Here is a 906,750-nt window from a genome sequence, read left to right on the forward strand (position 1 = left end):
CAGCTTCGCACCCACGTCATGCTCTCTTGGATCCCTGTTCTCAATACCAAAATGCCATGCCTTCGGACCTGTTACCTGCAAACTCATAGCCCTAAGCATGGCCGCCTCGATATGGGAGAGAGCCCCTGTTTCACGCCCCTTCCTTCCCCAGAAGAATCCATTGCTCACTGCGGCGCACAGGCACACTAAAATGTAATACCTGCGCGCAGGGTCATTCAGGACTTGGAGACTTGCGGCAAGCTCGGCAGAATCCTTTCCATCATATACTTCAGCTAGTAGATGATTAACGCTGTAGCCTTCAGCCTCACCTGCTAGCCAGTCCAACATTTCGCCTAAATCAAGCCGCCAGCGGAATACTGCTGCCGCCCCCTCCAGCATCGCAGGCCCCAACAAGAAATACGTCTTGGTCATGTCAGGCACGCCATCGGCTGTAAATTCTGATGTCGAAGCTACGATAAATGACTTTTTGTGCAGGCTAGCAAGCAACCTTTGTGCAGTTGACCTTCCAACTCCTGCAGCCTTTGCAAGCGCCACAACCCCCATGCCAGTTACAACGCATGCTTTAGATTTATCCAACCCAGCCGACGAAGGACCACTCTCCAAGAGAGTTAGCCAGAGTTGAGCGAACAAGCAGCGCTCAGGAACCGACAACACCTGAAAGCACCGCTCTTGGCCCTCCAGCACCTGCAGAACCCTATCCCCCTCCTGCCTGAATTTCATCTTGGGGCCGGCTCGATAGCTTTTAACCGATCGCCCACTGACAGACCGGGACTCTAGGAGAAATCCCATATCTACGAGCTTTTTCAAGCCGCTGCTGACACCTCCATCGCTATACCCAACAGCATCAGCCAACCCGCTCACCGTCCCTTGCCATACCTGCCCCCTTGAATCGATAAGGCCCTCCCGGTGCATCCAGCATGCTAGATAACGTGCCCTAGGCGGCACACCCCTCATACTGGAAAAAACGCCCGTCAGTGTGGAATCAAATGCTCTCAAAATGGCCTACTCCCATTTTTGGGCCCCATGCCTATCACCAGGTTGTCACGCGTGATAGCCTAGCGCAACAACAACCTAATAAGAATTATTTGCATTTATAAAATTATCTCCGAAGACAATACGCTTAGGCGCCCCACTGCCCCGCCATGAATCCATGAGGAAAGTAAAATGATCAAAGCAAAGGAAAAAAAATCTTGGATAGAGCGAGAAATAAAAAAAGATGAAAGCTTTCTTCAATGGCTAGCTGAAACACTTAATGTCAGAAACAATCCAGATCAAATAAAAGCACTAAAAGAAAAGCTAAGAAAACCTAATAACATCAACAAAGTTAGTGAAACCAATCTAAGGGGATTACTCGATCATTATGAAGACGAGCTTCTCAAAGGCATCTTAAGTTCTATAGAAGGGATAACCGAAGAGGAATTCAGAGTACTAAAAGGGCGTCAATCATCGCGCATATATCGTCAGAAAACCAAAGACAAAAAATTAACCACCGACATCTCATACGAAGCACTGCAGAAACTATCAGCAATCAAAGGAAAGTACTCACTAAAAGACACCATTGAAATAATGATTGAATATATATACGAAGGACAAACTTATAGACCCACAGAGGACCTCAGCAAAAGCAGAACCATACCTCTACTGGATACCATCCCAAACACATTGACAGCAAAACTAGGAGCATCCCTTGAATACATTCAAGCCCAGATATCAAATCAAGCTAAATTTGAAGCCTTAGAAAGGACGGCTATCACCCAGAGAAAAAGCATCGAGAGTCTGCGAGAAATAGTTGAATCTCTAAAAATTCAAATTTCGAACAAACTTGAAAACAAGCCCGCAAGCTAGAACGCAAGGCAAGCACCTGACCACCTCCATTAAGCTAGCCTGACGATCTATGCCCATAAGGAATGCACCGCCCATCAACAACAAGCGAGTGGCATGTTTAATCGGATATCCCTTAGCTAGGGAAAGTAGTCGCTCCAACTAAAAATTTTAGAATTAGGCTATTTTCGAGATCTAACTCAGGCTTGCAATGTTGTCGTCGATTCGCGCCTGAATCGTGCGCAAGGTGTCCCGGGTTATACCATTGGGGAACTGGCGCCTAGCACTCTCCGCAAAACCGCTGGCTACAGTGCAGATCCGCTCAATGATGTCGGCAGCGCTCTTCGCTGACAGATCCGCTTCTTCGACTGCAAGCTTGAGTAGATGCTTACGCGTGATGCGAAATGCCTCGCCCATTACGTCCATCTGGTGAAACCCACCTGGCCCTTCGCAGAAGGTCACGTCGTAAGCCGGAGCCAACTTCCATTGGCCGCTCGACGACATGAGATAAGCAAAATTCTTGGGATGATCGTCGCGATTGTTAAACACCACGTTAAACACGATCCGCTCGAAAGCGATTGCCTTCTCCCGCACGTCATTGCAGCAGAACTGGGTCGCCCGCAGGAAACTGGTGTAATCCAGCGTACCGGGTGCACGGAAGTCCGCGCCGGTAAAAGCAGCGAGGCTTTGCATGGGAACACGCATGCCCTCTTGCCGGTCGAATCTGCGGGTAGCAAAAGCGGCCTGCCCACTCGGTAACTCGAAGTATTCGGTATCCGGGGTGTCGATAGCGCAATCGCGCAGGCACTGCGCGTAAACGGCCTCGATGGCACATACCTCGGGATGCTCACCTGCCGCAGGAAACTTGACCAACCAGGCTTCCAGACCAGGTGCCGCCGCCGTACTGAAGCGGCCGTGCTCGGCATCGCGATAAAGCAAAGCCTTTGGCCGCGCGCCGTGTGGCGAGCCGCCCATCAGCAGCAGTTGCTGCAGGAACTCACCGCCCTCACCTTTGAGCACGTCTTGGACTTCCGCAGCCAGCTTCTCAAGGGCAATCTCTCCGGGCGATGCGGACAACTCCGGCGCCACAGGTTCAAACGACATTGCCCCCATGGCATGGGGACCGATGTAAGCCAGACGCTCCAAAGGACCAATGTGTGCTGGGTTGAGACCACGGCGCTTGAACAGACGATCCATCAGCAGCATGCCCCAACCGTCAGGCAACGAGTCATAGACCGGCCCCGGTAGCCATAACTGGTGATCGGGAAAGTCCCTACGCAGTCTTGGCCCCTTCAAGGGTAGGCGCAGGGCCGACAACTCCACCCCCCGCTCCAACGCCTCTTCGCTGTAATCAAAGGCAATCAGCGGGCGCCCGGTGAGCGCGGTCGAGGACACCAGCGAACCCCAGCACCAATGCTCCCCCCAGCCGTCGTAGTAGACGTCGACTCGCTTAGGCATTATCGGACTTCCTTTTGACGCGCTGACGCTGAGCGCCCTGCTCATAACGGAGAATGTCGTCCAGGCTGTCCAATCGCGGCATGAACAACTGCTCTAGCTCGTTAAGACGCCCCAATACCATGGCCACCCGAATCACGCTGTCGAATGCCACGCTGCGCCCCGCCTCTAGATTGGACAGAGTACCAACGCCGATACCAGCACGAGCAGCCACCTCGGCCTGCGTCATCTGCTGAGCCAGGCGCTCTTGGCGCAGACGTGTACAGAGCAGCTTGACAACTTCTTCCGGCTTGATAAGACCTAAATTCATCATCTTGAGTCTTAAACCATAGATTTGCATTTAACATCTAGAATTATAGAGTTAAATCGAGCCATGGTAGAGACACAACCTCAGAAAACCGAGACTTAACCCAAAAAACATCAGATAAAGCTCAAAAATCTGGATTTGTATTGTCAACCAAGCGCCTGCTGCTCGAGATATCACTCAAGCCGTAGCTCTAATGGAGTCATCGGCATCGCCTGCCGAGCTAGGTAGAGGCGTTATCTCCGGCAAGCAAGGGCTCCAGAGTGTTTGCCAGTGCATCGATTTCACTGATGATCAACTTTGACCTCAGCGGCAGCATGGTCTGAGGTATCAAGGTTTCAGGATCTCGCACATGACGAGGGGTGTAGCCCAGTAGGCCTGCATAGCTCGCCGCATTGCTACCCAAGCTTTCGTAGAATCGTTCGAACAACTCTTTATCCTTTTGCTTTGACAGCAGCCGGTATTGTGATTTGCAGAACGCACAGACCTGAATGTAAAACGGGATGAATAATGGCCCGGCCACATACTTTGCCTTTTCGAGCGCTGTAGTGAGGTGGCTGAGGGTCAGCAGGCTATCGCCTGCCTGCATCGCATCCTGGGCACGCACCCACTCATTGAGCCATGCGGGACCGTTCACGAACGTAAAATGCCGGCCCCCGTCGATGAATCGCCTGTGTTCGTTTTTGTAAATTAGCTCAAGGCTATTGGGAATCTCTGCCACAAGGTTTAGTGAGCCCGGTAAGGCCCTAATTCGGTTGAGCAGGGATTGATAGCGGTTGGGCGCCTGCTGGGCATAGACCTGCTGGCCAATGGGATAGTCGTTAAACAAAAGATCAAGCAAGTCACTGCTGGGTATTGAGTGGCCTAGCTCAGCTTGGTCACACATCAAGCGCCCCTGTGGCTCGAATGGCCCGCAATCCGCGATATGGGCGTTGAGGTTATGAGCGATCATGGCCGAAAAGGCGTGAATCGCGAATGCCTCTTCGTGGATGTGCTGCGGCAGGTGATGAACCAGTGGTCGAAGAGTCGGATAGAAAGTTTCCCACTTCATACGACTAGGCTTACGAAGTCGGTCTACCACCTGCTTGGACTGAGTATTGATCGGCTGGGAGGTGAACTCACGACTCCAGGCCCGCTCATCGAGCGGCCCCTCTTTCCGGAACTCGTGGTACTGATGAAGCTTATGCAGCGAAACGCCGGTGATTCGGCAAGCAGCATCGGCAAAGCCTCTCAGTGGCCATTGCTCATCCCTCTCGGCAGTTGGCCAGGCATCATCCGGCAACAACGCGCCGACTAGTGTCGCCGTCAGAGAGCGAAGATCATTGCTGAGAAAGAACTGATAGCTGTATGTCTGGCTCTCCGCGTTGCAAGCGTGCTCCCTGACAAACTCCCTGTAGTGCGAAAGCGCCGACACGTAAAAGCCAACAGCCAATTCAGATACGCCCCAACGGGAGTAGCGCTCAATGATCAGGGACTCAATGTATTGGCGTAACTCTACATATTCGTCGAGGGATTCAAAGTCGGTTTTGGACAGATGGTTGACATAGGCTTGGATCGTCCGGCTTTTCTTGACCTTCTGCTCATCACTTGGAGCAAGCTGAGCAGTCACAGCCACCAGGTCGCTGAGAGATCCATACTTGCCATCCTCCTTCTTGATCGCGTCGAAAGCTTGCCTCAGTGCGGCGCGCCGGTCTTTCTCTGTGGCAGCTACTTGAAAGGTTATGTCTTGGTTGTCGCTACTCCAAAGCCCAAGGCAGTCGCACACGACCTTGTGGAGGTAACCTAAAGTTGGCAGTTGATCTGTGGTTGGTAGCATCGCTATTTCCTTGAAGAGAAGTCGTCGCCATCCTAGGCAAGTGAAAGCCTCTCACTAAGTATCAAAATCGCGATAAGGGCAGACAGCGGGACGCGCAAGCTCATTCAAGTCTTATGCTCTCTCGCACTGGCGAGTCTGGGTACTTCAAGGTAAAGCGGATCGAGTGTCCACCTCTTGGCCGAGAGCTACCTATCACCAGCGTCTGCTTTCGGCCAAAGCAGAGATTACATGGGCTGGTAGTTGTGCATCTTGATGCTTCACCAGCATGGCCAGTGATCATAATTCATTCGTATTCTACGGGTGGTTCGATGGTCCCTACGTAGACCCGCTGCTGCTCGCCTCCTATAGCCAAGCACTCGAGTGCGCTGCCCTCTGGCACGTCGAACCAGTGACCTGCCGAGGCTAATTCTGCTGTCAGCAGGGGGGTGGCGGTATCAGCATGGGATTCATAGCCTTGCATAAGCATCTTACCCCCACGCCATTGCAAAACCGCCTACTGCCATCAGCGAGTGCCAGAGTCTCACCGACTCGTGCCGTGAGCGTACGGGCAGCCATTTCCCCCTAACGCGCAGTTCTAGGCGCCAGGCTCCTCCTTCGCGCAATACGCGAAATTCTCATACGGCTCCAGTCTCGACCGATGCCTACAGTGTCTCCTACTCGACCGCTCTTTTCATGTCCCAAGCTCTTCTAGCAGTCAGTCACCAAGGATCTGGTATAGCGCCGGGCCGCAGGCCGGTGACTCCTCTAGGCCATGCGGTACCGATCTAGAGGCAGAAGCGGATGAGTTGAACAGAACGTCCTATTCCGCGTAGCGGCGACTAATGGAGCTGGCAGATCGCCTCCATCTAATATGAATTAGCTCACAGTCCGCGTTACTATTTAGGTTCACCAAACTAGGACGTTCGTTCTGCTCAAGGCAGTCAGAGGGGTCAGGGATGAGCTTGAGGGCATGGCTGGCAGCGGCGTTGTTAAGCACCGCCCCTGTGTTGCACGCAGAAGTGCACACCTGCCGTGTGGTCGCGCTAAGTGATGGCGATACGTTCACCTGCCTAGACGTGTACAAAAGTCAGCACAAGATTCGCCTTGCCAATATCGATACCCCAGAAAAGGATCAGCCCTACGGGGCCAAATCGAAACAGGTCTTGAGCGCCCTTATCTTCGCCAAGCAGGTCAAGGTCGAATCGCAGGGCACTGACCGATATGGACGCACCATTGGCGTGGTCAGTGTCTCTGGCGTGAACGTCAACCGTGAAATGGTTGCGCGTGGCGCCGCCTGGGTTTATCCCCAATACAACCAAGACCACTCTTTACCCCGCGTAGAGCAGGAGGCTCAAGCGACTAAGCGCGGAGTCTGGGGATTGCCACAGGCGCAGATCATTGCGCCTTGGGAGTGGCGCAAATTGGGGCGGAGTCTCAATTCGGAATTTACCGCGCGGAAACAGCAGTCTGCGTTGACTCCGGCTACAGCCGCAGGCGGCGGTTGTAGCAAACGACTATGCGGGCAAATGAACAATTGCGCGGATGCCCTGTTTCATCTGCAGCAGTGCGGCGTCACCTCCCTAGACCGGGACGGCGATGGCGTGCCCTGTGAAAGTCTCTGCCGATAACAATGCGTCGCGCTGAAGCGCGCTTAGGAATTCCGTAATGAAGGCAATTGGAAAGCTGTTCTCGTGGTTGTTTGCCTCGCGCCAGTCGACGGATGCGGACGACCATCCCGACCTTGTTCCGTTGGTCTTTGAAGACCTTAAAAAGGAGCTGGATGTAGAGATAGAAGCCAGAAAGCTTGGTCGAGCGGGGTTGCCTGAGGCCGATGCGACCGCGTTGTCTTTCCCCGAGAGGAAGATCATTCAACGGCTTGAGGCAGTTCGCGCTAACTATAGCAAGTGGGCATTGACCCGGATTAACAGCATCCACGAGCGACTCAACTCATTTGATATCACCCAGTACGTGAATCGCGCCAAACAATATGCTGACGAATACGAGCGCCTTGCCAATAAGGAGATTTCTGACGCCGAGGTAGAGCTAGGCCGACGCCGTAATGCGGCAGCGCGCCAGCAGGATGATCTGGATACATTCTGTAAGGAAAATAAACTGAGTCGTGAGGCCCATTATCCACAGGGACTCGCTAAAGCCAGCCTGATTTTGGTCGGTCTGGGACTCATTGCGATTGAAGGCTTTGTGAACGCCTTCTTCTTCGCCCAAGGATTAGATAGTGGCTTAGTCGGTGGTTTTTTTCAGGCCCTAATCTTGGCGACTATTAACTTCACAGTACCGGCATTCTTAGGCCGTTTGTGGCTTCCCAACGTCAATCACCATCATCTAGGACGTCGCCTGATTGGCTACCTCGGCTGGCTATTTGTGATTGCGTTCATGATAGTTTCGGCACTTGCCATCGCGCATTACCGAGAGGCTATGGGCCAAGCTGTAGATGAAAATATCAATGCTGCAGCGCTATCCCTACAAACTCTGCAAGCAGCTCCATTTGGGCTAACAGAAATCTCATCCTGGCTGTTGTTCTGTATCAGCATTTTTTTTGCGCTGGTAGGGCTGGTCGATGGCTACAAGTTGGACGATCCCTACCCCGGATATGGTCGCCGACACCGCAAGACGCATGAGGCGATCAACGCATACCACGCTCTAGTTGATCAAGTGCGCGGGGAAATTTCCGGCCTTAAGGAAATGTTGCTGGAGTCTCTGGAGCATGATGTTGAGCGTGCCAAGGTGTGTGTGCTGGATTTCGGCAAGCTAGTGGAAGACAAAGCCTCGTGCGGGCATCGACTGAAATTGAACCTCAGCAAAGCCGAAAACATGCTGCAGGCGCTGATCGATGCTTTCCGCGATGAAAATAAAATGCATCGAAACGGAGTGCCTCGCCCTAGGTATTTCGATAGCCCGCCAGCGCTACAAAAAATAGAGCTCCCAATCTTTGACACCTCGACTGAGCTGGCCAAGCACAGAGAGCAAGAATCCCTTCTGAATGGGCTGTTGGCTGACGTGGAGCAAGTACGGGGATCTATCCAATCTGCCCATGAGAGCCGCTTTGACCAGCTCAAAGCTATCCACCAGCAGCTGTAGGAGTCGGGGATATGGCACATAAATCTCGGTATACCGCCAAGAACAAATACACCAATAAAAGTAGTAATGCGGGTGACTGGATAAAGATTGTAGGAGCGGCCGGGGTTATCTTGGCAGCTCTCGGTATAGGGGGGTATTACCTCTACAACCAGCCCAAGGGCCCGGATAGAGTTACGCTGTGTCCGGCAGAGGGCCCTCTCGGGCATGTGGTGGTATTGGTTGATAACACCGACCCCTACTCCTTCATTCAGCGTGAAGCGTTCAGTCAGGCGCTGCGAGCACTCAGTGACGAGGTTGTTCCCGAAGGATATTTGTTGTCGGTGTTTTCGTTGGGCGAAAGCTTCGAAAACAATGCCAAGCCGCTCTTCGAGCGCTGCAACCCAGGCACCAGCGCAGGTAAGTCAGAGATGACTGCAAACCTGAAACGGATTGATCTACGTTATCACGAGTCCTTTAAAGCGCCCATTGAAAAACTAGAAGACTCCCTGCTGTCAGATACCCCGGCGCAATACTCACCCATATTTGAGATGATCCAGCTCGCCTCGATAAATGGTTTTAGAACGCAAAACGTACGAGGCCCCCGCAAACTGATTATTTTCTCGGACATGCTACCGAATACGCCTGAATACTCGATGTTCAAGGGCATTCCAGACTATAACGATTTCTCTAAAACGCCTTATGGCGAGCGCAGCAAGACGGATCTATCTGGAGTAAAAGTGGAAATCCATTACTTAATAAAATACCCAAAGTTACAAACAATGAAACAGTTGAATTTTTGGGAGCTTTATTTTGAGGGTGCTGGCGCACGTTTAACCGGCGTCAACACGATGGAGGGCTAGATTATGGCCGTCAAACTCGACATCAAAAAACTATTTATAACAGCAGTCAGCATTAAGACTGCTCTGGCGGCTCTTAGTGTTGCTCTTGGCAGTCCGTATATTTGCGGCTTGATTTTGCCCTTGCTGGTAATGGTGCTTTATATTGGGCTTGGTATTTATAAGCGCGACGACAGTGTCTCCGACGAGAAGTTTGCAGACTCCTGCTACTATCTTGGCTTTATTTTTACTATTGCTTCGATCATTGCCTCGCTTTTTGATTTGCACAACATTGGATCAGGCTTGGGGGACGTAGCTGCTCGATTTGGCGCAGCAATGATTAGCACTTGTCTTGGTGTGATTGTTCGCGTGGTACTCGTGAGTTTCCGTCAAAACGCAGAGGACGCCTTAAAAAATGTTGAAGATAGCGTACTTACAGCTTCGCGGCGTTTGACGGATGAGTTTTCTCGCTCGTTTGACCAGCTAGTAGTTTTTCGTAGCGAAGCAGTCGAAGCGTCACGAATAGCCGTCGCTGGAGTGAAGGAGCAGATTGACTCGATGTCAGAGGCCCATCGCCAAGAGATCGAGACGTTCTTCAGTGCAATGACAGAACATAACAAAACCACAATTCTGGGTTTGATTCAGGATGTGCGAACTGCCTCAATGGGACTAAACCGTATTCTGGAGCAGTACCAAGAGCGGGCATCCGAAACCAGCGAAGGAATTGATAAAACCCTGCAAAGCTTTATTACGACGCTGATAGAGCGCCTAACGGCTGTTGAGTTCCCGCCAGATATTTTTTCTAGCCGTTTGGAGGCACCAATTGCGCAGCTGAATGGGACTACGGCAGATGCTAGCAATAGCGTGAAACTAGTCTCTGAGCACGTTAAAAGCGCAGCAAAGAGCGTTTCCACAACCGTGGATAAAATTAATACCAAAGCCGAATCTCTGAGTGAGGTGCTGTCGACGGCTCAAGCGTTGTCGGCGGAGCAGCAAGAGTTGCTGTTTGCCATTAAGCGCCAACAGCAGGCAGTAATCGATCAACTTCAAGCCTATCAAGAAGAAATGCTGAAGGGGTTTTCAGCGCAGCAGGAGTCTATGCTTGGTAAGTTGCACGAGCACGCGGATCTGATTGCGGACACCAATGGTGTGATGAGCAAATTGGTTGATCAGATCGGCGAAAATCGTGAAGTAGCCGAGGATTTCCATAAGGCATGGCTGGGAATGACGCAGGTTGCCAATGAAATGGCTGAAACCGTCAAAGGCTCAATGGAAAAGCTAACACCTGCTATTGTTTCGATTGAGGAAATGACAAAGCGATCAGTGCATGACTCTAGGTCTACCACCACGTCGGTTGAGTCACTTAGTAGTTTGATGGTGCAGCTGCTTGAGCTGAATAAGACTCAGCTAGATCGCGGCGCTTCAACTGCATATCAGCCGCAGAGCATTGCTGAATTAAATGAGCAAATGCAGGCACTTAATGCAAATCTTCAGCAGCTTATTGCGAACGGAGATAAATACTCTGCTCTCGATGCTGCTGTAGAGAATTCTATTGCAGCCGCCTCACAGGTCGTGATTCCGCTCAATGAACCTTCTACTCCTTTGTCGGCGAGTTGAGCATGAGACATGGCCGATAAAAACGACCAGATCTTTCAATTATCACTGACTGAAATTGCTTTCATTTTGGTCTTTATTCTGATGTTTCTACTAGGCTCTATGGTTGTTTGGGGACATCAAGAAAATCAACGACTTCTAGAACAGCTAAGATCATACGCAGAAATAGAGCAAAAGCAGGCTGATCTAGAGAAAGCCTCGCAACTCCTCGAGAATAAGCTGGTTAGCAAGAATATCAGCAACCCTAAAGAGGTGATTAAGAGCCTAGTGGACTCTGTGCGGAGTCAAGACGAGATCGTCAGATTAAAAAAGCAACTGGTTGACCAAGAAGCCAAAATCACCGCGCTGAGTGAGCTACAGAAAGCTATTGATGAATCGGCTAAAGGGCAAGGCGATGGAGCTTTGGCTCAGCAGCGCATTGAACAAGCGCTGGCCTTAGCCAAGGCGATCAAAGAGCAGCTTCAAGAAAAGCTCGAAAAGACAGATGAAAAAGCGCTATTTGAGGATCTAGACTACGTTGCCAAGGCTGCAAAGCAGCAGCTTGCTGACAAGGCAAAAATCGATGAGACCTTTACTGATGACCCGTTGTTTGCAGCCTTAGCAGGTGACGCCCCTGCACAGAAATTTGAAAGCCTTACCAAAGAGTATCGAGAAGTCGAGGCTCTTAAAAAGGAAGGATCTGATCCCGTTGTGGTTCGAAAAGAAAACACTGACTTAAAAGGTCAAATTCAGTTCTTGAAGAACAGGCTCGAAGCCAAAGGTGGACTAGATTACCCACCTTGCTGGGCAGATGAGCAGGGAAAGATACAGTATCTGTTTAGTGTCGAGCTTCATGAGCACGAGTTGAATGTAGCCCGTGCCTGGCCAGATAATCGGGAGGCTGATGCTCAAGCGTTACCCAATATCCAGTCGGTGATGGCGGTAGCGTCATCTGACTACCCAAGATTCCTAGATGCAGTCAAACCCATTTCAGATTTGAGTCGAAAATTAAACTGTCGTCACTATGTTCGCATTAGAAATCTGATCCCAGATGCAGTTACATCTGATCGTAGACGGCTCTCTATTGAAGATTATTTTTACAAAATAGAAGTTCGTCGCTGACCAAGTGTTATGACCTTGGTGAATCGTTCCGGCTTTCCTAGACACTTTCGAGCGGCTGCTTCTAGCCGGAACAGCCGCTGGTGACAGGCAGCTGCCGGTTTAGAAGTGCGATTCACGCCTAAAGTGCAAGTTTATAGTAGGCATAATTAATCTAATCTTTTCCGCACTACCTGCTGATGTTTAGAATTTCCCGTATAGCCGCCCGACCGAAGCTAATCGAATCAGCTTGAACGACACCCGAAAAATAGCACTTGTTGCCATGGAGAAACCCAGAACATCGCCCCCGATCGTCTCGAACAGCAAATCAGTGCAGAAATTAGCCGATATGATGAATTAACAGTGAATTAACAATGCGAGCCATAAGAAAATCTCAAAAATATATTTCCGGGGAAATATGAAATCGAAAGCAGATACTGCGGCAGCCAACATAGATAGAGCCATTGACAGCATATACGATGGAATTACAGCGACTCGCGAACTTGAGCAATTGAGGCTGCTATTCTCTCAGTCACTTGTATCAGTACTTCATCGCGAACTCACCGAGCTCCCTAATACTGATTCTGTAAAAGTAAGACTTGACTGGATCGATAAAAGACCATACGCAGACATGACTGCTTCGGCGGTAAAAGATTTTAATGGCAATATAATTACTCGCCCTGTGGAGCTGGGTGATGCTGCGATTTTTCTTATAGAAGCTTTTAGCTATAAAGGTCAAATTGTTAGCAGGCGAGGTAAGGGATTAATAATTCAAGCCAAGGTTGCTCCCAGCGCTTCAATGGCTAGGATTCCTGTTACAAGCCTGTCGAGTACCGATCCTGATAACTCGTCTAATAAAGAGTTCGCACTACTTTCGCAATGGCCTCGATTTGAACTGCATCTGGCAAATAATCGCCGTGGAAATTCTTTAGGTTTTTATGCGCTCAGCAACAAATCAAGCCCACCACCATATGGCTGGTACGCGGCCGCGCCGGGTGCCAATAGTTCGGGTTGGGATACTAACGGTCAATGGAGATCTAGATGGATGTGTGCTCCAGCCGTGGCAAATGCGAGCTGTGATGCAACATTGGGCGAGGTTCTTGTAGCTTTATTTAACGGCTCTGACATCAATGGACAGATGGTCGGAGAGGAGTGTTTGCCCGTGACTGGAGCTTATCACGCCATTTTTCGAGGCCAGTCTCGTCCGGCCCCTACGGATTGGGACAAGCTGTGTACAACCTTACTTGAACTCACTGGTCATACGCACCAAGTTGTTTCAGGGGCGCACGGTGTATTTGCGTCACTTCCGTATGTCCCATGGTTGGCCATGATGATCAGCAAAAATCCTGTTGCATCCTGGCTGCGCAGAGTTCTTCGTAAAAATTTGTTCCCAATTCTTATTATTGAGCGTGTTAGACCGGATTAAGCCGCAATAGGGCGGTTCAGCTTTCTTGGCGCACAGAGGGCTGCTTCTGGCCGGTTCCTGCCTAACGCGACAGGCTGATATCGGCTAGAAGCGGACTGATCGAACATTGCCTGATCTCACCTTTTTTAACGACTCAAGATTTCTAGGAAATCTGGGGCAATTAAGGTGAAGCCTCAATTATCTGAGCGATAGACCCGCCAATACTCTCTTGCTGCATCGATCAGCTTGCTCGCTTTCACCCTTCCCTCCCCCCCCTTGCCGCTTACTTCGACGAACCAATAGCAGTACGTGATGGCACGTGTGACAGCGACGTATGCCGTGCGCAGTGCCTCTTCGTCCTGAGCCGAATCATAAGGCCGGGCATCTCCCTTTGCCCCCATACGGGCTTGCCGCAAAATGTCATTCTTGTAGGGTGAACTCGTTTTGGTCTCGCAGTCCCCCAGCAAGAAAACGGCTTTTGCCTGCAGTCCCTTTGAGGCGTGATACGTCAGGAACATCAAGTCTTTCTCACGATCCTCCTCCTTTGAACGCGCAATCAAATCAGCGGTAGCGGCCTGCAGAACTTTCCGATATTTCCTAGTTCTATAAAGGATCAGAATGCTGTCTCCCTGCTCGTAATGCTTTCGCACTAAGTCAGCCAAGACCTCGGGTGTTACAGGAGGGCAGCTCAGCGCCGTGCCATTTGCTGACTGCTGCGGCCCCTCGATCAAGCCACCGCCCTCTACATGGTGCTTATTCAGATCCTTTCCCTGAGCGATAGCACATCCGTGACCCGCTGAGCTTTGCGCTCCTTTGACATTCCCTTTCCAATCCTCAGGATCGAAGGGGAAAACGCAGACGGGCTCGCGACGCCGAGTGACTTTTTCGTTAGCTGCAATTCCGCTTTTATTCTCGAAAAGAGCGGTTTTGGCGACCAGCGATTCAGCAGCATCGATGATCCATTGGTGGGAGCGGTAGTTCTCATTCATGATGACGCGAGTTGGATTCAGCGCCGTGAAATGTTTGTCGAAGTCGACAAAGAACTCTGGAGAACTCCCCCTCCAACCGTAGATACTTTGCCAATCGTCTCCAACCGCAATCAGGGATGGGGGTGATGGAACCCCACGTGTCTCAGGTCGCAGTTCTCGCCTGCCAATTTCAGCGAAGGTCGCTTTTACCCATGACATAGTGTTCGCACCGACATCTTGAAACTCGTCGATCAGAAGGGTTGTCATGGGTCGTAGGACACCGTCAGGCACATGCTGAAAGCTATCCTGATTCTGCTCGTTGAACAGAGCGAACATGGTATTGAATGTCATGATCGGCGGGCTCGTATCCTTCAGCAGCTGGTTGAAGCGACGCCAAAAGATCCCAAGGGCCTCGAAGAAAACTCTGTCCAGATCACGTTGGGGGAGCTGCATGTTTTTTACAGCATGCTCAACATCCAACCCAAGGTTCTCAATGAACGAAGCCGCAGAGTAAAAGGCTTCAAGAATATGGCTAGCGGATAACTCCCCCTTCACTTTGTAATCGAATACAGGGCAGGAGGTCATAGAGCTTTTGAGCTCTTCAATCGACTTACTTGCTTCGTGGTAGCTGTTCAGTAAGAGAACTGGTCGCGTGGAGTGGACTTGGAAGAGCAGCTGCTTTTTAGCCAGATCCTGCTGTAGCCAAGATTTGCGATTTTCGATCGCGAGGTCTTTCGGCTCACTCTCATCTAACCCGAGCAAGACGTAGGCGTCCAAGGCTTCAATGTATCCGTCAGCTCGAAGCTTCTGGGCGCCTAGCTGGATTACCTTCCCGGCGGGATCAATCCCATCTAACGGCCATTTCCCAGCAGCGCTCCAAAGCCCGGCCATCTTGACGCACAGTGCATCATCAAAGTATGCCTGACGAGCTGATTTGGCCAGCTGTGCAGCCACCTCGAGGGCCGTTGAGTCTAAGGGGCGGAGGGAAATGCTACGAATGTACAGGTTTAGGATCAACTTCTTGAAAACTGAATTTTCCCTGTAAAGATCCGAGTAAACTTGGCGTAGCAAACCAATCTGCCGAAGATTCAGTTTTAGCTGAATAACAGGCGTGTCTGGCTCTTCGAGATTCTCATCAAGATCATCCTCGCCCTCCCAGTTATCTCTAATTACCGGCACCCCAGCTTCGTGCGACTCAGACGCGGATAACTCCTCAACATTCAGCTCTTGGTGTTTGTTGTCTGTCTCTACCCGGTCTTTCAAAAACTCGAAAGGCTGGACACCTGTCAGCCCAGGAAGGCATCGGGCGAATGAAAGTATTCGAGAGTGAAACGTTCGAACGATCCGTTCCGACTGCTTCACCGAGACATCGTGGCCCCAAAGCAAGAAAACCTTACGAAGCTTTTCGGCAAAATCACGTTTCGACTCCCTTGTGAAAGTCACCACGGTAATGCTCGAAAACTGAATCCCAAGGTAGTGCCTGAGAACGACTAGGCGAAGCACCATAGTTGTCGACTTACCACTACCGGCACCTGCGATCACAGAGGTTGTGGGAGTACGAGACAGGATAAGCTTCCACTGGTCTTCAGATGGCTGCTCCTCCTTTGGTATGCGCGATGCGACATCAGCCTTGATTAAGGCTTCCATCTGCGCAGTGATCTCCAGGCGAGTATCACTAAAGAGAGTACTTGATGGTGCAGCACTGGCAGCGTTAGCTTTTTGGGCTACCTCGATTGTGGCGTGCCGGCGAGCCTCCCTTAGCCCCGCGTCATATCCGAGCGTGTAACCCCGTAGTAATGCGGAAGCTTGCTCAAATCCAACAGCGCCTAAAAGCCACTCAGTTACTTTTGCTACAGGATGACGATGCGCCCTTGCGGCGATGCTGCTCGGCCCCGTGGGTTTTCCGTTGCGATCAAACGAACTCAAAGCTTCCTACTTCCTAAATCGATGCTCTAGATTTCACTAGGAAACGCTCGATGTGAATGTGTTTAAAGCTGCGAACAAGCAGCTCTGTCGCACACCGAGTTTTTCAACAGAATCGCCGAAAACAGACATTACGTGAATAAGTTAAACATCAAGCCGTCACCGTGGACTGGCTCACCAGCCCCAACGCCAATGCCTTTGCTCCCCCCAAGTCCAGCTGCATCGTTGCATATGACTGCATGAGTAACGCTGGAGGAAGCACCCAATCCCATTTCTCTTGAACCATGTTCTGTACATCCGCCAGAACACTGGATTCATCAATACCATCCCACTCGGCAATCTCGCGCAGCTTGTTTTCAAGCGACGTCCGATCCCCCTCAACCTCAATGACCAACCCACTGTTCTCACTGGCTAGTCCGGTGTACGTCAGCAAGATAGCCAAGGCATCGTTCGTCCAATCGCCTTGCCAGGTGAAAAGGTAAGTCTTGCCTCCGCTTTCGGTCATGCTCGAATGTGCCAGCCCAAGGTCCGAGAAGGCACTACGCGCCTGAGCCAATAGTTCTTGTGCCGTAGCATCGAGATAGGGATAGACATCCGCCTCCAACAAGACGGTCTTCATCTCTTGCCGAACCCGATCATGCACACGGGCTCCAAGCCCGTCGAAAGATGGCGGAGCACCACCTGGATCGGATCTCACGACGATGACCTTGGCATCAGTGTCCACATTCGTGACCCGCCAGCGCCGTCCTGCAAAGATGATGCGCTGATCAACGGTTAGTGGCCTGGAGATGGGCAATGCTCCAAGTGGTTTGCCATCGCATACCAGGCGGAACTCTTCATTGCTGACAAATGCACTGTAGAAGTCGTAGTGGTTGATCATGCGTTCCCCCACCACGCCGGGCAGCAGGAGCCCTGATGTTTCCTGGGTTATCAAATCGCGCTCACCGAGGGCACGAAGCAAACTGAGGAAGCTGCCCTGCTCCACCCCAATGAACGGACCACTGCGAATCAAGGTGCTCCACAGCTCTGCAGCTGTAGCTCCACCCCGCTGGGCTATCACCGAGAGGCACTGCTGTACCAGTGTCGATAAATGGAGGCCCTGAACGCGTGGGGGCTCGAACCAGCCCTGCATCAACAACCTGATCATGGCAATGCTTTGCACCAAGCCCTGGCGGAGTCGATCCGACAATGGCGAGCCATCGTCTAGCTGACGCTCCTTGCAGTAACTTCGGAGAATGGCTGCTTCTCCCGGACGGCGTCCGGATCGACCCAAACGCTGACGCAAGCTGGCAACCGATGGTGGCGCTCCGATCTGCACCACCGTCTTGATACTGCCGATATCGACCCCAAGCTCTAGCGTGGTAGTACAAACTGCGGTGGCCGGCCGGTCACCGGCTTTCAGCGCTTTCTCGGTTTCCTCTCGAATGTCCTTCGCCAAGCTGCCGTGATGCGGCCAGAACTCGTTCGGTACACCATCCTGCTCGCAACGGCGCCGCAGATTGTCAGCGAACCACTCCACCTGAGTTCGACTGTTGGGGAAAATCAGGTTGTTGCTGCCCCGTAGTACCTGAAAGAGGTGCTCTGCGATGGCATGATCCGGAGAAAAGACTTCACCATCTTCAGACTGTATCGGGAGCGCCTGCTTGGACTCCACATACCCTCTGATCTGAACCTTGAGTATCTGGCCACTCCCCTTGGACTCGATCACCGACACATGATGGGGGGCATTGGGACGCAAGAAGGCAGCAGCCAGCGTCATGTCGCCCAGCGTGGCGGAAAGGCCAACCCTGGGCAGGGGGCGATCAATGATTGTTTCCACTCGATGCATGAGTGACTGCAGCTGCTTGCCTCGCTCACTACCAATAAAGGCATGGAGCTCATCCACAACCAAGTACCGCAGGTTTGCAAACAATCCCGCTAGACTGGTCCCCCTGTTGACGAAAAGAGCTTCGAGCGACTCCGGCGTTATCAGCAGAATGCCTTCCGGGGACTTGAGGAAGCGATGTTTGCGGCTCGCTGAGATATCCCCATGCCAAGCAATGACTGGAAGTTCAAGCTCATCGCAAAGTCTCGCCAAACGATCCCACTGGTCATTGATGAGAGCCTTTAACGGGCTGATGTAAAGCACCGCCCCTGGCGTTTCTGTGTCCTGCAGGAGGTTGGTAAGGATGGGGAGGAACGCGGCTTCGGTTTTCCCTGCAGCTGTAGCAGCCGCGATGATGACATCCTGATCCGCGCCCAAAAGCACAGGGATAGCGCGCTCCTGGGCATCGCGTAGAGAGGTCCAGCCTTCGGACCATATCCAGCGCTGGATTCGCGGCTCAAGGAGTGCGAACCCAGCCGACTCAGAGCTGGAAGGTGGCAAGCTCATCGTCCGTGTCTACTTGGGTATCGGCCTCACCACCTCGATCCGGTGCAATCTCTACTGCCCCCAGCAGGGTGCGCCAATCAGCGTCCGGATTCTGCTCCAGCACCGCTAGCAGGTTGATGAATGCGGTGATGGTCGTCCGCGGGGTCCTGAAGTAGGCCTCGCCCATCCGCTGGTTACAGTGGGCCATAAACAGCGGCAATGCTTCGTCGGGTAGCAAATAGCGCTCGCTCACACCTGCCGCGTATACATGACGCAGTTTCTGCAGCAGCACGTAGAAATCCTCAGGCGTCAGACTGGTGAGGCGTATGACAGGACCGGAAAGATCTACCAGCCCGGACTTAGCGAAGTTGTTTTCCGCCAAACGCGACTGCAGAGCCGGATAGCTGTAGAGGCCGCGGCGAGTATCCATGAGAAACTCGGGGGTACCACCCAACACAAAACCAAGCCCCTCAGCGGAACCCTGCAGGGAGTCATTGAGGATACGCAGAATCTGCTCGTAGTTAGCGTTGCGAGCCTGGGTGTTGGAGAGCTTGTACAGGTTCACCAGCTCATCGAGACATACCATCAATCCACTAAAGCCGGCCAACCGAACGAATCGCGCGAGCAGCTTGAGCTGATCGTAGACCGACGCATCGTCGACGATGGTCCGCACACCCAGTGCGGTGCGGGCATCTGTCTTGGTAGTGAACTCGCCGCGCAACCAGCGGATAGCATCCGCCTTGAGCTGCTCGTTGCCCTCTTCGAAGCCTTTGCAATAGGCCGCAATTACATCAGCAAAGTCATAGCCGTTGACCATCTCTGTCAGTTGCTCGAGATGCTCACGAATCACAGCCTCACTGTCTTTGCCGGACGCTTTGGCTTCCGTTTTGGCCTGTGCAATGAACTTCTCGACTATTCCTTGCAGAGCGCCGCCATCAGGCTTAGTCCGGGTGGACATATTCTTGGCCAATTCGGCATACAGAGAGCGAGCCTGGCCGCCAGTAGCATGGAGACGACGATCAGGGTTCAGATCGGCATGCATGGTGACGAGCTTGCGCTCCATCGCAATAGAGCGAACCAAGTTGAGGAAGAACGTCTTGCCTGCGCCATATTCACCGATCACTACGCGGAACGCGGAACCACTTTCCGCGAGGCGCTCCACATCACGGATGAGCGCTTCCAGCTCGCCGACACGCCCCACTTGAATCAGGTGCTGCCCTGCACGGGGAACGACGCCGGCGCGCAGGGACTGGATGACCGCATCGCGATCCTTGGCTCTGATGCTACTCATAGCGGTAGTTTGTCCATGATTTCAGGGTTGATTTCGAAGGGGTCTTCCCCCTCGGTGACTGGCATATCGAAATGCTCGAAGGCCATGTCGTTGATCTGCTCCAATGCTCCGTCGAGCATGAGCTCCATATCACTTGCAACCGCCTCCAACTCGTCGCGAGCCCACTCGGTACGGGACACGAGTACACGCAGGAAGGCTGAGTGATCGGCGTCCAATCCACAGATGGAGGAAGTATCCTTGACGGTCTCTTCGACAACGACCTCATCCGGCTCAACAGACTTGTCATCAACGAAAACCTGAGCCAGCAGCGCAGATACCTGCTCCGTTTCACGCTGCAACTGAGCGATGCGCTCTTGGTCCAGAACAAATCCACCAACGGGCTTGGACGGAGTTGCTCCGGGTATGGAAGGCGTTGTCTGCGATGAGCCAACGGGGCTACCACTGGCGGCCACATGAAGGTCGCTGTATAGCGATTGCGGATCCAGCTGCAGAGTCTTGTAGACGCGCTCCAGCAACTTCACCTCTGCGGGGCTAACCTCACCGTCGACCTGCGCCAAGTGAGCGAGAAAAGCCGCCACAACCCTCTTCGCTGGCTCGGCTAGGGGCTCCAGCTTCTTCTTCAGGCTTTGCAGAGTTGGTGCCTGGTTAAGCTGCAGACGCAGGTGGGCCTTCAGCCGTTTCCGATGGGCACCGCTCAGGTGACTCCAGGAGTCGATATGCTGGGATAGCAGCATAATCTCCTGCGGCGACGTGTCACCATCGGCCGCCGCCACAGCACAGGCAAGGTCCAACGTGACAGAGGCGGCGCTATACGCCGGCGAAGACCGCAAATCACCATCTTCAGCCTGGGCCGCAAAGAGCGCCACATTGTCCTCTGCCTTGGGTGTTCGACTGCCTGCCAGCACATCCGGCTCGATACCGATGTGTAATGACTCCAGCGCGCGGGCGAGCGTCAGAACCTTGTCTCGCGACAGGCTACCTGCACTCTGCAACCGCCCCGCCAGCTCGCCGAAACTCATGACCACCATGCCGTCGCCAATACGTTGCTTCAGCTCGTCGAGCGCTGTTCGAGCTGCTGGCGGCCACAGGTTTACAGGCAGCTGTAACAGCCCTTCTAGTGCATCAGGATTACTGGGGTTGCGACCGAGATAACGACTGTAGGGCTCCAACTGCACCGTGCATTCGTCAACCAACTGCTGCAGCTTCTTTCGAGCTGCGCTGGTCGCAGTGACATCAGGAATACCGGATAAGCCATCCAGCTCTTGGGGTGGTAGCCCCGCAGAAGCGGTGTTGTATTGAAGTCTCAGACGGGTCTTGTTCTGAGGGAGCACCATACCGGCGCCATAACGTTCCTCGTAGCGCATGCAGAACAACTGAGCGAACGCTTCTTTACAGCGGGTTACAGGTGTCCGCTTCCCGATGCTGTGATCAGACAGCACCCAGGCCAACGCCCAGTCAGCCGGCATTGGCTGCTTGTCAGCAGCCAACTGGCCCAGGCCAATCCGTAGCTCTATGGGCATTTCATAGCCATAAGACAACGGCATCGGCGGCGCCTTTTGATAACGGCGGGCAAGCACTTGACCTTGACGGAGGAAGTCTACGAAGCGACTGGCGTAGGTATTGAACGAATGATTCTCGTCGTAGATCGAGAGCAGTCTTTCGACCTCGGCAATGATGCTAGGTATCTCGGCGGCGGCAGCCTGATTCGTCTTCGCATCGACGAATGCCCTGCGCTCCAGGCCATAGAAGAACAGGAACACGTAGCCAATGTTGGCATGCGGAGCCTTCCGACCACTGGATAGCCATTGCAGATATGCGCGCCGAGCCTCTGGGGTGATGTTGTCGTAACTGGGCCAGTAGGAAGTGAGACGCTCAGCAATATCAACGATACCCCGTGCGACCTTCAGCTTCGGGTTGATCAGTGAGGGTTCCGAAGATCCATAGCGGCTGTTTCGATCTTCGCCGACATAGATCAAGCCACCAGAGATTTTCTCGCCGGCAACCTCAATGGATTCGCTAGCGGAAAGCCAGCGCACCTTGGCACTAGCCAGGTCCGCCGGCGCACTCGGAATTCGGTGGGAAGGCCGCTCAGCGACCTCCAGTGTTACGGTAAAGAAACCAGAGCTGTCCCGCTTTGCCGAAACCTGCTGGGGCGAAGCCGGGACTTGAGCCGATGCAGACGGCTCACCTAGGGGAAAAACCTCGTCCAAAGAGAACGTCAGCCCCGTGCTCGTGGGGGCATCAGAGGAGCTTGAAAGAGCGACCTCTCGACGGAGCGGCTGCTTAGTCGGTGGCGAAGATACGGCTGGTGATTTGTTGAAAGCCTTGATGATCAGCCACCCACCCAAACCAATAATGGCTACTCCCCCCAAGACAACCCACACACCCTTGGGAATGGAAGCAAGCAGCCCGATCACTATGGCGCCCAGAACCATCACTCCAGATACATCGGACTTGCTGCTGCGCCTACGCTTCCTTGCCATCGCCTCGACTCCCTCTAAAGCCATGCTGGCCGTTTGGCAGTATCGGTAATTCGAGTGCATCAGCCAATACCTAGGCGATAGATGCTCGTCACCAGCGTCCGCTTCCAGTTAGCCGCTCCTTACCCTAACCCGACGTCATCTCCTGCAGCAGATGAGCTGACACCCCCAACCCCTTTTCGACGTGTCACTTTCAGCGGTGGGGCAAAAAGTGGGGCAAAATTCAGAGATACTCAAAAACCATCAGGCATAAAAAAATCCAGTCACCGCTAAGTGACTGGATTTTCTAGGGTTTTTTGGTCGGGACGGAGTGATTCGAACACTCGACCCCTTGCACCCCATGCAAGTGCGCTACCGGGCTGCGCTACGCCCCGACGATGCTTCCGAGTTACCGGAAGCGGGGAGGACTTTACAATAAGCTGCTGAATTGTGGAAGTTTTTTTTACTGCCGCCGGCTTATTTGCGCAGCACCAGCAGGACATCCTCAAGCTCGGCAATCATCTGCCGGATCAGCTGCTTGTACTGGGTGGTGTCGTCCTTGGCTTCGTCGCCGGAGAGGCGCTGACGCGCCCCGCCGATGGTGAAACCCTGGTCGTACAGGAGTGCTCGGATCTGACGAATCATCAGCACATCTTGGCGCTGATAGTAGCGGCGGTTGCCGCGCCGCTTCACCGGATTGAGCTGGGGAAACTCCTGCTCCCAGTAACGCAAAACATGGGGCTTGACGGCACAGAGGTCGCTGACTTCGCCAATGGTGAAGTAGCGCTTGCCAGGAATAGGCGGTAGCTCGTCGTTATGACTTGGTTCCAGCATATGCCTCTACTCTGGCCTTCAATTTCTGGCCCGGACGAAAGGTGACAACACGGCGAGCCGTGATCGGGATTTCTTCGCCTGTCTTGGGATTGCGACCCGGGCGCTGGCGTTTGTCGCGCAGGTCGAAATTGCCGAAACCGGACAATTTGACCTGCTCGTTGTCTTCCAGCGCGTGGCGGATTTCCTCGAAAAACAGCTCCACCAACTCCTTGGCTTCCCGCTTATTCAGGCCAAGCTCTTCATACAGACGTTCCGCCATTTCAGCTTTCGTCAGAGCCCCCATACGCTACTTCCTTAACGTGGCGTTGAACCTTTCTTCCAGCGAGGTGAGGATGTTTTGCGTAGTTGTATTCACCTCATCGTCGTTAAGAGTGCGCGATGGATGTTGCCAGGTCAAGCCAACGGCAAGGCTTTTTCTATGCGGATCAATGCCTTTACCGTGATACACGTCAAACAGCCTGAGATCCGTCAGCCATTCGCCCGCCGCTTCGCGGATACACGCCAGTACAGCCTGGGCCGGCAGCTCGCGATCCGCCAGCAACGCCAGGTCGCGACGAACTTCCGGGAAGCGCGACAATTCGCTGAAAGCCGGCATCCGTCCGGCCACCAGTTCGGCCAGCACCAGCTCGAACAGGAATACCGGCTGATCCAGCCCCAGGGTCTTGGCCAGTTCCGGGTGCAGCGCACCGAGGAAGCCAACCAGGCGCCCTTCCCGCTCGATTCGCGCGGTCTGGCCCGGATGCAGAGCCGGATGTTCGCCAGCGGTGAAGCTGAAGGCATCGGCGGCACCGGCGTAGCCCAGCAGCGCCTCGACATCGGCTTTCACGTCATAGAAATCAACTGCCTCACGGCCATTGGCCCAGGCTTCCGGTAGGCGGCTGCCACAGATCACCCCGGCTAGCATCGGCTCCTGCTTCAAGCCCCCCAGCTGACCGACAAAGCGCAGGCCGCTCTCGAACAGGCGCACACGCGACTGCTGGCGATTGAGGTTGTGCTCCAGCGCCTTGACCAGGCCCGGCCACAGCGAGGAGCGCATGGCTGCCATGTCGGCAGAGATCGGATTGGCCAGCTGCAGCGGCGTAACGCCCGGACTGAACAACTCGAACAGTTTGGGATCGATGAAGCTGTAGGTGATCGCTTCCTGATAGCCACGCGCCACCAGCAGGCGACGCAGGGCCGGCAGTTCGGCACGCGCCTCGGCCTTGGCCTGCGGAGCCAGACGAGCCTGCGGGTAGCGTACCGGCAGACGGTTGTAACCGTACAGACGACCCAGCTCTTCGATCAGATCCACTTCCAGACTGATGTCGAAGCGATGGCTCGGCACGCTGACCTGCCACTGCCCGGCGCCCTGAGCGATCACGCCCAACCCCAGAGCAGTCAGCAGACGCTCGACTTCGGCGCCATCCATATCCATGCCGAGCATCTGACTGATGCGCTCGGCGCGCAGGGTGATCGGCGCCACCTGCGGCAGATCGGCAGCACTGGCAACTTCAACGATCGGGCCAGCTTCGCCACCGACGATCTCCAGCAGCAGCGCTGTGGCACGCTCCATGGCGTTGCGCGCCAGTTGCGAGTCCACGCCACGCTCGAAGCGGTGCGAGGAGTCGGTGTGCAGGCCATAGGAGCGAGCCTTGCCGGCCACCGAGATGGTGTCGAAGAAGGCACTTTCGAGGAACAGATCGCGGGTCTTGCCGCTCACGCCGCTGTGCTCCCCGCCCATTACGCCGGCGATGGCCAGGGCTCGGTTGTGGTCGGCGATCACCAGGGTGTCGGCACGCAGGCTGACTTCCTGGCCATCCAGCAGAACCAGCTTCTCGCCCTCTTCCGCCATGCGCACGCGGATGCCGCCATTGATCTCGGCGAGGTCGAAGGCGTGCATCGGCTGACCGAGCTCGAGCATCACGTAGTTGGTGATATCGACAGCGGCGTCGATGCTACGGATATCGGAGCGACGCAGGCGCTCGACCATCCACAGCGGGGTCGGTTTGGACAGGTCGACATTGCGAATGACGCGCCCCAGATAACGCGGGCAGGCCTTGGCAGCCAACACCTCGACCGGGCGCACTTCATCGTGCACGGCGACAACCGGGGCGATGGCTACCGGCGAGACCTGTGCGGCGTAAATGGCGCCGACTTCGCGAGCCAGGCCAGCCAGCGACAGGCAATCGCCACGGTTGGGGGTCAACCCCAGCTCGATGCTGGCGTCATCCAGGCCGAGGTAGTCTCGGATATTGGCGCCCAGCGGCGCATCGGCCGCCAACTCCATCAGACCGCTGTTGTCGTCACTGATCTGCAGCTCGGAAGCCGAGCAGAGCATGCCATTGGACTCGACGCCACGCAGCTTGGCCTTCTTGATCTTGAAGTCACCCGGCAGCTCAGCGCCGATCATGGCGAAGGGGATCTTGATCCCCGGGCGCGCATTCGGCGCACCGCAGACGACCTGGAAGGTCTCGGCACCATTGCTGACCTGGCACACGCGCAGCTTGTCGGCATCCGGATGCTGTTCGGCACTGAGGATTTCACCGATCACGATGCCGCTGAACTCGCCGGCAGCCGGGGTGACGCTGTCTACTTCGAGGCCGACCATGGACAGGCGGGCCACCAGCTCGTCACGCGAGACCGGCGGATTGACCCAGCTGCGCAGCCACTGTTCACTGAATTTCATACTGTCTGTTCTCCTGAACGCATTCGATACGGGTCATGTGGCCTAGCGGAATTGCGCCAGGAACCTCAGGTCGTTATCGAAGAACAGGCGCAAGTCATTGACGCCATAGCGCAGCATGGCCAGGCGCTCGACGCCCATGCCGAAAGCGAAGCCCTGGTATTTCTCCGGATCGATGCCGGACATACGCAGCACGTTCGGATGCACCATGCCGCAGCCCATGACCTCCAGCCAGCCGGTCTGCTTGCACACGCGGCAACCCTTGCCGGAGCACATCACGCACTGCATGTCGACTTCGGCCGACGGCTCGGTGAAGGGGAAGAAGGAGGGACGGAAACGCACGCCCAGCGGCTTCTCGAAGAACACCCGGAGGAATTCCTCGATGGTGCCCTTGAGGTCGGCAAAGCTGATGCCCTCGTCGACCAGCAAGCCTTCGACCTGGTGGAACATCGGCGAGTGGGTGATATCGGAGTCGCAACGATACACGCGGCCTGGGCAGACGATGCGAATCGGCGGCTGCTGCGACTCCATGGTGCGCACCTGTACCGGCGAGGTGTGGGTGCGCAGCAGCATGTTCGCATTGAAATAGAAGGTGTCGTGCATCGCCCGGGCCGGGTGGTGACCGGGAATGTTGAGCGCTTCGAAGTTGTGGTAGTCGTCTTCGACTTCCGGGCCCTCGGCGACGTTGTAGCCGATATGGGTGAAGAACTGCTCGACGCGCTCTAGAGTGCGGGTCACCGGATGCAGGCCACCGGAGGCCTGACCGCGGCCCGGCAGGGTCACGTCGATTTTTTCGGCGGCGAGCTTGGCGCTCAGCGCAGCCGATTCGAGGGAGTCCTTGCGGGTGTTCAGGGCTTCCTGCACGCGCTCCTTGGCGACGTTGATCAGGGCGCCGACTTTCGGACGCTCCTCGGCCGGCAGATCGCCCAGGGTCTTCATCACCTGGGTCAGCTCGCCTTTCTTGCCGAGATAGTGAACCCGGATCTGCTCCAGGGCATTGACGTCTTCAGTTTGTTGCACGGCCTCAAGCGCTTGCGAGACCAATGCATCCAGGTTTTCCATGTACGGACTCCAGATACAAAATAGGGGAAGAGCTTGAAGGCTCTTCCCCTATTGGTGACGTTGGCACCGGGCGAACCCGGTGATTGTCGGGGACTTAAGCCAGAACGGCCTTAGCTTTCTCGACAATCGCAGCAAACGCCGCTTTTTCGTTCACTGCCAGATCGGCCAGAACCTTGCGATCGATCTCGATGGCCGCTTTTTTCAGGCCAGCGATCAGACGGCTGTAGGACAGACCGTTGATACGAGCACCAGCATTGATACGAGCGATCCACAGAGCGCGGAACTGACGCTTGCGCTGACGGCGGTCACGGTAGGCGTATTGGCCTGCCTTGATCACAGCCTGCTTGGCAACGCGGAACACGCGCGAACGCGCGCCGTAGTAGCCTTTGGCGAGTTTCAGGATTTTCTTGTGACGGGCACGAGCGATAACGCCACGCTTAACACGAGCCATGAGTAATTACCTCTAAAGTATCTTGACCGAATTAACGAACGCGCAGCATGCGCTCGACTTTTGCTTTGTCCGACGGATGCATCAGCTCGCTACCGCGCAGTTGACGCTTACGCTTGGTGGACATTTTGGTCAGGATGTGGCTCTTGAAAGCGTGCTTGTGCTTGTAGCCACCAGCGGTCTTGAGGAAACGCTTGGCTGCACCGCTCTTGGTTTTCATTTTTGGCATGTTTAGTACTCCGCATTCATTAACAACTGATAACCATCAGGCCTGCCAGTGCCCGGGAGGTTATTTACGCTTCTTGGGAGCGATGACCATCATCAGCTGGCGTCCTTCCAGCTTGGGATGCTGCTCAACGGTGCCGAGTTCGGCGAGGTCGGCTTCGACCCGCTTCAACAGCTCCATGCCCAGTTCCTGGTGGGCCATCTCACGACCGCGGAATCGAAGCGATACCTTGGCCTTGTCCCCATCTTCAAGGAAACGTACCAGGTTGCGTAGCTTTACCTGGTAATCCCCTTCTTCCGTCCCTGGACGAAACTTGATTTCTTTGATCTGCTGCTGGTGCTGGTTCTTCTTCGCGATAGCAGCTTGCTTCTTCTTCTCGAACAGGTGCTTGCCGTAGTCCATGATCCGGCAAACCGGTGGTACCGCGTCCGCGGAGATTTCCACCAGATCCAGCTTTGCTTCGTCGGCAGCGCGCAGCGCTTCATCGATCGAAACCACGCCAATCTGCTGGCCGTCGGCACCAATCAGGCGAACTTCACGTGCGGTGATGTTCTCGTTGATCGGCGCCTTGGGAACGGCCCGCTTATCCTGTCTCATTTCACGCTTAATAATGATTACTCCGAATCTTGGCGACCACGCCGGGAAACCGCTTGCTTGAGCTGACCAGCGAACTGCTCGAGGGGCATGGAGCCCAGATCGACGCCTTCGCGGGTACGCACAGCAACGGATCGTGTCTCAACTTCCCTGTCGCCAATAACCAGGAGATAGGGAACCTTGAGCAAAGTATGCTCGCGGATTTTAAAGCCGATTTTTTCGTTTCTCAAGTCCGACTTGGCACGGAATCCGCTTTGATTAAGGGTTTTCTCCACTTCCAGAGCGAAATCGGCCTGCCTGTCGGTGATATTCATCACCACCGCCTGGGTCGGCGCCAGCCAGGCTGGGAACGCACCAGCGTAGTGCTCGATCAGCATGCCGACGAAGCGCTCGAAGGAGCCGAGGATCGCACGGTGCAGCATGACCGGGCGCTTGCGATTGTTATCTTCGGCGATATAGCTGGCATCCAGCCGCTCCGGCAGGTTCGGATCATACTGCAGGGTGCCGCACTGCCAGTTACGCCCCAGGCAATCCTTCAGGGTGAATTCGATCTTCGGACCGTAGAAAGCACCCTCGCCCGGCTGGTATTCCCACTCCAGGCCCGACTCGTTCAGCGCATCGGCCAAAGCAGTTTCGGCGCGATCCCACAGCTCGTCGGAACCTACGCGCTTGGCCGGACGAGTGGACAGTTTCATCGAGATATCGGAGAAACCGAAGTTGGCATACACCTGCAGGGTCAGCTTGATGAAATCGGCCGCCTCTTTCTTCACCTGATCTTCGGTGCAGAAAATATGCGCATCGTCCTGGGTAAAGCCGCGCACGCGCATGATGCCGTGCAGCGCGCCGGACGGCTCGTTGCGGTGGCAAGCACCGAACTCGGCCAGACGCAGCGGCAGGTCGCGGTAGGACTTCAGGCCCTGATTGAAGATCTGCACGTGGCACGGGCAGTTCATCGGCTTCACCGCGTAGTCGCGGTTTTCCGAGTTGGTGGTGAACATGTTCTCGGCGTAGTTCGACCAGTGCCCCGAGCGCTCCCAGAGCACGCGATCGACCACCTGCGGCGTGCGCACTTCGACGTAGCCGTGCTCGCGCTGCACCTGGCGCATGTACTGCTCCAGTACCTGGTACAGCGTCCAGCCGTTCGGATGCCAGAACACCATGCCCGGCGCTTCCTCCTGCAGATGGAACAGATCCAGCTGCTTGCCGATGCGACGGTGATCGCGCTTCTCGGCCTCCTCGATGCGCTGGATATAGGCCGCCAGCTGCTTCTTGTCCGCCCAGGCCGTGCCGTACACACGCTGCAGCTGCTCGTTTTTCGAGTCGCCGCGCCAGTAGGCACCGGAAATCTTGGTCAGCTTGAAGGACTTGAGGAAGCGCGTGTTCGGCACGTGCGGGCCGCGGCACATGTCGACATATTCTTCGTGGTAGTACAGGCCCATGGCCTGCTCATCCGGCATATCGTCGATCAGGCGCAGCTTGTAGTCTTCGCCACGCGCCTTGAACACCTCGATGACCTCGGCCCGCGGCGTCATCTTCTTGATGACGTCGTAGTCCTTGTCGATCAGCTCGGCCATGCGCTTTTCGATGGCCGCCATGTCTTCCGGCGTGAAAGGCCGACCGATGGCAATGTCGTAATAGAAGCCTTCTTCGATCACCGGCCCGATCACCATCTTGGCATCCGGGTACAACTGCTTGACCGCATGCCCCACCAGGTGCGCGCAGGAGTGACGGATGATCTCCAGCCCTTCTTCATCTTTCGGCGTAAGGATCTGCAGGGTCGCATCGCTCTCGATCAGGTCACAGGCATCCACCTGCTTGCCGTTGACCTTGCCGGCCACGGTGGCCTTGGCCAGCCCGGCGCCGATGGACTGAGCCACCTCAAGCACGGAAACGGGACGATCGAACGAACGCTGACTGCCGTCGGGAAGAGTAATGATGGGCATGGCGCCTCCTCTCCTAGTGGTGACCCCTACCAAAGGTCACGTGGGTTGGGATGAGCCAGGAAGCGATCCGGCGGTATGCCTGCCGAACAATGGCAGGAGCCTTGCGGGCCAACCGAAACCGAACCAGAGTCACTGGAGGTAAAGAGTTGGGATGCTTTCAGAAAGCCGCAGCCCTGACAAGCAGCCAATAAAAAAGGGGTCGTATCAACGACCCCTTTCGGATTTGGTAGGCACAATTGGACTCGAACCAACGACCCCCACCATGTCAAGGTGGCGAGGATCTACGCCTAACCAATTGATACAGAAGGGAAAAGGGGTAAATCTTCTGCATCAGGAAGCGGTCACTCTACCACAAAAGAATCAATAACTTAGCGCTGTATTTTCTTACAGCTTTTGTATCACTCAGTGGGCTCAACCCTCGCTTGATCAGATGGGAATTCGCCCCCTACAGCGCACACCGCTGCAGCCGCGATATACCTAAATCGCTTCCGCCCTGACTACCCCAAAGGGCTAGCGCGCCCTCTGCTTTGCCCTAAATTTCCCCCAACCTACTCGCCTAGCAACTGCTGATCGAAAAGTCTAACCATGGGGCAGACCTACCTGACGCGCTAGTGGGCAGCATTTTATGCTTCACCGCGGCACCGCCCTCAGGCTCGGAGGGCGCGCCGCCAGGCCGCTGGTGAGCATCCGGTCCAGCGCTGGAATGCATGAATGAAAGCGGCGGCCTCGGCATAGCCGAGCGCCTGGGCCACCTGTTCCACCGACTGCTGCGAGTCGGTGAGCAAGGCCCGGGCGCGAGCGAAGCGCGCTTCGTCGAGCAATTGGCGGAAGCTGCAGCCTGCCTCAGCCAGGCGATGACGTAGCGTGCGCTCGGCCATGCCCAGCGAGCGCGCCACCTGGGCGGAGGCAGGAAAACCCTGCTGAAAGAGAGCCAGATGATTACGTACCTGGGCCGATATATCGGTGTTTTCCGACTCAGCGGAGCGGCGCCTCAGCCACTCCTCGCACTGCCCCCGGTAATAGAGGTTGGCAGTAGGGTCAGCAGTGGGTAGCCGGGCCTGCAGCACCTCATTGCGCATCCAAATGCGCGCACGATCACTGCCGAACTGCAGCGGGCAGCCGTAGAAGGCGGAATAGGCACTCACATCGAGCGGCTTCGCATACGGGATCTCCACACGCGTGGCGAGCGCGCCCCTCCCCAGGGAGGACAACAAGTCGAGTATCAGCTTGTAGGTGCCGACCATTTCAACATCCACCAGGAAGCGTCTTCCCGGCTCAGGCAGCTCCAGCGGATCGAGGCACAACGCGCTCTCCCGCTCACCGGGAACAAAGCTTAACGGGCTAAATAGAAACGTCAGTTGCTGATAGCGCAGGCCATGCTGCACGGCGGCATAAACCGTCTCACTGGTCAGCAACAAGAAGCTGACAGGGCCATAACCGGCGAAGCCAAAAGCTTGCCCAAGACTCAGTCCCTGGCTTTCCTGCGGCAAACGCTGGGCAAGATCGCATAGCAGGCGCAGCGCCCTGCTACGTTCGATGCGGCCATCGGGAGCCAGTTGCGCTTCACTCAGGCCGTAGTCGGCAAGCAGAGTGGCCAGATCCAGATCCACGCCCAGGGTACGTAAGGCGTTGAACATATAGAGCAAGGCTAGTACGGGTTGAGTGGCCACAATCAGATTGCCGGAAAGATCAATTTCGCCTGCGACACTAGCATATCCACACAAAAAGTCAGCCCATTAAATTGGCGTCACATACAACAACAGTGGAGCTGCCCCAAATGAATGCCCGTAACGCCCATTCGACGCCCGCCCCTCTCGCCATCCCGTTGCAGGTCGAGGTCGCCATTATCGGCGCCGGTTTCGGCGGCCTGTGCACAGCCATTCAGCTGCTCGAACGAGGCGAAAAGAGCTTTGTGATACTGGAGAAAGCCGATGAAGTCGGCGGTACCTGGCGCGAGAACACCTACCCCGGCGCCGCCTGCGATGTGCAATCGCACCTGTACTCTTTCTCCTTCGCCGGCAAGGCGGACTGGAGCCAACGCTATGCGCCCTGGCACGAGATCCAGGACTACATCCTCGACGTCACCGAGCGCTATGGCCTGCGCCACTACATCCGCGGCGGCAGCGAGGTCTGCGCAGCCCGCTTCGACAACTCGACCGGACACTGGCATCTGACGACCACCCGGGGCAACGCAATCATTGCGCATCATGTGGTGCTGGCTTCAGGTCCGCTGCATGTCCCCTCTATTCCCTCACTGAAGGGGATAGAACGGTTCAAGGGCAAAGCTTTCCACTCGGCACAGTGGGATCATGACTACGACCTCAAGGGTAAGCGCGTGGTATCCATCGGCACCGGCGGCAGCGCTATCCAGTACTGCCCGGAGATCGCCCCCGACGTGGAGAAGCTGTATGTACTACAGCGCACTCCTGCCTGGATTATCCCCCGTGACACGCGCCAGTATCCGCAATGGCAAAAAACGCTGTTTGCCCGTTTTCCACTGCTGCGCAAGCTGCACCGCGCCCGCCTTTACTGGACCAACGAATCACGCGTATGGCCGATCTTCACCCCTTGGCTGGCGCGGCGCCTGCAAGCCCTCGCCGGCCTGTTCATCCGCCATCAGGTACGTGATCCGGAGCTGATCCGCCGCCTGACCCCGGATTACGTAATTGGCTGCAAACGCATTCTGATATCCAACAAGTGGTATCCGATGTTCAACCGGTCGAACGTAGAGCTAGTCGATGATGGCATCGCCGAGATCCGCGAGCACTCGGTGGTCACTCAGAGCGGTCGAGAGCTGCCTGCCGACTGCATCATTTACGGCACCGGCTTCCAGGTGGATCCACGCCTGTACATGAAGGACTTTCCGTGCAGCGGACTACCGGGGCACGAACTAATGAAGGATTGGAAGGATGGTTGCGAAGCCTACCTGGGCATCCATATTTCCGGTTATCCGAACTTGCACAAGTTGGTCGGCCCAAATACCGCGCTAGGGCATAACTCTGTCATTTTCATGATCGAGGCCCAAGTACGTTACATTCTCGACGCGATACATGCGGTTCGTGTCCGCGGTGCTGATTACGTGGACGTCAGGCCGGATGCCCAGCGTCATTTCAACGAACGTGTGCAGAACGCACTGAAGAGCACCGTATGGAACTCCGGATGCGTGAGCTGGTATCAGCAAGCCGATGGCAAGAATTTTTCCATGTGGCCCTGGTCCACCTGGCGCTACTGGCTCGCCACACGATGCCTACCGCTACAAGACTATAGATTCCAGCGATGCGCACCGATAAGTGCAGCAGCAAGCAGCGAGAAGGTGCAGAAGGAACCAGCCTGAGAGGCACTGCCCACAGGAAAGCATACGAAGGAGTCTCTACCAGACTCCTTCGTACTTTCAGCCCCCCATTTCTGGGTGGCCGCCGATACATCATCCACAGCCCCGTCCAGATGGCGCAGCTGACGACCGAAGCAATACATCGGGCATCCAGCAGAAACTACGAGCTTGATGCTTCAGCCGCTGACAAGAGAGTGCCACTCACTCCAAGCTCAGCCGCCATGAGACCTTTATAAGTTCGCGATTAGCAGCCTTGTACAAGCCGCGCGCTACCAACTCGCGCAAGGCCTCGTGGTCGCTAGCCGATGAGTAAAGGAAAACTTGCAACAAATTCACTTCGGCCATGAGCTCGCAACCACCACTGGGCAAGTCGACCTGCAAATGGGTCTCACTGAGTGGTGAAATACAGTATTTTTTCCACAGCCGGCACAACCTGTCGATCAACTGCACAGGATCTGCACACGCGATGTAGGCCTCACTGACGCTCATAGACTCCCTACGCTTTCAGGTGCGCTATAAAGCGCCGCACAGCCTCTCTGACAGCACAGTTGGTTTGATTTAATGCCGGAGAGGGGAAATGAATACTGATGCAGTCTTCCGGGACATACGCATCAGCCAGGTACGTTTTAGTGATTCAAAAAAAGCGCCCCTAAGAGCGCCAAAATGGGAGTAGACAAAGCAATCAGCGCAGCAAGAGACGCAACAGCCCCTGAGTCAGCCGCCCATAAGGTGGTTTGAGCAGGAAGCTACCGTTGAGACGCGCCTGATAGAAGATTGGCCGCATCTTGCTGAATGTTTGGAAACCTTCTTCCGCGTGGTAATGCCCCAGTCCGGAATTGCCGACCCCGCCAAATGGCAGGTTTTCCTGCAAAACGTGAAGCATCACGCTGTTGACTGTGACACCACCGGAAAGCGTTTGACGCAACACCTGCTGGACTCGCCCCGAGTCTTCATCGAATAGGTACAGCGCCAAGGGGCGCTCATGGGCATTGATGTAGTCCACGGCCTCTTCCAACCCCTGATAGGCAAGCACTGGCAGCAAGGGGCCGAAGATCTCCTCCTGCATGATCTGCATATCGGCACGCACATCAAATACCAAGTGGGGAGCCAGCTTACCGGCACGGCGGGCCTCCTCCGCATCGGCAAGAGCCACCACTCGCGCGCCCTTCTCACGGGCATCGGTCAACAGCGCCTCAACCCGCATCAACTGCCGCGCGTTGATCATGCAGCTGTAGTCCGGGTTAGCCCCCAGCGGCTGTGGATAGTTGCGGGCTACAGCAGCCTTGGCATGCTCGATGAAACTGGCCTCGCTACCTTCGGGCAGGAACAGGTAGTCCGGCGCTACGCAGGTCTGCCCGGAGTTCAGGCACTTGCCCCATAGAATTGTCTCCGCGGCGCGTTGCAAGGAATACCCCGGCGCCACCAGCGTCGGCGACTTACCGCCCAGCTCCAGGGTCACCGGCGTCAGGTTCTCGCTGCAATTACGCATAATCTGTCGGCCGACTGCCGGCGAGCCGGTGAATATCAGGTGGTCGAACGGCAGGCGCGAGAACTGATCATTGATTCCTGGCCCTGGCTGAATCACCGCTACCAGATCCTGATTGAAACGCTGGCCAAGCAAGCGAGCCAGCAGAGCCCCATAGCGGCTAGAGTCGCTGGCGATCTTGATCATGGCACGGTTGCCGGCAGCCAAGGCACCACACAGTGGCCCCAACGTCAGGTACAGCGGATAGTTCCAGGGGGCGGCAATACCAATCACCCCGAGCGGCTGGGCGAGCAACGCAGCACGCCCAGGCTGGAACCAGATACCAACACCACGACGCTGCGGCTTCATCCAGCGCTTCAGGCACTTGAGCGCGTGATTGATCTCACTGACCAAACCAAAGATGTCTAGCAGTTTGCTCTCGTGAACAGAGCGATGGCCGAAATCGGCAGAAATCGCTGCGGCGATCTCATCGGCGTTGTCCAATACCAGCGCCTTGAGGGCCAGCAGATTGGCACGGCGCACCTGATACGACGGATAGCGCTCAGCGGCGAAAGCCGCCCGTTGGCTGGCGAAGAGCTGGCGCATCTGCTCGACGGCCGGACCGACTTGCTCGATCGACATGAGAAAAACTCCGGGATTGCGGACGTGGCGCCAGTTTTTGCTATGGCCTGAGCGCCAACCCGCCTGTGATCAATTTCGGGCTGAGCTTGTCAACCCCAGTCAGGCGGCAGCGCTAGCTAACCGCCGCCGCTCTGGTACGTTTGAGGCATAGAACTACGAGGGGGAAACTGACACTTAGGTTGCAGCCACCCGCCCGTCCTGGATAGAAACCCCACCTTGTCCACGAAGCAGGCGCACGCCAAAGATCAACAACCACAACGGATAAAGCACCAGGAAAGACATCTCCATTATCTTCATCAGTTCATCGAGCGACTTAAAGAAGCCGAAGACAAGAAATAGGGTGAAAGATATACCGACAATTTTTAGAAGCAGCAGAGAGAACCAGCCCCACCCCGCTCTTTTGAGCTGCCCGCCGACAACCAGCCCCCAGAACAATACGACCAAACCCTCCGACCACCACAACCCGTACTGTACGGCATAAGCAATGGTGGTCCAGGTCACTTCCGCGGCCGCTTTTATCGAAGCATCGCCCTGCCCGTAGAGTTGCGCCAAGGGCGTAACGACCGCTTGCTGAGTCGCAGCCCCAATAATCCCGACTGTGGCATAGAAGCCAATGGCCAAAACAGCAATGCTGCCTAGAGCACCGGCCTCATTCCGGAAGACATGCCAGAGATAACCGCCAACAACCAAGGAGGGCAAATAGAAGCCGAAAATATCTGTCAGCATTGACCAGCGATAAAGCTCGCGGATTTCATCGGGAAGACTCAGCACTTTGGCGCCGGACAAGATCATACTGGTATCGTCGCCCGTCACCATCATTGAGAGCGTGATAGTCGTATAAGCAAAGATGGCTCCAAGAATGGCGGCGTATGCAGTAAAACGCGTCGCCCCCGATAATTTTTTTTGCATCCCAAACTCTCCACAGTTGCAGACCACCGTCAGCGGGCAGCCTCTTAGTTAAAATGACTCCGCCTCACTTGCTCTCTATTGCAAAGCTAGCGAGATAACTGGCAATCGCTTTACGCTCCTCTGCCGAGAGTGCACCGGCAATACTCTTCATTACGCCTGTAGGTTCGCTGCGCTTCCCAGCTGCAAAATTGTCCAACTGTGCAAGCAGATAATCGTATCCCTGCCCAGCAAGACGTGGAAAATTGCCTTGCCCCATTAGTTGTCCACCATGACACGAACGGCATGCCCCGTTTTCGACAAGCTTTTCACCCTTGTCGCGCAAGGAAGTGTCAGGACTGTAAGTGGAGTTATTGCCGGGATGCTGTTTGGCAAAATAATCGGCAAGCAATTTAATCTCGGCATCGCTCAGCGTAATTGCCAGGGGAGTCATGAACGGATTACTGCGCACTCCGCTAGCAAAATTATGGAGCTGAGTAGCTATATATGGCGCTGGCTGCCCCGCCAGGCTTGGGTACTTCTGGTTTTGTGACTTCCCTTGAAAACCATGGCAGCCAATACAAGCATCAGACAAACGCGGCCAGGAACCGCCATCGACTTCGGCAGCATGACTTGAGGCATCAAAGTACTTCTGCAAGAGATATAGATCTCGTAGCTCAGGTCCCCATATAACCAGCAGAACAGAAACACTGGCGACGAATCCCAGCAGGATGATTTTCTTCATGCAGACCTCCCGGCCAGACGCAAAGCGTTAAGAACCTGCAGAGCACTTTGCCTTCCCGAACGCACTGCACCATCCATATACCCAGCCCAGATTTCGGCGGTCTCTGTACCAGACCAGATCAGGTTGCCACAGGGAGGACGCAGAGCCTCACCGTGCTCACTCCAAAATCCTGGTGGAATTGCCGAAACACACGTAATAGTCCAGGGATCTGCTTGCCCCCAATCGTGATCATGGTAAGACAGCGGCGACAAAGCCTCCTCGCCGAGCGCTTGTGCATATATCTCGGTCTGCACCCGCTTAGCCTTATCCAGATCAGATGGCAGCGTTGCACTTCGTACGAAGGCATTTATGACACCGATTTCTCCATTCGGTGGGGAGTTATCGTAGGCCCATATAATCGGCCCACCAATTTGCGATAAATGGCCATTCAACCCTTTCTCCCGCCAGAACGGCCGAGAGTAGACCATTGCCGTTTTCCTCATCGGAGAATAGCCGGGCCAAGCGCGCTGAAGAGCCGCACGTTTTGCCGGCAGTTGCGGAGTGAATTCAATCTGCTGGCAGAGGGCGGGATGTATAGCCATGATGACTTTTCGTGCACGGACATCACCACTATCAGTCCTGATGGTCACGACGTCCTGATCCCAACCTTCAATTTGGCGAACCGGACTGGAAAGCTTGACCTTTTCGCCAAGTTGCTCTGCCATCTTGATGCTCAGAATCTGAGATCCCCCAACAATACGGGTGTCCTGAGCACTGTGCGCCATACCGTCGAGCTGCGAGTATTCGCAGTCAGCGGAGTTAATCATGGAGAGATAATGCAGCAGGCCCAACTTGGCTGGCATTACACCGCCGGATATTACAATCCCGCCCTCAAGACTCAGCCCCTTTTGTAAGTCTACGTTCTGCTTAGATAACCAGTCTCCCACAGACAGTTTGTCAAACTCGGCAGCCCGTGGGGATTTCCATGGCGCAGCGGATGGCACATCACGAGAGAGTTCGCTCAGTTGGGCCGCGAGAGTCTCGTCAGCACCGAGCGTGCCTTTCAGATCCGTGACCATCCGCCCTTCACCGCCAAGGAAAACTGACTCTCCCTGATAGTAAGAGGGAAAAGTTCCTACGCCCAACTCACGAGCAAGATCCGCAACAGCTGTCTGGCTAGACCCGATCCACTGCCCCCCAGCTTCTGATATATAGCCATTACCAAGATCATGGTTGAGAGTGCGCCCGCCAACGCGATCGCGAGCCTCTACAACCAGAAAAGATTCACAGCCTGCCTGGAGCAAACTGCAGGCGGCGGTCAATCCGGACAAACCTGCACCAACGATCACGACATCAAGAATATCTTCATCAACGCTGGCATTTGCCCACTTAGCGTTCAACCCAAGTCCACCGAGAGCTACCGATGCCCCAGCGAACTGAAGCAACCTCCTGCGCGGAAGATCGACAGAGGCTCCAGAGATACTTCTTTTCATAATTCTTCTCCTCGACTCGTTAGCCTCTGAAGTAAGTCTTGCTTCTAAAGAGCCGGAAGCAACTACTACCAATCTGAAGACCACTCATATTTCTGCTAAATACGAATTATCAAACTGACCAATTTCTCGCCTTGAAAAAGCGACCACATCTAGATTTGGCAACCCAAAAAGTTAAGCCTCTTAATAGGGAACACCGCAAACACCTAAAGAGGGCAGCCTAATTAAAAATACTCCAAACAAGAAATTATGGCTTGTCAGGTTATGCCAAATTCTTGGCATCTCATGCCAATAGACAAGATCAGTATCGAGCGCGCTGCCGGTACTTCAGAGGGGTGAGTTGTGTCCACCGACGGAAAGCACGGCTAAAAGAACTGGCCTCTGAATATCCGAGCAACAAGGCAATGTTGGTAAAGCTGTAATCAGATCGGGCGACATAGTCTTCAGCTAAAGAGCGGCGCACATCTTCAACTACCTGAGAAAAATCCAAACCCTGCTCAGAGAGACGGCGCTGCAAGGTACGCACCCCAATGCCCATACTACTGGCAACCAGCTCGATACTTACGCCGCCACTACCCAGTCCACTGGCAATATGTGCCGCCATTCGTCCAAGAATCTCCGACTCAGTGCGGAGCGACTTTTGCCGCTGCAAAAATGGCTCAAGCGCCTGAAACAATCGAATGTCGGCGGTTAAAACCGGCATATCCAAAAGATCACGCGCAAACACCAGTCGATTATCCGGCCTATTAAAATAAACCGGACACCCAAACAACTCCTGATAAACAGAACTCACACTGAGTCTATCGTGCCCAAACTCGACCCAAACAGGACTCAGAAAAGGGCACTTGGTCAGTTCACGCAAAATCGCCAGCGCAGCACTCAATGTATATTCGGCGTCTTGGCAGCAGTCAGTAACGAGCGGATCAACTACCTGGTAGATCAGTGTAATGGAGTCATTATCGATACTGACTTCGGCTCGCGTGCCTTGGGCAAGCACTGCATAGAAATGACTCAGGCAACGAAGTGCCAACTGCATTGATGGTGCGCTACGCGCGGCGTATCCATAGGCACCCCAGTCACTACTATGAGCCCGGATACCGGTTTGCAGACCAATGCTGGAGGAAACCTCACGACCAACCAACTCCCACAAAGCCATGTACTGGGACAGGGGGATCTCTGTATCAGGTGACGTCACAACCTCTTCACTAAGCCCCACAGCGGCCAGGTACGGCGCAAAAAGAGCAGCATTACGCACGAAGAGGTTTTCACAGAAAACTGTGTGACAACGGCCAGTCATAGTCGATGATCGCCCAAAATACTGTCGGAGTGGAGGCTCCGGCGCAGCACGTATAATTACTCTAGATGCATTGGAAAATTTTTCAAAAACCAGAAACATCACACCCTAATCACAGCTCAATATCCGGTCGCGCCAGACGCATCTACACTTGAAAGATATGCCGGCATGCCTTTGAAAGATGAGAGACGTAAAAGTTGAATACCCTCATACTGACAAAATAGGTGATACCCGCTAGAAAGGCCTATCACTCATTGCAGACTCCTGGGTGATAAATTGGGCCACCAGCTCTTCCGCAGCCGAGTACTCCTCACGCAGCGCAAGATCCATGATCTGAACCTGCAGGAGCTCTTGCCGAACCATGTAAGCATAAAAGTCATGCCCCTCAGCCGGCCCAATTTCTGAAAGACGGCGCAACCTCTCAACGTAAACAATCGTTCTCTGGCGCAAGCCTGACATAACTTTCGACATCATGAACTGCGGCAAACAACTTATGGCCTTGGCTTTAATCAGGATCCAAGACCTGTTCGGGAGCTGAACACCCAAAATCCCCGCAACACGCTCGTATTTTGGACGACTGAATTCTTCCAAACGATGGTAGGAGCTCCAATAAGTATGTAGCGGCCCCGCCTCAAAGCGCTCAGCCATATTGGCTGTAATAGCATGCATTGTGGCACGCCCATCTAACTCGTAAAACATCCCATCAAAGAATTCAGAACCTGGCATTTCCGAAGCAACCACATCGAACCGAAAAAATAATAAAAGCCACACACTCACCCATGAAAACCGCAGCCAACAACCAGCGCGCGCCATGATGCCTCCAACAATCTCACTGCACGGAGCACAAGAACAACAGATACGCCCCCACGCGCGCAAAAAGACAAGAAATCATTGACTGCCCAGCCACCAGCCGCGCAACAACCAAACTCAGTTCCTACGCAGAAAATGCTGCACAAGCATTTAGAACAAGCAGCAAGAGCAAAACAACCACCAACATTACTACCCGCACACCGCTCATGGCATATTCATCATTCAACTAATTAAGGCTGCAAAATAACGCAAAATATAGACACACCCACTTCGAACCGACAGTTGATCCGGCCTGTACCGCTCTCACCTGAGCCAAGACGCCGAACCAGAGGAGCGAAGAATGCAACGCGGCAGTGGAAGCTCTGCTACAACTGATTACTCGCGGAGTACTTAGCTCTTCACTGGCGATGCTCTGGATCAACTCGCGATTGATCCACGCACGGGCTATCAGCACCTGATAGCGACTTGCGAAAACCCTTTAGCGCCTCGCCCAAATCACTGCCTAAATTCCGCAAACGCTTTCCACCGAACACCAGCAGGACAACCAACAAGACGACCAGCCAGTGCTTTACATCAAACACTCCCATCACGAGCACCTCTTTTATTGCACTGCCAATTGATCGCTCCGCTCAGCCATGCTGACTGTAGAGGCCAGCTGCCAACGCATAAAGTGCGACATTTAATTAAAATAACATTCGTTATTTTTTTATGTAAAGGGCCAGCTCTTAGCACATCCGTTACCACTCGTCGTCGCAGAACCACTACCGGTACAGCAAGAGCCAACCATTAGTACGTGACGCGCTCATCCACCAAGCCCAGGAGTCATCCAGCAGCAACTTGAAACGACATAACATCTGGCCCGTTCACTTCCATACAATGCAAAACTCAATTGCACACTGGGTCATTCGGTAGTACAGCAAACTCCAACACGACTTAATTACTGTCTTCCCGCGATAAATCTGAAGCACGAATAGCGCTATCACAGCCAGTGGAGTCCTCTACCCAGCGGCGTTGTATGTAGGTCGCGGCCTTGCCTTTGTACCCATCACTGGCACAGGTATAGGCATAACTTTGCACATCCACCATGGATTGACGGCATGCATCATACGCGGCAAGATTTTGGCTTTTCTGATGATCATCAGGCCAACTATCTAGATCTCTTATAGCGTTTTCAGCCACTTCATATAGAAGACCTGTAGCATTTGCATCACTACAAATTTCAGCGACCTTAGTATGCAATGCATGAGCTCGCTTTATAATCGACTCAGCCTTTCTTACCGCCTCTACATTGGTGTACACATCACCAGCCTGTGCCCAGACAATCACCGGGCAAGCCAGCCCTACTATCAAATGTGAAATTTTCATCACTCAACATCCTCCTCCGTGGAATTAGACTTTGCACCGGAAAAGCCTGGATATTGCTCCACTGCCTGAAGCCAGATAGATATGGGCGTGCAAGATCAAGAGAGCTAGCCAGCTAAATGTTGAGCGGAATTGCGACTATCGACACTGCATACACCGGGAACAATTCGTCACGCTGCGCCACATTTAAACTTCGCTAACTCCACACCGATATGATCAAGACCGATGTGGCCGAATAAAAAAGGGCCTGGCGCCGACTAGCGACGAGGCCCAAAACGGGCAACAATCACAACTTTCTAGCCGCCCCGAATGCGGCCAAACCAGCCAACACTCAGCGAAGGCGCCAGCTACTTAGCTTCTTCTGGTATTACACCGCGTCGCGAAAACAGAACAGGACTGTCATTGCTGTTGATCAGGGCCGCCGTCAACGAAACACCCTGGGCCGACTGCTGCTCCTGGAAGCTCTGCCCGCCACTACGGCTTTGCACCATCAGCCCATCAAGGCCGACCGCCAGTACATGACGACCAGACACGGCCACGGCTGTGACCGAGCTCTTGCTCTCCAGCGGCAAACGGCGAAAGTCCTTACCGTCTGCCGAACCATGCAGTAGCGTGCCGCGCTGACCGCCAACCAACAGGCTCCCATCTGCCAGTACGGCGCCAGCCCAGAGGGTGCCTTCGTAGCCGGTATCCAGGTAATGCCAGCTTCGGCCCTGGTCGTCGGAGCGCAGCACCTGACCACGCTCGGCAGTGGCATACAGGCCGCCATGACGGTCGGCAAAAAGCCCCATCAGATTGAGATCGGCACGACTGGAGCCTGGAGGAGCTTCCAGTGTCCGCTCAACCCAGGTCGCACCACCATCGTCGGTGGTCAGGATCAATGACCAGAGGCCAACTGCAACCCCCTGCCGGGCATTGAAGAAATGCACCGCGAACAACGGCCTATCCTCTTCACTGGACAGACGCTGGATCTGCCAGGTGTCACCGCCATCAAGGCTGGCCAGGATCGCCCCCCAGTGTCCGACCGCCCACCCCTGCTTTCCATCGACGAAACTCACGCCAGTAAGCGGCGCGGAAAGCGGAACTGAGCGTGCCTGGCGGAAGCTTGCACCTTGATCGTCCGACAACAGCACTATGCCGTGGTCGCCAACCGCAACGATGCGTTTCTCTGCCCATGTAGCATCGAGCATGGTTGCCTGGGTGGCATTGCTCGCAGGTACTGCCGGCACCGGTTCCAAGGGATCAGCCTGCGGCGAGGTCAGTGGCAACAAGGTCGCCAGGGCGACCCCCATGACTGTGTTCAGGTATCGCATGCTTCTCTCCTCAATGCACCAGCGCGCCAATCATGCGCACCGGGCGCTTGCGCGGGAAAACCCGCTCCAGCCAGACAGCGAAGGCCGGTAGAACCGTCATGGCCATGACCATGTTGACCATGAACATAAACGCCAACAGCTTGCCCATGTCGGCCTGGAACTTGAGTTCGGAGAACGACCAGGTAGCCACGCCGATTGCCAGGGTGATGGCGGTGAAGATGGTCGCTACGCCAACCTCGAGCAGCGCGTGCTCGACCGCCTTGACGATCGGCTGACCGTTGGCCTGGTGCAGCTGCAGACGGTTGTAGATGTAGAAGGCGTAATCGACACCGATACCCACTGCCAGCACCATCACCGGCAGCGTGGCGATGGTCAGTCCGATCTGCAGCTCCTTCATGAACCAGTAGCCGATGAAGGTGCCGATAGTCAGCGGCAGGCAGCAGACCAACACAGCACGCAGGTCACGGTAGACAACGAACACCAGCAGGGCGATGGCGGCGTAGACATACAGCAGCATCGGCGTCTCGCTCTTCTCCACCTCCTCGTTGATCGCCGCCAAGACACCAGCGTTGCCCGAGGCGAGGCGCACTGAAATGCCCGGCATCGGGTATTCGCTGCGGAACGCCTTGGCAGCCGCGATCACCCGGTTGATGGTGGTCGCTTTGTGATCCCCCAGGTACAGGTGCACGGCAGTCATGCTGCAGTCGACGCGCATGATCCCGGAGATGCGGGCGACCTCGGTGGCCAGCGAGGCGTAGTTCATGGCATCGATGGGCACCGTGCTCATCTTCGGATTGCCCTCGTTATAGCCTTCGTTGAACTGGCGCATGGCGGTGGAGAACGAGGCCACCGACAGCACCCCGGGCACAGCCTGCATCGCCCAGACAAAGCGATCCTGGTACTGCCCCAAGGCGACGTTTTCGCAGGCTCCGGGCGGCACTTCGCCTGACGCGTCCGGGCTGACCTCGAAGACCACGCTGAGCCAGTCCAGGCCGATGTCGTAACTACTGGCAATGGACACCGCATCGCGGTTGAACCGCGCCTCCTCGCGCAGCTCAGGCGCACCAGCCTGTAGCGTGCCCACTACCCGGTCATGGCTCTGCCAGACCGCCACGCAGAACACCAGCGCGGCGATACCGAGCACCAGTAGCGCGTTGCGCCACTCGGCGAGCCGTGCCAGCCCATGCAACCAGCGCGCACGGCGCTCGCGGGAGACCTCCTCGGCGGCCGCATAGCTACCATCGACTCTCAGCATCGACGCCACCAGCGGCAGCATCACCAGATTGGTAATGATCTTGTAGGCCACCCCGAGCGAGGCGGTGATAGCCAGCTCGCGCACCATCGGAATCGGGATCAACAGCAGGGTGATGAAGGACACGAAGGCCGTTACCAGGGCCAGGGTTCCCGGAATCAGCAGACCACTGAAACTGGAGCGGGCCGCCTCCTCGACACTTTTGCCGCAAGCGATCTCCCGCACGATGTAGTTGATCTGCTGCACGCCGTGAGACACACCAATGGCGAACACCAGGAAGGGCACCAGCACGGCCAGCGGGTCGAGGCCGTAACCGAGCAGGCGCAGGCTGCCAAACTGCCAGATCAGCGAGGTCAGCGAGCAACCCAGCGCCAGCAGCGTGAAGCGCACGGAATGGCAGTACCAATAGACCGCCGCGGCGGTCAGCAGCAGCGCCAGCAGACAGAATTCCAGCACGGCCGAGGCGCCGTCGGCGATATCGCCGATCTGCTTGGCAAAGCCGATGATCTGGATCTCGAAATCGGTATCCTCGAACTGAGCACGGATCTGCTGCTCCAGGATTTTGTTGTAGGCCACGTAGTCCAGCTGCTGGCCATTTTCGTCAAGCTCGTTGAGCTCGGCGGTGATCATCGCGCTGCTCTGATCGCGCGCCACCAGGGTGCCGACAAAGCCGCCCTGGGCCGTGGAGTTGGCGATCTTGTCGATGATCTCCTGATCGAGACGATCAGGTGTCACCGTGCCAGGTATCAACGGATCCGCACGAAAGCCCTCCTCGGTGATCTCGTTGACGAAAGAGTTGGGCGTCCACAACGACTGCACACTGCTGCGCGAGACTCCGGGCAGGAAAATCACCGCCTGGGTCACGTCGTACAGCCGCTTGAGCCCGGTCACGCTCCAGATCGAGCCCTCACGCGCCTTGACCACTATGGTCAAGCGGTTTGCCCCGATCAGATCGTTACGGTAGGCCTGGAAGGTCTCGACATACTCATGACCGATCGGCAACTGCTTCTCGAAGCCAGCATCCATGCGCAGCTGCACGGCGAACCAGGCCATACCCAGGGTGAACAATACGAGCAGCGCCAGCACCAGCCGACGCTGACGGAACAGCCAGCCCTCCAGGCGTGGCAGCACGCCACGCCCCCCCTTGCCGGACTTGTTTACAACAGGAGTATTCACTACATGCCTCACATCGAGTGCGAAATCGCCAGGCCGACGTAATCACGATCACGCAGCGGTTGGTCGTAAGGGGTGTCAGCATCGTTGAACTTCGCGTAGTTCAAACTGACCTGCCAGTTGCCGGGGTTGCGCACAAGGTTCAGGTACAGGTTCATGGAGCTGGCATCCCGGGTATAGGTCGAATACATCGACGGCGTGCGCCCATTGCCCAGCGACTGCTGGTAATAGATACCCGGCGTAACGCTCCAACCCGGGATCAGAATGCTGTCATAGGTCAGACTGAAATCGAGGTGGATCCCCGAGGAGCTCGCATCGCCATGGGACTTGGCCGGAAGCTTCGACCAATCCTCAACCCAGCTGTTGCCCCCTGCGGAAATCAACTCACCGTCATAGCTGTCATGCAGCCCCGGATACTTCACCAGTACCAGTTCCGACATGAGGGTCGCGGTGCTGGCCCCAGTGAACTCGAGGAAATCCGCGGAGTTGGCATTGGTAAAGCTGTAGATGCCGGTCAGGTGCCACTGGAACTTCTTGGTGTCTTTCCAGCATTCCCCACCCTGCCCTGCACATGGGCCAGCGCCGAAAAATCCGGGCAAGGGGTTGAGCGGCACCGCCTCTTTGGGCCGGTAAGACAGCTCGGTGCCCACCGCCCAGTCGCCAACCGGCAGGTTGGCACTGATGCCGTAGAGCATGCGGTCTTCCGGGTAGACCCACTTGGGAGCCCAAGTGGCCTGGTTGTACTGCACTTGCGGCAGCTTGTCGTGATAGCGCATCACGTAGAAACCGTAGTTGACGTCGCTGTCTTCCGGCTGCCAGCGCACCGAGAGTCCCCACTGACCACTGTCACGGGCATCCTTGTCGTCGTAGCCGTACTCCTTCATACCCTCGCCGATCACGTTAAAGGTCGACCAGTAGCTACCCACTGGTGGCAGCTCGCTCTTGTTCCAGCCGAACTGGTAATAGGTCTCGACGTTGATGCCGTAGCCCAGCCCCGTGGCGACACTGAGCATCGGCGCCGGTAGCACAGCCTCCTTGAGCTGCACTCCCGGGCTCGACAGCGCCTGGAAATCGTAGGCGTTGGTGGCGTTGATGCCGCCCACCGCGAACAGGCTCTCACCCCAGTTGATAACCTGGTTGCCCAGGCGCGCCCGCACTCGCTGATCCCCCACATCGAAGGTCTTGCTCACCCACAGATCGAGCAGGCGCGTCTTGAACTTCAGTTCGTCACGCGCATCATCGGTCAGCCCATCGCTGCCGATATCCGAACCCGCGGCTTGCCAACCCTGCGTTTCCGCACCCAGCGTCCCGGTAGTGTGGGTGGCAGCAAAGTCACGCTTCCAGCTGCCACGCGCCATGAAGGTGAGATCCTCGGGAAACTTCAACACCAGCTCGTGCATACCCTTGAGGTAGTTGGTGAACAGGTCACCCTTGTCATAGTTCAGGTTGCCCTGGTCACCGATCCCGGAGACAGTCGCATCCAGGCATCCAGCCGGCGCGCCACCGCCAGTGGCACCGGCGTTGACCAGATCGCAGCCCTGAGACTGAGCGCGCACGCCCATGCCCCAACCAATGGTGGAATCGAACGAGCCCCGGACATTGTCCGTCTCGAAGGTGAAGCCCATGGCCAGAGGCGCAGCGCAGGCAATAGCCAGACCCGATGCTTTAGCAATTGTTCTTTTCATGTCGGCTCCTAGATTCGCCATTAGCGCTCGCTGATGGATCGCAGGTTGTCGGATGTATAGAAATCGCGCTTATGCCGCGGGTTACCAGCGCTCTCGGTCTGCCAGTGGAGATCCTTGCTAGCGCCGATGGTGGTCAAGTCGTAGAGGTAGCGGCCATCTGCCAGGTTGTACTGCACCAGAGCCTGCATATCGCAAGCACCGGTCTCGTACACAGGGATCGTGAAGCCCTCACGCACCTTCCAGACCTGCCCTTGCTTGTCGTAATCGACGGCCATCAGGGCGTTCCAGCTATCCTCGTCGATGTAGAAAAGCCGCTTCGGCGCCTGGTGACGCATCCCCTGACGGACATTGGCCTCAACGACCCACACGCGATGGAGCTCGTAGCGGCGCGACTCAGGTGCGAGCGAGCCCTCCTGAGCAACCTCTTCGACCTTGGCGGAGGTGTCGTAGGCGCCAAAAGCGTTGTAGGAGACAATCAACTCCTGCTTGCCGATCAGCTTCCAGTCGAAGCGATCCAGGGGCCCGAAGAAGACGTTCGCTTCATCGACGGTGTACTGGTTATCCAGGCCAATCTGCGGGGCGTCGTAGGAGTAGGCGGGCATGCGCCGTACACGCCGCTGACCAGGAAAATAATAGAAGGTGGCCGACTGCTCTCCGGCTGTGAGGGTTCCCACGGCAGCCTGCCCCGCCAGGGCAGCCGGCTCCAGGAAAGAAAAGTACGTGGCGTTTTCCAGCCGGCCTACGGAAGAGAACAGCGCACTTCCCTTCGCTCCCCAAGGGGTAAAGAAGGACAGGTCATTCGAGATGCGCAGCCAATCCCCGCCCCCCTTGCGCGGCGAGACCCCAGCGATGGTCTTGGGAATATCGATACCGACGCCGCGGTAGCGCATCTTCATGTTCAACATGACCTCGACGCCGGTGGTCGGCAGCGGAAACGGAACGCCTGGTACATAGGCATCCTGCAGGGCAAGACCACTGGCATCGAGGGTGGCGAAACCGACGTTTTTCTTGGTGTTCTCGGCAACGAAGTCCGGCACACCGCAGCTGCGGCGGGTGGGGTACACGTCCATGCGATAGCCCGGCACTTTCTTGAACAGCTCCAGCTGGCCCGGCGACAGCTTGCTCGCGTACTGCGCGACATTGTTGGCGTCGATACTGTAGAGCGACTTGTCGTCCTTGAACTTCCAGTGCTGGCCACGCACCTGGCCGTAGCTCCAACCCACGTCCTGCTGACCAGGCGGAGTCCAGGCCGGAATCACCCCATCGGCACTTGCAGCAACCTCACCTCCTAGCGGCGTCAGCTTCGTACCCAGCAACGCAACGTCCTGCTCTGCCGCCTGAACCGAACAAATTGCAGTCGATGCTGCAATGGCCACGAGCAGATGCCTGACCCCACAGCGGGTGGAAATGCCGGCTTCTGGGTACTCAATCACTTCATTCATAGGAGGATCCTCACGGGACTTGACCGGCGGCACGCTCATCCTGGAAGGACGAATCGGCTCATGCCACACCTTTTAATCAAATGACATGGTCAATTGACCAAGTCCAGTGAACAAAGCAAGCAATATGCCAACGACAGTTATCTAAATATTTTTCGTTAAATATCAGTTACTTATATGAAATAGCTTTTGGCCAACGAAGCGTGCGAACCGAGTAGTGCACCAACGTGTGTCAGCAGACCGCACTACTTTGTGAATTAACGAAACACTCGTTACGAAACTTTCAAGACTGCCGATTGACCTTAAAAGCGCCGCATGTTTTCCAGGGACACGAGACAGCTCAGGCTTCAGAGACGAGCCCATGACCTGGCAAACGAAAATCCGCTAGCATCCGCTGACATTGCCGCCGGATGGCAGTCAGCAATAGCACAGTAGGAATGGAGACTTAACTATGGCCAGAGTAGGCGCTGCACTGCGCAGGCAGGACTTCGTAGAAGCGACTGTGAAAGTGATTGCTGAACATGGGGTGGCCAACGCAACGACTCGACGTATTGCTGCTGCCGCTGGCTGCCCACTGGCCTCACTGCACTACGTCTTCCATACCAAGGACGACCTCTTCTATGCGGTCTATGAGTCGCTTTTCAGCCTGCCGCAGCAAGCTCTGGAGCATGTCCCCGCCGGCACTACCCCTGCTGAAACGGTTGCCGAGGTGCTGCGCCAATCCATCGCATGGTTCAGCGAGAACCCAGACCTGGCTCGGGCGCAATCTGAGCTGTTTTTCTGGACCATGCGCAACAACCCTGAGCTGGCAAGAAAGATCTACACGATGGCTATTGAAGTCACTGAACAGGCCGTAGAGCGGGCCGTCGGCTCATTGCTAGATAAGAATTTTTTGAACGCCACCAGCCGCCTGCTCATTCACCTGACAGATGGCTTACTCATCGCCTGGTCCGCCCATGAAGATTCGACACGACTGAAAGCAGAGACAGAAACAGCCTGCCGGGCATTAGTGCTGCTGTTAGAACACCACTAACCCAAGCGCGCCGATGCCCGCTTACTTGTGTTCCAGCCACACAGGCTCGAATACTGTGGGCTGACACCTGGCCCCTGCCTGATCAATAGCGGTGGGCAAGAGCTATTGCCCGCAGTCGCTCATTGGGAGAAGTGGTCTGGAGAAGGGATATATGCCACATCCAGCACAGTGCCGCCCTGCTCTGCTACCGGCGCGATCACGACGACTCAGTAATGCCTGAAAATCTCGCCAATGCTGGCTACCGGATGCCCGATGCGAGGGTCGACTGCAGGACTCACAGATGGATGCCTGAGAGTGACGATGGCGCTCAAGACCACAGCAAAGGTCAAACACACAAACACGAAGTGACGCATCGCAGCCCTCCTGCATGGGAGCTTTTTTGTTATTGATGCCCTCGAGTCTGGTCTTCGATACGCGCAAAAGCTTGGCATATCACGCCAAAAAATAACCATTTCACGCCCCGCGGCATGAGCAGTGCAAAGCAGCTGCTCTTCTGGCCACACAGGATGTAGATGGCGAAAAGACTGCTGGTCGCGTGCTTATAAGCCTGCACCATTTGCCCTAACGAAGATGCGCCCCAGACGGCTCGACGCCACGATCTGGTATCGTCAGACAGGTATCACCCAGCCCCCTTCGATCTCACCCGGGTCGAAGCACTACACCGTGCAACCGCGTCATCTTCTGGGTAGCGAAATGGCTTCTCTTGTCCGTGGTATTGCCCTGCTAGGGTTTGATGAGTTCGCGATCAGCCAGGGGCTCGAACCCCAAGCCATGCTGGCTGAAATCGGACTACCCAGCGACGCCGTAGATGGCTTGATCTCAGGCTCCGAGTTCGCTGCATTACTAGAGCTATGTGCGAGGCGCTCGTGCAACCCGTTGTTCGGGCTGCAGCTCGGCCTCTACCAGGGGCCACAGGCGCTGGGCAGCCTGCTTTATGTGATCAGAAGCACCAGCACATTGGGTCAGATCCTCGAGGCACTGACTCGTTGCTTCCACTTCCATAACAGCGGAGCGGATCTCCACCTGAAACGGCAAAGCGGAACCGCACGACTTTCCTACGATGTAACCGATGGTGACACCATCTCAGCAAGACAGACCGTGGAGCTGACCATGGGCATCTGCACGCGGCTGATCCAAGACCTGCTGGGGCATCCCTGGAAGCCTATCGAATTACAGCTGCGCCATCCGGCAGGTGAAACACCCAAGGCCTACAGAAATTTTCTCGGTATCACTCCGCACTTTGGCAGTCCTGCCAATGCATGGGTCTTCGCTGAGTCATTGCTGGAGTCCCCCCTGAGTGCCATAGATGAAGGGTTCCATGAGCTGGCCAAGGGGCATATTGCCGAGCTGGCCCAGATTACCTTGCCGGAACTGCCCCCTTATGTGAAAAAGCTGCTGCACAGGCAACTTCCCAATAGCCAGGTCACCATCGAGCAAATCGCCGAGCAGATGAGGATCAGCCCTCGAAGCCTGCAACGGTATCTGCAATTGGAAGGCACCAGCTTTCAAAAGCTGCTGGACGAGACACGCCACGCGATGGCCACTCGCTACCTACGCGATTCATCCGTTAGCCTGACACAGCTTTCCGAACTACTGGGCTATGCAGATCTCAGCGCCTTCTCCCGGGCCTTCTCCCGCTGGAACGGCATGAGCCCGCAAAAATGGAAACAACGCCAGCGGCAAGCGCTCACCACTCCAGTTCTAGGTGTAACGGCGCTTGCTTTCGAGACCGGGCAACCGGTACTACCCGATACAGCCAGTCGCGCGCGGCAACCTTAACGCAGCTCGTCGCCAAATCATCCAGATGCCAGACTGCCCAAATGCACCGAAGCCTGTCATTTACTCCTTTGGTCCGGGCCATCAGCCTCATCGGCTTCGATGAGTTCGCCACCCGCCAAGGCCTCAACCCGGTTGAAATGCTTCGACGCGCATCGATACCGCAAGAGATATTGCGAGGGCATGAAGGAGTCCTCTCCTACCGCAGATTCTGCGGCCTGCTCGAGCTTTGCGCTCGGCACTCCGGCAATCCCTTGTTTGGCCTGCACTATGGGCTCCAGCAAGGAGTCGCTGTCTTTGGCGAACTGTTCTATCTGATACGCAACGCCAAAACGGTCGGTGATGCCCTGGCCGAGCTGCGGGCAAGTTACTCGCTGTACTTCAACGATGCCGATATAGGGCTCGATATCGAAGATGGCCGAGCCTTCCTTAGCTACAGCCCAAACGAGCGCGACATACCCGGGCTGTGCCAGGCTGAGGAATCGGCATGCGCGGTTGGGCTGCAGTTGATGCGCACCCTTATCGGCAACAGCTGGCAACCCAGAGGAATCCGGCTTCGGCATCTCCCCCTCCAGGGTGAGTCGCACTACCGGCAGACCTTGGGCCTGCTCCCGACTTTCGATGCCCGCTGCTCTGCGATGGAGTTCGATTCGACCGATCTTTCACTGCCACTGAGCTCGGCAAATAAAACACTGTACCGCCTGATAGCCGAGCACATGAGCAAGATCGAACGCCTGAAGGCCGACGAGTTACCCAGCTACGTCAGGCAGTTGCTGCGTCATCTCCTGCCCTCTGGGCGTGCGACTACCGAGAAAATTGCCGACTGCCTGGCGATTCACCCACGCACGCTACAACACTGGCTGGCGCAGGAAGGCACGTCCTTCCAACGGCTTCTGGATGAAACCCGCCAGGAAATGGCGGGACAGTACCTCGAAAATCCATCGATCAGTACGGCACAGATGTCCGGGCTACTCGGTTATTCGACACCCAGCGGATTCAATCGCGCATTCAATCGATGGTTCGGAATAAGCCCCTTGGAATGGCAGGAAAGGCACGGCATCAAACGACAACCTCGCCTCCTGCGCATCAGGCGTTCTGGCATCCTGGATTGATACCCCGAAGACTTGAAAAGCTCTTTCTGGAACATGCCCGGCAAGACGTTCTGGGTAATTTCACAAAGCCAGTCGACGAGTTCGCAGCACCCACGGCGACTAGTCTTCGTTGTTATTCAGCAGGGGGGTTCCAGATCAGCAACTCAAGCGCTGCAGCGATTTGAATGCGGTGATCAGCAAGCTGCACCGGCAACAAATCCTGAGCACGCTCCAGTCAGCAACCAGCTCAAGAAAGGCGTATTCAGTCGCTAAGACCTGCCCTGGAGAGGGGCAACTATCTCAAGGCATAGCCAATCAGATCAGGCCATGGCACCTGGCCACTCGAACTGGATATTGACTTGGGAAACGGGCGACGATCAGAACCTGCGCCAATCGCCCGCCCGTCTACAAGCCATCCAGAATCAGGAGCTGCCTCACCCGGGACAGACCAGAATTGGCGATGTACGCTCCTGGCACTATTTGAGCTCAGGCGTCCCTTGTCGTAGAGGCCACCAGTGCAGAAAGCCGAACAGTATCGTCAGCAGCAGGCTCACCGCCAAGGATCCCGGGTAGCGACGCACATAGCGAAACACGATCGGCACCTCCAGCAGATGGATAGCAAGTAGAACGCCCGCCGCGTAGCACAGAGCTATTTCCGCGCCGAAAGGCAATGAGGTGAGAAGGCCGATTAACGCCAGCAGGTAGATGGCCAGACAGCATGCTTTCAGTAGCTTGTTCATCTTCTTAGCGCTCTTGTATTGATTCAAAATGTGGATGGCCAGGGCAGCATCTGCTACTCCCGGCATACACCTTTATTTTTCTGGATCGCATGACGCGCTCCTGCCGTCTGGCGCCCTGCCCTGTTTCAAGGAAACAGCATCGTCAGAAGGTATATTCCATACCCGCCCCCAGGTACCAGGAGCGCCCAGGTGCCGCCTCGTAGTAGCGAGCATTGCTATCGCCGACTTTCACCGAGCCGACGTACTGGCGATCCAGCAAGTTGTCTAGGCGTACAAGCTCGTGGAACAACCAGGAACCAGCACGCTGCTCGAAGCGCGTGCGCCAGTTGAATACCGCATAGCCGGGTGCAGGCTTGTCTTCGTTGCTGTCTTCGACGTAGACCTTGCTGCGATACTGCCCTTCGAAGCCCATGCTGATGTCATCCCTCGGCTTCCATACCAGCTCGCCAAATAGGCTGCTACCCGGCACACCCGGCAGGTAGTTGCCCTTCTCGATGGTGCTCCCGCCCACGACGAAAGCCTCATCGTAAGTGGCATCCAGACGCGTGTACGCAAGAGAGGCCTGCCAGTGCTCGCTCAGATCGCTTTGCACACCCAGCTCGAAGCCGCGGCGCAAAGTCTTGCCGGCATTCTGGTAGCTGGTACGACCGTCAGTAGAGCTGGCGACGACGATCTCGTCGTCGGTGCGAATCTCGAAAACTGCCGCATTGACCCGCGTGTCGCCGGCAACCTTGGCCTTCAAGCCGATCTCGTAATGTGTGCTGCTAGCAGGAGCGAGGCCGAAGTTGAAGCCCTCCACCAAACCAGGCGCGTAGGCCATCTCGGCCTGCGTGGGCGTTTCGAAACCCTTGCCGGCACTGACGTAGGCGTGCAGCGCTGGGGTAAAGGCGTACATGGCCGAGATGGATGGATTGTTCTGTTGGTACTTCTTCGTACCGCTGGAATCACCGTTGTCCAGGTAATGGTCATCCACCTCCATCTCCATGGTGCTATGACGCACGCCGGCATCGAGCGTCCAGTTCCCAAGCTCCCATCGCGCCTGCACGTAAGGGTCGAGACTAGTGGCAATATCATCTTCGCTGCGACGTAACTCACCCTTCACACCCAGCTCATTGCCACTGAAGTTCTGGTAACCGCGGCGGTCGTCGCGGCTGAGGTCATAATCGACGCCCGTGGTGACGGTCAGCTCACCAGGCACCCCCATCACCGGCTGGATCCAGCGCAGCGTGCCGCCATGGAATTCGCGATCGAAGTCCACCACCCCGCCTCCACGCTGCGAGTTGGAGGCAACACCTTTGGGAATCGACAGGTACTGAATCACACTGCGCTGGCCGGCATACAGATTGAGCTGCAGGGTGGCGTCGCCGAAGTAGCGCTCGTAGTTCATGCCGAACTGCTGGTGATCAATACTCTTGCGCGTGTTGTAGGTCTCCGCCGCTGATGCAACAGAGCGAGGATCATCCTTATAACCTGCCCAGGTTTGCCCCATCGGATCCTGGGTGTCGTTCTGTTCCAGGCTGCTGAAGATCAGCGCCATGCGGCTGTTATCGTCTGGCGTGAAGTTGAGCTTGGCGAAGGTCTGGTCGCGGCGTGCGGCGCTGTGGTCTCGGTAGCCGTCGGTGTCCATACGCGACGCATCCAGCAGGAAACCAGCCTGATCAGTACCGCCCTCGGCATAGAGATGGTTCTTGTTGAAGCCGTCACTGCCGAATGTGGTTGCGGAGCCTACCCTGGGCGAGCCGTAGCCATCGCGGGAGAACATCTGAATCACCCCACCGCTGTTACTGCCATAAAGGGTCGCAGCCGGACCACGCAGCACCTCGAAACGCTCAGCGACGTCGAGGTTGAGAGTCGCCGCCTGGCCCTGCCCATCCGGCGTACTGGCCGGGATACCATCGCTGAGCAGCTTTATTCCACGAATCCCGAACGCCGAGCGTGCACCGAACCCACGTGAAGAAATCTGCAAATCCTGAGCGTAGTTCTGGCGATTCTGCACCACCAGACCGGGTACACGCTGCAACGCTTCGGAGACATTGACACCGAGCTGACCGTCACTGATTTCCGGCTGCTGCACGACATCGACAGATGATGATGACGGAGCGGGTATGTAGCTCCCCGTTATCACCAGCGGGGGAAACTCTCGACCACTTTCAGATACATCATCAGCATGGGCCAGAGCCCCAGCCAGCATGCCGCAGGCCAGCTGCAATGACGTTATTGCTAGATCCCGTTTGAACATCTCAAACCTCAAGCTATACCTGCACCCACATCAGCTAGTGGCACAAGCTAAACACAGGGCAAAACCTGTCTAACCCATGCAGTAGAACAGATGGTTTGATTGGCGCTATATCGAAGGAAATATCGTTACTGGGTGTGCTTCTACAGGGGTACCCCGCAGCAGGTGAAGGGCGGGTAACGAGGCACTAACGCGTACCTCGCTACCAAGCCAACCACCAGACTACTGAGAAGTACTCCAGCGGGTTCCCTCAACGGGCCCCTTGCCTTCATGGGCATCCCAGGCCTGGTTTATCAGGTAGGCAAAAATTGCCTTGAGCTGCTCATCGGTAAAGTCGGCGAAAGCCGGCATGCCACCGCCACCTTTGGACAGCGCACCCTGGCGAACAACAGACTCGAAGAATTCGTAGCTGGGTGGCGGTGCGTAGATGAGGTTAGGCACACGACCACCCGCGGCGTTGCCAAAGTAGCCATGGCACTCCGTGCAGCCACTTGCCTCAAACAGCTTCTGGCCGAAGGCGGCTGCTTCTTCAGGTTGTCGCGGGGTCAGAGGAGCGGAGACTTTCTTGGGCTCGGCGAAGGTCGGATACTCTTTGCTTCCGCCAAGCTTGAATGCCAACAACCGCGGCGATGTTCTCGCCTTCGGAGCGGAAGCAAGATCCGACATCAGAGAACCGGTAGCTGCCGCAGTTCCTGTGCCGGTCGGAAGCAGAACATACTGTTCCCCATCAACCATGACCGTCGATGGCGCCGCACGTACTGCCCCACCAATGTCATGGCTCCACAGGGTTTTACCAGTCGCGTCATCGAGGACCAACATACGACCATCCCCGGTACCCTGAAATACCAGGCCGCCCGCGGTATGCAGCAAGCCGCCGTTCGTAGGCAGTGGCGTACGTGATGAACGCCACTTGACCGTATTTTCGCGCACATCCCACGCCACCGTCTCACCATAGCTTTCGCTTACTATTGGCTCGAATGACTGACCACCCAGCACGGACTCGGGGTCATCCCTGACGAGGGTCGGCTGTACCATGCTAGGAATGAAAACGGTTTGGCTTGCAGGGTCGAATGCCAATGCCTCCCAACCATGCGCACCTAAACCGCTTGGAAGCTGTATGTAGCTCTCGCCCGGGTGAAGCCAGTACTGCCCTTTCGGTTTGAAAATCGGTCGACCGTTGGCATCCAGGCCAGTGGCCCATTCCATAGGCGTATAGGCAGAGCCCGAGATGAACTTGCCGGTCTTCGCGTCCAATGCATAGGCGAACCCGTTCTTGGGCACACTAATGACGGATCTTTGCGATTTACCATCGACAGCAATATCGGCCACCATAATGCCCACGCTCGCGTCATAGTTCCAACCATCGTGCGGCGTTTGCTTAAAGTGCCATTTATATTCTCCAGTTGCGGCGTCCAATGCCACGATGGAGTTGGTGAACAGTTCATCACCCGCATCTTCACCGCGCTTGGATGGATCAAAGGGTGCGGGACCGCCTACGCCGATGTACAACTGCTTCAACTCGGGATCATAGGCCATCGCATCCCATACGCTTCCACATCCATGAGTTTTGGAATACCAATCTTTACCCCAGGTTTTGGCCGCATTCTCGTACAGCGCTGACTGCGGCTTCGAAGGGTCGTCCGGAACCGTATAAAAGCGCCAGCGGTGATCACCGGTTTTGGCATCAAAAGCATCTACATAACCACGAGTCATGCCTGTATCCAGACAGGCATTGCCGGTGAAGACCAGATCCCCCCCGACTCTCGGGGCAGCGGTAATGGCGTACATATCAACCGAGTCACAGGACTTGGCTTCCCACACTTTCTTCCCAGTCACTTGATCAACGGCGATCAACCGGCAGTCACCTGAGGCAATAATTACATTGCCCCCACTCAATGCGACGCCACGATTGAAGCGACGCCCCCAATAGCCCGCAAATGAGGAACCCTGTTGAGCATTGTCGTCCTTGAAGTTCCAAATCAACTTACCCGTCTTCACATCATTGGCAATGATCTGACCATTGGGTGCGCCTTGGAAAACAATGCCATTCTTGACCAACGGGTTACCAACCAGACCATCGCTAACAGGCAGATCCACCCACCAGGCAAGCCCCAAAGACCCGACATTCGTCTTATCAATGGTTTTAAGCTCAGATGCGTGCTGCATCTCGATCGAGTTACCGAGAAACTCCCAATCTGTGTTTGTTTTCTGTGCTGACAAGCCATCGCCATCACATCCAGCAATCGCAATACATAGCGATAACAGAATCTTTGTTTTCACACGACCTCCTCTTTCCTCTATCGCGTTGTCCAGATAAGACCCAGCCCAACCAGACACAAAAAAAACGCCCCGAAGGGCGATAAAAAGCAGGCACTTCTGCCTACCACGGAGTAAACCTATGCAACCTTGGACTCAACGCTGTTACGACTATTGGACAGCACCACCCAAAAGCCAACACCAAGAACGCTATAAGCATGGTGCAAAGTATTCTTCGGCAGAAATTAAAAACTCGACCTATACGCGCACGAGCAACCAGTCTTATAACCAAGGCGAACTATTTTTATAAAAACCGCTAGCGAACCGAAACAAGCACGTGCGCGGAAACGCTCTTTGCACGCTCCAGCGCAGCATAGGCGTAATACAACTGGATTGCGCCATAAGACCAAGTGATGAAAGCCCAGGTCATGAAAACCATATGAGTGTCATCGCCGGGAATAGGGAAGAAATCATAGGTGATTGCCACTGCCAGGCTGACTACGCCGCCTACTGCCGTAGCCATTGCGTGGAAGCTCTCTCCAGCGCGCGCCAGTCGCATGATGAAGTAGGCAAGATAAGTCGAGTAAGCCGTCCACATGATCACGTAGAAGTATGGACGCGGCTCGTCAAAGAAGTCCGCCAGGAACACGACGAAAGTACCAGCAAATGCAGCTGCGAACAGCATGATTTCCTTGAGAGCAGACGGCTTATAATTATGGGTAAGCGCCATCATGCCGAGAGTAGCAATAATCGGCATACCGAAACTACGCGAGAATGAATCAAGGAACATTGTAATGGAGTAATTAACCTCCCAGCCAGTCAACATATAAGAGGCAAAATTCGACGCCGAGAAAGCAACAACCCACCACTCCAAGCCGAGCAGGTAATTATTTTTCTTGATGAATTTCGCACCATAGATCCAGCCGCAAAGAGCCAAAGTAATACAGGTAACAAGTCCGAAAATATCTATGATTTCCACAATAGCAGCCTCTATCAAATACTGAATTTAGCGCTTCACTTCGCCACAGGAGCTAGGGCTGCAAGATATTCAGCCAGTGCCTTGCGATCATCCGCGGACAAAGTCGAGACAACGGCCGTCATTGCGCCTGAAGGATCCTTGCGTTCCCCCTTGGCGAAGGCATTCAGCTGGGCCAGCAGGTACTCGTGCCCCTGCCCGGCCAAACGGGGAAATTGATCGTGCCCCATCAGGCCTTCGCCGTGACAAGCTGCGCATGCTCCGCTCTTCACCAGTTGTTCGCCCTTCGCCTGGAGCGCGGTATCCGGCGTGAAGGTTACGTTTTCGACGGCAGATTGCCTGGCGAAGTACTCCGACAAGAACCGGATCTCAGTCTCGCTAAAGCTCATAGCCAGCGGCGCCATCGTTGCACTAGCACGCTCGCCACTGGCGAAACGTTTGAGCTGCGCCGCCACGTAGGGAGCGGGTTGCCCTGCCAGGTTCGGGTAGTTCTGATTGAGCGAGTGTCCTTGCTGACCATGGCAATGCACACAGACTTGGGTCAGGCGGGGCCACGGCCCCTCATCGGCATCCCTAGCCGCAGAACTCGTGTCCATGAAAGTCATCAGACGATAGAGATCCAAACCATCACGACCGTAAACAGCCAGCAACCCGGCAATCACGGTGACAGCACACAAGGCGATTATTTTCTTCATAGTTATCTCCTACACCCGGCGCAGGGCATTGAGCACCTGCAGAGCACTGTGGTGGCCTGAGCGCACGGCGCCGTCCATGTAACCAGCCCAGATATCCGCGGTTTCGGTACCGGACCAGAACAGGTTGCCGCACTGTGGACGCAGAGCCTCACCATGCTTGCTCCAGAAGCCTGGCGGGATTGCCGAGACGCAGGTAATCGTCCAGGGATCGGCAAACTTCCAATCGTGGTCGTGATATTTCAGAGGCTGGCGGGCTTCCTCCCCCAAGGCTCGGGCCAGGACATCCACAACGAGTTTTTTGGCTAATTCAGGATCCGAAGGCACATTGGCGTTGGAAACGAAGGCATTGATGATGCCGATCTCGCCATTGGGCGGCGAATTGTCATAGGCCCAACCAACGGCACCTTCCGACATCATGACTTGGCCATTCAGGCCTTTTTCCCGCCAGAACGGACGGGAATACACCACGGCCGCCTTGCGACCTGGAGAATGCGCAGGCCAGGCACGCTGCAACGCGGCGCGTGCGTCCGGCAGAGCCGGCTCGAACTGCACCTGGTTACACAGCGCCGGGTGAATGGCCATGATGACCTTACGCGCGCGAACCACACCCTGATCCGTGTGCAGGCTTACGATCTCGTCATTCCAATTGGAGATCTTGCGCACCGGGCATTGCAAGCGAACCTTGTCGCCCAACTGCTCGGCCATTTTGATACTGAGAATCTGTGAACCACCCACAAGACGAGTGCCTTGCGCGGCGTCCTTCATCGAATCGAGGGTTTCAAAATCGCAATTGGCCGAATTGATCATGGACAAGTAATGCAGGAGGCCCATTTTCTGTACGGGAACACCGCCACTGATCGACACAGTCGAGTCCCAGCCCAACTGGTTCTCCATCTTGACGTTTTGCTGGGCCAGCCAATCGCCGACCGAGAGCTTGTCCCACTCGGCAGCCCGTGGTGACTTCCACGGCTCCCCCGAGGGCACTTCGCGAGACATCACGCTCAACTTGTCAGCTACCGGCAAGTCGGTACCCATGCCACCGTGGAAGTCGATCTCGAGTCGCCCATCCCCGCCCAGAATGACTGAGCTTCCTTCGTAGTACGAAGGGAAAGTGCCGATCTCAAGCTGTCTGGCCAAGTCCGCCACTGCGGTTTGGCCAGGCCCAGTCCATTGGCCGCCAACTTCAGATACATACCCTTCGTATTGGAAGTTGAGCGTGCGCCCGCCAACTCGATCCCTTGCCTCAAGCACCACGAAGGACTCGAGGCCCCCCTGGCGCAGATCCCGGGCAGCGGTCAGCCCGGCCAGACCGCCGCCAATGATGGCCACGTCCAGGATGTCACCCGCATCACTGGCGGACGCGGCATGAGCCAGCCCCACTTTCAGACCCAAACCGCCTACAGCCACCGTGGCTCCGGCCAGTTTCAATAATTGCCTGCGTGTTGAATCCAGCTGGGTGTCGGAGGTGGGTTTCCTGGCCATGTGTGATACCTCTGTTAATTGTTCTTAACGATCGCTAACCAACAAGGACTTCGAGCGCCTGCACGCAAGTTCGACAACGCCACGCGGCGCTATCCGGTTAGCCCGCCGTGGCAGCTTTACGAGCTTTACGGTTCGTCCAGTCGTCATACTGCTTGACCGCCGCGAAAGTGGCCTTGAGGGCACACCACTGGAATGGCTCGGGCAACGTGGAAGGCGTCTTGTGCTGCAGCGCCGTGAAGAATGCGCTCTCAACGCCGCTGATTCGCTCGGCAAGCAGCTGCCCCATGAACGAATGGGTGGCGAGACCATGTCCCGAGCAACCGGACACATAGAGGATGTTTTGCTGCGCCCCGGTTGCGCCAACCACCGGCAGCGCGTCATATGCCACGCTGACGTATCCGCTCCAGCAGTGCTGGATGCCGAGGTCGTACAGAGAGGGATGGCGCTCACGCAGGGTCTGCACCAATGCGCCATAGGCGCCGTTATCCGGCACGTTGGGGGTCTTCGAGCCGTAGACGTAATTCAACTTCTTGACCGTCAACACCATGGTGTTGTGCGCCGTCAGACGGTGGCTTTCCATGGTCAGGTGCGGCGTGATGATCCCTTCCCGGCCGTGCCAGCCGAGCGATGCCAACTGCTTCGGGGACAGCGGCTGGGTTTCAATCGCCGAAACCCGTATCGGCGCAACCTTGTCACGCAGCAAGCCCAACTGAGGCGTATAGGCATTGGTCGCCAGCACCATGACCCGTGCGCTTGCGCTACCGCGAGCGGTCTTGCAGGTAATGGTCGGCCCTTCGCTGTAGGAGAGCAGCGGCGTTTTTTCGTATAGCTTGACCCCAGCCTGGATCGCTGCCCGGCGCAATCCGCTCACGTATTTGCCCGGATTCAGCGTGCCGCCGCGCTGCTCACTGCCGAACAGGAAGGCTGGCGGAATTCCACGGGCACGCATCTCGGCCTGGTCCACGAAGCGGGTTACTGAACCCAGCTCATGACCGAGCGCCATGCTGCGACGCAGCCACTTTTCCTGCGAGGGATGCACGACAGCTCGGATGATGCCAGAGGACTTGTAGTCGCAATCGATGCCCAACTCGAGCAGCCGTCGCTCCACATAGCACACCGCCTCGTCGTAGAAGCTGACGAACTTCCTCGCATGCTCATGACCAACACGCTTGGCGAAGAGCTCGAACTCGATGCCCATGCTGCCCAGCAGATAGCCGGCGTTACGCCCGCTGGATCCGAAGCCGCCGAACTCCTGCTCCAGGACAATGACTTTCGCACCGCGCGCGTTCAGCTCAAGCGCCGTGGACAGACCGGCAAAACCAGCCCCGACCACTATGACATCGGCGCTGTCATGACCTTCCAGTTGCGGTTGCAGATCGTCAGGCTGCTCTACCCAGCCACCGATACGACGAAAGCGCAACGATTCGAAATCGCTGCTGGCCACTTCACTTCTAGGGCTCATACACCGCACTCCTGGGCTGGGTTAGCTGTTGTTTCACTGCACTGTAACGCTGCGCTCAATTTTACGCAACACATGTTATTTAATCTGTCGTTACATAAATTATGCCGCCGCCACGCAGCCGTTTCCGCGGCAAATAGAACCCTTGGCTGGCCAGTCAGCGGCGTGAGAAAGGTGGAGGAAAATGCAGCAGGGATGGCAACTCAACCGACCAGGAAGCCCTGGTTCAGCTGAGCCGCAATGCACAAGATGAGCCCCAATGGAGCGCCGACGCGGCGGCCATCCCCTCGGGTGTTTTGTTCTAGATACTCGCAGGCTCGCGATAGTTGACTGGGGTACCCAACCAGCCAGCCCAGCGTTTTCGCCAATACAGGTTGTGGATCAGGACAACCTGCTCGCCAGGGCCGGCCACGCCTCCCAGCAGTTTTCCGTCAACGCTGTTGATCGGCATGATGCCGCCGGCGGTTGAGGTCAGGAAGGCTGCATCGGCCTCGCGCAACTGATCGACATGCACCCGCTCGACACGTGTCGGGATGCCGATCTCTTCGGCAAGTTCCAGGGCGGTTCTACGGGTGATCCCCTCCAGGCAGCCACTGTCCGGAGTAAACAGCGTACCGTCCTTGATGAAGAAGATATTGGCGCCGGGAGCCTCGGTCAGATAACCCTGCGCATCGCACAACACAGACCAGTCACAGCCATTCTGCATCGCCTCAACCAGGGACAGCTTCAAGTCCATCCAGTGGAAGTTCTTGGCTGTTGGATCCACTGCATTCGGGGGTATACGGATGTACTTCTGGCTGACCATCAGGTCGATGCCGCGCGAGCGCACCTCATCATTCGCGATGTAGGCATAGGGGACGACGAAAGCGTAGAAGCAGTTCTGGTAGGCACTGAGGTCGCCACGATTCGCTGGCGTCTGACCGCGTGTCACACACCACCAGATATAGGCCTCTCTGGTGCCGGCCAGCTTGACCAGGTTGGTCAGAACTTCCGCGGTCTGCTCCTTGCTGTAGGGGTTGCTCAGAAAGAACTTTCCACAGGCCTTTTCAAACCGCTCGAGGTGATCCTCAAGCCGGAAAATGAAACCCTTGCTGGCACTGACAACATCATAGGCAGCATCGGCATGGATAAAGCCCGTATCGGTAATCGGAATCGCCGCTTCGTCAATGCTGCAGTAGACGCCATTGATAAAAGCCGATCCGTGAGCGTACTTGGGATCGTGATCCAGCCGGGTATGGGCCGGGTCGTTATGCATAATCTGTTCAGCTTGAATAATTTCCACGGTAGCCCCTCGCGTGAAGTTAGGTGCGCCTTGCGCTATCGCGAACGGCCTGCGCGTCCGGACACGCACAAACCTCGCATTGGCCAGGCGATCTTCGATCTCAGTTAGTGCCCTGCTGGGGCTGTGCCGAACTCGGGCGCGAATGACTTGGTCGCGGCCGCGATGTCCTGATCGCCATAGCCCATTGATTGCGCGCGCTGCACTACCTTGCACACAGCGTCGAAAACCGGGGTGCGAGCACCGTACGCATGCATGGAGCCAGCGATGTACTCGAAGGCATCCACATGCACATCGAGTCGCGCCTGGTCACCCGCGAAATCCTGCTCCTCGAAACGGCGCACCGCGTCCTCAAGCGCATCGGCGACGAAGAAACGTGAAGCACTGGATAGGAGCCGAGCCATCTTCGGCAGGGACATACCAAAATGCTGACTCGCGCCTACAGACTCGTAGAAGGCGACCATCGCGGTAAATGAATACGCGTGGAGCATGCTTGCAAATGCCAGTGCTTCTTCCCAAGGCAGGAACAGCGCATGCCCGGAGAGCACTTCAAGCAATTCCTGATGCCGCTCGAAGGCTTCACGCTCGCAGGTATAGATGCAGTAGCTTTCGCGATGACCGACATTGCGTGGATAGGCCACGACCATCCCTTTGACGTAATGGCCACCAGCTGGCGTGACGAGCTCCTGAAGCGCCAGGTCATCCTCTTCCGAGCCCGTAGTGAAATTGACGATCGTGCAATTGGCGAGCGCATCAGCCACGCCATCCGCCCCGAGAGTCTGGCGTAAAGCGGGGCCGTCCAGCAGCACGCAAACTGCAACAGGGCTAGCCTCCAAGGCGGCCTCTGCAGACTCACAGAGGTGAGCCCCCTCGGCCACGAGCGCATCAGCCTTGCCAGGTGATCGATTCCAGATCGCCACGCGCTTGCCCTGCTTGAGAAAAGCTCGCGCCATTATCGTTCCCATGGCCCCAAGCCCCAGTACGGACACATCAAAGCCGGAGCGACGATCATCATTGCTGCCCAAAGTGCAATCCTCTTTGCTTGACCGCAATGCTGCGGTTGTGGGGTTTTATCTCTGCGTCACGACGCCATCGGCGTTGGAGCCCCCGATACCGAAAAAGCCATGTACTGATCGGGGGCAAGGCCGCAGCCTCAACACTCGGTGGAGATGGAAGCTGGATGGGAGCGCTTGCCCCAACGAACCCAGCTGGCCTTAGAAGCCTTTCCCGACCTCCGTGAATGAGGGCATATCCAGCAGGTCGCGCGGCTCGCGCATCTGACCACCGATTTCCACCCAGCCCAGAAACGTCTGGCTGGCACCCCAGCCGAGTAAACGCTGCATTTCCTCGGGCAGCTCGCGGACTCGATCAATCGGGATGGAGACAAGGTGATTCTCTTCCGAGCGCAGGATTGCCAGGTCGTACGACATGGAGACCCCCGTGCGCGGACGATCCGACTTGTTGGCGCCGCCACCGTGATAAACCGAGCCCAGCCACAGCAGCGCCGAGCCGGCGGTCATTTCTGCCGGGACGGTTTCCTCCTGAGTGGGCATACGTTCGTCGTCCCATGTGTGACTGCCAGGAATGACACGGGTGGCCCCGTTTTCCTCGGTGAAGTCGGTAACGGCCAACATGATTTGCAGCCGCGCTTCGCGACCGTACTGCGGATGGCGCCAGAGCGATGTGGCATCGTCGCGATGCAGGGGCTGCAAGCCCTGCCCCGGGCAAATCTGGATAGCCTGGGTAAAGCTGAGCTGAATATTCGGCGCCACCTCGACACGCTGACTCCCGCTCCAGACATGGGTCGGGGTTTGCAAGATCTGCTTTGCCGACTCGACAAACAGGGGATTCAGCGCGACTTCCACCGCCAGGTCACTGCGCCCGATCAGGCGGGCGACACGTCGAGTTTTGGTACCTGCGAAGTAGGCATCCTCACCATAAGGCGTTTCGTTCAGATAGCCATCGAGCTCCACTCTCAGAGCTTCTAGCGCCTGGCTTGAAAGAAAGTTGGAGATGATCACCCCGCCATCGCGCTGGATGACCTCAACCACTCGCTCGACTGGCTCGCTGCTGTCGAGTGTCGTCAGGTGTTTCGTGTTCATTTGCGTACCTCCTCGTGAGGCTTGAGCGCCCGCCTTGCCTGCCTGGCAGAGAACAAAACGCTGTGCCAGAATTGCATTCAATTGATTTGGTCAAATGACCATGTCAATCGATCAAATGCAACGCATGTGCCAAATCACAGGCGCCGCGCAGTGCCACAAAATTCCGGGCGTAGCAGCCTCTTCCGAGGCAAGGAGTGATACCTACACACCCACTTCTTGCACCATTTTGCTTCAGCAGGCCGCACCATTTTGAGAATTTACGAAACACTCGTTATTTTTTATTTGTACAAGCAGCTGAGTCATGTACGCGACGCCTCAGTACAAACCTCATCAAGCGATAGCACATGGGGTTCATGACGCATTCAGCGCCCATGCGGTAGCATCGACCACGACAAAAAACGAGCACGCTAGCAGGCGGTAATACCGCCAAAAGGAGGTTGCCTTATGGCCAGAATGGGCGCGGAACTGCGCAGACAGGACTTCATCGAAGCCACAGTCAAAGTGATTGCGGAGCATGGGGTAGCCAATGCCACTACGCGGCGGATCGCTGCAGCTGCGAACTCACCGCTGGCCTCACTGCACTACGTATTCCACACCAAGGACGAACTCTTCTACGCCGTCTATGAGTCGATGTTCAGCGTGCCCCAACAAGCACTGGAGCTTGAGCCGAGCGGCGCCACTGCCGCGGAAAACGCAGCGGATATGCTGCGTCAGATGGTCAAATGGTTCACCGCGCACCCCGAGCTGGCCACAGCACAGTCCGAGCTGTTCTTCTGGACCCTGCGCAACAAGCCGGAAATGGCCAGCAAGATCTACTCCATGGCCGGCGAGGTAACAGAGCGGGCAATCGAGCGCGTCACTGACTCACAACTGGACAGGGCCACACTGATCAGGGTTAGTCGCCTGATTCTCAACCTGGTCGATGGTCTGCTGCTTGGCTGGTCCGGTCATGGCGACCTGAAACGCTTAGAGACAGAGACGGAAACGGCCTGCCAAGCAGTGAAACTTCTGGTGGCCAGCAACTGAACACTGCTCCCATGAGCCTCGACATGGGTCGCTCCACTGCAACAATTGCGTATACAGCAAGGACTCTGGCTAACCGGCGATGAAACAGACTGCTCCCAGGCGCAACAAGCTCCGTCCGCCACAACTGCCAGCCATGGGCCTGGCACGGCCAGCCTTGTTGAAATGTCTTGGTGAGGCAGCCGACAAGGGCGTAATGCTCAGCCTGATCAGCGCACCGGTCGGCTACGGCAAGAGCAACCTGCTGGCCCAATACGCGTTCAGCCTGAATGATGCAGCCTTGCCCTGGGCCTGGTATCGCCTGGATGAGAGCGACAATCAGCCACTCAATCTGCTGGTGCAGTTGTGCCATGCGCTCGAACTGCCGTTGCCGTGCGCAACACCGAGCAGGGCCGAGGAAGCGAGCCTCTGGACAAGCATCGTCAACCACCTGGAGAGCCGCGAAGAGCGCTTCACCCTGATCCTCGATGACCTGCATCTGCTGCGCGCACGCGCGGCCTGCCACTACCTCGAGGAGCTACTTCACTACCCGCCGCAGCACCTTCACCTGCTGGCCTCGTGCGAAGGCGAACCCGCCGTTTCCCTCAGCCACCTGAACCGCAATCAGCGCCTGCAGATACTGGATGTACGCGACCTCGCCCTGGACAGCGGCGAAATCCGCGAACTGGCAAGCGCACGAGGGCAAAGCCTGAACAGCGACCTGGTGTATCTGCTGCGAGCCGACAGCGAAGGCTGGATCAGCGGAATTCTGCTGGGCCTTGGCAGCTATGCGGGCGCGCGCCTGACAGACTTCAACCCGACCGACGCACCGCAGTTCCTGGCACAGCACGCCTTCGAGCAGGTTGCCCGCTTCTTTCGCGAAGAGCTCCTGCAACGACTGCCGCCACCCTTGCTGAATTTCCTCACGCGCCTGTCGGTCGTCAGTGCATTCGATACCGACCTGGCCACCTACATTGGCGGACAGGACAACGCCGCCCAACTGATCCGGCAGCTGCAGCGCCAGGATCTGTTCATCCAGCAGCGCAAGGGCGAGCGCCTGGTGTTCCGTCTACACCCGTTGTTGCGCCGCACTCTTTACCAGTCATTCCAGCAGCATCCGCACCTGCTCAATCAGTTGCACCTGCAAGCCGCCGACTGGCTGCTCACCCAGCGCTGTTATGCCGAAGCCGTTTATCAACTAGGTCGTGCTCGAGACTTCAACCGCCTGCTCGCCACCCTGGAACAACACTGTTTCGACCTGCTGCGCGAGGGAGAAGTGAACCGTATCGTCGACTTCCTCGCCAAAGTGCCAGGGGAGAATGCCCCCGAGCATTTCACCCTGGCCGTTACCGAGGCGAGCACAGTGATAGTCACCAACGACATCAGCCATGCAAGCGCCTGCCTGCAACGACTGCAACGGCTGATACGTCGCCACGAAGTCCCCGAGCGGCGCCCGGAGCGCGTTCACCAGACCCTCGCCTTCCTGCGCAGCCGACTGGCCGCGCTGGGTGGCAATTTCAACCATGGCCTGCGCCTGGTTGATCGCGCCATCGAGCAATACCCCACCCCCAGTGCAGCCACCGCCGTGCTGCTGTTCAACCGGGCCCTCTGCCTGTTCTCCCTAGGGCACGCCCATCAGGCACGCTCTGCAGCGAACCAGGCCCTTGCTGAGCTGGAAACCCTGGGTTTCAGCGGCTACACCAACATGCTGCAACTGCTGCTAGGCCAGATCCAGCTGGCTCAGGGGGAAGTGGAGAAGGCCGGTGCGCGCTTCCTCGGCGTGGATCTGCCGCCCGGCACATCCGGCTCGTTCTATGACCTGTTCCAGCAACTGGGCCAGGGCATCGTCCAGCTGGAACAGAACCACCTGGAGCAAGCCGCACTGAGCCTGAGCCAGGCCGAAGCCATTGCGCTGGCCTTCCCGCACAGCGCCGGCCTGCCCTGGGTCATTCACTATCAGGCCTACCGGCTGTTGGCCCAGGGCAAACCAGCGCTGGCTCGATCGCGCTGGGACGAAGCCCGCCGGCTTGCCCGGCAGTTCAAGCTGTTCGCCCTGTACCGGCAGATAGGCGCTTACCGGGCCAGGCTGGCCGGCTGCGAACACGACCAGGACTTCATCCTCGCTTGGCTCAAGGAGTGGCACGGCTGCCGCCGCCTCTACGGCGTCGAGTTGATGCCCGAGGAGTGGATGGCCTACGCCTGGATCCAGCGCCATCTCGGCCAGCATGCCAGCGCGCGGCAGATCGCCGACAACCTGCACGAACTGGCCGAGGCCGAACACCTCCAGCGCCTGCGCCTCGACCTGTTCCTGCTCGACGCCACGCTGCACCGCGACAGCGGCCACCAGGACAAAGCACTAGGGAGTCTGGAGCAGGCCCTGCAACTGGCGGCACGCCACGGCTACGGACAACTGATGCAACTCGAAGGCCGCCAACTCGATGAACTGTTCCGTCAGTTGCTCAACCCTCAGACCCGTCGCCAGCTCGGCCTGGAGCAGCCGCTGCCACCGCCCGAGCACCTGGTACGACTGCTGCCCGGCCTGCGCCGTAGCGCCGACGTTGCCCAGCAGCTGCTAGCCGAACCGCTCACCCGCCGCGAGCAGGACGTACTGCGGCGCATGGCCCGTGGCCAAGGCAACCAACAGATCGCCGACAACCTGTACATCAGCCTGAGCACAGTGAAAACCCACATCAACAACCTGTTCCGCAAGCTCGATGCCGGCGACCGCGACAGTGCATTACAGGCCGCCCGAGCCCTGAAGCTGGTGGACTGACACGGGCTGTCATAAACGCCCCGCTCCACCCAGCTCAAGCCAAATTCCACCCTGATTTCCACCCTCGGTTCGACGCGTCGGTTCCAGGCCCTTTGCTACAACAGGCGCCTGCATTTTCAATCCGACGAGAACGCCATGACCGACAAGTTGCTCAACGAGCGCGAACTGAGCTTCCAGCTCTACGAAATGCTCGACACCGAAGCGCTGCTGCAACGCCCGCGCTATGCCGAGCACGACCGCGCCGTGTTCGACGCCACCCTGGACACCGCGCGCAGCATCGCCGCCGAATACCTCGCCCCGCATAACCATAAGGGCGACGCCAACGAGCCGACCTTCGACGGCGAAAAAGTCACCCTGATTCCCGAAACCAAGGCTGCCTGGGACGCTCTCGCCGCAGCCGGATTCCATGCCGCCCACCACGATGCCGAGGATGGCGGCCTGCAGCTGCCGGAAGTGGTACTGCGCGCCTGCATGGCTTATTTCAATGCCGCCAACATCGCCAGCGCCGGCTACTCCTTCCTGACCATCGGCGCAGCCAACCTGGTCAGAAGCTTCGCCAGCGACGCGCTGCGCCAGCGCTTCCTGGCGCCGATGCTCGATGGCCGCTACAGCGGCACCATGGCCCTCACCGAACCGGGCCAAGGCTCGGCGCTCGGCGATATCCGCACCACCGCGCGACCAGCCGGCGACGGCAGCTATCGGGTGTTCGGCCAGAAGATGTTCATCTCCGGTGGCGACCACGAGCTGACCGACAACATCGTGCACATGGTGCTAGCTCGTATTGATGGAGCGCCAGCCGGGGTCAAGGGTATCTCGCTGTTCCTGGTACCGAAATTCCTGGTCGACCAGGCCGGCAACCTGGGCCCGCGCAACGACGTGGCGCTGGCCGGCCTGCTGCACAAGATGGGCTACCGCAACACCACCTCCACCGTGCTCAGCTTCGGTGAAAAGGACGGTGCTGTCGGCTATCTGGTGGGCGAAGCCAACAAGGGCCTGTCCTACATGTTCCAGATGATGAACGAGGCACGCATCGGCGTGGCCCTGGGCGCATCGGCGCTGGCCTACCAGAGCTACATTCACGCCCTCGACTACGCCCGCGAGCGACCACAGGGCCGCTTGCCAGGCAGCAAGGATCCGCTGGCGCCCCAGGTGCGCATCGTCGAGCATGCCGACGTGCGCCGCATGCTGTTGCAGCAGAAGGTCTATGCCGAGGGCAGCCTGGCGCTGTGCCTGTACGCCAGCAGCCTGTTCGAGGACGCCCACACCGCGCCCGAGCAGAGCGCGCGCGAGGACGCCGCCGAGCTGCTCGACCTGCTGATTCCCATGGTCAAGTCCTACCCGTCGAAGTACGGCGTGATCGCCTCCGACCTCGGCATTCAGGTGCTCGGCGGCTCCGGCTATATCCGCGAGTACCCGCTGGAACAGTACTACCGCGACAACCGCCTGAACCCGATCCACGAAGGCACCGAAGGCATCCATGGCCTCGACCTGCTCGGCCGCAAGCTCAGCTACCACGACGGCAAGGGTTATCGGTTGTTCCTCACCGAGGCCCGCGTCAGTCTCGACCAGGCCTATGTCGATCGCATCTGTGCGCCACTGGCCACTTCCCTGGGCGACGCGCTGGGCATCCTCGAACGCGTCACGCCCGAGCTGCTGGCGCAGGTTACTGCCGACGCCAACCTCGGCCTCTCCAACGCCACCGCCTATCTCGATCTGTTCGGCCGTGTCGTGGTCGGCTGGATCTGGCTGCGCCAGGCGCTGGTCGCCAGCCGCGCCCTGAGCGCCGGCGCCACCGGCAGCGAGGCCGACTTCTACCAGGGCAAGTTGCACGCCGCGCGCTACTTCATGGATTGGGAACTGGCCACAGTGGAAAGCCAAGCGCGCCTGCTCGGCGCCGGCAACCGGCTGTGCCACGACATGCAGAACGCCTGGTTCTGACCTCTCCCCTTTACACGCTACAAGGATCTCCCAATGAGCGATCTGATTCATTACCGCCTCGAAGACGGCCTGGCCCTGATCGGCCTGGCCCGTGCGCCGGTCAACGCCCTCGGCCAGCCACTGCGCGCCGCCATCCTCGACGCCTGCGAGCGTGCCGCTGCTGACACCAGCGTGCAGGCCATCATCCTCCACGGCGAGCACGGCCTGTTCTGCGCCGGTGCCGACATCACCGAGTTCGGCACCGACGCCTCGTTCGCCACGCCGGATCTGCCCAGCCTACTGGTACGCCTGACCGAACTGGACAAGCCGCTGATCGCCACCATCGGCACACTCGCCCTCGGCGGCGGCCTGGAACTGGCCCTGGCCTGCGGCTACCGGATCGGCGAACCGAACGCTCGTCTCGGTCTGCCGGAGATCAACCTGGGCCTGCTGCCGGGTGCCGGCGGCACCCAGCGCCTGCCGCGCCTGATCGGTGTCGAGCCGGCACTGGGCATGATGATTTCCGGCCAGCCGATCCGCGCCGGGCGCGCCTTCGAACTCGGCCTTCTCGATCGCCTGGGCGCAAGCGCCGAAAGCCTGCTGGACGACGCACGCGCCTTCGCCCATGAGCTGCTGGCACTAAATGCCCCGGCACGTCGGGCAGACCGTTTCAACAATCCGGCCGCTAGTGTTACCAGCGACTTCTTCGCGAACTTCCGCGCCGCCAGCGAGCCACGCTGGAAGAGCCGCCTGGCACCGCGCCTGGTGCTCGCCGCGGTGGAGGCCGCCTGCACCATGCCGCTGAGCGAGGGTCTGGTCCGTGAGTGCGCGCTGTTCAAGGAGGCCGAGGCCTCTGCGCAGTCGGCTGCTTTGCGCCATGTGTTCTTCGCCGAACGCGAGGCAGGGCGGATTCCCGGCATCGGGGCGGACATTGCGTTGCGCAAGATAGACAAGGTTGCGGTGATCGGCGCTGGCACCATGGGTGGCGGCATTGCCATGAACTTCGTCAATGCCGGCATTCCTGTGGTTCTGCTGGAGCTCAAGGACGAGGCGCTGGATCGCGGCCTGGCGAACATCCGCAAGAACTACGAGATCAGTGTCAAGCGCGGCAAGCTCAGCGAAGCCCAGCTGGAGCAGCGCATGGCCCTGCTGCAAGGCACCTGCGACTACGCCGACCTGGCCGACGCCGATCTGGTGATCGAAGCGGTGTTCGAGAAGATGGAGATCAAGCAGCAGGTGTTCCGCACCCTCGATCAGGTGTGCAAGCCGGGCGCCATCCTGGCCAGTAACACCTCGTCGCTCGACGTCGACGCCATCGCGGCCACCGTCGCCCGGCCGCAGGACGTGATCGGCCTGCACTTCTTCAGCCCGGCCAACGTCATGCGCCTGCTCGAAGTGGTACGCGGCAAGGCCACCGCGCCGGACGTGCTGGCCACCACCATGAAGATCGCCAAGCGCATCGGCAAACTGCCGGTGATCTCCGGGGTGTGCTTCGGCTTCATCGGCAACCGCATGCTCGAGCCCTACTCTCGTGAGGCCCATCGTCTGGTACTGGAGGGTGCCACCCCCGCGCAGGTGGATCAGGTGCTCACCGGCCTTGACCTGAACATGGGTGTGTTCAGCATGCTGGATCTGGCCGGCATCGATGTGAACTTCCTGGTGCGCAACTCCAATCGCGCCGCCTTCGCCCATGACCCAAGCTACTGCCGCCTCGGCGACGAACTCTATGCCCTCGGCCGACACGGACAGAAAACCGGACGCGGCTTCTACCTCTACGAGGGCCGCAACCGCACGGACGATTACGAGGTGATTGCACTGGCAGAGCGCCTGGCTGGCGAGCTGCACGTCCCCCGGCGCCCCATCGACAATCGGGAGATCCATGACCGCTGCCTGTTCATGCTGATCAACGAAGGGATCCAGCTGCTCGACGAAGGTATCGCCCTGCGCGCCAGCGACATCGACCTGGTGTGGATCAACGGCTACGGCTTCCCCGCCCACCTCGGCGGCCCCCTGCATTACGCCGAGCGGCTTGGTCTGGACAAGGTGCTAGCAGGCATCCAGCACTACCGCCAGGCACTCGGCGCCTACGGTGAGATGTGGTTCCAGCCGGCACCGCTGCTGGAGCGCCTGGTGGCCGCCGGCCAGAGCCGCATCGAAAGAATCTGACCCCCTGGGCCCGAGCAACGGGCCCATCCATACAGGACACCCGCGTCATGAAAGAAGCCGTCATCCTCTCCACCGCCCGCACGCCGATCGGCAAGGCATTCCGCGGCGCCTTTAACAACCTCAAGTCGCCGAGTATGGCCAGTTTCGCCATCCGCGCCGCTGTCGAGCGCGCCGGCATCGAGGCCACCGAAATCGAAGATCTGGTGATGGGCACCGCAATGCCCAGCGGCACCGCCGGCTGGAACCTCGGTCGCATGGCTGCACTGGCCTCGGGCCTGCCATTGTCGGTCAGCGGCCAGACCATCGATCGCCAGTGTGCCTCCGGCCTAATGGCCATCGCCACCGCCGCCAAGCAAATCATGGTCGACGGCATGCAGGTCACCATCGGCGCCGGCCAGGAGCAAATCAGCCTGGTGCAAAATCCGCACATGGAATGGGCGATCGCCGAAGGCGACGAGCGGGTTATACAGAACGCCAAACACGCCTACATGCCCATGTTGCACACCGCCGAGCTGGTGGCCCAACGCTACGGCATCAGCCGCGAGGAGCAGGACGCCTATTCGCTGCGATCCCAGCAACGTACGGCAGCAGCCCAAGCTGCCGGCCTCTTCGACGGCGAGATAGTCCCCGTCACCACCAGAAAGCGAATAGTCGACAAGGCCACAGGTGCGGTCAGCTTCGAGCAAGTCACTCTACATCTGGACGAAGGCAACCGGGCGCAGACGATGCTCGAGGATCTGACCCGGCTCAAACCTGTGGTCGAGGGCGGCTGCATCACTGCGGGTAACGCTAGCCAGCTGTCCGATGGTGCCAGCGCTTGCGTGCTGATGGATGGCCGCTTGGCCGAGCAGCGTAACCTGGAACCGCTGGGCGCCTACCGTGGCATCGCCGTTGCCGGCCTGGCCCCGGAGGAAATGGGTATCGGCCCAGTACTCGCGGTGCCCAAACTGCTTAAGCAGCATGGCCTGAAAGTCGATGACATTGGCCTGTGGGAACTCAATGAAGCCTTCGCCTGCCAGGCGATCTACTGCCGCGACACGCTGGGCATCGATAACGACCGCTACAACGTCAACGGCGGTGCCATCGCCATCGGCCACCCCTATGGCATGAGTGGTGCGCGCATGGTCGGCCATGCCCTGCTGGAAGGTAAGCGCCGTGGCGTGAAGTATGTGGTGGTAACCATGTGTGTCGGTGGTGGCATGGGCGCCGCCGGCCTGTTCGAGGTGTTCTGATGGAATCCGACTTCGCTAAACAATTTTCTCTGGCCGGCCGTGTGGTGTTGATCACCGGCGCCTCCAGTGGCATTGGCGCGCACCTGGCACGAGTCGCAGCACTTGCCGGCGCTCGCGTGGTGCTGGCCGCACGCCGAGTAGAGCGACTCGAACAAGTTGCCAAGGAAATCCACTGGGAAGGTGGTCAGGCGTTCTCGGTGGCCCTCGACGTCACCGATAGGGCCAGTGTTGAGGCGGCCTTCGACGCGGCCGAGGCGCATTTCGGCGTGGTCGATGTGGTGCTCAACAATGCCGGTATCGGCAACGGCCAGCGCCCTCTTGAAATCACTGAGGACGATTGGCGCGCCATGCTTGCCACCAACCTGGATGGCGTCTGGCGCGTCGCCCAGGTGGCGGCCCAGCGCCTGGCCAAGGCAGGGCAAGGCGGCAGTATCGTCAACATCGCCTCGATTCTCGGCCTGCGGGTCGGCACCGGCTACAGCCACTACTGCACGGCCAAGGCCGGCGTGGTGCAACTGACCAAATCCCTGGCGCTGGAGCTTGCGCGCTACCAGATCCGGGTCAACGCCATTGCCCCCGGCTACTTCAAGACGGAGATGAACGACGCCTACTTCGACAGCGACAATGGCCAAGCCTATATCCGCGACGCCGTCCCCATGCGTCGACTGGGCCAGCTGCATGAGCTGGAGGGGCCCTTCCTGCTACTGGCCAGCAACGCTGGAGCCTATATGTCCGGTGCCGTTTTGGCCGTAGATGGCGGGCAACTGGTCGGCAGCCTCTGAGAGGCCACAGGTTCATGGGCCGGATAGCACCGGCCCATGCTTCCCCCTCATCCACGATAGCTCTCGAGCCCCTTGGCATGCGAGCCCACTCATTGCAGCCCCCGAGTAATGGGCCAGTGGATGTCTACAGCAGCTCGAATATGGGTGCCCCTGCCTCACCTGCGCCCTCCCCGCTGTAGCACACAACCGAAGCGAAGCTGCCGGGCAAGCGGGCCAGTCATCGAACCTCCCCTCCCGGCAACCTCAGGCATAGCTACCTCGAAATATTAAAATAACGATTGTTGCGCCAAATAAATGAGGCTGCTAGGCTCCATCCATCTCAGTGATATCTCCTGAGAAAGAGCACCCTTGCCAGGTTTTCTGCGCAAGGCGCACATGGGAAACGGGAGACCGTTTCACCAAGCTGCTTGATTGGAGACCATGCGGTGACTACCCAGAAGCTGAAACGGCAATCCATCAACCCGCCGCCGACCCAGTCGATCTACGACCATTTTCACTTTTCGCAGGCGACCCGCGTCGGCGACATGATCTGGGTTTCAGGCCAGGTTGGGATCGATGCCAGCATGAGCCCCGGCAAGGACATCGAGGAGCAGTCGCACCTCGCCTTCCAGGCCTTGAAGCATGTGATTGAGGAAGCGGGAGCGAGCCTCAGCGACGTCGTCGAGCTGATGACCTTCCACACCGAACTCCAAGGCGACATGCCGACCTTCGCCAAGGTCAAAGACCAGTACTTCCCCGATCGCTACCCCTCATGGACGGCAATCGGCATTGCTCAACTGGCACTCCCCGAATTACGCGTGGAGATCCGCGCAGTCGCGGTCGCAGGCTGTGGCGACAACTGACTTTGCGTGGCGTCCTGAGCCGATCCGCACATGCGACAACCGAGACTGAAGCGATGAACCTCACCAAAATCGCCGCCTAAAACCGGACACAGCAGCACACACGGCACCAACTCTCGCCACCCAGGCGAATTACTAACGGGAGTTTACGACGGATGCGCTCCTTGGCTTTTTTCCCTATGCTGGGTCGCGCCCCGACATGCTGCGACAACCGCCACTCCGATTGATTGACCCAACGAAACCATATATTGCCCATGCCGAAATCACGCCCCCTCCCCCCCTCCAGCCCTCAGAGTCACGGTAGTGAGAGCGAATCCGTCACCCGTCGTGGCCGCCCCGTAGGCGATCACGACGCCAAACGGGCCGAGCTGCTGGCAGCGGCGATCGCGGTGATCGCCCGGGAAGGCTATTCCGGGGCCTCGATGCGCAAGGTGGCGCAGCACGCCGGATGCACGACCGGAGCCGTGACTTACTATTTTGCCAACAAGGAAGAAATGGTCAGTGCCGTGGCCCAGAACCTGTTCGACAAGGTCGAAGCACTCCTGGAAATCAATCGCGATCAACTCGACATCAAATCGCTAATCCACCAGTGGCACCAATGGATCAGCCTCGTCGACCCGGACAGTTGGCTCTCCTGGCTGCAACTGCTCGCCCATGCTCGTCACGAGCCGGCCTTCGCCAGCGTCATCAAGGAGCGTTATACGCGCTTCCGCCAGGTCTCCATTTCGCTACTGGAGGAAGGCCAACGCCAGGGCAAGATCCGCGATGACATCCCCGCCGACTTGTTGACTGATCACGTCAGCGCCTTCAGTGACGGCTGGCTCATGATGCTGCCTATCGACCCCGAGCGTTTCAGCGCGGAGCGCGGGCAGGCCCTGCTCGACGCATTCATCATCATGATTTCTCCGCCCAAGACCAGCACCCGCTCATCCCGCGCCAAAGCCACCACTTGCTAAGCCTCCCCTGAGGGTACGTTGCGCCGGTCTGTATCCGCCGCAACGAGCCCTCTGTCCTCCACGCCCTGACTCCAAGCGGCGGATCATCAGTCACTTCACCTCAATCTGCTCAGCTCAAACCTCGAGCTCACAGCCGGACATGTCACGCCTGCAATAAGCGCGCGCCAATCTGCTTTGCATGAAATCGAAACTCCTGTATTTTACACAACAGTCGATATAATAAAAATCACAGCGATGTGACGGGGCAACTATGGGCTTGTGGATCAAGGTACTGCCGCAACCCGAGCAGTCATTTCGGGGAAGCTGCCGAGATCAAGGTCGCCCCCCTTTCATCCGGCCTCTCAACCAGCCACATCAACCGGTCTTGGTTCCGCCTTCTGCCGCGTTGCGGGCTCAGGCTCGTTAACAGCCTCACCAGCCAATGCGGATTGCTCAACCTGAGGTTGGCACAGCGCCTCATGGCAATGAACAGTCGACCTGACCTGGTCGCAGCGGGTGACAGAGAAGCAGGAGTGAGTATGTAACGCGACAGCTCCCATCAGCCCCCGAGCTGAGCGCAGCAACGCCCTATCTACTAACGCACCGGCAGACCTCTGCCGATCGCGACGGTGAGCTGAATGCCGGGATTGCCCGATTTACCCAGAAGCAGATCGGTCTCTCTCGCTCAATCCAGCAAAACACCGAGCGCTTACAGCAGGACACCCAGACCACCACTCAAGGCGCCGACGCAACGGCGCGATTGGGCGAACAGCTGGTCAACACCGGGAGCCACCTGCGCAGCGCCACCGCCCAGTTCCGCATCTGACCCTTCCCAACCACAAGAGCAGTAGAGCATGCAAAGCATCAGAGCACTCGGTCTCGCAGGTCTCATCGCGAGCACTCCGGCCATGGCCCTGGAACAAGGTGAATATCGACTCAATGGCTTCGGCACCGTCGGACTCACCCACCTGGGAGGCGAAGACCAAGGACGGAGCTTCGGCATCAGCGGGCAAACCACTGACGCCTGGCGCGGCGATCAGCTGTCCAAACTGGGTGGCCAGCTCCAGTATGGGCTCACCGACACACTGAGCCTGACCGTGCAAACCACCCTAAAACCGGAGCAGGATACCTGGAAGGGCAATCTGGAATGGGCCTACCTCTCCTGGGGCGCAACCGAAAGCCTGACGCTACGCGCAGGACGCCTGCGCTCGCCGATCTACATGTACTCGGAAACCCTCGATGTCGGCTTCACCCAGCCCTGGCTGCGCCTGCCGGACGAGGTCTACAGCCAGGTTCAACTGAGCAATTACGAGGGCGGTGACATCCTCTACAGCCTGCCAACACCTATCGGTGTCCTGGCTTTCCAGGCAGCAGGCGGGCAGGCGGTCAACCGCAATCTGTTCGCCCTGGATGAGCTGCATGACATCGACTACAAGAAGATCTTCGCCGCCAACGCCAGCCTGACAACCGACAATTTCGGCATGCTGCGCGTGGGTTACGCCGAGGCTGACATCGATACGAACCTTACCGCCTCGGTCATCGACCCAGTCGGCACGCCAACGAGTATCGACTTCCTCAACCTTCATCGACAGAAGGGCAAGTTCACCTCCATCGGTTATCAGTACGACAACGGCACCTGGGTATCCTCCGATGAGTGGACCCGCAACAACACCGAAGGCGACCAGCAAGGTAATGTCGATGCGTTCTATCTCATGGGCGGCCGCCGCTTTGGCGATGTACTGATCCACCTCACCTACGCCCAGCTCGACGAAGACAACGGCCGCCAGAGCTCCTGGACCTATGGAGTGAACTACAACCTGGCGCCGAACATCGTCCTCAAGAGCGAATACAAGCGGGTCGACACGCGTGGCAATGGCTATCGCGGTACGTTCGTGGAAAGCGCCCAGGAAACTTTCGATCACGCGGCCTTCGCAGCCAGCAACGGTGCGATGGGAGCTCCCTCGCGCAACTACGACGGCGACATCGTCAGCGTCGGCGTCAACTTCGTATTCTGAGGAGTCCCCACATGAAACTGCTCATCACCGCCATGATCACCACCGCCCTGGCAACGACCGCTCCCCTCGCCCACTCCGAGGTGGCCGTGATCATGGCTGCCAACGCCAGTGTCAGCCCATCCCAGTCTGAAGTGGCCAACATATTCCTGGGCAAGGACAACAGCCTCAAGAGCATCGATCAGAAAGGCTGGAACCCTACCAAGGAGAAGTTCTACAGAACGCTCACCAACAAGAGCGAGTCGCAACTCAAATCGTACTGGTCCGGATTGGTATTCACGGGCAAGGGCCAGCCACCGCAAAGCGTTGACGATGACGCCTCGGTGGTGGCGATGGTGGGTAGCGAGGCGAATCGTATTGGCTATGTCGATAAGGCCGCCGTCAACGACAAGGTGAAAGTACTCTTCACCCTGCCCTAACAGCCCGACATAGATGCATCCATTGGCGTCCCCCAATGGATGCATTGCCTGGGGAGGAAAATTCCTTGCGAAGCATCGCCCACTTTCGCCCATCGTGTGCGAGCGCGGTGAAAGCAGTGCAGGCAGGTATCAGGCGGTACGGAACTGGGCGACCAGATCCTGCAATGCACCACCCAGGCGTGCCAGCTCGACGCTGGAGTCTGCGGTCTGCTGGCTGGCGCTGGCGCTCTGTTCGCCGATATCACGCACCCGGATCACGCTTTCGCTAATACTCTCCGCCACCACGCTCTGCTGTTCAGCGGCAGCGGCGATCTGCTGATTCATCTGCTCGATGGTACTCACCGCCTGAGTGATGCGGGCCAGGGCGTCGCCCGCCAGGGCTGCCAGACCGACCGTGCGCTGGGTCAGGCTACGGCTGCTGTCCATCTGCGCCACCGCGCCCCTGGCCATGCGCTGCAAGCTGGCGATCAGGCCCTCGATTTCCTCGGTCGAGTCGTGGGTGCGCCGCGCCAGCGCCCGCACCTCGTCGGCCACCACGGCGAAACCGCGCCCCTGGTCGCCCGCGCGGGCGGCCTCGATGGCGGCATTCAGCGCCAGCAGATTGGTTTGCTCGGCAACGCTGCGGATCACTTCCAGCACGCTGGTGATGCGTTCGCTCTCATGGCTCAGCGCGGCGATCGCCTCGGCCGATTGCTCGACCTCCGCGGCCAGCTCGTCGATCTGGCTCACCGTCTGCTGCACGACCTGATTACCCTGCTGTGCCTCGTGATCGGCCTCTCTCGCAGCTTGCGAAGCCAGCTCAGCATTCTGCGCCACCTCTTGCACGGTGGCAGTCATCTGGTGCATCGCGGTGGCGGCCTGCTCGGTTTCCAGCTTCTGGATCTGTACCCCGGCACTGGTCTGCGCGGTGACCGCCGAAAGTTGCTCGGCCGCCGCAGCGATCTGTCCTACGCCGCCGCCGATGCGCCCCACCAGGGTTCGCAGGTTGCCGGTCATTTCCTGCATCGCCGCCATCAATTGGCCCAGCTCGTCACGTCGCTGCAGCGGCAGATCCTGGCTCAGGTCTCCCTCGGCAATACGCTGGGCAATAACGACGCTCTGGCGCAGGGGGCCGACTATCGAACGGGAGATCAGCACGGTGGCGAGCAGGCCGAAGATCACTGCGGCGGAGCCCATTGCGCCGAGCTGTATCAGGGCCCAGTCGCTGGCATCCGTCATGCGTTGCAGCTCCCTGAGTTGCGCTGACTCGGCCAGCTGCAGCACCGAATGCGCCCGCTCGATCATCACCTTCTCGCTGGCATGGCTCTGCTCACGGATCTGCCGATAGAAACCGAAGGATTCCTGGTATCGGGTCAAGGCCTGCAATGCCGTGGCGATCACGGCCTGCTGCTCATCGCTCAAACCGATCACCATGCTGTCGGCAACACTGCGCAGATCATCGCAGAGCAGGGACCACCGTTTCAGAGCCTCGGCCGAATCGTCGATGATGAACAGATTCTCCTCGCTGCGCAGATCGAACAAGGACTTGCTGAGGCTCGAGGCGGTCTCCGCTAGAGCAAGAGGGTCGTTGCCGACAAGACGCTCACTCTGCTGGAGCTGCTGGCGCACGCTGTCGTACATTTCCAGCTCGACCGTCTCGAACTGATCGCGAGCCTCGGCGGCAGCCTTACTCATGTCCTGTCGCGCAGCCCGCGCCTTGCCCTCCGACTCGACGTAACTGCCGAATTGTTTCAGGTATTCGCTCACCGCCTCCTGCATTTCCTGCACGTGCTGCTTCCCGGAGGGCGTGGCGTCCTGCGCCAGACGCGCTAGCAGCTCCTGCACCCGGAGCAGACTGGCACGCACTTGCCTGGCGCTGCCGGCACTCTGCTCGACAGCGAAACTGCGCTCCAGTTGCCGTGCCTGCAGAATCTCCTTATTCACCGCCGCCAACTGATCGACCTGGCGATGCCCCTGCAACACTGCCTGAACCGCCAGGAAGCCGCTGACGGTTACCGCAACGGTGAGCAATAACACCAGACCGAAACCACAAAACAGCTTCTTGCCTACGGAGAGGTCTACGAACATGCGGGTGGCGGCCTGCGCCATGCGGACAACTCCATTCTTGTTATTTGGATATGCCGAACCCTGCCGCCTCACGGGCGGCAGCTGATCGACCGCGCTACTGGCGCTCGGATGCTAGGGTCAAGCGGCTCAGCGATGCTTGGCCTTTCACGACAATATTTTGATATTCGGTGACAGCCGTGGCGCCCAGTACGCTGTACGCCAGGATGCACTCCCATCCAGAACGTCAGCGCCTACCGCTGCCGACTGAACAGCTGGGCGGCTCGACTGCATGGCATTGCCCCCCTACCTCCCTGGAGTGTTACCAGCGGGCATTCGGCTGGCTCACTGCATCCAGGCAGCGCTAAGGCGAACCATGCAACACGCTATGGGGCATCGCCTTTCTTCACCGCCAGGCAGGGTCGCCCGCCAAAGCACAGCAGACTGACTTCCGATGTGACGCCCTCTCCGCCCCGGAGCAGAGTCGCAAATTTACAAAACGATCATTTTAATAACGGTCGTTGCGTTAATTTATAAATCAGATTACAGTCCTGCGAAACAACAAAAGCTTCAGGAGCTCGCCTCATGAATGACGCAGTGACATCTCGCGCCCAAGCACGGCGATGCCCTCCGCATGAGCCTTCCCTGGGGCTCGCCCTGCTCTCGGTTCTACCTATCGGATACGCCGCCCATCAATGCTCTACACGCCGCAGCAAGAGGAAATCTCCTGCTGACCAGCCGCGTAATTTCCGCATTGCTTTCCTGCCGTCCCGACTCGGGACTCGCGGTGCCGGGCAGCGGATGAATGCGACAGTCCGTTGGCACAAGCGAACCGGATCCAGCGGAGTTTTCCGCCGCTACTTGCCCCTGCCAGGTACTACCCATGTGGCTTATCAGACGTCGTCACAAACCGGACTTCTCGCTCACTGAGCCGCCCCAACAATCGACTGCCCTACTTACTCCGTAAGCTTGGAGACCCCTATGAGCAACCAACATCACGACATCTTGATCATTGGCGCGGGCCTTTCGGGCATAGGTAGTGCCTGCCATTTTGCCGAGGAGTTTCCAGGGAAATCCCTGGCGATCCTGGAGCGCCGCGAGCGCATCGGTGGGACATGGGATCTCTTCCGCTATCCGGGAATACGCTCGGACTCGGACATGCTCAGCTTCAGCTACAAATTTCGTCTGTGGAACAAACCCAAAGTGCTGGCCGATGGTGCTGATATCCGTCAATACATCGAGGACACCGCAACGGAATATGGCATCACCAAGAAGATTCAATACGGCATCAAGATCATCAGCGCGGACTGGTCCAGCCAACAGCGGCTGTGGCACCTGACAGCCCTTCATGAGTCGAGCGGCGAAACCCGCCACTACAGCTGCAAATACCTGGTGTGCTGTACCGGTTATTACAACCATGACGATGGCTTCCTCCCCAAATTCCCTGGCGAAGAGAATTTCAAAGGCACCCGGATTCACCCGCAACACTGGCCTGAAAACCTGAACTATCAGGGCAAGCAAGTGGTTGTCATTGGTAGCGGCGCAACTGCGGCGACACTGATTCCGGCGATGGCAGACAGCGTCGCGCATATCACCATGCTGCAGCGCTCTCCTTCCTATATCTATTCACTGCCATCGGTCGACAAGGTGACTGCTGCCTTGTCCTATATCATGCCGGCCAGCTGGGCGAGCAGACTGGGCCGTAAGCGCAATATCCTGATGTATCGGGGCATCTATCTTGCTTGCCGGCGCTGGCCGAAGCTGATGCGCGCATTCCTCCTTTCCCATGTGCGCAGCAAGGTCGGCCCGGATGTCGACATGCGCCACTTCACGCCCAAGTACATGCCTTGGGACGAGCGACTCTGTGCCGTACCCAATGGCGACCTGTTCAAGTCCGTGCGCAGCGGCAAGGCCTCGGTTGAAACCGACCACATCGAGCGCTTTACCGAGAAGGGCATCCTGCTGAAGTCCGGCAAGGAGCTGCAGGCCGACATCATTGTCGCAGCCACCGGACTCAAGCTGCAGGTGCTGGGTGGCATGTCACTGTCCATCGACGGCAAGTCGTTTTCGGTCGGCGAGCAGATGACCTACAAGGGCGTTCTGATGGAAAACGTGCCCAACTTCGCCTGGATCTTTGGTTATACCAATATTTCCTGGACGCTGAAGTCCACCATTGCCGCCGAATATCTGTGCCGCCTGTTCAAGCACATGGAGAAACAGCGGCTTGAAGTTGTAACTCCATTCGACACTGAAGCTAACGCCACGAACGAAGGCATCCTGGGCTTGAACTCAGGCTATATCCAGCGTGACCAGCATCTGCTGCCGCGCCAGGGCAAAGCCTACCCCTGGAAAGTGCTCCACCATTACGGGCGTGACAAGAAGATCCTGCTGGAACACCCCATTGCAGACAGCCGCCTGGAGTTTCTCCCCGCCAGGCCAGACGCCTACAGAGCACAACCTTCGCAAGCCGCCGGTTGAATAACCGGCGCTCGCCACAGAACACACCACCAGGCCATTAACTGCCAGCCCCAGACAGGGCAAGCCTGGTATCAGCGCCCATGAAAATAAAAAACGAGAACACTATGCACGGCCAAATGATGACGCTGCCTCTAATCGTCTCTTCCTTGCTTGAGCATGCCGAGCGATATCACGGCGACACCGAGATCGTTTCCCGCACGGTCGAGGGCTCCCTGCACCGCTATACCTATGCCGAAGCGCACCAACGGGCGAGGAAAGCTGCCAATGCCCTGAACAAGCTCGGCGTGCAAGCGGGCGACCGCATTGGCACCCTGGCATGGAATGGTTATCGGCACTTCGAGTTGTACTACGCGATCTCTGGCATGGGAGCGATCACCCACACCATAAATCCGCGCCTGTTTCCGGAGCAGATCAGCTGGATAGTCAACGACGCCGAAGACTGCGTCGTGTGCTTTGACCTGAGCTTTGCCACTCTGGTCGAGTCCATCGCGGCGCACTGCCCAAGCGTCAAGCACTGGGTCGCCCTGACCGACCGTGCACACATGCCGTCCCTGAATATTGCCAACCTGCTGTGCTACGAGGATCTGCTGGACGAGGAGTCCGCATATTTCGACTGGCCACAGCTTGATGAGCACTCCGCGGCGGCCCTTTGCTACACCTCGGGCACCACGGGCAACCCCAAAGGCGTGCTCTACTCGCACCGCTCGACCCTGCTGCACGCCCTGTCCAGTGCGCTGCCGGACGCACTGGCGCTATCCAGCCGTGACGTGGTCGCGCCCGTGGTGCCAATGTTCCACGTCAACGCCTGGGGCCTTCCATACTCGGCGCCCCTGGCTGGCGCCAAACTGGTGTTTCCGGGGGCGGCCCTGGATGGCGAGAGCGTCTTCAACCTGTTCGAGAATGAGGGCGTCACCGTCTCTGCGGGCGTACCGACCGTATGGCTCAGCGTGCTGCAATACATGCAGAAGAAGGGCGCGGGGCTATCGAGCGTCAAACGCATGATTGTCGGTGGCGCAGCATGCCCCCCGGCCCTGATGAAGAGCTTCGAAAACGAGTTCGGCATCAAGATTCAGCACGCCTGGGGCATGACGGAAATGTCGCCGATCGGGACGATCAATGCGCTCAAGGCCTCGCAGCTCAAACTCGACGAAGAGAAGCGCTTCGCCATCGAGGTCAAGCAGGGGCGGCCGCCTTTTGGCATCGACCTGAAGATCGTCGACGACGAGGGTAATGCCCTGCCCCGCGACGGCAAGACCTCGGGCGCGCTGATGGTTCGTGGCCATTGGGTTCTCGACCAGTATTTCCGCCGCAGCGACAGCCCGCTGCTGGACGGCTGGTTCCCGACGGGCGATGTGGCAACCCTGGATCAGGACGGCTTCATGCAGATCACCGACCGCGCCAAGGACGTGATCAAGTCCGGCGGTGAGTGGATCAGCTCCATCGAGTTGGAAAACATCGCCATGGGCCATCCGGCAGTCGCCGAAGCAGCAGCCATCGGCATGGCCCATCCGAAGTGGGATGAGCGGCCTCTGCTGGTGGTGGTGAGAAAAGCGGATCAGAGCGTGAGTCGCGAAGAGATCCTTGCCCAATATCCCGGCAAGGTCGCCAAGTTCTGTATCCCTGATGACGTGGTGTTCATTGAGGCAATTCCACATACCGCTACCGGGAAGATCAGCAAGCTGCAATTGCGTGAGCAACTGCGCGGTTACCGCTGGCCTACCGCCGACCACTCCCCAGCTTGAGGTGGCACATGACTGCACACATGCGCGCGAACACATTCACTCACGTCATCCATCCACGCCGCGGACGCTTCACGATCGGCCTGCTCAATCTGCTGATGCGCCTCACTGTGAAGTCGACGCTTGGAGCGCGCATCGACATCCCGAAACTTCGTCAAAAATTCAGTCAGTTGAATCGTCAGGCCTCCCCTGCTCTTCTGGCCAGCGCACGACGAGAGAACGTGAACTGCGATGGTGTTGCCGCTCAGTGGCTATCGCCTGCAGATTACCGGCCTGAGCGGGTGCTGCTTTACATCCACGGCGGGGCATTCGTCGCCTACACGCCAGATGTATATGCCGCCATGGTGGCATCCTGGTGCCAGGCACTGAAAACCCGCGCATTAGTGGTGGATTATCGCCTGGCCCCGGAACACCCTTACCCACATGCGCTGGAAGAGTGCCTCGCCACCTACCGCTGGCTGCTGGCCCAGGGGTTCAACGCCAAAGACATCGTCATTGCCGGCGACTCCGCAGGCGGGAACCTGGTGATGGCGGCGTTGCAGCACATCAAGGCCGACAAGCAGCCGTTGCCGAGCTGCGCCGTTCTCCTCTCGCCGTTTCTAGATCTCACCCTCAGCGGCAAGAGCGCTTTGGGCAACGCATCCCACGATCCAATTTTTACGCTGCCTTTCGCCGTTGCCATTCGCGACTTCTACGCGCCAGCCGACACCTATTCGCAAGCGTCGGTATCGCCCCTGTTCGGCGATTTCTCCGGTCTGCCGCCACTGCTGTTCCAGGTGGGCAGCACGGAAATGCTTCTGGATGACGCTGTACGTGCCGCCACTAAGGCCAATGCTAGCGGCGTACCCGTACAGCTGGAGATATGGACGCAGCTTCCCCATGTCTTCCAACTGATCCCTACCCTGCCCCAGACCCAGGAAGCTGCGCAGCGTATACGGAGCTTCATCAATCAATACACGAAATGGGATGGCCAGTAGGCCAGCCCAGGCCCAATCCGATCCCCTGACCGGCTACCGCCCGCCCCCTATTCGAGACCTGCAAAGATGGAATTCGACTACATCATCGTTGGCGCCGGCTCTGCCGGCTGCGTCCTGGCCAACCGCTTGAGTGCCAACCCGGATAACCGTGTCTGCCTGCTGGAAGCCGGCCCGGAGGACACCTCGCCGCTTATCCATACCCCGATAGGCGTCGCCGCCATTGTGCCGACCCGCCACGTCAACTGGGCTTTCCACACCGTGCCACAGCCGGGATTGCATGGGCGCCTCGGCTATCAGCCTCGCGGCAAGGTGCTGGGCGGCAGCAGCTCGATCAACGGCATGATCTACATCCGCGGCCACCACGACGACTTCAATGACTGGCAGGCTCTGGGCAACGACGGCTGGTCCTTCGCCGACGTGCTGCCGTATTTCCGCAGAAGCGAGATGCACCACAGTGGCAGCAGTCAGTTCCATGGTGGAGATGGCGAGCTGTATGTAAGCCGCGCCCATCGTCACACCGCCACCGAGTCCTTTGTCGAGGCCGCGATGCAGGCGGGTCACAGCTACAACTCCGACTTCAACGGTGCCCAGCAGGAAGGTGTCGGCTACTACGACGTCACCATCCGCGATGGCCGCCGCTGGAGCACGGCCACGGCCTTCCTCAAACCGATTCGCGAGCGCAGCAACCTCACCGTGCTGACCGGCGCCCACGCGGAGCGTGTCATGCTCAACGGCAAGCAGGCCATCGGCGTGCAGGCCCTGATTAATGGCAGGCGCCAGCAACTGAAGGCACGCAAGGAAGTACTGCTGGCAGCAGGCGCCTTCGGTAGCCCGCACCTGCTGATGCTCTCCGGCATAGGCCCAGAAGCCGAGCTGAAACCCCAGGGCATCGCCGTGCAACACGAGCTGCCGGGTGTCGGCCAGAACCTCCAGGATCACCCGGATGCGGTGCTCTGTTACAAGAGCACGGACACCTCCCTGCTCGGTATATCGCTTGGCGGCAGCCTGAAGATGAGCAAAGCCCTGGTCGATTACCTGCGCCACCGGCGCGGCCCACTGGGCAGCAACTGTGCCGAGGCCGGTGGTTTCCTCAAGACCGACGCGAGCCTCGCACGCCCGGATATCCAGTTGCATTCGGTGATTGGCTGCGTCGATGACCATAACCGCAAACTGCACTGGGGCCATGGATTCAGCTGCCACGTCTGCGTGCTGAGGCCGAAGAGCATCGGCAGTGTCGGCCTGTCCTCCGCCGACCCAAGCGCGGCGCCCCGTATCGACCCAAACTTCCTGAGCCACGACGACGACGTGCAGACCCTGCTCAAGGGCTATCGCATGAGCCGCGAGATCATCGAGCAGGCGCCGATGGCGCGTTACGGCCTACGTGATATCTACAGCAAGGATCTGCACAGCGACGAGCAGTTGATCGACCTGCTGCGCAAACGTACTGACTCCATTTACCACCCAATCGGTACCTGCAAGATGGGGCAGGACGAAATGGCGGTGGTCGACAGTCAGCTGCGCGTGCATGGCATCGAGGGGCTACGCGTGATAGATGCCTCGATCATGCCGACCCTGGTCGGCGGCAATACCAACGCAGCATCCATCATGATCGCCGAACGCGGCGCCGAGTGGGTCGCCTCGGCCTGAGGCGAGAGAGGCCCAGGCTCTGGGAGCCTGGGCTTCAGCGTCGGCCGGCAAGAAGCTAGATCAGGATGAACTAGGCTGTTTGGGTAGCGTGTCCGTTGTCCACGTTAAATAGAGCAGAGCCCATGCCGAGCGCAGCCCTCAGCCATGCACAGCTCTCCAGGGATCGGGGCCGCGCCCTCATACAAACCCGCTCAGCTTGCCCCCTGCCGACACGCAGGAGCGCCAGTATCGTCGAGCTTATGACCGGTATTCGAAACCGATCTGCTCGCCCCACTTTCACAAAACCGATTTCAACGACGCCTACGCTCTGCCCAGGAGTGCGTGCGGCGCTCTGCATGACTCGTCCTTGAACGAGGAGATTTGATATGAGACCACTCAAGACTTCCCTGCTCTGCACTTGTGCCTTCACCCTGGTTCTGGCCCTCACGGGCTGCCAGGAGAAAACGCAATCGGCGGAGCCGCCACGCCCTGTCCGCACGCAGATCGCGAAACCAGCCGCCATCGACGAACAGGTAGCCCAGACCGGCGAAATCCAGGCGAATGTCGAGACCAATCTGGGCTTTCGCATAGGCGGTCGAGTCGCAACCCGCACCGCCGAGGTCGGCATGAGTGTCGTCAGGGGCCAGGTTCTGGCGACACTCGACCCGAACGACGTACAGAACGAGGTGCTGAGCGCCGAAGCTGAAGTAAAGAGCGCCGAGGCCACAGAGGGTTTGGCAAAATCAGAGCTTGAGCGGCAGCGCACTCTCTTTGGAAAACAGTTTGTCGCGCGCGCTCGGGTGGAAGAGGCCGAGGCCAGCTGGCGCGCCACGAACGCAAAGCTCAACGTTGCCCAAACGGCGTTACAGACTGCACGTAATAAGTTGACCTACACCGAGCTCCGCGCGCCTGACGATGCCATTGTCAGTGCAGTGTCAATCAATGCCGGGCAAGTCATCGATGCGGGCCAACCTGCGATCAAACTGTCCTCGACGCACGAACGCGACGCGATCTTCAATGTGTCCGAAAGGATCTACACCAGCGTGCCCTCCGACGTGCAAGTCGAAGTGGCGCTTGTGTCAGACCCTTCGATCAAGGTGACCGGCCCAATCCGTGACGCCAGTCCGACAGCAGACCCGGCAACCCGTACCTACCGCATCCGCATCGCCCTGCCTGACGCCCCGATCACCATGACGCTGGGCGCTACGGTAACGGGGCGCATCATCCTGCCCGGCAAGGCGCTGATCACCCTCCCTGCCTCGGCGTTGACCAGCGAGAACGGAAAACCCGCGGTTTTTGTGGTTCAACCGTCTACAAAGGAGCTCGTTCGTAAGTCGGTAACTGTCGCACGCTACACGGCAACACAGGCGCTGGTTGAGTCCGGCCTCGCCGACGGCGATGCCGTCGTAACGGCAGGAGTCAGCAAGCTCAGGCCCGGCCAGAAAGTCGCCTACGATGCGCCAGAGGTGGCCAAATGAGCGCGCAGGACAGCAAGGGCAGCTTCAACCTATCGGCGTGGTCCATCGCGCAAAAACCGCTGATCTTCTTTCTCATGCTAATCACGTTGATTGGCGGAACCATGAGTTACTCGAAACTCAGCCGCAATGAGGATCCGGCTTTCACCATCAAGACCATGGTGGTCGCCGCCCGCTGGCCAGGCGCAAACATCGACGACACAACCAAGCTCCTGACCGATCGCCTGGAGAAGAAGCTCGAGGAGATTCACTACCTCGACCGACTCGACAGCTACACGCGCCCAGGCGAGACCGTGATCATGGTCAACCTGCGCGACGATGCGCCAGCACGCATCGTCCCTGACGCCTGGTACCAGGTGCGCAAAAAGATGGCCGACATCAGCGCGACACTCCCCAGCGGAGTACAGGGCCCCTTCTTCGACGACGAGTTCGGCGATACCTATGGCCAGATCTACGGGTTCACCACCGAGGGCTTCTCGGATCGAGAGCTGCGTGACTACCTGGAAGGTGTTCGGGCGGAACTGCTACGCATCCCGAACATTGGCAAAGTACAACTCCTTGGCGCGCAAGAAGAGCAGATTGCCATCGAGTTCTCACCCAGCCTTCTCGCCGCCTACGGTCTCGACGAGGAGGCCGTACTGAGGGCCCTGAGCGCTCAGAACGCTGTCAGCCCTGCCGGAACGGTGCGCCTGACTGACGACAAGATCGCCCTGCGCGTGAGCGGTAGCTTTGTGTCTGAAGAAAGCCTGCGCAACATGACCCTGCGGGCAAACGACCGCTTCGTACCGCTGACCGAGCTCGCCACGGTTCAACGCACTCCGGCCGATCCGCCGGCCCCCCAGTTCCGAGTCAATGGCGAGAAAGCGCTCGGCCTCGCCATATCGATGGCCGCGGGCGGCAATCTGCTCGAATTTGGGCAGGCGGTGCGCGAGCGCATGGACGAGGTAAAGGCAGCGCTGCCCCACGGTATAGAGATGCTTCAGGTCGCTGACCAATCGACTGTGGTCAAGGGCGCCGTGAACGGCTTCCTGAAGGTGCTGGCCGAAGCAGTCGCGATCGTGCTCGCGGTGTCGTTCCTCTCGCTCGGCCTCAGAGCCGGGCTGGTCGTCAGCATCTCGATTCCCTTCGTCCTGGCGCTGACCTTTATCGGCATGGAGCTGAGCGGAATCGGCCTGCAGCGCATCTCGCTCGGCGCCCTGATCATCGCCCTCGGCCTGCTCGTCGATGACGCGATGATCACGGTCGAGGCCATGATCGGCAAACTCGAGGAGGGGTGGAGCCTCAAACGGGCAGCCAGCTTCGCCTACGACTCGACCGCCTTTCCGATGCTGACGGGTACGCTCGTCATGATCGCCGGATTCATTCCAGTCGGCTTCGCCGCCTCAAGCGCGGGGGAGTATTGCTACTCGATGTTCATGGTGGTGCTGATCTCGCTATCGGCATCCTGGGTAGTCGCGGTGCTGTTCTCGCCACTGCTCGGCACCCTGATCCTGCCGAAAGCGCTGCCGAACCACGGCCACAGTAACGGGCGGATCATGGCTGCTTACGGGCGGGCCCTGTCCTGGGCCCTGAGCCATCGGGCGCTCACCCTCACGGCGGCAGGCGCCGCCTTCGTGCTCTCGCTCGGAGCCTCGACCCATCTCGAACAGCAGTTCTTTCCGCCATCCGACCGCCCCGAACTTCTGGTGAGCCTGACGCTGCCACAGAATGCGTCGCTGGAGGCGACGGAGCGGGAAGCCTTGAAGCTCGAAAAAGTGCTGGCTGCCGATCCTGACGTTGAGCAGTTCTCTACCTACATCGGCTCCGGTGCGATCCGTTTCTATTTGCCGATGGAGGTACTGCTGCAGAACGACAACGTGACCCAAGTCGTTGTGCTCACCAAAGGCGTCAAACAGCGCGATGCGCTCCAGGCCAAGCTCGCCGCAACCTTCAAGACAGATTTCCCCGGCCTTATCGCCCGGGCAACGCCATTAGAGCTCGGCCCGCCGGTCGGCTGGCCACTCAAATATCGCGTCACCGGCCCCGATCAGACCAAGGTGCGCGATATTGCCGGGCAACTGGCCAACCTGCTTTCGGCCAACCCGGATACCAGCGAAGTACATTTGCTGTCGGGTGAGCCGCAACGCAGCGTCATTGTCGCGATCGATCAGACGCAAGCACAGGCACTGGGGCTTTCGTCCGAGGAAGTCGCAAGTGCCATGGCAGCCATTTTCTCTGGCACTACGGTCACCGCCGTGCGCGACCAGGATCGACTCGTGGATGTGGTTGTGCGAGCCAAGATCGCTGAACGCTCCGACCTCGCTACTCTTGCCAATCTGCAGATTCGTACCCCCCAAGGTCACACCATCCCGCTGACGCAGATCGCCAAACTCAGCTACGGGGTCGAAGACCCGATTGTCTGGCGCCGCCAGCGCCTCCCCCTTGTCACCGTCCAGGGCGATGTCCGCGAAGGCCTTGAGGCGGCAACCGTGGTACAGGTACTTGCACCCGTTGTCGCACAGTTCGCCGCCGACCTGCCCAAAGGCTACAAGGTGGAAACAGGCGGCGCAGTCGAAGAAGCGGCAAAGGGAAGCGCCTCGCTGTTCGCCGTGCTACCAGTGACCGCGTTGGTGATGTGTGTGCTGCTGATGGTGCAACTGCGCAGCTTCTCGCGGATGTTCCTCGCTCTCGCGATGGCCCCATTCGGCCTGATCGGTGTCGTGCTGGCGATGCTGCCCACCGGAACACCGATGGGCTTCGTGGCACAGCTCGGCGTCATCGCCCTGGTCGGCATGATCGTCCGCAATGCCATCATTCTGATCGAGGAAGTGGACATCAATGTCCGTGCGGGCCAGTCGCCACTCGAGGCCATCGTGCATGCATCGACACACAGGGCACGCCCTATCGTGCTGACAGCCTGCGCGGCAATCCTCGGCATGATCCCGATCGCACCGCAGATCTTCTGGGGACCTATGGCCTTCGCGGTGATTGGCGGTTTGGCCGTTGCAACCATAGTGACCCTGACTATCCTCCCCTGCGCCATATCCCTTCTATTGCAATGGGAAGGTCGCAAACAGAGGATGCTAGACCCAAACCACTCCGAACCAACTGGAGCCCATTAACTGGACGTGGACAAGCTATCCGGACGCAACTACTCACGAGACCGGGCACAAATAGCATGACCTGACCGGAATCCAAGAGCCAAGCCTGCTGACGGATGCTCAATATCCGTAAGCTGAATGAGTTGAGAGTGTTTGGTTCGCGCTAAGCGTCGACGCTAACCGGGTAAGGAGCTGGCAGAGATAGGCACTGCAGGTCGGATAAACGAGAGGGATACATTCAGCCTGCCCGGCAGCTCAACAGGGTTCAGTGCGTTTGCGCATCCGCCGCCCTGGTGGCCAGTCGAATTGATACCCCCATAACGCCTTTGGGGTGGAGAAACCGCCGCCAAGACTCGAAAGCATCGTGAACATCGTCCAGCCACGTCGTCGTTTCAAGGTTGAATACGCCTGCTGAAGATCTATTCCATACTCTGGGCAGGAAATAGCTCGGAACGCCGCTATGAACGGCCTTTACTATTCACCACTGCTGCTGAGTATCAACCTGATGGTCGCCAGTGCCGCAGGCTGTACAGCACTGTGGTACTACTCACGCCCATATCGCGGACCAGGGGTATGGACTTGCGGTGTGCTCACGCTTGTATGTGGACTTTTCCTAATACTTACTGGCGTTCCTCTCCTGGCTGCCATAGGCAATGCGCTGCAGATTGCCGGCGAAGCCATCGTGGTGATGGGGCTATTCCGCTTCCTGGATATACCTCCTCCTTGGTGGATAGTCCCAGCCAGCGCAGGCGCGGTCGGCACACTGATGTTCTGGCATTGGTGGGTTGCCCCCTTCAATACTGAACTGCTCATAGCCTTTTACTCAACGACTAGCGCCTTACTGTCTGGCCTTGGTAGCCGAATACTCTGGAAGGCCCCCGGAGAGCGGGAGCTCCGAGGGATTCGACGCTTCGTTTCAAGTACCAGTGCAATCTACTCTCTAGTTGCGGCTTGCAGCGGACTACTAGCCCTTCTCACCTTTCTTCGCGGTATTGAATACTCAGACGACTCACGCTCAGTGTCTTACCTATTGCCGATCAATTTTGGCGTTCCATTGTGGGTCATCACCCTCATTGGCTTGGCACTGCTGACAATGCGGCGCGCCTTACTCGACAGCCAGCATCACGCTTACACGGCCAAAATCAGCGCTCATCGATTTGAACGCCTTATGAGTGTCACAAATGGCGGCGTCCTGATTCTAAAAGACGGGCACGTGCTCGACGCTAATCCGAAATTAGAAGAACTATTTTCACGCCCACTCAAAGAGCTGCTCGGACAGCCGCTCACAGCGTTATTTGAGGAAGATGATGGACTCGCAAACCAGATGAAGGTGGCCAATAGTCATCCCCAAGACCGGCGGGCACTCCGTAGTGACGGTTCTCAGTTCGCTGCAGAACTCAGCGTGGCAGCTCTCGATGATGGCAGCCTGGTTGCAGAGATACGTGACATTAGCCTGCGCAAATCCTTAGAAGAAGAGCTACGCCTGCTAGCATTTCGCGACCCTCTCACCGGCACCTTGAACCGACGCGCCTTTACAGAACGTGCCGAAAGCGAGTTGCTGCGTAACCACCGCCAAAAGACTGCGTTATGCCTCGCCCTCTTTGATCTGGACTACTTCAAGAAAATCAACGACCGCTATGGTCATGCCATGGGCGATATCGTCTTGCAACGCTTCAGCAGCCGCTGCCAAGAACGCATCCGTCGTACCGATCTGCTTGCCCGCATTGGTGGTGAGGAGTTCGTTCTGCTGATGCCAGATACTGACCAGCAACAAGCCACTGCTTTGCTAGAGGAACTACGAAAGCTCTGGGCTGCTGAGTGCTTTGATAGCCCTCAGGGTGTTCTGCGATCGACTGTCAGCATTGGACTGATTCAGATAAACAGCCATGCACCTTTGGAACACTGGCTTCAGCATGCAGATATCGCGCTCTACCGAGCCAAAGGCGAGGGCCGGAATCGAACAGTTGTAGGCTGAGCATGCCTATGCCTGGGACGGTAGCCCTGAATCGACCATAGATTCGTAGACTCCTTCAAGCTGCTGTCTCTGGCCAGGAGCGGCCGCTTCTGGCCGACAGCGACCCGTCACCTACGTCCGCTTCCGGCCTATTTCGTTGAAAAACTCTCTCGACAATTTTCTCCGCCGAAAGTACGCAGCTGACGCTGAAATCTAACTCGTCGTTGTGGCTGAACTACCTTAGATTTCACGTAGCAACGCTCGATTTGAACGTTTTTCAGGCTCCGAACAAGCAGCTCCGTCGCACACCGAGTTTTTCAACAGAATCGGCCAAAAGCTGTCGCTCACTGACGACCACTTACGACCCAATCCAAACGCTCGTCTATTTAGGCTTCCAATGGCAGGAGCGAGTTGACGGAGAACCGCCTTTTTGTTCGAGCATCTGCTCCGAAGTGGACAGGTGATCGTATCAGGTTACGCGTCCACTACAGGTAAAAGCAGCTGCCTAAGACCTCGCCCATCTTATGCAACACGTCGATCACAACTTTCCGCAAAAATGCTTTATATAGAGAGGCATCGCGCCGACAGCCGGCGCCCGACCGCATAATCATAACAACTGCCAAGCGAACGGATATGTCCAAGTCCCTAGTCGAATTCAAACGCTTCTTGGCCATGTCGGCCGCGACTCTGTCCGAACACGAGAAAAAACTGGCCAACCTGATTTTGGGGAGGTTCGACGAAATCGCGGTGGTCGGAGCGGCCGGAGGCCGGCGCGGGAAAGTCTTGGCGAAACTGATCGTCGACGAAGGGGAGTCGGCGTCTCCTGTACTCAAAATCGCGGCTGACGAAGCGAACGCTAACGAGAGTGAGATCCTCCGGCTTACCAAAGTGGAGGTTGAGCATTTTCGGGGTTTTTCTGAGAAGCACACTTTCGAATTCAAAACACCTTACACGTTCGTCTACGGGCCGAACGGGACGGGAAAGTCGAGTCTCTGTGAGGCGCTCGAATACGGATTGCTCGCCTCGATCCACGAAGCGGATTCGAAGCGGATCCCCGTCTCGGACTACATCAGGAACGCCACATCGAGGAAGTCGGCGAAACCCGTCCTGTACGGAGACACCGTGAAGGAGAAAGGAATCCAAGTAAAAGCGGACCCCCGCAGTTTCGAATTCTGCTTCATCGAAAAGAACCGGATCGACGGATTTGCGCGAGTGGCGGCCAATACCCCTGCAGCCCAACAGGCGCGGCTAGCAGCGCTGTTCGGCTTGGAAGAGTTCAATACGTTCGCAACGCAGTTCAACGAGAACCTCGAGTCTTACCTGGACTTAGCGGGTAAGAAAGGGAAGGATCTCGCGGACCGGGCGAAGGGCATCGCCGGACACAAGGCAATCCTCGAAGGCCTCCCGGAAAAAGCCAAAGCCGCCGAAACGCGAGGCGCCGCCCTGCTCGCGAAATATCCGGAGTGCAAGGGCCTCGAGGAGATCAAGGCCGCCCTAATCGGTCCCGAAGGCAACGGCGGCAAGCAAAAGACGAATAACACCGAAATCGGCCGCCTGCAGAACCTTAAAACGGTCACTGATCCCGGGACGGACGGCATTCTAGCCGACGCTGACGGACTGCTCCGGCTCATCAAAGAGAAGGCGGAGTCGGAAGAGTTCCTCAACCAGTTCAAGGACCAGCTTTCTCTTCGAGACCTCTATGACGCGATCCTGGGGAACCGCGAAAGGTTCGAGAACAAATGTCCCGCGTGCGCCTCCGAACTCTACCGCGACGGTCAACTCGCTGTTCCGGTCGATCCGTACGGCAACGCGGAGGAAAAGCTGAAGCAATTCGACGCCGCCCTGAGGGTCGAAGGGCGGATCAAGGAAATCCGGGATGCCCTCAACCTCGGCTGGCGGGACCTGCTTTCGAAAATCGCCAAGCTTCCGACATCCGCTGCGGCTGTCGGGTTCGTCGGAGCGCACGAGGTAGGCTCGTTCAGCGCCGCGGCTTCCGAGGCCAAGGATGCGGCAAACATCGAGACCTTCCTCCGGGCCATACCGGCAAAGCGAGAGCTCCTTCAGGCGCTGAAGGACGCGACCGCCACCCATAACGAAAAGGTTGAACAATCCAAAGCCGCGATCAAGAAACTCGAGGAAGATAACCTTGTAATCTCTAAGGATCTCGAGGAAATCGTTGCTATCTCGACCCTCGTCGCTGCGAACGAGAAGAGCGCGTTGGAGGCAACGCAAGCTATCGAGAAGTTCAACCGGGAGAACGAGGAGCTCATCAGAGAGGTGGAAGCCGAGAAACCGGTAATCGCTAGAAACCTACGCTATAGCGTTGCTTACGCCTCGTTCCGCAAGAAGCTCCTGGCCTACAACGCCGAATTGCCCTTGGCCTTGGCCTCGGATCTCAACGAGAAGACCCTGAAGTTCTACAACGAGATCAACAAGAACGACCACCCTTCCGACAGGCTCAAGTCTCTGAAGTTGCCGACGGCCGCTGGGGAGAGGATAGAGATTGAGTTCGAGAGCGGGGACAAGTGCGACGCGCTCCAGATCCTAAGCGAAGGTCACATTCGGTGCCTCGGGCTCGCGATCCTGTTGGCGAAGATCACCAGAGACCGCCTCCCGTTCCTGATATTCGACGATGTGGTGAACTCGATCGACGATGAGCACCGGGGCGCGATTATCGACCTCATCTTGAATCCGGAAGAGGTCGGCAAGAGGCAACTCATCGTCACGACCCACGGCGAGGATTTCGTGAAGCGTCTCGAGAACGCCGTGCCGATGAAGAAGTACAAGGAAACGGTGACTCGAATCGACTTCCTCGTGCCGTTCGCCGCCAAGAAGATCGCCGTGAAGCTCGACTCGCCACGCCACTACCTCACGGTGGCGACCCGCAGCTACGAAGAAGGGCGTATACGCGACTCCCTGAGTTACATCCGGAAGGCCTTTGAAGAAGAACTCAACCGTCTCTGGAAGAAGATTGCTAATAAGAAGCTGTCGGCGCAGATAAGTGTCGGGATGAGGGGGCCGGGAGACCCAGATCTCATGAGCTTGGCGACGGGGCTCTATCAGTTCCTAAACAGGAAGGACGTGACGGCATTCCAGGAAACCGTGCCGCATCTGGACGAGATGCTTGGATACAGCGAGAAGCACAAAGTTGAGTGGAACCACCTGAACAAGGGAACCCATGAAGAGGATCGGGCAGAAGAGTTCGACGCCGTGATCGTTCGGCGCATGCTCGAGACCGTCGTCAAGCTAGACGATGCGATCGAGACTCCTCAGACCTGATGGTGGTCCTTCTGAATCCGGGCATGTATGTCGGGCGATTCGTACGGCGGTCGGGAACGTTGCCGTTCAGACTGCAAGTACGCTAAGTGCCCGAGAGCTGTCCGACAGCCCCCTTTCTTTTCGCTGAGATTGAAAGTTGGCTTCGGCCTAGAAGTCGAGGTGCTACAACCGGTTTTTCTGAACGGAGCAGACGCTTGAGCGTTCGCCGTGGGATCAGTCTGACTGACCGCTTTTGGCCGCTTTTGGCCGCTTTCTGCCGATTACAACAGGCAAGAACCGGCCGATCTCTGACAGTTGATCGCCCAAGCGTCAAAGCGGACAATCCTGTACAAGAATACAGTGATTGCTATCATGTCCACCGCGCTTCCTCCCGATCTCTATTACCTCAGTAACTTCCGCACCGCGCTCGCCTGGGTAGGCGAGCGTTATGCCGACTTGCTGACGGCGGAGGAGCTGACCTTTGTCAGCGATTTCGAGGCAGTGGAGTGGCGAGCACAGGCACTCTTGGTTCGCATGATCATGCGCCGTGGCTGCCACTTTCGCCTAAGCAAGCTCGACTACCCCGAGATCGGCGACTGCCAGGCTGCAGCCCTCCCCTTGCTTGAACGTGGCTGGGTCAGCGAGCAGGCGCCTCTCACTGTGCTGGAAATCGCCGACCTGTTGCGTAAGGACGAGCTGCTGGCCCATCTACCGCTGCAGGATCGGCGCTCGTCACAGAAGAAGACCGAGCTACTGGATCAATTGCTGTCTCAGGACTTGCCAGCCCAGCCATTCACAGCCTGGTGCCCGGCGCTGAATGATCGGCTGCTGAGCCTGCAGGTTGATGAGTTGTGCAACCGCCTACGTCTGATGTTCTTTGGCAATTTGGTTCAGGGCTGGTCCGAGTTCGTGCTGGCAGACCTAGGCATCTATCGCTATGAGTCGGTGACTATCAGCCCTGAGTCTCGCGGCTTTCGCTGTCGACAGGATCTAGAGGACTACCTACACCTGCGCGAACTGCGAATTCGCTTCGAGGAAGGTGAAGCGGTTGAGTCAGTTTTACCCCTCCTGCAGAGTTTCTCGTCTGACAATCCTTACCTGAGCAGTCGCCAATCAAAGCAGCTGTTCCACATTGCCCAGCACCTGGAGAAATGTGGGGAGCTGGAGCAGGCGCTGACCGTTTATCAGCGCAGCGAATACACCCAGGCCCGCTGGCGGCAGATTCGAGTGCTGGAACAACTGGGACGTGATGCTGATGCCCATGAACAAGCGCTGGCATTCAGTGCCATGCCAAAAAGTGACGAAGAGAGTCAGCGCCTTGAGCGCGCCCTGTCTCGCCTGCAGCGCAAGCTGGGCTTACCCGTGGCGAAACGACTTAAGGTCGTTGAAGCCTCACGCATCGAGCTGACCTTGCCCGTACCTGGGCATGGCAGCGTAGAAATCGCCGTACGCGATCATTTCAGTACGGAACAAGCTCCTGTGCACTACATGGAGAACACCCTACTGTGCAGTCTGTTCGGCTTGCTGTGCTGGGATGCCATTTTTGCGCCCGTGCCGGGGGCATTCTTCCATCCGTTCCACAGTGGCCCGGTGGATCTCTACAGTGTGGACTTTTATCCCCGCCGCCAGGCGCTCTTCGACGAGTGTCTGGCTCGCCTACAGCAGCCCGACTACCCACAATTGATCGTGGAGCGCTATCGGGAAAAGGTCGGCATCCAGTCGCCCTTCGTGTTCTGGACCGTGCTCGATGAACCGCTCCTGAAACTGGCGCTGCACTGCATTCCAGCGCAGCACCTGCAGGCCTGTTTTTCACGTCTGCTTCAGGATTTAAAAGCCAACCGAGCAGGTATGCCCGACCTGATCCAGTTTTACCCAGCCGAGCAGCGCTACCGGATGATCGAGGTGAAAGGCCCGGGCGACCGTCTGCAGGACAACCAGAAACGCTGGCTGGCGTTTGCCGCCGAGCATGGCATTCCGGTCGAGGTTTGTTACGTGAGCTGGGACGCGGCATGACGTACTCGGTCGCGGTACGCGCCCTCTGCGAGTTCACCGCCAAGGAGGGTGATCTCGATCTGCGTTTCACGCCCTCACCCACAGCTCAGGAAGGCATCGCTGGCCACCAGACCGTAGTAGGCCGGCGCGGTTCTGACTACTTCGCCGAACTCCCACTGAGCGGCAGCTACCCCGGACTATTGGTCAGTGGCCGCGCCGACGGTTACGACCCGGAGCGCAATCGTCTCGAGGAAATCAAAACCCACCGAGGCGATATCAGCCGCATCCCAGCCAACCACCGGGCTCTGCACTGGGCACAGGTGAAGGTCTATGGCTGGCTGCTCTGCCAGCAGTTGGATCTGCAGGAGGTGGAGCTGGCCGTCGTTTACTTCAACGTGCTCACCCACACCGAAAATGCCTTCATTGAAGTCACGAGCGCAGCCGATCTACAGAAGTTTTTCGAGCAACAGTGTCAGCGCTTTCTGGTCTGGGCGGAGCAGGAAGAAGCCCACCGCAAAGTCCGCGATACCTACCTGGATACGCTACGTTTCCCCTACCCCGATTTTCGCCGTGGGCAACGCCAGTTGGCCGAGGCGGTATACCGCAGCGCACGCGATGGCCATACCCTCATGGCTCAGGCCACCACCGGCATCGGTAAGACCTTGGGCACCCTCTTCCCTCAGCTCAAGGCCATGCCGGGCCAGAAACTGGATCGGCTGTTCTTTCTCACGGCCAAGACACCCGGTCGGCGTCTGGCGCTGGACGCCCTGCACAGCCTGCGCGAAGGAAATGACGCTACTCCGCTACGCGTGCTGGAGCATGTGGCCCGCGACAAAGCCTGCGAGCATCCCGACAAGAGCTGCCACGGCGAGTCCTGTCCGCTGGCCAAGGGCTTCTACAACCGCCTGCCTGCAGCCCGCGAGGCAACTCTGCGGCAGAGCTGGCTGCCCCAGGAGCAGGTGCGCGCCATTGCCCTCGCCCACCAGGTTTGTCCGTACTACCTGAGCCAAGAGCTGTGTCGCTGGGTCGACGTGGTGGTCTGCGATTACAACTACTACTTCGACATGGGCGCCCTGCTCTACGGCCTTGCTCAGGTGAACGAATGGCGCGTGGCCGTGCTGGTCGACGAAGCCCACAACCTGGTCGAACGCGCGCGGGGCATGTACACCGCCGAGCTCGATCAAGAAGAGTTTCATGAGCTGTGCCGGATCGCGCCCTCAGGCCTGCGCAGCGTACTGCAACGCGTCAGCCGGCACTGGGAGCAGCTCAATCAGGTGCAGCAGGTGGACTATCAGATCCATCCTGTCGTGCCAGACCTACTGGTGGCAGCGCTGCAGCGCGCCGTCAGCGCCATCACCGATCACCTGACCGACTACCCCAGCGGCCAGGATCGTCTGCTGCTGCAGTTCTATCTGAATGCCATGCTGTTCTGTCGCCTAAGCGAGGCCTACGGGCCGCACTCGCTGTTCGATGTCACCCGCCAGGACACCCAGGCCATTGGTGATCACACCACGCTGTGTCTGCGCAACATCGTGCCGGCACCCTTCCTCGCCAGCCGCTTCAGTGATGCCCACACCACCACCCTGTTCTCCGCAACGCTGCGCCCGGCAAAGTACTACCAGGACCTGCTGGGACTGCCCGAAGAAACCCAATGGATCGATGTGGAGTCGCCCTTCTCGGCCGACCAGTTGACCGTGCGCGTGGTGCGCAATCTGTCGACGCGCTACCAGCACCGGGAGTCCAGCCTTGCCCCGATCTGCCGGCTGATGGCCGAGCAATACCGCAGTGCTCCGGGCAACTACCTGGCCTTCTTCAGCAGCTATGCCTACTTGCAGCAGGTACGCGAGCTGTTCATGACGCTGTACCCGGCAATTCCGAGCAGCGTACAGACGCGCAGCATGAATGAAGGTGAGCGCCAGGCCTTTCTCGACAGTTTTACCATCCACTCCGAGGGCATCGGCTTTGCCGTGCTCGGTGGAGCCTTTGGCGAGGGGATCGACCTACCCGGCAAGCGTCTGATCGGCGCATTCATTGCCACCCTCGGCCTTCCGCAGATCAACGCGATCAACGAAGAAGTCAAAGCGCGCATGCAGCAGATGTTCGGTGAGGAGAATGGCTACGACTATGCCTATCTCTATCCCGGCATGCAGAAGGTGGTTCAGGCCGCAGGGCGAGTGATTCGCACCACATCCGATCACGGCGTGGTCTACCTGCTGGATGATCGCTTCGGACAGAGCAAGGTCAAAGAATTGCTACCGAGCTGGTGGTCGCCAAGTAGCTGTAAGGCAACATGACCATAAGTGGCTTCCAGCCGTTAGCGGTCATCGCTTAACCACCCGCAAGTATGGGCTGTGCGTGGACATGTCCAGCCAAGCCGCAGCCTCGCAACAGGGCGGTCGGCTCGGTCACTTGCCTGACCGTTCAATCTTGAACTCTTCGGAGCACAGCCTAACCCGGACAGTTCGCTTATTTTCCTAAGGGAGATTGGCGTCTAGAAAAGCGAACTGTCCCGAGCCCCCTCCATACCGACGGCAGCTTCTCGGCTTCGAATTGCATTTCTCAAAAAGGCTGGAGACTACAAAGGCCAGACCAATCTGGCCCCGTCCCAAGGGATCCAAGCCGAGGAATTTGCAATGCTGAAAACGCTACTCTCCAGCGCTAAAAACCTGCTTTGCCCAACACACAATCCTGGCTACCAAACCAAGGTCTATCTAACCGTGGGCAAGCCGATAATGCTCCACGACTCCTTAGACTTCGGCCCACTGGCTACTGCCAAAGAGATAGAGCTCCTTACAAAGTTTTGGCAGATCGAAGAGACACCTGATATCAATCTCGCAACCCTAAACTGGCAAGAGCCCGCTCTTTCATTCGACTCGCTCAGCGACATCGACTATGCGAGCAGCTCGCATGCTTAGAGCTTGGGCATTACGACGCCAAACTCATGGCCAACTCCATCACCGCTTGCCTCTTATCCTCAGGCAAGCGGTGGAACAGAACCAACAGACGCGCAGAGTCGTCCTCTTCCGCATAGAAATAGGCCTCAGGCAAATCCAAGACCGCGGCAATCTGCCTGACTACTGAAATGTTGGGCGCATGCTTTGCTGTTTCGTACTGGTTCATTCGTGCACTCGCCGACATCGGATCGAGCCCTGCAAGGATGCCCAATCGCTCTTGAGACAAGCCTGCGGCTCCACGTGCCTCCTTTAGCCGCTTCGCAAGAACTGACATCTGATAGCCCCAAAAGGCTAAGAGATTCTTAGATTTCGCTTGCTCATATACTAAGACTTCCTTAGCCTTCGATCTGCACGCCCCCCAACCACATCCCTGATAGCCAAAGCCGGATCGCCAAACCACGGCGGCCTGGAGGCTCGAAGTATCAAGGTGAACATGATGTACAGAGCAGCTTTCGCTGTAGGCCTTTCCCTCGTTCTAACAGGTTGCGGTCTGCTCCCTCGAACCGGGACACCATCAACTGCGCTTCAGGTTGCTGATGCGATGGGCGTACCGGCAGAGGATATGAGTCGAGAAGATTTCAATGCCCGCATAAAAGCTGGGAGTTCAAATCGGGACTCCGCTAAGAACAATCAAAACATCGATGCCGCCATGTACAGTCTGATTGCACGTGATCCGACGCTGTTTCTAATGTCTGGCTTTTTGCCAGCGGGTATAGCCAGCAATACGCACATTGCAGCTTGGGTACCCGAGACAATAGCTGTGGACGGCAAGGCGGCAGTCGTCGTAGCGGACAAGGCCTTTAGAAAAGCCAGTGCCGAGGTCTATGGCAACACCTCTCAAGACAAGGCACAGATCGAAGCAACGCCCACTAAATACATCATGGGAGTCGCCTATGGTGAAGGCAGCCCAGTGCACTCTGTGACACAGCTAGTTCAAATGGCTGCTGGGCACACACCCTCACTCGGCCCCGCGCCTACATTCATCACCGCTCAAGGAAAGGCTTATGGGCCATTGTTCTTGGGAGTTCATGGCCAAGCGAGTCATAACGAAGACCTAGAGAAAATCGAGCGTCTCTCTTCTCTGCTGCCTGATTGGTTCTACATATACAGTCCTGGGCTTGCCAAAGTTGCACCAGCAACTGAATCGCCCCGGCTTTCCTAGACACTCTCCAAGCTCTGGAAATAACGCTTTTCAAACTCCACTGGCGATAGCTGCATAGCGCTGCTGTGCCGGCGTTTGGGGTTATAAAACATCTCGATGTAATCGAACACATCACTGCGGGCTTCTTCGCGGGTGCCGTAGGTTTTTCGTCGGATGCGTTCCCGCTTCAGCAACTGGAAGAAGCTTTCCGCCACCGCGTTGTCGTGGCAGTTACCGCGTCGACTCATGCTGCTGATCAGGTTGTTGGCCTTGAGGAAGCTCTGCCAGTCCGAGCTGCTGAACTGGCTGCCCTGGTCGGAGTGAATCATCACTTCTTGCTTGGGCTTGCGCCGCCACACCGCCATCAACAGAGCATCGATGGCCAGGTCGCTGCACATCCGTGGCTTCATCGACCAGCCGATCACCTGGCGTGAAAACAGATCCAGCACCACCGCCAAATACAACCAACCCTCATAGGTGCGGATGTAGGTGATGTCGGTAACCCAGACCTTGTTCGGTTCACTGACGTTGAACTGCCGCTCCAGGCGATTGGGCGACGCCACCGTTGGCCGGCCGCCGTAATAGCCGGGGCGCCGACGATAGCCGGTCTGCGAGCGCAGCCCTTCTCCCCGCATCAGGCGAGCCACGCGGTGCCGGCCACAGGACTCTCCCAGCTCACGCAGGTCGTCGTGGATCTTGCGGTAGCCGTAGACGCCACCACTTTCCAGCCAGGCATGTTTGATCAATCCGAGCAGGCGCTGATCTTCCTTGGCGCGTACGGATTTCGGCTCGGCCAGCCAGGCGTAGTAACCGCTGGGATGCACCTTGAGGGTCTGGCAGAGACGCCGCACCGGGTAATCCACCGACAGCTTGCTAATGAAGGCGTACTTCAGCCGGACTCCTTGGCAAAGTACGCGGCGGCCTTTTTTAGGATGTCTCGCTCTTCGGTCACTCGCTTGAGTTCGGCGCGCAGACGACGCAGTTCGGCCTGCTGCTCGTCTTCCTGCTGCCGCTGTTCCTGGGGTTTGCCGTAGCGCTTGCTCCAGGCATACAGGCTATGCACCGACATGCCCAACCGCGCCGCTACCTCGGCAACAGGAAGGCCACGCTCGGTCACTTGCTTGACCGCTTCGATTTTGAATTCTTCGGGGTAACGCTGGTTGCTCATGGCACCTCCTGATGGGCCTCAATTATGAGGCTCGGAGGTCTCTAGGGAAGCGGGGCCTATTCAAACAGTTCTGAACAAAGGTAAGCATTTACCATTCATTGAGCCAAAATAAAACTGCATAGCGCTTAACCAAACCTAACAATTATTGAGAGTTATGACATGAGAAAAATAAAATTTATCCCCTTCGTAGGCGCTCTTTTACTCAGTGTGGCCGGATGTAATGAACATAGCCATTCTCTAACTGGAAAAGCATGCCTTGGTACAAACAACGACACCTTAGTAGAGTCACTAGGAGACCAGTGCCAAGCGGGAGATATGATTGGCACGAAACATCCAGCTTATTTTTGCGACTTCTCCTATGCAGTAGCTTTTAATCAGTACAACTCCGCATTCTGTGTTTTTTCTGGCGCTCAGGCAGAGGAGCGTATTCAGGACAGTAAATCTACATCACAAAGCAAATGACCCCGAACTAGCAGACAGCAACAAGAAGCCCATAAAAACCCAGAACACTATGCATTGAATTTATCTAAATTCGCTTCACAACTGGGGTGGCGTATAGCTATTTTCTTCACGAAAAAATTGGCTATAGGATCAGCGAGAAATCTGGACCTTTCATCATAGGACACCCCAAATATTCCGACTCACAGCACTAGCCCAGAGTCCATTACTCGTATGGACCTGAGCTGCAACAGCTGAGATCTGCCTTCAGGCAACGGTGGTCCACATGCAAGGAGGTGCCGGCTATAAAAGTCAACGTCGACATACATGCTGTGCTGAAAGACCTTTACCGCAGGTAAGTCAGGTGTACGGATGGTGTACGGATGGTGTACGGATGGTGTACCAACGAACACTTCGCGAGCGCCAGACGAAAAAAACCACGCGATAGATGCCCATCACAGTACGGAAGGTGTACGTAACTGCACCTTCCGTACACCTACTCGGCAGGCTCGCCTTCAACACCCAAGCAATCCTTGCCAACCCTCGGCTAGTTGTGCAATTGTTTCCTCACCAAGGTTGGCCATGAGCGCCGGCCTTATGTGAGCTGACACTCTCAGCACATTTCAAAAGCTTCGCTACGTTTTGGATGCTTCCAATCCGACGTGCGATACGCACCGCTACACACAGAGACGGCTTTGTTGGATTGGCTAGAAGCCTGACCAGCATGGGTTCTCAGCTCCACTACCCCCTGACACTACTGCTGACACTACGTCGGCGCTATCTGTCCCGAGTCGACTATGACGACACACTGCGTCCCATTGGGACATTTGCCTGACAGGCAAAATTGCATGCTGCACGTCGATAGTTGACCTCGAATACTGCACTGCGGTGGATCTCGTCATTCCACCAGCCTCTCCGCCGTCCAGATCGGATAAGCAGGGCTTCGTAGTGCGCTGCCGCCAGCCCTCTGTGGCGCCGCTCAGTCCTCATTTCAGCCAGTTGCGGGCATTGTCCCGTTAGCACTCAACACTTTTTGGCGGAGCCTGGCTGCCCATAAATCTCTGACTACAGCGAGACACGAATTTCGTGTGCGCTGCAAAAGCACGGGTAAAAATAATGGCGCGGCATGGAAAATATAATTCTAGAAACTTTGGCTACGGCAACAAATTGGGGTATGCAACGAAAAATGCATTGAGGACGTATTATGGAAATGGTCATTTTGCGACAGTCACAGCACACACAGAACGTAGCAGACTATTTTTAAACTGGGCTTACGCTGAGCACAAGATTGATGACACTCGAAATATCACTAATGCGATTTTTTACGAATATGCCGCATATCTAAAGCTCTTACTCGCAGAAGAGGAAATTTCGATTGATACAGCTACAAATAGAATATCTAGTGTAAATGTTGTCTTAGCGATCATGCGTGAGGACCAAAAAATCCGCATAGATAAGATATCTTGTGCCCTTGGGGAAAACCGCTGCTACATCCGCAGATCCATTCCAGACGGAATGGATTTATTGCAGGTCAAAGAACTGCACAACCAGCTTATAGCAGCAGGCTTTCCGCGCTCGGCGGCGATAATTATGTTGGCCCGCACAATCGGAATGCGTCTGAGAGAATGTATTTTGGCTGACACTCCGCGCCTTATTCGCGAGGCTACTAATGGCCAAATTAATGTCCAGGATGGCTGCAAAGGCGGCCGTTCTGGGGCGTTTGCAGCTCGCTGGATATCCGTTACCGACGAGATTCTTTACGCACTGAACTATGCGCGACAAGTTTCACCAGCTTTCAGCCGAAATCTTTTGGCAGAGAACGAAACCTACATCCAATTTCTACGACGAGAAGTCAACGCTAGCCGCCCCATAATAAAATTTTTCGGCATCAAGGGATATCACGAGCTACGCGCTGCTTTTGCGTGTGATCGATACACAGAGCTGGTTGGTTTACCTGCTCCAGTTTTTTCCCGTCCAGATACGACAGATAAGCCAGACCGAGAGAAAGTTCGGGCAGCACGACAAGTCATCAGCCGTGAGCTGGGACATGAGCGGCTGGAGGTCTCAAATGCTTACGTGGGGAGCGAGACTAGATGAGCATAAATATGGAGCTATTTCTGGGCGGGGTATTAAAAGGTGCCCACCATTCAAAAAAACGCCATCTGATGCAGGCAGATGCTATCCAATCTTCTATCGAGCAACGCTGGAAACGTGATCACCCAGAGCAGTGGCAAGTCAAACATCTCAGGTGGTTCCTGCAGGAACAAGCAAAAACCGCTTCACCAGAGACGAGCTACCGATATTGGTTAACCGTTCGACTCCTCATCGAGCGCCTAGATAAAGCCAACGATTGGCTCCCCCACCTCAAAGGCCCGTGGACTCAGAAGTACTAAATCGAAAAGCACCAGAACACAGGCCTTTCTTTTCATAGGGGAAGACTCTCAGAACGAAAAACAGCACCTCCGTGCTGACATAGCCAAATGAAGCCGCACCAGATCACAGAGCCTGAAATGGTACCGAACTCGCGACTCAACCGTTTGAACTCCCAGGATGATGATGAGGCTACTTAGTAGCTTCACCAACTGTAGGAACACAGACCATGGAAAATGATTGCTTCCCCCCAGCGTGCGAGCAGGATCTCATCGACAAGCTCCTCTTTCCCTTCATTAATCAGGGGCTGAGTCTGACCAAAGAAATGGAAATGACGGTTCGTCGCGTCAACAAAAAGGCAAAGAAGGCAAAGAAACAGCCACTTCTGCACGCCGAGCTCATCAACGAGGCCTCGGAGGTCAAAGCCCCGACAATCAAGCTGCTTGCAATGACCAACAAACCAGGGCCAGACGGGACTCAATCCCTGAGCCACTTTGAAACTACGGAGGATCTGCTTGAGCCAGGAAATTTTTTCTGCACTCCTGAGATGGTCATCAAGCTGGTCGGGAGCGACCTGCAAACGATCCAGCTATTGAACGCGGCATCCAAATTGACCCAAGCAGCCCAGCGCAAGCTCACAAAATCTTTCAACGAGTTGTAAGGGTTCGAAGAGAAGGCGGCCTTGGTGCCGCCTTTTTATATTGCTTTTTTCGCCACACGCGCGCGTCTAATGAAATATCCCGCCCGTAGCCGCATCAGCGGCTCCCTTGCATCCGTCAAAACGCCTATAGCGTGAGCTATTCCGATTACGGCATCTGCATTGAGGTACGCTGCACAAGCCTCTCCTCTCTGCTTGCACGCCAAACCGCTCTGAAAAGGTTCTTTTGGGTACAGCAAACCGCCCGCCGTTTTTTACGTAAAAGTTCCTTTCCAGATCATGCTGACCAACCTAGTAACCAGCCAACGCGGCGATCCCGCCTAGCGGTTTCGAGGCAATTTCTCAACGTGCCAGAGTGAGATATGCCGTTTCCACCCCGCATTGGCGTGGCGAACCCAGCTAGAGAAGGACATTTCGAAGGTCGGGAAAACTAGCGCCCCAACCCGCATGCAACCCCGACTGAAAGAGGCACGCCACATGCTGATCGGCAAGAATGTCCTTTTGGAGACGCTACCCCTCGGACTTAAAAGATCCTTCGCCTTGCACAGGGCTTGAAAAACCTTCGCACTCTCGACAAAAACACCCCGCCTAAACGCACCTACGCCTTCACCGCGCAGCCTGAAACCATGGGTTGCATTAACAGAAAAGCGTGCTCACCTGATGATCCCAATCAAGGAGATCCTCAATGAGTACCATGATGAACCTCAGTGAAGTTTACGCAGAGATCTGGAAGCGACTAGCCCACTGCACATTTTTCGTTTTAGTAGCCATTTCTGTGACAGCAATCAGACTGACCTCAATATCAAGTGAGTCAGGTCTAGGTAAGGATACCCTGCTGGAAATGGCAATTTGGCGCGTAGGACTGCTCCTGACCTTCCAGTCGGCTCCACTACTATGGGCTCGTTTTATCTATAAAAGCTACAAGAACAAGACCATATCCATTCCACCTTATCAAACAATGGCACTGCTAAGAATACCTCTAGCGATCTGGACAAGCGGATGTCTGATGACAGCTTTAGCGCTCTGGCCAATACTCGGATCTTAATCTCACCGCCATACACCTTTGCATTTTTTCAAAACAATAGAAACTGGACTCAACAACCAACACGGAGCCAGCCAATTAACACTCAAAGCCCACAGAAACTCGGCATCACTAAACAATACCCTGTAGATATCTGAGGAAAAACTTACTTCCGACCCCATATTTCAGAACTGCTAGATATTTATTATTTCAACCCCTCGATGCACCGCAGCATTTTCTATGGATTGCTGGACAAAACACAGCAACTGGCTCAATTGCCGATGACCACTGCCCTCTACCGCCAGCATAAATGGCTGTAAGTCAGCCCATTCAGAGAATGTGGCGAGAGCAATGAAACCAAGCCCACATTGATAGTGGCGTGCGATCCACGCACTAGCCCACAAAAAATAAGCTAACTCATAGGAAAATTAATATGTACCTGTTAGCCACCATTAGCCTGATAGCTTTCGCATTTTTTATTCTTGAATATAAAAACACCCATTTCAGAAGATTACACGCTCACCGTAACTGGCTCAGCCTCCCGATCGTCGACAAATACATTCAGAACAAACTTAACGGGCGTGATCGTCGACATGGTTTATCTTGCTGCTATTGTGGGTCTCACAGCATCGGCCAACTCGGCCTAGAGCATCGTCACGACCAGCGCCGAGTTCATATTTGCAAACAATGTAACTCCCTGCTTTATCGAACATATCGCTAATACATGCCGATGTAGGCCCCCTGCCACATCAAGAAACTGGGAATACGAGGTTTCCTGCTGGTAGCAGATCCACCCTGCCGCCGGCAGCCCCCTCTTGGGAAGGAAGTTTTGGCCCACCCTGGGAGTTACGACCCTCCAAAGGGAGCAGATACACCCCTTTTCTCTGTTTTTTCTCGCCAGCATGGCCCTATCTCCTAGCACAAGGCACAGACCATGTTGAGCGAAAGAACAGACGTCGACGGATCTAGTCCATCGCTGCCGAAACAACCTTTGCATTGCTGCTGAGGCTTTTCCAATGGCCAAGCTAATCACTGCAGTGACGATAAAAATGCCTCGCCTCATGGAGGCTAGTGAATACCGGAAGCTGCGCTATGCAGGCGGGAAACCCAGCCTGCAACAGCTAAAAAAGTGGATAAGGGAGGGCATCGTGATAGGCGAGGTCAAAGCGGGTGAATACTTTGTCGACCTAAATGCCGAGCTGGCCGGGACAACAGACCCGCTGCTGGCCAAGATGCTGGAGATTTGACAGATGGCCCCCCCTCGCCGGCGTGACAGCAAGAACCGGGATCTACCGGACAACCTATACCCCAACGGGAAGTACTGGCAGTACCGGAACCCCATCACTGGGAAGAAGACGAGCATCAACAAGTCGATGGCCGAAGCCATCAAGCTGGCACGGGCGGCCAACGCGAAACTCCTGCCGCTGATGGCCGACGATGGCGCCCTGCTGTCGATTTTGACGGGAGAGAAGGCACCGACGATCGAGCATGTGCTTGGTCGTTTCGAGAGCGAATGGCTCCCGACGAAGACTTACTCGGCGCGCTCACTGCAGGAGATCAAGTTCAAGCTGACCCGCTACAGAACAGACATGAGCAACCGCATGTTCGGCCAGCTCGACGTGCTGGAGATGGCGGAGTACCTGGATCAGTACAGCAACAACGCCTACACCAAGCACCGGGCGTTGTGGGTACAGATTTTTGCCTTCGCAGTCGCCAAGGGCTTGGCCGAGCGCAATTGCGCCGAGCTGACCCTGATCAAGGAAGAAGCAGAGAAAGTGCGCCAGCGGCACACCCTGGAAGGCGTGCAGCTGATCCTGGCGGCACCCACCACCCCTGAGTGGTTGTGCCGTGCCATTCGTCTGGCAATGCTCAGCCTGCAACGGCGAGAAGACCTGGTGACGTGGGAGCGCTCTGCAGTCGACATGGCTGCAAACACGATCCGCGTCAGCCCAGGGAAAACAGAAAACTACGACACCCCCATCCACCTGGAAATCGAGATGGGCCCAGACCTACGCGCAGTAGTTCAGGAGTGCATGGTCGATCCGATCGCCGGGCCCACCCTGCTTCGATATCGCCCGCGCGCGCGCCGGCGAGAGCAGATTGAGGCAAAGGCACACTGGTCAGCGATCACCGAGGACTACCTGTCGAAGCAGTTCCGGAAGGCACGCGACGAGGCCAAGGCCTATGATCACATCAAGGATCCGAAAGCCCGGCCAACGATGCACGAACTACGCGCACTGGGTGCCTGGCTCTATGAGCAACAGGGTTTTCCGACGGAATACGTCCAAGTGCTGATGGGCCACGCGACCGAAGAAATGACCGAGTACTACCAGGCCGGGCATGGTGATGTGCAGGTGAAATTCACCCGCGTTCAAGCAGGTCTGAAGCTGTAACCGGCAAATTCGTTTTCCCAAAATTTGCCCAAAGTTTTCCCAAACAAAAAAGGCGATCCTTTCGGATCGCCTTCTAAGCCCCGTGCAGGACGGGTTTGTTTGGTAGGCACAATTGGACTCGAACCAACGACCCCCACCATGTCAAGGTGGTGCTCTAACCAACTGAGCTATGTGCCTGCAATGGAGGCGCATTTTAGGGAGATTCGCCGGAGTGTCAACACCTTTTTTCGCTAAGCCTCTGAAAAAGTGGATTTTTTGCTGCACAGCGGAACGTTGAAAATTTTGCACAGAGGCTAGCCGGCGCATTTTGACTCGGGTAGCATCAGCTCATTCCGTAAAAAATAAAGAACATAGGTTCCAATATGACGCACACTCCCTACCCCCAGTCCTATTACGCAGCATCGGCCAATGCGGTGCCGCCGCGCCCTGAGCTGCAAGGCGAGAGCGAAACGGACGTCTGCATCATCGGTGCCGGCTACACCGGCCTGTCGACTGCGCTGTTCCTCCTGGAGAACGGCTTCAAGGTGACCATCGTCGAAGCTGCCAAGGTTGGCTTCGGCGCCTCCGGCCGCAACGGCGGCCAGATCGTCAACAGCTATAGCCGCGATATCGACGTGATCGAGCGCACCGTCGGCCCGAAACACGCCAAGCTGCTGGGCGACATGGCCTTCGAAGGCGGCCGCATCATCCGTGAGCGCATCGCCAAGTACGACATCAAGTGCGATCTGAAGGACGGTGGCGTATTTGCCGCCAACACCCCGAAGCACATGAAGCACCTGGAATCGCAGAAGAAGCTGTGGGAGCGCTACGGCCACACCCAGCTGGAACTGATGGACGCCAAGCGCATCCGTGAAGTGGTGGATACCGATGCCTATGTCGGCGGCATGCTCGACATGAGCGGCGGCCACATCCACCCGCTCAACCTGGCCCTCGGCGAAGCCGCGGCTGTTGAGTCCCTGGGCGGCATCATTCATGAGCAGAGCCCGGCCATTCGCGTCGAGCGCGGCGCCAACCCGGTGGTACACACCCCGAAAGGCCGCGTGAAGGCCAAGTTCGTGGTCGTTGCCGGCAACGCCTACCTGGGCAACCTGCTGCCGGAACTGGCCAGCAAGTCCATGCCGTGCGGCACCCAGGTGATCACCACTGAGCCGCTGTCCGACGAACTGGCCAAGAGCCTGCTGCCGCAGGACTACTGCGTCGAGGACTGCAACTACCTGCTCGACTACTACCGCCTGACCAGCGACAAGCGCCTGATCTTCGGCGGCGGCGTGGTCTACGGTGCCCGTGACCCGGCCAACATCGAAGCCATCATCCGTCCGAAGATGCTCAAGACCTTCCCGCAACTGAAAGACGTGAAGATCGACTTCGCCTGGACCGGCAACTTCCTGCTGACCCTGTCGCGCCTGCCGCAGGTCGGCCGCCTCGGCGACAACATCTACTACTCCCAGGGCTGCAGCGGCCATGGCGTGACCTACACCCACCTGGCCGGCAAGCTGCTGGCAGAAACCCTGCGCGGCCAGGCCGAGCGCTTCGACGCCTTCGCCAGCCTGCCGCACTACCCCTTCCCGGGTGGTCGCCTGTTCCAGGTACCGTTCAGCGCCATTGGCGCCTGGTACTACAGCCTGCGCGACAAGCTGGGCGTCTAAGCTCTGCTGCAATGAAAACGGCGCCCACGGGCGCCGTTTTTTATTGGCTGGTCAATCAGCTCGGTGCGCTGACGTACTTGGCCAGCCGCTCGTCCCGACTCATCACCTCCAGGGTCGCGGCCAGTACCTGCTCGCTATTGGCCTCGGCACTGGGGAAGATGGTCGCGAAGTGCTCATGGGTAACGGCGGCAAAATACTGCCGGTCATCCCCCTGAATCCCCAGCAGCGTGGCGTAGGCATCCAGCGCCTCGCCCTGCCCACTCGCCATGTCCTCGGCGATGCTGTCGAGCATGCCGTTCATGGCCAGCAGCGAACGCCCGCCGTAACCAAGCCGCACGCTCGAATCGCAGCCGTTGGTGCCCGAGGTCAGGCCGAAGGTGGCGTTGCCGAAGGTGCCGTTGGTGGTGGTGGCCAGCAGGTGCGGCACCAGGCCGCGCTGGCCCTCGAACAGCATGTTGCCCCAGCCGCAGCCGCCGCCACCGGCCTGGTCGGCCTGAGCGACGCCACTGGCCAGCAGCGGCAGAGAGGACAGCAGGGAAAGCATGATCACTTTACGCATGAGTGTTACTCCTGAAGTGTTTCCCGCAGAGGATCGAACACCAAGACGGCGCCACTACAGAAGCGGCATCAGCCCGAAAACCGACCGCCCTCCCGCTGCGCCAGCGCGCCAGACACCAACAGGTATAGCCACAAACTCCGCCTGCCGCCCGACCGGCCGCTCAATCGCTGGCCGGCAGCGGGTACAGCGCCTCGTCGAACTGCGCCAGGCGGGGAAACTGCAGCGCAGGTTCGTCCTCCAAGCGGCGCAGACGCGCCTGGTAATCCTGCAGGAACACCTGGCGCGCCTGGTCGTCGATGTAGGGCACGTGCCAGGCGACGAAGGGCTGCAGCACTTCCAGCCCGACATAGGCCAGCGTGCCGCGCAGAAGCGGTCGCAGCATGTCCTCCAGCGGCCCGTGGATCGCCCCCTCGCCAAACATGTGCTCGCGGCCGCCCAGGGTCAGGCTGAGCAGCGCCTTCTTGCCGCGCAGGCCGCCCTGGTCGTAGAAGCGCTTGCCGCCATAGCAGATGCCGGACACCAGCACCCGGTCGATCCAGCCCTTGAGCATGGCCGGCACGGAAAACCAGAACACCGGGAAGTTGAGGATCAGCAGGTCGGCCCACAGCAGCTTGTCCAGCTCCTGCTGAATGTCTGCCGCCAGGCTGTGGTTCTTCACCCCCTGGCGCTGCTCCAGGGCGTACACCAGGTAGTCGGGATTTTCCCGCGCGGAGAAATCCGCCGCGCTGGCCACCGGGTTCCACTGCATGGCATACAGGTCGCTGACCTGCACCCGATGCCCCTGCTGCTCCAGGGTCTGCTGCGCCTGGCGGGCCAGGGCGGCGCTGAAGGACTGGCTTTCCGGATGGGCATGCACGATCAACACGTTCATTGCTGGCTCTCCTGCCCGGCCCGCGGCGCCAGGCGAATCAGCGCATCCACCGCCACGCTGGTGCGCGGCCCCACCAGCAACGGATTGACGTCCAGCTCCAGCAGCTGCCCGGCGTTCTCGCAGGCGTAGTCGGCCACCGCACGAATGGCCGCCACCAGGGCATCCAGGTCGGCTGGCGGGCGGCCGCGAAAGCCCTGCAACAGGCCGACGCTACGCAGGCTCAGCAGCGCCGCGCGGATGGCCGCATCGGTGGTGGGCAGCAGCAGGCTGCGGCTGTCCTGGAGCAGCTCGACCAGCACCCCGCCGGCGCCGATCAGCAGGGCCAGGGCGAAACCGTTCTGCCGCTTGATGCCGACGATCAGCTCGGCCAGCGGCGCCGGCGCCATGGGCTCGAGCAATACCTGGGCGAAGGCGACGCCAGGTGCATAGGCGGCGATGGACGCCTCCATCTGCGCCAGGGCCAGCTGCAGCGCCTGCGGGTTGGCCAGGTTGAGCGCCACCGCGCCGGCCTCGGTCTTGTGCGGCAGCTGACTGCTGACCGCCTTGAGCACCAGCGGGTAGCCCACCCTGGCCGCCGCTTCGTCGGCAGCCGCCGGCGTGCTCAACTCGCCCGCCGGCACCGCCAGGCCGAAGGCGCGCAGCGCCTGCTTGGACTGCCACTCATCCAGCACCTCGCCCTCGCCGGCCAGAGCCTGCGGACACAGCGGCAGCAGCGCCGATTCGCCGCGTTCCAGCAGCGTCTGACGATTGCGCTGGTAGCGGGCAACCCGCCCCCAGGCTGCCAGGCCGTCCTCCACGCCCTGCAAGGCGGCAATGCCACGAGCGTGCAGGCGCTCGCGGGCGCTGGCCGGCAGCAGCTCGGGGAAAGCCGAGGTGACGAAACCGACCTTGCCATGGCGCTCCAGCGCCTCGCAGAACAGCTGCAGCAGCAGGTCGCACTCCTTGCGCTCGCCGGTGCTTTCGCCCGGATAGTCGAGCACCAGCACGGCGGCGTCGGCCGGCGTGCTCAGAGTGCTGTCGAGCATGCGCTGCAGGGCCGGGCCATCACCCCAGATGGCGGTGGTGAAATCCAGTGGATTGACCAGGTTGGCGTAGCTCGGCAGCACCTGGCTCAGCTCGGCGCGCGCCTGCGGCGCCAGGGCCGGCAGCTGCAGGTCATGGCGCTCGGCGTAGTCGGCCAGCAGGCCGGCATCGCCGCCGGAACAGGCCAGGGCGACCAGGCGATTGCCCGCCGGCAGGTTGCCGCAGGCGGCGGCCTTGAGGGTTTCGACAAAGCTCACCGGGCCGCTGACACGGATCACCCCGAGGCGCTCGAATAGTGCGTCGTACAGCGCATCGGAGCCGGCCAGCGAGCTGGTGTGGCTGAGGGCCAGTTGCGCGCCGATCTGCGACACCCCGGTTTTCAGGGCGATGATCGGAATGCCCTTGAGCAGCGCCTTGTGTGCGGCAGCGGCAAATCCGGGAACATTCTTCAGTCCTTCCAGGTGCAGGCCGATGGCAGTCACCCGCGGTTCGTCGAGCAGCACGTCCATCAGCTCGGCCACGCCGATCTGCGCCTGGTTGCCCAGCGAAGCCATGTAGGCGATGGGCAGCGAGCGGTCGCTCATGGACAGGTTGTAGGCGAAGTTGCCGCTCTGGGTCAGCACCGCCACGCCCTTCACCACCAACTGGCCGCCATGGGCCACCGGCCACAGGGCGGCACCGTGCAGGTAGTCGAGCAGGCCGTAGCAGTTGGGGCCGAGCACGGCCATCTCGCCCGCGGCGCGCAGCAACTGCTGCTGCAGCTCAGCGCCCGGCTCGCCCGTTTCGGCAAATCCGGAGGCATAGCAGATGGCGCCGCCGGCGCCCTTGGCCGCCAGTTGCGCCACGGTATCGAGGGTCAGTTCGCGGTTGGTGGCGACGAACACCGCATCCGGGCCGCAAGGCAGGTCGGCCACGCTGGCCACGCAAGGCACGCCTTCCAGCTCGGCATGTTGCGGGTTGACCAGCCACATCTGGCCCCGGTAGCCGCCCGCGGCGCAGCGCTTGAGGGCGCGGGCCATGCTGCGCCCGCCGACAAAGGCCAGGTGCCGCGGCGCCAGCAGGCGCTTGAGGTTGTCACGGTTCATGGCGGGCTCCTCAGCGCAGCAGCGGCCGCAGCAGTTCACGGGAAATGATGTGGCGCTGGATCTCCGAAGTGCCCTCCCAGATCCGCTCGATCCGCGCGTTGCGCCAGATACGCTCGACCGGCCCCTCGTCCATCAGGCCCATGCCGCCAAAGATCTGCACCGTCTCGTCGGCCACCTTGCCCAGCACTTCGCTGGCGAACAGCTTGGCCATGCCGGCCTCGCCGTCGCTCATGCTGCCCTGATCCATTTTCCAGGCGGTGTGCAGGGTCAGCAGCTCGGCGGCGCGAATCTGCGTGACCATGTCGGCCAGCTTGAACGAGATGCCCTGGTAGCTGCCGATGGCCGCACCGAACTGTTGGCGATCCGCCGCCCATTGCAGTGCCAGCTCCTGCGCGCGCTGGGCCTGGCCCACGCAGTTGGCCGCCACCATCACCCGCCCGGCGGTGAGCCAGGCGTTGGCCACTTCCCAGCCCTTGTCGACTTCGCCGAGGACTTTGGAAGCTGGTACACGGCAGTCGTCGAAGAACAGTTCGTAGGTGTGATAGCCCTTGTTGCTCACGCATTTCGGCCCGCGGCGCACGGTCATGCCCGGGGTGCCCTTGTCGACCAGGAAAGCGGTCACCGCGTTGCGCTTCTTGCCGTTGCGCTCGTAGCTGTCGGTCACCGCGAAGACGATGGCGAAGTCGGCGTGGCCGGCGTGGCTGATGAAGTGCTTGGCGCCATTGATCACGAAGTGCTCGCCGTCGCGCACGGCGCGGGTCTTGATCGCGTTGGCGTCGGAGCCGGCGCCCGGCTCGGTGAGGGCGAAGCAGTCGATCTTCTCGCCCTGGATGCACGGCAGCAGGTAGTCCTCGATCTGCCGGCCCTTGCAGGCCATGAGAATCTTCGATGGCCGTGCGACGAACACATGCAGGGCCCAGGAGACCTTGGCCAGCTCCCGCTCGACCAGGGCCTGGGACAGGTAATCGAGGCCGCCACCACCCACCTCCTCCGGCATGTTGAAGGCGTAGAAACCGGCGGCGATGGCCTTACCGCGGATCTCGGCGGCCAGTTCAGGGGACACTGCGTCGGCCCGATCCACCGCCTCCTCATGGGGCAGCAGTTCCCTCGCGACGAAGGCACGCACCGCCTCGACCAGCATTTCTTGTTCTTGCGTGAATTGGAAATTCATAACATCACCCGGCAGTTCAACGAGGTTGTTGGGGTTGGCGCGCTCTAGCACCCGACAAAGCGCGGGGCACGTCGTTCCTGGCTGGCACGCAGGGCCTCGGCAGCATCGGCGCTGCGCCCACACAGCAGCCCGGCGGCCAGCTCGGCCTGCAGCTGCTGCGGCAGGCTGTACCCGGCACCGTCGCGGATCAGCCGCTTGGTCTGCGCGTAGGCGAAGGTCGGCCCAGCGGCCAGGCGCTGCGCCAGCTCGGCGACGCGGGTCGGCAACTGCTCATCACCACAGACCTCACCGACCAGCCCGGCGGCCAAGGCCCGCTCGGCGCTCCACGGCTCATCGAGGAAGAGAAAGCGCTTGGCCTGCTCGGCTCCGATCAGGCGCGGCAGATGCCAGCTGGCGCCGGCATCCGGCGAGTAGGCCATGCCGGTGTAGCCGGCCTTGAAGCGCGCCGACTGCGCCGCCACGCGCAGGTCGCAGCACAGCGCCAGATCCAGGCCGGCACCGACGGCGCTGCCGTTGATCGCGGCGATGCTCGGCTTGTCCAGGCTGTACAGGCGTGCCATCAGACGGTGGGCGGCCTCCGTCCAGCCATAGCTCTCCAGCTCACCACGGGCCTCGGCCGCAGCCCACTCGGCCACATCGGCGCCGGCGCAGAAGCTGCGGCCAGTGCCGCTGAGCACCAGCACCCGCACCTCGGGGTCGTCGTTGAGCTGCTCGAACAGCACCAGCAAGTGCTGCAGCGTGGGGACATCCAGGGCATTGCGTTGCGCCTCGCGGTTGAGGGTGACGCGGGCAATACCGGCTTCTTTCAGGCAAAGCACAGCGTGCTGCGTGGTCATAGGCTGCCTCGGTGTTGAGCAAAGGGGAAAAACGGCGCGGTGAAGGGTGGGCGTCAGCCCTGGCGCAACCAGTCGATGAACTGGGCGAACAACTCCGCCTGGGAGCTGACCCCGAGCTTCAGATACAGGTTCTTGCGGTGCATGCGCACCGTCTCGGGCGAGATCGCCAGCTCATAGGCGGCGGACTTCACCGAGTGGCCACGCAGCACCATATGCGCCACTTCACGCTCGCGCTCGGTGAGCAGATCGCAACCGAAGTTGTTGAACGCCACCTGGATGCGCTGGCTGAGCTCGGCGTGCTTCTGCTCCGCCGGCTCGCCGGCGGCGCTGTGCTGCAGCCAGTGCTGGCCGAAGCGGGCAAGCACTTCGCGCACCATCGGCTGCATGGCGCGCAGCAGGTTGAGCTGCTCGGGCGCCAGGTTCTGCGCGCCCATGCCCTGGAACAGGCTGACGGAAATCTGGCTGCGACTGTCGAGGTTGACGATGTAGTAGCTGTCTTCCGCGCAGCCGGTCTCCAGGTAGTAGTTCTTGTAGTACTCGCTGCTGAAGAAGTCGTCCGGGGCGATTTCCGTCAGGTGGTAGAAACCCTCGGCCAGGCCGCTTTCCACAGCCAGGCAGAACGGGTCGAGCAGATAGCCGCCGGAGAAATAGCGGTTGATGATCCAGTCGCGGTACTGCTCGGGAATGCCTTGCTGATAGAGCAGCTGCGGCGGCTGATCCTGGCGCTCCAGACTGATCATCAGCGACTCCACCGACACCAGGTGGCCGAGGGCCTTGGCCAGATGCGCCAGCGCCTGCAGGCTCTCGGCCTGCACCAGGGCGTTCTGCAGTTCGGCATGCCACTGGCGCAACGCGCCCAGCGGCAACACAACCAGCGAGTCGTCGGCGTTATCCATGGCCCGCAGTCTATGCAGGCGCTCGGAGTGCCGTAAAGCCATGGCGACCATCATGCTCAATGCCCCAGGTACTGACCGCTGGCGATCAGTTCGTTGGCGACTTCCAGAATGCACTCGCGCAGGGTTTCGACGATTTCGTCGACCTGGGCGTGGGTGATGATCAGCGGCGGCGACATCACGTTGAGGTGCACGATGGGACGCACCAGCAGGCCCCTGGCCTGGGCCCGGGTATGGATCTTCTCGCCAATGTTGAGCGCCTCGGGGAACAGCGCCTTGGTGCGCTTGTCGGCGACGAATTCGACACAGGCCATCAGCTTCTTGCAGCGCACATCGCCTACCAACGGCAGGTCGCGCAGGCTGGCCAGGCGCTGCTCCAGGTAGCTGCCGACGTCGTTGACGTGGGCCAGCAGGTTTTCCCGCTCGATGATCTCGATGTTCTTCAGCGCTGCGGTGCAGCACACCGGGTGGCCGCTGTAGGTGAAGCCATGGGTGAAGCAGCGGCCCTTGCCCGGCTCGCCGATCACCTGCCAGATGCGCTCGGAGAAGATGCAGGCGCCCAGCGGCAGGTAGGCGGAGGTCAGGCCCTTGGCGGTGGTGATGATGTCCGGCTGCACGCCGAACAGTTCTTCGCTGGCGAAGAAGCTGCCCAGGCGACCAAAGGAGGTCACCACTTCGTCGGCGACGAACAGGATGTCGTAGTGCCGGCACAGTTCCCACATGCGCTTGAGGTAGCCCTCGGGCGGGATGATCACGCCGCCGGAACCCATGATCGGCTCGGCAAAGAAGGCCGCGACCTTGTCGGCGCCGATGCTGAGAATCTTGTCCTCGAATTCGGCGATCAGGTAGTCGACGAACTGCGCCTCGCTCATCCCCTCCGGCGCGCGGTAGGGGTTGGGGTTGGAGACGTGGTGGATCTTGTCATGGGCATAGTCGAACTCGGGCACGCGGTCGGCGGCCTTGTTGCCGATCGACATGGTCAGCTGGGTGGAGCCGTGGTAGCCGTTGTAGCGGGCGATGATGTGCTTCTTCTCCGGCTTGCCGCGGCAGTTCTGGTAGAACTGGATCAGGCGGTAGGCGGTGTCCACCGCAGTGGAGCCGCCGGTGGTGAGGAAGACGTGATCCAGATCGCCCGGCGCCAGGCTGGCGAGCTTCTGGCACAGCTCGATGGCAACGCTGTTGGCCATGTCGGAGAATGGGTTGGAATAGGCCAGCTGACGCACCTGGTCGGCAATCGCCAGGGCCATTTCCTCGCGCCCCAGGCCGATGTTGGTGCACCACATGCCGCCCACCGCATCGAGGAAGCGATTGCCCTGGGTGTCGTAGATATAGGCGCCATCGCCGGCCACGATATTCAGCGCACCCTGCTCGCGGTGCTCATCGAACACGTGGTAACCGTGCATGTAGTGCGCCTTGTCTGCAGCCACCAGATCCGCCTGCGCAAAACCATCGAAAAAAGCCTGAGTCGGGATAGCCATAACCGTTACCTGCACAACGAAAAGAGGGGTTGAAGAGTTGCTGCCAGCGCGTTACATGCCGGTCTTGATGGTGTTCCACACCCGCGTGATCGCCCGGCTTTCCTTGGCGCTGTGGGTCTTCTGGGCGAACAGGCGCTGACGCGTGGCGGCATCCGGGTAGATGGCCTGGTTGTCGCGCACATCGGCATTGAGCAAGGGCGTGGCCGCCGCATTGCTGTTGGCGTAGTGGATGTAGTTGGTGACGTCGGCCATCACCTGCGGCTGCAGCAGGTATTCGATGAACTTGTGGGCGTTGGCCACATGGGGGGCATCGGCCGGCAGGTAGAGGTTGTCGAACCAGATCAGCGAGCCCTCCTTGGGAATGAAGTAGGCCAGCTTGATGTTCAGCCCCGCCTCTTCGGCCCGCGCCTGGGCGGTGGCGTAGTCGCCGGACCAGGTCATGGCCATGCACACATCGCCGTTGGGCAGGCTGGTGAGGTAATTCACCGAGTCGAACTTGTGGATATAGGGGCGCACCTTGAGCAGCAGATCCTGCACCGCCTGCAGGTCGTCCGGCGCCGCACTGCGCGGGTCGCGGCCGAGGTATTGCAGGGCCAGCGGAATCACCTCGGTAGGCGCATCGACCAGGGTCACGCCGCAGTCGGCGAAGCGCGACACCACTTGCGGGTCGAAGATCATCGCCAGCGAACCGATGGGTGCATCCGGCATGCGCTCCTTGATCTTGTCGACGTTGTAGGTGATGCCGTTGCTGCCCCAGGTATAGGGCGCCGAGAAGGTCAGCTGCGGGTCATAGCCCTGCAGATTCTTGACTACTTCAGGGTCGAGATTGCCGAGGCTGGGCAGCTGCTTCTTGTCCAGCGGCTGGAACACCTTGGCGCTGATCATCGGCGGCACCAGCGAGGCGTTGAGCATCACCAGGTCGTAGCCGGAGCGCCCGGTCAGCAGCTTGGCCTGCACGGTCTCGTAGGAATCGAAGGTGTCGTAGATCACCTTGATACCGGTGGCCTTCTCGAAATCGGCCAGGGTGTTCTCGCCGATATAATCGGCCCAGTTGAACAGACGCAGGGTATTGGCCCCGTCCGCCACCGTTTCGGCATGCGCCGGGACGGCCAGAACGGCAACCAGGGAAGCAGGAGCCAACAACAGCCTAGAGACAACCGCCACTACGTTTCGCATAGTCATTCCACCTTGTGACTGACTGCTGCTCTGGATGAGCGAGTGGCTCCACTATTGAGGCAAAGGCCTGGCCAGGCCATACCCTGAATGGGTAGGTCACGAAACCCTCATACGGGTAGCAGGAAGCGGTAATGCAAGCCGCCGTCAGCGTGCCGACGAGCCGTCACCCCGGCGCATCCCCCGGTTTGCCTGGCCCGGCGCCGGCCAGAGCTGCTGCGGATAACGAAATGCAGCAGCTATTTCCTGCTCATTGCCGAGTTCAAATGCTACCCTTCCCGCCCCTTGTGCCCCGCCCGGCACCGCGACCGAGCAAGACCGTGAGCGCTCATGCTTGATTCCGAGCACTTTCAGAGAAAAGACCTTATGAACCCATCAGCCCAAGCCCCATCGACACCAGCGCTAACGCGCCGTTTCAGCGTCGCGCCGATGATGGATTGGACCGATCGCCACTGCCGCTACTTCCTGCGCCAGCTGTCCAGCCAGGCCCTGCTCTACACCGAGATGGTCACCACCGGTGCCCTGCTGCATGGCGACGCGCAGCGCTTCCTGCGCTATGACGAATGCGAACACCCGCTGGCCCTGCAGCTGGGCGGCAGCAATCCGGCCGATCTGGCCGCCTGTGCGAAGATGGCCGAAGAACACGGCTACGACGAGGTCAACCTCAACGTCGGCTGCCCCAGCGACCGGGTGCAGAACAATATGATCGGCGCCTGCCTGATGGGCCACCCGCAGCTGGTGGCCGATTGCGTCAAGGCCATGCAGGACGCGGTGAGCATTCCGGTCACGGTCAAGCACCGCATCGGCATCAATGGCCGCGACAGCTATGCCGAGCTCTGCGACTTCGTCGGCACCGTGCGCGAGGCCGGCTGCCGCAGCTTCACCGTGCATGCGCGCATCGCCATCCTGGAAGGCCTGTCGCCCAAGGAAAACCGCGAAATCCCGCCGCTGCGCTATGACGTGGCGGCCCAGCTCAAGCACGACTTCGCCGACCTGGAGATCATCCTCAACGGCGGCATCAAGACCCTGGAGGAATGCCAGCAGCATCTGCAGACCTTCGATGGCGTGATGCTCGGCCGCGAGGCCTACCACAACCCCTATCTGCTGGCGCAGGTCGACCAGTTGCTGTTCGGCCTCGAGCAGCCCGCCATCAGTCGCGCCGAAGCCCTGGCACGCCTGCGCCCGTATATCGAGCGGCACATTGCCGAGGGCGGCGCGATGCACCACATGACCCGCCATGTGCTGGGCCTGGCCCAGGGCTTCCCGGGGGCGCGACGCTTCCGCCAGCTGCTCTCGGTGGACATCCACAAGACCCGCGAGCCGCTGGTCCTGCTCGATCAGGCCGGCGAGCTGCTCAGCGGCCGCTAAAAGCCGGCAAATGCCCGCGCCAGGGCGTTGAGCGCCCTGCGCGGCTCGGGTAAGGTCATGGCATACGCAACGACAGGGCCTCGTCATGACCTCCAAGCTGGATCAGCTCAAGCAGTTCACCACCGTGGTCGCCGATACAGGCGACCTCGACGCCATCAGCCGCCTCAAGCCGGTGGACGCCACCACCAACCCCTCGCTGCTGCTCAAGGCCGCCGCGCTGCCGCGCTATAGCGAGCTGCTGGACGCCGCCGCCCGGGACGCCGCCAGCGACCTCGGCCTGGCCTGCGACCGTTTCGGCGTGGCCGTCGGCCAGGAAATCCTCAAGGTCATCCCCGGGCGCATCTCCACCGAGGTCGATGCCCGCCTGTCCTTCGACACCCAGGCCACCCTGCAGCGCGCCGAGCGCATCATCGGCCTGTATGAGCAGAGCGGCATCGGCCGCGAGCGCGTGCTGATCAAGATCGCCGCCACCTGGGAAGGCATCCGCGCCGCCGAACAGCTGGAGAAGGCCGGCATCCAGACCAACCTGACCCTGCTGTTCTCCTTCGCCCAGGCCGCCGCCTGCGCCGACGCCGGCGTGTTCCTCATCTCGCCTTTCGTCGGCCGTATCTACGACTGGTACAAGAAGGCCGAAGGCCGCGACTTCACGGGTGCCGAAGACCCCGGCGTGCAATCGGTGGCACGCATCTACCAGTACTACAAGGCCAACGGCTACCAGACCGTGGTGATGGGCGCCAGCTTCCGCAACACGGGGCAGATCGAGCAACTGGCCGGCTGCGACCGCCTGACCATCAGCCCCGAGCTGCTGCAGAAACTCGCCGAAGACCAGGGCGAGCTGCCACGCACCCTCAACCCGGGTGCCGGCGAACCGCGCCAGATCCTCGACGAAAGCCGCTTCCGCTGGGCCCTGAACGAGGACGCCATGGCCACCGAGAAACTGGCCGAGGGCATCCGCCTGTTCGCCCGCGACCAGGAAAAGCTCGAAGCCCTGCTCGCCGCCCGCCGCTGAAACGGGGCCACAAAAAAGGGGCGCTACCCTGGCAGGTAGCGCCCCTTTTTCATGCCCCGTGCAGCCTCAGCTGCGTTCCAGCGCACTCACCAGATCGTGGAAAGCCTCGCGATTGGACTCGTTGAGCCCCATCAGGATGCGATGTGCTTCCAGCACCTTGGCCTTGACCACCTCTTCCGACTGATCCTGCGAAGGCAGGTCACTCAGGCATTCCGGGCACGGAATCGGCCGATCGACGATGTTGAACACCTGATCGAAGCCCATGGACTGCAGCAAACGGGTGATGTCTTCATGGGTCGTGACCACCGTTGGCAACAGCCCGACTTTCTGCCGGGACAGGATGGACAGCTTGGCCAACAGGCCAAGCGTGGTGCTATCGATGCTGCGGGTTTCCGTCAGATCGATGACGATCGCCGAGAAATTCAGCGCCGTGAAGATTTTTTCGATTGTCGAGTCCAGGGCCGAACACAAGGTCAGGCGGACTTCGCCCACGAACTTCAGGACAAAAGTACCGTCCTGTTCGGCGAACTGGATTCTACCGGGGCTATTCCCAGGATTCATGCAAGGTTCCTGCTCAACACCAGCAAGGCGATATCATCCGGCATCTCGCCCAGATTGGCCAGTCCGAAGACCTTGCGCAGCCCATCGAGCGTGCCTCCCGCTGCGCTGACCAGCTGGGGCAGCGCGATCTCCTTGTCTTTGAGCGTGTCACCCGGCAAAAGATCCAGAATGCCATCGGACAGCAGGGTCAGGCTGAACGATTGCGGCAGCTCCATCACCACATCGCTGTAGGTCGCCTCGTCAAACAGGCCCACCGGCAGGCCGCGGCCTTCCAGGTAGCGCGCCTGCCCTTCGCTGTACAGAACCGGCAGCGGCAGATGGCCACCGATGCTGTAGGTCAGCTGCCCGCTCTGCTCGTCGATCACCCCGCCGAGCATGGTCACGTGCTTGCCCAGCTTGCAGTTGATCAGGCCGCGGTTGATGTGGCCGAGCACATCGGACGGTTTGAACTCCGGCAAGATGCCGTTGCGGCGCCACTCATAGAGCAGACGAGTGGTCATGAACTTGAGCAGCACGGTGACAAAGGCGGACGACGCGCCGTGGCCGGACACATCAGCCAGATAGAAGGCCACCCGCCGCTCATCGACGCGGAAGTAGTCGACGAAATCGCCGGAGAGATACAGGGATGGAATGATCTGGTGGGCGAACTGCAGCCCGTCCACCTGCCAGGGCGTCACCGGCAGCATGTTCATCTGCACCTGGCGCCCGGCGTTCTGGTCTTCCTGCAGCAGGTGCAGGCTGGCCTGCAGCTCGCGGTTGGCGGTTTCCAGCTTCTCGCGGTAGCGCAGATTTTCCAGGCGCAGGTGGGCGCGATCCAGGGCCCGGTGCACCGAATGCTCGAGCACGGCCAAGTCTTCCAGCGGCTTGATCAGGTAGTCGGCGGCACCCAGGCGCAAGGCCTCGACCGCATCGCTCATGACCCCGGCACCGGACACCACGATCACCGGCACATCGCTGCCCAGCACATTGATACGACGGATCAGCTCAAGGCCATCGACCTGCGGCATGCGCAGGTCGCAGATGACCACATCGGGGTGTTCATGCTCGAACACCTCCAGCCCCTGCAGGCCATTGCCGGCCTGTAGAACCTGGAAACCGCTGTCTTCGAGGTAGGCGGCGAGACTGGCTCGCACTACCTCATCATCATCGATAATCAGCAGCTTGGCGCTGGGATTGTGCATGGGATATCCAGGCAAACGACGCCGGAGATGGAATTGGGTAAGTGGGCGGGGCGCCAGGGAACACCTGTGCGCCATCGATTCACGGCGCAGACGGTACTCCCATCCGCCGGGCGATTCAAGCGCGTGCCGATTGTCGCCAGGCGCCTTTACACCTCAAAGAGACGGGGGTTATAACGACCGCGGGGAGCACCCATAAAACAAGAGGACAGGGTCCATGAGCCAAAGCGATCGTGCCTACAGCGAGAAACGTGACTTCATCCGCATGCGACTGGAAGCCCCGGTCACCCTGCACCATGATGGCCGCGCCATCCCCGCCACGTGCCTCGACCTGTCGAGCACCGGCATGCAACTGGAAGCCGAATGCCGCCTGCAGATGGGCGCCAAGGTCAAGGTGCATATCGCCTCCGACCACAATGCCCTCGCTGGCCTGGATGCCCAGGCCGAAGTCGTCCGCGTGCAGGATCTGGACAACGGCCGGCAGTCGCTCGGGCTGGCCATCCTGTCGATGAGCTGAAATATCTGCAGATACAAAAAAGGCGGCCATGGCCGCCTTTTTTCATGGCTGCCGCGACTAGAAGTCGTCGACCACCTCGCCGTCCTTCACGCGGAACTCGCGGTTCTGCAGGTAGGCGTTGCGGATGAAGATGTACTTGTCGCCACCGATCATCTTTTCCGCCGACAGCAGGCTGGCGCGGGTATCGACCACATTCACCGCGCGAGTCACGTTGCGGGTCGGTACATGGTCAATATAGGGGTACGGGCCGAGGAAGCTGTCCGGGATCTTCGCACCGGCATCGCGCACGCTGCTCGGGCCGAGGAACGGGATCACCAGGTACGGGCCGCTGTTCACACCCCAGGCGCCCAGGGTCTGGCCGAAGTCCTCGTCGCTGCGCTGCAGGCCCATCTGGCTGGCCACATCGAAGAAGCCGAGCAGGCCGAAGGTGGTGTTGAAGATCAGCCGGCTGGTGTCGACGCCGGCATCATGCACCTTGCCCTGCAGCAGGTTGTTGGCCAGGTTGCCGACTTCGCCGATATTGCCGAACACGTTGTGCACGCCATCCTCGAGGAACTGCGGCGTGATGGCCTGGTAACCCTTGGCAACCGGCTTCAGCGCATAGGTGTCGAGGGTGTCGTTAAAGCGGAATACCGGGCGGTTGAAGCCTTCCCAGGGATCTTCCTCGGCGGCGCTGGCTGCCAGCGGCAGCACGGCCAGAACGGCACAGGCGCAGAGGTGACCCAGACGATCGACCCAACGGGTAGCGATCTTGTGCATTTGCAGTCTCTCCTTGGCATCAGTAGTGTGGCGGCCCACGGCCAGCCCATCAGGCCGCGCAGTATAACTGCACGCCCTCTAACCAGCAGCATAGCGGACACCAGCATGTCGGATAAACGTCTGATCCACACCGCTCATATCTCGGTGCGCTGGGGCGACATGGACAACTACGGCCACGTCAACAACACCGTCTACCTGGAGTATGTGCAGGAGGCGCGCGTCGGCTGGTTCGCCAGCGTCGGCATCGACATCGACCACGCCGCCCAGGGCCCGGTGGTGCTGCAGACCCTGCACACCTACCTGAAGCCGGTGGTGCACCCGGCCACTGTGGTCATCGAGCTGTACGCCGGTGCCGTCGGGCGCAGCAGCCTGGTAGTCGAACACCGTCTGAGCACCCTGGAAGACCCGCACAGCTGCTATGGCGAAGGCTACTGCAAGCTGGTCTGGATCGACCACGCCAGCAACCAGTCGGTGCCCGTGCCGGACAGCGTGCGCGCCAGCCTCGGCGCCTGACGCCAAGGCGTCATCGAACCGTCACCGGTGTTGGTTAGCCTGGCCGTACCCCACGGCAAACGAGGCTGCCATGCCACCGGCTTTCACCGCCCTGCTGTTCGGCCTGACCGGCACCCTGGTCGACTTCGGCGCGCGCACCCGCCCCATCGCCCTGCAGCACAGCCGCCTGGCCGACTCGCTCGACAGCCATGACCCGCGCCTGCAGCCTGCCCTGCTGGCCGCCGCCGGTGAGCGCGCCGAACCCCTGCCGCAGGTTCTCGAGCTGCTCGCCCAGCTGCAGCAGCAGGCCTTGCCTTGCGCCTGGCTGGAGCAGCTGCCGGAGGCCGTCTGCCAGGAACTGGCACGGGTGCTGCCGGCCTGGGTGAACCCGCCCCGCACCAATGGCGCCCGCCCCTGGCCCGCGCCGGACAGCATCTGGCAGGCCCTCAGCGCCCTGCAGGTCGGGCAGCTGGATGGCTGCGTGCTGATTGCCAGCGACCCGCTGCTGCTCCAGGCCGGCCTCAACGCCGGCCTGTGGTGCATCGGCCTGGCCAGCTGCGGCACCCTCTGCGGCCTGGCCCAGGGCGACTGGCAGGCCCTGGCGGCGAACGAGCGCGAGCACCTGCGCGCCACCGCTACCCTGCAGCTCTACCGGCTTGGCGCCCACTCGGTGATCGATCACCCCGGCGAACTGCCCGCCTGCCTGGCCGACCTCGCCGCGCGCCGGCACAAGGGCGAAAAACCCTGATATCCAAAACTTGTCCTGGATCAGGCAGGCGCAAGCGCCGTGGATTAACCTTTAGCTAGAGGGAGCGAACCCGGGCGCCCTGCTCGGGTCAACTCTGCGGTAGCCAAGAAGGAGACGACCATGTCCGCACGCCTGCAGCAACACTTCCAGCAACTGCGCGAGGAGCTCGCCGACGACACCCCGCTGGACGCGGACGACCGTGCCGCACTGCTCGAACTGATGCAGGAGATCGACCTGAAGCTGGCCCGCGAGCTGGCCAGCGCCCCCGACGCCACTCTGGTCGATGGCGTCAACCTGGCCGTGGAGCGCTTCGAGAGCCAGCACCCGACGCTCACCGGCACCCTGCGCAATATCCTGCAGAGCCTGGCCAACATGGGCATCTGAGCCCCGCCAACGAAAAAGCCCGCTATTTAGCGGGCTTTTTCGTTACTGGCGTACCAGCCGGCGGTTGTCCGGGCTGATCGCCGCAGTACTGCGGTACGGGTTGATGTCCAGCCCGCCGCGGCGCACATAACGTGCATATACCGTCAGCGCCTCTGGCTGCAGCAGGCGCTGCAGGTCGAGGAACACCCGCTCCACGCATTGCTCGTGGAAGTCCTGGTGCTGGCGGAAGCTGACCACGTAGGCCAGCAGGCTGGCGGCATCCAGCCGCGGGCCACGGTATTCGACCACCAGGGTGCCCCAGTCCGGCTGGCCGGTAACCGGGCAATTGGACTTGAGCAGATGGCTGTAGAGGGTTTCCTCGACGACCTTGCCAGCCTCGCAGCGCAGCAGCTCCGGACGCGGATGAGCGTAGTCGCTGACGCTGATCTCCAGCTCGTCGACGCAGCGCCCGGCCAGCACGGCCACACCTTCGGCCGCCACCGCATCCAGGCTGCGCACCCGCACCGCCACCGGCGCGCCGGCACAGGCGGAGAGATCGCGCGTCAGCACCTGCTCCACCTCGGCCTGGCTGGCGTAGGCGCTCTGGTTCAGCGAGTTGAGGTAGAGCTTGAACGACTTGGACTCGATGATGTTCGGCGAGTCGGCCGGGATGGCGAACTCGCCGATGGCGACCACCGGCTTGCCGCTGGGGGTCAGCCAGGACAGCTCGTAGCAGTTCCAGTAGTCCACGCCCTGATAGGGCAAGCTGTCAGCCGTCAGCCCCAGCTCGGCCCACTTGGTAGTGCGGGAGATGGGGAACAGCAGCTCGGGAGCGTACTGGGAAACGTATTCGCTGGATTTGCCCAGCGGCGAGTGTTCGGCGGGATGCTGCATGCTGGCGGCCTGGAAAACGGAAAAACGGCGGGCAGTATACCCCGTAGGGCGGGTGAAACCCGCGAATGCCTGACGCGGGCTTCACCCGCCCTACAGCCAGAACCTCAAACCGACCACCCAGGCGCCCTCCTCGTCCTGCTCACCCGCCGCGCGCAGCCAGTCGCCGCTGCGCCCATAGGTCTTCTCCCAGACATAGCCGGCATAGGGCGAGAACTGCGGGCTGACCCGGTAATGCAGGCGCAGCCCGGCCTCCAGGGTGCTGCCACCGGCGCCGACGCCCAGGTCGCGGTCATCGTCCAGGGCCAGGTCGTACTCCAGTTTGGGCTCCAGCACCCAGCGCTGGGTCAGCAGCAGCTCGTACTCGGCCTCGACGCGCAGCGAGGCGTCGCCGCGTTCGCTGAGGAACAGGTTGGCGTCCAGCTCGATCCATTGCGGCGCCAGGCCCTTGAGGCCAAGCACCGCGTAACTGCGCGCCGGCCCCGGCTGGTCGTCGTGGCGCAGGCCGGCCTGCCAGTCGAAGAACTCGCTGGCCATGCGCCGATACAGCAGCTGGGTCTCGCTGGAATCGGTCGGCCCACCCTCGCCGCGCTCGCCGTTGCTCTTCAGCACCACTTTGTGCAGGTCATTACCGTAGGTCGCCTCCAGCTCCCAGGCCAGGGCCTGGTCGTCGCCGTCGAAGCGCTGCTCCAGATGGTCGACGGCCAGCTTGGCCACCGGCATGGCGTCCATATGCTGCTCCATGGCCAGCGCCGGAGTGGCGAATAGCAGGCCGAGGACGAGATGATTAGTGGTGCGCATGTTCGCTCTCCTTGGCGGCTGGCTGCGGCTCGTAGAACGGCTGGGTGCTGCCATCCGCTGCCTCCACCACGATCTTGCGGAACATGCCGCTGGCCATGTGGTAGATCAGGTGACAGTGGAAGGCCCACTCGCCCATGGCCTCCACCGGCACATCCACCTCCAGGCTCTGCCCGGGGGCGACGTTGACCACGTGCTTGAGCGGGTTGAAACGGCCGTTGCCCTTGTCCAGCTGCATCCACATGCCGTGCAGGTGCATGGGGTGGTTCATCATGGTCTGGTTGACGAAGCGAAAGCGCACCCGCTCGCCGTACTTGAGGCGGATCGGCTCGGCCGCGGAGTACTTCACGCCATCGAATGACCAGAAGTAGCGCTCCATGTTGCCGGTCAGCTTCAGCTCTATGGTGCGATCCGGCGCGCGGTAGCCGGCGGCCGGGCGCATGGCCTTGAGATCGCCGTAGACCAGCACGCGCCCGCCATCGACCGGCTCGGGCGCCACGCCGCTGCCAGCGGCGTAGTCCGGATTGCCCTGCGCGGTCATGGCCGCATGATCCATCCCGGCCATCTGCGAGTGATCCATGCCCGCCATGGAGGAATGATCCATGCCTGCCATCGCGCCATGCTCCATGCCGGCCATGTCGTGGCTCATACCCATATCACTCATGCTCAGCAGGCGCGGTGCGCGCAGCGGCGGCGCCTCGGCGCGCATGCCGTCACGCGGCGCCAGGGTGGCCAGGGCCTGGCCACGCCGATCCATGGATTCGGCGACCAGGGCGTAAGCCTTGTCTTCCTTGGGCTGGACTATCACGTCGTAGGTCTCGGCCACCGCCAGGCGCAGTTGATCGACCACCACCGGCTGCACATCGTTGCCATCGGCCTGCACCACGGTCAGCGGCAGGCCGGGGATGCGCAGATCGAAGTAGCTCATGCCCGCGCCGTTGATGATGCGCAGGCGCACCCGCTCGCCCGGCTTGAACAGCGCCGTCCAGTTCTGCTCGGCGTCGCGGCCGTTGACCAGGAAGCGGAAGCCGCCGACATCGGCGATATCGGTCTTGGCCATGCGCATGCTGCCCCAGGCCCAGCGATCCTTGAGCGTTGTGGACAGGCCATCGCGGGCCACATCGCCGAAGAAGTCGCCGAGGGTTTGCTGCTGATCGTTGTAGTAATCGGCCTGCTTCTTCAGGTTGGCCAGGGTGCGCTCGGGCTTCTCGTCCTGCCAGTCGAACAGCAACACGGTGTACTCGCGGTCGTAGCGATACGGCTCGCGGCCCTTGGGCTCGATGATCAGCGGGCCGTACAGGCCTTCCTGCTCCTGGAAGTCGGCGTGGGCGTGGTACCAGTAGGTGCCGGACTGCTTGACGGTGAAGCGGTAGGTGAAAGTCTCGCCCGGCTTGATGCCGGGGAAGCTGATACCCGGCACGCCGTCCTGGGTGTAGGGCAGGATGATGCCGTGCCAGTGCAGCGCGGTCATGCGGTCGAGCTTGTTGGTGACGGCGATCTCGACCTCCTCGCCCTCCTGGAAGCGCAGCTCCGGCGCCGGGCTCTGGCCGTTGATGGTCAGCGCCTGGCGCTTGCCGTCGCTGAAGCGCACCTCGCCCTCGTCGATCACCAGTTCGTAGCGCCCGGCCTGGGCGCTCAGGCTCACGCCCAGCAGCGCCCAGAGCAGCAATTGCCTCATGGCTGCACATCCAGCTTGCCGACCATGCCGGCCTGGTAATGCCCGGGGATGTTGCAGGCGAACTCCAGGCCGGTGGCCTTGGCGAACGTCCAGGTCAGCTCGGCACTCTTGCCGGCGGGAATCATCACCGTGTTGGGGTCGTCATGGGCCATCTTGCCGTGATCCATGCCGGCCATGCCCTGGCCCATGCTGGAGTGATCCATCGGCTTGATGCCGTCCTCACCGATCATGCCCATCTGCTGCATCATCAGCATGTGCTTCTGGTGCTCGGCGTGCATGGCCGCATCGCCCAGGCTGAACTCGTGCAGCAGGCTGCCCTGGTTGTTCAGCACGAAGCGCACCGTCTCGCCGGCCTTGACCTGCACCGAGCTAGGCTCGTAGTACATGTCGCCCAGAGTGATCTCGATAGTACGGTCGGCCTTGGCGGCCTCCGCCGGCTGGCCGAAGGCGAAGTGGCCGCCCTCGGCCAGGGCCGGCAGGCTGAAGGCGCAAAGCAGCGGCAGGAACAGACGTGCGGACATGGCGAAACTCCATCGGTAGGTTTGTCGCCACTCTAGGGAGCCGCCGCTGGCGCTAAGCTGACGCGAAGATTACATCTTTGTCAGCTTTGCCCATTCGCCCCGCCGCCTGGCGTATAAAGCCGACTGTCGATGCCATGAGTCCCGCGGCTGTGAGCCCCAAATGAAACTGCTGATCGTCGAAGACGAACCCAAGACCGGCCACTACCTGCGCCAGGGTCTGAGCGAAGCCGGCTTCAGCGTCGAGCTGGCCCAGGATGGCCTGAGCGGCGAGCAGCTGGCGCTGAGCGGCGAGCACGACCTGCTGATCCTCGATGTGATGCTGCCCGGCCGTGATGGCTGGCAGATCCTGCGCAGCGTGCGTGCCGCCGGCCTGGGCATGCCGGTGCTGTTTCTCACCGCCCGCGACGCCATCGAGGATCGCGTGCGCGGCCTGGAGGCCGGCGCCGACGATTACCTGGTCAAGCCGTTCGCCTTCACCGAGCTGCTGGCCCGCGTGCGCAGCCTGCTACGGCGTAGCAATGGCGCACCGCAGGACAGCACCCTGCAACTGGCCGATCTCAGCCTCGACCTGCTGCGCCGCCGCGCCGAGCGCGCCGGCCGGCGCATCGAACTGACCGCCAAGGAATTCGCCCTGCTCGAGCTGCTGCTGCGCCGCCAGGGCGAAGTGCTGCCCAAGTCGCTGATCGCCTCGCAGGTGTGGGACATGAATTTCGACAGCGACACCAACGTCATCGAAGTGGCCATCCGCCGCCTGCGCGCCAAGGTCGACGAAGGCTTCGCCCAGCCGCTGATCCACACCGTGCGCGGCATGGGCTACGTGCTGGAGGCGCGATGAGGCACCTGTCGCTGCAGAACCGCATCGCCCTGCTGTTCGCCCTCTGCGCGGCCACGGTAGCGCTGCTGGCCGGCCTGCTGTTCAGCCAGGCCAGCGAGGCGCACTTCGTCGAGCTGGATCGCCAGCAGATGGAAGGCAAGCTGAGCCTGTTCGCCGAACTGCTGCGCGGCGTCGAGAGCCCGGCACAACTGGAGGTGCAGCGCCCGCAACTGCTCCAGGAGCTGCAACGCCACCCGGAACTGGCGCTACGCCTGACCGGCCCGGATGGCCAGCAGTGGTTCGCCAGCCTGCCGCAACTGGCCAGCCTGCCCGCCAGCAGCGAGCCCCTGTACCGCTGGCAACACGGGCATGTCGACTACCGCGTGCTGAGCCAGCCCCTGGCCCATGGCGGCCAGCTCAGCCTGCTGCTCGACATCAGTCACCACCAGCATTTCCTGCAGCGCATGCAGCGCCTGATCTGGCTCTGCGTCGGTCTCTCCGCGCTAGCCACCGCCCTGCTCGGCGCCTGGGTGGCACGCAGCGGCCTGCAGCCGCTGCGGCAGATGACCGGCGTGATCCGGCAGACCTCCGCCAGCTCGCTGACCAGCCGCCTGCCGCAACAGGACATGCCCGCCGAACTGGCCGAGCTGGGCGAAGCCTTCAACGCCATGCTGACGCGTCTGGAAGATGCCTTTGCCCGCCTCTCGGCCTTTTCCGCCGACATTGCCCACGAGCTGCGCACGCCGCTATCCAACCTGCTGACCCAGACCCAGGTGATCCTCAGCCAGCCCAGGCCCCTGGAGGACTACCAGGAGGCCCTGCACTCAAACCTGGAGGAGCTGCAGCACCTGGCGCAGATGGTCGGTGACATGCTCCTGCTGGCCAAGGCCGACAACGGCCTGCTGCAGACCCGCCGCGAGCCGCTGCAACTGAACCACGAGCTGGCCACCCTGGCCGAGTACTTTGCCCCGCTGGCCGAGGAAGCGGCGGTGCATCTCCAGGTCAGCGGCGACGCCCGCCTGGTCGCCGACCGTGCCCTGCTACGGCGCGCCCTGAGCAACCTGCTCGACAACGCCCTGCGCTTCACCCCCGCGGGGGGAGAACTGCGCCTGCATGCAACGGCAACCGAGCACCGGGTCTATATCGAGGTGGCCAACCAGGGCCCGGCCATTACCGAGGAACAGCGCGAGCGCCTGTTCGACCGCTTCTACCGCGCCGACCCGGCACGCCGCGAAGGCGGTGCCGAGCACGCCGGACTGGGACTGGCCATCACCCGCTCCATCGTCCTGGCCCACGAGGGCAGTATTCGCTGCGAGTCGGCGGCGGGCTGGACGCGCTTTATCCTGGAGTTTCCGAGCTAGCCGGCTAAGGCGCCGCGCAAGCGGCCGTCAGCTGCAGCGGCGCACTGGGCAGGCTACCGCTGACATGGCTGGCGGTGCACTGCACCGGCGGCAAGGTACGCAGGAAATCGGGATCAGGCTGGGCCTGGATCACCCCCACCAGCGGCAGATCCACGTTGATGGTCTCGCGGGCTGCCAGGCGCAACGGGCTACCGTTGAGACTGCCAACCACCGCGTAGCTGTTGGGGTTGTGGATGCTGACCAGATGAATGGTGGATGAGGCACCGGCGAACAGATCCTCCAGCCGCGTGCCGCCCCAGTTGCGAGTGCCGCCCAGGCACTCATAGGCATTGGCGGCGATACGCCGGAAGTCTCTGGACACCACCTCGACGCGCGCATCCAGGTCGACCCGGCCGATAGCGCCGTCGACCCCGGCGCGCTGCCCTTCGGCATCGATCACGTCACCGCGAAAGGCAATGGCGCTGCTCTCGTTGATCACGAAACTACGCTCGCCACGGTGCAAGGTGATCTCGCTGGCATCGGCCAACGGCGGATCGGGTTCGGGAGTGATCTCGATACGCGCGTTGAGATTGGGTTCGCAGCCCTGATTGCTGGGCGAAGCACACTCGGCCTGCCGGCGACGCATGCCGGTAACCGCCGAACAGTTGTTGCAGAAGTTATCCAGGCAGATCGCGCCAGCCCCCGCCGCCGAACACCCGGCGCTGCTCTCACAGCGCTGCAACGTCGGGGTATTGCCATTGCCAAAGGCACAGAAGGCCGGGTTGCGTGGCCTGTGGGTGTCCCAGGCGATAGTCACCGTATCGCCGGCACAGGCCAGGCTGGGGGTGGCACTCAGGCTGCCACCCGGCATGGCGGCAATTACCGAGCGATCCAGGGTGCAAGCGGAAATGACGGAGAACGACAGAAGCAATGGAACCAGCCAGCGCGCGGTCATGACGGAGCCTCCCTGCAGACGATGCCTCCTTTAGGCATAGCCCCTGTCGCCACGCCGGCAAACCGGCGTGACCAACGGCGTAGCAGTCAGGCCCGCAGCTGCCCCGCCTGCAGCCCCTGCTCCTGCATCAGGTAGGCGGCAAAGGCGCTGGACAGCCGGTCGATCTCGGCAAAGGACAGATCGGCATGCAGGCCGTTGGGCAGCACCTGGGTGAAGGCTGGCGCAGCGGCGAAACGTTGCGCAGCTTCTCGGGCGCAATCCGCGAGGCTGGCTGACAACCACGCGGTGTCGATCCGGTAACCCTGCAGATGCGCTGGATAGTGCTGTTCCCAACGGCGGGTAGTCATCGCCATTCTCGTTGTCTTGTTATTGGCGGCTGCGAGCGGCAGGTGGCACCGCTCGCGCCGGCTTACAGCAGGACTTCGATATCCCCGGTGGGGAACGCCACGCAGGAATAGATCCAGCCGAAGTCGCGGTCGGACTTGCGCAGGTGCGCTTCCTGCGGATTGAACACCGGGCCGGATAGCAGCTTGACCCGGCACAGGCTGCATTCGCCCGAGCGGCAGGCGTTCTCGGCAAAATAGCCGTTGCGCTCCAGGGCGTTGAGCAAGGGTTCGCCGACGCGGCTGCGGAAGCTGCCACGGCCCTGCACGGTGATCTGCACTTCGTCTTCCAGGCTCACGCCCGCGGGCCAGCCATCCTGTTCGTGCGGCGCCTTGGGCGCACCGTTGGCCTCGACGCGGATGCGCCGGCGCACCACGCCCAGCTCGGTCAGCAGCGCCACGCAGCTGTCGTTGAACGGCGTCGGGCCGCAGATGTAGAACATCTGGTTGCCGATCTCGCCCAGCAGCTCCTGCAGCATGGCGCGGTTCAGGCGGCCGCTGCGACCGCTGTAGCCAGCCGGCGGACGCGAGATCACTTCGCTCAGGGTGAAGTTGGCATGCTGGCTGGCCAGCTCGCGCAGCTCGTCGGCGAAGATCACATCGTCGACATGGCTGTTCAGGTAGACCATGTGCAGGCGCTGCGGCAGCTGGCGATCAAGAATGTTCAGCAGAATGCTGCGCGCCGGCGCCGCGCCCGAGCCGCCGGCGAGGAACACCAGGTCGTCGCCGTGAAACAGCGGGTTGTGGTGGAAGGTGCCCATCGGCCCGGAACTGGTGAGGCGCTGCCCCACGGCCACCCGGTCGAGCAGATAGCTGGAGACGAAGCCGCCCTTGGCCCGCTTCACCGTCAGGTCGTAGTGCATGCGCTGCGAGGGCGAAGAGGACATGGCATAGGGCCGCGCCGTCTGTACGCCGTCGATGTCGACGAACAGGTTGATGTACTGCCCGGCCTGGAACGGCGGCAGCGCCTGGCCGTCGACCGCCACCAGGCGCAGGGTCTTGGTGCTCGGGGTGTCCTCGATGATCTCGGCGACCTGCAGTGCCAGGCGCTTGGGGTGCAGCTGCACCACGGTGCTGCCCACCTCGCCACGTACTTCATAGAAGTCGCTACCGCTCTGTTCCAGCGCCAGCTTGGCGGCGACAGCGTCGGAAAAGCCGGCAATCAGGTTCAACGCATTCTGCTCAGACATGCTCCACCTCTTTGGTCTTCAGTTGCTTGAGCACGGCGCGGGCGGTCGATTCGCCGGCCATGTAGGTCGGCTGGAAACCGCCCATGGATGTCCAGGAACCGGCCATGTACAGGCCCGGCACGGCGTCCAGGCGCTCACGCAGCAGCGCCGAGTCCTGCGCGCTCTGCTGGAAGCCGTAGATGGCGCCGCCCGGCGTGTTGAGGTAGCGCATCATGGTCAGCGGCGTGGCCACCTCGACCTCCTCGATGTGCTGGCGCACCTTGGGGTAGACCTTCTCGATCACCGCGATCAGCTTCTCGGCGAACTCGTACTTGGTCTGCGCATAGCGCTCCGGCGTCACCGACTTCCACACATCGCCGTACTGCAGGCAGACCAGTACCACCTGGCTCTTGCCCGCCGGCGCGGCGCTCGGGTCTTCCAGGTTGTAGCAGGTGAGCATGCCGCCCAGCGGCGGCTCGAAGCTGCCCATGCGCGCGTGGATCTGCTCCTCGTCGAGGGTCTCGTAGATGAAGCTGGAGGCGGTAGTCACCCCCAGTTCCTGCGGCGTGCAATCCAGGCCGAGGTAGATGACGAAGGCCGAGGTACCCATGCGCCGCGACTTGAAGTCCTGCTGGATCTTCAGCGGCGGCCGCTCGAGATCGAGCAGTTCGTTGAAGGTGATCAACGGGCTGGCGTTGGACACCACCGCGTCACAGCTGACCCGCTCGCCACCCTCCAGGCTGACGCCACAGACGCGCCCGTCCTCGGTGTGGATCTGCTCCACGCCGCAGTTGAAACGCACCTCGCCGCCCGCCTCGAGGAAGGACTCCACCAGCGCCGTCGACATGGCCTGGGAGCCGCCCTTGATGTGCCAGGGTTTGAACACCGCATAGGCGTAGAGCATGGTGGCCAGGTCGGCGAACGGCAGCATGCTCGGCGCCACCCCGAGGTAGAGCCAGTAGGTGGCGAGGATGTTCTTCAGCTTGGCGTCGCTGAAGAACTCGTCGAGCACCTCGCGGGCCGGGCGGAAGCCGTACTGCACGTAGTACGGACACAGCGACTTGAGCATGGCCTCGCTGTTGGCGCGCGAGGCCTGCGGCAGGGTCATGAAGCTTTCCAGGGTGACCTTCTCGCAGACCAGCATGAAGCGCTCGATGGCCTCGCTTTCGGCCGGATACATGTCCTGCAGCAGGCGGCGGATGCCCGACCAGCTGGCCGGCAGGGTGACGTCCAGCTCGCCGGGCACCACCAGGCGATACAGCGCGTGCTCCTGGATGAACTCGACCTTGTCCAGCACCCCCAGCTTGTCGAAGAACTTGCGCATCACGAACGGCTTGTCCTCGGTGCCCAGGCCGCTGAGCTGATGCAGCGCGACCTCGAACTCGAAGTTGCCGCGCACGAAGGACGTGGCGCAGCCACCCGGGATGTTGTGGCGCTCGACCAGCAGGGTGCGGCTACCGCCGCGCTGCAGTGCAGTCGCGGCGGTCAGCCCGGCGTTGCCGGCACCGATCACCACGGCGTCGTAATGGGTCATCACTCACCTCAAACTTATCAACGATAAGATCTGGTTAAAAAAATGCCTCAGAAGGTTTCCTGCAGCTCGATCAGGTCGGCGAACTGCGCCGGCGTCCCGCTCATCCGCGCGCCGACCGAGCGCAGGATGTCCTGGCCGCTGAGGATGGCGCTCTGCAGCAGCACGGTGTGTTGCAGGGATTCGTAGACACCGTGATCACGGCTGTAGAGCATCGCGCGCTTGATGCCGTTGATCGCCACCGGCGGGCGCTCGGCGATCTTGCGCGCGGCGGCAAACGCGCCGGCCAGCAGCTCCTCGGGCGTGGCGAAAACCTTGGCCAGCAGGCCCAGGCGGTAGGCTTCGGCGGCATCCAGGCTGTCACCGGTCAGCGCCAGGTAGCGCGCTACGCCGGCCGGAATCAGCCGCGGCAGGCGTTGCAGCACACCGAGGTCGGCCATCATGCCGACATTGGTTTCCTCGATGCGGAACTTGGCCGCCTCGCTGGCGAAGCACAGGTCGCAGGCGGCGATCAGGTCGAAGCCGCCGCCGATGCAGGCGCCCTGCACCGCCGCGATGACCGGGAAGCGCGCCCGCTCCAGGGCATTCAGCGCGCCCTGCATGCGCTCCAGGTTGACCTGCAGCACCTCGCGCTCTTCCGGGCTCTTGGCGTGGAATTCCTTGGCCGTGGAAAACATCTGCATGTCCAGACCGCCGCAGAACACCTTGCCTTGCGCCGAGATGACCATGGCCCGCACCTGGCCCGAACGGCTCAGCTGCTCGACCGCCTCCGGCAGTTCGCTCCAGAAGGCCCGTGTCAGGCTGTTGGCCTTGTCGGGACGGTTGAGTTGCAGGTGGGCGATACCGTTGTCGACGCTGACCGCGAAACACTCATAGGTTGAAGCCATGGAAGCACCTCATGGGTTGAATGTTAGCGATGCTAAGATCTTAATCTTAGCACCGTCAAGATATTTCCGAATGCTAAGATCGCAGCGCCCGACACCTACGCAATCAAGGCCCTCCCCCGCATGAGCAAGACACCCCAGCGCGCCCGCGATACCTACCACGTAGGCAACCTCGCCCCGCAACTGCTCGAGGCCGCGCGGCAAATGCTCGAGGAAGTGGGGCCGACCAAACTGTCGCTGCGCGCCGTGTCGGAACGGGTCGGGGTGAGTTCGACGGCCGCCTATCACCACTACGCCAACCGCGCCGAACTGGTCGGCCAGCTGGCAGCCCAGGGCTTTCGCGAGCTGGGTGTGGCACTGCGCAAGGAAGATCAGGGCAACGCCGGCCTGCAGAAGCTGCGGGATGCCAGCCTGGCCTACTTCAGCTTCGCCCGCGCCAACCCGGCGCTGTACCAGCTGATGTTCGGCCCGGAACTAGGCGGCAACGAGATGCCCCTGGAATACCGCGAAGCCCGCGACGAAGCCTTCGGCGAGCTCAGGCGCATCATCGCCGAGATACTCGGCCAGCCAATGGACAGCGCCGACGTCCGCCGCGCCGCATTGGCGGGCTGGTCCTACACCCACGGCCTGGCCTCGCTGGTGATTCACGGCGTACTGCAGTTCCCCGCCGGCACCAGCGACGCGCGCTTCGTCGACAACACCCTGCAAGGTTTCGCGCACCTGTTCGACGCCGGCGGCAGGGCCGGCGTCTGAGCCGCCAAGGCAGCACAACCCATCACCCTGCACTCTTTCCGCGCCGCCCGCCCACGCTAAGCCAGCAGAAGAGCGTGAGCCCGAATATCCGCGCTTGACATTAAACTTAACTTTAACGTTACGGTTTCTCTGCCCGGTTCGCCAAGCCCTCGCCTGGCGGCCGCACACGCAGGTTCTGTCGGCGAGAACCTCACCCTGACGCGGAGAACGAACAGACATGAAACACCGAAACAAGGCCGTACTGGCAGGCGTCTTCCTGAGTACCGTTGCGCTTTGCTCATGGGCTGCAGCAGCGCCCGCCCCCATGGCGACCACCAGCATCGCCGGCCATGAGGTGCCCGTGACGGCCGGCGGCCTGTACGACCGCTACCACTCCAACCCGCCGCTCAGCGTGATTGCCGCCGAAGCGCCGGACATCGACCTGTCATGGTTCAAGGAACTGAAGAAGACCAGGGTGGATATGGGCTTCGAGTCCTACTCGCCCAACTTCTACTACAGGAACAGCCGGGTCACGGCGGTGTTCACCGCGGATCTGGACAGGCTCAAGGCGCTGATGCCGGCCGAGGTGCTGCAGCAGGTGCAGCCGCTGCAGGTCTGGCCCGGCCGAGGCCTGGTCGCCCTCACCGCCTACTCCTACCACTACTGCGACAACGACAGTTACAACGAGATCGCCCTGTCGATCATCACCAGCAAGCCGGGCAGCTCCAACCTGGGGCCCATCAGCCTGGTGGGCCAGTCGCTGTCTCACGATTTCTGGGGCTACGTGCTCAAGCTCCCGGTCAACACGGAGCTCGCCCGGGTACGCGGCGTGGTCGGCTACAACCTGCCCAAGTGGCTGACCGCCATCAACTACCGGGAAACCGACAAGTCGGTGGTCTACGAGATCATCGACAGCCAGACCGGCAAGGTCGACGTCACCCTGGAGACGGAGAAACTGGACGATCTGTCCGACGAGGTCGAGCTGACCACCAACAGCTTCACCAACATCGCCCACAACGGCGAGCTGAGCTACGGCTACGCGGTTTCCCGCCAGCAGAGCCATGCCTCCAGCACCAGCGCGGAGTCGGTCAATCTCGGCCTGAGCGACGGCAGCCTGTCGACCTACATCAAGTCCCTGCAGCTGGGCCGGCTGATGAAGTACGAATACGTGCCGGAGTTCCAGAGCGCCCTGTACGCCCCGGCGCCCCTGCGCACGATCCTGGCCGCAGACTGAAGCGCGGCATGCAAGAGAGCCAGGGATCTGCGTCCTGGCGCTCTTGCATGATCGTTTACTTGACCTCCACCAGCCGGATCGCCCGCGATCCTTCCAGAGACAGGTGGATGACGCCGGCACGGCTGGGGAAATTCGGCGCATCGTCGTCGGTGTTTTCCATCACCGGGATGTCGATCAGGGTCTGCTCACCCGCCGGGTCGCTGACCAGCTTGGCCTCCAGCTTCTCGATCGCCCGCCAGCTGTCACCGCCGATGGGCACCACATCGAGCAGGCTGTAATGCTCCACTCCCTCCTCGTTGGCCTCCGGGGTGAAGGCTGCCAGGTACTGGCTGTAGTTGTTGCCCATGCCGAAGCCCTCGACGGTGAACACCGCCAGGGTCACCTGGCTTTCCTCGCCGGTATCCAGGGTCTGGGTCATGGTCGCCTCGGGGTAGCCAGTGGCATAGCTGTCCTTGAGCAGCGCCACCAGGTGCCCGACCTGCTCCTGCAGGGCCTTGGGAACAGGCGCCGATTCGGCGGCGTGGGTCAGGGTGCAGGCGAGAAGCAGGCTGGCGGGCAGCAGACGCAGTTTCATGACGGGGAATCCGGCTGTTGGAAGGATGGGACGGCCGCGGATGTTAGCGCCTGGCCAGGAAATTATTCTTGGCGTGGCGCACACAAGCGGCGCCTGGGCTGGTCGGCACGCGGTAACGATATCTGCCAGAGCTGCGGGCTGCTTATAGACGCCCGATCCTCATGTTCACCGGCCAGCTGATCGAGCGCCGCGTGGCAGGCTCGCCCCAGAGCTCGGCGACTTCTGTAGCGAAGCGCTGCAGCAGATCCTCGCGCCCGGCATCCCGGGCACTGCGCACCGCCGACCAGGTCGAGACGTAGCCGAGGAACTCGGCGAAATCCCACTCCAGCTGAATGGCCAGCGGCGGGCTCTCAAGCTCGGCGAAGGGAAAATCGAGGGTCGCGTAACCGCTGTCCACCAGCTTGCGCTCGGCCGGCCAGTAGGGGCCGATTTCGTGCCAGTAGAAGTGTGCGAAACGCGCGCCCAGCTCACCATCCAGGCGCAACACGCCATAGCTGATCAGCGCCAGGATCGCCTGCGGCACGGCCACCCGGCGCACTTCGCTGTAGAACCTGGGCAAGTCGAACCAGTGCGCCGCCTGCGCCGCCGTCACCAGGCTCGTACTATGGCTCGGCAGCGGCAGATCCTCTGCTGGCGCGCAGCGGTAGCTGACGTTCTCCTGCGGCACGCTGTGGGCAATCTGATCCGCACTGGGGTCGAAGCCCGCCACGGAGCTGAAATACCCGGCGAGCTGCTTGGTGAGCTGGCCGTTGCCACAGCCGACGTCGACCGCCAGCCTCCGGTCAGGCGCCACGGCAGCCAGATACGCGGCCAGCTCTGGCGGGTACTCCGGCCGAAACCGTGCGTAGGCCGAGCCCCCCTGCTCGAACCAGTTGCGGTTTGCTGCGGCAGTGTCAGTCATGGGTCGAGCCCTCCACTATCAGGCGCTGCTTGATGCGGCCCAGGCGCTGCGAACAGCCCTGCTGCGCGCGGGCCCTGGCCGTGTCTTCCAACACCCGCCGGAGCGGGTGGCCGATCTCTTCTTCCAGCTGTTCGATGCTTACAACGGTCGCGGCCCAGTGCGCATCCAGTCTGGCCACCAGCTTCTTGCCGACCGGCGTCAGCTGCATGACGGGCTGCCAACCGTGGTTCAGGAGCGAGACTGAGCGAGTGCGCCCCTGCCCTCTGGCTGCGTGGCCCTGCCTGAATAGGCCAGTTTCCCCAGAGCCCATCCCCGACAAAGTCGGCGGCCAATTGTTATCCGCCGATGCCGGAGCAAGGCAGATATACCTACACTGAGTCAGGTTCGTGATGTCTGCATGCTCACTGCGCAAACCATGAGTTCACTGGGCTCTGGCGGCAGCAAACGGGAACAATAGGCCTGGCGCTGCTATACAGTCGAGTTGAAGTACCTTCGTCATGCCCACACTCCAAACGCCAGGGATGTCTTAATGCCGGAGCTGGATCCCGAGTCGAATCTGATCCTGATCATCGACGATAGCCCCGATGCCATTCGCTTGTTGAACAGCATGCTCAAGGATCTGGGCAGGATCCTGTTCGCCACCAATGGCGAAGCAGGCATACAGCTGGCGCAGCGGGAGCAGCCGGCGTTGATCCTGCTGGATGTAGAAATGGCCGGCATGAATGGCTACGAGGTCTGTACGGCGCTCAAGACCGCCCCGACGACCCAGGATTGCGCCATCATCATTGTCACGGCCAATACCGGCATGGAGCATGAAATCGCGGCGCTGGAAGCCGGTGCCGTGGACTTCATCAGCAAGCCGTTCAACCCGCCTGTGGTGCGGGCACGCGTGCAGACCCACCTGCGTCTGCAACAGCACGCGGCGATGATGCGCCAGCTCGTCAATCGCGACGGTTTGACCGGGCTGTACAACCGCCGCTACCTCGATGAAGTGCTGGTGCAGGAGTTCGAGCGGCACCGCCGCCAGCACCTGCCCCTCGCGCTGGCGATCATCGACGTCGATCATTTCAAGGCCTACAACGATCACTACGGCCACCCCCAGGGTGACGCCTGCCTGCAGCGCGTGGCCAGGGCCATCAACACGGTTGCCCGGCGTCCCGGTGAACTGGTGGCGCGCTACGGTGGCGAAGAGTTCGCGGTCATTGTGCCGCACACCGACACGGCGGACGCCGAGAAATACGGCCAATGGCTCTGCGAGCTGATCCGGGAACTGCAGATTCCCCACCAGCACTCGGCCACGGCGCCCCAGGTCACCATCAGCGTCGGTCTGGTGTCGGTGGTACCGTCCGGCCAGGGCTCCGTGCAACAGTTGCTTGCGGCCGCCGACCAGGCGCTGTACCAGGCAAAATCGGACGGTCGCAACCGGGCCATCGTCAACCACTGGCCATGATTGCCAGGCAAGCCGCAAGGGGCTTTGCTCATGCGCTTTAACACGCTGCGCCCTACGACTCCCGCACACTGGCTGGCTACCTTCCTTGTCCTGGCCGGGATTTACTATGCGGCAGCCCGACTCGGGCTGTTGCTGGCCTTCGCCAACAGCAACGCCTCGCCGGTCTGGCCGCCATCGGGCATTGCCTTCGCGGCCCTGCTGCTGTTCGGCTATCGCATCTGGCCCGGCATCACCATCGGTGCCTTTGCCGCCAACCTGGCGGTGTTTGCGGCCAATCATGTCGCCACTGGCGGTACGTCGATCGCCATGTCGGCGAGCATTGCTATCGGCAACACCCTCGAAGCCATGGTCGGCTGTTACATGCTGCATGCCTGGGTGAAAGCCGACCGCTTCCTGCCGACCCCGCTATCGGTTGCCCAGTTTGTGCTGATCACCCTGCTGATGTGCACGGTCAGCGCCGGGATTGGCACCGCCAGCCTGATTCTCAGCGGTATCGCGCCAGAAGCCGCGCACACGGTCATTTTCACCACCTGGTGGCTGGGCGATGCCGCCGGCATCGTCATGCTGACGCCGTTTCTGGTCAGCTGGATCACCCGCCCCGATGCATCCGGGCCCGCACGCTCTATCGCCGAGATGGCCTTGTCGGGGCTGGCCCTGGCGCTGGTGCTGCTGACCCTGTTCGGCCAGCGCCTGCCCAGCGATGCCTGGAATCGGGCCCTGGTGTATCTGCTGTTCCCGGCCATCGCCTGGAGTGCCTATCGCTATGGCCTGCGCGCCGTAACCCTGGTCTTGCTGGTGGTCACCGGTAGCGCCGTCTGGAGCACGACACAAGGTTACGGCCCCTTTGCAACCGGCACCTTGAACGAGTCCCTGCTGACGCTGGAAATCTTTATCGCACTCGCCAGCATCACCGGCCTGGTACTGGCGACCGACCTTGCCGAGCGGGCGCAGGCCCTGCACAAGGCGCTGGGCAAGGTGCCGTTTCGTCAGGTTCGCCCGCAGTGGGGGGTGCTGCTGGTCAGCCTGGGGCTGACCGTGCTGGCCTGGCATTTTATCGCGTCGGGAGCACAGACCCAGGCGGCGGATCGGTTTGAGCATCTAGTACGCGACGTCAAGCAGCGCATCGACGAGCGCCTGAAAACCTATGAGCAGGTGCTGCGCAGCGGACAGGGGCTGTTTCGCGCCTCCACCCAGGTTCAACGGGAGGAATGGCGGGAGTTTGTCCAGGCCCAGGATACCGAGCAGACCTATCCGGGTATTCAGGGCATCGGTTTCGCCAAACACTTCAGCCATGGGCAGAAGGTCGAACTGGAGAGCAAGGTACGGCACGAAGGGTTTCCCGACTTTCAGATCTGGCCTGCCGGCGAGCGTGCGGAATACACCGCCGTCCTGTTCCTCGAGCCCTTCACCAGGCGCAACCTGCGGGCGTTTGGTTTCGACATGCTGACCGAACCTGTACGCCGAGCCGCCCTGAACCTGGCCAGAGATTCCGGCCGGCCGACCCTGTCGGGCAAGGTCAAGCTGGTGCAGGAGACAGAGAGCAACGTCCAGACCGGTGCCCTGCTGTATCTACCGATCTACCGCCATGGCGCGGCGCTCACCACGCCAGCAGAACGCAGCCAGGCGCTGGAAGGCTTTGTCTACAGCCCGCTCCGCATGAACGATTTCATGGCAGGTACGCTCGGGACGAAAACCGCGGAAATCGCCTTGCAGATCTTCGATGGCGACACGACTGGCGAGTCCGCCCTGATGTACTCCAGCGGCTCGTTGTCGCCCGAACAGCAGGCCGAGTACCCCAACCCGCTCATCCGGCAAACCACGATATCGCTGGCTGAGCATCAATGGACGCTCAGGCTCACCACGCTGCCGGCCTTCGAGGCCTCGGTAGACCGCCAGAAGTCGATCGTCGTGCTGGTTGGCGGCTCGCTGATCAGCCTCCTGCTGTTCTTTATCGTGCGCAACCTGACCACCCTGCGGGAGAACGCCAAAGAGCTTGCCAAGCAGTTGACCGTCGCCTTCACCGAATCGGAGATCCGTTTCGGCACGCTGGTCAATGCCGCCAGCGAGTTCGCCATCATCGCCACCGATGTCAGAGGCACCATCAAGATATTCAACACCGGCGCCGAGCAGATGCTGGGCTACCGCGCCGACGAACTGGTCGATCAGCTGACACCAGCCGTGCTGCATGTCGACGCAGAGGTAGAGGCACGGGGCGCGGAGTTGAGCCTGCTTCTCGACACCCCGGTGGCGGGATTCGACGTGATTGTCGCCATGGCCCGCCAGGGGCAGGCCGAAACGCACGAATGGAGTTATGTGCGCAAGGATGGCTCGCGGCTTCCCGTGCAGCTTACGGTGACCGCGGTACGCAACTCGGCCGGCGAGATCATGGGGTTCCTGTGCATCGCCAAAGACATCAGCAACGAGCAAGAGGCGGCGCAGCTGCTACGCAATGCCATGGAGCGTGCCGAAGAGGCCAGCCGGGCCAAAAGCGACTTCGTGGCCAGCATGAGCCACGAGATTCGCACCCCGATGAATGCGGTGCTGGGCCTCACCCAATTGCTGTCGAACACCCACCTGTCCGCCGAGCAGAACAAGTACCTGCAGATGCTGCGAGGGGCAGGCGAATCCCTGCTCGGCATCCTCAACGATGTACTGGATTTCTCCAAGCTGGAGGCAGGCCATCTGGCGATCACGCCAGCTCCGTTCCGCCTGGGCGAGGTGCTCAGTGCGCTGGCCACCGTGATGTCGGTCAATGCCGCCGAGAAAGACCTGGAACTGATCATCGGGGTCGAACCCGACGTCCCGGAGGCCTTTATCGGCGATGCCCAGCGGCTGCAGCAAGTACTGGTCAACCTGGTGGGCAACGCCATCAAGTTCACCGAGCACGGCGAAGTTGCCCTGCTTGTGCAGCAACTGAGCGCCGATGCAGAGACCGCCTGCCTGCGCTTTCGGATACGCGATAGCGGCATCGGCATCACCGCCGAGCAGCAGGCCCGGCTGTTCACCCCCTTTACCCAGGCCGACAGCTCCATCGCCCGCCGCTTTGGCGGCACGGGGCTGGGTTTGACGATTTGCAAGCGCCTGGTATCCATGATGGGCGGCTCCATCGAGGTACAGAGCACGCCAGGCGCCGGCAGCGAGTTCCGCGTTGAGCTGCCGCTTCCGCTCGCCCGGCAGCCAAGCCAGGCTGTCGAAGCATTCAGCCTGGAGAACCGGCGCATTCTGGTGGTCGATGACAACCCAACCAGTCTCGAGTACCTGAGCAAGACCATCGCCAGCTGGCAGGCCCGGGTCGATGGCGTCGCATCGGGCCAGGAAGCACTGCAGCTGGCGCGTGCGCAGGCCCTGCGTGGCGAGTTCTTCGATCTGCTCATCGCCGATTGGCAGATGCCTGAAATGGATGGCTTGCGCACCCTGCAGGCAATCCGTGCACTGGCCCCGACCCAGCCTCCTCCACCCAGCATCATCATGGTCAGCGCCTTTCACCGCAGCGCACTCATGCAAACCACGGCGGCGGCAGAGATCGAGGCGGTGCTGCTCAAGCCCGTCACCAGCGCCAGCCTGCTCAGTACGCTGAAAGAGGTGCTGGCGACGCAAACCGATCAGGCCATCACCGCCCACCCCGGCAGCTCGCACTCGCCAGCCAAGCCCTTGCAAGGCGTGCACCTGCTACTGGTGGAGGACAACCCCCTCAATCAGTTTGTCGCCAAGGGCATGCTCGAACTGGCCGGCGCGAGCGTGGAAATCGCTGACAACGGACAGCAGGCCATCGATAGATTGCGTGCCGATGCACAGCGTTATCAGCTCGTGCTCATGGATGTGCATATGCCGGTCATGGATGGTTTTTCCGCCACCCGGGTCATCCGCAATGAACTGCAACTGCAACTGCCGGTACTGGCCGTTTCTGCCGGGGTGTTGAGTCACGAGCGCGAGCAGTGCGTAGCGGCAGGCATGAATGGCTTCGTCGCCAAGCCCATCGATTGCGCGCAGATGCTGGCCACCATTGGCCAACACTTGGCACCTGTCACCCAGGCAGAAGATGGGCTGTCGCCCTTGGTCATCCCGAGCACACTGGAGCAGGCGGATGAGCACCCGAGCGTCTTCAATGTGGAACCGCTGCTGAGCCTGGGCAAGGACAACCCGGCCTATCTGGAAACCCTGGTCGCGCAGATCAGGCGAACGGTAAGCAGCGGGCTCTCCCCCATCACCGATGCGCACCACGCCTGGCAGGAGGGTCGCCATCGCGATGCCGCCAGGCTATTCCACACGCTGCGCGGCTCTTTGGGCACACTCGGGGCTAAACCTTTTGCCGCCACCGCCCTGCAAATCGAGCAGGCGATCAACGACGACAACCGCGCCCGCGTCGAAGCGTTGTTTCCTCTGATCACACAGGATCTGCAAGCAACGCTGAAGGCCGCAGAACTCTGGTTGGGCCAGTACACCGCCCCAGAAGCCAGCCTGCCGGACTGCGACCTCACCGAGCTCGCTCGGCTTGATACCCTGCTGCAGCAACAGAGCCTGGATGCCTGTCAGCTCTACAGCCGCATGCGCGCCTCACTGCTCGCGGAAATGAGCAGCCCTGAATTCAGCGTGCTGGATCTGGCCATGGATCGTCTGGACTTCCAGGCTGCACGGCTGGCTATCCAGCCGCTGCTGGAGAACCCGGCAGCCTGATCGCCAGGAGAGAGTTAATAACTCTCCCCTGGCCTCTAGAAGGTTTCAAACACGGGCGCTTGGGGCGCCGCGAGCATTCTTCTTCTCCAGGATCAGCGAGGCCTCGTTGTAGGCCTTCTGGAAGGCCTCGCCACCGACCCAGTTCACGGCCGCATCTTCGTCTTCATCGTGGAAGATCCCGCGGTAGACGATCAGCAACCCCATCATGAAGTCGATCGCCGACTCTTGCGACTCCTCCGCAACCACCAGCTCCAACACCGGGTATTGCAGGAATACCAGGCACATCGCCAGCAGGCTGATGCCTTCACCGACCTTCATCGCCTGGAACAGATCGTCGAAGTGCGCCGGGTCGAAACCGTTCTCTTCGATGTCATTGAAGTCGAAGGTGCTCAGGTCGATTTCAACATCATCGAATGGCTCGTTGACCAGCGGATTGGCCAGCACCGGGTGTACGACATTGGCCTTGGGCTGAGGCTTGCCCGAACGATTCTGCTTGGCCTTGGCTTTGGCCCGCTGGGCACGTTTTGCTGTTTATCCGGAGAGGCCATGGCGGCGAGATCCTTGTTTCGTGTCTTGGCTGGCCTCGTTGACTGATTGTGCCTGCAGCCAGATGCGGGAACTCCACCCATAGCGGATGACCGGTTCAGGAAATACTTGTCTGATGGTTCTCCGTCCGCTCCTGGCCGATAGCGGCCGATGACTATGGGCTGCTTCCGGCCAGAAGCAGCCATTCCTGCTCATGGGTGCTTGAACGCTAGGATAGTGCGACGGGCAACATCAATGATCTCGGCCCTCAAGAATGGCTCCCCTATTAGAACCCCACGAAAGAACAAGGGGGATGAAGCCGGCTTGAGGAATTGCCGTGGATTCGTTGAGAGAGGCAGCTCGCCGCGCTCTATTGCACATTCAGCAGCAGAAATTGCTAAAGGCGGCGACTTCTCAAGCCAGACTGGATGATTGTCAGTGCTGACTGCACAAGAGCCTCGCGACTAACTGACTCCGACCGCAATGCGTCATCCCGCAACGCCAACGTCAGCACGCCATTCATCATCGACCAGACTGCGTTCGCTGTGCTGTCCGGATCCATCTCCGGATCGATCCATTCCTCTGCAATCCCATCGCGAATGATCGCCGCCATGTGCGCGATCTGCTCCCGCGCCATCGCGCCAATGCGAGAAATGGCCTCAGGATCTTCTGGGGGGTTGGCCAGGATGCGGAACTGATGTGGCCGCTCCATTGCGAAGCTGACGTACGCATTGAAGATTCGCAGACCCCGCTCTTCAGGCGTCCCCTTACCGTCATACGCCTTATCGACGTAGGCACGGTTTTCCTCCATCGAGCGTTCGGCAATAGCGATGAGCAGAGCAGGCTTCCCACCCACCCGGTTGTAGACCGTTTGCAGGGACACGTCGGCCCGACGTGCAACCTCATCTGCTGATACAGCCGCCATCCCCCCCTCAATCAGCAAGGTCTCGGCAATCTCTACCAGGTTCTGGCGCATGTCAGCTGCGCGGCGTTGGGTGCGGGTCAAATTCACGGTCGTCATGGCGGTTGACGGTATCACACTCAATGGATAGAGTCATATCCAACGTTGTAATAGATTCCAACGTTTGAGTTAAAACAATTTCAATACACGACTCCAGGATCATGACCATGAACCGTCTCGATGTTGAGTTCCTGTCTGAGGGCAGCCGCTGTAAGGCTTGGCTCTATCTGCCGAAAACCAAGAAACCTGCTCCCGTCATCGTCATGGCTCATGGCCTGGGGAGTACGCGCGTGATGCGACTCGGTGCCTATGCCGAGCGATTTAGAGACCTCGGCTATGCCTGCCTGGTCTTCGACTACCGGCATTTTGGTGATAGCGAGGGTGAACCGCGTCAGCTGCTGGATGTGAACAAGCAGTTGCAGGATTGGAAGGCTGCCATCGCCTTCGCGCGGACGCGCACTGATGTGGATACAGACAAAGTCGTCCTCTGGGGCACATCCTTCAGTGGAGGTCATGTCATCGCGACTGCCGCCGATGATCAGAGAGTCGCTGCGGTGATCTCCCAGTGCCCCTTCACCGACGGCATGGCCTCCAGCATGGCTGTCCCGCCCCAGACCTCGATCAAGGTCACCATCCGCGCCCTGACAGACAAACTGGGTTCCTGGTTTGGTGCTGCGCCAGTAACGATTGCCCTGGCGGGCAAGCCTGGCTCAACCGCAATGATGTCGGCGGCAGACTGCGAACAGGGCTATCTCCAGCTGGTTCCTGATGCCGCAGCCAAGCAGTTCCCCAACTACGTCGCTGCCCGCATCGCACTGCAAATCCTTACCTACTTCCCTGGTCGGAAAACACCGCAGCTGAATTGCCCGACGCTTTTCTGCGTCTGTGAAACCGACACGGTAGCTCCGGCAAAAGCCACCCTTCGCCATGCCCGTCGTGCTCCCCGTGGCCAGATCAAGATCTACAAGGAGGGGCATTTCGATATCTATCTCGGCGACTCCTTCGAGAGAACCATCGGCGACCAAATCGACTTTCTCCAACGCACCGTTCCCCTGAACTGAGGATCCAATAATGGCTTTTTACAATCTTGATGGGCGCGTTATTGCGATCACCGGTTCGACAGGTGGGCTGGGCTCAGCCGTTTGCCAGGCACTGCTCGACAAAGGTGCCAAGCTCGCATTATTCGACATGGATGGTGCGGCGGTTGAGGCTCAAGCAACAGCCCTCGGCGCCAACACCCGCGCCTGGCAGGTGAATGTCTGCTCGATGGAAAGCATCGACACTGCAATGGAAGAAGCAGCAGCGCACTTCGGTGGCATCGATGTGGTGATTGCGAATGCCGGCATTACTGCATTCGAGCCGCTGGTTACGGGTGATCCCAAGGTCTTCGAACGGGTGATCGACGTAAACCTTCTCGGGGTATGGCGCACCTTCCGTGCTGCCGTAGGCCATGTACAGAAGCGTAAGGGCTACCTGATGGCGATCTCGTCATTGGCCGCGTTCAGCCATTCGCCGTTGCAGGCTTCCTACACTGCGAGCAAGGCCGGCGTATGGGCCATGTGCAACAGCATACGCCTGGAGCTTCGCCACACGGGTGTCGGTGTTGGTAGCGTGCATCCCACGTTCTTCCATACACCGCTAATGGATCAGACCTTCAAGAGCGCTGCGGGCAGCAAGATCTGGAAAGGAAACAATTCAGGACTCTTCAAAATGGTGGCCCTGGACGATGTGGTGAAGAGCATCGTGAAGGGTATCGAGAACCGCTCCGACATGATGTTCGTGCCCAAGGAAAACTCCTTCGTCGCGCACCTGCCACGCCTGTTCCGCAAGATCCTTGAAGCGGTTGAGTTCAAGGACAGTGAAGTCGTAGCAATGGTCGAGGCCGCCAAGCCCGCTCCAGCCAAATAGAGCATTTCCTTACCAGGTGAGACTGGACAGCTCCTGCATTGCAGGGGCTGTGGATCAGTACGCCCTGAAGGAGCCACTTAGGGTTGATCGGCAACGGCTCAGTCGTACTCAACGCCAGTGCAAACCGCTGCCGATTCGAAAACAAAAACAACAATTCTGAGAAAGAGCATGAACAAAACCACTGTGCAAATAGGCGCCTTGGCGCTGTCGTTTATCGCCATGAATGCTCTGGCAGCTGTGCCTCCCGACGAATCAGCGAAGCTAGGCAGCACCCTGACTCCGCTGGGCGCCGAGATGGCCGGCAATGCCGATGGGTCGATTCCCGCGTGGACTGGCGGCCTGCCAAAAGACGCCGGAACCGTAGATGGCAAAGGCTTCCTCGCCGATCCGTTTGCGAGTGAAAAAGCGTTGTTCACCATCACGGCGCAAAACGTGGATCAGCACAAAGACAAGCTGACTCCGGGGCAATACGCGATGTTTAAGCGCTATCCGGAAACCTACAGAATCCCGGTATTTCCTACCCACCGCTCGGTCACCGTCCCTGTCGGTATTGCGGCTGCCGCTAAGGCGAACGCCATGGCGACAAAATTGGTAAAGGGTGGAAGCGGCCTGGAAAATTTCAAGGAGGCCTACCCCTTCCCAATCCCCCAAAATGGTTTGGAAGCGATCTGGAATCACATCACCCGATACCGGGGAGGCAGCGTACGGCGGCTGGTGACCCAAGCAACGCCGCAGTCGAATGGGGCCTACACCTTGGTCTACTTCCAGGAAGAGTTCAGCTTCCGTGGGAATCTGCGTAATTACGACGCCAGCAAACCCAGCAATGTCCTCTTCTACTTCAAGCAACGAGTCACTGCGCCTTCGCGGCTATCGGGCAACGTGATGTTGGTGCATGAAACCCTCGACCAGGTTAAAGAACCTCGCCTGGCATGGCTCTACAACGCCGGCCAGCGTCGAGTACGCCGCGCGCCGCAGGTGTCTTATGACGGCCCAGGCACAGCCTCCGATGGCCTGCAAACGTCCGACAACTTCGACATGTACAACGGGGCGCCTGATCGCTACGAGTGGAGCCTGCAAGGCAAGAAGGAAATCTACATTCCATACAACAGCTACAAGCTTGACTCGCCCAAGCTGAAATACAGCGACATCCTCAAGGCAGGCCACATCAATCAAGACCTGACTCGCTACGAACTACACCGAGTCTGGCATGTGGTCGCGACACTGAAGCCAGGCGAGCGGCACATCTACTCCAAGCGCGACTTCTACATCGACGAAGACACCTGGCAAGCCGCTGAGATCGATCATTACGACGGACGCGGCAACCTCTGGCGCGTAGCGGAGGCCCACTCCCAGTTCTACTACAACACGCAAGTCCCTTGGTACACCTTGGAAACCATTGCTGACCTGCAAGCTGGCCGGTATCTGGCGATGGGGATGAAGAACGAAGAGAAGCAGGCCTACGACTTCAGTTACACCGCCTCGGAAAGCGATTACACCCCAGCAGCATTGCGCCTGGCGGGCGTGCGCTAAGTCGAACCAAGTTGTGGCGATGAGCCCGAGCAAGTAATGGAGTCAGAGAAGTGAGCAACCCAGCCAAGATGAGTGAATATCCAGCAAGCATCCTGATCGAGGCCGAGGATTTTGATAGCTATGGGGGCTGGGTTCTCGACTCCCAGTTCGAGACCGTCATGGGGTCGCCCTATCTGCTTGCCCACGGCCTGGGGCGCCCTGTTGGCGATGCCTCTACAACGATCAATCTTAAGCGCGACGGTGTGTACCACGTCTGGGTGCGAGCGAAGGACTGGGTGCCATCGCATCATCCTGGGCGCTTCACCGTATCGATTAATGGAGTGGTGCTCGACACGGTGTTTGGTGCGAATGGCCAGGATTGGTCGTGGCAGCCAGCGGGCACGGTTTCGCTGGAGATGGGCGCCACCACCGTGTTGCTCCACGACCTCACCGGCTTTGATGGCCGCTGCGATGCGATCTATCTGTCTACCGATGACGTAGCCCCACCCAATGAGGTGAGTGCCTCCAGCCAAGCCTGGCGTAAAGCGCTTCGTGGCCTGCCAGATCAGCCGCTCGATGCCGGCCATTACGATGTGGTTGTGGTCGGCGGCGGTATCTCTGGATGTGCCGCTGCGTTGACCGCTGCTCGCTTGGGGCAGAGCGTTGCTTTGATCCATGACCGTCCGGTGCTTGGTGGCAATGCCAGCAATGAAATCGGCCTGATGCCGAGGGGCTCACAGGGCGCTCTGCTCAATGAGCTGGCCCAGCGTTCAGCGAACGGTGATCTGGCTGCACTATCACTGCTGGAGGCTGAGCCTACCGCCAAGGTTTTTCTCGGACACCGCATCATCAGTGTCGAAAAGCAGGATTCTAAAATCACTGCGGTTCAGGCGATTCAGGCACGTGGTGGCCACGAGCGCCGTATTACCGGCTCAGTGTTCATCGACGCCAGTGGCACGGCCATTCTTGGCGTGCTTGCAGGTGCCGAAACACTGTTCGGGCGGGAGGCTCGCGCTGACTTCAACGAGCCTTACGCGCCGGAAGTGGGCGATGACATGCACCATGGCAACACGCTGTTCTTCCGCACCCGCATGGCCGAACACCCGGTTTCATTTCCCGACGTGCCCTGGGCAATCGAAGTGTCCAAGGACTACGCCAATCTGAGTGGTCAATTACTGGAGGCCGGCGTCGAAAATGCACCAGGGCCACAGGCAGGGGCCAACCCGAGCACGCCTGAGTTCAGATTCGGCAGCAAAGCCGACATTTTTCCGGCTACCCATTTCTGGGAATACGGTCAATGGCTCGACCCATACACCAACGGTGAGTTGATCCGCGACTACCTGATGCGAGCACTCTACGGGACGTTTTCGAACGTCAAAAACCTCGAACCGGAAAACTATGCCAACCTTGAGTTCGAATGGATGGCCTTCGTCGCAGCGCAGGGCGAGTTCCGGCGCTATCGCGGCGACTATGTGCTGTCGGAAAATGACATCCGCAACCACACCAGCTTCCCCGATGCATTGGTGCCCAACGATGGGGCCTTTTGCATCCACTGTGCGTGGGAGCCAGGCGAAGGTAAGTACGACTTCCGCCTCAAAGATTGGATCTGGGACATGCGCGACAAACAGGCCTATGGGATCCCATACCGCTGCCTGTACTCCGCCAACATCGACAACCTGCTGATGGCTGGTAAGCACATCAGCGTTACCCACGTCGCAGGCTCATCAACCAAAACCATGGGCAACGGCTCGCAGCACGGCATTGCTACCGGTGCAGCTGCGTTCCTGTGCAACCAGCACAAATCATCGCCGCGCGGCCTCTATGAGAACCACCTCGGCGAACTGAAAGCGCTGGTCGACCAGTTGACCGCTTGCGATCACGAGCACCCGCCCAAGTGATGCTACAAAGCCCTCTAGGGTGTTCCAGGAGGTAGGCGTATTTGAATGTCTCCTTCTGGCCGTTAGCCGCCGCTCGCTGCCACCAGCAAACGACCTAGGCCAGCCCCATCTCGCCCTGCTCCACCAACAGCGGCCGCCAGCGGCGCAGCAGGGTGTATAGGGTCGGCACCACGAACAGGGTGAAGAAGGTGCCCACCAGCAGGCCGCCGACTATGACCATGCCGATCTGCTGGCGGCTCTCGGCGCCGGCGCCGCTGGCGATGGCCAGCGGCAGCGAGCCGAGCACCATGGCCCCGGTGGTCATCAGGATCGGCCGCAGGCGCTGCTCCGCGGCATGCCGCACTGCCTCGTGCAGCTCGTGGCCCTGGCGCAGCAGGTGGTTGGCGAAGTCGACGATGAGGATGCCGTGCTTGCTGATCAGGCCGATCAGGGTCACCAGGCCGACCTGCGAGTAGATGTTCAGCGTGCCGCCGAACAGCTTGAGCGCCAGCAGCGCGCCGGCCATCGACAGCGGCACGCTGAGCAGGATGATCAGCGGGTCGAGGAAGCTCTCGAACTGCGCCGCCAGCACCAGGAAGATGAACACCAGGGCCAGGGCGAAGATCAGCGCCACGCCGGCGCTGGAGTCCTTGAAGTCGCGCGAAGTACCGGTGTAGTCGAACTGGGTATCCGGCGGGAAGATCGTCCGCGCCTTCTCTTCCAAGTGCTCCAGTGCCTCGCCCAGGGTGTAGCCGGAGCCGACGTTGGCGCTGATGGTCACCGCACGCAGCTGGTTGAAGTGGTTGAGTTCACGCGGCGCCACCGTCTCGCGCACCTCGATCAGGTTGGAGAGCTGCACCATGTTGTCGTTACGCCCGCGCACGTAAACGCGGTTGAGGTCGTCCGGGTTGCTGCGGTCGACGTTGGCCAGCTGCACCAGCACGTCGTACTGCTCGCCGTTCTGCTTGAAGCGGGTCACCTGGCGGCTGCCGAACAGGCTTTCCATGCTGCGGCCGATAGTCGCCACGTCGGTGCCCACCGCCACTGCCTGCTCGCGGTTGACCGTGACCTTGAGCTGCGGCGTGTTCAGCTTGAGGTCGGTGTCCAGGCTCTCCAGCCCCGGATAGTCGCGCACCGCGGCCAGCAACTGATCGACGTACTGCTGCAGCTCGGCGTACTCCAGCGAGGAGCGGATGACGAAGTTGACCGGCTGGTTGCGCGCACTCTGCCCCAGCGGCGGGCGGTTGATCGGGAAGGCGCGTACGCCGGGGATGTCCTGCAGCTTGGGCAGCAGCTCGTCGCGGATCTCGAACTGGCTGCGCGAACGCTTGCTCCAGTCCTCCAGCTTCATGAACGACAGGCCCTGGGCCACCGTAGGAAAGCCGGCGATGACCATGTAGCGGTTGGTCTCCGGGATGCTCTTGTAAGCTTCTTCCACCTGCTTGGCGTAGCGGCTGGTATAGCCCAGGGTGGCGCCGTCCGGGCCGTTGATCGAGCCGATGATGGTGCCGGTGTCCTCGGTCGGCGCCAGTTCACTGCGCAAGCCGGCGAACAGCCAGGCGCACAGCACGAGGATCGCCGCCAGCCCCAGCAGCACCAGCCACCAGGCGCGCAGCACGCGCTCCAGGCTGTGCCGGTAGCTGTAGCTCAGGTGGTTGAGAAAGCCCTCGATCAGGTTGTACAGGCGATTGTGGCGCTGCGCCGGCACGTGGGCCTTGAGCAGGCGCCCGCACATCATCGGCGACAGGGTCAGGGCGACGAAGCCGGACACCAGCACGGCGCCGGCCAGCGTCCAGGCGAACTCGGTGAACAGCTTGCCCGAGGTGCCCTGCATGAAACCAATGGGCGCGTACACCGCGGCCAGGGTCAGGGTCATGGCCACCACCGCGAAGGCGATCTCGCGGCTGCCCTTGAACGCCGCCTGCAGTGGCGACAGCCCGGCCTCGATATGCCGGTGGATGTTCTCCAGCACCACGATGGCATCATCCACCACCAGGCCGATGGCCAGCACCATGGCCAGCAGGGTCAGGGTGTTGACCGTAAAGCCCATCAGCGCCATCAGGGCGAAGGCGCCGATCAGCGACACCGGGATGGTCACCAGCGGAATCAGGGTGGCGCGCAGCGAACGGAGGAACAGGAAGATGATCAGCACCACCAGCGCCACCGCCTCCCAGATGGTGGCGTACACGTTCCTGATCGACTCGCGGATGAACTGCGAGTTGTCGTTGGCGATCGACAGCTCCATGCCCTCGGGCAACAGCTCGCGGATAGCCGGCAGGGCCTGCTGCAGGCCATCGGAGATTTCCAGCGGGTTGGCCGTGGCCTGCTTGATCAGGCCCAGTGCCACTGCCGAGCGGCCATTGAAGCGCACCAGCGAACGCTCGTCGGCGGCACCGATCTCGGCATGGCCGACATCGGCCAGGCGCAGCAGGTAGCCGCGCGAGTCGTCGAGGATCAGGTTGTCGAATTCTTCCGGGGTCTTCAGGTCGGTTTCCGACAGTACGGAAAACTCGCGCTGCACCGACTCGATGCGCCCGGCGGGAATTTCCACGTTCTGCCGGCGCAGGGCGTCTTCCACGTCCTGCACGGTGAGGTCATGGGCGGCCAGCTTCTCCGGGTCGAGCCAGATGCGCATGGCGTAGCTGCGCGCGCCGCGAATCTGCACTTCCGAGACGCCGGCAATGGTCTGCAGGCGATCCTGCACCACCCGTTCCAGCAGGTCGGTGATCTCCATCGCCGAGTAGCGCTGGCTGTGGAAGGCCAGCCAGATCACCGGCTGCGCATCGGCCTCGACCTTCTGCACCATGGGCTCGTCGATTTCTTCCGGCAGCAGGCTGCGTACCCGGCCGAGGCGATCGCGCACATCGTTGGCCGCCTCGTCGGAGTTGCTGCCGAGGCGGAACTGCGCGGTGATCTGGGTATTTTCCGAGCGACTGATGGAGCTGACGAAGTCCAGCCCCTCGATACCGGAGAGCACGTCCTCGATCGGCTGGGCGACCTGCGACTCCATGATCTCCGGGCTGGCGCCGGGGTAGATGACGTTGACCGTGACGATCGGCACGTCGATGTTCGGGTACTCGCGCACCGCCAGGCGCTGGTAGGCCAGCAGGCCGAGCAGGACGATGATCAGCGACAGCACGGTGGCGAACACCGGCCGGCGGATGCAGATATCGGACAGGGTCACGCGCCCTCCCCCCGCTCGACCACCCGTACTTCACGGCCCGGCACGACCTTCTGCCAGCCGGCACTGATCAGCGTCTCGCTGCCGTCCAGCCCCTCGACCACCTCGGCCTTGCCGCGCTGGCGCTGGCCGATGCGGATCTGCCGGCGCTCGGCCTTGCCGTCCACCACCAGATTGACGAACAGCAACTGGCCCATGGGCATCACCGCTTCCTCGGGAATCAGCAGGGCCTGCGGGCGCTCGGCGAGGATCACCGAGACCTTGACGAACTGGCCGGGCTTGAGGCGATGGTCGGCGTTGCCGATCTGCGCACGGATCGCCTGGCTGCGGCCGACTTCATCCAGGCGCGGGTTGAGGGCGATGATCGCGCCCTTGAAGCGCTCGCCCGGGTAGGCGTCGAGACTCAGCTCGATGGCCTGGCCGACGCCGACCTGGCTGACCGCCTTCTGCGGCACGCGGAAATCCACCTTGAGCGGGTCGAGCACTTCCAGGTTGACCACGTCGGTACCGGCACTGAGGTAATCGCCGACACTGACCTGACGCAGGCCAAGCACTCCGGCATAGGGCGCGCGGATCTGCGTCTTGTCCAGGCGGGCCTGGGCCAGCGCCAGGCTGGCGCGGGCCGCCTGCTGCTGCGACTGTGCCTCGTCCTGGGCCTGGGCATTGCTGGCGCCGCGCTTGAACAGCAGCTGCGCACGCTGGTAGCTCTTTTCCGCCAGATCGAGGTTGGCCTGGGCCTGGGCCAGCTCGGCACGGGCAATCGAATCATCCAGGCTGACCAGCAGCTCGCCGCCGCTGACCGCCTGGCCCTCGCGGAAATGCAGGCTGGCGATGCGCCCCTCGACCTCCGGGCGAATCATCACCGACTCGTCGGAGCGCAGCGAACCGAAAGTTACCAGCTCGTCGCGCACCAGAGCGCGCTCGGGACGGGTAACTTCCACCAGGGGCGCCTGCTCGGCCAGGGCGGCCTGGGCCAGCAGAGCAGTCAACAGCAACGTGGCGGTGCGGGCAATCATGGTCGACCTCTTCTCTGCCAGACTGCCGAGTCTACCGCCTGCGTCGCGCCTTGCCAGCCGCCGAAGGTGTTACGCCATATGCGCCTACTGGCGCATGCCGCGGCCGCTTTTCAGCAGGCGGATGCACACGGTGTAGAGCACCGTGCAGGCCAGCAGCATCATGCCGATGGCGACGCCGATATTGATGTCGGAGACGCCGAGGATGCCGTAGCGGAAGGCGTTGACCATGTGCAGGATCGGGTTGACCAGCGAGACCTTCTGCCAGAACACCGGCAGCAGGCTGATGGAGTAGAACACCCCGCCCAGGTAGGTCAGCGGGGTCAGCACGAAGGTCGGGATGATCGAGATATCGTCGAAGTTGCGCGCGTACACCGCGTTGATGAAACCGCCGAGGGCGAAGGTGGTGGCCGTGAGGATGATCACGACAACCGTCACGCCCAGGTGGTGCACCTGCAGCTGGGTGAAGAACAGCGACAGCAGGGTGACGATCAGCGCCACCGCCAGGCCGCGCAGCATGCCGCCGATGGTGTAGCCGATGAGGATGGTGTGCGGCGATACCGGCGACACCAGCAGTTCCTCGACGTTGCGCTGGAACTTGCTGCTGAAGAAGCTCGACACCACGTTGCTGTACGAGTTGGTGATCACCGACATCATGATCAGCCCCGGTACGATGAACTCCATGTAGCTGTACTGGCCAACACCACCGACTTGGCTGCCGATCAGGCGGCCGAAGATCACGAAGTACAGGGCCATGGTGATGGCCGGCGGCAGCAGGGTCTGCGCCCAGATGCGGGTGAAACGGCGCACCTCGCGAGTGACAATGGTCTGCAGGGCGATCAGGTTGGAACGCAGTTCGGGACTCATTTCGCCACCTTCGCCAGGTTTTTCTCCACCAGGGACACGAACAGTTCCTCCAGGCGATTGCTCTTGTTGCGCAGGCTCAGCACTTCGATCTTCTGCGCCGCCAGCTGGCGGAACAGCTCGGTGATGCCCAGGTTTTTCTCGACCTGCACTTCCAGGGTGTGGTGGTCGACCAGCACTGCCGGGTAGCCGACCAGTTGCGGCGGTACCAGCTGCGACTCCTTGAGGTCGAGCAGGAAGGTCTCCACGTGCAGGGTCTTGAGCAGCGCCTTCATGCTGGTGTTCTCGACGATCTGGCCGTGGTCGATGATGCCGATATGGCGGCACAGCTGTTCGGCCTCTTCCAGGTAGTGAGTGGTGAGGATGATGGTGATGCCCTTCTGGTTGAGCTCGGTGAGGAAGCTCCACATTGAGCGACGCAGCTCGATGTCCACGCCAGCGGTGGGCTCGTCGAGAATCAGCAGGCGCGGCTCGTGCACCAGCGCGCGGGCGATCATCAGGCGGCGCTTCATGCCGCCGGAGAGCATGCGAGCGGCCTCGTTGTGCTTGTCCCACAGGCCAAGCTGGGTCAGGTACTGCTCGGCGCGCTCCTTGGCCACCTTGGCCGGGATGCCGTAGTAGCCGGCCTGGGTCACGACTATGTCGAAGACCTTCTCGAACTGACTGAAGTTGAACTCCTGCGGCACCACGCCGAGGCAGCGCTTGAGGGCGCTGGGCTCACGGTCGAGATCATGGCCGAACACGTTGACCGTGCCGCTGGTCTTGTTCACCAGGGTGGAGAGGATGCCGATGGTGGTGGACTTGCCGGCGCCATTGGGGCCCAGCAGGGCGAAGAAGTCGCCTTCGGCCACGTCCAGATCGATGCCACGCAGGGCCTGGAAACCGTTGCCGTAGGTCTTGCTCAACTGACGGATGGACAGTGCAGAACTCATGTGGGATTCGCTTGCAGGAAAAGTGACGGGTTAATAGGGACTGGCGCGGCAGATTGCAACCATTGCCTTCAGGTTAGCGGAGTCATTACCGCGCGCTGGAAGGCCGGGCGGATGCGCAAGCGTGCATACCAGTCGGCCAGGTACGGCAGTTCCGGGCGCTCGATGGGCATCTCGAACCAGGCATAGACGAAGCAGCCGAGGGGGATGTCGCCCATGCCGAACTGGGCGCCGGACAGCCAGGGCTGCTGCGCCAAGGCCTGGTCGACCAGCCCCAGCAGCTCGCCGCAGCGCAGCCGCGCGGCTTCGATAGCGGCCAGGTCGCGCTGCTCGGGCGGGGTGCGCAGGGTGCCCCAGAACAGCTCGCGGAAGGCCGGCGCCAGGCTGGTGCTGGCCCAGTCCATCCACTTGTCCGCGCCGGCACGCTGCGCCGGGTCGGCGGCGTACAGGTTGCCACCGGCATAGCGGGCGGCCAGGTAACGGACGATGGCGTTGGACTCCCAGAGCACCAGGCCGTCGTCTTCCAGCAACGGCACCAGGCCGTTGGGATTGAGCGCCCGGTACGCCGGCTCGTTGACCAGGCCGAAGGCACCGCCGGCATCGATGGCCTGGTAGGCCACCCCGGCCTCCTCCGCACACCACAACGCCTTGCGCACGTTGGTCGAGTTCTTGCGCCCCCAGATTTTCAGCATCGAAGCTTTCCTTGTTGCCAGTGCCCCGGACATGGGGCTGCAGGCATGCACCCTAGCAGCCTGGGCGCCAGAGAAAAGACGGCAATGTTGATGTTACCTATCGACAGCCTTCATGGCGGCCACCTCGGCCTGCAGGTCGCCGCTGAGAAACGCCGCGCCTTCGCTGAACAGGTGCGGGTAATGCTGCTGCAGATGGCCGAAGAACAGCTCCAGCGGCAGGTCGTCGAACTGGCCATGGTCGTGCAGGTATTCCATGTAGCGCTCGCCCGCATCGTTGTACGGGTGGAACAGACTGTCACTGCGTCCGTCGAACTCCAGCGGCGCCACCTTGAACAGTCGGCACAGGGCCAGGTTGAACGCCGGCGTGGCCTTGACCCAGCGGCCGTCGAGCAGCAGCGCGGTGTAGCCGTGCATGGCGAACACCTCGCTGCGCAGGATTTCCAGCAGGCGCGGGGTGGACAGGTGGTTGCGCACGTCGGCCAGGCCGATCCGCGCGGGAATCCCGCAGTGCCGGGCGCAGGCCGCCAGCAACAGGGCCTTGGGCACGCAGTAGGACTCGCCGACCTGCAGCGCGTGGCTGGCCTTGAGCGTCTGCGGGTCGCGGCTGAAGGTGTAGGGGTTGTAGCGAATCTGGTCGCGCACCGCCAGGTACAGGTTGACTGCCTGCTCGCGCGGGTCGCGGCTGGCCCCGCGCCAACGTTCGGCGAACTCGACCACCAGCGGGTGGTCACTATCCAGGTAACGGCCGGGTTGCAGGCAGGACTGCATAAGCACTCTCCAGAGGATTTGCTCCAGTCTATCCAGGCGTCCTGCCGCAAAAAGCGGCGATCCGGCCAAGCTCACCGCCCTTGTCGCCAACCCGGCACAAAACAGGGGCCAAGCTCGTGCGGGGCTCGCCCGCCATCATGGAGGATTCAGCATGCTCGCCATCTGGCTTGTGCTACTGGTGCTCGGCACCACCTACCTGATCCATCGGCGTACCGCGGCCGTCACCACCCTCGCCCTGCTCGCCGCCTACCTGGTCGCCATGGCCATGTTCGCCAGCGCGCCCGCCTGGCTGCTGCTTCTGCTCGGCGCCGCATGGCTGCTGCCGAGCCTGGCGCTGGCCCTGCCCGAGCTGCGCCGCAAGCTGTTCAGCGCGCCGCTGTTCGCCTGGTTCCAGCGGGTATTGCCCCCCATGTCGGCGACCGAGCGCGAAGCCATCGAGGCCGGCACCGTGTGGTGGGACGGCGAGCTGTTCAGCGGCCGGCCGGACTGGCACAAGCTGCTGGCCTACCCGCAAGCACGGCTCAACGAGGAAGAACAGGCCTTCATCGACGGCCCGGTGGAAGAGCTCTGCGCCATGGTCAGCGACTGGGATATCGGCCAGCGCCTGGATCTGCCGGAAAAGGCCTGGGAACACATCAAGCAGCACGGTTTTTTCGCCCTGATCATTCCCCGGGAATATGGTGGCAAAGGTTTCTCCGCCTACGCCCACTCGCAGGTGGCGATGAAGCTGGCGACCCGCAGCGGTGACCTGGCTTCCACCGTGATGGTGCCCAACTCCCTCGGCCCGGCCGAACTGCTGCTGCACTACGGCACCGAGGAGCAGCGCAACCACTACCTGCCACGCCTGGCCCGCGGCGAGGACATCCCCTGCTTCGCCCTCACCGGCCCGCTGGCCGGCTCCGATGCCGGCGCCATGCCGGACGTGGGGATCATCTGCAAGGGCCAGTGGCAGGGCGAGGAAGTCCTCGGCCTGCGCCTGAACTGGGAGAAGCGCTATATCACCCTTGGCCCGGTAGCCACCCTGCTCGGCCTGGCCTTCAAGGCCCACGACCCGGATCACCTGCTCGGCGACCGGGAAGACCTCGGCATCAGCCTGGCGCTGATTCCCACCGACACTCCCGGGGTGGAAATCGGTCGCCGCCACCTGCCACTGGGCGCCGCCTTCATGAACGGGCCGAACGCCGGCAAGGATGTGTTCATCCCGCTGGACTACCTGATCGGCGGCCCGGAGTACCTCGGTAAGGGCTGGATGATGCTGATGAACTGCCTGTCGGTCGGCCGCTCCATCTCGCTGCCGGCGGTGGGCACCGGCGCGGCCAAGTTCACCAGCCTGGTCAGCGGCCAGTACAGCCGCATCCGCGAGCAGTTCAACGTGCCGCTGGCAGCTTTCGAAGGTATCCAGGAAGCGCTGGCGCAGATCGGTGGCAATGCCTGGCTGATGGACAGCGCGCGCCGGCTCACCGCCAGCGCGGTGGATCTCGGCGAGAAACCCTCGGTGCTGTCCGCGGTGCTCAAGTACCACCTGACCGAGCGCGGCCGCAGCTGCATCGCCCACGCCATGGATATCCACGGTGGCAAGGGCATCATCATGGGCCCCAACAACTACCTGGGCCGCTCCTGGCAGGCCGCGCCGATCTTCATCACGGTGGAAGGCGCCAACATCCTCTCGCGCAACCTGATGATCTTCGGCCAGGGGGCGATCCGCTGCCATCCCTATGTGCTCAAGGAGATGGCCCTGGCCGGGCGTACCGACCACCAGCAGGCCCTGCACGAGTTCGACGAGCTACTGCTGCAGCACCTCGGCTTCGCCGTCGGCAACGCCGCCAGCAGCCTGCTGCTGGGCCTGAGCCTGGGGCGCTTCGGCGACGCGCCGGGAGACAACCTCAGCCGCCCATACTTCCGCGCCCTCGACCGCCTCGCCGCCGCCTTCGCCCTGCTCGCCGACAGCAGCATGCTGTTGCTCGGCGGCGAGCTGAAGCGCCGCGAACGCCTGTCCGCCCGCCTCGGCGACGTACTCAGCCACCTGTACCTGGCTTCGGCCGCGCTCAAGCGCTACCACGACCAGGGCTGCCCGGCGCAGCAGCAGGCGTTGCTGCGCTGGGCGCTGGAAGACAGTCTGCAGCGCGGCGAACAGGCGCTGGAGGCGCTGCTCGACAACTTCCCCAGCCGCGCCTTCGCCTGCCTGCTGCGCATGCTGACCTTCCCCCTCGGTCGCCGCCACCGCGGCCCGGGCGACCGGCTGGATGCCGAGGTCGCCGCCATCCTCGGCCGGCCGCGCGGCGATGCAGCTCTGGAAGCCATCCTCGATGGCTGCTATCGCCCGCATGGCGACCAGGATCCGGTCGGCGCCCTGCAGCATGCCGCGGAGCAACTGGACACCGTACAGCCGCTGCACCGGAAACTGCGCCAGGCCCTGCATGAAGATCGCCTGCAGCCCCTGGCCGGCGAAGACCTGATCGATGCCGCCGAGCGCAGTGCCCTGCTCGCTGCCGACGAAGCCAGCAGCCTGCGCCAGGCCGAAGCGGCACGGCGACGGGTGATCGATGTCGACGATTTCAGCCAGGAGGAACTCAAGCTCGGCCGCGGCAAGGTGCGCTGAGCCGGCGGGCGGGACAGCGGGCGCGCGCAGCCCTATAATCGCGCGCTCGTTTTTGCTTTCAGGATCACCGCCATGGCCAACGCCTATCTCGACCATCACCTCGCCCTGCTCACCCACCTGCGCGGCATCTTGGTGGCGCTCGGCGAAGCCGACCAGGTTGCCGACGACACCCATGCCCTGTTCCTCGAGCGCTTCGACGAACTGCTGGTCGACCTGCCGAACGACCCGGAAGGCAGCCAGTATCTGGGCCAGGATCTGCTCAGCCAGATCTTCCACCGCTACCCGCAGATCGCCCACCTGGTGCCGCGCGACCTACTGTGGTTCTTCGGCGGCGACTGCCTGCACTTCATGCCCGACGAGGAAATCGCCCTGTTCCAGGCCCTCGACGAGCGCCGCTACGAAGCCGAGGCCAACGGCGAGCCGTTTGACTGGAACAGCGAGAAGCAACTGCTGGCCCTGCCGCCGGAAAGCAGCAAGCACTGATCCCGGCGCAAGAAAAAAGCCCGCACGGCATGACCGGCGGGCCTTTTTTCATGGCGCTGTTTACGCGCAAACAAAAACGCCGCTCGATTGAGCGGCGTTTCTGTTTATTTGGAGCGGGAAACGAGACTCGAACTCGCGACCCCGACCTTGGCAAGGTCGTGCTCTACCAACTGAGCTATTCCCGCATGTAACTTGGTACCAAAAATGGCGTCCCCTAGGGGACTCGAACCCCTGTTACCGCCGTGAAAGGGCGGTGTCCTAGGCCACTAGACGAAGGGGACGTGGCCCGGAGCTTAACAGCTTTCCGGCTTCCCATGCCTGGTGTTGCCACCTGACACTGGAAGTATCTTGCACTTTAACGAAAACGCCGCTCGACCGAGCGGCGCCTCGTGAATTTGGAGCGGGAAACGAGACTCGAACTCGCGACCCCGACCTTGGCAAGGTCGTGCTCTACCAACTGAGCTATTCCCGCATGTCACTTGGTACCAAAAATGGCGTCCCCTAGGGGACTCGAACCCCTGTTACCGCCGTGAAAGGGCGGTGTCCTAGGCCACTAGACGAAGGGGACGTGGCCCGGAGCTTAACAGCTTTCCGGCTTCCCATGCCTGGTGTTGCCACCTGACACTGGAAGTATCTTGCACTTTAACGAAAACGCCGCTCGACCGAGCGGCGCCTCGTGAATTTGGAGCGGGAAACGAGACTCGAACTCGCGACCCCGACCTTGGCAAGGTCGTGCTCTACCAACTGAGCTATTCCCGCATGTAACTTGGTACCAAAAATGGCGTCCCCTAGGGGACTCGAACCCCTGTTACCGCCGTGAAAGGGCGGTGTCCTAGGCCACTAGACGAAGGGGACGTGGCCCGGAGCTTAACAGCTTTCCGGCTTCCCATGCCTGGTGTTGCCACCTGACACTGGAAGTATCTTGCACTTTAACGAAAACGCCGCTCGACCGAGCGGCGCCTCGTGAATTTGGAGCGGGAAACGAGACTCGAACTCGCGACCCCGACCTTGGCAAGGTCGTGCTCTACCAACTGAGCTATTCCCGCAAACTGGCGTCCCCTAGGGGACTCGAACCCCTGTTACCGCCGTGAAAGGGCGGTGTCCTAGGCCACTAGACGAAGGGGACGTGGCCCGGAGCTTACAACAGCTTTCCGGCTTTCAGCGCTTGGCGTTTCCGCTAACACGCTGGAAGTGGCGCGCATTTTATGGAGCCTTTCCAGGAGCGTCAACCCTCATTCAAAACTTTTTTTAAATCAAAGACTTCGGCCTGGAAATTGATATAGCTCTATGAGCAGTGGCACTAAGGCACTACACTCGGGGAAAAAGCAGCACTCGGGAGGTTCCACGGTGTCCCCACTCGTTATCACTGCCTTGATAGTCGCCGGCATCGCGATACTCATCGCCATCGGCTACATCAACCATATGGTCGAGAACAGCAAGCTGGAGAAAGCCCGGCTCAAGGCTGATCTCAACGACCGGGTACGGCGCAGTCGTGACGTCTCCGAGAGCATGCCCGGGCAACTGATGAGCCCGGCCCTGAAGCTGCTGCTCAGCCGTCTGGAACTGCAACTGAGCGAGCGCCTGCAGCCTCTCGACAAGAACAGTGCGCCGCTGCGCAGCCGCATCACCGAACTGCGCGAGATGATCGCCAAGGGCGAGTCGATTCCGGTACGCAACCCGCCGCAGCAGATTCTTACCGAAGCCAAGGCCAAGGAAATCCGCTTCCTGCTGGAGAACCTCCACGGCCAGATCACCCGCAGTACCCAGGACGGCCTGCTGCAGGCCAACGAAGCCAAGCGCTGGATCGGCGAAATCCGCCACATGCTGGTGCAGCTGCATTTCGAGTTCTTCAGCAGCCTCGGCCAGCAGTCCATGCAGCAGAACCAGCCCGGCCAGGCCCGCCTGGCCTACGAACGCGGCGTGCAATACCTGCGCAAACAGGGCGACGCCGAGCGCTACAAGGCACAGCTGCAGCAGCTCGAACAGCTGCTGGCTCGCGCCAATGCCGTGGTGCTGGAAAAGACCCAGCCCGCCGCCGACGAGCACAATGAACTGACCGACGGCCTGCAATCCCTGGAGCAGGACGATTGGAAGAAGAAGAACATCTACGACTGACGGCGCAGCGCGCCCCAAAAAAAGCCCGGCATTGCCGGGCTTTTTCATTTCAGCAGTCGGTCAGGCGCAGGAATATCTCGGCCAGGCGCTCAATGCCGCGCTGATCCTCCACCCCGAAACGGGCCAGGCGCGGGCTGTCCAGGTCGAGCACGCCGAGCAGGCGGCCGTCCTTGACCAGCGGCACCACCAACTCGCTGTTGGAGGCGCTGTCGCAGGCGATATGCCCGGGGAAGGCATGTACATCCTCGATCCGCTGGGTTTCCCGGCTGCGCGCCGCTGCCCCGCATACACCGCGGGCGAAGGGGATGCGCACGCAGGCCACCTTGCCCTGGAACGGCCCCAGCACCAGTTCCTCGCCACGGGCGAAATAGAAGCCGGCCCAGTTCAGCCCCTCCAGCTCGCCATAGAGGAAGGCGGCAAATTGCGCGCAGTTGGCGATCAGGTCGCGCTCGTCGGCCAGCAGCGACTCGAGCTGGGCAGCCAGCAGCGCATAACCGTCCAGGTCCTGCCCGGCCTGTTGCAGATCGATCATTGCCCGGCCTCCAGCAGTTGCTGGCCAACCCAGCTGCGGGCGAACTGATAGGCGCAGCGGCCGTTGCGGTTACCGCGTCCGAGGGCCCAGCGGATGGCGAGGATCTCCAGCTCGTGGCTCCACTGCCAGACCAGGCCGGCCTGCCCGGCCAGCGCGCCGATCCAGTGCTGCACCACGGCCAGGAAGTGATCCTGGGTAAAGGGATAGAACGACAGCCACAGACCAAAGCGATCGGACAGGGCGATCTTGTCCTCCACCGCCTCGCTGGGGTGCAGTTCGCCCTCGACGCGCTGCCAGTTGTCGTTGTCGCTCTCCTTCTCCGGCACCAGGTGGCGGCGGTTGGAGGTGGCGTACAGCAATACGTTGTCCGGCGCCCGCTCCAGGGAACCGTCCAGCACGCTCTTGAGCACCCGGTAATCGCCCTCGCCCGCCTCGAACGAGAGGTCGTCGCAGAACAGCACAAAGCGCTGCGGCACGCCGGCCAGCAGCTCGACCAGGCGCGGCAGGTCGGCCAGGTGGTCGCGCTCGATCTCGATCAGGCGCAGACCGGCCGCCGCATGCTCGGCCAGCAGCGCCCGCACCAGCGATGACTTGCCAGTGCCGCGCGCGCCCCACAGCAAGGCATGGTTGGCCGGCAGGCCCTGGACGAACTGGCGAGTGTTGCGCGCCAGCTGGTCACGCTGGGTGTCCACCCCGACCAGGTCGCCCAGATCCAGATCCAGGCTGACCCGCAGCGGCTGCAGGTAGCCGCTACGCCCCTCGCGCTGCCAGCGCGCGGCAATCACCGCCTGCCAGTCCAGCGCCACCCGCTCGGCCGGCAACAGCGGCTCGAGGCGGGTCAGCACCTGCTCGGCACGCTGCAGAAAACTGTTCAAATGGGAATCCACGACTCACTCCTCACAACCGCCCCTGCCGGCGGCCAGACGCTATGGGCTATGCTTGGCAGGCGTCTGGATCAAGGAACAATCGCCCGCCCATGGATATCTCGCTCACCCACCGCCTGTCATACAAACAGGCCAGCCTGACGGTGCTGGTGGCGTTCATCCTGGGGACACTGCTGAGCCTGATCCAGGTCGGCCTGGATTATGCCAGCGAAGACGCCTCGATCGACCGGGAAATCCACTCACTACTGGAAATCAGCCACAACCCGGCGGCCCGCATCGCCTACAACATCGACGCCGAGCTGGCCCAGGAGCTGGTGCTCGGCCTGCTGCGCTCACCGGCGGTGATGCGTGCGGAAATCATCGACAACAGTGGCATGACCCTGGCGTCGGTGGATCGCCCCGCCGTCGAGAGCCGTTACCGCGTGTTTAGCGACTTCCTGTTCGGCGAAAGCCGCCAGTTCGAGGATAACCTGTTCGTCAGCCACGCCCCCAACGAGGCCCTCGGCCTGCTGCGCCTGGACGTCGACACCTTCGCCTTCGGCAGCGACTTCCTGCGCCGCGCCCTGCTCACCCTGCTCACCGGCTTCGCCCGCACCCTGCTGCTGTCGCTGATCCTCCTGGTGCTGTTCTACGCCATGCTGACCAAACCGCTGGTGGGCATCATCCGTGCCCTCAGCGAGCGCGACCCGCGCCGCGACTTCGCCCCCATCCCCTGCCCGCCCAGCCACGAACTGGACGAGATCGGCACCCTGGTGGCGGTGACCAACCAGCAGCTCAACAGCATCCACGAGGAGATCAGCCAGCGCCGCGAGGCCGAGGATCGCCTCACCCAGTACCTCGGCGAGCTGGAAAACATCGTCTCGGCACGCACCTCGGAACTGAAGGCGACCAACGCCCGCCTGACCCTGTCCAACAGCGAACTGGAGCAGGCACGCAGCACTGCCCTGGAAATGGCCCAGGCCCGCGCCGCCTTCCTGGCCAACATGAGCCACGAGATCCGCACCCCGCTCAACGGCCTGCTGGGCATGCTCGCCCTGTCCATGGACGGCCCGCTGAGCAGCGAGCAGCGCCAGCAGCTGTCGATCGCCCACGACTCCGGCAAGGTACTGGTCGACCTGCTCAACGACATTCTCGACCTGTCCAAGTTCGAGGCCGGGCAGCTGGAGCTGGAACAGATCCCCCTCGACCTCGGCGCCCTGGTCGAAGACACAGCCAGCCTGCTGTCGCAGAACGCCGGGCCGAATGTCGAGCTGACCTGCCTGATCGACCCGGCCCTCCCCGCTCAGGTACTGGGCGATCCCACGCGCATTCGCCAGATCGTCAGCAACCTGCTGTCCAACGCCCTCAAGTTCACCCGCTTCGGCCGGGTCGATGTACGCGTCACGCCGTTTGCCCGGGGCGTGCGCATCTTGGTCAGCGATACCGGCATCGGCATCCCCGAAGAAGCCCAGTCCCGTATCTTCCAGCCCTTCACCCAGGCTGGCGCCGGCATTGCCCGCCAGTACGGCGGCACCGGTCTGGGCCTGACCCTGACCCGGCGCCTGTGCGAACTCATGCAGGGCCAGCTCAGCCTGAGCTCCCAGGAAGGCTTCGGCAGCCAGTTCTGCGCCGAACTGCCACTACCCAGCCACACCGCCGCCAGTACCTGGCCGGTGCTGCGTGGCCGGGTGCGCGCCCTGTGCGCCGGCGACAGCGGCCTCGCCGAGCTGCTCGGCAAATGGCTGCCGGGCTGGGGGCTGAACTATCAGCGTCAGGACGGCAGCAACCTGCTCGACGAGCAGCAGATCGACCTGCTGATCTGCGACCAGCCCGAGCAGCTGGCCAGCCTGCGTCAGCGCCTGAGCACGCCGATCCTGCTGGTCTCGGCCTATGGCGGCTTTCTTTCCGGTGCGCAGATCGGCGCCCTGGCGCCCTTCGAGCAACTGGCCAGGCCGCTGGCCCGGGCCGCCCTGCACCAGGCCCTGCAGCGCCTGCTGGAACCCCATCAGGTCAATACCAGCCACCCGGACAAGCAGCCGCCCAGCCAGCAGCGCCAGGCGAAGATCTTGTTGGTGGAGGACAACCCGGTGAACCAGCTGGTGGCCAAGGGCATGCTCGGCAAGCTGGGCTGCGAGGTGGTGGTCACCGCCCACGGCGGCGAGGCCCTCAACTACCTGGAGCGCAACCCGGTGGATCTGGTGCTGATGGACTGCAACATGCCGGTGATGGATGGCTACGAGGCCACCCGGCGCATTCGCCAGAGCGGGCGCTGGCCGAACCTGCCGGTCATCGCCCTGACCGCCAACGCCCTGCCCGACGAGCGCGAGCGTTGCCAGGCCGCGGGGATGAACGACTACCTGGCCAAACCCTTCCGTCGCGAAGACCTGGCCGCCCTGCTGGACAGCTGGCTGCCGCTTACGGCAACGCCATAAGCCGCGCCAGCAATAGCCCCAGGCTACCGCGCAGGCCGTCCAGCTCCTCGGCCGTCACGCCGCTATCGCAGAGCAGACGGCTTTTCAGCGGCAACACCTGCTCGCGCAACTGCCGCCCGGCCTCGCTGAGGCCCAGATGCACCTCGCGCTCATCCAATGGCGAACGCCGCCGCTGCACCAGGCCCAACTGCTCCAGGCGCTTGAGCAACGGCGTGAGAGTGCCGGAATCGAGCAGCAGACGCTCGCCCAGGGCCTTCACCGTCGGCTGCGGCGGCGCCGCAGCCTGCCACTCCCACAACACCAGCATGACCAGGTACTGCGGGTAGGTCAGGCCCAGCGCATCGAGCATCGGCTTGTAGGCCCGGGTCACCGCCCGCGAGGCGGCGTAGAGCTTGAAGCACAGCTGGTTGTCCAGCAGCAGCTGCGCCTCGACTTCATCGGGACTCATTTCAGCAGGGCTTCGATCTCGGCGGTCAGCTCTTCCGGCTTGGTGGTCGGGGCAAAGCGTTTGACTTCGCTGCCGTCGGCGCTGATCAGGAACTTGGTGAAGTTCCACTTGATGCCCTGGCTGCCGAGCAGGCCCGGGGCACGCTTCTTCAGCTGCACGTAGAGCGGATGGGCGTCGCTGCCGTTGACGTCGATCTTCTTGAACAGCGGGAAGCTGACGCCGAAGTTCAGCTCACAGAACTCGCTGATCGCGCCCTCATCGCCCGGCTCCTGCTTGCCGAACTGGTTGCAGGGGAAGCCCAGCACCACCAGGCCCTTGTCCTTGTATTGCTGCCAGACGCTCTCCAGGCCCTTGTACTGCGGGGTGAAGCCGCACTTGCTAGCGGTATTGACCACCAGCACGGCCTTGCCGCCGAAATCGGCCAGGGTCTTCTGCTCACCCTTGATGGTGGTCACCGGGATATCGAAAAGCTTGTCGCTCATGGCCTGGGGCTCCGCTATGAATGGATGAAAGCGCAGAAAATATAGCGAGCAATTAGATTGCACACAATTCAATTGTTGAAAAAAGAGGCCCGCATGTCAGCGAGCCCCTGCCTAGCCCTAGCGCGGCACCAGTTTCAGCGACAACGAATTGATGCAGTAGCGCAATCCGGTCGGCCGCGGCCCGTCGGGGAATACGTGCCCCAGATGGGCATCGCACTTGGCGCACTTGACCTCGATGCGGTGCATGCCGTGACTGAAGTCCTCCTTCTCGGCGATCACCTCGCCGTTCACCGGCTGGAAATAGCTCGGCCAGCCGCTGCCGGAATCGTACTTGGCATCGGAGTCGAACAGCGCCTCGCCACAGCAGGCACAGTGGTAGATGCCGGGCACCTTGCTGTCGTGGTATTCGCCGGTGAAGGCGCGCTCGGTTCCACCCAGACGGCAGACATGGAACTGGGCATCGGAAAGCTCGTCGCGCCAGGCTTCCAGGGGTTTTTCGATCTTTTCCATGGGGTACACCTCAGAGGCAGAAAAAAGCCCGACCTGTACCTTTTCCGGTCATCGGGCCGCACGTATCATGCGTCACTCTCTAGACGTCGATCTGGCCGCAACATTACAGCCAGCCAAGGCGCGCCATCCGTTTTTTCGCTGCAGCGCAGCCATTTTCAGTTCGGGACAACAGCATCATGCAGGTCAGCAAATCGAACAAGCTTGCCAACGTCTGCTACGACATTCGCGGGCCGGTGCTCAAGCACGCCAAGCGTCTGGAAGAGGAAGGCCAGCGCATCCTCAAGCTGAATATCGGCAACCCGGCGCCGTTCGGTTTCGAAGCCCCGGAGGAAATTCTCCAGGACGTGATCCGCAACCTGCCCACCGCGCAAGGCTACAGCGATTCCAAGGGCCTGTTCAGCGCGCGCAAGGCGGTGATGCAGTACTACCAGCAGAAGCAGGTGGAAGGTGTCGGCATCGAGGACATCTACCTCGGCAACGGTGTTTCCGAGTTGATCGTAATGGCCATGCAGGCGCTGCTCAACAACGGCGACGAAGTGCTGATCCCGGCCCCCGACTACCCGCTGTGGACTGCCGCCGTGGCCCTTGGCGGCGGCAAGCCGGTGCACTACCTGTGCGATGAGCAGGCCGGCTGGTTCCCCGACATCGCCGACATGCGCGCCAAGATCACCCCGAACACCAAGGCTCTGGTGCTGATCAACCCGAACAACCCCACCGGCGCCGTATATTCGCGCGAAGTGCTGCTGGAAATCGTCGAACTGGCCCGCCAGCACAACCTGGTGCTGTTCTCCGACGAAATCTACGACAAGATCCTGTATGACGACGCCGTGCACATCTGTACCGCCTCGCTGGCGCCGGACGTGCTCTGCCTGACTTTCAACGGCCTGTCCAAGTCCTACCGGGTAGCCGGTTTCCGCTCCGGCTGGGTGGCCATCTCCGGCCCCAAGCACAAGGCGGTGAGCTACATCGAAGGCCTGGATATCCTGGCCAACATGCGCCTGTGCGCCAACGTGCCGAGCCAGCACGCGATCCAGACCGCGCTGGGCGGCTACCAGAGCATCAACGATCTGGTATTGCCCAACGGCCGCCTGCTGGAGCAGCGCAACCGTGCCTGGGAACTGCTCAACGACATCCCCGGGGTCAGCTGCGTCAAGCCGATGGGCGCGCTGTATGCCTTCCCGAAGATCGATCCGAAGGTTTGCCCGATCCATAACGACGAGAAGTTCGTCCTCGACCTGCTGCTTTCCGAGAAGCTGCTGATCGTCCAGGGCACCGCCTTCAACTGGCCGTGGCCGGATCACTTCCGCGTGGTCACCCTGCCCCGCGTCGATGATCTGGAACAGGCCATCGGCCGCATCGGCAACTTCCTCAAGTCCTACCGCCAGTAACGGCAGCCCGGGGCGGCCAGGCTGCCCCGCCAGCACGAGCCCAGCCATGGATCTGCAGATCGACGAGTTCTACAAGGATGCCGCCGCCGGCATGCTCCTGCTCTACCAGGCCTTCCCGCGCAAGATCGCCCTGTACGTGGAAGACCTGATCGGCCGCGAGGAACCGGACGAGTTCGGCCTGCCCAGCAAGCGCCACCAGAGCTGCCTGGGTGCCCTGCTATGGCTGGCCGAGGAAGGCTACCTGCGCTTCGAGTCGACCATTGCCTACGAGGCGCTGGATCAGGCCGTGCTCAGCGAAAAGGGCTTCCTGCGCCTGTCGCGTGCCGTTCCCCACGCCCTGCCGAATGGCGAGAGCCTGCCGCCCGGCGTGCTGCGCGTGCAGGGCACCCTCGCCTGGCAGCTGCGCCAGGCCCTGGCCCAGCACGGTAGCGAGAAGGTGGCGCGCCTGACCCGGCTGCTCTTCGACAGCGCGCTGAGCCCGACAAGCGACATAGTTTGAAATAGTCCCCAGGTTGAAGCGGTGGGGGCTGCGCCCCTATATAACCGGCATAATCAGACCGTTTCCGCCCGAGGAGAAACTTTCCACCATGATGCGCATTCTGTTGTTCCTGGCCACCAACCTGGGCGTGCTGCTGATCGCCAGCATCACGCTCAAGCTACTGGGGGTGGATCGCTACACCGGCCAGAACTACGGCAGCCTGTTGATCTTCTGCGCCGTGTTCGGCTTCGCCGGCTCGCTGGTTTCGCTGTTCCTGTCCAAGTGGATGGCGAAGATGAGCACCGGCACCCAGATCATCACCCAGCCGCGCACCCGTCACGAACAGTGGCTGCTGCAGACCGTCGAGGAGCTATCGCGCAATGCCGGCATCAAGATGCCGGAAGTCGGCATCTTCCCCGCCTACGAGTCCAACGCCTTCGCCACCGGCTGGAACCGCAACGACGCCCTGGTGGCCGTCAGCCAGGGCCTGCTGGAGCGTTTCTCGCCGGATGAAGTGAAGGCCGTACTGGCCCACGAGATCGGCCACGTGGCCAATGGCGACATGGTCACCCTGGCCCTGATCCAGGGCGTGGTGAACACCTTCGTGATGTTCTTCGCGCGCATCTTCGGCAACTTCGTCGACAAGGTGATCCTGAAGAACGAGGACGGCCCTGGTATCGGCTACATAGTCGCAACCATCTTCGCCGAACTGGTGCTGGGCATCCTGGCCAGCATCATCGTCATGTGGTTCTCGCGCAAACGCGAGTTCAAGGCCGACGAAGCTGGCGCCCGCCTGGCCGGCACCGGCGCGATGATCGGCGCCCTCGAACGCCTGCGCGCCGAACAGGGCGTACCAGTGCAGATGCCTGACAGCCTGACCGCCTTCGGCATCAACGGCGGCCTGAAGAACGGCCTGGCCGGCCTGCTGATGACCCACCCGCCGCTGGAAGAGCGCATCGCCGCCCTGCGCCAGCTGCGCTGAGACAGGCACGCGACAGACAAGGGCAGCCTCGGCTGCCCTTTGTTTTGCCCGACAGGCGGCCACCCAGCACCTAGACTGCTAGCACGACCCCGTCGGGAGAACCCCCATGCGCGCTTGGCAGGCCGCACTACTGACCCTGCTCGCCCTGAGCACCACCCGCACCGCCATGGCCGGCTCGCTGGGCATGATCCGCCTCGACACCAGTCAGGAGCCGCCCTACCAACTGATGCTCGACGGCCAGCTCAGCGGCCTCTCGGTACAGGTGCTGGACTGCATCTTCAACCACCTGCAGCAGCCCCACGACATCCAGCTGACCTCCTGGAAGCGCGCCAAGCACAACGTCAGCACCCAGCTTTCCGAAGGTTTCTTCAGTTCCACGCCGGACGCCGAGGCCGAAGCCTTCGCCCAGCTCTCCGCGCCACTGCTGATCGAGAAGTGGTACTGGTACGCCACCGACCCGCACGTGCTCAACCGCCCGCCCTGGGATCCACAGCTGCGCATCGGCGCGGTGCTCGGCAGCAACACCCTGGCCTGGCTGGAAAGCCGCGGCATCCACGTGCAACAGACAGTGCCGCGCCTGGAACAGCTGATCCTGCTCCTGCAGCGCGGGCGCCTCGACATGATCCTGGCCGACCAGGAAGTGATGAACACCGCCCTCGCCACCCTGCGCGACGCGCCCAGCCTGGAGCAGCGCTTCGTGCGCTACAGCCCGCTCGGCGTCTACTTCTCGCGCCCCTACCTGGAGAGCCATGCCGGTTTTCTCGGTGCCTTCAACCAGCAGGTGCAGAACTGCGCCCCGGACGGCTCGCCCCTGAGCCAGCTGGAACGCCACCACCTCGCGCAGCTGGTGCGCCTGCACCTGCAGCGCTGGGGCCAGAGCCCGCAGCTGCTCGACAACCTGCGCCGCAGCGGCGGCTCGGCGCTCGCACCGGCCGCCATCGAGCAGCTCGACCGGCAGTGGCGCGACGAACTCGGCAGCGCGCAGCAGCCGCTGATCGAGCGCATCCGCCGGCAGCCGGCATCGGCCCTGCTGGCCGGCATCCATCGCCAGTACGCACCGCTGTTCAACGAGCTGTTTCTCACCGATCGCCAGGGCCTGATCAGCGCCATGAGCGAACCCACCAGCGACTACTGGCAAGGCGACGAAGCCAAGTTCAGCAAGACCCGCCAGCTACAGCCCAACCAGCTGCTGATCGAGGCCATTGCCTACGACGGCTCGACCCAGAGCTTCCAGGTACACGTCAGCGCGCCGCTTTACGAGCCCGGACAGAAGGAGCTGCTCGGCATCCTCACCCTGGGCATCAATATCGAGACTGCCTTCGGCGAGAGCCACCCCTAAACCATCTATAAAATCGATCAAAGCACGCGGAATTTCCCGTTTGAAGCCGATGCGTTCTGGATAGATCATCTGGGGCAACCCGGAGGACTTCATCGTGCTACCCAGTCTCTATATCTCCCACGGCTCCCCCATGCTGGCCCTGCAACCCGGTGCCAGCGGCCCGGCCCTGTCGCGTCTGGCCGCAGCCCTGCCCCGACCGCGCGCCATCCTGATGGTTTCCGCCCACTGGGAAAGCCCCGAACTGCTGCTTGGCAGCGCCAGCCACCCGGCCACCTGGCACGACTTCGGCGGCTTTCCCGCCGCGCTCTACGCCGTGCAATACCCCGCTCCCGGCTCGCCGGAGCTGGCGGCGCAGGCCCAGCAGCTGCTCGCTGCCGCCGACCTGCCGGCCCGCCTCGATGACCAACGCCCGCTGGATCACGGCGCCTGGGTGCCGCTATCGCTGATGTACCCCGCAGCCGACATCCCCGTGGTGCAGCTGTCACTGCCCAGCCATCTCGGCCCGGCCCTGCAGACCCGCGTCGGCCAGGCCCTGCGCAGCCTGCGCGAGCAGGGCGTGCTGTTGATCGGCTCGGGCAGCATCACCCACAACCTCGGCGAGCTGGATTGGCGCGCCGGCCCGGAAGTCATCACCCCCTGGGCCAAGGAATTCCGCGACTGGATGGTGGAGAAGCTGCAGGCCGACGACGAAGCCGCCCTGCACGACTACCGCCAGCAGGCGCCGCACGCCCGGCGCAACCACCCCTCGGACGAACACCTGCTGCCGTTGTACTTCGCCCGCGGTGCCGGCGGCACCTTCCACATCGAGCACAGTGGCTTCACCTATGGCGCCCTGGGCATGGACATCTACAGTTTCGCCTGAGCCCTGCTAATCAGGAGCCCATAAAAAAGCCCCGCCGAAGCGGGGCTTTTTCACTAGCGCGGGATCAATCCTCGCGGTAACGGCGCAGCTTCAGGGCCTTGCCGGCAACGCGGGTGTCCTTGAGCTTGCCGAGCAGGCGGTCGAGGCCGTCTTCCGGCAGTTCCACCAGGCTGAAGGTCTCGCGGATCTGGATGCGGCCGATCGCGTCACGCTGCAGGCCACCCTCGTTGAGGATCGCTCCCAGCAGGTTCTTCGCGGCGATGCCGTCGCGGGTACCCAGGGCGGTGCGGCAGCGCACCTTGCCTTCGCTCGGCGCGGTCATCGGCCGGCGCTGGAACTCGCCACGCTCGCCGCTGCGCTCCGGACGATCACCGTCACGCTCGCGACGCTCACGCGGGGCACCGACGCTCGGCACCAGCGGCTGCTCACGCTCGACGCTGGACAGATCCAGAGCCTGGCCGTTGGTGGCCTTCTTCAGCAGGGCCGCGGCCAGGGCACGCGGGCTGCAGCCGATATCGGCGATCAGGCGGTCGAGCAGTTCGCCATGGCTGGCTTCGGCATCGGCCACCAGCGGGGTGAGGCCAGTGGTGAGCTTCTTGATGCGCGCATCCAGAACCTGTTGCGGGCTGGGCAGCTTGACCTCGCCGACCTTCTGCCCGGTAACGCGCTCAATCACCTGCAGCATGCGGCGCTCGCGCGGGGTTACCAGCAGCAGGGCACGGCCGTCGCGGCCGGCACGGCCGGTACGGCCGATACGGTGCACGTAGGACTCTGGGTCATACGGCATGTCGACGTTGAGCACGTGGGTGATGCGCGGTACGTCGATACCACGGGCAGCCACGTCGGTGGCGACAACGATGTCCAGACGACCATCCTTGAGCGACTCGATTACCCGCTCACGCTGGTTCTGGGCGATGTCGCCGTTCAGCGCGGCAGCCTTGTAACCTTTGGCTTCCAGGGCAGCGGCCAGATCCAGGGTGGCCTGCTTGGTACGCACGAAGGCGATCAGCGCGTCGAACTCTTCCACTTCCAGCAGACGGGTAACGGCGTTGATCTTCTGATCGGCGTGGATCATCAGATGGGCCTGCTCGATGCGCGAGACGGTCTGAGTCTTGGCCGCGATCTTGACGTGCTTGGGCTCGCGCAGGTGCTTCTCGGCGATCTCGCGGATCGAGTGCGGCAGGGTGGCGGAGAACAGCACGCTCTGGCGGCTTTCCGGCATGGCCTGGAAGATCACTTCCAGGTCATCCATGAAGCCCAGCTTGAGCATCTCGTCCGCTTCGTCCAGCACCAGGTGGCGGATGGTCGACAGCAGCTGCTCGTTGCGGCTCAAGTGGTCGACCAGGCGGCCCGGAGTGGCCACGACTACCTGGGCGCCCATGCGCAGGGCCTTGAGCTGCGGGCCCATGGGCGCGCCGCCGTAGACCGCGACCACATTCAGGCCGGGCATCTGCTTGGAGTAGGTTTCGAACGCGGTGGCCACCTGCAGGGCCAGCTCGCGGGTCGGCGCGAGGATCAGCGCCTGCGGTTCACGCTTGGCCGGGTCGATCTTGGACAGGATCGGCAGGGCGAAGGCAGCGGTCTTGCCGGTACCGGTCTGGGCCTGGCCGATCATGTCGTGGCCGGCAAGGATCATCGGGATCGCCTGGGCCTGAATGGGGGACGGCTCTTCGTAACCGACTGCGGTCAGTGCAGCGAGAATGGAAGGATGAAGGCCGAGATCGGCGAAAGTGCCGGTTACTTCCTGGGTCATGGGTCTGCCTCGAAAGTGCATCCGCAAAGACCCGAGTGGCAAAGGCTGCACGTGCCATGAAGGACCTTGTCGGTCACCCTGGCAGCCTTGCGATGGGGATTTGCGAAGACATGATGGATTAAGCGTCAAGGATAGTCCGCCGGGGCGGACGAGCAGCGAAGCGGCGCTTCGGAGATGCTTACCTGAACGTGGCCATTTTTGGCCGGGCGCGAATCATACAGGAAAAAGCTGACCACGGGGCGCGTTTTTGCAGCAACAGGCTGAACGGCGCTTCAACTGGCCGGGCGCAGCACATCCAGCAGCGACTGCAGGGAGTAGCCCAGCTGGCCCTTGAGCGCCTCGGCGCGGGCCGTCAGCGCGTCCAGCTCGAGCGGCTGTTCCAGCCCGGCCGGCACCAGCAGGATGACGTTGCCCTCCTTCACCGGGATCTCCCAGTAGTGCCGGTGGTACAGGCCGCGCAGCAGTGCGGCACCGAGCGGGCGGCCGTCGTCGGTGCCCCACTGGTTGATGATCAGCCAGCCGCCGGGATTGAGGCGCTTCTGGCAATTCTCCAGGAAGCGCCAGGCCAGATGGCCGGCCGCCGGCCCGGTGTCGGTGTACAGGTCGACGAAGATCAGGTCGGCCGATTCGGCGCTGGCCAGCAGCTCCAGGGCATCGCCGATGCGGATATACAGGCGCGGGTCGTCGGCCAGCCCCAGGTATTGCATGGCCAGGCGCGGCACTTCCGGACGCAGCTCGATGGCCTCGACATCCTCCAGCGGCAGAAAACGCAGGCAGGCCTGGGTCAGGTTGCCGGCGCCCAGGCCGAGGAACAGCGCCGACTCCGGCGCCGCATGGCACAGCGCGCCGATCAGCATGGCGCGGGTGTAGTCGTACTCCAGCCAGCTCGGGTCGCGGGTATAGGTGCAGCTCTGCTCGATCGCCTCGCCGAATTCGAGGAAGCGGTAATCGCCCACCTCCAGCACGCGGATCAGACCGAACTCGTCGCGCACTTCCTCCAGCACGCGTTCCTCGTGCAGATCGCTCATCGCCCGCCCTCCTGGCGAAACTGCCCCGGGGTCATCCCGCTCCAGCGGCGGAAGGCCTTGGCGAAGGCGCTCTCGTCGGAGAAGCCAAGGCGCTCGGCCACTTCGGCCAGGCGCGGTTCCTCGCGCAGCAGTTGCTCGGCCATGCGGTACAGCACCTGCTCGCGCAGCAGGCGGTAGGAGCTACCCTCCTCGGCCAGCTTGCGGTTGAGGTGGCGGCCACTGAGGTCGAGCTGCTCGGCGATGCGCTCCTTGCCCCAGCGCGGCTGCGCGCGCAGCAGCTGTTGCACACGCACGCTCAGGCTCTGTGCACCGAGGCGTTCGAGCAGGCTGTCGGCCAGGTCGCGCAGATGGGCGCACATCGGTGCATTGGCCTGGATCAGCGGCAGTTGCAGATCGCTGACGGTGAACACCAGGGCATTCTGCCCGGCGCTGAAACGCAGCGGGCAGCCCAGCTGTTCGGCATACAACGCCTCGGCACCGCGTGGCGCATGCTGGAAGCACAGCAGCAGCGGGTTGACCTTGTTGCCGGTGATCCAGCGCGCCATGTGCAGCAGGCTGGCCAGCACCGCCTCGGTGCGTTCTTCCTGGCGCACCTGATAGTGCTCCTGGTAGCGCAGGCTGACCTGCTGACCCTCGGCGTGCAGGCTGAATTCACCACCCTCGCCGATGATCGGGTAGTACTCGAGCAGGGCCTCCAGGGCCTCGCCGACCGTCTCGCAGCTCATCAGCAGCGCGCCGACCATGTCCAGGTGACCGACCTGCAGGGCACAGCCCAGGCGCAGACCAATCAGCGGGTCGTTCGCCGCCACACAGAAGGCCTCCCACAGCCTGTCCTGGCGGGCCAGCGGGATGCGCGCCTCGCCCCCCAGCTCGCGCAGCTCGGCCGGCAACGGCAGGGCCAGGCGCTCAGCCGCCTGAAGGATGGCCTGGGCATAGTGAACGGTGACGGAAGGCGTACTACTCATGGTCCTGAATTAACCGGCAAAGGTCCTGTTTGAGCCGTTACGGCGGGGAGCTGACTGCCTATGCTGGGCCCAGATAACGAGGCTGTGCGCGACAGGCCCGCGTTGTACCACGCCCGCGCAGCGCAGCCCATAGAGAGAGAGCCTTGCATGCACGCCATTATCGGTGCCGGCCCCATGGGGCTGGCCGCTGCCCGCCAGTTGCAGCGCCATGGTATCCCCTTCGTCGGCTTCGAGCTGCATCGGGATGTCGGTGGCCTGTGGGACATCGACAACCCGCACAGCACCATGTACCACTCGGCGCACCTGATCTCCTCCAAGGGCACCACCGAGTTCAGCGAGTTTTCCATGGCACAGGACGTGCCTCCCTATCCCTCGCACCGCCAGGTTGGCCAGTACTTTCGCGACTACGCCAGCCATTTCGGCCTGCGCCAGCACTACCAGTTCGGCACCCGGGTGATCCGCCTGGAGCGCCTCGATCGCGGCTGGCGCCTGGTCAGCGAGTGCGCCGGGCGCCAGCGCGAGTGGCAGTTCGACGGCGTACTGATCGCCAATGGCACCCTGCACACGCCCAACCAGCCGGCCCTGCCGGGTGACTTCGCCGGCGAGCTGCTGCACTCCAGCGCCTACAAATCTGCCGAGCTGTTCGCCGGCAAGCGCGTGCTGATAGTCGGCTGCGGCAACTCGGCCTGCGACATCGCGGTGGACGCCGTGCACCGCGCCGCTTCGGTCGACCTGTCGGTGCGTCGCGGCTACCACTTCCTGCCCAAGTTCATCCTCGGTCGCCCGGCCGACACCTTCGGCGGCGCCATCCGCCTGCCGCGCCGGCTCAAGCAGCTGATCGACGGCCTGCTGGTGCGCGCCCTGGTCGGCAAGCCCTCGCAATACGGCCTGCCCGACCCGGACTACCGCCTGTACGAAGCCCACCCGGTGCTCAACTCGCTGGTGCTGCACCACCTCGGCCACGGCGATATCCAGCCGCGTGGCGATATCCGTGCGGTCAGCGGCACTACCGTGACCTTCGCCAATGGCGAGCAGGCCGACTACGACCTGATCCTGCAGGCCACCGGCTACCAGCTCGACTATCCGTTCATCGACCGTAGCGAACTGAACTGGCCCCAGGGCAGCGACGCCCCGCAGCTCTACCTCAACGTGTTCCACCCGGAGCACGCCGACCTGTTCATGCTCGGCATGGTCGAGGCCTCGGGCCTGGGCTGGCAGGGCCGCGCCGAGCAGGCCGAACTGGTGGCCCTGGCGATCCGCCAGCAGCAGGCCGACAGCGCCGCCGCCCGACGCTTTCGCCAGCAGGTGCGGGCCGGCTGCGCGCAGCGCCTGGACGGCGGCTACGCCTACCTGGCGCTGCCGCGCATGGCCTATTACGTACACAAGGACAGCTACCGCCGCGCCGTGCTCAAACACTGCGCCGAACTGCGCCAGGGGCTCGCCCCCGCCACCCCGATCCTGCCGCCGGAGCACCTCGATGCCAGCCGTCAATCTTGAGTTCTCGCCGACGGCGATGATCGCCCTCAATGCCATCATCGCCCTGATGATGTTCGGCGTGTCGCTGGAGCTGCGCGCCGACGACTTCAGCCGCATCCTGCGCGCGCCCAAGGCGCCGCTGATCGGCCTGCTGGTGCAGTTCGTCCTGCTGCCGGCCAGCACCTGCCTGCTGACCATGCTGCTGCCGATCGAGCCGAGCCTGGCCCTGGGCATGCTGCTGGTCTCCACCTGCCCGAGCGGCACCTTCTCCAACATCATGACCTGGCTGGGGCGCGGCAACGTCGCCGTGTCGGCCAGCGTCACCGCCGTGTCGAGCCTCAGCGCCGGGATCTTCACCCCGCTCAACTTCGCCCTGTACGCCGGGCTCAACCCGCAGACCCGACCGCTGCTGACCGCCATCAGCGTCGACCCGCTGGAGCTGCTGGCCATGGTGCTGCTGGTTCTGCTGCTGCCGATGCTGGCCGGCATGCTGCTCGGCAAGCGCCGCCCGCAGCTGGCACGGCGCCTGGAAAAACCGCTGCGGCACTTCTCCCTGCTGGTGCTGCTGGCCTTCGTCGGCGGCGCCCTGAGCAAGAACTTCAGCCAGTTCGTCGAGCACTTCCACCTGTTTTTCTGGCTGGTGGTCGGCCTCAACGCCATGGCCCTGCTGCTCGGCTACCTGTGCGCGCGACTCTGGCGCCTACCGGATGCCGACGTGCGCGCGGTGACCCTGGAAACCGGCATCCACAACTCGGCACTGGGCATGGCGCTGATCTTCACCTTCTTCCCGCAGGCCGGCGGCATGCTGCTGATTGCCGCCTTCTGGGGCTGCTGGCAGCTGTTCGCCGGTCTGGTGCTGGCCCTGCTGTGGGCGCGCCGGCCGCCGGCCGAAGCAGCTGGCGGCCTGGCGCAGGGGAACCACTGATGCGCGTCGTCATGATCACCGGCGCCGCCAGCGGCCTGGGCTGGGAGCTGGCCAAGGCCTGCCATGCCCGCGGCGATAGCCTGCTGCTCACCGATATCGACGCCGCCGGCCTGGCCGCGCGCGTGGCCGAACTGAACAGCGAGCGGGTCGAGGCGCTGTCCGGTGACATCACCGACCCGGCGCTGCACCAGCAACTGGTCGACGCCTGCCGCACGGTATTCGGCCGCCTCGATCTGCTGATCAACAATGCCGGCATCACCCATCGCTCGCCGACCGTGCGTACCGACCCGGCCGTGCTGCGCAAGGTCATGGCGGTGGACTACCACGCGCCGCTGGAGCTGACCCTCAGCGCACTGCCGCTGCTGCGCGAAAGTCGCGGCCAGGTCGCCGCCATCGGCTCCATGGCCGGCTGGATGCCGGTGCTCGGGCGCGCCGGCTACTGCGCGGCGAAAAGCGCCCTGAGCCAGGCCTTCGAAGTGCTGCGCGCAGAAATCGCCCGCGACGGTATCCATCTGCTGATGGTCTACCCGAGCTTTCTCGACACGCCGATCGACCGCAACGCCCTCGGCGCCGACGGCAAGCCGGCCGGCCACGCGCGCTCGACCATCGGCAAGGTGCGCTCCGCTGCCGACATGGCCACCCAGCTGCTGAATGCCCTGGCGCGGCGCCAGCAGCGCCTGTTCCCTGATCGCGGTAGCTGGCTGGCCAGCCTGCTCTGGCGCATCGCCCCGGCCGTCTACTACCGGCAGATGAGCCGCCGCTTCGCCGGGGAGCTGGGTTGATGGCCTACGCCCCTTTCGCCCTGGGTGGCTTTATCCTGCTGGCCTACACCCTGGAAGCCATCACCGGCTTCGGCAGCATTGTTATCGCCCTGTCGCTTGGCGCCCTGTTGCTGCCGATCGACCAGCTGCTGCCGGTGCTGGTGCCGCTGAACATCTGCATGACCGGCTTCCTGGTCAGCCGCCACTGGCGCCTGATCGACCGCCGCCTGCTGCTGGGCATGATCCTGCCGGGCATGGCCCTCGGCACTCTGCTCGGTTACCTGCTGCTGCCGTACCTGGACGCCGTCTCGCTCAAGCGCGGCTTCGGCGTGCTCATCCTGTGGTTCGCTGGCCGCGAGCTGTGGCGCCTGCAGCGCAAGGCACCGCCACGCGAGCACACGCCGAACTGGGTGATGCGCCTGGCCACCACCGCCGCCGGCATCTGCCACGGCCTGTTCGCCTCCGGCGGGCCGCTGCTGGTGTTCGCCCTGGCCACCACCACGCTGGACAAGGCACGCCTGCGCGCCACCCTGGTCAGCGTCTGGTTCACCTTGAACAGCCTGCTGACCCTGGCCTTCCTGCTCGACGGTCGCCTGGCCCCGGCCCTGCCCCAGGTGCTGACCTACGCCCCGCTGCTGCTGGTTGGCGTGTGGCTGGGCGAGCGCCTGCACCACCTGGTCGACGAACGTCATTTCCGCATCGCCATCTACGCCCTGCTGCTGGTCACCGGCACGTTGCTGTTGGTAGGCCCTTGAAAAACGTTGGCGAGGCAGCCAGCGCAAGGCAAAGGCAGGCGAAAAGGCGGCGTTTACGAGCTGTAAATGAGCACTTTGAGCCTGCATTTAACGCCGCAATGGCAACGCAGGTAGTTTTTCAACGGCCTACAGCCCCCTGGAGCCTGGCATGAGCTACGACATCATCATCAAGAACGGCCTGTACTTCGATGGCAGCGGTGCGCCCGGCGCAGTGCGCCATATCGGCATCAGGGCCGGGCGCATCGACGCGGTCAGCCTCAGCCCGCTGGACGAGAGCGGCTGCAGCGAGGTGCTGGATGCCGCTGGCAAATGGGTCACCCCGGGCTTCCTGGAAATCCACTCGCACTATGATGCCGAGGTGATCGCCGCGCCGGCACTGAAGGAATCGGTGCGCCACGGCGTGACTAGCGTGACCATCGGCTCGTGCTCGATCAGCATGGTGCTGGCCGACGCCGAGGACTGCTCCGACCTGTTCACCCGCGTCGAGGCGGTGCCGCGCCAGTACGTGCTGCCGATCCTGCAGGAGAAGAAGAGCTGGCGCGACGCCGCCGGCTACCGCGCCTTCTATGACCAACTGGCGCTGGGGCCCAATGTCAGCTCCTTTCTCGGCCATTCCGAGCTGCGCGTGGCGGTGATGGGCCTGGAGCGCGCCACCCGCGACGTAGCACCGAGCGAGGCCGAACTGCAACGCATGGAACAGCTGCTGGAAGAGGCGCTGGACGCCGGCTGCATCGGCCTGTCGGTAATGACCACGCGCCTGGACAAGATGGACGGCGACCGCGCCTGGTCGAGCCCGCTGCCCTCGACCTTCGCCAGCTGGAAGGAATTCTCCCGCCTGTTCGCCATCCTCCGTCGGCGTGGCGCAGTGATGCAGGGCGCGCCGAACGCGGTGACCAAGGTCAATGTGTTCGCCTTCCTCTGGCAGGCCCACGGCTGGTTCAGGAAGCCACTGAAATGCACCATGCTGACCGCCCTGGATCTCAAGTCGCAGCCGCTGCTGCACCGCTTCACCCGCTTCTCCGGCTGGCTGGCGAACAAGGTACTGCGCGGCAACTTCCGCTGGCAGACCCTGCCGGCCCCCTTCACCCTGCGCCTCGAAGGCCTCAACGTGAACGCCTTCGAGGAGTTCGGCGCCGGTGAGATCCTGCGCAACATCAAGGATCCGGACGAGCTGTACGCCAAGGTGCTGGAGCCGGAGTTCCGCGCCCTGTTCAAGAAGCAGGTCAAGGCCATTCTCACCAAGGGCCTGTGGCACCGCGACTTCTCCGACTGCTGGGTGACCGAGTGCCCGGACGCCTCGCTGGTCGGCAAGAACTTCAAGCAACTCGGCCAGGCCCGCGGCCTGGACGCGGTGGACGCCTACTTCGAGCTGGCCTGCCAGTACCGCGAGGCGCTGAAGTGGAGCACCTGCTACGGCAACCAGCGCCTGCCGGTGATGCACAAGCTGCTGTCCAGCCCCTGGACGCATCCCGGCTTCGCCGATTCCGGCGCGCACCTGCGCTCCATCGCCCAGTACAACTTCCCGCTGCGCTTCCTCAAGTACGTGCGCGACGCGCAACTGGCCGGCACCCCGTTCATGGAACTGGGCCAGGCGGTGCGCCGCTGCAGCGGCGAGCTGGCCGACTTCATCGGCGTGGATGCCGGCTATATCCGCGTCGGCGACCGCGCCGACCTGGTGATCGTCAATCCCGAGGGGCTGACCGACGAGCTGGACGCCATGCACGAAGCGCCGATGGAGATCATCGGCCTGGAACGGGTGGTCAAGCGCAACGACGCGGCGGTGGACGCCACCCTGATCAACGGCCGCCTGGCCTACCAACGCGGCCAGGAATACCCGGATGAACTGGGCAAGCAGCAGGGCTTCGGCCGCTTCCTCGCCAGCCAGGACGTACAGCCGCGCGCCATGGCCTGATCCGTAGATACAGGTGCCAGCAAGAGCACCGAGCACCGAGCACCGGAGCAATCCGGGAACAGAGTTGCCGGCCATCCCAGTGTGCAGTCGGGAGGCGGCAAATCGCGTTACGTATCCGCCAGGGGCCCTCCTGCCAGCAGCCAGGTATTCGCTGGCAGGCAGGCCCCTGCGGATACCCATCTTCTTCCTTCAGCCGCCTGCACAACCCCACGCCATCCCCTCTTATGCAGCGGCTCTATCACGCCTATCGGCTTGCCGGCCCGGCTTGATCGGTTACCATGCCAGCTCGCCTGAACTGTTGATGAACGAGAAGCAGCATGTCGCAACCCTGGAGTCCCCAAAGCTGGAGAGGCAAGCCGATCCAGCAACAGCCCGTCTACCCCGACCTCGACCACCTGCAGCGGGTGGAAAAGACCCTGGCCGGCTATCCGCCGCTGGTTTTCGCCGGCGAAGCCCGCGAGCTGCGCCGTCAGTTTGCCGAGGTCACCCAGGGCCGTGCCTTTCTCCTGCAGGGCGGCGACTGCGCCGAAAGCTTCGCCGAATTCTCCACCCTGAAGATCCGCGACACCTTCAAGGTGCTGCTGCAGATGGCCATCGTCATGACCTTCGCCGCCGGCTGCCCGGTGGTCAAAGTCGGGCGCATGGCCGGCCAGTTTGCCAAGCCGCGCTCGGCCAATGACGAAACCATCGATGGCGTGACCCTGCCCGCCTACCGTGGCGACATCGTCAACGGCATCGGTTTCGACGCCGCCAGCCGCGTGCCCGATCCGGAGCGCCTGCTGCAGGCCTACCACCAGGCCACCGCCAGCCTCAACCTGCTGCGCGCCTTCGCCCAGGGAGGCTTCGCCGACCTGCACCAGGTGCACCAGTGGAACCTCGACTTCATCGCCAACTCGGCGCTCTCCGAGAAGTACAGCCAGCTGGCCGACCGCATCGACGAGACCCTGGCGTTCATGCGCGCCTGCGGCATGGACAGCGCGGCGCAAGTGCGCGAGACCAACTTCTTCACCGCCCACGAGGCCCTGCTGCTGAACTTCGAGCAGGCCTTCGTGCGCCAGGACAGCCTCACCGGGCGCTGGTACGACTGCTCCGCGCACATGCTGTGGATCGGCGACCGCACCCGCCAGCTGGACGGCGCCCACGTCGAGTTCCTGCGCGGCGTGGAGAACCCCATCGGGGTCAAGGTCGGCCCGAGCATGGATCCGGACGAGCTGATCCGCCTGATCGACGTACTCAACCCGGACAACGACCCCGGCCGCCTCAACCTGATCGTGCGCATGGGCGCCGACAAGGTCGAGGCCAACTTCCCACGCCTGCTGCGCAAGGTGCAGAGCGAAGGCCGCCAGGTGCTGTGGAGCTCCGACCCGATGCACGGCAACACCATCAAGGCATCGAGCGGCTACAAGACCCGCGACTTCGCGCAGATTCTCAGCGAGGTCAAACAGTTCTTCGCCGTGCACCGCGCCGAGGGCACCCATGCCGGCGGTATCCACATCGAGATGACCGGACAGAACGTCACCGAGTGCATCGGCGGCTCGCGCCCGGTCACCGAGGACAGCCTGTCGGATCGCTACCACACCCACTGCGACCCGCGGATGAACGCCGACCAGTCCCTGGAACTGGCCTTCATGATCGCCGAGACGCTGAAACAGGCGCGCGGCTGAGGCGCCTGAGCGACAGCAGAACTGGGCCATATGGCCCCGTTTTTTATGCTCGCGAACCAGCTCCCGAATCAGCCATCCGAGCGCTCGCCTTTTCCGGCACTCGCCGACGAGCGATTGAGCAGCGGTGCCAGCAGGTGAACCCCCGGCAGCGCCAGACGCGACTTGCCCGGCCCGCCTGGTGTTTGCCCGGCAGAGGCCGGTGCCGGCTTCAACCGCGACACGCCGAACAGCACCAGCGCCAGCCCCACCAGTTGGTAGAGGGAGACCGCTTCGCTCAGCACTATCCAGGAGGCGAAGAGGGTCAGCACCGGCCCCAGGTTGCCCACGGCGGCAGTCTGGGTGGTGCCCAGGCGCTGGATGGCCAGGGCCATCCAGTAGATCGGCAGCACGGTGGAGCACAGCGCCATCAGCGCGGCATACAGCCATACCGAACCCGGCAGGTTGCCCAGCTGCGCGCTATCACCGGTGACCGCGTAATGGCCGAGCACCATCAGCGCGGAGGCGCCGCCGGCCAAACCGGCCAGGCGCATGGAGCCGAGGCGCTTGAGCATCACCCCGGCGCCGAAGTAGTACAGGGCATAGGTGACGGCACTGGCGAACACCCAGGCCGCGCCCTGGATCACCCCCGCTCCGCTGCCCACGGCGCTGACGTCATGCACGAAGGCGATGGCCAGGCCGCCGTAGCACAGCGCCACCGCCAGCAAGGTGCGCCGACTCGGCCGCTCGCGCAGGACAACGGCCTGGAGCAGCAGCACCAGGGTCGGGTAGGTGAACAGGATCAGCCGTTCGAGGCCGGCACTGATCGACTCCAGCCCGTAGAAGTCGAACAGGCTCGACAGGTAGTAGCCGAGCAGGCCGAGCAGCAGCACACGCAGCACATCCCTGGCATTCAGCGGGCTGCTGCTCTCCCCGCGGCTCAGCCACAGCAGCCAGACGAACAGCGGCAGGGCCAGCCCCATGCGCAGCGCCAACAAGGTGAGCGCGTCCACCGGGCCGCTGGCATAGGCGAGCTTGACGAAGATGGCCTTGAGGCTGAAACCAGCCGCCGCCAGCACGGCGAACAGGCGACCGTCGCTCAGGCAGCGCTGATAGAAGGAGCGCAAGGTATTCATGGCAGTCCTGACAGATGACGAATGCCTTATTCTGTCGATAACGCTTAAGCACTAGAATCGCTTTTTCACGAATACAGCCTTCTCCACAGGAGAAACCCGTGCACTTCGACCTGACCGACCTGCGCCTGCTCGCCGCCATCGCCAGCACCGGTAGCCTGAGCAAGGCCGCGGCTACCTTCCCGGTCGCGGTATCCGCCGCCAGCACGCGCCTGCGCCTGTTTGAAGAACGCTGCGGACTGACCCTGTTCACCCGCAAGGCCGACGGTATGATCCCTACCCCGACCGGGCGGCTGATCCTGGAAGGCAGCCGCAGCGTGCTCAACGAAGCGGAAAAACTCCGCGAAACCCTCAGAGAGCTGTCCGGCCAGCGGCGCATCGCCCTGCAGCTGGCTGCCTCCACCGTGGCCAACAGCACCTTTCTGCCGGCCACCCTTGGGCCGTTTCTGGCGGACTACCCGGAAGTGGATCTGCACCTGGTCGAACAGAAGAGCAGCGAGGTGCTGCGCGCCGTGCAGGCCGGCGAATGCGAGATAGGCGTGTACGACGGCAACCTAGCCACCGGCGGGCTGATCTCCCTGCCCTTTCGCGACGACAAGCTGGTGCTGCTGGTGCCTGCCGATCACCCGCTGGCCAGCCAGCCGCTGAGCGAGCTGCGCAATGCGCTCGGCCATGCCTTCGTCTGCCTGCCGGCCGAGCGGGCCATGCAGCGTTTTATCGAAGAAATGGCGACCCAGCACGCCATTCCACTGCAAGTACGGGTGCGCGCACCCAGCTTTGATGCCATCGCCCAGTTGGTGGCACAGCGCGCCGGCATCGCGATGCTGCCCGAGGCGGCAGCCGCCCGCTTCGCCCTCGAACTGCCGGTACGCATCGTCAGCCTGGCGGATGCCTGGGCGACACGCGAGCTGCGCATCTGCATCAAAAGCTGGGAAGCGCTGTCATCCCACGCCCGGCAACTGGTCGACTATCTCTCCAGGCAATAAGCCCGGGCAGCCGCCGGACTGCGATCTGCTTCACTCCCCGCCCGCCTGCGATCACCGACAATGCCGCGCCGGCCGGATGCCGACGCCTCACGGCCCTTCCCATAGCCCAGTTTTCAAGGACGATAACCATGCAACTGCACCACAGCCTCTGTGCCCTCGCGCTCGCCACCCTGCTCGGCGGCTGCCAGACCATGACCCCGGACGCCATCATCAGCAGCGGGCTGCAAGCCGTGCAGGCCGTCAGCCTCAGCGACAGCGACGTCAAAGCCATGGCTGACGAGGCCTGCGTGCAGATGGACGAGGAGACCTCGATCGCCGCACCGGACAGCGAATACAGCCAGCGCCTGGACATGATTGCCGCCAACCTGGGCAGCGAGATCAACGGTACCCCCGTCAACTACAAGGTCTACCTGACCGACGAGGTCAACGCCTGGGCCATGGCCAACGGCTGCGTGCGCGTCTACAGCGGCCTGATGGATCAGATGAACGACAACGAGGTGGAAGGCGTGCTCGGCCACGAGATGGGCCACGTCGCCCTTGGCCACACCAAGAAGGCCATGCAGACCGCCTACGCCACCTCCGCCGCACGCAACGTCGCCGCGTCCTCGGGCAACAGCGCCGTGGCCGCGCTGTCCAGCTCGCAGGTCGGCGAGCTGGGCGAGGCGCTGGTCAACGCGCAGTTCTCCCAATCCCAGGAAAGCGCGGCCGACGACTTCTCCTTCGATCTGCTCAAACGTCGTGGCATTCCGCTGGAGGGCCTGGCCAGCGCCTTCGACAAGCTGGCCCAACTGGGCGGCGGTGACAGCAGCATGTTCGACTCGCACCCGGGTTCGGCCGAGCGCGCTGCGCATATCCGCCAGCGCATCGCCGACGGCAAGTAAGCAGAGCCCGGCAGGGCTTCAGCCGGAGCCCTGCCTTTACACCAATAGTGCCCGGCTACGCAGGACGCCCTACAGCACAACCCTTAGCCGCTCGGCCACCGGCGAGCGGCAGTTCAGGCCGACCTCGGCCAATCCCAGCCAGGCCGCCAGCGCCTGCAGCTGCGTGGCCAGCGCCAACAGCGCCTCCTCGTCCAGAGCACTTTCCTCCACATGCACGGCATGCACCGCCAGGCGTCCCTGCGCCCGCTCGCTACGCAGGTCGAGCCGTGCGCACAGGCGCTCGCCATGCAGGAACGGCAGCACGTAGTAGCCGTACACCCGCTTGTGCTGCGGGGTATAGATCTCCAGGCGGTAGCGGAAGTCGAACAGCCGCTCGGTGCGCTCGCGCTCCCAGATCAGCGAGTCGAACGGCGACAGCAAGGCGCTGGCCCTGACCCGGCGCGGGATGCGCGGCTCGCCGCGGCAGTAGGCCGGCTGCTTCCAGCCTTCGACCTGCACCGCCAGCAGTTCGCCCTGCTCCACCAGCTCGGCCAGGCGTGCGCGGCTGTCGCCGCTGTCCAGCCGGTAGTAGTCGCGCAGATCGCGGGCCGTGGCCACGCCCAGTGCCTCGGCGCTGCGCAGCAGTAGCTGGCGCTGGGCCTCGGCCTCCTCCAGCTCGGGGTGATCGAGCTGGGCACTGGGGATGACCCGCTCCGGCAGGTCGTACAGGCGCTCGAAGCCACGCCGCGTGGCCACCGTCACCTCGCCAGCGGCGAACAGCCACTCCAGCGCATGCTTCTCCGCGCTCCAGTCCCACCAGGGCCCGGCCCGCTCGGTACGGGTGGTCAGGCTGCCGGCGCCGAGGGCGCCCTGCTCGCGCACCGTTTGCAGCACACGCTGGATCACATCCTGCTGCTGACGGCCGAACTCGGCCAACTGGCGGTAGATGCCGCGACCATCCGCCGCCTGGCGCATGCGCCAGCGCAGCAGCGGATACAGCTCCAGCGGCAGCAGCGAGGCCTCGTGGCCCCAGTATTCGAACAGCGTGCGGCGCCGTGGCGTGCCCCAGGCCAGCTGGTCGAGCAGCTGCGGCGCATAGTGGCCGAGCCGGGAAAAGGCCGGCAGGTAGTGCGAGCGCACCAGCGCGTTGACCGAGTCGATCTGCACCACGCCCAGACTGGCGAGCTGTCCCCGTAGCTGACGCAGCCCGACCTCGCCCTTCGGCGCACGGGCGAACCCCTGGGCGCTGAGGGCCAGGCGACGGGCTTCGGCAAGGGACAGGGACAGAGTCATGCGCTCGATGCTAGCAGGGCTGCCCGTGCTCCGTGGCAACCGTTGCATCCGGCGCGGGAAAAGCCTGGCGGAAGGTGAAGGCCCGGGCGCTCGGCCCCTGCTCGCGCAGCAGTGCCAGGCGCTCGGCGGCCTCCTCGACAGTCGGCAGGTGGCCGGCCGGCACCCACCAGAGCACCATGTGCGCCTCGCTCACCTTGTCGAACCACTCGCGGCGGCGCTTGAGCATCTCGTTGTGGGCGGACTTGTAGACGTAGTCGCTGAGGGCCTGCACATCGCGCCAGAGCGACAGGTTGACCAGCACCTCAGCGCCGAACGGACGGATCGCCGTGGCATCGCCGGCCTCGTCCTGCAGGCGCCAGACATAGCCCGGCGACGCCTCGGCCAGGGCATTGATGCGCTCCAGGTTGGCCACGAAATCGGCCATGCCGGGCGACTCCAGCGGTTCCTTCATGCTGGCAATATTGAGCTGTGCGAGTTGATAGCGGGACATGTGTTCTCCTTTTCCCAAGCCGGTTTCACTCTTCCGTAGGGTGCGCCATGCGCACCGTAAACCCGCGGATTGCCGCTGGTGCGCGTGGCGCACCCTACGTGGTCTGGTGCTGCTATTCCCGTGCGCCCAGGCTGCCAAGCCCGCGCAGGCGCTGGCGTACCCAGGCGTGGTTGCTGACCAGCATGATGCCCAGCAACACCAGCAGCGCGCCGGCGACGAAATTGGCGGTCAGCGGCTCGTCGAGGATCAGCACGCCGAAGCTCACCCCGAACAATGGGGTCATGAAGGAAAACGCCGCCATGTTCGACGCCAGGTAGCGGCGCAGCAGCCAGAACCAGGCCAGGTAGCTGGCGAACGACACCACCACACCCTGCAACAGCACGCTGCCGATACTGATCGGCGTCCAGTGCAGCGGGCCAAGCTGGTCGCTGGCCACCGCATAGCCGAGCAGCAGCACAAAGGCCATCGCCAGCTGATAGAACAGGGTCAGGGTCGGCGGCGCCTCGGACAGCCGCGAGCCGCGCACCACCACAGTGGTCGCGCCCCAGGCCATGCCGGCCAGCAGGCCGAAGCCATCGCCGAGCAGCATGCGCCTGTCCAGCGCCGACCAATCGCCGCCGGCGCCGAAAGCCATGGCGATACCGCCGAAGCACAGCAACACACCCGCCCACTGCAGGCGACGCAGGCGCTCGCTGGGCAGCAGCAGGTGCAGGCCGAAGGCGGAAAAAATCGGCGCGGTGTAAAGGAACACCGCCATGTGCGAGGCCGAGGTGTACTGCAGGCCCTGGGCGATGAAGAAGAACTCCAGGGCAAACAGCGCCCCGGCCAGCGCGCCGCCGCGCCAGGTACTGCCCAGCCAGCCGCGCCAGGTGCCCTGCCCGAGCATCAGGGCGCCCACCAGCACGGCGGCCAGCCCCGAGCGCAGGGTGACCTGCAGCAGCGGCGCGATATCGGCCGCCGCCAGTTTGATCGCCACCTGCTGGATACCCCAGATGGCGCACAACAACAGCATCAGCTGAAACAGAAAACCATCGGCGCCCTTGCGCGCACTACCCATGCCTGACTCCCATCCTCGACTCACTACTCGCGTCACAACCTGCCGCACTCAGTGCCTGAACGGATCATCCCAGAACGGCCGCTCGGTTTCGCGCAGCACATCGCCACGGTTCAGGCCCATGTCCTTCAGCGCGGCATCATCGAGCTGCGCCAGCATCCGCCGTTCCTGCGCCAGTTGCCACCAGCGCTTGAGCTGGCGCCACAGCGCCAGTATTGCCAAACGCGGTTGAATCCGGCCCAGTGCCAGCGGCTGTGCTACGGCATAACCTTTTTGACCTTTCATCTCGACGCCCTCCCTGTGGGGTTGGCGCCAGTTTCCGGCCAGGGTTAAGATCAATCCAACGAATGTTTCTTATGCGAGACATCTTGGAGATTGATCGATGGCCCATTACCCGAGTATTGATACCGAGTTGCTGCGCAGCTTCGTTGCCATTGCCGACCTCGGCGGTTTCACCCGCGCCGCCGATGCGGTCAACCGCACCCAATCGGCCATCAGCATGCAGATGAAGCGCCTGGAGGAAGACGTGCTGCAGCGCTCGCTGTTCCAGCGCGACGGTCGCCAGGTACGCCTGACCCCGGAGGGCCAGGTGCTGCTCGGCTACGCCCGGCGCATCCTCAAGCTGCACGGCGAGGTACTCAACACCCTGCGCGAGCCGCACATGGTCGGCTCGGTGCGCATCGGCACCCCGGACGACTACGTGATGCGCTTCATGCCGGGGATTCTCGCGCGCTTCGCCCAGGCCTATCCGCTGGTACAGGTGGAGCTGCACTGCGAGCCATCGTTCCAGCTGCTGCAGCGCCAGGATCTCGACCTGACCATCGTCACCCGCGAGCCGGGCAAGGAAATCGGCCAGCTGCTGCGTCAGGAGCGCTTCGTCTGGGCCGAGGCCATCGGCTTCAATCCCCACGAACAAACGCCCATGCCGCTGGCCATGTTCAATGCCGACTGCTTCTGCCGCGCCTGGGCATGCAACGCGCTGGACGCCATGGAGCGCGAGTACCGCATCGCCTACACCAGCCCCAGCCTGTCGGCGATCTTCGCCGTGGTCAGCGCCGGCCTGGCGGTCACCGCCCAGCTGCAGAGCCTGATCACCCCGGACATGCGCATCATCGGCGAGGCCGAAGGCCTGCCGACCCTGCCGATGACCAGCATCGTGCTGCTGCGCAACACCCAGACCCAGTCGCAAGTCACCGAGACCCTGGCCGAGCACATCATCGACGGCTTCCGCCTCTAGACGCAGCGCCCGGCCAGGGCGGCCACTCAGACCTTGGCCGGCACCACCACCACGCGGGTGGCCGCCACCAGGTCGTGGAAGCAGCGGCGGTCGCCACGGAAGATGCTCAGGCAGTCCGCCAGGGCCAGCAGCCCGCCGAGCAGCGGGATCGACGCCAGCACCCACAGCAGCACATAACGCTTGGCGACCATCGGCACGAAGTCCGGCACCTGGCCCTGCAAATCGACGATGGCGATGTTCAGCAGGCGCTTGCCGACAGTCTGCCCGTAGTTCTTCAGCAGGTAGCCGTGGATCAGCACGAAGGCCACCAGGCCGACCAGCAGGCTGATCAGCTGCTGCCCCAGGCTCGGCTCGATGCCTTGCTGGGCCGCGCTGAAGGTGCCATCGAAGATCGCCACCGGCACGGTCACCAGGGCCAGCAGCACGGTATCGATCAGTACGGCGCCCAGCCGCGCACCGCGCGAGGCCAGCAGCGGCTGCTCGGCGCTGTGCTCCTGCAGCACAGCCTGGGGCGCCTGGTAGGGGTTCTGACTCGGTTCCATCACGCACACTCCTTGTTGGGGGGACTTCAACTTGCATCCTGCCCCGCGGCCGGCGCCGATTCCAGGCTGGCGTTCACAGAAAGAGCGGCATGAAAAAGCCCGGCACTGGGCCGGGCTTCTGGGTCACGCGCGAAACGCTGCGGCTTAGGCCGACGGCGCCTGGGTGCGGCTCTTGTAGGAACCGTCGCGGGTGTCGATTTCGATCCAGTCGTCGATGTTGCAGAAGTCTGCAACCTTGACTTCGGTACCGTTGCGCAGCTTGGCCGGTTTCATGACCTTGCCGGAAGTGTCGCCACGGGCGGAGTTCTCGGTGTAGGTGATCTGGCGAACGATGGTGGTCGGCAGGTCTACGGAGATCACTTTGCCTTCGAAGAACACGGCTTCGCAGATGTCGGTCATGCCTTCTTCGATGAACGGCAGAACGCTTTCCAGATCTTCGGCGCGCAGTTCGTAGGAGTTGTACTCCGGATCCATGAACACGTAGTCGTCACCGCTGATGTAGGACAGGGTCACTTCCTTGCGCTCGAGGATGACCGGCTCCATCTTGTCGTCGGCCTTGTAAACGGTCTCGGTCTTGGAGCCGTTGATCAGGTTCTTCAGCTTCATCTTGACGATGGCGCTGTTACGGCCGGACTTGGTGAATTCGGCTTTCTGGATCAGCCACGGATGGCCGTCGATCAGGGCCACACTGTTGGGCTTCATTTCTTGTGCGGTTTTCATACGAATATCCGGATTTTGATGGAGGTACGAATTTCTAAGCCGCGCATGATAGCCAATTTCGGTAAAACTCTGCCAGCGCCGTAGCAAGATCAGGACGGTCGGTTTGTTCCTCGCACCAGCGCTCGGCCTGCTCGGCCAGCTCCGTCCAGCGCTGCCGGCAGGCCGCCCAGGCCGCGTCCATGGACTCGCCGGCATTCCAGGCCTGCCACAGATCCCCCAGGGCCTGCTGCGCCGGTGCCGACCAGCCCTGCCGGTAGAGGCCGAGAAAGGCCTCGAGCTTGTCCCAGTGGGCCCGCTCGTCCTGCTCGTAGATATGCCAGAGCAGCGGCCGCCCGGCCCACTGGGCGCGGACGAAGGAATCCTCGCCGCGCACCGCATTGAAATCGCAGCTCCACAGCAGCAGGTCGTAATCCTCCTGGGACAGGAACGGCAGCAGGTGCACCTGCAGGTTGCCGCGCTGCCAGCTGCCGCCGACGGCCAGCTCGGCCAGCCCCAGCCAGGCCTGCAGGTCGCCCTGGATGCGCCCCTGGGGCACCAGCAGCTGGGTCGGCTGCTCCTGCGCAGCCAGGGCCTCCAGCCAGCTGGGCAGCGCCGGGTTCTCGTAGGCGAACAGGGAGATCAGCTGCGCCCCGCTGCGCAGCGGGATGCCCAGCCCGGCGAGAAAGGCCGCGCGCGCCGCCGGATCGGCCTGGAAGGCGCGCCGCCGCTCCAGCAACCCGCCTTCGCGCAGTAGGCCGCCTGTGCCCGCGGTAAAGCCCGGGAAGAAGAAGAACTTGTGCAGACCATTACCCTGCGGCGATGGCAGGCCGTGGCAGCCCGCCACCCAGTCCTCGGCACTGAGGTACTCCAGATTCAGCCACAGCGGTTTGCGGGCACAGGCGCTCATGGCCGTAATAAAGGCCGCGGGCAACTGGCAGGCGAAAGCCTCGATCACCACTGCGCCCGGCTCCACCGCCAGCCAGTCGCGCGGCCAGAGGCGCACCTCCACGCCCTGCTGCAGCTGGCAGGCCGCGCTGGCATCCGCCTGCGGGCACAGGCGGGCAAAGGCCGCCGGCTCGTCTACCCACAGACGCACGGCCAGGCCCTGCTCGGCCACCAACTGACGGGCCAGACGCCAGGTCACGCCGATATCGCCGTAGTTGTCCACCACGCTGCAGAAGATGTCCCAATGGGCGGCCATGGGCGACTCCAGGATCAATGATCGGCGCACCTTAAGGGTTGCCCGCCGCCAGGGGAAGCCCGCTCAATCGGACAGGGAAAAGCAGTTACGCCCCGCCTGCTTGGCCTGGTACAGGGCGCTATCGGCCTTTTCCAGCAGCTCAGCCGCGCAGCTGGCGTCACTACCGAGCAGGGCCACGCCGATGCTGGTGGAGATCGGCAGGCAATGCTCACGGATCTGCAGCGGCGCGCCCATGGCGTAGATGATCTTGTCGGCCACCTCGCAGGCATGCTCGGCCGAGGTCAGTTGCTGCAGCAGAATGACGAATTCGTCGCCGCCCAGGCGCGCCACCACGTCGCTGTCGCGCACGCAGGCCTCCAGACGCTGGGCAAACACCTTGAGTACCTCGTCGCCCACCGCATGGCCCAAGTTGTCGTTGATCTGCTTGAAGCGGTCGACATCCAGGTACAGCAACGCCAGCAGGCGCGTGCCGCCAAGATGCTCGTCGATGGCACGCTCCAGGGCCTCGAGAATCGCCGCGCGGTTGAACAGACCGGTCAGGCTGTCACGCATGGCACGCCAGCGCAGGTTCTGCTCCTGGGCCCAACGCTCGGTGATGTCCCAGAGGATCAGGTAGGCGCCCTGCACCTGCCCCGCTATATCCAGCTGCGAGACATAGCGTGCCTCCATGTAGCGCTCGCCGCTGTGTAGGCGAATGGCATGCTCGAAGGTGCTCTGCCGCCCGGCCAGAGCCTCGAGCAGATAGGGGCGGACGAAGGCATATTCCTGCGCCTCGATCAGCTCCTGCAGCGACCGCCCGATGACCTGCTCCTCGCTGACGCCGAAGGCCTGCAGGAAGGAGCGGTTGCAGTACTGGAACACCTCCTGCGGGTCGATGAAAGCGACCAGTGCCGGGATGCTATCGGTGACCGAGCGCAGCAGCTGCTGGTTGAGCCGCACCTCCTGCTCGATGCGCTTGCGCTCGGTAACATCGTGCATGAAGGCGCTGAATTCGTGCTCACTGCCACTGCCGCTGACACTGATGGTGATTTCCACGATCAGCTCCGAACCGTCCTTGCGCAGCGCCGGCAGCTCGGTGCGCCGGTTGAGCACCGCGCCCAGGCCGGTGCGGCGAAAATGCTGCAGGCCGCGCTCATGCTCGGTGCGCATGCGCTCGGGCACGATCAGCCCGGACAGCGGCAGGCCCAGCACCTCGCCGCGCTGCCAGCCGAAGATGCGGCTGGCCTCGCTGTTCCAGTCGGTGATGCAGCCCTGCTCGTCGATGCAGATGAACGCCTCGTGGGAGCTCTCGATGATGCGCTGGGTGCGCTCTACATGGGCGCGCAGGCTGGCCTCGGACTCCTTGCGCTTGGCCACTTCCGCCGTGCGTTCGGCCAGCAGGCGCTGGTTGTTCTGGAAGTCCACCTGGTGGCCCAGTTCCGAACCGAGCAGCCCGGCCATCAGCTGCAGGGTCTGCACGTCGGCCGCGCTGAAGACCCCGACCTTGTCGGCCATGATCTTCAGCACCCCGACCGCCTTGCCGGCCAGCAGCAACGGCGCCACCACCATCGACAGCGCACCAACCTTGCGGCAGGCCTGCTGATCCACTCGCGGATCCATGCTGGTATCCGGCGACATCAGCACCTCGGCAGAGCGCACACAGAGCCCGGACAGGCTGGTGCCCGCCTTCAGGCGCAGGCCGATATAGCTGGCCACGCTGCCGCAGGCGGCACGGTAGACCATATCCTCGCCATCGAGCAGCTCCACCACCGCGCCCGTGGCCGGGGTCAGCTCCTGCATCTGCTGCACCACCAGGTCGAGGAACAACTCCAGATCCATCTCGGCCTCGGCCAACCGGGTCTGGGTGGCGATGATCCGCCCGAGGTTCTCGGTATGCGTGCGCAGCAGTTGCACCAGTTGCTCGCCCTTCTGCACCTCGTTGATCAGGTGGGTGTTGACCCGCTCGATCAGTTCCGTGCGCTCGCGCACCTGCTGCTGCAACTGTTCGCGACTGGACATCAGCATGTCCACCGCACGGCGCTGGTCATCGATGTCGGTGCAGGCTCCCATCCACTTGAGGATGCGGCCATCCGCCCCGTACACCGGCATGCTCTGCCCCAGGTGCCAGCGATAGCTGTTGTCCGCCGTGCGCAGGAAGCGGTATTCGATCTCGTAGGGCTCGCCACTGCTCAGGGCCTGTTGCCAGAGTTGGCGGGCCTGGGGCAGGTCTTCCGGGTGGATGATCGTCGCCAGGTTCAGCTCGTGGCCGAGCTCCTGCGGCGCGATGTATTCCAGGCAGCGGGCATTGCGGTAGTCAATGTGCCCGTCGGCGTCGGCCGTCCAGACGATCAGCGGCAGGCCATCGGCCAGGCGGTGGAACCAGGCCTCGCCTTCAGCGCTGGTCAACGCCCGGGACAACTCGTCCATCGGCACCGCCAGCGGGCCCGCGGGATGGTCTTCGCGCATCTGGTTACCTCACAGCGATACCTGGCTTGCCCGCCACAACAGGAATCCATTAGGTAAATGGTAGCTGATAGTGGCACTCCGCCCAGCGGCGAGAGCTGGACAAAGCCTCGGGCACTGGCCAAGGTGGCGCCCATTTCCCTGCCGAGAAGGCCCGATGCCGTTGCCCGCCCCTGCCGTCCGCCTGTGTAGCCTCCTGCTGCTGGCCCTGCCACTCGTGGCGCAAGCCGATGCCTGCCCGCCGGGGCAGTATCAGGTCTGCCTGGGCAGCTGCCTGTGTATTGAGGATCCGGATCAGATCATCGGCCCGACCTATGAAAGCGCCCTGCAGATGAGCGCCGCCACCCTCGAAGCCTGGATTCTCGAGGCCCGCGAAAACAGCATCCGCCAGGGCACCCAGCCGATTCCCGCGGCCATTCGCCAGCAACTGCTGCCTTATTACCCGGCACAGATTCTGGATGGCGCCCGCTACAAGGTCGGCAGCGGCGAAGAGCTGGATCTGGCCGCCGGCATGCTGCAGAACCCGGATATCGCGGCAGTGACCCTGGTCGACAACATCATCTTTCGCAACGAGCAGGACGCCCTCGGCAACGCTGCGCTCTGGGCCCACGAGCTGTGGCACGTGCAACAGTACCGGGAATGGGGCAGCCATCTGTTCGCCCAGCGTTACACCCGCGACTTCAACGCCGTCGAGGCACCGGCCTACCAGATCCAGGCCCGGGTCAGGCTGGCCCTCCGCCAGGCCGGCAGCTCGCCCGCCGCGCCCTAGGCCGGGCGGCATAGCCGCGGAAACGTTTGCCCAAACGCAGAAACGAAAAAGCCCAGCACTAGGCTGGGCTTTTTCAGGGTCTGGCGGTGAAGAAGGGATTCGAACCCTTGATACGGTTTCCCGTATACACACTTTCCAGGCGTGCTCCTTCAACCGCTCGGACACTTCACCGGATCTCGCCGTACCAGTCTGGTTCGTCGAGGCGCGCTAATGTAGCCGAACAGGCAGCCGAAGGCAAAAGTTTTTTTCAGTCGATTCATGCGCTTATGCCAGATCGCGGGTTTCCCGGGGGAATTCCTGCGCCGGCGCGGTGAAACGCTGGCGGCCGAACAGGAGAAAACCCAGGGAGCAGAACAGGCTGCCGGCAAACACCAGCAGCACGCCAGCCGGACTGTGGCTGCAGCCGCTGTTGGCCAACAAGAGCAGAAGCAGCAGCGCGGGCGGCAGACTGGCTCGCCACATTAGATGAAAGGTACGACGCATTGCAGGCACTCCACATAGAGGCAGCTAACCTATGTCAGCCCCCGAGCCCTCTGCCAATTGCCTATATAGATGGCGCTCATAGGCGGCCGCGCCGCCCGCGCGGATGACCACGCGGTCAGCCAAAGCGCTTTACCCGGGCCTTCGTGCTGGGTAACGTCAGCGCCACTTCAGCCCACCCAGGACTAGGAACTCCGCCATGAGCGACCTGATCAGCTACCAACTCGAAGACGGCATTGCCACCCTGACCCTGAACAACGGCAAGGTGAACGCCATCTCCCCGGACGTGATCGCCGCCTTCAATGCCGCCCTGGATCAGGCCGTGCAGGATCGCGCCGTGGTGATCATCACCGGCCAGCCGGGCATCCTCTCCGGCGGTTACGACCTCAAGGTGATGACTTCCGGCCCGCAGAACGCCGTGGCCCTGGTTACCGCCGGCTCTACCCTGGCCCGCCGCATGCTCAGCCACCCCTTCCCGATCATCGTCGCCTGCCCGGGCCACGCCATCGCCAAGGGCGCCTTCATCCTGCTGTCGGCCGACTACCGCATTGGCGTCGAAGGCCCGTTCAACATCGGCCTGAACGAAGTGCAGATCGGCATGACCATGCACCATGCCGGCATCGAGCTGGCCCGTGACCGCCTGCGCAAGTCCGCCTTCCACCGCTCGGTGATCAATGGCGAGATCTTCAACCCGCAGGGCGCCGTGGATGCCGGCTTCCTCGACAAGGTAGTCGCGGCCGATGAGCTGATGGCCACCGCCGTCGCCACTGCCCAGCAGCTGAAGAAGATCAACATGACCGCGCACAAGAACACCAAGCTGAAAGTGCGCAAGGCCTTCCTGGAGACCCTGGACAAGGCCATCGAACTGGATCAGCAGCACCTCGGCTGATTGCCAGCGCGCTCCCCACAAGCCCGGCCCAGTGCCGGGCTTGTGCTTTCTGGGGGAAAAGTCGGCAACGCCGTGGAAATACCGGGTAATAACCTCTGATCGGGGTCAATTGCCGAAAGCAGTGCACGTCCGTACACTGCGCAACCTTTTGTCTGCCGATAGGCTTCCCGATGCTTTTCCTTGCGCGCATGTTGTTGATGGGCCTGCACTTTCTCCTGGCTGGCGTGGCCGGTCTGCTGCTCGGCCTGTGCCGGCCATTCAACCCGGACAACAGCCGCCTGTGCGCGCGCCTGTATTCGCTGCCAGCCCTGTGCCTGCTGCGCCTGCGGGTGAAGACCGAGGTGAAGAGCCTGTTCACCCAGGAGCAGGCCTGTGTGGTGATCGCCAACCACCAGTCCAACTACGACCTCTATGTGCTCGGCCGCGTGGTGCCGCCGCGCACCGTGAGCATCGGCAAGAAGAGCCTGAAGTGGGTGCCGTTCTTCGGCCAGCTGTACTGGCTGGCCGGCAACGTGCTGATCGACCGCGGCAACGCGCGCAAGGCCAAACAAGCCATGCTGGAAACCACCGAGACCCTGCGCAACCGCGACACCTCGATCTGGGTCTTCCCGGAAGGCACGCGCAACCTCGGCAAGGGCCTGCTGCCGTTCAAGAAAGGCGCGTTCCAGATGGCCATCGCCGCCGGCGTGCCGATCGTCCCGGTGTGCGTCAGCAACTATGCCGGGCGTCTCAAGCTGAATAGCTGGAGCAGCGGCCGCGTGCTGATCAAGTCACTGCCGGCCATCCCCACCCTGGGCCTGACCATGGACGACATCCCGCAGCTGATGCAACGCTGCCAGGAACTGATGCAGCAGTGCATCGGTCAACTCGATCAGCAGCTGACCAGCGCCTGACACCCCGCCCGGCACGCCCGGGCGCCCCTCCTGCAAGCCTGTCACGCCTGGGTTAAGCTGCCTCCATCGCCACGTTAGAGGATCGCCCATGGGTCATGTCGTTGCAGCTGCGGCTTACCACAAAGGCCGCAAGGTCACCGATATCCAGCTGGACGAAGGCAGCCAGTGGGCCTGCCAGCCCGGGCACTTCGTCTGGATCGGTCTGCGCGATCCCGGCAGCGCCGAGCTGACCTGCCTGCAGCAGCAGTTCAACCTGCACGAACTGGCCATGGAAGATGCCATTACCCGGCATACCCGGCCCAAGCTGGAAACCTTCGGCGACGCCCTGTTCATGGTGCTCTACTCGCCGGTTCGGGAGAACGGCCGCCTGGAGTTCGTGGAAAGCCAGCTGTTCGCCGGCAAGGGCTATGTGATCAGCGCCCGCTACGGCAACTCGGCCTCCTACTCCACCGTCCGCGCGCGCTGCGAAGCGCGCCCGCTGCTGCTGGAGCACGGTGAGGACTTCGTGCTGTATGCCCTGCTCAGCTTCGTGATCGAGAACTACCGGCCGCTGCTGGACTGCATCCACGGCGAGCTGGAGGACATCGAGCAGACCGTGCTCGACCGCCCGCTGCAGCAGGACGATGTGGAGCGCATCCACGGCCTGCGCCGCGATCTGCTGCGCCTGCGCCGCCAGGTGGCGCCGCTGTCGGAGATCTGCCAGGAACTGCAGCAGCTGGAGTTCCCCTTCATCGACAAGCACATGCGCCCGTACTTCCGCGACATCGCGATTCACGTCAACCGGCTGATGGAAGACCTTACCGGGCTGCGCGAGATGGCCGACCACGCCATCGAGATCGGCCTGCTGCTGGAGTCTTCGCGACAAAGCATCACCCAACGCAAGTTCGCCGCCTGGGCGGCGATTCTGGCCTTCCCCACCGCGGTGGCGGGCATCTATGGGATGAACTTCCACAACATGCCGGAGCTGACCTGGCATTACGGCTACTTCGGCGTGCTCGGAGTCATCGCCGTGGGCTGCGTCGGCCTGTTCGCCAACTTCAAGCGCATGGACTGGCTGTAGCAGCCAGCCCCTGCCCCTCAGCTGAGCAGCTGGTCGGCGCGGCCGGCCCGGCGCTGGTGCTTGTTCTCGTACATGCGCTCGTCGGCAATCGCCAGCAGTTCATCCAGCGAAGCATCCAGGCTGCCCGACATATCGGTGGTACCGATGCTGACGGACAGAGTGAACGGCTGGCTGGCGCCGGCATTGAAGGCCGCGATGGCCTGCTGCACGCGCTTTTCCAGGATCTCGCCGACCTGCCCTTGGGCCAGCACGCAGAACTCGTCGCCGCCCATGCGCGCGACTATATCCACCTCGCGCAAGGCCTGACGCAGCACCGTTGCGGCCTGCAGCAACATGGTATCGCCCTGCTCGTGGCCCATCTCGTCGTTGACCCGCTTGAGCCCGTCGAGGTCGAGGAACATGGCCGTGCAGCCTTCGCTGTAGCGGCTCGAATGGCGCAGCGCCTGCTCGGCCAGCAGGTAGAAGCCACGGCGGTTGTGCAGGCCGGTAAGCTCGTCAGTCAGCGATAGGTGGTGAATGCGGTCGTAGGCCTGCTGCAGCTCGCGAGTGCGTTCTTCCACGCGCCGTTCGAGGCTCTGGTACAGCTGCACGTTCTCGATGGCGATCGAGGTCGAGTCGGCCAGGGCCTGCAGCAGACTCACCTCCTCCGGGCTCGGCTGGTGCTCGCTGGCCCAGTAGTTGCCGATGGCGCCAATCGGCTCGCGGGTGCGGATCGGCACCATCACCAGGCTTTTGACGAAGGTCGGCCGATAGGCATCGTGGGGGATGCGCGAATCGACGTAGATGTCCGCAATGGTCACCGGCTGGCGGTTGAGCATCGTCCAGCCGCTGATGCAGGTGGCCAGCGGGAAGCGCTTGCCCTTCCACAGCGGGGCGATGGCATCCTCGTCGGCGTAATGGCAGAACTCGCCATCGCGCAGCACGAAGGTGGCACCGTCGCAGCCGGTCAGCTCGCGCGCGGCATGCCGGACTATCTCCTGCACGCCCGCCAGGTCGCGGGCCAGCGACAGCGCCTGCACCACCTGCAGCAGAAACTGCATGCCACGCACATAGAACCCGCTCTCCGGCACCGGCATCACGCCCGACGTCGGCAGCACACCCTGACCCGCTGTCTCGTTGCCCATCCACCCCACCCTGCCGCCGCCACATGCAGCCTTACCAGGCGCACGATGAGGCAGCGGGCCTCGTCATGACAATCCGTAGTTTCGCCTAGAGCGGCAGCCAGCACAGGTGCAGCCAAGCGGACAAACTACGGCCGGAAAAATAAAAAACCACAGGTGGCCGGATCGTCCGGTCACCTGTGGTCTTGTGCGCGTAGCCGTCGAATCAGACCGGCGAGGCGTCCTCGGCCTTGCCGTGGGCGACGAAACGCATCATCCACTCGGCCACCGTGGCGCCCTGGTGCTGTTCGGCCAGGCTGGCCACGGCATTCCGGTAGGCCGGCTCGCCGATGCACTGCTGGCGAATATCCAGCAGCGCCCTGGAGTAGTCATGAACGAACTCCGGATGGCCCTGGAAGCACAGCACCTGGTCGCCGATGCAGTAGGCGGCGATCGGGCAGAACGGGCTGGAGGCCAGCAGCGTAGCGTTGTCCGGCAGCGCGGTGACCTGATCCTGGTGGCTGATCAGCAGCGCCAGCTCTTCCACCGCCGGGCTCATCCAGTGCGCCTTCTCGGCCATTTCATAGCGGTGCACGCCCACCCCCCAGCCCTGCGCCGCGCGCTCGGCACGGCCGCCGAGCAGCAGTGCCAGCAGCTGGTGGCCGAAGCAGATGCCGAGCAGCTTGTCGCCGTTCTCGTAGCGCTTGAGCAGGTAGGTCTTGAGCGTCTGAATCCAGGCATCGGTACCGAAGGAATCCGCTTTGCTACCGGTCACCAGATAGGCGTCGTAGCGCTCCTCGTCAGAGGGGTATTCGCCCTTCACCACATTGAACACTTCAAAGTGGGCCGCTATCGGCTGCTGAGCGAACAGGCGCTCGAACATGCGGCCATAGCCTTGGTATTGGTCGATCAGTTCGGGGCGGAGTACATCGGTTTCCAGGATGCAGATGCGCAAGGACATAAAGGGTGTGGGTACCTCATACAGGGGGGTGAATAGTCAAGCGCGAAGACTGCACCCAGCGGGCGTCCAGTGCAACAGCAGTTCGGCGGACAATCTGTCGCAGGCATCACGCCGTTCGATAGTCACCATAAATGCCATTCACTTCTGCTGATGATCGTGCTCGTCAATGATGCAGGCGTCGGGATCAACCCCACTACCTACAGAGGAGCAACACCATGAGCAGTTTCGCCGCCATCGCCAGCCTGATCGCCGCTTCGGCCTTCGCCAGTCCGGCTGCCGCCGTTACCCACCAAGCCAACGCCAAGGCTGCTGGTGGCAAGTGAACCATTCGGTGCCGCGCAAGCGGCACCGCCACTGGAGACCGCGCAAATGACCATCACCGAAGCCTTCAACAGCACCCACAGCTACGGCATCACCTACGTCAGCCTGGAGGAGGACGGCATGCACTTCGAATCGGAGTCGGCCGTGCACCTGGATGACGGCAGCCTGCTGACCCTGCGCATGCCGACCCGGCAGAGCGAGAAGCTGGATATCCATGAACTGATCTGCCAGCGCAACGGCTGGTGCATGGCCGCCTGAACCCCGTCAGGGGGTGGTCTGCCACATCTGCGCCGCGGCCTGCTCACCCAGGTAACGCGCCAGAATCCGCTGCCAGCTGCCATCCGCCCGCATCGCCGCAAAGCTCTCGCGCATCTGCCGTTGCAACGCCCGGGCATCGCGCAGCAACGGGCTACCGGCAATGTAGCTGTGGGTCACGCCAATCGGCGTGCCGACATGCACCGACTCCGGGGGAAAACCCAGCTCGCGCCACAGATAGCGCACGCGCAGGTCGATCTCGTACCAGCTCGCCACCCGCCCGCTGTGCAGCATGCCGGCCGCCTGTGCCGGATCGGTCACCTCGACCACCGTCTGCCCTTCCCGCTTCAGCCCCTGCAACTCCAGCGCCCGCGGCGTACCGCCCATGACCACCACCGGGCCGGCAGCCAGTGCCTGCTGCAGGTTGTCGTAGCGGCTCTCGCGCCCAGCCAGCACATAGGCCGAGGGCAACACATCGAGCAGCCAGATGAAGCCCGACTCGCGCTCGGCGGTACGCCCGAGGTTGAGCACGATGCCGTAGGGGTCGTTGGTCACTTCCAGCTGCACGCGCTTCCACGGCACGCTCTGGTAGCGGCATTCGCGCTGCAGGCGGCGGCACAGCTCTTCCATCAGGTCGCCGAACAGGCCGTGGTTGCCGGGCGTGTCGTCGGCATAGGGCATCTGCCCCTGGCCGACATAGATTTTCAGCGCTTCGCTGGCCTGCGGCGCACCAGCCAGCAACGCCAGCAGCAGGCCGGCGATGAGCGGAAGCCCTGTCAAACGTCGATGTGCTGTCACCCGCTCCCCCAGCCCAGCCCAAACACCCTGCGAGTGTAGGCAGTAAGTCCTGGCGAAAGACTGACAGAGCGCAACAGGAAACGCCATAAAGCAAAACCGGCCCTGGGGCCGGTTTTGTTCAAGCCTGTAGGGCGGGTGAAACCCGCGCCAGACAGACGCGGGCTTCATCCGCCCTACGCTTCACTCACGAACGATCAGAAACCCTCGCCCTTGGCCGCCTTCTCCAGCAGCAGAGCCGGCGGCAGGAAGCGCTCGCCGTACTGCTCGGCCAGGTACTGGGCGCGGGCGACGAAGTCCTTGATGCCGTACTGGTTGATGAACTGCAACGCACCACCCGTCCAGGCGGCGAAACCGATGCCGAAGATCGAACCGATATTGGCGTCCGCAACGGACTTCAGCACGCCCTCCTCCACGCAGCGCACGGTCTCGATGGCCTGGATGAACAGAATGCGATCACGCACGTCCTCCTGGGAGATCTGCGCATCGGCCTTCTCGAAGCGTGTCTTCAGCTCTGGCCACAGATGCTTCTTGCCGCCTTCGGGGTACTCGTAGAAGCCACCGCCGGCCGCTTTGCCCGGGCGCTTGTACTCCTTGAGCATCAGCTCGATGACGTTGAACGCCGGATGCTGCGGGATCTGCTTGCCCTCGGCGGCCAGGTCGGCGACGGTCTGCTTACGGATGTGTTCCATCAGGCTCATCGACACTTCATCGCTGATTGCCAGCGGCCCCACCGGCATACCGGCCTTGCGCGCCTCGTTCTCGATCATCGCCGCGCTCACACCTTCGCCGAGCATGGCGATGCCTTCGTTGGTGAAGGTGCCGAACACCCGCGAGGTGAAGAAGCCGCGGCTGTCCTCGACCACGATCGGAGTCTTCTTGATCTGCAGCACGTAATCGAAGCCGCGGGCCAGGGTCTCGTCGCTGGTCTGCTCGCCACGGATGATCTCCACCAGCGGCATCTTGTCGACCGGGCTGAAGAAATGCAGGCCGATAAATTTGTCCGGACGCTGAACTGCAGTCGCCAGGCCGGTGATCGGCAGGGTCGAGGTGTTGGAGGCGATCACCGCCTCCGGCAGCGCAGCGGCCTCGGCGGCGGCGTTGACCTTGGCCTTCAGACCGCGATCCTCGAACACCGCCTCGATGACCAGGTCGCAGCCTTCGAGGTCGGCATCGCTGGCGGTCGGTTTGATCCGCGCGAGGAAGGTATCGCGCTTGTCAGCCGTCATATGGCCTTTGCTGACCTTCTTGTCGAGCAGCTTTGCCGAGTAGGCCTTGCCCTTCTCCGCCGCCTCGATGGATACGTCCTTGAGTACCACCTCAATGCCGGCGGCCGCCGACACATAGGCGATGCCGGCCCCCATCATCCCAGCGCCGAGCACGCCGACCTTCTTCGTTACGTACTGCGGGATGCCCTGTGGGCGCGAGCTGCCGGCGTTGATTTCGTTCAACTGGAACCAGAAGGTGCCGATCATGTTCTTCGCCACCTGGCCGGTGGTCAGCTCGGTGAAGTAGCGTGCCTCGATGATCTGCGCGGTGTCGAAGTCGACCTGGGCGCCCTCGACGGCAGCGCACATGATCTTCTCCGGCGCCGGGAAGCAGCCCTTGGTCTTGTCACGCAGCACGCTCGGGGCGATGGCCAGCATCTGCGCCACGGCCGGGGTGCTCGGCGTGCCGCCGGGGATCTTGTAGCCCTTCACGTCCCACGGCTGCACGGCAGTCGGGTTGGCGGCGATCCAGGCGCGCGCCTTGCTCAGCATCTCCTCCGGGGTGGCGGCGATATCGTGGATCAGGCCGGCCTTGAGCGCGGCGTCCGGGCGCACCTTCTTGCCTTCGGCCAGGTACGGCAGGGCTTTTTCCAGGCCGAGGATGCGCACCATGCGCACCACGCCGCCACCGCCCGGCAGCAGGCCGAGGGTCACTTCCGGCAGGCCCAGCTGAGTGCTTGCGCTGTCCAGGGCGATGCGGTGATGGCAGGCCAGGCAGATTTCCCAGCCGCCGCCCAGCGCGGCACCGTTGATCGCGGCCACCACCGGCTTGCCCAGGGTTTCCAGGCGGCGCAGCTGGCCCTTGATGTTGAGGATCATGTCGTAGAACGACTTGGCGTCGGCCTTGGTGACCTTGATCAGCTCGTTGAGATCGCCGCCGGCGAAGAAGGTCTTCTTCGCCGAGGTGACGATCACGCCGGCGATGGAGTCCTTCTCGGCCTCCAGGCGCGCGACGGTCTGGCCCATGGCCTCGCGGTACACCGCGTTCATGGTGTTGGCGCTCTGGCCGGGCATGTCGATGGTCAGGACGACGATATTGTCCTGGCCCTTTTCGTAACGGATGGCGTCAGTCATTTCTTATGTCCTTTTCGGCCACTGGCCGTAGGAGCGAGCTCTGCTCGCGAAGGGCGGTGCACGGTTCGCGAGCAGAGCTCGCTCCTACAACAGCCCAGTCAAATACGTTCGATGATGGTGGCGATACCCATGCCGCCGCCGACACACAGCGTGGCCAGGCCGTAGCGCAGCTCGCGCTTTTCCAGCTCGTCGAGCAGGGTGCCGAGGATGGCGCAGCCGGTGGCGCCCAGCGGGTGGCCCATGGCGATGGAGCCGCCGTTGACGTTGACCTTGTCCTCGCTCACGCCCATGTCCTTCATGAACTTCATCACCACCGAAGCGAAGGCTTCGTTGACCTCGAACAGGTCGATGTCTTCCACCGAGAGCCCGGCCTTGGCCAGGGCCTTGCGAGTGGCCGGCGCCGGGCCGGTTAGCATGATGGTCGGGTCGGTACTGGTCACCGCGGTGGCGACGATGCGCGCACGCGGCTTGAGGCCCAGCTCCTTGCCCTTGGCCGGGCTGCCGATCAGCATCAGCGCCGCACCGTCGACGATGCCCGAGCTGTTGCCCGGGGTATGCACGTGCTCGATGCGCTCGACGTGGCTGTACACGCGCAGGGCGGTGGAGTCGAAGCCCATCTGGCCCATCATCTCGAAGCTCGGCTTGAGCTTGCCCAAGCCCTCGAGCGTGCTGTCACCGCGGATAAATTCGTCATGATCGAGAATGACGATGCCATTCTGGTCGGTCACCGGAATCAGCGATTTGCTGAACGAACCATCGGCGCTGGCGCGTGCGGCCTTCTGCTGCGAGCGCAGGGCGAAGCTGTCGACGTCATTGCGGCTGAAGCCTTCCAGGGTGGCGATGAGGTCGGCGCCGATGCCCTGCGGCACGAAGCTGGTGTGGATGTTGGTTTCCGGATCCATCACCCAGGCGCCGCCGTCGGAGCCCATCGGCACGCGCGACATGGACTCCACGCCGCCGACCACCACCAGATCCTCGAAGCCGGAGCGCACTTTCATCGCGCCCATGTTCACCGCCTCCAGGCCCGAGGCGCAGAAACGGTTGAGCTGCACGCCGGAGACGCTGACGTCCCAGTCCGCAACCATCGGCGCGGTCTTGGCGATGTCGGCGCCCTGGTCGCCCACCGGGGTCACGCAGCCAAGCACGATATCGTCGACCTGACGGGTATCCAGGCTGTTGCGCTCCTGCAGCGCCCGCAGCAGGCCGGCCACCAGGTTGACTGGCTTGACGCTGTGCAGCGCGCCGTCCTTCTTGCCCTTGCCGCGCGGCGTGCGCACGGCATCGAAAATATATGCTTCGGTCATGACGTCCTCGGTACATGGCAGCGGCGGATGCCGGGTCGCCTAACCTTACTGCCACGCGGGCGGGACTCAATGACCGATGCGCTCAGGGCCATTGACCGTTCGGCTCAGACGAATGGTCGACTTGCTCCCATCGCCTGCCCTACAGGCCGCGGCGCGTCTGGCTCAAGGCACGCGACTCGGGAAAAGCCCCGAGCCAATAACTACGCGATTCTGCCGATGCCGCTATAGAAGCGAAGTTGTCTAAGCTGATTGTGACGACGCCCCTAGGATTAACCGTGCAAGGTGCCGCCGCCGGGTTCTGCCGGGGCGGCTTTTTTGTCCGCGCCACGGTGCAAGGCTCGTCCTGCGACGCAACTGCAGGCCACTGGCCAAAACACCAACAAGAACAAAGGCAGTAGCATCATGTTCAAACAAGCCAAGTACCGGCAGGCGAGCCTCATCGTCCTGGCCACCACCATTATCCTGATCCTGCCCAACGTGACTCGTCTGGTCGGCTGATCGCTCTTTCCCCGCCGTGGCCCGATGCCGTAGCGCTCGGGCCACGGAACAACCCTCTTCTCTGTGCTAGCGTGTCGATTCGTCCATTACGAGACCGTCGCCATGCGTCTACTGCTGTGCCTGAGCCTTATCCTCCTGCCCCTGGCCAGCCAGGCCGCCGAGCTGAAACTGCAACTGCCCCAGGGCAACCGCAGCTGGAGCAGCGAGCAGTTGCTCGCCCATCACCAGGCGCAAAGCATCGAGATCAAGGCCGACGTGGCCTACAAGCGCGACATGCACTACCGCGCCGTACCGCTGGCCGCCCTGCTCGACGGCGTGCAACCCGGCGACCACCTGCAGGCCGTGGCCCTGGACGGCTTCGCCGCCGAACTGCCCGCCGCCCCGCTGCTGGCCAGCCAGGGCGCCCGCGCCTGGCTGGCGGTGGAGGATCCGGCCCAGCCCTGGCCGCCACTGGCCACGGGCAAACCCAGCGCCGGCCCCTTCTACCTGGTCTGGCAACACCCGGAAGCCGCCGAGATCGGCCCGGAACAGTGGCCGTTCCAGGTTTCCACCTTGCGCCTGCTGGCGCCGGTGGCCGAACGCTTCCCTGCCCTGCTACCAGCTGCCGATGCCGGCGCGGAAGTGCAGGCGGGGTTTGCGGTGTTCCAGAAGAACTGCCTGGCTTGCCATCGCCTGAATGGCGCGGGGGATTCGCACTTCGGGCCTGATCTGAATATTCCGCATAACCCGACCGAGTATTTCAGTGGGGACTTTTTGCGCCAGTACATTCGTGATCCGCAGAGCCTGCGGAAGTGGCCACAGGGGCGGATGCCGGGGTTTAGCAAGGAGGTTTTGAGTGATAGGGAGTTGGGGGAGTTGGTTGGCTACTTGGGGCATATGGCTGGACGGAAAGGCAGCCACGAGTAGCACTCCTGCTGAGCATGAGAAAGCTAAGGAAGCAGTTATGCGCTATGTATCAGGAGAATATGTAGAACTTAGGGACTGCGTCATGCTGGAGCATGGCCGTACGGAGGGGGTTGTACAGACCATCATTGAAGCCCCGGAACAAATGGCCGAATGGGGGGTAGATGAACCCGGGCTCTTACTAGAGTCTGAGCAGTTCGGTCTGGTGTTCTGGCCCGAGTCAGAGCCCTACGACCCGGTAATTTTTGTTTCGCGGCAATCAACCTGAATTTCAGCCCTTTCGCTACAGTACGAAACGCTCTACTCAACTGGCCTTTCGCTTTTCGCCCCTACGGCGAGTCACTTTCTCTTGCGTGCCCAAGAGAAAGTAACCAAAGAGAAGGGCACCCCGGCATCCGGGTTTCGCTGCGCGAAACTTCCCTCCCTCCGGCGCTGCTCCGGGGGCCGGCTTACAAGGGCCATCCATGGCCCTTTAAGCCTCTCGCCGCATCCATGCGGCTCGTCCCCCTGCGCAACACCTGCGCTCGGCCTCCTGACGGGGACTCGAGCTCCGAGCTGCCTGATAGCTTTTGCATGCCGTTGTAGAGCGGGTGGAGCCCGTGCGTGCTGGTCACGGAACCATCAGACAAATCACCGTCGTTCCCGCGCAGGCGGGAACCCAGGTGAGGGCCGCACTGGATTATTCCCCTTCGGGCCAGCGCAAGCGCTGTTCAGCGATAAAGCTGCTGTCCCGCCTATGCGGGAATGACGAGGAACCATCAGGTGCTCGGTGCAAGACTACAACTGGTATACAAGTCGCTCGCCCCCGCCGCCTACCTCGCCAAGAGGAGATCCCTGATGACTATCACCATTACCGCCTTTGAACGCTCACCTGACGGCGGCAAAGGGCTGGCGCGGGATACGCGCGTGCGCTGGGCGCTTGAGGAGGTGGGTCAGCCTTATGAGGTTCGTCTGGTTTCGTTCCAGGCAATGAAGGAGCCAGCGCATCTGACGCTTCACCCTTTCGGCCAGATTCCGACTTATGAGGAAGGCGAGCTTGCTCTGTTCGAAACCGGGGCGATCGTGTTCCATATCGCCGAACGCCATGCGGGCCTGCTGCCGGACGAGGCCAATGCCCGGGCACGGGCGATCACCTGGATATTTGCCGCGCTCAACACGGTGGAGCCGCCGATCCTTGAGCTCGCTAACGCCAAGCTGCTGGAGAGCGACAAGCCTTGGAGCAAGGAACGCCTGCCAGTGGTCGCGGATCGCGTTCGCGCCAGGCTGGATCAGCTTTCCCGGCGCCTGGATGATGCCGACTGGCTCGATGGAGGGTTCAGCGCAGGTGACCTGATGATGGTCTCGGTGCTGCTCCGTCTGAAACCATCAGGCATTCTCGACGAGTACCCGAGTCTGGCCGCCTACGTAGCACGTGGCGAAGCACGGCCCGCCTACAAGCGGGCTTTCGCCGCTCAACTGGCGGTCAATACCAACAAGGAGAACTAAGTGGTTACCTGCTACCTCAGATATGTCCTCAACCCGCAGAAGCTCAAAGAATTCGAGCACTACGGCAAGCTCTGGATTCGGCTGGTCGAGAAATTCGGCGGCAAACACCACGGCTATTTCCTGCCATCGGAAGGCGCCAACAACATCGGCCTCGCCATGTTCACCTTCCCCAGCCTGGCCGAGTACGAACAGTATCGAAACAAGTCCATGGCCGACCCTGAATGCATTGCCGCGTTCAAGTATGCAGAGGACACCCAATGCATCATCAGCTATGAGCGCTCCTTCTTCCGGCCGGTATTCACGGCCTGATGGTCACGTAGAGAACGGGAAGGATCAGGAAAAGAAACACGAAACCTCCAGGCAACGCCAAACGCCCCTTCAGGAGGGTGAACGGAATCGTCGTGTAAGGGGTTGAGCGGCATGGATGCCGCGAGAGGCGTGATGGGCCAGGGATGGCCCTTCACGCCGGCCCCCTGGAGCGGCGATGGAGCGAACGAACCCGGAGCGAAGCGCAGGGCTGGATGGCGGGGCAAGCCCTTTTGGTTCCTTTTGGGGCGACTGCCAAAAGGAACCCGCCCAGCAGGGCGGAACAGAAGCCTCCCCCAGCACGCAAACCAGCAGCGGCACGAATACCCCAGCAATGCAGTCCACCCAGAAACAGCCCGTAACACAGGGCCTGCAGCAACGCGGAACCGCCACTCCGGCATGATCTCAAAGTGACATCTACGGCCTTGTGCGTCCCCTCCCCCATGCGCATCCGAGAGTCGCGGCTTCAGTACGCAACCTCACCTCCCGTTTCACTCCCTCCACACGCTCCCAGTGCTGACACCCCCTTACTTTTGCCTTCGCCAGGCAACAACGAGGTCACGGACACGCGATGAACATCCCCGGATGTTTTGCTTCAGGAACGCTCAAAGCACTTGTCGCCATCACCACACTCATCGCCTGCCTGCTGCAGACAGGCTGCTCTACCGCCTATAGGGCCGAAGGTACGCTGACCACCAGCGACAACCAGAGGCTGCAGCTTTCCACGGAAGATCCGACTCAGTTTCTGCAACCCGGTGCGACCAGCATCGACTTCATTCCCGAACCGCTGATCTTCCCCTTCCTGATCCTGAGAAACCCTCGGGCCGAGTTCAAAACCTCGCTGTCGCGCAGCAACTACGGCTACAACGGCTTTGCCATCGATCACGAGGAGAGCGAGCTGCTCTACGACATCGCCGGGCAGTGGCGGCAAGTCGTTCTGAGCATCTATCAGGAGCCCGGCCGCCAATCCTGCACGGGCAGCGGCTATTGCGAGAAGGCCGCCACCATAGTGTCCTGCCCCCGGCATGGGGATCGCCTGTACACCGACAGCTACTCCCTGAGCGACGACGAAGAGGATGCCGGCTGCATCAGCAGACAGGGCTATGTCAGCGATTACTACTACGACTGCCCTGGCACCCAGCCGGTGAGTAAAACGATGAAGCGCTTCAAGTACGACGTGGAGCTGCACTTTACCGAGCCAGGAGCAGCAACCAGGGAGCGCGCGAGCTTTATCGGGGAAACCCGTCCGTCGGTTCGCGTCATCAACTCGGTGCCGACAGGTTCCTGCGATACCGAATGATTGATGGCTTCTACGCAGGGAGTCAGCCGAGCGACGAGGAAGAGACACCGAGCTATCAGGCAACTCCAAGCGCCCCCTTCAGAAGGCCGAACGGAGTTATCGCGCCAGGGGTTGAGCGGCATGGATGCCGCGAGAGCGACGATGGGCCAGGGATGGCCCTTCGGCGCGGGCCCCAGGAGCGATGATGAAGGGAGGGAACCGCGCCGCAGGCGGGGCCGGATGTCGGGGGCAAGCGTTTTTGGTTACTTTTTCCGCGACTGGAAAAAGTGCCCCGCCCAGCAGGGCGGAACCAATACCTCAGCCAGTGCGGCAATGAGCATCGGCACGAAAAGTCTGCAGGCAGCGGAGTATCAGGGACACACCCTCACCCCTGCCCCTCTCCCGGCGGGAGAGGGGTTAAGAGAGAAGCGCGCTCCACGCGCCACACCTCACTGCTGCTGTTGAGTCTGCATCAACGCCGCCACATTGACCCGCGCATGCATCTGCTCACCGCCACCGCCCCGACGCATGCCGCGTACCGGGCAGGCATCCAGGTAGTCGAGGCCGACCGCCAGTTTGAGGTGACGCTCGGGCTTGGCCAGTTCGTTGGTCACATCGAAGCTGTACCAGGCATCGCCCAGCCAGGCCTCGGCCCAGGCGTGGCTGGCCAGGTGACCACTGTCCTCGGTGTACAGGTAGCCGGACACATAGCGCGCCGGTACGCCCAGGCTGCGGGTGCAGGCCAGGAAGGCGTGGGTGTGATCCTGGCAGACTCCGGCACGCCCGGCGAAGGCCTCGGCGGCCGTGCTGTCGACCTGGGTCGCGCCCGGCGTATAAGGCATCTGCACATGCAGCTCGTGCATCAGGCCGACCAGGCCATCGCGGTCGCAGCGCCCGCCGCTGCTGCTCTGGGCGAAGTCGCGCAGGGCGTCGTCGGGCTGGGTCAGGCGGGTGAAGCGCAGGTACGGCAGGGCCGAACGGCTGTCGCGCTCGGACTCGCAGTGCTCGTCGATTTCCACCTGGCCACGGGCGCCGATCACCAGCGCTTCGTGCGGCTCGTCGAGGGTCAGCACATGCAGGATGTTGCCGTAGGGGTCGCGCTGGGCGCGCACCGGCCGCGGCAGGTCGAGCTGCCAGCTGATCACCCGCTGGCGCGCACTCTCCTGCGGGGTCAGGCGCAGGTACTGGATGCTCGCGCGCACTTGGTCGTCGTAGTTGTAGGTGGTGTCATGGCGGATCGAGAGTCTCATACGACCTCCAGATAGGACGTGTGAATGGAGCTGCCCAACTGCCGGACGAGCAGGATGAAATCGGTGAGCCAGGTATGCAGGCCTTCGTCGAGCACCTCGTCGATGCTGGTGTAGCGCAGGCGTGCGTCCAGCTCGGCGGCCAGGCGCTGGGCCGGACGGCCGTTGTCGCCGGGCAGGCCGGCGAGCATCAGGTTGAGTTCTTCCATGCAGGCGCGCAGGGAGCGCGGCACTTCGGGACGCAGCAACAACAGCTCGGCGATCTTGTGGGTACGCGGCGAGCCGCGGTAGATCTCGGTAAAGGCCTCGAAGGAGGACAGTGCGCGCAGCAGTGCACTCCACTGGTAGTAGCCGCGGGCCGAGGTGTCGCTGACCGCCTCGGCTTCCTCGCCGAGCATTTCGTAGCGCGCATCAAGCAGGCGCAGGGTGTTGTCGGCGCGCTCGATGAAGGTGCCGAGGCGGATGAAGCGGTAGGCCTCGCCACGCATGATGGTGCCGAAGGTGGCACCGCGGAACAGGTGCGAGCGCTCCTTGACCCACTCGCAGAAGCGGCTGATGCCGTAGCGCCCGAGGCCCTCGGCGGCGATGCCGCGCATCTCCAGCCAGGTGGCGTTGATGTTCTCCCACATGTCCGCAGTGATCCGCCCGCGCACGGCATGGGCGTTGCTGCGCGCGCCCTGCAGGCAGCAGTAGATGCTCGCCGGGTTGTCCGCATCGAGGGCGAAGAAGTGCAGCATGCGCTCGGCGTGCAGCAGGCCGTGGCGCTCCAGGTAGTCGTCCATGGTGCCGGTGATCAGCAGCGGCATGGCCAGTTCTTCCAGGCCATCGCCGCGGCCGTCCTGCGGCATCAGCGACAGCGAATAGCTGACGTCGAGCATGCGTGCGAGGTTCTCGGCACGCTCCAGGTAGCGCGACATCCAGTACAGATCGGAGGCAGTTCTCGAAAGCATGGCGATATTCCTTAGTCCTCGACCACCCAGGTGTCCTTGGTGCCGCCGCCCTGGGACGAGTTGACCACCAGCGAGCCCTCGCGCAGTGCCACGCGGGTCAGGCCGCCGGGCACCAGACGGGTCTCGCGGCCAGACAGCACGAACGGGCGCAGGTCGATATGGCGCGGGGCGATGCCACTCTCGACGAAGGTCGGGCAGGTCGACAGGCTCAGGGTGGGCTGGGCGATATAGGCCTCCGGGCGCGCCTTGAGACGGGCGCGGAAGCTCTCGATCTCGGCGGCGGTGGCGGCCGGGCCGACCAGCATGCCGTAGCCGCCGGAGCCCTGGGTTTCCTTGACCACCAGTTCGGGCAGGTGGGCCAGCACGTGGGACAGCTCCTCGGGCTTGCGGCACTGCCAGGTGGGCACGTTCTTCAGGATCGGTTCCTCGTCCAGGTAGAAGCGGATCATGTCGGTGACATAGGGGTAGATCGACTTGTCATCCGCCACCCCGGTGCCCACGGCGTTGGCCAGCACCACGTTGCCGCTGCGGTAGGCCGCCAGCAGGCCGGGCACGCCGAGCATGGAATCCGGGTTGAAGGCCAGCGGGTCGAGGAAGGCGTCGTCCAGGCGGCGGTAGATCACGTCCACCGGCTGCGGGCCGGAGGTGGTGCGCATGAACACCCGGTCGTCACGCACGAACAGGTCGGCGCCCTCGACCAGCTCCACGCCCATCTCGCGGGCGAGGAAGGCATGCTCGAAGTAGGCGCTGTTGAAGCGCCCGGGGGTGAGCACCACCACCGCCGGGTTGTCCAGCGGGCTGGAGCTTTTCAGGGTGTCGAGCAGCAGGCTCGGGTAATGGTCGATCGGCGCCACCCGCTGCATGGCGAACAGCTCGGGGAACAGGCGCATCATCATCTTGCGGTCTTCCAGCATGTAGCTGACGCCGCTCGGGGTACGCAGGTTGTCTTCCAGCACGTAGAAGCTGCCGTCGCCGTCGCGCACCAGGTCGACGCCGGCGATATGCGCGTAGATGTCGCGGTGCAGGTCGAGCCCCTGCATGGCCAGCTGGTAGCCCTCGTTGGCCAGCACCTGCTCGGCCGGAATGATGCCGGCCTTGAGGATGCGCTGGTCGTGATAGAGGTCGGCGAGGAACATGTTCAGCGCCTTGACCCGCTGGATGCAGCCGGCCTCGACGATGCGCCACTCGCTGGCGGGGATGCTGCGCGGGATGGTGTCGAAGGGGATCAGGCGCTCAGTGCCCTGCTCGTCCCCGTAGAGGGTGAAGGTGATACCGGCGCGGTGGAACAGCAGGTCGGCTTCGCGGCGGCGCTGGGCCTGCAACTCAGCCGGGGTATCCGCCAGCCAGCGGGCGAATTCCCGGTAGTGCGGGCGGACTGCGCCGCTCGCGTCGTACATCTCGTCATAAAAGGTGCGGGACATGCCGTACTCCTTGTCACCCGGACAAGGGAGTCATCGCAAGGGCCGTGCCACGAAATTTTATTGTTTAATTTCAATAGCTTGACATTTTCCAACCGACACAGCGCACCAGTTCGGGGCGATTTTCCCAGCACCAGAATGGATCACGCCCCAGGCCGTGGCAGTTCGCCTATGGCCGGCATAGGCCATTTCGATTTCACCGCACCCACGGCGCAGGGCAGACTGCACGGCATCCCAGTGGCGGCTGCATCAGGCCCGCCATTGCGGCGGAGCTGCGTGCCCCTTCGCGCCGCTCCCCTGTGTCGGCCGCTCCATTCGGGGCGGCCTTTTTTATGCGCAAACCCGCGCCGATGGCGACGGCCTGTCGCTGTAGGCTGCGCCGTGCGCAGCAATCAGCAACGCGCCGAAGTCAGTGCGCATAGCGCCCCCTACGCAGGGCAGCGGAGCCCACGGCAACAATGGACGAACAGCTGTAGGGCGGGTGCAACCCGCGCAGACAGACACGCGGGTTTCACCCGCCCTACCGGGAGTAACCGTATTCAGGCAGCACGGCCGGCTAGACCGCCTGGGCCACCGCCCGCTCGCCAAAGGCCAGATTCAGCCAGTGGCGGTAGAAGCCCTCGGCTACCTTGTTCAGCGACTCGATCCGCTCCGGCAGGTCGGTGAGCATCTGCCGCAGCCCCTGCTGACTGGCCTGGGTCTCGTCGAGCAGATGCGCCCAGTCCTGCAGCCACCAGCGCACCAGGCCCTCGGTGACTTCCGGATGGCCCTGCAGGGCCAGCACCTTGTCGCCCCAGGCAAAAGCCTGGTTCGGACACCAGGGGCTGGACAGCAGCCACTCGGCGCCGGGCGGCAGGTCGAAGGTATCGCTGTGCCACTGGTAGACAGGGAACTCGCGCGGCAGGTGCGCCAGCCAGGGGCTGCCGACATCGCGCCGCACCAGCGGCTGCCAGCCCACTTCGGTGTAGGGCATGCGATGCACCGCGGCGCCCAGCGCGCGGGCGATCAGCTGACCACCCAGGCAATGGCCGATAACGGGAATGTCGCGGTGGATGAAGTGCTGCAGCGCGGCGATTTCTGCCCCGATCCAGGGCAGGTCGTCGTTGACGCTCATCGGCCCGCCCATCACCGCCACCGCGCGGGGACGATCCAGGTCGTAGCCGTCCAGCTCACCAAGGTCGGTGCGCAGCACTTGGTAATCCAGTTGATGGGCCTCCAGCACTGATGCCAGATGGCCCGGAGCACAATAATCGACGTGAGTTAGAATTAGAATGTCGGTCATGACTACCCTCCGGTGTGCGCAGTCAAAGGCAAAGCGCGTGCCGAAGCAAGCACCCTCCCCCGATTTCAGCGAACTTTTATCCGGAACCCCTGCGCCACGTCGTGCAACGGCGCAGGGGCATCATGGCGACTTCAGGGAATCCGTACGCCCTGTTGGTCGCTCTGCGCCAGATCCATCAGTTCCCGGTTGGCCACGGCATACATGGCGTAGTCGGTACCACTGGCAGCGCGCAGCTCGGCCAGCATGGCCAGCCAACGCTGCACCAGCACCTTGTGCTGCTCCAGCCAGACACTCACCCGTTGTTCGATATCTGCCGGGCCGTCGGCCATCTGCAGCACGGCTATGGTGATGGCGCGCTGCTGGCCGTCCAGGTCGTCGCGGAACGCCTCGCGGGCCAGGGCCTGCCAGTTGTTCTCCACGGCCAGGCCGGTGAGCTGCTGCAGGTACCAGGACAGCTCCAGCGCCCCGCCCACGGCGAAGTAGGCCGCCGCCACGTCGGTAGCCGGCTGACCAGTGACATCGGCGGCCTCGATGATCGGCAGCAGGGTGTACAGGTGACTGGTGCCGGCCACCACGCGGGCCAGCTCTTCCGGCGTACCGGCCTCGACGAAGCTCTGGTAGCGCGCCAGCCACTGCTCACGTGCCGGGCCTTCGAGCAGTTCGTCCAGGCGCCCGGCCAGCTCGGCCACCCGCGGGGCGAAGTGGCTGACGTCGCGAGCGGCGTCGAGGTCTTCGCGGCGGCTGCGCAGGAACCAGCGGGTGGCCCGGCGCCCCAGGCGCATCAGCTCGTCCATCAATTGCAGCTGCAGCTCGGCCGGCACCTTGTAGTCCAGCGCCTCGATCTGCTTCCACCAGTGCGGCAGACGGAACACGTCACGCACGATGACATAGGCGCCGGCGACATTGGCCGCGCTCATGCCGGTGGACTCCTTGAGGCGCTGCACGAAGGTGATGCCCATGTGGTTGACCAGGTCGTTGGCGATCTGGGTGCTGACGATCTCGCGTTTCAGGCGGTGACGGCGCATGGCCTCGCCGAACTTCTTGCTCAGCTGCGCCGGGAAGGCGGTTTCCATCTCGCGGGCCAGGTAATCGTCGTCCGGCACCAGGGATTTCAGCAGCGCCTCCTTGAGGTCGATCTTGCTGTAGGAGATCAGCACCGACAGCTCCGGCCGGGTCAGGCCGCGGCCGCTGGCGGCGCGCTCGTTGAGTTCGTCGTCGGTGGGCAGGAACTCCAGGGCGCGATCCAGCTTGCCGGCCGCCTCCAGTGCCGCCATCAGGCGCTTGTACTCGGCCAGACGCTCGCGGGCGCGGCGCTCGGCCAGGGACAGGGCCTGGGTCTGCTTGTAGTTGTTGCCCAGCACCAGCGCACCGACCGCGTCGGTCATCTCGGCCAGCAGCTTGTTGCGCTGCTTGCCGGTCATGTCACCGGCGGCGACGATCTCGCCGAGCAGGATCTTGATGTTCACCTCGTGGTCGGAGCAGTCCACGCCGCCAGCGTTGTCGATAAAGTCGGTGTTGCTGGCGCCGCCATTGAGACCGTACTCCACGCGCCCCAACTGGGTCATGCCGAGGTTACCGCCCTCGCCCACCACCTTGGCGCGCAGTTCACAGCCGTTGACCCGCAGGCCGTCGTTGGCCTTGTCGCCGACGTCGGCATGGCTCTCCTTGCTCGACTTCACGTAAGTGCCGATACCACCGTTCCACAGCAGGTCAACCGGCGCCTTGAGCAGCGCGTTGAGCAGCTCGGTGGGCGCCAGCTTGTCGGCGCTGATATCGAAGCGCGCCTTCATCTGCGGGGTGATGGCGATGCTCTTGGCGCTGCGCAGGAAGATGCCGCCACCTTCGGAGATCAGCGAGGCGTCGTAGTCGGCCCAGGACGAGCGCGGCAGGGCGAACATGCGCTGGCGCTCGGCGAAGCTCTTGGCCGCATCCGGGTTGGGGTCGATGAAGATGTGCATGTGGTTGAAGGCGGCGACCATCTGCAGCTTGTCCGACAGCAGCAAGCCGTTGCCGAACACGTCGCCGGCCATGTCGCCGATGCCGATCACCGTGGTCAGATCCTTCTGCACGTCGATGCCGCGCTCGCGGAAGTGGCGCTGCACCGAGACCCAGCCGCCCTTGGCGGTGATGCCCATGCCTTTGTGGTCGTAGCCCGCCGAGCCGCCGGAGGCGAAGGCATCGCCGAGCCAGAAGCCGTAGTCGATGGCAATGCCGTTGGCGATGTCGGAGAAGGTCGCGGTGCCCTTGTCCGCCGCCACCACCAGGTAGGGATCATCCGGGTCGTGGCGTACCACGTTCTCCGGCGGCACCACCTTGCCCTCCTTGAGGTTGTCGGTGATGTCCAGCAGGCCGCTGATGAAGATGCGATAGCAGGCAATGCCCTCGGCCTGAATTTCGTCACGCGAGCCGCCGACCGGCAGCCGACGCGGGATGAAGCCGCCCTTGGCGCCCATCGGCACGATCACCGCGTTCTTCACCTGCTGCGCCTTGACCAGGCCCAGCACCTCGGTACGGAAATCCTCTTCGCGATCCGACCAGCGCAGGCCGCCGCGCGCCACGTCGCCGAAGCGCAGGTGCACGCCTTCGACCCGCGGGCAGTAGACGAAAATCTCGAACTTCGGCACCGGCCGCGGAATCTCCGGAATCAGCCGCGGGCTGAGCTTGAAGCTGAAGTAGTGCTTGGGCTGGCCGTCGGCACCGTTCTGGAAGAAGTTGGTGCGCAGGGTGGCCTTGATCAGATCCAGGTAGCGCCGCAGGATGCGGTCCTCGTTGAGCACCGCGACATTGTCCAGGGCAGCGAGAATGGCCTGCTCCAGCTTCTGCTGCTTGTCTTCCAGATCCTCGGCACTGAGCTTGCGCGCCAGGTAGAAACGGGTGCGGAACAGGCGCACCAGTTCCTTGGCAATATCGGCGTGGTTGACCAGGGTGCTGGCGATGTAGCCGAGGTCGAAGCCCAGGCGGATCTGCTTGAGGTAGCGCGCATAGGCACGCAGCAGCGCCACATCGCGCCAGGGCATCGAGGCGGTCAGCACCAGGCGGTTGAAGCCATCGTTCTCGGCGGCGCCGGCAACGATCTGCACGAAGGCGTCCTGCAGGGTGTCGTTGAGCTGCTGGATATCGATTTCCAGCCCTTCGGCGGCAGTGAAGGCGAAGTCGTGAATCCAGAACTCGCGGCCATCGGCACGGCGCAGCTTGTAGGGGAACTCGCCGAGCACGCGCAGGCCGAGGTTCTCCAGAATCGGCAGGACGTCCGACAGCGGCAGCGGCGTGTCGGCGTGGTACAGCTTGCAGTGCAGCTCCTGCTCGCCCTGGGCCAGCGGCTGGTAGAAGCTCATCACCAGCTGGCGCTCGTCGGAGAGGCTGAGCAGGTGCTGCATGTCGACCACCGCCGAGTGCGGGGCAAAACGTTCGGTATAGCCGGCCGGGAAGCCTTTCGGGAAGTCGGCCAGCACCTGGGTGCCCTGGGCCTCGCCGAAGCTTTCCACCACCAGGCTGGCGTAGTCGTCCTTCCACGAACGGCAGGCCTGGATGACTTCCTTCTCGATGCGCGCCGGGTCGATCTGCACGCGGTTCTTCGGGTCGACCTTGAGGATGAACTGCACCCGCGCCAGCACCGACTCGGAGAAGTAGGTCCAGAACTCGCAGTCGCTGGCCTGCAGGCGCTCCATGAGGATCTGCTGGATCTTCACCCGGGTCTCGGTGGAGTACACGTCGCGCGGCACGTAGGCCAGGCAGTAGGCGAAACGGCCATAGGGGTCATGGCGCAAGAACAGGCGCAGCTTGTTGCGCTCCTGGATCTGCACGATGGCGATGGCGGTGCTGAACAGCTCGTCCACCGGAGTCTGGAACAGGTCGTCGCGCGGCAGCACTTCGAGCACCTGCTCCAGTTCCTTGCCCAGGTGGGCCTTGCGGTCGAAACCGGAGCGCTCGGCGATCTCCGCCACCTTGCGGCGGATATAGGGAATGCGGTTGACGCTCTCGGCATACACCGAGGAGGTGTACAGGCCCATGAAGCGGCATTCCCGGATCACCTTGCCCTTGCCATCCAGCTCGCGGATGGAAACGAAATCCGGGTAGGCCGGGCGATGCACGCGGCTCGGCGTGGCAGCCTTGGCGAACGACAGCAGACGCGGCTCGCGCAGGTAGTCGAGGGCCTCCTGCTCGATATGCAGCTCGTCCTTCTTCAGCCCGCTGCGCAGGCGCTTGGACAAGCCGAGCAGCGAGGCCTCGTCATACACCAGGTGGCCGCCCTGCTTCTCCTCGACCACGCTGAATTCCTCGTAGCCGAGGAAGGTGAAGTGGTTGTCCAGCAGCCAGGCGAGGAACGCCTTGACCTCCGCCAGCTCGGCGCCATCGACCTTGGCCTTGCCCTTGTCCAGGCTGGCCAGCAGCGCTTCGGCGCGGGCCTTCATCGGCTGGAAGTCGGCCACCGCCAGGCGCACTTCCTCCAGCACTTCCAGCAGGGCCTTCTCCAGAGTGCGCAGCTCGCCGACATTGGCGCAGCGGTCGATCTCCAGGTACATCAGCGCTTCCTGCTGCACCTCCTTGCCGCTGCTGCCCTTGGCCAGCAGTTCCTGCAGCTCACCGCTTTTCTTGCGCTTCACGCTGAACACGCTGTTCTGCAGGGTGTGGATGCTGTAGCCGCGACGGTTCAGCTCCATGCGCACCGAGTCGACCAGAAATGGCAGGTCGGCGTGCAGCACTTCCACCGCAGTATGGGTGGACTGCCAGCCGTGCTTCTCGTAGTCCGGGTTGTACACCCGTACCAGCGGCTTGGCCGCATCGAAGCGTTCGAGCAGGCGCCAGGACGACAGGGTGCAGCCGGCCAGGTCGCCAAGGCGGCGCTGGGTCAGTTCATCGAGGGCAACGATGCCGAAGAATTGTTCGGCGAACAGCGCTACTTGTGGCAGGACTTTGTCGCTGACGTGCTGCGCCAGGGCCGCTTGCAGTTGGTGCTGGAAGTCGGCCTTGCTGGCTGCGGTGAAGAACGCCATGGTGATGCTCCACTGGACTTGTTGTTCGAGGAGGCGTCGCGCACGGCTGCCGGGGCAGCACCGCTGCAAATCCGCCATCCCAGCAGTCTAGGCGAAGGATGGAACCGAGCAGGCGCACGACGACCAATAGGTCACGCGCAGCTTAGCGACAGCCCGTGACGGCACGCTTGCAGCCCTGCGACATATTCGTTCATCGCCATGCAACCGCCTCGCTGCTAAGGTGCGCGTCATCGCAGCCCGGTATTGCTGTCCGGTAGGGAAACCATGCAGTTCAATCCACTCCAGCGCCCCCTCGTCATCCACTTCGGCAACCTGCTGGTCAGCGCCCTTGGCCTGCTTCTGCTGGGCCTGGCCGCCTGGCTACGCCCGGCGCTGATCGCCCCGCTGCTGTGGATTGCCATCCCGGTGTACCTCGGCGTACTGCTGCCGCGCTGGCTCGGTCGCGGCGAGCGCGTGCGCCGCGCCGCCGCTGCGCGCCAGGCCGATCAGGAAAAATGGGGCTTCGGCTGCCGCGAGCATGCCGGCCCCTGGCTCAACTTCATCGACCGCCCGCTGCTGCGCCACTGCCCGCAATTTGCCGGGCGCTACTTCTATGGCGAGTGGCTGCTGATCCATGACGGCCTGCTGATCATCAACCCCGGCCAGGCCGAGGTGGATCTGCCAGCCAGGCAGGTGCGCTACGACTTCCAGCGCCCGACCACCTACGCCTGGGACGGCTGCACGCCGAAGGTGCCGTTCTACTGGCTGGCGATCATCGGCATCCCCGACTGGTGGGAGAAGCGCCACCACGTGCTGCGCCTGGAAGGCGACCTGCTGTACCAGCAGGAGGTGTTCTGGCCCCTGGCCCACCCTGCCAGCCTGGTGCACGACGCGCTGTACCAGTACCTCAATGTCGCACCGGTGGCCAAGCACGAGGCCGACCTGCTGTTCTTCCACATGCTGCGCGAGGCCGGCATGGTCTGGCCGCTGGCTTTCGCCTACTACCTGGCGGTACGCCTGTTCGGCGCAACCGACGTGCGCCACGGCCGGCCGGCGAACACTGAGCTAGAGTGCCTGACACCCCTCCCGCAGCTCATAGGAACGCCTTCCCATGGACAGGGCCCGCAAGCACGACCTCATCGGCCTCAGCCTGATGGCGCTGGCCGCCCTCTGCGCCCTCGGCGCCCTGGCACGCATCCTGTTCAGCCAGGCCGAGATTCTTGAGCGCATCGACCAGACCACCCTGCTCTACCTGGGCTGCGCCGGCGCCCTGCTGCTGCTCCGCGAGGCCAAGAGCTTTTCCCTGGGCGACCTCAAGGTCGAATTCGAACGGATCAAGGAAATCGCCGAGCAGGCCCGGCAGACCGCCGAAGTGGCCGAGGACGCCGCCCGCTATGGCCTGACGGCACCTGCTCCGGTGCACGAAGAGCTGGGCGTGGACGGCACGGAGATCGCCCCTGGCGAGGTGTCCAACGATCCCTGGAAGGGCCAGTTCGGCGGTCTGGCCGAAGCCGGCGGCCTGCGCCTGAGCGCCCGGGTCGAGCCTTTCGCCGGCTCCACCGAGTGGTTCCTGATCCACCTGCAACTGCGCGCCGCCTCACCCCGCCAGACCCTGCGCGGCCCGGTACGCTTCTACCTGCACCCGACCTTCGCCCGCAGCCAGCTGACCATCGACACTCCGCCCGAGGGCGTGATCGAACTGCGCCTGAAAGCCTGGGGTGCCTTCACCGTCGGCGTCCTGGTGCTGGAGGAAAACACCCGCCTGGAGCTGGATCTGGCTGAACTTGCCGACGCGCCCGCGGTCTTCAAGAGCCGCTAGGTTCTGCATGGCCCAGCACGCAAGTGCGCAGCGCCACCCAGTCCGTGCATGCAGCGTTAGTCCGCCGGCAGCCAATGCATTAAAGTAAGCGCCCCGATCGGGTGTGTTCGGCTCCCCGTCAGTCCCTTTCCAGGAAGTCTTTCGATGGAACATCGTGAAGCGCTGCTCGCGCTGCGCCAATTTCTCGCTACCCAGATTCTCGGCCAGGAAAAGCTCATCGAGCGCCTGCTGATCGCTCTGCTCGCCGACGGCCACCTGCTGGTGGAAGGCGCCCCCGGCCTGGCCAAGACCAAGGCGATCAAGGAACTGGCCGAGGGCATCGAAGCCGAATTCCACCGCATCCAGTTCACCCCCGACCTGCTGCCCGCCGATATCACCGGCACCGAGATCTACCGTCCGGAAACCGGCAGCTTCGTGTTCCAGCAGGGGCCGATCTTCCACAACCTGGTGCTGGCCGACGAGATCAACCGCGCCCCGGCCAAGGTGCAGTCGGCCCTGCTCGAAGCCATGGCCGAGCGCCAGGTGTCGATCGGCCGCAGCACCTATAACCTGTCGCCGCTGTTCCTGGTGATGGCCACGCAGAACCCCATCGAGCAGGAAGGCACCTACCCGCTGCCCGAAGCCCAGCTCGACCGCTTCCTGATGCACGTGAAGATCGGTTTCCCCGACGCCAGCGTGGAACGCAAGATCCTCGCCCAGGCGCGCGGCGATGCGCTCAATGGCGAAGACAAGCCGGAGCGCCGCGTGACCCAGCAGGCGATCTTCGCCGCGCGCAAGGAAATCCTCGGCCTGTACATGGCCGATGCGGTGGAGGAATACCTGGTGCAGCTGGTGATGGCCACGCGCACCCCGGCCAAGTACGACGCCGAGATGGCCGAGTGGATCGCCTACGGCGCCAGCCCGCGCGGCTCCATCGCCCTCGACCGCTGCGCCCGTGCGCATGCCTGGCTGGCCGGGCGCGACTTCGTCAGCCCGGAAGACATCCAGGCAGTGCTGTTCGACGTGCTGCGCCACCGCATCATCCTGTCGTTCGAGGCGGAAGCCGCCGGCATCGACCAGGATCGGGTGATCCAGCGCATCCTCGACACGGTGGCGGTGGCCTGAGCCGCCGTCCGACGAGCCCTTGTCCATGCACGCCCAGCCCACGCAACCCGGGATTCGCGTCAGCCTCGCCGAGCTGATCGAGATGCGCCATCGCGTGCGCGAAGTGCAGCTGTTCTCCACCCCGGCACGGCGCAGCCCGCTGATCGGCCTGCACCACTCCAAGCTGCGCGGCCGTGGCGTCGACTTCGACCAGGTGCGCGTCTACCAGCCCGGCGACGACGTGCGCACCATCGACTGGCGCGTCACCGCGCGCACCCAGGAGCCGCACACCAAGCTGTTCCATGAGGAACGCGAGCGGCCGATCTTCATCATGGTCGAGCAGAGCCGACGGCTGTTCTTCGGCTCCGCCCTGCAGTTCAAGTCGGTGCTCGCCGCCCAGGCCGCCAGCCTGTTCGGCTGGGCCGCCCTGAGCCACAACGACCGCATCGGCGGCCTGGTGTTCGGCGACAACGAGCACCACGAGATCAAGCCTCGGCGCAGCAAGCAGAGCCTGCTGCAGCTGCTCAACCGCCTCGGCCGCGCCAACCAGGCCCTGCACAGCGAGGCCCAGAGCAGCCGCGACGGCTTCGGCCTGGCCCTGCGCCGCGCCCGCGAAGTGCTGCGCCCGGGCAGCCTGGTGATCATTATCTGCGACGAGCGCGCGCTGAGCGATGCCGCCGAGCAGCAGCTGAGCCTGCTGGCACGCCACACCGACCTTATCCTGCTGCCGCTGTCCGACCCGCTCGACCACGCCCTGCCGGCCGCCGGCCTGCTGCGTTTCCTCGAACACGGCGCGCAGCTGGAACTGGACACCCACGACGCCGACCTACGTGCCGCCTACCACGCCCTCGGCGAACAGCGCCGCGGCCGCTGGCAGCGCCTGGCGCAGAAGCTCGGCGTACCGCTGCTGGCGCTGTCCACCGCCAGCGACCTGGTCGAGCAGCTGCGCGACCACCTCAGCAGCCAGCAGCGCCCGGGGAAGCGCCCATGAACCCGCTCGATCAACTGCAACCGACCATCGCCCCGCCGCCCGTGTCCTGGTGGCCGCTGGCTCCCGGCTGGTGGGCGCTGCTGGTACTGGTGCCGCTGCTGCTCTGGGGCCTGTGGTACCTGCGCCGCTACCTGCCGCTGCGCCAGCGGGAACTGCAGCCGCTGGAGCAGCCGCTCGACCCGCTGCGCCTGGCCGCCCTGGCCGAACTGGCGCGCCTGGTGCGTCCCTACGACGGCCAGCATGCCGGCCCCTGGCTGCAGCAGCTCAATGCCCTACTCAAGCGCCTGGCCCGCGCCCACTACCCGCAGGAGCACAGCCACATCCTCAGCGGCCGCGCCTGGCTGGCCTTCCTCGACAGCCGCTGCCCGGCCGCCGGCCTGACCCGCTGGATGATCCTGGTGGAAGGCACCTACCGCAGCCACTGCAGCCTCGACGACAAAGCGATCAATGGCCTCAACCAGGCCGTCGACACCTGGATCCGCAAGCATGTTTGAGTTCACCTGGCCCTGGGTCTTCCTGCTCGCCCCCCTGCCCTGGCTGCTGCGCCTGCTGCTGCCGGCAGCAGACAGCGGCGAGGCAGCGCTCAAGGTCAGCTTCCTCAGCGAGCTGGAGGGCCTCAGCGGTCGTCGCGCCCGTGCCAACCTGCCGGCCTGGCGCCAGCAGGCACCGTTCGTGCTGCTGTGGCTGTTCCTGCTGCTGGCTGCCGCCCGCCCGGAATGGGTCGGCGAACCGCTGCCGCTGCCGGCCAGCGGCCGCGACCTGCTGCTGGCGGTGGATGTGTCCGGCTCCATGGACTACAGCGACATGCGCTGGCATGGCGAAGAAATCTCGCGCCTGGAACTGGTGAAGAAGCTGTTCGGCGACTTCATCGAGGATCGCCGCGGCGACCGTGTCGGCCTGATCCTGTTCGGCAGCCGCGCCTACCTGCAGTCGCCGCTGACCTTCGACCGCCACACCGTGCGGGTCTGGCTGGACGAAGCGCTGATCAACATCGCCGGGCCGCAGACCGCCATCGGCGACGCCATCGGCATGGCGGTCAAGCGCCTGCGCCAGCGCCCGGCCGACAGCCGCGTGCTGGTGCTGATCACCGACGGCGCCAGCAACGCCGGCGAGATCGAACCCAAGACCGCCGCGCGCCTGGCCGCCGAGGAACACGTGAAGATCTACACCATCGGCATCGGCACCGACCCGCAGCAGAGCGGCATCATGGGCATGCTCGGCCTCAACCCGGGCATCGACCTCGACGAGGCCAGCCTCAAGAACATCGCCGAGCAGACCGGCGGCAGCTACTTCCGCGCCCGCGACGCCCAGGAACTGCAGGCCATCGAAGCCACCCTCGACCAGCTGGAACCGGCCCTGCAGCAACCGACCCGTGCCCGCCCGGCGCTGGCGCTGTACTGCTGGCCGCTGGGCACGGCACTGCTGCTGAGCCTGCTGCTGATCGCCCGTGACCTGTGGCCACAGGCCCTGCCGCGCCTGCTCAGCCGACTCGGGAGGCGCGCCTGATGGAGCTCGCCCAACTCTGGCCACACTGGCAACGCCCGTGGTGGCTGCTCCTGCTACCGCTGCTGGTCTGGCTGCTCTGGCAACTGTGGCACCGCGAGCGCCGCAGCGGGCGCTGGCAACTGCTGCTGCCGCCGGCCTTTCAGGCCGCCCTGCTGTCCGGCGGGCGGGCGCGCAACAACCACCTGCCGTGGATCGCCCTCGGCCTGGCCTGGCTGCTGGCCGGCCTGGCCCTGCTCGGGCCGAGCTGGCAGCGCATCGAGCTGGCCAGCCAGAAACGCGCCGACCCGCTGGTGGTGCTGCTCGAACTGACCCCGGCGATGCTTGCCACCGACGCCTCGCCCAATCGCCTGGAGCAGGCCAAGCGCAAGCTGCTCGACCTGCTGCAGGCGCGCGACGAAGCGCAGACCGCGATCATCGTCTATGCCGGCAGCGCCCACACCCTGGTGCCGCTGTCCGACGACCTGGGCACCGCGCGCAACCTGCTCGACGCCCTCAAGCCCTCGCTGATGCCCGAACCCGGCCGGCGCGCCGACCTGGCCGTGAGCAAGGCCCTGCAGCTGCTCGAACAGGGCGCCCAGGGCCAGGGCCGGCTGCTGCTGATCGGCAGCGAACTGGACGATAACGAACGCCGCGCCATCCGCACGGCCCTGGGCAACCACGGCGAGCGCCTGGCCATCCTCGGCATCGGCACGCCCCAGGGCGCGCCCATCCTCGGAGCCGACGGCAGCTTCCTCAAGGACAGCGCCGGCAGCATCCTCCTGCCGCGCCTGGACAGCAGCGGCCTCAAACGCTTCGCCGGCGAACTGGGCGGGCGCTACCGCCAGGCCCGCCCGGACGACCGCGACCTGCAGGGTCTGGGCCTGCTCGACGGCCCGCAGAGCCTGCGCGAGGATGGCGAGCCGACCCAGCTGGCAGCCTGGGCCGACCAGGGCCACTGGCTGCTGCTGCCGCTGCTGCTGCTCGCCGCCTGCGCCGGCCGCCGCGGCTGGCTGTTCTGCCTGCCGCTGCTGCTGGCCCTGCCGCAGCCGAGCCAGGCCTTCGAGCTGCGCGACCTGTGGCTGCGCCCGGATCAGCAGGGCCAGCGCCTGCTGCAAGCCCAGCAGCCGAAAGAGGCTGCCGCACGCTTCAGCGATCCGCGCTGGCAGGGTGAGGCGCTGTACCGCGCCGGCGACTACAGCGCAGCAGCCGAACGTTTCGCCCAGGGCGACAGCGCCGCCGACCACTACAACCGCGGCAATGCCCTGGCCAAGAGCAACGAGCTGGCCGCCGCCCTCGACGCCTACGAGCAGGCCCTTGAGCGTCAGCCCGACCTGCAGCCGGCGCTGCGCAACAAGGCGCTGGTGGAGCAGTTGCTGCAGCAGCAGAAACAGCAGCAGGCCAACCAGCCACAGCAGTCCGAACAACAGGGACAACAAGGGCAACAAGGGCAACAAGGGCAACAAGGCCAGCAGGATCAGCAGCAGAACGCCGGCGGCCAGGCGCAGAACGATGCCCAGGGCAATCCGCAGCAGCAGTCCACCACGCAGCAGGCCACTACCCAGCCAGGCGACCACAGCGCCGCCAGTGAGCAGGCCCAGGCCGGCCAGGATGCCACGGCGCAGAACAGCAGCGGCGAAGCGCAGGCCGACAAGCCCGCCGACGCCAGCCAGGGCAGCGCGCAAGGCCAGGCCCAGGCGGCCCAGGCCAGCGCCCGGCCGCTCGGCGACGAGCAGCGCGACGCCCTGGAACAATGGCTGCGGCAGATCCCCGACGACCCGGGCGAGCTGCTGCGGCGCAAATTCCTCTACGAACAGAAACAGCGCCAGGAACAGTCCCGATGAGCCGTCTGCTTTGCGCCCTCCTCTTCTGCCTGCTGAGCCTGCAGACCAGCGCCGCCAGTCTGTCCGCCACCGTGGATCGCGCCCGCCTGAGCGAAGGGGAAAGCCTCGACCTGATCCTCGAATCGGACGACGCCACCCTGTTCGGCAAGCCGGATCTGGCGCCCCTCGACCAGCAGTTCGAGGTGCTCAGCACCCGCCAGGAAAACAACCTCTCCACCGTCGCCGGCAAGGTGCAGTCCAGCACCCGCTGGATCATTACCCTGCTGCCCCGGCAGACCGGCTTCGTGGTGATCCCGCCGCTCAAGCTCGGTGATGCCAGCAGCCAGTCGATCACCCTGCAGGTGCTCAAGGGCGGCAGCGCCGATGCCAACGGCACGCTGGCGCCGATCTTCATCGACGCCAGCCTGGATCAGGACGCCGTCTACGTGCAGGCCCAGGTGGTGCTGACCCTGCGCATCTTCCACTCGGTGTCGCTGTTCGACGACAGCAGCCTGACCCAGCTCAGCATCCCCGATGCCCGGGTCGAGCAGCTCGGCGAGCCGCGGGTCTACGAGAAGACCATCAACGATGTACGCCACGGCGTGATCGAGGTGCGCTACGCGATCTTCCCGCAGAAGAGCGGCGAGCTGACCATCCCCTCCCAGGTGTTCAGCGCCACCCCGGTCGAGCGCGGCGCAACCGATGACTACAACCCGTTCGGCCCGCGCCCCGGTCGCCTGACCCGGGTCAAGTCGCCGCAGATTCCGCTGACGGTCAAGCCCAAGCCGGCCGACTACCCGGCCGACGCGCCCTGGCTGCCGGCCCGCGCCCTGAGCCTGAGCGAGGCCTGGAGCCCGGAGCCGGACAAGGCCAGCGTCGGCGACTCGCTGACCCGCAACATCATGCTGCGCGTCGAGGGTCTGTCCAGCGCCCAGCTGCCGCCACTGCCAGCCAGCCAAGCCCAAGGCCTGCGGCGCTATCCGGATCAACCGCAGCTGCACAACGAGAGCGGCGAGCGCGGCCTGATCGGCAGCCGCGAAGAACACGAGGCCCTGGTGCCGAGCCAGAGCGGGCGCATCGAACTGCCGGAACTGCAGGTGGTGTGGTGGAACACCCGCGAGGATCGCCTGGAGCACAGCAGCCTGCCGGCCCGTACCCTGGAGGTGGCGAGCAATCCGGTGCTGGACGCCGAGGCCCCGGTGGACAGCCCGGTAGCGGCCCACGCCGGCGACGCCCCGCTGCTGTGGCCCTGGCAGCTGGCCACCGCGCTGCTGGCGCTGACCACCCTGCTCGGCTTCGGCCTGTGGTGGCGTGCGCGCCGCCAGCCGGCGATTCTGCCCAGCGCGCAGACCGGCCCCAGCCCACGCACCCTGCTCGACGACCTCAAGCGCGCCTGTCAGGCCAACGACAGCCAGGCCACCCGCCAGGCCCTGGATGCCTGGGCGCGCCAGCAACCGGAAACCCTGGCTGACATGGCCGCGCGCTTCGTGCCGCTGTCCGATGCCCTGGATGGCCTCAATGGCGCGCTCTACAGCGAGACGGGCCAGCACTGGCAAGGTGAAGGCCTGTGGAAAGCCATCCGCAGCCTGCCCGCCCTGGAAGCCGCGGCTGGCCCCCAGGAAACCAGCCCGCTACCGCCGCTGTACCCACGCTGACCCGCATTCCAAGGATGGAACACATGACCCTCAAGGAAGAACTGGCCGCTTTCTACCGCCGCCTCGGCTTCAGCGACAGCGCCGACAAGGCCTGCACGGTGCCGGTGTATACCGGCTGCCTGCTGGTGCCGCTGCCGAATATCGAGACCCGCCACCGCTACCTCAAGTACCACGACCTGCATCACCTGGTGACCGGCTACAGCACCGGACGCATCGGCGAAGGCGAGGTCAGCGCCTGGGAACTGGGCACCGGCTCGATGCTCAACTCGCCCCTGCTCGGCACTATGAACCTGATCGCCCTGTCCACCGGTCTGTTTCTCGAACCCCGGCGTATGTGGCGCGCCTTCCAGCGCGGCTGGCAGAGCCGCAATCTGTATCCGCTGGCGCGCCGCCAGCAGATCGACGGTGACCACTGGCCCGATCTGGCAGCCTTGCGCCAGAGCCTGCTGGACAACCGCGCCAATCCCTTGCCAGTGGCCTTGCGCGCCGTGGAGTTCGCCGGCTACGCCGGCGTGGCGCTGCTGATCCACGCCGTTATCGCCATTCCCGCCGTATGCGCCCGCCTGATCACCGATATCGGCCTGGGCTACAGCTTTTTCCAGGCGGTGAAACCGCGCAAACGCAGCGACCTGTACTGACCTTCGAGGAGCCATTGATGGGCAATCTGACCACCACCGAAATCAAGGCATTCGTGCCGGCCAAGGACTTCGAGCGTTCCAAGGCCTTCTACCAGGAGCTGGGCTTTCGCATGGCCTCGGAAGGCGGCGGCGTGGCCTATTTCCACCACGGCCGCAGCAGCTTTCTGCTGCAGGACCTCTACGTGGCAGAGCTGGCCGACAACCTGATGATGCACCTGCTGGTGGAAGACGTGGCCGCCTGGTGGCAGCAGGTGCAGGACTCGGGCGTGGTCGAGCGCTACGGCGTGCGCCTGCACCCGCTGCAGGATCAGCCCTGGGGCATGCGCGACTTCGTGCTGCTCGATCCGTCCGGGGTGTTGTGGCGCATTGGCCAAAACATTTAAGCCGAGCGCGGGTTACTCCGGCAGCGGCCCAATCGGGAAGAAGGTGCCGCCGCTCCACACGCCCAGCCAGGTCTGGCCATCGATCTCGCGGGGTACCGCCAGCTCCACCAGCTGATAGAACACATTGCGGTGCACCAGGGCTTCCAGGTTGCGCCGCACATGCAGGTAGGGCGACGGCTCCTGGGTCACGGGATCCAGCTCCACCCGCAGCGGATGCTCGGCACCCGCCTCGACCTCTTCCTCGACATTGGTGGTGAAGCGCAGCAGCTGCGCCTCGCCCTCGCCGCTCACCTGCAGGGTCACGGCGACGAAGGGCGCGTCGTCGACGGTGATGCCGACCTTCTCCACCGGCGTGATCAGGAAATACTTGTCGTCGTCGCGGCGGATGATGGTGGAGAACAGCTTGACCATCGGCTTGCGCCCGATCGGCGTCCCCAGGTAGTACCAGGTGCCGTCACGGGCGATGCGCATATCGATGTCGCCGCAGAAATCCGGATTCCACAGGTGCACCGGCGGCAGGCCCTTGCCTTCGCCCTTGGGAATTTGCGCCAGCAGGTCGCCGGCCTTGCCCGGATCGGTCATCGTCTGTTTCCTTGTTCGACAAGGTCGCTAGTATGCCGCAAGCCGGCCTAGCGGTCGCTGACCCCGATCAGGCTGCGGGCGTACTGTTCGAAGGCTGGACGCAGCAGATCCTGGGGCTTGGTGTCGTACAACGTCAGAAAACCGCCACGGTTGCGGATGCGTGCGGTGTCCACCAGGTAGCGGGTGTTGGTTTCGATCAGCATCAGCTGGATCACGCTGGAGTCCACCCCCAGGCGATCCAGCGCCTCCTGATCCTCCCACTCCTCTTCGGTGCCGATACGGTCGTCGGCGGCAGCGAAACGGGTGTACAGCAGATAATGGGCGCCGGCGGTGCGCGCCTCGTTCAGCGCTTCCTCCAGACCTTGCGGCTGGGCCGCGCGGCGCACCAGCGGAAAGTACTCGACGAAGGCGTCGAAGGCCTGCTCAGCCACCACGTTGGGCCGTGGATGGGCATCGCCGGGCGGGGTGTAGTGGGCCTGGGAGATGAACACGAAGGAATCCGCCTGCAGCCGCCAGGAGCTGGCGCGACGGGTGTCGCTGTGATCGAGCACGCCGGCATCGCGCAGATGATATTCGGTGCCGGCCGCCATATCGCTGACCTTCATGCAGCCGCCGAGCGCCATCAGGCTCAGCAGCAGAATCACGCTACGCATCGCAGTTCCTCCCAGGCCGGTGACGGAAATCCGGCGGATAGAGAGACATAGCAGCTTCCGCGCCAACCTGAGTCACAGGCCGCGCTGCCACTCCTGGCGCAGGTGAGCCTGCTGCGGCCGCTCGATGGCCTGGCGCACCTGGGCCAGCAGGCGCGCCTTGTCCGCCCCCAGGTTGCCCTTGAGCACCAGGTAGTTGGAAGCGTGGTCACTGCGGAACACCGTGTCGTGCAGCTCCAGGCCCTGCAGCAGGCGCTCGACCTCGAGGAACAGCTCCTGCTGCTGCAGGGGCTGGAACTCGGCAAAGCCCTGGCGAAAACGCTGCTCGCCGGTAGGAAAACTGACCACCAGGGTCGACAGGTATTCCGGCTGCGCGGCATTCATCAGCCGTGCCGAGTTGTCCGCGTGCTGCTGGCTGAGGGTCGTGCCACCCAGACCATTGAGGATCATCACCGAGCGGGTGATGCCCGCTTCGCCCAGTTTCTCCAAGGCGCTGAGGCTGGACTCGTAGGTCTCGCCCTTGTTGACCAGTTCCAATACCTGGTCGTCGCCGGACTCGCAACCGACGTAGGCCATCTTCAGCCCGGCATCGGCCAGCTCCTTCAGCTCGGCAACCGACTTCTTGCGCAGGTTGCGCGGCAGGCAATAGCTGGAGACCCGCTCGACCTCGGGCATGTGTTCACGAATCGCCTGCAGGATGTTGAGCAGGCGCCGCGTCGGCAGCACCAGGGCGTCGCCATCGGCAAGGAATACCCGCTGGACGATCAGCTGCTGGCCGGCACGGCGGATTTCCTCAAGCACCTGTGCTTCGTCACGGGCACGGAATTTCTTCTGCGGCTGGGTATACATCTCGCAGAAGGTGCAGGCGTTCCACGAGCAGCCGTTGGTCACCGGCAGGATCAGCGAGTGGGCTTCGCTGGGCGGACGGAACACCGGTTCGATATAGGCGATGGGGAATTCGGCAGGCATGGCTTTCGTACAAGTAGGTGAGGCGGCGCACTAGCCACCGATGATTTTCATGACAGTGACGCCACCGGCAAAGGCGATGTCCTGTTTGTCCGCCAGGGCGCGCACCAGCAGGCGCTGCAGCGCCGGCAGGGCCTGGTGGCGCGGCTTATCGAGCAGGTCGCCGACATAGTGGCGGTTGCTCGACGACAGGCAGCCATGCAGCCAGCCGGTGGAGGACAGGCGCAGGCGCGAGCAGGTACGGCAGAACGGCACGCTTTCGTTGGCAATCACGCCGAAGTAGCCCGCACCGGGAATTTCATAGCGCAGCGCGGTGGCATCCAGCGGCGCCTCGGCCTGGACGAACTCGTAACGGCTGCCGATTACCTGCAGCAACTCGTCCATGCCGTAGAACTGCTGCTGAAAACTGGCGCCGTCGCGGGCCAGGTGGCCCATGCGCATCAGCTCGATGAAGCGCAGCTCGAAACCACGCTCCAGGCAGTAGTCCAGCATGGGCAACACCTGGTCATGGTTCTGCCCACGCAGCGGCACCATGTTCAGTTTGATCTGCAGCCCGGCCGCCCGTGCCTCTTCCAGGCCCTGCAGCACGGTCGGCAGGTCACCGCCGCGAGCAATGCGCTTGAACGCGTCGGGGTCGAGGGTATCCAGGGAGATGTTCAGCCGGCGCATGCCGGTTTCCAGCAGCAGCGGCAGCTTGCGGCTGAGCAACTGGCCGTTGCTGGTCAGGCTGATGTCCTGCAGGCCAAGACGGCTGACTTCGCGCAGGAACAGCTCGAGCTTGGGACTGACCAGCGGTTCGCCACCGGTGATGCGCAACCGCTCGATGCCGGCCGCCTCCATCAGGTAGGCCACGCCGCGCACCATGGCCTCGGCGGACAGCTCGTCCTGGGCGGCAATCAGCCGCTTGCCGTCGGGCACGCAATAGGTGCAGGCGTAATTGCAGGCGGCGGTCAGGCTGATACGCAGATTGCGGAAGCGCCTGCCCTGGCGGTCGACGATCATTAGGCGGCTCCGGCAGTGTCTACACCGGAGTATATGCCCGCCGCTGTCTGCGCAAAATGCATCATTGGCGGGCTGAATGGCACATCAAGCGGCCGGCGTGTCGCCGTCGCGCTTGCGCTTGTTGCCCATGCGCACGCCGATGTCCATGAGGAACTGGAAGAAGCCTTCCTGATCCTCCAGCACACTGCTCCAGAACGGCGAGTGGTACAGCGCCACGGCGCCATGCACCAGGGCCCAGGCCGCGCAGTAGTGGAAGTACGGCGGTACGTCTTCCAGCTTGCCTCCGGCGATGCGACCTTCGATCAGGTGGGTCAGACGCTCGAAGTTGGAGGTGCGAATCTTGTGCAGCTGCTCGACCATCTCCGGCACCTGGTTGCCCTTGACCACCTTCTCTTCCAGGCGGTCGAACAGGCGGTAGCGCTGCGGGTCACGCATGCGGAACTCGAAGTAGGCGCGCGACAGCGCTTCCTTGTCGCGAGCCACGTCCTCGGAGTGGAACAGCGCGTTGAGATCGCGCTCGTAGTCCAACATCAGGCGCAGGTAGACCTCGGCCTTGGACTTGAAATGCTTGTAGATGGTGCCTTTGCCGATACCGACCGCATCAGCGATCATCTCGACGGTGACACTGTCTTCACCCTGTTCGAGGAACAGCTTGAGCGCGGTATCGAGAATTTCCTGTTCGCGACGACGGAATTCACGGACTTTGCGAGGTTCTTTGTTCATAACGTGACTGCAGGATGAAAATCGAAGCGCATTATTATGCCTGTTCAGCGCCAAAATGCACGGATCATCGCCTATGTCTGCCTTTATTGATGAGTTTCCCCTGGCTTCGGGCCTGTATTACCTCAATCACGCCGCCGTCGCCCCCTGGCCAAAGCGCGCGGTAGACGCGGTGCGTCGCTTCGCCGAGGAAAACGCCCGGCTCGGCGCCAGCGATTATCCCGCCTGGCTGCAGGTCGAACTGCGCCTGCGCGAACGCCTGCAGCGCCTGCTCAATGCCCCCAGCCGCAGCGATATCGCGCTGCTGAAGAACACCTCCGAAGCCCTGTCATTCGTCGCCTTCGGCCTCGACTGGCGCGCCGGCGACCAGGTGGTGATCAGCGACGAGGAGTTTCCATCCAACCGCATCGTCTGGGAGGCCCTGCAACCACGCGGGGTCGAGGTGATCCAGGTGAACCTGGCGGGCGCCGATCCGGAAGCCGCCCTGCTCGCCGCCTGCGGCCCGCGCACCCGCCTGCTGGCGATCAGCGCCGTGCAGTACGCCAGTGGCCTGCGCCTGGATCTGCCGCGCCTCGGTGCCGGCTGCCGGCAGCGCGGCGTACTGCTGTGCGTCGATGCCATCCAGCAGCTCGGCGCCCAGCCGTTCGATGTGCAGGCCTGTGACTGCGCTTTCGCCATGGCCGACGGGCACAAATGGCTGCTCGGCCCGGAAGGCCTGGCGGTGTTCTATTGCCGCGCCGATCTGCGCGAACAGCTGGCTCTGCACGAATACGGCTGGCACATGCTCGAACATGCCGGCGACTACGACCGCACGGACTGGCAGCCGGCCCGCAGTGCCCGGCGCTTCGAGTGCGGCAGCCCGAACATGCTCGGTGCCATGGCCCTGGAGGCCAGCCTGTCGCTGCTGGAGGAAGTCGGCATGCAGCAGGTCGGCATACGCCTGGAGGAGCGCATGCAGCAGCTGCAACAGGGCCTGCAAAGCATCCCCGGCATCCAGCTGCACAGCCCGCTGGAACCGCAGCGGCGAGCCGGCATCCTGACCTTCAGCCTGGATGGCTGGAGCAACCAGGCGCTGTTCGCCAGGCTGCGGGAGCAACAGGTGATCTGCGCCCAACGTGGCGCCGGTGTGCGGTTTTCTCCGCACTTCTATACGGAACCTGCGGTGATCGAGCAGACCCTGGCGTTATTGAGGCAGATGGCACAAGGCTGAGTGCTCAGCAGCGGCTGCGGTATTCCAAATCTGTTTAAAAAACCGCCGCAACCTGCCTGGACGCAGGAGAAACATGGCCAATACTGGAGATTACTGGTGTGCGGCATCTCCCCCCAAGTGCCCCGCCAGTCGAGGTACCGTGGATCGCGTACCTTCGTTTTTACTCCTAATGGTCTTGACCCGGATTCATCCCCCAGAACCCGGGTTTTTTTTGTCCGCGATTTTATAGCAATACCGCCTGAGCCTCTTCAGAGGCTCGCGAGCTAGAGCCAGGCAAGGCGCAATCGGGCGAAGAAGCGCAGTTTACGAAGTGTAAATGAGCATTCTGAACCCGATTGCAACGCAGCATGGCCGACGCGCAGCAGTCTCTTAAGAGGCTCTCAGGCCACTCGAGCTAGAGGAAACAGCCGCTTGAAGTTGGCCGTGGTCTGCGCGGCCAGATCCTCGAAGCGCTCGCCACGCACCATGGCCAGGAACTCCGCCACTTCGCGCACGTACTGCGGCAGGTTGGCCTTGCCGCGGTAGGGAATCGGCGCCAGGTAGGGCGAATCGGTCTCCACCAGCAAGCGATCGGCCGGCACCTTGCGCGCCACCTCGCGCAGGGCATCGGCATTGCGGAAGGTGACGATGCCGGACAGGGAAATGTAGAAACCCAGATCCAGCGCCGCCCTGGCCATGTCCCAGTCCTCGGTGAAGCAGTGCAGCACACCAGCCTGCGGCAAAGCCGCCTCGCGCAGCAGGGCCAGGGTGTCGGCGCGTGCCTCGCGGGTATGCACGATCACCGGCTTGCCAGTGACCTTCGCCGCCTCCAGATGCAGGCGGAAGGACTGCTGCTGCAGCTCGGCCGCTTCCGGCTCGTAGTGATAGTCCAGGCCGGTCTCGCCAATGGCCACCACCTGCGGGTGGTTCAGTTCGGCCAGCAGCCAGTCGAGCACTGGCGCCGCACCAGGCTGCAGATCCAGCGGGTGCACCCCCACCGAGCAGTCGACATCGGCGTAGCGCTCGGCCAGGCCCTTGACCGCCGCAGCGTTGTCGGCGCTGACGCCGATGCACAGAAAATGCTGCACGCCGCGGGCGCGGGCGGCCTCCAGGGCGGTATCCAGGCAGCCGTTGTGCTGCGTCAGGTCGAGGCGGTCGAGGTGGCAGTGGGAATCAACCAGCATGGCAATCACGGTCTCTGAAAATGACAAAGCGCCCGTTCAGGGCGCTTTTGACTGGGCCTGAAAGGGCCGATGTTACATGGTGTGGGTCGGCCGATCCGATTTGAGGGCGCCAGCCAGGTAGGTTTCGATCTTGTTGCGCGCGGTGTTGTCGCCATCGTTGAACTGCACGCCGACACCGGCAGCACGGTTGCCCTGAGCCCCTTTAGGGGTGATCCACACCACTTTGCCGGCCACCGGAATCTTCTCCGGCTCGTCCATCAGGTTGAGCAGCATGAACACCTCGTCGCCGAGCTTGTAGCTCTTGGCCGTCGGGATGAACAGCCCGCCATTCCTGATGAACGGCATATAGGCGGCGTACAGCACGGACTTGTCCTTGATGGTCAGGGACAGGATCCCGTTACGCGGGCCGAGATTAGGTGGCAGACTCATGCGGCATTCCTGGCAATCTATCCAATGGCCGATTCTAGCCCGGTCCGGGCAGGCTTGCCCACTGCACCAACAGGGCTTCGAGAAGCAGAGCACCGTTCAAGTTGGCCTTGCCCAGGACTTTCTGGCGCTGCTGCAGTAGCCAGTCCTGCATCGCCAGCACCTTGTGCTGCGGCGCCTTGTCGGCCAGGTACTGCACCACCTTGCGCATGTCGGCCAGGCCCAGCCCCTGCTCGTCGCGGGTCAGCTGGTAGCGCAGCATCAGCTGCGTCCAGTCGCAGAACCAGTCGAACAGGGTAATCATCGGCATCGTCTTCCAGGCTTCGGCCAGTTGGCTGACGCCCGCCTGCTGCTTGAGCAGCTTCTTCACCCCCTCGACCACCTGCGCGCGCTGCTCGCGCACGCCCTGCTGTTGCAGGCGCCGCGCCGCCAGGGGCGAACCGCCGGCCAGGGTGAGCAGCTCGCGGCGCTCATCGTCGGCCGTTTCCGGCAGCGCCTGGGCCAGCCAGGCCAGGCTGTCAGCCTCGCTCGGCAGCGGACAGGCCTGCTGCACGCAGCGACTCTTCACGGTCGGCAGCAGCCGGCTGGGCTGGTGACTGACCAGCAGCAACACGGTGTTGCCCGAGGGTTCTTCCAGGCTTTTCAGCAGGGCGTTGGCGGCGTTGATGTTCAGCGCCTCCACCGGCTCCAGCAACACCACCTTGCGCCCGCCCAACTGGGCGGTCTGCACCACGAAGCTGACCAGCTCGCGCACCTGGTCGACCTTGATCGCCTTGTCGGCCTCCTCCGGCTCCAGCACGAAGTTGTCCGGGTGGGTGCCGGCCGCCAGCAGGTGGCAGGCCTTGCACTGGCCGCAGGCATCCAGGCCAGCCGGGCGCTGGCAGAGCAGGCGCGCCATCAGGCGCTCGGCAAGCTCGCGCTTGCCGATGCCGGCCGGGCCGTGCAGCAGATAGGCGTGGGCATGCTGGCTGCGACCGGCCAGCTGCTGCCAGAGCGCCTGCTGCCAGGGATAGGCTTCAGCCACGGCAGCGCTCCAGGATTTCCGGCAGCAAGGCATCGATGGACTGCTGCACGGTTGCCAGCGATTGCCCGGCATCCAGCACCCGGCAGCGCTCCGGGGCTGCGGCGGCACGATCCAGGTAGGTCTGCCGTACGGCCGCGAAGAAGCCCTGCCCTTCCTGCTCGAAACGATCCAGCCGGCCACGCGCGGCGGCCCGGGCCAGACCGATCTCGATCGGCAGATCGAAGACCAGGGTCAGGTGCGGACGCAGCTCGCCCTGGACGAAGCTTTCCAGGGCGGCAATGCGCTCCAGAGGCAGGCCCCGGCCGCCACCCTGATAGGCGTAGGTGGCATCGGTGAAACGGTCGCACAGCACCACCGTACCGCGCGCCAGGGCCGGGCGAATGACCTGCGCCAGGTGCTGGGCACGCGCGGCGAACACCAGCAGCAGCTCGGTATCGCTGGCCATCGCCTCGTCGCTCGGAGCCAGCAGCAGCTCGCGGATGCGCTCGGCCAGCGGCGTGCCGCCGGGCTCTCGGGTTAGCAGGACATCGAGGCCCTGCTCGCGCAGACGTGCGGCGAGGTATTCGCGGTTGGTGCTTTTGCCGGCGCCTTCCGGGCCTTCGAGGGTAATGAACAGACCGCTCACGGATTGTCCTTGTCGAGTTTGGGGCTGGAGCGGTAATCGCTGCGGCGCTTGAGCTGGAACTCGCGCACGGCGCGGTTGTGCGCGTCCAGGCTGTCCGAGAATACATGGCTGCCGTCGCCACGCGCGACGAAATACAGGCTGTTGCCGGCCACCGGATGCAGCGCGGCGCGGATCGCCTCGCGCCCGACCAGGGCAATCGGCGTTGGCGGCATGCCATCGATCAGGTAGGTGTTGTAAGGGCTGGGGCTGAGCAGGTGAGCGCGGGTCAGGTTGCCAGTGTAACGCTCGCCAAGGCCGTAGATCACCGTCGGGTCGGTCTGCAGGCGCATGCCGATGCCCAGGCGCCTGACGAACACCCCGGCGATCTGCCCACGCTCTTCCGGCACGCCGGTTTCCTTCTCCACCATCGAAGCCATGATCAGCGCATCGTAGGGGGTGGCGTAAGGCAGGTTGTCGGCGCGCTGCGCCCACTCCTCGTCCAACACCAGTTGCAGGCGAGCCAGCGCTGCCTTGAGCAGATCGAGGTCGCTCATGCCGCGCACATAGCGGTAGGTATCGGGGAAAAAGTGCCCTTCCGGATTGACACCGGGCAAGCCCAGGCGCGCCATCAATGCCTGATCGTCCAGTTCGGCGAGCAGGTGGGTGAGTGCCGTCTGGCGGGCCAGGGCAGCGCGCACCTGGCGGAAGTTCCAGCCCTCGACCAGGGTCAGGCTGTACTGCACCACCTCGCCACGCTGCCACAGCCCCAGCAGATCGCGGGCGCTGAGCTGCGGCGTAAGGCGATACTCACCGCTGTGCAGGGCCTGGCCCGGCAGGTTGAAGCGCCAGTACAGGCGTAGCCAGAAGGCGCCGTCCAGCACCGATTCGGCCTGCAGACGGTTGAGCACCCCGCTCGGGGTATCGCCCGGTACGACTTCGATCAGGCGCTCGGCCGACAACTGCAGCGGTTGCTCCAGCGCCATATGCAGGCGCCAGGCGGCGCCACCCAGCGCCAGCACGGCCAGCAGCAGGCCGGCGGCCAGCAGCCGCAATAACGTGCGAATCACGGATCAGGAATCCAGAAGACTGCGAATAATGGCCTGCAGTTTACGGGTCAACGGGCCGACCGACCAGTCGCGCCCCTGCAACTCGCGCACCGGCCAGATGCCGTACTGGCTGTTGCAGAGAAATACTTCATCGGCATCCAGCAATTCTGTCAGGGCGATATCGCGCACCTGCACCGCCAGCCCCAGCACCTCGGCCTGCTGCAGCAGCTCGGCGCGCATCACCCCGGCCACCCCGCAGCGCGTCAGCGCGGCGGTCAGCAACACGCCATCCTTGACCAGGAACAGGTTGCTGAACACGCCCTCGATCACCCTTCCCGAGTTGTCGCAGAGCAGGCCTTCGGCGAAAGCCGGATCCGCCCATTCGCTACGCGCCAGCACCTGCTCCAGGCGATTGAGGTGCTTGAGGCCGGCCAGCAGCGGCTGCTCGGCCAGGCGGGTGCTACAGGGAAACAGGCGCACGCCCTGCTCGGCATGGGCCGATGGATAAGCCGGTACGGGACTGCCCAGCAGAATGCGCCGGGGCTGCGCCGGCACGGGCGCGGCATAGCCGCGCAGGCCGTCGCCACGGGTCACCAGCAGCTTGGCCACACCTTCGCCCAGCTGACTGCAGAAGGCCAGCAGTTCGGCCTCCAGCACCGCCAGGTCAAGCTCCAGGCGCAGGCGCTGCGCGCCCTCCGTCAGGCGCACCAGATGCCGCACCAGCAGACGCGGCTTGCCATTGCGCACGGCGATGGTCTCGAACAGACCATCGCCGTAGGCCAGGCCACGATCGAGCAACGACAGCTCGGCCGCCGGCCGGCCATCGACCCAGCTCAGCATCAGCCGGCGAACCGGCGGAACACCAGCGAGCCGTTGGTGCCGCCAAAGCCGAAGGAGTTGGACAGCACGGCGTCGATCGCCAGGGGCTTGGCCTGGTGCGCGACGAAGTCGAGGTCGCAGCCCTCATCCGGCTCGTCCAGGTTGATGGTCGGCGGTGCCACCTGGTCGCGCAGGGCCAGCACGCTGAAGATCGCCTCCACTGCGCCGGCGGCGCCGAGCAGGTGGCCGGTCATCGACTTGGTCGAGCTGACCGACAGCTTGTAGGCCTGTTCGCCGAATACCCGCTTCACCGCACTGGCCTCGGCTTTGTCGCCAGCCACAGTAGAGGTGCCGTGAGCATTGATGTACTGCACCTGATCCGGATTCATACCGGCGTCGCGCAGAGCATTGCTCATGCAACGCGCGGCACCGTTGCCATCTTCCGGTGGCGAGGTCATATGGTAGGCATCGCCACTCATGCCGAAACCAACCAGCTCGGCATAGATAGTCGCGCCACGAGCCTTGGCATGCTCCAGCTCCTCAAGCACCAGAGCGCCGGCGCCGTCGGACAGCACGAAGCCGTCGCGGCCCTTGTCCCAGGGGCGACTGGCCTTGGTCGGATCGTCGTTACGAGTGGACATCGCCCGCGCCGCACCGAAAGCGCCCATACCCAGAGCACAGGCAGCCATCTCGGCGCCACCGGCGATCATCACATCGGCCTCGCCGTAAGCGATGTTACGCGCGGCCATGCCGATGCAGTGGGTACCCGTGGTGCAGGCGGTGGCAATAGCGTAGTTAGGCCCCTGCAGACCCAGATGGATCGACAGGAAGCCGGAAATCATGTTGATGATCGAGCCCGGCACGAAGAACGGCGAGATACGCCGCGGCCCCTGCTCGAACAGTATCTTGCAGGTAGCCTCGATGTTGCTCAGGCCACCGATACCGGAGCCCATGGCCACACCAATGCGCTCGCGATTGGCATCGGTGATTTCCAGACCGGCATCACTCATCGCCTGGAAACTGGCAGCCAGGCCGTACTGGATGAACAGGTCAAGCTTGCGCGCTTCCTTGACCGAGAGGTATTGCTCGACGTCGAAGCCTTTCACCGAACCGCCGATGCGGGTGGAGAAGGCCGACAGGTCGACGCTCTCGATCAGGCCTATGCCACTGCGACCCGCCAGGATGCCCTGCCAGCTGCTCGCCACATCGACGCCCAAAGGCGACAGCATGCCCATACCGGTAACCACGACGCGTCTACGCGACACTGCGAAATCCTCTTGTCCTGTTTGCAACTGCACCAGCCATTAAAGAAAAACCGCACGCCTCGTTAGGGGCAGTGCGGTTTTTCCAGGTTCGAAAACCGACGATTACGATCAATCAGCCGTGGGCGTTGATGTAGTCGATGGCTTCCTGAACGGTGGTGATCTTCTCAGCTTGCTCGTCCGGAATCTCGGTCTCGAATTCCTCTTCCAGAGCCATCACCAGCTCAACGGTGTCAAGGGAGTCGGCGCCCAGGTCTTCAACGAAGGAAGCGCTGTTGGTGACTTCATCTTCTTTGACGCCCAGTTGCTCGGCGACGATTTTCTTGACGCGTTCTTCGATGGTGCTCATGTCTTGTTTTCACTCCTATGGAAAAATCCGTGCAGCTGGGCCGCAGTGTATAGAAAGGGTTTTCTAACTTTCAAGCCAAACACCCGACCCTTCCGGAACAGTTCAGATGGCCGTCTACGGCTGGTTGCACTTTTGTAACGAACTCTAGACGGGTTTTATGACAGTTTCCTGAAGGTTCGAGTCACATTCAACTCATGTACATGCCGCCATTCACCGGCACGGTGGCACCAGTAACGTAGGCTGCGCCGTCGGAGGCGAGGAAGCCCACCACCTTGGCAATCTCTTCGGCCTGGCCCAGGCGGCCCAGGGGAATCTGGGTCAGCAGCGCTTCGCGCTGGGCTTCCGGCAGCTCGCGGGTCATATCGGTGTCGATGAAGCCGGGTGCCACCGAGTTGACGGTAATGGCACGGGAACCGACCTCACGAGCCAGCGCGCGGCTGAAGCCCTCCAGGCCAGCCTTGGCGGCCGCGTAGTTGACCTGCCCGGCGTTGCCCATGGCACCGACCACCGAACCAATGCTGATGATGCGACCCCAGCGCGCCTTGGTCATGCCACGCAGCACGGCCTTGGACAGACGGAACAGGCTGTTGAGGTTGGTATTGATGACATCGAACCACTCCTCGTCCTTCATCCGCAGCATCAGGTTGTCACGGGTGATGCCGGCGTTGTTGACCAGGATCGCCACCGCACCGAAATCCTTCTGGATCTGCTCGAGCACCGCGGCAACCGACTCGTCATTGCCGACATCCAGCAGCATGCCCGCACCCTGAATACCATTGGCCTTCAGCGCCTCGCCGATGCGCTCGGCACCGGCCGCGGACGTTGCCGTACCGATCACCACCGCGCCCTGACGCCCCAGCTCGAACGCGATGGCCTGGCCGATGCCACGGCTCGCGCCCGTTACCAATGCAACCTTGCCTTGCAGACTCATGCAGTCTCTCCTTGCCTAATCAAACCAGGGCCGCACGGGCCGCCGCGAAGGCGTCCACGCTGTCCAGATTGTGGGTATTGATACCTTTCACGCAGCGCTTGTTCAAACCGGCCAGCACCTTGCCAGGGCCGCACTCGACCAGATCGGTGACACCCTGCCCGGCCAGCAGCTGAATACTCTCAACCCAGCGTACCGGGCTGTACAGCTGCGCCAGCAGATCGCGCTTGAGGCTGTCGAGGTCACCGGCGACCGCCGCACTGACGTTCTGCACCAGGGCAATCTGCGGCGCCTGCCAGGCCAGAGCAGCCACGGCCTCGGCGAATTTTTCCGCAGCCGGACGCATCAGCGCGCAGTGCGACGGCACGCTGACCGGCAGCGGCATCGCGCGCTTGGCGCCACGTGCCTTGCACGCCTCGATCGCGCGCTCGACAGCGGCGGCAGCCCCGGCAATCACGACCTGGCCCGGCGCGTTGAAGTTCACCGCACTGACCACCTCGCCCTGAGCCGCCTCGGCACAAGCCGCCAGCACATCGGCATCTTCCAGACCGAGGATCGCCGCCATGCCGCCCTGCCCCGCCGGTACCGCCTGCTGCATCAGCTGGCCACGCAGCTCGACCAGCTTGACCGCTTCGGCGAAGCCCAGGCTGCCAGCGGCGACCAGCGCCGAGTACTCACCCAGGCTGTGACCGGCCACGAATGCCGGGCGCGCCCCGCCCTCGGCCAGCCACAGGCGCCACAGGGCAATGGAGGCGGCCAGGATGGCTGGCTGGGTCTTGTCGGTCTCGTTGAGACGCTCTTCCGGCCCCTGCTGGATCAGCGCCCAAAGGTCGTAACCGAGCGCATCGGCGGCTTCGCCGAAGGTATCGCGCACCAGCGACTGTTGCGCGCCCAGCTCAGCCAGCATGCCCAGCGACTGCGAACCTTGGCCAGGGAAGACAAATGCGAGGGAGGTAGACATCAAAACTTTCCCTTATCTACGAATCAATGAATGAGCGGATGCCCGGCAGCGCCAGGCGCAAGACTGCAGATTGGATGACCGAGGAAATCCTGCAGTCACAGACCAGACCACAGGTTTTGCCCGATGTTCGAGCAGAACGGAAGTAACGGAGGCCTGCCAGCCGAGTCACGCACACCTCGACTCGACACGCCAGGACTAGAGCAGCAGGTCTTCGAGACGACCATGCAGGCGCTGCGGAAGATTTTCGCGCACCTCGACCAGAGCGCGACGAATGGCACTCTGGAAGCCTTCCACGCCAGCGGCGCCATGGCTTTTCACCACAATGCCCTGCAACCCGAGGAAGCTCGCGCCATTGTGCCGCGCAGGCGCCAGCTCCGAGCGCAGGCGGCGCAGCAGAGGCAACGCCATGCTGCCGATCAGGCGCGCGGCCAGCCCCTCACTGAACAGGGCCTCGATGCGCGCCAGGATCATCGAGGCCAGCCCCTCGCTGGACTTGAGCAGGATGTTGCCGACGAAACCGTCGCACACCACCACGTCGGCCTCGCCACGATAGAGGCCGTCGCCCTCGATGAAGCCGGTGTAGTTGAGCCCGGTCGCCTGCTGCAGAAGACTGGCCGCCAGCTTCACCTGCTGGTTGCCCTTGATCTCCTCAACCCCCACGTTCAGCAATGCCACTCGCGGCCGCTGCACGCCGAGCGTCTCGGCTGCCACCGAGCCCATCACGGCGAATTGATAGAGGTGTTCGGCACTGCAATCGACGTTGGCGCCAAGATCGAGCAGATGGCAGACGCCCTTGGCCGTCGGCACCGCACTGACCATCGCCGGCCGGTCGATGCCCGGCAGGGTTTTCAGCACATAACGCGACAGCGCCATCAGTGCACCGGTATTGCCGGCACTGACGCAGGCCTTGGCCCGTCCACTGCGCACCAACTCCAGGGCCACGCGCATGGATGCATCGGGCTTGCCACGCAAAGCCTGGGAGGGGCGCTCGTCCATACCGACCACTTCGCTGGCATGCTCAACGAGCAGGCGTGCGCGATCGACACTGGGATGGCGGGCAATCAGTTCTTCGAGGAGAGGAGCTTGGCCGACGAGGACCAGGTGTAGCGAGGGGAATTCAGCCAGACAGGCGACGCTGGCTGGAACAATGCAGTGGGGACCGAAGTCCCCACCCATTGCATCGATCGCGATCAGAGGAGCAGACAAGGATTACTCGTCGGCGCCCTTGTCGATCACTTTGCGACCACGGTAGAAGCCTTCCGGAGATACGTGGTGGCGCAGGTGAACTTCACCGGTGCTCTTCTCGACGGACAGGGTGCTGGCCTCGAGAGCATCATGGGAACGACGCATGTCGCGGGCAGAGCGGGATTTTTTGTTCTGCTGAACAGCCATAACTGATTAACTCCTAAACGTTTGGGTCACGCTTTAACTGCGCCAATACACTGAACGGGTTGGACCGCGTCACCTCGTCCTCGCTCGACTCGGGCTCATCGAGACCGGGCGGCTGCTGGCAATCCTCAGGGGCATGAACCGGAACGATGGGCAGAGCGAGCAACAGCTCATCTTCGACCAACGCCAGCAGATCCAACGGATCCTCCCCCACTTCCAGCACGTCGTAGCCCTTGGGCAGCGACTGGGTATCCGCGCCTTCCTTCACGACTGCGTAATCGCATTCGCTCTGAATCGGCAGGACGACCAGTTCCAGACAACGCTGGCAAATCATCTTGACCTCAACCTGAAGCTGACTATGAATACTCACAGCCCGCCGCTCGCCCCGCTCGAAGACCAACTTCGCCTGTACAGTGCCGACATTATCTGCCAGCGGGTCGCACAAACGCTCGAAACTGGCCAGCGGCATCGCCCCTTCGAGGGTAGCGCCGCGATCGGCGAGCTTACGCGGATCAACGTGAGGTGGAATCGGTCCATTTGACATAGGCGCGACATTCTAGGGATGCACCCTACCCCTGTCAAAGGAAATTCCGCCCTGTCCGTCGCCTGGGGCAATAGCTAGAATTCACGCCCCTTATCAGGAGAAGCCCATGCTGCCTCTGGTGCTCGCCTCAAGTTCGCCCTATCGCCGGGAGCTGCTATCCCGCCTGCGCCAACCCTTCACCTGGAGCGCCCCAGCCATCGACGAGACGCCCCTACCCCGCGAAAGCGCCGACGCTCTGGTGCGCCGCCTGGCCGAGAGCAAGGCACGCGCCCTGGCTGAAGTGCATCCGAATCACCTGATCATCGGCTCGGATCAGGTCGCCGTGCTCGGCGAACAGATTCTCGGCAAGCCCAACGACTTCGCCCGCGCCCGCTGCCAGCTACTGGCCGCCAGCGGCGCCAGCGTCACCTTTCTCACCGGCCTGGCCCTGCTCAACAGCGCCAGCGGTGCCTGCCAGGTCGATGCAGTCGCCTTCACCGTGCACTTCCGCCAGCTCAGCGAAGAACAGATCGACCGCTACCTGGAAGCTGAACAACCCTACGACTGCGCCGGCAGCTTCAAGGCCGAAGGCCTGGGCGTCAGCCTGTTCCGCGCCACCGAGGGCGAGGATGCCACCAGCCTGGTGGGCCTACCCCTGATCAGCCTGGTCGGCATGCTCAACGCACAGGGCCTGCAGATTCCCTGACCCTATAAATGCAGAAGCCCGGCACGCGCCGGGCTTCGACCAGACAGAGCCATTCAGCGCAAGGCCGGCCCCTGGAAGCCCATCCAGATCGACAGCCGCTCAGCCACGCTGGTACCGAGCTTCTTGGCAAAACGATCCAGCGGATTTTCCTGACGGGTAAAGTCGACGATTTCCTTCGCCCCGATCACTTCGCGCGCCACGTAACCGGTGCTGCCCAGCGCATCGACCAGCCCCAGATCCAGCGCCTGCTCACCGGACCAGATCAGGCCGGAGAACAGCTCAGGATGCCCATCGACCTTGAGACGATCGCCACGCCCCTTCCTCACGCTATCGATGAACTGCTTGTGCGTGGTTTCCAGCACGCCCTGCCAGAACTGGGTTTCCTCCGCCTTCGGCGGCTGGAACGGATCGAGGAACGCCTTGTGCTCACCGGAGGTGTAGACCCGACGATCGACACCGACCTTCTCCATCACCCCGACAAAACCGAAAGTCGCCGCCGTCACCCCGATGGAACCCACCAGACTGGCCTTGTCGGCATAGATCTGATCGGCCGCACTGGCGATGTAGTAGGCGCCGGAAGCCCCCAGATCACTGATCACGGCATACACCTTGACCTTCGGGTACTCGCCGCGCAGGCGCCTGATCTCGTCATAGATGTAGCCGGACTGCACCGGACTGCCGCCTGGGCTATTGATGCGCAGCACCACACCCTTGGTCTTCTCGTCCTCGAAGGCCGCCCGCAGACTGCCGACGATATTGTCGGCACTGGCTTCCTCGTCAGCCATGATCATGCCGCGCACTTCGACCAGCGCAGTGTGCTCGGCATTCGCCGCCGCGCCCTTCTTCAGGTTCAGCCCCGGCACAAACAGCGCCAGCGCACCGAACAGGTAGATGAAGGTCAACAACTTGAAAAAGATGCCCCAGCGCCGCGAACGCCGCTGCTCCTCCACCCCGGCGAGCAGGGTTTTTTCCAGCAACTGCCAGCTCTTGTCGCCGCCCGCCGCAGCCGATGCCTTCCATTCATCCGACATACACACCCTCCTCACTGGTTCTGGCCGACACACCCGACCCCAGCCAGGTGCGCAACTCGGAAAACTCGTTAATCGCCAGACGCGGCCCGCAGGCCCGCAGGCTCTCCAGCGGCTGCGCACCAAAACCCACAGCCACCGCATCCATACCGGCATTGTTCGCCATCTGCAGGTCGAACACCGAATCACCCACCATCAGAGCCTGCCCGGGAGACAAACGCAAATGCGCCAGAATCTCCTGCAGCATCAACGGATGCGGCTTGCTCGCGGTCTCATCGGCGCAACGGGTGATATCGAAATAATCCAGCCAGCCACGCCCCTCCAGCACTCGGTGCAAGCCATGACGGCTCTTGCCGGTCGCCACCGCCAAACGGTAGCCCTGGGCACGAAACGCCTCCAGCGACTCAGCCACTCCCGGAAACAGCGGCGAAGGCTCATGCTCCAGCAGCAGGTACTGCTCGCTATAAGCCAAGCGGAAACGCTCACTCAGCAACGGATCATCCAGATCGGGGTACAGCTGAGCGATCGCCTCCGGCAGGGCCAGCCCGATGATGCCCTTGACCGCCTCATCTTCGAGGCGCGGCAGGCCACAGACGGCGGACGCCAGGTGCATGGCCGCAACAATACGGCCGATGGAGTCCACCAGCGTACCGTCCCAATCGAAGATCAGCACCCGATAGTCACGCACCGAGCTGCTCCAGGGTCTGCGCCCACACCTCGTCGACCGGCGCCTCCAGCTGCAGCACCTGCCCATCGGGCAGGTTGATCTTCAGCGCATAGGCATGCAGGAACAGGCGCTTGCCGCCCAGTTCGCGCACTTCGCGAGTGAACTCGTCATCGCCGTATTTGCTGTCGCCAGCAATCGAATGCCCGGCATGCTTGGCATGCACGCGGATCTGATGGGTGCGCCCGGTGATCGGACTGGCCTCGACCAGGGTGGCGAACTCGCCGAAGCGACGCAGCACGCGAAACTCGGTGAGCGCCTCCTTGCCCTCGGGGTTGACCTCGACCATGCGTTCGCCGGAGCGCAGGTTGTTCTTCAGCAGCGGCGCACTGACCTTCTTCTTCGAGGTCGGCCAGGCACCACGCACCAGGGCCATGTAGCGCTTGTCCACGCCATCGCCGCGCAGCGCCTCGTGCAGGTGGCGCAGCATGCTGCGCTTCTTGGCGATCATCAGCAGGCCAGAGGTATCGCGATCCAGACGATGCACCAGTTCGATATCCTTGGCCTCCGGGCGCAGCTGACGGAAGGCTTCGATCACCCCGTAATTCAGACCACTGCCGCCATGCACGGCAATGCCGGCCGGCTTGTTCAGCACGATCAGCGTCTTGTCCTCGAAGACGATGGCCGCCTCCAGGCGCTCCAGCAGGCTCTGCGCCAGCGGCGCCGGCTCGTCGCGCTCAGCCAGGCGCAGCGGCGGAACCCGCACGATATCGCCAGCCTGCAGCTTGTACTCGGGCTTGATCCGCCCCTTGTTCACCCGCACTTCACCCTTGCGCAGGATGCGGTAGATCAGGGTTTTCGGCACACCTTTGAGGCGCGCGAGCAGGAAATTGTCGATGCGCTGGCCGGCAAGCTCAGGCGCAACCTCAAGCAGCTGGACGCCGGAGGTTGGAGAAGTGGGAGTAGTCATACCGGCGATCATAACAATTTTTTATGGAATTGAAGCACTTAATCATTACTGATATAGTCGCGAACGCCGCCAAAAGCGGCCCGGTCAGCGGATGATCGACAAGATTGCCATCCCTGCCGAGCGCAACCCTTTCAGGACGCGAGGCCGTCCGACGGGAGATTCGCCGCACAAGAGCGCGAAGAGCCCGGAAACAAAGCCTTGAGCCATAGACGCGCGAGCCTCCCAAGGGAGCTTGCGGTAAATGCTAACCCGCTGCGGATTCTGCGAGCGGCACCCGATTTTAGCGATACGTGTAGGGTGGAGATGCACAACCGTCGACCTGCGTAGCAACAAGCTTTATCAAGACGCTTCACTATCGTCCGCAGCGACCGGTTGATTCCTCCCCTGACTGAGTGCTTCTGTCACCACAGCAAGCAGGAGCGTCGTCGCGGCCCCGGCCCTACTGGCCAAAGGCTGCTAGACACTGGAATGATTTACGACCATTCCTGGCGCGCCCTGACACCGACCGTGAGAGTCGTGTGTGCCAAACGCCGTTTCCGGCAGCCCCGGAAACCATTGGTACAACATGAAAAGAATGCTGATCAACGCAACTCAGCCCGAAGAGTTGCGTGTCGCCCTGGTAGACGGCCAGAAGCTCTATGACCTGGACATCGAGTCCGGCGCCCGCGAGCAGAAGAAGGCCAACATCTACAAAGGCCGCATCACCCGCGTCGAGCCCAGCCTCGAAGCTGCCTTCGTCGATTTCGGCGCCGAGCGCCACGGCTTCCTGCCGCTGAAAGAAATCTCCCGTGAATACTTCAGCAAGTCGCCCGAGGGCGGCCGCGTCAACATCAAGGAAGTATTGAAGGAAGGCCAGGAAGTCATCGTCCAGGTCGAGAAAGAAGAACGTGGCAATAAGGGCGCCGCCCTGACCACCTTCATCAGCCTCGCCGGCCGCTACCTGGTGCTGATGCCCAACAACCCGCGTGCTGGTGGCATCTCCCGCCGCATCGAAGGCGAAGAGCGCAACGAACTGCGTGAAGCGCTGAACGGCCTCAACGCCCCGGGCGACATGGGCCTGATCGTGCGCACCGCCGGCCTGGGTCGTTCCAGCGAAGAGCTGCAGCTCGACCTGGATTACCTGATCCAGCTGTGGACTGCCATCAAGGACGCCTCGCAAGGCCGTGCCGCGCCGTTCCTGATCTATCAGGAATCCAACGTCATCATCCGCGCCATCCGCGACTACCTGCGCCAGGACATCGGCGAAGTACTGGTCGACAGCGTCGAAGCCCAGGAAGAAGCCCTGTCCTTCATCCAGCAGGTCATGCCGCAGTACGCCAGTAAGATCAAGCTGTACGAAGACAGCGTGCCGCTGTTCAACCGCTTCCAGATCGAAAGCCAGATCGAAACCGCCTTCCAGCGCGAAGTGAAGCTGCCGTCCGGCGGCTCCATCGTCATCGACCCGACCGAAGCCCTGGTGTCCATCGACATCAACTCGGCGCGTGCGACCAAAGGCGGCGACATCGAAGAAACCGCCCTGCAGACCAACCTGGAAGCGGCCGAAGAGATCGCTCGCCAGCTGCGCCTGCGCGACATCGGCGGCCTGATCGTGATCGACTTCATCGACATGACCCCGGCCAAGAACCAGCGCGCCGTGGAAGAGAAAGTCCGCGAAGCCCTGGAAGCCGACCGTGCCCGCGTCCAGGTCGGCCGCATCTCGCGCTTCGGCCTGCTGGAAATGTCCCGCCAGCGCCTGCGTCCGTCCCTCGGCGAGAGCAGCGGCATCGTCTGCCCGCGCTGCAACGGCCAAGGCATCATCCGTGACGTCGAGTCGCTGTCGCTGGCCATCCTGCGCCTGATCGAAGAAGAAGCGCTGAAAGACCGCACCGCCGAAGTCCGCGCCCAGGTGCCGATCCCGGTTGCCGCCTTCCTGCTCAACGAGAAGCGCAACAGCATCACCAAGATCGAGCTGCGCACCCGCGCACGCATCGTCATCCTGCCGAACGATCATCTGGAGACCCCGCACTTCGAAGTGCAGCGTCTGCGCGATGACAGCCCGGAAGTGCTGAGCGGTCTGTCCAGCTACGAGATGACCCCAGCCGAAGTCGAGGACGCCCAACCGGCAGCCGCGACCCGCACCCTGGTACGCCAGGAAGCCGCGCTGAAAACCACCCCGCAGCGCGCTGCCGCGCCGACCCCGGCTGCCCCGCTCACCCCGAGCGTGCCGACGCCCGAGCCGAGCCTGTTCAAAGGCCTGGTCAAGTCGCTGGTCAGCCTGTTCGCCGGCAAGGAAGAAGCCGCACCGGTAGTCGAAGAGAAACCGGCCGAGCGCAAACCGCGCAGCGGTGGCGACGAGCGTCGCAACGGTCGCCAACAGAATCGTCGCGACGGCAACCGTGGTAGCCGCAGCGGCCGTGACGAAGAGCGCAAGCCGCGCGAAGAGCGTCAGCCTCGTGAAGAGCGTCAGCCACGCGAACCGCGTGAAGAGCGCCAACCTCGCGAAGCCCGTGAGCCGCGCGAGCCGCGTGAAGAACGCCAGCCGCGCGAAGCCCGCGAAGGCCAGGAAAACCGTCGCGAGCGTCAACCGCGTGAAGCCCGCGAGCCGCGTGAAGAGCGCCGCCCACGTGAACTGCGCGAGCCGCTGGACGCCACCGGCGAAGGCCGCAGCGAAGAGCGCGCCGAGCGCAAGCCGCGCGAAGAGCGCCAGCCACGTCCGCCGCGCGAGGAGCGTCAACCGCGCGCCGAGCAAGTGAACGCCGAGGCCGCTGAAGAAGAAGTACTGGAAAACGCCGAGCAGCTGGAAGACGGTCAGGAAGGCGGTGAAGGCGGCGAGCGTCCGCGCCGCCGTTCGCGTGGCCAGCGTCGTCGCAGCAACCGCCGCGAGCGTCAGCGTGATGCCGAAGGCAACCTGATCGAAGGCAGCGAAGAAGGTGCCGACGAAGCGGGTGAAGCCGCCGCAACCGTTACCGCCGTTGTGGCTGGCGCCACCCTCGCCGACGCAGCCGACGCACCGTCCGCTGAGCAGGTGAATGACGGCGCGGCCAGCGCCCCTGTCGCCGAAGCCCGCACTGAAGTGGTTGCCGAAACCAGCGAAGCCGCTGCCGAACCTGCTCCGGCAGTCGAAGCCCCGGTGGTCGCTGTCGAAGCCCCAGTACAGAGCGAAGCCCCGGTAGAAGCTGTAGTGGCAGAAGTCGCCGCAGTGGAAGCTGCTCCAGTAGAAGCCGCTCCGTTCGTAACTGAAGCTGCTCCGGTCAGCGTCGCAGTCGAACAGGCCGCTCCCGCTGCCGTCGCAGTCGCTGTCGAAGCTGCTGCCCCGGTAGCCAGCGGTGGCCGCGCACCGAACGACCCGCGCGAAGTGCGTCGCCGTCAGCGTGAGGCCGAGCGCCTGGCTGCCGAAGCCGCTGCCGCACCGGCCGTGGTCGAGAGCGCTGCCGAAGTGGTTGAAGCCAGCGCCCCGAGCGTTGCGCCGACTGCTGCGGTGGAAGCCGCCGAAGTCGTGGAAGCCCCGGTCGCCAGCGAAGCCCCGCAGGCTGAGCCGGAGCCGGAGCCGGAGCCGATCGCCGCAGCCGCCGAACCGGCGGCTGAGGAAGAGGCCAAACCGCAGGTGTAACACCTGCGGCAACAAAAAAGGGATGCTTCGGCATCCCTTTTTTGTTGGCTGCGTTTACCCCACCGCCCCACCTTGCCCGCAGCGTACCGACTGCCTCAGGTACAGCCAGTCACTGCCAGGAACGACTCAGAGCACGTTGGGCTCGATTTCCAGTTCGACGGCGAAACGCCTGGCGATATCGGCGCGAATGCGCTGAGCCAGAGCCAGCAGCTGGGCGCCACTGGCGGCACCGTAGTTGACCAGCACCAGAGCCTGCAGGCGATGCACACCGGCATCCCCGTCACGAAAGCCCTTCCACCCGGCCCGCTCGATCAGCCAGCCAGCCGCCAGCTTGACCCGCCCTTCCCCTGCCGGATAGCTGACTAGGTCGGCATGCTCGGCACGGATACGCTCGGCCAGCTCGACGGTTACCACAGGGTTCTTGAAAAAGCTGCCGGCATTGCCCAGCTCGGCCGGATCAGGCAGTTTCTCGCTGCGGATAGCGCAGATCGCCCGACTGACATCACTCGGCGTCGGCGTCTCGATACCTTCAGCCTGCAGGCGCTGGCGCACCGGACCGTAGTCCAGATGCAACTGCGCCCGCCGACTGAGGGCGAAGCGTACCCGCAGAATCAGCCAACGCCCCGGCTGCTGCTTGAACAGGCTGTCGCGGTAGGCGAAGGCGCACTCCTCCAGGCCGAATTCGCGCAGTTCGCCGCTCTGCCGATCCAGCGCGGTGAGGCCGGCGAACACATCCTTGATCTCCACGCCGTAGGCACCGATGTTCTGCATCGGCGCGGCGCCGACGGTGCCCGGGATCAGGCTGAGGTTCTCCAGCCCGGCCAGGCCCTGCTGCAGGCTCCATTGCACGAAGGGGTGCCAGGGCTCGCCGGCTTCGGCCTCCACCACCACCCGCCGGCCATCGTCGCTGAGGATGCGCAGGCCACGGCTGGTCATGCGCAGCACCAGCGCTTCGATATCACCGGTCAGCAGCAGGTTGCTGCCGCCACCGATCACCAGCAGCGGCAAGCCGCGCTGCTCGGCCAGGGCCAAGGCCTCGCGCACCTGCTCATCGCTGGTCGCCTCGGCAAACAGCCGCGCCCGCACATCCACGCCGAAGCTGTTGAACAGTTTGAGGGAAACCGCTTCCCGCAGCACCAGACTCACAGGCGCCCCCGGACTTCGGCCAACAAGGCGGCGCTGGCCTGCTCAATCAGATCGAGCACCTGCTCGAAGCCATCGGCACCGCCGTAATAGGGGTCGGGCACTTCGTCCAGCGCCAGCTGGTAGCGGCGCAGGAACAGATCCAGCTCGGCACCGCCACTGGCCGGACGCAGGGCCTGCAGGCGGGCCAGGTTGTCGTGATCCATGGCCAGGATCAGGTCGAAGCGCTGGAAGTCGTCACGCTGCACCTGCCGTGCGCGCTGGCTCGACAGGTCGTAACCGCGGCTCAGCGCCGCCTGACTGGAACGGCCGTCCGGCACCTTGCCCACGTGCCAGTCGCCGGTGCCGGCGGAATCCACCTGCACCTGCGCCTCCAGACCGGCCTCGCGCAGACGCTGGCGAAACACGCCCTCGGCAGTCGGCGAGCGGCAGATATTGCCCATGCAAACGAACAGAACCTTCATCAGGCCCCCAGCAGGCGGCGTACCCGTTCCAGATCTTCCGGGGTGTCGACGCCGGCAGCCGGCGCCTCCAGGGCATCGGCAACGTGGATGCGCACCCCGTGCCAGAGGGCACGCAGCTGCTCCAGGCACTCGGTGTCTTCCAACCAGCACGGGCCCCAGGCGACGAAGTCATGCAGGAAGCCGGCACGGTAGGCGTAGATACCGATATGACGGCGGTACGGCACGCCTGCCGGCAGCACGTCGCGGCTCTTGGCGAAGGCATCGCGGGCCCAGGCCAGCGGCGCGCGGCTGAAGGTCAGGGCCAGGCCGGACTTGTCCGCCACCACCTTGACCACGTTGGGATTGAACAGTGCCTGCACATCCTCGATCGGCTCGGCCAGGGTAGCGATGCCGGCCTGCGGGTTGGCCGCCAGGTTGGCCGCCACCTGATCGATGATGCTCGGCGGAATCAGCGGCTCGTCGCCCTGCACATTGACCACGATGGCATCACTGGCCAGGCCGAGCTGGGTGGCCACTTCGGCCAGGCGATCGGTGCCGGAGTTGTGGTCGACACGGGTCAGCAGCACCTCGGCGCCGAAGCCCTGGCAGACCTCGAGAATGCGCGCATCGTCGGTGGCGACCACCACGCGGCTGGCACTGCTCTTCCGCGCCTGCTCCCAGACATGCTGGATCATCGGCTTGCCGGCGATGTCCTGCAGCGGCTTGCCGGGCAGGCGGCTGGAAGCGAAACGGGCCGGGATGACAACGGTAAAGGTGACAGTCATTTACTTGTCCAGGCGCTCGTCGACGTTGAGGGTACGGGCCTCGCTCTCCAGCATCACCGGGATACCGTCGCGAATCGGGTAGGCCAGGCCGGCGCCCTTGCTGATCAGCTCGGTCTTGTCTTCGCTCAGTTGCAGCGGCCCCTTGCAGACCGGGCAGGCCAGGATATCGAGCAGTTTGGGATCCATGGGGAGAGTCCTTCAGTGAGATTCGGGGCCTGCTGCGCGCTCACACAGCGGCGCAGGCCGGACAGAAAAGTCAGGTGCGCAGTTTACTCGTGCCCACCCCCGCCTGCCGAGTCCGGCGTGACCAGCGCGCGATCAGCCGCGTGGCAGCGGCAGCAGACGAGCCAGCTGCCGATCCAGCCAGTCGACGAAGGCCGGCGAAGGCTGCGCATCGACTGCCAGGTACCACCAGTGCTCGGCGGCAAAGCTCCGGCACTTCACCGCATCCTTCTCGGTCATCAGCAGCGGCAGGTCATCGCCGAAGTCCAGCGCCGCCGGAGTGAAGGTGGCGTGATCGGCGAACGGATGGGCAAGCACCTGCCAGTGCAGGGCCTCGAGGGTGTTGAAGAAGCGCTGCGGATTGCCGATACCGGCCACCGCGTGCACGGCCTGGCCGGCAGGGAAATGGGTCAGCGGCAGGCGCGCGCCGCTGCGCAGGTTGACCAGCACACTGGGCTGCAGGTTGAAGGCGTAGCCCTCGGTGCTGTCGCCGGCGGCGCCATTGAACAGTACGGCATCCACCGTATCCAGACGCTCGGCCGGCTCGCGCAGCGGCCCGGCCGGCAGGCAGCGGCGATTGCCCAGGCCGCGGGCGACATCGATCAGCACCAGTTCCAGGTCACGGGCCAGGCGGTAATGCTGCAGGCCGTCGTCGCAGAGGATCAGATCCAGTGCTTCCTGCTTGAGCAGGGCCTGCACCGCCCGCGCCCGCTGCGGGTCGATCATCAGCGGCACGCCGGTGCGCTGCACGATCAGCAGCGGCTCGTCGCCGGCCACCGCGGCGGCATCCTCGCTGCGCACCCGCCAGGGCAGCTGCGCTGGCGTGGCGCCATAGCCGCGACTGACCACGCCGACGCGCAGGCCGCGGGCCCGACAATGTTCGATCAACCAGAGAATCAGCGGGGTCTTGCCGGTGCCGCCAACGGTGATGTTGCCCACCACCAGCACCGGCACCGGCGAACGGAAGATATCGCCCTGCCCGGCCAGAAAGGCCTGACGCTTGCCCTGCACCACCCGCCGGTACAGCCACTCCAGCGGACGCAGCAGGCCCAGGGCGGGATGGCCGCGGTACCAGGCGGCCAGCAGGCGGTCGGAGAAGGCCATCAGGGCTGGCCTGCGTCGGCCTCGACCGTGCTCATGCGCAGATGAGCGAAGCCCAGTTTACCGGCGGCATCCAGGGCGGTGATCACCGACTGGTGAGTGGTCTTGGCATCGGCGCTGATGGTCAGCGGCAGGCTGTTGTCGCCGCCGGAAGCCTGGCCCAGGGCACTGATCAGGGTGGTCAGGTCGCTCTTGGCCAGGGCCTGGCCATTGAGCACGTACTGGCCGTCGGCCGCGATGCTCAGCTCCAGGGTCTTCAGCTCGGTGTCCTGCGGCGGCGTACCGCTCACCGCCTCCGGCAGTTCGATCTTCAGCTGGGTCGGGCGGCTGAAGGTGGTGGTCACCACGAAGAACAGCAGCAACACGAAGATCACGTCGATCAGCGAGGTAAGGTTGAGGAACACCTCCTCCCGGGCAACGTTGCCCGCCCTGCGCCGGAACTTCACGCCTTCTTGCCTTCTTTGCGGGCCGCCGGCTTGGCGACCGGGGCCGGCATGTCGCTGAGGTCGACATCACGGTCGCCCTGCACCACCTCCACCAGCTTGATCGCCTCCTGCTCCATGGCCACCACCAGCTCGTCGACACGGCGCAGCAGGTAACGGTGGAAGAACACCGCCGGGATGGCCACGATCAGGCCGGCCGCAGTGGTCACCAGCGCCTTGCCGATACCGCCGGCGAGAACCGGCGCGTTGGCCATGCCGTTGTCCATGAAGCCGCTGAAGATCTCGATCATGCCGAACACGGTACCCAGCAGACCCAGCAGCGGCGCCATGGCGGCGATGGTGCCGAGGGCATTGAGGTAGCGCTCCAGCTCGTGAATGACGCGAGAGGCAGCTTCCTCAATGCATTCTTTCATGATCTCGCGGCCATGCTTGGAGTTGGCCAGGCCGGCGGCCAGCACTTCACCCAGCGGCGAGGAGGCGCGCAGTTCCTTGAGCTTCTGGCCATTCAGCTGCTTGTCCTTGATCAGACGCCAGACCTGACCGAGCAGATGGGGTGGCGACACCCGGCTGACCCGCAGCGTCCAGAGGCGCTCGGCAGTAATGCCGACGACGGCGATGGAACACAGAATGATCGGCAGCATCATCCAGCCGCCCGCTTTGACCAGTTCCCACACGGTTGTGCATCCCCCTCGGAAAAGTGGCGCCACTCTAGCATAGGGTCGGCGCCCAACAGACCTCCCCCGTTCTCATTTTTCCCGCCAGAAACGTGCGCGCTCGCGCCAGCCGTAAGCCGCCTCGTGGCGCCCCAGACGCACGCGCACGGCGCCGCTGGTGACGCTGTCGTACAGACGAATGGAACGCGCCGCATAGCGCTGCAGCACCAGCGGATGCGGATGACCGAAGGGATTGTTGGCGCCGCGCGACAGCAGTGCCGCACGCGGCGCCACCGCATCGAGAAAAGCCGCCGAGGACGAGCTGCGACTACCGTGGTGCGGCACCTGCAGCCAGTCCGCCCGCACGTTGCGCCCAGCCTGCAGCAGGGCACGCTCGGCGGCCTGGTCGATGTCGCCGGTGAGCAGCAGGCTCTCGCCGGCAGCTTCGACCTTGAGCACGCAGGAGGCCGCATTGCCCTCGCCCGCTGCCTGCCATTGCCAGGTGGTGAAGACAACGTCATCCCAGCGCCACTGCGCACCGTCGATACAAGGCCGGGCCTGCAGGACTGCCGGCAGGGCCGCGGCCTCGCCGCTCAGCACCTGAGTCACGGGCAAGCCACGCTGCACCGCCAGGGCGCCGCCGGCGTGGTCGCTATCGGCATGACTGAGCAACAGGGTGTCGATGCGCTGTACGCCGAGCTGACGCAACGACGGCAGTACCACCCGCTCGCCCAGATCGAAATCGCCATAGCGCGGGCCGCTGTCGTACAACAGCACATGCCCGCGGGTGCGCACCAGCACGGCCAGGCCCTGGCCGACATCCAGCTGCCAGACCTCGGCCTGGCCCGGCTCCGGCACGGACGCCGGCAGATAGAACAGTGGCAGCAGCAGGACTGCACCAAGCGCCCGAGGCGCCAGCCCCGCCGGCAACAGCAGCAGGCCGCAGCCCAGACATACCAGCAGCCAGGCCCACAGTGGCAGCGCCGTCGGCAGCCAAGCTGGCAACCCGACAGCCAGCCAGGCCAGCACCTGAAACAGCAGCTGCAACAGACCACCAGCCAGCCACAAGAGGCCCTCGCCCAGCCACGGGATCGGCAGCAACAGGGTGCCCAGCAGCGCCGGCGGCACCACCAGGAAACTCACCCAGGGCACCGCCAGCAGATTGGCCAGCGGCCCGCTGGCACTGAGCGGCAAACCCAGGGCGAGGAACAGCGGCAACAGGCCGATGGCCAGCGTCCACTGCGCCCGCCACCACACCTGCCACCAGGGCCAGGCACCCAGGCGACCGGCAAACACCAGAGCCAGAATCGCCACCGCTCCGAACGACAGCCAGAAGCCGGCCTGCAGCACCGCCAGCGGCTCGACCAGCAGCACGGCGATCCAGGCCAGCAGCAAAGGCTGCCAGACACCCAGATGACGGAAGCGCAGGCGCCACAGCAGCACCACGGCGATCATCACGCAGGCGCGCCGCACCGGCACCTCGAAGCCGGCCAGCAGGCCGTAGCCCAGCGCCCCTGCGAAAGCCAGGGCACAGGCCCAGGGCAGCCAGGGCCAGGCCCGCGGCCACAGCCCCAGGCGCGCCAGGCCGGCGACCAGGCCATACAGCACGGCCGCCAGCAGAGCCACGTGCTGACCGGAAATCACCAGCAGGTGCACCGTGCCGGTAGCCTGCAGCACCCGCCAGTCGGCCAGCGACAGCCCCGAGTCATCACCCAGCACCAGCGCCGCCAGGGCACCCTGGCGGCCATGCGCATCCACGGCCAGCAGGCGCTGGCGCAGGGCATCGCGCCAGCTCGCCAGGCTGCTGCCCGCGCTCAGTTGCTCACCCTGCTTGACCGAACCAGTAGCGCCGATGCGCTGGGCCAGCAACCAGGCCTCGTAATCGAAGCCCTGCGGATTGACCAGGCCCAGTGGGCGCTTGAGACGCACCGCCAGACGCCAGCGCTCGCCGGCCTGCAGATGCGGGCCGCCATACCAGGCCAGGCGCAGGCGGCCGGGCAGCTGCTGGCGGCGCGCCTGCACCTGCTCCAGCTGGAAGCGCACCACGCCGCCGGCCTGTTCCGGCAGGCCGCTGACCCGCCCCTCCAGCCACAGGGTCTGGCCATCCAGCGCTGGCGTCAGGCGATCGTCCAGCGCCCATTGCGCCGAGGTCACCGCCCAGGCCAGACCCACCAGGAAGAACACCAGGGGATAACCGCGCCAGCGCAGCAGCGGCAGCGTCAACAGCACCCACAACCACACCAGCCACACCGCTGGCAGTGCCGGCAACCAGCACAGGCTGGCCAGACCGGCCGCCAGTGCCAACATCCCTGTTCTCATGGTTTCTCCCTGAGGGGCGCTCCTTCCGAGCACCCAGCGCCCGCCACGCTATCCGTAACGGGCGGCCTGTGCATAATAGCGGCGCTTCGATCTGCCGAGAGCCTTCATGCCGCGCCACCTGTTCAAACGCTACATGCCCGACCCGGAAAGCATCCGCAGCAACAAGTCGCTGCGCTTCCTCGGAACCCTGCTGCACGACCCCAACCTCTGGCACCTCAACCGCCACTCGGTGGCCAGAGCCATGGCCATGGGCCTGTTCGCCGCCTTCGTGCCGCTGCCCATGCAGATGCTGATCGCTGCCAGCCTGGCCGTAGTGGTGCGCGGCAACCTGCCAATCGCCGTCGGCCTGGTCTGGCTGACCAACCCCATCACCATGCCGCCAGTGTTCTACTGCACCTACAAGCTGGGCAGCTGGGTGCTGGGCACGGCGCCGATGGCGCTGCCGGAGCACCTGACCTGGGAATGGATCAGCGGCGAGCTGGCCAGTGTCTGGCAGCCCTTCCTGCTCGGCTCGCTGATTGCCGGCGTGCTCTGCGGCGCCCTGGCCTACGCCCTGACCATGCTCTACTGGCGCTGGTGGGTCGCGCACAACTGGCGCAAGCGCCAGCAGCGCCGGCGCCAGGCCGAAGCAGAATGAAAAACGCCGCTGAGAAGCGGCGTTGTTCATTCCGAGCGGCATCCGTCAGTCGTAGCGCAGCGCCTCGGCCGGCTGGGTACGCGAAGCGCGCCAGGCCGGATAGAGGGTGGCGAGGAAGCTCATCAGCAGCGCCGCCGTGCAGATCAGCAGCACATCCAGCCCCTGCAGATCGGATGGCAGGTTGCTGATGAAATACACGTCCGAACTGAGGATATGGCTGCCGCTGACCCGCTCCAGCCAGGCCACCCAGGTGCTGACATTGAGCGCCACTATCACCCCCAGAACACCGCCGACCAGGGTGCCGATGCTACCGATCACCGTACCCTGAACCATGAAGGTGCTCATGATCTGCCCCGGCGTGGCGCCCAGGGTGCGCAGGATGGCGATGTCGGAGCGCTTGTCGGCCACCACCATGATCAGGGTGGCGATAATGTTGAAGGCGGCAACGGCAATGATCAGCAGCAACAGCAGGCCGATCATGGTCTTTTCCATCTTCATCGCGCTGAACAGGCTGCCCTGGGTATGGGTCCAGTCGTTGGCCTTGTAGCCGGCCCCCAGGCTGGCGGCGATGGCGCTGGAGACCTGCGGCGCCTGGTACAGATCCTTGAGGGCGATGCGCACACTCTGCACCTGCCCCGGCGCCAGGCGCTGGATGCTCGCGGCATCGGCGATGCTGATCAGGGCCAGGCTGCTGTCCAGCTCGGCGCCCACCTTGAACACACCGACCACGTTCAGGCGCTGCATGCGCGGGGTGATGCCGCCGGCGGCATTGCTCACCTCGGGCACGATCAGGGTCAGCTTGTCGCCAACATTGAGGCGGAAGCGCCGCGCGGTGATTTCGCCGATGACCACGCCGAACTCGCCGCCGCGCAGGTCGTCGAGACGCCCCTGCACCATGTGCTCGCCGATGATCGAGACCTTGCGCTCCTGCTCGGGGTCGATGCCGTTGATCTCGATCGGCTGCATCACGCCCTTATAGGAGAACATCCCCTCCAGCTCGGCAAAGGGCGCCGCGCCGGTCACCTGCGGATGGCGCATGGCGCCGGCGGCTACCGCCTGCCAGTCGTCCAGCGCCTGGCCGGCGCTCAGGGTGGCGTGCGGCACCATGCCGAGGATGCGCGAGCTCATTTCCTTCTGGAACCCGTTCATCACCGAGAGCACCACGATCATCGCCAGCACGCCGAGGCCGAGGCCGATCATCGAGGTCAGGGAAATGAACGAGATGTAGTGGTTACGCCGCTTGGCGCGGGTGTAACGGGTACCGATGAACAGTGCGAGTGGCCGGAACATGATTAGGCAGCCACCAGCCGGCCTTCTTCCAGGCGCAGCACCCGATCCATCTGCTGTGCCAGCTGCAGATCGTGGGTCACCACCAGGAAGGCGGTCTGCGACGAAGCACTGAGCTCGCGCATCAGCTCCTGGATACCGTGGGCGGTGTGCTGGTCGAGGTTGCCGGTGGGCTCATCGAGCAGCACCAGTGCCGGGCGGTTGACCAGGGCGCGGGCGATGGCCACGCGCTGGCGCTCGCCACCAGACAGCTCGGCCGGCTTGTGGTTGAGCCGATGGCCGAGGCCGACCCGTTCCAGCAGCGCGGTGGCCCGCTGGCGGGCCTCGGGGATCGCGGTCTTGCCGATCAGCAGCGGCATGCACACGTTCTCCAGGGCGGTGAACTCCGGCAGCAAGTGATGGAACTGGTAGACAAAGCCCAGCGCGCGGTTGCGCAGCAGGCCGCGGGCCTTCTCGCCCAGAGCCGACAATTCCTCGCCGGCCAGCCAGACGCTGCCCTGGCTCGGCGTGTCGAGGCCGCCGAGCATGTTCAGCAGAGTACTCTTGCCCGAGCCGGAGGAACCGACGATGGCCACTCGTTCACCGGGCTGCAGCTCCAGCTCGACGCCACTCAGCACCTCGACCGTCTGCGGGCCTTCGTCGTAGCTTTTGCCCAGGTTGCGGCAACTCAGGACGGACTTGTCACTCATAACGCAAAGCCTCCGCTGGCTGGGTGCGCGCCGCGCGCCGGGCCGGGTAAAGGGTGGCAAGGAAACTCAGGATCAAGGCCGCGCCGCACACCAGCGCCACATCCTCGATCTGCACCTGCGACGGCAGGTAGTCGATGAAATACACCTCGGCATTGAGGAACTGGATGCCCAGTACGCCCTCCAGCCACTTGATCGCTGCACTCACGTTGAGCGCAGCGAGCACACCCAGCACGCCGCCGAGCAGGGTGCCGACCACGCCGATCACCGTGCCCTGCACCATGAAGGTCAACATGATCTGCCGTGGCGTGGCGCCCAGGGTGCGCAGGATGGCGATATCCGCCTGCTTGTCGGTGACCACCATGACCAGGGTGGAAATGATGTTGAACGCAGCGACCGCGACGATCAGCAACAGCAGCAGGCCGATCATCGCCTTCTCCATGCGGATGGCCTGGTACAGGTTGCCGTGGGTCGCGGTCCAGTCACGTGCGTAGAAGTCCTCGGAGCGCAGCTCCTGGGCCAGCTGCCAGGCCACTTCCGGCGCCTGGAACAGGTCACGCAGCTTGAGTCGCACGCCCTGCACCTCGCCCGGTTTCAGGCGCAGCAGGCGCCCGGCGTCCTGCACATGGGCCATGGCCACATGGCCGTCGATCTCGCCGGCGCCGACATGGAAGATGCCGACCACGGTGAAGCGCTTCATCCGCGGGAACATACCGGCCGGCGTCACCGCCACCTCGGGGGCGACGAAGGTGACCTTGTCGCCGATGGCCAGGCCCAGCTTGCGCGCCGCCAGGTCGCCGATAAGGATGCCGAAGCCACCCGGTTCGAGAGCAGCCAGAGAGCCCTGATCCTTGAGGAAGAAATTGCCGATGATCGACACCTTGCTCTCTTCGCGCGGGTCGATGGCGTTGATCAGTACCTTCTGTACCTGGCCCTGGTTGGTCAGCAGGCCCTGCATCTGGGTGAAGGGTGCCACCGCCAGCACCTGCGGGTGCTCGGCGGCACGGGCGGCAATGCGCTGCCAGTCCTTGATCGGCTGGCTGCCCTCGAGGGTGGCGTGCGGCACCATGCCCAGCACGCGGTCGCGCATCTCGCGGTCGAAGCCGTTCATGACCGACAGCACGACGATCATCACCAGCACGCCGAGGGCGAGGCCGATGATCGAAGTGAGGGAGATGAAGGAGACGAAAAGGCTGCGACGCCTGGCCCGCGTGTAACGCAAGCCGATAAAGAACGGCAAGGGTCTGAACATTGTCTGGGGAGTTCGCTGGCGAAAGGGGAAACGTCCTTGTGGCGGGGCTTGGCGAGCAGCTTTACACTCAGACCACCACTGCTGCCATGGGTTCGCCATGTCGTATCAAGACGCCGATGATCGCCGCGAATACTACCGTATCGAGGATACGATCGCACTGGATTTCAGCCTGCTGTCCGGGCCCGAGGCGCATGCTACCGAGGCTCTGCACGACGCCTCGCCGCTGTTCAATCTGCTCAGCGATCTGCACCTGATGGACTTCGAATCGCAGCACCTGCTGCGCCATATCAGCGAGCGCGATCGCACTCTGGCCAACTACCTGAAAGTGATGAACAAGCGTATCGACCTGCTCGGCCAGGCCGTGGCGCAAAGCCTGCTGCGCGACATCGGCGTGCCGCGCCAGGTGTCGCTGTCCGAAGGCGGGCTGAGCTTCCTTCACCCACAGGCAGTCGCCGCCGGCAGCCATCTGGCGGTCAAGATGGTGCTGATGCCCCAGGCCCTAGGCCTGCTGCTGCGGGCCGAGGTGGTGCACTGCCAGCCGCGCGAAGACGGCCAGTTCGAGATCGGCACCGAGTTCGAAGCCCTCAGCGACGCCCAGCGCCAGCTGCTGGCCCGTCACATTCTGCAGAAACAGGCGCTGCAGCGCCGCCAGGCCCGGGAACAGCAACAACGATGAGACCAGCCGTATTGCTTCTGGCCCTGTTCCTGCCGCTGGCAGGCCAGGCTGAAACCATCGAGATCCCCGTCGGCGAGCAAGGCCAGAGCGACCTGCCACTGCCCCGGCGTGGCGAACTCAAGGGCGCCGTGCTGGAACGCTTCGGCCTGCCCGACGAAGAACACGCGCCGGTCGGCCAGCCGCCGATCACCCGCTGGGACTACCGCGAGTTCAGCGTCTACTTCGAATACGACCACGTGGTGGACAGCGTTCGCCACCATCAGCCCCGCTACCTCAAGGAACAACAGTGACCCTTATCTACGGCCACCGCGGCGCCAAGGGCGAAGCACCGGAAAATACCCTCGCAAGCTTCCAGCAATGCCTCGCGCATGGCGTCACCCGCTGCGAACTGGATCTGCACCTGTCGCGTGACGGCCAACTGATGGTGATCCACGACCCGACCCTGAAGCGCACCACTGGCCGCCGCGGCAAGGTGGTCGAGCACGACGCCGCCGACCTGGTCGGCTACGACGCACGCCAGGGCGGCCCGGGCTGGAAGACCCCCTGCCCGATCCCGACCCTGGAGCAGCTGTTCGAGCACTGCCCGTTCGAGCACTGGCAGCTGGAAGTGAAGAGCGCCTCGCGGGTACGCGCCGCCCGCACTGTGCTGGCCATCAAGGAACTGGCCGAACGCTTCGGCCTGATCGACAAGGTCACCGTCACCAGCAGCTCGCGCGAAGTGCTGCGCGCGCTCAAGCGTCTGACCCCGGAGCTGTCGCGCGGCCTGGTGGCCGAGTACAACTGGCTCGACCCGCTCAAGGTTGCCGCTCACTATGGCTGCAGCATGCTCGCCCTGAACTGGACGCTGTGCACCCCGGAGCGCCTGCTGCGGGCGCAGAAGGCCGGCCTGCACGTGACCGTGTGGACGGTCAACGAACCCGCCCTGATGCGCCGCCTGGCCGACTTCGGTGCGGACAGCATCATCACCGACTTCCCCGGCCTGGCCGTCGCCACGCTGAAGAACTAGGCACAAAACGCTGCGATAAAAAAACCGGCCACCTGGGCCGGTTTTTTTATCGCTCGACAGCGCCTGGTCAGAAGCTCTCCCGGTTCGGCCAGCGCCATTCGCGGGAGTCGCTGAAGGGGTCTTCCCCGACCGGCTCAGGCCACCGGTCGGAGCCGCTCAAAAAAGCCGGTTGAGCCCGTCGAACGCCGCCACCCGGTAGGCCTCGGCCATGGTCGGGTAGTTGAAGGTGGTGTTGACGAAGTACTTGATGCTGTTCGCCTCGCCCTTCTGGTTCATGATCGCCTGGCCGATGTGCACGATCTCCGAAGCCTGGTAGCCGAAGCAGTGCACGCCGAGGATTTCCAGGGTCTCGCGGTGGAACAGGATCTTCAGCATGCCCACCGGTTCGTGGGAGATCTGCGCGCGCGCCATGCCCTTGAAGAAGGCCTTGCCGACCTCGTAGGGGATCTTGGCCTGGGTCAGCTCCCTCTCGTTCTTGCCGATCGAGCTGATCTCCGGAATGGTGTAGATGCCGGTCGGCACGTCGTCGACGAAGCGCCAGCTGTCGTTCTCCACCGCGCTGCCGGCAGCCGAGCGGCCTTGGTCATAGGCGGCACTGGCCAGGCTCGGCCAGCCGATCACGTCGCCGGCGGCATAGATGTTCGACACCGAGGTGCGGTACTGCTGGTCAACGTCGATCTGGCCACGGCTGTTGACCTTGATGCCGATGTTTTCCAGGCCCAGCTTGTCGGTGTTGCCGGTACGGCCGTTGCACCACAGCAGGCAGTCGGCCTTGATCTTCTTGCCTGACTTGAGGTGCAGGATCACCCCGTTCTCCAGGCCCTCGATGCGCTCGTACTCCTCGTTGTGACGGATCAGCACGTTGTTGTTGCGCAGGTGGTAGCTCAGCGCATCGGAGATTTCGTCGTCGAGGAAGCTGAGCAGCTGGTCGCGGTTGTCGATCAGGTCGACCAGCACACCCAGGCCGCTGAAGATCGAGGCGTACTCGGAGCCGATCACCCCGGCGCCGTAGATGATGATGCGGCGCGGCGTGTGGGTCAGGCTGAGGATGGTGTCGCTGTCGTAGATGCGCGAGTGATGGAAGTCGACGTCGGACGGACGATACGGGCGCGAGCCGGTGGCGATGACGATCTGCTTGGCCACCAGTTTTTCCACCACGCCGTTGGGGCAGACCACTTCCACGGTCTGCTCGTCGGCGAAGCTGGCGGTGCCGAAGAACACATCGGTACGGTTGCGCGCGTAGTAGCCGGTGCGCGAGGCGACCTGCTTGGAGATCACCCGCTCGGCGCTCTTCAGCACGTCAGGGAAGGAGAACCAGCGCGGCTCGCCGATCTGGCGGAACAGCGGGTTGGTGTTGTACTGCATGATCTGCCGCACCGAGTGGCGCAGCGCCTTGGACGGAATGGTGCCGAGGTGGGTGCAGTTGCCGCCGACCAGTGGGCGGTTGTCGACCACCGCCACCTTGCGCCCGGCCTTGGCCGCGTTCATTGCCGCGCCTTCGCCCGCCGGGCCCGAGCCCAGCACCACCACGTCGTAGTTGTAGACCGCCATGCTTACTCCTCATCACGCGCCGGACGCCTCAGGCAGCATCCGGATCGGCTGCGGCACCCCATGGCCGCAGCACTCGAAATCATCCACACAGCTTAGCCGTGCGCTTTTGCCCGGCACATTAGCGCTTGGTCGCGTCGTAGGCGAGCAGAGAATCCACTACATGCCCGCCTGGCGCCGCAATTGTGCTCTGCACCTGGCGCAACTATCGGCGGTTTTATCGCTCACTGCCCGGCTGCGCCGAACTGACGGGCGAAGGCCGAGCTGGGTTGGCTGACGAATACCTGCCCGCTGCGCCGGACAAACAACGCGGCGATTCCCGCCTGCTCCGCATAGGCCAGGCCACGCTCGGGCCCCAGCACCATGAGTAAAGTCGACAGACCGTCGGCGCGCAGGGCCGACGGGTCGATGACCGTGACTGCCGCCAGGTCATGGCGTACCGGCGCGCCGCTGTGCGGGTCGAAGGTATGCGAATAGCGCTGGCCATCCTGCTCGAAGTAATTGCGGTAGTCGCCGGAGGTGGAAACGCCCTGCCCGTCCAGCTCCAGCACCTGCTGCGCCACCTGGCGGTCATCGCGCGGCACTTCCAGGGCCACGCGCCAGGCCGAGCCATCGGGCTTGCGCCCGCGCACCTTGAGCTCGCCGGTGACATTCAGCAGGTAGCTGTCGATGCCCAGCTCCGCCAGCCGCGCACCGATGCGATCGACCGCGTAACCGGCGGCAATGCTGTCGAGATCGAGCTGCACAGTGACGTCCTTGCACAGCCGCTCGCCCTCGATACGCAAATGCTGGTAACCAGTATTGGCCCGTGCAGCCGCGATCTGCTCGGCACTGGGCACCCGCGCGCTGCGCGACTGCGCTCCGAAGCCCCAGAGATCCAGCAGCGGCTGCAGGGTCAGGTCGAAGGCGCCATCGCTGGCCTGCGCCAACTGCTCGCCGAAACGCACCAGCTGCAACACCGGCGCCGGCATGGCCTGGCAACTGCCGGCCGGCAGCAGGTTGAAGCGCGAGACATCCGAGTCCACCCGCCAGGTCGACATCTGCTGGTCGACCTCGGCCAGGATGCCCTCCACCGCCCGGCGCACCTCGGGCTGCGCCGGGGTGGTCGCACCCGCCACATATTTCAGCGAGTAGTGACTGCCCATGGTCGGCCCGCCGAACTCTTCGACAGGCGCGTCGCAGGCACTCAGCAGCGCGCTAATCAGCAGCAGGAAAAGGTATCTGGCCAAGCCTGCGATCCACTTCATCTAGGTGCACTCATGCTAACGCAGCCGAGCAAAGGCCCTGAAATGCAAAACGGGAGCCTAGGCTCCCGTTCTGTTTACTGCTCTCGCGGATTAGCGCGGGAAGGCTGGCGGGTTGACCCCGGCCATTTCTTCCATCACGCGAACCACCTGGCAGCTGTAGCCGAACTCGTTGTCGTACCACACGTACAGCACGACGCGGTTGTCGTTGCAGATGGTGGCTTCGGCATCGACCACACCGGCGTGGCGCGAACCAACGAAGTCGGTGGACACCACTTCCTGCGACTGGACGAAGTCGATCTGCTTCTGCAGATCCGAGTGCATGGCCATCTGGCGCAGGTACTCGTTGATCTCTTCGCGGCTGGTGGCCTTCTCCAGGTTCAGGTTGAGAATGGCCATGGAGACGTTCGGCGTCGGTACGCGAATGGCGTTGCCGGTCAGCTTACCTTTGAGAACCGGCAGAGCCTTGGCGGCAGCGGTAGCGGCGCCGGTCTCGGTGATCACCATGTTCAGCGGCGCGCTGCGGCCACGGCGATCGCCCTTGTGGAAGTTGTCGATCAGGTTCTGGTCGTTGGTGTACGAGTGAACGGTTTCAACGTGGCCGTTGACGATGCCGTACTGGTCATTCACCGCTTTCAGCACCGGTACGATGGCGTTGGTGGTGCAGGAGGCAGCGGAGATGATCTTGTCGTCGGCAGTGATTTCGCCATGGTTGATGCCATGCACGATGTTCTTCAGCGCGCCTTTGCCAGGAGCAGTCAGAACAACGCGATCGACACCCGGGCAGGCCAGGTGCTGGCCCAGACCCTCGGCGTCACGCCATACGCCGGTGTTGTCCACCAGCAGGGCGTTCTTGATGCCGTACTGGGTGTAGTCGACTTCGGTCGGCGACTTGGCGTAGATCACCTGGATCAGGTTGCCGTTGGCGGTGAGGGTGTTGTTTTCCTCGTCGATGGTGATGGTGCCATCGAACTTGCCATGTACCGAGTCGCGGCGCAGCAGGCTGGCGCGCTTGACCAGGTCATTGCTGGCGCCTTTACGGACGACGATGGCGCGCAGACGCAGGCCGTCGCCACCACCGGTTTTCTCGATCAGGATGCGCGCCAGCAGGCGGCCGATGCGACCGAAGCCGTACAGCACGACGTCGGTGCCTTCGCGGCCGGCGCCGTTCTGCTTGCCAACCACGTCAGCCAGCTCGTCCTTGACGAACTGCTCGACGCTGCGGCCATTGCCTTCGGCCTTGAACTTGCTGGCCATCTTGCCCAGGTCGACGGAAGCGGCGCCCAGTTTGAGCTCGCCCATGGCCTTGAGGATCGGGAAGGTATCGTGCACCGACAGTTCGCCGTCGTCAGCCAGGCGGTGACGGGCGAAGCGGTGGGCTTTGAGAATGTCGATCACCGAACGGTTGATCAGACCACGGCCGTAGATCGAGGTCACCACGCTGTTGTTGCGGTAGAGCTGGCCGATCATCGGAATCATCGCTTCCGCGAGGGCTTCACGATCGATCCACTCACCGAGACACTGGTCGGGCTTCTGGGTCACGGGCAATACCTTCCACATGTAGGGGCTGAAAAAAGGGGCTACATTATGACGGCGCTCGTGCGCCTGAGCAATGCGCGCCTGTCGCGACTGACAGCCGCCACCTCCCCTCGCTACAATCACCCGCTCGCCAATCAGGGGTTGCGTTGCCTGTGTCCGTCCTGCGCCTACCGAAATTAACCGCTGCCGCCGGCAAACAGCACTGGGGCAACCTGCCCGGGGCCGCGCTGAGCCTGGCGATTGCCGAAGCCGCCAGCGCCGCCCAGCGCTTCACCCTGCTGCTGACCGCCGACAGCCAGAGCGCCGAGCGCCTGCAGGAAGAGCTGGCGTTCTTCGCCCCGGACTTGCCAGTGCTGCACTTTCCCGACTGGGAAACCCTGCCCTACGACCTGTTCTCACCGCACCAGGACATCATTTCCCAGCGCATTGCCGCGCTCTACCGCCTGCCGCAGCTCAAGCACGGCGTGCTGGTGGTACCGGTCAGCACCGCCCTGCACCGCCTGGCACCGACCCGCTTCCTGCTTGGCTCCGGCCTGCTGCTGGACGTCGGCCAGAAGCTCGACGTCGAGGAGATGCGCGCGCGCCTGGAGGCCGCCGGCTACCGCTGCGTGGATACCGTCTACGAACATGGCGAATTCACCGTGCGCGGCGCGCTGATCGACCTGTTCCCGATGGGCAGCGAGACGCCGTTCCGCATCGATCTGTTCGACGACGAGATCGAGACCCTGCGCACCTTCGACCCGGAGACCCAGCGCTCGGTGGACAAGGTCGAATCGATCCGCCTGCTGCCGGCCCGCGAGTTCCCGCTGGACAAGAAATCCGTCACCGACTTCCGCGGCCGCTTCCGCGAGCGCTTCGACGTGGATTTCCGCCGCTGCCCGATCTACCAGGATCTCTCCACCGGCATCACACCGGCCGGTATCGAGTACTACCTGCCGCTGTTCTTTGAAGAAAGCGCCACCCTGTTCGACTACCTGCCGGGCGACACCCAGGTGTTCTCCCTGCCCGGTATCGAAAAGGCCGCCGAACAGTTCTGGAACGATGCGCGCAACCGCTATGAAGAGCGCAAGGTCGACCCCGAGCGCCCCTTGCTGCCGCCGGCCGACCTGTTCCTGCCGGTGGAAGACTGCTTCGCCCGCCTGAAGAGCTGGCCGCGGGTGGTGATCAGCCAGGATGACGTCGAGCCCGGCGTCGGCCACGAACGTTTCGACGCGCGCACCCTGCCCGACCTGGCGATCCAGGCCAAGGCCAGCGAGCCGCTGGCCGCGCTACGCCGCTTTATCGAGGAATACCCGGGCCGCGTGCTGTTCTGCGCCGAATCGGCCGGGCGCCGCGAAGTGCTGCTGGAGCTGCTCGCCCGCCTCAAGCTGAAACCCCTGGAAGTCGCCGGCTGGCCCGAGTTCACCGCCAGCAAGGAACGCCTGGCCATCTGCATCGCCCCGCTGGACGAGGGCCTGCTGCTCGACGGCCTGGCCCTGGTCGCCGAGAGCCCGCTGTTCGGCCAGCGGGTAATGCAGCGCCGTCGCCGCGAGAAATCCCGCGATGGCGGCGACAATGTGATCAAGAACCTCACAGAGCTGCGCGAAGGCGCGCCGGTGGTGCATATCGACCACGGCGTCGGCCGCTACCTGGGGCTGGTGACCATGGAGTTCGACGGCCAGGCCGCCGAGTTCCTCGCCCTGATGTACGCAGAGGAAGCCAAGCTCTACGTGCCAGTGGCCAGCCTGCATCTGATCGCCCGCTACACCGGCAGCGACGACGCCCTGGCCCCGCTGCACCGGCTCGGTTCGGAAACCTGGCAGAAGGCCAAGCGCAAGGCCGCCGAGCAGGTGCGTGACGTCGCCGCCGAACTGCTCGACATCTACGCCCGCCGTGCCGCCCGCGAAGGCTATGCATTCAAGGATCCGCTGGCCGACTACGCCACCTTCAGCGCCGGCTTCCCCTTCGAGGAAACCCCGGATCAGCAGAACGCCATCGACGCGGTGCGCGAGGACATGTTGGCCGCCAAGCCGATGGATCGCCTGGTGTGCGGCGACGTCGGCTTCGGCAAGACCGAAGTAGCCATGCGCGCCGCCTTTATCGCCGTGCATAGCGGTCGCCAGGTGGCCGTCCTCGTGCCGACCACCCTGCTCGCCCAGCAGCACTACAACAGTTTCCGCGACCGCTTCGCCGACTGGCCGGTAACGGTGGAAGTGATGAGCCGCTTCAAGTCGGCCAAGGAAGTCGACGAGGCCGTGGCCAAGCTGGCCGAAGGCAAGATCGACATCGTCATCGGCACCCACAAGCTGCTGCAGGACGACGTGCGCTTCAAGAACCTCGGCCTGGCCATCATCGACGAGGAACACCGTTTCGGCGTGCGCCAGAAGGAGCAGCTCAAGGCCCTGCGCAGCGAGGTGGACATTCTCACCCTCACCGCCACGCCAATTCCGCGCACGCTGAACATGGCGGTGTCGGGCATGCGCGACCTGTCGATCATCGCCACCCCGCCGGCGCGGCGGCTGTCGGTGCGCACCTTCGTCATGGAGCAGAACAATCCGACGATCAAGGAAGCCCTGCTGCGCGAACTACTGCGCGGCGGCCAGGTGTACTACCTGCACAACGATGTGAAGACCATCGAGAAGTGCGCCGCCGATCTGGCCGAACTGGTGCCGGAAGCACGCATCGGCATCGGCCACGGGCAGATGCGCGAGCGCGATCTCGAGCAGGTAATGAGCGACTTCTACCACAAGCGCTTCAACGTGCTGATCGCCTCGACCATCATCGAGACCGGCATCGACGTGCCCAGCGCCAACACCATCATCATCGAGCGCGCCGACAAGTTCGGCCTGGCCCAGCTGCACCAGTTGCGCGGACGTGTCGGCCGTAGCCACCACCAGGCCTACGCCTACCTGCTGACGCCGCCGCGCAAGCAGATGACCGATGACGCGCAGAAGCGCCTGGAGGCCATCGCCAACGCCCAGGATCTTGGCGCCGGCTTCGTCCTGGCCACCCACGACCTGGAAATCCGCGGCGCCGGCGAGCTGCTCGGCGACGGTCAGAGCGGACAGATCCAGGCCGTCGGCTTCACCCTCTACATGGAAATGCTCGAACGCGCGGTGAAGGCGATCCGCAAGGGCGAGCAGCCCAACCTCGACCAGCCGCTCGGTGGCGGCCCGGAGATCAACCTGCGCGTGCCGGCGCTGATCCCAGAGGACTACCTGCCGGACGTGCACGCCCGCCTGATCCTCTACAAGCGCATCGCCAACGCCGCCGACGAGGATGGCCTGAAGGAGCTGCAGGTGGAGATGATCGACCGTTTCGGCCTGCTGCCCGAGGCCACCAAGAACCTGGTGCGCATCACCCTGCTCAAGCTGCAGGCGGAGAAGCTCGGGATCAAGAAGATCGACGCCGGCCCGCAAGGCGGACGCATCGAGTTCGCCGGCGATACCTGCGTCGACCCGATGGTGCTGATCAAGCTGATCCAGGGCCAACCGAACCGCTACAAGTTCGAAGGCGCCACCCTGTTCAAGTTCCAGGTGCCGATGGAGCGCCCGGAAGAACGATTCAATACCCTGGAGGCGCTGCTGGAGCGCCTCACACCGCAATCTGCTTAAAGGACTGACCCATGCGTGCGTTCCGCCATCTCGCCCTGCTGCTGACCCTGCTCGCCCCCGCGGCTTTTGCCGACGGCCTGTACCAGGTCGAAGTGATCGTCTTCCGCCAGGCCGGCGAACAGATTTCCGCCAGCCAGCCCGCCCCGGACGACTGGGCCGTGGGCAGCCAGGCCCTGCCAGCCGGCAGCGAGCGCGGCACTGCGCTGGACAACGAAGCGGCCAAGCTCAACCCGGGCAATGGCTACCAGGTGCTGCTGCACCAAGCCTGGTCGCAGAACCTCTCGGCTGCACCGAGCAAGGTGGCGATCAGCACCGGCGAGCAGACTTTCGGCCACTATCCGGTGGAGGGCACCCTCACCCTCAGCCAGCAGGAACGCCTGCTCGACCTGGAAGCTGACTTCTGGATCAACCAGTTCGACGCCGACGGCCTGCTCAGCAGCAGCGAGCGCCTTAAGCAGGGCACCCGCCTGAAGGCCGACGAGCTGACCTACCTCGACCACGGCAGCCTGGGCATCCTGGTGCGCGTGCGCCCGCTCTGAGATCTCTTGATCGCCCAATAAAAAGCCCCGCACATGCGGGGCTTTTTTCATGGCGGCCACTTCAGCCAGCGAGCACGTGCCCCAGCACTTCGCGCACCTTACCGATGCCACGTGCCAGCTCTGCCTCGATCTCGGCCATGGTGATGATGCCGCTGGCCTTGCCGGCCGCCGGGTTGACCACCAGCGCCAGGCACGCATAGGGCAGCTCCAGCTCACGCGCCAGCGCCGCCTCGGGCATGCCGGTCATGCCGACGATGTCGCAGCCGTCGCGCTCCATCCGCGCGATCTCCGCCACCGTCTCCAGACGCGGGCCCTGGGTCGCGCCGTACACGCCATGGCTGCTGTGCGCATGACCAAGCGCTTGCAGGGCGGCGATCAGGCGGCCACGCAGAACCTCGTCGTAGGGATAGCTGAAGTCGATATGGGTGACATGCTCGATCTCGCCTTCGAAGAAGGTATGCGCCCTGCCCCAGGTGTAATCGATGATTTGGTGCGCCACGCACAGGTGGCCGCTGCCCATGGCCGCATGGATACCGCCCACCGCATTGACCGCAATCACCGCTTCGGCGCCGGCCTGCTTGAGCGCCCACAGGTTGGCGCGGTAGTTCACCTGGTGCGGCGGAATGCGATGCGGATGGCCGTGACGGGCGAGAAACAGCACCTCCTGGCCGGCATACTCACCCGCCAGGATCGGCGCCGAGGGCGCGCCGTAGGGCGTATCCAGATGCTGCGCCTGCTTCAGGGTCAGGCCTTCCAGCTGGGTCAGGCCGGTGCCGCCGATAATCGCGTAAGTGCTCATGGCTGCCCTCAGTCGATCAGTTGCGCGGCGCGCAGATCCGCCAGGGCCTGCGCCCAGCGCGGCTGCTGACGGTAGTCGGTACGCGCGAAGCCCTGCCCGCGCATGCGCGCCAGGCCCCTGGGCGGCTGCACCTTGAGGCGCTGCAGGGCGCTCAGGGCCAGCTCGGCGGCGCCACGATCGTTGCACACCAGCCCCATGTCGCAGCCGGCACTCAGGGCCGCTTCGATGCGACTGGCGGCATCGCCAACCACGTGGGCGCCGGCCATCGACAGGTCGTCGCTGAAGATCACGCCCTGGAAACCCAACTCGCCGCGCAGAATGTCCTGCAGCCAGCGCCGCGAGAAGCCGGCCGGCTGCTTGTCCACCTGCGGGTAGATGACGTGAGCCGGCATCACTGCCGCCAACTGCTGGCTGAGGCGCTGGAACGGAATCAGGTCGTGCTTGCGGATCTCGTCCAGGCTGCGCTCATCCAGCGGGATGGCCACATGGGAGTCGGCCTCGGCCCAGCCATGGCCGGGGAAGTGTTTGCCGGTGGCAGCCATGCCGGCTGCCGCCATGCCACGGATGAAGGCACCAGCCAGCCAACTGGCGCGCTCGGGGTCGCCCTCGAAACTGCGCGTACCGACCACCGCACTGCGCTGATGATCAAGATCGAGCACCGGGGCGAAGCTGAGGTCGAGGCCGACCGCCAGCACCTCGGTGGCCATCAGCCAGCCACACTGCTCGGCCAGCTGTTCGGCATTGGCGTTGTCGGCCAGGGCGCGCATCGCCGGCAGGCGCACGAAGCCCTGGCGCAGGCGCTGTACGCGGCCGCCTTCCTGATCCACCGCCAGCAGCAGATCCGGACGTACTGCGCGGATGGCGGCGCACAGCTCGCGCACCTGGCGCGGCTCTTCGATATTGCGGGCGAACAGGATCAGCCCGCCCACTTCGGGCTGGCGCAGGATCTGGCGGTCTTCGGCAGTCAGCCAGGTGCCCTGCACATCCAGCATTAGGGAACCATACAAGGGATTGGTCACAAGCATTCCTTAGAGCTCGGCAGCCGCCCACTGGGGGCAAGGCGCCTCATCGATCAGCACCGCGCAATGCAGCGGCACACGGGGGAAGAGTTGCAGCAGGTCGGCGCTATGCAAGCGCACGCAACCATGGGACAACGGCACGCCGAGTGGTTCAGTGTCCGGTGTGCCATGCAGGTAGATGTAGCGACGGAAGGTATCCACCGCGCCCAGGCGATTGATGCCCGGCTCGCAGCCGCTAAGCCAGAGAATGCGAGTGAGGATCCAGTCACGGCCGGGAAACTGCTCGCCCAGCGCCGGCGACCAGATCTCGCCGGTCCAGCGCCGCCCGCGCAGTACCGCACCGCTCGGCAGCCCCTCGCCGATGCGCGCCCGCACCTGGTGGCGGCCGCGCGGTGTGCAGTTGGAACCGCTGCGCTCGCCGACACCCTTGAGCGCGGTGGAAACCGCCAGGCGCAGCTGCAGCTGCCCGCCGGCGAAGCCGTACAGGCACTGGTCGGCAATGGAAATATGAAGGAAATCGAGCGCGTGCATGGGCCGCTAGCTTAGCCGATCGGCCCGCCGCGGCACAGCATCCTCAGCCCTTGGCGGCTACCACTGTCTTGGCTCGCGGGCGCAGCTGGGCGCTGGCCAGCGCCTCGTCGCTGACGGCCGTCTCCGCACGCATGCCAGCGGCGAGGAACGGCACCATCAGACGCATCACCTGCTCGATCGAGGTATCCACGCCGAAATCGGTTTCCGCGATGGCGCGCAGCGCCTTGATCCCGGACATGCTGAACGACGCCGCACCAAGCATGAAGTGCACCCGCCAGAACAGCTCCAGCGGCGGAATCCGCGGCGCTGCCTCGTGCAGCAGCACCAGATAGCGACGGAAAATCTTGCCGTACATGTCTTCCAGGTAACGCCGCAGGTGCCCCTGGCTCTGGCTGAAGGCCAGCCCCAGCAGGCGCATGAAGATCGACAGGTCGTTGCCACTGCGCGGCTTCACCGCCAGCGCCTGCTCGACCAGCAGGAGCAGCAGGTCTTCCAGGCTGGCCTTGCCCTCCGGCTTGGTCTGGCGCCGGTCGAGCTCACGCTCCAGGCTGGCACAGAACGGCCCGAGGAAGCGCGAGAAGACCGCCTGGATCAGCGCCTTCTTCGAACCGAAGTGATAGTTGACCGCAGCCAGGTTGACCCCAGCCTTGCTGGTGATCAGGCGCAGAGAGGTTTCCGCGAACCCCTTTTCCGCAAACAACTGCTCTGCCGCATCAAGAATACGCTCAACAGTTTCCGACTGAGCCATGACATCTCCACCTGACAAACACTTGTTTGAAACATACGTTTCAGGTCAATGCCCTGTCAAGCCTGACAAGCCCGTTCATGGCCGACTGGTCACGCATTTAACCATAGAGCAGATAACAGCAAGCCTGCAGGAACCGCTGAGCGGTGCAATTGGCCATTTTGCCCTGCCCGAAAACAACTGTTGCCAGCGCGCAATCACTGTATATAATTACAGCAACTGTATAAACAGACAGACAGCCACCATGCTCAAACTAACGCCGCGCCAAGCTGAAATCCTCTCCTTCATCAAGCGTTGCCTGGAAGACAACGGCTACCCGCCCACCCGCGCCGAGATCGCGCAGGAACTGGGCTTCAAGTCGCCCAACGCGGCCGAGGAGCACCTCAAGGCCCTGGCCCGCAAGGGTGCCATCGAGATGACTCCGGGCGCCTCCCGTGGCATCCGCATCCCCGGCTTCGAACCGGCCAACGAGGAAGACGGCCTGCCGATCATCGGCCGCGTGGCTGCCGGCGCCCCAATCCTGGCCCAGCAGCACGTGGAAGAGTCCTGCAAGATCAATCCGGAATTCTTCCATCCCAAGGCCGACTACCTGCTGCGCGTACGCGGCATGAGTATGAAGGACATCGGCATCTTCGACGGCGACCTGCTGGCCGTGCACACCACCCGCGAGGCCCGCAACGGCCAGATCGTGGTGGCGCGAATCGGCGACGAGGTCACGGTCAAGCGCTTCCAGCGCAACGGCAGCAAGGTGCAGCTGATTGCCGAGAACCCCGAGTTCGCCCCGATCGAAGTCGATCTGGAAGAACAGGAACTGATCATCGAAGGTTTGAGTGTTGGCGTGATCCGTCGCTAACGTGATTCGCCACTAAAGGTCTTAAGGAGAGCTTCATGCAGTTCCCGCAGTCGCTGAATCGTTCGCAACTTCCGCTGTTTGAAGCCTTTCTTGGCCAGACCATGGCACCGCTGCTGGGTGATGCGGTCGAGCTGCCCTGGGTCGAGGCCGAGCCGTTCAGCGAGCTGAGCCTGTCCGGCTCGCTCGGCCATTGCCGCCACCTGCTCGGCCCGGTACTGCGCGAACTCAGCCATAACCAGAATGCCCGCTGGCTGACCCTGATCGCCCCGCCCGCCAGCCTGACCACGGCCTGGCTGCGCAATACCGGACTCAACCTGGATCGCCTGCTGGTGCTGCAGCCACGCCCCGGGCAGAGCGCCCTGGAACTGGCCAGCGAAGCCCTGCGCCTGGGCCGCAGCCACACCGTGGTCAGCTGGATCCAGCTGCAACCCGGCCAGCGCCACAGCCTCAGCGCCGCCGCCCGCCTGGGCTCGGCACAGAGCCTCAACATTCGCCTGGACTGAAACGACAACGCCCCGAAATCGGGGCGTTGTACTTATTGCGTGGCGCTCACTGCCGCAGGCGCAAGTTCTCAGTGCAAGACGCGGGGCTGATCGTCCGGCTCCAGCTCCCCTTCGGCCAGGCGGCCGGCCATCTGCACACCGACATTGAGCATGGCCTTGGCCACTTCGACGTGATAGCCCTGTAGGAAGGCCTTGGCATCTTCGGAGAAGTCCAGGGTCACCAGCACACCTTCGTCTTCGGCGCGACGCAACGCAATACGGCCGTCAGGCAGCTCGATGATTTCTAGGAAGGATGTGGGCATGGCAGGGTCTCCGATCAGGCCGCCTAGTGTACCAGCCAGAAACGCCCCACCCTAGCCCATCCATCCTTCAGCATTCGCTGAGGGATTCGCGAAAGCGCAGCACCAGTTGCTTGAGCTGTTGACGCCAGGCCTCCAGCTCGGTACGCGCCAGCGCTGCCGGCGCCTCCTCAACACTGACTGCTTGGATCAGCGGCAGGCGCGGGTCGACCTTGGCCGTCGGCGGCGCCTGCGGCGGTCGGAACAGCTCGGCATGGGCCTGCAGCAGCTGCGCCAGCCAGGTTTCCGGCTGCTGGGCCAGCTCCACCAGCTCGGCCAGTTCCGGGCTCGGCGCAGCCTGCAGCACCTGGGCGTTGAGCAGCAGCTCGACCCTCGGCGCACCGGCCTCGGCCAGACGGTAGTAACCGGCAATCTCGTGGCACAGTCCCAGTAGCGCACCGTAGAGATGGAACAACACCTCTTCACGACGCACCTGCTGCAGTGCCTGGGCATTCACGGCCTGGCCGGCTTCGGCGCGCCCCAGGTCTTCCAGTGCCAGGCCGGCAAAGAAGATTTTCTGGTTGGTGCGGGTATACAACTCATGTGCCATGACAACCACCTCCGAACTACGCACAAACCTCCCCGCCAGACTCCTGTGGAACCCGGCAGGGGCAACCGATCAGCCTTTGCTTTCGACCTTCCACTTGCCGCCGGAGAAGAAGGCGCGCCAGCCGGTGGGCTTGCCGTCCACCTCGCTCTGCACATACTGCTCCTTGGTCCTGCGGCTGTAGCGGATCACCGCCGGACGGCCTTCCGGATCTTTCTTCGGCGCCTCCAGCAGGAAGTGGTACTTGGGATCGATCTCGTCCTTGTGCGGAATCAGTTCGAGCACCAGCGGCGCACGGGTCTCGCGGTTCTTGGGGAAGCCGCTGGCGGCGAGGAACAGGCCGGAAGCGCCATCGCGCAGCACGTAGGTGTCATCGACCTTCTCGCACTTGAGCTCCGGCATCGGCACCGCATCCATTTTCGGCGGCGCCGCCTCACCACTTTTGAGCAGCTTGCGGGTGTTCTTGCAGGTGCTGTTGGTGCAACCAAAGAACTTGCCGAAACGGCCGGTCTTGAGCTGCATCTCGCTGCCGCACTTGTCGCACTCCAGACTCGGCCCCTCATAGCCCTTGATGCGGTATTGGCCTTGCTCGATCTCGTAGCCCGTGCAATCCGGGTTGTTGCCGCAGATATGCAGCTTGCGGGTCTCGTCCAGCAGGTAGGCGTCCATCGCCGTGGCGCAGATCGGGCAACGATGCTTGTTGAGCAGCACTCGGGACTCGGACTCGCCCTCGTCATCCGCGGCGATCTCGTCGCCCGGAATCAGGTTGATGGTGGCCTTGCAGCGTTCTTTCGGCGGCAGCGCGTAGCCGGAGCAACCGAGGAATACGCCGGTGGAGGCGGTACGGATCATCATCGGTCGACCGCAATCGCGGCAGGCGATATCGGTGGGGGTCGGCTGGTTGGCACGCATGCCCTTGTCAGCTTCGCCAGCCACTTCCAGCTTCTTCTTGAAGTCGCCGTAGAACTCGTCGAGCAGGTGCTTCCAGTCGCGCTCGCCCTGGGCCACATCGTCCAGGTGCTCCTCCATGGCGGCGGTGAAACCGTAGTCCATCAGGTTGGCGAAGCTCTCGTCGAGGCGCTCGGTGACGATGTCGCCCATCTTCTCGGCGTAGAAGCGACGGTTCTGCACCGCCACGTAACCACGCTCCTGAATGGTCGAGATGATCGCCGCATAGGTAGACGGACGGCCAATACCGCGCTTCTCCAGCTCCTTGACCAGGCTGGCTTCGGAGAAGCGCGCCGGCGGCTTGGTGAAGTGCTGGCTGGGGTCGAGCTTGATCAGCTTGAGCGCTTCGCCTTCGTTCATTTCCGGCAGCACGTCGTCTTCGCCCGGCTTGCTCTGTTGCGGCTGCGCCTTGGTGTAACCGTCGAACTTGAGGATACGGCCCTTGGCACGCAGCTCGAAGTTGCCGGCAGCCACGCTGACACTGGTGGACAGGTATTCGGCCGGCGGCATCTGGCAAGCGACGAACTGGCGCCAGATCAGCTCATACAGGCGCTCGGCGTCGCGCTCCATGCCGGAGATCTGGGTCGGGCGCAGATTGACGTCAGACGGACGAATTGCTTCGTGCGCCTCCTGGGCGCCCTCCTTGCTCGAATACACATTCGGCTTGGCCGGCAGGTACTTCTTGCCGTACTCGCTCTCGATGAAGCCACGCACCATCTCCACGGCGTCGGCCGAGAGGTTGGTCGAGTCGGTACGCATATAGGTGATGTAGCCGGCCTCGTAGAGACGCTGGGCCATCATCATGGTCTTCTTCACGCCGAAGCCCAGACGGTTGCTGGCCGCCTGCTGCAGGGTGGAGGTGATATAGGGCGCCGACGGCTTGCTGCTGGTCGGCCGGTCTTCACGCTTGGCGATGCTGTAGCTGGAGGCCTTGAGCTGCTCCAGAGCAGCCATGGCCTGAGCCTCGTTGACCGGCTTGAACACCTCGCCGCGCTCGCGGGTAACCTCGAAGCGCACGTTGGCCCCCTTGGCGGTACCCAGATCGGCATGCACTTCCCAGTATTCTTCCGGGACGAAGGCGCGGATTTCCTTCTCGCGTTCCACCACCAGCTTCACCGCCACCGACTGTACGCGGCCGGCGGACAGGCCACGGGCGATCTTGGCCCACAGCAGCGGCGAGACCATGTAGCCCACGACTCGATCCAAGAAGCGGCGCGCCTGCTGCGCGTTGACCCGGTTGATGTCCAGCTCACCGGGCTGGGAGAAGGCCTCCTGGATGGCCTTCTTGGTGATCTCGTTGAACACCACGCGCTTGTAGCGGCTGTCGTCACCACCGATGGCTTCGCGCAGGTGCCAGGCAATGGCTTCCCCCTCGCGATCCAAGTCGGTTGCGAGGTAGATGGTGTCGGCATCCTTGGCCAGGCGACGGAGTTCCTCGATCACCTTTTCCTTGCCCGGGAGGATCTCGTACTTGGCTTTCCAGCCATGCTCCGGATCGACACCCATGCGGGCGAACAGCTGACGCTTGGCCTTTTCCTTGGGCGACAGGGCCGGTGCCTCGGCAGCCGCAGCCTTGCCACGCTTGGCCGGCTCCTTGCTGGCACTGGCCGAACCGCTGGTGGGCAGGTCACGAATATGGCCGATGCTCGACTTCACCACGTACTGGTTGCCCAGGTACTTGTTGATGGTCTTGGCCTTGGCCGGGGATTCCACGATGACCAGCGATTTGCCCATGGATTGGAGAATTCCTGAAAACTAAATAAAAGGAAGAATAAGAGGCGGGAGCCTATCAAGGCACCGCTATATATAGTGGCTGCCGAGTCGCGGTCAAGCGCGGGTTCCCACAGCCCCCTGCCCGATCAACGCCGGTTCGGCCTCGATCAGAGCAAAGCGCGGGACTGTCTCGCCGTCCAGTTCGACCGTGCCACAGAACATCTCCAGCGGCCGTACCCACAGGCCGAACTCGCCATAGAGCGCCTGATAGACCACTACCCATTCCTCGGTTTCCGAGTGCTGCGCGGTACCGAATACACGGTACTGCGGGCCTTTGTAGTGACGGTAGAGTCCGGGTTGCAGCTGCATAAACATTCTCCTGAAAAACAAAAACCGGGGCACTAGGCCCCGGCTTCTGTATCCCGAACGCTTAGATGCGCTCGAAGACGGTGGTGATACCCTGGCCGAGGCCCACGCACATGGTGGACACGCCGAAGGTACCGCCGTTCTGCTTCATCACGTTCAGCAGGGTGCCGGAGATACGCGCACCGGAGCAGCCGAACGGGTGACCCAGGGCGATAGCGCCGCCGTGCAGGTTGACCTTCTGCTCCATCTTGTCGAGCAGTTTCAGGTCTTTCAGCACTGGCAGAGCCTGGGCGGCGAAGGCTTCGTTCAGCTCGACGAAGTCGATGTCGTCCATGGTCAGACCGGCACGCTTGAGCGCCTTCTGAGTGGACGGCACCGGGCCGTACCCCATGATCGCCGGATCCACACCGGCCACGGCCATGGCACGAACCACTGCCATCGGCTGGATGCCCAGATCCTGAGCACGCTGGGCGCTCATGACGATCATGCAGGAAGCGCCGTCGGTGATCTGCGAGGAAGTACCTGCAGTCACGGTGCCGCCTTTCGGGTTGAACGCCGGCTTCAGGGCAGCCAGGCTTTCCAGGGTGGTTTCCGGACGGATGGTTTCGTCGAAGTCGAAGACTTTCAGGAAGCCGTTCTCGTCGTAACCCTGCATCGGGATGATTTCATCCTTGAACTTGCCTTCCAGGGTGGCCTTGTGGGCCAGACGGTGCGAACGCTCACCGAAGGCGTCCTGCGCCTCGCGGCTGATGCCGTGCATCTTGCCCAGCATCTCGGCGGTCAGGCCCATCATGCCCGACGCCTTGGCGGCATACAGGGACAGGTGCGGGTTCGGATCGACGCCGTGCATCATGCCGACGTGGCCCATGTGCTCCACACCACCGACGACGAATACGTCGCCGTTGCCGGTCTGGATCGCCTGCACGGCAGTGTGCAGGGCGCTCATGGAGGAACCGCACAGACGGCTGACGGTCTGGCCAGCGGAAGTGTGCGGGATCTGGGTCATCAGCGACGCCATGCGTGCGATGTTCCAGCCCTGCTCCAGGGTCTGGTTGACGCAGCCCCAGATCACGTCTTCGACTTCAGCCGGATCCAGCTTGGTGTTGCGCGCCAGGACGCCACTGATCAGGTGCGCCGACATGGTCTCGGCGCGGGTGTTGCGGTGCATGCCGCCTTTGGAACGACCCATCGGGGTACGACCGAAGTCGACAATGACTGCGTCTCTCGGATTCAGGCTCATATTTCTACTCTCGCTCTGTTCGCTGCGCGATTAACCGAAGAACTTCTGGCCCTTGGCGGCCATTTCACGAAGCTTGGCGGTCGGGTGGTACAGGCCGCCCAGGTCGGCATACTTGTCGGCCAGGGCGACGAACTCGGCGACACCGATCGAATCGATGTAACGCAGAGCACCACCGCGGAAGGGAGGGAAGCCGATACCGTAGATCAGGCCCATATCGGCCTCAGCTGCGGTCTCGACAATGCCGTCTTCCAGGCAACGAACGGTTTCCAGGCACAGCGGGATCATCATGAAGTTGATGATGTCTTCGTCGGTCAGCTCGCGCTGCTCCTTGACGATGGACTTCAGCAGCTCGTAGGCGACCGGGTCGGAGACTTTCTTCGGCTTGCCGCGCTTGTCGGTCTCGTAGGCGTAGAAGCCCTTGCCGTTCTTCTGACCCAGGCGATCGGCCTCGTACATCACGTCGACGGCAGTCTTGCCTTCCACGGCCATACGATCCGGGAAACCTTCGGCCATCACGTCACGGCCGTGGTGGCCGGTGTCGATGCCGACCACGTCGGACAGGTAAGCCGGGCCCATGGGCCAGCCGAACTTCTCCATGATCTTGTCGATGCGCACGAAGTCGACACCGAATTCCAGCAGCTTGGAGAAGCCGCCGAAGTACGGGAACAGTACGCGGTTGACCAGGAAGCCCGGGCAGTCGTTGACCACGATCGGGTTCTTGCCCATCTTCTTGGCGTAGGCCACGGTAGTGGCAACGGCCACGTCGCTGGACTTCTCGCCACGGATCACTTCCACCAGCGGCATCATGTGCACCGGGTTGAAGAAGTGCATGCCGACGAAGTTTTCCGGACGCTTGAGGGCCTTGGCCAGCAGGCTGATGGAGATGGTGGAAGTGTTGGAAGCCAGGATGGCGTCTTCACGCACCACGCCTTCCACTTCAGCCAGCACGATCTGCTTGACCTTCGGGTTCTCGACTACGGCTTCGACGACGATGTCGACGTTGCCGAAATCACCGTAGGACATGGTCGGGCGAATGGCATTGAGGGCTTCAGCCATCTTGGCCGGGGCCAGACGGCCCTTCTCGACGCGCTTGCCGAGCAGCTTGGAAGCTTCGCTCAGACCCAGCTGGATACCCTCTTCGCGGATATCCTTCATCAGGATCGGGGTGCCTTTGGAGGCGGACTGGTAGGCGATACCGCCCCCCATGATGCCGGCGCCGAGAACGGCAGCCAGTTTCACGTCACGGGCGATCTCGTCGTGCTGCTTGGCCTTCTTCTTCAGCTCCTGGTCATTCAGGAACAGACCGATCAGGCTCTCGGCAACCGAGGTCTTGGCCAGTTTGACGAAGCCAGCGGCCTCGACTTCCAGGGCCTTGTCGCGACCGAAGTTGGCGGCTTTCTGGATGCTCTTGATGGCTTCGACCGGAGCCGGGTAGTTCGGGCCGGCCTGGCCAGCCACGAAACCTTTGGCGGTTTCGAAGGACATCATCTGCTCAATGGCGTTGAGCTTGATCTTTTCCAGTTTCGGCTGACGCTTGGCTTTGTAGTCCAGCTCGCCGGAGATGGCGCGCTGAACCAGATCCAGAGCGGCTTCCTTGAGCTTGTCGGCCTTGACCACGGCATCAACGGCACCGGCTTTCAGAGCGTCGGCAGCCTTGGCTTCCTTGCTCGAAGCGATCCACTCGATGGCGTTGTCGGTACCGATCACACGCGGCAGGCGTACGGTGCCGCCGAAGCCCGGATAGATGCCCAGTTTGACTTCCGGCAGGCCGACTTTGGCGCTTTCGCTCATGACACGGTAGTCACCGGCCAGGCACATTTCGAAACCGCCGCCCAGGGCGATGCCGTTGATGGCGACCACGGTCGGTACGGCGAGGTCTTCGAAGTCGCTGAAGATCTTGTTGGCTTCGAGGTTGCCGGCCATCAGCTCTTCGTCGGGCAGCTTGAAGTTGTCGACGAATTCGGTGATGTCAGCGCCGACGATGAATACGTCTTTGCCGCTGGTAACGATTACGCCCTTGATCGAACCGTCGGCCTTGATGGCGTCGACCGACTGGCGCAGTTCGCTCAGGGTCAGACGGTTGAACTTGTTAACGGACTCACCCTTGAGGTCGAAATTCAATTCGACGATGCCGCCCTCAAGAGCCTTAACCGTGATGGCTTTACCTTCGTAAATCATCAACTGATCTCCACGGTATGGAAGCTGAACAGTACACATCGGAGCCAACCGCCAGGGCTTGCCCGCGGCGCAGCCGCGAGCATAGTCCCAATCGGTGCGACACACCCGCCGACGCGATAATCGGGCTGTATAGGCGCTGCCGATAGCGGCAAAAACGCTCAATTCATACGCCCGTTTGATTTGGGTGGGCGTACATTCAGTGAAAACCCGACAATTGTCAATTGCCCGTCGCAGGCGCCCCGAATGGGTGCGGCGTCACAGAATGACCAGAATCACCGTAAAAACCACAAAAGTCCCCAGCCGCTCAGGCTCAGGGCTCTGCAACGGGTTTGTCAGGCAACCGCGGCGAGCACCTCCGCGACCCGCTGCAGCGCTTCTTCACCGCCGCGCTCGCCCCAGTACAGGGCCAACATCTGCTGGCTGGCCTCGACCTTGTAGACATCCGCCGGCAGCGTGCTCAAGCGCTCCAGCAAGGCCGTATCCGCGCAGGGCTCACGCCACTGGTTGAGCCACTGCCCCGGCGCCGTCTGCCAATAACTCCAGACATCGCTGCGCCCCGGCCGCCGCGGCCTGTGGTATTGGGCGCAGCTCGGCGGCGGCTCCACTTCCAGCCAGTGCGGCCACTCCTGCTGGCTCAACTGCATGGCCAGGCCCATGCGCCGCGCGGCCAGGCGCTGGGCCATCTGCCCGCTCTGCCGCCGCGAGGGGCGCAGCCAGACCAGCGGGCTCAAGGCTACAGCGATGAGCAATACCACGATCCACCCGGTCATACCTGTAACACCCCGCAGGAAGCGCCTGTGCTATACGGCAAGGCAGCCATAATCAATGGAAAGATCGCAGACCGAGGAGTTCCCCATGCCCTACCAGCACATTCTGATCGCTGTCGACCTGACCGACGAGTGCCATCCCGTCGTCCAACGTGCCCTGGAGATCGCCAGCAGCAGCGGCGCCCAGGCTTCTCTGGTGCATATCGTCGAGCCGATGGCGATGGCCTTCGGCGGCGACGTGCCGATGGATCTGTCGACCCTGCAGCAACAGCAGTTCGACCAGGCCCGCGAGCGCCTGCAGAGCTTTGCCGGCGGTTACTCGCAACTGGCCGACGACCACCGTCATCTGGTCTACGGCCAGCCGCGCCAGGAAATCCACCGCCTGGCCGAGACCCAGGGCTGCGACCTGATCGTGGTCGGCAGCCATGGCCGCCACGGCTTGGCCCTGTTGCTGGGCTCGACGGCCAATGACGTCCTGCATGGTGCCCCCTGCGACGTCCTGGCCGTGCGCCTGAAGAAACCGGCGAAAGAGTAGGCCTCCTACTCGCCGCTTTCCCCGGCGCTCATTATCAGCGGCCGGATCTTCTGCAGCTGGGTCTCCAGAGAGACCGTCATGCTCGACGACATGGAGAAGAAGGTGAGGAAGGCCTTGAGGTTGGAATCACCTTCGCAGGTGTCGTGAATCCGCTGCCAGAAGGCCTGGTTGACCAGCTGCAGCTGCTGGAACTGCTTGACCAGCCCCTTCAGATCCCAGTCCGGACGGCGCCCCTCGCGGTAATTGAAGTACTGCCGGGCCAGGTACAGGGAAATGGTGCGCAGGATGAACTCCTGGCTGCTGGCGAACGGCAGATGGTTCTGCGCCATCGGCTTGAGCTTGCCCAGCACCGGGCAGGCGCTGGTGGCCATGATCACCCCGAGCAGCGAACGCAGCCCTTCTTCCAGACCGACCTGCTTGTTGTACTCGCGCTCCGGGGTGCGCACCCACACCTGGGCCTTCTTGATGGCCGGCAGACCGTGGAAATCCTCGATCACCCGGTGCAGGTCGACCGCCGCCGGGCAGCGGCTGAATTCGTCTTTCTTCAGCGGGCAATTGCTGCACTGATGGTGTTCCAGACGCGTCCACTTCGGCGTCGCCTCGGCCTCCTGGGCGTCATACTGCCGATCCAGCTCGATCCTGTAGCTGAATTGGTGGTTGTCATCCAGGGTGATGCGGTACTCAATCGCCATGCATGTCTCCGACAGGCTCCTCAAGCTTCCAGTTCGGCCCAGCGCTCCAAGAGCTGGTCCAGTTCTTCTTGCAGGCCCTGCATACGCGCCAGCACGGCCGCGGTGGTAGCCGCCGGCTGCTGGTAGAACGCCGGATCGGCGATCTGCGTCTGCAACTCTGCCAGCTGGGTTTCGAGGGCATCGATCTGCCCGGGAATAGCCTCCAGCTCACGCTGCAGCTTGTAGCTGAGCTTCTTCTTGTTGGCGGCCGGCGCCGCCTCTGCCACAGGCTCGACTACCGGTGCAGCGGGTGCCACTGCACTGAGTTCGGCCTTGCCCGATTTGCTTTCGCCAACCCCCAGCAAGCGCGGCGAACCGCCCTGGCGCAGCCAGTCCTGGTAACCACCGACGTACTCTCGCACGCGTCCCTCGCCCTCGAACACCAGGGTGCTGGTCACCACGTTGTCGAGGAAGGCCCGGTCGTGACTGACCATCAGCACGGTACCCGGGAAGTTGAGCAGCACCTCTTCGAGCAATTCGAGGGTTTCCACATCCAGATCGTTGGTCGGTTCGTCCAACACCAGCAGGTTGGCCGGCTTGCTGAACAGCTTCGCCAGCAACAGGCGTGCCCGTTCGCCACCAGAGAGCGCCTTGACCGGGGTGCGCGCGCGCTGCGGACTGAACAGGAAGTCGCCCAGATAGCTAAGCACATGGCGGTTCTGGCCATCGATGGTGATGAAGTCGCGCCCCTCGGCGACGTTGTCGATCACGGTCTTTTCCGGCTCGAGCTGGTGACGTAATTGGTCGAAATACGCCACTTCCAGCTTGGTACCCACCTCCACCTTGCCGCTGGTCGGCTGCAAATCACCGAGCAGCAGCTTGAGCAGCGTGGTCTTGCCGGTACCGTTGGCGCCGAGCAGGCCGATACGGTCGGAACGCTGCAGGACGAAGGAGAAATCGCGCACCAGCGGCGCCCCGCCGGCATGGGCGAAGGTGACGTTTTCCACCACCATCACCTGCTTGCCCGACTTGTCCGCGGTTTCCAGCTGAATGGTTGCCTTGCCTTGGCGTTCACGCCGCTCGCTGCGCTCCTGGCGCATCGCCTTGAGCGCGCGCACGCGGCCTTCGTTGCGGGTACGGCGGGCCTTGATGCCCTGGCGAATCCACACTTCTTCCTGGGCCAGGCGCTTGTCGAACAGGGCGTTGGCGGTTTCTTCCGCCGCCAGCTGCTGCTCTTTATGCACGAGGAAGCTGGCGTAGTCGCCGTTCCAGTCGATCAGCCCGCCGCGATCCAGCTCGAGGATGCGGGTGGCCAGGTTCTGCAGGAAGGAACGGTCGTGGGTGATGAACAGCACCGCGCCGTTGTAATCCTTGAGCGCCTCTTCCAGCCAGGCGATGGCGCCGATGTCGAGGTGGTTGGTCGGTTCGTCGAGCAGCAGCAGATCCGGCTCGGAAACCAGCGCCTGGGCCAGCAGTACGCGGCGGCGCCAGCCGCCGGAAAGCTCGGCCAGGGTCTTGTCGGCCGGCAGCTGCAGGCGGCTCAGGGTGCTGTCGACCAGCTGCTGCAGGCGCCAGCCATCCTTCGCCTCCAGCTCCTGCTGCACATGCATGAGCTGGTTGAGGTCTTCGTCGCTATGGATGTTCTGGCTCAGGTGGTGATAGCGGGCCAGCAGTTCGCCGACCCCGGCCAGGCCCTCGGCCACCACATCGAATACCGTCCGCTCGTCGGCACGCGGCAGTTCCTGCGGCAACTCGCCGATCTTCAGCCCCGGAGCACGCCAGATTTCGCCGTCGTCGGCCTGCTGATCACCTTTTACCAGGCGCAGCATGCTCGATTTGCCTGTGCCGTTGCGCCCGATGATGCACACCCGCTCACCACGGGCGATCTGCCAGGACACCTTGTCCAGCAGCGGCATGGCGCCGAAGGCCAGGGAAACATCGGCGAACTTGAGCAAAGACATGACAACCACCTTCTAAAACCGGGCGCGCATTCTAACCGACTTGCCGGCCGGCGATGCTGGCATTTATGCATCACCGATCACGCCTGCGCCCTCGCGCTTCCGCCGCCCCCGCGCAAAAGGCTAAGCTAGGCGCATCAGGTGCCAGGCGACGACCGGCACCGCTTCGTTTTCCCTGCCCGGAAGTGTCATGCGCCGCCCTCTGATCTGCCTGCTTTCCTCCCTGCTCGCCTGCACGTTCGGCCTCGCCAGCGCAGAAGCCGCCTCCCTCGCCCAGCAACGACAAATGTACGACGAAGCCAAGCGTGCCCTGGCGCAAGGCGACAAGGGGCCGTATCAGCGCTATGCCAGCGCCCTGCACGACTACCCGCTGGAACCCTACCTGGCCTATGACGAGCTGACCGCCCGGCTGAAATGGGCCAGCAACGAGGAGATCGAGGCCTTCCTCACCGAGCATGGCGACCTGCCCCAGGCCGGCTGGATGAAACTGCGCTGGCTGCGCTGGCTGGCCGAGCGCGGCGAATGGCAGACCTTCGTCAACCATTACGACCCCAAGCTCAACTTCACCGAACTGGACTGCCTGTACGGCCAGTACCAGCTCAAGCACGGCATGAAGACCGAAGGCAACGCCACAGCCGAAAAGCTCTGGCTGGTCGGCAAATCCCAGCCGGAAGCCTGCGACGTGCTGTTCGACCTGTGGCGCGCCAACGGCCAGCTGACCGAGGAGCGTCGCTGGAAGCGCGCCAAACTGGCGGCAGAAGCGCGCAACTACGGCCTGGCCAGCTACCTGGTCAAGGGCCTGCCGAACCTCGCCCGCCAGGGCCAACTGCTGCTCGACGTGGCGCAGAACCCGCAACTGCTCAAGCAGACCGCCCGCTTCAGCCCGGCCGATCGCGCCATGGCCGACGTGGTCGGCCTCGGCCTGCGCCGCCTGGCACGCCAGGATCCGGACAAGGCCCTGGAACTGCTCGACGGTTACGCCGGCAAGATGTCCTTCTCCAAGGAAGAGAAGGTCGCCATCGCCCGCGAGATCGGCCTGACCCTGGCCAAGAAGTTCGACATCCGCGCCCTGCAGGTCATGGCCCAGTACGACCCGGAACTGCGTGACAACACCGTGTCCGAATGGCGCGCGCGCCTGCTGCTGCGTCACGGCCGCTGGGACGAGGCCTATCAGCTGACCAGCCGCCTGCCGGCCGAACTGGCCGGCACCAGCCGCTGGCGCTACTGGCAGGCGCGCAGCCTGCAGCTGGCCCAGCCGCAGAACCCACAGGCCAAGGGTCTGTACCAGGCTCTGGCCAAGGAGCGCGATTTCTATGGTTTCCTCGCCGCCGACCGGATCGAGGCGCCCTACAGCCTCAACAACAAGCCGCTGGCCCTCGACCCCAAGCTGGTGCAGAAGGTACGCAATACTGCCGGTATCCGCCGTGCCCTGGAGTTCCATGATCGCGGACAGATAGTCGACGGCCGCCGCGAGTGGTACCACGTCAGCCGCCTGTTCAGCCGCGACGAGCTGGTGGCCCAGGCCAAGCTGGCCTACGACAAGCAGTGGTACTTCCCGGCCATCCGCACCATCAGCCAGGCCAAGTACTGGGACGATCTGGATATCCGCTTCCCGATGGCCTACAAGGCCAGCCTGACCAGCCAGGCCAAGGCTCGCGGCCTGCATTCGAGCTGGGTGTTCGCCATCACCCGCCAGGAAAGCGCCTTCATGGCCGACGCCCGCTCGCCGGTCGGCGCCATGGGCCTGATGCAGCTGATGCCGGCCACCGCCAAGCACACCGCGCAGAAGTTCGGCATTGCCCTGGCCAACCCGCAGCAGGCGCTGGTGCCGGAGAAGAACATCCAGCTCGGCGCCGCCTACCTGAGCCAGGTGCATGCCCAGTTCAACGGCAACCGCGTGCTCGCCTCGGCCGCCTACAACGCCGGCCCCGGCCGCGTGCGCCAGTGGCTGAAAGGCGCCGATCACCTGGCCTTCGACGTGTGGGTGGAAAACATTCCGTTCGACGAGACCCGCCAGTACGTGCAGAACGTGCTGTCCTACGCGGTGATCTACGGGCAGAAGCTCAACTCGCCGCAGCCCTTGGTGGACTGGCACGAACGCTTCTTCGACGACCAGTGAGAACCTGCCCATGAGCAGCTGCGCGTCGGAAAAACTGCGTTGGAATCAGCTTCGGAGGCCGCTTACGGCCAACGCCCTTCAGGGCGGCCCCGGAGGGGTGAGCGAAGCGAGTCATGCTCATTGACCATTAGTCAACTCCGCTTCCTCAGCTCCTTCCGCCTGGTTTTTCTCTAGCTCGAAAGCCCATGAACAGGTTCTGAAACATATGCAAAGGGCGCCCATGGGCGCCCTTTTCGTTTCCACAACCGGCCTACTCCAGCACTTCCACCGGCATGCCCAGCTGCAGCTCACCATAGCCACGCGGCAACAGGTTCTGGCCGAAGTACACCTCGCCGTCGCGCTGGCGGTAGGTCTTCAGGGTGGTCAGCGGCTCGCGGTCGGCATTGCGCTCGCCGGTATGCGGGTCAAGGGTGGTGAGGATGCAGCGACTGCAGCCCTTGGCCACCTCGAACTCCAGGCCGCCGATGCGGATGCGCTTCCAGCTGTCCTCGGCGTAGGGCGCAGCCCCCTCGATCACCAGGTTGGGACGAAAGCGCAGCATCTCCAGCGGCCGGCCGACCCGGGCCGACAGATCGTCCAGCGAGGCCTGGCCGATCAGCAGCAGCGGAAAACCATCGGCGAAGGCCACCTTGTCGCCCGCCTGGGCATAGCCGGTGTCGACCTGCCGTGCGCGGCTTTCCGGCACCTGTACCAGGCGGCAGGCACGGCCGATAAAGGCGCTCAGCCATTCGGCCGCGGCATCGCCGGCATCCGGTACGCGCAGGCTGTCGCTCCATACCGTGACGCCGCGCAGCTCGCTGTCCGGCTGCGGCAGCGCCACCTCCAGGCTGTCGCGCCCGGGGGCGCTGAGGGTCAGGCCGCCGGCGGCGTTGTAGCGGGCACTGATGCGGCCCATCTGCGGCAGCAGACGCTGGGTCAGGAAGCGCCCGCTGGCCTCTTCCACCAGCATCCAGCGACGGTCACCCGCCAGGCCGAGAGCCTCGACGCGGGCCTGGGTCAGACTCTCGTACTGACCGGACTTGAGCGGATAACGATAGAGAGCGGAGAGTTGCATGACCGGCGTCCTTGAGGCAGAAGCACCGGTTATACGGGGCAAGCGCCGTCAGCTCAAGCCTGACGGTGTGGACAACTATTGCTCGTCGAGCTCCAGGCGCTGACGGATAACATCGACCAGCTTGTCCGGCTGGAACTTGGAGAGGAAGTTGTCGCAGCCGACCTTCTTCACCATGGCTTCGTTGAAACTGCCTGACAGCGAGGTGTGCAGCACCACGTAGAGATCCTTCAGGCGCGGGTCATTGCGAATCTCGGTGGTCAGCCGGTAGCCATCCATCTCCGGCATTTCCGCATCGGTGAAGATCATCAGCAGCTTGTCGGTCATCACCTCGCCGCTGTCGGCCCACTTCTTCAACTGCTGCAGCCCCTTGAGGCCATCGCTGGCGCTATGGGTGCGGATGCCCAGCTGCGACAGGGTCTCGCGCAGCTGATTGAGGGCCACGCTGGAGTCGTCCACCAGCAGCACCTCGCGGCCCACCGCCTTGGCCAGCAGCGGATCGGCCAGTTTCTCGTCGGACACCTTGGTGCTCATCGGCGCGATTTCCGCCAGCACCTTCTCCACGTCGATGATCTCGACGATCTGGTCGTCGACCTTGGTGATCGCCGTCAGGTAGTGCTGGCGCCCCGCCCCGCCCGGCGGCGGCAGGATGGACTCCCAGTTGAGGTTGAGGATGCGATCCACCCCGCCAACCAGGAAGGCCTGTACCGAGCGGTTGTACTCGGTGACGATGATGGTGCTGTTGGCGCTGGGGGTGATCGGGCGCATGCCGATGGCCTGGGACAGGTCGATCACCGGCAGGGTCTGGCCGCGCAGGTTGACCACCCCGCAGACATAGGGATGGCGGTGCGGCATCAGAGTCAGCTTGGGCAGCTGCAAAACTTCCTGCACCTTGAACACGTTGATCGCGAACAGCTGCCGGCCCGCCAGACGGAACATGAGGATTTCCAGGCGGTTCTCGCCCACCAGTTGGGTGCGTTGATCCACTGTATCGAGAATGCCGGCCATCATACGCTCCTGTTGTCTGTTTCGAGTCTAGCCCAGCGGCAGCCGCTATATCGGCCAGCCACCCGGAAAATACAGGGATGGCCGCTAGCCATCATGCCGCAGCTGTACAACCTGCACCAGCCCGCGCCCTCAGCCGAGCAGCGCGGAGTCGCCCGGCAGATGCAGGCGCAGCGCCGCCGGACGGGCGGTAAAGCGCAGCTGGCGGCTTTCCAGCGGCTCGCCATCGAGGTTGATGTCCAGGCCCTCGCCCGCCGTCACTTCCAGCCAGGGCAGGCGCGCGCTCAAGGACACGCTTTCGAGGCCGAGAATGCCGCCCGACAGCAGGGTACCCAGGGTGCCAACCAGATCCTGCGGCGCCGGTACTATGCAGATATCCAGCAGACCATCGTCGATGCGTGCCTGCGGGCACAGCACGTGACCGCCGCCGGCCTGCCGGCCATTACCGATGCCCAGGGCGAGAAACTCGCCTTCCCAGGCGAAATCCGGCCCGCGAAAACGCCCGAAGGCCGAGTGCACCTCGGAAAAACGGGTCAGCCCGGTAAGCAGATAGGCGGCGCCACCGAGCAGTTTCTTAAGTTCTTCCGACGTATTGGCCGTCACCTTCGAGCCGAAGCCGCCGGTGGCCATGTTGAGGAACAAACGCCCGCCGACCTCGCCGAGGTCGATCGGTCGCGCCGGCTGTTCGAGCAGCGCCAGCGCCTCGAGCGGCGCCAGTGGTACCCCGGCGGCCCGGGCGAAGTCGTTGGCGGTACCCAGCGGCAGCAGCGCCAGGCTGGCCGCCCCACCAGCCAGGGCCAGAGCCTCGGCCACTTCGCGCAGGGTACCGTCGCCGCCACCGGCGATCAGGGTCGGGTAGCCGGCCGCCAGCGCCTCGTCGACCAGGCGCGCGCCGTCGCCGGCCTCCCAGGTCAGGCGTACCGCCAGCTCCCAGCCGGCCTCGCGCAGCGCCTGCACGGCGGCACGCACTTCGTCGTTCTGCGCCTGCTTGCCATGCAGGATCAGCAATGCCCGGAGTTTGCTCACCGCCTGCTCCTTTCTTCAGTCTGCGTCCGAGTACAGCAGACCCCGACGCCCACGAGAAAGTGCCGCCGTCAGGCCGGGTAGCCGGTGATCTCGCGAATGCTGCCGTACAGCGGCTTGAGCTGCTTGTACATGCGCAGGTAGACCTCGCGGTACAGCCGCTCGTAGACGCGCTGCGCCGCGGGGTTGGGCTGGAACACCTTGCCGACGCGGGTCATAGCCGTAATCGCGCTGGGGAAGTCCGGGTACAGGCCCAGGCCCACCGCGCAATCAATGGCCGCGCCCAGGCCGGAGGCCTCATAGACATGCGGGCGCTCGGCCGGCAGGCCAAAGATATCGGCGGTCAGCTGCATCGCCGCATCGCTCTGCGAACCGCCTCCGGACACGCGCAGGCGGGTGATCGGCGTGCCCGAGCGCTTCTCGATGCGCTCGCGGCCCTGGCGCAGGGCGTAGGCCAGGCCTTCGAGGATGGCCCGGTACAGGTGCGCGCGGGTGTGCACGTCGCCGAAGCCGATGATCGAGCCCTTGGCCTCCAGCCCCGGCTCGCGGATGCCCGGCGACCAGAACGGCTGCAGCATCAGGCCCATGGAGCCGGGCGGCACCTGGCTGACCAGCTCGTCGAACAGGGTTTCCGCCTCCACGCCCAGTTCCAGGGCGCGCTGGCGCTCGGCGTGGCCGAACTGCTCCTTGAACCAGCTGACCATCCAGAAGCCGCGGAAAATCATGACCTCGGTGTTGTAGTGGTCGGGAATCGCCGCCGGGTACGGCGGGATCAGCGGAATGGTTTCCAGGTAGGTAGCGCGGGTGGTGTTGATGGTCGCCGTGGTGCCATAGGACAGGCAGGCCGTGCTCGGCTCCACGCCGCCGGCGCCGATTACCTCGCAGGCCTTGTCCGAAGCGGCAGCGATCAGCGGCAGGCCCTCGGGAATGCCGGTGTGGCGGCTGGCGGCGGCGCTGATGGTGGCAATCAGCTCGCCCGGCTTGACCAGCTCCGGCAGTTGCTGCGGGCGCACCGGCATGGCCTGCCATTTCCAGTCGCTGGGCGCGGCCCACTTCAGGCGCTTGTAGTCGAACGGCAGGTAGGCCACGCAACTGCCCACCGAGTCGGCAAAGCGCCCGGTCAGGCGGTGGGTGAGAAAGCCGGAGAGCATCAGCAGCTTGTGGCTGCGCGCCCAAATTTCCGGCTCGTGCTGGGCGATCCAGTTGACCTCGGCCTGGGCGCGGAAGTAATCCACCGTCGCCTCTTCGCCGATCAGTTTGAACAGCCAGCCCCAGGGCCCCTTGATCCGCCCGGCGACCTCACTGCGGCGCTGGTCGAGCCAGAGGATGGCCGGGCGCAGCGGCGTGCCCTGCTCGTCCACGGTGATCAGCGAGCCGCGCTGGGTGGTCAGCGACACCCCCTTGATCAGGCTGCGGTCGATATCGACGCTGGCCCACAGCTTGGCGCAAGCCTCGCCGAGGCTGCGCCAGTAGTACTCGGGATCCTGCTCGGCCCAGCCCGGCTGGCTGGAAAAATAGGGCTGCAACTCGACCTTGCCCTTGCCCAGCAGGTTGCCCTGCAGGTCGAACAGCAGGGCGCGCACGCTCTGGGTGCCGTTGTCGATGGCCAGCAGATAGCTTTGTTCGCTCAAGGCGAGCACTCCATTGTTCTTGTTATATCAGCGCCGGCAGGCTGTAGCAGCGCTGCCACAGCACCAGGTAGCGTTGCTGCTCGGCGTCCCACCGCGCATCGCTCCAGCCCAGGCGCGCCTGGCACAGGGCGCGGATGCGCGGCAGTTCGGCCGCGGCCCCGGCCGCCAGCAGCAGGCCGATGCGGGTGCGGCGCAGCAGCAGGTCGTCGAGGTGCAACACCAGCTCGTCCTCGCAGGCCAGCGCCAGCTCGGCCCACAGGGTGTCGCTGGCGCCGATGCGCGCACTGCCCAGCTCGCCAACCAGCTCGGCCAGGCGTGCCAGCTTGGCGCCATGCCGGCCTGCCAGGCGCTGGCGCAGGGCCGGGCCGAGCTCGGCCAGCAGTGCCGGCGGTGCGCGAAACACTGCCTGGCCCTGATCATCCACCGCCTTGCCGACGAAGCCGGCGCAGGCCCGCAGCACTTCCAGGGCCAGCAGGCGGAAGGTAGTCAGCTTGCCACCGGCCAGGGTCACGCAGCCGGGCTCGAGCCACAGGACATGCTCGCGCTTCTCGTCGGAGGGCTTGGCGCTGTCGTCGCCACTGCTGACCACCGGGCGCACGCCGGCCCAGGTCGACAGCACGTCGGCGCGCTCGATGGCCGCCTCGGGGAACTGGCTGGCACAGGCGGCCAACAGGTAGGCGACCTCCTCCGGACTGATCCGCGCCTCCTCGCCCAGGCCGTCGTGGTGATCGAGGTCGGTGGTGCCGATCACCGTCGCCCCTTCCCAGGGGAAGACGAACACCGGACGCCCGTCCGCCGGATGCATGAAGCTCAGCGCCTGGGCCACCGGCAGCCGCCAGTGAGGCAGCAGCAGATGGCTGCCGCGCAGCGGGCGGATATGCTCGCAGCCGTCGCGCTGGCGCAGCTCGTCGGCCCAGGCGCCGGTGGCCTGGGCCACGGCGCGGGTGCGCAAGGTGAAGCGCCGGCCAGTCTCGCTATCCTCGGCGAGCAGGCCGCAGACCCGGCCGTTGTCGCGCAGCAGCTCGACCACGCGCAGGCCGTTGAGCGCCTCGCCGCCGTCGGCACGCGCCTCGCCGAGCACGCGCATGACCAGGCGGGCGTCGTCGGTGACCGCATCGGCAAAGCCGGTGGCGCCATCCAGGCCGTTCTCGCCGATGCCCGGCATCAGGTAGCGCAGCTGTTGCAGCGGGTAGTACAGGTGGTTGCGCCGCCCGGCCAGGGCGTCGTACACGGCGAGCAGGCCGCCGAACACCCGCGGCCCGGGGAAGCGCCCGCGATAGTGCGGAAACAGGAAGGGTAGCGGCTCGACCAGGCCCGGCGCCTCGGCCAGCAGACGCTGGCGCTCGCGCACCGAGTCGCGGGTCAGGCCCAGCTGGCCCTTGGCGATATAGCGCAGGCCGCCGTGCACCATCTTCGACGAGCGACTGGAAGTACCCCAGGCGAAGTCGCGCTGCTCCAGCAGCAGGCAACGCCAGCCACGCCGCGCTGCCTCGCGCAGGATGCCGGCACCGCTGATGCCGCCGCCGACGACGATCAGATCCCAGTCGCGCGCCGCCAGCTCGGGCAGCGCCTGCTCGCGCCATTGCGCGTTCCAGTTCATCTCAGTCTTCCAGCAGCACACCGGGGGCCAAACGGCTTTCGGGGTCGAAGTGCTGCGCCATGCTCTTGAGCGCGGCGATGCCCAGCTCGCCCTTCTCCGCCGCCAGGTAGGGCGCGTGGTCGCGCCCTACGCCGTGCTGGTGGCTGATGGTGCCGCGGTTGCTGGCGATGGTCTGGCTGGCGGCGTGCTTGAGCTTGCCCCAGCGTGCCAAGGTCTCGGCATAGCTGGCGCCGGGGCGGAATACGTAGGTGGTGTAGATGCTCGAACCCTGGCCGTAGACATGCGACAGGTGGGTGAACACGTGCACGCGCTCGCCCTCCGCGGCCAGGCCGTCGCGCAGGCTGGCCTCGACCTGGTTCAGCAGGTGGTCGACGTTGTTCCAGTCGGTGGCCGTCTCCAGGGTATCCACCGCATAGCCGGCGGCCCACAGGCCATGGCGCAGATAGGGGAAGCGGAAACGGTTTTCCGCCCACTTGTTGCCCAGCAGGGTGCCGGTGAACACCCCGCCAAAACCTTTGAGCAACTGCTTGGCCTGCTTCACCGACAGCGCGTTCTGCTTGCGGTTGCCGGTAACGCCGAAAGTCAGCATGCACTTGCCGCCGCGCGCGCCGCGCAGGGCCAGGTATTTCTCCAGCAGGGCGATCTGCTCGGGATGGCCGGCCAGGGCCAGCTGGGTTTCAGTCTCGATGGCATTGGACAGGCGCAGCATCGACAGCGGGATGCGCGCCTGCACCAGGGCGCGAATGCCGGCCAGGGCCTGCTGCCAGCTGGGCAGGAACACCGCGTAGAAGCGCTCCTGCTCGGCCAGTTTGCTGACCCGCACCTTGACCTCGGAAATCACCCCGAAGCGCCCTTCCGAACCAAGGATCAGCTCGCGCAGATCCGGGCCGGCCGCCGAGGCCGGGAAGGTCGGCAGCTCCAGGGTGCCGGCAAAGGTCTCCACGGTGCCGCCAGCAAACAGCTGCTCGATGCGCCCATAGCGCAGCGACTGCTGGCCGCTGGAACGGCTGGCCACCCAGCCACCGAGGGTCGACAGTTCCCAGGACTGCGGGAAGTGGCCGAGGGTGTAGCCGCGCGCGCGCAGCTGAGCTTCCACCTGCGGGCCGTTGGCGCCGGGGCCGAAGGTGGCGATCTGGCTTTCCTCGTCCAGCTCCAGCAAGCGGCTCATGCGCTCCAGCGACAGGGTCAGCACCGGCCGCGCGCCAGCCTGCGGGTTGATGTGCCCGGCCACCGAGGTGCCGCCACCGTAGGGAATCAGCACCAGGTTGTGCTGCTGCGCCCAGGCCAGCAGCTCGCGGATCTGCGCTGCACTCTCCGGCTGGGCCACGCCATCGGGGAACTGGCCGAAATCGCCGGAGCGCATGGCCAGCCAGTCCGGCAGGCTCTGCCCGCGGGCATGGCGCACGCGCACCTCGGCGTCGGTGCTGACCAGCGGGTGGCTGGCCGGCAGGCGCGAGGCCGGCACCTGCGCCAGCACCTCGGCCAGGGTCGCGTCAGGCAGAACCTGACCGGCACCTACCCGCCCGGCGAGGAAGGCCCCGCCATGGGCCGGCAGCTCCACCACAGTGGCCTCGTCACCCCATCCGTTCCAACGTCGCATGCGCAATTCCCCGCCTATTCCGGTCGTCATCAATGGCTGCCTATACTAGCCAGCCGCCCTGCCCGGTCACTGTCGGATCAGGACAGTGGCTGTCGCCAATCAAGCCAAGCAGAACAACAAAAACGATGCACAACCTCGGCTACACCTCGGTTCCCGCCCTGCTCAAGTACCTGCGCTACGCCGAGCAGCTCGACCTCGACTGCGCGGCCGCCCTGGCCGCCGCCGGCCTGCAGCGCGAGACCCTGAGCGACAACGGCAAACGCATCCCCAGCGAAGAGCATGAGCGCCTGCTGAGCCACCTGGTCAGCGCCAGCGGCGACCCGCTGTTCGGCCTGCACTCCGCCAGTTTCGTGCAGCCCGGTTCATGGAGCGTGCTCGGCTACATCACCATGAACTGCGCCACCCTGGGCGAAGCCATGAGCCGCATCGTGCCGTACGAGAAACTGGTCGGTGACATGGGCACCAGCCGCATGGAACAGGTCGGCAGCCAGGTGCACCTGAGCTGGGACTGCCGCCACGACAGCCCGGAAATCCGCCGCCACATGGTGGAAAACGTCCTCGCCTCCTGGCTGCTCTACGCTCGCTGGATCGCCGACATGGACAAGTCGCCGGATGAGGTGTGGTTCGAGCATGCCCAGCCGGCCGGCACCACTCAGGAGGACTACCAGGCGGTGTTCGGCTGCCCGGTGCGCTTCGCCCAGCCGAGCAACACCCTGCTGGTGCCGCTGGCCTACCTGGGCATCCCGCTGCGCCAGGCCGATGCCAACCTGCTGCGCACCCTGGAAGAACACGCGCTGACCATGATGGCCGGCCTGGACAGCGATGAACCGCTGCCGCTACGGGTCAAGAACGCCCTGCGCCTGCTGCTCAAGGACGGCCTGCCGCGCAAGGAGCGGGTCGCGGAGAAATTCAACATGACGGTGCGCACCCTGCAGCGCCACTTGCAGCAGGCCGGTACCAGCTACCAGGAAATCCTCGACCAGCTGCGCCAGGAGCTGGCCGAGCACTACCTGCTGCGCAGCGACCTGGCGATCCAGGATATCGCCTGCTACCTCGGCTTCACCGAGTCGCGCTCGTTCCACCGCAGCTTCAAGGCCTGCACCGGCATGACGCCCGGGGAGTTCCGCGAGCAGCACAAGGGCAACGCACTGTAGGGCGGGTGCAACCCGCGGATCTCATCCGCCCTACGCGAGCAGCTCGCTGAGCGGGATAAAGCGCAGCGCATCGCCTGGTGCGTAGGTTCGCCCTTCCAGCACTTCCACCAGGCCATCGGCCCAGGCGGCGCTGCGCAGTACCCCGGAACTCTGGTTCGGATAGAGCTCCGCGCGACCGTTCTCCAGCCGTGCACGCAGGTACTCGCGGCGCTGCCCCGCACGGGGCCAGGCGAAACCGGCCGGCACCTCGACGCTCAGCGGCGCGACATCCGCCACGCCGAGACGGCGCAGCAGGTACGGCCGCGCCAGCAGGCCGAAGGTCACCAGGGTCGAGGCCGGATTACCCGGCAGGCCGAGCACCGGCACGCCGCGATAATGGCCGCAGGTCAGCGGTTTGCCCGGTTTGATCGCCAGCTTCCACAGGGCCAGCTCGCCCTCCTCGCGCAGCACCTGGCCCAGGCAGTCCGCCTCGCCCACCGAGACGCCGCCGGTGGACAGGATCAGATCGGCCTGGCCCAGTCCGGCCAGCGCCTCACGGGTGCGCTGCGGGTCGTCGGCGAGGATGCCGGCATCCAGCACCTCGCAGCCCAGGCGCTGCAGCCAGGCACAGAGCAGGCTGCGGTTGCTGTTGAAGATCTGCCCGGCGCCCAGCGCCTGACCCGGCTCGACCAGCTCGTCGCCGGTGGACAGCACGGCCACCCGCGGCCGCCGCCGCAGCGGCAGCAAGGCGCAACCCAGCGAAGCGGCCAGCCCCAGCTGCACCGGCCCGAGGCGCGTGCCGGCGGGCAGCACGACCTCGCCCATGCGGGTTTCCTGGCCCTGCGGGCGGACGTTCTGACCGGCGCGTAGAGGCTCGTTGAAACGTACCCGGCCATCGGTGAGCAGCTCGACGTTCTCCTGCATCTCCACCGTATCGGCCCCAGCCGGCAGCGGCGCGCCGGTGAAGATCCGCGCACAGCTGCCCGCCCGCAGGGGCGCCGGGGCCTGGCCAGCGAGGATGCGCTGGCTCACCGGCAGCGGCTCGCCCGTCCAGTCGGCCAGGTTCAGGGCATAACCATCCATGGCGCTGTTCGGCCACGGCGGCAGATCGAGCCCGGCCACCAGCTCGGTCGCCAGCACCCGGCCATCGGCCGCTGCCAGCGGCAGCAGTTCGAGTTCACGGATCGGCGCCTGTTCGGCCAGCTGCAGCAGACGCTCGAGAGCCGCCTCGACCGGCAGCAGGCTCATCCGCGGCTCTCGCAGGGGGCTGCCTGTTTCAGGTGCGGAACGAAGTTGCAGGGGCGGTGACGGTTGTCCAGCTGCTCGGCGAGGATGCCATCCCAAGCGGTGCGGCAGGCGTTGGTGGAGCCCGGCAGACAGCACACCAGGGTGCCGTTGGCGAGGCCGGCCAGGGCGCGCGACTGGATGGTGGAGGTACCGATGTCGGCCACGGAAATCTGCCGGAACAGCTCGCCGAAGCCATCCACCTGTTTGTCCAGCAGGCAGCGCACCGCCTCGGGCGTGCTGTCGCGGCCGGTGAAGCCGGTGCCGCCGGTGATCAGCACCACCTGCACCTGATCTTCGGCGATCCAGGCGGCGACCTGGGCGCGGATGCGGTACAGGTCGTCCTTGAGCAGCACCCGCGCAGCCAGGTGGTGGCCAGCGGCAGTAAGACGGTCGACGAACAGCTGGCCAGAGGTATCGGTGTCCAGGCTGCGGGTATCGCTGACGGTGAGAACGGCAATGTTCAGCGGCACGAAAGCCGCCTCGGCCTTGTGGCTCATGGCGTGATCCGGTTGTGGCGAAAACAGGCCGGTGTTATATCACAGGCCCCCAGCCAGAGCGCCGTCATGACCGCCCCCACCCCGTTCCCGCCCTGCTCCATCCTGCTCCTGGCCGGCGGCCGCGGGCAGCGCATGGGTGGTCAGGACAAGGGCCTGCTGGCCTGGCAAGGGCAGCCACTGATCGCCCATCTGCACCAGCTGACCCGGCCGCTGACGGACGACCTGATCATCTCCTGCAACCGCAACCAGGAACGCTACGGCGCCTACGCCGACCAGTTGGTGGCCGACCCCGAGCACGACTTTCCCGGCCCCCTGGCCGGCATCCTCGCCGGCCTCGCCGCCGCCCGGCATGCCTGGCTGCTGGTGCTGCCCTGCGATGCCCCGTGCGTCGACGCCGCCCTGCTGCAGACCATGCGCCAGCAGGCGCACAGGGACGGACAGCCGCTGCTGGTGCGCCGCGGCGGCCAGTGGGAGCCGCTGTTCTGCCTGTTGCCACGCACCCTGCTGGCACCTCTGCAGCAAGCCTGGCAGGCCGGCGAGCGCAGCCCGCGGCGGGCACTGTTGGCACTTGGCGCCCAGGCCCTGGACTGCCCGGCCGACGACCCGCGCCTGGCCAACCTGAATACGCCGCAACTGCTGGCAGCAGCCGTGCAGAAGCGCTGCGACTGAACTCTGCGGCGCACTTTCCGTCAGAAACTGGGCAGACCCCTTTCAACAAGGAGACGATCCCATGAGCCCACGGAACTTGCAGATACTGGTCGCCGCCTTCGGCCTGGCGGCCCTCACCGGTTGCTCCACCCCCAGCGTGATCACCCTCAACGACGGCAGTCAGATCCAGACGGTGGACACTCCGGAATTCGATAACGACTCCGGTTTCTACGAGTTCGAGCAACTCGACGGCAAACCCGCCCGAATCAACAAGGATCAGGTCATCACCGTCAAGGAACTCTAAGCCCCCAGCCATGGCCGTTTCCTGCACGGATGCCGGGGCGGCTGCCCGGAGCAAAAAAACTTTCCGCTAACCCCTTGTGCAGCAAAACTTTTTCGGTAGAATGCGCGCCATTCATCGGAGCGTAGCGCAGCTTGGTAGCGCGTCTCGTTCGGGACGAGAAGGTCGCTGGTTCGAATCCAGTCGCTCCGACCAAATTCCCGATCACCCTCAGAGGTGACAGAAAAAACCGGCCACTGGCCGGTTTTTTCGTTTCTGCGCCCAACAAAATACCCCCCTCCAGCTCAGCCACCCAGCGCAATGATGGCGAACATCAGCAGCGCCCCCACTACCGCGATCGTCACCACACTGGCCTATTCGAATTCAAGTATCTGCGCCGCATCTACCACATCCAGCACTGGGAGCTCTGGCTGTCCATCGCCTGCTTCACCGGCGTGGCGGTATTTGGCGCCACCCCGGCATCGGCCTGCCCGTGGCGATCGCCGTGATCGAGTTCCTCTGGGGTAGCTGGCGCCCGCACTACGCCGTGCTCGGCCGCGTCGACGGCGTACGCGGCTACCACGACGTCAGCCGCTACCCGCATGCACGCCTGGTGCCCGGACTGGCGCTCTTCCGTTGGGACGCGCCGCGGTTCTTCGCCAACGCCGAGCCGTTCCAGCAGTGTGTGCTGGAGGCCGTCGCCAAATCCCCGTCAACGATGCGTCGACTCGTGGCGGCCGCGGAACCCGTTACCAGCGTGGACGTCACCTCGGCCGACATGCTCATCGAACTGCAACAGGCACTGGACGCCGCCGGTACCGAGCTGCGCTTTGCCGAGATGAAGGATCCGGTGAAGGACAAGCTGCAGCGCCTGGAGGTGCTGAGCCGAATTGGCAGCGATATTTCCCAGCCCGCGGTAGGCGCCGCAGTGGACGCCTACCTCGAAGAACATGGGGTGGACTGGACACCGTAGCCCAGGCAAAGCCAACCCAGCCGGCATGTGCGCCAGTGCGCGCGCAGGGCAAGGGTCGAGAAACGGGGAGAGAACGAAGACGAGGGGAAGCCCGAGGGCCAATCAGGCCTGCCGCAGCAGACACCAGCCCGTTGATGCAGATGGCGTCCCAGAGTGGGTTCGAACCACCAACCTTCCCCTTAGGAGGGGGATGCTCTATCCAATTGAGCTACTGGGACTAGCGGGCGGCATGTTAACGGGCAACACGCCTTTTGTCATGCCGTTCGCCGCTTGCACCCGGCAGGGAACTCCAGCCTTCCTCACCGGTCTCACCGACTGCTCTAGCATCAGCATTCCGAGCATTTCCGGAACGAACGTTTTGCCTAATAGCACTCATTTCGGACAACCGGTGCTGGCAATGCGCCTGCATTCCAACCACAATCCGACACGCAATTGGCGTCAAATAGTCGACCCACTAAACATCCGATGCTAATCCCAGCTGAACGGCTAGTGCCAAACATGGTCAAAGCAGTGACAATTCAATAGCTGAATGCCAGCATCGCTTTCCTGAACTAACCGGTTTAATGTATGCGCCCTATGAAACAGGCAATCTATTCCAGCCGCACGGCTGACAAGTTTGTGGTACGCCTCCCCGACGGTATGCGCGAGCGCATCGCCGACGTGGCCCGCAACCATCATCGCAGCATGAACTCGGAAATCATCGCTCGCCTGGAGCAGAGTCTGGTTCAGGAAGACTCTCTGGGCGACGAGCTGGATCTGCGCTTGGACAGCCCCGAGCTGTCGCTGCACGAGCGCGAGCTCCTGCAACGCTTCCGTCAACTGTCGCGCCGCCAGCAGAACGCCTTGGTTGCCCTGATCGCCCACGACGCGGAAATGGCCAGCGAAGAAGCCTGAGCCCGACCACCGCCCATGAAAAAGCCGGCTCGATGCCGGCTTTTTTGTGCCCGTTACCCCGGCAGCGCCGGGGTCGCCCTCAGAGCAGGAACAGCGTGGCCAGCCCGAGGAAAATGAAGAAACCGCCGCTGTCGGTCATCGCCGTGATCATCACGCTGGCCCCCATGGCCGGGTCGCGCCCCAGGCGAATCAGCGTCATAGGGATCAGCACCCCCATCAAGGCCGCCAGCAACAGATTGAGCGTCATCGCCCCGGTCATCACCAGGCCCAGTGACCAGCTGCCGTACAACAGGTAGGCGACCACACCGATCACCCCACCCCAGACCACGCCATTGATCAGCGCCACGCTGAGCTCCTTGCGCATCAGGCGCGAGGTATTGCCGGTACTCAGCTGATCCAGCGCCAGGGCGCGCACGATCATGGTGATGGTCTGGTTGCCGGAGTTGCCACCGATACCCGCCACGATCGGCATCAGCGCCGCCAGCGCCACCAACTTCTCGATCGAACCCTCGAACAGGCCGATCACCCGCGAAGCGATAAAGGCGGTAATCAGGTTGATCGCCAGCCAGGACCAGCGGTTGCCCAGGGACTTCCAGACCGAGGCGAAGATGTCTTCTTCCTCGCGCAGACCGGCCATGTTGAGGACTTCGGTCTCGCTCTCCTCGCGGATCAGGTCGACCATCTCGTCGATGGTCAGACGACCGATCAGCTTGCCGCCCTTGTCCACCACCGGCGCCGAAACCAGGTCGTAGCGCTCGAAGGCCTGAGCCGCGTCGTAGGCATCCTCATCCGGCAGGAAGCTGACCGGATCGCTGGCCATCACCTCGCTGACCTGCTTGTCGGGATCGTTGACCAGCAAACGCTTGATCGGCAGCACGCCCTTGAGGATGCCGTCATAATCGACCACGAACAGCTTGTCGGTGTGCCCCGGCAGCTCCTTGAGGCGCCGCAGATAGCGCAGCACCACCTCGAGACTGACATCCTCGCGGATGGTCACCATCTCGAAGTCCATCAGTGCACCGACCTGATCCTCTTCATAGGACAGCGCCGAACGCACCCGCTCGCGCTGCTGCGCATCGAGCGACTCCATCAGTTCGAGCACGACATCGCGCGGCAGCTCGGCAGCAAGGTCGGCCAGCTCGTCCGCGTCCATTTCCTTGGCCGCAGCGAGGATCTCGTGATCATCCATGTCCGCGAGCAGCGACTCGCGGACAGCATCGGATACTTCGAGGAGGATATCGCCGTCGCGCTCGGCCTTGACCAACTGCCAGACAGTCAGACGATCGTGGAGCGGAAGGGCTTCGAGGATGTGCGCAACGTCGGCGGAGTGCAGTTCGTCGAGCTTGCGTTGCAGCTCGGCCAGGTTCTGCCGATGAACCAGGTTTTCCACCAGATCATGGTGCTGCCCTTCCTGACGATGGGTCAGGTTTTCCACCACCTTGTGGCGGTGCAGCAGATCGACCACCTGGGCAAGGCGATCCTGCAAGCTCTCTTGCGGCTTTTTGGCTTCTACTTCAGTCATATGGCGCGCTCCACCCCAGCAGCAGAGCACGCCACGGGGTATCAATCAGTCAATACGCGATCAGGCAATCGAGGTGTTGAGTAACTACTGGGTAAGTCCATGGTGGTATTCCACAAGCCCCGGCGGGGCTGACCCCTTAATAATAACACCGGGAGCCACTTTTTACGCGCCAAAATCACGTCTAGAACAAGCGCTTGCATTGAATACTTAAGCAGTCTTTGAGCGCCTTATCCGACGTTTGCACTGCATCACAAGGCACCACTGGCGCAACGAAAAAGCCCGACTAGGCTTGCCTGCAACCGTCAAGGAGGACGACCCATGCTGCGATCAATCTGCGCAGGTTCTTGCGCTGCCCTGCTCTGCCTGAGCACCGCCACCACCGCCTCAACCGTATTTCGCTGCGAGGATTCCGGCGGCCACATCACCTACACCCTGCAAGGCTGCCCAACGGAAGCCGACCAGCAACTCCAGAGCGCCGACAACTCAACCCCAGGGCAAGGCAAGGCCGTGCCACTGGCCAAGGTCAGCAAAGGCGAAAGAAAACACGACAAGCAGGCCAGCGACCTGGTCGTGGTCGGCACCAAGCAGGACGGCTGCGGCAATCGCGTCACCGGCAGCGAACGACGCACCGCGATGATCCGCCAGCAAGTACGCAGCGGCATGACCCAGAGCGATGTGCAAAGCTCATTGGGCACGCCGGACAAGATCACCAGCCAGGATGGCCAGACCCGCTACCACTACGAGGACAACGACGGCAACCGACGCCAGGTGACCTTCGACGAAGCTGGCTGCGTAAAAGGGAAACACTGAAATGCAAAAGGCCCGCATCTCTGCGGGCCTTTTGGCTTTATGGCGCACTCAGGAGGATTCGAACCTCCGACCGCCCGGTTCGTAGCCGGGTACTCTATCCAGCTGAGCTATGAGTGCGTATGGCGCTTTTAGACCAGATCACCGCTGGTTAGAGAAACATGACTTGCATCACTGCAAGCCATTTTCCATATGGCGCACTCAGGAGGATTCGAACCTCCGACCGCCCGGTTCGTAGCCGGGTACTCTATCCAGCTGAGCTATGAGTGCGTGTAGGGCGCGCATTATAGAGATCTCTAACTCTTCGTCAATTGATTTTTCGATAACTTTCAACAACTTATCGAACTAACCAGTGACATCTCTATAACACTGAATAATGGCGGAGAAGGGGGGATTCGAACCCCCGACACCCTTTTGAGGTGTACTCCCTTAGCAGGGGAGCGCCTTCGGCCACTCGGCCACCTCTCCGCAACACGGGGCGCATGATAACCATGTTTTCCCCGTTTGCAAAGACAAAATTTCGATAAAAATTAGTGGCTTGGTTCGTCACCCTTCTCTTTCTGGATGCGCTGGTAAATCTCCTCGCGATGCACAGCAACTTCCTTGGGTGCATTGACGCCAATGCGCACCTGATTACCTTTCACGCCCAACACGGTGACAGTGACGTCATCACCCACCATCAGGGTCTCTCCGACCCGGCGAGTCAGAATCAGCATTCCTTTCTCCTTACGGATTTCAGTTCAGGACAACAGTCTGCAAAAAAGAAAATGGTGGCAGCCCCAACCCGTATCAAGTCAGAACCTTCACCCAAGTATTGACCAGCACGGACAAAAGGAAAGTTCCGCCATACCGATCAAAAAAGCAAAGGCGCGGACTAGCCGCGCCTTTCTGGTCGTGGTTACTCGCCCTGTCGGGCCGGAGCATCCAGATCGAAGGCCGTGTGCAGGGCGCGCACAGCCAGTTCCAGGTACTTCTCTTCGATGACCACGGAGACCTTGATCTCCGAGGTGGAGATCATCTGGATATTGATGGTCTCCTTGGCCAGGGCCTCGAACATGCGGCTGGCAACACCTGCGTGGGAACGCATGCCGACGCCGACGATGGAGACCTTGGCGATGTTGGTGTCGCCGATCACTTCACGGGCGCCCAGCTCGCGCGCGGTGTTTTCCAGTACGCCCATGGCGTTCTGGTAATCGTTGCGGTGCACGGTGAAGGTGAAATCGGTGGTGTTATCGTGCGCGACGTTCTGCACGATCATGTCCACTTCGATATTGGCGGCGCTGATCGGGCCGAGGATCTTGAAGGCCACGCCGGGAATATCCGGTACGCCACGGATGGTCAGCTTGGCTTCGTCGCGGTTGAAGGCGATGCCGGAGATGATCGGCTGTTCCATGGATTCCTCTTCATCAAGGGTAATGAGGGTGCCCGGACCCTCCTGGAAGCTGTGCAGCACGCGCAGCGGGACGTTGTACTTGCCGGCGAACTCCACCGAGCGGATTTGCAGCACCTTTGAGCCGAGGCTGGCCATTTCCAGCATTTCCTCGAAGGTGATCTTGTCCAGGCGCTGGGCCTTGGCCACCACACGCGGGTCAGTGGTGTAGACGCCGTCGACGTCGGTGTAGATCTGGCACTCGTCGGCCTTCAGCGCCGCGGCCAGGGCCACGCCGGTGGTGTCGGAACCACCGCGACCGAGGGTGGTGATGTTGCCCTGCTCGTCCACACCCTGGAAGCCGGCAACTACCACCACGCGCCCAGCCTTGAGGTCGGCACGGATCTTGGCGTCGTCGATCTGCAGGATGCGCGCCTTGGTGTGGGAATTGTCGGTGAGGATGCGCACCTGGTTGCCGGTATAGGAAACGGCCGGTACATCCAGCTTGATCAGGGCCATGGCCAGCAGGGCAATGGTCACCTGCTCGCCAGTGGATACCATCACATCCAGCTCACGCGGTACCGGCTGGCCGTCGCTGACCTGCTTGGCCAGTTCGATCAGACGGTTGGTCTCGCCACTCATGGCGGAAACCACGACGACAATGTCATCACCCTTCTCGCGGAATTTCTTAACCTTCTCGGCCACCTGCTGAATACGCTCGACGGTGCCGACGGAGGTGCCCCCAAACTTCTGTACGATCAAAGCCATGTCAAAAAGCCGCCTGATTCCTCAAGGGCGCCCATTAGACCCGCATCGGGTCACACTGCCAAGGCTCGCCGGACGCGCTGCAAGCCTTGGGTATCGCTGATTTACAGACCTTGTTCGGCAAAGGTCACGGCCAGGGCCAACGCTTCGTCCAGCTTGCCGGCATCCACGCCGCCACCCTGGGCCATGTCCGGGCGACCACCGCCCTTGCCGCCCACGGCTGCCGCAGCCTGACGCATCAGGTCGCCGGCCTTGAGCTTGGCGGTCAGATCCTGGGTCACGCCGGCAACCAGCACGACCTTGTCGTCCTGCACGCCGCCGAGCAGGATCACTGCACTGCCGAGCTTGTTCTTCAACTGGTCAACCATGGCCAGCAGGGCCTTGCCGTCCAGGCCGTCGAGACGCGAAGCCAGCACCTTGATGCCTTTGACGTCCACGGCCGAGCCGGCCAGGTCGTTGCCGGCGGCACTGGCGGCCTTGGCCTTGAGCTGCTCCAGCTCTTTTTCCAGCTGGCGGTTGCGCTCGATCAGGCCAGACAGTTTGTCCAGCACGTTGTCGCGACTGCCCTTGACCAGCGCAGCGGCTTCTTTCAGCTGCTCTTCCGCGCCATTCAGCCAGGCCAGCGCCGCGGCGCCGGTGACGCCTTCGATACGGCGTACACCAGCGGCCACACCGCCTTCGCTGGTGATCTTGAACAGACCGATGTCGCCGGTGCGCGAGACGTGAGTACCGCCGCACAGTTCGACGGAGAAGCCGCCGCCCATGGTCAGCACGCGCACGTCGTCGCCATACTTCTCGCCGAACAGCGCCATGGCGCCCTTGGCCTTGGCGGTCTCGATATCGGTCTCTTCGGTCTCGACTGCGGAGTTCTTGCGGATCTCGGCGTTGACCAGTTCTTCCAGGGCCTTCAGCTGCTCGGGCTTGATCGCCTCGAAGTGGCTGAAGTCAAAGCGCAGACGCTGGCTGTCGACCAGCGAGCCCTTCTGCTGCACGTGCTCACCCAGCACCTGGCGCAGCGCTGCGTGCAGCAGGTGGGTAGCGGAGTGGTTCAGTGCAGTGGCCTGGCGCACCGAGGCGTCGACCTCGGCCTGCAGCTCGGCACCGACCTTGATCCCGCCCAGGGCGACGATGCCGTGATGCAGGAAGGCGCCACCGGCCTTGGTGGTGTCGCGCACATCGAAACGCACGCCGGCCGCAGACAGATAGCCACTGTCGCCGACCTGGCCGCCGGACTCGGCATAGAACGGCGTACGGTCGAGGACAATCACGCCCTCCTCGCCTTCGCCCAGGCTGTCGACGGCTGCACCGGCCTTGAACAGAGCAATGACCTTGCCGCTGCCAGTGGTGCCCTCGTAGCCGAGGAACACGGTGTCGCTATCGACCTTGACCAGGCTGTTGTAGTCCATGCCGAAGGCGCTGGCGGAGCGGGCGCGCTCGCGCTGGGCTTCCATCTCGCGCTCGAAGCCTTCCTCGTCGAGGGTCAGCTCGCGCTCGCGGGCGATGTCGCCGGTCAGGTCGACCGGGAAGCCGTAGGTGTCATACAGCTTGAACACCACGTCGCCAGGGATGACGCTGCCTTTCAGCTCGGCCAGATCCTGCTCGAGGATCTTCAGGCCCTGCTCCAGAGTCTTGGCGAACTGCTCTTCTTCGGTCTTCAGCACGCGCTCGATGTGCGCCTGCTGCTGTTTCAGCTCGGGGAAGGCCTCGCCCATCTCGGCCACCAGGGCGGCAACGATCTGGTAGAAGAAGCTGCCCTTGGCGCCCAGCTTGTTGCCGTGACGGCAGGCGCGACGGACGATGCGGCGCAGCACGTAGCCGCGGCCCTCGTTGGACGGGGTCACGCCGTCGGCGATCAGGAAACCGCAGGAACGGATGTGGTCAGCCACCACCTTCAGCGAAGCCTGGCCTTCGTTGGCGCAGCCGATGGCCTTGGCCGCAGCATTGAGCAGGCTCTGGAACAGGTCGATCTCGTAGTTCGAGTTGACGTGCTGCAGCACGGCGCTGATGCGCTCCAGGCCCATGCCGGTGTCCACGCTCGGCGCCGGCAGCGGGTGCAGCACGCCGTCCGCGGTGCGGTTGAACTGCATGAACACGTTGTTCCAGATCTCGATGTAGCGGTCGCCGTCTTCTTCCGGCGAGCCGGGTGGGCCGCCCCAGATGTGCTCGCCGTGATCGAAGAAGATCTCGGTGCACGGGCCGCACGGGCCGGTATCGCCCATCGCCCAGAAGTTGTCGGAAGCGTACGGCGCGCCCTTGTTGTCGCCGATGCGGATCATGCGCTCGGCCGGGATGCCGACTTCCTTGTGCCAGATGTCGTAGGCCTCGTCGTCGGTGGCGTAGACGGTGACCCAGAGCTTCTCCTTCGGCAGGTTCAGCCACTTGTCGCTGGTCAGGAATTCCCAAGCGTAGGTAATGGCGTCGCGCTTGAAGTAGTCGCCGAAGCTGAAGTTACCCAGCATCTCGAAGAAGGTGTGGTGGCGCGCGGTGTAGCCGACGTTTTCCAGGTCGTTGTGCTTGCCACCGGCACGCACGCACTTCTGGCTGGTGGTGGCGCGGGTGTAGGCGCGCTTTTCCAAGCCGAGGAAGCAGTCCTTGAACTGGTTCATGCCGGCGTTGGTGAACAGCAGGGTCGGGTCGTTCGCCGGGATCAGCGAACTGGAGGCGACGCGGGTGTGCCCCTTCTCTTCGAAGAAGCGGAGGAAGGCTTCACGGATTTCTGCGCTTTTCATCTATTTCATCCAGGCAAACGGCGGCCACGGCAAAAGCCGGCAAAGGGCCGCATTATATCGGCCCTGCGCGACAGGGACAGCCCGTTTACGGGGAATTTGGATAGAAAACGACTATCGAGGCCTCTGGCGTTCATGCCGGAGGGCCTCAGGGACAGCCTCAGAGGCTGGTGGGGACGATCAGAATGCCGGCGCGCAGGCCGTTCTTGACCTTGGGATTGGGGAAGATGATGCGTGCGCCCTGCTCCTCCACCAGCCAGCGGGTGCCGGCGATGTCCTCGGCCAGCAGGTAGCCGACCGGCAGTTCGCTGAAGTTCTCGACATCGCTGGGCAGGTGCAGCTTGAACGCTTCGCTGTGCTTGATCACTTCGCGCGCCACGCTGAACAGCTGCAGGCCGTCGAGGTCGGCATCGGCCGGCTCGCACTGCTCGATCACCTCGCGCAGACGCTTCTCCAGCAGGTCGAGGTTGACCGCCTGGTTCTGCCCGAACGGCCGCGCCTTGCCCAGCTCCAGGGTAAAGGCCTCGGCACCCAGGTGGGCATAGGTGTAGGAACTGAAGGTGATGCCGACCTTCTGCTGCAGCAGCACCGCCTCGATGCCCGCGGCACGCAGACGGGCCAGCTCGCGGGCGGAGTGCTCGCGCCCTTCGGCGTAGGGATAGAGGGCGAACTGCTCGATCTTCGAGCCGCGAATCGCCGTGTGCAGGTCATAGTGCAGGCGCTCGCGCCCGGCCCTGCTGAAAAAAGCTGCAGCCAGACGCTCCAGCTCGTTGGCACGCAGCGCTTCGAAGCCACTGCTCTGCTCATGCCGCCCACTGAACAGGCGGTTGATGTCCTGCTCGATGTAGCGCTCGCCGCGACGGATCGCCTCGGGATTGCCGAGCAGGAACAGGATGCGTGCCCGCGGGATCAGCTGGCCGGAGGCAATGCCCTGCAGCAGGCGGTCGAGCAGTTCGATCGGCGCGGTTTCATTGCCATGGATACCTGCCGACAGCAGCAGGTCGAGGCCGCTGTCCTCGCTGGCCGCCGGCGTCACTTCCAGTGCGCCCTGGGCCAGCCAGTGCAGGCGCGCGCCCTCGCGGGTCAGCTGAATCTTCTCGGTCGGCTCACGGCCGGCCAGGGTCAGTTCAAGCAGTTTGCCGAGGGCGAGCATGGCAGGAGACTTCCTTAGTGGTTGCAGTCCGGGCCGTGGACGTGGCCTTCCTCTTCATCATCGGCGTCAGCCGCTTCCATCTCCAGCTGCAGGCTGACCAGGTTGGTGGCCAGCGGGCGCAGCAGCAGGTTGGCGTACTCGGTATCACCCTCCTCCACGTCCACGCCGATCAGCAGCTGACCGTTGCCGGCCTGCTGGATCCACACTTCCTTGCCCTGCCAGATCACGGCAAAGCGGGTGCAGGAGGTCTCCAGCTGGGTGCCGTCGGTATCTTCGAGGATCAGTTGCAGGGCGTCAGACATGGTTGCAGTACTCATCAAGCCAATTGGAAGGGGTAAACCGCGCCCAGTTTAAGGATCTGCGTCAGTTCATCCAATGCCGTGCGGCATTCGATCAGCAATTGCGGGTCGGCCAGGTCGCTTTCTGCCAGGCGATCACGGTAATGCTTGTCGACCCAGGCAGTAAGAGTGTCGTACAGAGCCGGGGTCATCACCACTCCGGGATTGACCGCCGCCAGTTCCTGCTCCTTGAGCGCCACGCGCAGGCGCAGGCAGGCCGGGCCGCCGCCGTTCTGCATGCTCTGCTTGAGGTCGAACACCTTGACCTCGCGGATCGGCCCGCTGCCGCTGGTCAGTTGCTGCAGGTAGGCCCAGACGTTGGCGTTGTTGCGGCATTCCTCCGGCACGATCAGCAGCATGCTGCCATCGGCGCGGGTCAGCAGCTGGCTGTTGAACAGGTAGGAACGCACCGCATCGTCGACACTGACCGCATCACCCGGAACACAGACGGCCTGGAAGTTGCCGCCACGGCGACCCAGCTTGTCGCCCAGCTCGGCCAGCACCTTGTCGGTGTCGAGGAAGGCGTCCTGGTGATAGAACAGCACCTCGCCGTTGCCCACCGCGATCACGTCGTTGTGGAACACGCCCTGGTCGATCACCGCCGGATTCTGCTGGGCGTAGACCACGCCCGCCTCGCTCAGGCCATGCAGGCGAGCCACCGCCTGGCTGGCTTCCAGGGTCTGCCGCGCCGGGTAGCGCTGCGGCACCGGGTAGCGGGCATCGAAGGCGCTGCGGCCGTAGACGAAGAACTCCACGCCGGCATCGCCATACCCCTTGCAGAAACGCGTGTGGTTGGCCGCGCCCTCGTCACCGAACTGGCCGACCGCCGGCAGCGCCGCGTGGTGGGCGAAGTGCTGCTCGTTGTTGAACATCGCGCGCAGCACGCGACTGGTAGTCGGGTGCTCGATACTGCGGTGGAACTTGCAGTTGAGGTTGGCGGCGGTGAAGTGCACGCGGCCGTCGGCGGTGTCGGCACTCGGGCTGACGGTGCAGGAGTTGGCCGTCCACATGCTGGAGGCCGAGCTGCAGGCGGCCAGCAACGGCATGGCCTCCTTGGCCGCCTGGGCGATCACCTGCGCATCGGTGCCGGCAAAGCCGAGACTGCGCAGGGCGGCGACATCCTGGCGCTCCTGCGGGGCGAACACGCCCTGCTTGAAGCCCAGATCCATCAGCGCCTTCATCTTGCCCAGGCCCTGCTTGGCCGCTTCCTTCGGGTTGGAAGCCGCCTGGCTGTTGCTCTGCGACGCCACGTTGCCGTAGGACAGACCGCCGTAGTTGTGGGTCGGGCCAACCAGGCCGTCAAAGTTCATTTCATAGGCGGACATCACAGACTCACTCCCGGGGTCAGGGTGGCGGGCAGGCTCAGGGTTTCACTTTCCAGCGAGGCGACCGGATAGGCGCAGTAGTCGGCCGCGTAGTAGGCACTGGCGCGGTGGTTGCCGGAGGCACCCACACCGCCGAACGGCGCGCTGCTGGCGGCGCCAGTCAGCTGCTTGTTCCAGTTGACGATGCCGGCGCGACTCTCGATCAGGAACTGCTGGTAACGCTCGGCGCTATCCGACAGCAGGCCGGCGGCCAGGCCGTACTGGGTGGCGTTGGCCTCGGCGATGGCAGCGTCGAAATCGGCGTAGCGGATCACCTGCAGCAGCGGACCGAAGAACTCTTCGTCGATGCGCTCGGCAACCGCAGTGACATCGAGGATGCCCGGAGTCAGCAACGCGGCCGTTGCTACCGGCTGGATCATCTCCAGCAGCACCTGAGCGCCCTTGTCGACCAGATGGCGCTGGGCCTTGAGCAGGTGCTCGGCAGCCTGCAGCGAAATGACCGAGCCCATGAACGGCGCCGGCTGCTCGTCGAAGGCGCCGACCTTGATGGTCGAGGCCACCGCCACCAGGCGCGCCAGCAGGGCATCGCCCCAGGCGCCGGCGGGCACCAGCAGGCGCCGGGCGCAGGTGCAGCGCTGGCCGGCAGAGATGAAGGCGGACTGGATGATGGTGTACACGGCGGCGTCGACATCGGCGACCTGGTCAACCACCAGCGGGTTGTTGCCGCCCATCTCCAGCGCCAGGATCTTGTCCGGGCGGCCGGCGAACTGGCTGTGCAGCAGGTTGCCGGTGCGGCTGGAGCCGGTGAAGAACAGGCCGTCGATGCCGGCACTGGCGGCCAGGGCCACGCCGGTTTCGCGGGCGCCCTGCACCAGATTGAGCACGCCAGCCGGCAGGCCGGCCTCGATCCAGCATTTCACGGTCAGCTCGGCAACCTTGGGGGTCAGCTCGCTGGGCTTGAACACCACCGCGTTGCCGGCCAGCAGTGCCGGCACGATGTGGCCGTTGGGCAGGTGGCCGGGGAAGTTGTAGGGACCGAACACGGCGACCACGCCATGCGGCTTGTGGCGCAGTACGGCGGTGGCGTCGGCCAGCGGGCCGCTCTTGATGCCGGTACGCTCGCGATAGCTCTGCACGGAGATGGCGACCTTGTTGACCATGCTGGTCACCTCGGTGGCGGACTCCCACAGCGGCTTGCCGGTTTCCTCACCGATGGTGCGGGCCAGCTCATCGCCGTGCGCCTTGAGGGTGGCAGCGAACTGCTCGAGCACGGCAATGCGCTCTTCCAGCGGGCGCCGGGCCCAGGCCGGAAAGGCCGCGCGGGCAGCGGCAACGGCCTGCTCGACCTGCGCGGCACTGGCGCCACAGCCACTCCACACGGATTCCTGAGTCACCGGATTGAGCGAATCGAAAGCCTCGCCCTGGCCAGGCTGCCAGCTACCGGCGATGAAATGAGTGGTCATTATTGGGGCTCCTTGGCCGACAGCGGCACGGCTCGCACCTGGGCACCGGCATTCAGCTGCAGGCGTTTAGCGGTTGGCGCGTCGACCACCAGGGTGCCGGCGGCGGCACGCGCCGGGGCGGCGGTGATGCGGCAGTCTTCGCGCTTGCGGTTGTGGATCAGATAGGGAGTGGCATCATCGCCCGGGGTGCCCACGGCCAGCACCAGGGTCTGGCTGGCTTGCACCGCGCGGATCTTGTCGGTGGCCACTTCGATGGCCGGGCCGGCGTCGAAGATGTCGACATAGCCCTGGTAGCTGAAGCCCTCGCCCTTGAGCATGGCCAGCGCCGGCTCGGTGTCCGGGTGGACGCGACCGATGACGGCGCGCGCCTCCTCGGAGAGGAAGCAGGTATAGAGCGGGAACTTGGGCATCAGCTCGGCGATGAAGGCCTTGTTGCCGACCCCGGTGAGGTAGTCGGCCTGGCTGAATTCCATCTTGAAGAAGTGCCGCCCCAGGCTTTCCCAGAACGGCGAACGGCCGGCGGCATCGGACATGCCACGCATCTCGGCGATCACCTTGTCGCCGAACAGCTCGCGGAATTCGGCGATGAACAGGAAGCGCGCCTTCGACAGCAGGCGGCCGTTGAGGCCGGTGCGATAGTCGGCATGCAGGAACAGCGAGCACAGCTCGGAGTTGCCGGTCATGTCGTTGGCCAGGAACAGGGTGGGGATCTCGCGGTGGATCTTCAGTTCCTGCGAGGCACTGACGGTCAGACCGACCCGGTAGTTGTACCAGGGCTCGCGCAGGCCGACGGCGCCGGCCACGGCGGAGATGCCGACGACCTTGCCGTCGTCGTCCTCGAGCACGAACAGATAATCGGCATCGGCGCGCTCGGCCTCGCCGCGGAAGGCTTTTTCCGCCCAGCCGACCCGGTGCGCCAGGCGCTCCTCGTTGGCCGGCAGGGTGGTCAGGCCGGTGCCGGTACTGCGGGCCAGGTCGATCAGCGCCGACAGGTCGCTGCTACGGACGGGACGAACGATCATATTGCCTCCAGAATTCTCGCCCCTCTCCTTCCGGGAAAGGGGCCGGGGGTGAGGGAGTTCCCTCATCCGGCCCTGCGGGCCACCTGCACCGACGGGCACAGGGTTACAGCATCAAACCGCCACCAGCCGAACGCTGGCGCCCTCACCTACACCCAGTGCCTCGGCTGCCTCGGCACTCAGGGTCACGGGCTTGCCCGGCACCCAGTCGAGCTCGGCGACGATCGCGCGGAAGTCCTGCAACTGGCCATTGCTCACCAGGTACTGGCGCCCGCCCTTGCTCGGTTCACCGATACGTACCGGCACCATGCGGCTCTGGGCAATCGAGCGAATGCCCGAGGTGCGCGCATGCAGGGTCGGGCCGCCGTCGAAGATGTCGATGTAGTGGTCGGTCTCGAAGCCTTCGCGCATCAGGATGTCGAAGGTGATCTGCGCCCGCGGATGCACCTGGCCCATGGCCTCCTGGGCCGTGTCCGGCAGCAGCGGCACATAGATCGGGTAATGCGGCATCAGCTCGGCGAGGAAGGTGCGGCTCTTCAGCCCGCACAGGCGCTCGGCCTCGGTGTAGTTCATGTCGAAGAAGTTGCGCCCGACCGCGTCCCAGAATGGCGAGTCGCCCTGCTCGTCGCTGTAGCCGACTATCTCCACCACCACCGCATCGGCGAAACGCTCCGGCTGGCCGGCCATGAACAGCAGGCGGCCGCGCGAGTTGAGCTCGGCGAACACCGAGTCCACCAGCTCCGGCTTGACGTAGAAACTGGTCAACAGGCTGTTGCCGGTGAGGTCGTGGCACAGCGACAGAACGTGGATCTTGTTGTGGATCGACAGCGAGCGCGAGGCATGCACGAAGGTTTCGTTGCGGAAGCTGTAGAACGGCTCGGAATAACCGGCCGAGGCGACGATGGCGGAACAGCCGACCAGCTGGCCGCTGCTGCTGTCTTCGAGGACGAAGAAATAGCTCTCCTCGCCGTTGAAGCTGACCTCGGCGGCAAACGACGCCTCGGACGCCTGGATCTTGTCACTCAGGCGACCGGCATCATCCGGCAGCGAAGTGACGCCCACCGGGCTGTCCGCAGCCAGACGCTGCACATCGGCAAGGTCGGACAATTGCGCGGGGCGCATCACCAGCATGGCGTTACTCCTTTCCAGAACAGCGCCCCACCACTGGGCGCCCGTCGAATAAAAGCTCCAAAAGGCGCACTCGGCCCCCTGGAGAAAGACCGGGCCGCAGCCCGATCACGCATGGAATCGCTCATCCTGAGAAAACCCGGCGGCGCTTCCCGGCGCCGCCGTCTTGCTCGATGCCTCAGGCGTTGACCAGCTTGGCCAGCGCGCGCTCGAAACGGGCCAGGCCCTCTTCGATATCGGCATCCTCGACCACCAGGCTCGGGGCGAAACGCACCACGTCCGGGCTGGCCTGCAGCACCATCACGCCCTCAACCGCCGCAGCGTCGAGCACGGTCTTGGCCTTGCCTTTCCAGGCATCGGACAGCACACAGCCGATCAGCAGGCCCAGGCCACGGACTTCGCTGAACACGCCGTATTTTTCGCCGATGGCGCGCAGACGCGCCTTGAACCGCTCGCTCTTGGCCTTGACGCCATTCAGCACCTCAGGGGTGTTGACCACGTCCATCACCGCCTCGGCCACCGCACAGGCCAGCGGGTTGCCGCCGTAGGTAGTGCCGTGGGTGCCGACCGCCAGGTGCTTGGCCAGCTCGGTGGTGGTGAGCATGGCGCCGATCGGGAAACCACCGCCCAGGCTCTTGGCGCTGGAGAGGATGTCCGGGGTCACGCCGTAGTGCATGTAGGCGAACAGTTCGCCGGTACGGCCCATGCCGGTCTGCACTTCGTCGAAGATCAGCAGCGCGTTGTGCTTGTCGCACAGCTCACGGGCCGCTTGCAGGTAAGCCAGGTCGGCCGGCAGTACGCCGCCCTCGCCCTGGATCGGCTCCAGCACCACGGCGCAGGTCTTGTCCGATACCGCCGCCTTCAGCGCTTCGATGTCGTTGTACGGCACATGGCTGATGCCCTGGATCTTCGGGCCGAAGCCGTCGGAATACTTGGGCTGGCCACCGACGCTGACGGTGAACAGGGTGCGACCGTGGAAGCTGTTGGTGGCAGAGATGATCTCGCACTTGTCCGCACCATACTTGTCGAAGGCAACCCGGCGGGCCAGCTTGAAGGCGGCCTCGTTGGCCTCGGCCCCGGAGTTGCAGAAGAACACGCGGTCGGCGAAGGTGGCGTCCACCAGCTTGTGCGCCAGACGCAGGGTCGGCTCGTTGGTGAACACGTTGGAGATGTGCCACAAGGTGTTGGCCTGCTCGGTCAGCGCCGCCACCAGTGCCGGATGGCAATGGCCGAGGGCGTTGACCGCGATGCCGCCGGCGAAGTCGAGCAACTCTCGGCCGGTCTGATCCCAGACTCGCGAACCCTGACCGCGCACCGGCACGAAGGCGGCGGGAGCGTAGTTGGGGACCATGACCTGGTCGAAATCGGCGCGTTGCACCGGATCGTGCTGAACGGACATCGAGGCTCTCCTGATAAAGGCACACCGCACAAAATGGCAGGTGATGAAAAGATTGTAGGGACTGCTGGCGGGGTCGCATTGCCGCCATGCGACAACTTCTTACAGCGGCAACCCGCGAATTTCCTGGGCTTTCGGCAAAGCGACAGAAAGCACCGGAATTGCGCAGTTTAAACGCTGTGCGGGGGGATCGGGGCATTTCGCTACCCCAGACCAGCACCCCGCACTCAATAGCCTGAGCGCAACGCCTTCCTCGGCACCCGGCTACAGACTGCGCCCGGTACGGCACCATACTTTGACTCGCTGCGCTCGCCCTTCGGACCAGCCTGCGGCTGTTACTCCGCTTCGGCCCACTGGCGGGGACTCGGGCTCCGCGCTGCCTGAAGAGGTGCATCTGGATTCCCGCCTGCGCGGGAATGACGAGGTGAAAAAGAAAAGTCCTACCCCCACTTCCGCCATCCCCGCGCAGGCGGGGATCCAGTAATGCAACAGAACGGCGCAAGGTTGAGACTCAAGCGCCTACCTTCTGGCAGCGCCAAACGCCCCTTCAGGGGCGAACGATTCCGGAGCGAAGCGTAGGGCCGAATGGCGAGGCAAGCGTTTTTGGCTCCTTTTGGCGGGGCCGGCCAGCCGAGCGACTGCAAGAAGGAACCCGCCCAGCAGGGCGAAACAGAAGAATCGAACACTGAGATAAACAGCAGCGGCACGATAGCCCGAAGGCAGGCTGGTTACCCGCGCTCTGCAGCCGCCGGCGCGATCTCGAACGGACTGGCACTGCGCCGCTGGTTGCGATCCTCGCGCGGGGTGGCGCCGAAGAAGTTGCGGTAGGCACTGGAGAAATGCGGCCCCGAGGAGAAACCGCAGGACAGGCCGATCTGGATGATCGACTTGCTGGTCTGCATCAGCAGCTGGCGCGCCTTGTTCAGGCGCAGCTCCAGGTAGTACTGGCTGGGCACACGATTGAGATACTGCTTGAAGATGCGCTCCAGCTGACGCCGCGACACGCACACGTGCTGGGCGATCTCGTCGGTGGTCAGCGGCTCTTCGATGTTGGCTTCCATCAGCAGCACGGCCTGGGTCAGCTTGGGATGGCTGGAGCCGATGCGGTTCTGCAGCGGAATGCGCTGGCGCTCGCCACCTTCACGGATGCGCTCGACCACCAGCTCCTCGCTCACCGCGCCAGCCAGCTCGGCGCCATGGTCACGGGCCAGCACCGCCAGCAGCAGATCGAGCACGGCCAGGCCGCCACAGGCGGTCAGGCGATCGCGATCCCAGTCGAACAGATGGCTGGTGGCGATGACCTTGGGAAAACGCTCGGCGAAGTCGTCCTGCCAGCGCCAGTGCACGGCGGCGCGATAGCCATCGAGCAGGCCGAGCTGGGCCAGCGGATAGACCCCGGCGGACAGGCCGCCGACCTGGCAGCCACTGCGCACCAGTTGCTTGAGCGCCGCACCAAGGGCAGGCGCCACCGCCGCCGGTGGCTCGTCGGCAAGCAGAAACAGCTTCTGGCAACCGTCCAGGCGCCCCGTCCAGGCCTCACCCGGCAGACGCCAGTCGGCCGCGTCCGCAGCTTCGGCCTGGAGGAAGCGCAGCTCGTAACGCACCTCCGGATGCACCCGCTGCGCCACGCGCAGGGCTTCCTCGGCCAGAGCCAGGGTCATGGGCCGGGTGTGCGGCCAGATCAGGAAACCGATGCAGTGGGCAGTCGCAGTCATGTTGGCAGTCTAGTGCTTACTTCAGGCTACCGGAAAGGAACTGTTTGAGCCGCTCGGACTGCGGGTTGGCCAGCACCTCTTTCGGGCAGCCGGTCTCTTCCACCAGACCCTTGTGCAGGAACACCAGCTGGTTGGACACCTCGCGGGCGAAGCCCATCTCGTGGGTCACCACCACCATGGTGCGACCTTCCAGGGCCAGATCCTTCATCACCTTGAGCACTTCGCCGACCAGCTCGGGGTCGAGGGCCGAGGTCGGCTCGTCGAACAGCATGACTTCCGGCTCCACCGCCAGGGCACGGGCGATGGCCACGCGCTGCTGCTCGCCGCCACTCATGTGCGCCGGGTAGGCACCCTTGCGATGGGCCACGCCAACCTTGGCCAGGTAGTACTCGGCCTTTTCGATGGCTTCCTTCTTCGGCACGCCGAGCACGTGCACCGGTGCTTCGATGACGTTTTCCAGGGCGCTCATGTGCGACCACAGGTTGAAGTGCTGGAACACCATGGCCAGACGCGAGCGCATGCGCTGCAGCTGCTTGGGATCGGCGGCCTTGAGCGAGCCTTCCTTGTTCTTCACCAGCTTGAGCTCTTCGCCATTGAGCAGGATCTTGCCGCTCCAGGGCTGTTCGAGCATGTTGATGCAGCGCAGGAAGGTGCTCTTGCCCGAGCCCGACGAGCCGATGATGCTGATCACGTCGCCGGCCTTGGCGGCCAGGGACACGCCCTTGAGCACTTCGTGGTCGCCGTAGCGTTTGTGCAGATCCTGGACTTCAAGCTTGTACATGGTCTCGGCTCTCGTATGCGAATGCGGTAGGAACGGTCAGGCCTTGCGCGGGGCCAGGTAGGCCAGCCAGCGGCGCTCGGCGCGCTTGAACAGGCGCACCATGATGAAGGTCAGGCACAGGTAGAACAGGCCGGCGGTGATATAGGCCTCGAACGGCAGGTAGAACTGCGAGTTGACGGTCTTGGCCGCGCCGGTGATGTCGATCAGGGTGACGATCGACGCCAGGCTGGTGGTATGCAGCATCATGATCACTTCGTTGCTGTACTGCGGCAGTGCCCGGCGCAGGGCCGACGGCAGCAGGATGCGGTAGTACAGTTTGTAGCGCGACATGCCGATGGCCTTGGCCGCCTCGATCTCGCCGTAAGGCGTAGCCTTGATGCTGCCGGCGAGGATTTCCGCGGTATAGGCGCTGGTGTTGACGGCAAACGCCAGGCAGGCGCAGAAGGTCGCATCGGACAGCAGCGGCCACAGCGCGCTGTTGCGCACCACCTCGAACTGGGCCAGGCCGTAGTAGATCAGGAACAGCTGCACCAGCATCGGCGTGCCGCGGATCACGTAGGTGTATAGCCAGGCCGGGAAGTTGATCGCGGCCTGCTTGGATACGCGCATCAGCGCCAGCGGCACCGCCGCCACCAGGCCCAGGGCCAGGGAAATGGCCAGCAGCTTGAGGGTCACCAGTACCCCGCCGAAGTACAGCGGCAGACTGTCCCAGATCACGTTGTAGTCGAAGATCACGTTGGCGCCCTCTCGCTTACAGTTCAGCGGCTTTGATGCCGGTGGAATAGCGCTTCTCAAGGAAACGCAGGGCCAGCAGCGACACCGTGGTCAGCACCAGGTACAGCCCGGCCACAGCGAGGAAGAAGGTGAACGGCTCACGCGTCGCATCGGCGGCGCTCTTGGCCTTGAACATCATGTCTTGCAGACCGACCACGGAAATCAGCGCGGTGGCCTTGGTCATCACCAGCCAGTTGTTGGTGAAACCGGGAATCGCCAGGCGGATCATCTGCGGCACCAGGATGCGGAAGAACACCTGCAGGCCGCTCATGCCGTAGGCCGCGCCGGCCTCGCCCTGCCCCTTGGGGATGGCCATGAAGGCACCGCGGAAGGTTTCCGACAGGTAGGCACCGTAGATGAAGCCCAGGGTACCGACACCGGCGGCGAACGGGTTGAGGTCGATGTAGTCCTCGTAACCCAGCATCGGCGCGATGCGGTTGAGCATGTCCTGGCCGCCGTAGAAGATCAGCAGGATCAGCACCAGATCGGGAATGCCGCGGATCACCGTGGCATAGGTCTCGCCCAGCAGCGCCAGCCAGCGCATGGGCGACAGCCGGAATGCTGCACCGAGCAAGCCCAGAACGACCGCCATGGCCATGGAGCACAGCGCCAGCAACAGAGTAAGCCAGGCACCATCGAGAATGGTCGAGCCGTAGCCGTTCAGCATGATCGGAATTCCTCAGGCGTTACGCGGGCAGCGTCCGCTACAACGAAAAAGTGGCGCAAACCGTACTTCGGGAAGTTTGCGCCACTCTTGCCGGGCGGCGATTACTCGCCGTAGACGTTGAACTGGAAGTACTTGTCCTGCACTTCCTTGTATTTACCGTTGGCGCGGATGGCCAGGATGGCGGCGCTGATCTTGTCGGCCAGAGCCTTGTCACCCTTGCGCACGGCGATGCCGGCACCGTTGCCGAAGTATTTCTCTTCGGTGTAGTCCGGGCCTACCAGGGCGAAGCCCTTGCCGGCGTCGGTCTTGAGGAAGCCGTCGTCGATGTTGACCACGTCAGCCAGGGTGGCGTCCAGACGGCCTGCGGTCAGGTCGAGGAAGATCTCGTTCTGCGAGCTGTAACGCACCACTTCCACGCCAGCCGGGGCGAAGACCTCGGTGGCGTAGCGGTCATAGATGGAGGCGCGCTGCACACCGACCTTCTTGCCTTTCAGGTCGACCAGCGGGTCGTTGAGTACGGTACCGGCCTTCATCGCCAGCTTGGCCGGGGTGTGGTAGTACTTGGCGGTGAAGTCCACCGACTTCTTGCGCTCGTCGGTGATCGACATGGACGACAGCACGGCGTCGAACTTGCGCACTTTCAGAGCCGGGATCAGGCCGTCGAATTCCTGCTCGATCCACTGACACTTGACCTTCATCTCTGCACACAGGGCGTTGCCGATGTCGTAGTCGAAGCCGGTGATGCTGCCGTCGGGTTGCTTGTAGGCGAACGGTGGGTAAGCCGCCTCGATGCCGATGCGCAGGGGCTTTTCATCTGCCTGAACCAGGCCGCCGAATACAGAGAGCGCCAGGGCGCCGAGAAGTACGATCTTCTTCATCTTGTGACTCCTTCGATAGGGTGCAGCGTTTGGCAGAGTGCGTTCGCCAGGGCCGTGGGTGAATTGTAGGAAGTGTCACCATCTTTGCCGCCCGCAATGGGCTGGCAAGAGGGCCGGCCAGGTGGGCGGCATTCTAGCGAGAGGGGGAAGGTCGATATTTCCTGAAAGCGACAACAAATTACAGAACGGCTGAACAGCCCGGGAACACGCCTTGACAGGTCGCACCAAACATGACCAGCAAGACAGAAAGCGGCAACCCAGTACCAAGGCAATAACCACGCCACTTTTCTCGCCACCCTTGCAGCACTAGGCCCTGAGGCTTCGAGCAGAGTTTTTCCCGGGGTGCCGCCCCGCCCTCTTCCGGTGCCTGCCGTTTCCCCTCACCCCGAAATGGCGCAGTGGTGTTACGCCGCCGTGTTACGGGCGCGGTAATGCCGATATTCATCGCACCAGGCCGGACGCAAGGTTTTCCCTCATGCCATAAAAAAGGCTGCGCCACCGGTACGGGTTGCATCTCCGCGCCCTGTCTCTGGATTCGGCAGCACGGACAGCGTGTTAATCAGAGGACGCACACACTATTGGGACATGGCCATAAAAAAGCCCCGGCTTGTGGCCGGGGCTGGGTGTACCTGCGGGGACGCCGGGTCAGGCGACCTGCATGGTGCGGTGGGTATCGATGAGGTGTTGCACCACGCCAGGGTCGGCCAGCGTGGAGATATCGCCCAGCGAATCGTATTCGCCGGTGGCGATCTTGCGCAGGATGCGGCGCATGATCTTGCCCGAGCGGGTCTTCGGTAGCCCCGGAGCCCACTGGATGACATCCGGCGAGGCGATCGGGCCGATCTCCTTGCGCACCCAGTTCTTCAGTTCCAGGCGCAGCTGCTCGGAAGCCTCCACGCCGGCATTCAGGGTCACGTAGACATAGATGCCCTGCCCCTTGATGTCGTGCGGCACACCGACCACCGCTGCTTCGGCGACTTTGGCGTGGGCGACCATGGCGCTCTCGATCTCGGCGGTACCCATGCGGTGGCCGGAGACGTTGAGCACGTCATCCACGCGCCCGGTGATCCACCAGTAGCCATCCTCGTCGCGGCGCGCGCCGTCGCCGGTGAAGTACATGCCGCGGAAGGTCTTGAAGTAGGTGTCGACGAAGCGGTCGTGGTCGCCGTACAGGGTACGCGCCTGGCCCGGCCAGGAGTCGATGATCACCAGGTTTCCTTCGGTGGCGCCCTCGAGGATGTTGCCGAGGTTGTCCACCAGCGCCGGCTGCACGCCAAAGAACGGCCGCGCGGCGGAGCCCGGCTTCATCGGGTGGGCACCTGGCAGCGGGGTCATCAGGCAGGCGCCGGTTTCGGTCTGCCACCAGGTGTCGACGATCGGGCAGCGGCCCTGGCCGACGTTCTCGTAGTACCAGTGCCAGGCTTCCGGGTTGATCGGCTCGCCCACCGAGCCGAGCAGGCGCAGGCTGGAGCCGTCGGCACCGGCCACCGCGGCCTTGCCCTCGGCCATCATGGCGCGGATCGCGGTCGGCGCCGTATAGAGGATGTTGACCTTGTGCTTGTCGATGATCTTGGCGACGCGGGTGATGTCCGGGTAGTTCGGCACGCCCTCGAACATCAGGGTGGTGGCGCCGTTGGCCAGCGGGCCGTAGATCAGGTAGGTGTGGCCGGTGACCCAGCCGATGTCGGCGGTGCACCAGAAGACCTCGCCCGGGCGGTAGTCGAACACCCGCTCATGGGTCAGCGCGGCGTACACCAGGTAGCCGCCGGTGGTGTGCAGCACGCCCTTGGGTTTGCCGGTACTGCCCGACGTATAGAGGATGAACAGCGGCTCCTCGGCGCCCATTTCCTTCGGCGCACAGGTGCTGCCCGCCACCTTCATCAGATCCTCGTACCAGATGTCGCGGTGCTGGTTCCACTTGATCTCGGCACCGGTGCGCTTGACCACGATGATCTTCTGCACGCTGCTGGTTTCCGGGTTGGTCAGCGCGTCGTCGACATTGGTCTTGAGCGGCACCTTCTTGCCGGCACGCACGCCTTCGTCGGCGGTGATCACCACCTTCGACTTGCAGTCGATGATGCGCCCGGCCAGGGCCTCCGGCGAGAAACCGCCGAACACCACCGAGTGGATGGCGCCGATGCGCGCACAGGCCAGCATGGCCACCGCCGCTTCCGGAATCATCGGCATGTAGATGGTCACCACGTCGCCGCGGTGCACGTCCTGGCCGCGCAGGGCGTTGGCGAACTTGCACACCTGCTCGTGCAGCTGGCGGTAGGTGATTTCGCAGTGCTCGCTCGGGTCGTCGCCTTCCCAGATGATCGCGACCTGGTCGCCGCGGGTTTCCAGGTGACGATCCAGGCAGTTGGCGGAGAGATTGAGGGTGCCGTCGGCGAACCACTTGATGTCGACATGGTGGTCGTCGAAGGAGGTCTGCTTGACCTTGCTGAACGGCTTGATCCAGTCGATACGCTTGGCCTGTTCGCGCCAGAAACCGTCGGGGTTGATCACCGACTGCTGATACATGGCCTTGTAGGTGGCCTCATCGGTCAGGGTGTGGGCGGCAGCCTCAGGGCGGACGGGATACAGGGAAGCGGCACTCATGGTTCATACCTCGGCGAGGAGTTGTTCTTGTATGGCGCCTTTTGTATCCCCAGGCCTTTTGCAGGGCCATTCGACCATGGTCTTACCGCTCTACGACCATTGTCGCAGCCATTTTTTGCGGGCAAAAAAATGGCGACCCGAAGGTCGCCGCCAAATCATTCCGGGGAAGGAATGTCAGAAACGCAGTCCAGGCATCGCAGGAGCCGGACGCCTGACTTTTTACCCCTGCGCCAGCCACTCAGCCATTACACCAAGGTCGTAAGCGCGCCCCTCTACTCCTTGCCCAGGCCATGCTGGCGCAGCTTGTTGGCAATGGTGGTGTGCGACACGCCGAGGCGCTTGCCCAGCAGGCGGCTGCTCGGATGCTCGGCGTACAGGCGCTCCAGCACGGCCTTCTCGAAGCGGCCGAGGATGGCGTCCAGGTCACCGTCGAGGGAGAACTCGCCGAGCGGCTGCGGCGCGCCGTAGTCCGGCAGGCGGATATGCTCGACCTTGACCACCCCGCCCTCGCACAGCGACACCGCCTGGAACAGGGCGTTCTCCAGCTGGCGCACATTGCCTGGCCAGTGGTACTGGCCGAGCCGCTCGAAAGCCTTGGGCGCCAGCTTGGGCAGCGGGCAGCCGATCTGCCGGCTGGCCGAATCGAGGAAGTGCTCGACCAGCGGGCCGAGGCCGTCCAGGCACTCGCGCAGCGGCGGGATATGCAAGGACAGCACGTTGAGGCGGTGAAACAGATCCTGGCGGAACTCGCCCCGGCTGCACAGCTCGGACAGATCGACCTGGGTGGCGCAGATCACCCGCACGTCCAGGTACACCTCCTCGTCGCTGCCTACGCGGCGGAAGCAGCCATCCTGCAGAAAGCGCAGCAGCTTGGCCTGCAGGCGCGGGCTCATCTCGCCGACGCCGTCGAGGAACAAGGTGCCGCCGGCGGTCAGCTCCAGCAGGCCGAGCTTGCCTTCCGGGCGCGCGCCCTCAAAAGCACCGGGGCCGTAGCCGAACAGCTCGGTCTCGGCCATCGATTCCGGCAACCCGGCGCAATTGAGCGCCATGAACGGCGCCTGGCCGCGCGGGCTGGCCAGGTGGCAGGCACGGGCCAGCAGCTCCTTGCCGGTGCCGGTCTCGCCCTCGATCAGCAGCGGTGCATCCAGCGGCGCCATGCGCCGCGCCTCGCGCACCACGGCGGCCATCACTTTCGAGCTCTGGAAGATCGAGTCGAAGCCGCGCAGCTCCTGCTTGCGCACATGGTAGATGCGCTCGCCGACCCGGTCGGCGCGGTGCAGGGTGAGCACTGCGCCAGCCAGCGCCTCGCTTTCATCGTGCTCGGACTGCAGCGGGGCGATGTCGGCGAGGAAGATATCGCCCTTCACTTTCACCCGCAGGCCGTTGACCCGCGACTTGTTGGCGCGCACCAGCTCGGGCAGGTCGAAATCGTCGATATAGCGCGACAGCGCCATGCCCGGCACCTCGTCGACGCGCACACCGAGCAGCTGGGCGGCGCTGCGGTTGGCCGCGACTATCGAGCCACCCATGTCGATGGACAGCACCGGGAAATCCAGGGCGCCGAGCAGCGCGTTGAGTTCCAGGTGGCGGCGCTCGCTGGGCATCAGGCCGACGCGCTTGACCCCGAACACCCCGCCGATGGCTTCCAGCTTCGGGCGCAGGGCCTGAAACTGCAGGTTGATCAGGTTCGGGCAGTGCAGGTAGATGGCGTTGCCCTGCTCGCCGCCGACTTCGCCACGGGCGACGTTGATGCCGTAGTCGACCAGCAGTTCGAGGATGTCGCGCAGGATGCCAACGCGGTTCTGGCAGTGGACTTTGATACGCATGGCGGGCTTGGGCTCTTGGCTGGCCGTTTTCGTCAAGAATACGTGACAAAAAGCTCCAGCGTCTCGACAACAACACCCTACCCCGCGGCAAGCGTCATCCTTCTGTTACACCGACAGCAATGGCATCGCCGGCTAACATCCTAGGTGTCGCGCTACGGACGCCGGCTGCATGAGCATCTATGTCATCCACAATCTGATTCACTTCGACAGCGAGGCTTTCACCCTGTATCGGGTGGACGCGCCCGACGAGCCGCTGCGCATCGGCGCCATCGCCAGCCGCTGCCTGCTCCTGCTGCTGCAGGCCGAGGGACAGATAGTCGGCAAGCGCGAGCTGATGAATGGGGCCTGGGGCGCCTTCGGCCTGGAGGTCACGGAGAACAGCCTGGCCCAGGTGGTGCGCCAGCTGCGGGTGGCGCTGGACAAGCTGCAGCCGGGCCACGAACTGATCGATACCGTGCCGCGCATCGGCTACCGCATCAGTGAACGGGGAGTGCTGCTCGATGCCACGCCACCCGCCCCGGCCCAGACACCTGCGCCCACTATCGAGGTGCCCCCCATGCCACTGGCAACGCCGGCCCCGCCGGCACGCCAGCATCCCGACTGGCCGATCCGCCTGGTACTCGGCTTGGCCACCCTGCTCTGCTGGATGGCGCTGTTCAAACTGCCAGGCCTGCTGCACCCGGCCGCCCCGCCCGAACAGCCCTTCGTGGAAGCCAGGGTAGAAAAACTGGACGGCGTGACCTTGCACCTCGAGGACATTCCCAACGGCGCCCTTCGCCCGAGCAATGACCAGCTGGTTGCTCACGCCAGGCAGCTCGGACGCACCCTGGCCATGGACGACTTGCACCTCTATCGCTTCGGCGGCCAGGATCGCAGCCTGAACCTGCTCTGCCAGGGCCAATTACAGTCGGACAGCAGCCACTGCCTGGGGTTACAGGTCGATGAATAGCCTGCAGCGGCGCCACCTGCTGTGGATCTTCCTGGCCGGCAGCCTGCTGAGCCTGGGGGCCGGCCTGCTATTCAACCGGGCTCAGGCCCCACTCGATCTGGAGTGCGCCGGACGCTCGGCACTGCTGCTGCCAGGTGTGGATCAGCAGCGCTGGCTGTTGTTTCGCTACGACCTGGATCTGCGCGCGGAAGAGCTGGGTGACCTCAAGGCTCGCCTGCGCCTGCTCGATGCCAGCAGCGGCCGGGATCTGGGCTACCAGAACCGCACGGCCCGCTTCAGCTACCAGCGCCAGGGCCAGCGCCTGCTCCTGCAGGTGCTGCAAAGCGGCAACAGCCAGACGGACAACCTGCCAGAGCAACAGCTGGCAGGCGTGGCCCTGTTCGTCTTCAACGAGCAGCAGCCCCTCAGCTATACGGTGCGTCAGCTCGACTCGCACAGTTTGCTCATCGATACCGGCCAGGGTGGCGTGCTGTTCTGCGTGAATCTTCCGTCCCGCCACTGAACCCGCTAGCCCAGCGCCGCCGCACGTGGCACAGCCAGCTCGAGGCTAGGCAGGGTCAGCAGCAGGCAGGTGCTGTCGCTGGCATCGTCGACCAGCAGCTCCAGGCTGCCGCCCTGGGCTTCGGTCAGCTTCTTCGCCGAGTAGGTACCGAACCCGCTGCCACCCTGCTTGCCCTGGCTGCTGTACTTGTCGAAGAAAAACGGGCGAAAGCTCTCCGGCACTGCCGGCTGATTTTCCATACGCAGGCACAGCTGTTCGTCATTCTCCAGCAGCAGGCGCACCCGGCTGCCCACTGGGGCCGCCTCGCAGGCATTCTTCAGCAGGTTGTTGAGCAGCGAGTAGCACAGGGTCGCGTCGCCCCAGGCCTGCACCGGCCCGACACGGCTCATGTCCGGCAGGCCCAGTTCGATTACCAGCTCCTTGGCCTGATAGGTCAGGCGCGCCGCCTCCACCAGTTTGCCGAGCATGGGCACCAGCTCCACCGCGGCCGGCGCCAGTTCGAAGCGCCCGCTCTCGATGCGGTGCAAGTGCGCCGACAGCTCGACCAGGCTCAGCAGTTGCTGGCCGCTCTCCTCCACCAGGCTCAGTACGTTGCGCTGGCCGGGCAGCAGGTTGCCGCCCTCGAGCAGGCCGCGAGTCAGGCCGAGAATGCCGCTGATCGGCCCCTTCAGGTCATGCCGCCCCATCTGCTCGGCTTCCTCGCGCAGACGGGCCAGCTCCAGCAGGTCGTCGTACTCGGCCTGGGTGCGGCAGTGCCGCTCGACATGCCGCAGCAGGTTACCGATCTGGCGCTGCAGCAGCTGCGGGTCGATCGGCTTGTGCACGAAGTCCACCGCACCCAGCTCCAGGCCGCGCTGGCGGGCCTCGCGATCGGTCATGGCCGTGATGAAGACCAGCGGGATATGGCTGGCCTGCGGATGGCTGCGCAGGCGGCTGGCCAGCTCGAAACCATCCATGTCCGGCATCATCACATCGAGCAGGAGCAGATCCGGCGGATCGTCCGACGTACAGATGGCCAGGGCCGCCTCGCCGTTCGCCGCCACCCGCACCCGGTAGTCGCGCATGAACAGGCCGGAGATCAGACGCAGGTTGTCCGGCATGTCGTCCACCACCAGCAGGGTGGCGCGCTTGCGCCTCGGCCTGGCCGCCGGCGCCGCCTCGTCCCTGGCCGCCAGCAGCGCCTGGGCCTGCGGCAAGACTCGTGGTCGGTGGCGCATGGCCCGCGCCAGATGCTGGGCCAGGTGCTGGGTGTTGTAGGGTTTGACCAGGATGCTGCTGACGCCATTGGCGATCAGCTGACTGACCTGCTCGCGCTCGCAGTCGGCGGTGATCATGATGAACGGCAGGTGCGCCGTGCGCTTGTCCGCACGCACCTTGAGCAGCAGCTCGAAGCCGTTCATCAGCGGCATGTTCCAGTCGCAGATGATCACGTCGACCCGGCGCGCGGCCAGGATCTTCATGGCCTCCAGGCCGTTGTTGGCCAGCAGTATCTGGCGGGCGCCAAGGGCCCCCAGCTGACTGCTGTTGATCTTGCGCATGGAGTCCGCGTCGTCGACGACGAGGAATACGGTCTTGTCGGTAATCATCGATTGCTTCCTGGGGGCAAGGCGTCGGCGTCAGGCGCTTTGCGGTAGTTCCATGTTCAGTTGCTGGGCCTTGGCATGCAGGCTTTCGTCGGTGTCGGCGTAGCGCCGGGCAATGTCCTGGAACTCTGCTTCCAGGCTGAGGAAGGCCTCCACCACGGCCGGGTCGAAGTGGCTGCCGCAGCCTTCACGGATGATCGCCACCGCCTTGGCGTGGGGCATTTCCGGCTTGTACACGCGGCGACTGATCACCGCGTCGTAGACGTCGGCAATCGCCATCAGGCGGGCGCTGAGGGGAATCTCCGCACCATGCAGGCCCTGGGGATAGCCGCTGCCATCCCATTTCTCGTGGTGGCACAGGGCGATTTCCTTGGCGATACGCAGGAACGGCACCGGCATGCCGAGCATCTCCTCGGCCTTGAGCAGGGCCTGATAGCCCAGGCGCGGGTGTTGTTTCATCACCTCGAACTCATGCGGTTCGAAGCGCCCCGGCTTGAGCAGGATCTGGTCGGGAATACCGACCTTGCCGATGTCGTGCAGCGGCGCCGACTTGTACAGCAGTTCGATGGCCTGGTCGTCCAGCTCGGCGGCGAAGCGCGGCTGCTCGCGCAGGCGCAGGGCCAGGCTGCGCACATAGTTCTGGGTACGTCGCAGGTGGTTGCCGGTCTCGTTGTCGCGGGTCTCGGCCAGCGAGGCCAGGGCCAGGATGGTGACGTCGTGCACCGCCTGCAGCTCGCGGGTGCGCCGCGCCACTTCCAGGTCGAGTTCGGCGTTGCGCTCGCGCAACTGGTCGGCGGCCGCCTTCAGGCGCAGCTGGCTGCGTACCCGCGCCAGCAGCACCGCCGGCTCGAACGGTTTGCTCAGGTAGTCGACCGCGCCCAGATCCAGGCCGTGCCGCTGATCCTCGGCCTGATCCTTGGCGGTCAGGAATAGCACCGGCACGTCGGCAGTCTGCGGCTCTTCCTTGAGACGCCGGCACACCTCGTAGCCGTCCATGTCCGGCATCATCACGTCCAGCAGCACCAGATCCGGCGGGCTGCGCCGGGCGATCTGCAGAGCCTTCTCGCCACCCGAAGCCACCCGCAGGTGATAGTGCGGGCGCAGCAGCTCACTCATCAGCAGCAGGTTCGCCGGCACATCGTCGACCACCAGCAGGGTGGCCTTGCGCTCACTCATGTTCATTTCGTCACCTCGCCTCGGTGTCCGTGGTGGATGCCGTCATTGGGGCACGTCGCCATCTGCGGTGCTCTGAATTGCCCTGAATCGCCCTGAAATCCTCTGAACAACCTCATGCAGCCGACTCCGCCAGGCGGCCGCCGGCCTCATCCAGGCAGCTGCGCGCCAGGTCGAAGTCGAATGCCTGCAGGGCCGCATCCAGGCGCGCCACCTGCAGCGGGAAGGCCGCGCGCAGCAGCGGCGCGTGCTCGCTAAAGCAGGCCAGGGCCTCGGCGTCGTAGTCCGCCAGCAGCGCGTCGAGCTGCCTGCAGACGGCCTGCAGCTGTAGCGTGTCGACCGCGGCGGCCACCTCGGCGACCGGCTCCTGCAGCTGGCGCAGGCGCTGCAGCAGCGGCAGCAGTTCGCCCGCCAGGTTCTGCAACAGCGGCTGACTGGCGACCAGCGGTTCGTCGCGGCGCAGCTGCTGCTCCAGGGCGGCGGCAGCCCCGGCCACGGCATTCGCCCCGAGGGTGGCGGCCACGCCCTTGCAGCCATGGGCCAGCAGCTCGGCAGCGCTGCGCTCGCCGCGTTCCAGGGCACTGTCCAGGCGCTCCAGCAGCGACGCCTGACTGACCAGGAACTGACCGAGAAGCTGGCGGTACAGCGCCTCGTTGCCCAGCACCCGGCTCAGCCCGGCAGCCACGTCCACCCCCTCCAGCTGCAGCGTCGGTTCCATTGCGGCGCTCGCCGGGCACTGCAACTGCGTGCCCAGCCAGCGCTGCAGCACGCCATGCAGGGTCTGCGGCTCGAATGGTTTGCTGATGAAGTCGTTCATCCCCGCGGCCTGGCAGGCCTCGCGATCCTCACGCATGGCGTTGGCGGTCATCGCCACCACCGGCAGCGCCGCCAGACGGGGATTACGCCGCAGCTCGCGGGTGGCGCCCAGGCCATCCAGCACCGGCATCTGCATGTCCATGAACACCAGGTCATAGGACTGCTGCGCCAGCCGCTCCAGGGCCTCGCGGCCGTTGTTGGCGATCTCGACCCGACAGCCCATGGCCTGCAGCAGCTCAGACGCCACCTGCTGGTTCAGCTCGTTGTCCTCCACCAGCAGTACGTGGCCGCTCAGCACCTGACTCTGGGACAGAATGGCGTCGGCCGGCAGCTCGGCACGCAGCGGCGCGTGGGCGCGCTGCAGACGCGCGGTGAAGCTGAAGGTGCTGCCCTGGCCAGGCACGCTGTGTACCGCCACGTCGCCACCCATCAGCTGCGCCAGCTGCTTGGCGATGGCCAGACCGAGGCCGGTGCCGCCGTAGCGGCGAGTGGTCGAGGCATCCGCCTGTTGGAAGCTGTTGAACAGCTGCGCACACTGCTGCGGGCTGAGGCCGATGCCGGTGTCACTGACGGAGAACTCCAGGCACAGCGTCTGGCCCTGTGCCTCGAGCAGTGCCACCGCCACCTCGATGCCCCCCTCGGCGGTGAACTTGACCGCATTGCTCAGGTAATTGAGAAGGATCTGGCGCAGACGCAATGCATCACCGTGCAACGCGTCCGGCACCTGCGGCGCCACCTGTAGGCGCAGTTTCAGGCCCTTGCCGAGCAGGCGCTCCTGCACCAGGTCGGTGGCCTCCTGCAGCAGGCGCTTGAGGCTGAAGTCCTGGGTATCGAGCTGCAGCTTGCCGGCCTCGATCTTGGAGAAGTCGAGGATATCGTCGATCACCCCCAGCAGGTGGCGGCTGGAGCCCTGCACCTTGCCCAGGTAGTCGCGCTGGCGCGCGTCCAGCTCGGTGGCCAGCACCAGGTGGGTCATGCCGATGATGGCGTTCATCGGCGTGCGGATCTCGTGGCTCATGTTGGCCAGGAATTCGGATTTGACCCGCGCCGCCTGCTCGGCCAGCTCGCGGGCCTCGTACATGTCCTTGGCCGCGGCATGCTGCAGGGAAACGTCCTGCACCACCCAGATGGAGCCGTGGGACAGGTCGCCCAGGGTCACCGCGCGGGCACTGACGGCGCCCCAGAACAGGCTGCCGTCCTTGCGCCGCAGGTGCAGCTCGCGGCGGTAGGTTTCGCCCTGGTGCAGTTGCCGGCGGATCTCGGCAATGCTGTCCGGCAAGGTGGTGGTCTCCAGCCAGATAGTCGGCGACTGCCCCAGCAGCTCGCCTTCGGCATAGCCGAACACCTCGTGCAGACTGGAATTGGCCTGCACGATCAGCTCGCCATTGATAAAGGCGATGCCATTGGGCGCGGCCATCAGGATCGCCCGCTGCTGTTCGTGGGCCAGCTGCAGGTGGCGTTCGTGCTGGCGGCGCTGGCTGAGGTCGCGGATCACCACGCACAGCGACAAGCTTTCGTCGCCCAGCGACGGCAGCGCCGACAGACGCACCTCGACGGGAAACTCGCTGCCATCGCGGCGCCGCGCCACACCCTCGCCCATGTGAATGGCATCGGGGGCGGCATGGAACGCGCGCAGCAGTTCCACGAAGGGTTCGCGCCAACCGTCCGGCAGCAGCTGGCTGAAATGGATGCCCGGCATGCTGCCACTGGCGTAGTCGAAGATCCGCTCGCTCTCGCGGTTGGCCAGGACGATGCGTCCCGGCTCGTCGAACACCAGCATGCAGTCCGGCGCCGCCTCGACTATGCCGCGGAACCAGCGCTCGGTGGCGGCCAGGACGCTGCGCTGGAACTCCAGCTGCAAGGCCTGTTCGCGGGCCTGCTGCAACAGTTCATGCTTGTGGTCGCGCTGCAGCAGCAGGCTCCACCAGGCGCAGATCGGCTCATGCAGGGCGTCCAGCAGGGCCAGCTGACTGTCGTCCGGGCGCTGCGCCAGGCGAATATCGATCTGCCCCTGCTGCTGGCCATCGTGCAGTAGCAGCAGGCGGAAATGCCGGCCATCGCCGGCGTGCGGCACATCCGCCTCCTGCTCGTGGAAGTCGATGGCTGCATCTGGCAACGACTGGCGCAGCAGTTCGCTCAGGCAGGCCAGGAACGCCACCTGATCCGAGCAGGACTGCAGCTCCAGGGCCAGTTCACCGAGGCGATCCTTGGCCCACTGCTGGGCCAAAATCCGCTGGTTGACCTGACGGTAGGCCTCCAGGGCCCGGGCCAGGGAGCCCAGTTCGTCGCGGGCCTGGCAATGCACCAACGGGCCGCTGTCTTCCCCCGCCAGCAGGCGCCGGGTCTGTTCGGTCAGCGTGCGCAGCGGGCGCAACAGCCGGCAGCGGATGAACATCTGGGTCAGCAGCGCGTAGGCCATGGTCAGGCCCAGCAGCAGTGCGGCCAGCACCTTGGCCTCGCCAGCCTTGGCGACGGACTCGGCCACCAGGCGGTTCTGCCGGTCGCTACTGCGGGCCACAAACTCATCCAGCAGCGCGGTGATGTCCAGCTCGCTCCTGACATAGGTCTGCCCGTGCAATACCTGGCTGCTGCCCCGGGCCTGGCGCTCGACTATCGCCTGCTGTTCCAGGGTCGTCTGCAGGGCATCCTGCTCGCCGATCTGCCGCAGCAGACGCTGCTCCATCGGCAACAGCTCCCGGGCTTGCAGCTGTTTCAGCGCATCGGCGATACCGCCGGACTCGGCCAGCTCGCGGTAATGCTGCAGATAGGATGCGTCGCCCGAATTCACGTAGAGGCGGGCAAACTGCGACATGCGCCGGTTCTCGGCGAACAACCGCGAACTGAGGCCAAGCACCTCGAAGCGCTGCTGCCCCACCTGCTGGCTCTGCTGGTTGTAGCGGTAGGCCTGCCATACGCTGGCCACGCAGGCGATGCCGAAAGCCAGCATGCCGGCGGCCAGCCATTTGCTGAGTCGGTCGAGGCTCATGGGGTCGTTCCTCAGGTGATGGAGCGGAGTGCCGAACCCGGCTCTCCCGTTACCTGGATTGAGTCACGGCCCCCGCAGGCGTGCTCTGAAATCCCCTGAAAAGTCCTGAAGGCAGGCTGAAAAGCGCTGAGCAGGCCCGCCGGCAGCGGACTCGCACGCCATGGCGATGCCGCCGGCAGAGCCGTTCACGTCCGCCGTTTTTGCCTGGTACGGGCAAATTCATGGCAAGAAATCACTACAGAACGACCAGCCAGCCACACCAGCCCCAGCCACTGCGTAAGGTTTTATTTACGAATCGACCCTGCATATCGACTGCGGGACGGGCTGCCGGGGGCTGCCAGCGTCCTGCCGCTGGGTTACTGCTTAGGCAGCACAACAACACTCCGCGGCAATCCCGCAGTTGAGGAGGCGAGGCGATGAAAGGCACGCAGTACGTGGCCCGGCAACCGGACGAGCACGGCTTCATCCACTATGCGGAAAGCGAGCATCAGGTGTGGCACACCCTGATCAGCCGGCAGATGCAGGTACTAGAAGGCCGCGCCTGCCAGGAGTACTTCGACGGCATCGAACAGCTCGGCCTGCCCCTTGAGCGCATCCCCCAGCTCGGCGAGATCAACCGGGTGCTCGGCGCCACCACCGGCTGGCAGGTGGCGCGGGTGCCGGCGCTGATTCCCTTCCAGACCTTCTTCGAGCTGCTGGCCAGCAAGCAGTTTCCGGTGGCCACCTTTATCCGCACGCCCGAGGAGCTGGACTACCTGCAGGAGCCGGACATCTTCCACGAGATCTTCGGCCACTGCCCGCTGCTGACCAACCCCTGGTTCGCCGAATTCACCCACACCTACGGCAAGCTCGGCCTGGCCGCGAGCAAGGAACAGCGGGTGTACCTGGCGCGGCTGTACTGGATGACCATCGAATTCGGCCTGGTGGACACGCCGCACGGCCGGCGCATCTATGGCGGCGGCATCCTCTCCTCGCCCAAGGAGACGGTCTACAGCCTGTCCAGTGCACCCGAGCACCTGGCCTTCGACCCGCTGGAGGCGATGCGCACCCCCTACCGCATCGACATCCTGCAACCGCTGTACTTCGTCCTGCCGCAGCTCAGGAGCCTGTTCGAATTGGCCCACCAGGACATCATGGGCCTGGTGCAACGGGCCATGAGCCTGGGCCTGCATGCACCGAAGTTCCCGCCGAAAGCGGCGTAAGCTGATAGCTGTTACTGACTGGAGAAAGCCGATGTCCCTTGCCCAAGCCCAATGCGAAGCCTGCCGCGCCGACGCGCCCCACGTCTCCGACGAGGAGCTGGCCAGCCTGATCCGCGAGATTCCGGAGTGGAACATCGAGACCCGCGACGGCCACATGGAGCTGGAGCGGGTCTACCTGTTCAAGAACTTCCGCCATGCCCTGGCCTTCACCAACGCGGTGGGCGCCATCGCCGAGGAAGCCGGCCACCACCCGGATCTGCTGACCCAATGGGGCAAGGTCACCGTCACCTGGTGGAGCCACGAAATGAAAGGCCTGCACCGCAACGACTTCATCCTGGCCGCCCGCACCGACGTAGTGGCCGCAGCTGCCGAGGGGCGCAAATAGCTAGCCTTGTCTTCGTAGGGTGCGCCGTGCGCACCACCCCCGCCTCTGCCCCGGGTGCGCACGACGCACCCCACATGCTGCGTGCGGCCCTTCCCCATAGCGCCTTGTCTATTGCCCCGCCCGGCAGCAAGCAGCGATAGTAGCGGCCCATTCCTAGAACACCCGCAACGGGTGGCAGCGACCAGGAAGGCCTCTGTGCATGTCTGAATCCAGCGAAGCTTCTCGGCAACTCGCCCCTGTCACATCACTCAGCCTGCTGCAGGCCCTGCGCTTCTGGCTGAAGCTGGGGCTGATCAGCTTCGGCGGCCCGGCCGGGCAGATCGCAATCATGCACCAGGAGCTGGTCGAGCGCCGGCGCTGGATCTCCGAGCGGCGCTTCCTGCACGCACTGAACTACTGCATGTTGCTGCCCGGCCCGGAGGCCCAGCAACTGGCCACCTACATCGGCTGGCTGCTGCACCGCACCTGGGGCGGGGTGCTGGCCGGCGCGCTGTTCGTGCTGCCGTCGCTGTTCATCCTGATCGGCCTGTCCTGGTGCTACATCGCCTTCGGCGACGTGCCACTGGTGGCCGGGCTGTTCTACGGGATCAAGCCGGCGGTCACCGCCATCGTCGTGCAGGCCGCCCAGCGCATCGGCTCGCGGGCCCTGCGCAACAACTGGCTGTGGGCGATTGCCGCGGCCTCGTTCGTGGCCATCTTCGCCTTCAACCTGCCCTTCCCGCTGATCGTGCTCGGCGCCGCGCTGCTCGGTTTCCTTGGCGGGCGTCTGGCGCCGCAACACTTCGTTCCCGGCGGCGGGCATGCCGCCTCGCAACAGGACTACGGCCCGGCGCTGGTCGACGACGATACGCCGACACCGGCCCATGCCCGCTTCCGCTGGTCGCGCCTGGCCCTGCTGCTGGCCTGCGGTGCCGCGCTCTGGCTACTGCCGATGGCCCTGCTCTATGCCGCCTTCGGCTGGCACGGCACCCTCACGCAGATGGGCTGGTTCTTCACCAAGGCCGCCCTGCTCACCTTCGGCGGCGCCTACGCCGTGCTGCCCTATGTCTATCAGGGCGCCGTGGTGCACTACGCCTGGCTGAGTCCGACGCAGATGATCGATGGCCTGGCGCTGGGCGAAACCACCCCCGGCCCGCTGATCATGGTGGTGGCCTTCGTCGCCTTCGTTGGCGCCTACCTGCAGCCGATGCTGGGCAGCGAACACACCTTCCTCGCCGGCGCCCTGGCCGCCTGCCTGGTTACCTGGTTCACCTTCCTGCCGTCGTTCCTGTTCATTCTGATCGGCGGCCCGCTGGTGGAATCGACCCATAACGAGCTGAAGTTCACCGCACCGCTGACAGCCATCACTGCCGCCGTGGTCGGGGTGATCCTCAACCTGGCGCTGTTCTTCGCCTACCACGTGCTCTGGCCGAGCGGCTTCGCCGGCCACTTCGACTGGCCCGCGGCCCTGCTCGCGGTGGCCGCAGCCATTGCCCTGCTGTACTTCAAGCGCGGAGTGATCAGCGTGCTGGGCGTCTGCGCCCTGGCCGGCCTGGGGATTTATCTGCTGCGCGGCGCGCTGGCCTAGAAGTCCACCTTGCCGCGCCCGGCCTTGATCGCCCCGCGCTTGCTCTTGCCGTCCAGACGGCGGGTCTTCGAGCCACGGGTCGGCTTGGTCGGACGCCGTGCCTTCTCGGTCTTGCCGGCGTTGCGGATCAGCTCGGCCAGGCGCTCCAGGGCGTCGGCGCGGTTCTGCTCCTGGGTGCGGTACTGCTGGGCCTTGATGATCACCACGCCGCCTTCGGTGATGCGGCTGTCGCGCAGCGCCAGCAGGCGCTCCTTGTAGAACGGCGGCAACGACGAGGCCTGGCTGTCGAAGCGCAGGTGCACGGCGCTGGAGACCTTGTTGACGTTCTGCCCGCCCGCGCCTTGCGCGCGAATGAAGCTCAGCTCGACTTCGTCGTCGGGCAGGTGGACGCTGTTGGAAATCACCAGCATGGAACGGGGCCAAAACGGCTGAAGGGCGCTCAGGATAACCCGGCGCCCCGCGCTTGCCGACCTTGGCGACTTACAGCCAGCGGAAATCCTCGGTGCGCTCGGCCGCTTCCATGGCCGCCTTGAGCCCTGCCGGCGGCGCGCTGACCTTGCGACTCTCCAGACTGAACCAGGCCGCGTTGGTGATCACCCGCGCGCACAGCTCACCCTTGGGGTTGAGCACTTCGTTGACCATGGTGAACTTGGCGCCATCCTCGCTCAGTGCACTGACCTTCATGCCCACGCTGAAATGCTGCAGCAGGCGCAGCTCCTTGCGGTACTCGACGCGATCCTCGAACACCACCGGGCCCATCTTCGCCTCGGCGAAGGCCTGCGGGGTGAAGCCGGCGCTGGCCAGAAACAGGAAGCGCGCCTGGGCGGCGTAATCGAGGTAGCGGGAATTCTTCAGATGGGCATTAGAATCCAGGTCAGCCCAGGTCACCTGGAAATCGAAAGCGGTCATGGCGGCGCTCCTTGTGGTTGATGGAGTCATGCTAGGCCCGACAAGCCGCAGGCGTGAGAGACGAATGGGACAAACAAACGGGGCAAATGGGTCATCGGCACCAATCCGCACGGCCATCCTGTGCCTGGACAACACCCTGGCCAGCACCGTGTTCGGCCCGCTGGACATCCTCGGCCAGGCCGGCCAGCTGTGGAACGCCCTGTGCCGGCGCAACCCGCAACCGGTCTTCGATGTGCGCCTGGTGTCGCTCGACGGCCAGCCGGTGCAATGCCTCAACGGCCCGGCGATCAATGTCAGCGCGGCGCTGGACGAGCAGGACTGGCAGCTGGTGCTGCTCTCGGCCGCACATATCGGCCCGCAGGATCACGACCATAGCCTGCTGAGCGCCGCCCTGCGCCGCCAGCACCAGCACGGCGCGGTGCTGGCAAGCATCTGCACCGGCGCCTTCGCCCTGGCCGAAGCCGGCCTGCTGGATGGCCGCGAGGCTACCACCCACTGGGGCTTCGTCGAACTGTTCCGCCGCCGCTACCCGCAGGTGCTGCTGCAGCCGGAGCAACTGGTGACCCACAGCGAACAGCTGTTCTGCTCCGGTGGTTTCCACGCCTACCAGGATCTGTGCCTGCGCCTGATCGAGCACTTCTGCGACTTCGAATGCGCCGAGCAGACCGCTCGCGCTCTGGTCATGCAGGGCGAGCGCCCGTCGCAGCTGCCCTACAGGCGCTTCGACCTGCACAAGCAGCATCAGGACGCGGTCATCCGCAAGGTGCAGGAACATATCGAGGCGCACTATGCCGAGGCCCTGGACAACGCCGAACTGGCCGCCCTCGCCCACCTGGGCGAGCGCCAGTTCAAGCGACGCTTCCAGGCGGCGGGGGGCGAATCGGCCCTGCAGTACCTGCAGCGGGTGCGCGTGGAAATGGCCAAGCAGCAGCTGCGCAGCTCACGCGAGCCGGTGGAACGCATCGCCGACCAGGTCGGCTACAGCGATGCGGCCTTCTTCCGCCAGGTGTTTCGCCGTCACACCGGGCTGATTCCGCTGGATTACCGGCGCAAGATGCAACGGCGTGCCTGACCAGGATCTCTTGATCGTCGGCCATGCTGCGTTGAAATCGGGCTCGGACTGCTCATTTACACCTCGTAAACTCCGCGTCCTCGCCCAATTGATTCGCTGGCGCTTACCCTTCGGGCCAGCCTACGGCTGTTACTTCCGCTGGTCGTTGCGCCTTGCCTGGCTCTAGCTCAAAAGATCCTGAACAAGCCCCAAAAGCTAGAGAGCGTGCCTAGGCAGCGTTGTCCTTCTCGCAGTTGACCATCCACGACACCCCGAAGCGGTCGACCAGCATGCCGAAGCGCACCGCCCAGAAGGTCTGCTGCAGCGGCATCCGCGCCTGGCCGCCGGCGGCCAGAGCGTTGTAGACCCGCTCGGCCTCCTTGATGCTGTGCACCTGCAGCGACATCGAACAGCCCTTGATGCCACTGCCCTCGTCGGCGCCGTCGCAGCCCTGTCCGGGCATGCTGTCGGAGGCCATCAGTACCTCGTCGCCAACCATCAGGCAGGCGTGCAGGATACGCTCGCGGTACTCGGCCGGCAGGTCGCCGCAGCCCTCCGGGTTGTCGCTGAAGCGCATCAGGTTCAGCTCGCCGCCCAGGCTCTGGGCATAGAAGTTCATGGCCTCGGCGCACTGGCCGTCGAAAAACAGATAGGCATGGATTTTCATCGTTGCGTCCTCAGTTATCGCCCTGTATCTGCGCCCGCAGACGTTCTTCCTGCTCGCGCAGCTCGGGGGTGAACTCCGCGCCGAAATCCTCAGCGGCGAAGATCTGCCGAATCTCGATCTCCGAGTCGCCGGGCATCGGATTGGGGCAACGCTTGACCCACTCGATACACTCGGCCAGCGAGGCCACTTCCCACAGCCAGAAGCCGGCGATCAGCTCCTTGGTCTCGGCGAAGGGGCCATCGATCACGCTGCGCTGGCTGCCGGAGAAACGCACCCGGGCGCCACGGCTGCTCGGATGCAGGCCCTCGCCGGCCTTCATCACGCCGGCCGCCACCAGCTCCTCGTTGTATTGGCCCATGGCCGTCAGCAGTTCCTCGCTGGGCATCACACCGGCTTCCGAATCGGCCGTGGCCTTGACTATCACCATGAAACGCATCGTCCATCTCCTCTGCATTCCCCGTGGCAACCATTGCGCATGGGGCGGTTGTACTCAGTGGTCGAACCTACGTTGAGCAATTCGACAACCGCCCGGCAGTTTTAGCCGAAATATTTCCCCGTCGCGCCGCTGCCGCATATCACCGCCGTAGGTACAACTACCGACTCGCCCCGCCACCAGGCCCGGAAACCGCTGAGTCCGCAACCTTCTGGCATGAACTAGGCTTAATGCACCGTTTTCCGTCGCGTGGAGTCATGCCGATGAAAATTCGCCAAAAAATGATCGCCAGTGGCGCCATCAGCGTGATCGCCGCAGCCCTGCTCGGTGGCATAGGTTTCTGGGGACAGACGCGCCTGGCGGATGCCCTGGCCGAGAACGAACTGAGCGTGACCGCCCTGCGCAACCATCTGGAAGGCGACATGATGCACGACGCCCTGCGCGCCGATGTGCTCGCTGCCTTCGTCGCCGAGCCGGGCGACAGCGCGGCGGCCGACCAGGTACGCAGCGACCTGCGCCAGCACAGCGAATGGTTCCAGCGCGCCCTGGAGGCCAACAGCAAACTACCGCTGAGCCCCGATATCCGCCAGGCCATCGCCGACTCGAAACCAGCGCTGACGGCCTATATCGGCGAAGCCGAGCGCATCATTGCCAGCGCCCTCGGCGACGCCCAGGCGGCACGCGGCGAGCTGCCGGCATTCATGCAGAGCTTCGCCGTGCTGGAGGAAAAGAACGAGTCCTTGAGCGAACTGATCGAAGAACACGCCGCGGCCACCCGCACGGCCAGCCAGGCCGCCGTCGGCCAGGCCGCCTGGCTGCTGGTCGGCGGTATCCTCGGTGTATGCGCCCTGCTCGGCCTGCTCACCTCGCAGTTGATGAAGACCGTGCTGCGGCCGCTGGAAAAGACCATCAGCGCCGCCCGCGCCATCGCCCAGGGCAACCTGCGCAGCACCATCAGCATCGACAGCAACGACGAGGCCGGCCAGCTGCAGACCGCCCTGGCCGAGATGCAGGGCAACCTGCGCCAGATGATCGAAACCATCCGCCACGAAAGCGCCCAGCTGCAGCAGACCGCCCAGCACCTCAACAGCACCTCGCAGGACATCGTGCACAGCGCCACCGCCGAGTCCGACAGCGCCAGCAGCATGGCCTCGGCCATGGAGCAGATGATCCAGAACATCGCCCAGATCGCCGACCATGCGCGCAACGCCCAGGCCATTTCCTCGCAGTCCGAGGATCTCGCCAGCAGTGGCGGCCAGGTCATCCTAGGCGTGGTCGAGGGCATGAGCCGGATCGCCGATGCGGTCAACGAATCGTCCAGCACCATCACCGCCCTCGGCCAGTCCTCCGAGGAGATCAACTCGATCATCCAGGTGATCAAGAGCATTGCCGAACAGACCAACCTGCTCGCCCTCAATGCCGCCATCGAGGCAGCGCGGGCCGGCGAGGCCGGGCGCGGCTTCGCCGTGGTCGCCGACGAGGTGCGCAACCTGGCGGCACGCACCGCCCAGTCGACCCAGGAAATCACCGGCATGATCGAGCGCATCCGCAGCAGCACCGCCCAGGCGGTGAGCAGCATGCAGACCGGAGTGACACGGGTGAACGACGGTGTCAGCCTGGCCCGCCAGGCCGGCGAATCGATCAGCGAGATCCGCGGTGGCGCCCACCGCGCCGCCGAGGTGGTGGAAGAGATTTCCCACACCATCGGCGAGCAGAGCAAGGCCAGTAGCGAGGTGGCCCAGCGGGTCGAGCAGATTGCCCAGATGTCGCAGCAGAACAGCCGCACCGTGCACGAACTGGCCGGCGCCGCCGAACGCCTGAACAGCGTGGCACGCAGCATGCAAAGCTCGGTGCTGCAGTTCCAGCTCTGAACGCTAGTCTTGCCAGACACGGCAATTCCTGCGACAACGCCGCCCCGGTCAATGGTTCACGAGAACAGGCAATGAGCAGCGAACTGCAGATTGAAGACATCCTCCCCGGCGACGGCAAGGCGGCAGTCAAGGGCGCCCTGATCACCACCCAGTACCGCGGCTGGCTGGAGGACGGCAGCGAGTTCGATTCCTCCTACGCACGCGGCAAGCCGTTCCAGTGCGTGATCGGTACACGGCGGGTGATCCAGGGCTGGGATCAGGGCCTGATGGGCATGCGCGTCGGCGGCAAGCGCAAGCTGTTCGTCCCCGCCCACCTGGGCTACGGCGAGCGTCAGGTCGGTGCGATTCCGCCCAACTCCAACCTGATCTTCGAGATCGAACTGCTGGAAGTGCTGACCCGCGACGACTGATACGCCCTAGCCGGCCTCGGCCGCCTTCGTCCCTGCACGCCCGGGTAGACGCCAGCCCTGCTGCATACCCGCCGCCGCCAGCAGGATGGCCGCCACGCCCAGCCACTGCAGCAGGCTCAGGCGGTGGCCGAAGGCCAGCCAGTCGACGAAGATCGCCGCGATCGGGTAGACGAACGACAAGGCCCCGGTCAGCGCCGTCGGCAGCTTCTGGATGGCGCTGTACAGCAGCAGGTACATCACCCCGGTATGCACGAGACCCAGGGTCGCCAGGCTGGCCCAGGCCTGCGGCTGCGTCGGCAGCTGGTGACCGGCCAGCGGCGCCAGCATGAGGATGCCGGTAAGCAGCTGGATCAGCGCAATCAGATGCGGCGGCGTACCAGAGAGGCGTTTGACGATCAGCGCCGCCAGCGCATAGAGCAGCGCGGCGCCCAGGGCCAGGGCGATACCCAGCAGGTAGTCCTCGCCCGCCGCACCCGCACCGCCATGGGCACTGACGATGGCCAGCATGCCGAGGAAGGCCAGCCCCAGCCAGGCCAGCTTGGCCAGGCTGATGCGCTCGCCGAGAAATAGCGCGGCCAGGCCCACCAGCATGAACGGCTGGACGTTGTACACCGCCGTGCTGATGGCGATGGACGCCTTGGCGTACGAGGCGAACAGCAGCAGCCAGTTGCCGACTATGGCCAGCCCGCTGACCACCGCCAGCGCCAGCACGCGGCGCCCCAGCAGCTCGGCGCGCAGCAGGCCGAGTACCGCGCACACCAGCAGCAACATGGCGCCGCCGATCAGGCAGCGCCAGAACACCACATCGACCACCGCCTGGCCGGACACCAGGACGAACCAGCCAATGGTGCCGGAAATCAGCATGGCCGCGATCATTTCCAGCGAGCCGCGTTTGAGGGTCTTGTCCATGGGGTCGGGCTCCTGCAGAGGAGCCATTATTATTCGGCAGAGACTCCCAGCCGCTCCATGCCTAATCTGAGGCTGAACGACCAACTGGCCTTTATTACGAAGGCAGATTCAGCATTTCACCTAACGAGGCCCGCCATGCTCGACGACATCGACCAACTGCTGATCGCCGCCCTGATGGAAGACTCGCGGCGCTCGCTCAAGGCTCTGGCCCAGGTCAGCGGGCTGTCCTCGCCGAGCGTCGCCGAGCGCCTGCGCCGCCTGGAGGAGCGCGGCGTGCTCAAGGGCTACACGGTGGAGGTGGATCCGCGCCACTTCGGCTACCAGCTGCAGGCCATCGTCCGGGTGCGCCCGCTGCCGGGCCAGCTGCACGAGGTGGAGCGGCAGATCCAGTCGATCGCCGAATTCACCGAGTGCGACAAGGTGACCGGCGAGGACTGCTTCGTCGCCCGCCTGCATGTGCGCTCAATGGAGCAGCTGGACAGCCTGCTCGACCGCCTCAACGGCTATGCCGAGACCAACACCGCCATCGTCAAGAAGACCTCGGTGGCGCGCCGTCTGCCACCCATGGCCTAGGCCGGCAGGCGCTCGGCGCTGATCTGGCGGGCGAATTCGTCGGCCACCAGCGGCCGGGCGAACAGGTAGCCCTGGCCCTGGTCACAGCCCTGGCTGGCCAGCAGCGCACGGGTCGGTTCGTCCTCGATGCCTTCGGCGGTGGTCAGCAGCTTGAGGCTGCGCGCCATCTGGATGATCGCGGTGACGATCGCCTGGCCCTGCTCGTTGCCCTGCAGGGCGCGGATGAACGACTGGTCGATCTTCAGCTTGTCGACGCGGAAGCGCTGCAGGTAGGCCAGGTTGGAATAGCCGGTGCCGAAGTCGTCGATCGACAGCTGCAGGCCCAGGCCCTTGAGGCGATGCAGCTGATCGATCAGCAGCGCCGAGTCCTGCAGCAGGATCGACTCGGTCAGTTCCAGCTCCAGGCAGGCCGGGCTCAGGCCGAAGCGGTTGAGCGCCGCGCGGATGGTTTCCTCCAGATTGCCGCGGCGCAGCTGTACCGCCGACAGGTTCACCGAGACCACAAAGCGCGGCAGCCCGGCGGCCTGCCACAGCATCATCTGCCGGCAGGCCTCGTTGAGCACCCACTCGCCGACCTCGACGATCAGCCCGCAGCGCTCGGCCACTTCGATGAACAGGTCAGGGCCAAGCAGGCCGCGCTGCGGATGCTGCCAGCGGATCAGCGCCTCGGCCGCCACCAGCTGGCCACTGTGGATGTCGACGATCGGCTGGTAGTGCAGAACGAATTCGTCGCGCTGCAGGGCCTGGCGCAGATCCAGCTCCAGGCTCAGGCGCTCGCGGGTATCGGCGTTCATCTGCTCGTCGAAGAAGCAGAAGCCGTTGCGCCCGGCCGACTTGGCCTGGTACATGGCCACGTCGGCATGCTTGAGCAGGGTATCGAAATCCTCGCCATCCTCGGGGAACAGGGCGATGCCCAAGGAAATCGAGGTAACGATCTGCATGCCCTTGAGGGCAAAGGGCTGGGCCAGCTTCTCCTGCACCCGGGCTGCCACCGTCGACACCGTGCTCAGATCTTCTGGATCGGCCAGCACCATGACGAACTCGTCGCCACCCTGGCGGCTGACCGTGTCGATGTCGCGTACGCAGCTCTGCAGGCGCAGGGCGACTTCCTTGAGCAGCTCGTCGCCGGCAGCATGGCCGAGCGAGTCGTTGATGGTCTTGAAGTTGTCCAGGTCGAGGAACAGCAGCGCCACCCGGCTCTGATTGCGCCGCGCCCAGCTGATGGCCTGCTCCATGCGGTCGCGGATCAGCAGGCGGTTGGGCAGGTTGGTCAGCGCGTCATGCTGCGCCAGGTGAGTGAAGTTGGCCTCGGAAGCCTTCACCCGCAGGATTTCCTGCTGCAGACGCAGCAGGGTCTGGCGCAGGTCGTTGGCCAGCAGCCACACCGCCACCGCGCACATCACCAGGATGCTACTGACGTTGATCATCCGCCCGATGCCTATCGGCCAGGGCTCGAACACCATCAGGCCACTGAGCGAGGCGTAGGTCATGCCGGCCACCGAAGCCAGCATGCACAGCAGCAAGCCGATGAACAGGCGCAGCGGCGCCAGCATGCCGGCCACGATCAGAATCGCCGGGTAGGACAACAGCACCCCGCTGTACAGGCCCTGGCTGAACCACAGCGAGCAGGTCACCAGGGCGGTCAGGGAGCTCAGCATCAGCATGATCGCCCAGTTGGTCGCGCCATGCAGGTTGAGGCGCTTGCCCAGCCCCACCAGAGCCAGCGCAATCAGCACCAGCGCGGCGTTCAACCAGCTGCGCGCCAGCAGGGTCTGCGAGCCGATCAGCAACAGCACGACCAGCTGCACATTGGCGATCTGGTTCAAGCGGCGCGCCTGCAGCCGGCGCTCCAGGGGATCGGCCGCGAAATTCAGGGCGGAGGATTCGTTCGCATGCGTCATCTGTCTTCAACTTCCATGAGGCGACTGCTGCGGTGGGCCACGACTGGGCCAGAATTCTGGCACGCTAACCAAACTGGGGGTGGCCGGCAAGTCGAGTCTGTATGGCTTCTGACACAGATCAAGCGGCGCCTGGCACGCTTGACGGCTAGGCAGATGGCTGTCGTCCCGCTACCTTCGCAGGGTCGGCGCCGACTGCAAGGTGCCGGCGCATGCACCTCAAACATCGCGACAAGGAATAGAAGAGACGATGAGCAGGCCGCCAGCGGATTCGAGCGTCAACCTCCAGGCCACGCTGCCCCTGCTGCGCGGCGCCAGCCGGCACAAGCGCTGGCTGGTGGCGATCAGCTACACCCTGGTGCTGTGCGCCAACCAGATCCTAGTCACCAACCTGATTCCCCTGCTGGGGCAGATCCAGCAGCACTACGGCCTAAGCGAGATGCAGGCCAACGCCAGCGTGCTGATCTTCCCGATCTTCTGCGTGCTGCTGTCGCTGCCAGCCGGCATGTTCATCGACCGCTTCGGCTTTCGCCGCGGCACCGGCTTCGGCGTCGCGCTGATGGCCCTGGCGGTACCCCTGCGCCTGGATATCGACAGCTATGCCGGGCTGATGCTCGGCCAGCTGCTGATCGCCCTGGCCCAGCCGCTGATCCTCAATGGTGCGGCCAAGCTGGCGGTCGAATGGTTCGACGAGGCCGAGCGCGGCAAGGCCATCGGCCTGACCAGCGCCGGCATGTTCGCCGGTCTCGCCCTCGGCCTGGGGCTGACACCGCTGCTATTTGCCAGCTACGGCCTGCAGGCGACCCTGTGCGGCTTTGCCCTGGCCGCCCTGGCGCCCAGCCTGCTGTTGCTGCTGTGCAGCGGCAGCGCCGGCAAGCCGGCAGCCGTACCCGCCAGCGCGAGCAATCGCGACCTGCTGGGCCTGGCCTGCACACCCGGCCTGCCGCCGCTAATGCTGGCCGCACTGCTGGGCTTCGGCCTGTTCAATGCCCTGACCCTGTGCCTGGAGCCGATACTCGCCGGCAACGGTCTGGACGCCAGTGCGCTGGCCGCAGCCGGGGTGCTGCTGATCGGTGGTGGGGTGTTCGGCTCGCTGCTGGTGGAACCGCTCGCGCAGCGCCTGGGCAGCAAGAAGCGGGTCTTGCTCGGCTGCGGTCTCGGCGTCATCGGCGCCATCTGGCTGCTGTTCCACGCCCGCAGCCAGACATCGGCGGCGCTGTACGCCAGCCTGCTCGGGCTGTGCCAGCTGCCCTGCTACGCCCTGCTGCTGACCCTCTCCGAGGAGCTGGTCGGCAGCGCCCAGGCGGCCCGTGCCAATGCCCTGCTGGTGGTGGCCGGCAATATCGGCTCGGCCCTGGCCATGACCGCCGTGGCCCTGATCCACACGGCTGCAGGCAACTGGCTGGCAGTGATCGTCTTCCTGCTGGCCCTGGCCGCACTGCAGCTGCTGGTGGTCAGTCGCTTCCGCCACTGAAGCCGCTCACCCTGCCAGCGCGGCCTGACTTAGCCCGGATCCGCTGCCCCATTGCCAAGGCAAAGCCCGTATGATGGCCGGCCGCACCTGCTTTCCGAGCTGCCATGCTGTCCGCCGTCAAACGCTACCAGGCGCTGTTCTCCGCCGCCCTGGCGCGCTACTTTCCCCGCACCACCGAATACCTGCGCGCCGAGCGTGAAGCGGCGGCCCGGCTGCGCCAGCCGCAACCCCGCGCCAAACGAGCCACCCCGGCAGGCAAGGCCAGAACCAGCGGGCGCAACAAGAAGACCAGCGACGGCCCATCCCCCGCGCCAACCGGTATCTATTCCAGCGCCCGGCTGAAGGTCGACGACAGCCAGATCACCGCCATGCGCGCACGCGTCGCCGAGGCGGTGGCGGCCGGGCTGATCGGCGCACCCTCCGACGAGCAATGGGCGATGATCCTCTGCCGCGCTCCGCTGGCACGCATCTTCGCCGGTGCTGGCTCGGGCAAGTCCACCACCCTGCTGCTGCGCGTGGTGTTCATGCTCTGCCACCTGCAGATTCCCGCCACCAGCCTTACGGTGATCTCCTTCACCAACGCCTCCTGCGCCGAGCTGCGCGGCCAACTGCTGCGCCTGCTGGCCTTCTGGCAATTGCCCTTCGACGAGGCGCAGGCGCGCCAGTGCGTGCGTACCTTCCACTCGGCCATGGCGCAGCAGGCCAAGGCGCTGCTGGGTACGCCAACCTGGTTCGAGCAGCTCGGCGGTGGCGCCGGCGAGGAGCCGGACGCACCGGCCGGCGGCCGCCTGCCGCCCGCACAACAGCGCCTGCTGCGCCAGGCCCATGACGAGCTCTACGCCAGCGATGCCGCCTTCCGCCAGCAGGTGCATGAGCTGCTCGGCGTGGCCATGCCCGAGACCATCGGCAAACCGCCGCAGGAGGGCTTGCGCCTGGCCGGCGAGCTGCGCGCCACGCCAATCTTCGAAGCCTTCTACCAACAGGGTTGCTTCGCCGAAAGCCTGGGCCTGCGCCCGGATCGGCTGGATGCCGCCGCACTGGCCTGCGCGCCGCGCGAACGCCTGTTCCTGCAGGCACTCGCCAGCTTCTGGGCGCGCTTCCAGGCATTGCTGCAAGCGCAAGGCGTCACCACCTTCGATGCCGCCTTCCGCCAGCTCGGCGAGCGCCTGGCCAGCGCCGAGGAGCTGCCAGCGGAGGCCATCGAGCCGCTGCGCCATCTGCTGATCGACGAGTTCCAGGACATCTCGCCGCAGATCGTCCACTGGCTGCAGGCCGTGCATCGCGCGCTGGCCGGGCGTGGCAAGGGGGTCAGCCTGATGGCCATCGGCGACGACTGGCAGTCGATCTACGGCTGGCGCGGCAGCTCGCCAGAGCTGTTCCTCGACTTCGACCGCCATTTCCCCAGCCGCGGCAAGGCCAAGAGCCAGGTGCTGATGCTGACCGCCAACTTCCGCAGCATCGAACCTATCCTGCGTGACGCCGAGGCGCTGCTGGCGGACGTTAGCTGCAAGCAGGCCAAGCGCAGCCAGGCGGTCAAGGCTACGCAGCCGGGCGACCACGGCGTGCGCCGCATCCAGGGTTTCGACCTCAAGCGCCAGCTGCCCGAGCTGCTGCAGGAAATTGCCGCACAGTGCGCGCATGTTGCCCAGCGCGGCAGCCGCGAGCGCAATCCGGTGCTGCTGCTGGGTCGGCGCAACGACGCGCTGAAGCAGGTGCAGGTGCAGGCCCAGCTGGAGCCGAGCCTGCCGGTACGCGCCTACAGTATCCACCGCGCCAAGGGCCTGCAGGCTGAGGTCGCAATCATCCTCGACGAGGGCGGCAGCCCCGAGTCGCATCCACTGCGCAACGCGCTGTATGCCCACTGCGGTCTGTTCCGCAACAGCTACGACCAGGCCATGCGCGACGAGAGCCTGCGCCTGGCCTATGTGGCCGTCACCCGTGGCGTCAGCCGGGTGATCTGGTACAGCGGCAAACGCTAGATACGCAGGCATGCAAAAGGCCGCTCTCGGGCGGCCTTTTGCATACAGAGCAGCAGCTTACTCGGCCAGGCGCCAGGTGGTGCCGCCCTTGCCGTCTTCCAGCACCACACCCATGGCGGTGATCTGGTCGCGGATGCGGTCGGACTCGGCCCAGTTCTTGTCGGCACGGGCCTGCAGGCGCGCGGCGATCAGCGCTTCCACTTCGGCGGCGTCGACCTTGCCGGCGGCACCGGCCTGGAGGAAGGCCTCCGGTTCCAGCTGCAGCACGCCAAGCACGCCGGCCAGCTGCTTGAGCTGGGCGGCCAGGCCGGCAGCGGCCTGTTCATCCGACTCACGCAGGCGGTTGACCTCGCGGATCATCTCGAACAGCACAGCGCAGGCTTCCGGCGAGTTGAAGTCGTCGTCCATCGCCGCGCCGAAGCGCTCGACGAAGGCTTCGCCACCGGCAGCTGCCACTTCCGGCAGGCCTTTGAGGCCGTTGTAGAAGCGCTCCAGGGCGCCCTTGGCTTCCTTGAGGCTGTCTTCGGAGTAGTTGATCGGGCTGCGGTAGTGGCTCGACACCAGCAGGTAGCGCACCACTTCCGGGTGGTACTTCTCCAGCACCTCGCGGATGGTGAAGAAGTTGCCCAGGCTCTTGGACATCTTCTCGCCGTCCACGCGCACCGCGCCGGCGTGCATCCAGGCGTTGGCGTAGAGCTTGCCGGTGGCCGCCTCGCTCTGCGCGATCTCGTTCTCGTGGTGCGGGAACACCAGATCCGGGCCACCACCGTGGATGTCGAAGGTCTCGCCCAGGCAGCAGGTGGACATCACCGAGCACTCGATGTGCCAGCCCGGACGGCCCTTGCCCCAGGGCGACTCCCAGCTCGGCTCGCCCGGCTTGGCGCCCTTCCACAGGACGAAGTCCAGCGGATCCTGCTTGATCTCGTCGACCTCGATGCGCGCGCCGATCTTCAGCTCGTCGATCTTGCGGCGGGACAATTTGCCGTAGCCCTCGAACTTGGTGACGCGGTAGTACACGTCGCCGTTGCCCGGAGCGTAGGCGTAGCCCTTGTCGATCAGGGTCTGGATCATCTGGTGCATACCAGCGATATGCCCGGTGGCACGCGGCTCGATGTCCGGGCGCAGCACGGACAGGCGCGCCTCGTCCTCGTGCATGGCGGCGATCATGCGCTCGACCAGGGCTTCGAACGGCTCGCCATTCTCCTGGGCGCGCTTGATGATCTTGTCGTCGATGTCGGTGATATTGCGCACGTAGGTCACGTCATAGCCGCGCTGACGCAGCCAGCGGGTGACCACGTCGAACGCCACCATCACGCGGGCGTGGCCGATGTGGCAGAAGTCGTACACGGTCATGCCGCACACGTACATGCGCACCTGGTTGCCTTCCAGCGGCTGGAAAACGTCCTTGGTCTTGCTCAGGGTGTTGTAGATGGAAAGCATCTTTATTCCTCAAAAACGGCTTTCAAAGCAGCGAGCGAAGATCAGGCAAGGCGAAGCGGGATGAGGAAGCGGAATGTACTGCAGTACATGAGCATTTCGAATCCCGCTTCAACGCCGCCTGATCGAGCGCAGCAATTTGACAGTCGTTTATTGCCCCCAGGAGTCGCGCAGGGTGACGGTGCGGTTGAATACCGGCTTGCCCGGCTTGGAGTCCTTCAGGTCGGCGACGAAGTAGCCTTCGCGCTCGAACTGGAAGCGTTCCTCGGCAGCGGCCTGGGCCAGCGACGGCTCGGCGCGGCAGCCCTGCAGCACGACCAAGGAGTCCGGGTTGATGTTGTCGAGGAAGCTGCCGCCCTCTTCGCTCTTCTCCGGGTTGGCGGAGCGGAACAGGCGGTCGTACAGGCGCACTTCGCACTCCACGCTCTCGGCGGCCGGCACCCAGTGGATCACGCCCTTGACCTTACGGCCCTCGGGGTTCTTGCCCAGGGTGTTCTCGTCGTAGGAGCAGCGCAGCTCGACCACATTGCCGGCGGCATCCTTGATCGCCTCGTCGGCGCGAATCACGTAGCTGCCACGCAAGCGCACTTCGCCACCCGGGATCAGGCGTTTGAAGCCGTCCGGCGGGGTTTCTTCGAAGTCGCTGGCGTCGATGTAGATCTCGCGGCTGAACGGCAGCACGCGCACGCCCATGTCCTGCTTGGGATGACGCGGCAGTTCAAGGTTCTCCACCTGCCCTTGCGGGTAGTTGGTGATCACCACTTTCAGCGGCTTGAGCACGCACATGGCACGCGCGGCGTTGGCATCCAGGTCGTCACGGATGGCGAACTCGAGCATGCCGACATCCACCACACCGCCGGCGCGGTTGACGCCGATCATGTCGCAGAAGGTGCGGATCGACGCCGGGGTGTAGCCGCGGCGGCGGTAGCCGGACAGGGTCGACATGCGCGGGTCGTCCCAACCGTGAACGTGGTTCTCGTCGACCAGTTGCTTGAGTTTGCGCTTGCTGGTGACGGTGTAGTTCAGGTTGAGGCGGGCGAATTCGTACTGGCGCGGTTGCGCCGGCACCGGCAGTTGCTCGAGGAACCACTCGTACAGCGGGCGGTGATCTTCGAACTCCAGGGTGCAGATGGAGTGGGTGATGCCCTCGATGGCGTCCGACTGACCATGGGTGAAGTCGTAGCTCGGGTAGATGCACCACTTGTCGCCGGTCTGGTGGTGATGGGCGTGGCGGATGCGATAGAGGATCGGGTCGCGCAGGTTGATGTTCGGCGAGGCCATGTCGATCTTGGCGCGCAGCGAACGGGCACCGTCGGCGAACTCGCCGGCCTTCATGCGGGCGAACAGGTCGAGGTTCTCTTCCACCGAGCGCTCGCGGAACGGGCTGTTCTTGCCCGGCTCGTGCAGGCTGCCGCGGTATTCGCGCATTTCCTCGGCGTTGAGGTCGCAGACGAAGGCCTTGCCGGCCTTGATCAGCTCGACGGCCCAGGCGTGCAGCTGGTCGAAGTAGTTGGAGGCATAGCGCTCCTCGCCGGCCCACTTAAAGCCCAGCCACTCGACATCGGCCTTGATCGCGTCGATATATTCCTGGTCTTCCTTGGCCGGGTTGGTGTCGTCGAAGCGCAGGTTGCACTCGCCGCCGAATTCCTGGGCCAGGCCGAAGTTCAGGCAGATCGACTTGGCGTGGCCGATGTGCAGGTAGCCGTTGGGCTCCGGCGGGAAGCGGGTGATGATCTTGGCGTGCTTGCCGCTGTCCAGGTCGGCCTGGACGATCGGACGCAGGAAGTTGGCGGCTGCTGGGCTGGCTTTGGGATCGACGGGCTTGCTCATGGTGTCCTTAATTCTGCAGACGCGCGGCTCAGGGTAGGCCGGGCAAATCAAAGCCCGTATCATAGCCGAAGCTGTCAACCCCCTGACAGGCCTTCGATTTTCTCGATAGAGCGAATACTTCAATGATCAAGCTGCATACCAACCACGGCGTAATCACCCTGGAACTGTTCGAAGACAAAGCCCCGGAAACCGTGGCCAACTTCAAGGAATACGTGAAGAGTGGTCACTACGACGGCACCGTTTTCCACCGCGTGATCAGCAACTTCATGATCCAGGGCGGCGGTTTCGAGCCGGGCATGAAGCAGAAATCCACCCGCGCCAGCATCAAGAACGAAGCCAACAACGGTGTTTCCAACAAGATCGGCACCGTGGCCATGGCCCGCACCATGGAGCCGCACTCGGCCTCCGCGCAGTTCTTCATCAACGTTTCCGACAACACCTTCCTCGACCACAGCGCGCCGACCATGCAGGGCTGGGGCTATGCCGTATTCGGCCAGGTCACCGAGGGCATGGACGTGGTCAACAAGATCAAGGGCGTAGCCACCACCATGAAGTCCGGTCACCAGGACGTACCGGTGGATGACGTGATCATCGAGAAGGCCGAGATCGTCGAGTAATTCGATGATCCTGCTGATCTCCGATCTGCACCTGGAAGAGCAACGCCCGGACATCACCCGGGCGTTTGTGCATTTTCTGCAGACCCGCGCGCCCCAGGCCGAAGCGCTGTACATCCTCGGCGACTTCTTCGAAGCCTGGATCGGCGACGACGGCATGACGCCGTTCCAGCATGAAATAGCCGCCGCCCTGCGCCAGCTGAGCGACAGCGGCACGCGCATCTTCCTGATGCACGGCAACCGCGACTTCCTGATCGGCCGCGCCTTCTGCCGCGAAGCCGGTTGCACCCTGCTGCAAGACCCGAGCATCGTGCAGCTAGGCGGCGAGCCGGTGCTGCTGATGCATGGCGACAGCCTGTGCACCTTGGATGTCGGCTACATGAAGCTGCGCCGCCTGCTGCGCAACCCGCTCTCCCTGTTCATCCTGCGCAACCTGCCGCTGGCCACCCGCCACAAGCTGGCGCGCAAGCTGCGCAGCGAGAGCCGCGCGCAGACCAGCATGAAAGCCCGCGAGATCATCGACGTGACCCCGGACGAAGTGCCGCGGATCATGGCCGAGTTCGGGGTGCGCACGCTGATCCACGGCCATACCCACCGCCCCGCCACGCATGAATTGCAGGTCGACGGCCGGGACGCCCGGCGCATTGTCCTTGGCGACTGGGACAGGCAGGGCTGGGCCCTGCAGATCGACGAAAGCGGCTTCCAGCAAGCGCCCTTCCCGCTCTAGCACGCGCTTTATCTGCTCGACTAAGCTGCCCTCAGGCACCCACTTGGTGCCGTCCTGGGGGAATCGATGCGCCGACTGCTGCTGACCCTGCTTCTGCTGCCTGCCCTGAGCGGCGCCGCGCCGCTGCAAATTCCCGCCGGCCCGGAGCTGCGCGCCCAGCTGCAGGCGCTCAAACCAGGCCAGTTCCTCTGGTACCCGCAGGTATCGCCACAAGGCCCGGTCACCCTGCTGGTCAGCCTTACCGAGCAGCGCGCCTACGTCTACCGCAACGGCCTGCTTATCGGCGTCAGCACCGTCAGCACCGGGCGCGCCGGCAAGGATACGCCCACCGGGGTGTTCACCATCCTGCAGAAAAGCGTCAACCACCACTCCACCCTCTACAACAGCGCAGCCATGCCCTACATGCAGCGCCTGACCTGGGATGGCGTCGCCCTGCACGCCGGCAGCCTGCCCGGCTACCCCAGCTCCCATGGCTGCGTGCACCTGCCGCTGGAGTTCGCCAAGACGCTCTACACCATCACCGGTTTCGACAGCACCACGGTGATCATCAGCGACAGTCACAGCGCGCCGACCGAGGTCAACCACCCGGGCCTGCTGGCGCCGCAAGTGGCCGATGGCAAGCCGCAGGGCGAGCCGCCCGCCGCCGGCAGCGCCTATCTGGACGACAGCCAGGCCGGCAAGGGCCCGCTGTCGATCCTGATCAGCCGCGCCGATCTGCGCGTCTATGTGTTCCGCGCCGGCCAGCTGATTGGCTCGGCGCCGGTGCAGGACAACGGCGTGCAGATGCCCCACGGCCTGGCAGTGTTCTCCCTGCTGCAGAAGCCGCCACCCACCGAATTCGACCCGGCACCGCCGCTGCGCTGGTCGGCCGTGGCCCTGAGCGACCCGCAGGGCGGCGAGACGCCACTCGAACAACTTGGCCAGGTCAGCGTCGATGGCGACTTCCTGCGCCGCCTGCACGATGCCATGGACATCGGTACCACCCTGGTGATCACCGACCTCAGCTCCACCCGGGAAACCCGCAGCGCGGGGCAGATGACGGTGATCAATACCGATACGGCGCCGCCACCGGTCACGAAATGATCGGCAACTGTATGAATTTCGATCACAATGCCGCACCTGCTGATAACCCTGCGTTCTTTACAGGATTGCGACCGATGCTCAACCGACTGGCCAGCGCCCTGGCGACCCTGCTGTTCGCCGGCCTGGCCCAGGCTGCCCCGGCGGCCGACGTGCAGGAGCTGCAGCGCCTGGCGCCGAATGCCAACCCCGCCGCCCTGCAACTGGCCCTCACCGCCTACCACTGCGCCAGCCGCAGCCAGAGCGAGCGGCTGCTGACGGTGATCGACTACTCCCGCCCGTCCCGCGAGAAACGCCTGTGGGTGTTCGACCTGGCCGCGCACAAGCTGCTGTTCGAGGAGTGGGTGGCCCATGGCAAGAACAGCGGCGCCGACGTGCCGACCGCCTTCTCCAACCGGCCCAACAGCTACCAGTCGTCGCTCGGCCTGTTCCACACCGGCCAGACCTACAGCGGCAAGCACGGCCGCTCGCTGCGCCTGCAGGGCCTGGAGCCAGGCTTCAACGACAACAGCGAGGCGCGCGCCATCGTCATGCACGCCGCCGCCTATGCAGACCCCGGCGTGGTGCCGGGCCTCGGTCGCCTCGGCCGCAGCCAGGGCTGCCCGGCGGTGCGCCCGGCCATCGCCGGCCAGTTGATCGACACCCTGCGTCAGGGCAGCTACGTGTTTGCCTACTACCCGCAGCCGCAATGGCTGGAGCAGTCGCGCTACCTCAATGCCGACAGCTGCCCGCTGACCGAGCAGCACCTCGCCAGCAAGGACTAAGAACCTGTTTACGATTTTCTGAATTAGAGCCAGACAAGGCAAAAGTGGCCGAAAAAGCGCAGTTTACGAGGTGTAAATGAGCATTTTGAGGCCACTTTTAACGCGGTATGGCCGCGAGTCAGGAGATCGTAAGCAGGTTCTCAACTCCTCGCTGCGAGCCGCTGCACAGGCTGGCACCTGGCCACTTGACGCCCACCCGGCGGCTGCGCAGCATGCGGGCTCTCTTCCCGCAGTCAAGGACAGACCATGGATATTTCCAACGGATCGGCCAGCAAACTCTCCCTTATCAAGTATGTCGCGGTACCCGCCCTGGTGGCCGCCGTCGGCTTTGCCGGTTTCAACGGCATCTTCTTCTACAACGAGGCCGGCTACGCCACCCATGTGCGCACCATCTTCGGTGAAGAGAAGATCGTCGACGACGTCGGCTACGCCACCAAGTGGTTCGGCCGCGCTACCCCGTGGAAGAAGGCGCTCAGCGTGCAGTCGGTGCTCACCGAGGCCCTGGAGATCGATGAAAGCAGCGACAACGACTCGCTCGGCGCCACCATCGAGGCCTTCCCCATCGTCTTCCTCGGCAACGTCGATGCCCAGGTCGAGTCCTCGGCGCGCTTTCGCCTGCCCGGCGGCGAGCAGTTCCTGAAGATCGCCCAGGAGTACCGCAACCCGGAAAACTTCATCAAGACCGCACTGGTGCCGGCGATCAAGGAAACCCTGCAGGCCACCGCCTCGCTGATGAGCGCCGACGACTTCTACGCCGGCGCACGCAGCGAGTTCGCCGCCGAGTTCGAGAACCAGCTCAACGACGGCCTGTACCTGATCAAGCGCAAGGAAGTACGCGGCCCGCGCGGCCACCAGCCGAGCCAGACCGCGATCCTCCAGGCCGGCACCGAGCAGGGCAGCTTCGGCGACAACAACGCCAGCCAGTTCGTCACCGAGAAGGTCATCGACGACAAGGGCATCCCGGTGCGCAAGCAGCAGCAGTTCCGCAAATACGGGGTGGAAGTGGTGGAGGCACGCATCACCAACGTCGATCCCAACCCGCAGTACAAGCAGCGCATGGTCAAGGTACAGCAGGCCCTGGCCGAGCTGGCCGTGGCCCGGCAGAACCGCCTGAAGGAAGAGGAAGAGAAGCTGCTGGTCACCGCCCGCGGCGAGAAGGAAGTGGAAGCCCGCCGCCAGGAAACCCTGCGCGACCAGATCGAGCGCACCACCCAGGCCGAGACCGAAAAACAGCTGGCGATCATCAACGCCCAGCGCGAGAAAGGCCGTGCCGAGATCGAGAAGCAGACTGCCGAGCTGCTGCGCGACAAGGCCAGCATCACCGCCCAGGCCACCAAGATCACCGCTGACGCCGAAGCCTATGCGCGCAAGGCGGTGATCGAGGCGGACGGCGCCCTGCAGCCCAAGCTCGATGCCCTGGTGGCAATCAACAAGGTGTGGGCCGAAGCCGCCGCCCAGGCGCCGGTACCCGGGGTGATGATGGCCAGCAGCGGGCAGAACGGCGCTAGCAGCCGCCAGGACGAGATCGGTCAGCTGATGGGCGTGCTCGCCACCAAGGCCGCCCGCGACCTGTCGCTGGATCTCAAGGTCAAGGAATAAGCCTGCCGCCCCGCCCTAACGCCCCGCTCTGCGGGGCGTTTTGCTTTATGCCCGGGCCGGCGACTCAAGGCGTGATCGCCACCTTCATCACGCCGTCGCGCTGGTTGGCGAACAGCTCATAGGCCTGTTCGATGTCGTCCAGGCGGAACCTGTGGGTCACCAGTGGCTTGAGGTCGACCCGCCCGGACGCCACCACCTCGATCAATCGACGCATGCGCTCCTTGCCCCCCGGACAGAGCGTGGTGACGATACGCTTGTCGCCCAGGCCGGCGGCGAAGGCATCCAGCGGAATGCGCAGATCGCTGGAATACACGCCCAGGCTCGACAATGTGCCGCCCGGACGCAGTACCCGCAGCCCCGCCTCGAAGGTAGCCTGGCGCCCCAACGCCTCGATGGCCACGTCTGCGCCGCGCCCCTCGGTGAGCGCCATGATCTGTTCCAGCGGGTCACCAGCCTGGAAATCAACCACGTGGCTGGCGCCCAGCTGCCGGGCCAGAGCCAGGCGCTCTGGCACCGTATCGACACCGATTACCCGGCTGGCTCCACGCAGCCGTGCACCGGCCACCGCACACAGGCCGATCGGGCCAAGGGCAAAGACCACCACGGTGTCGCCAATCTGGATCTGCCCGTTCTCGGCCCCGGCAAACCCGGTGGACATGATATCCGGGCACATCAGCACCTCCTCATCCGACAGGCTGTCGGGCACCGCACTGAGGTTGGCCATGGCGTCCGGCACCAGCACGTACTCGGCCTGGCAGCCATCGATGGTATTGCCGAATTTCCAGCCACCGATCGCGGCAAAGCCGTGCCGGGTACCCGCCCCGTCCTGCGCGGCACAGCCGCACAGGCAGGCATTGCTGTGGCCGCTCGGGGTGATGGCTCCGGCGATCACCCGCTGGCCCTCGCTGAAACCGCGTACCGCCGAGCCCAGCTTCTCGATCACGCCGACCGGTTCGTGGCCGACGGTAAGCCCCCTGGCCACCGGGTATTCACCCTTGAGAATGTGCACATCGGTACCGCAGATGGTGGTCGTGGTGATGCGCAGCAGCGCATCCAGCGGGCCGACGTCGGGGATCGGCTTGTCTTCCAGCACAATGCGGTTCTTCTCGACGAAAACCGCAGCTTTCATTTTCGCCATGATCTTCTCCTCAGACACCCCGGGTGGAATAGGGATCAACTATGCGCGCCCTCCCGACTGCCGACTTGACCGATATCAATGAAGCCCGCCACCTCAACTCACGAACCAGCGCCCACCCCAGAGCGCCAGCAGTACCAGCAATAGACCCGGCAGCATCAGCAGGGCGAAACGTGTACCACCACTGGCCCAGGCCACCACGCACTTGGAACAGGTGTTGCTGGTCAGCGCAGCGAGAATCGCGATCTGCGCCGCCGACGCCGACAGCTGCCCACTGGCCACCAGCGAGGCGGCGGAAGCCGCTGCCGCATGGGCATCCGCCAGGCCGCCCAGGGTCACCGCCAGCAGCAGCCCTTGCTGGCCGAGCCAGCTCAGCAAGGCAGCAGACAGCAGGCCAATCAGGGCGATACCAGCCGCCAGTAGCAGTGCTGCCTTGAGGTCGAAGGCCGCGGCGTCACCACTGAGCGCCGAGCCAGCCGCCTTGGCCTGATTCGCCCTGACCGATAACAGCAAGGCGTAAGCCAGAATCAGCCCGCCCCCCAGCCCCAGGGACGGCAACATGCTCTGCAGACTCGGCCAGCTGACGGCCGCCAGCACCAGGCCCATCTGCATCATGGTCGCCAGATTGGACAGCATGGCCGCTGCCGCAGCGGCGTACAGGCTGCCTGGCTGCTGCCGACTGCGCGCCCCCATGCTGGCCACGGTGGCCGTACTGGAGACGAAGCCACCAGCCAGACCGGCCAGCGGCAAGCCATAGCGCGGCCCCAGCAGGCGTACGGCAATGTGCCCGGCCGCACCGATCGCCATGATCAGCAGCACCAGCAAACACAGGGTTCGTGGGTTGAATGCGCTGAACGGGCCGAGGAAGCGATCCGGCATCAGCGGCAGGATCACCAGCCCCAGGGTCGCCAGAATCAGGCCATCGCGAAACTCGCGTTCCGACAGCTGCTCGCGCACCAGGTGATGCAGCCACTGGCGGTAGGTCAGCAGCAGGCTCAGCACGACGCCCAGGGTAACCGCCAGCTCAGCAGCGCTGACGCACAACGCGCCCAGCAGCAACACCAACAGCAGGGCGATCTCGGTGGTCAGCCCGGGATCCGCGCGAGTCGAGCGCCAGTAGGCAATCGCCACCAGCACTACCAAGCACAGTGCAATCGCCGCTAGCAGCGGCACGCCGCCGAGCGCCAGCCCGACATAGCCGAGCAGCGCGGTGGCAGCGAAGGTGCGCAAGCCAGCGAAATCACGGTCGCTGCCTTCGCCCTTGCGCCGCTCGCGCTCCAGGCCAACCAGCAGGCCGATGCCCAAGGCGGCAGCGGCGCCCAATAACTGCGGCAGATCGCTCAACGCCGCTCCGCATCCCGCGACGTCGACGGTTCCAGCGAGCGCACCGGTTGCAGCAGTAATTGCCCGACCGGCTGCGCTCGCCCACCGGCAGCCGCCAACGTGGACAGGGCGGCATCGCAGCCGGCCATCAGCAGGGCAACCAACGCCTTGGCTGCGCTATCGATACTGTCGTCCATCACCAGCACCTCGCGATTCAATCAGCTTGGGGCAAGCCTGAGTTAAGCATCGGCCACCTGCCTTCTCGGCACATTGATCTGCATCAGCCAGCGTGCAACTGCAGGACTTGACCCAGGACAAGGCAACGGCCTGAGCCGGCTACTACAGTCTCATCAACTGGCCCAGGCCGTCCGCCAGACATGGGGCTGCCAACCAGACCACCCGATGAGGCGAATCATGCGTTTGAGCTTTCTCGGCGGTGCGGGCACCGTCACCGGCAGCAAATACCTGGTGGAGCACGCAGGCAAGCGCCTGCTGGTGGACTGCGGCCTGTTCCAGGGTTACAAGCAGCTGCGTTTGCGCAACTGGGATCATTTCCCGATCGAACCGCAAAGCCTGGATGCGATTGTCCTGACCCATGCCCACCTCGACCACAGCGGCTACCTGCCGGTGCTGGTTCGGGCCGGCTACCGCGGGCCGATCTACGCCACCGAGGCAACGTGCGAACTGCTCGCCATCCTCCTACTGGACAGCGGCCGCCTGCAGGAAGAAGAGGCGGAATACGCCAATCACCGCAACTACTCCAAACACCACCCTGCCAAACCGCTCTACACCGAGGCCGATGCCGAGCGCACGCTCAAGCAACTGCACCCGCTGCCGCTGCATCACAGCAACGAACTGGTCGGCGGCATACACGTGAAGCTGCGCTCCGCCGGCCATATCCTTGGCGCAGCGAGCGTGGAGATCCAGGCCGGCGGCCAGACCCTGGTCTGCTCCGGTGATCTCGGCCGCCTCAACGACCCGATCATGGTGGCCCCCGAACCCGTCGAGCACGCCGACTTTCTGCTGGTGGAGTCCACCTACGGCAATCGCGTACACCCCCACCAGGCTACCGAACAAGTGCTGGCCGAGATCATCAAGCGCACGGCCCTGCGCCAAGGCATCACCATGGTGCCTTCGTTCGCCGTCGGCCGCGCGCAGCTGCTGATGTACCACCTGTACAAGATGAAACAGGCCGGCCTGATACCCGATCTGCCGATCTACCTGAACAGCCCGATGGCCACCGACGTGACCGCCCTGTACCAGCGCTTTCGCAGCGAGCATCGGCTGTCGCGCGCGGACTGCGAAGGCATGTGCCGCGTCGCCAAGTTCGTGCGCAGCGTCGATGAAGCCAAGCATCTGGAAGAACTGCGCAACCCCGCGGTGATCATCGCCGGCAGCGGCATGGCCACCGGCGGGCGGATTCTTCACCACCTTCAGGCCCTGGCCCCCAACCCGCGCAATACCATCCTGCTGTCGGGCTTCCAGGCTGGCGGCACACGAGGCGCACTGATCGCCGGCGGCGCGGAAAAGGTGCGAATCCATGGCGAAGACGTAGCCATTCGCGCCGAAGTCGCAGCCCTGGAAAATCTCTCGGCACATGCCGACGCCGATGAAATCCTGCAATGGCTCGGCAACTTCCGCAGCGCTCCGCGACACACCTATATCGTGCATGGCGAACCGGATGCCGCCGACAGCCTGCGCCGGCGGATTGCCGCCGAACTGGGTTGGTCGGTTTCCGTGGCCGAACATCATCAGCGTGTCGACCTGGCCGCCGCCGGCATGCCAGACCGTAGCGACGAAGACCTGTTGCTGCACGACTGAACGCGCGTCTGCGGCTTCCTTGATGCGGATCAAGGTGCTTGGCGTGCCATTGCGTAGCCTGCAAGAGACGCCGGGGCCCTGCCCCGGCACCGAATGCAGTGCAATGGAGATCGCGATGAATGACATCCTCCTGGTGTGCTACTCGCGCACCGGCAACACCCGCCTGGTGGCCGACGAGCTGGCCCAGCTCACCGGCTGGCCACTGGCCCTGATCAGCGATACCCAGCCGCGTGCCGGCTGGCAGGGCGATCTGCGCTGCATGTTCGATGCCTTCTTCAAGACCCGCCCGCAATACCGCTACCAGGGCCCGGCCCTCGAAACGTTCCGCCATGTGGTGCTGCTCACCCCGGTGTGGATGAAGGGCCTATCGGCGCCGCTGCGCGCCTTTCTCAGCCAGCACGACCTGAGCCACACGCGGGTTTCGGTGATCTGCACCCAGGGCGGCCGTGGCGGTTTCAGCGCCGTGGAGGAAATCGCCGCGCTGACCCGGCAGATCCCCTCGCCGGTGCAGGTGCTGCTGCAGAGCGAGGTACTCGGCGGCCTGTCGCCGCAGCGCCTGGAAGACTTCGTCGTCCAGGTGCTGGCCTCCAGCACCTACCAGCGTGACCGGCAGCGGCCGGCCTGGCTATCGCCTGTGGCCTCATAGCCGGGGCTGCGGTGCCGCCTACAGAGGCCGTCAACCAAGTCTAAAGTGCCGGCGCATCCTGACTGAACAGCAGCACCTTGAGGCCGCTGTCCGGGTCGCTGTCGGCGAACTCCGGCGGGTTGTCCAGGCGCCGCTCGAAGCGCAGGCCGGGAGCCTCGCGGGCCATTTCCGTGAGAAGAAAGTCGGGGCCGATGGCCGGGTCGTTGATGCAGGCCAGCACCCGCCCCTGTTCGCTGAGCAGCTCGGGCAGGCGGCGCAGGATCTTGGCGTAGTCGCGGCTGAGCACGAAGCTGCCCTTCTGGAAGCTCGGCGGATCGACGATCACTAGGTCGTAGGGGCCACCGCGCTTGAGCTTGCCCCAGGACTTGAACAGATCGTGACCGAGAAAGCTCACCCGCCCCAGATCGTGGCCGTTCAGCCGGTGGTTGTCGCGCCCGCGGCTGAGCGCCGCGCTGGCCATGTCCAGGTTGACCACCTGGGCGGCGCCGCCGGCAATGGCCGCCACCGAGAAACCGCAGGTGTAGGCGAACAGGTTGAGCACACGCTGGCCGGACGCCTGCTCCTGCACCCACTGGCGCCCCAGGCGCATGTCGAGGAACAGGCCGTTGTTCTGCTTGCGGCCCAGGTCGAGCAGATAGCTCAGGCCGTTCTCGCTGATGCGCCAGCGCTCGATGGGCTCGCCCAGCAGGTACTCGGTGCTGCTGTCCGGCAGGTAACGGTGCTGCAGCAGCAGATGGCCGGCCCCGCTCTGCGCCCAGGCCGGCGTAGTGGTCAGATCCAGCAGCATCTGCCGCAGCTCGGCCAGCGCATTCGCCTCCGGCTCGCGGAACAGTGCCACCAGCAGCACACCCTGCAGCCAGTCGACGGTGACCTGCTCCAGTCCTGGCCACTGCCGGCCGCGGCCGTGGAACAGCCGCCGCGCCTCGCTAGGCAGCTGACCCAGGGCGGCGCTCAGGTGGTGTTGTAGGGTGGCGATGGCATCGGTGTTCATGGCGGCAAGCCTGGCAAAAGGTGCGGCATTCTAGGCCATCGCACCCGCTCTGGGTGGCCGGCTGGACGCAGGGTAGGCCACGAGCTGATAACCTCACCATTTTGACAGGAGAACGGCATGCCCCACGATGGCAGCCTGCTGCAGGGCGCGGTGGTATTTCTCTGCGCCGTCGTCCTCGCGGTGCCGCTGGCGCGACGCCTGCAACTCGGCGCGGTACTCGGCTACCTGCTCGCCGGGGTGCTGATCGGCCCGTCGGCACTCGGCCTGATCGACGACCCCGAGAACGTCTCGCACATCTCCGAGCTGGGCGTGGTGCTGCTGCTGTTCATCATCGGCCTGGAGCTGTCGCCCCGGCGCCTGTGGGTGATGCGCCAGGCGGTGTTCGGCGTCGGTCTGGCCCAGGTGCTGCTGACCGCCCTGGTGATCGGCACCGTCGCCCTGTTCGGTTTCCACCAGCCACTGCCGGTGGCCCTGGTGCTCGGCCTCGGCCTGGCGCTGTCGTCCACCGCCTTCGGCCTGCAGCTGCTGGCCGAGCGCAAGGAGCTGACCAGCCCGCACGGGCGCATGGCCTTCGCCATCCTGCTGTTTCAGGACATCGCCGCCATCCCGCTGATCGCCCTGGTACCGATGCTCGGCGACGCCAACCCGCATCCGTTGCCGGGCAACGAGCTGCGCGGGCTGCTGGAGGTATTCGGCAGCATCGCCCTGGTGGTGCTCGGCGGCCGCTATCTACTGCGCCCGGTGTTTCGCATCGTGGCCCGCACCGGCAGCCATGAGGTCTCCACCGCCACTGCCCTGCTGGTGGTGATCGGCACCGCCTGGCTGATGGAGCTGGCCGGGGTGTCCATGGCCCTGGGCGCCTTTCTCGCCGGCATGCTGCTGGCCGACTCGGAATACCGCCACGAGCTGGAGTCGCAGATCGAGCCGTTCAAGGGCCTGCTGCTGGGGCTGTTCTTCATCAGCGTCGGCATGGCCGCCAACCTCGCCCTGCTGTGGCACGAACCGCTGCTGGTGCTCGGCCTGACCCTGTTGCTGATCGGCCTCAAGCTGCCGGTACTGCTGCTGGTCGGGCGCCTGGCCGGTGGCCTGTCCCGGGTCAGCGCGGTGCGTCTGGCGGTACTGCTGGCGGCCGGCGGCGAGTTCGCCTTCGTAGTGTTCCGCATGGCCCGCAACGAGCAGCTGCTGGATGCCCAGCTGCACGACCTGCTGGTGATCGCCATCACCCTGTCGATGGCCCTCACGCCCCTGCTGGTGCTGCTCGCCGCCCGCTGGTTCACGCAGGCCCCCAGCGCCGCACGCAGCGTACCGCCGGAGCTGCACACGGTGGACAGCGACACCCCGCGGGTGGTGCTGGCCGGCATGGGCCGCATGGGCCAGGTGATCGCCCGGGTGCTGCGCGCCCAGCGCGTGCCCTTCGTCGCCCTCGACACCTCGGTGGATGCCGTGGAACTGTCGCGCAGCCTGGGGCAGATGCCGATCTTCTACGGTGACCCGCTGCGTCCGGAGATCCTGCGCGCCGCGCAGCTGGACAAGGCAGAGTGGTTCATCGTCGCCACCGACGACCCGGACACCAACCTGCGCACCGCCGAACTGGTGCGCAAGCTCTACCCCCACGTAAAGATCATCGCCCGCGCGCGCAACCGCCAGCACGTGCACAAGCTGTGGGATCTCAACGCCCTGGCGGTGCGCGAGACCTTCCACTCCAGCCTGGAGATGAGCCGCCAGGTGCTGCGCGGCCTGGGCCTCAGCGAGGAACAGGCGTCGGCCCGCCTGCGCCGCTTCCAGCGCCACGACGAGGAAGTGCTGGAGGCCCAGCACCGGGTCTACGACAACCAGGCGGCGGTACAACAGACTGCACGCCAGGCCCGCGCCGAGCTGGAAAACCTGTTCAACAGTGACGACCACGAGGAGCGCGGCCCGTCCTGAGCCGCCGGCCGGGGCTCAAGGCGCTTGCGTCCAGGCAAAAAGCTATGCCCAGGTTATGTGTTACGTGGTCAAACGCCCCACTCTCTGAACCTGGCGGCTACCTACCCCTGGATTCCCGCCTTCGCGGGAATCCAGGAAACATACGACTACAGCGCTTAGATGGTCGCTCGCCCGAGCAAGCACCACATAAGGCCCAGGCAAAAAAAAGCCCCATGCGGACATGGGGCAAAAAAAGCACTATCGGGTCGTGCGTGGGGCTCCGGGTGGCACGCGGCAAGCGCGGCCGGCGCCGGAGCGGTCAAGTGCGGAGGACGACCGGCCTACCGCGCCTGACATCCCCTCGGCTCAGATATGAGCGTCGCGGTATTCCTGCTCGGCTTCGTCGAAGCGCTTGAGCATGCTGGCCGACGGGCCGTTGCCGACGCGGCTGAACAGCAGGATGGCCAGGGTGGCCAGGATGAAGCCCGGGATGATTTCGTACAGGCCCAGACCAATCCAGTTCTTCCATACCACCACGGTCACGGCACCGACGATCATGCCGGCCAGGGCGCCGTTGCGGGTCATGCCTTTCCACAGCAGGGAGAGGATCACCACCGGACCGAAGGCGGCACCGAAGCCGGCCCAGGCGTAGGACACCAGACCCAGTACGCGGTTTTCCGGGTTGGACGCCAGCCAGATGGAAATCACCGCGATCAGCAGCACCATGGCACGACCGACCCAGACCAGTTCGACCTGGCTGGCGTTCTTGCGCAGGAAGGCCTTGTAGAAGTCCTCGGTCAGGGCACTGGAGCACACCAGCAGCTGGCAGCTCAGGGTCGACATCACGGCTGCCAGGATGGCCGACAGCAGTACACCGGCGATCCACGGGTTGAACAGGATCTTGGCCAGTTCGATGAACACACGTTCCGGGTTCTCGGTCACGGCGCCAGCCTGCTCAGGGTGAGCAGCGAAGTAGGCGATGCCAAAGAAGCCCACGGCCACGGCGCCACCCAGGCACAGGATCATCCAGGTCATGGAGATGCGGCGAGCGTTGGGAATCGACTTGACCGAATCAGCAGCCATGAAGCGCGCCAGGATATGCGGCTGGCCGAAGTAGCCCAGGCCCCAGGCCATCAGCGAGATCACGCCGACGAAGGTAGCGCCCTTGAGCATGTCGAAGTTGGTCGCGTCTTCCAGCTGGATGGCCGCGAAGGTGCTGTCCATACCGCCGGTCGCCACCATCACCATCACCGGAGCGAGGATCAGGGCGAAGATCATCAGGCTGGCCTGCACGGTGTCGGTCCAGCTCACAGCCAGGAAACCACCGATGAAGGTGTAGGCGATGGTCGCCAGAGCACCGGCCCACAGGGCGGTCTCGTAGCTCATGCCGAAGGTGCTTTCGAACAGGCGGGCACCGGCCACCACGCCCGAGGCGCAGTAGATGGTGAAGAACACCAGGATCACCACGGCCGAGAAGATGCGCAGCAGCTTGCTGTTGTCCTCGAAACGGTTGGTGAAGTAGTCCGGCAAGGTCAGGGCGTTGCCGTTGTGCTCGGTCTGCACGCGCAGACGGCCGGCGACGAACAGCCAGTTGAGGTAGGCGCCGACGATCAGGCCGATGGCGATCCAGCTCTCGGACAGACCGGACAGGTAGACGGCACCCGGCAGGCCCATCAGCAGCCAGCCGCTCATGTCGGAGGCGCCAGCGGACAGCGCGGTCACGAAGCTGCCGAGGCTACGGCCACCGAGGATGTAGTCGGAGAGGTTCTTGGTACGCAGGTAGGCAAAAAGGCCGATCAACACCATCGCGGCGATGTACACCACGAAGGTGATCAGCATGGGGGTACTAGCGGTCATGGGAACTCCCATTTCGTTTGTTGTTATCGCACCGCAGCGGTAACCGCGGTCCGGTTGGCAAATACGCCCGCTTTTGGCGAACGCTCGAACAACCCCTGCCTGACGGCATGGGCCTTTTTCATTAGCTGGCGTCGTCCATTCAGCCTGAGCGCCGTGCCGTGCTCCCTTGCGGGATGCCGACGGCTGGCGCCTGTCAGTCATCGCCCTGGCGATGAAATGGTCTGCCGGCCACGACCGAAGTGGCACGGCTATGGGGTCTTGCGCGTGGCGAACCTGGCCAGTAGCGCTTCGATGCCCTACTCGGCGGCGGGGTCACCCCGGCGTGCCGCCCCGTGCAGCGCCGGCGCCCGCAGCCCTGACTGCAGGTACCTTGCCTGGCAGGATGCGGGACTCTAGTAGCTGCGCAGCAGCAGCTTCTTGCGGAAAACTCTGGAGTTTTTGCAGAAAACTCCAGAGTTGACGGTACTGCAGAAACGCTGGCGGCTCAGATCTGGAAGCGTATCAGCATGTCCTTCATCTTCTGCCCGAGTACATGCAGGCCCTGGGCCGCCGTTTCAGCCTGCTTGGCGCTGGACATGTTCTGCATGCTCGCTTCGCGGATGCTCTCCATCGCCAGCACCAGTTGATCCATGCCGGCCAGCTGCTGCTGCGCCGACACCGAGATTTCCACCACGGCCGCGGCGCCCTGGTCGATGTTCTCGGCCAGTAGACGGATGGCCTCACCGGCCTGCCCCGACTGGCGCACCCCGTCGCTCACCGAGCGGCTACCCTGCTCGGCCGCCTGCACCGTGCTGCTGGTGGCCCGCTGGATCTCGCCGAGGATGCTGCGCACCTGCACGGTGGCCTGCTTGGACTGCTCGGCCAGGCTCTTCACCTCCTGCGCTACCACGGCAAAACCCTTGCCCTGCTCACCGGCCTTGGCCGCCTCGATCGAGGCGTTTACCGCCAGCAAGTTGGACTGTTCGGCCAGGCTGTTGACCGTGGCAATGATCTCGCCAATGGTCTGCACCTGCTCTGCCAGGTGGGTAATGTTCTCGCCCACCACCTCCATCTGCTGGTGGATCCGGCGCATGCCGTCGACGACATCCTCCACCGCCTTGCGCCCGTCCTGCGAGACCTGCGCCGAGCGCTGCGCCGTCTGCGACACACTCAAGGCACGCTGGCTGGACATCAGCGCGGCCTGCTTGATCTCCTCCACCGTGACGCTGGTTTCGCTGATCGCCGTCGAGGTTTCACTGGTACCGCTGGCAATCTGGTAGGCACCGGCGGCGATCTCGCTGGCCGAGTCGGTCAGTACATCGATGCCACTGCGCACATCGCGATTGATCTGGCGCAGGTCGCCCAGCATCTGGGCAAAGGCGTTGCCCAGCAGGTCACTGGGCGACTGTGGCTGCACCTCGATGGTCAGGTTGCCGGCGGCGATCTGCCGCGCCGACTCGGCCATCTGCCGCAGGGACTGCAGCATCCGCGCAAAGGCCTGGCCGAACTGGTCGTCCGCCGACTGTGGCTGCACTTCCACCGCCAGGTTGCCGGCAGCGATCTGCCGCGCCGACTCGGCCACATGGCGCAGGGCCTGGGTCATCGCAGCAAAAGCCTGGCCGAACTGGTCGTCCGCCGACTGCGGCTGCACTGCGACGGCCAGGTTGCCGGCGGCGATCTGTCGGGCCGACTCGGCGGTCTGACGCAAGGACTGCAGCATGCGCGCCATCGATGCCTGCAACACGCCGATCTCGTCGGAGCGGGTGCTCAGCGTCAGCTCGCTGCTCAGGTTACCGGTGCTGATGCGGTCGGCCACCGTACTGACCTCCCGCAGCGGTCGGGCGATATGCCGCGTCAGGAACAGCGCGGCCGCAAACACAAAGGCCATGGACAGCAGGAGGCTCCACACTATGGTGCGCTGGGTGCTCTGCGCACTCTCCTGAGCCGCCTCGTCACGTTCGGCCTGCAGCCGCCCTTCCTCCTTGGACATCTCGCCGATCAGATCGCGAATCTGCGACATGGTGGCGCGGCCCTTGCCAGTCAAAATCACTTGGGCGGATGCCTCCAGGCCTTGCTCGCGACGGATCTGGATATTGCTCTTCAACTGCTCCAGGCGCTGATCGATCAATGGTCTCAGGCGTTCCAGGTTACGCTGCTGGATCGGATTATCGATCGTCAACTGGCGCAACCGGTTCATGCTCTCGCTTTCCTGATGCAAGGCATCGGTGTAAGGCTCCAGGTACTGATCGACCCCGGTAAGCAGATAACCGCGCTGGCCAGTCTCGGCGTCCTGCATGATCGACAACAGGCTACTGAGCTGAGCCATGACCTCATGGGTGTGGGCCACCCAGTGGGATGTTTCGAGGAGGTTGAGCGTGTTGCGGTACGAGATCCCAGCCACGAACAGCATGACCAGCAAGATCGCACAGAAGCTGCTCCACAGTTTGGCGCCAATCGAGAACCTCATGTTCATTTCTCCTCCTTCCCTCTGGCGTGCCCTGGACGAATGGCGCGGCGTACCTGGCGATATAACTGCTCCTGCTTTCAGTCATAGCTCAGTTTGACCGGCTTGGCCGCTTTACCGCGGCAGATTCGTCGACATCGACCTAACGCTCGATGATCTGCCCGCGCATCGGTGCCAGACGTGCCAGCAGGCGGTTCTGCAGCGGCACGCTGACCTGTTCGGCGTCCATGGCGTCGATCAGATCCTCGACCAGGGCGTTGAAATCGCTACGCGTAAGGTTCAGCCCCTTGTGGCTCTCCTCCATGCTGTCGCCGGTGTACTCGCAGGGCCCGCCGGCCTCGACGCAGATCTGCTCGACCAGTTTGTCGCGCAGGCGCTCGATGTCGATGTCCTGAAAATGCCGGGAAATCCGCGGATTGCGCGCGGCATTGAGCAACATGCCCTCGACGATGCGGGTGATGCCGGCCTGCTCGCCGAGGCCGCGATAGAGGCTGTCATCCTTGACCGACTGAGTGGCGCAGGCGCCCAGCAAGACGATACCCAGGGCCAGCAGCAAGTTGCGCATGCTCAGAAACTCCCCTGCAGGGACAGGTAGGCCCCATCCTGGTTGTCCAGCCCGGCGATCTCGCCCAGGCGTGCATAGGCCAGCACCACGGCCAGGTGCTTGTTGGGGAAGTAGCCGAGGAACACATCGAACCAGTCGTTCTCGCCGGCGAAGCTGAGGTTGTCCGGCTTCTCGCGATACTCCACACCCAGTGCCCAGCGCGGATTGAACAGTACGGCCACACTGCCTTCCTTCAATACCGAGTGCTTGTCGCGGCGGTCGCCACCGAAGCCCAGCAGGCCCTGCTCGTTGGCCCGGCTGTAACGCAGGTTGCCGTTGAGCAGCAGGTTGTAGCCAAAGGCCGCACCTAGGAACAGGCGGCTGGCGGCCAGATAGCCCTCGGTGTCTTCGTCACGCTGGGCGCCGACCAGGCTCGGCACCAGGAAATCCTTCTGCCGCTTGTGCTCGATGCCCAGCGACACCTGCGGCAGGCGGTCGTAGATCAGGTCGCCGAACAAGCGCACCTTGAGGCCAAAGATGTCCTGGCTGAGGCTGTTGTCCGGCAGGTTGAGATTGCGCGCCAGGGTGCCCAGGTCGAAACGCTGGCGCGCATAGGACAGCTCCACCCGGTTACCGTAGGAAAAGGCCGCACCGCCGACATCCAGCCGGTAATCGCCGGTTTCCACGCGGGTGGCAAAGGCCGTGGCGCCCCACTCGCCCTCCTCGCCGTAGCCGGACAGCACCGCCCAGGGCACGATGCCGCCACCGGCCGCACCATCGATGCTGGTGGCGCCACCGGTGGCCAGCAGGCGCCCCTTCTCTTCCGCCAGGCCCAGGGCCGGCAGGCACAGCACGAGCAGGCCAAATACGAGTTTCTTCGTCATGCTCAAGGCACCATCGCCAGCGAGGCGTGTAGCGGCTGCCGAACCCAACTCTCGAACAGCTGAGCCGGCAGCGGTTTGTTGATGAAGTAGCCCTGCGCGGTGTCGCAGTTCCAGCGCCGCAGCAGCTCCAGGTTGTGGAGGAACTCGACGCCTTCCGCCACCACCTTGAGCCCCAGGCTGTGGCTCATCTCGATGGTCGAGCGGACGATCACCGCATCCTCGCTGCGCTCGTCGAGGTCGCGGATGAACGACTGGTCGATCTTCAGCTCCTGCACCGGCATGCGCTTGAGCTGGGCCAGGGACGAGTAGCCGGTGCCGAAATCGTCCACCGACAGGTGGATGCCGCACTCGCGCAGGCGGTGCAGCACCTTCAGGGCCAGCTGGGGGTCTTCCATCATGGCGCTCTCGGTGATCTCGAACACCAGTTGCTCGGCGGCTACCGAGTGGTAATCCAGCAGCTTGTGCACCCGTTCGGCCAGATCCAGGCTGACCAGGTCTTCGGCCGAGATGTTCAGCGAGATCTGCAGGTGCAGGCCGCGCTGGTTCCACTCCTCCAGCTGCCGCACGGTTTCCTCGATCACCCAGGTGGTAAGGATCTGAATGCTGCCGGTGCGCTCGGCCAGGGGGATGAATTCGCCGGGCGAGACCATGCCGTACTGCGGGTGGTTCCAGCGCAGCAAGGCCTCCGCACCCAGCACCCGGCCGGCGCGGATATCCAGCTTGGGCTGGTAATAGAGCAGCAGTTCGCCATTGCCCGCAGCGTGGCGCAGGTCGCGCACCAGATTGACCTGGCGCTGGTGGTCGTCGTCGCGGCCCTGCTGATAGACCTGCAGGTGCCCAGGCAAGTGGGCGGCATCCTGCATGGCGATCGCTGCGCGGCGCAGCAGGTCGTCCGGGGTATCGGCATGGGCCGGGAAGGCAGCGATGCCGATGTGGCAGTCGAGCACCAGGCTGAGGTTGCCGATCTGGATCGGCGCCAGCAGCATCTGCTGCAGTTTGTCGGCCAGCGCCACCGCGCTGTCGCTGTCGCTGTTTTCCAGCAGCAGGAGCATCTCGTCTGCCACCAGGCGCGCCATGCTGTCACCGGGGCGCAGGGTCGCCTGCAGGCGCCGGCTGAGCTGCTGCAGGCACAGGTCGGTGCCCTCGACTCCAGCGCTCTCGAGAATGGTGCGGTAATTGGCGATGCCCAGCTGCAGCAGCGCAGTCGGCCGCGCCGCAGTGATCGCGCTGCCCAGGCGTTCCAGCGCCAGGGTGCGGTTGGGCAAACCGGTCAGCGCATCGTGCAGGGCATTGTACGCCAGCTGCCGCTCGCGCTCGGCGATATCCTCCTGCATATGTCGCAGCGCCTGGGCCAGACTGCCCAGCTCATCGCGGCGGCGCACCTCGATGGCGGTCTGGTAGTCGCCCTGGCCCACCCGCTCGGCCACCAGCGCCAGCTGCCGCACCGGCTGCGACAGGCTGCGTGCCAGCAACAGGGCACCGAGCAACGAGGCGAAGAAGGCGGCCAGGGCGATCAGCAGGATGTCGTGATCCAGCGGGGCAAACGCCGCCTCGGCCTGCGCCACCGACTTGTGCAACAGGGCCAGCACCTGAAAATCCGTGCCACTGGCCAGCAATCGCCACTCGCCCAGGTAACGCTGACCGTCCGCTTCCAGCAGGCGGTTGCCGCTGTTGCCGCTGTCCAGGTGCAACTGCTTGATCTCCTCGCGCAGCTGGGCATGCAGCTCCGCCGGCAAGGTACTGACCCAGCCCGCCGGCTTGCCCTGCTCGAGCGAAACCAGGGTCAGCTCCAGGTGCGTCAGCTCGCGCAGCTCCTCGGCCAGCGCCGAGTCGAGGTGAAAGCCCATGACCACCCGGGCGATGGGCAACGGGGCATTGACCGTGGCCTCCACCAGCAGAAAGAGCTTGCCGTCGATCGGCAGCAGCACGGCCTGGTCGCCCTGCCGCTCGCGCATCTGCAGGGCCAGGCGCCCGACCGAAGCAGCACCGATACGCTCGTCGGTACTGGCCAGCAGGCTGCCGTCCAGACCGAGCAGCATCACCGTGCCGGCATTGATCCGCGCGCCATGGTTGGCCAGCGCCGAACGGATGGTGTCGCGATCACCGCTGGCCACTGCATCCTTGAAGCCGAAATCGGCAGCCAGCACCTGCACCGCGTCATGCAGCTGGCGGCCACGCAGGTTGAGCAGCTGCTCGAAGACCCGGCCGCCGACCCCCAGTTCCTCACGCAACTGCCCCTGCACCGCCACGCCGGTGGCCATTTTGACCGCGAAATACAGGGCACCGACCACCACCAGCAGGAGCAGGATCAGCACACTGGCGATGCGTGCCTGGAAGCTACTGCTGAACTTCACGGGTGGCCTTCTTGAATGCCTCGCCAAAGGCACCGGTTTTGGGGGCCTGGGGGATGGCCGCGGCACCACCGACCAGGGGCAGGCTGAAGCGCTGCTGGGTGTCGCCCGCGCCCAGCTGCAGCTCACCCGCCGCCACCGGCAGCATGTCGCGCACCTGGGGGTGCCACAGGGTCACCCGATAGCGCCCGGCCGGCAGCCCCTCGAGGCGCAGGTGACCGCTGGCGTCGCTGACGGCGAACCAGGGATCGTCGGTGACATACACATAACCGAGCATCCAGTCATGGATATTGCAGCCGAGCACCACCACCCCGGGCTTGTCGAACAGCACCGGCTCGCTCGGCGTGCCCTGGTACAGGCGCAGCTCGAAACGCTTGGCCGGCGAGAAGGAATAGACGTGGTGGCGGATGTTGTCGCTGTTGGGAAAGCGCACCGCAGTGCCGGTACGCACGACCAGCACGGTCGGCACGAACTGCTTGCTGCGCTGATCCATGATGCCGTCGGCAAGCGGCGCATTACCGCCGTCTCCCGCCAGCGTCAGCACGGCATTGCCCAGCGGACGCCCGCTGTCGTCGAGCAGGTCGGCCGTCAGGCCGGCGGCCCCCGCATACGGCGCGAGGCCGCCGCAAAGCACCAGGACAAGGACAACGAAGGACTTGAACATGCTGGATTCCGCACTCCGACCCAGGCCCGGCAGGATGAACCTGCCGTCCCGACAACCCTTCTTAGCGTTTCCAGCAGCGTAGTCGAGGAGATCGCCAAGGGCACGCCAGCGCGCTCAGGAAAGCACGCTGCGGTCGAAGACGTAGGTATCGCCGCTCTTGCGCCGTTCCAGCAGATTCTGCGGGCGGCCCATCTTCGGGTAGTTGCGTTCCCCGGTCTCGACGATCCAGGCCTGCTGCTTCATTTTCTCCAGGCGCCCGCGCAAGGTGGTGTGCTGCACTGCCTGCCCCAGGCAGGCCTGGAACGCGGCAAGCGCCTCGGTGACGGTGAAGCGCGGCGCCAGCAACGCCAGCGGCAGCGAGGTGTACACCGACTTGCCGGCCAGGCGCTCGCGCGCCTGAGCCACCAGCTGGACATGGTCGAACGGTAGCGGGAAGCGCTCGCCGAGCACCTCGTCGAGGTCGACGAAGCGCAGATCATCCCCCTCCAGTGGCACCTGCGGCGGCAGCAGGGCCAGGTAGAACGCGCTCAGCGACCAGCCGCGCGGGTCGCGGGCGGCATTGCCCACCGTCGCCACCTGTTCCAGGTGCTGCGGGCAGACCCGCGCCTTCTCGTCCAGGGCGCGCTGCGCCGCAGAATCCAGGCTGGGATCGGCGCAACGGCCATTGACCAGCACCCCGGGCAAGGCCCATTGCCCTTCGAACGGCGCCTGGGCGCGGCGGATCAGCAGCAGCTCCAACCTGCCCGCCTCGCTCAGGCGCAGCGCGACTATATCCACGCTGGCCAATACTTCCGCCGTTGCCATGCTTCCTCCGTTGCCTTGTCGACTTATTTCATCTTGACCAATAAGCCCCATGATTTCACGCCATTCATGGAAAATCGCTTGACTACATATTACATCAGATGAAATATGTAGCCATGCAATGGCGCAACCAAGGAGCGCACCCCATGAAAATCGCCAGTTTCGACATCGACGCGCAAAAGGGTTTCACTCCCCTGTGCCCGGACGAGCTGCCGGTTCCCGGCGGCGATGCCATCGCCCCGGCCCTCAACCAGCTGGCCGAGCGCGCCAGCCTGCGCCTGGGCAGCAAGGATGCGCACAGCCCGCAAGCCGCCTGGGTGGCGCCCAGCCACGCGGAGATGCTCAAGCCGCTGGCGCTGGCCAATGCCGACCTGTCCTGGGTCAGCCACTGCGTGCCCGGCACCCCGGGCTTCGAGCTGCTCGACGAGCTGCCGGCACCGCTGGACTACGACTACTTCGTGTGGAAAGGCGTGGAACCGGATCTGCATCCCTACGGCGCCTGCTACCACGACCTGGCCGAGAAGCGCAGCACGGGCGTCATCGAGTTTCTCCGGCACAATGGTGTAGAGCGTGTACTGGTCGGCGGCCTGGCCCTGGATTACTGCGTGAAGACCACCGCCCTGCAACTGCGCCGCGCTGGCTTCGCCGTCGACCTGTACCTGCCGGCCTGCCGCGCCATCGCTGAAGACACCGCACAAGCCGCCTGCACCGCGATGCGTGCAGCCGGCATCGCCCTGCATGCCAGCCTGGACGAGCTGGATGAGGCCCTGAACAGCGCCAAGGAGATTTGATCGTGGGCGAAAGCGTATTTGCCGAGCGCATCGTGCAGAACCTGCTCGACACCGACTTCTACAAGCTGACCATGATGCAGGCGGTGCTGCACAACTACCCCAACGCCGAGGTGGAGTGGGAGTTCCGCTGCCGCAACGCCGAGGATCTGACGCCCTACCTGGCAGAGATCCGCTACCAGATCGAGCGCCTGACCGAGCTGAGCATGAGCGCCGATCAGTTGGCCTTCCTCGAGCGCATCCCGTTCATCAAGCCGGACTTCACCCGCTTCCTCAGCCTGTTCCGCTTCAACCTGCGCTACGTGCACACCAGCATCGAGGACGGCCAGCTGTCTATCCGCCTGCGCGGCCCCTGGCTGCACGTGATTCTCTACGAGATCCCGCTGCTGGCCATCGTCAGCGAGGTGCGCAACCGCTATCGCTACCGCGACGTGCTGCTGGAACAGGCCGGCGAGCGCCTGTACCAGAAGCTCGACTGGCTCAAGGGCGAGGCCTCGGCCAGCGAACTGGCCGGCTTCCAGATCGCCGACTTCGGCACCCGCCGGCGCTTCTCCTACCGAGTGCAGGAGCAGATGGTGCACATCCTCAAGCGCGACTTCCCCGGGCGCTTCGTCGGCACCAGCAACGTGCACCTGGCCCGCGAGTACGACCTCAAGCCGATCGGCACCATGGCCCACGAATGGCTGATGGCCCACCAGCAGCTCGGCCCGCGGCTGATCGACAGCCAGAGCGCCGCACTGGACTGCTGGGTTCGTGAATACCGCGGCCTGCTCGGCATCGCCCTGACCGACTGCATCACCATGGATGCCTTCCTGGCCGACTTCGACCTGTACTTCGCCAAGCTGTTCGACGGCCTGCGCCACGACTCCGGCGACCCGCTGCAGTGGGCGGAGAAGGCCATCGCCCATTACGAAAAGCTCGGCATCGACCCCATGAGCAAGACCCTGGTGTTCTCCGACGGGCTCGACCTGGAGAAGTCGCTGCAGCTCTACCGTGCACTTTGCGGGCGGATCAACGTAAGCTTCGGCATCGGCACCCGGCTGACCTGCGACATTCCCGGCGTCGAGCCGATGAACATCGTGATCAAGATGACCGCCTGCAACGGTCAGCCGGTCGCCAAGATTTCCGACACACCGGGCAAGACCCAGTGCCGCGACGACAACTTCGTCAGCTACCTGAAACATGTTTTTCGCGTCAGCGACGCCAACTGAGGAATCCGCCATGAGTAACCGCCAAGCCGAAATCGCCGCCGCCCTCGACGTGGTGCCGCCCTTCGCCGACGAAAGCGCCCTGCTGGCACAGATCGACAAGCGCAAGGCGTTCATCAAGAACACCTTGAAGAACTCCGGCCTCAAGGTGCTGGTGCTGGGCATCAGCGGCGGTGTCGACTCGCTGACCGCTGGCCGCCTGGCCCAGCTCTCGGTCGAGGAACTGCGCAGCGAAACCGGCGACGCCGGCTACCGCTTCATCGCCGTGCGCCTGCCGCACAACACCCAGCACGACGAGCACGACGCCCAGGATTCGCTGAAATTCATCCGCGCCGACGAGGAAGACACCGTCAACATCGCCGCCAGCGTCAGCGGCCTCGGCGAGCAGGTCAGCCACCTGCAGAAGCTCAGCGATGCCCGCCGCGACTTCGTCAACGGCAACATCAAGGCACGCATCCGCATGGTCGCCCAGTTCGCCATCGCCAACGCCAACAACGGCCTGGTGATCGGCACCGACCACGCCGCCGAGGCGGTGATGGGCTTCTTCACCAAGTTCGGCGACGGCGCCTGCGACCTGGCCCCGCTGTCCGGCCTGGTGAAGAACCAGGTGCGCGCCATCGCCCGCTACCTCGGTGCCCCACAGCACCTGGTGATGAAAACGCCGACCGCCGACCTGGAAGAACTGCGCCCGGGCAAGCCGGACGAAGACGCCCACGGCGTGACCTACGCCGAGATCGACGCCTTCCTGCACGGCCTGCCGGTGAGCAACGAGGCCTACGCCATCATCGTGCGCACCTACGACAACACCCGGCACAAGCGCGAGCTGCCGCTGGTACCCTGACCTCGCGTCAATACCGACTCTACGTGATCGAATCGGGCGGCTGGTCGGGAATGACCGGCGCGCCTGGCGGCGCTGAATTGCGCCCAGGAGAGCAGGCGCTCCAGATGCCTCAGAGCAAAGTTGGGCTGGGCAAACTAGGCTGACACGCGCAGCCAGCGCAATAAATTGGGCTGACGCGAGAAAACCAGACTTAGGAAAGCCCCTCATGTCCGACCTTCCGCCGATCGACCCACGCATTCCTCGTACGTTGCTCGACACCCTGATCCGTGCCGGCCTCATCGCAACCCTGGTGGTGGCCTGCTACGAGATTTTTCACCCGTTTCTCAGCCTGATGGCCTGGGCAACGATCCTCGCCGTCACCCTTTACCCGGCGCACGGCATGCTCAAGGCCCGCATTGGTGGTGGCGAGGGACGCGCAGCCACCCTGCTGGTAATAGTCGCCGTTGCCATCCTGCTGGTACCCGCCTATCTACTCGGCGCCTCGCTGACAGAGTCAGTGCAGAGCGTCATCGCCGTGGTCAAGGAAGAAGGCGTGCATATTCCCAGCCCACCTACTGCCATCGCCGACTGGCCGCTGATCGGCAAGCCTCTGTATACCTTCTGGGCACAGACCGTCGCCGACCTCAGCAGCACACTGCAACACGCCGCCCCCCACCTGAAGGGAGTGGTGCTGGGGCTGCTCAGCAAACTGGCCGGGGCCGGCGTTGGCCTGCTGGTGTTCATCGGCGCGCTGATCATCGCCGGTGTCATCATGGCTTACGGCAAGACCGGCCAGGCCAGCGCATTGCGTATCGCCAATCGAGTGGTCGCCGAGGGCCACGGCCAGAACATGACCGCCCTGTGCACTGCCACCATCCGCGCGGTCGCCCAGGGCGTAATCGGCATTGCCTTCATCCAGATGCTGTTGATCGGCGCCGGTTTCATCGTCAAGGGAGTGCCTGGCGCCGGCCTGCTGGCGCTGGGTGTGTTGATCATCGGCATCATGCAGTTACCAGCCACCCTGATCACGCTGCCGGCAATCGCCTACGTCTTCTTCGCAGAGGGCGCCAGCCTGGCCGCGATCATCTTCGCTATCTACACCTTCGTCGCCGGCCTGGCAGACAACGTGCTCAAACCACTGTTACTGGGCCGCGGCGTGGACGTGCCGATGCCCGTGGTGCTGATCGGTGCCCTGGGCGGCATGGTGGTCGGTGGCATCATCGGCCTGTTCATCGGCCCAGTGGTGCTGGCGGTGGGCTACAAGCTGTTCTGGCAATGGGTCGACCAGCCGACCCAGCACACAGAGCCGGCCAGCCCTGGCGAGTAGAGGCTGCAGATGCAAAAAAGCCGGGCAATGCCCGGCTTTTTTATGACCCCCAGCGCAATCAGGTACGCGGCAGGGTCACGCCGGTCTGGCCCTGGTACTTGCCGCCGCGGTCGGCGTAGGACACTTCGCAGGCCTCGTCGGACTGCAGGAACAGCATCTGCGCCACGCCCTCGTTGGCGTAGATCTTCGCCGGCAGGGTGGTGGTGTTGGAGAATTCCAGGGTTACGTGGCCTTCCCACTCAGGTTCCAGCGGGGTGACGTTGACGATGATGCCGCAACGCGCATAGGTGCTCTTGCCCAGGCAGATGGTCAGCACGTCGCGCGGGATGCGGAAGTACTCGACGGTACGGGCCAGGGCGAAGGAGTTCGGCGGAATGATGCACACCGGGCCTTTGACATCGACAAAGCTCTTCTCGTCGAAGTGCTTGGGATCGACGGTGGCCGAGTGGATGTTGGTGAACACCTTGAATTCGTCGGCGCAGCGCACGTCGTAGCCGTAGCTGGAAACCCCGTAGGAAATCAGGCGGTCGGCGCCTTCGGTGCGCACCTGACGCTCGACGAAGGGCTCGATCATCCCGTGTTCCTGGGCCATGCGGCGAATCCACTTGTCCGATTTGATGCTCATGGCGGGCGTCCTGATCAAGGTCTGGTGAAAAATTGAGCGCGCATCTTACCGGGAGGCAGGGCGCGCTTCAAAGGCCTCCGTCGGAAGCCCTGTAGGAGCGAGCTCTGCTCGCGAATACTGGTTACGCAAAAGCTTCGCGAGCAGGGCTCGCTCCTACAACAAAACAGGCTCAGTCGTCGCTGATCTCGATATTCGGCATGGCCCCGGCACCCAACCCGCTCTGGGCGATGCGCGCGCCAACGCTACGGGCCATGGCCTGGTAGATCATGGCGATCTGGCTTTCCGGGTCGGCCACGGTGGTCGGCTTGCCGCCGTCCGACTGCAGGCGGATGGCCATCGACAGCGGCAGCGAGGCCAGCAGATCGACGCCGTACTGGCCGGCCAGCTTCTCGCCGCCGCCTTCGCCGAACAGGTGCTCGGCATGGCCGCAGTTGGAGCAGATGTGCACGGCCATGTTCTCCACCACGCCCAGCACCGGGATGTTGACCTTGCGGAACATCTCCACGCCCTTGCGTGCATCGAGCAGGGCCAGATCCTGCGGGGTGGTGACGATCACCGCGCCAGCCACCGGCACCTTCTGCGCCAGGGTCAGCTGGATGTCGCCGGTACCCGGCGGCATGTCCACCACCAGGTAGTCGAGGTTGTCCCAGGCGGTCTGGGTGATCAGCTGCAGCAGCGCGCCGGAGACCATCGGCCCGCGCCATACCACCGGGGTGCTGTCGTCGGTGAGGAAGGCCATCGACATGACCTGCACGCCATGGGCCTCCAGCGGCACGAAGAACTTCTCGTCGCGCACCTTCGGCCGGGTGCCTTCGGCGATGCCGAACATGATGCCCTGGCTCGGGCCGTAGATGTCCGCATCCAGGATGCCGACCCGCGCACCTTCGCGGGCCAGGGCCAGGGCCAGGTTGGCCGCGGTGGTCGACTTGCCCACCCCGCCCTTGCCGGAGGCCACGGCGATGATGTTCTTCACGTTGTGCAGCGCCGGCACCTGGGCCTGGGCCTTGTGCGGTTCGATGGCGATATCCACCTGCACGCGGGCGCTGTCGACACCGTCGAGGTTCTCCAGGGCCATCTGCAGCATCTGCGCCCAGCCGCTCTTGAACAGCCCGGCGGCGTAGCCCAGCTCCAGGCGCACCTGCACCTTGCCGCCCTGGATATCGACTTCGCGCAGGCAGCCGGCGCTGACCGGGTCTTGGTTGAGGTGGGGGTCGGTGAACTGGCGCAGGGTCGCTTCGACCGCTTGGCGGGTAACGGCGCTCATGGGGCAACTCCGAAAGGCTGAGCAAAACAGGCGGGCATCTTACCGTAGGAGCATGGGCCGTTGGGCGGCTGTTGCCGTTTACCAGCGCCGCGAGCCGCCGGAGCCGCGCCATCCGCCCCGCCACGGATGAAAAAAAACCGCCGCGCCTATATAGTTGCCGACTTCCCTCGAAACACCAGTGCAGCCGATCACCATGTCCGAAGCCCGCAAGATTCTCGTTACCAGCGCCCTCCCCTACGCCAACGGCTCGATCCACCTCGGGCACATGCTCGAGTACATCCAGACCGACATGTGGGTGCGTTTCCAGAAGCTGCGCGGCAACCAGTGCATCTACGTCTGCGCCGACGACGCCCACGGCTCGGCGATCATGCTGCGCGCGGAAAAGGAAGGCATCACCCCGGAGCAGCTGATTGCCGGCGTGCAGGCCGAGCACAGCGCCGACTTCGCCGACTTCCTGGTCGACTTCGACAACTACCACTCGACCCACGCCGAGGAAAACCGCGAGTTGTCTGCCGCCATCTACCTCAAGCTGCGTGATGCCGGGCATATCGCCACCCGCTCGGTGACCCAGTACTTCGATCCCGAGAAGGGCATGTTCCTCGCCGACCGCTTCATCAAGGGCACCTGCCCGAAATGCGCGACCGAGGATCAGTACGGCGACAACTGCGAGAAATGCGGCGCCACCTACGAGCCCACCGAGCTGAAGAACCCGCGCTCGGCCATCTCCGGCGCCGTGCCGGTGCTCAAGGACTCCAAGCACTTCTTCTTCAAGCTGCCCGACTTCGAGGCCATGCTGAAGACCTGGACCCGCTCCGGCACCCTGCAGGATGCCGTGGCCAACAAGATCGCCGAATGGCTGGATGGCGGCCTGCAGGAGTGGGACATCTCCCGCGATGCGCCCTACTTCGGCTTCGAGATCCCCGACGAACCGGGCAAGTACTTCTACGTTTGGCTGGACGCGCCGATCGGCTACATGGCCAGCTTCAAGAACCTGTGCGCCAAGCGCCCGGAGCTGGACTTCGACGCGTTCTGGAACAAGGATTCGAGCGCCGAGCTGTACCACTTCATCGGCAAGGACATCGTCAACTTCCACGCCCTGTTCTGGCCGGCCATGCTCGAAGGCGCCGGCTACCGCAAGCCGACCGGGGTCAACGTGCACGGCTACCTGACCGTCAACGGGCAGAAGATGTCCAAGTCGCGCGGCACCTTCATCAAGGCGCGCACCTACCTGGATCACCTGAATCCGGAATACCTGCGTTACTACTACGCCAGCAAGCTGGGCCGCGGCGTCGACGACCTCGACCTGAACCTCGAGGACTTCGTGCAGAAGGTCAACTCCGACCTGGTCGGCAAGGTGGTCAACATCGCCAGCCGCTGCGCCGGCTTTATCCACAAGGGCAACGCTGGGGTTCTTGTAGACGCCAACCCGGAACCGGAACTGTGGGCCGCCTTCCAGGCCGCCGCGCCGAGCATCGCCGAAGCCTATGAAGCGCGCGACTTCTCCCGCGCCATGCGCGAGATCATGGCCCTGGCCGACCGCGCCAACGCCTGGATCGCCGACAAGGCGCCGTGGGCGCTGAACAAGGTCGAAGGCAAGCAAGCCGAGGTACAGGAAATCTGCGCCCTGGGCGTCAACCTGTTCCGCCAGCTGGTCATCCTGCTCAAGCCGGTGCTGCCGAAACTGGCTGCCGACGCCGAGGCCTTCCTCAACGTCGCCCCGCTGAGCTGGAACGACCTGGCCACGCCGCTGGCCAACCACCAGCTGAACCCGTTCAACCCGCTGCTGACTCGCATCGAGCCAGCCAAGATCGAAGCCATGACCGCCGCCTCCAAGGAAGACCTCGCCGCTACCGACACGCCTGCCGCGCCAACTGGCAACGGCGAACTGGCGAAAGACCCGCTGGCCGCCGAAATCGCCTTCGACGCCTTCGCCGCCGTCGACCTGCGCATCGCCTTGATCGAGAAGGCCGAGTTCGTCGAGGGCGCCGACAAGCTGCTGCGCCTGACCCTGGATATCGGCGACGCCAAACGCAATGTGTTCAGCGGCATCAAGAGCGCCTACCCGAACCCGGCCGAGCTGGAAGGCCGCCTGACCCTGTACGTGGCCAACCTGGCCCCACGCAAGATGAAGTTCGGTGTCAGCGAAGGCATGGTGCTGGCCGCCGGCCCAGGCGGCAGCGAGATCTACCTGCTCAGTCCGGACAGCGGCGCCAAGCCGGGGCAACGCGTCAAGTAAAGCGCAGGCAACAGGTTAGTCAGACGGGCAGTTGCTCCCTCAGGAGCAACTGCCCGTTTGCGTTTTGCTGATGGTTGTCCTGCCGGTCGCCGACACTGTCACCACCCGCTCCTCACTGCCCACCGGGCTGGAGCGACAGATGGTCAGCGTGGCCTGAGTCGAGCCAAAGCCACTGGGCTGGAAGGTCAGGCTGGCAACGCTGGACGACAGGCTGTAGCCCGTCGGTGCTGCCTGCTGATGGCGAATCACCGTGGTACCACTCAGCACTATCCAGCCCTGCTCCCAGTCGCCTGAGTTGCTGCAACTGGTGCCATTGCTCGACTTGCACAACGTGACGGTACTGTTGCGCTTCATCGCTTCGCTCTTGGCCAGCTGGGCGCTGGCCGAAAAGCTGTTGGCAAAGGTGCGCAGCCGATTGCGCAGCACGAAATTGTCGAATGCCGGCACCGCCAGGCCAACCAGGATGGCCATCACCACCAAGGCAACCATCAGTTCCACCAGGGTAAAGCCTTGCTCGCCTTGGCGGCTGCCGGTAAGGCATCGAGTGGCCATAAGCGCCTCCATCAGTGCTCGATATTCCAGAACACCCGCGACGTCGGCTGCATCACCGAGAGCGGCTGTACCGGCGGACTGCCCTCCAGCGGCGAGTCCGGGTTGGCACCGATCACGAACGGCACCGTGGTGCCGTCATCCAGGGTCACCATACCGGCCACCGGCGAAGGCGGCAGACCATCCCCAGCCAGATCCTCATAGCGCAGCAAGCCGTCACGCGGTTCGGCGTTCAGATAACCGACGTTGTACACCCGCGACTCGCCCAGGCTGGAACACACGCCAGGCGTCGCCACGGCGGGCTGATGGGTGCTGAAGGTGACAATCCCGAATACGGTGATAGCCGAGGTCACTACCTGCTCAGTCGAGCTCAGGCCCAGGTACCAGCCCTTCTTCTGGCTCAGCTCGTAGTCGCTGGGAGTAGCAGTCCCGCTGATCGACAGCAGCGACCCCAGGCACAGCGCACTGCCGCAACCACCATTGTCCGAACTCAACCAGGTGCTATCGCTCGGATGATCCTTGAGCATGAAGAAATAGTTGGTCGTGCCGGTGGCGCTACTGTAGTTGCTGACCGGTTTTTCCCGATCTCCCGAGCCCAGCAGCAGGATGTAACCGCTGGTTCCGGCCACCACATCCGGGGCGAACATGAACTTGCGATTGGCCGAGCAGCTCGATGCACCGCTGCAGCCCAGCGCCGCCACCTTGGTAATGGTCCAGGCAGAGGGGGCATCACTACCCATGTTGATCCGGTAGACATTGCCGCCCAGATCCGCGGTATAGCCGTAGATACCCAGGCCACTGGAGTCCGGTACCACTGTCACATCCGCCACCACACTACGATCAGTGCTGAAGGTCTTCAGCAGCGAGCCGGTATTGGCATCCAGCACATAGACCTTGTTGCCCTTGCTGGAGCTTGAGCAGCTATTGGGGTCGGCATCCTCGCACGTGTCATAACCACCACCGACGATCAGCAAAGGGTCGCTACCGGACTGGTAGCCAGCCGCCTTGAACAGCTTGGGCGACGACCAGGTCTGGCCGATGCCAGTGAAACCGGTGCTGCAGTTGGTATCGCTGACAGTGCCGGAAGTGGGGAAATTGCTCGGGCAGCCCTTTTTCCACTTGAGCGTGGGCGAACCGGGTGTACTCACGTCGAACGCATACAGGATGCGCCCGCCACGGCGCATGGAGGCATAGATCCAGGCATTGCTGCCCGACTTGTAGGCAGTCACCGGCCCATCCATGCCATAGGATTTCGGCGTTGGCGTCGGCGTCCCGGTGGTATGGCCAGGGAAGCTAATGGTGGTGGTGTTGTCGTACAGCCGCTTAAGGCTGCCGTAGAACTCCGGTGGGATGAAAGACCACAGCTCGCTGCCGGCCGCATAGCTACCGATAGCCGTCGTGCGGTTGCCGTTGACTGCACGCAGTGCGCCGTCGTTGCCACCGTAGAACACCACCACCTGCGGCGATGCGTCGGAGCCATAGTTGATCGCCACCGGCCGCGAGTGCACGACATCGCCATGCACCGACGAACGCACCTCGTTGGTATTGGCATCGCCGTCCTCATCTTGCAGATCCTGGCCACGCGCCCAACTGATCAGATTGTCGCGCTCCGTGCTGCTGGCAGCCCCGAGCAAGGCCTGGGTAATGGCCGCGTTGGCAGTGCCGAAACTGGTCATCGAGGAGCAGGAGGCGAAGGTCGGCGAACAGGTATAGACATTGCGCGCACTGTTGTTGCGCAGCACATAGGCCTGCGCGCCCTTCTCTACGATATTGCCGTCCGGCGAGTTGGAGGACTCCGATCCCGCAGCGGTCAGGCAGGCGCCCTGGGGACGGAACGCCCAGTAGCTGTCCTGTGCCGTTGGCGTCCAGAAGCTACGGGCGCACTCCGTGATGAAGCCGGTCGCACTGTTGATCGCACCATTGCCGGCGGCATCCAGCAGGCGCAGGTCGTTGTTCACCAGCCCCAGCTTGTATTGCTTCAGGTTGCCGTACCAGCGCGGGTACGAGTCCTGATCCGGGCGGAACATACCGACGAACACCTGGTTCAGGTAGGTACCCTGGGTATTCACGCTGACCGGCAAGCTGACCGAAGCGAAAACGCTGTTGACTGACTGGATCTCGGAAAAGATCGAGTTCAGGGCATCGGCAATCTGCGTACCGCTGCTGCTCACACTGAAGTACTTGCCACTGCTGACCCGCGCCACACTCTGCAGCAGGGCAGTCCAGCCCGGCCCCTGGCCGGTGGTGACCTTGTTGATATCGACCGTATAACTGGTGATACCCAGGCTGTTCTTCTTCATGAAGCGCGCCCACTCATCCGCCACATTGTCCTGCGAACCGCTGGGCGAGATGCTGATGGTGCTGGTTGACCCGCCTGCTGCAGTCAGTGCAGCAGTGGCCTGGGAGATATCCGAGCTGTTGTCCTGAGCCGCACCATTACTGATGTAGATGATGAAGTTCTTGGCACAGCCGGCCACGATGGGATTGTTGTAGGTGGTGGCCGCCTTGCTCGCCAGTGCGTTGTTCGCCAGCGCGTAGATGGCATCGGACTGTGTGCTGACACCCGTGTTGCCGGTGAAGTCGGTCTTGGCCTTGTTGTTGCCGGCGTGGGGCGTGCCCGCCGAGAAATACAGGTACGCCTCCTCCATCGCCTTGCTGATCTTGCCGCCGTTGGACTTGTCGCCATTCTTGTTGAGGCTGCCCACCAAGTTCTGGAACAGCACCTTGTTGGCCGCAGTGAAGGGACGGATGGCGGCGCGCACATAGGCGCCGTCATTACCCGAGTTGCCGCCACCGGTTTCGGTGAACAGCATCAGGCCGATACGGAACTTGTCAGCGGGCAGCGCATTGACCACAGAGCTCAGGGCCGCCATTTCGTTGGTGAACGGCGTACTCCAGTTGGCGGTATTGTCCAGAATGATCAGCACGTTCGGTGCCTCGGTCGCGCTGGGCGGAGTACCGATGAAGAGATCGATGTCCTCGGCCCACAGCGGCCCGCACACACCTATAGAAAGAACCAGCAGCAACCTGCAAATCGACTTCATGACGGACACCTGCTCAGGAGCACACAGCATTTTTTCTGGCCTCGGACAGCAGCACGCGTACACCGGAGCGCACCTGCACCGAGGTACCGCTTGCCGGGTCTGCGACCGTGGCGACCATTTCCCAGATCGTGTTCCAGGTCGAATTGGACATGCCGCTGAGCGTCAGGCTGCTCGGCGGTGCCGCGCTCGACAGATCCGCGCGAATACACTCGGGCTGCGACACTTCGACGACATAATCGACACTGTTGTCGTGATTGATATCGACATCTATCGACTGGGCGGCCGGCGCAGTGGTGAATGCCGAGCCCACCACCTGCTCGATCGCCAGATCAGCTGCGGCCTGCGCCTCACCATGCCATTGCTGATTACCCACCGCCTGGAGGTTGGTGGTGCTGAACATGAACGATGAAGTCGCCATCGTCGTCAGTAACAGCAGCATGATCAGGGCGATGACCAGGGCCACGCCGCCCTGCCGGACAGAATGTACAGTCATGGGGTTTCCCTCCTGCCGGAGACATTGACCAAGCGCACCGTGCTGGAATACACGTGGCGCTGATAGGCATCGTCGAAAGGCCCGAACACCTCACCCGCCAGGCTGTAGGTCTTGTCCGAGCTGTAGCCCTGGGTGGGTTCCAGGCTGCGCACCAGCAGGTAGATCTTGACCACCACAGTGTTGGCCAACTGATCCAGATCACAGGGCGTGGCTGAGGTGCAGGCTTCATCAGCCGCGCCGTCGCCACGATTGGACGGCGAGTTCTTGTTCTCCTCGTCGACCCACTGCACAGCCTGGCTGTAATCCACCGCGGCATCGGTATCGCTCAGGGCGTCGACGCCGAACTCGAAGCGCATCGCCTCTACCCCCTCGATCATCGCCGTCGCCGGTTGCTGGATCAGCGCGCCACCGCTCAGATCGAAGGTCGACTGCATCAGGGTCGGAATGCCATCGCCTGTCGTAACGGCATAGTCACGCAGGTAGTAGATGTTGTTGACGAACTTGCGCTTGGCAGCCAGCGTGGTGCAATCGCGCTTATGCATGGAAAAACCGCTATCGTCCAGCTGATAGCGCGCCTCGCTCGAACAATTGGAGGTCTGCCAGTACAGCTTGCCGGCGCTCTCGGCCTCGCAACCAGTGGCACCGGCCGCACAGGTCTGCACGTGACTGACCACCAGCACGTCGCTGGCCTCTACCTTGTCGGTTACCACACCGGAACAGCCACTGGGCACATCGGCATAGACCTGCACCGGCACTCCGATCAGATTGGTCGGCGTATCGACCGTCCAGTCGGCATAGGACGCACAAGGCTCGGGAATACTGCTCGGGTAATCGCCAGGAACATCGGCCTCCGTCAGGTCATCGAACTCCGGCACGAAGCCATTCCAGAAGCCAGCATGTTCCAGATCACCCCGCAGCAGCTGAATGGCCAGGCGGCCGTTTTCCATCTGCGTATTGGTCTTGGCCAGCTCATTGTTGCTGCGGGTCATGTCCAGGTAGATCGTCAGCGTGGCGGCCATCAGGCCGAGCCCGATGAGCATGGCGATCATCAGTTCGATCAGGCCAAAACCCCGCACGACAGTGAAGCCCTTCGGCATCTTCCGTTCGCGGCGGCTCATAGCGGCGCAATCCTGACAATGGTGGTCACGGCACGGCGGCACAGATCGTTGCTGCAACGGCTGCCAGTAGCGCCGTTATAGGCGTTCCGCCCACAACTGACCCCCGCTGGGGGAGCCGCCAGCGGCCCGATGCCCTGCCAGGCCACAGTGACCAGGTATTGGCCACTCCCCAGCGACTCGACGCAGCCACGACCGCCGATCATTGCGCCGACGCGACTGGTGCCATTGAGTTCGCCGGCCCCCTGCAAGGCTGCGCACCACTCGGCCGCATCACGCTGCTGTTGTGTAGTCGTGGTCGCCGGACAGGTGCTGCTGCCTCCCAACGGGCTGCTGCTACCAGTCACATAGTCATCTGCGGCATTCCGGTTGGCTGCCAGACGACTGGCCATATCATCCAGCAGCAGGAGCGCCTGCGAACGCTGATAGGACTCCAACTCGGACTCCTGTAACCGCGACTGCAGCCCCATCACCCCCAGCAAGCCGATGATCAGAATGACCATGGTGACCAGAACTTCGATCAGGCCAACACCGCGTTCGGCATATTCTGAATGCAGCATGGCGCTCACCACTTGTCCGTGGGGGATTTCGCCCCCTCGCTGTTCAGAGTGAGATCACCATCGCTGGCCTGCCCTTCGATCGCCGTAAAGGTGATGGTGAACGAAGGCACTGTGCCGCTGCCCACGGTTATGTCGTAGCTGTAGTTGCTGCTGACCTCCTCGGGTAGCGCATAACCACTGGCTTCGAGAACCGATTTGCTGGCATAGGCACGATTGGCCAGGAGGAACTGCTGCTGCCGGTTGGCGATATCCATCATCTGCGACTGGGCAGCAACCCGATTGCCGCGGATGACGTATTGCCGGTAACTGGGCAGGGCGATGGCCGCCAGAATGGCCACGATGGCCACGGTGACCATCAGTTCGACCAGGGTAAAGCCGCGCGACTTCCGAGACTCCACGTGGGACCCTCCTGCGGATATCAATACGCTCCTTGCGAGGTATCACCATCCGTTGGCTGGTACACGACTCTTCAGTCTTGTTTTGGCCAAGCTTAGCCATGGCAAAACGACATCACTAAGCAACACCGATGAGCGGGCAAAAAACAGGATCGAACGAGCAAAACACATATTGACTTCTCAAAATATCATATGAGCCAAGTTCTCATTTAGCATTGCAAACCAGTGCCATTTCACCTCAGCTATACCCAATTGCGCCGCTTGCGGGATAATCAGTGCAACTCCGCTTCGATCATCCTCATGAGCCAAGTCTTCTCCATCCTGATCGGCGCCGCGCTGGTCAATAATCTGCTTCTCAGCCTGCCGCTGGCGGCCGATGTGCTGCGCAGCGCGCGGGTGCAGGCGCTGGGCCCGGCCAGCGCCCTGTTGATCGCCATGGCCGCGCCGCTGGCCTGGCTGCTGCAACCGCTGAACCTGCAAGCCCTGCAACTGCTGGTATTCCTGCCCCTGCTGGCGGCCCTGGCCTGGCTCAGCCTGCAGTTGCTCGCCCGCCTGCGCCCGGCTCTGGCGCAACCGGGGCTGTGGCCGCTGCTGCTGGGCAATGGCGGCGCCCTCGGTGTCATGCTGCTGAGCCAACCGCTGAACGGCTTCGCCCAGGCACTGGCGCTGGGCGTGGGCGGCGGCCTGGGTTTCTGGTTGGCCCTGCAGCTGTTTGCCGACTTGCTCGACCGCGTCGAGCAGTGCGACGTACCCACACCGTTTCGCGGCGTGCCAATCATGCTGGTCAGCGCCGGTCTGATGGGCCTGGCCTTGCTCGGTTTCAACGGCCTGGGGGCAGCATGAGCAACGCCCTGCGCATCCAGGCCATCGACGCCCTGCTGCCGCAGACCCAGTGCGGCAAGTGCGGCCATCCCGGCTGCAAGCCCTACGCCGAGGGCATCGCCCAGGGCGAGGCGATCAACAAGTGCCCGCCCGGTGGCACTGCCACCATCCACGCCCTGGCCCAGCTGCTGCAGGTGCCGGAGCTGCCACTGGAACTGCCGGCCGTACCGCCGCAGATCGCCCTGATCCGCGAGGACGAGTGCATCGGCTGCACCAAGTGCATCCAGGCCTGTCCGGTGGATGCCATAGTCGGCGCGGCCAAGCTGATGCACACGGTGATCACCGCCGAATGCACCGGCTGCGAGCTGTGCGTGGCGCCCTGCCCGGTGGATTGCATCGACATCCTGCCGCTGGCCGGCGCCGAGGCCGACCTCCAGCGCCAGCGCGCCGACCAGTTCCGGCGCCGCCATGAAGCCCACCAGGCGCGCCTGGCCCGCGATGCCGCGCAGCGCCAGGCCGAGCGCGAAACCCGCAGCAGCGCCGCGCCAAGTGCCCCGCAGGCCGCAGTGGCAGCAGCGGCGCCAAGCAGCAGCGAAGCGCAGGAGCGTCACAAGCGCCTGAAGATCGAAGCCGCCATGGCCAAGGTCGCTCTGAGCAAGGCCGAGAAGCAGCTGGCGGCGCACGGCACCGCCGAGCTGCAGCGCCAGGTCGAAGCCTTGCGCCAGGCCGCCGAGCTGGCCCAGCGCGAACTCGCCGCGGCCCAGCCGCCAGCGGCTGCCAGCGCACCGAGCGGTGGCGAAGCGGCCCTCAAGCAGGCCAAGATCGCCCTGGCCATGCGCCGCGCCGAGCTGGGCAAGGCCGAACGCCAGGGCCTCGACGAAGCGGCCCTGCAGCCCCTGCGCCAGGCCCTGAGCGCCGCCGAACAGGCGCTGCACCAGGCCGAGGCCGCCAGCGGCAAGCCCGCGCCCGAGCTGGTGCGCACCGACAAATCCGGCGTCGATGCGCAGCTGCGCGACCTGAAGACCGAGCAGGCCTACGCCCGCGCCGACCTGCTGCGCCTGGAGCGCCGCCTGACGGCCAATCCCGCCGCGGTCGAGCCCGCCGTGCTGGACGCTGCCCGCCAGCGCCTGGCGGCTGCCGAGCAACGCCTGCATGACTACCAGCCCCGCTGAACTGGCCTTCGACCCGCGCCCGAGCATGCAGCGGGTGCTGCTCGCCTGCTTGCCCGGGGCCCTGGCGCTGTTCTGGTTCAACGGCTGGGGCCTGCTTCTGCAACTGCTGCTGGCCGCTGCCACCTGCTGCGCCTGCGACGGGCTGAGCCGGCGCCTGCGCCGGCAGGCAGCGCCCCCCGCCGAGCAGAGCCTGTTCGGCCAGCCGGCACTGGCCGAAGGCAGCGGCCTGGTCAGCGCCAGCCTGCTGGCCCTGGCCCTGCCGGCCTACGCGCCCTGGTGGCTGACGGTGGCCAGTGCCGCCTTCGCCAGCCTGCTGGGCAAGTCACTGTTCGGCGGTTTCGGCCGCAACCCGTTCAACCCGGCCATGCTCGGCTACGCCTTCGCCCTGCTCGCCTTCCCCGCGCAGATGGTGCACTGGCCGGCACCGGGAGCCAGCCACGGCCTGCTCGCCGCCGTGCAGCAGGTGTTCGGCTTCGGCAGCGGCCTGATCGACGGCTGGAGCCAGGCCACCGTGCTCGACAGCCTCAGGCACAACGACCGCCTGACCATCGACGAACTGTTCGCCCGCCACCCGGCCTTCGGCGGCGTCGGCGGACGCGGCGTGGAATGGGTCAACCTGGCGTTTCTCGGCGGCGGCCTGTTCCTCCTGCAGCAGCGGGTAATCCGCTGGCAGGCGCCGGCGGGCATGCTCGGCGCCCTGTTCGTCATCAGCCTGCTGTGCTGGAACGGCTCCGGCTCGGACTCCAACGGCTCGCCGCTGCTGCACCTGTTCAGCGGCGCCAGCATGCTCGGTGCCTTCTTCATCGTCACCGAACCGGTCAGCGGCGCCAGCAGCCGGCGCGCACGTCTGTACTTCGGCATCGGCGTCGGCCTGCTCACCTATGTGATTCGTACCTGGGGCGGCTACCCGGACGGCCTGGCCTTCGCCGTGCTGCTGATGAACCTCGGCGTGCCCCTGCTCGAACGCCTGGCGGCAGCCGGCCAGCCGGAGCCCACGGCATGACCGCCCGGCAGCGTCAGACGGCCCTCCTGCTCGGCCTCCTGCTGCTCGCCGGCGGCCTGCTGGCGGTGCTCCAGCACCTGGCCGCGCCAGGTATCGAGGCGCAGCGCCAGCTGGCCGCCGAACGCCGCCTGCTCGACCTGCTGCCGGCCGGCAGCTACGACAACCATCCCCTGCGCCAGCCCATCGCCCTGCCCAGCGGCGGCCTGCTCGGCAACGCCAGTGCCGACCCGGCCTACCCGATCCGCCGCGGCGGGCAGCTGCAGGCCCTGCTGCTGCCGGTCACAACACGCGGCTACGAAGGGCCGATCCGCCTGCTGGTGGCGGTGTCCGTGGAAGGCCGTCTGCTCGCCAGCAAGGTGCTGGAACAGCATGAAACCGCCGGTCTCGGCGACCTTATCGAGCGCCACCGCAGCCCCTGGCTGCAGCACTTCGATGGCAAGCGCCTGGACGACCCCGAGGCCAGCTGGGGACTGCGTGCCGAAGGCGGCCAGGTCGACCAGATCGCCGGCGCCACCGTCACCTCGCGTGCCGTGCGCGATGCCCTGCAACGCGCCCTGCGCTTCTTCGACAGCCAGCGCGAGCAGCTGCTCCAGGCGGCCGCGCCATGAGCCGCCAGCGCGATAGCCTGGCCCTGCTCAGCCTGGCCGCCCTGCTCGGCAGCACCGATCTGCTGGTCAAGGCCGTCAGCATCGGCCTGCTCGGCCTGTTGCTGATGTTGCTCGCCGGCCTGCTGCTGCAGCCGCTGCGCCGTGGTCTGCAGGGCCAGGCCCTGGGGCTCGCCGGCCTGCTGCTCGGCGGCCTGCTGGCAAGCTGCGCCGCCCTCGCCCTGCAACTGCTCAGCGCCGAGCTGTTTGCCGCCCTGGCGTTGTTCCTGCCGCTGCTGGCCCTACCCTGCCTGGCCCTGGGCGACGAACAGGGCGCCCTGTGCGGGCTGCGCCCCGGCCTGCGCTTCGCCGCCCTGGCCGTGCTGCTCGGCCTGCTGCGCGAAGGTCTGGGCCAGGCCAGCCTGCTGGCCCACGCCGACTGGCTGTTCGGCCCGGCCGCCAGCAGCTGGACACTGACCCTCGCCCCGGCCGGCCTGCCGCTGCTGGGCCAGGCGCCCGGCGCCCTTATCCTGCTCGGCCTGCTGCTGGCCGCCGCCCGTTACCTAGAAGACCACCACGAGCGCCCATGAACGCCGCCAAACGCCACGAGATCTTCCGTCGCCTGCACGAAGACAACCCCGAGCCGAAAACCGAGCTGGCCTACAGCACGCCCTTCGAGCTGCTGATCGCGGTGATCCTTTCCGCCCAGGCCACCGACGTCGGGGTGAACAAGGCCACGGCCAAGCTGTACCCGGTGGCCAACACCCCGGAAGCCATCTATGCCCTCGGCGTCGACGGCCTCAGCGAGTACATCAAGACCATCGGCCTGTTCAACAGCAAGGCGAAGAACGTCATCGAGACCTGCCGCATCCTGGTCGAGCAGCACGGCAGCCAGGTGCCGGACAACCGCGAAGCGCTGGAAGCACTGCCCGGGGTTGGGCGCAAGACCGCCAACGTGGTGCTCAACACCGCGTTCCGCCAGCTGGCCATGGCGGTGGATACGCACATCTTCCGGGTCAGCAACCGCACCGGCATCGCCCCTGGCAAGAACGTGGTGGAAGTGGAGAAGAAGCTGCTCAAGTTCGTGCCCAAGGAGTACCTCCTCGACGCCCATCACTGGCTGATCCTGCATGGACGCTATGTCTGCCAGGCGCGCAAACCACGCTGCGGCAGCTGCCGCATCGAGGATCTGTGCGAGTACAAGGCGAAGACTAGCGACGATTGAGTCTTCATAGAGCAGGCCAATCTTTCGATTGAAAAAATCTTTTTTACCACCTCCCACTTTGTCGCTATAAGGTGCGCGAGAAGCACCCCAAAAGTTGGAGTGAAGCGATGAGCACTGGCAAAGAAGACCTCGAGATCGAAGACGACTTCGTCGCGGAGGAAGCCGACGATGCAACCGAACGCCCCGTGGAAGTGGCCAAGACCAATCTGACCAAGCGGCGCATCATCGACAACTACCTTGATGAGCGCAAACTGCAGCGCCAGCTCAACGACTACGACTACGACCTCTGAGTCGCCAGTCAGGCAGAAAAAAGCCCCGCCAATGCGGGGCTTTTTCTTTGCTTATGTTCCAGTTACATGCGGCTTGGTCGGCATGTCTCCCTCTAAGCCTTGCAGCCGCCTACCCCTGGATTGCCGCCTGCGCGGGAATGACGAGGTAAGACCATGGGGCTCTGGTAATCACCGTCATCCCCGCGCAGGCGGGGATCCAGAGGAGACACGCTGATGCAACACGTAACTGGGACATAGCCTTTTCTTGGGGCGACTCAGCCCTGCACCACCCGGCGCAGCTCTTCCTGCAGCTCGGCACGCTTGCGCCGCGGGGTCTTGCCGAACGGCCAGCCGATGATCGAGGTGCGCTCCTTGCGGCCGACGTGGCGCAGCAGGAAGTGCGACAGCGCCGGGATCAGGATCAGCGCGCCCAGCATGTTCCACAGCAGCATGAAGGTCAGCAGGATGCCCATGTCGGCCTGGAACTTGATCGGCGACCAGGCCCAGCACACCACACCGGCGGCCAGGGTGATGCCGACCAGCGCCACCACCCGCCCGGTGAAGGCCACCGCGCTGCGGTAGGCGTCGCCCAGGCTGCGGCCCTGGCGCTGGTAGTGCAGCTGCACGCTGAGCAGGTACAGCGCGTAGTCCACGCCGATGCCCACGCCGAGGGCGATCACCGGCAGGGTCGCGACCTTCACGCCGATGCCCATGGCCACCATCAGCGCCTCGCACAGCACCGAGGTGAGCACCAGCGGCAGCAGCGCCACCAGCATGGCGCGCCAGCTGCGGAAGGTGATCAGGCAGAACACTGCCACCGCCAGGTAGACGTACAGCAGCATGCTGCGGTTGGCCTCGCGCACCACCAGGTTGGTGGCCGCCTCGATGCCGGCCGAGCCTGCGGCGAGAAGGAACTGGCGATCCTCGGTGCTGTTCTCCTTGGCGAAGCGCTCGGCGATGGCCACCACGCCGTCCAGGGTCTCGGCCTTGTGATCCTTGAGGAAGGCGATCACCGGCATCAGCGAGCACTGCGTGTTGAACAGCTCGGGGGCGTTCACCGAGGCCTGCTGGGCGGCGTAGTTGAGCACGTCCTGGTTGCGCTGGATGCTGGCCATCTTCGGGTTGCCCTCGAAGGAGCCGGCAGTGATCTGGCGCACCGCGTTGACCAGCGACATGGTGGTCTGCACCCCCGGGTGCTGCTGCAGCTCCCAGGCCAGGCGGTCGGCCAGCACCAGCGTGCGGTAGTTCAGGCAGCCCTCGGGGCCGGTCTTGATCATCACCGCGAACAGGTCGCTGGACAGCGCGTAGTGGCTGGTGATGTAGGCGTTGTCCAGGTTGTAGCGCGAGTCGGCACGCAGCTCCGGGGCGCCGCGGTCGAGGTCGCCGATCTTCAGCTGCAGGCTGACGATGAAGCCGCCGACGCCCAGCAGCACCGCCAGCAGCACCGTGCCGGTGGCCCACCTGGCCGTGGTGAAGCGGTTCAGGCAGTCCCAGATGCGGCCGAAGCCGCGGTGCTGCTTGGCCCGGTCGTCGATGCGCAGGGCCCGCTCGGCGGCCTTCTTGCCCACGCCGATATAGGACAGCGCCACCGGCATCAGCAGCAGGCTGGTGAACACCAGCACGGCCACGCCGATGCTGGCGGTGATGGCCAGATCCTGGATCACCGGGATGTCGATCAGCATCAGCACGGCGAAGCCGACGGCGTCGGCCAGCAGCGCGGTGACCCCGGCGATGAACAGGCGGCGGAAGGTGTAGCGCGCCGCGATCAGCTTGTGGGTGCCGCGGGCGATGTCCTGCATGATGCCGTTCATCTTCTGCGCCGCGTGGGACACACCGATGGCGAAGATCAGGAACGGCACCAGCACCGAATAGGGGTCGATGGCGTAACCCAGCCAGGCGACGATACCCAGCTGCCAGAGCACCGCCAGCAGCGAGCAGCCGATCACCAGCAGGGTGCTGCGCAGGCAGCGGGTGTACAGCAGGATGATGGCGAAGGCGGCCACCACCGCCAGGGCGAAGAAGGCCATGACCTGCAGCAGGCCGTCGATCAGGTCGCCGATCAGCTTGGCAAAGCCGATCACCCGCACCTTGTAGGCGCCCTCCCCGTCGGCCCCCATATGCATGCCTTCGACCTTGCTGCGTAGCTGGTCGAGGGTCTTGGCGAAGGCGTAGTAGTCAATGCCGTGGCCGGTGGCCGAGTCCTTGTCCAGCAGCGGTACCACCAGCATGCTCGACTTGAAGTCGTTGGCCACCAGGCTGCCGACTATGCCGGCGCGGCCGATGTTCTGCCGCAGCTGCTCGATGCTGGCCGCCGAGCCGTCGTAGCCGTCGGGCATCACCGTGCCGCCCTGGAAGCCCTCCTCGGTGACTTCCGTCCAGCGCACACTGGGCGCCCACAGCGAACGCAGCCAGGCGCGGTCCACCCCGGGGGTGAGGAACAGCTCGTCGCTGACCTGCTTGAGCACCACCAGGTAGGCCGGGTCGAAGATGTCGCCCTGGCGGTTCTCCACCACCACCCGCACCGAGTTGCCCAGGCCGCGCAGCTGGTCGCGGTTGTCGAGGAAGTTGCGGATGTACGGCTGGTTCTGCGGCAGCATCTTCTCGAAGCTCGGGCGCAGCTCCAGGCGGGTCAGCGCCATGTAGCCGAACAGCACGGAAAGCAGGCCGATGATGGCGATGAACCAGGGCCGGTGATTGAACAGCAGGCGCTCGAGGAAGTGCCCGCTGTTGCGGTCGAAATCACGCAGATCGCGGATCACCGGCATGCTGTCTTGTTTGATGTTGGCCATGATGAGTCTCGTTGACCTGATTAGGGCAGGCGCTGGCTGCGCACACCGCGGTTGCCGGTCAGCACCAGGCTGTCATCGGCGGCGAAATCGGCGGCGCTGACCGGCGTCAGCGCGGCCTGCGGCAGGGGTTCCAGGCCACGGCCATCGGGCAGGGCGCGCAGCACATGGCCGGCCTGGCTGAATAGGTACAGGCGCCCACTGGCATCCCGCGCGGCGGCAGTGATGCTGCTCTGCAGGCCGCTGTCCAGGGTGCTCCAGCTGGCGCCGCCGTCCGCGCTGCGCAGCACGTGGCCGCGCAGGCCGTAGACCAGCAGCTCATGACCCAGGCCGGTAACCCCGAAGAAGCTGCCGTCGTAGGGCGTCGGCACGCCGACGAAACGCTGCTGGGCAGCGTCCCAGCGCAGCAGCAGGCCCTGCTCGCCGGCGATGTAGGGCACCCCGTCGACCGCCGCGATGGCGTTCAGGTGCAGGCCCTGGGGGTTGTCGGTGCGCTCGCCGAACGGCTGCCAGTGGCGGCCGCCATCCTCGGTACGCAGGATCAGGCCGAACACGCCGACGGCGTAGCCCAGCTGCGCGTCGGCGAACCAGACGTCGAGCAGCGCCTTGTCGGCGCCCTCCTCGATCATCCGCTGCGCCTCGGCCAGGCGCGCCGTCCACTCCTCGTTGTCCGGCTCGGCGGCGGCCAGCGCCGCGTAGTGCACCTGCATCAGCGCGCCGATCTGGCGGCCGTCGAGCTGCTTGCTCCAGCTGGCGCCGGCGTCCTCGCTGTGCAGGATCACGCCATCGTGGCCCACTGCCCAGCCCTGCTGCGCCGTGGGGAAATACAGGGCGGTGAGGTCGCTACTCACCGGTACCCGAGCCTGCTGCCAGTGCGTGCCGGCATCGTCGCAATAGAGGATGTGGCCACGCTGCCCCACCGCCACCAGGCTGTCGCCGGCGCGGCTGACATCGTTCAGCGGCGCATGCTCCGCCAGCGGGCTGCTGCGCGCCGGCAGATCCAGCACATCGATGAATTCGCCCCGCGCGCCGCCAGGCAGCACGCCCAGCAGCAGGCCCAGCAGGGGAAGCAGGACTCTGTAGAAATCGGTCATGGTCAATCTCGGCAATAAGGATGCGCCGCGGGCACGGGTGACATGCCCGGCGACGCCGGATCAATCTCCCGCCGTGCCACGCCGGCCCTGATCACAGGGCAGTTGACGTTGCTGCCCAGGGGGGAATCCGGGCGACACGAGTGGCGGGAGCTGCGACCCGAAAACTCAGCGAATACCGGCACCAGCCAGGGACTCGGGGGCCCACTGCGCCTTCGACAGGGCATCCACGTAGCGGATGCCGCCATACGGGCCGACCACGCCGTTGATGTTGTAGGTGCCGCCGACCAGGTCGTAGATCATGAACGGCGTGGAGTCCGGCACGCTCTTGTCGTAGCTCTGGCTGAGGAAGGCGAAGGAGCCGCGATAGAGCTGGCCGCGGGCGTCGTACTGGTCGGAGGCCAGGGCCACCCAACTATCCTCGTCGAGGTAGAAGCGGCGCTTGGCGTAGATGTGCCGTGCGCCTTCCTTGAGCGTGCCCTCGACCACCCAGACGCGGTGTTTCTCCCAGCGCACCAGATCCGGCGCCAGGTGGTTGGGCGTGGTGATGGCCTTGGCGTCGGAGGCGTAGGTCAGGCGGTAGGTGTTGTAGGGCACGATCATTTCCTGCTTGCCCACCAGCTTCCAGTCGAAGCGATCCAGCGCACCGTTGAACACGAACACGTCATCGTAGGTACCGGCGCCAGCGGTACCCGGGTTCGGCGTGTCGTAAGCCAGGTTCGGCGCCAGCTTGACCCGGCGTACGCCCGGCAGGTACTGCCAGGCACGGCGCGGCTGCTCCAGCGGGTTGGCCGCGTCGCGCAGCATGATCGCCTCGCCGGCGCGACGGGCCGGGCCGGTGTAGTGCAGCTGCATCTGGTAGTAGGTGTCGGCCGCGCCGATCGGCTTGTTCATGTCCTCGTAGATCGGGTAGTTGATGTAGGCCTGGCCGGTGGTGGCCAGGCTGGCCACGCCAGCGGCGTCGACGTTCCACGAGTCGTACTTGGAGTTGATGGTCACGCCCTGGTAGCGCAGCAGGAAGTTCCACATGGCCTCGGCACCCGACTGCGGGATCGGGAAAGGTACGCCCGGCAGCACGTTGTCGATGGCCAGGCCGCCTTCCAGCGCCTTGGCCGTGGTGGCGTTCTTCACGCTGTTGTCCAGCACCGCCTGCGGCAGCGCCACGCTGCGGTGGGTCGGGTAGAGCTCGACGCGGAAGCTGGGGAAGCGCTTGGCCAGTTCCACCGTGGTGGCGCTGAGCTGGCTCTTGTACTGCTCGACGTTCTTGCCATCGATCACCAGCAGTGGCTTCTCCGCCGCGTAGGGGTCGGGGCGCACGCTGTCGCCGGCCTTGAAGCCGGCCGGGGCCTGGGTCAGGCCACCGTCGTAGGCCGGGATGGAGCCGTCGGCGCTGGCGGCCTTTTCGGCACCGATGGCCGTCAGGCTGCTACCGAGCTTGGCCGCTTCACTGGCGGACACGGCGGCCTGGGCCTGACCGGCAGCGGCCAGGGAAAGGGAGAGAGCCAGTACGGAATACGCGAATTTCATCTTGTTGTTCTCCTGCTCAAAGGCTGGGCAATTCGTCGATCAGAAGGTGGTTTTGAAGGTCAGGTAGACCGCGCCGCGATCCTCGCCGGTGGCACCGCCGCCGGAGAACGAGGAGTAGCCGCCGGCGTAGCAGGTGTAGCGCTGGCTCAGGTCGAGGGCGTTGGGCGTCGAGCCGTCGCTGGCGCCGTCCTCGCACTTCTCGGAATCACCGAAGGAGTCCACGTACTTGAGGTCGACGTAGTACTGGTTGTAGATGGCGGCACCGACACCGACCGAGTAGTTGCCGGTGTCCTCGGCGCCGCCGGCGGCGACCGGCGAGACCCCGTCGATACCGACGTTGACCGACATCGGCGCGCTCAGATCCACACCCGGGAATACCTGGTACCAGGTCGGAGTGAAGTTGACGGCCACGCCCCAGTTGTCACGGGTCGGCTTGTCGATGCCGCGGTAGCTGTCCTCGCCCTTGTACAGCGCCTTGTTCTTGCTATCGAGGCTCAGCAGGTTGCTGTAGTACAGCTCGCCCAGCAGGGTCGCCGAGTCGAACAGCGCGGTCTCCGGCAGCGCCATCAGGCCGTTGACCACCCAGTGCAGGGTGTCGCCGGTGGCGCTCATGCTGTCGCCCTCTTTCAGCGGTGCATCGACCACACCGGTAGCGGCATCGCGCGCGCTCAGCGGGCCGGCTCCGCTGACCAGCAGCGGGCTGTAGATGGCCGGAATGCTCGACAGTGGCATGTTGTGGCGGATGTTCAGGTCGCTGCCGACGCTCACCCCGCCGACATCCTTGGACAGGCTCAGGCCGTAGATGTCGATGTCTTCGCCATAGGCCAGACGGTAGGAAGTGCTCGCAATGGAATTGCGCAGCCCCGGCACGCCGCCGGCCAGGCTCAGGCCACGGGCATCCAGCACGGCCTGCGGCAGGATGTCGGAGGTCTTGCGGTAGTAGAGGCCGAGGGTGCCATCCAGCCACTCCGGCGACCACTTGGCCATCACGCCCCAGTCGCCCTGGTCGTCCGGAGTCAGGTCGTCGCCGCGGCGGATGGTGCTCAGGGTGCCGTTGGCGCCGGCCAGGCCGGGGCCGCCGGTGTGCCCCAGGAGGAACGACTGCGCGCCGTCGCCGATCAGGTCGGAGGTGCCGTAGTAGGTACCGGCTTCCGGCAGCCGCGCGGCATCCCAGTTGAAGAAATACTGGGCACCGAACGACCACTCGGAATTGAGGGTGAAACTGGTAGACAGCTGGTTGCGCGGAACGAACAGCTCCTTGGCCTCGGTGCCCGGCGATGCAGCCAGCTTGGCCAGGTCGAGGCCGGACTGGCCGTAGCTGATCGAGTGCACCGGGTTGAGCACGGTCTCGCCCCAGAACACGTTGTGCTGGCCGGCCTTGAGGCTGAGCAGCGACTCCTCGCCAACCTCGGTGTTGTAGAACACGAAGGCATCGAGGATCTCGCCGGACGGGCCGCTGTAGTAGCGCTGGGCATGGCTGCTCAGGTGCGAGCTGCCGAACACCGCGGGCGCAGCCGGACGGCCGCCCCAGCCGGCGATCGACGAATACGCGTCGTTGCCGTTGACGAACGGGTTGGAGTTGGAGCCGGTGTTGTCGTAAGCCTTGTCGTACCAGCTGGCCGCGCTGGTGCGGAAACCCATGCGGTTCTGGTACACCACATCCAGCTCGGTGAGCAGGTCGATGCGGTTGGTGATGTTGGTGCCGGCGTGGCGGAAGTTGTAGTCACCGTCGTTGTTGTTCGGCGTGCCGAGCATGCGCTTGTCGGCACTCTCGGTGCGTACGCCGTAGTTGTACTTGACGGTGTTGTCGAAACGCACGGCCCAGTCTTCGCTGCCGGTGTCGACTTCGAAGGCCTGAGCGGCCGGTACCGCAGCCAGCATGATGGCCGAGGCCAACAGGGTTCTGCGCAAGGGAAGGCGGTGCTGCTTGTTATTGTTGTGCATAGCGTTGACTCCGCATTTTTGGGGCTTACGACGTGCCGCACACGCGGGTTGGCCGCGCGAGCGGGTAACTGGGTGAGGTATTCCTTGTTCGGTTGAGGGGCTTGCGTGCTTCCGTTCCGGGCCTTAGCCCAGCAAGGCCTGAATCAGGCTCTCGGCCTGTGGCCAGTCGCCGTAGCCGGAGGCCGGGTTGAGGTGGCCGACAGCACCCAGCTCGACCAGGGCGCCGCCCCACTCGCGGGCCATTTCGCCCACCGCGTCGAGGCTGGCCAGGTGGTCGTTGCTGCTGGCCGCGACGATGCTGGGGAACGGCAGCGGGCCGCGCGGCAGCGGCGACCAGCCGTGCTCGGCGAGCACGGCGGCGCTGGGGTATTGCGGCGGCCAGGCGGTGTCCAGATCCGGCGGGGTGACCAGCAGCGCACCGAGGATCGGCCGCGAGTGGCGCGCCGCCCAGTGCACCGTCATCAGCACGCCGGCACTGTGGGCCACCAGCACCACCGGGCCGTCGATACGCTCCAGCTCGCTCTGGATCGCGGCAACCCGGGCAGCCAGGCTGAGCTTGTCGGTTTCCAGCGGCGGCACGCTGCGGCAGTTGGGCAGGCGCGCGGCGAGCAGGGTCTGCCAATGATCGGCGACGTGGTCGCGCAGGCCGGGAACGATGAGAACGGTGAATGCTGTGCTGCTGGCCACGCCGGGCTCCTGACTGCTGAATCCGTTGCCGGCGCAACGACGCCGGGGTTGAGCAGACAGTAGAGATGGGGCTCCGGGGACGCTTCACATTAGGCGTCAGCCATTTCGCAATTCATGACATGGCTCGCTGGGTCATGGCGCTGGCGCGCTGCCGTCGTGCGTTGCAGCCCTGCTAAGATCAGCATTACGGGCGTGATTTATCATTTCATGACACCCGCGTGACCCTCGCCGCCGGCTTCGGCATCATGCCGCGGCGGTCGTCATAAGCGGCCGTGCCTGTGAAGGAACTAGAACAATGACAACACTGGTTCGCGCAGCGGTACTCACCAACTACCTGGAGGTGGCCCAGCATCTGGGTCTCAAGCCCCAGGCGCTGCTCAGCGAAGTGGGCCTGAACAAGGCCCAGTTGCAGGATCCGGAACACCGCATCCCGATCGACGCCGCCGTGCGTCTGCTGGAAAACTCCGCCAGCGCCAGCGGCTGCCAGACCTTCGGCCTGCGCATGGCCGAGTCGCGCCAGCTCTCCGACTTCGGTGCGGTCAGCCTGCTGCTGACCCACCAGCGCACCCTGCGCGAGGCGCTGCAGGTGGTGGTGCAGTACCGCCACCTGCTCAACGACTCGCTGGCCATCTTCATCGAAGAAGCCGGCAGCATGGTGATCATCCGCGAGGAAGTGGTCACCGAGGCCGGGCTCAACTGCCGTCAGGGCAACGAGCTGGCCATCGGCGTGATGTACCGCCTGTGCGCCGCCCTGCTCGGCACCCACTGGCGACCGATCAGCGTCAGCTTCACCCATGCGGCGCCGGACGACCTGCAGGTGCACCGCCGGGTACTCGGGCAGAAGCTGGAGTTCAACGGCGAGTTCAATGGCATCGTCTGCCATGCCGCCGACTTCGACGTGCCCAACCCCCAGGCCGACCCGGCCATGGCGCGCTATGCCCAACGCTTCCTCGATTCGCTGCAGGCCGAGCAGGAAACACCGCTGATCTTCGAAGTGCGCAAGGCCATCTACCTGCTGCTGCCCATGGGCCGCGCCACCATCGAACAGATCGCCCTGGCCATGGGCATGAACGTGCGCACCCTGCAACGGCGCCTGGAGGAAAACCAGGCAACCTTCAGCGATCTGATCAACGGCGTGCGCCGCGACCTGGTGCTGCGCTACCTGGAAAACCCCGCCTATTCGCTGGGGCGCATCGCCGACATGCTCGGCTATTCGATGCCCAGCTCCTTCACCCGCTGGTTCATCAGCCAGTTCGGCATGCCGCCGGCGGCCTGGCGCAGCGAGCACGGCAGCGTACGCAAGGACAAGTGACGCCCCCGCGGAGCGTGGACCAGCGTCGGCACGGAGGCCGCGCAGGAGCAAGCTCCGGCAGGGTGCGCCATGCGCACCGGCAAGCCCGCAGGTTGCCTCTTAGATCACCGTCATTCCCGCGCAGGCGGGAATCCAGTGCTTTGCATTGGCACGGATCCAGCGAAATTACCTGACGGCTCCGTGCACCTGGGCTCCCGCCTGCGCGGGAGCGACGGTGGTTGGGGTTCGTCCTCAGGGCACGCCCTGCTCCACCACCTGGGCCAGATCATCGAGATCCAGCACCGCCCGGCTCAGGTAGAACTCGGCGCCACCATTGCCCTCGCCGCCGCTGCCGCCCTGCTGCAGCTGGCGGCGCACGAAGCGGTAGCTGCCGCGGATCTTGCCCAGAGCCGCGGCCTGGGCCTGGTACTGCGCCTGCAACTGGTCGAAGCGTTGTTCGATGTCGGCATCCAGCTGGTTCAGGCGCTCGGCCGGCAGCAGCCAGGGTGCCTTCTGCGGCAGCAGGTAGTGACGCAACTGGTAGTCCAGCAGCAGGCTGGCAAGGTCGCGGCTCTGTGCGCCGAACGCTGGTGCCCGGCTCCCCGCCTCGGCCAGGTCTTGCTCGACCGCCTCGCCCAGCTGCTGGCGCTGCTCCAGCAGGCGCGCGATCAGCTCCGGATAGCGCCGGCTGGCACTGCGCGGCAGGCCATCCAGTTCCGTGAAGATGCGCTGCATGGCACCCAGCGGCTGGGCCAGATCGGCCGGTTGGCCGAGCTGCAGCACATCGGTTTCGAGGGTGTTGAGGTGGTGGTAGACCGCGGTCAGGCTGCGCGGGTCGGGACTGCGTTCGCGCGGGTCGAAGTACAGCAGGGCACTGGCGCACAGCAGCCGGCTGTGGCTGTCCAGTTCGTGCAGCTGGCGCACCATCGCGGTGTCGGCCAGGGCTGGTTGGCACAGCAGGCAAAGCAGGTACGGCAATACAGTCCTTCGCATCGTCCTTCCTCGTGGTGTTCGCTTACCTCGGAAAAAACTCGGGAAAAAGTGCGGACGGCCACAGGAGCCGCAGCCGTCGCACGAAGGCCGGGGCCGAAGCCCCGAAGACACAGCCCGCCATGGAGTGAACAGGCCGTGGCGACACACTGGCGGGCCTCGCGGCCCGGGGCGCGGTTAGCGCAGGATGGTGCAGCCGGTGGCGGCCTGCAGCTGGTCGAAGTCGACGCCCGGCGCCATCTCCACCAGCTCGACGCCGGCCGCGGTGATGTCCAGCACGGCCAGGTCGCTGATGATGCGGTCGACCACACCGACGCCGGTCAGCGGCAACGAGCAGCGCTCGAGGATCTTCGCCTCGCCGTCCTTGGCGCAGTGCTCCATCAGCACCACCACGCGGCGCACGCCGGCGACCAGATCCATGGCGCCGCCCATGCCCTTGACCATCTTGCCGGGGATCATCCAGTTGGCCAGGTCGCCCTGCTGCGACACCTGCATGGCGCCAAGCAAGGCCAGGTCGACATGGCCACCACGGATCATGGCGAAGCTCTCGGCACTGTCGAAGAAGCTGCTGCCGGGCAACGTGGTGATGGTCTGCTTGCCGGCGTTGATCAGATCCGGGTCGATCTCCTCCTCGCCGGGAAACGGGCCGATGCCGAGCAGGCCGTTCTCGCTCTGCAGCCAGACCTCCACGCCCTCGGGAATGTAGTTGGCCACCAGGGTCGGCAGGCCGATGCCGAGATTGACGTAGAAGCCGTCGTGCAGCTCCTGGGCGGCGCGCTGCGCCATTTCTTCGCGGGTCCAGGCCATGATCAGCTCCTCAGCGTACGGACTTCGATGCGTTTTTCCGGGCTGGCATTGAGCACCAGGCGCTGCACGTAGATGCCCGGCAGATGGATCTCGTCCGGCGCCAGCTCACCGACCTCGACGATCTCCTCCACCTCGGCCACGCACACCCGCCCGGCCTTGGCGCACAGCGGGTTGAAGTTGCGCGCGGTCTTGTTGAACACCAGGTTGCCGGCACGGTCGGCCTTGGCGCCCTTGATCAGCGCCAGGTCGGCGGTAAGCCCACGTTCCATCACGTACCACTCGCCGTCGAACTGGCGGGTTTCCTTGCCCTCGGCGATCTGCGTGCCGTAGCCGGTGCGGGTGAAGAACGCCGGGATGCCGGCACCGCCGGCGCGCAGCTTCTCGGCCAGGGTGCCCTGGGGGGTGAACTCCAGCTGCAGCTCGCCGGCCAGGTACTGGCGCTCGAACTCCTTGTTGCCGCCGACGTAGGAGGAAATCATCTTGCTGATCTGCCGGCTGTACAGCAGCGGGCCGAGGCCGAAGTCGTCGACCCCGCAGTTGTTGCTGATGATGGTGAAGCCGCGCTTGCCGGTGGCGCCCAGCGCCGCGATCAGCGCCTCGGGAATGCCGCACAGGCCGAAGCCGCCGGAGGCGATGCTGATGCCGTCGGCCACCAGCCCCGCGAGCGCCGCCTCGGCGCTGGGGTAGATCTTGTTCATCACTAGTTCTCTCGGGTTGTGCCGGCGCCACGCGCCGGCGCGCAGATCACAGGCCCCAGTGCATCAGCAGCAGCACCAGGACGACCAGGAAGACGGTTTCGCCGACCATCAGCAGGATCGGTTTGATACCCACGGTGGCCAGCTCCTTGAGCTGGGTCTTCATGCCCAGGGCGGCGATCGACACCACCAGGCACCAGCGCGAGGCCTCGTTGACCCCGCCCTGCACCAGCGCCGGCACCCAGCCGGTGCTGTTGATGCAGGCTAGGGCGAGGAAGGCCACGGCGAACCAGGGCAGCAGCGGCGGACGCTTGCCGCCAGTCTCGGCGCCCTGCATGCGGGTGACCATGGCCGCCGCGACGATCACCGGCAGCAGCATGGCCACGCGCATCAGCTTGACCACGGTGGCGGTGTCGCCGGTTTCCGGCGACATGCTGTAGCCGGCGCCGACCACCTGGGCCACGTCGTGGATGGTGGCGCCGAGGAACACCCCGGCCTGCTGCGGCGACAGGCCGAAGGCGTTGGCGATCATCGGGTAGAGGATCATCGCCAGGGTCGACAGCGCCGACACCCCGATCACGGTGAACAGGGTGGCCTTTTCCTTCTGCGGATGGCTGGGCAGCGCGGCGGCCAGGGCCAGCGCCGCCGAAGCGCCGCAGATGGCGGTGGCGCCGCCGGTGAGCATGCCAAAGATGCGTTTGAAGCCCATCAGCCGCGCCGCCAGCACCGAGGCGGAAATGGTCACCAGCACCAGGATCACCACCAGCGCGAAGGGCTTCCAGCCGAGCGCGGCGATCTGCTCCAGGGTGATGCGCATGCCCAGCAGGGCCACACCGATGCGCAGCACGCTGCGCGCGGTGAACTCGATGCCGGCCTTGCACTTGCCCTCGCCGGCGAGGAAGTTGAGCGACAGCCCCAGCAACAGGGCGAACAGCATCACCGGCGCGCCGTAGTGTTCGGAGAGGAAGGTGGCGGCGGCGCCCACCACCAGGCTGATGCTGATGCCCGGCGCCAGTTCGCGCGCCCGGTCGTTGATCTGGGTAAGAGCAATGGCGCTCATGGCGCTGAATCCTCGATAACGATGTAGAGGTGGTCGCCCTCTTCCACCACCGGGTAGGTGGCGACCTTGAGCTGGTCGGAATTGAGCAGGTAGCCGCTGGCCAGGTCGAAGCGCAGGCCGTGGGCACGGCACTGCACCACCCTGCCCTGCACCTGGCCGGCGCACAGCGAGGAGCCCTGGTGCGGGCAGCTGTCGGCGACGGCATGGAACTGCCCGTCGATATTGAACAGGGCGATGCCGTGGCCCGCCGGCTCGAGCAGCACGCGCTGCCCGGCCGCCGGCACCTGTGCGGCCGGCACCTGGTGACGCCGGCTCATGCCTGCAGGCTCCGCCGCTGTGGCTGGCCGAGGGCGGTGCGCATGCCGCGCAGCAGCAGTTCCGCCGGGTGCGCCCCGGACAGCTGCAGGCTGCCATCGAAGACGAAGTGCGGCACGCTGCTGGCCGTCATTCCGGAGCGCAGGAACGGCCGGCCGTCGCGGTACAGCGCCCGGGCCATGGCCTCGCGCGGGTAGCCGCAGGTCTCGGCGATGGTCAGCAGGGTGTTGCCGTCGCCGATGTCCTCGCCGAGCTGGAAGTGCGCGGCGAACAGGCGCTCCAGCAGGCGCTCGCGCTGCTCCGGGCTGCCCAGCTCGCCGGCCTGGCGCAGCAGGCGGTGGGCGTCGGCGGTATTGGGCATGCGCGCGATGCGGCTGAAGTCCAGCTGCAGGCCGACCGCGGCGGCCTCCTCCTGCACCTGGGCCTGGCGCAGGCGCACGGCCGTGTCGCTGCCCAGGCGCTGGCGGTAGAACTCGGCAAAGGGCACGCCGGCGGCCGGCAGCTGTGGCAGCAGCTGCACGCCGCGCCAGTCGATGCTCACCACCTGCTGCGGCAGCGCTTCCTGCAACTGACTAACCGCCAGCTCCAGCTGGCGCTTGCCGATCAGGCACCAGGGGCAGATGAAGTCGAACGCCACATCGATACGCAGGGCACGGTTCACGGCTGCGCCTCCAGCATTGCCTCGGCGTGGTCATCCTTGCCTTGCTCGCCCCGCAGGCGGGCGATGTCGCGCAGGTAGTGGCAGCGGGCGTAGAAGAACACCGCGGCGGCAGCCAGGCTCACCAGCGGCACCAGCTGGAAAGCCGTGCTCAGGCCGAGCAGGTCGGACAGCTTGCCGGTGATGAACGGCCCCGGCGCCAGGCCCAGCAGGTTGTTGGCCAGGGTCAGGGTGGCGAAGGCGGTGCCGTGCACCGAATAGTGGGTCAGGTTGGCCACCATGGCCCCGGACGGCCCGGTGGTGCCGGCGGCGATCAGCATGCCGGCGGCGATCAGCAGCAGCTGCAGCGGCCCCGCCGCCAGGGCGAAGGCCAGCGACAGTAGCAGGCAGCTGCCCAGGCAGTAGGCGATGGCCAGAGCGATCTTGCGCTGCGGCGCGTTGCGGCACAGGCGGTCACTGAGCATGCCGCAGAGGATCATGCCGGCGCCGCTGCACAGCACGATGAGCCCGGCCAGGGCGCCGGCCTTGTCGGTGCCCATCTGGTAGTAGCGGTTGAGGTAACTGGGCATCCACACGATCACCGTGCCACCAACGAACAGCTGCAGGCCGCTGCCGACGTAGGCGGCGAGCACCGAGCGACTGCAATACAAGGTGCGCAGCGGCTTGGCGGCCTTGTCCGCGGCCTGCTGCACGGCGTCGGTGAGGCGCTTGGGCGAGACCCGCGCCTCCTTCACCAGCAGCGGGTAGACCACCGCCAGCAGCAGGCCGAACAGCGCCATGCCGACGAAGGCCCAGCGCCAACCCAGGTGCTGGGCGATGGCGCCACCCAGGGCCATGCCCAGTACCGAGCCGAACATGCCGCCGGCCATGAAGGCGCCGGTCAGGGTGGCGCGCATGTGCTTGGGGAACACCGCGAGCACCACGGCGATGCCGACGCTGCCATAGGCCGCCTCGCCGACCCCGACCAGGAAGCGCGCCACCAGCATCTGCCCGTACTGCTGAGCCAGGCCGCAGGCCAGGGTGGCCAAGCTCCACAGCAGGGCCATCAGCGCCAGGCTGCGCACCCGGCCGAAGCGGTCGGCGAGCAGCGACAGGGGAAAGGTCAGCAGGCCGACCATCAAGGCCACCACGCCGCTAAGCAGGCCGAGCTGGCTGTCGGACAGCGCCCATTCGCCCTTGAGCAGGGGGAACACGGCGTTGAGCACCTGACGCGACATGTAGTCGGAGATCAGCAGGCCGAAACTGAGGGCGAACACCACCCAGGCATAGCTGCGTGGAATACCGGCCGACGTATCGATCTCGTCGCCCAGGCTGGAGTGAAAGGCCATGTCTGCCACCTCGTTGTACTGCTACTGCTTGTTATTGTTGTAGTCGTGCAAGACGACGCTCGGCAAAGGCCTCTGGACGACCCTGTGGGATCGCCGGCACCGTGTGCGGCGCGCCCGGTTCGTGGCCCGGGCGCCGCATGCGGCAGAGACCTTTGCCCAGCGGCGTGGTACCCCCCGACCTGCGGAGGGCGCCGTATCACTCAGCCGCGCTGTTGCAGCTCTTTCTGACCCGGCTTGCGGTTCGGCGCCATGCCGCCTGCCAACCGGGCTTCTTCGACGCCGTCGAGTTGCACGGCACTCGGCACCTGCCGATGAATCACTTGCGCAGGAAGCCCTGCTGACCGCCCTTCGGATTCGGCGCGAAGCCGTTGGCGGCCAGGGTTTCTTCGACCGTGTCGTAGAACACGCCAATCTTGAGGATCTCGCGGGCTTCCTTGCCGTTGGCGACCGGGCGACCGATCTCCTTGGCGATGCGTACCAGCTGCTCGATCTGCTCGACGGAGGTCATCTTGCGCGAGCGATCCTGAGTCCAGATGTTGTCCTCGATACCGCAGCGCACGTGCAGCCCCATCGCCATGCCCATCAGGTTGACCGGCAGGGTATTGAGCATGGTGCTCTCCACCGTGAGCATGGTGCCGTCGGGGATGGCACGCAGGAAGTTGGCCATGCTGTAGATATGTGGCTGATCCATGCCGCCGCCGATGGCCACCCAGTTGCACACCAGCGGGCCCTTGTAGACGCCGCGACGGATCAGGCGCTCGACCGTCTCGTAGCTGTTGATGTTGTAGAACTGGAAGGCGCTCTGGATGCCGGCGGCGGAGAGGCGCTTGACGTGCTCCTCGATGAAGCCCGGGCCGGACGGCACGATCATCTCGCGGTAGGCCTCGTAGGTATCGCTGCCCATGGAGGTGCCGGTGTAGTCACGCACGTCCATCTGCTCGATGACGTTCATCTGCGTGGTGTTGACCGTCACCGTGACCTGGTCGGGCTTGGGATCGAGCTCGGCGAGCATGTGCCGGGTGTCGTCGTGCAGCCACTTCGCCGCCGCGCCGTCTTCCGGCGGCGCGAAGGAGATCGAGCCGCCGACCTGGATGACCATGTCCGGCACCGCCTCGCGTACCCCGGCGATCAGCTCGTTGAACTTGGACAGGCGCTTGGAGCCCTTGCCGTCCAGCTCACGCACGTGCAGGTGGAGTACCGAGGCGCCGGCTTCGTAGCAGTCGACGGCCTTCTGGATCTGCTCTTCCATGGTCACCGGAATGTCTTCCGGATAGTCCGAGGGGAACCATTCGGGGCCGTATGGGGCCGCGGTGATGACGAGCTTGTCCTGGTTTTCAGGGAAGAGAGAACCGTCGAGGAAGTTCATGCCTGTTGCCTCAGATATTTATTAGTAGTTGGCGCGAATGGGGTGCTGCGACTCAGAAGGTCTTGTCGCCGATGATGCCGGCGCGCTCCATCTTGCGATGGCACGGTGGGTAGTCCATGACCGCGTAATGCTGGGTGCTGCGGTTGTCCCAGATCGCCACGCTGTTGGGCTGCCAGCGCCAGCGCACCTGGTATTCCGGGATGTAGGCCTGGCTGACCAGGTAGCGCAGCAGGTCGCTGCCGCCCATGCTGTAGTCCTGGCCGTAACGCACATGCTCCGGGGTGTGGAAGTTGCTCAGGTGGGTGGCGAAGGCGTTGACGAACAGCACCTTCTCGCCGGTCTCCGGATGGGTGCGCACCACCGGGTGCTCGGCATCCGGGAACTGCGCCTTGAGCGCCAGGCGCTTCTCGATCGGCATGGCCGCGCCGAAGCTAGCCTCGATGCTGTGGCGCGCACGCAGGCCGGCGATACGCTGCTTCACCTCTTCCGGCAGCTTCTCGTAGGCCAAGGCCATGTTCGCCCACATGGTGTCGCCACCCACCGGCGGGCATTCCACGCAGCGCAGCACGCAGCCCATGGGCGGCGCCTCGCGCCAGGTGGCGTCGGTGTGCCAGGCATTCTCGTAGCGGTCGTTGGGGGCGTCCGGCGACTTGTAGATGCGCACCAGGCCCGGGTGCTCCGGGTCGCTGCCGGCCACCGGATGATCCTCCAGCTCGCCGAAGCGGCGGGCGAAGGCCACGTGCTCGGCACGGCTGATGTCCTGGTCGCGCAGGAACAGCACCTTGTGCTTGAGCAGCAGCGCCTTGATTTCGGCGAACAGAGCGTCGTCGCGGGAGGCATCGCCCAGGTTGACGCCGCTCAGCTCGGCGCCGATGGCGCAGGTCAGTTGTTCGACTCGCATGGCGGACACCTCAGATGACGAAGATCGACGAACCGGTGGTCTTGCGCGACTCCAGGTCGCGGTGCGCCTGCACAGCGTCCTGCAGGGCGTAGTGCTGGTTGATCTCGATGCGGATCAGGCCGCTGCCGACCAGGCCGAACAGCTCCTCGGCCAGTTCCGCCTTCTCCGCCGGATCGGCGATGTAGTCGGCCAGGGCCGGACGGGTCATATAGAGAGAGCCCTTCATCGCCAGCAGCTGCGGGTCGAACGGCGGGATGGTGCCGGAGGCGGTGCCGACGCAGACCAGCAGGCCGCGACGCTTGAGCGAATCCAGCGAGCCCATGAAGGTGTCCTTGCCGACGCTGTCGAACACCACGTCGACACCCCGCCCGCCGGTCAGCTGGCGCACGCGCTGGGCGACGTCCTCGTGGCTGTAGTCGATCACGTGGGCGCAGCCGTGGGCGCGCGCCACTTCGGCCTTGGCCGCGCTGGACACGGTGCCGATCACGGTCAGACCGAGCAACTTGGCCCACTGCGAGACGATCAGGCCGACGCCGCCGGCAGCGGCGTGCAGCAGCAGGCTGTCGCCCTCCTTGAAGGCGTGGATCTTCTTCATCAGGTAGGCCGAGGTCAGGCCGCGCATGGTCATCGCCGCGGCAGTCTCAAAGGCGATGGTTTCCGGCAGGCGGATCAGCGGCGCGGCCGCTACCAGGCGCTCGGTGCTGTAGGCGCCGAGGGTGTTGATGAAGCCGGTGTAGGTGACGCGATCCCCCACCGCCACGTTGCTCACGCCCTCGCCGAGGGCTACCACCACGCCGGCTGCCTCCACGCCGATGCCGTTGGGCATGGGGATCGGGTAGGTGCCGTTGCGGAAGTAGGTGTCGGCATAGTTCAGGCCGACGGCGACGTGGCGAATGCGTACCTGGCCCGGGCCGGGGTCGCCGACCTCGACGTCCTCGTAGCGCAACACCTCGGGACCCCCGGTCTCGTAAAAGCGGACGGCTTTGGCCATGCCTGTTCTCCAGTCTTGTTATTAGCTACCAGTAGCGTGGAACGGACTGTAAAACTGCCCCCCGGCGGGTGCTTCTCATCGAACGACAGGAGCTTTTCATTTCATGACAGGCCAGCATGGCGCTGCCGCGCCGTGCCTGTTAGCCTGCGTGGAACAGACACTCCCGGGAGCCAGGAATGCTGAACCTTCATCACCCCGCGCCGCCTGTGGCACAGCCCCGCTCCCGGCCCGCGAGCGACCGCCGATGAAACTGCCCGACAGCCTGGTCGCCACGCTGCTCGGCCTGCAGATCGCCCTGCTGCATGCCAGCCTGCGCCTGGACAGCGCCACCGACGACGAAGCCCTGCATGACCTGCGCATCCACCTGCAGCGCCTGCGCAGCCTGCTGGCACCGCTGCGCCGGGTCGCCGACCTGCCGCCGCTGTACAACGCCGCCGCGGAACTCGGCGCGCTGACCGCACCGGTTCGCGAGCTGGAGGTGCTGGCCGCCGAGCTGCAGCAGCGCGGCTACAGCGCCGCCGCGGCGGCCCGTCAGGCGCAGCTGCCGGCGCGCTACGCGCGGGTGCTGCAGAGCGCCGAACTGCAACACCTGTTCACCCTGCTCGACGGCTGGCCGGCAGAGCTGCGCGACGCCCAGCGCCAGAGTCAGCTGCGCGGCCTGCAAGGCCTGGTGCGCAAGCGCCTGCACAAGCAGGTGGCGCGCCTGGCCGTGGCGCTGGCCACGCCCGGCTACGACCGTCACCGCCTGCGCCTGCTGATCAAGCGCGTGCGCTATGCCGGCGAGGCCTACCCGACGCTGATCGGGCTGTCGGCCAAGACCCTGGCCCGCCTCAAGCTCGCCCAATCGGCCCTGGGCGACTGGCACGACCACTTCCAGTGGTGCGCCCGCCTCGAACAGGAAGCCGACCTCGCCCCGCTCCGGCAGCCCTGGCAGCACTGCGCCGAACAGGCACTGGTCGAAGCCGAGCGCCAGCTGCAGCGCCTGGCCAAGCAGTTGCAGCGAGAGCCACTGGCCCGCCCGCACCTGCATCCCGCCGCGGCCTGAACGCCCTCTGCGCCGAACTGACCTATGCTTGGCTGGGCGCGCCAGCCGCCATCTGCGGTTCCCTGGCACGCCAGGAGGATCACCATGCGTATTCCCGCGAGTCTCGGCCTGCTGCCCCTGCTGCTGGCCCTGAGCCTGGGCGCCGCCACCACGGCCCAGGGCACGGACGCCGCCCAGGGTGCGGCGAGCGAGCAGGTGTTTCGCACCGAGGAGCTCGACCAGATGCTGGCCCCGCTGGCGCTCTACCCCGACGCCCTGCTGGCCCAGGTACTGATGGCCACCACCTACCCGGGTGACGTGGCCGATGCGGTGACCTGGTCGACCAACCACCCGGACGCCAGCGGCGACGATGCCGTGCGCCAGGTCTCCGACCAGCCCTGGGATCCCAGCGTGCAGTCGCTGGTGGCGTTCCCCGCCGTGCTGGTGACCCTGGGTCAGGATCCGGCCTGGGTGCAGAAGGTCGGCGACGCCTTCCTCGCCCAGCCCGATGCGGTGATGGACTCGGTGCAGCGCCTGCGCCAGCAGGCCAAGGCCGCCGGCAACCTGGAGTCCAACGAACAGCAGAAAGTCAGCGAGGAGCCGGCCGCCCCCAGCCAGACGAGCTCATCCAGCAGCACCAGCCAGCAGACCATCGTCATCGAGTCGGCCGACCCGCAGGTGGTCTACGTGCCCAGCTACAACCCCAGCGTGGTCTACGGCACCTGGCCCTACCCGTCCTACCCGCCGGTGTACTACCCGCCGCCCGCCGGCTACTACTTCGGCAGTGCGCTGGCCACCGGCCTGGGCTTCGCCGCCGGGGTGGCGATCATCGATTCGCTATGGGGCGACTGCGACTGGGGCCACGGCGACATCGACATCGACGTGGATCGCTACAACAACCTCAACGACAACCGTCAGCTCAACGTCAACCAGAACACCTGGAAGCACAACGCCGCCAACCGTGACGGCGTACCCTACCGCGACCGCGCCAGCCGCGAGCAATACAGCCAGCGCCTGGCCAACGGCGAGCAGCGCCAGGAACTGCGCGGGCGCGACCCGGCCCGCGCCGCCGACCGCGACCGTGCGCGGCAGAGCCTGGAGCAGCGTGGTTTCGAGAGCCCGGCCAACAGCAATCGCCAGGCCCGCGAGCGGGCCCAGACGGCCAACCGCGACATGCGCGACAGTGCCCAGCAGCGCCAGCGCAGCAATCCCCAGGCTCGCCAGCAGGCGCGCCAGCAGCACTCTGCCAGCCGCAGAGCGCCTGACAACGCCTTTGCCGGCGCGCGTACCCCCGATCGCGAACGGGCCTACCAGCAACGCGGCCAGAGCAGCCGTGCCGCCGCCAGCCGGCCGCAATCGGCGCGCGCCAGCGGGCGCACGGTGAGCCGCCCAGCCATGTCCTCATCCCGCGGCGGCGCCCGGCGGCGCTGATCAGGAGTCCAGTCATGAATGCAGCTCAGCGTATCGCCCTGCTTGCCCTGCTGGCCCTGCCCTGGCAGCACGCCCAGGCCCAGCAGGCATTCAGCAGCCCGGACGAGGCCGTCAGCGCCTTTATCGGCGCCCTCGGCACCCAGCACGCCGACAGCCAGCGCATGGCGGCGCTGCTCGGCGACGACTGGCGCAGCTATATCCCGCTGGAAGGTATCGAGCGCAAGGACGTCGACGCCTTCCTGACCATGTACAAGGAGAAACACGAAATTCGCAGCGAGGCCGCCGACCGCGCCCAGCTGGTGGTCGGCAACAGCGCCTGGGAACTGCCGCTGCCGCTGGTGCACGGCAAGGACGGCTGGGTCTTCGACACCCAGGCCGGCGGCGAGACCATTCGCCTGCGCCGCATCGGCCGCAACGAACTGACCACCCTGGAGGCCGTGCGCGCCTATCACGACGCGCAGATGGACTATGCCGAGGTCGACCGCGACGGCGATGGGGTTCTGGAATATGCGCAGAAGTTCGTCAGCAGCGACGGCCAGCACGACGGGCTGTACTGGGCCGAGCAGCCCGGCGAGGAACAGAGCCCGCTGGGCCCGCTGTTCGGCGACGAACTGCCGGATGGCGACTGGCACGGCTATCACTACCGCATCCTCACCGCCCAGGGCCCCTCGGCGCCGCGCGGCGCCTACGACTACCGGATCGGCGCCAACATGAGCCGCGGCTTCGCCCTGATCGCCTGGCCCAGCGCCTACGGCGACAGCGGCGTGATGAGTTTCATGATCAGCCACGACGGCGAGGTATTCGAGAAGGATCTGGGCCCCGACAGCGACAAGCAGGCCCTGGCCATGACCCGCTTCGATCCGGACAGCAGCTGGCAGGAAGTCAGCGAGCCGGCCACACCCTGAGTCTCAGCGCCCCGCCTGCTCAGGCGGCGGGGTGCAGACGCGCTACTCAGTCCTTGCGCGAAGGCGACAGCAGCTCGATCTTGTAGCCATCCGGGTCTTCGACGAAGGCCAGGATGCTGGTGCCGTGCTTCATCGGCCCTGCCTCGCGGGTGATCTTGCCACCGCGGGCGCGGATGTCTTCGCAGGCCTTGTAGACATCGGCCACTTCCAGGGCGATATGGCCGTAGCCGCTGCCCAGCTCGTAGCTGTCCACACCCCAGTTGTAGGTCAGCTCGATGACGCTGTTCTCGGCCTCGTTGCCGTAGCCGACGAAGGCCAGGGTGAACTGACCGTCCGGATAGTCCTTGCGCCGCAGCAGGGTCATGCCCAGCACTTCGGTGTAGAAGGCGATGGATTTGTCCATGTCGCCGACGCGCAGCATGGTATGCAGCAGTCTCATCAGGTCTTTCCTCATCGTTGGCCCGCAGGGGCCTGAAAAAAAGAACCCCGGCTCGTGGCCGGGGTTCGTCTGTCACGGGCTGTTCAGCTTATCAGAACAGCTTGCGGCCCTTGCCGGCAGCGATGCGCATGCGCAGGGCGTTGAGCTTGATGAAGCCCGCCGCGTCGGCCTGGTTGTAGGCACCGCCGTCTTCCTCGAAGGTCGCGATGTTGGCGTCGAACAGCGAGTCGTCGGACTTGCGGCCAACCACGATGACGTTGCCCTTGTACAGCTTCAGGCGTACCACACCGTTCACGTTGGTCTGCGAGGCGTCGATCATCTGCTGCAGCATCAGACGCTCCGGGCTCCACCAGTAGCCGGTGTAGATCAGGCTGGCGTACTTGGGCATCAGCTCGTCTTTCAGGTGGGCCACTTCGCGGTCCAGGGTGATCGACTCGATGGCGCGGTGGGCACGCAGCATGATGGTGCCGCCGGGGGTCTCGTAGCAGCCGCGGGACTTCATGCCGACGTAGCGGTTCTCGACGATGTCGAGGCGACCGATACCGTTCTCGCCGCCGATGCGGTTGAGTTCGGCCAGCACGGTGGCCGGGGTCATTTCCTTGCCGTCGATGGCAACGATGTCGCCCTTGCGGTAGGTCAGCTCGATGTAGGTCGGGGTGTTCGGCGCCGCTTCCGGGGAAACGGTCCACTTCCACATGTCTTCTTCGTGCTCGGTCCAGGTGTCTTCCAGCACGCCGCCTTCATAGGAGATGTGCAGCAGGTTGGCGTCCATGGAGTACGGCGACTTCTTCTTGCCGTGGCGCTCGATCGGGATGGCGTGCTTCTCGGCATAGTCCATCAGCTTCTCGCGCGACAGCAGATCCCATTCGCGCCAGGGGGCGATCACTTTCACGCCCGGCTTGAGGGCGTAGGCGCCCAGTTCGAAACGTACCTGGTCGTTGCCCTTGCCGGTGGCGCCGTGGGAGATGGCGTCGGCGCCGGTCTCGTTGGCGATCTCGATCAGGCGTTTGGCGATCAGCGGGCGGGCGATGGAAGTACCCAGCAGGTACTCGCCTTCGTAAATGGTGTTGGCGCGGAACATCGGGTAGACGAAATCGCGGACGAATTCTTCGCGCAGGTCGTCGATGTAGATTTCCTTGACGCCCATGGCCTGGGCCTTGGCGCGAGCCGGCTCGACTTCTTCGCCCTGGCCGAGGTCAGCGGTGAAGGTCACCACTTCGCATTCATAGGTGTCCTGCAGCCACTTGAGGATTACCGAGGTATCCAGGCCACCGGAATAGGCCAGAACTACCTTCTTAACGTCCGCCATGCCAATCAACTCCACGGGGTTGTACGGAAAACCCGTGATTCTACCCACCGCCACCACCGATTTACAGGGGCGCGACAGACACTGGCGACAAAGCGACAGTTTTATGCGGCGACGCGACCTCAGGAAGTACTGGCAGGAGATGCCGGAGCCGCCGGCGCAGCAGGGGCCGGCTCGCTTGCCGGCGGAGTGGCGGGGGCCGCCTCGGGCGGGGGCTCGATGACCGGTTCGCGCGACAGGGTCATGGTCACCCGGCGGTTCTTCGCCCGGTTGGGCTCGCTGTTGTTCGGCACCAGCGGGTAGCGCTCGCCGTGGAAGCGCACCAGGATCTGCTCGGCCGGAATGCCCTTGGCCTTGAGGTACTCCTCCACCGCCAGGGCCCGGCGGCGCGAGCTGTCGCGGTTGGTCAGGCGGCTGCCGCTGTTGTCCGAGTGGCCGTCGAGCTGGATGCGGTTGACGCTGGGGTCGGCCTTGATGAACTCGAGGATGATGTCGAGCTTGGCCTGGCCCAGGGCATCGAGCACCGAGCCGCCACCGGGGAAGCCGATCTGGGTCTGGCGGATCTGGTCGAAGTTCACCGGCAGCAGGCCGGCCGTGCATTTGAGGTAGTCGGTGTAGGCCTGGTTGAACCGCACCGGCAGCAAACGCACCTCCAGGCTGTCGCCGCCCTGCAGGGTGCGGTGGCGCACCAGCGGGCTGCGCCCTTCCATCAGCCCGGTGAGCAGGCGCCCGGCCTGCTCCTGGTTGCTGTTGAACGGCACCTCGCCGCTGCCCACATTGAGCGCACCGAGGTTGATGTCGCCGCGACCGACCTGCCAGGGCGCCGCGGCTGCCAGCAGGGTCGCCGAACCCGGGCCAAGCCAGCGCTCGCGCATCTTCAGGCGGAAGGTCGCCTGCTCACCGGCGCGACGGACGAACTCGCCGCTGCCGAAATCCGCCACCGGCTGGCTCAGGCGGCACTCGAACTGATCGCCCTCGACCTTCCACTCCACCTTCTCCAGACGCGTCTGGAAGGTGATAGCCGCAGCCGGCATGCACCAGGGCAGGCAGGCGAACAGGCTGAGCAAGGCAAGATTGGGCTGGCGCACGACAGGCTCCACGGGGAGTAACGGCATTCCTCCGGGGTATCGGTCGGCCCCGGCAAAACTTGATAGCCCGTGCCTGCAAGTGGCTTTTCCGGTAGCATTCCCGCCACGTTTCACCCGCCCGGAATCCCCCATGTCAGACCGTATCACCCTGCTGCGCCCCGACGATTGGCACATCCACCTGCGCGATGGCGCCGTCCTGCAGCACACCGTCCGGGACGTTGCCCGCACCTTCTCCCGAGCAATCATCATGCCGAACCTGGTGCCGCCGGTACGCAACGCCGGCGAAGCCGATGCCTACCGCCAGCGCATCCTCGCCGCCCGCCCGGCCGGCAGCCGCTTCGAGCCGCTGATGGTGCTCTACCTCACCGACCGCACCACACCTGCCGAAGTACGCGAGGCCAAGGCCAGCGGTTTCGTGCACGCGGCCAAGCTGTACCCGGCCGGCGCCACCACCAACTCCGACTCCGGCGTGACCAGCATCGACAATATCTTCCCGGTGCTGGAAGCCATGGCCGAAGTCGGCCTGCCGCTGCTGGTGCATGGCGAGGTGACCCGTGCCGAAGTCGACGTGTTCGACCGTGAGAAGCGCTTCATCGATGAGCACCTGGTGCGTGTGGTCGCGCGCTTCCCCAGCCTGAACGTGGTGTTCGAGCACATCACCACCGGCGACGCCGTGCAGTTCGTCAATTCGGCCCCGGCCAACGTCGGCGCCACCATCACCGCTCACCACCTGCTGTACAACCGCAACCACATGCTGGTCGGCGGTATTCGTCCGCACTTCTATTGCCTGCCGATCCTCAAGCGCAACACCCACCAGGAAGCCCTGCTGGATGCCGCCACCAGCGGCAGCCCGAAATTCTTCCTCGGCACCGACTCGGCACCGCATGCCCAGCACGCCAAGGAAACCGCCTGCGGCTGCGCCGGCTGCTACACCGCCTATGCCGCCATCGAGCTGTACGCCGAAGCCTTCGAGCAGCGCAATGCCCTGGACAAGCTGGAAGCCTTCGCCAGTCACTTCGGCCCCGACTTCTATAGCCTGCCGCGCAACACCGACCACATCACCCTGGTACGCGAGGAATGGACGGCCCCGGCCAGCCTGCCGCTCGGCGACAACCTGGTGATTCCCCTGCGCGCCGGCGAAAGCCTGCGCTGGCGCCTGCTGGAGGACAACGCGTGAGCGAAGACAACTTCGACGACGAACTCGACGGCAGCCTGCCGTCCGGCCCGCGCCATCCGATGGCCGCGCGCTTTCGCGGCTATCTGCCGGTGGTGGTGGATGTCGAGACCGGCGGCTTCAACAGTGCCACCGATGCCCTGCTGGAAATCGCCGCGACCACCATTGCCATGGACGAAGGCGGCTTCCTTTATCCGGATCACACCCACTTCTTCCGCATCGAGCCGTTCGCGGGCGCCAATATCGAGCAGGCCGCCCTGGAATTCACCGGCATCAAGCTGGATCACCCGCTGCGCCAGGCGGTGAGCGAGGAGCATGCGCTGACGGAAATCTTCAAAGGCCTGCGCAAGTCGATCAAGGCCAATGGCTGCAAGCGCGCCATTCTGGTCGGCCACAACAGCAGCTTCGACCTCGGCTTCCTCAACGCCGCCGTGGCCCGCTGCGACATCAAGCGCAACCCGTTCCACCCCTTCTCCAGTTTCGACACCGCCACCCTGGCCGGCCTCGCCTATGGCCAGACCGTGCTGGCCAAGGCCTGCCAGACCGCCGGCATCGCCTTCGACGGCAAGGAAGCACACTCGGCTCGTTACGACACCGAGAAGACCGCCGAACTGTTCTGCGGCATCGTCAACCGCTGGAAGGAAATGGGCGGCTGGGACGAATTCGACCAGTAAGCCCCGCCTGCGCTCCCCGAAAACCCGGCCCTGGCCGGGTTTTTTATGCGCCGCGAAATGCCCGCAGACGGCACCATGCAGAAAGCCATCCGACTCAGGCGGGAAATTTTCCCAGCAAGTTTTGACAAGCATTCTCATTAACATTAGTATCCCTAGCCAACAGCAACCCATTCCTGTCCGAGCCTGTCCATGTACGTCTGCCTCTGCCATGGTGTCACCGACGGTCAAATCCGCGATGCGATCTACGAAGGTTGCTGCAGCTACCGCGAAGTGCGCGAGACCCTCGGCGTGGCCACCCAGTGCGGCAAGTGCGCCTGCCTGGCCAAGCAGGTGGTGCGGGAAACCCTGAGCGACGTACAGAACAGCCAGGCCGCCCTCGCCTACCCGGCCAGCTTCGTCGCCGCCTGATTCAAGCAGATACAAAAAAGCCGGACTTCGTGTCCGGCTTTTTTATGCCCGCAGCACGGCCTCAGGCCACGGCAGGCACGCCGCTATGGAAGCGGAACTCGCTGTCCGGCGACTCGATCAGCTCGCGCTCGACCGCCCTCACCTTCTCGATCACGGCATCCACGTCAGCGGCATCGCCGTACTGATAGGCCAACTTCAGGTAGCCCTGGAAATGCCGCGCCTCGGACTTGAGCAGGCCGCCATAGAACTTGCCCAGCTCCTCGTCCAGGTGCGGTACCAGCGCCTCGAAGCGCTCACAGGAGCGCGCCTCGATGAAGGCACCAACCACCAGGGTATCGATCAGCTTGTGCGGCTCGTGGTTGCGCACCACCGCGCGCAGGCCCGAGGCATAGCGCGCCGCCGAGACCGGCCGCAGGTCGATCTTGCGCTTCTTCATGATGCGCAGCACCTGCTCGTGGTGCACCAGTTCCTCGCGCGCCAGACGCGACATGAAATTGATCAGGTCGAGCTGGTTGTTGTACTTGGCGATCAGCGCCATGGCCGTGGACGCCGCCTTGAATTCGTTGTTCTTGTGATCGATCAGCAGCGTCGGTTGATCGGCAAGCGCCGCCCGCACCCAGGCATCGGGAGTCGGGCAACCAAGGAATTCATGGATTTCAGGCAGGTTCACAGCAGATATTCCGTAGAGAGAGCGCAGCACCGCAGCGCTGGCAGGCTGGGCCGGGGCGGGTCATTATACGAATGCCGACGCCCAGAGCCAGCGATGTCGTGACCGGGGTCAAGAACGCCATATGCGGCAGCTTCTATAGTGGCAGCGCAACCAAGTATCCACGCACAGGGACAAGCTCATGCAAGCCAATCGCAGCATTCTGGTGGTTATGGATCCGCAACAGGCCGACGGTCTGGCACTGAAGAGAGCCAAGCTGATCGCCGCCGTCACCCACTCGCACCTGCACCTGCTGGTTGCCGACAAGAAACAGGAGCATGCCGGCTACCTGGCCGCCGCCAAGACCGACCTGGAGCAGGAAGGTTTCAGCGTCAGCACCCAGCAGGCCTGGCATGACAGCACCTACCAGACGGTGATTGCCGCCCAGCAGGCCGAAGGCTGCGACCTGGTGGTCAAGCAGCACGTGCCGGACAACCCGCTGAAGAAGGCCATCCTCACCCCCGAGGACTGGAAGCTGCTGCGCTACTGCCCGTCCCCGGTACTGATGGTGAAGACCGACACCCCCTGGCATGGCGGCATCATTCTCGCCGCCGTGGATGTCGGCAACAGCGACGTCCAGCACCGCACCCTGCACAACAGCATCGTCAACCACGGCTACAACATCGCCGAACTGGCCCAGGCCACCCTGCATGTGATCAGCGCCCACCCCTCGCCCATGCTGTCGGCCGCCGATCCGACCTTCCAGCTCAAGGAAACCATCGAGGCGCGCTACCGCGAACAGTGCAAGGCATTCCAGGCCGAATATGCGGTCAGCGATGAACGCCTGCATATCGAGGAAGGCCCGGCCGATGTGCTGATCCCCTACACCGCGCAGAAGCTCAAGGCGGCCGTCACCGTGATCGGCACCGTGGCCCGCACCGGGCTGTCCGGCGCCCTGATCGGCAACACTGCCGAAGTGGTGCTGGATATCCTGGAAAGCGACGTGCTGGTGCTCAAGCCGGACAGCATCACCTCGCACCTGGAGGAGCTGGTGGCGCAGCGCTGAATAGCGCGCCCACAAAAAAGCCGCCTACGGGCGGCTTTTTGCTACCTGAGTCAGGCTCAGACGCGGATTTCCATACCCTCGCGCAGAAACTTCGGCGCGATGTAACGCTCGTAGTGCGCCTCGGAGAGCAGGAAGAATTCGCGATCGATGGCCTCGCGCAGATCAGGCAGCGGCCAATCGCGAAACTCCGGCAGCAGCGCCAGGCCATAGGCATCCAGGCGGTTGATCAGCCGCGAGGCGCGGGCGATCAGTTGATAGGCCCAGCAATACTCCGACTGCTCCGGCACGAAGCGTACCTGGTGCTGCTCCAGCTGCTGGCGCAGCCGGGCGGCGTCGAACACCTCCAGCTTGCCTTCCATCACCTGCACCAGCAGTTGCTCCAGGCGCCGCCAGACCGCGTGCTTCTCTTCTTCGGCATACAGGTTCCAGTTCACCACCTCATGGTGAAAGCGCTTGCAGCCGCGGCATACAAGGTCGCCGTAAACGGTGGAACAGAGGCCGACGCAGGGCGTCTTGATGCGCTGATGGGGCATGGCGGAAGGGACGATCAGGAAAACAGGCAGAGCATATTAACGGCTTAGGCCAAGGGGGTCACCCTGACCGGACGGACACCTGGCGACCGATAGATCGCATCAGCAACCGCCCAGCGGCCGCATTGCCTCGGGCTTTGCGCTTAACTTTGCCGCGCTCTTCCAGTAGAATCGGCACGCCTTTTTAGGCGTCGATGTCCGTCAGAAGCTGTTTTCAAAGCGTCACGAGCACAGTTAATCCGCCAGGAACGACGTTGGCGCCAGGTCTGCGAGCCCTCCTCACGACCTGCGCCAGCCCTCATCGCCCCTGTTCCTGCGGCGTAAAACTTTGAAAACAGCTTCTTGTATGAGGCTATCGACACACCGGCCGAGGTGCTCAAAAAGCTCCAAGGCGCAGTGTGCGATGGTTTTCTGGATGAGCGTCGCGAGCCACCGCGACCACTGATGAGGGTAATAACTGTGCTTGAAGCCTATCGCAAACATGTAGCAGAGCGTGCCGCCCAGGGTATTGCACCCCAGCCGCTAAACGCCGAACAAACTGCAGGCCTGGTAGAGCTGCTGAAGAATCCTCCGGCCGGCGAAGAAGCCTTCCTGGTCGACCTGCTCACCAATCGCGTTCCGCCGGGCGTCGACGAAGCCGCCTACGTCAAGGCCGGTTTCCTCTCCGCTGTCGCCAAGGGCGAAGCCAGCTCCCCGCTGGTCAGCAAGCAACACGCCATTGAGCTGCTGGGCACCATGCAGGGCGGCTACAACATCGCCACCCTGGTCGAAATGCTGGACAACGCCGAGCTGTCCGCCGTTGCCGCCGAGCAACTGAAGCACACCCTGCTGATGTTCGACGCCTTCCACGACGTTGCCGAGAAAGCCAAGGCCGGCAATGCCAACGCCAAGGCCGTTCTGGCTTCCTGGGCCGATGGCGAGTGGTTCAAGAACCGCCCGGCCGTGCCTGAGAAAGTCACCCTGACCGTATTCAAGGTCACCGGCGAAACCAACACCGACGACCTGTCCCCGGCGCCTGACGCCTGGTCGCGTCCGGACATCCCGCTGCACGCCCTGGCCATGCTGAAAATGGCCCGTGACGGCATCAACCCGGACGCTCCGGGTTCGGTCGGCCCGATCAAGCAGATGGAAGCCCTGAAAGCCAAAGGCTTCCCGGTTGCCTACGTCGGCGACGTAGTGGGTACCGGTTCTTCCCGTAAGTCCGCCACCAACTCGGTGCTGTGGTTCTTCGGCGACGACATCCCCAACGTGCCGAACAAGCGCGCTGGTGGTTTCTGCTTCGGCACCAAGATCGCCCCGATCTTCTACAACACCATGGAAGACGCCGGCGCCCTGCCGATCGAATTCGACTGCACCAACCTGGCCATGGGCGACGTCATCGACGTATACCCGTACAAAGGCGAAGTACGCCGTAATGGCAGCAACGAACTGGTCACCAGCTTCGAGCTGAAAACCGACGTACTGCTCGACGAAGTTCGCGCTGGCGGCCGTATCCCGCTGATCGTCGGCCGTGGCCTGACCGAGAAAGCCCGCGCCGAGCTGGGCCTGGGCGTCACCGACCTGTTCAAGAAACCGGTCGCTCCGGTCGACACCGGCAAGGGCTTCACCCTGGCCCAGAAGATGGTCGGCCGCGCCTGCGGTCTGCCGGAAGGCCAAGGCGTCCGTCCGGGCACCTACTGCGAACCGAAGATGACCACCGTCGGTTCCCAGGACACCACCGGCCCGATGACCCGCGACGAGCTGAAAGACCTGGCCTGCCTGGGCTTCTCCGCTGACCTGGTGATGCAGTCCTTCTGCCACACCGCGGCTTATCCGAAGCCGATCGACGTCACCACCCACCACACCCTGCCGGACTTCATCATGACCCGCGGCGGCGTGTCCCTGCGTCCGGGCGACGGCATCATCCACAGCTGGCTGAACCGCATGCTGCTGCCGGATACCGTGGGCACCGGTGGCGACTCGCACACCCGCTTCCCGATGGGCATCTCCTTCCCGGCCGGTTCCGGCCTGGTCGCCTTCGCCGCAGCCACCGGCGTCATGCCGCTGGACATGCCGGAGTCGGTACTGGTGCGCTTCAAGGGCAAGCTGCAACCGGGCATCACCCTGCGTGACCTGGTTCATGCCATCCCCTACTACGCCATCCAGCAGGGCCTCCTGACTGTCGAGAAGAAAGGCAAGAAGAACATCTTCTCCGGCCGCATCCTCGAAATCGAAGGTCTCAACGAGCTGACCGTCGAGCAGGCTTTCGAGCTGTCCGACGCCTCCGCCGAGCGTTCCGCTGCCGGTTGCACCATCAAGCTGCCGGAAAGCGCCATCGCCGAGTACCTGAAGTCGAACATCACCCTGCTGCGCTGGATGATCAGCGAAGGCTACGGCGATGCCCGCACCCTGGAACGTCGCGCCCAAGCGATGGAAGCCTGGCTGGCCAACCCGCAACTGCTGGAAGGCGACAAAGATGCCGAATACGCCGCCGTGATCGAGATCGATCTGGCCGACGTGAAAGAGCCGGTACTCTGCGCGCCGAACGACCCGGACGACGCCCGCCTGCTGTCCAGCGTACAAGGCCGCAAGATCGATGAAGTGTTCATCGGTTCCTGCATGACCAACATCGGTCACTTCCGTGCTGCCGGCAAACTGCTGGACAAGGTCAAGGGTGGCATTCCGACCCGTCTGTGGCTGGCTCCGCCGACCAAGATGGACGCCCACCAACTGACCGAAGAAGGCTACTACGGCATCTACGGCAAGGCTGGCGCGCGCATGGAAATGCCGGGCTGCTCGCTGTGCATGGGTAACCAGGCTCGCGTCCAGACCGGTTCGACCGTGGTCTCCACCTCGACCCGTAACTTCCCGAACCGCCTGGGCGACGCTACCGATGTGTTCCTGGCCTCTGCCGAACTGGCTGCGGTCGCTTCGATCATCGGCAAGCTGCCGACCGTCGAGGAGTACATGGAGTACGCGAAGAACATCGACAGCATGGCTGCCGACGTTTACCGCTACCTGAGCTTCGACCAGATCGCCGAGTTCCGCGAAGCCGCGGCCAGCGCGAACATCCCGGTCGTGCAAGCCTAAGCGTCACCGGCAACCAGAAGAGCCCCGCCTAGTGCGGGGCTTTTTCTTTTCCACCGCCTTGCGGGCAGTTCGGCAGGAGCTAACTTTCTTCGGGTGGGTCGGCGCTTCCGACCCCGCTTCGACCATCAGGGAGTGCATCAATGAAATACTGGCTTCTCACCTGCTGCCTGCTCGCCCTGAGCGGCTGCTCCAGCGAATACATCATCACCACCACCGACGGCCAGATGCTCACCAGCCATGGCAAGCCGGAACTGGATCGCGATACCGGCATGCTCGAATTCGAAGACAGCGAAGGCCGCGTGCAGCAGATTCCACAAGCCAACGTGAAGCAGATGCTGGAACGCTGAACGCCCCTTACAGCAGCACAGAACCCCGCCATGGCGGGGTTCTTTTTGCCCGCCGAGAATGCTGGCATATCGCTTGCTTGAGCATTGCCAACATAACTCTCTCCAACGGCGGAGTCAGTTCATAGACAATGGCGTCGTTTCTGGTTACCCAACCGCGGTAACCGGGACGGCGCCTTTTTGTTCAACGGCGGAACAAAGCACATGAGCACGAACGACACTACCCGTAGCGACAACCTGGCCTGGGTCGCAGGCAGCGATGCCCCGGAAAAGAGCGCCTTGAACCTGGGCTTCATGGCCCTCACCGACTCGGCTTCGCTGATCGTCGCCGCCACCCAGGGCTTCGCCCAGCCCTACGGCCTGACGCTCAACCTGCAGCGCCAGGCCTCCTGGGCCACCCTGCGCGACAAACTGCTGTCCGGCGAGCTGGATGCGGCCCAGGCCCTGTACGGCCAGGTCTACGGCATTCACCTCGGCCTCAGCGGCCCGGCCACCGACATGGCCATCCTCATGGGCCTGTGCCAGAACGGCCAGGCGATCAACCTCTCCGAGCCACTTAAGCGTGCCGGGGTGAACAGCGCCGAGGCACTGGCCAGCCGTGTGCGCCAGAGTGGTGCAAAACTGACCTTCGCCCAGACCTTCCCCACCGGCACCCATGCCATGTGGCTGAACTACTGGCTGGCCGCCCAGGGCATCCATCCGCTGGAAGACGTCAACACCGTGGTGGTGCCACCCTCGCAGATGGTCGCCCACCTCAAGGCCGCGCGCATCGACGGCTTCTGCGCCGGCGGTCCCTGGGGCGCCCTGGCGGTCGACGAGGAACAGGGGTTCACTCTCGCCACCAGCCAGATGATCTGGGCCGATCACCCGGAGAAAGTCCTCGGCGTCACCCGCGAATTCGTCGAACAGTACCCCAACACCGCGCGCGCCCTGACCATGGCTGTGCTCGAAGCCAGCCGCTTCATCGACGAGAATGAAGAGAACAAGCGCAGCACCGCCCAGCTGATCAGCGGCAGCGACTACGTCGACGCCCCGCTGTCGACCATCGAGCCGCGCTTCCTCGGCCAGTACCAGGACGGCATCGGCCACGCCTGGCTGGATGCCCACCCACTGCGCTTCTTCGCCAATGGCGAGGTGACCATGCCCTGGCTGTCCGACGGCATGTGGTTCATGACCCAGTTCCGCCGCTGGGGCCTGCTCAAGGACGACCCGGACTACCTCGGCATTGCCCGGCAGATCCACCAGCTCGAGCTGTACCGGCAGGCCGCCGAGGCACTGGACATTGCCGTACCGGACAGCGCCATGCGCCGCTCCACCCTGCTTGACGGCAGCGTCTGGGACGGCAGCGACCCGGTTGGCTATGCCCAGAGTTTCGCCATTCATGCCCGCAGCGGTCACACCGCGCCCATCGCCCTGTAACGGAACACCGACATGCTGCGAATTCTCCTGATCAACGACACCCCGAAGAAGGTCGGCCGCCTGAAAAGCGCGCTGATCGAGGCGGGCTTCGAGGTCATCGACGAGTCCGGGCTGACCATCGACCTGCCCGAACGCGTCGAGGCCGTGCGCCCCGACGTGATCCTGATCGATACCGAGTCGCCCGGACGCGATGTGATGGAACAGGTGGTGCTGGTGACCCGCGACCAGCCCCGCCCGATCGTCATGTTCACCGACGAACACGACCCCAGCGTGATGCGCCAGGCGATCCAGTCCGGAGTCAGCGCCTATATCGTCGAAGGCATCCACGCCCAGCGCCTGCAGCCGATCCTTGACGTAGCCATGGCCCGCTTCGAGAGCGATCAGGCCCTGCGCGCCCAGCTGCAGGCTCGCGACGAGCAACTGGCCGAGCGCAAGCGCATCGAACTGGCCAAGGGCCTGCTGATGAAGATGAAAAGCTGCAACGAGGAAGACGCCTACACCCTGATGCGCCGCCAGGCCATGAGCCGCCAGCAGAAGCTGATCCAGGTGGCTGAGCAGATCATCGCCATGCACGACATGCTGGGTAACTGAGCCCGGCAACTGTAGCGCCTGTCCACACCGCGACTGTGCTGGACAGGCCGGCAAGGCTTCTCGTATCTTCCTCGCCAGGTTGCCACATGCAGCCAACGTCGCTCGGACGGTTCCGGGCGCTTACGTACTCCGAGGAAAGCATGGCTGACAATGCCAAGCGCCGCTTTGCGCGCATCGATCGTCTCCCCCCCTACGTTTTCAACATCACCGCCGAACTGAAGATGGCCGCCCGCCGCCGTGGCGAGGACATCATCGACTTCAGCATGGGCAACCCCGATGGCGCCACACCGCCGCACATAGTCGAGAAGCTGGTGCAGGTCGCCCAGCGCGAAGACACCCACGGCTACTCCACTTCCCGTGGTATCCCGCGCCTGCGCCGCGCCATCTCGCGCTGGTACAAGGATCGCTATGACGTGGAGATCGATCCGGAAAGCGAGGCCATCGTCACCATCGGTTCCAAGGAAGGCCTGGCGCACCTGATGCTGGCCACCCTGGATCATGGTGACACCGTGCTGGTACCCAACCCCAGCTACCCGATCCACATCTATGGCGCGGTAATCGCCGGCGCCCAGGTGCGCTCGGTACCGCTGGTGCCTGGCGTGGACTTCTTCGCCGAGCTGGAACGGGCCATCCGCGAGTCGATCCCCAAGCCGAAGATGATGATCCTCGGCTTCCCCTCCAACCCCACCGCGCAGTGCGTGGAGCTGGACTTCTTCGAACGCGTGGTGAGCCTGGCCAAGCAGTACGACGTGCTGGTGATCCACGACCTGGCCTACGCCGACATTGTCTACGACGGCTGGAAGGCACCGTCGATCATGCAGGTGGAAGGCGCCAAGGATATCGCCGTGGAGTTCTTCACCCTGTCCAAGAGCTACAACATGGCCGGCTGGCGTATCGGCTTCATGGTCGGCAACCCGGAGCTGGTCAGCGCTCTGGCGCGGATCAAGAGCTACCACGACTACGGCACCTTCACCCCGCTGCAGGTAGCCGCCATCGCCGCCCTGGAAGGCGACCAGCAGTGCGTGCGCGATATCGCCGAGCAGTATCGGCAGCGCCGCAACATGCTGGTCAAGGGCCTGCACGAGGCCGGCTGGATGGTGGAGAAGCCCAAGGCGTCGATGTACATCTGGGCCAAGATCCCCGAACCCTACGCCCACCTGGGTTCGCTGGAGTTCGCCAAGAAGCTGCTGCTGGAGGCCAAGGTCTGCGTCTCGCCGGGCCTGGGTTTCGGTGATTACGGCGACGACCACGTGCGCTTCGCCCTGATCGAGAACCAGGATCGCACCCGCCAGGCCATCCGCGGGATCAAGGCGATGTTCCGTGCCGACGGCCTGCTGCCGGCCGCTCCCGCCAAGTCGCGCAAGGCCGAAGACTAAGCCCGGTGCAAATCAGCGAGCCCGCGGCTTCAGCTGTGGGCTCGCGCTCTCACCCCGAATAATCCAGCGCCGTCCAGGCGCGCCCCAGACCACTGGCGATCCGGCAGCCGGGGCGCTCCAGGGCATCCGCATGCCCCTGGGCCAGGCGGGTCACCTCGCCCTGGCCGCTGCGCTCGGTGAGCCACTGCAGGCGCCCGCAATGGGGCGTATCGATCACATAGCTGGCGGCGATGCTGGAGTGCTGACTGGGCAGCCGCACTACGTCCAGCACCCTGCCCGCCTCCTCGACCCGCCGCCCATCCGACACCAGCACGGCCCAGGCCTCGCCCCCTTCGATCACCAGATAGGCGCCATTGGCCTTGGGTTGCTCCAGCTGCGGCTGGGCACAGCCTGCCAGCAGGGCCAATAGCACAATTGTCATCAGCTTGCGGTGCATATAGGGCGACTCCTCTTGCGGTGACTCGCGAACGGGATCGATCAGCAGTGCGTAGCTGTACTATTATCCAGCACTGTTTATTTGTACAGCACTTTTCGCTTAATCTAGCCGGCATCCCTGCAAGCCCTCGGGGACGCCCGTCGAATCCACAGGAGCATCGCGATGCTGGACGTACTGCAACTGAAGAACAAAGTGAACCAGATGCCTCTGGAGCAGGTGCATGGCCTGGTTGCCGAGCTGCAACTGGAGGGGCTGGTGACCGGCAAGAGCACCCCTTTCAAGCGCGAGCACTTCAATACCTGTTTTGCCGAGATCGAAGCCCTGCTGCAGCGGGCCGGCTACCACCGGCAGCTGGATGTGATCGGCTACCAGGGCCAGGCCTATGCCCTGTATGACCCCTCGCGCTGGGAGGCGGTACAGGTGCTGCGCGGGCTCAAGGAGTATGTCGAAGCGGCCCAGGTATACACACCAGTACGCCAGAGAGGCTGAAAGCGGTGCGGACAAAAGCGCACCGCGACGCGCCATGAGACTCCGTTGCTGCCCCAACAAGGGCGCAGCAGCGCCGCATTGAAGCCCTTCCCGGCTGGCACCCGGCAACCCGCGCACGCCCCTGCCACACACCTAAGTCGATGATTTAAAAGCCGTCCGCCATCCGCGCGGACGAAGCAAGCGTTTCTCTCACAGCCCATCCAGGGCTCCTGCGAAAAACTGGCAAGGCCTTTGCACTCACTCTCCGTAGATTCCTGCGCAGCACACCAACGGCGGTGGCCGCGGATCACGGACAACGGCGTCCGTCAGAGCACCCTCCCCATCGGGCTTCTCTGGCGTACGCCGTTTTTATTTGCCCATGAAAAGGATTACCCCATGAGTGATCGTGATTCCAAAGACCCGGTAAACAGCAGCCGCCGCAACTTCCTCAAGCACTCCATCGCCATCGCCGGCACCGTTGGCGGGGTGGCCGCCCTCGGCCTGTCCGCCCCCGGTTTCCTGCGCAGCGCCGCCTATGCCGCCGGTTCCGACGCCCCGGAAAAGGCCGTGCTGAATATCGGCTTCATCCCGCTGACCGACTGCGCCTCGGTGGTGGTGGCCGCCACCCAGGGTTTCGCCGCCAAATACGGCCTGACCATCAACCCGAGCAAGGAAGCCTCCTGGGCCGGCGTGCGCGACAAGCTGAATACCGGTGAACTGGATGCCTCCCACGTGCTGTACGGCATGATGTACGGCTCGCAGCTGGGCGTGGCCGGGCCGCAGAAGAACATGGCCGTGCTCATGGGCCTGAACCAGAACGGCCAGGCCATCACCCTGTCCAAGCAGCTCAAGGAAGCCGGCGTCACCACCGGCGAGCAACTGGCTGCGCACATCAAGCAAGGCGGCACCCCGCTGACCTTCGCCCAGACCTTCCCCAGCGGCACCCACGCCATGTGGCTGTACTACTGGCTGGCCAACTACGGCATCAACCCGCTGAGCGATGTGAAGACCATCACCGTGCCACCACCGCAGATGGTCGCCAACATGCGCGTCGGCAACATGGACGGCTTCTGTGTCGGCGAGCCCTGGGGCGCCCGTGCGGTGTTCGACAAGATCGGTTTCACCGCCGCCACCACCCAGCAGATCTGGGCCGACCACCCGGAGAAAGTCCTCGGCTGCTCCCGCGAGTTCGTCGAACAGAACCCCAACACCGCCCGCGCCCTGGTCATGGCCATCCTCGACGCCAGCCGCTTCATCGACGCCTCCGAGGCGAACAAGAAGGCCACAGCCAAGCTGATTTCCGGCAAGGCCTACGTCAACGCGCCAAGCGAAGTGATCGAACAGCGCTTCCTCGGCAACTATGAGGATGGCCTGGGCAATAGCTGGCAGGACAAGCACGCGATGGCCTTCTGCAAGGACGGCAGCGTGAACTTCCCCTACCACTCCGACGGCATGTGGTTCCTCACCCAGTTCAAGCGCTGGGGCCTGATCAAGGATGAGCCGGACTACGCCGCCGTGGCCGCGCAAATCAACCAGACCAAGCTCTACAGCGAGGCCGCCAGCGCCCTGGGCATCGCCGTACCAAGCAGCGTGATGCGCGCCAGTACCCTGATCGACGGCAAGGTGTGGGACGGCTCCAACCCGGCCGCCTACGCCAACTCCTTCGCCATCAAAGCGTGATTTTCGGAGGCACTTCGATGAACGCTCCAGTGAAAACACCACTGACGATGGCCACCCCGCCTGCCTCCAGCAGTGCTCCGCGCCAGGCCCTGCCTGGCGCGGAGGCCCTCACCAACCTGCTCAAGGCCGTTATCCCGCCGCTGCTCGGCATTGCCCTGTTCATCGGCCTCTGGGCCCTGATCGCGGCGCGCAGCGAGGGCCTACCGGGCCCCTTGTCGACCTGGTATTCGGCACTGGAGCTGTTCGCCGATCCGTTCTACGACAACGGCCCGAACGACATGGGCATCGGCTGGAATATCCTGCATTCCCTTGGCCGAGTCGGCCTGGGCTTCGGCCTGGCGGCGCTGATCGGCATTCCGCTGGGTTTCGCCATCGGCCGCTTCGCCTTCCTGGCCAGCATGCTCTCGCCGATCATCAGCCTGCTGCGTCCGGTATCGCCGCTGGCCTGGCTGCCGATCGGTCTGCTGGTGTTCGAGGCCGCCGGCCCGGCCTCGATCTGGGTGATCTTCATCAGCTCGATCTGGCCGATCATCCTCAACACCGCCGCCGGCGTCGCCAGCGTGCCGCAGGACTACCTCAACGTGGCGCGCGTGCTCAAACTGTCGGAGTTCAAGGTGCTCACCCGCATCCTGTTCCCCGCCGTGCTGCCGCACCTGATGACCGGCATCCGCCTGGCCATCGGCGTGGCCTGGCTGGTGATAGTCGCTGCGGAGATGCTCACCGGCGGCACCGGCCTGGGCTTCTGGGTGTGGGACGAGTGGAACAACCTCAACGTCGAACACATCCTCATCGCCATCATCATCGTCGGCCTGGTCGGCCTGGCCCTGGAGCAGGCCCTGCTCCTGCTGGCCAAGCGCTTCGACTACACCAGCTGAATCCATTCATGTAGGAGCGAGCTCTGCTCGCGAACCAGTTTTTCGCGAGCAGAGCTCGCTCCTACCCCAGCCAGGAGAACCCTGATGGAAAAATTCGTCGAGCTGACCGCCGTCAGCAAACACTTCGATACCAAGAAAGGCCGCTTCCAGGCGCTCAGTGACGTCAACCTGAGCATCGCCAAGGGCGAGTTCGTCTCGCTGATCGGTCACTCCGGCTGCGGCAAATCCACCGTGCTCAACCTGATCGCCGGCCTGCTCGAGGCCAGCGAAGGCGGGCTGATCTGCAACGGCCGCGAAATCGACGGCCCCGGCCCGGAACGCGCCGTGGTGTTCCAGAACCACAGCCTGCTGCCGTGGATGACCTGTTTCGGCAACGTCTACCTGGCGGTGGAAAAGGTCTTTTCCGGCAAGGAGAACAAGACCCAGCTGAAGGAACGCACCGCCGCCGCGCTGCATATGGTCGGCCTCGACCATGCCGCGCACAAACATCCCAACGAGATCTCCGGCGGCATGAAGCAGCGCGTCGGTATCGCCCGCGCCCTGGCCATGGAACCCAAGGTGCTGCTGATGGACGAGCCGTTCGGCGCGCTGGACGCCCTGACCCGCGCCCACCTGCAGGACGAGCTGCTGCGCATCGTCGGGCAGACCCACAGCACCGTGGTGATGGTCACCCACGATGTCGACGAGGCGGTGCTGCTGTCGGATCGCATCGTCATGATGACCAACGGCCCGGCGGCGACCATCGGCGATATCGTGCGGGTCGAACTGCAGCGCCCGCGTAATCGCCTGGCCCTGGCCAACGACGCCCGCTACCACGAGTACCGCACGGCGGTGCTGGAGTTTCTCTACCAGCGCCAGCAACGTCCTGCCGCCTAGTTACCCGGCCTGCCGGCCCCCGCGAAAGCCCGGTCTCGTACCGGGCTTTCTTTTGTCTGCCATAACCCCAGGGAATCGCCGCCATGAGCACTGGCGCTTTTACTTCGGCGGAGCCTGCCCCTAACCTCGTCGGTAACCATAACAACAACGAGGAACACCCATGCCTTACAGCATCTATATCGCCGCGATCCTGTCCCTGCTGCTGATCGGCCTGTCACTCAACATCTCGCGCCTGCGCATGCGTCACCAGGTCGCCTTCGGCGACGGCGGCAAGACCGACCTGCTCAAGGCCGTGCGCGCCCATGGCAACAGCCTGGAACAGTCGGTGCTGTTCATCGTCCTGCTCTACCTGGGCGAAACCAGCGGGCAGATCAGCCCGGCACTGACCGCCGCCCTCGGCTTCGCCTTCATCATGCTGCGCCTGCTCTACTGCACCGGCCTGTTCGCCCGCCTGCTCCTGCTGCGCCAGGCCAGCCATGGCCTGACCATGCTGGTGCTGCTGGTGGTCAGCATTCTGCTGTTGCTGCCGCAATGAGCAGCGACGAGCAGAAGATCGCCCTCTACCAGCGGGTCAACGGCTTCACCGGGCCGCTGGCGCGCACCGGCTGGCACTGGCGCACACGCTGGATGGCGCGCCTGCTGGCGAGCCTGATCTGGCGCAAGAACCGTGGCCAGTCACAGCAGGGCACCCGGGCCATCGCCGAGGAATGGCGGCGACTGTTCGGCCTGCCGCAGTTCTGGAGTATCGAGCGCGTGGAGGACGACACCGCCTACTGCGAGATCAGCTTCCCCTGCTCGCTGGAAGGCAGCGGCGATGTGGCCGCCTGCCACCGCCTGATGGAGTACGACCGCGCCCTGCTGAAGAAGATCGGCGGGCAGATGGTGGTGCTGCAGTCGCGTGCCGACCCCCGGGTGCGCGGCGGCTGTCAGGTGGCCATCCGTCGCCTGGAAGACCCCCGCCACGACCTGATCCCGGCCCGCTCACTGGACTGAGCGGGCTTGCCCGCACCGTCCCCAGCAGGGAAGATGGCGCCGACCAAAGGATTTGGAGCGGCTCTCGTGCGCCTGGAAATGAAGCATCTGCGTCTGGTGCGCAGCATCAGCCAGACCGGCAATCTCACCCGCGCCGCCGAGGCGCTGTTCATCTCGCAACCGGCGCTGAGCAAGCAGCTGGCCGAACTGGAAGAGCGCCTCGGCCTGGCCCTGTTCCAGCGTACCCAGAAAGCCATGCTGCCGACCGAGGCCGGCCTGGCCTTCGATGACCACGCCCAGCGCATTCTCGGCGACGTGGCGGTGCTCGAAGAACATCTGGCGCGCTATGCCCATGGCGACTCCGGGCGCCTGCGTCTGGCCATCGACCGCATGCACCTGAGTGACTGGCTGGCGGTTTTCCTGCAGCACTTCCGCCAGCGCTGCCCGCAGATCGAGGTGCAGGTCAAACAGGTGCCCAATCTGCTCGACAGCCTGCTGGCCCACGACTGCGACATCGCCATTCTCGGCGAAACCAGCTCGGCCAGCGGTGTCGACTGGTTGGCGCTGAACCGCGACGAAATAGTCGCCATCCTGCCGCCGGGCCATGCCCTGGGCGCCAAGCCCTGGCTGGAGGCCAGCGATCTGGCCGGAGCCGACCTGCTCTATCACTTCAAGCTGGAGCAATCCCTGCTTTATCGCCGCTACCTGCACCCGCAGCGTATCGAGCTGGGCTCGCTGCAGCATATCCAGGACATCGCCACGATCATCGCCCTGGTGCGCGCCGGCCTGGGTATCAGCCTGCTGCCCCGGCGCCAGCTGCAGGGCGACGAGAGCGGCCTGCTGGTTCGCCCGATCGGGGCTGCGGGCATGGCCTTCCGCTGGCAAGCCGCGGTGGCCAGCGACGAGCGCCGGGCTTTCGTTCACGCCGCCCTGCAATTGCTGCAGGAGCAGCTCTGCGCCCTGGTTAGGCCGGCAGCGGCCCCAGCCACTCCTTGACGCATGCGACCACGCCCTGCGGTGCCCGCAGCCAGGCGCTGTGCGGGTTCTCGTGGGGCGGGCGCGGCGAAGGCAGCTGAGCGATCTGCGGCTCGGCCTGAATCAGCTCGGCCAGTCCACGGGTCGAGGCCGGCGGGGCAAAGTTGTCGTTCTCGATCTGGATGAACAGCGAACTGACGCGGTTGCTGGTCGCCGGCGCCAGCGGCAAGTCCAGGTGACGGTAGTTGCCGCTGAACGCCACCCGCCCCCAGTCACGCATCAGCCGCCGCGCCTCGTGGCCGCCGAAACCGATGCGCTTGCCCGGCAGATGACCGAGGCTGCCGGCCAGCAGGTTGCAGAGGATCGCCACGCTGGGCGTCAGCAGCCGGCCCAGGCCGCTCCAGTGGCGGTAGTGGATGTTGCCGCAAGCAACACCGACCACGCGCACCGGGCTGGCCGGGTTGGCCGCTGCATACAGGGTGGCGATGTGCCCGCCGAGGCTGTGCCCCAGCAGCACCAGCTGGGTACCGGAAAAGTGTCGCCCGGCCAGGCTCAGCAGCTTGGGCAGGAACTCCTCCACCAGTTGGCGGTAGCCGTAGTTGAAGCGCCAGTTGGGCCGTGGCCGGCTCTCGCCCTGGCCCGGCCAGTCGGCCACCAGCACGTTGTAGCCGGCGCCGACCAGCACCTGCGCCAGCATCCCGTAACTACGGGCACTGACGCCCAGGGCGGGCAGCACGATCAGGGTGTAACGCGCGTCCCGTGCGGGATAGAGGGTGACAGGACAGTGAAAGCGGTCATCGGCGAACTGCAGGGCATCGACCATCGCGACTTCTCCTGGCGGGTGGCTATGGCGAATCTAGAGCAACTGCTCTAGAAACTCCACTGGCGCATCCGCCCGTACTGCCCAGCCCTCAGAGCAGCTCGATGGCGTCGTCGAGGATACGGATCAGGCCCTGCTTGTACAGGCCGCCAATGGCCTTCTTGAAGTTGCCCTTGCTCACCCCGAAGACCTTGCTGATGGCCTCCGGCGGGCTCTTGTCGGACAGCGCCAGGCGGCCGCCCTGCTCGCGCAGGCGGGTGAGGATCTGCTCGGCCAGATCGCCGGCGGCCTCGCGTCCGATCGGCTGCAGGCTCAGGCTGATCTTGCCGTCGGCACGCAGTTCCTTGATGAAGCCATTCTCCTGCATGCCGCCGCGGAGAAACTTGAACACCTCGTTCTTGTGGATCAGGCCCCAGTGCTTGCCATTGATGATGGCCTTGAAGCCGAGGTCACTCTGCTCCACCACCAGCAACTCCACCGCCTCGCCGACCTTGTAGCTGGCCGGCACATTGTCCAGGTAGCGATCCAGCCGCGCGGTGGCGGTGATGCGCTTGCTGCGGTCAAGGTAGACGTGCACCACGCAGTAGTCGCCGACCTGCAGCGGGCGCTTCTCCTCCGAGTGCGGCATGAACAGATCCTTGCTCAGGCCCCAGTCGAAGAACAGGCCGACGCGGTTGATATCCACCACCTTGAGGCTGGCGAAGCCACCGACCTGCACCTTGGGCTTCTCGGTGGTGGCGATGATGCGGTCGTCGCTGTCCAGGTAGACGAAGACGTTCAGCCAGTCGTCGATCTCGCACGGCTCGCCCTTGGGCACGTAGCGGTTGGGCAGGAGGATTTCACCATCGCTGCCGCCGTCCAGAAAGAGGCCGAAGTCGGTCTGTTTGACCACCTGAAGAGAGTTGTAGCGCCCGATCAGAGCCATGTTCACCACCTTGTCTGCAAGGCCGGCATTCTACCCGCTGGCGCCGCGACGCGCTGCACCGGGCAGCGGATGGATGGCCGCCGCGACACTGGCGCCTAGCACGGGCATGTTTCAGAATCATGGCACCAGGCAACTTAGTCGCAGGTTGCCGGTCATAACAACACGGATTCTCGCTGTCCTATCTCAGGAGCTCCTGTGCGCCCTTTCAGCCGCTGGCTGTTGCACCCTGCCGTTTCGCTCACCTCGCTCGGGGTGCTGTTTCTTCTGTTGCCCGTTGCCAGCCGCTACTGGCTGGGCTGGTCAGAACTCTCCGGTTACCTTTCCGACCTCGCCATTGGCAGCCTGCTGATGCTGCTCTGCTACCGCCGCCCGCTGCTGGCCGTGCCGCTGATGCTGGTCTGGGCGCTGATGCTGCTGGGCAACGCCGAGCTGGTCAACGCCGTGGGCCGCATGCCCGAACCCAGCGACCTCAAGTACCTGGGCGATCCGCAATTCGTCAGCCACTCCACCCAGGGCGCCGGCATCCGCTACCCGCTGCTGGCAGTGGCCCTCGGCCTGGGCGTGCTGGCTTGCCTGCTCAGCGGGCGCAAGCGCTGGCCGGCGCTGCCGCGCGCCACCTATGCCGTGCCCCTGGCCCTGCTCGCCGGGCATGCCGCCATCCAGTACGCCGAGCCCAGCGAGGCCGACCAGTGGAAGCTGTTCAACCTGCCGCACAAGCTGCTGGCGGAGAACCTCAACCGCGCCAGCGTGGCCGCCGAGGACTGGTACTACGGCGATGACAGCGCCACCCCGCCGGACATCGCCGACCTGGCCCGCCTCGACCTCAACGGCACGCCGCTGCTGCCCAACGGTGGCAAGGCGCGCAACGTGCTGATCGTCACCATGGAAGGCATCCCCGGCGCCTACATCGCGCGCAACCGCAACCTGCTGCACAGCAGCTATCAGGAAGACCTGATGCCGCGCCTGAGCCAGTGGGCCGAGCGCAGCATGACCACCCCGGACTACGTGCTGCACAGTCACCAGACCATCCGCGGCCTGTACTCGATGCTCTGCGGCGACTATCCCAAGCTCGACTCGGGCACGCCCAAGGGCGTGGAGCTGCTCAACAGCCAGACCCGCAACCTGCAATGCCTGCCCGCACAGCTGCGCTTCCAGGGCTTCAGCACCCACTTCCTGCAGGGCGCCGGGCTGCGCTTCATGGCCAAGGATCAGATCATGCCGCACATGGGTTTCCAGCAGACCCACGGCCGCGACTGGTTCAAGAACAAGCCCTACCTGGAATTCCCCTGGGGCATGGACGACAAATCCTACTTCGAGGGCGCGCTGAAGTACGTCACCCAGCTGCGCCAGAAGAAGCAGCCGTGGATGCTCACCCTGCTCACCGTCGGCACCCACCAGCCCTATTCCGCTCCGCCGGAGTACCTGGCCCGCTACGCCACCAACAAGCAGGCCGCCATCGGCTACCTGGATGACGCGGTGGCCGACTTCCTCGATGCCCTGGAAAAACAGGGCGTGCTCAAGGACACCCTGGTGATCCTCACCTCCGACGAGTCCCACGGCCTGGAGAACGTGCGCCTGGCCTCGGCCTGGGGCTTCAACCTGGTGCTGGCACCTGACCAGGCGCAGCTGCCTTCGGTCAAGCAGGGGGTCTACGGGCATGTCGATCTGACCGCCTCGGTGCTCGACTACTTCGCCCTGCCGGTACCGCAGAACATCTCCGGGCGCTCGCTGTTCCGCGACTACGCCAACCCGCGCGAGATCATGTCCTATACCAACGGCCTGCTGCGCCACCACGACGGCCACACCTTTACCGAGTGCAACTTCCAGCAGGTCTGCCGGCGCTATACCAGCAGCGGTTTCATCGCCGACAGCGCGCAGTACCTAGGGCGCATCGGCGGCCGCCAGGCGCGCCTGTTCAGCCAGCGCGCCGCCCTGCTCGACCAGTCGCTGACCGGCGGCCAGGTCGGCCAGCATTACCAGTTCGCCAACCGCGAGCGCGTCCCGCTGAAAAGCACGGAGCCCAACGACTGGGCGGACAACCTGATCGGTGCCCAGTACCTGGAGATGCCCCAGGGCACCCGCACCCGCGTGACCCTGAAGATCGAGGGTAGCGGCCTCGACCGCCGTGGCGTCAGCCTGCAGCTCAAGGCCAAGGAGTTCGACCGCGACGTCGCCCTGGCCATCCCCGCGCTGCCGCACCTGGAGCGCGGCAAGGCGGTGACCCTGAGCTTCGACTTCGACAACCCGAAGACGCGCAAGGCCTTCTCCTTCCACCTGACCGGCGCCGGCCACGGTGCAATACGTATCAGCGACTTCAGCGTGATCACCGAGCCAATGCCGGACGAACTGCTGGCCGCCGACGGCGAAGGCAACAGCGCCGCCCAGTCGATGCACCACTGAGCCCGGGCGGGTCAGGGCAAGCGCCCTGCCCCGCCTCCCGGACTGCAAGACGCCAACGCTTTTCCACCCCGTTCTGCCAGCTGCCGGCAGCGGGCGGTTACACTATGCGTTCATTCCTTTCTGCGACCACGCCCCCATGAGCGAAACCGAACGCCTGTCCAAACGCCTGACCCAGCAACTGCCCTGCTCGCGCCGCGAAGCCGAGCTGTATATCGAGGGTGGCTGGGTGACGGTCGATGGCCGTGTGGTGGAGGAGCCGCAGTTCAAGGTCGGTGACCAGCAGATCGCCCTGCTCCCCGGCGCCGTGGCCGAGACCCTGCCGCCGGTGACCCTGCTGCTGCACAAGCCGGCCGGCCTGGGCTGCGGCATGGGCGCCAACTCGGTACAGCAACTGCTCAACCTGGCCAGCCGCAGCCCGGACGATGCCAGCAGCATCCGCCCGCTACAGCGCCATTTCAGCCGCCTGGATCTGCTTACCCCGCTGGAAACCGACGCCAGCGGCCTGCTGGTATTCAGCCAGAGCCGCGCAGTGATCCGCCTGTTCAAGGAGGACGGCGACCAGCTCGAACACGAATACGTGGTGGAGGTCGCCGGAGAGCTGGCCGGCAACGGCCTCAAGCGCCTGGCCTTCGGCCTCAGCTACAAGGGCGTGACCCTGCCGCCGTGCAAGGTCAGCTGGCAGAGCGAAACCCGCCTGCGCTTCGCCATCAAGGCGGTGCAGCCGGGGCAGCTGCGCTTCATGTGCGAAAGCGTCGGCCTGCAGGTATTGAACATCCGCCGCCTGCGCATCGGCCGCACCGGCATGGCCAAGCTGCCAGTCGGCCAGTGGCGCTACCTGGGTGCCCACGAGAAGTTCTGAGGCTCTCAGTAGTCGGCGTAGCGCCGCTCGATCTCCAGATACTCACCGCTGTCGCGGATCACCTGCAGGCCCCGGTCGAAGCGGGCGCGCTGCTCGTCCAGGCGAAAGCCGACACTGTAAGGGGTCGGCGGAAAGATGAAGTACCAGGTCACCGGCTGACGGACATCGACCTGGTCGGCCACCTGGGCATTGAAGAAGTGCAGGATGCGCGGATCGCCCACCACCACATCGACCCGCCCGCTGTAGAGCAGGCGGTTGCGGTTGATCTGCTGGGCCTCCTCGCGATAGCCCGAATTGCCATCGGCCATGGCCTGGAACTCTGGCCCCAGGAGGTGGCGGGCGCGCTGGAAGGCACTCACCGAATAGCCGCCCAGGTCGGCCACGCTGGCGATGCGGTAATTCCGTGACGACAGCGCCGCCGCCGCGTTGTGGTAGTAAATATAGGTCGCCGAGTAGAAGGCCTCGCCCCCGCTGTTCGGGTTGGTGGTGGCGATACCGTCCAGCTCGCCGCGGCGCAGCGCCAGGTGCAGACGCTCCATCGGCGCGTAGTGCACCTCCAGGGTGAAACCGGCGGCACGGGCGGCGGCGGCGACAATGTCGTACTCCAGGCCGCGCGCCTCGTTCTCGAACACATAGGGCGGCTTGTGGGTGCCAAAACCAATGCGCAGCGGCTCGGCCAAAACTGGCATGACCGCCAGCATCCAACACGCCAACCCGACGCCTAAGCGCATGCCTACCCCCTGAGTCCAATCAGCCAAGCATAGGCCGCCCGCCTCCCCTAAAGCCATCACCGGCGCGTATGAGCCACGATACGTCCACAGCACCCTACAAGGGGCTAGACTCAGCGCTCACTGCCCAGCGCTCCAAGGAGAAATATCATGCTCAAAGCCGAATACCAGCACCGCGGCAAAGTCCCGCAGGATGTCATCGAAGCAGTGCCGCTGAGCCTGCCGACGCTGGCGGCCGGTCAGGCACTGGTCAAGGTACTGGCCGCGCCGATCAACCCCTCCGATGTGCTCACCCTGACCGGCGAATACGGCATGCTGCCGCCGCTGCCGGCCATCGGCGGTAACGAAGGCGTGGGCCGCATCGAGGCCGTGGCTGATGACGTGAAGCACCTCAAGGTCGGCCAGACCGTGCTGCTGCCGGTCGGTAGCGGCACCTGGGTAACCCACCTGCATGCCCCGGCCGCCAAGCTGATCCCGCTGCCGGATGCCGACCCGCAACAGCTGGCGATGATGACCATCAACCCGCCAACCGCCTCCCTGCTGCTCAGCCAGTTCGTCAACCTGCAACCGGGCGACTGGGTGATCCAGAACGCTGCCAACTCCGGGGTCGGCGGCTACCTGATCCAGCTGGCCAAGTTGCGCGGCTTCAAGACCCTCAACGTGGTACGCCGTGAAGCGGCCGTGGCCGGGGTCAAGGCCGAAGGCGGCGACGTAGTGCTGGTGGATGGCCCGGATCTGCACAAGCGGGTACGCGAGGCCACCGGCGGCGCCAAGGTGATGCTGGGCATTGATGCCGTGGGCGGCAAATCCACCGACCACCTGGCGGCCTCCCTCAGCGAGGGCGGCGTGCTGGTCAACTACGGTCTGATGAGCGGAGAGCCGTGCCAGGTGTCGGCGGCCTCCTTCGTGTTCCGTGACGTCACCCTGCGCGGCTTCTGGCTGGCCAAGTGGTTCCAGAAGGCCAGCCCGGCCGAGCAGATGAAGGTGTTCGGCGAGCTGACCCAGCTGATCGCCAGCGGCAAGCTCAAGGCGCGCATCGCCGCCACCTACAACGTCAGCCAGATCAAGGAAGCGATTGCCGCAGCCGCCAGCGGCGAGCGCGACGGCAAGATCCTGATCGTGCCCTGAGCGTAGGCGCCATGAAAAAGGGGCCCCTCGGGGCCCCTTCTCGTTTCACTCCGCCGCGGGCTTCTTGCGCTTGAGCGGAGCCATGCCGTCCTGGCTGACCAGCGCCGAAGGCGCACTGCTCGGCCGGGCACTTGGCTTGCGCTTGGGTGCGGCAGCCTTGGCAGCTGGCTTCTTGGCAGCGTCCTTCTTGTCGGTCTTTTTCTTCTTGGTGCCGGCCGCCTTGCCGGAGGCCTTGAGGTTCTTCGGCCCTTGGTAGATACCTTTCAGCTCCTTGATGTTGCGCCGCTCGAAACGCTGCTTGAGGTAGCGTTCGATACTCGACATCAGGCTCCAGTCGCTGTGGGTGATCAGCGAAACGGCCAGGCCATCGGTGCCGGCACGGCCGGTGCGGCCGATGCGGTGCACGTAGTCGTCGCCGGAGCGCGGCATGTCGAAGTTGATCACCAGATCCATGCCTTCCACATCCAGGCCACGGGCGGCCACGTCGGTGGCAACCAGCACCTTGGCCCCGCCCTGCTTGATACGGTCGATGGCCAGCTTGCGATCCTTCTGATCCTTCTCGCCGTGCAGCACGTAAACCTTGTACTCCGCCGCCACCAGCTTGCCCCACAAGCGATCGGCCTGGACGCGGGTGTTGGTGAAGATGATCGCCTTCTGATAGGTCTCGTTGGCCAGCAGCCAGTCGACCAGCTGTTCCTTGTGGTAGTTGTGGTCGGCCGTGATGATCTGCTGGCGGGTGCCTTCGTTGAGCTCACTGACGCTGTTGAGCTTGAGGTGCACCGGCTCGCGCAGCACGCTGGCGACCATCTCGCGCAGGCCGTTGCCGCCGCTGGTGGCGGAGAACAGCATGGTCTGCTGGCGGTTGCTGCATTCCTTGGCCAGGCGCTGCACGTCTTCGGCGAAGCCCATGTCGAGCATGCGATCGGCTTCGTCGAGGATCAGCACTTCCACGTCGTTGAGCTTGAGGTTGCCGGCATTCAGGTGCTCGAGCAGGCGCCCCGGAGTGCCGATCAGGATGTCCGGCACCTTGCGCAGCATGGCGGCCTGCACCTTGAAGTCCTCTCCGCCAGTGATCATTCCGGACTTGATGAAGGTGAACTGGGAGAAGCGCTCGACTTCCTTGAGGGTCTGCTGCGCAAGCTCGCGGGTCGGCAGCAGGATCAGTGCGCGGATGGTCACCCGTGGCGTGGCATCGCCGATCAGGCGATTGAGCAGCGGCAGGACGAAGGCCGCGGTCTTGCCACTGCCGGTCTGCGCCGTCACCCGCAGATCGCGCCCTTCCAGGGCCGGCGGAATCGCCGCTTGCTGCACCGGAGTCGGCTCGGTGAAATTGAGCTCGGCTACGGCCTTGAGCAGGCGTTCATGCAGGGCGAATTGGGCGAACACGGGGGATACCTCGACAAGAATCAGCAAAACAGCTGCATAGGTTACCGGTTGTCGACGCAAATGACCGCTTCTGTCGTGCAAAAGCCCGCGCTGGATGGCTGAACGGCTGTTCGTCCGCCCTCGGCAGCTGCCTGTTTTTTGTACAAAACTGAACAAGCGGATAGAATGCGCGCCGCTTTCAATCCCGAACACATGGGTTCCCTAACCCCATCCACTAAAAAGGTCCTGCCATGTCCCTGCTGCCCGAGCAGCGTCGGCGCTCTGCGCTGGCGGTGCTGATCGTCTTCCATATCTTCATCATCATCGCCAGCAACTACCTGGTGCAGCTGCCGATCACCCTGTTCGGCTGGCACACCACCTGGGGCGCGTTCAGCTTCCCGTTCATCTTCCTGGCCACCGACCTGACCGTACGCCTGCTTGGCAAACGCCCGGCACGCCAGGTCATCGCCCGCGTCATGCTGCCGGCGCTGGTCGCATCCTATGTGGTCTCGGTGCTGTTCCAGGAAGGTGCGTTCCGCGGCCTGGCGTCGCTGGGCCAGTTCAACGAGTTCGTCCTGCGCATCTCCGTGGCCAGCTTCTTCGCCTACGTGCTCGGGCAGATCCTCGACATCCAGGTATTCGACCGCCTGCGCCAGCTGCCGCAGTGGTGGATCGCCCCTACCGTGTCGACCATCTTCGGCAACTTGCTGGACACCTTCGCCTTCTTCTCGGTGGCCTTCTGGCACAGCAGCAACCCCTTCATGGCCGAGCACTGGGTAGAGATCGCCACCGTCGACTACGGGGTCAAACTGAGCATCAGTCTGCTGTTGTTCGTGCCGCTGTACGGCATGCTGCTCAATGCCATACTGAGCCTGCTGGCCGGGCGCCAGGGCCGCACGGCCTGAGCGACCCGCCGGATTTCCGGCGTATCACGGCCACTTCTTCCAGGAGTTTGTCCCATGCCTCGTTTGCTGCTGCCCACCCTCGCCGGCCTGAGCCTGATCCTCAGCCTCACTGCCGGTGCCGCCCCCAAACATGACAAGCACGACAAGCATGACGCTCACGGCAGCAGCGATGCCGGCGTGCAGGTCGACCTGCGCGGCCCGAGCATCGATATCGGCCGGGTGCGCATCATCCTCGGCGACAACCGCGAGCTGATCGGCCCGGCGCAATCGCTGCCGCCGGGCATCCGCAAGAACCTGGCGCGCGGCAAGCCGCTGCCGCCCGGCATCGCCAAGCGCTTCGACAACCGCCTGCTCGGCCAGCTGCCGCACTACGACGGCTACGAATGGCAGCAGGTGGGTACCGACGTGGTGCTGGTCACCCTCGCCACCGGGCTGATCTACCAGGTTCTGGAAAACGTGCTGGATTGAGCGACAGCCGGAACCTTTGCCTGCCATCGCCACTCCACTGATCAGGGGCCCCTGCCGGGGCCTTCGTCGGCGTTTGGGGGCAATCCATGAAACCTGCACTGATCTACTACGTGGCCGCCAGCCTGGACGGCTACATCGCCCGTCCGGATGGCCGGGTCGACTGGCTGGAGGCGATCCAGACCAGCCCTGACGACCACGGTTACCAGGCCTTCTACGATGGCATCGACGCCCTGCTGATGGGGCGCATGACCTTCGATACCCTGCAATCCTTCGGCGGCCCCTGGCCTTACCCGGGCAAGCCCTGCACGGTACTGACGCGCAATCCGCAGAGCACCCTGCCGGCCGGAGTGAGCATGCGCCACTGCACGCCCACCGAAGCCCTGGCCGACTTCGCCGAGCTGGGCTATCAGCGCATCTGGCTGGTGGGCGGCGGCTCGCTGGCCGGCAACTGCTTTGCCGCCGGGTTGGTCGACGAACTGGTGGTCAGCCTGGTGCCCTACCTGCTCGGCGCCGGCATCCCGCTGTTTTCCACCGGGCTGGAACGGCCTCTGAGCCTGCACGAGCAACGCAGCTTCAGCAGTGGCGTGGTGCAGCTGCACTACCACGTGCTGCCTGAAGCCAGCCTCGCCGAGCAGCTGCAACCCCCGCTATAGACCGCGGCGGGCCTGCTTGCGCAACAGGCGCGCGCTGTCCCATCCGGTCAGCAGCACAGCCAGCCAGATCGGTGCATACGTCCACAACTGACGCAGATCGAAGGCCTCGCCGAGAAACACCACCGCCACACCGAACAGCAGTACCGGTTCGACATAGCTGAGGATGCCGAACAGCCCCAGCGGCAGCAGGCGGCTGGCGGCCATCATGGCGCCGAAGGCCAGGGCACTGAGCAGGCCCAACCCAGGCAGCAGCCACCACAGCTGCGGCGCCTGGCTGTACACGGCGGGCGGCCCGTAGGCGTGGATCAGCCAGATGGCCAGCGGCGCCAGCACCAGCATCTCCAGAACGAAACCGGACAGCGCGTCCAGGCGCATCCAGCGGCGCAGCATGAAATACGGCGGGTAGCCCAGGGCCGCCACCAGCGTCACCCAGGAAAACGCCCGGGTCAGCCACAGCTCATGCGCCACCCCGAGCAGGGCGCACACGACCGCCAGACGCTGCAGCGGACGCAGGCGCTCGCCGTAGAACAGCCGGCCGACCAGCACCATGGCCAGCGGCAGCAGGAAGTAGCCGAGCGAGACATCGAGCATGCGCCCGGCCAGCGGCGCCCAGACAAACAGCAGCCACTGCACGCCCATCAGCACGGCAGCCAGTAGCAGCGCAGGCACCAGCAGCGGCTCGCGCCGCAGGCGAGCCAGGGCCGCGCCCAGCACCGCCCACTGGCGCGCCAGGGCCACCAGCAACAACACTGCTGGGATCGACCAGAGCACGCGCTGGGCGAACACCTGCAGCCCATCCAGCGGCGCCAGTTCGCGGACATAGCCGGGAATCAGCACGAACAACAGCGACGCGGTAACCGACAGCACCACGCCGCGCCCCGAAAGCCTCATATACCCTCCCCGGCGGACAAAAGGCGGCGACCTTACCCCAGCCTCCCGACAGAGGGAAGGCAATATGCACCAGCATGGCGCATCGGCCGTCTCGCCACCTCTGTGCGGGCCCGCAGAGAGTGTGGATCGGTAGGCATAAAAAAGCCGGCCGAGCTCTCACTCGACCGGCAGGGGTGCACCCGGAGCAGGGTGCAGGAGAGTAGCGGGAAGATCGGGGAGTCAGGCGACCTTGGCCAGTTGCTCGCGGGCCTTGGCCAGGCCTTTCTCCTGGAACTCGGCGCCCATGTTGAGGCCCTCGGCATGGATGAAGGTCACGTCATGGATGCCGACAAAGGCCAGCGCCTGGCGCAGGTAGGGTTCCTGGTGATCCAGGGCACTGCCGCTGTACACGCCGCCACGGGCGGTGAGGACGAAGGCGCGCTTGCCGGTGAGCAGGCCCTGCGGGCCGGTCTCGGTGTACTTGAAGGTGACGCCGGCACGCAGCACATGGTCGAGCCAGGACTTCAGGGTGCTGGGGATGGCGAAGTTGTACATCGGCGCGGCCAGCACCAGCACATCGGCAGCCACCAGTTCGTCGGTGAGCAGGTTGGAACGGGCGGCGGCAGCCTTCTCGGTCGCGTTCTGCTGCTCGACCGGTTTCATCCAGCCACTGAGCAGGTCGATGTCCAGGTGCGGCACCTGCTCCACGGCCAGGTCGCGGATCTTGATCTGATCCTGCGGGTTGGCGGCTTGCCACTGGCCGATGAAGTCGGCGGTCAGTTGGCGGGATACCGAACCTTCGGTGCGGGCGCTGCTTTCGATAACCAGGACTTGGGACATGACTTGAACTCCATCGGGGTTGTTGTGCGTCGATGGAGAAAGACTAAGGTGAGACATATCGATAAAAAAGCGTAAATATCCGCTTTAAATAATCGATTAAGTTGATTTGTCAGTAGCCCCGCACTAGGCTGCTGGCTCAGAGCGGCCTGCACTCCAGATCGACCCGCAGCTTGATGATCTTGCGGCCGAACTTCAGGGTCAGGTTGGTGCTCTGCCCCGGCTGCAGCTCCGCCTTGCGCGTACGTGGTGCCTCGGGGCCATTGCGGAACACCGCGCTGCAGGTGGCAGCGGCCTGGCCGTAGTTGAACAGCATGACCGAGCCGATATCGGCGTCGATGTCCTCGACAGTGGCGGAGACTTCCGCACCATTGAGCTGCTTGTTCAGCTCCGTCGGGTAGGCAAAGGCAGTCAGCGGCAGCAGCGCGGCAAAGGCCAGGCAGAGTTTTTTCATCGACAGTCTCCCAGTGAGGAGGCACAGAGTAGAGAAGAGGAAGCGGCGATGAAAGCGCCCCGTGTCACCCTGGATCAATGGCGCACCCTGCAGGCAGTGGTCGACCATGGCGGCTTCGCCCAGGCTGCCGACGCCCTGCACCGTTCGCAGTCGTCGGTGAGCTACACCGTGGCGCGCATGCAGGAACAGCTCGGGGTGCCGCTGCTGCGCATCGACGGGCGCAAGGCAGTGCTCACCGAGGCCGGCGAAGTGCTGCTGCGCCGCTCGCGCCACCTGGTCAAGCAGGCCAGCCAGCTGGAAGAGCTGGCCCACCATATGGAACAGGGCTGGGAAGCCGAAGTGCGTCTGGTCGTAGACGCCGCCTACCCCACCGCCAACCTGGTGCGCACCCTCTCCGCCTTCATGCCGCAGAGCCGCGGCTGCCGCGTGCGCCTGCGCGAGGAAGTGCTGTCCGGGGTCGAGGAAGTGCTGCGCGAAGGCTCCGCCGACCTGGCCATCAGCAGCCTGGATCTCACCGGTTACCTGGGCATGCAGCTGAGTGAGGTGGACTTCATCGCCGTGGCCCACCCCGAGCATCCCCTGCACCGCCTGCAGCGCACCGTCAGCTTCCAGGATCTGGAGAGCCAGATGCAGGTGGTGATCCGCGACTCCGGGCGCACCCAGCCGCGCGACGTCGGCTGGCTCGGCGCCGAGCAGCGCTGGACGGTGGGCAGCCTGTCCACCGCACGCACCTTCGTCAGCAGTGGTCTGGGCTTTGCCTGGCTACCCGCGCACATCATCAGCCGCGAGCTGGAAGAAGGCCTGCTCAAGCCGCTGCCGATGGAACAGGGTGGCATCCGCAAGCCGCGCTTCTACCTTTACAGCAACAAGGATCGGGTACTCGGCCCGGCAACGCAGATCCTCATCGAGCTGATCAAGAACTTCGACAACGCGCCGCTAACTGCCCCCTTTGCCGCGCCGCTGTCGGCCAACTGAGGTCGCCCCATGTCCTACTACGAACGCGACGGCTGCCAGCTGCACTACGAAGACCGCGGCCACGGCGAGCCCGTGCTGCTGGTGCACGGCCTGGGCTCGAGCATCCAGGACTGGGAATACCAGATTCCCGAGCTGGCCAAGACCCGCCGCGTGCTGGCCATCGACGTGCGCGGCCATGGCCGCTCCGGCAAGCCGCGCGCGGCCTACCAGATGAGCGACTTCGCCGCCGACGTGAGTGGCCTGATCGAGCACCTGAACCTGCCCCGGGTGCATCTGGTGGGCATCTCCATGGGCGGCATGATCGCCTTCCAGCTCGGTGTCGAACGCCCCGAGCTGCTGCGCAGCCTGACCATAGTCAACAGCGCGCCGGAAGTCATCGCCCGTACCCTGGGCGAACGCTGGCAGCTGGCCAAGCGCCAGGCGCTGTCGCGCCTGCTCAGCCTGGAAACCATCGGCAAAGGCCTGGCGCGCATCCTCTTCCCGCGCCCGGAACAGGCCGAACTGCGGCACAAGGTCGAACAGCGTTGGCCGCAGAACGACAAGCGCGCCTACCTGGCCAGCCTCGACGCCATCATCGGCTGGGGCGTGCGCGAACGCCTGGGCACTATCAGCTGCCCGACCCTGGTGGTCAGCGGCGACCGCGACTACACCCCGGTGGCGCACAAGCAGGCCTACGTGAAGGAACTGCCCAATGCCCGGCTGGTGGTGATCGAACAGTCGCGCCACGCCACACCGATGGATCAGCCAGAAAAATTCAACGCCACCCTGGTCGAGTTCCTCGACCAGGTGGAGCTCCACCGCCAAGAAACCAAGGATGCCCAACCATGCTGAACAAGATCGTCCTCGCCGCCTGCAGCCTGCTGCTGAGCTTCAACCTGCTGGCCGAGCCGGCCAAGCAGCCCCACGTCCTGCTGACCACCAGCCTGGGCGACATCGAACTCGAACTGGATGCCGACAAGGCGCCGGTGAGCGTGGCCAACTTCCTCAGCTACGTGAATGCCGGCTTCTACAACGGCACCCAGTTCCACCGGGTGATCCCTGACTTCATGATCCAGGGCGGCGGCTTCGATGCCGAGCTGAACCAGAAGGACACCTTCAAACCGATCAAGAACGAAGCCGACAACGGCCTGCGCAATCTGCGCGGCACCCTGGCCATGGCCCGCACCCGCGACGTCAACTCGGCCACCAGCCAGTTCTTCATCAACCACAAGGACAACGACTTCCTCGACCACGGCAGTCGCGACTTCGGCTACGCGGTATTCGGCAAGGTGGTGCGCGGCATGGAGGTGGTCGACCGCATCGCCAAGGTGCCGACCAGCAACCGCGGCATGTTCCAGAACGTACCGCGCCAGCCGGTGCTGATTCTCAGCGCCAAGGTGCTCTGACCTCTCGCCGGGTGGAGCCGCCCGGCTCTGCCCACCTCCGCACCTGGCTGCTCAGCGCAGCCAGGCGCCGACCTTGCGCTCCAGCAGACTCACCAGCTCCGGCTGCATGTACTGATAGTCGTCGGCAATACCCAGGCAGATCACCCGCTTGCCCTTGAGCAGGCTGGCGAAACGCTGCTGCAGGCGCTTCTGGTGCACCTTCTCCATCACGAAGATCAGCTCGGCCCATTGCACCTGCTCGGCCGACAGCAGCACCTCGGCATCCGGGCTGAGGCCCGCCGAATCGCTTTGCACGCCCGGCCAACTGGCAAATACCTGCTCCGCCGTCGGGCTGCGCAAACGGTTGCGGCTGCAGATGAACAAGGCGCGAATCATCCGCAACCCGCCTGGCGGTAGGGCAACAGCGTGCGCGCCTCCTCGGCATAGGCCCGGATGGCCACGCTCTCCTCGGCGAGGAACTCGCTGACCGCCGCTCGCAGTCTCGGATGCAACAGGTAGTGCCAGGAGCGGGTAAGCACCGGCTCGAAGCCACGGATCAGCTTGTGTTCGCCCTGGGCGCCGGCATCGAAACGTCCCAGCCCCTCCGCAATGGCGCACTCGATGCCCTGGTAGAAGCAGGTCTCGAAGTGCAGCCGGTCGAAGTCGCCCAGGCAGCCCCAGTAGCGTCCGTAGAAGGTCTCGCCATCCACCAGGCTGAAGGCCATGGCCACCGCGCGGCCATGGTGCCGGGCGCTGACCACGCGAATGGCTGCGGGCATGCGCTCGGCCAGCAGACTGAAGAACTCCCGCGTCAGGTAGGGAGCCCGACCGCGCTCGTGGTAGGTGTTGGCATAGCAGGCGTAGACGAAATCCCAGTCCGCCTCGCCCAGCTCGCCGCCCTGCTGCCAGCGAAACTCGATGCCCTGCCCCGCCACCTGCTCGCGCTCCTTGCGCAGCTGCTTGCGTTTGCGTGAGGTGAGCGCGTCGAGGAAATCCTGGAAATCGCGATAGTCGCGATTGAACCAGTGGTACTGGCAGCCCAGGCGCTGCAGCCAGCCCTCGCGACCGGCCAGCAGCTCATCGCTATCGGCCTGGGTGAAGTTGATATGCAGGCCGGACAGGCCCTGGCGCGGCAGCTCGTGCTCCAGCTCGTCGAGCAGCTGCAGCGCCGCCGGTGCAGTGCCCAGCAGGCGCTGGCCGCCCACCGGGCTGAACGGCACGGCACCGAGCAGCTTGGGGTAATAGGCGATGCCGGCGCGCTGGCAGGCATCGGCCCAACCCATGTCGAACACGTACTCGCCGTAGGAATGCGCCTTCACATAGGCCGGTAGCGCCGCCAGTGGCTGGCCATCCGCCGCGCAGAGCAGGCGGTGGGAAGCCTGCCAGCCGCTGCGCCCGCCCACACTGCCGCTGTCTTCCAGAGCCGAGAGGAAAGCGTGGCGCAGGAACGGCTGCGCCCCGCACAGCAAGGCGTCCCAGGCGGCGGGCAGGAGTTCATCGAGACGGTCGAGGGTGCGGATCGGCATGCACGCAGTCTGGCCTGTCGTCCGGACAAAAAAAAGCCCTGCACAGGCAGGGCTTAGAGGAGCAGCTCCAGCATAAAACCGTAGAGCCGGTTCAGCCCTGGCAGCGAAAGAGGGCCCGCTGCCAGGGGCGTCGAACAGATTTAGAACACGTACTGAGCGCGCACTACGAAACCGTCGCCGTCGTCGTCGCCAACCGAGTTGGTGGCGTTGTCGACTTTGGAAGCAACGTACACGCCGCTGATCTTGATGGCTTCGTTGGCGTACCAGTTCACACCCAGGTTGTGCACCTTGCCTTCGATGTCGTCGATGCTGCCGAAATTCTTGCCGGCTTTGCCGTCGGCGTTGAGGAAGGCAGAGTAGTTGTTGTTGTCGTCGGTGCTGATGTTGTCGTAGCGGTAGAACACTTCCCAGGCACCGATCTGCTTGTTGGCAGGTTTGATCGCGTCGAACTTGCCGAGCTTGTAGCCACGCGGCTCGCCGGTCAGGGTGTAGGCCAGTTGTACGTAGTAGCCATCGGCATCGACGTCATCGTAGGCGTTGTCGTCGGCCTTCAGGGTACGCGACACGTATTCGCCCTGGACGGAGAACGGACCGGTAGCCCAGGCCGCTTCCAGACCCCAGGCGGCGTCGTCGTCGAAGGTGCCGGCGGCGGTGTTTTCCGCACCGCCCAGGGTCAGACGGTTGCCGTTGTCGCCTGCATCCTGACCACCGTCGGTGCTCACACCGCGGATACCCAGGCGGCTGCGCAGGCGGCTGTCGAACTTGCCGTCGGAGACATCGCGCTGGGCGAAGTTGACGCCCAGGTGCAGGACGTTGCCGGCATCGTGCATGGGGGCGAAGACGCCGCGCAGGTTGAACTGCTTGGAGCTGTTGCCATCATCGTCGGCGTTGTTGGCGTCTTTGGCGAACACACCGGCCGAACCGTACAGGGAGGCGCCGGAAGTGCCGGAAACCTGGATACCCATGCCGCCGTTGTGGGCGTTGGTCCAGTCGACCAGGTCATAGGCAGCAGTGCGTTCCTGGGCGGTTACCCACTTGGAGCTGGTGGCTTTTTCCAGACCGAATTCCGGGTCGAAGCGGCCGACCTTGATCGCTACCGGGGCGAAGCCGTTGTAGGCCAGCGAGGCCTCGTCGAAGTAGCCGTCTTCCTTGCGGTTGTCGCCGCCGGAGTTGTGCGAGAAGTCGTAGTTGATCTGGTAGGCCCAGTCGCTGTACATCACGCCACCAACTTCCAGGTAGGCGCGGCGGAAATAACCGGCGTCGGCGCTGTCGCCATCCTTGGTGTAGAAGCCGTTGAAGGTGCTGTAGTCAGCCTGTACGCGGCCGCCCAGCTTGAAGCTGAATTCTTTGTCGGTGGTGCCTACTTCCAGGCCACCTTTGGTCTTGATAACGATGTCGGAACCGTCGGTGGTGACGGTACCGGCGAAAGCCTGGGCGGAAATGGCCAGAGCCAGGGCGCTGGCGGCAAAACCGGCGAAGTGCTTACGGATCATCGAAGAATTCCCCTATTGGTCTTTAGCGTTGAAATACACGCGGGCGGGTGCCCTTGGTGCTGGAGGGGAATCTTGGCGGGGGGTTATTTCAGCCCAGTTGCTTTTAGATGAAAGTTAAATGACAGCGGAACTTCTTACTCCGATCGTTCATAAGTAACAAAAAGCCTCAGCGACGTGCCTTTGCGCAGGGGTCAGCGGGCTGGCTCCTGCGCAAGCCCTCAGTCACCAGGCCGCCGACCGCCAACGCCGCGCCAGCCAGTGATCCAGGCTCAACCAGCGCCCGGCGCCAGCGAAGAACAGCACCAGCAGCATGATCAGGTAGGTAGCGGCGAACTCGATGCCATTGTTCAGCACCACCAGCTTGCCGCTGCTGGTCAGCCAGTCGTAGTTGCCATGTTCCTGCAGCAGCTCGCGGGCCCGCGCCAATTTCTCCACCGAATCCAGCACGCGCTGGTTGGCGAACGGCGCGCCGGCATCGGCGATGGCCTGCCAGCCGTAGGGCCAGTGCACGCTGACGATCGCCACCAGCATGGTCACCATCAGCGGGATGCTGATCCAGCGCACCGCCAGACCACACAGCAGGAGGATCGCCCCGCCAGCCTCGGTGAGTGCCGCCAGCCAGGCCAGCAAGGTGGGAAATGGCAGGCCCAGGCCCCAGTCGGGGTTGCCGAACCAGGCGATGGTGGCGTCCATGTCGGCCAGCTTGTTCATCCCGGCCATCCAGAAGATCGGCACCAGGTACAGGCGCAGCAGCAGGGGCGCAAGAAAGTCGAGACGACGTGTGGCGTCCAGGCCATCCTGGAGGCGATTGAGCAAGGTGAGCATGATGATCTCCGCTGGCCGTATCAGGCCGTGGTCGGGGGGAACCAGATGGCCTGGCGCTGCCACTCCTGCAGCAGCGTGTGGGCCTGGCTGAAATAGTTTTCGTCGGCATCCAGCCCGCCTGTGCGGGCCAGTTCCAGCAGTGCCTCGCTGCTCGCTTCGCCAGCCTGCAGGCGCAGCGCCAGGTGATAGGCGAACGGTGAGAGCTGCTGGAAGCGCACCTGGTCGCCTGCATCACGCCAGGCCAGCAGGCAGGTCGGCTCGGCCGGCGGCGTTAGCGGCTGGCAATCCACGCCCAACTGCTGCACCGGCCACACATAGGCCAGCGGCCAGGCCAGTGGCGACCAGCCCTGCTGCGGCAACTCGTCGCTGGCCACGTCGAGCGCCAGTTCCACCCACTCGTAGTGGGCCAGCTCCAGCAGGAACGGCGGATCGCCCGCCTCGGCCACATAGCCCTGCTGCAGCCAGGCGATGAACTCCTCGCCGATCTGCAGGAAGTACGGCGTGCGGCAACGATGACCGGCGATGAAGGCACGCAGCAGGCGCTGCCAGCGCGCCTCATCGCACAGCCGCTGCAGCACCGGGAAGCCGCTGGCGATAAAGCTCTCGATGTTGTTGAAGAACAGTTCCTCGTACAGCGCCATGCGCTCGGCCGCGACACCGGGTAACAACGGCACCGCATCGGGCTGGCGGATACGTGCGGCGAAGGCGTGCAGATCCTGCGTACTCATGGCCGCGGCTCCTGCTGCAAGGCACGGATCTGCGCCACCTCGGCATACAGCTCGGCCACCGGCGGGAAGTTGAAGTCGCGCTCCAGCAGGGTCGGACGCACGCCATGCACGCGGTAGGCATAGTCCAGCAACTGCCATACCGGGTCGCACACCGGCGCGCCATGGGTATCCACCTTGAGCTGCGGGCTGCGCTCGGCATGCCCGGCCAGGTGCAGGTAGGCGATGCGCTCGCTGGGCATCGCGGCGATATAGGTCTGCGGGTCGAAGGCGAAGTTGTGGCCGTTGACGTAGACATTGTTGATGTCCAGCAACAGCGCGCAGTCGCCCTCCTCCAGCACCGCGCGGACGAAGCTCGCCTCGTCCAGCTCGCCGGGCAGGCGCGCATAGGCCGAGACGTTCTCGATGATCAGCGGCCGCTCCAGCACCTCCTGCACGGTGCGGATGCGCCGGGCGACGTGCTGCACGGACTCGGCGCTGAACGGCAGCGGCATCAGGTCGTACAGCTGCCCCTCGTCGGCGCAGGCCGACAGATGCTCGCTGTAGCCACGGATGCCGTGCTCGTCGAGAAACGCCTTGATCGCCTTGAGCAGGGCCATGTCCAGCGGTGCGTAACCGCCGAGGTTGAGCGACAGACCATGGCAGAGAAACGGCAGGCGCTCGCTCAGGGCGCGCAACTGGCGGGCAAAACGCCCGCCGATGCCGATCCAGTTCTCCGGGGCGACCTCAAGGAAGTCGACCTGGCCAACGGCGCTGTCCTGCAGCTGCGCCAGCAGCCCGCGCCGCAGGCCGAGGCCGGCACCGCTGACAAAGCCTGGCATGGTCATGTCCATCACTGCTTACTCAGCCTTCTTCGCGCCGCAGCTGCCTTCCTTCATGGCCTTGCCTTCTTCGCCGCAGCTGCCCTCCTTGGCCGCCTTGCTGGCACCGCACTTGCCTTCCTCGGTTGCCTTGGCCGCATGCTCGCCCTGCTTCATTTCGGCGCCGCACTTGGCTTCGCCGCAGGAACCGTCCTTGGCTTTTTCCGCGGCTGCCAGGCTGTAGCCGCTGCTCAGTTCCTGGGCGGCGAAAGGGTTGCTGGCGGCGTGCGCGGCAAAGCTGGTACCGACCAGGGCAAAGCCGAGGGTGACGATGGCGCAATTCAGATTGTTCATGGGGTCTCTCCGGGTTGGGTCTTTATTCGAGAGGCCGGTATGGCCCCTTCGCCACACTAGACGGAGCACCCTGGACGGCGTTACAGCCGCCACAAAGATTTTTTCGCAGGCAGAAAAAAGCCCGGAGATTCCGGGCTTGTGTTCAGTCCTGGGTCGACTGCCTGCGCTGCTGCGCCAGGCGTTCGGCCAAGGCATCCAGCTCGGGAATGGCACTGTCCGGCAACTTGCGCAGCACCGCCTGGGTCACCCGCATCTGGCGGATGAAGCGCCGGCAGTTGCGGCAGCTGGCCAGGTGCACGCGCACAGCCAGGCGCTGGCGAAAGCCCAACTGGCCATCGAGAAAATCACTGGAGTGCGCCACCAGTTCCTTGCAACTCAGCATTGGCCGGTCTCCTCGAAATGCTCAAGGGTGGCGAACACCTTGAGTCGTGCACGGTGCAGCAGCACCCGGACATTGGAGAGAGAAAGCTCGAGAAGATTACAGATCTCCTCCAGTTCCAGACCCTGACGCTCACGCAGCAGCAAAACACTGGACTGCATCTCCGACAGGCTGGCCAGGGTCTTTTCCAGGCACTGACGCAGTTCTTCCTCGCTGAGCAGCGCCTCGGGCGAGTCCTCATGCCAGGCGAACGGTGCCGCCGCCCAGTGGCCATCCTCGGCAAAACGCTCGCCGCCGATGCTACCGTGCGGGGCCGGCAGGTCATCCAGCAGCACCTCGCGGCGATGCTGCTTGAGACGGGTCTTGGCCGTGTTGGCGGTGATGGTCAGCAGCCAGGTCTTCAAGCTGGAACGCTGCTGGAAACCGTCGAGGTTACGTACCACCGCAAGCCAGGCGTCCTGCACCACCTCATCGGCATTGCGGCTGCCGACTATGGCGTAGGCCACCGCGCGCATGGCGCCCTGGTAACGGGCGACCAGCTCGCGGAAAGCTGGCTGCTCACCGGCCAGCAGGCGGCTGAGCAGTGCCTCGTCAGTCCCTGACATCTGCGCGCTCCAGGCGACTTAGTGCTTGCGCAGAATGACGCTGCCGATGGAGTAGCCGGCACCGAAGGAGCTGAGCACGCCCAGGCTGCCGGCCGGCAGGTCGTCCTGGTTCTTGTGGAAGGCGATCACCGAACCGGCCGAGCTGGTGTTGGCGTAGGTGTCGAGGATCACCGGCGCCTCGTGCGGTTCGGCATCGCGGCCAAGCAGCTTGCGGGCGATCAGCAGGTTCATGTTGAGGTTGGCCTGGTGCAGCCAGAAGCGCTTCACGTCGGCGACGTTGAGCTGGTTCTCGTCCAGGTGGGCGGCGATCAGTTCGGCCACCAGCGGGCAGACTTCCTTGAACACCTTGCGGCCTTCCTGGACGAACAGTTTGTCCGGGGCGCCGATGCCCTCTTCCGCCGCGCGGTTGAGGAAGCCGAAGTTGTTGCGGATGTTGTTGGAGAACTGGGTCAGCAGCTTGGTGCCGAGGATGTCCCACTGGTACTTCGAGGTGGCCAGGTCGGCACGCTCGATGATCACCGCCGTGGCGCCATCACCGAAGATGAAGTGGCTGTCGCGGTCGCGAAAGTTCAGGTGGCCGGTACAGATTTCCGGGTTGACCATCAGGATCGCGCGGGCCTGGCCGGTCTGGATCGCGGTGGTCGCGGCCTGGATGCCGAAGGTGGCCGAGGAGCAGGCCACGTTCATGTCGTAGCCCCAGCCGTTGATGCCGAGGGCCGCCTGCACTTCGATGGCCACGGCCGGGTAGGCGCGTTCCAGATTCGAGCAAGCGACTATCACCCCGTCGATATCGGCGACGGTGCGGCCGGCGCGCTCGAGCGCTTCCTGGGCGGCGCCGACGGCCATCTGGCAGAGGATGCCCCACTCGTCATTGCTGCGCTGCGGCAGGCGCGGGGTCATGCGCTGCGGGTCGAGGATGCCGGCCTTGTCCATGACGAAGCGGCTCTTGATGCCCGATGCCTTCTCGATGAAGGCCGCGCTGGATTCGGTCAGCGCCGCCACTTCCCCGCGCTCGATGGCGGCGGCGTTGTCGGTGTTGAACTGTTGTACATAGGCATTGAAGGAAGCGACCAGCTCATCGTTGGAGATGCTGTTGCTCGGGGTATACAGGCCAGTGCCACTGATTACGGCTTTGTGCACGGGGCATTCCTCTTCTTCTTGGCTGCCGACAGGCAGCAGGCTAACGGTGGGTCTGTGGCCGCCGGGCCGCAGACGCGAATCGGGTGCAGGCAGGACTTCTCGCCGAGTACCGGGCGGGCCGCCGCAAAGCGCAGAGTGTGCCATAGCCAGGCGCGCAGCGCTGCCTCCGCACGGCGGGTGGCGAAGTCCGTGGCGTCTTTCTGGAGATGCTCGCCGAGGCCGGCAAGACACAGGCTTCGTGCGGCGAATTTCGCCAAAAAACCGGGCTTTCATGGCCGATCAAGCGAAAACGCGAGCCCTGCTGGCTGCCAGGCCGGTCACCCTGCCCCGGCCTTGGCTTGTGCCGCCCGGCCACGATCGGCTAGCGTGCCGACAAACCGGTTGCCCCTGCGAGCACACGCCCATGGCCCTGCACACCTGGCTCATCTACCTCACCGCGGTCATCGGCCTGGCGCTGACACCGGGGCCCAACGGCCTGCTCGCCCTGACCCATGGCGCGCTGTATGGCCACCGCCGCACCCTGTGGACGATCTGCGGCGGGGTGTGCGGCTTTGTCATCCTCATGGCCCTGTCGATGTTCGGCCTCGCCGCCCTGCTCAAGGCCTCGGCTGAGGCGCTGACGCTGCTCAAGTGGCTTGGCGGCGCCTACCTGGTCTGGCTCGGCTTCCAGCTGTGGCGCGCCCCGCCCCTGCACCTGGGCACCGTCGCCCCGGCAGCGCAGAAACCCGGTTCGGTGCTGCTGCGCCAGGGCCTGCTGTCGGCGCTGTCCAACCCCAAGGTGATCCTGTTCTACGGCGCCTTCCTGCCACAGTTTCTCGACCCGGCGGGCGACCTGTGGCTGCAGTTCGCCGTGATGGCGCTGACCTTCGCCCTGGTCGAAGGCCTGACGGAATACCTCCTGGCCCGCTCCGCCCAGCGCATCCGCCCCTGGCTGGAGCGCAGCGGCAAGGGCTTCAACCGCTGCTGCGGCGGACTGTTCGCCCTGATGGGCTGCGCCCTGCCGCTGACCCGCTGAGAGGCAGCGCCTGCCGCGCGGATACAAGGCCGCCGGTTTCTGGTTAAGCTAGCGCGGTTTATCCGAGATGCCCTGGCGCGCCAGGCCGAATCACTCGCCCCGGTACCGCCATGCGCCTGCCGCTTCTCGCCCTCCTGCTGCTGTGTGCCGCCGCCCTTGCCGAAGAGCGGCCACTGCGTTTCTCGGTGACCGAGAGCTGGGCCATGCCGATGATGCAGATCGAGCACGGCCAGGCCACTGCCGGCATCCTCTACGACCTGCAGATGCGCCTGGCGGAGAAAGTCGGCCGGCGCGCCGAACTGATGGTGATGCCACGCCTGCGCGTGCAGCAGATGCTGGTACGCGGCGAGATCGACGTGCGCTGCTACGTCAACCCGGCCTGGCTCAGCGAGTCGCACTACCAGTACATCTGGAGCGTGCCGTTCATGATCCAGCCCGACGTGCTGGTGCGCCGCGCCAACGACCAGCCAGTGCCCGTCGAGCAGGCCCAGGGCGCCCTGGTCGGCACCGTGCTGGGCTTCATCTACCCGAAGCTGGAGCCGCTGTTCGCCAGCGGCCACCTGCGTCGCGACGATGCCCGTACCCAGGCACTGGCGCTGGAAAAGCTGGAAGCCAACCGCTACCGCTATGCGGTGAGCAACGACCTGGCCCTGCAGTGGTACAACCGCCGCCAGCCGCCCGCGCGCCAGCTGCAGGAGGCCGGCGAGCTGAGCGCCGACCTGGTCGCCTGCATCGTCCGCGACGCCCCGGATGTGCCGACCATGCAGCTGCTGCGCGCCCTGGTGCAGATGAGCAACGACGGCGAGTTCACCGCCATCCTCGCCAAGTACCGCTGAGCCCCTGCCGCTGATCAGCGCAGGCGCCTCGGGAGTCACGCTCGACTAGCCTTGCAAGAGGGGGATACCTGCCCCGTCCGCGACGGGAAGGAGGCACCATGAGCATGGCCGACTGGCGGCTGCAGGGTGACGAGTTCGCCACCTGCAACTGCAACTGGGGCTGCCCCTGCCAATTCAGCGCCCGTCCCACCCACGGCAAGTGCGAGGCGGTGGTGGCGATGCGCGTCGATCAGGGTCACTTCAACGACATTTCTCTCGCCGGCCTCAGCTGGGTCGGCACCTTCGCCTGGCCCGGCGCCATCCACGAAGGCAATGGCAGCTGCCAGGTGTTCGTCGATCAGAACGCCAGCGAGGCCCAGCGCCAGGCCTTGCTGACCATTCTCTCCGGCGGCGAAACCGATCCGGGCAGCACGGTGTTCCAGGTCTTCGCCAGCACCATCAGCACCATGCATGAGCCGCAGTTCGTGCCTATCGAGCTGGAAGTGGATGTCGACAGCCGCGAGGCGCGGGTGAACATCCCCGGCGTGCTGCACGCCAGCGGTGAACCACTGCGCAACCCGGTCAGCGGCGCCGCCCAGCGTGCGCGCCTGGTCTTGCCCGACGGCTTCGAATTCACCGAGGCGGAAATGGCCAGCGGCAGCTACGCCACCGAGAACCTGGTGCGCATCCACTCGCAGAACAGCCACGGGCATTTCGCCCACCTGCACTTCACCGGACGCGGCGTCGTGCGCTGAACGATGACCGCCCCATCGTCAGCCGACCAGTCCCTGCCGCGTAGCGGGCAGGGCTGGCTGCTGGCTGGCCTGCTGCTGCTCATTGCCCTGGCCTGGTTCGAGCTCTGGCGCCTGGGCCAGGCCATGGCCGCTTCCGACGGCATGCTGGCGATGGCCATGATGGGCATGCCGATGCCCTGGCAGCTGACCGATGCCGTTCTGATGCTGGCCATGTGGACGGTGATGATGGCGGCGATGATGCTGCCCAGCGCCCTGCCCATGCTGCTGCTCTACCGCCTGATGCTGCGCCGCCAGGGTGACGCTCGCCAGACCCTGGCCCTGGCCCTGTTCGCCAGCGCCTACCTGCTGGTCTGGAGCGGCTTTGCGCTGCTCGCCACCCTGCTGCAGTGGCAGCTCGACAGCCTGGCCCTGCTCACTCCGGAGCTGCGCAGCAACAGCACCGGGCTGGCCGCCGCCCTGCTGTTCGGCGCCGGCCTGTACCAGTGGCTGCCGCTCAAGCAGGCCTGTCTGCGCCATTGCCAGGGCCCGGTGCTGTTTCTCGTCGGCCACTGGCGCCCGGGCCCGAGCGGTGCCTGGCGCATGGGCCTGCACCACGGCCTGTATTGCCTGGGCTGCTGCTGGGCGCTGATGGCCCTGCTGTTCGTCGTCGGGCTGATGAACCTGCTGTGGGTCGCCGTACTGACTGCCTATGTACTGCTGGAAAAACTGCTACCCGCCGGCCCCTGGCTGGCCCGTGGCGCCGGTCTGCTGCTGATGGGCTGGGGCCTGCTGGTGCTGTGGCACTGAGCGCGGCGGCGTGACCCAGCACCTGTCATCCGACAACTGCTCGGTTAGACTGGGCGCTTCCAGCCAGTAAGGACACAGCATGGACAACCTCTACAAGACCCCCGAAGCTCCCCTGCTCGACGGCAGCACGCCCAGCCGCGGCGCCTTCTTCGTCACCTCGACGCGCAAGATGGCCATCCTCTATATCGCCACCCTCGGCCTGTATACCCTCTACTGGGGCTACAAGCAGTGGGACAGCCAGCGCCTGAGCATGCAGCCCAAGCACATCATGCCGGTGTGGCGTTCGATCTTCATCGTGTTCTTCATGCACAGCCTGTCGCGGCGCATCTGCGAGCGCCTGCACAAGCAGGGCATGGTAGGCGAAAGCGGCAGCGGCGCCGCCACCCTGTTCGTCTTCCTGGTGGTGGTCAGCAGCGTGCTCAGCAGCGTCACCTCGCGCAGCGATCTGCCGGCCATCCTCGATGTCCTGGCCATGGTTCTGCAGCTCGCCTCGCTGCTGCCGATGCTGAACATCCAGCGCCTAGCCAACCTGGCCAGCGACGACCCGGACGGCGCCAGCAACGACAGCCTGTCCGGCAGCAATATCGGCTTCATCATCGTCGGCGGCCTGTTCTGGCTGCTCTATCTGCTCGGCCTGGCCATGCTCCTCAGCGGCACCGCCTGAGCCCGTAGGCGGCGCCCGCTCGGGTGCCGCTCTTACAACCCCGATTTCAGCTTGCTGAACGCCCGCGTCAGGGCCCGGTTGAACGCCGGACTGTTGTCGTTCTTGGTGTACAGCCGCGCGCGCACCTCGGCCGGCGGGTAGGTGCCGGGGTCGGCGAGAATCGCCGGATCCACCGTGGCGGCCGCCGCCGGCACCGCGTTGGCGTAGCCGATGCTGTTGGTCACCGCACCGATCACCTCCGGACGCATCAGGTAGTCCATCAGCGCCAACCCGGCCTGCGGGTGCGGGGCATCGGCCGGAATGACCATGGCATCGAACCAGATCTGCGCGCCCTCGCGCGGGATGCTGTAGCTGATCTGGTAGGGCTTGCCGGCCTGCTGGGCCTGGCCGGCGGCAATCGCCACATTGCCGTTCCACGACATCGCCAGGCAGGTGTCGCCATTGGCCAGGTCGGCAATGTTGCGGTCGTTGTCGAAGTAGCGGATATACGGCCGCACCTTGGCCAGCTGCGCCTCGGCGCGCTTGAGGTCATCGAGGCTCTGCTGGTTGATGTCCAGCCCCAGGTAGCTGAAGGCGGCGGCGAACACCTCGTTGGGGTCGTTGAGAAAGCTCACCCCGCAATCGGCGAACTTCGCCACCACCGCCGGATCCATCAGCATGGCCCAGCTGTCTACCGGCGCATTGGCCATGCGCTTGGCGATGGCCTGCTGCTGGTAGCCCACGCCGGTAGTGCCCCAGGCATAGAAGCCGGCGTAGCGATTGCCCGGATCGAAGGCCGCCATGTGCCGGGCGAACTCCTCGCCGATGCCGGCGAAATGCGGCAGCGCGGCCTTGTCCAGCGGCTGCAGGGCGCCACTGCCGATGGCCCGCTGCAGGTGCTGGCCGGCGGTCAGCACCAGGTCGTAGCCACTGTGCCCGGTGAGCAGCTTGGTCTCCACCGTTTCCAGGGAATCGAAGTGGTCGGCCACCACCCGGATGCCGCTCTGCTTCTCGAAGTTCGCCAGGGTGTCCGGCGCCAGGTACTCGTTCCAGATATACAGGTTGACCTGCTGCGCCTCGTCCGCCTGCGCGTGGGCGCAGACGGTCAGGGCCAGGGCCAGCAACGAAGCGGGCACGCGCATGGCAGTCTCCTTAGCCGCGCTTGGGCGCGGCGTATTGCGGCATGGTGATGCAGGCGACGTTGCCGCCACCGAGGAGGATTTCCCGCGAGTTCTCGATGCCGAGGATGCGGTGCTTGGGGAACAGCTCGGCCAGGGTGGCCTGGGCCAGGCGGTCGCACGGATCGTTGAACAGCGGCACGACGATGGCCGAGTTGCCGGCGTAGTAGTTGATGTAGGAGGCGCAGATCTGCGTGCCGGCCTGGCGGGTATGGGTGGCGTCGTCCTGATCCAGGCCCTCGGCCTCCTCCGCCGTCCACTCCAGCACGCGCGGCTGCGGCAGCTTGTGCACTTCCAGCTCGCGGCCCTGGGCGTCGCGGGTGCTGCGCAGGATGTCGTAGGCCTCCTGGTAGATCTCCCACTGCGGGTCGTTGCGATCATCCGTCCACTGCATCACCACCACGCCAGGGCGGACGAAGCAGGCCAGGTCGTCGATATGGCCGTCGGTTTCGTCGAACTTGCAGCCGCGCGGCAGCCAGATCACCTGCTCGGCGCCGAGGTAGTCCTGCAGGCGGCGGGTGATCTCGTCCTTGCCCAGGTGGGCGTTGCGGTTGCGGTTGAGCAGGCACTGCTCGGTGGTCAGCAGGGTGCGCTGGCCGTCAGTCTGGATGCCGCCCATCTCGGCGATGAAGGGCGCGCGGTAACGGTCGTAGCCTTCGATCTCGAGGATCTTCTGGGCGATCTGGTCGTCCTTGTCCCAGGGGTAGTAGAGGCCGCCATCGAGGCCGCCGTAGGCGTTGAACTCGAAGTCGACGCCGCGCACCTCGCCCGAGTCGTCATTGACCAGGAAGGCCGGGCCGCTGTCGCGGAACCAGGTGTCGTTGCAGGTCATCTCCACCACCCGCACATGCGCCGGCAGCTGGCGCCGGGCATTGGCGTACTGGCTGGCCGAGGCGCACACGGTGACCGGCTCGCTGGTCGCGATGGCGCTGACGATGTCGACCCAGACCTTCTGTGCCGGCTTGGCGCCGTTGCGCCACACGTCGGTGCGCTCCGGCCAGCCGAGCCAGCAGCGGGCCTTGGGTTCGAATTCACCGGGCAGGCGGAAGCCGTCGGCTTTGGGCAGGGAGGTCAGGGAACGGGCCATTGCAGGGTACTCGTCGGTGGCTGTTGGATAGCGCGACAGTACCCGTGGCAGAGCGCCCGCGACCAATGACCATTATCGCGGGATAGATGAATCCAATTCAGATATCAGCCAGCTGATCGGTGAACCACTCAACGAACTGCGCCACCGCCGGCTTGTCCAGGCGCAGGCGCTCGCAAACCAGCGCGTACTGCCCGAGCGCCGCCACGCTGGCGGCGAACGGACGCACCAGGCGGCCGCTGGCCAGATCCTCGGCACTGGTCAGGTTGTCGCCGATGGCCACGCCCTGGCCGCGAGCGGCGGCTTCCATGGTCAGCCCGGCATGGCCGAGGTAGAGATGGCGCTGCGGCTGGATATCGCCGGCGTGGGTGGTCAGCCAGGCAGTCCAGGTCTTGCCGTCCTGGTCGTCATGCAGCAGGCAGTGGCGCGCCAGGTCGCGCGGGTGCTTGAGCGGCAGCTGGTTGAACAGGCCGGGACTGCACACCGGGAAGAACAGCAGGGTCGGCAAGGGCCGCACGAAGTAGGCGCTGGCATCCGCCGGGCCGGTGCCGTAGGTGATCGCCAGATCGATTTCCTCGCCGGGCTGGGCCGCCTCCAGCGGCTGCTCGTAGAGGTGCAGGGTGATCTGCGGATAACGCTCGGCAAAATCCGCCAGGCGCCCGACCAGCCACTTCTGCGCCAGCTCGGCGGTCACCGCGATGCGCAACTGGGCCTGGGAGCCGGGGTCGCGCAGCTCGTCGCAGGCATCGAGGATCAGCTCGAAGGCCTGCTGCAGGCTGTGCAGCAGGCGCCTGGCCTGTGGCGTGGGGCGCACCTGACGGCCCTCGCGCTGGAACAGCGGCGTGCCGAGCTGCTCTTCGAGCTGGCGAATCTGATGGCTGACTGCGCTGTCGGTCACGCACAGCTCGGCGGCGGCGCGGCCGAAGTGGGCATGGCGGGCAGCCGACTCGAAGGTGCGCAGCGCGGTGAGGGATGGCAGGCGACGCATGCGTTCTGGCTCCGACGGGAAAGCCCGCATGCTTGCCTGGCGCCGCCGCGAAGTCCAGTAGGTGCTGGCTAGAGTTGCCCGGCGATGCGCTTCTGACAGCGCTGCGACACATCACGCAGCTTGTCGAGCAGCTCGGGCGGCAGTTGCTGGCCCTGCAGGGCGGCGAGCTGCGGCGGGGTAAAGCTCTGCTCGATGCCCGTCACCGTGCAGCTGCAGTATTGCTTGGCAAGCCCCTCGTCGAGGGCATCGCGGGCGCTGATCAGGCAACCCTGTTCGAAGGTGTCGCGCTCCTGTGTCGACCACGCGCCGGCCATGGCCGACAGACTGGCCAGCAGCAGTGCCGCGCCGATCATTCCCTGCAATCTACTCATCGATCCTGATCCTTGTTTGCCCTGCGCCAGTTCACGTCATTCTTCCGCTACTGACAAGCCTGTCCAGTCGACCGCCCCAGGCCACTACAGTTCCAGCTCGCCCTCGGCCAGCAGGCACAGGCCGGTGAAATTGAGAATTTCGATCTCCCGCCCCGCCACCTGCACCAGCCCCTGCTGCTGCAGGTGACTGAAGCTGCGCGAGGCCGTTTCCATGGCCAGGCCCAGGTAGTCGGCGATGTCCTGGCGCGACATGCTCAGGCGAAAGCGCAGGGCGGAGAAACCGCGCTCGCGAAAATGCGCCGACAGGCTCAGCAGGAAGGCCGCGAGGCGCGAGTCGGCCGCCAGGCGCGACAGCAGCAGCTTGACCTGCTGATCCTCGTGGATCTTGTGGCTCATGATCAGCAGCAGCTGGTGCATGAAGCCCGGCGTCTGCTGCGCCAGGCGCTCCAGCTCGGCGAAGGCGATGCGGCTGCACAGGGTCTGCTCCAGGGCAATGGCCGAAACCGGGTAGCGGCCTTCGTCCAGGCCCGAGAAACCGAACAGCTGGGTGGGGAAATAGAAGCCGGTGATCTTCTCCAGCCCGGTCTCGCTGCTGGTCACCACCTTGAGCGAGCCGGCGCGCACCAGAAATATGCAGTCGAAGGCATCCCCCTGGTGGAACAGATGCTCGCCCTTGTGCAGCGAGCGCCCCGGCTGGCTGATCGCGTCCAGCCCGGGCAGCGCCTCAGCGCCGGGCGGTGCCGGTGACAGCCGGCAATTGCGGCAGACCGGCTGGCTAGTGACAGGCTGGTTCATCCATAGACCTCGGTGCGCGACAGGGACTGCCTATGACCATAGCAACTCTCATCGCCCTGCAGGGTCGCCCGGCCAATCCGTGAGGCAGTTCCCAGTAGCTGTCATCAGCGCTTAATCCGCCCGCTCTACCTTCGCCTTGTTCGATCGCTCAAGGGGCCAGACAACCTGGCAGCAGTCCCGCCCATGCACCTCTCTACCACCACTCAGCACAGGGATTTCCGCATGACCACTCGCACTCCGCTGGCCCTTTCCATCGCCCTCGCCGCCCTGCTCGGCAGCGCCCCGAGCTTCGCCAAGGACGACCCGCAGGACGCCAAGGCGCTGATGAACCGCCAGGCCCGTGGCGACATCACCGAACACGGCGGCGCCCGCCGGGTCAGCCGCGACCTCACCGACGCGCTGAAGGACTCGCTCAGCGACAAGACCGCGAAGAACGTGATCCTGCTGATCGGCGACGGCATGGGCGACTCGGAAATCACCATCGCGCGCAACTACGCCATGGGCGCCGGCGGTTTCTTCAAGGGCATCGACGCCCTGCCGCTGACCGGCCAGTACACCCACTACGCCTTGCACAAGGACAGCGGCCTGCCGGACTACGTGACCGACTCCGCCGCCTCCGCCACCGCCTGGTCGGCCGGGGTCAAGACCTACAACGGCGCCCTCGGCGTGGACATCCACGAGAAGCCGCACCAGACCCTGCTGGAAATCGCCAAGCAGATGGGCAAGGCCACCGGCAACGTTTCCACCGCCGAGCTGCAGGACGCCACCCCGGCCGCGCTGTTCTCCCATGTCACCGGGCGCAAGTGCTACGGCCCCAACGCCACCAGCATCCAGTGCCCGAGCAATGCCCTGGAAAACGGCGGCCTCGGCTCGATCACCGAACAGATGCTCAACACCCGTGCCGACGTGGTGCTCGGCGGCGGCGCCGCCACCTTCGCGGAAACGGCCAAGGCCGGCCAGTGGGCCGGCAAGACCCTGCGTACCCAGGCCGGCGAGCGCGGCTTCCAGATCGTGGAAAACCTCACTGCATTGAAGGCCGTGACCGGCGCCGACCAGAAGAAGCCGCTGCTCGGCCTGTTCTCTTCCGGCAACATGCCGGTACGCTGGCTCGGCCCGCAGGCCAGCTACCACGGCAACCTCAACCAGCCGGCCGTGGTCTGCCAGCCGAATGCCGCCCGCACCGCCGAGATCCCGACCCTGGCCGACATGACCGGCAAGGCCATCGAACTGCTGAAGAACAACCGCAAGGGTTTCTTCCTGCAGGTCGAAGGCGCCTCCATCGACAAGCAGGATCACGCCGCCAACCCGTGCGGGCAGATCGGCGAAACGGTCGACCTCGACGAAGCCGTGCAGAAGGCCCTGGCCTTCGCCAAGGCCGATGGCAACACCCTGGTCATCGTCACCGCCGACCACGCCCACTCCAGCCAGATCGTCGCCCCGGAAACCTCGGCGCCCGGCCTGACCCAGATGCTCACCACCCATGACGGCGCGCCGATGGCGATCAGCTACGGCAACTCCGAAGGCAGCTCCCAGGAACACACCGGCAGCCAGCTGCGCATCGCCGCCTACGGCCCGCATGCCGCCAACGTCACCGGCCTGACCGACCAGACCGACCTGTTCTTCACCATCCGCGACGCCATGGACAGCAAGAAGTAACGGCGCTCGCGCTGGCGTCACCCGTAGCGCGAGGCCTCCCCTCCCCGCGCTCCGTTTGAAGGGCGTGCCGTCAGCGGCACGCCCTTTTTTCATGCGCCGTAGCGCTTGTCGTACGACCGGCAAATTGACTAAGGTCGGCAGCAACTCAATCCCAGGATCGGGATACTCACCGCAGACAGGACGGAACCCATGCGCACCCTGCCCCATCTCTTGCTCAAGAGCCTCGCCAGCCTGCCCCTGCTGCTGGCCCTCAATGCCCAGGCCGAGGTCGCCCCGGGCTGCGAGGTGAACATCGACTCGAGCAGCGCCGAAAACATCTTCCAGTACCACTCCCAGGCCAGCAACGGCGACGCCTGCAGCCAGTTCAACCTGGGCTACCTGCACTACACCCAGCAGGAATATGAGAAGGCCGAAAAGTGGTACGCCAAGGCCGCCGAACAGGGCATCAGCCGGGCCGCCTTCGAGATCGCCATGCTCTACCGCGACAACTTGCTGCCCGGCGGCAAGGAGCCGCAGATGCGCTGGCTGCAACAGGCCGCCGAGCAAGGCCTGGCCATGGCCCAGGCCGAGCTGGGCAGTGAGCTGCTGGATGATCAGCAAAATGGCAACGAGCTGTTCATCGCCATGCAGTGGCTGGAGAAAGCCGCCACCCAGGGCCACGCCCAGGCCCAGTACCTGCTCGGCGAGCAGTACTGGACTGACCGCCACGCCACCCTGGATGTGAGCATCGACCCGGACGGCGACGAGCTGTTCCAGCGCTACACCAGCAACGACAGCAAGGCGCTGTACTGGCTGTGCCAGGCGGCGCAGAACGGCAGCGAGTTCGCCCAGTACAGCCTCAGCGATGCCTACAGCCGTGGCCGCGGCATGCCGGTCGACCAGATGCAGAGCCGGCTCTGGCTGGAAAAGGCGGCGGCCAATGGCGACCCGGATGCCATCGCCATAGTCGAGAACGATACCAGCAGCTGGGAGAGCAAGGCCGAACTGTGGGTCAAACGCCAGCTGGGCGACAGCGAGCCGCGCTGCCCACAGATCGCCCTCGCCCTGCCGCAGTAAGCCCCATGAAAAAAGGCGTGCCGGCATCACCGGCACGCCTTCTTTCCCATCCGGCTTGCTTAGCCGTTAAGACGTTTCACCAGCCTGGCCTGCAGCTGCTCCAGCTCGGCCGGCTCGGCCTTGCTGCTGGCATGCACGCCGAGCGCCTCGCCCTCGAAGCGCGGCACGATATGCATGTGAATATGGAACACCGTCTGCCCGGCCGGCGCACCGTTGAACTGCGCCACCTGCACCCCGGCCGGCTCCAGTTCGTCGACCAGCACGCGGGTCAGCTTCTGCACCACGCCCATGACCTTGCCCAGGGAGTCCGCGTCGATCTCCAGCAGGTTGCGCGCCGCCGCGTTCTTCGGGATCACCAGGGTGTGGCCGTAGGACTGCGGGAACAGGTCGAGGAAGGCCAGTACGTCGTCATCCTCGTACAGCTTGTAGCAAGGGGCCTCGCCACGAATGATCTTGGCGAAGATGTTCTGCGGATCGTATTGGCCATGCAGGCTCATGGGTCTCTCCCGGACACTGGTTGCGAGTGCAGCACCATACCGGCTCGCCCGGATGCTGAAAACCGCCGCAACATCGCCGGCGCCGATAGGCATTAGCAAAAGGTTCGATTTTTCCGCGCCGGCCGCTCGTGTTCTGATCCACCCATCCGCTGCCGCCTGCGCAGCCTCACCCTCAGGGAAGCCCCATGACCGCTCTCTCCGCCTACCCCATCACCCGCAAATGGCCGGCCACCCAACCCGAACGCCTGCAGCTCTACTCGCTGCCCACGCCCAACGGGGTCAAGGTGTCGATCATGCTGGAAGAGATCGGCCTGCCCTACGAGCCGCACCTGGTCAGCTTCGACAGCAACGACCAGTTCAGCCCGGAATTCCTCTCCCTCAACCCGAACAACAAGATCCCGGCGATCCTCGACCCCAACGGCCCGGACGGCCAGCCGCTGGCCCTGTTCGAGTCCGGCGCGATCCTCGTCTACCTGGCGGAAAAGACCGGCCAGTTGCTGCCCCAGGACGCCGCCGGGCGCTACCAGGCCCTGCAATGGCTGATGTTCCAGATGGGCGGCATCGGCCCGATGTTCGGCCAGCTCGGCTTCTTCCATAAGTTCGCCGGCAAGGACTACGAAGACAAACGCCCACGCGACCGCTATGTCGCCGAATCGGCCCGCCTGCTCGGCGTGCTCGACCAACACCTGCAAGGCCGCGACTGGATCATGGGCGAGCAGTACAGCATCGCCGACATCGCCGTGTTCCCCTGGGTGCGCAACCTGATCGGCTTCTACGGCGCCGGCGAACTGGTGCAGTTCGAGCGCTTCACCAATGTGCAGCGAGTGCTGGAGGCGTTTGTCGCACGGCCGGCAGTACAGCGCGGCCTGGCGATTCCAAAGCGGGATTGAGGGAAGTTACAGGGTGATCGGCGCGGCTGGATAACCTATCCGCGCGGCACAAGGCTTAGCCATCCGCACCTGTGCAGTGTGCGGATGGCAGAAACCGGCCATAAGCCGCCCCTCGATCACCTTTGGCGCCCGGCCCCATGCCTGGTGCCATCGGGCGCCTCGATGCCAAGCACGAATGAATTTAATCCGCGCGCTGCTCCACTGCGGTATCGGCGGCGGCACGGTCTTTCGGCTTTGCTTGAGTGCGTCGCGCCTGTCTGCGCTGCCGCTGAGCCTGCTGCTTCGCATGGAGCGCCTGAGCAGCGGTCACTGCGCCAACTGCCTGGCCGCTCAAGTCCAAGCGCGGCGCATTCTCGGTCATGCTGCTCCAGTATCGACTTCCCTGGCACCAGGCAGCGATGCCCAGCTTGAGCTGTTCGCTGGATATGCCGAGCAACTCCAGGTGCTGCTCGGCATCCTTGAGGATGCCCTCCTTGAGCGGAACCTTGGGGGCCGGATTGACCGGAAAGGCCAAGGGGAAGTGCTTCTGCAGTCGCCAGATCGCTTCTACCGCAGGATCTTGCTCACGAGGCTTCGTTTGCGGGGCCGGCTTGCGCTTGCGCTGCTTCGTGCTCTCCGGCGCTACCTGCTCTTTTTCAGCCCGCAGGCGGTCACGTAGTTCAGCTAGTTGTTCAAAACCCATCGTTCAGTTCGCAGCCTAATGGTTGGTTCGTGGCGCAAGGTTATCCCATGTTGTGTTTTGCAGCAGCCTAATCAGGCCGGCGGCCGACAGCCCGTACGTCAACGCAAGCACCAAGGCCGCTAGCAAGGGGTATAACTAGCAGAGCAAAGGCCGGTCATCCAGAGTCGGCCTTCCCAAGACAGCGCCCGGGGCAGGCGCCCCAAGTCTGATCGGCGCCTGCGGCGCGGAGCGATGTGATGAGTTCCAGAGCATGGCGATGGGCTCGCAAGAGCCTTCTTGGCAGCATCACGCTGGCCTTGCTGGTCGCGCCACTGTGCGCCAGCGCCATGTTCAAGTGCCAAGGCCGGGACGGAATCATCCGCTACACCAGCCAAGCCATCGCCAGCTCCCGTTGCACTCGCCTGAATAACATGACGCCCCCCGCAGTCGGCGCCAAGGCAATGGCCCTGCCAAGGCCTGTGCGGGAAGACACCTCAGGCCCGGTGCGGATTCGGGTGTACACCTTCGTCCACAAGGGGATTCGTCATTATGTGAGCCGGCGCCCCGTCGGGATCTCCGCACGGGTCGATACCCTTGAGCTCTATTACATCAAGGGCTGCAATCTGTGCATGGCGCCGAAGGATTTGAATGTCGCCTCACTGCGCCTGGACACCTTCTCCTATCGGCGGGAGATCGAGGCGGCCTCGGGTCATTACGGTGTCGACAGGGCGCTGATCCGCGCAGTGATACATGCCGAATCGGCGTTTCGCCCCAACGTCATTTCCGAAGCCGGCGCCCAGGGCTTGATGCAGTTGATGCCCGCCACCGCCGAGCGCTTCGCCGTGGACGATCCATTCGACGCACGACAGAACATCCGTGGCGGCGTGCGCTACCTGGCCTGGCTGCTCAAGCGCTTCAACGGCAACCAGGTGCTGGCATTGGCAGGTTACAACGCCGGCGAAGCGTCCGTGGTCGAGTACCACGGGGTGCCGCCCTACGCCGAGACGCAATCCTACGTCACCCTCGTACAGTCATTGACCGAACGCTATCGCAACCATCGCTAGTTGCGGGCGTATAACCCGGAATAGGTTACCCGCCCCCCTCCACGACGGATATCGCTGCCACCTTATCCGTCCTACGCAAGCAATCAGGCTCCGCGCTCGATCAATATTCCAAGCGGGAAATGGCTCAACCGAACGCACACGCTCACCGGTAGCTATCGACCCAAAGCGGCCAATTTGAACGACAGCAGTCGGCCAATAGCAGACGTTAATTGGGGTCAGAACGGACACCATCGGGCACAAACTTCAATATCAAGAGCCTTGTTCGGGGTTCTTGATAGTAGATAAATCGGGAATCGCTGTGTCTCCCTGGCGGTGCAAACAGTGCCCACCGCTAGTGAGGGCGGGATTATTGGTCGTGGGGATAGATCCTATCGCGTTACTAGCTTCATCAACTCAGGGCTATCATGGGCGAGCTGAGCCAACTGCTGATTAACCTCATCCAAGAATGGAGCACTCTGAGGAAATTTCCCACAAATAACAGCAATAATGTACTCCGAAAGCATGCACTTCTGGCCATCATCTGCCAACGAATTTTGGAGTATATCGAGGCTTATTTCCTTCTCTAGCACTCCGAACTCAAATGTCGAGCAGTTCCTGATTAGTGCCGCTCTAATAACACCTTCGCTGTACAGTTTAAAATTCGCCGAGGAAAGAACCTGCGCATATGGAAAGCCCGGAGAGAGACGTTCCTTTTCCGTTTCTGCACTCCGCATTCGCTGAAGTCCCGAGGCAACCGCAAGAACCACACCGGATATACACGTATTTGGCGGCGCTAGGAAAGATCCATCCCCTAGAGCCAATTCACGTGTAGATGCGTCAATATGAAACAACGCATCGGCGCCAGATATCCCGCTCACATTATCAGCTAAGAGAGCCACCCTATCATGGAATTCACCCTTAGCTCTAAAACCTTTTTTAATTGAGCGATTTATAGCTTGATACTCCTGACACCAAGGGCATGCAGACGAACTATCAGGAAGCACCACCTGCTCTATAAATGAGAACTCCCTATGAGCACATTGATCCTTGTACGCCAATGAGTTTCTCAGGCTTTTTTCAGCCCGAACGTCACTGGGCCGGAAAATTCCAACAAGGAAATACAGTTCCTTTATAACTCCACATAACCCCGGGGTTTCTCTGATTCGATTGTTTAGTGATTCCAGCCGAGAGCCACGAATCACAACCGTATCGTAAATCATTACCTTGCCGCTGGCTCGGGCCAGATCGCGAACACCGGAATCTTTAATACCATCAACCGAGTCTAGATGAAGGAAATTTATTCCCTGCTCAGCAGCGACTTCTCTAATTGCCGGATCATCCGCTAGGGAAATAATCAGCGACCCCGCAGGCATCACGCTAGCGACCTTTGCCTCTAGCTTTTTCCTGAATGTAGCTACTGCAGACAAAACACTGTAGTCGATATAATAGGCGAAGTGCCGGTTGCCCTTGTCTTTATCCCCTCGATGGAAGGATACGACCTGTTCTAAATGCTCATTATATTGATCGAAAAATTCTCGACCACTTTCAGCGATTCCTTTTGAGAGATTTACTCCTGAGTCGCTGATATTTTTTGCATAGTAGGAGCTAGGATGAATTTCTATAGCGGTACTACCAGCCTCACAGAATTTACATTCTTCGTACTTGTAGTTGACTATTTCCGCTTCAACCATGCACATGCTGGGAATTTTTGCATCAAAAGAGTAGATTGAAACAACATTCAACTCTTTATCTGGATGATCCTTAGAGAACATCTCCTTAATGTTACCAATCAAGCTCCCGCTACTGGCAACGCTTACCAGCAATGTGGTCTTGTTCGAGCTTTTCAGCTCTGGTGCTGCGCTGCATAGAATGGCTATGCACTCAAACGGACTCTTTGCAGGGTGCGCAGGGAGCACATCAAATTTGGTTGCTTTCGATAGTATCTGCAAGGCCCGAAGTGGAATGGCTGCAATAGTCCACGAATCTATAAGAAGAAAATCAGACTGATCGATTTCCTTGAGAGTCCAGAATGCAATTCGATCCAATTCGTCCCTATCTCGAATCGAATCACCTAGACGGAAAAACGCATTGGTATGATTGTGCGAGGGCGTGACAAAGTGGAATTCATTACCACTTCTCACAAAGCTTTCGTTAGAGTATTTATCCAAAAGCTTTTGCAGATCATGCTGAGCGATAGCGGCAATATCGAAGTTATCATTAGCTAGCGCGATATCATTCTGCGTGGCGCTATGCAGCTGATAGCTCTTTGATGCCGGGCAGTAAAGGACAATGCTAATTGACTCAACTTTTACCCTGGTAAATAGTCGATCCCTAATATGTGCATAATCATCGGATTTAAAGTCATCAATGAAGTTGGCTTTGGTTGTTAAGATGTAGCATTCCTGCGGCTCATCACCAGAGGTTTCGCTTGCCTTAGCTAGTAACTTGTCCAGTGCTGCAGGCGTATCTTCTACGCAATTTATTATAATGTAACTCATTGTTCACACCGGAATAATGAGGGAGAACGATGTAGACAGATCATCCGATCTTACCCTCAGGGGCATGATCATTGTATCCGTAAGAAAAGTATCGCTTTCGGGATCATAGTTCACACAAAGAGTGCCAGAAGTGGTCATCACCACTAAGCCTTGTAGCTCATTGGCGCACTTCATAGCGGTAAATAAACCGAGCCCACGAACAATTGCATTTCGCTGCACTTTAGAGGTGCTGTGCTTTTGGAACGCGGCTTCTACTACCGAAAGCTTGTCCTTCCCCGCATAGACATTTTTTAGAGTGTTGTAAATACCATCACCAGAGTCCGCCACATCTACTATCAGGTATTTCTTTGATCTATGTTTTGCAGATCTATGCTTAAGATATGCCGTTAGCGCAGGCGGCAATTCAGCGCTATCAATATCGTGCTCATTGTTATAAATGACTCGAGATAGCTTCATATATCTTAGCGATCTGCGTGAGGATCTAGCATGGTGAATGGTGTTTTCCCATACCTCTTTCAAGAATACGTACAGGCTCATTGAGCTAATAATTCTTTCTAGAGACTCCCTAGAGTCCGCATCCCTACCGATAATGAAGCCTTCTATTTTTGGTGCAAGCAGAGACCTGAAATCCTCTTCAGAAGGGTCTGTATTTCCAAAATTCAGTGCCGGTGGATGCTGGAAATATGGATCTAGTGCATACAAGGAGTACGACTGCCCACTCTCGTATGCACCATGATCCATGTTCACTGCCCTGCTCACCTTCTCGATTAGCAGGTCAGTTACTTCTACACCATATCTATCAAAGATGGGTACATTCTGCGTGCATATACTGATGAAGCAAGGAGAGCACAAATAGCCTCCCTCACCTATTCCGTACTGATCAATATCTTTTTCTGATAAATGTATTTTTACGGCAGAGAGTTTTTTTCTTCTGCCCAACTCACTCGTGAGCGACATGAAGAATCCTTCTGCCCCTAAGGAGAAACCCGCTCCCTTTTGAAACACTATGGTTGTAGGGAAGTCCAGCTTGAACGCCGTGGCTAAATAATTAACTGAGCACACGGGCTTCACGAGGATCTCGAGCACAAGAATCTCCTTAGAACAACTCAATACTCAGCATAGAACATGCCGACCCATGATTGTCTGCGCATACTAAACCATACTTCCATCTTCGGCCATGCAACAAAAACCACTTTTCCCAAGCTCTAGGTTCAGCTGGAGCACTTGGGCACTGATTTCATCTTGCCCGCCGATCTATGGTTGTCGCGCCTCTCCGTACATGTGCTGGCGGTACGGCTGCAGCAGACTTCTAGCGAGTTCGGTCTGAGAGCAGCCAGCAACGGAGTTCCACTCAACCCAGGCAATCAGCTCATCCTGATGCTCTTGGAGGATTAGCAAGGGCATGGGCTAACTGAAGGCTTGCTTCCGGCCAAAACCGACCATTCATAGCTGTTTGGATTCAATTGTTTGAAGTGGTGTCTTTATCTTTGCGCCAATCAACGGTGTAAAGGAGCTTATTGGCACTCAGGCACAGTACGGCACATGGTTCGACAAGTGACTTTGCTGAGCTCGACTCTACGATTTCACCATCAAGCGAAATAAAGCTCTGCTGGTTCAATGACTGGTACACTCGCAGTATGTTTTCGATGGCTTTGTTCTCGACATTTTTAAATAACAGCGAGTCGTGAACCAAGAATGGAATATCTATATGCCTTAGCAATGAGGAATCTAGAAGAATTAAGTTAGAGTAAGCTTTGCCAGTGCCAGTATCCCTGGGTATCTCATAGCTGTACTTTTCTGGCTTCAGTTCAAGTTTAGGTGAAGCTCGCATTTCTCCATAAATGAAATTGACCAATCCTTCAATGTCGCCGTTCAGACTACTCTCAATTTCCGACAAAATGACTAGCTTTTGCTCTTTAAGCTTGTCTTTAAGTTCTTTAATTTTCTTCTTGAGATCGGTGAATTTGTCGTAAAGTTCGTTCTCATTAGTGAGCTTAGAAAGCCCCAAGGAGATATCGACCACTGAATCGACGATAAAGGCTGGGTTTCCAGAGCTATTCAGCGCCTTTGCCATAGCGGTGTTACAGGCTGAGATTTGATTATCAACGAGCCTCAGTTGCTCAGACAGTTCCTGCTCTTTCTCTTTGATTTCTTTACGGAGAATGCGAGTCAAACCGTTATGAAAAGACTCAATACTGTCTAATTTATCCAGATTGAGCGATGGGATGATTTCAAGAAGCGGCTGAAAGCTTCGTTTGGAGATAGTTTTGTTATCTTCAAGATTGACTCTAACTCTCTCGAGCTCGCTTGAGATCGACATCTTGATTTCGAGCAATTGGTTCTTTTGAACTTTTTGCTCCAGAACGGCTTCATCGATCAACTCATTGATGGATATCGCCAAGGTGGACATTTCATTTCTAATGCTGTCTAGGCGAGCATCGTATTTCGCAATATCTTCATTGTTCTGAATGTATTTCGCCTTGGTGATTTTGGGAATTATGCTTTGTTTGGCCGCAGCATTGAGGGACTTTTGTTCCTCAGACAAGCTAGACTTCCGAATAGACATGTCTTCCAGTGGGCCAAATCTTTTGAACACCTTAATTAGCCAATCGATGCACTGAGACCCACGTTCCTGTTTGAAATTATGGAGCGGCCTCATCACGTCTAGATTGTCACGCCCCCAAACTCGGGTCACCAAAGACACGACGGATCTGAAACTCAGATGTTCAATGCTCTTGGTATAGTGGAAGCGCAAGAAATCTAAATAGTCCGAGATGCTGACTTCGAGCTTGCCTCCATCGGATTGGTGAACATGGAGCAATGTCGGCGTGCCAGTATTTCTTTCAAAAATGTAATTTTTGTCCAAGCGAAGCTGAAAAATGTAGCTGTGATGACCCAGAGTTTCGTGAACATCTTTGCCATGGGTAATCAGCGCGTCACCGCCATAGACGAAATCGATGATCTTAAGGAATGTTGACTTGCCAATCGAGTTGGAGTTCGCGCGGTCTCCCACGACTATGTTCAATTTCTCGTGAAAGGTAACGCGCCTTTCAGTAAACCAGTCACACTCGATATAGATCAGCATCTTGAAACAATCCCTGTCGTGAAGTTCACCTGAATAGCATTGCTAAGATGTAGGATTTCTATGGCGTACAGAAATAATTCGATGGAGCCTGTGCTTGAAGACGTTTTCTTGTACAGCTCCCTGATCGAAATTGGCTGTTCGATGGCGGCATGCACCTTTTCTGCATGACCAAGAGATGACTCTGCAAAAGGTATAAATTTATTTGGCGTGATCATTCAAAAATCTCGCAGTTTTGAATGAAGAATGATGCGATAATTTCTGAGGCCTCATTGGAGTCAGACCCTGAGCGGTGACGAATCCAGTCTACAATATTCCTAAAGATCACTTGTTGGTTCTGTGTTTCTTTCTTTTGGAGTAGATAGTAAGTTTTTATTTGAAGGGAGAGCATGGTTGATGAGTTTGGGGACTCTGCCTCCACGAGCTGCAATTTTTTACGTACGAAAGAAAAATAGTTACTGACATTTTCTTTGATGCGATTTGTTGTTAGCCGGCTCATGGTGTGGTCTATCTTTGAGCTGAGCTCTTTGGGCTCAAGGCTCAACTCGACATCCTCGTCCGAAATGTGTTCTAGCGCATCAATGATGTCCGCAATCTCTTTCTCAATGCCGTAATCATCCATCAGCTTGGACTGACGGTTTCGCTCCATGATGGACTGCTTGAGCAAGACCATTTCCCTGTAGCCTTCAACTGTCCTGGGATTGTCGAATTCGGTATGGCAGAGGATGCAAAGGGCGATGAGGTTGTCTGGGTGATCCACGTTCTCGTGGAGCCTGAACTCATCTTTGAGAAGCTCTAACTCTTTAGGCGTGGGGTTTAATGGATAGATATGTGCAAGCTCATATCTTTTATTTGACGTCTTGGCTTTCTCGTACATCAGGGGTTTGCGACATTTAGGGCATTTACCCGAAACCTCGCCCACCAGCATGATGTTGATGTTCTCTGAGAAACCTTTGCGTTTTTTCGTGGGCATGCTCTGTTCCCTGAGCGCGAGGCGAGCAAAAGAAGCGTAAGCGGATGATAGCGGAATGAAATCACGCTACAAAGCCTATCTAAGCCCCAGGCTTCTAAGCGCCACCCTCGGTTAATTGTGGGCAAAACCGGTCTCCCGCGAGCGTCTGCTTTTGGCTGTGGACTCAACCGGTGAACGCAACACACTGAACCCTGTGTAAGCAGGAGGGTGTTGCAGATGAAGCAAAGACCTCGGATCTACTACACCGAAAGCCAGAAGGCGTTGATGTGGGATCGCTGGAAGGCAGGCGATTCGCTCCAGAAGATTGCGCAGCTGTTCGATCGAAATCACTCTTCGATCCAGCGAATTCTTGCCGAGACAGGAGGCATCCGCCCAGCTGCGCGACGACGCTCCAGGTTGTCGCTAACGCTGGTTGAGCGCGAAGAGATCTCACGTGCACTTGCAGCTGGCCAGTCGATTCGGCAAATCGCATTACGCCTGGAGCGCGCCCCATCCACCGTCAGTCGCGAGATTAGCCGTAACGGTGGTCGTCGGTCTTACCGCGCCAACGAAGCTGAACAAGCGGCATGGGATAGGGCTCATCGCCCGAAGCTGTGCAAGCTTGCTCAGTGTCCGAAGTTGGCGCAGCTTGTTGCGGAGAAGCTTCAGATTCAGTGGTCGCCCGAGCAGATCGCTGGATGGTTGAAGCGAACATACCCGGACGCGGCCAGTCAGGTGTCACACGAAACCATCTACCGGAGCCTCTTCATCCAGGCCCGTGGCGCATTGAAGAAGGAGTTACTGGAGCATCTGCGCCGCAGCCGGGCCATGCGCCGCTCGCGTCATCACACCCAGAAAACCGACAACCATGGCCGCATCAGCGATACGATTTCCATCAGCGAACGGCCAGCCTGCGTTGAGGATCGTGCGGTACCAGGGCACTGGGAAGGGGATCTGTTGTGCGGCAGCAAGAATAGCCAGATTGCCACGCTAGTAGAGCGCCACAGCCGCTACGTGATGCTGGTAAAGGTGGGTGGAAAAGATACCGAGACAGTGGTGAACGCACTGATCGAAAATGCCCGGCGACTGCCTCAGGAGCTCTATCGATCACTGACCTGGGATCGTGGCAAGGAGATGGCCGCTCACAAGCGCTTTACCCTGGCGACGGACATCCAGGTCTATTTCTGCGATCCGCACAATCCCTGGCAACGAGGGACGAATGAAAATACCAACGGCCTGCTACGGCAGTACTTCCCGAAGGGAATGGATCTCTCGCTCTACTCGCAGGATGAGCTGGATGTAGTCGCTCGGCAGTTGAACGAGCGGCCCAGAAAGACTCTGGGATACTCGACCCCTGCCGAGTGCTTTAACCACGCTGTTGCGTCGACCGGTTGAGTCCACAGCCGCTTGCGGACAATCACAAGCACACGAAACCATCCGGCAACACCAAACGCCCCACCAGCAGCGGGGGCTGGAGGCTTTGCGCAGCCTGGTGATCCCGCAGTAGGGTTGAAACCATAGAACCAGGGCCGCAGCAACGGCCCCAGACAAAGGAATGCAGCCATGGATGACTATCTTGACCTGAACAAGGCCAACTGGGATGAGCGGGCACCGCTGCACGCCGCTTCACCTGACTATGAAGCGGCACGCTTCATCACCTCTCCCGACCACCTGTCTGCCGTGGTGCGCTTCGACCAACCCCGCCTCGGCAATATTGCCGGTCTGCGCGGCCTACACCTGCAGTGCCATATCGGTACAGACACCCTATCCCTGAGCCGCCTCGGTGCAGCCATGACCGGCCTGGATTTTTCGGCCGCCTCGCTAGCTCAGGCACGCAAACTGGCAAACGACTGCGGTGCCAGCATTACCTACGTCGAAGCCCCCGTTTACCAAGCTGCGCAGGTACTTGGAGAAGCAGCGTTCGATCTGGTTTATACCGGTGTCGGCGCCCTGAACTGGCTGCCCAGCATTGCTAGCTGGGCGCACAACGTTGCAGCCTTGCTGAAACCCGGCGGCCGTCTTTTTCTGCGTGAAGGGCACCCTATGCTCCTGGCGCTGGACGAAGATTGCCAGGATGAGCTGAAAGTCACCCTGCCGTACTTCGAGCGACCTGAGCCGATGGTCTGGGACGACGCCAACACCTATGTGGCAACCGATACCACGCTGACCGCCACCATCACCCACGAGTGGAACCATGGTCTTGGCGAGGTCATTTCAGCACTGCTGCGCCACGGGCTGGATCTGGTTGCAATAGAGGAGCACGACTGCATCCCCTGGGAAGCCCTGCCCGGTCAAATGACCCTCGGGACGGATGGTGAGTGGCGCCTGAGCAAAGACCCATGGCGCCTGCCGCTGAGCTACACACTACAGGCGGTCAAGCGCTAACGCGTTCAGTGCCCCAGCCACTCCTTCTGCAACCGCGCAAAACTGCCATCGCCCTTCATCCGCTCCAGCTCGGCCTGCCAGCGCGCCACCAGGTCATCCGGCAGCGCCCTGGAAAAGCTCAGGTAGCTGATCGCCGGCGCCGCCCGCAGCACGCGCTCCACCGCCCGCTCATCGACCTGGGCGCGCACCAGCAGATCCGCCACCTGCACCTCGTCGATCGCCAGCAGCGGCTGGCGCCCGGCCAGCAGCATGAGCATGGCGGTCAGCGAGGTTTCCGCGGCGACCAGGTTGGTGAAGCCCTCGCCCTTGAGGTAGGTGTAGGAATAGAAAGTGCGCGGGATCAGGATGCCCGATGCCTGCTTGGCCTCGTCCAGGCTGGCCAGGCGAATGCCCGAACCGGCACGGGCATAGAAGCTGGTACGCGATTCCAGCAACGGCCCGACCCACTTGAACAGGTTCTCGCGCTCGGCGGTGCGTTTGGGGCAGACCAGCACCACGTTCGGCGCACTCAGACCGATCTGGTAGGCCCGCGTCCAGGGCATGACTTCGATGGGAGTGCGTTCGCCCAGGCGCTGCTGGATGGCCTTGACCACCTCGACGCAGAAGCCGGTCACCTGGCCATCGCGGGTGAATGCCAGGGGCGGTACTTCGGTGGTGAGGATGCGCAGTTCGCCGGCCTGCACGGTCAAGACGCAAGCCCATGCCAGCAGCACCATGCTCCCCACCCGACGCAGCCATGCAGCAGACATTCGACCTACTCCTGCCAACCCGAAAGGCAGGTATAAGCCGGCCACGGGGCAAGCGCCAGTCGCCGCCCCAGAGCTGATCAAACGGCCAGTTTGTGACAGACCCGCCTATGCCGTGCGCCTGCCTCCAGCAGACTCACTGCCCCAGGTAGCTGTGCCGGATCCGTGCGTAGCTGCCATCGCCCACCAGTTGCCGCAGGGCATCGGCGTAGTGGCGGACGAACGCCTCGCTGGTGGTTTCCTTGCTGAAGGCCACCTCGGCCGCCTCGCTGGATACCACCACGGCCGTCGGTCTGATCCGCTCGCTCAGCCCCAGCTGCTTCAGCTCGTAGGCGCCGCTGCTCTCGTCGGCGATCAGGCCGTCGATACGGTGTTTGTCGATCATTAGCCAGAGGTTGTGGCGGCTGGCGTTGAACGATACCCGCGCGGCGAAGGCCGGCTGGCTCATCAGCTGCTGATAGTCGTCGCCGTAGGACACGTTGGTCTGCGCACCGAGGCGGAACGGCGTGTCCTTGAGCTCCTGCAGGTGCCTGACCGGCCAGCGGACCAGAGCGTCCTGGCGCATGAACAGGATATTGCGCGAGGAGCTCAGCACCTTGCCGGAAAAGTAGGCATAGACCTCGCGCTCGGGCTTGCGGAAGGCGCCGGGCAGCACATCCAGGCGGCCGTTCTCCAGCTCCTTGAGCGCCCGCGCCCACGGCAGCTTGACCAGCCGCGCCTGACAGCCCAGGCGGGCCAGGGCAGCCCGGTTGATATCGACATAAATGCCGCCTATTTCGCCATTGGGTAGCTGCATGCTGAAGGGCGGATCGTCGTCCCAGCGCAGGGTCTTCTCGCAGGCCGGGGCAGCGAGCGGCAGGAGTACCAGGAGGAGGAACAAGGCTGTCGAGCGCGCGCGCTGCTGCAGGGGGGAGAAACGTGCGACAGCTCTATTCAAGATCAGCACTCACTGCAGGGTCGGCTGGTTTTGCCCGAGTCTAGAGAAAGTGGCCGATGCCCGGCTAGATATTCTGCTCAGGCCTGCCCTCCAGGGGTCGGCCGCCGCTCTACCCAGCCCCGTCGCGACTGGCCCCGGAGCGCACGATTCCTTACTATCCGCTCCCTGCACGCCCTGCCCCGCCTCCCGTTTCAGGTAGCCCATGAAAATCGCCCAGCTGCGCGCCGACATCCTGGCCGGCCTCACCTCGTCCTTCGCCCTGGTACCGGAGTGCATCGCCTTCGCCCTGGTGGCTCAGCTCAACCCGCTGATGGGCCTGTATGGCGCTTTCATCATCTGCACCCTCACCGCCCTGTTCGGCGGGCGCCCGGGGATGATCTCCGGCGCGGCCGGCTCGATGGCCGTGGTGATCGTCGCCCTGGTGGTGCAGCACGGCGTGCAGTACCTGCTGGCCACCGTGCTGCTCGGCGGCTTGCTGATGGTGGCGTTCGGTCTGCTGCGCCTGGGCAAGCTGGTGCGCATGGTGCCGCATCCGGTGATGCTCGGCTTCGTCAACGGCCTGGCCATCGTCATCGCCCTGTCGCAGCTGGAACACTTCAAGCTGGGCGAAGCCTGGCTCTCCGGCGCAGCGCTGTACTGGATGCTCGGCCTGGTAGCGCTGACCATGGCCATCGTCTACCTGCTGCCGAAGCTGACCCGCGCGGTGCCGCCGGCGCTGGTGGCGATTCTCGGCGTCGGCCTGCTGGTGCAGCTGCTCGGTCTGCCCACCCGCACCCTGGGTGACATGGCGCATATCGCCGGCGGCCTGCCAAGCCTGGCCCTGCCGGACATCCCGTGGAACCTGCAGACCCTGCGCATCATCGCGCCCTACGCCACCCTGATGGCCCTGGTCGGCCTGCTGGAAACCCTGCTCACCCTCAACCTCACCGACGAGATCACCCAGAGCCGTGGCCACACCAACCGCGAGTGCGTGGCCCTGGGCGCGGCCAATATCGCCTCCGGCCTGTGCGGCGGCATGGGCGGCTGCGCGATGATCGGCCAGACCGTGATCAACCTCAGCTCCGGTGGCCGTGGCCGCCTGTCCGGGGTGGTCAGCGGGGTGATGATCCTGCTGTTCGTGCTGTTCCTCTCGCCGCTGATCGAGCGCATCCCGCTGGCCGCGCTGGTCGGGGTGATGTTCGTGGTATCGCAGCGGACCTTCGCCTGGGGCTCGCTGCGCGTGCTGGGCAAGGTGCCGAGCAACGACGTACTGGTGATCGGTGCCGTGACCATCATCACCGTGTTCACCGACCTGGCCACCGCCGTGCTCTGCGGCATCGTCATCGCCGCGCTGAACTTCGCCTGGCAGCATGCCCGCGAGCTGTATGTCGACAGCGACCCGCAGGCCGACGGCGGCAAGCTCTACCGCGCCCATGGCACGCTGTTCTTCGCCAGCACCACGCCCTTTCTCAACCTGTTCGACGTGGCCAGCGACCCCGCGCAGGTGACCCTGGACTGCCGCCACCTGAGCTTCGTCGATTACTCGGCCATCGCCGCCCTGCGCACCCTGCGCGAGCGCTACGAACGCGCCGGCAAGCACCTGCGCGTGGTGCACCTGTCCGAGCGCTGCAAGCAGCTACTCAAGCGCGCTGGCATCCCGCACTGAGGTTCAGGGCGCCCAGTGCGCCTTGAGGTACTCGATGAACACCTTGACCTTGCGTGTGTTGCGCCGGTGCGGCAGGTACAGCAGGTGGATCCACGGGCCGAAGGCGCTCGGTTCGCGCCAGTATCCGGGCATCACTTCCACCAGCTCGCCGCGTGCCAGGTAGGGCGCGGCGCTCCACTGCGGGATGAACTGCAGGCCCTGGCCGGCGAGCAGGCAGGCCAGCAGGAAGTCGTAGTTGTCGCTGGCCAGGCGCGGCACCGGCTGGGCCAGGCGGATACGTTGCTCGCCCTGCTGCACCCACCAGAAGTGCCGGTTGAGCAGCGGATGGCGGAAGATCAGCCAGTCATGCCGCAGGTAGTTGTCCAGGGTCACCTCGCTGCCCTTGCGCGCCAGATAGGCCGGGCTGGCGCACAACTGCAGGTGGTTCTCCACCAGCGGCTGGGCGATCACTCCGGGCAGGTCGGTAGGGCCGTCGCGCAGGGCCAGGTCGTAGCCGCCGTCGACCAGGTCGACATAGGTGTCGCTCAGCTCCACTTCCAGATGCACCTGCGGATGGTCGCTGAGAAAACGACAGCACACCTGTGACAGGAACGCCGGGGCGAAGGACGGTGGCGCGGTGATGCGCAGGCTGCCGCGCAGCTCGTGCTGCAGCTGCTCCACCCCCTCGCCGGCCAGCTGCAGCTGCATCAGCGCCTGGCGCGCGCCATCCAGGTAGATGTGCCCGGCCTCGGTCAGCGCCATGCGCCGCGTGGTGCGTTCGAACAGGCGGGTACCCAGCTCCGCCTCCAGCTGCGCCACCGCCTTGGTCAGGGCCGACGGGGTCTTGCCCAGCTGCTCGGCAGCGCGGCTGAAATTGCCCTGCTCGGCGGTGGCGACAAACATGGTCAGCGCGCTCAGCTTGTCCATTTATCTATTCCTGCTAGGCACAGAAGTTGTGCAGAGAGTGGCATTTTTCCGCTGGCTCGTACTGGTTAGCCTGCCCGCAGACTAACAAAAAACAGGGCCACCCCATGAAACCGCTGTTCCCTCTGCTGCTCGCCAGCGCAATAGCCTGTGCCTCGATGGAAACGATGGCCGCCACCGATCTTATCCTGCACAACGCCAAGATCTACACCGCCGAGCCGGGCCAGGCGCTGCAACAGGCCATCGCCGTGGAGAACGGCAAGGTGCTCGCCGTCGGCTCCGATGCGCAAATCCTCGCGCTCAAACAGCCCGCCACCCGGCTCATCGACCTCGGCGGCAAGGTGCTGATGCCCGGTTTCATCGACTCCCACACCCACCTGGTCAAGGGCGGCCTGCAGATGCACCAGGCCAACCTGAACAACCAGGACATGCCGCTCGACGAGCTGGAACGCCAGCTGCGTCAGTGGCGCGACGACGGCACGGCACGCCGCGGCGAGTTCCTTAGCGTCGGCGGCGTGCCGACCAGCTACTGGGATCGCATCGGCGAACTGGAGCAGCGCTTCAACCATGGCGAATGGGCCACTACGCCGATCCTCCTGGCCGGCGGCGACTATCACACCGGCTGGGCCAACCGCGCCCTGCTGGCCAGGGCCGGCGTCGATGCAGCCAAGGTCAAGGCACTGCAAGGCGAAGAGCGGGCCACCATCGGCCACCACGACAACGGCGAGCCCAACGGTTTCCTGGTCGATGCCGGGCTCTACCCGGTGCAGGCCCTGCTGCCGCTGGCCAGCGACGCCGAGCTGCTGGTCGCCCTGGAGGATGCCCAGCAGCACTACCACAGCCTGGGCATCACTGCCTGGATGGAGCCGCTGGCCAACGAGAACCCCGGTGGCGATATCCACAACGACTCGCTCGGCGTGCTACCGGCCTACAAGGCACTGGCCGCCAAGGGCGGTCTGAACGCCCACGTCGCCGCCCTGCTGATGGCCGACTCCAAGGCCACCCCGACCGACCTCGACCAGTTGGACCAGGTGCGCCAGCAATTCCAGGGCATCGCCAACCTCAGCCTGCCGGGCATCAAGGTGTTCGCCGATGGCGTGGCCGAGCACCCGGCGCAGAGCGCGGCGATGCTCGAGCCGTACAGCAACTCGGGCAAGAACGGCGAGCTGCTGTTCGACCCGCAGGGCTTCGCCCGCCTGGTCGATGCCGCCGATGCCCGTGGCTGGCTGGTGCATGTGCATGCCATCGGCGACCGCGCGGTGCATGAGTCGCTCAATGCCGTGGCCTACGCTCGCAAGCAGCGCCACAGTGGCATCCACCACTCCATCACCCACCTGCAGATGGTCACCCCGGGCGACTTCGCCCGCTTCCAGGCGCTCGACGTGATCGCCGCGATGCAGCTGGACTGGGCCGCTGCCGACGAGATGAGCGTCGACCTGGTCAAGCCCTACGTCACCGCCCAGGCCTACCAGTACATGTACCCGGCGCATTCGCTGCTGAGCAACGGCGCCACCATCGCCGGCGCCAGCGACTGGCCGATCACCACTGCCGATCCGTGGAAGGCCATCTACCAGGCGCTGACCCGCAAGGGGCCGCAAGGCGTGCTGGCACCGGCCGAGGCCGTCGACCGCCAGACCATGTTCCAGGCCTACACCCTGAATGCCGCCCGCGCCCTGCAGCTGGATCGGCAGATCGGCTCGCTCAAGCCGGGCAAGCAGGCCGACCTGATCGTGCTCGACCGCGACGTGTTCCAGGTATCCCCCGAGGCGCTGGGCGATACCCAGGTGCTCAAGACCTACTTCGCCGGCCGCGAAGTCTTCTCCCGTTAACCCCTCGGCCGCGCCCGCTGCGTCAGCCGAGGCAGCGTGGCGCAGGCCTGCCCGTCCCCTGCAGTAGGTAATTCCCGTGAAACTTCATACCTTCGTCACCGACACCCAGAACCCGCAACAGCGCGGCCGCCAGATCGGTGAACGCTGGGCGCCGCAGATCCAGCAGACCTGCGCGCTCTACCTCGACTTCTTCAACCAGGTGGATATCGACCCGCAACGGGTACGCAGCATCGGCGAGGCCAGCCTGGAGTCGCTGCGGGCCTGGAGCCTCAACCTGACCGAGGAGCTGGTGGCCACCGCCGCGGGTGCCGGCCTGCCGCTGTGGCAACTGGCGGCGCTGAATGCGCGCACCGAGATCCTCGCCACCATGCCGGCCGACGCCGAAGGCGAGTGCTCCACCTGCGTGTTCGCCCCGGCCGGTGCCGAAGCACCGCGCACCATCCAGACCTGGGACTGGCACGACAGCCTGGTGCCCAATGGCCTGCTGCTGCAGCTGACCGGCAGCAGCGGCCTCACCGCCAAGCTGTTCACCGAGTTCGGCATGCTCGGCAAGATCGGCGTGAACAGCGCCGGCCTCGGCCTGCACTTCAACATCCTGCACCACGCCAGCGACAACGCCAGTGCCGGGGTGCCGGTGCATGCCATCGCCCGCTACATTCTGGAAGAGGCGCGCAGCGTCGACGAGGCCATCGCCCTGGCGCGCTCGGCACGGGTCAGCGCCTCCACCGTACTCACCGTGTTCCACCGCGACGACAGCAGCCCGCGCGCCGCCAGCATCGAGCTGTCGCCCCAGGCCACCGCCCTGGTGCTGCCCAACGCCGAGGGCTGGATCACCCACACCAACCACTTCCTGGCGCCCGAACTGGTGCCCGGCGAGCGCACCGCGGATGTGTCCACCACCTACCTGCGCCTGGCCCATGTCGATGCCCAGCGCAGCGCCATGCAGGACGACAACCTCAGCGAACGGGCCCGCGCCATGTGCGGCGCGGCGGGCGAGCAGGCGCCGATCTGCTTCCACCCCGATCTGTCCCTGGCACCCAAGGAGCGCTGGGAAACCCTGCTGACCATCGGTATCGACACCGTCGCCGGCGACCTGCTGTACAGCGCCGGCAACCCGATGCAGCTGGCCGCACAAGGCAACCTGCGCTTCTGACCCGCAACCCGCCGCCGGCCCGCCAGCCGGCGGCTCCACTCCAACAACAAGATGGGTACGTCACATGGCTAATCACGCAGTGCAGGCGGGCAAGCAGTCCGCCCTGCGCACCTTCTTCGTCTCCGGCATGGGCACCGCGCTGGAGTTCTACGACTTCGTCATCTACGGCGTCGCCGCCGCTCTGGTGTTTCCCCAGCTGTTCTTCCCCGAGCTGGACAAGCTCACCGCCACCCTGGTGGCCTTTGCCGCGTTCGGCGCCGGCTTCTTCGCCCGCCCGCTGGGCGGCATGGTGTTCGGCCACTTCGGCGACAAGGTCGGCCGGCAGAAAGCCCTGGTCATCACCCTGCTGCTGATGGGGCTGAGCACATTGCTGATCGGCTGCCTGCCGACCCACGCCAGCATCGGTGCCGCTGCGCCCGTGCTGCTGGTATTGCTGCGCCTGGTGCAAGGCTTCGCTGCCGGCGGCGAATGGGGCGGCGCGGCGCTGTTCGGCATCGAGTCGGCGCCACCGGGCAAACGCGGCCTGTGGGGTAGTTTCACCAGCATGGGCATCGGCATCGGCGGCATCCTCGGCTCGCTGGTGTTCGCCCTGGTCAGCCTGGCCTATGACGACAACCTGGCCGATTTCGCCTGGCGTATCCCCTTCTGGCTCGGCGGCGTACTGGTGCTGGTCGGCCTCTATGCGCGCCTGCAGAAGCCCGCCCAGGCGCCGCAGCAACCACGCGAGAAAGTGCGCCTGCCACTGCTCAGTGCACTGCGCTCGCGCCCGCGGGAAATGCTGCTGTGCACCGGCATCGCCTTCGGCTACGTGACCATCGCCTACATCGGCAGCACCTTCTTCCTCGCCTACGCCACCGACATAGGTTACGGCAGTACCGAGGCCCTGCTGTTCGATATCAGCCTGTCGGTGGCCATCGCCATCAGCGCCCCGCTGTTCGCCATGCTCTCCGACCACCTGGGCCGGCGCCCGGTGATGATCCTCGGCGCCAGCATCATGGCCCTGGGCTTCTTCCTGTTCTTCCCGATGGTCGGCCTGCACAGCCTGTTCGCGTCCTTTGCCGCCTACATCATGATCGGTGCCTTTATGGGCGCGACCCAGGGGCCGATCCCGGCCTTCCTCGCCGAGCAGTTCCCCCAGTCCATGCGCTACTCGGGGATGTCCGCCGCCTACCAGATCGGCGCGGCACTGGGTGGCGGCACCGCCTCCAGCGCGGCCACCGCCATCCTTATCCTCAGCGATCACAACCCCTTCGGCGTGGCCCTGTACGGCGCCCTGGCGCTGAGCATCGTCGCCCTCTGCTCCTGGCTGCTGCGCGAGACCGCGCACCTCGACCTGGCCGACATCGACGCCCAGACCTGGAGCGCCGAAGCCTGCCCGCAACAAGCCTGATCGGCTGCGTCTGCGCCGCACTCCGGTGCGGCGCCCCCTTACAACAACAAGAGAGACCCCACCATGCACCGCCACCTTCCCCTCGCCCTGGCCGCCGGCCTGCTGGCGCCCGGCGCCCATGCCATCGAACTGACCGACAACCTCGGCCTGGAACTCAAGGCCGGCGTCTACAGCGACTACCGCACCCGCGGCATCTCGCAAACGCAGAACGACCCGGCCCTGCAGGGCTCGGCCACCCTGCTGCACGGCAGCGGCCTGTACGCCGGGGTCTGGAGTTCCAACGTCGACTTCGCCGCCCCCGTCGATGGCACCCGCCAGGAGCTGGATTACTACGTCGGCTACTACTGGCAGATCAGCGACGCCATCGCCCTCGACACGTCCTTCATCAAGTACGTCTACCCCGGCCAGGGCGACCTCAACTACAGCGAGTACCACGCCGAACTCAGCGCCTACGGCGCCTTCCTCGGCGGCAACTACGCAGACGACCTGGCTGGCGAGCAAAGCTACCTGTACAGCTACCTCGGCTACCGCACCGAACTGCCCTGGGAAACCGGGCTGGAGCTGCGCTACGGCCTGGTCGACTACAAGGATCCGCTGTTCTACTCGACCAGCGGCGCCGACCGTGACAGCTACCACGAATGGCAGGCCAAGCTGAGCCGCTCGCTGTTCGACCTGGACTGGTCGCTGAGCTACGTCGACACCGACCTCTCCGCAGCCGAGTGCGCCAGCTACAACGGCTTCGACGATGTCTGCTCGGCCACCCTGGTGGTTGGGGTAAGCAAGACTTTCTGAGTTGCGGAGCGCAGCCACGGAAGGCAGCGCTCCCCCTTTCTTCCCATCTGCCCCGCCACCAGTGCCGCACGCCCGAACGGCTTGCACACCTCACCTGCGATTGGCCGAACTCGTAAACCTCTGACCGGTTACAGCCGATTGAATCGGGTCGGAACCGGCTAAAAGCCGACGCCCACTAGTATCAATGTCAGGTATATGTACGCAGCACGGCAAAAAATCTTGCCGGTCACCAAGCCCCGGCTCAATAATCGGCGTCATGATTGCTCTGAGCAGAAGACCTCGGGGTATTAATGGCCAGCCTGGGGGATTAATGAGCATCACGGACAGTCGTGGTTTTATTCGGGAAATCAATACGACCCCTCAGAACTTTTTCCTAATTCATTATTCCTGTCAAAGTTTGTATGACGACAATGAAGCGCTATCTCCGCGGATAACCTCAATTGCTATTACTCACTATGCGACCGGGCAGGCTGTAAGCTTTTCAACGCATGCAATTGCCGAAGAACTTCGCATTGCACGCGACGAGGTCATAGGGCGATTTGACGCCATAGAACTAGAGTTACTCACCAGCTTTTATCAATTCATTCGAGATAGGCGCGATAAGTATTGGGTTCATTGGAATATGCGGAACCTTACTTATGGTTTTGAGCACCTAGAACACCGATATCGTGCTCTAGGCGGGCGTGATGCATCAGTCATACCTGTAGAACGCAGACTAAATCTTAACGACCTACTATCTGACCGCTATGGAGCCGACTACGCCTCTCACCCCAAGATGAAGTCTCTTATGGAACTAAATGGCGGGATCCCGAGGCACTTCCTCGAAGGGAAAGAGGAGATTCAAGCATTCGAAAATAAAGAATTTATTCGAATGCATAACTCCACCTTGTCAAAAATTGGTTTTTTCAACTCTACGATTAGAAAGATGGTCACTGGGAAGCTTAAAACCGCCTCCAAAGGCTACGGGGTTATGCTGGATCGGACTTTTGAAGGACGACTGGCTAAAACCATTGCGTTAGTTGGTGCCATAGTCGGGATCGGAGTGGGTATATGGCAGACCATACTATGGGTTATAGGCAGCTGAGTCTCAGCAGTTGTATTCGATACATGAATCGATCTAACTTAGCAGTCACTCAGAGACGCTAGTTAAACTAATCTGCACGAAGATTAAACTATTAGCCCTTCGCCCCCAGCTGCACAAGTTCGTCACATTAGTTTCTATTCCAGAGGAATCGGAGCCCATTCAAGAATATCTACATATTTGTTCAGGTGTCGAGCCATCCAGCCGGCCTTGGCTTTAACCCCTAAATCATCACTACCTCGAAGAGTCTCTTCAATCTCCATTCGTACCTTTTCTAGAAAATGCGAATCAGGTTTTTTGGAGAAGTCTCCAAGATGTGCAGATGGCATGTAGTCCAAAAAATACAGACCATCATGGTCTTGGGCCGCTTTCCACATCGGGTTCGGTGGGGCTATATTCGCAGTAGTAACAATTGGAGGATCAAGGATAACCCGAGGATAGATGGCCGTTTTGCTCTCTAGCTCGTAGGCTTTGATCATCCCGTCACCAAGTACGATGTGATCAGAGTGGATTAGCTTACCTTGAGTTATCCCTCCCCGAGTCAGCACACCTTGCGATAGTAAATGTAAGCAAAGATTGCTGCTGATTGTCATAACCATTGCGAAACCAATCGGGTTTAACGCTCCAGAGATGACAATGTTGTCTGAGAAAGTTGTGGCCTTGAACATATCCTCAAAACCGGACGTTCCCGATACTTTCTGACCAAAATCCGGATAGACGGTTAGCCCATCCAAAATAGTCAGCAACTGCTCTAGTTTCTCGGGCTTAATTTCTAGGGACTTTACATGTTCGCGGAAACCCAGGATGTCAATAAAAGCCACATACCGCTCAACGTACTGATCCATCGTAACCTCAAAGACGGGTTTACCACATTCCCACGGACGGTTTGAAAAGGGCTGAAAAATTCAGATCTTGCCGGGCGACTCTACGACGTATTCGTGGGTTATGGAATCGCTCTATGTAGTCAAAAAGATCTGAGAGCACCCGGAATCTTGTGTAACTGAGCTGGGCTAAACACACTCATTGCAGGTACATATAAGCTTGCCTAGTGTACTGACAATGAATGTCCGCTCTTGGCCGAGATCGGACAGCCTGAAAGGTCAGCTCCCGGCCAATAGCAGCCACACCTGCGCTGCCTGGGCAGTCAAAGCAGTGAGCGCTTCTCTACCAGAAAGTCGATTAGCACTCGTACCTTGGCCGGCATCTGTGCACGTGTCGGGGCATACAGGTAGAAACCTGGGAAAGCCTGGCACCAGGGCTGCAGCACCCGCACCAGCTCGCCGGATGCCAATTGCTCGCTCACACAGATATCAAGGTACTTGATCAAACCCACACCCTGGATGGCCGCCCTCAACATGCTTTCATCATCGTTGAAGACGGCACTGCCACGCGGCTCGAACACCTGCGTGTGCCCCTCGGCATCTGGCGCCGTGAACGACCAGCGATCCAGCGTGCCGCTGCTGGTGAAGCGGTAGGCCAGGCAGTTGTGCTGAATCAGATCAGCCGGCGACTGCGGGACTCCATTGCGCTTGAAGTAGTCCGGTGAGCCGACGACTGCCATTTCAATGCGCGGACTGATCGGCACAGCCACCATGTGCTCGTCCAGGCTCTCGCCCAAGCGAATTCCCACATCCGCACTGTCGGCGATGATGTTGGCCAAACCATCATTCAGTACCAGTTCCAGGCGCAACCCCGGATAACGCGCAAGAAACTCGCCCAGGTGCGGCTCCAGCAACGTCCGAGCGGCGATGCGCGAGGTGTTCACCCGAATCAGGCCAGTCGGCGCCGATTGAACCTCACCCATTTCGGACACGGCCGTATCGATCAGCTTCAAGGCCGGAGCGACCGCATCGAACAGACGCTGACCTTCCTCGGTCAGTGACATGTCCCGGGTGGTGCGATGCAGCAGCCGCACATTGAGTTGCTGCTCCAACCCCTTGAGGTGTTGAGAAAGGGCCGCACGCGACATCTCCATCTCTGCCGCGGCCTTGGTGAAGCTGCGGTGGCGGGCAATGTGGACGAACCAGGCCAGTGCGGGCAGCAGCGAAGGATTGATCGACATATTGTTCAGTAATCCTGACGTCTCATGTCGATTCTTGCATATTTTTCTCGAACAAACTCCGATCTAGGATGAATCCATCGAGCGACACACAGGCGCTCAGCACTGGAGCCAAGATCATGCAGAAAGTCAGCATCCCCACCCTCAACGGCCAGAGCGTCACCATCGCCGCCGTGATCCATCAACCGGCCAACTTCGATGCCAGCCAGCAGTATCCGGTCATTGTCGTGGCCCATCCGGGCGGCGGCGTGAAGGAACAAGCGGCCGGCCTGTACGCCAGCAAGCTGGCGGAGCAGGGGCTGCTGGCCGTCGCCTTCGATGCGTCCTTCCAGGGTGAAAGCAGCGGCGAGCCACGCCAGCTGGAAAACCCCTATATCCGCACCGAAGACATCAGCGCCGTGGTCGACTACCTGACCACCCTGCCCTACGTCGACAACCAGCGCATCGGTGCCATGGGCATCTGCGCCGGAGGTGGCTACACCGCCAACGCCGCCATCAATGATCGCCGCATTAAGGCCATCGCTACGGTCAGCGCGGTGAACATCGGCCAGATGTTCCGCAACGGCTGGGAAAACACCGTGCAGGATGCCGACGCTCTGCCCTACATCGCCCACGGCTCACAAGCGCGCAGCAGCGATGCCAGCGGCGCGGCGCTGGCCACCCTGCCGCTGGCGCCGATGCGCGAGGAGGATGCGCCCAACGAGGAGCTGCGCGAAGCCTGGGAGTACTACCACACCCCGCGTGCCCAGCATCCGAATGCGCCGGGTTTCATGACCGCGCGCAGCCTGCCGCAGATCATCACCTACGACGCCTACCACAAGGCCGAGGCTTTCCTCACCCAGCCGATTCTCACCGTGGCCGGCAGCGTGGCAGGCAGCAAGTGGATGAGCGATGACCTGCTCGCCCGCGCAGCCAGCACGGACAAGCAGATGCACGTGATCGAGGGGGCCAATCACATGTCGCTGTACGACAAGCAACCCTACGTTAACGAGGCTGTCGCGGCACTGGCCCAGTTCCTCCAGACCCGTCTGTAACTCAGCCTACCTATCGAGAGCAGCCGAGCGCTTCGCGCCGGCTGCCCAGGAGCCCCCATGAACACTATCCAGCACGTCACCTACCGCAACCTCGGCTGGGACAGCGCCGCCGACCTGCACCTGCCAGCGGGCTTTGACGCGAGCAAGACCTATCCCGCCATCGTCAGCACCCACCCGATCGGCAGTTGCAAGGAACAGACTTCAGGCAACGTCTACGCACGCCAACTGGCAGAAGCCGGCTTCATCGTCCTGGCCTTCGACGCCAGCTTCCAGGGCGCCAGCGGCGGTGAGCCGCGCTTCATGGAAGACCCGGCCATTCGCGTTTCCGACATCCGCTACGCCATCGATTACCTGGTCAGCCTGCCCTACGTGGATGCACAGCGCATCGGTGCCATCGGCATCTGTGGTGGCGGCGCCTATACCATCAACGCCGCCATTACCGACCGCCGGATCAAGGCGCTGACCTCGATCACTGGCGTCAATTTCGGCCGTCTGATGCGTGAAGGCTTCAGCCAGTTCAACCCGCTCGCTGCACTCGATGCCATGGCACAGCAACGCACCGCTGAAGCCAAAGGTGGCCCCCGCCAGATCATCAACTACCTGCCGGATTCGGTTGAAGCGGGTAAACAGGCTGGCCTGAGTGATATCGATGTGCTGGAAGCCACCGACTACTACAAGTCAGCGCGCGGACGGCAGCCCAACGGTGCCACCAGCGGGCTGTTTTCCTTCAACAGCGCCGCCATGGCCTGGGATGCCTTTGCCCACGCCGAAACCCTGCTCACTCAGCCACTGCTGGTGGTGATCGGCGACAAGCCCGGCGCCTTCGGCGCCTACCGTGACGGCTGGGAAATTTATGGCCGCGCCGCCTCCAACGCCAAGCAGATTTTCGTGGCCGAAGGCTGGTCGCACTACGACCTGTACGACCGCGAAGAGCCCGTAGCCCTGGCCATGGCGCAAATTGTTCCGTTCTTCAAGGAGCACCTGTAGTCCTCCGCCGGATAGATGATCCCCGCGCTCCGCGCGGGGATCATCGGCAGCCCAGCACCAGCAGCCTGTCTCTCACCTTCAGTGCCTCAGCCCCCCTGCGCCTGCATGAACAGGCCGAACAATTCCGCCTGCGACTTGATCGCCAGCTTGGCGTAGAGATGCCGGCGGTGCACCTTCACCGTCTCGGCCGAGATATCCAGCTTGCGCGCCACTTCCTTGTTGGAACAGCCGGCCAGCATCAGGCGGATAACGTCCACTTCGCGCGCGGTCAGCGCCGCCCCCAGGCGCTGCATGGCCGCCTCCAGCCCACCCGTCAGCGTCTGCGCCTCGACCATCGGCTCAGGCACCGGCGGCGTCTCGAAAGCCATACGCTGGCGCATCAGCGCCAAGACCCAGGGGCGGATCAGCTCCAGCAGGGCGATCTGCTCCGGAGTGAAACGGCGCTTGCTGCCCAGCGACAGGCACAGCGTGCGTTCGGCATCCAGCTGGACGTTGAACTGCACCTCATCGGCGACCACGTTGTGGGTGAAGTACAGGCGGTAGTAGTCGGTCTGCTCGAAGCATTCCGGCGCCACCTCGGCCAGGCGCACCAGGCCGCTGCCCGGCTGCTCGCGGCTGGCGATATAGAACGGGTCGAGCAGGTACAGGCCCTTGAGGTAGTCATGGAACAGCGGGTCGCTGCCACCGCCCTCGAAGGGGCTCTCGGCGAACACCTGCGGGCGGTTCGCGCTGAACAGCAACGCGACCCAGCTATCGGCCGGTACGTAGTCGTGCAGCAGACGGCTCAGCGCCAGCCAGAAACCGGGCTGGTCGAGACGCTCGATCAACTGGCCGACGGCGCGATGCCAGGCCAGATCCTGCAGGGTCAGCCCCATGCCTGCTACTCCCGGGGTTAGCTAATCGGGGTGATATGAAATTCGGAGTGAAAACACATACTTGCATCGCCCCTGCGGAAAGTCATGGAGTTTCCGCAGCCTCGAACAACAACAAGGTTTGCCTATGAAACTCGAACTCGTACAGATGGCCGGCCGCGACGGCGACACCGCCTACAACCTGCAGCGCACCCTGGATGCCATCGCCACCTGCGCGGCGGATACCGATATCGTGGTGTTCCCCGAATCGCTGATTACCGGCTTCCCCAGCCCGCACAACCTCACCACCCTGGCTGAGCCACTGGATGGCCCGAGCCTGCGCGCCATCCAGCAGGCCGCTCGCGAGCGCGACCTCGCCGTGGTGGTCGGCCTGACCGAGAACGACCAGGGCCGCTACTACAACACCAGCGTGCTGGTGACCCCCGAAGGCATTGCCCTGAGCTATCGCAAAACCCACCTGTGGGTCGGCGAAGGCGAGCTGGTGCAAGCGGGCGACCGTTACGCCACCGTGGAGTGGCGCGGCATGCGCCTCGGCCTGCTGATCTGCTACGACAGCGAGTTCCCGGAAAGCGCCCGCGCCCTGGCCGAACAGGGCGCCGAACTGCTGCTGATCACCGACGGCAACATGGAGCCCTACGGCCCGGTGCACCGCACCGCGGTAAGCGCACGTGCCCAGGAGAACCAGGTCTTCGCCGTGATGGTGAACCGCGTCGGCGAGGGCGAAGACGGCACCCGCTACGCCGGTGGCAGCGCCGTGGTCGACCCGTTCGGCCAGCTGCTGTTCGAGGCCGGGCGCGAGGAATGCCGCCACAGCCTGCGCCTCGACCCGGCGCGCATCGCCGCCGCCCGCCAGCTCTACGACTACCATGCCGACCGGCGCTTCAGCCTGCCTGGCGAACGTATCGAGCATGCCGACGGCCGTCGCGAACTGCTGATCCCACCGCGCGGCTGAGCCCGCATGACCATGACTCGCCAGGAGCCCGCCATGACCTACAAGCCGTTGCTCAACCTCACCCTCGCCTGCCTGCTCGGCGCCACCCTGGGCAATGCCTGGGCGGATGCGCCCAGCGTGCACCTGTACAACTGGTCCGACTTCCTCGCCCCGGAAACCCCCAGGGAATTCCAGCAAGAAACCGGCATCGCCCCAGTGCTCGACGTGTTCGACGACGCCGAAGTGATGGAAAGCAAACTCATGGCCGGGCGCAGCGGCTACGACGTGGTGGTGGTGCCGGACGACCTGCTACCCAATTTCGCCCGCGCCGGGCTGCTCCAGGAGCTCGATCGCACGCAGCTGCCCAACTGGTCGCACCTGGCCCCGGAGCTCCTGCGCAAGCTGGAGGTGAACGACCCGGGCAACCGCTACGCCATCCCCTACATGTGGGGCACCACCGGCATCGGCTACAACGTCGACAAGGTGCGCGAGCTGCTCGGCGACAAGGCTCCGGTCGACTCCTGGGAACTGATCTTCAAGCCGGAAAACATCGCCAAGCTCAGCCAGTGCGGCGTGGCCATGCTCGATGCGCCGGTGGAGATCATGCCCATCGCCCTGCATTACCTGGGGCTGCCCAGCAACAGCAAGAACCCCGACGACTACGCCAAGGCCGAGGCGCTGATGCAGAGCATTCGCCCCTACGTGCGCTACTTCAATTCCTCGAAATTCACCACCGACCTGGCCAACGGCGACATCTGCGTGGTGGTCGGCTGGGGCGGCTCGGTGTACAGCGCCAAGCTCAGCGCCGAGAACGCCCACAACGGCATCAAGCTGGCCTACAGCATCCCGCGCGAAGGCGCGCCGGTGTGGATCAACAACCTGGTGGTGCTCAAGGACGCGCCCAATCCGCAGCAGGCCTACACCTTCCTCAACTACATGCTGCGCCCCGACATCATCGCCAAGAGCTCCAACTACGTCGGCTATCCCAATGGCAACCGCGACGCCACCGCACTGGTTGACGCACAACTGCGCAACGACCCGATGCTCTACCCCTCCGCCGCGGTCATGGACACCCTGTTCCCCCTGGAGACTCTGCCACTGAAACTGGAACGCGTACGGACACGCGCCTGGAGCAGGATCAAGAACGGCACCTGAGTTGCTCCAGAGCCCAAAACAAAGCCCCGCGCGGATCGCTCCGGCGGGGCTTGGTTTCTAGTGCGGCCATCCAGCCTTGGCAGGCCCTATACCTTGATGCCTTTCACCGCCACCAGCCAGGCCGGATCGAGGCGCTTCTGCTCCAGCTCCAGCCCGCGCTGCGCCATGGCATCGCAGTGCGCATTGATCTCGCCGACCATCTGGCTGAGGTCGCTGCTGTTGCCGTCGAGCTGGTGCATCTGGGTTACCCCCAGGTGATAGAAGCGCAGCAGCTTCATGGCGCTCTCGTCACCGGCCGCCACGCCGGCCTGCACATGGTGCATGACGTTGGTGACGCGCAGCAGGCTGCGCTTGAGCTGCCAGCCATACACCGCCGCCGCCATCCACGGCTGCCCCCAGAACTGGTAGCGCACCAGGCCGATGGTCAGCCCCAGGCCGCTCAGCACACCGAGCAGGTTCCACTTGAAGTTCTCCCCGGGCGGCCCGCCGAACAGCTGGGTGCTGGCGGTGGCGCAGAGCATGCCCAGCGCCAGGAAGATGGCGATGACCACGAAGGTGCTGCGGCGGGTCTGCTGGCGGTAGAGCTCGGGGCTCATGGGCTGGATTTCGAACATGGAATTGACTGCCTTGGATGACTGAAGAGAGTCAGGCCTCGACCTGGCTCCACTGCTTGCTCAGACGCTTGTCGGATACCGCCATGCGGGTGCCCAGCTGCTGGGCGAACAGCGACACCCGGTATTCCTCCAGCATCCAGCGGTACAGCACCAGCTCGGGGTCGCGCTTGCCTTCCTGGGCGTGCTTGGCGGCGCGGGCCTGGTACTGCTCCCAGGCAGCGGCGAATTCGCCCGTCCACACCCGGTCGCGCTGCACCTGGGCACCGACCTTGTCCAGGCGCTGCTCGATGGCTTTCAGATAACGCGGGATTTCCTTCAGCCACTCACCCGGTGTCTCGCGGACGAAACCGGGATAGACCAGGTTGGCCAGCTGCTGCTTGATGTCGTTGAGCGCCATGGCCTGGGCCAGGTCGATCTTGCCCTTGAAGCGCTTCTGCAGGCCGTGGCTGAGCTTGAGGATGTCCAGCACCAGCCTGGCAATGCGCTCGGCGTGAGCCGTCCAGTCGCCGCGCCTCGATTCGGCCAGGGCGGCCAGGGCCGCGCCATCGCGCGGCAGTGTCGCCTCGCCCTCGAGCACGCAGGCGTCGAGACTGGCCAGCAGGATGTCCTCGACCAGCGCCTCGGGGCGGCCCATTTCGCGGTACAGCAGGCCCAGCTCGGTAAGGCCCGGCAGCTTGCCGCGCAGGAACTTGGCGGATTCGGCCAACTGCTGCAACAGCAGTTTCTGCAGGGCACGGCGGTGCTGGAAGTCGGCCTCGGCCTGGGTCGGGAAGCGTCCTTCCTTGACCACCCCGCCCTCTTCCACCAGCGCCGGGAACACGGTCATGGAGAGGCCGGCGATCTTCTGCTGGGTCTTCTCGGCGACCTGGGCGAAAGCCTTGGCCTCGACTGGTTTCTGTTCCTGCTTCTGCTGCGGAATGGCCAGGGCCGCCTGGCTGGCTTCGGCGAAGCGCGCGGTCAGCTCGGCCAAATCGCGACCCTCGCCGAGGAACTTGCCACGGGCGTCGACCACTTCCAGATTCATCTTCAGATGCGCTTCCAGCTGCTGCGCCGCTTCCTCCCAGGCCTCGTCGGAGACACGGGCGCCTGTCATGCGGGTCAGCTCGCGACCGAGCGATTCGGGCAGCGAACCCTGGCCGAAGACGATCTTCGACAGGGCGGCGCCGACGAAGTCCGGCACCGGCACGAAGTTCTTGCGCAGCGCCTTGGGCAGGTTGCGCACCAGGGCAATGGCCTTGGCCTCGATCAGGCCCGGCACCAGCCATTCGAGGCGATCCGCCGGCAGTTGCGGCAGCAACGGCGCCGGCACGCGCAAGGTCACGCCGTCGCGCGGGTGGTTGGGTTCGAAGTGATAGGTCAGCGGCAGTTGCAGCTCGCCGAGCTGGAGGATGTCCGGGTACTGCGCGGCGGTGACTTCCTTGGCATCACGGGCCAGCACGTCCTCCTCGCGCATGATCAGCAGCTGCGGGTTCTTCGCGCCCTCGCTCTTGTACCAATGCTCGAAGGTGGCGGCCTGGTGGATCTCCGCCGGGATGCGCGCCTCGTAGAAGGCGTACAGGGTTTCCTCGTCGGCCAGGATGTCGCGGCGGCGAGCCTTGGCTTCCAACTCGTCGAGGCGCTCCAGCAGCTCACGATTGGCCGCCAGACACTTGGCGCGGCTGTTGATCTCGCCACGCACCAGGCCGTCGCGGATAAACAGCTCGCGCGAGGCGACCGGGTCGACCGGGCCGAAATGCACCGGGCGGCGGCCGACCACGATCAGGCCGTACAGGGTGACCTGCTCGAAGGCCACCACCTGGCCACGGCGCTTCTCCCAGTGCGGCTCGAAATGGTTCTTCTTCATCAGGTGGCCGGCCAGCGGCTCGATCCAGTCCGGCTCGATCTTGGCCACCTGGCGGGCGAACAGCTTGGTGGTTTCCACCAGTTCGGCGGCCATTACCCAGGTCGGCTTCTTGCGCCCGATCACCGAGGACGGGTGAATCCAGAAGCGCCGCTGGCGCGCGCCCAGGTAATCACCGTCCTCGGTCTTCTGGCCGATCTGGCTGAGCAGGCCGGACAGGATCGCCTTGTGCACTGCGGCGTAGCTCTTGGCGCGCTGCGCCGCCTCGCTGGCCTCGGCCTGCTCGCGGACGATGACATTGACCTTGGTGTCGGTGGTCGGCTTGGCCTTCTGCTCGCCCTGGGCCGGGCGCTCGCGACCACCTTCCGACTTGCCGGCGGACAGCTGCAGCTCGCGGGCGATCAGCACCAACTGGCGGTGGGCGTCGCGCCACTCGCGCAGGCGCATGTAGTTGAGGAAGTTCTTCTTGCACCAGTTGCGCAGCGGGTTGCTGCCCAGCTCCTGGCGTTTCTCCTCGAAGCCGCGCCACAGGTTGATCAGCGCGGCGAAATCGGAGTCCACATCCTTCCACTGCGCGTGGGCCTGGTCGGCGGCCTGCTGGCGTTCCATCGGCCGCTCGCGCGGATCCTGCACGGACAGCGCCGAGGCGACGATGAGTATCTCGTCCAGACTGCCGAGCTTGGCCGCTTCCAGCACCATGCGCCCCAGACGCGGGTCGATGGGCAGACGCGCCAGCTGACGGCCGATGGGCGTGAGCTGGCTCTCGCGGTTGACCGCCGAGAGCTCCTGCAACAGGGTGAAGCCGTCGCTGATGGCCTTGCCATCTGGCGGCTCGATAAAGGGGAAGTCCTCGATGCTGCCCAGACGCAGATGGAGCATCTGCAGGATCACCGCGGCCAGGTTGGTACGCAGGATTTCCGGATCGGTGAATTCGGGACGGCCGAGGAAATCCTCCTCGCGGTACAGGCGGATGCAGATGCCCGGCTCGACCCGGCCGCAGCGGCCCTTGCGCTGGTTGGCGCTGGCCTGGGACACGGCCTCGATGGGTAGGCGCTGCACCTTGGCGCGGTAGCTGTAGCGGCTGATGCGTGCCGTACCGCTGTCGATCACATAGCGGATGCCGGGCACGGTCAGCGAGGTCTCGGCGACGTTGGTGGCCAGCACTATCTTGCGCCCGGCCATGGGCGCGAAGATCTTCTGCTGCTCGGCCGGGGTCAACCGCGCGTATAGCGGTAGCACCTCGGTGAAACGCAGGTTGGCCTTGCGCAGCACCTCGGCGGCGTCGCGAATCTCGCGCTCGCCGGGGAGGAACACCAGCACGTCGCCGGGGCGCTTGCCCTCGGCCTGCTCATGGGCGGCGATCTCGTCCAGCGCGGCGAGGATGCCCTGGTCGACGGTGAGGTCGTCGAGCAGGCTCTCGCCCTCCTCGTCCACCTCGGCGGCCAGCGGGCGGTACCAGGTTTCCACCGGGTAGGTGCGGCCGGACACTTCGATGATCGGCGCGTCGTTGAAGTGCTTGGAGAAACGCTCCAGGTCGATGGTCGCCGAGGTGATGATCAGCTTGAGATCGGGGCGACGCGGCAGCAGGGTCTTCAGGTAGCCGAGGAGGAAGTCGATATTGAGACTGCGTTCATGCGCCTCGTCGACGATGATGGTGTCGTACTTTTCCAGGTAGCGGTCGTGCTGGGTCTCGGCCAGCAGGATGCCGTCGGTCATCAGCTTGATCAGCGTGCCGTCCTTGCTCTGATCCTCGAAGCGCACCTGGTAGCCGACCAGCTCGCCCAGCGGCGTGCCGATTTCCTCGGCGACCCGGGTGGCGACGCTGCGCGCGGCCAGGCGCCGCGGCTGGGTGTGGCCGATCAGGCCATGCACGCCGCGACCGATCTCCAGGCAGATCTTCGGCAGCTGGGTGGTCTTGCCCGAACCGGTTTCGCCGGCGATCACCAGCACCTGGCTCTTCTGCAGCGCGGCCTTGATCTCGTCGCGCTTGGCGGCGATCGGCAGGGCATCGTCGTAGCGGATGGTCGGGATGCTGCGCTTGCGCGCCTCGACCTTGGCCACGGATGCCTGGAAGCGCTCCAGCCACTGCGCCTGCTTGGCTTCGTCCGGGTGTTTCTGCAGCTCGTGCAATTGGCGGCGCAGGCGGTGACGGTCGGCCTGCATGGCCTGGTCGAGGTTGTTCAGTAGCGGATTACGGGTATCGGTCATGGGCAACGACAAGTAGGAGCGAGCTCTGCTCGCGAACAGCGCACCGCCAGGGCATTCGCGAGCAGAGCTCGCTCCTACGGTGAATTCGAAGCGGGATTGTCGCAGCCCGCCCGGAGCTTGCCCAGCCCGCACAGCAACCTTGACCGGGATCAACAGCCGCCCGGCGCGCCTGCGGCAAGCTGCATGGCCAAATGCCAGCCAACCTGCAGTAGAAGGTCATCATGGGCGCGCTGATCCGTAATCTCTCGCTGAAATACAAGTTCTGGGCGGTCAACCTGGTCGCCTTCGCCACCACCCTGCTGCTGGTGCTGTTCGCCCTGCATCAGGAACAGGCCGGGCGCATCGACGCCGCCCGCCAGGCCGCCGAGGATCGCGCTGCGCTGCTGGCGCAATGGCCTGGTGATACGGCGCCAGCCGCCAAGGATGCGCTGCGCTTTGCCGCCGGCAGCCGGCCGAGCCTGCCCGGTATCGACAGCGCCGCCCTGCTCGGCGCCCGTGGCTGGGTCGAACTAGACGGCGACCGCCTGTGGGGCGAGCAGCCGCTGGTCGGTGCCTGGGTGCAGGATGCCGGCAACGGCCAGCGCCTGGCCGTGCTGGCCCAGACACCGAGCCTGTGGCAGCTGTTCGAGCTGCGCGCCGGCAGCTACGCCCTGGCGGTCGCCGCGCTGATGCTCCTGCTGCTCGGCGCTTCGCAGCTGCTGATCCGCTTTATCCTCGGCCATCTCAACCAGTTGAAGGACGTGATGCTGCATGTCGAGCGCAGCGGCGACCTGTCAGCACGCGCGCCGAGCGACAGCCAGGACGAGGTCGGGCAGATGGCCGGCGCCTTCAACGCCATGCAGAGCGGCTACCAGCGCGTGGTCGGTACCGTGGCCCAGGCCGCCGCGCGCCTGGACGACGGCGCCAAGCGCCTGGCCGGGAGCATGGCCGAGGTACGCCAGGGCATGCTCGGCCAGCAGAGCGAGACCGACCAGGCGGCCACGGCGATCAACGAGATGTCCGCCACCGTGTTCCATATCGCCCAGCACGCCGCCGACACCCGCGACCAGGCCACCGAGGCGGATCGCCTCAGCGGCGCCGGCCAGGAAGTGGTGGCGCGCGCCGGCACGGCCATCGCCAGCCTGTCCCAGGGCGTGCAGCAGACCGCCGAAATGGTCGAGCGCCTGGCCGAAGACAGCCAGACCATCGGCGGCATGGTCAATGTGATCCACGGCATCGCCGAGCAGACCAACCTCCTCGCGCTGAACGCGGCCATCGAGGCGGCGCGCGCCGGCGACATGGGCCGGGGCTTTGCCGTGGTGGCCGACGAGGTGCGCAACCTGGCCAAGCGCGTGCAGGACTCCACCGACGAGATCACCCGCATGATCGGCAACCTGCAGGCCGGCACCCGCGACGCCCTGGACTTCATGCGCGACAGCTCGCTCAAGGCCGATCACTGCGTGGAGGAAGCCGGTGCCACCGGCGCGGCCCTGGCCACCATCGCCCAGGCGGTGGCGCAGATGCGCCAGAGCAACACGCAGATCGCCGTGGCCGCCGAACAGCAGAGCCAGGTGGCCGAGGAAATGACCCGCTCGGTAGTCGGCATCCGCGATGTCACCGAGCAGACCGTGCAGCAGACCCTGGCCTCGGCCAGCACCAGCGCCGAGCTGGTCGGGTTGGCTGGTGAGCTGAACCAGGCGATTGGGCGGCTGAAGCTGGGGTAGGTCTGGCGGGAGCAGTTACGCGGGTTGCACCCGCCCTACTGAATCAGCTCATACCTCGCGCAGCTACGGAAACAAGCGCCCAACTTGAGTAATCCTCCGTCATCCTCGCGAAGGCGGGGATCCAGAAGAGTTCAAACCAGCTCGGTGATACAGAAATAGCCGGAGTTGCCGGCCACTGGTTTATTCCCCTTCGGGCCAGCGCAAGCGCTGTTCAGCGATAAAGCCGCTGTCCCGCCTGCGCGGGGATGACGGGCTGGAAAATCTGTCAGCAATCTCTGCCCCGCAGTGGCTTGTGGCCGACGTAGGGCGGGTGCAACCCGCGCCAGCACGGCTCAGGAATCCGCCGCCAGCTCGGCCGCCACATCGCCCACCGGCTGATGCCCGGCCACCGGCTCCTCCGCCTGGCAACTATCGGCATCGCACACCAGCCCTTCAACCTTGGCCGCGGTATCCACCCGCGCATCCACCGACATGCCGACGCGCAGATGGCCGAGCAACGGCTGATCCGGGTCGAGGGCGATCTTCACCGGGATGCGCTGCACCACCTTGGTGAAGTTGCCGGTGGCGTTGTCCGGCGCCACCGCCGCGAAGGTCACTCCGGTGGCCGGCGCTAGGCTCTGCACATGGCCGTGCAATACCGCGTCGGGGAAGCTATCCACGGCGATGCTCACCGGCTGGCCCGGGCGCATGTGGTGCAACTGGGTTTCCTGGAAGTTGGCCACCACGTAGGCGCTGTCCAGCGGCACCACGGCCAGCAGCACATCGCCCGGTTTGACGTAGGCGCCGATGCGCACGGCGCGGCGCCCGACCATGCCGTCCACCGGGGCGCGTAGCTCGGTATGGGAGAGATCCAGCTCAGCCCGTTCCTGATTGGCCCGGGCGCTCTGCAGCGCAGCCTGGGCGGCATCACGCTGGGCGGCGAGGATGTCGGTCTGCTTCTGCGTGGCCAGCAGGCCGGCGCGGTTTTCCTGCTGTTTGGCACGGGCGCTGTCGTAGCGGCTCTGCGCCTGCTGCGAGTTCTGCAGGGTGCCGGCGCCGCGGCCGACCAGGCGCTGGTAACGCTCGCGCTCGCGCTGGGCGAACAGCACTTCGGCGCGGTCGGCCTGCAGCGTGGCGCCGGCCTGGTCGATCAGCGACTGCTGACGCTCCAGGGTGGCCTGGGCGTTGGCCAGCTGCGCCTGGGCGCTGGCCACTTCGGCGCGGGCGCCATCCAAGGCGGCACGGTAGTCGCGGTCGTCGATGCGCGCCAGCAGTTGGCCGGCCTTGACCCGCTGGTTGTCCTCCACCAGCACCTCGTCGACAAAGCCCGAGACCTTGGGCGCCACCAGGGTGTAGTCGGCGCTGACGAAGGCGTCGTTGGTGCTCTGTTCGTGGCGCTCGGCCAGCAGGAAATACCAGGCGCCCCACACGCCCAGGCCGAGCAGCAGGGCCAGGCCGGGCAGCAGCACGGGGATGGGTTTGCGCACAGTGTCGGGGGTCATGGCAAGGCTCCGGGTCAGGCCGCGCGCGGCGGATAGATGCGCGTGGGGACGAAGGGAATGATCAGGATCAGCGCGACGGCTATGGCCGCCACGCACAGGTAGAGGTCGGCCGAGGTCAGCACCACGGCCTGCTTATGCAGGCGCGTGGCCAGGTTGGCGCTGTCGGTCAGCAGCGGCGTGTTGCCCAGGCGGTCGACCAGCATGCTCGAGTGGAAATGCAGGCGTGCCGTGGTCAGCGCATCCAGCAGGCCGGTAGCGAGCACGGCGGCGAAGCCCTTGACCGAGTTGAACCAGGCCGAGGCGAACGGCCCCTGCGCCGGCACTATGCTGCCGGTAGAGAGCATCAGCAGCGGCAGCACGGCCATCGGCTGGGCGAAGATCTGCAGCGCCTGCACCAGGTAGAAATCGTCGCGAATCCACGCCGAGGTGATCTGCGAACCCAGCACGCAGGAGGTCGCCAGCAGCGCCAGGCCGGTGGCCAGCACCCAGCGGCAATCGACCCGGCGCAGGTTGCACAGCGCCGCCACCAGCGGCAGCGCCAGCAGTTGCGGCAAGGCCACGGTGAGCAGCACCGGCGCCGTCTGCAGCGGCCGGTAGCCCTGCACCTGGGCCAGGTAGCTGGAGGGAATCAGGCTCGATGCCAGCAGAACGAATAGCACCCCGCCCAGGGTGAACAGGGCGAAGCTCAAGTTGCGCAGCTGGAGCAGCTGCAACTTGAAGAACGGCAGCGGGTGGCGCCATTCATTGAGCAGGAACAGCACCAGCAGCAGGCTGCCGCCACCGAGCAAGGCGACTATCAGCGGTGACTCGAACCAGGCTAGGCGTTCGCCCTGCAGCAGGCCGATCACCAGCATGCTGATCGCCGGGAACCCCAGCAGCAGGCCCTGCCAGTCGAACTGGGCGAAACGCTCCAGGCGCAGCGGATCCTGCGGCAGGCCCCAGGCCACGGCGGCCATGGCCAGCAGGCCGGTGGGAATGATCTGCCAGAAGGCCCACTGCCAGCCGACGTACTCGACCCAGAAGGCCGCCAGCGGCGTGCCCAGGCTGGGGCCGAAGGTGGCAGTCAGCGCGTAGCTGGCCAGGCCGTAGAGCTTGATATTGGCCGGCAGGAAACGCAGCGCCACGGTCATCAGCATCGGCGGCAGCGCGCCGCCGGCCAGGCCCTGCAGGGCGCGCAGCAGCATCAGGCAGCGTTCGTTGGGCACGAAGGGGCTGAGCAGGCCGAGCAGCATGAAGGCGGCGATGGCGCACAGGGTGAAACGACGCAGGGAGAGGGTCACCGCGAACCAGGGCGCGAAGGCCATGGCGCACACCGAGGGTGCGGCGTACAGGGCCAGCAGCCAGGTGCCTTCGTCGTGGCCGATGCCCATGGCGCCGCGGATATCGGCCAGGGCCACCTTGGTCACGTTCTCGTTGAAGCCGGCCACCAGCACCGCCAGCAGCACGCCAAGCAGACCAACCACGATGCGCGCGCCGAACGGCGTGGCCATCGGCGCGGGCGCCACCGCACCGGCCAGGGTCGGCTGCACGGCGGCATTCATGGCTGCGGCGACCTGGATAACGGGTGGACAAAGCGCTGCATGACGCATTTCCGGATTGAGGACACCGGTGAATTCTGCGGTGCACCGGCAATGCCGAAAATTGCAATGTTCTTAATTTATGATTGCATGCTACGCACTATTCATCCGACCAGCCGTCCGGCCCGTCCAGGCAGCACTGCTTGATCAGCCCGCGCAGCCAGCGGTGCGCGGAGTCGTTGTCGAAGCGCGGGTGCCAGCTCTGGCGTACCTGCACCGGCTCCAGCGCCAGGGGAATGGCGAAGGAACGCAGCGGCAGGCCCAGGCGCCGGCAGACCCATACCACCGGCTCGGGCATGGGCAGGATCAGGTCGGACTCCATCAGCGCCAGCACCGCCGAGAAGAAGCTCGGCGAGATCAGCACCACGCGCCGGGCCAGTTCCAGCTCGGCCAGGCGGTGGTCTATGGGGCCGCGGGCCAGGCCACGGCGCGACACGCTGATGTGGTCGTAGGAGGCAAAGCGCTGCGCGCTGATCGGCTCGTCGAAGATCGGGTGGCCGGCGCGGGCCAGGCCGACGAAGCGGCTGCCGAACAGGCCCTGGGACTTGATCTCTGCAGTCTGCGCACTGGAGGCACCGATGATCAGGTCGATGCGCCCCTCGCGCAGGGCCTCGTCGTCGCCGTCGATCTCCGGTACGAAGCGCAGCACCACATCGGGCGCCTGCTGGTGCATGCGCTCGACCAGGCGGCCGCCGTAACAGACCATGAAGATGTCGTTGGTGCGCACGTTGAACTGGCGCTGCAGGGTCGGCAGGTCGACCTCGGCAGAGCGGAACAGGCCGCTGGCCTGCTCGACCAGGCCACGCACCTGCTCACGCAGCTCCAGGGCCCGTGGCGTCGGCACCAGGCCACGACCGGCGCGCACCAGAATCGGGTCGCCAACCGCCTCGCGGATACGCGTGAGGGTGCGGCTCATGGCCGGCGCGCTGAGGTGCATGCGCCGCGCGGCACCGACCACGCTGCCCTCGTCGAGGAGGATATCGAGGGCCACCAGCAGGTTGAGGTCAGGCAGTTGCATGCAGCGCACCTTCCAGTCGCAATGAGTGCAGTGGCTGCAACTGTATAAGCTCAAGCGGGTGACGTCGATGCCGCAACTCCCCTCTCCCTCCGGGAGAGGGGCCGGGGGTGAAGGATGCTGGGAATATCCGGGGAAACCGCCCTCACCCCAGCCCTCTCCCGCAGGGAGAGGGGGCTAAAAGCCCTTGGCGCGGTAGACCTCCTCGCCGCCCAGCAATGTCCACAGCACCTTGGCCTGGCCGATCTGGCTGGTCGGCAGCTTGAAGATGTCGCGATCCAGCACCACCAGGTCGGCCTGCTTGCCCACCTGCAGCGAGCCGGTGTCCTGCTCCTGGCGCAGGGTGTAGGCCGGGCCCAGGGTGTAGGCGCGAATCGCCGCGTCCAGGTTGGGCAGGCCACGCGCGCCCAGGCTCAGGGCGTTCTGCATGATGCCCAGCGGCGACAGCGGGTTCACATCCCAGTCGGAACTCAGGGTGACCCGCGCGCCGCTGTCGTACAGCGCGCGCATCGGCAGCATGCGCTGGGCACGCTCACCGATCAGCGGCTGGTTGTCCTTGAGGAACGACGGGCTGAAGTAGCGGCTGGGCTGGAAGTCGGCGATCACGTCCAGCTGGCGAAAGCGCGGCAGGTCGGCCGCATCGACCAGTTCGACATGGGTCAGCCGATGGCGCCCCGGCGTGGCCTGGGCGATGGCATCCAGGGCATCACCCACTGCCTGGTCGCCGATGGTGTGGATATGCAGGTCGAAGCCGGTCGCCGACAACTCGCGGGCATAGCGCGCCAGGCGCTCGGGAGTGAAGTAGTAGAGGCCGCGCGGATCGACGCCGGCCAGGCTGTGCTGGTAGGGCTGGCGCAGGCGCGCGGTGGTGTTGTGCACGATGCCGTCGACATACAGCTTGATCTGGCTGACGTGCAGCAGGCTGTCGGTAGCGCCGGGAGCGTACAGGGCCTTGAGGTCGGCCAGCTGCTGGTCGTCATCCAGCTGCGGGTAGGCCCACAGGCCGAGGGTGGTGCGGGCCTTGAGCTGATCCTCGCGGGCGGCGCGCTGCCAGGCCTGGAGATGGCCACGGCGCCAGAACACCCGGGCGTCGGCCACCGAGGTGATGCCGTTGCGCGCCAGCTCGTCCTGGCCAGCCAGCACAGCCTGGTAATACACCTCCTGCAGCGCCTTGGAGGGCGGCAGGGCCTTGTCCATCACCAGGTCGCCGGCGTTGTCGAGGACGATGCCGGTCGGTTTGCCTTGCGCGTCACGCAGGATCACCCCGCCCACCGGATTGCCCGCAGCCGCCTCGATGCCGGCCAGTTGCAGCGCCTTGCTGTTGAGCCAGTAGGAGTGCGAGGTCTCCTCCATGATCGCGATCGGCAGGTCAGCGGAGATTTCATCGAGCAGCGCGCGCGGACTCTCGCCACTGTCGAGCAGGGTATGCAGGGCGAAGCCGCTGCCCAGCAGCCACTCGCCCTGCGCCGCCTCGGCACATTCGCCAATGGCGTCCAGCCACTGCTCAACCCCGTCCTCGGTATCCAGCTGGCAATCGCCCTGGGCCTCGGACGAGGCGTCCAGTACATGCGCATGGCTATCCTGGAAACCCGGCAGCACCAGGCGCCCGCCGAGGTCGACGACGTCACTGTCGTCATCGGCATATTCATCGACCTCGGCCGCACGGCCGACGGCGAGGATGGTGCCCTCCTCGTCTATGGCCAGGGCCTCGGCCCAGGGCTGGGCAGGGTTCACCGTGTAGATGCGGGCGTTATGCAGCACCAGGCTGGCGACAGGCTCTTCAGCCTGGACGGTGACCGCCAGGGCAATGGACAACGACAAAAACAACCTGCGCATGGCAGCGCTCCTCAAGCAAAAAAGCCATGCCCGGCCGGGTGGCGAGGCATGGCATAAAAGGGAGGTTGGTCAGCTCCCTCGATGGAGCAAGTAAAGATCACTCAAGCAGACCGTCATTCCCGCGCAGGCGGGAGCAACGGACAAACCTGCTCTTCAGCGTTGCCCCGACAGCTACACCAGCCGCGGCATGTTCTTGGTCACGCAGTGGATACCGCCGCCACCGCCGGCGATCGGGTCGATATTGACCTGGACGATGACGCGCCCCGGATAGAGCTTGGTGAGCAGATCCTTGCAGTACTTGTCCGCGGCCGCATCGCCGAACTGCGGGGCGATCACCGCGCCATTGATCGGCAGGAAGTTGATGTAGCCCGGGGCGAAGTCCGGGTTGTTCTGGCTGTACACGTTCTGCCGCGGTTTCAGGGGTGGCGGCAGGGTGTGCACGGTCAGCTTGCGGCCGTCGGCGTCGGTAGCGGATTGGAGGATGCTCAGGTGGGTGCGGGTCACCGCGTAGTCGTAGGACTTGGGGTCGTTGTCCAGGTTGGCGATGACCACGCCCGGCTTGACGAAGCGCGCGTAGAAATCCACGTGGGCATCGGTAATGTCCTTGCCCTTGATGCCCGGCAGCCAGATGATCTTGCGCAGGCCGAGGTTGGCCTTCAGTTCGGCCTCGATCTGCGCCTTGCTCATGCCCGGGTTGCGGTTGCTGTTGATCCAGCAGCTCTCGGTCATGATCGCCGTGCCGTGGCCGTCCACTTCGATGCCACCGCCCTCGCCGGTCAGCTGGCTGCCGATGTAGCTGGCGTCCATCTCGTAGCTCAGGGCATCGGCGACCTGGGTGTCGTTGCTGGCGGTCTGCTTGTTGCCCCAGCCGTTGAAGTTGAAGTCGACCAGGCCGCGCCCGCCCTGCCCGTCGAGGACGAAGCAGCCGCCGTAGTCGCGCACCCAGATGTCATCCAGCGGCATGGTCAAAAACTGGATGTTGGTGGTGCCGCACTTGCTCTTGGCCTGGCTCAGCTGGTTGGCGCGGCACAGCACGGTCACCGGCTGGTACTTGGCGATGGCCTTGGCCAGGGTGGCCACGGTGTTGTTCACCGCCGTGGCCCAGTCGTCCCAGATCGACGTGGAGGCGGCGAAGGCGAGGAACACCCGCTCCTGCAGCTCACTTTCGTCAGGCATGTACCAGCTGCCGGCCAGGGCGGCACGCACCCGTGGCGCACTGATGCCCAGGCCCAGGGAAGCAACGGCGCCAATACCGGCGGCCATCGTCAGGTGTTTCATGAAATCGCGACGCGTAGACATGGAGTGTCCCTCTTCTGGTGGAGTTGTGTGGCCGCCCGCAGCCGGACGGCCCGCCATCAATGGCTTGCTGCTCCCTGGCACAACGCACAGGCCGCCGGCCCGGCGCCGGCTCAAAAGGTCTTGTTGACGCCCAGCACCAGGGTCGCCGCGCAGACATCGTCGAAGCCCATGTAGTTGCTGCACTCGCTGTCGCCGAGGTCGGTGTCGACGTAGCTGGCCGACCAGTTGAGGCCGAGCAGTTCCTTGCTCAGCTTGATCTGCCACTCGTTGTAGCTGTCGCGGGTGTCGCCGCTGCCGTCGAGCAGCAGCGGATCCTTGAGGTCGACCAGGCCGTAGCGCAGATCCAGCGCGACCTCCATCGGCAGCTGGGTGCCGTAGCCGAGGTAGCTGTACAGGTAGCTCTGGTCGCCGCCGAGGTTGTCCGAGTAATAGGCGCCGAGCTTGGCGCCGTAGACGGTCAGCTGGCTGAAGTACTCGCCGTAGTTGAGCGCGCTCTGCCGCGGGTATTCGTACTGGAAGTAGGCCGTGTCGAGGCTGACGTCGTCGCTGATCTGCCAGTTGTAGCCGGCGTAGTAGTCGATCTCCTGGCGGGTCTTGCTGCCCAGGCCGAAGTCGACGTTGGAACTCCACACTCCGGCATACAGGCCGCTGCTGTGGCTGAGGGTGGCCGAGCCCTGCAGGGCCGGGTCGTTCTGCGTCTGCGAGATGCCACGGGTGCGGTAGTCGCTGTAGACGCCGGCATCCAGGTACAGACTGAAATCCTCGTTCAGCTCGATGGCCTGGCTGAGCCCCCAGGGCGCGAGCAGTACGGTGGCCAGGGTGGCCGCGGGCAGGTACTTCATCGGTGGTTCCTTTCTTGTTGTTGTCGAATTGCGGGCATGGCTACGCCGCAGTGCCCGGCAGCTCAGGAGCTGGCGGACACCGACGGGCGCATGGGTCAGTGAGCGGTCGTTTTAAAGGTCGTCCAGGTGCGCATGCGCGCACGCATGGAGCGCTGCGGGATGTCCTTGCCGGCAATCAGGCGCTCGTAGGTGGCGTCGTCGGCGTAGATGTCCGGATTGTTGCGCATGTCGGCATTCACCATCGGCCGCGCCGTGGCGCTGGAGGTCGGATAGCCGGTGGCGTTGCTGATCGCCGCCATGTTCTCCGGGCGCATGATGAAGTTGATGAAGGCGTAGGCGTATTCCGGGTGCTTGGCATCCACCGGGATGGCCATGGTGTCCATCCAGATCGTGGTGCCTTCACGGGGGATATGGAACTGGAAGTCCACCGCCTTGCCGGCTTCCTTGGCCGCGCGCTGGGCCTGGGTGACGTCGCCGCTGTAGCCGAGCGACAGGCACAGGTCGCCGTTGACCAGGTCGGTCACCGGCTGCGACTGGAACTTGCGGATATACGGTTTGATCGACACCAGCAGGTCGCCGGCGGCCTTGAGGTCTTCCGGCTCGGCGCTGCGCGGCGGCCGGCCGAGGTAGTTGAGCACCACGGCCAGCACTTCGTCCGGCGAGTCGATCATCGAGATGCCGCAGTCGGCGAACTTGGCCGCGTTCTCCGGCTTGAACAGCAGGTCGAGGCTGTTCACCGGCGCATTCGGCAGGCGCTTGGCGATCGCCTCGGCGTTGTAGGTGATGCCGATGCTGCCCCAGGTGTAGGGCACGGTGGCGTGCCGCGAGTACGGATACTTGGTCTGCAGGCGCTGCAGGCCGGGCTCGATCTCGGCCAGGTGCTTGAGCTTTTCCGGCTCCAGCTTCTGCAGCGCGCCGGCACGCATCAGGCGTTCGGCCACGGTGTCGCCGGGGAAGATCAGGTCGTAGCCGCTGTTGCCGGACATCATCTTGGCTTCCAGGGTTTCGCTGCCGTCCATCACGTCGTAGATCACCCGGATGCCGGTTTCCTTGGTGAAGTTGGGGATGGTGTCGGCGGCGAAGTAGTCGGCCCAGTTGTACAGGCGCAGGGTCTTCTCCTCGACGGCAGCCGAGGCCTGGGCGCCGTACAGCGCCAGTGCAGCGATCAACAGTGTGTTCTTGGCATTCATGCTCAGACTCCTTGGTGATTCCAGCGCACGTGGGTTTGCCGACCGTCCAGGCCCAGCAGCGGGCCATACATTTCCGGGCGGCGGTCGCGGTAGATGCCCCAGGTCAGGCGCTCCTCGCGCATGGCCGCCAGATCCAGCTCGCGCACCAGCACGCCGCGCGTGTCACGGTCGGCCTCGGCGAGCAGCTTGCCCTTGTGGTCGGTGATGAAGGACGAACCGTAGAAGCTCATCTGCAGCGCCGGATCGCCGGTCGCCACTTCGCGGCCGATACGGTTGGCGGCCACCACCGGCATGATGTTGGCGGCGGCATGGCCGCGCTGGGTCAGCTGCCAGTGGTCGCGCGAGTCGAGCGCCGCGGCGCCCGGCTCGGAGCCGATGGCGGTGGGAAACAGCAGCACCTCGGCGCCCTGCAGGGCCAGGCAGCGTGCGGTCTCGGGGAACCACTGATCCCAGCAGATGGCTACGCCGAGGCGGCCGTAGGCACTGTCCCAGACGCGGAAACCGCTGTCGCCGGGGCTGAAGTATTCCTTCTCCTGATAGCCGATGGCGTTGGGGATATGGGTCTTGCGGTACACGCCGCGCAGCTGGCCATCGGCATCGGCCAGCGCCAGGGAGTTGAAGTAGGCGTTGCCGGCCTTCTCGAACCAGGACAGCGGCAGCACCACGCCGAGCTCCCGGGCCAGGGCGGCGAAGCGCTTGAGCACGCGGCTGTTGCTGTATTCCTCGGCCAGCGCCAGGTGTTCGTGGCGCTGTTCGATGCAGAAGTACGGGGTGGCGAACAGCTCCTGCAGCAGGATCACCTGGGCGCCCTGGCTGGCAGCCTGGCGTACCAGCTGCTCGGCCTGATCGAGGTTGTCGTCGAGGTTCCAGCTGCAGGCGAACTGGGTGGTAGCGACCTTGAGCATGCTCATCAGCTCCACACCGGCCAGGCCGGCTGCTGCTGGGTGATGCAGTGCACCCCGCCGCCGCCATGGGCCAGGTTGTTGATCTGCACCGGCACCACTTCGCGGCCCGGGAAGGCCATGCGCAGGGTGGCGGCCGCGTCCTGGTCGGCGGCGATGCCGTAGGCCGGCATGATGATGGCGCCGTTGGCGATGTAGAAGTTGGTGTAGGAAGCGCAGAACACTTCCGCCTCGGTATCCACCGCCTCGCTGGCCTCGAACAGCTCGAGCATCTCGAACTTGCGCCCGCGGGCATCGGTAGCCAGCTCCAGGGCACGGCGGTTCTCGCGCACCACTTCGGCATACACCGAGGACTGATCACGGGTGGCGTCCACCAGCAGCGCACCGGGCTTGGCGAAGGCGCACACGCCGTCGATGTGGCCGTCGGTCATGTCGCCGGTGACGTGATCCGGGTCGCCCGGCAGCCAGATGGTCTTCTTCACCCCGAGCAGACGGGCGAAGATTTCCTCGATCTCGGCCTTGCTCATGCCCGGGTTGCGGTTGGTGTTGAGCAGCACCGATTCGGTGGTGATCAGGGTGCCGTCGCCGTCGACATGGATGGCGCCACCTTCGTTGGAGAGCGGCGTACCGAAGCACTCCAGGCCGAGGCCGTTGAGGATGCGGCGGGCCAGGCCCTCGTCGAGATCATGCTCGGACTTGCCGCCCCAGGAGTTGAAGCGCCAGCTGACCCCGGCCATACCCAGTTGCGGGTGGCAGACGAAGCTCGGCCCGGAGTCGCGGCACCAGCTGTCGTTGACCGGCAGCTCGATCAGCTCGATGTTGGCGCCACACAGTTCGCGGGCACGGAAGGCCGCCGAACGGTCGACCACCATCTTCACCGGCTCGAAGCGGGCAATGGCGTTGGCGACGCGGGCGAAGTCGACCTGCACCTCGGCCAGGGTCACGCCCCAACCGGACTCCCACAGTGGCTGGTTGTGCGGCCAGACCATCCAGGTGGCGGCGTGCGGAACCCATTCGGCGGGCATGAACCAGGTGTTTTCTGCGACTGCGTTATGCTGCATACAAGTGCCTTCAGTTAAGTCTTTGTTATCACTGAAAACCGCGAATGCGGTGATGGCTTGCATGCTAGGCCTGTGAAAACGGCGCAACAAACGATAGATTTTCCTCAAATCTGATTAGCTGGACTTATCAAAGATGCTCAAACACTGGCCCCCACTGAACGCCCTGCGCGGCTTCGAAGCCGCCGCCCGCCTGGGCAGCTTCCACAAGGCCGCCGAGGAGCTGCACCTCACCCAGTCGGCGATCAGCCAGCAGATCCGCAGCCTCGAAGGTTTCCTCGAACAGCCGCTGTTCTTCAGGAGCGGGCGCAGCGTCAGCCTGACCGATGCCGGGCATGACCTGCTCAGCACCACCCAGTCGCTGCTGCAGCAGCTGGCCGTAGGCATCCGCCGCCTGGAGCAGTACCGCAAGCCCAACCAGCTGGTGGTCAATACCACGCCGGCCTTCGCCCGCCACTGGCTGGTGCCGCGCCTGGGCGAGTTCCACCGCCTGCACCCGGAGGTCGACCTGTGGCTGTTCACCAGCGACGAAATACCGGACATGGCCAGCCAGACCATCGACCTGGCCGTGCGCGACGATCTCAGCGCCCAGGCCGAATGCAGCTTCCGCGTGCTACTGGAAGACCGCCTCTACCCGGCCTGTCACCCGCGCCTGCTGGCCACCCCGGCGAGCCAGCGCACCACCCTGCACGGCGAGCGCGAGATGGACTGGAGCCACTGGCAGGTGCAGGGCGGCGCGGATATCGGCCAGCACAGCCAGGGGCTGAACTTCTCCGACCCCGGCCTGCTGCTGGATGCCGCCAGCCAGGGCCTGGGCATCGCCCTGGTCAGCCAGTTGCTGGCCAGCCAGGCGCGCCGCGACGGCCTGCTGCAGCCGCTGGTGGAGCAGACCATCCGCGGGCCCAAGTGGGCCTGGCTGGTTCACCGCGACAGCGAGAACGATCCGCTGACCCGCCACTTCTGCGCCTGGCTGGAACAACGCCTGAGCCCTGGTGGGGACGCCTGAAACCACTGCCGCACGTTATGATCGCGGCATCATCCAACAGCTCAGCCAGGCACGTTCCGCCATGCCCTTCATCACCACCCGCACCGTTGTGTTTGGCGATTGCGACCCCGCCGGGATCGTCTACACCCCGCGCATCGCCTACTTCGTCATCGAGGCGATCCACGAGTTTCTCTCCCACCGGCTCGGTGGCGAGGGTCTGCGCAAGCTGTTCGCCATGGGCATCCTGCCGCCGGCGCGGGCGCTGTCGATCGAGTTTCTCTCGCCCATGACCTGGGACGAAGTGATCAGCATCGAGGTGCGCAGCGAAGCCCCCGGCGCCACCTCGTTCAGCTTCGCCGTGGAAGGCCGCCAGGCATCGGGCGAAGCGACCTTCCGCGCCACGATGACCCAGGTGTGCATCAGCCCCGAGAGCAAGCAGCCGACCGCCCTCCCCGAGGCATTGCGCCAGGCCCTGACGGACGATTGAGTAACTCGCAGAAACGAAAAAGCCCCGCCGAAGCGGGGCTTTTCAGTTCAGGGTGAAGATCAGGCCGGGGTGGCCAGTTTCTTCAGCTCCTGGTCACGCAGCTCGCGGCGCAGGATCTTGCCGACGTTGGTGGTCGGCAGGCTGTCGCGGAACTCGACCGAACGCGGCACCTTGTAACCGGTGAGGTTGCCACGCATGTGCTCCATCACCTGATCCTTGGTCAGGCTTTCGCCCGGCTTGACCACCACGAAGACCTTGATCGCCTCGCCCGAACGCTCGTCCGGGATGCCGATGGCGGCGCACTGCAGCACGCCCGGCAGGGTGGCGAGCACGTCTTCCAGCTCGTTCGGGTACACGTTGAAGCCGGATACCAGGATCATGTCCTTCTTGCGGTCGACGATGCGCATGAAGCCGTCGTCCTGGATGATGGCGATGTCGCCAGTCTTCAGCCAGCCGTCGGCATCGAGCATTTCATCGGTGGCTTCCTGGCGCTGCCAGTAGCCCTTCATCACCTGCGGGCCCTTGACGCACAGCTCGCCACGCTCGCCCAGCGGCTGCTCGACGCCAGCGTCGTCGATAACCTTGCACAGGGTCGACGGAACCGGGATGCCGATGGTGCCGACCTGGATGTTCTGGAACGGGTTCACCGATACCACCGGGCTGGTTTCGGTCATGCCGTAACCTTCGCAGATGGCGCAGCCGGTGACATCTTTCCAGCGCTCGGCGCTGGCCAGCTGCAGGGCCATGCCGCCAGACAGGGTCAGCTTCAGCGCGGAGAAGTCCAGGGCACGGAACGCCTCGTTGTTGCACAGGGCAACGAACAGGGTGTTGAGGCCGACGAAGGCGGTGAACTTCCAGTTGCCCAGTTCCTTCACGGTGCCCGGCAGGTCGCGCGGGTTGGTCACCAGGATGTTGTGGTTGCCGGTGAGCATCATCGCCATGCAATGGAAGGTGAAGGCGTAGATGTGGTACAGCGGCAGCGGGCAGATGACGATCTCGCAACCTTCATTGAGGTTGGAGCCCATCAGCGCCTTGGATTGCAGCATGTTGGCGATCAGGTTGCGGTGGGTCAGCATCGCGCCCTTGGCCACGCCGGTGGTGCCACCGGTGTACTGCAGCACGGCCACGTCGCCGTTGCTCGGGCTGGCTTCGTTGACGCTCTTGCCACGGCCCAGGGCCAGGGCGGCATTGAACTTGACGGCTTGCGGCAGGTTGAACGCCGGCACCATCTTCTTCACGTACTTGACCACGGCGTTGACCAGCAGGCGCTTGAGCGGCGGCAGCAGGTCGGCTACTTCGGTGACGATGACGTGCTTGACGCCGGTCTTGGGCAGCACTTCCTCGGCCAGGTGGGCCATGTTGGCCAGGCACACCAGGGCCTTGGCGCCGGAGTCGTTGAACTGGTGTTCCATCTCCCGCGCGGTGTACAGCGGGTTGGTGTTGACCACGATGAGGCCGGCACGCATGGCGCCGAATACCACCACCGGGTATTGCAGGATGTTCGGCAGCTGCACGGCGATGCGGTCGCCGGGCTTGAGGTCGGTGTGGTTCTGCAGATAGGCGGCAAACGCGCCGGACAGCTCGTACATCTCACCATAGGTGAGGGTCTTGCCCAGGTTGCTGAACGCAGGCTTGTCGGCAAAGCGTTGGCAGGACTGTTTCAGTACGGCCTGAATATTGGGGTACTGGTCGGCATCGATCTCGGCAGCGATCCCGACAGGGTACTTGTCCTTCCAGAAGTTTTCGGTCATGGAAGCCTACTCCTGAGCTACAGCTATGTTCACCGCGCAAATGGCGACGATTTGTTGTGATGAGTGTGCCTTTTTTGTGCACGAGTGCGGCAAAAAAGCGCGCCGAGAGTAGCAGCTTTGCCAGGGGTCGCCTAGCACCAAACCTGCCCTTGCCAGTCAAAAAAATGACCGATCATCGCTGATCGGTCATTTATACGAAACCCGTCGAAAATGCCTGCCTAGCTTAGGCCAGGCAAGGCTTTCAGGCGATGTCGCGGAGCTCGCGGCGGAGGATCTTGCCCACCGGGGTCATCGGCAGAGCATCCTTGAGGACGATGTGCTTGGGCACCTTGTAGCCGGTGAAGTTCTCGCGGCAGTAGGCCTTGAGCTCTTCGATGCTGACGCCGCCCTCGCGCGGCACGACGAACAACTTGACCGCCTCGCCAGACTTTTCGTCCGGCACGCCGATGGCCGCGCAGCTGGCAACTTTCGGGTGGGCCATGACCACGTCCTCGATCTCGTTGGGGTACACGTTGAAGCCGGAGACGATGATCATGTCCTTCTTGCGATCGACGATGCGCACATAGCCGTCCGGGTCGATCACCGCGATGTCGCCGGTCTTGAACCAGCCCTCGGCGTCCAGCACCTCGGCGGTAGCCTCTTCGCGCTGCCAGTAGCCCTTCATTACCTGCGGGCCCTTGATGCACAACTCGCCGCGTTCGCCGATCGGCTGCTCGACGCCGTTGTCGTCGATCACCTTGAGCGCGGTACCGGCCACCGGGATACCCACGGTGCCCAGGCGCGACAACGTGCCGTAGCAGTTGGTGGTGGCCACCGGCGAGGTTTCGGTGAGGCCGTAGCCTTCGACGATGGAGCAGCCGGTGATCTTCTCCCAGCGCTCGGCCGTGGCCTTGACCAGGGCGGTACCGCCGGAGTTGGTCAGTTTGAAGTTGGAGAAATCGAGGTTCTTGAACTCCGGGTGATCCATCAGCGCGACGAACAGAGTGTTGAGCCCCAGCAGCGCGGAGAACTTCCACTTACCCAGCTCCTTGACGAAGCCAGGGATGTCGCGCGGGTTGGTGATCAGCACGTTGTGGTTGCCGCTGACCATCATGCACATGCAGTTCGCGGTGAAGGCATAGATGTGATAGAGCGGCAGCGGCGCGATCATGATCTCGCCACCTTCGCGCATCAGCGGCAGGCCATCGGCGCCGAGCTGCTGCAGGCAGTTGAACACCTGCTGCATGTTGGCCACCAGGTTGCCGTGGGTGAGCATGGCGCCTTTGGCCACGCCAGTGGTGCCGCCGGTGTACTGCAGCACGGCGACATCCTCGAGGGCAGCCTTGACCGGCTTCAGCGCATGACCGCGGCCGGCACGCAGCACGTCCTTGAAGGACAGCGCCTGCGGCAGCTGGTAATCCGGCACCATCTTCTTCACGTGCTTGACCACGCTGTTGACCAGCCAGCCCTTGAGGCTCGGCAGCATGTCGCCCATGCGCGCTTCGATCAGGTATTCGATCTGGGTATCGGGCAGCACCTCCTGCACCGACTTGCCGAAGGTGTTCAGGTACACCAGCGCACGCACCCCGGCATCGTTGAACTGATGGCGCATCTCGCGCACGGTGTACAGCGGGTTGGTGTTGACCACGATCAGCCCGGCGCGCATGGCGCCGAACACGGCGATCGGGTACTGCAGGATATTGGGCATCTGCACGGCGATGCGGTCGCCGGGCTTGAGGTCGGTGTTCTTCTGCAGCCAGGCGGCGAAGGCAGCGGAATAACGCTCCAGGTCGGCATAGGTCAGCGTGACACCGAGATTGCTGAACGCCGGGCGATCAGCGAACTTCTTGCAGGAGCGCTCGAACACTTCAACCACCGAACGGTAGGTGGTCAGATCGACTTGGTTGGCTACGCCGGCCGGGCGCTTGTCGTCCCAGAAGTCAGGTTGCATTGTTTTTATCCCCTTGACCTGATGTTGTCGGTGTCCTTCGTCTGACGAAAGGCATCGCCGGAACTTAACAGCTCTACCGGGTCAGGCAAATAGCTGGTGACCGTCATTGATCGCGTGAATCTCGAACAAGAATGGGGCGGCGCCAATGAGCTTGGGCTATAGCTAGAACTCTGCCCATCGGAGTGTGATGCGCCCCATGTCGCTGCGCCTGCTGCTGGTTCTGCTGGGGCTCTGCTGGTTGCTGCCGAGCACAGCCAGCGAGCTGCGTCTGGCCACCCTGGAATACCCGCCCTACTCCTCACAGCTACGCCCTAACGGCGGCAGCATCGTCGAGCTGACCACCCGCGCCTTCGCCACCCAGGGCCAGCATGTGCGCATCGACTTCCTGCCCTGGGCACGGGTGCGCGCCGACCTGCACAGCGGTCTGTACCAGGGCGCCCTGGCCCTGTGGCCGCAGGAAATCATCGAGGAAGGCCTGACCGCCTCGCGTCCGCTGTTCTACAGCCAGCTAGGGCTGTTCGTGCGGCGCAGCCGGCCGGTGCACTTCAACGGCATCACCGACCTGGTCGGGCACAAGGTCGGCATCGTGCGCGGCTACGGCTACCCGCCGCACATCCTGCGTTCGGGGATCATCGCCGAGGAAGCGGTGGATGACATCAGCAACCTGCGCAAACTGCAGGCGCGACGCTTCGACCTGGTGCTGCTGGAACGCCTGGTCGGCGAATACCTGGTGGCCGGCGATGCCGAGCTGCGCGGCAAGCTGGTGTGGCAGGATCCGGCGCTAGAGCGCATCCCACTGTTCGTCGGTTTCCGCCCACAGGAACCAGGCCAGCCGGACTGGGCGGCGATCTTCGAGCGCGGCCTGCGCGAGCTGCATGCCAGCGGCGAGTACATGCAGATCCTGCGCCGCCACGCCGATACACCCTAGGCGCCAGCCCCACCGATCGGGCTTTGCCTGGCCGGGCCCGGCATGCACAATGCGCCATCCACCGGACAAGGAACTTCCATGCAGCACACTGCGTACTGGCTCGCCGCCGGCGATGGTGCCCAGCTCTACCTCAACCGCTGGCAGGTCACCGGCACCCCGCGTGGCGTGCTGATGATCGCCCACGGCATGGCCGAGCACAGCGCGCGCTACGCCCGCCTGGCCGCCGCCATGGTCGCCCAGGGCTTCGAGGTCTACGCCCTGGATCAGCGCGGCCACGGCCGCAGTGCCGAACAGGGCACCCTCGGCCTGTACGCCGAGCAGAACGGCTGGCACAAGGTGGTCGAGGATCTGGCCACGCTCAACCACCATATCCGCCAGCAGCACCCGCAGGCGCCGATCTTCCTGCTCGGCCACAGCATGGGCAGCTACATCGGCATGGCCTACCTGATGCGCCACAGCTGCAGCCTGCAGGGCGCCATCCTGTCCGGCTCCAACTACCAGCCACTGGCGCTGTACAAGGCCGCCGCCCTGATCGCCCGCTTCGAGCGCTGGCGCCTCGGCCCGCAGGGTCGCAGCAAGCTGATCGACCAGCTGTCGTTCGGCTCGTTCAACAAGGCCTTCAAGCCCAATCGCACCGCCTTCGACTGGCTCAGCCGCGATCCGGCCGAGGTCGATCTGTACGTCAACGACCCGCTGTGCGGCTTCATCTGCACCACCCAGCTGTGGTGCGACCTGATGCACGGCTTCCAGCAGATCACCCCGCTGCAGAACCTGGCGCAGATCGACAACGACCTGCCGCTGCTGGTGATCGGCGGCGACCGTGACCCGGTCAGCCAGGGCAAGCGTCTTGCTGATCTGGCCAGTGCCCTGCGCAGCGCCGGCAGCCAGGACGTACAACTGAAGATTTATCCCGAGGCCCGCCACGAGCTGCTCAACGAGAGCAACCGCGACGAAGTCACCCAGCATCTGCTCGACTGGCTGGAACGGGCCATCGCCCGCAGCCGTCACTGCCCCACGCCCACCCAGGAGCCCGCATGACCCAGGTAACCAACATCCCCTACGACGCCCTTGAAGTCGGCCAGCAGGCCAGCTTCGACAAGACCGTCGAGGAGCGCGACATCCAGCTGTTCGCCGCCGTATCCGGCGACAACAACCCGGTACACCTGGACGCCGCCTTCGCCGCCGAGACGATGTTCAAGGAGCGCATCGCCCACGGCATGTTCAGCGGCGCCCTGATCAGCGCGGCCATCGCCTGCCGTCTGCCCGGCCCGGGCACCATCTACCTCGGCCAGAGCCTCAAGTTCACCCGCCCGGTGAAGCTCGGCGACACCCTGACGGTGAAGCTGGAAGTGCTGGAAAAGCTGCCGAAAGGTCGCGTGCGCCTGGCCACCCGGGTGTTCAACCAGAACGCCGAGCAGGTGGTCGATGGCGAAGCCGAAGTGCTGGCCCCACGCGCCGAGCAGACGGTGACCATGCCGGCCATGCCGCAGGTCAGCGTGGGCTAAGCTCGCCACCCCATAAAAAAGCCCCGCCGGTGTCATGCCAGCGGGGCTTTTTTATGGACGCTCTTCGTGACCGCTTGTCTCTGCTGCACACGGCGCACGCTATCCGGGCACCTCGAACATCAGGGCACCGGCGCGGCCGCCGACTGCTCTGCAGACGATGCCTGCACCGTCACGCTGGCAGTCATCCCCGCACTGAGCGGCAGATCCTGCGGCAGCTCCTCGAGCTGGATACGTACCGGAATGCGCTGGGCCAGGCGCACCCAGTTGAAGGTCGGCTCGACCGTGGCCAGCAGTTGGCTGTCCTGCACCGCGTTGCGGTCGGTGATGCCGCGACTGATGCTCTCCACCCGCCCCTTGAGCGGCTCGCCGCCGCCCATCAGCAACACCTGGGCCGGCGCACCGAGGTGCACCTGGGCCAGCTTGGTTTCCTCGAAATAGGCCTGCACATAGAAGGAACCGTCGACCACCAGGGCCATCACCGCCTGCCCGGCCTGCACATAGTTGCCCTGGGCCAGGTGCAGGTTGGTGATCTGTCCGTCGCGCGGCGCCCGCACCTCGCTGCGCGCCAGGTTGAGCTCGGCTTCCTTCACTTCGGCCAGGGCCTGCTGGTACTCGCTACGGGCGATCTCGGCGGTGATCTGCGCGTTCTCGCGCAGCTCCGCGCTGATCGCCTGCGGCCCCAGCTGCACGCGGCGGCTAGCCTCGTGCTCGCGCAGACGCAGCTGCTGGTGGCGCGTTTCAGCCAGGGCCTGAGCCTTGACCAGGGCGGTCTGGTAGCGCTCGCGGTCGATGCTCAAGAGCAGATCGCCAGCCTTGACCTGCTGGTTGTCGCGCACCTTGAGCTCGACCACCCAGCCGGACACGTCCGGAGCGACTATCACCACGTCGGCGCGCACCCGCGCATCGCGCGTCCAGGGCGACAGCATGTAGTAATTCCACAGCCAGTAGCCGGCGGCGATGGCCAGTGCCACCAGGGCCAGAGTTATCAACTTGCGTACTGCAGCTTGCATAGCGGTTTTCCTTGATCAGCCGGCGGCCAGAGCGACCAGCGCCGCCAGCACACAGATATAGAGGGCCACGTCGAACAGCGCCTCATGCCAGATCCAGCGCGCCACGCCGACCCGCTGCAGACCCAGGCGCAGCACCCCGGTCAGCAGCAGCGCCACCAGCGCATAGATCAACAACGGGCTGAGCAGCACACCGCCCCAGGCCCACTCACGCAACGCCATAAGTCTCTCCCTGTCGTGCACACCATTGCCGCCAGCTGCCCTGCAACTGCAGCAGCGCCGCCTCGGCCAGGCGTAATTCGGTGGAAGGCGGCTGCGCCTGCAGGGCCTGTTGCAGCTGCGCCACCGGTTCGCCCAGGCACTCGCCCAGGCCCACCGCCGGGCCGGCACGCAGCACCTGCTGCAACTGTAGCCAGAAGCCGCGCTCGACCTCGCCCAGCGGCACCTGCGCCACGGCCAGGCAGGCGCGCAGGTGCAGCAGCTCATCGCCCAGGTCGAGACTGGCCACGCCATCGTCCCAGCGGCTGCGGGTTTCGCTGGGCAGCACCGGGTAATGCCGAGCCAGCTGCAGCAGGCGGTCGGCGATGCGCCCGCCGAACCAGTTGTCGGCCCCGGCCAGCGTGCGCGTGGTCAACGCGGCCAGATCGTCGAGAGTCGCGCGCAGCAAGCGGCGCCCGTGCCAGACGGGGTTCTGCAGGGTGATCAGACGGAACGCCAACACTGCGCAGCCAACCCCGATCAGCATGGCGATGGCCTGGTTAAGAAAGGAGGCGACGTCGTAGACCATGTCGTTCTGCGGTGCGCAGAGCACGATGAAATGCAGGCAGAAGGAGGTCGCGGTGCCGGCCATCGCCGGCCGGGCCATACCCAGCACACCGAACAGCAGCGGCACGCCCAGAGCCATGCAGAGCAAGGGGAAGCCACTCCACTGCGGTAGCAGCAGCTGGCCGACCACGAAGGCCACCGGCAGGGCATAGAAGATCCCGCGCAGGAAAGACATGCCGATCAGGTCGGCATTCTCGCGGCTGGCGAACAGACTGCACACCACCGCCGCCAGCAGCAGCGCACCACTGGCGGCCGGCCAGGCGGTGAGCAGCCAGAACGTCGACAAGCCGAGAAACGCCAACGCGCTACGCAGACCGTAGACGGCGGCTGTCTGCAGATCGCGATGCCAGGACAGCGCCGGTGGCGCATCGGCCGGCGCCTCGCCGCGCTGCACCGCCTGCAGCGCCTGGCGAGCGAACAGGAACTGGCGCAGCAGTACCGCCAGGCGGGCCAGACAGAATTGCTGGGCCGGGCTCAGCGCCTCGTCCTGGGCGGCCAGCTGCAGGCGCTCGCGCAACTGCTGGATGGCCTCATCCTGCGGCTCGTCCAGCTGCGCCTGTACCGCCGCCAGCCAGGGCGCGACGCCTTGCGCCTCCGCCACTTCCAGCTGGCGCCACTGGCGTGCCACGCCCCGCGCCAGACGCAGCAGGCCGAGCAGGTCGCGGGTCAGCACGCGCAGGGCGCGGCCACGCTGGCGGCCGCGTTCACCCTCGAACCAGGCATGCTCGCGCTGGGCGTCCACAGCGACAATGCGCCCCAGCACCTCCAGCAGGCCCTGGCGCGAGTGTGGCTCGTTGCCCAGCGCCCGGCGCACCGCCTGCATGCCGGCCTGCCAGGTCTGGCTGGCCTGCTCGGTCATCTGCCGTTCAACCCGCTGCGGCCAGAGCAGTGCGCTGGTGGCGGTGGCGCAGAGGATGCCCAGGCAGATCTCCGTGCAGCGCGCCACCGCCTGGTCGAACACCAGCAGCGGCTTGCCGATAAGCGGCAGGCAGATGATCGCCACCGTGTAGCCGGCCAGCACGAAGGTGTAGGACCAGGCGCTGCGCAACAGGGTCGAGGCCGCCGTGCACAAGCCCAGCCACAGCCCCATCGCCAGCAGGAACAGCCAGGGCGCCTGGGCGAACAGGGCCATGAACAGCACCGCCATGCTGGTCCCGACCAGGGTACCGAGCAGACGCGCCAGGCCCTTCTGCACCACCATACCGGACAGCGGCTGGGCAACGATGAACGCCGTCATCAGCGCCCACTGCGGCTGTTCCAGACCGAAGCGGAAAGCGCACCACAGAGCCAGTGCACCGCCCAGCAGGGTCTTGCAGGCGAACTGCAGGGCCATGCGGCTGGGGCTGAGGAATACCGACAAGGAATCGCGCACGACAACTACCTGAGGGACTGTCCTTGAAAAATAGCGGGTTATGGGAAAGGCGAAATACAAAGTACAGCTAATTATTAGCTGGCTAACATTTTTCGTCCAGCAGCCGCTCGTCGAGCAGCCCTTGCACTAATTAATCGATCATTTAATTAATATCCAATGAGCACTCGCCAGCCCCCGCAGAAAACGCCCCGCGCCCCAGGCCGCCCGCAACGCGACGGCCTGGCGCTGCGCGAGCGCCTACTCGACATCGCCACCGATCTGTTCGCCCACCAGGGCATCCGCGCCACCAGCCTGCGCGACATTGCCGAGCGCGGCGAGGTGACCCCGGCGCTGCTCAACTACTACTTCGGCAGCAAGCAGAAGCTGGTCGAGGCGATGGTCGAGGAACGCTTCCTGCCGCTGATCCAGCGCGCCTCGGAGGGGCTGCAGCAGGCTGGCGACGATCCGCAGGCGCTGGTCGCCGTGTTCATCCGCGACCTCAGCCGCACGGTGGCCGAGCACCCCTGGGTTTCCCAGCTGTGGGTGCGCGAGATCCTCTGTGAAGGTGGCCTGCTGCGCGAACGCCTGATGACGCGCGTGGCACCCATGGTGCCACTGCTGCTGGCCCAGCGCTTCGCCGCCGCCCAGGCCCGCGGCGCCCTCAACCCGGCGCTCGACCCGCGCCTGCTGGTGGTTTCGCTGATGGGCCTGAGCATCCTTCCCTACGCCGCCGCGCCGCTCTGGCGTGGCATCTTCGCCAACCCACAGATCGGCGACGACGCGCTGATCGAACACACCCTGGCCCTGCTGCGCCAGGGCATGGAGCCCTGAATAATGTCGCGCCTGTCGTTGTTCGCCCTGCCCCTGCTGCTCGCGGCCCTCGGCGGTTGCCAGGGTAGCGCCGAGGAACTGCTCGGCAGCCTGGAGTGGGATCGGGTCGCGCTGCCCGCCGAAGCCTCGGAAACCATCCTCAGCTGGCAGGTGGCCGAAGGCGACCAGGTCGAGGCCGGCCAGTTGCTGCTGGAGCTCGACCCGCGCCGCCAGGATGCCCGCCTGGCCCAGGCCGAAGCCGAAGTGGCGCAGAACGCCGCGCGCCTGGCCGAGCTGAGCAACGGCGCGCGCACGGAAACCATCGACGCCGCCCGCGCCACCCTGGCGCGCAACCGCGCCGAGCAGCTCGACAGCGAGCGCAACTTCCAGCGCATCGCCGCCCTCTACCAGCGCAAGCAGGTGGCCATCGCCGAACTGGATCGCTCGCGCGCTGCCCGCGACCAGGCCAGCGCCGCCACGCGCAATGCCGAGGCGCAGCTGCGCGAACTGACCAACGGCACCCGACCCGAGCAGCTGGAACAGGCCGCCGCCGCCCTCGACGCCGCCCGCGGCAACCTGGCCCAGCTGCGTGTCGGCCGCGAACACCTGAGCCTGCGCGCACCGCGGGCCGGACGCGTGGACGCCCTGCCCTTCAAGGTCGGCGACCAGCCGCCGGTGGGCGCCGAGCTGGTCAGCCTGCTGGTCGGCGATGCGCCCTATGCGCGAGTGTTCATCCCGGCCCGCGTGCGCGCCGAAGTGAAGATCGGCGACCCCATGCGCGTGTTCGTCGAAGGCATCGAGCAACCCTTCGCGGCCCGCGTGCGCAGCATCCGCAGCGAGGCCAGCTTCACCCCCTACTACGCCCTGACCGGCGACGACGCCAGCCGCCTGGTGTACCGCGCTGAGCTGGTGCTCGACGGCGCTGCGGCGCGCCAGCTGCCGGCCGGCCTGCCGCTGCATGCCGAACGGGTGCGCGATGAATGACAGCGAACTGGTCATCCGCGCCCGCGGCCTGAGCAAACGCTTCGGCGACCTGACTGCGGTCGACCACCTCGACCTCAGCGTGCCGCGCGCCGAGGTGTTCGGCTTCCTCGGCCCCAACGGCTGCGGCAAGTCCACCACCATCCGCATGCTCTGCGGCCTGCTGCAGCCCAGCGCCGGCGAGGTCGAGGTGCTCGGCTGCCAGATCCCGCGCGATGCCGAGGAGCTCAAGCGGCGCATCGGCTACATGACCCAGAAGTTCTCCCTCTACGAAGACCTCAGCGTGCAGGAGAACCTCGAATTCCTCGCCGCCGTGCAGGGCATCAGCCGCCGCGAAACCCGCCAGCGCATCGAGGAACTGCTGGAGCGCTACTGGCTCGGCGACCGCCGCCGGCAGATGGCCGGCACCTTGAGCGGCGGACAGAAGCAACGCCTGGCTCTGGCCGGCGCGGTGCTGCACAAGCCCGACCTGCTGTTGCTCGACGAGCCGACCAGCGCGGTCGACCCACAGTCGCGCCGCGAGTTCTGGGATTCGCTGTTCGAGCTGGCCGATGCCGGCACCACCCTGCTGGTGTCCACCCACTACATGGACGAGGCCGAGCGCTGCACGCGCCTGGGCATCCTCGACGCCGGCCGCCTGGTGGCCGACGGCACCCCGCGCGAACTGATGGACGCCCTGCCCGGCCACCCGCTGCTGCTGCACTGCGCCCAGCCGCGCCAGGCCCAGCTGGCCTTGCACGGCCACCCCGAAGTGCTGGCCATGGCGCAGATCGGCGCCAGCCTGCGGGTGCTCGGCAGCCGCGCCGAATCACGCGCCATCATCGAGGCCCTGTTGCACCAGCGCGGTATCGCCGTCGAGCTGGAAGAGACGCCGGCCAACCTGGAAGACGTGTTCGTCAGCGTCACCCGCCAGCCCCTGCAGGCCACCCCATGAATTTGCGCCGCCTGCTCGCCATCGTGATCAAGGAACTGCGCCAGCTGCGCCGCGACAAGCTGACCTTCGTCATGATCGCCGGCGTGCCGCTGCTACAACTGGTGCTGTTCGGCTACGCCATCAACACCGATATCCGCGGCATGGACGCGGCCGTGCTGGATCAGGCCAACACCGCCAACTCGCGCGAGGCGATCGCCGAGATCGCCTCCAGCCAGGTGCTCGACCTGCGCTACCACCTCGACACCCCGCAGGAGGTCGAACGCCTGCTGCGCGAAGGCAAGATCAGCGCTGCCCTGGTGGTGCCGAGCGATTACGAGGCACGCCTGCAGCGCCATGACCGCACGCCGCTGCAGCTGGTGGTGGACGGCTCCGACCAGAGCGTGCAGGCCTCGGCGCGCCAACTGGCCGCCTACCCGCTGCCCGGCTGGCAGAATGAACAGGGCGTGGAAGTGGTCAACTTCTACAACCCGGAACGCCTGGCACCGCTGAACACGGTACCCGGGCTGATCGGGGTGATAGTGACCATGACCATGGTGCTGTTCACCGCAGTGGCCCTGGTGCGCGAGCGCGAGCACGGCAACCTGGAGATGCTGATCGCCACGCCGGTATCGCCCTGGGAGCTGACCATCGGCAAGGTGCTGCCCTTCGTCGGCATCGGCCTGGTGCAGGTGACGGTGATCCTGGTGGTCGGCTACTGGCTGTTCGGCGTGCCGGTACGCGGCTCGCTGCTGGAGCTGTACGGCGCCTCGCTGCTGTTCATCCTCGCCAGCCTGGCGCTGGGGGTGTTCATCTCGACCCTCACCGCCACCCAGTTCCAGGCCATGCAGATCGCCTTCTTCACCTTTCTGCCGCAGATCCTGCTGTCGGGCTTCATGTTCCCCTTCGCCGGTATGCCCAAGGTGGCGCAGTGGTTCGCCGAGCTGATGCCGCTCACCCACTACCTGCGCCTGGCGCGCGGCATCATGCTGCGTGAGGCGGGGTTGCTCGACTTGTGGCAGGAGATGCTGGTGCTGCTGGTGTTTGCCATTGTGCTGCTGGCGCTGGCGGTGACGCGGGTCAGCAAGCGGCTGGACTGAGGTATGCGGTGCGCTCGGGCTTCAAGCTGATTACCGAGTGCTTCTGGGCTTTTGGTTTCGCCCTCCCGGGCGAGTCACTTTCTCTTTGCTCGCGCGAAAGAGAAAGTAACCAAAGAGAAAGCGCGCCCGACATCCGGGTTTCGCTGCGCGAAACTTCCCTCCCTCCGGTGCCGCTCCGGGGGCCGGCGTACAAGGGCCATCTCTGGCCCTTTACGCCTCTCGCCGCATCCATGCGGCTCACTCCCCTACACGACACCTACGCTCGGCCTCCTGACGGGAATTGAGCTCCGCGTTGCCAGAAGCTCCTGCTCTTTCTTGTGCCCAATCAACGATCTGTCAGACAGCGCCAATTCCCCTTCAGCAGGGTGAACGGAATCGTCGTGGAAGGGGTTGAGCGGCATGGATGCCGCGAGAGCCGCGATGGGCCAGGGATGGCCCTTCGCGGCGGGCCCCTGGAACGGCGATGTAGTGAACGAACCCGGAGCGAAGCGAAGGGCCGGATGCAGGGGTGGCCTTCTTTTTGGTTACTTTTTCTTGGCCAGACAAGAAAAAGTGACTCGCCCAGGAGGGCGAAACAGAAAGTATCGAAGCACTCGGCAAGCAGCCATGCCTCGAATAACCAACTTCAAACAAATCAGCCCAGCATAAAAAACGGGCGACCGAAGTCGCCCGAAATGCCTTGCGTGCACGATTGCGGAAGGATCAGTCAGCTTTGACCTTGACCCGATGGGCATCCTTCCAGATGAACAGACCAACGCCGCCGAAGAAGGCGAACATCAGAGCGACTGTGCCGATGCCGGCGAGAACCACAGTATCGATGAACATGGCGGGCCTCCTGCGCGGAGCCTGTTGGAGATGGCTTCAAGGTACGCGCAGGACGGCAGCGGGATATTGACCAGGGTCAATGGATGCGGGGATGCGCCAATCAGCGCTTTTTCGGCTTGCCCTTGGCCTTCTTCTTGGCCTTGGTCAGCGGCAATGCCTGCTCGAACGCCTGGCGCATCTCGTCGAGTTTCTTGTCGTGCAGGTCGTGGATGCGCTTGCCGCGCTCGGCGCTGAAGTCGATCAGCTTGTCGTCGTTGCTCATGACTGCGTCCGGATCAGGCGAAAAGTGAGGTTGAGGCGCGGCGCTACCGGCTTGGCGGTTTTCGCCACCTGATGCTGCCAATGATGCTGGGTTGCGCCGCGCATGACCAGTAGCGCGCCATGGCCCAGCTCCAGGGAGTGTTCGATACGGCTCTGGCCCTTGCGTCGCAGGTCAAAGCGGCGCGTGCCGCCAAGGTTGAGCGAGGCGATCAGCGGGTTGTGCCCCAGTTCCGGCTCGTCATCACTGTGCCAGCCCATCGAGTCGTTGCCGTCGCGATAGTAGTTGAGCAGCACGCCGTTGAGCGGCTGGCCCACGGCCTCCTGCACCCGGGCGCGGATCTGCGCCAGCAGCGGTGTCCAGGGCAATGGCTGGTGGTTCAGGCCGGAGTAGCGATAACTGGCCTCGGCATCGCCGTACCAGGCCAGCAGGCGCGGCACCGGGTAGTGCTTGCCGTGCAGAAACACCTGCGGCTGCTGCCAGGGCGTTTCGGCCTGCAGTCGGGCCAGCCACTGGTCGGCACAGTCGGCGCTCAGCCAGTGCGGATACCAGTCCAGCTCGGCATCGGACAGTTGCAGGAGGGGGCTATCGAAGAGTTCCACGGTATTCGGCCAGCAGGGACGACCAGCAGATTGTCCGCCGATCAGACCTCTACATCCACCCACAGGCCCTGCCGCGGCAACTCCTCCAGAGCTTTTTCGTCCTGTTCGGCCACCTCGCCCTCGGCCATTTCCTCGGCGGTATAGCCGCGGCGCTGGCGCCGGCGCTGCTCCTCGCGCAGCAGCATCTCGGTTTCCTGCGGATGGCGGCGATCCAGTTCCACCGCGCTTTCCTTGGCGCTCTCGCTAGCCGGGGTGACAGGGGCGATATCCGGGCGTGGCTTGGGCACGTCCTGCTGGGCGGTGACCGGCGGCAAACTCTGGGGAATAGGCGGCAGCATCGGTTTTCTCCCTGGATAAAACGGCTGTCGGCCGGACGGCCACCAACTTGAACCAGCGCTCGCTACACTTTTGACTCGGGGCGGGGCGATTGATTCAGCGCGGACGTCGCTCTGGACGCGGTGTTCCGCTACCATACGCGGCTTTTTTCGCAGGTAGGGCTTTTCATGGCAAGTAGTGGCACTGTGCAGCAATATCAACCGGGGCAACGCTGGATCAGCGACAGCGAGGCGGAACTCGGTCTGGGCACCATCCTCACCTCCGATGGCCGCCTGCTCACCGTGCTCTACCCGGCTACCGGCGAGACCCGCCAGTACGCCCTGCGCAATGCGCCGCTGACCCGGGTGCGCTTCGCCCCGGGCGACGAGATCACCCATTTCGAAGGCTGGAAAATGACCGTACAGGAAGTCGAGGACGTCGACGGCCTGCTGGTCTACCACGGTTTCGATGCCCAGCACGCGCCCTACAGCCTGCCGGAAACCCAGCTGTCCAACTTCATCCAGTTCCGCCTGGCCAGCGACCGCCTGTTCGCCGGGCAGATCGACCCGCTGGGCTGGTTCGCCCTGCGCTACCACAGCCTCGACCACCAGAGCCGCCTGCTGCAGTCCGACCTGTGGGGCCTGGGTGGCACCCGCGCGCAACCGATCGCCCACCAGCTGCACATCGCCCGCGAAGTCGCCGACCGCATCGCCCCGCGCGTGCTGCTGGCCGACGAAGTGGGCCTGGGCAAGACCATCGAAGCCGGCCTGGTGATCCACCGCCAGCTGCTCTGCGGCCGCGCCAGCCGGGTGCTGATCCTGGTACCGGAAAACCTCCAGCACCAGTGGCTGGTGGAAATGCGCCGGCGCTTCAACCTGCAGGTGGCGCTGTTCGATGCCGAGCGCTTCGCCGAGAGCGATGCCGACAACCCGTTCGAGGACACCCAGCTGGCGCTGGTTTCCCTGGAATGGCTGAAGGACAGCGAGAAGGCGCAGAACGCCGCCTTCGCCGCCGGCTGGGATCTGCTGGTGGTCGACGAAGCCCACCACCTGGTCTGGCACCCGGAAAAGGCCAGCGACGAATACCGCCTGGTCGAGCAACTAGCCGAGGTCATCCCCGGCGTGCTGCTGCTCACCGCCACCCCGGAACAGCTCGGCCTGGACAGCCACTTCGCCCGTCTGCGCCTGCTCGACCCCAACCGCTTCCACGACCTCGCCGCCTTCCGCGCCGAGAGCGCCAACTACAAGCCGATCGCCGAAGCGGTGCAGGAACTGCTCGACCAGGGCAGCCTGTCGGACAAGGCCCACGCCACTATCGCCGGCTTCCTCGGCAGCGAAGGCGAAAACCTGCTGGCAGCCATTCGCGACGGTGACAGCGCCGCCGCGCCGCGCCTGGTGCGCGAGCTGCTCGACCGCCACGGCACCGGCCGCCTGCTGTTCCGCAACACCCGCGCCGCCGTGCAGGGTTTCCCCGAGCGCCAGCTGCACCCCTACCCGCTGGCCAACCCAGTGGAATACATGGAGCTGCCGCTGGGCGAGCATGCCGACCTGTACCCGGAAGTCAGCTACCAGGCCCAGCTCGACGACGGCGAAGAGCAGCGCTGGTGGAAGTTCGATCCGCGCGTCGACTGGCTGATCGACACCCTGAAGATGCTCAAGAAGTTCAAGGTGCTGGTGATCTGCGCCCACGCCGAGACCGCCATGGATCTGGAAGACGCCCTGCGCGTGCGCTCCGGCATCCCGGCCACGGTGTTCCACGAGGGCATGAGCATCCTCGAGCGCGACCGCGCCGCCGCCTACTTCGCCGACGAGGAGTTCGGCGCCCAGGTGCTGATCTGCTCCGAGATCGGCTCCGAAGGTCGCAACTTCCAGTTCAGCCACCACCTGGTGCTGTTCGACCTGCCGGCCCACCCGGATCTGCTCGAGCAGCGCATCGGCCGTCTCGACCGCATCGGCCAGAAGCACACCATCCAGCTGCACGTGCCGTACCTGGAGGGCAGCCCGCAGGAACGCCTGTTCCAGTGGTACCACCAGGCGCTGAATGCCTTCCTCGCCACCTGCCCCACCGGCAACGCCCTGCAGCACCAGTTCGGCCCGCGCCTGCTGCCGCTGTTGGAAGAAGGCGACGACGATGCCTGGCAGAACCTGCTGGACGAAGCCAAAGCCGAGCGCGAGCGCCTCGAAGGCGAGCTGCACAGCGGCCGTGACCGCCTGCTGGAGCTCAATTCGGGCGGTGCCGGCGAAGGCCAGCGGCTGGTCGAGGAAATCCACGAACAGGACGACCAGTACGCCCTGCCGATCTACATGGAAGAACTGTTCGACGCCTTCGGCATCGACAGCGAGGATCACTCGGAAAACGCCCTGGTGCTGCGCCCCAGCGAGAAGATGCTGGACGCCAGCTTCCCGCTCGGCGACGACGAAGGCGTGACCGTCACCTACGACCGCAACCAGGCGCTGTCGCGCGAGGACATGCAGTTCCTCACCTGGGAACACCCCATGGTGCAGGGCGGCATGGATCTGGTGCTGTCCGGCTCGATGGGCAACACCGCCGTGGCGCTGATCAAGAACAAGGCACTCAAGCCCGGCACCGTGCTGCTCGAACTGCTCTACGTCAGCGAAGTGGTGGCGCCGCGCTCGCTGCAGCTTGGCCGCTTCCTGCCGCCGGTCGCCCTGCGCAGCCTGCTCGATGGCAATGGCAACGACCTGGCCAGCAAAGTGGCGTTCGAGACCCTCAACGACCAGTTGGAAAGCGTGCCGCGCGCCAGCGCCAACAAGTTCGTGCAGGCCCAGCGCGACGTACTGGCCAAGCAGATCAACGCCGCCGAGGCGAAGGTCGCACCGCGCCATGCCGAACGGGTGGAAGAAGCCCGCCGGCGCTTCCAGGCCAGCCTGGAAGAGGAAATCGCCCGCCTCACCGCCCTGCAGGCAGTCAACCCGAGCGTGCGCAGCAGCGAGATCAGCGCCCTGCGCAAGCAGCTCGACAGCGGCCTGGCCTTCTTCGACAAGGCGGCCCTGCGCCTGGAGGCGATCCGCGTGCTGGTGGCCGGCTGACCGTGTAGGGCGGGTGCAACCCGCGTTGACCTGGACGCGGCTTTCACCCGCCCTACAGTCTCAGCAGACAAACAAAAAGGGCGGCCTGTGGCCGCCCTTTTTGCATCCGTCGCCGTGGCTCAGCTGCCGCTCATCTTGCTGCGCATCTTGTCCGACATCTGCGCCATCTGGTCGTAGAGCGCCTGCGGATTCTGCTGCTTGATCTGCCAGGCCATGCGGCCTTCCTCGTGTGGCAGGATCATGAACTCGCCCTTGGCCACTTCGTCGTAGATGTAGCTGGCGATATCCGCCGCGCTGATCGGGCTGCCTTCCAGCAGCTTGCCGACCTGCTGCTTCATGGCCGGGGTCGGGCCGCGGAAAGAGTCCAGCAGGTTGGTCTGGAAGAACGACGGGCAGACCACGTGCACGCCGACACCCTGGCCCTTGAGTTCGATCAGCAGGCTCTCCGACAGCGACACCACGCCGGCCTTGGCCACGTTGTAGTTGCTCATCGCCGGGCCCTGCATCAGCGCGGCCATGGAGGCGATGTTGATGATCTTGCCCTGGCTGGTCAGCAACTGCGGCAGGAAGGCCTTGCAGCCCTTGATCACACCCATCAGGTTGATCGACAGCTGCCAGTCCCAGTCTTCCAGGCTGAGTTCGCTGAAGAAGCCGCCCGCCGCCACGCCGGCGTTGTTGACCAGCACGTCGAGGCCGCCGAAGCGCTCTTCGCAGGCCTGGGCCACGGCGGTGAGCTGGCTGTAGTCGCGCACATCGCAGCGCAGGGTAAAGCCGTCGCCGCCGGCCTCGCGAACCAGTTTGAGGGTTTCCGCCAGGCCCGCTTCATTCACGTCGCACAGTGCCAGACGCCAGCCTTCGCGCGCCCAGCGCAGTGCAATTTCGCGGCCCAGGCCGGAACCGGCCCCAGTGATCATCATGCGGTTTTGCATACGGCTTGCCTTGTTCTGTGGTGAGGTGGGGCGAGTGTAGCCAAGGCCGCCGGCCCTGCCGCGTACCATCAGATGGCTGAATGACGACCAAGAAGAGCGCCCCCGGTCGCCGCCGACACCTACTGCCCTAAGCCGAGCGCCGGCACCGCAGCAACAGGCGCAGGTACAGCGCCAGGTTGAGCAATAGCACCAGGCTGCCCAGGCCGAGCTGGATCTGCGGCGTCAGGCCGGCGGGATAGATCAGCGGGATCAGGTAGTGCTCGACAAAACCGCCGCGGTAGCCGGCCTCACCCGCCGCCCGGCGCCAGTGGTTCTCCAGCGGCGTCAGCGGGCAGCCCAGGTGCAGCAGCTCGACCAGCACGCCCCAGGTCGCCGCCGGTAGGTGCAGCAGCGCCAGGCGCGGCCAGCGCAACACCAGCAGAGCGCCGAACAACACGAACAGGATGAAGCCCAGGTGCACCCACACCACGCCATCGGCCAGCAACTTGTACGGCATCAGAACACCCCCGCGTTCAAGGGGCGGGCAAACACTTCAAAACGCCGCGCAAGTGCGTGGAATTTTATCCCCCTATTCAATAACTTAGTCTCCAGATGCAGAAGTAAAACACTCTTATTAACATTAAATTTAATATATTTTTCAAACACTTATATTTGACGACCCTACAGCTGCGGAGCACACTGCAACATTAACGACCCCCATCAGGACGAGGCCCGACATGAAAGGCGACAAGAAAGTCATCCAACATCTGAACAAGATCCTCGGCAATGAGCTGGTGGCAATCAACCAATACTTCCTGCATGCGCGCATGTATGAAGACTGGGGTCTGAAAAAACTCGGCGAGCATGAGTACCACGAGTCCATCGACGAGATGAAACACGCGGACAAGCTGATCAAGCGCATCCTCTTCCTCGAAGGCCTGCCCAACCTGCAGGATCTCGGCAAGCTGATGATCGGCGAGAACACCAAGGAAATGCTCACCAGCGACCTGAAGCTGGAGCAGCACGCCCTGCCCGACCTGAAAGCCGCCATCGCCTACTGCGAAAGCGTGGGTGACTACGGCAGCCGCGAGATGCTGGAAGACATCCTCGAATCCGAGGAAGAACACATCGACTGGCTGGAAACCCAGCTCGGCCTGATCGAGAAAGTCGGCCTGGAGAACTACCTGCAGTCGCAGATGGACGAATAAGCCCGGCCCGCACACAGAAGCCCCGCTCCGGCGGGGCTTTTTCATGGGCGCAAAAAAAGCCCGTCACGAGGACGGGCCAGGAGAGTACCGCCCGAACAGGGGCGGTGAGGATAAGAGTCAGGCGGCCGGGCGCGGGAAGGTCACCTGCGGCAGCTCGGATGTGCCATTCAGCTCGCGGCGCAGGGTGCCCTCGTCGAGCTGCTTGCACCACTTGGCGACCACGATGGTGGCAACACCATTGCCGACCAGGTTGGTCAGGGCACGGGCCTCGGACATGAAGCGGTCGATGCCGAGGATCAGCGCCAGGCCTGCCACCGGCAGATGCCCCACCGCCGACAGGGTCGCGGCCAGCACGATAAAGCCCGAGCCGGTAACGCCGGCAGCGCCCTTGGAAGCGATCAGCAGCACTGCGAGCAGGGTGATCTGGTGGGTGATGTCCATCGGCGTATCGGTAGCCTGGGCGATGAACACCGCGGCCATGGTCAGGTAGATCGAGGTGCCGTCGAGGTTGAACGAGTAGCCGGTGGGAATCACCAGGCCGACCACCGACTTGTTCGCACCGAGCTTCTCCATCTTGCCCAGCATGCGCGGCAGCGCCGATTCCGAGGACGAGGTGCCGAGCACGATCAGCAGCTCTTCGCGGATGTACTTGATGAACTTGAGGATGTTGAAACCGTGGGCCTTGGCGATACCGCCGAGCACCACCAGCACGAACAGCACGCAGGTGATGTAGAAACAGACCATCAGCTGGCCCAGCTGCACCAGCGAGCCGACACCATACTGGCCGATGGTGAAAGCCATGGCGCCGAAGGCCCCGATGGGCGCGACCTTCATGATGATGTTGATGATGCCGAACATCACCTGGGCGATGCGATCGATGAACTCCAGCACCGGCTTGCCGTAGTCACCCATGCGCTGCAGGGCGAAGGCGAAGATCACCGAGAAGAACAGCACCTGAAGGATATCGCCGCTGGCGAAGGCGCCGACTATGGTGCTGGGGATCACGTTGAGCAGGAAGCCGATGGTGCTCTGCTGCTCGCCAGCGGCAGCGAAGGCGGCGATGCCCTTGGTGTCGAGGGTGGCGGGATCGACATGCATGCCGACGCCCGGCTGCACGATATTGACCACGATCAGGCCGATGACCAGGGCCAGGGTGGAGACGATCTCGAAATACAGCAGCGCGTAGCCGCCGGTCTTGCCCACCGCCTTCATGTCCTGCATACCGGCGATGCCGCTGACCACGGTGCAGAAGATGATCGGCGCGATGGCCATCTTGATCAGTTTGACGAAGCCATCACCCAGCGGCTTCAGCGCAACGCCGGTGTCCGGATAGAAGTGGCCGATGATGATGCCGATGGCGATGGCCACCAGCACCTGGGCGTACAGGCTCTTGTACAGCGGTTTGCGGGTCATGGCAGTTCCTCTCTTGCCGCGCCGGCCTCGATATCCACGAGGTGCGCAGCCGCGTTTAGCGCTAACCCTCCTGCACTGGAGGGATTTGTTGTGGGCTCCGCTGGGGAGCTGTAGCGCCAATTGCAGGGCCTGTGCCATTCCCTGAAAAATATTTAAACCCTTTAAAAACAAATACTTAATAAAAATTATCACGACTTTCGCTAGTGCTTTTGGCGGAAATCCGCCAAGCCTGTGGCGGGTTTCCCCCACTGCCGGATCACCAGGCTGCTGCACCAGCAGTCCACTGCGCGCTCGTTGCCGCTTTCACTAATATTCGATTTTTCATATATTCGAATAACCGTATATCCGGACACACCTTGCATGCGCGAAGCCCTGACCCCGACCAGCGTCTTCAAATGTCTGGCCGACGAAACCCGCATCCGCCTGATGCTGCTGGCCACCCGCGAAGACGAGCTGTGCGTGTGCGAGCTGACCTGCGCCCTCGGCGAAAGCCAGCCGAAGATTTCCCGCCACCTGGCCCAGCTGCGCAGCGCCGGCCTGCTGGCCGACCGCCGCCAGGGCCAGTGGGTGTACTACCGCCTGCACCCTGAACTGCCGCAGTGGGTACTGAGCATTCTGCGCACCAGCCTGGAGGCCAATCACGCCTGGCTCAGCCCCAGCACCGCGCGCCTGGCCGGTATGGATGGCCGCCCCGCGCGCGCCAGCACCTGCTGCTAGTCCTTCCACCTTCTCGTTTCAGGAATACCTCGATGACCATCAAAGTCGGTATCAATGGCTTCGGCCGTATCGGACGCCTGGCCCTGCGCGCCGCCTGGGGCTGGCCGGAACTGGAGTTCGTGCAGATCAACGACCCGGCCGGCGACGCCGCCACCCACGCCCACCTGCTCAATTTCGACTCGGTGCATGGCCGTTGGCAGCATGAGGCCAGCAGCGCCGGCGACTGCGTGGTGATCGCCGGCAAGTCGATCAAGGTCACGGCCAACAAGGCCATCGCCGATACCGACTGGAGCGGCTGCGATCTGGTGATCGAGGCCAGCGGCAAGATGAAGACCGTCGCCGTGCTGCAGGCCTACCTGGATCAGGGCGTGAAGCGCGTGGTGGTCAGCGCCCCGGTGAAAGAGGCCGGCGCGCTCAACGTGGTGATGGGGGTCAACCAGCAGCTGTTCGACCCGGCTGTGCACCGCATCGTCACCGCCGCCTCCTGCACCACCAACTGCCTGGCGCCGGTGGTCAAGGTGATCCACGAGCACCTGGGCATCCGCCACGGCTCGATCACCACCATCCACGACCTGACCAACACCCAGAGCATCCTCGACCAGCCGCACAAGGATCTGCGCCGCGCTCGCGCCTCGGGCATGAGCCTGATCCCCACCACTACCGGCTCGGCCACCGCCATCGCCGAAATCTTCCCCGAGCTGCGCGGCAAGCTGAACGGCCACGCCGTGCGCGTACCGCTGGCCAACGCCTCGCTGACCGACTGCGTGTTCGAGGTCGAGCGCGCCACCACGGCGGACGAAGTCAACGCCCTGCTCAAGGCCGCTGCAGCCGGCCCGCTGGCGGGTATCCTCGGCTACGAGGAACGGCCGCTGGTGTCCATCGACTACCGCACTGACCCGCGCTCCTCGATCATCGACGCGCTGTCGACTCTGGTGGTGGGTGGCACCCAAGTGAAGCTGTACGCCTGGTACGACAACGAATGGGGCTACGCCAACCGCACCGTCGAACTGGCGCGGCTGGTCGGCCTGGCCGGCTGAGCGGAAAGCCGAACATGCTCCGCACGCTGCCTCCATCCGTTCGCCAGTATCTGCTGGTAACCGGCAACTACTGGGCCTTCACCCTGACCGACGGCGCCCTGCGCATGCTGGTGGTGCTGCATTTCCACGGCCTCGGTTACTCGCCGCTGCAGATCGCCGCGCTGTTTCTGTTCTACGAACTGTTCGGCGTGGTCACCAACCTGCTCGGCGGCTACCTGGGCGCACGCCTGGGGCTGAACCGCACCATGAACCTCGGCCTCGGTCTGCAGGTGGCGGCGCTGCTCATGCTCACCGCGCCGGCCGTCTGGCTCACGGTACCCTGGGTGATGGCCGCACAGGCGCTGTCGGGCATCGCCAAAGACCTGAACAAGATGAGCGCCAAGAGTGCGCTCAAGCTGCTGGTACCCGCCGGCCAGCCCGGCACGCTGTACCAGTGGGTGGCGCGCCTGACCGGCTCGAAGAACGCACTGAAGGGCGTCGGTTTCTTCCTCGGTGGCGCCCTGCTGGCCCTGCTCGGTTTTACCGGCGCGGTACTGGCCATGGCCGCCGTGCTGGCACTGATCTGGCTGGCCAGCCTGCGCCTGCTGAAACAGGATCTGGGCAAGGCCAAGGGCAAACCCAAGTTCCGCGAGCTGCTGTCGAAGAGCCGGGCGATCAACCTGCTGTCGGCCGCCCGCCTGTTCCTGTTCGGTGCCCGCGATGTGTGGTTCGTGGTGGCGCTGCCGGTGTACCTGTCTGCCGTGTTCGGCTGGGATGTCTGGCAGGTAGGCGGTTTTCTCGCCTGTTGGGTAATCGGCTACGGCATCGTGCAGACCCTGGCTCCGGCCATCACCGGCAAGCGCAGCGGCCAGGTGCCGGATGGCCGCGTCGCCTGCATCTGGGCTGCATTGCTGGCCGGCCTGCCTGCCGCCATCGCCCTGGGCCTGGGCGCGGGCTGGTCGGCACACTGGGTGCTGCTCGGCGGCCTGTTGCTGTTCGGCGTGCTGTTCGCGGTGAACTCCTCGCTGCACAGCTACCTGATCGTCAGCTACGCCAAGGAAGACGGCGTGTCGCTGGACGTCGGCTTCTACTACATGGCTAACGCCCTCGGCCGCCTGCTCGGCACCCTGCTCTCCGGCTGGGTCTACCAGAGCCATGGACTGGAGGCCTGCCTGTGGATTTCCGCGGCGTTCGTGCTGGCGGCGGCACTGATCTCCATTGCCCTGCCCCGTCATGGAACCACGCAGCAGCCTGGCTAAGGCGGGTTGCACCCGCCCTACGGGCGACTCAGAGCGGCCCTACAACGTGCAGAGGATGATCTGCTCGGCGTCGATCAATAGCTGCAGCGCCTGACCCGGCTGCAACCCCATGCCCTCGACCTGGGCATCGGACAGCACGGCCACCAGCTGCCCGCCGCCATCCAGTTCGACCAGGGCCTCGCAATGCTCGGCATCGCGCCGCAGCTCGCCCAGGCGGCCGCTCAGGCGGTTGTCGGTAGAGCTGGCCACGGCATCCTCCGCCAGCAGGCGCACCCACGGTGCCTTGACCAGGGCGCACAGCTCCACGCCGGGCTGCAGGCCCAGGCGCTCCGTGCTGGCATGGGTGATCAGCGCCTGCAGCAACTGGCCGCCGGCCAGCCTGAACTCGACCCGGTCGTTGAGGCCTTCGGCGTGGATGGCCACCACCTGGCCCGGCAACTGGTTGCGCGCGCTGCTCCGCAGGCTGAGGCGCTCCATCATCTGCAGCAGGGATTCCAGCTGCGGATCATCGCCCAGGCGTTCGAGAAAGCGCCGGTGCTCGTCCTGGTAGCGCCGGTAAGACTCGATCAGCTGCTGCCCGGCCTGGGTCAGGCGCGTGCCGCCACCGCCCTTGCCGCCCACCGAGCGCTCTACCAGCGCGCTGCCGGCGGCATTGTTCATGGCATCCACCGCGTCCCAGGCCGACTTGTAGCTCATGCCCATGGCCTTGGCCGCCCGGGTGATCGAACCGCTCTCGGCGATGCGCGAGAGCAGCTCGATGCGTCCCTGGCCTGCCAGGTTCTTGCCATTGCGGGTGATCCAGAAACGTCCTTCGAGCTTCATCGCGCCTGCTTAACATGTCGGTACTTGCCGCCGATGTTAGCGTGTCAGTAGACGTCGCGCAGGTAGCGCTTGCCCTCCGCCAGAGCGCGAATGTACTCGGCGGCTTTCTCGTCGCTCAGCCCCCCATGCTCGCGGGCCACATCGCGCAGGGCCGTGTCGACGTCCTTGGCCATGCGGCTGGCATCGCCGCAGACATACACCTGGGCGCCGTCCTGCAGCCAGCGCCACAGCTCGGCGCCCTGCTCGCGGATGCGATCCTGCACGTAGATTTTCTCGGCCTGGTCGCGGGAGAAGGCCAGGCTGAGCTGGGTCAGCAGGCCGTCGCGCTGCATCGCTTGCAGCTCGTCGCGGTAATAGAAGTCGCTGGCCGCATGCTGCTCGCCGAAGAACAGCCAGTTCCTGCCGGCGTCACCACGGGCGCGGCGCTCGTGAAGAAAGCCGCGGAACGGCGCCACCCCGGTGCCCGGGCCGATCATGATCATCGGTACTTCGCCGTCCTGCGGTACGCGGAAGTGCTTGCTGGTCTGCACAAACAGAGGTACTTCGCCGTCCGCCACCCGGTCGGCGAGGAAGGTCGAGGCCACGCCCTTGCGCTTGCCGTAGCGCACTGCCGAGACGGTCAGGTGCACTTCGCCGGCATGCGCCTTGGGACTCGACGAAATGGAGTACAGGCGCGGCTGCAGGCGCTTGAGGCTGCCCAGCAGCTCGCCGGCGGCATGCTCGGCGGGAAAGGCCTGCAGCACATCGGCCAGCTGGCGCCCCCACAGCCAGTCCTTCAGTTGCTCCTTGTTGCCGAGCAGGCCGCGCAGCTCGCTATTCCCGCTGCGCTCGGCGATCAGCGCCAGGGCCTCGCTGCTCGGCCGGGCAATCTCGTAATGGCTGGTCAGCGCCTCACGCAGCGGCAGGTCGCCGACCTTGGCCACACTGACCAGTTGCTCGCCATCCAGGCCGGCCCGCTCGATCACCTCCGCAACCAGCTCCGGGCAGTTGCGCGGCCATACGCCGAGGGCGTCGCCGGCCTCGTAGGTGAGGCCCGAGTCGCCCAGGGCGAAGGCGAACTGACGGGTGTCCTTGCTCGCCCCCTCGCGGTTCAGGCGCAGGTTGAGCAACTGGCGCGCGGCGGCCGGCTGTTCCTTGCTCACGCTCACTGCAGTGACCGCCGCAGCCGGTATTTCGACCGGCCCCTGAGTGGTGTCCTGCTCCGGCTTAAGCAATGGCAGCAGAGCGGCCAGCCAGGCGTCGGCCGGCTCCTCGAACTCGGTATCGCAATCGACACGCTCGAGCAGGCGGCTGGCACCCAGCTCGGCCAGACGCCCATCGAGGTTCTTGCCGTGCTGGCAGAACTGGTCGTAGTTGGGGTCACCCAGGGCCAGCACCGCATAACGCAGCGCAGCCAGATCGGCCGAGCTGGCCTTGAGCTGAGCCCAGAAACCCTGGCCGCTGTCCGGCGCATCGCCGTCGCCAAAGGTGCTGCTGAGCAGCAGCAGGTTGCCGGCGCTGCCGAGTTTTTCCAGCGGGTAGCCGGACATATCGGCCAGCTCCACGGCGCAGCCGGCCGCCTTGAGCCGCCCGGCAAAGCGCTCGGCCAACGCCTCGCAGTTGCCGGTCTGCGAGGCCCACAGCAGGGTGACTGGCACCTGGGCGCCCGGCGCGGGCAAAACGGCCGTCGCCTCGCCGCCCAGCTGCAACGGCGCCCCCAGGGCCATGCGGCTGAACATGCCGGCCAGCAGGCCGTCCAGCCACAGGCGGGTGGGTTCGGCCAACGGCGCCTGGGGCGGCAGGCTGGGCACCCCGCCACCGGGGTTGGCGCGCAGGCCACCGATAAAGCCGGCCATATAGGTGCGTTCGCTCTCGCTAAGCGCTGGCGGCGCGCCAATGGCGAGGCCGAGCAGGCTGGCAAATGCGTCGATATGCGACATATCGAGTTCCTCGGACAAAGGTTCGGAAGAGGTCGGATCGCTCGCCGCGCTGGCGGGCGTCTGCAGGAACTGGTGGTCGATCAGCTCGACGCGGCGCAGGCTGACGGCGCAGGACTTGAATTCCGGCTGCTGCGAAATGGGGTCGACGGCGTCGCTGGTCACCGCGTTGATCGCCAGGTTGTCGCCGTACACATCGTTCCAGTGGAACGGGGCGAAACAGCCGCCGGGCAGCACGCGGTCGGTGACCACCACCGGCAGCACGGCATGGCCGCGGCGCGAGCGGATCTCCAGGTGATCCTTGTCGCGCACGCCGAGGTTCTCGGCGTCTTCCGGGTGCACCTCGACGAAGGGCCCGGGGTTGAGTTTGTTCAGGGTGGCGACCTTGCCGGTCTTGGTCAGGGTGTGCCACTGGTGCTGCAGGCGCCCGGTGTTGAGCACGAAGGGGAAGTCGGCATCCGGCATCTCCGCCGGGTCGAGGTGCGGGCGGGCGAAGAACTGCGCCTTGCCAGTAGGCGTGGCGAAGGCGATGGCCGGCGTGCTGCCGTCCTCGGCAAGCTTGAGCCTCTGGCTGATGCCGTCGTTGAAGTAGCGGATCGGCGCACGGTCGGCACCCGCCGCGCTCGCACAGGGCCATTGCAGCGGCGTTTCACGCAGGCGTGCATGGCTGGCGCCACGCAGGTCGTAGCCGGTCTTGGGATTGTGGAAGCGCTTGATCTCCTCGAACACCTCGGCCGCCGAGGCGTACGTGAAGGCCTCGGCAAAGCCCATGGCGCAGGCGACCTCGGCGATGATCTGCCAGTCGGCCATGGCCTCGCCGGGCGGCGCCACGGCCTGCTGCATCAGGCTCAGGTTGCGCTCGGAGTTGATCATCACTCCCTCGGCCTCGGCCCACAGGGCGCCGGGCAGGAGGATGTCGGCATAACGGTTGGTCTCGGTGTCGAGGAAGGCGTCCTGGGCGATCACCAGTTCGGCGGCCTTGAGCCCCTCGATCACCTTGCCGCGGTTGGCCATGCTGGCCACCGGATTGGTGCAGATGATCCAGCAGGCCTTGACCTTGCCCGCCGCCATATCCTCGAACAGGCCGACGGTGCCGCCACCCAGGCGGGTATGCAGGGTGCCCGGCGCTACGCCCCAGGCGTTCTCGACAAAAGTGCGGTCGTCTTCCACCAGCACCGAGCGCTGCCCCGGCAAGCCGGGGCCCATATAGCCCATCTCGCGGCCGCCCATGGCGTTGGGCTGGCCGGTCAGGGAGAACGGCCCGCTGCCGGGGCGACAGATCTTGCCGGTGGCCAGGTGCAGGTTGCAGATGGCGTTGGTGTTCCAGGTGCCGTGGGTGCTCTGGTTGAGGCCCATGGTCCAGCAGCTCATCCACTCCCCCGCCGCGCCGATCCACTGGGCGGCCTGGCGGATGGCGGCCTCATCCAGGCCGGTCAGCGCAGCTACGTACTCGGGGGTGTACTCGGCGAGGAAGGCGGGCATGACCTCCCAGCCCTCGGTGAAGCGCTCGATAAAGGCCGAGTCGGTGTGGCCGTTTACATGCAGCAGATGCAGCAGGCCGTTGAGCAGCGCCAGGTCGCTACCGGGTTTGATCTGCAGGAACAGATCGGCCTTGTCCGCCGTGGCGTTGCGCCGCGGGTCGACCACTATCAGCCTGGCCCCGGCCTTGACCCTGTCCATCATGCGCAGGAACAGGATCGGGTGGCAGTCAGCCATGTTGGCCCCGATGACGAAAAACACATCGGCCTGGTCGAAATCCTGGTAGGAGCCGGGCGGGCCGTCGGCGCCCAGCGACAGCTTGTAGCCGCTGCTGGCGCTGGCCATGCACAGGCGCGAGTTGGACTCGATCTGGTTGCTGCCCAGGTAACCCTTGACCAGCTTGTTGGCCAGGTACTGCGCCTCCAGCGACAGCTGCCCGGACACGTACAGGGCGATGGCGTCCGCGCCGTGCTCGTCGAGGATCGCACGCAGGCGCCGGGCGGCGTCGGCGATGGCCTCGGCCATGGGCGTGCGCACCGGCTCGCGGCTGCGCTCCGCGCGCGCATAGGCGTGCGCCATGCGTCCGGACTCGACCAACGGCTGGTTGCAGGAACTGCCTTTGGTGCACAGGCGGCCGAAGTTGCTCGGGTGCTGCTTGTCGCCCGCGACCTTGACCACCTTGCCCTCCGCAACCTGCATGACGATGCCGCAGCCAACGCCGCAGTAAGGGCATACGCTCCGTATCGTCTGGTCAGCCATGGTCGCTCCCGAGCCAAAAACAAAGGCGCCATGCCGCCCTTCGCAGCAAGCGAGAGCAACACGGCGCCTTTGTCGTGAATGGGCAACCTGCATTGATTGCCTTTGCTCGGGTATTGCAAGGCATACGCCAGACAGCGGCTTACCCGCGCCAATCCCCGCCCGGCGTGGCCTGGGGCGCTGCCGCAGTCTGCTGCGGGGCGCACCACGGCGAATCACAATGGGGCGACAGGCCGCCCGCGCGCCCCTTTTTGGTTCCAGCCGAGTTCTCCCCAAGCAGCCCGCCACTGCACGCACAGGCCCATGTTGCAGGGGCTGCAGGGCGCTTTCAGAAAGCTGGCACAACCACTGCATAGGTCGATGCAAGCCCGCCACATCCGGGCCGTCCATTCGATCAAAGGCGATCGACAGCCAACGCTGGCAATGGACATCAACGGCACCCGCATAGGGAGTCGTACAGAACAGGCAAAGGCGCCTGAGACCGCAAGGTTTCAGGCGCCTTTTTATTTGCCGCGCAAACAACCTGATGAGCTTTGGCCGGGAAACGCTATGAACAGCACAGTCGCCTCCACCCATGACAAGCAAACGCTGATCGTCGTCGGCAACGGCATGGTCGGCCACCACTGCGTCGAACAACTGATCGAGCGCGGTGCGCTGGCCAGCTACCAGGTGCATGTGTTCAGCGAAGAGCCGCTGCGCGCCTACGACCGCGTGCACCTCTCCGAGTACTTCGGTGGCCGCGATGCCGAATCCCTGGCCCTCAGCGGTGCCGAGCTGTACCAGACCCCGGGCGTGACCCTGCACCTGGGCGTGCCGGTGCTGGAGATCGACCGCGAGCGCCGCGAAGTGATCAGCGCCGACGGCTGCTACCCCTACGACCAACTGGTGCTGGCCACCGGCTCCTACCCCTTCGTGCCGCCGATCGAAGGCGCCGAGGGCAACTCGCGCCTGGTCTATCGCACCCTGGCTGACCTCGACACCATTCGCGCTGCCGCCAGCCAGGCCAAGCGCGGTGTGGTGGTCGGCGGTGGCCTGCTCGGCCTGGAAGCGGCCAATGCGCTGAAGTCGCTGGGCCTGGAAGCCCATGTGGTGGAGTTCGCTCCACGCCTGATGCCGGTACAGCTGGACGATCACGGCGGCCTGGCGCTGAAGGCGCAGATCGAAGCCCTGGGCGTCAGCGTGCACCTGTCCAAGGCGACCCAGTCGATCAGCGCCGGCAGCGAGTACCGCTACCGGATGAACTTCGCCGGCGAAGACTTCCTGGAAACCGACCTGATCGTGTTCTCCGCCGGCATCCGTCCGCAGGACGCCATCGCCAAGCAGTGCGGCCTGGAACTCGGCCCGCGCGGCGGCATAGCCATCGACAGCCAGTGCCGCACCAACGACCCCTACATCTATGCCATCGGCGAGTGCGCGGCGTGGAACGGCGGCATCTTCGGCCTGGTCGCGCCGGGCTACCAGATGGCCCGCAGCGTCGCCAGCCAGCTTTGCGGCGAAGACGCCGAGCCGTTCATGGGCGCGGACATGTCGACCAAGCTCAAGCTGCTTGGCGTCGATGTCGGTTCCATCGGCGACGCCCACGGCGCCACCGCCGGCTCGCGCAGCTATCGTTTCATCGACGAGGCCAACGCCAGCTACCGCCGCCTGGTGGTTTCCGCCGACGGCAAGCAGGCCCTCGGCGCCGTGCTGGTCGGCGACAACAGCTACTACGACACCCTGCTGCAGTACGTGCAGAACGGCATCGCCCTGCCCGCCGATCCGTCCGGGCTGATCCTGCCGCAAAGCGAAGGCACCCCGGCCCTCGGCGTCGACGCCCTGCCGGCCACCGCCACCGTGTGCTCCTGCCACAACGTCAGCAAGGGCGCGATCTGCGCCGCCATCGACGAAGGCTGCAGCGACCTCGCCGGCATCAAGGCCTGCACCAAAGCCGCTACCGGCTGCGGCGGCTGCTCGGCCCTGCTCAAGCAGGTGTTCGAGCACGAGCTGACCGCCCGCGGGGTCAGTGTCGACAAGAGCCTGTGCGAGCACTTCGCCTTCACCCGCCAGGAGCTGTACGGCATCGTCCGCGTGGAAGGCATCGAGAGCTTCGAAGAGCTGCTGGCCAAGCACGGCCGCGGCCATGTCGGCTGCGATATCTGCAAGCCGGCGGTAGGCTCGATCCTCGCCTCCTGCTGGAACCGCCCGATCACCAATGCCTCGCTGGTGCCGCTGCAAGACACCAACGACACCTTCATGGCCAACATGCAGAAAAACGGCACCTACTCGGTGGTGCCGCGCATCCCCGGTGGCGAGATCACCCCGGACGGCCTGATCGCCATCGGCGCGGTGGCGAAGAAATACGACCTCTACACCAAGATCACCGGCGGCCAGCGCATCGACCTGTTCGGCGCCCAGCTGCACGAACTGCCGGACATCTGGGCCGAGCTGATCGCCGCCGGCTTCGAGACCGGGCATGCCTACGGCAAGTCGACCCGCACGGTGAAGTCCTGCGTGGGCAGCACCTGGTGCCGCTACGGCGTGCAGGACAGCGTGGCCATGGCCCTGCTCATCGAGGATCGCTACAAGGGCCTGCGCTCGCCGCACAAGCTCAAGTTCGCGGTCTCCGGCTGCACCCGCGAATGCGCCGAGGCGCAGAGCAAGGACGTTGGCGTAATCGCCACCGAGAAAGGCTGGAACCTCTATATCAGCGGCAACGGCGGCATGCGCCCACGGCATGCCGAACTGTTCGCCACCGACCTGGATGACGACACCCTGATCCGCTACATCGACCGTTTCCTGATGTTCTACATCCGCACCGCCGACCGCCTGCAGCGCACCTCGGTATGGCGCGAGTCGCTGGAAGGCGGCCTGGACTACCTCAAGGCAGTGATCATCGACGACAGCCTGGGCCTGGCCAACGAGCTGGAAGCGCAGATGCAGCTGGTGGTCGATCGCTACGAATGCGAATGGGCGGGCGCCCTGAAGGATCCGGAGAAGCTCAAGCGCTTCCGTACCTTCGTCAACGAACAAGGCGGCGACCCGGACATCCAGTTCGTCGAGGAACGCGGCCAGCGCCGTCCGATCAGCGCCGCCGAACTGCAACTTATCCCCGCGATGGAGGTGGTCTGATGGGCCAGTCGAGCGCAACCGCAGTAGCCGAGCAACAACACCTGCAATGGCGCCCCCTGTGCAGCCGTGCCGACCTGGTGGCCAACTCCGGCGTGGTCGCCTGGGTCGATGGCGCCCAGGTCGCCCTGTTCTACCTGCCCGAACAAACCCAGGGCAAACAGCTCTACGCCGTGGATAACCGCGACCCGCAGTCCGGCGCCAACGTCATCGGCCGCGGCATCATTGGCAGCCTGGCCGGCGACCTGGTGATCGCCGCGCCGCTGTACAAGCAACACTACCGCCTGGAAGACGGCACCTGCCTGGAATACCCCGAGCAGCAGCTGCGCACCTGGCCGGTTCGCCTGCAGGGCGACACGGTGGAAATCGGCCTGGCCTGATCCCCGCCAGCCAGCCCGGGCCCGCCTCCGGTAGACCCGGGCTTTTTTACGGCAAGCGTTATATAAAAAATAATATTACGATACCGCGCAACCCGCCCTGGATTGGCCTTCCCGGTCATTCTGGCAATGGCCCCATGCCACCGCCCACCACAAGGAGTTCCACCCATGATGCGTCGCTTCCCCGATGCCCTGCTGGCCCTGTGCGCCGGCCTGGCCTGTGCCGGTACGGCCCTGGCCGATCAGGTGCAGGTTGCCGTGGCTGCCAATTTCACCGCACCGATGCAGGCCATCGCCGCCGACTTCGAGAAAGCCACCGGACACCGCGTGGTCGCCTCCTACGGCGCCACCGGGCAGTTCTATGCGCAGATCCAGAACGGCGCGCCGTTCGAAATGTTCCTCGCCGCCGACGACAGCACTCCGGCCAAGCTGGAGAAGGAAGGGCTGAGCGTGGCCGGCTCGCGCTTCACCTATGCCATCGGCGCCCTGGCCCTGTGGTCGGCCAAGGACGGTTATGTCGACAACCAGGGCGCCGTGCTCAAGGCCAACCAGTTCCAGCACCTGGCCATCGCCAACCCGAAGGCCGCGCCCTATGGTCTGGCCGCCACCCAGGTACTGGCCAAGCTGAACCTGAACCAGGCCGTGGCACCGAAACTGGTCGAAGGGCAGAACATCGCCCAGACCCTGCAGTTCGTTTCCAGCGGCAATGCCGAGCTGGGCTTCGTCGCCCTGTCGCAGGTGTACAAGGACGGCAAGATCACCAGCGGCTCGGCCTGGCTGGTGCCGGCTGAACTGCATGAGCCGATCCGCCAGGACGCCCTGCTGCTCAACAAGGGCAAGGACAACCCGGCGGCCAAGGCGTTGCTGGATTACCTGCATAGCGCGCAGGCGGCGGCGCTGATCAAGTCCTACGGCTACCAGTTGTAGCCAGAGGCGCGGCCCTTCTTGTAGGGTGGGTTCGCATACCCCGTAGGGCGGGTGCACCCGCGTAATCAGCAACGCGGGTTTCACCCGCCCTACGCCGCATAGCTACAGTTGCCTGCCCAGCCGAAGGAAAGCTCAGCAATGCCCCTGACCAGCGCCGACTTCACCGCCATCGGCCTGACCCTGCAACTGGCCGCGCTGACCACCGTGCTGCTGCTGTTGTTCGGCACGCCCATCGCCTGGTGGCTGGCGCGCACCCGTTCCTGGCTGAAAGGCCCGATCGGCGCGGTGGTCGCCCTGCCCCTGGTGCTGCCGCCGACGGTGATCGGTTTCTACCTGCTGGTGACCCTGGGCCCGCACGGCCCGATCGGCCAGCTGACCCAGAGCCTGGGCCTGGGCACTCTGCCGTTCAGCTTCGCCGGCCTGGTGGTGGGCTCGGTGTTCTACTCCCTGCCCTTTGTCGTGCAACCGATCCAGAACGCCTTCGCCGCCATCGGCGAGCGTCCTCTGGAAGTCGCCGCCACTCTGCGCGCCAGTCCCTGGGACAGTTTTTTCACGGTCGCCCTGCCGCTGGCACGGCCCGGTTTCATCACCGCCGCGGTGCTGGGCTTTGCCCACACCATCGGCGAATTCGGCGTGGTGCTGATGATCGGCGGCAATATCCCCGGCAAGACCAGCGTGGTTTCGGTGCAGATCTTCAACCATGTCGAGGCCCTGGAATACTCCCAGGCCCACTGGCTGGCCGGCGGCATGCTGCTGTTCTCCTTCCTCATCCTGCTGACCCTGCACTTGCGCAGCCGGCCGCAGCCGCTGGGGGCCTGAGCCATGACTCAAGCCACTGCCGAGCAACGCCTGCAGGCATGCTTCCGTCTGACCCATGGCAGCTTCCGGCTGGATGTCGACCTGGATCTGCCCGGCCGTGGCGTCACCGCCCTGTTCGGCCCTTCCGGCTCCGGCAAGACCAGCCTGCTGCGCTGCGTCGCCGGTCTGGAACGGGCCGAGCTCGGCCAGCTGCGGGTCAACGGCGAGCTGTGGCAGGACAGCAGCCGCGGCCACTTCCTCGCCCCGCACCAGCGCGCCCTCGGCTACGTGTTCCAGGAGGCCAGCCTGTTCGAGCACCTGTCGGTGCGCGGCAACCTGGAGTACGGCCAAAAACGCATCACCGCCGCCCAGCGCCGGGTCGGCCTGGAACAAGCGCTGGAGCTGCTCGGCATCGAGCACCTGCTGGAACGCCGGCCGGCCCGTTTGTCCGGCGGCGAGCGGCAGCGAGTGGCCATCGCCCGCGCCCTGCTCACCAGCCCGCGCCTGCTGCTGCTGGATGAACCGCTGGCGGCCCTCGACCCGCAGCGCAAGGCGGAGATCCTGCCCTACCTGGAGCGCCTGCACGACGAGCTAGAGATTCCCGTGCTCTACGTCAGCCACGCGCCGGATGAAGTAGCGCGCCTGGCCGACCACCTGGTGCTGCTGGAACAGGGCCAGGTGCGCGCCAGCGGCGCAGTCGACGAGCTGTTGAGCCGCCTCGACCTGCCCCTGGCCCACAGCGAGGATGCCGGCGTGGTGGTACAGGCCCGGGTTGCCAGCCACGATGCCGACTACCAGCTGCTCAGCCTGAACTTCCCCGACAGCGACATGCAGCTGCGCATCGCCCACGGGCCGGTGGCCAGCGGCAGCCTGATGCGCCTCAAGGTGCAGGCCCGCGACATCAGCCTGAGCCTGGACAAGCCGCAGCACAGCAGCATCCTCAACCTGCTGCCGGTCACCGTGCACAGCCAGGCGCCGGCCGACAACCCGGCCCATGTTCTGGTGCGCCTGGACATGCACGGCACGCCGCTGCTGGCGCGCATCACCCGCTACTCGCGCGACCAGCTCGGCCTGCGCGACGGCCAGCTGCTGTGGGCGCAGATCAAGTCGGTCGCCCTGCTGGCCTAGGAGATATTGCACCATGCTGTTCATCGTCATGCTCGGGGGCAAGCACCCCAGGGCCAGCATCGAAGTCCACGATGTGGTCTTTGCCATCGCCGACAGCCTCGAAGGCACCTACGCGCAGCTGCGCCAGGCCTGGTTCGGCAAACCGGACGGCCTGCATATCGACGCCTGGATGGCGGTCGACGGGGTCGATGGCTATCGGGTCGAACTGAGCCACCTGGCGCCCGCCCCCGGTTCCCCGCGCCTGTATTTCCTCAACCTCGGCGGCTACCGCCATGGCAGCTTCGGCGAAGAGCACCACTACCTGCTGCAGGTCGCCACCGACAAGCGCGAGGCCAAGGCCCTGGGCAAACGCCATATGCCCGGCCACTGGGACAAGCCGCACACCGACGCCGTACTGGAGGTGGACGACTGCATCCCCATCGACTGCGTGGACGGTCGCTATATCCACCTGAGCCCCGGCGCGCACCACGGTATCCGCCAGGGCAACGACTACATCCTGCTGTCCTGACACACCACGGCTTGTTCGCCAGCGCCGGGCGCCCTACCATCCGGCCACCCTTCCGATGAGCCCTGTCATGCGCGAACGCACCATCGCCAGCCACTTCGTCCGCGCCGCCCTGCGCGGCGCCGAGCGCCAGGGCCTGGACTACAGCGCCCTGCTGCGCGAGCTGGGGATCCAGCCGGCGCTGCTCGGCGAGCCGCGCGCGCGCCTCGCCCCGGAGCAGTTCACCCAGCTGCTGCAAGGCCTGTGGGCGCTGCTCGACGACGAATACATGGGCTTCGGCCGCGGCCGCAGCAAGCGCGGCACCTTCGCCATGATGGGCCACGCGATCATCCACTGCCGCACCCTGGAAAAAGCCCTGGTGCGCGGCATGCTGTTCTACGACCTGTTCCCCGATGCGCCGCAGGTACGCCTGCGCCGTGAGGGTGAACTGGCTCGCCTGACCCTGGACAGCTCGCCGCTGTGGGATCCGGATCACTTCCTCACCGAGAGCCTGCTGGTGATCTGGCACCGCCTCGGCAGCTGGCTGATCGGCCAGCGCATCCGCCTCGAGGAAGCCAGCTTCGCCTACCCGGAACCGACCCACAGCAGCGAGTACGACCTGCTGTTCCCCTGCCCGCGGCGCTTCGGCGCAGACACCACCAGCCTGCTGTTCCACGCGCGCTACCTGGACATGCCGCTGCTGCAGGACGAACGCACGCTCAAGCAGTTCCTCGAACACTCGCCGGCCGACCTGCTGGCCCGCCCCGATGGCGGCGACAGCCTGACCAGCCGCATCCGTCGCCTGCTCGGCCGCGACTGCGCACACTGGCCGGATCTGGAACAGGTCGCCCAGCAGCTGCACATCAGCCCGCAGACCCTGCGCCGCCACCTGCGCGAGGAAGGCAGCAGCTTCCAGGAACTCAAGGATCACCTGCGCCGCGACCTGGCCATCTACCACCTGGGCCGCGACGAACTGTCGATCCAGGCCCTGGCCGAACAGCTGGGTTTCTCCGAGCCCTCGGCCTTCCACCGCGCGTTCAAGAAATGGACAGGGCTGACCCCCGGCGCCTATCGGGCGCATCAGGACAGCTGACCCCCAACCCTGCTGCATGGATGCCGCATGATGCAACGCCCCCGCAAACGCCATCTCCTGCTCGCCCTGTTCCTCGCCTGGCTGCTCGCCCCCGAGTGGCCACAGGTGCCCGTGCAGGGCGCCAGCAGCCAGGACTGGCATCCGCAGAGCTTCTGGTTCGAACCCTGGGGCCGTTCCGGGGTGCACAAGGGCATCGATATCTTCGCCGCCAAGGGTACGCCGGTAGTGGCACCGACCTATGGCCTGGTGCTGCTGCGCGGTGAGATCGGCATGGGCGGCAAGGTACTGCTGATGCTCGGGCCGAAGTGGCGCCTGCACTACTTCGCCCACCTGGATAGCCAGGCCGCCTGGCCCGGCCAGCCGCTACGACCCGGCAGCGTGCTGGGTACGGTCGGCGACAGCGGCAATGCGCAGGGCAAGCCGCCGCATTTGCACTACGCCGTCCTCAGCCTGCTGCCTTATCCCTGGCGTGTGGATGACAGCAGCCAGGGCTGGAAGAAGATGTTCTACCTCGACCCCAGCCGGCTGTTGCACGGCCAGCGGCAATAGCGCGCAACGCCGCGCTATAACGCCGGAGTCGGCAGCTGCATGCGGAAGCAGGCGCCGCCCAGGCTCGATTCTTCCAGCTGCAGCTGGCCGTCGTAGCTGTCGAGGATGTCCACCACCACCGCGGTGCCGATGCCCTGCCCCGGATGCTGGGCGTCCAGGCGCTCGCCGCGCTGCAGGATGCGTGCGCGCTGGTCGGCGGGAATGCCCGGGCCGTCATCCTCGATGCACAGCTCGCAGCCGGCGGCGGTCAGCCGCGCGCTGACGCGGATCTGCCCGAGGCACAGGCGGTAGGCGTTCTCCAGCAGGTTGCCGAGCAGCTCCAGCAAGGCGCCGCGCTCCATCGGCACCTGCAGCTCCGCAGGGAAGTCACGCTCAAGCCGCACCTGCTTGTCGCGGTAGACCTTGTTCAGCGCACCGCACAGGGTGTCCAGCGCCGCGCCGAGGGGCTCGCGGTGGCGCACCAGGCCACTCTTGCGCAGGCTGGCGCGTTGCAGCTGATAGTCCACCTGCTGGCTCATGCGCTCCACCTGGTTGCGCAGCACCTGGGCCTGCTCGCGGTTGCCCGGCCCGCCGGCCAGCACCTCGCCGACGCCCTGCAGCACCGCCAGCGGCGTCTTCAGGCTGTGCGCCAGGTCGCCAAGGGAATCGCGGTAGCGCTGGCGCTGGCGCTGCTCGCTGGTGAGCAGGCGGTTGAGCGAGTCGGTCAAACGCAGTAACTCCTGCGGGTGCTCGCGGCTCAGGCGTTCGCGCTGGCCGCTTTCCACTTCGTCCAGTTCGCGGCGCAGCCCGCGCAGGGTGCCGAAGCCCCAGCCCAGGCCAAGCCAGAGCAGCCCGAGCAACACCAGCAGGGCCCCGCCCAGCCACAGCCACAGCTGGCGGCCGATGCCATCGAGCACCGCCTGGTATTCGCTGGCCGGCTGCATGGTGACGATGCTGTAGGCGGCGACCTGGCCGCGCAGCAGGTCGACCTCCAGGTCATAGACGAAGAACTCGCTGCCGTGGGCATCGCGCACCTGGCTAAAGTCGTGGCCCTGGCCGTCGTAGCGCGGCTGGTAGTCGAGGCTCTCGTCGCCGCTGGAAGGTGAACGCCAGACCAGGTTGCCGTCACGATCGAAGATATAGCCGAGCAGCTTGGAGTCGAGCAGGTTGAACTCCTCGTCCGGCAGGCGCTCGGGCATCGCCAGTTGGCCGCCGTCGATGCGCGCGGCGGAAATCAGGGTCGCCGCATCGGCCGCCAGGCGCTGCTCGATAACACCCTCCAGGGCGTTGCGCACCGCGCCCTTGAGCACCGGCAACAGGGCCAGGATGAACACCACGGCCAGCGCCGTGGCACCGAGCATCAACCGCGCACGCAACGAGCGGATCATCGGCAGCGCTCGGTGAACAGATAGCCCTGGCCACGCACCGTGTCGATCGGCTTCAGCGCGCAGGCTTCCTCCAGCTTGCGGCGCAGGCGACCGACCAGCACCTCGATGACATTCGGGTCGTGCTCGTCATCGTGCTCGTAGAGCTGCTCCATCAGGCGATCCTTGGACACCACCTGCTGCGCATGCAGCATCAGGTATTCGAGGATGCGGTATTCGAAGGCGGTGAGCGCCAGTGCCTGCTCATCCACCAGGGCCTGCTTGCGGTTGAGGTCGAGCGTCAGCGGCCCGGCCGCGATGCTCGACTGCACCACGCCGACGGAGCGCCGCAGCAGGGCATGCAGGCGTGCCTCCAGTTCCTCGAACTGGAACGGCTTGACCAGGTAATCGTCGGCGCCGACGGCCAGGCCCTCGACCTTGTCCTGCCAGTTGCCACGCGCGGTGAGAATCAGGATCGGCAAGCTGCGGCCCTGGCTGCGCAGCTCGCGAATCAGATCCAGCCCGCTCATGCCGGGCAGGCCCAGGTCGACGATGGCCAGGTCATGGTTGAACTCGCGCACGCGGTACAGCGCCTCCTCGGCATCGCCCACCGCATCCACCACGTAGCCGCGCTCGCTGAGGCGACTGTGCAGGTGATGACGCAACAGCGCTTCGTCCTCGACCACCAGAATTTTCATGACTGCTCTCCCTTACCACAGGCCGGGCTTGCGCCCGGCCTTCTCCCTGGTTGTCAGAACTTGTAGTTGGCACCGATAAACACCTGGCTGGTGCGCTCCAGATCAAGGGAGCCCACCTTGCCGCCGCCATGGGGCGAGACTTCGGTGCTGGCATTGGTCTTCATGTAACGGTAGCCGGCTTCCAGCGAAGCATTCTTGCCTACGTCCTGCAGGACACCCGCCTGCAGGCCGGCGGCCAGGCCGATATCGCTGTCGCGCTTGAGGCCACTGCCATCCTGCTCCAGCTTCACCACACCGGCGGTGGCACCGCCGAACAACTTGGTACCGCTGTTGTTCAGGGGCAGGAAGGCGTCGTAGCTGGCCAGCAGGTGTTGCTGGCGAAGCTTGTAGCCCTGCGAATCGTCCGAGACGTTCTCGTAGGTGACGTAGTAGCGACCGTCACGGGTTTCCTGACCGGCACGTACACCCCAGGTACCGCTGCCGTCGATCACCCGATCCAGATCAGGGTTGTTGAGGCTGCGATTGAGCGAGCCGGAATTTTCGATACGACTGTCGCTTTGTCCCCAGGTCATACCGACGAAGTTGTCGGCAGCGTTAGCCGACAGAGCGGCGACGGACATGGCGGTTACCAGGGCGAGTTTGCTAGCAGTGTGCTTCATGGTGTTTTCTCCAGATGGTGGAAGGTTGCTGAACTCGGGGCCTATGTTGCCGACGGGCCACTGAACCGCTGCTGAACCCTTCCTGAACCCCGGCTGAACGAGAATGCGATGGCAGCCCTGCACAACAGGCGGGCTTTGCAATAGCCTTGGCGGGCCCTTATCGATGGATCGCCCGCGCATGTTCAAACGCAGTCTCAATTCCCTGCTCGCCACCTGGCTGGCCGGCCTGCTGATCCTCCTGCCGCTGGTTCTGAGCCTGGCCTTGCTCGGCTGGCTGGCCAGCGTGCTGAACCGCATGATCGGCCCGGCGAGCACCCTCGGCCGGCTGTTCGCCGAGATCGGCCAGCCCTTCGTCAGCAGCCCGCTGCTGGCCTGGCTGCTCGGCACCCTGGCGCTGCTGCTGGCGCTTTATCCACTGGGCCTGGCCGTGCAGCTGGGGCTGAAGGAGCCGCTGAGCAAGCTGCTCGACCTGACCCTGCGGCACATCCCGCTGTTCGGCAGGCTGTACGGCCTGGCCGACCGTTTCGTCGGCCTGCTGGACAAGAAGGAAGACGCTGACCTGGCCGCCATGAGCCCGGTGTGGTGCTTCTTCGGCGGCGACGGCACCGCCGTGCTGGCGCTGCTACCCAACCCGCAGCCGCTCGAAATCGACGGCCGCAGCTACCACGCGATCCTGGTGCCGACCGCACCGATCCCGGTGGGCGGCGGCCTGCTCTATGTACCGGTGGAATGGGTCAAGCCGGCGGACATGGGTATGGATCGCTTCACCAGCATCTATGTATCGATGGGCATCACCCCGCCTGGGCCGACGGCGTCCGGCCCGGGCCGGGTGCTCAAGTGATGCGCAGCGCCCTGGTTGCCAATGGCGTGCTGCAGACTGCTGCACAGCCCGAGCCCCTGCTGCCCTGGTGGAGCTTCGGCAAGACGGTGCTGGCCGCCACCGCCCTGACCCTGGTGCGCGACGGCCTGGTCGGGCTCGACGACGAGCTGACCACAGGCCCCTTCACCCTGCGTCAGCTGCTGCGCCACGAGGCCGGCCTGGCCGACTATGGCGAGCTGGCCGACTACCACGCCGCCGTGGCCCGTCATGACCAGCCGTGGCCGGTGGCCGAGATGCTCCAGCGCCTCGACGCCAGCCGCCTGCGCTATGCCCCGGGCCAGGGCTGGCGCTACTCCAACGTCGGCTACCTGTATGTGGCGCAGCTGATCGAACGCCTGACCGACCTGCCCCTCGACCAGGCCCTGCAGCAGCGCGTGCTGATGCCCCTCGGCATCAGCCAAACGCGCCTGGCGCAGACCGAGGCCGACTGGCAGGCCCTGGATCTGCAGGCGGCGCCCAGCTATCACCCAGCCTGGGTCTACCACGGCCTGCTGGTGGGGCCGCTGGCCCAGGCGGCGCTGCTGCTCGATCGGCTGCTCGGCGGGGAGCTGCTGCCAGCAGATCTGCTGGAACAGATGCAGACGCCCTACCGGCTCGGCGGCCCCATGGCCGGGCGCCCCTGGATGGCCCCCGGCTATGGCCTGGGCCTGATGCAGGGCCCGGAGAGCGGCGGCCTGTACCTGAGCGGTCATACCGGCGGCGGCCCGGGCAGCGCCATAGCGGTCTACCGTTGCACGCTGGAGCAACGCAGCGCCTGTTGCGCGGTGTTTGCAGAAAGCGAGGACGGCGGCGCCGTCGAAGTGGAGCTGGTGCGCCAGCTGCGCGACAGCCTGGCAGCAGGCTGCCGAGATTAACGATCAACATCCCCAACCCGATAAGGACAGCGACATGGGCTATTTCGAAGGACTGACCGACGCCACCTTCAAGCAGGACAGCCACGGCAACACCCTGTTCTACCCCTGGGGCGTGCTCGGCAAGGGTCGCATCCTCAAGGATGCCGAGACCCGCGACCGGCTGCGCAATTTCGTCCTGCTCTACTACAAGGTTTCGCTGCCTACCATCATCGTGCTGGCGGTGCTGCGCCAGTGGTGGTTGCTGGGTATCGCTGGCGTGGTACTGCTCGCCTGGTTCCTGCTCAAGAGCCGCAGCCTGCTCAGGGATTGCCCGCTCAGTGATGAACGCCTGACCTTCAAGGAGGGCTATCGCAACTCCGCTGCCAGCCACAATGCCTTCACCCTGTGGCTGTTCCTGGTGGTATCGCTGCTGTTCAGCGTCGGCGGCCTGCTGCTTCTGCTGGCGGGCAAGCCCTTGGTCGGCCTGCTGACCCTGGCCCTATTCGGCGCCTGCAGCGTGGCATTCATCTACATGCTCAAAAGCAAATACGCCAAGCGCTGACTCACACCCGCCGCGCCACCCAGCCGGCCAGCACGAACACTGCAGCCAGTGCCGCCAGCAGCGCGCCCCAGCCAGCGTGCTGCCAGACGTAGCCGCCGGCATAGCCGAGCAAACTGGAACCCAGGTAGTAGGCACACAGGTACAGCGCCGAAGCCTGGGCCTTGGCCTGGCTGGCGCGCTGGCCGACCTGGCCGCTGGCCACCGCATGGGCGGCGAAGAAGCCCAGGGTGAACAAACCCAGGCCCAGTGCCACCGCCGCCAGCCAGGGCCCGGCGCACAGCGCCACGCCCAGCAGCATGATGCCGATGCCGCCCTGCAGCACCCGCCGCGCACCATGCCGGGCGACCAGGCGCCCGGCCCAGCCGGCGCTGAAAATGCCGCCCAGGTAGACCAGAAACAGCAGGCCGATCAGCGTCGACGACAGCGAGAATGGCGGCGCGGCCAGGCGAAAGCCGATGTAGTTGAACAGCGCGACGAAGCCGCCCATCAGCAGGAATGCCAGCAGGAACAGGCGGCGCAATTGCCCATTGCCCAGGTGCCCGGCGAAGTTGCCGAGCAGGCCGCGCAGCGACAGCGGCTGCGCGCGGAAATGCCGCGACGGAGGCAGCAGCCAGGCGAACAGCAACAGCGCCAGCAGGCCGAGCACGGCGATCCCGGCCAGGGCCAGGTGCCAGCCACCAAGGTCGGACAGCAGGCCGGCAAGCAGGCGGCCAAGCAGCCCACCCAGCGCCGTGCCACCGATATACAGACCCATCGCCGCCGGCAGCGCCTGCGGGTCGAACTCCTCGCCGACATAAGCCATGGCTAGCGCCGGCAGGCCACTCAGGGCCAGGCCGAGCAAGGCGCGGGTCGCCAGCAGCCAGTGCCAGTCGTCCACCAGCACGCAGGCGATGCCGAGCAGGCTGGCCAGGCCCAGAGCCACCGCCATCACCGGCTTGCGCCCCCAGCTCTCGGCCAGGGCGCCGGCCAGCAGCAGACACAGGGCCAGGCTCAGGGTGGTCAGCGATAGCGCCAGGCTGCTGCTCGCCGCCGAGACGTGAAAATGCCCGGCCAGCAATGGCAGCAGCGGCTGCACGCAGTAGAGCAAGGCGAAGGTGGCAAAGCCGGCGCAGAACAGCGCCAGGGTGGCCCGACGATAGGCGTGGGTGCCACGTTGCAGGTGAGTGTCTACAGCAGAAGTGTCCATGGTCGCTCGCGCACAGGCCGACACGGGAGATGGCTCAGGCTAGCACAAAGCAGGCTCATTGTTAGCCGGCTAACTTTCTCCCCTGACCAGCCTCAGCGGCTATGGTTTGGCTACACCCACCGGACGGAGGAAACCCCATGCGCACCTTACTGCTCGCTCTGCTGCTGGCTTGCAGCGGCCTGGCCCAGGCGGCCATCCACACCCAGGAAATCCCCTACACGGCAGCCGACGGCACCCGCCTGATCGGCTACCACGCCTGGGACGACGCCCTCGCCGGCCCGCGCCCGGGGGTGATAGTGGTGCACGAATGGTGGGGGCTGAACGACTACGCCAAGCGCCGCGCCCGTGACCTCGCTGCCCTCGGTTACAGCGCCCTGGCCATCGACATGTACGGCGACGGCAAGAACACCCAGCACCCCGCGGATGCCCAGGCCTTCATGCAGGCGGCCACGGCCGATGCCGGTGCCGCCCGGGCGCGCTTCAATGCCGGCCTCGACCTGCTCAAGGCGCAGCCCCAGACCGACCCGGCGCGGGTGGCGGCCATCGGCTACTGCTTCGGTGGCAAGGTGGTGCTGGACATGGCCCGTCAGAGCGTACCGCTGGCCGCCGTGGTCAGCTTCCACGGCGCCCTGGCCACCACCACTCCGGCGACGCCGGGCAGCGTCAAGGCCAGGGTGCTGGTCGAGCACGGCGCTGCCGACAGTTTCGTCAGTCCGCAGCAGGTCGCCGACTTCAAGAGCGAAATGGACAAGGCCGGGGCCGACTACCGCTTCGTCGCCCTGCCCGGAGCCAAGCATGGCTTCAGCAACCCGGACGCCGATGCGCACAAGGGCCACGGCCTCGATATCGGCTACCAGAAGGCGGCCGACGAGCAGTCCTGGGCAGATATGCAGGCGTTGCTGAAAGAGGTTTTCTGAAACGGCAGAAGGGCCAGTATCGCCTCGCCCGAGGCTCTACCCTCTGGATTCCCGCCTGCGCGGGAATGACGGTACCTGACACAACAGTCCCAACCATACCTCGTCATTCCCGCGCAGGCGGGAATCCAGACCGACAATGCAGAAGTACCTGGTCAAATGCGCGCCATACGCAGCGAGTGCATGGTTCCAAAAAAAACGGGAGCCCGCGGGCTCCCGTACTCAATCAGTAGAGTAAAGCCAACCTGCGCACAGGCTGGCTAACCTCACCAGCACTCCCGAAGGAGTGCATGGCCGCAGTCTGGCAAAAAACGAGCGCTTGCTTTGTAGGCCTTAGGTGTCGCTTTGCAAAGAAATGTAAACGCCGCCACGGCTGGCCGGGCCGTCTCTCGCCAGGCAGAATGCCGGCCATGACCACCCTGCCCCTGCCCGCCTTCTGTCAGCTGCTCGCTCCCGCTTGGCCCGCGCCCCTGGCTCTGCCCGGCGCCCAGCTGGTGCGCGCCGCCTTCGACCCTGCACACCTGCAGGCCGAGGACTTCCACGCCTGCGCCATCGAGCCGGTGCGTGGCGTGGCCAAGCGCCAGGGCGAATACCTGGCCGGGCGCCTGTGTGCCCGCCAGGCGCTGCAGCAGTTGTGCGGCCAGGCCCTGGTGCCGGGCCGCGACGAAGACGGCGTGCCCATCTGGCCAGCCGGCACGCTCGGCTCGATCACCCACGGCGCCGGCCAGGCCGCCGCCCTGGTAGCACGCAGCGGCGACTGGCAAGGCCTGGGCCTGGATCTGGAGAAAGGCCTGAGCGCCGAGCGCGCAGCCAAGCTGGCCGGGGAAATCCTCACCCCGGCCGAACTGCAGCGCGGTGCCGGGCTGCACCCCGATGAGTTCGCCCGTCTGGTCACCCTGACCTTCTCGCTCAAGGAGAGCCTGTTCAAGGCGCTCTACCCGCTGGTGCTGACGCGCTTCTACTTCCACGACGCCGAGCTGCTGGAGTGGAACGACGCCGGCCAGGCGCGCCTGCGCCTGCTCCTCGACCTGCACCCGGACTGGCACAGCGGGCGCGAGCTGGATGGCCAGTACGCCGAGTACGACGGCTACCTGCTCAGCCTGGTGGCCGTGTAGCCCCTCTCCCGGAGGGAGAGCGGTGGGTCAGGCCAGTTCGGCGCGCAGCTGGCGGGCCGCCGCCACCATGTTCACCAGCGCCGCTTCGGTCTCCGCCCAGCCACGGGTCTTCAGGCCGCAGTCCGGGTTGACCCATAGCCGCTCGGCCGGCACGTGGCGGGCCGCCCTCTGCAGCAGGCGCACCATCTCGCCGGTATCCGGCACCCGCGGCGAGTGGATGTCGTATACCCCCGGGCCGATCTCGTTGGGATAGTCGAAACGCTCGAAGGCCTCCAGCAGCTGCATGTCCGAGCGCGAGGTCTCGATGGTGATGACGTCGGCGTCCATGGCGGCGATCGACTCGATCACCTCGTTGAACTCGCTGTAGCACATGTGGGTGTGGATCTGCGTTTCGTCGCGCACGCCCGAGGCGCACAGGCGGAAGGCCTCGCTGGCCCAGGCAAGGTAGTCTTGCCAGTGCGCCTGGCGCAGCGGCAGGCCCTCGCGAAAGGCCGCCTCGTCGATCTGGATCACCTTGATCCCGGCGCGCTCCAGGTCGAGCACCTCGTCGCGGATGGCCAGGGCCAGCTGGCGCGCCTGCTGCTCGCGGGAAATATCGTCACGCGGGAACGACCACAGCAGCATGGTCACCGGGCCAGTCAGCATGCCCTTCATCAGTTTGCTGGTGCAGCCCTGGGCATAGCGGATCCAGTCCACCGTCATGGCGTGCGGGCGGCTCAGGTCACCGACGATCAGCGCCGGCTTCACACAGCGCGAACCGTAGCTCTGCACCCAGCCGAAACGGGTGAAGGCGTAGCCGTCGAGCTGTTCGGCGAAGTACTCGACCATGTCGTTGCGCTCGGCCTCGCCGTGCACCAGCACGTCCAGGCCCAGCTGCTCCTGGATGCTCACGGCATGACGGATCTCGTCGTGCATGGCCTCGGTGTACGCGGCGGCGGACAGCGTGCCGGCCTTGAACGCCTGGCGCGCCTGGCGGATCGCCGCTGTCTGCGGGAAGGAGCCGATGGTGGTGGTGGGGAATGGCGGCAGCTGCAGGCGCGCACGCTGCAGCTCGATACGGGTAGCGAACGGCGACTGGCGCTGGCTGTCGGCAGCTGTGATCGCCGCCAGACGCGCCTGCACGGCCGGCTTGTGGATACGCGCCGAGGCGGCGCGACTGGCCTGCACTGCCCGGCTCTCGGTCAGCGCGGCCTGCACCTCGGCGGCTTGCGGATCATTCAGTGCAGCGGCAAGCACGGCGACTTCGCGGCACTTCTGCACGGCGAAGGCCAGCCAGCTCTGCAGTTCGCTATCCAGCCGGTCTTCGCGGGTCAGATCGACCGGGCTGTGCAGCAGCGAACAGCTGGGCGCCAGCCACAGGCGGCTGCCCAGGCGCCCATGGGCCTCGCGCAGCACCTCCAGGGCCTTGTCCAGATCGGTGCGCCAGACATTGCGGCCGTTGACCACGCCGAGCGACAGCACCTTGTAGGCCGGCAGACGGTCGAGGATCGCCGGGAACTGTTCCGGGGCGCGTACCAGGTCGATATGCAGGCCATCCACCGGCAGGCCGGCGGCCAGGCCGAGGTTGTCTTCCAGGCCGGCGAAGTAGGTGGCGATCAGCTTGCGCCCCGGCTCGCGCTGGAGAATGTTGTAGGCACGCTCGAAGGCGTTCTTCCATGCCTGCGGCAGGTCGAGGGCGAGGATCGGCTCGTCGATCTGCACCCAGTCGATGCCTTGGGCCGCCAGGCGCTGGAGGATCTCGCCGTACACCGGCAGCAGGCGCTCGAGCAGCTCGAGCCGGTCGAACTCGCCGCCCTTGCATTTGCCCAGCCACAGGTAGGTCAGCGGGCCGATCAGCACCGGTTTGAGGTTGTGGCCCAGGGCCTGGCCCTCTGCTACTTCCTCGAACAGCTGCTCCCAGCTCAGGGCGAACTGCTGGTCGGCCGTGAATTCAGGCACCAGGTAGTGGTAGTTGCTATCGAACCACTTGGTCAGCTCCTGGGCGTGGGCAGCGCCACAGCAGCTGTTCTGGCTGGCGCCGCGGGCCATGTCGAACAGGGTGTCCAGCCCCGGCTTGGCGCCATGGCGGTGAAAGCGCTGGGGAATCACGCCGAAGGTCAGCGAGTGGGTCAGCACCTGGTCGTACCAGGCGAAGTCGCCGACCGGCAGCAGCTCGATACCGGCGTCCTGCTGCAGCTGCCAGTGGGCGGCACGCAATTCGCGGCCGACGCGGAGCAGGCCGGCTTCGTCGAGTTCGCCCTTCCAATGGGCTTCGAGGGCTTTCTTCAGTTCGCGGTCGCGGCCGATGCGCGGAAAGCCGAGGTTGTGGGCCAGTGCCATGAGTTCATCTCCTTGTGCGTGGATGGCGTCATTCTCGACAGCCAGCCACACATGAGACAAACTCAACATATTCTTGATGAACGATAGTTTTACTCACGATACTCGTAGGGCGGGTGAAACCCGCGTATCCCTTCGCGGCTTTCACCCGCCCTACGCATGCCATTCAACAACGAGGCCCGCATGCTGGAAATCCGCCATCTGAAAACCCTGCATGCGCTGCGTGAGGCCGACAGCCTGGTGGAGGCCGCCGAGCGCCTGCACCTGACCCAGTCGGCGCTATCGCACCAGTTCAAGGAGCTGGAAGAACGCTTAGGGATGCAGCTGTTCGTGCGCAAGACCAAGCCGGTGCGCTTCACCAGCGCCGGCCTGCGCCTGCTGCAACTGGCCGACTCGCTGCTGCCGCAACTGCGCGGCGCCGAGCGCGACCTGGCGCGCCTGGCCGGCGGTACGGCAGGCCGCCTGCACATGGCCATCGAATGCCACAGCTGCTTCCAGTGGCTGATGCCGACCATCGACCAGTTCCGCGATGCCTGGCCGGAAGTCGAGCTGGATCTGGCCTCGGGCTTCTCCTTCGCCCCGCTGCCGGCCCTGGCCCGCGGCGACCTCGACCTGGTGGTGACTAGCGACCCGCTGGAGCTGGCCGGCATCACCTACGTGCCGCTATTCACCTACGAGGCCATGCTGGCGGTGGCCAACCAGCATCCGCTGGCCGGCAAGCCCTACATAGTGCCGGAAGACCTGGCCCGGGAAACCCTGATCACCTACCCGGTGGAACGCGATCGCCTGGACATCTTCACCCGCTTCCTCGAACCGGCCGACGTCGAACCGGCGCAGGTGCGTACCTCGGAACTGACGGTGATGATGATGCAGCTGGTGGCCAGCGGCCGCGGCGTGTGCGGCCTGCCCAACTGGGCGCTGCACGAGTACAGCTCGCGCGGCTACGTGACCGCCAAGCGCCTGGGCGACAAGGGTCTGTTCGCCACCCTGTACGCCGGCATCCGCGCCGACATGCTGGACGCGCCATTCATGCGCGACTTCCTGCTGACGGCCAAGGACACCTCCTTCGCCAACCTCGAAGGGGTCAGCGTGGCGCGCTAGCGCGCCCTCAGTTCTCGCTGCAACCGCCGCCCAGTACCAGATACTCCAGGTTGTGCACCTGGCCCTGGTGATCCTCGTAGGTCATCACCACCGGCACCACGCCGCACTCATTCGACACATCGCTGCGGGCCAGCACCCGTGCGACGTCCAGCTGCATGCCGTAGTGGTAGTGCTCGGTTGGTGTATCGCTGGCCACGGTTTCATCGCCAGAAGCCGCCGCGAAGGCGCAGGAAGACAGGCCGGCCAGAATCAGCAGGGCAAAGCTTTTCATTGATTGCTCTCGAAAACAGGAAGGGATGGCAGCAGCAGCCAGTTCGACAAAGATCGTGGCCTTGTCGTGAAACCGCCTGGCTGCCGGCTGCGGGGCCATTTTAAAAAGGCCCGCCGGGGCGATACAGGCAGGCCGGGCTGAAGGACTCTTGCGGCTCAGGCAACAATGCCGCAGCAGCCCTTAGAACCTGTTTACGATCTTCTGAATTAGAGCCAGACAAGGACAAACGACCAGCGGGAGTAACAGCCGCAGGCTGGCCCGAAGGGTGAGCACCAGCGAATCGAGTGGCCGAAAAAGCGCAGTTTACGCAGTGTAAATGAGCATGACTCGTTGCACTCGCCCTACGGGCCGCGCTAAAGCGCGTTAGCGGCAAGCCACTTGTTGAGGCCACTTTTAACGCGGTATGGCCGCGAGTCAGGAGATCGTAAACAGGTTCTCAGCGACGCCGGTCGAGCAGGTTCACCACCAGCCGATCCAGCCAGCCCCACAGGTACTGGCGCAGGCGCTTGAGCAGAGGCCGCTGGTGCCAGTCCTGCAGGGTGATCTCGCGGCTGTCGGCGAAGTCCTGGATGAAGCAGTCGCCCACCGCCAGGGTCAGGCCCGGGTCGAGCGCCTCCAGGTTGGCGTCGAGGTTGAAGCGCAGGTTCCAGTGGTCGAAGTTGCACGAGCCGACGCTGACCCAGTCGTCCACCAGCACCATCTTCAGGTGCAGAAAGCGCGGCTGGTACTCGAAGATGCGCACGCCGGCCTTCAGCAGCTTGGGGTAGTAGCGCTGGCCGGCAAAGCGGATCGGTGGGTGGTCGGTGTTGCGCCCGGTGAGCAGCAGGCGCACTTCCACCCCGCGCTGCGCTGCCTTGATCAGGTGGCGGCGCACCTTGCGACTGGGCAGGAAGTACGGCGTGGCCAGCCAGACCCGGCGTTTGGCGTGGGCGGTGCTGCGCAGCAGCGACTGGACGATGTCCAGGTGCTGGCGTGCGTTGGCGTAGGCCAGCCGGCCCATGCCCTGCCCCGCCGCCGGGCTGGGCGGCAGGTGGGCCAGGCCCGGCGCCTGCATCGGCTGCCAGGGGCGCTGGTCGGCGCAGCAGGCCTGCCACTGGTAGTCGAAGATCAGCCGCCAGTGCGCCACCAGCGGCCCCTCGATGCGCACCATCACCTCGTGCCAGGCGCTCTGTTCGGCCTCTGGCGTCCAGAACTCATCGGTGGCGCCGGTGCCGCCGACGAAGGCGCAGCTGTCGTCCACCACCAGGATCTTGCGGTGGTCGCGGAACAGGTTGCGCAGGCCATGGCGCCAGCGCAGCGGGTTGTACAGGCGCAGCTGCACGCCGGCCTCGCCCAGCTGGCTGCGCAAAGCCGCGCCCAGGCCCTGGCAACCGAAATCGTCGAACAGGCAGCAGACCTCGACGCCGCGCCGCGCCGCCGCACCCAGGGCCGCGACCAGTAGCGTACAGCAGGCGCCGTCTTCGGCCAGGTACAGCTCCAGGGCCACGCGCCGCTCGGCCCGGGCAATCGCAGCCAGCATGGCGGGAAAGAAGGCCGGGCCATCGACCAGCAGTTCGAAACGGTTGCCGGACTTCCAGGGGAAGATCGCGCCGGTCATCGCTCGGTGAAGATCAGCACGGCGCCCACCGGCACCGACAGGCTGATGGAGTCCAGCCGGGCCAACTGGCGCAACTGCTCGACAGCACCATCCAGACCGAAGTCGCCGGCATTGAGCACCAGCGGCGCCAGGGTCACCACCTGGAAGCGCTGCTCGTCCAGGCGGGTCGCCAGCAGCTCGGCCATGTAGCCGTGCTTGCGGCCGTGGATTTCCACCTGAATCGGCAGCTGCAGCTCGAGCTGGGCGCCAGGCGCCAGGTCGGTGATCAGGCCCAGATCGAGCTTGGCCATGACCTGCGCCTCGGCAAAGCGCTCGACTTCGAACAGCTGGCTGCGCAGGCGCTCGTCGCGCAGCGGAATGCCGGTGCTCACCGAATCCAGTTCGATGCGCAGACGCGCCGCGCCCTGGTCGTCGACCTTGCCGTGCAGGGTGAGGAAGCGGTGCACCTCGGAGAAGTTGCCGGCCTTGGTGGAAATGAACGACAGGCGCGAGGACTCGTTGTCCAGGTACCAGCCGGCCTGCGCCGGCAGGGCCAGGCAGGCGGCAAGCAGGGCGCTACTGAAGAGGGAAAGAAGCTTGGCCATGGGCTCACTTGTGTTGCGGTTTGAGCGCAACGATAGCGGCACGGGCCGGCCTTGCCAAACCTTGGCTGATGCCCCTCGTGGCCAACCGCCCCTGAGTACTGCAGCTGCCTCGCCCTGGATTCCCGCCTGCGCGGGAATGACGAGCAAAAGCAAACTCCAGCGAGCCTAGCGGGCCTGAGCTGCACAACCGTCATTCCCGCGCAGGCGGGAATCCAGCTTGGCAACGAGCAGAGTGAGGATGTCGTACGACGCACAATCGGACATGGCCGCAGGCCTTGATCCGCAGCCTACGGCAGCGGGTCGGCCTGCGGTTGCAGCTGGCAACCCTCGCGCGGGCTGATCCAGGCCGCGGTCTGGGTACTGCCCAGGCCGCGCGCGGTCACCCGCTTGTGCGCCGCGTCGTCGAGGAAGGCGCTAAGCGGCAGGTACTGCTTGACGTAGCCCGCGCAGTAGTCGGCCGAGCTACCTGCGACATAGCGGCAGGAGCAGTATTCCTTGGCCGAGTAGGCACCGACTATGCCGGGGAAGGCCGCCAGGTGCACACGGTTGCTCCAGGCCAGCAGGGCCAGGCCGAGCGCCAGCAGGAGGAAGGCGGAAAGGAACGGACGGCGCTTGATCATGGCTGTTCTCCGGCGAAGGCGGCCAGGGCGCGCTTGAGCAGTTCGTTGTGGCTGTAGCTGCCGTCGCGGTCATCGGCGTAGCGCACGATCACCAGCTTCTGCTGCGGCAGCACGTAGAGTGCCTGGCCCCAGTGGCCGAGGGCGGCGAAGGTCGACTCCGGAGCATCGGCCCAGGGCTTGGCGGTATTCGCCAGGCTCACGTTGAGCCACCACTGCCCACCGGGCACCGCCTCCCCCGGCTTCTCCGGATTGGGCTGGTAGTTGGCGAACGGCGTGCGGTTGAACGCCACCCAGGCCGCCGGCACCACCTGGCGCTCACCCCAGCGCCCGTCGTGCTGCATCATCAGGCCGACCCGGGCCAGGTCGCGGGCACTCAGGTAGGCGTAGGACGAAGCGACGAAGGTGCCGCTGGCATCGCGTTCCCACACCGCCGAGGTGATTCCCAGCGGTTCGAACAGCGCCGTCCAGGGGTAATCGCGGTAGGCCGCCTCGCCGAGCATCTGCTTGAGGCTGGCGGCCAGCACGTTGCTGTCGCCGCTGGAATAGCGGAAACGCGTGCCGGGCAGCGCATCCAGCTGGTGGCCGGCGGCGAAGGCCGCCATGTCGGTACGGCCGCGGGTGTAGAGCATGGCCACCACCGAGGATTTCAGCGGCGCGTATTCGTAGTCTTCCTGCCAGTTGAGGCCTGAGGCCCAGTTGAGCAGGTGGCCCATCTTCACCTCCGGATGGGCGGTGAATGGCGGGTAGTGCTTGGCCACCGGGTCGTCGAGCTGGAAGCGCCCTTCGCCATAGGCCACGCCCAGCACGCTGGCGAACAGGCTTTTGCTGATCGACCAGGCCAGGTGCGGGGTCTGTGCATTGTTCGGCCCGGCATAGCGCTCGTACACCAGCACGCCGTCCTTGATCACCAGCAGCGCGTCGGTGCGCACACCTTTGCGGGTGGCGTCGTCACGGGCGGGAAAGGCGTAGCTTTCCAGCGCTGCAATGGCCGGGCTGGGCGCGGCGGTTTGGGTAGTCCAGTCGGCAGCGGGCCAGCTTTCCGCCAGCGCCTGGCTGGCGGCGAGGCAGCACAGGCCGGTCAGGCTCAGGCGGCGCAATAGGGCAAGCGACATCGGGCACTCTCATGGCAGCGGAAAGGCCAGACCCTAGCACGCTACAGATGACCGACAACATGTCCAAAACGGACGAAATACGAACCGCCTTGGCTCAATCGGGCAAGCGATAGTCCTGCTGGGTCATCAGGTCGAGGCCGCATTCCAGATGCTCGATCCAGTCGAGGAAGGCGTTGATCATCGCCTCGCCGACAAAGGGCCGGCCGTGCTGCGGCACGATCATCGCCACATCCATCTCGCGCACCATCTGTGCCCAGAAGCGGCAGGCCTTGTTGCTGGCCATGTAGCGGCGATGGAAGCCGGCCATGTTGGGGATGTGGTTGACGAAGTCGATCACCGGGCTGGCGTCGTCCACCAGCGAGGCGCCCATGTCGCCGGAGAAGAGGATCTTGCTCACCGGGTCGTACAGCTGGAAGTTGCCCACCGAGTGGAGGAAGTGCGCCGGCACCGCCTTCAGCTGGCACTGGCCGAGGGTGAAGCTCTGCCCGCGATCCGGCAGGGCGATGATGCGGTCGTAGGTGCAGATGCCGTGGCTCAGGGCCAGGTAGTTGGCGGTGAGGTGCGGCAGAAAGCGCGCCCACAGCTTGGAGCAGATCACCCGCGCGCGGGTGTGCAGCAGCCACTTGTCCAGCGAGGCGATGATGTCCGGATCCTGGTGCGAGGCGAAGATGTAGGTCAGCGCCTGTACCGGGATGTGCTTGGACAGCTCCAGCGACAGCGGCGTGTAGGTCAGGTCACCGCCCGGATCGAGCAGCAGGTACTGCTCGTGGTCGGTGATCAGGAACTGGTTGGATTGCACTCCCTCGCCGCTGACCAGGTCATCGAACATCAGGCATTGGTGGCTGCCGTTATCAAACAGCACGATGGGCTCGCGGCGCATGGAAACCTCACTGAAAAATCGCGAGGCGACCATAACCGCAGCCCGGCATGACCTCACTGACCTGGATCAAGCCACAGGGCTAAATCCACCCATAGCGGCTCAAGTCTTGCGCAGCATGCTGGCCAGTACAGCGTCCCGGCGGATCAGGCCATGGAACAAGCCAGCAGCCAGATGCAGCAAAACGCAGGCGAACAGCCCGTAGGCCAGGTAGCCGTGCGCTGCACGCAGTAGCGCGTAAAGATCGGCATCGCGAGGGGCAATGGCCGGCACCACCCAGCCGCCCAGTACCAGCGGGTAACCACCCGCGCCCTGCATGGCCCAGCCAAGCAGCGGCAGGGCCAGCATCAGCAGGTACAGCAGCACATGGGACAGCTGCGCCAGGCGCTGCTGCCAAGCAGGCATATCCGCCGGCAAGGCCGGAATCGGCTGACGCAGGCGCACGACGATACGCAGTGCCAGCAACCCCAGCAGAACCAGGCCCAGCGGCTTGTGCAGGGCCACCAACTGCGACTGCCAGGGCGACAGGCTGCTGACCATGCCTACCCCGATGAACAGCATGGCCAGGATCAGCAGCGCCATCAGCCAGTGCAGCAGACGCGCCAGGGGACTGAACGAGGTAACGGCAGGCTTCATGGCTGGGCTCCAGAGTTGGCAGCAGGCGTCCCTTCCCGGGTACGTCGGCGGTAGGACTCGGCATAGGCGGCGGAACGCGCCAGCAGGATCGGATCGGCCGATGGCTGGATGCCCGTCGGCAAGACCAGCGGATCGAAATTCAGGCCATGGCACTCGCCCTCCAGCTGCCCCTGGGCCTGCTCGATCACCAGGGTGCCGGCATCGATCTGGCGCCGGCTCGCCGGCCATTGCCGGGTCGCATCGTCCACCGCATCGCCCGGCTCGGCCAGGGTCAGCAGCAAGTGCCAGCGCAGCGCTCCCGTCTCCAGCCGCGCCAACAGCTCATGCTGCAGGGCATCGGCATCGCTGGGCTGCTGCTCCAGCGCCACCGGCACCAGCTCCGGCACCATCGACCAGCGCACCGCCTGGCGGCGGCCATCGGCCTGCACCAGATAAAACGCGTTGATGCTGTTGAACGTGCTGCTGGCAAAACTGGTGCTCGGCTTGTAGCCCTGCGCCCACTGGCGAAACTCGGCACTCTGCGGGTGCGCGGCAAAGAACGCCTGCAGTCGTGCCGGGTCAGGCTTGCCGGTAGCCGGGTCGGGCCGCATGGCCTGCACCTGCTGGAAGAACTCCTCGGGCGTGCCTACCGCCAGTACCGGCGGCGTATTCATCGCCGTGCGCCATTGCTGACCATCGGCCTGCTGGAACAGCAGCGCCATGCTGCGCACCGGCACACTGGTGTCGGCGGCATGCGGATTGCTGCCGCCAATCGACAGGCGACCACTGACCGGCACCCGCCCCGGCGCGAAGACCTGCGCCTGGGACAGACCGGCGACCGCGCCATTGCTGTCGAAATAACCCCGGATGCACAGGCCTTTGGCGTGCACGCGGCGATAACCGGGATAGACCCCGGAATTGGCCTCGAAGGTATCGACGAAACGCTGTGGTGAAAGGCGCTGCGGATCGATCCAGCCGCCGACATAGGCAAAGCTGCCCGCCAGCAGCCCCACGCTCAGGGCAATCAGCGACAAGCGCCCGAGCTGGCGCGGCCAGGATGTAGATGGTTCACTCATGAACAGGCTCCAGGGCCTTGCGGCCGGGTCAATGAGCCTGTGGGACGCAGCAGCCAGGGATTTATTCCCAGGCCTGTGGAATAAACTTCGCGCCCCGGCGTCTCTCCCGGACAACCGCCTGCCTGCAGGCCCGCACCTGAGCCAGACCGAGAGCCCGATGATCGACGATGCCGAACTGCGCGAACTGCTACCGCGCCTGCGCCGCTTCGCCCAGTGGCTGACCCGCGAACCGAGCAGCGCCGACGACCTGGTGCAGAGCACGCTGGAGCGCGCCCTGTCACGCTGGCGCAGCAAGCGCCCGGAAGGCGACCTGCGCGCCTGGCTGTTCAGCATCCTCTACCGCCAGTTTCTCGATGGCCAACGCCGGGCCAAACGCCATGCGCGCCTGCTCAGCCTGTTCGGCCGCGAAGAGGAGCCGCACAGCTCCTCGCTGGATGACATCGCCATCGCCCACTCGACCCTGGCCGCCTTCGCCCGGCTGCCGACCGAGCAGCGCGCCCTGCTGCTCCTGGTCAGCGTCGAAGGCCTGAGCTACCAGGAAGCCGCCAGCAGCCTGGAAATCCCCATCGGCACCGTGATGTCGCGCCTGTCACGGGCACGCAAGGCCCTGCGTGCCCTGAGCGAAGGCGAAAGCCCCCTGCCCCCTCTGCGGAGACTCAAATGAACCCCTTCCAGCCCAGCGAAGACGACCTGCATGCCTACCTCGACGGCCGCCTCGACGCCGCCCAGCGGCAGGCCGTGGACAGCTACCTGGTGGCCAACCCGGAGGTGGCCGCGCAAGTGGCCGGCTGGCGCCGCGATGCGCAAAACCTGCGGGCTGCATTGGCCAACCTGCAACTGGCCGGGAACAACCCGCAGCTCGACCCCGCCGCCATCCGCCGCCGCCAGCGCGTTCGCCAGCAGCGCCGGCTGGCTACGGCCGCGGCGTTGCTGGTGGCCCTCGGCGTCGGTGGCATGGGTGGCTGGCAGGCGCGCAACCAGACACTGCTGGCGGCCAACCCACCGATGCAGGATGCCCTGGAGGCCCATCGTCTGTTCGCCCTCGACCAGGCCAGCAGCGTGGATGTGAAAGTCAGCGAGCCGGCAGCCCTGCAGAGCTGGCTGGATCAGCGCTTCAGTCATGCCTCGCGACTGCCCGATCTGAGCACCTATGGCCTGCACCCGGTCGGCGGACGCCTGCTGACCACCGAGCAGGGGCCAGCAGCACTGCTGCTGTTCGAGGACAATCAAGGGCAGCGCATCAGCCTGTACCTGCGCGCACCCGGCGCGCTGTATGCCGACATGCCGGCGGGCGAACGCCAGGATGGCGAGCTGCAGGCCCGCTACTGGTCACGCGAAGGCTACAACTACGCACTGGTCAGCCGCAGTAACGACCCTCGCAGCGCGCCCCTGCAGCAGGCCTTGCGCCTGTGATAAACGCCCTACAGCGACCTTACAGCTGCAAGACCGCATGCGCCTTTTCCAGGCGTTTCTCGCGGGCCGTGCGGGCGATCTCCAGCAGCTTGCCGTCGCGCTGCCACAGCGTCGCCCACTCGCTCGGGCCGGCGGCCATGGCGGCGTCGAGCTCCGCGCGCAGGGCAGCGAACTGGGCGAACAGCCCGGCCAACAGCAGATGCGTGCTGGCACTGCTTGGGCACAGCCGCGCCAGCTCGGCGCAACCAGCGAGCAGGCCGAGCAGGCGCAGCTGCAGCCCCTGCGGCCAGCCGCTGTCCTGGCCCACGCCATACAGCCAGGCATTCAGGGCAGCGAGCACGTGCAGGTCTTCGAGGGTGCGGAAGGGCTTGGCGTAGGCATCCCAGCCATCGCCGGGCAGACGCTCGCAGTGGGCATTGTCCAGATGCAGGCGACCGTGGCTGACATCCGGCATCAAGGGCAGCGCCGGTAAAGGTTCGATGCGCACGCCCGGATCGCCATTGCGCACCACGCTCATCGCCAGTTGCGGTGCGGCACCGGCGGGCTCCACCCGCGCCACTACCAGCAGCCAGTCGGCCGCCTCGGCAGCGGTGACGAAATCCTTGCGCCCGGACAGGTGCAGGTCAGCGAGGCGCGTGCTCATGTCCGCCGGGCGGGTGCTGCGGTTCTCGGTCACGCACAGCGCACCGAGCGTACGCGGCGCCGCCGGCCACAGCGCGCGCAGGGCGCCCTGGTAACCGGCCAGGAAAGCCAGCCCCGGAGTGGCGGCCAGGCGCCCGCCGAGCAGCGCCAGGGTGAACGGGCTGACCTCGCCAACCCGCTCCAGCAACGCGGCGTACCAGCTCTCCAGGTCGCTGGCCGGCAGGCGGTCACGGGTTTGCAGCAGGGTTTGCCAGGGCATTTGCAGATCCTCTTCTAAATGTACGGCCTCGCGAGCTAGCGCCAAGCAAGGCGAAGTCGGGCGAGGACGCGGAGTTTACGAGGTGTAAATGAGCAGTACTCGCTTCGCTCGCCCTCCGGGTCGCGCTAAAGCGCATTAGCGGCAAGCCGCTCTCCGAGCCCGATTGACCAGCTAACGGCTGTTACTGCATTGCAACACAACATGGCCGATGCGCAGCAGGCCGGGGCTGTCACACAAGCATCACTCAACCTTCACGGAGGTGACACCGGGCCTTCCTAGTCTGAGCTTGCCCAACAACATCGACCGGCCGCAACCCATCGCAGGCTGGCTTATGGAGGCTAATCGATGACTCAGATCGCCCGTGACCGCGACACCACTGCCGAACGCCGCTTGCAAGCCGAGCGCCTGATCGGTGCGCACGCCCTGCAGGAAGCCCAGGCGCTGCGCTTTGCCGTATTCAGCCGCGAGTTCGACGCCAAGCTCAAGGGCGCTGAACTGGGCCTGGATATGGATGACTACGACCTGCACTGCCAGCACATCGGCGTGCGCGATCTGAACAGCGGCCGCCTGGTCGCCACCACCCGCCTGCTCGACCATCGCGCCGCCGCTAGCCTGGGGCGTTTCTACAGCGAGGAAGAGTTCAGCCTGCACGGCTTGGCCCATCTCGAAGGCCCGGTGCTGGAGATCGGTCGTACCTGCGTCGACCCGGCCTACCGTAACGGCGGCACCATCGCCGTGCTGTGGAGCGAACTGGCCGAGGTGCTCAATGAGGGCGGCTACCGCTACCTGATGGGTTGCGCCAGCATCCCCATGCAGGATGGCGGCATCCAGGCCCAGGCGATCATGCAGCGCCTGCGTGAACGCTACCTGTGCACCGAACACCTGCGCGCCGAACCCAAGCATCCGCTGCCGGCTCTGGATCTGCCGGGCAACGTCATCGCCGAGATGCCGCCGCTGCTCAAGGCCTACATGCGCCTGGGCGCCAAGGTGTGCGGCGAGCCGTGCTGGGATCAGGACTTCCAGGTGGCCGACGTGTTCATCCTGCTCAAGCGCGACGAGCTGTGCCCGCGCTACGCCCGCCACTTCAAGGCCGCCGTCTGAAACCTGCCGCGGATCTGTTGCTCGTCGACCAGGTCGCGTTGCCGCGCAGTAACGCCGCCAACTGCCTGGCCGGCCCCTCACCCCGGCCCTTTCCCGGAGGAGAGGGAGTCAGTCCGTGGTGCGGGTCGGCTCGGTGCGCCAGGCGACTTCGATCAAGCCCCCTCTCCCTCTGGGAGAGGGCCGGGGTGAGGGGAACGCAATGGCTGACAGCCCCTCGACAGACGCCAAACACACCCTAACGCCCAGCACCCGAGTGCCACGATGAATAAACTTCGCCTCTATCTACGCCTCGCTCGTCTGGGCGCCGTGCTGCTGCTCGGCATGCTGCTGGCCAGCGGCGTGGCCCTGGCCGAGCGCCTGCGCCGTCACGACCTGATGGATCTGCGCCAGCGCCTGACCTGCTGGTATCTGCGTCACCTGAGTGGCGCCCTGCCCTTCACCGTCGAGGTGCAGGGCGAGCTGCCGCGCGAACCGATGCTGTGGGTCAGCAACCATGTGTCGTGGACTGACATCCCGCTGCTCGGCCAACTGCTGCCGCTGTCCTTCCTGTCCAAGGCCGAGGTGCGTACCTGGCCGCTGGCCGGCTGGCTGGCGCACAAGGCCGGCACCCTGTTTATCCGCCGTGGCTCGGGCGACAGCAACCTGCTGGCGCGCCTGCTGCATCGCCACCTCACCGCCGGCCGCCACCTGCTGATCTTCCCCGAAGGCACCACCACCGACGGCCAGCAGGTACGCACCTTCCACGGCCGCTTGCTGACCAGCGCCATCGAGGCCTACGTGCCGGTGCAACCAGTGGCGATCCGTTACCTGCGCAATGGCGAGACCGACGCCATCGCCCCCTTTATCGGTGATGACGACCTGCTCTCGCACCTGCTGCGCCTGTTCGCCGCGGAGCGCGGCACCGTACAAATCCAGCTGCTCGCGCCCATTCCCAGCCTCGGCCTGGAACGCAACGCTCTGGCCCGCCAGGCGCAGCGCTCGGTGCAGGTGGCGTTGTTTGGTGAGATCGAAGAGCGCGGGCGATGCGCCGCTTAACCTGGAAAGCCTGAAACGCGCCAGTGGCTGAAGAACATGGGGGATGCGCCAATTGCCCGGCATCCCCCTCAGCACTTACACAAGCAGCGCAGATCGCCACATAAGCGCCTGGCTAGTCATGCGTTGGATCATCGGCATGCTCGCCGTTGTCATCGTCCGCATCGTGGCTGGGATCACCGGCATGTTCACCGTGGTCATCACCGGCATCGTGGCCAGCACCATCATCGCCGCCGCCACCATGGCCACTACCGTCATGCCCTCCTCCGTCGTGACCACCACTGCTTCCGCCACCATGGCCACCGCCGTCGTGCCCGCCGCCGCTGCCCTCACTCGCAAACGCACCGGCAGCCGGCACATTACTCGCTGGCAAGAGCGGCACAACTGCATAGATTGCCAACAGCGCAACCAGCATCAACTTGCTTCTAAATAGGCTCATCATCAAGGCTCCTGCTGCGACAAGGAGAACCCTCTGAGCCTAGCCCAGTCGATGGTCAGCAATTGGCCGGACGATCAGTGGTTCACCCTGACACAGCGGAGCCATAAGCCCCACGCGTGAATTCCTGCAGTTGCGGGTAGAACGCCCGAAAATCCTCAGTCAGCGGCTCGTACAAAGTCTCCAGCTCAGCCATCGCCCCCTCCAGCATCTGCGGCCGTGACAGGCGCCGGCTCATGCCCCACAGCACCTGCTCCAGCACAGCGAAATCGCGGTAGCTGCCCAGCCAGTCCTGCGCCGCCATGCGCGGGGCGATGGCGGCCAGGCGCTCGGGCAGCTGAGCCTCGGCGCCCAGCACGGCGTAGACCCGCGCAGTGAACTGCGGCAGCGGCTCCTCCGCATAATCGTGCCAGTGCCGCGCCAGGCAGTGATCGAAGAACAGGTCGAGCAGAATCCCCGAGGTACGCCGCCGCTCGACAGGAAAGCGCGCCCGCGCCTGCTCGATCAGCGGGTGGCGATCAGTGAACGCATCGATGCGCCGGTGCAGGCGGATGGCCGCCTCGATCTCGGCCGGAAAGCGCCCCTCCAGACGGCCTTTGACGAAGTCGCCATACAGGCTGCCGAGCAGCTGCGCCGGCGCGTCGCCGCCCAGGTGCAGGTGTGCCAGGTAATTCATGCGGCCGCCTTGCGCCAGGTGTTGGGCGTCATGCCCAGCCAGCGGCGGAAAGTCCGGCTAAAGTTGCTGCTGTCCTGGTAGCCGAGGCGCTCGGCCACCGCCTCGACGCTCAGCGGGGTGTTCAGCAGCAGCCAGCAGGCCAGTTCCTGGCGCACCTCGTCGAGCAGTTGCTGGTAGCTGCCACCCTCGGCCTGCAGGCGACGGATCAGGGTGCGTTCGGACAGGTGGAATTCCTCGGCCAACTGCTCCAGGGTCGGGTAGCGCCCCTCGCAGGCGAGCAAACGCAGCTGCACTCGGTCGCTCCACATGCCGCCCTGCTGGGCACCGAGCAACTGGTGCTCGCAGTCACGCAGGGCCAGGCGCGCGGCGCTGGCATCGGCGCTCAGGCTGGGCCGGTCGAGCCAGTCCAGCGGCAGGCTGACCCGGTAGTTGGGGGCATCGAAGCTCACCCCCGGGCCGAGCAATTCGCGGTAGCGCGCGCCCCAGGCCGGTTCGGCGAAGGGGAAGTGGAAGCTCAGCTCGTGCAGCGGCAGCTCGCCGCACACCGCCTCCAGCAGACGCAGCAGGGTGCCGGCCATGGTGGCGAGGATATGTTCGCGGATGTCGCCGAGGTCGAAATCCTCATCGGCGCGCAGGCAGTAGCGCTCGCCCTCCTGATAGCCGGTCAGGCGCATGCTGCTCAGGCGCAGCACGCTGAAGCGCTCGAGCACCTGCATCACCCCGCGCAGGTCGGCGCAGGCCACTGCCGCGTAACCCACCGGGCCATGGGCGGAAACCTGGGTGGCACAGCCGACCTGCAGGCCCAGCCAGGGGCACTCGGTAAGCTGCACGGCGCGACGCACCAGGCGCTGTACCTGGGCGAAATTCAGGCGGCGGTTGTCGCTGTGCAGGTGCGTCCAGTCCAGGCCGGTGCCCTGCATGATCTGCGCTTCGCCGAAGCCACGCTGGCGCAAGGCGGCGCACAGCAGGCGCGCGTAGATCGGGTGCAGGCAGGGTTGCAGCGGGGAAACGCAGGGCTGCATGGCAGGCTCCGGCGAGGGATCAGATTGTCACCATATGACGATTTATTGCCCGACTCAACGGTTCCGCCTCTGGACACGGCAGCGCATGCTGGCTACAGGTCAAAGAACCTCGGAGAGAACAACATGGATACGCCAAGCACCGCCCTGCCCTACCGTGACCGCAAGCGCCACCTGTGGCTGATGTCGCTGTTCGTGCCCAGCCTCGGCCTGATCGGCCCGGCCCTGTACCTGCTGGTATCGCCCCACGACGCCTGGCTGTGGCTGTCGCCGGCCTTCTTCTATTTCGGTATCCCGCTGCTCGATGCACTGATTGGCGAAGACCCGAGCAACCCGCCGGAAAGCGAAGTGCCACGCCTGGAGGCCGACACCTACTACCGCTGGATCACCTACCTGCTGGTGCCGCTGCTGTGGCTGAGCTTCATCGCCAACGCGGCGTTCGTCGCCACCCAGCCGCTGGCCTGGTACGGCGTGCTGGCGATGATCATCTCCACCGGTGGCGGCCTGGGTTTTGCCATCAACCTGGGCCACGAGATGGGCCACAAGAAGCCGCTGCTGGAACGCTGGCTGGGCAAGCTGGCGCTGGCCCTGGCCTGCTACGGGCACTTCTACATCGAGCACAACCGCGGTCATCACCGCGACGTGGCCACGCCGGTCGACCCAGCCTCCTCGCGCATGGGCGAGCACATCTACCGCTTCGCCCTGCGCGAGCTGCCGGGCGGTCTGCTGCGCGCCTGGCAACTGGAGAAGGAACGCCTGGGCCGCTGCGGCAAGTCGGCGTGGAACCTGGACAACGAGATCCTCCAGCCAGCGCTGATCAGCCTGGCGCTGTATGGCGGATTGGTCGCGGTGTTCGGCATCGGTCTGCTGCCCTACCTGCTGCTCACTGCCTTCTGGGGCGCCTTCCAGCTGACCTCGGCCAACTACCTGGAGCATTACGGCCTGCTGCGGCGCAAGCTGGACAACGGCCGCTACGAAATCTGCCAGCCGCACCATTCGTGGAACAGCAACCACCTGTTCTCCAACTGGGCGCTGTTCCACCTGCAGCGGCATTCCGACCACCACGCCCACCCGACCCGGCGCTACCAGTCGCTGCGCAACTTCGCCGACCTGCCACGCCTGCCCAGCGGCTATTTCGGCATGTACCTGCTGGCCTACGTACCACCGCTATGGTTCCGCGTGATGAACCCGCGCCTGCTGCAGGCGGTGAACGGCGAGACCGCGCGGATCAACTTCCAGCCCGGCCTGCGCGAACGCCTGGTGCAGCAGTACCAGCTGCAGGACACGCCGGCATGAGCCAGTTCCAGTGCCCGGAATGCGGCTATCGCTATGACGAGGAACGCGGCGAGCCGCACCAGGGCTATGCGCCGGGCACGCCCTGGAATGAGCTGCCGGAAGACTTCGCCTGCCCCGACTGCGCGGTGCGGGTGAAGGCGGATTTCGAGGAAGTGCCAAACACCTGATCCCCCTCTCCCTCCGGGAGAGGGCCGGGGTGAGGGAGTGCCCTTGCCCCGGTTCTTGCCTGCCAGCACTAATAGCGCGCCCCTCACCCTGCCCCCTCCCAACGGGAGAGGGGATAAGCCCCCTGCAACCATCCCGCCATCAGCCCGGTCGATAATCAGTATCGGCGCAAACGATCTCCATATCGGACAAACCCGATATACAGTTCGCTCCATCACGATATACCGCGTCGTATCTGACATGACCACCGAACTCGACTTCGACGAAATCATCAAGGCCCTGGCTCACCCGGTGCGCCGCGAAATCCTGCAATGGCTGAAGGAGCCGGAGAAGCATTTCGCCGACCAGGAACACCCGCTGGAATTCGGCGTATGCGCCGGCAAGTTCGAACGCTGCGGCCTGTCGCAGTCGAGCGTGTCGGCCCACCTCGCCACCCTGCAGCGGGCCGGCCTGATCGGCAGTCGCAAGATCGGTCAGTGGAGTTTTTTCTCGCGCAATGAAGAGGTCATTCAGGCCTTCCTGAAAGCCTTCAACGCGCAACTTTAAAGTCGTACCTGCCTGACAACGCTGCCTTTTGGCGGCGCCGGCAGCCCTTTGCCCACACTTTTTCAGGAGTAGGCCCGATGCCACTTCCCTTGCTAGTCCTCGCCCTCTCGGCCTTTGCCATCGGCACCACGGAATTCGTCATCATGGGCCTGCTGCCGAATGTCGCTGCCGACCTCGGCGTGAGCATTCCCGGCGCCGGCTGGCTGGTGACCGGTTACGCCCTGGGCGTGGCCATCGGCGCACCCTTCATGGCCCTGGTTACCTCCAACTGGCCGCGCAAGGCCGCCCTGCTCGGCCTGATGGGCATTTTCATCATCGGCAACCTGCTGTGCGCCACGGCCAGCGACTACGAGCTGCTGATGGTCGCCCGGGTGGTCACCGCCCTCTGCCACGGCGCCTTCTTCGGCATCGGCTCGGTGGTCGCCGCCAGCCTGGTGCCGGAAAACCGCAAAGCCTCGGCTGTGGCCCTGATGTTCACCGGCCTGACCCTGGCCAACGTGCTCGGCGTACCGCTGGGTACCGCCCTGGGCCAGGCCGCCGGCTGGCGTTCGACCTTCTGGGCCGTGACCCTGATCGGCGTATTCGCCTTCATCGGCCTGTGGCGCCTGCTGCCGGCCAAGCGCGATGAGCAACCGGCCGATCTGCGCAGCGAACTGGCAGCCCTGCGCGGTGCCGGGTTCTGGCTGGCGCTGAGCACCACCGTGCTGTTCTCCGCCGCCGTGTTCGCCCTGTTCACCTACATCGCTCCGCTGCTCGGCGAAGTCACCGGCGTGTCGCCGCGTGGCGTGACCTGGACGCTGCTGCTGATCGGCGTCGGCCTGACCCTCGGCAACATCATCGGCGGCAAGCTGGCCGACTGGCGCCTGAGCACCTCGCTGTGCGGCATCCTCGCTGCCCTGGCCGTGCTCTCGACCCTGTTCAGCTGGCTCAGCCACTACCTGATCCCGGCGGAAATCACCCTGCTGCTGTGGGCCGCCACCGCCTTCGCCGCCGTACCGGCGCTGCAGGTCAACGTGATGACCTTCGGCCAGGCCGCACCGAACCTGGTATCCACCCTCAACATCGGCGCCTTCAACCTGGGCAACGCCCTCGGCGCCTGGGTTGGCGGCCTGGTCATCAGCCAGGGCCTGGGCCTCACCAGCGTACCGCTGGCCGCTGCTGGCCTGGCCGCCCTGGGCCTGCTCGCCGCCCTGCTCACCTTCTCCATCGGCAACGCATCCAGCGTGGCCGAAGCTGCCCTCGACTGATCCAAGGAGCCTCACCATGACTACGCTTTTCGATCCCATCCAGGTCGGCGACCTGCAACTGCCGAACCGCATCATCATGGCCCCGCTGACCCGCTGCCGGGCCGACGACGGGCGCATTCCCAACGCCCTGATGGCCGAGTACTACGTGCAGCGCGCCTCGGCCGGGCTGATCCTCAGCGAGGCCACATCGGTCACCCCGATGGGCGTCGGCTACCCGGACACCCCCGGCATCTGGTCGGAAGACCAGGTACGTGGCTGGCTCAACGTGACCCGCGCCGTGCATGCCAACGGCGGGCGCATCTTCCTGCAGCTGTGGCACGTCGGCCGGGTTTCCGACCCGCTGTACCTCAACGGTGAGCTGCCGGTGGCGCCGAGCGCGATCAAACCGGCCGGGCATGTCAGCCTGGTGCGCCCGATCAAGGAATTCGTCACCCCGCGCGCCCTGGAAACCGAAGAAATCGCCGATATCGTCGAGGCCTACCGCCACGGCGCGGAGAACGCCAAGGCCGCCGGTTTCGACGGTGTGGAAATCCACGGCGCCAACGGCTACCTGCTCGACCAGTTCCTCCAGGACAGCACCAACCAGCGCCAGGATCAGTACGGTGGCAGCATCGAGAACCGTGCGCGCCTGCTGCTGGAAGTCACCGATGCCGCCATCGAAGTCTGGGGCGCCGGCCGCGTTGGCGTGCACCTGGCACCGCGCCGCGACTCCCACGACATGGGCGACAGCAACCCGCGCGAAACCTTCGGCTATGTCGCCCGCGAGCTGGGCAAACGTGGCGTGGCCTTCATCTGCACCCGCGAGAAGGAAGGCGACGACAGCCTGACGCCTTACATCAAGGAGCAGTTCGGCGGCCTGGTGATCGCCAACGAGCGCTTCACCAAGGCCCAGGCCAACACCTGGCTGGCCGACGGCAAGGCCGATGCGGTGGCCTTCGGCATCCCCTTCATCGCCAACCCCGACCTGGTCGAGCGCCTGGCCCAGGACGCCCCGCTCAACGAGCCGCGCCCCGAGCTGTTCTACGGCAAGGGCCCGGTCGGCTACCTCGACTACCCGCGCCTGTAACCACGGCAACACCTACCGGCACCTGAGGGTGCCGGTTTTCATTGCGGAGTCATTACCCAGATGCAGAACATCCTGATTACCGGTGCCTCGCGCGGCATCGGCCTGGGTCTCGCCGAGACCTACCTGAATGCCGGTGCGCAGGTACACGCCGTGGTGCGCAACCCCGACTCGGCCGAGCTGCGCCAGCTGCAGGCCCGCTTCGCCGAGCACCTGCAACTGATCGTCTGCAACCTGAATGACACCGAGGCCGGCGCCCGTATCCTCGCCCAGCTCGCTGCCCCAGCGCTGGACGCCGTGATCCTCAATGCCGGGGTCTACGGCCCTACCCATCAGGATATCGCGCAGGCCAGTACGCACGAGATCAACGAGCTGTTTCTCAGCAACGCCATCGCCCCGCTACGCCTGGCGCGGCAGCTGGCACCGCGGGTCGGCAGTGGCGGCGTGATCGCCTTCATGAGTTCGCAGATGGCCAGCGTGGAGCTGGCGCGCGCCGCGCAGATGCCGCTGTATGGCGCCAGCAAGGCTGCACTCAACAGCCTGATCCGCAGCTGGAGCCAGGCCACGGATTCACCGGCGGCGACCCTGCTGGCCCTGCACCCAGGCTGGGTCAGAACCGCCATGGGCGGCGACCAGGCGCCACTGGAAGTGGCCGACAGTGCGGCCGGCCTGCAGCGCAGCATCGCCCACTATGCCGGGCAAGGCGGCTGCCACTTCATCGACTACCAGCAGCAGGTGCTGCCCTGGTAGGACGTTGTCCTACTCGCCGCTGTCGTCCAGCAGCGGCATGCCGGCGGCGCGCTCCAGCAGATCCGCCGGCAGGCTCTTGCTGGCGCGGGCACCGAGCAGCTTGAGGTTCTCGACCCGGTTGATCAGGTTGCCGCGGCCTTCGCAGAGCTTGTTGCGCGCCGCGTCGTAGGCCTTGTCCAGCTGCTTGAGACGGCTGCCGACTTCGTCCAGGTCGCCGATAAAGGCGACGAACTTGTCGTACAGCTGGCCAGCACGCTCGGCGATGTCGCGGGCGTTCTGGCTCTGCCGCTCCTGGCGCCAGAGGCTGTCGATCACCCGCAGGGTGGCCAGCAAAGTGGTCGGGCTGACGATCACGATGTGCTGCTCGAAGGCTTCCTGGAACAGCCCCGGATCGGCCTGCAGCGCGGCGGCGAAGGCCGCCTCGATGGGCACGAAGAGCAGCACGAAGTCCAGGCTGTGCAGGCCTTCCAGGCGCTGGTAATCCTTCACCGAGAGGCCCTTGAGGTGGCTGCGCAGGCTCAGCACGTGCTGCTTCAGCGCCGTGCTGCGGGTCTCGTCGTCTTCGGCGGCGACCAGCGCCTGGTAGGCGGTGAGGCTGACCTTGGCATCGACCACCACCTGCTTGTCGCCCGGCAACTGGATCAGCACGTCGGGCTGGAAACGCTCGCCATCGCCACCCTTGAGGCTGACCTGGGTCTGGTACTCGCGGCCCTTCTCCAGGCCGGCATGTTCCAGCACCCGCTCCAGCACCAGCTCGCCCCAGTTGCCCTGGGTCTTCTGTCCTTTCAGGGCGCGGGTCAGGTTGGTCGCCTCGTCGCCCAGGCGCTGGTTGAGCTGCTGCAGACGCTCCAGCTCCTTGGCCAGGGAAAAGCGTTCGCGCGCCTCGCTCTGGTAGCTCTCCTCGACCCGTTTCTCGAACGCCTGGATGCGTTCCTTGAGCGGATCGAGCAACTGGCCAAGGCGCTGCTGGCTGGTTTCGGCGAAACGCTGTTCGCGCTCGTCGAAAATCTTGCCGGCCAGCTCGGCGAACTGCGCCCGCAGCTCATCACGGGAATTCTGCAGATCGCTCAGGCGCTGCTGGTGGCTGCCCTGCTGCTCGCGCAGCTCGGCGGCCAGGCTGGCGCGCTGGCTTTCCAGCTGGCGCAGCTGGTCTTCCTTCTGCTCGCGCTCGCGCGCCCACTCCTGAGCCGCCTTGCGCGCGCCGTCGCGCTCCTGGCCGAGCAGCTCGCTTTCACGGCGCAGGGCCGCCAGCTCGGCCTGCTGGCCGGCGCTGCGTTGCTGCAGCTCACGCAGCTCGTCGAGACTGTCATCGAGCTGGGCCGACAGGCCTTCCTGGGCCAGGCGACTGGTATTCAGACGCTCGTCCTGCAGCAGGCGCTCGGCCTCCTGCGCCGCCAGCTTGCGCTGCAGCTGCCAGACCAAAGCGGCCAGCGGCGCGGCACCCAGCAACAGGCCGAGCAGCAGATTGGAAAGATCGAGGGCAAAGGGCAAAGGCACGGGCGGGCTCGCTATCGGATTCGCGGTGGCGGGCAGTATACCCAGCGCCGCACGCGGCAATCAGGCCGTTTTGTGCAAACGTCCGAGCAGGCGCACAGCCTCGTGGGAGCCTTGGGCAGCCGCTTGCTCCAGCCAGTGGCGAGCCAGTTGCGGCTCGCGCTGGCGCGGCTGGCAGTACAGCCGCCCCAGCTCCAGCTGGGCCCTCAGGTCGCCGGCGCGACCGGCCTGGCGCAACAGCTCCACGCCGATGCGGCGGTCGCGGGTATTGCCGCAATCGCGGCACAGCAGCAGGCCCAGGCGGCTCTGGGCCAGCACCACCCCCTGGCGCGCCGGCTGCTTGAGCAGGCGTCCGGCAATGCGCTTGATGCTCGAGTGCTGCCCCAGGCGGGGGCGATCGAGCAGCCAGAGAGCAAAACGCAGGGGCATGCGCGGGTTTGCTGGTGCAGATGGGGCTAGGGCGAGGGGCAGAACGCGGGACTTCATGAAGGCGCTGGCTGGCTTCGGGGCGCGCCACTCTACTCGCTTTTTGTCGTGGGTAAAGACTTGCCAAATCCGGCGAAACACGCTCTGCAGCAAGCGCTCGGGACAATCCACAGAAGCTGTGGATAACTCCGTGGACAACATGCTGGAAAACCTCCTCATCTCCGATGGGACGGGGCTCCGGCTCAAACTGATGAATTTTTCACCAATAAAAAAACTTCATATTTTTCATTGACTTAAAAAATCATCACTGAGAATCAAGCAGTTACGCCGGTTTGTGACAGGAGGTTGACAAGCTGCTTCGCAATTGTGCACAAGTGCCCGCCGCCGCACCGCCTGGCGCCCCGTTTGAGGGCGAATACGGCGCGCCCCTTCTGGCTCTAGGGCTGCAGCCGAGAGCCGAAAAAATCGTGGATTTCTCCGGGCGTTTGTTCAACCTGCGGCGGCCCGTTGCAGGGCGGCGATATCCAGCTTGTGCATCTGCAGCAGGGCGGTCATCACCCGCTGTGCCTTGCCCGGTTCGGGGTCGTCAAGCAGGCGGTAAAGTACCCGCGGCACCACCTGCCAGGACAACCCAAAACGATCCTTAAGCCAGCCACACTGCTGGGCCTGGCCACCGCCACCGGGGCCCAGGCCGTGCCAGAAGTGGTCGACCTCGGCCTGGTCGTCGCAGCCGATCACCAGCGAGACGGCTTCGCTGAAGCGGAAGGCCGGCCCGCCATTGAGGGCAATGAAGCGCTGCCCCTGCAACTCGAACTCCACGGTCATCGCCGAGCCCACGGGGCGCCCGTGCACTTCCTGGCCGGCCTCGCTGTAGCGGCTCACGTGGCTAATCCGCGCGTCATCGAACAGCGACACATAGAGCTGCGCCGCCTGCTCGCCCTGGTCGTCGAACCACAGGCAGGGGGTGATTTTCTGGAGCTGTGCCATGCTGTCTCTCCCATGCGGCCGCCACCGGCCAGTCCATGGTTAGTCGTGCGGCAGGCTCGGGGATCGACAGCTGGGGCGACCGTTTATCGGCGCCGCTTCAGTCCAGTACTTCTTCGTCGCGCAGCAGGACGAACAGGCGGCCGCTGGCATCCTCGATGAAGTCGTGCACGTAGTACATCAGCACCTCGCCCTGGCCGGGCAGGGTCGCCACGTAGTCGCCGATGTCGGCGACGAAGTAGCCCTTGCTGCCGGGCTTGGCCTCGCACTCGATGTAGGCACGCACGAACAGCGCCGGGTCGCAGTCGGCGAAGAACTCTTCGCGCTCGGCGGCATCCCACTCGACCGGGGCCTCGAAGGGGCCGGCGAAGAGCACGCGGGCATCGCCGAGATCCTCTTCCTCGGCATCCGGATCGTTGTCATCCGGGCGGTACAACGTGCATTCCTGGGCCTGCGGGTCATCGAGGATGGTCAGGCGCTGTTGCGGGTCGATCTGGCTCACGGGGCTCTCCGCTATCGGGGCGTTGCTCGGCAGGAGCAACAACTGGACGCCACCTTCTGCGCCCGTCGTCGCGACGTCAACTCCCGGGGCGAATTGGTCTGCCGATCTTCCGCGGAATTGGTTATTTGTCCGCCCGCCGTCACCGCTTAGCGTATGCCCACTGTCACCCACCGAGGAATAGTGCCATGACGCCACGTCTCGATTTCTACACCGCCTCCCCTGACGCCCTGAAGGCCATGCTGGCCCTGGAAGGCGCCGTATCCAAGCTGCCGCTGGAAAAATCCCTGCTCGAGCTGGTCAAGCTGCGCGCCTCGCAGCTCAACGGCTGCGCCTTCTGCGTCGACATGCACAGCAGCGACGCGCGCAAAGCCGGTGAGACCGAACGCCGCCTGTACGCCGTGGCGGTATGGCGCGAGGCGCCCTTCTTCACCCCGCGCGAACGCGCCGCCCTGGCCTGGACCGAGGCCCTGACCCTGGTCGCCGACAGCCATGCGCCGGACGCCGACTACGAACTGCTGAGCAGCCAGTTCAGCGCCAAGGAAATGGTCGACCTGAGCCTGGCCATCAGCACCATCAATAGCTGGAACCGCCTGGCCGTGGGCTTTCGCAAGATGCCCAGCGCCTGAGCCGTACGAGGAATCAGCCCCCTGAACATCATGCACGGCGCGGTTCTTTCTCGAGCAGCTCGGCGAGAACGGCCTGGAGCTGGAGATCGACTAGCTGGATCTCAGTGTCGACACCCCGCCGCATGTCACCGAGGACTTCGCCATCGCCCCCTACACCGCGCCGGATCAGCGCAGCGAGGCACTGATACTCACGGCTACTTTTCGAGGTTCACCAGCATGCCATCCCGTTCCCTGTTCGCCGCCATCCTGGCCGGCCTGTCCCTGCTCGCCCAGCTGCCTGCCCAGGCCCATGAAAGTGGCGAGAAACTCACCGTGCTGCAGGAGCACCTGATGACCAACGCCCCGGGCATGAAGGCCACCATGCTCAGCGTCGAATACGCGCCCGGCCAGGCCACCGTGGCACACCGCCATGACGGCAGCGCCATCGCCTATGTGCTGCAGGGCGCCATCGTCTCGCAGATCGAGGGCCAGGCGCCGGTCACCTACAAAGCGGGCGAGTCCTGGTACGAGCCGGCCGGCACCCATCACCTGGTGTCGAAGAACGCCAGCAACAGCCAGCCGGCCACGCTGCTGGTGTGGATCCTCGGCACCGAGCAGCAGCCGGTGCTGGTACCGCTGCAGCAGTAAGCCCTACACGCCCCTACCGGCCTGCTTAGCAGGCCGGTTGCGTTATACCTCAGGCGATTTCGCGGAGGATATCGCGCACCCGATCCAGCGCCGGGTCGATGTCCAGGGTCTCGATCGCGCCGAAGCCGATCATCAGCCCGCGACGCGGTTCGGCCTGGTAGTAGAAGGCCTCCAGCGGGTACAGGCCGACCTCCACCTTGCGGCTCAGCTCGATCAGCAGCGGCAGGTTGAGCGGCACCCGGCACAGCGCCGCCATATGGAAGCCGGCGGTGGCCGGGACTATCTCGAACCAGGGCGCCAGGTCGCCCTGGAAGCGCTGCAGGATGCGCTCGCGGCGCGCCGCGTAGACCGTGTGGCAACGGCGGATGTGCTTGAGCAGATAACCCTCGCTGATGAACTTGGCCAGCGCCCACTGCGGCAGGGTCGAGACGTGCCAGTCGGTCAGCTGCTTGACGTTGATCACCGCATTGCGCAGCGCCGGCGGCAGCACCGCATAACCGATGCGCAGCTCAGGCATCAGGGTCTTGGAGAAGGTGCCGACATAAGCCACCACGCCAGCCGTATCCAGGCTCTGCAGCGAGTCGGTGGGCCGCCCTTCGTAGCGAAACTCGCAGTCGTAGTCGTCTTCGATGATGATCGCCCCCAGCTGTCGGGCACGCTGCAGCAGCGTCTCGCGGCGCACCGTGCTCATCGGCATGCCGAGCGGGAACTGGTGCGAGGGGGTGACGTAGATCAGCCGCGCCTGCTCGGGAATCCGTTCCACCTGCATGCCGTCGCCATCCACCGGCACGCCGACCACCTGCGCGCCGAGGGCGGCGAACAGCAGGCGCGCCGGGGTGTAGCCGGGGTCTTCCATGGCCACCGTGCAGCCGGGCTCGATCAGCACCCGGGCGATCAGGTCGAGGGCCTGCTGGGCGCCGTTGCACACCACCAGGTCATCGCCCTGACAGTTCACCCCACGGGCGAAGGCGATGTAGCGGGCAATCGCCGCGCGCAAGGCGCTCAGGCCCTCCGGTTGGCTGTAGAAGCCGCGGGCCTTGGCGATCTGGCGCAGGGCGTACTGGCTGCACTGGCGCCACTCGTCCTGGGGAAACAGGTTCTTGCTGATCGCCCCGCCGATGAACTCGCAGCGCAGCGACACTTCCAGCTGTGGATGGCGCAGCGGCAGCGGAATCGTCCGCCAGCGTTCGATGGCCGCGGCACTGGCCGGGCTCAGCGTGCTGGGCGTGGGGTCGCGGCGCGCCACATGGGCATTGACGAAGGTGCCGCTGCCCACCTTGCCGACCAGCAGGCTGTCGTAGGTAAGCAGCGCATAGGTGTCGGACACGGTCTTGCGCGAGACGCCCAATTGCTCGGCCAGCAGACGCGACGGCGGCAGGCGCGTGCCGGCCGCCAGGCGTCCGCTCTCGATGGCTTCGCGCAGTTGGCGGTAAAGCTGGCCGGCGAGATCCTTGCGGCCATGGATGACGACATGCAGCTCCATCGGGGCTCCGGATACCTCAGGGGATAATCACCAGCGTAGCGAGCCGCGCCGGTTTCAGGCCGGCTGCGGCAGCGTCCCTGCGACCAGGAACAGGCTCAGCGGGAACAGCCGCGGCGTATCCGGGCCCTGGGCATTCTTGAAGGCCACATAGCTGTCGGTGGTTTCACACAGCCACGGCTGCAGGTTACGCGGGCGCCGCTCGCTGAAGGCCTGCGGGGCATACAGGGCGACATTGTTGCCCTGCAACGGGCAGCGCGCCGAGGGAAACTCGAAGGCCTCCACCCCGGCTTCGCGCATGGCGCTGCCCAGCGCCTGGGTGGCGCGATAGTCGCTGCGGTGGGTCAGCTGCTCGCGGTACTCGGCAAACGGCGGCTGATGCAGACGGATACCGCGCTCGACCTGGTAGCGCGCCTCGAAGGAGGAATGCTCGGAGAGGATACGCCCGCTCGGCGGCGCTTTGGCCATGCCATGCCAGAGCACGAAGCGGTAGAAGGCGGTTTCCGCCATTGCCGTCTCCAGACGGCAGGCAGCATAGAACAGGCTCGGCTCATGCCGGCGGCCGAAGCGCGAGCCCCAGCGCAGCGGCGGGTAACGGAACGGCGTGTGCAGCAGGTAGTGCAGCGGCTCGTCGCTGCGCGGCAAGGGCGGCTTGCTGGCCTCCAGCAACTGTTCGAGCAAGGCCTGCTCGTCCAGGGTATCGACCAGCTGCAGGGTGGCCACCTGCTCCTGACTTTCCACCAGACGCACCAGGCGCCCGCGCAACGGGGTGATCTGCTCTGCGCCAGCGCAGGCCTGCCAGATATCCATATCGATGCTCGCTCAAGGCCGCCGGGCGGCCCACAAAACCGGGTTGATCACACCTTGCCGCGAATGGCGTCTAGATACTCGACCACCCGCACCAGCCCCTGCACCTGGGCCATCTGCTGCAGCGGCACGCCAGCCAGGTGATGGTTCTCGGTACGCAGGAAATGGCGCATGTCGCCCAGGTTGCCACCGAACAGGGCAAACAGGGCGCGGTAGATGCGGATCAGCAGCAGGGCCAGCTCGCCGGTCTTGCTCTGCGGGCGCAAACCGCCGCTATCGCCCCAGCGGCTGATGGCCGAGCGGTTGACCCCGACTATCTCGGCCAGCTCCTGCTGGGTCAGGCCCAGTTGCTCACGGGTGTTGAGCAGGGCCTTGAGCAGGACAGCATCGGCGGCGACGCCGGGCTTGCTGAGCGCACTCATGACTGCCTCCAGATGTTCGTTTGAGACAAAAATAGCAAAAAATCACACAAACGAACACCAGAAATACGCACTCAGGAGATCGACAGCTGGCCGTTGCCGAATTGCTCGATGGCGTGGCCGGCGGTAATCAGATGACAATTGCCGTTGCAGAAGTTGCCCAGGTACTTGCCCTCCTTGGCAATCACGAAGCCGGCGTTGTCCAGGCCCGGGCGCAGGCGGTTCTGGCTCAGAGCCACGCGCACCGCCAGCCACTGGTTGGACTGCGGGCCGAGCACGTTGTCGTTGGCGATCAGGCTGGCAAAGCAGCCGGGAATCTCACCCTGGGCCGTGCTATCGCCCATGGCCTTGAGTTTTGCCAGCAGATCGTCGCCCATACGAATTTCGCCCAGGCGGTTGTTGCCCAGATACAGCCGACCGGGCTCCTCCTCCAGCGCCACACCTCCCAGGCGCTTGATCAGGCTGGCCGACAGCATCTCGCTGCTGGCGGACTCGCCATACAGAGAAATCCGCCCGCTAATGGCGCTGTCGCTCAGGCTTATCTCGCCCTTGGCATCGGCCAGCATCAGGGCGAAGCCGGGCTGGCTCAACTGCGAGCCTCCTCCGCCCAGGCCGGTACCGGGAATCTTCGGCGCGTGGGCCACCAGCATCAGGCGGCTGAGTTCGACCAGGCTGCAGGCGCCGATCTGCAGCAGGCTGTTGCCCGGCGTCGTGAGACCGCCGAGACCCAGGTGGCTGAGGCTCAGGCGCTGGCAACGGGACAGCTGCACGGCCAGTGGCGACTGCTCGTCGCCGAACAGATCGAAGTCGCGCAGCAGCAGGCCGCGGAAACGCTCGAAGACAATCGACTGGCCCTTGACGTTGAGGCGGCTGGCCGGACCCGCACCGTGGATCAACAGGCTGACCTCACCCTTGCCGTCGGCCTGCAGGTCATCCGCCAGCTGGTGCTCGCCGGGCAGCAGGCACAGGCAGATATCGCGCTCACCACGGTCAATCAGCTCGCTCACGGCCTGGTCGAGGGTGGGGAAGGTGCCCTCCTCGCCCACCGTGACGCAGCAACCGCCCTCGTGGTTGCGCCGGCACAGCGAATCCAGGGCCTTTTGCACCGTGTTGACGCCTTCAGCCTGCATGTCGGCGCAGTCTTTCGGGTCGTAGGCCACCGCCGTCGCCACCGCCAGGCTGGCGGAAAAATGGATCTCGTTGAACTTGCCCGGCACCGGCGCACCGGCCAGCAGCAGCTCGGCGGTGCAGCCCTGGTTCTGCGTGCCCGGGGCGAGAAACCAGACAACGCTGGCAATACCGTTGGCATCGGTCACCAGGGTCTGGCTGGTCGTGCCATTGCTCAGCAGGCCGGCCGGCGCGCTGAAGCGCACCTGGGCGCCAACCACCGGGAACTGGCCGTTGTACACCGCCACCTGCAGCGGTGCCGGCAGGGCCACCCGCTGCGGCGCCAGCGGGTTGGGCATGGCCTGCTGGCCATCACCGCCGACGTAATGCAGGTTGGTCAGCTCGGTCAGCGCCGGGAACAGCTGGCGGCAATCGCTGAGGCTGGTCCAGATGCCGTTCTGGCAATTGAGCAGGGCCAGGCGGGTGAAGGCGCGCAACACCCCCTGGGGCGCGACGAACAGCGGCTTGCCGCCTGCTTCGGGCCACTCCAGATCGGCGGTGGCGGTACGCGCGGGAATCGTCCAGTAGTCGCCGACGCGCAGTTTGCCGGTAAGAAAACGCACCTCCACGCCATCTTCCAGCTCGACCCAACCGAGGTTGTCGCCGGCATTCGCCGCCACCGCCTCGAGGTTCTTTACCCCATCCCAGCGACGTACCCGTGGGTTGCGGCTGAACAGCGCATCGCTCAGTGCCGGCGTGGCGCTGGCCAGGTCGAGGGTGACGCGATTGCCCTCGGTTTTCAGCACCTGCACCAGGGCGCCAGCGCGCCCGGTTTCCTCGTGATCGTCGTTGAACACTTCCAGCCAGCAGCCGGCGGTGATCGCCAGATAGGCATCGCGGCCGATGCTGGCCACCTCGATCTCGTTCGCTACCGGGTCGTCGAGCCAGCCGGTGACCCGGGTGAGGATGCTGCCGTTGTCGCGCGACCACTTGAAGCGGCGCGGCCCGGACGGCACGCCGTCGTCGTGCACCTCGACCCGATACAGCTGGTTTTCCAGGCGCTGGTAGCCGGCCTCGGGGGTCAGCAGGCAGGGATCCTTGGGCGGCACGCCGGGTTCGGCGCGGGCCGCCAGCTTGCCTTCGGCGGGCTTGCTCAGCTCGTTCCAGGCGGCGATGTCGGACAGGCAGCTGAGGTTGGCGCCGACAGCGCCGACCCGCAGCAGCTTGACCTGCCAGACCAGCTGGTCGCGGGTCGCGCTGTCCGGCCCGCCCAGGGCCACCTCGCGGATCAGGCCATCCTCCAGGGCGGTGACATGGCGCAGCCAGGCTTCCAGGTAGCCGAGGTAGATGCCGTTCTCCGGCGTCTGCGCCACGCCGTTGGCGTCGTACACGCGGATGTTGCTCAGCTCGCTGTTGTTGGCCACCACCACGGCCGGCGGCAACGGCAGCAGGCTGGCCCCCGCCGCCAGGATCGGCGTGATGCGCTTGTGCAGGTCGGGCTGGCCGACCAGCTTGCATGCCAGCGGGTTGTCGCAGAGCAGACCATCGAGGTACAGGTGGCCGGCGGAAATGTCGATGTTCTGCCCGTTACCGGCCAGGCCGAAGCCGGCCAGGTCGATGGGGGCACCGCTCTTGCCGATGCTGTCGCGGGTTTCGCTTTCCAGGCGGCGGTTGAGAATGTCCTGCTGTTCGTTCCAGTCGGCATCCAGCTGTACCCGCCCCTGCTGCATGCGCACACTGCGGTAGTGCTTGGCGGGCTGGTCGGTGGAACGGGAGAGATCGGCTTTCATAGTGGTCGTCCTGGGTCTTGTAGGAGTACTGGCCCGTCAGTTGACAAAGATCACCCCGGCCTCCAGGCCGAAGCGCAGGTATTCATCCAGGGCCTGGCGCAGATTGGCCTCGCGCTGGGGTTGCTGGAGCAGGTTCCACACGCCCATTTCGGCGCCGTCCTCGGCCCCGCTGCGGATGTCCTCGGCACAGGACAGGCGCAGCTGGGCATAGGCCGGGTGGCCGAAGGTGGTCGAGGTGAAGGTCGGGCTGACGCGGATACGCTCCAGCTTGGCCTTGGCCGCCGGCTTGCCCTGGATCGCCAGATCCGGCTGGCAGCGATAGCGGCGTGGCGTCTTCGAGCCCTCCGGCACGTAGCAGAAGCGCACGCAGCCCTGCTGCCGGCGGGTGGTCAGCAGCGCCGCGCTGAACAGGCTGTTGCTGGCCGTCAGGGCGCCGCTGCGGGTAGCGCCGAACACCGTGCAGCAGTTCAGCTCGAGCCCGGTATCGGGCAGCGCCAGAGCTTCCCCGGCCGGGTTGTCGAACACGCTGTAGCGCGCCGTCACTGCAGCCAGGGCCCCTTCGCAGCGCAGCGCGCCGCACAGGCAATGGGTCAGCTCGATGCTCAGCATGCGCCCCTGGCTGGCGCTCTCGTGGTGGATGCCGCCGCGCGCCGGCACCAGGCTGCAGTGGCGCAGGCTGACCTGGCGCAGGTCGCCCTGCAGGCGCAGCTTGCCGTCCAGCAGCAGGCCGGAGAGCAACAGACGGGTATCGCCGTTGCCGCGCAGCAGCAGGTCGCCACTGAGCACCGGGCGGCGCTGGTTGGCCGCCTCGATGGCGACCAGGGTGTCCGGCAGGTCGAGGCTGCTGGTGATGCTCTCGGTGCTGTCCGCCAGCAGGCGGATCAGGTAGCGGCCACCGGCCTGCAGGCTCTGCAGGGCCAGCTCCAGGCTGGCGAAGTCGCCCGGCACGTTGAGCAGGGTCTGGAAGTCGGCCGCCTCGAACAGGCCCTGGCGCGCATCGTCCTCGGCGCTCACCGGCCGGCGGTCGTAGGGCCCGCCGCCAACATCGCCAGGAAAGCCGTAGGCCCAGGACACCTCGACCCTGGTCGCGCTCTTGCCGGTGGGCAGGCTGATGCGCCCAAGCACGGGATCGAAACCCACCAGGAACTGCGGCGGTGCCGGCGGAAAGCGCCGCGCCGGGCCGCCCGCCGTGGGCAGCACATCGAGAAACGCCGGCGGACGGCGCCAGGCCTCGGGGCTGACGCCGGGAATCGCCGTCAGGTTGCACACCAGCAGATGTTCCGCCGGCACCGCCACGCCATCCAGCCAGATGCGCAGCACCGGGCCATTCTGCACCGCGGCGAAGTACTCCAGGCGGCCGCTGCCGCCGTCGGCCAAGGCCTGGCGCAGGGCCGTCAGCTCGTCGTACAGGACGCGCCGCGAGAGGGGCTCCGGTACGTTGACCGGCTGCGCCAGCTGGGTCACCTCGCTCTCGTTGCGCGGCCGGTTGAACAGCATGCCGTCCCACTGCAGGGGATCGTCGACGAAGCTGCGCCCGAGCGGGTCGAAGCTGTAGCAGCCGGCCATGCCGGCGATCGCGCAGGCCTGGCTGCGCTGCACCGGGTAGGCCTGCAGGCGCCACAGGTAGAGGCCGAGGTTGGCGATGTTGTAGCGCCCGGCCGAGGGATGGCGCACCTCGGCGGTATGCGCGCTGTAGTCGAACGGCCCGTCTATGCGCTCCAGCCGCGCGGCCTGGCGCAGGTCGGGGGTGCGCAGGCTGTGCAGGCGGCGGTGGTTGACCTGCTGGGTGGTACCGAGCAGCTCGAAGAACTCCACCGCCCGTGCGCGCCAGCCGCTGCTGTCGAAGGCCAGCTGCTCAAGCACCGGCACCGTGCCCTTGCGCCGGCGCAGGCGCAGGGTATTGGCCACCAGGGCACGCTGGCTGAAGCTGCCGGTACCGCTCACCGCATGCAGGCCGCGTACACCGAGCAGGTCGCCGATATAGGGCACCAGCCAGTCGTCGCAGGTCTCGATGAACCAGTTGTCGTAGAGCTGCTCGATATCCGCTTCGAGCAACTGGCCCTGCTCGGCCAGTACTTCCAGCAGGGCGCGCAGCGGCCCGCCGAGGTCGGCATCGCGCTCGCGGTAGAAGGCCGGCAGGCGCGCCAGCAGGTATTCGGCGTCGATGCTCATGCGCTCAGCTCCTCGATCAGCACGTCATCCAGGTCGACCAGCAGCAGCTGCGCCGGGCGGATCTGGCCGTTTTCCCAGCGGGCGCCACGGGCGCGCAGGCGCCCATCCGGGCCGGCGACGCTGCCGCCGTTGCCGCCATGCAGGCGCAACTGGTCGAGATCGACCCGCTCGACCCCGGCCACGCCCTGCATCACCGCCACCACCTCGCTGCCGCTGAGCGACTGGCCATAGCCGCGCGCGGCAAAGCCGAAGGCCTCCGCCAGGGCCGCGCGCACCGCTGCCAGCACCGTTTCGGCAACGTGATCGGCCTGCACCCGCAGCTTGGCGCTGAGGCCGAAGCCCAGACGCACGCCGGCATCCAGGCGCAGTGGCTGGTGGGCCGGACGCACCTGGTCGATGGCCGCGGCGAGGTTGCGATAGAGCGCCGAATCACTGGCGATGGCGGCACCGTCCAGACCGATCACCGTCAGGTGCACCAGGCGTCCCTCGCCATTCCACAGCCACACGGCCTGGGCCTTGCCGATGCCGGCGAAGGCGCTGGCGAAGTCTTCGAAGTCGCGCAGGGAGACGATGCGTTCCAGCGCCAGCACCGTCAGCGGTGCATTGCGCCGGGCCTGGTCGCGACTCTCCGGATCGGCCCCACCGCTGGCCGGTACCGGGTTGAGCACGTCCTTCAGGCCCAGCGGGCGATTGAGCAGCAGACTGATCTGCCCGGCCGGCAGGTTGCCGGCCACACCGATGCCGACCCGGTAGCTGGCCTCAACGTTCATCTGCCCGCTGGGCAGGCGGCGTCCGGTCTGGCCGTCGCCGAACTGCACGCTGGTCGTGCCATCGTCGGCGCGGCGCAGCAGGTAGGCGCTGTCCTGCGGGCCGAGGGCGGTAATCTGCGGCGCCTCGTGCCAGAGCACGCCGTCCACCCACACCTGCAGGCTGCTGGCAGTGCCGCTGGGGGTGGCGGCAGACACATAGGTGAGCGGCTTCTGCTGCAACTGGAAGCGCTGGAAGGCACTGCTGCCGTCGCCGCTGCCGAGGATCTCGGCCTGGATGCGCATCTGCCGGCTGTCGCCATGGCTGGCCGGCGCCACATTGGCGTTGATGCGCAGGCTCGCCGGCAGGTAGACCTGGCTCAGCGCGCTCTCCAGCTCCAGACGGGTAAGGCCGTCGAGGTTGTCGTTGCGACGGATGCGCACCACCTCGGCGACGGCCTGCAACTCGACCTCGTAGCGCTTGCCGTCGGCGAAGCTGATGCGCCCATGCCGGCCGTCACGCTCGATCTGCACGGCGGCCAGGTGGTCGCCCTTGCGCAGGCGCTGCAGCACCTTCTTGTGCGCCGCCGTCGCCGGGATGCTCAGGCCGCTCAGGGCCAGCCAGCGCCCCGCTTCGAGATCGGGCTGCAGGCTGGCCAAGTGCAGCAGGTTGCCTTCCACCAGCCCGGAACGGGGCCGGCTGGCCCAGGCCAGCTCCACCGATTCGCCGTACACCGCGGTGTCGCGCAGGTGGCTGTTGAACTGGTCGCTGAGGTTCTCGCCGCTGAGGGTCAGGCGCGTGGCCTTGCCGCCAAGGGTGAAAGCGACCCGGGCGTCCTCGGCGTTTTCCAGCACTTCGTAGACTTCCTCGTAATCGGGCACCGCCAGCACCACCCAGCTGCCCGCCACCATCTTCGGGTAACTGCCGTCGAGGTGGATCTGCGGGCCGCGCGCACTGCCGCTGCCGGAAACGCCACTGATGCTGAAGTCGGGCCAGTTCGGGTAGGTGGCAAAGGGCACCTCGGCATTCTCCGCCAGCCCGGCGTAGGCCGCGCGCACGCTGCGCGGCATGGCTTTCCAGTTCGGCGCCGCCTGGCCGAACAACGCCGCCCGGCTGCGCAGGGCATAGCAGCGCGGCTCGACCTGGCTGGGCTGCACCGGCGGTGCCACCGAGCCGAATGGGCGGTCAAGGGTGACTACCGTATAGCCGGCCTGCGGATCTGCCGATGGCTCGTCCGGCGGCACCAGCAACAGGCGCCGCACCCGGCGGAAGTCCCAGTTCTCGTTGCCCGGGGTCTTGCGCCGCTCCTCACCAACCACCAGCAGCGCGTCGCCTGGCTGCAGCTGGGTGTTCTGCCCTTTCAGGTAGATGGTGCGACCGCCCCAGTAGGGCCGCACCGCGTCCTGGCTGAGCACCTGCAGGGCGTTCCAGGCGGCCCGCGCCTGCAGGTCTTCGAGAGTCTCGAAGACCTGCGGTTTCTCGTCCTGGGCCGGCACGCTCTGGCTCTTGCAGCCGGCGGCGATAAAGCTCTCGGCCGGCGCGCCGGGCGCCGTCTCCAGGGTGAAGGCGAGGAAGGTCGAGGCGGCCACCCCGGGGCGCAGCTCGTAGCCGATGGCGCGGCCCAGCTCAAGGATCGAACGGCGCTCGCTAGCGGTGCGCAGGAAGCCCTCGTTGATGATGCGCTCCTGGTAGAAGCTGAGCACGTCGAGCACCCCGGACCAGGCATCCAGCAGGGCCAGCGCCGGGTCATCGGCGGCGCGCGTGGTCAGCGCCTGCAGGGCCGGCTGGCGAGCCAGCGCGGCCAGTAGGCTGTCACGGAAACGCCCGTGGCTGCCGACCCGGTAGCGCAGCTCGGTCTGCCCCGGCGGGTTGCTGCCGTCCACCGGCGTCTGTGCCTGGATCCCGCTGCAGCAGCCGCAGTCACTGGTACTCATGGCTATCCCTCGCTGTTCACAAGCCGCCGCACATGCTCAGCTGCAGGCGGCCGTTCTCCGGAAAGTTGGGGTCGTTGTCGAGGCGCAGCACCTCCAACGGGCCGACCCGCACCTGGCCGTCCTGCAGCTCCTGGTTGGCCACCTTGCCCCAACGCTGGAAGCGCACCACCTTGAGCGAGGCCACGCCGGTCACCGCCTGCACCGCCTCGATCAGCCGCGACAGCGCCAGTGCCTCGCCAAAGCTGAAGTGGTCGGGGTGGAAGAAGCCGCTGCGGCCCAGTTCGTCGATGCCGCTGCCGAGCCGTTCGAGCAGCGCCCGCTTGACCGCCGCGGCCAGGTAGCCGGGCAGCACGCAGACCTCCAGTTCGATATCCAGCGGCGCGTAGGTCGGCTCGCTGAGGTCGAGGTCGTAGCCGGCCAGGCGGTAGCGCTCCAGGTGCAGCAGCATCTCGGCGCGGAAGTCGGCATCCAGGGCCAGGCCACCCTTGCGGTCGAGACTGATGTACATGCTGTACCAGCTGCCGGTCCAGCGCAGGCGCGCCGCCGCCCGCTGTACCTGCGGATGCAGTTCGGCGACCCGTGCGTAGTCGGCCTCGGTGACCGCTCGCTCCTGACTGCGGAAAGCCTCCGGCGCGTACAGCTTGATCGCCGCAGCGCTCTCGGCATCGGCGCCGCCCTGAGCCGCCAGCGGGTTATTCAGCGACTCGACGAAGGGCGCGATGGCCACGTTCTCGCAGACCAGGCGAGTAATGCTCTGTGCTCCGACATTGCCGGCCGCGCCACCACCGATGCGGTAGGTGGCCAGCAGGCGGCTCTGCGGCTCCGGCTGGCGGCCGTAGCGGTTGTCGCCGAAGCGCAGGTAGACCAGGCCGTCGGCTTCGCTCTCCAGCACCAGGTCGCGGGAGAAGCGGTCGCTGCCCAGCAGGTCGCGCTGCGCCGTCCACGGCGTGGTGCCCGGCGCAGCATCGTCTTCGAGCAGGGCGAAACCGGCCGGCAAGGCCCGGCGCGGATCCTGGCGCAGGCTGCGGGCGGCCGACCAGACCAGCGCATCCTCGTGGTCATAGGCCTCGGCCTGGGCCACGCCCGGCTCCAGCAGGCGGGGCCGGTAGCTGCCACTGCCAACCTGCGCCGGCACCAGCGGCTGATGGCGCAGGGTCTGGCCGTGGTCGGCGAGCAGCACGTTGCCGCGGGCCACGGCGATCTCGCGCACCTCGGTATCGCCGCCCAGTTTGAACTCGGCGCTGACGCACAGGGGGAACGGCAAGGCGTCCTCGACATGCCAGCGCACCAGCTGCAGATCGGTATTGGTCAGCGGATCGTGGCCCGGTTCCACCGCCAGCAGGCGCACCGCATGGCGGTGGCGCAGGTTGACTTCAGTGGACTCGCCCGAGTCGGGGTCGGGCGGGCCCAGCACTTCCTCGAAGATCAGCAGCGCGCCGGCACTCAGGCTCAGCGCCGGGCTGTCGACCAGCGCCGCCTGCACCTCGCCGCGGCCCAGGCAGAAGCCCGGGTCACCCCAGTTGTGGATGCGGATGCGGTTGTGCGCCGCGTGCAGGGGCAGATCGTGCAGGCTCTCGAATACCTGGGTCTCGCCGTCCGGCAGGCGCTCGAGAATATCCGCCTTGAGCACCGGCCCGACCTCGCTGCCGCGGGTCAGCAGCACCGCCTGGCGTTGCAGCACCTGGCCGTCGGCCCCCGGCTTGACGTTGAGGTGCACATAGACCCGGCTGTTGCAGCCCTCGTGGATCGGGTAGTCGAGCAGGCGCGCATGGCGACGCAGCGACACCCGCCGCCGCGCCGTGCCCAGGTAGGCCTCGGTGGCCACGGCGTCCTGCTGGTAGCTGAGCTGGTCGCCGATATGGGCGAGCATCTCCACCAGGGCCACGGAGAAGTCCGCCGGGTTGCGCTCGCGAAAGCCGGGGATCAGCTGGCCCATGCGGTCGAGCATCAGCCGGCGGAAGCTCGCGTAGTCCTTGCTCAGGTAGTCCAGCAGCGGCTCATCGAACTGCGCCGGCGGGCACTGGTGCGTCTCGCCGCAATCGAACTCCGAGGGGCACTGGGCCTTGAAGCTGAAGCGGATGCTCGACAGGCAGGGGTCGAACTGGCTCGGCACGTTGTCCGGCTGCGCCGGGTCGATCAGCTCGAACTGGTACCAGGAGAAGTCGCCGGCCTGGGACACCTTGAGGTTGAGGTTGCGCCCGCTGATGCTCAGGCTGTCGATCTCGATGCCGCTGATGCGCACCCCGCCGCTGATGCGGCAGTTGGCCTTGGTAATGCCGCTCAGCGGGTGGACGAACACCACCCGCAGGCTGCGCTGGTCGGCGGACATCACCTCCAGGTAGTCGATGCCGTTCAGCGTGCCGGGGGCGAGCTGGCGCAGCAGGTTGACCCGGTGCGGCTTGGCGGAACGGAACTGGCGCTTCATGGCAGCCTCCGGGCGAAGCTGGCCAGCTGCCGCTCGCGGTCACGCCGCACGATGTACTGCACCGTTACCTGCAGGCGTGCGTCCTGGTTTTCCACGCGCACGTCCTCGACCTCGATCAGCTCGCCGAGCCATTGCTGCAGCGAGCCCTGCACGGTCATCTGCAGGGCGGCGGCCAGGGCATCGCTGTTCGGCGCAAACACCAGCTGCAGCAGGCCGCAGCCGAAGTCGGGGCGGTTGACCCGTTCGCCCGGCACGGTGAACAGCACCTGCTCGATCATGTCGCGGATATGCGCATCGCCCGTCACCTCGGCGCTGCGCCCGCGCGAGTCGATGCGGAAGGGAAAGTCGAGGGCCATGTCAGACTCCTGAAACCCGTACCTGGGTAACGCTCACCAGCATCGGCGTGCCGGTCGGCGTGCACACCGAGGTGCTGCTCTGCAGCAGCACCGGCTGGCCGCCGGCGAACACCCGGGTCGCCCCCACCAACCACTGGCCGGTGACGCAGGGGCCGTTGCCGGCGCTTGGCGGCGGCATGCTGCAGCCGGCGATCACGTAAGGCGCGGCCAGGGTGGTCACCGGCTGGCCACTCAAGGTGACCCGCGGAAACGGCGCCGTCGGCGTGGCCTGGCCGCCATGGGCGCACATCACCGTGGCGCCGACGTGCAAGAGAAAACCTGGCATGTGCACTCCTCCCTCTGTCCCTGTTGCGCCCTGCCCCACCCCGGGGTCAGATCACCGTCAGCGCGCCCTGGTTGATGTTCACCGCCGGGCCGTTGAGCATGATGGTGGCGCCCTGGCCGTTGCTGATGGTGATGCCCACCTCGTTGATCGAGATCAGCGCGCCGCTGGTGCTCTTGAGCAGGATGCCGCCGGTGGGCCCGGGCAGGTCGGAGAGCATCAGGGTGTTCTGGCTGCCGGTCTGCAGCACGATGCTCGGCGACACCGGCAAGCCGGCCAGGGCCAGCGCCGGCACCTCGGCGGCGCTGCCCCAGAAGCCGCCGACCCAGATCGGGAAGTCCTGGTTGCCCTGCTCGAACTCGACCCACACCCCGGCGCCGATCTGCGGCACCATGAAGGTGCCGCTCTGCTTGCCGGCCAAGGGCACGCAGGGCATCGCCCAGCTCGACATGCCGATGCCGAGCACATCCGGCACCTGCACCTGGATACGCGCCATCTGCATCGGGTCGACGTTGTTCAGCACCACGCCGCGATACTTGCCGTAGAACTTGCCCTCGCTCATACGGGAACCCTCGGTAGAGTGGAGATCAGGCCGTTGCGGGTCAGGGTGAAGTTCTGCTTGAACTCGCCGGCCTTGAGCGTGCTGCTGACGCTCTTGATGTAGTACAGGCCGTCGAACGCCGGCCCCGCCCCGCGCACCCCCACCAGCTGGCGGGCCTTGAGCACGTTGCCGTAGCGCAGCACGTCCAGCGAGCCGCTGGCGGTAACCACGTCGGCGGAGCTGGCGGCCGCCGCCAGGCCCTTGGACAGGGCGGCCATGGGCGACATCTTGGCCGTCTCCTTCATCAGGGTGATCGACTTCGGCAGCGGTGGCAGCGCCCCCAGTGGCGGGTTGGCCAGGCTGATGTCGGGGATCGGCAACGGGATGGGAAACTTGGTCAGCTGGTTCTGGATGAACACGATCGGCAGCGACGACTTGGTGTTGTCCACCGCGAAGGACAGCGTCTCGACGTTGCTGTGCGCATCCATGCCCAGGTTGAGCGCCGGCTGCGGCACGCCGAGCTTGATCTCCGGCCCCCAGTAGGCGGTGTTCATCCCCGGCAGCGGGCCGGGCTCGACGTAGAACACATAGCCGGCGTCTTTCGCCAGCTGCTGGATATAGGCCAGGTCGGTGCCTTCGTGGGTGGGGATCTTGTCCACCGGGATCGGCACATCGGTGAAGATCTGCGGGATCACCAGGGGGATCATGCCGAACATCGCGTACTTGGCGATGATCAGCGCCACCCGCGCCGGGGCCGGCATGGCCGGATAGGGAATGCCGTTGAACTCCTGCTGATCCATGGCCGCCGACAGATCCTCGCCGGTAATGGTCAGGGTGCTCTGCCCCGGCTCGTTGGAGCCGCTGACTTCCTGCTTGGTGATCAGGCCGTCCATCATCACCGTCGGCAGGCTATTGATGGTCACCACGATCAGCACCCGCAGCCAGGGCACCTGGCCGCCGGTGAGCACCAGCAGGGTGTGCAGCGGCGAATTGTTGGCCAGCGCGAAGCTGATCTGGAAGCCGCTGCGCGAACCGGCGGCCGAGGTCACCTGGACGCTCTGCAGGGCATCCATCACCGGCTTGGGCACCGGCACCGGAATGGCCGGGCCGACCAGCAGCGACAGGTGCAGGCCCTTAAGCATCGCCGAGCCCCGCCATGCCCTCGGGCAGGGTCAGGCGAATGCGCCGCCCGACCTCCTCCAGCTCGCCGGGGCTGAGGCTGCCATTGGCATCCGGCAGGCGCCAGAACTGCTCGGGATCGCCGAGCACGGCGGCGGCCATGCGGTCGATGCGGTCGCCCTCGACGATGCGGTATTCCTGCAGGGTGACGAAGCGCCCTGGGTCGGGCACGAAGCGCCGGCGCAGGAACACCACGCGGCGTCCCTCGGGGGTGACCCGCTCGGCCGTCTCGCTGCCGTGGTAGCGGCTGTTGGGGGGGAAGCGATCAATGCTCATGGCACACTCCTTGGCAAGGATTCATCGGTTCAGAACAGGCTGCCCAGGCCCAGACTGGCCAGGGTCGAGCTGGAGGCTCTGGCCGCCAGGCGTTCGCGGCTCTGGTGGTAGGCCATGTACAGATGCCCGCCCTTGTCGCCGAAGCCGAGGTCGTTGACGTTGAGCACGCGCATGCCGAGGCTGATGCGCGCGCGAATCGGATTGAGGCTGGCGTCGAAGGCTTCCTCGACTATGGCGAAGTCGGTGATGCGCACCGGCACCACCCGCGAGCGGCTCCACACGAACAGCGGCAGCGGTGCCTGCACCGGGACTATCTCCAGGGTGCCGGCATTGGCCAGCTGGTTGTTGCGAATCAGCGCGCCGCTGTCCGGGTAGACGATGGTCTCCAGGGCAGCCAGCTGCGGGTGCAGGCCCACCTCCACGGCCGTACGGTGCTGATCGGGGAATTCCAGCTGGTCGGTGGCATCGATCTCGGCGTCCAGCTTGATGGTTTCGATCGGCGGCCCCTTGAGGCGCAGCGGCTCGCTCAGCGCCGCGCTGCCGCCGACGCTCTGCGGCTGCAGGCTGCGGCTCAGGCTGTCCGGGTTGTACTGCAGGGCGATCACCCGCTGCACCGCGCCGCTGGCGGGGTCGATGAGGATGATGCCGCCCTTGAGTACCTTGGGCGATTGGCTGAAACCGGTCATGTCTCACGCTCCTCGGTCTTGGCCTTGCCGAACAGGTTGCCCAGCATGTCGCTGGGGCTGAGGCTGAGTTCCGCCGGTTCCGGTTTGATGTCGGACAGCTTGGGCATACGGAAACCGTCGACACTGTCGTAGTGCAGCGGCATGCGCACACCCAGGCTGAGGCCGGTGTCGAACTTGCCGCCGAGCAGTTCCCAGGTTTTCTCGGTGCGTACCTTGAACTTCCACACCCCGGCCTCGGCATACACCCGTGCATTGAGCTTGGCGGCCAGGACGATGCTGGCGCCGATGTAGGCGCTGGCGTCGACGCTGAACTTGTCCTTGGCGTAGGCGATCTCGCCGCCCAGCTCGGCCTTGCCCTCCAGACCGGCACTGACCTCGACGTTGAGGCCGCCACCGACCTCGGCGATGTAGGCGTCGATCACCACATCGGCGCCGACCTTGCCGCGGATACCGCCGCCGGCCGGAATACTGGCCTTGGCCTTGAGGTTGAAGCTGAAGTCGGGGTTGTCCTCGAACGGGCTGAAGCGCACCGAGGCCTTGACCCCGGTGAGCACGCCGGGGCCGACGTAGTAGTAGTAACCGAGACTGCCCCACAGCTTGACCTTGAGGCCGATGGGGCCGATGGAAGCGCCGGGAATCGGGATGCTGCCCGAGGCCTTGAAGATGGTGTTGTCCTCTTCCTTCTCGGGGAAGCGGCGAAACAGCTGGATGTCGGGGAAGCTCAGCTCGCCGTCGAAGGTGATCTTCTGGTTCTCGTCCACGGTGATGCCGGCGGTGGCTACCAGATCCTTCTTGATTTCGTAGGACAGCTTGCCCTTGCCGGTGATCTTCTCGTTGGGGTGCAGCTCGACGACGATATTGCCCTTGGCCCGGCCCTTCTCGATCTTGATGTCACCCTTGCCGTAGATCTTCTCCTTACCTTCCTTGTTCTCGTAGGTGGCATCCACCGTGCCATCCAGCCCGGAGAAGGCGAAGCCGGCCTTACCCTTGGCCACGAACAGCTCGCCGTCGTACCACAGGCTGGCCTCGATAGGTTTTAGGTAAGGGCTCTTGACCTTGATCTTGCCGCGCCCCTGGAACACCCATTTGCTCTTGGTGTAGTTGAGCTCCAGGCTCGCCTCGTTGCCGCCGGGAAGATCCAGATTGACCTTGCCACTGGCGTCGATCTTGCCGGCCTTGAAGAACACGTCGACGGCGCCGCTCTTCACGTAGGGCAGCTTCATCTGACTGGATTCGATGTGCGCCCCGCCGCTCCACTCGCCGCCCTGGTATTTCACTTCGCCCTTGGCCTGATCCACCCCCGGCAGGTAGACGAACAGGTCTCCCTTGAGCACCAGCCCGGCCGCATCGGCGGAAGCGGTGAGCTTGAGGTCGGCCAACTTCTTGGCACCACCGAATTCGAAGCCCAGGGTGCCCACCGGTTTGAAGGTCGGCGCCAACTCCAGGGCGATGCTCGCCTCGGTGACCTTCACCCCAGGGAACGGCGGCTTGATCTTGTCCTTATCGATGCTCTTGGTGACGCGGAAGCTGTTGGCATCCATGGCCACGGTGAGCGTCGGCAGCAGCGGGATGCTCGGTTTGATCGTGCCCTCGGCGACTATGCCGTTGGCATCGGCGCTGAAACTGGTGAACTGGCCGGGGCTGAGCTTGGTGTACTCGAACTTGATCGGCGCGGCCGGCTTGCCCTTGGGCAGCAGCAGCGCGCGATCCGGGCCAATGCCCATCATCAGGTCGGCGCCCTTGTTGGGCTTGAGGTTCATGATCTCGCCATCGATGCTGGCGCGGATCTTGTCGCGGCCCTTGCCCGACTTGTCGCGCTCGAAAGAGGTCAGGGTCAGTCCCTTGATGACCTTTGCCGCCGCCTGATTCTCGGTATAGGGCGAGCCAGCCAGGGGAATCGACTTGCTTTTGTCCGCCGGCAGCTTGAGCTTGACCGGATTACCCAGCACCAGCAGCTCGTAGTCCACCAGCACCGCGCCGGTGGCGGCGGTGATCGACGGGTCGTTGAAGCGTTTGCCGAGCTGACAGCACAACGAACAACTGGCCGTGCCCTGCATCACCGCGCCCTTGAAGGTCAGCGATACGCGCTTGGGGCGCTTGCCCAGCGCCGTCTTGGCATCGTCGAAGGCGGCGGTGGCCAGATAACGCAGCTGTTGCTGGATCAGGTTGCCGCTGGAGCCGTTGTCTACCTTGTCCAGCACTTGCAGATTGTCGCTCTGGTTGTCGCCACCCACCTGCAGTTCCTGGACATGGTCGATCTCGCAGGTCGGGCCCGTGGGAATCTTCGGAAACTGCGCCTCGCCACCCACTTCCGTCCAGCGCGCGTGGGCGTCCTTGCCCAGCTTGTAGCCGTATTTCGACAGCCAAGTGCGCTGCAGCGTATCGGTAGGATCGCGGGCAATGTTCTTGTAGGGCTTGGGCACCCCACCGGCCCATTCGAACGTCGCCTTCAGCGGCAGGTAGGGCTTGTTGCAATGGGCCAGCGCATAGGGCCCCTTCTGCGGTGGCAGCACCAGTTTCTCCACCTCGTAATCGGCCTGGGTCTTGCTCACCGAGCCGGTGACCTGCACTGGTACTTCGCTGCTGGTCAGGCTGAAGCTGCGGTTATAGGTGGAGGTCTCGTACTCGGCGGTAAACCCTGGCGGAGGGTCTTTCTCTTTTCCCTCAGCCACCGCGGGCGTTGCCCCGGCGGCGGTCGTGGGCGCCACTGCCGGCGTTGGCGGCGGGCCACCCGCAGTCGCCGGCTGACGCGACAGACGCGGGCCACTCTGGCTGAGCACGCCGCTGGCCAGCGGCTGGCCGCGCATCACGCTGTCGGCGGCGAAGTCCGCCTCGCGCTCCAGCCGTTGGTAGTCCGGCCCCTGATCGGCCAGATTGCTCACCCCGGCGCGCTGCAGGCCCTGTTGCTGCACGGTGTGCGCCAGTTCGTGGGCGAGCAGGTGGCGGCCGCTGTCGCTGTGTGGCTGGTACTGGCCAGCGCCGAACACCACGTTGTTGCCCACCGTGTAGGCATGGGCATCGACATCGCGGGCGGAGGCCGCGGCGGCGCTGTCGTCGTGGATACGCACCGCGCCGAAATCACTGCCGAAGCGCTCTTCCATGAAGCTGCGCGTATCGGCATCCAGCGGTCGTCCGGGGCGGGTCAGGGTGTCGCCGACCGAGGCCGGCGTGCCATTCAGCGGTTGCACCGTGCCATGGCTGTGCCGTTGCAAGGTGGATTTGGCCGCACAGGTCTCGCACTCGCCGCTGCCACCTGCAGTGCCGCCACAGGCGCACTTGCGTTGCAGCAGCAGGCTGCGCGCAGCCGCCCTGGAGGCTGGCGGCTCGCGCTCAGGAGTGTGATTGAGGGCGCGTTCGGCCATAGCGGTCAGTCCCGCAACTGCTCGGCGATCAGCCGGGCCAGGCGTCGCCCGGTCAGTTCCGGGCGCTCGCCGGCCTGGCGGCGCAACGCCGGCAGTTGCAGGCAGTCGGCCTGGAAGCCTTGTGCCGGCAGCGCCTGCAGCGTCAGCAGGCGGCCCAGCTCGCGTTCGAAGGAGCCGGCCAGGCGCGCACCGTCGCGCGGCGAGTAGCCCGGCAGGGCCAGGCTACCGATATGCAGCGACAGGCTCGGTGCGGCGGCAGGCGACGGCGCTTTCATGTCCAGTCCCCCACATCGGCGGCGGACAGCGGTTTTTCCAGCTTGGCGAACTCGCTCTCGGCGGCGCTGCGCAGGTGGCGCATGGCAATCGCGCAGTCCTCGTCGGCAGCCAGGAAGGCGGCGTTCAGCGCCAGGTTGCGGATATGCCCGCCGGACAGCGACAGGCGCGCCAGCTTGCCCAGATCCAGTTGCTCCAGGGGCGTATTGCCTGGGAACACCCGCGCCCAGATGGCACCGCGGGCGTCGGCATCGGGAAACGGGAACGGCACGATGAAACGCAGGCGGCGCTGGAAGGCGCTGTCGAGGGCCTGCTTGAGGTTGCTGGTAAGGATCGCCAGGCCACGGTAGGTTTCGATGCGCTGCAGCAGGTAGCTGACTTCCAGGTTGGCGTAGCGGTCGTGGCTGTCCTTGACCTCGCTGCGCTTGCCGAACAGCGCATCGGCCTCGTCGAACAGCAGGATCGCTCCGCTACGCTCGGCGACGTCGAACACCCGCGCCAGGTTCTTCTCGGTCTCGCCGATGTACTTGCTGACCATGGCGGCCAGGTCGATGCGGTACAGATCCAGCTGCAGCTCGTTGGCCAGCACTTCGGCGGCCAGGGTCTTGCCGGTGCCGCTGCCGCCGGCGAACAGGGCGCTGATGCCCAGGCCGCGACTGCTGCGCTCGGCAAAGCCCCACTCGCGGTAGACCCGGGTGCGCTGGCGCACCTGGGCGGCAATGCTGCGCAGGCTGGCCAGGGCGGCGTCGGGCAGTACCAGGTCGTCCCAGCCGGCATGGCTTTCCACCCGCTGGGCCAACTGCTCGAGGTCGCGCCGCGCCTCCAGGCGGCAGGCCGTCCACAGTTGCTCGGCGTCCGCCTGCGCCCCTGCGCGCCAGCTCTGGGCCAGCCGCACTATGGTGGCCGCCGGTAGCTGGAACTGTTCGGCCAGGCCGCCCAGGCGACCGTTGAGGCCGGCGGCCTGCTCGCCCAGCGCCTGCTGCCAGAGCTGCAGGCGGCTGTGCACATCGCCGCCGCGCCAGTCCACCCGCCACAGGTTGCGACGCAGGCGCAGCGAGCCCTCGCCGCTGAGCAGGATCAGGCCCTGCAGGCGCTCGAGGAATTCGCCCAGGCGCTGCGCCGCGGCAGGCTCCGGACGCTCCAGTTCGACCCACAGCAGCGCCCCACGCAGCAGCGCCTCGCGCTCCCACAGGCGGGCCAGCTGCTCGCGCTCCTGCTGCGTGCTCGGCAACTGGCCATCGTGCAGGCGGTACAGGCGCAGCTCCAGCTGCGCCGCCAGGGCACGAGCGAAAGCCTCGCCATCGCCCGCCTCGAAACGTGCGATCGGCGCCGCCGCCAGGTTCGGCGCGCCCTGCCAGTGCGCAGCGAGACGCCCGATTTCGGCATCGAACGGCGTGCTCGCGGGTACCTCCTGCGGGCGGAACCAGGGCTCCAGGCGCGGATCCGGATAACTCAGGCCGAGCACCTGGTGGAGGATGCCTTCGTCCACCACCAGGCGCGCCGACAACGGCCCGCCGGCGCCGCTCAGCTCCAGCAGGTGCCAGCGGCGCAGGCGCCCGACCGGGGTCACCGCAGCCCAGTCCGGCTCGGGCAGCAGGGCCAGGGCCAGGTCGAAGCTCAGCCAGGGCTTGTTCTCGTCGCCCTGAGCCTGGGCCAGCAGGGTACGGAAGCGCGCGTCCAGCTCCTGCGCCACCAGCAGCAACAGCACGTCCTGCTCGAAGCGGTTGAGCCCCAGGCGCTCGGCCAGGCTGGCCAGGGCCGGCGGCGCCTGCAGGTAGGTGCCGAGCGGCGTCGGCTCGCCGGCCAGGCTCTGCCCCAGGTACGCGGCGAAGGCGTCCAGGGCCTGGCCGAGCAGGCGGCGGTTGGCCGCCACATCGCGCCGCGCGCTCATGGCGTCAGCTCCGGCCCGCTGAAGCGGCCATCGGTACCGAGCAGCAGCGGGCTGATCCCGGCGTCCACCTGCACCCGTGCCAGGTAGCTGCCCTGGGCCACGTGGCGAAACTCGACCACCACCTCGGCCGTGCTCTCGGCCGGCGCGAGGATGCCGTTGCCGTCACTGGCGCTGAAACTGTAGGCCCGGGCCGGACGCCCGGCCGGCGGGTTCTTCTCGTTGAGCAGCAGGCGCACGCGCTGGCGGCTGCCGACCCGCGGCACGCAGCCGATGCGCACCGCACCGCTGCAGTAGGTGACGCCATCCACCAGGGTGCTGGTGACGCCGGGCTCGACGCTGAAAGTGGCCTCGGGGTTGAGCACGAAGGCCGCCAGGTTGGACTCCTGGCCGCCATGGGGCTGTGGCGGCGTGCCCATATGTTGCGGATGCACCAGCTGCAGGGTGCACACCCCGGCGCGCAGGCTCTCGGGAATGCCCGGTGGCGCCGGCAGGTTGAAGGTGAAGCTCAGCTCGCCCTGCTCCAGCTGCTGCACCGCGGCGGCGAAGTCCTCGCCATTGACCAGCAGGCTGAGCGACTGCGCGGCCAGGTTGGCGCCGCTGACGCGCACCCCGGCACTTGGCAGGATCGGCGCGCTGGCGCCCGCGACGGCCTCGACGCGATCCAGCCGCGGCGCGCGCAGGGGCACCACGTAGAGATTGCGCGCCAGCACCGGCAAGCTGGGCCGCTGGCTCTTCTGCGACTGTTGCAGCAGCACGCTGACCATGTAGGCAGCGCTGGGCCGCGCCGGGGTCTGCAGGGCGCTCCAGATGCGCGAGACCTCGTCGGTGGTGTGGTTGAGCGGGGTGATGCGCAGCTGCTCGATCTGCTCGGCGAGCCCGGCCAGCTCCAGCTCCTTGGGCAGGTTGGTCTTGCCCGGCCCCGGCTTCAGCGCCTCGCGGATGGCCGCGCGACCGAGGCCGGGAGTGTCGTGGAGAATCTGCATGGCAGCGCCGAGCAGCACCTCGGCATGGAAGTCCTTGGCCCCGTAGGCCGACACCAGGAAGTGCAGATCCAGGGCCAGCGCCGGGTTGGCCGTGCGCTCGCCGCGCGCGTCGCGGCTGGGCAGGTCGAGGTTGACCCAGCCGGGGTTGCGCGTCTGGTTGTAGAGGAACAGGTTGAGCTGGCTGTCGCCGGCATCCGCGGCGATGCGCTCGGGCGGGATGCAGGTGACGTTCAACGTGGTGGCGCTCAGCACGTCATCCAGCTTGAGCGCGACGAAGCCGTTCTGCAGCAGTTGCTGCAATACCGCGGCGGTGGCGGCGATGCCCAGGGCCGTGCTCATCCGCGCCCTCCCCGGCCCTGCTCGGGCCTGCTGCGTTCCTGCAGATAGGCTTCCAGGCTCTGCGCCGGCGCCCGCCGTGGAGCCTCGGCAACAGGTGCCGGCGCAGCCGGGGTGGACGCCGGCAGCACCTCGATGCGACCGATGCTGATCTCCACCCGCGGCGGCGCCGTGAAGTTCTGCGGCTGCACGGTCGGTGCCTGGGCGGCTACGGCCGAGGGCGCCGGCTGAACACTGCGCACGGCGGGCTCGTCCGGAAGCAGGCGCTCGACCTGGCGCTCGATGCGTTCGCGGCTCAGGGCCTGCTGTTCCGGCCGTTCGGCTGGACGCAGCGGCAGCGCCTCGTGCCGCGGCGTGACGCCCGGCTCGGCCGCCAACCGAAGTGCCGGCGCCACCACAGAGTCCACCGGCAATGCAGGCTGCACGGCTGACAAGGGTTCCACCGGAATCCGGACGACGACAGGTGCCTGCGTCTCGCGCAGCGACGGCAGCGGTTGCTGGGACTCGGGCTCCGCTACGGCTGCCGGGCGTACGGCCGGGCCGGCTTCGAGCGGTGCTGGCGGCAGTGCGGCGGCGCTGAGCACGGATCGCGACGGCGGCGTCACGACCGGCTCCTGCCACTGCAGCGGCGGGCTGGCCGGCCCCCTGGGCGCAGGGTTGTCCGCTGGCGAGGGGGCCTCGCCCGGCTCGCCCAACACCGGCTCGCCGGCCGGCAGCGCGGCGCTCTCGAAGCGCGACGGCAGGCGCGGATGGATGGCCGCGGGTTGCAGGGCGCGGCGCGCCAGCTGGCTGAGGAAGTCGCTCATGCCAGCACCCGGCTCAGGTAACGGGCGCGGCGCGCCGGGCTGAGGGCGAGAATCTGCGCTTCGCTCCAGCCATAGGCCTGGGCCAGCAGATGCACCTGGTCGAACTGGCGCTCGGCCCAGTCGCCCAGGCGTTCAAGTAGAAAGGCGCCGATGTCGAAGCACTCCTGCCACTGCCCGGCGCAGGCCGGGCAGCTCAGGGCCAGTTCGGTCAGCGCCTGTGGATCGGCCGCCGCCATGGCTTCGGCCAGGGCCTCGAACAGGGCTTCGGGGCATTGCTCCGGCACTACCGGCGTCTGCCCATGCAGCAGCTGCAGCACGCAGCGTTGCAGCAGCAGGGTGCGCGCCTGGCCTGGTGAGCCGGCCTGGGCGGCGCCGGCCAGGTCGCGACTGTCCGGCAGGCGGTAGGCGACGTGGTAGCCCTGCCATTCCAGGCTCAGCTGTGCGGGCAGTGCCGGGCTGGGCAGGCGCAGGCTGCGGCTGTCCAGCTCCAGTTCGAGGCGTTCGCCACAGTGCGGGCAACGGGCCACGGCCTGCAGCTGGTTGCCGAACAAGGCGCCGTAGACATCCAGCAGAGCGGCATCGCGCTGACCCAGCGGCAATCGCTCGGCCGCCGCCTGGCCCTCGTCCAGCAGGGGCGCCAGCACGGCGCAGGGCTGCAGGGCCGCGGGCAAGGCACGGCTGCTTTCCCAGCTGTGCAACCAGGTAATGGTATCGAGTGTGGCCACGCTGAACGCTCTCCCTGCGAACCCTGGCGCCTCAGCGGCGCCGCGCTACTGCACCGGCGAACCCCTGCACTAGCTGGGTTCGGTAAAGCTCGGCTCGGACGGTTCGGCCACTTCGTAGTCGCGCTCCCAGCCCTCGTTCTCCAGCTTGATGCGGGCAATGGCCACGGCATTGGCGTTGGCGTCCAGATCGGGCAGCGACTGGAACTCGCTGACCCAGCAGCGGAACACCTTGTAGCTCAGGGCCAGCTGGCCGGCCTCGTTGTACAACTCGATGATCAGATCCTTGCGAAAATCCTTGAGCGAGACTTCCGCGCCCAGGCCGGAGGCGAAGTTCCACACCTTGTTCGCCCACTTCTCGAAGTCGCTGTCATGGGTCACCCCGCGCTCCAGGGTGATGGCCTCGAACTCGGTGCGCCCCGGCGATTTGCGGCTGCTGCTGGGGTCGCCGCCATCGCGGTGCTTGACCACCTCGGTGGTGCGCTTGAGAGCGGACACCTTGCTGATGCCAGCCACGTAGCGGCCATCCCATTTCACGCGGAATTTGAAGTTCTTGTACGGATCGAAGCGCTGGGCATTGACGGTAAACTGGGCCATTTCCTGGACTCCCTGCTGAACCGGTGTGCCACTCGGCAACCGGCGCGAAATCGATCACCGCGCCCGACCGGGCGCGGCATCCCTGATCACACCTGAATCTGTCCGGCGAGCTGCTGGATCTTGATCACCACGAACTCCGCCGGCTTGAGCGGAGCGAAAGCCACCAGGATGTTGACCACCCCGCGGTTGATGTCGTCCTGGGTGGTGGTCTCGCGGTCGCACTTGACCAGGTAGGCCTCGCGCGGGGTCTTGCCCTGGAAGGCGCCCTGGCGGAACAGGCTGTTCATGAAGGCGCCGAGGTTGAGGCGGATCTGCGCCCACAGCGGCTCGTCGTTGGGTTCGAAGACCACCCACTGGGTGCCGCGGTACAGGCTCTCCTCAAGGAACAAAGCCAGGCGCCGTACCGGCACGTACTTGTACTCGGAGGTCATCTGGTCGGCGCCACGTAGGGTGCGCGCGCCCCAGGACACCGCGCCGTATACCGGGAAGTTGCGCAGGCAGTTGACCCCCAGCGGGTTGAGGGCACCGTTCTCGCCATCGTTCAGCGCATAGCTGAGCTGCTGCACGCCCACCAGGCTGGCCTCGGTGCCGGCCGGCGCCTTCCATACGCCGCGGTCGCCGTCGGTGCGCGCATAGAGCCCGGCGATGGTGCCGCTGGGGGCACTCAGGCGCAGTTTGCCGTTCTTCAGCGGGTCGGCGATGTAGATCCAGGGGTAGTAGACCGCCGCATGGTCGGACTTGGGCAGCGCCGTGCCGGATGCCGCGGCGACCATCTGCGCGGGATCCAGCGCGCTCGGCGGCGCATCGATGACGAAGAAGGTCCGGCGCTCCTCGCAGTAGGCCGCGGCATCCATCAGCACGCCGGTATCGGTGACCCCGGGCAGGCACAGGATGTTGAACAGATCCACCGCCTCCAGGGCATACAGCCCCTTGCGGGTGGCGCGATCGGCAATGAAGGCCGGGTACAGGTCGGCCGCGCCATAGGGGGTTTCCGTACCGCCCTGCAGGGTCAGGTTGACCGGCTGCGAGGTGGTCGAGCCCGCCAGCAGGTGCAGGTCGTCGGCGATGCTGTTGAGCGGTGCGGCGCTCAGCGCAATGCTCGCACTGCCGCCCTGGCTGCCGGTGGCCAGCACCAGCTTGTTGGCCTCGCGCACGCTGGCGGTGAAGAACTTGTAGGCGGCCACGCTCGGCTTCAGCGCGCGTACCGCCGCCTGCAGGCGGCTGGCGACATCGCCCAGCTTGGCCTCCAGATCGGCGCCCAGCGCCGCCGTATCACCCAGGCTGACGACGTCCGGGCCATAGCCATCGATACTGATGCGCAGGCTGGTGTGGGTGGCGTCCGGGCGGCTGTTGAGGTCGGCGGCGGCGAACACCGCACTAGTCAGGATCGCCGGATCGGGCACCGGCTTGGGCCGGATCGCGGCGACGCCGTCGGTCTCGATGCCGCCGGCATCGCTGCCCAGCTTCAGCACCGTGCTGGCGTTGTTCTTCTGCCCGGGCAGCACGCGCACGCTGGAGAACTCGCCGGCCACGCCGGACAGGCAGCGAATCGTCTGGGTCGAGGGAATCCGCTCGCAGATGAAACTGCCATAGGCCGCCTGGCTGTTGGCCTGGGCGCGCACCTTGGCCTGGATGGCGGCACACAGGTTGTCGAGTTTCTGGTTGACCGTACCGGCACCGATATCGGCCGGAATGGCGATCACCACCTTGACCGGCGGCAGGCCGTTGGCGCTGATCCGCAACTCGTTGTGGTTGGCGTCCAGCAGGGTCAGCGGGTCGGGCAACGTGGCGCTGACCGACGAGCCCTTGGCCAGGGCGTCCAGCGCCGCCTGGTTGGGCAGGCGGGTCAGCTTGACCAGTTGCGATACGCCGTTGACCAGATCCAGCGCGTAGCGGCTGTCGGCCGAGTTGAGCGAGAGGTTCTCGAACAGCTCGGCGCTGTTGTCGGCGGCGCGGATGAAGGCGATGTTGAAGGTGCTGCCGGGGTTGCTGGTGAGGTGGTCGACGCGCACCTCGATGCCATTGCCCGAGGAGCCGGCGTCCAGCGCCTCGACCTTGAGCACGTTGACCGCCACCGCCGCGCCATTGGTCAGGGTCGCCTCTGCCGTGGTGGCGTCCTTGACGATGCGCACGGCATAGGCCTCGGTACCGCCGTTCTGGAAGAACTGGCGCACGGCGTAACCCATTTCGGAGTCGGCAGCCAGGCCGCCAAAACGGCGTTCGTAATCGGCAAAGCCGAACAGGCGCACGGCGCGGTTGATCGGCCCGCGCGGCGCGGCACCGACAAAGGCCGCCACCGAGGTGGCGACACCGCTGATGGTGCGCACGCCACTGGGCAGTTCTTCGATATAAACGCCGGGATAGCTGAGTTGAGCAGGCATGACTGAGCCTCCTTGCTGGATGAAACCGCGATCGGCGGATGGCTGATTCCCTTCAGCGGCCAGCACTGACTGCTGCCTGCCACACACGCAACGCGACTGCATCCGGAATGCTCACAGCCCGGAAACTGTTGATGGCCACGGCAGCCTTGTTGAAAGTTCCCCTGCCAGGCCCGAAGGACTCTTGAATCTATAGTTGCTACTCAAGCAAACGCCAATCTCATCCGGCTAATTTTTTCGAACTAAGCCACGTATTAATTCGCACCATAGCGCTCGCCATCAATTAGCCATCAGCGGTAACTAAAAGCCAAACCCCAGCATTCAATTTCCTTTCGCTATAAGGAACAGCGGGTCATTAGCGCGCCCACCGCGCGCAGGCCTTATGCCATCACCAGGCCCACTCTAGACGGGACAAAGCTGTACAAGCAGACAAGAAATGCCATTTCCCAGCGCAAGCATGCGCCCATAAAAAACAGCAAATAAAAATATTAAAAGCAAACTTCAAGCACACTTAAAAACAGCAGCAAAAGACAATCAAAGACATCAAACAGCACAACTAAAAAACCAACAGATCAACACACCAAAAACAATTATCCAGGCAAACAAGAACGCACACCAAGAACAACTATCAGCGATTATTTACACTTAATAAAAGTTACCCAATCCAACTGACTATCTCGCCATTGCCTGAGTTGGCGCAGCCTCCAGGCCATGCCGGTACAGCAGCTGCTGTACGCGCCCGACAGCAACACAGCTGCAGGCGAGCGCCACAGGTACAGTTTGAAAAATAGCGAAAGTGCTACAGCACAATTGAATCCTGCTGTGACTGCCCCACTGCGTTGCACGGCCCCACCATGGACAGCCATAAACCACCCCGTCTCTGCGGGAGGAACTGCCGCCATGGAACGCACACTCACCAGCAAACCCGACGACTTCGTTCAGCAGCCCGTTGCCAGCGCCTGGCCCCTGCGCATTCTGGCGACCCTGCTGCTGTGGCAGCAGCGCGCACGCACCCGCCGCCAGCTCGCCCAACTGGATCAGCGCCAGCTGAGCGATATCGGCATCAGTGCCTGCGAGCGTCTCGAGGAAGTGAACAAGCCGTTCTGGCGCTAAGGCCTGCAGTACGACAGCCCCGGCTTGCCCGGGGCTGTCTCATCCAGCGCTACGGCATCAGCCGCGGGTCAGTGCCGGTGTCCGCGGCGGGATCAGGCGCTTGCTGCCGCAGGCTTCGAACGCCGCCGCCAGGCGCAGCAGCACCGAGTCGTCGTAGGCGCGACCGGCAAAGGTCAGGCCCACCGGCATGCCGATATCGGCCATCACCCCCATCGGCACGGTGACCGTGGGCACGCCCAGGTGGCGGATGGCAAGGTTGCCGTTGGCCACCCAGATGCCGTTGCTCCAGGCGATATCCGCCGACTGCGGATTGATATCGGCGTCCGCCGGGCCGACGTCGGCGACGGTGGGGAACAGCACGGCGTCGAGCCCCTGCCGATCCATCCAGTCCTCCAGGTCGAGCTTGCGGGTCTGCTCCAGACCGCGCAGGCCGTCGGGCACCGTAGCGATCTGATCCCAGGACTTGATGCCGCGCTTGGCCATGTTGACGTACTCGTCCATGCCGGCTGCCAGGTCGTCCTCACGGTTCGGCAAGGTTCCCGGATCGTGCGGGAAGATCTGCGAGCCATCCACATCGGCTAGCCGATTCAGCTTGGGATCGTCGTTGGCGCGCAGGAATTCGTCGAAGGCCCAGCCGCTGAGCTCCCACAATTCGTCGTGGAGGAATTCCGGGCTGACGATGCCGCGGTTGAACACGGTCGACGCGCCGGGGCGGTCGCCCTCGCAGTTGGACACCAGCGGGAAGTCCACTTCGATGACTTGCGCACCGGCGTCTTCCAGGGCCTTGCGAGCCGCTTCCCAGAGGGCGATGACCGAGGCGCGGGTATGGATGCGCTGGCCGGTCGGGCCGCCAATGCCAGGCTTCTCGCTGGTACCGGCCAGCTCATCCTTGTTGATGAACATGCGCGGCACGCCGAGGCGCTTGCCCTTGAGCGCATCGCTGCCGGCGGCGAGTTCCAGGTAGGACGCCGGACGCACGGCGGAAGCTTTGGGAATCGGCACCCAGGGCTGCAGGCGCCAGAGGTCGCCACGGGTTTCCGGGTCGTCGGCCACCACCACGTCGAGCACTTCCAGCAGGTCGGCCATGGTGCGCGCGTAGGGCACCACCACGTCCATGGTCGGGGTCAGCGGCCAGTTGCCGCGCACCGAGATCACCCCGCGCGACGGCGTGTAGGCGCACAGGCCGTTGTTGGAGGCCGGGCCGCGGCCGCTCGACCAGGTTTCCTCGGCCAGGCCGAAGGCAGAGAAACTGGCCGCAGTGGCCGTACCGGCACCATTGGACGAGCCCGAGGCAAAGGGCGCGGTCAGGTAGGCGGCGTTGTACGGGCTTTCCGCACGGCCGTAGACGCCACGCTGCATGCCACCGTTGGCCATGGGCGGCATATTGGTCTTGCCCAGGCAGATGGCACCGGCGGCGCGCAGGCGCTCGACAGTGAAGGCATCGCGCTGGGCGACCAGATCCTTGAAGGCCGGGCTGCCGGAAGCGGCGGTGAGGCCCTTGACCAGGTAGCTGTCCTTGGCCGTGTAGGGAATGCCATCCAGCGGGCCGAGGGTCTCGCCACGGGCGCGACGGGCATCGGAAGCCTCGGCCTCCTGCAGCGCCTCGGGGTTGCGCACCACCACGGCGTTGAGCCGGGTAGCGGTTTGCGGGCCGTCATAGGCATCGATGCGGGCCAGGTAGGCCTGCACCAGTTCGACTGCGGTGGTGCGGCCGGCTTCGAGTGCGGCGCGCAGCTCGGCAATGGAAACTTCGGTGACCTCGATCATGCCGTCACCTCCTGCTGCAGGGTGCAGCTACCAAGCGCTTCATCGCGCGGTGCCCGGAATGCAAGGGCATCGCTTGTCTCAAAATCGGCTTTCATGTCGATCCTCGTTTCACAGCATTAAGCAACTGGGTCTGGGCCTGCATGCGCAGTCGGCGCTGCGCCTGGCGGCCTATTGTGCACCAAGTCAGGGCACTGAAGCCGTTGACGTCGGCCAGGCTCCGGGCGGCACACCGCAGCCCGTTGCCAGACCAGGGCATAGAGCGACAGACCGTCGTCCTCGGCCCGGTAGATCAGGTTGCGCGTGTAATGCCCGGCATCGCTGCGGTAGTGCTGCGGCTGCAGGATCCGTGGTGCACAGGCCAGCAGTTCCATCATCAGCGGCGCCAGCGCCTCCACGCAGTCGCACGGCCGCGACTGCTGGCGGCTCAGCGCGCGGGCGTGATCAATGCACCAGCTCGGTATCGAGTCCGGCACGGCGGGAGGCCGACACCACGTGCCTCAATGTAGTAGATATTTCTCGCCGCAGCGCCCTAGCCAGAGCCTTCGGCAGCGCAGGCGCAGGCTCCGCGGGCAAATCCCGGCTAGGCTGTTGCAGGTTCGCGACTCACCCCGCTCCAGGAGGACACAACCATGGCACTGCGCATCAACGACCTCGTTCCCGACTTCAGCGCCGACACCGATCAGGGCGCTATCCGCTTCCACGACTGGATAGGCAATGACTGGGCCATCCTGTTCTCCCACCCCAAGGACTTCACCCCGGTGTGCACCACCGAATTCGGTGCCGTGGCCCAGCTGGCCGCCGAGTGGCAGAAGCGCGGCACCAAGGTGATCGGCGTATCGGTGGACGGAGTGGATGCGCACAAGAAATGGAAAGGCGATATCGAGGGCCTGTGCGGCGCCCAGGCCAGCTTCCCGATCATTGCCGATGAAGGCCTGGCTGTGTCCAAGGCCTTCGACATGCTGCCCGCCGAGGCCTACCTGCCCGATGGCCGTACCGCTGCCGATACCGCCACCGTGCGCTCGGTGTTCATCATCGGGCCGGACAAGAAGCTCAAGCTGTCGATGACCTACCCCATGTCGGTCGGGCGCAACTTCGCCGAAGTGCTGCGCGCCCTGGATGCCCTGCAGCTGACCTACAACGTACCACTGGCCACCCCGGCCAACTGGACGGCCGGCCAGGACGTCATAGTCGCCCTCGCCCTCAACGACGAGCAGGCCCGCGAGAAGTACGGCAACATCGAGATCAAGCTGCCCTACCTGCGTACCACCAAAGCCCCTAAGTAAGCCCGAACGCCGCCCCTGCCCGGCAGGGGTAGACACTCTTACGCGGAGGCCGCCGCCACGCTTTCGCCGCGGCGGCCGAGCAAGGCCCCGGCACTGCATGCGGCAATCGCCACCAGCGGCGAAACCGCCAACAGCAGGCCGCTCACCCCGGCCCCGGCAGCCAGCAGCTGGCCGGCCAGCAGTGGCCCGCTCATCGAGCCCAGGCGCCCTACCGCCACCGCCACACCCACGCCGGTCGCGCGCACATCCGCCGGATAGATGCGCGGCGCCAGGGCATAGAGAATCAGCTGGCCGCCCACCGCGCAGGCACCTGCCGCCATGCCGGCCAGATAGAACCAGCGCAGCTGCTCAACCGTAGCCAACGCCGCCAGCGCGACAAACATCCCCGGATAGGCCAGCAGTACCGCCAGCAAGGACTTGCCCTTGTCCATCAGGCGTCCGGCCAGCAACGAACCGGCGCCCCCTCCGAGGTTGAACATGACCTGGATCGCCGAGGTATCCAGGCGGCTCAGGCCCCGCTCGATCAGCAGGGTGGGCAGCCAGTTGAGCAGCATGTAGAGGATGGTCAGGGTGCAGAAACAGCTGCACCACAGCAGCAGGGTGACCAGGCCGCGCTGCCGGCCGAGCAGCGCCCGCGTACTTTCTCCCAGCGGCAGCGCCACACCGCGGTAGACCCGCGACTCCGGCAGCCACAGCACCAGCAGCGCGGCGATCAGCAGCGGCGTCACGCCGCCCACATAGAACACCGCGCGCCACTCGCCGCCCACCGAGAACATGCCAATCAGCGCGGCAAAGGCACCACCCAGCGGCACTCCGCAATAGGTCAGGCTGACCGCCATGTTGCGCAGCTCGGCGCTGGCCACTTCCGACGACAGGGCAATCAGGATCGGCAGCGCCGCGCCCATGCCCAGCCCGGTGACCAGGCGCGCCGCGAGCAGTTGCTCGTAGCTGGCGCTGTGGGCAGTGAGCAGGGAAAACAGGCCGAACAGGATGACTGCGGCGATCAGCACGCGCTTGCGTCCGTAGCGGTCGGCCAGCCAGCCGCCCAGCACCGCGCCAGGCAGCAGGCCGATCAGCCCGGCGGTGAATACCCAGCCCAGCGTGGCCGGGTTCAGGGCGAACTCGCGCAGCAGATGCGGCGCGGCAACACCGGTGGCCTGCAGATCCAGGCCTTCGAGCAACGCAACGATGAAACAGAGCCCGATCGTGCGCAGTGAACTGCGCTGGGAAGCAGATGAACTGGTCATGGAATCCTCGATTTTATTCTTGTAGTAACAACGCAGAACACACCGCGACGACGGCTGCCGCAGGCAACCCGAAGGCCGTGCTCAGGCCGGCGGCTCGTAGCGCACCAGCTGCGGCTCCTGACCGCCATACAACGCCTCGATCAGCTCGGCGCGCCGCTGCAGCACCGCGCGCTGGTTGAGCGAACCCTTGTCGGTGATCTCGCCGGCATCGATGGACGGCGGCTCGGCCAGCAAGCACAGCCACTCCAGGCGATTGGCGCTGCCGGTGGCGGCGCTGTTCAGGCGCTGCAGCCAGGCCGCGAACCAGGCGCGCACGGCCGTACTGGCCAGCACCTGGGCCACACTGGCGTCTGCCGCCAGGGCAGCCAGCGCACGGCATTCGGCCAGGCGCGGGAACACCAGCAGCCCCAGGCAATCGCGCTCCGGCGCCGCCACCACCACATCCTGCACATAGGGCGCGCCATCGAGCACCACCCGGTTGCGCAGCGGGCCGACGCTGACGAACACCCCGGAAGACAACTTGAAGTCTTCGGCGATACGCCCGTCGAACATCAGCCCCAGTTGCGGCTGCTGGGCATCGGCAAACTTCAGCGCGTCGCCAGAGCGGTAGAAGCCCTCTGCGTCGAAGGCCTCGGCGGTCTGCTGCGGCGAACGCCAGTAGCCGGCCATGATGTGCGGGCCGCGGAAGCGCCCTTCCAGCTTGCCATCGAGCGGCACCAGCTTGACCTCGCAGCCCGGTGCCGGCAGGCCGATATAGCCGGCCATCGACAGCGGCCCGGTGGTGAAGGTGCAGGACGGTGAGGCTTCGGTCATGCCCAGGCCGGCCATCATGCGGATGCGCTCGCCGCAGTGCTGCTCGGCGATCCGGTCGAGACGATCCCAGACGCTCTGCGACAGCCCGGCAGCGGCGAAGAAGAACAGCTTGATGCGGGCGAAGAAGCTGTCGCGCAGCTCGGCGTCGTGCTCCAGCGCGCCCACCAGTTCTTCCCAGCCCTTGGGCACGGTGAGGTAGGCAGTGGGCGAGATGTCCTTGAGGTTGCGCAGAGTCTCGGCCATGCCCTGCGGCGTCGGCTTGCCGCCGTCGAGGTACAGGCTGCCGCCGTTGTACAGCACGATGCCGACGTTGTGGCTGCCGCCGAAGGTATGGTTCCACGGCAGCCAGTCGACCAGCACCGGCGGCTCGATGGCGAACTCGGGAAAGGTCTGCAGGAGCATCTGCTGGTTGGCGCAGAGCATGCCCTGGGTGGTCGGCACGGCCTTGGGCAGCTTGGTCGAACCGGAGGTGAAGAGAAACTTGGCGAGGCTGCCGGCATTGGTCGCGGCAAAGGCGCGGTCGGCCTGTGCGCAATCGCCCGGCTGCGCCAGCAGGCTGGCGAAGGTCACGCTGGCACGCCCCGGCAGCTCGCCGCGAGTGAAGATCAGCGGGGTAGCGGCCGGGCTCAGGGCCTCGATGGCACGTCCGAACGGCTGGGCATCGGCGGCGAAGATCAGTCCCGGCTGCAGCAGCTCGAAGATGTGCCGCAGCTTGGCCAGATCCTGCGACAGCAGCGCGTAGGCCGGCGACACCGGGCAATAGGGAATCCCCGCATACAGGGCAGCAAAGGCCAGCTGCAGGTGCTCCAGGTCGTTGCCCGAGAGGATCACCAGCGGCCGCTCGGCGCACAGGCCGTAGCCCAGCAGGGCCTGGGCCAGGTTGCGCACATTGGCCAGCATCTGCCGGTAACTGATGCGCCGCCAGCTGCCATCGGCTGCCCGCTCGGCGACCAGGGTCGCCTCCGGCCTCAGCTCGGCCCAGTGCAACAGGCGATCGAGCAGGCGCTCGGGTGCGGCCTGCAGGGGCTCCTCGGCACGCAGATAAACCACCCCATCGGCACCGGGGGTGACAATTACCGCGGGCTGGCCGATGGCGACCTGGCGATAGCGCACCGGCTGCGGCCGCTGCGCCATGGATTCAACATTCACTTCGCCTTCCTCTCTTGCGGCGCCAGCGGACGAATCCTCGGATTCGCTGCCGGGCACGGATTGTTCTTGTTCTTCGCGTCTGCTCACGACCAGCCGGGCGCCATGCGGCGCCCCACTGCACGGCATCAGATCGGGTAGTGGCGCGGCCCGTTCTGTACCGTGACCCAGCGCAACTGGGTGAAGTGCTCGATCGAGGCGCGGCTGCCGAAGCTGCCATAGCCGCTGGACTTGACCCCGCCGAAAGGCATCTGCGCTTCGTCGTGCACGGTCGGCCCGTTGATGTGGCAGATGCCGGACTCGACCCGCTGGGCCAGGGCCAGCGCCCGCGACACGTCGCGACTGAAGATCGCCGCCGACAGGCCGAACTCCGAGTCGTTGGCCAGGCGCAGCAGTTCCTCGTCGCCCTCGCCGCGCAGTACCACGGCCACCGGGCCGAAGGACTCCTCGCGGTACAGGCGCATCGCCGAAGTCACCTCGTCGAGCAGCACCGGCTGCATGATGCTGCCCTCCAGGCCGCCGCCGGAAACCAGGCAGGCGCCATGGGCGAGCGCATCGTCCACCAGTGCCTGGATGCGCTGCCCGGCCGCCGCATCGATCAGCGAGCCCAGCTGCGCATCACCGTCCTGCGGGTTGCCGGCGCGCAGCCTGGCGACACGGAAGGCCAGCTTGAGCACGAAGGCATCGGCGACCTTGGCATCGACGATCAGGCGCTCGGTGGACATGCAGATCTGCCCCTGGTTGAAGTAGGCGCCGAACACCGCGGCATCCACCGCCGCATCCAGGTCGGCATCGTCCAGCACCAGCAGCGGCGCCTTGCCGCCCAGCTCCAGCAACGCCGGCTTGAGGTGGCGCGCGGCCAGCTCGCCGACGATGCGCCCGACATGGGTGGAGCCGGTGAAGTTGACCCGCCGTACCGCCGGGTTGGCGATCAGCCGCGCGACTATGGCTGGCGCATCCTCCGGCGCATTGCTGATCACGTTGACCACGCCGTCGCCCAGCCCGGCCTCGTGCAGCACCTGGCCGATCAGGCGATGGGTGCAGGGACTCAGCTCCGAGGCTTTCAGCACCACGGTATTGCCGCAGGCCAGCGGCATCGCCAGGGCGCGCACGCCAAGGATCACCGGGGCGTTCCACGGTGCAATGCCGAGCACCACGCCGCACGGCTGGCGCAGGCCCATGGCGAAACTGCCGGGCACGTTGGACGGAATCACCTCGCCGAGAATCTGCGTGGTCATCGCCGCCGCCTCGCGCAGCATGCCGGCCGCCAGCTGCACGTTGAAGCCGTACCAGTTGGCCGCTGCGCCGGTTTCGCTGGCAGCGCCCATGAACTCGGGCGCACGCGCCTCCATCAGCTCGGCGGCCTTGAGCAGGCGCAGGCGGCGCTCGCCGGGCGCCAGCGCGGCCCAGGCGGGAAACGCCGCCTGGGCCGCGGCCACCGCCGCATCGGCATCCTCCAGGGTGGCGGCGGCCACCCGCGCCACCACCTCGTTGGTGAAAGGACTACGCCGCTCGAAAGTACGGCCATCGGCAGCCGGGCGGGCCTGGCCGGCGATCAGCAAGGGCACGTCGAACATGGAACACCTCGGATAAAAAGGTTGAGGGCTAGGCCCGCGGCCCAGCCCTAAGGCTCAGCGCTTGTAGGCCTGCAGACCGGGCTTGATGCTCTTGTCGTCGAGGAACTGCTTCATGCCCTGCTCGCGGCCACCTTCGGTGTCGAGCAGGCGCGACTGGTCGAGCTTGGCGTACAGGTAATCCTCGTTCTGCTCCCAGGTCAGCTCGCGGCAGCGCTTGAAACCGATCTTCGCCGCGCGCAGCACCACCGGGTTCTTCTCCAGCAGGTTGTTGGCCAGCTCGATGGTGGTTTCACGCAGCTGCGCCAGCGGCACGCTCTGGTTGACCAGGCCCATGGCCGCGGCCTTCTGCCCACCGAAGGTCTTGCCGGTCATGATGTAGTACAGCGACTCACGATGGCCGCAGGTGTCGGCCATGGCCTTGCTCACCAGGTTGCCCGGCGGGATGCCCCAGTTGATCTCGGACAGGCCGAAGGTCGCCTCGTCGGCGCAGATCGCCAGGTCGCAGGCCACCAGCGGGCTGAAACCACCACCGAAGCACCAGCCGTTGACCATGGCGATGGTCGGCTTGGTGTACATGCGCAGCAGCTTCCACTGCCATTGCGAAGCCTCGCGGCGGATCTTCTCCTGGAGGATTTCCGGGCCGGCGTCGATTTCGCGGAAGTACTCCTTGAGATCCATCCCGGCCGTCCACGACTCGCCGGCACCGGTCAGCACCAGCACACGCGCCTCGGCATCCTGCTCCAGGGTTTCCAGCACCTCAACCATCTCGCGGTTGAGGGTCGGGCTCATGGCATTGCGCTTCTCCGGACGATTGAGCGTCACCCAGGCGATACCCGCCTCCAGCTCGACCTTCACGGTTTGCCAACGGCCTTCATAGCTACTCATGTCACACGCCTCATCTGTCTGTGGAGTGCTGCAAAGCTATGCGGACAAATTAGTTATGTCAATTAACTATTTTCCCAAAAATAGCCAACCAGAGCAGAAACAAGCCGCCCTACACACAGGGAACCGAACACATGAAACGGCAAAAAACGGCGAAAATTAGCAATAAAAACCTGTAAGCCCTGCCGATTAGGAGGTCGAGGCTGGGCATGGCTCACGCCATTCATTACAATAATTAATCAAATGGATTCCCACAGGATTGCCCCATGCCGCGCAAGCCCAAGCCCCTCCCCGCTCCGCCTGCCACGGAGCCGCTCGACAGCGCGCTGAACAACCTGGTCGGCTATGTGATGCGCCGCGTGCAGATGACGCTCACCCAGCACCTCAGCCAGCGGCTGGAGGAACACGACATCCGCCCGGCGCAGTTCACCGCGCTGAGCATCATCGAGCAGTCGCCGGGGCTGATGCAGGCCGACCTGGCCAAGGCATTGGCCATCGAACCGCCACAGGCGGTACTGATGATCAACAAGCTGGAAAGTCGCGGACTGGCCATGCGCATCCGCAGCAACCCGGACAAGCGCTCCTACGGCCTGTTCCTCAGCAAGAGCGGCGAGCAACTGCTCAGGCAGCTCAAGGAAATCGCCGCGCAAAGCGATCTGGACTCCACTGCAGCGCTCGCGCCCGAAGAGCGCGAGCAGCTCCTGGCGTTGCTGCACAAGCTGTACCGCTAGGCAAAGAAAAGGGCCGCAAGCGGCCCTTCCCGTTCAGCCCCGCGCTTTATAGCTGGCTGTACACCGTCTTGCCGCGGAACACGGTCTGCAGCACCTGGGTGTCGGCGATCTTCGCCGGTTCGCCCTGCTTGACCAGGTCGAACAGGTTGCGGTCGAGCACGATGAAGTCGGCCGACTTGCCCGGCTCGATCGAGCCGATGAGCTTGTCCTGGCGTACCGCCCGCGCCCCGTTGATGGTGTAGGCATCCAGCATCTGCTCCAGCGTGGCGCCCTGCTTGGCGTTGTAGGCCGGCTTGCCGGGGATGGCACGGGTAATCCCGGCCGCGATGTTCATGAACGGCCGCGGATCACGGGAATCGACCGGCGCATCGCTGCCAGCCACCAGTACCGCGCCGGCCTTGGCCGTGTTGCCCACCGGGTAGATGGCATTCCAGCTGTAGTTGTTCGGGTTGTAGAGCAGGTCGTCGATCGCCTGGCCCTTGTGGCTCTTCTCCAGGAACGGGGTGATCAGCATGTCGTACTCCGGCTGCTGGTTGATCCAGGCATAGGTGTACGTGAGGTACACGCCCAGCTCGCCCAGGCGCTTCTGGTCGTCCGGGTGCACCACTTGCAGGTGGGCGATGGTGTGCGGGATATGCCGATCGCCATTGCGCTGGCGAGCGGCCTGCAGGGCATCGATGGCGACATGGGTGGCGCGGTCGCCGACGCTGTGCACGTGGATGCTGAAACCGGCGGCATCCAGGGCGCTGGCGTAGTTTTTGAAGTCCTCTTCCTTGTAGTTGACGATGCCGTTGTTCTTCGAGTCCTCGCTGTCCGCGGTCACGCTGACGGCACCGCTTTCTTCGTCGAGCTTGAGGTGCGGCGTCTGGTAGTTGTGCAGCATGCCGGCGTTGGGGGTGAACGGCGGCTGGCTGAAGGGGTCGCCCTCGAGCACGCCGTCGGCGAAGATTTTCACCGCGTCGGCCTTGATCAGCGGATTGTTGGCGAACTCCTCACGCACCGCCTTGGCCTTGCTCAGGTGACCGGGGATATCCACCTTGCCGGCATAGTCGTCGCCGATGAAGCAGGTGGCGAGCGTCACCCGCATGTTCAGCAGGTTCTGCTGCTGCATCTTGAGTATCTGCTCGCGGATGAAGTCGTTGGTGCAGGCATCCTGGATGCTGGTGATGCCGCTCTGCGCCATGACCTTGGCGACGTCCGGCAGGATGGCACCGTAGATGGCTTCACCCTTAGGGTCGCCCACTTGCTGGGCGAACATGTCGAAGCTGCCGGCCGGAATCCGCTCCTTGGCGGCATCGCGCAGCACACCGGTATCCAGGCTGACATAGGGCGCCAGCTCGGCGAACACACCGCCCTTGCCCAGGGTCTGGGCAGTGAAACCGACGGTCTTGCCGCTGTCGTCCTGAGCCATGCTCAGGGCCTGCGAGTTGTAGGCACCGGCGTGGCCGTCGACCCCGGAGAGCACCACCGGATGACCCGGCGCAGCGGCATCCAGGGCCTGGCGAATGGTCTTGTAGCTGGCGGTAGGCTCGTTGCCCTCGTAGGGCACCCACTGCTCGATCTTCAGCCAGGAGCCGGGCTCGCTGGCGTAGCGCGGCAGGCACTCCTTCACCTTGCTGGCCAGCTGGTCGAGGTTCACCGCCTTGCCGTCGAGGTCGCAGACATCCAGAGCGACGGTGCCGAGCACATGGATATGGTTGTCGTGCAGGCCCGGCAGCACCATCTTGCCGCCCAGATCGACCACCCGGTAACCCTGCTGAATGAACGCCTCGGCGCCTTCGCGGCTACCGGAATAGACGAACTTGTCGTTCGAGACGGCAATCGCCTCGACCTTACGCCGCTGGGCATCCTGGGTGTAGATCTCACCATTCAGGTAGACCGTGTTGTCGCCCGTGGCGCCGGCCGGCACGGGCGTCTGGCTGCAACCGGCAATGCCGGCCAGCAGGACGAAGGAGGAAAGCGCCAGGTGTTGTTTTAATTCGAGCCGCATAAGATCTCCATTAAATTACAGTAAATACTGTAATTTAATTAGTACCAGCGTTGCCGCAGAGCGTCAATCGACATGGTTTGACGTGCCCGGCCAAGCCAGGTGAAATGCGCCCCAACCACCGACCAAACCGAGTGCCTGATGATTCCGCAAGATTTGCAAATGCGCCGCGAGCCGCGCCAGCAGCGCACCCTGGAGATCATTCGGAGGATCGAACAGGCCACCCTGGAGCTGCTCAGGGAAGGCGGCATCAGCCTGCTCAACACCAATGCGATTGCCGAGCGCTGCGGCATCGACATCAAGTCGCTGTACCGCTTCTTCCCCAACAAGGAGGCGATCGTCTACCGCCTGGCGCAGCAGTGGCTGGAGGCCATCCGCGACCAGGAGAAGGCGATCTACGCAGGCGGCCTGGGCCTGATCGAAACCTGGAACGCGCTGGATGACATGATCGACCGCCTCGAGCAGCAGTACTCGGGCTACGGCGCGCTATGGCAGGCCATGGATCTGATCCCGGCGCTGCATGATCTGGAGGCGGAACATGAAGCCATCCAGCTCGCCAGCATGGCGCTGCTGCTGCGCCAGCACGGCTGCCAGTGGCCGGAGCAGACCCTGAACGAGCTGGTGCGCTACCTCTACCGCACCTGGGATGTGGTCAAGCAGGGCAGTATCGAACAGGGCGATGCGCGCGGCCTGATGTGGCGCGCCCACAAGGCCTGGCAGCACCGCTTGCTGCTGGCGGCAGTCGGCACCCGGGACGCCGCCGAATTCGAGCAGCTGCTGCAGGGCTGAGCACTCAACGCCCAGCCGGCAGCCTGCTCAGTCGAGCGACTCGACGCCGAGCTCGTCCCACACCTCTTCGGCCAGGTGGAAGGTCGCGTTGGCCGCCGGGATGCCGCAGTAGATGGCGCTCTGCATCAGCACCTCCTTGATCTCCTCGCGGCTCACCCCGTTGTTCTTTGCCGCCTTGAGGTGCAGGCGCAGCTCGCCCTCGCGGTTCATGCCGATCAGCATGGCGATGGTGATCAAGCTGCGGGTATGCCGCGGCAGCCCCGGGCGCGTCCAGATATCGCCCCAGGCGTGACGGGTGATCATCTCCTGGAACTCGCTATTGAACGGCGTGAGGTTGCTCAGGCTGCGCTCGACGTGGGCATCGCCCAGTACGGCGCGACGCACCTGCATGCCGGCTTCGTAACGTTGTTTCTCATCCATCTCAAACTCCGGATTGAATCGGGTGCGCAAGCGCACGGTGTTCGGCCAGTGCACGGCTCACCCAGCGGTGCGCCTGACCCAGGTAATGGGCCGGATCAAGCAGGCGATCCAGTTCGTCGGCGGATAGCTGGGCCACCACCAGCAGATTGGCGCCGAGCACTGCGCGCAGGTGGGCGCCTTCCTGCACCGCCTGGCGGCAGCACTGCTCGACCAGATGGTGGGCGGCATCGCGGCCGATGCGCTGGGCCAGGGCGATGCTCACCGCCTCGGCCAGCACCAGGCCCTGGGTCAGCTCGAGGTTCTCGCGCATGCGCGCGGCATCCACTTCCAGCCCCGGCACCAGCAGCAGCGCCTGTTGCAGGGCACCGGAAACCAGGCAGCACAGTTCCGGCAGGGTTTCCCATTCGGCATGCCAGAGGCCGAGGCTGCGCTCGTGCTCCTGCGGCATGGCCGCCAGCATGGTCGCCACCAGGCCCGGGGCGCGGGTGGCAGCGCCGATCAGCACGGCGGCACTCACCGGGTTGCGCTTGTGCGGCATGGTCGAGGAACCGCCCTTGCCCGGCGCGGCCGGCTCGAACACTTCGCCGGCCTCGGTCTGCATCAGCAGGCTGAGGTCGCGTCCCAGCTTGCCCAGGCTGCCGGCGATCAACCCGAGCAGCGCGGCGAACTCCACTAGGCGGTCGCGCTGGGTGTGCCAGGGTTGCTCGGGCAGGTTCAGCGCCAGCTCGGCGGCCAGGGCCTCGGCCACCGGCCAGGCCTGCTCGCCCAGCGCCGCCAGGCTGCCCGAGGCACCACCGAACTGCAGGCTGAACAGGCGCGGCTTGAGTTCGGCAAGGCGCTGGCGATGGCGGGTGACGGCGCCCAGCACCCCGGCGAGCTTCATGCCGAGGGTGACCGGAGTGGCCTGCTGCAGCCAGGTACGCCCGGCCAGCGGCGTGTCGGCGTGGCGCTCGGCCTGCACCGCCAGGGCCTCGCCGAGAGCGGCCAGATCGGCCTCCAGCAGGCTGACGGCAGCACGCAGCTGCAGCACCAGCCCCGTGTCCATCGCATCCTGGCTGGTCGCGCCAAGGTGCACATAGCGTTCGGCCTGTGGGCTCTGCGCCGCCACGCGCTGGCCCAGCAGCTTGACCAGCGGGATGGCGGAATTGCCGGCCGTGGCGATGGCCAGGGCCAGCGCATCGGGGTCATAGAGTTCAGCCAGGCAGGCCGCCTGGATGGGCGCCACGACATCGGCCGGGATCAGCCCCACGCCAGCTTCGGCACGGGCCAGGGCGGCCTCGAAATCCAGCATGCCCTGCACGCGTCCACGATCGCAGAAGATCGCGCGCATGGCGGGTGCCGTGAAGTAGGCATCGAAGAGGTGATTGCTCAGACTGCTCAAGTCGGTACTCCGCAATTCGGGGTGAGGTTGCTCTCCGCTTCCGCGCCAGGCGAGTCGGCAGCGGATGGTGCCGCGACCAACGGCACCCGGCCGAGCTGACGCAGGCGGCTCAGGGTGCGGGCGAAGTCCACCGCCTTGCCGCCCTCCGCCAGCTGTTCCAGCGCCACGCTGGCGTAGAGCTGCAGGTGCAGGGCGCGGTCGTAGGCGATGTCGATGAAATTGAGAAAGCGCTGGCTGACATCCGACGGGTAGTCGCCCAGCGGCCCCAGGCCGCCGACCGCCATCTGCGGGAAGTGCTCGATCAGCCACAGGTAGTCGCTGGCCGAGCGCGGCGTGGCGAACAGTTCGGTGAAGTCCAGCCAGGCCCGCCGCCCCTCGTAGGCATGCACCCGCAAGGGGTGGTGATTGACCTCCAGCACCTGGTCATACAGCGCCTGCTCGCCCAGTCCCAGGCGCTGGCGAATCAATGCCCCGCCATCGTCCGGCTGTGGCCAGTGGTAGCTGCCCCAGGCCTCCAGGGCGGTGGCGCGCTGGCGGTAGTCCTCGCCGCCATCCAGGGACAGCACGCTGAAGCGTTTCTCGATCAGGGCGATGGCCGGCTTGAAGCGCTCGCGGTACAGCGGATTGGGGCAGAGCCGATCTGGCCGGTAATTGGAGGTGCAGACCAGGCCGACGCCCTCCTCCACCAGCACCTTGAGCAGGCGACCGAGGAGCATGGCATCGCCGATGTCATGCACATGGAACTCGTCGAAACACAGCAGCTGGACTTGCCCGGCCAGTTCGCGGGCAACCCGCGCCAGCGGATCGGACTGGCCGGCGAAGTCCTGCATGCGCTGCTGCAGCTCCTGGAGAAAGGCGTGGAAGTGCACGCGGCGCTTGCCCGCTACCGGCGCCGCGGCAAAGAAGGCATCCATCACGAAGCTCTTGCCGCGGCCGACACCGCCCCACAGGTAGACCCCGGCCGGCGGCCGGCGAAACCAGCCCGAGCGCCCGCCGAGCAAGGTCTCCAACCAGTCGCCGAGCTGCTCGATGGCCGCCCGCTGGGCAGCGTCGGCCTGGTAGCCGCGCGCCTCCAGCAGATCATCGAAATGCCGGCGAACGCGCTGGGCAACCGCTTCGCTGAGTGGATCGCCCTGGGGATCCTGCACCTTAGAAGTCAAAGAAGACCGTTTCCCCTTCCCCCTGGATACGGATATCAAAGCGGTAAGCCAGCTTGCCGTCCACTTCGCAGCGCTCTGCGATCAGGGTCTCGCGGCGCTGCGGCTGCTCGATCAGGCCAAGCACCGGGTCGCGGGAATTGGCCTCGGCCTCGTCGGCGAAGTACAGGCGCGTGTGCAGGTGGATATTGATGCCGCGGGCGAACAGCGACACGTTGATGTGCGGCGCCATCGGCACGCCGGCGGCGTTGTTGACCACGCCCGGCTTGATGGTATGCAGCGTCCACTCGCCGGCATCGAAGGTGGTAGCGGTACGACCGAAACCGTTGAACGCTTTTTCCAGGTCGAAGTCGCTGTCGTAGCGCCCCTGGTGGTCGGCCTGCCAGAACTCCAGGAAGGAGTCGCGCACCAGGTGGCCGTTACCGTCGTAGACATGGCCGATCAGGGTGATGTGCTCGCCCGGCGCGCCGGGCTTGGCCATCTGGTTGCAGATTTCCTGGGGACGGCTCGGGTTGCCGGCGGCGGCCAGGGCCAGGCCGATATGCACATAGGGGCCGGCGGTCTGCGAAGGGGTTTCCGGCAGCAGTTGAACTGGCATGGAGCTGCTCCTCAACGATTCTCGAAGTGGGTCTGACGCTGCCCGCGCAGCACGATATCGAAGCGATAGGCCAGACAATCCATGGGATTGGCCGCGCCCATGTCGAGCTTGGCGATCAGGCTCTGCACCGCGTCCGGGTTGGCGATCGATTTGACGATCGGGCACATGGGAATCAGCGGGTCGCCCTCGAAATACAGCTGGGTGATCAGGCGGGTGGCGATCGACGGGCCACTGATGGAGAAGTGGATATGCGCCGGACGCCAGTCATTCGGGCCGTTGCGCCAGGGGTACGGGCCGGGCTTGATGGTACGGAAGCTGTAGTTGCCCTGGCTGTCGGTCAGGGCGCGGCCGACGCCGCCGAAGTTGGGGTCGAGCGGTGCCAGGTAGCGGTCGTTCTTGTGCCGGTAGCGGCCGCCGGCGTTGGCCTGCCACATCTCTACCAGGGTATGCGGGATCGGCTTGCCGTACTGATCCATGACCCGTCCGGCAACGATGATGCGCTCGCCGATGGGCAGGCCGCCGTGATTGAAGTTGAGCAGCAGGTCGTGGTCGTGCTCGCCGAAGCGCAGGTGCGAGAAGTCCGGGCCGCTGGTTTCCGAGATCGACTGCGGGATGCTCACCAGCGCCTGGCGCGGCGAGCGGGCAATCGATGTCTTGTAGTCGGGGGTCAGGGCCTTGGGGTGCCAGTTGCGGTCGCGGATGACGAAACGGCTGTTCTGCGCATCGGACATGCCGAGCTCCTCTTGTTGGAATGGCTGTAGCGGCCTGCAGGCTCAGGCGTGACCACAGTGTCCGACACGATGGGCTGGCTGGATAATGAAAAGACGGCGCTTATCCATAACCAAATAGTTATGGATTGAAGCTCTCGCGATAGTCGAGTGCCGCCGCGCGCAATGCCTCGCAGCACCACTGCGCGGCCAGCGACAACGGCGTCGAGGGGTTGCTGCAGATGCCCACCGAGCCGCCCGGCTCGCGCAGCCCCAGCTGCAGGGCAACCAGCTCGCCGCGCGCCAGATCCTGGCGCACGGCATCCTGCGGCGCCACCCAGACCGCATCGCAGGCCTGCACATAGCGTCGGCTGAGGGCCACCGAGAGGGTCTCCAGGCGCTGTTGCGGCAGGCCGATGCCGCACTGCACATACAGGCTGTCGGCATAGCGGCGGATGGTGGTGCCGGCCAGCGGCAACACCACCGGGTAGTCACCCAGGCGCGAGCGATCGCTCAGATCGGTGTGCAGCAAGGCATGCCCGGGGCGCACCACCAGGATCATCGACTCGCTGTACAGGTGCTCGAAGGTCAGCCCCTCGATCTGCGGGCTGTCGGTCATCCGCCCGATCACCAGATCCAGCGCGCCGACCCGCAGCTGGCCGAGCAGGTAGGCACTGGGCCCGGTCTCCACGCTGACCACCAGCGCCGCGTGCTGCTCGTGCAGGCGTCGCACCACGTCGGGCAACAGCGAGCTTTCCACCGTCGACAGCACGCCCAGGCGCACCGCACCGGCCTCGTGCTCGCCACTGCGCAGGCTGCGCACGCCCTCGCGCAGGGCCTGCACGCTGGGCCCGGCGTAACGCAGGAAGGCCAGCCCGGCGGCGGTCGGCGTGACACCCTGCTTGCTGCGTTCGAACAGGCGGGTGACGAGGATTTCCTCCAGTTCCTTGAGCGTCTTGGAGATGGCCGGCTGACTCACCGCCAGCACCTCGGCGGCGCGCGCCAGGCTGCCCTGGCGGGCGACTTCGAGAAAGCACAGCAGATGACGGAATTTGATGCGGTTGTCGATGTTCATGGGAGCTCGCGATCAGCGCTGCAAACGGAAGGCCTTGGGAGTCAGGCCGGTGCTGCGCTTGAAGAAACGGGAAAAATAAGCCGGCTCGGAAAAGCCCAGGCTGTCCGCCACCTGGTTTACCGTCATGGCGGTGTACACCAGGCAGCGCTTGGCCTCCAGCAACAGGCGCTGGTTGATCAGCTGCAGCGCCGACTGCCCGGCCAGGCGCCGGCACAGGGCGTTGAGATGGGCGGCGCTGATGCCCAGCTCGGCGGCGTACTGCTCGATCGGCCGGTGCGCACGGTAGTGCGCCTCCAGCAGGCGGGTAAAGCGCTGCAGGTGCTCGCGACCACGATCCGGCAGCTGCGCCTCGGCATGCGCCAGGGCCTGCGAGCGACGCCCGACCCAGACCAGCAAGGCACTGATCAGCGACTGCAGCATCAGCTCGCGGCCGGGGGCATGCTCGCCGTACTCCAGGGCGATCGAATCGAACAGCGCATCCAGGTAGCGCTGCTGCTCGCCCACCGGATAGCAGGCGGCGCGCGCCAGCGGCGGGCTGTCGAGGGCGGCGCTGAACTGGTCGACCAGCGGCTGGGCCAGGCTCAGCACATGGCCGCGGATGTCCCGGGAGAAGCGGAAGCCGTGCACGCTGAGGGCCGGTACCACCTGCAGGGCGGCCTGCTCGACGCGGTGCAGCACGCCCTCCACTTCCAGCTCGGCGCTGCCGCCCTGCACGTACAGCAGCTGCACCAGGTCGCCATGGCGATGGGGCTTGATCTCCCAGTCGTGCAGGCGGCTGCGCTCGGGAATCGACTCGCAATGCAGCAGATCCGGGGTGGGCCAGGCCGTCGTCTCGCCATACAGCTTGAACACCGGCACTGCGGCTGTGGCGACCTTGCGCATGGGCGATGAACCCCTGAAAAGTCCAGAAAGATAATCGGATAGTGCCTTCAAAGCCCGCATCCATCCACCAAAAATACAGGCGACTTCATCAACCCGGGGCAGCGTCATGCGCGCGCAGCCCCACAGAGGACAATAACAATGAAGACTCAAGTCGCCATCATCGGCGCCGGCCCGTCCGGCCTCCTGCTCGGCCAGCTGCTGCATCAGGCCGGTATCGACAACATCATCATCGAACGACAGAGCCCCGAGTATGTGCTCGGGCGCATTCGCGCCGGGGTGCTCGAACAGGGCATGGTCGACCTGCTGCGCGAGGCCGGCGTCAGCGCGCGGATGGATCGCGAAGGCCTGGTGCACGACGGCTTCGAACTGGCCTTCGACGGCCGCCGCGAGCGCATCGACCTGAAGCAGCTCACCGGCGGCAAGACGGTGATGATCTACGGCCAGACCGAAGTCACCCGCGACCTGATGGAGGCCCGCCAGGCCTGCGGCGCCACCACCCTGTACAACGTCAGCGACGCCCAGCTGCATGAGCTCAAGGGCGAGCGCCCCCATGTCACCTTCACCCACAACGGCGAGGCGATGCGCCTGGACTGCGACCTGATCGCCGGCTGCGACGGCTTCCACGGCGTGTCGCGCCAGTCGATTCCCGCCGGGGTGCTCAAGGAGTTCGAGCGGGTCTACCCGTTCGGCTGGCTCGGCGTGCTGGCCGACACCCCGCCGGTGGCCGAGGAGCTGATCTACGCCAACCACGAGCGCGGCTTCGCCCTGTGCAGCATGCGCTCGCCCACCCGCACCCGCTATTACGTGCAGGTGAGCGCCGAGGAACGGGTGGAAGACTGGTCGGACGAGCGCTTCTGGAACGAGCTGAAGAGCCGCCTGCCAGAGGCCACCGCCGCCAACCTGGTGACCGGCCCATCCATCGAGAAGAGCATCGCGCCGCTGCGCAGCTACGTGGTCGAGCCCATGCAGTACGGCCAGCTGTTCCTGGTCGGCGATGCCGCGCACATAGTCCCGCCTACCGGGGCCAAGGGCCTCAACCTGGCGGCCAGCGACGTCAGCACGCTGTACCGCATTCTCCTCAAGGTCTACCGCGAAGGCCGCCGCGAGCTGCTCGAACGCTATTCCCAGGTGTGCCTGAAACGCATCTGGAAGGCCGAGCGCTTCTCCTGGTGGATGACTTCGATGCTGCACAAGTTTCCCGGCACCGATGCCTTCAGCAGCCGCATGCAGCAGACCGAACTCGACTACTTCGTCGGCTCCGATGCCGGGCGCAAGACCATCGCCGAGAACTATGTCGGCCTGCCCTACGAAGCCATCGAGTAAGCCCCGCCCCCGCTGCTAGGCGGTGGGGCCGCGACTCAGGGCGCCAGGTCGTCGAACAGGGTCTGGGTCAGCTGGCGGATGCGCTTGTCGTGGGCCGCCAGATCGGGCACGTCGTCCTGCACCAGGCGCATGAACAGCACCGAGCTGTAGTCGTTGAGGAAGTCGGCGACGAAGGCGACATCGAACAACCCGCGTCCCTGTAGTTCGCGCAGCAAGCCGGCCACTTCCTGCCGCGGCCGATTATTCAGGTTGGACGCTACCAGATCGGCGGCGAGAAATACCGCCAGGGCGCAAGCGCCCCACTCCTTGGTTTGCGCCCGCTTTATCCCCGCCCTTGGCCAGACGCCGCCAGGCACTGCCTGAGGCCGCAAAGAAATAACCGGAGCAGAAAAGCAAAAACCCCACAGACCTGACGGTCTGCGGGGTTTTCGTTGTATGGCGGGAAGATAGGGATTCGAACCCTAGGTGCACTTGCGTACACAACGGATTTCGAATCCGTCCCGTTCGGCCACTCCGGCATCTTCCCACGGCGGCGCGCATGATAGCAGCTCAGCTGCCGTTGGCGAACCCCCTAACGGCATTTTTTCGCATGCTTTCAGATGCTTGCGCGATCACGCCAGCAGCGCAAGGGAACGCCGGGCATGAAAAAGGGGAGCCTTGGCTCCCCTTTCGCAACGCGTGCTGCGCTTACTCGGTCAGGCGGGTCAGCGCCTCGCGGTATTTGTCCGCGGTCTTCTGCGCCACCTCGGCCGGTACTGCCGGGGCCGGCGGTTGCTTGTTCCAGCCGGTGGATTCCAGCCAGTCGCGCACGAACTGCTTGTCGAAGCTCGGCGGGTTGCTGCCTTCGGCGTAGCTGTCGGCCGGCCAGAAGCGGCTGGAGTCCGGAGTCAGCGCCTCGTCCATCAGGGTCAGGGTGCCGTCTTCGTCCAGGCCGAACTCGAACTTGGTATCGGCGATGATGATGCCGCGGGTGGCTGCGTACTCGACCGCCGCGCTGTACAGGGCGATGGCGGTGTCGCGCACCTTGGCTGCCAGCTCGGCGCCGATGATGGCTTCGCACTGCTCGAAGGAGATGTTCTCGTCGTGGTCGCCGACGGCGGCCTTGGTCGAGGGGGTGAAGATCGGCTGCGGCAGCTTGGCCGCTTCCTTCAGGCCCGCCGGCAGCTGGATGCCGCAGACGGTGCCGCTCTTCTGGTATTCCTTCCAGCCGGAACCGACGATGTAGCCACGCACGATGGCCTCCACGGCCACCGGCTGCAGACGCTTGGCCACTACCGCGCGGCCTTCCACCAGCGGCAGCTCGGCGGCCGGCACCACGTCGGCGACCTGGTCGCCGGTGAAGTGGTTGGGCACCAGGCCGTCCAGTTTGGCGAACCAGAAGTTGGAGATGGCGGTGAGGATCTTGCCCTTGTCCGGGATCGGCTCGTTGAGGATCACGTCGAAGGCCGACAGCCGGTCGGTGGCGACCATCAGCATGCGCTTGTCGTCGATTTCGTAGAGGTCGCGGACTTTGCCCGAATAGATTTTCTTCAGGCTCAGGGTGCTGGGAGTGGTCATGTCGGAATTTCCGCCTTGATCAAACGAAACAGGCGAAACCCAGCGGGTTTCGCCTATTGGTGTTGCCGTGCCGGCCTCGCGGCCGGCGCAGTCTGCTTAGCCGAGGTTTTCCTGGATCAGGCTCAGCACGCGACGGGCCACGTCTTCCGGGGCCACGGTGTTGATGTCCTTCTCCACGGAAACCTGCACGTCGCCAGCTGCAGCGCGGGTCAGGCGTACCTGATAGCGCTCGGCGCGGGCGTCGATCTCTTCCTGGCTCGGCTCGCTGCCGAACAGGCTGCTGAAGAAGCCTTTCTCTTCTTCCGGCTTTTTCGCGCCTTCGGCCAGGTTGACGTAGTACACGCCCAGGCTGCGGTTGATGTCGTCGATGCGCACGTTGCCCAGTTCCAGGGCGCGGCCCACGCTCGACCAGGCGCGGTCGAAGTCGGTGCTCAGGTGCAGTACCGAGTTGCCGTTGCCGTCCTGGGCCAGGCTGACCCGGCTCGGGGCGTCGTAGTTGCGCGCGGCCAGCAGGGAGACCGAGCCGTGCTCGGCGCTGCTGCTGAGGTCGGCGAGCATGCCGTCGAGCAGCGAGGCTTCCAGCGGGGCATTGCCGGTACGGGCCGGGAAGGCCACGTCGGCGTTGCTATCTTCGTCGCGCTCGGCGCTGACCACGAACACTTCGCTGGTGTTGCGCAGCACGCCCGGTTCGATGCGCACATGCACGCGCACCTGGTTGTCGCTGTCGCTCAGCAGGCTGCCCAGGCGCCGGCCCATGGACGGGGCAAGATCCTTGGCGCTCTGCCATTCGCTGCTGAACTCACCGGTCTGCGGGCGTTCGTCAACGATGCGGAAACCGTTGTTCTGGAAGTACTCACGGGCCACCGGCCAGACTTCCGCCGGGGTACGCTGGGCGACCAGCCAGCGCGAGTCGCCGCTCTTCTGCAGGCTGAATTCGCTGGCCTGCTGGTCGACGGCCAGCGCCTGCGGGCGCGGCACTTCGAATTTTTCCGGAGTCTGGGTGCTGTCGGCGACATTGCGCGGCACCGGCAGCAGCGGGTCGAGGCGCTTGGCATCGACATTCGCCGGCATCTGCATGGCAGCGGTCTGCCGGGCCTCCAGGTAATCGGAACCACGGTCACGGAAGTAACCATCATCGCCCCAGAGCCAGCCGCAACCGCTGGTGCTGGAGATGATCAGAGCTAGGGTGGACAGGCCGGCCAATCGCTTCATGCGCACAAATTCCTCGGTTAAACCAGTACGCCGGACTGGCGCATGGCCTGACGCAGCGGTTCATGACAACGCGGGCTGAGCCAGGTCAGCGGCAGACGGATACCGTCGGCCATCATGCCCATTTCATGCAGGGCCCACTTCACCGGAATCGGGTTGGATTCGATGAACAGATTCTTGTGCAGCGGCATCAGGCGCTCGTTGATCGCGCGGGCAGTGGCAGCATCGCCGTTCATCGCGGCGGCGCACAGTTCGGCCATGGCACGCGGGGCGACGTTGGCGGTCACCGAGATATTGCCCTTGCCACCCATCAGCATCAGCTCGACGGCGGTGGCGTCGTCGCCGGAGTAGACCAGGAAGTCGGCGCTGACGCGGTCGAGGATTTCCTGGGCGCGCTGCAGGTCGCCGGTGGCTTCCTTGATACCGATGATGTTGCTGACCTTGGCCAGACGCTCGACGGTTTCCGGCAGCATGTCGCAGGCGGTGCGGCCCGGCACGTTGTAGAGGATCTGCGGAATCGCCACGCTCTCGGCGATATGGCGGAAGTGCTGGTACAGGCCTTCCTGGGTCGGCTTGTTGTAGTAGGGGGTGACCAGCAGGCAGGCATCGGCACCGACGCTCTGGGCGTTCTGGGTCAGCTCGATGGCTTCGCGGGTGCTGTTGGCGCCGGTACCGGCGATCACCGGGATACGCCCGTTGACCTGGTCGACCACGCGGCGGATGACCTCGACGTGCTCGTGCACGTCCAGGGTTGCGGACTCGCCGGTGGTACCGACGGCGACGATCGCGTTGGTGCCTTCCTGCAGGTGGAAATCGACCAGCTTACTCAGGCCATCCCAGTCCAGACCACCCTGTGCGTCCATGGGCGTGACCAGTGCCACCATACTGCCCGAAATCATGCAACCGCTCCTGCCGGAAAAAGAGAGCGGTAATGGTACTGACGCCACCTGTGTTGTACAAGCGACGGACAGCAGCGGACGGCGCTGGCGGCGTCGCACCGGGCCGCGTTACTCATTCCCCTGAGCAACGCTTTTCGCTACCCTTCCTTCTTTGTTCTGCACGCCAAGTGCCGAACACTCATCGCTTTAGGAATGCTGCATGTCCACCCCCCAGGTTCGCGAACAATTCCTCGTCATCAGTGCCCTCGGCGCCAACCCCATGGAGCTGACCAGCGTGCTGTGCCGCGCCAGCCAGGAGAACCGCTGCGCGATCGTCAGCACCCGCCTGACCCGGCATGGCGAATACAGCGCCCTGGTACTCCAGGTGAGCGGCAGCTGGGACGCCCTGGCCCGCCTGGAAGGCGCCATCCCGGCCCTGGCCAAGCGCCACAGCTTCAGCGCCAACCTGATCCGCAGCGGCGCTCTGGAGAGCCGCCCCCAGGCCCTGCCCTATGTGGCCTATGTCAGCTGCGCCTACCGGCCGGACATCCTCAACGAGCTGTGCCAGTTCTTCAGCGGGCACAATGTCGAGCTGGAAAACATCACCTGCGACACCTACCTGGCCCCGCAGACCGGTGGCACCCTGCTCAACGCCACCCTCACCGTGACCCTGCCGGCCGGTACCCAGATCAGCTGGCTGCGCGACCAGTTCCTCGACTTCGCCGACGCGCTCAACCTCGATGCGCTGATCGAACCCTGGCGCCCGCAGAATCCATGACATAAGGAGAGCCGCATGGCCGTCACCCTCGACAAACCGGTTGCCGACTTCAGCGCCGCCGCCACCAGCGGCCAGCAGGTTGCCCTGAGCGCCCTCAAGGGCCAGCAAGTGGTGATCTACTTCTATCCGAAGGACAGCACCCCGGGCTGCACCACCGAAGGCCAGGGCTTTCGCGACCAGTACCCGGCCTTCCAGGCCGCCAATACCGTGGTCTTCGGCGTGTCGCGCGATGGCCTGAAGTCCCACGAGAACTTCAAGTGCAAGCAGGAATTCCCCTTCGAGCTGATCAGCGACAAGGACGAAGCGCTCTGCCAGCTGTTCGACGTGATCAAGCTGAAGAAGCTCTACGGCAAGGAATACCTCGGCATCGACCGCAGCACCTTCCTGATCGACGCCAAGGGCGTACTGCGCCACGAATGGCGCGGCGTGAAGGTGCCCGGCCATGTCGACGCGGTACTGGCTGCCGCCCAGGCCCTGCACAAGGCCTGAGCCAGACGAAAAGGGCCGCATCTGCGGCCCTTTTTCATTACAGCGGGTGTCAGGTTTTTTTCAGCCAGTAGCGAAACACCCCCGCCTCTTCCTCTTCGCGCAGCAGCTCATGCCCGGCCAGGCGGGCAAAGGCACGGAAATCGCGCTGCGAACCGGCATCGGTAGCCGTGACCTTGAGCACCGCACCGCTGGGCAGGCGGTTGAGTTCGAGCTTGGCCTTGAGCAGCGGCAGCGGGCAGTTCAGGCCACTGGCATCCAGTTCGGCGTCGCAGGTCGGGGTCTCGGTCATCAGCACTCTCCAGCAAGGGCCGGCAAGGATACCGCACAACCCTGGCCAGCTGACCGGCTAGGCAGCTACAGTAAGCCCTTCGTTCGCCAAGAGCCTTGTGCATGAAGCTTCTGCGCCCTTCCCTGCTCGCCCTTGCCTGCCTGCTCGCGCTACCGAGCCTCGCCGATGACCTGCCGTCGCTCGGCGACTCCAGCTCCGCCCTCGTCTCCCCGGAACAGGAACACCAGCTCGGCCGCGCCTGGCTGAGCATCCTGCGCGGCCAGGTCGACCAGCTGTCCGACCCGCAGCTCAAGGACTATGTTGAAACCAGCGTCTACCGCCTGGCCGAAACCAGCCAGGTGGAGGATCGGCGCCTGGAGTTCGTCCTGCTCAACAGCCCGCAGCTCAACGCCTTCGCCGCTCCCGGCGGGATCATCGGGGTCAACGGCGGCCTGTTCCTCTATGCCCAGACCGAAGCCGAATACGCCTCGGTACTGGCCCACGAACTGGCGCACTTGTCGCAACGCCACTTCGCCCGCGGCATCGAGGCCCAGCAGCGCATGCAGGTACCGGTGATGGCCGCCATGCTCGCCGGCATCGTCGCCGCCGCAGCCGGCGCCGGCGATGCCGGCATCGCCACCATCATGGGCGCCCAGGCTGCCGCCATCCAGGAACAGCGGCGCTTCTCCCGGCAGAACGAACAGGAGGCCGACCGCATCGGCCTGCTCAACCTGGAAAAGGCCGGCTACGACCCGCGCGCCATGCCCAGCATGTTCGAACGCCTGATGCGCCAGTACCGCTACGACTCCAAGCCGCCGGAATTCCTCCTCACCCACCCGGTGACCGAGTCGCGCATCGCCGACACCCGCAACCGCGCCGAGCAGTACCGCGCCGGCGGGGTCGAAGACAGCCTGCGCTACCAGTTGCTGCGCGCCCGCGTGCAGCTGACCTTCGAGGAAACCCCGGGCATCGCCGCCAAGCGCTTCCGCGCCATGCTCGAGAGCAACCCCAAGCTGGACGCCGCGCGCTACGGCCTGGCCATCGCCCAGATCAAGGCCGGCCAGCTGAACGAGGCACGCAGCGGGTTGCAGGAACTGCTGGGCAAGGCCCCGGACGACATCACCTACAACCTGGCCATGGTCGACCTCGACATCACCGCCAATCGCGCCGCCGACGCGCGCCAGCGGGTCGAACGCCTGCGCGGCCTGTATCCGGGCAACTACCCGCTGGAACAGGCGCGCATCGATCTGATGCTCAAGCAAGGCCAGAAGAAGGATGCCGAGAAAACCCTCGACGAACTGCTCAAGCAGCGCCCGCATGACCCCGACATCTGGTACCAGGTGGCCGAGGTACGTGGCATGACCGGCAACATCATCGGCCTGCACCAGGCCCGTGCCGAGTACTTCGCCCTGGTCGGCGACTACGACCAGGCCCTGGAACAGCTCGACCTGGCCAAACACCGCGCCAGCAACAACTTCCCTCTGGCCTCGCGCATCGACGCACGCCAGCAGGAGCTGCAGGCCGAGAAGCGCGCCATCGACAAGATGATGCGCTGATCCAGCGCCCACAAAAAAGCCCGGCACTGCCGGGCTTTTTTGTATCTGCGTGGCAATCAGGCGTTGCCGCTCAGCTTCAGGCGCGCCGCCTGGGTGAAGTCGAGCATGCGCTTGAGCGGCTTGATCGCCCGCGGGATCAGCGCCGGCTCGACGAGGATCTCGTTGCTGCCCTCGCGCAGGCACTGCAGGGTGCGCTGCAGGGTGTTCATGGCCATCCACGGGCAGTGCGCACAGCTGCGGCAGGCCGCGCCGTTGCCGGCGGTAGGCGCCTCGATGAACTCCTTGTCCGGACACAGCTGCTGCATCTTGTAGAAGATGCCGCGATCGGTGGCGACGATGAAGGTCTTGTTCGGCAGGGTCTGCGCCGCCTTGATCAGTTGGCTGGTGGAGCCCACCGCGTCGGCCAGCTCGATCACCGCCTCCGGCGACTCCGGGTGCACCAGGATCGCGGCCTGCGGATAGAGCGCCTTCATGTCCTCCAGCTGCTTGGCCTTGAACTCCTCGTGGACGATGCAGGCGCCGTCCCACAGCAGCATGTCGGCTCCGGTCTCGCGCTGGATGTAGCGGCCCAGATGCTGATCCGGCGCCCAGAGGATCTTCTCGCCGTTGTCCATCAGGCTCTCGACGATTTCCAGCGCGCAGCTGGAGGTCACCACCCAGTCGGCCCGCGCCTTCACCGCCGCCGAGGTGTTGGCATAGACCACCACGGTGCGTTCCGGATGCTGGTCGCAGAAGGCCGAGAACTCGTCCACCGGGCAGCCCAGGTCGAGCGAGCAGGTGGCATCCAGGGTCGGCATCAGCACGCGCTTTTCCGGATTGAGGATCTTCGCCGTCTCGCCCATGAACTTGACCCCGGCCACCACCACGGTCTGCGCCTGGTGCTGGTTGCCGAAGCGGGCCATTTCCAGGGAGTCGGAGACGCAGCCGCCGGTTTCCTCGGCCAGCGCCTGGATCACCGGGTCGCAGTAGTAGTGCGCCACCAGCACAGCATTCTGCTTCTTCAGCTCGGCGGCGATCTCGCTGCGGTAGAAGGCCTCCTGCTCGGGCGTCAGGGCGACCGGCTGCTTGGCATCGAGGTGGGCCTGAACCAACAGGCGTTCGGAAATATGCGTCATGACATCAGACCTGCAGGCGCGGGTAGGCAAGCGTCGAGTATACCATCCGGGCTTGCCGCCCCAGAACGGCAGCGGCCAGCCAGAGCCGGACGCCGGCTTTTCGCGGGCATAAAAAAAGCCAGTCTTGCGACTGGCTTTTGCGATTTGGTGGGTCGTGTAGGATTCGAACCTACGACCAATTGGTTAAAAGCCAACTGCTCTACCAACTGAGCTAACGACCCAACGCGGGGCGTATAATACTGATTTAATTCAGAAAAACAACACCCCTCGAAAAAAATTTAGAAATAACGAGTGGGGTCGACCAGCCCGGCCGCCACAAAGCCCGCCCGGCGCAGGCGGCAGCTATCGCATTTGCCACAGGCGCGGCCGTCGTCATCGGCCTGGTAGCAGGACACGGTCAGCGCGTAATCCACCCCATGCCCGACCCCGATCTCGACGATCTGCGCCTTGCTCAGGTTCTGCAGCGGTGCCTGAATGCGGAAACCCTGCCCTTCCACGCCTTCACGGGTCGCCAGGTTGGCCACCCGCTCAAAGGCCTCGATGAAGGCCGGGCGGCAGTCCGGGTAGCCGGAATAGTCCACCGCGTTGACCCCGATGAAGATGTCGTGAGCACCGAGCACTTCGGCCCAGCCCAGGGCCAGGGAGAGGAACACGGTATTGCGCGCCGGCACATAGGTCACCGGAATGCCTTGCGTCGGCTCCTCGGGCACGGCGATCGAGCTGTCGGTCAGTGCCGAGCCGCCGATGCCATTGAGGTTGAGGCCGATCACCTTGTGCTCGACCACTCCCAGCTGGGCCGCCACTCGCTCGGCGGCCTGCAGTTCGGCGCGATGGCGCTGGCCATAATCGAAACTCATGCTGTAGCAGGCAAACCCCGCAGCCTTGGCCTGAGCCAGGATGGTGGCGGAATCGAGGCCGCCGGAGAGCAGCACCACGGCTTTTTTTGCAGTCATGTCGGTAATCTCGAATCAGTGGCCAGGGGCGTCGTTCCACAGGAGCTTGTGCAGCTGCAACTGGAAACGTACCGGCAGGTTGTCGGCGATGATCCACTCGGCCAGCTCGCGAGGGTTGACCTGCTGGTGACTGGGAGAGAACAGCACCTCGCCGGCACGTTCGTCCAGGCGGTACTCGATCAGCTTGAACACGGCCCAGTCGTAGTCATCGCGCGAGCAGATGACGAACTTGACCTGGTCGTTGCGGGTCAGCTCGCACATGTTGCTGTACAGGTTGCGCGCCACTTCGGCCGAGCCCGGGGTCTTCAGGTCGACCACCCGACTGACGCGCCGGTCGGTGGCGGCAATATCCATGGCCCCGCTGGTCTCCAGGGAGACCTGGTAGCCGGCATCGCACAGCCGCTCCAGCAGCGGGATGCAATTGGGCTGGGCCAGCGGCTCGCCGCCGGTGACGCAGACATGGCGCGGCTTGTAGCCAGCCACCTGTTCGAGGATGGCGTCCAGGCTGACGACCTCGCCGCCACTAAAGGCATAGGCACTGTCGCAGTATTGGCAGCGCAGCGGGCAGCCGGTCAGGCGAACGAATACCGTGGGCAGGCCACTGGTACGCGCTTCGCCCTGCAGCGAGTAGAAAATCTCGGTAATGCGCAGGGTTTGTTGCATATGAGCACCGGGCGTGACGGCGAAACAGGCCATCCGCCTCCGTTGCGAGTGATTCGGGGCGGCGAGTTTAAACGAAAAAATTTGCGGGAGACATTTCTAACGCCCGCCATGCGACGACCTGAAGGCAATCCACTCCCGAAAGGCGACCATAAAAAAGCCCGCGACGGGCGCGGGCTTCTTGAGCAGCAGCGACAGGCTCAGGGCATGCGCTGCAGATCGCGCTGAGCCAGCTGGGCCGCCGAAGAGCCCGGATACTGGGCAATCAGCTGCTGCAGGATGCCCTTGGCGCGCTCGGTGTTACCCAGGCGCTGCTCGACATCGGCCAGCTTGAACAGCGAGTCCGGCACCTTGGCGTGGCTCGGGTAACTGGCAGCCACCTGGGCGAAGGCCTTGCCGGCCGCCTGCAGGTCGCCATTGGCCAGGTTGACCTCACCCAGCCAGTACTGCGCGTTGCCGGCGTACTGGCTCTGCGGGTACTTGCGCAGGAAGGCGGTGAAGGCCTGGCTGGCCTTGGGGAAATCCTTGGCCTTGATCAGGTCGAAGGCAGCGTCGTAGTAGAGCTTTTCCTTCGCCGGGTCGGCCGGTTCATTGCTGGCTGCCGGAGCCTGTTGGGCCGGGGCAGCGGGAGCATCGTTGGCGTTGATCGCGCCATCGGTTGGAGCATTCTGAGCAGGGGCTGCGGCGCCAGCGGCACCTCCGGCCTGCAAGCGGCTGTCGATATCCTGATAACGCGCCTGGCTTTCTTGCTTGAGGCGTTGGATCTCGTTCTGCTGTTCTTCAACCATGCCGCGCAGCTGGGCAAGTTCTTCCTGCATCTGCTGCAACTGCATGAACAGCTCGCCCTGCGCCGAGGTCGGGGCCGCAGCCCCGCCCCCGGCGTAGGCGCCGTTCGTACCATAACCCACGGGCGGATAGCTGCTGCCGTAACCGGCGCTGCCATCCTCCACGGGAACCTCGGCCAGTGCCGCGAGCGGCAGGACGAGAGCCAGAGAGGTCAGAGTACGAAGGCACTTACGCATGACGAATTACTTACGCAGTTCGACGCGACGGTTCTGGGCCCAGGACTGCTCGTCGTTGCTGGTAGCAACCGGACGCTCTTCGCCGTAGGAAACCAGTTCCAGCTGAGCCGGGGAAACGCCCTGCAGAACCAGGTAGCGCTGAACGGCCTTGGCACGACGCTCGCCCAGGGCCATGTTGTACTCGCGGGTACCGCGCTCGTCGGTGTGGCCTTCCAGAACGACGCGAGCGCCGTTGCCTTTCAGATCCTTGGCGTGTACGTCCAGAGCGCGCATGGCTTCCGGCTTCAGGTCGGAGCTGTCGTATTCGAAGTAGAAGGTGGTGATGGCGCGCAGAGCGGCTTCTTCGCTCAGGGAACCGTCAACGCCGCTACCGTTGGCGTTGTAGCCACCGTTCGGGTCAACAGCGTTTTCGCCGGAGTTGTCGCCGCCTTTGGACGAGCAACCAACAGCAACGGCCAGAGCCAGGCCCAGAGCGGCAAATTTGCCAAATTTCAGCATTTCCATGGTGTAACTCCTAATAGTTTCTAGGTGTGTTTAAAGCAAAACGTGTTGGCACCGCATCAGTTCAGATAGGGCGACCAGGATGGCTCCCGGACATCACCTTGCGCGGTGGGAATCGGAAGTCTGAAACGCCCATTGGTGGAGACGAGCATCAGTACTCCGCGGCCCTGCTGGCGGGTGGCGTAGATTAGCATGGTGCCGTTTGGCGCAACAGTGGGCGAGTCGTCCAGGCTGGTCTCGGAGAGGATGCGCGGAGCCGAGCCGGCACGCGCCAGATCCTGGGCTGCCACCTTGAAGTTGGTGAAGCCATCCTGGCGATGGATCATCACCAGCATCTTCTCGTCAGCCGACAGTTTCGGGTTGGCGTTGTAGTTGCCGGTGAAGGTAACCCGCTCCACCGCACCCGAGTTGATGTTCTGCTTGTAGATCTGCGGTTTGCCGGCACGGTCGGAGGTGAAGTAGATGGTCTGGCCATCCTGCCCCCAGAACGGCTCGGTATCGATGGCGTAATGGTTGGTCACGCGGCGCAGCTGACGGCTGCCCAGATCCATCACGTAGATTTCCGGGTTGCCATCCTTGGACAGCACGAACGCCAGGCGATTGCCATCCGGCGAGAACGCCGGCGCGCCATTCAGGCCTTCGAAGTTGGTGATCTGCTCACGACGACCGGTATCGATGTGCTGCACGAAGATGCGCGGGCGACGCTGTTCGAACGACACATAGGCGATGCGACGACCGTCCGGGGCATAGCGAGGCGACAAGATCGGCTCACGCGATTGCAGCAGGGTCACGCCACGCGCGCCGTCGTAATCCGAACGCTGCAGGGTGTAGCGGGTGTTGTTGACCGAGAAGCGCTCGGCGGTGACATACAGCATCTTGGTGGAGAAAGCGCCCTTGATGCCGGTCAGCTTCTCGAACGACTGGTCGGCCACGTAGTGCGCCATGTCGCGCAGCTGATCCGGGGTACCACCGACGCTGCCAGCCACCACCTGCTGCTGGCTCGCCACATTGAACAGGGCGTACTGCACCTGCAGACGACCACCATTCGGCACGATGCTGCCGACCATCACGTACTGGGCGCCCAGAGCCTGCCAGTCGCGGTAGATGATCTCGCTGGCCTGGGTCGGCAGGCTGATCATGTTCTGCCGCGGGATCGGGGCATACATGCCACTGTTGCGCAGGTCATTGCCGATGATCTCGGCCATGTCCTCTGGCAGCACGGTACCGCCCTGCCAGCCAAAGGGAACAACGGCAATCGGGATAGCCCTGTTGGCCCCTTCGGTTACGGAGATGTTCTTTTCATCGGCGACAGCCAAACCGGCTGCGCAGCAAAGAACAACAAGCAACCCTCGAAGAATGTTGATCACAGGTCCAGATCCTCTGGTGTAAATGTCATTTTGAACGAGCGGTAGGGAGCGAAATCCGCAGAACTGATCCCCTGCATCTCAGGAATTTGTCCCACGTTGCGCACCGCAGTCACCGCCGAACTGTCAAAAGCAGCATCGCCACTGGAACGCACCACCGAAGCATTGGTAATGGTGCCATCGGGCAGCATATTCACCTGCACGGTTACGGTCATGCCATTTCGAGCAGACGGCGGACGACTCCAGCGAGCAGACACTTCCTTGCGAATTAGATCATCGAAATTGCCCGTCACCTGATCGCCAACCTCATCGGCCAGCGCCTGTTGCCGCTCGGTCGTGTCGGAGAGCAGCTCGGCCAGAGCCGCCGCCTTCTTGTCATCGACAGCCTTACGCGCCGCTTCCTGAGTTTTCTTCTTGGCCGCTTCGGCAGCCGCTTTCTTTTTAGCCTCTTCCGCCGCTTTCTTCTTGGCGGCCTCGGCAGCCTTCTTCTTGGCTTCTTCGGCGGCTTTCTTCTTCTCGTCCTCGGCCTTTTTCTTGGCGATATCGGCGAGCTTCTTCTGCTCGGCTGCCTTTTCCGCAGCCTCGGCCTTTTTCGCCTCGGCTTCGGCCTGCTTCTTGGCTACCTCAGCTTTGGCTGCCTCGGCCTGCTTTTGTTCCGCCGCTTCCTGCTTCTTCTGCTCTTCCTTCTTGGCCTCGAGCTGCTCCTGCTCGTACTGGCGAGCAGCCGTCTTCTTGGCCTCGCCGGCGATCTTCTGATTGGTCTGGGTAGTGGCCTGGCTCTGCGACTTCAGCTGGTACAGGGTCGCCTGCACGATCGGCTTGGCCGGCGGCAGCTCGGGGGCGAAGTGGAAGCTGACGAACAGCATGGCAAACATCAGGGCGTGCAGGGTGACTGCCCAGACCGTTGGCCAGAAGTAGCTTTCCGAAGAAGAGCGCGTGCTGCTCTGCTGCATCAGGGTGCCTCAGTGATCAGCCCGACGTTACCCACGCCGGCCTGCTGCAAGCCACCCATCACGGCCATTACCGAGCCGTAGTCGACCGCCTTGTCGCCACGCACGAAGACTTGCACCTTCTTACCCTGGCTGGCGTTCTGGCTCATGATCGCGGTGACCGTCTGCACCAGCTGCGGCAGCGCAGTGGCGGTCTCGCTCTGCTTGCCCTGATCCGGGTCGACTTCCTCGCCCATGTTCCAGTAGTAGGTCTTGTCGGCCTTGATCGAGATGGTCAGTACGCGGGAGTTGTTGTCCTGCGGCAGGGCTTCGCTGGAAACCTTGGGCAGGTCGACCTTGACCCCCTGATTGAGCATCGGGGCGGTCACCATGAAGATCACCAGCAGCACCAGCATCACGTCGATGTAGGGCACGACGTTCATCTCGGCGACCGGTTTGCGTTTGTTGCGAATTCTGGCCATAGGGCTGCGTCTCACTCGTCCGAGGTGTGAACCTTGCGGTGCAGGATCGCCTGGAACTCGTCAGCGAAGGTGTAGTAACGGCCGATCAGGCGCTCGCCGCCGGCGGAGAAGCGGTTGTAGGCGATGACCGCCGGAATTGCCGCGAACAGGCCGATGGCGGTGGCGATCAGCGCTTCGGCAATGCCCGGGGCGACGGTGGCCAGGGTAGCCTGCTGTACCTGAGCCAGGCCGCGGAAGGAGTTCATGATGCCCCATACGGTACCGAACAGGCCGACATAGGGGCTGGTGGAGCCGACGGTGGCGAGGAATGGCAGGCTGGTTTCCAGCTTCTCTTCCTCACGCGAGATGGCCACGCGCATGGCACGCGCCACACCGTCCATCACCGCATCCGGATCGACGCCGGGTTGCTGGCGCAGACGGGAGAATTCCTTGAAGCCAGCGCGGAAGATCTGCTCGACGCCGCAGTCCGGATCCGGGTTGCTGCCGGCCTGACGATACAGTTTGGACAGATCGATACCAGACCAGAAGCGCTCCTCGAAGACCTCCAGGGACTTCTTGGCGGCACGCAGCATGGTGCTGCGCTGGAAAATCATGATCCACGAGGTGACCGAGGCGGCCACCAGGGCGAGCATCACCAGCTGCACCACGAAACTGGCGTTGCTGATCAGACTCCACATCGACATATGGTCAACGGCGTTGGCTGGTTCCACGCTTACTCTCCTGCAGGGGGTAGACCCGCATCACGGGCGAAGGCTGCGCGCAGCGCTTCGGGAATGGCACGGGGTTTCAAACTGTCGGCGCGCACACAGGCCACCACGAACTGCCCCTCACAGAGCAGTGCCTCATCCGTTGCCCGCCGCACCTGTTGACGAAAGCGCAGGCTGGCACGGTTTAACTCGATCACTTCGGCAGTGATAAAAATCTCGTCATCCAGCCGTGCGGGCGCATGGTAACGCGCCTCGGCCGAATGCACGACGAACAGCAGGTTCTCCCCGGCCAGCTGCGACTGGGCAAAACCCAGCGAGCGCAGGCGCTCGGTACGCGCCCGCTCCATGAACTTGAGGTAATTGACGTAGTAGACAATGCCGCCGGCGTCGGTGTCTTCGTAATACACCCGGCTTTTCAGGGCAAAAGGCTGGGCCTCGTTTTGCGCGCGCATACTCTAGTGCTTACTCCCGGCCTTGCCAATCGGCCAAGCCCTTGTTTTTCAACTATTCGTCGCTTCCTGCGAAGAGGTCGGCGGTGGGTGCTTCACCCAGGCGTTTCGGCACATTGAGGCCGAAATGCAGATAGGCGTGGCGCGTCACCACCCGCCCCCGCGGGGTACGCATGATGTAACCCTGCTGAATCAGATAAGGCTCCAGCACATCCTCGATGGTGTGCCGCTCCTCGCTGATGGCGGCAGCCAGGCTGTCGATGCCCACCGGCCCGCCGTCGAACTTGTCGATCAGGGTCAGCAGTAGACGTCGATCCTGGTGGTCGAAGCCACGCTCGTCGACATCCAGCAGATTGAGCGCCTGGTCGGCAATCGAGCGGGTGATCTCGCCGGTGCCGCGCACTTCGGCGAAGTCGCGCACGCGGCGCAGCAGGCGGTTGGCGATACGCGGCGTACCGCGGGCGCGGCGGGCGATCTCGAATGCCCCCTCCGCCTCGATCGGCAGACCGAGAATGCCGGCCGAGCGACTGACGATGGTGGCCAGGTCGGCGGTCGAGTAGAACTCCAGGCGCTGGACGATACCGAAGCGGTCGCGCAGCGGGTTGGTCAGCATGCCGGCACGGGTTGTCGCGCCGACCAGGGTGAACGGCGGCAGGTCGAGCTTGATCGAACGCGCGGCCGGGCCCTCGCCGATCATGATGTCGAGCTGAAAGTCCTCCATGGCCGGATAGAGCACTTCCTCGACGATCGGCGACAGGCGATGGATCTCGTCGACAAACAGTACGTCGCCCGGCTCCAGGTTGGTCAGCAACGCCGCCAGGTCGCCCGGGCGCTCCAGCACCGGGCCGGAGGTGCTCTTGATCGCCACGCCCATTTCCTGGGCGAGGATATTGGCCAGGGTGGTCTTGCCCAGGCCGGGCGGGCCGAAGATCAGGGTGTGGTCGAGTGCTTCCTGGCGGCCGCGAGCGGCCTGGATGAACAGCTCCATCTGTTCGCGCACACCAGGCTGGCCAATGTACTCGGCCAGTTTGAGCGGACGGATGGCGCGATCGACCTGCTCGTCGCGCTCACGGCTGCTGGCGGTTATCAGACGGTCGGCTTCGATCACGGGTTAAACCATTCCTTTAAGGGCACGACGAATAAGCTCCTCGCTGGAGAGGCCATCTTCCTGCACGGCTGCCACGGCCTTGCTGGCTTCCTGCGGCTTGAAGCCGAGTGAGATCAGCGCACTCACGGCGTCGCTCTCGGCGCTTGAGACTGCCACGCCGGCACGGGGTTCCACCACCAGGGTGGCGATGGACGGCATGCTTTCCCAGGCCTTGAAGCGGTCTTTCAGCTCGACCAGCAGGCGCTCGGCGGTTTTCTTGCCGACCCCCGGCACTTTTACCAGAGTCGAGGTATCGCCCGCCTGCACGCAACGCACCAGCTCGTCCACTTCCAGCCCGGACATCAGTGCCAGGGCCAGCTTGGGGCCGACGCCATTGAGGCGGATCAGCTCGCGGAACAGCTCGCGCTCGCGCTTCTCGGCAAAGCCATAGAGCAGATGGGCATCCTCGCGCACCACCAGGTGGGTGTGCAGGGTTACCGGCTCGCCCAGCGCCGGCAGGCGATAGAGGGTGGTCATCGGCACTTCCAGCTCATAGCCGACGCCATTCACGTCCACGATCAAATGCGGCGGCTGCTTTTCCGCCAGGGTGCCTTTCAGGCGTCCGATCACGAATTCACTTCCTTAGGTTACAAACGCAGGCGGCCGCCGCGCCGCTTGGCGCCGACCAGGCCATGGGGAATCAGGCTTTGCCGATGATGGGCGTGGCACAGGGCAATGGCCAGGGCATCGGAGGCATCGATCTGCGGCTTTTGCACCAGCTTGAGCAGGTGCATGACCATCAGCTGCACCTGCTGTTTGTCCGCCCCGCCGGTACCGGCAATCGCCTGCTTGACCTGGGTGGCAGTGTACTCGGCGATATCCAGCCCCTCCTCCACCCCGGCGACTATCGCCGCACCGCGGGCCTGGCCGAGCTTGAGCGCCGAGTCGGCATTCTTTGCCATGAACACCTGCTCGATGCCCATGGTCACCGGCCCGTGGGTCTGGATCACTTCGCGCACGCCGCGGAAAACGATCTGCAGGCGCTCGGGCAAGGGGCCGCTGCCGGTGCGAATGCAGCCCGAGGCGACATATTCGCAGCCGCGACCGGTGTCGCGCACCACGCCGTAACCGGTGATGCGCGAGCCGGGGTCGATACCAAGGATCAGCGTCATGCTCTGCCATCCGCGGCACGGCCAAGGCGCGCGCCACACTGTCTATTTATCCAGGCCGCAGTATACGGGGCAGCAACTGGCGTCGTCATCCCGGGCGCCCATATAAAAAAGCCGGAAGCGCCCAAGGCGGCTTCCGGCCCGGATTGCACGAGCGGGATCAGTCCAGCTGCTCCATGATCTCGTCGGGAATTTCGGCGTTGTGGTAGACGTTCTGCACGTCGTCCAGGTCTTCCAGCATGTCGATCAGCTTGAGCACCTTCTTGGCGGTTTCCAGGTCGGTCACCGGCGCACTGACCGACGGGATCATGGCGATTTCCGCCTCTTCACCCTTGAAACCGGCCGCTACCAGCGCCTCGTTGACCCCGAGGAACTCGGCGAAACTGGTGGAAACCAGCGCGGAGCCATCCTCGCCCATTTCCACATCGTCGGCACCGGCCTCCAGCGCCGCCTCCATCAGGGCATCTTCGCTGACGCCGGGAGCGAAGCTGATCTGCCCCTTGCGCTCGAACATGTAGGCCACCGAACCGTCGGTACCGAGGTTGCCGCCGCACTTGGTGAAGGCATGACGCACGTCAGCTGCGGTGCGGTTGCGGTTGTCGGTCATGGCTTCGATGATGATCGCCACGCCACTCGGCGCGTAGCCCTCGTAGCTCAGCTCGATCATGTTGTCGGCTTCGGTGTTGCCGGCGCCACGGGCGATGGCGCGGTCGATCACGTCACGCGACATGTTGGCGGTCAGCGCCTTGTCCACTGCCAGACGCAGGCGCGGGTTGTCCGCCGGCACGCCACCGCCATGCTTGGCGGCCACGGTCAGCTCACGAATCAGCTTGGTGAAGATCTTGCCGCGCTTGGCGTCCTGACGCCCCTTGCGGTGCTTGATGTTGGCCCACTTGGAATGACCAGCCATAACTCACTCCGGTTGTTGCATTTCAACTTTATTGACAGCCCATAACGAAGGAGCCTGGCAAATCCAGGCTCCTGTCGGTTCGGCTTATTCGGCCTTGGCTTGCTCGCGCAGGCGAATGTGCAGCTCGCGCAGCGCCTTGTTATCCACGATACCCGGCGCCTGGGTCATGACACAGGCCGCGCTCTGGGTTTTCGGGAAGGCAATCACTTCGCGGATCGAGCTGGCGCCGGTCATCAGCATCACTAGGCGATCCAGGCCGAAGGCCAGGCCACCATGGGGCGGCGCACCGAACTTCAGGGCGTCGAGGAGGAAGCCGAACTTCTCCTGCTGTTCGTCTTCGCTGATGCCGAGCACACGGAACACGGTCTGCTGCATGGCCTTGTCGTGGATACGGATCGAACCGCCACCCAGCTCGGTACCGTTGAGCACCATGTCATAGGCGCGCGACAGGGCTGCGGCCGGGTTGGCCTCCAGCTCTTCCGGGGTGCACTTGGGCGCGGTGAACGGGTGGTGCATGGCGGTCAGGCTGCCATCGTCGTTCTCTTCGAACATCGGGAAGTCGACGACCCACAGCGGCGCCCACTCGCAGGTGAGCAGGTTCAGATCGTGGCCGACCTTGATGCGCAGCGCGCCCAGGGCATCGCAGACCACCTTGGCGCGGTCAGCACCAAAGAACACGATGTCGCCATCGACGGCGCCGACGCGATCGAGGATGACCTTGAGGTTGTCTTCCGGGATGAACTTGACGATCGGCGACTGCAGGCCTTCGACGCCCTTGGCGCGCTCGTTGACCTTGATGTAGGCCAGGCCTTTGGCGCCGTAGTTGCCAACGAACTTGGTGTAGTCGTCGATCTGGCTGCGCGGCATGGCGGCAGCGCCCGGCACGCGCAGGGCGGCAACGCGGCCTTTCGGATCGTTGGCCGGGCCGGAGAACACCTTGAACTCGACTTCTTTCAGCTGATCGGCGACGTCCACCAGCTCCAGCGGAATGCGCAGGTCAGGCTTGTCGGAACCGAAGCGACGCATGGCTTCGGCCAGGGTCATGTGCGGCAGCTCGCCGAATTCCAGATCCAGCACTTCTTTGAACAGATTGCGGATCATGGTCTCGGTGATGCCCATGATGTCGCTTTCGTCGAGGAAGCTGGTCTCGATGTCGATCTGGGTGAATTCCGGCTGGCGGTCGGCACGCAGGTCTTCGTCGCGGAAGCACTTGGCGATCTGGTAGTAGCGGTCGAAGCCAGCCACCATCAGCAGCTGCTTGAACAGCTGCGGCGACTGCGGCAGGGCGAAGAAGCTGCCGGCGTGGGTGCGGCTCGGCACCAGGTAGTCGCGCGCGCCTTCCGGAGTGGCGCGGGTGAGGATCGGGGTTTCGACGTCGAGGAAGCCGTTGTCATCGAGGTAGCGACGGATGCTCGAGGTGATGCGCGAACGCAGCTTGAGCTTCTCGGCCATCTCCGGACGACGCAGGTCGATGAAACGGTAGCGCAGGCGGGTCTCCTCGCCGACGTCGGTGTATTCGTTGAGCGGGAACGGCGGGGTTTCCGCCTCGTTGAGCACTTCCAGCTCGTAGCCCAGCACTTCGATGGCGCCGGACGCCATGTTGGCGTTGCGCGCACCCTCGGGACGCAGGCGCACCTTGCCGGTGATCTTGACCACGTATTCGCTGCGCACGCGGTCGGCCTTGGCGAAGGTTTCGGCACGATCCGGATCGAACACCACCTGGGCCAGACCTTCACGATCACGGATGTCGAGGAAGATCACCCCGCCGTGGTCACGGCGACGATGAACCCAACCGCAAAGAGTGATTTCCTGGCCGTCCAGGGTCTCGTTCAACTGGCCGCAATAGTGGCTGCGCATCATGATCGTGGTTCGCTTCTCTAATCAGTCTTGAATTCGTCGGGCCGTTCGGCACGCATTCGGCGAGGGCCGCAGCCGTCGCAACAGCGCCCATGAAGCCGGCCTCGCCACCCGCACGCGGGCGCTGGGCGCATTCTCTTCAATTCGACACGGGGCTGGCCGCTCAATCGACCAGCGGCGCCGTCGACTTTCGCCTGGCGCAGCCGCATCCCGGGCAAGGGGCGCGATTATATATGGTTAATCGGCCCGACGCAGCCGCCCCCCCCCTCGCCTTTCGCCAGAGCTTTCTATACTCAAACTCCCGCCCTTGCGGAGAGCGCCATGGCCACCCCACACCCGGTCGACCTGAACCAGGAGTTGCTGGAAGAGTTTCGCATCGAAACGGCGGAACTGCTGCCGCGCTGCGAGCAACTGCTGATCGAACTGGAACAGCACCCGCTGGACAGCGGCCGCCTGCGCGAGCTGTTCCGCCTGGTGCACACCATCAAGGGCAATCTCGGCATCGTCGAGCTCAATGCCCTGCTGCCACTGCCCCAGGCCCTGGAAGACGTGCTCGACGCCCTGCGCGAAGACCGCCTGCGCTTCGACAGCCTGCTCGGCGACATCCTCCTGCTGAGCCTGGATCACCTGCGCGAGCTGATCACCGAAGCTCTCGACAACCGCCCAGCGCGCCTGGATCAGCGTGAACGGAAAAACCTCTGCCAGGCCCTGCAGGCCCTGGCGGCCGCGCCCAGTGCCCGGCAGACTGAAATCCGCCGCACCCTGCTGCAGCACCTGGACCCCAATACCCGCCTGCAGCCCACGGCACTGCCCAGCCAGAGCCAGCTGCTGCAACTGCTCAACCTGCACGGCATCGAAGTGGGCGCCGACCTGCACTTCTTCAGCGAACTGATGACCGCCGGCGAGCAGCGCTCGCCTTACTGGCATGGCCGCGGCATGCGTCTGCTGGCGCTGGCGCTGGCGATGAACGAAACCGCCGACAGCCCGATCGACGCAGCGCAACTGGCAAGCGCCGTGTGCCTGCACGACCTGGGCATGGCATTCCTGCCCCTGGAGCTGCTGCATAAAGAAGAACAGCTGAGCCGCGAGGAACGCCGCCAGATGCAGTCCCACCCACGCCAGGCTGCCGAATTGCTGCGACGCATGCCAGCCTGGGAGCTGGCCAGCGAGATCATCCTGCAACACCAGGAGCACGTCGACGGCAGCGGCTACCCCAAAGGCCTGCAGGAAGCCGAGATCACCCCGGGAGCATTGTTGCTGAACATCGTCGACACCTTCGACGCGCGCACCCACGAGCGCGCCCACCAGACCCTGAGCAAGCGCCCGCGCCTGCGCGCCATCCTGGAAATCAACAACCTCAGCGGCCGGCAGTTCAGCAGCTATTGGGTCGAGATATTCAACCGCACCCTGCAACAGCGCCCGGAACTGGCCCACCTCTGACCTGATAGTCAGGAATCATCGAAGGCATTGACGCAAGCCAATTCGGCCACAGCCAACCCTGTGATAGGCTCCAATCATCACCGGGAAGCTCTACCCCGGCCACCCGAGAGGAGACGCAAGAAATGGAAATCAACATCGGCATCGCCGAGCAGGATCGCGCCGCCATCGCCGAGGGCCTGTCCCGCCTGCTGGCCGACACCTACACCCTCTACCTGAAGACCCACAACTTCCACTGGAACGTCACCGGCCCGATGTTCAACACCCTGCACCTGATGTTCGAGGCGCAGTACACCGAACTGTCCCTGGCCGTGGATCTGATCGCCGAGCGCATCCGCGCCCTGGGCTTCCCCGCCCCCGGCACTTATGCCGCCTATGCCCGCCTGTCCTCGATCAAGGAAGAGGAAGGTGTGCCGGCCGCGCAGGACATGATCAAGCTGCTGGTGCAGGGCCAGGAAGCCGTGGTACGCACTGCCCGCGGGATTTTCCCGCTGCTGGACAAGGTCAGCGACGAACCGACCGCCGACTTGCTGACCCAGCGCATGCAGGTTCACGAGAAGACCGCCTGGATGCTGCGCAGCCTGCTGGCGGCCTGATTTGCCCGCCTAACCGAAAGGCCCGGCCAGACCGGGCCTTTTACTAGGCGCCCGGCCCTGGCCTGTTCTATTCTTTGCCCAATCGACCTACTGACCGCAGCGACCTGCATGAGCCAGCCGAAAGCCCCCTCTATTCTCGAACTCTATCCGGAAGAGACCCGCGAGGCTGCTGCCCTGCTCAAGCAGGCCGTGCCGCTGATGGTGCGCCACGACATTCCACCGACTCCGGTGCACTACGCACTCTGGTACACCTACAGCAAAGGCTCGGAACCCGAGCTGAACCGCCGCCTGGACAAGGCCGTCACGGACTTCGCCAGCTTCCCGCCGGAAACCGCGGTCAAGCTGTTCCGCGACTACATCATCAATGGTGAGCTGGAAGAAGCCCGCGCCGGCCAGCAGCAGGTCATCGAGCTGGTCGACGACATCCAGGGCGACGTGTCGCGTAGCGTGACTGGCAGCCAGCACTACCAGGCCAGCCTTTCCCAGGGCCTGGCCGCCCTGCAGGAACCCATAGTCGACGACCTGCCCAACGTGCTCACCGAACTGCAGCAGAGCACCCAGCTGATGCAGGATCAGCAGGAACAGTTCCTCTACCGCCTGCGTGCCGCCCAGAACGAAATCCACAACCTGCGCACCCAACTGGAGCGCGCCCAGGCTGCCGCCACCCTGGACAGCCTGACCCACGTATTCAACCGCCACGCCTTCACCCGCCTGCTCGACCAGGCCCTGAGCAACGAACCCGACGGCCTGGCCTTGGTCATGCTGGATATCGACCACTTCAAGCAGTTCAACGACCAGTACGGCCACCCACTGGGCGACCGCGTACTGCAACATGTTGGTCAGCTGATGCGCGACCTCCTACCCGCCCGCGGCATTGCCGCCCGCTACGGCGGCGAAGAGTTCTGCGTGATCCTGCGCGACTGCTACGACCTGGAGTCGGCCAGCGTCTTTGCCGAGCAGCTGCGGCAGAAGGTGCAGTCCCTGCGCATTCGCGTACGCAGCACCGACAAGGTGCTGGACAGCATCACCGCCTCCTTCGGCCTGGCTCTGGCCACTCCCGGCGACACCTTCGAAAGCCTGGTCACCCGGGCCGACGATGCGCTCTACCAGGCCAAGCGCAATGGCCGCAACCAGATCCACCCCGCCAGCCCGGAAGCCGCGCTAAGCGCTTGATTTGAGTACACCTCTGCTTTGCGGTTAAATATCGCCCGGTGCCGCTCCGCCCTCGTGCGGGCGCGACATAGGCGGGTGATTGCCGCTGTTTCAGCCCTTCGTCTTTCGGGCCTCCGCGCACCCCGCTCATCCTTTTATTGTCTGTATCAGAGTGAGCCATTCGAACATGCTGAAAATCGTCCACCTGCTGACGGGCGTCGCCGCCCTGCTGCTGTCCTTCGCCCCCAGCCTGCGCAACGAAAGCCTGCCCTATCTGCAACACGCCGACGGCCTGTACCTGGCCATCTACGGCTTGACCAACCTGCTGCTGGCCCCGCTGCTGCCGGTGCGCCACCAGGGCGTGCGCAACCAGCTGCAAGGCCTGGTTTCGGCCCTTCTGGTGCTGAGTGTGGTGCTGCAAGCCCTGGTATTGCTGGCCCCCCTGCCGCTGGTCGGCGAACTGCCGGCCGTGATCCTGAGCCTGGCCACTTTGGGCCTCGGCATCGCCCTGCACCTGGCCATCAACCTCGGCCCACGCCCGCACCAGCAGGCACCACTGACCCGCGACCTGGGCAACCGCGAGACCGGCACGGTCAAGTGGTTCAACACGTCCAAGGGTTTCGGCTTCATTTCCCGCGACAGTGGTGACGATATCTTCGTGCACTTCCGCGCCATCCGCGGCGAAGGCCACCGCGTGCTGATCGAAGGCCAGCGCGTGGAGTTCTCGGTAATGAACCGCGACAAGGGCCTGCAGGCCGAAGACGTGATTGCCGCCCTGCCCAGCCGCCGCTGAATCCCCCCATGAAAAAGGCCGCTCTCGAGCGGCCTTTTTCATTCCTGCATCAATAGTGCGGAGGTGGCGCGTCACCCTCGGCGATGCCGAACTGCCCCTGCAGTTCATCCTGGCGCCGAATCAGCGCCGCCACCTGCAACTGCAGGCGCTCGATGATGCGCTGCTGCTCGACCACCACATCGTTGAGCGCGGCAATGGTGTCATCCTGAAACGCCTGACGGCTCTCCAGCTCGATGATCTGCTGCTCCAGGCTCATGGCATCAATCCTCGGCAAACTGGAAATCACTCGCCAGCACCAGCTTCAGGCGCTCGCGAATAGCAGCCACCTGCGCAACAGCATAGGCCTGCGCCGGATGCTTGCCCCACACCGGAGCCGGCCATGCCGCGTCCTCGCGACGGCGCACGATGACATGCATGTGCAGCTGGCTGACCACATTGCCCAGCGTCGCGACATTCATCTTGTCGGCGTCAAAACTATCCTTGAGCACTTCGGCCAGGCGCGTAGTCTCCAGCCACAACTGCTGCTGATCAGCCACATCCAGCTGGAACAGCTCACTGACCGCCTCACGGCGCGGCACCAGGATGAACCAGGGATACTGGGCGTCATTCATCAGCAGCAGCCGACAGAGCGGAAAATCGCCAATCGTCAGAGTGTCCTGCTGCAGACGCGGATCGAGGGTGAACATCGGGTAATTCCTCCAACTCGGCAAGGCGCGCACTCGCCGCCTGCTCTTTCGGGGCGCAGGATAGCTGGGGCGCCTGCGCAATTCATCCCCACCAGCACAACAGCAGGCGCACAACAACGGCGCAACCGGCCGTTCCCCACGCCCCGCCGCCGGGCAGATCACACGCCACAAGGCCGTGCCCTGTTACGCCCCAGCCATGCCCACCCACTCAGACCGCACTACGCGCCCTGCCGCAAGGCACACGCGCACCATAATCGCCCACAGCAACCGATAAAAACGTTACCTGCGGGTAGTTTCTTCCTTTTCACGGCACGCCAGGTAACGCCCGCCCCCAGCCCAAGCAGAGCAGCACACCTCATGCAATAGCTAGCCACAACGCCTGCAAAGCCTAGACAGCGCCGCACAGACAACCCGCCAGTTACATGGAAACATCCAGCTCGCGAGTATTTTCGAAGTGAATTCGGGTTTTGTGCATGGATGTTGCTAAGCCTGTATCACCGTCAGCGATGACTGCCACTGGAAGGCACTGCAAGAACACGCCAAGGCGTCTTCCGACACTCTCTAAACAGTTGGAATTGCAGGCTTTTCAGGGGCTGAAGGCACGGCCTGGAGGCGACCAAAAGCTACACAAATGCGACACTCGACATGTGTTTTTGCGACGTAAGCGCAAATAAAATGTAGGGAATAAGACACAACTGTCGCCAACAAAGTTGCCGTGCTATAAGTTAGCGCCGACACAAAAAGAAAGAGCCGCCCATACAACAACTAACTGGGCAGCACAACTCTTCTAAACCAAAGGAGCAATCACAATGCAAGTGATGAAGTGGAGCGTAATCGCCCTCGCTGTTGCAGCAGGCACCTCCCAGCTGGCCTTCGCCAGTGCGCAGTCCGATTCCAAGGGCTTTGTAGAAGACAGCGATCTGCAGTTGCTCAACCGCAACTACTTCTTCCAGCGCGACTTCAAAAATAACGCGCCGGGCAAGAACATGACCGAAGAATGGGCTCACGGCGTAATGTCCGAGTTCACTTCCGGCTTCACCCAAGGCACCGTTGGCGTAGGCGTTGATGCCTATGGCTACATGGGCATCAAGCTGGACAGCGGCGATGGTCGTTCCGGTACTGGCCTGCTGCCAGCCGACTCCGACGGCGGCTCCCAGGATAACTACGGCGAAGCTGGCGGCGCAGTCAAAGCCCGCATTTCCAACACCGTTCTGAAGTACGGCGAAATGCGCACTGGCGCCCCGGTATTTGCTACATCCCACAGCCGCCTGCTGCCGGAAACCGCTACCGGTTTCAACCTCACCAGCGACGAAATCGAAAACCTGTCCCTGGAAGGCGGCTACTTCACCGCTTACAACAACCGCGCCTCGACCAACAGCGACGACGAGCTGCTGATCAACTACGGCGGCAATGAAATTGGCGACAGCATCGCTTACCTGGGCGGCTCCTACGCCATCAACGACCAGCTGAGCGTGACCCTGTACGGCTCCAAGTTCGAAGAAACCTGGAACCAGTACTACCTGAACACCAACTACGCACTGCCGATCAGCGAAGGCCAGAGCCTGACCTTCGACTTCAACCTGTATCAGACCAACGATACCGGTGACTCCCTGCAGGGCGACATCGACAACACCACCTTCAGCCTGTCCGCCGTATACGGCCTGGGCAACCACAGCTTCCTGCTGGCCTACCAGGAAGTGGACGGCGACACTCCGTTCGACTACGTCGGCGGCGACTCGATCTTCCTGTCCAACTCCATGCAGTACTCCGACTTCAACGCACCGAACGAGAAGTCCTACCGCGTCGGCTACACCTATGACTGGGCTGGCCTGGGCGTTCCGGGCCTGACCACCATGGCCACCTATGTCAAAGGTACTGACATCGACGGCAGCGACATGGACGCAGACAGCGGTTACACCTACCTGGGTTACGGCAACGACGGTGAGCACCACGAAACCGACCTGGAAGCCAAGTACGTAGTCCAGGAAGGCGCCGCCAAAGACCTGTCCATCCGCCTGCGCCAGGCGTTCCACTACGCCAACGCCGACCAGGCTGAAGGCGATCTGCACGAGTTCCGCGTAATCGTGGACTACCCGCTGGACGTTCTGTAAGCCTTAGCGCCTACAGCCTCCAACGAAGAAACCCCGGCCTAGGCCGGGGTTTTTTATGCCTGCAATGGCAGCGCATAGGTTCCCGTCACATGAGCCACCAACTCATCCGCTGCGCCATCGGAATACAGCTGCACCTCGCATACCGCCTGACGCCGCGACAGGCGCAGAATGCGCGCCTCGGCAAGCAGGTCGACCGGCTTGGGCTTGGCCAGGAAATTGATGTTCAGATTGGCCGTCACCGCCATCTCCACCCGCCCCAGGCGCCCCAGCACCACCGCATACATGGCCGCATCGGCCAGCGACATGATGGTCGGCCCCGATAATGTGCCGCCCGGGCGCACCAGCTTGCCCTGGAAAGGCACCCTGGCCACAGCCAGCTCGCCATCCAGACGCTCGATGCGCAGATCGATATCCTCGGCCATCGGCACTCCGGCGCGAATCAGCGCCTGCACTTGCCCAGCGGTCAGCTCTGTCACCTGCAACTCCCGGTCTGTCCTGTACGCCACATGGCTGGCACCGTACAATGCCGAGCCATTCTCCGCCCTCGCAACCGACATAACGGCCAAACATGCGTACCAGTCAGTACCTGCTCTCGACCCTCAAAGAAACGCCGTCCGATGCCGTGGTGATCAGCCACCAGCTGCTGCTGCGTGCCGGCATGATCCGCAAACTGGCCTCCGGCCTGTACACCTGGCTGCCCATGGGCCTGCGCGTGCTGCGCAAGGCCGAAGCCATAGTGCGTGAGGAAATGAACGCGGCAGGTGCCCTGGAAGTGCTGATGCCGGCCATCCAGCCGGCCGAGCTGTGGCAGGAATCCGGGCGCTGGGAGCAATACGGCCCCGAGCTGCTGCGCATCAAGGATCGCCACGACCGCGCCTTCTGCGTCGGCCCGACCCACGAGGAAGTGATTACCGATCTGGCGCGCAACGAGCTGAACAGCTACAAGCAGCTGCCGATCAACATGTACCAAATCCAGACCAAATTCCGCGACGAGATCCGCCCGCGCTTCGGCCTGATGCGCGGCCGCGAGTTCCTGATGAAGGACGCCTACTCCTTCCACACCTCCCAGGAGTCGCTGCAGGAAACCTACGACCGCATGCACCAGGCGTACTGCAACGTATTCAGCCGCCTGGGCCTGAACTTCCGCCCGGTACAGGCCGACACCGGCTCCATCGGCGGCACCGGCTCCCACGAATTCCACGTGCTGGCCGAGTCCGGTGAAGACGATATCGCCTTCAGCGACACTTCCGACTACGCCGCCAACATCGAGAAGGCCGAGGCCATCCCGCGCGAAACCGCGCGCGCTGCCGCCAGCGAAGAGCTGCGCCTGATCGACACACCGAACGCCAAGACCATCGAGGATCTGGTCAACCAGTTCTCCCTGGCCATCGAGAAAACCGTCAAGACCCTGGTCGTGCACGCTGCCGAAGAGGGCAAGCTGATCGCCCTGATCGTTCGCGGCGACCACGAGCTGAACGAGATCAAGGCCGCCAACCACGAGCTGGTCGCCAGCCCGCTGGTGTTCGCCTCGGAAGCCGAGCTGCGTGCCGCCATCGGCGCCGGCGCTGGCTCCCTGGGCCCGCTGAACCTGCCGCTACCGTGCATCATCGACCGCTCGGTAGCCCTGATGAGCGACTTCGCCATCGGTGCCAACATCGACGACAAGCACTACTTCGGCGTCAACTGGGAACGCGACCTGCCGCTGCCGGCGGTTGCCGACCTGCGCAACGTGGTCGAAGGTGACCCCAGCCCGGACGGCCAGGGCAGTCTGGTGATCAAGCGCGGCATCGAAGTCGGCCACATCTTCCAGCTCGGCACCAAGTACAGCGAAGCGCTGGGCTGCAAGGTGCTGGGTGAGAACGGCAAGCCGGTCACCCTGATCATGGGCTGCTATGGCATCGGCGTGTCGCGCGTGGTGGCAGCCGCCATCGAGCAGAACTGGGACGAACGCGGCATCCTCTGGAGCGACGCCCTGGCGCCCTTCCAGGTCGCCATCGTGCCGATGAAGTACGAAAACGAAGCGGTACGCGAAGCCACCGACAAGCTCTACGCCGAACTCACCGCCGCCGGCTACGAAGTGCTGCTGGACGACCGCGACAAGAAGACCAGCCCCGGGGTGAAGTTCGCCGATATGGAGCTGATCGGCATTCCGCACCGCATCGTGGTCAGCGAGCGCGGCCTGGCCGAGGGCAACCTCGAGTACAAGTCCCGCCGCGACAGCGACAGCCAGCAAGTTGCCAGTGCCGAACTGCTGTCCTTCCTCAACACCCGTATCGGCCGCTGATCCCGGTTTGACCAAGAGCTAGCATGTTCAAGCGAACCACCCTCCGTCTCGGCGCCGCCCTGGCTGGCGCCCTCCTCCTCGGCGGCTGCGCCAACCAGCTGCCGCAACGCAGCGAGCACGAGGAGCGCGTCGAGCGCAAACTGCTCGACCACAGCCTGCAGATCGACGTCGGCGAGCCGCACGTCCTGGAACTGCCGCAGCGGCGGGTGCGCATCCACGAACAGAAGACCTTCGAAGTCACCGAGTTCGAGGTCACCCGCCGCTACGACCGCTACACCCCCTACCAGCCCTGGCGCGAACTCTACGAAGTGCCGCTGGGTGCGGTAGCAGTGGTGGCCGGGGTCGGCGCCAACGTGCTCAACGTGGTGATGCTCGGTCGCCTGCCGGACAGCGTGACCAAGGACTGGATCAGCTACGGCTTCGCCGGCCTCAACCCGGCGATGAACGTCGAATCCAACGGCCGCTCGCAGCAGAACCTGGCTGCCATCGACGAGCAGCAGTTGGACAAGCGCACCGAGTACTCGAGCCTGCCCTGGGCCGATCGCCCGGTACTGGTCAAGGCCGGCAAGCAGACCTTCGAGCTGAGCACCGACCGCAGCGGTGTGCTGCGCCTGAACCTGCTCGACGGCCCGTTCGCCGACGAGGACGCCAGCCGCCTCGGCACCCTGTTGCTGAGTGTGGAAGACCCGCTGGATAGCACCAAGGCCGAAGCCACCCTGCTGGTCAGCCGCAATCTGCGCGGCAAACTGCGCGAAGCCCATGCGCTGATCTACGACGACCTCGAAGACGACGAAGTGGCGCAGTGGGTGCACCGGGTCAAGCGCCTGTCCGACCTGGGCCTGGAAGAAGAAGCCAGCGAGCTGGAACAGAGCCTGATCGAACTGACCCGCAACGATCCTGAGCTGCAGCAGGAGTTTCTCCAGTCACTGCTCAAGGATGCCGGCCGCCTGGCCGCCGATCCCGGCGAAGACTGAAGCAGACACAGCCTGGCAGTCAGCGCCGCACGATAAAACCGGCGACGCCCTGTACAGGCTGCTCCTCCAGCTCCAGCGCATCGACCCGCGCCCGTTCCGGGCCATGCGCCAGCCAGGCCGCCAGTTCGCGCACCTGCGCCTCCTCCCCTTCCGCCAGCACCTCCACCCGGCCATCGGCCAGGTTGCGCACCCAGCCATCCAGCTCCAGGCGTTCTGCCTGCTCGGCCGTGCTCTGGCGGAAGTACACGCCCTGCACCTTGCCGCTGACATATCCGTGCACACAGATGCGCATCGCCCTACTCCTCAGCCTGCAGCTGTGCCAGCCTGGCCTGCAGGCCGGCGGCAGTCTGCTCACCGACCAGGCGCTCGCGCAGGCGGCCACTGGCATCGATGATAAAGGTCGTCGGCAGCACATCACTGCGCGCCAACTCCAGGTGCTGCGCCGGATCCTGCGCCAGCACGGTGAAACGGATACCGAGACTGCGCGCGGCCTCGGCCAGATCCTCGCCCTGCAGGGCATCGTAGTTGACCCCGAGCACCCGCCCGTGGCGCCCCTGCAGCTGATCGTCGAGGCGGTTCAGCTCGGGAATCTCGGTACGGCAGGGACCGCACCACTCGGCCCAGTAATTGATCACTAACCACTGGCCTTCCAGTTGCTCAGCCGGTACCTTCTGTCCATGCTGATCGACGCCCCAGTCCTCGGCACATCCGGCCACTAGAAGCCCGGACATCAGACCTAACACCATCTGGAGTTGCCGCCTCATGCATTCGCTCCTCGTGCACGCGGAGTTGATATGACGCTGGATGCCCTGCGCCTGGAAGTGCCGGACATTCTCCACGAGGATGCCCCACCGATTGCCGGCCTGAGCGATCAGCTCGCGGCCGCCCGTAAGCTGCCACCACAGGAGGCGCTTCAGCAGCAGCTGAGCCTGCTGTTCCGCCTCAATCGCAGCGGCATGACCTTACTGGAAAGGCAGCGTACCCTGCAAAGCTTCAGCGAGGAATATCGCCACTGCTCGGCCGCTCTGCGCCAAGGCATGCCGCCCTCGCCGCTGTTCGTGCACCTGTGCGACGAGCTGGCCGTCGGCTTCAAGCGCCTGCTGCTGCAGATCCTCCAGGGCCGCCAGCCTTCGCTGCCGCACCTGGCCTGGTGCCTGTACATGGCCCAGCACTTCCTCTCGCAGAGCCTGATGCGCCACTACCAGCTGTACCGCGAGCCGCCCGCCGCACTGTGGCGCGACAGCCACCTGCTGTACTGGCTCGGCGAGCATCAGGGCTGCCTGGACGAGCATGTCGCCGCGCCCTTCCAGCCGACACCTGCCGGCACCCTGCGCGGCCTCTACCAGCAGATGCTGCTGCTGGCCCTGAGCAACCCCTTCCATCTCGCCGAGGGCGAATGCCCGCTGCTGTTCGCTGCCCTGACGCCGCTGGCCGAGCTGGCTCGCCTGCTGCCCTGGGACGAAGAGGATGAGCACGATGGCCCGCTGATCGACCTCAGTCACGACCAGGCCAGCCTGAGCCTCGACCAGCCGGCGTCCAGTGCCCCTGCCTACCTCAGGCGCCTGGAACTGGGTGCCCTGCTGGTGGCGCTGCACGAACCTGCGCCTCTGCAGAGCCCGATCGAGCGCAGCCTGCTGGAGAAGGTTCGCCACCACTGGCTGGGGCGCCAGCAGCGCCGCCATCCGCGCGCCGACTTCAGCGCCGACTGCAATCTGGTCATCGGCCTCGGCGCCATCCACTCCCAGTTGCTGGAGAAGCGCCCGCAAAGCTGCGCCGCGCAAATGCTCGATGCCAGCGCCGGCGGTGCACGCCTGCTGTGCCATGCCGACCTGTCCAGCCAGCTGCCCGTCGGCCAGCTGACCCTGGTGCTGCCCCACAGCGGCACGCCGACCCTGGCCCTGGTGCGCTGGCGCCACCAGAACCAGGAGGGCCTGCACCTCGGCCTGCGCTACCTCAAGGGCCTGCCCCGCGCGGTATGGCTGCGCCGCGCCCCCAGCGCCCAGACCCACCCCGGCGTACTGCAGAGCACACCGGCCCCCGGCACCGGCTGGCACCACGGCCTGTGGTTGCCGTGCGGGCAGTTCGTCGAAGGCGAGCAACTCTGGCTGCAACTGGCCAACGTCAACACCCAGGCGGCCATGCCCCTGCCGGCCGCCAACCTGAGCACCACCTGCGTGGTACGCCACCCGCTGCGTCTGGCCTGATCTGCGACGAAAATCACAGGAAGCGGCGGCGAAGTGCACAGTTTCCGTGCACTTCGCCTGCCTATAATCGCCCCACTCCAACAAACCAGAAGACCAACCGGAGCCTGTCCATGACCCAAGCCACCGACAAGCTGATCGGCCCTGTTCCGTCGAGCATCGTCAACAGCGCCCGCAGCAGCGTCACCCCCTATGAAGGGCGGGTGGCCGAATTCAATGTGGCGACCTGGCTGCACCTGCCCGGCCTGGCCAATCTGCCGGTGTCCCTGCTGGTCAACTACCGCGATGGCAGCCAGCAGCGCGAAGTGGCAGTGGATCACGGCAAGGTCAACCTGCAGAGCAAGGTAATGCTCTCCGGCATCGCCCGCCTGCCGTTCAAACAGAAGATCGAAGACATGCAGATCCGCCTGCGCTGCGCCGTGCAGGTACAGGGCCTGATCGTCGAAGAGTTGTTCGTGCAAGCCGTGGAACTCAGTGTCAACCCGGTGCAACAAGCACTGGCTTGACCCCTCAGCCTTTCCCCAACCCCGCCTTGCGCGGGGTTTGTTTTTTCTGTGCGGCGCAAACGTCTCGGCGTCAGAACACCCCGAAGCGCACCACGCTGGCCCCCTCATCCACCGCCACCACGTCTTCCGTCGCCTGGCGCGCCTGCGGCACCAGTGACTGCGGCCAGCGCGCGAAGCGCAGGCCGGTAATCCGATTCAGACGTTCCAGCGCCTCGTCCGATTGCGGTGGATGCAGCGGAACCACTTTGCCTTTCTGACTACTCATACATCCCATCCCTGATTCACTTCAGGCTGCTGGCAGTCTGCCAGTAATTACCAGACAGATTGCCAGAAGCATGCCAGCCTTCCAGGCTGCCAAATCCCTGCATTTACACGCCTTTCAGCGCCTCGCGCAGACACCACCTTGCCCTAAACTGACGAAAAACGTCACCCCCATCCACTCAGTCCCGCGCCTGCAGCCATTGCGCCAGGCTGCCGCTGAACAACGCCGCCTGCTCCTCATGCAGCATCAGCAGAGCCCCGCGCAGGGCCGGGTACCAGGCCTCGTCGAGCTGCTCGGGCAGCTGCGCCGGCAACGGCAGCGGCCAGGGGCTGCGGCCCAGCAACTGGTGCAGGCTGTAGTGCTGCAGATCGCGACACAGCACCCAGCCGCCCCCCGAGGCCCGGCAGGCCAGCTGCTCGCGCTCGAAGAAGTCGAGGATTTCCTCCCACTCATCCTCCGGCAGCAGCCAGCCCTCGCGCTGCACATCGGCATGACGCACCGCCAGGCCGCGCTGCTGGCGCTCGTGGAACACCCGCAGCACGCCCAGCAGCACCAGCAGGCGCGGCAAGGCACGGCGCCGCCAGTGCCGCGACGAGGACAGGTTGCACACCAGCTCGGCACCGAACAGCACGATCAGCCAGGACAGATAGACCCACAGCAGGAACAGCGGCACCGTGGCGAAAGCGCCATAGATCAGCTGATAACCGGGGAACAGGCTGACATAGAGACCGAACAGCGCCTTGGCGATCTCGAACAGCACGGCCGTGAAGAAACCGCCGAACAGGGCATGGCGAATCGGCACCCGGGCATTGGGCACCGTTGCATAGATCAGGGTGAAGGCCGCCATGCTCGACAGCAGCGGCGCGAAGCCGAGCAGGGTCTTGGCACCGATCAGCGCATCCGGCCCGGACAGCAGCGACAGCGAGGCGATATAGGTGCTCACCGCGAAGCCCACGCCCAGCAGCAGCGGGCCAAGGCTGAGAATCGCCCAGTACAGCAGGAAGCTGGACACCCCACGGCGTGGCTGGCGCACACGCCAGATGGCGTTGAACGCCTTCTCGATGGTCACCAGCATCATGAAGGCGGTCACCGCCAGCAGCACCACACCGGCCCAGGTCAGGTGGCGGGCCTGGGTGGTGAAGGCCTGCAGATAGGCCTGCACCGTCTCGCCGGACGACGGCACGAAGTTGTGGAAGATGAACGCCTGGATCTGCTCGCCCATGCCCTGGAACACCGGGATCGCCGAGAGCATGGCGAAGGTCACGGTCATCATCGGCACCACCGCGAACAGCGTGGTGTAGGTCAGCGCGGCCGCACTGTGCATGGCGCGATCGGCGAGAAAACGCTGGAACAGGAACCGCCAGAACTCCACCAGATCATCCAGCCGCTGCCGCATGCCCTCTCCTTAGATGCTATTCGATACGCGCCGCGCCCCCAGGCGCCGAGGCAGGTAGAATAGCGCCCTCACTCGCCAATAGGCACCCGCCGATGACCGATCTGACCCTCTATCACAACCCGCGCTGCTCGAAATCCCGCGGCGCCCTGGAACTGCTCGAAGCCCGCGGCCTGACCCCGGCCGTGGTGCGCTACCTGGAAACCCCGCCCAGCGCCAGCGAACTGCAGGCTCTGCTCGGCAAGCTCGGCATCGGCGCCCGCCAGTTGCTGCGCACTGGCGAGGACGAATACAAGGCGCTCAACCTGGCCGACGCCAGCCTCAGCGAAGCCCAGCTGATTGCCGCCATGGTCGCCCACCCGAAACTGATCGAGCGGCCGATCCTGATCGCCGGCGACAAGGCGGTGATCGGCCGTCCGCCGGAGAAGGTACTGGAGCTGCTGGCATGAGTACGCCCTACATCCTGGTGCTCTACTACAGCCGCCACGGCGCCACTGCCGAGATGGCCCGGCAGATTGCCCGCGGCGTCGAGCTGGGCGGCCTGGAAGCGCGCCTGCGCACCGTGCCGGCGGTCTCCGCCGACTGCGAGGCCAGCGCCCCGGCCATTCCTGAAGACGGCCCGCTGTACGCCAGCCTCGATGACCTCAAGCACTGCGCCGGCCTGGCCATCGGCAGCCCGACCCGCTTCGGCAACATGGCCGCGCCGCTCAAGTACTTCATCGACGGCACCAGCAGCCTGTGGCTGACCGGTGAACTGGTCGGCAAGCCGGCTGGCGTGTTCACCTCCACTTCCAGCCTGCACGGCGGCCAGGAAAGCACCCTGTTGTCCATGCTGCTGCCACTGCTGCACCACGGCATGCTGGTCTGCGGCCTGCCCTACAGCGAAGGCGCCCTGCTGGAAACCCGCGGCGGCGGCACGCCCTACGGCCCCAGCCACCACGCTGGCAGCGATGGCAAGCGCGCCCTCGACGAACATGAAATCGGCCTGTGCCGCGCCCTTGGCCAGCGCCTGGCCGCAACCGCCCTGAAGCTGGAGTCCCCGCGTGGCTAAGCAAGCTAAACCCCTTCCCGCCCTCGACTGGCTGCAACCACGGGTTGCTCTCACCCGCGCCCTCAGCCTGTTCAGCTTCATCGCCCTGAGCATCCTGTTGCTGGCCTGGAACCTGTTCTACGCCGACCTGCATGGCGCGCGGCCCTGGGTGGTGCTGGCGATCCAGCTGGGGCCGCTGCTGCTGCTCGCCCCCGGCCTGCTGCTGGGCAACGCCCGCGCCCATGCCTGGGCCTGCTTCGTGATGAACATCTACTTCATCCAGGGCATCCTGGCCGCCATCGATCCAGCCCGCAGCCTGTTCGGCCTGCTGGAAACCGTGATCAGCTTCAGCCTGTTCTGCAGCGCCCTGCTCTACACCCGCTGGCGCTTCCAGTACGAGCGCAAGCTGGCCGGCGAGTAACACCAGCCATGGCAGCGCCGCGCAGGCACTGCCATCGCGGCCCTTACCAACCCAGGGTTTCTTTCAGGAAGGGGATGGTCAGCTTGCGCTGGGCCTGCAGCGAGGCCTGGTCGAGGCGTTCGAGCAGCTCGAACAGCGCGCTCATGCTGCGCTCGCCGCGGGTGAGGATGAAACGGCCTACCTCGTCGGTCAGGTGCAGGCCGCGGCGCGAGGCGCGCAGCTGCAGGGCGCGCAGCTTGTCCTCGTCGGACAGGGCATGCAGCTGGAACACCAGGGCCAGGGTCAGGCGCGACTGCAGATCGGCCAGGCCCAGCGGCAGTTCGCGCGGCGCGGCGGCGGCAGCCAGCAACAGGCGCCGGCCGCTGTCACGCAGGCGGTTGAACAGATGGAACAGCGCCTCTTCCCAGTCCGCCCGGCCGACCACAGCATCCAGGTCGTCCAGGCACACCAGCTCGCACTGCTCCAGGTTATCCAGCACCTGCGGGCCGAACTCGGCCACCTCGGCCAGCGGCAGGTAGACCACCGCCTCGCCGCGCTGCTCGAAGCGCAGACAGGCCGCCTGCAGCAGGTGGCTGCGGCCCACGCCATCGCTACCCCAGAGGTAGATCAGGCTTTCCGTCCAGCCGGCATCGGCCTCGCACAGACGTTCGACATAGCCCAGTGCGGCGGCATTGGCACCCGGGTAGTAGTTGGCAAAGGTGGCGTCGTCGCGCAGGCGCACGCCTAGGGGAAGCTGAACTGGTTTCATGCGTTGGGCGGCGGATCTTGCGAGGCGCCGGAAGACTCTCCGTAAAGTTCGGAAAGTTTATAGAAATCATGCGCATGGCGCAGCAGCACCATGATGATTGCGGCAACCGGCAGGGCCAACAACACACCGACGAAGCCAAATAGCTGGCCACCGGCGAGGATGGCGAAGATTACGGCCACCGGATGCAGGCCGATGCGATCCCCCACCAGCATCGGGGTCAGCAGCATGCCTTCGAGCAGTTGACCGACGCCAAACACCGCCAGTACGCCGAGCAGCGGGTACATCTCGAAACCACCGTACTGGAACAGCGCCGCCAATACGGCGGAGCCGAAACCGACCACGAAGCCCATGTACGGCACGATGCTGGCCAGACCGGCCAGCAGGCCGATCAGCAGGCCCAGCTCCAGCCCCACCAGCATCAGGCCACTGGCATAGATGAAGGCCAGCGCCAGCATCACCAGCAACTGGCCGCGGACGAAGGCACCGAGCACCTCGTGGCACTCGCCGACCAGCTTGACCACCAGCGACTCGCGCGCTCGCGGCAGCAGGTTGCGCAGCCGCCCTACCATCAGATCCCAGTCGCGCAACAGGTAGAAGGCCACCACCGGAATCAGCAGCAGGTTGCCCAGCCAGGCGAGCAGCGCCAGGCTCGAGGCCGTAGCCTGGGTCAGCACCGCCCCGACTATATCGGTGGTCTTGCCCAGATGCCCGGCCAGCGCGGCCTTGAGCTGATCGAAGCGCCAGAAGCCTTCGCCCAGCCCCAGCTGTGCCTGCACCCAGGGCAGGGCCTGGTGCTGCAGCCAGTCGAGGCCCTGCGGTGCCAGCTCGTACAGGCGCACCAGCTGGCGGCCGAGCATGGGCACCAGCACCAGCAGCAGAATCAGCAACAGCAGGCTGAACAGGGTGAATACCAGCACCACGCCCCAGGTGCGCGACAGCTTGTGGCGCTCCAGGCGATCCACCAGCGGGTCGCCCATGTAGGCCAGCAGCATGGCCACTAGGAACGGCGACAGTACCGGCGACAGCAGGTAGAGCAGCCAGCCGCACAGGCACAGCCCGGCCAGCCACATCCAACGCCGCGAATCGGTCATTTCAGACATTCCACCTTGCTCCATGCAGTGTTCCGCCCACTCAGACGGTGGGCGGGCTATCCGGTGTTACCAGTGAAAGCGCAGCAGATTGGCCGGCGCAGGCGCCGGCGTGGTGCCCAGCTGGGCGCTGGCATCCAGTGGCGCGGCCGTGGCCGGAACTTCCTGCAGGCCGGCCAGGCCCAGCTGGGCGCGCAGCTGCTCGCTGCTGGCGCTGACCTGCCAGGTCAGCTGGTCGCCCTTGACCTGCAGCAGGCGTGCGGCGAACGGCTCGAGCAGGCGTTCCAGTTCGGCATAGCGAGCCAGGCTGGCGCCCTGTACCTCGACGATCATGGCGCTGGCCGCGCCCGGCTTGACCACGAAACGCGGTGCCAGACGCTGGCTCACCGCCAGCAGCACGGCATCGGCCAGGGCATTCTGGTCAGCGCCCTGGGCACTGCCCTGCTCGCGGCTGTCGCCCAGCCACAGGCGCCACTGCGCCTGCCACTGCCCCCCCTCTTCATGGGCCTGCACGGCCAGCAGGGCATCGGCGGCGTAGCGCTCGGAAACCGGCTGCAGCGCATCGGCCTGGTTGGCACCGAGGTTTTCCGGGGTTGCCACCAGTTGTTCGGAAAGGTCGGCCAGCGGCAGGCGCAGTGGCAGGCCACGGTGCTGGGCGGCCTGGCGCAGGGGCGCGGCGGCTTCCTGGCCATCGCCCAGCAGGCTGGCGCCTTCGCCGGTGGTATTCAGCCACCAGGCGAGAATGGCAGGGCGGTTGGCGCCCCACAGGGGCACGCCGGCCTCGCGCAGCTTGTTCTCAGTGGTCAGCGGATCGAAATCCACCACCAGCTTGTCGCCGTCATAGCTGAAGCGGCTGACCAGCTGCTGCGGATCCTGGCGCACCCCGGCCAGGGCCGGCGCCTGCACGGCCTGGGCATCGCCGCTGAGGCGCAACACCAGGGTCTCCAGGGCGCGCCCGAGGGCGGCGTTGCGCTCGTCCGGCTGCTGGCTGGTGACCGCCTCGCGCACCTGATAGAGATCGCTGACCGTTTCCGCATGGACAGACAGACCGAACAGGGCAAGACAGGAGGCAAACAGACAGGCAGATAGACGCATGGCGGGTTCCGGGCTGAGGCTGCGCGGTTGTCGCGCGCGAAGGGCTATACCTTAAACAGCCGCCCCGCACCCGGCAACCGTCGGGGCCGGTGGCCGCTGGCGGGCAAGCCTGATAAAATCGCGCGCCTTCGCAGACCGGCACGCACGCAGGCCTCCATCCTGCCCGGTCGACCCCAGCATTCCCCCCTTTCAAAGGCCCGATCCCATGAGCAAGCAACCCTCCATCAGCTACAAAGACGCCGGTGTGGACATCGACGCCGGTGAAGCCCTGGTCGAACGCATCAAAGGCGTCGCCAAGCGCACCGCGCGCCCGGAAGTCATGGGTGGCCTGGGTGGTTTCGGCGCCCTGTGTGAAATCCCCGCCGGCTACAAGCAGCCGGTACTGGTCAGCGGCACCGACGGCGTCGGCACCAAGCTGCGCCTGGCGCTGAACCTGAACAAGCACGACAGCATCGGCCAGGATCTGGTCGCCATGTGCGTCAACGACCTGGTGGTGTGCGGCGCCGAGCCGCTGTTCTTCCTCGACTACTACGCCACCGGCAAGCTCAATGTCGACGTGGCCGCCACCGTGGTTACCGGCATCGGCGCCGGTTGCGAGCTGGCCGGCTGCTCCCTGGTCGGCGGTGAAACCGCCGAGATGCCGGGCATGTACGAAGGCGAAGACTATGACCTGGCCGGTTTCTGCGTCGGCGTGGTGGAAAAGGCCGAGATCATCGACGGCTCGAAAGTCGCCACCGGTGACGCACTGATCGCCCTGCCGTCCTCCGGCCCGCACTCCAACGGCTACTCGCTGATCCGCAAGATCATCGAAGTGTCCGGTGCCGACATCGAAACCACCCAGCTGGGCGGCAAGCCGCTGACCGAGCTGCTGATGGCGCCGACCCGCATCTACGTCAAGCCGCTGCTGAAACTGATCAAGGAAACCGGTGCGGTCAAGGCCATGGCCCACATCACTGGCGGCGGCCTGCTCGACAATATCCCGCGCGTGCTGCCGGAAGGCGCCCAGGCGGTGATCGACGTGGCCAGCTGGAACCGCCCGGCGGTATTCGACTGGCTGCAGGAGAAGGGCAACGTCGACGAGCATGAGATGCACCGCGTGCTCAACTGCGGCGTCGGCATGGTCATCTGCGTAGCCCAGGATCAGGTCGAAGCGACCCTGACCAGCCTGCGCGCCTCGGGCGAAGCCCCGTGGGTGATCGGCCAGATCGGCACCGCTGCCGAAGGCGCTGCCCAGGTTCTGCTGAACAACCTGAAAGCCCACTGATGGCCGACTGCAATGTCGTGGTGCTGATTTCCGGGTCTGGCAGCAACCTGCAGGCCCTGATCGACAGCACCGCCAGCGCTGACAGCCCGGCGTGCATCCGCGCAGTAATTTCCAACCGCGCCGACGCCTACGGCCTGGAGCGGGCCAAGCAGGCGGGCATCGCCACCCTGGTGCTCGATCACAAGCAGTTCGACGGCCGCGAGGCCTTCGACGCTGCGCTGGTCGAGGCCATCGACGGCTTCGACCCGCAGCTGGTGGTACTGGCCGGCTTCATGCGCATCCTCACTGGTGGCTTCGTCCGCCACTACGCCGGGCGCCTGCTGAATATCCATCCTTCGCTGCTGCCCAAGTACAAGGGCCTGCACACCCACCAGCGCGCGCTGGAAGCCGGTGACAGCGAGCACGGCTGCAGCGTGCACTTCGTCAGCGAGGAACTCGATGGCGGCCCTCTGGTCGTACAAGCGGTAGTGCCGGTACAGTCCGACGATACGCCGGACAGCCTGGCCCAACGGGTGCACCGCGAAGAACATCGCATTTATCCGCTGGCCATGCACTGGTTCGCCGCCGGCCGCTTGCGCCTCGCCGAACAGGGCGCAATGCTGGATAACCAGCCACTGCCGGCCACCGGACACCTGATCCGCTCATAGGAGAGCCCATGCCCCGCATCCTGCTGACGCTCCTCGCTCTGCTGAGCCTGCCCCTGCAGGCCGCCGAACTGCAGCCCTTCTCCGCCAGCTACACCGCCGACTGGAAACAGGTGCCGATCACCGGCACCGCCGGGCGCAGCCTCAAGCAACTGGACAACGGTCGCTGGGAGCTGGGCTTCGAGGCCGCCATGCTGGTCGCCAGCCTGCATGAAACCAGCACCCTGCGCCTGGAAAACGGTGCCCTGCTGCCGCTGACCTACCGCTTCGAACGTAGCGGCCTGGGCAAGAGCAAGGAAGTCGAGCTGGACTTCGACTGGACCGAGAAGCAGGTGCTCGGCAGCGACCGCGGCGACCCAGTACGCCTGACCCTCAACCGCGGCCTGCTGGACAAGTCGACCTACCAGCTGGCCCTGCAGCAGGATGTCGCCGACGGCAAGCAAAGCATGAGCTACCAGGTAGTCGACGGTGACGAGATCGAGACCTACGACTTCCGCGTGCTCGGCCCCGAGCGTGTGCGCACCCAGGCCGGGCTGATCGACGCGATCAAGGTCGAGCGCGTGCGCGACCCGACCCAGAGCACTCGCAAGACCATGATGTGGTTCGCCAAGGACTGGGACTACCTGCTGGTACGCCTGCACCAGGTGGAAACCGACGGCAAGGAATACCAGATCATGCTCAAGGACGGCACAGTCAACGGCCGCCCCGTCGAGGGCCTCAAGGAGTAAGCCTCCTGCTGCCAAACAAAAGCCGGGCCCTGCCCGGCTTTTTTCTGCCCGCTGCCCGGGCAGGCCAGCTAGGCTTGTGCCTTCAATCGGCCGGAGCCATCCACGATGAACGACACTTACCAACCACTGGCCTGCGACCTCTACGACTACCTGGAGATCGCCTGCATGCACGGCTACCGCCTGCGCATCGAGCTGGACGACGGCAGCGAGCTGGAGGCCACGGCAGTGACCACCCAGACCCGCGCGAGCAAGGAAGAGTTCTTCATCGTGCGCAACGCCAGCGGCGAACAGCAGCTGCGCCTCGACCGGCTGCTGGCGATCACCCCGCTGGATGCCGGCGCCAGCTTCGCCCGGGTGCTGCTGGGCAACCGTCACTGCTGAATGATGGCGTATCGAACGATCTGACCAGCCGCCAGAGCCCTGCAGTCGCCTGCTCTGGATTATTCCCCTGCGGGCCAGCGCATAGCGCTGGCCCGCAGGGGAATAATCCAGAAGGCGCGCAACCACTGCGCCCAGGTAGTTGCTCACCTGACCAAGCAACACATAACCACCACATCGCCATAAAAAAACCGGGCCAGGCCCGGTTTTTTTCATGCACCACGGATCACCACATCAGGTCATCCGGCACCTGGTAGGCGGCGTACGGATCATCGGCATCCGGCGCTTCGGTCGGCGTATTGAGCAGCAGCACGCGCTGCGCATCACGCTCCTGGATCTTCAGCGCCGCCTCTCGCGGAATCACCTCGTAACCGCCACCAAGGCGGACGATGGCCAGCGAGCCACGGCTGAGCTTGTCGCGCATCAGGTTGTTCACCGCGATGCGCTTGACCTTCTTCTCGTCGACGAAGTTGTAGTAGTCCTCGCCGTTGATCTTCGGTAGCCGGCTGCTCTCGATCAGTTGCTTGATCTGCGCGGCGATGGCCTTCTGCTGGGCCTTCTCCTGCTGCTGGCGGTTCAGCTCCTGGTCGCGCGCGGCCTTGTCGGCCATGGCCTGCAGGGCGGCCTGCTTCTGCGCATCGTCGACCTCGACCTGGCCCTTTTTCTCCAGGCGCTGTTGCTTCTGCTTCTGCTTGCCGGCCTGCTTGGCCTGCTTTTCATTGACCAGCCCGGCTTTGAGCAGCTGGTCGCGGAGGGAAAGGCTCATGGGTATCTGCGGTCTCTACGGTTAACAGCCAGGTTGCAGCTTTTCCTGCTTCTTGGCTTCGCCCCACAGGGCGTCCAGTTCTTCCAGGCTGCAATTCTCGATGGGCCGACCGCCCTCGCGCAATGCCTGCTCGATAAAACGAAAGCGCCGCTCGAACTTGCTGTTGGCACTGCGCAGCGCGGTTTCCGGATCGACCTTGAGGTGGCGGGCCAGGTTGGTGACCACGAACAGCAGGTCGCCGATCTCCTCGGCCACCGCCTCGGCATCGTTCTCGCTCATCGCCTCCAGGACTTCGTCGAGTTCCTCGCGCACCTTGTCCACCACCGGTAGCGCCTCCGGCCAGTCGAAACCGACCTGGGCCGCACGCTTCTGCAGCTTGGCCGCGCGACTCAGAGCCGGCAGCACGGTGGGCACATCGTCGAGCAGTGACAGCTGTTCGGGGGCTGCGGCCTTCTCGGCGCGCTCCTCGGCCTTGAGCTCCTCCCAGCGCTGCTTGACTGCCGCCTCCTCCAGCTTCGCCGCATCCGGCGCACCGTACAGGTCGCCATCGGGAAACACGTGGGGATGGCGGCGAATCAGCTTGCGGGTGATGCCATCGACCACCTGGGCAAACTCGAAACGCCCTTCCTCGCGGGCCAGCTGGCTGTAGTAGACGACCTGGAACAGCAGGTCGCCCAGCTCGCCGGGCAGGTGCTCGAAGTCGCTACGCTCGATGGCATCGGCCACCTCGTAGGCTTCCTCGATGGTGTAGGGAACTATGGTCGCGTAGCTCTGCTTGAGATCCCAGGGACAGCCGTGCTGCGGATCGCGCAGGCGGGCCATCAGGTGCAGCAGATCGTCGAGTTGGTACATGGGGTTTACCTGGTTCTCGCGGGTTTCACCCGCCCTACTGACTCAAGTGTTGAACGGCGCGGGCGAAGAGCTGGCCAGGCAGCCTCCCGCTCCCGGCGGAGACTGCATTCGCCACATCCCTGTGGCTGGCGATCACCACGCCAGGCCAAGCGCGGCTCAACTGTTGCTGCGGTTGCGTCGCGCCTCGATGATGTTGGGCAGCTGGCCGATGCGCGCCAGCAGCCGGCCCAGGGCATCCAGGCCGGGGATCTCGATGGTCAGCAGCATGGAGGCGGTGTTGTCCTCCTTGTTCGAGCGGGTATTCACCGCCAGCACGTTGATCCGCTCGTTGAGCAGCACCTGCGATACGTCGCGCAGCAGGCCGGAACGGTCGTAGGCCTTGATCACGATATCCACCGGATAGGTCTGCACCGGCACCGGCCCCCAGCTGACCTGAATGATCCGCTCCGGCTCGCGCCCGGCCAGTTGCAGCGCCGAGGCGCAGTCCTGGCGGTGGATGGAAACCCCGCGCCCGAGGGTGATGTAGCCCACGATCGGGTCGCCCGGCAGCGGCTGGCAGCAGCCGGCCATCTGCGTGAGCAGGTTGCCGACGCCCTGGATCTGGATGTCGCCACGCTTGCCCGGCTTGTAGCCGCCACCGGAACGCCGCGGAATCAGCTCCAGCTGCTCGCTGCCGCGCTCCGGCTCGACCAGCTGCTGGGCCAGGTTGACCGCATGGATCAGGCGCAGGTCGCCGGCACCGAGGGCGGCATACATGTCCTCGGCGGTCTTCAGGTTGCACTTGTCGGCCAGCTTCTCGAAATCCACCGCAGGCAGGGCCAGGCGGCTCAACTCGCGCTCGAGCATGGTCTTGCCGGCGGCGACGTTCTGGTCGCGCGCCTGCAGCTTGAACCAGTGGACGATCTTCGCCCGCGCCCGGCTGGTGGTGATGTAGCCGAGGTTCTGGTTCAGCCAGTCACGGCTCGGCGAGCCGTTCTTGCCGGTGATGATCTCCACCTGCTCGCCGGTCTGCAGGCTGTAGGTCAGCGGCACGATGCGCCCGTTGATCTTGGCGCCACGGCAGTTGTGGCCGATCTGGGTGTGCACGCGGTAGGCGAAATCCAGCGGCGTGGCGCCCTTGGGCAGGTCGATGGCGTGGCCGTCCGGGGTGAACACGTAGACCCGATCCGGCTCGATATCGACGCGCAGCTGCTCGGCCAGGCCGCCGATGTCGCCCAGTTCCTCGTGCCACTCGAGCACCTGGCGAAGCCAGGAGATCTTCTCTTCATAGTGGTCGGAGTTGCCCTTGACGTCGGTGCCCTTGTACTTCCAGTGCGCACACACGCCCAGCTCGGCTTCCTCGTGCATGCCGTTGGTACGGATCTGCACCTCCAGCACCTTGCCGTCCGGGCCGATCACCGCAGTGTGCAGCGAGCGGTAGCCGTTCTCCTTGGGGTTGGCGATGTAGTCGTCGAACTCCTTGGGGATATGTCGCCACAGGCTGTGCACGATACCCAGCGCGGTGTAGCAGTCGCGCACCTCCGGCACCAGCACGCGCACCGCGCGCACGTCGTAGATCTGGCTGAACTGCAGGCCCTTGCGCTGCATCTTCCGCCAGATCGAATAGATGTGTTTGGCGCGGCCGCTGATGTCCGGTTTGATCCCGGTGGCGGTCAGTTCGTCGCGCAGCTGCTGCATCACGTCGGCGATGTACTGCTCGCGATCCAGACGGCGCTCGTGCAGCAGCTTGGCGATCTGCTTGTACTGCTCAGGCTCCAGGTAGCGGAAGGACAGATCCTCCAGCTCCCACTTGATATGGCCGATACCCAGGCGATGGGCCAGCGGCGCATAGATATCGAAGACTTCGCGGGCGACGCGATGGCGCTTCTCGTCGTCGGCGTTCTTCACCGCACGGATCGCGCAGGTGCGCTCGGCCAGCTTGATCAGTGCCACGCGCACGTCGTCGACCATGGCCACCAGCATCTTGCGCAGGTTCTCCACCTGCGCCTGGGAGCCAAGCACCAGGGAGTCGCGCGGGTTGAGCGAGGCGCTGATCGCCGCCATGCGCAACACGCCTTCGATCAGCTTGGCCACCACCGGGCCGAACAGTTCCTGCACGCGCTTGAGGCTGGTCTTGCCTTCGCGCACGGCACGGTAGATCACCGCGGCGACCAGCGAGTCCTGGTCGAGCTTGAGGTCGGCGAGAATCTCGGCGATTTCCAGACCGGTCTGGAAACTCGAGGTGCCCTCGGCCCACAGGTTCTGGGCGGCATTGGCCTGCTGCTCGGCGTCGCGGGCGAACTCGCAGGCAACTTTCAGCGCCTCGCGATCCAGCGCGGGGTCGACGCTCAGGGCATGATCCAGCCATGCCTCCAGGTTGATGCTGCCATCGAGGTTGATGGGCTGATGCGCTCTGACCTGTACCATCTTTCTACCTTCCCTACGGCGAACCAGAATCCCGCCGGATGATCGCTGGTCTTCTCTGAACCAGTCGGATTTAAGGCCAGTCCCTGACCATTTTTGTCCACCGCGTTGCTGCCTGAAAATGGCTCAGGCTAGGCGCAGCCTGCCGGCAATGGCGCGCCCTTGCCAAGGGCTGCAACGCTGCTTGGGCCATTTTCAGGCGCAACCCGGAGGGACGAACCGATTTGACCGTAGGCCTGTGTTATTCGTCGTTCGTTTGGAGTAACCAAACTTCTCTCCTCATGCCGTGCCCTACGGTCAAATCGGTATCGTCGCGGCGGACAAAAATGGTCAGGGACAGGCCCCGGCATCCTAGCCCACCTCGAATAACGCCATCGCCTCCACATGTGCCGTCTGCGGAAACATGTCGAGAATCCCGGCTCGCTTCAGCCGGTAGCCCTGCTGCACCAGCTCCGCCGTATCACGGGCCAGGGTCGCCGGATTGCAGGACACATAGACCAGGCGCTGGGCACCCAGCGCGCCGATCTGTTTGACCACCTCGAAGGCGCCGTCACGCGGCGGATCGAGCAGTACCGCGTCGAACGCCTGACGCGCCCAGCTGGCCTCGGCCAGCGGTTTCGACAGGTCGGCCTGGAAAAAGTGCAGATTATCCAGCCCGTTGTCCGCCGCATTCTGCCGCGCGCGCTCGACCATCGCCTGCACGCCTTCCACCGCCACCACCTCGCCGACCTGGCGAGCCAGCGGCAGGGCAAAGTTGCCCAGGCCGCAGAACAGATCCAGCACCCGCTCGCCAGTCTGCGGCGCCAACCATTCTAGTGCCTGTTCGACCATGGCCTGATTGACCGCCGCATTGACCTGGACGAAATCCCCCGGCCGGTATTGCAGCTCGAGCGCCCAGGGCTCCAGGCGATAGCCCAGCGCCAGGCCCGGTTGATCCGCCTGCGGCTCGCCGGCGCCGTGCAACCACAGCTGCGCCTGGTGCTGGACACAGAAAGCCCGCAGGCGGGCCAGATCGCTCTCGCCCAGCGGCGCGGTATGGCGCAGCAACAGCGCCGACGCATTGCCGTGGAACAACTCGACATGGCCGACCGCCTGCGGCTTGTCCAGGCCCTGGAGCAGCGCCGGCAATCCCTGCAGCAATAGCTGCAAGGGCTGTACCAGTACCGCGCAGTCAGTAATGGCGACAATGTCCTGACTGGCCGCGGCGCGGAAGCCCACGTCCAGACGCTTGTGCTTGACGTCCCAGCGCACGGCGATGCGCGCGCGGCGCCGGTAGCCGAACTCCGGGCCGACCAGCGGCGCCGCCCATTCCTCCGGCTGCAAGCCGGCGACCCGCTGCAACTGCTCGGCCAGGCTGCGCTGTTTCAGGGCAAGCTGTTCGCTATGTGGCAGGTGCTGCAGGGTGCAACCGCCGCAGGTGCCGGCATGGACACACGGCGCCTGGCGGCGCAGTTCCACCGCCTGGAGGATGCGCTCGGCACGGGCCTCGACCACCTGGCTGCGCGCATTCAGCACGCGCGCCTCGACTTCTTCGCCCGGCAGCGCACCGGCGACGAACCAGCTGCGCCCCTCGACAAAGGCGATACCACGCCCATCGTTGGCCAGCCGCTCGATCGTCAGTTTCTGCTTCTTGCCTACCGGCACCTGGGCCTTGCGCTCACCGCCGGCAGGCTGGAAGCGTAGCGATCTGTGCTTGCTCATGGTTACTGGTTGAACAGGCCGGAGGACAGGTAACGGTCGCCGCGATCACAGATGATCGCCACCATCACCGCATTCTCGGTCTCGCGCGCCAGCTTGAGCATGGCCGCCACCGCACCGCCGGACGACACGCCACAGAAGATGCCTTCCTCGCGCGCCAGGCGGCGCATCATGTCCTCGGCCTCGGCCTGGGAGATATCCAGCACCCGGTCGACCCGGCTGGCGTCGTAGATGCTCGGCAGGTATTCCTGCGGCCAGCGGCGGATGCCGGGGATGGCCGAGCCGTCCTGCGGCTGCAGGCCGATGATCTCGACGGCCGGGTTCTGCTCCTTGAGGTAGCGCGAGGTACCCATGATGGTGCCGGTGGTGCCCATCGAGCTGATGAAGTGGGTGATCGCCCCCTGGGTCTGGCGCCAGATCTCCGGGCCGGTGCCCACGTAGTGCGCCTCGGGGTTGTCGCCGTTGGCGAACTGGTCGAGCACCTTGCCCTTGCCCTCGGCCTGCATGGCCAGGGCCAGGTCGCGAGCGACCTCCATGTTGTCCACCAGGATCAGCTCGGCACCGTAGGCAGTCATCGCCGCCTTGCGCTCCTCGGTGGAGTTGCCGGGCATGATCAGGATCATCTGGTAACCCTTGATCGCCGCCGCCATGGCCAGGGCGATGCCGGTATTGCCGCTGGTGGCCTCGATCAGCACATCGCCGGGTTGGATGGCTCCGCGCAGCTCGGCGCGGGTGATCATCGACATGGCCGGGCGATCCTTGACCGAACCGGCCGGGTTGTTGCCTTCCAGCTTCACCAGCAGGTGATTGCGCTCACTGCCGGGCAGGCGTTGCAGACGAACCAGCGGGGTGTTGCCGATGCAATCGGCGATGGTGGGGAACTGCAGGGTCATGGCGAACGAGCGATCCGGACACAAAAGGAAGACGCCCATGATAACGGCAAACCGCCCCCAGCCATATCGCGGCGACGGCATTCTCGTTCCCTCCGTCAGGTTCTTGCGGCTGTCCGCCCGCAGGCGCAGCCGCTAAACTCGCTCAACGATTCGCTTGCTGGAGAACCGCGTGTTCAAGGACCTCGGCATCAAGGGCCGCGTACTGCTGCTCACCCTGCTGCCCACCAGCCTGCTGGCCCTGGTGCTGGGCGGCTACTTCACCTGGATGCAGCTGGACGACCTGCGCAGCCAGTTGCAGGAGCGTGGCGAGCTGGTGGTGCAGCACCTGGCGCCGCTGGCTGCCCCGGCCCTGGCGCGCCAGGATGCGCTGCAGCTCGAACGGCTGGCCAAGGAAACCCTCAACCAGCAGGACGTGCGCTCCGTCGGCTTCCTCAGCAGCGAGCGCCAGCCCCTGGCCCAGGCCGGGCCGAACATGCTCAACCCACTGCCACAGAGCAACGGCGAACCGCTGGCCCAGGTCAGCAGCCAGGACGCCACGCGCTTTCTGCTGCCGGTCTATGGTCGCCATCAGAGCATCACCGGCAGCATCGACCCGGTGTCCGCCGACCGCCTGCTGGGCTGGGTGGAACTGGAGTTATCGCACCACCGCACCCTGCTGCAGGGCTATCGCAGCCTGTTCGCCAGCCTGCTGCTGATCGTCACCGGGCTGGCCGTCACCGCCCTGCTCGCCCTGCGCATGAGCCGCACCATCAACGACCCGCTGCGCACCATCAAGCAGGGCGTCGGCCAGCTCAAGGACGGCCATCTGGAAACCCGCCTGCCGCCGCTGGGCAGCCATGAACTGGACGAGCTGGCCGCCGGCATCAACCGCATGGCCGAGTCGCTGCAGAACGCCCAGGAAGAGCTGCAGCACAGCATCGACCAGGCCACCGAGGACGTGCGGCAGAACCTGGAAACCATCGAGATCCAGAACATCGAGCTGGATCTGGCGCGCAAGGAGGCCCTGGAGGCCAGCCGGATCAAGTCCGAGTTTCTCGCCAACATGAGCCACGAGATCCGCACCCCGCTCAACGGCATGCTCGGCTTCACCAACCTGCTGCAAAAGAGCGACCTCACCCCGCGCCAGCAGGACTACCTGAACACCATCGAGAAATCCGCCGAAAGCCTGCTGGTGATCATCAACGAGATCCTCGACTTCTCCAAGATCGAGGCCGGCAAGCTGGTGCTGGAAAGCCTGCCGTTCAACCTGCGCGACCTGATCCAGGACACCCTGACCATCCTCGCGCCGACCGCCCATGACAAGCGCCTGGAACTGGTCAGCCTGATCTACCGCGACACCCCGCTGTCGCTGCAGGGCGACCCGCAGCGCCTCAAGCAGGTGCTGACCAACCTGGTGAGCAACGCCATCAAGTTCACCCGCGAAGGCACCATCGCCGTGCGCGCCATGGTCGAGGACGAAAGCGACGACCGCGCCCAGCTGCGCATCAGCGTGCAGGACACTGGCGTCGGCCTCTCCGACGAAGACCTGCGCACCCTGTTCCAGGCCTTCAGCCAGGCCGACAACTCGCTGAGTCGCCAGGCCGGCGGCACCGGCCTGGGCCTGGTGATTTCCAAGCGCCTGATCGAGCAGATGGGTGGCGAGATCGGCGTCGACAGCAGCCCCGGCACCGGCTCGGAGTTCTGGATCAGCCTGAGCCTGCCCAAGGCCCGCGACGACAGCGAGGAGCTGCGCCGCGCGCCGCTGCTCGGCCGCCACGTCGTAGTGCTGGAGCGCCACGAGCTGACCCGCCAGGCCCTGCTCCACCAACTGGAGGATTGCGGCCTGCAGGTTCAGCCGTGCAACGACCTCGAGCAACTGCTCGAACTGGTCGCCGGCCAGCAGCAGGGCCCGCAGGCCGTGAGCCTGGCCGTGCTCGGCGTCAGCGTGCAGGAGCTGCCGCCGGAGCAACTCAGCCAGCGCATCTGGGATCTCGACCGGCTCGGCTGCAAGAGCCTGGTGCTCTGCCCCACCACCGAACAGGCGCTGTACCACGAGTCGCTGCCCGACGCCCACCTGCAGCTGCAGGCCAAGCCGGCCTGTACACGCAAGCTGCAACGCGGCCTCAGCGACCTGGTGCAGCCGCGCCAGGCGAAGAGCGACACCCGCCTGCCGCTGACCAGCCGCGCCCCGCGCCTGCTGTGCGTCGACGACAACCCGGCCAACCTGCTGCTGGTGCAGACCCTGCTCGGCGACATGGGCGCCGAGGTCACTGCCGTCGACAGCGGCTACGCCGCCCTGCAGGCGGTGCAGCAGCAGACCTTCGACCTGGTACTGATGGACGTGCAGATGCCCGGCATGGACGGCCGCCAGGCCACCGAGGCGATCCGCCTGTGGGAGCAGGAGCGCGAACGCAGCCCGATGCCGATCGTCGCCCTCACTGCCCATGCCCTGTCCAACGAGAAGCGCGCCCTGCTGCAGAGCGGCATGGACGACTACCTGACCAAACCGATCAGCGAGCGCCAGCTGGCCCAGGTGGTGCTCAAGTGGACCGGCCTGGCCCTGCGCAGCCATGCCATTCCCGCGCCGCTGGAAAGCCCGCCGAGCAGCAGCTCGCTGCGCGTGCTCGATGCCGAGGAAGGCCTGCGCCTGGCCGCCGGCAAGGCCGACCTGGCCGCCGACATGCTGGGCATGCTGCTGGCCTCGCTGGATGCCGACCGCCAGGCCATCCGCCAGGCCCGCGAAGCCGGCGAGCGCAGCGCGCTGATCGAGCGCGTGCACCGCCTGCACGGCGCCACCCGCTACTGCGGCGTGCCGCAGCTGCGCGCCGCCTGCCAGCACAGCGAAACCCTGCTCAAGCAGGATGCCCCGGGCGCCCAGCAGGCCCTGGACGAACTGGACGCTGCCATCGTCAAGCTGGCCGCGGAAGCCGCCATCGGTGCGGGCGCCTAGCCCGCTGCGGAGTGTGCATGCGCATCATCCTGTTCAACAGCAAGACCTATGACCGCGACAGCTTCCTCGCCGCCGCAGCCGGCGGCGACTGGCACCTGGAGTTCCAGGAGGCGCATCTCGGCCCGCAGACCACGGCCCTGGCCGCCGGCTGCGCGGTGGTCTGCGCCTTTATCAACGACGACCTGTCCGCGCCGGTGCTGGAGCGCCTGGCCGCCGGCGGCACGCGACTGATCGCCCTGCGTTCGGCCGGCTACAACCATGTCGACCTCAAGGCCGCACAGCGCCTGGGCCTGGCCGTGGTGCGGGTGCCCGCCTACTCGCCCCACGCGGTGGCCGAGCACGCGGCGGCGCTGATCCTGGCGCTCAACCGGCGCCTGCCGCGGGCCTTCAATCGCACCCGCGAGGGCGACTTCAGCCTGCACGGGCTGACCGGTTTCGACCTGCACGGCAAGACGGTCGGGGTGATCGGCGCCGGCAAGATCGGCCTGTGCTTCGCCCGCATCATGGCCGGCTTCGGCTGCCAGGTGCTGGTTCAGGACCCCTACCCGGTCAGCGGCCTGGGTGAGCTGGGCGCGCGCCAGGTGGAGCTGGACGAGCTGATCGGCAGCAGCGACATCATCAGCCTGCATTGCCCGCTGACCGACAGCAGCCACCACCTGATCAACGCCCAGCGCCTGGCGCAGATGAAACGCGGCGCCATGCTGATCAATACCGGGCGCGGCGCCGTGGTCGACACGCCGGCACTGGTCGAAGCGCTGAAGAGCGGCCAGCTCGGCTACCTGGGCCTGGATGTCTATGAAGAAGAGGCCGAGCTGTTCTTCGAGGATCGCTCCGACCAGCCCCTGCAGGACGACGTGCTGGCGCGCCTGCTGAGCTTCCCCAACGTCATAGTCACCGCCCACCAGGCCTTCCTGACCCACGAGGCGCTGGCGGCTATCGCCCAGACCACCCTGGACAACATCGCCGCCTGGGCCGCCGGCCATCCGGTCAATCAGGTGACACAGAGCGCGTGATAGCATGCGCGGCGATTTTGGAGGACTCATGGCCGAACACGATTTCCGTTATTCCCTGCTCAACCCCCAGCACACCCTCACCGAATGCCGCGCCCTGGCGCCCGGCCGCTACCAGGTGACCGGCAACGGCGGCGCCATCCAGAACGGCGACACCCTGCTGGTGACCCTCAAGGGCAGCCGCGAGCTGACCCTGCGCCTGGCTGTGGAAAAGGTGCGCCACCTGATCAACCCGCCCGGCCAGTGGCTGGCGGTGGCCAGCGGCCCGGCCTTCCGCGAGCTGGCTATCCTCAACTGGCAGGTCAACTGCGACGGCTGCGGCAAACAGCTGGATCTGGAATTCGCCGTGGACGCCGCCTTAGGCGAGAAGGCCCGCCCGGCCGCCGCCGAAGCCCGCCTGCTGGAACTCGGCTGGCACAATCGCAACGGCCAGCACTTCTGCCCTGGCTGCTAGGAGAAACCCCATGAAGCATTGCGCCGCCCTCACCCTGCTCGCCCTCGGTCTGGCCGGCTGCGCTGCCGACCCGGTGCAGCTGGAAAACGACAAGACCTACCAGGTGGAGTGGATCGGCGAACGCCCGCTGATCGACAACAGCCACCTGACCATCACTCTGGGTGACGATGGCCGCGCCTACGGCAACGCCGGCTGCAATCACTGGTTCGCCAGTTACACCCTGACTGACGACAAGCTGGTATTCGGCCCCGCCGGCAGCACCCGCAAGATGTGCGCCCCGGCGCTGATGGAGCAGGAGCAGCGCTTCCTTCAGGCGCTCGGCACCATCCAGCGCTGGGATGTATCCGGCATCGGCCAGCTGCGCCTGTGGCCCGCCGAGGGCAAGCCGATCCGCCTGTGGCCGGAAGAAGGCTAAGAGCCAAGCCCCGCGCTGCCCCCGCCAGCCTCGCGAAGGCAAAGCCCAGTAGCGCCGGCTCGGTGGCAGGGGCATGAGCGGAGTGCCGGTTCTCTAGATCCCCGCCTTCGCGAGGATGATGGAGCAAGGAGAGACACCGCCAGCAGGGCTGGTATCAGCGCTGCGCCCCTACGCCTACTGAGCCTTACGAACCCGCGCCCATCCCCCTACCTCGTCATCCCCGCGAAGGCGGGGATCCAGTGGAGTCAGCTCGGGGCCAGGGGAATGAACGGAGTGACCGGCGCTGGATCTCCACCTGCGCGGAGATGACGGTGTAACCAAAGAAGCCCTAGCTACGGCGCAAACAGCTCCAGCTGCTCATGCCGCCCGCGCAGATCGACCAGGCGTACACCGACGCCCAGTAGCCGCACCGGTTTGTTGCCGCGGGCGAAGGCGGCGCTCAGCAGCAGCTGGTAGCTGTCCAGGTCGCGACGCGCACCGGCCTGCTCCAGGGTGGTCTGGCTGAAGTCGTGGAACTTGATCTTGACGAAGGGCTTGTCCGGCTTGTAGCTGGCGTCCAGCCGCGCCATGCGCGTGTTCAGCTGCTCCAGCAGCTCAGGCAGATGGGCCAGGCAGGCGGCCAGGTCGGGCAGATCCTTGTCGTAGGTGTTTTCCACGCTGACCGACTGGCGACGGCTGTCGACCTGCACGGCGCGCTCGTCGATACCACGGGCCAGGTTCCACAGGCGCTCGCCGAAACTGCCGAAATCACGAATCAGCGCTATTTTCTCCCGCACGCGCAGGTCGGCGCAGGTACCGATACCCAGGCGCCCGAGCTTGTCGGCGGTGACCTTGCCGACACCATGCAGCTTGCCCACCGGCAATGCCGCGACGAACTCGTCGACCTGATCCGGGGTGATCACGAACAAACCGTTGGGCTTGCGCCAGTCGCTGGCGATCTTGGCCAGGAACTTGTTCGGCGCCACCCCGGCAGACACAGTGATGTGCAGTTCGTTGGACACCCTACGGCGGATCTCCTGGGCGATGCGCGTGGCGCTGCCGGAAAAATGCGGGCTGGCGGAGACATCCAGGTAGGCCTCGTCCAGCGACAGCGGCTCGATGATCTCGGTGTAGTCGCGGAAGATGCCGTGGATTTCCCGCGACACCGCTTTGTAGGCGTCCATGCGCGGGCGCACCACCTGCAGATCCGGGCACAGCTTGAGCGCCTGGCCCATGGGCATGGCCGAGCGCACGCCCCAGGCCCGTGCCTCGTAGTTGCAGGTGGCGACCACCCCACGCCGATCCGCCGCCCCGCCCACTGCCAGCGGTTTACCCACCAGGCTCGGGTCGTCGCGCATCTCGATGGCGGCGTAGAAGCAGTCGCAATCCACATGGATGATCTTGCGCACGAAAGTCCGGAAAGCCCCGTCTGGCATGCCCTGAAGGCCCAGAGTCTACCATCCGGGCAGCGCTAAGCACCTGAGCAAACAACAGTTTTTCTAATTTAAAGGTTGACACCCAGGCGTTCGACAGTAGAATGGCGGCCGCGGGATGGAGCAGTCTGGTAGCTCGTCGGGCTCATAACCCGAAGGTCGTAGGTTCAAATCCTGCTCCCGCAACCAGTTTCGAAGAAAGGCCACTCAAACGAGTGGCCTTTTTCGTTTCTGCCTTTTAATCATTTAAGTAATTGATTAAAAAGCAGAAATCGATTGACAGCAGTTCGTTTATACGTAGAATGGCCGGCGCGGGATGGAGCAGTCTGGTAGCTCGTCGGGCTCATAACCCGAAGGTCGTAGGTTCAAATCCTGCTCCCGCAACCAGTTTTCGAAGAAAGGCCACTCAAACGAGTGGCCTTTTTCGTTTCTGCGGTTTTACTGTGATAAGCGAATTGGCAAAACGCCACCTTATTGCTTTGCCAACCAGGGAACTTGCCGCCGATCGCGGACTCTGAGCGCAAATTGCCTGAGGTGCCCGATGCGCGCCAACTCCGAAGCCAGCTCCAGTTCCACCGCTCCCGATACCTCTCCTCTCTCCGACGAATCCGTGTCAGCCACCTGGCTGGAACGGCTCAGCGCCTACCGCCAGCCGCTTGGTATCGCCTTCACCCTGCTGCTGTTCGGCATCGGCCTGCTGGCCTGCCGACACTTGCTGCAGGAGCTCGACCTCGGCGCCCTGCACGACGCCATCGGCGAGATTCCCAACAGCCGCCTGCTGGCCGCCCTCGGTGCCACGGCCCTGGGCTTTGTTGCCCTGGCCGGCTACGAGTGGTCGGCCTGCCGCTATGCCGGCGTGCAGCTGCCCTGGCCGCGCCTGCTGCTCGGCAACTTCTGTGCCTCGGCAGTGGGCAATGCCATCGGCCTGTCGCTGCTCACCGGCGGCTCGGTGCGCTACCGCCTATATAGCCGCGACAACATCGCCGCCGCCGATATCGCCCGCATCACCCTGTTCGCCAGCCTTGCCCTCGGCTGCGCGCTGCCAGTACTGGCTGCCTTAGCCGCCCTCAGCGACCCGGCCGATGCGGCACTGGCCCTGCATCTGCCCTCGGGCGTGATCAGCACCCTGGCCTGGGGCCTGCTGCTGCTCGCCGTGGGCGGCCTGTTCTGGCTGAACGGTCGCCGCGTGCCCGGCGAGACCCCGCCCGGTACCCTCGACGTACGCCTGGGCAAGGGCAGCCTGCGCCTGCCGGGCCTGCGCCTGGCACTGCTACAACTGCTGATCACCCTGCTGGATGTCTGCGCCGCCGCCGGCGTTCTCTACCTGCTGCTGCCGGATGCCCCGCCACTGGGGGCCTTCCTGCTGGTCTACCTACTGGCCCTGGCCGCCGGCGTACTCAGCCATGTGCCGGGCGGTGTCGGGGTGTTCGAGGCGGTGCTGCTGGCCGCTTTCGCCGGCCAGCTGGGCGCCGCGCCGCTGGCCGCCGCGCTGCTGCTGTACCGCTTGATCTATATCGGCCTGCCCCTGGTACTGGCCTGCCTGTTGCTGCTGGCCAACGAGGCGCGCCAGTACTTCCCCGCCGGCCGCCAGGCGCTGCGCGTAGCCGCCGGTCCGGCCGCGCCGGTGCTGGCTTTGCTGGTGTTCCTCTCCGGCATCGTGCTGTTGTTTTCCGGTGTCACACCGGCGGTGGACGTGCGCCTGGAGCACCTGAGCTTCCTCATCCCCCATCGCCTGATCGACGCCTCGCACCTGGCCGCCAGCCTGGTCGGCGTGCTCTGCCTGCTGCTCGCCCACGGCCTGCGTCGGCGCCTGTCGGCGGCCTGGGCGCTGACCCTGGTGCTGCTGCTGGCTGGTGCCGTGCTGTCGCTGCTGAAAGGCTTCGACTGGGAGGAAGCCAGCCTGCTCAGCCTCACCGCTATCCTTCTGGCCAGTTTCCGCCACGCCTTCTACCGCCCCAGCCGCCTGCTGGAGATGCCCTTCTCCCTGCCCAACCTGGCCGCCAGTGCCTGCGTGCTGGGCGCGGCACTGTGGCTGATGCTGTTCGCCTACCAGGACGTGCCCTACGAGCACGAGCTGTGGTGGCAGTTCGCGGTGGATGCCGATGCCCCGCGCGCGCTGCGTGCCACCCTGGCCAGCGGCCTGCTACTGGCCGGCCTGGCCCTGGCCTGGCTGCTGCGCCCGCAGCCGCCGACCATCGACCTGCCGGATGCCGAGGAGCGCCGGCGCGCCGATGCCATCGTCCGCGCCAGCGAACAGCCCGATGGCGGTCTGGCCCTGACCGGCGACAAGGCGCTGCTGTTCCACCCAGCCGGCGATGCCTTCCTGATGTTCGCCCGCCAGCGCCGCAGCCTGGTGGCGCTGTTCGACCCGATCGGTCCGGCCGCCCGCCGCGCCGAGCTGATCTGGCAGTTCCGCGACCTCTGCGACCTGCACCACGCCCGCCCGGTGTTCTACCAGGTGCGCGCGGAGAACCTGCCGTTCTACATGGACATCGGCCTGAGTGCGGTCAAGCTCGGCGAGGAAGCCCGCGTCGACCTGCAGCGCTTCGACCTGGAAGGCAAGAACAAGGCTATGAAGGATTTGCGCTACACCCTCAGCCGCGGCCAGCGCGACGGCCTCGGCCTGCGCATCCACGAGCCCGGCATGGCGCCGCTAGCCGAGCTGCAGGCCATCTCCACGGCCTGGATGGAAGGCAAGCAGGTGCGCGAGAAAGGCTTCTCCCTCGGCCGCTTCGATGCCGACTACCTGCAGCATTTCCGCATCGCCACCATCGAATTCGAAGGCCGCCCGGTGGCCTTCGCCAACCTGCTGGAAACCGACGGGCGCAAGCTCGCCAGCCTCGATCTGATGCGCATGCACCCGGACGCGCCCAAGCTGACCATGGAGTTCCTCATGCTCAGCCTGCTGCTGCACTTCAAGGCCCAGGGCTACGAGCGCTTCAGCCTGGGCATGGTGCCACTGGCCGGCCTGCAACCACGGCGCGGCGCGCCGCTGACCCAGCGCCTCGGCGCGCTGGTGTTCCAACGCGGCGAGCAGTTCTATAACTTCCAGGGCCTGCGCCGCTTCAAGGACAAGTTCCAGCCGGACTGGGAGCCGCGCTACATGGCCGTGCCGGCCGGGCTCGACCCGCTGGTGGCACTGGCCGACACCGCCGCCCTGATTGCCGGCGGCTTCACCGGACTGGTCAAACGCTGATGATGAAACGCTCCTCCGTACAGATCCTGCTAAGTGTCGGCCTGCTCTGGCTGCTCGCTTCCGCGGCTGCACTGTTCTACTGGTACCGGCCCAGCCAGGAACAGCACGCGCTTGGCGACGGCACTCCGCTCAGCATTACTGCGCCGGCCAGCCGGACGAGCCGCAAGGTGCTGCTGGCCCTGCCCGCCGACCAGCTGTACAGCCCCGCCGAGCTGCTCGAACTGGCCAAGGACGGCGACGTGCGCATCGCCCAGTACCCACTGGCCAGCGGCGACAACTGCAAGGTGCAGTGGCAGCGCCTCCACGATGCCCTGCAACTGCTCGGTGGCACCGACCTGGTGGCCGGTAGCGGCCCTGGCGCGGTGCTCGCCTGGCGCTGGCTGGCCAGCCAGGGCAACGACCAGGCCCGCGCCGTTTCGGTGGGTTTTTCGATGAAGGATCCCGACTGCAATGCCGTGCTGCCCCAGGAGTCCAAGCACGGCCACTGGCTGACCGCGTGGAACGACAACCCGGATGACGCCAGCGCCCGCTTCGTGCGCCAGCAGGAGCGCAGCGAGACGCTGATCGGCAACTACGACACCTCGCTCAAGGAGCTGCTGCGTAGCCAACTGCTGCATGCCCTGCACGGCGACGACGACAGCCTGCCGGTGGTCGAAGTACCCGCCGCCCAGGCCAGCGATACCGTCACCCTGTTCTACTCCGGCGACGGCGGCTGGCGCGACCTCGACCGCGACGTGGCGGCCGAGATGGCCCAGCGCGGCTACCCGGTGGTCGGCATCGATGCGCTGCGCTACTTCTGGCAGCACAAGAGCCCGCAACAGGGCGCCGCCGACCTCAGCCGCCTGATGCAGACCTACCGCGACAAATGGGGTGCCAAGCACTTCGTGCTGGCCGGCTACTCCTTCGGTGCCGATGTGCTGCCGGCCTTCTACAACCAGCTGCCGGCCGCCGACCAGCAACAGGTACAGGCCATCCTACTGCTGGCCCTGGCGCGCAGCGGCAGCTTCGAGATCGAGGTACAGGGCTGGCTGGGCAAGGCCGGCGAGGAAGCCGCCACCGGCCCGGAACTGCTCAAGCTGCCGGCCGCCAAAGTGCTCTGCGTGTACGGCAGCGAAGAGGCCAAGGACAGCGGCTGCACCCTGCCCAAGGCCCCCGGCGAACTGCTTCAGCTGCCTGGCGGGCACCACTACGACGGCAACTACCCGGCCCTGGCCGAACGCCTGCTGCAAGCCATCCAGCAGCGCCAACCGGTGCCCGTAAAGTGAGCACGCTTCAGACAACCTTAAGCCTGGCCGGTTAAGATGCGCGCGAGCCCGCCGGCAGATGCGGGAAAAGAGGACTCGTGATGAGCTGGAAAAATACCGAAAACCGCTACGGCGGCCTGTCCATCGCCCTGCACTGGCTGATGCTGCTACTGATCGCCACCGTGTACTTCACCATGGAATTTCGCGGCATCTTCCCCAAGGGCAGCGATGGCCGCGAGATGATGAAGCAGCTGCACTTCATGCTCGGCCTGAGCATCTTCGCCCTGGTCTGGCTGCGCCTGATCGCCCGCCTGATTGCGCCGACGCCGAAGATCGTGCCGGCCATTCCGGCCTGGCAGGCGATTCCGGCCAAGCTGATGCACCTGGCGCTGTACGCCCTGATGATCGGCACCCCGTTCGCCGGCTGGCTGATCCTCAGCGCCATGGGCAAGCCGATCCCCTTCTTCGGCCTGGAGCTGCCGGCCCTGATCGAGAAGAACCATGACCTCGGCGAGCAGATCGAGCACTGGCACGTGCTGGTCGCGCAGACCGGCTACTGGCTGATCGGCCTGCACGCCGCCGCCGGACTTTTCCACCATTTCGTCAGCCGCGACAACACCCTGACGCGCATGCTGCCGGGTCGCGAGTAACGGCAACCATCCATTAGAAGGCTTGTCACCGTTACCTGCAGCATCGGCGTGTCCTTCTCTGGATCCCCGCCTGCGCGGGGATGACGAGACAAAGGAAAGGTATGCAGGGCGGGTGAAACCCCGTATCGATTCGCGGTTTTCACCCGCCCTACACATTTCAGAGGCGTGAGTAACGCCCACAAAAAACGGCGCCTGGTGCGCCGTTTTTTGTGCCTGTCGCAACGTCAGATTTCGACCTGGGTGCCCAGCTCAATCACCCGGTTCAGCGGCAGGTTGAAGAAGCGCAGGTTGCTGTTGGCATTGCGCAACATGAAGGCGAACAGCACTTCGCGCCAGCGCGCCATGCCGAAGCGCTTGGTGCTGATCACCGTTTCCCGGCTGAGGAACCAGGTGGTGCGCATCGGGCTGAAGTCCAGCTCGTTGAGGTGGCACAAGCGCAGCGCCGCCGGTACGTCCGGCTCGTCCATGAAGCCGAAGTGCAGGATCACCCGGAAGAAGCCCTCACCGTAGACCTCCACCTCGAAGCGCCGATCCGGCGCCACCCGCGGCTCGTCCTCACTGACCACCGTGAGCAACACCACCTGCTCGTGCAGCACCTGGTTGTGCAGCAGGTTGTGCAGCAGCGCATGGGGCACCGCGTCGGAACGGGCGGAGAGGAACACCGCGGTGCCCTGGGCACGGAACGGCGGCTGGCTGCGAATACTGCCGATGAAGATCGGCAGCGGCAGCGCGGTTTCGTCGAGGCGGTCGACCAGCAACTGGCGACCGCGCTTCCAGGTGGTCATCAGGGCAAACAGCACAATGCCGGCCAGTACCGGGAAGGCGCCGCCTTCGAAGATCTTCGGCACGTTGGCGGCAAAGAACAGGCCATCGACCAGCAGGAAGCCCAGCAGCACCGGCACGGCCAGCCAACGCGGAGTCTTCCACAGCAGCAGCATCACCGAGGACACCATCAGGGTGGTCATCAGCATGGTGCCGGTCACCGCCACGCCATAGGCCGAAGCCAGCGCGCCGGACGACTCGAAGCCGATCACCAGCAGCACCACGGCGATCATCAGGCCCCAGTTCACCGCGCCCACGTAGATCTGCCCCTGCTCCTCACTGGAGGTGTGCTGGATCTGCATGCGCGGGATGTAACCGAGCTGGATGGCCTGGCGGGTCAGGGAGAAGGCACCGGAAATCACCGCCTGCGAGGCAATGATGGTGGCCAGGGTGGACAGCCCGACCAAGGGCAGCAGGGCCCAGGACGGCGCCAATAGATAGAAGGGGTTGCGCGCGGCGGCGGCGTTTTCCAGCAGCAGCGCGCCCTGGCCGAAGTAGTTGAGCACCAGACCCGGCAGCACCAGGAGGAACCAGGCCCGCGCGATCGGCTTGCGGCCGAAGTGGCCCATGTCGGCATACAGCGCCTCGGCACCGGTCAGCGCCAGCACCGTGGCACCGAGAATCGCCACCCCCATGCCCGGATGGGCAATAAAGAAGTGCACGCACCAGTAAGGGTTGAGCGCCTGCAGTACCTCGGGACGCTGGGCGATGCCATACACGCCCAACGCACCCAGCACGGTGAACCACAGCACCATCACCGGCCCGAACAGGATGCCGATGCGCGCAGTGCCGTGCTTCTGAATCAGGAACAGGCCGACCAGCAGGATCAGCGACAGCGGCACCACCCAGTGCTCGACGCCCTCGAAGGCCACTTCCAGGCCTTCCACCGCCGAGAGTACCGAGATCGCCGGGGTGATCATGCTGTCGCCGTAGAACAGCGAGGCACCGAACAGACCGCACAGCACCATCAGCCGGCTCAGCCGCGGGTAAGGCGCCGTAGCGCGCCGGGCCAGGGCCAGCAGGGCCATGGCCCCGCCCTCGCCCTGGTTGTCGGCGCGCAGGATGAACAGCACGTACTTGATCGACACCACCCAGATCAGCGACCAGAAGATCAGAGAAAGGATGCCGAGCACCCCTTCCATGTTGGTCTGCACGCCGTAATGGCCGGCAAAGACTTCCTTGAGGGTATAGAGCGGGCTGGTACCGATATCGCCGTAAACCACCCCGACAGCTGCCACCAGCAAGCCGATGGAGGTAGACGCCCCCTGGGCTGGCGCCTGTTGATCCGTACTGGCAACACTCATTAACGGTTGGCTCCGCTGCGAAAAATGGCGCAAATGCTGCGCCTGACATTCAATGAAAACAAGCCCCGCCCCACTGCAACGCGTATCGGCAGAGGCTAGTAAAGGTCGCGACCTGCCGCTAGAATTGCGCACTTTTTGATCAGAGGCGCCACCAGCGCGCCCTTAGAGGTTAGCCGCATGTCCACCGCCACACCGAAAGTCGGGTTCGTCTCCCTGGGTTGCCCCAAGGCCACGGTCGATTCCGAACGCATCCTCACCCAGCTGCGCATGGAAGGGTACGAGATCGTCCCGACCTACCAGGATGCCGACGTCGTGGTGGTCAATACCTGCGGCTTTATCGACAGCGCCAAGGCTGAATCGCTGGACACCATCGGCGAGGCCATCGCCGAGAACGGCAAGGTGATCGTCACCGGCTGCATGGGCGTGTCCGAGAACGCCATCCGCGACGTGCACCCGAGCGTGCTGGCCGTCACCGGCCCGCAGCAGTACGAGCAGGTGGTCAACGCCGTACACGAGGTGATCCCGCCCAAGGCCGATCACAACCCCTATGTCGACCTGGTGCCGCCGCAGGGCATCAAGCTCACCCCGCGCCACTACGCCTACCTGAAGATTTCCGAAGGCTGCAACCACAGCTGCGCCTTCTGCATCATCCCGTCCATGCGCGGCAAGCTGGTCAGCCGCCCGGTCGGCGACGTGCTCTCGGAGGCCCAGCGCCTGGTCAAGGCCGGCGTCAAAGAGCTGCTGGTGATCAGCCAGGACACCAGCGCCTACGGCGTCGACCTCAAGTACAAGACCGACTTCTGGGAAGGCCAGCCGGTCAAGACGCGGATGAAAGAGCTGTGCGAAGCGCTCTCCAGCATGGGCGTGTGGGTACGCCTGCACTACGTCTACCCCTATCCGAATGTAGACGATGTGATCCCGCTGATGGCTGCCGGCAAGCTGCTGCCGTACCTGGACATCCCGTTCCAGCACGCCAGCCCGAAAGTGCTCAAAGCCATGAAGCGCCCGGCCTTCGAGGACAAGACCTTGGCCCGCATCAAGTCCTGGCGCGAGATCTGCCCGGAACTGACCATCCGCTCCACCTTCATCGTCGGCTTCCCCGGCGAAACCGAGGAAGACTTCCAGTACCTGCTGGACTGGCTGACCGAAGCCCAGCTCGACCGCGTCGGCTGCTTCCAGTACAGCCCGGTAGAAGGCGCCCCGGCCAACGACCTGGGCCTGGAGCCGGTACCGGATGATGTGAAGCAGGATCGCTGGGATCGCTTCATGGCCCATCAGCAGGCCATCAGCACCGCGCGCCTGCAGCGCAAGATCGGCACCGAGATCGAAGTGCTGATCGACGAAGTCGACCACGAAGGCGCCGTCGCCCGCTCCTGGGCCGACGCCCCGGAAATCGACGGCAGCGTGTTCATCGACTCCACCAGCGTGCAACCGGGCGACAAAGTGCGCGTGCGCGTGGTCGATGCAGACGAGTACGACCTCTGGGCCGAACTGGTCTGATCGCCCTGCGCCAATAAAAAGCCCCGCCGATGCGGGGCTTTTTTATGCCTGCGCGCTGATCAGGCTCGATCCAGCGGGCTGAGCACACACAGGCCGCCACGGTTGAGCACGTGGGTGTAGATCTGCGTGGTCTTCACATCGGCGTGGCCGAGCAGTTCCTGCACGGTACGGATGTCCTGGCCACTCTCCAGCAGGTGGGTGGCAAAGGAGTGACGCAGGGTATGCGGCGTCGCCGGCTTGTTCAGGCCAACCCGGCGCACCGCGTTGCGCACGGCCCGCTGGATGGTCTTCTCGTGCAAGTGATGGCGGAAGATCCCACCGGAACGCGGGTCGGCAGAGCGGTTGACCGAAGGGAACACGAACTGCCAGCACCACTCCGCCGCCGCATTCGGGTACTTACGGGCCAACGCATGGGGCAGATTCGCCCGCCCATAGCCTTCCACCAGATCCAAACGGTGCAGCGCCTGCACCCGCTCCAGATGCTGCTGCAGAGGCGCCGCCAGCTTGCGGGGCAACAAGGTCACCCGATCCTTCTGCCCCTTGCCGTCGCGAATCAGAATCTCGAAGCGGGAAAACTCCACATCCTTGACCCGCAGCCTCAGCACCTCCATCAGCCGCATACCCGAGCCATACAGCAGACTGGCAACCAGCCACAGCGTACCGTCCAGCTGCGCCAGCACACTCGCCACCTCTTCCCTCGTCAGCACCACCGGCAAGCGCTGCGGCCGGCGCGCCCTAATCACGCCGTCCATCCATGGCAACTCGATCCGCAAAACCTGCTTGTAAAGGAACAGAATCGCCGACAGCGCCTGATTCTGCGTGGATGCCGAAACATCCAGGCGCACCGCCAGATCACTGAGAAACGCCTCAACCTCGGCGGCTCCCATCTCCTGTGGATGACGGTACTGGTGAAAACGAATGAAACGCCTCACCCACACCAGATAGACAGTTTCAGTACGAATCGAATAGTGTCGAAGACGAATTTGCTCGCGCATCTGATCGAGCAGCTTGGGTTTGTCATCCATGTCGCTGTTGCTCCCTGATTCATGTCGCCTCTCCTGAGGCGCAGTGCAGGCTAGACAAGGACTTAGCGGACGACAAGGAACGTTATGCGACACAAGTGGCGGAAAAAATTACCCCGCATGTGTCGTCTACTTATAGTTAGCCACTACAAGGAAGTCCTATGCAAACGCAAAATCCATATGCCACTCCTAAATCCTCGATCATCGAGTCTAACGGAGAAATTACTGAGGGAAAAATTGAAAGTCTTTTAGTTTCTCCAGTGTGGAAAGAGCGATTTAAAGCAATCTATCTGGCTGGCGGCCCGAAGCTTACAAACATTAAAAACATACCTAAAAGCGAACGGCGCAAGGCTTTTAAGTTCAACATACTGGCTTTCTTATTCGGGCCAATCTATTACCTTTCAAAAGGCATGTGGAGAAAAGCTATTCTATACACCGTAGCGGCGCTAATTATACTAGTAGCCCTGGGCATGCTCCTCGAATATCTTGGCTATTCAAAAATAGCTAACTCTCTTCATTTTGGAGCCAGCGCCTTCTTTGCAGTACGTGCGAACATAGATTTCTACAAAAAGGCTGTTCTAGAAGAAAATGGTTGGTGGTAGCGGCTAACAATGCGCTCAACAGCCGCTCACTTCGTTCGCTGGACTCGCAAAAGCTGCGCTTTTGCTCGCCCGTTAGCTTAATCGTTAGGCCTCATGAGACGATGACCATGATCTATAGACCGCATGCGACTCATAGAAAGAATATTCAAGGCGTCCTACTACCCCTTACCGCAGCAATCTTTGAGGTCTTCGGAAGCCGGGCTCAAGATAACGGGCGTCCTATCGGGGCGTTTTACCCGCAAAACGTCAGTACTACGACATGGGAGCATTTGGGTGGAATCTGGTATCGCGCCAGAAATGAGCAAAAAGTTCGGAACCGTAAAGTGAATGTCGAGACCGTGCAGGCGTTCGCTCACAGCATCCGAACCGGAGAAGAAGTCCGACTAAAAAGTGGCACAATTATAACTTGGGAACAGATTCCCGCAGAGGAGGTGTCAAAGTTGCCACCTCCTCTGAGCAAAGCCTAACACTTGGTTCAAATCGCTCGTTTCGCTCGCTGGGACGGGCTAAAGCCCGCCCCTTAACCAAACGTTAGAGGGCTTCATGGAACTCATCGCCCTGATGAACAATACGAAGTGGAATGAACTTCGACTAGCCATGTACCAGCTAGGCGACAAAGCGCCTAAATGGCGTACCTGCTGTGTAGAAAATGGTTATATTTCTGCATGGGACGGAGAGTGGTTCTACCACTTTCAGAGCTGTGACTATGCTGCAATCGAGTGGATCGACATCCAAGTTATCTCGCATGAGCAAGAATTAGCCGTGCACAAAGAAATTTCAAAAACTCATTTGCCGGGTGAAAAAGTCGAGAGCGGCTATCGCATCTACGGCTACGCACCACTAGGAAAAGCAGTTGAATATGTATAGCCCTCTAACAATGCGCTCAACTGCCGCTCACTTCGTTCGCTGGACAGCCAAAAGCTACGCTTTTGTCTGCCCGTTAGCTTAATCGTTAGCAGCCTTTCCCGAAAACCGAGATAGAAATGGAATTCGCACCGGACACGCCAAGAATTGCTTTATCAGTGCTATTCGTCATGGCTCAATTTACGCTTTTCATTCTTTACGTAATTGAAGCCATACAAGCAGCGAAGTACTCCAAAAACAACCATGGCTTTATTTTTAATACATGGTTCCTGAGTCCAAAGGACTATCCAGGTGGTGAAAAGCACTGCAAGCGCGGATTCTTGTATGCTTTGCTCAGCGCTGCAGGCTTTGGAGCACTGTACTGGTGTGGCTCATGCGTAAACTGCTAACAACTGGTTCAAGCCACTCGCTTCGCTCGCTCGGGACCGGCTAAAGCCGGCCCCTTAACCAAACGTTAGGTGCTTCAAATGCGCACGGCGCTGCTTCAAGAAATCCAACGTTTCGCTGAGAGCAAGCGCCCAGCCTGGGAGCTTGAGAGCTGGTGGGAAAAACATGCTCGCGAAGTAGAATCAGAGTTGGGAAGGAGCGCTTACCTAGCAGTTAGCAAGCGAAAGTTCGTTGGGCTTAAGCATGTTCTAGAAAAAGAAGAGCTTGCATATGTGGCATCTAGGGAGCACTGCCAGTCATGCGGCGAGCCATTTTTTGTCGTTGTTCCCGGCACAACAACTAAAGAGCAAATAATTTCATTTGCAAAGCAATGTAGCCTAAAAGAGGCAGCTCAAATTATCGAGAGTGGGTGGATGCACCCTGGGCAATACTGCAAGTCAGGCTGTACATTCAAACTATGGGACATAAGGTAGTGCGGTCAGCACCTAACAATGCGCTCAAAGCGCTCACTTCGTTCGCTGGGACGGCGTTCCGCCGCCCCTTAGCTTAATCGTTAGGGAGCAGGAGAAATAATCATGGCCTTGAAATTCCGTAAAAGAATAAAAATAGCTCCAGGAATCAAGCTAAATATCACATCCAAAGGTGTCTCTAGCGTTTCGTTGGGTGGCAAAGGTGGAACTGTAAATTTAGGCAAAAGCGGAGTCACCACAACTGCATCAATTCCAGGCACAGGTATTTCTTACAGCAAGAAAATTAGCAATAGCAAAAAATCCACTCAATCTAAAGCAACAACACTAGAAATTGAGAAACTTGCTGGCGTAGAAGAATACGATCCCAGACCACAGAAAAGTGTAGGAATTTTACTGGGCATAGGTATATTTATGATGCCCTACATATTTTCATGGGTGCTTCTGCAACAAGGCTATAGCAAAAAATCACGAATCATCAGCTTTGCCTGGTTGGGAATTTTGTGTATCTCATACTTCAGCAGAAAGCCCTAACAAATGGTTCAAGTCGTTCGCTTCGCTCACTGCGGGACCGGCTAAAGCCGGCCCCTTAACCAAACGTTAAGCCATTCAGCGTGATTATCAGTAGAGCTGACTCCCTTTTGCTCATTGGCATGGTTTAACCATTCCATACTCCCCTCGCTCGATAAGCTCAACAACACACGCCTCACAGCGCTGATGCCCCCTGACTCTCCCCCTCCCCCGTGGCAACAAGCGCCTCGAAGCATAGAAACAGTCTTGATGCCGCTGCCATAAGCCTGATCGGCTACCATGGCGCAAATTCTCGCCCCCAGACCGCCATGCCCTACTCCGTAACCCCCATCGGTTTCGTCCGCTCCTGTTTCAAGGAGAAGTTCGCCATTCCGCGCCAGCCGCAGCTGGCTCCTGCTGCGCGCGGGGTGCTGGAGCTGGTGGCGCCGTTTGATCGGGCCGAGGCGGTGGAGGGGCTGGAGCAGGTCAGCCATGTCTGGCTGCTGTTTCTCTTCCATCAGGCATTGGAGGACACACCACGGCTGAAGGTGCGGCCGCCACGGCTGGGCGGCAACGCTTCGCTCGGGGTATTTGCCACCCGTGCCACCCACCGGCCCAACGGCATCGGTCAGTCGGTGGTACGCCTGGACAAGGTCGAGCCGGGGCGGTTGTGGTTGTCCGGTATCGACCTGCTGGATGGCACGCCGGTGCTGGATATCAAGCCGTATGTGCCCTACGCCGACTGCATTGGCGATGCGCGCAATACGATGGCCGATGCCGCACCGGTCGCCGTGCCGGTCACCTGGCAGGCCAGCGCGCTGCAGCAGGCCCACGAGCATGCCACGCGCCTGGGTGAGCCGCTGGTGGCGCTGATCGAGCAGTGCCTGGCGCAGGATCCGCGCCCGGCCTATCAGGTGCCGGAGCCGGAGCGGCGCTATGGCGTGCGCTTCTGGGATGTGCAGGTGCGCTGGCATTACCCGACGCCAGAGCAGATCCATGTGCTGGAGGTGGTGCCAGCCTGACCTGCGCCGTAGAAACGACAAACCCGCCAAGCGGCGGGTTTGTTGGTACAGCGCTGGCGCTTACTTCTCGACGAAGGCGCGCTCGATCAGGTAGTCGCCCGGCTCACGCATGCGCGGGGAGATCTTCAGGCCGAAGCTGTCGAGAACCTCAGCGGTCTCGTCGAGCATGCTCGGGCTGCCGCAGATCATGGCGCGGTCGTCCTGCGGGTTGATCGGCGGCAGGCCGATGTCTTCGAACAGCTTGCCACTGCGCATCAGGTCGGTCAGGCGGCCCTGGTTCTCGAACGGCTCGCGGGTCACGGTCGGGTAGTAGATCAGCTTGTTCTTCAGGGCGTCGCCGAAGAACTCGTTCTGCGGCAGGTGTTCGGTGATGAACTCCTTGTACGCCACTTCGTTCACGTAGCGCACGCCGTGCACCAGGATGACCTTCTCGAAGCGCTCGTAGGTCTCCGGATCCTGGATCACGCTCATGAACGGCGCCAGGCCGGTGCCGGTGCTGAGCAGGTACAGGTGCTTGCCCGGGTTGAGGTCATCGAGAACCAGCGTGCCGGTGGGCTTCTTGCTGATGATGATCTCGTCGCCTTCCTTGAGGTGCTGCAGCTGGGAAGTCAGCGGGCCGTCCGGCACCTTGATGCTGAAGAACTCCAGGTGCTCTTCCCAGTTCGGGCTGGCGATGGAGTAGGCACGCATCAGCGGGCGACCATTGGGCTGCTGCAGGCCGATCATGACGAACTGGCCGTTCTCGAAGCGCAGGCCCGGGTCGCGGGTGCACTTGAAGCTGAACAGGGTGTCGTTCCAGTGATGCACACTGAGTACGCGTTCCGAGTTCATGTTGCTCATGCGGGTATTCCTCAAAGTCTCGGTGTTCAGATTGCCTGCAAAACCTGTTGCCCGCCTTGAGCCACGTCAATACAAGGCTCTACGGCTGGAGGAAGCGGCACGCAGCAAATCCGTCTGCCGGGGCCGGCAGCGTTGCGCGTCATTTTAGGGGCAGGCACAATATCTGTTAAGTGGATTATCAAGATATAGTTTATCGGTTATATAGATATGCGATTCACTCTGCGCCAACTCGAAGTGTTCACCGCCGTGGCCAAGCAGGAAAGCGTGTCGCGCGCTGCCCAGTCGCTGTCGCTTTCGCAGTCGGCAGCGAGCACCTCGCTGACCGAGCTGGAACGGCAATCCGATTGCCAGCTGTTCGACCGCGCCGGCAAGCGCCTGTCGCTCAACGCCCTCGGCCACCAGTTGCTGCCGCAGGCCGTGGCCCTGCTCGAACAGGCCCGCGAGATCGAGCGCCTGCTCAACGGCAAGAGCAGCTATGGCTCGCTGCAGGTGGGCGCCACCCTGACCGTCGGCAACTACCTGGCCACCCTGCTGATCGGCAGTTTCATGCAGCGCCATCCGGAGTGCCGGGTGAAGCTGCATGTGCAGAACACCGCCAACGTGGTGCAACAGGTGGCGCATTATGAACTGGATCTGGGCCTGATCGAAGGCGATTGCCAGCACCCGGACATCGAGGTGCAGCCCTGGGTGGAGGACGAGCTGGTGGTGTTCTGCGCCCCGCAGCATCCGCTGGCGCAGATCGGCCGGGCCAGCCTGGACGAACTGTCACGCGAAGCCTGGATCCTCCGTGAACAGGGCTCGGGCACCCGCCTGACCTTCGACCAGGCCATGCGCCATCACGCCACGCCGCTGAACATCCGCCTGGAGCTGGAGCATACCGAGGCGATCAAGCGCGCCGTGGAGTCCGGCCTGGGCATCAGCTGCATCTCGCGCCTGGCCCTGCGCGATGCGTTCCGCCGCGGCAGCCTGGTGGCGCTGGAAACCCCGCAACTGGATCTGACCCGGCAGTTCTATTTCATCTGGCACCGGCAGAAGTACCAGACCGCGGCCATGCGCGAGTTCCTCGAACTGTGCCGTGAACTGACCGCCGGGATTCGCCGCAGCGACGAGATCATTCTGCCGTCGATTGCCTGAGCGGGACACGCCGCCGGGGCGGCCTGTCAGTTGTCAGGCCGAGGCTTGCAGGGGATGAAAGCTGAAGTAGTGGCGCAACGCATCGACCATCTCGACGTACTCGGCCGGGGGCGCCACCAGGGCAAAGCCGGAGTCGAAGGTGCCGGGGGTGACATCCTCGCGGCTCCACTGGCAGGTGGCGTAGAAGTCGATATGGCGGATATGGCCATCGCGGCCGGGAATTTTCAGGCGCATGTCGAAGCGCGCGCTGACCAGCATCGGCAGCTGGCTGATCAGCATCAGGCCGTCCAGGGAGACGTTGCCGATGTAGCCCATCGGCTTGTCGGTGATGCGGTTGAACACCTTCAGGTAGTACGGCAGTTGGTGGCGTTCGATGCGGCGTTCGATATGCATGGTGGCCTATCGCTACGGTTAGACCTTGGAGTATGGGCCGGGCGGCCAAACGGCGCCAGACTCAGGAGCAGCGCTCGGCGATCCGGGACGATAAACGGTTACGGGCACCGTCGATTTCCTTGTCGCTGATGTAACTGCGCTCGCCATTCTTGTCGGTGACGAAGTAGCGCCCGCCGCGCTGGATTTCCGCCAGCTGGCTGCGCAGCTCCTTGCATTCCTGCGCGCGCTGGGCCCGCGCCTCGGCAGACTTGGCATCGGCCTGGGCCTTCTCCTGACGACGCGCTTCGTAGAACTGCTCGGTGCGCTCCTCGCGCTGACGAGTGGCATCGTCGCGCTCGACCACCTGCGGCTTCACCTCGATCTGCTGAGCACCGGCGCCGCCCGGCTGCTCGCCGAAGTGCACCTGGCCATTGGCATCCGTCCAGCGATAGATTTCCGCCCCTGCCAATCCCGGCAGCAGGAGGAAGCACAGCAGCAGCTTGCGCATGTCCGACTCCTTCAGAAAAGCCGAGCTTAACGCCACTCGCGGGCCGCTGACAGAGGCCTAAAGCGCCAATTCAGAGCGGTGCCGGGCTGCTCTTGGCGACTTCGCCGTCGCGGTAATGGCCGAGCTGCTGCAGGGTTTCCAGACGGGCACGAGCGCGGTAGGCGTATTCGCTGGCCGGGTAGCGGGAGACGATGAACTCGTAGGTGCGCGCCGCATCGACAAACAGGTTCTGCCGCTCCAGGCACTGGCCGCGCAGCAGGGAGATTTCCGGCTGCACATAGCTGCGCGAGCGGCTGTTGCGCTCGGCGCGCGACAGGTCGAGCATGGCCTCCTCGCACTTGCCTTCGTCGTAATGGCGGTAGGCCTCGTCGAGGTGACGATCGAGGCTGACGCGGGTGCAACCAGCCAGGGTCAGCAGCGCGGCGAGGATGATCAGGGTACGCATGGGAAACTCCTCCGTAGTGCAGGCTATCGACTGCATTCTGGATTTCTCCAGCCGGCCGACGAGGCAAAGGCTCTGCTCGGGCCATTGCGAGGTAGTGCAGGCGAACAATGACTACAGTGTTTTGCCGTAGTAGCCTGCGCCCAGCCGTAATACTGGAGTGATCCGCATGACCCTGCGCCGTACCAAGATTGTCGCCACCCTCGGCCCTGCCAGCAACTCGCCGGAGGTTCTCGAACAGCTGATTCTGGCTGGCATCGACGTGGCCCGCCTGAACTTTTCCCACGGTACGCCCGACGAGCACAAGGCGCGCGCCCAGCTGGTGCGCGAGCTGGCGGCCAAGCACGGGCGCCATGTCGCCCTGCTCGGCGACCTACAAGGCCCGAAGATCCGCATCGCCAAATTCGAAGGCAAGCGCATCGAACTCAAGGAAGGCGACCTGTTCCGCCTGTCCTCCAGCCACTCGCGCACCGCGGGCACCCAGGAAGTGGTCGGCATCGACTACCCGGCGCTGATCCAGGACTGCGACGTCGGCGACGAACTGCTGCTCGACGACGGCCGCGTGGTCATGCAGGTCGAGCTCAAGGGCGCCGAAGAGCTGCACTGCCGGGTGACCATCGGTGGCCCGCTGTCCGACAACAAGGGCATCAACCGCCGTGGCGGCGGCCTGACTGCACCAGCCCTGACCGACAAGGACAAAGCCGACATCAAGCTGGCCGCCGAGATGGAGGTCGATTACCTGGCCGTGTCCTTCCCGCGCGATGCCGCCGACATGGAACTGGCCCGCCGCCTGCGCGACGAAGCCGGCGGCACCGCCTGGCTGGTGGCGAAGATCGAGCGCGCCGAAGCGGTGGCCGACGATGCCGCCCTCGACGGCCTGATCCGCGCCAGCGATGCGGTGATGGTGGCCCGTGGCGACCTCGGCGTGGAAGTCGGCGATGCCGAGCTGGTCGGCATCCAGAAGAAGATCATTGCCCACGCCCGTCGCTACAACAAGGCGGTGATCACCGCCACGCAGATGATGGAGTCGATGATCCACAGCCCGATGCCGACCCGTGCCGAGGTGTCCGACGTAGCCAACGCCGCGCTCGACTACACCGACGCGGTGATGCTCTCGGCCGAAAGCGCCGCCGGCGAATACCCGGTGGAAGCGGTACAGGCCATGGCCCGCGTGTGCCTGGGTGCGGAGAAGAACCCGATCAGCCAGAAATCCGGCCACCGCATCGGTCGCCAGTTCGAGCGCTGCGACGAGAGCGTGGCCCTGGCGACCATGTACACCGCCAACCACTTCCCGGGCGTCAAGGCGATCATCAGCCTGACCGAGAGCGGCTACAGCCCGCTGATCATGTCGCGCATCCGTTCGTCGATCCCGATCTTCGCCTTCACCCCGCACCGCGAGGCGCAGGCCCGCGTCGCGCTGTTCCGCGGCGTCTACACCGTGCCGTTCGACCCGGCCTCGCTGCCGGCTCACAAGGTCAGCCAGGCGGCGGTGGACGAGCTGCTCAAACTGGGCGTGGTCGAGCCGGGCGACTGGGTGATCCTGACCAAGGGCGACAGCTACCACGGCACCGGCGGCACCAACACCATGAAGATCCTCCACGTGGGCGATCCGCTGGTCTGATGCCAGGCGCAAAAAAAAGGCCGCTCGATGAGCGGCCTTTTTCGTTTCTCCCTCTCCCTTTGGGAGAGGGCCGGGGTGAGGGATTGGCAGCGAGTCGCTTACTGGCCCCTCACCCCTTCCCCTCTCCCGACGGGAGAGGGGTACAAGCAGTCAGGCGAACTTCGAGAAGTCCGGTTTGCGCCGCTGCATGAATGCCGACAGCGCCTCGATGGCCTCCGGCGAACGCAGGCGCTGGCCGAACAGCGTGCCCTCCTCCTCGATCGCCCGGCGCAGCTCCTCGCGCCCCGGGGTACGCATCAGGCGCTTGCTGTCGGCCACCGCCGACGGTGCCAGTTCGAGGAAGCGTGCCGCCATCTCGCGCGCCTTGGCCAGAGTCGCCGGGCCGCCCTGCAGCACGCCGCTGGCGATGCCCCACTGCGCCGCCTGTTCGCCATTGAAGCTTTCGCCGAGCAGCAGCAGTTCGGCCGCCTTGGCCTGGCCAAGCAGGCGCGGCAGGATCAGGCTGGAACCGAACTCCGGGCACAGGCCGAGGTTGACGAAGGGCATCTTCAGCTTGGCGTCGTGGCTGACATAGACCAGGTCGCAATGCAGCAGCAGGGTGGTGCCGATACCCACCGCCGGGCCGGCGACGGCGGCCACCACCGGCTTGCCGAAGTCGAACAGTGCGCGCATGAACTGGAACACCGGGCTGTCCAGGCCGGTCGGCGGTGCCTGGAGGAAATCCGCCACATCGTTGCCACTGGTGAAGCACTCGGCGCCGCCGGTGATCAGCACCACCCGTACGCTGGCGTCCGTATTGGCCGCATCCAGCACCTCGGCCATCTGGCTGTACATGGCGCGGGTCAGCGCATTCATCTTGTCGGCACGGTTCAGGCGCAGGGTCAGCAGACCGCCGTCGCGCTCGACCAGTACATGTTCGCTCATTGCAACTCCTTGCGCGCGCAGGCGCCGGGAGCGTGGCCTACGCGTGGGGTAGAAAGACGTCTGCCAGCACCTGGTTGCGCGGCACGCCGACCAGATAGAGGCGGCGCGCGAAACTTTCCACGCTGGCGGGAGAGCCGCAGAGTAAGGCGATGGTTTGCCGCGAGACAAGCCGCAGTTCCGCCAAAAACGCCGCCTGCTCGGACGCCGTCAGCAGCTCCACCTGCAGCTGCGGATGCTCTGTACGCAGCGCCGCGAGCGGCTCGGCGAGGTAGTGACCGCTGGCGTCATGGGCCAGGTGAATGAGCCGTATCGGGCCCTGATGATGCTGGCGCAGTGCCTCGCGCAGGATGCCCCACAGTGGCGCCAGGCCGGTGCCGGCGGCCAGCAACCAGAGCGGCCGCTCGTGCCAGTCCGGGTCGTAGTGCAAGGAGCCGCCACGCAGCTCGCCCAGGCGCAGCCCGTCACCCACCTGCAGCAGACGGGCAGCATCGCTGAACGCACCGGGCTGGCGGCAGTCGAGGTGGAACTCCAGCCAGGGCTCCTCGCCCGGCAGGCTGGCCAGCGAATAGGGTCGGGCCACCCCGCCGGCCGTCCACAGCACCAGGTGCTGGCCGGCGCTGTAGCGCAGCGGTTTCTCCGCCTGCAGGCGCAGACGCAGGACATCGCCGCCCAGCCAGTCGAGTGCGGCGACTCGCGCCGGCAGGCCATCGTGCCGCGGGTCGAAGAGTTCCACGCCAAGGTCTTCCACTACCTGGCACTGGCAGGCCAGGTGCCAGCCGGCGGCCTGTCGCTCGGCATCCAGGGCCTCGGGGGAATTGTCCTGCGGGGTACCGCTCACGCAGCGCACCAGGCAGGCATGGCAACTACCGGCGCGGCAGCTGTAGGGCACGCGCAAGCCGGCACCGTTGAGGGCATCGAGCAGGTTGCTACCGGGAGTCACCGACCAGGCCTGGCCGGCGGCGCGAATCTCAGGCACCGGCGCCCTCCCAGGCCGCATCGCAGCGGTTGCGCCCGCCGCGCTTGGCCCGGTACAGCGCCTGGTCGGCCCGCTGCAGGGCCTCGTCGAGGTCATCGCCCTCGGCCAGCAGGGTCATGCCGGCGGACAGACTGAGGTTGCTCACCTGCACACCCACCGGCTCGGCATTGGCAAAGGCCTCGCGCAGGCGCTCGCAGCAGCTGGTGAACTGGTCGGCATCGGTATTGGGCAACAACAGGACGAACTCCTCACCGCCATAGCGGGCCAGCACATCGCCGTCACGCAGACAGGCCCGCGCCACGGCGGCGAAGGTCTGCAGCACGCGGTCGCCGGCGGCATGGCCATGCACATCGTTGATGCGCTTGAAATGATCGAGGTCGATCAGCGCCAGGCCATGTTGCCGCCCGCCGCCGAGACTTTCCAGCTCGCGCAGGGCCAGACGCAGGAAATGTCGGCGGTTGAACAGGCCGGTCAGCTCGTCGGTGGCCACCAGGTCTTCGAGCTGGCGCATCATCCCGCGCAGGGTGTCCTGGTGCGCCTGCAGCGCATAGCGGCGCTGGCGCATGCGCTGGCGCAGGGCCTGCACGTAGCTGGCGAACAGGCTCTGCCAGACCAGGGCGACGAACAGTGTGCAGTTCTGTAGCAGGGCCAGACCAGGCGCGCTCAGGCGCATCTGGTAGCCTTCCCAGAGATTGAGGCTGGCAAAACCGAAGAAGGCGAAGGCCGCGCAACGGGTGAACACCCGTGGGCGCAGCTGGAACACGCCGAACATCAGGATCACCACATAGAACAGCAGCAGGGTGCCACGACCGCTGTCGAGCTGGGCCAGCAACAAGGTATGCAGGGTAAGCCCGACCAGGATCTGTGCCTCGGTCAGGCTGGGGTCGCGAAAGCGCAGGTTGTAGCCGCTGCGGAACAGGCCGAAGAAGACCAGCTGCGAGACCAGTACCAGGCCCGTGCAGAGCAGCGCGCCACCATACAGGCCGCTCAGCTGCGCCACCCACAGCAGCGCCAGCACCAGGCCATAAGTGGCCACCGCCATGCCGAATCGCTTCAGCAGCAGGCTTTGCAGGCTTCGCTTTGTAACCCGTGGACTGCTCGTGCTCATGGGCTCCATCCCGTACTGGCACCTTGCCCAACTCTACGCCCGTGATCACAAAATTCCTAGGCCACCCACTGGGCGATGTTCGACCAATAGCCCTGCCCGGCGGCTGTGCCGCACCGCCTGCTCGCGCTATACTGCCGCGCCATTTTCTGCGCCGGGTCGTGGTCCGGTGCTTCCCTATAGATGTTCCCGTACTAGAGGAGCGCTTGCATGACCGTGATTAAACAGGACGATCTGATCCAGAGCGTCGCCGACGCCCTGCAGTTCATCTCCTACTACCACCCCGTCGACTTCATCCAGGCCATGCACGAGGCCTACCTGAAGGAAGAATCGCCGGCCGCGCGCGACTCCATGGCGCAGATCCTGATCAACTCGCGCATGTGCGCCACCGGCCACCGCCCGATCTGCCAGGACACCGGCATCGTCACCGTGTTCGTCAAGGTCGGCATGGACGTGCGCTGGGATGGCGCCACCATGAGCGTCGACGACATGATCAACGAAGGCGTGCGTCGCGCCTACAACCTGCCGGAAAACGTCCTGCGCGCCTCCATCCTGGCCGACCCGGCCGGTGCGCGGAAGAACACCAAGGACAACACCCCGGCGGTGATCCACTACTCCATCGTCCCCGGCGACAAGGTGGAAGTGGACGTCGCGGCCAAGGGCGGCGGCTCCGAGAACAAGTCGAAGATGGCCATGCTCAACCCGTCCGACTCGATCGTCGACTGGGTGCTGAAGACCGTGCCGACCATGGGTGCCGGCTGGTGCCCGCCGGGCATGCTCGGCATCGGCATCGGCGGTACCGCCGAGAAGGCCGCGGTGATGGCCAAGGAAGTGCTGATGGAGCACATCGACATCCACGAACTGAAGGCTCGCGGCCCGCAGAACAAGATCGAGGAAATGCGCCTCGAGCTGTTCGACAAGGTCAACCAGCTGGGCATCGGCGCCCAGGGCCTGGGCGGCCTGACCACCGTGCTCGATGTGAAGATCATGGACTACCCGACCCACGCCGCCAGCCTGCCGGTGTGCATGATCCCCAACTGCGCCGCCACCCGTCACGCCCACTTCGTGCTCGACGGCTCCGGCCCGGCCGAACTGGAAGCGCCGGATCTGTCCGCCTACCCGGAAATCGTCTGGGAAGCCGGCCCGAGCGCGCGCCGCGTCAACCTCGACACCATCACCCCGGAAGAAGTGCAGAGCTGGAAGCCGGGCGAGACCGTGCTGCTCAACGGCAAGATGCTCACCGGCCGCGATGCCGCGCACAAGCGCATGGTCGACATGCTGAACAAGGGCGAACAGCTGCCGGTCGATCTGAAAGGCCGCTTCATCTACTACGTCGGCCCGGTCGATCCGGTCGGTGACGAAGTGGTAGGCCCGGCTGGCCCGACCACCGCTACCCGCATGGACAAGTTCACCCGCCAGATCCTCGAACAGACCGGTCTGCTGGGCATGATCGGCAAGTCCGAGCGCGGCCCGATCGCCATCGACGCGATCAAGGACAACAAGGCCGTGTACCTGATGGCCGTCGGCGGCGCCGCCTACCTGGTCGCCCAGGCGATCAAGAAGTCCAAGGTGCTGGCCTTCGCCGAACTGGGCATGGAAGCGATCTACGAGTTCGAAGTGAAAGACATGCCAGTTACCGTGGCGGTCGACACCAGCGGCGAGTCGGTGCATATCACCGGCCCGGCGATCTGGAACAAGAAGATCGCCGAAAGCCTGGCGGTGGAAGTGAAGTAAGCCCCAGCGCTGACGTAAAAAAGCCCGGCCCAGTGCCGGGCTTTTTTATGCCTGCAGGATGGGCGATGCGAGCCGTCAGGTATCCAAATGACCGGCAAGAAACTGCTGCAGGCGCTGCTGCATCAGGCCGCCTTCGTTGCCCAGGCAGGCGATGGGGCTGCCGGCCAGCTCCTCCTCGGCCAGGTCGGCGGCGTCGCCCGCCAGCAGCAGCGGGCACTGCAGCGACAGCGCCAGGTGGCGCAGCTGCTGGCCGAAGTCGGCCGCTGGCGGCTGGTTGGAGAACAGCACCAGCGCCTGCGGGCGCAGCCGCTCGCACACCAGTGGCAACTCGGCCAGCGGCTGGCCAGGCCCGAGCACCTGCAGGGCCAGCCCCGGCGAGCCCAGCAGCAGGCCCGCCACGAGCAGTTCCAGTTCGCGGCACTGGCCGGGCAAGGCCGCCAGCAGCACCGGTGTCGGCCCGCAGCTCAGCTGCAGGCGCTGCAAAACGCGGGCACGCAGGAAGCCGTCGAGAAACAGCCATTCGCTGACCTGCCCTGGCTCGTCGCGGCGCAGCAGGAGCTCCTGCCACAGCGGCATGTACAGCTCCTGGAACAGCTCCAGCACGGAGCTGCCGGCCAGCAGCTGGTCATACAGCCGCGCCAGGGCAACCCCGTCGAAGGCCGCCACGGCCTCGCGGATGCGCCCCTGCCACTCGCCCCAGGCGTTGTCCGGGCCCGCCCCCTGCAGCGTCAGCGGCGTGCGGATCGCCCCGCTGCGGGCGAGGATCTTGCCCACCCGACTGACCGACACACCGCGCTCGATCCAGGCCAGGATGCTGCGCACCGTGTCGATATCCGCCGCCGAGTAGAGACGGTGGCCGCTGTCGGTGCGGGTCGGCTGGATCAACCCGTAGCGGCGCTCCCAGGCCCGCAGGGTGACCGGGTTGACCCCGGTCAGCCGCGCCACGTCACGGATGGGAAACAGCTCTTCGTGCTGCAGGGAGTCGGAGGCGGTAGCGGTGCGCGCGGGCTCGGTCATGGTCTGGGGTATCACCGGATGGGATCGCAGCCAGTGTACCCCAGCCACTGGGCGGGCCTGAAATGCCCAGCGCGCGCCGCCTGCTCCTTGCAGGTGCAGCCAGCCAGCAGCCGACGAACTGCAGCCGGCCAGCGTCCGCAGGCTCTGGCTAATTCCGGCAAAACAGGAATAATCCTTGCCTGTTCCGCTATGCGGCGCCATCACCCCGGCGCCGTATTCCGCGCCGCCCTACCCGGGCAGCGCCAGCCGTCTGGAGATACACAATGTCTGCCGCTCCCGTCACCATGCTGGTGGCACGCCGCGTGCCCCGCGAGTGCTTCCACGATTTCCGCGCCTGGCTGCATGAAGGCCAGCAACTCGCCGCCGACTTCCCCGGCTACCTGGGTTCCGGCGTGCTGGCACCGCCGCCCGACGACGATGAATTCCAGATCGTCTTCCGCTTCGCCGACGAAAGTACCCTGAGCACCTGGGAGCACTCCGCCTCGCGCCGCACCTGGCTGCAACGCGGCAGCGGGCTGTTCGCCCAGCCACAGGAACAGCGCGTGCGTGGCCTCGACGCCTGGTTCGGCAATGCCCTGCGCCGGCCGCCGCGGTGGAAACAGAGCGTAGCCATCTGGCTGGCCTTCTTCCCGGTGTCGCTGGCCTTCAACCTGCTGTGCGGCGGTTTCATGGCCGAGTGGCCACTGCTGCTGCGCGTGCTGCTCAGCACCCTGATCCTGACGCCGCTGATGACCTACTGGTTCATTCCGCTGTCCACCCACCTGCTCGAACCCTGGCTGCAACCGCGCAACGTCGCGCCCAGGCCAGCACAGCCCCTGCCGGCGCGCTGAGGCGCGGACAAACCCGCACACTGCGCATGGTTGTACGCCGGCAGGGCCTGGTTTAACGTGCCTCGACAGAGTCGCGCGCCGTGCCTGCTACCCGGCGCGCCCCGATCGAGGCCTTCATGAGCGCTTGCGCTGCACCCATCCTGATCACCGGCGCCGGCCAGCGCGTGGGCCTGCACTGCGCCCATCGCCTGCTCGACGATGGCCAGCCGGTGATCTTCAGTTACCGCAGCGAGCGCGCCGGCGTGCAGCAGCTACGCGAGCGCGGCGCCATTGGCCTGCAGGCCGACTTCGCCAGCGAGGCCGGTATCCTGGCCTTCATCGACGCGCTGAAAAGCCACACCGACAGCCTGCGTGCCATTGTCCACAACGCCTCCGACTGGCTGACGGAAACTCCGGGTGACGAAGCCCGGGTGTTCCAGCAGATGGTCAACGTGCACATGCTCGCGCCCTACCTGATCAACCTGCACTGCGAAGCGTTGCTGCGCCGCTCGACGCCGGCCGACATCATCCACTTGAGCGATGACGTGGCGCGCAAGGGCAGCGCCAAGCGCCCGGCCTACTGCGCCAGCAAGGCCGGCCTGGACAGCCTGACCCAGAGCTTCGCCGCGCGCTTCGCCCCGGGCATCAAGGTCAACGGCATGGCCCTGGCGCTGATCCTGTTCAACGAAGGCGACGACGCGGCCTACCGCGCCAAGCGCCTGGGCGAAACGCCGATGGCCATGGAGCCCGGCGCCGAAGTCGTCTACCACAGCCTGCGCTACCTGCTGGACAACCCCTATGTCACCGGCACGACGCTCACCATCAATGGCGGCCGCCACCTCGTCTAAGGCCGCCACGAGGATTCCCCACATGAATTCGCAACTGCCGCAACACTACCGGGAGATTCTCCTCGGTCTCGGCGAAGACCCTCAGCGCGAGGGCCTGCGCGATACCCCCGAACGCGCCGCCAAGGCCATGCAGTACCTCTGCCACGGCTACCAGCAATCGCTGGAGGAGATCGTCAACGGCGCGCTGTTCGCCTCCGACACCGACGAAATGGTGATCGTCCGTGATATCGAGCTGTACTCGCTGTGCGAGCACCACCTGCTGCCCTTCATCGGCAAGGCCCACGTGGCCTACATCCCCACCGGCAAGGTGCTCGGCCTGTCCAAGGTGGCGCGCATCGTCGACATGTATGCGCGGCGCCTGCAGATCCAGGAAAACCTGACCAAGCAGATCGCCGACGCCATCCACAGCGTGACCCACGCCGCCGGCGTGGCCGTGGTGATCGAGGCGCAGCACATGTGCATGATGATGCGCGGCGTGGAGAAGCAGAATTCGGTGATGAGTTCTTCGGTTATGCTGGGCGCCTTCCGCGAGTCCAGCAACACTCGCCAGGAGTTTCTGCAACTGATCGGACGGAGCAAGTAAATGCCGCGACTGGAACCCGGTATGGCGCGTATCCGCGTCAAGGATCTGCGCCTGCGCACCTACATCGGCATCAAGGAAGAGGAAATCCTCAACAAGCAGGATGTCCTGATCAACCTGACCATCCTCTACCCGGCCAACGAGGCGGTGCGCGACAACGACATCGAGCATGCGCTGAACTACCGCACCATCACCAAGGCGGTAATCCGCCATGTCGAGGAAAACCGCTTCGCCCTGCTCGAGCGCCTGACCCAGGAGATTCTCGACCTGGTGATGGCCAACCCCGACGTGCGCTATGCCGAGGTCGAGGTCGACAAGCTGCATGCCCTGCGCTTCGCCGACTCGGTGTCGATCACCCTCGCCGCCCACCGCTAAGCCCCTCGCCGGCTGCCCTGCGCCCCAGGCGCGGGGCATTGCTGGCCTCTGCCGAGCCTTCTATCATCTGCGCCACCGCAGTCGACCGGGAGCCCGTCATGACCGATCAAGAACGTCTCGAACTGGAAGCCGCCGCCTTCCGCAACCTGATCCAGCATCTGCGCTCGCGTCCCGACGTGCAGAACATCGACCTGATGAACCTCGCCGGTTTCTGCCGCAACTGCCTGTCCAAGTGGTACAAGGCCGCCGCCGATGATCTCGAGGTCAGCGTCAGCATCGAAGAGGCGCGCGAGGAGATCTACGGCATGCCCTATGCCGAGTGGAAAGCCAAATACCAGAAAGAAGCCAGCGCCGAACAACAGGCCGCCTTCGACCAAGGAAAACACTGATGACCCTGCAAGACTTCCGCGCCCGCCTGCACAGCGAGCAGTTCCTCTTCGCCGAGACCCTGGCCTTCGTCGCCGAGCACTACGACTACCAGCCCAGCGCCTTCCGCAACGGCAGCGTGGACAACGCCGCCGGGCAGAACGAAGGCTCGTGCAAGACCCTCGGCCTGGCCCTGCTCGAAGGCTTCAGCCTGGAAGAAACCCTGCGCGCCTTCGGTGAGCACTACCGCTCCGTGCTGGCCAGCCCGGACGGCAGCGACCACGGCAATATCCGCGCCCTGCAGGACACCGGCCTGAGTGGCGTGCAGTTCGCCCAGCAAGCGCTCACCCGCAAGGCCTGAAAAATCGTTCAAAGTCTGAGCTGTGCGTCGGCCATCCGGCGTTAGCTCGCACGACTTTGAACAGATTTTGAACTGCGCAAGAAGTTGCCTGACTGTCGGCTTTGGCTGACAGACAGGCCCGGCCAAGCCCCGTATCCTGCCTGTACCTGAGCGCCGGGACGCCCTTGGGAGTCGTTGGCAGGATGCCGACGCAGGCGCCCGGCCCTTGAGCCGTGGAGTGCAAGGATGCAGCAAAGCCTGGTCTGGAAACCCTGGGACAATCCGGGGGTGGAACACCTCAGTCTCGACATCGACAGCAACGGCATCAACGCCAGCAGCCATCTGCTGCAAAGCGTGCGCGGCAACAGCATCGCCGCCACCTACGTGCTCAAGTGCGACGAACGCTGGCGCTTCCGCCGCCTCTGGCTGAAGGTCGACAACCACGGCCCGCGCAGCCTGGAACTGCACCGCGACCTGCGCGGCCAGTGGTTCCTCAACGGCGAGCCACGCCCCGACCTGCACGCCTGCCAGCAGGTGATGCTCTCCGCCTCACCCTTCACCCACACCCCTGCCCTGCAGCGCTGTGCCCTGGAACACGGGCAGAGCGCCCAGCTCGCAGTGGCCCACGTCGACCTGCTCAGCCTGCGCGTCGAGACCCGCCACCTGCGCTACCACTGCCTGCGCCAGGACAGCGAGCAGACGGTCTACCACTGCGAAGCCGAAGGCCATCCCGGCTACGAGCTGCGCGTCGACCAGTTCGCCCTGCTGCAACAGGCCAGCGAGCAGTTCATCCGCGTCAGCCAGCGCACCCTGCAGCTCAACACCTGGGTCTAACGCGGCCATGAAAAAGCCCCGCCAAGGCGGGGCTTATTCGCTACCACACGCTGCTTACTGGCGGGCGTTGATCTGCTGCTGCAGGTTCTGCACCTGCGCCTGCAGAGTGCTGACGTTGCGCGTGACCTGGGCGCGGAAGGCGTCGAACTCGGCAGTGTTGGTGCTGCTCGCGGCCGGGCGGTTGTCCAGCTCGCTGCGCAGCACCAGCAGATCCTGTTCCAGCCCCTTGATGGCCTGGCTCGGATTGCCCTGTTTCTTCAATGCCTCGATATCGCTGCCCAGGGTCTTCACCTGCGCGCCCAGCTTGTCGAAGGCGGCCAGTGCCGCCTTCTGCTCGCCGGCCTGCTTGTCCAGCTTGCCGATGCGCTCGTCAAGCTGGCCGGCGGCGCTCTGCTGGCTCTTCAGATCGGCGGCCAGGGCCTCGATACGCTTGCCCTGGCCGCTCTGCTGGCCGGCCACGTTCTGCTGCTGCTTGCTCAGCTCGGCCAGCTTGTTCTCCAGTTGCTTGACCCGCAGCTTGAGGGCCTCGCTGCCACTGGTGACGTTGGACTCGGTGGCCACCACCTTGCCGGAGATGTCCTTGATCCGCCCGGCGGCTTCCTCGCTGATCACCGCGAAGCTTTCCTGGGTCGCCACCAGCGAGGCCTGCAGCAGGGAAATCTGCTGGTAGCTCCACCAGCTCAGGCCGGCCAGGGAGATCAGCAGCGCGCCGACCAGGGCCCACAGCGCCCCGGTGCCGCCACTGCGCGGCGCAGCGGTCGGCGCTGCCCGCCCGGCGTGACGCACCTGCGGCTGCTCGTGGTGACGGGCCGCAGCGAAGTCGTCGTGATCGCGGGGATCGGTAGTCAGACTGGGAACATGATCCAGTTCGTCGTGTGCATCGTTGCGCATGGGTAAACCTTCAGGGGAGGCCGCAGCCAGATAACAAAGCGCCAGTATACCGCTTCGCCCAAACACCTTCAGCGCCGCGCCAGAGAAGTGCAGACTGCACCAGCGGCGAGCAGGCATCCGCCCATGGACAGGTGAAACAGCGCACAGTTCGCTGCCGCCGCGCTGGTATGCCGCTTGCAACGACCGCTGGGTCTGGCGCCCTGGTGCGTCACCGAGACGGGGGAATTGTGCATGGAACTGAACAAGGCCTTACTCGACTGCATGCAGTCACTGCGCCGCCGCCTGCGCGACGAACTGCAGCTGGATATCCGCCTGAGCCAGCCGGACGCGGTGGAGGCCATGCTCCTGGCCTGCCTGCGCTCCACGGATCAGGACACCCGCAACCTGGCCATCCGCCTGGCCGAGCTGAGCGACTTCCACAGTGCCCCCGCCGCCAGCCAGGGCACGCCCGGCAAACAGTACCGCGGGCATAGTCAGGCCCCTGCTGCCGACACGCCCGCCCCGGCCGCTGCCAGCCCGGTCGAGGAACCGCGCGAGTCGCTGCGCATGTACCGCGGCCAACGCATCCACGCTTAGAACGCAGCACACTGGACGTCACGCCCAGGGCCGGTTAAAAGTCAGACAAGCCCTCCCCACAGTGGAGACCCTGATGACCGTACGTCCGGCCTGGCTGCACCACCTGGAATCCGAACCGCCGGCGCTGTTCGACGCGGCCCTGGCGATCGCTGCCGAGCACGACCCGCAGCTCGACGCCGAGCGCGTGCGCCGCGAACTGCTCAACCTGCGCCAGCAGGTGGCCGCCGGCCTGCCCCAGCTGTCGCCGGGCGAGCTGGCGCAACCGCTGCTGCGCCGTCTGGGCGAGCTGGACTTCCACGAAGACGACGACCTGCCCCTGCGCCCCCAGGCCGCCCTGCTGCACCTGGTGCTGCAACGGCGCCGCGGCCAGCCGCTGTCGCTGGCGCTGATCGCCCTGGAGCTGGCGCGGCAGCTGAACATCCCGCTGCAGGCGGTGAACTTCCCCGGCCACCTGCTGCTGCGCGTACCGGCCGCCGACCACCTGCTCGACCCCTGCAGCGGCCGCCGCCTCTACCCCCGCGACTGCCGCGAACTGCTGGCGCGGGTCGCCGGCCCGCAGGCCCAGCTGAACGCCAGCCACCTGCAGACTTGCGACAGCCGCGCCCTGCTGCTGCGCCTGTCGCGCAACCTGTGCCACCTGCACGGGGCCGCCGGCGAGCACCTGGCCGCGCTCAAGGACGCCGAACGCATCCTCCAGCTGGCCCCGGCGAATGTCGCCGACCACCTGTTGCGGGCCATGATCTACCGCGAACTGGACTGCCCGCAGGCCGAACGCTTCGACCTGGAACGGGCCCTGCTGCTCAGCGACGACCCGCAGGAAAGCCTGCGCCTGAGCCAGCGCTTGCACGAGCTGCAGCACGCGCCAGCCCTGCATTGACGGGGGCTGGACAACAGCACGAAGTCTCTGCCTAATTGGCGCGCCCCAACACAATAACAACATAGGGACGTCCACGATGCGCAAGCTCTTAGTGCTGTGCCTGCTGTGCTTTTCCTCGCTGTTGCACGCCGCCCCCGGCGTTTTCCCCGACTCCACCTTCAACAACCTCGACTACGGCCTGTACTGGTTCGGCTATGGCGACACTTGGCAGAAGGCGGTGCCAGGCCAAGGCAATACCTACTACAACCCGAGCAAGCCGACGCTGATCTATATCCACGGCTGGCAGAACGGCACCACCTCGCGCAAGGATCGCGAGACCTTCAACCGCGAAGGTGCCGGCGGCCCGGCCCTGGATCTGGCCGATGCCTGGCTGCGCGCCGGCTACAACGTCGGCGTGCTGTACTGGAACCAGTTCGCCGACGAGGGCGAAGTCACCGATGCCGAGGCCAAGATCTGGAGCGCCAGCGGCCCGCGCGCCATGCGCTGGCGCAACGCCAGTGGGGTGTATGCCAGCGGCCCGGCCCAATCGGTTGGCGACCTGCTGTTCAAGAGTTACAAGGACAACCTGGCCGGCTACAGCGGCAGCAATATCCGCATCCTCGGCCACTCCCTGGGCAACCAGGCGGCCATCGTGCTGAGCAAGAAGATCAGCGATGCGGTCAGCGCTGGCACCCTCAACAGCAAACTGCTGCCCAAACGCGTGGCTCTGCTCGATCCGTTCTACTCCAACAACGCCAAGAGCTGGCTCGGCAACCAGTGGACGGGGGCGGTGTGCCGCAGCTACGTCAGCGAGCTGAAGGGCAAGGGCGTGATCTTCGAGGCCTACCGCAGCTCGGCGGTTACCACCACCGTGTTCGTCGGTGATGAAAACCCCGACCTGATGAAGATGACCGCCTTTACAGAGCTCAAGCCCTGGTACTTCAACGCCACGCAGATCACCGAGAAGCACAACTCGGCGGTCTGGCACTACCTGTGGTCGTTCAGCTTCAACCCGCCGCTGATCACCGGCACCAGCAACCAGGCCGCCTCGGCCAAGACTGCCGACAGCCGCATCGCCACCCTGATGAGCGGTACGCAGAAGCTGGTGCATGACCAGGGTGCCTATACCAAGGAACCCTCGGACGATAACTTCAAGCTACAAGCCCGCTAGTAACTGACCGCAGCCTGATCCAGGGCAATCAGCTCTGCGGTTTGCCGAAATCCCCGTGCCGGCCCGCTCCCGCGCGAAAGCGCTGGGCACCGGCATGGGTCTCCCCGCTCTCCACCACCGCCAAGCCGCCGCGAAACTCCGCCCGCAGCGCCGCATCCAGCGGCAGCTCCCACTGCCCGTAGACGCTGGCGCGGTCGGTAAGCATGCACAGCTGCGGGAATGCCGAGATCTGCGCCGCCAGTTGCTCGGCCACCGCCCGCGCGCTGCCAGTGGCCACCACGCGATTGACCAGGCCCATCTGCAAGGCCTCCTCGGCCGCCACTGCGCGCCCGGTGAGGATCAGATCCAGCGCCCGGCCCTGGCCGACGATACGCGGCAGGCGCACCGTGCCGCCATCTATCAGCGGCACGCCGAAGCGCCGGCAGAACACCCCGAGCAAGGCATCCGCCGCCATCACCCGCAGGTCGGCGAGCAACGCCAGCTCCAGGCCGCCGGCCACCGCGTGGCCCTCGATGGCGGCGATCAGCGGCTTGCTCAGCAGCATGCGGCTCGGCCCCATGGGCGCATCGCCGCCTTCCTGCAGGCGGTTGCTGCGCGCGCCGCCTTCGGCCACGGCAGCCAGGTCGGCACCGGCGCAGAAGCAGCCGCCGGCGCCGGTGAGCACCGCCACCCGCGCCGACTCATCACGCTCGAACTCGCGCAGGGCGGCGGCCAGTGCATCGGCGGTCGGCCGGTCGACGGCGTTGCGTACCTCGGGGCGATTGAGGATCAGGGTGGTGACCGCAGCATTCTTCTCGACCAGCAGGCTCATGGCGCTGTCTCCGCGACGGGGATGGGCGGCAGCCTGCCACGCGGCCATGAAAAAGGCCGGCATCGCTGCCGGCCTTCACCATAGTTGCCTGCGCCGGGGAAATCAGCCCGCTGGCCGAATTCCCCCGCGCCCTGGCGCAATCAGCGCGCGTGTTTCTGCAGGTTGGCCATCATCTCGCGCAGGGCGGTGACGTTGTCGTCCGGGTGCACCGCCCCCTCGAAGTCGCCGATCTGCTTCCAGCTGGCGGCCACGTCGTCCGGGCTGAAACCGGCCTGCGGGTCGAAACCGGCACCCAGGCTGCGCTCCCAGCGCACCTTGCCGATCCAGCCACCGCCCACTTCGTAGAGGCCGCCGGTGTCCTTGCACTGCTCGCTGCCAAGGTACACCACCAGCGGGCTGACCAGCTCCGGCTTGAGCTGCTCGAACACCTGCGGCGGGATCAGGCCTTCGGTCATGCGCGTGCCGCCGGTGGGGGCGATGGCGTTGACCAGCACGTTGTTCTTGCGCCCCTCGATGGCCAGAGTACGGGTCAGGCCGTACAGGCCGAGCTTGGCCATGCCGTAGTTGGACTGGCCGAAGTTGCCGTAGATGCCCGAGGTGGACGCAGTGAAGATCACCCGGCCGAAGTTCTGCTCGCGCAGGTGCGGCCAGGCGGCGTGGGTCACCTTGTAGGCGCCCTCGACGTGCACCTTGTAGACCAGATCCCAGTCGGCGTCTTCCATCTTGACGAAGGACTTGTCGCGCAGGATGCCGGCGTTGTTGACCACCACGTCGACGCGACCGAAGGCGTCCAGGGCGTTCTGCACGATCTTGCCGCCGTCGGTCACCGAGTCATGGTTGGCCACAGCGGTGCCGCCAGCGGCACGAATTTCCGCAACCACCTTGTCTGCCGCCGAGGCATTGGCACCTTCGCCATGGGCGCTGCCGCCCAGATCGTTGACCACCACGCGCGCGCCGTGTTTGGCGAACAGCAGGGCATGGGCACGGCCGAGACCGCCGCCGGCGCCGGTGACGATCACCACTTTGTCTTCGAAACGAACGGCATCACTCATGAACATGCTCCCTCGGCAGCGTGGAAAAGAGCCCGAGTGTCCGGCATGCGCCGGCACTCGACAATCATCTTCCGCACGACTGAATGGTTGCCGATAAGGCAGCAGGATGATCCCGCACGCAGAAGATCAGGCAGGCTGATTGGCTTCGCCGATCAGACTCAGGTGGTTGTACAGGTGCAGCACATGGGCCTGGGCATATTCCGCATGACTGAGGGCGCCATAGGCGAAGTGCGGCTGTAGCTCGCCGGTGTGCGCGGCGAAACGGGCGAAGGCGGCCTGCAGGCGCGCCAGGGCAGCAGCGGTAGTGGCCGGCTCGAGCAGCGGGCCGGCGCCAGGAATGGCCTCGTGCAGTGGGTGACGCATGGCGCCACGGGCACTGAACACGCTGAAGGCCAGCGGCCCGATACTGTGGCGGAACCAGTTCGGCTTCAGTTCGGGGTAACCATCAATCGAGAAGTCGATGCTCTGCGCGCAGTGGTTGAACACCTCGCTCGGGCTCCAGCCCTGGCGGCTGACCAGCTCACGCCCGGCCAGGCCGGCCAGGGTCTGCTGCGCCCCTTCCAGGCTCAGTGCAGCGGGTGCCGCCCCCGTCGGCAAGGCCCAGAAGCCGGCCCCCAGCACTGCCACGCCGCCTACTGCGGCTCCCTTCAAGACGGTACGTCGCTGCATGTTTTGGCCTCCAGCCGGTCACGGAATTGCAGGTAGTGTTCGAGCACCTCTGCGGGTGCCTCGGTCTGCGGATAGTGGCCTATGGCTGCCAGCAAAACCGTGTCCGGGCTCTCGATCAGCTCGCGATAGCGCGCCACCATGTGCGCCCCGGAAATCGGGTCGAGGGCACCGTCGATCACCCGCATGGGCAGCGCCGTTTTCTGCATCGCCGTCACCCAGCGTTCGCGGTTGACCCGGCGATCGAGGATGTAGCGGATCAGCCGGTGCATCACCGCCGGCCCGTCGTTATGCGTGATCAGCGCCCAGAAGGCATCCAGCTCGGCCTCGCTGGGTGGCGTCTGCGGGCCGAATACCTGGGTCAGGTTGGCCTTCAGCTTGGCCCGCGAGAACAGTTTGCCGAGCAGCGGCCCCAGTGGGCTGAGCAGCAGCTTCTGGGTCAGCACCGGGCGGTGGGTTTCGGGGAACAGGCCGCCATTGAGGAACACGCAGCTGGCCAGTTGCAGCCGCCCGCCCTGATGGCGGGCGACCAGCTCCTGGGCCACGCTGTCGCCATAGTCATGGGCCAGTACATGCACCGCCCCGGCTATGTTCAGGTGCACCAGCAGCGCCTGCTGCAGGTCGGCCTGCTCCAGCAGGCTGTAGTCATGCCCGCGCGGCTTGGCCGAATAGCCGAAACCGAGCATGTCGCAGGCGATCACCCGGTACTTGGCCGCCAGCGGCTGCCACAGGTAGTGCCAGTCCCAGCTGGCCGTGGGGAAACCGTGGATCAGCAACAGCGGCTCGGCATCCACCGGCCCCGCCACCCAGTAACGAATGGCGTGGCCCTTGAAGCTGAACCCCTGCCCCTGCGCCCGCCACTCATCCAGGGCAATGCCTGGCAGCGCCGTCACTCGGCGTAACCCGGCATCTGCATATCGAGCTTGCGCAGCAGCGCCGGCCACGGCAGCGAACCGCCCATGCCCTGCGGGCTGCGCATCACCCCGGCGATCATCGCCCGGGCGCCGTCGAGAATCTGCTGCGGAATGTGGATCAGCTCGCCGCCACCGCTCTGCGCCATGATCTGCGCCTCGCAGGCACGCTGCAGGGTGAACATGCCGAGGAAGGCGTCGGCGATGCTGCCGAAAGCGGTGAGCAGGCCGTGGTTGGGCAGGATCATGAAGTTCTTGTCGCCCAGATCGGCCTGCAGACGGGCCTTCTCGTCGTGGTTCAGGGCCACGCCTTCGTAGCCGTGGTAGGCCAGGCTGGCCAGCACGAACAGCGACTGCTGCGACAGCGGCAGCAGGCCATTTTTCTGCGCGGATACGGCGATGCCGGCGGCGGTGTGGATGTGCAGCACGCAGGCCACGTCGTGGCGCACCTCGTGCACGGCACTGTGGATGGTGTAGCCGGCCGGGTTGATGTCGAACGGGCTGTCCATCAGTTTGTTGCCGGCCAGGTCGATCTTCACCAGGCTCGAGGCGGTGATCTCGTGGAACATCAGGCCGTAGGGGTTGATCAGGAACTCTTCGGTGCCGGGGATCTTCGCCGAGATATGGGTGAAGATCAGGTCGTCCCAGCCGTACAGGGCGATCAGCCGGTAGCAGGCGGCCAGATCGACGCGGGTCTGCCATTCGGCAGCGGAGACCTGGTTCTTCACATTGGGCAAGCTGAGCGGAGCGTTCACGGCGGGTACCTCGGCACTTGTTGTTGTGCCAAGGAGTCTAGCGAGCGACGCCCCCCGCACCAGTCGCCTTGCAGGCCAGCGCAGTGGCCTTGCGGGTCACTGTGCACTCATCTGGCGCCGCGGCGCAGGCCTGGCTGGATCTGCTCGACGAGCACGCCACTCACAGCAGCTCGGGATAGGTGCCTGCCAGTAGCGGCCAGCGCGCCTGCTCGGCCGGGTCATCGGCCAGCAGGCGGAAGTTCTCGAAGCGAAACTCCGGCGCCACCGTGCAGCCCACCAGGGTGAACTCGCCGAGGCTGCGTGCCGCCTGCCAGGCCTGGGCCGGCACCACCCGCTGCGGCAACTGCTCGGCCGCCACCGGGCCGAGTCGCTCACAGCGCACGGCATCCGCCGTATCCCCGACCAACAGCTGCAGCGGCGCGCCTTCGTGGTAATGCCACAGCTCGTCGGCATCCACCCGGTGCCAGCGACTCACCGCGCCGCCCGGCAGGAGGAACAGGATGGCGCTGGACGCAGCACGGCCCGCGGCATCGCGCTGGGCCGAGGTGAACAGGCGCCGGTAATAGCCGCCCTCGGGATGGGCAACCAGCTGCAGCTCGCGGATCAGCTCGACGGCGCGCGGGTGCATCAGCTTTTCAATGCCTCGGCCAGCTCATTCAGCCAGGGCATGGCGTCGTCTTCCGGGGTCACCGATTCGCTGGCGTCCAGGCGCAGCATCGGCAGCACCTCGCGCACACCCAGCTCCAGCAGCAGCTCGCGCATCTGCTCGCCACCGCCGCAGAACACGTCGTAGCTGGAATCCCCCAGGGCCAGTACCGCGCCCGGCAGGCCGGCCCAGGCCGGGAAGCGGTCGCGCAGGGTGAAATACAGCTCCTGCAGGTTGCCCGGCAGCTCGCCCATGCCGGTGGTCGAGGTCACCACCAGCACCGCCTCGGGGGCAAAGGCCAGCACCTCGTCGAACTTCACCCCGGCCTTGTGCCAGGGCTCGAAACCGGCGCCCTTGAGCACCTCGACGGCGCGCTGGGCAACCTCCTCGGCAGCACCGTAGACCGACCCGGAGAGAATGGCGACTTTCATGCAGGACTCCGCAACAGCTTGATAATGTCTCGCATTATGCCGCAAGTGGACGGTTTGCCGGGATGCCATAGAATGCGCCAAACACCTGGGGAATGTGCACCATGATCGACGCCAAACTGCTGCAACTGGTGGTAGATGCCTCCAACGACGGGATAGTCGTGGCCGAGCAGGAAGGCGAGGACAATATCCTGATCTACGCCAATGCCGCCTTCGAGCGCCTCACCGGCTACAGCAGCGACGACATCCTCTACCAGGATTGCCGCTTTCTGCAGGGCGACGACCGCAACCAGCTGGGCCTGGCAGCGATTCGCGAGGCGATTCGCAGCCAGAAGCCGTGCCGGCAGATCATCCGCAACTACCGCAAGGACGGCAGTGCGTTCTGGAACGAACTGTCGATCACCCCGGTGTTCAACGAGGGCGATCAGCTCACCTATTTCATCGGCATCCAGAAGAACGTCAGCGCCGAAATAGAGGCCAGGCAGCGGATTGTGGAACTTGAGGCCGAGGTCAGCCGTCTGAAGAGCGAACTCGCGGCATTACAGGCGCCCCGCTAGACCGAACGGTCACTGCGGCGGCGTGTTTATTGCTTGCGAATAACCATCCCCGCCCGTGGGAGGCGCCATGCCCGAGCACAACACCCTGTCCAGTGAAGAACTGGACTTCCTCCGCCAGGTGTTCAGCAGTCAGCTGATCGGCAACCCCCTGCAGCTGCCCGCCTTCAAGGTCGATGGTGGCCCCCAGGCCAATGCCCTGCTCGGCCGCCTGGGTCTGCACGCCCAGCTGAGCCTGGAAGCGCAACTGGGCAATTACCGCATGAGTTTCCCCCTGCAGCTGGTGGAAGACGAAATGCACAGCCTGCAGCTGGAACTGGGCGCCCCGAGCATTTTCGAGGAAGGCGCCGTGCGCCGCCCCTGGCGCCTGACGCTGCCCACCCCGCTGCCGCTGCTCGACGAACACGGCCAGGCCACCGCGCTGCGGGTACACGAGATATCCCCTGGCGGCCTGCTGGTCAGCAGCCAGACGCCCGGCACTCCGCTTCCCGAGCTGTTCAGCCTCTGGCTGCCCCTGCCGGGACGCGAGCCGATGCCGGTCAGCGGCCGCTGCATTCGCCGCACCAGCCCACAGCGCGCCGCCTATCGCCTGCTGCTGAACCACCGCGAGCACAGCGAACGCATTCGCCAGTACATCTTCGAACAGTATCGCCAGCGCCACCCGCAACTGCAGATCGCCGGCTGACTGTCATAGATCACTGTCACCTTTTAGATGAAGGCAGATAGACCCAGCCAATCGTGTTCATGCCTTCATTCAATTTAGCGATTACGGCCGATGCGGTTAGTATGCGCAGCATCAAGTTACCAACCCCCAACAGGAGTTTTCTCATGTCTCTGATCAACACCCAGGTTCAGCCGTTCAGCGCCAACGCTTTCCACAACGGCGAGTTCATCCAGGTTACCGAGCAGTCCCTGAAGGGCAAATGGTCGGTTCTGATCTTCATGCCGGCAGCCTTCACCTTCAACTGCCCGACCGAAATCGAAGACGCCGCCAACAACTACGCCGAGTTCCAGAAAGCTGGCGCCGAAGTGTACATCGTCACCACCGACACCCACTTCTCCCACAAGGTCTGGCACGAAACCTCGCCGGCCGTTGGCAAGGCTCAGTTCCCGCTGATCGGTGACCCGACCCACGCCCTGACCAACGCTTTCGGCGTGCACATCCCGGAAGAAGGCCTGGCCCTGCGCGGCACCTTCGTGATCAACCCGGAAGGCGTGATCAAGACCCTGGAAATCCACTCCAACGAAATCGCTCGCGACGTCTCCGAGACCCTGCGCAAGCTGAAAGCCGCTCAGTACACCGCCGCCAACCCGGGCCAAGTCTGCCCGGCCAAGTGGAAAGAAGGCGAGAAGACCCTGGCTCCGTCCCTGGATCTGGTTGGCAAGATCTAAAAACGGTCTGGAAACTACTGCGCGTCGCTGATGCGGCGTTGAAATCAGGCTCGGGCTGCTCATTTACAGCTCGTAAACTCCGCGCCCTCGCCTGATTTCGCCTTGCCTCAGCAACGCTCGCTACGTTTCCCGCTCCGTTTTACGCGCTGACAGGTCACACCCGATCTTGTAAGCGCGCCCGAACGCCCGGGCGCGATCCGCCCGGGCGTTTGTTTGTCCGCAATTCGTTGAAAAGGAACCCCGTCATGTTGGATGCCAGTCTTAAAACCCAGTTGCAGGCCTACCTCGAGAAGGTCACCCAGCCGTTCGAGATCGTCGCTTCCCTCGATGACGGCGAAAAGTCCCAGGAACTGCTCGGACTGCTGCAAGACATCGTCGGCCTGACCGACAAGATCAGCCTCAAGACCGATGGCAGCGATGCGCGCCGTCCGTCCTTCGCCCTGGTTCGCCCGGGCGCCGATATCGGCGTCAGCTTCGCCGGTATCCCCATGGGCCACGAGTTCACCTCGCTGGTGCTGGCCCTGCTGCAGGTCGGTGGCCACCCGTCCAAGCTGGATGCCGAGACCATCGCGCAGATCCAGGCCATCGAAGGCACCTTCGAGTTCGAGACCTACTTCTCGCTGTCCTGCCAGAACTGCCCGGACGTGGTGCAGGCGCTGAACCTGATGGCCGTGCTCAACCCCAACATCCGCAACGTCTCCATCGACGGCGCGCTGTTCCAGGAAGAAGTCGAGCGCCGCCAAATCATGGCCGTGCCGAGCATCTACCTGAATGGCGAAGTGTTCGCCTCGGGCCGCATGGAAGTGAAGGAAATCCTCGCCAAGATCGACACCAAGGCCGGTAGCCGCGATGCCGAGAAGATGAGCGCCAAGGAAGCCTTCGACGTACTGGTCATCGGGGGCGGCCCGGCCGGCGCCGCGGCGGCCATCTACGCCGCGCGCAAGGGCATCCGCACCGCCATCGCCGCCGAGCGCTTCGGTGGCCAGGTGCTGGACACCATGGCCATCGAGAACTTCATCTCGGTGAAGGAAACCGAAGGGCCGAAACTGGTGCGTGCCCTGGAAGAGCACGTCAAGGAATACGAAGTCGACATCATGAACCTGCAGCGTGCTTCCGCCCTGGTTCCGGCCAGCAGCGAAGGCGGCCTGCACGAGGTCAAGTTCGACAACGGCGCTTCGCTCAAGGCCAAGACCGTGATCCTCTCCACCGGCGCGCGCTGGCGCGAGATGGGCGTCCCCGGCGAGCAGGAATACAAGGCCAAGGGCGTGTGCTTCTGCCCGCACTGCGACGGCCCGCTGTTCAAGGGCAAACGCGTGGCGGTGATCGGCGGCGGCAACTCCGGCGTCGAAGCGGCCATCGACCTGGCCGGCCTGGTCAGCCATGTGACTCTGCTGGAGTTCGCCGACACCCTGCGTGCCGACGCCGTGCTGCAGAAGAAGCTGTACAGCCTGGCCAACGTCACCGTGATCAAGAGCGCGCAGACCACCGAGGTCAAGGGCGACGGGCAGAAAGTCACCGGCCTGGTGTACAAGGATCGCACCAGCGACGCCGTACACACGGTCGAGCTGGAAGGCATCTTCGTGCAGATCGGCCTGCTGCCCAACAGCGACTGGCTGAAAGGCACAGTCGAACTGAGCCGCTTCGGTGAGATCATCGTCGACGCCAAGGGCGCCACCAACATCCCCGGCGTGTTTGCCGCCGGCGACGTGACCACCGTGCCGTACAAGCAGATCGTCATCGCCATGGGCGAAGGTTCGAAGGCCTCGCTCTCCGCCTTCGACCATCTGATCCGCCACAGCTGATCAGCGCCGCAACGCCAAAGGGCCCCTCGGGGCCCTTTTTCATGGCTGGCGCAACGGGCACACTGTGCCCTCCTCCGCTGCCGGCTCGACCATGAACCCCGAAGACCTCCTCCTGCTGGTGACCCGTACCATGCCGTTCGGCAAGTACAAGGATCGCCTGCTCGCCGACCTGCCCGGCCACTACCTCAACTGGTTCGCCCGCGAGGGTTTCCCCAAGGGCGAGATCGGCCGCCTGCTGGCCCTGATGCAGGAGATCGACCACAACGGCCTCAAGCCGCTGCTCGACCCGCTGCGCCAGCGCCAGCCGCGCCAATGACACGGCATTCCCCTGGGCAATAACGCCCGCTCGCGCTTCATCCGGCTCCTGCGGGCGATTAGGGTTAAGGCCTTCCCAACCTGCCCGAGGACTCCTTCATGCACTCCTACTTCAGCCTGCAGGGCCGCACCGCCCTGGTTACCGGCGGCACCCGCGGCATCGGCCGGATGATCGCCCAGGGCTTCCTCGAAGCCGGCGCGCGGGTGTTCATCTGTGCCCGTGACGGCGCCGCCTGCATCCAGACCGCCGAGGAACTGTCGGTGTATGGCGAGTGCATCGGCCTGGCCGCCGACCTGTCCAGCGAGGAAGGCGCCAAGGCCCTGGCCGCCGAACTGGGCAGCCGTCTGCAGCAGCTGGATATCCTGGTCAACAACGCCGGCACCACCTGGGGCGCACCGCTGGAAAGCTACCCGGTGAAAGGCTGGGAAAAGGTCATGCAGCTCAACGTCACCTCGGTATTCAGCTGCATCCAGCAACTGCTGCCGCTACTGCGCAAGGCCGGCAACGCGCAGAGCCCGGCGCGGGTGATCAACATCGGCTCGGTGGCCGGCATCAGCTCGTTCGGCGAACAGGCCTACGCCTACGGCCCGAGCAAGGCGGCGCTGCACCAGCTGTCGCGCCTGCTGGCCCGCGAGCTGGTCGGCGAGCACATCAACGTCAACGTGATCGCCCCCGGGCGCTTCCCGAGCAAGATGACCAAGCACATCGCCCAGGACGAAGCGGCCATGGCCGAGGACGTCGCGCATATCCCCATGCAGCGCTGGGGCCGCGAGGAAGAAATGGCCGCACTGGCGATCAGCCTGGCCAGTGCCGCAGGCGCCTACATGACCGGCAACATCATCCCCATCGACGGTGGCTTCAGCCTGTAACGTCCACGCGCCAGGCCCTGCTGCCACGCGACAACTGACCGCAGCCGGCGTCTGGCCGGCCGCGCTACAGTGAGGGCATCAGGGCTACTCAGGACGAGACGCATGGACAGTGAAAGGGCAAGCCTGGCCACAGGCTATGCACGGATCCGCCAGGAAGCGACGGTACTGGCGGGCAAGCTCGGCGACCTTGGCCAGCGCGCCTCGGTCTACCACCACCTGTACGAAGACTCCGGCGGGCGCAACGTCTTCCCGCTGATCGCCGCCCACGGCGCCTTGTGGGGCGCCGGCTACTTCGCCCTGGGGATGAAGGTCGGCGCCCTGCTCTCCGCCCAGTACCTGCTGCAACCGGCCCTGCGCCGGGAGAAAATGCGCCAGCTGCACGCCTTCGCCGACGCCTTCCGCGACATCAACCGGCGCGTGTGCATCGAGGCCTACTGCGCCTATCACCTCAGCAAGCAATTCGGCCATCTGGCGGAGATCGACCAGTACGTGCCGCCGCGCCTGCTGGCCGCGCTGAACGCCTGCCACCAGACCCAGGCCGAGCAGCGGACACTGCCCGCCGAACAACGCCGGGCGCTGTTCGAGGCGTTCTTTCTGTGGGAGCAGGAAGCCATAGTCGGGCCGGCCGTGGAGCAGGCCATCGCAGCCCTCGACTGGCCGCTGATCCGCCATGTGGCGCTGCGCCCGCGCATCGAGTTCGCCTACTTCAGCAGCAGCCGCAACATGAAGTTCAAGGACTTCGCCAGCACCGCCGAGCGCATCGACAAAGGCCTGCGCGCCTATGAGCTGGCCGAGCAGAGCGGGCTGCTGCAGGTGGAGGCGGCGCTGAGCCGCTACGGGGTATTGCCGGCGGCCTTCTTCAACGGCACGGCGGGCTACTTCGCCGAGCTCAAGGCCCGCCTGGCCGGCACTCAGTCGGCCGCCTGCTCCAGCTCGGCCTTGAGCGCCTCGTAGGCTGGCGCGGCGTAGATGCCGACGTCCACCGCCAGCTGCAGTACCCGCGGCAGGTCGCTGGTGTAGACGAGCACGCACTGCAGCTCGTCATCCAGCGGCTCGCTGATATCCACCAGCACGTAGCCGCCCTTCTCCTTGTACAGCGCCGAGAGCTGCACCTGGATGCGGTTGAGCGCCTTGAGCGGCTCGACCTTGGCCAGCTGCTTGGGCTTGATGTTGAAGGTCACGCTGGGGCCGAAGGAGTCGATGATCTGCGCCAGCAGGCTCTCGTAGTCGTCGGCCTGGAACAGCACGGTGTCCGGCAGGCTGCCGATCACCACCCACTCGCCCAGCGGAATGGGGAAATCGTCGTCGTAGTTGATGTCCGGGTTGGCCGCCAGGAAGGCCTGCGAGTCGGCGTAGGCCTGGGCCGCCTCGTCGGCGATACGGGCAATCTCCTCGTCGGTCATGCAGCCGGAGCTGATCAGGGTGATGAGTTCGAGGAGCTGGGCGTTCATGGGGCAATCCTGGACGGGCGAAACGGGCGCATAGGATAGCCTGCGCGGCGCGGCGCCGGGAGCCCGGCCTACTCGCCGTGCTCCACCTGCAGCTCGGTGAACTGCACCTCGCCGACTTCCGCCGCCCCGCCCTCGGCATCCTGCACATAGGCACCGGCCTTGAAGTACAACGGCACCGCGCGCCAGGCCGGATCGGCCTGGAAGAAATCGTGCTGGAAGCGCTCGCCATTGGCCTCGACGCTGAGCACGCCGTCGCGCACTTCGATGCTGTAGGAGAACAGGTCGTTGTTGACCCGGGTGGTGAACAGGTGGATCAGGTCTTCCTCGCTGCCCTCGGGATGGCGCTTGATCAGGGCCTTGAGCCGGCCCTTGTCCCACTGCAGCTTGATCAGCGGGCGGGCGTCGTAGCCGTGGATCTGGCCGATGATGATCTTCTCGCTGCTGGGCGAGCGGAGCACCCGGCAGGCGGCCATCAGCCGGTGATAACCCTGGCCGAACCAGTTCTGCCCGTCGCGGCTGGGGTCGAGCAGCTCGCGCAGCTCGGAGCGCGGATAGTCGGAGTTTTCCGTGGTGCCGCCGCGCACCGGGGCAACGAAGACCATGGCGCCGTTGTCGGCCAGGTAGAAATAGCGCGAGGCGTAGCCGGCCTTGAGTGCATCCGGGCGCACCTCGCTGGCCTGCTCGTCCGGCAGGGTCAGCTTCCAGTGCGACAGGTCGTAATTGGCTGCCGGCGCCATGTAGTGGCGCTCGTCCTGCTGCTCGCTGCGGCAGCCGGCCAGCACCAGCAGCAGGCTAGCCAGGCAGAGTATTGATCGATGCATCGGCTCGCTCCCTGATCGCTCGCGTTATCTATACAGGCTCTCTGCAGGCAGCACGACCGCTGCCGGCGGTCACGTGACGGACGGTCTGCCGGGAGAGCCGAGGCCTGCGCACAGCCGCCCCAAGCGCCGCTCTCGGCCCGGCCGGGCCCGCCCGAAACGCCACGCCTGTGATCGTGCCGCCCCTGCTCGGCGCACTATCCCGGTGCACTGGCCGAGCCTGCTGCCGTCATCTATATCCTCTACTAGCTGCGGTACCAAGGGAGATTAAAAGATGCTCGGCATGGTGTTTACCGAGTTCGTGGAGATGGTCGAGCAGCGCTTTTCGCCCGAGCTGGCGGATCAGATGCTGACGGAGACCCACCTGGCCAATGACGGCGCCTACACCGCAATTGGCTACTACCCCCATGAAGAAATGCAGGCCCTGGTAGCGACGCTGGCCAGGCTGACCGGCAGCAGCGTGCCGGTGCTGGTACAGGCTTATGGCGAACACCTGTTCCAGCGTTTCGTCGAGCTCTATCCGCAGATGCTCGGCCACTGCAGCGACAGCTTCAGCCTCCTGGCCAGCGTCGACGGCCATATCCACCAAGAGGTGCACAAGCTCTACCCACAGGCACAGTTGCCAAGCTTTGAAACCGTCGAGCACACGGCGCAGCGCCTGGTACTGGTATACCGCTCCAGCCGGGGCCTGGCCGACCTGGCCGAAGGCCTGATCCGCGGCTGCATCCGCCACTACGGCGATAACCTGCGCATACGTCGCGAGGACTTTCCCGCCAGCGCCGGCATCAGCAGCACGCACTTCGAGATCATCCGGCCTTGAGTGAAGAACTCTGGCAACGCCGCCTGGATCGCGAACGGCAGGCGCGCAAGACCGCCGAACAGCTGCTCACGGAGAAATCCCGCGAGCTCTACCAGAGCACGGTCGAGCTCAAGCAGGCCCTGGCCGCCTCGGAAGACCAGCGGCGCCTGCAGCTGGCACTGTGGGGCAGCGGCGAACTGATCTGGGAATGGCAGGCCCAGGACAACCTGATGCGTCTGCACACCTTTTCCAGCGAGCCGGGCGATACCCTGTGCGAAACCCTGCCCTGGGATGACTGGCTGCAGCGCCTGCACCCGGACGACCAGAGCGCCGCCCTGCACGACTGGCACGAAAACCTGTGCGGGCGACGCGACTACTACGACCTGGAATTTCGCGTGCGCAACAGCCCCGACACCGCCTGGCACTGGCTGCGCACCCAGGGCCGTGCGGTGGAGCGCGACGCGCACGGCATGGCGCAGCGTATCACCGGCACCTGCAAGGACATCACCCGCCAACGCGAAGCCGAAGAGCACCTGCGCCTGCTGGCCGCCGCCTTTGCCAACAACCGCGACGCCAATGCGGTACTGGCCAGCGACAAGCGCGTGCTGCAGGCCAATGCCGCCTTTCATGAGCTCATCGGCATCACCCCTGCGCAGTTGCAAGGACTGCAGCTGGACAAGCTGCTGCTGGATGCCGACGACTGCTGCCCCTGGTCGGCGCTGTGCAGCACCGACCACTGGCAGGGCGAACTGATCTGCCTGCGGCAGAACGGCCAGCGCATTCCGGTCGAGCTGAGCAGCACCCTGGTGCGCGCCCGCGACCAGCAGGACGATCATCTGGTGCTGTCGCTGCGCGACATCAGCGAGCGCCGCCGCGCGGCGGATCACCTGCAGCACCTGGCCCGCCTCGATGTGCTGACCCAGCTGCCCAACCGCCTGCAGTTCCAGGAACGCCTGCAGCGCACCCTGCAGGGCTTGCAGGCCGGCCGCTGCCTGGCCCTGCTGTTTGTCGACCTGGACGATTTCAAGCAGGTCAACGACGCCTTTGGCCACGATATCGGCGATGCGCTGCTGCAGCAGGTCGCCATCCGCCTGCAGAGAACCCTGCGCCAGCGTGACCTGGTGGCGCGCTGGGGCGGCGACGAGTTCGTCGTGCTCCTGGAGCTGCACAAGCAGCAGGAAGTGATACGGGTCGCCAACAAGCTGATCAACGCGCTCAACGAGCCTATGGAGCTGGCGGGCCACATCCTCACGGCCACGCCCAGCATCGGCATCGCCCTGGCGCCCGAGCACGGCAACGAAGCCGGCGAGCTGCTGCGCCACGCCGACGCGGCCATGTACGTGGCCAAGCGCGAGGGGCGCAACCAGTACGCGCTGTACCGCCCCGAGCTGAATGAGCAACTGCTGCATAGGGTCAAGCTGGCCAACCTGTTGCGCCGCGCCCTGGAGCAGCAAGAGCTGAGCCTGGCGCTGCAACCGAAGATCCGCCTGAGCGACCAGCGCATCATCGGCGCCGAAGCCTTGCTGCGCTGGGACACCGCCGAGTTCGGCCGGGTCGCGCCGACAACCTTCATTCCCCTGGCCGAAGAGCTGGGCCTGATCGTGCCGATCGGCCACTGGCTGGTGCGCGAAGCGGCAGCCCTGCTCGACGACTGGCAGCGGCGTGGCTGGCCGCTGAGCCTGGCGATCAATCTGTCGGCGCGGCAACTGTATGACCCGCAGCTGCTGCCCGTGCTCAACGCCAGCATCGGCCAGACCACGGCCAGCGCCGAGGCACTGGAGCTGGAGGTGACCGAGTCCATCCTGCTGGAAGATGCCGCCTCCGCCCGCCAACGCCTGCAGGCCCTGCATGACGCCGGCTTTCGCATTGCCCTGGACGACTTCGGCACCGGCTACTCGTCCTTGAGCTACCTGAAGGATCTGCCACTGGATCGGGTGAAGATCGACCGCAGCTTCATTTCCGACCTGGAGCAGTCGCCGCGCGGCCAGGCGCTGCTGTCGTCGATCGCGGATCTGTGCCGCGCGCTGTCGCTGCAGACCACCGCGGAAGGGGTGGAAACCGCGGCGCAGCTGCGGCTGGTGCAGGCCGAAGGCATCGATGAGGTACAGGGCTACTTCTACTACCCGCCCCTGACCATCGATGCCTTCAACCGCCTGCTGGACACCGAGACCGGCTCAAGCCGGCTCGGCACGCAGGATGCCTGAGCGGCCCCTCAGCGCAGCTTTTCCATCATCTGGTAGTACCACATGCCGGCAGCCAGCATCGGGTTGCCGAACACGTCGCCCATCGGCACCTTGATGTGCTTGCAAGCGGCGAAGGTGTCGTAGTGGCCGAGGGTGCCGGTCAGGGCGTTGGCCATGATCTCGCCCATGATGTGGGTGGTGGCGATGCCATGGCCGGAGTAGCCCTGGCAGTACCAGACGTTCTGCGACAGCTTGCCCAGCTGCGGGATGCGGTTCATCACGATGCCCATGGCGCAGCTCCACTGGAACTCGATCTCCACGCCCTTGAGCTGCGGGAAGGTGCGCTCGATGCACGGGCGCAGCTCACCGGCGATATCCCGCGAGTCGCGGCCCGAGTAGTTGGCGCCACCGCCGAACAGCAGGCGGCCGTCGTTGGTCATGCGGTAGTAGTCGAGCACGAAGCGGCAGTCGTACACGGCCAGGGTCTGCGGGTTGAGCTCCTTGGCCAGGTCGCCCAGCGGCGCGGTGGTGACGATGCCACCCATGGCCGGGAAGATCATGCCCTTGAGCTGCTTGCGCGCCAGCTTGTGGTAGACGTCGCCGGCCAGCAGCACCTGCTTGGCGTCGATGCGGCCCTGGGCGGTGATCACCGCCGGGTTGGCGCCCTGGACGATGTCCAGCACCTCGGAGTGTTCGAAGATCAGCGCGCCCAGGCTGGCCGCGGCCTTGGCCTCGCCGATGCACAGGTTGAGCGGGTGCAGGTGCATGTTGCGGGTGTTCTTGATCGCACCCATGTAGATGTCGCTGGCCAGGTGCGCGCGCACGCCATCGGCGTCGAGCAGGCTGATGTCGTCACCCATGCCGCGCTCCAGCGCCTCGGCGTAGGAGCTGCGCAGTTCATCCATGTGCGAGGGCTTCATCGCCGCGTGCAGGTGGCCGTGGCGCAGGTCGCACTGGATGCCGTACTTCTGCACGCGGTTCTTGATGATCTCGTGGCCGCGCCAGCGCAGGTGCCAGATGAAGTCGTCGACTTCCTCGCCGATGGTGTTGCGCATCTGCTTGCGCATGGCCGCATCGCCCGACAGGCTGCCGGTGACCTGGCCGCCGTTGCGCCCGGTGGCACCCCAGCCGATCTTGTTGGTCTCGACTATGGCCACCTTGAGGCCGCGCTCGGCCAGTTCCACTGCAGTGGCGACGCCGGTGAAGCCGCCGCCGATGATGGCGACATCGACACTGACCTGGCCCTGCAGGGTCGGGTAGTTGGTTTCCTCGTTCAGCGTGGCGCTGTAGTAGGACTTGGTGCGCTCGGCGGCGGCGATCACGGGTTGGGTTGCTGCGTTCATTGCTGCTTTCCTCTGTGGCCGCCGGCATCAGGCACGGCGGCTGTTCTTGTTCTGTATCAGGCGTTGGTCAGGTACCAGCGCCAGTCCTGTTCGCCCACTTCGCCCATGAACTGGCGGTACTCGGCGCGTTTCACTGCCAGGTACACGCGCAGGAACTCCGCGCCGAAGGCATCGCGAGCCCAGGCGGAGTGCTCCAGGGCGTGCAACGAGGCCGACCATTCGGTGGGCAGGAACTGCTTGGCCTGGGCATAGCCGTTGCCCTGCACCGGCGCGCCCGGGTCGAGACGCTCGCGCAGGCCACGGTGGATGCCGGCGAGAATCGCCGCAGCGGCCAAGTAGGGGTTGGCGTCGGCGCCGCAGATGCGGTGCTCGACATGCCGGGTATGCGCCGGGCCGCCCGGTACGCGCAGGCTCACGGTGCGGTTGTCGACGCCCCAGGTCGGCGCCAGCGGCGCGTAGCTGTGGGCCTGGAAGCGCCGGTAGGAATTGGCGTTGGGGCAGAACAGCAGCAGCGAGTCGAGCAGGCTGGCGAGCATGCCGCCGACCGCCTGGCGCAGCAGTGCACTGCCCTCCTTGGCCTCGCTGGCGAACAGGTTGTTGCCCTGCTCGTCCGCCAGGCTCACATGCATATGCATGCCGGTGCCGGCCAGATGGTCGAACGGCTTGGCCATGAAGCAGGCCTGCATCCCGTGCTTGTGCGCCACCCCCTTGACCAGGCGCTTGTAGCGCACCGCCTGATCCATGGCGAGCAGCGCATCGCCATGCTCCAGGGTGATCTCCACCTGGCCCGGCGCATATTCGGAAATCGCCGTGCGCGCCGGAATGCCCTGGGCCTTGCAGGCGGCATAGAGGTCGGCGAGGAACGGCTCGATCTGCTCCAGCTCGCGCAGGCCATACACCTGGGTGCTGCGCGGGCGGCCACCGTCGGCATCCAGAGCCGGTTGCGGGCGGCCCTGGGCGTCGCGTTGCTGGTCGAGCAGGTAGAACTCCAGCTCGCAGGCCATCACCGGCTGGTAGCCGTCGGCCTTGAGCGCGTCGATCACCCGTACCAGCAGGTGGCGCGGATCGGCCACGGTGGCCGGCAGGCCCTCGCTGGGGTGCATGGAAACCTGCACGGCGGCAGTGGGAATCTGCCGCCAGGGCAGACGCTGCAGGCTGCCGGGCAGCGGGTAGGCGCGGCAGTCGATGTCGCCCACCTCCCAGACCAGGCCGGAATCCTCGACATCCTCGCCGTGCAGGGTCAGGCCGAGCAGGGTGCTGGGCAGCGGCCGGCCGCTCTGGTACACGGCCAGCAGCTCCTCGCGGTGCAGCAGCTTGCCGCGTGGCACGCCGTTGCCATCGAGGACGAACAGCTCGAACAGCTCGATGTCAGGGTTGGCGGCCAGGAAATCCTCGGCCTCTTGGACAGAAGCAAACATTGCGATGGTTCTCGCTTGCGCCGCAGCGCACAGTGCCCGCGGCTCCGAGGGTCGGTGCTGGCGGCGGACAGACAGTCTTCGATGAGCGGGCTGGCAAAACAGCCCACGGGTTCAGTACGAAGCCTGTGCTTGATCCGGCGGACGCGCATGGCGGCAGTGCCACAGCGCCCAGAAGGCGAGAATCTCGGGAAGCAGCGGGTTGTCCCGATCGGCGCCGAGCCGGGCCTCGGCCTTGAACAGGCGGGCAATGGGGGCAGGACGGCAATGGCGGCTCGGGGCAATCATGGTCAGGGAGACTCGCACGGCGGCTAGCGCCAGTTAAATCGTATTTTTTGCACACTCAGTTTCATAACCACTAAACAATCGACTGTTCCTAGCGTGGCGGGCTGTAGCGGAACGGCGTTCCCAGTCCGCCTTCGATCTGCCCAGAAAGCTGCTGCACACCGGCCAGCACGCCGCGTTCGGGACTGTGCAGCAGCGCCTGCCACTCCTGCTCGAAGGCGTTGTTGAGGCTGTGGCGCAGCTGCGCCTCGCTGTCCGGGCGGTCGTTCTCGCGGGCGATGGCGGTGAACAGTGCCACCCCCAGCGACAGGGTGGTGCCGGCCACCCGGCCGATCGCCGCCGCCACGGCGCTGGCCGCGCCGCTGGTGGCCATCTCGCCCACCAGGCGCTCACTGGCACGCTGCGCCACCTGGGAAATGCCGGGATCGGCCGACCAGTCGCGCAGGCCGCCGGGCGCCGAGCGAATCCGCTCGACCAGGGCGACATAGGCCGGCTGGCGCTCCAGCGGGTCGGCCTGCAGCAGATCGTAGACGGAAGCGCCGGGGCTCTGGACGATGGCCGGCAGGGCCTGCAGGCGCTGGTCGAACTGTTCCGCCGGCACCCCGTGACGCACGGCAATGGCCGGCAGGCGCAGGCCGAGCTGCTCGATGTACAACCGTGTGCTGCGCGCCATGATCTGCTGCGGGTCATCCTCCTCGGCAACCGGCTCCAGCACCCGCTCCTGGTACTGCTCCTGGAGGTACAGCGCCAGGCGGCCGACCGTCTCGTCCTCCCCGTCGCTGTTGAGCTTGTACCAGGACACCTTGACCCCCAGCCACTGCTGGGTCCAGTAGCTGGAGAACCAGGGAATGAATTCGTCGTCGGTCTGCCGGTAGACCCGTTCCATCCATTGGCGCATGGCCAGCAGGGCGTGCTCGCGGGCCTGCGCCGCGGCGTCCTGCGAGGCGCGGGCAATGTCACGGTCGACCTGGCGCCAGGTACTCGCCGGCACCACCACCGGCGGCGTGCTGGCGCAGCCGGCCAGCGCCGCCACACAGGCGACGAGCAGTACCCGCAGATAACCTCGCGTCATGCGCATCACGACGCTGACCGCCTCGCGGCTCTGTCGAACCGCCTGTTGCCTGCCGGCCGGCGGCCATCGCCGCCCTGCCCGCCCCCGCCCACCGGGACGCCCGCCACGCCCGAACCTGGTTCCCCGAGTATAAGGCTGGCCATTGCCCACGGCGGGCGGCCAGCCATACGGCAGGGCCTAGCCGGCGCTGTCGAGCGCCAGATTCCGGCGCGCCAGCATGCGCCCCAGCGGCAGCAGCGCGAGGGCAACGCCGACCAGCAGCGCGGCGACCGCGAAGGTACGCTGCAGGCCGCCGGCCACCTCCGCCGCCGCATGGCCACCGGCCGCCGGCATGGCGGTGGCGGCGAACACCGCGCCCAGCACGGCGGCGCCGGTGATCAGCCCGAGGTTGCGCGCCAGATTGAGCAAGGCGGCCAGCACACCGCGCTGCTGTGCCTGCCCGCGGGCCATCACCGCGGTGTTGTTGGCCGCCTGGAACAGCGCGTAGCCGGCGGTCACCAGCAGCAGCGGCGCCAGATAGCCCGGCACCCCGTAACCGCTTGGCAGCAGCGCCAGCAGCCCGCAACCGGCGAGCATCGCGCTCAGGCCACCGGCCAGCACGGCAGTCGGGCCCAGGCGATCGACCAGACGCCCGCCCGGCGCCCCGACCAGCGCTGCCAGCAGCGGCCCCGCCGACATCACTAGGCCGACCCGCGACGCATCCAGTGCCAGCACCGTAGCCAGGTAGAACGGCCCCACCACCAGGCTCGCCATCATGACCGTGGCGACCAGCCCGCTCATCAGCAGGCCGCAGCTCAGCTGCGCATCACCCAGGCTGGCCAGGTGGATCAGTGGCGCGGCCAGGCGGCTCTCGAGGCGCACAAACAGCATGAGAACAGTGCCGGCAACACCCAACAGCAGCAGGTTGAGCCCGCCGAAGTGCCCCCGGCCGAGGGTCATCGCCAGGGCATAGGCGGCCAGACTCAGCGCCAGCAGCAACAGGCCGAGCAGGTCGAAGGACTGCCGGCTCGCCGCCACCGACTGCGCGCGGGGCAGATAGCGCCAGGCCAGCCAGGCGGCCAGCAGGCCCAGCGGCAGGTTGACCAGGAAGATTGCCGGCCAGCCGCTGACGGCCAGCAGGCCGCCACCCAGCGACGGGCCCAGCGCCGTGCCGAGCGCCGACAGGGTGCCGAGCAGGCCCATCGCGCTGCCGGCCCTTTGCGCCGGCACCAGCTCGGCGACGAAGCTCATGCTCAGCGCCAGCATGCTCGCTGCGCCCAGCCCCTGCGCCGCGCGCGCCAGCAGCAGCACCCAGAACGACGCTGCCAGGCTGCACAGCAGCGAGGCGGCGCTGAACAGCAGGATGCCACCCAGCAGCACGCGGCGCCGGCCGAACAGATCGCCCAGGCGCCCGGCGCCGACCACCAGGCAGGTGCTGCTCAGCAGGTAGGCGAGCACCACCCACTGCACGGCCTGGAAGGACACGCCGAAGGCTCGCGCCAGAGTCGGCAGGGCCACGTTGGCACTGCTGATGCCCAACGAGGACAGCAGCATGACCAGGGCCAGGCCAAGCAGCGCCCAGCGGGTCTGGTTGGACATTACGGGAGTGGAGGGATTGTCGAGGTTCATGGCAGGGCAACTCCGGCTGGCGATCAGCAGCAGCCTATGCCGGCACCAGACAAGGCGGAAGACGCAGCACTTGCAGGTTATTCGTGCAGCAAACGCCACACCTCATGCTAGGGTGATGGCATGACCACGCCCGACCTCAACCTGCTGCTCACCCTCGATGTGCTGCTCGCCGAAGGCAGCGTGGCCCGCGCCGCCCAGCGCCTGCAGCTGAGCCCCTCGGCCATGAGCCGGGCGCTGGCGCGGCTGCGCGCCAGCACCGGCGATCCGCTGCTGGTACGCGCCGGCCGCGGCCTGGTGCCGACCCCACGAGCCCTGCAGCTGCGCGAGCAGGTCAGCCAGCTGGTGCAGGATGCCCAGGCGGCCCTGCGCCCGCAGGAACAGCTCGACCTCGGCCGGCTCAGGCGGCGCTTCACCCTGCGCACCAGCGACGGCTTCGTGGAGAACTTCGGCGCCAGTCTGCTGGCGCGCATCGCGGCCCAGGCGCCTGGCGTACAACTGCGCTTCGTGACCAAGACCGACAAGGACAGCCGCCTGCTGCGCGAAGGCAGCATCGACCTCGACACCGGGGTGATCGGCGCCGGCACCAGCCCGGAGCTGCACGCCCGGGTGCTGTTCCATGACCGTTTCATCGGCGTGGTGCGGCCGGGCCATCCGCTGTGCCAGGGCGAACTCAGCGCCGCCCGCTATGCCGCCGGCCGCCACGTCCTGGTGTCGCGCACCGGCGAGGAGCGCGGGCCGCTGGCCGAGGCGCTGGCGGCACTGGGTCTGCAGCGCGAGATCGTCTGCCTGGTCGGCGGCTTCTCCGCCGCCCTGGCCCTGGCACGTACCAGCGAGCTGATCGCCAGCGTGCCGCAGCGCCACACCGCCAACCTGCGCGACGGGCTGCACAGCTTCGCCCTGCCCTTCGCCACGTCGGAGTTTCCGGTGTCGATGCTCTGGCACCCGCGCATGGACGCCGACCCGGCCCAGCGCTGGCTGCGCGACTGCGTGCGCCAGGTGTGCGCGGCGGTGGATCAGAACAGCCCGAGCTGAGGGTCGATCAGGGCGGAGAAGTCACCGCCCACGAACGGCAGAATGGCATCCGCCACCGGCTGCAGCTGGCGGCTCAGGTAATGCTCGTAGTCGATCAGGGCGCGCTGGTCTTCCAGCGGCTGCGGCCCGGCCACGGTCATCAGGTAGCTGATCCAGCCGCCGTTCTGGTACTGCCGCGGGCGCCCCAGGCGGTCGTTGTAGTCATCGGCCAGGCGCGCGGCGCGCACATGCGGCGGCACGTTGCGCTGGTAGTCGCCGAGCTGGCGGCGCAGGCGCTTGCGGTAGATCAGCAGCTCGTCGAGCTCGCCGGCCAGGGTGCGCCGCACATAGTCGCGCACGTAGTCCTGGTAGGGCTGGCGGTCGAAGATGCGCTGGTAGAGTTCCTGCTGGAAGCGCTGGGCCAGCGGCGACCAGTCGGTGCGCACCGTTTCCAGGCCCTTGAAGACCATTTCGCTGCGCCCGTCGGCGCGCCTGACCAGACCGGCATAGCGCTTCTTGCTGCCCTCCTCGGCGCCACGGATGGTCGGCATCAGGAAGCGGCTGTAGTGGGTTTCGAACTGCAGCTCCAGCGCGCTGGTCAGGCCGAATTCCGCCTGCAGATGCTCGCGCCACCACTGGTTGACCTGCTGCACCAGCGCCCGCCCGATGCGCGCCGCCTCGTCCTCGGTATGGGCGCTACCGAGCCAGACGAAGGTGGAGTCGGTGTCGCCATAGATCACCTGGTAGCCGGCGGCCTCGATCAGCTCGCGGGTGCGGCGCATGATCTGGTGCCCGCGCAGGGTGATGGACGAGGCCAGGCGGGTATCGAAGAAGCGGCAGCCGCTGGAGCCGAGCACGCCGTAGAAGGCGTTCATGATGATCTTCAGCGCCTGCGACAGCGGCGCGTTGCCTTCGCGCTTGGCCGCCTCGCGCCCCTGCCAGACCCGCTCGACAATGGCCGGCAGGCAGTGGCGGGTGCGCGAGAAGCGCGCGCCGCGAAAGCCCTCCACCGAGTGTTCGTCGTCGGGCTGGCGCAGACCCTCGATCAGCCCCAGCGGATCGATCAGGAAGGTGCGGATGATCGAGGGATACAGGCTCTTGTAGTCGAGCACCAGCACCGACTCGTACAGCCCCGGCTGTGAACTCATGACGAAGCCGCCAGGGCTGGTCTGGGGGATCTTCTCGCCGAGGTTGGGGGCGACGAAGCCCTGGCGATGCATCAGCGGCAGGTACAGGTGCTCGAAGGCCGCCACCGAGCCACCGCTGCGATCGGCGGCCAGGCCGGTGACGCTGGCCCGTTCGAGGAGGAAGTCGATCAGTTGGGTCTTGGCGAAGATCCGCGTGACCAGCTCGCAGTCCTTGAGGTTGTAGCGCGCCAGGGCCGGCTTGTCCTCGGCGAACATGCGGTTGATCTCGTCCATGCGCTGGTACGGCGTGTCGATCGCCTTGCCTTCGCCGAGCAGGGTCTGGGCCACCGACTCCAGGCTGAACGAGGGGAAGCTCCAGGTCGCCGAGCGCAGCGCCTCGATGCCGTCGATGATCAGCCGCCCGGCCGCTGCGGCGAAGTAGTGCTTGTGGCTGGCGTGCTCGCGCCAGCCCAGCTCGTCGCCGCCACGGCCAAGGCGCAGCGGCACCTTGAGCTGCTGGGCATGTTCGCGCAGCACGCGCAGGTCGAACTGCACCAGGTTCCAGCCGATGATCGCATCCGGGTCGTGCTCAGCCAGCCAGGCGTTGAGCCGCTCCAGCAGCTCGCCGCGGCTGGCACAGTAGTCGAGCTGGAAGTCCACCACGGCCGCTGCCTCGGGTTGAGGGCCGAGCATATAGACCTGGCGCTGGCCGCAGCCTTCCAGGGCGATCGAATACAGCTCGCCATGCTCACTGGTCTCGATATCCAGGGACACCAGGCGCAGCCGCGGACGGTAGTCGCTGCCCGGCTGCAGCTGCACCTCGTGCAGCACACCGGCGGCGTCGGGCGTGCCGGCGAACAGCACCGGGGCGGTGATGAAGCGCTCCATCAGGTAGCGCTCCGGCGGACGGATATCGGCCTCGTAGACATCCACCCCGGCCTTGCGCAGGCGCTTGTCCAGGCTCATCAGCTGGCGATGCTGCTGGCAGTACAGGCCGAGCACCGGACGCTGGTGGAAGTCGCGCAGGCCCAGTTCGCGCAGTTCGACCCCGCGCTCGCCCTGCAGCAGGGCCGCGGCGCGCTCGCGCTGGTTCAGCGGGATAAAGGCCACCGAAGGTTGCGGCGGCAGGCGTAGCAGACGTGGCCCGGCATCGGTCGCCAGCCAGAACTCGACCTGGGTGCCCGCGGGCGTATCGCGCCAATGCCGGGTCAGGACAAAGCCCTGCTGTAGATCCACCGCTGCAACCTCGAACCACTGTTTCAGCCGGTGATTCTACGGGGCAAATCGACGGCCCGCCCGGTCGCGCGGCAATGCCGGTCAATAAAAAACCGCCCTGATGGGCGGTTTCTGGTCATCGGTTAACGAGAGGCGTCAGGCCTGATCCAGCTCTTCCTGGCGAGCCAGGAATTCCTCCTCCAGCAGGGCATCGGTGAGTATCACGTCAGTCGGATCGACGAAGCGGCCGGTGGACACCACCTTGGCCTCCAGGCGCCCGGTCAGGTGTTCCAGGGCGTGGCGCATTTTCTCTGCGGCACCATCCACGGCAATGCCCATCTGGTCGGCCTTGTGGGTCACGGAAATCGGCTGGTGGCCCTTGGGGCGGGCCTCGATATGGCAGCGCTTGTCGTCGGCGCCGGCCTTGTGTGCGTTTTCATCGCTGATATGGACGACCACCCGGGTCAGAAACTCATCGAAGTGATCGAGCTTGTCCATCACCTCCGTACTGACCCACTCCTGAAGCCGAGCACTGCCTTCAACCTGGTTCGTGTGAACTTGAACTTGCATGGGGCTTCCTCGTATTGCTGGGGTGTGATTCCGAGGTATTGCGGCCGCAAAGGTTCAGGCTGTGTGACGCATCTCCCGTGGTGACGCCTGCTGCTGCGAGGGTGGCAGCGAAAAGGTCTGCGGACGTGGATCGGTGCAGACCACCCATCTCCCCCTGCGTTGTCACAACACTTCGAAGCAGCCCTGGCACTTGGCCAGGGCCGGATTGATTCAGTCCTTGCCTAAGTAATTACTACAGTCGAGCCGGCCAGGCAAACATCCTGTGCGGCTCATCGCGTCGAGACTGTGTCGGCAATTGTCCGCGCCCTACTCGCCCTGCCGCGCCTCGCGCAGGTTGGCCAGCACCCGCTCGGCGTTGACCGAGCACGACATGCCCTCCGGCTTGCCCTCGATGCCGGCGATGATGCTCAGCAGGTGCGCCTTGTTCTGCGCCAGGCGCTGCTGCATGACCTCGATCTCGCCGACCTTGCGCTGCAGGCTGGCCAGCAGCTCGTCGTGGGGCCAGCCCTGCTGCTCGCTGCCGGGCAGCAGGCGGCGGATCTCCTCCAGGCTGAAGCCGGACTGCTGGGCGCCGGTGATGATGTCGAGGATCTGCACCGTCTGCTCCGGGTACTCGCGGTAGCCGTTGGCCTGGCGCTGGGCGCTGATCAGCCCGCTGCTCTCGTAGAAGCGGATCCGCGAAGGCGCCAGCCCGGTACGGCTGGCCAGTTCACCGATTTTCATGATTTGTGCTCCGGGCTATTGACCTTAAAGATGACTTTAACCTTAGCCTTGCCTCACCTGCCACCCCGGAGTCCGTCATGACTGCCTTCCAATCGCTGCATCTGCCCAACGGTACCGTCGTCCCCAACCGCATCGCCAAGGCGGCGATGGAAGAGAACCTGGCCGACGCCAGCCAGGGCCCGTCCGCCGAACTGCTGCGCCTGTACCAGGCCTGGGCCGAGGGTGGCGCCGGGCTGCTGCTGACCGGCAACGTGATGGTCGACCGCCGTGCCATGACCGGCCCCGGCGGCGTGGTGCTGGAAGACGAACGCCAGCTGGACAAGTTCCGCGAATGGGCACGCATCGGCCGGGCCCGCGGCGCGCAGTTCTGGATGCAGATCAACCACCCGGGCCGGCAGATGCAGGCCAACCTCGGCCAGCAGACCGTGGCGCCCTCGGCCGTGGCCCTGGAGCTGGGCGGCCTGTCGAAAATGTTCCCGCTGCCCAAGGCGCTCAGCGACGAGGAAATCCGCGCGCTGATCCAGCGCTTCGCCCGCACCGCGCAGCTGGCCGAGAAGGCCGGCTTCAGTGGCGTGCAGATCCATGCCGCGCACGGCTACCTGCTCAGCCAGTTCCTCTCGCCGCTCAGCAACAAGCGCAACGACAGCTGGGGTGGCTCGCTGGAAAACCGTGCACGTCTGCTGCTGGAAGTGGTCAAGGCGGTACGCGCCGTGGTCGCGCCAGGCTTCTGCGTGGCGGTCAAGCTCAACTCGGCAGACTTCCAGCGCGGCGGCTTCGACGCTGCCGACGCCAAGCGCGTGGTGCAGCTGCTCAACGAATTGCAGGTCGACCTGGTCGAGCTGTCCGGTGGCAGCTACGAGGCGCCGGCCATGCAGGGCGATGCCCGCGACGGTCGCACCCTGGCGCGCGAGGCCTACTTCCTCGAATTCGCCGGCGAGATCGCCGCCGTGGCGCAGATGCCGGTGATGGTCACCGGCGGCATCCGCCGTCTGCCGGTGGTCGAGCAGGTGCTGGCCAGTGGCGTGGCCATGGCCGGCATCGCCACCGCCCTGGCCATCGAACCCAACCTGCCGCGCCGCTGGCAGGCCGGCGAGCGGCAGATCAGCGCCGAGCTGGCGCCGATCCGCTGGAAGCACAAGGCCCTGGCCTCGCTGGCCTACATGGCCACGGTGAAGTTCCAGATGCTGCGCCTCAGCCGCGGCGGTCAGCCCAAGCCGGACGTGTCGCCGCTGCGCGCGCTGCTCTCCGAGCAGTTGAAGACCGCCCGCCGTACCCGTCAGTACAAGCGCCTGATGGCCAGCCAGGCGGCCTGAACGATCCGAGGGCCCACTCAGGCGCCCAGGCCGTCGAGCACCCGCCGGCTGCGCTCGAACCAGCCCAGCAGGTAATCGGCCAGCGCCTGGCTGCGCCGGGGCAGGCTGCCCTGCCAGGGGTGCACGAGAAACACCGGCGTGCTGCGCGTCTGATAGTCGCGCAGCAGCCACAGCAGGCGGCCATCGGCCAGTTCGTCCTGAACCATGTACGACGGCAGGCGGGCTATACCGGCACCGCTCAGCGCGGCCTTCTTCAGCAGGCTGTAGTGATTGCTGGCCAGGTTGCCGGACACCCGTACCCGCTCCAGTTCGTGCTGGCGGTGGTACAGCCATTCTTCGAAACCGCTGTAGTGGGTATTCAGCAGGCACTGCTGGCCGGTCAGCTCGGCCGGCTGTTGTGGCGTGCCGTGTTGCTGCAGGTAGGCCGGCGCGGCGCAGGTGATTTCCTGCAGGGCGAACAGCGGCTTGGCCACCAGGCGCTCGTCCAGCTGCGAGCCGGAGCGGATGCCCAGGTCGAACCCCTCGGCGACCAGGTCGCGGTAGCTGTTGGACAGATCCAGCTCGACCCGCACCTTGGGGTACTGGCGGGCAAAGTCCAGCAGCAGTGCATCGAAGAAGGTCTCGCCAAGCGACACCGGTACGGTCAGGCGCACCGTGCCAGCCACCTCCTCCTGCAGGCTCCGCACCACCTGGCGGGCGCGCTGGGCCTGGGCCTGCAGCGCCTGCGCTTCGGGCAACAGAGCCGCGCCGGCGGCGGTCAGGTGCAGGCGCCGCGTGGTGCGATGCAGCAGCACGCTGCCGAGGCTGCGCTCGAGCTGGCTGATGCGCTTGGACAACTGGCCCTTGCTGGAGCCCAGACGCTCGGCGGCGGCGGTGAAACTGCCCAGCTCCATCAGCAGGGCGAAGGCGGCCAGGTCTTCCAGTTCGCTCATGGCGCGGCACTCACTGTTTCCACATGAGAACCAAAGGTTTCACATTGCCTGGATTATTGGCAACAGCCTGCCGCCTAGACTGACCTCATCACCCAACCAGTAGCGGAGTTGCCCCATGAAAATCATCCTGATCGGCGCCAGCGGCACCATAGGCCAGGCCATCGACAACGAGTTGAAGGATCGCCACCAGATCGTCCGCGTCGGCCGCAGCAGTGGCGAGCTGCAGGTGGACATCACCAGCCCCGCCTCGATCCGCCGCCTGTTCGAGCAGACCGGGCCGTTCGATGCGCTGATCAGTGCAGCCGGCAACGTGCATTTCGGCGCATTGGAGGAGATGGGCGCCGAGCAGTACGCCATCGGCCTGCAGGACAAGCTGATGGGCCAGGTCAACCTGCTGCTGATCGGCCGCGAATTCGCCAACGACGGCGCCTCCTTCACCCTTACCTCCGGCGTGCTCAGCGCCGACCCGATCCGCCATGGCAGCTCGGCGAGCATGGTCAATGCCGCCATCGACGGCTTCGTTCGCGCCGCCGCCATCGAGCTGCCGCGCGGCCTGCGCATCAACAGCGTCAGCCCGACCGTGCTGGAAGAATCGCTGCCGTCCTACGGCCCCTTCTTCCGCGGCTTCAAGGCGGTGCCGGCAGCCACCGTGGCCCTGGCCTACGCCAAGAGCGCCGAGGGTCGGCAGACCGGGCAGGTGTATCAGGTGCTGTGAGGCGCACAACCCGGCGCGGCGGTTGCCTGACTGCGCCGGGGGTGGCAACGTGGAACCATGCCACCCCATGAGGACACCGCAATGACCCGCTCACTCACTCTCCCCACCCTGCTCGCCTGTGCCGTGCTGGCCGCCTGCAGCAGTGCCCCGGAGCAGCCGCAGGCCAGCCATGCGGATGGCCGCTGCGATGCCGCGCCGGTGCAGCAACTGGTCGGCGATAAGGCCAGTGCCGAAGTGGTGGAAAACGCCCGGCAAAAGGCCGGGGCCGAATACCTGCGGGTAACCCGGCCGAACCAGCCGGTGACCATGGACTACAACCCGCAGCGGCTGAACATCGACCTGAACGACGCCGGGGTGATCCTGCGCGTCAACTGTGGCTGACCCGCTCAGAGCGTCCCTGCGACACGCCAGGGGCTGGAGGACAGGCTCAGCTGACGGATCAACCCGCGCCCGGTGAGCTGCCCCAGCACCTGCAGGTGCGGCTGCTGCAGATGCAACTGCAGGGCCTGCGGTGAATGCCACAGGCCGCGCAGCTGCCAGAGTTCGGGACGCTGCGCATCGTGCAGCAGCTCGTAGGCCAGGCAGCCCTGCTCGCTGCGGGCCCTGACCACCAACTGATCGAGCTGCTGCTGCAACTCCGCGCCAGCACCGCGCCGGGCCAGGATCAGCGCCTGGCTGAGAATGGTCTGATGATCTGCCATGGGAATCTCCTGCTTGCCCGGTGCCGCAAAGGGGATTGCGGCAGGACACCGAGATTGCCCGGCGGGCGGCGATCCACGTTAGTCGGATACTGTGGGCAACTTGCCTGATTCTGCTTACATGCCTGTTGAGCCCAGCCCATCACGCCTGATAATTCAGCAGCACTTACACAGAACTGCCGATGACTTGCACAATGCTGCTCGTTCTCCGGACACGGCGGGATTTGTCCGATAGCACGCAGTAAGCTGGCAACCTGATCCCGGAGCCCCCCATGCATACCGACGCCCAGCTACCGCTGCATGAGTTGACCCAGCTGCTCGCCCGCCTCACCCCTGCGGAAGGCATCAACCCCTCGGCCATCGGCCCGCTGGTGCTGTTCCGCAGCTCGCAGCCTTCGGCCATCACCCATGCCCTGTACCAGCCGGCGCTGTGCATCATCGCCCAGGGCAGCAAGGTGGTACGCCTGGAAGGCGAGGAATACGTCTACGACCCGCTGAACTTCCTGGTCGCCAGCGTCACCCTGCCGGTGACCGGCGAGGTCACCGAGGCCTCGGCGGACAGGCCCTACCTGAGCCTGCGCCTGGACATCGACCCGGCCGAGATCGCCAGCCTGATCGCCGCGGCCGGCCCCATCGGCGTGCCCAGCCAGAGCAGCGGACGCGGCCTGCATGTCGACCGCCTCGATGCCGCCCTGCTGGATGCCGTGCTGCGCCTGGTGCGCCTGCTCGACAGCCCGCGCGACATCGCCATGCTCGCCCCGCTGATCCAGCGCGAGATCCTCTACCGCCTGCTGTGCAGCCCCCAGGGCCAGCTGCTGCGCGACATCGCCACCGCCGACAGCCAGGCGCACCGGGTCAACCGTGCCATCGAGTGGCTCAACCACCACTACGACGCGCCGCTGCGCATCGACGAGCTGGCCAAGGTCGCCAACCTCAGCGCCTCCACCCTGCACCACCGCTTCAAGGCGGTGACGGCGATGAGCCCGCTGCAATACCAGAAACAGCTGCGCCTGCAGGAGGCGCGGCGCCTGATGCTGTGCGAGAACCTCGATGTGTCCAGCGCCGGCTACCGGGTCGGCTACGAGAGCCCGTCGCAGTTCAGCCGCGAGTACAGCCGCCTGTTCGGCGCGCCGCCGGTGCGCGATCTGGCACGCCTGCGCAACGCCGGCTGAAGCCGCTACCAGTCCAGCTGGATGGCGCTCTCGAAGGTGCGCGGCTGGCCGCTCAGCGGGTCGGCAAAGCTCAGGCTGTGGGCCAGCAGCTTGAGCGGGCGGCTGAAGTCATCGACACCCTTTTCGTCGTTCAGCTCGGGGTAGAAGGTGTCGTTACAGATCGGCGCGCCGAGGGCAGCCATATGCACCCGCAACTGGTGCTGTTTGCCGGTGATCGGGTAGAGCCGGTAGCGCCACCAGTCGCCGTTGCGCTCCAGCACTTCCAGCAGGGTTTCGCTATTGGCTTCGCCCGGCACCTCGTGCATGCGGAAGAACGGCTGGCCCTTTTCCAGGCGGGTGCGCCGGTACAGCGGAAACTCCAGCTGCGGCAGCGCCGGGGCGATGGCCTGGTAGCGCTTGTCGATTAGCCGCTCGCGGAACAGCGCCTGGTAACGGCCGCGGCTGGCCGGGTTGGCGGAGAACAGCACCAGGCCGGCGGTGTGCCGGTCGATGCGATGCAGCGGCGCCAGGTGCGGGTTGTCCAGGCGTTGGCACAGGCGGGTCAGCAGGGTCTGCTCGGCGTAGTCGCCGGCCGGCATCACCGGCAAGAAGTGCGGCTTGTCGGCCACCACTATGTGCTCATCGGCATACAGCACCTGCTCGACGAAGGGGATCACCCGCTCGTCCGCCACCTCGCGAAAGTACTGCACGCGCAGCGCTTCGCGGTAGGGCTCGGTCGGCCCCAACGGGCGGTCGGCACTGTCCAGCACCAGGCCGCGGGCCATGCGCTCGAGCCAGACCTCGCGGCTAATCGCCGGGAAGCGCGCGCACAGGCAATCGAGCACGGTCGCCCAGTCGCCCTGTGGCAGATGCAGGTAGCTGGGGCGGACAGTCAGGGGACGCACAGACATGGGGAATGAGCCGGATAGCGGGGGCGGCCATTATCGCCGCTGCGCCGACGCAGCTCCAGACGCGTCTAGCCGATGGTCTGCACCACGCTCTGGTCGTACAGCTGTACGCGGTCGCGGCCGGCCGCCTTGGCTGCGTAGAGTGCCTTGTCGGCGCCCTGGATCAACGCTTCCGGGCTGTCGCCAGCCTGCGGCTGGCAAACATGCACGCCAGCGCTCAAGCTCAGGCGCAGCCAGGGGCAACCGGCATGCACGACGGCCAGGGCCTCCACCGCCAGGCGCACCTGCTCGGCCACCTGCAACGCCCCCTCGGCGCCGGTTTCCGGCAGCAGCAGGCAGAATTCCTCGCCACCGTAGCGCGCCGCCAGATCCGCCGGGCGCTTCTGCCCGCCGCGAATGGCGCGGGCCACATTGCGCAGGCAGTCGTCGCCGGCCGAGTGGCCGTAGATGTCGTTGTACTGCTTGAAGTAGTCGACATCGAACAGGATCAACGCCAGCGGCCGCTGGTAGCGCTGGGCGCGGGCGAACTCGTCTTCCAGGGCACGGATGAAGCGGCGGCGGTTGGCCAGGCGGGTCAGCTCGTCCTCCAGGGCCTGCTTCTCCAGGCGCTGGTTGAACGCGCGCAGGGCGTCACGGGTGGCCAGCAGTTCGGTTTCGGCCAGCTGGCCATTCTTGATCAAGTGGATCAGGTAGAAACCGAACAGGCCGAGCAACAGCGCCAGCAGCGTCACCATCGCCAGCTGCACCTGGGTGTCGCGGCGCCAGTCGGCGAGGATGTCCTGCTTGGCCAGCGCCACGATGCTCACCAGCGGGAACTCCTGGATCTGCCGGTAGCTGTACAGACGCTCTACCCCGTCGACGATGGAGAACAGCATCCGCGTGCCGCTGGGGCTCTGCGGCAGCAGCTCGCGGAAGATCACGCTCTGGCTGACGCTGCTGCCGATGCGCGCTTCGTCGTAGGGGCTGTGCAGCACCAGCATGCCGTTGTTCATCACCAGGTTGATCGAGCCATGTTCGCGGATATCGAAGGTGGCGTAGAACATCCGCAGGTAGTCGATCGACACCGTGGCCAGAGCCACCCCGGCGAAATTGCCCTGGGCATCCTCGACCCGGCGCGACACCGGGATGATCCAGGCACCATTGGTACGACTGCGGATCGGCGGGCCGATATGCACGCCATGGTCGTCCGGGTGGCTGCGGTGGAAGATGAAATACTCGCGATCGGCATTGTTGGCCCCCGGCGGGATCTTGCCGAATGAGCTGACCAGCCAGTTGCCGTCGCGGTCGTAGGCGAACAGGCCATGCAGTTCCGGCAGGCCGAACACGTGTTCCTTCATCAACTGCTGCAGGCGCTGCCGCTGCTGCGGGGTCGAGGTGCCGTCCTGCAGCCGTTCGACCATGCCGATCAGCACAGTGTCGGCCTTCTTCAGGGTATCGGTAGCCTGGCGGGCCAGGGCGGAGGCCAGGTTGGAAGTCTCCACCTCGGCATCGCGCAACTGGATGGCGCGGCTGCGCCAGATCAGCCAGCCGTCGGTGGCCACCAGCGACAGGCACACCAGCACCACGAAAATCCGCGCCAACGGCAGAACCGAGGGCTTGAGCAACCAGCGTTGCCAGTTCGTGGTGTTTTCAGTCATGGGCGATAGCTGCCTGCGCCGGGCTGTGTTGCCTGAATAATAGAGAAGACCGCATCGCTTGCTAGAGCTTGCCGGCCAGACGAGAGCAAACAGCCGGGCCACAAGCCTGGCGCAAGGAAGACGGCAAGCTGCCGGAACGGGTCACGACCGGCGTTGCAATTGTGCAGGATGGCTTTGCAGCTGTGGGCGTTCCGCGGCGCGCAGAGATTGCCGAAGATGGCCTCATCTGTTTCCGGGAGTTACCGCCATGACCCGCCTCGATCTGCGCCGCGTCGACCTCAACCTGCTGGTAGTGTTCGAAATGATGATGCTGGAGCGCAACGTCAGCCGCGCCGCCGAGCGCCTGTTCCTCGGCCAGCCGGCGGTCAGCGCCGCGCTCAACCGCCTGCGCAGCCTGTATAACGACCCGCTGTTCGTGCGCAACGGTCGCAGCATGGAACCGACCCCGCGAGCCCTGGAACTGGAAGGCGTGTTGCGCCCGGCACTGGACACCATCTCCGCGGCCATCGGCCAGAGCAATGCCTTCGACCCGGCCACCAGCCGCGAGGTATTCCGCATCGGTCTCAGCGACGACGTCGAACTGGGCCTGCTGCCAACCCTGCTGCGTCATCTGGAAACCGTCGCGCCGAACGTGGTGCTGGTGGTGCGCCGCACCCACTACCTGTCGATTTCCAGCCAGCTGGCCTCCGGCGAGATTTCCCTGGGCATCTGCTACACCGGCGAGCTGCCGGCCAATGCCAAATGCAAGACCCTGCGCCGCAGCCGCTCGGTGCTGCTGCGCGGCGATCAGGACGAAGCGCCGCTCAGCCTCGAGCAATACTGCGCCCGCCCGCATGCCCTGGTGTCCTTCGCCGGCGACCTCACCGGCTTCATCGACGACGAGCTGGCCAAGCTCGGCCGCAGCCGCCGGGTCAAGCTGGCCGTGCCGCAGTTCCATGGCCTGTCCGCCCTGCTGCCCGGCAGCGAGCTGGTGGCCAGCGTGCCCGACTACGCCGCTCCGGCACTGACCGCCGGCGGCGCCCTGCGCAGCGAGCCGCTGCCGTTCGAGGCGCCGCTGTACAACCTGTCGCTGGCCTGGAGCGCCGCCCAGGACAACGACCCGGCCCAGCGCTGGCTGCGTGCCCAGATCGAGCAGTGCCTGGGCCAGCAGGGCTGACCGCCGCCGGCCCCGGCTTGGCCGTCGCGCGCCTGCCAGCGCTGCCCGGGCGCGCCGCGCTCTTGCTATTGTGAGCAGGTTTTCTCCGCCGCAGAGCAACGCCACCCCGGGCCTGCGGCAGCCGATCTCCTGGACATGGAAGCTGTGCGCCGTGAACTTCGACTGGAACGACATCCCCCTGCTCCTCGCCCTGGCCCGCGACGGCAGCATGAGCGCCGCCGGGCGCAGCCTGAACATCGACCCCTCGACCATGAGCCGGCGCCTGGCCGCCGCCGAAGCGGCACTGAACACCCGCCTGTTCATTCGCGACAACGCCGGCTACCACCCCACCGAGGCCGGCCTGGTATTCCTCGGCTACGCCGAGCGGGTCTACGGCGATGTGAAGAGCATGCTGCTGGACACCTGCAGCGAGGCCGAGGGGGTCTGCGGCGCAGTGCGCATCACCTCCATCGACTTTCTCTTCAGTCACTGGCTGGTGGAGCACATGCCGGCGCTGATCGAGCAGCATCCGAACCTGCAGCTGCAGTTGCTGGTGGGCAACCAGGCACTGTCGTTCACCCGTCGCGAGGCCGACTTCGCCCTGCGCCTGGCGCGCCCGCAGGACGATGCCGCACTGCTGATGCGCAAGCTCGGCGAGATCGGCTTCGCCGTGTACGGCGCCGAACGCTTTGCCGACATCCCGCGCCAGCACTGGGGTGAACAGCCATGGCTGGCCTATGGCGAAGACCTGGCGGAAATGGCCGAGATGCGCTGGCTGCGGGCGCAGGCGCCGGAGGCTTTCTATCCGGTGCGGGTGAGCAGTGTCAGCACCCTGGTGCACGCCTGCCAGACCGGCCTGGGCCTGGCCCTGCTGCCGTGCCTGATCGGCGAGCGCAACGGCCTGCGCCGCCTCAGCGTCGAGGTCGAGGTATTGCGCGAAGTGTGGCTGCTCAGCCACCGCGACGCCGGCAAGATCGGCCGCTACCAGGCGGTGGGCAACTGGCTCAAGCAGGTGTTCGCCGACGACAGTGCGCGCCTGCGCGGCGAGCTGCCGCTAGCGCCGCCGCTCTAGCCGTGCAGTTTTGCAGGGCGGTTTTGCAGCGCCAGGCATTCCGTCGCGCGCGCATTGCCGCCATGCTTGCACCATCGCCCTCGCCGCCCGTGTTTCGGAGATCACCATGCTCAGCCTGTTCCACAGTCACCCCCTGCTGGTCGCCGTCGGCCTGCTGCTTGCCGACCTCGCCTGCTGGCGCCTGCTGCCGGTCGAGGCCAAGGTCTGGCGGGTGCTGCTGCGCCTGGGCTTCTTCCTCGCCTACAGCCTGGTGATAGTCGGCGCCGGGATGAGCCCGCTGCAGCCGCCGCCCTGGAGCGAGGCGGCGCTGCACATGCTCGGCGCGGCACTGGGCATCGCCTGGTGGTTGCTCTGCGCGCGCACCCTGACCGTGGTGCTCGGCGTGCTGCTGATGCCGCGCAGCGGCCACACCGGGCGCCTGCTGCAGGACGTGCTGGGCGCGCTGATCTTCCTCGCCGCCCTGGTGGCCGCCGCGGCCTATGTCATGCAGCTGCCGGTCAAGGGCCTGCTGGCCACCTCCGGGGTAGTCGCCATCGTCATCGGCCTGGCTCTGCAGAGCACCCTCGGCGACGTGTTTTCCGGCATCGTGCTGAACACCACCAAGCCCTACCGCCTGGATGACTGGGTCTCCATCGACGGCACCGAGGGCAAGGTGATCGAGATCGACTGGCGCGCCACCCACCTGCGCACCAGCCAGGGTGGCACCGTGGTGATCCCCAACTCGGTGGCGGCCAAGGCCAAGATCCTCAACCTCAACCGCCAGGCCGACATCCACAACCTCAGCGTCAGCCTCAGCGTGCCTGCCCAGGTGCGCCCGCGCCTGGTGCTCGATGCCCTGCAGCGCGCCCTGCAGGGCGTCAGCGCACTGCTGCCGAGCCCCAAGGCCAAGGTCACGGTCAAGCACTCCGACCTGCAGGTGGTGGAGTACGAGATCAGCGGCTTCGTCGATGGCGCCAGCAACAAGACCGAGGTGCGCAACCTGATGTTCGACCTCGCCCACCGCCAGCTGCAGGCTGCCGGCATCCTGCGCGGCGGCGAGGCCCACGGCAGCGCGGCCAGCCGCCAGCGCACGCTGCTCGACGACGTGAAGATCTTCCGTTCGCTGAGCAGCGAAGAGAAGGATCGCCTGGCCGAACAGCTGCAGCCGCTGGCGGTAAGCAGCGGCCAGGTGGTGCTGGAGCTGGGCGAAGTCAGCGAACAGCTGCTGGTGATCGGCAGCGGGGTGATCTCCGCCGCGGTGCCGGCCGATGGCCAGTTCGTCGAGGCCGGGCGCATGGGCCCTGGCGAGGTGATGGGCGAACAGGGGGTGACCCAGGGCATTGCCTCCGAGGCGCGCTTTACCGCACTCAGTTCGGGGGTGCTCTATCGCCTGGACAAGACCCAGCTGCAGGCCTGCCTGGAGCAGCGCAGCGAAATCGGCACGGCCCTGCACAAGCTGCAGAACTTCCGCCAGCAGGCCAGTGCCTCGCTACTGGAAGAAAAACCGGTGCAGATCAAGAAAGGCGGTTTCCTCAGCTGGCTGCAGCGCTCCTGAGAACCTGCTCACGATCTCCTGTCCGTCGGCCATGCTGCGTTAAAAACAGGCTCGGAATGCTCATTTACAGCTCGTAAACTCCGCTTCCTCGCCTGTTTTGACCAGCCGGAGGCTGTTACTGACGTAGCGCCTTGCCTGGCTCTAGTCCAAAAGATCGTAAACAGGTTCTAAGCCCGTGGTATTGAAGCGAAGGGCCGACCACGCGAAGTGCGTGGCCGGCGCCGTGATCAGCTCTTCTGGCTGTAGCTCTGCATCAGGTTGGCGTAGGCCGGCAGGTGGCTGCTGAGCAGGCCGCCGAAACCTTCGATGTCGTTGCGCCAGTCGCGGTGCAACTCGCAGCCCACGCTGAACCAGTTCAGCAGCTGGGCACCGGCCTGGCTCATGCGATTGAGCGCGGCATCACGCACCACCGGGTTGAAGGTGCCGGAAGCGTCGGTCACCACGAATACGTCGAAGCCTTCGGCGATTGCCGACAGGGTCGGGAACGCCACGCAGACGTCGGTGACCACGCCGGCGATGATCAGCTGCTTGCGCCCGGTGGCCTTGATCGCGTTGACGAAGTCGGCGTTGTCCCAGGCGTTGATCTGGCCCGGGCGCGGGATGTACGGCGCATCCGGGAACATGGCCTTGAGCTCGGGCACGATCGGGCCGTTGGGGCCGTTCTCGAAGCTGGTGGTGAGGATGGTCGGCAGCTTGAAGAACTTGGCGATGTCGGCCAGGGCCAGCACGTTGTTCTTGAACTCGTCGGGGGTGAAGTCGCGCACCAGCGAGAGCAGGCCGGCCTGATGGTCGACCAGCAGCACCACGGCATTGTCCTTGTCCAAACGGTTGTAGCTCTTGCTCATCTCGATGTCCTCGATGGTTATGGATGTTGCTGCACTACAAGGCGCGGGCCGTCAGTGGACGGCACACGCGAATGACATTGACCAGGTCAGGTTGCAGCGCGCGCATGACCGCGCGCCGCTGGCCTGGCGCGGCCGGGTCAGAAAGCGAAACAGGAACAGCCGAACGCCCCCCAGAAACCCTGGAAGTCGCTGATCGGCACCGACGAGCGGCGCGCGCGGTCATGGCTGTGGGCATGCACGGCGCAGGCGCCGACGCACTGGTGCACCTGCGCCACCAGCGGCGCGCCGGGTTTCCAGTGGCCGGGCACCTTGGCCACCGGCGACCAGTCGGGCAGTACCGGAGCCGGTGGCGGCGCCAGCTTGTCGAACTCGCCAGCGCCATACACCACCTTGCCGTCGACCACGGTGAGCACCGACTCGATCCACTTGATGGCCTCTTCCTCGACGCTGAAGAAGTCCGCCGACAGGGCGACCAGATCGGCCAGCTGGCCGACCTTGATCTGCCCCTTCTTGCCCTGCTCGCTGGAGAACCAGGCGCTGCCGTGGGTGAACAGCTCCAGCGCGGTGGCGCGCGGCAGGCCCTGCGGGTACAGCTCCAGACCGCCGACGGTCTTGCCGCTGACCATCCAGTACAGCGAAGTCCAGGGGTTGTAGCTGGCCACGCGGGTGGCGTCGGTACCGGCGCCGACCGGCACGCCCTCACTCAGCATGCGCTGGATCGGCGGGGTCTTCTCGGCGGCCTGTTTGCCGTAGCGGTCGACGAAGTACTCGCCCTGGAAGGCCATGCGGTGCTGGATGGCGATGCCGCCGCCCAATGCGCGCACCCGCTCGATGTTCTTCGGCGTGATGGTCTCGGCATGGTCGAAGAACCACGGCAGGCCGTTGAACGGGATGTCGCGATTGACCTTCTCGAACACGTCGAGCATGCGCGAGATGGATTCGTCGTAGGTGGCGTGCAGGCGGAACGGCCAGCGCTGCTCGACCAGGTGGCGCACCACCGGCTCCAGCTCGCTTTCCATGCTCGGCGCCAGATCCGGGCGCGGTTCGAGGAAGTCCTCGAAGTCGGCGGCGGAGAACACCAGCATCTCGCCGGCACCGTTGTGGCGGAAGAAGTCGTTGCCCTGCCCCGGCTTGACCAGCTTGCTCCAGTGCTGGAAGTCGGCCAGCTCTTCCTTGGGCTTCTGGGTGAACAGGTTGTAGGCGATGCGAATGCTCAGCTGGTTGTCCTTGGCCAGCTGCTCGATCACCTGGTAGTCGTCCGGGTAGTTCTGGTAGCCGCCGCCGGCGTCGATGGCGCTGGTCACGCCGAGGCGGTTGAGCTCGCGCATGAACTGGCGGGTCGAGTTGACCTGGTACTCCAGCGGCAGCTTGGGCCCCTTGCTCAGGGTCGAGTAGAGGATCATCGCGTTGGGCCGCGCCACCAGCATGCCGGTCGGTTCGCCATTGCTGTCGCGGACGATCTCGCCGCCCGGCGGGTTGGGCGTGTCCTTGGTGTAGCCGACCACCCGCAGCGCAGCGCGGTTGAGCAGCGCACGGTCGTACAGGTGGAGGACGAACACCGGGGTGTCCGGCGCCGCCTTGTTCAGCTCGTCGAGGGTCGGCATGCGCTTCTCGGCGAACTGGAATTCGTTCCAGCCGCCGACCACCCGCACCCACTGCGGCGTGGGTGTGCGCTCGGCCTGCTCCTTGAGCATGCGCAGGGCGTCGGCCAGCGACGGCACGCCTTCCCAGCGCAGCTCCAGGTTGTAGTTGAGGCCGCCGCGGATCAGGTGCAGGTGCGAGTCGTTGAGCCCGGGGATCACCGTACGTTTGTGCAGGTCGATGACCTGGGTGGCGCTGCCGCGCAGGGCCATGACCTCGGCATCGCTGCCGACAGCGAGGAAGCGCCCGTCCTTGATCGCCACGGCGCTGGCCGTGGGTTTCTCGCGGTCGACCGTGTGCAGACGGCCATTGAACAGAATCAGATCGGCTTGCATAGCGCTTCCCAGGCTACTGGCGAATGAACTGCCGGCGGCGCCGGCAAAAGGTAAGGCGGCCCACAGCGCACCGGCGGCGCCGAGCACCGAGCTGCTGGCGAGGAAGTGGCGACGGCTCTTGTCGGACGGGTCTTGGCTCATAAGGGTTCTCCAGCACTCAGCGTGCGTGCAGCCAGCCGGCGAACCAGGCGGTGACACGCGGCATGAACAGGTAGACGACGGACAGTACGATGCTCAGGGTGATCAGCACGTTGCTCGGCACATACCCACCCAGCCAGGGTAGACGCTCGAACACGGGCTGCCAGAGCTGCGGCACCAGCAGGGTCAGCGGCTGAATCACCAGGAAGGTGATGCAGGCCTGCTTCCAGCGCGGTGGCGGCGCCTGGTCGCGCGAGTTGGGCACGAACCAGAACTCGTGGCCATCGTGCAGTTCCTTGCTCTCGCCTTCGCTCAGCAGCGGCTCGACCTCGGCGATCAGCGCGGCACGCTCGGCGGAATCCAGCCAGACCTGCAGCTGGCCGGCACTGGCAAAACGCAGCACCGAGGTGAACAGCGCGCCATCACGCAGCACATCGACGCCGAGGTGACCGGGGTAGCCGCTGGCCACGCGGGTGATGCGGCGCAGCCAGCTTTCATAGGCAGGCACCTGACCGGTGGCGACCCGGTGGCGGATAATCAGGGTGACGCTTTCCGTGGGCATGTCTGGCTTCCTTCCACGAACAATGCCCCGGCGCACACGCGCGCCGGGGACAGGCAGGGTTGCTTATTGCAGGTGTTTCTTCAGCTCGGCACCGGCCTGCAGCATGGCCGAGCGGGTGCCGGCGATGTGCGCCAGCGGGTTGAGCAGGCCGAAGTCATGGATCATCCCGTTGTAGCGGGTCGAGGTGACTTCCACGCCGGCGGCATCCAGCTTGCGCCCGTAGGCTTCACCCTCGTCACGCAGCACGTCGAACTCGGCGGTCTGGATCAGGGTCGGCGGCAGGCCCTTGAGCTGCTCGGGAGTGGCGCGCAGCGGCGAGGCGTAGATCTCGGCGCGCTGTTTGGCATCGGTGGTGTAGCTGTCCCAGAACCATTTCATCAGCGGCTTGGTGAGGAAGTGCCCCTGGGCGAACTGGTTGTAGGAACCGGTTTCCAGGTTGGCATCGGTCACCGGCCACAGCAGCGCCTGGAAGCGGATCTTCGGCGTGCCGGCGGCGTTGGCCTTGAGTGCCACGACTGCGGCCATGTTGCCGCCGACGCTGTTGCCGGCCACCGCCAGGCGCGAGGCATCCACGTTGATCTCCTTGCCGTGCGCGGCCACCCACTGGGTCGCGGCGTAGGCCTGGTTGATCGCGGTCGGGTAATGGGCTTCCGGCGACGGGGTGTAGCCGACGTACACGGCCACCGCACCGGAGTTCACCACCAGGTCGCGGATCAAACGGGCATGGGTCGGGTAGTCGCCGAGCACCCAGCCGCCACCGTGGAAGAACATGAACACCGGCAGCTCACCCTTGGCGCCTTCCGGGCGGACGATGGTCAGCTTGAGCGCCTGGCCATCGGCCTGGATGGTCTTCTCTTCGACAGTGGTGCCGGACAGATCGACCTTGACCGAAGCCTGGGCGCCGACCAGCACGGCACGGGCATCCTGCGGGCTGAGGGTTTCCAGCGGCTTGCCGCCACCGGCTTCCAGGGCCTGGAGGAAGGCCTGGGTATCTTGCTCGACGCCCGGGCTGCCGGCAGCGAAGGCGAAACCGCTGGACAGGGTCAGGGCGGCGGCAATCAGATTCTTGTTCAGGTTCATGGCGAGCTTCCTTAAGTGTTGTCGTGTCGGTGAGAGGCGTTGGTGCCTCGTTGCTGAAGTACGACTCCATCTTTGCCGTTGCGCCGGCAGCGCGGAATAGACAGGCCTGCAAGGGCACTTTGCAGTTCTGCAAGAGGCCATGCGGGCACCGCTGCAACAGACACGCACGGGACGCAGCAGCCCGTGCGCCCAAGGCGCAAGGACAGCTTCTATCTTGGCAAGCATGGCGGCGAAGAACAGGCCGCCATGGGGACGCGGACAGCCATCCGGCTGCGCCGGACGGACATGCGCGCTCAGCTGAACTGGCGGCGGTATTCCAGCGGGGTCAGACCGAGGCGGTCGCTGAACTGGAAGCGCATGTGGCGCACGCTGCCGAAGCCGCTGCGGTAAGCCACCGTCTTCAGCGGCAGCTCGCTGCTCTCCAGCAACTGGCGGGCACGGTCGATGCGCGCGCTGTGCAGGAACTGCATGGGCGTCATCTGCATTTCGCGGGTAAACACGCGGGCGAAATGGCGGCTGCTCATCGCCGCCAGGGTGGCCATGCGCTCGATCGAGAAGGTCTCCTCCAGATGCTCCAGCACATAGCTCTGCACCCGTGCGATTGGCGAATCCTGGCGCGCCAGGGTTCCGAGCAATGGGCTGAACTGAGCCTGGCCGCCCTGCCGTTTCATCACCACCAGAATCACCTTGGCCACATCCAGCGCCACCTGGCGGCCGTGATCCTCGGCGACGATGGACAGCGCCAGGTCGATGCCGGCCGTAACCCCGCCGGAGGTGATCAGGCGCCGGTCGTTGAGGTAGATATGCTCGGCCTCCACCCGTGCCCGCGGGAAAGCCCTGGCCAGGCGCTCCGTGTAGTTCCAGTGAGTGGTCACCCGGTGGCCGTCGAGCAGGCCGGCCTCGCCGAGGATAAAGGCGCCGGTGCAGATCGAGCCGTACTGCCGGGCCCGCCCGGCCGCCTGCACCAACCAGGGCAGCAGCGGGCCATGGGCCTGGTTGTAAGCGCCCGGCCCGCCGGGCACCAGGAGAATGTCGTAGGTTGCCGTGGCCTGCTCGAACGACACATCGGCCTGCAGGGTGAGGCCGTTGGAGGCACGAATGCTCCGCTCCTGGCCGCTGACGGTGACGATCCGGTAACCAGCGTCTGCCGCGAGGTAGCGGTTGGCGATGGAGAACACCTCCAGCGGCCCGGCCACATCCAGCATCAGCACATCGGGAAACAGCAGGATTGCGACAGTCTTCATAGGCGCACGACAACTCGAACAGATAACCCCTTGGATGGCGACCCAGCTTAGCAGCCCTGAGCGCCGACGAAATGGCTCTAGCTCGCCTTCTGCGCAGCGTTTTGCATGGTCGGCCGGGCAAATGGCGTGTTCGGTCGCGACGCCGACGATGCGGATGCATACACTAGCGGCCTGAGCCACCGCCCCACTCCCACGAGGTCACCATGAGCGACGCTGCAACCTCCACCGCCATCATCATCGGCGCCGGCCATGCCGGCGGCGAACTGGCCATTGCCCTGCGCAACGAAGGCTGGGAAGGCCGTATCCTGCTGATCGGCGAGGAGGCCCACCTGCCCTACCACCGGCCGCCGCTGTCCAAGGCCTACCTGGCCGGCAGCGTGGAGAAGAGCAGCCTGTCGATTCGCCCGCAGGCAGCCTACGACAAGGCTGCCGTGGAGTTCCTCGGCGGCGTGCGCGTGGTCGCCATCGACCGTGCCGACAAGACCCTGCAGCTGGCCGATGGCCGCAGTCTGAACTACGACAAGCTGGCCATCGCCACCGGTGGCCGCCCGCGCCCGCTGAACGTGCCCAATGCCGTGGCGGCCGAGCGCTGCGCCAACTTCCACTACCTGCGCACCCTCGACGACGTCGAGTGCATCCGCGGCCAGTTCGCCGCCGGCAAGCGTCTGGCGATAGTCGGCGGCGGCTACATCGGCCTGGAAGTGGCCGCCTCGGCCGTCGCCCAGGGCCTGCAGGTCACCGTGCTGGAAGCCCTGCCGCGGGTGCTGCAGCGGGTCACCGCGGCCGAGCTGTCGGCCTACTACGAGCGTAAGCACCGTGAAGTCGGGGTGGATATCCGCACCAACGTGCAGGTGGCCGACCTGCAGATCAGCGGCAACGCGGTCAGCGCCCTGCTCTGCGCCGATGGCAGCCGCGTCGAGGCCGACCTGGTGGTGGTCGGCATCGGCCTGCTGGCCAATACCGAACTGGCTGCCAAAGCGGGCCTGGAGGTGGACAACGGCATCCTGGTCGACCAGCACGCACAGACCAGCGATCCGGACATCTTCGCCGCCGGCGACTGCACCAACCATCCCAATGCCCTGCTCGGCCGCCGCCTGCGCCTGGAGTCGGTGCCCAATGCCCTGGAGCAGTCGCGGGTGGCTGCCGCCGGCATGGCTGGCAAGAGCAAGACCTACGCCTCGGTGCCGTGGTTCTGGTCCGACCAGTACGAGCTGAAACTGAAGATGGTCGGCCTCTCCGAGGGCTACCAGCAGCTGGTGCTGCGCGGCACCCCGGAGAGTGACAGCTTCAGCGCCTTCTACCTCAAGGATGGCCGCGTGCTGGCCGCCGACACGGTCAACCGCCCGCAGGATTTCGTCGCCGCCAAGCGCCTGGTCGCCGAGCAGATCGGCGTGACGGCCGCACAGCTGGCCGACGACAGCCAGCCGCTCAAGGAATTGCTGCCCACGCCGGCAGCCTGAGCACAATGAAAAACACCGGCCGCAGCCGGTGTTTTTCTATGTGTCGCAGGCAGCCGATCAGGGAATCCACGACCACAGTTCGACATCGATGAAGCGGAACACTGCCCGGCTGAAAGCCTTCCACACCGGCAGCACTTCGCCGTCCACCTTGGCATAGCCGGTCATCCCCGACTTCAGCTGGCCCTGGGCGTTCTCGATCACGGTCAGCACCTTGACGTACTTGCCGCTGCTCTTCTCCCCCACATTGGCATCGATCTGCGTCACCACGCCATCGAAGTAGCGGTCGGAGTAGGCCAGCGGCTTGACCTTGAGCACTGCCCCCGGCTGCACATAGCCGATCTCGGTTTCCGGTACCTCGATCTCGGCCAGCACCCGCTCGGCCTTTTCCACCACGGCGAAGGGTTCGCCAGGCGGCTGCAGCTTGCCGACCTTCTGCTTCAGCAGCAGGGTGATCAGCCGGCCGTCCATCGGCGCGCGCAGCTGCGAGCGGGCAATCTTGGCCAGGTACAGGTCGCGCTCGCTGCGCCAGCGCTGCACCTGCGCTTCGGCGGCGGCGATGGTGTCGGCGGTGGCGCCGGACTTGGTCAGGGCCAGATTGGCCTCGGCCACCTGGATCGCCACCAGGTCGACCTCATACTGACGCTGCGCCTGTTCGGCCTGCTGCGCCGACACCCCGCCCTTGGCCAGCAGGGTGGCATTGCGCTGGTAGCTGGAACGGCTGAACTGTGCCTGGGTACGCGCCATCTGCACGCTCTGCTCGGCCACCGCCACTTCCTCGGGACGCGGTCGCGATTTCAGCTCGGCGACGGTCGCCTCCTCCTCGGCGATGCGTGCCTCGGCGATCTTCACCTGGGCCTCGTAGTCGCCGGTGGCCAGCAGCGCGAGCACCTGTCCGGCCTTGACGTCTTCACCACCTTCCACCAGCACCTGGCTGACGATGCCGCCGATGTCGCTGGCCACCTGTTGCTGCTCGGTCGGCAGGATCACGAAGGAACCACCCGGCTCGTAGGGATACGGCAGGAACAGGCAGACCAGCAGCGACAGTGCTACCACCCGCCAGGTGAAGCGTGCGGTCTTGCTGCCCGGCTGCGCCTTGAGCTTGCTCTCCACGTTGTCCGGCAGGCGCCGACGCTTCCAGCGCTCGTATTGCACGGCGCGCTCGTACATCTCGTTGGCGCTGTGGAACTTGCGGTAAGTCAGCACGCTGAGGTAGCCGATCAGCAGCACGCAGGCGAGCACCCCGGTGCCGCCAAAGTTGAACTTCAGCCAGCTGCCGATCATCAGCAGGGCCAGCACCAGCAGCAGCGCCGAATACAGCACGGCGGCCAGGCCGTAGGCCATCAGCGCGGTGTCGTTGGCCTCGCGGTAGGCGTTGCCCTTGATCCGCCCGAACAGCGCCTTGAAGGTCTTGCCGCGCAGCTGCGGCTCGTCCAGCAGTACGGCGATCAGGTGGTAGCCGCTGCTTTTCGACAGCGGATTGAGAGTCAGCAGCAGCGCCACTGCACTGGCCGTGGCCAGAGCCAGGCCACCCGTGGTCAGCAGGTTGGCCGAGGCGCGACTGAAGTACCAGAGGAACACCCCGAGGCTGAACAGCGCCACGCGCATCAGCACCGGGCTGCCGTGCAGCCACAGGCGCTCGCGCCGGCTGAGGCCGATCAGGTTGCTGATCTTCGGCACCAGGCGCGGCAGGAAGCCGAGCATCAGCGCCACCGACAGGCTGTTCACCGTGCCCCGGTAGCGCTGCGCGGTGAGCGCCAGGGTCAGGGTGCAGAACAGGTTGACGGTGAACAGGCTGAAGATCAGCTGGCCGATCGGCCCCAGGCCGGACAGCAGGGTCTGGCTGTCCAGGCGCACCTGATCGAAGTTGTTGATGACAATGCCCAGCGCCAGGCCGAACAGCAGCGGCAGGATGAACACCGTGTACTTGAACGGCCCCAGCCAGTCCTGGCAGGACTTCAGCAGCTTGTGCGGATTGAACAGGTGGAAGATCGGGATCTGCAGGCTGTCGTCCATGCCGGCGTTGCCGCGCACCCCGGCCTGCAGCTGTTCCGGCGCGCCGCGCCCGCCATCGTTCGAAGCCCCGCGCGACTGGCTCGCGGGCGGCGCCACGCGGCTGGCCTCAATCGGTGCCGCCAGCGGCCGCGCTGCCTTGCTGCCACCCCCGGCACCAGCACCAGTGTTGGCGTTGGCGTTGGCGTTGGCGTTGGAATTGCCGCTCTTGCTGCGGAACTTGGCGACCTTTTCCTCGAGCAGGCGCTGCAGGTCTTCCTGCAGCTGTTCGCGGTACTGCGCCACCAGCGGGTGGGAGGCCGCCGCCAGGCCGAGCAGACGCTGGTCGATCAGGTTGACCAGCAGCGCATCCAGATCGCCACGGCTGAGGCTCTGGTTGAAGCGCCGCTCGTAGCTGGCGGCGATGACCACGAACTCCTCGTCGACCTGGAGCATTTCCAGGATGAAGAACTGCTGGGTCTCGAATTCCCACTGCAGCTCATTCGCCGGATCCAGCACCACATACAGCGGTTCCTGCTTGCCGTTGCGCAGGTAGGCCAGCAGGCCCTTGCGCAGCAGCATGGGCGTGGCGATCTTGCGCGCGTCGCCGAGATCGCTTTCTTGCTTGGCAAAGATGTTTCCGTTCATAGCGCAGGACTTCCTGTTGAGCGGTCACGGATACCCGCACTGGGCGCGGCGGTAGTCATTACCGTGCGCGGCGCGAAGAACACTTCGCAGCCGCCGCGCGGGTTATCGATGTAACGGTCGCCGCCCAGCGGCCAGACCTTGGGACCGAAGGGGTTGGCAGCCCCAAGGAACAGGCCGTAGGGCGACGAAACTATGGTGCGCATGCCGATGTTGTAGGGGTTGCCCATGCCACCGGTGGTCACCGGAACCCAGTTCTCGCCATCGAAGCTGCGGTACAGGTCGAAACCCGCCTGGCGATTGAAGATGAACTCCTCGCCCACGCTGTTGATGATGTTGAGAAAGGGCTCGGGCCAGGTATCGCGCCGGGCGTAGCCGAGCAGGCCACTCCAGTCGAAGGTCGACAGGTACAGCCAGCCTTCGTGTTCGGCCATGCGCCAGAAATAGCCATTGAAGAAATTGTCGAAGCCGGCCATGTAGCCGGACAGCGGCTCCTTCCAGCCGTCGGCGGTCATGCGCGCATCGCCCACCAGCAGATCCCAGCTCTTGTCCGGGTGAATGCGGATCAGCTCGGGTGGCGCCGGGCCGACACCGTTCTGCCGGTCGATGCCGCCGCCCTGGATGGCGCTGCCGACATACAGCGCTCCCTTGAACGCGTACATGCTCAGTACCGACTGGTTCAGCGGGCCGCGCTCGGCGCCGTCGACTATCACCCGCTCCCAGTGGTAGGGCTTGTTCTCGCAGGTGCTGCGCCAGACCTGGAAGCCCTTGAGGTTGAAGGTGCCGACATACAGGTGGTCGCCGAACGGGCACATCTCGAAGATGGTCTTGTTGCCCTCGTCACCGAAGCCGAAGTCGCTGACCGGCTCCCAGCGCCCCTCTTCCGGCGCCGCGCTCTCGTAGACGATGGAGTGCGAGGAGACGTTGGGGTTGCCGCCGCGCGAACCGGCCGGGGTGGTGTACATGCGTCCCTTGAAGCTGACCATGGTGCGGATGGTGGTCACCGGCAGGCCCATCAGGCCGGGCTCGCAGGTGGGCGTGAAGTTCAGCCCGTCTTCGCTGCGCAGCAGTAGCGGGCCGGGGCCCTTGGCCGGTGACCAGGTGCTGACGAACAGCCCCGGCTTGCGCCCGGCGCTGCCCGGGTACACGCACATGCCGCGAAAGCCCAGCTCGCGGGGGATCTTCGAGCCGTCGCTGCCGATGATGGTGGGCGCCTTGAACACCCGCCGCCATTCGTCCTTGCGCGGGTTGTAGCGCCAGATCTCGGCATGCAGGTCGAGGTCGAAGGGATTGGCCGGGCACTCCACCGGCCAGGGATCCATGCTGATCGGCAGGCGCGCCTTCATCAGCGGGAAGTTGCCGCGGGTGGTGCCGATGTACAGGTGGTCGTTGAACCAGGCCATGGCATGGGCATAGGCATTGATGCCGTCGCCGAAGCCGTTGCGCGCGATCAGGCGGAAGTCGTCCTCGCCAAGGCCGCGCGGCACCCGGGTCTTGTTCGGGAAGTTGAGCCGCGCGGCCAGGCTGGCCTTGCGCGCCAGCACCTGGGCAATGAACGCATCGAGGTGGTCGAGGGCCTCCTCGAACTGGGCGAACGGGCCCTGCTCGATGCCTTCGCGGGTGGCATAGAACCACTGCTCGTCCTTGCTGTAGAGGCGGTCGCTGCGGAAGAACGCCTTGCCCTGGGCATCGTCGGAGCGGCCCTGGCGCTTGCTGCTGGCGCGGCGCAGGAAGAACTCGAAGGAGCGGATCAGCTTCTGTGGCCGCGAAGCCGGGAAGAAGTGCCCGGCGCCGCGCACCAGGCGAAAATCCGCCTGCGGCCACACGGTGAGCAGCAGCTCGCCGGTGGTCACCGCCTGGGAGCGCTCGCCGTAGATCGCCAGCAGCGGGAAGTTCAGGCAGCGCAGGCGCTCGACGTCGAGGCCGTCGTCCCCCATCAGCTCGTCCTGGGCGGTGGTGGTTTCCAGCAGGGTCACCCACTGGTCAGCGGTACGCCGGCCCGATGCGCCCATCAGCGGGTTGATCAGCTCGCGCAGCGCCTCCGGCAGCTCGCGCTGGTTCAGCTGCAGGGCCGCCGCCTCCTTGAGCAGGCGGTAGCCGAAATAGGGCTCGCGAGTGTTCAGCGGAATCTTGTGCTCATCCAGAATGCGCTGGATATGCTCGGCATAGCGCCAGTCGGCGCCGACATTGCGAATCGCGGCAATATGGGTGTCGGCGATGGTCAGGCTGCGGAAGCGTTGCGGCTGCTCGCAGGCCAGGTTGAGGGCGATGGTGCCGCCGAAGCTGTGGGCGATCACATGGGCCCGACCGATGCCCAGGTGATCGAGCAGCTGACGCAGATCCTCGGCCTGCTCAGCCGGGGTGTAGCCGCTGACCGGCATGCTCGAGCGACCATGACCGCGCAGGTCGTACATGGTCACCCGATAGTGCCTGGCCAGCGCATGGCCGACCTGCATGTACCAAAACGCCAGGTTGGCGGCCAGGCCGTGGATCAGTACCACGTCCTCGACCTCGCCCTCCGTGCGCTCGCACGCCAGCTGTTGATAGTGCAGCCGGACTCCATTGACCTCGGCCATCGCCATTGCCGACTACTCCATGTACCCGAGCATCTGCAGTTGCGCCATCAGCTTGTCCTTCTCGTCGTCGGCCATGGCTTCGGCATTCTCGTCCTTGCGCACGCCGCGGGTGGACTCGCCGATGCGGATCGGGTTCTGCAGCAGCCAGGGTTTGACGAACATGTCATTGGCCACCTTGCCCTCGAAGTCGCCGGGCACTTCCAGGCCCTGGCTGTACAGCAGGGTGGCGCCGACGTCGCAGATGTGTCGGCGGTCGATCTGCACGCCCTTGCGGATGCCCGGGCCGCAGGCGATGAAGATGCCGTCCGGGTGGTGAGTGCCGGCCGGCTCCTCGCGCGGCTCGACGATCGGCAGTTTGTTCTTGATCGAGACGAAGCCGAAGTCGCGCAGCACCAGCAGCAGATCCGGCGCATCCATCATCGCCGGGCCGGCGAACACTTCTTCGCGCAGGTGGATCTCGCTGACGATGCTCTCGCCGGTCACGGGATCCTTGAGCGCCTTGATATCGATGATCAGCTGCTCGCGGAAGGCCTCGTAGTCTTCCGGCTTGATCCCGGTCTCGCCCGGATTGCGCGCCACGCGAATGTTGATGCCGTTGCTCGACGGCGTGCGGCAGTAGGCGGTGGTCTTGGTCCAGTCAAGGTTGGCGAACATGCTTTCCTCACGGCGCTTGGCCGCTTCGGAGTCCGGATCGAGCACTTCCTTCCAGTGCAGGTAGCCCTTCTCGAACAGCCAGGCGTTGATCCGCACCACTTCGGTGGTGGCGGTGAAGCCATGGTCGGAAGCCATGAACACCTGCACGTCCGGACCGGCCATGGTCACCAGTTCCTCGATGAAACCATCGAGCTGGCGGAAGTAGTCCAGGCACAGCGCACGCATGCGCTTGTGGTAGTCGCTGACGCCGTCGTGCTGCAGGGCCGGGTCGAGGAACAGCCAGGCCTGGTGCTGCAGCTTGTCGACGCCATCGAACATCACCGCCATCAGCTCCGGCGCCTCTTCCTTGAGCAGGTACTTGGCGATCTCGAACCACTGCTTCTCACGCGGCAGGTGGTAGCGCACCCAGTTCTCGCGATCCTCGTCGGTGAGGTCGTTGACCGCCTGCTTCTCCTGCTCGAAGTCCCAGGCCAGTTCCTTGGGATCGAAACCCGGCAGATCCTGCTTGAGGCGGTCGTAGAAGTCGGCCGGCACGGTGTTGCGCCGCAAGTGCCGCCAGGGGATGAAGCCCGGCACCATGAAACCGTTGAGATCCTTGGGCGGCGGCGCGGTGAACGGCAGGTTGAGCACGGCGACGCGGCGCTCCTGGCGGCTGGCGATCGACCAGATGGTCTCGGCCAGGTTGTCGCGCGAGTCGTAGAGGGTGAAGAACACGTCTTCGCCACGCTCCTCGGCACGGATGAAATCGAGCAGGCCGTGGTTGCCCGGGGTGCGCCCGGTCATCAGCGAGACCCAGGCCGGCGGAGTCAGCGGGTTGGGCGTGGAGCGCAGCTTGCTGCGGGTGCCGCGGGCCATCAGGCCACCGAGGAACGGCATGACGGCAGGACGACCGTCCTTCTCTACCGTGAGGTCGTCGAGGATGGTGAAGGTGCACCCATCCATACCGATAAACAGTGTACGAGTGGTCATGCCGGCACTCCTGTGAGTTTTTCGTGAACGAAATCGATCATCTGGCCGATGGAAAGATCGTCGACGTAACTGCCGTCGTTCATCAGCAGATCCTGGAAGCCCATCTTCGGGCGGTTGTAGTGCTCTTCGATGGCCACGATCAGCTGGATGATGTCGACCGAGGCGAACTCCATGTCCGCCACCAGCCGGGTCTCCGCGCTCAGCGGTTCGTCCAGCTCGATACCCCAGTCCTGGGTCAGGTCGGCGACCAGGTGGATCAGGGTCTTCTCGACAGCACTCTTGTTCTCGGCGACTTCAGCCATTGGCCACTCCATATTCCTGAAAATCCAACTCGGCCCCGGCCAGGGCGATCAGCCGATCACCCTGGATATCGAAGGCCACACTCACTTGCGCAGGAGCCAGGCTGGCATCCCCGGCAAAACTGACGACGGCCAGCTCGCCGGTTTCGGCGAACTGCACCTCGAAGGCCTGCGGCTCGCCGCGCAGCCCGCAACCCAGGTACTTGGCGGCAGCTTCCTTGGCACACCAGGTGCGCAGGGTCAGCTCGCCCTGCCAGGCCGGATCGACCGTGGCCAGCACCTGCTGCTCATAGGGGGTGAAGGAACCGGCCACCAGCTCCGGCCGCTGCAGGCGATCCAGGCGCTCGACGTCGACCCCCACCGCGCCGGCCGGCACCAGGGCAGCGACGCAGGTCTGCCGGTCATGGCTCAGCGACAGCGCCGGTGCGGCCAGCCACTGGCCGTTCCACCAGCCATCGACATAGGGCGCACCGAGGGCGTCGTGCCATACCCGCACGTCCGCCGGGCAGAGCAGCTCACCGGTCTGCTGGTAGATGAAGTAGCGGGTCGCTTCCTTCAGGCACAGGCGTCCGTGCAGCCACTCGCGCGCGCGCCGGCTGTGCCGCACGCTCTCCCACTCCTCGCGCTCCTCGGGCGCCAGCACGGCGTGGGCGAGGATGCGCAGGAAGATCGCGGCGGACTGTTTGCAGAAGTCCTCGGGCAATTGCTCCAGCTGCCAGAGCAGTACCTCGGTGCCGCCGGCAGCGCTCTCCAGCGGCGCACCGAGCCAGCCGTTCAGCGGCTCGCGGCGCAGCTCATAAAAGGCATTGGGCACCGGGAAGAACAGGTTGGCGAAGCCGCTGGCATGCAGCAGCAGGCGGCCCTCGTGCAGGCAGTCGAACGTCCAGGTACGCGGCGCTTCCAGACCGGCGTTGGCGACATCAACCGGACGCTGGCGGCCACGCAGCCAGGCGCCGGAAAGGTCGGCCGGCAACGGCGCATGCAGTTCGATGCGGGCGATGTGCGAGGGGAAGCTGTTGAAGTCGGTGCCTACCTGCTGCGCCAGCCAGTAGGCGGCCAGCTGGCCGAGGGCATCCAGCAGCACCGGGTTGAGCACCAGGGCGCAGGGCTCACCGTCCTGCACAAAGCCGTGGGTGGAACAGGACGCCAGCTGCGCATCGATGCCCTGCTCGGCCCAGGCCGGGATCGCGGCGATGCTCTGGAACAGCGGGCCGTGGAACATGCCGGTGCTGTACAGCTGATGGTCTGGCCAGCGGTAGCCGACCGGCTGCGTCAGGTCGGCCAGCGGTGCGCCGCTGAGCGGCGCCGCGAAGCTGAACTCGGCACTCATCAGCAGGCTGCCGGCGTTGTGCAGGCGGCCCAGATAGCGGCCATCAGCCTGGCGCTCGGCCTCGACCTGCAGGGTCAACTGGCCCAGATCCAGGGCTACCCAGTCGTAGGCGCGGACGTTCTCGATCAGGTTGATCGCCGTGCTGCCGGCCAGCACGGCGCAGGCCTCGGCCATGGTCTCCAGGCTGGCCATCATCGCCACGCAGGCCAGACCCTGCAGCTCGGGCTGGTGGTAGGAACTGGGGCCGGACAGCACGTGGTCGGCGAGGAAGCGATCCGTCGACCACAGCGGGCAGCTGGCCGTCAGCCGGGTGCTGCCGTCGCGCTGGATCTCGTCGAGCAGCGGTGCGGCAATCTCGCTTGCTGTCAGTGGCGCGGCTGGCAGCGCCACCGGCGCCATCAGCTCGCGCAGCAGCTGGGCGACCGGCGCATCGACCTGGATGAACGGCAGGGTGTTCTTCAGTAGCAGGCCGCGCTTGGCCGCGACGGGTGGCTGCGTCAGGTCGAGCAGGCAACCGGCCTGGCCCCGGTGGAGCTTGCCCAGATCCACCGGGCGGCCGTTGACGAACAGCGCGCCGAGCAGGTTGAACAGCTGTTCCAGCCCACTGCGCTTGCGCGCGTTGGAGGCGATCGCCAGGTATTCCTCACCGCCGAGGATGTCGTTGACGAAGCCGGTGAGATTGCCCGACGGGCCGACTTCGACGAAGTAGCGCACGCCGTCGCGGTGCATGTTGGCGATGGTCTCGCGAAAGCGCACGGTGTTCGACCACTGCGCGGCGGCCAGCTCGCAGACCGCAGGCGAGTCGGCCGGGAACAGCTCGGCGCTGGCACAGGAGTACAACGCGGTCTTCGGCGCCTGCAGGCCGACATCCCGGTAGTACTGGTGGAAGGCCGTGGTCACTGCGGCGAACAGCGGGGTGTGGTAGGCGCGGTCGAACGGCAGGATCGAGCAGATCCCACCGTCCTCGCTCAGGCTCTTGAGCAGGCCCTCGATAGTGGCACGGCCGGAGAACAGCACCAGCTGGTTCTGGCAGTTGTCCATGGCCACCGCCACCGGCTCGGCGCAGGCACCGATATGCCGCTCGACCTGCTCGCGCTTTAGCGCGCCAACGGTGAGCAGCGCGCCGGTGGCGATGCCGCCGCCATCCAGCACGCCGCGGTAGACCTGGTTCAGCTCGCGGATGAAATCGGCCAGCTGGGCGCGATCCGTGAAAGCGATGGCGCCGCTGGCGGCCAACGCCGACGACTCACCGGTGCTATGGCCGAGCATGGCGTCCGGCTCCACGCCCAGGGCGCCGAGCAGGCTGAACAGTGCCTGGCTGGCGACGAACACCGCCTCGGAGCCCACGTCCATGTCGAACAGGCGCGCCTCCAGGCGCTGGCGCAGCTCGTCGGTCAGCTCGCTGGCCGGCGGGAACAGGATGTCGCTGCGGGTCGAGCCGGGCGTCTCGTCATACAGGCCCTGCCAGAAGTCGAACCACTCGCGCACTTCGGCGAAGTGCTGGGCCAGGTCGGCCAGCATGTTCAGGTACTGCGAGCCCTCGCCGGGGAACAGAAAGGCCAGCTTGCCCTGCAGCGGCTGGCTGCTGAAGAGCATGCCGGTGCGGGTCATCCAGCGCTCGCCCTTGGCCTCGTCGAGCTTCTTCAGCGCCTGCTGCAGCTTCTTCGCCAGCTCCGCCACGTCGCCGGCCAGCACGGCCAGGCGCACCGGCTTGCCACTGCTGTCGCGGGCGGCCAGGGTGGCGGCCAGATCGCCCAGGCTCAGCGCCGGCGCCTGCTCCAGGTAGGCCAGCACCTGCTGCACCTGTTGCTGCAGTTCCGCGCGGCTGGTGCCGGCGAACACGCACAGTTCACAGTCGCGGCGGGCCAGGCTGCGCGGGCGCAGGGCGGTGGCCGGCGCCTCTTCCAGCACCGCATGGGTGTTGATGCCGCCGAAGCCGAAGGAGTTGATGCCGGCGCGCCGCGGGCTCTGCGGCCGGGCGATCCAGGGTTTGGCGGCGGTATTGACGTAGAGCGGCGTAGTGTCGATGCCCAGCGCCGGGTTGACTGCGCCGCACAGGGTCGGCGGCAGTACCTTGTGGTGCAGGGCCAGGCTGGTCTTGATCAGCCCGGCGATACCGGCGGCGGGAATGCAGTGGCTGATCATCGACTTCACCGAGCCGATGGCCACGCTGCCGAGCAGGCCCTGGCGCGCGCCGAGCACGCTGCGCAGCGCGGCGATCTCGGTCTGGTCGCCGAGCGGAATACCGGTGCCGTGGGCCTCGACCAGGGAAATGCTGGCCGGATCGACGCCACAACTCTCGTAGGCGCGGCGAATCGACAGGGCCTCGCCCTCCTCGCTCGGCGCCAGCAGGCCGGTGCCGCGACCATCGCTGGCCTGGCCGATGCCACGCAGCACCGCGTAGATGCGGTCGCCGTCGGCCAGGGCATCGTCCAGGCGCTTGAGCACCACCATGCCCAGCCCTTCGCCAAGCAGAGTGCCGTCGCTGCCCTGCTCAAACGGGCGCACCTTGCCGCGCCCACTGAGGGCGCCGAGCTGGGTGAAGATCACCGAGACTTCGGCCGGCAGCGAGGCGTTGACCCCGCCGGCGATCATCAGCCGGCTACGCCCGCTGCGCAGTTCGTCCATGGCCGCGTTGACCGCCAGCAGCGACGAGGAGCAGGCGGCGTCGACTATGTAGTTGGGGCCCTTGAGGTTGAGGCGGTTGGCGATGCGCCCGGTCATCACGTTGGGCACCAGGCCCGGGGCGATGTCGGCATTGGACGGCGGCAGCTGCTTCTGCAGGGCCGTGCGCAGGCGCGCCAGGTCGTCCTCGCTCAGGCTCGGCTGGGCCGCCTGGAGCAGCGCCAGGGTCTGGTCGAGAACGATATGGTTCTGGATATGGCTGACCTGGCCACGGTGCAGGTAGGTGCTGTGGCCGAGGATGATGCCGGTATCGCGATGGTCGATGGTGTCGCCCGCATAGCCGGCGTCGCTCAGGGCATCGAAGGCCACCTTGAGGGCAAGGAACTGATCCGGCTCACCGCCATCCACCGAGTTGGGCATGATGCCGAACTCGCGCGGGTCGAAGCGGTAGAGGTCGCCCAGGTAACCGCCGTACTGGGTGTTGATCCGCCCGGAGTCCAGGTAGCGCTGCGCCTGCCATTCGGCCAGCGGCTCGCCGACGGCGTCGGTTCCGGCCAGGATGTTGCGCCAGAAGCCGGCCAGATCCGCGGCCTGCGGGAAGATGCAGGCCATGCCGATGATGGCGATGGGGGCGTCGCTGCTCATCACTCGGTTTCCTTGCGCAGGTGGGTACCGCCGAGGCGATTGAGGCGCGCATCGACGATGCACTGCAGGTCTTCGATCAGCAGCAGCAGGCGGCCCTCGTCGTCGCTGAAGAACACGTTGGCGCGCACCTGCTGGGCCTCGCCGGGCAGGCACTGGAAGTCCATGTGGAAGCGCTCCGGCAGCTGCTCGACATAGCGGATCACCCGGCCGAACTGCGCAGGCAGCGCCGAGCCGTCGTGGAAGGTGCGGGCCCAGAGCAGGGCCATCTGCGGCGCCGCATCGAGCACCGCCGGGTCGATGATCCACTGCTGCTCGGCACGCCCGCCGGCCAGCCACTGCTGCGGCGAGCTGGGGCACATCAGTGCTGCCGCGCCCTGGCTGGAGAGGCCGCTGATGCCGCGGATGACCTGGAAGCGCGGGCCGTGGAACAGCCACTCCTGGTAAGCCTTGGCCACCGGCAGCTCGCGCTCGCGGTATTCGCTGGGCACATGGCGCGGCGCCTCGGGCAATTGCTGGGCCATCTTCACCGCGGCGCGGTAGTGCATGCGCTGCTGCTTGCCGCTGCCGGAGCGGATGCTGATGCTGGCGTCGAAGCCCTCGCTGCTGGCATAGGTCGGTGGGTTGATCAGCAGCGACAGGGCCTGGGTCGGCTCGCTCAGCTGCACGCCCTTGAGCAGACGCAGCTCGGCCACTTCGGCCACGATCCAGCCCGGCCACATCAGGGTGGCGGCTTCGGCGATGATCTCCAGGGCCACCGCCGCCGGCAGCACCGGGATGCCGTCGATGCAGTGCTCCTGCAGGTAGCCGTGACTGGCGTCGAGGGTGAAATGCAGCACCTGGGTGCCCTTCTCGCCATCCTCGATGCGGCACTGGGTCAGCAGCGGCTGGCGGCTGCCCTGCGGCGTATCGCTGGCTGCTTCCTGCCAGCTGCCCACCTCGGCCTCGTGGCGTTCCCAGGGGCCGTCGCCGGCCACCACTTCCACCGCATGCCCGGCCTGCAAACGCAGGGCCTCGTCGAACAGGCGCCGGCCCTGAGCGGCACCAACCAGGGCTACGCCCTTGTCGGCGAACTTCTTCTCGGTCTCGGCGGTAACCATGCCGGCGCCGAACAGGGTCGGCCCCCAGGGGCCCCAGTTCAGAGCCAGCAGCTTGACCTTATCGCCCCACAGGCGCTGCAGCTGGCAGCACAGGCGGCTCATCAGTTCGTTGGCGGTGGCATAGTCGAGTTGACCGCTGTTGCCGTAGCGCCCGGCCACCGAGCTGAACACGCAGAAGAACTGCAGCTCCTCGACACGCACCAGCTTCTGCAGCAGCAGCATGCCCAGCACCTTGGTGCCGACCACACGCATCCAGCTGTCCGGGGTCTTGTCTTCCAGCAGCTTGTCTTCGATCACTCCGGCGCCGTGCACCACGCCGCTGAGCTTGCCGTGACGCTGACGAATGCCGGCGATGGCGGCAGCCAGGGCCGCCTCGTCGGTGGCATCCAGCGCCAGGTATTCGACCGTCGCGCCACGGGCGCGCAGGTCGGCAATATTGCTGTGCATTTCGCGCAGGCCGAGCAACGCGGCGATGCGTTTCTGCATGTCCGCCGGGGTCAGCTTGAGGCGCCCGGCGCGCACTTCGCCGATGAAGTGCTGGCGCAGCTGTCCCTCGTCCTGCAGCGCGGCGGTATCGCCACCCTCTTCGACCAGCGCGGTGCGCCCGGTCAGCACCAGCACATTGCCGGGGCGAGCGATCTCGCGCAGTACCTCGGCGGTGATGCCACGGGCGCCGCCAGTTGCCAGCACCACGGCGTTCTCCAGGCCGGCCAACAAGTCTGCAGCCACCAGCGCATCGGCCTGGGTGCGGAATACGGTACGCCGGCCGCCCGGATAGCCGACCTCCTGGCGACCGCCGACCAGCTGCAGCTCGGCGCTGATGATGGCCAGCTGCTCGGCATCGCTGAGCGCCGGATCGAGGTCGATGGCGCGGGTACGCAGGGCCGGCCGCTCCTCGCGCAGCGACTTGATCAGGCCACTGCCGCCACCCTGCAGGCTGAGCCCCTGGCGCTGCTCGGTGACGCCACGGGCGAACAGACCGCCGAGAGCACTGAGGGCGACCACATGGGCATCGCTGCGCAGCTGCGCAGCCAGCGCGTGAAGAATCAGGTAGAGCGACTTCTCGTTGACCAGCAGCTCGCGCTGCCAGGTCTCCAGAGCGGTATCCGACGGCAGGGCATGGGCTCCCAGGGCCGCCAGGTGGATGACCCCGGCGACCTGCTTGTCCGGGTTGGCCGCCGTCTCGCGGCACCAGGCACTGAGCGCCGCCTCGTCGGCCAGCAGGCCGGGGCTCAGCAGCGACACCGTGCAGCCGCGCTGCTCCAGCCACTCCTGCAGGCGTAGGGCGAGGCCGCGATCATCGGCGGTGAGGATGAAGTAGCCCGGCTCGAACTGGCGCAGGGCCTGCTCGGGGATGGCTTCTTCCTCGGGCATCAGGATATGCCGAGGCGAGTGGCTGGCCGCAACCGGCACAGTCTTCGGGCTCGCCTCGGCAGACTCAAAAGGGACGGCCACCTCGCCGACCTTGAGGCCCTCGAGCATCTTCAGCATGTCCGCCAGGGTCGCTCGGGTATTGAGCTGGCTGCGCGCCTCGCCGAGGGCGCTGCCATAGGCCGGCGGCAGGGTCTGCAGCAGGGCGCCGACGATTTCCACGCGCTTGATCGAGTCGATGCCGAGGTCGGCTTCCAGGTTCTGCTCCAGGCCGACCATGTCGCTCGGGTAGCCGGTGCGCTCCTCGACGATGGACAGCAGGATGTCCTTGATCCGTCCGCCATCCACCTGGGCGGCAGCAGCCGGCGCGGCAGCCGGGGCCGGTGCGGCCACGGCAGCGGGAGCGGCGGCCACCGGAGCCGCCACTGGCGCCGGAGCAGGTGCGGGTGCGACCACCGGTGCAGGGGCCGGAGCCACGCGAGCTGCGGGCGCGGCGGCCACCGGACGGCGGGCTGCCGGCGCGGCAACCGGCATGGCCGGCATGCTGCGCGGCATGGCCGCCGGCTGGGCACCACCGGCCATGAAGGCATTGAGTACGCGCTCCTGGGTTTCCAGGAACTGGCGCATGGTGGCGAAGTATTCCGCCATCACCGATGACATCTCGTCACCTGGGATTGCCGTGGGTTCGGACATGACCAGCCTCTCCTTGTGTCGCGGGGCAGCCGCAGCTGCACGGGGTAAAAAGGTCGTGGGGTTACGCTTGAGCGGCACCACCACCGGGTGCGCCTCGCTTGTGGATTCGGCCACTGGCAGCATCTCGCCCTGCAGCACGCCGATCTGCCGCGGCGCCTCGCTGGCACGACGGGCACCACTGCCATTGAGCAGCCAGGCCTGCTTGGGCAGGCTGGCGTCGCGCCACAGGCCGTCGAGGCGACCGTTGGCACTGGGCTGGCAGGCACGCCCGGCGAACAGGCGCCGAGGCTGGAAGGCCACGCCCAGGGCATGCAGGCGCGCCAGCGCCAGCAGCAGGCTGGTGAGACCGCCGCCGCGCTCGTCGAGGGCCACCGCCTGGTGCGGTTTGCCGTCGAGGATGCGGCCGACCAGGCGACTGAGCACGGCCTTGGGCCCGACCTCGATAAACACCCGGGCCCCTGCGGCGTACATGGCCTCGATCTGGGCGACGAATTCCACCGGCTTGACCAGGTGCTCGGCCATCGCCTGCTGGACTGCCACCGGCTCGCCGGCATGCAGGGCGGCGCTGGCGTTGGAGTACACCGGCAGGCGCCCGGCCTGCCAGGGCGTGGCGGCGATGGCGGCGGCCAGCAGGCCTTGGGCCGGGGCGACGAAGGGCGAATGGAAGGCGGCGGCCACCGGGATCGGGCTGGCATTGATACCGGCTTGCTGCAGCACCTCCAGAGCGCGGGCGATACCGGCCGTGGAGCCGCTGATGATGCTCTGCTCCGGCGCATTGTGGTTGGCTACCAGCAGCTGCGGGATGGCGGCGATGGCCTGCTCCACCTGGGCGCGCGGCGCTTGCACCATGGCCATGCTGCCCAGCTCGCTGCCGGCACTGGCTGCGGCCTCGACGATGAAACGGCCGCGGGCTTCGGACAGGTTCATCAGCCCGGCGAAGTCGATCTGCCCGGCAGCGAACAGGGCGACGAACTCGCCGTAGCTGTGGCCGGCGAGCATGTCGCCGTCGATGCCCAGCTCGCGCAGCAGCCGCAGCAGGCCAGCCTCTACCGCACCGAGGGCCGGCTGGGCCACGTCGGTGCTGGTCAGGGCGGCGCTCGCCGCCTGTCTGGCGGCCTCGTCGTAGCAGGCACGCGGATGGATGAACTGGCTCAGCGGCTTGCCGGCGAAGCGCTCGGTAGCGGCGGCCAGTAGCGCATCGGCCTCGGCCAGGGTGGTGGCGACGACGGGGAACAGCACCGCCAGCTCACGCAGCATGTTGATGTTCTGCGAGCCCTGGCCGGGGAACAGCAGGGCTACCTGGCCCGGCTCGACGCAGCTGTCGCCGAGGACGATGGCCGGATCGATCAGCGCCTCGCCAGCCAGACGCTGCTGGGCCTTGGCCAGCTTGTCGGCCAGCTCGTCGACGCTGCCGACCTCCAGTGCCAGGCTGTGCTCGCCCTGGCCGAGGTTGTCGGCCAGATAGGCGGCGATATCCCGTAGCTGCACCTTGCCCGGCGCCGCCAGCTGCACCTGCAGCTGGGCCACCTGGGCCTGCAATTGCTCACGACTGCCGGCGCGCCACAGCAGCAGCTCGGCGCTCCAGGCGTCGCTGACGCCCTGCTCGAGCCAGGGCCGGTACTCGCCGGCATACTCTTCGAGCACCGCATGGAAGTTGGTGCCGCCGAAGCCGAAGGCACTCACCGCGGCACGCCGCGGCAGGTCGGTGCGGGCCAGCCAGGGCTGCGCCTCGTCGAGCACGCACAGCGGGCTGTCGTCTTTCCTCAATACGGCGTTGGGCGACTGCACGCCCAGGTGCGGCGGCAGCACCTTGTGGTGCAGGGCCAGCGCGGCCTTGATCATGCCGGCCACGCCAGCGGTGGCCTTGGTGTGGCCGATCATGGTCTTCACCGAGCCGACCACCGCCTGGGCCGGACGGCTGCCGGCCTCGCGCAGCAGCGAGGTGGTGCTGTCCAGCTCGGCGGTGTCGCCGGCCACCGTGCCGGTGCCGTGGGCCTCGAACAGACCGACACTGGCCGGGCCGAAGCCGGCCTGCTGGTAGGCGCGGCGCATGGCGCGCAGCTGGCCGGCGGGCAGCGGCGCGGTGAGGCCCTTGGCCTTGCCGTCGCTGCTGCCAGCCATGCCCTTGATCACCGCGTAGACACGGTCGCCGTCGCGCTCGGCATCGCTCAGCCGCTTCAGCGCCAGCATGGCGATGCCCTCGGAGATCACGATGCCGTCGGCCGATTCGTCGAAGGTGCGGCAACGGCCGCGCGGCGACAGGGCCTGGGTCTTGCTGAAGCACAGGTAGCCGAACGGGCCCTGCACGGTATCCACGCCGCCGGCGATGACCAGGTCGCTGCGCCCGGAGAGCAGCTCGTTGATGCCCTGGTAGATCGCCGCCAGGGACGAGGCACAGGCCGCATCGGTGGCGAAGTTGACGCCGCCGAAGTCCAGGCGGTTGGCAATGCGCCCGGCCATCACGTTGATCAGGATGCCGGCGAAGGTGTCCTCGGTCCATTGCGGCAGGCGCCCGGCGATCTCACCCGGCAGGTCGCCGGAAAAGCGCGGCAGCTCGGAGCGCAGACCGTACTGCATGCCGACGTCGCCGGCGCCGCCACTGGCGCCGATGATCACCGAGGCCTTCTCGCGGTTGAAGCCGCGCTGTTCGTAGCCGGCGTCGGCCAGGGTCTGGCGGGCGATGTCGAGGGCCATCAGCTGCATCGGGTCGACCGATTCGATGGACTTGGGCGGCATGCCGTAACGGGTCGGATCGAACAGCAGGTCGTCGAGGAAGCCGCCCCAGCGCGAGTAGATCTTGTCCGGGGTGCTGCGGTTCTCGTCGAAGTACAGGCGCCAGTCCCAACGGTGCGAGGGGATCTCGGTGATGGCGTCGACCTTGGCCAGGATGTTCTGCCAGTACTCGCGGGTGGTGCTGGAGCCGGGCAGGATCGAGCCCATGCCGATGATCGCGATATCGGCCGGCATACCCGACTCGACCGCAGCCTCCAATTGCTCCTGCTGGTACTCCTCGAGCAGGGCCAGGGAGTCTTCGGTGACGGCGCGGTGCAGGCTGGCGATATCGGTGATGGCAGCGCGCAGGGTAGCGACCTGACCGATCATGTACATGCCGTCGGCCACCTGCTCGGCGGCGCTGAATTCCTTGAGCGTGCCCTCCTCGCCCACCCGCATGCTGCCCTTGGAGGCCAGGCGCAGGCGGCCGAGGATCAGGTCGTCGAGCTGCTCGCGGGCCTCGTCGGCCGGCACCGCCTGCTGCTTCAGCTGGTTGCGACGGGCGAAGAAGGCGGCGGCGAAGGGGGTGTAGGCACAGCGGCTGGCGTGGCCGGTGCCGGACTCCAAGTTGACCGTGCGTGCACAGTCGATGGCCTGCTGCTGGAAAGCCTCGACTATGGCGCCGGCCTCGACGATTTCACGGGTGAACAGGTAGGCGCTGCCCATCAGCAGACCGACCTTGACCCCCTTGGCCAGCAGCGGCGCAGCCATGGCCTGCACCATGGCCGAGGAGCGCGCGTCATGGATGCCGCCGGCGAACAGCACCTGAATCTCCGCGCCGGGCACGCCCAGGGCGATCTCCTCCAGCAGGCGGTCGATCATGCTGCTCCACAGCACGAAGCTGCTCAGCGGGCCGACGTGGCCACCACATTCGCGGCCCTCGAAGATGAAGCGCCGTGCACCTTCCTTGAGGAACATCGGGATCAGATTGGACGACGGCACATGGAGGAAGGACGGGATGCCCGACTGCTCCAGGCGCACCGCCTGATCCGGACGCCCGCCGGCGATGATGGCGTAGCTGGGCTGGTGTGGCTTGGCCGCGGCGATCTGCTCGTCCAGCAGGGTCTGCGGGGCGAAGCCGAGCAGGCCGATGCCCCAGGGGCGGCCGGCCAGCAGCTCGGCGGTTTTCTCCAGCAGGCCGGCCAGCGGCTTGCCCTTGAGCAGTGCCAGGGCCAGCATCGGCAGTGCACCCCCCGCGGCCACGGCAGCGGCGAACTCGGCCTTGTCCGAGACCCGGCTCATCGGCCCCTGCACCAGCGGCAGAGCCAGGCCCAAGGCCTCGGCCAAGGGCGCCTGCTCGCCGCGCAGGGCACGAGCGCTCAGGGCAATCTGCGGGTTGTGCTGCACCGCCGCATCGATGGCCTGGAACAGCTGGGCCACCGTGCCGTAGTGCTTCTGCCAGGCCGCGGCGAAGGCCACGTCCTGGCCCAGTGGCAGCAGGCCGGCAGCCGGATTGCGCCACTCCACTTCGGCCAGCAGGCGCTCGCGCATCTGTGTCGGGGTCAGCGTTTCGGCATCGGCGATGAAGGCCTTGGCGCGGGCGAAGCCCGGCCGCGAAAGGATGCGGCAGTAGCTGCCGAACTCGCCGTTGCCCGCCGCCTGCGTCTCGCTGCCGGACAGGCTGCGCAGGTGCGGCTGCAGTTCCGTCGCCACCGGCGACTCCTGCAGCAGCAGCACCTGGCTGTCCAGCGCCACCCCGGCAAAGCCGGCCAGGGCCGCCGCGGCAGCGGTGTGCGGGGTGATGCCGCCACGCAGGTACAGGGGTAGATCGCTAGTCGCCCGCCAGTGCTGGGCGAGGATGAAGCTGCTGCTCTCACCGACGAACCCGGCAGCCTCGTAGCCCTTGAGCAGCAGGCCATTGAGACGGCTGGCGATGGTGGCATCCAGCGGCTCGTTGTCACTCAGTTCGAGTAGCAGGAGCGGGCCTGGGGCCGGCAGCTTGGCCAGCCAGGCCTGCCACTCGCTCCATTGCTCGCGCCCCAGCACCAGTAGGCGCAGGGCCTCCGGCATGGCCTGCGCAAGATGCTCGGCCAGCAGCGGATCGAAATGCCCCAGGCGCACGCCGAAGCCACCCGTACCGACATGGCGGATCAGCAGTTCCAACTGCTCCAGGGCCGCCACGCTGCCCAGCTCAAGATCCAGAACCCCCATACCGCCGGCACGCGTAGCCGCGATTGCCAGTGCAGGGTGACCAAGGCCTGCCGGTGACAGCAGAAGTTTGCGCAGACCGGTGCGATCAGGAGTGCCTTGCATGGTACGAAGCTCTTTCCGAGGCCAAAAAACCCCGTGCGGCGGTTGATCCGCTCACGCTCGGGGGCCAATTAGCTAGCAGCGACTACCTGTTGAGCATCAGATGCAAGAAGCGGGCGAAAACCCGTATGAGGCATTGAAGGCTCGACTGTCCCTACCGCAATCCCTTGCATCCAGCCTCACCAGCACCCCGACTCAGAGGGCGCCGCTCCAGCAGCACGCCGTGACGGAAGCGTGACGAGGAGGCATGAATACAGAATGTTATTTTTATTAATTCTTTAGAATCTGAACTGGTACAGTGCGACACGCACCACAACAAAGCACAAACTCTTGCGATGGCTATTTACCACCAGCCCTCAAACAATGTCAAAATTACATCCATTAGCGCAATTGAAAATTTAAATAGTCAAAATCCCAGCACAAGATAAGATCAGTACCTCGCCGTCTGCGCCCCCGCCTCAGGGAGGGGGTGCAACGAAATAACAACAGGGACACTGAATCCCGCACGAACACGGCACGGTTGATGCAGCCATCCCAGGGTCGGCCCTCCGCCCCCAGGCCTGTTCCACCCCTGCCACCCGACCCAGGAGCAAGGTATGGATGCCCCATCGCCCCATCACTGTCCCCCGGCTTGCCTGGCAACCCGTCCAGCCGCTCCCGCACCGTTCACCCGCGGCATCGCCCGCAGCTGACCGCCCCTGCCCCGCCCAGAGAGGACAACCCCATGAGCGCCCCCATCAACCACATCGTTTTCATCATCATGGACAGCTGCCGCTACGACTCCTGCGTGGCAGCCAGAACCCCGAACATCGAGCGCGTCGGCCAGGTGGAAAAGCGCTATTCCTATGCCTCCTGGACCGCCCCGTCGCACTACGCCTTCACCATGGGCATGCTGCCGCACAGCACGCCGCGCGAGGTCTACGCCTCGGAGGTGTACAAGGAAGAATTCGTCCAGTGGGTGGAGCGCACCGGCATCGCCGATGTGTCGTTCCGCGACTTCATTCCCGAGCTGTCGCTGCCCAAGGTGCTCGGCCAGCTGGGCTACCGCACGGTGGCGCGGGTATCGATGCCGGTACTCAACCAGCAGACCGCGATCAATCAGCACTTCGATGACTACAAGCTGATGAGCAACCACAACGACTTCGCCGGCATGGTCGAGGAAATGACCTTCCCCGAGGACGAGCCGCACTACTACTTCCTCAACCTCGGCGAGACCCACTATCCCTACATGCTCAAGGACGAGAACCTGCCGCGCATCTCCGGGGTGCACGGGGTGTTCAAGACCCTCGGCGGCGAGGCTCAGCACAACGCAGCGGACAGCGAGGCGTTCTTCGATCAGGAGCAGATGGAGATGCTGCGCCAGCAGCAGGTTCGCTGCGTGGAGTACGTCGACGGGCTGATCGGCAAGTTGATGGAGAAGGCGCCGGAGAACACCTGGTTCATCATCACCGCCGACCATGGTGAACTGTTCGGCGAGGACGGCTATTTCGGCCATGGCCCGATCATGCACGAGAAGTGCTTCGAGGTACCCTTCGTCGAAGGCTTTGCGGGCAAGGCCTGATGCGCCAGCCGCTGTTCATCCTGGCGCTGCCGCGCTCCTACACCTCGCTGATCGCCGGCATGCTCGGGCAGCACCCGCAGGCCTTTGGCCTGCCGGAGCTGAACCTGTTCACCGTCGACCGGCTGATCGAGATGTGGCAGGACGGCCAGAACAAGACCGCCTACGTGAAGTTCCAGCGTCACGGCATCCTGCGCGCGGCAGCGGAGATCTATGCCGGCGAGCAGAGCAGCAGCGCCGTGGTGATGGCTAACCACTGGGTCGCCGCACGCCAGCACAAGAGCGGCATCGAGGTATTCCACGAGATTGTCGAAGCCATTGCACCACTGATGGCGGTGGAAAAGAGTCCGGCCCACGTGGTCAGCCCGGTCTATCTGGAACGTATCTATGCGGCCTATCCGGATGCCTTCTACATGCACCTGACCCGTCACCCGACCAACCAGGGCAACTCGGTGATGAAGATGCAGGACGGCAACTATGCGCTGTCGGTCAACTCCATCGACTACAGCCAGGACGAGGCCATCGTCGACCCGCAGATCGCCTGGCACGATATCAACCTGAATATCATGGAGCTGCTCGACCGGGTGCCGAGCGCGCAGAAGATGCACGTGCGCGGCGAGGATGTGATGGCCGATCCGCTGGTGCAGCTGGGGCGCATCTGCCGCTGGTTGGGCCTGCGCGATGACATCGAAGCCCTGGAGGACATGCTCCACCCGGAGCTGTCGCCCTTCGCCAAGGTCGGCCCGATCAACGCGCTGTTCGGCAACGACCCGAACTTCCTGCGCGACCCGGTCTTCCAGCCGCACCTGCCGAAGCAGCCACCGCTGCGCGCACCGCTACCCTGGCGCCTCGACGGTGCCTGCCTGAAACCTGAAGTCCAGCGCCTGGCGCTGGAGTTCGGCTACCAACACTGACGGGGAAGACGCGCCATGCCGACACGCACACGCCTGGGCAACATCAGCAGCCCCAGCTCGCTGGATCAGCTGCCCGAGATGCCGCCGCACCTGCAGAGCCTGCGCGACGACCTGCAGAAACAGGTACAAGCCCGCCGGGTACGCCACTATCTGGATCGCGAACTGTCCCACCTGAGTGGCAGCCGGGAAATCGCCAGCAGCGTGCGCCTGCTGTTCGATGGCCAGGGCCGCCCCTCGGAAAACCTCAGCCTCAAGGAAATCGTCAAGTTCCGGCAGAAGATCGAAACCGACCTGCAATGGCTGGAAGCCGTGCTGATCGAGCTGCGCAGCGACCTCAACGTCGTCCGCGAGCTGGAGGATGCGGCACTCGACGTGGCCAGCGTGCAACAGGCCGAAGAAGACTACTGACCGCCCCGGAGAACCCCGCAATGCGACCAACCCTGCTCAAGACCTTTCTCCTCGGCCTGTTCTTCGCCAGCCTGCATGTCCTGCACGCCGGCGCCGCCGAAGAAGGCACGCTGTACGACCTCAACGTCAATGGCAACGAACGCAGCTACAAGCTGTTCATCCCGACTAACGCGCCTTCCGGCAAACTGCCGCTGATGATCGTCATGCATGGCGGCCTGGGCAATGCCGACGAGACCGAAAGCACCACCGGGATGAACCGCGTGGCCGCCAGCAATGGCTTCATGGTGGTCTACCCCAACGGCACCGGCGGGCGCCTGATGAAGAACCGCCGCACCTGGAACGCCGGCAAGTGCTGCGGCCCGGCCGTGGAGCAGCAGGTCGACGATGTCGGCTTCATCGACCAGATGCTCGGCGACATCGAACACCACCACCCGCTCGATCGCTCGCGGGTCTATGCCACCGGCATCTCCAACGGCGCCATGATGGCCTACCGCCTGGCCTGCGAGCTGCCCCAGGACATCGCCGCGATCATCCCGGTTTCCGGCACCCTGGCAGTGAACAGCTGCCCCGGCGCCAAGACTATTCCAGTGCTGCATATCCACGGCTCCAAGGACAGCAACGTGCCCTACGCCGGCGGCATGGGCGAGCACGCCATTGCCGGGGTCGCCCATCGCTCGGTGCCGGATACCCTGCAGATGATCGCCAACGCCCATGGCTGCAACAGCGAAAGCGAGCAGACCCTGAGCGACGGCTCCGAGCTGACCAGCTGGAACTGCGCCGGCAAGCCGCCCCTGGAGCTGCGCCTGATCCCCGGCGGCGAGCACGTCTGGCCCGGCGGCGACAGCCGGCGCAACCGCAAGCTCTACAGCGGGCATTTCTCCGCCAGCCAGGCAGCCTGGGATTTCGCCAAGCAGTTCAGCAAGAACAACTGATCCCCTTCTTAATAAGGAGGGCATCGCTCGCCAGACGACCCCACCCGCCACGAGGGGGAATTGAGCATGGACGCCATCACGAGCAAGCGTTTACCCTGCGACCCCATGCCGATACCCTCGCCCGGCTTGTCGTCATGCCCGGACAGTCCGTTTCATTTTGCCGCGAGAGGCCACTGCACATGTCCCTGACCCACCTCGAACGCCTGGAAGCGGAGAGCATCGACATCTTCCGCGAGGCGGTTTCCGAAGCGCAGAACCCGGTGATGCTCTACTCGATCGGCAAGGACAGCGCGGTCATGCTGCACCTGGCGCGCAAGGCCTTCTTCCCTTCGCGTCCGCCCTTCCCGCTGCTGCACGTCGACACCACCTGGAAGTTCCGCGCCATGTACGAGATGCGCGAGCGCATGGCCCGCGAATCCGGCATGGAGCTGCTGATCCACCACAACCAGGAAGCCCTGGAGCGCGGCATCAACCCCTTCACCCATGGCTCGGCCCTGCATACCGACCTGTGGAAGACCGAGGGCCTGAAGCAGGCGCTGGACAAGTACAAGTTCGACCTGGCCTTTGGCGGCGCCCGCCGCGACGAGGAGAAGTCGCGGGCCAAGGAGCGCGTGTTCTCCTTCCGTAGCGCCCAGCACCGCTGGGATCCGAAGAACCAGCGGCCGGAGTTGTGGCGCCTGTACAACGCGCGCAAGCTGCCGGGCGAAAGCATCCGTGCCTTCCCGCTGTCCAACTGGACCGAGCTGGATATCTGGCAGTACATCTACCTGGAAGGCATTCCGATCGTACCGCTGTACTTCGCCGAGAAACGCCCGGTGGTCGAGCGCGATGGCGTGTTGATCATGGTCGACGACGAGCGCATGCCGCTGCGTGAAGGCGAGACGCCGGAAATGAAGAGCGTGCGCTTCCGCACCCTGGGCTGCTATCCGCTGACCGGCGCCGTGGAGTCGCAGGCCGACACCCTGCCGGCGATCATCCAGGAAATGCTCCTGGCCAAGACCACCGAACGTCAGGGCCGAGTCATCGACCACGACAGCAGTGGTTCCATGGAGAAGAAAAAAGTCGAGGGATACTTCTGATGAACGCCCATACCCAGCTCATCGAAGAGGATATCGAGCAGTACCTCAAGGCGCACCAGCACAAATCCCTGCTGCGTTTCATCACCTGCGGCAGCGTCGACGACGGCAAGAGCACCCTGATCGGCCGCCTGCTCTACGAGGCCAAGGCCCTGCTGGAAGACCAGCTCAGCGCCCTGGAAAACGACTCGAAGAAACACGGCACCCAGGGCGGCGACCTCGACTTCGCCCTGCTGGTGGACGGCCTATCCGCCGAGCGCGAACAAGGCATCACCATCGATGTGGCCTACCGCTTCTTCGCCACCGAGAAGCGCAAGTTCATCGTCGCCGACACCCCCGGCCACGAGCAGTACACCCGCAACATGATCACCGGCGCCTCCACCGCCGATGTCGCGGTGATCCTGATCGACGCACGCAAGGGCCTGCTGACCCAGACCCGCCGGCACAGCTACCTGGTCTCGCTGATTGGCATCCGCCGGGTGCTGCTGGCCGTGAACAAGCTGGACATGGTCGACTATTCCCAGGAAGTGTTCGAGCAGATCGACGCCGACTACCGCGCCTTCGCCAGCAAGCTGGGCATCGAGCATATCCAGAGCATTCCGCTGTCCGCCCTGCGTGGCGACAACATGACCAGCGCCAGCAGCAACACGCCCTGGTACCAGGGCCCGAGCCTGATGCACTACCTGGAGTCGGTGGAGATCGACGGCGCCCAGGCCGACGCCCCGCTGCGCATGCCGGTGCAGTGGGTCAACCGCCCCAACCTGGACTTCCGCGGTTTCTCCGGACGCATCCTCGGCGGCAGTGTGCGCCCCGGCGACGCCATCCGTGTACTGCCGTCGGGCAAGACCAGCACCGTGGCACGCATCGTCACCCTCGGCGGCGATCTGCCTCAGGCCGTCACTGGGCAATCGGTGACCCTGACCCTCAGCGACGAAATCGATGTCAGTCGTGGCGACGTGATCGCCAGCGCCGACGCACCGCCCGAGGTGGCCGACCAGTTCGAGGCCACCCTGGTGTGGATGAGCGAAGAGCCGATGCTCCCCGGCCGCCCCTACCTGATCAAGCAGGGCGCCAGCACCATCGGTGGCGCACTCGGTCAGCTCAAGTACCAGATCGACGTCAACAGTCTCGACCAGCTACCGGGCAAGACCCTGGAACTGAACGAAATCGGCGTCTGTACCCTGAGCCTGGATCGCGCCACCGCCTTCGACGCCTACGCGGAAAACCGCGACATGGGCAGCTTCATCGTCATCGACCGTTTCACCCACCAGACGGTCGGCGCCGGCATGCTGCACTTCGCCCTGCGCCGCTCGCAGAACATCCACTGGCAAGCGCTGGAAGTCGACAAGGCGGCGCGCACCCGCCTGCACGGCCACAAGCCCTGCGTGCTGTGGCTGACCGGCCTGTCCGGAACCGGTAAGTCGACCATCGCCAACCTGCTGGAGCGGCGCCTGCATGCCATGGGCGTGCACACCTACCTGCTCGACGGCGACAACGTCCGCCACGGCCTGAACAAGGATCTCGGCTTCACTCCCGCCGACCGGGTGGAAAACATCCGCCGCATCGGCGAAGTCTCGAAGCTGATGGTCGATGCCGGCCTGCTGGTGATCAGCGCGTTCATCTCGCCCTTCCGCTCCGAGCGCGAACTGGCACGCAACCTGGTGGAAGACGGCGAGTTCATCGAGATTTTCGTCGACACCTCACTGGCCGAAGTGGAGAAGCGCGACCCCAAGGGCCTGTACAAGAAGGCCCGGCGCGGCGAGCTGAAGAACTTCACCGGCATCGACTCGCCCTACGAGGCGCCCGAGGCACCGGAAATCCACATCGAAACCAGCCGTTACAGCGCCGAAGCCGCCGCCGACCATATCGTCGAGCAGCTGCGCCAGCGCGGCCTGATCTCGTAACTGCGGCGCCGCACCGGCACAGCCTGGCCCCGTGACGCGGAGCCAGGCTGCCGTCACAGCTCGATCATCGAGAAGTCGGCCTTGCTCGCCCCGCAGTCCGGGCACAACCAATCCGCCGGGATATCCTCCCAGCGGGTACCCGGGGCAATGCCTTCGTCGGGCAAGCCCAGCGCTTCGTCATAGATAAAGCCGCAGATCACACACTGCCATTTCTTCATCGGTGCCTCCTGCAAATAGGCAGAACACAGACCTCGGCCAGCTCGCCTCCAGCAATGCCTGGAAACGCCTGCCAGCCTGGAAAATGAGCACCCGATCATTATAATCGCCGCCGCCCAGCCTTGAATTGCCGGGCACCTGGCCAATACTTGGCTCTACCAAGCAGCAGCAAGCAGCACGGTGACTATGTGACGAAAGACGAACTGCGCGCCGAACTGGAGCGACAGGCGCAACGTTACAAGGATGTATATGGCGGCGAGGTGGTCACCTACGCCGCCCAGCCAGACCCCGAACGGCGCCCCTGGCGCAAGAAAGCCAGCCTTCTGGATCAAGCCTTCCAGCAGGAACTGCAGAAAATCGAACAAGCTCGCGAGACGGACTGAACGCCTCCAGCACGGTCGACACCGGGCAACCAGCCGGCAGATAAGCGCTTGGTTCACCGCCCATATCTGGCATAATCGCCGCCCCTTCATGAGCCTGTCATACATTCATGTTCGAACTATTCAGCGGGCTTGATGCCTGGCTGGTGCTGAGCCTGGTGCTCGCCCTGGCATTCGTCCTCACCTTCGAATTCATCAATGGCTTCCACGACACGGCCAACGCCGTGGCGACGGTGATCTACACCAAGGCCATGCCGCCGCATCTCGCGGTGATCCTCTCCGGTATCTTCAACTTCCTCGGCGTATTGCTGGGCGGTGTGGGCGTGGCCTATGCCATCGTCCACCTGCTGCCGGTGGAGCTGCTGATCAACGTGAATACCGCCCATGGCTTGATCATGGTGTTCTCGCTGCTGGCCGCGGCCATCACCTGGAACCTCGGCACCTGGTACTTCGGCATTCCGGCGTCCAGCTCGCATACCCTGATCGGTTCGATTCTCGGTGTCGGCCTGGCCAACGCCCTGCTCACCGATATCTCCCTGAGCGACGGCGTCAACTGGCAGAAAGCCATCGACATCGGCATCTCCCTGGTGCTCTCGCCGCTGGCCGGCTTCATCGTCGCCGCCCTGCTGCTGCTGACCCTGAAGCGCTGGATGCCGACGCCCAAGGTGCACAGCACCCCGGAAGTGCGCAAGGAAACCAAGGGCAAGAACAAGCCGCCGTTCTGGAACCGCCTGGTGCTGATCCTCTCCGCCATGGCGGTGAGCTTCGTGCACGGCTCCAACGACGGCCAGAAGGGTATCGGCCTGATCATGCTGGTGCTGATCGGCATCGTGCCGGCCAAGTTCGTCCTCGACCTCGGCAGCACCACCTACCAGATCGAGCGCACCCGCGACGCCGCACTACACCTGAACGACTTCTACCAGCGCAATGCGCCGACCCTGACCGAGTACCTGGCGCTGGGCAAGACCGGCAACACCGAGCTGCCCAAGCAGTTCCGCTGCGATCCGAAACTGACCGAGCCGACCATCAACGCCCTGCTCGGCACCCTGGACGGGGTCAAGGACTACCACAGCCTGAGCGAGCAGCAGCGCATCGATATCCGCCGCTACCTGCTGTGCCTGGACGACTCGGCGAAGAAGGTCGGCAAGCTGGATAACCTGCCGGCCCGCGAGAAGGCCGACCTGGAGAAACTGCGCAAGGATCTCACCGCCACCACCGAATACGCGCCCTTCTGGGTGATCCTGGCCGTCGCCCTGGCGCTCGGCATCGGCACCATGGTCGGCTGGAAACGCGTGGTACAGACCGTCGGCGAGAAGATCGGCAAGCAGGGTATGACCTATGCCCAGGGCATGAGCGCACAGATCACTGCCGCCTGCGCCATTGGCCTGGCCAACATCTACAGCCTGCCGGTATCGACCACCCACGTGCTGTCTTCCGGCGTGGCCGGCACCATGGTGGCGAACAAGAGCGGCCTGCAGGGCAGCACCGTGAGCAACATCCTGCTGGCCTGGGTACTCACCCTGCCCTCCTCGATGGCGCTGGCCGCCGGTCTGTTCTGCGCGGGTTCCTACCTGTTCGGCTGATCGCGACAGAGCATCGAGCAAAGAAAAGGCGCCCATGGGCGCCTTTTTTCATGGCCGCGCCACGCTCAGCGGCGCTTGCCACCTAGCAACGAGCCCATCAGGCCACGCACCAGTTGCCGACCGATCTGGTTGGCGGCCTGGCGCACTGCCGTTTTCATCACCTGACTGGCCAGGCTGCCGAGCAGCTCGCCGGCCACACTGCCCAGCCCCGGCTCGTTGCTCGCCTTGCCTGCCGGCGCCGACTGTGGCGCCTCGGGGGCAGGCTGGGCCTGGCGCGCCATCAGCAGCTCATAGGCCGACTCGCGATCCACTGGCTTGTCATAGCGCCCGGCCTGCGGCGAACTGCGCAGCAGCGCCGCCCGCTCGGCCTCGCTCAGCGGGCCGATGCGCGACTGCGGCGGCGCGATTGCCACACGCTGCACCATGGCCGGTGTGCCCTTTTCTTCCAGGGTACCGACCAGCGCCTCGCCGATGCCCAGCTCGGTGAGCACGGCCAGCGTGTCGATCGCCGGGTTGGGGCGGAAACCATCGGCCACCGCGCGCAGAGACTTCTGCTCCTTGGCGGTGAAGGCGCGCAGGCCATGCTGGATGCGCAGACCGAGCTGAGCCAGGATGTCGTCCGGTAGGTCGCTCGGCGACTGGGTGACGAAGTACACCCCGACGCCCTTCGAGCGGATCAGCCGCACCACCTGCTCCAGGCGCTCCTGCAAGGCCCGCGGGGTATCGGCGAACAACAGGTGCGCCTCGTCGAAGAACAGCGCCAGCACCGGCTTGTCGGCATCGCCGCGCTCCGGCAGCTGCTCGAACAGCTCGGCCAGCAGCCACAGCAGGAAGGTCGCATAGACCTTCGGCGCTTCATGCACCAGGCGACTGGCATCAAGCAGATGAATGCGCCCGCGACCATCGCGATCCGGGTGCAGGATGTCTTCCAGCTGCAGGGCCGGCTCGCCGAACAGCGCCTCGGCGCCCTGCTGCTCCAGGGTGGCCAGGCGGCGCAACAGGGCCTGCGCGGAAGCCCCGGCGAACAGCGCGCGATCCTCGCCGAGCATCTCCGGGTGATCCTTGAGATGGTTGAGCAGCGCCTTGAGATCCTTGAGATCGAGCAGCAGCAAACCTTCGCGATCAGCCACCTGGAACGCCGCATACAATGCCGCCTGCTGGCTGTCGGTCAGCTCCAGCAGGTTGCCCAGCAGCAGCGGGCCCATTTCGCTGAGGGTAGTGCGCAGCGGGTGACCGCTCTTGCCCGCCACATCCCACAGGGTCACCGGGTAGGCTTGTGGGGTGTGATTGAGCCAGGGCATGCCGGCAATGCGCTCGGCGATCTTGCCCTGTGGATTGCCGGCGGCGCCCAGGCCACAGAGGTCACCCTTGATATCGGCGGCGAACACCGCCACGCCGGCATCGCTGAACAGCTCGGCCAGGCGTTGCAGGGTCACCGTCTTGCCGGTACCGGTGGCGCCGGCCACCAGGCCATGGCGGTTGGTCAGGCGCAGCGCCTGAGCGACGGGCTGCCCTTGCGGGTCGGCACCGAGAATGAACGAATCGTTTGCAGGCATCTTGCCATCCCTCGGGCTAAAGCTTTACTGCAGTTATGTCGCTATAGAGGTTGCACGCACGCGAGCAGGCTCACAAGGCAGGCCGCCAATTCCAACAAGACTGCTGCCAGAACCCATCGGACGCAAGTAACCATGACCCAGAACCTGAAGTTCAGCCACAAGATCCTCCTCGCCGCCTCACTGGTGGTGATCGCCGCCTTCTCTCTATTCACGCTGTACAACGACTACCTGCAACGCAACGCGATCAAGGAAGATCTGGAAAGCGAACTGACTAGTCTGGGCGAAGTGACCGCCAGCAATATCCAGAACTGGCTGTCAGGACGCATCCTGCTGGTGGAGAACATCGCCCAGTCGATCCATGCCGACACCAGCCAGGACAGCCTCAACCAGCTGCTCGAGCAGAAGGCACCCGCCTCCACCTTCGCCTTCACCTACCTGGGCTCGGCCGACGGCACCTTCACCATGCGCCCGGAAAGCGCCATGCCCGACGGCTACGACCCGCGCACCCGGCCCTGGTACAAGGACGCCATGGCCGCCGGCGGCTCGACCCTCACCGAACCCTACGTGGATGCCGCCACCAGCGAGCTGATCATCACCATTGCCACCCCGGCAGGCGGTGCCGGCGTGGTCGGTGGCGACCTCAGCCTCAACACCCTGGTGCAGATCATCAACTCGCTGGACTTCGACGGCATGGGCTACGCCTTCCTGGTCAGCGCCGACGGCAAGATCCTTGTCCACCCGGACAAGAAGCTGGTGATGAAGAGCCTCAAGGAAATCTACCCGCAGAACACCCCGAGCATCGGCACCGGCTTCTCCGAGGCCGAACTGGACGGCGTGCCGCGCATTCTCACCTTCACCCCGGTCAAGGGCCTGCCCTCGGTCAACTGGTACATCGGCCTGTCCATCGACAAGGACAAGGCCTATGCCGGCCTCAGGGAATTCCGCGCCTCGGCGATCATCGCCACCATCATCGCCGTGGTCATCATCATGATCCTGCTGGGCATGCTGATCCGCGTATTGATGCAACCGCTGCTGATGATGGGCAAGGCGATGCGTGACATCGCCCAGGGTGAAGGCGACCTGACCAAGCGCCTGCCAATCCAAAACCGCGACGAATTCGGTGAGCTGGCTGCCTCGTTCAACCAGTTCGTCGAGCGCATCCACGGCTCGATCCGCGAAGTGTCCTCCGCCACCCAGCAGGTCAATGAAGTGGCCAAGCTGGTGGTCAACGCCTCCAACTCGTCGATGGTCAACTCGGATGAGCAGGCCAACCGTACCAACAGCGTGGCGGCCGCGATCAACGAGCTGGGCGCCGCCGCCCAGGAGATCGCCCGCAACGCCGCCGACGCCTCGCACCAGGCCTCGGATGCCCGTCACCTGGCCGAGGAAGGCAGCCAGGTACTGCAGAAGACCATCAAGGCGATGAACGAGCTGTCGAGCAAGATCAGCGCCTCCAGCACCAACATCGAGGCGCTCAACAGCAAGACGGTGAACATCGGCCAGATCCTCGAAGTGATCAAGAGTATCTCCGAGCAGACCAACCTCCTCGCGCTCAACGCCGCCATCGAAGCAGCACGCGCCGGCGAAGCCGGACGCGGCTTCGCCGTGGTCGCCGACGAGGTACGCAACCTGGCCCACCGCACCCAGGAGTCGGCGCAGGAAATCCAGAAGATGATCGAGGAACTGCAGGTCGATGCCCGCGAATCGGTCAGCACCATGACCGAGAGCCAGCGCTACAGCGAGGAGAGCGTATCGATTGCCAACCAGGCCGGTGAGCGCCTGGGCAGCGTGACCCAGCGCATCGGCGAGATCGACGGCATGAACCAGTCGGTGGCCACCGCCACCGAGGAACAGACCTCGGTGGTCGAGGCGCTAAACATGGACATCAACGAGATCAACACCCTCAACCAGGAAGGTGTGGAAAACCTGCAGGCCACCTTGCGCGCCTGCGGCGACCTGGAGCAACAGGCCTCGCGCCTGAAGCAGCTGGTCGACAGCTTCCGTATCTGACTACTGGCGCGCGGGCCTGGCCTGCGCCTCAGTCTCCTCGGCGGGAGCGTCCTGTTCCTGCCGCAGCTGCTCCCAAAGCTCGGCGGCACCGGCAAACTCGGTGCCATCCTCGGGCTGCAGCGCCTCCAGATCGTAACGACTGAGACAACCCTCGCCCACCGTGGGCGGCGGCTTGGCCGTGGCGCGTTTCAGCGGATCGCTCATCGGTGGGCTCCCTCGTCAGGAGCGCCCGCACAGGGCGCGCCAGGTCAGTCGAATACCACGGTTTTGTTGTCGTGCACCAGCACGCGATCTTCCAAGTGATAGCGCAGGCCGCGGGCCAGCACCATCTTTTCCACGTCCTTGCCCAGGCGCACCATGGTTTCGATGCTGTCGCGATGGGTCACGCGTACCACGTCCTGCTCGATGATCGGACCGGCATCCAGCTCCTCGGTCACGTAGTGGCAGGTCGCGCCGATCAGCTTGACCCCGCGCAGCGAGGCCTGGTGATAAGGCTTGGCCCCGACGAAGGACGGCAGGAAGCTATGGTGGATGTTGATCACCCGCCCGGCATAGTCCTGGCACAGCTGCGGCGGCAGGATCTGCATGTAGCGCGCCAGCACCACGGCATCGGCCTGGCATTCGCCGACCAGCTGGGCGACCCGGGCAAACGCCGGCGCCTTGTCCTGCGGATTGACCGGCACATGGTGGAAGGGAATGCCGTGCCACTCGACCATGCTGCGCAGGTCGTCGTGGTTGGAGATCACGCAGGGAATGTCGCAATCCAGCTCGTCGCTGTGCCAGCGGTGCAGCAAGTCGGCCAGGCAGTGCGACTCGCGGCTGGCCATCAGCACCACGCGCTTCTTCTGCGCCGAATCGGTGATGCGCCACTCCATGGAGAATTCGCGGGCAATCGGCGCAAAGGCCTGGTGAAAGCCGGCCAGATCGAACGGCAGGGAATCGGCGCGAATCTCATGACGCATGAAGAACCAGCCACTCTGGGTATCCGAGTGATGGCTGGCCTCAGTGATCCAGCCGTTATAGGTGGCCAGAAAATTACTGACCTTGGCGACGATACCAACGCCATCTGGGCAGGCGATTACCAGCCGAAAAGTGCGCATACAGGAAACTCCAGAAACTTCGCAAGGGCGCCATTCTAGCCACTGCGCGAGAAAACTTCAGTATTGCCGGCAGCTTAGGATCCGGCTGCCACGGCAATCACCCGACAATTGCGCAACAATCCGCCAGGCCCATTGAAAGTCTGGCGCCGCCCAAAACCGTGGAAATACTGTTAAACCGCTATGACATGCAGATGAATAAGGCGGCAGCCGGGCGATAGCAACACTCCAACTAACAGGCGCAACAACGGGAATATTGCTTAACGCTTAATTTCTGCAAAACTTTTCCGACATATTTACTTGCCTTGTATGCCTGTCTATTATTGCTATCACTTAAGCATCGCCACCCGCCCATAATAAGGTAGAGCCCAATGTCCCTGATCAACGAATACCGCGCCACCGAAGAAGCCATCAAGGAACTTCAAGAGCGCCTGAAAAACCTCTCGCAAGACGACAAGCTGAAGAAAGAGCTGGAATTCGAAGGCAAACTGCGCACCCTGATGGGCGAATATCAGAAGTCCCTGCGCGACATCATTGCCCTGCTCGATCCGGATGCCAAATCCGCCAAGGCTCCGCGTGCCGCCAAAGCCACCGGCAGCAAGCGCGCGCGCAAGGTCAAGCAGTACAAGAACCCGAACACCGGTGAAGTGATCGAAACCAAGGGCGGCAACCACAAGACCCTGAAAGAGTGGAAAGCCAAATGGGGCGCTGCCACCGTTGAAGGCTGGGCCACCCTGCTGGGCTAAGCAATACCCCCAATAAAAATGCCGGCTTTATGCCGGCATTTTTATTTTCCGTGTTTATTGCCGCTGCGTTACAGGGCATAACGCTCGCGCACTCTTTGCACATACGCCTGCCAGCCCTGCAATACCGCCCGCTGCGCTTCGTCGGCCAACGCCCATTCCTGTTTCAGCGCCTCGTCGAAGCCCGCCAGGGTATTCGGCGCGCCATACTGCGCATCACTCAGGCGCAAGCGGCAGAAACTTTGCCAGCGCTCCATTTCCGCCGCCTGCAGCGACGCCGGGAAGTTGCGCGCGCGATAGCGGAACAGTAACTCCGGTAAACGCTCATCGGCAAATGCCCAGTCACCACGGGCCAATTGCTCGGCACTGGCCTGGCGCACCTGATCACAGATACGTCGATCGCGTGGTTCGAGAAAACCGGCATAGAGCTGTTGTTCCGGATCGTCCACCCCAGCGAATTCCTCGTCGGCGTAGATATCCGCCAACTTGGCTTGCCAGTTCGCCTGCGTATCGCGCAACTGCCCGGCACGCCGCTGGCATTCGTCCAGATCCACTTGCAGGCGGCCCAGGTCTTCGCTGCGCAGCACCTTGAGCGGCGCCGCCACCGGGCAACGGTTGATATGCAGCAGCTTGAGCGGCACCGGCAGTTCGCCGTCGAGCAACGCCTCGCGCCGGGTGTACAGGCGCTGGCGCAGGGTATGCCCATCCAGTTCCAGCAGCGGCTGCAGATCGGCCTGCAGGTCGCAGACGATCAGGGCATTGCGATTGCGCGGGTGCCAGGCCAGCGGCAAGACCACCGCCAGGTAATGGCGCTCGCCGGCAAAACGCCCGGAGATATGCACCAACGGCTGCAACAGACGGATCTGCTCCATCACCTTGGCCTTACTGCGCAACTGGAACAGGTAGTCGTAGAGCTTCCGCTGGCGTTCACGCAGCAGGCGGGCCAGGGCAATGGTGGCGCGCACGTCGGATAACGCATCGTGGGCCTGGCCATGGTCGATGCCGTTGGCCTGGGTCAGGCGCTCCAGCTTGAGCGACACCCGCCCCTCCTCGTCCCGAGGCCACTCGATACCTTCGGGGCGCAGGGCATACGCCGTACGCATCAGGTCAATCAGATCCCAGCGGCTGTTGCCGCCCTGCCACTCACGGGCATAGGGGTCAAAGAAGTTGCGGTACAGGCTGTAGCGAGTCATCTCGTCGTCGAAGCGCAGGCTGTTGTAACCGGCGCCGCAAGTACCCGGCTGCGCCAGTTCGGCATGCACCCGGGTCATGAATTCGGCCTCGCTCAGGCCTTGCTGCTCCAGCACTTCGGCCGTGATCCCGGTGATCCGGCAGGCCGCCGGGTGCGGCAGGATGTCGTCCGCCGGCCGGCAATAGATATTCAGCGGCTCGCCGATCTCGTTGAGCTGCTCGTCGGTACGAATCCCCGCCACCTGCAAGGGGCGATCGCAGCGCGGATTGATACCGGTGGTTTCATAGTCGTACCAGAAGATCGAGCTCACGTGAGGGCTTCCATAAAGAGCGGCCGGAGCAGTCTAACAGCCGCATAAGGTGGATAAAAAACGCGATAAATCATGATTCTGCTCACGACGAGCTCGTCCACGGCTTGCCGTTATCCTGGCCGCACCGATAGGATGCGCCCCAGGAATCACACTCACACAAGGACAGTACCCATGAGTGACGCTATCGTCCAAAACCCCTATGCCGTTCCCGGCAGCGACCTGCACGAACGCCCGGCCTCCGGCGTTCCCTCGATCGAAGAGGCCCTGAGCCGCGGCTACAACTTCTCCCTCGGCAACCTGCTCGGCGAAGCCTGGAACAAGACCAAAGGCACCAAGCTGGTCGTCTGGGGCGGCCTTCTGGTGTTCTACGGGGCGATGATCGCCGCCAGCCTTGCCCTGCTCGCCATCATGTCGCTGTTCGGCGCCGTTGGCATTGCCGGGCTGGGAATGGGCATGGGAGATAGCGGGGATAGCGTCAGCACCGGCATGATGGCCGCCGGTTTTCTCGGATTCGCCTTCATCGGCCTGACCTTCGGCCTGATACTGACCGCATTGATGTACCCCTTTATCGGCGGCATCAACATGGTTGGCATCCGCCAGGCCGCCGGTCAGCCGGTACGCTTCGCCGAAGTGTTCAGCCATTTCGGCCGCACCCTGCCACTGCTGCTGGCAGCGATCCTGATGGGTGTCCTGATCAGCATCGGCTACGCCGTGTTCATTCTCCCCGGCATCTACCTGTCCTTCGCCCTGATGCTGACCATCCCACTGATCGTCGAGCGCAAGCTGTCGGCCTGGCAAGCTATCGTCACCTCGATCCGGGCAATCAACCAGCACTGGTTCAAGGTGTTCTTCCTCTACATCCTGCTCGCCATCATCCTGATCCTGAGCATGCTGCCGCTGGGCATCGGCCTGATCTGGACCGTCCCGATGTTCATCGTCGCCCAGGGCGTGCTCTACCGCACCATCTTCGGTGTGCTGCCGCCGGCCAACTGAACCGGGCCGAATACCGGGCCGCCACGGCGGCCCGATTGCCTTACCCCCCTGCTGCTGGCTAGCATCAGGCTCCCTTCGACGCAGTAGACCGATGCAGCCGACCCAGCCCGCCTCCACCACGCTCCCAGCCGTGTTGCTGGATACCCGCTACCAGGTGGAAACCCCGGAAGGTATCGACCTGGCCCTGCACCCGGCCGGCCTGATGGTGCGTGCCCTGGCCTTCGCCATCGACCTGCTGATCCGCGGCGCCATCCTGCTGCTGGCCGCCCTGGTGATGGCCCTGCTGGGCCAGTTCGGCGTGGGTCTGGCGACCATCCTGTTCTTCCTGATCAACTGGTGGTACCCGGTGCTGTTCGAAGTGCTCTACCAGGGCCGCACTCCGGGCAAGAAATTCATGGGCCTGCGCGTCGTCCACGACGACGGCACCCCGGTCGGCTGGGGCTCCTCGCTGACCCGCAATCTACTGCGCTTCGTCGACTGCCTGCCCGCCGGTTACTGCCTGGGCGCCCTGAGCTGCCTTTGCAGCCCGGCCTTCAAGCGCCTCGGCGACCTCGCCGCCGGTACCCTGGTGGTGTATCGCGACGAAGACAACCAGCGCCCAGCCCTGCCCGAGGCAGACGCCGAACGCGCCCCCTTTACCCTGAGCCTGGCCGAACAACGCGCCATCCTCGGTTTCGCCGAGCGCCAGGGTGGTCTGTCCGCCGCCCGCCGCAGCGAACTGGCGAGCATCCTCGCCGCCCCCCTGGAGTGCCTGCCGGAGCAGGCCGAAGCCCGCCTCAACAGCATCGCCCGCGGGCTCCTGGGGTCGACATGAAGCAGCACCTCTTCGAACAGCGCCACGCCAATGACTGGCACAGCTTCGCGCAACTGCTCGACAGCCTGGAAAAGGGCAAAGCCGACAGCCAGCGCTGCACCCGCTTCGCCGCCGACTACCGCCACCTTTGCCAACACCTGGCCCTGGCCGAAGAGCGTGGCTACAGCAGCCACCTGATCGATCAGCTGCAGCAGCTGGCCATGCGCGGCCACCAGCAGTTCTACCGCCACCGCAGCCACCTGGGGGCACAGATCATCGGCTTCATCATTGCCGGCTTTCCGCGCCTGGTACGCCGCGAATGGCGCGTGGTGCTCAGCGCCTGCCTGCTGTTCTTCGGCAGCCTGGCCCTAATGGGCCTGCTGACCTGGGGCTTCCCCGACCTGATCTACAGCCTGCTCGACCCCGAGCAGGTGTCCGGCATGGAAAAGATGTACGACCCCGACGCCCGGCGCATCGGTCGCTTCAGCGAACGCGACTCCGGTGATGACTGGATGATGTTCGGCTACTACATCATGAACAACATCGGCATCGCCTTTCAGACCTTTGCCAGCGGCCTGCTGTTCGGCCTCGGCAGTTTGTTCTTCCTGCTGTTCAACGGCCTGATGATCGGCGCAGTGGCCGGCCACCTGACCCGCCTGGGCTACAGCGAGACCTTCTGGTCGTTCGTCATCGGCCATGGCGCCTTCGAGCTGACCGCCATCGCCTTTGCCGGCGCCGCCGGCCTCAAGCTCGGCTGGGCGCTGCTCGCCCCCGGCCGCCTGCGCCGCCGCGAAGCCCTGCGCCAGGCCGCCGGTGACAGCATCCAGCTGGTCGCCGGGGTGATCCTGTTCCTGATCATCGCCGCCTTTATCGAAGCCTTCTGGTCGTCCATGACCTACACCACCCCCACCATAAAGTACTGGGTTGGCGGCGGCCTCTGGCTGCTGGTAATCAGCTACTTCGTATTTGCCGGACGTACCCGCCATGCGCCTGACTGACGCCAGCGTCGCCATTCGCCCGCGCCGCGTCTGGGAAGCCATGGATCTCGGCATCCTCCTGGCCCGTCGCCACGCCGGCCTGCTGATGGCCAGCTGGGCGCTGGTTACCCTGCCGGTGTTCGCCCTGATCACTCTGCTGCTATGGCGGCACCCCACCCTTGCCGCCCTGTTGTTCTGGTGGCTGAAGCCGGCCTGGGAGCGCTTGCCGCTGTACATCCTCTCCCACGCCCTGTTCGGCGACACCCCCAGCCTCAAGCAGGCCCTGCGCGCCCTGCCCGGCCTGCTCAAGCCGCAACTGCTGGCCAGCCTGACCTGGCGCCGCCTCAGTCCGACCCGCAGCTTCGACCTGCCGGTGCTGCAGCTGGAAGGGCTGAAGGGCGATGCTCGCAGCAAGCGCCTGATCGTCCTCGGCCAGCGCTATGCCGGCGGCGCCAGCTGGCTCACCGTGCTCGGCATGCACCTGGAAGGCCTGTTCTGGCTGGGCCTGGTCGGCCTGATCTACCTGATGCTGCCGCAGCAGATCGAACTGAACATGAACTGGCAGCGCCTGATCGACCCCGAGGCCGCCGACTGGCTGTGGCTGGAGCACCTGTCCAACCTGCTCTACGCCCTGGTACTGGTGTTCACCGAACCGCTCTATGTGGCCTGTGGTTTCACCCTCTACCTCAACCGGCGTACCGCCCTGGAAGCCTGGGACATCGAGCTGGCCTTCCGCCGCCTGCGCCAGCGCCTGACCGGCAGCGCCTACGCCCTGCTCCTGGCCTTCGGCCTGTTCACCCTGGCCCCGGCTCCCGATGCCGTGGCGGCCGACAGCGTCGGCACCTGCCCGCTGCCGATCGAAGACCCGCTGGGCCCGGACGCCGCGCGCCTGCAGCAGCAGCCGCTGACCAGCCAGGCCTCTCATGAGGCGATCAACAAACTGCTGGCCGAGCCGCCGTTCGAAAACCGCGAAACGGTGACCCTGTGGCGCTTTGGCGACCAGCAGAAGGCTGCCGAGCAACCCGCCCCGGGCGACGCCAAGGATCTCGCCGAGCTACTCAAGACCCTGCTCCAGTTGGGTAAGTACTGGCAGAGTCTGGATGTGCTTGCCCTGGCCTTCGAAGTCCTGCTGTGGGGCGCGCTAATCTGCCTGCTGGTACTGCTGCTGTGGCGCTACCGCGAATGGCTGCACACCTTCGCCAGCCGCCTCGGCCTGCCGCAGCGCGCCGTGCGCGAGATGCCGAGCCAGCTGTTCGGCCTCGAACTGGCGCCGGAAAGCCTGCCCGACGACATCGCCGGCGCTGCCGAACGGCTGTGGAACGAACAGCCGCGCGAGGCCCTCGGCCTGCTCTACCGCGGCCTGCTCAGCCGTCTGCTGCATGACTTCCGCCTGCCACTGAAAAATTCCCACACCGAAGGCGAGGTGCTGCAACTGGTGCAGCGCCTGCAGCAGGAAGAACTGAACCGCTTCAGCACGGTGCTCACCCGCCACTGGCAGAACCTCGCCTATGGCCACCAGCTGCCCCCGGAACAACTGCGCCGCGGCCTCTGCGAAGGCTGGCGGCGGCTGTTCCCCAGCGGAGCGCCAGCATGACCCGGCGCGCCCGCATTCTCCTCGGCATAGCCGTATTCCTGGCCCTGTGCGGAGTTGGCCTGTACCTGCTGCAACAGCTGCAGCCGTACCAGAAGACCATCAAGCACGGCCCCTCGCCGGAAGCCAGGAGCAACGACTACCTGGCCGCCGAACACTTCCTGCGCCAGCGCCAGATCAGCGTCAGCCGCGCCGACAACCTCGCCATGCTGGCCAAGCTGCCGGCCGCCGGGCACACCCTGATGCTGCTCGGCAGCCGCCACAACATGACCCCGCGCCAGGTGCGCCAGGTGCTCGACTGGGCCGCCCAGGGTGGCCACCTGCTGTTCGTCGCGGAAAGCCTGTGGGACGCAGACCGCGGCAAGAGCGACGACCTGCTGCTCGACAGCCTGGGCATCCAGCAGCAACTCAGCGATGACCTGGACGAAGATGACGACGCCGACGTCGACAGCGCCGAGGACGAGTCAGCCGACGACGGCGAGGAAGCCAGCGAGGCGGAAGACGAAGCGCAGACCGAGGCTTCGCAGGAGGACGACAGCGAGGCAGAAGACCGCGCCGACGCCAGCGAGGACGACCGCTACCCCGAGCTGACCAAGCTGTACCTGGAAAACGAAGAAGCCCCGGCCTACATCGACTTCGACACCGAATTCCATCTGTACGACGCGCAGAACCGCGCCCACGCCTGGGCCAACAGCGGCGACAGCACGCACATGCTCCAGCTCGACCACGGCAAGGGCCTGGTGACCGTGCTGACCGATGCCTGGATCTGGCAGAACGACAACATCGGCCACTACGACAACGCCTGGCTGCTCTGGTACCTGAGCCAGGACAGCCAGGTGACCCTGCTCTACAGCAACGAGCGCGACAACCTGTTCAGCCAGCTGCTGCGCCACTTCCCGGCCGCCCTGGTGGCCCTGGCGCTGCTGCTGGCCCTGCTACTGTGGCATGCCGGCATGCGCCATGGCCCGCTGCGCGCCGCGCCCAGCCTGGCCCGCCGCCAGCTGGAGGAACACCTGCGTGGCGGTGCCGACTTCCTGTTGCGCCGCGTCGGCCAGGCCCACCTGCTGCAGAACCTGCAACGCGACATCCAGCGCCGTGCCCGTCACCGCCATCCGGGCTTCGAACGCCTGGCCGTGGCCGAACAGTGGCAGATTCTCGGCCGCCTCACCCGCCTGCCCACCAGCGCGATCAGCCAGGCCATGCGTCCCGTGGGCACGCATCGGCTATCCGCTGCCGATTTCACCCGCCAGGTCGCCAACCTGCAAACCCTCAGGAATGCCCTATGACGAGCGAACAGACTCCGGAACAACCCAGCAGCGCCAGCCCTGATGCACCGGTAGCGGCCGCCGCCCCGACAGCCTCCCAGCGCCAGCGCGCCAGCTCGATGCTGCAGGCCCTGCGCATCGAGCTGCAAAAGGCCGTGGTCGGCCAGACGGCAGTCATTGACGACGTTCTCACCGCCCTGATCGCCGGCGGCCACGTACTGGTCGAAGGCGTCCCCGGGCTGGGCAAGACCCTGCTGGTACGCGCCCTGGCCAAGTGCTTCGGCGGCGAATTCGCGCGCATCCAGTTCACTCCCGACCTGATGCCCAGCGACGTCACCGGCCATGCCGTGTACGACCTGCAGAGCGAGCAGTTCAAGCTGCGCAAGGGCCCGGTGTTCACCAACCTGCTGCTGGCCGACGAGATCAACCGCGCCCCGGCCAAGACCCAGGCCGCCCTGCTGGAGGTCATGCAGGAGCGCCAGGTAACCCTCGAAGGCCGCGCCCTGACCGTGCCCCAGCCATTCCTGGTACTGGCCACGCAGAACCCGATCGAGCAGGAGGGCACCTACCCGCTACCGGAGGCCGAGCTGGATCGCTTCATGCTCAAGCTGCGCATGGATTACCCACAGGCCGACGAAGAACTCAGCCTGGTACGCCAGGTGACCCGCTCAGCCAAGGCCGACATGCTCGAAGTGGCGCCGCTGCGCACACTGCTGCAGGCCAAGGACGTGCTGGCTCTGCAGAAGATCGCCAGCGACCTGGCCATCGACGACCAGGTGCTCGACTACGCCGTGCGCCTAGCCCGTGCCACCCGCAGCTGGCCGGGCCTGGCCATGGGCGCCGGGCCGCGCGCCTCGATCGCCCTGGTACGCGGCGGCCGCGCCCGTGCCCTGCTGCGCGGCGGCGACTTCGTTTTGCCGGACGACATCAAGGCCTGTGCCCTGGCCGTGCTGCGCCACCGCGTGCGCCTGGCGCCGGAACTGGATATCGAAGGCCTGTCGGTGGATCAGGTGCTGCAGCAGCTGCTCGACCAGACCGCGGCGCCGCGCCTGTGACCGGCGCCCGTCCGTTCGCCAGGAGCACCCGCCCGGCATGAAACCCTCGCGCCTCCTGCTCGGTCTGCTCGGCGGCCTGCTGTTGCTCGCCCTCCTCCTCGGCAGCCTGCCGCTGCTGCAGGTCGAGCTGCCGGCCACCCTGCGCCCGCTCTGGTGGGGCCTGCTGCTGGCCCTGCTGCTGCTCGCAGCGGTCGACGCCCTGTGGCTGCGCCGGCTGCCCACGCCGCGCCTGGAGCGCCACCTGCCCGGCAACCTGCCGCTCGGGCGCTGGAGCGAGGTGCGCCTGACCGTGCACCACGACTACCGCCAAGCGCTGCAGGCCAGCCTGTTCGACCATGTGCCGGACGACATGGAGTTCGAGTTCCTGCCGCAACAGGTGGCCCTGCACCCGGGCGAGCAGACCGACTTCGGCTACCGGGTACGCCCGCTCAAGCGTGGCCACTTCCGCTTCCAGCGCTGCGAGTTCGTCCTGCCCAGCCCGCTGCGCCTGTGGCATGGCCGGCGCTACCTGGAGCTGGCCAGCGAAACCCGCGTCTACCCGGACTTCGCCCGCCTCTATGGCGCCCAGCTGATGGCCGTCGATGACTGGCTTAGCCAGCTCGGCGTGCGCCAGCGCCAGCGCCGCGGCCTGGGCCTGGAGTTCCACCAGCTGCGCGAGTTCCGCGAAGGTGACACCCTGCGCCAGATCGACTGGAAGGCCACCGCCCGCAAGCGCACGCCGATCGCCCGCGAATACCAGGACGAGCGCGACCAGCAGATTGTCTTCCTGCTCGACTGCGGGCGGCGCATGCGCAGCCACGACGGCGACCTGGCGCACTTCGACCATGCGCTCAACGCCTGCCTGCTGCTCAGCTACGTGGCCCTGCGCCAGGGCGATGCGGTGGGCCTGGCGACCTTCGCCGGCAATCAGGATCAGTACGTCGCCCCGGTCAAGGGCCAGGCGCACATCAGCACCCTGCTCAATGCCGTGTACGCTCTCGACAGCACCCACCGCCCAGCCGACTACGCGGCGGCGATCAATAGCCTGCTCGCCCGCCAGCAGCGCCGCGCCCTGGTGGTACTGGTGACCAACCTGCGTGACGAGGACGACGAGGAACTGCTGGGTGCGGTCAAGCGCCTGGGCCGCCAGCACCGCGTACTGATCGCCAGCCTGCGCGAGGAAGTGCTCGACCGCCTGCGCCACACTCCGGTGCAGGACTACGAGCAGGCCCTGGGCTACTGCGGCACGGTGGATTACCTCAATGCCCGCGCCGGCCTGCACGAACGCCTGCTGGCCCATGGCATGCCGGTGCTCGATGCACGCCCAGGCGAGCTGGGGCCGGAACTGGTCGGCCGCTACCTGGCCTGGAAGAAGGCTGGCGTTCTCTAAGACAGGTTGCCGGAGCCCGGCTCCGGCAACCTGTCTCGATCAGCCGATCAGAATGACCGCCCAGACCACGGCGATCAGGCTCAGCGAGACGAACTGGGCGGCGCTGCCCATGTCCTTGGCGTTCTTCGACAGCGGGTGGCGCTCCAGGGAAATACGGTCGATGGCCGCCTCCACCGCCGAATTGAACAGCTCGACGATCAGCGACAGCAGGCCGACGGCGATCATCAGCGCGCGCTCCACCGGGCTGACATCCAGCCAGAAAGCCAGCGGCACCAGCACCACATTGAGCAGCACCAGCTGGCGGAACGCCGCCTCGCCGGTAAAGGCCGCGCGCAGGCCATCGAGCGAGTAGCCGGCAGCGTTGAGAATTCGTTTCAGGCCGGTCTGGCCCTTGAATGGCGACATGGAAGGTAAAGTCCTGTGAGGGAGGCGCCGCGGACTCTAGCCACGCCGCCGTCAAAAATGCGTGAAGCCCGGTCAGTGTCCGGGAATCGACTCCATCTGCTGCAACAGCAGCGCGGCCTGGGTACGCGTGCGCACCCCAAGCTTGCGGAAAATGGCGGTGACATGGGCCTTGATGGTCGCCTCGGAGACATTCAGCTCGAAGGCGATCTGCTTGTTCAGCAGGCCCTCGCAGACCATGGTCAGCACCCGGAACTGCTGCGGGGTCAGGCTGGCCAGGCCGGCGCTGGCGGCCTTGGCCTCGGCCGACACACTGACCGCCTCGGCGCCCTGCGCCGGCCACCAGACATCGCCATCCAGCACCTGGCGCACGGCCTGCTGGATCACCTCCAGCGAGCTGGACTTGGGGATGAAGCCGCTGGCGCCGAACTCGCGGGCACGCACCACCACCGCCGCTTCTTCCTGGGCCGAAATCATCACCACCGGAATCTGCGGATACTGCCCGCGCAGCAGTACCAGGCCGGAAAAACCGTAGGCACCGGGCATGTTCAAATCGAGCAGCACCAGATCCCAGTCGGCCTTCTGACTCAGGCAGGCTTCCAGCTCGGCGATACTAGCCGCCTCCACCAACCGTACATCGGGGCCCAGCCCCAGGCTCAGGGCCTGCTGCAGGGCGCTGCGAAACAGCGGGTGGTCATCGGCAATCAGAATCTCGTAAGCGGCCATGGCATCCCCTGTTGTTGTTGTGCGCCGTAGCGGGAGGCGCACAGCTTAAGTGAAGCGGCCGCCGACGGGAATGCGTTGGCGCAAAAGCGCCGTTCGGCCCGCTGGAGTCTGCCGGGGTGGTCAAGTTCTCGCGTTTGCGGCAAAGTCTCGGCCTTTTCCTGCCGAGACCTGCCATGCAACGCCAAGCCCTGCGCGCCGACCTTCTGATGCTGATCACCGCCATGATCTGGGGCGCGTCCTTCGTCGCCCAGCGCCTGGGCATGGACAGCATCGGCCCGTTCCTCTACACCGGTCTGCGCTTTACCCTGGCCAGCCTGCTCGTCCTGCCATTGGTGCTCTGGCTCGGCCGGCCTAGCGCTGAACAGAAAGCCCCGGAGCCGCTGAACCGTGGTCTGCTGCTCGGTGGCGTCATCATGGGCCTGGCCCTGGCTCTGGGCATCAACCTGCAACAGGTCGGCCTGCTGTTCACCAGCGTCACCAACTCCGGCTTCATCACCGGCCTGTACGTGATCATGGTGCCGCTGTTCGGCCTGCTGCTCGGCCACAAGACCGGCATGGGCACCTGGCTGGGCGCCGGCCTGGCCGTGCTCGGCATGTTCCTGCTGAGCGTCGGCGAGGGCTTCCACGTGGCCTCCGGCGACTGGCTGCAGCTGGCCGGCGCCTGCGTCTGGGGCGTGCACGTGCTGCTGGTTGGCTTCTTCGCCAGTCGCCATGACCCGCTGCGCCTGGCCCTGCTGCAATTCATGACCTGCGCCGTGATCAGCCTGGGCCTGGCCATCGCCACCGAGCAGATCGAACTGGCCGCCATTCTCGCCGCCGGCCCGGCCATCCTCTATGGCGGCCTGTTCGGCGTGGCCATCGGCTTCACCCTGCAGGTGGTGGCGCAGAAGCACGCCATCGCCTCCCACGCGGCCATCATCCTGTCGCTGGAGGCGGTGTTCGCCGCCATCGCCGGCGCGCTGTTCCTCGGCGAAGCCCTGGCCCTGAAAGGCTACCTCGGCTGCGCCATCATGTTCGCCGGCATGCTGATCGCCCAGCTCTGGCCCAAGCGCGCCGCAGCACGTTAAAGGAAGGCTTTGACGGCCTGGTGGGCGGCGCTGTTCTCGTCCACCGGCCAGTGCCGCTTGGCGCCCAGGTAGCGCTCACTGAACAGATCCAGCCAGGCATCCAGGGCTTGGGCCGCACGCTGGTCGCCGGCCAGCTCCAGACACAGCGCCGCCACCTCGGCCGTGCACAGGTGCTCGTCACGCTTGGAGCGGCGCAGGCGATAGCGCGACAGCTGCTCCGGCTGCAGGCTGAGCACCGGCAGGCGATCCAGGTAGGGGCTCTTGCGGAACATCTTGCGCGCCTCGGTCCAGGTGGCGTCCAGCAGGATAAACAGCGGACGCTTGCCGCTCTCTGCCGGCAACTCGCTGATCACCCGCTGCGGCGCCGCGTATTCGCCAGGGAACACCAGGCAAGGCTGCCACTGCGGATCCTCCAGCAGGGCCAGCAGGGCCGGGTCGACGGCGGTGCGCTGCCAGCCGAAGGCAAAGGTATCGGCAACCAGGTCAGCGATCAGCCAGCCGGTGTTGCTCGGTTTCAGTGCCTCGACATCGTGCATCAGCAAGCACATGCCCGCCTGCGCCTCGACCTGCGGTTTCCAGGCGCACAGGCAGTAGTCGCCCAGCACCCGGCACTGCGGGCAACGCGGCGCCCGCGAGCCCCGCGCGACAAAGGGTTTCAGACTGCGCGCAAGGCGTTCGGCGCGCAGGCGGGCAACGGCGTGGCTCATGAATTGTGCACTACATGAAGAAGGGGGGCGGCAGTCTAGATTAAGATGGCAGCCGACTGAACCTGTCTGCTGCCGACCGGTCGAAGCCACAGTTTTATTTGCGGAGAATCCCCATGCGTCGTCTCGTCACCCTGCTTGCCCTCAGCTTGAGTCTGCCCATGGCCCACGCGGCCTCGCTCAAGGACTACGAGCTGACCCGCATGCTGCAGCAGGTGGCCAAGGAAAGCAGTGTCGGCACTCCGCGGGCGATCAACGAGGACATCCTCGATCAGGGCTATACGGTCGACGGCAACGAGTTGATCAACCACCTCAGCGTGCGCGAGGCCCATGCCGCGCAGATGCGTGGTAATCCGGACGCCGTGCGCAGCCAACTGGCCAGTAGCGTCTGCGGCAACACCGGCTACCGCCAGCTACTGGCCCGCGGCGCCGTGCTGCGCTACGACTTCAGCGAGTACAAGAGCAATCGCCCGGTGACCAGCGAGCGCTTCAGCAAGACCGATTGCGGCCTGCAATAACGCCCGCCGTCACTCCTCCTGCGCCCGACGCTGCGCATCGTCGGCGCGCAGCTCGGCCAGCAGCGCTTCCATGTAACGCGAACGCCGCGCTCCGCCATCCAGCCGGCGCAGGCATTCGTCCTCAAGGCTCAGATTGTTGGTGCGAGCCGCCTGCAGCAGCAGGCGGTACAGATCGAGCTCGATCTCCAGCGTGATCCTGGGCATGCCCTGCCCTCCCGGTTCCTGCGCACCGGATGCGACCGGCGCCACCTGTGCGGCAGCACTACTGCCCCGCGTCTCCGTGGTCACTCCCGCCCACAGCGCCCCAGGCTGCTACACACGAGTTCCCGACTCCTGCCAGTAAAACAGAGGATTGCTCAGCTTTTGCCGGATCGGACGAACGGCCGGCGCAAGGCCATCTACTACCGCCGGGCAGTGCGGAACCCACTTCGATTTCGTCATTCAAACTGTCACCAGCCCAGCCATACTCTGGACAGGGCCGGGCGCTTCAGGGAGTTGAAACGACCCTGCTCGCATTTAGAAAGGAGCTGTCTTATGCCTTATGAACCGGACGACTACCTGTCTCGCCATTTCCATACCAGCGGCATCGACCTGACCAGCAAAGTGGAGGAGCTGGCCGCACTCGTGGTACCCAGCGCCAGCCCCAACCTGCCGCTGTATCAGGAAATGCTCACCACCGTTATCCGCATGGCCCAGGCCGACCGCAACCGCTGGGACGCCAAGATCATGCTGCAGACCCTGCGTGAGATGGAGCACGCCTTCAGCACCCTCGAACAGTTCAAGCGCCGCCGCAAGGTCACCGTGTTCGGCTCGGCGCGCACGCCGACCGACCATCCCGTCTACCAACTGGCCCGCGAGCTGGGCCAGACCCTGGCGCGCCTCGACCTGATGGTGGTCACCGGCGCCGGCGGCGGGGTGATGGCCGCCGCACACGAAGGAGCCGGCCTGGAAAACAGCCTGGGCTTCAACATCACCCTGCCCTTCGAACAGGGTGCCAACGCCACCGTGCATGGCACCGGCAACCTGCTGTCGTTCCACTTCTTCTTCCTGCGCAAGCTGTTCTTCGTCAAGGAAGCCGACGCCCTGGTGCTCTGCCCGGGCGGCTTCGGTACCCTCGACGAAGCGCTGGAGGTGATGACCCTGGTGCAGACCGGCAAGAGCCCGCTGGTGCCCATCGTGCTGCTCGACGAACCGGGCAGCAATTACTGGGAGGCCGCCCTGCAGTTTCTCCGCGAGCAGCTGCAGGAACGCCGCTACATCCTGCCCAGCGACATGCAGCTGGTGCGCCTGGTGCACAGCGCCGAAGAGGCCGGCCAGGAAATTGCCCGCTTCTACCGCAACTTCCACTCCTCGCGCTGGCTCAGGGATCGCTTCGTGATTCGCCTGAACCACCCGCTCAACGAACAGGCTCTGCTGGTGCTCGACAAGGAGTTCGCCGACCTCTGCCTGAGTGGCAGCTATCAGCAGCAGGCCGCCGGCGAGGCGGAAAGCGACGAACCCGAACTGCGCGAACTGACCCGCCTGGCTTTCCATTTCAATGCCCGCGACCATGGCCGCCTGCGTGAGCTGGTGGACTTCATCAACCTGCCGCAGAACTGGGCCCGCAACACCTGAGACGGCGCCTCCGAGCGGAACGGGCAGCCGTCAGGCAGCCCGGAAAAAACAGAGCCCGCAGCGGGGACGCTGCGGGCTCAAAGGGGAAGTCAATCGAGGGCGCCGCGTAGCAGGCGCCCTATCTGTTCCTGGGAGAAGCCCCGGTAGGCAAGAAACCTTGCCTGCTTGGCCTTCTCCTTCATGTCCTGCGGTAACTGGCCGGCGAATTTGCGCTGCCACAGCTCGCGCAACTGTTCGCTCCAGTCGATCGCCGCTTCGCCCAGGGCCTGCTCGATGGCCGCCCGCGGCAGGCCGCGCTGGCCCAGTTCCTCGCGAATACGCAGAGGGCCGTAACCGGAGCGGCCGCGACTGGCGATAAAGCTCTCCAGGTAGCGACCTTCCGATAGCAGGCCTTCCTCGGCCAGGCGATCGAGGGCGCTGTCGATCAGCTCATCGCTGGCCCCGCGCTGGCGTAACTTGCGGCTCAGCTCGGTGCGACCATGCTCGCGACGGGCCAGCAGATCCATGGCCGCGCGGCGCACGGCAACCGGAGTATCGAGCATCAACGACATGACGGCCGCTACCGGGGCTCAGCGATCAGGCGTCGATATCGGCCAGATCGTCGGCGTCGGCGGTGGCGGCAGCAGAACGCGCCGAGGAATCCACCAGCAGTTTCTCGCGGATGATCTTCTCGATGGCGCCGCCCACTTCCGGGTTGTCTTCCAGGTACTTGGCCGCGTTGGCTTTGCCCTGACCAATCTTGTTGCCCTGGTAGCTGTACCAGGCACCGGATTTCTCCACCAGACCCAGCTGCACGCCGAGGTCGATGATTTCGCCGGTGCGGTAGATGCCCTTGCCGTACATGATCTGGAATTCGGCCTGGCGGAACGGCGGGGCCACCTTGTTCTTCACTACCTTGACCCGGGTTTCGCTGCCGACCACCTCGTCGCCTTCCTTGACCGCGCCGGTACGGCGGATGTCCAGGCGTACCGAGGCGTAGAACTTGAGGGCGTTACCGCCGGTGGTGGTTTCCGGGTTGCCGAACATCACGCCGATCTTCATGCGGATCTGGTTGATGAAGATCACCAGGCAGTTGGCGTTCTTGATGTTGCCGGTGATCTTGCGCAGCGCCTGGCTCATCAGGCGAGCCTGCAGGCCAACGTGGGCGTCGCCCATCTCGCCTTCGATCTCGGCCTTGGGCACCAGGGCAGCCACGGAGTCGACGATGATCACGTCCACCGCGTTGGAGCGCACCAGCATGTCGGTGATTTCCAGGGCCTGCTCGCCGGTGTCCGGCTGGGAAACCAGCAGGTCATCGACGTTGACCCCGAGCTTGCCGGCGTAGTCCGGGTCGAGGGCGTGTTCGGCATCGACGAAGGCACAGGTAGCGCCAGCCTTCTGCGCTTCGGCGATCACCGACAGGGTCAGGGTGGTCTTACCCGAAGACTCCGGGCCGTAGATCTCGACGATCCGACCTTTCGGCAGGCCGCCGATGCCGAGCGCGATGTCGAGGCCCAGGGAGCCGGTGGAAATGGCCGGAATCGCTTGGCGATCGTGGTCGCCCATGCGCATCACGGCGCCCTTGCCGAATTGTTTCTCGATCTGACCCAGGGCTGCCGCCAACGCGCGCTTCTTGTTCTCGTCCATTTCCATCCTCACGTGATCAAAGGGAGCCAATCGCTCACCAACAACTGTATAAGTAGACAGTAGTATTTCATAAGGCAAGTCGCTCGCCTACCCCTGCAGCGGATTTTCTCCTGCCGCCAGTCGGAGCAGCCCCTGCAACGCCCGCTCCACCGTCTGCCGGCGCACCTCGCCACGATTACCCGGGAACAGGCAACGCTGGCTGAACAGCCGCTCGCCATCGGCCCAGGCCAGCCAGACGGTGCCGACCGGCTTCTCCGGCGAACCGCCATCGGGCCCCGCCACGCCACTTACGGCCACGGCGAACCGCGCCCCGCTGTGCTGCTGCGCACCTTGCACCATGGCCTCGACCACTGCCTGGCTGACCGCGCCGACCTGGGCGAACAGCTCGGCCGGAACGCCCAGCTGGATGCTCTTCTGCGCATTGGAATAGGTGATGTAACCGGCCTCGAACCAGGCCGAGCTGCCGGGGATACGGGTAATCGCCTCGGCGATGCCGCCGCCGGTGCAGGACTCGGCGGTACTGACCTGAGCGCCAAGGCCGTGCAGCTGGGCGCCGAGCTGTTCGGCCAGTCGGGTAATCGAATCCACAGTGTTCTCCGGGGTGAAACGAGCGAGGGGGATACCCTACACTAGGCGCTTTTGCGATTTCAGCCGGACACCCCGAACAATGAGCGATCTTTCCGCCCACACCCCCATGATGCAGCAGTACTGGAAGCTGAAGAACCAGCACCCGGATCAACTGATGTTCTATCGCATGGGCGACTTCTACGAGATCTTCTATGAGGACGCGAAGAAGGCGGCGGCACTGCTCGACATCACCCTGACCGCGCGCGGCTCCTCGGCCGGTCAGTCGATCCCGATGTGCGGCATCCCACACCACTCGGCCGAAGGCTACCTGGCCAAGCTGGTCAAGCTCGGCGAGTCGGTGGTGATCTGCGAACAGATCGGCGACCCGGCCACCAGCAAGGGCCCGGTGGAACGCCAGGTGGTGCGCATCATCACCCCCGGCACCATCAGCGACGAAGCCCTGCTCGACGAGCGCCGCGACAACCTGCTGGCCGCCGTGCTGGGCGACGAACGCCTGTTCGGCCTGGCCACCCTGGACATCACCAGCGGCCGCTTCACCGTGCAGGAACTCAAGGGCTGGGAAAACCTGCTGGCCGAGCTGGAGCGCCTGAGCCCGGCCGAGCTGCTCTACCCCGACGACTGGCCGCAAGGCCTGCCCGTGGAGAAGCGCCGTGGCAGTCGTCGCCGTGCGCCCTGGGACTTCGACCGCGACAGCGCACGCAAGAGCCTGTGCCAACAGTTCGCCACCCAGGATCTGAAAGGCTTCGGCTGCGAGAACCTGAGCCTGGCCATCGGTGCCGCCGGCTGCCTGCTCGGCTACGCCAAGGAAACCCAGCGCACCGCCCTGCCGCACCTGCGCAGCCTGCGCCACGAGCGCCTGGACGACACGGTGATCCTCGATGGCGCCAGCCGGCGCAACCTGGAGCTGGACACCAACCTCGCTGGCGGCCGCGACAACACCCTGCAATCGGTGGTCGACCGCTGTCAGACGGCCATGGGTTCGCGTTTGCTGACCCGCTGGCTGAACCGCCCACTGCGTGATCGCACGATTCTGGAAGGTCGCCAGGACTCCATCGCCTGTCTGCTCGACCGCTACCAGTTCGAACTGATCCAGCCGCAGCTCAAGGATATTGGCGATGTCGAGCGCATCCTCGCCCGTATCGGCCTGCGCAACGCCCGCCCGCGTGACCTGGCGCGCCTGCGCGACGCCCTCGCCGCCCTGCCACAGCTGCAGAGCGGCATGGCCAAGCTGGAAGTGCCACACCTGAGCGAGCTGGCGGTGAATATCCGCACCTATCCGGAGCTGGCCGATCTGCTGGCCCGCGCCATCATCGACAATCCGCCGGCGGTGATCCGCGACGGCGGCGTACTCAAGACTGGCTACGACGCCGAGCTGGACGAGCTGCAGTCGCTCAGCGAGAACGCCGGCCAGTACCTGATGGATCTGGAAGTGCGCGAAAAGGCGCGTACCGGCCTGGCCAATCTCAAGGTCGGCTACAACCGCGTGCATGGCTACTTCATCGAGCTGCCGAGCAAGCAGGCCGAATCGGCGCCGGCCGACTACATACGCCGGCAGACCCTGAAAGGTGCCGAGCGCTTCATCACCCCGGAGCTCAAGGAGTTCGAGGACAAGGCACTGTCGGCCAAGAGCCGCGCCCTGGCCCGCGAGAAGCTGCTGTACGACGAGCTGCTGGAACACCTGATTGGCCATCTGGCGCCGCTGCAGGACACCGCCGCAGCCCTGGCCGAGCTGGACGTGCTGAGCAACCTGGCCGAGCGCGCGCTGAACCTCGACCTCAATCGCCCGCGCTTCGTCGAAGAACCCTGCATGCGCATCAGCCAGGGCCGCCATCCAGTGGTCGAGCAAGTGCTGGACACGCCGTTCGTGGCCAACGATCTGGGCCTCGATGACGACACCCGCATGCTGATCATCACCGGCCCGAACATGGGCGGTAAATCGACCTACATGCGCCAGACCGCGCTGATCGTGCTGCTCGCCCATATCGGCAGCTTCGTCCCGGCAGCCAGCTGCGAGCTGTCGCTGGTCGACCGCATCTTCACCCGCATCGGCTCCAGCGACGACCTGGCCGGCGGGCGCTCGACCTTCATGGTCGAGATGAGCGAAACCGCCAACATCCTGCACAACGCCAGCGAGCGCAGCCTGGTACTGATGGACGAAGTCGGCCGCGGCACCAGTACCTTCGACGGCCTGTCGCTGGCCTGGTCGGCTGCCGAACAGCTGGCCAGCCTGCGCGCCTGGACGCTGTTCGCCACCCACTACTTCGAGCTGACCGTGTTGCCGGAAAGCCAGCCGGTAGTGGCCAACGTGCACCTCAATGCCACCGAGCACAACGAGCGCATCGTCTTCCTGCACCACGTTCTGCCTGGCCCGGCCAGCCAGAGTTATGGCCTGGCCGTGGCGCAACTGGCAGGCGTACCGGCACCGGTGATCCAGCGCGCCCGCGAGCACCTGGCGCGCTTGGAAACCACCAGCCTGCCTCACGAAGCACCGCATGCTACCCCTGGCCAGCCGGCCGCTCCGATGCAGAACGACCTGTTCGCCAGCCTGCCGCATCCGGTGCTGGAGGAATTGGCCAAGATCAATCCCGATGATCTGACACCGCGTCGCGCGCTGGAGCTGTTATATACATGGAAGACGCGGATCTGACAGCGAGCCTCGCAAACTGGTAGAATCCGCGCGCTTTTAAGATTGCCCGACCTCCAGCCTGAGTCGAGGCCGTCACTTTTTGTGCCGAAGACCCACCCAGAACGGGGCACGGCCGCTGTTTGAGGAGAGAATCAGAACATGACTTTCGTCGTCACCGACAACTGCATCAAGTGCAAATACACCGACTGCGTGGAAGTTTGTCCGGTGGACTGCTTCTACGAAGGCCCGAACTTTCTGGTTATCCATCCGGACGAGTGCATCGACTGCGCCCTCTGCGAGCCAGAATGCCCAGCCCAGGCCATCTTCTCAGAAGACGAAGTGCCGGAAGACATGCAGGAGTTCATCGCGCTGAACACCGAGCTGGCGGAAGTCTGGCCGAACATCACCGAGAAGAAAGAAGCGCTGGCCGACGCCGAAGAGTGGGATGGCGTGAAGGACAAGCTGAAGCATCTGGAGCGCTAAGCTCCTGCTGCAACGTAAAAGGCCCGCTCGCTGCGGGCCTTTTGCTGTGGGCAGTTTTCTCCGGGCAAAAAAAGGGGCGGCTATTGCCGCCCACTCTTTTTTCCCTACTCCCTGAGAATCCTGCCATCTTCCTGATGAACTGCATCCTGCAGTGGTTCCCTGGTCGTCGTCCTGACAACCTGCGCCTTTCCCTTGGCACAGCTTCATATTACCTCTTACCCCGCTGCTCACAAGGCCACCTACAGACGCCAGACCTTGCCTTCCGGCCTACTCTAAAAAATAAAAATCCTTTTAATACATATAGTTATAAAAATTCAACGCTGGAAAAACGTCGACTTCTGGCGCGCCTTTCCTGCGATGTCCTACAGCAGATGTAAGCGAAGGCTTACATGCCCCCCATAAAAAACCCGGCATACGCCGGGTTTTTTCAAGCTGCGAGAGATCAGCTACTGGAACAAGGCGTCGCTCGACAAGCCATTTTTCTCCAGAATCTCACGCAACCGTTTGAGCGCCTCCACCTGGATCTGCCGTACCCGTTCGCGGGTCAGGCCGATTTCCTGGCCAACCTCTTCCAGCGTGCAACTCTCATGGCCACGCAGGCCAAAGCGCCGCACCACCACTTCGCGCTGTTTGTCGGTGAGCTCCGACAGCCACTGATCGATGCTCTCCGAAAGATCATCGTCCTGCAGCAGATCACAGGGATCCGAAGGGCGATCATCGGTGAGGGTATCAAGCAGAGTCTTGTCCGAGTCCGGGCCGAGGGAGACGTCCACCGAAGTAACCCGTTCGTTGAGGCCGAGCATGCGCTTGACCTCGTCGACCGGCTTCTCCAGCAGGTTGGCGATCTCTTCCGCCGACGGCTCGTGATCCAGCTTCTGGGTCAGCTCGCGGGCGGCGCGCAGGTAGACGTTGAGTTCCTTGACCACATGGATTGGCAGGCGAATCGTGCGGGTCTGATTCATGATCGCCCGCTCGATGGTCTGACGGATCCACCAGGTGGCATAGGTCGAGAAGCGGAAGCCGCGCTCGGGGTCGAACTTCTCGACCGCACGAATCAGACCGAGGTTGCCCTCTTCGATCAGATCCAGCAGTGACAGGCCGCGATTGACATAGCGACGGGCGATCTTCACCACCAGGCGCAAGTTGCTCTCGATCATGCGTTTGCGCCCAGCCGGATCGCCCTTCTGCGCCAAACGCGCGAAGTGCACTTCTTCCTGGGGAGTCAGCAGAGGGGAAAAACCGATTTCGTTGAGGTACAGCTGAGTGGCGTCTAGCGCCCGGGTGTAATCGATGTATTTGTGTTGCTTGAGACTAGTGGTCGAATTTCTGGATTTGGCGCTGGAAAGCGACAGCTCGGCTTCCTCTGTCAGATCTTCCAGAACGATGCCGGGCTCCATCAGAAGCACTTCATCGTCGACGTCAAACTCCGGCGCTTCTTTTTTGAGTGCCATTGTTGTTGTCCTTTCATTGAGTTCGACAACAAGCCCTGGCGCACCTTTAAACAGGCTTTCTTCACAGAGAGAATCGGCCCCCCAAGCTCACCTGCAAGCAAGCCTGCCGCCGACACATCGCTTCTGCTGAAAAGACTGGATAACTCCCTGGCAACACCAAAGCCCGCTCCACCCACGGGTGGTTACGGGCTGGCGGCAGGATCAACGGCGAGGCAGATATTGCAGGGGGTCTACAGGTTTGCCCTGGCGGCGAATCTCAAAATGGAGTTTCACCCGGTCGGTTCCCGTGGAGCCCATCTCGGCGATATGTTGCCCAGCTTTGACCTGCTGTCCCTCCCGAACCAGCAGCCTGCGGTTATGTCCGTAGGCGCTTACGTAGGTATCGCTGTGCTTGATGATCACCAGTTCACCGTAGCCCCGTAAACCACTTCCGGCGTACACCACGGAACCATCAGACGCAGCTAAAACAGGCTGGCCCAATTCCCCGGCGATATCAATTCCTTTATTCAAACTGCCGTTTGAGGAGAATTTGCCGATCAGGGCACCGCCTGCCGGCCATGCCCAGCCCTGGGCAGAACGGTTGACCGCCTGTACCTTGCCGGCCACCGCAGGAGTGCTGCTGACCGGCCCTGGCGCCTGGGTGATCGGAACCTGAGCAGGCTGCTGCAGCGGCGGATTGGGCTGCGCGGCCGGCGCCGGTGGGCGAGTGGTCACCACAGTACTCGCCGGCTTGCTCCCCTGCGGCACACTGGCCGGCGGAACATTCTGGGCCACGACGGGCGCCGCGCCCTGGGGCAGATCGAAGCGAATCCGCTGCCCCGGCACAATGGTGTAGGGCGCCGCGATGTTGTTGCGCGCCGCCAGCGCCTTCCAGTCCCAGCCGAAACGGAAGGCGATGGAGTACAGCGTGTCGCCGCGCTGCACGATGTACTGGCCGCCCGTGGCCTGCGGTCGCGTCGGCGCCGCATTGCCGGCGCCATGGGTACGATCCACGACCTGCACCGGCGTGGCAGGCGAGCTGTTACAGCCCGACAGGATGGCGGCGAAAACCGCGGCCCCCAGGCCACTCAGGCCCATCAGGCACTTTCGCTGCTGTCTGCTTGGACTCACCCCGTGCTCCCCTTGCCGGTGTTTCTTGGAAATATAGGTCTGCATTGTGCCGGAATTTTCCGGCAGAACCAGTCGCTTGCCGCGCGGGTTCCGCCATGACGATCCGCTCAGGCCAACGGGCCGTTGAGCAGTGGCACGAAGCGCACCAGATCAAGCACATGCCGGCTGTAGCCATCCTCTTCGCGGATGATCAGCAGCAACTCCTGCACATCGCCGGCACCCACCGGAATCACCAGACGCCCCCCGGGCGCCAGTTGATCCAGCAGAGCCTGTGGCACTTCGGCGGCAGCTGCGGTGACGATGATGCCGTTATATGGCCCCAGGGCATTCCAGCCTTCCCAGCCATCGCCCCAGCGAAATACCACGTTGCGCAGGTTGAGTTCGACCAGGCGCTCCTTGGCCTTGTCCTGCAGGCTCTGGATGCGCTCGACGGAAAACACCCGCTCGACCAGCTGCGCCAGCACGGCGGTCTGGTAACCGGAGCCGGTGCCGATCTCCAGCACCTTGTCCAGCGGCCCGGCAGCAAGCAGCAGCTCGGTCATACGCCCGACCATGTACGGCTGGGAGATGGTCTGGTTGTGGCCGATGGGCAGCGCAGTGTCTTCGTAGGCGCGATGGGCCAGCGCCTCGTCGACGAACAGGTGGCGCGGCGTGCGGCGAATGACTTCCAGCACCCGCGGATTGGACAGGCCTTCCTCGTACAGCCGTTCGATCAGCCGCTCGCGGGTCCGTTGCGAGGTCATGCCGATCCCGTGGCGTTGCAGATGATCCTGGCCGCGCATCAGAGCAGGCCCTCCAGCCAACCCTCGAGACTGGCGAAGGCGTCGTTGAAGGTGCGATCCAGCTGCAGCGGGGTGATCGACACGTAACCCTGCATCACCGCATGGAAGTCGGTACCCGGGCCGCCATCCTCGGCATCGCCGGAAATCGAAATCCAGTAGCCTTCCTTGCCACGCGGGTTGACCACCTTGACCGGCGCCGCCGCGCGGGCGCGGTGGCCGAGACGGGTCAGCTGGATACCGCGGATGCGCTCCAGCGGCAGGTTAGGCACGTTGACGTTGAGCACGCTGCGCGGCGGCAGATCGAGCTGCCCGTGGGCCTCGACCAGCTTGCGGGCGAAATAGGCGGCCGTCGGCAGATTGTCTGGCTGGCGCGACAGCAACGAGAAAGCGAACGCCGGACGATTGAGAAAGCGCCCTTCCAGCGCCGCGGCCACTGTGCCGGAATACAGCACGTCGTCGCCCAGGTTGGCGCCCAGGTTGATGCCCGATACCACCATCTCCGGCACCTGCTCGAACAGGCCGTTGAGCCCCAGGTGCACACAATCGGTCGGTGTGCCATTGAGGCTGATATAGCCATTGGGCAGGCGCGTCGGGTGCAGCGGACGGTCGAGGGTCAGCGAGCTGCTGGCGCCGCTCTTGTCCTCGGCCGGGGCAACGATCACACAGTCGGCGTAGTCGGCCAGCGCGCCATGCAGCGCGGCGATACCGGGCGCCATTACCCCGTCGTCGTTGGAAATCAGAATTCGCATGGGTTTTCCATCTGCCCTGCCGGCAGTAGATCGACCAGTTCGCGCACCACCACGGTGGCGAAGCATCCGGCCGGCAGGACGAAGTGCAGTTGCAGAATGTCAGGCTCCGGATAATGCCACGTCAAACCGCCGATGGGGAGGCGCAGGATGCGCCGTTCGTGCGCCATGCCCGCTTCGACTAGCCAGTCCGCCAGGGCCTGCTCGCTGGTGGCCACGCCCTGCTCCAGCTCGTGCGCGGCACCGGCAGCGGGCGACGGCCCGGCGCCCCACAGCGGCCCGGTGGGATGCAGGTCGAGAATGGCCAGGCGCGGGTCGCTGCACTCGGCCTCGCCGGCCATAAAGAAGCTGCGGCTGTCGGTAAAGGCCAGCAGGTCGCCGACCGCGACCTGGTTCCAGTTACCCGCCGCCACCCGCTCGCCCAACAGGCGATTGAACAGGTAGCTGCGCGCCGCCGAGAGCAGGCGCGAGCGCAGATTGCGCGGCTCCGGCAGCTCGTGACGCTCAGCGAACTGGCGCGCCTCGAAGACGTTGCCGCCCTGGAAACCGAAACGCTGCAGGCCGTAATAGTTGGGCACGCCCTGGGCCTGGATCTGCTGCAGGCGCTGCTCCAGCGCTGCCTTGTCGCCGTCGAACTGGGTCAGGCGCAGGGTAAAACCGTTGGCCGAATGGGCGCCGCGCTGCAGTTTGCGCGAGTGCCGTGCGGTCTTGAGGATACTCAGGCTGTGGCCTTCGGCCGCGCTCAGGTCGGGATCGGCCTTGCCCGGCAAATGCAGGCTGAACCACTGACGGGTCAGCGCCTGGCGATCCTTCAGCCCGGCGTAGCTGATATTGCGCTGCGATACGCCGGCGGCCCGGGCCAGGCGGCGCGCCGCCTCCTCGGTATTGAGGCCGCGCTTTTCCACCCACAGCCACAGGTGTTCGCCCTGGCCGGACAGCGGGATGTCGAGCACTTCGTCGACCTGGAAATCTTCCGCCGTGGCCTTGAGCACGGCGCGACCACAGGCCTCGCCATGGGCGCGCGGGCCGAGCAGCTGCAGCTCGTTCATGCCTTCACCAACAGCGCCACTGCGTGTACCGCAATGCCTTCCTCACGACCGGTAAAGCCGAGCTTCTCGGTGGTAGTGGCCTTGACGTTGACCTGATCCAGCTCGACCTGCAGGTCGGCGGCGATCAGAGCGCGCATGGTCTCGATATGCGGCGCCATCTTCGGCGCCTGGGCGACGATAGTGCCGTCGACGTTGCCGACCACATAGCCTTTGGCGTGGATCAGGCCGACCACATGGCGCAGCAGAGCACGGCTGTCGGCGCCCTTGAAAGTCGGGTCGGTATCGGGAAAGTGCTTGCCGATATCGCCCAGCGCCGCGGCGCCGAGCAGCGCATCGCTGAGCGCATGCAGCAGCACATCGCCATCGGAATGGGCGATCAGGCCGAACTTGTGGGGAATGCGCACGCCGCCGAGGGTGATGAAATCGCCCTCGCCGAAGCGGTGCACGTCGTAGCCATGGCCGATACGCATAAGGAAGAACGCCCTGAAAATGTCAGGGCGTGATTCTACCGTAGGAGCGAGCTCTGCTCGCGAATTCAGCGCATACAAAGCTTCGCGAGCAAAGCTCGCTCCTACAAAAGCGCCGCCGCATGATGGCGCAGATGGTCGTCGATAAAGCTGGCGATGAAGTAATAGCTGTGGTCGTAACCCGGCTGCAGGCGCAGGGTCAGCGGATGCTCGGCAGCCTTGGCCGCGGCCTGCAGGGCCTGGGGCTTGAGCTGGACTTCAAGGAAGTCGTCGCGATCGCCCTGGTCGACCAGGATCGGCAGCTTCTCGCTCGCCTCGGCCAGCAGCACGCAGGCGTCCCACTCGCGCCAGCGCGAACGGTCATCGCCCAGGTAGTGGGAGAACGCCTTCTCACCCCAGGGGCAGTTGAGCGGGTTGCTGATCGGCGAGAAAGCCGAGACCGACTGGTAGCGCCCTGGGTTCTTCAGCGCGCAGATCAGCGCCCCGTGACCGCCCATGGAGTGGCCGCTGATGCCACGCTTGTCTGATACCGGGAAGTTGGCCTCGATCAGCGCCGGCAGCTCCTGCACCACGTAGTCGTACATGCGGTAGTGGCGCGCCCAGGGTTCCTGGGTGGCGTTGAGGTAGAAACCGGCGCCGAGGCCGAAGTCCCAGGCCTTGTTGGCGTCATCCGGCACGCCTTCGCCGCGCGGGCTGGTGTCCGGCGCCACTATGATCAGGCCGAGCTCGGCGGCGAGCTTCTGTGCGCCGGCCTTCTGCATAAAGTTCTCGTCGGTGCAGGTCAGCCCACTCAACCAGTACAGCACTGGCAGCTTGGCGCCCTGCTCCGCCTGCGGCGGCAGGTATACGGCGAACACCATGTCGCAGTTGAGCGCGGTGGAGCGGTGGCGATAGCGCTTGTGCCAGCCGCCACAGCTCTTGTTGCTGGAAACGATTTCCAAGCTCATGGGCAATCCTCGAATGCACAGGCGCCCGGGTAACAGCCCAGGCGCCATTCGTACTTAGAAGTGGATAACGGTACGGATGCTCTTGCCTTCGTGCATAAGGTCGAAGGCGGTGTTGATCTCGTCCAGGCCCATGGTGTGGGTGATGAAGGTGTCCAGCGGGATCTCGCCCTTCTGCGACTTTTCGACGTAGCTCGGCAGCTCGGTACGACCCTTGACGCCGCCGAAGGCCGAACCGCGCCAGACGCGCCCGGTCACCAGTTGGAACGGACGGGTGCTGATCTCCTGGCCGGCACCGGCCACGCCGATGATCACACTCTCGCCCCAGCCCTTGTGCGCGCACTCCAGCGCCGCGCGCATCAGCTGCACGTTGCCGACGCACTCGAAGCTGTAGTCGACACCGCCATCGGTCATCTCGATGATCACGTCCTGGATCGGCTTGGCGTGGTCTTTGGGATTGACGAAGTCGGTCGCGCCCAGCTCGCGGGCCACGTCGAACTTGGCCGGGTTGATGTCGATGGCGATGATGCGGCTGGCTTTGGCCATCTTGGCGCCGATGATCGCCGCCAGGCCGATGCCGCCCAGGCCGAAGATCGCCACGGTGGCGCCCTCTTCCACCTTGGCGGTGTTGAGCACGGCGCCAATGCCGGTGGTGACGCCGCAGCCGAGCAGGCAGACCTTCTCCAGCGGCGCGTCCTTCGGGATCACCGCCAGGGAGATTTCCGGCAGCACGGTGTACTCGGAAAAGGTCGAGCAGCCCATGTAGTGGTAGATCGGCTCGCCGTTGTAGCTGAAGCGGCTGGTGCCGTCCGGCATCAGGCCCTTGCCCTGGGTGGCGCGGACTTTCTGGCACAGGTTGGTCTTGCCGGATTTGCAGAATTTGCACTCGCGGCATTCGGCCGTGTACAGCGGGATCACGTGGTCGCCGACCTGCACCGAGGTCACGCCCTCGCCCACCGCCTCGACGATGCCGCCCCCCTCGTGACCGAGGATCGATGGAAACACGCCCTCGGAGTCGGCACCGGACAGGGTGTAGGCGTCGGTGTGGCATACGCCGGTGGCGACGATGCGCACCAGCACTTCACCGGCCTTCGGCGGAGCGACGTCCACTTCGACGATCTTGAGCGGCTGATTGGGGCCGAACGCGACGGCGGCACGGGACTTGATCATGGACGTTCTCCAGTGGATGAAAGTGCCGAGAGTGTAGATCTCAGCGTTTTTCTGGATAATCCAGGCAATCAGCAAAACATTATTGCCAACCAGGGATAATAGATGAGCAACTGGGAAGGTCTGGACGAGTTCGTCGCGGTCGCCGAATGCGGCCGCTTCGCCGCTGCCGCGCAACGCCTGGGGCTGTCCACCTCGCAGGTCAGTCGCCAGGTGGCGCGCCTCGAGGAGCGCCTGCAGACCCGCCTGTTCTACCGCAGCACACGCAAGGTGGCGCTGACCGAAGCCGGGCAGACCTTCCTGCAGCACTGCCAGCGTCTGCAGGACGCCCGCGAGGAAGCCCTGCGCGCGGTCGGTGATCTGGCCGGCGAGCCCAAGGGGTTGCTGCGCATGACCTGCGCCGTGGCCTATGGCGAGCGCTTCGTGGTGCCGCTGGTCAACGAGTTCATGCAGCGCCATCCGCAGCTGCGGGTGGAGATCGAACTGAGCAACCAGACCCTCGACCTGCTGCAGGGCGGCTTCGACCTGGCCATCCGCCTCGGCCGCCTGCACGACTCGCGCCTGGTGGCCACCCGCCTGGCGCCGCGGGTCATGCACCTGTGCGCGGCACCAGCCTACCTGGAGCGCTATGGCCGGCCGCATTCGCTGTCGGAGCTGGCGCGGCACAACTGCCTGGTCGGCAGCAGCGACAGCTGGAGCTTCCAGCAGGACGGTCGCGAACTGAACACGCGGGTACAGGGCAACTGGCGCTGCAACAGCGGCGAGGCCGTGCTCGACGCTGCTCTGCGTGGCTTCGGCCTGTGCCAGCTGCCCGACTACTACGTGCAGGCACACCTGCGCAGCGGTGCGCTGGTCGACCTGCTGGAGCAGCACCGGCCGCCACATACGGCGGTATGGGCGCTGTATCCGCAGCAACGGCACCTGTCACCCAAGGTGCGCCAGCTGGTCGAGCTCTTGAAGGAAGGCTTGGCGCAGCGGCCGGAGTATCAGCAGCTCGGTTGATTGATCGGCACACAGGGCGGAGGGGATTTGTAGGAGCGAGCTCTGCTCGCGAAGCCGGCAAACGAAGCGCTTCGCGAGCAGAGCTCGCTCCTACAGGGATAGATCTGCTTCAGGCCGGCGTCAGGCACTCCGGCGCATCGAACTTGGGATCGTTGACCAGATTGGCCAGCACCCGCTCGCGCAGCGCCGGAGTCGGCGTCAGCAGCAAGGCATTGAGCTCCGCCAGCGGCGTGTCGGCAGCCAGCCAGGCTTGCTGCTGCGCTTCGTCGAGCAGCAAGGGCCGGCGCAGGTGAGCGGCGGGCTGGGTAATCATGGCCACGCTCAGGTAAACCTGATCGCCCGCCGGATAGGCCTCCCACAGCGCAGCGAAGTGCAGCAGGCTGCCCTCGCCGGTCAGCCAGAACGGCCGTTTGCGCAGCTCACCGCGCCACTCGTAGAAGCCATTGGCCGGCAGCAGGCAGCGACGCTGGCGGAATGCCTCACGGAACATCGGCTGCGTGGCGAGGGTTTCCGCCCGGGCATGGGCCGGCGCCTTGCTCAGGTCGTCGAGCCAGGGCGGGGTCAGCCCCCAGCGGCCGCTGGCAGCCTGCAGCTCGCCGCCGACGTGGCGCAGAAACAGCACCTGGTTGCCCGGCGAGAGGTTCCAGTGCGGCGCCTGCCCGGCAGGGAAACCGGGCAAGGTGGCCAGGCTCTGCGACCAGCGAAACAGGGCGTAACGTCCACTCATAAGACAGCGGGCTCATCAGGCAGGAAAAAGGAAATCGACAGCCAGCCCAGGCTAACAGAGCAACACTCCGGGGCAGGCATCCGGCTCATCGCCGGGCAGCGGCGCGGCGGCATTGTACGCGGCGATCAGCCGGCGTGCGTGCTCGGCATCGTCGTCCTGCACCAGCAAGCCGAGCAGCCCCAGCGCTGGTAGCTCGCCGATGGCGCCGAGCAGGTGGCGCCCGGTGAGATGCGCGTCCACCCCTTCGCTGGCCAGCATGCCCAGCAGCAGCTCGGCTTCCAGCAGATCCTGCGGCTCGTAGATGCGCTGCATCAGTCGTTCTCCGTGCGCACATCCAGCGACCAGTCGTCGCCATCGGTGCGCAGATCGAAGATGATCGGCCGGCAGCACACCGGGCAATCCTCGATGTACTCCTGGTCACCGGCGGACAGGTCGAGCAGCGCCTCGGCCGGTTCGCCGCAATAGGGGCATTGATACGTCTGTGCTTCCAGCATCACGACCTCCACTGTGACTTGCGGGTACAATCGCCGGTCTATTGCAGGCCCATGCGATGTGCCGCGGGCCCAGATACCTGAACAACGAGAACATGATGGGCGAATTCGATTCCATCCGACCCTACGCCGACCACGAAGTCCCCGCCGTCCTGGCCCGCCTGCTGGCCGATCCGACTTTTCTCGGAACCCTGACGCGCTTCCGCTTCCCGCGCCTGGCCGGTGCATTCGGCTGGCTGCTCAAACCTCTTATAGCCCATCGGCTGCGCCAGCAGCTGGCCGATGTGAATTCGGTGAACGCGCTGCAGGAGCGGATCGAGCCCTATGTCGACCGCACCATCGAGCACGCCACCGACGGCGTGACCTACTCCGGCCTGGAGCAGCTCAAGCCGGGCAGCGCCTACCTGTTCCTCGCCAACCACCGCGACATCGTGATGGATCCGGCCTTCGTCAACTACGCGGTGTACCACGCCGGGCTGCCGACGCCGCGCATCGCCATCGGCGACAACCTGCTGCAACGCCCCTTCGTCAGCGACCTGATGCGCCTGAACAAGAGCTTCATCGTGCACCGCAACCTGGCCGGGCGCCGCGAGAAACTGGCGGCCTTCCAGTTGCTGTCGGCCTATATCAACCATTCGATCCGCACTGACGGCCAGTCGATCTGGATCGCCCAGGCCGAGGGCCGCGCCAAGGACGGTGACGACCGCACCGACTCGGCGATCCTCAAGATGTTCCACATGAGCCGCAAGGACGAACCCTTCACCGAGGTGCTCGACTCGCTCAACCTGATCCCGGTATCGATCAGCTACGAGTACGACCCCTGCGACCTGGCCAAGGCCCGCGAGCTGTCGATCCGCGCCAGCAGCGGCAGCTACGAGAAGGCACCGGGCGAGGACGACGCCAGCATCGCCCTCGGCATTACCGGCTACAAGGGCCGCGTCCATGTGCACTTCGGCAGCCAGGTGAGCACCGGTTTCGAGGATGCCAAACAGCTCGCCGCCCTGATGGATCGGCACATCCTCACCGGCTACCGGCTGTTCCCGGTGCATTACCTGGCCTACGCCGAGTGGGACGAACGCGACGCCGAGCTGAACATTGCCCCGCTCGAGCAGCTGTTCCCCGCCGCCGAAATCCAGCGTGCCCGCGGCGAATGGCAGCGCCGCCTGGATGTCTGCCCGGCCGAGCAACGCCCCTGGCTGATCCGCCAGTACGCCACGCCGGTACGCAACCAGTACCGCATCAAGGCCGGCCTGCCGCTGTGACCCCGCCGACCTCGCCCGCCCGGGCGAGGTCATGCGCCGCAGGTTTTCCATGCACTTGCAGCGCCTTTCGACAAAACTTTGTCCGTACCGCCAAGTTATTTCAGCCGGCAACTAAGCCGCTAAATAAACCTGATCTAGCAACCTAACTTTTCGCTATGCATTGCGCGCATTTTTCAGCGCTGTAATTTTCCGCTCCACTGCGCATAAAGCGCATATTTGGCTGGTAATTTCCGGAGAACTTTGTTTATTTATCTGCCATTGCATAAGCGGCACTTACCGGCTCCGGGAAAGTGCCCGCGCATCGCCAGCCGCCAAAGGGAATTTGCATATGCGCCGCGTCGTGATTACCGGCCTGGGCCTGGTCTCCAGCCTGGGCAATGACCAGCAAACCGTCACCGCCAACCTGCGCGCCGGCCGCTCGGGCATCCGCTTCAATCCGGCCTATGCCGAAGTCGGCATGCGCAGCCAGGTATGCGGCGCGGTGCCGCTGGACATGGACGACCTCAACATCGACCGCAAGGTCAAACGCTTCATGGGCGATGCCGCCGCCTACGCCTACCTGGCCATGCAGCGCGCGGTGCAGGATGCCGGTCTGGGCAACAACCACATTTCCCACCCGCGCACCGGGCTGATCGCCGGCTCTGGCGGTGCCTCGGCGTTCAACCAGATGGAGGCCATGGACATCCTGCGCGAGAAGGGCATCGCCCGCGTCGGCCCCTTCCGCGTGCCACGCACCATGAGCAACACGGTGTCCGCCTGCCTGGCCACGCCCTTTCGCATCAAGGGCGTCAGCTACTCGATCGCCTCGGCCTGCGCCACCAGCGCGCACTGCATCGGCCACGCCATGGAGCAGATCCGCATGGGCCGGCAGGACATCATCTTCGCTGGCGGCGGCGAGGAGGAGCACTGGAGCCAGAGCTACCTGTTCGATGCCATGGGCGCCCTCTCCAGCCAGTACAACGATAACCCGCAGAAGGCCTCGCGCCCCTACGACACCCGCCGCGACGGTTTCGTCATCGCCGCCGGCGGCGGCATCGTGGTGGTCGAGGCGCTGGAGCATGCGCTCAAGCGCGGGGCGAAGATCTACGCGGAAATCATCGGCTACGGCGCCACCTCGGACGGCTACGACATGGTCGCGCCCAGTGGCGAAGGCGGCATGCGCTGCATGCAGGAAGCCCTGGCCGGGATCGACGACGAGATCGACTACCTGAACACCCACGGCACCTCGACCCCGGTCGGCGACCTGGCCGAGATGCGTGCCATCCGCAAGGTGTTCGGCCGCCACCTGCCACCGATCAGCTCGACCAAGAGCCTGTCCGGCCACGCCCTGGGCGCCGCCGGGGTACACGAGGCGATCTACTGCCTGTTGATGATGCAGGACAACTTCATCGCCGCCTCGGCCAATATCGACAACCTCGACCCCGAGCTGACCGACATGCCGGTGCTGCGCGAACCCCGCCACGACGTGCGCCTGAACACGGTGATGAGCAACAGCTTCGGCTTCGGCGGCACTAACGCCACCCTGGTGTTCAAGCGCTGGCAGGGGCAGTGAGGCAACAACGCCCACCGGCCCCCAGGGCAGCCGATGGGCAGGCAACGACGGTCAGGCAGCCAGGCCGGTACCGCCGGTGGCCATGAGGATTTCCCCGCGGATGGCCGAGGAGCGGTCGGAAGCGAGGAAGGCCACGATATTGGCGATCTCCACCGGTTCCAGCGCCCAGCGCCGGCCGGAAGCTTCCAGGCGCTCGATCATGCCCGGCCACATCTCCGCCAGGAACGGCATCATCTCGCTCTTCACCACCCCGCCGCAGACGCCGTTGACGCGGATGCCCTTGTCGTACAGATCCACCTCCATGTAGCGCACCAGGTTCTCCAGGGCGGCCTTCATCAGGCCCAGCGGATAGTTGGGCAGCACGGTGTGCGAGCCAACCCCGGAGATCGCGCAGATGGTGCCGCCGGCCGGCATCAGCGGCACCACGCCGTTGATCACCGCCACGTTGCCCACCAGGCTGGTGCCGAACAGCTGCTTCCAGTCGTGCTTGGTCAGCTCGCGAATACCCTTGAACGGCGCGCTGGCGGCGTTCAGCACCAGGTGGTTGATGCGCTCGACACCTTCGGCCTGCAGGCCCTTGATCATCTGCTCGATATCGCGCGCCTCGGCGATATCCGCCAGCGCCTTGTAGGCCCGCACGCCACGCGCCTCGGCCCGCGCCAGCAGGTTGTCGAGGTTGGCCGCGCCCTTGCCCTGGGCCCTGCGGTGGTTGAGGATCACATCGAAACCATCGTCGATGAATCGCTCGGCGATGGCCGCGCCAATGCCACGCGCCGCGCCGGTAATCAGCACCACTTGCCGTTCTGCAGTCATATCGCTTGTCTACCTCAGTTCATATCCAGCACCGCTGCGGTTATTTCCCGCAGTACGGCGCATCGTTATTAAGCGGCTAATTATCCGGGTAACTTCGCGGATAACTTTTTGCCACTTCGACCTGCTTCTTGCGAAGCCACTTTCGCGGTTACCCCTTACTCATCACAGGTCAATAAACTGCTGTTCGACTTGTACAACTTCACGAGCACCGGCAAGGGTCTCCGGATATATATCCAGGGTCAGTTATCCGAGCCGTGCTCAGACAAAGCGGAAGGCCTCCGCAATCAGCAGTTTCGACGCCCGCCGGGCCGGGATCAGCGACGCCAGCACCGCCGTGACAATGGCCAGGGCGCAGGTGAACCAGAACAAGTCGGCGTTCTCGTTCCACAGGATGAAAGCCAGATAGCCCTTGGTGTAGCCGGGCGACGGCGGCATCGGCAGGCCATTGAGGTTGATCAGCTCGGCCAGGCCGATGCCCACCGCCACGCTGAGCGCGGCGCCGAGCAGGCCGATGAAGATGCCTTCGAGGATGAACAGCCGCCCCACCTCGCGCTGGGTCAGACCGAGGGCGCGCAGGGTGGCGATCTCGCGGGTGCGCTCGACCACGTTCATCATCAGCGTGTTACCGATCATGAACACCACGATCACGCTGACGATCGACTTGATGAAGAAGAAGATGCCGTCGAACAGGCTGACCACCTGGTGGTAGTACACCGCCAGCTCGGACCAGGGCCGCACTTCCAGCTTCAGGCCCTTGTCCTTGATCAGCTGCTGCACGCGGGCCAGGGCGGCATCCGTCTGCTCGGTGTCGTTGAGCAGGATGATGATGCGGCTGACCTGGTCGGTTTCCAGCAGCTCCTGGGCGGTCTTCAGCGGCAGCTTGAGCGAACGGTCGTCGTACTCCTTGATGCCCGACTCCATCACCCCGCGCACCGTCACCGACATGGCGTTCTGCCCGCCGCTGGGGTTGACCACCAGCAGGTCGAGGCTGTCGTCGTAGCCGGCCGCCAGGCCACGGGCCACGCCGCTGCCGATGGTGGCGCCAAGGCCGTCGATGCGCGACAGGTCGCTGCCGAGGATGATGCGATCGAGGGCCCCCAGGGTCAGCGAGCTGGCCGGTTCGATGCCGACCCCGGAGATGAAGGTGGAGGTCTCGCTCTCGTAGTGCGAGGCGATCCCGGAGAACTCGATCTGCCCGGTCACCGTCTTGAGCATCGGCCCCAGCTCCGGATCCTCGGCCAGCATCTGCTTGATCTCGGGATAGCCGTCGATGCCGTAGTGCAGCGGGTTGGTCGCGCCGCTGGCCAGGTAGCCCTCGCGGTACAGCTGCAGGTGGCCGAGGTTGGTACGGATGGTCTGCTCGCGCAGCGCCGAGAAGGAGTGCTGGACGAAGCCGCCGAAGATGAACACCGCCACCCCGCCCATGATGATCGCCAGCAGGGTTACGCCGGAACGGCGACGCTGGCGGAACAGGTTGGCGAAGGCATAGCGGATCGAGGTCGGCCGTTTCAGCGCCGTCCACAGCACCAGCAGCAAGGCGTAGACGATGACCGCATTGGCCAGGTAATACAGCAGCTCGCTCATTGTCCGTCCTCCACGATCGGCGCCAGCACGTAGCGGATTTCCGCCTCGGTGAGAAACAGCCGCGTATCCCCCTGATCCAGCACCGCGGCCCACAGCGGGTTGCCTGCCAGCTGCTGGCGCAGCGCCCGGGCCTGTTCATCCTGGCCGTCGCGGGCCAGGGCCCGACTGCGCAGGAAGTCGCCGAGCGGGGCCAGTTCCACCGGCACGCTGGCGGCCTGCTCCTGCAGGTAGCGCAAGTCCTTGAGCGCCACCACATGGCGACCGAACTCGGCCGGCACGTAGCAGTCCAGGCGCGCGCGCAGGAAGTGCAGGCGCCAGTCCTCGGGGGCCTGATCCACCGCCTCGTCCATCAGGAAGAAACCGCGCTTGGCCAGTTCGGCGGCGCGGAAGTAGTTCTGCTGCTTGACGTACTCGCCGGCGCTGAACAGCCGACCGTAGCCCTCGTAGAGCTTGGCGTAGAGGTCGTCCGGGTGCTGCTCGCGGTAGTTCGCCAGTACCTCGACGTTGGCTTCGTCGAGACCGTCCTGCGGCGCCCGCACCACCGCCAGGATGGCGCGATCGCGCTGCGCCCGCGGGCTGTCGCCGGCGCCGTCGCGCTCAGCCTGCAGTTGTTCCAGAGCCTCCCGGCTGTGCAGCCGGTAGGCATCGAGTTCGCCGCTGGCGGCCTGGGCCAAAGGCGCGGCGAGCACCAGGAGCATCAGCAGCCCCCAGGATTTAGGCGACATCCTGCAACCTCCCGTCGGCAATGCGGATCACCCGGCTGGCCACATCGCGCACCGCGTCGGCATGGGTGGAAATGATGAAAGTGGTGCCGTTCTCGCGGTTGATCTCCTGCATCAGCTCCAGCACCGAGCGCCCGGTTTCCGAATCTAGGTTGCCGGTCGGCTCGTCGGCGATCACCAGCGCCGGCTTCTTCACCAGCGCGCGGGCGATGGCCACCCGCTGCTGCTGACCGCCGGACAGTTCCACCGGGCGGCGCAGGTAATGCTTCTCCAGACCGACCCGCTCCAGCGCTTGCATCACCTGGCGGCGCGCCTGCTCCTTGGGGTAGCCGTTGAGCATCAGCGGGTAGTAGACGTTGTCGAACACGCTGAGCACCGGCAGCAGGTTGAAGAACTGGAAGATGAAGCCGATTTCCCGCGCCCGCAGCGCCGCCAGCTCGCGGTCGTTGAGCTCGGCCAGGTTGTGCCCGAGGAAATGCACGCTGCCAGCGCTGGGCCGGTCGATGCCGCCGATCAGGTTGAGCAACGTGCTCTTGCCGCTGCCGGACTGTCCAACCAGGGCGGCGAAGTCGCCACGCTCGATCTGCAGGTCGATGGCCTGCAGTGCCTGCACCCCGCCCTCGCCTTTGCCGTAGCGTTTCTCCACCCGGCCCAGGCGCACCACCGGCAACTGGCAGGCACCGACCAGGCCGCTGCGTTTGCCTTCGTGGCCCGTCACCGTCGCCGTGGCGTCGCGATCACTCTGCATGCTCATCTCCCTCGTCATTCGCCGCGCAGCAGCCAGGTGCCGCCGCAGCTGTCACTGAGCGACAGCAGCGCCGCCGGCGCCGCGCTGTCGCTTGCCTTGCGCTGGGCATGGCGCTGCAACGCCAGCAGTGGATTGATCCCGCCACTGTCGCCGAAGCGCCGGCAGATGTTCTCGTAGACGACCTGATCGCCCAGGCTGGCCAGCGCCTGGTTTTCCGCCTCGGCCAGCAGGCTGGAGGGATAGTGGCCGCCATACAGCAGCGCACGGCCCTGCGGCAGACGGGCCTGCCAGGCCTCGTGCCAGGTCGCCTGGCTGGCGGCGCGACCGGCCGGCAGCGCCAGGTAGTGCGGCATGCCCAGCTGCATGCAGGGCTGGCGGGTGCTGGCCGCCACGTCCGCGCGCTTGAGCACGACAAAGCCGGCACGCTCCAGCAGCGGCGCATTGTGCTGCCCGCCGCGACCCAGCCAGCGGCGCTCCTGCTCGGCATTGCCGATCGCCTCGGCAAAGCCCAGCACCGGATGGAAGCGGAACAGCCCGCCGAGCAGCACGCTGTCGGCGCTGCCCGCGCGCAACAGCTCACTGGCCACCCGCAGGCCCTGGATGAACGCCGCGCGCCCCGCCTGTACCTTGCAGGAGAACGCCTCGATCGCATGGTCGCGCAGGAGGAATTTGGGGATCACGTCCAGATCGAAACTGTCGCGCCAGTTGAAGGCGTGCTCCAGGTGCGAGCTCTGCCCCCAGAAGTCGAAATACACCAGGGCCATGCGCTCGCGGGCACTGCGCCGGCCGCAATTGGCCTCGGCCTGGGCCAGCGCCTGCTTGGCCGCCAGGGCCACCGCTGCCAGGCTGTCGCGGTAACCCGGCTTGCTCGCCTCGCCTGCCTCGCCACCGCTGAAGCGGCTGATATCCCAGCAGCGCCGCCCGGTGCGGCGCACCGCCCGGCGGTACTGCACGGCCTCCCAGGCGCGGAACCAGCGCGGCGCAAAAGGTTGCGGCGCCTGCTCCGGCTGCACCACCGAGAGGCCCACCAGGGTCGTCGCCGCCCAGGGCTGGATCTGCACCTGCGGCTCGCTGCTGGCGGCCGGCCGGGCCGGGGTCACTTGCTGTTCTTCGACGGACATGCGCTCTTCCCTGTCAACCCGCCAGCCGCGTCAGCGTGCAGGCGGCAATGGAACCTTCGATACCCAGGCCGAGCTTGAGCACGTTGTCGCGGGCCAACGGCAGCGGCTCGCGGTCGGCATGCAGCTGCACGCCGGAAGTGACGTCCAGCGGCGCCTGGGAGCGGAAGGCGAGCAGGCGGCGTTGCTGCATGGCGTCCACCAGAATGGCCAGGTCGGTCAGCCCGCTGGCTGCCACCTGGTAGCCCAGCTGAGCCTTGTAGGAAACCACCGGGATAGCGTTGTCGCCCCACACCTTGCGCACCGCCAGCATCTCGGCCTGGTCGCTGCCGCGGATGCCGTTGCCGTGCATGAACACGCAGTCCACCTCGCCCGCTGTCACCCCGGCCTGCTCCAGCGATTCCTCGATGGTCTTGGCGATCACCCGGAAATCCGGGGCAAACGACTGCCCGCCACGGGACGTGCCGCCACCCTGGCGCACGGCGAAACCGGCCACCTCGACCTGCCCGCGGGCCTGCCGGGCCTGCAGGTGGGTGGCGCTCTCCAGGATCGCCACCGCCACCCCGGCGCCCAGCAGCACGCCCTCGGTGCTCGCCGCGAAGGGCTGCGCCACCGAGCGAGCCAGGGCGTTGACCCCGCCCATGAACATCAGGTTGTACTGCGACACCTGCTGCCAGGAGGCGACCACCGCGATGTCCGTGTCGCCGGCTTCGACCGCCTTGCTGGCCAGGTACAGCGCGGTGAGGCTGGAGCAGCTGGCGGTGCTCAGCGCCAGCGGCGGGCGCGCCAGATGCAGGCGCTGCATGAGCAGGCGCGCCAGGCGTTCCTCGGCGTAGCTGTCGCTGTGCATCTGGCGGATGCCGGGGTTGAACAGCAGATCCTCGCTGTCGTTGCGCTGCAGGTAGGCGGTGAACTTCATGATGTCCGGCTGCACGCCCTGGCCGCCGATGTACAGCTGCACCGCCTGGCCGGACAGGGCCGAGCGCGGCAGCCCGGCATGTGCCAGGGCCTCATCGATCACCCGTTCCAGCAGCTGCACGGCGCTCTGCGCATCACCGCCGCGCAGAGGTTTGCGCGCCCCCGGCAGCGGTGGCATGGCCACCTGCTGCGGGTTGAACAGCATGCCCTGCTGCTGCGCCTGGCTGTCGCTGCGAAAATACGCCTGGCGCGGCCCCAGGCGCTGTTCGCCAAGGGCCGCCACCAGGCTCGGGCGATCCTGCCCGAGGCCGTTGAATACCCCTACGCCGCTGACCAGCGCGCGCCGACGATCAGGCATCGGCCGACCCCTTGCGTACCACCACGGCGTAGTTGTTGCCGCCTTCCGAGGCGCCGATCACCAGGGCATGGCGCACCTGGCGCTGCAGCGGCTGGCGGACGAAGGCGATGTCTTCGGCGCAGTAGTCCTGGGTAAAGGGGATCGGCGCAATCACCCCGCTGCGCATGGCCTCCAGCACCAGCGACAGGTTGAGCAGGCCGGCGGCCGACTCGACGAAGCCGAAATGGCCGTTGTAGTTGACCAGCGGGATCTCGCGGCTGGCCGCGCCGAACACCGCACGGATCGCCCCCAGCTCCTTCTCCGCGCTTTCCGCCACGCCCCAGCTGGTACCGCAGATCAGGTCGACCTGGCCCGGCTGCAGGCCGGCTTCGTCGAGGGCCTGGCGGATCGCCGCGCTCATCGCGTTGCCACTGGCCAGCGCCGGCTCACCGGGATAGGCGGCGTCGCAGGCGCGGCCGTAACCGATCATCTCGGCGAGGATCTCGGCCCCGCGCGCCACCGCGGCATCGGCATCTTCAAGCATGGCCACCGCAGCGCCCTCGCCCTGGGTGAAGCCGCTGGCCTCGGCGCCATACACCTGGAACGCCTCGGCCTCGCCACGCCAGCTCTGCCGGCTGCTGCTGACCTGCGACATCAGAGCGGTGGAATAGGCGTTCTCGTCGGCGCCGCCGACCAGGGCCTGGTTCTGCAGGCCCTGGCGCACCAGCTCGTAGCCGTAGAACAGCGCACCGAAGGCAGCGTTGTAGCCGGTCGACAGGGTGGTGTTATAGCCCTTCATGCCCTTGGCGATGGCGCAGAAGGTGGCGATGGAGTTCATCAGCGCCGAGGGGAACTCGAAGGTGCGCGCGCGGCGCGGATCCGGGTGCAGGCTCTGGGCGTACTTGGCCACGGTGGCCTGCGGCCCCTTGGACATGCCCATGATCAGCGCCACGTCGGTGTCGCCATGGCGGATCTTGCGCCCGCCGCTCTGCAGCGCCTGCTCTACCGCCAGCAGCGCATAGGTGGCGATCTTGCTGGCCTTGCGCGAGTCGAAGTTCTTCAGGTGCTTGCGCGGCTCGATATCGCGGATCTCGTGGGCGCGGAACTGCAGGGCGCGCACGTCGCCGTCACTGAGGCCGGCCAGGCGCTCGGCCAGGCTCGGGTTGGCGGCGAGGATCTTGGCGTACTCCTGGCTCTCGCCACTGGCGTCCAGCCAGTCGCCGGCCGACACCAGTACCGAGCCGCAGTCGCCGGCCAGGGCGCGCTGGCTGATCTGCGCCGCGCCGTAGCCGAGGGAACTGAGGGCGCCCATGCCGGTGATCGCCACGCGCCGCGGGCGGTATTCGGTCTGCGCCACCTGCTCGGGCTTGACCGAGGAGACGATGCTGCAGTTGTTGCCGCCGAAGGCGTAGTTGTTCTTCATGAACAGCTTGACGTCGTGGCGCTGGAACTCGTTGGGCACGTAGTTGAGGTCGCAACCGGTGCGCGGCACGCTGAAGTTCAGGGTCGGCAGCACCTTGCCGGTTGGCAGGGTGGTCAGGCAGGCGATCATCTCGATGATCCCGGCCGAACCGATGTTGTGGCCGAAGTAGGACTTGGTCGAACTGACCGGGATATCGGCGATGTTGGGAAACACCTTCTTCATCGCCAGGGTTTCCGCCCGGTCGTTGGCTTCGGTGCCGGTGCCGTGAGCGTTGATGTAATGGATGTCCTGCGGGCCGACGCCGGCGTTGGCCAGGGCCGCGCGCATCACCAGGGAGGCGCCTTCGGCGCGCGGATCCGGCGCGGTTTCATGGTGCGCGTCGGAGCTGGTGGCGTAGCCGATGATCTCGCCGTAGATGGTCGCGCCACGCGCCTTGGCGTGTTCGTACTCTTCCAGCACCAGGGCGCCGGCGCCTTCGCCGACGGACATTCCCGGGGTACCGGAGAATGGGCAGCAGGCCTCTTCGCGCATCGCCTTGAGCGCGTAGAAACCGGCGAAAGTGGGCAGGTAGACCGGATCGGAACCAACGATCAGGGCCACCGGGTTCTTGTCGTTCTGGATCTGGTCAAAACCGATGCCGATGGCGTTGGTGCTCGCCGTGCAGGCGGTTGCCACCAGTTCGAAGCCGCCCTTGAGGCCGAGCAGCGAAGTGACCACCGGGCAGATCGAGGCGAAGTTGCCGGAAACTTCCATCTTGCGGACGGAGAAGTCCTGCGGACGGTTCTCGATCAGCGGCATGATCGCCTCGGCGCTGGCCGAGGACACCCCGACCACCAGGCTGGTGCGCTCGAGCAATGCGTCGCCGAGCAGGCCGGCCTGCTGCAGCGCATCGCGGCCGACCTTGTAACCCCACAGCACGGTGCGATCCAGCTCGGGCAGGCGCTCGGCGTCGATGCCTTCGTAGTGCACGTCCTGCAGTACCTCGCAGGCCAGGGCGTCGTCGAAATACTGGCGGAAATGTTCGCTCGGCCGGATCGCCGACTGGCCGGCCAGCAGGCCCTCGCGAAACGCCTCCACCGTGCTGCCCAACGCCGTCAGCACGCCCATCCCTGTGACCACTACCCGCTTGCGCTTGACCATTTCCAGACTCCCCTGTGGCTCGGCACGCCGAATGCCGCGCGCCAGACAGCGACAGGGCCACCCAGCGGGCGGCCCCTGGCTGCGATTGATTGCGTGTTGTTATGCCTGCGCCTGTTGCTCCAGCACGCTCTTCGGCCGCGACGGGTCGACGTAGCTGTGCTCGGCCGGATTGACCAGGAAGCTGAAGTTCTGCAGGAACGGGATCGCCACCGTGCTCACCGCGATGCGCGTGGCCGCCACGCCGATGGCGTAGCTGTCGATCCCGGCATAGGCGTAGTCGGCATCCAGCAGGGCCTGGCCGATATGGGCGCCGACGCCCTCGGAGTGACCCAGGGTGATGACGGTGCCGATCTTCTGCTCGCCGCTGTACAGCGCATCGCCGATATTCGCCGCGCTGCCATCGCCCTTGACCACGAAGCCCACCACGCGGCTTTTCGTGCCGTCTTCCAGCTTGCTCAGCAGCGCTTCGCGGCCGACGAACTCGTCCTTGTCGTAACGCACCGCCCACTGCAGCTGCAGCTCGATCGGGCAATGGCTGAACTCGCCGACCAGGGCCGGATCCCAGCAGGGGTTTTCCAGGCGTGACTTGAGCTGGAAGTCGATGCCGCCCTTCTTCAGGTCGAACTTGGCGCCAGCCTCGGCAGCGCGCTGCCACAGATCGGCGGTGGCGTCCTTGGCGGTCAGCACCTTGTAGGCGAACTCGCCGTGCTTGCCGGCGCGGAACAGGATGGCGCCATCCACGTGCATGAACTCGAGGAACGGCAGGCCGAGCACGTCGAAGCCGAACAGCTCGGACATCAGCTCCCAGCTGTAGGGGCCTTCGAACAGGGTGGTGGAGAGCTGCTCGTCCTGCGCGGTGATCTGCACCTCTTCCTCGCCGACCAGGGCCTGCAGGCTGGCGGCCAGCTTGTCGCCACGCAGCCACTCGGAGATCAGCAGGAAGCGCTCGTCGTCGCACAGCACGTAGAGGTCGGTGACGATCTGGCCCTTGTCGTTGAGCAGCAGGGTGTACAGCGCCTGCTCGTCACGGATCACCGAGAGGTCGCCGCCGACCACACGGTTGAGGAAGTCGTAGCCGTCATCGCCCTGTACTTCGACGATGCCGAAGTGCGAGTAGTCGACCATCAGGATGTTCTTGCGCGCGGCCTGGTGCTCGGCGGCAGGCTGGCCGTAGTGCAGCGGGATACGCACGCCATTGCGCTCGGCGAACACAGCACCGGCGGCTTGATGAAGGGATTCCAGACTCATGGGAGGCTCCTTGAATTTGAGTGGCTGAAGAGGCTCGATGCACCGGCCGATCAGGCGGCAGCAGCGGCCTGACGCTTGAGAATGAAAGAGGCCAGCGAGTTGACGTTGCGCATGTAGGACGGATCGTCGCCCTCGGATACGCGCACGCCGAACTCCTCGTCGAGCATCACCACCAGCTCGGTGGCATCCACCGAGTCGAGCTTCAGGCCGCTGCCGAACAGCGGGGTGTCGTCGTCGATCTGGGTACGGGTCTGGTACAGGTTGAGGCGGTCGATCAGGCTGTCCTTGAGCTTGTCCAGAACGGCGCGGCGCTGGCCGATGACATCTTGCAGTTGCTTGTCCATATGCTTGTCCTCGCGGAAGGGCCTTAGCCCGGGTAGTTGAGTGGCTTGCTCATGTCGAACCAGTAGTTGGCAACCTTGCCGGCGGTGGTGACCCGCCGCCCGACTCGCGCCTCGACCTTGAAATGGCTGAAGCCGGCCGGGTCTTTCATGATCAGTTCGCTGCGCATGAACAGGGTGTCGCCGGGCACCACCACGCTTTTGAACTTGAGATCCTGGGAGGCCAGCACCCCGCCCCACTTCTTGCGGATGGCGGCGATGATCGCCATGCCATCCTCGGAGTGCAGGGCCTGCTGCAGCGCACGGCGCTCGGACAGGTCGCGGTCGAAACGCTGCTCGTACTCCTCGCAGAAGGCGGTGAGCAGGGTCAGGTAGTCGCTGGTCTGGCCCATCGCCTCGGCGATCAGCACGCCCGGCATGATCGGGCTCTCGGGAAAGTGCCCGGTGAACTGCGGCTCGTTGAACGAGATGTTCTTCACCGCGGTGATGTAGCCGCGCGAACCGCGCTTGAACTCGCAGATCTTGTCGACCAGAAAAAACGGATAGCGCCACGGGCCCATCTTCATGAGCATGGCGGGGCTGACGAGACTGTCTTCGGAATCGGCCATGAGTCCTCCTTAACGCATGATCAGGCCGCCATCGACCACCAGTGTCTGGCCGACGACATAGCTCGAGGAGCTGGAACACAGGAACGCGATGGCCTCGGCCACTTCGCGGGTTTCGCCCATGCGCTGCAGGGGAATGACCGACACGGTCTGGCGGATCACGTTGCGCGGCACGCGCTTGGTCATTACCGACTCAATCAAGCCCGGGGCCACGGCATTCACTCGTACGCCCTTGGAGCCCAGTTCGGCGGCCAGGGTACGGGTGAAACCGATCATCCCGGCCTTGGCCGAGCTGTAGTTGGTCTGGCCGAAGCTGTTGGTCATGCCGGCGATCGACGAGACGTTGACCACGCTCGCCAGCTTGGCCTTGCGCAGCAGGCGCAGACAGGCCTTGGTGGCCATGAAGGTGCCGTACAGGTTGGTCTTGATGACGTCGTCGAACTCCTCGAGCTCCATCATCGAGAACAGGTTGTCGCGGTACTTGCCGGCGTTATTCACCAGCACATCGAGCTTGCCGTCGGCCTCCTCGATCTGCGCCATGGCCGCGTCCAGCTCGGCCTTGTTGGTGATGTCGCACTTGAGCGCCACCACCCGCCCGGCGAACTCCTGGCGGTCAGCCAGCTCGCCCAGCCGCGCCGGGTTGTTGTTGTAGGTGGCGTACACCTTGCAACCGTCCTCCAGCAGCTTCTCGCACACCGCCAGACCGATATCGCCACTGGCGCCGGTCACCAAGGCGACCTTCCCCTGCAAATCCGTATAACTTGCCATTGCCCTAGCCCTATCTTCTGGTTGTCACCCGAGCACAACCGCTGCCACTGCATGGGTGCCGCAGTGGGATATGCTCAAACTCGCCGCAGTCAGTCCTGACTGCTGCATCAGGTCGAGGAAACGCCCGGCGAAGACCAGGTAAGGCCGCCCCGTTTCCTCATGTTCGATCTGCAGGTCGTGGAACAGCACGCCATCGCGAAACCCCGTTCCCAACGCCTTGACGGCCGCCTCCTTGGCCGCCCAGATGCCCGCAGCACGCTCCGCGTTGGCCGCGACATCACCGATGTAGTCACGCTCCTGCGCCGTGTAGACCCGGCTCATGAAACCCTCGCCGCTGCGCTGGCTGGCCGTGCGGATGCGCTCGACCTGCACGATGTCGATACCGATATGCATGGCCCTGCCCTACAGCCGCTGTGGCATGCCGGCGGCCACTGGCAGCACCTGCATTTCGTCGATGAACTGGCGGGCCATACGGTCGTCGCGCAGCAGGGTCAGCCCCCGCTCGCGCCAGAACGCCCAGCCCTGAGCCGCCAGCAGCAAGGCGCAGAACAGCGGGAACGGCAGGCGCTGCGGCAACGCGGCCAGCACCAGGCAGAGCAGCACGGCCCAGGCCGCGATCAGCGCGGCATAGCCGGCATGCCGCAGCAGCAGCGCGGACTCGCGCCGCGGCCGTGGTGACTCGCAGCGCACCAGGCTGGACAGCTGCTCGCCGACCTGCGCGAACAGCCGCGAGCGGCGTGCGCCGAACAGGCTGAAGAAGGCCGCCACCCAGGCGAGGATCACCGCGGCGACGATGAATTCAGGGGTGCCGTAACCGCCCTGCAGGCTGAAGGCCGGCTTGTCCTGCAGCGGCCAGATCAGGCTCAGGGTCAGCAGCAGGCTGATGCCCAGGTCTTCCAGGCGATAGCGCCGGGCATCGCGCGGCTGCTTGAGATGGCCGGCCAGGGCAGCCTCGCCCTCGATGCTGACCAGGGCCATGAAATACGGCGCGCTGGCGGCCAGGATCAGCCCCAGCAGCAGCGGCAGGACGCCACACAGCACGCCCAGCGCCAGCAGTTCCAGGTGCGCCGGCCACAACGCCTGACCGGCCAGCAACAGCAGTGCCACCAGTAGCGTCACCAGACCCGGCAGGACAAATGGCTGCTTGAGCGGGTTGAGCCCGTTGATCAGCGGCGTCACGCGCAACTGGTGCAGCCTGGCCAGCTCCCCCTGACCGGGCATGAACTTCAGCGCCCGCGCGGCATAGATCCAGTAGCCCGGCGCGTCGCGCACGGCGCCCAGGGTCGCGGTGAAGGCGATGCACATGCCGGCCAGCAGCAGGGCCGGCACGCCAAGCTGCGGGCTGTTGCGCAGCAGAGCCCAGGTCAGCAGCAGGCACAGCAGGCTGAGACCCAGCCACAGGCTGAAGGCATAACGACCGATATGACGCTGAAAATTCGGCAACATGGGCGCGTTCTCAGTCCGTCACTCGGCCAGCGCCGGCGCCAGCAGGTCACTTACGTGACGCGCCTGGGGGGCCGGTTGCAGTTCGAAATCCAGAAGCAGGCGGCCCAGTACCTTCTTCGGCCCGACCTCCAGGAAGCGGCCGAAGCCAGCGCCGGCCAGAGCCAGGATGGTTTCCCGCCAGCGCACGGTGGAATACAGGTTGCTCACCAGGTCTTCGCGCAGCTGCGCCAGCGAGGCCGCCGGCGCCGCCGCCTGATTGCTGTAGACCGGCAGGCGCGGTGCATGGAAGGTCAGGCCGTCGATCACCGCCTGGAATTCTTCACGGCCGAGCAGCATCAGCGAGCTGTGCCAGGCGCCGTTGACCGGCAGCTTGACCTGCTCGTAGCCGGCCGCCAGCAGGGCCGGCAGCAACTCGCGCAGGCTCGCCTTGTAGCCGGAAATCACCTGCTGGCGTGGCGAGTTGTCGTTGGCCACGGTGATGCCGTCGCCTAGCTCGTGGGCGGCGATCAGTTCGGCGATGGCCTCGCGGTCGATGCCCTTGATCGCGTACATCACCCCGTCGGTCTGTTCGGCCAGCTTCTGCATGATCCGCCCGCGGGCAGCCACGGCGCGGAACACGTCCTGCAGCTCCAGCACGCCAGCGGCGTACAGCGCGGAGAACTCGCCAACGCTATGCCCGGCCACCGCCAGCTCGCCCACCTCGATCTGCTCGCGCAAGGCCACCAGGCTGGCGATGTTCACCGTGGTCACCGCCACCTGCTGGTACTCGGTCTTGTCCAGCTTGGGCATCGGCCCCTTCAGGCACAGGCGGCGTACGTCGAAGCCGGCAATATCGCTGGCGCAGTCCCATACCTGCTTGGTGGCCGGCGAGCTGTCGCAGACCTCGTTGCCCATGCCGATATGCTGCGTCCCCTGCCCGGGGAACAGCAGCGCCAATGGAGACCCTGCGTTACCAGATTGTTCGTATGCCGGCATAGCCCACCCCACTCGTTGCCAATCGCCCAAATTCGCTTCTGTCCGGGCCGCCCAGATAAGCCCCGCCGACATACACTTCGAAATGCCGGCTCAGTTGTGAAGACAGATGCACATTGATGGTGAAACTCTGATCTTCCACGTTGTAAATCGTCGAACTTTCCCAAGACAGGCTGCGCAACTCCAGGTTGCTCTTGTCGAGGTGCGTCATCAGATACTGGCGGCCTGTCAGTACATCCCGCCGGGCCATGTTGTCGGCCTCCTGCACGGCCAGTAACTGATAACCGCGATAAACGGCAAACCCACTTTTCTGATACGCCGACTCGTTGACTTCGAGCGTATCGAAATAGTTATCCCAGTCGTCCTTGCCCCAGCCCTGATCCTGAAACAGGTATTCCAGGGAAATCGCCAGATTGCTTGCCGTGGTATAACGAAGGCCGGCGCCAAACTGGTAGAATTCACTCTTCTGCTGTTCTGTAAACAACTCGTCGGCCTGTGGAAAACCGCCCACCTGCAACTTGCCCAGTGCTTCTTTGCCGGGTTCACGCAGTGGACTTTTGTCACTCACTGCCAATTCCACATTGAGTATCCAGTCATCATCGAGAAAACCGCTGGTGCCGATACCCAAGCCTTTGTTCTCTCCCCCCACCATGACCAGCCGCGGATTGAAGTCTTCCCACAGCGCGGTGGTATAGGCGGCGTAATAACGCTCCGCCGAATTGGTACGCTGAGCACTCGTCCAATCGGCCACTCGGCCCTCTTCCGGCGCATTGGCCAGTTGTGGAACAACGGCCAGTTCGAGCGTGCCGTTCTGACTGAACCAGGAACTCTGTGCCACCAGCGAACCTTCTCGGTAGGTATCGCGCCAGGACACCCCCAAACCATTGCTGATACCGCGTGACGCGTAATTGCTGGGGTTTTGCAGAAAATCCAGCGGACTGACAAAGAAGAACTGCCCGTTGCGAATATCTTTCTTGCCCAGATCAATAAACAGCGACTCACCCGGATTCAGCGATACATAGGCCTCACGCACGAAACCACGGCTCTCGTAACCTTCATGCTCTTGCGCGACACCGTTGTCGCCATAACTTTCCAGGCGCTCGCCATAGCCATTGAAATGCAACTTCATGGCACTTGCCGTACAGTCCCCATTCACTTCGCCATAGGTCGTGAACAATCCCATGGCCTGGGTGAAATCCTCATCCGGGTTGAGTTGCGCCTCGCGCACCTGGGTGCCCCCGCCCTCCACTCCGGCAAAGCCTCCGGCACTGCACTCCAGCCCTCTGGCCAAACCGCTGGCGAGCAGCAGCGGGCCCAGAAACGGGGCAAAGCGAAGCCACTTCCGTTGCATCGGAATACCTACCGTTCTCGGCGAAATTATTTAACGCAAACGCAGCAAGTACTCTTTCTGGAAATAGCTTTCCGGTACTTCTTCGAGACGCACATCGGAATACAACATGCGCGTGTACTGTTCTTTCTGCAGACTGTCTTCGATATAGATTTCGTGTGGGCGCTCGACCCCCAGCGCCATCTTGTAATCCCGGTACCAGGCGCGCTTGAGCACCTTGTCGTTACTCGAAAGAAATTCCGCCTTGTATGGGTGATCATTTTGCGTATCGACCCAATAGACTATCTTCGGATAGGTGACATAAGCCCAGCGCCGCAGCAGTTCCAGGCGGTAACACTGGCGCTCGCCACAGGCCTCTTCGCCGACCAGTTTTGAGATATAGGAGGTATCGAAATCGGTGGCGACCACATCGCCATTGGATACTTGCCCAACCAGGCGCTGCTGGCGCGAGATCGGAATCGGCCGGCGCAACTTGGGCTCGTAATACCAGAGCTTGTCGAATATCGATAACAGCGACTTGCCGCGTTCACTGGGCGGATCGACAAAGCGCACCAGCGCCCGGGCGTCGCCGGCCTGCTCGGCACTTTCCTTGTAAAAGCGCATGGCTACATCAAGACTCTGCCGGGCAACTTCCTGATCACCCTTCATTTCCACCAGAGTCAGTGCATAACGAAATGGCTGGGCCGGCGCACGGACACGATCGGCGCGCCGGATAATATCCACCGCGCGACTATCCTGCTGATTAGCTTCAGGACTTGCAGCCTGTATGACGGGCGTAACTTCTGCACTATTTGCCAATGCCACGAAGGGCAATAGCAAACAGCCAGCGAATAATCCCAAGGAAATACCTGAAAAACGCATCCCTTCCCCCTGCACTGCCAATAGCCACCAACAGCCTGAACATCACAGATCTTATTATTTTTGTCGCGATGTACTTCCTGAACATCGCTTTTCGCTCTTCAGCAAACCGGCCGAATCCTATTTACGTTGCCGCGAGACTGTCAACACGGCAATTTCCAGCGCCAGCCAGACAACTTGACGAACGGCACAAAAAATCCCGTCCAATATCGGGATAAATCCAACTTGGAGTGATAGATAAAGAATTGGCACAGCTATTCCAAGTTCATCTGTCACGCGCTTTTAGGTGCCGCAAGCAAACCCGGAAACATGACTGCAAAGTCACGCTGAACCGACATTCAGATAGCCGTAACTAAGCCGCCCAGCCGAATGACAGCGCACGGCGCCGATAACCCTGGATTGATTTAGTGGCCTGTATCAGCGGACAGCAACAAAGGGTTGCGGCACGCTCGCGGGGCGTGCAACGGGGGAAAGTCGGATGCCGCGACCGCTATAAAATGTCGGAAAAAAGGATGAGTGGCGGCCAGCACCATCCCTCCAAGGGATGAACACGGCCGCCAGCGGGTCTGTTGCAGACCCGCAAAACCTCAGAGCCCGGTACTAACCCAGGACAACAGCAGGGCCGCGGCCAGGGTGGCGGTGCCGAAACCGTAGAAGAAGCGGTTCAGACGCTGGGTGGGCTCATCCTGCAGGCATGCCTCTTCGTCCATCTCGTCCAGCTCGCTGGAGGCGACCAGGCGCGCTACCGCTCGCTGCTCGCGCAGACGGGTGGCTAGCAGCAACCAGCTGCCGGCCAGTGCGAAGAACAGCGCCAGGCCGTTTATGACCTGGGCCGGGTGAGTCAGGAACAACGACCAGAGAGCCTGCAGCGACATCGTCCAACCTCTGCTTCAGGAGGGTGCGGGGCATGCCGCACGCCGTCGAAAGAGCGCACCGGACAGCGCCCGGCAGTCAAAATACGGTCGCGAAGTCTACCGGAGCAGCCCTGCTGCTGCCGGGCATTCCGACGAATGCCAGGGGACGTTCATCGCCCGGTCACAGGCCTCTGCCAGGCTGCCCGCTTCGCTACAGGAGGCCAGTACATGCTGCACGCCCAGCTCCAGGATCAGCTCTATTGCATCACCCACGACGAGGAACAGCGCGCGCTGATCGATGCCTTCGCCGTCAACGTGCAGGATCGCCAGTGGCTGATCTATTGCGCCCTGGGTGGCCATGAACACCCGGAGTACCCGGACAGCGATCCACACACCGGCGTCAGCCTGCCCGAGCTGTACCAGCAGGCGGCCTGAGCCGGCAGATCAGTGTCTGGCCCCCTCCTACAGCTGAGCGACAGGCAAGAAAAAGCCCGGCCATGGGCCGGGCTCGGGGTAACGCGAAAACGCCTTACTGGCCGCTGAGCAGCTGGCCGATGGTCGGATCCTTGAATACTCGGGTCAGGGCATCACCCAGCACATCACCAACCAGCTTGGTGTTGGTTTCCTGGTTCGGCGCCATGCCGAAGCGCTGGTTCAGCGAGGCGCCATAGCGGCCGCTGTAACGGCGGTTGCTGTTCTGCACATCGGCGCGGAAGCTGGCGCTGATGTCAGCCTCGGTAACGTAGCTGCCATCCTTGGGCGACTGGTACTTGAGGTCGGCCAGGGTCAGGGTCAGCTGCGGCGCGTTGTAGGCATTCTGCGTCGGGGTGAAGCCGAGCAGGCGCACGGCTGCCTCGGCCTCGGTCTGCAGGCGCGGCAGAATGTCCTGGCCCTGTACGCTGATCGCACTGGTTTCCGGGTAGAGACCGCCACGGGTGCCGAGTACCGGCGACTGGCGCCCGTCGACCACGCGCACCACCACCGGCTGGCCCTGGCCGACAGCGGCCAGTTGCACGGTGATCCGGGGTTGCGGCCGCAGTTGCTGCGGGCTGTGGGCACAACCGACCAGGCTCAGGCCGAGCACGGCGATCAGACCGAACAGCGCACGATTTTTCATGCTTGATCTCTCCAGAAAAAGGATGGGGTAACAAAGATGGGCGGCAGTATAACCAGCGCCTGCCTGCACTGGCACTCGCTTTTCTGACCTGCCGCCAGGCCTGCGGTTCCGCTGTCACCAGCCTGTCACCGGGGCGTGCGATAACAGCCTGGCCACCACAGAGGAATGCCAGATGATCCGCCTGTTCAAGCTGTTTGCCCCGACTCCCCGTATGCGCTGCTATGCCCTGCTCGACAGCTTCGGCATCTGCCGCGCCCTGCGTCAGTGCAGCAACCTGCCCAGCCAGGCCGGCTGGGTCGAAGTCGAGAGCCTGCAGCTGGCCTGGATCGGCCAGCCGCTGCCGCTGGCGGTGATACTGCATGCACCGCGCCCGGCGATTCACCCGCGGTCACTCCTCGCTGCCTGAGATGCAGCCATAAAAAAACCGTCCCGAGGGGCGGTTTTTTTATGCAACGTCCGAATGATCAGGCGTTGAGCTGCAGAGCGGCACTGCTCTGCGCGCTGACCTGGCGATACAGCTCGGCATCTTCTTCCAGCACCTTCTCGCGGGCCGGGAAGATCTCCTTCAGCTTGCTCGCCCAGCCTGCGCTGGCGGCCTGTTCGGCGAAGCAGCGCTCGATCAGGTTGAGCATGATCGACACGGTCACCGAAGCGCCCGGCGAGGCGCCCAGCAGGGCGGCGATAGTGCCGTCCTCGGCCGATACCAGTTCGGTACCGAACTGCAGGATGCCGCCTTTCTTGGCGTCCTTCTTGATGATCTGCACGCGCTGACCGGCCACTTCCAGGCTCCAGTCCTCGGACTTGACCTCCGGGTAGAACTTGCGCAGGGCTTCCAGACGCTGATCCTGGGACTGCAGCACTTCCTTGACCAGGTAGCGGGTCAGGTCGAAGTTGTCGCGGGCCACGGCCAGCATCGGGCCGATGTTGCTCGGACGCACCGACAGCGGCAGGTCGAGGAACGAGCCGTACTTGAGGAACTTGGTGGTGAAGCCGGCGTAGGGGCCGAACAGCAGCGAGGTCTTGCCGTCGACCACGCGGGTGTCGAGGTGCGGTACCGACATGGGCGGTGCGCCCACTTCGGCCTGGCTGTAGACCTTGGCCTGGTGCAGCTTGACCACTTCCGGGTTGTCGCAACGCAGCCACTGGCCGCTCACCGGGAAGCCGCCGAAGCCCTTGCCTTCCGGAATGCCGGACATCTGCAGCAGCGGCAGCGCGCCGCCACCGGCGCCGAGGAACACGAACTTGGCCGAGACTTCGCGCTGGGCGCCGGTCTTGCTGTTCTTGATCTCGACGCTCCAGCCCTGGCCGCTGCGCTTGAGGCCGGTGACTTTCTGGTTGTAGCTGACGCTGACGCCATCCTGGCCGGCCAGGTACTGCAGCAGCTGGTTGGTCAGGGCGCCGAAGTTGACGTCGGTACCGTTCAGCGCGCGGGTCGCGGCGATCCGCTCATTGGCGTCGCGGCCCTTCATCATCAGCGGCATCCACTCGGTCATGGCGGCCTTGTCTTCGGTGTACTCCATGCTTTCGAAGGCATGGTGCTGGCTCAGCGCGGCATGGCGGGTCTTGAGGAAGCCCACGTCCTTCTCGCCACGCACGAAGCTCAGGTGCGGTACCGGGTTGATGAAGTTTCGCGGCGAACCGAAGTTGCCTTTGCCACACAGATAGGACCAGAACTGCTTGGAGACTTCGAACTGGGTGTTGATCTGCACGGCCTTCTTGATGTCGACCGAACCATCCGCCGCCTGCGGGGTGTAGTTCAGCTCACAGAGGCCGGCGTGGCCGGTACCGGCGTTGTTCCACGGGTTGGAACTTTCGATGGCACCGGAAGAGCGCAGCTCGGCGATCTCCAGCTTGAGGCCAGGATCCAGCTCCTTGAGCAGCACCGCCAGGGTGGCGCTCATGATGCCGGCACCGACCAGCAGCACATCCACAGTTTCGTGATTGACTTGCGTCATTAACGCTTCTCCAAGATCTGCAGTACCAAATTGATGGCATCGGCCTTTTGAGCCGCGCATCAACCACTAATCACTGACAGCCAGACAGGTGCCTGGAATATCGGGAGGGCAAGGCCCGGGGGCCGTTGACGCGGCCTGACCCGATCCCTCGCAACCTCTACTTGCCATGCGCCACCTGTGGGTGGCCCATGCGCTCAAACTCCGGAGCACCGTCGCTGTAGTTCCGCCGCGCGCCATGCGCCGTCCAGCGGAGTTGACCGTGCGCCTGCCCTGCGGGCGCAACCCGACCGTTGCCGAGCCGGTTTTTCCGGCGCGCACAATACCATTAATGACGCATTTTCAGACGCAAAAATTGCGCCGATATCTTCCGCCGATCCTATTTATTGGCCGAATCAGCCGCGGGCGGCCTTGATCGCCTCGACATAGGGCTCGGCCAGGCGCTGATCCTGGATCAGCTCGATGAAGTCATGGCCCTGGGCGTCCCGGGCATTCAGGTCGTAGCCAGCGTCCTTGAAGAAGCCGAGGAAACGTTCGAAATCGTCGATACGCAGGCCGCGGTAGGCCTTGACCAGCTTGTGCAGCGAGGGCGGCGTGGCATCGGCCGGCTCGACCGAGAGGAACAGCTTGATCGACTCATCGCTGATTTCTTCGCCAATCACCTGTTTCTTGTCTTTACGCATCACGCACTCCAGCTCAGCGGTATCACGGGGCCGGCAGTTTACCCTTGCCCGCCAGCGCGCTCAACGCGACGAAGGAATCCTTTACCGCCGGCGCAACACTCGGCCGGGCCGGCTCACAGGGGAAACTGGGTGCGCATCCAGGCCAGGTAGGCAGGCGCCGCCGGGTCGCCCTCGGCCGGCGCCCAGGTGGCCTGTTCGCCCTCGCCCAGCGGACGGTAAGGGCCGGCCTTGCACTCGAACAGCACGCTGTCGGCCTGCAGCACCACCAGGGCATGGAACTGGCCGGGCGCCAGGTCGACACCCAGGCACTCGCCGCCGGCTTCGAGCAGGCGGCAGTCCTGCAGGCTGCCGTCTTCGGCGAACAGCAGCAGGCCGAAGCGACCTTGCAGCACCAGCAGGGTCTCGGCCTTGTCGGCCGCCAGGTGGCGATGGGGCGGGATATAGGTGTCGGGCTGCAGCCCTACCAGCAGACGGTGGCAGGGCTCGCTCATGGCATGCAGGTTATGGTGGACGCGCTGGCGCGGGCTGGCCGAGGCCTGCCCGCTCAAGGCGGCGAACAGCTGGCGGTCGAGGAAGGCCGCCGGGCGCATGCTTACAGGCCTTTGACGGCGAAGATGCCGGCAGCGTTGCGCCAGTAGCCCTTGTAGTCCATGCCATAGCCGAAGATGAAGCGGTCTTCGCACGGCAGGCCAACGTAGTCGGCCTTGAGATCCGGGCGCGCCTTGCGGTCGTGCTGCTTGTCGATCAGCACCGCGGTGTGCACGGCGGTGGCGCCGGCGTGCTTGCAGAACTCGATGATGGCCGACAGGGTGTGCCCCTCGTCGAGGATGTCGTCGATGATCAGTACTTCGCGGTCGATGAACGACACTTCCGGCTTGGCCTTCCAGAACAGCTCGCCACCGGTGGTTTCGCTGCGGTAGCGGGTGGCGTGCAGGTACGACAGTTCCAGCGGGAAGCCCAGCTTGGGCAGCAGTTTGCCGGCGAAGATCAGGCCGCCGTTCATCACGCAGAACACCACCGGATTGCGCTCGGCCAGCTCGCCGTTGATCGCCTCGGCCACCTGGTCGATGGCCGCTTCGACCTGGGCGTCGGTGTACAGGCAATCGGCTTCGGCCATGACTTGGCGGATGTGGGCGAGGTCGGCGGACATGGTGTTCTCCGGAACGGTGACAAAGGCTGGTTAAAAAATGGCCGGCAAAGGTACTCAGAGTCAGGCGCCAGGGCAAGCCTGGGCGCAGGTTTTCTGACCACTTGCTCAGGCTAATCGGTAAACTTCGCGGCTTCTTGCTCGCATGAGCAGTGCTTTACTCTAGCCAGAATACTAGCCGTCCTCCCCGGAGACCCCGCATGCCTATCCGTGAGATCCGCCACCCGCTGATCCGCCACAAGATCGGTCTGATGCGCCGCGCCGACATCAGCACCAAGAACTTCCGCGAACTGGCCCAGGAGGTCGGCGCCCTGCTGACCTACGAGGCAACCAACGACCTGCCGCTGGAAAACACCGAGATCCAGGGCTGGGCCGGGCCGGTGCAGGTGGAGAAGATCGCCGGCAAGAAGATCACCGTGGTACCGATCCTGCGCGCCGGCATCGGCATGCTCGACGGCGTACTCAGCCTGATCCCGGGCGCCAAGGTCAGCGCCGTGGGCATCGCCCGCAACGAGGAGACCCTGCAGGCGCACACCTACCTGGAAAAGCTGGCCCCGGAAATCGACGAGCGCCTGGCGCTGATCGTCGACCCGATGCTGGCCACCGGCGGCTCCCTGGTCGCCACCATCGACCTGCTCAAGCGCGCCGGCTGCAAGGAAATCCGCGCCATGGTGCTGGTCGCCGCCCCGGAAGGTGTCAAGGCCGTGCAGGACGCCCACCCGGACGTGATGATCTACACCGCCTCCATCGACCAGCGCCTCAACGAGCACGGCTACATCATTCCCGGCCTCGGCGATGCCGGCGACAAGATCTTCGGCACCAAGCAGAAGGACGCCTGACCATGCAGGATGAATTCAAGGATCCGCTCTGGCGGCAGATGCTGTCCGGCGCGCAGATGCTGTTCGTCGCCTTCGGCGCCCTGGTACTGATGCCGCTGATCACCGGCATGGATCCCAACGTGGCGTTGTTCACCGCCGGCATCGGCACCCTGCTGTTCCAGCTGGCCACCGGGCGCCAGGTGCCGGTGTTTCTCGCCTCCAGCTTCGCCTTCATCGCCCCGATCATCGCCGCCAAGGGCGAGTTCGGCCTGCCGGCGGTACTCGGCGGCGTGGTCGCCGCGGGCTTCGTCTACACCTTCCTCGGCCTGGCGGTGAAGCTCAAGGGTCCGGGTTTCATCGACCGCATCCTGCCGCCGGTGGTGATCGGCCCGGTGGTCATCTCCATCGGCCTGGCCCTGTCGCCGGTGGCGGTGAACATGGCCATGGGCAAGACCGGTGATGGTGCCGCCGAGCTGGTGCCCTACCAGACCGCCATGTTCATCTCCATGGCCGCCCTGGTCACCACAGTGCTGGTGGCTGTGCTCGGCCGCGGCCTGTTCCGTCTGGTGCCGATCCTCTCCGGCATCGCCGTCGGCTGCAGCCTCTCGGCCTTCTTCGGGGTGATCGACACCGCCGCCATCGCCGCCGCGCCCTGGCTGGCCCTGCCCCACTTCGTCGCGCCCGAATTCCACCTCGGCGCCATCCTGTACATGGTGCCGGTGGCGCTGGCTCCGGCCATCGAGCACATCGGCGGGGTGATCGCCGTCGGCACCGTCACCGGCAAGGACTTCGTGCGCAAGCCGGGCCTGCACCGCACCCTGCTCGGCGACGGCCTGGCCACCTCGGCCGCCGGCCTGTTCGGCGGCCCGCCCAACACCACCTACGCCGAAGTGACCGGCGCGGTGATGCTGACCAAGAGCTTCAACCCCAAGGTGATGACCTGGGCCGCGGTCTTCGCCATCCTGCTGGCCTTCGTCGGCAAGTTCGGCGCGGCGCTGCAGGCCATCCCGGTACCGGTGATGGGCGGCATCCTCTGCCTGCTGTTCGGCTCCATCGCGGTGGTCGGCCTGAACACCCTGATCCGCCACCAGGTCGACCTGTCCGAGGCACGCAACCTGGTGATCGTCTCGGTGACCCTGGTGTTCGGCATCGGCGGCATGGTCATCGGTGGCAAGTCCTTCGCCCTCTCCGGCATCTCCCTGTGCGCCATCAGTGCCCTGGCGCTGAATCTGCTGCTACCCGGTGGCACGGCCTGGCACAAGCACCCGCCGCTGGATCCGGAGATTTGAACGAAAGCCCCGCACTCGCGGGGCTTTTTCATGGCGCGGAGTAACTCCCGCGCGCTATGGTCAGCGCCCCTTCCCGCACACCACGGCCCCGCTATGCTCGACACCCTCGCCCGCGTCTTCGGTTTCACCCAGCTGCGCCCCGGCCAGCAACGCGTGGTCGAGGCCGTGCTGGCCGGCCGTTCGGCGGCAGCGATCTTCCCCACCGGCTCGGGCAAGTCGCTGTGCTACCAGCTGCCGGCCCTGCACCTGCCGCACCTGACCCTGGTGGTGTCGCCGCTGCTGGCGCTGATGCAGGATCAGCTGGCCTTCCTGCATGCACGTGGCATCAGCGCGGCGAGCATCGATTCGGCGCAGAGCCGCGAGCAGGCCGCCGAGACCATGGCCAAGGCCAAATCCGGCGAGCTGAAGATCCTGATGATCTCGGTGGAACGCCTGAAGAACGAGCGCTTCCGCCATTTCATCAGCCAGGTGCCGATCTCCCTGCTGGTGGTCGACGAGGCGCACTGCATCTCCGAGTGGGGCCACAACTTCCGCCCGGACTACCTCAAGCTGCCCGACTACCAGCGCCAGTTCGGCATTCCCCAGGTGCTGCTGCTCACCGCCACGGCCACCCCGCCGGTGATCGCCGACATGCAGAAGAAGTTCGCCATCGCCGCGGATGATGTGGTCACCACCGGCTTCTACCGGCCCAACCTCAACCTGCTGGTGGAGCCAGTGGCTGGGCGCGACAAGCAGCGCCGCCTGGTCGAATGGCTGGGCGCCAAGGCCGGTGAGCCAAGCATCGTCTATGTCACCCAGCAGAAGACCGCCGAGCAGGTGGCCGAGCAGCTCAGTCAGCGCAGCATCGCCGCCAGCGCCTACCACGCCGGCATGCCGCATGAGGCCCGCGAGGCGATCCAGCGCCAGTTCATGGACGGGCGGATCAACTGCATCGTGGCCACCATCGCCTTCGGCATGGGCATCGACAAGGCCGATATCCGCAACGTGGTGCACTTCGACCTGCCCAAATCCACCGAGAACTACAGCCAGGAAATCGGCCGCGCCGGGCGCGACGGCCAGCCGTCCGACTGTCTGGTGCTGGCCAACCGCGACAGCCTCAACGTGCTGGAGAACTTCGTCTATGGCGACACCCCGGAACTGGCCGGCATTCGTTGCGTGCTGGATGAGCTGCTCGCTGCCAGCCAGGACGGCCAGTGGGAGCTGATGCTCAACCAGCTCTCCGAGCAGAGCAATATTCGCCAGCTGCCGCTGAAGACCCTGCTGGTGCAACTCGAGCTCAGGGGCATCATCGCCCCGCGCTACGCCTACTTCGCCGAGTATCGCTTCAAGTACCTGGTCGAGCCGGAGGTGCTGCTCAGCAAGTTCGAGGGCGAACGCCGGCAATTCGTCGAGGCCATAGTCGCCAGCTCCAGCCGCGCACGCACCTGGTGCACGGTGGATTTCGACGCCCTGTACAGCCAGCACCAGGCCGAGCGCGCGCGGGTAGTCAAGGCCCTGGACTTCTTCCAGGAGCGCGGCTGGATCGAGCTGGAAAGCAAGCAGATGACCGAGGTCTACGCCCTGCTCGATCCCGGCTTCGATCCACAACAGCTGAGCGCGGAACTGCACGGCTACTTCAAGCAGCAGGAAGCCAGCGAGATCGCGCGCATCCAGGCCATGCTCAAACTGTTCGCCAGCGACCACTGCCTGAGCCAGCGCCTGGCCGCCTACTTCGGCGACGCCAATGCGCCACAGCAGTGCGGGCACTGCTCGGTATGCAGTGGCCGGGTCGCCCAGCTGCCGCCGCCCCCGGCCCTGGCGCCACTGACCGGGCAGGATTTCCCGGCGCTGAGCGGCGCCTTCGTGGCCCGCCACCGCGAAGCCAAGGGCGAGCCCCCCAGCAGCGAATGCCTGACGCGCTTTCTCTGCGGCATCAGCGTGCCGCTGCTGACCAAGCTCAAGGCGCGGCAGATTCCTGGGTTTGCGAAACTGGAGGACTACCCCTACGCCGAGGTGCGTAGCTGGATCGAACAACTGGGTTGAGACTGGGAGCAGGCAACCTGCCGCCGGGCGGCGACAGGCCTGGAAAGAGCGCGCCAAGCCGTGTGGCTAGGCGCGTCGGGCGAGCGGCTCAGGGGCGGAAGTTGCGCGCATCCTTGGCCCAGGACTCCAGGGCAGGACGCAGGTCGTTCACGGTCAGCTGGGTGCTCTGGTTTTCCAGATCGAGGCCATGGCCCTTGCGTACCACTTTCAATACCGGCTGGCTGGTGCGGGCATCGAGCCCCTCCATCTCCACGTAGATCTCGCTGCTGCGGTCGCGGGTACCAGCTGCGGTGCTGGCGGCGGCAACGACCAGGGCAATCGGGATCACCTCGTAAGGTTTGAGACCCTCTGCCGACACGTCCACCGCGGTGATGGCGGTACGCAGCACCAGGGTGTCCTGGTCGGCCTGGTTGACGATGCGCGCGCGGCCGGCCAGTTCACGCTTCATGGCCTGCTGCAGGTAGATGGCGATATCGTCGAGGGCCTTCTGGCTGACCTGCTCGCCGGGTTGCGGCTTGGGATAGAAGATCGGCTTTTCCACCAGAATCGAAGGGTAGTCCTGCAGGTTCAGGCCCGGTTTCACCCAACGCATGACTGGCACGCCGCTGGCCGAGGTCGCCGGCTGCAGTTGCGAGTAGTCGCCAAGGAAGCCCGAATACTGCTCGGGCTTGGTTGTCTGGCTGGAGCAGGCGGCCAACAGCAAGCCGAGGCTCAGGCCCAGGGTGCAAAGTGCGTAGCGTTTCATCCGATGGACTCCTAATGGTTGTGCGGCACAGCGCTGGCGCCGCTACAGCCAGCCTAGACGCACTCCGCACGCCTTGCCTGCTAGCCGTTAAAAATTCCTGGAGGCCTCTGGAGCGGGCCCTGCAGCGTCATCCAGCGGTCATATTGGCAGACCGCCCGAGCGCCTTAGTGCGGGCTCAGGCGAACGCGATAAACCCGCTCGGCATCGATCTCGCCCACCCCGCCCGGCGAGCCCAGTAGCAGCTCGCCGCCGCTCTGCACCACGCTGCTGAAACTCGGCAGCCCGGCCCCGGCCGAGGCCTGCAGGCTTTCCAGCACGCGGCCCTGGCCGTCGAAGCGGAACACATGGGGATAGGTCACCGGCTTGGTCAGCAGCGCGCGCGGCAGGCGCGAGGCGATCTTGCGCGCCTGCGGCCAGGACGCCAGCGCATCCAGAACCGCTTTGCGCGGCGAGAAGAACGAGCACCAATAAGTGCCATCCGGGGCAATCGACAGGTCGCCGGGAAAGGCCGGCAGGTTATCCACCAGCACCTCGCGCTGGCCGGCTCGCGCGCCTGTCAGCCACAGGCGGGTAACCCGGTAGGCGCCGGTTTCCGCCACCAGCAGGTAGGACTCGTCCGGGCTGAGCACTACGCCGTTGGCGAACTCCAGGCCATCGAGCAGCAGCTCGATGCGTCCGTCCGGGTAGCGCACGAACACCTTGCCGTCGCCGCCGTGCTCGAGCAGGGCCAGCTTGTTGTCGGCCAGGCCCCAGCGGCTGGACGCCTCGGTGAAGAACAGGCGGCCATCACGGGCGATGAAGACATCGTTGAGGAAGGTGAAGTGCTGCTGCGCCGAACTCTTCACCAGGATCTCGGCCTGGCCCTGCGGGCTGATACGCCAGACCTGCGCATTGGCCTCGTCGGCTGCGTACAGGCTGCCGTCCGGGCCGAAGTTCAAACCCACCGGGCGACCAGCCAGCTGCACAAAGGTCTGCGCCGGCTCACCGGAGCGCCAGCGCACGATGCGCCCGTCGCCGATGCCGCTGTAGCGACGGCCCTCGCCATCCACCACCACGGTATCCGGCCCGGACAGGCCGGACTGCTCCAGCTGCGCGCCATCCAGGCGCTGGTTGGGCGCCCAGGTGCCGGTTGCCGCGGGCACCGCCTGCGGCTGCCAGGCCACGGGTTGCAGGCGGGTCGGCCACAGCAGCAGGTAAGCCAGGCCGGCGAGCAGGAGAATCAGCAGCAGTTTGCGCATGGCGCCTTCCTTCTAGTTGTTTGCGCTCCAGACTAGAGAGGAAACCCGCCAGCGCGTATTCCCGACAGAGCCAAAGCACTGGCTTTGCTGCCCCTGTATCAGCACCTATATCAGAACCTGCTCAAGCCATCAGGCGCGGAACTGCTCCACCTGATGCTGCTGCCCACTGGCCAGCTGGGCCAGGTCACGGCTGGCGATAGCGCTCTGCTGCGCGCCGTTGATGACTTCCTGGATGCTGTCGTTGAGCTGGGTGATGTTCTGGCTGATCTCGTTGGCCACCGCAGTCTGCTCCTCGGTGGCGGTGGAGATCTGCACGTTGCCGTCGGCGATGCCGTCGATGGCGTTGGCGATATGCGCCAGCACCTCGCCGGACTCACGGGCATGGCTGACGCTGGCCTCAGCCTGCTCGCGCGACCGCTGCATCGCGCTCACCGCCTCGCGCGCGCCCTCCTGCAGGGCATCGATCATACCGCGGATCGATTCGGTGGCCTTCTGCGTGTTGCTCGCCAGGCTGCGTACCTCGTCAGCCACCACGGCGAAACCACGGCCCGCCTCGCCAGCCCGCGCGGCCTCGATGGCAGCGTTGAGCGCCAGCAGGTTGGTCTGTTCGGCGATGCTGCGGATCACCCCCAGCACGCTGCCGATCTCGTCGCTCTGGCTGTGCAGGCGATTGATCACCTCGGCCCCCTGCTGCACCGACTGCGACAGACGTTCGATGGACTGCAGGTTGGCCTGCACCAGCACCGTGCCCTGCTGCGCCTCGCGGCGCGCATCGCCGGCCATGTGCGACATGCCCAGGGCGTTCTGCGCCACCTCCTGAATTGCCGCGCTCATCTCGTGCACGGCGGTGGCGACCATGGTGGTCTGCTGGCCCTGACCGGAAGCGGCCTCGCTGACCTGGGTGCTGATCGCGCTCATTTCTTCCGAGGCGGCGGCCAGCTTGATGGACGAGTCGCCGAGGTGACGAATCAACCTCTGGAAATGTTCGAGCATGGCGTTGAATGCCTTCGCCGTAGTGGCCAGCTCATCTTCGCCGGCGCTCGCCGCGCGCAGGGTCAGATCGGAGCTGCCCTGCACCTTGCCGATCACCTCACACAGCCCCTGCAGTGGGCGGATGATCGACTGGCTGACCAACAGACCAAACACCAGCACAGCAACCAGAGCGACCACGCCGATGGTGATGAAGCTGCCCTTCATCCCCTGGTAGTCCTCGCCGGCCGACTGGTGCAGCTTTTCGCCCTCGCTCAGCTGCAGCTGCACCAGCCCGTCCAGCTCGGCGCTGAGCGGGTCGAAGGTGCTGTACAGGCGGCGATTGAAGCTTACCGTCTCTTCGTTGCGCAGAGTCTCGCCGGCCTCGCCGAGCAGTTCCTCAGCCAGCCGATCAGCCGCTGCCATCAAGGGTTTGGCGCGGGTCACCCGGCTTTCTTCCTCGGCAGTAAGGCGGGTCGCGGTGTAGGCATTCCAAGACTTGTCGATGCGCTGGCGCGCCTCGCCGAAGGTCTGGCGCAGGGCGCTCTCGTCGAGCAGGCCGGCGCGGTACTTGTGCAGGGCATCGACCATGCTCACCGCGTAGGCATCGGACACCGCCTTGATCTGGCTGACCGGCTGCATGCGATCGAGGAACAGGCTTTCGAAACTCTGGTTGATTCGCCCGGCGTTGGACAGTGACAGCACGATCACGCCCAGCAGCACCAGCAATGGCAACAACGCCAGCAACAGCAGACGTGTGCGCACACTCAATTGACTCAGCATTTGGCCTCCCCGGCACTCGGATGACGGCAGCGCCCCGGGATCGGCGCGACTGGCCCACGACCACGACCGCACTGCAACCGCCAGCCTCAGGCCGGCAGCGCCAAAACGGTCAGGTTTCCTGTGCAGTATTGGCTGGGTCGCGCTCCGCTCCTATCGGGAAAAATCCCGATACGGCGTCGCGAAAGGCCCGAGATAGAGCGATTAACTGATAGATCGGTCAGCTTTCACCGAGCACCATTATCTGTTCGATCAGCCACTGCAGCGCCGCATCGCACTGGCGCAGGCCGAGGCTGACCACGTCGAGGTGGAACGGCCCCAGTTCGAAGGGCAGCTCGTGCAGCTGCAGCGGCAGCAGGCTGGCGAAGTAACGCGCCAGGCGGGTCGGCAGCACCGCCACCAGTTCGCTGCTGGCGACTATGTGCGCAGCCTGCAGGTAGTTGGGCGTGGTGTAGACGATCTCGCGGCTCAGCCCGCGCTCACCCAGCCATTGCTCGACCATGCCGCGCGTCTGCCCGCCGTGCACCCACAGATGACGCAGCTTGAGGAAGCTGTCGAGATCGAGCCCCGCGCCGAGCTGGGCGTGCTCACGGTGGGCGGCCAGCTGCAGGGTCTCGCTAAGCCAGCGCTGGCTGCGAAAGCGCGGCGGCACCGATTCGAAGCGGCCCAGCACCAGATCCAGCTCGCCCTTGTCCAGGGCCTCGGCCGGCAGGGTCGGGCTGAGGTGCTGGATGTCGATGCGCAGCCCCGGCGCCTTCTCGCTGAGCAGGCGCAGCAGGCGCGGCATGAGGATCAGCTCGACATAGTCGGTGACGGCGATGCGAAAACGCTGGCGGCTGCTGGCCGGATCGAAGGGTGCGCCTTCGCTCAGGCTCTGTTCGATGTGCTGCAGGGCATCACGGATCGGCCCTTCCAGGGCCAGGGCGCGCGGGGTCGGCTGCATGCTGCGGCCGACGCGCACCAGCAGCGGGTCGCCGAGCTGGTCGCGCAGGCGACTGAGGGCGTTGCTCACCGCCGGCTGGCTCAACGCCAGGCGCTCGGCGGCACGCGACACATTGCGCTCGCGCAGCAGAGCATCGAGCACGCGCAGCAGGTTGAGGTCGAAGGTCAATATATTCACAGATGAAATTCAACTTATCACAAGACTAAATTTCCAAAATAGTAACCCGGTACTTAAGGTGCGTCAGTTCTGTTTTTCGTGACCGAGGAAGGGCTATGAGTAACCACTACAACATCCAGCAGGCCGCCGTGATCGGCGCCGGCACCATGGGCCGCGGTATCGTCATCAGCCTGGCCAATGCCGGTATTCCTGTGCTGTGGCTGGACAACAACCCGCAGATGGTCGAAGCCGGCCTGCAGATGGCCGAAGACACCTGGGCGCAGAACGTCGCCAAGGGCCGCATCAGCACCGGCGAAGCCAGCCTGCGCCGCTCGCGCATCCAGCAGGTGGGCAACTACGCCGACCTGGCCGGAGTCGACCTGGTGATCGAGGCGGTGTACGAAAACCTCGAACTCAAGCAGGAAATCTTCCGCAGCCTAGACAGCATTGTGAAATCGGGCGCGATCCTCGCCAGCAACACCTCGGCGCTGGACATCGACGCCATCGCCGCCGTCACCGCCCGCCCGCAGGACGTGCTCGGCCTGCACTTCTTCAGCCCGGCACACATCATGAAGCTGCTGGAAATCGTCCGTGGCGCCCAGACCGCCCCAGCCGTGCTCGACGCCGCCCTGGCCCTCGGCCAGCGCATCGGCAAGGTCAGCGTGGTGGCCGGCAACTGCGACGGTTTCATCGGCAACCGCATGCTGCATACCTATGTGTTCGAGGCGCGCAGCATGCTGCTGGAAGGCGCCTACCCACACCAGGTCGACAGCGCCCTGCAGGGCTTCGGCTTCGCCATGGGCCCGTTCCGCATGTACGACGTGGTCGGCATCGACCTCGAATGGCGCGCCCGCGAGCTGGCCGGCAAGGGCCAGGATGTACCCCAGGTACAGGTCGACAACCGCCTGTGCGAACTCGGCCGCTTCGGCCAGAAGTCCGGCAAGGGCTACTACACCTACGCGCCGGGCAGCCGCCAGGCCGAGCACGACCCGGAAGTGGACGCCCTGGTGCAGCGCGAGGGCGAGCGCCTCGGCTACCAGCGCCGCAGCATCGGCCAGGAAGAAATCCTCAGCCGCTGCCTGCTGGCGCTGGTCAACGAAGGGGCGAAGATCCTCGAGGAGAACATCGCCGCCAACAGCCATGACATCGACCTGGTGTACCTGAATGGCTACGGCTTCCCCGCCGACAAGGGCGGGCCGATGGCCTGGGCCGACGCCCAGGGCCTGGCCGCCATCCGCGAGCGCCTGCTGCAACTGGCCGAACGCTTCGGCGCGCACTGGCAACCGGCCGCGCTGATCGACCGCCTGGTGGCCGACGGCAAGCAATTCAGCGACGTACAGGAGGGCCAGGCATGAGCTACCAGGCGCCCCTGCGCGACATGCGCTTCGTCCTGCATGAACTGTTCGATGTCAGCGGCCACTGCGAGCAGCTGGGCAACGGCCTGGATCGCGAGCTGATCGACGGTGTGCTGGAGGAAGCCGCCGCTTTCACTGGCAACGAGATCGCCCCGCTCAACCGCAATAGCGACGAGCAAGGCTGCCAGCTGGTCGACGGCAAGGTCACCACGCCCAAGGGCTTCCGCGCCGCCTACCAGCAATTCGTCGACAACGGCTGGGCCAGCATGACCGGCCCAACCGAGTTCGGCGGCCAGGGCTTCCCGCAGCTGGTGGCCTTCGCCTTCCACGAAATGCTGATGGCCTCCTCGCTGTCCTTCCGCGTCTATTCCGGCCTCACCGAAGGTGCCGTGCTGGCCCTGCACAAGCACGGCAGCGACGAGCTCAAACGCGACTACCTGGCCAAGATGGTCAGCGGCCAGTGGACCGGCACCATGTGCCTGACCGAGCCCCAGGCCGGCACCGACCTGGCCCTGCTGCGCACCCGCGCCGAACCCCAGGCCGATGGCAGCTATCGGGTGACCGGGAACAAGATCTTTATCAGCGGCGGCGAGCAGGACTTCTCCGAGAACATCATCCACCTGGTACTGGCGCGCCTGCCGGATGCACCGGCCGGGGTAAAGGGCATCAGCCTGCTGCTGGTACCCAAGTTCGCGGTCAACACCGATGGCTCGCTGGCGGCGAAGAACGCCCTGAGCTGCGGCGCCATCGAGCACAAGATGGGCATCAAGGGCGCCTCCACCTGCGTGATGAACTTCGACGGCGCCACCGGCTGGCTGGTCGGCGAGGCCAACCAGGGCCTGGCCTGCATGTTCACCATGATGAACGACGCGCGCTTCCAGGTCGGCCTGCAGGGCCTGGGTATCGGCGAGGCGGCCTTCCAGGGCGCCCTGCGCTATGCCCGCGAACGCCTGCAGTCGCGCGGCCTGACTGGCGCCGTGGCACCAGAGAAAGCCGCCGACCCGATCATCAATCACCCGGACGTGCGGCGCATGCTGCTGACCCAGAAGAGCCTGGTCGAAGGCTGCCGCATGCTCGCCGCCTACACCGCGCGCCAGCTCGACCTGGAGCACGGCGCCGGCGATGCCAGCGCGCGCAAGGCCGCCGGTAAGCGCGCGGCGCTGCTGATCCCGATCGTCAAAGCCTTCTTCACCGACATGGGCCAGGAAGTGGCCAGCCACGGTGTGCAGGTCTACGGCGGGCACGGCTTCATCCGCGAGTGGGGCATGGAACAGCTGATGCGCGATAGCCGCATCACCCAGCTCTATGAAGGCACCAACGGCATCCAGGCGCTCGACCTGATCCGCCGCAAGCTGCTCGGCGATGGCGGTGCCGAACTCGGTGCGCTGATCGGCGAGTTCAGCGCCCTGGCCGACCAGGCCGCGCAGCACCCGGCCCTGGTCGAAGCGGCCAAGACCGTGCAGAAGCGCCTGGGCGAATGGCGCGAGCTGAGCGCCGAGGTGATCGCCCTGAGCCAGCGCGATGCCCAGGAAATCGGCGCGGTGTCGGTGGACTTCCTGCAGTACTCGGCCTATGTGTTGCTGGCCGGCTTCTGGCTGCAGGCCGCCCGCACCGCCCAACAGGCGCTGGACGCCGGCAGCGGCGAGGCGGCGTTCTACCAGGCCAAGCTGCACAGTGCCGAGTTCTACCTGCGCCGCATACTGCCGCGCGCCAGCAGCCACCGCGAAGCCCTGCTGGGCGGCGCTGCGTGCCTGATGGCGATGCCGGAGGCCAGCTTCGCATTTTGAAGAGCTTCGATTGACTGCCAACCGTAGGGCGGGTGCAACCCGCGGGTTTCACCCGCCCTACCCCACCATGAGGCACGGATGAAAAAAACAACAATAGTGCTCACCCTGTTCCTGCTGATCGCCGTGCTTCTCGGCGGTCTGTATGGCTATTTCCTCTACGCGCCCAAACCGCACGAACCGGTCTTGAGCGCCACCCTGCAGCATGGGCAGATCGAAGTCGGCGGCCGCCAGCGCGACTACGCCGTCTATCTCCCGGCCAAGCTGCCGGCCCATGCGCCATTGCTGTTCGTCCTGCATGGCTCGCTGCAGACCATCGCCGACATGCGCACCTTCACCGCCTACGAGTTCGAGCGCCTGGCCGACCAGCACGGTTTCATCGTGGTCTACCCACAAGGCTTCGAGAACAACTGGAACGACTGCCGGCGCCGCGCCGACTACCCGGCGCGCACGCAGAACATCGACGACAAGGGCCTGATCGCCGCACTGATCCAGCGCCTGGCCAGCCAGCAGGGCGCCGACCCGCAGCGCGCCTTCCTCGCCGGCTACTCCAACGGCGGCCACCTGGGCCTGCGCATCGCCCTGGAACAGCCGCACCTGCTGGCCGGGGTGGCGGCCATCGCCGCCAACCTGCCGAGCGACGACAACCTGGACTGCACGCCGTCCGGCCAGGCCGTGCCGGTGCTGCTGATGAACGGCACCCGCGACCCGATCAATCCTTACAACGGCGGCATCGTCACCCTGTTCGGCCTCGGTAACCGCGGCACGGTGCGTTCGGCGTACGAGTCCGCACAGTATTTCGCCCAGCTGGCCGGCTACCCGCAGGATGCCGTGCGCAGTAGCAGCGCCTGGGCGCACCAGGGCGACCGCGCCCAGCGCGTCACCCTCGACCAGTGGCAGGCCGAGGGCCGCGCCGAAGTGGCGCTGTATTCGCTGATCGGCGGCGGTCACCTGATTCCCCAGGCCGGCTTCCGCGCCCCACGCCTGCTCGGCCCGACCCTGTCCGGCTTCGACGGCCCGCAGGCGATCTGGGACTTCTTCGCCCGCCAGCGCCCCGCGCCAGCCCAGCCCTGACTCTTTGGAGGTATCGCCATGCAACCTTTCAGTTTTGCCACCACCGCGCAGATCCTCTGTGAATCCGGCTCGGCCGCGCGCCTGGCCGAGCTGTGCCGCGAACGCGGCGCCAGCCGGGTGCTGATCGTCACCGACCCCGGCATCACCCGCTTCGGCCTGCTAGACGGCGTACTGCCCGGCTTCGCCAGCGCTGGCCTCGCCGTGGAAGTGTTCGACCAGGTGATCGCCGACCCGCCCGAGGCCATAGTGCTCAACGCCGTGGAACGCGCGCGCAGCCTGGAGGCGCAGCTGGTGATCGGCTTCGGCGGCGGCAGCTCGATGGACGTGGCCAAGCTGGTCGCCCTGCTCGCCCACCCGAGCTGCGCGCAGCAGCTCAAGGACATCTACGGCGTGGGCAACGCCCGTGGCCAGCGCCTGCCACTGATCCAGGTGCCGACCACCGCCGGTACCGGCTCGGAAGTCACCCAGATCGCCATCATCACCACCGGCGAAACCACCAAGATGGGCGTGGTCTCGCCGCTGCTGCTGCCGGATCTGGCAGTGCTCGACGCCGACCTGACCCTCGGCCTGCCGCCGGCGGTGACCGCGGCCACCGGCATCGACGCCATGGTGCATGCCATCGAGGCCTACACCAGCAAGATCAAGAAGAACCCGCTGTCCGACCTGCTGGCCCGCGAGGCCCTGCGCCTGCTGGCCGCCAACCTCGACCAGGCGGTGCATAACGGCAGCAACCGCGAGGCACGCCAGGCCATGCTGCTCGGCGCCCTGCTGGCCGGCCAGGCCTTCGCCAACGCGCCGTGCGCGGCCGTACATGCGCTGGCCTATCCACTGGGCGGGCACTTCCATATCCCCCACGGTCTGAGCAACGCCCTGGTGCTGCCCCATGTGCTGCGTTTCAACGCGCCGATGGCCACCGCGCTGTATGCCGAACTGGCCCCGCTGATCCTCGGTGAGCGCTTCAAGGGTGGCAGCGCCGAGCAGTGCTGCGCCGAGTTCATCAACGAACTGGCGGCGCTCAACCAGCGCTGCGGCCTGCCCAATCGCCTGCGCGATGCCGGCGTGCCCGAGTCCATGCTGCCGCGCATGGCCAGCGACGCCATGCTGCAGCAGCGCCTGCTGGTGAATAACCCGCGCGAGGTCAGCGAGGCCGACGCCCTGGCCATCTACCAGGCGGCGTATTGAGTAGCTCCCTCCGGGAGACGACTGCATGGATGCAGGAGGTAGGGCGCGGAGCTTCTGTTCCCTCTCCCACCGGGAGAGGGCTAGGGTGAGGGTGATGCCGGCAACTCGGAGTCGCTTGTGAATCCCTCACCCCCGGCCCCTCTCCCACAGGGAGAGGGGTGGTCAATGGCTTGCAATACAGCCCACGAATCAAACTATCCCGCGCATCGCCCAGGCCTTAGGGTGGTACGCAAGCACGACGAGAACAGCCCATGAGCCAACCCCAACACCTGCGCAGCGACTACGCGCACTTCCAACCGATCACCACCCGCTGGCACGACAACGACGTCTATGGCCACGTCAACAACGTGGTCTATTACGGCTTCTTCGACAGCGCGGTGAACACCTACCTGATCGAGGTCGGCGGCCTGGATATCCACGACGGTAACGTGGTCGGCTTCGTGGTCAGCTCCAGCTGCGACTACTTCGCCTCCATCGCCTTTCCCGAACGCATCGAGGTCGGCCTGCGGGTCGGCAAGCTGGGCAACAGCTCGGTGCAGTACGAGCTGGCCATCTTCAAGGTCGGCGAAGACGAAGCCTGCGCCGCTGGCCGCTTCGTCCACGTGTTCGTCGACCGCGCCAGTAATCGCCCGGTAAGCATTCCCGAGACCCTGCGCGCGGCGCTCGCCCGCCTGCTGCGCGACTGATCAAACAACCACAACAGAGGATTCCGCCATGCAAGACGCCGTTATCGTCTCCACTGCCCGCACGCCGATCGCCAAGGCCTTCCGCGGTGCATTCAACGACCTCAAATCGCCGTCGATGGCCGCCATCGCCCTGCGCGCCGCAGTCGAGCGTGCCGGCATCGAGCCGGGCGAGATCGAGGACGTGGTGATGGGCACCGCCATGCAGGGCGGCACCGCCTCCACCAACCTCGGCCGCCTGTCGCTGCTGGCCGCCGGCCTGCCGCTGTCGGTCAGCGGGCAGACCATCGACCGCCAGTGCGCCTCCGGCCTGATGGCCATCTCCATCGCCGCCAAGCAGATCATGGTCGACGGCATGGCCGTCACTGTCGGCGCCGGCCAGGAGCAGATCAGCCTGGTGCAGAACACCCACATGAAGTGGACGGCTACCGACTACGACCCGGCCGTGGTGAAGATGGCCGAGCACGCCTACATGCCGATGCTGCAGACCGCCGAACTGGTGGCCAAGCGCTACGGCATCAGCCGCGAGGCCCAGGACGCCTACTCCCTGCAGTCGCAGCAGCGCACCGCCGCCGCCCAGGCCGCCGGCCTGTTCGCCAATGAAATCGTCCCGGTGACCGCCCGCAAGAAGCTGGTCGACAAGGAAACCGGCGCGGTCAGCTTCGAAGACGTCACCCTCAGCCTGGACGAGGGCAACCGCCCGCAGACCGTGCTGGACGACCTGACCAAGCTCAAGCCGGTCATCGAAGGTGGCTGCATCACCGCCGGCAACGCCAGCCAGCTGTCCGACGGTGCCAGTGCCAGCGTGCTGATGAGCGGCGCCCTGGCCGCCCAGCGCGGCATCCAGCCGCTGGGCCTGTATCGCGGCATCGCCGTGGCCGGCCTGGCCCCGGAAGAGATGGGCATCGGCCCGGTGTTCGCCGTGCCCAAGCTGCTCAAGCAGCACGGCCTGACCGTCGACGACATCGGCCTGTGGGAACTCAACGAAGCCTTCGCCTGCCAGGTGCTGTACAGCGCGCAGAAGCTCGGCATCGACCCGGCCAAGCTCAACGTCAACGGCGGCGCCATCTCCATCGGCCACCCGTACGGCATGAGCGGCGCGCGCATGGTCGGCCACGCCCTGCTGGAAGGTAAGCGTCGCGGCGTGAAGTACGTGGTGATCACCATGTGCGTCGGCGGCGGCATGGGCGCGGCCGGGCTGTTCGAAGTGCTGTAAGCGGTACGTTGTGGCGGTAACAGGAACGGAGGCTCTAGCCTCCGTTTTTTGTTTCCAGCCTGGGCTTTGTGCTTTGGACTCAGCGCTTTCCTCGGCCCTTGGCTATAGGTTTCGCCTCGCACGGCGAGTCACTTTCTCTTTGCTCGCGCGAAAGAGAAAGTAACCAAAGAGAAAGCGCGCCCGACATCCGGGTTTCGCTGCGCGAAACTTCCCTCCCTCCGGTACTGCTCCGGGGCCGGCTTACAAGGGTCATCCCTGGCCCTTTAAGCCTCTCGCCGCCTCCATGCGGCTCGCTCCCCTGCGCAACACCTCCGTTCGGCCTCCTGACGGGGGTCAAGCTCCGAGTTGCTTGAATACTCTTTGCTCTGTTCCTTAAACGCGAACTTTCAGGCACCACCAAACGCCCCTTCAGGAGGGTGAGTGGAGTCGTTGTGGAAGAGGTTGAGCGGCATGGATGCCGCGAGAGCCGTGATGGGCCAAGGATGGCCCTTCGCGGCGGGCCCCTGGAGCAACGATGAAACGAACGAACCCGGAGCGGAGCGTAGGGCCGGATGCAGGGGCACAGCGTTTTTGCTTACTTTTTCCGCGTTTGGAAAAAGTGAGTCGCCGTGCAAGGCGAAATCTATAGCTCCAGCCGAGGAAAGTGCCGAGTCCAAACACTCAAGCGCAAGCCATCAGCCGGTCAAGTCAGCGAACCACTCAGGGCCGCAGCCAGAAGCGGCTGTCGGCCGCCGGCAAGCCTTCCGGCAGGTCGCTCTGCAGGATCAGCAGGCGGCGCTGGGCCAGCTGGCTGCGCTGCAATTGCTCGCCGAAATGACGCAGGAACAGCGCCTGAAAGCTGCCATCGGCCTGGATCAGCGCCAGACCCTCGGCGAAGCGCTGCCTGAGTTCGGGCCGGTCGCGGTTGAAGGTGAAATACACCGGCAGCGGATAAACCAGCGCCAGGCTCGGCTCGATCATCAGCTGCGGATGCTGCTCGGGATGGTCGCCCACCTCCTGCCAGGCCTCGGCCACGGCGCGGTGGTAATAGTCGAAGCGGTGCTCGGCGAGCATCGCCAGCAGGTTTTCCGGATGCGCGCTACCCACCACCGGCAGGCGGTTGAGGGCGAACAGCGGGAAATCGCTCCACTGGCTGCCGAAGCCACCACGTAGCTGGCGCAGCTCATCGAGGCTGCGCACCTGGGCGAAACGTGCGGCATCCTGGCGGTTGATCAGCAGCAGGCGGTAGCCGAGCAGGCCGGCATGCAGGTCGAACCTGAGCATGTCGAAATCGTGCAGGCGCTGAGCATTGGGCGGCACGTAGGCCAGGTCGACCATGCCGGCACGCAGCTGAGCCAGGCAACGCTCTTGCGGCGGGTCGTCGCCGCTCGCCGCGGCTATCGTCATGGCGCCATAGCTGGCGGCGGTACGCGCCAGAATCAGGTTGGCCAGCTCGATGCGGTAAGCGTAGCGCCCGGCATCGTGCTGGCACACGCGCAGCTCGTCAGCCGCCAGCCCGCTGCAAAGCAGCAGGGCGGTCAGCAGCCAGAACCTCAGGGGCATTTTACAGCGCCTGCGGCGCGCGCTCGCACAAGGTTTTCAGCGCATCCACCCACTGCGGGTGTTCGTTCAGGCACGGCACCAGTACCAGCTCCTCGCCACCGGCTTGCTGGAATTGCTCGCGGCCGCGATCACCGATTTCTTCCAGGGTCTCGATGCAGTCGGCGACGAACGCCGGGCACATCACCAGCAGCTTCTTCACCCCGGCCTTGGCCAGTTCGTCGAGGCGCGTCTCGGTGTAGGGCTCGATCCACTTGGCACGCCCCAGGCGCGACTGGAACGACACCGACCATTGCCCCGGCTTGAGCCCGGCGCGCTCGGCGAACAGCTCGGCACTGCGCAGGCACTGGGCGCGGTAGCAGTTGGCAAGCACCTGCGGTGAGGCCGTCTTGCAGCAGTCGGCACCCTTGAGGCAATGGCCACTGGAGTCGAGCTTGTGCAGATGGCGCTCGGGCAGACCGTGGAAGCTCAGCAGCAGGTGGTCGAAGCCCTGCTGCAGGTGCGGCTGGGCACTGGCCACCAGGGCATCGAGGTACACCGGCTCCTGGAAAAACGGCGGCAGAATCGCCAGTTGCAACGGTAGCTGCTTATCGCGCAGCACCCGCCTGGTTTCCTCGATCACGGTGGTGGTGGTGCTATCGGCGAACTGCGGGTACAGCGGCGCCAGGGTCACCCGCTTGACGCCCTGCGCGGCCAGGCGCAGCAGGGCTTTCTCGATCGACAGCTCCCCATAGCGCATGGCCAGCTCCACCGGGCCGTGCTGCCACAGCGGGGTGATGGCCTGCTGCAGGCGGCGGCTGAGCACCACCAGCGGCGAGCCTTCCGGCCACCAGATCGAGGCATAGGCATGGGCCGACTGGGCCGGGCGCTTGAGCAGGATCAGCGACACCAGCAGGCGACGAATCGGCCATGGCAGGTCGATCACATAGGGATCCATGAGGAACTGGTCGAGATAGCGCCGCACATCGGCCACCGAGGTGGAGTCCGGCGAACCGAGGTTGACCAGCAGTAGAGCGTGATCTGTCATGCAGCATCCTTGAAGAGGTCGGCCAGGGCCGCCTCGATAGCAGTAAAACGGAATTCGTAGCCAGCCTGTTGCGCCCGGCTCGGCAGCACCTTCTGCCCACCGAGGAGCAGGCCGGCGAGTTCGCCCAGGCCAATTTTCAGCAACAGCCCCGGCAGCGGCAACAGCGCCGGGCGATGCAGCGCATGCCCGAGGGCGGTGGCGAACGCCTTGTTCCTCACCGGCTGCGGCGCGCAGGCATTATAAGGACCGCGCGCATCATCCTGCTGCAAGAGAAAATCGATCAAGCCGATTTCATCCTGCAGATGAATCCACGGCATCCATTGCCGGCCATTGCCGATCGGCCCGCCCAGCCCCAGTTTGAACGGCAGCAGCAGGCGCGCCAAAAAGCCGCCCTCGCGGGCCAGCACCAGGCCGGTACGCAGCAGCACCACGCGGATGCCCAACTCCTCGGCGCGCCAGGCGGTTTCTTCCCAGGCGCCGCACAGCTGCGCCGGGAAATCCTCGATCACCGGCGGGCTGCCCTCGCGCAGCTCATGCTCGCCGGCATCGCCGTACCAGCCCACTGCAGAGCCGGAAACCAGCACCTGCGGCCGCTGCGCCCGCGCCTCCAGCCAGGCCAGCAGCTGCTCGGTCAGGCCGATGCGGCTGGCCCACAGCAGCGCCTTGCGCTTGTGCGTCCAGGGCCGGTCGGCAATCGGCGCGCCGGCCAGGTTGATCAGCGCATCCAGCGGTTCGTCGCCGTAGTCCTCGAGCCGGCCAATAGCCCGCACGGAGGCGCCGCACAGGCCCGCCACCCGCTCCGGAGTGCGGCTCCAGACGGTCAGCCGGTGGCCCTGGGCGAGCCAGTGACGGCACAGCGCCCGACCGATCAAACCTGTACCGCCGGTCAGCAAGATATGCATGGCATCCTCCTCGCATGGCGCTAACCACCAGTCTCGCCCTAGTCTGAATTATGACGCGGTTACGTGCCTTGTCCGCCCGGACACAGCGTCGCAGATTCAACAGGCCCGCGATTGCAAGCAAATCCGCCTGTACGGCACACACCGACCACGCAGGGTTGTCTAAAACGTAGCCTGTCGTAGCGGAAACGAGGTAGACCATGAGCGCACCCATCGCCATCATCGGCACCGGCCTGGCGGGACTCTCCGCCGCCCAGGCACTGCATGCCGCCGGCCTGGAAGTAGAGCTGTTCGACAAGAGCCGCGGCAGCGGCGGACGCATGGCCAGCAAGCGTAGCGACGCCGGCTCGCTGGATCTCGGCGCCCAGTACTTCACTGCCCGTGACCGCCGCTTCGTCGAAGTGGTGCAGCACTGGCAGGCCCGCGGCTGGGTCGCCGAGTGGGATCCCGAACTGTACCAGAGCAACGAGAACGGCCTCAGCCCTTCGCCGGATGAACAAGTGCGCTGGGTCGGCACCCCGCGTATGAGCGCCATCAGCCGCGCCCTGCTCGGCGCCTTGCCGGTGCACTTCTCCTGCCGCATCACCGAAGTCTTTCGCGGCGAGCAGTACTGGGAGCTGCAGGACACCGAGGGCCAGAGCCACGGCCCGTTCAGCAGCGTGATCATCGCCACCCCGGCCCCCCAGGCCACCGGCCTGCTCAGCGCTGCGCCGAAGCTGGCCAGCGCCGCCGCCAGCGTGATCATGGAGCCGACCTGGGCCGTCGCCCTGGCCTTCGCCACGGCCCTGGACACCCGCGTCGAGGGCTGCTTCGCCCAGGGCAGTGCGCTCGACTGGGTGGCGCGCAACCGCAGCAAACCGGCGCGCGACGGCAGCTTCGACACCTGGGTGCTGCATGCCAGCAGCAGCTGGAGCAAGCAGCATCTGGATCTGCCCAAGGAGGCGGTGATCGAGCGCCTGCACGGCGCCTTCGCCGAACTGATCGGCTGCCCGCTGCCGGCGCCCAGTATCAGCCTGGCCCATCGCTGGCTGTATGCGCGGCCGGCCAGTGCCCACGAGTGGGGCGCCCTGGCCGACGCCGACCTGGGCCTGTATGCCTGCGGCGACTGGTGCCTGTCCGGCCGGGTGGAAGGCGCCTGGCTGAGCGGCCAGGAGGCGGCTCGCCGGCTGCTGGAGCATCGCCAGTGAAGCCCGGCCGGATCAATCCGCGCAAATTGCTGCTGTCGAAGTGGACGGCCCGCACACCACGCAATCGCGAGCGGCACTTCCTGGTCACCGAACTGCAGCGCAGTGACTCTGGGGAAGTACTGACGATCGACCTGCAGGCCGTGCTGACCGGGCGCAGCGAGCGCCTGGACTGGCACCTGCTAGAGGACACCGAACGCTGGCAGATGGGCTGGAACTAGTGTCTGTGGGACAATGCCAACCCCGCTCGCCGAACAGCCCATCATGCGTCAGAAAGCCCAGCCCCCTCGCCAACCCAAGGCCGTCACCAAGGGCCAGTTGCACCCGCGCAACCGCCACCAGGGGCGCTACGACTTCCCCAAGCTGATCGAAGCCAGCCCGGAACTGGGCAAATTCGTCATCCTCAACCCCTACGGCAAGCAGAGCATCGACTTCGCCAACCCGGAGGCGGTCAAGGTGTTCAACCGCGCCCTGCTGCGCCAGCTGTACGGCATCGTGCACTGGGACATTCCGCCGGGCTACCTGTGCCCACCGATTCCCGGGCGCGCCGACTACCTGCACGGCCTGGCCGACCTGCTGGCCGAGGGCAATGACGGCAATATCCCGCGTGGCAAGGCGGTGCGCGTGCTGGATATCGGCACCGGTGCCAACTGCATCTACCCGCTGCTCGGCCATAGCGACTACGGTTGGCGCTTCGTCGGCGCCGACATCGACCCGCAGGCCCTCGCCGCGGCCGCCGTGACCGTGCAGGCCAACGGCCTGGGCGAGGCCATCGAGCTGCGCCGCCAGGCCCAGCCCGAGCAGATCTTCCAGGGCCTGATCGAGGCAGGCGAACGCTTCACCCTGAGCCTGTGCAACCCGCCCTTCCACAGTTCCGCCGAGGATGCAGTGAGCGGCAGCACGCGCAAGTGGAAGAACCTCGGCAAGCTCGACCCCAAGCGCAAGCTGCCGGTGCTGAACTTCGGCGGGCAGAGCAACGAGCTGTGGTGCGAAGGCGGCGAGGCGGCCTTCCTGCGGCGTATGGCGCGGGAAAGCGCCGAGTTCGCCGGCCAGGTGCTGTGGTTCAGCAGCCTGGTGTCCAAGGCCAGCAACCTGCCGACCCTGCAGGCCGCCCTGGCCAAGGCCGGCGCCCTGGAAGTGCGCTGCGTGGAGATGGCCCAGGGCAACAAGCAGAGCCGCTTCGTGGCCTGGACCTTCCATGAGGTGGCCGCCCGCCGCGCCTGGCTGCAGGCCGCGCGGTGAGTTTCTGCCTGGCCGGCCCCTGCGAGTACCGCGAGGAGATCCGCAAGAGCCGCTTTATCGCCATGGCCGCGCCCATCGAGTCGGCTGAGCAGGCCCTGGCCTTTATCGAGCAGCACAAGGATCTCGGCGCCTCGCACAACTGCTGGGCGTTCAAGTGCGGCCAGCAGTACCGCTTCAGCGACGACGGCGAACCCGGCGGCACCGCCGGCCGACCGATCCTCGCCGCCATCGAGGGCCAGGACTGCGACCAGGTGGTGGTGCTGGTGATCCGCTGGTACGGCGGCATCCAGCTTGGCACCGGCGGCCTGGCCCGTGCCTACGGCGGCAGTGCGGCCAAGTGCCTGCAGGGTGGCGAGCGTATCGCCCGGGTGCTGCGGGTGCAGGCGCACTGCCATGTGCCGTTCGCCGAGCTGATGCGGGTCAAGGCGCGCCTGGCCGACTGGCAGGCGCTGCTCGAACGGGAAGATTTCGATGGCGACGGCGCCGTGCTGCAACTGGCGCTGCCGGCCGAGCGACTCGCCGAGGCCGCCAGCCAGCTGGGCGATATGAGCCGCGGCCGCATAGTGCTGCAGCGGCTCGAGCCGTAGGGCGGGTGAAACCCGCGTCGCGGGATCAGGAATAGCGAGCTTAACCCGCCCACCTGTCGAGCCTCCTCGCGCAATCCCCCTTCTGCCTCGTCATTCCCGCCTGCGCGGGGATGACGGAATAGCAAAGAAGCCCCATCGGCACGGGTATTGACGCTACACGGGTTGCTCCCGCCCTACATCGCCCACTCGGTCACCACCATATGGGTCTTGACCCGCTGCATGCCGGGGTAGCTCTCGATCTCGCCGCGGATCTCGGCCAGGCGCGCCATGCTGGCTGCCTCCACCTGCACCAGCATGTCGGTCTCGCCGCTGATGCCGCAGCACTGGCGGATTTCCGGAAAGGCGCGCATGCGCTCGACATAGTCCTGGCAGCGACTTTCCTTGTAGAACAGTTCGAGGAAGGCCTTGATCGTATTCTGCGTCGGGTCAACCACACGGGCGTGGTAGCCCTGGATCACCCCGCCCTGCTCCAGTTGGCGAATCCGCTCCCCCACTGCCGAGCGCGACAGATTGACCTCGCGGGCGATCTGGCTGACGGGGGTGCGCGCATCCTGGCGCAGCAGGGCGATGATCTGGCGGTCGAACTTGTCCACGGTGCTTCTCGGCAGGCAATTTGACGGGCGATTCCGCCAGTTTGCCGGGCATCGGCGGCGAGCTGGCAGCAGCGGCACAAGGGGCGACGGCTTACCATGGCGGGATCGCAAAGAAGCCACGAGCATACAACATGAGCCGCTTGAACAAGGAACTGGGCCTGCTGCAGGGAGTCGGGCTGCTCAGCACCTCGCTGCTCGGTACCGGCATTTTCGTGGTACCTGCGCTGGCCGCCACCGCCGCCGGCACCGCCTCGCTGTGGGCCTGGCTGATCCTGATCGGCCTGGTGCTGCCGGTGGCCTTCACCTTCGCCCAGCTGGGCAAGCGCTTCCCTCATGCCGGCGGTGCACCGCACCTGATCGGCCGGGCTTTCGGTGCGCGCCTGGAGCGGCTGATCGCCTTCCTGTTCCTCGCCGTGCTGCCGGTGGGCCTGCCGGCCGCGCTGAACATCGCCACCGGGTTCTGGCAGGCCGTGCTGCCGGTGGGCAAGGGCGAGGCGCTGCTGATCCAGTTCGTCACCCTCGGCGCCATGCTCCTGCTCGGCCAGCGCCCGGCCCGGGCCAGCGGCCTGGTGCAGGGGCTGATCGCCCTGGCGATCATCGGCACAGTAGCGCTGGTCTGGTGGGTGGCCGACCTGCCGCTGGCCAGCCAGCCGCTGCTGCCGTCCATCGAGGGCTCCTGGCACCTGATCCCGACGGCACTGGGCGTGATGTTCTGGTGCTTCGTCGGCATCGAGGCCTTCACCCACTTGGGCGAGGAGTTCAAGCACCCGCAGCGCGACTTCCCCCTCGCCCTGCTGCTCGGCGTGCTGCTGGCCGGCCTGGTGTACTGGGCCTTCTCGGTGGCCGTGCTGAGCTTCCATGTGTACGGCGACGTGCACAGTGACGCCGCCTCGCTGCCGCGCCTGATGCAGCTGCTGCTGGGCGAGCAGGCGCGCTGGCTGGTGGCGCTGATCGGCTACCTGGCCTGCTTCGCCTCGATGAACGTCTATGTGCAGGGCTTCGCCCGGCTGATCTGGAGCCTGGCCGACGAAGGCAAGCTGCCCAGCCCCCTGGCCCGCCTCAACCGCCACGGCGTACCGGCCCGCGCCCTGCTGGTGGTGGTGCTGATCTGCTGCCTGTGCGCCAGCCTGGCCGCCGTGCTGCAGCTCTCGGTGGACGACCTGATCCGCTACGCCAACGGCAACTTCGTGGTGGTCTACCTGCTCAGCATGGCGGCCGGCTGGGTGCTGCTGCGCGGTGTGTGGCGCTGGCTGGCCGGCTTCAGCACGCTGCTCTGTAGCCTGGTGCTGCTGGCCCTGGGCAGCGAGGCGCTGTATGCCCTCGGCCTGCTGGCGCTGTTCGCCGCCCTCGATTACGGCCTGGGCCGGCGCGCAGCGGTTCTCGCTTCACACGATTGAGAACCTGTTTACGATCTCGCGAGCTAGAGATAAACGGTGGCGAAAACGGCCGAGGAAGCGGAGTTTACGAGTGGTAAATGAGCATTCCGAGGTCGTTTTCAACACCGTTTAGCCGACGCGCAGCAGATCGTAAACAGATTCTGGGCGGTGAGCGGGCGGGCCATCCCGGCTATCCTCAGCCAGGGACAGCCTCAAGGACAGACCATGCGCCGCATTCTCCGCGATCTGAAAATTCTCATCCTCGCCAACCTGTGGCTGGTGCCGGTGCTGGCCGGCCTGGTCGGTGCGCTGTTCTACTTCGTCGCCCCACCGCCGCCCATGCATGCGCGCCTGGCCACCGGCGCCGCCGGCGGTGGCTACCACGCCTTCGCCGAACGCCTGCGCGCCGAACTGGACAAGCAGGGCTTCACCCTGGAGCTGGTGGAAAGCGCCGGCTCCGCCGACAACCTGGCCAAGCTCGGCAAGGGCGATGTGGAACTGGCCCTGGTGCAGAGCGGCCAGGAACTGGCCCTGGATACCGAGGCCCGCGACCGGCTCGCCGGCCTCGGCGTGATGTACCGCGAGCCGCTGTGGCTGTTCACCGGCAAGAAGGTCAAGTTCCAGCGCCTGGCCGATCTGCTGAAGCTGCGCCTGGCCGTGGGCGGCGCCGACAGCGGTACCCAGGCGGTGACGGCGGCCCTGCTCGGCGCCAACCACATCGAGCCGGCCAACTACCCCAAGCAGTGGCAACAACTGGGTGGCAGCCGCGCTGCCGATGCGCTGATCGAAGGCAGGCTGGACGCCGCCTTCTTCGTCGGCCCGGCGGAAAACCCGCTGATCCAGCGCCTGGCCGCCGAGCCCAAGCTGCGGCTGGTCAGCCTGCGCCGCACCCCGGCCTACCTGGCCCGCCTGCCCTACCTGAGCCGCCTGGAAGTCGGCGAGGGCATGCTCGACATGGCGCGCAACACCCCGGATCGCGACATCGTCACCCTCGGCCCGGTGGCCGTGCTGGTGGCCGGCGAGAGCTTCCACCCCTCGCTCACCCCGCTGATCCTCGAGGCCGCCCGCGAAGTGCTGAAGAACGGCAGCCTGCTCGACCCGGCCGGCAGCTACCCGGCCAAGCCGCCGCTGTCGCTGCACACCCTAGCCGAGGCCGATTACTACTACGACAAGGGCCTGCCAATCCTGCAGCGCTACCTGCCGTTTCGCATCGCCTCGCTGGCCGACCGCTACATCATCCTCGCCATCCCCCTGCTGGTGCTGCTGTTCCCGCTGTTCAAGGCCATCGGGCCGATCTACCAGTGGCGCATCCGCGCGCGCATCTACCGCTGGTACAAGCACCTGCGCGAGATCGACCAACTGCTCTACAAGGGCGACCTGCCCAGCGACATCGCCGTGGAGATCGGCCGCCTGGAGAAGCTGGAGGACGAACTGGCACGGGTCGAAGTGCCGCTGTCCTACTCCAGCGAGCTGTACGAGCTGCACATGCACCTGCGTTACATGATCGAGCGCCTGCAGGCCGTGCAGCGCCGCAACGTCCCGGCCGAATAAAAACAAACCCCGCCCGGCAGGCCCGGGCGGGGTTGTTCAGACAGGGCGGATCACTTGATCCAGTGCTTGCCCCAATGGGTGATGTCATACGCCTGGGCGCTGCGCTTCAGGCCCTTGCCAGCCGTTGCGGCGGCAATTTCGTCGTCGACCACCCGAGTCGAGAACGCCAGCCAGCTGGTGACAAAGGCCATGGCATCGCCGTTGACCTCCAGCGCCCGCAGATCGATGTTGCTCGGGTCATCGCACGCGGCGTGGTAGCACGGGTCGAGCGCCACGCCGGCGCTGCCGCCATAGCGCGCGGCCTGCTCCGCGGTCTTCAGCTCCTCGGCACCGGTGAACAGCCCGCCGAAGGCGATGCCGTCGGTAAAGAACTGCGCGTAGTCGGAACGGAAGGTGATCTCGTCACCCTCGAACGGCAGGCCGCGCAGCCGGTAGTACTTCTCGAACAGGCGCTCCAGGGCCGCCGAGCCGGGTGGGCCCTGCAGGCCGAAGGAGGAACCGTCGCCGTCGTAGATGAAGTAGCCGAAGTTGGGCGAAGCGATCATGTCGAAGTTCAGGTAGGCCTTGATCTTCGCCTTCTGCTCGGGCGGCAGCTGGGTGACGTAGTAGGTGGAACCGACCAGCCCCGACTCCTCGGCGCCCCACCAGGCGAAGCGCAGCTTGTTCTGCGGCCGCGCCTTGCGCATCTGCACGGCCAGCTCCAGCAGGGCGGCACTGCCCGAACCGTTGTCGTTGATGCCGGCACCGGCGAACACCGAGTCCAGGTGCGCGCCGGCCATCACCACGTTGTTCGGATTGCCGTGGCGGCTTTCGGCGACCAGGTTGTAGGTCTGGGTCTGCTCGCGCACCACGTCGGTCACCATGTGCACCTGCAACCCGGCGGTCTGCGCCAGGCTCACCCCCAGGTCATAGGTGCCGAACAGCACGGGAATGCCACCGGCATAGGCATCGCCCAGGGTCGCGTCGATCAGGCCCTTGCGCTCCTCGGTGTCGCCCTGGTTGAAGATGATCACCCCGCTGGCCCCAGCTGCGGCGGCGTTCTCCGCCTTGAGCTGGAAGTTGCAGCTACCGCGCTGCACCAGGGCGATGGCACCCGCCGGGAAGCCAGCGAAGTCCTCCGCCTCGCAACCACTGGTGGAGAGGTTGCCCGCACCCAGGGCGATATCCACCGCAGCGACGGCAGCCGTCACATCACCGGCGTCGGTCTGCGACAGGTAGGTGAAGTCCACCTCCCATTCGAACGGTGCGGGAGTCGGCGCCACGGCCTGCAACAGGCCCGGCCCCTGGGGATAAAAGGCACTGAACGGGAACTCCTGGCGGCTGACCGCATAGCCGGCGCGCTCCAGGGTCGACTGGATATAGTCCAGCGAACGCTGGTAGCCGGGCAGCCCCGCCGCGCGGTTGCCGCCGTTGGCCAGGGCGATGTCATTGAGTGCCAGCAGGTGGGCATTGGTTCTCTCTGCCTGCATGCAGCGTGGCAGCAGCAGCGGCGACAGAGCCTGGGCACCGCCATGACACTCCTGGGGGCTGATCCGCGTCGGACTCCATAACGCCTCGAACAGCTGTGGCAGGTCTTTGGTCTGAGCGGCATGCCCAGGCACGGCCAAGGTGGCCAACAACGAACCCAACATCAGATGGCGATTTCTGATCGTGTTCTGCATGTAATTTCTCCAGTCCGTATTTGGAGCTTTATGGATGCGGCAGTGCTTGTGGCAGCGCCGCGTAACGTCCCTTTACTGCGTCGTGTGGACGCTAAAGACGCTAGACGCATATCACCGGGCAAGCGAAGCGGTTGCAGACTGTTTTCTTGAAGATTGAGATAGATCACCGTAGATGGCGGCAAAATGACAGCAAACTGCCACTATCCATAGCTACCCCGCAGCAGCCCGCCAGCCCGTGCCTGCGCCAGCGAAGCTGGAGCCGACGGGTTTGTCAGGTAGACTGACGCACCTCGCCACGCGCCCTGCGCGGCACCGCCCCAGCGAATCACCTGAAGAACCGAAGCCATGCCGATCCGCCACTGCATCGTCCACCTGATCGACAAGAAACCCGACGGCTCGCCCGCCGTGCTGCACGCTCGCGACAGCGAGCTGAGCGCCTCGCAAGCCATGGAGAACCTGCTGGCCGACCTCAACGAGAGCTACAACGCCAAGCAGGGCAAGGCCTGGGGCCTGTTCCACGAGGAGTCCGGCGCCTACCCCTTCAGCGGCTGGCTGAAGGCCTACCTGGACGGCGAGCGCGACTTCACCGCCTTCAGCCGCCAGGCGGTGGAGCAGTTGCAGAAGCTGATGGAGGAATCCAACCTGTCCACCGGCGGCCATGTGTTGCTGGCCCACTACCAGCAGGGCATGACCGACTACCTGGCCATCGCCCTGCTCCACCACAGCGAAGGCGTGGCGGTGACCGAGGCGCTGGACGTGGCACCGGCCAAGCACCTCGACCTCGGCCAGCTGCACCTGGCGGCGCGCATCAACATCAGCGAGTGGCAGAACAACAAGCAGTCCAAGCAGTACATCTCGTTCATCAAGGGCAAGAACGGCAAGAAGGTCTCGGACTACTTCCGCGACTTCATCGGCTGCCACGAAGGCGTCGACGCGCCGAGCGAAACGCGCACCCTGCTCAAGGCCTTCAGCGACTTCGTCGAGAGCGAGGATCTGCCGGAAGAACAGGCCCGCGCCAAGACCGACACCCTGGTCGACTACGCCACCAGCCAGGCCAAGCTGGGCGAGCCGATCACCCTCGACGAACTGTCCGGGCTGATCGACGAAGACCGCCCGCGCGCCTTCTACGAACACATCCGCAACAAGGATTACGGCATGGCCCCGGAATTCCCGGCGGACAAGCGCACCCTCAACCAGTTCCGCCGCTTCACCGGCCGCGCCGAAGGCCTATCGATCAGTTTCGAATCGCACCTGCTGGGCTCGGCCATCGAGTACGACGAAGCGCGCGACATGCTGATCATCCGCCAGCTGCCGACCCAGCTGAAGGATCAGCTCAAGCGCCGCAAGGACTGAGTCGCGCACCCACAAAAAAGCCCGGCCTATGCCGGGCTTTTTTGTCGGCTATGTCCCAGTTGCTGGGTCGGCGTGTCACCTTCTGGGCCTTGCAGCTGCCTACCCTGGATTCCCGCCTTCGCGGGAATGACAGTGATTACCAAAGCCCCATAGTTTTACCTCGTCATTCCCGCGAAGGCGGGAATCCAGGTGCGTCCGCAGCACAGAAAAACGGCTACGCATACGACGCAACATGTAACTGGGGCATAGCCTTTTCATTGGGCAGCGTAGGAGCCAACTTGCAGACGCCCAATTGTAGGACGGGTGAAGCCCGCGGCTTGCATCCGCCCTACAGGATCACAGCGCCTCGATACGGAAACCCAGGCGCGGGAAGTGCACATGCACCACCCCGGCACGCTCGTCCTCGCGGCGCAGGATCAGCTCCTCGGCGCCGGCGAACAGCAGCTCGCCCTCCACCGGGTCGACGCCGTAATCGGTGGCGGCGATCTTCACCCGCTGCCCGGCCTGGAAGCCGTTGGGCTCGGCGAACTGCTCGTCCGGCAGGGCCGCCGGTGTTGCCGCCCGGGCAATCTCGATGGCGTCGGCGGCGCTCAGCTCGCTGGCCGCGCCATGACCGAAGCCAAGTACGCGACCGAGCCAGGCGCTGACATTGGGGTAGGCATCGACCAGCGGCGCGGTCACCGGAGTGGCCTTGAGGAACCACAGGCAATGGGCCAGAGAGAAGTCGGCAATCGACGGCTCGCCAAACAGGAAATCACCCTCCTCGCGTGCCAGCTGCTGCTCTACACGCGCCATCAACCCCGGCCAGTTGTGCTTGGCCGTTTCCGCCGCCAGGCGCGTGGCGCTACCGCCGCTGAACAGCCCGGCGCGGTCGGCGATAAAGGCCTTGATCGCTTCCGGCGGCAGTTTGGCGAAACGCACGGCCACCGATTCCGGCTGGAACACCAGGCTCACCGCATGCTGGAACACCACCGAATCGACCCACTGGGCAAAGCTGGCCGCCACGAACTCCTGGCCTTCGGGGAACAGCGCCGGGGTGGCCTTGTCAGCCTCCAGGCGCCGGGCGATCAGCGCGGTGTCGCAGTAGATGTCGGCGCCGACCTGCAGCACCGGAGTCTTGCGGTAGCCACCGGTCAGGGCCAACAGATCGGGCTTGGGCATCACTGGCGGGATCGTCACCGAACGCCACGACAGCTGCTTGAAGCCCAGCAGCAGGCGGGCCTTCTCGGCGAAAGGGGAAGTCGGGTAGTGGTGCAGGATCAGCTCGTGCATGACAGGCTCCGTGTCGGTGGCAGGTAAGCGACCAGCTTACCCCCGGGGCGACCCCGGGCCTACCCGCTCAGCCTGATAGCGCATTATCAGCTGCCTGCATGGCGTGCTCGCGCACCAGCGTCTCCTTGGCCGTCTTGGCCAGCGCCTTGATCGCCCGCTCGCGGCGCAGGGCGGCGCTCTTGTCCGCGCAGGCTTCGACATACACCAGCGCCTGAGCCGGGCTGGAGTGGAAGAAGCGCGCGCCCTTGCCGCTCTGGTGCTGGGCGAAGCGCCGCTGCGGATCGTCGCTGATGCCACAGTACAGGGCCCCGTTCGCCGCGCGCACCAGGTAGACGAACCAGGGCTTGGGCAACGCCGTGCTCATGCCCAGTAGGCCGCGCGCAGGCGCTCGCAGTAGGCCACCAGGCTGGGGAACTCACGAGCCATGCGGTTCAGCGGGGTTTCCAGGGTGCAGAAGATCAGGTTGGCCAGCACGCCGTAGGCGGCGGCATCGGCGCTGCAGGGCTGCGCACCGCCGAAATAGTCGGCGCTGCCCAGCAGGTCGTGCAGGGCCTGCAGGTCTTCGCGGGCGAAGGCCAGCAGCTCGTCGCGGCTGTGCCGGCCGATACCCTGGCTGTACAGGCTGCTACGCACCTTGCGCTGCACCATGCCGGGCACGAACCAGCTCAGCGGCGCCGCCAGGCGGCCGAACAGCGCCGGCCTGATCTGCGCCCAGCCCTTGGCGTCGACCCAGCGGAAGTACACCAGGATATGCACCAGATGCTCGTCGCACAGGCGCGTGATGGCCACGCCGCGGGCCAGGCCGGCGGCATCCAGGTGGCTGTCGAGGTCGAGTTTGAAGCGCTTGCTCAGGTGCTGCAGGACGATCGCCGAGTCGCCGATCACCTCGCCTTCCAGCTCGATAAAGGGCAGCTTGCCCTTGGGCCCCTTGCTCGGGTCGCTCAGGTTCTTGACCTGATAGCGCTGCCCAGTCAGGCGCAGGAAGGTTTCGAGTTTGAGGCAGTAGGGGCTGATATTGGGAACGGCGAAGGCGGCGGGAAACTGGTAGAGGGTGATCATCTTCGGCTGCCTGCAGAAAGGTGCCGGCGAGAGTAGGCGATCAGCCTCTGCCTCGCCAGCACTTGCCGCTGCCTCAGCCCTTGCAGAAAGCCGCCAGCCCACGCGCCGCCTGCTGGCGGATGGCGTTCTGCACCGGCGGTGCCCAACCCAGCAGCAGGCCCTTGGTGCCGAGTGCCTGGCGCGCCCAGCGCCACAGGTCGAAGTGATCGCGGTGCTCGATGATCTGGCCATCGCGAAAGCGGAAGTTCGCCTGGATGCGGTTGACCACGGTATTGCCGGTCTGGCTGAACAGATAGGTGGCCACCCACTGCGCGCTGCCCTGCTCGTCGTCGGCCTGCACCTGGTCGAAGGTCAGCGAGAAGTTCTGCGCGCGCGCCGCCAGCATGCGCCACATGTCGCCCGCCGCGCGGCCACGCAGGTCGGTGAACACCGGGTCGCTGAACTGCACGTCCTCGGCATAGCAGGCAGCCATGGCCTCGGCATCGAGGCGCTGGAAGGCCTGGTAGAAACGCGTGATCAGTTCGGCATTGGCGTGGGCCATGGGGCTGCTCCGGCTATGGGTAGTGGCGCTCAGTATGGTCGGCGGTAGCCTTCACGGCGATTGGCGATAAAGACAACTTTGTGTCAATAATCGCCAAAAGCCTCCCCTATCGAGCCGCCGATGATCCGCGTCGCCCTGTATGTTTCCCCGCAGACCGTCTGCTCCAGCCTGAGCATGGCCGACGATGCCTTCCGCCTGGCCAACCAGCTGGCCGGCGAGCGCCTGTTCGACACCTTGCGGGTCAGCCAGGACGGCCAGCCGGTGGAGCTGGGCTTCGTCCAGGTACGGGTCGACGGCGACCTGAGCCTGGCCGCCAGCGCCGACCTGGTGCTGATTCCCGCCAGCGGCAGTTCGGTGCCGCGCATGCTCGACGGCAACCCGGCGCTGCTGGCCTGGCTGGCCAGCCGCCCGGCCGAGCAGCAGTTGGCCAGCCTGTGCAGCGGCGCCTTCCTGCTGGCCGCCGCCGGGGTGCTGGATGGCCGCCGCGCCACCACCCACTGGGCGCTGGCAGATGAGTTCCGCCAGCGCTTCCCGCAGATCCACCTGCTGGATCAGCAACTGTTCACCGAGGACGGCAACCGCTTCTGCTCCGGCGGCGCCCAGGCCGGGCTCGACCTGTGCCTGCACCTGATTGCCTGGCATGCCGGCGAAGCACTGGCGCAACGCCTGGCCAGCACCCTGGTGGTGGAGCGCGAGCGCGGCCCGCAGTCGCGCTTCGCCCCGCTGCTGCCGGACAGCCACCCGACCGACAGCCTGATCGCCCCGCTGCTGCGCTGGCTGCAGGAACATCACCAGCAGGCCATCGACCTCGAGCGCCTGGCCGCCCAGGCGCACTGCTCGACCCGCACCCTGCTGCGGCGCTTCAAGGCCAGCACCGGGCTGACGCCCAACGACTACCTGCAGCGCCTGCGCATCAGTGCCGCGCAGAGCGCCCTGCGCAACCCGGCGCGCTCGCTGGAACAGGTGGCGGCCCAGGTCGGTTACGCCGACCGCGCCACCTTCGCCAAGCGCTTCAAGCAGCTGTGCGGGGAAAGCCCGGGAGCGTTCCGCAAGCGACTTTGCAATCACCCGACCAGCCTACCCTCGCGGCAGTAGCCCGGCATAAAGGCTACGTGCCCGTTAGCGCTTGCCAGCCTCGTGCGCCCTGGATCCCCGTGTGCGCGGGGATGACGCTGTATGAGCAATGCCACGGCGGCACTCACCCCACTGCGTCGCTCCCGCGAAGGCGGGAGCGACGCAGTGGGCGCCTCGATGAGGCGTTACCTGACTAAAACTCAGGCAAAGAAAAAGGGAGCCCGCAGGCTCCCTTGTTTATTCAGCTCAGACTCAGTGCAGGATCTGGCTGAGGAACAGCTTGGTGCGCTCGTTCTGCGGGTTGGTGAAGAAGGTATCCGGGGCCGCCTGCTCGACGATCTCGCCCTTGTCCATGAAGATCACCCGATCCGCCACGGTACGGGCGAAGCCCATCTCGTGGGTCACGCAGAGCATGGTCATGCCGTCGTGGGCCAGGCCGATCATGGTGTCGAGCACTTCCTTGACCATTTCCGGATCGAGGGCCGAGGTCGGCTCGTCGAACAGCATGATCTTCGGCTTCATGCACAGCGCCCGGGCAATTGCCACGCGCTGCTGCTGGCCGCCGGAGAGCTGCCCCGGGTACTTGTTGGCCTGCTCGGGAATGCGCACGCGCTCGAGGAAGTGCATGGCGACCTCTTCGGCCTTGCGCTTGGGCATCTTGCGCACCCAGATCGGTGCCAGGGTGCAGTTTTCCAGCACGGTCAGGTGCGGGAACAGGTTGAAGTGCTGGAACACCATGCCCACTTCGCTGCGGATCGCCTCGATGTGCTTGAGGTCGTTGGTCAGCTCGGTGCCGTCGACGATGATCCGCCCCTGCTGGTGTTCCTCCAGGCGGTTGATGCAGCGGATGGTGGTC

At 64.6% G+C, this 906,750-nt stretch carries 825 protein-coding genes, 20 tRNA genes and 4 pseudogenes (2 of these 849 cut by a window edge); 352 read left to right on the top strand and 497 right to left on the bottom strand.

The genetic code is table 11. The annotated features are described in order from the left end of the window. On the bottom strand, positions 1-852 hold the 5' portion of the coding sequence (locus tag A9179_RS12930; RefSeq protein WP_187806443.1) for an IclR family transcriptional regulator. The gene continues 261 nt to the left of window position 1, outside the view; the window shows 852 of its 1,113 coding nt (coding positions 1-852); its start codon is at positions 850-852; its stop codon lies beyond the left edge, outside the window. A gap of 312 nt (positions 853-1,164) precedes the next feature. On the opposite strand from A9179_RS12930, the gene A9179_RS12935 reads away from it, so the two are divergent. Beyond that, the gene (locus A9179_RS12935) at positions 1,165-1,845 is read left to right on the top strand and encodes a hypothetical protein (protein ID WP_187806446.1); all 681 of its coding nucleotides are present in this window, start codon (positions 1,165-1,167) and stop codon (positions 1,843-1,845) included. Positions 1,846-2,016: 171 nt separating this feature from the next. On the opposite strand, the gene A9179_RS12940 is transcribed toward A9179_RS12935, so the two are convergent. From A9179_RS12940 to A9179_RS12950, 3 genes are all read right to left on the bottom strand, one after another. Then, positions 2,017-3,279: a type II toxin-antitoxin system HipA family toxin gene (locus tag A9179_RS12940; RefSeq protein ID WP_187806447.1), complete on the bottom strand. Its 1,263-nt coding sequence runs from the start codon at positions 3,277-3,279 to the stop codon at positions 2,017-2,019. Further along, the gene (locus A9179_RS12945) at positions 3,272-3,589 is read right to left on the bottom strand and encodes a helix-turn-helix domain-containing protein (RefSeq protein WP_187808584.1); all 318 of its coding nucleotides are present in this window, start codon (positions 3,587-3,589) and stop codon (positions 3,272-3,274) included. The genes A9179_RS12940 and A9179_RS12945 overlap by 8 nt, the downstream gene beginning before the upstream one ends. 214 nt (positions 3,590-3,803) lie before the next feature. After that, positions 3,804-5,396: an SGNH/GDSL hydrolase family protein gene (locus A9179_RS12950; protein ID WP_187806448.1), complete on the bottom strand. Its 1,593-nt coding sequence runs from the start codon at positions 5,394-5,396 to the stop codon at positions 3,804-3,806. A gap of 935 nt (positions 5,397-6,331) precedes the next feature. Here A9179_RS12950 and A9179_RS12955 point away from each other — a divergent pair. The 6 genes from A9179_RS12955 (at position 6,332) to A9179_RS12980 (ending at position 13,403) form a co-directional block, all read left to right on the top strand. Continuing rightward, the gene (locus tag A9179_RS12955; RefSeq protein WP_187806449.1) at positions 6,332-7,003 is read left to right on the top strand and encodes a thermonuclease family protein; all 672 of its coding nucleotides are present in this window, start codon (positions 6,332-6,334) and stop codon (positions 7,001-7,003) included. 37 nt (positions 7,004-7,040) lie between these two features. Continuing rightward, positions 7,041-8,471, top strand: a complete 1,431-nt coding sequence (locus A9179_RS12960; protein ID WP_187806450.1) for a hypothetical protein — start codon at positions 7,041-7,043, stop codon at positions 8,469-8,471. An 11-nt stretch (positions 8,472-8,482) separates the two neighbouring features. Further along, positions 8,483-9,310: a hypothetical protein gene (locus tag A9179_RS12965; RefSeq protein WP_187806453.1), complete on the top strand. Its 828-nt coding sequence runs from the start codon at positions 8,483-8,485 to the stop codon at positions 9,308-9,310. Between the two features lie 3 nt (positions 9,311-9,313). Then, entirely contained in the window at positions 9,314-10,903 is a 1,590-nt protein-coding gene (locus A9179_RS12970) for a hypothetical protein (RefSeq protein ID WP_187806455.1), read from the top strand. Positions 10,904-10,912: 9 nt separating this feature from the next. Further along, complete coding sequence (locus A9179_RS12975) at positions 10,913-12,001, top strand: hypothetical protein (protein WP_187806457.1); 1,089 nt, start codon at positions 10,913-10,915, stop codon at positions 11,999-12,001. Between the two features lie 394 nt (positions 12,002-12,395). After that, the gene (locus tag A9179_RS12980; RefSeq protein WP_187806459.1) at positions 12,396-13,403 is read left to right on the top strand and encodes a hypothetical protein; all 1,008 of its coding nucleotides are present in this window, start codon (positions 12,396-12,398) and stop codon (positions 13,401-13,403) included. Positions 13,404-13,576: 173 nt separating this feature from the next. Here the strand turns inward: A9179_RS12980 and A9179_RS12985 are convergent, their stop codons facing one another. The 14 genes from A9179_RS12985 to A9179_RS13050 all read right to left on the bottom strand — a co-directional run bounded on the left by A9179_RS12985 (position 13,577) and on the right by A9179_RS13050 (position 31,779). Further along, the gene (locus A9179_RS12985) at positions 13,577-16,276 is read right to left on the bottom strand and encodes a UvrD-helicase domain-containing protein (RefSeq protein WP_187806461.1); all 2,700 of its coding nucleotides are present in this window, start codon (positions 16,274-16,276) and stop codon (positions 13,577-13,579) included. 148 nt (positions 16,277-16,424) lie between these two features. Then, positions 16,425-18,644, bottom strand: coding sequence for a DEAD/DEAH box helicase (locus A9179_RS12990; RefSeq protein ID WP_187806464.1), 2,220 nt, complete (start codon positions 18,642-18,644; stop codon positions 16,425-16,427). Continuing rightward, a complete protein-coding gene (locus tag A9179_RS12995) occupies positions 18,619-19,914 on the bottom strand; it encodes an ATP-binding protein (RefSeq protein WP_187806467.1) in 1,296 nt (431 codons plus the stop codon). Before A9179_RS12995 ends, A9179_RS12990 begins: the two co-directional genes overlap by 26 nt. Further along, the gene (locus A9179_RS13000; protein ID WP_187806469.1) at positions 19,911-22,397 is read right to left on the bottom strand and encodes a tellurite resistance TerB family protein; all 2,487 of its coding nucleotides are present in this window, start codon (positions 22,395-22,397) and stop codon (positions 19,911-19,913) included. The genes A9179_RS12995 and A9179_RS13000 overlap by 4 nt, the downstream gene beginning before the upstream one ends. 294 nt (positions 22,398-22,691) lie before the next feature. Continuing rightward, positions 22,692-22,768 (bottom strand) — tRNA-Pro (locus tag A9179_RS13005). Positions 22,769-22,850: 82 nt separating this feature from the next. Beyond that, positions 22,851-23,207: a MerR family transcriptional regulator gene (locus A9179_RS13010; RefSeq protein ID WP_043310659.1), complete on the bottom strand. Its 357-nt coding sequence runs from the start codon at positions 23,205-23,207 to the stop codon at positions 22,851-22,853. Continuing rightward, positions 23,188-23,490, bottom strand: coding sequence for an integration host factor subunit alpha (gene ihfA, locus A9179_RS13015; RefSeq protein WP_002553164.1), 303 nt, complete (start codon positions 23,488-23,490; stop codon positions 23,188-23,190). Before ihfA ends, A9179_RS13010 begins: the two co-directional genes overlap by 20 nt. 3 nt (positions 23,491-23,493) lie before the next feature. Beyond that, the gene (pheT, locus tag A9179_RS13020; RefSeq protein WP_187806471.1) at positions 23,494-25,872 is read right to left on the bottom strand and encodes a phenylalanine--tRNA ligase subunit beta; all 2,379 of its coding nucleotides are present in this window, start codon (positions 25,870-25,872) and stop codon (positions 23,494-23,496) included. Positions 25,873-25,914: 42 nt separating this feature from the next. Further along, a complete protein-coding gene (gene pheS / locus A9179_RS13025; protein ID WP_187806473.1) occupies positions 25,915-26,931 on the bottom strand; it encodes a phenylalanine--tRNA ligase subunit alpha in 1,017 nt (338 codons plus the stop codon). A 94-nt stretch (positions 26,932-27,025) separates the two neighbouring features. Then, entirely contained in the window at positions 27,026-27,382 is a 357-nt protein-coding gene (gene rplT, locus A9179_RS13030; RefSeq protein ID WP_187806475.1) for a 50S ribosomal protein L20, read from the bottom strand. A 31-nt stretch (positions 27,383-27,413) separates the two neighbouring features. Next, positions 27,414-27,608 carry a 50S ribosomal protein L35 gene (rpmI, locus tag A9179_RS13035; protein WP_187806477.1) on the bottom strand — a complete coding sequence of 65 codons (195 nt, stop codon included), beginning with the start codon at positions 27,606-27,608 and terminating at the stop codon, positions 27,414-27,416. A 60-nt stretch (positions 27,609-27,668) separates the two neighbouring features. After that, positions 27,669-28,220, bottom strand: coding sequence for a translation initiation factor IF-3 (infC, locus tag A9179_RS13040; RefSeq protein WP_187808585.1), 552 nt, complete (start codon positions 28,218-28,220; stop codon positions 27,669-27,671). Next, a complete protein-coding gene (thrS, locus tag A9179_RS13045; protein WP_187806479.1) occupies positions 28,220-30,142 on the bottom strand; it encodes a threonine--tRNA ligase in 1,923 nt (640 codons plus the stop codon). Before thrS ends, infC begins: the two co-directional genes overlap by 1 nt. Positions 30,143-30,789: 647 nt before the next feature. Beyond that, the gene (locus A9179_RS13050) at positions 30,790-31,779 is read right to left on the bottom strand and encodes an AraC family transcriptional regulator (protein WP_262410716.1); all 990 of its coding nucleotides are present in this window, start codon (positions 31,777-31,779) and stop codon (positions 30,790-30,792) included. A gap of 140 nt (positions 31,780-31,919) precedes the next feature. Between A9179_RS13050 and A9179_RS13055 the strand changes: the two genes are divergently transcribed. Next, positions 31,920-33,476, top strand: coding sequence for a flavin-containing monooxygenase (locus tag A9179_RS13055; protein WP_187806483.1), 1,557 nt, complete (start codon positions 31,920-31,922; stop codon positions 33,474-33,476). 198 nt (positions 33,477-33,674) lie between these two features. On the opposite strand, the gene A9179_RS23190 is transcribed toward A9179_RS13055, so the two are convergent. The 13 genes from A9179_RS23190 to A9179_RS13120 all read right to left on the bottom strand — a co-directional run bounded on the left by A9179_RS23190 (position 33,675) and on the right by A9179_RS13120 (position 49,010). Then, entirely contained in the window at positions 33,675-33,962 is a 288-nt protein-coding gene (locus tag A9179_RS23190; RefSeq protein WP_187806485.1) for a DUF2218 domain-containing protein, read from the bottom strand. A gap of 193 nt (positions 33,963-34,155) precedes the next feature. Next, entirely contained in the window at positions 34,156-35,580 is a 1,425-nt protein-coding gene (locus tag A9179_RS13065) for a coniferyl aldehyde dehydrogenase (protein WP_187806487.1), read from the bottom strand. Between the two features lie 174 nt (positions 35,581-35,754). After that, complete coding sequence (locus A9179_RS13070; RefSeq protein ID WP_187806489.1) at positions 35,755-36,489, bottom strand: hypothetical protein; 735 nt, start codon at positions 36,487-36,489, stop codon at positions 35,755-35,757. A 64-nt stretch (positions 36,490-36,553) separates the two neighbouring features. Beyond that, entirely contained in the window at positions 36,554-37,210 is a 657-nt protein-coding gene (locus tag A9179_RS13075) for a c-type cytochrome (protein WP_187806491.1), read from the bottom strand. Then, the gene (locus A9179_RS13080; RefSeq protein WP_187806493.1) at positions 37,207-38,682 is read right to left on the bottom strand and encodes a flavin monoamine oxidase family protein; all 1,476 of its coding nucleotides are present in this window, start codon (positions 38,680-38,682) and stop codon (positions 37,207-37,209) included. The genes A9179_RS13075 and A9179_RS13080 overlap by 4 nt, the downstream gene beginning before the upstream one ends. A gap of 298 nt (positions 38,683-38,980) precedes the next feature. Next, positions 38,981-39,934: an AraC family transcriptional regulator gene (locus A9179_RS13085; protein WP_316851833.1), complete on the bottom strand. Its 954-nt coding sequence runs from the start codon at positions 39,932-39,934 to the stop codon at positions 38,981-38,983. 273 nt (positions 39,935-40,207) lie between these two features. Next, a complete protein-coding gene (locus A9179_RS13090; RefSeq protein ID WP_187806495.1) occupies positions 40,208-40,786 on the bottom strand; it encodes a hypothetical protein in 579 nt (192 codons plus the stop codon). A gap of 395 nt (positions 40,787-41,181) precedes the next feature. Beyond that, positions 41,182-41,370 (bottom strand): twin-arginine translocase TatA/TatE family subunit, encoded by a 189-nt coding sequence (gene tatA / locus A9179_RS13095; protein WP_187806497.1) that lies wholly within the window; start codon positions 41,368-41,370, stop codon positions 41,182-41,184. Positions 41,371-41,716: 346 nt separating this feature from the next. Continuing rightward, positions 41,717-42,148 (bottom strand): hypothetical protein, encoded by a 432-nt coding sequence (locus A9179_RS13100; RefSeq protein WP_187806499.1) that lies wholly within the window; start codon positions 42,146-42,148, stop codon positions 41,717-41,719. 344 nt (positions 42,149-42,492) lie between these two features. Continuing rightward, complete coding sequence (locus A9179_RS13105) at positions 42,493-43,458, bottom strand: WD40/YVTN/BNR-like repeat-containing protein (RefSeq protein WP_187806500.1); 966 nt, start codon at positions 43,456-43,458, stop codon at positions 42,493-42,495. A 10-nt stretch (positions 43,459-43,468) separates the two neighbouring features. Further along, the gene (locus A9179_RS13110; RefSeq protein WP_187808587.1) at positions 43,469-45,841 is read right to left on the bottom strand and encodes an efflux RND transporter permease subunit; all 2,373 of its coding nucleotides are present in this window, start codon (positions 45,839-45,841) and stop codon (positions 43,469-43,471) included. A 53-nt stretch (positions 45,842-45,894) separates the two neighbouring features. Next, positions 45,895-47,568: a DUF1302 domain-containing protein gene (locus A9179_RS13115; RefSeq protein ID WP_316851834.1), complete on the bottom strand. Its 1,674-nt coding sequence runs from the start codon at positions 47,566-47,568 to the stop codon at positions 45,895-45,897. A gap of 20 nt (positions 47,569-47,588) precedes the next feature. Continuing rightward, positions 47,589-49,010 carry a DUF1329 domain-containing protein gene (locus A9179_RS13120; protein ID WP_187806501.1) on the bottom strand — a complete coding sequence of 474 codons (1,422 nt, stop codon included), beginning with the start codon at positions 49,008-49,010 and terminating at the stop codon, positions 47,589-47,591. Between the two features lie 448 nt (positions 49,011-49,458). On the opposite strand from A9179_RS13120, the gene A9179_RS13125 reads away from it, so the two are divergent. The 3 genes from A9179_RS13125 (at position 49,459) to A9179_RS13135 (ending at position 52,928) form a co-directional block, all read left to right on the top strand. Continuing rightward, positions 49,459-50,040 carry a TetR/AcrR family transcriptional regulator gene (locus A9179_RS13125; protein ID WP_187806502.1) on the top strand — a complete coding sequence of 194 codons (582 nt, stop codon included), beginning with the start codon at positions 49,459-49,461 and terminating at the stop codon, positions 50,038-50,040. A gap of 693 nt (positions 50,041-50,733) precedes the next feature. After that, on the top strand, positions 50,734-51,819 hold the full coding sequence (gene qhpR / locus A9179_RS13130) for an AraC-like transcriptional regulator QhpR (protein WP_187806503.1): 1,086 nt from the start codon (positions 50,734-50,736) through the stop codon (positions 51,817-51,819). A 41-nt stretch (positions 51,820-51,860) separates the two neighbouring features. Then, the gene (locus tag A9179_RS13135; protein ID WP_262410585.1) at positions 51,861-52,928 is read left to right on the top strand and encodes an AraC family transcriptional regulator; all 1,068 of its coding nucleotides are present in this window, start codon (positions 51,861-51,863) and stop codon (positions 52,926-52,928) included. A 455-nt stretch (positions 52,929-53,383) separates the two neighbouring features. Here A9179_RS13135 and A9179_RS13140 read toward each other — a convergent pair whose 3' ends face one another. The 10 genes from A9179_RS13140 to A9179_RS13185 form a co-directional block, all read right to left on the bottom strand. After that, positions 53,384-53,647, bottom strand: a complete 264-nt coding sequence (locus A9179_RS13140) for a hypothetical protein (RefSeq protein ID WP_187806504.1) — start codon at positions 53,645-53,647, stop codon at positions 53,384-53,386. 142 nt (positions 53,648-53,789) lie between these two features. Next, positions 53,790-55,838: a TonB-dependent receptor family protein gene (locus A9179_RS13145; protein WP_187808590.1), complete on the bottom strand. Its 2,049-nt coding sequence runs from the start codon at positions 55,836-55,838 to the stop codon at positions 53,790-53,792. Positions 55,839-56,105: 267 nt separating this feature from the next. Beyond that, the gene (locus A9179_RS13150) at positions 56,106-58,163 is read right to left on the bottom strand and encodes an outer membrane protein assembly factor BamB family protein (protein WP_187806505.1); all 2,058 of its coding nucleotides are present in this window, start codon (positions 58,161-58,163) and stop codon (positions 56,106-56,108) included. 292 nt (positions 58,164-58,455) lie between these two features. Then, entirely contained in the window at positions 58,456-59,118 is a 663-nt protein-coding gene (locus A9179_RS13155; protein WP_316851835.1) for a hypothetical protein, read from the bottom strand. A 35-nt stretch (positions 59,119-59,153) separates the two neighbouring features. Beyond that, a complete protein-coding gene (locus tag A9179_RS13160) occupies positions 59,154-59,810 on the bottom strand; it encodes a c-type cytochrome (protein WP_187806506.1) in 657 nt (218 codons plus the stop codon). 9 nt (positions 59,811-59,819) lie between these two features. Continuing rightward, a complete protein-coding gene (locus A9179_RS13165; RefSeq protein ID WP_187806509.1) occupies positions 59,820-61,292 on the bottom strand; it encodes a flavin monoamine oxidase family protein in 1,473 nt (490 codons plus the stop codon). Between the two features lie 97 nt (positions 61,293-61,389). Beyond that, positions 61,390-62,754 carry an NAD(P)/FAD-dependent oxidoreductase gene (locus tag A9179_RS13170; RefSeq protein ID WP_187806511.1) on the bottom strand — a complete coding sequence of 455 codons (1,365 nt, stop codon included), beginning with the start codon at positions 62,752-62,754 and terminating at the stop codon, positions 61,390-61,392. Positions 62,755-63,052: 298 nt separating this feature from the next. Next, positions 63,053-64,033 (bottom strand): aminotransferase class IV, encoded by a 981-nt coding sequence (locus A9179_RS13175; protein WP_187806513.1) that lies wholly within the window; start codon positions 64,031-64,033, stop codon positions 63,053-63,055. Positions 64,034-64,137: 104 nt separating this feature from the next. Further along, on the bottom strand, positions 64,138-65,055 hold the full coding sequence (locus A9179_RS13180; RefSeq protein WP_187806515.1) for an NAD(P)-dependent oxidoreductase: 918 nt from the start codon (positions 65,053-65,055) through the stop codon (positions 64,138-64,140). Positions 65,056-65,244: 189 nt separating this feature from the next. Then, positions 65,245-66,132, bottom strand: a complete 888-nt coding sequence (locus A9179_RS13185) for a phytanoyl-CoA dioxygenase family protein (RefSeq protein WP_187806516.1) — start codon at positions 66,130-66,132, stop codon at positions 65,245-65,247. Positions 66,133-66,576: 444 nt separating this feature from the next. On the opposite strand from A9179_RS13185, the gene A9179_RS13190 reads away from it, so the two are divergent. The 10 genes from A9179_RS13190 (at position 66,577) to A9179_RS13235 (ending at position 80,209) form a co-directional block, all read left to right on the top strand. Then, positions 66,577-67,158, top strand: a complete 582-nt coding sequence (locus A9179_RS13190; protein ID WP_187806518.1) for a TetR/AcrR family transcriptional regulator — start codon at positions 66,577-66,579, stop codon at positions 67,156-67,158. Positions 67,159-67,351: 193 nt separating this feature from the next. After that, on the top strand, positions 67,352-69,907 hold the full coding sequence (locus tag A9179_RS13195) for a LuxR C-terminal-related transcriptional regulator (RefSeq protein WP_187806520.1): 2,556 nt from the start codon (positions 67,352-67,354) through the stop codon (positions 69,905-69,907). Positions 69,908-70,042: 135 nt separating this feature from the next. Beyond that, positions 70,043-71,845 carry an acyl-CoA dehydrogenase gene (locus A9179_RS13200; protein ID WP_187806522.1) on the top strand — a complete coding sequence of 601 codons (1,803 nt, stop codon included), beginning with the start codon at positions 70,043-70,045 and terminating at the stop codon, positions 71,843-71,845. Between the two features lie 33 nt (positions 71,846-71,878). Continuing rightward, positions 71,879-73,990, top strand: coding sequence for a 3-hydroxyacyl-CoA dehydrogenase NAD-binding domain-containing protein (locus tag A9179_RS13205; protein WP_187806524.1), 2,112 nt, complete (start codon positions 71,879-71,881; stop codon positions 73,988-73,990). 47 nt (positions 73,991-74,037) lie between these two features. After that, the gene (locus A9179_RS13210) at positions 74,038-75,222 is read left to right on the top strand and encodes an acetyl-CoA C-acyltransferase (RefSeq protein ID WP_187806527.1); all 1,185 of its coding nucleotides are present in this window, start codon (positions 74,038-74,040) and stop codon (positions 75,220-75,222) included. Next, the gene (locus A9179_RS13215; protein ID WP_187806529.1) at positions 75,222-76,004 is read left to right on the top strand and encodes an SDR family NAD(P)-dependent oxidoreductase; all 783 of its coding nucleotides are present in this window, start codon (positions 75,222-75,224) and stop codon (positions 76,002-76,004) included. Before A9179_RS13210 ends, A9179_RS13215 begins: the two co-directional genes overlap by 1 nt. A gap of 425 nt (positions 76,005-76,429) precedes the next feature. Beyond that, positions 76,430-76,846 carry a RidA family protein gene (locus tag A9179_RS13220; protein ID WP_187806531.1) on the top strand — a complete coding sequence of 139 codons (417 nt, stop codon included), beginning with the start codon at positions 76,430-76,432 and terminating at the stop codon, positions 76,844-76,846. A 251-nt stretch (positions 76,847-77,097) separates the two neighbouring features. Continuing rightward, positions 77,098-77,799: a TetR/AcrR family transcriptional regulator gene (locus A9179_RS13225; RefSeq protein WP_187806533.1), complete on the top strand. Its 702-nt coding sequence runs from the start codon at positions 77,098-77,100 to the stop codon at positions 77,797-77,799. A gap of 833 nt (positions 77,800-78,632) precedes the next feature. Next, positions 78,633-79,793, top strand: a complete 1,161-nt coding sequence (locus A9179_RS13230) for a porin (protein WP_187806535.1) — start codon at positions 78,633-78,635, stop codon at positions 79,791-79,793. Between the two features lie 11 nt (positions 79,794-79,804). Next, entirely contained in the window at positions 79,805-80,209 is a 405-nt protein-coding gene (locus A9179_RS13235) for a phosphate ABC transporter substrate-binding protein (RefSeq protein WP_187806537.1), read from the top strand. 129 nt (positions 80,210-80,338) lie between these two features. Here the strand turns inward: A9179_RS13235 and A9179_RS13240 are convergent, their stop codons facing one another. Then, complete coding sequence (locus A9179_RS13240; protein WP_187806539.1) at positions 80,339-82,297, bottom strand: methyl-accepting chemotaxis protein; 1,959 nt, start codon at positions 82,295-82,297, stop codon at positions 80,339-80,341. 936 nt (positions 82,298-83,233) lie between these two features. Here A9179_RS13240 and A9179_RS13245 point away from each other — a divergent pair. From A9179_RS13245 to A9179_RS13295, 11 genes are all read left to right on the top strand, one after another. After that, the gene (locus A9179_RS13245; RefSeq protein WP_187806541.1) at positions 83,234-84,730 is read left to right on the top strand and encodes a flavin-containing monooxygenase; all 1,497 of its coding nucleotides are present in this window, start codon (positions 83,234-83,236) and stop codon (positions 84,728-84,730) included. A gap of 80 nt (positions 84,731-84,810) precedes the next feature. Next, the gene (locus A9179_RS13250) at positions 84,811-86,472 is read left to right on the top strand and encodes a 3-(methylthio)propionyl-CoA ligase (RefSeq protein ID WP_316851836.1); all 1,662 of its coding nucleotides are present in this window, start codon (positions 84,811-84,813) and stop codon (positions 86,470-86,472) included. 8 nt (positions 86,473-86,480) lie between these two features. Further along, on the top strand, positions 86,481-87,446 hold the full coding sequence (locus A9179_RS13255; protein ID WP_262410587.1) for an alpha/beta hydrolase: 966 nt from the start codon (positions 86,481-86,483) through the stop codon (positions 87,444-87,446). Between the two features lie 66 nt (positions 87,447-87,512). Next, a complete protein-coding gene (locus A9179_RS13260) occupies positions 87,513-89,093 on the top strand; it encodes a GMC family oxidoreductase (protein WP_187806545.1) in 1,581 nt (526 codons plus the stop codon). Between the two features lie 365 nt (positions 89,094-89,458). Then, positions 89,459-90,550 (top strand): efflux RND transporter periplasmic adaptor subunit, encoded by a 1,092-nt coding sequence (locus A9179_RS13265; RefSeq protein WP_187806547.1) that lies wholly within the window; start codon positions 89,459-89,461, stop codon positions 90,548-90,550. Next, positions 90,547-93,648 (top strand): efflux RND transporter permease subunit, encoded by a 3,102-nt coding sequence (locus tag A9179_RS13270; RefSeq protein WP_187806549.1) that lies wholly within the window; start codon positions 90,547-90,549, stop codon positions 93,646-93,648. The genes A9179_RS13265 and A9179_RS13270 overlap by 4 nt, the downstream gene beginning before the upstream one ends. A gap of 439 nt (positions 93,649-94,087) precedes the next feature. Beyond that, the gene (locus A9179_RS13275; RefSeq protein WP_187806551.1) at positions 94,088-95,602 is read left to right on the top strand and encodes a sensor domain-containing diguanylate cyclase; all 1,515 of its coding nucleotides are present in this window, start codon (positions 94,088-94,090) and stop codon (positions 95,600-95,602) included. A 612-nt stretch (positions 95,603-96,214) separates the two neighbouring features. Then, on the top strand, positions 96,215-98,860 hold the full coding sequence (locus A9179_RS13280) for an AAA family ATPase (protein ID WP_187806553.1): 2,646 nt from the start codon (positions 96,215-96,217) through the stop codon (positions 98,858-98,860). 351 nt (positions 98,861-99,211) lie between these two features. Continuing rightward, positions 99,212-100,852 (top strand): VRR-NUC domain-containing protein, encoded by a 1,641-nt coding sequence (locus tag A9179_RS13285; RefSeq protein WP_187806555.1) that lies wholly within the window; start codon positions 99,212-99,214, stop codon positions 100,850-100,852. After that, positions 100,849-103,125: an ATP-dependent DNA helicase gene (locus tag A9179_RS13290; protein ID WP_187806558.1), complete on the top strand. Its 2,277-nt coding sequence runs from the start codon at positions 100,849-100,851 to the stop codon at positions 103,123-103,125. The genes A9179_RS13285 and A9179_RS13290 overlap by 4 nt, the downstream gene beginning before the upstream one ends. Positions 103,126-103,464: 339 nt before the next feature. Then, positions 103,465-103,746, top strand: a complete 282-nt coding sequence (locus A9179_RS13295; RefSeq protein WP_187806560.1) for a hypothetical protein — start codon at positions 103,465-103,467, stop codon at positions 103,744-103,746. Between the two features lie 10 nt (positions 103,747-103,756). On the opposite strand, the gene A9179_RS13300 is transcribed toward A9179_RS13295, so the two are convergent. Beyond that, on the bottom strand, positions 103,757-104,059 hold the full coding sequence (locus tag A9179_RS13300; RefSeq protein ID WP_187806561.1) for a helix-turn-helix domain-containing protein: 303 nt from the start codon (positions 104,057-104,059) through the stop codon (positions 103,757-103,759). 288 nt (positions 104,060-104,347) lie between these two features. Here A9179_RS13300 and A9179_RS13305 point away from each other — a divergent pair, with 288 nt between their 5' ends. Further along, entirely contained in the window at positions 104,348-104,947 is a 600-nt protein-coding gene (locus A9179_RS13305; RefSeq protein ID WP_187806562.1) for a hypothetical protein, read from the top strand. On the opposite strand, the gene A9179_RS13310 is transcribed toward A9179_RS13305, so the two are convergent. Further along, positions 104,944-106,094, bottom strand: a protein-coding gene (locus A9179_RS13310) for an IS3 family transposase (protein WP_187806563.1) whose coding sequence is annotated in 2 segments (ribosomal slippage) — positions 104,944-105,857 and positions 105,857-106,094 — 1,152 coding nt in all. Because the reading frame shifts where the segments join, the coding sequence is not laid out codon by codon here. The genes A9179_RS13305 and A9179_RS13310 overlap by 4 nt on opposite strands. 159 nt (positions 106,095-106,253) lie before the next feature. Between A9179_RS13310 and A9179_RS13315 the strand changes: the two genes are divergently transcribed. The 7 genes from A9179_RS13315 to A9179_RS13345 all read left to right on the top strand — a co-directional run bounded on the left by A9179_RS13315 (position 106,254) and on the right by A9179_RS13345 (position 112,974). Continuing rightward, positions 106,254-106,556, top strand: a complete 303-nt coding sequence (locus tag A9179_RS13315) for a hypothetical protein (protein WP_187806564.1) — start codon at positions 106,254-106,256, stop codon at positions 106,554-106,556. A 1,092-nt stretch (positions 106,557-107,648) separates the two neighbouring features. Then, positions 107,649-108,629 (top strand): site-specific integrase, encoded by a 981-nt coding sequence (locus A9179_RS13320; RefSeq protein WP_187806567.1) that lies wholly within the window; start codon positions 107,649-107,651, stop codon positions 108,627-108,629. Positions 108,630-108,637: 8 nt separating this feature from the next. Next, on the top strand, positions 108,638-108,925 hold the full coding sequence (locus A9179_RS13325; protein WP_262410588.1) for a hypothetical protein: 288 nt from the start codon (positions 108,638-108,640) through the stop codon (positions 108,923-108,925). A 206-nt stretch (positions 108,926-109,131) separates the two neighbouring features. Continuing rightward, entirely contained in the window at positions 109,132-109,563 is a 432-nt protein-coding gene (locus tag A9179_RS13330) for a hypothetical protein (protein WP_187806571.1), read from the top strand. A gap of 682 nt (positions 109,564-110,245) precedes the next feature. Beyond that, the gene (locus A9179_RS13335) at positions 110,246-110,605 is read left to right on the top strand and encodes a hypothetical protein (protein WP_187806573.1); all 360 of its coding nucleotides are present in this window, start codon (positions 110,246-110,248) and stop codon (positions 110,603-110,605) included. Between the two features lie 992 nt (positions 110,606-111,597). Further along, positions 111,598-111,828 carry a hypothetical protein gene (locus A9179_RS13340; protein WP_187806575.1) on the top strand — a complete coding sequence of 77 codons (231 nt, stop codon included), beginning with the start codon at positions 111,598-111,600 and terminating at the stop codon, positions 111,826-111,828. A 3-nt stretch (positions 111,829-111,831) separates the two neighbouring features. Then, complete coding sequence (locus A9179_RS13345) at positions 111,832-112,974, top strand: tyrosine-type recombinase/integrase (protein WP_187806583.1); 1,143 nt, start codon at positions 111,832-111,834, stop codon at positions 112,972-112,974. A 100-nt stretch (positions 112,975-113,074) separates the two neighbouring features. On the opposite strand, the gene A9179_RS13350 is transcribed toward A9179_RS13345, so the two are convergent. Next, positions 113,075-113,151 (bottom strand) — tRNA-Val (locus A9179_RS13350). Between the two features lie 185 nt (positions 113,152-113,336). Here A9179_RS13350 and A9179_RS13355 point away from each other — a divergent pair. Beyond that, positions 113,337-114,620 carry an NAD(P)/FAD-dependent oxidoreductase gene (locus A9179_RS13355; RefSeq protein WP_187806586.1) on the top strand — a complete coding sequence of 428 codons (1,284 nt, stop codon included), beginning with the start codon at positions 113,337-113,339 and terminating at the stop codon, positions 114,618-114,620. Positions 114,621-114,675: 55 nt separating this feature from the next. On the opposite strand, the gene A9179_RS13360 is transcribed toward A9179_RS13355, so the two are convergent. The 8 genes from A9179_RS13360 to A9179_RS13395 all read right to left on the bottom strand — a co-directional run bounded on the left by A9179_RS13360 (position 114,676) and on the right by A9179_RS13395 (position 123,712). Continuing rightward, a complete protein-coding gene (locus A9179_RS13360; protein ID WP_187806588.1) occupies positions 114,676-115,179 on the bottom strand; it encodes a DUF3015 domain-containing protein in 504 nt (167 codons plus the stop codon). Between the two features lie 160 nt (positions 115,180-115,339). Further along, a complete protein-coding gene (locus A9179_RS13365) occupies positions 115,340-116,050 on the bottom strand; it encodes an NAD(P)H-dependent oxidoreductase (protein WP_187806590.1) in 711 nt (236 codons plus the stop codon). Then, entirely contained in the window at positions 116,047-118,158 is a 2,112-nt protein-coding gene (locus A9179_RS13370; RefSeq protein ID WP_187806593.1) for an acetate--CoA ligase family protein, read from the bottom strand. Before A9179_RS13370 ends, A9179_RS13365 begins: the two co-directional genes overlap by 4 nt. A gap of 10 nt (positions 118,159-118,168) precedes the next feature. Beyond that, complete coding sequence (locus tag A9179_RS13375) at positions 118,169-119,329, bottom strand: acyl-CoA dehydrogenase family protein (RefSeq protein ID WP_187806595.1); 1,161 nt, start codon at positions 119,327-119,329, stop codon at positions 118,169-118,171. Positions 119,330-119,373: 44 nt separating this feature from the next. Then, complete coding sequence (locus tag A9179_RS13380; protein WP_187806597.1) at positions 119,374-120,165, bottom strand: enoyl-CoA hydratase/isomerase family protein; 792 nt, start codon at positions 120,163-120,165, stop codon at positions 119,374-119,376. A gap of 53 nt (positions 120,166-120,218) precedes the next feature. Further along, complete coding sequence (locus A9179_RS13385) at positions 120,219-121,103, bottom strand: LuxR C-terminal-related transcriptional regulator (RefSeq protein ID WP_262410589.1); 885 nt, start codon at positions 121,101-121,103, stop codon at positions 120,219-120,221. A 14-nt stretch (positions 121,104-121,117) separates the two neighbouring features. Beyond that, positions 121,118-122,536 carry an aminotransferase gene (locus A9179_RS13390; RefSeq protein ID WP_187806600.1) on the bottom strand — a complete coding sequence of 473 codons (1,419 nt, stop codon included), beginning with the start codon at positions 122,534-122,536 and terminating at the stop codon, positions 121,118-121,120. 51 nt (positions 122,537-122,587) lie between these two features. Further along, positions 122,588-123,712, bottom strand: a complete 1,125-nt coding sequence (locus tag A9179_RS13395) for a polyamine ABC transporter substrate-binding protein (protein WP_187806602.1) — start codon at positions 123,710-123,712, stop codon at positions 122,588-122,590. Between the two features lie 363 nt (positions 123,713-124,075). On the opposite strand from A9179_RS13395, the gene dusA reads away from it, so the two are divergent. Beyond that, positions 124,076-125,077: a tRNA dihydrouridine(20/20a) synthase DusA gene (gene dusA, locus A9179_RS13400; protein ID WP_187806605.1), complete on the top strand. Its 1,002-nt coding sequence runs from the start codon at positions 124,076-124,078 to the stop codon at positions 125,075-125,077. Positions 125,078-125,162: 85 nt separating this feature from the next. Further along, entirely contained in the window at positions 125,163-126,086 is a 924-nt protein-coding gene (gene tal / locus A9179_RS13405) for a transaldolase (RefSeq protein WP_187806607.1), read from the top strand. Between the two features lie 66 nt (positions 126,087-126,152). Here the strand turns inward: tal and rssC are convergent, their stop codons facing one another. Both rssC and rssB read right to left on the bottom strand, forming a co-directional pair. Next, positions 126,153-126,647: an anti-sigma factor antagonist RssC gene (gene rssC / locus A9179_RS13410; RefSeq protein ID WP_187806609.1), complete on the bottom strand. Its 495-nt coding sequence runs from the start codon at positions 126,645-126,647 to the stop codon at positions 126,153-126,155. Beyond that, on the bottom strand, positions 126,644-127,828 hold the full coding sequence (gene rssB, locus A9179_RS13415; protein WP_187806611.1) for a two-component system response regulator RssB: 1,185 nt from the start codon (positions 127,826-127,828) through the stop codon (positions 126,644-126,646). Before rssB ends, rssC begins: the two co-directional genes overlap by 4 nt. Positions 127,829-128,042: 214 nt before the next feature. Between rssB and A9179_RS13420 the strand changes: the two genes are divergently transcribed. Beyond that, positions 128,043-128,342, top strand: a complete 300-nt coding sequence (locus A9179_RS13420) for a PilZ domain-containing protein (RefSeq protein ID WP_187806614.1) — start codon at positions 128,043-128,045, stop codon at positions 128,340-128,342. 57 nt (positions 128,343-128,399) lie between these two features. Here A9179_RS13420 and A9179_RS13425 read toward each other — a convergent pair whose 3' ends face one another. Continuing rightward, positions 128,400-129,101: an MlaA family lipoprotein gene (locus A9179_RS13425; protein WP_187806616.1), complete on the bottom strand. Its 702-nt coding sequence runs from the start codon at positions 129,099-129,101 to the stop codon at positions 128,400-128,402. Positions 129,102-129,206: 105 nt separating this feature from the next. Here A9179_RS13425 and A9179_RS13430 point away from each other — a divergent pair, with 105 nt between their 5' ends. The 3 genes from A9179_RS13430 to A9179_RS13440 all read left to right on the top strand — a co-directional run bounded on the left by A9179_RS13430 (position 129,207) and on the right by A9179_RS13440 (position 130,725). Continuing rightward, positions 129,207-129,614: an acyl-CoA thioesterase gene (locus tag A9179_RS13430; protein WP_187806618.1), complete on the top strand. Its 408-nt coding sequence runs from the start codon at positions 129,207-129,209 to the stop codon at positions 129,612-129,614. A gap of 70 nt (positions 129,615-129,684) precedes the next feature. Beyond that, entirely contained in the window at positions 129,685-130,341 is a 657-nt protein-coding gene (locus A9179_RS13435) for an HAD family phosphatase (protein WP_187806621.1), read from the top strand. 120 nt (positions 130,342-130,461) lie between these two features. Then, positions 130,462-130,725 carry a DUF4404 family protein gene (locus A9179_RS13440; protein WP_187806623.1) on the top strand — a complete coding sequence of 88 codons (264 nt, stop codon included), beginning with the start codon at positions 130,462-130,464 and terminating at the stop codon, positions 130,723-130,725. A gap of 42 nt (positions 130,726-130,767) precedes the next feature. Here A9179_RS13440 and queF read toward each other — a convergent pair whose 3' ends face one another. The 4 genes from queF to A9179_RS13460 all read right to left on the bottom strand — a co-directional run bounded on the left by queF (position 130,768) and on the right by A9179_RS13460 (position 134,592). Then, entirely contained in the window at positions 130,768-131,598 is an 831-nt protein-coding gene (queF, locus tag A9179_RS13445) for an NADPH-dependent 7-cyano-7-deazaguanine reductase QueF (protein ID WP_187806626.1), read from the bottom strand. A gap of 90 nt (positions 131,599-131,688) precedes the next feature. Then, positions 131,689-132,396, bottom strand: coding sequence for a copper resistance protein B (locus A9179_RS13450; protein WP_187806628.1), 708 nt, complete (start codon positions 132,394-132,396; stop codon positions 131,689-131,691). Continuing rightward, positions 132,383-134,071 carry a copper resistance system multicopper oxidase gene (locus A9179_RS13455; protein ID WP_187806630.1) on the bottom strand — a complete coding sequence of 563 codons (1,689 nt, stop codon included), beginning with the start codon at positions 134,069-134,071 and terminating at the stop codon, positions 132,383-132,385. Before A9179_RS13455 ends, A9179_RS13450 begins: the two co-directional genes overlap by 14 nt. Further along, entirely contained in the window at positions 134,068-134,592 is a 525-nt protein-coding gene (locus A9179_RS13460; RefSeq protein ID WP_187806633.1) for a cupredoxin domain-containing protein, read from the bottom strand. The genes A9179_RS13455 and A9179_RS13460 overlap by 4 nt, the downstream gene beginning before the upstream one ends. Positions 134,593-134,752: 160 nt before the next feature. On the opposite strand from A9179_RS13460, the gene A9179_RS13465 reads away from it, so the two are divergent. Both A9179_RS13465 and A9179_RS13470 read left to right on the top strand, forming a co-directional pair. Further along, positions 134,753-135,427: a heavy metal response regulator transcription factor gene (locus tag A9179_RS13465; RefSeq protein ID WP_187806635.1), complete on the top strand. Its 675-nt coding sequence runs from the start codon at positions 134,753-134,755 to the stop codon at positions 135,425-135,427. Beyond that, positions 135,424-136,767, top strand: a complete 1,344-nt coding sequence (locus A9179_RS13470; RefSeq protein WP_187806637.1) for a heavy metal sensor histidine kinase — start codon at positions 135,424-135,426, stop codon at positions 136,765-136,767. The genes A9179_RS13465 and A9179_RS13470 overlap by 4 nt, the downstream gene beginning before the upstream one ends. 4 nt (positions 136,768-136,771) lie before the next feature. Here A9179_RS13470 and A9179_RS13475 read toward each other — a convergent pair whose 3' ends face one another. From A9179_RS13475 to A9179_RS13495, 5 genes are all read right to left on the bottom strand, one after another. Next, entirely contained in the window at positions 136,772-137,701 is a 930-nt protein-coding gene (locus A9179_RS13475) for a hypothetical protein (RefSeq protein ID WP_187806639.1), read from the bottom strand. Positions 137,702-137,787: 86 nt separating this feature from the next. Continuing rightward, a complete protein-coding gene (locus A9179_RS13480; protein WP_262410590.1) occupies positions 137,788-138,048 on the bottom strand; it encodes a hypothetical protein in 261 nt (86 codons plus the stop codon). 62 nt (positions 138,049-138,110) lie between these two features. Next, positions 138,111-139,274 (bottom strand): FAD-binding oxidoreductase, encoded by a 1,164-nt coding sequence (locus tag A9179_RS13485; RefSeq protein WP_187806642.1) that lies wholly within the window; start codon positions 139,272-139,274, stop codon positions 138,111-138,113. Further along, positions 139,267-140,787 carry a phytoene desaturase family protein gene (locus A9179_RS13490; protein WP_187806644.1) on the bottom strand — a complete coding sequence of 507 codons (1,521 nt, stop codon included), beginning with the start codon at positions 140,785-140,787 and terminating at the stop codon, positions 139,267-139,269. Before A9179_RS13490 ends, A9179_RS13485 begins: the two co-directional genes overlap by 8 nt. Positions 140,788-140,834: 47 nt before the next feature. Further along, entirely contained in the window at positions 140,835-141,671 is an 837-nt protein-coding gene (locus A9179_RS13495) for an enoyl-CoA hydratase-related protein (protein WP_187806646.1), read from the bottom strand. Between the two features lie 120 nt (positions 141,672-141,791). On the opposite strand from A9179_RS13495, the gene A9179_RS13500 reads away from it, so the two are divergent. Then, positions 141,792-142,421, top strand: coding sequence for a TetR/AcrR family transcriptional regulator (locus tag A9179_RS13500; protein ID WP_187806648.1), 630 nt, complete (start codon positions 141,792-141,794; stop codon positions 142,419-142,421). Between the two features lie 217 nt (positions 142,422-142,638). Continuing rightward, entirely contained in the window at positions 142,639-143,634 is a 996-nt protein-coding gene (locus tag A9179_RS13505; RefSeq protein ID WP_187806650.1) for an acetoacetate decarboxylase (ADC), read from the top strand. Positions 143,635-143,689: 55 nt separating this feature from the next. On the opposite strand, the gene A9179_RS13510 is transcribed toward A9179_RS13505, so the two are convergent. The 3 genes from A9179_RS13510 to A9179_RS13520 form a co-directional block, all read right to left on the bottom strand. Beyond that, positions 143,690-144,208 carry a hypothetical protein gene (locus A9179_RS13510; RefSeq protein WP_187806652.1) on the bottom strand — a complete coding sequence of 173 codons (519 nt, stop codon included), beginning with the start codon at positions 144,206-144,208 and terminating at the stop codon, positions 143,690-143,692. A gap of 142 nt (positions 144,209-144,350) precedes the next feature. Further along, positions 144,351-145,109: a class I SAM-dependent methyltransferase gene (locus A9179_RS13515; protein WP_187806655.1), complete on the bottom strand. Its 759-nt coding sequence runs from the start codon at positions 145,107-145,109 to the stop codon at positions 144,351-144,353. Then, positions 145,102-145,317, bottom strand: coding sequence for a hypothetical protein (locus A9179_RS13520; RefSeq protein WP_187806657.1), 216 nt, complete (start codon positions 145,315-145,317; stop codon positions 145,102-145,104). The genes A9179_RS13515 and A9179_RS13520 overlap by 8 nt, the downstream gene beginning before the upstream one ends. 321 nt (positions 145,318-145,638) lie before the next feature. Here A9179_RS13520 and A9179_RS13525 point away from each other — a divergent pair, with 321 nt between their 5' ends. Next, positions 145,639-146,559, top strand: coding sequence for a diguanylate cyclase domain-containing protein (locus A9179_RS13525; RefSeq protein ID WP_187806664.1), 921 nt, complete (start codon positions 145,639-145,641; stop codon positions 146,557-146,559). Positions 146,560-146,589: 30 nt separating this feature from the next. Next, on the top strand, positions 146,590-151,233 hold the full coding sequence (locus A9179_RS13530; RefSeq protein WP_187806672.1) for a CHASE domain-containing protein: 4,644 nt from the start codon (positions 146,590-146,592) through the stop codon (positions 151,231-151,233). A gap of 45 nt (positions 151,234-151,278) precedes the next feature. On the opposite strand, the pseudogene A9179_RS13535 reads toward A9179_RS13530, so the two are convergent. The 3 genes and pseudogenes from A9179_RS13535 to A9179_RS13545 all read right to left on the bottom strand — a co-directional run bounded on the left by A9179_RS13535 (position 151,279) and on the right by A9179_RS13545 (position 152,888). After that, positions 151,279-151,781: pseudogene (locus A9179_RS13535) on the bottom strand (hypothetical protein). Between the two features lie 374 nt (positions 151,782-152,155). Next, a complete protein-coding gene (locus tag A9179_RS13540) occupies positions 152,156-152,734 on the bottom strand; it encodes a TetR/AcrR family transcriptional regulator (RefSeq protein WP_223123212.1) in 579 nt (192 codons plus the stop codon). Between the two features lies 1 nt (position 152,735). Beyond that, positions 152,736-152,888 (bottom strand): hypothetical protein, encoded by a 153-nt coding sequence (locus A9179_RS13545; RefSeq protein ID WP_187808666.1) that lies wholly within the window; start codon positions 152,886-152,888, stop codon positions 152,736-152,738. On the opposite strand from A9179_RS13545, the gene A9179_RS13550 reads away from it, so the two are divergent. The 4 genes from A9179_RS13550 (at position 152,887) to A9179_RS13565 (ending at position 158,034) form a co-directional block, all read left to right on the top strand. Next, positions 152,887-153,780 (top strand): alpha/beta hydrolase, encoded by an 894-nt coding sequence (locus A9179_RS13550; RefSeq protein WP_187806676.1) that lies wholly within the window; start codon positions 152,887-152,889, stop codon positions 153,778-153,780. The two genes, A9179_RS13545 and A9179_RS13550, sit on opposite strands and share 2 nt — an antisense overlap. Before the next feature lie 10 nt (positions 153,781-153,790). Then, positions 153,791-154,627: an SDR family NAD(P)-dependent oxidoreductase gene (locus A9179_RS13555; RefSeq protein ID WP_187806678.1), complete on the top strand. Its 837-nt coding sequence runs from the start codon at positions 153,791-153,793 to the stop codon at positions 154,625-154,627. Positions 154,628-154,795: 168 nt separating this feature from the next. Then, positions 154,796-156,157, top strand: coding sequence for a DUF1329 domain-containing protein (locus tag A9179_RS13560; RefSeq protein WP_187806680.1), 1,362 nt, complete (start codon positions 154,796-154,798; stop codon positions 156,155-156,157). A gap of 50 nt (positions 156,158-156,207) precedes the next feature. Next, a complete protein-coding gene (locus tag A9179_RS13565; RefSeq protein ID WP_223123214.1) occupies positions 156,208-158,034 on the top strand; it encodes an FAD-dependent oxidoreductase in 1,827 nt (608 codons plus the stop codon). 94 nt (positions 158,035-158,128) lie between these two features. On the opposite strand, the gene A9179_RS13570 is transcribed toward A9179_RS13565, so the two are convergent. The 6 genes and pseudogenes from A9179_RS13570 to A9179_RS13595 form a co-directional block, all read right to left on the bottom strand. Then, on the bottom strand, positions 158,129-161,197 hold the full coding sequence (locus A9179_RS13570) for an efflux RND transporter permease subunit (protein ID WP_187806682.1): 3,069 nt from the start codon (positions 161,195-161,197) through the stop codon (positions 158,129-158,131). Beyond that, positions 161,194-162,210: an efflux RND transporter periplasmic adaptor subunit gene (locus tag A9179_RS13575; protein WP_187806684.1), complete on the bottom strand. Its 1,017-nt coding sequence runs from the start codon at positions 162,208-162,210 to the stop codon at positions 161,194-161,196. The genes A9179_RS13570 and A9179_RS13575 overlap by 4 nt, the downstream gene beginning before the upstream one ends. Before the next feature lie 84 nt (positions 162,211-162,294). Next, complete coding sequence (locus A9179_RS13580) at positions 162,295-163,074, bottom strand: ABC transporter permease (RefSeq protein WP_187806686.1); 780 nt, start codon at positions 163,072-163,074, stop codon at positions 162,295-162,297. After that, the gene (locus A9179_RS13585; RefSeq protein ID WP_187806688.1) at positions 163,071-164,003 is read right to left on the bottom strand and encodes an ABC transporter ATP-binding protein; all 933 of its coding nucleotides are present in this window, start codon (positions 164,001-164,003) and stop codon (positions 163,071-163,073) included. The genes A9179_RS13580 and A9179_RS13585 overlap by 4 nt, the downstream gene beginning before the upstream one ends. 68 nt (positions 164,004-164,071) lie before the next feature. After that, positions 164,072-164,692, bottom strand: coding sequence for a glutathione S-transferase family protein (locus tag A9179_RS13590; protein ID WP_187806690.1), 621 nt, complete (start codon positions 164,690-164,692; stop codon positions 164,072-164,074). 97 nt (positions 164,693-164,789) lie between these two features. Then, positions 164,790-165,460: pseudogene (locus tag A9179_RS13595) on the bottom strand (transglutaminase-like domain-containing protein). A 151-nt stretch (positions 165,461-165,611) separates the two neighbouring features. On the opposite strand from A9179_RS13595, the gene A9179_RS13600 reads away from it, so the two are divergent. Beyond that, positions 165,612-168,059, top strand: coding sequence for an acyl-CoA dehydrogenase (locus tag A9179_RS13600; RefSeq protein ID WP_187806694.1), 2,448 nt, complete (start codon positions 165,612-165,614; stop codon positions 168,057-168,059). Between the two features lie 72 nt (positions 168,060-168,131). Then, the gene (locus tag A9179_RS13605; protein WP_187806695.1) at positions 168,132-168,542 is read left to right on the top strand and encodes a PA2817 family protein; all 411 of its coding nucleotides are present in this window, start codon (positions 168,132-168,134) and stop codon (positions 168,540-168,542) included. 109 nt (positions 168,543-168,651) lie between these two features. Here the strand turns inward: A9179_RS13605 and A9179_RS13610 are convergent. From A9179_RS13610 to A9179_RS13645, 8 genes are all read right to left on the bottom strand, one after another. Then, positions 168,652-168,727, bottom strand: a tRNA-Gly gene (locus tag A9179_RS13610). Positions 168,728-168,747: 20 nt separating this feature from the next. Then, positions 168,748-168,823: transfer RNA gene (locus A9179_RS13615), tRNA-Glu, on the bottom strand. Positions 168,824-168,938: 115 nt separating this feature from the next. Next, positions 168,939-169,014, bottom strand: a tRNA-Gly gene (locus tag A9179_RS13620). Between the two features lie 20 nt (positions 169,015-169,034). Then, positions 169,035-169,110 (bottom strand) — tRNA-Glu (locus A9179_RS13625). Positions 169,111-169,225: 115 nt separating this feature from the next. Then, positions 169,226-169,301, bottom strand: a tRNA-Gly gene (locus A9179_RS13630). Between the two features lie 20 nt (positions 169,302-169,321). Then, a tRNA-Glu gene (locus A9179_RS13635) sits at positions 169,322-169,397 on the bottom strand. Between the two features lie 115 nt (positions 169,398-169,512). Continuing rightward, a tRNA-Gly gene (locus A9179_RS13640) sits at positions 169,513-169,588 on the bottom strand. A 4-nt stretch (positions 169,589-169,592) separates the two neighbouring features. After that, positions 169,593-169,668: transfer RNA gene (locus A9179_RS13645), tRNA-Glu, on the bottom strand. A 221-nt stretch (positions 169,669-169,889) separates the two neighbouring features. Between A9179_RS13645 and A9179_RS13650 the strand changes: the two genes are divergently transcribed. Next, entirely contained in the window at positions 169,890-170,657 is a 768-nt protein-coding gene (locus tag A9179_RS13650) for a hypothetical protein (protein ID WP_187806697.1), read from the top strand. Positions 170,658-170,706: 49 nt separating this feature from the next. Here A9179_RS13650 and A9179_RS13655 read toward each other — a convergent pair whose 3' ends face one another. Together A9179_RS13655 and A9179_RS13660 are read right to left on the bottom strand one after the other, a co-directional pair. Then, positions 170,707-171,189 (bottom strand): GAF domain-containing protein, encoded by a 483-nt coding sequence (locus A9179_RS13655; protein WP_187806698.1) that lies wholly within the window; start codon positions 171,187-171,189, stop codon positions 170,707-170,709. After that, positions 171,186-172,076, bottom strand: coding sequence for an ATP-binding protein (locus A9179_RS13660; RefSeq protein WP_187806700.1), 891 nt, complete (start codon positions 172,074-172,076; stop codon positions 171,186-171,188). The genes A9179_RS13655 and A9179_RS13660 overlap by 4 nt, the downstream gene beginning before the upstream one ends. 89 nt (positions 172,077-172,165) lie before the next feature. Here A9179_RS13660 and A9179_RS13665 point away from each other — a divergent pair, with 89 nt between their 5' ends. After that, the gene (locus A9179_RS13665) at positions 172,166-174,484 is read left to right on the top strand and encodes a response regulator (protein WP_187806702.1); all 2,319 of its coding nucleotides are present in this window, start codon (positions 172,166-172,168) and stop codon (positions 174,482-174,484) included. Here the strand turns inward: A9179_RS13665 and A9179_RS13670 are convergent. The 3 genes from A9179_RS13670 to msrB form a co-directional block, all read right to left on the bottom strand. Then, on the bottom strand, positions 174,468-174,932 hold the full coding sequence (locus A9179_RS13670; protein ID WP_187806704.1) for a MarR family winged helix-turn-helix transcriptional regulator: 465 nt from the start codon (positions 174,930-174,932) through the stop codon (positions 174,468-174,470). The two genes, A9179_RS13665 and A9179_RS13670, sit on opposite strands and share 17 nt — an antisense overlap. Beyond that, entirely contained in the window at positions 174,929-175,414 is a 486-nt protein-coding gene (locus A9179_RS13675) for a glutathione peroxidase (RefSeq protein ID WP_187806706.1), read from the bottom strand. The genes A9179_RS13670 and A9179_RS13675 overlap by 4 nt, the downstream gene beginning before the upstream one ends. 117 nt (positions 175,415-175,531) lie before the next feature. Next, complete coding sequence (msrB, locus tag A9179_RS13680; RefSeq protein WP_187806708.1) at positions 175,532-175,924, bottom strand: peptide-methionine (R)-S-oxide reductase MsrB; 393 nt, start codon at positions 175,922-175,924, stop codon at positions 175,532-175,534. Between the two features lie 176 nt (positions 175,925-176,100). Between msrB and A9179_RS13685 the strand changes: the two genes are divergently transcribed. From A9179_RS13685 to A9179_RS13705, 5 genes are all read left to right on the top strand, one after another. Next, on the top strand, positions 176,101-177,312 hold the full coding sequence (locus A9179_RS13685) for a pyridoxal phosphate-dependent aminotransferase (protein WP_187806710.1): 1,212 nt from the start codon (positions 176,101-176,103) through the stop codon (positions 177,310-177,312). 46 nt (positions 177,313-177,358) lie between these two features. After that, positions 177,359-177,811 carry a hypothetical protein gene (locus tag A9179_RS13690; RefSeq protein WP_187806712.1) on the top strand — a complete coding sequence of 151 codons (453 nt, stop codon included), beginning with the start codon at positions 177,359-177,361 and terminating at the stop codon, positions 177,809-177,811. Between the two features lie 88 nt (positions 177,812-177,899). Beyond that, positions 177,900-178,772, top strand: coding sequence for a protease HtpX (htpX, locus tag A9179_RS13695; protein ID WP_187806714.1), 873 nt, complete (start codon positions 177,900-177,902; stop codon positions 178,770-178,772). Positions 178,773-178,878: 106 nt separating this feature from the next. Continuing rightward, positions 178,879-180,111, top strand: a complete 1,233-nt coding sequence (locus A9179_RS13700) for a type 2 periplasmic-binding domain-containing protein (protein WP_187806716.1) — start codon at positions 178,879-178,881, stop codon at positions 180,109-180,111. A gap of 94 nt (positions 180,112-180,205) precedes the next feature. Then, positions 180,206-180,973 (top strand): DODA-type extradiol aromatic ring-opening family dioxygenase, encoded by a 768-nt coding sequence (locus tag A9179_RS13705; protein ID WP_187806718.1) that lies wholly within the window; start codon positions 180,206-180,208, stop codon positions 180,971-180,973. Positions 180,974-181,037: 64 nt separating this feature from the next. Here the strand turns inward: A9179_RS13705 and A9179_RS13710 are convergent, their stop codons facing one another. From A9179_RS13710 to A9179_RS13720, 3 genes are all read right to left on the bottom strand, one after another. Beyond that, on the bottom strand, positions 181,038-182,726 hold the full coding sequence (locus tag A9179_RS13710; protein ID WP_187806720.1) for a DEAD/DEAH box helicase: 1,689 nt from the start codon (positions 182,724-182,726) through the stop codon (positions 181,038-181,040). 272 nt (positions 182,727-182,998) lie between these two features. Further along, entirely contained in the window at positions 182,999-183,754 is a 756-nt protein-coding gene (locus A9179_RS13715) for a spermidine synthase (protein WP_187806722.1), read from the bottom strand. Further along, a complete protein-coding gene (locus A9179_RS13720; RefSeq protein ID WP_187806724.1) occupies positions 183,751-184,719 on the bottom strand; it encodes an AraC family transcriptional regulator in 969 nt (322 codons plus the stop codon). Before A9179_RS13720 ends, A9179_RS13715 begins: the two co-directional genes overlap by 4 nt. 147 nt (positions 184,720-184,866) lie before the next feature. On the opposite strand from A9179_RS13720, the gene A9179_RS13725 reads away from it, so the two are divergent. The 6 genes from A9179_RS13725 (at position 184,867) to A9179_RS13750 (ending at position 192,212) form a co-directional block, all read left to right on the top strand. Then, positions 184,867-186,216 (top strand): flavin-containing monooxygenase, encoded by a 1,350-nt coding sequence (locus tag A9179_RS13725; protein ID WP_187806726.1) that lies wholly within the window; start codon positions 184,867-184,869, stop codon positions 186,214-186,216. Next, positions 186,197-187,120: a bile acid:sodium symporter family protein gene (locus A9179_RS13730; protein ID WP_187806728.1), complete on the top strand. Its 924-nt coding sequence runs from the start codon at positions 186,197-186,199 to the stop codon at positions 187,118-187,120. Before A9179_RS13725 ends, A9179_RS13730 begins: the two co-directional genes overlap by 20 nt. After that, entirely contained in the window at positions 187,120-187,902 is a 783-nt protein-coding gene (locus A9179_RS13735) for an SDR family NAD(P)-dependent oxidoreductase (RefSeq protein WP_187806730.1), read from the top strand. The genes A9179_RS13730 and A9179_RS13735 overlap by 1 nt, the downstream gene beginning before the upstream one ends. Beyond that, positions 187,902-188,636 carry a sulfite exporter TauE/SafE family protein gene (locus A9179_RS13740; RefSeq protein ID WP_187806732.1) on the top strand — a complete coding sequence of 245 codons (735 nt, stop codon included), beginning with the start codon at positions 187,902-187,904 and terminating at the stop codon, positions 188,634-188,636. The genes A9179_RS13735 and A9179_RS13740 overlap by 1 nt, the downstream gene beginning before the upstream one ends. A 148-nt stretch (positions 188,637-188,784) precedes the next feature. Beyond that, complete coding sequence (locus tag A9179_RS13745; RefSeq protein WP_187806733.1) at positions 188,785-190,548, top strand: N-acyl-D-amino-acid deacylase family protein; 1,764 nt, start codon at positions 188,785-188,787, stop codon at positions 190,546-190,548. A gap of 317 nt (positions 190,549-190,865) precedes the next feature. Continuing rightward, positions 190,866-192,212 (top strand): class II 3-deoxy-7-phosphoheptulonate synthase, encoded by a 1,347-nt coding sequence (locus A9179_RS13750; protein WP_187806736.1) that lies wholly within the window; start codon positions 190,866-190,868, stop codon positions 192,210-192,212. 68 nt (positions 192,213-192,280) lie between these two features. Here the strand turns inward: A9179_RS13750 and A9179_RS13755 are convergent, their stop codons facing one another. Continuing rightward, positions 192,281-193,324: a DMT family transporter gene (locus A9179_RS13755; protein ID WP_187806738.1), complete on the bottom strand. Its 1,044-nt coding sequence runs from the start codon at positions 193,322-193,324 to the stop codon at positions 192,281-192,283. Between the two features lie 98 nt (positions 193,325-193,422). Here A9179_RS13755 and A9179_RS13760 point away from each other — a divergent pair, with 98 nt between their 5' ends. Together A9179_RS13760 and loiP are read left to right on the top strand one after the other, a co-directional pair. Continuing rightward, on the top strand, positions 193,423-194,307 hold the full coding sequence (locus A9179_RS13760) for a LysR family transcriptional regulator (RefSeq protein ID WP_187806740.1): 885 nt from the start codon (positions 193,423-193,425) through the stop codon (positions 194,305-194,307). Between the two features lie 128 nt (positions 194,308-194,435). Next, positions 194,436-195,188, top strand: coding sequence for a metalloprotease LoiP (gene loiP, locus A9179_RS13765; RefSeq protein ID WP_187806743.1), 753 nt, complete (start codon positions 194,436-194,438; stop codon positions 195,186-195,188). Positions 195,189-195,257: 69 nt separating this feature from the next. On the opposite strand, the gene A9179_RS13770 is transcribed toward loiP, so the two are convergent. The 4 genes from A9179_RS13770 to A9179_RS13785 form a co-directional block, all read right to left on the bottom strand. Next, entirely contained in the window at positions 195,258-196,460 is a 1,203-nt protein-coding gene (locus tag A9179_RS13770; RefSeq protein ID WP_187806744.1) for a winged helix-turn-helix domain-containing protein, read from the bottom strand. A 10-nt stretch (positions 196,461-196,470) separates the two neighbouring features. Next, positions 196,471-196,950, bottom strand: coding sequence for a DUF3291 domain-containing protein (locus tag A9179_RS13775; protein ID WP_187806746.1), 480 nt, complete (start codon positions 196,948-196,950; stop codon positions 196,471-196,473). Between the two features lie 112 nt (positions 196,951-197,062). After that, positions 197,063-198,007 carry a DMT family transporter gene (locus tag A9179_RS13780; RefSeq protein WP_187806748.1) on the bottom strand — a complete coding sequence of 315 codons (945 nt, stop codon included), beginning with the start codon at positions 198,005-198,007 and terminating at the stop codon, positions 197,063-197,065. A 48-nt stretch (positions 198,008-198,055) separates the two neighbouring features. Next, positions 198,056-198,289, bottom strand: a complete 234-nt coding sequence (locus A9179_RS13785; protein ID WP_187806750.1) for a DUF1127 domain-containing protein — start codon at positions 198,287-198,289, stop codon at positions 198,056-198,058. 97 nt (positions 198,290-198,386) lie between these two features. Between A9179_RS13785 and A9179_RS13790 the strand changes: the two genes are divergently transcribed. After that, positions 198,387-199,241, top strand: a complete 855-nt coding sequence (locus tag A9179_RS13790; RefSeq protein WP_187806753.1) for a LysR family transcriptional regulator — start codon at positions 198,387-198,389, stop codon at positions 199,239-199,241. A gap of 26 nt (positions 199,242-199,267) precedes the next feature. Here the strand turns inward: A9179_RS13790 and A9179_RS13795 are convergent, their stop codons facing one another. The 4 genes from A9179_RS13795 to A9179_RS13810 all read right to left on the bottom strand — a co-directional run bounded on the left by A9179_RS13795 (position 199,268) and on the right by A9179_RS13810 (position 204,128). Further along, complete coding sequence (locus A9179_RS13795; RefSeq protein WP_187806755.1) at positions 199,268-199,783, bottom strand: RDD family protein; 516 nt, start codon at positions 199,781-199,783, stop codon at positions 199,268-199,270. Positions 199,784-199,927: 144 nt separating this feature from the next. Continuing rightward, positions 199,928-200,503, bottom strand: coding sequence for an elongation factor P (efp, locus tag A9179_RS13800; protein ID WP_187806758.1), 576 nt, complete (start codon positions 200,501-200,503; stop codon positions 199,928-199,930). A 34-nt stretch (positions 200,504-200,537) separates the two neighbouring features. After that, positions 200,538-201,683 (bottom strand): elongation factor P maturation arginine rhamnosyltransferase EarP, encoded by a 1,146-nt coding sequence (earP, locus tag A9179_RS13805; protein WP_187806760.1) that lies wholly within the window; start codon positions 201,681-201,683, stop codon positions 200,538-200,540. Positions 201,684-201,746: 63 nt separating this feature from the next. Next, positions 201,747-204,128, bottom strand: a complete 2,382-nt coding sequence (locus tag A9179_RS13810; protein ID WP_187806768.1) for a diguanylate cyclase domain-containing protein — start codon at positions 204,126-204,128, stop codon at positions 201,747-201,749. Positions 204,129-204,282: 154 nt separating this feature from the next. Between A9179_RS13810 and A9179_RS13815 the strand changes: the two genes are divergently transcribed. Beyond that, a complete protein-coding gene (locus tag A9179_RS13815; protein WP_187806772.1) occupies positions 204,283-204,894 on the top strand; it encodes an eCIS core domain-containing protein in 612 nt (203 codons plus the stop codon). A gap of 81 nt (positions 204,895-204,975) precedes the next feature. Here A9179_RS13815 and A9179_RS13820 read toward each other — a convergent pair. After that, positions 204,976-205,065: transfer RNA gene (locus A9179_RS13820), tRNA-Ser, on the bottom strand. Between the two features lie 93 nt (positions 205,066-205,158). Next, complete coding sequence (locus A9179_RS13825; protein ID WP_187806775.1) at positions 205,159-205,377, bottom strand: hypothetical protein; 219 nt, start codon at positions 205,375-205,377, stop codon at positions 205,159-205,161. A 196-nt stretch (positions 205,378-205,573) separates the two neighbouring features. Between A9179_RS13825 and A9179_RS13830 the strand changes: the two genes are divergently transcribed. The 3 genes from A9179_RS13830 (at position 205,574) to A9179_RS13840 (ending at position 208,216) form a co-directional block, all read left to right on the top strand. Next, entirely contained in the window at positions 205,574-206,263 is a 690-nt protein-coding gene (locus A9179_RS13830) for a crotonase/enoyl-CoA hydratase family protein (protein ID WP_187806778.1), read from the top strand. 170 nt (positions 206,264-206,433) lie between these two features. Then, positions 206,434-207,156, top strand: coding sequence for a 1-acylglycerol-3-phosphate O-acyltransferase (locus A9179_RS13835; RefSeq protein WP_187806780.1), 723 nt, complete (start codon positions 206,434-206,436; stop codon positions 207,154-207,156). An 88-nt stretch (positions 207,157-207,244) separates the two neighbouring features. Further along, positions 207,245-208,216, top strand: a complete 972-nt coding sequence (locus tag A9179_RS13840; protein WP_187806783.1) for a magnesium and cobalt transport protein CorA — start codon at positions 207,245-207,247, stop codon at positions 208,214-208,216. 17 nt (positions 208,217-208,233) lie between these two features. On the opposite strand, the gene A9179_RS13845 is transcribed toward A9179_RS13840, so the two are convergent. Both A9179_RS13845 and A9179_RS13850 read right to left on the bottom strand, forming a co-directional pair. Next, positions 208,234-209,340: a sensor domain-containing diguanylate cyclase gene (locus A9179_RS13845; protein ID WP_262410592.1), complete on the bottom strand. Its 1,107-nt coding sequence runs from the start codon at positions 209,338-209,340 to the stop codon at positions 208,234-208,236. 202 nt (positions 209,341-209,542) lie between these two features. Continuing rightward, positions 209,543-210,277, bottom strand: a complete 735-nt coding sequence (locus A9179_RS13850; protein ID WP_187806785.1) for an amidotransferase — start codon at positions 210,275-210,277, stop codon at positions 209,543-209,545. Between the two features lie 369 nt (positions 210,278-210,646). Between A9179_RS13850 and ptrC the strand changes: the two genes are divergently transcribed. After that, positions 210,647-210,856, top strand: a complete 210-nt coding sequence (gene ptrC / locus A9179_RS13855) for a type III secretion system co-regulatory protein PtrC (protein ID WP_187806788.1) — start codon at positions 210,647-210,649, stop codon at positions 210,854-210,856. Between the two features lie 6 nt (positions 210,857-210,862). Here ptrC and A9179_RS13860 read toward each other — a convergent pair whose 3' ends face one another. The 3 genes from A9179_RS13860 to A9179_RS13870 all read right to left on the bottom strand — a co-directional run bounded on the left by A9179_RS13860 (position 210,863) and on the right by A9179_RS13870 (position 215,294). Beyond that, the gene (locus A9179_RS13860; protein ID WP_187806790.1) at positions 210,863-211,633 is read right to left on the bottom strand and encodes a substrate-binding periplasmic protein; all 771 of its coding nucleotides are present in this window, start codon (positions 211,631-211,633) and stop codon (positions 210,863-210,865) included. Positions 211,634-211,845: 212 nt separating this feature from the next. After that, positions 211,846-213,990 (bottom strand): 3-hydroxyacyl-CoA dehydrogenase NAD-binding domain-containing protein, encoded by a 2,145-nt coding sequence (locus A9179_RS13865; protein ID WP_187806793.1) that lies wholly within the window; start codon positions 213,988-213,990, stop codon positions 211,846-211,848. Between the two features lie 98 nt (positions 213,991-214,088). Next, positions 214,089-215,294, bottom strand: a complete 1,206-nt coding sequence (locus A9179_RS13870; RefSeq protein WP_187806795.1) for an acetyl-CoA C-acetyltransferase — start codon at positions 215,292-215,294, stop codon at positions 214,089-214,091. A 600-nt stretch (positions 215,295-215,894) separates the two neighbouring features. Here A9179_RS13870 and A9179_RS13875 point away from each other — a divergent pair. The 5 genes from A9179_RS13875 to A9179_RS13895 all read left to right on the top strand — a co-directional run bounded on the left by A9179_RS13875 (position 215,895) and on the right by A9179_RS13895 (position 219,786). Then, positions 215,895-216,698: a c-type cytochrome gene (locus A9179_RS13875; RefSeq protein WP_187806797.1), complete on the top strand. Its 804-nt coding sequence runs from the start codon at positions 215,895-215,897 to the stop codon at positions 216,696-216,698. A 37-nt stretch (positions 216,699-216,735) separates the two neighbouring features. After that, positions 216,736-216,963 carry a hypothetical protein gene (locus A9179_RS13880; RefSeq protein WP_187806799.1) on the top strand — a complete coding sequence of 76 codons (228 nt, stop codon included), beginning with the start codon at positions 216,736-216,738 and terminating at the stop codon, positions 216,961-216,963. A gap of 569 nt (positions 216,964-217,532) precedes the next feature. Then, the gene (locus A9179_RS13885; protein WP_187806802.1) at positions 217,533-218,180 is read left to right on the top strand and encodes a glutathione S-transferase family protein; all 648 of its coding nucleotides are present in this window, start codon (positions 217,533-217,535) and stop codon (positions 218,178-218,180) included. Next, entirely contained in the window at positions 218,181-218,489 is a 309-nt protein-coding gene (locus A9179_RS13890) for an NIPSNAP family protein (protein WP_187806804.1), read from the top strand. A gap of 568 nt (positions 218,490-219,057) precedes the next feature. Further along, a complete protein-coding gene (locus tag A9179_RS13895; protein ID WP_187806807.1) occupies positions 219,058-219,786 on the top strand; it encodes a hypothetical protein in 729 nt (242 codons plus the stop codon). A gap of 428 nt (positions 219,787-220,214) precedes the next feature. Here the strand turns inward: A9179_RS13895 and A9179_RS13900 are convergent, their stop codons facing one another. The 5 genes from A9179_RS13900 to A9179_RS13920 all read right to left on the bottom strand — a co-directional run bounded on the left by A9179_RS13900 (position 220,215) and on the right by A9179_RS13920 (position 229,656). Further along, positions 220,215-221,015 carry a transglutaminase family protein gene (locus tag A9179_RS13900; protein ID WP_187806810.1) on the bottom strand — a complete coding sequence of 267 codons (801 nt, stop codon included), beginning with the start codon at positions 221,013-221,015 and terminating at the stop codon, positions 220,215-220,217. Further along, positions 221,012-221,962, bottom strand: a complete 951-nt coding sequence (locus tag A9179_RS13905) for an alpha-E domain-containing protein (RefSeq protein ID WP_187806812.1) — start codon at positions 221,960-221,962, stop codon at positions 221,012-221,014. Before A9179_RS13905 ends, A9179_RS13900 begins: the two co-directional genes overlap by 4 nt. Positions 221,963-221,973: 11 nt before the next feature. Next, complete coding sequence (locus A9179_RS13910; RefSeq protein ID WP_187806815.1) at positions 221,974-223,383, bottom strand: circularly permuted type 2 ATP-grasp protein; 1,410 nt, start codon at positions 223,381-223,383, stop codon at positions 221,974-221,976. 553 nt (positions 223,384-223,936) lie between these two features. Then, complete coding sequence (locus A9179_RS13915; protein ID WP_187806818.1) at positions 223,937-224,662, bottom strand: type 1 glutamine amidotransferase; 726 nt, start codon at positions 224,660-224,662, stop codon at positions 223,937-223,939. A 131-nt stretch (positions 224,663-224,793) separates the two neighbouring features. Further along, positions 224,794-229,656, bottom strand: a complete 4,863-nt coding sequence (locus tag A9179_RS13920; protein ID WP_187806819.1) for an NAD-glutamate dehydrogenase — start codon at positions 229,654-229,656, stop codon at positions 224,794-224,796. Positions 229,657-229,920: 264 nt separating this feature from the next. On the opposite strand from A9179_RS13920, the gene A9179_RS13925 reads away from it, so the two are divergent. The 10 genes from A9179_RS13925 to A9179_RS13970 all read left to right on the top strand — a co-directional run bounded on the left by A9179_RS13925 (position 229,921) and on the right by A9179_RS13970 (position 239,509). Further along, a complete protein-coding gene (locus A9179_RS13925) occupies positions 229,921-230,859 on the top strand; it encodes a DUF1353 domain-containing protein (RefSeq protein ID WP_187806820.1) in 939 nt (312 codons plus the stop codon). Continuing rightward, complete coding sequence (locus A9179_RS13930) at positions 230,747-231,454, top strand: pYEATS domain-containing protein (RefSeq protein WP_187806821.1); 708 nt, start codon at positions 230,747-230,749, stop codon at positions 231,452-231,454. The genes A9179_RS13925 and A9179_RS13930 overlap by 113 nt, the downstream gene beginning before the upstream one ends. 144 nt (positions 231,455-231,598) lie before the next feature. Beyond that, a complete protein-coding gene (locus tag A9179_RS13935) occupies positions 231,599-232,558 on the top strand; it encodes an AAA family ATPase (RefSeq protein WP_187806822.1) in 960 nt (319 codons plus the stop codon). Positions 232,559-232,583: 25 nt separating this feature from the next. Next, positions 232,584-233,528 (top strand): DUF58 domain-containing protein, encoded by a 945-nt coding sequence (locus A9179_RS13940; protein WP_187806823.1) that lies wholly within the window; start codon positions 232,584-232,586, stop codon positions 233,526-233,528. Beyond that, positions 233,525-234,022 carry a DUF4381 domain-containing protein gene (locus tag A9179_RS13945; protein WP_187806824.1) on the top strand — a complete coding sequence of 166 codons (498 nt, stop codon included), beginning with the start codon at positions 233,525-233,527 and terminating at the stop codon, positions 234,020-234,022. The genes A9179_RS13940 and A9179_RS13945 overlap by 4 nt, the downstream gene beginning before the upstream one ends. Next, on the top strand, positions 234,015-235,034 hold the full coding sequence (locus A9179_RS13950; RefSeq protein WP_187806825.1) for a vWA domain-containing protein: 1,020 nt from the start codon (positions 234,015-234,017) through the stop codon (positions 235,032-235,034). Before A9179_RS13945 ends, A9179_RS13950 begins: the two co-directional genes overlap by 8 nt. Beyond that, positions 235,034-236,854, top strand: coding sequence for a VWA domain-containing protein (locus tag A9179_RS13955; RefSeq protein ID WP_187806826.1), 1,821 nt, complete (start codon positions 235,034-235,036; stop codon positions 236,852-236,854). The genes A9179_RS13950 and A9179_RS13955 overlap by 1 nt, the downstream gene beginning before the upstream one ends. Then, a complete protein-coding gene (locus tag A9179_RS13960) occupies positions 236,851-238,488 on the top strand; it encodes a BatD family protein (protein ID WP_187806827.1) in 1,638 nt (545 codons plus the stop codon). The genes A9179_RS13955 and A9179_RS13960 overlap by 4 nt, the downstream gene beginning before the upstream one ends. A gap of 23 nt (positions 238,489-238,511) precedes the next feature. Further along, positions 238,512-239,126 carry a hypothetical protein gene (locus A9179_RS13965; RefSeq protein ID WP_262410593.1) on the top strand — a complete coding sequence of 205 codons (615 nt, stop codon included), beginning with the start codon at positions 238,512-238,514 and terminating at the stop codon, positions 239,124-239,126. A 17-nt stretch (positions 239,127-239,143) separates the two neighbouring features. Then, positions 239,144-239,509 carry a VOC family protein gene (locus A9179_RS13970; protein WP_187806829.1) on the top strand — a complete coding sequence of 122 codons (366 nt, stop codon included), beginning with the start codon at positions 239,144-239,146 and terminating at the stop codon, positions 239,507-239,509. Between the two features lie 12 nt (positions 239,510-239,521). Here the strand turns inward: A9179_RS13970 and A9179_RS13975 are convergent, their stop codons facing one another. The 5 genes from A9179_RS13975 to A9179_RS13995 all read right to left on the bottom strand — a co-directional run bounded on the left by A9179_RS13975 (position 239,522) and on the right by A9179_RS13995 (position 243,432). Continuing rightward, a complete protein-coding gene (locus tag A9179_RS13975; protein WP_187806830.1) occupies positions 239,522-240,091 on the bottom strand; it encodes a DUF1285 domain-containing protein in 570 nt (189 codons plus the stop codon). A gap of 47 nt (positions 240,092-240,138) precedes the next feature. Continuing rightward, on the bottom strand, positions 240,139-240,744 hold the full coding sequence (locus A9179_RS13980; RefSeq protein WP_187806831.1) for a DUF4823 domain-containing protein: 606 nt from the start codon (positions 240,742-240,744) through the stop codon (positions 240,139-240,141). Between the two features lie 72 nt (positions 240,745-240,816). Beyond that, positions 240,817-241,710: a radical SAM protein gene (locus A9179_RS13985; RefSeq protein WP_187806832.1), complete on the bottom strand. Its 894-nt coding sequence runs from the start codon at positions 241,708-241,710 to the stop codon at positions 240,817-240,819. A gap of 30 nt (positions 241,711-241,740) precedes the next feature. Beyond that, the gene (locus A9179_RS13990; protein WP_187806833.1) at positions 241,741-242,709 is read right to left on the bottom strand and encodes a GTP 3',8-cyclase MoaA; all 969 of its coding nucleotides are present in this window, start codon (positions 242,707-242,709) and stop codon (positions 241,741-241,743) included. A gap of 84 nt (positions 242,710-242,793) precedes the next feature. Next, entirely contained in the window at positions 242,794-243,432 is a 639-nt protein-coding gene (locus tag A9179_RS13995) for a TetR/AcrR family transcriptional regulator (protein WP_187806834.1), read from the bottom strand. A 73-nt stretch (positions 243,433-243,505) separates the two neighbouring features. Between A9179_RS13995 and A9179_RS14000 the strand changes: the two genes are divergently transcribed. Further along, positions 243,506-244,639 (top strand): aminotransferase class V-fold PLP-dependent enzyme, encoded by a 1,134-nt coding sequence (locus A9179_RS14000; protein ID WP_187806835.1) that lies wholly within the window; start codon positions 243,506-243,508, stop codon positions 244,637-244,639. A gap of 380 nt (positions 244,640-245,019) precedes the next feature. On the opposite strand, the gene A9179_RS14005 is transcribed toward A9179_RS14000, so the two are convergent. The 13 genes from A9179_RS14005 to A9179_RS14065 form a co-directional block, all read right to left on the bottom strand. Further along, complete coding sequence (locus A9179_RS14005; protein WP_187806836.1) at positions 245,020-245,802, bottom strand: TatD family hydrolase; 783 nt, start codon at positions 245,800-245,802, stop codon at positions 245,020-245,022. Between the two features lie 72 nt (positions 245,803-245,874). After that, positions 245,875-246,231: a PilZ domain-containing protein gene (locus A9179_RS14010; protein ID WP_043310025.1), complete on the bottom strand. Its 357-nt coding sequence runs from the start codon at positions 246,229-246,231 to the stop codon at positions 245,875-245,877. Positions 246,232-246,265: 34 nt separating this feature from the next. Continuing rightward, complete coding sequence (locus A9179_RS14015; protein WP_187806837.1) at positions 246,266-247,252, bottom strand: DNA polymerase III subunit delta'; 987 nt, start codon at positions 247,250-247,252, stop codon at positions 246,266-246,268. Beyond that, positions 247,245-247,877 carry a dTMP kinase gene (gene tmk, locus A9179_RS14020; protein WP_187806838.1) on the bottom strand — a complete coding sequence of 211 codons (633 nt, stop codon included), beginning with the start codon at positions 247,875-247,877 and terminating at the stop codon, positions 247,245-247,247. The genes A9179_RS14015 and tmk overlap by 8 nt, the downstream gene beginning before the upstream one ends. Next, positions 247,874-248,923, bottom strand: a complete 1,050-nt coding sequence (gene mltG / locus A9179_RS14025; RefSeq protein ID WP_187806839.1) for an endolytic transglycosylase MltG — start codon at positions 248,921-248,923, stop codon at positions 247,874-247,876. Before mltG ends, tmk begins: the two co-directional genes overlap by 4 nt. Before the next feature lie 3 nt (positions 248,924-248,926). Next, positions 248,927-249,742, bottom strand: coding sequence for an aminodeoxychorismate lyase (pabC, locus tag A9179_RS14030; protein WP_187806840.1), 816 nt, complete (start codon positions 249,740-249,742; stop codon positions 248,927-248,929). Then, a complete protein-coding gene (gene fabF / locus A9179_RS14035; protein WP_187806841.1) occupies positions 249,742-250,986 on the bottom strand; it encodes a beta-ketoacyl-ACP synthase II in 1,245 nt (414 codons plus the stop codon). Before fabF ends, pabC begins: the two co-directional genes overlap by 1 nt. Positions 250,987-251,098: 112 nt before the next feature. Next, positions 251,099-251,332 carry an acyl carrier protein gene (gene acpP, locus A9179_RS14040; protein WP_160081363.1) on the bottom strand — a complete coding sequence of 78 codons (234 nt, stop codon included), beginning with the start codon at positions 251,330-251,332 and terminating at the stop codon, positions 251,099-251,101. Between the two features lie 187 nt (positions 251,333-251,519). Continuing rightward, positions 251,520-252,263: a 3-oxoacyl-ACP reductase FabG gene (fabG, locus tag A9179_RS14045; protein ID WP_187806842.1), complete on the bottom strand. Its 744-nt coding sequence runs from the start codon at positions 252,261-252,263 to the stop codon at positions 251,520-251,522. Positions 252,264-252,282: 19 nt separating this feature from the next. After that, positions 252,283-253,221, bottom strand: coding sequence for an ACP S-malonyltransferase (gene fabD / locus A9179_RS14050; protein WP_187806843.1), 939 nt, complete (start codon positions 253,219-253,221; stop codon positions 252,283-252,285). A gap of 195 nt (positions 253,222-253,416) precedes the next feature. After that, positions 253,417-254,427 (bottom strand): phosphate acyltransferase PlsX, encoded by a 1,011-nt coding sequence (gene plsX, locus A9179_RS14055; RefSeq protein WP_187806844.1) that lies wholly within the window; start codon positions 254,425-254,427, stop codon positions 253,417-253,419. A gap of 3 nt (positions 254,428-254,430) precedes the next feature. Continuing rightward, positions 254,431-254,613 carry a 50S ribosomal protein L32 gene (gene rpmF, locus A9179_RS14060; protein ID WP_187806845.1) on the bottom strand — a complete coding sequence of 61 codons (183 nt, stop codon included), beginning with the start codon at positions 254,611-254,613 and terminating at the stop codon, positions 254,431-254,433. A gap of 13 nt (positions 254,614-254,626) precedes the next feature. Further along, on the bottom strand, positions 254,627-255,154 hold the full coding sequence (locus A9179_RS14065) for a YceD family protein (protein ID WP_187806846.1): 528 nt from the start codon (positions 255,152-255,154) through the stop codon (positions 254,627-254,629). 106 nt (positions 255,155-255,260) lie between these two features. On the opposite strand from A9179_RS14065, the gene A9179_RS14070 reads away from it, so the two are divergent. Next, positions 255,261-255,839 (top strand): Maf family protein, encoded by a 579-nt coding sequence (locus A9179_RS14070; RefSeq protein WP_187806847.1) that lies wholly within the window; start codon positions 255,261-255,263, stop codon positions 255,837-255,839. 53 nt (positions 255,840-255,892) lie between these two features. Here A9179_RS14070 and sppA read toward each other — a convergent pair whose 3' ends face one another. Genes sppA through rluC form a run of 3 tightly spaced genes read right to left on the bottom strand, consistent with a single transcriptional unit; the run spans position 255,893 to position 258,501 of the window. Further along, entirely contained in the window at positions 255,893-256,870 is a 978-nt protein-coding gene (sppA, locus tag A9179_RS14075; RefSeq protein ID WP_187806848.1) for a signal peptide peptidase SppA, read from the bottom strand. After that, on the bottom strand, positions 256,860-257,555 hold the full coding sequence (locus tag A9179_RS14080; protein WP_187806849.1) for an HAD-IA family hydrolase: 696 nt from the start codon (positions 257,553-257,555) through the stop codon (positions 256,860-256,862). The genes sppA and A9179_RS14080 overlap by 11 nt, the downstream gene beginning before the upstream one ends. Then, positions 257,548-258,501 (bottom strand): 23S rRNA pseudouridine(955/2504/2580) synthase RluC, encoded by a 954-nt coding sequence (gene rluC / locus A9179_RS14085; protein WP_187806850.1) that lies wholly within the window; start codon positions 258,499-258,501, stop codon positions 257,548-257,550. Before rluC ends, A9179_RS14080 begins: the two co-directional genes overlap by 8 nt. A gap of 565 nt (positions 258,502-259,066) precedes the next feature. Here rluC and rne point away from each other — a divergent pair. Further along, entirely contained in the window at positions 259,067-262,090 is a 3,024-nt protein-coding gene (gene rne, locus A9179_RS14090) for a ribonuclease E (RefSeq protein WP_187806851.1), read from the top strand. A gap of 126 nt (positions 262,091-262,216) precedes the next feature. Here rne and murB read toward each other — a convergent pair whose 3' ends face one another. The 8 genes from murB to A9179_RS14130 form a co-directional block, all read right to left on the bottom strand. Continuing rightward, the gene (gene murB, locus A9179_RS14095) at positions 262,217-263,236 is read right to left on the bottom strand and encodes a UDP-N-acetylmuramate dehydrogenase (protein ID WP_187806852.1); all 1,020 of its coding nucleotides are present in this window, start codon (positions 263,234-263,236) and stop codon (positions 262,217-262,219) included. After that, positions 263,233-263,697, bottom strand: coding sequence for a low molecular weight protein-tyrosine-phosphatase (locus A9179_RS14100; protein WP_187806853.1), 465 nt, complete (start codon positions 263,695-263,697; stop codon positions 263,233-263,235). The genes murB and A9179_RS14100 overlap by 4 nt, the downstream gene beginning before the upstream one ends. Then, positions 263,697-264,461: a 3-deoxy-manno-octulosonate cytidylyltransferase gene (gene kdsB / locus A9179_RS14105; protein WP_187806854.1), complete on the bottom strand. Its 765-nt coding sequence runs from the start codon at positions 264,459-264,461 to the stop codon at positions 263,697-263,699. The genes A9179_RS14100 and kdsB overlap by 1 nt, the downstream gene beginning before the upstream one ends. Beyond that, positions 264,462-264,647, bottom strand: coding sequence for a Trm112 family protein (locus A9179_RS14110; protein WP_160079593.1), 186 nt, complete (start codon positions 264,645-264,647; stop codon positions 264,462-264,464). Positions 264,648-264,779: 132 nt separating this feature from the next. Next, positions 264,780-265,787: a tetraacyldisaccharide 4'-kinase gene (gene lpxK, locus A9179_RS14115; RefSeq protein ID WP_187806855.1), complete on the bottom strand. Its 1,008-nt coding sequence runs from the start codon at positions 265,785-265,787 to the stop codon at positions 264,780-264,782. Next, positions 265,787-266,230 carry an ExbD/TolR family protein gene (locus A9179_RS14120; protein WP_187806856.1) on the bottom strand — a complete coding sequence of 148 codons (444 nt, stop codon included), beginning with the start codon at positions 266,228-266,230 and terminating at the stop codon, positions 265,787-265,789. Before A9179_RS14120 ends, lpxK begins: the two co-directional genes overlap by 1 nt. Continuing rightward, positions 266,227-266,901 carry a MotA/TolQ/ExbB proton channel family protein gene (locus A9179_RS14125; protein WP_187806857.1) on the bottom strand — a complete coding sequence of 225 codons (675 nt, stop codon included), beginning with the start codon at positions 266,899-266,901 and terminating at the stop codon, positions 266,227-266,229. The genes A9179_RS14120 and A9179_RS14125 overlap by 4 nt, the downstream gene beginning before the upstream one ends. Positions 266,902-266,973: 72 nt before the next feature. Then, positions 266,974-269,199 carry a DNA internalization-related competence protein ComEC/Rec2 gene (locus A9179_RS14130; protein ID WP_187806858.1) on the bottom strand — a complete coding sequence of 742 codons (2,226 nt, stop codon included), beginning with the start codon at positions 269,197-269,199 and terminating at the stop codon, positions 266,974-266,976. Positions 269,200-269,305: 106 nt separating this feature from the next. Between A9179_RS14130 and A9179_RS14135 the strand changes: the two genes are divergently transcribed. Continuing rightward, the gene (locus tag A9179_RS14135; RefSeq protein WP_187806859.1) at positions 269,306-269,836 is read left to right on the top strand and encodes a DUF2062 domain-containing protein; all 531 of its coding nucleotides are present in this window, start codon (positions 269,306-269,308) and stop codon (positions 269,834-269,836) included. Between the two features lie 45 nt (positions 269,837-269,881). Here the strand turns inward: A9179_RS14135 and A9179_RS14140 are convergent, their stop codons facing one another. From A9179_RS14140 to A9179_RS14150, 3 genes are read right to left on the bottom strand one after another with little or no spacing between them, the layout of a single operon-like run. Next, positions 269,882-271,126 carry a lipoprotein-releasing ABC transporter permease subunit gene (locus A9179_RS14140; protein ID WP_187806860.1) on the bottom strand — a complete coding sequence of 415 codons (1,245 nt, stop codon included), beginning with the start codon at positions 271,124-271,126 and terminating at the stop codon, positions 269,882-269,884. 2 nt (positions 271,127-271,128) lie between these two features. Next, positions 271,129-271,812, bottom strand: a complete 684-nt coding sequence (gene lolD / locus A9179_RS14145; RefSeq protein ID WP_187806861.1) for a lipoprotein-releasing ABC transporter ATP-binding protein LolD — start codon at positions 271,810-271,812, stop codon at positions 271,129-271,131. Then, positions 271,805-273,061, bottom strand: a complete 1,257-nt coding sequence (locus A9179_RS14150) for a lipoprotein-releasing ABC transporter permease subunit (protein WP_187806862.1) — start codon at positions 273,059-273,061, stop codon at positions 271,805-271,807. Before A9179_RS14150 ends, lolD begins: the two co-directional genes overlap by 8 nt. A 97-nt stretch (positions 273,062-273,158) precedes the next feature. On the opposite strand from A9179_RS14150, the gene A9179_RS14155 reads away from it, so the two are divergent. From A9179_RS14155 to A9179_RS14165, 3 genes are read left to right on the top strand one after another with little or no spacing between them, the layout of a single operon-like run. After that, a complete protein-coding gene (locus A9179_RS14155; RefSeq protein WP_187806863.1) occupies positions 273,159-273,737 on the top strand; it encodes a PilZ domain-containing protein in 579 nt (192 codons plus the stop codon). Next, positions 273,734-274,027, top strand: a complete 294-nt coding sequence (locus tag A9179_RS14160) for a phosphodiesterase (RefSeq protein WP_187806864.1) — start codon at positions 273,734-273,736, stop codon at positions 274,025-274,027. Before A9179_RS14155 ends, A9179_RS14160 begins: the two co-directional genes overlap by 4 nt. Further along, positions 274,024-274,743, top strand: a complete 720-nt coding sequence (locus A9179_RS14165) for a glycerophosphodiester phosphodiesterase (RefSeq protein WP_187806865.1) — start codon at positions 274,024-274,026, stop codon at positions 274,741-274,743. Before A9179_RS14160 ends, A9179_RS14165 begins: the two co-directional genes overlap by 4 nt. 156 nt (positions 274,744-274,899) lie before the next feature. Here A9179_RS14165 and sthA read toward each other — a convergent pair whose 3' ends face one another. The 3 genes from sthA to A9179_RS14180 all read right to left on the bottom strand — a co-directional run bounded on the left by sthA (position 274,900) and on the right by A9179_RS14180 (position 279,095). Further along, positions 274,900-276,294, bottom strand: a complete 1,395-nt coding sequence (gene sthA, locus A9179_RS14170) for a Si-specific NAD(P)(+) transhydrogenase (protein ID WP_187806866.1) — start codon at positions 276,292-276,294, stop codon at positions 274,900-274,902. 221 nt (positions 276,295-276,515) lie between these two features. Then, positions 276,516-277,538 (bottom strand): FAD:protein FMN transferase, encoded by a 1,023-nt coding sequence (locus A9179_RS14175; RefSeq protein WP_187806867.1) that lies wholly within the window; start codon positions 277,536-277,538, stop codon positions 276,516-276,518. 90 nt (positions 277,539-277,628) lie between these two features. After that, a complete protein-coding gene (locus tag A9179_RS14180) occupies positions 277,629-279,095 on the bottom strand; it encodes a glyceraldehyde-3-phosphate dehydrogenase (RefSeq protein ID WP_187806868.1) in 1,467 nt (488 codons plus the stop codon). A gap of 131 nt (positions 279,096-279,226) precedes the next feature. Between A9179_RS14180 and mfd the strand changes: the two genes are divergently transcribed. Both mfd and A9179_RS14190 read left to right on the top strand, forming a co-directional pair. Next, positions 279,227-282,667 carry a transcription-repair coupling factor gene (gene mfd, locus A9179_RS14185; RefSeq protein ID WP_187808596.1) on the top strand — a complete coding sequence of 1,147 codons (3,441 nt, stop codon included), beginning with the start codon at positions 279,227-279,229 and terminating at the stop codon, positions 282,665-282,667. A gap of 11 nt (positions 282,668-282,678) precedes the next feature. Then, a complete protein-coding gene (locus A9179_RS14190) occupies positions 282,679-283,206 on the top strand; it encodes a CsiV family protein (RefSeq protein WP_187806869.1) in 528 nt (175 codons plus the stop codon). Positions 283,207-283,267: 61 nt separating this feature from the next. On the opposite strand, the gene A9179_RS14195 is transcribed toward A9179_RS14190, so the two are convergent. From A9179_RS14195 to A9179_RS14210, 4 genes are read right to left on the bottom strand one after another with little or no spacing between them, the layout of a single operon-like run. Continuing rightward, a complete protein-coding gene (locus A9179_RS14195) occupies positions 283,268-284,005 on the bottom strand; it encodes an S-methyl-5'-thioinosine phosphorylase (protein WP_187806870.1) in 738 nt (245 codons plus the stop codon). An 8-nt stretch (positions 284,006-284,013) separates the two neighbouring features. Next, the gene (gene nagZ, locus A9179_RS14200; RefSeq protein WP_187808597.1) at positions 284,014-285,012 is read right to left on the bottom strand and encodes a beta-N-acetylhexosaminidase; all 999 of its coding nucleotides are present in this window, start codon (positions 285,010-285,012) and stop codon (positions 284,014-284,016) included. Positions 285,013-285,033: 21 nt separating this feature from the next. Then, entirely contained in the window at positions 285,034-285,555 is a 522-nt protein-coding gene (locus A9179_RS14205; protein ID WP_187806871.1) for a L,D-transpeptidase, read from the bottom strand. Between the two features lie 43 nt (positions 285,556-285,598). After that, positions 285,599-286,303 carry a TetR/AcrR family transcriptional regulator gene (locus tag A9179_RS14210; protein WP_187806872.1) on the bottom strand — a complete coding sequence of 235 codons (705 nt, stop codon included), beginning with the start codon at positions 286,301-286,303 and terminating at the stop codon, positions 285,599-285,601. Positions 286,304-286,544: 241 nt separating this feature from the next. Between A9179_RS14210 and lexA the strand changes: the two genes are divergently transcribed. Next, positions 286,545-287,153, top strand: coding sequence for a transcriptional repressor LexA (gene lexA / locus A9179_RS14215; RefSeq protein WP_187806873.1), 609 nt, complete (start codon positions 286,545-286,547; stop codon positions 287,151-287,153). 35 nt (positions 287,154-287,188) lie between these two features. Then, positions 287,189-287,656, top strand: coding sequence for an SOS-induced cell division inhibitor SulA (sulA, locus tag A9179_RS14220; RefSeq protein ID WP_187806874.1), 468 nt, complete (start codon positions 287,189-287,191; stop codon positions 287,654-287,656). A 68-nt stretch (positions 287,657-287,724) separates the two neighbouring features. Here the strand turns inward: sulA and A9179_RS14225 are convergent, their stop codons facing one another. From A9179_RS14225 to A9179_RS14255, 7 genes are all read right to left on the bottom strand, one after another. Continuing rightward, complete coding sequence (locus A9179_RS14225) at positions 287,725-287,958, bottom strand: hypothetical protein (protein WP_187806875.1); 234 nt, start codon at positions 287,956-287,958, stop codon at positions 287,725-287,727. A gap of 67 nt (positions 287,959-288,025) precedes the next feature. Further along, positions 288,026-288,544: a DUF6586 family protein gene (locus tag A9179_RS14230; protein ID WP_187806876.1), complete on the bottom strand. Its 519-nt coding sequence runs from the start codon at positions 288,542-288,544 to the stop codon at positions 288,026-288,028. 69 nt (positions 288,545-288,613) lie between these two features. Then, positions 288,614-291,223: a type I DNA topoisomerase gene (topA, locus tag A9179_RS14235; RefSeq protein ID WP_187806877.1), complete on the bottom strand. Its 2,610-nt coding sequence runs from the start codon at positions 291,221-291,223 to the stop codon at positions 288,614-288,616. 93 nt (positions 291,224-291,316) lie between these two features. Then, the gene (locus A9179_RS14240; RefSeq protein ID WP_187806878.1) at positions 291,317-291,571 is read right to left on the bottom strand and encodes a DUF1653 domain-containing protein; all 255 of its coding nucleotides are present in this window, start codon (positions 291,569-291,571) and stop codon (positions 291,317-291,319) included. Between the two features lie 61 nt (positions 291,572-291,632). Next, positions 291,633-292,808: an acetyl-CoA C-acyltransferase FadA gene (fadA, locus tag A9179_RS14245; RefSeq protein WP_187806879.1), complete on the bottom strand. Its 1,176-nt coding sequence runs from the start codon at positions 292,806-292,808 to the stop codon at positions 291,633-291,635. A 30-nt stretch (positions 292,809-292,838) separates the two neighbouring features. After that, positions 292,839-294,986 (bottom strand): fatty acid oxidation complex subunit alpha FadB, encoded by a 2,148-nt coding sequence (fadB, locus tag A9179_RS14250; protein WP_187806880.1) that lies wholly within the window; start codon positions 294,984-294,986, stop codon positions 292,839-292,841. A 332-nt stretch (positions 294,987-295,318) separates the two neighbouring features. Further along, entirely contained in the window at positions 295,319-295,756 is a 438-nt protein-coding gene (locus A9179_RS14255) for a hypothetical protein (RefSeq protein WP_187806881.1), read from the bottom strand. An 85-nt stretch (positions 295,757-295,841) separates the two neighbouring features. Here A9179_RS14255 and A9179_RS14260 point away from each other — a divergent pair, with 85 nt between their 5' ends. Continuing rightward, a complete protein-coding gene (locus A9179_RS14260) occupies positions 295,842-296,288 on the top strand; it encodes a universal stress protein (protein ID WP_187806882.1) in 447 nt (148 codons plus the stop codon). Between the two features lie 5 nt (positions 296,289-296,293). Here A9179_RS14260 and A9179_RS14265 read toward each other — a convergent pair whose 3' ends face one another. Beyond that, positions 296,294-296,980, bottom strand: a complete 687-nt coding sequence (locus tag A9179_RS14265) for a DUF6901 family protein (protein WP_187806883.1) — start codon at positions 296,978-296,980, stop codon at positions 296,294-296,296. A gap of 20 nt (positions 296,981-297,000) precedes the next feature. Further along, complete coding sequence (locus A9179_RS14270; protein ID WP_187806884.1) at positions 297,001-298,920, bottom strand: ATP-binding cassette domain-containing protein; 1,920 nt, start codon at positions 298,918-298,920, stop codon at positions 297,001-297,003. A 187-nt stretch (positions 298,921-299,107) separates the two neighbouring features. Here A9179_RS14270 and A9179_RS14275 point away from each other — a divergent pair, with 187 nt between their 5' ends. Beyond that, positions 299,108-301,036, top strand: coding sequence for a transglycosylase SLT domain-containing protein (locus tag A9179_RS14275; protein ID WP_187806885.1), 1,929 nt, complete (start codon positions 299,108-299,110; stop codon positions 301,034-301,036). 250 nt (positions 301,037-301,286) lie between these two features. On the opposite strand, the gene A9179_RS14280 is transcribed toward A9179_RS14275, so the two are convergent. From A9179_RS14280 to A9179_RS14305, 6 genes are all read right to left on the bottom strand, one after another. After that, positions 301,287-302,090: an MOSC domain-containing protein gene (locus tag A9179_RS14280; protein WP_187806886.1), complete on the bottom strand. Its 804-nt coding sequence runs from the start codon at positions 302,088-302,090 to the stop codon at positions 301,287-301,289. A 75-nt stretch (positions 302,091-302,165) separates the two neighbouring features. After that, positions 302,166-303,095, bottom strand: a complete 930-nt coding sequence (locus A9179_RS14285) for a chemotaxis protein CheV (protein WP_187806887.1) — start codon at positions 303,093-303,095, stop codon at positions 302,166-302,168. 129 nt (positions 303,096-303,224) lie between these two features. Next, positions 303,225-304,118, bottom strand: coding sequence for a lipid kinase YegS (yegS, locus tag A9179_RS14290; protein WP_187806888.1), 894 nt, complete (start codon positions 304,116-304,118; stop codon positions 303,225-303,227). A 68-nt stretch (positions 304,119-304,186) separates the two neighbouring features. Then, positions 304,187-305,746 carry an FGGY-family carbohydrate kinase gene (locus tag A9179_RS14295; RefSeq protein ID WP_187806889.1) on the bottom strand — a complete coding sequence of 520 codons (1,560 nt, stop codon included), beginning with the start codon at positions 305,744-305,746 and terminating at the stop codon, positions 304,187-304,189. Positions 305,747-305,768: 22 nt separating this feature from the next. Further along, positions 305,769-307,346, bottom strand: a complete 1,578-nt coding sequence (locus A9179_RS14300; RefSeq protein WP_187806890.1) for a glycerol-3-phosphate dehydrogenase/oxidase — start codon at positions 307,344-307,346, stop codon at positions 305,769-305,771. A gap of 1 nt (position 307,347) precedes the next feature. After that, a complete protein-coding gene (locus A9179_RS14305; protein ID WP_187806891.1) occupies positions 307,348-308,946 on the bottom strand; it encodes an FAD-binding oxidoreductase in 1,599 nt (532 codons plus the stop codon). Between the two features lie 125 nt (positions 308,947-309,071). Between A9179_RS14305 and gliR the strand changes: the two genes are divergently transcribed. Then, positions 309,072-310,100, top strand: a complete 1,029-nt coding sequence (gliR, locus tag A9179_RS14310) for an AraC family transcriptional regulator GliR (protein WP_187806892.1) — start codon at positions 309,072-309,074, stop codon at positions 310,098-310,100. 30 nt (positions 310,101-310,130) lie between these two features. Here the strand turns inward: gliR and A9179_RS14315 are convergent, their stop codons facing one another. Both A9179_RS14315 and moaB read right to left on the bottom strand, forming a co-directional pair. After that, a complete protein-coding gene (locus A9179_RS14315; RefSeq protein ID WP_187806893.1) occupies positions 310,131-311,327 on the bottom strand; it encodes a molybdopterin molybdotransferase MoeA in 1,197 nt (398 codons plus the stop codon). Further along, entirely contained in the window at positions 311,324-311,863 is a 540-nt protein-coding gene (gene moaB, locus A9179_RS14320; RefSeq protein WP_187806894.1) for a molybdenum cofactor biosynthesis protein B, read from the bottom strand. Before moaB ends, A9179_RS14315 begins: the two co-directional genes overlap by 4 nt. Before the next feature lie 66 nt (positions 311,864-311,929). On the opposite strand from moaB, the gene mobA reads away from it, so the two are divergent. From mobA to A9179_RS14340, 4 genes and pseudogenes are all read left to right on the top strand, one after another. Further along, positions 311,930-312,532, top strand: a complete 603-nt coding sequence (gene mobA, locus A9179_RS14325) for a molybdenum cofactor guanylyltransferase MobA (RefSeq protein WP_187806895.1) — start codon at positions 311,930-311,932, stop codon at positions 312,530-312,532. Positions 312,533-312,593: 61 nt separating this feature from the next. Further along, a complete protein-coding gene (locus A9179_RS14330; RefSeq protein WP_187806896.1) occupies positions 312,594-312,815 on the top strand; it encodes a YgdI/YgdR family lipoprotein in 222 nt (73 codons plus the stop codon). A gap of 115 nt (positions 312,816-312,930) precedes the next feature. Next, positions 312,931-313,007, top strand: a tRNA-Pro gene (locus A9179_RS14335). A 155-nt stretch (positions 313,008-313,162) separates the two neighbouring features. Continuing rightward, positions 313,163-313,764 (top strand): annotated as a pseudogene (locus A9179_RS14340) (STAS domain-containing protein); the annotation flags it as partial. Between the two features lie 141 nt (positions 313,765-313,905). Here A9179_RS14340 and A9179_RS14345 read toward each other — a convergent pair. Continuing rightward, positions 313,906-313,982, bottom strand: a tRNA-Arg gene (locus A9179_RS14345). A 349-nt stretch (positions 313,983-314,331) separates the two neighbouring features. Between A9179_RS14345 and A9179_RS14350 the strand changes: the two genes are divergently transcribed. Next, the gene (locus tag A9179_RS14350; RefSeq protein ID WP_187806897.1) at positions 314,332-314,658 is read left to right on the top strand and encodes an Arc family DNA-binding protein; all 327 of its coding nucleotides are present in this window, start codon (positions 314,332-314,334) and stop codon (positions 314,656-314,658) included. Positions 314,659-314,737: 79 nt separating this feature from the next. Here the strand turns inward: A9179_RS14350 and mgtE are convergent, their stop codons facing one another. Beyond that, on the bottom strand, positions 314,738-316,180 hold the full coding sequence (gene mgtE / locus A9179_RS14355; protein ID WP_187806898.1) for a magnesium transporter: 1,443 nt from the start codon (positions 316,178-316,180) through the stop codon (positions 314,738-314,740). A gap of 318 nt (positions 316,181-316,498) precedes the next feature. Between mgtE and A9179_RS14360 the strand changes: the two genes are divergently transcribed. Beyond that, positions 316,499-316,990 carry a DUF4124 domain-containing protein gene (locus A9179_RS14360; protein WP_187806899.1) on the top strand — a complete coding sequence of 164 codons (492 nt, stop codon included), beginning with the start codon at positions 316,499-316,501 and terminating at the stop codon, positions 316,988-316,990. Between the two features lie 40 nt (positions 316,991-317,030). Here A9179_RS14360 and A9179_RS14365 read toward each other — a convergent pair. From A9179_RS14365 to A9179_RS14460, 20 genes are all read right to left on the bottom strand, one after another. Continuing rightward, a tRNA-Arg gene (locus A9179_RS14365) sits at positions 317,031-317,107 on the bottom strand. A gap of 73 nt (positions 317,108-317,180) precedes the next feature. Continuing rightward, positions 317,181-317,257, bottom strand: a tRNA-Arg gene (locus A9179_RS14370). 107 nt (positions 317,258-317,364) lie between these two features. Then, positions 317,365-317,455 (bottom strand) — tRNA-Ser (locus tag A9179_RS14375). A gap of 62 nt (positions 317,456-317,517) precedes the next feature. Then, positions 317,518-317,703, bottom strand: coding sequence for a carbon storage regulator CsrA (gene csrA / locus A9179_RS14380; protein ID WP_003244478.1), 186 nt, complete (start codon positions 317,701-317,703; stop codon positions 317,518-317,520). Between the two features lie 182 nt (positions 317,704-317,885). Further along, positions 317,886-319,124 carry an aspartate kinase gene (locus A9179_RS14385; RefSeq protein WP_187806900.1) on the bottom strand — a complete coding sequence of 413 codons (1,239 nt, stop codon included), beginning with the start codon at positions 319,122-319,124 and terminating at the stop codon, positions 317,886-317,888. A 101-nt stretch (positions 319,125-319,225) separates the two neighbouring features. Continuing rightward, entirely contained in the window at positions 319,226-321,850 is a 2,625-nt protein-coding gene (gene alaS / locus A9179_RS14390; protein WP_187806901.1) for an alanine--tRNA ligase, read from the bottom strand. A gap of 157 nt (positions 321,851-322,007) precedes the next feature. Continuing rightward, positions 322,008-323,000 (bottom strand): succinylglutamate desuccinylase, encoded by a 993-nt coding sequence (astE, locus tag A9179_RS14395; protein WP_187806902.1) that lies wholly within the window; start codon positions 322,998-323,000, stop codon positions 322,008-322,010. A 14-nt stretch (positions 323,001-323,014) separates the two neighbouring features. Further along, positions 323,015-323,302, bottom strand: coding sequence for a topoisomerase II (locus tag A9179_RS14400; protein ID WP_187806903.1), 288 nt, complete (start codon positions 323,300-323,302; stop codon positions 323,015-323,017). 14 nt (positions 323,303-323,316) lie between these two features. Continuing rightward, positions 323,317-324,663, bottom strand: a complete 1,347-nt coding sequence (gene astB, locus A9179_RS14405) for an N-succinylarginine dihydrolase (RefSeq protein ID WP_187806904.1) — start codon at positions 324,661-324,663, stop codon at positions 323,317-323,319. Beyond that, positions 324,663-326,129, bottom strand: coding sequence for a succinylglutamate-semialdehyde dehydrogenase (astD, locus tag A9179_RS14410; RefSeq protein WP_187808598.1), 1,467 nt, complete (start codon positions 326,127-326,129; stop codon positions 324,663-324,665). Before astD ends, astB begins: the two co-directional genes overlap by 1 nt. Further along, positions 326,126-327,148, bottom strand: coding sequence for an arginine N-succinyltransferase (gene astA, locus A9179_RS14415; RefSeq protein WP_187806905.1), 1,023 nt, complete (start codon positions 327,146-327,148; stop codon positions 326,126-326,128). Before astA ends, astD begins: the two co-directional genes overlap by 4 nt. A gap of 111 nt (positions 327,149-327,259) precedes the next feature. Then, positions 327,260-328,276, bottom strand: a complete 1,017-nt coding sequence (aruF, locus tag A9179_RS14420) for an arginine/ornithine succinyltransferase subunit alpha (RefSeq protein ID WP_187806906.1) — start codon at positions 328,274-328,276, stop codon at positions 327,260-327,262. A 175-nt stretch (positions 328,277-328,451) separates the two neighbouring features. Beyond that, positions 328,452-329,672 carry an aspartate aminotransferase family protein gene (locus tag A9179_RS14425; protein ID WP_187806907.1) on the bottom strand — a complete coding sequence of 407 codons (1,221 nt, stop codon included), beginning with the start codon at positions 329,670-329,672 and terminating at the stop codon, positions 328,452-328,454. Between the two features lie 725 nt (positions 329,673-330,397). Beyond that, the gene (argR, locus tag A9179_RS14430) at positions 330,398-331,384 is read right to left on the bottom strand and encodes a transcriptional regulator ArgR (RefSeq protein ID WP_187806908.1); all 987 of its coding nucleotides are present in this window, start codon (positions 331,382-331,384) and stop codon (positions 330,398-330,400) included. 16 nt (positions 331,385-331,400) lie between these two features. Next, complete coding sequence (locus tag A9179_RS14435) at positions 331,401-332,165, bottom strand: ABC transporter ATP-binding protein (protein WP_187806909.1); 765 nt, start codon at positions 332,163-332,165, stop codon at positions 331,401-331,403. 36 nt (positions 332,166-332,201) lie between these two features. Next, positions 332,202-332,900 carry an ABC transporter permease gene (locus A9179_RS14440; protein ID WP_187806910.1) on the bottom strand — a complete coding sequence of 233 codons (699 nt, stop codon included), beginning with the start codon at positions 332,898-332,900 and terminating at the stop codon, positions 332,202-332,204. 16 nt (positions 332,901-332,916) lie between these two features. Next, positions 332,917-333,606, bottom strand: a complete 690-nt coding sequence (locus A9179_RS14445) for an ABC transporter permease (RefSeq protein ID WP_187806911.1) — start codon at positions 333,604-333,606, stop codon at positions 332,917-332,919. Positions 333,607-333,707: 101 nt separating this feature from the next. Next, the gene (locus tag A9179_RS14450) at positions 333,708-334,484 is read right to left on the bottom strand and encodes an ABC transporter substrate-binding protein (RefSeq protein WP_187806912.1); all 777 of its coding nucleotides are present in this window, start codon (positions 334,482-334,484) and stop codon (positions 333,708-333,710) included. A gap of 645 nt (positions 334,485-335,129) precedes the next feature. Beyond that, positions 335,130-337,085, bottom strand: coding sequence for an acetate--CoA ligase (gene acs / locus A9179_RS14455; RefSeq protein ID WP_187806913.1), 1,956 nt, complete (start codon positions 337,083-337,085; stop codon positions 335,130-335,132). A gap of 272 nt (positions 337,086-337,357) precedes the next feature. Next, positions 337,358-338,911: a sigma-54-dependent transcriptional regulator gene (locus A9179_RS14460; protein ID WP_187806914.1), complete on the bottom strand. Its 1,554-nt coding sequence runs from the start codon at positions 338,909-338,911 to the stop codon at positions 337,358-337,360. A 169-nt stretch (positions 338,912-339,080) separates the two neighbouring features. Between A9179_RS14460 and A9179_RS14465 the strand changes: the two genes are divergently transcribed. Then, positions 339,081-339,860 carry a winged helix-turn-helix domain-containing protein gene (locus tag A9179_RS14465; protein WP_187806915.1) on the top strand — a complete coding sequence of 260 codons (780 nt, stop codon included), beginning with the start codon at positions 339,081-339,083 and terminating at the stop codon, positions 339,858-339,860. Beyond that, positions 339,853-340,362: a hypothetical protein gene (locus A9179_RS14470; RefSeq protein ID WP_187806916.1), complete on the top strand. Its 510-nt coding sequence runs from the start codon at positions 339,853-339,855 to the stop codon at positions 340,360-340,362. The genes A9179_RS14465 and A9179_RS14470 overlap by 8 nt, the downstream gene beginning before the upstream one ends. 5 nt (positions 340,363-340,367) lie before the next feature. Here the strand turns inward: A9179_RS14470 and A9179_RS14475 are convergent, their stop codons facing one another. From A9179_RS14475 to A9179_RS14485, 3 genes are all read right to left on the bottom strand, one after another. Further along, positions 340,368-341,948 (bottom strand): ATP-binding response regulator, encoded by a 1,581-nt coding sequence (locus A9179_RS14475; RefSeq protein WP_187806917.1) that lies wholly within the window; start codon positions 341,946-341,948, stop codon positions 340,368-340,370. Positions 341,949-341,978: 30 nt separating this feature from the next. Beyond that, the gene (locus A9179_RS14480; protein WP_262410597.1) at positions 341,979-343,121 is read right to left on the bottom strand and encodes a response regulator; all 1,143 of its coding nucleotides are present in this window, start codon (positions 343,119-343,121) and stop codon (positions 341,979-341,981) included. Between the two features lie 112 nt (positions 343,122-343,233). Continuing rightward, complete coding sequence (locus A9179_RS14485; protein WP_187806919.1) at positions 343,234-346,920, bottom strand: PAS domain S-box protein; 3,687 nt, start codon at positions 346,918-346,920, stop codon at positions 343,234-343,236. 416 nt (positions 346,921-347,336) lie between these two features. On the opposite strand from A9179_RS14485, the gene phhA reads away from it, so the two are divergent. The 3 genes from phhA (at position 347,337) to chrA (ending at position 350,074) form a co-directional block, all read left to right on the top strand. Then, entirely contained in the window at positions 347,337-348,122 is a 786-nt protein-coding gene (gene phhA / locus A9179_RS14490; RefSeq protein WP_187806920.1) for a phenylalanine 4-monooxygenase, read from the top strand. Positions 348,123-348,153: 31 nt separating this feature from the next. After that, positions 348,154-348,507: a 4a-hydroxytetrahydrobiopterin dehydratase gene (locus tag A9179_RS14495; protein WP_187806921.1), complete on the top strand. Its 354-nt coding sequence runs from the start codon at positions 348,154-348,156 to the stop codon at positions 348,505-348,507. Between the two features lie 199 nt (positions 348,508-348,706). Further along, entirely contained in the window at positions 348,707-350,074 is a 1,368-nt protein-coding gene (gene chrA, locus A9179_RS14500; protein ID WP_187806922.1) for a chromate efflux transporter, read from the top strand. Here the strand turns inward: chrA and arfB are convergent. Together arfB and A9179_RS14510 are read right to left on the bottom strand one after the other, a co-directional pair. Beyond that, on the bottom strand, positions 350,071-350,484 hold the full coding sequence (gene arfB / locus A9179_RS14505; protein WP_187806923.1) for an alternative ribosome rescue aminoacyl-tRNA hydrolase ArfB: 414 nt from the start codon (positions 350,482-350,484) through the stop codon (positions 350,071-350,073). The genes chrA and arfB overlap by 4 nt on opposite strands. Before the next feature lie 70 nt (positions 350,485-350,554). Further along, positions 350,555-350,983 carry an acyl-CoA thioesterase gene (locus A9179_RS14510; RefSeq protein ID WP_187806924.1) on the bottom strand — a complete coding sequence of 143 codons (429 nt, stop codon included), beginning with the start codon at positions 350,981-350,983 and terminating at the stop codon, positions 350,555-350,557. 64 nt (positions 350,984-351,047) lie between these two features. Between A9179_RS14510 and A9179_RS14515 the strand changes: the two genes are divergently transcribed. Then, positions 351,048-352,055 carry a GlxA family transcriptional regulator gene (locus A9179_RS14515; protein ID WP_187806925.1) on the top strand — a complete coding sequence of 336 codons (1,008 nt, stop codon included), beginning with the start codon at positions 351,048-351,050 and terminating at the stop codon, positions 352,053-352,055. A gap of 208 nt (positions 352,056-352,263) precedes the next feature. Here the strand turns inward: A9179_RS14515 and A9179_RS14520 are convergent, their stop codons facing one another. Continuing rightward, positions 352,264-352,701: a VOC family protein gene (locus A9179_RS14520; protein ID WP_187806926.1), complete on the bottom strand. Its 438-nt coding sequence runs from the start codon at positions 352,699-352,701 to the stop codon at positions 352,264-352,266. A gap of 10 nt (positions 352,702-352,711) precedes the next feature. After that, the gene (locus A9179_RS14525; RefSeq protein WP_187806927.1) at positions 352,712-353,137 is read right to left on the bottom strand and encodes a YciI family protein; all 426 of its coding nucleotides are present in this window, start codon (positions 353,135-353,137) and stop codon (positions 352,712-352,714) included. Positions 353,138-353,397: 260 nt separating this feature from the next. Here A9179_RS14525 and A9179_RS14530 point away from each other — a divergent pair, with 260 nt between their 5' ends. Together A9179_RS14530 and A9179_RS14535 are read left to right on the top strand one after the other, a co-directional pair. After that, complete coding sequence (locus A9179_RS14530) at positions 353,398-355,005, top strand: methyl-accepting chemotaxis protein (protein ID WP_187806928.1); 1,608 nt, start codon at positions 353,398-353,400, stop codon at positions 355,003-355,005. A 71-nt stretch (positions 355,006-355,076) separates the two neighbouring features. Beyond that, a complete protein-coding gene (locus tag A9179_RS14535; protein ID WP_187806929.1) occupies positions 355,077-355,415 on the top strand; it encodes an FKBP-type peptidyl-prolyl cis-trans isomerase in 339 nt (112 codons plus the stop codon). Positions 355,416-355,421: 6 nt separating this feature from the next. Here the strand turns inward: A9179_RS14535 and A9179_RS14540 are convergent, their stop codons facing one another. After that, positions 355,422-356,324, bottom strand: a complete 903-nt coding sequence (locus A9179_RS14540) for a DMT family transporter (protein WP_187806930.1) — start codon at positions 356,322-356,324, stop codon at positions 355,422-355,424. Between the two features lie 135 nt (positions 356,325-356,459). On the opposite strand from A9179_RS14540, the gene A9179_RS14545 reads away from it, so the two are divergent. Then, the gene (locus tag A9179_RS14545; RefSeq protein WP_187806931.1) at positions 356,460-356,897 is read left to right on the top strand and encodes an Lrp/AsnC family transcriptional regulator; all 438 of its coding nucleotides are present in this window, start codon (positions 356,460-356,462) and stop codon (positions 356,895-356,897) included. Here A9179_RS14545 and A9179_RS14550 read toward each other — a convergent pair. Beyond that, positions 356,894-358,798 carry a putative bifunctional diguanylate cyclase/phosphodiesterase gene (locus A9179_RS14550; RefSeq protein ID WP_187806932.1) on the bottom strand — a complete coding sequence of 635 codons (1,905 nt, stop codon included), beginning with the start codon at positions 358,796-358,798 and terminating at the stop codon, positions 356,894-356,896. The two genes, A9179_RS14545 and A9179_RS14550, sit on opposite strands and share 4 nt — an antisense overlap. A 247-nt stretch (positions 358,799-359,045) precedes the next feature. On the opposite strand from A9179_RS14550, the gene A9179_RS14555 reads away from it, so the two are divergent. Together A9179_RS14555 and A9179_RS14560 are read left to right on the top strand one after the other, a co-directional pair. Further along, a complete protein-coding gene (locus A9179_RS14555) occupies positions 359,046-360,269 on the top strand; it encodes an MFS transporter (RefSeq protein ID WP_187806933.1) in 1,224 nt (407 codons plus the stop codon). A 104-nt stretch (positions 360,270-360,373) separates the two neighbouring features. Further along, positions 360,374-362,248: a UvrD-helicase domain-containing protein gene (locus A9179_RS14560; protein WP_187806934.1), complete on the top strand. Its 1,875-nt coding sequence runs from the start codon at positions 360,374-360,376 to the stop codon at positions 362,246-362,248. Between the two features lie 57 nt (positions 362,249-362,305). Here the strand turns inward: A9179_RS14560 and cysS are convergent, their stop codons facing one another. Together cysS and A9179_RS14570 are read right to left on the bottom strand one after the other, a co-directional pair. Then, entirely contained in the window at positions 362,306-363,688 is a 1,383-nt protein-coding gene (gene cysS / locus A9179_RS14565) for a cysteine--tRNA ligase (RefSeq protein ID WP_187806935.1), read from the bottom strand. 147 nt (positions 363,689-363,835) lie between these two features. Further along, positions 363,836-365,515 carry a glutamine--tRNA ligase/YqeY domain fusion protein gene (locus tag A9179_RS14570; protein WP_187806936.1) on the bottom strand — a complete coding sequence of 560 codons (1,680 nt, stop codon included), beginning with the start codon at positions 365,513-365,515 and terminating at the stop codon, positions 363,836-363,838. Between the two features lie 122 nt (positions 365,516-365,637). Between A9179_RS14570 and A9179_RS14575 the strand changes: the two genes are divergently transcribed. The 5 genes from A9179_RS14575 (at position 365,638) to A9179_RS14595 (ending at position 370,299) form a co-directional block, all read left to right on the top strand. Next, positions 365,638-366,132 carry a peptidylprolyl isomerase gene (locus A9179_RS14575; protein WP_187806937.1) on the top strand — a complete coding sequence of 165 codons (495 nt, stop codon included), beginning with the start codon at positions 365,638-365,640 and terminating at the stop codon, positions 366,130-366,132. Between the two features lie 4 nt (positions 366,133-366,136). Further along, entirely contained in the window at positions 366,137-366,856 is a 720-nt protein-coding gene (lpxH, locus tag A9179_RS14580; RefSeq protein WP_187806938.1) for a UDP-2,3-diacylglucosamine diphosphatase, read from the top strand. 66 nt (positions 366,857-366,922) lie between these two features. Beyond that, positions 366,923-367,939 (top strand): L,D-transpeptidase, encoded by a 1,017-nt coding sequence (locus A9179_RS14585; protein WP_187806939.1) that lies wholly within the window; start codon positions 366,923-366,925, stop codon positions 367,937-367,939. A gap of 74 nt (positions 367,940-368,013) precedes the next feature. Next, entirely contained in the window at positions 368,014-368,700 is a 687-nt protein-coding gene (locus A9179_RS14590; protein WP_187806940.1) for a murein L,D-transpeptidase catalytic domain family protein, read from the top strand. 246 nt (positions 368,701-368,946) lie between these two features. Next, positions 368,947-370,299 carry an SPFH domain-containing protein gene (locus A9179_RS14595; RefSeq protein WP_187806941.1) on the top strand — a complete coding sequence of 451 codons (1,353 nt, stop codon included), beginning with the start codon at positions 368,947-368,949 and terminating at the stop codon, positions 370,297-370,299. 64 nt (positions 370,300-370,363) lie between these two features. On the opposite strand, the gene A9179_RS14600 is transcribed toward A9179_RS14595, so the two are convergent. From A9179_RS14600 to A9179_RS14610, 3 genes are all read right to left on the bottom strand, one after another. Continuing rightward, complete coding sequence (locus A9179_RS14600; RefSeq protein ID WP_187806942.1) at positions 370,364-371,437, bottom strand: NAD(P)-dependent alcohol dehydrogenase; 1,074 nt, start codon at positions 371,435-371,437, stop codon at positions 370,364-370,366. A 93-nt stretch (positions 371,438-371,530) separates the two neighbouring features. Continuing rightward, entirely contained in the window at positions 371,531-372,778 is a 1,248-nt protein-coding gene (locus A9179_RS14605) for an MgtC/SapB family protein (protein ID WP_187806943.1), read from the bottom strand. Then, complete coding sequence (locus A9179_RS14610) at positions 372,775-372,954, bottom strand: hypothetical protein (RefSeq protein ID WP_187806944.1); 180 nt, start codon at positions 372,952-372,954, stop codon at positions 372,775-372,777. The genes A9179_RS14605 and A9179_RS14610 overlap by 4 nt, the downstream gene beginning before the upstream one ends. 217 nt (positions 372,955-373,171) lie before the next feature. Here A9179_RS14610 and A9179_RS14615 point away from each other — a divergent pair, with 217 nt between their 5' ends. Both A9179_RS14615 and A9179_RS14620 read left to right on the top strand, forming a co-directional pair. Continuing rightward, positions 373,172-374,578, top strand: coding sequence for an MBL fold metallo-hydrolase RNA specificity domain-containing protein (locus A9179_RS14615; RefSeq protein ID WP_187806945.1), 1,407 nt, complete (start codon positions 373,172-373,174; stop codon positions 374,576-374,578). A 115-nt stretch (positions 374,579-374,693) separates the two neighbouring features. Next, positions 374,694-375,224, top strand: a complete 531-nt coding sequence (locus tag A9179_RS14620; protein WP_187806946.1) for a flavodoxin family protein — start codon at positions 374,694-374,696, stop codon at positions 375,222-375,224. 40 nt (positions 375,225-375,264) lie between these two features. Here the strand turns inward: A9179_RS14620 and A9179_RS14625 are convergent, their stop codons facing one another. Continuing rightward, a complete protein-coding gene (locus A9179_RS14625; protein ID WP_187806947.1) occupies positions 375,265-376,215 on the bottom strand; it encodes a class I SAM-dependent methyltransferase in 951 nt (316 codons plus the stop codon). Positions 376,216-376,332: 117 nt separating this feature from the next. Here A9179_RS14625 and A9179_RS14630 point away from each other — a divergent pair, with 117 nt between their 5' ends. Beyond that, a complete protein-coding gene (locus A9179_RS14630; protein ID WP_187806948.1) occupies positions 376,333-378,141 on the top strand; it encodes a monovalent cation:proton antiporter-2 (CPA2) family protein in 1,809 nt (602 codons plus the stop codon). Positions 378,142-378,486: 345 nt separating this feature from the next. Here the strand turns inward: A9179_RS14630 and putP are convergent, their stop codons facing one another. From putP to A9179_RS14665, 7 genes are all read right to left on the bottom strand, one after another. Further along, positions 378,487-379,977, bottom strand: coding sequence for a sodium/proline symporter PutP (gene putP, locus A9179_RS14635; protein ID WP_187806949.1), 1,491 nt, complete (start codon positions 379,975-379,977; stop codon positions 378,487-378,489). 484 nt (positions 379,978-380,461) lie between these two features. Beyond that, a complete protein-coding gene (locus tag A9179_RS14640; RefSeq protein WP_187806950.1) occupies positions 380,462-382,423 on the bottom strand; it encodes a CHASE3 domain-containing protein in 1,962 nt (653 codons plus the stop codon). 139 nt (positions 382,424-382,562) lie between these two features. After that, positions 382,563-382,985, bottom strand: coding sequence for a group I truncated hemoglobin (locus A9179_RS14645; protein ID WP_187806951.1), 423 nt, complete (start codon positions 382,983-382,985; stop codon positions 382,563-382,565). A gap of 2 nt (positions 382,986-382,987) precedes the next feature. Next, positions 382,988-383,848 (bottom strand): DUF3034 family protein, encoded by an 861-nt coding sequence (locus A9179_RS14650; RefSeq protein WP_187806952.1) that lies wholly within the window; start codon positions 383,846-383,848, stop codon positions 382,988-382,990. Between the two features lie 2 nt (positions 383,849-383,850). Further along, positions 383,851-386,202 (bottom strand): putative bifunctional diguanylate cyclase/phosphodiesterase, encoded by a 2,352-nt coding sequence (locus A9179_RS14655; RefSeq protein WP_187806953.1) that lies wholly within the window; start codon positions 386,200-386,202, stop codon positions 383,851-383,853. Further along, on the bottom strand, positions 386,186-386,863 hold the full coding sequence (locus A9179_RS14660) for a methylamine utilization protein (RefSeq protein ID WP_187806954.1): 678 nt from the start codon (positions 386,861-386,863) through the stop codon (positions 386,186-386,188). Before A9179_RS14660 ends, A9179_RS14655 begins: the two co-directional genes overlap by 17 nt. Before the next feature lie 114 nt (positions 386,864-386,977). Then, positions 386,978-387,667 carry an NUDIX domain-containing protein gene (locus A9179_RS14665; RefSeq protein ID WP_187806955.1) on the bottom strand — a complete coding sequence of 230 codons (690 nt, stop codon included), beginning with the start codon at positions 387,665-387,667 and terminating at the stop codon, positions 386,978-386,980. A 113-nt stretch (positions 387,668-387,780) separates the two neighbouring features. On the opposite strand from A9179_RS14665, the gene A9179_RS14670 reads away from it, so the two are divergent. From A9179_RS14670 to A9179_RS14685, 4 genes are all read left to right on the top strand, one after another. After that, on the top strand, positions 387,781-388,455 hold the full coding sequence (locus A9179_RS14670; RefSeq protein ID WP_394354729.1) for a nicotinamidase: 675 nt from the start codon (positions 387,781-387,783) through the stop codon (positions 388,453-388,455). A gap of 2 nt (positions 388,456-388,457) precedes the next feature. Beyond that, the gene (gene pncB, locus A9179_RS14675) at positions 388,458-389,663 is read left to right on the top strand and encodes a nicotinate phosphoribosyltransferase (protein ID WP_187806957.1); all 1,206 of its coding nucleotides are present in this window, start codon (positions 388,458-388,460) and stop codon (positions 389,661-389,663) included. Between the two features lie 10 nt (positions 389,664-389,673). Beyond that, complete coding sequence (nadE, locus tag A9179_RS14680) at positions 389,674-390,501, top strand: ammonia-dependent NAD(+) synthetase (protein WP_187806958.1); 828 nt, start codon at positions 389,674-389,676, stop codon at positions 390,499-390,501. 205 nt (positions 390,502-390,706) lie between these two features. Then, entirely contained in the window at positions 390,707-391,807 is a 1,101-nt protein-coding gene (locus A9179_RS14685; RefSeq protein WP_187806959.1) for an AI-2E family transporter, read from the top strand. 58 nt (positions 391,808-391,865) lie between these two features. Here the strand turns inward: A9179_RS14685 and dcd are convergent, their stop codons facing one another. Both dcd and apbC read right to left on the bottom strand, forming a co-directional pair. Beyond that, positions 391,866-392,432, bottom strand: a complete 567-nt coding sequence (dcd, locus tag A9179_RS14690; protein ID WP_187806960.1) for a dCTP deaminase — start codon at positions 392,430-392,432, stop codon at positions 391,866-391,868. A gap of 169 nt (positions 392,433-392,601) precedes the next feature. Continuing rightward, positions 392,602-393,696: an iron-sulfur cluster carrier protein ApbC gene (gene apbC, locus A9179_RS14695; RefSeq protein WP_187806961.1), complete on the bottom strand. Its 1,095-nt coding sequence runs from the start codon at positions 393,694-393,696 to the stop codon at positions 392,602-392,604. A gap of 193 nt (positions 393,697-393,889) precedes the next feature. On the opposite strand from apbC, the gene metG reads away from it, so the two are divergent. Beyond that, positions 393,890-395,932 (top strand): methionine--tRNA ligase, encoded by a 2,043-nt coding sequence (gene metG, locus A9179_RS14700; RefSeq protein ID WP_187806962.1) that lies wholly within the window; start codon positions 393,890-393,892, stop codon positions 395,930-395,932. A gap of 39 nt (positions 395,933-395,971) precedes the next feature. On the opposite strand, the gene A9179_RS14705 is transcribed toward metG, so the two are convergent. Genes A9179_RS14705 through A9179_RS14730 form a run of 6 tightly spaced genes read right to left on the bottom strand, consistent with a single transcriptional unit; the run spans position 395,972 to position 402,049 of the window. Continuing rightward, positions 395,972-396,484, bottom strand: coding sequence for a GspH/FimT family pseudopilin (locus tag A9179_RS14705; protein WP_187806963.1), 513 nt, complete (start codon positions 396,482-396,484; stop codon positions 395,972-395,974). A gap of 11 nt (positions 396,485-396,495) precedes the next feature. After that, positions 396,496-399,525 (bottom strand): pilus assembly protein, encoded by a 3,030-nt coding sequence (locus A9179_RS14710; protein ID WP_187806964.1) that lies wholly within the window; start codon positions 399,523-399,525, stop codon positions 396,496-396,498. Between the two features lie 13 nt (positions 399,526-399,538). Continuing rightward, a complete protein-coding gene (locus A9179_RS14715) occupies positions 399,539-400,018 on the bottom strand; it encodes a hypothetical protein (protein ID WP_187806965.1) in 480 nt (159 codons plus the stop codon). Continuing rightward, positions 400,015-401,136 (bottom strand): PilW family protein, encoded by a 1,122-nt coding sequence (locus A9179_RS14720; protein WP_262410599.1) that lies wholly within the window; start codon positions 401,134-401,136, stop codon positions 400,015-400,017. The genes A9179_RS14715 and A9179_RS14720 overlap by 4 nt, the downstream gene beginning before the upstream one ends. Further along, positions 401,133-401,693, bottom strand: coding sequence for a type IV pilus modification protein PilV (gene pilV, locus A9179_RS14725; protein WP_187808600.1), 561 nt, complete (start codon positions 401,691-401,693; stop codon positions 401,133-401,135). Before pilV ends, A9179_RS14720 begins: the two co-directional genes overlap by 4 nt. A gap of 5 nt (positions 401,694-401,698) precedes the next feature. After that, a complete protein-coding gene (locus A9179_RS14730) occupies positions 401,699-402,049 on the bottom strand; it encodes a type IV pilin protein (protein WP_394354764.1) in 351 nt (116 codons plus the stop codon). Between the two features lie 339 nt (positions 402,050-402,388). On the opposite strand from A9179_RS14730, the gene A9179_RS14735 reads away from it, so the two are divergent. The 7 genes from A9179_RS14735 (at position 402,389) to A9179_RS14765 (ending at position 407,184) form a co-directional block, all read left to right on the top strand. Continuing rightward, positions 402,389-402,931 (top strand): Rnf-Nqr domain containing protein, encoded by a 543-nt coding sequence (locus A9179_RS14735; RefSeq protein WP_187806967.1) that lies wholly within the window; start codon positions 402,389-402,391, stop codon positions 402,929-402,931. Then, positions 402,928-404,082 (top strand): electron transport complex subunit RsxB, encoded by a 1,155-nt coding sequence (gene rsxB / locus A9179_RS14740; RefSeq protein ID WP_187806968.1) that lies wholly within the window; start codon positions 402,928-402,930, stop codon positions 404,080-404,082. Before A9179_RS14735 ends, rsxB begins: the two co-directional genes overlap by 4 nt. Next, complete coding sequence (locus A9179_RS14745) at positions 404,063-405,085, top strand: RnfABCDGE type electron transport complex subunit D (protein ID WP_187806969.1); 1,023 nt, start codon at positions 404,063-404,065, stop codon at positions 405,083-405,085. Before rsxB ends, A9179_RS14745 begins: the two co-directional genes overlap by 20 nt. Next, on the top strand, positions 405,082-405,693 hold the full coding sequence (locus A9179_RS14750) for an RnfABCDGE type electron transport complex subunit G (RefSeq protein ID WP_187806970.1): 612 nt from the start codon (positions 405,082-405,084) through the stop codon (positions 405,691-405,693). The genes A9179_RS14745 and A9179_RS14750 overlap by 4 nt, the downstream gene beginning before the upstream one ends. Further along, positions 405,690-406,259 (top strand): Rnf-Nqr domain containing protein, encoded by a 570-nt coding sequence (locus tag A9179_RS14755; protein ID WP_187806971.1) that lies wholly within the window; start codon positions 405,690-405,692, stop codon positions 406,257-406,259. Before A9179_RS14750 ends, A9179_RS14755 begins: the two co-directional genes overlap by 4 nt. Next, a complete protein-coding gene (nth, locus tag A9179_RS14760; protein WP_187806972.1) occupies positions 406,256-406,894 on the top strand; it encodes an endonuclease III in 639 nt (212 codons plus the stop codon). Before A9179_RS14755 ends, nth begins: the two co-directional genes overlap by 4 nt. Before the next feature lie 107 nt (positions 406,895-407,001). After that, the gene (locus tag A9179_RS14765; protein ID WP_187806973.1) at positions 407,002-407,184 is read left to right on the top strand and encodes a PA3496 family putative envelope integrity protein; all 183 of its coding nucleotides are present in this window, start codon (positions 407,002-407,004) and stop codon (positions 407,182-407,184) included. A 254-nt stretch (positions 407,185-407,438) separates the two neighbouring features. Here the strand turns inward: A9179_RS14765 and A9179_RS14770 are convergent, their stop codons facing one another. From A9179_RS14770 to A9179_RS14790, 5 genes are all read right to left on the bottom strand, one after another. Then, the gene (locus A9179_RS14770) at positions 407,439-409,952 is read right to left on the bottom strand and encodes an efflux RND transporter permease subunit (RefSeq protein ID WP_187806974.1); all 2,514 of its coding nucleotides are present in this window, start codon (positions 409,950-409,952) and stop codon (positions 407,439-407,441) included. A gap of 20 nt (positions 409,953-409,972) precedes the next feature. Then, complete coding sequence (locus tag A9179_RS14775; RefSeq protein WP_187806975.1) at positions 409,973-411,043, bottom strand: WD40/YVTN/BNR-like repeat-containing protein; 1,071 nt, start codon at positions 411,041-411,043, stop codon at positions 409,973-409,975. A 165-nt stretch (positions 411,044-411,208) separates the two neighbouring features. Next, entirely contained in the window at positions 411,209-412,567 is a 1,359-nt protein-coding gene (locus A9179_RS14780; RefSeq protein WP_187806976.1) for a DUF1329 domain-containing protein, read from the bottom strand. Between the two features lie 39 nt (positions 412,568-412,606). After that, the gene (locus A9179_RS14785; protein ID WP_187806977.1) at positions 412,607-414,511 is read right to left on the bottom strand and encodes a DUF1302 domain-containing protein; all 1,905 of its coding nucleotides are present in this window, start codon (positions 414,509-414,511) and stop codon (positions 412,607-412,609) included. Positions 414,512-414,634: 123 nt separating this feature from the next. Beyond that, positions 414,635-415,198 carry an RBBP9/YdeN family alpha/beta hydrolase gene (locus A9179_RS14790; RefSeq protein WP_187806978.1) on the bottom strand — a complete coding sequence of 188 codons (564 nt, stop codon included), beginning with the start codon at positions 415,196-415,198 and terminating at the stop codon, positions 414,635-414,637. 295 nt (positions 415,199-415,493) lie between these two features. Here A9179_RS14790 and A9179_RS14795 point away from each other — a divergent pair, with 295 nt between their 5' ends. Then, the gene (locus tag A9179_RS14795) at positions 415,494-416,510 is read left to right on the top strand and encodes an AraC family transcriptional regulator (RefSeq protein WP_187806979.1); all 1,017 of its coding nucleotides are present in this window, start codon (positions 415,494-415,496) and stop codon (positions 416,508-416,510) included. Positions 416,511-416,741: 231 nt separating this feature from the next. Here the strand turns inward: A9179_RS14795 and A9179_RS14800 are convergent, their stop codons facing one another. The 10 genes from A9179_RS14800 to A9179_RS14845 form a co-directional block, all read right to left on the bottom strand. After that, positions 416,742-417,482 carry a hypothetical protein gene (locus A9179_RS14800; protein ID WP_187806980.1) on the bottom strand — a complete coding sequence of 247 codons (741 nt, stop codon included), beginning with the start codon at positions 417,480-417,482 and terminating at the stop codon, positions 416,742-416,744. A gap of 174 nt (positions 417,483-417,656) precedes the next feature. Further along, positions 417,657-418,286, bottom strand: a complete 630-nt coding sequence (locus A9179_RS14805) for a CoA transferase subunit B (RefSeq protein WP_187806981.1) — start codon at positions 418,284-418,286, stop codon at positions 417,657-417,659. Positions 418,287-418,288: 2 nt separating this feature from the next. Then, on the bottom strand, positions 418,289-418,984 hold the full coding sequence (locus A9179_RS14810; protein ID WP_187806982.1) for a CoA transferase subunit A: 696 nt from the start codon (positions 418,982-418,984) through the stop codon (positions 418,289-418,291). Between the two features lie 46 nt (positions 418,985-419,030). Next, a complete protein-coding gene (locus A9179_RS14815; protein WP_187806983.1) occupies positions 419,031-420,041 on the bottom strand; it encodes a YeiH family protein in 1,011 nt (336 codons plus the stop codon). Further along, positions 420,038-420,358, bottom strand: coding sequence for a Rieske (2Fe-2S) protein (locus tag A9179_RS14820; RefSeq protein WP_187806984.1), 321 nt, complete (start codon positions 420,356-420,358; stop codon positions 420,038-420,040). The genes A9179_RS14815 and A9179_RS14820 overlap by 4 nt, the downstream gene beginning before the upstream one ends. Beyond that, positions 420,355-421,017 carry a DsbA family oxidoreductase gene (locus A9179_RS14825; RefSeq protein ID WP_187806985.1) on the bottom strand — a complete coding sequence of 221 codons (663 nt, stop codon included), beginning with the start codon at positions 421,015-421,017 and terminating at the stop codon, positions 420,355-420,357. Before A9179_RS14825 ends, A9179_RS14820 begins: the two co-directional genes overlap by 4 nt. Further along, complete coding sequence (locus A9179_RS14830; protein WP_187806986.1) at positions 421,014-422,342, bottom strand: MFS transporter; 1,329 nt, start codon at positions 422,340-422,342, stop codon at positions 421,014-421,016. Before A9179_RS14830 ends, A9179_RS14825 begins: the two co-directional genes overlap by 4 nt. A gap of 316 nt (positions 422,343-422,658) precedes the next feature. Then, positions 422,659-423,708 carry a beta-keto acid cleavage family enzyme gene (locus A9179_RS14835; RefSeq protein WP_187806987.1) on the bottom strand — a complete coding sequence of 350 codons (1,050 nt, stop codon included), beginning with the start codon at positions 423,706-423,708 and terminating at the stop codon, positions 422,659-422,661. A gap of 52 nt (positions 423,709-423,760) precedes the next feature. Beyond that, positions 423,761-424,609 carry a TauD/TfdA dioxygenase family protein gene (locus A9179_RS14840; RefSeq protein WP_187806988.1) on the bottom strand — a complete coding sequence of 283 codons (849 nt, stop codon included), beginning with the start codon at positions 424,607-424,609 and terminating at the stop codon, positions 423,761-423,763. A gap of 10 nt (positions 424,610-424,619) precedes the next feature. Beyond that, positions 424,620-425,600: a quinone oxidoreductase family protein gene (locus A9179_RS14845; RefSeq protein ID WP_187806989.1), complete on the bottom strand. Its 981-nt coding sequence runs from the start codon at positions 425,598-425,600 to the stop codon at positions 424,620-424,622. Positions 425,601-425,844: 244 nt separating this feature from the next. Here A9179_RS14845 and A9179_RS14850 point away from each other — a divergent pair, with 244 nt between their 5' ends. The 3 genes from A9179_RS14850 (at position 425,845) to A9179_RS14860 (ending at position 428,960) form a co-directional block, all read left to right on the top strand. After that, positions 425,845-426,645 carry a CHAD domain-containing protein gene (locus tag A9179_RS14850; RefSeq protein ID WP_187806990.1) on the top strand — a complete coding sequence of 267 codons (801 nt, stop codon included), beginning with the start codon at positions 425,845-425,847 and terminating at the stop codon, positions 426,643-426,645. An 84-nt stretch (positions 426,646-426,729) separates the two neighbouring features. Continuing rightward, complete coding sequence (locus A9179_RS14855) at positions 426,730-428,055, top strand: DUF3300 domain-containing protein (protein WP_187806991.1); 1,326 nt, start codon at positions 426,730-426,732, stop codon at positions 428,053-428,055. A 14-nt stretch (positions 428,056-428,069) separates the two neighbouring features. Next, positions 428,070-428,960: a DUF2950 domain-containing protein gene (locus A9179_RS14860; RefSeq protein ID WP_187806992.1), complete on the top strand. Its 891-nt coding sequence runs from the start codon at positions 428,070-428,072 to the stop codon at positions 428,958-428,960. Positions 428,961-429,006: 46 nt separating this feature from the next. On the opposite strand, the gene gloA is transcribed toward A9179_RS14860, so the two are convergent. The 3 genes from gloA to A9179_RS14875 form a co-directional block, all read right to left on the bottom strand. Beyond that, positions 429,007-429,399 carry a lactoylglutathione lyase gene (gene gloA / locus A9179_RS14865; protein WP_187806993.1) on the bottom strand — a complete coding sequence of 131 codons (393 nt, stop codon included), beginning with the start codon at positions 429,397-429,399 and terminating at the stop codon, positions 429,007-429,009. 91 nt (positions 429,400-429,490) lie between these two features. After that, entirely contained in the window at positions 429,491-430,708 is a 1,218-nt protein-coding gene (locus A9179_RS14870) for an argininosuccinate synthase (protein WP_187806994.1), read from the bottom strand. A 119-nt stretch (positions 430,709-430,827) separates the two neighbouring features. Then, entirely contained in the window at positions 430,828-431,739 is a 912-nt protein-coding gene (locus tag A9179_RS14875) for a flagellar protein MotY (protein ID WP_223123391.1), read from the bottom strand. A 184-nt stretch (positions 431,740-431,923) separates the two neighbouring features. Between A9179_RS14875 and pyrC the strand changes: the two genes are divergently transcribed. From pyrC to A9179_RS14890, 3 genes are all read left to right on the top strand, one after another. Next, positions 431,924-432,970: a dihydroorotase gene (gene pyrC, locus A9179_RS14880; RefSeq protein ID WP_187806996.1), complete on the top strand. Its 1,047-nt coding sequence runs from the start codon at positions 431,924-431,926 to the stop codon at positions 432,968-432,970. Continuing rightward, positions 432,967-433,641 carry a ribonuclease T gene (gene rnt / locus A9179_RS14885; protein WP_187806997.1) on the top strand — a complete coding sequence of 225 codons (675 nt, stop codon included), beginning with the start codon at positions 432,967-432,969 and terminating at the stop codon, positions 433,639-433,641. Before pyrC ends, rnt begins: the two co-directional genes overlap by 4 nt. A 189-nt stretch (positions 433,642-433,830) precedes the next feature. Then, a complete protein-coding gene (locus A9179_RS14890; protein ID WP_187806998.1) occupies positions 433,831-434,049 on the top strand; it encodes a bacterioferritin-associated ferredoxin in 219 nt (72 codons plus the stop codon). 61 nt (positions 434,050-434,110) lie between these two features. On the opposite strand, the gene A9179_RS14895 is transcribed toward A9179_RS14890, so the two are convergent. Continuing rightward, positions 434,111-434,719 (bottom strand): MiaE family protein, encoded by a 609-nt coding sequence (locus A9179_RS14895; protein WP_187806999.1) that lies wholly within the window; start codon positions 434,717-434,719, stop codon positions 434,111-434,113. A gap of 178 nt (positions 434,720-434,897) precedes the next feature. On the opposite strand from A9179_RS14895, the gene A9179_RS14900 reads away from it, so the two are divergent. Then, positions 434,898-435,761, top strand: coding sequence for a universal stress protein (locus tag A9179_RS14900; RefSeq protein WP_187807000.1), 864 nt, complete (start codon positions 434,898-434,900; stop codon positions 435,759-435,761). Positions 435,762-435,817: 56 nt separating this feature from the next. On the opposite strand, the gene A9179_RS14905 is transcribed toward A9179_RS14900, so the two are convergent. Beyond that, positions 435,818-436,294, bottom strand: a complete 477-nt coding sequence (locus tag A9179_RS14905) for a DUF1289 domain-containing protein (protein WP_187807001.1) — start codon at positions 436,292-436,294, stop codon at positions 435,818-435,820. A gap of 456 nt (positions 436,295-436,750) precedes the next feature. On the opposite strand from A9179_RS14905, the gene acnB reads away from it, so the two are divergent. The 5 genes from acnB (at position 436,751) to alaC (ending at position 443,090) form a co-directional block, all read left to right on the top strand. Further along, positions 436,751-439,360, top strand: coding sequence for a bifunctional aconitate hydratase 2/2-methylisocitrate dehydratase (gene acnB, locus A9179_RS14910; protein WP_187807002.1), 2,610 nt, complete (start codon positions 436,751-436,753; stop codon positions 439,358-439,360). Positions 439,361-439,500: 140 nt separating this feature from the next. Next, positions 439,501-439,707 (top strand): YgdI/YgdR family lipoprotein, encoded by a 207-nt coding sequence (locus A9179_RS14915; protein ID WP_187807003.1) that lies wholly within the window; start codon positions 439,501-439,503, stop codon positions 439,705-439,707. 201 nt (positions 439,708-439,908) lie between these two features. Beyond that, positions 439,909-441,123, top strand: a complete 1,215-nt coding sequence (locus A9179_RS14920; protein WP_187807004.1) for a CmpA/NrtA family ABC transporter substrate-binding protein — start codon at positions 439,909-439,911, stop codon at positions 441,121-441,123. Between the two features lie 12 nt (positions 441,124-441,135). Further along, complete coding sequence (locus A9179_RS14925; protein ID WP_187807005.1) at positions 441,136-441,714, top strand: ANTAR domain-containing response regulator; 579 nt, start codon at positions 441,136-441,138, stop codon at positions 441,712-441,714. Between the two features lie 140 nt (positions 441,715-441,854). After that, complete coding sequence (alaC, locus tag A9179_RS14930) at positions 441,855-443,090, top strand: alanine transaminase (RefSeq protein WP_187807006.1); 1,236 nt, start codon at positions 441,855-441,857, stop codon at positions 443,088-443,090. Positions 443,091-443,139: 49 nt separating this feature from the next. On the opposite strand, the gene A9179_RS14935 is transcribed toward alaC, so the two are convergent. Then, positions 443,140-443,526 carry a hypothetical protein gene (locus A9179_RS14935; protein WP_187807007.1) on the bottom strand — a complete coding sequence of 129 codons (387 nt, stop codon included), beginning with the start codon at positions 443,524-443,526 and terminating at the stop codon, positions 443,140-443,142. Between the two features lie 162 nt (positions 443,527-443,688). On the opposite strand from A9179_RS14935, the gene A9179_RS14940 reads away from it, so the two are divergent. From A9179_RS14940 to A9179_RS14970, 7 genes are all read left to right on the top strand, one after another. Then, positions 443,689-444,015, top strand: a complete 327-nt coding sequence (locus tag A9179_RS14940) for a transcriptional regulator (protein ID WP_187807008.1) — start codon at positions 443,689-443,691, stop codon at positions 444,013-444,015. A gap of 375 nt (positions 444,016-444,390) precedes the next feature. Further along, positions 444,391-445,674, top strand: coding sequence for a CmpA/NrtA family ABC transporter substrate-binding protein (locus A9179_RS14945; protein ID WP_187807009.1), 1,284 nt, complete (start codon positions 444,391-444,393; stop codon positions 445,672-445,674). 17 nt (positions 445,675-445,691) lie between these two features. Then, complete coding sequence (ntrB, locus tag A9179_RS14950) at positions 445,692-446,549, top strand: nitrate ABC transporter permease (protein WP_187807010.1); 858 nt, start codon at positions 445,692-445,694, stop codon at positions 446,547-446,549. 84 nt (positions 446,550-446,633) lie between these two features. Continuing rightward, entirely contained in the window at positions 446,634-447,425 is a 792-nt protein-coding gene (locus A9179_RS14955; RefSeq protein ID WP_187807011.1) for an ABC transporter ATP-binding protein, read from the top strand. A gap of 160 nt (positions 447,426-447,585) precedes the next feature. Beyond that, on the top strand, positions 447,586-447,960 hold the full coding sequence (locus A9179_RS14960) for an MAPEG family protein (protein ID WP_187807012.1): 375 nt from the start codon (positions 447,586-447,588) through the stop codon (positions 447,958-447,960). After that, positions 447,957-448,418, top strand: coding sequence for a hypothetical protein (locus tag A9179_RS14965; RefSeq protein ID WP_187807013.1), 462 nt, complete (start codon positions 447,957-447,959; stop codon positions 448,416-448,418). The genes A9179_RS14960 and A9179_RS14965 overlap by 4 nt, the downstream gene beginning before the upstream one ends. Positions 448,419-448,496: 78 nt before the next feature. After that, positions 448,497-449,393: a LysR family transcriptional regulator gene (locus A9179_RS14970; RefSeq protein WP_187807014.1), complete on the top strand. Its 897-nt coding sequence runs from the start codon at positions 448,497-448,499 to the stop codon at positions 449,391-449,393. On the opposite strand, the gene A9179_RS14975 is transcribed toward A9179_RS14970, so the two are convergent. Further along, complete coding sequence (locus A9179_RS14975; RefSeq protein WP_187807015.1) at positions 449,362-450,195, bottom strand: alpha/beta fold hydrolase; 834 nt, start codon at positions 450,193-450,195, stop codon at positions 449,362-449,364. The two genes, A9179_RS14970 and A9179_RS14975, sit on opposite strands and share 32 nt — an antisense overlap. 88 nt (positions 450,196-450,283) lie before the next feature. Then, positions 450,284-451,117: a CvfB family protein gene (locus A9179_RS14980; protein ID WP_187807016.1), complete on the bottom strand. Its 834-nt coding sequence runs from the start codon at positions 451,115-451,117 to the stop codon at positions 450,284-450,286. A gap of 195 nt (positions 451,118-451,312) precedes the next feature. Between A9179_RS14980 and A9179_RS14985 the strand changes: the two genes are divergently transcribed. Continuing rightward, positions 451,313-453,517, top strand: a complete 2,205-nt coding sequence (locus tag A9179_RS14985; protein ID WP_187807017.1) for an LTA synthase family protein — start codon at positions 451,313-451,315, stop codon at positions 453,515-453,517. 136 nt (positions 453,518-453,653) lie between these two features. Then, positions 453,654-454,376, top strand: coding sequence for an rRNA pseudouridine synthase (locus A9179_RS14990; protein WP_187807018.1), 723 nt, complete (start codon positions 453,654-453,656; stop codon positions 454,374-454,376). A gap of 5 nt (positions 454,377-454,381) precedes the next feature. Here the strand turns inward: A9179_RS14990 and A9179_RS14995 are convergent, their stop codons facing one another. Beyond that, complete coding sequence (locus tag A9179_RS14995) at positions 454,382-455,065, bottom strand: substrate-binding periplasmic protein (RefSeq protein ID WP_262410600.1); 684 nt, start codon at positions 455,063-455,065, stop codon at positions 454,382-454,384. 189 nt (positions 455,066-455,254) lie between these two features. Here A9179_RS14995 and A9179_RS15000 point away from each other — a divergent pair, with 189 nt between their 5' ends. Then, positions 455,255-456,232, top strand: a complete 978-nt coding sequence (locus A9179_RS15000; RefSeq protein ID WP_187807020.1) for a zinc-dependent alcohol dehydrogenase family protein — start codon at positions 455,255-455,257, stop codon at positions 456,230-456,232. 45 nt (positions 456,233-456,277) lie between these two features. On the opposite strand, the gene A9179_RS15005 is transcribed toward A9179_RS15000, so the two are convergent. After that, complete coding sequence (locus A9179_RS15005) at positions 456,278-457,618, bottom strand: DEAD/DEAH box helicase (protein ID WP_187807021.1); 1,341 nt, start codon at positions 457,616-457,618, stop codon at positions 456,278-456,280. Positions 457,619-457,848: 230 nt separating this feature from the next. Here A9179_RS15005 and A9179_RS15010 point away from each other — a divergent pair, with 230 nt between their 5' ends. The 3 genes from A9179_RS15010 (at position 457,849) to A9179_RS15020 (ending at position 459,623) form a co-directional block, all read left to right on the top strand. Beyond that, the gene (locus A9179_RS15010; RefSeq protein ID WP_187807022.1) at positions 457,849-458,502 is read left to right on the top strand and encodes a 7-cyano-7-deazaguanine/7-aminomethyl-7-deazaguanine transporter; all 654 of its coding nucleotides are present in this window, start codon (positions 457,849-457,851) and stop codon (positions 458,500-458,502) included. Between the two features lie 54 nt (positions 458,503-458,556). Further along, on the top strand, positions 458,557-458,970 hold the full coding sequence (locus A9179_RS15015; protein WP_187807023.1) for an anti-virulence regulator CigR family protein: 414 nt from the start codon (positions 458,557-458,559) through the stop codon (positions 458,968-458,970). An 86-nt stretch (positions 458,971-459,056) separates the two neighbouring features. Then, positions 459,057-459,623 (top strand): dihydrofolate reductase family protein, encoded by a 567-nt coding sequence (locus A9179_RS15020; RefSeq protein WP_187807024.1) that lies wholly within the window; start codon positions 459,057-459,059, stop codon positions 459,621-459,623. Here A9179_RS15020 and rarD read toward each other — a convergent pair. The 3 genes from rarD to A9179_RS15035 form a co-directional block, all read right to left on the bottom strand. Then, on the bottom strand, positions 459,618-460,514 hold the full coding sequence (gene rarD, locus A9179_RS15025) for an EamA family transporter RarD (RefSeq protein ID WP_187807025.1): 897 nt from the start codon (positions 460,512-460,514) through the stop codon (positions 459,618-459,620). The genes A9179_RS15020 and rarD overlap by 6 nt on opposite strands. 219 nt (positions 460,515-460,733) lie before the next feature. Then, the gene (locus tag A9179_RS15030; protein ID WP_187807026.1) at positions 460,734-461,333 is read right to left on the bottom strand and encodes an FMN-dependent NADH-azoreductase; all 600 of its coding nucleotides are present in this window, start codon (positions 461,331-461,333) and stop codon (positions 460,734-460,736) included. A 136-nt stretch (positions 461,334-461,469) separates the two neighbouring features. After that, positions 461,470-461,784, bottom strand: a complete 315-nt coding sequence (locus tag A9179_RS15035) for a 3-phosphoglycerate kinase (protein ID WP_187807027.1) — start codon at positions 461,782-461,784, stop codon at positions 461,470-461,472. 48 nt (positions 461,785-461,832) lie between these two features. Here A9179_RS15035 and A9179_RS15040 point away from each other — a divergent pair, with 48 nt between their 5' ends. The 3 genes from A9179_RS15040 to A9179_RS15050 are packed head-to-tail and all read left to right on the top strand — an operon-like array spanning position 461,833 to position 464,144. Further along, positions 461,833-462,759, top strand: a complete 927-nt coding sequence (locus A9179_RS15040; RefSeq protein WP_187807028.1) for a LysR family transcriptional regulator — start codon at positions 461,833-461,835, stop codon at positions 462,757-462,759. Positions 462,760-462,768: 9 nt separating this feature from the next. Continuing rightward, a complete protein-coding gene (locus A9179_RS15045; protein ID WP_187807029.1) occupies positions 462,769-463,590 on the top strand; it encodes an alpha/beta fold hydrolase in 822 nt (273 codons plus the stop codon). After that, complete coding sequence (locus A9179_RS15050) at positions 463,584-464,144, top strand: peptidylprolyl isomerase (RefSeq protein WP_187807030.1); 561 nt, start codon at positions 463,584-463,586, stop codon at positions 464,142-464,144. Before A9179_RS15045 ends, A9179_RS15050 begins: the two co-directional genes overlap by 7 nt. 51 nt (positions 464,145-464,195) lie before the next feature. On the opposite strand, the gene A9179_RS15055 is transcribed toward A9179_RS15050, so the two are convergent. From A9179_RS15055 to A9179_RS15100, 10 genes are all read right to left on the bottom strand, one after another. After that, on the bottom strand, positions 464,196-464,519 hold the full coding sequence (locus A9179_RS15055) for a low molecular weight protein tyrosine phosphatase family protein (RefSeq protein WP_187807031.1): 324 nt from the start codon (positions 464,517-464,519) through the stop codon (positions 464,196-464,198). Continuing rightward, a complete protein-coding gene (locus A9179_RS15060) occupies positions 464,516-465,649 on the bottom strand; it encodes a GNAT family N-acetyltransferase (RefSeq protein ID WP_187807032.1) in 1,134 nt (377 codons plus the stop codon). Before A9179_RS15060 ends, A9179_RS15055 begins: the two co-directional genes overlap by 4 nt. Positions 465,650-465,789: 140 nt before the next feature. Further along, positions 465,790-467,142 (bottom strand): OprO/OprP family phosphate-selective porin, encoded by a 1,353-nt coding sequence (locus tag A9179_RS15065; protein WP_187807033.1) that lies wholly within the window; start codon positions 467,140-467,142, stop codon positions 465,790-465,792. A gap of 222 nt (positions 467,143-467,364) precedes the next feature. Continuing rightward, positions 467,365-467,967 carry an HvfX family Cu-binding RiPP maturation protein gene (locus tag A9179_RS15070; RefSeq protein ID WP_187807034.1) on the bottom strand — a complete coding sequence of 201 codons (603 nt, stop codon included), beginning with the start codon at positions 467,965-467,967 and terminating at the stop codon, positions 467,365-467,367. A gap of 20 nt (positions 467,968-467,987) precedes the next feature. Then, positions 467,988-468,695: an HvfC family RiPP maturation protein gene (locus A9179_RS15075; protein ID WP_187807035.1), complete on the bottom strand. Its 708-nt coding sequence runs from the start codon at positions 468,693-468,695 to the stop codon at positions 467,988-467,990. Beyond that, positions 468,692-469,513 carry an HvfB family MNIO-type RiPP peptide maturase gene (locus A9179_RS15080; RefSeq protein WP_187807036.1) on the bottom strand — a complete coding sequence of 274 codons (822 nt, stop codon included), beginning with the start codon at positions 469,511-469,513 and terminating at the stop codon, positions 468,692-468,694. Before A9179_RS15080 ends, A9179_RS15075 begins: the two co-directional genes overlap by 4 nt. An 18-nt stretch (positions 469,514-469,531) precedes the next feature. Next, the gene (locus A9179_RS15085) at positions 469,532-469,846 is read right to left on the bottom strand and encodes an HvfA family oxazolone/thioamide-modified RiPP metallophore (protein ID WP_187807037.1); all 315 of its coding nucleotides are present in this window, start codon (positions 469,844-469,846) and stop codon (positions 469,532-469,534) included. A gap of 142 nt (positions 469,847-469,988) precedes the next feature. Continuing rightward, positions 469,989-470,228: an anti-sigma factor family protein gene (locus tag A9179_RS15090; RefSeq protein ID WP_187807038.1), complete on the bottom strand. Its 240-nt coding sequence runs from the start codon at positions 470,226-470,228 to the stop codon at positions 469,989-469,991. Beyond that, the gene (locus A9179_RS15095; RefSeq protein ID WP_187807039.1) at positions 470,222-470,830 is read right to left on the bottom strand and encodes an RNA polymerase sigma factor; all 609 of its coding nucleotides are present in this window, start codon (positions 470,828-470,830) and stop codon (positions 470,222-470,224) included. Before A9179_RS15095 ends, A9179_RS15090 begins: the two co-directional genes overlap by 7 nt. Positions 470,831-470,848: 18 nt before the next feature. Then, on the bottom strand, positions 470,849-471,970 hold the full coding sequence (locus A9179_RS15100) for a beta-ketoacyl-ACP synthase III (RefSeq protein ID WP_187807040.1): 1,122 nt from the start codon (positions 471,968-471,970) through the stop codon (positions 470,849-470,851). Positions 471,971-472,373: 403 nt separating this feature from the next. Between A9179_RS15100 and A9179_RS15105 the strand changes: the two genes are divergently transcribed. The 5 genes from A9179_RS15105 (at position 472,374) to A9179_RS15125 (ending at position 476,005) form a co-directional block, all read left to right on the top strand. Continuing rightward, positions 472,374-472,985, top strand: a complete 612-nt coding sequence (locus A9179_RS15105) for a LysE family translocator (RefSeq protein WP_187807041.1) — start codon at positions 472,374-472,376, stop codon at positions 472,983-472,985. Between the two features lie 110 nt (positions 472,986-473,095). Continuing rightward, positions 473,096-473,821, top strand: coding sequence for a substrate-binding periplasmic protein (locus A9179_RS15110; RefSeq protein WP_187807042.1), 726 nt, complete (start codon positions 473,096-473,098; stop codon positions 473,819-473,821). A gap of 98 nt (positions 473,822-473,919) precedes the next feature. After that, on the top strand, positions 473,920-474,555 hold the full coding sequence (locus tag A9179_RS15115; protein ID WP_187807043.1) for a DUF1326 domain-containing protein: 636 nt from the start codon (positions 473,920-473,922) through the stop codon (positions 474,553-474,555). 3 nt (positions 474,556-474,558) lie between these two features. Next, positions 474,559-475,341 (top strand): DUF2182 domain-containing protein, encoded by a 783-nt coding sequence (locus A9179_RS15120; protein WP_187807044.1) that lies wholly within the window; start codon positions 474,559-474,561, stop codon positions 475,339-475,341. A gap of 79 nt (positions 475,342-475,420) precedes the next feature. After that, positions 475,421-476,005: an MFS transporter permease gene (locus A9179_RS15125; RefSeq protein WP_187807045.1), complete on the top strand. Its 585-nt coding sequence runs from the start codon at positions 475,421-475,423 to the stop codon at positions 476,003-476,005. A 32-nt stretch (positions 476,006-476,037) separates the two neighbouring features. Here A9179_RS15125 and A9179_RS15130 read toward each other — a convergent pair whose 3' ends face one another. From A9179_RS15130 to A9179_RS15150, 5 genes are all read right to left on the bottom strand, one after another. Then, a complete protein-coding gene (locus A9179_RS15130; RefSeq protein ID WP_187807046.1) occupies positions 476,038-477,126 on the bottom strand; it encodes an extracellular solute-binding protein in 1,089 nt (362 codons plus the stop codon). Positions 477,127-477,136: 10 nt separating this feature from the next. Beyond that, positions 477,137-478,249, bottom strand: a complete 1,113-nt coding sequence (gene aguA, locus A9179_RS15135; RefSeq protein WP_187807047.1) for an agmatine deiminase — start codon at positions 478,247-478,249, stop codon at positions 477,137-477,139. Between the two features lie 97 nt (positions 478,250-478,346). Continuing rightward, the gene (locus A9179_RS15140) at positions 478,347-479,234 is read right to left on the bottom strand and encodes a LysR substrate-binding domain-containing protein (RefSeq protein WP_187807048.1); all 888 of its coding nucleotides are present in this window, start codon (positions 479,232-479,234) and stop codon (positions 478,347-478,349) included. 68 nt (positions 479,235-479,302) lie between these two features. After that, a complete protein-coding gene (locus A9179_RS15145; RefSeq protein WP_187807049.1) occupies positions 479,303-479,605 on the bottom strand; it encodes a hypothetical protein in 303 nt (100 codons plus the stop codon). A gap of 84 nt (positions 479,606-479,689) precedes the next feature. Then, a complete protein-coding gene (locus tag A9179_RS15150) occupies positions 479,690-480,400 on the bottom strand; it encodes a helix-turn-helix domain-containing protein (RefSeq protein ID WP_187807050.1) in 711 nt (236 codons plus the stop codon). Between the two features lie 222 nt (positions 480,401-480,622). Here A9179_RS15150 and phoA point away from each other — a divergent pair, with 222 nt between their 5' ends. Further along, positions 480,623-482,056, top strand: coding sequence for an alkaline phosphatase (gene phoA, locus A9179_RS15155; RefSeq protein ID WP_187807051.1), 1,434 nt, complete (start codon positions 480,623-480,625; stop codon positions 482,054-482,056). Between the two features lie 189 nt (positions 482,057-482,245). Further along, a complete protein-coding gene (locus tag A9179_RS15160) occupies positions 482,246-483,112 on the top strand; it encodes a tetratricopeptide repeat protein (RefSeq protein WP_187807052.1) in 867 nt (288 codons plus the stop codon). 59 nt (positions 483,113-483,171) lie between these two features. On the opposite strand, the gene A9179_RS15165 is transcribed toward A9179_RS15160, so the two are convergent. Beyond that, positions 483,172-483,609, bottom strand: coding sequence for an HIT family protein (locus A9179_RS15165; protein WP_187807053.1), 438 nt, complete (start codon positions 483,607-483,609; stop codon positions 483,172-483,174). Positions 483,610-483,794: 185 nt separating this feature from the next. Here A9179_RS15165 and A9179_RS15170 point away from each other — a divergent pair, with 185 nt between their 5' ends. Next, the gene (locus A9179_RS15170) at positions 483,795-484,499 is read left to right on the top strand and encodes a glutathione S-transferase N-terminal domain-containing protein (RefSeq protein WP_187807054.1); all 705 of its coding nucleotides are present in this window, start codon (positions 483,795-483,797) and stop codon (positions 484,497-484,499) included. Positions 484,500-484,680: 181 nt separating this feature from the next. Here A9179_RS15170 and A9179_RS15175 read toward each other — a convergent pair whose 3' ends face one another. Then, positions 484,681-485,181 (bottom strand): ProQ/FinO family protein, encoded by a 501-nt coding sequence (locus A9179_RS15175; RefSeq protein WP_187807055.1) that lies wholly within the window; start codon positions 485,179-485,181, stop codon positions 484,681-484,683. 236 nt (positions 485,182-485,417) lie between these two features. Between A9179_RS15175 and A9179_RS15180 the strand changes: the two genes are divergently transcribed. Continuing rightward, the gene (locus A9179_RS15180; protein WP_187807056.1) at positions 485,418-486,224 is read left to right on the top strand and encodes a lytic transglycosylase domain-containing protein; all 807 of its coding nucleotides are present in this window, start codon (positions 485,418-485,420) and stop codon (positions 486,222-486,224) included. A gap of 368 nt (positions 486,225-486,592) precedes the next feature. Here A9179_RS15180 and A9179_RS15185 read toward each other — a convergent pair whose 3' ends face one another. The 5 genes from A9179_RS15185 to A9179_RS15200 form a co-directional block, all read right to left on the bottom strand. Then, entirely contained in the window at positions 486,593-488,701 is a 2,109-nt protein-coding gene (locus A9179_RS15185) for a hypothetical protein (protein ID WP_187807057.1), read from the bottom strand. Positions 488,702-488,704: 3 nt separating this feature from the next. Further along, complete coding sequence (locus tag A9179_RS15190) at positions 488,705-489,787, bottom strand: hypothetical protein (protein WP_187807058.1); 1,083 nt, start codon at positions 489,785-489,787, stop codon at positions 488,705-488,707. A gap of 373 nt (positions 489,788-490,160) precedes the next feature. Further along, on the bottom strand, positions 490,161-491,786 hold the full coding sequence (locus A9179_RS15195; RefSeq protein ID WP_187807059.1) for a DUF2326 domain-containing protein: 1,626 nt from the start codon (positions 491,784-491,786) through the stop codon (positions 490,161-490,163). After that, on the bottom strand, positions 491,780-492,001 hold the full coding sequence (locus tag A9179_RS23195) for an ABC-three component system middle component 7 (RefSeq protein WP_394354731.1): 222 nt from the start codon (positions 491,999-492,001) through the stop codon (positions 491,780-491,782). The genes A9179_RS15195 and A9179_RS23195 overlap by 7 nt, the downstream gene beginning before the upstream one ends. Then, the gene (locus A9179_RS15200) at positions 491,998-492,756 is read right to left on the bottom strand and encodes an ABC-three component system protein (RefSeq protein WP_187807060.1); all 759 of its coding nucleotides are present in this window, start codon (positions 492,754-492,756) and stop codon (positions 491,998-492,000) included. The genes A9179_RS23195 and A9179_RS15200 overlap by 4 nt, the downstream gene beginning before the upstream one ends. A gap of 216 nt (positions 492,757-492,972) precedes the next feature. Here A9179_RS15200 and A9179_RS15205 point away from each other — a divergent pair, with 216 nt between their 5' ends. Both A9179_RS15205 and A9179_RS15210 read left to right on the top strand, forming a co-directional pair. Then, positions 492,973-494,130 carry an IS30 family transposase gene (locus A9179_RS15205; RefSeq protein ID WP_187807061.1) on the top strand — a complete coding sequence of 386 codons (1,158 nt, stop codon included), beginning with the start codon at positions 492,973-492,975 and terminating at the stop codon, positions 494,128-494,130. 168 nt (positions 494,131-494,298) lie between these two features. Beyond that, complete coding sequence (locus A9179_RS15210; protein ID WP_187807062.1) at positions 494,299-495,120, top strand: class I SAM-dependent methyltransferase; 822 nt, start codon at positions 494,299-494,301, stop codon at positions 495,118-495,120. A 5-nt stretch (positions 495,121-495,125) separates the two neighbouring features. Here A9179_RS15210 and A9179_RS15215 read toward each other — a convergent pair whose 3' ends face one another. Beyond that, complete coding sequence (locus tag A9179_RS15215) at positions 495,126-495,869, bottom strand: substrate-binding periplasmic protein (protein WP_187807063.1); 744 nt, start codon at positions 495,867-495,869, stop codon at positions 495,126-495,128. Positions 495,870-496,002: 133 nt separating this feature from the next. Then, positions 496,003-496,803: a substrate-binding periplasmic protein gene (locus tag A9179_RS15220; protein ID WP_262410601.1), complete on the bottom strand. Its 801-nt coding sequence runs from the start codon at positions 496,801-496,803 to the stop codon at positions 496,003-496,005. 202 nt (positions 496,804-497,005) lie between these two features. Between A9179_RS15220 and A9179_RS15225 the strand changes: the two genes are divergently transcribed. After that, complete coding sequence (locus tag A9179_RS15225) at positions 497,006-498,448, top strand: SulP family inorganic anion transporter (RefSeq protein ID WP_187807064.1); 1,443 nt, start codon at positions 497,006-497,008, stop codon at positions 498,446-498,448. 3 nt (positions 498,449-498,451) lie between these two features. Here A9179_RS15225 and A9179_RS15230 read toward each other — a convergent pair whose 3' ends face one another. Continuing rightward, on the bottom strand, positions 498,452-499,354 hold the full coding sequence (locus tag A9179_RS15230) for a LysR family transcriptional regulator (RefSeq protein WP_187807065.1): 903 nt from the start codon (positions 499,352-499,354) through the stop codon (positions 498,452-498,454). Positions 499,355-499,458: 104 nt separating this feature from the next. Between A9179_RS15230 and A9179_RS15235 the strand changes: the two genes are divergently transcribed. From A9179_RS15235 to A9179_RS15255, 5 genes are all read left to right on the top strand, one after another. Then, the gene (locus A9179_RS15235) at positions 499,459-501,180 is read left to right on the top strand and encodes an amidohydrolase (RefSeq protein ID WP_187807066.1); all 1,722 of its coding nucleotides are present in this window, start codon (positions 499,459-499,461) and stop codon (positions 501,178-501,180) included. Positions 501,181-501,256: 76 nt separating this feature from the next. Beyond that, complete coding sequence (locus A9179_RS15240; protein ID WP_187807067.1) at positions 501,257-502,333, top strand: C45 family autoproteolytic acyltransferase/hydolase; 1,077 nt, start codon at positions 501,257-501,259, stop codon at positions 502,331-502,333. Between the two features lie 64 nt (positions 502,334-502,397). Next, positions 502,398-503,723 (top strand): MFS transporter, encoded by a 1,326-nt coding sequence (locus tag A9179_RS15245; RefSeq protein WP_187807068.1) that lies wholly within the window; start codon positions 502,398-502,400, stop codon positions 503,721-503,723. Positions 503,724-503,786: 63 nt separating this feature from the next. Then, positions 503,787-504,515 carry a TorF family putative porin gene (locus A9179_RS15250; RefSeq protein ID WP_187807069.1) on the top strand — a complete coding sequence of 243 codons (729 nt, stop codon included), beginning with the start codon at positions 503,787-503,789 and terminating at the stop codon, positions 504,513-504,515. A gap of 310 nt (positions 504,516-504,825) precedes the next feature. Next, positions 504,826-505,599 carry a hypothetical protein gene (locus A9179_RS15255; protein ID WP_187807070.1) on the top strand — a complete coding sequence of 258 codons (774 nt, stop codon included), beginning with the start codon at positions 504,826-504,828 and terminating at the stop codon, positions 505,597-505,599. 134 nt (positions 505,600-505,733) lie between these two features. On the opposite strand, the gene A9179_RS15260 is transcribed toward A9179_RS15255, so the two are convergent. Together A9179_RS15260 and A9179_RS15265 are read right to left on the bottom strand one after the other, a co-directional pair. Then, entirely contained in the window at positions 505,734-506,441 is a 708-nt protein-coding gene (locus tag A9179_RS15260) for a hypothetical protein (RefSeq protein ID WP_187807071.1), read from the bottom strand. A 299-nt stretch (positions 506,442-506,740) separates the two neighbouring features. Beyond that, positions 506,741-507,658, bottom strand: coding sequence for a LysR family transcriptional regulator (locus tag A9179_RS15265; protein WP_187807072.1), 918 nt, complete (start codon positions 507,656-507,658; stop codon positions 506,741-506,743). A 116-nt stretch (positions 507,659-507,774) separates the two neighbouring features. On the opposite strand from A9179_RS15265, the gene A9179_RS15270 reads away from it, so the two are divergent. Beyond that, complete coding sequence (locus tag A9179_RS15270; RefSeq protein WP_187807073.1) at positions 507,775-508,689, top strand: alpha/beta hydrolase; 915 nt, start codon at positions 507,775-507,777, stop codon at positions 508,687-508,689. 57 nt (positions 508,690-508,746) lie between these two features. After that, positions 508,747-509,676, top strand: a complete 930-nt coding sequence (locus A9179_RS15275) for an alpha/beta hydrolase (protein ID WP_187807074.1) — start codon at positions 508,747-508,749, stop codon at positions 509,674-509,676. An 86-nt stretch (positions 509,677-509,762) separates the two neighbouring features. On the opposite strand, the gene A9179_RS15280 is transcribed toward A9179_RS15275, so the two are convergent. Continuing rightward, on the bottom strand, positions 509,763-510,551 hold the full coding sequence (locus tag A9179_RS15280) for a helix-turn-helix domain-containing protein (RefSeq protein WP_187807075.1): 789 nt from the start codon (positions 510,549-510,551) through the stop codon (positions 509,763-509,765). 124 nt (positions 510,552-510,675) lie between these two features. On the opposite strand from A9179_RS15280, the gene A9179_RS15285 reads away from it, so the two are divergent. Together A9179_RS15285 and A9179_RS15290 are read left to right on the top strand one after the other, a co-directional pair. Further along, the gene (locus A9179_RS15285) at positions 510,676-511,500 is read left to right on the top strand and encodes a carbon-nitrogen hydrolase family protein (RefSeq protein ID WP_187807076.1); all 825 of its coding nucleotides are present in this window, start codon (positions 510,676-510,678) and stop codon (positions 511,498-511,500) included. A gap of 33 nt (positions 511,501-511,533) precedes the next feature. After that, on the top strand, positions 511,534-512,634 hold the full coding sequence (locus tag A9179_RS15290) for a polyamine ABC transporter substrate-binding protein (protein WP_187807077.1): 1,101 nt from the start codon (positions 511,534-511,536) through the stop codon (positions 512,632-512,634). Positions 512,635-512,720: 86 nt separating this feature from the next. Here A9179_RS15290 and A9179_RS15295 read toward each other — a convergent pair whose 3' ends face one another. Beyond that, complete coding sequence (locus A9179_RS15295) at positions 512,721-513,248, bottom strand: DUF3087 domain-containing protein (protein WP_187807078.1); 528 nt, start codon at positions 513,246-513,248, stop codon at positions 512,721-512,723. Positions 513,249-513,279: 31 nt separating this feature from the next. Next, entirely contained in the window at positions 513,280-517,296 is a 4,017-nt protein-coding gene (hrpA, locus tag A9179_RS15300) for an ATP-dependent RNA helicase HrpA (protein ID WP_187807079.1), read from the bottom strand. A 221-nt stretch (positions 517,297-517,517) separates the two neighbouring features. Here hrpA and A9179_RS15305 point away from each other — a divergent pair, with 221 nt between their 5' ends. Further along, positions 517,518-518,999 carry a methyl-accepting chemotaxis protein gene (locus A9179_RS15305; protein WP_187807080.1) on the top strand — a complete coding sequence of 494 codons (1,482 nt, stop codon included), beginning with the start codon at positions 517,518-517,520 and terminating at the stop codon, positions 518,997-518,999. A 332-nt stretch (positions 519,000-519,331) separates the two neighbouring features. Here A9179_RS15305 and A9179_RS15310 read toward each other — a convergent pair whose 3' ends face one another. From A9179_RS15310 to A9179_RS15350, 9 genes are all read right to left on the bottom strand, one after another. Then, complete coding sequence (locus A9179_RS15310) at positions 519,332-520,480, bottom strand: HlyD family secretion protein (RefSeq protein ID WP_187807081.1); 1,149 nt, start codon at positions 520,478-520,480, stop codon at positions 519,332-519,334. A gap of 14 nt (positions 520,481-520,494) precedes the next feature. Continuing rightward, positions 520,495-522,021 carry an MFS transporter gene (locus A9179_RS15315; RefSeq protein WP_187807082.1) on the bottom strand — a complete coding sequence of 509 codons (1,527 nt, stop codon included), beginning with the start codon at positions 522,019-522,021 and terminating at the stop codon, positions 520,495-520,497. Between the two features lie 136 nt (positions 522,022-522,157). Next, positions 522,158-523,075 carry a LysR family transcriptional regulator gene (locus A9179_RS15320; protein ID WP_187807083.1) on the bottom strand — a complete coding sequence of 306 codons (918 nt, stop codon included), beginning with the start codon at positions 523,073-523,075 and terminating at the stop codon, positions 522,158-522,160. Positions 523,076-523,249: 174 nt separating this feature from the next. Then, positions 523,250-524,908, bottom strand: coding sequence for an amidohydrolase (locus A9179_RS15325; protein WP_187807084.1), 1,659 nt, complete (start codon positions 524,906-524,908; stop codon positions 523,250-523,252). Positions 524,909-525,079: 171 nt separating this feature from the next. Next, on the bottom strand, positions 525,080-526,207 hold the full coding sequence (locus tag A9179_RS15330; RefSeq protein WP_187807085.1) for an agmatine deiminase family protein: 1,128 nt from the start codon (positions 526,205-526,207) through the stop codon (positions 525,080-525,082). A gap of 110 nt (positions 526,208-526,317) precedes the next feature. Then, entirely contained in the window at positions 526,318-527,049 is a 732-nt protein-coding gene (locus A9179_RS15335; protein WP_187807086.1) for a TorF family putative porin, read from the bottom strand. A gap of 95 nt (positions 527,050-527,144) precedes the next feature. Then, on the bottom strand, positions 527,145-528,239 hold the full coding sequence (locus A9179_RS15340) for an extracellular solute-binding protein (RefSeq protein WP_187807087.1): 1,095 nt from the start codon (positions 528,237-528,239) through the stop codon (positions 527,145-527,147). Between the two features lie 2 nt (positions 528,240-528,241). Beyond that, on the bottom strand, positions 528,242-529,150 hold the full coding sequence (gene aguB, locus A9179_RS15345; protein ID WP_187807088.1) for an N-carbamoylputrescine amidase: 909 nt from the start codon (positions 529,148-529,150) through the stop codon (positions 528,242-528,244). Further along, positions 529,150-530,202 (bottom strand): agmatine deiminase family protein, encoded by a 1,053-nt coding sequence (locus tag A9179_RS15350; protein ID WP_187807089.1) that lies wholly within the window; start codon positions 530,200-530,202, stop codon positions 529,150-529,152. Before A9179_RS15350 ends, aguB begins: the two co-directional genes overlap by 1 nt. A 133-nt stretch (positions 530,203-530,335) precedes the next feature. Here A9179_RS15350 and A9179_RS15355 point away from each other — a divergent pair, with 133 nt between their 5' ends. Both A9179_RS15355 and A9179_RS15360 read left to right on the top strand, forming a co-directional pair. Then, positions 530,336-531,205 carry a LysR substrate-binding domain-containing protein gene (locus tag A9179_RS15355; protein WP_187807090.1) on the top strand — a complete coding sequence of 290 codons (870 nt, stop codon included), beginning with the start codon at positions 530,336-530,338 and terminating at the stop codon, positions 531,203-531,205. Then, positions 531,192-531,671 (top strand): acyl-CoA thioesterase, encoded by a 480-nt coding sequence (locus A9179_RS15360; protein ID WP_394354733.1) that lies wholly within the window; start codon positions 531,192-531,194, stop codon positions 531,669-531,671. The genes A9179_RS15355 and A9179_RS15360 overlap by 14 nt, the downstream gene beginning before the upstream one ends. Before the next feature lie 59 nt (positions 531,672-531,730). On the opposite strand, the gene fadD1 is transcribed toward A9179_RS15360, so the two are convergent. Beyond that, a complete protein-coding gene (gene fadD1, locus A9179_RS15365) occupies positions 531,731-533,422 on the bottom strand; it encodes a long-chain-fatty-acid--CoA ligase FadD1 (RefSeq protein ID WP_187807091.1) in 1,692 nt (563 codons plus the stop codon). Positions 533,423-533,663: 241 nt separating this feature from the next. Then, the gene (fadD2, locus tag A9179_RS15370) at positions 533,664-535,352 is read right to left on the bottom strand and encodes a long-chain-fatty-acid--CoA ligase FadD2 (RefSeq protein WP_187807092.1); all 1,689 of its coding nucleotides are present in this window, start codon (positions 535,350-535,352) and stop codon (positions 533,664-533,666) included. A 196-nt stretch (positions 535,353-535,548) separates the two neighbouring features. Between fadD2 and A9179_RS15375 the strand changes: the two genes are divergently transcribed. From A9179_RS15375 to A9179_RS15385, 3 genes are all read left to right on the top strand, one after another. Further along, complete coding sequence (locus tag A9179_RS15375) at positions 535,549-536,280, top strand: substrate-binding periplasmic protein (protein ID WP_262410602.1); 732 nt, start codon at positions 535,549-535,551, stop codon at positions 536,278-536,280. Positions 536,281-536,358: 78 nt separating this feature from the next. Further along, positions 536,359-537,318 (top strand): alpha/beta hydrolase, encoded by a 960-nt coding sequence (locus A9179_RS15380; protein WP_187807094.1) that lies wholly within the window; start codon positions 536,359-536,361, stop codon positions 537,316-537,318. Further along, complete coding sequence (locus tag A9179_RS15385; RefSeq protein ID WP_187807095.1) at positions 537,315-537,785, top strand: MaoC family dehydratase; 471 nt, start codon at positions 537,315-537,317, stop codon at positions 537,783-537,785. The genes A9179_RS15380 and A9179_RS15385 overlap by 4 nt, the downstream gene beginning before the upstream one ends. A gap of 119 nt (positions 537,786-537,904) precedes the next feature. On the opposite strand, the gene A9179_RS15390 is transcribed toward A9179_RS15385, so the two are convergent. From A9179_RS15390 to A9179_RS15400, 3 genes are read right to left on the bottom strand one after another with little or no spacing between them, the layout of a single operon-like run. Next, positions 537,905-538,795 (bottom strand): efflux RND transporter periplasmic adaptor subunit, encoded by an 891-nt coding sequence (locus tag A9179_RS15390; protein WP_187807096.1) that lies wholly within the window; start codon positions 538,793-538,795, stop codon positions 537,905-537,907. Positions 538,796-538,810: 15 nt separating this feature from the next. Next, complete coding sequence (locus A9179_RS15395) at positions 538,811-539,014, bottom strand: DUF1656 domain-containing protein (RefSeq protein WP_187807097.1); 204 nt, start codon at positions 539,012-539,014, stop codon at positions 538,811-538,813. After that, a complete protein-coding gene (locus A9179_RS15400) occupies positions 539,001-540,989 on the bottom strand; it encodes an FUSC family protein (RefSeq protein ID WP_316851837.1) in 1,989 nt (662 codons plus the stop codon). Before A9179_RS15400 ends, A9179_RS15395 begins: the two co-directional genes overlap by 14 nt. Before the next feature lie 156 nt (positions 540,990-541,145). Here A9179_RS15400 and A9179_RS15405 point away from each other — a divergent pair, with 156 nt between their 5' ends. The 4 genes from A9179_RS15405 to A9179_RS15420 are packed head-to-tail and all read left to right on the top strand — an operon-like array spanning position 541,146 to position 544,769. Beyond that, positions 541,146-541,799, top strand: a complete 654-nt coding sequence (locus A9179_RS15405; RefSeq protein ID WP_187807098.1) for a TetR/AcrR family transcriptional regulator — start codon at positions 541,146-541,148, stop codon at positions 541,797-541,799. A gap of 3 nt (positions 541,800-541,802) precedes the next feature. Beyond that, the gene (locus A9179_RS15410; RefSeq protein ID WP_187807099.1) at positions 541,803-542,762 is read left to right on the top strand and encodes an HlyD family secretion protein; all 960 of its coding nucleotides are present in this window, start codon (positions 541,803-541,805) and stop codon (positions 542,760-542,762) included. Next, positions 542,755-543,693: an ABC transporter ATP-binding protein gene (locus A9179_RS15415; protein ID WP_223123225.1), complete on the top strand. Its 939-nt coding sequence runs from the start codon at positions 542,755-542,757 to the stop codon at positions 543,691-543,693. Before A9179_RS15410 ends, A9179_RS15415 begins: the two co-directional genes overlap by 8 nt. Then, the gene (locus A9179_RS15420) at positions 543,690-544,769 is read left to right on the top strand and encodes an ABC transporter permease (RefSeq protein ID WP_187807100.1); all 1,080 of its coding nucleotides are present in this window, start codon (positions 543,690-543,692) and stop codon (positions 544,767-544,769) included. Before A9179_RS15415 ends, A9179_RS15420 begins: the two co-directional genes overlap by 4 nt. A gap of 702 nt (positions 544,770-545,471) precedes the next feature. On the opposite strand, the gene ccoM is transcribed toward A9179_RS15420, so the two are convergent. From ccoM to A9179_RS15435, 4 genes are all read right to left on the bottom strand, one after another. Further along, positions 545,472-545,594, bottom strand: coding sequence for a cytochrome c oxidase subunit CcoM (gene ccoM, locus A9179_RS23020; protein ID WP_262410603.1), 123 nt, complete (start codon positions 545,592-545,594; stop codon positions 545,472-545,474). 100 nt (positions 545,595-545,694) lie between these two features. Beyond that, the gene (locus A9179_RS15425) at positions 545,695-545,856 is read right to left on the bottom strand and encodes a hypothetical protein (RefSeq protein WP_187807101.1); all 162 of its coding nucleotides are present in this window, start codon (positions 545,854-545,856) and stop codon (positions 545,695-545,697) included. After that, positions 545,853-546,455, bottom strand: coding sequence for an alpha-ketoglutarate-dependent dioxygenase AlkB family protein (locus A9179_RS15430; RefSeq protein ID WP_187807102.1), 603 nt, complete (start codon positions 546,453-546,455; stop codon positions 545,853-545,855). Before A9179_RS15430 ends, A9179_RS15425 begins: the two co-directional genes overlap by 4 nt. 41 nt (positions 546,456-546,496) lie before the next feature. After that, positions 546,497-546,793, bottom strand: coding sequence for an aspartate-semialdehyde dehydrogenase (locus tag A9179_RS15435; RefSeq protein ID WP_187807103.1), 297 nt, complete (start codon positions 546,791-546,793; stop codon positions 546,497-546,499). 165 nt (positions 546,794-546,958) lie between these two features. On the opposite strand from A9179_RS15435, the gene rapA reads away from it, so the two are divergent. Further along, positions 546,959-549,820, top strand: a complete 2,862-nt coding sequence (gene rapA, locus A9179_RS15440; protein WP_187807104.1) for an RNA polymerase-associated protein RapA — start codon at positions 546,959-546,961, stop codon at positions 549,818-549,820. Positions 549,821-549,939: 119 nt separating this feature from the next. On the opposite strand, the gene A9179_RS15445 is transcribed toward rapA, so the two are convergent. Further along, a complete protein-coding gene (locus A9179_RS15445) occupies positions 549,940-550,749 on the bottom strand; it encodes an SDR family oxidoreductase (RefSeq protein ID WP_187807105.1) in 810 nt (269 codons plus the stop codon). Positions 550,750-550,876: 127 nt separating this feature from the next. Continuing rightward, entirely contained in the window at positions 550,877-551,245 is a 369-nt protein-coding gene (locus A9179_RS15450) for a DUF2784 domain-containing protein (protein WP_187807106.1), read from the bottom strand. 220 nt (positions 551,246-551,465) lie between these two features. On the opposite strand from A9179_RS15450, the gene bfr reads away from it, so the two are divergent. Next, a complete protein-coding gene (gene bfr, locus A9179_RS15455; RefSeq protein WP_187807107.1) occupies positions 551,466-551,936 on the top strand; it encodes a bacterioferritin in 471 nt (156 codons plus the stop codon). A 117-nt stretch (positions 551,937-552,053) separates the two neighbouring features. Here the strand turns inward: bfr and A9179_RS15460 are convergent, their stop codons facing one another. Then, positions 552,054-553,349, bottom strand: coding sequence for a dicarboxylate/amino acid:cation symporter (locus tag A9179_RS15460; RefSeq protein ID WP_187807108.1), 1,296 nt, complete (start codon positions 553,347-553,349; stop codon positions 552,054-552,056). A 360-nt stretch (positions 553,350-553,709) separates the two neighbouring features. Here A9179_RS15460 and A9179_RS15465 point away from each other — a divergent pair, with 360 nt between their 5' ends. From A9179_RS15465 to arsJ, 3 genes are read left to right on the top strand one after another with little or no spacing between them, the layout of a single operon-like run. Then, positions 553,710-554,066: a metalloregulator ArsR/SmtB family transcription factor gene (locus tag A9179_RS15465; protein ID WP_187807109.1), complete on the top strand. Its 357-nt coding sequence runs from the start codon at positions 553,710-553,712 to the stop codon at positions 554,064-554,066. A gap of 32 nt (positions 554,067-554,098) precedes the next feature. Continuing rightward, entirely contained in the window at positions 554,099-555,103 is a 1,005-nt protein-coding gene (locus A9179_RS15470) for an ArsJ-associated glyceraldehyde-3-phosphate dehydrogenase (RefSeq protein ID WP_187807110.1), read from the top strand. Positions 555,104-555,117: 14 nt separating this feature from the next. Further along, entirely contained in the window at positions 555,118-556,341 is a 1,224-nt protein-coding gene (gene arsJ / locus A9179_RS15475; RefSeq protein WP_187807111.1) for an organoarsenical effux MFS transporter ArsJ, read from the top strand. A 39-nt stretch (positions 556,342-556,380) separates the two neighbouring features. On the opposite strand, the gene A9179_RS15480 is transcribed toward arsJ, so the two are convergent. Both A9179_RS15480 and A9179_RS15485 read right to left on the bottom strand, forming a co-directional pair. After that, a complete protein-coding gene (locus A9179_RS15480; RefSeq protein WP_187807112.1) occupies positions 556,381-557,163 on the bottom strand; it encodes a TOBE domain-containing protein in 783 nt (260 codons plus the stop codon). 44 nt (positions 557,164-557,207) lie between these two features. Next, positions 557,208-561,317: a bifunctional nitrate reductase/sulfite reductase flavoprotein subunit alpha gene (locus tag A9179_RS15485; RefSeq protein WP_187807113.1), complete on the bottom strand. Its 4,110-nt coding sequence runs from the start codon at positions 561,315-561,317 to the stop codon at positions 557,208-557,210. 546 nt (positions 561,318-561,863) lie between these two features. Here A9179_RS15485 and nirB point away from each other — a divergent pair. The 8 genes from nirB (at position 561,864) to A9179_RS15525 (ending at position 569,775) form a co-directional block, all read left to right on the top strand. Continuing rightward, entirely contained in the window at positions 561,864-564,422 is a 2,559-nt protein-coding gene (nirB, locus tag A9179_RS15490; RefSeq protein ID WP_187807114.1) for a nitrite reductase large subunit NirB, read from the top strand. Beyond that, complete coding sequence (nirD, locus tag A9179_RS15495; RefSeq protein WP_187807115.1) at positions 564,422-564,799, top strand: nitrite reductase small subunit NirD; 378 nt, start codon at positions 564,422-564,424, stop codon at positions 564,797-564,799. Before nirB ends, nirD begins: the two co-directional genes overlap by 1 nt. Positions 564,800-564,967: 168 nt before the next feature. Continuing rightward, positions 564,968-565,723, top strand: coding sequence for a molybdate ABC transporter substrate-binding protein (gene modA / locus A9179_RS15500; RefSeq protein ID WP_394354765.1), 756 nt, complete (start codon positions 564,968-564,970; stop codon positions 565,721-565,723). A 138-nt stretch (positions 565,724-565,861) separates the two neighbouring features. Further along, positions 565,862-566,542 (top strand): molybdate ABC transporter permease subunit, encoded by a 681-nt coding sequence (modB, locus tag A9179_RS15505; protein WP_187807117.1) that lies wholly within the window; start codon positions 565,862-565,864, stop codon positions 566,540-566,542. A gap of 3 nt (positions 566,543-566,545) precedes the next feature. Continuing rightward, positions 566,546-567,649, top strand: a complete 1,104-nt coding sequence (gene modC, locus A9179_RS15510; RefSeq protein ID WP_187807118.1) for a molybdenum ABC transporter ATP-binding protein — start codon at positions 566,546-566,548, stop codon at positions 567,647-567,649. A 13-nt stretch (positions 567,650-567,662) separates the two neighbouring features. Beyond that, the gene (locus A9179_RS15515; RefSeq protein ID WP_187807119.1) at positions 567,663-568,157 is read left to right on the top strand and encodes a DUF1543 domain-containing protein; all 495 of its coding nucleotides are present in this window, start codon (positions 567,663-567,665) and stop codon (positions 568,155-568,157) included. 67 nt (positions 568,158-568,224) lie between these two features. Continuing rightward, complete coding sequence (locus A9179_RS15520; RefSeq protein WP_187807120.1) at positions 568,225-569,226, top strand: AraC family transcriptional regulator; 1,002 nt, start codon at positions 568,225-568,227, stop codon at positions 569,224-569,226. Positions 569,227-569,256: 30 nt separating this feature from the next. Continuing rightward, positions 569,257-569,775, top strand: coding sequence for a M23 family metallopeptidase (locus A9179_RS15525; protein WP_187808605.1), 519 nt, complete (start codon positions 569,257-569,259; stop codon positions 569,773-569,775). Between the two features lie 14 nt (positions 569,776-569,789). Here A9179_RS15525 and A9179_RS15530 read toward each other — a convergent pair whose 3' ends face one another. The 3 genes from A9179_RS15530 to A9179_RS15540 are packed head-to-tail and all read right to left on the bottom strand — an operon-like array spanning position 569,790 to position 572,475. Then, on the bottom strand, positions 569,790-571,142 hold the full coding sequence (locus A9179_RS15530; protein WP_187807121.1) for an ATP-binding protein: 1,353 nt from the start codon (positions 571,140-571,142) through the stop codon (positions 569,790-569,792). Next, positions 571,139-571,816 (bottom strand): response regulator transcription factor, encoded by a 678-nt coding sequence (locus A9179_RS15535; RefSeq protein WP_187807122.1) that lies wholly within the window; start codon positions 571,814-571,816, stop codon positions 571,139-571,141. The genes A9179_RS15530 and A9179_RS15535 overlap by 4 nt, the downstream gene beginning before the upstream one ends. Before the next feature lie 53 nt (positions 571,817-571,869). Beyond that, positions 571,870-572,475 (bottom strand): outer membrane beta-barrel protein, encoded by a 606-nt coding sequence (locus A9179_RS15540; RefSeq protein ID WP_187807123.1) that lies wholly within the window; start codon positions 572,473-572,475, stop codon positions 571,870-571,872. Positions 572,476-572,653: 178 nt separating this feature from the next. Here A9179_RS15540 and A9179_RS15545 point away from each other — a divergent pair, with 178 nt between their 5' ends. The 3 genes from A9179_RS15545 to A9179_RS15555 are packed head-to-tail and all read left to right on the top strand — an operon-like array spanning position 572,654 to position 574,750. Beyond that, the gene (locus A9179_RS15545; protein WP_187807124.1) at positions 572,654-573,316 is read left to right on the top strand and encodes a DUF502 domain-containing protein; all 663 of its coding nucleotides are present in this window, start codon (positions 572,654-572,656) and stop codon (positions 573,314-573,316) included. Continuing rightward, positions 573,316-574,209 (top strand): serine hydrolase domain-containing protein, encoded by an 894-nt coding sequence (locus A9179_RS15550; RefSeq protein ID WP_187807125.1) that lies wholly within the window; start codon positions 573,316-573,318, stop codon positions 574,207-574,209. Before A9179_RS15545 ends, A9179_RS15550 begins: the two co-directional genes overlap by 1 nt. Before the next feature lie 34 nt (positions 574,210-574,243). Further along, the gene (locus tag A9179_RS15555; protein ID WP_187807126.1) at positions 574,244-574,750 is read left to right on the top strand and encodes a hypothetical protein; all 507 of its coding nucleotides are present in this window, start codon (positions 574,244-574,246) and stop codon (positions 574,748-574,750) included. 1 nt (position 574,751) lies between these two features. Here A9179_RS15555 and A9179_RS15560 read toward each other — a convergent pair whose 3' ends face one another. Further along, positions 574,752-575,936 (bottom strand): MFS transporter, encoded by a 1,185-nt coding sequence (locus A9179_RS15560; protein ID WP_187807127.1) that lies wholly within the window; start codon positions 575,934-575,936, stop codon positions 574,752-574,754. Between the two features lie 137 nt (positions 575,937-576,073). On the opposite strand from A9179_RS15560, the gene A9179_RS15565 reads away from it, so the two are divergent. Further along, complete coding sequence (locus tag A9179_RS15565) at positions 576,074-576,853, top strand: dienelactone hydrolase family protein (RefSeq protein WP_187807128.1); 780 nt, start codon at positions 576,074-576,076, stop codon at positions 576,851-576,853. Between the two features lie 407 nt (positions 576,854-577,260). After that, on the top strand, positions 577,261-577,965 hold the full coding sequence (locus tag A9179_RS15570) for a 4'-phosphopantetheinyl transferase family protein (protein WP_223123226.1): 705 nt from the start codon (positions 577,261-577,263) through the stop codon (positions 577,963-577,965). A 27-nt stretch (positions 577,966-577,992) separates the two neighbouring features. Here A9179_RS15570 and metE read toward each other — a convergent pair whose 3' ends face one another. Beyond that, positions 577,993-580,284 (bottom strand): 5-methyltetrahydropteroyltriglutamate--homocysteine S-methyltransferase, encoded by a 2,292-nt coding sequence (metE, locus tag A9179_RS15575; protein ID WP_187807130.1) that lies wholly within the window; start codon positions 580,282-580,284, stop codon positions 577,993-577,995. Positions 580,285-580,464: 180 nt separating this feature from the next. Between metE and metR the strand changes: the two genes are divergently transcribed. Next, positions 580,465-581,382: a transcriptional regulator MetR gene (gene metR, locus A9179_RS15580; protein WP_187808606.1), complete on the top strand. Its 918-nt coding sequence runs from the start codon at positions 580,465-580,467 to the stop codon at positions 581,380-581,382. Between the two features lie 7 nt (positions 581,383-581,389). Here the strand turns inward: metR and A9179_RS15585 are convergent, their stop codons facing one another. The 8 genes from A9179_RS15585 to A9179_RS15620 form a co-directional block, all read right to left on the bottom strand. Beyond that, positions 581,390-581,653: a DUF2790 domain-containing protein gene (locus A9179_RS15585; RefSeq protein ID WP_187807131.1), complete on the bottom strand. Its 264-nt coding sequence runs from the start codon at positions 581,651-581,653 to the stop codon at positions 581,390-581,392. Between the two features lie 436 nt (positions 581,654-582,089). Further along, positions 582,090-583,250, bottom strand: coding sequence for a phospholipase D-like domain-containing protein (locus A9179_RS15590; protein WP_187807132.1), 1,161 nt, complete (start codon positions 583,248-583,250; stop codon positions 582,090-582,092). Continuing rightward, complete coding sequence (locus A9179_RS15595) at positions 583,247-583,834, bottom strand: YceI family protein (protein WP_187807133.1); 588 nt, start codon at positions 583,832-583,834, stop codon at positions 583,247-583,249. The genes A9179_RS15590 and A9179_RS15595 overlap by 4 nt, the downstream gene beginning before the upstream one ends. A gap of 287 nt (positions 583,835-584,121) precedes the next feature. After that, a complete protein-coding gene (locus A9179_RS15600; RefSeq protein ID WP_187807134.1) occupies positions 584,122-584,454 on the bottom strand; it encodes an amidase in 333 nt (110 codons plus the stop codon). Next, entirely contained in the window at positions 584,451-585,566 is a 1,116-nt protein-coding gene (locus tag A9179_RS15605; protein WP_187807135.1) for a serine hydrolase domain-containing protein, read from the bottom strand. The genes A9179_RS15600 and A9179_RS15605 overlap by 4 nt, the downstream gene beginning before the upstream one ends. A gap of 94 nt (positions 585,567-585,660) precedes the next feature. Further along, entirely contained in the window at positions 585,661-586,446 is a 786-nt protein-coding gene (locus tag A9179_RS15610) for an oxygen-binding di-iron domain-containing protein (RefSeq protein WP_187807136.1), read from the bottom strand. A 99-nt stretch (positions 586,447-586,545) separates the two neighbouring features. Further along, entirely contained in the window at positions 586,546-587,079 is a 534-nt protein-coding gene (locus A9179_RS15615; RefSeq protein ID WP_187807137.1) for a cytochrome b, read from the bottom strand. Next, on the bottom strand, positions 587,076-588,134 hold the full coding sequence (locus tag A9179_RS15620) for a catalase family peroxidase (RefSeq protein WP_187807138.1): 1,059 nt from the start codon (positions 588,132-588,134) through the stop codon (positions 587,076-587,078). The genes A9179_RS15615 and A9179_RS15620 overlap by 4 nt, the downstream gene beginning before the upstream one ends. Before the next feature lie 157 nt (positions 588,135-588,291). Between A9179_RS15620 and A9179_RS15625 the strand changes: the two genes are divergently transcribed. Continuing rightward, on the top strand, positions 588,292-588,798 hold the full coding sequence (locus tag A9179_RS15625) for a sigma-70 family RNA polymerase sigma factor (RefSeq protein ID WP_187807139.1): 507 nt from the start codon (positions 588,292-588,294) through the stop codon (positions 588,796-588,798). Then, the gene (locus A9179_RS15630; protein WP_187807140.1) at positions 588,795-589,547 is read left to right on the top strand and encodes an anti-sigma factor family protein; all 753 of its coding nucleotides are present in this window, start codon (positions 588,795-588,797) and stop codon (positions 589,545-589,547) included. Before A9179_RS15625 ends, A9179_RS15630 begins: the two co-directional genes overlap by 4 nt. Before the next feature lie 19 nt (positions 589,548-589,566). Here A9179_RS15630 and A9179_RS15635 read toward each other — a convergent pair whose 3' ends face one another. Next, the gene (locus A9179_RS15635; RefSeq protein ID WP_187807141.1) at positions 589,567-590,448 is read right to left on the bottom strand and encodes an acyl-CoA dehydrogenase family protein; all 882 of its coding nucleotides are present in this window, start codon (positions 590,446-590,448) and stop codon (positions 589,567-589,569) included. A 345-nt stretch (positions 590,449-590,793) separates the two neighbouring features. Between A9179_RS15635 and olsB the strand changes: the two genes are divergently transcribed. From olsB to A9179_RS15650, 3 genes are all read left to right on the top strand, one after another. Continuing rightward, a complete protein-coding gene (gene olsB / locus A9179_RS15640) occupies positions 590,794-591,549 on the top strand; it encodes an L-ornithine N(alpha)-acyltransferase (protein ID WP_187807142.1) in 756 nt (251 codons plus the stop codon). 261 nt (positions 591,550-591,810) lie between these two features. Further along, positions 591,811-592,584: a lysophospholipid acyltransferase family protein gene (locus tag A9179_RS15645; RefSeq protein ID WP_187807143.1), complete on the top strand. Its 774-nt coding sequence runs from the start codon at positions 591,811-591,813 to the stop codon at positions 592,582-592,584. Between the two features lie 118 nt (positions 592,585-592,702). Then, positions 592,703-593,014 (top strand): hypothetical protein, encoded by a 312-nt coding sequence (locus A9179_RS15650; protein ID WP_187807144.1) that lies wholly within the window; start codon positions 592,703-592,705, stop codon positions 593,012-593,014. A gap of 88 nt (positions 593,015-593,102) precedes the next feature. Here A9179_RS15650 and A9179_RS15655 read toward each other — a convergent pair whose 3' ends face one another. After that, a complete protein-coding gene (locus tag A9179_RS15655; RefSeq protein WP_187807145.1) occupies positions 593,103-593,693 on the bottom strand; it encodes an acyl carrier protein phosphodiesterase in 591 nt (196 codons plus the stop codon). Then, a complete protein-coding gene (locus A9179_RS15660; protein WP_187807146.1) occupies positions 593,690-594,715 on the bottom strand; it encodes an AraC family transcriptional regulator in 1,026 nt (341 codons plus the stop codon). Before A9179_RS15660 ends, A9179_RS15655 begins: the two co-directional genes overlap by 4 nt. 123 nt (positions 594,716-594,838) lie before the next feature. On the opposite strand from A9179_RS15660, the gene A9179_RS15665 reads away from it, so the two are divergent. From A9179_RS15665 to A9179_RS15690, 6 genes are all read left to right on the top strand, one after another. Further along, positions 594,839-596,008 carry an alkane 1-monooxygenase gene (locus tag A9179_RS15665; RefSeq protein ID WP_187807147.1) on the top strand — a complete coding sequence of 390 codons (1,170 nt, stop codon included), beginning with the start codon at positions 594,839-594,841 and terminating at the stop codon, positions 596,006-596,008. Further along, complete coding sequence (locus A9179_RS15670; RefSeq protein ID WP_187807148.1) at positions 596,005-596,175, top strand: rubredoxin; 171 nt, start codon at positions 596,005-596,007, stop codon at positions 596,173-596,175. Before A9179_RS15665 ends, A9179_RS15670 begins: the two co-directional genes overlap by 4 nt. Before the next feature lie 238 nt (positions 596,176-596,413). Next, a complete protein-coding gene (locus A9179_RS15675; protein ID WP_187807149.1) occupies positions 596,414-596,719 on the top strand; it encodes an ArsR/SmtB family transcription factor in 306 nt (101 codons plus the stop codon). Between the two features lie 77 nt (positions 596,720-596,796). Then, a complete protein-coding gene (locus A9179_RS15680; protein ID WP_187807150.1) occupies positions 596,797-597,966 on the top strand; it encodes an MFS transporter in 1,170 nt (389 codons plus the stop codon). 16 nt (positions 597,967-597,982) lie between these two features. After that, positions 597,983-599,032, top strand: a complete 1,050-nt coding sequence (locus A9179_RS15685) for an alkene reductase (RefSeq protein ID WP_187807151.1) — start codon at positions 597,983-597,985, stop codon at positions 599,030-599,032. Positions 599,033-599,092: 60 nt separating this feature from the next. Further along, the gene (locus tag A9179_RS15690) at positions 599,093-599,779 is read left to right on the top strand and encodes an SDR family oxidoreductase (protein WP_187807152.1); all 687 of its coding nucleotides are present in this window, start codon (positions 599,093-599,095) and stop codon (positions 599,777-599,779) included. Positions 599,780-599,788: 9 nt separating this feature from the next. Here A9179_RS15690 and A9179_RS15695 read toward each other — a convergent pair whose 3' ends face one another. From A9179_RS15695 to A9179_RS15710, 4 genes are all read right to left on the bottom strand, one after another. Further along, positions 599,789-601,270: a DNA recombination protein RmuC gene (locus A9179_RS15695; RefSeq protein ID WP_394354766.1), complete on the bottom strand. Its 1,482-nt coding sequence runs from the start codon at positions 601,268-601,270 to the stop codon at positions 599,789-599,791. 66 nt (positions 601,271-601,336) lie between these two features. Then, entirely contained in the window at positions 601,337-601,702 is a 366-nt protein-coding gene (locus tag A9179_RS15700) for a tetratricopeptide repeat protein (RefSeq protein ID WP_262410605.1), read from the bottom strand. A 486-nt stretch (positions 601,703-602,188) separates the two neighbouring features. Next, positions 602,189-602,686 (bottom strand): VOC family protein, encoded by a 498-nt coding sequence (locus tag A9179_RS15705; RefSeq protein ID WP_187807154.1) that lies wholly within the window; start codon positions 602,684-602,686, stop codon positions 602,189-602,191. A 97-nt stretch (positions 602,687-602,783) separates the two neighbouring features. Continuing rightward, complete coding sequence (locus A9179_RS15710) at positions 602,784-603,185, bottom strand: hypothetical protein (RefSeq protein ID WP_187807155.1); 402 nt, start codon at positions 603,183-603,185, stop codon at positions 602,784-602,786. A 185-nt stretch (positions 603,186-603,370) separates the two neighbouring features. Between A9179_RS15710 and A9179_RS15715 the strand changes: the two genes are divergently transcribed. Together A9179_RS15715 and A9179_RS15720 are read left to right on the top strand one after the other, a co-directional pair. After that, positions 603,371-603,811 (top strand): carboxymuconolactone decarboxylase family protein, encoded by a 441-nt coding sequence (locus A9179_RS15715; protein WP_187807156.1) that lies wholly within the window; start codon positions 603,371-603,373, stop codon positions 603,809-603,811. Between the two features lie 216 nt (positions 603,812-604,027). Beyond that, the gene (locus tag A9179_RS15720) at positions 604,028-604,438 is read left to right on the top strand and encodes a cupin domain-containing protein (protein WP_187807157.1); all 411 of its coding nucleotides are present in this window, start codon (positions 604,028-604,030) and stop codon (positions 604,436-604,438) included. Between the two features lie 49 nt (positions 604,439-604,487). Here the strand turns inward: A9179_RS15720 and pdxR are convergent, their stop codons facing one another. The 21 genes from pdxR to A9179_RS15825 form a co-directional block, all read right to left on the bottom strand. After that, entirely contained in the window at positions 604,488-605,921 is a 1,434-nt protein-coding gene (gene pdxR, locus A9179_RS15725; RefSeq protein WP_187807158.1) for a MocR-like pyridoxine biosynthesis transcription factor PdxR, read from the bottom strand. A 54-nt stretch (positions 605,922-605,975) separates the two neighbouring features. Then, complete coding sequence (locus tag A9179_RS15730; RefSeq protein WP_187807159.1) at positions 605,976-606,728, bottom strand: RES family NAD+ phosphorylase; 753 nt, start codon at positions 606,726-606,728, stop codon at positions 605,976-605,978. Positions 606,729-606,775: 47 nt separating this feature from the next. Continuing rightward, positions 606,776-607,147 carry an XRE family transcriptional regulator gene (locus A9179_RS15735; RefSeq protein WP_187807160.1) on the bottom strand — a complete coding sequence of 124 codons (372 nt, stop codon included), beginning with the start codon at positions 607,145-607,147 and terminating at the stop codon, positions 606,776-606,778. A gap of 71 nt (positions 607,148-607,218) precedes the next feature. Beyond that, positions 607,219-610,041: an Ig-like domain-containing protein gene (locus A9179_RS15740; RefSeq protein WP_187807161.1), complete on the bottom strand. Its 2,823-nt coding sequence runs from the start codon at positions 610,039-610,041 to the stop codon at positions 607,219-607,221. Between the two features lie 36 nt (positions 610,042-610,077). Further along, positions 610,078-612,213: a hypothetical protein gene (locus tag A9179_RS15745; RefSeq protein WP_187807162.1), complete on the bottom strand. Its 2,136-nt coding sequence runs from the start codon at positions 612,211-612,213 to the stop codon at positions 610,078-610,080. Next, on the bottom strand, positions 612,210-614,894 hold the full coding sequence (locus A9179_RS15750; RefSeq protein WP_187807163.1) for a putative baseplate assembly protein: 2,685 nt from the start codon (positions 614,892-614,894) through the stop codon (positions 612,210-612,212). The genes A9179_RS15745 and A9179_RS15750 overlap by 4 nt, the downstream gene beginning before the upstream one ends. A gap of 16 nt (positions 614,895-614,910) precedes the next feature. Then, positions 614,911-617,319: a baseplate J/gp47 family protein gene (locus A9179_RS15755; protein WP_187807164.1), complete on the bottom strand. Its 2,409-nt coding sequence runs from the start codon at positions 617,317-617,319 to the stop codon at positions 614,911-614,913. Then, positions 617,316-617,675, bottom strand: a complete 360-nt coding sequence (locus A9179_RS15760; protein WP_187807165.1) for a GPW/gp25 family protein — start codon at positions 617,673-617,675, stop codon at positions 617,316-617,318. Before A9179_RS15760 ends, A9179_RS15755 begins: the two co-directional genes overlap by 4 nt. A gap of 1 nt (position 617,676) precedes the next feature. Further along, a complete protein-coding gene (locus tag A9179_RS15765) occupies positions 617,677-618,000 on the bottom strand; it encodes a hypothetical protein (RefSeq protein WP_187807166.1) in 324 nt (107 codons plus the stop codon). Positions 618,001-618,046: 46 nt separating this feature from the next. Then, positions 618,047-618,559 carry a phage baseplate assembly protein V gene (locus tag A9179_RS15770; RefSeq protein WP_187807167.1) on the bottom strand — a complete coding sequence of 171 codons (513 nt, stop codon included), beginning with the start codon at positions 618,557-618,559 and terminating at the stop codon, positions 618,047-618,049. After that, positions 618,556-619,680 carry a hypothetical protein gene (locus tag A9179_RS15775; protein ID WP_187807168.1) on the bottom strand — a complete coding sequence of 375 codons (1,125 nt, stop codon included), beginning with the start codon at positions 619,678-619,680 and terminating at the stop codon, positions 618,556-618,558. Before A9179_RS15775 ends, A9179_RS15770 begins: the two co-directional genes overlap by 4 nt. After that, on the bottom strand, positions 619,673-619,993 hold the full coding sequence (locus A9179_RS15780; protein WP_187807169.1) for a LysM domain-containing protein: 321 nt from the start codon (positions 619,991-619,993) through the stop codon (positions 619,673-619,675). The genes A9179_RS15775 and A9179_RS15780 overlap by 8 nt, the downstream gene beginning before the upstream one ends. Before the next feature lie 29 nt (positions 619,994-620,022). Beyond that, positions 620,023-620,679 carry a hypothetical protein gene (locus tag A9179_RS15785; RefSeq protein ID WP_187807170.1) on the bottom strand — a complete coding sequence of 219 codons (657 nt, stop codon included), beginning with the start codon at positions 620,677-620,679 and terminating at the stop codon, positions 620,023-620,025. Further along, on the bottom strand, positions 620,676-624,041 hold the full coding sequence (locus A9179_RS15790; protein ID WP_187807171.1) for an eCIS core domain-containing protein: 3,366 nt from the start codon (positions 624,039-624,041) through the stop codon (positions 620,676-620,678). The genes A9179_RS15785 and A9179_RS15790 overlap by 4 nt, the downstream gene beginning before the upstream one ends. Before the next feature lie 5 nt (positions 624,042-624,046). Then, entirely contained in the window at positions 624,047-624,316 is a 270-nt protein-coding gene (locus tag A9179_RS15795) for a hypothetical protein (RefSeq protein WP_187807172.1), read from the bottom strand. After that, positions 624,313-626,205, bottom strand: coding sequence for an ATP-binding protein (locus A9179_RS15800; RefSeq protein WP_187807173.1), 1,893 nt, complete (start codon positions 626,203-626,205; stop codon positions 624,313-624,315). Before A9179_RS15800 ends, A9179_RS15795 begins: the two co-directional genes overlap by 4 nt. Continuing rightward, entirely contained in the window at positions 626,202-627,527 is a 1,326-nt protein-coding gene (locus tag A9179_RS15805) for a Pvc16 family protein (RefSeq protein WP_187807174.1), read from the bottom strand. The genes A9179_RS15800 and A9179_RS15805 overlap by 4 nt, the downstream gene beginning before the upstream one ends. Continuing rightward, a complete protein-coding gene (locus A9179_RS15810) occupies positions 627,524-628,330 on the bottom strand; it encodes a hypothetical protein (protein ID WP_187807175.1) in 807 nt (268 codons plus the stop codon). The genes A9179_RS15805 and A9179_RS15810 overlap by 4 nt, the downstream gene beginning before the upstream one ends. Next, positions 628,327-629,055 carry a T4 family baseplate hub assembly chaperone gene (locus A9179_RS15815; protein ID WP_187807176.1) on the bottom strand — a complete coding sequence of 243 codons (729 nt, stop codon included), beginning with the start codon at positions 629,053-629,055 and terminating at the stop codon, positions 628,327-628,329. The genes A9179_RS15810 and A9179_RS15815 overlap by 4 nt, the downstream gene beginning before the upstream one ends. 69 nt (positions 629,056-629,124) lie before the next feature. Continuing rightward, entirely contained in the window at positions 629,125-629,649 is a 525-nt protein-coding gene (locus A9179_RS15820) for a phage tail protein (RefSeq protein WP_187807177.1), read from the bottom strand. 86 nt (positions 629,650-629,735) lie between these two features. Then, positions 629,736-632,030 carry a phage tail sheath family protein gene (locus A9179_RS15825; protein ID WP_187807178.1) on the bottom strand — a complete coding sequence of 765 codons (2,295 nt, stop codon included), beginning with the start codon at positions 632,028-632,030 and terminating at the stop codon, positions 629,736-629,738. An 897-nt stretch (positions 632,031-632,927) separates the two neighbouring features. On the opposite strand from A9179_RS15825, the gene A9179_RS15830 reads away from it, so the two are divergent. Beyond that, positions 632,928-633,140: a DUF1127 domain-containing protein gene (locus A9179_RS15830; RefSeq protein ID WP_187807179.1), complete on the top strand. Its 213-nt coding sequence runs from the start codon at positions 632,928-632,930 to the stop codon at positions 633,138-633,140. Between the two features lie 57 nt (positions 633,141-633,197). Here the strand turns inward: A9179_RS15830 and A9179_RS15835 are convergent, their stop codons facing one another. Continuing rightward, a complete protein-coding gene (locus A9179_RS15835) occupies positions 633,198-634,907 on the bottom strand; it encodes an amidase (RefSeq protein ID WP_187807180.1) in 1,710 nt (569 codons plus the stop codon). Positions 634,908-635,536: 629 nt separating this feature from the next. Here A9179_RS15835 and A9179_RS15840 point away from each other — a divergent pair. Beyond that, the gene (locus A9179_RS15840; RefSeq protein WP_187807181.1) at positions 635,537-636,190 is read left to right on the top strand and encodes a peroxiredoxin; all 654 of its coding nucleotides are present in this window, start codon (positions 635,537-635,539) and stop codon (positions 636,188-636,190) included. A 38-nt stretch (positions 636,191-636,228) separates the two neighbouring features. Here the strand turns inward: A9179_RS15840 and mhpT are convergent, their stop codons facing one another. From mhpT to A9179_RS15860, 4 genes are all read right to left on the bottom strand, one after another. After that, complete coding sequence (gene mhpT, locus A9179_RS15845; protein ID WP_187807182.1) at positions 636,229-637,437, bottom strand: 3-(3-hydroxy-phenyl)propionate transporter MhpT; 1,209 nt, start codon at positions 637,435-637,437, stop codon at positions 636,229-636,231. Between the two features lie 81 nt (positions 637,438-637,518). Next, positions 637,519-639,384: a feruloyl-CoA synthase gene (locus A9179_RS15850; protein ID WP_187808608.1), complete on the bottom strand. Its 1,866-nt coding sequence runs from the start codon at positions 639,382-639,384 to the stop codon at positions 637,519-637,521. Between the two features lie 140 nt (positions 639,385-639,524). Continuing rightward, positions 639,525-640,973 carry an aldehyde dehydrogenase gene (locus A9179_RS15855; RefSeq protein ID WP_187807183.1) on the bottom strand — a complete coding sequence of 483 codons (1,449 nt, stop codon included), beginning with the start codon at positions 640,971-640,973 and terminating at the stop codon, positions 639,525-639,527. Positions 640,974-641,027: 54 nt separating this feature from the next. Beyond that, positions 641,028-641,858, bottom strand: coding sequence for a p-hydroxycinnamoyl CoA hydratase/lyase (locus tag A9179_RS15860; RefSeq protein WP_187807184.1), 831 nt, complete (start codon positions 641,856-641,858; stop codon positions 641,028-641,030). A 263-nt stretch (positions 641,859-642,121) separates the two neighbouring features. Here A9179_RS15860 and A9179_RS15865 point away from each other — a divergent pair, with 263 nt between their 5' ends. Beyond that, complete coding sequence (locus A9179_RS15865; protein ID WP_187807185.1) at positions 642,122-642,586, top strand: MarR family winged helix-turn-helix transcriptional regulator; 465 nt, start codon at positions 642,122-642,124, stop codon at positions 642,584-642,586. A gap of 46 nt (positions 642,587-642,632) precedes the next feature. Here the strand turns inward: A9179_RS15865 and A9179_RS15870 are convergent, their stop codons facing one another. Then, a complete protein-coding gene (locus A9179_RS15870) occupies positions 642,633-644,576 on the bottom strand; it encodes an amidohydrolase (protein WP_187807186.1) in 1,944 nt (647 codons plus the stop codon). A 138-nt stretch (positions 644,577-644,714) separates the two neighbouring features. On the opposite strand from A9179_RS15870, the gene A9179_RS15875 reads away from it, so the two are divergent. After that, positions 644,715-645,362, top strand: coding sequence for a TetR/AcrR family transcriptional regulator (locus A9179_RS15875; protein WP_187807187.1), 648 nt, complete (start codon positions 644,715-644,717; stop codon positions 645,360-645,362). A 27-nt stretch (positions 645,363-645,389) separates the two neighbouring features. Here the strand turns inward: A9179_RS15875 and pcaC are convergent, their stop codons facing one another. The 7 genes from pcaC to A9179_RS15910 all read right to left on the bottom strand — a co-directional run bounded on the left by pcaC (position 645,390) and on the right by A9179_RS15910 (position 651,582). Continuing rightward, positions 645,390-645,782, bottom strand: a complete 393-nt coding sequence (pcaC, locus tag A9179_RS15880) for a 4-carboxymuconolactone decarboxylase (RefSeq protein ID WP_187807188.1) — start codon at positions 645,780-645,782, stop codon at positions 645,390-645,392. Between the two features lies 1 nt (position 645,783). Then, complete coding sequence (locus tag A9179_RS15885; protein WP_394354767.1) at positions 645,784-647,154, bottom strand: 3-carboxy-cis,cis-muconate cycloisomerase; 1,371 nt, start codon at positions 647,152-647,154, stop codon at positions 645,784-645,786. A gap of 5 nt (positions 647,155-647,159) precedes the next feature. Next, on the bottom strand, positions 647,160-648,323 hold the full coding sequence (zapE, locus tag A9179_RS15890) for a cell division protein ZapE (protein WP_223123227.1): 1,164 nt from the start codon (positions 648,321-648,323) through the stop codon (positions 647,160-647,162). Continuing rightward, positions 648,313-648,918 (bottom strand): protocatechuate 3,4-dioxygenase subunit alpha, encoded by a 606-nt coding sequence (gene pcaG / locus A9179_RS15895; protein ID WP_187807190.1) that lies wholly within the window; start codon positions 648,916-648,918, stop codon positions 648,313-648,315. The genes zapE and pcaG overlap by 11 nt, the downstream gene beginning before the upstream one ends. An 11-nt stretch (positions 648,919-648,929) precedes the next feature. Next, positions 648,930-649,649, bottom strand: coding sequence for a protocatechuate 3,4-dioxygenase subunit beta (gene pcaH, locus A9179_RS15900; protein ID WP_187807191.1), 720 nt, complete (start codon positions 649,647-649,649; stop codon positions 648,930-648,932). A 118-nt stretch (positions 649,650-649,767) separates the two neighbouring features. Beyond that, positions 649,768-650,700, bottom strand: a complete 933-nt coding sequence (gene pcaQ / locus A9179_RS15905) for a pca operon transcription factor PcaQ (RefSeq protein ID WP_187807192.1) — start codon at positions 650,698-650,700, stop codon at positions 649,768-649,770. Positions 650,701-650,712: 12 nt separating this feature from the next. Continuing rightward, positions 650,713-651,582 carry a helix-turn-helix domain-containing protein gene (locus A9179_RS15910; RefSeq protein ID WP_187807193.1) on the bottom strand — a complete coding sequence of 290 codons (870 nt, stop codon included), beginning with the start codon at positions 651,580-651,582 and terminating at the stop codon, positions 650,713-650,715. A 138-nt stretch (positions 651,583-651,720) separates the two neighbouring features. Between A9179_RS15910 and pobA the strand changes: the two genes are divergently transcribed. After that, positions 651,721-652,905, top strand: a complete 1,185-nt coding sequence (gene pobA / locus A9179_RS15915; protein WP_187807194.1) for a 4-hydroxybenzoate 3-monooxygenase — start codon at positions 651,721-651,723, stop codon at positions 652,903-652,905. Positions 652,906-652,940: 35 nt separating this feature from the next. Here pobA and A9179_RS15920 read toward each other — a convergent pair whose 3' ends face one another. The 5 genes from A9179_RS15920 to dapA form a co-directional block, all read right to left on the bottom strand. Then, positions 652,941-653,120, bottom strand: a complete 180-nt coding sequence (locus A9179_RS15920; protein ID WP_187807195.1) for a hypothetical protein — start codon at positions 653,118-653,120, stop codon at positions 652,941-652,943. A 221-nt stretch (positions 653,121-653,341) separates the two neighbouring features. After that, positions 653,342-653,431, bottom strand: a tRNA-Ser gene (locus A9179_RS15925). 161 nt (positions 653,432-653,592) lie between these two features. After that, positions 653,593-654,462: a phosphoribosylaminoimidazolesuccinocarboxamide synthase gene (locus A9179_RS15930; protein WP_187807196.1), complete on the bottom strand. Its 870-nt coding sequence runs from the start codon at positions 654,460-654,462 to the stop codon at positions 653,593-653,595. Positions 654,463-654,558: 96 nt separating this feature from the next. Next, positions 654,559-655,674 carry an outer membrane protein assembly factor BamC gene (gene bamC / locus A9179_RS15935; protein ID WP_187807197.1) on the bottom strand — a complete coding sequence of 372 codons (1,116 nt, stop codon included), beginning with the start codon at positions 655,672-655,674 and terminating at the stop codon, positions 654,559-654,561. A 17-nt stretch (positions 655,675-655,691) separates the two neighbouring features. Beyond that, positions 655,692-656,570 carry a 4-hydroxy-tetrahydrodipicolinate synthase gene (dapA, locus tag A9179_RS15940; protein ID WP_187807198.1) on the bottom strand — a complete coding sequence of 293 codons (879 nt, stop codon included), beginning with the start codon at positions 656,568-656,570 and terminating at the stop codon, positions 655,692-655,694. Between the two features lie 199 nt (positions 656,571-656,769). Here dapA and A9179_RS15945 point away from each other — a divergent pair, with 199 nt between their 5' ends. After that, a complete protein-coding gene (locus tag A9179_RS15945) occupies positions 656,770-657,327 on the top strand; it encodes a glycine cleavage system transcriptional repressor (RefSeq protein WP_187807199.1) in 558 nt (185 codons plus the stop codon). A gap of 15 nt (positions 657,328-657,342) precedes the next feature. Then, positions 657,343-657,816, top strand: a complete 474-nt coding sequence (locus tag A9179_RS15950; protein ID WP_187807200.1) for a peroxiredoxin — start codon at positions 657,343-657,345, stop codon at positions 657,814-657,816. Between the two features lie 49 nt (positions 657,817-657,865). Here A9179_RS15950 and A9179_RS15955 read toward each other — a convergent pair whose 3' ends face one another. Next, positions 657,866-658,105, bottom strand: a complete 240-nt coding sequence (locus A9179_RS15955; RefSeq protein ID WP_187807201.1) for a sulfurtransferase TusA family protein — start codon at positions 658,103-658,105, stop codon at positions 657,866-657,868. Between the two features lie 101 nt (positions 658,106-658,206). Between A9179_RS15955 and A9179_RS15960 the strand changes: the two genes are divergently transcribed. Then, positions 658,207-659,640: a M48 family metalloprotease gene (locus A9179_RS15960; RefSeq protein WP_187807202.1), complete on the top strand. Its 1,434-nt coding sequence runs from the start codon at positions 658,207-658,209 to the stop codon at positions 659,638-659,640. 56 nt (positions 659,641-659,696) lie between these two features. On the opposite strand, the gene nadA is transcribed toward A9179_RS15960, so the two are convergent. The 16 genes from nadA to aspS form a co-directional block, all read right to left on the bottom strand. Then, positions 659,697-660,755 (bottom strand): quinolinate synthase NadA, encoded by a 1,059-nt coding sequence (nadA, locus tag A9179_RS15965; RefSeq protein WP_187807203.1) that lies wholly within the window; start codon positions 660,753-660,755, stop codon positions 659,697-659,699. Between the two features lie 145 nt (positions 660,756-660,900). Then, positions 660,901-660,976, bottom strand: a tRNA-Lys gene (locus A9179_RS15970). Between the two features lie 57 nt (positions 660,977-661,033). Further along, complete coding sequence (gene queC, locus A9179_RS15975; RefSeq protein WP_187807204.1) at positions 661,034-661,708, bottom strand: 7-cyano-7-deazaguanine synthase QueC; 675 nt, start codon at positions 661,706-661,708, stop codon at positions 661,034-661,036. Positions 661,709-661,723: 15 nt separating this feature from the next. Next, positions 661,724-662,371, bottom strand: coding sequence for a 7-carboxy-7-deazaguanine synthase QueE (gene queE / locus A9179_RS15980; protein WP_187807205.1), 648 nt, complete (start codon positions 662,369-662,371; stop codon positions 661,724-661,726). A 197-nt stretch (positions 662,372-662,568) separates the two neighbouring features. Next, positions 662,569-663,390, bottom strand: coding sequence for a tol-pal system protein YbgF (gene ybgF / locus A9179_RS15985; protein ID WP_187807206.1), 822 nt, complete (start codon positions 663,388-663,390; stop codon positions 662,569-662,571). 6 nt (positions 663,391-663,396) lie between these two features. Further along, a complete protein-coding gene (gene pal / locus A9179_RS15990; protein ID WP_187807207.1) occupies positions 663,397-663,894 on the bottom strand; it encodes a peptidoglycan-associated lipoprotein Pal in 498 nt (165 codons plus the stop codon). A gap of 56 nt (positions 663,895-663,950) precedes the next feature. Further along, positions 663,951-665,258 (bottom strand): Tol-Pal system beta propeller repeat protein TolB, encoded by a 1,308-nt coding sequence (gene tolB, locus A9179_RS15995; protein ID WP_187807208.1) that lies wholly within the window; start codon positions 665,256-665,258, stop codon positions 663,951-663,953. Next, positions 665,255-666,208 carry a cell envelope integrity protein TolA gene (tolA, locus tag A9179_RS16000; RefSeq protein ID WP_187807209.1) on the bottom strand — a complete coding sequence of 318 codons (954 nt, stop codon included), beginning with the start codon at positions 666,206-666,208 and terminating at the stop codon, positions 665,255-665,257. The genes tolB and tolA overlap by 4 nt, the downstream gene beginning before the upstream one ends. Beyond that, positions 666,208-666,666, bottom strand: a complete 459-nt coding sequence (tolR, locus tag A9179_RS16005) for a protein TolR (RefSeq protein ID WP_187807210.1) — start codon at positions 666,664-666,666, stop codon at positions 666,208-666,210. Before tolR ends, tolA begins: the two co-directional genes overlap by 1 nt. Positions 666,667-666,677: 11 nt before the next feature. Then, the gene (tolQ, locus tag A9179_RS16010; protein WP_187807211.1) at positions 666,678-667,376 is read right to left on the bottom strand and encodes a protein TolQ; all 699 of its coding nucleotides are present in this window, start codon (positions 667,374-667,376) and stop codon (positions 666,678-666,680) included. Between the two features lie 2 nt (positions 667,377-667,378). Next, positions 667,379-667,825, bottom strand: coding sequence for a tol-pal system-associated acyl-CoA thioesterase (gene ybgC / locus A9179_RS16015; protein WP_187807212.1), 447 nt, complete (start codon positions 667,823-667,825; stop codon positions 667,379-667,381). A 52-nt stretch (positions 667,826-667,877) separates the two neighbouring features. Further along, positions 667,878-668,930 (bottom strand): Holliday junction branch migration DNA helicase RuvB, encoded by a 1,053-nt coding sequence (gene ruvB / locus A9179_RS16020; protein WP_187807213.1) that lies wholly within the window; start codon positions 668,928-668,930, stop codon positions 667,878-667,880. A gap of 3 nt (positions 668,931-668,933) precedes the next feature. Next, on the bottom strand, positions 668,934-669,539 hold the full coding sequence (gene ruvA, locus A9179_RS16025) for a Holliday junction branch migration protein RuvA (protein WP_187807214.1): 606 nt from the start codon (positions 669,537-669,539) through the stop codon (positions 668,934-668,936). 17 nt (positions 669,540-669,556) lie between these two features. After that, positions 669,557-670,081, bottom strand: a complete 525-nt coding sequence (gene ruvC, locus A9179_RS16030; protein ID WP_187807215.1) for a crossover junction endodeoxyribonuclease RuvC — start codon at positions 670,079-670,081, stop codon at positions 669,557-669,559. 157 nt (positions 670,082-670,238) lie between these two features. Then, the gene (locus tag A9179_RS16035; protein WP_187807216.1) at positions 670,239-670,988 is read right to left on the bottom strand and encodes a YebC/PmpR family DNA-binding transcriptional regulator; all 750 of its coding nucleotides are present in this window, start codon (positions 670,986-670,988) and stop codon (positions 670,239-670,241) included. Positions 670,989-671,072: 84 nt separating this feature from the next. Continuing rightward, on the bottom strand, positions 671,073-672,848 hold the full coding sequence (gene aspS / locus A9179_RS16040) for an aspartate--tRNA ligase (protein WP_187807217.1): 1,776 nt from the start codon (positions 672,846-672,848) through the stop codon (positions 671,073-671,075). Between the two features lie 318 nt (positions 672,849-673,166). On the opposite strand from aspS, the gene A9179_RS16045 reads away from it, so the two are divergent. From A9179_RS16045 to A9179_RS23105, 4 genes are all read left to right on the top strand, one after another. Continuing rightward, on the top strand, positions 673,167-674,285 hold the full coding sequence (locus A9179_RS16045) for an HD-GYP domain-containing protein (protein ID WP_187807218.1): 1,119 nt from the start codon (positions 673,167-673,169) through the stop codon (positions 674,283-674,285). Positions 674,286-674,407: 122 nt separating this feature from the next. Continuing rightward, entirely contained in the window at positions 674,408-674,878 is a 471-nt protein-coding gene (locus A9179_RS16050; RefSeq protein ID WP_187807219.1) for a Dps family protein, read from the top strand. 108 nt (positions 674,879-674,986) lie between these two features. Continuing rightward, positions 674,987-676,051, top strand: a complete 1,065-nt coding sequence (locus A9179_RS16055) for a GGDEF domain-containing protein (protein WP_187807220.1) — start codon at positions 674,987-674,989, stop codon at positions 676,049-676,051. 166 nt (positions 676,052-676,217) lie between these two features. Next, positions 676,218-676,823, top strand: a complete 606-nt coding sequence (locus A9179_RS23105; RefSeq protein ID WP_187807221.1) for a cold shock domain-containing protein membrane protein — start codon at positions 676,218-676,220, stop codon at positions 676,821-676,823. 49 nt (positions 676,824-676,872) lie between these two features. Here A9179_RS23105 and A9179_RS16065 read toward each other — a convergent pair whose 3' ends face one another. Together A9179_RS16065 and A9179_RS16070 are read right to left on the bottom strand one after the other, a co-directional pair. After that, a complete protein-coding gene (locus A9179_RS16065; protein ID WP_187807222.1) occupies positions 676,873-677,079 on the bottom strand; it encodes a SlyX family protein in 207 nt (68 codons plus the stop codon). Positions 677,080-677,083: 4 nt separating this feature from the next. Further along, on the bottom strand, positions 677,084-677,509 hold the full coding sequence (locus tag A9179_RS16070; RefSeq protein WP_187807223.1) for an HIT family protein: 426 nt from the start codon (positions 677,507-677,509) through the stop codon (positions 677,084-677,086). An 809-nt stretch (positions 677,510-678,318) separates the two neighbouring features. Here A9179_RS16070 and A9179_RS16075 point away from each other — a divergent pair. Beyond that, positions 678,319-679,620, top strand: a complete 1,302-nt coding sequence (locus tag A9179_RS16075; RefSeq protein WP_187807224.1) for an OprD family porin — start codon at positions 678,319-678,321, stop codon at positions 679,618-679,620. A gap of 53 nt (positions 679,621-679,673) precedes the next feature. Here A9179_RS16075 and A9179_RS16080 read toward each other — a convergent pair whose 3' ends face one another. Next, positions 679,674-680,087, bottom strand: a complete 414-nt coding sequence (locus A9179_RS16080) for a PaaI family thioesterase (protein ID WP_187808610.1) — start codon at positions 680,085-680,087, stop codon at positions 679,674-679,676. Positions 680,088-680,188: 101 nt separating this feature from the next. Here A9179_RS16080 and A9179_RS16085 point away from each other — a divergent pair, with 101 nt between their 5' ends. Beyond that, complete coding sequence (locus A9179_RS16085; protein ID WP_187807225.1) at positions 680,189-681,904, top strand: proline--tRNA ligase; 1,716 nt, start codon at positions 680,189-680,191, stop codon at positions 681,902-681,904. Positions 681,905-681,927: 23 nt separating this feature from the next. Next, on the top strand, positions 681,928-682,878 hold the full coding sequence (locus tag A9179_RS16090) for a hypothetical protein (RefSeq protein ID WP_187807226.1): 951 nt from the start codon (positions 681,928-681,930) through the stop codon (positions 682,876-682,878). Between the two features lie 19 nt (positions 682,879-682,897). Here the strand turns inward: A9179_RS16090 and A9179_RS16095 are convergent, their stop codons facing one another. Beyond that, on the bottom strand, positions 682,898-683,170 hold the full coding sequence (locus tag A9179_RS16095) for an acylphosphatase (protein WP_187807227.1): 273 nt from the start codon (positions 683,168-683,170) through the stop codon (positions 682,898-682,900). 4 nt (positions 683,171-683,174) lie between these two features. After that, positions 683,175-683,609 carry a TlpA family protein disulfide reductase gene (locus tag A9179_RS16100; RefSeq protein ID WP_394354734.1) on the bottom strand — a complete coding sequence of 145 codons (435 nt, stop codon included), beginning with the start codon at positions 683,607-683,609 and terminating at the stop codon, positions 683,175-683,177. 63 nt (positions 683,610-683,672) lie between these two features. Between A9179_RS16100 and A9179_RS16105 the strand changes: the two genes are divergently transcribed. Then, the gene (locus A9179_RS16105; RefSeq protein WP_187807229.1) at positions 683,673-685,082 is read left to right on the top strand and encodes a PilZ domain-containing protein; all 1,410 of its coding nucleotides are present in this window, start codon (positions 683,673-683,675) and stop codon (positions 685,080-685,082) included. Between the two features lie 110 nt (positions 685,083-685,192). Beyond that, positions 685,193-685,585 (top strand): hypothetical protein, encoded by a 393-nt coding sequence (locus A9179_RS16110; protein WP_187807230.1) that lies wholly within the window; start codon positions 685,193-685,195, stop codon positions 685,583-685,585. A gap of 70 nt (positions 685,586-685,655) precedes the next feature. On the opposite strand, the gene A9179_RS16115 is transcribed toward A9179_RS16110, so the two are convergent. Together A9179_RS16115 and A9179_RS16120 are read right to left on the bottom strand one after the other, a co-directional pair. Next, positions 685,656-685,850 (bottom strand): hypothetical protein, encoded by a 195-nt coding sequence (locus A9179_RS16115; RefSeq protein ID WP_187807231.1) that lies wholly within the window; start codon positions 685,848-685,850, stop codon positions 685,656-685,658. A gap of 175 nt (positions 685,851-686,025) precedes the next feature. After that, on the bottom strand, positions 686,026-687,243 hold the full coding sequence (locus A9179_RS16120) for a virulence factor BrkB family protein (protein WP_187807232.1): 1,218 nt from the start codon (positions 687,241-687,243) through the stop codon (positions 686,026-686,028). 92 nt (positions 687,244-687,335) lie between these two features. Between A9179_RS16120 and arsC the strand changes: the two genes are divergently transcribed. The 3 genes from arsC to A9179_RS16135 are packed head-to-tail and all read left to right on the top strand — an operon-like array spanning position 687,336 to position 688,691. Then, complete coding sequence (gene arsC / locus A9179_RS16125) at positions 687,336-687,689, top strand: arsenate reductase (glutaredoxin) (RefSeq protein WP_187807233.1); 354 nt, start codon at positions 687,336-687,338, stop codon at positions 687,687-687,689. Next, positions 687,686-688,291: an NAD(P)H:quinone oxidoreductase gene (wrbA, locus tag A9179_RS16130; RefSeq protein ID WP_187807234.1), complete on the top strand. Its 606-nt coding sequence runs from the start codon at positions 687,686-687,688 to the stop codon at positions 688,289-688,291. Before arsC ends, wrbA begins: the two co-directional genes overlap by 4 nt. Beyond that, positions 688,284-688,691, top strand: a complete 408-nt coding sequence (locus A9179_RS16135) for a DUF2069 domain-containing protein (protein WP_187807235.1) — start codon at positions 688,284-688,286, stop codon at positions 688,689-688,691. The genes wrbA and A9179_RS16135 overlap by 8 nt, the downstream gene beginning before the upstream one ends. Positions 688,692-688,734: 43 nt before the next feature. Here A9179_RS16135 and hda read toward each other — a convergent pair whose 3' ends face one another. From hda to A9179_RS16150, 3 genes are all read right to left on the bottom strand, one after another. Further along, positions 688,735-689,439, bottom strand: a complete 705-nt coding sequence (gene hda, locus A9179_RS16140; protein WP_187807236.1) for a DnaA regulatory inactivator Hda — start codon at positions 689,437-689,439, stop codon at positions 688,735-688,737. After that, positions 689,436-690,530, bottom strand: coding sequence for an AI-2E family transporter (locus tag A9179_RS16145; RefSeq protein WP_187808611.1), 1,095 nt, complete (start codon positions 690,528-690,530; stop codon positions 689,436-689,438). The genes hda and A9179_RS16145 overlap by 4 nt, the downstream gene beginning before the upstream one ends. 66 nt (positions 690,531-690,596) lie before the next feature. Next, positions 690,597-691,622, bottom strand: a complete 1,026-nt coding sequence (locus A9179_RS16150) for a DUF2066 domain-containing protein (protein WP_187807237.1) — start codon at positions 691,620-691,622, stop codon at positions 690,597-690,599. Between the two features lie 205 nt (positions 691,623-691,827). Here A9179_RS16150 and purM point away from each other — a divergent pair, with 205 nt between their 5' ends. The 4 genes from purM (at position 691,828) to A9179_RS16170 (ending at position 694,639) form a co-directional block, all read left to right on the top strand. Beyond that, the gene (gene purM, locus A9179_RS16155; RefSeq protein WP_187807238.1) at positions 691,828-692,886 is read left to right on the top strand and encodes a phosphoribosylformylglycinamidine cyclo-ligase; all 1,059 of its coding nucleotides are present in this window, start codon (positions 691,828-691,830) and stop codon (positions 692,884-692,886) included. Then, positions 692,886-693,533 carry a phosphoribosylglycinamide formyltransferase gene (gene purN, locus A9179_RS16160; RefSeq protein ID WP_394354735.1) on the top strand — a complete coding sequence of 216 codons (648 nt, stop codon included), beginning with the start codon at positions 692,886-692,888 and terminating at the stop codon, positions 693,531-693,533. Before purM ends, purN begins: the two co-directional genes overlap by 1 nt. Positions 693,534-693,541: 8 nt before the next feature. Continuing rightward, entirely contained in the window at positions 693,542-694,258 is a 717-nt protein-coding gene (locus A9179_RS16165; RefSeq protein ID WP_187807239.1) for a DUF3108 domain-containing protein, read from the top strand. A 105-nt stretch (positions 694,259-694,363) separates the two neighbouring features. Next, positions 694,364-694,639, top strand: coding sequence for a Rho-binding antiterminator (locus A9179_RS16170; protein ID WP_187807240.1), 276 nt, complete (start codon positions 694,364-694,366; stop codon positions 694,637-694,639). Between the two features lie 223 nt (positions 694,640-694,862). Here the strand turns inward: A9179_RS16170 and A9179_RS16175 are convergent, their stop codons facing one another. From A9179_RS16175 to cysM, 5 genes are all read right to left on the bottom strand, one after another. Beyond that, the gene (locus A9179_RS16175) at positions 694,863-695,402 is read right to left on the bottom strand and encodes a DUF2058 domain-containing protein (RefSeq protein ID WP_187807241.1); all 540 of its coding nucleotides are present in this window, start codon (positions 695,400-695,402) and stop codon (positions 694,863-694,865) included. Positions 695,403-695,423: 21 nt separating this feature from the next. Then, entirely contained in the window at positions 695,424-696,254 is an 831-nt protein-coding gene (gene mazG / locus A9179_RS16180) for a nucleoside triphosphate pyrophosphohydrolase (protein WP_187807242.1), read from the bottom strand. Between the two features lie 156 nt (positions 696,255-696,410). Next, positions 696,411-698,660, bottom strand: coding sequence for a GTP diphosphokinase (relA, locus tag A9179_RS16185; RefSeq protein WP_187807243.1), 2,250 nt, complete (start codon positions 698,658-698,660; stop codon positions 696,411-696,413). 348 nt (positions 698,661-699,008) lie between these two features. Beyond that, positions 699,009-700,358 (bottom strand): 23S rRNA (uracil(1939)-C(5))-methyltransferase RlmD, encoded by a 1,350-nt coding sequence (rlmD, locus tag A9179_RS16190; protein WP_187807244.1) that lies wholly within the window; start codon positions 700,356-700,358, stop codon positions 699,009-699,011. 2 nt (positions 700,359-700,360) lie between these two features. Continuing rightward, complete coding sequence (gene cysM, locus A9179_RS16195; protein WP_187808613.1) at positions 700,361-701,248, bottom strand: cysteine synthase CysM; 888 nt, start codon at positions 701,246-701,248, stop codon at positions 700,361-700,363. Between the two features lie 169 nt (positions 701,249-701,417). On the opposite strand from cysM, the gene A9179_RS16200 reads away from it, so the two are divergent. The 4 genes from A9179_RS16200 to A9179_RS16215 are packed head-to-tail and all read left to right on the top strand — an operon-like array spanning position 701,418 to position 706,056. Continuing rightward, complete coding sequence (locus A9179_RS16200; protein ID WP_187807245.1) at positions 701,418-704,177, top strand: response regulator; 2,760 nt, start codon at positions 701,418-701,420, stop codon at positions 704,175-704,177. Between the two features lie 17 nt (positions 704,178-704,194). After that, positions 704,195-705,190, top strand: a complete 996-nt coding sequence (locus A9179_RS16205; protein WP_187807246.1) for a 2-hydroxyacid dehydrogenase — start codon at positions 704,195-704,197, stop codon at positions 705,188-705,190. A 28-nt stretch (positions 705,191-705,218) separates the two neighbouring features. After that, on the top strand, positions 705,219-705,641 hold the full coding sequence (locus A9179_RS16210) for a hypothetical protein (RefSeq protein ID WP_187807247.1): 423 nt from the start codon (positions 705,219-705,221) through the stop codon (positions 705,639-705,641). 10 nt (positions 705,642-705,651) lie between these two features. After that, on the top strand, positions 705,652-706,056 hold the full coding sequence (locus tag A9179_RS16215) for an META domain-containing protein (RefSeq protein ID WP_187807248.1): 405 nt from the start codon (positions 705,652-705,654) through the stop codon (positions 706,054-706,056). Between the two features lie 332 nt (positions 706,057-706,388). On the opposite strand, the gene dinB is transcribed toward A9179_RS16215, so the two are convergent. After that, complete coding sequence (gene dinB, locus A9179_RS16220; protein WP_223123228.1) at positions 706,389-707,471, bottom strand: DNA polymerase IV; 1,083 nt, start codon at positions 707,469-707,471, stop codon at positions 706,389-706,391. 109 nt (positions 707,472-707,580) lie between these two features. Here dinB and A9179_RS16225 point away from each other — a divergent pair. From A9179_RS16225 to A9179_RS16245, 5 genes and pseudogenes are all read left to right on the top strand, one after another. Beyond that, positions 707,581-707,657: transfer RNA gene (locus tag A9179_RS16225), tRNA-Met, on the top strand. A gap of 121 nt (positions 707,658-707,778) precedes the next feature. Beyond that, positions 707,779-707,855, top strand: a tRNA-Met gene (locus tag A9179_RS16230). A gap of 197 nt (positions 707,856-708,052) precedes the next feature. Next, positions 708,053-710,664: pseudogene (gene mprF, locus A9179_RS16235) on the top strand (bifunctional lysylphosphatidylglycerol flippase/synthetase MprF). Between the two features lie 2 nt (positions 710,665-710,666). Further along, positions 710,667-711,929 (top strand): virulence factor family protein, encoded by a 1,263-nt coding sequence (locus A9179_RS16240; RefSeq protein ID WP_187808614.1) that lies wholly within the window; start codon positions 710,667-710,669, stop codon positions 711,927-711,929. 80 nt (positions 711,930-712,009) lie between these two features. Next, positions 712,010-712,558 (top strand): cytochrome b, encoded by a 549-nt coding sequence (locus tag A9179_RS16245; RefSeq protein ID WP_187807251.1) that lies wholly within the window; start codon positions 712,010-712,012, stop codon positions 712,556-712,558. A gap of 224 nt (positions 712,559-712,782) precedes the next feature. Here the strand turns inward: A9179_RS16245 and A9179_RS16250 are convergent, their stop codons facing one another. Next, positions 712,783-714,684 (bottom strand): potassium transporter Kup, encoded by a 1,902-nt coding sequence (locus A9179_RS16250; protein ID WP_187807252.1) that lies wholly within the window; start codon positions 714,682-714,684, stop codon positions 712,783-712,785. 177 nt (positions 714,685-714,861) lie between these two features. Here A9179_RS16250 and rimO point away from each other — a divergent pair, with 177 nt between their 5' ends. Beyond that, entirely contained in the window at positions 714,862-716,184 is a 1,323-nt protein-coding gene (gene rimO / locus A9179_RS16255) for a 30S ribosomal protein S12 methylthiotransferase RimO (RefSeq protein WP_187807253.1), read from the top strand. A 59-nt stretch (positions 716,185-716,243) separates the two neighbouring features. On the opposite strand, the gene A9179_RS16260 is transcribed toward rimO, so the two are convergent. After that, entirely contained in the window at positions 716,244-717,209 is a 966-nt protein-coding gene (locus tag A9179_RS16260) for an integron integrase (RefSeq protein WP_187807254.1), read from the bottom strand. 158 nt (positions 717,210-717,367) lie between these two features. Here A9179_RS16260 and A9179_RS16265 point away from each other — a divergent pair, with 158 nt between their 5' ends. The 5 genes from A9179_RS16265 (at position 717,368) to tsaA (ending at position 721,058) form a co-directional block, all read left to right on the top strand. Further along, a complete protein-coding gene (locus A9179_RS16265) occupies positions 717,368-717,808 on the top strand; it encodes a DUF2628 domain-containing protein (protein ID WP_187807255.1) in 441 nt (146 codons plus the stop codon). A gap of 543 nt (positions 717,809-718,351) precedes the next feature. Next, positions 718,352-718,675, top strand: a complete 324-nt coding sequence (locus A9179_RS16270; protein WP_223123229.1) for a DUF6678 family protein — start codon at positions 718,352-718,354, stop codon at positions 718,673-718,675. Positions 718,676-718,791: 116 nt separating this feature from the next. Continuing rightward, complete coding sequence (locus A9179_RS16275; protein WP_187807256.1) at positions 718,792-719,061, top strand: hypothetical protein; 270 nt, start codon at positions 718,792-718,794, stop codon at positions 719,059-719,061. A 573-nt stretch (positions 719,062-719,634) separates the two neighbouring features. After that, the gene (locus tag A9179_RS16280) at positions 719,635-720,060 is read left to right on the top strand and encodes a DUF4236 domain-containing protein (protein ID WP_187807257.1); all 426 of its coding nucleotides are present in this window, start codon (positions 719,635-719,637) and stop codon (positions 720,058-720,060) included. Between the two features lie 305 nt (positions 720,061-720,365). Next, the gene (gene tsaA, locus A9179_RS16285) at positions 720,366-721,058 is read left to right on the top strand and encodes a tRNA (N6-threonylcarbamoyladenosine(37)-N6)-methyltransferase TrmO (protein WP_187807258.1); all 693 of its coding nucleotides are present in this window, start codon (positions 720,366-720,368) and stop codon (positions 721,056-721,058) included. A 60-nt stretch (positions 721,059-721,118) separates the two neighbouring features. Here the strand turns inward: tsaA and fpr are convergent, their stop codons facing one another. Continuing rightward, a complete protein-coding gene (gene fpr, locus A9179_RS16290) occupies positions 721,119-721,898 on the bottom strand; it encodes a ferredoxin-NADP reductase (protein ID WP_187807259.1) in 780 nt (259 codons plus the stop codon). A 207-nt stretch (positions 721,899-722,105) separates the two neighbouring features. On the opposite strand from fpr, the gene A9179_RS16295 reads away from it, so the two are divergent. Next, on the top strand, positions 722,106-723,032 hold the full coding sequence (locus tag A9179_RS16295; protein ID WP_187807260.1) for a LysR family transcriptional regulator: 927 nt from the start codon (positions 722,106-722,108) through the stop codon (positions 723,030-723,032). Between the two features lie 33 nt (positions 723,033-723,065). Here A9179_RS16295 and A9179_RS16300 read toward each other — a convergent pair whose 3' ends face one another. From A9179_RS16300 to A9179_RS16310, 3 genes are all read right to left on the bottom strand, one after another. Next, positions 723,066-723,425, bottom strand: a complete 360-nt coding sequence (locus tag A9179_RS16300) for a PilZ domain-containing protein (RefSeq protein ID WP_187807261.1) — start codon at positions 723,423-723,425, stop codon at positions 723,066-723,068. Positions 723,426-723,486: 61 nt separating this feature from the next. Then, a complete protein-coding gene (locus A9179_RS16305) occupies positions 723,487-723,912 on the bottom strand; it encodes a DUF4124 domain-containing protein (RefSeq protein WP_187807262.1) in 426 nt (141 codons plus the stop codon). 70 nt (positions 723,913-723,982) lie between these two features. After that, the gene (locus tag A9179_RS16310; protein ID WP_187807263.1) at positions 723,983-724,357 is read right to left on the bottom strand and encodes a tetratricopeptide repeat protein; all 375 of its coding nucleotides are present in this window, start codon (positions 724,355-724,357) and stop codon (positions 723,983-723,985) included. Between the two features lie 166 nt (positions 724,358-724,523). Here A9179_RS16310 and pyk point away from each other — a divergent pair, with 166 nt between their 5' ends. Beyond that, positions 724,524-725,975, top strand: coding sequence for a pyruvate kinase (gene pyk / locus A9179_RS16315; protein WP_187807264.1), 1,452 nt, complete (start codon positions 724,524-724,526; stop codon positions 725,973-725,975). Positions 725,976-726,125: 150 nt separating this feature from the next. Here pyk and A9179_RS16320 read toward each other — a convergent pair whose 3' ends face one another. The 3 genes from A9179_RS16320 to A9179_RS16330 are packed head-to-tail and all read right to left on the bottom strand — an operon-like array spanning position 726,126 to position 728,983. Next, positions 726,126-726,899, bottom strand: coding sequence for an enoyl-CoA hydratase (locus tag A9179_RS16320; protein ID WP_187807265.1), 774 nt, complete (start codon positions 726,897-726,899; stop codon positions 726,126-726,128). 37 nt (positions 726,900-726,936) lie between these two features. Beyond that, a complete protein-coding gene (locus tag A9179_RS16325) occupies positions 726,937-727,875 on the bottom strand; it encodes an iron-sulfur-binding ferredoxin reductase (protein ID WP_187807266.1) in 939 nt (312 codons plus the stop codon). Beyond that, positions 727,868-728,983, bottom strand: coding sequence for a GGDEF domain-containing protein (locus tag A9179_RS16330; protein ID WP_187807267.1), 1,116 nt, complete (start codon positions 728,981-728,983; stop codon positions 727,868-727,870). The genes A9179_RS16325 and A9179_RS16330 overlap by 8 nt, the downstream gene beginning before the upstream one ends. 207 nt (positions 728,984-729,190) lie before the next feature. Here A9179_RS16330 and A9179_RS16335 point away from each other — a divergent pair, with 207 nt between their 5' ends. Continuing rightward, positions 729,191-730,714, top strand: a complete 1,524-nt coding sequence (locus A9179_RS16335; protein ID WP_187807268.1) for a fumarate hydratase — start codon at positions 729,191-729,193, stop codon at positions 730,712-730,714. A 75-nt stretch (positions 730,715-730,789) separates the two neighbouring features. On the opposite strand, the gene A9179_RS16340 is transcribed toward A9179_RS16335, so the two are convergent. Then, complete coding sequence (locus A9179_RS16340; protein ID WP_187807269.1) at positions 730,790-731,731, bottom strand: MerR family transcriptional regulator; 942 nt, start codon at positions 731,729-731,731, stop codon at positions 730,790-730,792. A 263-nt stretch (positions 731,732-731,994) separates the two neighbouring features. Here A9179_RS16340 and A9179_RS16345 point away from each other — a divergent pair, with 263 nt between their 5' ends. From A9179_RS16345 to A9179_RS16375, 7 genes are all read left to right on the top strand, one after another. Then, positions 731,995-732,561, top strand: coding sequence for an antibiotic biosynthesis monooxygenase (locus A9179_RS16345; RefSeq protein WP_187807270.1), 567 nt, complete (start codon positions 731,995-731,997; stop codon positions 732,559-732,561). Between the two features lie 116 nt (positions 732,562-732,677). Next, a complete protein-coding gene (folM, locus tag A9179_RS16350; protein WP_187807271.1) occupies positions 732,678-733,388 on the top strand; it encodes a dihydromonapterin reductase in 711 nt (236 codons plus the stop codon). A 22-nt stretch (positions 733,389-733,410) separates the two neighbouring features. Then, the gene (folE, locus tag A9179_RS16355; protein ID WP_223123231.1) at positions 733,411-733,971 is read left to right on the top strand and encodes a GTP cyclohydrolase I FolE; all 561 of its coding nucleotides are present in this window, start codon (positions 733,411-733,413) and stop codon (positions 733,969-733,971) included. Beyond that, entirely contained in the window at positions 733,972-734,343 is a 372-nt protein-coding gene (gene folX, locus A9179_RS16360) for a dihydroneopterin triphosphate 2'-epimerase (protein WP_187807273.1), read from the top strand. It abuts the gene before it with no gap. A gap of 98 nt (positions 734,344-734,441) precedes the next feature. Then, complete coding sequence (locus A9179_RS16365; RefSeq protein WP_187807274.1) at positions 734,442-734,732, top strand: DUF1244 domain-containing protein; 291 nt, start codon at positions 734,442-734,444, stop codon at positions 734,730-734,732. Next, the gene (locus A9179_RS16370) at positions 734,732-735,070 is read left to right on the top strand and encodes a HopJ type III effector protein (protein ID WP_187807275.1); all 339 of its coding nucleotides are present in this window, start codon (positions 734,732-734,734) and stop codon (positions 735,068-735,070) included. The genes A9179_RS16365 and A9179_RS16370 overlap by 1 nt, the downstream gene beginning before the upstream one ends. Before the next feature lie 225 nt (positions 735,071-735,295). Beyond that, a complete protein-coding gene (locus A9179_RS16375; RefSeq protein WP_187807276.1) occupies positions 735,296-735,883 on the top strand; it encodes a putative glycolipid-binding domain-containing protein in 588 nt (195 codons plus the stop codon). 54 nt (positions 735,884-735,937) lie between these two features. Here A9179_RS16375 and A9179_RS16380 read toward each other — a convergent pair whose 3' ends face one another. Further along, positions 735,938-736,774, bottom strand: coding sequence for an ATPase (locus tag A9179_RS16380; protein ID WP_187807277.1), 837 nt, complete (start codon positions 736,772-736,774; stop codon positions 735,938-735,940). 231 nt (positions 736,775-737,005) lie between these two features. Between A9179_RS16380 and A9179_RS16385 the strand changes: the two genes are divergently transcribed. From A9179_RS16385 to A9179_RS16395, 3 genes are all read left to right on the top strand, one after another. After that, complete coding sequence (locus A9179_RS16385) at positions 737,006-737,350, top strand: hypothetical protein (RefSeq protein ID WP_187807278.1); 345 nt, start codon at positions 737,006-737,008, stop codon at positions 737,348-737,350. Positions 737,351-737,423: 73 nt separating this feature from the next. After that, on the top strand, positions 737,424-738,227 hold the full coding sequence (locus A9179_RS16390) for a SirB1 family protein (protein ID WP_187807279.1): 804 nt from the start codon (positions 737,424-737,426) through the stop codon (positions 738,225-738,227). A 76-nt stretch (positions 738,228-738,303) separates the two neighbouring features. After that, a complete protein-coding gene (locus tag A9179_RS16395; RefSeq protein WP_187807280.1) occupies positions 738,304-739,377 on the top strand; it encodes an alpha/beta hydrolase family protein in 1,074 nt (357 codons plus the stop codon). 28 nt (positions 739,378-739,405) lie between these two features. On the opposite strand, the gene A9179_RS16400 is transcribed toward A9179_RS16395, so the two are convergent. The 7 genes from A9179_RS16400 to A9179_RS16430 all read right to left on the bottom strand — a co-directional run bounded on the left by A9179_RS16400 (position 739,406) and on the right by A9179_RS16430 (position 744,649). Then, complete coding sequence (locus tag A9179_RS16400) at positions 739,406-740,188, bottom strand: crotonase/enoyl-CoA hydratase family protein (RefSeq protein ID WP_187807281.1); 783 nt, start codon at positions 740,186-740,188, stop codon at positions 739,406-739,408. A 140-nt stretch (positions 740,189-740,328) separates the two neighbouring features. Continuing rightward, entirely contained in the window at positions 740,329-741,240 is a 912-nt protein-coding gene (locus tag A9179_RS16405; protein ID WP_187807282.1) for an SDR family oxidoreductase, read from the bottom strand. Positions 741,241-741,366: 126 nt separating this feature from the next. Continuing rightward, positions 741,367-741,909: a DUF1569 domain-containing protein gene (locus A9179_RS16410; protein ID WP_187807283.1), complete on the bottom strand. Its 543-nt coding sequence runs from the start codon at positions 741,907-741,909 to the stop codon at positions 741,367-741,369. Then, positions 741,888-742,799, bottom strand: coding sequence for an alpha/beta fold hydrolase (locus A9179_RS16415; RefSeq protein ID WP_187807284.1), 912 nt, complete (start codon positions 742,797-742,799; stop codon positions 741,888-741,890). Before A9179_RS16415 ends, A9179_RS16410 begins: the two co-directional genes overlap by 22 nt. After that, complete coding sequence (locus A9179_RS16420; protein ID WP_187807285.1) at positions 742,796-743,572, bottom strand: class II aldolase/adducin family protein; 777 nt, start codon at positions 743,570-743,572, stop codon at positions 742,796-742,798. Before A9179_RS16420 ends, A9179_RS16415 begins: the two co-directional genes overlap by 4 nt. A gap of 160 nt (positions 743,573-743,732) precedes the next feature. After that, positions 743,733-744,200: a cupin domain-containing protein gene (locus tag A9179_RS16425; protein WP_187807286.1), complete on the bottom strand. Its 468-nt coding sequence runs from the start codon at positions 744,198-744,200 to the stop codon at positions 743,733-743,735. Beyond that, positions 744,200-744,649, bottom strand: a complete 450-nt coding sequence (locus A9179_RS16430; RefSeq protein WP_187807287.1) for a flavodoxin — start codon at positions 744,647-744,649, stop codon at positions 744,200-744,202. Before A9179_RS16430 ends, A9179_RS16425 begins: the two co-directional genes overlap by 1 nt. Positions 744,650-744,750: 101 nt before the next feature. Here A9179_RS16430 and A9179_RS16435 point away from each other — a divergent pair, with 101 nt between their 5' ends. The 7 genes from A9179_RS16435 to A9179_RS16465 all read left to right on the top strand — a co-directional run bounded on the left by A9179_RS16435 (position 744,751) and on the right by A9179_RS16465 (position 750,533). Further along, positions 744,751-745,203 (top strand): PAS domain-containing protein, encoded by a 453-nt coding sequence (locus tag A9179_RS16435; RefSeq protein ID WP_187807288.1) that lies wholly within the window; start codon positions 744,751-744,753, stop codon positions 745,201-745,203. Positions 745,204-745,270: 67 nt separating this feature from the next. Further along, positions 745,271-745,885, top strand: coding sequence for a PilZ domain-containing protein (locus A9179_RS16440; RefSeq protein WP_187807289.1), 615 nt, complete (start codon positions 745,271-745,273; stop codon positions 745,883-745,885). 143 nt (positions 745,886-746,028) lie between these two features. Further along, entirely contained in the window at positions 746,029-746,592 is a 564-nt protein-coding gene (gene ahpC, locus A9179_RS16445; RefSeq protein WP_187807290.1) for an alkyl hydroperoxide reductase subunit C, read from the top strand. 245 nt (positions 746,593-746,837) lie between these two features. Beyond that, a complete protein-coding gene (gene ahpF / locus A9179_RS16450; protein WP_187807291.1) occupies positions 746,838-748,394 on the top strand; it encodes an alkyl hydroperoxide reductase subunit F in 1,557 nt (518 codons plus the stop codon). 91 nt (positions 748,395-748,485) lie between these two features. Further along, positions 748,486-748,710: a DUF3820 family protein gene (locus tag A9179_RS16455; RefSeq protein ID WP_187807292.1), complete on the top strand. Its 225-nt coding sequence runs from the start codon at positions 748,486-748,488 to the stop codon at positions 748,708-748,710. 98 nt (positions 748,711-748,808) lie between these two features. Continuing rightward, on the top strand, positions 748,809-749,579 hold the full coding sequence (locus A9179_RS16460; protein WP_187807293.1) for an SDR family oxidoreductase: 771 nt from the start codon (positions 748,809-748,811) through the stop codon (positions 749,577-749,579). Between the two features lie 102 nt (positions 749,580-749,681). Next, complete coding sequence (locus A9179_RS16465) at positions 749,682-750,533, top strand: hypothetical protein (protein WP_187807294.1); 852 nt, start codon at positions 749,682-749,684, stop codon at positions 750,531-750,533. Here the strand turns inward: A9179_RS16465 and A9179_RS16470 are convergent. Together A9179_RS16470 and A9179_RS16475 are read right to left on the bottom strand one after the other, a co-directional pair. Then, positions 750,491-751,030, bottom strand: coding sequence for a hypothetical protein (locus tag A9179_RS16470; RefSeq protein WP_187807295.1), 540 nt, complete (start codon positions 751,028-751,030; stop codon positions 750,491-750,493). The genes A9179_RS16465 and A9179_RS16470 overlap by 43 nt on opposite strands. Positions 751,031-751,098: 68 nt before the next feature. Beyond that, positions 751,099-751,851, bottom strand: coding sequence for a polysaccharide lyase family 7 protein (locus tag A9179_RS16475; RefSeq protein WP_187807296.1), 753 nt, complete (start codon positions 751,849-751,851; stop codon positions 751,099-751,101). A gap of 271 nt (positions 751,852-752,122) precedes the next feature. Here A9179_RS16475 and A9179_RS16480 point away from each other — a divergent pair, with 271 nt between their 5' ends. Then, positions 752,123-752,668 carry a heme NO-binding domain-containing protein gene (locus A9179_RS16480; protein WP_187807297.1) on the top strand — a complete coding sequence of 182 codons (546 nt, stop codon included), beginning with the start codon at positions 752,123-752,125 and terminating at the stop codon, positions 752,666-752,668. Continuing rightward, positions 752,665-754,851, top strand: a complete 2,187-nt coding sequence (locus tag A9179_RS16485; protein ID WP_187807298.1) for a putative bifunctional diguanylate cyclase/phosphodiesterase — start codon at positions 752,665-752,667, stop codon at positions 754,849-754,851. Before A9179_RS16480 ends, A9179_RS16485 begins: the two co-directional genes overlap by 4 nt. Positions 754,852-754,859: 8 nt before the next feature. Here A9179_RS16485 and A9179_RS16490 read toward each other — a convergent pair whose 3' ends face one another. From A9179_RS16490 to A9179_RS16510, 5 genes are all read right to left on the bottom strand, one after another. After that, on the bottom strand, positions 754,860-756,173 hold the full coding sequence (locus A9179_RS16490; RefSeq protein WP_187807299.1) for an NAD(P)/FAD-dependent oxidoreductase: 1,314 nt from the start codon (positions 756,171-756,173) through the stop codon (positions 754,860-754,862). A gap of 56 nt (positions 756,174-756,229) precedes the next feature. Further along, positions 756,230-757,591, bottom strand: coding sequence for a glutamine synthetase family protein (locus A9179_RS16495; protein ID WP_187807300.1), 1,362 nt, complete (start codon positions 757,589-757,591; stop codon positions 756,230-756,232). Between the two features lie 111 nt (positions 757,592-757,702). Further along, a complete protein-coding gene (locus A9179_RS16500) occupies positions 757,703-757,894 on the bottom strand; it encodes a hypothetical protein (protein ID WP_187808667.1) in 192 nt (63 codons plus the stop codon). Positions 757,895-757,964: 70 nt separating this feature from the next. After that, positions 757,965-758,945 (bottom strand): hypothetical protein, encoded by a 981-nt coding sequence (locus A9179_RS16505; protein WP_262410609.1) that lies wholly within the window; start codon positions 758,943-758,945, stop codon positions 757,965-757,967. Between the two features lie 177 nt (positions 758,946-759,122). Next, positions 759,123-760,553 carry an MFS transporter gene (locus A9179_RS16510; protein WP_262410610.1) on the bottom strand — a complete coding sequence of 477 codons (1,431 nt, stop codon included), beginning with the start codon at positions 760,551-760,553 and terminating at the stop codon, positions 759,123-759,125. 120 nt (positions 760,554-760,673) lie between these two features. Here A9179_RS16510 and A9179_RS16515 point away from each other — a divergent pair, with 120 nt between their 5' ends. Continuing rightward, on the top strand, positions 760,674-761,585 hold the full coding sequence (locus tag A9179_RS16515; protein ID WP_187807301.1) for a LysR family transcriptional regulator: 912 nt from the start codon (positions 760,674-760,676) through the stop codon (positions 761,583-761,585). On the opposite strand, the gene A9179_RS16520 is transcribed toward A9179_RS16515, so the two are convergent. From A9179_RS16520 to A9179_RS16530, 3 genes are all read right to left on the bottom strand, one after another. Continuing rightward, positions 761,567-763,927, bottom strand: a complete 2,361-nt coding sequence (locus tag A9179_RS16520) for a DNA polymerase II (RefSeq protein ID WP_187807302.1) — start codon at positions 763,925-763,927, stop codon at positions 761,567-761,569. The genes A9179_RS16515 and A9179_RS16520 overlap by 19 nt on opposite strands. A 135-nt stretch (positions 763,928-764,062) precedes the next feature. Further along, entirely contained in the window at positions 764,063-764,476 is a 414-nt protein-coding gene (locus tag A9179_RS16525; protein WP_187807303.1) for an HPF/RaiA family ribosome-associated protein, read from the bottom strand. Between the two features lie 306 nt (positions 764,477-764,782). Further along, on the bottom strand, positions 764,783-765,199 hold the full coding sequence (locus A9179_RS16530; RefSeq protein ID WP_187807304.1) for a MerR family transcriptional regulator: 417 nt from the start codon (positions 765,197-765,199) through the stop codon (positions 764,783-764,785). A gap of 77 nt (positions 765,200-765,276) precedes the next feature. Here A9179_RS16530 and A9179_RS16535 point away from each other — a divergent pair, with 77 nt between their 5' ends. Further along, a complete protein-coding gene (locus tag A9179_RS16535; protein WP_187807305.1) occupies positions 765,277-766,512 on the top strand; it encodes an NADH:flavin oxidoreductase/NADH oxidase family protein in 1,236 nt (411 codons plus the stop codon). Between the two features lie 17 nt (positions 766,513-766,529). On the opposite strand, the gene A9179_RS16540 is transcribed toward A9179_RS16535, so the two are convergent. Beyond that, positions 766,530-767,444 (bottom strand): LysR family transcriptional regulator, encoded by a 915-nt coding sequence (locus A9179_RS16540; RefSeq protein WP_187807306.1) that lies wholly within the window; start codon positions 767,442-767,444, stop codon positions 766,530-766,532. A 115-nt stretch (positions 767,445-767,559) separates the two neighbouring features. Here A9179_RS16540 and A9179_RS16545 point away from each other — a divergent pair, with 115 nt between their 5' ends. Together A9179_RS16545 and A9179_RS16550 are read left to right on the top strand one after the other, a co-directional pair. After that, the gene (locus tag A9179_RS16545; protein WP_187807307.1) at positions 767,560-768,159 is read left to right on the top strand and encodes a short chain dehydrogenase; all 600 of its coding nucleotides are present in this window, start codon (positions 767,560-767,562) and stop codon (positions 768,157-768,159) included. Positions 768,160-768,240: 81 nt separating this feature from the next. After that, positions 768,241-768,540 (top strand): I78 family peptidase inhibitor, encoded by a 300-nt coding sequence (locus tag A9179_RS16550; protein ID WP_262410611.1) that lies wholly within the window; start codon positions 768,241-768,243, stop codon positions 768,538-768,540. 5 nt (positions 768,541-768,545) lie between these two features. Here the strand turns inward: A9179_RS16550 and A9179_RS16555 are convergent, their stop codons facing one another. Beyond that, entirely contained in the window at positions 768,546-768,860 is a 315-nt protein-coding gene (locus A9179_RS16555) for a putative quinol monooxygenase (protein ID WP_187807309.1), read from the bottom strand. A 269-nt stretch (positions 768,861-769,129) separates the two neighbouring features. Between A9179_RS16555 and A9179_RS16560 the strand changes: the two genes are divergently transcribed. Then, a complete protein-coding gene (locus tag A9179_RS16560) occupies positions 769,130-770,029 on the top strand; it encodes an AraC family transcriptional regulator (RefSeq protein ID WP_187807310.1) in 900 nt (299 codons plus the stop codon). A gap of 5 nt (positions 770,030-770,034) precedes the next feature. Here the strand turns inward: A9179_RS16560 and A9179_RS16565 are convergent, their stop codons facing one another. Then, positions 770,035-770,919 carry an RluA family pseudouridine synthase gene (locus tag A9179_RS16565; protein WP_187807311.1) on the bottom strand — a complete coding sequence of 295 codons (885 nt, stop codon included), beginning with the start codon at positions 770,917-770,919 and terminating at the stop codon, positions 770,035-770,037. A 65-nt stretch (positions 770,920-770,984) separates the two neighbouring features. Then, the gene (locus A9179_RS16570; protein WP_187807312.1) at positions 770,985-772,553 is read right to left on the bottom strand and encodes a sensor domain-containing diguanylate cyclase; all 1,569 of its coding nucleotides are present in this window, start codon (positions 772,551-772,553) and stop codon (positions 770,985-770,987) included. Positions 772,554-772,800: 247 nt separating this feature from the next. Between A9179_RS16570 and A9179_RS16575 the strand changes: the two genes are divergently transcribed. The 3 genes from A9179_RS16575 (at position 772,801) to A9179_RS16585 (ending at position 776,294) form a co-directional block, all read left to right on the top strand. Next, a complete protein-coding gene (locus A9179_RS16575) occupies positions 772,801-773,709 on the top strand; it encodes a LysR family transcriptional regulator (protein WP_187807313.1) in 909 nt (302 codons plus the stop codon). A 70-nt stretch (positions 773,710-773,779) separates the two neighbouring features. Next, complete coding sequence (locus tag A9179_RS16580) at positions 773,780-774,760, top strand: LysR family transcriptional regulator (protein WP_316851838.1); 981 nt, start codon at positions 773,780-773,782, stop codon at positions 774,758-774,760. 106 nt (positions 774,761-774,866) lie between these two features. Beyond that, positions 774,867-776,294: a mechanosensitive ion channel domain-containing protein gene (locus A9179_RS16585; protein WP_187807314.1), complete on the top strand. Its 1,428-nt coding sequence runs from the start codon at positions 774,867-774,869 to the stop codon at positions 776,292-776,294. Positions 776,295-776,521: 227 nt separating this feature from the next. Here A9179_RS16585 and ycaC read toward each other — a convergent pair whose 3' ends face one another. From ycaC to A9179_RS16610, 5 genes are all read right to left on the bottom strand, one after another. After that, complete coding sequence (gene ycaC / locus A9179_RS16590; RefSeq protein WP_187807315.1) at positions 776,522-777,139, bottom strand: isochorismate family cysteine hydrolase YcaC; 618 nt, start codon at positions 777,137-777,139, stop codon at positions 776,522-776,524. A gap of 137 nt (positions 777,140-777,276) precedes the next feature. Beyond that, the gene (locus A9179_RS16595) at positions 777,277-779,256 is read right to left on the bottom strand and encodes an amidohydrolase (protein WP_394354736.1); all 1,980 of its coding nucleotides are present in this window, start codon (positions 779,254-779,256) and stop codon (positions 777,277-777,279) included. Between the two features lie 16 nt (positions 779,257-779,272). Further along, positions 779,273-779,815 (bottom strand): antibiotic biosynthesis monooxygenase, encoded by a 543-nt coding sequence (locus A9179_RS16600; protein ID WP_187807316.1) that lies wholly within the window; start codon positions 779,813-779,815, stop codon positions 779,273-779,275. 63 nt (positions 779,816-779,878) lie between these two features. Then, on the bottom strand, positions 779,879-780,895 hold the full coding sequence (locus tag A9179_RS16605) for an alpha/beta hydrolase (RefSeq protein WP_187807317.1): 1,017 nt from the start codon (positions 780,893-780,895) through the stop codon (positions 779,879-779,881). A 293-nt stretch (positions 780,896-781,188) separates the two neighbouring features. After that, positions 781,189-782,139, bottom strand: a complete 951-nt coding sequence (locus tag A9179_RS16610; protein ID WP_187807318.1) for a GlxA family transcriptional regulator — start codon at positions 782,137-782,139, stop codon at positions 781,189-781,191. Positions 782,140-782,342: 203 nt separating this feature from the next. On the opposite strand from A9179_RS16610, the gene A9179_RS16615 reads away from it, so the two are divergent. Beyond that, on the top strand, positions 782,343-783,599 hold the full coding sequence (locus A9179_RS16615) for an NAD(P)/FAD-dependent oxidoreductase (protein ID WP_187807319.1): 1,257 nt from the start codon (positions 782,343-782,345) through the stop codon (positions 783,597-783,599). A gap of 57 nt (positions 783,600-783,656) precedes the next feature. On the opposite strand, the gene A9179_RS16620 is transcribed toward A9179_RS16615, so the two are convergent. From A9179_RS16620 to A9179_RS16645, 6 genes are read right to left on the bottom strand one after another with little or no spacing between them, the layout of a single operon-like run. Beyond that, positions 783,657-786,236 (bottom strand): HlyD family secretion protein, encoded by a 2,580-nt coding sequence (locus A9179_RS16620; protein ID WP_187807320.1) that lies wholly within the window; start codon positions 786,234-786,236, stop codon positions 783,657-783,659. Next, complete coding sequence (locus tag A9179_RS16625; protein WP_187807321.1) at positions 786,233-788,815, bottom strand: alpha/beta fold hydrolase; 2,583 nt, start codon at positions 788,813-788,815, stop codon at positions 786,233-786,235. The genes A9179_RS16620 and A9179_RS16625 overlap by 4 nt, the downstream gene beginning before the upstream one ends. Before the next feature lie 6 nt (positions 788,816-788,821). After that, complete coding sequence (locus A9179_RS16630; protein WP_187807322.1) at positions 788,822-790,432, bottom strand: alkaline phosphatase family protein; 1,611 nt, start codon at positions 790,430-790,432, stop codon at positions 788,822-788,824. Then, entirely contained in the window at positions 790,429-790,734 is a 306-nt protein-coding gene (locus tag A9179_RS16635) for an acyl carrier protein (protein WP_187807323.1), read from the bottom strand. The genes A9179_RS16630 and A9179_RS16635 overlap by 4 nt, the downstream gene beginning before the upstream one ends. Continuing rightward, positions 790,727-795,331 (bottom strand): type I polyketide synthase, encoded by a 4,605-nt coding sequence (locus tag A9179_RS16640; RefSeq protein WP_187807324.1) that lies wholly within the window; start codon positions 795,329-795,331, stop codon positions 790,727-790,729. Before A9179_RS16640 ends, A9179_RS16635 begins: the two co-directional genes overlap by 8 nt. Further along, positions 795,331-803,415, bottom strand: a complete 8,085-nt coding sequence (locus A9179_RS16645; RefSeq protein WP_187807325.1) for a type I polyketide synthase — start codon at positions 803,413-803,415, stop codon at positions 795,331-795,333. The genes A9179_RS16640 and A9179_RS16645 overlap by 1 nt, the downstream gene beginning before the upstream one ends. Before the next feature lie 823 nt (positions 803,416-804,238). On the opposite strand from A9179_RS16645, the gene A9179_RS16650 reads away from it, so the two are divergent. From A9179_RS16650 to cysN, 6 genes are all read left to right on the top strand, one after another. Next, positions 804,239-805,075 (top strand): sulfatase-like hydrolase/transferase, encoded by an 837-nt coding sequence (locus tag A9179_RS16650; protein ID WP_187807326.1) that lies wholly within the window; start codon positions 804,239-804,241, stop codon positions 805,073-805,075. Beyond that, positions 805,075-805,986: a sulfotransferase family protein gene (locus tag A9179_RS16655; RefSeq protein ID WP_187807327.1), complete on the top strand. Its 912-nt coding sequence runs from the start codon at positions 805,075-805,077 to the stop codon at positions 805,984-805,986. The genes A9179_RS16650 and A9179_RS16655 overlap by 1 nt, the downstream gene beginning before the upstream one ends. A 15-nt stretch (positions 805,987-806,001) precedes the next feature. Beyond that, positions 806,002-806,394, top strand: coding sequence for a hypothetical protein (locus A9179_RS16660; RefSeq protein ID WP_187807328.1), 393 nt, complete (start codon positions 806,002-806,004; stop codon positions 806,392-806,394). Between the two features lie 20 nt (positions 806,395-806,414). Beyond that, positions 806,415-807,326, top strand: coding sequence for an extracellular catalytic domain type 1 short-chain-length polyhydroxyalkanoate depolymerase (locus tag A9179_RS16665; RefSeq protein WP_187807329.1), 912 nt, complete (start codon positions 806,415-806,417; stop codon positions 807,324-807,326). Between the two features lie 179 nt (positions 807,327-807,505). Next, positions 807,506-808,405 carry a sulfate adenylyltransferase subunit CysD gene (cysD, locus tag A9179_RS16670; RefSeq protein WP_187807330.1) on the top strand — a complete coding sequence of 300 codons (900 nt, stop codon included), beginning with the start codon at positions 807,506-807,508 and terminating at the stop codon, positions 808,403-808,405. Then, positions 808,405-810,306 carry a sulfate adenylyltransferase subunit CysN gene (gene cysN / locus A9179_RS16675; RefSeq protein WP_187807331.1) on the top strand — a complete coding sequence of 634 codons (1,902 nt, stop codon included), beginning with the start codon at positions 808,405-808,407 and terminating at the stop codon, positions 810,304-810,306. Before cysD ends, cysN begins: the two co-directional genes overlap by 1 nt. Before the next feature lie 53 nt (positions 810,307-810,359). Here the strand turns inward: cysN and A9179_RS16680 are convergent, their stop codons facing one another. After that, the gene (locus tag A9179_RS16680; RefSeq protein WP_187807332.1) at positions 810,360-810,524 is read right to left on the bottom strand and encodes a rubredoxin; all 165 of its coding nucleotides are present in this window, start codon (positions 810,522-810,524) and stop codon (positions 810,360-810,362) included. Positions 810,525-810,710: 186 nt separating this feature from the next. Between A9179_RS16680 and A9179_RS16685 the strand changes: the two genes are divergently transcribed. Together A9179_RS16685 and A9179_RS16690 are read left to right on the top strand one after the other, a co-directional pair. Beyond that, positions 810,711-810,905: a hypothetical protein gene (locus A9179_RS16685; RefSeq protein ID WP_187807333.1), complete on the top strand. Its 195-nt coding sequence runs from the start codon at positions 810,711-810,713 to the stop codon at positions 810,903-810,905. A gap of 107 nt (positions 810,906-811,012) precedes the next feature. Then, positions 811,013-812,485, top strand: a complete 1,473-nt coding sequence (locus A9179_RS16690; RefSeq protein ID WP_187807334.1) for an inorganic phosphate transporter — start codon at positions 811,013-811,015, stop codon at positions 812,483-812,485. Positions 812,486-812,550: 65 nt separating this feature from the next. On the opposite strand, the gene A9179_RS16695 is transcribed toward A9179_RS16690, so the two are convergent. Next, positions 812,551-814,041: a helicase HerA-like domain-containing protein gene (locus A9179_RS16695; RefSeq protein ID WP_187807335.1), complete on the bottom strand. Its 1,491-nt coding sequence runs from the start codon at positions 814,039-814,041 to the stop codon at positions 812,551-812,553. A gap of 132 nt (positions 814,042-814,173) precedes the next feature. Here A9179_RS16695 and A9179_RS16700 point away from each other — a divergent pair, with 132 nt between their 5' ends. Continuing rightward, positions 814,174-816,051: a methyl-accepting chemotaxis protein gene (locus A9179_RS16700; protein ID WP_187807336.1), complete on the top strand. Its 1,878-nt coding sequence runs from the start codon at positions 814,174-814,176 to the stop codon at positions 816,049-816,051. On the opposite strand, the gene A9179_RS16705 is transcribed toward A9179_RS16700, so the two are convergent. Both A9179_RS16705 and purU read right to left on the bottom strand, forming a co-directional pair. Then, on the bottom strand, positions 816,052-816,255 hold the full coding sequence (locus A9179_RS16705) for a hypothetical protein (protein WP_187807337.1): 204 nt from the start codon (positions 816,253-816,255) through the stop codon (positions 816,052-816,054). Positions 816,256-816,299: 44 nt separating this feature from the next. Beyond that, complete coding sequence (gene purU, locus A9179_RS16710) at positions 816,300-817,151, bottom strand: formyltetrahydrofolate deformylase (protein ID WP_187807338.1); 852 nt, start codon at positions 817,149-817,151, stop codon at positions 816,300-816,302. Positions 817,152-817,519: 368 nt separating this feature from the next. Between purU and mvaT the strand changes: the two genes are divergently transcribed. Beyond that, positions 817,520-817,894, top strand: a complete 375-nt coding sequence (gene mvaT, locus A9179_RS16715) for a histone-like nucleoid-structuring protein MvaT (protein WP_187807339.1) — start codon at positions 817,520-817,522, stop codon at positions 817,892-817,894. A 68-nt stretch (positions 817,895-817,962) separates the two neighbouring features. Here mvaT and sbcB read toward each other — a convergent pair whose 3' ends face one another. Further along, complete coding sequence (sbcB, locus tag A9179_RS16720) at positions 817,963-819,393, bottom strand: exodeoxyribonuclease I (RefSeq protein ID WP_187807340.1); 1,431 nt, start codon at positions 819,391-819,393, stop codon at positions 817,963-817,965. 171 nt (positions 819,394-819,564) lie between these two features. On the opposite strand from sbcB, the gene A9179_RS16725 reads away from it, so the two are divergent. The 7 genes from A9179_RS16725 (at position 819,565) to A9179_RS16755 (ending at position 827,436) form a co-directional block, all read left to right on the top strand. Then, complete coding sequence (locus A9179_RS16725; protein WP_187807341.1) at positions 819,565-820,386, top strand: hypothetical protein; 822 nt, start codon at positions 819,565-819,567, stop codon at positions 820,384-820,386. A gap of 91 nt (positions 820,387-820,477) precedes the next feature. Next, positions 820,478-821,200 carry an RDD family protein gene (locus A9179_RS16730; RefSeq protein WP_187807342.1) on the top strand — a complete coding sequence of 241 codons (723 nt, stop codon included), beginning with the start codon at positions 820,478-820,480 and terminating at the stop codon, positions 821,198-821,200. After that, the gene (locus tag A9179_RS16735) at positions 821,197-822,177 is read left to right on the top strand and encodes a stage II sporulation protein M (RefSeq protein ID WP_187807343.1); all 981 of its coding nucleotides are present in this window, start codon (positions 821,197-821,199) and stop codon (positions 822,175-822,177) included. The genes A9179_RS16730 and A9179_RS16735 overlap by 4 nt, the downstream gene beginning before the upstream one ends. Further along, entirely contained in the window at positions 822,164-823,750 is a 1,587-nt protein-coding gene (locus tag A9179_RS16740; RefSeq protein WP_187807344.1) for a DUF4129 domain-containing protein, read from the top strand. The genes A9179_RS16735 and A9179_RS16740 overlap by 14 nt, the downstream gene beginning before the upstream one ends. Beyond that, positions 823,747-825,033, top strand: a complete 1,287-nt coding sequence (locus A9179_RS16745; RefSeq protein WP_187807345.1) for a DUF4350 domain-containing protein — start codon at positions 823,747-823,749, stop codon at positions 825,031-825,033. The genes A9179_RS16740 and A9179_RS16745 overlap by 4 nt, the downstream gene beginning before the upstream one ends. Next, positions 825,030-826,067 carry an AAA family ATPase gene (locus A9179_RS16750; RefSeq protein ID WP_187807346.1) on the top strand — a complete coding sequence of 346 codons (1,038 nt, stop codon included), beginning with the start codon at positions 825,030-825,032 and terminating at the stop codon, positions 826,065-826,067. Before A9179_RS16745 ends, A9179_RS16750 begins: the two co-directional genes overlap by 4 nt. Positions 826,068-826,104: 37 nt before the next feature. After that, the gene (locus A9179_RS16755) at positions 826,105-827,436 is read left to right on the top strand and encodes a DUF58 domain-containing protein (protein WP_187807347.1); all 1,332 of its coding nucleotides are present in this window, start codon (positions 826,105-826,107) and stop codon (positions 827,434-827,436) included. A 39-nt stretch (positions 827,437-827,475) separates the two neighbouring features. On the opposite strand, the gene A9179_RS16760 is transcribed toward A9179_RS16755, so the two are convergent. After that, positions 827,476-827,841: a diacylglycerol kinase gene (locus A9179_RS16760; protein ID WP_187807348.1), complete on the bottom strand. Its 366-nt coding sequence runs from the start codon at positions 827,839-827,841 to the stop codon at positions 827,476-827,478. 72 nt (positions 827,842-827,913) lie between these two features. Next, on the bottom strand, positions 827,914-828,564 hold the full coding sequence (erdR, locus tag A9179_RS16765) for a response regulator transcription factor ErdR (RefSeq protein WP_187807349.1): 651 nt from the start codon (positions 828,562-828,564) through the stop codon (positions 827,914-827,916). Between the two features lie 173 nt (positions 828,565-828,737). Between erdR and A9179_RS16770 the strand changes: the two genes are divergently transcribed. Then, positions 828,738-829,631 carry a DMT family transporter gene (locus A9179_RS16770; RefSeq protein ID WP_187807350.1) on the top strand — a complete coding sequence of 298 codons (894 nt, stop codon included), beginning with the start codon at positions 828,738-828,740 and terminating at the stop codon, positions 829,629-829,631. On the opposite strand, the gene A9179_RS16775 is transcribed toward A9179_RS16770, so the two are convergent. Next, positions 829,628-830,338 carry a tRNA-uridine aminocarboxypropyltransferase gene (locus A9179_RS16775; RefSeq protein WP_187807351.1) on the bottom strand — a complete coding sequence of 237 codons (711 nt, stop codon included), beginning with the start codon at positions 830,336-830,338 and terminating at the stop codon, positions 829,628-829,630. The genes A9179_RS16770 and A9179_RS16775 overlap by 4 nt on opposite strands. A gap of 113 nt (positions 830,339-830,451) precedes the next feature. On the opposite strand from A9179_RS16775, the gene A9179_RS16780 reads away from it, so the two are divergent. Continuing rightward, positions 830,452-830,853 (top strand): quorum-sensing-regulated virulence factor family protein, encoded by a 402-nt coding sequence (locus A9179_RS16780; protein WP_187807352.1) that lies wholly within the window; start codon positions 830,452-830,454, stop codon positions 830,851-830,853. Between the two features lie 9 nt (positions 830,854-830,862). On the opposite strand, the gene A9179_RS16785 is transcribed toward A9179_RS16780, so the two are convergent. Next, positions 830,863-831,057 (bottom strand): hypothetical protein, encoded by a 195-nt coding sequence (locus tag A9179_RS16785; protein WP_187807353.1) that lies wholly within the window; start codon positions 831,055-831,057, stop codon positions 830,863-830,865. A 330-nt stretch (positions 831,058-831,387) separates the two neighbouring features. On the opposite strand from A9179_RS16785, the gene A9179_RS16790 reads away from it, so the two are divergent. Then, the gene (locus tag A9179_RS16790) at positions 831,388-832,467 is read left to right on the top strand and encodes an LOG family protein (RefSeq protein WP_187807354.1); all 1,080 of its coding nucleotides are present in this window, start codon (positions 831,388-831,390) and stop codon (positions 832,465-832,467) included. Between the two features lie 89 nt (positions 832,468-832,556). Here the strand turns inward: A9179_RS16790 and recX are convergent, their stop codons facing one another. The 3 genes from recX to A9179_RS16805 form a co-directional block, all read right to left on the bottom strand. After that, positions 832,557-833,018: a recombination regulator RecX gene (gene recX / locus A9179_RS16795; protein WP_187807355.1), complete on the bottom strand. Its 462-nt coding sequence runs from the start codon at positions 833,016-833,018 to the stop codon at positions 832,557-832,559. A 25-nt stretch (positions 833,019-833,043) separates the two neighbouring features. Beyond that, on the bottom strand, positions 833,044-834,093 hold the full coding sequence (gene recA / locus A9179_RS16800; RefSeq protein WP_187807356.1) for a recombinase RecA: 1,050 nt from the start codon (positions 834,091-834,093) through the stop codon (positions 833,044-833,046). Positions 834,094-834,180: 87 nt separating this feature from the next. Next, the gene (locus A9179_RS16805; RefSeq protein WP_187807357.1) at positions 834,181-834,681 is read right to left on the bottom strand and encodes a CinA family protein; all 501 of its coding nucleotides are present in this window, start codon (positions 834,679-834,681) and stop codon (positions 834,181-834,183) included. A 79-nt stretch (positions 834,682-834,760) separates the two neighbouring features. On the opposite strand from A9179_RS16805, the gene mutS reads away from it, so the two are divergent. Further along, entirely contained in the window at positions 834,761-837,328 is a 2,568-nt protein-coding gene (mutS, locus tag A9179_RS16810) for a DNA mismatch repair protein MutS (RefSeq protein WP_187807358.1), read from the top strand. 138 nt (positions 837,329-837,466) lie between these two features. After that, the gene (fdxA, locus tag A9179_RS16815) at positions 837,467-837,790 is read left to right on the top strand and encodes a ferredoxin FdxA (RefSeq protein WP_187807359.1); all 324 of its coding nucleotides are present in this window, start codon (positions 837,467-837,469) and stop codon (positions 837,788-837,790) included. Between the two features lie 446 nt (positions 837,791-838,236). On the opposite strand, the gene rpoS is transcribed toward fdxA, so the two are convergent. From rpoS to A9179_RS16855, 8 genes are all read right to left on the bottom strand, one after another. Beyond that, positions 838,237-839,241, bottom strand: a complete 1,005-nt coding sequence (gene rpoS / locus A9179_RS16820; RefSeq protein ID WP_187807360.1) for an RNA polymerase sigma factor RpoS — start codon at positions 839,239-839,241, stop codon at positions 838,237-838,239. A 201-nt stretch (positions 839,242-839,442) separates the two neighbouring features. After that, the gene (locus A9179_RS16825; protein ID WP_187808620.1) at positions 839,443-840,318 is read right to left on the bottom strand and encodes a peptidoglycan DD-metalloendopeptidase family protein; all 876 of its coding nucleotides are present in this window, start codon (positions 840,316-840,318) and stop codon (positions 839,443-839,445) included. A 140-nt stretch (positions 840,319-840,458) separates the two neighbouring features. Continuing rightward, entirely contained in the window at positions 840,459-841,133 is a 675-nt protein-coding gene (locus A9179_RS16830; RefSeq protein WP_394354737.1) for a protein-L-isoaspartate(D-aspartate) O-methyltransferase, read from the bottom strand. Further along, on the bottom strand, positions 841,133-841,882 hold the full coding sequence (gene surE, locus A9179_RS16835; RefSeq protein WP_187807362.1) for a 5'/3'-nucleotidase SurE: 750 nt from the start codon (positions 841,880-841,882) through the stop codon (positions 841,133-841,135). The genes A9179_RS16830 and surE overlap by 1 nt, the downstream gene beginning before the upstream one ends. After that, complete coding sequence (gene truD / locus A9179_RS16840; RefSeq protein ID WP_187807363.1) at positions 841,870-842,928, bottom strand: tRNA pseudouridine(13) synthase TruD; 1,059 nt, start codon at positions 842,926-842,928, stop codon at positions 841,870-841,872. Before truD ends, surE begins: the two co-directional genes overlap by 13 nt. After that, entirely contained in the window at positions 842,925-843,398 is a 474-nt protein-coding gene (gene ispF, locus A9179_RS16845) for a 2-C-methyl-D-erythritol 2,4-cyclodiphosphate synthase (protein ID WP_187807364.1), read from the bottom strand. The genes truD and ispF overlap by 4 nt, the downstream gene beginning before the upstream one ends. A 101-nt stretch (positions 843,399-843,499) precedes the next feature. Further along, on the bottom strand, positions 843,500-844,342 hold the full coding sequence (gene fghA, locus A9179_RS16850) for an S-formylglutathione hydrolase (protein ID WP_394354738.1): 843 nt from the start codon (positions 844,340-844,342) through the stop codon (positions 843,500-843,502). A gap of 54 nt (positions 844,343-844,396) precedes the next feature. Further along, positions 844,397-845,509 (bottom strand): S-(hydroxymethyl)glutathione dehydrogenase/class III alcohol dehydrogenase, encoded by a 1,113-nt coding sequence (locus tag A9179_RS16855; protein WP_187807366.1) that lies wholly within the window; start codon positions 845,507-845,509, stop codon positions 844,397-844,399. A gap of 102 nt (positions 845,510-845,611) precedes the next feature. Between A9179_RS16855 and A9179_RS16860 the strand changes: the two genes are divergently transcribed. Then, positions 845,612-846,508, top strand: a complete 897-nt coding sequence (locus A9179_RS16860; protein ID WP_187807367.1) for a LysR substrate-binding domain-containing protein — start codon at positions 845,612-845,614, stop codon at positions 846,506-846,508. Positions 846,509-846,617: 109 nt separating this feature from the next. Here the strand turns inward: A9179_RS16860 and A9179_RS16865 are convergent, their stop codons facing one another. Genes A9179_RS16865 through A9179_RS16875 form a run of 3 tightly spaced genes read right to left on the bottom strand, consistent with a single transcriptional unit; the run spans position 846,618 to position 847,729 of the window. Then, positions 846,618-847,235: an SOS response-associated peptidase gene (locus tag A9179_RS16865; RefSeq protein ID WP_187807368.1), complete on the bottom strand. Its 618-nt coding sequence runs from the start codon at positions 847,233-847,235 to the stop codon at positions 846,618-846,620. Positions 847,236-847,286: 51 nt separating this feature from the next. Further along, a complete protein-coding gene (locus A9179_RS16870) occupies positions 847,287-847,547 on the bottom strand; it encodes a putative signal transducing protein (protein ID WP_187807369.1) in 261 nt (86 codons plus the stop codon). Further along, positions 847,547-847,729, bottom strand: coding sequence for a CPXCG motif-containing cysteine-rich protein (locus tag A9179_RS16875; RefSeq protein WP_187807370.1), 183 nt, complete (start codon positions 847,727-847,729; stop codon positions 847,547-847,549). The genes A9179_RS16870 and A9179_RS16875 overlap by 1 nt, the downstream gene beginning before the upstream one ends. Positions 847,730-847,824: 95 nt before the next feature. Here A9179_RS16875 and A9179_RS16880 point away from each other — a divergent pair, with 95 nt between their 5' ends. Both A9179_RS16880 and fabB read left to right on the top strand, forming a co-directional pair. Continuing rightward, complete coding sequence (locus A9179_RS16880) at positions 847,825-848,988, top strand: 1-acyl-sn-glycerol-3-phosphate acyltransferase (RefSeq protein WP_187807371.1); 1,164 nt, start codon at positions 847,825-847,827, stop codon at positions 848,986-848,988. A 328-nt stretch (positions 848,989-849,316) separates the two neighbouring features. Next, positions 849,317-850,540, top strand: a complete 1,224-nt coding sequence (gene fabB, locus A9179_RS16885; RefSeq protein ID WP_187807372.1) for a beta-ketoacyl-ACP synthase I — start codon at positions 849,317-849,319, stop codon at positions 850,538-850,540. A 51-nt stretch (positions 850,541-850,591) separates the two neighbouring features. Here fabB and A9179_RS16890 read toward each other — a convergent pair whose 3' ends face one another. The 17 genes from A9179_RS16890 to A9179_RS16970 all read right to left on the bottom strand — a co-directional run bounded on the left by A9179_RS16890 (position 850,592) and on the right by A9179_RS16970 (position 867,804). Beyond that, on the bottom strand, positions 850,592-851,353 hold the full coding sequence (locus tag A9179_RS16890) for an SDR family oxidoreductase (RefSeq protein WP_187807373.1): 762 nt from the start codon (positions 851,351-851,353) through the stop codon (positions 850,592-850,594). 258 nt (positions 851,354-851,611) lie between these two features. Further along, a complete protein-coding gene (locus tag A9179_RS16895; RefSeq protein ID WP_187807374.1) occupies positions 851,612-852,937 on the bottom strand; it encodes an ABC transporter permease in 1,326 nt (441 codons plus the stop codon). Then, on the bottom strand, positions 852,934-853,662 hold the full coding sequence (locus tag A9179_RS16900) for a hypothetical protein (RefSeq protein ID WP_187807375.1): 729 nt from the start codon (positions 853,660-853,662) through the stop codon (positions 852,934-852,936). Before A9179_RS16900 ends, A9179_RS16895 begins: the two co-directional genes overlap by 4 nt. Beyond that, positions 853,652-854,407: an ABC transporter ATP-binding protein gene (locus A9179_RS16905; RefSeq protein ID WP_187807376.1), complete on the bottom strand. Its 756-nt coding sequence runs from the start codon at positions 854,405-854,407 to the stop codon at positions 853,652-853,654. The genes A9179_RS16900 and A9179_RS16905 overlap by 11 nt, the downstream gene beginning before the upstream one ends. 14 nt (positions 854,408-854,421) lie before the next feature. Further along, positions 854,422-855,528 carry a hypothetical protein gene (locus A9179_RS16910; protein WP_187807377.1) on the bottom strand — a complete coding sequence of 369 codons (1,107 nt, stop codon included), beginning with the start codon at positions 855,526-855,528 and terminating at the stop codon, positions 854,422-854,424. 13 nt (positions 855,529-855,541) lie between these two features. Further along, complete coding sequence (locus A9179_RS16915) at positions 855,542-856,801, bottom strand: beta-ketoacyl synthase N-terminal-like domain-containing protein (RefSeq protein ID WP_187807378.1); 1,260 nt, start codon at positions 856,799-856,801, stop codon at positions 855,542-855,544. Further along, the gene (locus A9179_RS16920) at positions 856,794-859,343 is read right to left on the bottom strand and encodes a beta-ketoacyl-[acyl-carrier-protein] synthase family protein (protein WP_187807379.1); all 2,550 of its coding nucleotides are present in this window, start codon (positions 859,341-859,343) and stop codon (positions 856,794-856,796) included. Before A9179_RS16920 ends, A9179_RS16915 begins: the two co-directional genes overlap by 8 nt. Before the next feature lie 99 nt (positions 859,344-859,442). After that, positions 859,443-860,591, bottom strand: coding sequence for an aminomethyltransferase family protein (locus tag A9179_RS16925; RefSeq protein WP_187807380.1), 1,149 nt, complete (start codon positions 860,589-860,591; stop codon positions 859,443-859,445). Positions 860,592-860,641: 50 nt separating this feature from the next. Then, on the bottom strand, positions 860,642-860,935 hold the full coding sequence (locus A9179_RS16930; protein ID WP_187807381.1) for an acyl carrier protein: 294 nt from the start codon (positions 860,933-860,935) through the stop codon (positions 860,642-860,644). 23 nt (positions 860,936-860,958) lie between these two features. Then, positions 860,959-861,540 carry a 3-hydroxyacyl-ACP dehydratase FabZ family protein gene (locus tag A9179_RS16935; RefSeq protein WP_187807382.1) on the bottom strand — a complete coding sequence of 194 codons (582 nt, stop codon included), beginning with the start codon at positions 861,538-861,540 and terminating at the stop codon, positions 860,959-860,961. 9 nt (positions 861,541-861,549) lie between these two features. Continuing rightward, on the bottom strand, positions 861,550-862,305 hold the full coding sequence (locus A9179_RS16940) for an SDR family oxidoreductase (protein WP_187807383.1): 756 nt from the start codon (positions 862,303-862,305) through the stop codon (positions 861,550-861,552). A 24-nt stretch (positions 862,306-862,329) separates the two neighbouring features. Continuing rightward, positions 862,330-862,698, bottom strand: a complete 369-nt coding sequence (gene acpS / locus A9179_RS16945) for a holo-ACP synthase (RefSeq protein WP_187807384.1) — start codon at positions 862,696-862,698, stop codon at positions 862,330-862,332. Between the two features lie 9 nt (positions 862,699-862,707). After that, a complete protein-coding gene (locus A9179_RS16950; RefSeq protein WP_187807385.1) occupies positions 862,708-863,751 on the bottom strand; it encodes a hypothetical protein in 1,044 nt (347 codons plus the stop codon). An 18-nt stretch (positions 863,752-863,769) separates the two neighbouring features. Next, on the bottom strand, positions 863,770-864,798 hold the full coding sequence (locus A9179_RS16955) for an ACP S-malonyltransferase (RefSeq protein WP_316851839.1): 1,029 nt from the start codon (positions 864,796-864,798) through the stop codon (positions 863,770-863,772). After that, positions 864,701-866,074 carry a hypothetical protein gene (locus A9179_RS16960; RefSeq protein WP_187807387.1) on the bottom strand — a complete coding sequence of 458 codons (1,374 nt, stop codon included), beginning with the start codon at positions 866,072-866,074 and terminating at the stop codon, positions 864,701-864,703. The genes A9179_RS16955 and A9179_RS16960 overlap by 98 nt, the downstream gene beginning before the upstream one ends. Positions 866,075-866,104: 30 nt before the next feature. Further along, positions 866,105-866,932, bottom strand: coding sequence for an outer membrane lipoprotein-sorting protein (locus A9179_RS16965; protein WP_187807388.1), 828 nt, complete (start codon positions 866,930-866,932; stop codon positions 866,105-866,107). 584 nt (positions 866,933-867,516) lie between these two features. After that, on the bottom strand, positions 867,517-867,804 hold the full coding sequence (locus A9179_RS16970) for a hypothetical protein (protein ID WP_187807389.1): 288 nt from the start codon (positions 867,802-867,804) through the stop codon (positions 867,517-867,519). A 207-nt stretch (positions 867,805-868,011) separates the two neighbouring features. Between A9179_RS16970 and A9179_RS16975 the strand changes: the two genes are divergently transcribed. Next, positions 868,012-868,218: a hypothetical protein gene (locus A9179_RS16975; protein WP_187807390.1), complete on the top strand. Its 207-nt coding sequence runs from the start codon at positions 868,012-868,014 to the stop codon at positions 868,216-868,218. Positions 868,219-868,312: 94 nt separating this feature from the next. Here the strand turns inward: A9179_RS16975 and A9179_RS16980 are convergent, their stop codons facing one another. Further along, positions 868,313-868,900: a YajG family lipoprotein gene (locus tag A9179_RS16980; protein ID WP_187807391.1), complete on the bottom strand. Its 588-nt coding sequence runs from the start codon at positions 868,898-868,900 to the stop codon at positions 868,313-868,315. Between the two features lie 172 nt (positions 868,901-869,072). Between A9179_RS16980 and A9179_RS16985 the strand changes: the two genes are divergently transcribed. Next, positions 869,073-869,306, top strand: a complete 234-nt coding sequence (locus A9179_RS16985; RefSeq protein ID WP_223123234.1) for a hypothetical protein — start codon at positions 869,073-869,075, stop codon at positions 869,304-869,306. A gap of 58 nt (positions 869,307-869,364) precedes the next feature. Here the strand turns inward: A9179_RS16985 and mqo are convergent, their stop codons facing one another. The 4 genes from mqo to A9179_RS17005 form a co-directional block, all read right to left on the bottom strand. Next, complete coding sequence (gene mqo / locus A9179_RS16990) at positions 869,365-870,855, bottom strand: malate dehydrogenase (quinone) (RefSeq protein WP_187807392.1); 1,491 nt, start codon at positions 870,853-870,855, stop codon at positions 869,365-869,367. Positions 870,856-871,247: 392 nt separating this feature from the next. Beyond that, a complete protein-coding gene (locus A9179_RS16995) occupies positions 871,248-871,535 on the bottom strand; it encodes a PA4642 family protein (protein ID WP_187807393.1) in 288 nt (95 codons plus the stop codon). Positions 871,536-871,648: 113 nt separating this feature from the next. After that, positions 871,649-872,125: a WbuC family cupin fold metalloprotein gene (locus A9179_RS17000; RefSeq protein ID WP_187807394.1), complete on the bottom strand. Its 477-nt coding sequence runs from the start codon at positions 872,123-872,125 to the stop codon at positions 871,649-871,651. Positions 872,126-872,127: 2 nt separating this feature from the next. Beyond that, entirely contained in the window at positions 872,128-872,685 is a 558-nt protein-coding gene (locus A9179_RS17005) for a hypoxanthine-guanine phosphoribosyltransferase (protein ID WP_187807395.1), read from the bottom strand. Positions 872,686-872,882: 197 nt separating this feature from the next. Here A9179_RS17005 and upp point away from each other — a divergent pair, with 197 nt between their 5' ends. From upp to A9179_RS17020, 3 genes are all read left to right on the top strand, one after another. Then, positions 872,883-873,521, top strand: coding sequence for a uracil phosphoribosyltransferase (gene upp / locus A9179_RS17010; RefSeq protein ID WP_187807396.1), 639 nt, complete (start codon positions 872,883-872,885; stop codon positions 873,519-873,521). Positions 873,522-873,523: 2 nt separating this feature from the next. Further along, a complete protein-coding gene (locus A9179_RS17015) occupies positions 873,524-874,789 on the top strand; it encodes a uracil-xanthine permease family protein (RefSeq protein ID WP_187807397.1) in 1,266 nt (421 codons plus the stop codon). Positions 874,790-874,882: 93 nt separating this feature from the next. Further along, entirely contained in the window at positions 874,883-876,811 is a 1,929-nt protein-coding gene (locus A9179_RS17020) for a RecQ family ATP-dependent DNA helicase (protein ID WP_187807398.1), read from the top strand. A gap of 88 nt (positions 876,812-876,899) precedes the next feature. On the opposite strand, the gene A9179_RS17025 is transcribed toward A9179_RS17020, so the two are convergent. From A9179_RS17025 to A9179_RS17040, 4 genes are all read right to left on the bottom strand, one after another. After that, a complete protein-coding gene (locus A9179_RS17025; protein ID WP_187807399.1) occupies positions 876,900-877,556 on the bottom strand; it encodes a DUF3313 domain-containing protein in 657 nt (218 codons plus the stop codon). A gap of 164 nt (positions 877,557-877,720) precedes the next feature. Next, a complete protein-coding gene (locus A9179_RS17030) occupies positions 877,721-878,794 on the bottom strand; it encodes an SMP-30/gluconolactonase/LRE family protein (protein ID WP_187807400.1) in 1,074 nt (357 codons plus the stop codon). Between the two features lie 129 nt (positions 878,795-878,923). Further along, entirely contained in the window at positions 878,924-880,546 is a 1,623-nt protein-coding gene (locus A9179_RS17035) for a methyl-accepting chemotaxis protein (protein ID WP_187807401.1), read from the bottom strand. Positions 880,547-880,763: 217 nt separating this feature from the next. Further along, positions 880,764-881,663 (bottom strand): LysR family transcriptional regulator, encoded by a 900-nt coding sequence (locus A9179_RS17040; protein WP_187807402.1) that lies wholly within the window; start codon positions 881,661-881,663, stop codon positions 880,764-880,766. A 95-nt stretch (positions 881,664-881,758) separates the two neighbouring features. Between A9179_RS17040 and A9179_RS17045 the strand changes: the two genes are divergently transcribed. The 6 genes from A9179_RS17045 (at position 881,759) to A9179_RS17070 (ending at position 888,936) form a co-directional block, all read left to right on the top strand. After that, positions 881,759-882,997, top strand: coding sequence for a 3-hydroxyacyl-CoA dehydrogenase (locus tag A9179_RS17045; protein WP_187807403.1), 1,239 nt, complete (start codon positions 881,759-881,761; stop codon positions 882,995-882,997). Then, positions 882,994-884,784: an acyl-CoA dehydrogenase C-terminal domain-containing protein gene (locus tag A9179_RS17050; RefSeq protein ID WP_187807404.1), complete on the top strand. Its 1,791-nt coding sequence runs from the start codon at positions 882,994-882,996 to the stop codon at positions 884,782-884,784. The genes A9179_RS17045 and A9179_RS17050 overlap by 4 nt, the downstream gene beginning before the upstream one ends. A 78-nt stretch (positions 884,785-884,862) precedes the next feature. Beyond that, positions 884,863-885,855 (top strand): CE1 family esterase, encoded by a 993-nt coding sequence (locus tag A9179_RS17055; protein ID WP_187807405.1) that lies wholly within the window; start codon positions 884,863-884,865, stop codon positions 885,853-885,855. Between the two features lie 18 nt (positions 885,856-885,873). Beyond that, the gene (locus A9179_RS17060) at positions 885,874-887,037 is read left to right on the top strand and encodes an iron-containing alcohol dehydrogenase (RefSeq protein WP_187807406.1); all 1,164 of its coding nucleotides are present in this window, start codon (positions 885,874-885,876) and stop codon (positions 887,035-887,037) included. Between the two features lie 251 nt (positions 887,038-887,288). Next, complete coding sequence (locus tag A9179_RS17065; RefSeq protein ID WP_187807407.1) at positions 887,289-887,723, top strand: acyl-CoA thioesterase; 435 nt, start codon at positions 887,289-887,291, stop codon at positions 887,721-887,723. Between the two features lie 28 nt (positions 887,724-887,751). Beyond that, the gene (locus A9179_RS17070; protein WP_187807408.1) at positions 887,752-888,936 is read left to right on the top strand and encodes an acetyl-CoA C-acyltransferase; all 1,185 of its coding nucleotides are present in this window, start codon (positions 887,752-887,754) and stop codon (positions 888,934-888,936) included. A gap of 699 nt (positions 888,937-889,635) precedes the next feature. Here the strand turns inward: A9179_RS17070 and A9179_RS17075 are convergent. Genes A9179_RS17075 through A9179_RS17085 form a run of 3 tightly spaced genes read right to left on the bottom strand, consistent with a single transcriptional unit; the run spans position 889,636 to position 892,404 of the window. Continuing rightward, complete coding sequence (locus tag A9179_RS17075; protein WP_187807409.1) at positions 889,636-890,478, bottom strand: substrate-binding periplasmic protein; 843 nt, start codon at positions 890,476-890,478, stop codon at positions 889,636-889,638. Between the two features lies 1 nt (position 890,479). Beyond that, positions 890,480-891,502, bottom strand: a complete 1,023-nt coding sequence (locus A9179_RS17080; protein WP_187807410.1) for a ferrochelatase — start codon at positions 891,500-891,502, stop codon at positions 890,480-890,482. Beyond that, positions 891,499-892,404, bottom strand: coding sequence for a TIGR01777 family oxidoreductase (locus A9179_RS17085; RefSeq protein ID WP_187807411.1), 906 nt, complete (start codon positions 892,402-892,404; stop codon positions 891,499-891,501). Before A9179_RS17085 ends, A9179_RS17080 begins: the two co-directional genes overlap by 4 nt. A 197-nt stretch (positions 892,405-892,601) precedes the next feature. On the opposite strand from A9179_RS17085, the gene A9179_RS17090 reads away from it, so the two are divergent. The 4 genes from A9179_RS17090 to A9179_RS17105 are packed head-to-tail and all read left to right on the top strand — an operon-like array spanning position 892,602 to position 895,414. Then, positions 892,602-893,588: an NAD(P)/FAD-dependent oxidoreductase gene (locus tag A9179_RS17090; RefSeq protein ID WP_187807412.1), complete on the top strand. Its 987-nt coding sequence runs from the start codon at positions 892,602-892,604 to the stop codon at positions 893,586-893,588. Continuing rightward, entirely contained in the window at positions 893,585-893,806 is a 222-nt protein-coding gene (locus tag A9179_RS17095; RefSeq protein WP_187807413.1) for a TIGR02450 family Trp-rich protein, read from the top strand. Before A9179_RS17090 ends, A9179_RS17095 begins: the two co-directional genes overlap by 4 nt. 43 nt (positions 893,807-893,849) lie before the next feature. Further along, positions 893,850-894,827 (top strand): 23S rRNA (adenine(1618)-N(6))-methyltransferase RlmF, encoded by a 978-nt coding sequence (gene rlmF / locus A9179_RS17100; protein ID WP_262410616.1) that lies wholly within the window; start codon positions 893,850-893,852, stop codon positions 894,825-894,827. Beyond that, positions 894,824-895,414 carry an IMPACT family protein gene (locus tag A9179_RS17105; RefSeq protein ID WP_187807415.1) on the top strand — a complete coding sequence of 197 codons (591 nt, stop codon included), beginning with the start codon at positions 894,824-894,826 and terminating at the stop codon, positions 895,412-895,414. The genes rlmF and A9179_RS17105 overlap by 4 nt, the downstream gene beginning before the upstream one ends. Positions 895,415-895,587: 173 nt before the next feature. Here the strand turns inward: A9179_RS17105 and A9179_RS17110 are convergent, their stop codons facing one another. Continuing rightward, complete coding sequence (locus A9179_RS17110) at positions 895,588-896,007, bottom strand: Lrp/AsnC family transcriptional regulator (RefSeq protein ID WP_187807416.1); 420 nt, start codon at positions 896,005-896,007, stop codon at positions 895,588-895,590. 131 nt (positions 896,008-896,138) lie between these two features. On the opposite strand from A9179_RS17110, the gene yjeH reads away from it, so the two are divergent. Both yjeH and A9179_RS17120 read left to right on the top strand, forming a co-directional pair. After that, positions 896,139-897,404 carry an L-methionine/branched-chain amino acid transporter gene (gene yjeH, locus A9179_RS17115; protein WP_187807417.1) on the top strand — a complete coding sequence of 422 codons (1,266 nt, stop codon included), beginning with the start codon at positions 896,139-896,141 and terminating at the stop codon, positions 897,402-897,404. A gap of 204 nt (positions 897,405-897,608) precedes the next feature. Then, positions 897,609-898,934, top strand: coding sequence for a TAXI family TRAP transporter solute-binding subunit (locus A9179_RS17120; protein ID WP_187807418.1), 1,326 nt, complete (start codon positions 897,609-897,611; stop codon positions 898,932-898,934). A 50-nt stretch (positions 898,935-898,984) separates the two neighbouring features. On the opposite strand, the gene A9179_RS17125 is transcribed toward A9179_RS17120, so the two are convergent. Continuing rightward, positions 898,985-900,595 (bottom strand): M28 family metallopeptidase, encoded by a 1,611-nt coding sequence (locus tag A9179_RS17125; RefSeq protein ID WP_187807419.1) that lies wholly within the window; start codon positions 900,593-900,595, stop codon positions 898,985-898,987. A gap of 345 nt (positions 900,596-900,940) precedes the next feature. Between A9179_RS17125 and yejK the strand changes: the two genes are divergently transcribed. Continuing rightward, positions 900,941-901,948, top strand: coding sequence for a nucleoid-associated protein YejK (yejK, locus tag A9179_RS17130; protein ID WP_187807420.1), 1,008 nt, complete (start codon positions 900,941-900,943; stop codon positions 901,946-901,948). Between the two features lie 336 nt (positions 901,949-902,284). On the opposite strand, the gene A9179_RS17135 is transcribed toward yejK, so the two are convergent. From A9179_RS17135 to A9179_RS17150, 4 genes are all read right to left on the bottom strand, one after another. After that, a complete protein-coding gene (locus A9179_RS17135; RefSeq protein ID WP_187807421.1) occupies positions 902,285-903,220 on the bottom strand; it encodes a glutathione S-transferase family protein in 936 nt (311 codons plus the stop codon). Between the two features lie 67 nt (positions 903,221-903,287). Further along, a complete protein-coding gene (locus tag A9179_RS17140) occupies positions 903,288-903,584 on the bottom strand; it encodes a GIY-YIG nuclease family protein (RefSeq protein ID WP_187807422.1) in 297 nt (98 codons plus the stop codon). Continuing rightward, positions 903,581-904,279: a glutathione S-transferase family protein gene (locus A9179_RS17145; RefSeq protein ID WP_187807423.1), complete on the bottom strand. Its 699-nt coding sequence runs from the start codon at positions 904,277-904,279 to the stop codon at positions 903,581-903,583. The genes A9179_RS17140 and A9179_RS17145 overlap by 4 nt, the downstream gene beginning before the upstream one ends. Before the next feature lie 73 nt (positions 904,280-904,352). After that, entirely contained in the window at positions 904,353-904,820 is a 468-nt protein-coding gene (locus A9179_RS17150; RefSeq protein ID WP_187807424.1) for a nuclear transport factor 2 family protein, read from the bottom strand. Between the two features lie 120 nt (positions 904,821-904,940). On the opposite strand from A9179_RS17150, the gene A9179_RS17155 reads away from it, so the two are divergent. Further along, a complete protein-coding gene (locus A9179_RS17155; protein ID WP_187807425.1) occupies positions 904,941-905,915 on the top strand; it encodes a GlxA family transcriptional regulator in 975 nt (324 codons plus the stop codon). A 231-nt stretch (positions 905,916-906,146) separates the two neighbouring features. On the opposite strand, the gene A9179_RS17160 is transcribed toward A9179_RS17155, so the two are convergent. After that, positions 906,147-906,750: the 3' portion of an amino acid ABC transporter ATP-binding protein gene (locus tag A9179_RS17160; RefSeq protein ID WP_187807426.1), read on the bottom strand. It continues 158 nt past the right edge of the window; only the last 604 of its 762 coding nucleotides appear in the window; its start codon lies beyond the right edge, outside the window; it ends in the stop codon at positions 906,147-906,149.

The organism is Pseudomonas alcaligenes, from assembly GCF_014490745.1.
Lineage (GTDB): Bacteria > Pseudomonadota > Gammaproteobacteria > Pseudomonadales > Pseudomonadaceae > Aquipseudomonas > Aquipseudomonas alcaligenes_C.

Excerpts from the sequence above, each read along its gene's own strand:
- mgtE (WP_187806898.1), bottom strand. The coding sequence starts at position 316,180 with ATGACTGAAGTAGAAGCCAAAAAGCCGCAAGAGAGCTTGCAGGATCGC.
- moaB (WP_187806894.1), bottom strand. The coding sequence starts at position 311,863 with ATGAGCCACAAGGCCGAGGCGGCTTTCGTGCCGCTGAACATTGCCGTT.
- recX (WP_187807355.1), bottom strand. The coding sequence starts at position 833,018 with ATGTCGTTGATGCTCGATACTCCGGTTGCCGTGCGCCGCGCGGCCATG.
- A9179_RS16750 (WP_187807346.1), top strand. The coding sequence starts at position 825,030 with ATGACGAGCGAACAGACTCCGGAACAACCCAGCAGCGCCAGCCCTGAT.
- A9179_RS14665 (WP_187806955.1), bottom strand. The coding sequence starts at position 387,667 with ATGGCAACGGCGGAAGTATTGGCCAGCGTGGATATAGTCGCGCTGCGC.
- A9179_RS14140 (WP_187806860.1), bottom strand. The coding sequence starts at position 271,126 with ATGTTCCGGCCACTCGCACTGTTCATCGGTACCCGTTACACCCGCGCC.
- A9179_RS13725 (WP_187806726.1), top strand. The coding sequence starts at position 184,867 with ATGCACGCCATTATCGGTGCCGGCCCCATGGGGCTGGCCGCTGCCCGC.
- A9179_RS14745 (WP_187806969.1), top strand. The coding sequence starts at position 404,063 with ATGACTACCAGCCCCGCTGAACTGGCCTTCGACCCGCGCCCGAGCATG.
- ptrC (WP_187806788.1), top strand. The coding sequence starts at position 210,647 with ATGACCATCACCGAAGCCTTCAACAGCACCCACAGCTACGGCATCACC.
- A9179_RS15080 (WP_187807036.1), bottom strand. The coding sequence starts at position 469,513 with ATGCCAGGCTTTGTCAGCGGTGCCGGCCTCGGCCTGCGGCGCGGGCTG.
- queF (WP_187806626.1), bottom strand. The coding sequence starts at position 131,598 with ATGCAGCATCCCGCCGAACACTCGCCGCTGGGCAAATCCAGCGAATAC.
- ispF (WP_187807364.1), bottom strand. The coding sequence starts at position 843,398 with ATGCGTATCGGCCATGGCTACGACGTGCACCGCTTCGGCGAGGGCGAT.
- A9179_RS15760 (WP_187807165.1), bottom strand. The coding sequence starts at position 617,675 with ATGGCCCTCGACTTTCCCTTCCGCATCGACTCGCGCGGGCGCAGCGCC.
- A9179_RS13745 (WP_187806733.1), top strand. The coding sequence starts at position 188,785 with ATGAGCTACGACATCATCATCAAGAACGGCCTGTACTTCGATGGCAGC.
- A9179_RS13775 (WP_187806746.1), bottom strand. The coding sequence starts at position 196,950 with ATGTCCCGCTATCAACTCGCACAGCTCAATATTGCCAGCATGAAGGAA.
- lolD (WP_187806861.1), bottom strand. The coding sequence starts at position 271,812 with ATGAGTGACAAGTCCGTCCTGAGTTGCCGCAACCTGGGCAAAAGCTAC.
- A9179_RS15225 (WP_187807064.1), top strand. The coding sequence starts at position 497,006 with ATGAAAATCGCCCAGCTGCGCGCCGACATCCTGGCCGGCCTCACCTCG.
- A9179_RS15715 (WP_187807156.1), top strand. The coding sequence starts at position 603,371 with ATGACGCCACGTCTCGATTTCTACACCGCCTCCCCTGACGCCCTGAAG.
- A9179_RS16280 (WP_187807257.1), top strand. The coding sequence starts at position 719,635 with ATGGCCTTGAAATTCCGTAAAAGAATAAAAATAGCTCCAGGAATCAAG.
- A9179_RS15680 (WP_187807150.1), top strand. The coding sequence starts at position 596,797 with ATGCCACTTCCCTTGCTAGTCCTCGCCCTCTCGGCCTTTGCCATCGGC.
- A9179_RS15610 (WP_187807136.1), bottom strand. The coding sequence starts at position 586,446 with ATGCGCCGCGAGCCCATCGTGCTGTTTGATAACGGCAGCCACCAATGC.
- A9179_RS13540 (WP_223123212.1), bottom strand. The coding sequence starts at position 152,734 with ATGCGCCAGAACCTGGTAGAGATTGCCGAGACCTTGCTGATTGAGGGG.
- A9179_RS16540 (WP_187807306.1), bottom strand. The coding sequence starts at position 767,444 with ATGAGCGAACTGGAAGACCTGGCCGCCTTCGCCCTGCTGATGGAGCTG.
- A9179_RS13440 (WP_187806623.1), top strand. The coding sequence starts at position 130,462 with ATGTCCGCACGCCTGCAGCAACACTTCCAGCAACTGCGCGAGGAGCTC.
- A9179_RS15375 (WP_262410602.1), top strand. The coding sequence starts at position 535,549 with ATGTCGCTGCGCCTGCTGCTGGTTCTGCTGGGGCTCTGCTGGTTGCTG.
- A9179_RS17020 (WP_187807398.1), top strand. The coding sequence starts at position 874,883 with ATGCTCGACACCCTCGCCCGCGTCTTCGGTTTCACCCAGCTGCGCCCC.
- rapA (WP_187807104.1), top strand. The coding sequence starts at position 546,959 with ATGGCAAGTAGTGGCACTGTGCAGCAATATCAACCGGGGCAACGCTGG.
- A9179_RS15275 (WP_187807074.1), top strand. The coding sequence starts at position 508,747 with ATGAACACTATCCAGCACGTCACCTACCGCAACCTCGGCTGGGACAGC.
- A9179_RS16170 (WP_187807240.1), top strand. The coding sequence starts at position 694,364 with ATGAACGACACTTACCAACCACTGGCCTGCGACCTCTACGACTACCTG.
- A9179_RS23190 (WP_187806485.1), bottom strand. The coding sequence starts at position 33,962 with ATGAGCGTCAGTGAGGCCTACATCGCGTGTGCAGATCCTGTGCAGTTG.
- A9179_RS14715 (WP_187806965.1), bottom strand. The coding sequence starts at position 400,018 with ATGACTGTACATTCTGTCCGGCAGGGCGGCGTGGCCCTGGTCATCGCC.
- A9179_RS15720 (WP_187807157.1), top strand. The coding sequence starts at position 604,028 with ATGCCATCCCGTTCCCTGTTCGCCGCCATCCTGGCCGGCCTGTCCCTG.
- A9179_RS16930 (WP_187807381.1), bottom strand. The coding sequence starts at position 860,935 with ATGGACAAGCAACTGCAAGATGTCATCGGCCAGCGCCGCGCCGTTCTG.
- A9179_RS14240 (WP_187806878.1), bottom strand. The coding sequence starts at position 291,571 with ATGCAGCTGCAACCCGGACTCTACCGTCACTACAAAGGCCCGCAGTAC.
- A9179_RS15665 (WP_187807147.1), top strand. The coding sequence starts at position 594,839 with ATGGATACGCCAAGCACCGCCCTGCCCTACCGTGACCGCAAGCGCCAC.
- A9179_RS13335 (WP_187806573.1), top strand. The coding sequence starts at position 110,246 with ATGAGTACCATGATGAACCTCAGTGAAGTTTACGCAGAGATCTGGAAG.
- A9179_RS14435 (WP_187806909.1), bottom strand. The coding sequence starts at position 332,165 with ATGTACAAGCTTGAAGTCCAGGATCTGCACAAACGCTACGGCGACCAC.
- A9179_RS13135 (WP_262410585.1), top strand. The coding sequence starts at position 51,861 with ATGCACCGAAGCCTGTCATTTACTCCTTTGGTCCGGGCCATCAGCCTC.
- A9179_RS13080 (WP_187806493.1), bottom strand. The coding sequence starts at position 38,682 with ATGAAAAGAAGTATCTCTGGAGCCTCTGTCGATCTTCCGCGCAGGAGG.
- A9179_RS16370 (WP_187807275.1), top strand. The coding sequence starts at position 734,732 with ATGACCCTGCAAGACTTCCGCGCCCGCCTGCACAGCGAGCAGTTCCTC.
- A9179_RS15550 (WP_187807125.1), top strand. The coding sequence starts at position 573,316 with ATGCGCAGCGCCCTGGTTGCCAATGGCGTGCTGCAGACTGCTGCACAG.
- A9179_RS16470 (WP_187807295.1), bottom strand. The coding sequence starts at position 751,030 with ATGAACGCCCAGCTCCTCGAACTCATCACCCTGATCAGCTCCGGCTGC.
- A9179_RS13420 (WP_187806614.1), top strand. The coding sequence starts at position 128,043 with ATGAGCCAAAGCGATCGTGCCTACAGCGAGAAACGTGACTTCATCCGC.
- A9179_RS14485 (WP_187806919.1), bottom strand. The coding sequence starts at position 346,920 with ATGAGCCTCGACCGACTCAGCAAATGGCTGGCCGCCGGCATGCTGGCT.
- A9179_RS15095 (WP_187807039.1), bottom strand. The coding sequence starts at position 470,830 with ATGTCAGGGACTGACGAGGCACTGCTCAGCCGCCTGCTGGCCGGTGAG.
- pyrC (WP_187806996.1), top strand. The coding sequence starts at position 431,924 with ATGTCAGACCGTATCACCCTGCTGCGCCCCGACGATTGGCACATCCAC.
- A9179_RS16120 (WP_187807232.1), bottom strand. The coding sequence starts at position 687,243 with ATGCGGCAGCGGCTGGATGATCTGGTGGAGTTCTGGCGGTTCCTGTTC.
- A9179_RS14550 (WP_187806932.1), bottom strand. The coding sequence starts at position 358,798 with ATGACGCATGCGAACGAATCCTCCGCCCTGAATTTCGCGGCCGATCCC.
- modC (WP_187807118.1), top strand. The coding sequence starts at position 566,546 with ATGACTCAAGCCACTGCCGAGCAACGCCTGCAGGCATGCTTCCGTCTG.
- A9179_RS16950 (WP_187807385.1), bottom strand. The coding sequence starts at position 863,751 with ATGTTGCCGAATTTTCAGCGTCATATCGGTCGTTATGCCTTCAGCCTG.
- A9179_RS16780 (WP_187807352.1), top strand. The coding sequence starts at position 830,452 with ATGCGTCGTCTCGTCACCCTGCTTGCCCTCAGCTTGAGTCTGCCCATG.
- A9179_RS14110 (WP_160079593.1), bottom strand. The coding sequence starts at position 264,647 with ATGGATCCCAAACTGCTCGATATCCTGGCCTGCCCGGTCTGCAAGGGG.
- efp (WP_187806758.1), bottom strand. The coding sequence starts at position 200,503 with ATGAAAACCGCACAAGAAATGAAGCCCAACAGTGTGGCCCTGATCGAC.
- A9179_RS13230 (WP_187806535.1), top strand. The coding sequence starts at position 78,633 with ATGCAAAGCATCAGAGCACTCGGTCTCGCAGGTCTCATCGCGAGCACT.
- A9179_RS15535 (WP_187807122.1), bottom strand. The coding sequence starts at position 571,816 with ATGAAAATTCTGGTGGTCGAGGACGAAGCGCTGTTGCGTCATCACCTG.
- A9179_RS16320 (WP_187807265.1), bottom strand. The coding sequence starts at position 726,899 with ATGAGCGAACATGTACTGGTCGAGCGCGACGGCGGTCTGCTGACCCTG.
- A9179_RS16705 (WP_187807337.1), bottom strand. The coding sequence starts at position 816,255 with ATGAGCGATCCGCTGAAACGCGCCACGGCCAAGCCGCCGCCCACGGTG.
- yjeH (WP_187807417.1), top strand. The coding sequence starts at position 896,139 with ATGAGCCGCTTGAACAAGGAACTGGGCCTGCTGCAGGGAGTCGGGCTG.
- A9179_RS14160 (WP_187806864.1), top strand. The coding sequence starts at position 273,734 with ATGAGACCAGCCGTATTGCTTCTGGCCCTGTTCCTGCCGCTGGCAGGC.
- A9179_RS15170 (WP_187807054.1), top strand. The coding sequence starts at position 483,795 with ATGACCGCTCTCTCCGCCTACCCCATCACCCGCAAATGGCCGGCCACC.
- A9179_RS13070 (WP_187806489.1), bottom strand. The coding sequence starts at position 36,489 with ATGCAAAAAAAATTATCGGGGGCGACGCGTTTTACTGCATACGCCGCC.
- A9179_RS13290 (WP_187806558.1), top strand. The coding sequence starts at position 100,849 with ATGACGTACTCGGTCGCGGTACGCGCCCTCTGCGAGTTCACCGCCAAG.
- A9179_RS16925 (WP_187807380.1), bottom strand. The coding sequence starts at position 860,591 with ATGAGTCTGGAATCCCTTCATCAAGCCGCCGGTGCTGTGTTCGCCGAG.
- A9179_RS13665 (WP_187806702.1), top strand. The coding sequence starts at position 172,166 with ATGGATATCTCGCTCACCCACCGCCTGTCATACAAACAGGCCAGCCTG.
- A9179_RS13600 (WP_187806694.1), top strand. The coding sequence starts at position 165,612 with ATGCTCGCCATCTGGCTTGTGCTACTGGTGCTCGGCACCACCTACCTG.
- A9179_RS15010 (WP_187807022.1), top strand. The coding sequence starts at position 457,849 with ATGTCCCTGCTGCCCGAGCAGCGTCGGCGCTCTGCGCTGGCGGTGCTG.
- A9179_RS16905 (WP_187807376.1), bottom strand. The coding sequence starts at position 854,407 with ATGCAGAGTGATCGCGACGCCACGGCGACGGTGACGGGCCACGAAGGC.
- A9179_RS13460 (WP_187806633.1), bottom strand. The coding sequence starts at position 134,592 with ATGTCCGCACGTCTGTTCCTGCCGCTGCTTTGCGCCTTCAGCCTGCCG.
- A9179_RS13300 (WP_187806561.1), bottom strand. The coding sequence starts at position 104,059 with ATGTCAGTTCTTGCGAAGCGGCTAAAGGAGGCACGTGGAGCCGCAGGC.
- ntrB (WP_187807010.1), top strand. The coding sequence starts at position 445,692 with ATGAACGCTCCAGTGAAAACACCACTGACGATGGCCACCCCGCCTGCC.
- A9179_RS14920 (WP_187807004.1), top strand. The coding sequence starts at position 439,909 with ATGAGCACGAACGACACTACCCGTAGCGACAACCTGGCCTGGGTCGCA.
- A9179_RS13710 (WP_187806720.1), bottom strand. The coding sequence starts at position 182,726 with ATGACCCAGGAAGTAACCGGCACTTTCGCCGATCTCGGCCTTCATCCT.
- A9179_RS16345 (WP_187807270.1), top strand. The coding sequence starts at position 731,995 with ATGTCTGCCGCTCCCGTCACCATGCTGGTGGCACGCCGCGTGCCCCGC.
- A9179_RS14130 (WP_187806858.1), bottom strand. The coding sequence starts at position 269,199 with ATGAGAACAGGGATGTTGGCACTGGCGGCCGGTCTGGCCAGCCTGTGC.
- A9179_RS13940 (WP_187806823.1), top strand. The coding sequence starts at position 232,584 with ATGCACGCCCAGCCCACGCAACCCGGGATTCGCGTCAGCCTCGCCGAG.
- dcd (WP_187806960.1), bottom strand. The coding sequence starts at position 392,432 with ATGAGCATCAAATCGGACAAGTGGATTCGCCGCATGGCCCAGGAACAC.
- A9179_RS16115 (WP_187807231.1), bottom strand. The coding sequence starts at position 685,850 with ATGAGTAGTCAGAAAGGCAAAGTGGTTCCGCTGCATCCACCGCAATCG.
- A9179_RS16615 (WP_187807319.1), top strand. The coding sequence starts at position 782,343 with ATGAGCGACGCTGCAACCTCCACCGCCATCATCATCGGCGCCGGCCAT.
- A9179_RS17025 (WP_187807399.1), bottom strand. The coding sequence starts at position 877,556 with ATGAAACGCTACGCACTTTGCACCCTGGGCCTGAGCCTCGGCTTGCTG.
- A9179_RS13850 (WP_187806785.1), bottom strand. The coding sequence starts at position 210,277 with ATGTCCTTGCGCATCTGCATCCTGGAAACCGATGTACTCCGCCCCGAA.
- A9179_RS13450 (WP_187806628.1), bottom strand. The coding sequence starts at position 132,396 with ATGCGCACCACTAATCATCTCGTCCTCGGCCTGCTATTCGCCACTCCG.
- A9179_RS14585 (WP_187806939.1), top strand. The coding sequence starts at position 366,923 with ATGCGCCGACTGCTGCTGACCCTGCTTCTGCTGCCTGCCCTGAGCGGC.
- A9179_RS14710 (WP_187806964.1), bottom strand. The coding sequence starts at position 399,525 with ATGAAGTCGATTTGCAGGTTGCTGCTGGTTCTTTCTATAGGTGTGTGC.
- A9179_RS15215 (WP_187807063.1), bottom strand. The coding sequence starts at position 495,869 with ATGTCTGCTGCATGGCTGCGTCGGGTGGGGAGCATGGTGCTGCTGGCA.
- phoA (WP_187807051.1), top strand. The coding sequence starts at position 480,623 with ATGACCACTCGCACTCCGCTGGCCCTTTCCATCGCCCTCGCCGCCCTG.
- A9179_RS16240 (WP_187808614.1), top strand. The coding sequence starts at position 710,667 with ATGAAACGCTCCTCCGTACAGATCCTGCTAAGTGTCGGCCTGCTCTGG.
- modB (WP_187807117.1), top strand. The coding sequence starts at position 565,862 with ATGCCCCTGACCAGCGCCGACTTCACCGCCATCGGCCTGACCCTGCAA.
- cysS (WP_187806935.1), bottom strand. The coding sequence starts at position 363,688 with ATGCTTTCCATCTACAACACCCTGAGCAAGACCAAGGACGTTTTCCAG.
- A9179_RS15260 (WP_187807071.1), bottom strand. The coding sequence starts at position 506,441 with ATGGATCAGTACGTTGAGCGGTATGTGGCTTTTATTGACATCCTGGGT.
- A9179_RS15180 (WP_187807056.1), top strand. The coding sequence starts at position 485,418 with ATGAGTTCCAGAGCATGGCGATGGGCTCGCAAGAGCCTTCTTGGCAGC.
- A9179_RS15450 (WP_187807106.1), bottom strand. The coding sequence starts at position 551,245 with ATGCCGTACAAGTTGCTGGCCGATGGCGTGGTGTGGGTGCACCTGGGC.
- sulA (WP_187806874.1), top strand. The coding sequence starts at position 287,189 with ATGCAGTTCCCGCAGTCGCTGAATCGTTCGCAACTTCCGCTGTTTGAA.
- A9179_RS13485 (WP_187806642.1), bottom strand. The coding sequence starts at position 139,274 with ATGTCTGAGCAGAATGCGTTGAACCTGATTGCCGGCTTTTCCGACGCT.
- metR (WP_187808606.1), top strand. The coding sequence starts at position 580,465 with ATGCTGGAAATCCGCCATCTGAAAACCCTGCATGCGCTGCGTGAGGCC.
- A9179_RS13750 (WP_187806736.1), top strand. The coding sequence starts at position 190,866 with ATGTCGCAACCCTGGAGTCCCCAAAGCTGGAGAGGCAAGCCGATCCAG.
- surE (WP_187807362.1), bottom strand. The coding sequence starts at position 841,882 with ATGCGAATTCTGATTTCCAACGACGACGGGGTAATGGCGCCCGGTATC.
- A9179_RS13320 (WP_187806567.1), top strand. The coding sequence starts at position 107,649 with ATGGCGCGGCATGGAAAATATAATTCTAGAAACTTTGGCTACGGCAAC.
- A9179_RS17080 (WP_187807410.1), bottom strand. The coding sequence starts at position 891,502 with ATGACAGATCACGCTCTACTGCTGGTCAACCTCGGTTCGCCGGACTCC.
- rpmF (WP_187806845.1), bottom strand. The coding sequence starts at position 254,613 with ATGGCTGTTCAGCAGAACAAAAAATCCCGCTCTGCCCGCGACATGCGT.
- A9179_RS14470 (WP_187806916.1), top strand. The coding sequence starts at position 339,853 with ATGAATAGCCTGCAGCGGCGCCACCTGCTGTGGATCTTCCTGGCCGGC.
- argR (WP_187806908.1), bottom strand. The coding sequence starts at position 331,384 with ATGACTGCGACTGCCCACTGCATCGGTTTCCTGATCTGGCCGCACACC.
- aguA (WP_187807047.1), bottom strand. The coding sequence starts at position 478,249 with ATGGCCCGTTCCCTGACCTCCCTGCCCAAAGCCGACGGCTTCCGCCTG.
- A9179_RS16390 (WP_187807279.1), top strand. The coding sequence starts at position 737,424 with ATGACCGTACGTCCGGCCTGGCTGCACCACCTGGAATCCGAACCGCCG.
- A9179_RS16375 (WP_187807276.1), top strand. The coding sequence starts at position 735,296 with ATGCAGCAAAGCCTGGTCTGGAAACCCTGGGACAATCCGGGGGTGGAA.
- A9179_RS13255 (WP_262410587.1), top strand. The coding sequence starts at position 86,481 with ATGACTGCACACATGCGCGCGAACACATTCACTCACGTCATCCATCCA.
- pcaG (WP_187807190.1), bottom strand. The coding sequence starts at position 648,918 with ATGCCAGTTCAACTGCTGCCGGAAACCCCTTCGCAGACCGCCGGCCCC.
- A9179_RS12965 (WP_187806453.1), top strand. The coding sequence starts at position 8,483 with ATGGCACATAAATCTCGGTATACCGCCAAGAACAAATACACCAATAAA.
- A9179_RS15835 (WP_187807180.1), bottom strand. The coding sequence starts at position 634,907 with ATGATCGAGGTCACCGAAGTTTCCATTGCCGAGCTGCGCGCCGCACTC.
- A9179_RS13265 (WP_187806547.1), top strand. The coding sequence starts at position 89,459 with ATGAGACCACTCAAGACTTCCCTGCTCTGCACTTGTGCCTTCACCCTG.
- A9179_RS14400 (WP_187806903.1), bottom strand. The coding sequence starts at position 323,302 with ATGTCTGACGCCCTGCAACTGATCCTCGAAGATACCGACGGCACCCAG.
- A9179_RS16630 (WP_187807322.1), bottom strand. The coding sequence starts at position 790,432 with ATGACCACTCGTACACTGTTTATCGGTATGGATGGGTGCACCTTCACC.
- A9179_RS23195 (WP_394354731.1), bottom strand. The coding sequence starts at position 492,001 with ATGATCACGCCAAATAAATTTATACCTTTTGCAGAGTCATCTCTTGGT.
- A9179_RS15600 (WP_187807134.1), bottom strand. The coding sequence starts at position 584,454 with ATGATCAAGCGCCGTCCGTTCCTTTCCGCCTTCCTCCTGCTGGCGCTC.
- A9179_RS13240 (WP_187806539.1), bottom strand. The coding sequence starts at position 82,297 with ATGGCGCAGGCCGCCACCCGCATGTTCGTAGACCTCTCCGTAGGCAAG.
- cysD (WP_187807330.1), top strand. The coding sequence starts at position 807,506 with ATGTCCCTGACCCACCTCGAACGCCTGGAAGCGGAGAGCATCGACATC.
- A9179_RS15110 (WP_187807042.1), top strand. The coding sequence starts at position 473,096 with ATGCGCCTGCCGCTTCTCGCCCTCCTGCTGCTGTGTGCCGCCGCCCTT.
- A9179_RS13870 (WP_187806795.1), bottom strand. The coding sequence starts at position 215,294 with ATGACCGAAGCATATATTTTCGATGCCGTGCGCACGCCGCGCGGCAAG.
- A9179_RS14775 (WP_187806975.1), bottom strand. The coding sequence starts at position 411,043 with ATGACCGATTTCTACAGAGTCCTGCTTCCCCTGCTGGGCCTGCTGCTG.
- A9179_RS16535 (WP_187807305.1), top strand. The coding sequence starts at position 765,277 with ATGACTGCCTTCCAATCGCTGCATCTGCCCAACGGTACCGTCGTCCCC.
- A9179_RS13235 (WP_187806537.1), top strand. The coding sequence starts at position 79,805 with ATGAAACTGCTCATCACCGCCATGATCACCACCGCCCTGGCAACGACC.
- A9179_RS16495 (WP_187807300.1), bottom strand. The coding sequence starts at position 757,591 with ATGTTTGCTTCTGTCCAAGAGGCCGAGGATTTCCTGGCCGCCAACCCT.
- A9179_RS15255 (WP_187807070.1), top strand. The coding sequence starts at position 504,826 with ATGAGCATCACGGACAGTCGTGGTTTTATTCGGGAAATCAATACGACC.
- pdxR (WP_187807158.1), bottom strand. The coding sequence starts at position 605,921 with ATGGAGCTGCATGTCGTCATCCATGGCCGCAAGGATCTCGCCGGCCAG.
- A9179_RS14285 (WP_187806887.1), bottom strand. The coding sequence starts at position 303,095 with ATGGCCGGCATTCTCGATACAGTGGATCAACGCACCCAACTGGTGGGC.
- A9179_RS16475 (WP_187807296.1), bottom strand. The coding sequence starts at position 751,851 with ATGCATCGATCAATACTCTGCCTGGCTAGCCTGCTGCTGGTGCTGGCC.
- A9179_RS23105 (WP_187807221.1), top strand. The coding sequence starts at position 676,218 with ATGCTGAAAATCGTCCACCTGCTGACGGGCGTCGCCGCCCTGCTGCTG.
- A9179_RS15470 (WP_187807110.1), top strand. The coding sequence starts at position 554,099 with ATGACCATCAAAGTCGGTATCAATGGCTTCGGCCGTATCGGACGCCTG.
- A9179_RS16410 (WP_187807283.1), bottom strand. The coding sequence starts at position 741,909 with ATGCAGCGACGTACCGTCTTGAAGGGAGCCGCAGTAGGCGGCGTGGCA.
- A9179_RS14510 (WP_187806924.1), bottom strand. The coding sequence starts at position 350,983 with ATGACCGCTTTCGATTTCCAGGTGACCTGGGCTGACCTGGATTCTAAT.
- A9179_RS16825 (WP_187808620.1), bottom strand. The coding sequence starts at position 840,318 with ATGGGCCTGAGTGGCCTGGGGGCCGCGGTTTTCGCCGCCATCCTGTCG.
- A9179_RS16175 (WP_187807241.1), bottom strand. The coding sequence starts at position 695,402 with ATGAGCCTTTCCCTCCGCGACCAGCTGCTCAAAGCCGGGCTGGTCAAT.
- A9179_RS14995 (WP_262410600.1), bottom strand. The coding sequence starts at position 455,065 with ATGCCAGTTTTGGCCGAGCCGCTGCGCATTGGTTTTGGCACCCACAAG.
- A9179_RS13430 (WP_187806618.1), top strand. The coding sequence starts at position 129,207 with ATGTCGGATAAACGTCTGATCCACACCGCTCATATCTCGGTGCGCTGG.
- A9179_RS16880 (WP_187807371.1), top strand. The coding sequence starts at position 847,825 with ATGGGCGAATTCGATTCCATCCGACCCTACGCCGACCACGAAGTCCCC.
- A9179_RS14000 (WP_187806835.1), top strand. The coding sequence starts at position 243,506 with ATGTCTGCCTTTATTGATGAGTTTCCCCTGGCTTCGGGCCTGTATTAC.
- A9179_RS14260 (WP_187806882.1), top strand. The coding sequence starts at position 295,842 with ATGCCCTACCAGCACATTCTGATCGCTGTCGACCTGACCGACGAGTGC.
- A9179_RS15790 (WP_187807171.1), bottom strand. The coding sequence starts at position 624,041 with ATGGCCGAACGCGCCCTCAATCACACTCCTGAGCGCGAGCCGCCAGCC.
- A9179_RS16830 (WP_394354737.1), bottom strand. The coding sequence starts at position 841,133 with ATGCGCGGCCAGGATCATCTGCAACGCCACGGGATCGGCATGACCTCG.
- A9179_RS14735 (WP_187806967.1), top strand. The coding sequence starts at position 402,389 with ATGAGCCAAGTCTTCTCCATCCTGATCGGCGCCGCGCTGGTCAATAAT.
- A9179_RS16380 (WP_187807277.1), bottom strand. The coding sequence starts at position 736,774 with ATGCGCAACGATGCACACGACGAACTGGATCATGTTCCCAGTCTGACT.
- A9179_RS16340 (WP_187807269.1), bottom strand. The coding sequence starts at position 731,731 with ATGACCGAGCCCGCGCGCACCGCTACCGCCTCCGACTCCCTGCAGCAC.
- A9179_RS17120 (WP_187807418.1), top strand. The coding sequence starts at position 897,609 with ATGCGCCGCATTCTCCGCGATCTGAAAATTCTCATCCTCGCCAACCTG.
- tatA (WP_187806497.1), bottom strand. The coding sequence starts at position 41,370 with ATGGGAGTGTTTGATGTAAAGCACTGGCTGGTCGTCTTGTTGGTTGTC.
- A9179_RS16405 (WP_187807282.1), bottom strand. The coding sequence starts at position 741,240 with ATGAGTGATGCCGTTCGTTTCGAAGACAAAGTGGTGATCGTCACCGGC.
- metG (WP_187806962.1), top strand. The coding sequence starts at position 393,890 with ATGTCCGAAGCCCGCAAGATTCTCGTTACCAGCGCCCTCCCCTACGCC.
- A9179_RS12980 (WP_187806459.1), top strand. The coding sequence starts at position 12,396 with ATGAAATCGAAAGCAGATACTGCGGCAGCCAACATAGATAGAGCCATT.
- aspS (WP_187807217.1), bottom strand. The coding sequence starts at position 672,848 with ATGATGCGCAGCCACTATTGCGGCCAGTTGAACGAGACCCTGGACGGC.
- A9179_RS16605 (WP_187807317.1), bottom strand. The coding sequence starts at position 780,895 with ATGAACCTGAACAAGAATCTGATTGCCGCCGCCCTGACCCTGTCCAGC.
- A9179_RS14925 (WP_187807005.1), top strand. The coding sequence starts at position 441,136 with ATGCTGCGAATTCTCCTGATCAACGACACCCCGAAGAAGGTCGGCCGC.
- A9179_RS15235 (WP_187807066.1), top strand. The coding sequence starts at position 499,459 with ATGAAACCGCTGTTCCCTCTGCTGCTCGCCAGCGCAATAGCCTGTGCC.
- A9179_RS13720 (WP_187806724.1), bottom strand. The coding sequence starts at position 184,719 with ATGAGTAGTACGCCTTCCGTCACCGTTCACTATGCCCAGGCCATCCTT.
- A9179_RS13885 (WP_187806802.1), top strand. The coding sequence starts at position 217,533 with ATGACTATCACCATTACCGCCTTTGAACGCTCACCTGACGGCGGCAAA.
- A9179_RS14545 (WP_187806931.1), top strand. The coding sequence starts at position 356,460 with ATGCTCGACGACATCGACCAACTGCTGATCGCCGCCCTGATGGAAGAC.
- A9179_RS14685 (WP_187806959.1), top strand. The coding sequence starts at position 390,707 with ATGTCCGACCTTCCGCCGATCGACCCACGCATTCCTCGTACGTTGCTC.
- A9179_RS17055 (WP_187807405.1), top strand. The coding sequence starts at position 884,863 with ATGAAAAAAACAACAATAGTGCTCACCCTGTTCCTGCTGATCGCCGTG.
- A9179_RS14755 (WP_187806971.1), top strand. The coding sequence starts at position 405,690 with ATGAGCCGCCAGCGCGATAGCCTGGCCCTGCTCAGCCTGGCCGCCCTG.
- A9179_RS16965 (WP_187807388.1), bottom strand. The coding sequence starts at position 866,932 with ATGCGTTTTTCAGGTATTTCCTTGGGATTATTCGCTGGCTGTTTGCTA.
- A9179_RS14530 (WP_187806928.1), top strand. The coding sequence starts at position 353,398 with ATGAAAATTCGCCAAAAAATGATCGCCAGTGGCGCCATCAGCGTGATC.
- A9179_RS13875 (WP_187806797.1), top strand. The coding sequence starts at position 215,895 with ATGCGTCTACTGCTGTGCCTGAGCCTTATCCTCCTGCCCCTGGCCAGC.
- A9179_RS13810 (WP_187806768.1), bottom strand. The coding sequence starts at position 204,128 with ATGCGCGAAGACCATCCCGCGGGCCCGCTGGCGGTGCCGATGGACGAG.
- A9179_RS15445 (WP_187807105.1), bottom strand. The coding sequence starts at position 550,749 with ATGCAAAACCGCATGATGATCACTGGGGCCGGTTCCGGCCTGGGCCGC.
- A9179_RS15870 (WP_187807186.1), bottom strand. The coding sequence starts at position 644,576 with ATGCGGCTCGAATTAAAACAACACCTGGCGCTTTCCTCCTTCGTCCTG.
- A9179_RS17000 (WP_187807394.1), bottom strand. The coding sequence starts at position 872,125 with ATGCGCCCGGCGGCCTTCCTCGACCGCCAGCTGTTCGCCGCCTTGAGC.
- cysM (WP_187808613.1), bottom strand. The coding sequence starts at position 701,248 with ATGACCCTGCAGTTCCCCACCATCGCCGATTGCATCGGCAACACCCCG.
- A9179_RS13510 (WP_187806652.1), bottom strand. The coding sequence starts at position 144,208 with ATGAAACTGCGTCTGCTGCCCGCCAGCCTGCTTCTCGCCTGCACCCTG.
- A9179_RS13475 (WP_187806639.1), bottom strand. The coding sequence starts at position 137,701 with ATGACCGCGCGCTGGCTGGTTCCATTGCTTCTGTCGTTCTCCGTCATT.
- A9179_RS16085 (WP_187807225.1), top strand. The coding sequence starts at position 680,189 with ATGCGTACCAGTCAGTACCTGCTCTCGACCCTCAAAGAAACGCCGTCC.
- mazG (WP_187807242.1), bottom strand. The coding sequence starts at position 696,254 with ATGTACCAACTCGACGATCTGCTGCACCTGATGGCCCGCCTGCGCGAT.
- A9179_RS13985 (WP_187806832.1), bottom strand. The coding sequence starts at position 241,710 with ATGCCTGCCGAATTCCCCATCGCCTATATCGAACCGGTGTTCCGTCCG.
- A9179_RS13065 (WP_187806487.1), bottom strand. The coding sequence starts at position 35,580 with ATGTCGATCGAGCAAGTCGGTCCGGCCGTCGAGCAGATGCGCCAGCTC.
- A9179_RS16505 (WP_262410609.1), bottom strand. The coding sequence starts at position 758,945 with ATGACGCGAGGTTATCTGCGGGTACTGCTCGTCGCCTGTGTGGCGGCG.
- A9179_RS15735 (WP_187807160.1), bottom strand. The coding sequence starts at position 607,147 with ATGAGTGCGCTCAGCAAGCCCGGCGTCGCCGCCGATGCTGTCCTGCTC.
- A9179_RS15685 (WP_187807151.1), top strand. The coding sequence starts at position 597,983 with ATGACTACGCTTTTCGATCCCATCCAGGTCGGCGACCTGCAACTGCCG.
- A9179_RS16855 (WP_187807366.1), bottom strand. The coding sequence starts at position 845,509 with ATGATCAAGTCCCGTGCCGCCGTCGCGTTCGGCCCCAATCAGCCGCTC.
- A9179_RS15780 (WP_187807169.1), bottom strand. The coding sequence starts at position 619,993 with ATGAGCATTGATCGCTTCCCCCCCAACAGCCGCTACCACGGCAGCGAG.
- A9179_RS17015 (WP_187807397.1), top strand. The coding sequence starts at position 873,524 with ATGCAGGATGAATTCAAGGATCCGCTCTGGCGGCAGATGCTGTCCGGC.
- A9179_RS16680 (WP_187807332.1), bottom strand. The coding sequence starts at position 810,524 with ATGAAGAAATGGCAGTGTGTGATCTGCGGCTTTATCTATGACGAAGCG.
- mhpT (WP_187807182.1), bottom strand. The coding sequence starts at position 637,437 with ATGACCAGTTCATCTGCTTCCCAGCGCAGTTCACTGCGCACGATCGGG.
- A9179_RS13980 (WP_187806831.1), bottom strand. The coding sequence starts at position 240,744 with ATGCGTAGCGTGATTCTGCTGCTGAGCCTGATGGCGCTCGGCGGCTGC.
- A9179_RS13530 (WP_187806672.1), top strand. The coding sequence starts at position 146,590 with ATGCGCTTTAACACGCTGCGCCCTACGACTCCCGCACACTGGCTGGCT.
- A9179_RS14800 (WP_187806980.1), bottom strand. The coding sequence starts at position 417,482 with ATGCGAAGGACTGTATTGCCGTACCTGCTTTGCCTGCTGTGCCAACCA.
- pyk (WP_187807264.1), top strand. The coding sequence starts at position 724,524 with ATGACCCTGCGCCGTACCAAGATTGTCGCCACCCTCGGCCCTGCCAGC.
- lexA (WP_187806873.1), top strand. The coding sequence starts at position 286,545 with ATGCTCAAACTAACGCCGCGCCAAGCTGAAATCCTCTCCTTCATCAAG.
- kdsB (WP_187806854.1), bottom strand. The coding sequence starts at position 264,461 with ATGACTGTCACCTTTACCGTTGTCATCCCGGCCCGTTTCGCTTCCAGC.
- acpP (WP_160081363.1), bottom strand. The coding sequence starts at position 251,332 with ATGAGCACCATCGAAGAACGCGTCAAGAAAATCGTCGCCGAGCAACTG.
- A9179_RS13370 (WP_187806593.1), bottom strand. The coding sequence starts at position 118,158 with ATGAACCGTGACAACCTCAAGCGCCTGCTGGCGCCGCGGCACCTGGCC.
- A9179_RS15950 (WP_187807200.1), top strand. The coding sequence starts at position 657,343 with ATGGCCGTCACCCTCGACAAACCGGTTGCCGACTTCAGCGCCGCCGCC.
- A9179_RS14940 (WP_187807008.1), top strand. The coding sequence starts at position 443,689 with ATGCTGGACGTACTGCAACTGAAGAACAAAGTGAACCAGATGCCTCTG.
- A9179_RS16145 (WP_187808611.1), bottom strand. The coding sequence starts at position 690,530 with ATGACCGATTCGCGGCGTTGGATGTGGCTGGCCGGGCTGTGCCTGTGC.
- A9179_RS15175 (WP_187807055.1), bottom strand. The coding sequence starts at position 485,181 with ATGGGTTTTGAACAACTAGCTGAACTACGTGACCGCCTGCGGGCTGAA.
- A9179_RS15415 (WP_223123225.1), top strand. The coding sequence starts at position 542,755 with ATGAATGACAGCGAACTGGTCATCCGCGCCCGCGGCCTGAGCAAACGC.
- A9179_RS15670 (WP_187807148.1), top strand. The coding sequence starts at position 596,005 with ATGAGCCAGTTCCAGTGCCCGGAATGCGGCTATCGCTATGACGAGGAA.
- A9179_RS13580 (WP_187806686.1), bottom strand. The coding sequence starts at position 163,074 with ATGAGTCCCGAACTGCGTTCCAACCTGATCGCCCTGCAGACCATTGTC.
- A9179_RS12995 (WP_187806467.1), bottom strand. The coding sequence starts at position 19,914 with ATGAGTAGCATCAGAGCCAAGGATCGCGATGCGGTCATCCAGTCCCTG.
- ccoM (WP_262410603.1), bottom strand. The coding sequence starts at position 545,594 with ATGTTCATCGATACTGTGGTTCTCGCCGGCATCGGCACAGTCGCTCTG.
- A9179_RS13500 (WP_187806648.1), top strand. The coding sequence starts at position 141,792 with ATGAGCAAGACACCCCAGCGCGCCCGCGATACCTACCACGTAGGCAAC.
- A9179_RS16365 (WP_187807274.1), top strand. The coding sequence starts at position 734,442 with ATGACCGATCAAGAACGTCTCGAACTGGAAGCCGCCGCCTTCCGCAAC.
- A9179_RS16755 (WP_187807347.1), top strand. The coding sequence starts at position 826,105 with ATGAAACCCTCGCGCCTCCTGCTCGGTCTGCTCGGCGGCCTGCTGTTG.
- A9179_RS14830 (WP_187806986.1), bottom strand. The coding sequence starts at position 422,342 with ATGGCCTTTCACTCCAGCCTGGGCGACGAGATCGATACGTCGGCCGGT.
- A9179_RS16260 (WP_187807254.1), bottom strand. The coding sequence starts at position 717,209 with ATGGATGACAAACCCAAGCTGCTCGATCAGATGCGCGAGCAAATTCGT.
- A9179_RS12970 (WP_187806455.1), top strand. The coding sequence starts at position 9,314 with ATGGCCGTCAAACTCGACATCAAAAAACTATTTATAACAGCAGTCAGC.
- A9179_RS15265 (WP_187807072.1), bottom strand. The coding sequence starts at position 507,658 with ATGTCGATCAATCCTTCGCTGCTGCCCGCACTGGCCTGGTTCGTCCAC.
- A9179_RS13250 (WP_316851836.1), top strand. The coding sequence starts at position 84,811 with ATGAAAATAAAAAACGAGAACACTATGCACGGCCAAATGATGACGCTG.
- csrA (WP_003244478.1), bottom strand. The coding sequence starts at position 317,703 with ATGCTGATTCTGACTCGCCGGGTCGGAGAGACCCTGATGGTGGGTGAT.
- A9179_RS15840 (WP_187807181.1), top strand. The coding sequence starts at position 635,537 with ATGGCACTGCGCATCAACGACCTCGTTCCCGACTTCAGCGCCGACACC.
- A9179_RS16570 (WP_187807312.1), bottom strand. The coding sequence starts at position 772,553 with ATGACTGAAAACACCACGAACTGGCAACGCTGGTTGCTCAAGCCCTCG.
- A9179_RS15210 (WP_187807062.1), top strand. The coding sequence starts at position 494,299 with ATGGATGACTATCTTGACCTGAACAAGGCCAACTGGGATGAGCGGGCA.
- fabB (WP_187807372.1), top strand. The coding sequence starts at position 849,317 with ATGCGCCGCGTCGTGATTACCGGCCTGGGCCTGGTCTCCAGCCTGGGC.
- A9179_RS16265 (WP_187807255.1), top strand. The coding sequence starts at position 717,368 with ATGCAAACGCAAAATCCATATGCCACTCCTAAATCCTCGATCATCGAG.
- A9179_RS16305 (WP_187807262.1), bottom strand. The coding sequence starts at position 723,912 with ATGCGCAAGCTGCTGCTGTGCTTCCTCCTGCTGCCGGGATTGGCAGGG.
- fadD2 (WP_187807092.1), bottom strand. The coding sequence starts at position 535,352 with ATGCAACCTGACTTCTGGGACGACAAGCGCCCGGCCGGCGTAGCCAAC.
- A9179_RS14855 (WP_187806991.1), top strand. The coding sequence starts at position 426,730 with ATGCGTATTCCCGCGAGTCTCGGCCTGCTGCCCCTGCTGCTGGCCCTG.
- A9179_RS16915 (WP_187807378.1), bottom strand. The coding sequence starts at position 856,801 with ATGCCTGATCGTCGGCGCGCGCTGGTCAGCGGCGTAGGGGTATTCAAC.
- A9179_RS14625 (WP_187806947.1), bottom strand. The coding sequence starts at position 376,215 with ATGAACACCGATGCCATCGCCACCCTACAACACCACCTGAGCGCCGCC.
- A9179_RS13845 (WP_262410592.1), bottom strand. The coding sequence starts at position 209,340 with ATGGGCAACGAGACAGCGGGTCAGGGTGTGCTGCCGACGTCGGGCGTG.
- A9179_RS16995 (WP_187807393.1), bottom strand. The coding sequence starts at position 871,535 with ATGCGTAAAGACAAGAAACAGGTGATTGGCGAAGAAATCAGCGATGAG.
- A9179_RS16770 (WP_187807350.1), top strand. The coding sequence starts at position 828,738 with ATGCAACGCCAAGCCCTGCGCGCCGACCTTCTGATGCTGATCACCGCC.
- A9179_RS14750 (WP_187806970.1), top strand. The coding sequence starts at position 405,082 with ATGACCGCCCGGCAGCGTCAGACGGCCCTCCTGCTCGGCCTCCTGCTG.
- A9179_RS17140 (WP_187807422.1), bottom strand. The coding sequence starts at position 903,584 with ATGAGCACGGCGTTGCCCAAGCCCTGGTTCGTCTACCTGGTGCGCGCG.
- putP (WP_187806949.1), bottom strand. The coding sequence starts at position 379,977 with ATGACCGCTAGTACCCCCATGCTGATCACCTTCGTGGTGTACATCGCC.
- A9179_RS13280 (WP_187806553.1), top strand. The coding sequence starts at position 96,215 with ATGTCCAAGTCCCTAGTCGAATTCAAACGCTTCTTGGCCATGTCGGCC.
- A9179_RS13325 (WP_262410588.1), top strand. The coding sequence starts at position 108,638 with ATGGAGCTATTTCTGGGCGGGGTATTAAAAGGTGCCCACCATTCAAAA.
- fadD1 (WP_187807091.1), bottom strand. The coding sequence starts at position 533,422 with ATGACCGAAAACTTCTGGAAGGACAAGTACCCTGTCGGGATCGCTGCC.
- A9179_RS15150 (WP_187807050.1), bottom strand. The coding sequence starts at position 480,400 with ATGAACCAGCCTGTCACTAGCCAGCCGGTCTGCCGCAATTGCCGGCTG.
- A9179_RS16480 (WP_187807297.1), top strand. The coding sequence starts at position 752,123 with ATGCTCGGCATGGTGTTTACCGAGTTCGTGGAGATGGTCGAGCAGCGC.
- A9179_RS13825 (WP_187806775.1), bottom strand. The coding sequence starts at position 205,377 with ATGCGTCGTACCTTTCATCTAATGTGGCGAGCCAGTCTGCCGCCCGCG.
- A9179_RS16335 (WP_187807268.1), top strand. The coding sequence starts at position 729,191 with ATGACCGTGATTAAACAGGACGATCTGATCCAGAGCGTCGCCGACGCC.
- A9179_RS14850 (WP_187806990.1), top strand. The coding sequence starts at position 425,845 with ATGAAACTGCCCGACAGCCTGGTCGCCACGCTGCTCGGCCTGCAGATC.
- A9179_RS15250 (WP_187807069.1), top strand. The coding sequence starts at position 503,787 with ATGCACCGCCACCTTCCCCTCGCCCTGGCCGCCGGCCTGCTGGCGCCC.
- A9179_RS15320 (WP_187807083.1), bottom strand. The coding sequence starts at position 523,075 with ATGCAACTGCCTGACCTCAACCTGCTGGTGGCCCTCGATATCCTCCTC.
- A9179_RS14720 (WP_262410599.1), bottom strand. The coding sequence starts at position 401,136 with ATGAGCCGCCGCGAACGGAAGATGCCGAAGGGCTTCACTGTCGTGCGG.
- A9179_RS16275 (WP_187807256.1), top strand. The coding sequence starts at position 718,792 with ATGGAATTCGCACCGGACACGCCAAGAATTGCTTTATCAGTGCTATTC.
- A9179_RS16515 (WP_187807301.1), top strand. The coding sequence starts at position 760,674 with ATGACCACGCCCGACCTCAACCTGCTGCTCACCCTCGATGTGCTGCTC.
- purN (WP_394354735.1), top strand. The coding sequence starts at position 692,886 with ATGGCCGACTGCAATGTCGTGGTGCTGATTTCCGGGTCTGGCAGCAAC.
- A9179_RS16035 (WP_187807216.1), bottom strand. The coding sequence starts at position 670,988 with ATGGCTGGTCATTCCAAGTGGGCCAACATCAAGCACCGCAAGGGGCGT.
- A9179_RS15630 (WP_187807140.1), top strand. The coding sequence starts at position 588,795 with ATGAACCCCTTCCAGCCCAGCGAAGACGACCTGCATGCCTACCTCGAC.
- A9179_RS15480 (WP_187807112.1), bottom strand. The coding sequence starts at position 557,163 with ATGAAGCTCGAAGGACGTTTCTGGATCACCCGCAATGGCAAGAACCTG.
- A9179_RS13675 (WP_187806706.1), bottom strand. The coding sequence starts at position 175,414 with ATGAGCGACAAGCTTTTCGATATCCCGGTGACCACCATCAAGGGTGAG.
- A9179_RS15045 (WP_187807029.1), top strand. The coding sequence starts at position 462,769 with ATGTCCTACTACGAACGCGACGGCTGCCAGCTGCACTACGAAGACCGC.
- A9179_RS15530 (WP_187807121.1), bottom strand. The coding sequence starts at position 571,142 with ATGATCCGCTCGTTGCGTGCGCGGTTGATGCTCGGTGCCACGGCGCTG.
- A9179_RS13730 (WP_187806728.1), top strand. The coding sequence starts at position 186,197 with ATGCCAGCCGTCAATCTTGAGTTCTCGCCGACGGCGATGATCGCCCTC.
- A9179_RS16910 (WP_187807377.1), bottom strand. The coding sequence starts at position 855,528 with ATGTCCGTCGAAGAACAGCAAGTGACCCCGGCCCGGCCGGCCGCCAGC.
- A9179_RS17150 (WP_187807424.1), bottom strand. The coding sequence starts at position 904,820 with ATGGCCCACGCCAATGCCGAACTGATCACGCGTTTCTACCAGGCCTTC.
- A9179_RS14275 (WP_187806885.1), top strand. The coding sequence starts at position 299,108 with ATGCGCCGCCCTCTGATCTGCCTGCTTTCCTCCCTGCTCGCCTGCACG.
- A9179_RS14555 (WP_187806933.1), top strand. The coding sequence starts at position 359,046 with ATGAGCAGGCCGCCAGCGGATTCGAGCGTCAACCTCCAGGCCACGCTG.
- A9179_RS14945 (WP_187807009.1), top strand. The coding sequence starts at position 444,391 with ATGAGTGATCGTGATTCCAAAGACCCGGTAAACAGCAGCCGCCGCAAC.
- A9179_RS14785 (WP_187806977.1), bottom strand. The coding sequence starts at position 414,511 with ATGCACAACAATAACAAGCAGCACCGCCTTCCCTTGCGCAGAACCCTG.
- A9179_RS14905 (WP_187807001.1), bottom strand. The coding sequence starts at position 436,294 with ATGCCCCATCAGCGCATCAAGACGCCCTGCGTCGGCCTCTGTTCCACC.
- A9179_RS15145 (WP_187807049.1), bottom strand. The coding sequence starts at position 479,605 with ATGAGTAGATTGCAGGGAATGATCGGCGCGGCACTGCTGCTGGCCAGT.
- A9179_RS14590 (WP_187806940.1), top strand. The coding sequence starts at position 368,014 with ATGCTCAACCGACTGGCCAGCGCCCTGGCGACCCTGCTGTTCGCCGGC.
- earP (WP_187806760.1), bottom strand. The coding sequence starts at position 201,683 with ATGGCCGCCCATTGGGACATCTTCTGCAGCGTGGTGGACAACTACGGC.
- A9179_RS13920 (WP_187806819.1), bottom strand. The coding sequence starts at position 229,656 with ATGGCGTTCTTCACCGCAGCCAGCAAGGCCGACTTCCAGCACCAACTG.
- A9179_RS16655 (WP_187807327.1), top strand. The coding sequence starts at position 805,075 with ATGCGCCAGCCGCTGTTCATCCTGGCGCTGCCGCGCTCCTACACCTCG.
- cysN (WP_187807331.1), top strand. The coding sequence starts at position 808,405 with ATGAACGCCCATACCCAGCTCATCGAAGAGGATATCGAGCAGTACCTC.
- alaS (WP_187806901.1), bottom strand. The coding sequence starts at position 321,850 with ATGAAAAGCGCAGAAATCCGTGAAGCCTTCCTCCGCTTCTTCGAAGAG.
- A9179_RS15070 (WP_187807034.1), bottom strand. The coding sequence starts at position 467,967 with ATGCTCACCTTGCTCAATCGCCTCCAGGATGGCCTGGACGCCACACGT.
- A9179_RS16790 (WP_187807354.1), top strand. The coding sequence starts at position 831,388 with ATGCCTTATGAACCGGACGACTACCTGTCTCGCCATTTCCATACCAGC.
- A9179_RS13075 (WP_187806491.1), bottom strand. The coding sequence starts at position 37,210 with ATGAAGAAAATCATCCTGCTGGGATTCGTCGCCAGTGTTTCTGTTCTG.
- A9179_RS13735 (WP_187806730.1), top strand. The coding sequence starts at position 187,120 with ATGCGCGTCGTCATGATCACCGGCGCCGCCAGCGGCCTGGGCTGGGAG.
- A9179_RS15090 (WP_187807038.1), bottom strand. The coding sequence starts at position 470,228 with ATGCTGAGTTGCAAGGAACTGGTGGCGCACTCCAGTGATTTTCTCGAT.
- A9179_RS16440 (WP_187807289.1), top strand. The coding sequence starts at position 745,271 with ATGCCCGAGCACAACACCCTGTCCAGTGAAGAACTGGACTTCCTCCGC.
- A9179_RS14610 (WP_187806944.1), bottom strand. The coding sequence starts at position 372,954 with ATGGACGACAGTATCGATAGCGCAGCCAAGGCGTTGGTTGCCCTGCTG.
- A9179_RS14970 (WP_187807014.1), top strand. The coding sequence starts at position 448,497 with ATGAAGCATCTGCGTCTGGTGCGCAGCATCAGCCAGACCGGCAATCTC.
- dapA (WP_187807198.1), bottom strand. The coding sequence starts at position 656,570 with ATGATTTCGGGCAGTATGGTGGCACTGGTCACGCCCATGGACGCACAG.
- upp (WP_187807396.1), top strand. The coding sequence starts at position 872,883 with ATGCCTATCCGTGAGATCCGCCACCCGCTGATCCGCCACAAGATCGGT.
- A9179_RS13390 (WP_187806600.1), bottom strand. The coding sequence starts at position 122,536 with ATGGCTATCCCGACTCAGGCTTTTTTCGATGGTTTTGCGCAGGCGGAT.
- A9179_RS15395 (WP_187807097.1), bottom strand. The coding sequence starts at position 539,014 with ATGGCGTTGCGTGAGTGGGCCTGGGGCGGTGTGCTGCTCAGCCCGTTG.
- A9179_RS15015 (WP_187807023.1), top strand. The coding sequence starts at position 458,557 with ATGCCTCGTTTGCTGCTGCCCACCCTCGCCGGCCTGAGCCTGATCCTC.
- A9179_RS16940 (WP_187807383.1), bottom strand. The coding sequence starts at position 862,305 with ATGGCAAGTTATACGGATTTGCAGGGGAAGGTCGCCTTGGTGACCGGC.
- A9179_RS14175 (WP_187806867.1), bottom strand. The coding sequence starts at position 277,538 with ATGAAGTGGATCGCAGGCTTGGCCAGATACCTTTTCCTGCTGCTGATT.
- A9179_RS15325 (WP_187807084.1), bottom strand. The coding sequence starts at position 524,908 with ATGCGCAGGTTGTTTTTGTCGTTGTCCATTGCCCTGGCGGTCACCGTC.
- ihfA (WP_002553164.1), bottom strand. The coding sequence starts at position 23,490 with ATGGGGGCTCTGACGAAAGCTGAAATGGCGGAACGTCTGTATGAAGAG.
- A9179_RS13225 (WP_187806533.1), top strand. The coding sequence starts at position 77,098 with ATGCCGAAATCACGCCCCCTCCCCCCCTCCAGCCCTCAGAGTCACGGT.
- A9179_RS16205 (WP_187807246.1), top strand. The coding sequence starts at position 704,195 with ATGCGCATCATCCTGTTCAACAGCAAGACCTATGACCGCGACAGCTTC.
- A9179_RS13385 (WP_262410589.1), bottom strand. The coding sequence starts at position 121,103 with ATGGCTTTACGGCACTCCGAGCGCCTGCATAGACTGCGGGCCATGGAT.
- A9179_RS13655 (WP_187806698.1), bottom strand. The coding sequence starts at position 171,189 with ATGATCGATCTGCAACAGGCCGGGCAGGACCTGGACGGTTATGCGCTG.
- A9179_RS12960 (WP_187806450.1), top strand. The coding sequence starts at position 7,041 with ATGAAGGCAATTGGAAAGCTGTTCTCGTGGTTGTTTGCCTCGCGCCAG.
- A9179_RS15860 (WP_187807184.1), bottom strand. The coding sequence starts at position 641,858 with ATGAGTAGCTATGAAGGCCGTTGGCAAACCGTGAAGGTCGAGCTGGAG.
- A9179_RS13245 (WP_187806541.1), top strand. The coding sequence starts at position 83,234 with ATGAGCAACCAACATCACGACATCTTGATCATTGGCGCGGGCCTTTCG.
- A9179_RS14520 (WP_187806926.1), bottom strand. The coding sequence starts at position 352,701 with ATGAAAATCCATGCCTATCTGTTTTTCGACGGCCAGTGCGCCGAGGCC.
- mutS (WP_187807358.1), top strand. The coding sequence starts at position 834,761 with ATGAGCGATCTTTCCGCCCACACCCCCATGATGCAGCAGTACTGGAAG.
- A9179_RS13200 (WP_187806522.1), top strand. The coding sequence starts at position 70,043 with ATGACCGACAAGTTGCTCAACGAGCGCGAACTGAGCTTCCAGCTCTAC.
- A9179_RS13905 (WP_187806812.1), bottom strand. The coding sequence starts at position 221,962 with ATGCTTTCGAGAACTGCCTCCGATCTGTACTGGATGTCGCGCTACCTG.
- A9179_RS13970 (WP_187806829.1), top strand. The coding sequence starts at position 239,144 with ATGGGCAATCTGACCACCACCGAAATCAAGGCATTCGTGCCGGCCAAG.
- A9179_RS16090 (WP_187807226.1), top strand. The coding sequence starts at position 681,928 with ATGTTCAAGCGAACCACCCTCCGTCTCGGCGCCGCCCTGGCTGGCGCC.
- A9179_RS16095 (WP_187807227.1), bottom strand. The coding sequence starts at position 683,170 with ATGCGCATCTGTGTGCACGGATATGTCAGCGGCAAGGTGCAGGGCGTG.
- A9179_RS15035 (WP_187807027.1), bottom strand. The coding sequence starts at position 461,784 with ATGAAAAAACTCTGCCTGGCCTTTGCCGCGCTGCTGCCGCTGACTGCC.
- htpX (WP_187806714.1), top strand. The coding sequence starts at position 177,900 with ATGATGCGCATTCTGTTGTTCCTGGCCACCAACCTGGGCGTGCTGCTG.
- A9179_RS14230 (WP_187806876.1), bottom strand. The coding sequence starts at position 288,544 with ATGGCACATGAGTTGTATACCCGCACCAACCAGAAAATCTTCTTTGCC.
- A9179_RS13935 (WP_187806822.1), top strand. The coding sequence starts at position 231,599 with ATGGAACATCGTGAAGCGCTGCTCGCGCTGCGCCAATTTCTCGCTACC.
- A9179_RS13160 (WP_187806506.1), bottom strand. The coding sequence starts at position 59,810 with ATGAAGAAAATAATCGCCTTGTGTGCTGTCACCGTGATTGCCGGGTTG.
- fpr (WP_187807259.1), bottom strand. The coding sequence starts at position 721,898 with ATGAGCAACATGAACTCGGAACGCGTACTCAGTGTGCATCACTGGAAC.
- A9179_RS15460 (WP_187807108.1), bottom strand. The coding sequence starts at position 553,349 with ATGACCCGCAAACCGCTGTACAAGAGCCTGTACGCCCAGGTGCTGGTG.
- A9179_RS16050 (WP_187807219.1), top strand. The coding sequence starts at position 674,408 with ATGGAAATCAACATCGGCATCGCCGAGCAGGATCGCGCCGCCATCGCC.
- A9179_RS14150 (WP_187806862.1), bottom strand. The coding sequence starts at position 273,061 with ATGTTCAGACCCTTGCCGTTCTTTATCGGCTTGCGTTACACGCGGGCC.
- A9179_RS15200 (WP_187807060.1), bottom strand. The coding sequence starts at position 492,756 with ATGCCCACGAAAAAACGCAAAGGTTTCTCAGAGAACATCAACATCATG.
- pilV (WP_187808600.1), bottom strand. The coding sequence starts at position 401,693 with ATGCTGCATTCAGAATATGCCGAACGCGGTGTTGGCCTGATCGAAGTT.
- A9179_RS16100 (WP_394354734.1), bottom strand. The coding sequence starts at position 683,609 with ATGTCCGGGCTTCTAGTGGCCGGATGTGCCGAGGACTGGGGCGTCGAT.
- A9179_RS15750 (WP_187807163.1), bottom strand. The coding sequence starts at position 614,894 with ATGAGTACCAGTGACTGCGGCTGCTGCAGCGGGATCCAGGCACAGACG.
- ybgC (WP_187807212.1), bottom strand. The coding sequence starts at position 667,825 with ATGCGCGCGCAAAACGAGGCCCAGCCTTTTGCCCTGAAAAGCCGGGTG.
- A9179_RS16735 (WP_187807343.1), top strand. The coding sequence starts at position 821,197 with ATGAAGCAGCACCTCTTCGAACAGCGCCACGCCAATGACTGGCACAGC.
- A9179_RS13975 (WP_187806830.1), bottom strand. The coding sequence starts at position 240,091 with ATGACCGATCCGGGCAAGGCCGGCGACCTGCTGGCGCAAATTCCCAAG.
- A9179_RS13140 (WP_187806504.1), bottom strand. The coding sequence starts at position 53,647 with ATGAACAAGCTACTGAAAGCATGCTGTCTGGCCATCTACCTGCTGGCG.
- folX (WP_187807273.1), top strand. The coding sequence starts at position 733,972 with ATGCCGCGACTGGAACCCGGTATGGCGCGTATCCGCGTCAAGGATCTG.
- A9179_RS14225 (WP_187806875.1), bottom strand. The coding sequence starts at position 287,958 with ATGCCCACATCCTTCCTAGAAATCATCGAGCTGCCTGACGGCCGTATT.
- A9179_RS16760 (WP_187807348.1), bottom strand. The coding sequence starts at position 827,841 with ATGTCGCCATTCAAGGGCCAGACCGGCCTGAAACGAATTCTCAACGCT.
- A9179_RS17035 (WP_187807401.1), bottom strand. The coding sequence starts at position 880,546 with ATGCTGAGTCAATTGAGTGTGCGCACACGTCTGCTGTTGCTGGCGTTG.
- A9179_RS15295 (WP_187807078.1), bottom strand. The coding sequence starts at position 513,248 with ATGTTCGAAATCCAGCCCATGAGCCCCGAGCTCTACCGCCAGCAGACC.
- A9179_RS13365 (WP_187806590.1), bottom strand. The coding sequence starts at position 116,050 with ATGAACGTGTTGATCGTGCATGCCCATCCGGAAAGCCAGTCCTTCAGC.
- A9179_RS16695 (WP_187807335.1), bottom strand. The coding sequence starts at position 814,041 with ATGCCTGCAAACGATTCGTTCATTCTCGGTGCCGACCCGCAAGGGCAG.
- A9179_RS16745 (WP_187807345.1), top strand. The coding sequence starts at position 823,747 with ATGACCCGGCGCGCCCGCATTCTCCTCGGCATAGCCGTATTCCTGGCC.
- A9179_RS16600 (WP_187807316.1), bottom strand. The coding sequence starts at position 779,815 with ATGCCCACGGAAAGCGTCACCCTGATTATCCGCCACCGGGTCGCCACC.
- A9179_RS16665 (WP_187807329.1), top strand. The coding sequence starts at position 806,415 with ATGCGACCAACCCTGCTCAAGACCTTTCTCCTCGGCCTGTTCTTCGCC.
- astB (WP_187806904.1), bottom strand. The coding sequence starts at position 324,663 with ATGTCCGCCTATGAAATGAACTTTGACGGCCTGGTTGGCCCGACCCAC.
- A9179_RS13465 (WP_187806635.1), top strand. The coding sequence starts at position 134,753 with ATGAAACTGCTGATCGTCGAAGACGAACCCAAGACCGGCCACTACCTG.
- A9179_RS16215 (WP_187807248.1), top strand. The coding sequence starts at position 705,652 with ATGAAGCATTGCGCCGCCCTCACCCTGCTCGCCCTCGGTCTGGCCGGC.
- A9179_RS14210 (WP_187806872.1), bottom strand. The coding sequence starts at position 286,303 with ATGGCTCAGTCGGAAACTGTTGAGCGTATTCTTGATGCGGCAGAGCAG.
- A9179_RS14270 (WP_187806884.1), bottom strand. The coding sequence starts at position 298,920 with ATGTCTTTGCTCAAGTTCGCCGATGTTTCCCTGGCCTTCGGCGCCATG.
- A9179_RS15195 (WP_187807059.1), bottom strand. The coding sequence starts at position 491,786 with ATGCTGATCTATATCGAGTGTGACTGGTTTACTGAAAGGCGCGTTACC.
- A9179_RS14305 (WP_187806891.1), bottom strand. The coding sequence starts at position 308,946 with ATGCGACGTTGGAACGGATGGGGTGACGAGGCCACTGTGGTGGAGCTG.
- A9179_RS15875 (WP_187807187.1), top strand. The coding sequence starts at position 644,715 with ATGATTCCGCAAGATTTGCAAATGCGCCGCGAGCCGCGCCAGCAGCGC.
- A9179_RS16295 (WP_187807260.1), top strand. The coding sequence starts at position 722,106 with ATGCGATTCACTCTGCGCCAACTCGAAGTGTTCACCGCCGTGGCCAAG.
- A9179_RS15625 (WP_187807139.1), top strand. The coding sequence starts at position 588,292 with ATGATCGACGATGCCGAACTGCGCGAACTGCTACCGCGCCTGCGCCGC.
- A9179_RS15595 (WP_187807133.1), bottom strand. The coding sequence starts at position 583,834 with ATGGCCAAGCTTCTTTCCCTCTTCAGTAGCGCCCTGCTTGCCGCCTGC.
- A9179_RS16555 (WP_187807309.1), bottom strand. The coding sequence starts at position 768,860 with ATGGCAGATCATCAGACCATTCTCAGCCAGGCGCTGATCCTGGCCCGG.
- A9179_RS14265 (WP_187806883.1), bottom strand. The coding sequence starts at position 296,980 with ATGGCGATTGAGTACCGCATCACCCTGGATGACAACCACCAATTCAGC.
- A9179_RS15775 (WP_187807168.1), bottom strand. The coding sequence starts at position 619,680 with ATGCTTAAGGGCCTGCACCTGTCGCTGCTGGTCGGCCCGGCCATTCCG.
- A9179_RS13260 (WP_187806545.1), top strand. The coding sequence starts at position 87,513 with ATGGAATTCGACTACATCATCGTTGGCGCCGGCTCTGCCGGCTGCGTC.
- bamC (WP_187807197.1), bottom strand. The coding sequence starts at position 655,674 with ATGAAGCGATTGGCCGGCCTGTCCACCCTAGCTCTGATCATCTCCAGC.
- A9179_RS14980 (WP_187807016.1), bottom strand. The coding sequence starts at position 451,117 with ATGGCTCTGATCGGGCGCTACAACTCTCTTCAGGTGGTCAAACAGACC.
- A9179_RS16920 (WP_187807379.1), bottom strand. The coding sequence starts at position 859,343 with ATGGTCAAGCGCAAGCGGGTAGTGGTCACAGGGATGGGCGTGCTGACG.
- A9179_RS15730 (WP_187807159.1), bottom strand. The coding sequence starts at position 606,728 with ATGGATATCTGGCAGGCCTGCGCTGGCGCAGAGCAGATCACCCCGTTG.
- A9179_RS15675 (WP_187807149.1), top strand. The coding sequence starts at position 596,414 with ATGACCACCGAACTCGACTTCGACGAAATCATCAAGGCCCTGGCTCAC.
- A9179_RS13550 (WP_187806676.1), top strand. The coding sequence starts at position 152,887 with ATGAACCGTCTCGATGTTGAGTTCCTGTCTGAGGGCAGCCGCTGTAAG.
- rimO (WP_187807253.1), top strand. The coding sequence starts at position 714,862 with ATGTCCACCGCCACACCGAAAGTCGGGTTCGTCTCCCTGGGTTGCCCC.
- nth (WP_187806972.1), top strand. The coding sequence starts at position 406,256 with ATGAACGCCGCCAAACGCCACGAGATCTTCCGTCGCCTGCACGAAGAC.
- A9179_RS13355 (WP_187806586.1), top strand. The coding sequence starts at position 113,337 with ATGACGCACACTCCCTACCCCCAGTCCTATTACGCAGCATCGGCCAAT.
- A9179_RS14730 (WP_394354764.1), bottom strand. The coding sequence starts at position 402,049 with ATGGTCACCGTGGCCATCGTGGCCATTCTGGCGGCCATCGCCCTGCCC.
- A9179_RS13840 (WP_187806783.1), top strand. The coding sequence starts at position 207,245 with ATGGGTCATGTCGTTGCAGCTGCGGCTTACCACAAAGGCCGCAAGGTC.
- A9179_RS15125 (WP_187807045.1), top strand. The coding sequence starts at position 475,421 with ATGGACAACCTCTACAAGACCCCCGAAGCTCCCCTGCTCGACGGCAGC.
- A9179_RS16425 (WP_187807286.1), bottom strand. The coding sequence starts at position 744,200 with ATGCACCCGCGCGCCGTCGAGCTGATCCGCGAGCTGCAGCTGGTTGCC.
- A9179_RS13000 (WP_187806469.1), bottom strand. The coding sequence starts at position 22,397 with ATGGCAAGGAAGCGTAGGCGCAGCAGCAAGTCCGATGTATCTGGAGTG.
- A9179_RS14890 (WP_187806998.1), top strand. The coding sequence starts at position 433,831 with ATGTACGTCTGCCTCTGCCATGGTGTCACCGACGGTCAAATCCGCGAT.
- sthA (WP_187806866.1), bottom strand. The coding sequence starts at position 276,294 with ATGGCGGTCTACAACTACGACGTGGTGGTGCTGGGCTCGGGCCCGGCG.
- lpxH (WP_187806938.1), top strand. The coding sequence starts at position 366,137 with ATGATCCTGCTGATCTCCGATCTGCACCTGGAAGAGCAACGCCCGGAC.
- A9179_RS14300 (WP_187806890.1), bottom strand. The coding sequence starts at position 307,346 with ATGAACTGGAACGCGCAATGGCGCGAGCAGGCGCTGCCCGAGCTGGCG.
- A9179_RS16625 (WP_187807321.1), bottom strand. The coding sequence starts at position 788,815 with ATGGCGATGGCCGAGGTCAATGGAGTCCGGCTGCACTATCAACAGCTG.
- A9179_RS16510 (WP_262410610.1), bottom strand. The coding sequence starts at position 760,553 with ATGAACCTCGACAATCCCTCCACTCCCGTAATGTCCAACCAGACCCGC.
- A9179_RS17085 (WP_187807411.1), bottom strand. The coding sequence starts at position 892,404 with ATGCATATCTTGCTGACCGGCGGTACAGGTTTGATCGGTCGGGCGCTG.
- A9179_RS13545 (WP_187808666.1), bottom strand. The coding sequence starts at position 152,888 with ATGGTCATGATCCTGGAGTCGTGTATTGAAATTGTTTTAACTCAAACG.
- A9179_RS15740 (WP_187807161.1), bottom strand. The coding sequence starts at position 610,041 with ATGAAAGCCGATCTCTCCCGTTCCACCGACCAGCCCGCCAAGCACTAC.
- A9179_RS14560 (WP_187806934.1), top strand. The coding sequence starts at position 360,374 with ATGCTGTCCGCCGTCAAACGCTACCAGGCGCTGTTCTCCGCCGCCCTG.
- A9179_RS16465 (WP_187807294.1), top strand. The coding sequence starts at position 749,682 with ATGGACAGTGAAAGGGCAAGCCTGGCCACAGGCTATGCACGGATCCGC.
- relA (WP_187807243.1), bottom strand. The coding sequence starts at position 698,660 with ATGGTACAGGTCAGAGCGCATCAGCCCATCAACCTCGATGGCAGCATC.
- A9179_RS14840 (WP_187806988.1), bottom strand. The coding sequence starts at position 424,609 with ATGCGAGTCGAACAACTGACCTGCGCCATCGGCGCCGAGCTGAGCGGC.
- A9179_RS14525 (WP_187806927.1), bottom strand. The coding sequence starts at position 353,137 with ATGCGTTTCATGGTGATAGTCAAGGCCACGGCCGATTCGGAAGCCGGT.
- dinB (WP_223123228.1), bottom strand. The coding sequence starts at position 707,471 with ATGCCAGACGGGGCTTTCCGGACTTTCGTGCGCAAGATCATCCATGTG.
- fadB (WP_187806880.1), bottom strand. The coding sequence starts at position 294,986 with ATGATTTACGAAGGTAAAGCCATCACGGTTAAGGCTCTTGAGGGCGGC.
- ycaC (WP_187807315.1), bottom strand. The coding sequence starts at position 777,139 with ATGAGCAAGAGCTACAACCGTTTGGACAAGGACAATGCCGTGGTGCTG.
- nirB (WP_187807114.1), top strand. The coding sequence starts at position 561,864 with ATGAACAGCACAGTCGCCTCCACCCATGACAAGCAAACGCTGATCGTC.
- folE (WP_223123231.1), top strand. The coding sequence starts at position 733,411 with ATGAATTCGCAACTGCCGCAACACTACCGGGAGATTCTCCTCGGTCTC.
- A9179_RS13770 (WP_187806744.1), bottom strand. The coding sequence starts at position 196,460 with ATGACTCTGTCCCTGTCCCTTGCCGAAGCCCGTCGCCTGGCCCTCAGC.
- A9179_RS15335 (WP_187807086.1), bottom strand. The coding sequence starts at position 527,049 with ATGAAGTACCTGCCCGCGGCCACCCTGGCCACCGTACTGCTCGCGCCC.
- fabD (WP_187806843.1), bottom strand. The coding sequence starts at position 253,221 with ATGTCTACCTCCCTCGCATTTGTCTTCCCTGGCCAAGGTTCGCAGTCG.
- A9179_RS16620 (WP_187807320.1), bottom strand. The coding sequence starts at position 786,236 with ATGAACGGAAACATCTTTGCCAAGCAAGAAAGCGATCTCGGCGACGCG.
- A9179_RS14670 (WP_394354729.1), top strand. The coding sequence starts at position 387,781 with ATGCAATGGCGCAACCAAGGAGCGCACCCCATGAAAATCGCCAGTTTC.
- A9179_RS15075 (WP_187807035.1), bottom strand. The coding sequence starts at position 468,695 with ATGAGTACGCAGGATCTGCACGCCTTCGCCGCACGTATCCGCCAGCCC.
- A9179_RS16955 (WP_316851839.1), bottom strand. The coding sequence starts at position 864,798 with ATGTCGGCGGGGCTTATCTGGGCGGCCCGGACAGAAGCGAATTTGGGC.
- A9179_RS15525 (WP_187808605.1), top strand. The coding sequence starts at position 569,257 with ATGCAACGCCCCCGCAAACGCCATCTCCTGCTCGCCCTGTTCCTCGCC.
- A9179_RS14575 (WP_187806937.1), top strand. The coding sequence starts at position 365,638 with ATGATCAAGCTGCATACCAACCACGGCGTAATCACCCTGGAACTGTTC.
- A9179_RS17065 (WP_187807407.1), top strand. The coding sequence starts at position 887,289 with ATGAGCCAACCCCAACACCTGCGCAGCGACTACGCGCACTTCCAACCG.
- A9179_RS15310 (WP_187807081.1), bottom strand. The coding sequence starts at position 520,480 with ATGACCCCCGACACTGTGCGCAAACCCATCCCCGTGCTGCTGCCCGGC.
- A9179_RS16650 (WP_187807326.1), top strand. The coding sequence starts at position 804,239 with ATGAGCGCCCCCATCAACCACATCGTTTTCATCATCATGGACAGCTGC.
- arfB (WP_187806923.1), bottom strand. The coding sequence starts at position 350,484 with ATGCTGGTGATTTCCAACAGCGTCCACCTGCCCGACGACGAAGTCGAG.
- A9179_RS15635 (WP_187807141.1), bottom strand. The coding sequence starts at position 590,448 with ATGCCCTGGCAAACCCTGCTGCAAACCCGTGACCGCCTGCCGGCCAGC.
- A9179_RS13830 (WP_187806778.1), top strand. The coding sequence starts at position 205,574 with ATGAGCGACCTGATCAGCTACCAACTCGAAGACGGCATTGCCACCCTG.
- A9179_RS14190 (WP_187806869.1), top strand. The coding sequence starts at position 282,679 with ATGCGTGCGTTCCGCCATCTCGCCCTGCTGCTGACCCTGCTCGCCCCC.
- A9179_RS14350 (WP_187806897.1), top strand. The coding sequence starts at position 314,332 with ATGCGCCCTATGAAACAGGCAATCTATTCCAGCCGCACGGCTGACAAG.
- A9179_RS14900 (WP_187807000.1), top strand. The coding sequence starts at position 434,898 with ATGCAAGCCAATCGCAGCATTCTGGTGGTTATGGATCCGCAACAGGCC.
- A9179_RS14465 (WP_187806915.1), top strand. The coding sequence starts at position 339,081 with ATGAGCATCTATGTCATCCACAATCTGATTCACTTCGACAGCGAGGCT.
- rlmD (WP_187807244.1), bottom strand. The coding sequence starts at position 700,358 with ATGAGCAAGCACAGATCGCTACGCTTCCAGCCTGCCGGCGGTGAGCGC.
- A9179_RS16775 (WP_187807351.1), bottom strand. The coding sequence starts at position 830,338 with ATGAGCCACGCCGTTGCCCGCCTGCGCGCCGAACGCCTTGCGCGCAGT.
- A9179_RS16545 (WP_187807307.1), top strand. The coding sequence starts at position 767,560 with ATGAAAATCATCCTGATCGGCGCCAGCGGCACCATAGGCCAGGCCATC.
- A9179_RS13995 (WP_187806834.1), bottom strand. The coding sequence starts at position 243,432 with ATGAACAAAGAACCTCGCAAAGTCCGTGAATTCCGTCGTCGCGAACAG.
- A9179_RS17155 (WP_187807425.1), top strand. The coding sequence starts at position 904,941 with ATGATCCGCGTCGCCCTGTATGTTTCCCCGCAGACCGTCTGCTCCAGC.
- A9179_RS14935 (WP_187807007.1), bottom strand. The coding sequence starts at position 443,526 with ATGCACCGCAAGCTGATGACAATTGTGCTATTGGCCCTGCTGGCAGGC.
- A9179_RS14255 (WP_187806881.1), bottom strand. The coding sequence starts at position 295,756 with ATGACCGGGTGGATCGTGGTATTGCTCATCGCTGTAGCCTTGAGCCCG.
- A9179_RS15340 (WP_187807087.1), bottom strand. The coding sequence starts at position 528,239 with ATGAATGCCAAGAACACACTGTTGATCGCTGCACTGGCGCTGTACGGC.
- A9179_RS15165 (WP_187807053.1), bottom strand. The coding sequence starts at position 483,609 with ATGAGCCTGCATGGCCAATACGATCCGCAGAACATCTTCGCCAAGATC.
- A9179_RS14955 (WP_187807011.1), top strand. The coding sequence starts at position 446,634 with ATGGAAAAATTCGTCGAGCTGACCGCCGTCAGCAAACACTTCGATACC.
- A9179_RS15465 (WP_187807109.1), top strand. The coding sequence starts at position 553,710 with ATGCGCGAAGCCCTGACCCCGACCAGCGTCTTCAAATGTCTGGCCGAC.
- A9179_RS15560 (WP_187807127.1), bottom strand. The coding sequence starts at position 575,936 with ATGGACACTTCTGCTGTAGACACTCACCTGCAACGTGGCACCCACGCC.
- A9179_RS16935 (WP_187807382.1), bottom strand. The coding sequence starts at position 861,540 with ATGGCCGATTCCGAAGACAGTCTCGTCAGCCCCGCCATGCTCATGAAG.
- A9179_RS13315 (WP_187806564.1), top strand. The coding sequence starts at position 106,254 with ATGAGAAAAATAAAATTTATCCCCTTCGTAGGCGCTCTTTTACTCAGT.
- A9179_RS14815 (WP_187806983.1), bottom strand. The coding sequence starts at position 420,041 with ATGAGCGCCATTGCTCTTACCCAGATCAACGACCGGGCGCGCGAACTG.
- A9179_RS13900 (WP_187806810.1), bottom strand. The coding sequence starts at position 221,015 with ATGAGACTCTCGATCCGCCATGACACCACCTACAACTACGACGACCAA.
- A9179_RS13915 (WP_187806818.1), bottom strand. The coding sequence starts at position 224,662 with ATGACCGACATTCTAATTCTAACTCACGTCGATTATTGTGCTCCGGGC.
- A9179_RS15280 (WP_187807075.1), bottom strand. The coding sequence starts at position 510,551 with ATGGGGCTGACCCTGCAGGATCTGGCCTGGCATCGCGCCGTCGGCCAG.
- A9179_RS14780 (WP_187806976.1), bottom strand. The coding sequence starts at position 412,567 with ATGAAATTCGCGTATTCCGTACTGGCTCTCTCCCTTTCCCTGGCCGCT.
- A9179_RS16870 (WP_187807369.1), bottom strand. The coding sequence starts at position 847,547 with ATGCAGCGCATCTACGAGCCGCAGGATCTGCTGGAAGCCGAGCTGCTG.
- A9179_RS15105 (WP_187807041.1), top strand. The coding sequence starts at position 472,374 with ATGGCCCTGCACACCTGGCTCATCTACCTCACCGCGGTCATCGGCCTG.
- A9179_RS15570 (WP_223123226.1), top strand. The coding sequence starts at position 577,261 with ATGACCACCCTGCCCCTGCCCGCCTTCTGTCAGCTGCTCGCTCCCGCT.
- mobA (WP_187806895.1), top strand. The coding sequence starts at position 311,930 with ATGACCGCCCCCACCCCGTTCCCGCCCTGCTCCATCCTGCTCCTGGCC.
- A9179_RS13205 (WP_187806524.1), top strand. The coding sequence starts at position 71,879 with ATGAGCGATCTGATTCATTACCGCCTCGAAGACGGCCTGGCCCTGATC.
- A9179_RS16055 (WP_187807220.1), top strand. The coding sequence starts at position 674,987 with ATGAGCCAGCCGAAAGCCCCCTCTATTCTCGAACTCTATCCGGAAGAG.
- A9179_RS12940 (WP_187806447.1), bottom strand. The coding sequence starts at position 3,279 with ATGCCTAAGCGAGTCGACGTCTACTACGACGGCTGGGGGGAGCATTGG.
- hda (WP_187807236.1), bottom strand. The coding sequence starts at position 689,439 with ATGAAACCAGTTCAGCTTCCCCTAGGCGTGCGCCTGCGCGACGACGCC.
- mvaT (WP_187807339.1), top strand. The coding sequence starts at position 817,520 with ATGTCCCTGATCAACGAATACCGCGCCACCGAAGAAGCCATCAAGGAA.
- A9179_RS15205 (WP_187807061.1), top strand. The coding sequence starts at position 492,973 with ATGAAGCAAAGACCTCGGATCTACTACACCGAAAGCCAGAAGGCGTTG.
- A9179_RS14005 (WP_187806836.1), bottom strand. The coding sequence starts at position 245,802 with ATGCTGGTTGATTCCCACTGCCACCTCGACCGCCTCGACCTGACGCAG.
- A9179_RS16725 (WP_187807341.1), top strand. The coding sequence starts at position 819,565 with ATGAGTGACGCTATCGTCCAAAACCCCTATGCCGTTCCCGGCAGCGAC.
- A9179_RS16785 (WP_187807353.1), bottom strand. The coding sequence starts at position 831,057 with ATGCCCAGGATCACGCTGGAGATCGAGCTCGATCTGTACCGCCTGCTG.
- A9179_RS14835 (WP_187806987.1), bottom strand. The coding sequence starts at position 423,708 with ATGAACTTCCTCGACGGTTCTCTCTTCCCTGAAAACCAGGACAAGCTC.
- A9179_RS13375 (WP_187806595.1), bottom strand. The coding sequence starts at position 119,329 with ATGAATTTCCAATTCACGCAAGAACAAGAAATGCTGGTCGAGGCGGTG.
- A9179_RS15020 (WP_187807024.1), top strand. The coding sequence starts at position 459,057 with ATGAAACCTGCACTGATCTACTACGTGGCCGCCAGCCTGGACGGCTAC.
- A9179_RS14870 (WP_187806994.1), bottom strand. The coding sequence starts at position 430,708 with ATGGCGGACGTTAAGAAGGTAGTTCTGGCCTATTCCGGTGGCCTGGAT.
- A9179_RS15865 (WP_187807185.1), top strand. The coding sequence starts at position 642,122 with ATGCCGCGCAAGCCCAAGCCCCTCCCCGCTCCGCCTGCCACGGAGCCG.
- A9179_RS14385 (WP_187806900.1), bottom strand. The coding sequence starts at position 319,124 with ATGGCTTTGATCGTACAGAAGTTTGGGGGCACCTCCGTCGGCACCGTC.
- A9179_RS13945 (WP_187806824.1), top strand. The coding sequence starts at position 233,525 with ATGAACCCGCTCGATCAACTGCAACCGACCATCGCCCCGCCGCCCGTG.
- pheT (WP_187806471.1), bottom strand. The coding sequence starts at position 25,872 with ATGAAATTCAGTGAACAGTGGCTGCGCAGCTGGGTCAATCCGCCGGTC.
- arsJ (WP_187807111.1), top strand. The coding sequence starts at position 555,118 with ATGCTCCGCACGCTGCCTCCATCCGTTCGCCAGTATCTGCTGGTAACC.
- A9179_RS16645 (WP_187807325.1), bottom strand. The coding sequence starts at position 803,415 with ATGGGGGTTCTGGATCTTGAGCTGGGCAGCGTGGCGGCCCTGGAGCAG.
- A9179_RS13145 (WP_187808590.1), bottom strand. The coding sequence starts at position 55,838 with ATGCTGGCTGGGGCTCTGGCCCATGCTGATGATGTATCTGAAAGTGGT.
- A9179_RS15065 (WP_187807033.1), bottom strand. The coding sequence starts at position 467,142 with ATGATCCGTAAGCACTTCGCCGGTTTTGCCGCCAGCGCCCTGGCTCTG.
- A9179_RS14475 (WP_187806917.1), bottom strand. The coding sequence starts at position 341,948 with ATGATTACCGACAAGACCGTATTCCTCGTCGTCGACGACGCGGACTCC.
- acpS (WP_187807384.1), bottom strand. The coding sequence starts at position 862,698 with ATGCATATCGGTATCGACATCGTGCAGGTCGAGCGCATCCGCACGGCC.
- A9179_RS16565 (WP_187807311.1), bottom strand. The coding sequence starts at position 770,919 with ATGTCTGTGCGTCCCCTGACTGTCCGCCCCAGCTACCTGCATCTGCCA.
- A9179_RS13105 (WP_187806500.1), bottom strand. The coding sequence starts at position 43,458 with ATGCGATACCTGAACACAGTCATGGGGGTCGCCCTGGCGACCTTGTTG.
- A9179_RS15185 (WP_187807057.1), bottom strand. The coding sequence starts at position 488,701 with ATGAGTTACATTATAATAAATTGCGTAGAAGATACGCCTGCAGCACTG.
- tal (WP_187806607.1), top strand. The coding sequence starts at position 125,163 with ATGACCTCCAAGCTGGATCAGCTCAAGCAGTTCACCACCGTGGTCGCC.
- A9179_RS15945 (WP_187807199.1), top strand. The coding sequence starts at position 656,770 with ATGTCCACCCCCCAGGTTCGCGAACAATTCCTCGTCATCAGTGCCCTC.
- A9179_RS14445 (WP_187806911.1), bottom strand. The coding sequence starts at position 333,606 with ATGCTGAACGGCTACGGCTCGACCATTCTCGATGGTGCCTGGCTTACT.
- A9179_RS14280 (WP_187806886.1), bottom strand. The coding sequence starts at position 302,090 with ATGCAACTCTCCGCTCTCTATCGTTATCCGCTCAAGTCCGGTCAGTAC.
- A9179_RS15130 (WP_187807046.1), bottom strand. The coding sequence starts at position 477,126 with ATGCGCGTGCCCGCTTCGTTGCTGGCCCTGGCCCTGACCGTCTGCGCC.
- rarD (WP_187807025.1), bottom strand. The coding sequence starts at position 460,514 with ATGAGGCTTTCGGGGCGCGGCGTGGTGCTGTCGGTTACCGCGTCGCTG.
- A9179_RS15955 (WP_187807201.1), bottom strand. The coding sequence starts at position 658,105 with ATGACCGAGACCCCGACCTGCGACGCCGAACTGGATGCCAGTGGCCTG.
- A9179_RS13380 (WP_187806597.1), bottom strand. The coding sequence starts at position 120,165 with ATGACCACGCAGCACGCTGTGCTTTGCCTGAAAGAAGCCGGTATTGCC.
- A9179_RS13690 (WP_187806712.1), top strand. The coding sequence starts at position 177,359 with ATGGATCTGCAGATCGACGAGTTCTACAAGGATGCCGCCGCCGGCATG.
- A9179_RS13895 (WP_187806807.1), top strand. The coding sequence starts at position 219,058 with ATGAACATCCCCGGATGTTTTGCTTCAGGAACGCTCAAAGCACTTGTC.
- A9179_RS13275 (WP_187806551.1), top strand. The coding sequence starts at position 94,088 with ATGAACGGCCTTTACTATTCACCACTGCTGCTGAGTATCAACCTGATG.
- A9179_RS13490 (WP_187806644.1), bottom strand. The coding sequence starts at position 140,787 with ATGACCCATTACGACGCCGTGGTGATCGGTGCCGGCAACGCCGGGCTG.
- pcaC (WP_187807188.1), bottom strand. The coding sequence starts at position 645,782 with ATGGATGAGAAACAACGTTACGAAGCCGGCATGCAGGTGCGTCGCGCC.
- A9179_RS14620 (WP_187806946.1), top strand. The coding sequence starts at position 374,694 with ATGAATGACATCCTCCTGGTGTGCTACTCGCGCACCGGCAACACCCGC.
- A9179_RS16740 (WP_187807344.1), top strand. The coding sequence starts at position 822,164 with ATGCGCCTGACTGACGCCAGCGTCGCCATTCGCCCGCGCCGCGTCTGG.
- A9179_RS15700 (WP_262410605.1), bottom strand. The coding sequence starts at position 601,702 with ATGCCCCTGCGTTTTGCTCTCTGGCTGCTCGATCGCCCCCGCCTGGGG.
- A9179_RS17125 (WP_187807419.1), bottom strand. The coding sequence starts at position 900,595 with ATGCAGAACACGATCAGAAATCGCCATCTGATGTTGGGTTCGTTGTTG.
- A9179_RS15655 (WP_187807145.1), bottom strand. The coding sequence starts at position 593,693 with ATGAATTACCTGGCACACCTGCACCTGGGCGGCGACGCGCCGGCGCAG.
- A9179_RS16435 (WP_187807288.1), top strand. The coding sequence starts at position 744,751 with ATGATCGACGCCAAACTGCTGCAACTGGTGGTAGATGCCTCCAACGAC.
- A9179_RS15315 (WP_187807082.1), bottom strand. The coding sequence starts at position 522,021 with ATGAATGCCGCCGTGCAGCCGACCCTGGCCGGTGCGGTGGCGCCCGCG.
- A9179_RS16560 (WP_187807310.1), top strand. The coding sequence starts at position 769,130 with ATGCATACCGACGCCCAGCTACCGCTGCATGAGTTGACCCAGCTGCTC.
- metE (WP_187807130.1), bottom strand. The coding sequence starts at position 580,284 with ATGGCACTGGCCCACAACCTCGGCTTTCCGCGCATCGGCCGCGACCGC.
- A9179_RS16150 (WP_187807237.1), bottom strand. The coding sequence starts at position 691,622 with ATGCGTCTATCTGCCTGTCTGTTTGCCTCCTGTCTTGCCCTGTTCGGT.
- A9179_RS15060 (WP_187807032.1), bottom strand. The coding sequence starts at position 465,649 with ATGCCGATCCGCACCCTCGACCGTCTCGATGAACTCCTGCCCGCCGCC.
- rlmF (WP_262410616.1), top strand. The coding sequence starts at position 893,850 with ATGCGTCAGAAAGCCCAGCCCCCTCGCCAACCCAAGGCCGTCACCAAG.
- A9179_RS17145 (WP_187807423.1), bottom strand. The coding sequence starts at position 904,279 with ATGATCACCCTCTACCAGTTTCCCGCCGCCTTCGCCGTTCCCAATATC.
- A9179_RS15420 (WP_187807100.1), top strand. The coding sequence starts at position 543,690 with ATGAATTTGCGCCGCCTGCTCGCCATCGTGATCAAGGAACTGCGCCAG.
- A9179_RS15705 (WP_187807154.1), bottom strand. The coding sequence starts at position 602,686 with ATGGCACAGCTCCAGAAAATCACCCCCTGCCTGTGGTTCGACGACCAG.
- A9179_RS13210 (WP_187806527.1), top strand. The coding sequence starts at position 74,038 with ATGAAAGAAGCCGTCATCCTCTCCACCGCCCGCACGCCGATCGGCAAG.
- A9179_RS15140 (WP_187807048.1), bottom strand. The coding sequence starts at position 479,234 with ATGCGTCGCCTGCCATCCCTCACCGCGCTGCGCACCTTCGAGTCGGCT.
- A9179_RS13215 (WP_187806529.1), top strand. The coding sequence starts at position 75,222 with ATGGAATCCGACTTCGCTAAACAATTTTCTCTGGCCGGCCGTGTGGTG.
- A9179_RS15555 (WP_187807126.1), top strand. The coding sequence starts at position 574,244 with ATGGGCTATTTCGAAGGACTGACCGACGCCACCTTCAAGCAGGACAGC.
- A9179_RS13785 (WP_187806750.1), bottom strand. The coding sequence starts at position 198,289 with ATGAAAGGTCAAAAAGGTTATGCCGTAGCACAGCCGCTGGCACTGGGC.
- A9179_RS16575 (WP_187807313.1), top strand. The coding sequence starts at position 772,801 with ATGACCCGCCTCGATCTGCGCCGCGTCGACCTCAACCTGCTGGTAGTG.
- A9179_RS14765 (WP_187806973.1), top strand. The coding sequence starts at position 407,002 with ATGAGCACTGGCAAAGAAGACCTCGAGATCGAAGACGACTTCGTCGCG.
- rplT (WP_187806475.1), bottom strand. The coding sequence starts at position 27,382 with ATGGCTCGTGTTAAGCGTGGCGTTATCGCTCGTGCCCGTCACAAGAAA.
- A9179_RS13950 (WP_187806825.1), top strand. The coding sequence starts at position 234,015 with ATGTTTGAGTTCACCTGGCCCTGGGTCTTCCTGCTCGCCCCCCTGCCC.
- A9179_RS15855 (WP_187807183.1), bottom strand. The coding sequence starts at position 640,973 with ATGTTCGACGTGCCCTTGCTGATCGCCGGCCAGGCCCGCCCGGCTGCC.
- A9179_RS13955 (WP_187806826.1), top strand. The coding sequence starts at position 235,034 with ATGGAGCTCGCCCAACTCTGGCCACACTGGCAACGCCCGTGGTGGCTG.
- chrA (WP_187806922.1), top strand. The coding sequence starts at position 348,707 with ATGTCTGAATCCAGCGAAGCTTCTCGGCAACTCGCCCCTGTCACATCA.
- A9179_RS15330 (WP_187807085.1), bottom strand. The coding sequence starts at position 526,207 with ATGTCTACGCGTCGCGATTTCATGAAACACCTGACGATGGCCGCCGGT.
- A9179_RS13330 (WP_187806571.1), top strand. The coding sequence starts at position 109,132 with ATGGAAAATGATTGCTTCCCCCCAGCGTGCGAGCAGGATCTCATCGAC.
- A9179_RS15825 (WP_187807178.1), bottom strand. The coding sequence starts at position 632,030 with ATGCCTGCTCAACTCAGCTATCCCGGCGTTTATATCGAAGAACTGCCC.
- purU (WP_187807338.1), bottom strand. The coding sequence starts at position 817,151 with ATGCGCACTTTTCGGCTGGTAATCGCCTGCCCAGATGGCGTTGGTATC.
- A9179_RS13520 (WP_187806657.1), bottom strand. The coding sequence starts at position 145,317 with ATGCAGCTGACGCCGGTCGGCAAGAAGCTGGTGGCCAGACTGGATGCG.
- mqo (WP_187807392.1), bottom strand. The coding sequence starts at position 870,855 with ATGACGCAAGTCAATCACGAAACTGTGGATGTGCTGCTGGTCGGTGCC.
- A9179_RS13795 (WP_187806755.1), bottom strand. The coding sequence starts at position 199,783 with ATGGAACCGAGTCAGAACCCCTACCAGGCGCCCCAGGCTGTGCTGCAG.
- folM (WP_187807271.1), top strand. The coding sequence starts at position 732,678 with ATGAGCGCTTGCGCTGCACCCATCCTGATCACCGGCGCCGGCCAGCGC.
- A9179_RS14070 (WP_187806847.1), top strand. The coding sequence starts at position 255,261 with ATGCTGCCTCTGGTGCTCGCCTCAAGTTCGCCCTATCGCCGGGAGCTG.
- rssB (WP_187806611.1), bottom strand. The coding sequence starts at position 127,828 with ATGCACAATCCCAGCGCCAAGCTGCTGATTATCGATGATGATGAGGTA.
- A9179_RS15230 (WP_187807065.1), bottom strand. The coding sequence starts at position 499,354 with ATGGACAAGCTGAGCGCGCTGACCATGTTTGTCGCCACCGCCGAGCAG.
- A9179_RS15030 (WP_187807026.1), bottom strand. The coding sequence starts at position 461,333 with ATGTCCCAAGTCCTGGTTATCGAAAGCAGCGCCCGCACCGAAGGTTCG.
- A9179_RS14810 (WP_187806982.1), bottom strand. The coding sequence starts at position 418,984 with ATGAACAAGATCTACCCCAGCGCCGAGGCGGCGCTCGCGGGGCTGGTG.
- A9179_RS16985 (WP_223123234.1), top strand. The coding sequence starts at position 869,073 with ATGATCCGCCTGTTCAAGCTGTTTGCCCCGACTCCCCGTATGCGCTGC.
- A9179_RS15645 (WP_187807143.1), top strand. The coding sequence starts at position 591,811 with ATGAATAAACTTCGCCTCTATCTACGCCTCGCTCGTCTGGGCGCCGTG.
- A9179_RS13345 (WP_187806583.1), top strand. The coding sequence starts at position 111,832 with ATGGCCCCCCCTCGCCGGCGTGACAGCAAGAACCGGGATCTACCGGAC.
- A9179_RS13670 (WP_187806704.1), bottom strand. The coding sequence starts at position 174,932 with ATGAGTCCCGATGAAGTCGAGGCGCAGCTGCTGCTGGACAACCAGCTG.
- A9179_RS15410 (WP_187807099.1), top strand. The coding sequence starts at position 541,803 with ATGTCGCGCCTGTCGTTGTTCGCCCTGCCCCTGCTGCTCGCGGCCCTC.
- A9179_RS16960 (WP_187807387.1), bottom strand. The coding sequence starts at position 866,074 with ATGCAACGGAAGTGGCTTCGCTTTGCCCCGTTTCTGGGCCCGCTGCTG.
- A9179_RS13965 (WP_262410593.1), top strand. The coding sequence starts at position 238,512 with ATGACCCTCAAGGAAGAACTGGCCGCTTTCTACCGCCGCCTCGGCTTC.
- yejK (WP_187807420.1), top strand. The coding sequence starts at position 900,941 with ATGCCGATCCGCCACTGCATCGTCCACCTGATCGACAAGAAACCCGAC.
- A9179_RS16700 (WP_187807336.1), top strand. The coding sequence starts at position 814,174 with ATGACCCAGAACCTGAAGTTCAGCCACAAGATCCTCCTCGCCGCCTCA.
- qhpR (WP_187806503.1), top strand. The coding sequence starts at position 50,734 with ATGGCTTCTCTTGTCCGTGGTATTGCCCTGCTAGGGTTTGATGAGTTC.
- A9179_RS17070 (WP_187807408.1), top strand. The coding sequence starts at position 887,752 with ATGCAAGACGCCGTTATCGTCTCCACTGCCCGCACGCCGATCGCCAAG.
- A9179_RS14100 (WP_187806853.1), bottom strand. The coding sequence starts at position 263,697 with ATGAAGGTTCTGTTCGTTTGCATGGGCAATATCTGCCGCTCGCCGACT.
- A9179_RS13560 (WP_187806680.1), top strand. The coding sequence starts at position 154,796 with ATGAACAAAACCACTGTGCAAATAGGCGCCTTGGCGCTGTCGTTTATC.
- A9179_RS14645 (WP_187806951.1), bottom strand. The coding sequence starts at position 382,985 with ATGCGCAACTTGCTGCTGGCCCTGGGTATCGTCTTGCTGGGCGCCTGC.
- A9179_RS13010 (WP_043310659.1), bottom strand. The coding sequence starts at position 23,207 with ATGCTGGAACCAAGTCATAACGACGAGCTACCGCCTATTCCTGGCAAG.
- rsxB (WP_187806968.1), top strand. The coding sequence starts at position 402,928 with ATGAGCAACGCCCTGCGCATCCAGGCCATCGACGCCCTGCTGCCGCAG.
- A9179_RS13505 (WP_187806650.1), top strand. The coding sequence starts at position 142,639 with ATGAAACACCGAAACAAGGCCGTACTGGCAGGCGTCTTCCTGAGTACC.
- A9179_RS13480 (WP_262410590.1), bottom strand. The coding sequence starts at position 138,048 with ATGACTACCCGCCGTTGGGAACAGCACTATCCAGCGCATCTGCAGGGT.
- tolR (WP_187807210.1), bottom strand. The coding sequence starts at position 666,666 with ATGGCCAGAATTCGCAACAAACGCAAACCGGTCGCCGAGATGAACGTC.
- loiP (WP_187806743.1), top strand. The coding sequence starts at position 194,436 with ATGCAACTGCACCACAGCCTCTGTGCCCTCGCGCTCGCCACCCTGCTC.
- fabG (WP_187806842.1), bottom strand. The coding sequence starts at position 252,263 with ATGAGTCTGCAAGGCAAGGTTGCATTGGTAACGGGCGCGAGCCGTGGC.
- A9179_RS16300 (WP_187807261.1), bottom strand. The coding sequence starts at position 723,425 with ATGCATATCGAACGCCGCATCGAACGCCACCAACTGCCGTACTACCTG.
- A9179_RS13925 (WP_187806820.1), top strand. The coding sequence starts at position 229,921 with ATGCAGTTCAATCCACTCCAGCGCCCCCTCGTCATCCACTTCGGCAAC.
- A9179_RS13115 (WP_316851834.1), bottom strand. The coding sequence starts at position 47,568 with ATGAAAAGAACAATTGCTAAAGCATCGGGTCTGGCTATTGCCTGCGCT.
- A9179_RS12975 (WP_187806457.1), top strand. The coding sequence starts at position 10,913 with ATGGCCGATAAAAACGACCAGATCTTTCAATTATCACTGACTGAAATT.
- A9179_RS16865 (WP_187807368.1), bottom strand. The coding sequence starts at position 847,235 with ATGAGTGGACGTTACGCCCTGTTTCGCTGGTCGCAGAGCCTGGCCACC.
- A9179_RS15690 (WP_187807152.1), top strand. The coding sequence starts at position 599,093 with ATGCAGAACATCCTGATTACCGGTGCCTCGCGCGGCATCGGCCTGGGT.
- topA (WP_187806877.1), bottom strand. The coding sequence starts at position 291,223 with ATGGGCAAATCGCTGGTCATCGTGGAATCCCCGGCCAAGGCCAAGACC.
- A9179_RS16890 (WP_187807373.1), bottom strand. The coding sequence starts at position 851,353 with ATGACTGCAGAACGGCAAGTGGTGCTGATTACCGGCGCGGCGCGTGGC.
- truD (WP_187807363.1), bottom strand. The coding sequence starts at position 842,928 with ATGAACGAGCTGCAGCTGCTCGGCCCGCGCGCCCATGGCGAGGCCTGT.
- A9179_RS16900 (WP_187807375.1), bottom strand. The coding sequence starts at position 853,662 with ATGTCGCCTAAATCCTGGGGGCTGCTGATGCTCCTGGTGCTCGCCGCG.
- A9179_RS16530 (WP_187807304.1), bottom strand. The coding sequence starts at position 765,199 with ATGAAAATCGGTGAACTGGCCAGCCGTACCGGGCTGGCGCCTTCGCGG.
- apbC (WP_187806961.1), bottom strand. The coding sequence starts at position 393,696 with ATGAGCGCCGTTACCCGCCAAGCGGTCGAAGCGACCCTGCGCCAGTTC.
- A9179_RS14650 (WP_187806952.1), bottom strand. The coding sequence starts at position 383,848 with ATGACGAAGAAACTCGTATTTGGCCTGCTCGTGCTGTGCCTGCCGGCC.
- purM (WP_187807238.1), top strand. The coding sequence starts at position 691,828 with ATGAGCAAGCAACCCTCCATCAGCTACAAAGACGCCGGTGTGGACATC.
- A9179_RS14515 (WP_187806925.1), top strand. The coding sequence starts at position 351,048 with ATGGGACAAACAAACGGGGCAAATGGGTCATCGGCACCAATCCGCACG.
- A9179_RS14805 (WP_187806981.1), bottom strand. The coding sequence starts at position 418,286 with ATGGCCTGGACCCGCGAAGAAATGGCGCAGCGCGCCGCCCAGGAGCTG.
- lpxK (WP_187806855.1), bottom strand. The coding sequence starts at position 265,787 with ATGGCCTTCTCCGACCGCCTGCTGGCCGCCTGGTACCGCGGCCATCCC.
- A9179_RS14135 (WP_187806859.1), top strand. The coding sequence starts at position 269,306 with ATGCCGCGCCACCTGTTCAAACGCTACATGCCCGACCCGGAAAGCATC.
- tolA (WP_187807209.1), bottom strand. The coding sequence starts at position 666,208 with ATGCAGCAGAGCAGCACGCGCTCTTCTTCGGAAAGCTACTTCTGGCCA.
- A9179_RS14965 (WP_187807013.1), top strand. The coding sequence starts at position 447,957 with ATGAGCAGCGACGAGCAGAAGATCGCCCTCTACCAGCGGGTCAACGGC.
- queE (WP_187807205.1), bottom strand. The coding sequence starts at position 662,371 with ATGCAACAAACCCTGCGCATTACCGAGATTTTCTACTCGCTGCAGGGC.
- thrS (WP_187806479.1), bottom strand. The coding sequence starts at position 30,142 with ATGCCCATCATTACTCTTCCCGACGGCAGTCAGCGTTCGTTCGATCGT.
- acs (WP_187806913.1), bottom strand. The coding sequence starts at position 337,085 with ATGAGTGCCGCTTCCCTGTATCCCGTCCGCCCTGAGGCTGCCGCCCAC.
- A9179_RS16430 (WP_187807287.1), bottom strand. The coding sequence starts at position 744,649 with ATGAAAGTCGCCATTCTCTCCGGGTCGGTCTACGGTGCTGCCGAGGAG.
- A9179_RS13685 (WP_187806710.1), top strand. The coding sequence starts at position 176,101 with ATGCAGGTCAGCAAATCGAACAAGCTTGCCAACGTCTGCTACGACATT.
- A9179_RS14615 (WP_187806945.1), top strand. The coding sequence starts at position 373,172 with ATGCGTTTGAGCTTTCTCGGCGGTGCGGGCACCGTCACCGGCAGCAAA.
- A9179_RS14195 (WP_187806870.1), bottom strand. The coding sequence starts at position 284,005 with ATGAGCACTTACGCGATTATCGGCGGCACCGGCCTGACCCAGCTGGAA.
- A9179_RS13185 (WP_187806516.1), bottom strand. The coding sequence starts at position 66,132 with ATGAACACGAAACACCTGACGACACTCGACAGCAGCGAGCCAGTCGAG.
- A9179_RS16400 (WP_187807281.1), bottom strand. The coding sequence starts at position 740,188 with ATGAGCCTGCTGGTCGAGAAGAATGCTGCGGTCACCACCCTGATCCTC.
- A9179_RS15810 (WP_187807175.1), bottom strand. The coding sequence starts at position 628,330 with ATGAGCGACTTCCTCAGCCAGCTGGCGCGCCGCGCCCTGCAACCCGCG.
- A9179_RS15620 (WP_187807138.1), bottom strand. The coding sequence starts at position 588,134 with ATGAGTGAACCATCTACATCCTGGCCGCGCCAGCTCGGGCGCTTGTCG.
- A9179_RS13990 (WP_187806833.1), bottom strand. The coding sequence starts at position 242,709 with ATGATCGTCGACCGCCAGGGCAGGCGCTTCCGCAATCTGCGTATCAGC.
- A9179_RS14065 (WP_187806846.1), bottom strand. The coding sequence starts at position 255,154 with ATGTCAAATGGACCGATTCCACCTCACGTTGATCCGCGTAAGCTCGCC.
- A9179_RS15405 (WP_187807098.1), top strand. The coding sequence starts at position 541,146 with ATGAGCACTCGCCAGCCCCCGCAGAAAACGCCCCGCGCCCCAGGCCGC.
- A9179_RS15160 (WP_187807052.1), top strand. The coding sequence starts at position 482,246 with ATGCGCACCCTGCCCCATCTCTTGCTCAAGAGCCTCGCCAGCCTGCCC.
- A9179_RS14600 (WP_187806942.1), bottom strand. The coding sequence starts at position 371,437 with ATGGCGAAAATGAAAGCTGCGGTTTTCGTCGAGAAGAACCGCATTGTG.
- A9179_RS15565 (WP_187807128.1), top strand. The coding sequence starts at position 576,074 with ATGCGCACCTTACTGCTCGCTCTGCTGCTGGCTTGCAGCGGCCTGGCC.
- A9179_RS16330 (WP_187807267.1), bottom strand. The coding sequence starts at position 728,983 with ATGAGCACGAGCAGTCCACGGGTTACAAAGCGAAGCCTGCAAAGCCTG.
- A9179_RS13755 (WP_187806738.1), bottom strand. The coding sequence starts at position 193,324 with ATGAATACCTTGCGCTCCTTCTATCAGCGCTGCCTGAGCGACGGTCGC.
- A9179_RS14860 (WP_187806992.1), top strand. The coding sequence starts at position 428,070 with ATGAATGCAGCTCAGCGTATCGCCCTGCTTGCCCTGCTGGCCCTGCCC.
- A9179_RS16585 (WP_187807314.1), top strand. The coding sequence starts at position 774,867 with ATGCTCAGCCTGTTCCACAGTCACCCCCTGCTGGTCGCCGTCGGCCTG.
- A9179_RS13700 (WP_187806716.1), top strand. The coding sequence starts at position 178,879 with ATGCGCGCTTGGCAGGCCGCACTACTGACCCTGCTCGCCCTGAGCACC.
- nadE (WP_187806958.1), top strand. The coding sequence starts at position 389,674 with ATGAGTAACCGCCAAGCCGAAATCGCCGCCGCCCTCGACGTGGTGCCG.
- A9179_RS16875 (WP_187807370.1), bottom strand. The coding sequence starts at position 847,729 with ATGCTGGAAGCACAGACGTATCAATGCCCCTATTGCGGCGAACCGGCC.
- A9179_RS14155 (WP_187806863.1), top strand. The coding sequence starts at position 273,159 with ATGTCGTATCAAGACGCCGATGATCGCCGCGAATACTACCGTATCGAG.
- A9179_RS14315 (WP_187806893.1), bottom strand. The coding sequence starts at position 311,327 with ATGAGCCTGCTGCCGGTCGAGGCGGCTCTCGAGCGTCTGCTGCAGCTG.
- A9179_RS15960 (WP_187807202.1), top strand. The coding sequence starts at position 658,207 with ATGAAGCTTCTGCGCCCTTCCCTGCTCGCCCTTGCCTGCCTGCTCGCG.
- fadA (WP_187806879.1), bottom strand. The coding sequence starts at position 292,808 with ATGAGCCTGAATCCGAGAGACGCAGTCATTGTCGACTTCGGTCGTACC.
- A9179_RS16635 (WP_187807323.1), bottom strand. The coding sequence starts at position 790,734 with ATGGCTGAAGTCGCCGAGAACAAGAGTGCTGTCGAGAAGACCCTGATC.
- A9179_RS15650 (WP_187807144.1), top strand. The coding sequence starts at position 592,703 with ATGCGTTGGATCATCGGCATGCTCGCCGTTGTCATCGTCCGCATCGTG.
- rluC (WP_187806850.1), bottom strand. The coding sequence starts at position 258,501 with ATGACTACTCCCACTTCTCCAACCTCCGGCGTCCAGCTGCTTGAGGTT.
- modA (WP_394354765.1), top strand. The coding sequence starts at position 564,968 with ATGCGTCGCTTCCCCGATGCCCTGCTGGCCCTGTGCGCCGGCCTGGCC.
- A9179_RS15120 (WP_187807044.1), top strand. The coding sequence starts at position 474,559 with ATGACCGCCCCATCGTCAGCCGACCAGTCCCTGCCGCGTAGCGGGCAG.
- A9179_RS13100 (WP_187806499.1), bottom strand. The coding sequence starts at position 42,148 with ATGAAAATTTCACATTTGATAGTAGGGCTGGCTTGCCCGGTGATTGTC.
- A9179_RS16245 (WP_187807251.1), top strand. The coding sequence starts at position 712,010 with ATGAGCTGGAAAAATACCGAAAACCGCTACGGCGGCCTGTCCATCGCC.
- A9179_RS15545 (WP_187807124.1), top strand. The coding sequence starts at position 572,654 with ATGTTCAAACGCAGTCTCAATTCCCTGCTCGCCACCTGGCTGGCCGGC.
- A9179_RS13295 (WP_187806560.1), top strand. The coding sequence starts at position 103,465 with ATGCTGAAAACGCTACTCTCCAGCGCTAAAAACCTGCTTTGCCCAACA.
- A9179_RS15000 (WP_187807020.1), top strand. The coding sequence starts at position 455,255 with ATGCTCAAAGCCGAATACCAGCACCGCGGCAAAGTCCCGCAGGATGTC.
- A9179_RS15785 (WP_187807170.1), bottom strand. The coding sequence starts at position 620,679 with ATGACCGGTTTCAGCCAATCGCCCAAGGTACTCAAGGGCGGCATCATC.
- A9179_RS13285 (WP_187806555.1), top strand. The coding sequence starts at position 99,212 with ATGTCCACCGCGCTTCCTCCCGATCTCTATTACCTCAGTAACTTCCGC.
- A9179_RS14595 (WP_187806941.1), top strand. The coding sequence starts at position 368,947 with ATGGATATTTCCAACGGATCGGCCAGCAAACTCTCCCTTATCAAGTAT.
- A9179_RS14990 (WP_187807018.1), top strand. The coding sequence starts at position 453,654 with ATGAGCGAAACCGAACGCCTGTCCAAACGCCTGACCCAGCAACTGCCC.
- A9179_RS16250 (WP_187807252.1), bottom strand. The coding sequence starts at position 714,684 with ATGAGTGTTGCCAGTACGGATCAACAGGCGCCAGCCCAGGGGGCGTCT.
- queC (WP_187807204.1), bottom strand. The coding sequence starts at position 661,708 with ATGACTGCAAAAAAAGCCGTGGTGCTGCTCTCCGGCGGCCTCGATTCC.
- A9179_RS15805 (WP_187807174.1), bottom strand. The coding sequence starts at position 627,527 with ATGAGCACGGCCCTGGGCATCGCCGCCACCGCCGCGGTATTGCAGCAA.
- A9179_RS15115 (WP_187807043.1), top strand. The coding sequence starts at position 473,920 with ATGAGCATGGCCGACTGGCGGCTGCAGGGTGACGAGTTCGCCACCTGC.
- A9179_RS15355 (WP_187807090.1), top strand. The coding sequence starts at position 530,336 with ATGCTCAAACACTGGCCCCCACTGAACGCCCTGCGCGGCTTCGAAGCC.
- A9179_RS17005 (WP_187807395.1), bottom strand. The coding sequence starts at position 872,685 with ATGTCCGCCGACCTCGCCCACATCCGCCAAGTCATGGCCGAAGCCGAT.
- A9179_RS15305 (WP_187807080.1), top strand. The coding sequence starts at position 517,518 with ATGGGCGCGCTGATCCGTAATCTCTCGCTGAAATACAAGTTCTGGGCG.
- pcaH (WP_187807191.1), bottom strand. The coding sequence starts at position 649,649 with ATGTCCGATGCGCAGAACAGCCGTTTCGTCATCCGCGACCGCAACTGG.
- A9179_RS13515 (WP_187806655.1), bottom strand. The coding sequence starts at position 145,109 with ATGACTGACACTGCCGCAGCAAACCGCAACTGGTTCGAGCAGGGGGGC.
- A9179_RS13305 (WP_187806562.1), top strand. The coding sequence starts at position 104,348 with ATGAGTCGAGAAGATTTCAATGCCCGCATAAAAGCTGGGAGTTCAAAT.
- A9179_RS15520 (WP_187807120.1), top strand. The coding sequence starts at position 568,225 with ATGCGCGAACGCACCATCGCCAGCCACTTCGTCCGCGCCGCCCTGCGC.
- A9179_RS17090 (WP_187807412.1), top strand. The coding sequence starts at position 892,602 with ATGAGCGCACCCATCGCCATCATCGGCACCGGCCTGGCGGGACTCTCC.
- A9179_RS14705 (WP_187806963.1), bottom strand. The coding sequence starts at position 396,484 with ATGGCCACTCGATGCCTTACCGGCAGCCGCCAAGGCGAGCAAGGCTTT.
- alaC (WP_187807006.1), top strand. The coding sequence starts at position 441,855 with ATGGCTGACAATGCCAAGCGCCGCTTTGCGCGCATCGATCGTCTCCCC.
- A9179_RS15055 (WP_187807031.1), bottom strand. The coding sequence starts at position 464,519 with ATGATTCGCGCCTTGTTCATCTGCAGCCGCAACCGTTTGCGCAGCCCG.
- pabC (WP_187806840.1), bottom strand. The coding sequence starts at position 249,742 with ATGCTGAGCTGGGTCGATGGCCGGCCGGCGGCCGAGCTGTCGTTGCTC.
- fghA (WP_394354738.1), bottom strand. The coding sequence starts at position 844,342 with ATGAGCTTGGAAATCGTTTCCAGCAACAAGAGCTGTGGCGGCTGGCAC.
- A9179_RS13525 (WP_187806664.1), top strand. The coding sequence starts at position 145,639 with ATGCCGGAGCTGGATCCCGAGTCGAATCTGATCCTGATCATCGACGAT.
- A9179_RS13435 (WP_187806621.1), top strand. The coding sequence starts at position 129,685 with ATGCCACCGGCTTTCACCGCCCTGCTGTTCGGCCTGACCGGCACCCTG.
- A9179_RS15745 (WP_187807162.1), bottom strand. The coding sequence starts at position 612,213 with ATGAGCATCGACGCCGAATACCTGCTGGCGCGCCTGCCGGCCTTCTAC.
- A9179_RS16395 (WP_187807280.1), top strand. The coding sequence starts at position 738,304 with ATGCGCAAGCTCTTAGTGCTGTGCCTGCTGTGCTTTTCCTCGCTGTTG.
- A9179_RS14360 (WP_187806899.1), top strand. The coding sequence starts at position 316,499 with ATGCTGCGATCAATCTGCGCAGGTTCTTGCGCTGCCCTGCTCTGCCTG.
- pal (WP_187807207.1), bottom strand. The coding sequence starts at position 663,894 with ATGGAAATGCTGAAATTTGGCAAATTTGCCGCTCTGGGCCTGGCTCTG.
- rne (WP_187806851.1), top strand. The coding sequence starts at position 259,067 with ATGAAAAGAATGCTGATCAACGCAACTCAGCCCGAAGAGTTGCGTGTC.
- A9179_RS17075 (WP_187807409.1), bottom strand. The coding sequence starts at position 890,478 with ATGCCCCTGAGGTTCTGGCTGCTGACCGCCCTGCTGCTTTGCAGCGGG.
- A9179_RS15485 (WP_187807113.1), bottom strand. The coding sequence starts at position 561,317 with ATGGCTGACCAGACGATACGGAGCGTATGCCCTTACTGCGGCGTTGGC.
- A9179_RS16045 (WP_187807218.1), top strand. The coding sequence starts at position 673,167 with ATGGCCACCCCACACCCGGTCGACCTGAACCAGGAGTTGCTGGAAGAG.
- A9179_RS13865 (WP_187806793.1), bottom strand. The coding sequence starts at position 213,990 with ATGACTGACGCCATCCGTTACGAAAAGGGCCAGGACAATATCGTCGTC.
- recA (WP_187807356.1), bottom strand. The coding sequence starts at position 834,093 with ATGGACGAGAACAAGAAGCGCGCGTTGGCGGCAGCCCTGGGTCAGATC.
- A9179_RS14960 (WP_187807012.1), top strand. The coding sequence starts at position 447,586 with ATGCCTTACAGCATCTATATCGCCGCGATCCTGTCCCTGCTGCTGATC.
- A9179_RS16895 (WP_187807374.1), bottom strand. The coding sequence starts at position 852,937 with ATGAGCGAGCTGCTGTATTACCTGGCCAATGCGGTCATCGTCTACGCC.
- A9179_RS13055 (WP_187806483.1), top strand. The coding sequence starts at position 31,920 with ATGAATGCCCGTAACGCCCATTCGACGCCCGCCCCTCTCGCCATCCCG.
- A9179_RS14770 (WP_187806974.1), bottom strand. The coding sequence starts at position 409,952 with ATGGCCAACATCAAACAAGACAGCATGCCGGTGATCCGCGATCTGCGT.
- A9179_RS13270 (WP_187806549.1), top strand. The coding sequence starts at position 90,547 with ATGAGCGCGCAGGACAGCAAGGGCAGCTTCAACCTATCGGCGTGGTCC.
- A9179_RS15765 (WP_187807166.1), bottom strand. The coding sequence starts at position 618,000 with ATGCCAGGTTTTCTCTTGCACGTCGGCGCCACGGTGATGTGCGCCCAT.
- rpoS (WP_187807360.1), bottom strand. The coding sequence starts at position 839,241 with ATGGCACTCAAAAAAGAAGCGCCGGAGTTTGACGTCGACGATGAAGTG.
- A9179_RS17050 (WP_187807404.1), top strand. The coding sequence starts at position 882,994 with ATGAGCTACCAGGCGCCCCTGCGCGACATGCGCTTCGTCCTGCATGAA.
- hrpA (WP_187807079.1), bottom strand. The coding sequence starts at position 517,296 with ATGACCGATACCCGTAATCCGCTACTGAACAACCTCGACCAGGCCATG.
- A9179_RS16460 (WP_187807293.1), top strand. The coding sequence starts at position 748,809 with ATGCACTCCTACTTCAGCCTGCAGGGCCGCACCGCCCTGGTTACCGGC.
- A9179_RS16210 (WP_187807247.1), top strand. The coding sequence starts at position 705,219 with ATGGCCGAACACGATTTCCGTTATTCCCTGCTCAACCCCCAGCACACC.
- A9179_RS13590 (WP_187806690.1), bottom strand. The coding sequence starts at position 164,692 with ATGCTGAAAATCTGGGGGCGCAAGAACTCGACCAACGTGCGCAAGGCG.
- A9179_RS13050 (WP_262410716.1), bottom strand. The coding sequence starts at position 31,779 with ATGTTCAACGCCTTACGTACCCTGGGCGTGGATCTGGATCTGGCCACT.
- A9179_RS13780 (WP_187806748.1), bottom strand. The coding sequence starts at position 198,007 with ATGGGTAGTGCGCGCAAGGGCGCCGATGGTTTTCTGTTTCAGCTGATG.
- A9179_RS15660 (WP_187807146.1), bottom strand. The coding sequence starts at position 594,715 with ATGCAGCCCTGCGTTTCCCCGCTGCAACCCTGCCTGCACCCGATCTAC.
- A9179_RS17135 (WP_187807421.1), bottom strand. The coding sequence starts at position 903,220 with ATGCACGAGCTGATCCTGCACCACTACCCGACTTCCCCTTTCGCCGAG.
- sppA (WP_187806848.1), bottom strand. The coding sequence starts at position 256,870 with ATGTCGGATGAATGGAAGGCATCGGCTGCGGCGGGCGGCGACAAGAGC.
- A9179_RS16105 (WP_187807229.1), top strand. The coding sequence starts at position 683,673 with ATGACGCTGGATGCCCTGCGCCTGGAAGTGCCGGACATTCTCCACGAG.
- A9179_RS14915 (WP_187807003.1), top strand. The coding sequence starts at position 439,501 with ATGAAATACTGGCTTCTCACCTGCTGCCTGCTCGCCCTGAGCGGCTGC.
- A9179_RS13585 (WP_187806688.1), bottom strand. The coding sequence starts at position 164,003 with ATGAGTTCTGCACTGTCCATCCGTCAGTTGAGCAAGACCTACGGCAAC.
- A9179_RS15285 (WP_187807076.1), top strand. The coding sequence starts at position 510,676 with ATGAAACTCGAACTCGTACAGATGGCCGGCCGCGACGGCGACACCGCC.
- A9179_RS12935 (WP_187806446.1), top strand. The coding sequence starts at position 1,165 with ATGATCAAAGCAAAGGAAAAAAAATCTTGGATAGAGCGAGAAATAAAA.
- A9179_RS13340 (WP_187806575.1), top strand. The coding sequence starts at position 111,598 with ATGGCCAAGCTAATCACTGCAGTGACGATAAAAATGCCTCGCCTCATG.
- aruF (WP_187806906.1), bottom strand. The coding sequence starts at position 328,276 with ATGCTGGTGATGCGCCCCGCGCAATTGTCCGACCTTGCCGATGTGCAG.
- A9179_RS14875 (WP_223123391.1), bottom strand. The coding sequence starts at position 431,739 with ATGCCGGCTGCGGCTATCACCTTCCAGACGCGTCTGGAGAAGGTGGAG.
- A9179_RS14820 (WP_187806984.1), bottom strand. The coding sequence starts at position 420,358 with ATGAGCCGGCGTCACCAGGTGCCGGCCGCACAGGTGCCGGCGGCCGGG.
- bfr (WP_187807107.1), top strand. The coding sequence starts at position 551,466 with ATGAAAGGCGACAAGAAAGTCATCCAACATCTGAACAAGATCCTCGGC.
- A9179_RS15770 (WP_187807167.1), bottom strand. The coding sequence starts at position 618,559 with ATGAGCGAGGGCAAGTTCTACGGCAAGTATCGCGGCGTGGTGCTGAAC.
- tsaA (WP_187807258.1), top strand. The coding sequence starts at position 720,366 with ATGCCCTACTCCGTAACCCCCATCGGTTTCGTCCGCTCCTGTTTCAAG.
- A9179_RS15085 (WP_187807037.1), bottom strand. The coding sequence starts at position 469,846 with ATGAACAATCTGAATTGCGCCATCGTCACCCTCGGCTTTGCCCTGGTC.
- A9179_RS16310 (WP_187807263.1), bottom strand. The coding sequence starts at position 724,357 with ATGCGTACCCTGATCATCCTCGCCGCGCTGCTGACCCTGGCTGGTTGC.
- A9179_RS16270 (WP_223123229.1), top strand. The coding sequence starts at position 718,352 with ATGGAACTCATCGCCCTGATGAACAATACGAAGTGGAATGAACTTCGA.
- A9179_RS15245 (WP_187807068.1), top strand. The coding sequence starts at position 502,398 with ATGGCTAATCACGCAGTGCAGGCGGGCAAGCAGTCCGCCCTGCGCACC.
- A9179_RS14460 (WP_187806914.1), bottom strand. The coding sequence starts at position 338,911 with ATGCGTATCAAAGTCCACTGCCAGAACCGCGTTGGCATCCTGCGCGAC.
- A9179_RS15435 (WP_187807103.1), bottom strand. The coding sequence starts at position 546,793 with ATGCTGCCGCCTATTCCCCAGAGTTTGCCGCCGGTCACCGCCCAGCAG.
- A9179_RS15385 (WP_187807095.1), top strand. The coding sequence starts at position 537,315 with ATGACCCAGGTAACCAACATCCCCTACGACGCCCTTGAAGTCGGCCAG.
- A9179_RS13455 (WP_187806630.1), bottom strand. The coding sequence starts at position 134,071 with ATGAGGCAATTGCTGCTCTGGGCGCTGCTGGGCGTGAGCCTGAGCGCC.
- A9179_RS13960 (WP_187806827.1), top strand. The coding sequence starts at position 236,851 with ATGAGCCGTCTGCTTTGCGCCCTCCTCTTCTGCCTGCTGAGCCTGCAG.
- ahpF (WP_187807291.1), top strand. The coding sequence starts at position 746,838 with ATGTTGGATGCCAGTCTTAAAACCCAGTTGCAGGCCTACCTCGAGAAG.
- A9179_RS15615 (WP_187807137.1), bottom strand. The coding sequence starts at position 587,079 with ATGAAGCCTGCCGTTACCTCGTTCAGTCCCCTGGCGCGTCTGCTGCAC.
- A9179_RS16730 (WP_187807342.1), top strand. The coding sequence starts at position 820,478 with ATGCAGCCGACCCAGCCCGCCTCCACCACGCTCCCAGCCGTGTTGCTG.
- astA (WP_187806905.1), bottom strand. The coding sequence starts at position 327,148 with ATGATCGTTCGTCCCGTCCGTAGCAGCGACCTGTCGGCGCTGATCGAC.
- gloA (WP_187806993.1), bottom strand. The coding sequence starts at position 429,399 with ATGAGACTGCTGCATACCATGCTGCGCGTCGGCGACATGGACAAATCC.
- A9179_RS14535 (WP_187806929.1), top strand. The coding sequence starts at position 355,077 with ATGAGCAGCGAACTGCAGATTGAAGACATCCTCCCCGGCGACGGCAAG.
- A9179_RS13605 (WP_187806695.1), top strand. The coding sequence starts at position 168,132 with ATGGCCAACGCCTATCTCGACCATCACCTCGCCCTGCTCACCCACCTG.
- A9179_RS15290 (WP_187807077.1), top strand. The coding sequence starts at position 511,534 with ATGACCTACAAGCCGTTGCTCAACCTCACCCTCGCCTGCCTGCTCGGC.
- A9179_RS16660 (WP_187807328.1), top strand. The coding sequence starts at position 806,002 with ATGCCGACACGCACACGCCTGGGCAACATCAGCAGCCCCAGCTCGCTG.
- A9179_RS16110 (WP_187807230.1), top strand. The coding sequence starts at position 685,193 with ATGACCCAAGCCACCGACAAGCTGATCGGCCCTGTTCCGTCGAGCATC.
- A9179_RS13470 (WP_187806637.1), top strand. The coding sequence starts at position 135,424 with ATGAGGCACCTGTCGCTGCAGAACCGCATCGCCCTGCTGTTCGCCCTC.
- A9179_RS14845 (WP_187806989.1), bottom strand. The coding sequence starts at position 425,600 with ATGGCCAAAGCCGTCCGCTTTTACGAGACCGGGGGTCCCGAGGTGTTG.
- A9179_RS16690 (WP_187807334.1), top strand. The coding sequence starts at position 811,013 with ATGTTCGAACTATTCAGCGGGCTTGATGCCTGGCTGGTGCTGAGCCTG.
- A9179_RS16975 (WP_187807390.1), top strand. The coding sequence starts at position 868,012 with ATGCTGCACGCCCAGCTCCAGGATCAGCTCTATTGCATCACCCACGAC.
- A9179_RS12945 (WP_187808584.1), bottom strand. The coding sequence starts at position 3,589 with ATGATGAATTTAGGTCTTATCAAGCCGGAAGAAGTTGTCAAGCTGCTC.
- msrB (WP_187806708.1), bottom strand. The coding sequence starts at position 175,924 with ATGGAAAAGATCGAAAAACCCCTGGAAGCCTGGCGCGACGAGCTTTCC.
- A9179_RS14540 (WP_187806930.1), bottom strand. The coding sequence starts at position 356,324 with ATGGACAAGACCCTCAAACGCGGCTCGCTGGAAATGATCGCGGCCATG.
- A9179_RS16550 (WP_262410611.1), top strand. The coding sequence starts at position 768,241 with ATGACCCGCTCACTCACTCTCCCCACCCTGCTCGCCTGTGCCGTGCTG.
- A9179_RS15820 (WP_187807177.1), bottom strand. The coding sequence starts at position 629,649 with ATGGCCCAGTTTACCGTCAATGCCCAGCGCTTCGATCCGTACAAGAAC.
- A9179_RS13880 (WP_187806799.1), top strand. The coding sequence starts at position 216,736 with ATGCGCTATGTATCAGGAGAATATGTAGAACTTAGGGACTGCGTCATG.
- nirD (WP_187807115.1), top strand. The coding sequence starts at position 564,422 with ATGGGCCAGTCGAGCGCAACCGCAGTAGCCGAGCAACAACACCTGCAA.
- astE (WP_187806902.1), bottom strand. The coding sequence starts at position 323,000 with ATGCTCGCCCTCGGCAAACTGCTTGAACTGACCCTGGCCGGCCGTGAG.
- A9179_RS16070 (WP_187807223.1), bottom strand. The coding sequence starts at position 677,509 with ATGTTCACCCTCGATCCGCGTCTGCAGCAGGACACTCTGACGATTGGC.
- A9179_RS14180 (WP_187806868.1), bottom strand. The coding sequence starts at position 279,095 with ATGTGGAAGGTATTGCCCGTGACCCAGAAGCCCGACCAGTGTCTCGGT.
- A9179_RS15910 (WP_187807193.1), bottom strand. The coding sequence starts at position 651,582 with ATGCGCAAGGTCGCCACAGCCGCAGTGCCGGTGTTCAAGCTGTATGGC.
- A9179_RS16490 (WP_187807299.1), bottom strand. The coding sequence starts at position 756,173 with ATGAACGCAGCAACCCAACCCGTGATCGCCGCCGCCGAGCGCACCAAG.
- A9179_RS13575 (WP_187806684.1), bottom strand. The coding sequence starts at position 162,210 with ATGATTGCCCGCACCGCCACGTTGCTGTTGACTGCTCTGCTGGCCCAG.
- dusA (WP_187806605.1), top strand. The coding sequence starts at position 124,076 with ATGAACCCATCAGCCCAAGCCCCATCGACACCAGCGCTAACGCGCCGT.
- A9179_RS15800 (WP_187807173.1), bottom strand. The coding sequence starts at position 626,205 with ATGAGCGCGCGGCGCGATGTGGCGGCCAACCGCCGCCTGCTCGGCCAG.
- A9179_RS14450 (WP_187806912.1), bottom strand. The coding sequence starts at position 334,484 with ATGAAGAAGATCGTACTTCTCGGCGCCCTGGCGCTCTCTGTATTCGGC.
- A9179_RS16455 (WP_187807292.1), top strand. The coding sequence starts at position 748,486 with ATGAACCCCGAAGACCTCCTCCTGCTGGTGACCCGTACCATGCCGTTC.
- A9179_RS12950 (WP_187806448.1), bottom strand. The coding sequence starts at position 5,396 with ATGCTACCAACCACAGATCAACTGCCAACTTTAGGTTACCTCCACAAG.
- A9179_RS13360 (WP_187806588.1), bottom strand. The coding sequence starts at position 115,179 with ATGCGTAAAGTGATCATGCTTTCCCTGCTGTCCTCTCTGCCGCTGCTG.
- olsB (WP_187807142.1), top strand. The coding sequence starts at position 590,794 with ATGACTCAGATCGCCCGTGACCGCGACACCACTGCCGAACGCCGCTTG.
- A9179_RS14570 (WP_187806936.1), bottom strand. The coding sequence starts at position 365,515 with ATGAGCAAGCCCGTCGATCCCAAAGCCAGCCCAGCAGCCGCCAACTTC.
- A9179_RS14330 (WP_187806896.1), top strand. The coding sequence starts at position 312,594 with ATGAGCCCACGGAACTTGCAGATACTGGTCGCCGCCTTCGGCCTGGCG.
- A9179_RS14425 (WP_187806907.1), bottom strand. The coding sequence starts at position 329,672 with ATGTCCGTTCAGCACGATCCGGTGCAACGCGCCGATTTCGACCAGGTC.
- A9179_RS15540 (WP_187807123.1), bottom strand. The coding sequence starts at position 572,475 with ATGAAGCACACTGCTAGCAAACTCGCCCTGGTAACCGCCATGTCCGTC.
- A9179_RS15350 (WP_187807089.1), bottom strand. The coding sequence starts at position 530,202 with ATGCAGCATAACGCAGTCGCAGAAAACACCTGGTTCATGCCCGCCGAA.
- phhA (WP_187806920.1), top strand. The coding sequence starts at position 347,337 with ATGAAAGGCACGCAGTACGTGGCCCGGCAACCGGACGAGCACGGCTTC.
- fdxA (WP_187807359.1), top strand. The coding sequence starts at position 837,467 with ATGACTTTCGTCGTCACCGACAACTGCATCAAGTGCAAATACACCGAC.
- A9179_RS13165 (WP_187806509.1), bottom strand. The coding sequence starts at position 61,292 with ATGGCCAGGAAACCCACCTCCGACACCCAGCTGGATTCAACACGCAGG.
- A9179_RS15930 (WP_187807196.1), bottom strand. The coding sequence starts at position 654,462 with ATGACCACTCCCAGCACCCTGAGCCTGAAGAAAATCTATTCGGGCAAA.
- A9179_RS15795 (WP_187807172.1), bottom strand. The coding sequence starts at position 624,316 with ATGAAAGCGCCGTCGCCTGCCGCCGCACCGAGCCTGTCGCTGCATATC.
- rpmI (WP_187806477.1), bottom strand. The coding sequence starts at position 27,608 with ATGCCAAAAATGAAAACCAAGAGCGGTGCAGCCAAGCGTTTCCTCAAG.
- pheS (WP_187806473.1), bottom strand. The coding sequence starts at position 26,931 with ATGGAAAACCTGGATGCATTGGTCTCGCAAGCGCTTGAGGCCGTGCAA.
- A9179_RS13790 (WP_187806753.1), top strand. The coding sequence starts at position 198,387 with ATGGCCCATTACCCGAGTATTGATACCGAGTTGCTGCGCAGCTTCGTT.
- A9179_RS16385 (WP_187807278.1), top strand. The coding sequence starts at position 737,006 with ATGGAACTGAACAAGGCCTTACTCGACTGCATGCAGTCACTGCGCCGC.
- A9179_RS16595 (WP_394354736.1), bottom strand. The coding sequence starts at position 779,256 with ATGAGCCAAGACCCGTCCGACAAGAGCCGTCGCCACTTCCTCGCCAGC.
- A9179_RS17060 (WP_187807406.1), top strand. The coding sequence starts at position 885,874 with ATGCAACCTTTCAGTTTTGCCACCACCGCGCAGATCCTCTGTGAATCC.
- A9179_RS15585 (WP_187807131.1), bottom strand. The coding sequence starts at position 581,653 with ATGAAAAGCTTTGCCCTGCTGATTCTGGCCGGCCTGTCTTCCTGCGCC.
- A9179_RS17030 (WP_187807400.1), bottom strand. The coding sequence starts at position 878,794 with ATGCGCAAACTGCTGCTGATTCTCCTGCTCGCCGGCCTGGCTTACCTG.
- A9179_RS14495 (WP_187806921.1), top strand. The coding sequence starts at position 348,154 with ATGTCCCTTGCCCAAGCCCAATGCGAAGCCTGCCGCGCCGACGCGCCC.
- rssC (WP_187806609.1), bottom strand. The coding sequence starts at position 126,647 with ATGAATCCTGGGAATAGCCCCGGTAGAATCCAGTTCGCCGAACAGGAC.
- A9179_RS15270 (WP_187807073.1), top strand. The coding sequence starts at position 507,775 with ATGCAGAAAGTCAGCATCCCCACCCTCAACGGCCAGAGCGTCACCATC.
- A9179_RS13740 (WP_187806732.1), top strand. The coding sequence starts at position 187,902 with ATGGCCTACGCCCCTTTCGCCCTGGGTGGCTTTATCCTGCTGGCCTAC.
- pobA (WP_187807194.1), top strand. The coding sequence starts at position 651,721 with ATGAAGACTCAAGTCGCCATCATCGGCGCCGGCCCGTCCGGCCTCCTG.
- A9179_RS16610 (WP_187807318.1), bottom strand. The coding sequence starts at position 782,139 with ATGAAGACTGTCGCAATCCTGCTGTTTCCCGATGTGCTGATGCTGGAT.
- A9179_RS13815 (WP_187806772.1), top strand. The coding sequence starts at position 204,283 with ATGCCGTTGCCCGCCCCTGCCGTCCGCCTGTGTAGCCTCCTGCTGCTG.
- A9179_RS14480 (WP_262410597.1), bottom strand. The coding sequence starts at position 343,121 with ATGAGTGAGCGCAAGGCCACCCTGCTGGTGGTCGACGATGTGCCGGCG.
- A9179_RS14205 (WP_187806871.1), bottom strand. The coding sequence starts at position 285,555 with ATGCACGCGCTCGATTTCCTTCATATTTCCATTGCCGACCAGTGCCTG.
- arsC (WP_187807233.1), top strand. The coding sequence starts at position 687,336 with ATGACCGATCTGACCCTCTATCACAACCCGCGCTGCTCGAAATCCCGC.
- A9179_RS13715 (WP_187806722.1), bottom strand. The coding sequence starts at position 183,754 with ATGAGCGATCTGCACGAGGAACGCGTGCTGGAGGAAGTGCGCGACGAG.
- erdR (WP_187807349.1), bottom strand. The coding sequence starts at position 828,564 with ATGGCCGCTTACGAGATTCTGATTGCCGATGACCACCCGCTGTTTCGC.
- A9179_RS13930 (WP_187806821.1), top strand. The coding sequence starts at position 230,747 with ATGGACAGGGCCCGCAAGCACGACCTCATCGGCCTCAGCCTGATGGCG.
- A9179_RS14975 (WP_187807015.1), bottom strand. The coding sequence starts at position 450,195 with ATGGTCGATGCCCTGCAGTTCGCCGATGACCGCTTTCACTGTCCTGTC.
- A9179_RS15850 (WP_187808608.1), bottom strand. The coding sequence starts at position 639,384 with ATGGCGCAGCGGCCGCAGCCGGTGCGCTATCGCCAGGTCGCCATCGGC.
- ahpC (WP_187807290.1), top strand. The coding sequence starts at position 746,029 with ATGTCTCTGATCAACACCCAGGTTCAGCCGTTCAGCGCCAACGCTTTC.
- A9179_RS16640 (WP_187807324.1), bottom strand. The coding sequence starts at position 795,331 with ATGAGCAGCGACGCCCCCATCGCCATCATCGGCATGGCCTGCATCTTC.
- A9179_RS15040 (WP_187807028.1), top strand. The coding sequence starts at position 461,833 with ATGAAAGCGCCCCGTGTCACCCTGGATCAATGGCGCACCCTGCAGGCA.
- A9179_RS13090 (WP_187806495.1), bottom strand. The coding sequence starts at position 40,786 with ATGGCGCGCGCTGGTTGTTGGCTGCGGTTTTCATGGGTGAGTGTGTGG.
- A9179_RS15830 (WP_187807179.1), top strand. The coding sequence starts at position 632,928 with ATGGAACGCACACTCACCAGCAAACCCGACGACTTCGTTCAGCAGCCC.
- A9179_RS14660 (WP_187806954.1), bottom strand. The coding sequence starts at position 386,863 with ATGTTCAAGTCCTTCGTTGTCCTTGTCCTGGTGCTTTGCGGCGGCCTC.
- A9179_RS13555 (WP_187806678.1), top strand. The coding sequence starts at position 153,791 with ATGGCTTTTTACAATCTTGATGGGCGCGTTATTGCGATCACCGGTTCG.
- A9179_RS12955 (WP_187806449.1), top strand. The coding sequence starts at position 6,332 with ATGAGCTTGAGGGCATGGCTGGCAGCGGCGTTGTTAAGCACCGCCCCT.
- aguB (WP_187807088.1), bottom strand. The coding sequence starts at position 529,150 with ATGAGCATGCTCAAGGTCGCTACCACCCAGTTCGCCTGCAGCTGGAAC.
- A9179_RS15590 (WP_187807132.1), bottom strand. The coding sequence starts at position 583,250 with ATGACCGGCGCGATCTTCCCCTGGAAGTCCGGCAACCGTTTCGAACTG.
- wrbA (WP_187807234.1), top strand. The coding sequence starts at position 687,686 with ATGAGTACGCCCTACATCCTGGTGCTCTACTACAGCCGCCACGGCGCC.
- A9179_RS14795 (WP_187806979.1), top strand. The coding sequence starts at position 415,494 with ATGACAACACTGGTTCGCGCAGCGGTACTCACCAACTACCTGGAGGTG.
- A9179_RS15605 (WP_187807135.1), bottom strand. The coding sequence starts at position 585,566 with ATGTCGCTTGCCCTATTGCGCCGCCTGAGCCTGACCGGCCTGTGCTGC.
- ruvC (WP_187807215.1), bottom strand. The coding sequence starts at position 670,081 with ATGACGCTGATCCTTGGTATCGACCCCGGCTCGCGCATCACCGGTTAC.
- nadA (WP_187807203.1), bottom strand. The coding sequence starts at position 660,755 with ATGACGCATATTTCCGAACGCCTGTTGGTTCAGGCCCACCTCGATGCC.
- ybgF (WP_187807206.1), bottom strand. The coding sequence starts at position 663,390 with ATGCGTAAGTGCCTTCGTACTCTGACCTCTCTGGCTCTCGTCCTGCCG.
- A9179_RS17045 (WP_187807403.1), top strand. The coding sequence starts at position 881,759 with ATGAGTAACCACTACAACATCCAGCAGGCCGCCGTGATCGGCGCCGGC.
- A9179_RS14630 (WP_187806948.1), top strand. The coding sequence starts at position 376,333 with ATGCCCCACGATGGCAGCCTGCTGCAGGGCGCGGTGGTATTTCTCTGC.
- A9179_RS16980 (WP_187807391.1), bottom strand. The coding sequence starts at position 868,900 with ATGAAAAATCGTGCGCTGTTCGGTCTGATCGCCGTGCTCGGCCTGAGC.
- A9179_RS13910 (WP_187806815.1), bottom strand. The coding sequence starts at position 223,383 with ATGTCCCGCACCTTTTATGACGAGATGTACGACGCGAGCGGCGCAGTC.
- A9179_RS13125 (WP_187806502.1), top strand. The coding sequence starts at position 49,459 with ATGGCCAGAGTAGGCGCTGCACTGCGCAGGCAGGACTTCGTAGAAGCG.
- A9179_RS14010 (WP_043310025.1), bottom strand. The coding sequence starts at position 246,231 with ATGAGTCTGCCACCTAATCTCGGCCCGCGTAACGGGATCCTGTCCCTG.
- A9179_RS15755 (WP_187807164.1), bottom strand. The coding sequence starts at position 617,319 with ATGAAGCGCCAGTTCCGTTCCGCCAAGCCGCACCGGGTCAACCTGCTG.
- A9179_RS13170 (WP_187806511.1), bottom strand. The coding sequence starts at position 62,754 with ATGAGCCCTAGAAGTGAAGTGGCCAGCAGCGATTTCGAATCGTTGCGC.
- A9179_RS13195 (WP_187806520.1), top strand. The coding sequence starts at position 67,352 with ATGCTCAGCCTGATCAGCGCACCGGTCGGCTACGGCAAGAGCAACCTG.
- pcaQ (WP_187807192.1), bottom strand. The coding sequence starts at position 650,700 with ATGAACATCGACAACCGCATCAAATTCCGTCATCTGCTGTGCTTTCTC.
- A9179_RS13120 (WP_187806501.1), bottom strand. The coding sequence starts at position 49,010 with ATGAATGAAGTGATTGAGTACCCAGAAGCCGGCATTTCCACCCGCTGT.
- A9179_RS16525 (WP_187807303.1), bottom strand. The coding sequence starts at position 764,476 with ATGCAAGTTCAAGTTCACACGAACCAGGTTGAAGGCAGTGCTCGGCTT.
- A9179_RS13495 (WP_187806646.1), bottom strand. The coding sequence starts at position 141,671 with ATGGCTTCAACCTATGAGTGTTTCGCGGTCAGCGTCGACAACGGTATC.
- A9179_RS15515 (WP_187807119.1), top strand. The coding sequence starts at position 567,663 with ATGCTGTTCATCGTCATGCTCGGGGGCAAGCACCCCAGGGCCAGCATC.
- A9179_RS16860 (WP_187807367.1), top strand. The coding sequence starts at position 845,612 with ATGAGCAACTGGGAAGGTCTGGACGAGTTCGTCGCGGTCGCCGAATGC.
- A9179_RS16970 (WP_187807389.1), bottom strand. The coding sequence starts at position 867,804 with ATGTCGCTGCAGGCTCTCTGGTCGTTGTTCCTGACTCACCCGGCCCAG.
- A9179_RS13835 (WP_187806780.1), top strand. The coding sequence starts at position 206,434 with ATGCTTTTCCTTGCGCGCATGTTGTTGATGGGCCTGCACTTTCTCCTG.
- A9179_RS15390 (WP_187807096.1), bottom strand. The coding sequence starts at position 538,795 with ATGCAAGCTGCAGTACGCAAGTTGATAACTCTGGCCCTGGTGGCACTG.
- A9179_RS13190 (WP_187806518.1), top strand. The coding sequence starts at position 66,577 with ATGGCCAGAATGGGCGCGGAACTGCGCAGACAGGACTTCATCGAAGCC.
- A9179_RS16065 (WP_187807222.1), bottom strand. The coding sequence starts at position 677,079 with ATGAGCCTGGAGCAGCAGATCATCGAGCTGGAGAGCCGTCAGGCGTTT.
- A9179_RS12990 (WP_187806464.1), bottom strand. The coding sequence starts at position 18,644 with ATGAGCTTGCCACCTTCCAGCTCTGAGTCGGCTGGGTTCGCACTCCTT.
- A9179_RS13425 (WP_187806616.1), bottom strand. The coding sequence starts at position 129,101 with ATGCACAAGATCGCTACCCGTTGGGTCGATCGTCTGGGTCACCTCTGC.
- A9179_RS13395 (WP_187806602.1), bottom strand. The coding sequence starts at position 123,712 with ATGCGAAACGTAGTGGCGGTTGTCTCTAGGCTGTTGTTGGCTCCTGCT.
- A9179_RS15380 (WP_187807094.1), top strand. The coding sequence starts at position 536,359 with ATGCAGCACACTGCGTACTGGCTCGCCGCCGGCGATGGTGCCCAGCTC.
- A9179_RS15050 (WP_187807030.1), top strand. The coding sequence starts at position 463,584 with ATGCTGAACAAGATCGTCCTCGCCGCCTGCAGCCTGCTGCTGAGCTTC.
- gliR (WP_187806892.1), top strand. The coding sequence starts at position 309,072 with ATGCACAACCTCGGCTACACCTCGGTTCCCGCCCTGCTCAAGTACCTG.
- A9179_RS16075 (WP_187807224.1), top strand. The coding sequence starts at position 678,319 with ATGCAAGTGATGAAGTGGAGCGTAATCGCCCTCGCTGTTGCAGCAGGC.
- A9179_RS16165 (WP_187807239.1), top strand. The coding sequence starts at position 693,542 with ATGCCCCGCATCCTGCTGACGCTCCTCGCTCTGCTGAGCCTGCCCCTG.
- A9179_RS14640 (WP_187806950.1), bottom strand. The coding sequence starts at position 382,423 with ATGAGGTTCTCGATTGGCGCCAAACTGTGGAGCAGCTTCTGTGCGATC.
- A9179_RS15425 (WP_187807101.1), bottom strand. The coding sequence starts at position 545,856 with ATGAGCAACGACGACAAGCTGATCGACTTCAGCGCCGAGCGCGGCAAG.